Source organism: Chryseobacterium culicis (genome assembly GCF_002979755.1).
Taxonomy (GTDB): domain Bacteria; phylum Bacteroidota; class Bacteroidia; order Flavobacteriales; family Weeksellaceae; genus Chryseobacterium; species Chryseobacterium culicis_A.
This window is the reverse complement of sequence record NZ_PCPP01000001.1, coordinates 1,769,856-2,692,601: the sequence shown is the minus strand read 5'-3', so window position 1 is coordinate 2,692,601 and position 922,746 is coordinate 1,769,856. Positions and strand designations below refer to the sequence as shown.

Annotated in this window: 833 protein-coding genes, 14 tRNA genes, 2 other RNA genes, 4 pseudogenes and 3 riboswitches (2 of these 856 running past the window's edge); of the genes and pseudogenes, 456 read left to right on the top strand and 397 right to left on the bottom strand. The window is 35.9% G+C overall.

Translation table 11 applies throughout. The annotated features are described in order from the left end of the window. The 3 genes from CQ022_RS12250 to ruvB all read right to left on the bottom strand — a co-directional run. Nucleotides 1-351 carry the start of an MBL fold metallo-hydrolase gene (locus CQ022_RS12250; RefSeq protein WP_105681644.1) on the bottom strand. It extends 516 nt beyond the left edge of the window, so 351 of the gene's 867 nt are visible here — the first part of the coding sequence; its start codon is at nt 349-351; the stop codon falls past the left edge of the window. Nucleotides 352-364: 13 nt separating this feature from the next. Beyond that, on the bottom strand, nt 365-976 hold the full coding sequence (locus CQ022_RS12245) for an FMN-binding negative transcriptional regulator (protein WP_105681643.1): 612 nt from the start codon (nt 974-976) through the stop codon (nt 365-367). Between the two features lie 62 nt (nt 977-1,038). Beyond that, nucleotides 1,039-2,061, bottom strand: a complete 1,023-nt coding sequence (gene ruvB / locus CQ022_RS12240; RefSeq protein ID WP_105681642.1) for a Holliday junction branch migration DNA helicase RuvB — start codon at nt 2,059-2,061, stop codon at nt 1,039-1,041. 260 nt (nt 2,062-2,321) lie between these two features. Between ruvB and hutI the strand changes: the two genes are divergently transcribed. The 4 genes from hutI (at nt 2,322) to CQ022_RS12220 (ending at nt 6,313) form a co-directional block, all read left to right on the top strand. Further along, the gene (hutI, locus tag CQ022_RS12235; protein ID WP_105681641.1) at nt 2,322-3,545 is read left to right on the top strand and encodes an imidazolonepropionase; all 1,224 of its coding nucleotides are present in this window, start codon (nt 2,322-2,324) and stop codon (nt 3,543-3,545) included. 12 nt (nt 3,546-3,557) lie between these two features. Then, complete coding sequence (locus CQ022_RS12230) at nt 3,558-3,959, top strand: hypothetical protein (protein WP_105681640.1); 402 nt, start codon at nt 3,558-3,560, stop codon at nt 3,957-3,959. An 8-nt stretch (nt 3,960-3,967) separates the two neighbouring features. Continuing rightward, on the top strand, nt 3,968-4,882 hold the full coding sequence (gene hutG / locus CQ022_RS12225) for a formimidoylglutamase (RefSeq protein ID WP_105681639.1): 915 nt from the start codon (nt 3,968-3,970) through the stop codon (nt 4,880-4,882). Between the two features lie 138 nt (nt 4,883-5,020). Continuing rightward, entirely contained in the window at nt 5,021-6,313 is a 1,293-nt protein-coding gene (locus CQ022_RS12220) for an aldehyde dehydrogenase family protein (protein ID WP_105681638.1), read from the top strand. A 228-nt stretch (nt 6,314-6,541) separates the two neighbouring features. Here CQ022_RS12220 and pyk read toward each other — a convergent pair whose 3' ends face one another. From pyk to CQ022_RS12190, 6 genes are all read right to left on the bottom strand, one after another. Beyond that, entirely contained in the window at nt 6,542-7,987 is a 1,446-nt protein-coding gene (gene pyk / locus CQ022_RS12215) for a pyruvate kinase (RefSeq protein ID WP_105681637.1), read from the bottom strand. After that, nucleotides 7,980-8,453 carry an IPExxxVDY family protein gene (locus CQ022_RS12210; RefSeq protein WP_105681636.1) on the bottom strand — a complete coding sequence of 158 codons (474 nt, stop codon included), beginning with the start codon at nt 8,451-8,453 and terminating at the stop codon, nt 7,980-7,982. Before CQ022_RS12210 ends, pyk begins: the two co-directional genes overlap by 8 nt. Then, a complete protein-coding gene (gene rnc, locus CQ022_RS12205; protein ID WP_105681635.1) occupies nt 8,431-9,195 on the bottom strand; it encodes a ribonuclease III in 765 nt (254 codons plus the stop codon). Before rnc ends, CQ022_RS12210 begins: the two co-directional genes overlap by 23 nt. 9 nt (nt 9,196-9,204) lie before the next feature. Continuing rightward, nucleotides 9,205-10,449: a beta-ketoacyl-ACP synthase II gene (gene fabF, locus CQ022_RS12200; RefSeq protein ID WP_105681634.1), complete on the bottom strand. Its 1,245-nt coding sequence runs from the start codon at nt 10,447-10,449 to the stop codon at nt 9,205-9,207. A gap of 34 nt (nt 10,450-10,483) precedes the next feature. Beyond that, nucleotides 10,484-10,723, bottom strand: coding sequence for an acyl carrier protein (locus tag CQ022_RS12195; RefSeq protein WP_002976354.1), 240 nt, complete (start codon nt 10,721-10,723; stop codon nt 10,484-10,486). Between the two features lie 385 nt (nt 10,724-11,108). Beyond that, nucleotides 11,109-11,555, bottom strand: coding sequence for a hypothetical protein (locus CQ022_RS12190; protein ID WP_123864429.1), 447 nt, complete (start codon nt 11,553-11,555; stop codon nt 11,109-11,111). 810 nt (nt 11,556-12,365) lie between these two features. On the opposite strand from CQ022_RS12190, the gene CQ022_RS12185 reads away from it, so the two are divergent. The 9 genes from CQ022_RS12185 (at nt 12,366) to CQ022_RS12145 (ending at nt 21,439) form a co-directional block, all read left to right on the top strand. After that, nucleotides 12,366-12,599 carry a hypothetical protein gene (locus CQ022_RS12185; protein WP_105681632.1) on the top strand — a complete coding sequence of 78 codons (234 nt, stop codon included), beginning with the start codon at nt 12,366-12,368 and terminating at the stop codon, nt 12,597-12,599. Nucleotides 12,600-12,687: 88 nt separating this feature from the next. Then, entirely contained in the window at nt 12,688-13,674 is a 987-nt protein-coding gene (gene gwsG, locus CQ022_RS12180; protein WP_165791613.1) for a grasp-with-spasm system ATP-grasp peptide maturase, read from the top strand. A gap of 8 nt (nt 13,675-13,682) precedes the next feature. After that, nucleotides 13,683-13,877, top strand: coding sequence for a hypothetical protein (locus CQ022_RS12175; RefSeq protein ID WP_105681630.1), 195 nt, complete (start codon nt 13,683-13,685; stop codon nt 13,875-13,877). Then, the gene (gene gwsS / locus CQ022_RS12170) at nt 13,874-14,920 is read left to right on the top strand and encodes a grasp-with-spasm system SPASM domain peptide maturase (protein ID WP_105681629.1); all 1,047 of its coding nucleotides are present in this window, start codon (nt 13,874-13,876) and stop codon (nt 14,918-14,920) included. The genes CQ022_RS12175 and gwsS overlap by 4 nt, the downstream gene beginning before the upstream one ends. Next, nucleotides 14,920-16,104: a glycosyltransferase gene (locus CQ022_RS12165; protein ID WP_105681628.1), complete on the top strand. Its 1,185-nt coding sequence runs from the start codon at nt 14,920-14,922 to the stop codon at nt 16,102-16,104. Before gwsS ends, CQ022_RS12165 begins: the two co-directional genes overlap by 1 nt. Nucleotides 16,105-16,320: 216 nt before the next feature. Continuing rightward, nucleotides 16,321-17,154: a GLPGLI family protein gene (locus CQ022_RS12160; protein ID WP_105681627.1), complete on the top strand. Its 834-nt coding sequence runs from the start codon at nt 16,321-16,323 to the stop codon at nt 17,152-17,154. Nucleotides 17,155-17,439: 285 nt separating this feature from the next. Continuing rightward, the gene (locus tag CQ022_RS12155; RefSeq protein WP_123864428.1) at nt 17,440-18,669 is read left to right on the top strand and encodes a hypothetical protein; all 1,230 of its coding nucleotides are present in this window, start codon (nt 17,440-17,442) and stop codon (nt 18,667-18,669) included. A 9-nt stretch (nt 18,670-18,678) separates the two neighbouring features. Further along, on the top strand, nt 18,679-20,886 hold the full coding sequence (locus tag CQ022_RS12150; protein ID WP_105681625.1) for a peptidase domain-containing ABC transporter: 2,208 nt from the start codon (nt 18,679-18,681) through the stop codon (nt 20,884-20,886). Continuing rightward, complete coding sequence (locus CQ022_RS12145; protein WP_105681624.1) at nt 20,876-21,439, top strand: HlyD family efflux transporter periplasmic adaptor subunit; 564 nt, start codon at nt 20,876-20,878, stop codon at nt 21,437-21,439. The genes CQ022_RS12150 and CQ022_RS12145 overlap by 11 nt, the downstream gene beginning before the upstream one ends. A 161-nt stretch (nt 21,440-21,600) precedes the next feature. Here the strand turns inward: CQ022_RS12145 and ssrA are convergent. After that, nucleotides 21,601-22,002, bottom strand: a transfer-messenger RNA (tmRNA) gene (ssrA, locus tag CQ022_RS12140). A gap of 267 nt (nt 22,003-22,269) precedes the next feature. Between ssrA and rpsU the strand changes: the two genes are divergently transcribed. From rpsU to CQ022_RS12060, 16 genes are all read left to right on the top strand, one after another. Beyond that, nucleotides 22,270-22,467, top strand: a complete 198-nt coding sequence (gene rpsU / locus CQ022_RS12135; protein WP_045501128.1) for a 30S ribosomal protein S21 — start codon at nt 22,270-22,272, stop codon at nt 22,465-22,467. 78 nt (nt 22,468-22,545) lie between these two features. Next, nucleotides 22,546-23,433 (top strand): tyrosine-type recombinase/integrase, encoded by an 888-nt coding sequence (locus CQ022_RS12130; protein ID WP_105681623.1) that lies wholly within the window; start codon nt 22,546-22,548, stop codon nt 23,431-23,433. Further along, a complete protein-coding gene (locus tag CQ022_RS12125; RefSeq protein WP_034693158.1) occupies nt 23,430-23,720 on the top strand; it encodes an HPF/RaiA family ribosome-associated protein in 291 nt (96 codons plus the stop codon). Before CQ022_RS12130 ends, CQ022_RS12125 begins: the two co-directional genes overlap by 4 nt. 109 nt (nt 23,721-23,829) lie before the next feature. Further along, a tRNA-Thr gene (locus CQ022_RS12120) sits at nt 23,830-23,903 on the top strand. An 18-nt stretch (nt 23,904-23,921) separates the two neighbouring features. Next, nucleotides 23,922-24,002 (top strand) — tRNA-Tyr (locus tag CQ022_RS12115). Nucleotides 24,003-24,090: 88 nt separating this feature from the next. After that, a tRNA-Gly gene (locus tag CQ022_RS12110) sits at nt 24,091-24,166 on the top strand. Between the two features lie 86 nt (nt 24,167-24,252). Next, nucleotides 24,253-24,326 (top strand) — tRNA-Thr (locus CQ022_RS12105). A gap of 19 nt (nt 24,327-24,345) precedes the next feature. After that, nucleotides 24,346-24,426 (top strand) — tRNA-Tyr (locus CQ022_RS12100). An 87-nt stretch (nt 24,427-24,513) separates the two neighbouring features. Continuing rightward, a tRNA-Gly gene (locus CQ022_RS12095) sits at nt 24,514-24,586 on the top strand. A 42-nt stretch (nt 24,587-24,628) separates the two neighbouring features. After that, nucleotides 24,629-24,700, top strand: a tRNA-Thr gene (locus CQ022_RS12090). 514 nt (nt 24,701-25,214) lie between these two features. Continuing rightward, nucleotides 25,215-25,862, top strand: a complete 648-nt coding sequence (locus tag CQ022_RS22745; protein WP_123864427.1) for a hypothetical protein — start codon at nt 25,215-25,217, stop codon at nt 25,860-25,862. 128 nt (nt 25,863-25,990) lie between these two features. Next, nucleotides 25,991-26,671: a response regulator transcription factor gene (locus tag CQ022_RS12080; RefSeq protein WP_105681621.1), complete on the top strand. Its 681-nt coding sequence runs from the start codon at nt 25,991-25,993 to the stop codon at nt 26,669-26,671. After that, a complete protein-coding gene (locus tag CQ022_RS12075) occupies nt 26,672-28,036 on the top strand; it encodes an ATP-binding protein (protein ID WP_105681620.1) in 1,365 nt (454 codons plus the stop codon). Between the two features lie 218 nt (nt 28,037-28,254). Beyond that, a complete protein-coding gene (locus CQ022_RS12070; protein WP_105681619.1) occupies nt 28,255-29,496 on the top strand; it encodes a TolC family protein in 1,242 nt (413 codons plus the stop codon). Nucleotides 29,497-29,500: 4 nt separating this feature from the next. Further along, nucleotides 29,501-30,586 carry an efflux RND transporter periplasmic adaptor subunit gene (locus CQ022_RS12065; RefSeq protein ID WP_105681618.1) on the top strand — a complete coding sequence of 362 codons (1,086 nt, stop codon included), beginning with the start codon at nt 29,501-29,503 and terminating at the stop codon, nt 30,584-30,586. A 69-nt stretch (nt 30,587-30,655) separates the two neighbouring features. Continuing rightward, nucleotides 30,656-33,754, top strand: coding sequence for an efflux RND transporter permease subunit (locus CQ022_RS12060; RefSeq protein WP_105681617.1), 3,099 nt, complete (start codon nt 30,656-30,658; stop codon nt 33,752-33,754). Between the two features lie 83 nt (nt 33,755-33,837). Here the strand turns inward: CQ022_RS12060 and CQ022_RS12055 are convergent, their stop codons facing one another. Next, the gene (locus CQ022_RS12055) at nt 33,838-35,337 is read right to left on the bottom strand and encodes a DUF4394 domain-containing protein (protein WP_105681616.1); all 1,500 of its coding nucleotides are present in this window, start codon (nt 35,335-35,337) and stop codon (nt 33,838-33,840) included. Between the two features lie 325 nt (nt 35,338-35,662). Between CQ022_RS12055 and tuf the strand changes: the two genes are divergently transcribed. The 27 genes from tuf (at nt 35,663) to CQ022_RS11920 (ending at nt 66,242) form a co-directional block, all read left to right on the top strand. Further along, complete coding sequence (tuf, locus tag CQ022_RS12050) at nt 35,663-36,874, top strand: elongation factor Tu (RefSeq protein WP_105681615.1); 1,212 nt, start codon at nt 35,663-35,665, stop codon at nt 36,872-36,874. Between the two features lie 57 nt (nt 36,875-36,931). After that, nucleotides 36,932-37,002 (top strand) — tRNA-Trp (locus CQ022_RS12045). Between the two features lie 12 nt (nt 37,003-37,014). Beyond that, a complete protein-coding gene (gene secE / locus CQ022_RS12040) occupies nt 37,015-37,221 on the top strand; it encodes a preprotein translocase subunit SecE (protein WP_002976410.1) in 207 nt (68 codons plus the stop codon). Between the two features lie 19 nt (nt 37,222-37,240). Beyond that, complete coding sequence (gene nusG / locus CQ022_RS12035; RefSeq protein WP_105681614.1) at nt 37,241-37,783, top strand: transcription termination/antitermination protein NusG; 543 nt, start codon at nt 37,241-37,243, stop codon at nt 37,781-37,783. A 424-nt stretch (nt 37,784-38,207) separates the two neighbouring features. Beyond that, nucleotides 38,208-38,828: a hypothetical protein gene (locus CQ022_RS12030; RefSeq protein ID WP_105681613.1), complete on the top strand. Its 621-nt coding sequence runs from the start codon at nt 38,208-38,210 to the stop codon at nt 38,826-38,828. A gap of 12 nt (nt 38,829-38,840) precedes the next feature. Then, complete coding sequence (locus CQ022_RS12025; RefSeq protein WP_105681612.1) at nt 38,841-39,488, top strand: hypothetical protein; 648 nt, start codon at nt 38,841-38,843, stop codon at nt 39,486-39,488. A 7-nt stretch (nt 39,489-39,495) separates the two neighbouring features. Then, nucleotides 39,496-40,164 carry a hypothetical protein gene (locus CQ022_RS12020; protein ID WP_105681611.1) on the top strand — a complete coding sequence of 223 codons (669 nt, stop codon included), beginning with the start codon at nt 39,496-39,498 and terminating at the stop codon, nt 40,162-40,164. Nucleotides 40,165-40,334: 170 nt separating this feature from the next. Then, nucleotides 40,335-41,894 carry a tetratricopeptide repeat protein gene (locus CQ022_RS12015; protein WP_105681610.1) on the top strand — a complete coding sequence of 520 codons (1,560 nt, stop codon included), beginning with the start codon at nt 40,335-40,337 and terminating at the stop codon, nt 41,892-41,894. A gap of 143 nt (nt 41,895-42,037) precedes the next feature. After that, nucleotides 42,038-43,666, top strand: coding sequence for a T9SS type A sorting domain-containing protein (locus CQ022_RS12010; RefSeq protein ID WP_105681609.1), 1,629 nt, complete (start codon nt 42,038-42,040; stop codon nt 43,664-43,666). A gap of 341 nt (nt 43,667-44,007) precedes the next feature. Beyond that, entirely contained in the window at nt 44,008-44,451 is a 444-nt protein-coding gene (gene rplK / locus CQ022_RS12005) for a 50S ribosomal protein L11 (protein WP_047435399.1), read from the top strand. Between the two features lie 11 nt (nt 44,452-44,462). Next, nucleotides 44,463-45,155: a 50S ribosomal protein L1 gene (gene rplA, locus CQ022_RS12000; RefSeq protein WP_047099699.1), complete on the top strand. Its 693-nt coding sequence runs from the start codon at nt 44,463-44,465 to the stop codon at nt 45,153-45,155. Nucleotides 45,156-45,172: 17 nt separating this feature from the next. Next, nucleotides 45,173-45,769, top strand: a complete 597-nt coding sequence (gene rplJ, locus CQ022_RS11995; protein ID WP_105681608.1) for a 50S ribosomal protein L10 — start codon at nt 45,173-45,175, stop codon at nt 45,767-45,769. 46 nt (nt 45,770-45,815) lie between these two features. Further along, a complete protein-coding gene (gene rplL, locus CQ022_RS11990) occupies nt 45,816-46,184 on the top strand; it encodes a 50S ribosomal protein L7/L12 (RefSeq protein WP_076781873.1) in 369 nt (122 codons plus the stop codon). 371 nt (nt 46,185-46,555) lie between these two features. Then, on the top strand, nt 46,556-46,954 hold the full coding sequence (locus CQ022_RS11985) for a hypothetical protein (protein ID WP_123864426.1): 399 nt from the start codon (nt 46,556-46,558) through the stop codon (nt 46,952-46,954). Between the two features lie 132 nt (nt 46,955-47,086). Further along, the gene (locus CQ022_RS11980; protein WP_105681606.1) at nt 47,087-48,223 is read left to right on the top strand and encodes a hypothetical protein; all 1,137 of its coding nucleotides are present in this window, start codon (nt 47,087-47,089) and stop codon (nt 48,221-48,223) included. A gap of 30 nt (nt 48,224-48,253) precedes the next feature. Next, nucleotides 48,254-50,851, top strand: coding sequence for a T9SS type A sorting domain-containing protein (locus CQ022_RS11975; RefSeq protein WP_105681605.1), 2,598 nt, complete (start codon nt 48,254-48,256; stop codon nt 50,849-50,851). 440 nt (nt 50,852-51,291) lie between these two features. Beyond that, nucleotides 51,292-55,113 (top strand): DNA-directed RNA polymerase subunit beta, encoded by a 3,822-nt coding sequence (rpoB, locus tag CQ022_RS11970; protein WP_105681604.1) that lies wholly within the window; start codon nt 51,292-51,294, stop codon nt 55,111-55,113. Between the two features lie 84 nt (nt 55,114-55,197). After that, nucleotides 55,198-59,463 (top strand): DNA-directed RNA polymerase subunit beta', encoded by a 4,266-nt coding sequence (gene rpoC / locus CQ022_RS11965; protein ID WP_105681603.1) that lies wholly within the window; start codon nt 55,198-55,200, stop codon nt 59,461-59,463. A gap of 87 nt (nt 59,464-59,550) precedes the next feature. Beyond that, on the top strand, nt 59,551-59,856 hold the full coding sequence (locus CQ022_RS11960; protein WP_002976436.1) for a DUF3467 domain-containing protein: 306 nt from the start codon (nt 59,551-59,553) through the stop codon (nt 59,854-59,856). Between the two features lie 180 nt (nt 59,857-60,036). Further along, the gene (locus tag CQ022_RS11955) at nt 60,037-60,687 is read left to right on the top strand and encodes a Crp/Fnr family transcriptional regulator (protein ID WP_105681602.1); all 651 of its coding nucleotides are present in this window, start codon (nt 60,037-60,039) and stop codon (nt 60,685-60,687) included. Between the two features lie 125 nt (nt 60,688-60,812). Next, nucleotides 60,813-61,655 carry a DUF5777 family beta-barrel protein gene (locus CQ022_RS11950; RefSeq protein WP_105681601.1) on the top strand — a complete coding sequence of 281 codons (843 nt, stop codon included), beginning with the start codon at nt 60,813-60,815 and terminating at the stop codon, nt 61,653-61,655. A 1-nt stretch (nt 61,656) separates the two neighbouring features. Next, complete coding sequence (locus CQ022_RS11945; RefSeq protein WP_228421548.1) at nt 61,657-62,004, top strand: hypothetical protein; 348 nt, start codon at nt 61,657-61,659, stop codon at nt 62,002-62,004. 11 nt (nt 62,005-62,015) lie between these two features. After that, nucleotides 62,016-62,561, top strand: a complete 546-nt coding sequence (locus CQ022_RS11940; protein ID WP_105681599.1) for a YceI family protein — start codon at nt 62,016-62,018, stop codon at nt 62,559-62,561. Then, nucleotides 62,558-63,082 carry an ankyrin repeat domain-containing protein gene (locus CQ022_RS11935; protein ID WP_105681598.1) on the top strand — a complete coding sequence of 175 codons (525 nt, stop codon included), beginning with the start codon at nt 62,558-62,560 and terminating at the stop codon, nt 63,080-63,082. The genes CQ022_RS11940 and CQ022_RS11935 overlap by 4 nt, the downstream gene beginning before the upstream one ends. 1 nt (nt 63,083) lies before the next feature. After that, entirely contained in the window at nt 63,084-63,830 is a 747-nt protein-coding gene (locus CQ022_RS11930; protein ID WP_105681597.1) for a T9SS type A sorting domain-containing protein, read from the top strand. 172 nt (nt 63,831-64,002) lie between these two features. Further along, nucleotides 64,003-64,848 (top strand): GNAT family N-acetyltransferase, encoded by an 846-nt coding sequence (locus CQ022_RS11925; protein ID WP_105681596.1) that lies wholly within the window; start codon nt 64,003-64,005, stop codon nt 64,846-64,848. A 110-nt stretch (nt 64,849-64,958) separates the two neighbouring features. Continuing rightward, nucleotides 64,959-66,242 carry an ectonucleotide pyrophosphatase/phosphodiesterase gene (locus CQ022_RS11920; protein WP_105681595.1) on the top strand — a complete coding sequence of 428 codons (1,284 nt, stop codon included), beginning with the start codon at nt 64,959-64,961 and terminating at the stop codon, nt 66,240-66,242. A gap of 90 nt (nt 66,243-66,332) precedes the next feature. On the opposite strand, the gene CQ022_RS11915 is transcribed toward CQ022_RS11920, so the two are convergent. Next, nucleotides 66,333-67,211 carry an NAD(P)H-binding protein gene (locus CQ022_RS11915; protein ID WP_105681594.1) on the bottom strand — a complete coding sequence of 293 codons (879 nt, stop codon included), beginning with the start codon at nt 67,209-67,211 and terminating at the stop codon, nt 66,333-66,335. Nucleotides 67,212-67,293: 82 nt separating this feature from the next. On the opposite strand from CQ022_RS11915, the gene CQ022_RS11910 reads away from it, so the two are divergent. Next, nucleotides 67,294-67,722: a winged helix-turn-helix transcriptional regulator gene (locus CQ022_RS11910; RefSeq protein ID WP_105681593.1), complete on the top strand. Its 429-nt coding sequence runs from the start codon at nt 67,294-67,296 to the stop codon at nt 67,720-67,722. A gap of 53 nt (nt 67,723-67,775) precedes the next feature. Here the strand turns inward: CQ022_RS11910 and CQ022_RS11905 are convergent, their stop codons facing one another. Together CQ022_RS11905 and CQ022_RS11900 are read right to left on the bottom strand one after the other, a co-directional pair. Further along, the gene (locus CQ022_RS11905) at nt 67,776-68,828 is read right to left on the bottom strand and encodes an NAD(P)-dependent alcohol dehydrogenase (protein ID WP_105681592.1); all 1,053 of its coding nucleotides are present in this window, start codon (nt 68,826-68,828) and stop codon (nt 67,776-67,778) included. 22 nt (nt 68,829-68,850) lie between these two features. Beyond that, entirely contained in the window at nt 68,851-69,255 is a 405-nt protein-coding gene (locus CQ022_RS11900) for a cupin domain-containing protein (protein ID WP_105681591.1), read from the bottom strand. A gap of 131 nt (nt 69,256-69,386) precedes the next feature. Between CQ022_RS11900 and CQ022_RS11895 the strand changes: the two genes are divergently transcribed. The 3 genes from CQ022_RS11895 (at nt 69,387) to CQ022_RS22975 (ending at nt 72,295) form a co-directional block, all read left to right on the top strand. Next, the gene (locus CQ022_RS11895) at nt 69,387-70,289 is read left to right on the top strand and encodes a helix-turn-helix domain-containing protein (RefSeq protein WP_105681590.1); all 903 of its coding nucleotides are present in this window, start codon (nt 69,387-69,389) and stop codon (nt 70,287-70,289) included. A gap of 291 nt (nt 70,290-70,580) precedes the next feature. Then, entirely contained in the window at nt 70,581-71,933 is a 1,353-nt protein-coding gene (locus CQ022_RS11890) for a carboxylesterase family protein (protein ID WP_105681589.1), read from the top strand. 194 nt (nt 71,934-72,127) lie between these two features. Beyond that, complete coding sequence (locus tag CQ022_RS22975) at nt 72,128-72,295, top strand: hypothetical protein (protein WP_158521389.1); 168 nt, start codon at nt 72,128-72,130, stop codon at nt 72,293-72,295. Nucleotides 72,296-72,376: 81 nt separating this feature from the next. On the opposite strand, the gene CQ022_RS11885 is transcribed toward CQ022_RS22975, so the two are convergent. The 6 genes from CQ022_RS11885 to lpxK all read right to left on the bottom strand — a co-directional run bounded on the left by CQ022_RS11885 (nt 72,377) and on the right by lpxK (nt 78,260). Continuing rightward, entirely contained in the window at nt 72,377-73,849 is a 1,473-nt protein-coding gene (locus tag CQ022_RS11885) for an alpha-amylase (protein WP_105681588.1), read from the bottom strand. Nucleotides 73,850-73,893: 44 nt separating this feature from the next. Beyond that, complete coding sequence (dinB, locus tag CQ022_RS11880) at nt 73,894-74,991, bottom strand: DNA polymerase IV (RefSeq protein ID WP_105681587.1); 1,098 nt, start codon at nt 74,989-74,991, stop codon at nt 73,894-73,896. A gap of 191 nt (nt 74,992-75,182) precedes the next feature. After that, entirely contained in the window at nt 75,183-75,635 is a 453-nt protein-coding gene (locus CQ022_RS11875) for a GNAT family N-acetyltransferase (RefSeq protein ID WP_105681586.1), read from the bottom strand. 89 nt (nt 75,636-75,724) lie between these two features. Beyond that, the gene (locus tag CQ022_RS11870) at nt 75,725-76,240 is read right to left on the bottom strand and encodes a TlpA family protein disulfide reductase (protein WP_105681585.1); all 516 of its coding nucleotides are present in this window, start codon (nt 76,238-76,240) and stop codon (nt 75,725-75,727) included. Between the two features lie 195 nt (nt 76,241-76,435). Next, entirely contained in the window at nt 76,436-77,251 is an 816-nt protein-coding gene (locus CQ022_RS11865; protein WP_105681584.1) for a purine-nucleoside phosphorylase, read from the bottom strand. Next, nucleotides 77,235-78,260 (bottom strand): tetraacyldisaccharide 4'-kinase, encoded by a 1,026-nt coding sequence (lpxK, locus tag CQ022_RS11860; RefSeq protein WP_079243242.1) that lies wholly within the window; start codon nt 78,258-78,260, stop codon nt 77,235-77,237. Before lpxK ends, CQ022_RS11865 begins: the two co-directional genes overlap by 17 nt. A gap of 88 nt (nt 78,261-78,348) precedes the next feature. Here lpxK and truA point away from each other — a divergent pair, with 88 nt between their 5' ends. The 5 genes from truA to CQ022_RS11835 all read left to right on the top strand — a co-directional run bounded on the left by truA (nt 78,349) and on the right by CQ022_RS11835 (nt 82,869). After that, on the top strand, nt 78,349-79,104 hold the full coding sequence (gene truA / locus CQ022_RS11855) for a tRNA pseudouridine(38-40) synthase TruA (RefSeq protein WP_228421872.1): 756 nt from the start codon (nt 78,349-78,351) through the stop codon (nt 79,102-79,104). 23 nt (nt 79,105-79,127) lie between these two features. Then, a complete protein-coding gene (locus tag CQ022_RS11850; protein ID WP_105681582.1) occupies nt 79,128-79,469 on the top strand; it encodes a hypothetical protein in 342 nt (113 codons plus the stop codon). Nucleotides 79,470-79,536: 67 nt separating this feature from the next. Continuing rightward, nucleotides 79,537-80,124, top strand: a complete 588-nt coding sequence (locus tag CQ022_RS11845; protein WP_105681581.1) for a Crp/Fnr family transcriptional regulator — start codon at nt 79,537-79,539, stop codon at nt 80,122-80,124. 85 nt (nt 80,125-80,209) lie between these two features. Then, the gene (locus tag CQ022_RS11840; protein WP_105681580.1) at nt 80,210-80,980 is read left to right on the top strand and encodes an alpha/beta hydrolase; all 771 of its coding nucleotides are present in this window, start codon (nt 80,210-80,212) and stop codon (nt 80,978-80,980) included. 131 nt (nt 80,981-81,111) lie between these two features. Continuing rightward, nucleotides 81,112-82,869 carry an ABC transporter ATP-binding protein gene (locus CQ022_RS11835; protein WP_105681579.1) on the top strand — a complete coding sequence of 586 codons (1,758 nt, stop codon included), beginning with the start codon at nt 81,112-81,114 and terminating at the stop codon, nt 82,867-82,869. Between the two features lie 88 nt (nt 82,870-82,957). On the opposite strand, the gene CQ022_RS11830 is transcribed toward CQ022_RS11835, so the two are convergent. The 5 genes from CQ022_RS11830 to CQ022_RS11810 all read right to left on the bottom strand — a co-directional run bounded on the left by CQ022_RS11830 (nt 82,958) and on the right by CQ022_RS11810 (nt 86,295). Continuing rightward, nucleotides 82,958-83,572 carry a class I SAM-dependent methyltransferase gene (locus CQ022_RS11830; RefSeq protein ID WP_105681578.1) on the bottom strand — a complete coding sequence of 205 codons (615 nt, stop codon included), beginning with the start codon at nt 83,570-83,572 and terminating at the stop codon, nt 82,958-82,960. Then, nucleotides 83,569-84,162 carry a hypothetical protein gene (locus CQ022_RS11825; RefSeq protein ID WP_105681577.1) on the bottom strand — a complete coding sequence of 198 codons (594 nt, stop codon included), beginning with the start codon at nt 84,160-84,162 and terminating at the stop codon, nt 83,569-83,571. Before CQ022_RS11825 ends, CQ022_RS11830 begins: the two co-directional genes overlap by 4 nt. Then, nucleotides 84,152-84,622: an RNA polymerase sigma factor gene (locus tag CQ022_RS11820; RefSeq protein ID WP_105681576.1), complete on the bottom strand. Its 471-nt coding sequence runs from the start codon at nt 84,620-84,622 to the stop codon at nt 84,152-84,154. The genes CQ022_RS11825 and CQ022_RS11820 overlap by 11 nt, the downstream gene beginning before the upstream one ends. Beyond that, nucleotides 84,622-85,473, bottom strand: a complete 852-nt coding sequence (locus tag CQ022_RS11815; protein WP_105681575.1) for an alpha/beta fold hydrolase — start codon at nt 85,471-85,473, stop codon at nt 84,622-84,624. Before CQ022_RS11815 ends, CQ022_RS11820 begins: the two co-directional genes overlap by 1 nt. A 219-nt stretch (nt 85,474-85,692) precedes the next feature. Next, nucleotides 85,693-86,295 (bottom strand): DUF4919 domain-containing protein, encoded by a 603-nt coding sequence (locus CQ022_RS11810; protein WP_228421544.1) that lies wholly within the window; start codon nt 86,293-86,295, stop codon nt 85,693-85,695. Nucleotides 86,296-86,579: 284 nt separating this feature from the next. Between CQ022_RS11810 and CQ022_RS11805 the strand changes: the two genes are divergently transcribed. Further along, complete coding sequence (locus CQ022_RS11805; RefSeq protein ID WP_034696179.1) at nt 86,580-86,795, top strand: hypothetical protein; 216 nt, start codon at nt 86,580-86,582, stop codon at nt 86,793-86,795. A gap of 60 nt (nt 86,796-86,855) precedes the next feature. On the opposite strand, the gene CQ022_RS11800 is transcribed toward CQ022_RS11805, so the two are convergent. Both CQ022_RS11800 and CQ022_RS11795 read right to left on the bottom strand, forming a co-directional pair. Beyond that, the gene (locus CQ022_RS11800) at nt 86,856-88,151 is read right to left on the bottom strand and encodes an MFS transporter (protein ID WP_228421542.1); all 1,296 of its coding nucleotides are present in this window, start codon (nt 88,149-88,151) and stop codon (nt 86,856-86,858) included. A gap of 108 nt (nt 88,152-88,259) precedes the next feature. Further along, on the bottom strand, nt 88,260-89,012 hold the full coding sequence (locus CQ022_RS11795) for a DUF3575 domain-containing protein (protein WP_105681573.1): 753 nt from the start codon (nt 89,010-89,012) through the stop codon (nt 88,260-88,262). Between the two features lie 168 nt (nt 89,013-89,180). Between CQ022_RS11795 and CQ022_RS11790 the strand changes: the two genes are divergently transcribed. Beyond that, complete coding sequence (locus CQ022_RS11790) at nt 89,181-91,265, top strand: TonB-dependent receptor domain-containing protein (protein ID WP_105681572.1); 2,085 nt, start codon at nt 89,181-89,183, stop codon at nt 91,263-91,265. A gap of 63 nt (nt 91,266-91,328) precedes the next feature. Here CQ022_RS11790 and CQ022_RS11785 read toward each other — a convergent pair whose 3' ends face one another. From CQ022_RS11785 to CQ022_RS11625, 32 genes are all read right to left on the bottom strand, one after another. Then, nucleotides 91,329-92,327, bottom strand: a complete 999-nt coding sequence (locus CQ022_RS11785; protein ID WP_105681571.1) for a T9SS type A sorting domain-containing protein — start codon at nt 92,325-92,327, stop codon at nt 91,329-91,331. A 135-nt stretch (nt 92,328-92,462) separates the two neighbouring features. After that, nucleotides 92,463-93,110, bottom strand: coding sequence for a 3,4-dihydroxy-2-butanone-4-phosphate synthase (gene ribB / locus CQ022_RS11780; RefSeq protein WP_105681570.1), 648 nt, complete (start codon nt 93,108-93,110; stop codon nt 92,463-92,465). A 92-nt stretch (nt 93,111-93,202) separates the two neighbouring features. Further along, nucleotides 93,203-93,328: riboswitch (FMN riboswitch) on the bottom strand. 143 nt (nt 93,329-93,471) lie between these two features. Beyond that, nucleotides 93,472-93,825, bottom strand: a complete 354-nt coding sequence (locus CQ022_RS11775; RefSeq protein ID WP_105681569.1) for a DUF2200 domain-containing protein — start codon at nt 93,823-93,825, stop codon at nt 93,472-93,474. Nucleotides 93,826-93,834: 9 nt separating this feature from the next. Then, complete coding sequence (locus tag CQ022_RS11770; RefSeq protein ID WP_105681568.1) at nt 93,835-94,611, bottom strand: alpha/beta fold hydrolase; 777 nt, start codon at nt 94,609-94,611, stop codon at nt 93,835-93,837. Between the two features lie 406 nt (nt 94,612-95,017). Beyond that, nucleotides 95,018-95,518: a DinB family protein gene (locus CQ022_RS11765; protein WP_105681567.1), complete on the bottom strand. Its 501-nt coding sequence runs from the start codon at nt 95,516-95,518 to the stop codon at nt 95,018-95,020. Between the two features lie 33 nt (nt 95,519-95,551). Continuing rightward, entirely contained in the window at nt 95,552-95,935 is a 384-nt protein-coding gene (locus CQ022_RS11760; RefSeq protein ID WP_105681566.1) for a 5-carboxymethyl-2-hydroxymuconate Delta-isomerase, read from the bottom strand. A gap of 132 nt (nt 95,936-96,067) precedes the next feature. After that, complete coding sequence (locus CQ022_RS11755; protein WP_105681565.1) at nt 96,068-97,678, bottom strand: serine hydrolase; 1,611 nt, start codon at nt 97,676-97,678, stop codon at nt 96,068-96,070. A gap of 100 nt (nt 97,679-97,778) precedes the next feature. Further along, the gene (locus CQ022_RS11750; protein WP_105681564.1) at nt 97,779-98,558 is read right to left on the bottom strand and encodes a hypothetical protein; all 780 of its coding nucleotides are present in this window, start codon (nt 98,556-98,558) and stop codon (nt 97,779-97,781) included. A gap of 3 nt (nt 98,559-98,561) precedes the next feature. Further along, on the bottom strand, nt 98,562-99,065 hold the full coding sequence (locus CQ022_RS11745; RefSeq protein WP_105681563.1) for a hypothetical protein: 504 nt from the start codon (nt 99,063-99,065) through the stop codon (nt 98,562-98,564). A gap of 15 nt (nt 99,066-99,080) precedes the next feature. Then, nucleotides 99,081-99,599: a hypothetical protein gene (locus CQ022_RS11740; protein WP_105681562.1), complete on the bottom strand. Its 519-nt coding sequence runs from the start codon at nt 99,597-99,599 to the stop codon at nt 99,081-99,083. A gap of 1 nt (nt 99,600) precedes the next feature. Next, nucleotides 99,601-100,395: a hypothetical protein gene (locus tag CQ022_RS11735; RefSeq protein ID WP_105681561.1), complete on the bottom strand. Its 795-nt coding sequence runs from the start codon at nt 100,393-100,395 to the stop codon at nt 99,601-99,603. Between the two features lie 18 nt (nt 100,396-100,413). Beyond that, complete coding sequence (locus tag CQ022_RS11730; protein WP_105681560.1) at nt 100,414-100,788, bottom strand: VOC family protein; 375 nt, start codon at nt 100,786-100,788, stop codon at nt 100,414-100,416. Between the two features lie 6 nt (nt 100,789-100,794). Beyond that, nucleotides 100,795-101,346 (bottom strand): dihydrofolate reductase family protein, encoded by a 552-nt coding sequence (locus CQ022_RS11725; protein WP_105681559.1) that lies wholly within the window; start codon nt 101,344-101,346, stop codon nt 100,795-100,797. Nucleotides 101,347-101,457: 111 nt separating this feature from the next. After that, the gene (locus CQ022_RS11720; protein ID WP_165791612.1) at nt 101,458-101,922 is read right to left on the bottom strand and encodes a DUF2628 domain-containing protein; all 465 of its coding nucleotides are present in this window, start codon (nt 101,920-101,922) and stop codon (nt 101,458-101,460) included. A gap of 93 nt (nt 101,923-102,015) precedes the next feature. Then, nucleotides 102,016-102,672, bottom strand: a complete 657-nt coding sequence (locus tag CQ022_RS11715; RefSeq protein ID WP_105681557.1) for a hypothetical protein — start codon at nt 102,670-102,672, stop codon at nt 102,016-102,018. After that, entirely contained in the window at nt 102,669-103,061 is a 393-nt protein-coding gene (locus CQ022_RS22970; RefSeq protein WP_105681556.1) for a hypothetical protein, read from the bottom strand. The genes CQ022_RS11715 and CQ022_RS22970 overlap by 4 nt, the downstream gene beginning before the upstream one ends. Nucleotides 103,062-103,079: 18 nt before the next feature. Next, nucleotides 103,080-103,625: a hypothetical protein gene (locus CQ022_RS11705; protein ID WP_105681555.1), complete on the bottom strand. Its 546-nt coding sequence runs from the start codon at nt 103,623-103,625 to the stop codon at nt 103,080-103,082. A 60-nt stretch (nt 103,626-103,685) separates the two neighbouring features. Then, nucleotides 103,686-104,327, bottom strand: coding sequence for a hypothetical protein (locus CQ022_RS11700; RefSeq protein ID WP_105681554.1), 642 nt, complete (start codon nt 104,325-104,327; stop codon nt 103,686-103,688). Nucleotides 104,328-104,392: 65 nt separating this feature from the next. Then, nucleotides 104,393-105,361 carry a hypothetical protein gene (locus CQ022_RS11695; RefSeq protein WP_105681553.1) on the bottom strand — a complete coding sequence of 323 codons (969 nt, stop codon included), beginning with the start codon at nt 105,359-105,361 and terminating at the stop codon, nt 104,393-104,395. A 65-nt stretch (nt 105,362-105,426) separates the two neighbouring features. Further along, complete coding sequence (locus CQ022_RS11690) at nt 105,427-105,975, bottom strand: hypothetical protein (RefSeq protein WP_105681552.1); 549 nt, start codon at nt 105,973-105,975, stop codon at nt 105,427-105,429. A 32-nt stretch (nt 105,976-106,007) separates the two neighbouring features. After that, nucleotides 106,008-106,520 (bottom strand): hypothetical protein, encoded by a 513-nt coding sequence (locus CQ022_RS11685; protein ID WP_105681551.1) that lies wholly within the window; start codon nt 106,518-106,520, stop codon nt 106,008-106,010. A gap of 104 nt (nt 106,521-106,624) precedes the next feature. After that, nucleotides 106,625-107,284, bottom strand: a complete 660-nt coding sequence (locus tag CQ022_RS11680) for a DUF2461 domain-containing protein (RefSeq protein WP_105681818.1) — start codon at nt 107,282-107,284, stop codon at nt 106,625-106,627. A 17-nt stretch (nt 107,285-107,301) separates the two neighbouring features. Beyond that, a complete protein-coding gene (locus tag CQ022_RS11675; RefSeq protein ID WP_105681550.1) occupies nt 107,302-108,504 on the bottom strand; it encodes a hypothetical protein in 1,203 nt (400 codons plus the stop codon). A 78-nt stretch (nt 108,505-108,582) separates the two neighbouring features. Beyond that, a complete protein-coding gene (locus CQ022_RS11670; protein WP_105681549.1) occupies nt 108,583-109,185 on the bottom strand; it encodes an SMI1/KNR4 family protein in 603 nt (200 codons plus the stop codon). Between the two features lie 37 nt (nt 109,186-109,222). Beyond that, nucleotides 109,223-109,882 (bottom strand): hypothetical protein, encoded by a 660-nt coding sequence (locus CQ022_RS11665; RefSeq protein WP_105720525.1) that lies wholly within the window; start codon nt 109,880-109,882, stop codon nt 109,223-109,225. Between the two features lie 42 nt (nt 109,883-109,924). Next, nucleotides 109,925-110,590 (bottom strand): DUF4919 domain-containing protein, encoded by a 666-nt coding sequence (locus tag CQ022_RS11660; protein WP_165791610.1) that lies wholly within the window; start codon nt 110,588-110,590, stop codon nt 109,925-109,927. A 132-nt stretch (nt 110,591-110,722) separates the two neighbouring features. After that, a complete protein-coding gene (locus tag CQ022_RS11655) occupies nt 110,723-111,898 on the bottom strand; it encodes a kelch repeat-containing protein (RefSeq protein ID WP_123864424.1) in 1,176 nt (391 codons plus the stop codon). A 65-nt stretch (nt 111,899-111,963) separates the two neighbouring features. Beyond that, nucleotides 111,964-112,509: a hypothetical protein gene (locus tag CQ022_RS11650; RefSeq protein ID WP_105681545.1), complete on the bottom strand. Its 546-nt coding sequence runs from the start codon at nt 112,507-112,509 to the stop codon at nt 111,964-111,966. A gap of 796 nt (nt 112,510-113,305) precedes the next feature. After that, entirely contained in the window at nt 113,306-113,893 is a 588-nt protein-coding gene (locus tag CQ022_RS11640; protein ID WP_105681543.1) for a hypothetical protein, read from the bottom strand. A gap of 22 nt (nt 113,894-113,915) precedes the next feature. Further along, complete coding sequence (locus CQ022_RS11635; RefSeq protein WP_105681542.1) at nt 113,916-114,365, bottom strand: hypothetical protein; 450 nt, start codon at nt 114,363-114,365, stop codon at nt 113,916-113,918. A gap of 25 nt (nt 114,366-114,390) precedes the next feature. Further along, a complete protein-coding gene (locus CQ022_RS11630) occupies nt 114,391-114,933 on the bottom strand; it encodes a hypothetical protein (protein WP_105681541.1) in 543 nt (180 codons plus the stop codon). A 61-nt stretch (nt 114,934-114,994) separates the two neighbouring features. Next, complete coding sequence (locus CQ022_RS11625; protein ID WP_105681540.1) at nt 114,995-115,573, bottom strand: hypothetical protein; 579 nt, start codon at nt 115,571-115,573, stop codon at nt 114,995-114,997. Nucleotides 115,574-116,253: 680 nt separating this feature from the next. Between CQ022_RS11625 and CQ022_RS11620 the strand changes: the two genes are divergently transcribed. Continuing rightward, on the top strand, nt 116,254-116,541 hold the full coding sequence (locus tag CQ022_RS11620) for a helix-turn-helix domain-containing protein (protein WP_105681539.1): 288 nt from the start codon (nt 116,254-116,256) through the stop codon (nt 116,539-116,541). Between the two features lie 151 nt (nt 116,542-116,692). On the opposite strand, the gene CQ022_RS11615 is transcribed toward CQ022_RS11620, so the two are convergent. The 14 genes and pseudogenes from CQ022_RS11615 to CQ022_RS11550 form a co-directional block, all read right to left on the bottom strand. Then, nucleotides 116,693-117,307, bottom strand: a complete 615-nt coding sequence (locus tag CQ022_RS11615) for an HNH endonuclease (protein ID WP_105681538.1) — start codon at nt 117,305-117,307, stop codon at nt 116,693-116,695. Continuing rightward, nucleotides 117,300-118,709 (bottom strand): ATP-binding protein, encoded by a 1,410-nt coding sequence (locus tag CQ022_RS11610; protein ID WP_105681537.1) that lies wholly within the window; start codon nt 118,707-118,709, stop codon nt 117,300-117,302. The genes CQ022_RS11615 and CQ022_RS11610 overlap by 8 nt, the downstream gene beginning before the upstream one ends. A gap of 279 nt (nt 118,710-118,988) precedes the next feature. Beyond that, the gene (locus tag CQ022_RS11605; RefSeq protein ID WP_105681536.1) at nt 118,989-119,609 is read right to left on the bottom strand and encodes a hypothetical protein; all 621 of its coding nucleotides are present in this window, start codon (nt 119,607-119,609) and stop codon (nt 118,989-118,991) included. 238 nt (nt 119,610-119,847) lie between these two features. Beyond that, nucleotides 119,848-121,917, bottom strand: coding sequence for a YCF48-related protein (locus CQ022_RS11600; RefSeq protein ID WP_105681535.1), 2,070 nt, complete (start codon nt 121,915-121,917; stop codon nt 119,848-119,850). A 277-nt stretch (nt 121,918-122,194) separates the two neighbouring features. After that, nucleotides 122,195-122,383 (bottom strand): annotated as a pseudogene (gene groEL, locus CQ022_RS11595) (chaperonin GroEL); the annotation flags it as partial. A 116-nt stretch (nt 122,384-122,499) separates the two neighbouring features. After that, nucleotides 122,500-123,939: a DUF4365 domain-containing protein gene (locus CQ022_RS11590; RefSeq protein WP_165791609.1), complete on the bottom strand. Its 1,440-nt coding sequence runs from the start codon at nt 123,937-123,939 to the stop codon at nt 122,500-122,502. Nucleotides 123,940-124,054: 115 nt separating this feature from the next. Further along, nucleotides 124,055-124,237, bottom strand: a pseudogene (groEL, locus tag CQ022_RS11585) (chaperonin GroEL); the annotation flags it as partial. Between the two features lie 30 nt (nt 124,238-124,267). Continuing rightward, nucleotides 124,268-125,383 carry a DUF6794 domain-containing protein gene (locus tag CQ022_RS11580; protein WP_105681533.1) on the bottom strand — a complete coding sequence of 372 codons (1,116 nt, stop codon included), beginning with the start codon at nt 125,381-125,383 and terminating at the stop codon, nt 124,268-124,270. Nucleotides 125,384-125,525: 142 nt separating this feature from the next. Then, a complete protein-coding gene (gene groL, locus CQ022_RS11575) occupies nt 125,526-127,151 on the bottom strand; it encodes a chaperonin GroEL (RefSeq protein WP_105681532.1) in 1,626 nt (541 codons plus the stop codon). A 118-nt stretch (nt 127,152-127,269) separates the two neighbouring features. Continuing rightward, entirely contained in the window at nt 127,270-127,548 is a 279-nt protein-coding gene (gene groES, locus CQ022_RS11570; RefSeq protein ID WP_034696138.1) for a co-chaperone GroES, read from the bottom strand. A gap of 115 nt (nt 127,549-127,663) precedes the next feature. Next, nucleotides 127,664-128,455 (bottom strand): TerC family protein, encoded by a 792-nt coding sequence (locus CQ022_RS11565; RefSeq protein WP_105681531.1) that lies wholly within the window; start codon nt 128,453-128,455, stop codon nt 127,664-127,666. Then, on the bottom strand, nt 128,442-129,653 hold the full coding sequence (locus tag CQ022_RS11560; protein ID WP_105681530.1) for a cation:dicarboxylate symporter family transporter: 1,212 nt from the start codon (nt 129,651-129,653) through the stop codon (nt 128,442-128,444). The genes CQ022_RS11565 and CQ022_RS11560 overlap by 14 nt, the downstream gene beginning before the upstream one ends. Nucleotides 129,654-129,694: 41 nt before the next feature. Continuing rightward, entirely contained in the window at nt 129,695-130,981 is a 1,287-nt protein-coding gene (locus CQ022_RS11555; protein ID WP_105681529.1) for a CitMHS family transporter, read from the bottom strand. A gap of 23 nt (nt 130,982-131,004) precedes the next feature. Continuing rightward, on the bottom strand, nt 131,005-131,613 hold the full coding sequence (locus tag CQ022_RS11550) for a DUF2490 domain-containing protein (protein WP_228421540.1): 609 nt from the start codon (nt 131,611-131,613) through the stop codon (nt 131,005-131,007). A 382-nt stretch (nt 131,614-131,995) separates the two neighbouring features. On the opposite strand from CQ022_RS11550, the gene CQ022_RS11545 reads away from it, so the two are divergent. Next, on the top strand, nt 131,996-132,964 hold the full coding sequence (locus tag CQ022_RS11545) for a sensor histidine kinase (protein WP_228421538.1): 969 nt from the start codon (nt 131,996-131,998) through the stop codon (nt 132,962-132,964). Continuing rightward, entirely contained in the window at nt 132,957-133,655 is a 699-nt protein-coding gene (locus CQ022_RS11540) for a LytR/AlgR family response regulator transcription factor (protein ID WP_105681527.1), read from the top strand. Before CQ022_RS11545 ends, CQ022_RS11540 begins: the two co-directional genes overlap by 8 nt. Before the next feature lie 55 nt (nt 133,656-133,710). On the opposite strand, the gene CQ022_RS23255 is transcribed toward CQ022_RS11540, so the two are convergent. The 4 genes from CQ022_RS23255 to CQ022_RS11525 form a co-directional block, all read right to left on the bottom strand. Next, nucleotides 133,711-133,845 (bottom strand): hypothetical protein, encoded by a 135-nt coding sequence (locus CQ022_RS23255; RefSeq protein ID WP_262497574.1) that lies wholly within the window; start codon nt 133,843-133,845, stop codon nt 133,711-133,713. Between the two features lie 554 nt (nt 133,846-134,399). Further along, on the bottom strand, nt 134,400-135,122 hold the full coding sequence (locus CQ022_RS11535; RefSeq protein WP_105681526.1) for a hypothetical protein: 723 nt from the start codon (nt 135,120-135,122) through the stop codon (nt 134,400-134,402). 56 nt (nt 135,123-135,178) lie between these two features. Next, nucleotides 135,179-137,566 carry a M1 family metallopeptidase gene (locus tag CQ022_RS11530; RefSeq protein WP_105681525.1) on the bottom strand — a complete coding sequence of 796 codons (2,388 nt, stop codon included), beginning with the start codon at nt 137,564-137,566 and terminating at the stop codon, nt 135,179-135,181. A gap of 67 nt (nt 137,567-137,633) precedes the next feature. Then, nucleotides 137,634-138,212: a HupE/UreJ family protein gene (locus tag CQ022_RS11525; RefSeq protein WP_047435205.1), complete on the bottom strand. Its 579-nt coding sequence runs from the start codon at nt 138,210-138,212 to the stop codon at nt 137,634-137,636. Between the two features lie 150 nt (nt 138,213-138,362). On the opposite strand from CQ022_RS11525, the gene CQ022_RS11520 reads away from it, so the two are divergent. Continuing rightward, the gene (locus CQ022_RS11520) at nt 138,363-141,581 is read left to right on the top strand and encodes a S8/S53 family peptidase (protein ID WP_105681524.1); all 3,219 of its coding nucleotides are present in this window, start codon (nt 138,363-138,365) and stop codon (nt 141,579-141,581) included. Between the two features lie 80 nt (nt 141,582-141,661). Beyond that, complete coding sequence (locus CQ022_RS11515) at nt 141,662-142,177, top strand: DUF6702 family protein (protein WP_105681523.1); 516 nt, start codon at nt 141,662-141,664, stop codon at nt 142,175-142,177. A gap of 5 nt (nt 142,178-142,182) precedes the next feature. Here the strand turns inward: CQ022_RS11515 and CQ022_RS11510 are convergent, their stop codons facing one another. After that, complete coding sequence (locus CQ022_RS11510; protein ID WP_105681522.1) at nt 142,183-142,776, bottom strand: ACP phosphodiesterase; 594 nt, start codon at nt 142,774-142,776, stop codon at nt 142,183-142,185. A 439-nt stretch (nt 142,777-143,215) separates the two neighbouring features. Further along, entirely contained in the window at nt 143,216-144,565 is a 1,350-nt protein-coding gene (radA, locus tag CQ022_RS11500) for a DNA repair protein RadA (protein WP_105681520.1), read from the bottom strand. Nucleotides 144,566-144,702: 137 nt separating this feature from the next. Here radA and CQ022_RS11495 point away from each other — a divergent pair, with 137 nt between their 5' ends. After that, nucleotides 144,703-145,272: a YceI family protein gene (locus CQ022_RS11495; RefSeq protein ID WP_105681519.1), complete on the top strand. Its 570-nt coding sequence runs from the start codon at nt 144,703-144,705 to the stop codon at nt 145,270-145,272. Nucleotides 145,273-145,371: 99 nt separating this feature from the next. On the opposite strand, the gene CQ022_RS11490 is transcribed toward CQ022_RS11495, so the two are convergent. The 6 genes from CQ022_RS11490 to CQ022_RS11465 all read right to left on the bottom strand — a co-directional run bounded on the left by CQ022_RS11490 (nt 145,372) and on the right by CQ022_RS11465 (nt 151,936). Continuing rightward, a complete protein-coding gene (locus CQ022_RS11490) occupies nt 145,372-147,072 on the bottom strand; it encodes a bifunctional alpha/beta hydrolase/class I SAM-dependent methyltransferase (protein WP_105681518.1) in 1,701 nt (566 codons plus the stop codon). 3 nt (nt 147,073-147,075) lie between these two features. Continuing rightward, the gene (locus tag CQ022_RS11485; protein WP_123875856.1) at nt 147,076-148,446 is read right to left on the bottom strand and encodes a phosphatase PAP2 family protein; all 1,371 of its coding nucleotides are present in this window, start codon (nt 148,444-148,446) and stop codon (nt 147,076-147,078) included. Further along, nucleotides 148,359-149,114, bottom strand: coding sequence for an SDR family NAD(P)-dependent oxidoreductase (locus CQ022_RS11480; protein WP_105681516.1), 756 nt, complete (start codon nt 149,112-149,114; stop codon nt 148,359-148,361). Before CQ022_RS11480 ends, CQ022_RS11485 begins: the two co-directional genes overlap by 88 nt. Nucleotides 149,115-149,498: 384 nt before the next feature. Continuing rightward, nucleotides 149,499-150,536 carry a patatin-like phospholipase family protein gene (locus tag CQ022_RS11475; RefSeq protein ID WP_105681515.1) on the bottom strand — a complete coding sequence of 346 codons (1,038 nt, stop codon included), beginning with the start codon at nt 150,534-150,536 and terminating at the stop codon, nt 149,499-149,501. A 4-nt stretch (nt 150,537-150,540) separates the two neighbouring features. Next, nucleotides 150,541-151,344, bottom strand: coding sequence for a phosphatidate cytidylyltransferase (locus tag CQ022_RS11470; protein WP_105681514.1), 804 nt, complete (start codon nt 151,342-151,344; stop codon nt 150,541-150,543). Then, the gene (locus tag CQ022_RS11465; protein ID WP_105681513.1) at nt 151,334-151,936 is read right to left on the bottom strand and encodes a CDP-alcohol phosphatidyltransferase family protein; all 603 of its coding nucleotides are present in this window, start codon (nt 151,934-151,936) and stop codon (nt 151,334-151,336) included. The genes CQ022_RS11470 and CQ022_RS11465 overlap by 11 nt, the downstream gene beginning before the upstream one ends. Before the next feature lie 153 nt (nt 151,937-152,089). Here CQ022_RS11465 and CQ022_RS11460 point away from each other — a divergent pair, with 153 nt between their 5' ends. After that, a complete protein-coding gene (locus tag CQ022_RS11460) occupies nt 152,090-153,697 on the top strand; it encodes a CTP synthase (RefSeq protein ID WP_105681512.1) in 1,608 nt (535 codons plus the stop codon). 178 nt (nt 153,698-153,875) lie between these two features. Beyond that, nucleotides 153,876-155,675: a membrane protein insertase YidC gene (gene yidC / locus CQ022_RS11455; protein ID WP_105681511.1), complete on the top strand. Its 1,800-nt coding sequence runs from the start codon at nt 153,876-153,878 to the stop codon at nt 155,673-155,675. Nucleotides 155,676-155,807: 132 nt separating this feature from the next. Here yidC and CQ022_RS11450 read toward each other — a convergent pair whose 3' ends face one another. Continuing rightward, complete coding sequence (locus CQ022_RS11450) at nt 155,808-156,392, bottom strand: ribonuclease HII (RefSeq protein ID WP_105681510.1); 585 nt, start codon at nt 156,390-156,392, stop codon at nt 155,808-155,810. A 296-nt stretch (nt 156,393-156,688) separates the two neighbouring features. Between CQ022_RS11450 and CQ022_RS11445 the strand changes: the two genes are divergently transcribed. From CQ022_RS11445 to argS, 6 genes are all read left to right on the top strand, one after another. Further along, complete coding sequence (locus CQ022_RS11445) at nt 156,689-159,694, top strand: SusC/RagA family TonB-linked outer membrane protein (protein ID WP_105681509.1); 3,006 nt, start codon at nt 156,689-156,691, stop codon at nt 159,692-159,694. 24 nt (nt 159,695-159,718) lie between these two features. Then, nucleotides 159,719-161,332 (top strand): SusD/RagB family nutrient-binding outer membrane lipoprotein, encoded by a 1,614-nt coding sequence (locus CQ022_RS11440; RefSeq protein ID WP_105681508.1) that lies wholly within the window; start codon nt 159,719-159,721, stop codon nt 161,330-161,332. A 408-nt stretch (nt 161,333-161,740) separates the two neighbouring features. Further along, nucleotides 161,741-164,698: a SusC/RagA family TonB-linked outer membrane protein gene (locus tag CQ022_RS11435; protein WP_105681507.1), complete on the top strand. Its 2,958-nt coding sequence runs from the start codon at nt 161,741-161,743 to the stop codon at nt 164,696-164,698. Nucleotides 164,699-164,701: 3 nt separating this feature from the next. After that, nucleotides 164,702-166,162 carry a SusD/RagB family nutrient-binding outer membrane lipoprotein gene (locus tag CQ022_RS11430; RefSeq protein ID WP_105681506.1) on the top strand — a complete coding sequence of 487 codons (1,461 nt, stop codon included), beginning with the start codon at nt 164,702-164,704 and terminating at the stop codon, nt 166,160-166,162. A gap of 56 nt (nt 166,163-166,218) precedes the next feature. Beyond that, the gene (locus CQ022_RS11425) at nt 166,219-166,668 is read left to right on the top strand and encodes a lipocalin family protein (protein WP_105681505.1); all 450 of its coding nucleotides are present in this window, start codon (nt 166,219-166,221) and stop codon (nt 166,666-166,668) included. A 130-nt stretch (nt 166,669-166,798) separates the two neighbouring features. Beyond that, nucleotides 166,799-168,559: an arginine--tRNA ligase gene (argS, locus tag CQ022_RS11420; protein WP_105681504.1), complete on the top strand. Its 1,761-nt coding sequence runs from the start codon at nt 166,799-166,801 to the stop codon at nt 168,557-168,559. 55 nt (nt 168,560-168,614) lie between these two features. On the opposite strand, the gene CQ022_RS11415 is transcribed toward argS, so the two are convergent. From CQ022_RS11415 to ccoN, 5 genes are all read right to left on the bottom strand, one after another. After that, nucleotides 168,615-169,586 carry a YihY/virulence factor BrkB family protein gene (locus CQ022_RS11415; RefSeq protein ID WP_105681503.1) on the bottom strand — a complete coding sequence of 324 codons (972 nt, stop codon included), beginning with the start codon at nt 169,584-169,586 and terminating at the stop codon, nt 168,615-168,617. 1 nt (nt 169,587) lies between these two features. Then, nucleotides 169,588-171,915: a BamA/TamA family outer membrane protein gene (locus tag CQ022_RS11410; RefSeq protein WP_105681502.1), complete on the bottom strand. Its 2,328-nt coding sequence runs from the start codon at nt 171,913-171,915 to the stop codon at nt 169,588-169,590. Next, nucleotides 171,915-176,942: a translocation/assembly module TamB gene (locus CQ022_RS11405; protein WP_105681501.1), complete on the bottom strand. Its 5,028-nt coding sequence runs from the start codon at nt 176,940-176,942 to the stop codon at nt 171,915-171,917. The genes CQ022_RS11410 and CQ022_RS11405 overlap by 1 nt, the downstream gene beginning before the upstream one ends. A 291-nt stretch (nt 176,943-177,233) precedes the next feature. Beyond that, a complete protein-coding gene (locus CQ022_RS11400; protein WP_105681500.1) occupies nt 177,234-178,121 on the bottom strand; it encodes a cbb3-type cytochrome c oxidase N-terminal domain-containing protein in 888 nt (295 codons plus the stop codon). Between the two features lie 19 nt (nt 178,122-178,140). After that, nucleotides 178,141-180,420, bottom strand: a complete 2,280-nt coding sequence (gene ccoN, locus CQ022_RS11395; RefSeq protein ID WP_105681499.1) for a cytochrome-c oxidase, cbb3-type subunit I — start codon at nt 180,418-180,420, stop codon at nt 178,141-178,143. 183 nt (nt 180,421-180,603) lie between these two features. Here ccoN and CQ022_RS11390 point away from each other — a divergent pair, with 183 nt between their 5' ends. From CQ022_RS11390 to CQ022_RS11345, 10 genes are all read left to right on the top strand, one after another. Next, nucleotides 180,604-180,897, top strand: coding sequence for a helix-turn-helix domain-containing protein (locus CQ022_RS11390; protein WP_105681498.1), 294 nt, complete (start codon nt 180,604-180,606; stop codon nt 180,895-180,897). A 286-nt stretch (nt 180,898-181,183) separates the two neighbouring features. After that, complete coding sequence (locus CQ022_RS11385; protein ID WP_105681497.1) at nt 181,184-184,153, top strand: sensor histidine kinase; 2,970 nt, start codon at nt 181,184-181,186, stop codon at nt 184,151-184,153. Beyond that, the gene (locus tag CQ022_RS11380; protein ID WP_105681496.1) at nt 184,150-184,764 is read left to right on the top strand and encodes a response regulator transcription factor; all 615 of its coding nucleotides are present in this window, start codon (nt 184,150-184,152) and stop codon (nt 184,762-184,764) included. Before CQ022_RS11385 ends, CQ022_RS11380 begins: the two co-directional genes overlap by 4 nt. 260 nt (nt 184,765-185,024) lie before the next feature. Next, entirely contained in the window at nt 185,025-186,443 is a 1,419-nt protein-coding gene (locus CQ022_RS11375; RefSeq protein ID WP_105681495.1) for an amino acid permease, read from the top strand. A 344-nt stretch (nt 186,444-186,787) separates the two neighbouring features. After that, nucleotides 186,788-187,894 carry an agmatine/peptidylarginine deiminase gene (locus CQ022_RS11370; protein WP_105681494.1) on the top strand — a complete coding sequence of 369 codons (1,107 nt, stop codon included), beginning with the start codon at nt 186,788-186,790 and terminating at the stop codon, nt 187,892-187,894. Nucleotides 187,895-188,129: 235 nt separating this feature from the next. Continuing rightward, the gene (locus CQ022_RS11365) at nt 188,130-188,762 is read left to right on the top strand and encodes an HdeD family acid-resistance protein (protein WP_105681493.1); all 633 of its coding nucleotides are present in this window, start codon (nt 188,130-188,132) and stop codon (nt 188,760-188,762) included. Between the two features lie 492 nt (nt 188,763-189,254). Next, nucleotides 189,255-190,241: a hypothetical protein gene (locus tag CQ022_RS23100; protein WP_185126797.1), complete on the top strand. Its 987-nt coding sequence runs from the start codon at nt 189,255-189,257 to the stop codon at nt 190,239-190,241. A gap of 3 nt (nt 190,242-190,244) precedes the next feature. Continuing rightward, the gene (locus CQ022_RS11355) at nt 190,245-190,730 is read left to right on the top strand and encodes a hypothetical protein (RefSeq protein ID WP_105681492.1); all 486 of its coding nucleotides are present in this window, start codon (nt 190,245-190,247) and stop codon (nt 190,728-190,730) included. Between the two features lie 96 nt (nt 190,731-190,826). Beyond that, entirely contained in the window at nt 190,827-197,561 is a 6,735-nt protein-coding gene (locus CQ022_RS11350) for an RHS repeat-associated core domain-containing protein (protein ID WP_105681491.1), read from the top strand. A 3-nt stretch (nt 197,562-197,564) separates the two neighbouring features. Then, nucleotides 197,565-197,900, top strand: coding sequence for a hypothetical protein (locus CQ022_RS11345; protein ID WP_105681490.1), 336 nt, complete (start codon nt 197,565-197,567; stop codon nt 197,898-197,900). A 355-nt stretch (nt 197,901-198,255) separates the two neighbouring features. On the opposite strand, the gene CQ022_RS11340 is transcribed toward CQ022_RS11345, so the two are convergent. From CQ022_RS11340 to CQ022_RS11320, 5 genes are all read right to left on the bottom strand, one after another. Beyond that, nucleotides 198,256-198,326: transfer RNA gene (locus CQ022_RS11340), tRNA-Gln, on the bottom strand. 352 nt (nt 198,327-198,678) lie between these two features. After that, nucleotides 198,679-198,879, bottom strand: a complete 201-nt coding sequence (locus CQ022_RS11335) for a hypothetical protein (RefSeq protein WP_105681489.1) — start codon at nt 198,877-198,879, stop codon at nt 198,679-198,681. 9 nt (nt 198,880-198,888) lie between these two features. Next, a complete protein-coding gene (locus CQ022_RS11330; protein WP_105681488.1) occupies nt 198,889-203,706 on the bottom strand; it encodes a leucine-rich repeat protein in 4,818 nt (1,605 codons plus the stop codon). A gap of 1 nt (nt 203,707) precedes the next feature. Beyond that, entirely contained in the window at nt 203,708-204,448 is a 741-nt protein-coding gene (locus CQ022_RS11325; protein WP_105681487.1) for a hypothetical protein, read from the bottom strand. Nucleotides 204,449-205,222: 774 nt separating this feature from the next. After that, nucleotides 205,223-205,293 (bottom strand) — tRNA-Gln (locus CQ022_RS11320). Nucleotides 205,294-205,392: 99 nt separating this feature from the next. On the opposite strand from CQ022_RS11320, the gene CQ022_RS11315 reads away from it, so the two are divergent. The 5 genes from CQ022_RS11315 to CQ022_RS11295 all read left to right on the top strand — a co-directional run bounded on the left by CQ022_RS11315 (nt 205,393) and on the right by CQ022_RS11295 (nt 209,591). Beyond that, a complete protein-coding gene (locus CQ022_RS11315; RefSeq protein WP_105681486.1) occupies nt 205,393-206,421 on the top strand; it encodes an AMP-binding protein in 1,029 nt (342 codons plus the stop codon). A 10-nt stretch (nt 206,422-206,431) separates the two neighbouring features. Next, nucleotides 206,432-206,824, top strand: a complete 393-nt coding sequence (gene arfB / locus CQ022_RS11310; protein WP_105681485.1) for an alternative ribosome rescue aminoacyl-tRNA hydrolase ArfB — start codon at nt 206,432-206,434, stop codon at nt 206,822-206,824. Nucleotides 206,825-206,872: 48 nt separating this feature from the next. Beyond that, the gene (locus tag CQ022_RS11305) at nt 206,873-207,514 is read left to right on the top strand and encodes a hypothetical protein (protein WP_105681484.1); all 642 of its coding nucleotides are present in this window, start codon (nt 206,873-206,875) and stop codon (nt 207,512-207,514) included. Nucleotides 207,515-207,808: 294 nt separating this feature from the next. Then, nucleotides 207,809-208,189: a GreA/GreB family elongation factor gene (locus CQ022_RS11300; RefSeq protein ID WP_105681483.1), complete on the top strand. Its 381-nt coding sequence runs from the start codon at nt 207,809-207,811 to the stop codon at nt 208,187-208,189. A 427-nt stretch (nt 208,190-208,616) separates the two neighbouring features. Next, nucleotides 208,617-209,591, top strand: a complete 975-nt coding sequence (locus CQ022_RS11295) for a deoxyhypusine synthase family protein (RefSeq protein ID WP_105681482.1) — start codon at nt 208,617-208,619, stop codon at nt 209,589-209,591. Between the two features lie 336 nt (nt 209,592-209,927). Here the strand turns inward: CQ022_RS11295 and CQ022_RS22965 are convergent, their stop codons facing one another. Continuing rightward, on the bottom strand, nt 209,928-210,074 hold the full coding sequence (locus CQ022_RS22965; RefSeq protein ID WP_165791608.1) for a hypothetical protein: 147 nt from the start codon (nt 210,072-210,074) through the stop codon (nt 209,928-209,930). Nucleotides 210,075-210,147: 73 nt separating this feature from the next. On the opposite strand from CQ022_RS22965, the gene CQ022_RS11285 reads away from it, so the two are divergent. Further along, a complete protein-coding gene (locus CQ022_RS11285; protein WP_105681816.1) occupies nt 210,148-210,444 on the top strand; it encodes an MGMT family protein in 297 nt (98 codons plus the stop codon). Nucleotides 210,445-210,739: 295 nt separating this feature from the next. On the opposite strand, the gene CQ022_RS11280 is transcribed toward CQ022_RS11285, so the two are convergent. Next, nucleotides 210,740-211,132, bottom strand: coding sequence for a helix-turn-helix transcriptional regulator (locus CQ022_RS11280; RefSeq protein ID WP_105681480.1), 393 nt, complete (start codon nt 211,130-211,132; stop codon nt 210,740-210,742). Between the two features lie 476 nt (nt 211,133-211,608). Then, nucleotides 211,609-213,501, bottom strand: a complete 1,893-nt coding sequence (htpG, locus tag CQ022_RS11275; protein WP_105681479.1) for a molecular chaperone HtpG — start codon at nt 213,499-213,501, stop codon at nt 211,609-211,611. Between the two features lie 152 nt (nt 213,502-213,653). Here htpG and CQ022_RS11270 point away from each other — a divergent pair, with 152 nt between their 5' ends. After that, nucleotides 213,654-216,554, top strand: a complete 2,901-nt coding sequence (locus CQ022_RS11270; protein WP_105681478.1) for an alpha/beta hydrolase family protein — start codon at nt 213,654-213,656, stop codon at nt 216,552-216,554. Nucleotides 216,555-216,706: 152 nt separating this feature from the next. Next, complete coding sequence (locus tag CQ022_RS11265) at nt 216,707-218,140, top strand: hypothetical protein (RefSeq protein WP_105681477.1); 1,434 nt, start codon at nt 216,707-216,709, stop codon at nt 218,138-218,140. Between the two features lie 318 nt (nt 218,141-218,458). Here CQ022_RS11265 and recA read toward each other — a convergent pair whose 3' ends face one another. Beyond that, on the bottom strand, nt 218,459-219,460 hold the full coding sequence (gene recA / locus CQ022_RS11260; protein WP_105681476.1) for a recombinase RecA: 1,002 nt from the start codon (nt 219,458-219,460) through the stop codon (nt 218,459-218,461). A gap of 327 nt (nt 219,461-219,787) precedes the next feature. Further along, on the bottom strand, nt 219,788-220,972 hold the full coding sequence (locus CQ022_RS11255; protein WP_228421536.1) for an oxygenase MpaB family protein: 1,185 nt from the start codon (nt 220,970-220,972) through the stop codon (nt 219,788-219,790). A 246-nt stretch (nt 220,973-221,218) separates the two neighbouring features. On the opposite strand from CQ022_RS11255, the gene CQ022_RS11250 reads away from it, so the two are divergent. Continuing rightward, a complete protein-coding gene (locus tag CQ022_RS11250; RefSeq protein ID WP_105681474.1) occupies nt 221,219-222,043 on the top strand; it encodes a hypothetical protein in 825 nt (274 codons plus the stop codon). A gap of 55 nt (nt 222,044-222,098) precedes the next feature. Here the strand turns inward: CQ022_RS11250 and gap are convergent, their stop codons facing one another. The 4 genes from gap to CQ022_RS11230 form a co-directional block, all read right to left on the bottom strand. After that, complete coding sequence (gene gap, locus CQ022_RS11245) at nt 222,099-223,103, bottom strand: type I glyceraldehyde-3-phosphate dehydrogenase (protein ID WP_047386314.1); 1,005 nt, start codon at nt 223,101-223,103, stop codon at nt 222,099-222,101. Nucleotides 223,104-223,135: 32 nt separating this feature from the next. After that, a complete protein-coding gene (pfkA, locus tag CQ022_RS11240; RefSeq protein ID WP_105681473.1) occupies nt 223,136-224,122 on the bottom strand; it encodes a 6-phosphofructokinase in 987 nt (328 codons plus the stop codon). 83 nt (nt 224,123-224,205) lie between these two features. Then, nucleotides 224,206-225,084: a DUF4846 domain-containing protein gene (locus CQ022_RS11235; protein WP_105681472.1), complete on the bottom strand. Its 879-nt coding sequence runs from the start codon at nt 225,082-225,084 to the stop codon at nt 224,206-224,208. 80 nt (nt 225,085-225,164) lie between these two features. Next, complete coding sequence (locus CQ022_RS11230; protein WP_105681471.1) at nt 225,165-225,506, bottom strand: winged helix-turn-helix transcriptional regulator; 342 nt, start codon at nt 225,504-225,506, stop codon at nt 225,165-225,167. Nucleotides 225,507-225,600: 94 nt separating this feature from the next. Between CQ022_RS11230 and CQ022_RS11225 the strand changes: the two genes are divergently transcribed. Further along, complete coding sequence (locus CQ022_RS11225; protein WP_105681470.1) at nt 225,601-226,401, top strand: DNA alkylation repair protein; 801 nt, start codon at nt 225,601-225,603, stop codon at nt 226,399-226,401. 323 nt (nt 226,402-226,724) lie between these two features. Here the strand turns inward: CQ022_RS11225 and CQ022_RS11220 are convergent, their stop codons facing one another. Both CQ022_RS11220 and CQ022_RS11215 read right to left on the bottom strand, forming a co-directional pair. Further along, nucleotides 226,725-227,483 (bottom strand): TIGR03915 family putative DNA repair protein, encoded by a 759-nt coding sequence (locus CQ022_RS11220; protein WP_105681469.1) that lies wholly within the window; start codon nt 227,481-227,483, stop codon nt 226,725-226,727. Nucleotides 227,484-227,647: 164 nt separating this feature from the next. Further along, on the bottom strand, nt 227,648-228,907 hold the full coding sequence (locus CQ022_RS11215) for a putative DNA modification/repair radical SAM protein (RefSeq protein ID WP_105681815.1): 1,260 nt from the start codon (nt 228,905-228,907) through the stop codon (nt 227,648-227,650). Nucleotides 228,908-229,063: 156 nt separating this feature from the next. Between CQ022_RS11215 and CQ022_RS11210 the strand changes: the two genes are divergently transcribed. The 4 genes from CQ022_RS11210 (at nt 229,064) to CQ022_RS11195 (ending at nt 233,297) form a co-directional block, all read left to right on the top strand. After that, nucleotides 229,064-230,392 (top strand): hydroxymethylglutaryl-CoA reductase, degradative, encoded by a 1,329-nt coding sequence (locus CQ022_RS11210; RefSeq protein ID WP_105681468.1) that lies wholly within the window; start codon nt 229,064-229,066, stop codon nt 230,390-230,392. A gap of 166 nt (nt 230,393-230,558) precedes the next feature. Beyond that, nucleotides 230,559-231,629 (top strand): hypothetical protein, encoded by a 1,071-nt coding sequence (locus CQ022_RS11205; RefSeq protein ID WP_105681467.1) that lies wholly within the window; start codon nt 230,559-230,561, stop codon nt 231,627-231,629. Nucleotide 231,630: 1 nt separating this feature from the next. Further along, nucleotides 231,631-232,017, top strand: coding sequence for a DUF423 domain-containing protein (locus CQ022_RS11200; protein ID WP_047096689.1), 387 nt, complete (start codon nt 231,631-231,633; stop codon nt 232,015-232,017). A 2-nt stretch (nt 232,018-232,019) separates the two neighbouring features. Continuing rightward, nucleotides 232,020-233,297, top strand: coding sequence for a chloride channel protein (locus CQ022_RS11195; protein ID WP_105681466.1), 1,278 nt, complete (start codon nt 232,020-232,022; stop codon nt 233,295-233,297). An 83-nt stretch (nt 233,298-233,380) separates the two neighbouring features. Here the strand turns inward: CQ022_RS11195 and CQ022_RS11190 are convergent, their stop codons facing one another. From CQ022_RS11190 to CQ022_RS11180, 3 genes are read right to left on the bottom strand one after another with little or no spacing between them, the layout of a single operon-like run. After that, nucleotides 233,381-234,784, bottom strand: coding sequence for a TolC family protein (locus CQ022_RS11190; protein WP_165791607.1), 1,404 nt, complete (start codon nt 234,782-234,784; stop codon nt 233,381-233,383). Beyond that, the gene (locus tag CQ022_RS11185; RefSeq protein ID WP_105681464.1) at nt 234,768-236,078 is read right to left on the bottom strand and encodes an HlyD family secretion protein; all 1,311 of its coding nucleotides are present in this window, start codon (nt 236,076-236,078) and stop codon (nt 234,768-234,770) included. Before CQ022_RS11185 ends, CQ022_RS11190 begins: the two co-directional genes overlap by 17 nt. A 1-nt stretch (nt 236,079) precedes the next feature. Then, nucleotides 236,080-237,753, bottom strand: a complete 1,674-nt coding sequence (locus CQ022_RS11180; RefSeq protein WP_105681463.1) for a peptidase domain-containing ABC transporter — start codon at nt 237,751-237,753, stop codon at nt 236,080-236,082. A gap of 457 nt (nt 237,754-238,210) precedes the next feature. Between CQ022_RS11180 and sucC the strand changes: the two genes are divergently transcribed. Then, complete coding sequence (sucC, locus tag CQ022_RS11175) at nt 238,211-239,401, top strand: ADP-forming succinate--CoA ligase subunit beta (protein ID WP_047386334.1); 1,191 nt, start codon at nt 238,211-238,213, stop codon at nt 239,399-239,401. Nucleotides 239,402-239,491: 90 nt separating this feature from the next. On the opposite strand, the gene CQ022_RS11170 is transcribed toward sucC, so the two are convergent. Next, nucleotides 239,492-239,839: a hypothetical protein gene (locus tag CQ022_RS11170; protein WP_123864423.1), complete on the bottom strand. Its 348-nt coding sequence runs from the start codon at nt 239,837-239,839 to the stop codon at nt 239,492-239,494. A gap of 64 nt (nt 239,840-239,903) precedes the next feature. On the opposite strand from CQ022_RS11170, the gene CQ022_RS22740 reads away from it, so the two are divergent. Further along, the gene (locus CQ022_RS22740) at nt 239,904-240,092 is read left to right on the top strand and encodes a hypothetical protein (protein WP_123864422.1); all 189 of its coding nucleotides are present in this window, start codon (nt 239,904-239,906) and stop codon (nt 240,090-240,092) included. 105 nt (nt 240,093-240,197) lie between these two features. On the opposite strand, the gene CQ022_RS11165 is transcribed toward CQ022_RS22740, so the two are convergent. Then, nucleotides 240,198-241,082 carry a mechanosensitive ion channel family protein gene (locus tag CQ022_RS11165; RefSeq protein ID WP_105681461.1) on the bottom strand — a complete coding sequence of 295 codons (885 nt, stop codon included), beginning with the start codon at nt 241,080-241,082 and terminating at the stop codon, nt 240,198-240,200. 94 nt (nt 241,083-241,176) lie between these two features. Here CQ022_RS11165 and CQ022_RS11160 point away from each other — a divergent pair, with 94 nt between their 5' ends. Next, nucleotides 241,177-241,812 (top strand): peroxiredoxin, encoded by a 636-nt coding sequence (locus tag CQ022_RS11160; protein ID WP_105681460.1) that lies wholly within the window; start codon nt 241,177-241,179, stop codon nt 241,810-241,812. 104 nt (nt 241,813-241,916) lie between these two features. Here CQ022_RS11160 and CQ022_RS11155 read toward each other — a convergent pair whose 3' ends face one another. The 3 genes from CQ022_RS11155 to CQ022_RS11145 form a co-directional block, all read right to left on the bottom strand. Continuing rightward, nucleotides 241,917-242,510, bottom strand: coding sequence for a hypothetical protein (locus CQ022_RS11155; RefSeq protein ID WP_105681459.1), 594 nt, complete (start codon nt 242,508-242,510; stop codon nt 241,917-241,919). Nucleotides 242,511-242,778: 268 nt separating this feature from the next. Then, nucleotides 242,779-243,294 (bottom strand): hypothetical protein, encoded by a 516-nt coding sequence (locus CQ022_RS11150; protein ID WP_105681458.1) that lies wholly within the window; start codon nt 243,292-243,294, stop codon nt 242,779-242,781. A 96-nt stretch (nt 243,295-243,390) separates the two neighbouring features. Then, complete coding sequence (locus CQ022_RS11145; protein ID WP_105681457.1) at nt 243,391-245,676, bottom strand: TonB-dependent siderophore receptor; 2,286 nt, start codon at nt 245,674-245,676, stop codon at nt 243,391-243,393. A gap of 181 nt (nt 245,677-245,857) precedes the next feature. Between CQ022_RS11145 and CQ022_RS11140 the strand changes: the two genes are divergently transcribed. Further along, complete coding sequence (locus CQ022_RS11140; RefSeq protein WP_105681814.1) at nt 245,858-246,913, top strand: Gfo/Idh/MocA family oxidoreductase; 1,056 nt, start codon at nt 245,858-245,860, stop codon at nt 246,911-246,913. 150 nt (nt 246,914-247,063) lie between these two features. Here CQ022_RS11140 and CQ022_RS11135 read toward each other — a convergent pair whose 3' ends face one another. Further along, entirely contained in the window at nt 247,064-248,956 is a 1,893-nt protein-coding gene (locus CQ022_RS11135; RefSeq protein WP_105681456.1) for an ABC-F family ATP-binding cassette domain-containing protein, read from the bottom strand. A 211-nt stretch (nt 248,957-249,167) separates the two neighbouring features. Here CQ022_RS11135 and CQ022_RS11130 point away from each other — a divergent pair, with 211 nt between their 5' ends. After that, nucleotides 249,168-249,680 carry a 5' nucleotidase, NT5C type gene (locus tag CQ022_RS11130; RefSeq protein WP_105681455.1) on the top strand — a complete coding sequence of 171 codons (513 nt, stop codon included), beginning with the start codon at nt 249,168-249,170 and terminating at the stop codon, nt 249,678-249,680. Between the two features lie 99 nt (nt 249,681-249,779). Here the strand turns inward: CQ022_RS11130 and CQ022_RS11125 are convergent, their stop codons facing one another. Continuing rightward, the gene (locus CQ022_RS11125) at nt 249,780-250,643 is read right to left on the bottom strand and encodes a glycoside hydrolase family 25 protein (protein ID WP_105681454.1); all 864 of its coding nucleotides are present in this window, start codon (nt 250,641-250,643) and stop codon (nt 249,780-249,782) included. Between the two features lie 66 nt (nt 250,644-250,709). Between CQ022_RS11125 and CQ022_RS11120 the strand changes: the two genes are divergently transcribed. The 5 genes from CQ022_RS11120 to deoC all read left to right on the top strand — a co-directional run bounded on the left by CQ022_RS11120 (nt 250,710) and on the right by deoC (nt 255,202). Next, nucleotides 250,710-251,972: an NAD(P)/FAD-dependent oxidoreductase gene (locus CQ022_RS11120; RefSeq protein WP_105681453.1), complete on the top strand. Its 1,263-nt coding sequence runs from the start codon at nt 250,710-250,712 to the stop codon at nt 251,970-251,972. Beyond that, the gene (gene trmD, locus CQ022_RS11115; protein ID WP_105681452.1) at nt 251,969-252,640 is read left to right on the top strand and encodes a tRNA (guanosine(37)-N1)-methyltransferase TrmD; all 672 of its coding nucleotides are present in this window, start codon (nt 251,969-251,971) and stop codon (nt 252,638-252,640) included. The genes CQ022_RS11120 and trmD overlap by 4 nt, the downstream gene beginning before the upstream one ends. A gap of 380 nt (nt 252,641-253,020) precedes the next feature. After that, nucleotides 253,021-253,956: an endonuclease/exonuclease/phosphatase family protein gene (locus CQ022_RS11110; RefSeq protein WP_105681451.1), complete on the top strand. Its 936-nt coding sequence runs from the start codon at nt 253,021-253,023 to the stop codon at nt 253,954-253,956. Nucleotides 253,957-253,983: 27 nt separating this feature from the next. After that, nucleotides 253,984-254,454: an Lrp/AsnC ligand binding domain-containing protein gene (locus tag CQ022_RS11105; RefSeq protein ID WP_002976659.1), complete on the top strand. Its 471-nt coding sequence runs from the start codon at nt 253,984-253,986 to the stop codon at nt 254,452-254,454. 4 nt (nt 254,455-254,458) lie between these two features. Then, nucleotides 254,459-255,202: a deoxyribose-phosphate aldolase gene (deoC, locus tag CQ022_RS11100; RefSeq protein ID WP_105681450.1), complete on the top strand. Its 744-nt coding sequence runs from the start codon at nt 254,459-254,461 to the stop codon at nt 255,200-255,202. A 51-nt stretch (nt 255,203-255,253) separates the two neighbouring features. On the opposite strand, the gene dusB is transcribed toward deoC, so the two are convergent. Further along, nucleotides 255,254-256,249 (bottom strand): tRNA dihydrouridine synthase DusB, encoded by a 996-nt coding sequence (dusB, locus tag CQ022_RS11095; protein WP_105681449.1) that lies wholly within the window; start codon nt 256,247-256,249, stop codon nt 255,254-255,256. A 198-nt stretch (nt 256,250-256,447) separates the two neighbouring features. On the opposite strand from dusB, the gene CQ022_RS11090 reads away from it, so the two are divergent. Next, nucleotides 256,448-258,418 (top strand): T9SS type A sorting domain-containing protein, encoded by a 1,971-nt coding sequence (locus tag CQ022_RS11090; RefSeq protein WP_105681448.1) that lies wholly within the window; start codon nt 256,448-256,450, stop codon nt 258,416-258,418. 78 nt (nt 258,419-258,496) lie between these two features. Here CQ022_RS11090 and CQ022_RS11085 read toward each other — a convergent pair whose 3' ends face one another. Then, nucleotides 258,497-261,721, bottom strand: a complete 3,225-nt coding sequence (locus tag CQ022_RS11085) for a hypothetical protein (RefSeq protein ID WP_105681447.1) — start codon at nt 261,719-261,721, stop codon at nt 258,497-258,499. A gap of 151 nt (nt 261,722-261,872) precedes the next feature. Here CQ022_RS11085 and CQ022_RS11080 point away from each other — a divergent pair, with 151 nt between their 5' ends. Next, a complete protein-coding gene (locus tag CQ022_RS11080; protein WP_228421534.1) occupies nt 261,873-262,742 on the top strand; it encodes a T9SS type A sorting domain-containing protein in 870 nt (289 codons plus the stop codon). A 158-nt stretch (nt 262,743-262,900) separates the two neighbouring features. Then, the gene (locus tag CQ022_RS11075; RefSeq protein WP_105681446.1) at nt 262,901-263,710 is read left to right on the top strand and encodes a T9SS type A sorting domain-containing protein; all 810 of its coding nucleotides are present in this window, start codon (nt 262,901-262,903) and stop codon (nt 263,708-263,710) included. A 62-nt stretch (nt 263,711-263,772) separates the two neighbouring features. On the opposite strand, the gene CQ022_RS11070 is transcribed toward CQ022_RS11075, so the two are convergent. The 8 genes from CQ022_RS11070 to CQ022_RS11035 form a co-directional block, all read right to left on the bottom strand. Continuing rightward, a complete protein-coding gene (locus CQ022_RS11070) occupies nt 263,773-266,595 on the bottom strand; it encodes an aminopeptidase (protein WP_228421532.1) in 2,823 nt (940 codons plus the stop codon). A 53-nt stretch (nt 266,596-266,648) separates the two neighbouring features. Beyond that, complete coding sequence (pyrF, locus tag CQ022_RS11065) at nt 266,649-268,028, bottom strand: orotidine-5'-phosphate decarboxylase (RefSeq protein ID WP_105681444.1); 1,380 nt, start codon at nt 268,026-268,028, stop codon at nt 266,649-266,651. A 121-nt stretch (nt 268,029-268,149) separates the two neighbouring features. Next, on the bottom strand, nt 268,150-268,491 hold the full coding sequence (locus tag CQ022_RS11060; protein ID WP_105681443.1) for a YkvA family protein: 342 nt from the start codon (nt 268,489-268,491) through the stop codon (nt 268,150-268,152). A gap of 82 nt (nt 268,492-268,573) precedes the next feature. Continuing rightward, on the bottom strand, nt 268,574-269,113 hold the full coding sequence (locus CQ022_RS11055) for a TlpA family protein disulfide reductase (protein ID WP_105681442.1): 540 nt from the start codon (nt 269,111-269,113) through the stop codon (nt 268,574-268,576). Between the two features lie 9 nt (nt 269,114-269,122). Beyond that, entirely contained in the window at nt 269,123-269,686 is a 564-nt protein-coding gene (locus CQ022_RS11050; RefSeq protein WP_105681441.1) for a thioredoxin family protein, read from the bottom strand. Nucleotides 269,687-269,703: 17 nt separating this feature from the next. After that, nucleotides 269,704-270,774, bottom strand: coding sequence for a chorismate synthase (aroC, locus tag CQ022_RS11045; RefSeq protein ID WP_105681440.1), 1,071 nt, complete (start codon nt 270,772-270,774; stop codon nt 269,704-269,706). Nucleotides 270,775-270,824: 50 nt separating this feature from the next. Further along, on the bottom strand, nt 270,825-272,396 hold the full coding sequence (locus tag CQ022_RS11040) for an LIC_10190 family membrane protein (protein WP_228421530.1): 1,572 nt from the start codon (nt 272,394-272,396) through the stop codon (nt 270,825-270,827). A gap of 119 nt (nt 272,397-272,515) precedes the next feature. Next, entirely contained in the window at nt 272,516-273,070 is a 555-nt protein-coding gene (locus CQ022_RS11035) for a YMGG-like glycine zipper-containing protein (protein WP_105681439.1), read from the bottom strand. Nucleotides 273,071-273,314: 244 nt separating this feature from the next. On the opposite strand from CQ022_RS11035, the gene CQ022_RS11030 reads away from it, so the two are divergent. Next, complete coding sequence (locus CQ022_RS11030) at nt 273,315-273,755, top strand: hypothetical protein (protein WP_105681438.1); 441 nt, start codon at nt 273,315-273,317, stop codon at nt 273,753-273,755. Between the two features lie 474 nt (nt 273,756-274,229). Here the strand turns inward: CQ022_RS11030 and CQ022_RS11020 are convergent, their stop codons facing one another. From CQ022_RS11020 to thrA, 9 genes are all read right to left on the bottom strand, one after another. Continuing rightward, nucleotides 274,230-275,063, bottom strand: coding sequence for a glycosyltransferase family 2 protein (locus CQ022_RS11020; RefSeq protein WP_105681436.1), 834 nt, complete (start codon nt 275,061-275,063; stop codon nt 274,230-274,232). 1,054 nt (nt 275,064-276,117) lie between these two features. After that, nucleotides 276,118-276,561: a CPBP family intramembrane glutamic endopeptidase gene (locus CQ022_RS23340; RefSeq protein ID WP_105681434.1), complete on the bottom strand. Its 444-nt coding sequence runs from the start codon at nt 276,559-276,561 to the stop codon at nt 276,118-276,120. Between the two features lie 92 nt (nt 276,562-276,653). Then, a tRNA-Cys gene (locus tag CQ022_RS11005) sits at nt 276,654-276,724 on the bottom strand. A gap of 58 nt (nt 276,725-276,782) precedes the next feature. After that, nucleotides 276,783-277,280 carry an RDD family protein gene (locus tag CQ022_RS11000; protein ID WP_105681433.1) on the bottom strand — a complete coding sequence of 166 codons (498 nt, stop codon included), beginning with the start codon at nt 277,278-277,280 and terminating at the stop codon, nt 276,783-276,785. A 35-nt stretch (nt 277,281-277,315) separates the two neighbouring features. After that, complete coding sequence (locus CQ022_RS10995) at nt 277,316-278,680, bottom strand: DUF4403 family protein (protein WP_105681432.1); 1,365 nt, start codon at nt 278,678-278,680, stop codon at nt 277,316-277,318. Between the two features lie 35 nt (nt 278,681-278,715). Continuing rightward, a complete protein-coding gene (gene folB / locus CQ022_RS10990; protein ID WP_105681431.1) occupies nt 278,716-279,084 on the bottom strand; it encodes a dihydroneopterin aldolase in 369 nt (122 codons plus the stop codon). A gap of 4 nt (nt 279,085-279,088) precedes the next feature. Continuing rightward, on the bottom strand, nt 279,089-280,393 hold the full coding sequence (gene thrC, locus CQ022_RS10985) for a threonine synthase (protein ID WP_105681430.1): 1,305 nt from the start codon (nt 280,391-280,393) through the stop codon (nt 279,089-279,091). Nucleotides 280,394-280,408: 15 nt separating this feature from the next. Continuing rightward, the gene (locus tag CQ022_RS10980; protein WP_105681429.1) at nt 280,409-281,335 is read right to left on the bottom strand and encodes a homoserine kinase; all 927 of its coding nucleotides are present in this window, start codon (nt 281,333-281,335) and stop codon (nt 280,409-280,411) included. Between the two features lie 10 nt (nt 281,336-281,345). Beyond that, on the bottom strand, nt 281,346-283,793 hold the full coding sequence (gene thrA, locus CQ022_RS10975; RefSeq protein ID WP_105681428.1) for a bifunctional aspartate kinase/homoserine dehydrogenase I: 2,448 nt from the start codon (nt 283,791-283,793) through the stop codon (nt 281,346-281,348). Nucleotides 283,794-284,126: 333 nt separating this feature from the next. On the opposite strand from thrA, the gene CQ022_RS10970 reads away from it, so the two are divergent. The 3 genes from CQ022_RS10970 (at nt 284,127) to CQ022_RS10960 (ending at nt 284,825) form a co-directional block, all read left to right on the top strand. Next, entirely contained in the window at nt 284,127-284,324 is a 198-nt protein-coding gene (locus tag CQ022_RS10970; RefSeq protein ID WP_123864421.1) for a bacteriocin-like protein, read from the top strand. Between the two features lie 65 nt (nt 284,325-284,389). Beyond that, complete coding sequence (locus tag CQ022_RS10965) at nt 284,390-284,599, top strand: bacteriocin-like protein (protein WP_105681426.1); 210 nt, start codon at nt 284,390-284,392, stop codon at nt 284,597-284,599. A gap of 16 nt (nt 284,600-284,615) precedes the next feature. Continuing rightward, nucleotides 284,616-284,825 (top strand): hypothetical protein, encoded by a 210-nt coding sequence (locus CQ022_RS10960; RefSeq protein ID WP_105681425.1) that lies wholly within the window; start codon nt 284,616-284,618, stop codon nt 284,823-284,825. Nucleotides 284,826-284,862: 37 nt separating this feature from the next. Here CQ022_RS10960 and CQ022_RS23335 read toward each other — a convergent pair whose 3' ends face one another. The 4 genes from CQ022_RS23335 to CQ022_RS10945 form a co-directional block, all read right to left on the bottom strand. After that, the gene (locus tag CQ022_RS23335; RefSeq protein ID WP_410492622.1) at nt 284,863-285,024 is read right to left on the bottom strand and encodes a bacteriocin-like protein; all 162 of its coding nucleotides are present in this window, start codon (nt 285,022-285,024) and stop codon (nt 284,863-284,865) included. 52 nt (nt 285,025-285,076) lie between these two features. Beyond that, the gene (nadA, locus tag CQ022_RS10955) at nt 285,077-286,096 is read right to left on the bottom strand and encodes a quinolinate synthase NadA (protein WP_105681424.1); all 1,020 of its coding nucleotides are present in this window, start codon (nt 286,094-286,096) and stop codon (nt 285,077-285,079) included. Between the two features lie 109 nt (nt 286,097-286,205). Beyond that, the gene (gmk, locus tag CQ022_RS10950) at nt 286,206-286,772 is read right to left on the bottom strand and encodes a guanylate kinase (protein ID WP_105681423.1); all 567 of its coding nucleotides are present in this window, start codon (nt 286,770-286,772) and stop codon (nt 286,206-286,208) included. Between the two features lie 86 nt (nt 286,773-286,858). Then, nucleotides 286,859-287,716 carry a YicC family protein gene (locus CQ022_RS10945; RefSeq protein WP_105681422.1) on the bottom strand — a complete coding sequence of 286 codons (858 nt, stop codon included), beginning with the start codon at nt 287,714-287,716 and terminating at the stop codon, nt 286,859-286,861. Between the two features lie 296 nt (nt 287,717-288,012). Between CQ022_RS10945 and miaA the strand changes: the two genes are divergently transcribed. Next, on the top strand, nt 288,013-288,930 hold the full coding sequence (gene miaA / locus CQ022_RS10940) for a tRNA (adenosine(37)-N6)-dimethylallyltransferase MiaA (protein ID WP_105681421.1): 918 nt from the start codon (nt 288,013-288,015) through the stop codon (nt 288,928-288,930). Between the two features lie 231 nt (nt 288,931-289,161). On the opposite strand, the gene CQ022_RS10935 is transcribed toward miaA, so the two are convergent. The 4 genes from CQ022_RS10935 to CQ022_RS10920 all read right to left on the bottom strand — a co-directional run bounded on the left by CQ022_RS10935 (nt 289,162) and on the right by CQ022_RS10920 (nt 296,088). After that, nucleotides 289,162-290,574, bottom strand: a complete 1,413-nt coding sequence (locus CQ022_RS10935; protein WP_105681420.1) for an efflux transporter outer membrane subunit — start codon at nt 290,572-290,574, stop codon at nt 289,162-289,164. 169 nt (nt 290,575-290,743) lie between these two features. Continuing rightward, on the bottom strand, nt 290,744-293,926 hold the full coding sequence (locus CQ022_RS10930) for an efflux RND transporter permease subunit (protein ID WP_105681419.1): 3,183 nt from the start codon (nt 293,924-293,926) through the stop codon (nt 290,744-290,746). Between the two features lie 40 nt (nt 293,927-293,966). Beyond that, on the bottom strand, nt 293,967-295,127 hold the full coding sequence (locus CQ022_RS10925) for an efflux RND transporter periplasmic adaptor subunit (protein ID WP_105681418.1): 1,161 nt from the start codon (nt 295,125-295,127) through the stop codon (nt 293,967-293,969). 364 nt (nt 295,128-295,491) lie between these two features. After that, complete coding sequence (locus tag CQ022_RS10920; protein ID WP_105681417.1) at nt 295,492-296,088, bottom strand: TetR/AcrR family transcriptional regulator; 597 nt, start codon at nt 296,086-296,088, stop codon at nt 295,492-295,494. A 320-nt stretch (nt 296,089-296,408) separates the two neighbouring features. On the opposite strand from CQ022_RS10920, the gene CQ022_RS10915 reads away from it, so the two are divergent. Beyond that, nucleotides 296,409-296,963, top strand: a complete 555-nt coding sequence (locus CQ022_RS10915; RefSeq protein ID WP_105681416.1) for a thioredoxin family protein — start codon at nt 296,409-296,411, stop codon at nt 296,961-296,963. A 383-nt stretch (nt 296,964-297,346) separates the two neighbouring features. On the opposite strand, the gene CQ022_RS10910 is transcribed toward CQ022_RS10915, so the two are convergent. After that, the gene (locus CQ022_RS10910; RefSeq protein ID WP_105681415.1) at nt 297,347-298,252 is read right to left on the bottom strand and encodes an AraC family transcriptional regulator; all 906 of its coding nucleotides are present in this window, start codon (nt 298,250-298,252) and stop codon (nt 297,347-297,349) included. 123 nt (nt 298,253-298,375) lie between these two features. On the opposite strand from CQ022_RS10910, the gene CQ022_RS10905 reads away from it, so the two are divergent. From CQ022_RS10905 to CQ022_RS10895, 3 genes are read left to right on the top strand one after another with little or no spacing between them, the layout of a single operon-like run. Beyond that, the gene (locus CQ022_RS10905) at nt 298,376-299,605 is read left to right on the top strand and encodes an MFS transporter (protein ID WP_105681414.1); all 1,230 of its coding nucleotides are present in this window, start codon (nt 298,376-298,378) and stop codon (nt 299,603-299,605) included. 2 nt (nt 299,606-299,607) lie between these two features. Next, nucleotides 299,608-301,089 carry a trehalase family glycosidase gene (locus tag CQ022_RS10900; RefSeq protein ID WP_105681413.1) on the top strand — a complete coding sequence of 494 codons (1,482 nt, stop codon included), beginning with the start codon at nt 299,608-299,610 and terminating at the stop codon, nt 301,087-301,089. Between the two features lie 23 nt (nt 301,090-301,112). Beyond that, nucleotides 301,113-303,557 (top strand): TonB-dependent receptor, encoded by a 2,445-nt coding sequence (locus CQ022_RS10895; protein WP_105681811.1) that lies wholly within the window; start codon nt 301,113-301,115, stop codon nt 303,555-303,557. Nucleotides 303,558-303,674: 117 nt separating this feature from the next. On the opposite strand, the gene CQ022_RS10890 is transcribed toward CQ022_RS10895, so the two are convergent. After that, on the bottom strand, nt 303,675-304,313 hold the full coding sequence (locus CQ022_RS10890; protein WP_105681810.1) for an MBL fold metallo-hydrolase: 639 nt from the start codon (nt 304,311-304,313) through the stop codon (nt 303,675-303,677). Between the two features lie 70 nt (nt 304,314-304,383). On the opposite strand from CQ022_RS10890, the gene CQ022_RS10885 reads away from it, so the two are divergent. Continuing rightward, complete coding sequence (locus CQ022_RS10885; protein ID WP_105681412.1) at nt 304,384-305,604, top strand: DUF5103 domain-containing protein; 1,221 nt, start codon at nt 304,384-304,386, stop codon at nt 305,602-305,604. A gap of 370 nt (nt 305,605-305,974) precedes the next feature. Continuing rightward, on the top strand, nt 305,975-307,927 hold the full coding sequence (locus CQ022_RS10880; RefSeq protein ID WP_105681411.1) for a M4 family metallopeptidase: 1,953 nt from the start codon (nt 305,975-305,977) through the stop codon (nt 307,925-307,927). A 79-nt stretch (nt 307,928-308,006) separates the two neighbouring features. Here the strand turns inward: CQ022_RS10880 and hemH are convergent, their stop codons facing one another. Genes hemH through CQ022_RS10865 form a run of 3 tightly spaced genes read right to left on the bottom strand, consistent with a single transcriptional unit; the run spans nt 308,007 to nt 310,467 of the window. After that, nucleotides 308,007-309,035: a ferrochelatase gene (gene hemH, locus CQ022_RS10875; RefSeq protein WP_105681410.1), complete on the bottom strand. Its 1,029-nt coding sequence runs from the start codon at nt 309,033-309,035 to the stop codon at nt 308,007-308,009. Nucleotides 309,036-309,050: 15 nt separating this feature from the next. Then, complete coding sequence (locus CQ022_RS10870; RefSeq protein WP_105681809.1) at nt 309,051-309,578, bottom strand: NADPH-dependent FMN reductase; 528 nt, start codon at nt 309,576-309,578, stop codon at nt 309,051-309,053. A 10-nt stretch (nt 309,579-309,588) separates the two neighbouring features. Further along, nucleotides 309,589-310,467: a NifU family protein gene (locus CQ022_RS10865; protein ID WP_105681409.1), complete on the bottom strand. Its 879-nt coding sequence runs from the start codon at nt 310,465-310,467 to the stop codon at nt 309,589-309,591. 163 nt (nt 310,468-310,630) lie between these two features. Here CQ022_RS10865 and CQ022_RS10860 point away from each other — a divergent pair, with 163 nt between their 5' ends. Then, complete coding sequence (locus CQ022_RS10860; protein ID WP_105681408.1) at nt 310,631-311,167, top strand: gamma carbonic anhydrase family protein; 537 nt, start codon at nt 310,631-310,633, stop codon at nt 311,165-311,167. Nucleotides 311,168-311,748: 581 nt separating this feature from the next. Here CQ022_RS10860 and CQ022_RS10855 read toward each other — a convergent pair. Then, entirely contained in the window at nt 311,749-312,201 is a 453-nt protein-coding gene (locus CQ022_RS10855) for a hypothetical protein (RefSeq protein ID WP_105681407.1), read from the bottom strand. 82 nt (nt 312,202-312,283) lie between these two features. On the opposite strand from CQ022_RS10855, the gene CQ022_RS10850 reads away from it, so the two are divergent. Next, a complete protein-coding gene (locus CQ022_RS10850) occupies nt 312,284-314,410 on the top strand; it encodes a helix-turn-helix domain-containing protein (protein WP_105681406.1) in 2,127 nt (708 codons plus the stop codon). 40 nt (nt 314,411-314,450) lie between these two features. Here CQ022_RS10850 and CQ022_RS10845 read toward each other — a convergent pair whose 3' ends face one another. From CQ022_RS10845 to CQ022_RS23180, 4 genes are all read right to left on the bottom strand, one after another. Next, nucleotides 314,451-315,296: a M12 family metallopeptidase gene (locus CQ022_RS10845; RefSeq protein ID WP_105681405.1), complete on the bottom strand. Its 846-nt coding sequence runs from the start codon at nt 315,294-315,296 to the stop codon at nt 314,451-314,453. 158 nt (nt 315,297-315,454) lie between these two features. Further along, entirely contained in the window at nt 315,455-315,892 is a 438-nt protein-coding gene (locus CQ022_RS10840; RefSeq protein ID WP_105681404.1) for a hypothetical protein, read from the bottom strand. After that, nucleotides 315,893-316,207: a hypothetical protein gene (locus CQ022_RS23185; RefSeq protein ID WP_228421528.1), complete on the bottom strand. Its 315-nt coding sequence runs from the start codon at nt 316,205-316,207 to the stop codon at nt 315,893-315,895. Beyond that, on the bottom strand, nt 316,149-316,349 hold the full coding sequence (locus CQ022_RS23180; RefSeq protein ID WP_228421526.1) for a hypothetical protein: 201 nt from the start codon (nt 316,347-316,349) through the stop codon (nt 316,149-316,151). Before CQ022_RS23180 ends, CQ022_RS23185 begins: the two co-directional genes overlap by 59 nt. A gap of 237 nt (nt 316,350-316,586) precedes the next feature. On the opposite strand from CQ022_RS23180, the gene CQ022_RS10830 reads away from it, so the two are divergent. The 3 genes from CQ022_RS10830 to CQ022_RS10820 all read left to right on the top strand — a co-directional run bounded on the left by CQ022_RS10830 (nt 316,587) and on the right by CQ022_RS10820 (nt 319,462). Then, nucleotides 316,587-317,603, top strand: coding sequence for an LLM class flavin-dependent oxidoreductase (locus tag CQ022_RS10830; protein ID WP_105681403.1), 1,017 nt, complete (start codon nt 316,587-316,589; stop codon nt 317,601-317,603). 54 nt (nt 317,604-317,657) lie between these two features. Continuing rightward, the gene (ribB, locus tag CQ022_RS10825) at nt 317,658-318,779 is read left to right on the top strand and encodes a 3,4-dihydroxy-2-butanone-4-phosphate synthase (protein ID WP_105681402.1); all 1,122 of its coding nucleotides are present in this window, start codon (nt 317,658-317,660) and stop codon (nt 318,777-318,779) included. Nucleotides 318,780-318,880: 101 nt separating this feature from the next. After that, a complete protein-coding gene (locus CQ022_RS10820) occupies nt 318,881-319,462 on the top strand; it encodes a Crp/Fnr family transcriptional regulator (protein ID WP_105681401.1) in 582 nt (193 codons plus the stop codon). A 77-nt stretch (nt 319,463-319,539) separates the two neighbouring features. Here CQ022_RS10820 and fmt read toward each other — a convergent pair whose 3' ends face one another. The 6 genes from fmt to folK form a co-directional block, all read right to left on the bottom strand. Further along, nucleotides 319,540-320,487: a methionyl-tRNA formyltransferase gene (fmt, locus tag CQ022_RS10815; RefSeq protein WP_105681400.1), complete on the bottom strand. Its 948-nt coding sequence runs from the start codon at nt 320,485-320,487 to the stop codon at nt 319,540-319,542. A 164-nt stretch (nt 320,488-320,651) separates the two neighbouring features. Next, nucleotides 320,652-322,559: an ATP-dependent DNA helicase RecQ gene (locus CQ022_RS10810; RefSeq protein ID WP_105681399.1), complete on the bottom strand. Its 1,908-nt coding sequence runs from the start codon at nt 322,557-322,559 to the stop codon at nt 320,652-320,654. A gap of 77 nt (nt 322,560-322,636) precedes the next feature. Then, nucleotides 322,637-324,076, bottom strand: a complete 1,440-nt coding sequence (locus CQ022_RS10805; RefSeq protein WP_105681398.1) for an OmpA family protein — start codon at nt 324,074-324,076, stop codon at nt 322,637-322,639. A gap of 212 nt (nt 324,077-324,288) precedes the next feature. Continuing rightward, a complete protein-coding gene (locus CQ022_RS10800) occupies nt 324,289-325,815 on the bottom strand; it encodes an OmpA family protein (protein WP_105681397.1) in 1,527 nt (508 codons plus the stop codon). A gap of 53 nt (nt 325,816-325,868) precedes the next feature. After that, nucleotides 325,869-326,984 (bottom strand): flagellar motor protein MotB, encoded by a 1,116-nt coding sequence (locus tag CQ022_RS10795; protein WP_105681396.1) that lies wholly within the window; start codon nt 326,982-326,984, stop codon nt 325,869-325,871. A 17-nt stretch (nt 326,985-327,001) separates the two neighbouring features. Next, on the bottom strand, nt 327,002-327,418 hold the full coding sequence (gene folK, locus CQ022_RS10790; RefSeq protein WP_105681395.1) for a 2-amino-4-hydroxy-6-hydroxymethyldihydropteridine diphosphokinase: 417 nt from the start codon (nt 327,416-327,418) through the stop codon (nt 327,002-327,004). A gap of 20 nt (nt 327,419-327,438) precedes the next feature. On the opposite strand from folK, the gene sppA reads away from it, so the two are divergent. Beyond that, a complete protein-coding gene (gene sppA / locus CQ022_RS10785) occupies nt 327,439-329,196 on the top strand; it encodes a signal peptide peptidase SppA (RefSeq protein ID WP_105681394.1) in 1,758 nt (585 codons plus the stop codon). Nucleotides 329,197-329,274: 78 nt separating this feature from the next. Here sppA and CQ022_RS10780 read toward each other — a convergent pair whose 3' ends face one another. From CQ022_RS10780 to rpmB, 7 genes are all read right to left on the bottom strand, one after another. Then, nucleotides 329,275-329,535 (bottom strand): GlsB/YeaQ/YmgE family stress response membrane protein, encoded by a 261-nt coding sequence (locus tag CQ022_RS10780; RefSeq protein WP_050019846.1) that lies wholly within the window; start codon nt 329,533-329,535, stop codon nt 329,275-329,277. A gap of 72 nt (nt 329,536-329,607) precedes the next feature. Further along, nucleotides 329,608-330,561 carry a signal recognition particle-docking protein FtsY gene (gene ftsY / locus CQ022_RS10775; protein WP_047425904.1) on the bottom strand — a complete coding sequence of 318 codons (954 nt, stop codon included), beginning with the start codon at nt 330,559-330,561 and terminating at the stop codon, nt 329,608-329,610. A 15-nt stretch (nt 330,562-330,576) separates the two neighbouring features. Further along, nucleotides 330,577-331,044, bottom strand: coding sequence for a RidA family protein (locus CQ022_RS10770; protein WP_105681393.1), 468 nt, complete (start codon nt 331,042-331,044; stop codon nt 330,577-330,579). 142 nt (nt 331,045-331,186) lie between these two features. Beyond that, the gene (locus CQ022_RS10765) at nt 331,187-332,134 is read right to left on the bottom strand and encodes an MBL fold metallo-hydrolase (protein WP_105681392.1); all 948 of its coding nucleotides are present in this window, start codon (nt 332,132-332,134) and stop codon (nt 331,187-331,189) included. 83 nt (nt 332,135-332,217) lie between these two features. Beyond that, the gene (locus CQ022_RS10760) at nt 332,218-332,367 is read right to left on the bottom strand and encodes a DUF4295 family protein (RefSeq protein WP_065722020.1); all 150 of its coding nucleotides are present in this window, start codon (nt 332,365-332,367) and stop codon (nt 332,218-332,220) included. A 20-nt stretch (nt 332,368-332,387) separates the two neighbouring features. Continuing rightward, nucleotides 332,388-332,570, bottom strand: coding sequence for a 50S ribosomal protein L33 (gene rpmG / locus CQ022_RS10755; RefSeq protein WP_027373683.1), 183 nt, complete (start codon nt 332,568-332,570; stop codon nt 332,388-332,390). A gap of 6 nt (nt 332,571-332,576) precedes the next feature. Beyond that, nucleotides 332,577-332,819, bottom strand: a complete 243-nt coding sequence (rpmB, locus tag CQ022_RS10750) for a 50S ribosomal protein L28 (protein ID WP_002976757.1) — start codon at nt 332,817-332,819, stop codon at nt 332,577-332,579. Nucleotides 332,820-333,062: 243 nt separating this feature from the next. Here rpmB and CQ022_RS10745 point away from each other — a divergent pair, with 243 nt between their 5' ends. Beyond that, a complete protein-coding gene (locus CQ022_RS10745) occupies nt 333,063-334,772 on the top strand; it encodes a T9SS type A sorting domain-containing protein (protein ID WP_228421524.1) in 1,710 nt (569 codons plus the stop codon). A gap of 165 nt (nt 334,773-334,937) precedes the next feature. On the opposite strand, the gene lnt is transcribed toward CQ022_RS10745, so the two are convergent. Beyond that, nucleotides 334,938-336,572: an apolipoprotein N-acyltransferase gene (gene lnt / locus CQ022_RS10740; RefSeq protein ID WP_105681390.1), complete on the bottom strand. Its 1,635-nt coding sequence runs from the start codon at nt 336,570-336,572 to the stop codon at nt 334,938-334,940. Between the two features lie 56 nt (nt 336,573-336,628). Between lnt and CQ022_RS10735 the strand changes: the two genes are divergently transcribed. Then, on the top strand, nt 336,629-337,042 hold the full coding sequence (locus tag CQ022_RS10735; RefSeq protein WP_105681389.1) for a VanZ family protein: 414 nt from the start codon (nt 336,629-336,631) through the stop codon (nt 337,040-337,042). Here CQ022_RS10735 and proC read toward each other — a convergent pair. The 4 genes from proC to CQ022_RS10715 all read right to left on the bottom strand — a co-directional run bounded on the left by proC (nt 337,032) and on the right by CQ022_RS10715 (nt 341,123). Further along, nucleotides 337,032-337,835: a pyrroline-5-carboxylate reductase gene (proC, locus tag CQ022_RS10730; RefSeq protein WP_105681388.1), complete on the bottom strand. Its 804-nt coding sequence runs from the start codon at nt 337,833-337,835 to the stop codon at nt 337,032-337,034. The genes CQ022_RS10735 and proC overlap by 11 nt on opposite strands. A 569-nt stretch (nt 337,836-338,404) precedes the next feature. Beyond that, nucleotides 338,405-339,418 carry a UDP-N-acetylmuramate dehydrogenase gene (gene murB / locus CQ022_RS10725; protein ID WP_105681387.1) on the bottom strand — a complete coding sequence of 338 codons (1,014 nt, stop codon included), beginning with the start codon at nt 339,416-339,418 and terminating at the stop codon, nt 338,405-338,407. 3 nt (nt 339,419-339,421) lie between these two features. Further along, nucleotides 339,422-339,907, bottom strand: coding sequence for a hypothetical protein (locus CQ022_RS10720; RefSeq protein ID WP_105681386.1), 486 nt, complete (start codon nt 339,905-339,907; stop codon nt 339,422-339,424). Between the two features lie 10 nt (nt 339,908-339,917). After that, nucleotides 339,918-341,123, bottom strand: a complete 1,206-nt coding sequence (locus CQ022_RS10715) for a pyridoxal phosphate-dependent aminotransferase (protein ID WP_105681385.1) — start codon at nt 341,121-341,123, stop codon at nt 339,918-339,920. Between the two features lie 226 nt (nt 341,124-341,349). Here CQ022_RS10715 and CQ022_RS10710 point away from each other — a divergent pair, with 226 nt between their 5' ends. Both CQ022_RS10710 and CQ022_RS10705 read left to right on the top strand, forming a co-directional pair. Further along, the gene (locus tag CQ022_RS10710) at nt 341,350-343,842 is read left to right on the top strand and encodes a GEVED domain-containing protein (RefSeq protein WP_105681384.1); all 2,493 of its coding nucleotides are present in this window, start codon (nt 341,350-341,352) and stop codon (nt 343,840-343,842) included. 111 nt (nt 343,843-343,953) lie between these two features. Next, nucleotides 343,954-344,409, top strand: coding sequence for a DUF1801 domain-containing protein (locus CQ022_RS10705; RefSeq protein ID WP_105681383.1), 456 nt, complete (start codon nt 343,954-343,956; stop codon nt 344,407-344,409). 271 nt (nt 344,410-344,680) lie between these two features. Here the strand turns inward: CQ022_RS10705 and CQ022_RS10700 are convergent, their stop codons facing one another. From CQ022_RS10700 to CQ022_RS10685, 4 genes are read right to left on the bottom strand one after another with little or no spacing between them, the layout of a single operon-like run. Continuing rightward, complete coding sequence (locus CQ022_RS10700; protein WP_105681382.1) at nt 344,681-345,946, bottom strand: TolC family protein; 1,266 nt, start codon at nt 345,944-345,946, stop codon at nt 344,681-344,683. After that, a complete protein-coding gene (locus CQ022_RS10695) occupies nt 345,936-349,031 on the bottom strand; it encodes an efflux RND transporter permease subunit (protein WP_105681381.1) in 3,096 nt (1,031 codons plus the stop codon). The genes CQ022_RS10700 and CQ022_RS10695 overlap by 11 nt, the downstream gene beginning before the upstream one ends. 26 nt (nt 349,032-349,057) lie before the next feature. Next, entirely contained in the window at nt 349,058-350,158 is a 1,101-nt protein-coding gene (locus CQ022_RS10690) for an efflux RND transporter periplasmic adaptor subunit (RefSeq protein WP_105681380.1), read from the bottom strand. A 4-nt stretch (nt 350,159-350,162) separates the two neighbouring features. Next, nucleotides 350,163-350,645 (bottom strand): MgtC/SapB family protein, encoded by a 483-nt coding sequence (locus tag CQ022_RS10685; protein ID WP_105681379.1) that lies wholly within the window; start codon nt 350,643-350,645, stop codon nt 350,163-350,165. 393 nt (nt 350,646-351,038) lie between these two features. Between CQ022_RS10685 and CQ022_RS10680 the strand changes: the two genes are divergently transcribed. After that, a complete protein-coding gene (locus CQ022_RS10680; RefSeq protein ID WP_105681378.1) occupies nt 351,039-351,890 on the top strand; it encodes an EamA family transporter in 852 nt (283 codons plus the stop codon). A gap of 86 nt (nt 351,891-351,976) precedes the next feature. Here CQ022_RS10680 and CQ022_RS10675 read toward each other — a convergent pair whose 3' ends face one another. Together CQ022_RS10675 and CQ022_RS10670 are read right to left on the bottom strand one after the other, a co-directional pair. Next, the gene (locus CQ022_RS10675) at nt 351,977-353,338 is read right to left on the bottom strand and encodes an ATP-binding protein (protein WP_105681377.1); all 1,362 of its coding nucleotides are present in this window, start codon (nt 353,336-353,338) and stop codon (nt 351,977-351,979) included. Nucleotides 353,339-353,365: 27 nt separating this feature from the next. Continuing rightward, a complete protein-coding gene (locus tag CQ022_RS10670; RefSeq protein WP_105681376.1) occupies nt 353,366-354,070 on the bottom strand; it encodes a response regulator transcription factor in 705 nt (234 codons plus the stop codon). 96 nt (nt 354,071-354,166) lie between these two features. On the opposite strand from CQ022_RS10670, the gene CQ022_RS10665 reads away from it, so the two are divergent. Next, the gene (locus CQ022_RS10665; protein ID WP_105681375.1) at nt 354,167-354,841 is read left to right on the top strand and encodes a YiiX/YebB-like N1pC/P60 family cysteine hydrolase; all 675 of its coding nucleotides are present in this window, start codon (nt 354,167-354,169) and stop codon (nt 354,839-354,841) included. A 159-nt stretch (nt 354,842-355,000) separates the two neighbouring features. Next, nucleotides 355,001-355,312, top strand: coding sequence for an NIL domain-containing protein (locus tag CQ022_RS10660; RefSeq protein WP_105681374.1), 312 nt, complete (start codon nt 355,001-355,003; stop codon nt 355,310-355,312). Between the two features lie 295 nt (nt 355,313-355,607). Here CQ022_RS10660 and murA read toward each other — a convergent pair whose 3' ends face one another. Together murA and CQ022_RS10650 are read right to left on the bottom strand one after the other, a co-directional pair. Further along, nucleotides 355,608-356,915, bottom strand: coding sequence for a UDP-N-acetylglucosamine 1-carboxyvinyltransferase (gene murA, locus CQ022_RS10655; protein ID WP_105681373.1), 1,308 nt, complete (start codon nt 356,913-356,915; stop codon nt 355,608-355,610). Continuing rightward, nucleotides 356,915-357,583 (bottom strand): DUF4290 domain-containing protein, encoded by a 669-nt coding sequence (locus tag CQ022_RS10650; protein WP_105681372.1) that lies wholly within the window; start codon nt 357,581-357,583, stop codon nt 356,915-356,917. The genes murA and CQ022_RS10650 overlap by 1 nt, the downstream gene beginning before the upstream one ends. Nucleotides 357,584-357,770: 187 nt before the next feature. On the opposite strand from CQ022_RS10650, the gene CQ022_RS10645 reads away from it, so the two are divergent. Next, nucleotides 357,771-359,210 carry an alpha-amylase gene (locus CQ022_RS10645; protein WP_105681371.1) on the top strand — a complete coding sequence of 480 codons (1,440 nt, stop codon included), beginning with the start codon at nt 357,771-357,773 and terminating at the stop codon, nt 359,208-359,210. Between the two features lie 225 nt (nt 359,211-359,435). Here CQ022_RS10645 and CQ022_RS10640 read toward each other — a convergent pair whose 3' ends face one another. Beyond that, nucleotides 359,436-359,846: a thiol-disulfide oxidoreductase DCC family protein gene (locus CQ022_RS10640; protein ID WP_105681370.1), complete on the bottom strand. Its 411-nt coding sequence runs from the start codon at nt 359,844-359,846 to the stop codon at nt 359,436-359,438. A gap of 4 nt (nt 359,847-359,850) precedes the next feature. Then, entirely contained in the window at nt 359,851-360,318 is a 468-nt protein-coding gene (locus CQ022_RS10635; protein WP_105681369.1) for a heme-binding domain-containing protein, read from the bottom strand. Between the two features lie 410 nt (nt 360,319-360,728). On the opposite strand from CQ022_RS10635, the gene katG reads away from it, so the two are divergent. Then, nucleotides 360,729-363,008: a catalase/peroxidase HPI gene (gene katG / locus CQ022_RS10630; RefSeq protein ID WP_105681368.1), complete on the top strand. Its 2,280-nt coding sequence runs from the start codon at nt 360,729-360,731 to the stop codon at nt 363,006-363,008. A gap of 122 nt (nt 363,009-363,130) precedes the next feature. Here the strand turns inward: katG and CQ022_RS10625 are convergent. Beyond that, a tRNA-Gln gene (locus CQ022_RS10625) sits at nt 363,131-363,201 on the bottom strand. A 375-nt stretch (nt 363,202-363,576) separates the two neighbouring features. Here CQ022_RS10625 and der point away from each other — a divergent pair. Continuing rightward, complete coding sequence (der, locus tag CQ022_RS10620; RefSeq protein ID WP_105681367.1) at nt 363,577-364,887, top strand: ribosome biogenesis GTPase Der; 1,311 nt, start codon at nt 363,577-363,579, stop codon at nt 364,885-364,887. Between the two features lie 163 nt (nt 364,888-365,050). Beyond that, nucleotides 365,051-365,701, top strand: a complete 651-nt coding sequence (gene upp / locus CQ022_RS10615) for a uracil phosphoribosyltransferase (RefSeq protein WP_105681366.1) — start codon at nt 365,051-365,053, stop codon at nt 365,699-365,701. Between the two features lies 1 nt (nt 365,702). On the opposite strand, the gene CQ022_RS10610 is transcribed toward upp, so the two are convergent. The 3 genes from CQ022_RS10610 to CQ022_RS10600 all read right to left on the bottom strand — a co-directional run bounded on the left by CQ022_RS10610 (nt 365,703) and on the right by CQ022_RS10600 (nt 369,204). Next, nucleotides 365,703-366,389: an alpha/beta fold hydrolase gene (locus tag CQ022_RS10610; protein WP_105681365.1), complete on the bottom strand. Its 687-nt coding sequence runs from the start codon at nt 366,387-366,389 to the stop codon at nt 365,703-365,705. Between the two features lie 201 nt (nt 366,390-366,590). Next, a complete protein-coding gene (locus CQ022_RS10605) occupies nt 366,591-367,244 on the bottom strand; it encodes a ComF family protein (RefSeq protein ID WP_105681364.1) in 654 nt (217 codons plus the stop codon). Between the two features lie 481 nt (nt 367,245-367,725). Beyond that, the gene (locus tag CQ022_RS10600; RefSeq protein ID WP_105681363.1) at nt 367,726-369,204 is read right to left on the bottom strand and encodes a helix-turn-helix domain-containing protein; all 1,479 of its coding nucleotides are present in this window, start codon (nt 369,202-369,204) and stop codon (nt 367,726-367,728) included. 127 nt (nt 369,205-369,331) lie between these two features. Here CQ022_RS10600 and aceB point away from each other — a divergent pair, with 127 nt between their 5' ends. The 12 genes from aceB to CQ022_RS10540 all read left to right on the top strand — a co-directional run bounded on the left by aceB (nt 369,332) and on the right by CQ022_RS10540 (nt 380,501). Beyond that, complete coding sequence (gene aceB, locus CQ022_RS10595; RefSeq protein WP_105681362.1) at nt 369,332-370,906, top strand: malate synthase A; 1,575 nt, start codon at nt 369,332-369,334, stop codon at nt 370,904-370,906. Nucleotides 370,907-371,018: 112 nt separating this feature from the next. Continuing rightward, the gene (gene aceA / locus CQ022_RS10590; RefSeq protein ID WP_105681361.1) at nt 371,019-372,299 is read left to right on the top strand and encodes an isocitrate lyase; all 1,281 of its coding nucleotides are present in this window, start codon (nt 371,019-371,021) and stop codon (nt 372,297-372,299) included. Between the two features lie 179 nt (nt 372,300-372,478). Further along, on the top strand, nt 372,479-373,051 hold the full coding sequence (locus CQ022_RS10585) for an OmpH family outer membrane protein (protein ID WP_105681360.1): 573 nt from the start codon (nt 372,479-372,481) through the stop codon (nt 373,049-373,051). Between the two features lie 129 nt (nt 373,052-373,180). Further along, nucleotides 373,181-373,567, top strand: a complete 387-nt coding sequence (locus tag CQ022_RS10580; protein ID WP_105681359.1) for an acyl-CoA thioesterase — start codon at nt 373,181-373,183, stop codon at nt 373,565-373,567. 38 nt (nt 373,568-373,605) lie between these two features. Next, complete coding sequence (locus CQ022_RS10575; RefSeq protein ID WP_105720524.1) at nt 373,606-374,127, top strand: hypothetical protein; 522 nt, start codon at nt 373,606-373,608, stop codon at nt 374,125-374,127. Nucleotides 374,128-374,214: 87 nt separating this feature from the next. Continuing rightward, on the top strand, nt 374,215-375,381 hold the full coding sequence (locus tag CQ022_RS10570) for a hypothetical protein (RefSeq protein WP_105681357.1): 1,167 nt from the start codon (nt 374,215-374,217) through the stop codon (nt 375,379-375,381). A gap of 32 nt (nt 375,382-375,413) precedes the next feature. After that, entirely contained in the window at nt 375,414-375,827 is a 414-nt protein-coding gene (locus tag CQ022_RS10565; RefSeq protein WP_105681356.1) for a hypothetical protein, read from the top strand. Between the two features lie 48 nt (nt 375,828-375,875). Beyond that, the gene (locus CQ022_RS10560) at nt 375,876-377,318 is read left to right on the top strand and encodes a serine hydrolase (RefSeq protein ID WP_105681355.1); all 1,443 of its coding nucleotides are present in this window, start codon (nt 375,876-375,878) and stop codon (nt 377,316-377,318) included. Between the two features lie 72 nt (nt 377,319-377,390). Next, the gene (locus tag CQ022_RS10555) at nt 377,391-377,837 is read left to right on the top strand and encodes a 6-pyruvoyl trahydropterin synthase family protein (protein ID WP_047097353.1); all 447 of its coding nucleotides are present in this window, start codon (nt 377,391-377,393) and stop codon (nt 377,835-377,837) included. 23 nt (nt 377,838-377,860) lie between these two features. Beyond that, nucleotides 377,861-378,631, top strand: a complete 771-nt coding sequence (locus CQ022_RS10550; protein ID WP_105681354.1) for a UDP-2,3-diacylglucosamine diphosphatase — start codon at nt 377,861-377,863, stop codon at nt 378,629-378,631. A 196-nt stretch (nt 378,632-378,827) separates the two neighbouring features. Continuing rightward, on the top strand, nt 378,828-379,820 hold the full coding sequence (locus CQ022_RS10545) for an acyl transferase (protein WP_105681353.1): 993 nt from the start codon (nt 378,828-378,830) through the stop codon (nt 379,818-379,820). 135 nt (nt 379,821-379,955) lie between these two features. Beyond that, the gene (locus CQ022_RS10540; protein WP_105681352.1) at nt 379,956-380,501 is read left to right on the top strand and encodes a hypothetical protein; all 546 of its coding nucleotides are present in this window, start codon (nt 379,956-379,958) and stop codon (nt 380,499-380,501) included. A gap of 271 nt (nt 380,502-380,772) precedes the next feature. Here CQ022_RS10540 and aqpZ read toward each other — a convergent pair whose 3' ends face one another. After that, nucleotides 380,773-381,489, bottom strand: coding sequence for an aquaporin Z (aqpZ, locus tag CQ022_RS10530; RefSeq protein WP_105681808.1), 717 nt, complete (start codon nt 381,487-381,489; stop codon nt 380,773-380,775). Nucleotides 381,490-381,708: 219 nt separating this feature from the next. On the opposite strand from aqpZ, the gene CQ022_RS10525 reads away from it, so the two are divergent. The 14 genes from CQ022_RS10525 to CQ022_RS10455 all read left to right on the top strand — a co-directional run bounded on the left by CQ022_RS10525 (nt 381,709) and on the right by CQ022_RS10455 (nt 396,693). Then, nucleotides 381,709-382,329, top strand: coding sequence for a DUF5715 family protein (locus tag CQ022_RS10525; RefSeq protein ID WP_105681350.1), 621 nt, complete (start codon nt 381,709-381,711; stop codon nt 382,327-382,329). 62 nt (nt 382,330-382,391) lie between these two features. Continuing rightward, complete coding sequence (locus CQ022_RS10520; protein WP_228421522.1) at nt 382,392-383,171, top strand: hypothetical protein; 780 nt, start codon at nt 382,392-382,394, stop codon at nt 383,169-383,171. Between the two features lie 17 nt (nt 383,172-383,188). After that, complete coding sequence (locus CQ022_RS10515; RefSeq protein WP_105681348.1) at nt 383,189-383,812, top strand: hypothetical protein; 624 nt, start codon at nt 383,189-383,191, stop codon at nt 383,810-383,812. Between the two features lie 200 nt (nt 383,813-384,012). After that, nucleotides 384,013-384,594: a sensor histidine kinase gene (locus CQ022_RS10510; protein ID WP_228421520.1), complete on the top strand. Its 582-nt coding sequence runs from the start codon at nt 384,013-384,015 to the stop codon at nt 384,592-384,594. Continuing rightward, complete coding sequence (locus tag CQ022_RS10505; protein ID WP_105681346.1) at nt 384,563-385,240, top strand: response regulator; 678 nt, start codon at nt 384,563-384,565, stop codon at nt 385,238-385,240. The genes CQ022_RS10510 and CQ022_RS10505 overlap by 32 nt, the downstream gene beginning before the upstream one ends. A gap of 149 nt (nt 385,241-385,389) precedes the next feature. After that, nucleotides 385,390-386,742: a T6SS phospholipase effector Tle1-like catalytic domain-containing protein gene (locus CQ022_RS10500; RefSeq protein ID WP_105681345.1), complete on the top strand. Its 1,353-nt coding sequence runs from the start codon at nt 385,390-385,392 to the stop codon at nt 386,740-386,742. A 410-nt stretch (nt 386,743-387,152) separates the two neighbouring features. Next, nucleotides 387,153-387,452 carry a hypothetical protein gene (locus tag CQ022_RS10495; protein ID WP_105681344.1) on the top strand — a complete coding sequence of 100 codons (300 nt, stop codon included), beginning with the start codon at nt 387,153-387,155 and terminating at the stop codon, nt 387,450-387,452. Nucleotides 387,453-387,612: 160 nt separating this feature from the next. Beyond that, nucleotides 387,613-388,431, top strand: coding sequence for a GLPGLI family protein (locus CQ022_RS10490; protein WP_105681343.1), 819 nt, complete (start codon nt 387,613-387,615; stop codon nt 388,429-388,431). Between the two features lie 221 nt (nt 388,432-388,652). Beyond that, a complete protein-coding gene (locus tag CQ022_RS10480; protein ID WP_105681342.1) occupies nt 388,653-390,578 on the top strand; it encodes an ABC-F family ATP-binding cassette domain-containing protein in 1,926 nt (641 codons plus the stop codon). 147 nt (nt 390,579-390,725) lie between these two features. After that, entirely contained in the window at nt 390,726-391,082 is a 357-nt protein-coding gene (locus CQ022_RS10475) for a hypothetical protein (RefSeq protein ID WP_228421518.1), read from the top strand. Between the two features lie 257 nt (nt 391,083-391,339). Further along, nucleotides 391,340-393,733 carry a TonB-dependent receptor gene (locus CQ022_RS10470; RefSeq protein ID WP_105681806.1) on the top strand — a complete coding sequence of 798 codons (2,394 nt, stop codon included), beginning with the start codon at nt 391,340-391,342 and terminating at the stop codon, nt 393,731-393,733. A gap of 18 nt (nt 393,734-393,751) precedes the next feature. Beyond that, nucleotides 393,752-394,339 (top strand): hypothetical protein, encoded by a 588-nt coding sequence (locus CQ022_RS10465; RefSeq protein ID WP_105681341.1) that lies wholly within the window; start codon nt 393,752-393,754, stop codon nt 394,337-394,339. A gap of 139 nt (nt 394,340-394,478) precedes the next feature. Next, entirely contained in the window at nt 394,479-395,813 is a 1,335-nt protein-coding gene (locus CQ022_RS10460; RefSeq protein WP_105681340.1) for a trigger factor, read from the top strand. Between the two features lie 193 nt (nt 395,814-396,006). Further along, nucleotides 396,007-396,693 (top strand): hypothetical protein, encoded by a 687-nt coding sequence (locus tag CQ022_RS10455; RefSeq protein ID WP_105681339.1) that lies wholly within the window; start codon nt 396,007-396,009, stop codon nt 396,691-396,693. Between the two features lie 90 nt (nt 396,694-396,783). Here the strand turns inward: CQ022_RS10455 and CQ022_RS10450 are convergent, their stop codons facing one another. Further along, nucleotides 396,784-397,368 (bottom strand): DUF3109 family protein, encoded by a 585-nt coding sequence (locus CQ022_RS10450; protein ID WP_105681338.1) that lies wholly within the window; start codon nt 397,366-397,368, stop codon nt 396,784-396,786. A gap of 6 nt (nt 397,369-397,374) precedes the next feature. Next, nucleotides 397,375-398,280 (bottom strand): DUF6427 family protein, encoded by a 906-nt coding sequence (locus tag CQ022_RS10445; RefSeq protein WP_105681337.1) that lies wholly within the window; start codon nt 398,278-398,280, stop codon nt 397,375-397,377. 42 nt (nt 398,281-398,322) lie between these two features. On the opposite strand from CQ022_RS10445, the gene CQ022_RS10440 reads away from it, so the two are divergent. After that, the gene (locus CQ022_RS10440) at nt 398,323-398,556 is read left to right on the top strand and encodes a DUF6341 family protein (RefSeq protein ID WP_047386641.1); all 234 of its coding nucleotides are present in this window, start codon (nt 398,323-398,325) and stop codon (nt 398,554-398,556) included. Between the two features lie 83 nt (nt 398,557-398,639). Here the strand turns inward: CQ022_RS10440 and CQ022_RS10435 are convergent, their stop codons facing one another. Then, nucleotides 398,640-399,077, bottom strand: coding sequence for a universal stress protein (locus tag CQ022_RS10435; protein ID WP_034696860.1), 438 nt, complete (start codon nt 399,075-399,077; stop codon nt 398,640-398,642). Between the two features lie 376 nt (nt 399,078-399,453). Between CQ022_RS10435 and CQ022_RS10430 the strand changes: the two genes are divergently transcribed. Both CQ022_RS10430 and CQ022_RS10425 read left to right on the top strand, forming a co-directional pair. Then, complete coding sequence (locus tag CQ022_RS10430; RefSeq protein ID WP_105681336.1) at nt 399,454-400,359, top strand: DUF535 family protein; 906 nt, start codon at nt 399,454-399,456, stop codon at nt 400,357-400,359. A gap of 46 nt (nt 400,360-400,405) precedes the next feature. After that, nucleotides 400,406-401,581, top strand: a complete 1,176-nt coding sequence (locus tag CQ022_RS10425) for a glycosyltransferase family 87 protein (RefSeq protein WP_105681335.1) — start codon at nt 400,406-400,408, stop codon at nt 401,579-401,581. 107 nt (nt 401,582-401,688) lie between these two features. On the opposite strand, the gene CQ022_RS10420 is transcribed toward CQ022_RS10425, so the two are convergent. Genes CQ022_RS10420 through CQ022_RS10400 form a run of 5 tightly spaced genes read right to left on the bottom strand, consistent with a single transcriptional unit; the run spans nt 401,689 to nt 404,795 of the window. Continuing rightward, the gene (locus CQ022_RS10420) at nt 401,689-402,294 is read right to left on the bottom strand and encodes a fumarylacetoacetate hydrolase family protein (RefSeq protein ID WP_105681334.1); all 606 of its coding nucleotides are present in this window, start codon (nt 402,292-402,294) and stop codon (nt 401,689-401,691) included. Between the two features lie 11 nt (nt 402,295-402,305). Then, a complete protein-coding gene (locus CQ022_RS10415; RefSeq protein ID WP_105681333.1) occupies nt 402,306-402,866 on the bottom strand; it encodes a hypothetical protein in 561 nt (186 codons plus the stop codon). An 8-nt stretch (nt 402,867-402,874) separates the two neighbouring features. Continuing rightward, nucleotides 402,875-403,273 (bottom strand): DUF2007 domain-containing protein, encoded by a 399-nt coding sequence (locus CQ022_RS10410; protein WP_105681332.1) that lies wholly within the window; start codon nt 403,271-403,273, stop codon nt 402,875-402,877. Between the two features lie 2 nt (nt 403,274-403,275). Continuing rightward, entirely contained in the window at nt 403,276-404,040 is a 765-nt protein-coding gene (locus CQ022_RS10405) for a 3'-5' exonuclease (RefSeq protein ID WP_105681331.1), read from the bottom strand. Between the two features lie 41 nt (nt 404,041-404,081). Continuing rightward, nucleotides 404,082-404,795 carry a CDP-alcohol phosphatidyltransferase family protein gene (locus CQ022_RS10400; RefSeq protein WP_105681330.1) on the bottom strand — a complete coding sequence of 238 codons (714 nt, stop codon included), beginning with the start codon at nt 404,793-404,795 and terminating at the stop codon, nt 404,082-404,084. A gap of 89 nt (nt 404,796-404,884) precedes the next feature. On the opposite strand from CQ022_RS10400, the gene CQ022_RS10395 reads away from it, so the two are divergent. From CQ022_RS10395 to CQ022_RS10355, 9 genes are all read left to right on the top strand, one after another. Next, complete coding sequence (locus CQ022_RS10395; protein WP_105681329.1) at nt 404,885-406,813, top strand: LTA synthase family protein; 1,929 nt, start codon at nt 404,885-404,887, stop codon at nt 406,811-406,813. A 150-nt stretch (nt 406,814-406,963) separates the two neighbouring features. Next, a complete protein-coding gene (locus tag CQ022_RS10390) occupies nt 406,964-407,383 on the top strand; it encodes a DUF2147 domain-containing protein (RefSeq protein ID WP_105681328.1) in 420 nt (139 codons plus the stop codon). Between the two features lie 224 nt (nt 407,384-407,607). Further along, nucleotides 407,608-408,588 carry a pyruvate dehydrogenase complex E1 component subunit beta gene (locus CQ022_RS10385; RefSeq protein WP_105681327.1) on the top strand — a complete coding sequence of 327 codons (981 nt, stop codon included), beginning with the start codon at nt 407,608-407,610 and terminating at the stop codon, nt 408,586-408,588. Nucleotides 408,589-408,702: 114 nt separating this feature from the next. Continuing rightward, nucleotides 408,703-410,697 carry a KUP/HAK/KT family potassium transporter gene (locus CQ022_RS10380; RefSeq protein ID WP_105681326.1) on the top strand — a complete coding sequence of 665 codons (1,995 nt, stop codon included), beginning with the start codon at nt 408,703-408,705 and terminating at the stop codon, nt 410,695-410,697. Between the two features lie 66 nt (nt 410,698-410,763). Continuing rightward, a complete protein-coding gene (locus CQ022_RS10375) occupies nt 410,764-411,237 on the top strand; it encodes a Fur family transcriptional regulator (protein ID WP_002976876.1) in 474 nt (157 codons plus the stop codon). A 3-nt stretch (nt 411,238-411,240) separates the two neighbouring features. After that, complete coding sequence (locus tag CQ022_RS10370) at nt 411,241-412,980, top strand: OstA-like protein (RefSeq protein ID WP_105681325.1); 1,740 nt, start codon at nt 411,241-411,243, stop codon at nt 412,978-412,980. Nucleotides 412,981-413,076: 96 nt separating this feature from the next. Next, nucleotides 413,077-414,252 (top strand): aspartate aminotransferase family protein, encoded by a 1,176-nt coding sequence (locus CQ022_RS10365; RefSeq protein ID WP_105681805.1) that lies wholly within the window; start codon nt 413,077-413,079, stop codon nt 414,250-414,252. Nucleotides 414,253-414,440: 188 nt separating this feature from the next. Further along, a complete protein-coding gene (locus CQ022_RS10360) occupies nt 414,441-414,827 on the top strand; it encodes an START-like domain-containing protein (protein ID WP_034696870.1) in 387 nt (128 codons plus the stop codon). A gap of 78 nt (nt 414,828-414,905) precedes the next feature. Then, on the top strand, nt 414,906-415,721 hold the full coding sequence (locus CQ022_RS10355; RefSeq protein ID WP_105681324.1) for an aminotransferase class IV: 816 nt from the start codon (nt 414,906-414,908) through the stop codon (nt 415,719-415,721). Nucleotides 415,722-415,805: 84 nt separating this feature from the next. On the opposite strand, the gene CQ022_RS10350 is transcribed toward CQ022_RS10355, so the two are convergent. Next, entirely contained in the window at nt 415,806-416,387 is a 582-nt protein-coding gene (locus CQ022_RS10350) for an N-acetylmuramoyl-L-alanine amidase (RefSeq protein WP_105681323.1), read from the bottom strand. Between the two features lie 103 nt (nt 416,388-416,490). After that, nucleotides 416,491-417,039 carry a YqgE/AlgH family protein gene (locus CQ022_RS10345; RefSeq protein WP_105681322.1) on the bottom strand — a complete coding sequence of 183 codons (549 nt, stop codon included), beginning with the start codon at nt 417,037-417,039 and terminating at the stop codon, nt 416,491-416,493. A 24-nt stretch (nt 417,040-417,063) separates the two neighbouring features. On the opposite strand from CQ022_RS10345, the gene pdxH reads away from it, so the two are divergent. Next, nucleotides 417,064-417,705 carry a pyridoxamine 5'-phosphate oxidase gene (gene pdxH / locus CQ022_RS10340; protein WP_105681321.1) on the top strand — a complete coding sequence of 214 codons (642 nt, stop codon included), beginning with the start codon at nt 417,064-417,066 and terminating at the stop codon, nt 417,703-417,705. Between the two features lie 475 nt (nt 417,706-418,180). Here the strand turns inward: pdxH and CQ022_RS10335 are convergent, their stop codons facing one another. After that, complete coding sequence (locus tag CQ022_RS10335; protein ID WP_002976900.1) at nt 418,181-418,471, bottom strand: HU family DNA-binding protein; 291 nt, start codon at nt 418,469-418,471, stop codon at nt 418,181-418,183. Nucleotides 418,472-418,870: 399 nt separating this feature from the next. Between CQ022_RS10335 and panD the strand changes: the two genes are divergently transcribed. The 8 genes from panD (at nt 418,871) to CQ022_RS10295 (ending at nt 426,291) form a co-directional block, all read left to right on the top strand. Continuing rightward, a complete protein-coding gene (gene panD / locus CQ022_RS10330; RefSeq protein WP_002976902.1) occupies nt 418,871-419,221 on the top strand; it encodes an aspartate 1-decarboxylase in 351 nt (116 codons plus the stop codon). A 3-nt stretch (nt 419,222-419,224) separates the two neighbouring features. Continuing rightward, nucleotides 419,225-420,253 carry a lysylphosphatidylglycerol synthase transmembrane domain-containing protein gene (locus CQ022_RS10325; RefSeq protein ID WP_105681320.1) on the top strand — a complete coding sequence of 343 codons (1,029 nt, stop codon included), beginning with the start codon at nt 419,225-419,227 and terminating at the stop codon, nt 420,251-420,253. A 178-nt stretch (nt 420,254-420,431) separates the two neighbouring features. Continuing rightward, nucleotides 420,432-421,007, top strand: coding sequence for a TerD family protein (locus tag CQ022_RS10320; protein ID WP_103232447.1), 576 nt, complete (start codon nt 420,432-420,434; stop codon nt 421,005-421,007). A gap of 27 nt (nt 421,008-421,034) precedes the next feature. Beyond that, nucleotides 421,035-421,712, top strand: a complete 678-nt coding sequence (locus CQ022_RS10315; protein ID WP_105681319.1) for a TerD family protein — start codon at nt 421,035-421,037, stop codon at nt 421,710-421,712. An 86-nt stretch (nt 421,713-421,798) separates the two neighbouring features. Continuing rightward, the gene (locus CQ022_RS10310; protein ID WP_105681318.1) at nt 421,799-422,437 is read left to right on the top strand and encodes a vWA domain-containing protein; all 639 of its coding nucleotides are present in this window, start codon (nt 421,799-421,801) and stop codon (nt 422,435-422,437) included. Between the two features lie 17 nt (nt 422,438-422,454). Beyond that, on the top strand, nt 422,455-423,498 hold the full coding sequence (locus CQ022_RS10305) for a TerY-C metal binding domain-containing protein (protein WP_105681317.1): 1,044 nt from the start codon (nt 422,455-422,457) through the stop codon (nt 423,496-423,498). Between the two features lie 50 nt (nt 423,499-423,548). Next, complete coding sequence (locus tag CQ022_RS10300; protein ID WP_165792431.1) at nt 423,549-424,775, top strand: PP2C family serine/threonine-protein phosphatase; 1,227 nt, start codon at nt 423,549-423,551, stop codon at nt 424,773-424,775. A gap of 4 nt (nt 424,776-424,779) precedes the next feature. Continuing rightward, nucleotides 424,780-426,291, top strand: a complete 1,512-nt coding sequence (locus tag CQ022_RS10295; RefSeq protein ID WP_105681315.1) for a helix-hairpin-helix domain-containing protein — start codon at nt 424,780-424,782, stop codon at nt 426,289-426,291. Between the two features lie 178 nt (nt 426,292-426,469). Here the strand turns inward: CQ022_RS10295 and CQ022_RS10290 are convergent, their stop codons facing one another. From CQ022_RS10290 to CQ022_RS10260, 7 genes are all read right to left on the bottom strand, one after another. After that, nucleotides 426,470-426,910, bottom strand: a complete 441-nt coding sequence (locus tag CQ022_RS10290) for a GNAT family N-acetyltransferase (protein ID WP_105681314.1) — start codon at nt 426,908-426,910, stop codon at nt 426,470-426,472. A gap of 24 nt (nt 426,911-426,934) precedes the next feature. After that, nucleotides 426,935-427,456, bottom strand: a complete 522-nt coding sequence (locus CQ022_RS10285) for a 3'-5' exoribonuclease domain-containing protein (RefSeq protein WP_105681313.1) — start codon at nt 427,454-427,456, stop codon at nt 426,935-426,937. A 204-nt stretch (nt 427,457-427,660) separates the two neighbouring features. Next, complete coding sequence (tyrS, locus tag CQ022_RS10280; RefSeq protein WP_105681312.1) at nt 427,661-428,860, bottom strand: tyrosine--tRNA ligase; 1,200 nt, start codon at nt 428,858-428,860, stop codon at nt 427,661-427,663. A 480-nt stretch (nt 428,861-429,340) separates the two neighbouring features. Beyond that, the gene (locus CQ022_RS10275) at nt 429,341-429,931 is read right to left on the bottom strand and encodes an NAD(P)H-dependent oxidoreductase (protein WP_105681311.1); all 591 of its coding nucleotides are present in this window, start codon (nt 429,929-429,931) and stop codon (nt 429,341-429,343) included. 75 nt (nt 429,932-430,006) lie between these two features. Further along, entirely contained in the window at nt 430,007-430,825 is an 819-nt protein-coding gene (locus tag CQ022_RS10270; RefSeq protein WP_105681310.1) for a helix-turn-helix domain-containing protein, read from the bottom strand. Nucleotides 430,826-430,836: 11 nt separating this feature from the next. After that, a complete protein-coding gene (locus CQ022_RS10265; protein WP_105681309.1) occupies nt 430,837-431,334 on the bottom strand; it encodes a GNAT family N-acetyltransferase in 498 nt (165 codons plus the stop codon). After that, nucleotides 431,306-431,935 (bottom strand): TetR/AcrR family transcriptional regulator, encoded by a 630-nt coding sequence (locus CQ022_RS10260; RefSeq protein ID WP_105681308.1) that lies wholly within the window; start codon nt 431,933-431,935, stop codon nt 431,306-431,308. Before CQ022_RS10260 ends, CQ022_RS10265 begins: the two co-directional genes overlap by 29 nt. 230 nt (nt 431,936-432,165) lie before the next feature. Between CQ022_RS10260 and CQ022_RS10255 the strand changes: the two genes are divergently transcribed. The 3 genes from CQ022_RS10255 to CQ022_RS10245 all read left to right on the top strand — a co-directional run bounded on the left by CQ022_RS10255 (nt 432,166) and on the right by CQ022_RS10245 (nt 434,390). Continuing rightward, nucleotides 432,166-432,540, top strand: coding sequence for a hypothetical protein (locus tag CQ022_RS10255; protein ID WP_105681307.1), 375 nt, complete (start codon nt 432,166-432,168; stop codon nt 432,538-432,540). Between the two features lie 195 nt (nt 432,541-432,735). Continuing rightward, nucleotides 432,736-433,311, top strand: coding sequence for a Crp/Fnr family transcriptional regulator (locus tag CQ022_RS10250; protein WP_105681306.1), 576 nt, complete (start codon nt 432,736-432,738; stop codon nt 433,309-433,311). Between the two features lie 59 nt (nt 433,312-433,370). After that, nucleotides 433,371-434,390: an NAD-dependent epimerase/dehydratase family protein gene (locus CQ022_RS10245; RefSeq protein WP_105681305.1), complete on the top strand. Its 1,020-nt coding sequence runs from the start codon at nt 433,371-433,373 to the stop codon at nt 434,388-434,390. Between the two features lie 11 nt (nt 434,391-434,401). On the opposite strand, the gene CQ022_RS10240 is transcribed toward CQ022_RS10245, so the two are convergent. Further along, the gene (locus CQ022_RS10240) at nt 434,402-435,025 is read right to left on the bottom strand and encodes a hypothetical protein (protein ID WP_105681304.1); all 624 of its coding nucleotides are present in this window, start codon (nt 435,023-435,025) and stop codon (nt 434,402-434,404) included. 94 nt (nt 435,026-435,119) lie between these two features. Continuing rightward, entirely contained in the window at nt 435,120-435,584 is a 465-nt protein-coding gene (locus tag CQ022_RS10235) for a VOC family protein (RefSeq protein WP_228421871.1), read from the bottom strand. A gap of 116 nt (nt 435,585-435,700) precedes the next feature. Here CQ022_RS10235 and CQ022_RS10230 point away from each other — a divergent pair, with 116 nt between their 5' ends. Together CQ022_RS10230 and CQ022_RS10225 are read left to right on the top strand one after the other, a co-directional pair. Further along, nucleotides 435,701-436,264 (top strand): TetR/AcrR family transcriptional regulator, encoded by a 564-nt coding sequence (locus tag CQ022_RS10230; RefSeq protein WP_105681302.1) that lies wholly within the window; start codon nt 435,701-435,703, stop codon nt 436,262-436,264. A gap of 41 nt (nt 436,265-436,305) precedes the next feature. Further along, complete coding sequence (locus CQ022_RS10225) at nt 436,306-437,712, top strand: MFS transporter (protein ID WP_105681301.1); 1,407 nt, start codon at nt 436,306-436,308, stop codon at nt 437,710-437,712. A gap of 2 nt (nt 437,713-437,714) precedes the next feature. Here the strand turns inward: CQ022_RS10225 and CQ022_RS10220 are convergent, their stop codons facing one another. The 6 genes from CQ022_RS10220 to CQ022_RS10195 all read right to left on the bottom strand — a co-directional run bounded on the left by CQ022_RS10220 (nt 437,715) and on the right by CQ022_RS10195 (nt 443,575). Then, nucleotides 437,715-438,755, bottom strand: a complete 1,041-nt coding sequence (locus CQ022_RS10220) for a serine hydrolase domain-containing protein (protein ID WP_228421516.1) — start codon at nt 438,753-438,755, stop codon at nt 437,715-437,717. A 167-nt stretch (nt 438,756-438,922) separates the two neighbouring features. Next, nucleotides 438,923-440,203, bottom strand: a complete 1,281-nt coding sequence (locus CQ022_RS10215) for a serine hydrolase domain-containing protein (RefSeq protein WP_105681299.1) — start codon at nt 440,201-440,203, stop codon at nt 438,923-438,925. A gap of 109 nt (nt 440,204-440,312) precedes the next feature. Next, nucleotides 440,313-440,513 carry a YqaE/Pmp3 family membrane protein gene (locus CQ022_RS10210; protein ID WP_228421514.1) on the bottom strand — a complete coding sequence of 67 codons (201 nt, stop codon included), beginning with the start codon at nt 440,511-440,513 and terminating at the stop codon, nt 440,313-440,315. Nucleotides 440,514-440,540: 27 nt separating this feature from the next. Then, complete coding sequence (locus CQ022_RS10205; RefSeq protein ID WP_105681297.1) at nt 440,541-440,924, bottom strand: hypothetical protein; 384 nt, start codon at nt 440,922-440,924, stop codon at nt 440,541-440,543. Nucleotides 440,925-441,026: 102 nt separating this feature from the next. Continuing rightward, nucleotides 441,027-441,446 (bottom strand): DUF1801 domain-containing protein, encoded by a 420-nt coding sequence (locus tag CQ022_RS10200; protein WP_105681296.1) that lies wholly within the window; start codon nt 441,444-441,446, stop codon nt 441,027-441,029. 110 nt (nt 441,447-441,556) lie between these two features. After that, a complete protein-coding gene (locus CQ022_RS10195; protein ID WP_105681295.1) occupies nt 441,557-443,575 on the bottom strand; it encodes a M3 family metallopeptidase in 2,019 nt (672 codons plus the stop codon). Between the two features lie 213 nt (nt 443,576-443,788). Between CQ022_RS10195 and CQ022_RS10190 the strand changes: the two genes are divergently transcribed. The 5 genes from CQ022_RS10190 to rimM all read left to right on the top strand — a co-directional run bounded on the left by CQ022_RS10190 (nt 443,789) and on the right by rimM (nt 446,902). Beyond that, entirely contained in the window at nt 443,789-444,319 is a 531-nt protein-coding gene (locus CQ022_RS10190; RefSeq protein WP_105681294.1) for an SRPBCC family protein, read from the top strand. Nucleotides 444,320-444,476: 157 nt separating this feature from the next. Next, nucleotides 444,477-444,926 carry a GreA/GreB family elongation factor gene (locus tag CQ022_RS10185; RefSeq protein ID WP_105681293.1) on the top strand — a complete coding sequence of 150 codons (450 nt, stop codon included), beginning with the start codon at nt 444,477-444,479 and terminating at the stop codon, nt 444,924-444,926. 157 nt (nt 444,927-445,083) lie between these two features. Next, nucleotides 445,084-445,593 (top strand): nitroreductase, encoded by a 510-nt coding sequence (locus CQ022_RS10175; protein ID WP_105681291.1) that lies wholly within the window; start codon nt 445,084-445,086, stop codon nt 445,591-445,593. Between the two features lie 185 nt (nt 445,594-445,778). Beyond that, on the top strand, nt 445,779-446,345 hold the full coding sequence (locus CQ022_RS10170) for a 30S ribosomal protein S16 (RefSeq protein WP_105681290.1): 567 nt from the start codon (nt 445,779-445,781) through the stop codon (nt 446,343-446,345). Nucleotides 446,346-446,359: 14 nt separating this feature from the next. Continuing rightward, nucleotides 446,360-446,902, top strand: coding sequence for a ribosome maturation factor RimM (rimM, locus tag CQ022_RS10165; protein WP_105681289.1), 543 nt, complete (start codon nt 446,360-446,362; stop codon nt 446,900-446,902). Between the two features lie 66 nt (nt 446,903-446,968). On the opposite strand, the gene CQ022_RS10160 is transcribed toward rimM, so the two are convergent. The 5 genes from CQ022_RS10160 to CQ022_RS10140 all read right to left on the bottom strand — a co-directional run bounded on the left by CQ022_RS10160 (nt 446,969) and on the right by CQ022_RS10140 (nt 452,556). Beyond that, nucleotides 446,969-448,621 (bottom strand): serine hydrolase domain-containing protein, encoded by a 1,653-nt coding sequence (locus CQ022_RS10160; RefSeq protein WP_105681288.1) that lies wholly within the window; start codon nt 448,619-448,621, stop codon nt 446,969-446,971. Between the two features lie 89 nt (nt 448,622-448,710). After that, nucleotides 448,711-449,625: a helix-turn-helix domain-containing protein gene (locus CQ022_RS10155; protein ID WP_105681287.1), complete on the bottom strand. Its 915-nt coding sequence runs from the start codon at nt 449,623-449,625 to the stop codon at nt 448,711-448,713. Between the two features lie 171 nt (nt 449,626-449,796). After that, nucleotides 449,797-450,636 carry an SDR family oxidoreductase gene (locus tag CQ022_RS10150; RefSeq protein ID WP_105681286.1) on the bottom strand — a complete coding sequence of 280 codons (840 nt, stop codon included), beginning with the start codon at nt 450,634-450,636 and terminating at the stop codon, nt 449,797-449,799. A 187-nt stretch (nt 450,637-450,823) separates the two neighbouring features. Next, entirely contained in the window at nt 450,824-451,630 is an 807-nt protein-coding gene (locus CQ022_RS10145; protein WP_105681285.1) for a helix-turn-helix domain-containing protein, read from the bottom strand. Further along, nucleotides 451,627-452,556, bottom strand: coding sequence for a helix-turn-helix domain-containing protein (locus tag CQ022_RS10140; protein ID WP_105681284.1), 930 nt, complete (start codon nt 452,554-452,556; stop codon nt 451,627-451,629). The genes CQ022_RS10145 and CQ022_RS10140 overlap by 4 nt, the downstream gene beginning before the upstream one ends. Nucleotides 452,557-452,661: 105 nt before the next feature. Here CQ022_RS10140 and CQ022_RS10135 point away from each other — a divergent pair, with 105 nt between their 5' ends. From CQ022_RS10135 to CQ022_RS10100, 8 genes are all read left to right on the top strand, one after another. Beyond that, nucleotides 452,662-453,309 (top strand): LA_2272 family surface repeat-containing protein, encoded by a 648-nt coding sequence (locus CQ022_RS10135; RefSeq protein WP_105681283.1) that lies wholly within the window; start codon nt 452,662-452,664, stop codon nt 453,307-453,309. Further along, nucleotides 453,306-453,770: a hypothetical protein gene (locus tag CQ022_RS10130; RefSeq protein WP_105681282.1), complete on the top strand. Its 465-nt coding sequence runs from the start codon at nt 453,306-453,308 to the stop codon at nt 453,768-453,770. Before CQ022_RS10135 ends, CQ022_RS10130 begins: the two co-directional genes overlap by 4 nt. Nucleotides 453,771-453,788: 18 nt before the next feature. Further along, nucleotides 453,789-454,862 (top strand): fatty acid desaturase family protein, encoded by a 1,074-nt coding sequence (locus tag CQ022_RS10125; RefSeq protein ID WP_165791606.1) that lies wholly within the window; start codon nt 453,789-453,791, stop codon nt 454,860-454,862. A gap of 24 nt (nt 454,863-454,886) precedes the next feature. Then, nucleotides 454,887-455,528: a hypothetical protein gene (locus CQ022_RS10120; RefSeq protein ID WP_105681280.1), complete on the top strand. Its 642-nt coding sequence runs from the start codon at nt 454,887-454,889 to the stop codon at nt 455,526-455,528. 154 nt (nt 455,529-455,682) lie between these two features. Next, nucleotides 455,683-457,431, top strand: coding sequence for a helix-turn-helix domain-containing protein (locus CQ022_RS10115; RefSeq protein ID WP_105681279.1), 1,749 nt, complete (start codon nt 455,683-455,685; stop codon nt 457,429-457,431). 753 nt (nt 457,432-458,184) lie between these two features. After that, complete coding sequence (gene asnS, locus CQ022_RS10110) at nt 458,185-459,633, top strand: asparagine--tRNA ligase (RefSeq protein WP_105681278.1); 1,449 nt, start codon at nt 458,185-458,187, stop codon at nt 459,631-459,633. Between the two features lie 159 nt (nt 459,634-459,792). Next, nucleotides 459,793-461,256: an RNA polymerase factor sigma-54 gene (rpoN, locus tag CQ022_RS10105; RefSeq protein WP_105681277.1), complete on the top strand. Its 1,464-nt coding sequence runs from the start codon at nt 459,793-459,795 to the stop codon at nt 461,254-461,256. Between the two features lie 189 nt (nt 461,257-461,445). Continuing rightward, nucleotides 461,446-463,593, top strand: a complete 2,148-nt coding sequence (locus CQ022_RS10100) for a hypothetical protein (RefSeq protein WP_105681276.1) — start codon at nt 461,446-461,448, stop codon at nt 463,591-463,593. Between the two features lie 149 nt (nt 463,594-463,742). Here CQ022_RS10100 and CQ022_RS10095 read toward each other — a convergent pair whose 3' ends face one another. Genes CQ022_RS10095 through CQ022_RS10085 form a run of 3 tightly spaced genes read right to left on the bottom strand, consistent with a single transcriptional unit; the run spans nt 463,743 to nt 466,582 of the window. Beyond that, on the bottom strand, nt 463,743-465,365 hold the full coding sequence (locus tag CQ022_RS10095; RefSeq protein WP_105681275.1) for an AMP-binding protein: 1,623 nt from the start codon (nt 465,363-465,365) through the stop codon (nt 463,743-463,745). A gap of 58 nt (nt 465,366-465,423) precedes the next feature. Next, nucleotides 465,424-466,098, bottom strand: a complete 675-nt coding sequence (locus tag CQ022_RS10090; RefSeq protein ID WP_105681274.1) for a beta-carotene 15,15'-monooxygenase — start codon at nt 466,096-466,098, stop codon at nt 465,424-465,426. Continuing rightward, on the bottom strand, nt 466,091-466,582 hold the full coding sequence (locus tag CQ022_RS10085) for an RNA polymerase sigma factor (protein WP_062673949.1): 492 nt from the start codon (nt 466,580-466,582) through the stop codon (nt 466,091-466,093). Before CQ022_RS10085 ends, CQ022_RS10090 begins: the two co-directional genes overlap by 8 nt. Nucleotides 466,583-466,825: 243 nt before the next feature. Between CQ022_RS10085 and rnpB the strand changes: the two genes are divergently transcribed. After that, an RNA gene (gene rnpB / locus CQ022_RS10080) (RNase P RNA component class A) lies at nt 466,826-467,149 on the top strand. Nucleotides 467,150-467,231: 82 nt separating this feature from the next. Here rnpB and CQ022_RS10075 read toward each other — a convergent pair. Continuing rightward, complete coding sequence (locus CQ022_RS10075) at nt 467,232-468,101, bottom strand: polyphosphate kinase 2 family protein (protein ID WP_105681273.1); 870 nt, start codon at nt 468,099-468,101, stop codon at nt 467,232-467,234. 266 nt (nt 468,102-468,367) lie between these two features. After that, nucleotides 468,368-468,832 carry a DUF1573 domain-containing protein gene (locus CQ022_RS10070; RefSeq protein WP_105681272.1) on the bottom strand — a complete coding sequence of 155 codons (465 nt, stop codon included), beginning with the start codon at nt 468,830-468,832 and terminating at the stop codon, nt 468,368-468,370. 128 nt (nt 468,833-468,960) lie between these two features. Here CQ022_RS10070 and CQ022_RS10065 point away from each other — a divergent pair, with 128 nt between their 5' ends. The 6 genes from CQ022_RS10065 (at nt 468,961) to CQ022_RS10040 (ending at nt 475,542) form a co-directional block, all read left to right on the top strand. Continuing rightward, nucleotides 468,961-471,576 carry a valine--tRNA ligase gene (locus CQ022_RS10065; protein ID WP_105681271.1) on the top strand — a complete coding sequence of 872 codons (2,616 nt, stop codon included), beginning with the start codon at nt 468,961-468,963 and terminating at the stop codon, nt 471,574-471,576. A gap of 86 nt (nt 471,577-471,662) precedes the next feature. After that, nucleotides 471,663-472,298, top strand: coding sequence for a DUF4241 domain-containing protein (locus CQ022_RS10060; protein ID WP_105681270.1), 636 nt, complete (start codon nt 471,663-471,665; stop codon nt 472,296-472,298). A gap of 68 nt (nt 472,299-472,366) precedes the next feature. After that, nucleotides 472,367-473,257, top strand: a complete 891-nt coding sequence (locus tag CQ022_RS10055) for a ribokinase (RefSeq protein WP_105681269.1) — start codon at nt 472,367-472,369, stop codon at nt 473,255-473,257. A 90-nt stretch (nt 473,258-473,347) separates the two neighbouring features. Continuing rightward, nucleotides 473,348-474,193 (top strand): alpha/beta fold hydrolase, encoded by an 846-nt coding sequence (locus tag CQ022_RS10050; protein ID WP_105681268.1) that lies wholly within the window; start codon nt 473,348-473,350, stop codon nt 474,191-474,193. Further along, the gene (locus CQ022_RS10045; RefSeq protein ID WP_105681267.1) at nt 474,190-474,834 is read left to right on the top strand and encodes an HD domain-containing protein; all 645 of its coding nucleotides are present in this window, start codon (nt 474,190-474,192) and stop codon (nt 474,832-474,834) included. The genes CQ022_RS10050 and CQ022_RS10045 overlap by 4 nt, the downstream gene beginning before the upstream one ends. Before the next feature lie 189 nt (nt 474,835-475,023). Further along, nucleotides 475,024-475,542 (top strand): hypothetical protein, encoded by a 519-nt coding sequence (locus CQ022_RS10040; RefSeq protein ID WP_165791605.1) that lies wholly within the window; start codon nt 475,024-475,026, stop codon nt 475,540-475,542. A gap of 38 nt (nt 475,543-475,580) precedes the next feature. Here CQ022_RS10040 and CQ022_RS10035 read toward each other — a convergent pair whose 3' ends face one another. The 5 genes from CQ022_RS10035 to CQ022_RS10015 form a co-directional block, all read right to left on the bottom strand. After that, the gene (locus CQ022_RS10035; RefSeq protein ID WP_105681265.1) at nt 475,581-475,811 is read right to left on the bottom strand and encodes a hypothetical protein; all 231 of its coding nucleotides are present in this window, start codon (nt 475,809-475,811) and stop codon (nt 475,581-475,583) included. Nucleotides 475,812-475,923: 112 nt separating this feature from the next. Continuing rightward, nucleotides 475,924-476,814 carry a DUF72 domain-containing protein gene (locus CQ022_RS10030; RefSeq protein WP_105681264.1) on the bottom strand — a complete coding sequence of 297 codons (891 nt, stop codon included), beginning with the start codon at nt 476,812-476,814 and terminating at the stop codon, nt 475,924-475,926. A gap of 128 nt (nt 476,815-476,942) precedes the next feature. After that, nucleotides 476,943-478,601 (bottom strand): ribonucleoside-diphosphate reductase subunit alpha, encoded by a 1,659-nt coding sequence (locus CQ022_RS10025; RefSeq protein WP_068944408.1) that lies wholly within the window; start codon nt 478,599-478,601, stop codon nt 476,943-476,945. A gap of 56 nt (nt 478,602-478,657) precedes the next feature. Then, a complete protein-coding gene (locus CQ022_RS10020; protein WP_105681263.1) occupies nt 478,658-478,948 on the bottom strand; it encodes a hypothetical protein in 291 nt (96 codons plus the stop codon). 109 nt (nt 478,949-479,057) lie between these two features. Beyond that, nucleotides 479,058-480,032: a ribonucleotide-diphosphate reductase subunit beta gene (locus CQ022_RS10015; protein WP_041461620.1), complete on the bottom strand. Its 975-nt coding sequence runs from the start codon at nt 480,030-480,032 to the stop codon at nt 479,058-479,060. 424 nt (nt 480,033-480,456) lie between these two features. Here CQ022_RS10015 and CQ022_RS10010 point away from each other — a divergent pair, with 424 nt between their 5' ends. The 38 genes from CQ022_RS10010 (at nt 480,457) to CQ022_RS09820 (ending at nt 523,737) form a co-directional block, all read left to right on the top strand. Next, the gene (locus tag CQ022_RS10010) at nt 480,457-481,146 is read left to right on the top strand and encodes an ABC transporter ATP-binding protein (protein WP_034699055.1); all 690 of its coding nucleotides are present in this window, start codon (nt 480,457-480,459) and stop codon (nt 481,144-481,146) included. A 108-nt stretch (nt 481,147-481,254) separates the two neighbouring features. Beyond that, the gene (locus tag CQ022_RS10005; RefSeq protein ID WP_105681262.1) at nt 481,255-481,611 is read left to right on the top strand and encodes a four helix bundle protein; all 357 of its coding nucleotides are present in this window, start codon (nt 481,255-481,257) and stop codon (nt 481,609-481,611) included. Between the two features lie 130 nt (nt 481,612-481,741). Continuing rightward, nucleotides 481,742-482,971 (top strand): ABC transporter permease, encoded by a 1,230-nt coding sequence (locus CQ022_RS10000; protein ID WP_105681261.1) that lies wholly within the window; start codon nt 481,742-481,744, stop codon nt 482,969-482,971. A 68-nt stretch (nt 482,972-483,039) separates the two neighbouring features. After that, nucleotides 483,040-484,311, top strand: coding sequence for an ABC transporter permease (locus CQ022_RS09995; RefSeq protein ID WP_105681260.1), 1,272 nt, complete (start codon nt 483,040-483,042; stop codon nt 484,309-484,311). Nucleotides 484,312-484,425: 114 nt separating this feature from the next. Beyond that, entirely contained in the window at nt 484,426-485,637 is a 1,212-nt protein-coding gene (locus CQ022_RS09990; RefSeq protein ID WP_185126796.1) for an efflux RND transporter periplasmic adaptor subunit, read from the top strand. Between the two features lie 124 nt (nt 485,638-485,761). Then, a complete protein-coding gene (locus CQ022_RS09985; protein WP_105681258.1) occupies nt 485,762-486,328 on the top strand; it encodes a hypothetical protein in 567 nt (188 codons plus the stop codon). 56 nt (nt 486,329-486,384) lie between these two features. Next, nucleotides 486,385-487,911: a glycosyltransferase family 39 protein gene (locus CQ022_RS09980; RefSeq protein ID WP_105681257.1), complete on the top strand. Its 1,527-nt coding sequence runs from the start codon at nt 486,385-486,387 to the stop codon at nt 487,909-487,911. Between the two features lie 209 nt (nt 487,912-488,120). Beyond that, nucleotides 488,121-489,026 (top strand): NAD(P)/FAD-dependent oxidoreductase, encoded by a 906-nt coding sequence (locus tag CQ022_RS09970; RefSeq protein WP_105681255.1) that lies wholly within the window; start codon nt 488,121-488,123, stop codon nt 489,024-489,026. A gap of 361 nt (nt 489,027-489,387) precedes the next feature. Then, complete coding sequence (gene glyA / locus CQ022_RS09965; protein WP_105681254.1) at nt 489,388-490,653, top strand: serine hydroxymethyltransferase; 1,266 nt, start codon at nt 489,388-489,390, stop codon at nt 490,651-490,653. Between the two features lie 57 nt (nt 490,654-490,710). Then, the gene (locus tag CQ022_RS09960) at nt 490,711-491,169 is read left to right on the top strand and encodes a regulatory protein RecX (protein WP_105681253.1); all 459 of its coding nucleotides are present in this window, start codon (nt 490,711-490,713) and stop codon (nt 491,167-491,169) included. Between the two features lie 357 nt (nt 491,170-491,526). Continuing rightward, nucleotides 491,527-493,455, top strand: coding sequence for a polysaccharide biosynthesis protein (locus tag CQ022_RS09955; protein ID WP_105681252.1), 1,929 nt, complete (start codon nt 491,527-491,529; stop codon nt 493,453-493,455). Between the two features lie 39 nt (nt 493,456-493,494). Beyond that, on the top strand, nt 493,495-494,319 hold the full coding sequence (locus CQ022_RS09950; RefSeq protein WP_105681251.1) for a polysaccharide biosynthesis/export family protein: 825 nt from the start codon (nt 493,495-493,497) through the stop codon (nt 494,317-494,319). Between the two features lie 7 nt (nt 494,320-494,326). Continuing rightward, entirely contained in the window at nt 494,327-496,711 is a 2,385-nt protein-coding gene (locus tag CQ022_RS09945) for a GumC family protein (protein WP_105681250.1), read from the top strand. Continuing rightward, the gene (locus CQ022_RS09940) at nt 496,711-498,006 is read left to right on the top strand and encodes a nucleotide sugar dehydrogenase (RefSeq protein ID WP_105681249.1); all 1,296 of its coding nucleotides are present in this window, start codon (nt 496,711-496,713) and stop codon (nt 498,004-498,006) included. The genes CQ022_RS09945 and CQ022_RS09940 overlap by 1 nt, the downstream gene beginning before the upstream one ends. Before the next feature lie 6 nt (nt 498,007-498,012). Beyond that, nucleotides 498,013-499,203 (top strand): L-2-hydroxyglutarate oxidase, encoded by a 1,191-nt coding sequence (lhgO, locus tag CQ022_RS09935; protein WP_105681248.1) that lies wholly within the window; start codon nt 498,013-498,015, stop codon nt 499,201-499,203. A gap of 36 nt (nt 499,204-499,239) precedes the next feature. Continuing rightward, nucleotides 499,240-500,364, top strand: coding sequence for a DegT/DnrJ/EryC1/StrS family aminotransferase (locus CQ022_RS09930; protein WP_105681247.1), 1,125 nt, complete (start codon nt 499,240-499,242; stop codon nt 500,362-500,364). A 12-nt stretch (nt 500,365-500,376) separates the two neighbouring features. Continuing rightward, nucleotides 500,377-500,949 carry an acyltransferase gene (locus tag CQ022_RS09925; RefSeq protein ID WP_105681246.1) on the top strand — a complete coding sequence of 191 codons (573 nt, stop codon included), beginning with the start codon at nt 500,377-500,379 and terminating at the stop codon, nt 500,947-500,949. A 10-nt stretch (nt 500,950-500,959) separates the two neighbouring features. Continuing rightward, the gene (locus CQ022_RS09920; RefSeq protein WP_105681245.1) at nt 500,960-501,976 is read left to right on the top strand and encodes a Gfo/Idh/MocA family protein; all 1,017 of its coding nucleotides are present in this window, start codon (nt 500,960-500,962) and stop codon (nt 501,974-501,976) included. Continuing rightward, on the top strand, nt 501,973-503,256 hold the full coding sequence (locus CQ022_RS09915; protein ID WP_105681244.1) for a lipopolysaccharide biosynthesis protein: 1,284 nt from the start codon (nt 501,973-501,975) through the stop codon (nt 503,254-503,256). Before CQ022_RS09920 ends, CQ022_RS09915 begins: the two co-directional genes overlap by 4 nt. Nucleotides 503,257-503,258: 2 nt before the next feature. Then, nucleotides 503,259-503,723 (top strand): GNAT family N-acetyltransferase, encoded by a 465-nt coding sequence (locus CQ022_RS09910; RefSeq protein WP_105681243.1) that lies wholly within the window; start codon nt 503,259-503,261, stop codon nt 503,721-503,723. A gap of 10 nt (nt 503,724-503,733) precedes the next feature. Continuing rightward, complete coding sequence (locus CQ022_RS09905) at nt 503,734-504,699, top strand: methicillin resistance protein (RefSeq protein ID WP_105681242.1); 966 nt, start codon at nt 503,734-503,736, stop codon at nt 504,697-504,699. A gap of 28 nt (nt 504,700-504,727) precedes the next feature. Then, nucleotides 504,728-506,059: a polysaccharide deacetylase family protein gene (locus tag CQ022_RS09900; protein WP_105681241.1), complete on the top strand. Its 1,332-nt coding sequence runs from the start codon at nt 504,728-504,730 to the stop codon at nt 506,057-506,059. A 105-nt stretch (nt 506,060-506,164) separates the two neighbouring features. Then, nucleotides 506,165-507,340, top strand: a complete 1,176-nt coding sequence (locus CQ022_RS09895; protein WP_105681240.1) for an O-antigen ligase family protein — start codon at nt 506,165-506,167, stop codon at nt 507,338-507,340. Between the two features lie 121 nt (nt 507,341-507,461). Then, nucleotides 507,462-509,294, top strand: a complete 1,833-nt coding sequence (locus tag CQ022_RS09890) for a glucosamine 6-phosphate synthetase (RefSeq protein WP_105681239.1) — start codon at nt 507,462-507,464, stop codon at nt 509,292-509,294. A gap of 202 nt (nt 509,295-509,496) precedes the next feature. Then, entirely contained in the window at nt 509,497-510,582 is a 1,086-nt protein-coding gene (locus CQ022_RS09885; RefSeq protein ID WP_123864418.1) for a hypothetical protein, read from the top strand. A 42-nt stretch (nt 510,583-510,624) separates the two neighbouring features. Continuing rightward, entirely contained in the window at nt 510,625-511,752 is a 1,128-nt protein-coding gene (locus tag CQ022_RS09880; RefSeq protein WP_105681237.1) for a glycosyltransferase, read from the top strand. A gap of 1 nt (nt 511,753) precedes the next feature. Beyond that, nucleotides 511,754-513,604 (top strand): asparagine synthase (glutamine-hydrolyzing), encoded by a 1,851-nt coding sequence (asnB, locus tag CQ022_RS09875; RefSeq protein ID WP_105681236.1) that lies wholly within the window; start codon nt 511,754-511,756, stop codon nt 513,602-513,604. Between the two features lie 4 nt (nt 513,605-513,608). Continuing rightward, nucleotides 513,609-514,847, top strand: coding sequence for a glycosyltransferase family 4 protein (locus CQ022_RS09870; RefSeq protein ID WP_105681235.1), 1,239 nt, complete (start codon nt 513,609-513,611; stop codon nt 514,845-514,847). Nucleotides 514,848-514,883: 36 nt separating this feature from the next. Next, complete coding sequence (locus tag CQ022_RS09865; RefSeq protein ID WP_105681234.1) at nt 514,884-516,062, top strand: O-antigen ligase family protein; 1,179 nt, start codon at nt 514,884-514,886, stop codon at nt 516,060-516,062. 46 nt (nt 516,063-516,108) lie between these two features. Further along, nucleotides 516,109-516,711: a sugar transferase gene (locus CQ022_RS09860; protein ID WP_105681233.1), complete on the top strand. Its 603-nt coding sequence runs from the start codon at nt 516,109-516,111 to the stop codon at nt 516,709-516,711. 9 nt (nt 516,712-516,720) lie between these two features. After that, nucleotides 516,721-517,314 carry an acetyltransferase gene (locus CQ022_RS09855; protein WP_105681232.1) on the top strand — a complete coding sequence of 198 codons (594 nt, stop codon included), beginning with the start codon at nt 516,721-516,723 and terminating at the stop codon, nt 517,312-517,314. Between the two features lie 20 nt (nt 517,315-517,334). Next, nucleotides 517,335-518,471, top strand: a complete 1,137-nt coding sequence (locus CQ022_RS09850; RefSeq protein ID WP_105681231.1) for an aminotransferase class I/II-fold pyridoxal phosphate-dependent enzyme — start codon at nt 517,335-517,337, stop codon at nt 518,469-518,471. 14 nt (nt 518,472-518,485) lie between these two features. Then, nucleotides 518,486-519,055, top strand: a complete 570-nt coding sequence (locus tag CQ022_RS09845) for a sugar transferase (RefSeq protein WP_105681230.1) — start codon at nt 518,486-518,488, stop codon at nt 519,053-519,055. A gap of 14 nt (nt 519,056-519,069) precedes the next feature. Next, nucleotides 519,070-519,615 carry a dTDP-4-dehydrorhamnose 3,5-epimerase gene (rfbC, locus tag CQ022_RS09840; RefSeq protein WP_105681229.1) on the top strand — a complete coding sequence of 182 codons (546 nt, stop codon included), beginning with the start codon at nt 519,070-519,072 and terminating at the stop codon, nt 519,613-519,615. A gap of 96 nt (nt 519,616-519,711) precedes the next feature. Next, nucleotides 519,712-521,013, top strand: coding sequence for a 30S ribosomal protein S12 methylthiotransferase RimO (gene rimO, locus CQ022_RS09835; protein ID WP_105681228.1), 1,302 nt, complete (start codon nt 519,712-519,714; stop codon nt 521,011-521,013). Nucleotides 521,014-521,381: 368 nt separating this feature from the next. After that, entirely contained in the window at nt 521,382-522,053 is a 672-nt protein-coding gene (locus CQ022_RS09830) for a hypothetical protein (protein WP_105681227.1), read from the top strand. Between the two features lie 34 nt (nt 522,054-522,087). Beyond that, entirely contained in the window at nt 522,088-522,798 is a 711-nt protein-coding gene (locus CQ022_RS09825) for a hypothetical protein (RefSeq protein ID WP_105681226.1), read from the top strand. A 567-nt stretch (nt 522,799-523,365) separates the two neighbouring features. Beyond that, nucleotides 523,366-523,737, top strand: a complete 372-nt coding sequence (locus CQ022_RS09820) for a septal ring lytic transglycosylase RlpA family protein (RefSeq protein ID WP_105681225.1) — start codon at nt 523,366-523,368, stop codon at nt 523,735-523,737. Between the two features lie 70 nt (nt 523,738-523,807). On the opposite strand, the gene CQ022_RS09815 is transcribed toward CQ022_RS09820, so the two are convergent. From CQ022_RS09815 to CQ022_RS09800, 4 genes are all read right to left on the bottom strand, one after another. Beyond that, on the bottom strand, nt 523,808-524,572 hold the full coding sequence (locus CQ022_RS09815) for an exodeoxyribonuclease III (protein ID WP_105681224.1): 765 nt from the start codon (nt 524,570-524,572) through the stop codon (nt 523,808-523,810). Continuing rightward, nucleotides 524,572-524,862: a YciI family protein gene (locus CQ022_RS09810; protein ID WP_105681223.1), complete on the bottom strand. Its 291-nt coding sequence runs from the start codon at nt 524,860-524,862 to the stop codon at nt 524,572-524,574. Before CQ022_RS09810 ends, CQ022_RS09815 begins: the two co-directional genes overlap by 1 nt. Nucleotides 524,863-524,962: 100 nt before the next feature. Next, a complete protein-coding gene (locus CQ022_RS09805; protein WP_105681222.1) occupies nt 524,963-526,507 on the bottom strand; it encodes a bifunctional response regulator/alkaline phosphatase family protein in 1,545 nt (514 codons plus the stop codon). A 132-nt stretch (nt 526,508-526,639) separates the two neighbouring features. Beyond that, nucleotides 526,640-528,280 carry a S41 family peptidase gene (locus tag CQ022_RS09800; RefSeq protein WP_105681221.1) on the bottom strand — a complete coding sequence of 547 codons (1,641 nt, stop codon included), beginning with the start codon at nt 528,278-528,280 and terminating at the stop codon, nt 526,640-526,642. A 164-nt stretch (nt 528,281-528,444) separates the two neighbouring features. On the opposite strand from CQ022_RS09800, the gene CQ022_RS09795 reads away from it, so the two are divergent. From CQ022_RS09795 to CQ022_RS09750, 10 genes are all read left to right on the top strand, one after another. Then, entirely contained in the window at nt 528,445-529,671 is a 1,227-nt protein-coding gene (locus tag CQ022_RS09795) for an HD domain-containing protein (protein WP_105681220.1), read from the top strand. A 71-nt stretch (nt 529,672-529,742) separates the two neighbouring features. Beyond that, nucleotides 529,743-530,774, top strand: coding sequence for a UDP-3-O-(3-hydroxymyristoyl)glucosamine N-acyltransferase (lpxD, locus tag CQ022_RS09790; RefSeq protein WP_105681219.1), 1,032 nt, complete (start codon nt 529,743-529,745; stop codon nt 530,772-530,774). Then, nucleotides 530,767-532,164, top strand: a complete 1,398-nt coding sequence (locus tag CQ022_RS09785) for a bifunctional UDP-3-O-[3-hydroxymyristoyl] N-acetylglucosamine deacetylase/3-hydroxyacyl-ACP dehydratase (protein WP_105681218.1) — start codon at nt 530,767-530,769, stop codon at nt 532,162-532,164. Before lpxD ends, CQ022_RS09785 begins: the two co-directional genes overlap by 8 nt. Then, nucleotides 532,165-532,959: an acyl-ACP--UDP-N-acetylglucosamine O-acyltransferase gene (gene lpxA, locus CQ022_RS09780; RefSeq protein WP_105681217.1), complete on the top strand. Its 795-nt coding sequence runs from the start codon at nt 532,165-532,167 to the stop codon at nt 532,957-532,959. Further along, a complete protein-coding gene (locus CQ022_RS09775) occupies nt 532,959-533,630 on the top strand; it encodes a hypothetical protein (protein WP_105681216.1) in 672 nt (223 codons plus the stop codon). The genes lpxA and CQ022_RS09775 overlap by 1 nt, the downstream gene beginning before the upstream one ends. 17 nt (nt 533,631-533,647) lie before the next feature. Next, nucleotides 533,648-534,214 (top strand): elongation factor P, encoded by a 567-nt coding sequence (gene efp / locus CQ022_RS09770; RefSeq protein WP_105681215.1) that lies wholly within the window; start codon nt 533,648-533,650, stop codon nt 534,212-534,214. A 67-nt stretch (nt 534,215-534,281) separates the two neighbouring features. Continuing rightward, nucleotides 534,282-535,181 (top strand): LpxD N-terminal domain-containing protein, encoded by a 900-nt coding sequence (locus tag CQ022_RS09765; RefSeq protein ID WP_105681214.1) that lies wholly within the window; start codon nt 534,282-534,284, stop codon nt 535,179-535,181. Next, nucleotides 535,178-535,747, top strand: coding sequence for a hypothetical protein (locus CQ022_RS09760; RefSeq protein ID WP_105681213.1), 570 nt, complete (start codon nt 535,178-535,180; stop codon nt 535,745-535,747). The genes CQ022_RS09765 and CQ022_RS09760 overlap by 4 nt, the downstream gene beginning before the upstream one ends. Before the next feature lie 100 nt (nt 535,748-535,847). Continuing rightward, the gene (sucD, locus tag CQ022_RS09755; protein ID WP_047378735.1) at nt 535,848-536,720 is read left to right on the top strand and encodes a succinate--CoA ligase subunit alpha; all 873 of its coding nucleotides are present in this window, start codon (nt 535,848-535,850) and stop codon (nt 536,718-536,720) included. 16 nt (nt 536,721-536,736) lie between these two features. Continuing rightward, nucleotides 536,737-537,408 (top strand): porin family protein, encoded by a 672-nt coding sequence (locus CQ022_RS09750; protein WP_105681212.1) that lies wholly within the window; start codon nt 536,737-536,739, stop codon nt 537,406-537,408. A 108-nt stretch (nt 537,409-537,516) separates the two neighbouring features. On the opposite strand, the gene CQ022_RS09745 is transcribed toward CQ022_RS09750, so the two are convergent. From CQ022_RS09745 to CQ022_RS09735, 3 genes are all read right to left on the bottom strand, one after another. Beyond that, nucleotides 537,517-538,827: an ABC transporter permease gene (locus CQ022_RS09745; protein WP_105681211.1), complete on the bottom strand. Its 1,311-nt coding sequence runs from the start codon at nt 538,825-538,827 to the stop codon at nt 537,517-537,519. Nucleotides 538,828-538,830: 3 nt separating this feature from the next. Further along, entirely contained in the window at nt 538,831-539,742 is a 912-nt protein-coding gene (locus CQ022_RS09740) for an ABC transporter ATP-binding protein (protein WP_105681210.1), read from the bottom strand. A gap of 107 nt (nt 539,743-539,849) precedes the next feature. Beyond that, nucleotides 539,850-540,200: a T9SS type A sorting domain-containing protein gene (locus tag CQ022_RS09735; protein WP_103231678.1), complete on the bottom strand. Its 351-nt coding sequence runs from the start codon at nt 540,198-540,200 to the stop codon at nt 539,850-539,852. Between the two features lie 118 nt (nt 540,201-540,318). Here CQ022_RS09735 and hemB point away from each other — a divergent pair, with 118 nt between their 5' ends. Further along, nucleotides 540,319-541,308 (top strand): porphobilinogen synthase, encoded by a 990-nt coding sequence (hemB, locus tag CQ022_RS09730; RefSeq protein ID WP_079242899.1) that lies wholly within the window; start codon nt 540,319-540,321, stop codon nt 541,306-541,308. Between the two features lie 81 nt (nt 541,309-541,389). Here hemB and CQ022_RS09725 read toward each other — a convergent pair whose 3' ends face one another. Continuing rightward, a complete protein-coding gene (locus CQ022_RS09725) occupies nt 541,390-541,683 on the bottom strand; it encodes a TM2 domain-containing protein (RefSeq protein WP_105681209.1) in 294 nt (97 codons plus the stop codon). A 186-nt stretch (nt 541,684-541,869) separates the two neighbouring features. On the opposite strand from CQ022_RS09725, the pseudogene lptB reads away from it, so the two are divergent. Together lptB and CQ022_RS09715 are read left to right on the top strand one after the other, a co-directional pair. After that, nucleotides 541,870-542,595, top strand: a pseudogene (gene lptB / locus CQ022_RS09720) (LPS export ABC transporter ATP-binding protein); the annotation flags it as partial. Nucleotides 542,596-543,099: 504 nt separating this feature from the next. Next, nucleotides 543,100-544,827, top strand: coding sequence for an ABC transporter ATP-binding protein (locus tag CQ022_RS09715; protein ID WP_105681804.1), 1,728 nt, complete (start codon nt 543,100-543,102; stop codon nt 544,825-544,827). Nucleotides 544,828-544,876: 49 nt separating this feature from the next. On the opposite strand, the gene CQ022_RS09710 is transcribed toward CQ022_RS09715, so the two are convergent. Together CQ022_RS09710 and CQ022_RS09705 are read right to left on the bottom strand one after the other, a co-directional pair. Further along, complete coding sequence (locus CQ022_RS09710; RefSeq protein WP_105681207.1) at nt 544,877-545,341, bottom strand: carboxymuconolactone decarboxylase family protein; 465 nt, start codon at nt 545,339-545,341, stop codon at nt 544,877-544,879. Between the two features lie 224 nt (nt 545,342-545,565). After that, complete coding sequence (locus CQ022_RS09705; RefSeq protein ID WP_105681206.1) at nt 545,566-546,138, bottom strand: Crp/Fnr family transcriptional regulator; 573 nt, start codon at nt 546,136-546,138, stop codon at nt 545,566-545,568. A 95-nt stretch (nt 546,139-546,233) separates the two neighbouring features. Between CQ022_RS09705 and CQ022_RS09700 the strand changes: the two genes are divergently transcribed. Beyond that, the gene (locus tag CQ022_RS09700) at nt 546,234-547,187 is read left to right on the top strand and encodes a helix-turn-helix transcriptional regulator (protein WP_105681205.1); all 954 of its coding nucleotides are present in this window, start codon (nt 546,234-546,236) and stop codon (nt 547,185-547,187) included. 225 nt (nt 547,188-547,412) lie between these two features. Here the strand turns inward: CQ022_RS09700 and CQ022_RS09695 are convergent, their stop codons facing one another. Next, a complete protein-coding gene (locus tag CQ022_RS09695) occupies nt 547,413-547,904 on the bottom strand; it encodes a DinB family protein (protein ID WP_105681204.1) in 492 nt (163 codons plus the stop codon). Nucleotides 547,905-548,074: 170 nt separating this feature from the next. Here CQ022_RS09695 and CQ022_RS09690 point away from each other — a divergent pair, with 170 nt between their 5' ends. From CQ022_RS09690 to CQ022_RS09665, 6 genes are all read left to right on the top strand, one after another. Beyond that, the gene (locus CQ022_RS09690) at nt 548,075-548,659 is read left to right on the top strand and encodes a hypothetical protein (protein WP_105681203.1); all 585 of its coding nucleotides are present in this window, start codon (nt 548,075-548,077) and stop codon (nt 548,657-548,659) included. A 334-nt stretch (nt 548,660-548,993) separates the two neighbouring features. Next, nucleotides 548,994-551,414, top strand: a complete 2,421-nt coding sequence (locus tag CQ022_RS09685; RefSeq protein ID WP_105681202.1) for a TonB-dependent receptor plug domain-containing protein — start codon at nt 548,994-548,996, stop codon at nt 551,412-551,414. A gap of 195 nt (nt 551,415-551,609) precedes the next feature. Then, complete coding sequence (locus tag CQ022_RS09680; RefSeq protein WP_079242890.1) at nt 551,610-552,179, top strand: cob(I)yrinic acid a,c-diamide adenosyltransferase; 570 nt, start codon at nt 551,610-551,612, stop codon at nt 552,177-552,179. Then, nucleotides 552,142-552,816: a thiamine diphosphokinase gene (locus tag CQ022_RS09675; protein ID WP_228421512.1), complete on the top strand. Its 675-nt coding sequence runs from the start codon at nt 552,142-552,144 to the stop codon at nt 552,814-552,816. Before CQ022_RS09680 ends, CQ022_RS09675 begins: the two co-directional genes overlap by 38 nt. A gap of 179 nt (nt 552,817-552,995) precedes the next feature. Next, complete coding sequence (locus CQ022_RS09670; RefSeq protein ID WP_105681201.1) at nt 552,996-553,871, top strand: tyrosine-protein phosphatase; 876 nt, start codon at nt 552,996-552,998, stop codon at nt 553,869-553,871. Nucleotides 553,872-553,993: 122 nt separating this feature from the next. Further along, on the top strand, nt 553,994-555,388 hold the full coding sequence (locus tag CQ022_RS09665) for an arginine decarboxylase (RefSeq protein WP_105681200.1): 1,395 nt from the start codon (nt 553,994-553,996) through the stop codon (nt 555,386-555,388). Nucleotides 555,389-555,562: 174 nt separating this feature from the next. On the opposite strand, the gene CQ022_RS09660 is transcribed toward CQ022_RS09665, so the two are convergent. Beyond that, nucleotides 555,563-556,222: an HAD family hydrolase gene (locus CQ022_RS09660; protein ID WP_105681199.1), complete on the bottom strand. Its 660-nt coding sequence runs from the start codon at nt 556,220-556,222 to the stop codon at nt 555,563-555,565. A gap of 211 nt (nt 556,223-556,433) precedes the next feature. Between CQ022_RS09660 and speB the strand changes: the two genes are divergently transcribed. The 3 genes from speB to CQ022_RS09645 all read left to right on the top strand — a co-directional run bounded on the left by speB (nt 556,434) and on the right by CQ022_RS09645 (nt 559,020). Further along, nucleotides 556,434-557,291, top strand: a complete 858-nt coding sequence (gene speB / locus CQ022_RS09655; RefSeq protein ID WP_105681198.1) for an agmatinase — start codon at nt 556,434-556,436, stop codon at nt 557,289-557,291. A gap of 72 nt (nt 557,292-557,363) precedes the next feature. After that, complete coding sequence (locus tag CQ022_RS09650; RefSeq protein ID WP_105681197.1) at nt 557,364-558,206, top strand: bifunctional helix-turn-helix domain-containing protein/methylated-DNA--[protein]-cysteine S-methyltransferase; 843 nt, start codon at nt 557,364-557,366, stop codon at nt 558,204-558,206. A 205-nt stretch (nt 558,207-558,411) separates the two neighbouring features. Continuing rightward, nucleotides 558,412-559,020 (top strand): alpha-ketoglutarate-dependent dioxygenase AlkB family protein, encoded by a 609-nt coding sequence (locus tag CQ022_RS09645; RefSeq protein WP_105681802.1) that lies wholly within the window; start codon nt 558,412-558,414, stop codon nt 559,018-559,020. Between the two features lie 123 nt (nt 559,021-559,143). Here CQ022_RS09645 and CQ022_RS09640 read toward each other — a convergent pair whose 3' ends face one another. The 4 genes from CQ022_RS09640 to CQ022_RS09625 form a co-directional block, all read right to left on the bottom strand. Then, entirely contained in the window at nt 559,144-561,003 is a 1,860-nt protein-coding gene (locus CQ022_RS09640) for a CocE/NonD family hydrolase (RefSeq protein ID WP_105681196.1), read from the bottom strand. Between the two features lie 147 nt (nt 561,004-561,150). Next, nucleotides 561,151-563,904 carry a TonB-dependent receptor gene (locus CQ022_RS09635; protein ID WP_105681195.1) on the bottom strand — a complete coding sequence of 918 codons (2,754 nt, stop codon included), beginning with the start codon at nt 563,902-563,904 and terminating at the stop codon, nt 561,151-561,153. Nucleotides 563,905-563,998: 94 nt separating this feature from the next. After that, nucleotides 563,999-564,418, bottom strand: a complete 420-nt coding sequence (locus tag CQ022_RS09630; protein ID WP_105681194.1) for an SH3 domain-containing protein — start codon at nt 564,416-564,418, stop codon at nt 563,999-564,001. 6 nt (nt 564,419-564,424) lie between these two features. Beyond that, nucleotides 564,425-564,916, bottom strand: a complete 492-nt coding sequence (locus CQ022_RS09625; protein WP_105681193.1) for a BON domain-containing protein — start codon at nt 564,914-564,916, stop codon at nt 564,425-564,427. Between the two features lie 220 nt (nt 564,917-565,136). On the opposite strand from CQ022_RS09625, the gene CQ022_RS09620 reads away from it, so the two are divergent. Together CQ022_RS09620 and CQ022_RS09615 are read left to right on the top strand one after the other, a co-directional pair. Further along, nucleotides 565,137-566,387 carry a dicarboxylate/amino acid:cation symporter gene (locus tag CQ022_RS09620; RefSeq protein ID WP_105681192.1) on the top strand — a complete coding sequence of 417 codons (1,251 nt, stop codon included), beginning with the start codon at nt 565,137-565,139 and terminating at the stop codon, nt 566,385-566,387. Between the two features lie 6 nt (nt 566,388-566,393). Beyond that, the gene (locus CQ022_RS09615; protein WP_105681191.1) at nt 566,394-567,116 is read left to right on the top strand and encodes a phytanoyl-CoA dioxygenase family protein; all 723 of its coding nucleotides are present in this window, start codon (nt 566,394-566,396) and stop codon (nt 567,114-567,116) included. A gap of 198 nt (nt 567,117-567,314) precedes the next feature. On the opposite strand, the gene CQ022_RS09610 is transcribed toward CQ022_RS09615, so the two are convergent. Next, nucleotides 567,315-570,116, bottom strand: coding sequence for a GH92 family glycosyl hydrolase (locus CQ022_RS09610; RefSeq protein ID WP_105681190.1), 2,802 nt, complete (start codon nt 570,114-570,116; stop codon nt 567,315-567,317). A gap of 93 nt (nt 570,117-570,209) precedes the next feature. On the opposite strand from CQ022_RS09610, the gene CQ022_RS09605 reads away from it, so the two are divergent. Further along, nucleotides 570,210-572,552, top strand: coding sequence for a TonB dependent receptor (locus CQ022_RS09605; RefSeq protein ID WP_105681189.1), 2,343 nt, complete (start codon nt 570,210-570,212; stop codon nt 572,550-572,552). Nucleotides 572,553-572,691: 139 nt separating this feature from the next. On the opposite strand, the gene CQ022_RS09600 is transcribed toward CQ022_RS09605, so the two are convergent. Then, nucleotides 572,692-573,147: a hypothetical protein gene (locus tag CQ022_RS09600; RefSeq protein WP_105681188.1), complete on the bottom strand. Its 456-nt coding sequence runs from the start codon at nt 573,145-573,147 to the stop codon at nt 572,692-572,694. Nucleotides 573,148-573,298: 151 nt separating this feature from the next. Between CQ022_RS09600 and CQ022_RS09595 the strand changes: the two genes are divergently transcribed. Together CQ022_RS09595 and CQ022_RS09590 are read left to right on the top strand one after the other, a co-directional pair. Continuing rightward, nucleotides 573,299-574,405, top strand: a complete 1,107-nt coding sequence (locus tag CQ022_RS09595; RefSeq protein ID WP_105681187.1) for an Mrp/NBP35 family ATP-binding protein — start codon at nt 573,299-573,301, stop codon at nt 574,403-574,405. Between the two features lie 46 nt (nt 574,406-574,451). After that, a complete protein-coding gene (locus tag CQ022_RS09590; RefSeq protein ID WP_002977212.1) occupies nt 574,452-574,700 on the top strand; it encodes a NifU family protein in 249 nt (82 codons plus the stop codon). A 141-nt stretch (nt 574,701-574,841) separates the two neighbouring features. Here CQ022_RS09590 and CQ022_RS09585 read toward each other — a convergent pair whose 3' ends face one another. From CQ022_RS09585 to ppk1, 11 genes are all read right to left on the bottom strand, one after another. Next, a complete protein-coding gene (locus tag CQ022_RS09585; protein ID WP_105681186.1) occupies nt 574,842-575,273 on the bottom strand; it encodes a hypothetical protein in 432 nt (143 codons plus the stop codon). An 8-nt stretch (nt 575,274-575,281) separates the two neighbouring features. Beyond that, complete coding sequence (locus CQ022_RS09580) at nt 575,282-576,364, bottom strand: efflux RND transporter periplasmic adaptor subunit (protein WP_105681185.1); 1,083 nt, start codon at nt 576,362-576,364, stop codon at nt 575,282-575,284. 12 nt (nt 576,365-576,376) lie between these two features. Next, a complete protein-coding gene (locus CQ022_RS09575) occupies nt 576,377-579,529 on the bottom strand; it encodes an efflux RND transporter permease subunit (protein ID WP_105681184.1) in 3,153 nt (1,050 codons plus the stop codon). Nucleotides 579,530-579,531: 2 nt separating this feature from the next. After that, a complete protein-coding gene (locus CQ022_RS09570) occupies nt 579,532-580,929 on the bottom strand; it encodes a TolC family protein (RefSeq protein ID WP_105681183.1) in 1,398 nt (465 codons plus the stop codon). Between the two features lie 70 nt (nt 580,930-580,999). Next, the gene (locus CQ022_RS09565; RefSeq protein ID WP_105720521.1) at nt 581,000-581,407 is read right to left on the bottom strand and encodes an HYC_CC_PP family protein; all 408 of its coding nucleotides are present in this window, start codon (nt 581,405-581,407) and stop codon (nt 581,000-581,002) included. Between the two features lie 136 nt (nt 581,408-581,543). Next, complete coding sequence (locus CQ022_RS09560) at nt 581,544-581,936, bottom strand: DUF3060 domain-containing protein (RefSeq protein ID WP_105681181.1); 393 nt, start codon at nt 581,934-581,936, stop codon at nt 581,544-581,546. Between the two features lie 198 nt (nt 581,937-582,134). After that, entirely contained in the window at nt 582,135-585,170 is a 3,036-nt protein-coding gene (locus CQ022_RS09555; RefSeq protein ID WP_105681180.1) for a choice-of-anchor I family protein, read from the bottom strand. 137 nt (nt 585,171-585,307) lie between these two features. Continuing rightward, a complete protein-coding gene (locus CQ022_RS22960; protein WP_156106575.1) occupies nt 585,308-585,457 on the bottom strand; it encodes a hypothetical protein in 150 nt (49 codons plus the stop codon). Continuing rightward, nucleotides 585,454-586,107 (bottom strand): NAD-dependent epimerase/dehydratase family protein, encoded by a 654-nt coding sequence (locus CQ022_RS09550; RefSeq protein ID WP_105681179.1) that lies wholly within the window; start codon nt 586,105-586,107, stop codon nt 585,454-585,456. Before CQ022_RS09550 ends, CQ022_RS22960 begins: the two co-directional genes overlap by 4 nt. Before the next feature lie 290 nt (nt 586,108-586,397). Further along, the gene (locus CQ022_RS09545; protein ID WP_105681178.1) at nt 586,398-587,282 is read right to left on the bottom strand and encodes an exopolyphosphatase; all 885 of its coding nucleotides are present in this window, start codon (nt 587,280-587,282) and stop codon (nt 586,398-586,400) included. Beyond that, nucleotides 587,279-589,351, bottom strand: coding sequence for a polyphosphate kinase 1 (gene ppk1 / locus CQ022_RS09540; RefSeq protein WP_105681177.1), 2,073 nt, complete (start codon nt 589,349-589,351; stop codon nt 587,279-587,281). Before ppk1 ends, CQ022_RS09545 begins: the two co-directional genes overlap by 4 nt. A 390-nt stretch (nt 589,352-589,741) precedes the next feature. On the opposite strand from ppk1, the gene CQ022_RS09535 reads away from it, so the two are divergent. From CQ022_RS09535 to CQ022_RS09500, 8 genes are all read left to right on the top strand, one after another. Beyond that, a complete protein-coding gene (locus CQ022_RS09535; protein WP_105681176.1) occupies nt 589,742-590,980 on the top strand; it encodes a zinc-dependent metalloprotease in 1,239 nt (412 codons plus the stop codon). Nucleotides 590,981-591,131: 151 nt separating this feature from the next. Continuing rightward, a complete protein-coding gene (dnaK, locus tag CQ022_RS09530) occupies nt 591,132-593,030 on the top strand; it encodes a molecular chaperone DnaK (protein WP_105681175.1) in 1,899 nt (632 codons plus the stop codon). Between the two features lie 389 nt (nt 593,031-593,419). Further along, nucleotides 593,420-596,140, top strand: a complete 2,721-nt coding sequence (locus CQ022_RS09525) for a TonB-dependent receptor plug domain-containing protein (protein ID WP_228421510.1) — start codon at nt 593,420-593,422, stop codon at nt 596,138-596,140. 26 nt (nt 596,141-596,166) lie between these two features. Further along, nucleotides 596,167-597,513: a DUF4876 domain-containing protein gene (locus CQ022_RS09520; RefSeq protein ID WP_105681174.1), complete on the top strand. Its 1,347-nt coding sequence runs from the start codon at nt 596,167-596,169 to the stop codon at nt 597,511-597,513. Next, entirely contained in the window at nt 597,503-599,095 is a 1,593-nt protein-coding gene (locus CQ022_RS09515; protein WP_105681173.1) for a DUF6850 family outer membrane beta-barrel protein, read from the top strand. The genes CQ022_RS09520 and CQ022_RS09515 overlap by 11 nt, the downstream gene beginning before the upstream one ends. Nucleotides 599,096-599,101: 6 nt before the next feature. Beyond that, nucleotides 599,102-600,244, top strand: a complete 1,143-nt coding sequence (locus tag CQ022_RS09510) for a cytochrome-c peroxidase (protein ID WP_105681172.1) — start codon at nt 599,102-599,104, stop codon at nt 600,242-600,244. Between the two features lie 407 nt (nt 600,245-600,651). Further along, the gene (locus CQ022_RS09505; protein WP_123864417.1) at nt 600,652-601,593 is read left to right on the top strand and encodes a BPSS1187 family protein; all 942 of its coding nucleotides are present in this window, start codon (nt 600,652-600,654) and stop codon (nt 601,591-601,593) included. 374 nt (nt 601,594-601,967) lie between these two features. After that, complete coding sequence (locus CQ022_RS09500; protein WP_105681170.1) at nt 601,968-603,077, top strand: heparan-alpha-glucosaminide N-acetyltransferase domain-containing protein; 1,110 nt, start codon at nt 601,968-601,970, stop codon at nt 603,075-603,077. Nucleotides 603,078-603,159: 82 nt separating this feature from the next. On the opposite strand, the gene CQ022_RS09495 is transcribed toward CQ022_RS09500, so the two are convergent. The 4 genes from CQ022_RS09495 to CQ022_RS09480 all read right to left on the bottom strand — a co-directional run bounded on the left by CQ022_RS09495 (nt 603,160) and on the right by CQ022_RS09480 (nt 605,560). Further along, entirely contained in the window at nt 603,160-603,513 is a 354-nt protein-coding gene (locus CQ022_RS09495) for a cupin domain-containing protein (protein ID WP_105681169.1), read from the bottom strand. 12 nt (nt 603,514-603,525) lie between these two features. Then, nucleotides 603,526-603,945: a DoxX family protein gene (locus CQ022_RS09490; protein ID WP_105681168.1), complete on the bottom strand. Its 420-nt coding sequence runs from the start codon at nt 603,943-603,945 to the stop codon at nt 603,526-603,528. 173 nt (nt 603,946-604,118) lie between these two features. Next, on the bottom strand, nt 604,119-604,910 hold the full coding sequence (locus CQ022_RS09485; RefSeq protein WP_105681167.1) for a helix-turn-helix domain-containing protein: 792 nt from the start codon (nt 604,908-604,910) through the stop codon (nt 604,119-604,121). 77 nt (nt 604,911-604,987) lie between these two features. Continuing rightward, nucleotides 604,988-605,560, bottom strand: a complete 573-nt coding sequence (locus CQ022_RS09480; RefSeq protein WP_105681166.1) for a hypothetical protein — start codon at nt 605,558-605,560, stop codon at nt 604,988-604,990. An 83-nt stretch (nt 605,561-605,643) separates the two neighbouring features. Between CQ022_RS09480 and CQ022_RS09475 the strand changes: the two genes are divergently transcribed. Next, the gene (locus CQ022_RS09475) at nt 605,644-606,156 is read left to right on the top strand and encodes a thioredoxin family protein (RefSeq protein WP_105681165.1); all 513 of its coding nucleotides are present in this window, start codon (nt 605,644-605,646) and stop codon (nt 606,154-606,156) included. Between the two features lie 82 nt (nt 606,157-606,238). Here CQ022_RS09475 and CQ022_RS09470 read toward each other — a convergent pair whose 3' ends face one another. From CQ022_RS09470 to CQ022_RS09455, 5 genes are all read right to left on the bottom strand, one after another. Beyond that, nucleotides 606,239-606,838: a hypothetical protein gene (locus CQ022_RS09470; protein ID WP_105681164.1), complete on the bottom strand. Its 600-nt coding sequence runs from the start codon at nt 606,836-606,838 to the stop codon at nt 606,239-606,241. Between the two features lie 140 nt (nt 606,839-606,978). Then, a complete protein-coding gene (locus CQ022_RS09465) occupies nt 606,979-607,374 on the bottom strand; it encodes a hypothetical protein (RefSeq protein ID WP_105681163.1) in 396 nt (131 codons plus the stop codon). A 51-nt stretch (nt 607,375-607,425) separates the two neighbouring features. Further along, nucleotides 607,426-607,557, bottom strand: a complete 132-nt coding sequence (locus tag CQ022_RS23250) for a hypothetical protein (protein WP_262497573.1) — start codon at nt 607,555-607,557, stop codon at nt 607,426-607,428. 82 nt (nt 607,558-607,639) lie between these two features. Next, nucleotides 607,640-607,996, bottom strand: a complete 357-nt coding sequence (locus CQ022_RS09460) for a hypothetical protein (RefSeq protein WP_105681162.1) — start codon at nt 607,994-607,996, stop codon at nt 607,640-607,642. Nucleotides 607,997-608,007: 11 nt separating this feature from the next. Further along, nucleotides 608,008-608,172: a hypothetical protein gene (locus CQ022_RS09455; protein ID WP_228421508.1), complete on the bottom strand. Its 165-nt coding sequence runs from the start codon at nt 608,170-608,172 to the stop codon at nt 608,008-608,010. Between the two features lie 214 nt (nt 608,173-608,386). On the opposite strand from CQ022_RS09455, the gene CQ022_RS09450 reads away from it, so the two are divergent. The 3 genes from CQ022_RS09450 (at nt 608,387) to CQ022_RS09440 (ending at nt 611,256) form a co-directional block, all read left to right on the top strand. Next, nucleotides 608,387-609,400: a nucleoid-associated protein gene (locus CQ022_RS09450; RefSeq protein ID WP_105681800.1), complete on the top strand. Its 1,014-nt coding sequence runs from the start codon at nt 608,387-608,389 to the stop codon at nt 609,398-609,400. Between the two features lie 133 nt (nt 609,401-609,533). After that, nucleotides 609,534-610,424, top strand: a complete 891-nt coding sequence (locus CQ022_RS09445) for a hypothetical protein (RefSeq protein WP_123864416.1) — start codon at nt 609,534-609,536, stop codon at nt 610,422-610,424. Between the two features lie 58 nt (nt 610,425-610,482). After that, a complete protein-coding gene (locus tag CQ022_RS09440) occupies nt 610,483-611,256 on the top strand; it encodes a cyclase family protein (protein WP_105681160.1) in 774 nt (257 codons plus the stop codon). A 91-nt stretch (nt 611,257-611,347) separates the two neighbouring features. Here the strand turns inward: CQ022_RS09440 and CQ022_RS09435 are convergent, their stop codons facing one another. From CQ022_RS09435 to CQ022_RS09410, 6 genes are all read right to left on the bottom strand, one after another. After that, nucleotides 611,348-612,100 carry a succinate dehydrogenase/fumarate reductase iron-sulfur subunit gene (locus tag CQ022_RS09435; RefSeq protein WP_079242849.1) on the bottom strand — a complete coding sequence of 251 codons (753 nt, stop codon included), beginning with the start codon at nt 612,098-612,100 and terminating at the stop codon, nt 611,348-611,350. Nucleotides 612,101-612,113: 13 nt separating this feature from the next. Further along, nucleotides 612,114-614,030: a fumarate reductase/succinate dehydrogenase flavoprotein subunit gene (locus CQ022_RS09430; RefSeq protein WP_105681159.1), complete on the bottom strand. Its 1,917-nt coding sequence runs from the start codon at nt 614,028-614,030 to the stop codon at nt 612,114-612,116. 11 nt (nt 614,031-614,041) lie between these two features. After that, nucleotides 614,042-614,698 (bottom strand): succinate dehydrogenase cytochrome b subunit, encoded by a 657-nt coding sequence (locus CQ022_RS09425; protein ID WP_105681158.1) that lies wholly within the window; start codon nt 614,696-614,698, stop codon nt 614,042-614,044. Nucleotides 614,699-614,714: 16 nt separating this feature from the next. After that, nucleotides 614,715-616,145: an anion permease gene (locus CQ022_RS09420; RefSeq protein ID WP_079242846.1), complete on the bottom strand. Its 1,431-nt coding sequence runs from the start codon at nt 616,143-616,145 to the stop codon at nt 614,715-614,717. 19 nt (nt 616,146-616,164) lie between these two features. Next, a complete protein-coding gene (locus CQ022_RS09415; protein ID WP_105681157.1) occupies nt 616,165-617,331 on the bottom strand; it encodes a porin in 1,167 nt (388 codons plus the stop codon). A gap of 138 nt (nt 617,332-617,469) precedes the next feature. Further along, complete coding sequence (locus CQ022_RS09410; RefSeq protein WP_105681156.1) at nt 617,470-618,519, bottom strand: linear amide C-N hydrolase; 1,050 nt, start codon at nt 618,517-618,519, stop codon at nt 617,470-617,472. A 380-nt stretch (nt 618,520-618,899) separates the two neighbouring features. Between CQ022_RS09410 and CQ022_RS09405 the strand changes: the two genes are divergently transcribed. The 3 genes from CQ022_RS09405 to CQ022_RS09395 all read left to right on the top strand — a co-directional run bounded on the left by CQ022_RS09405 (nt 618,900) and on the right by CQ022_RS09395 (nt 622,716). After that, on the top strand, nt 618,900-621,098 hold the full coding sequence (locus CQ022_RS09405) for an ATP-binding protein (protein ID WP_105681155.1): 2,199 nt from the start codon (nt 618,900-618,902) through the stop codon (nt 621,096-621,098). Nucleotides 621,099-621,119: 21 nt separating this feature from the next. Continuing rightward, nucleotides 621,120-621,671 (top strand): biliverdin-producing heme oxygenase, encoded by a 552-nt coding sequence (locus CQ022_RS09400; RefSeq protein ID WP_105681154.1) that lies wholly within the window; start codon nt 621,120-621,122, stop codon nt 621,669-621,671. A 118-nt stretch (nt 621,672-621,789) separates the two neighbouring features. After that, a complete protein-coding gene (locus tag CQ022_RS09395) occupies nt 621,790-622,716 on the top strand; it encodes a malate dehydrogenase (protein WP_034699354.1) in 927 nt (308 codons plus the stop codon). 195 nt (nt 622,717-622,911) lie between these two features. Here CQ022_RS09395 and CQ022_RS09385 read toward each other — a convergent pair whose 3' ends face one another. The 10 genes from CQ022_RS09385 to CQ022_RS09340 form a co-directional block, all read right to left on the bottom strand. Further along, nucleotides 622,912-623,463, bottom strand: coding sequence for an REP-associated tyrosine transposase (locus CQ022_RS09385; RefSeq protein WP_105681153.1), 552 nt, complete (start codon nt 623,461-623,463; stop codon nt 622,912-622,914). A gap of 146 nt (nt 623,464-623,609) precedes the next feature. Then, on the bottom strand, nt 623,610-624,107 hold the full coding sequence (locus tag CQ022_RS09380; protein WP_105681152.1) for a hypothetical protein: 498 nt from the start codon (nt 624,105-624,107) through the stop codon (nt 623,610-623,612). A gap of 484 nt (nt 624,108-624,591) precedes the next feature. Beyond that, nucleotides 624,592-625,509: an alpha/beta fold hydrolase gene (locus CQ022_RS09375; protein ID WP_105681151.1), complete on the bottom strand. Its 918-nt coding sequence runs from the start codon at nt 625,507-625,509 to the stop codon at nt 624,592-624,594. Nucleotides 625,510-625,559: 50 nt separating this feature from the next. Then, the gene (locus CQ022_RS09370; protein ID WP_105681150.1) at nt 625,560-625,745 is read right to left on the bottom strand and encodes a hypothetical protein; all 186 of its coding nucleotides are present in this window, start codon (nt 625,743-625,745) and stop codon (nt 625,560-625,562) included. Nucleotides 625,746-625,849: 104 nt separating this feature from the next. Further along, entirely contained in the window at nt 625,850-626,401 is a 552-nt protein-coding gene (locus CQ022_RS09365; RefSeq protein WP_105681149.1) for a putative glycolipid-binding domain-containing protein, read from the bottom strand. 22 nt (nt 626,402-626,423) lie between these two features. Then, complete coding sequence (locus CQ022_RS09360) at nt 626,424-626,996, bottom strand: Crp/Fnr family transcriptional regulator (protein ID WP_105681148.1); 573 nt, start codon at nt 626,994-626,996, stop codon at nt 626,424-626,426. A 130-nt stretch (nt 626,997-627,126) separates the two neighbouring features. Then, nucleotides 627,127-627,360 carry a hypothetical protein gene (locus tag CQ022_RS09355; RefSeq protein ID WP_047379510.1) on the bottom strand — a complete coding sequence of 78 codons (234 nt, stop codon included), beginning with the start codon at nt 627,358-627,360 and terminating at the stop codon, nt 627,127-627,129. Between the two features lie 102 nt (nt 627,361-627,462). Beyond that, on the bottom strand, nt 627,463-627,999 hold the full coding sequence (locus CQ022_RS09350; RefSeq protein WP_105681147.1) for a GNAT family N-acetyltransferase: 537 nt from the start codon (nt 627,997-627,999) through the stop codon (nt 627,463-627,465). A gap of 17 nt (nt 628,000-628,016) precedes the next feature. Next, nucleotides 628,017-628,409, bottom strand: coding sequence for a VOC family protein (locus CQ022_RS09345; protein ID WP_105681146.1), 393 nt, complete (start codon nt 628,407-628,409; stop codon nt 628,017-628,019). Between the two features lie 20 nt (nt 628,410-628,429). Next, nucleotides 628,430-629,215, bottom strand: a complete 786-nt coding sequence (locus tag CQ022_RS09340; protein ID WP_123864415.1) for a hypothetical protein — start codon at nt 629,213-629,215, stop codon at nt 628,430-628,432. 102 nt (nt 629,216-629,317) lie between these two features. On the opposite strand from CQ022_RS09340, the gene pafA reads away from it, so the two are divergent. Next, on the top strand, nt 629,318-630,964 hold the full coding sequence (gene pafA / locus CQ022_RS09335) for an alkaline phosphatase PafA (RefSeq protein WP_105681144.1): 1,647 nt from the start codon (nt 629,318-629,320) through the stop codon (nt 630,962-630,964). Between the two features lie 236 nt (nt 630,965-631,200). Here the strand turns inward: pafA and CQ022_RS09330 are convergent, their stop codons facing one another. Both CQ022_RS09330 and CQ022_RS09325 read right to left on the bottom strand, forming a co-directional pair. Continuing rightward, nucleotides 631,201-632,334 (bottom strand): hypothetical protein, encoded by a 1,134-nt coding sequence (locus CQ022_RS09330; RefSeq protein ID WP_105681143.1) that lies wholly within the window; start codon nt 632,332-632,334, stop codon nt 631,201-631,203. Beyond that, complete coding sequence (locus tag CQ022_RS09325) at nt 632,331-633,959, bottom strand: helix-turn-helix domain-containing protein (RefSeq protein ID WP_105681142.1); 1,629 nt, start codon at nt 633,957-633,959, stop codon at nt 632,331-632,333. Before CQ022_RS09325 ends, CQ022_RS09330 begins: the two co-directional genes overlap by 4 nt. A 154-nt stretch (nt 633,960-634,113) precedes the next feature. Between CQ022_RS09325 and CQ022_RS09320 the strand changes: the two genes are divergently transcribed. The 3 genes from CQ022_RS09320 (at nt 634,114) to CQ022_RS09310 (ending at nt 638,675) form a co-directional block, all read left to right on the top strand. Continuing rightward, a complete protein-coding gene (locus tag CQ022_RS09320) occupies nt 634,114-635,427 on the top strand; it encodes a T9SS type A sorting domain-containing protein (RefSeq protein ID WP_105681141.1) in 1,314 nt (437 codons plus the stop codon). Between the two features lie 137 nt (nt 635,428-635,564). Beyond that, nucleotides 635,565-635,743, top strand: a riboswitch (cobalamin riboswitch). A 32-nt stretch (nt 635,744-635,775) separates the two neighbouring features. Next, the gene (locus CQ022_RS09315; protein ID WP_105681140.1) at nt 635,776-637,602 is read left to right on the top strand and encodes a TonB-dependent receptor plug domain-containing protein; all 1,827 of its coding nucleotides are present in this window, start codon (nt 635,776-635,778) and stop codon (nt 637,600-637,602) included. Between the two features lie 20 nt (nt 637,603-637,622). Continuing rightward, complete coding sequence (locus CQ022_RS09310; RefSeq protein WP_105681139.1) at nt 637,623-638,675, top strand: DUF5074 domain-containing protein; 1,053 nt, start codon at nt 637,623-637,625, stop codon at nt 638,673-638,675. A 164-nt stretch (nt 638,676-638,839) separates the two neighbouring features. Here CQ022_RS09310 and CQ022_RS09305 read toward each other — a convergent pair whose 3' ends face one another. The 9 genes from CQ022_RS09305 to CQ022_RS09265 form a co-directional block, all read right to left on the bottom strand. Next, nucleotides 638,840-640,258, bottom strand: coding sequence for a CCA tRNA nucleotidyltransferase (locus tag CQ022_RS09305; RefSeq protein ID WP_105681138.1), 1,419 nt, complete (start codon nt 640,256-640,258; stop codon nt 638,840-638,842). 37 nt (nt 640,259-640,295) lie between these two features. Next, complete coding sequence (locus tag CQ022_RS09300; protein WP_105681137.1) at nt 640,296-640,640, bottom strand: nuclear transport factor 2 family protein; 345 nt, start codon at nt 640,638-640,640, stop codon at nt 640,296-640,298. 109 nt (nt 640,641-640,749) lie between these two features. Beyond that, on the bottom strand, nt 640,750-641,298 hold the full coding sequence (locus CQ022_RS09295; RefSeq protein WP_047378653.1) for an L-threonylcarbamoyladenylate synthase: 549 nt from the start codon (nt 641,296-641,298) through the stop codon (nt 640,750-640,752). A gap of 285 nt (nt 641,299-641,583) precedes the next feature. Next, the gene (gene tnpA / locus CQ022_RS09290; protein ID WP_105681136.1) at nt 641,584-642,006 is read right to left on the bottom strand and encodes an IS200/IS605 family transposase; all 423 of its coding nucleotides are present in this window, start codon (nt 642,004-642,006) and stop codon (nt 641,584-641,586) included. Between the two features lie 275 nt (nt 642,007-642,281). Further along, nucleotides 642,282-642,794, bottom strand: a complete 513-nt coding sequence (locus CQ022_RS09285; RefSeq protein WP_105681135.1) for a DinB family protein — start codon at nt 642,792-642,794, stop codon at nt 642,282-642,284. A 142-nt stretch (nt 642,795-642,936) separates the two neighbouring features. Then, complete coding sequence (locus CQ022_RS09280; protein WP_105681134.1) at nt 642,937-643,383, bottom strand: GNAT family N-acetyltransferase; 447 nt, start codon at nt 643,381-643,383, stop codon at nt 642,937-642,939. A gap of 67 nt (nt 643,384-643,450) precedes the next feature. Next, on the bottom strand, nt 643,451-644,590 hold the full coding sequence (locus CQ022_RS09275; protein ID WP_105681133.1) for a cystathionine gamma-synthase: 1,140 nt from the start codon (nt 644,588-644,590) through the stop codon (nt 643,451-643,453). Nucleotides 644,591-644,717: 127 nt separating this feature from the next. Next, nucleotides 644,718-645,041, bottom strand: a complete 324-nt coding sequence (gene gldC, locus CQ022_RS09270) for a gliding motility protein GldC (RefSeq protein ID WP_034695059.1) — start codon at nt 645,039-645,041, stop codon at nt 644,718-644,720. A gap of 32 nt (nt 645,042-645,073) precedes the next feature. Continuing rightward, nucleotides 645,074-646,057, bottom strand: coding sequence for a gliding motility protein GldB (locus CQ022_RS09265; RefSeq protein ID WP_185126795.1), 984 nt, complete (start codon nt 646,055-646,057; stop codon nt 645,074-645,076). Nucleotides 646,058-646,109: 52 nt separating this feature from the next. Here CQ022_RS09265 and CQ022_RS09260 point away from each other — a divergent pair, with 52 nt between their 5' ends. From CQ022_RS09260 to CQ022_RS09230, 7 genes are all read left to right on the top strand, one after another. Beyond that, nucleotides 646,110-646,748 carry a leucine-rich repeat domain-containing protein gene (locus tag CQ022_RS09260; RefSeq protein ID WP_105681131.1) on the top strand — a complete coding sequence of 213 codons (639 nt, stop codon included), beginning with the start codon at nt 646,110-646,112 and terminating at the stop codon, nt 646,746-646,748. A 12-nt stretch (nt 646,749-646,760) separates the two neighbouring features. Continuing rightward, entirely contained in the window at nt 646,761-647,285 is a 525-nt protein-coding gene (locus CQ022_RS09255) for a GNAT family N-acetyltransferase (protein WP_105681130.1), read from the top strand. Between the two features lie 2 nt (nt 647,286-647,287). After that, complete coding sequence (locus tag CQ022_RS09250; RefSeq protein WP_105681799.1) at nt 647,288-647,821, top strand: GNAT family N-acetyltransferase; 534 nt, start codon at nt 647,288-647,290, stop codon at nt 647,819-647,821. A 13-nt stretch (nt 647,822-647,834) separates the two neighbouring features. Then, on the top strand, nt 647,835-648,626 hold the full coding sequence (nadE, locus tag CQ022_RS09245) for an NAD(+) synthase (RefSeq protein ID WP_105681129.1): 792 nt from the start codon (nt 647,835-647,837) through the stop codon (nt 648,624-648,626). A gap of 48 nt (nt 648,627-648,674) precedes the next feature. Continuing rightward, on the top strand, nt 648,675-649,193 hold the full coding sequence (locus tag CQ022_RS09240) for a ribonuclease domain-containing protein (protein WP_105681128.1): 519 nt from the start codon (nt 648,675-648,677) through the stop codon (nt 649,191-649,193). A gap of 120 nt (nt 649,194-649,313) precedes the next feature. Continuing rightward, nucleotides 649,314-649,550, top strand: a complete 237-nt coding sequence (locus CQ022_RS09235; protein WP_317046938.1) for a GIY-YIG nuclease family protein — start codon at nt 649,314-649,316, stop codon at nt 649,548-649,550. Between the two features lie 168 nt (nt 649,551-649,718). Further along, on the top strand, nt 649,719-650,030 hold the full coding sequence (locus CQ022_RS09230; protein ID WP_105681127.1) for a barstar family protein: 312 nt from the start codon (nt 649,719-649,721) through the stop codon (nt 650,028-650,030). 66 nt (nt 650,031-650,096) lie between these two features. Here CQ022_RS09230 and CQ022_RS09225 read toward each other — a convergent pair whose 3' ends face one another. Further along, on the bottom strand, nt 650,097-650,579 hold the full coding sequence (locus CQ022_RS09225; RefSeq protein ID WP_105681126.1) for a cytidine deaminase: 483 nt from the start codon (nt 650,577-650,579) through the stop codon (nt 650,097-650,099). Between the two features lie 100 nt (nt 650,580-650,679). Between CQ022_RS09225 and namA the strand changes: the two genes are divergently transcribed. From namA to CQ022_RS09150, 16 genes are all read left to right on the top strand, one after another. Beyond that, entirely contained in the window at nt 650,680-651,732 is a 1,053-nt protein-coding gene (gene namA / locus CQ022_RS09220; protein ID WP_105681125.1) for an NADPH dehydrogenase NamA, read from the top strand. Between the two features lie 29 nt (nt 651,733-651,761). Further along, complete coding sequence (locus CQ022_RS09215; protein WP_105681124.1) at nt 651,762-652,040, top strand: DUF2752 domain-containing protein; 279 nt, start codon at nt 651,762-651,764, stop codon at nt 652,038-652,040. A gap of 292 nt (nt 652,041-652,332) precedes the next feature. Further along, nucleotides 652,333-652,737 (top strand): type VI secretion system tube protein TssD, encoded by a 405-nt coding sequence (gene tssD, locus CQ022_RS09210; RefSeq protein ID WP_105681123.1) that lies wholly within the window; start codon nt 652,333-652,335, stop codon nt 652,735-652,737. Nucleotides 652,738-652,885: 148 nt separating this feature from the next. After that, a complete protein-coding gene (locus CQ022_RS09205) occupies nt 652,886-654,817 on the top strand; it encodes a type VI secretion system Vgr family protein (RefSeq protein ID WP_105681122.1) in 1,932 nt (643 codons plus the stop codon). Between the two features lies 1 nt (nt 654,818). Further along, nucleotides 654,819-654,989 carry a hypothetical protein gene (locus CQ022_RS22955; protein WP_153816338.1) on the top strand — a complete coding sequence of 57 codons (171 nt, stop codon included), beginning with the start codon at nt 654,819-654,821 and terminating at the stop codon, nt 654,987-654,989. Between the two features lie 61 nt (nt 654,990-655,050). Then, nucleotides 655,051-656,025 (top strand): DUF2931 family protein, encoded by a 975-nt coding sequence (locus CQ022_RS09200; RefSeq protein WP_262497571.1) that lies wholly within the window; start codon nt 655,051-655,053, stop codon nt 656,023-656,025. A 34-nt stretch (nt 656,026-656,059) separates the two neighbouring features. Then, complete coding sequence (locus tag CQ022_RS09195; protein ID WP_105681120.1) at nt 656,060-657,472, top strand: T6SS phospholipase effector Tle1-like catalytic domain-containing protein; 1,413 nt, start codon at nt 656,060-656,062, stop codon at nt 657,470-657,472. 51 nt (nt 657,473-657,523) lie between these two features. Then, nucleotides 657,524-658,567 (top strand): hypothetical protein, encoded by a 1,044-nt coding sequence (locus CQ022_RS09190; RefSeq protein ID WP_105681119.1) that lies wholly within the window; start codon nt 657,524-657,526, stop codon nt 658,565-658,567. Between the two features lie 29 nt (nt 658,568-658,596). Further along, nucleotides 658,597-659,085, top strand: a complete 489-nt coding sequence (locus CQ022_RS09185) for a DUF4280 domain-containing protein (RefSeq protein WP_105681118.1) — start codon at nt 658,597-658,599, stop codon at nt 659,083-659,085. 11 nt (nt 659,086-659,096) lie between these two features. Beyond that, entirely contained in the window at nt 659,097-661,928 is a 2,832-nt protein-coding gene (locus CQ022_RS09180) for an OmpA family protein (protein ID WP_105681117.1), read from the top strand. Nucleotides 661,929-661,933: 5 nt separating this feature from the next. Then, nucleotides 661,934-662,533, top strand: a complete 600-nt coding sequence (locus CQ022_RS09175; RefSeq protein WP_123864414.1) for a hypothetical protein — start codon at nt 661,934-661,936, stop codon at nt 662,531-662,533. A 13-nt stretch (nt 662,534-662,546) separates the two neighbouring features. After that, a complete protein-coding gene (locus CQ022_RS09170; protein ID WP_105681115.1) occupies nt 662,547-663,197 on the top strand; it encodes a hypothetical protein in 651 nt (216 codons plus the stop codon). Further along, a complete protein-coding gene (locus CQ022_RS09165; protein WP_105681114.1) occupies nt 663,197-663,757 on the top strand; it encodes a LemA family protein in 561 nt (186 codons plus the stop codon). The genes CQ022_RS09170 and CQ022_RS09165 overlap by 1 nt, the downstream gene beginning before the upstream one ends. Beyond that, the gene (locus tag CQ022_RS09160) at nt 663,738-664,106 is read left to right on the top strand and encodes a hypothetical protein (RefSeq protein ID WP_105681113.1); all 369 of its coding nucleotides are present in this window, start codon (nt 663,738-663,740) and stop codon (nt 664,104-664,106) included. Before CQ022_RS09165 ends, CQ022_RS09160 begins: the two co-directional genes overlap by 20 nt. Before the next feature lie 4 nt (nt 664,107-664,110). Next, nucleotides 664,111-664,884, top strand: a complete 774-nt coding sequence (locus tag CQ022_RS09155) for a hypothetical protein (protein ID WP_123864413.1) — start codon at nt 664,111-664,113, stop codon at nt 664,882-664,884. 123 nt (nt 664,885-665,007) lie between these two features. After that, entirely contained in the window at nt 665,008-665,727 is a 720-nt protein-coding gene (locus CQ022_RS09150; protein WP_105720518.1) for a hypothetical protein, read from the top strand. A 205-nt stretch (nt 665,728-665,932) separates the two neighbouring features. Here the strand turns inward: CQ022_RS09150 and CQ022_RS09145 are convergent, their stop codons facing one another. From CQ022_RS09145 to CQ022_RS09135, 3 genes are all read right to left on the bottom strand, one after another. Next, nucleotides 665,933-667,723 (bottom strand): endonuclease, encoded by a 1,791-nt coding sequence (locus tag CQ022_RS09145; protein ID WP_105681110.1) that lies wholly within the window; start codon nt 667,721-667,723, stop codon nt 665,933-665,935. Nucleotides 667,724-668,177: 454 nt separating this feature from the next. Then, nucleotides 668,178-668,705, bottom strand: a complete 528-nt coding sequence (locus CQ022_RS09140; RefSeq protein WP_105681109.1) for a DUF4136 domain-containing protein — start codon at nt 668,703-668,705, stop codon at nt 668,178-668,180. 1 nt (nt 668,706) lies between these two features. Next, entirely contained in the window at nt 668,707-668,889 is a 183-nt protein-coding gene (locus tag CQ022_RS09135; RefSeq protein WP_047434227.1) for a DUF5522 domain-containing protein, read from the bottom strand. 40 nt (nt 668,890-668,929) lie between these two features. Here CQ022_RS09135 and CQ022_RS09130 point away from each other — a divergent pair, with 40 nt between their 5' ends. The 7 genes from CQ022_RS09130 to CQ022_RS09100 all read left to right on the top strand — a co-directional run bounded on the left by CQ022_RS09130 (nt 668,930) and on the right by CQ022_RS09100 (nt 677,077). Further along, nucleotides 668,930-669,256: a hypothetical protein gene (locus CQ022_RS09130; protein ID WP_105681108.1), complete on the top strand. Its 327-nt coding sequence runs from the start codon at nt 668,930-668,932 to the stop codon at nt 669,254-669,256. Between the two features lie 291 nt (nt 669,257-669,547). Continuing rightward, nucleotides 669,548-670,456, top strand: coding sequence for a 1-aminocyclopropane-1-carboxylate deaminase/D-cysteine desulfhydrase (locus CQ022_RS09125; protein ID WP_105681107.1), 909 nt, complete (start codon nt 669,548-669,550; stop codon nt 670,454-670,456). A 15-nt stretch (nt 670,457-670,471) separates the two neighbouring features. Further along, nucleotides 670,472-671,530: a glucosaminidase domain-containing protein gene (locus CQ022_RS09120; RefSeq protein ID WP_105681106.1), complete on the top strand. Its 1,059-nt coding sequence runs from the start codon at nt 670,472-670,474 to the stop codon at nt 671,528-671,530. A 74-nt stretch (nt 671,531-671,604) separates the two neighbouring features. Further along, the gene (gene hemL, locus CQ022_RS09115; RefSeq protein ID WP_105681105.1) at nt 671,605-672,894 is read left to right on the top strand and encodes a glutamate-1-semialdehyde 2,1-aminomutase; all 1,290 of its coding nucleotides are present in this window, start codon (nt 671,605-671,607) and stop codon (nt 672,892-672,894) included. A 455-nt stretch (nt 672,895-673,349) separates the two neighbouring features. Then, nucleotides 673,350-674,684 (top strand): amidohydrolase, encoded by a 1,335-nt coding sequence (locus CQ022_RS09110; RefSeq protein ID WP_105681104.1) that lies wholly within the window; start codon nt 673,350-673,352, stop codon nt 674,682-674,684. A 229-nt stretch (nt 674,685-674,913) separates the two neighbouring features. Beyond that, nucleotides 674,914-675,759 carry an AraC family transcriptional regulator gene (locus CQ022_RS09105; protein WP_105681103.1) on the top strand — a complete coding sequence of 282 codons (846 nt, stop codon included), beginning with the start codon at nt 674,914-674,916 and terminating at the stop codon, nt 675,757-675,759. Between the two features lie 79 nt (nt 675,760-675,838). Further along, nucleotides 675,839-677,077: an amidohydrolase gene (locus tag CQ022_RS09100; RefSeq protein WP_105681102.1), complete on the top strand. Its 1,239-nt coding sequence runs from the start codon at nt 675,839-675,841 to the stop codon at nt 677,075-677,077. A gap of 435 nt (nt 677,078-677,512) precedes the next feature. Here the strand turns inward: CQ022_RS09100 and CQ022_RS09095 are convergent, their stop codons facing one another. Together CQ022_RS09095 and CQ022_RS09090 are read right to left on the bottom strand one after the other, a co-directional pair. Continuing rightward, on the bottom strand, nt 677,513-678,922 hold the full coding sequence (locus CQ022_RS09095) for a hypothetical protein (RefSeq protein WP_105681101.1): 1,410 nt from the start codon (nt 678,920-678,922) through the stop codon (nt 677,513-677,515). Nucleotides 678,923-678,966: 44 nt separating this feature from the next. Then, nucleotides 678,967-681,756 carry a TonB-dependent receptor domain-containing protein gene (locus tag CQ022_RS09090; RefSeq protein ID WP_105681100.1) on the bottom strand — a complete coding sequence of 930 codons (2,790 nt, stop codon included), beginning with the start codon at nt 681,754-681,756 and terminating at the stop codon, nt 678,967-678,969. A 324-nt stretch (nt 681,757-682,080) separates the two neighbouring features. Here CQ022_RS09090 and CQ022_RS09085 point away from each other — a divergent pair, with 324 nt between their 5' ends. The 13 genes from CQ022_RS09085 to CQ022_RS09025 all read left to right on the top strand — a co-directional run bounded on the left by CQ022_RS09085 (nt 682,081) and on the right by CQ022_RS09025 (nt 701,593). Beyond that, the gene (locus tag CQ022_RS09085) at nt 682,081-682,755 is read left to right on the top strand and encodes a response regulator (RefSeq protein ID WP_105681099.1); all 675 of its coding nucleotides are present in this window, start codon (nt 682,081-682,083) and stop codon (nt 682,753-682,755) included. Nucleotides 682,756-682,803: 48 nt separating this feature from the next. Continuing rightward, on the top strand, nt 682,804-683,835 hold the full coding sequence (locus tag CQ022_RS09080; protein ID WP_105681098.1) for a sensor histidine kinase: 1,032 nt from the start codon (nt 682,804-682,806) through the stop codon (nt 683,833-683,835). Nucleotides 683,836-683,969: 134 nt separating this feature from the next. Further along, nucleotides 683,970-684,569 carry an IS1096 element passenger TnpR family protein gene (locus CQ022_RS09075; protein WP_105681097.1) on the top strand — a complete coding sequence of 200 codons (600 nt, stop codon included), beginning with the start codon at nt 683,970-683,972 and terminating at the stop codon, nt 684,567-684,569. Between the two features lie 146 nt (nt 684,570-684,715). Then, a complete protein-coding gene (locus tag CQ022_RS09070) occupies nt 684,716-686,065 on the top strand; it encodes an alpha-amylase family glycosyl hydrolase (RefSeq protein WP_105681096.1) in 1,350 nt (449 codons plus the stop codon). Between the two features lie 121 nt (nt 686,066-686,186). Next, nucleotides 686,187-686,627: a hypothetical protein gene (locus CQ022_RS09065; protein WP_105681095.1), complete on the top strand. Its 441-nt coding sequence runs from the start codon at nt 686,187-686,189 to the stop codon at nt 686,625-686,627. 135 nt (nt 686,628-686,762) lie between these two features. Next, the gene (locus tag CQ022_RS09060; protein WP_105681094.1) at nt 686,763-687,557 is read left to right on the top strand and encodes a thymidylate synthase; all 795 of its coding nucleotides are present in this window, start codon (nt 686,763-686,765) and stop codon (nt 687,555-687,557) included. A gap of 229 nt (nt 687,558-687,786) precedes the next feature. After that, on the top strand, nt 687,787-688,005 hold the full coding sequence (locus CQ022_RS09055) for a hypothetical protein (RefSeq protein WP_105681093.1): 219 nt from the start codon (nt 687,787-687,789) through the stop codon (nt 688,003-688,005). Between the two features lie 22 nt (nt 688,006-688,027). Next, nucleotides 688,028-690,538, top strand: coding sequence for a M1 family metallopeptidase (locus CQ022_RS09050; protein ID WP_105681092.1), 2,511 nt, complete (start codon nt 688,028-688,030; stop codon nt 690,536-690,538). 169 nt (nt 690,539-690,707) lie between these two features. After that, nucleotides 690,708-692,036 carry a hydroxymethylglutaryl-CoA synthase family protein gene (locus CQ022_RS09045; protein ID WP_105681091.1) on the top strand — a complete coding sequence of 443 codons (1,329 nt, stop codon included), beginning with the start codon at nt 690,708-690,710 and terminating at the stop codon, nt 692,034-692,036. A 417-nt stretch (nt 692,037-692,453) separates the two neighbouring features. Then, complete coding sequence (locus tag CQ022_RS09040) at nt 692,454-695,318, top strand: SusC/RagA family TonB-linked outer membrane protein (RefSeq protein WP_105681090.1); 2,865 nt, start codon at nt 692,454-692,456, stop codon at nt 695,316-695,318. Between the two features lie 24 nt (nt 695,319-695,342). Continuing rightward, nucleotides 695,343-696,890, top strand: a complete 1,548-nt coding sequence (locus CQ022_RS09035; protein WP_123864412.1) for a RagB/SusD family nutrient uptake outer membrane protein — start codon at nt 695,343-695,345, stop codon at nt 696,888-696,890. 429 nt (nt 696,891-697,319) lie between these two features. Next, entirely contained in the window at nt 697,320-700,115 is a 2,796-nt protein-coding gene (locus CQ022_RS09030; RefSeq protein WP_105681088.1) for a SusC/RagA family TonB-linked outer membrane protein, read from the top strand. A 14-nt stretch (nt 700,116-700,129) separates the two neighbouring features. After that, a complete protein-coding gene (locus CQ022_RS09025) occupies nt 700,130-701,593 on the top strand; it encodes a RagB/SusD family nutrient uptake outer membrane protein (protein WP_105681087.1) in 1,464 nt (487 codons plus the stop codon). Between the two features lie 86 nt (nt 701,594-701,679). On the opposite strand, the gene CQ022_RS09020 is transcribed toward CQ022_RS09025, so the two are convergent. Beyond that, entirely contained in the window at nt 701,680-702,603 is a 924-nt protein-coding gene (locus CQ022_RS09020) for a helix-turn-helix domain-containing protein (RefSeq protein WP_105681086.1), read from the bottom strand. A gap of 182 nt (nt 702,604-702,785) precedes the next feature. Between CQ022_RS09020 and CQ022_RS09015 the strand changes: the two genes are divergently transcribed. From CQ022_RS09015 to CQ022_RS09005, 3 genes are all read left to right on the top strand, one after another. Then, a complete protein-coding gene (locus CQ022_RS09015; protein ID WP_105681085.1) occupies nt 702,786-704,315 on the top strand; it encodes an aldehyde dehydrogenase family protein in 1,530 nt (509 codons plus the stop codon). A 208-nt stretch (nt 704,316-704,523) separates the two neighbouring features. Then, nucleotides 704,524-705,558: an alcohol dehydrogenase AdhP gene (adhP, locus tag CQ022_RS09010; protein ID WP_105681084.1), complete on the top strand. Its 1,035-nt coding sequence runs from the start codon at nt 704,524-704,526 to the stop codon at nt 705,556-705,558. Between the two features lie 88 nt (nt 705,559-705,646). Further along, nucleotides 705,647-706,030, top strand: a complete 384-nt coding sequence (locus CQ022_RS09005; protein WP_105681083.1) for a DUF779 domain-containing protein — start codon at nt 705,647-705,649, stop codon at nt 706,028-706,030. Between the two features lie 9 nt (nt 706,031-706,039). Here the strand turns inward: CQ022_RS09005 and CQ022_RS09000 are convergent, their stop codons facing one another. Further along, on the bottom strand, nt 706,040-706,552 hold the full coding sequence (locus CQ022_RS09000) for a hypothetical protein (RefSeq protein ID WP_105681082.1): 513 nt from the start codon (nt 706,550-706,552) through the stop codon (nt 706,040-706,042). A gap of 28 nt (nt 706,553-706,580) precedes the next feature. Further along, nucleotides 706,581-707,780 carry a dicarboxylate/amino acid:cation symporter gene (locus CQ022_RS08995; RefSeq protein WP_105681081.1) on the bottom strand — a complete coding sequence of 400 codons (1,200 nt, stop codon included), beginning with the start codon at nt 707,778-707,780 and terminating at the stop codon, nt 706,581-706,583. A gap of 93 nt (nt 707,781-707,873) precedes the next feature. Between CQ022_RS08995 and CQ022_RS08990 the strand changes: the two genes are divergently transcribed. From CQ022_RS08990 to CQ022_RS08980, 3 genes are read left to right on the top strand one after another with little or no spacing between them, the layout of a single operon-like run. Further along, a complete protein-coding gene (locus CQ022_RS08990) occupies nt 707,874-708,788 on the top strand; it encodes a DnaJ C-terminal domain-containing protein (protein ID WP_105681080.1) in 915 nt (304 codons plus the stop codon). A 3-nt stretch (nt 708,789-708,791) separates the two neighbouring features. Then, a complete protein-coding gene (locus tag CQ022_RS08985; RefSeq protein WP_105681079.1) occupies nt 708,792-709,094 on the top strand; it encodes a chaperone modulator CbpM in 303 nt (100 codons plus the stop codon). Nucleotides 709,095-709,132: 38 nt separating this feature from the next. Next, a complete protein-coding gene (locus CQ022_RS08980; RefSeq protein ID WP_105681078.1) occupies nt 709,133-709,660 on the top strand; it encodes a hypothetical protein in 528 nt (175 codons plus the stop codon). A gap of 57 nt (nt 709,661-709,717) precedes the next feature. On the opposite strand, the gene CQ022_RS08975 is transcribed toward CQ022_RS08980, so the two are convergent. Both CQ022_RS08975 and CQ022_RS08970 read right to left on the bottom strand, forming a co-directional pair. Next, nucleotides 709,718-710,716, bottom strand: a complete 999-nt coding sequence (locus tag CQ022_RS08975) for a PLP-dependent cysteine synthase family protein (protein WP_105681077.1) — start codon at nt 710,714-710,716, stop codon at nt 709,718-709,720. Nucleotides 710,717-710,863: 147 nt separating this feature from the next. Next, nucleotides 710,864-712,093: an ABC transporter permease gene (locus CQ022_RS08970; RefSeq protein ID WP_105681076.1), complete on the bottom strand. Its 1,230-nt coding sequence runs from the start codon at nt 712,091-712,093 to the stop codon at nt 710,864-710,866. A 4-nt stretch (nt 712,094-712,097) separates the two neighbouring features. Here CQ022_RS08970 and CQ022_RS08965 point away from each other — a divergent pair, with 4 nt between their 5' ends. Further along, nucleotides 712,098-713,294, top strand: coding sequence for an exo-beta-N-acetylmuramidase NamZ domain-containing protein (locus CQ022_RS08965; protein ID WP_105681798.1), 1,197 nt, complete (start codon nt 712,098-712,100; stop codon nt 713,292-713,294). On the opposite strand, the gene CQ022_RS08960 is transcribed toward CQ022_RS08965, so the two are convergent. Genes CQ022_RS08960 through CQ022_RS08950 form a run of 3 tightly spaced genes read right to left on the bottom strand, consistent with a single transcriptional unit; the run spans nt 713,295 to nt 715,327 of the window. Beyond that, nucleotides 713,295-713,501, bottom strand: a complete 207-nt coding sequence (locus CQ022_RS08960; protein ID WP_105681075.1) for a hypothetical protein — start codon at nt 713,499-713,501, stop codon at nt 713,295-713,297. It lies immediately after the preceding gene. A 4-nt stretch (nt 713,502-713,505) separates the two neighbouring features. Beyond that, complete coding sequence (locus CQ022_RS08955; RefSeq protein ID WP_105681074.1) at nt 713,506-714,138, bottom strand: DUF3575 domain-containing protein; 633 nt, start codon at nt 714,136-714,138, stop codon at nt 713,506-713,508. 13 nt (nt 714,139-714,151) lie between these two features. Continuing rightward, nucleotides 714,152-715,327 (bottom strand): thioredoxin family protein, encoded by a 1,176-nt coding sequence (locus tag CQ022_RS08950; protein WP_105681073.1) that lies wholly within the window; start codon nt 715,325-715,327, stop codon nt 714,152-714,154. A 296-nt stretch (nt 715,328-715,623) separates the two neighbouring features. On the opposite strand from CQ022_RS08950, the gene CQ022_RS08945 reads away from it, so the two are divergent. The 5 genes from CQ022_RS08945 (at nt 715,624) to CQ022_RS08925 (ending at nt 725,422) form a co-directional block, all read left to right on the top strand. After that, nucleotides 715,624-717,207, top strand: a complete 1,584-nt coding sequence (locus CQ022_RS08945; RefSeq protein ID WP_105681072.1) for a histidine kinase — start codon at nt 715,624-715,626, stop codon at nt 717,205-717,207. Between the two features lie 130 nt (nt 717,208-717,337). Next, a complete protein-coding gene (locus CQ022_RS08940; protein WP_228421565.1) occupies nt 717,338-719,911 on the top strand; it encodes a zinc-dependent metalloprotease in 2,574 nt (857 codons plus the stop codon). Nucleotides 719,912-719,917: 6 nt separating this feature from the next. Further along, the gene (locus CQ022_RS08935) at nt 719,918-723,250 is read left to right on the top strand and encodes a SusC/RagA family TonB-linked outer membrane protein (protein WP_105681070.1); all 3,333 of its coding nucleotides are present in this window, start codon (nt 719,918-719,920) and stop codon (nt 723,248-723,250) included. An 11-nt stretch (nt 723,251-723,261) separates the two neighbouring features. After that, nucleotides 723,262-724,581, top strand: a complete 1,320-nt coding sequence (locus CQ022_RS08930) for a RagB/SusD family nutrient uptake outer membrane protein (RefSeq protein ID WP_105681069.1) — start codon at nt 723,262-723,264, stop codon at nt 724,579-724,581. 79 nt (nt 724,582-724,660) lie between these two features. Continuing rightward, nucleotides 724,661-725,422 (top strand): LytR/AlgR family response regulator transcription factor, encoded by a 762-nt coding sequence (locus CQ022_RS08925; protein ID WP_105681068.1) that lies wholly within the window; start codon nt 724,661-724,663, stop codon nt 725,420-725,422. 55 nt (nt 725,423-725,477) lie between these two features. On the opposite strand, the gene CQ022_RS08920 is transcribed toward CQ022_RS08925, so the two are convergent. Further along, entirely contained in the window at nt 725,478-727,094 is a 1,617-nt protein-coding gene (locus tag CQ022_RS08920; protein ID WP_165791602.1) for a helix-turn-helix domain-containing protein, read from the bottom strand. A gap of 336 nt (nt 727,095-727,430) precedes the next feature. Here CQ022_RS08920 and CQ022_RS08915 point away from each other — a divergent pair, with 336 nt between their 5' ends. The 7 genes from CQ022_RS08915 to CQ022_RS08890 all read left to right on the top strand — a co-directional run bounded on the left by CQ022_RS08915 (nt 727,431) and on the right by CQ022_RS08890 (nt 735,682). Next, nucleotides 727,431-727,661, top strand: a complete 231-nt coding sequence (locus CQ022_RS08915; RefSeq protein WP_105681066.1) for a hypothetical protein — start codon at nt 727,431-727,433, stop codon at nt 727,659-727,661. A 145-nt stretch (nt 727,662-727,806) separates the two neighbouring features. Next, the gene (locus CQ022_RS08910) at nt 727,807-730,152 is read left to right on the top strand and encodes a TonB-dependent receptor (RefSeq protein ID WP_228421505.1); all 2,346 of its coding nucleotides are present in this window, start codon (nt 727,807-727,809) and stop codon (nt 730,150-730,152) included. A gap of 144 nt (nt 730,153-730,296) precedes the next feature. Beyond that, nucleotides 730,297-730,461, top strand: coding sequence for a hypothetical protein (locus CQ022_RS22950; RefSeq protein ID WP_165791601.1), 165 nt, complete (start codon nt 730,297-730,299; stop codon nt 730,459-730,461). Between the two features lie 73 nt (nt 730,462-730,534). Beyond that, nucleotides 730,535-731,884 (top strand): radical SAM/SPASM domain-containing protein, encoded by a 1,350-nt coding sequence (locus CQ022_RS08905; protein WP_165791600.1) that lies wholly within the window; start codon nt 730,535-730,537, stop codon nt 731,882-731,884. Between the two features lie 22 nt (nt 731,885-731,906). Then, entirely contained in the window at nt 731,907-732,779 is an 873-nt protein-coding gene (locus CQ022_RS08900) for a hypothetical protein (protein WP_123864411.1), read from the top strand. Between the two features lie 32 nt (nt 732,780-732,811). Continuing rightward, entirely contained in the window at nt 732,812-733,468 is a 657-nt protein-coding gene (locus tag CQ022_RS08895) for a GIN domain-containing protein (protein ID WP_123864410.1), read from the top strand. A 12-nt stretch (nt 733,469-733,480) separates the two neighbouring features. Beyond that, nucleotides 733,481-735,682 carry a peptidase domain-containing ABC transporter gene (locus CQ022_RS08890; protein WP_105681062.1) on the top strand — a complete coding sequence of 734 codons (2,202 nt, stop codon included), beginning with the start codon at nt 733,481-733,483 and terminating at the stop codon, nt 735,680-735,682. 36 nt (nt 735,683-735,718) lie between these two features. Here CQ022_RS08890 and CQ022_RS08885 read toward each other — a convergent pair. Next, a tRNA-Phe gene (locus tag CQ022_RS08885) sits at nt 735,719-735,791 on the bottom strand. A gap of 506 nt (nt 735,792-736,297) precedes the next feature. On the opposite strand from CQ022_RS08885, the gene tssD (CQ022_RS08880) reads away from it, so the two are divergent. The 8 genes from tssD (CQ022_RS08880) (at nt 736,298) to CQ022_RS08845 (ending at nt 748,195) form a co-directional block, all read left to right on the top strand. Further along, on the top strand, nt 736,298-736,702 hold the full coding sequence (gene tssD, locus CQ022_RS08880) for a type VI secretion system tube protein TssD (RefSeq protein WP_105681061.1): 405 nt from the start codon (nt 736,298-736,300) through the stop codon (nt 736,700-736,702). Between the two features lie 128 nt (nt 736,703-736,830). Further along, nucleotides 736,831-738,711, top strand: coding sequence for a type VI secretion system Vgr family protein (locus tag CQ022_RS08875; RefSeq protein ID WP_105681060.1), 1,881 nt, complete (start codon nt 736,831-736,833; stop codon nt 738,709-738,711). Between the two features lies 1 nt (nt 738,712). Beyond that, entirely contained in the window at nt 738,713-740,071 is a 1,359-nt protein-coding gene (locus CQ022_RS08870) for a DUF3289 family protein (protein ID WP_105681059.1), read from the top strand. A 48-nt stretch (nt 740,072-740,119) separates the two neighbouring features. Continuing rightward, nucleotides 740,120-740,602: a hypothetical protein gene (locus CQ022_RS08865; protein WP_123864409.1), complete on the top strand. Its 483-nt coding sequence runs from the start codon at nt 740,120-740,122 to the stop codon at nt 740,600-740,602. 32 nt (nt 740,603-740,634) lie between these two features. Then, nucleotides 740,635-741,429, top strand: coding sequence for a hypothetical protein (locus CQ022_RS08860; protein WP_105681057.1), 795 nt, complete (start codon nt 740,635-740,637; stop codon nt 741,427-741,429). Nucleotides 741,430-741,447: 18 nt separating this feature from the next. Beyond that, on the top strand, nt 741,448-745,707 hold the full coding sequence (locus CQ022_RS08855; protein WP_105681056.1) for a peptidoglycan DD-metalloendopeptidase family protein: 4,260 nt from the start codon (nt 741,448-741,450) through the stop codon (nt 745,705-745,707). Nucleotides 745,708-745,715: 8 nt separating this feature from the next. After that, nucleotides 745,716-746,948, top strand: coding sequence for a hypothetical protein (locus CQ022_RS23175; RefSeq protein ID WP_228421504.1), 1,233 nt, complete (start codon nt 745,716-745,718; stop codon nt 746,946-746,948). 50 nt (nt 746,949-746,998) lie between these two features. After that, nucleotides 746,999-748,195 (top strand): hypothetical protein, encoded by a 1,197-nt coding sequence (locus CQ022_RS08845; protein ID WP_105681055.1) that lies wholly within the window; start codon nt 746,999-747,001, stop codon nt 748,193-748,195. A 98-nt stretch (nt 748,196-748,293) separates the two neighbouring features. Here the strand turns inward: CQ022_RS08845 and CQ022_RS08840 are convergent, their stop codons facing one another. The 4 genes from CQ022_RS08840 to CQ022_RS08825 all read right to left on the bottom strand — a co-directional run bounded on the left by CQ022_RS08840 (nt 748,294) and on the right by CQ022_RS08825 (nt 753,143). Next, nucleotides 748,294-749,643: a DUF3472 domain-containing protein gene (locus CQ022_RS08840; protein WP_105681054.1), complete on the bottom strand. Its 1,350-nt coding sequence runs from the start codon at nt 749,641-749,643 to the stop codon at nt 748,294-748,296. Between the two features lie 215 nt (nt 749,644-749,858). Then, a tRNA-Phe gene (locus CQ022_RS08835) sits at nt 749,859-749,931 on the bottom strand. 109 nt (nt 749,932-750,040) lie between these two features. Next, on the bottom strand, nt 750,041-751,882 hold the full coding sequence (locus CQ022_RS08830) for a lysophospholipid acyltransferase family protein (protein WP_105681053.1): 1,842 nt from the start codon (nt 751,880-751,882) through the stop codon (nt 750,041-750,043). 22 nt (nt 751,883-751,904) lie between these two features. After that, entirely contained in the window at nt 751,905-753,143 is a 1,239-nt protein-coding gene (locus CQ022_RS08825) for an aspartate kinase (protein WP_105681052.1), read from the bottom strand. Between the two features lie 324 nt (nt 753,144-753,467). Here CQ022_RS08825 and fbp point away from each other — a divergent pair, with 324 nt between their 5' ends. Both fbp and CQ022_RS08815 read left to right on the top strand, forming a co-directional pair. Continuing rightward, the gene (gene fbp, locus CQ022_RS08820) at nt 753,468-754,484 is read left to right on the top strand and encodes a class 1 fructose-bisphosphatase (protein WP_034695188.1); all 1,017 of its coding nucleotides are present in this window, start codon (nt 753,468-753,470) and stop codon (nt 754,482-754,484) included. After that, on the top strand, nt 754,485-755,489 hold the full coding sequence (locus CQ022_RS08815; RefSeq protein WP_105681051.1) for an o-succinylbenzoate synthase: 1,005 nt from the start codon (nt 754,485-754,487) through the stop codon (nt 755,487-755,489). A 14-nt stretch (nt 755,490-755,503) separates the two neighbouring features. Here the strand turns inward: CQ022_RS08815 and CQ022_RS22945 are convergent, their stop codons facing one another. After that, on the bottom strand, nt 755,504-755,671 hold the full coding sequence (locus CQ022_RS22945) for a bacteriocin-like protein (RefSeq protein WP_156121559.1): 168 nt from the start codon (nt 755,669-755,671) through the stop codon (nt 755,504-755,506). 450 nt (nt 755,672-756,121) lie between these two features. After that, on the bottom strand, nt 756,122-757,252 hold the full coding sequence (locus tag CQ022_RS08810) for an alpha/beta hydrolase (RefSeq protein WP_105681050.1): 1,131 nt from the start codon (nt 757,250-757,252) through the stop codon (nt 756,122-756,124). 154 nt (nt 757,253-757,406) lie between these two features. Here CQ022_RS08810 and CQ022_RS08805 point away from each other — a divergent pair, with 154 nt between their 5' ends. Next, the gene (locus CQ022_RS08805; protein WP_105681049.1) at nt 757,407-759,080 is read left to right on the top strand and encodes a glutamine--tRNA ligase/YqeY domain fusion protein; all 1,674 of its coding nucleotides are present in this window, start codon (nt 757,407-757,409) and stop codon (nt 759,078-759,080) included. Between the two features lie 355 nt (nt 759,081-759,435). Here CQ022_RS08805 and CQ022_RS08800 read toward each other — a convergent pair whose 3' ends face one another. From CQ022_RS08800 to CQ022_RS08790, 3 genes are all read right to left on the bottom strand, one after another. Beyond that, nucleotides 759,436-760,332: a 3-hydroxyacyl-CoA dehydrogenase gene (locus tag CQ022_RS08800; protein ID WP_105681048.1), complete on the bottom strand. Its 897-nt coding sequence runs from the start codon at nt 760,330-760,332 to the stop codon at nt 759,436-759,438. Nucleotides 760,333-760,494: 162 nt separating this feature from the next. Further along, nucleotides 760,495-762,423, bottom strand: coding sequence for an oleate hydratase (locus tag CQ022_RS08795; protein ID WP_105681047.1), 1,929 nt, complete (start codon nt 762,421-762,423; stop codon nt 760,495-760,497). 89 nt (nt 762,424-762,512) lie between these two features. Next, the gene (locus CQ022_RS08790; RefSeq protein ID WP_105681046.1) at nt 762,513-763,391 is read right to left on the bottom strand and encodes a helix-turn-helix domain-containing protein; all 879 of its coding nucleotides are present in this window, start codon (nt 763,389-763,391) and stop codon (nt 762,513-762,515) included. 305 nt (nt 763,392-763,696) lie between these two features. On the opposite strand from CQ022_RS08790, the gene CQ022_RS08785 reads away from it, so the two are divergent. Next, nucleotides 763,697-764,878: an MFS transporter gene (locus CQ022_RS08785; protein ID WP_105681045.1), complete on the top strand. Its 1,182-nt coding sequence runs from the start codon at nt 763,697-763,699 to the stop codon at nt 764,876-764,878. 95 nt (nt 764,879-764,973) lie between these two features. Here CQ022_RS08785 and CQ022_RS08780 read toward each other — a convergent pair whose 3' ends face one another. Further along, nucleotides 764,974-765,939: a YpdA family putative bacillithiol disulfide reductase gene (locus CQ022_RS08780; protein ID WP_105681044.1), complete on the bottom strand. Its 966-nt coding sequence runs from the start codon at nt 765,937-765,939 to the stop codon at nt 764,974-764,976. A gap of 121 nt (nt 765,940-766,060) precedes the next feature. Here CQ022_RS08780 and CQ022_RS08775 point away from each other — a divergent pair, with 121 nt between their 5' ends. After that, nucleotides 766,061-766,702, top strand: coding sequence for a hypothetical protein (locus CQ022_RS08775; RefSeq protein ID WP_105681043.1), 642 nt, complete (start codon nt 766,061-766,063; stop codon nt 766,700-766,702). Nucleotides 766,703-766,789: 87 nt separating this feature from the next. On the opposite strand, the gene CQ022_RS08770 is transcribed toward CQ022_RS08775, so the two are convergent. From CQ022_RS08770 to CQ022_RS08735, 8 genes are all read right to left on the bottom strand, one after another. Beyond that, nucleotides 766,790-768,079: a glycosyl transferase family 1 gene (locus CQ022_RS08770; RefSeq protein WP_105681042.1), complete on the bottom strand. Its 1,290-nt coding sequence runs from the start codon at nt 768,077-768,079 to the stop codon at nt 766,790-766,792. Nucleotides 768,080-768,168: 89 nt separating this feature from the next. Next, a complete protein-coding gene (locus CQ022_RS08765) occupies nt 768,169-770,709 on the bottom strand; it encodes a YfhO family protein (protein WP_105681041.1) in 2,541 nt (846 codons plus the stop codon). Nucleotides 770,710-770,740: 31 nt separating this feature from the next. Beyond that, nucleotides 770,741-770,971 (bottom strand): hypothetical protein, encoded by a 231-nt coding sequence (locus CQ022_RS08760; RefSeq protein WP_105681040.1) that lies wholly within the window; start codon nt 770,969-770,971, stop codon nt 770,741-770,743. A 62-nt stretch (nt 770,972-771,033) separates the two neighbouring features. Then, on the bottom strand, nt 771,034-772,083 hold the full coding sequence (locus CQ022_RS08755) for a DUF6263 family protein (protein ID WP_105681039.1): 1,050 nt from the start codon (nt 772,081-772,083) through the stop codon (nt 771,034-771,036). Between the two features lie 14 nt (nt 772,084-772,097). Continuing rightward, the gene (locus CQ022_RS08750) at nt 772,098-773,219 is read right to left on the bottom strand and encodes a serine hydrolase domain-containing protein (RefSeq protein ID WP_105681038.1); all 1,122 of its coding nucleotides are present in this window, start codon (nt 773,217-773,219) and stop codon (nt 772,098-772,100) included. A 3-nt stretch (nt 773,220-773,222) separates the two neighbouring features. Further along, nucleotides 773,223-773,972, bottom strand: coding sequence for a 23S rRNA (guanosine(2251)-2'-O)-methyltransferase RlmB (rlmB, locus tag CQ022_RS08745; protein ID WP_105681037.1), 750 nt, complete (start codon nt 773,970-773,972; stop codon nt 773,223-773,225). A 113-nt stretch (nt 773,973-774,085) separates the two neighbouring features. After that, nucleotides 774,086-774,559: a DinB family protein gene (locus CQ022_RS08740; protein ID WP_047434092.1), complete on the bottom strand. Its 474-nt coding sequence runs from the start codon at nt 774,557-774,559 to the stop codon at nt 774,086-774,088. Nucleotides 774,560-774,807: 248 nt separating this feature from the next. Beyond that, complete coding sequence (locus tag CQ022_RS08735) at nt 774,808-776,142, bottom strand: peptide-N-glycosidase F-related protein (RefSeq protein ID WP_105681036.1); 1,335 nt, start codon at nt 776,140-776,142, stop codon at nt 774,808-774,810. 237 nt (nt 776,143-776,379) lie between these two features. Between CQ022_RS08735 and CQ022_RS08730 the strand changes: the two genes are divergently transcribed. From CQ022_RS08730 to CQ022_RS08680, 11 genes are all read left to right on the top strand, one after another. Further along, on the top strand, nt 776,380-777,687 hold the full coding sequence (locus tag CQ022_RS08730) for a hypothetical protein (protein ID WP_105681035.1): 1,308 nt from the start codon (nt 776,380-776,382) through the stop codon (nt 777,685-777,687). 285 nt (nt 777,688-777,972) lie between these two features. Next, nucleotides 777,973-778,977: an AAA family ATPase gene (locus CQ022_RS08725; protein WP_105681795.1), complete on the top strand. Its 1,005-nt coding sequence runs from the start codon at nt 777,973-777,975 to the stop codon at nt 778,975-778,977. Further along, nucleotides 778,977-779,435: a GNAT family N-acetyltransferase gene (locus tag CQ022_RS08720; protein ID WP_105681034.1), complete on the top strand. Its 459-nt coding sequence runs from the start codon at nt 778,977-778,979 to the stop codon at nt 779,433-779,435. The genes CQ022_RS08725 and CQ022_RS08720 overlap by 1 nt, the downstream gene beginning before the upstream one ends. Before the next feature lie 60 nt (nt 779,436-779,495). Continuing rightward, on the top strand, nt 779,496-780,359 hold the full coding sequence (locus CQ022_RS08715) for a DUF58 domain-containing protein (protein WP_105681033.1): 864 nt from the start codon (nt 779,496-779,498) through the stop codon (nt 780,357-780,359). Nucleotides 780,360-780,416: 57 nt separating this feature from the next. Then, nucleotides 780,417-781,313 carry a BatD family protein gene (locus CQ022_RS08710; protein ID WP_105681794.1) on the top strand — a complete coding sequence of 299 codons (897 nt, stop codon included), beginning with the start codon at nt 780,417-780,419 and terminating at the stop codon, nt 781,311-781,313. After that, on the top strand, nt 781,306-782,298 hold the full coding sequence (locus CQ022_RS08705) for a VWA domain-containing protein (RefSeq protein WP_105681032.1): 993 nt from the start codon (nt 781,306-781,308) through the stop codon (nt 782,296-782,298). Before CQ022_RS08710 ends, CQ022_RS08705 begins: the two co-directional genes overlap by 8 nt. Continuing rightward, on the top strand, nt 782,298-783,305 hold the full coding sequence (locus tag CQ022_RS08700; RefSeq protein WP_105681031.1) for a vWA domain-containing protein: 1,008 nt from the start codon (nt 782,298-782,300) through the stop codon (nt 783,303-783,305). Before CQ022_RS08705 ends, CQ022_RS08700 begins: the two co-directional genes overlap by 1 nt. 99 nt (nt 783,306-783,404) lie before the next feature. Continuing rightward, nucleotides 783,405-784,148, top strand: a complete 744-nt coding sequence (locus CQ022_RS08695; RefSeq protein ID WP_105681030.1) for a tetratricopeptide repeat protein — start codon at nt 783,405-783,407, stop codon at nt 784,146-784,148. 23 nt (nt 784,149-784,171) lie between these two features. After that, on the top strand, nt 784,172-785,887 hold the full coding sequence (locus tag CQ022_RS08690) for a BatD family protein (protein WP_228421502.1): 1,716 nt from the start codon (nt 784,172-784,174) through the stop codon (nt 785,885-785,887). A gap of 44 nt (nt 785,888-785,931) precedes the next feature. Further along, the gene (locus CQ022_RS08685; RefSeq protein ID WP_062674416.1) at nt 785,932-786,534 is read left to right on the top strand and encodes a MarC family protein; all 603 of its coding nucleotides are present in this window, start codon (nt 785,932-785,934) and stop codon (nt 786,532-786,534) included. A gap of 5 nt (nt 786,535-786,539) precedes the next feature. Further along, nucleotides 786,540-786,740 (top strand): hypothetical protein, encoded by a 201-nt coding sequence (locus tag CQ022_RS08680; RefSeq protein WP_047434073.1) that lies wholly within the window; start codon nt 786,540-786,542, stop codon nt 786,738-786,740. A 597-nt stretch (nt 786,741-787,337) separates the two neighbouring features. Here the strand turns inward: CQ022_RS08680 and CQ022_RS08675 are convergent. From CQ022_RS08675 to CQ022_RS08655, 5 genes are all read right to left on the bottom strand, one after another. Continuing rightward, nucleotides 787,338-788,306 carry a chorismate-binding protein gene (locus CQ022_RS08675; protein WP_105681028.1) on the bottom strand — a complete coding sequence of 323 codons (969 nt, stop codon included), beginning with the start codon at nt 788,304-788,306 and terminating at the stop codon, nt 787,338-787,340. A gap of 158 nt (nt 788,307-788,464) precedes the next feature. Next, the gene (locus tag CQ022_RS08670) at nt 788,465-788,893 is read right to left on the bottom strand and encodes a PaaI family thioesterase (RefSeq protein ID WP_002977570.1); all 429 of its coding nucleotides are present in this window, start codon (nt 788,891-788,893) and stop codon (nt 788,465-788,467) included. Between the two features lie 42 nt (nt 788,894-788,935). After that, on the bottom strand, nt 788,936-789,523 hold the full coding sequence (locus CQ022_RS08665; protein ID WP_105681027.1) for a 1-acyl-sn-glycerol-3-phosphate acyltransferase: 588 nt from the start codon (nt 789,521-789,523) through the stop codon (nt 788,936-788,938). A 315-nt stretch (nt 789,524-789,838) separates the two neighbouring features. Next, the gene (locus tag CQ022_RS08660) at nt 789,839-791,560 is read right to left on the bottom strand and encodes a PspC domain-containing protein (RefSeq protein ID WP_105681026.1); all 1,722 of its coding nucleotides are present in this window, start codon (nt 791,558-791,560) and stop codon (nt 789,839-789,841) included. Between the two features lie 11 nt (nt 791,561-791,571). Further along, nucleotides 791,572-791,901: a PadR family transcriptional regulator gene (locus tag CQ022_RS08655; protein ID WP_103234940.1), complete on the bottom strand. Its 330-nt coding sequence runs from the start codon at nt 791,899-791,901 to the stop codon at nt 791,572-791,574. Between the two features lie 506 nt (nt 791,902-792,407). Here CQ022_RS08655 and CQ022_RS08650 point away from each other — a divergent pair. Both CQ022_RS08650 and CQ022_RS08645 read left to right on the top strand, forming a co-directional pair. Next, nucleotides 792,408-793,109 carry an XAC2610-related protein gene (locus CQ022_RS08650; RefSeq protein WP_105681025.1) on the top strand — a complete coding sequence of 234 codons (702 nt, stop codon included), beginning with the start codon at nt 792,408-792,410 and terminating at the stop codon, nt 793,107-793,109. 1 nt (nt 793,110) lies between these two features. Continuing rightward, the gene (locus CQ022_RS08645; RefSeq protein WP_105681024.1) at nt 793,111-793,701 is read left to right on the top strand and encodes an HD domain-containing protein; all 591 of its coding nucleotides are present in this window, start codon (nt 793,111-793,113) and stop codon (nt 793,699-793,701) included. A gap of 50 nt (nt 793,702-793,751) precedes the next feature. On the opposite strand, the gene CQ022_RS08640 is transcribed toward CQ022_RS08645, so the two are convergent. The 3 genes from CQ022_RS08640 to CQ022_RS08630 all read right to left on the bottom strand — a co-directional run bounded on the left by CQ022_RS08640 (nt 793,752) and on the right by CQ022_RS08630 (nt 795,958). Continuing rightward, nucleotides 793,752-794,135 (bottom strand): acyl-CoA thioesterase, encoded by a 384-nt coding sequence (locus tag CQ022_RS08640; protein ID WP_002977578.1) that lies wholly within the window; start codon nt 794,133-794,135, stop codon nt 793,752-793,754. 114 nt (nt 794,136-794,249) lie between these two features. Further along, a riboswitch (cobalamin riboswitch) is annotated at nt 794,250-794,430 on the bottom strand. 34 nt (nt 794,431-794,464) lie between these two features. Next, on the bottom strand, nt 794,465-795,265 hold the full coding sequence (locus CQ022_RS08635; RefSeq protein ID WP_105681793.1) for a hypothetical protein: 801 nt from the start codon (nt 795,263-795,265) through the stop codon (nt 794,465-794,467). Nucleotides 795,266-795,295: 30 nt separating this feature from the next. Next, entirely contained in the window at nt 795,296-795,958 is a 663-nt protein-coding gene (locus CQ022_RS08630; RefSeq protein WP_105681023.1) for an ATP-binding cassette domain-containing protein, read from the bottom strand. Nucleotides 795,959-796,382: 424 nt separating this feature from the next. On the opposite strand from CQ022_RS08630, the gene CQ022_RS08620 reads away from it, so the two are divergent. Beyond that, the gene (locus CQ022_RS08620) at nt 796,383-797,468 is read left to right on the top strand and encodes a GEVED domain-containing protein (RefSeq protein ID WP_105681021.1); all 1,086 of its coding nucleotides are present in this window, start codon (nt 796,383-796,385) and stop codon (nt 797,466-797,468) included. Nucleotides 797,469-797,536: 68 nt separating this feature from the next. Here CQ022_RS08620 and CQ022_RS08615 read toward each other — a convergent pair whose 3' ends face one another. Further along, nucleotides 797,537-799,684, bottom strand: a complete 2,148-nt coding sequence (locus CQ022_RS08615; RefSeq protein ID WP_105681020.1) for an endonuclease MutS2 — start codon at nt 799,682-799,684, stop codon at nt 797,537-797,539. Between the two features lie 152 nt (nt 799,685-799,836). Here CQ022_RS08615 and CQ022_RS08610 point away from each other — a divergent pair, with 152 nt between their 5' ends. The 3 genes from CQ022_RS08610 to CQ022_RS08600 are packed head-to-tail and all read left to right on the top strand — an operon-like array spanning nt 799,837 to nt 802,086. Then, nucleotides 799,837-800,364 carry a GNAT family N-acetyltransferase gene (locus CQ022_RS08610; RefSeq protein ID WP_105681019.1) on the top strand — a complete coding sequence of 176 codons (528 nt, stop codon included), beginning with the start codon at nt 799,837-799,839 and terminating at the stop codon, nt 800,362-800,364. Nucleotides 800,365-800,403: 39 nt separating this feature from the next. Then, nucleotides 800,404-801,408, top strand: a complete 1,005-nt coding sequence (locus tag CQ022_RS08605; RefSeq protein WP_105681018.1) for an acyltransferase family protein — start codon at nt 800,404-800,406, stop codon at nt 801,406-801,408. Nucleotides 801,409-801,444: 36 nt separating this feature from the next. Further along, a complete protein-coding gene (locus CQ022_RS08600) occupies nt 801,445-802,086 on the top strand; it encodes a uracil-DNA glycosylase (protein ID WP_105681017.1) in 642 nt (213 codons plus the stop codon). Here the strand turns inward: CQ022_RS08600 and CQ022_RS08595 are convergent. From CQ022_RS08595 to CQ022_RS08585, 3 genes are all read right to left on the bottom strand, one after another. Then, nucleotides 802,073-802,582, bottom strand: a complete 510-nt coding sequence (locus tag CQ022_RS08595; protein ID WP_105681016.1) for a hypothetical protein — start codon at nt 802,580-802,582, stop codon at nt 802,073-802,075. The genes CQ022_RS08600 and CQ022_RS08595 overlap by 14 nt on opposite strands. Nucleotides 802,583-802,598: 16 nt before the next feature. Then, a complete protein-coding gene (locus CQ022_RS08590) occupies nt 802,599-803,090 on the bottom strand; it encodes a DUF456 domain-containing protein (protein WP_105681015.1) in 492 nt (163 codons plus the stop codon). Between the two features lie 79 nt (nt 803,091-803,169). Continuing rightward, nucleotides 803,170-804,354 (bottom strand): carboxypeptidase-like regulatory domain-containing protein, encoded by a 1,185-nt coding sequence (locus CQ022_RS08585; RefSeq protein ID WP_228421500.1) that lies wholly within the window; start codon nt 804,352-804,354, stop codon nt 803,170-803,172. 257 nt (nt 804,355-804,611) lie between these two features. Between CQ022_RS08585 and CQ022_RS08580 the strand changes: the two genes are divergently transcribed. The 10 genes from CQ022_RS08580 (at nt 804,612) to CQ022_RS08535 (ending at nt 814,431) form a co-directional block, all read left to right on the top strand. Beyond that, on the top strand, nt 804,612-805,880 hold the full coding sequence (locus tag CQ022_RS08580; protein WP_105681014.1) for a mechanosensitive ion channel family protein: 1,269 nt from the start codon (nt 804,612-804,614) through the stop codon (nt 805,878-805,880). A gap of 172 nt (nt 805,881-806,052) precedes the next feature. Further along, nucleotides 806,053-806,772 carry a pyridoxine 5'-phosphate synthase gene (locus tag CQ022_RS08575; protein WP_105681013.1) on the top strand — a complete coding sequence of 240 codons (720 nt, stop codon included), beginning with the start codon at nt 806,053-806,055 and terminating at the stop codon, nt 806,770-806,772. A gap of 102 nt (nt 806,773-806,874) precedes the next feature. After that, entirely contained in the window at nt 806,875-807,654 is a 780-nt protein-coding gene (locus CQ022_RS08570; RefSeq protein WP_105681012.1) for an alpha/beta fold hydrolase, read from the top strand. A 114-nt stretch (nt 807,655-807,768) separates the two neighbouring features. Continuing rightward, entirely contained in the window at nt 807,769-808,008 is a 240-nt protein-coding gene (locus CQ022_RS08565; protein ID WP_105681011.1) for a microviridin/marinostatin family tricyclic proteinase inhibitor, read from the top strand. A gap of 51 nt (nt 808,009-808,059) precedes the next feature. After that, nucleotides 808,060-808,284, top strand: a complete 225-nt coding sequence (locus CQ022_RS08560) for a microviridin/marinostatin family tricyclic proteinase inhibitor (protein WP_105681010.1) — start codon at nt 808,060-808,062, stop codon at nt 808,282-808,284. A 74-nt stretch (nt 808,285-808,358) separates the two neighbouring features. Then, a complete protein-coding gene (locus CQ022_RS08555) occupies nt 808,359-809,315 on the top strand; it encodes an MvdC family ATP-grasp ribosomal peptide maturase (protein ID WP_105681009.1) in 957 nt (318 codons plus the stop codon). After that, nucleotides 809,308-810,312 carry an MvdD family ATP-grasp ribosomal peptide maturase gene (locus tag CQ022_RS08550; RefSeq protein WP_105681008.1) on the top strand — a complete coding sequence of 335 codons (1,005 nt, stop codon included), beginning with the start codon at nt 809,308-809,310 and terminating at the stop codon, nt 810,310-810,312. The genes CQ022_RS08555 and CQ022_RS08550 overlap by 8 nt, the downstream gene beginning before the upstream one ends. A 259-nt stretch (nt 810,313-810,571) precedes the next feature. After that, nucleotides 810,572-811,585, top strand: coding sequence for an NAD-dependent epimerase/dehydratase family protein (locus CQ022_RS08545; protein ID WP_105681007.1), 1,014 nt, complete (start codon nt 810,572-810,574; stop codon nt 811,583-811,585). Then, a complete protein-coding gene (locus tag CQ022_RS08540; protein WP_105681006.1) occupies nt 811,582-813,351 on the top strand; it encodes an AMP-dependent synthetase/ligase in 1,770 nt (589 codons plus the stop codon). The genes CQ022_RS08545 and CQ022_RS08540 overlap by 4 nt, the downstream gene beginning before the upstream one ends. A 21-nt stretch (nt 813,352-813,372) precedes the next feature. Continuing rightward, nucleotides 813,373-814,431 carry a diphosphomevalonate/mevalonate 3,5-bisphosphate decarboxylase family protein gene (locus CQ022_RS08535; RefSeq protein ID WP_105681005.1) on the top strand — a complete coding sequence of 353 codons (1,059 nt, stop codon included), beginning with the start codon at nt 813,373-813,375 and terminating at the stop codon, nt 814,429-814,431. Nucleotides 814,432-814,475: 44 nt separating this feature from the next. Here CQ022_RS08535 and CQ022_RS08530 read toward each other — a convergent pair whose 3' ends face one another. Next, entirely contained in the window at nt 814,476-815,516 is a 1,041-nt protein-coding gene (locus tag CQ022_RS08530) for an endonuclease/exonuclease/phosphatase family protein (RefSeq protein ID WP_228421498.1), read from the bottom strand. Nucleotides 815,517-815,668: 152 nt separating this feature from the next. Here CQ022_RS08530 and CQ022_RS08525 point away from each other — a divergent pair, with 152 nt between their 5' ends. Together CQ022_RS08525 and CQ022_RS08520 are read left to right on the top strand one after the other, a co-directional pair. Continuing rightward, on the top strand, nt 815,669-816,109 hold the full coding sequence (locus tag CQ022_RS08525) for a nuclear transport factor 2 family protein (RefSeq protein WP_105681003.1): 441 nt from the start codon (nt 815,669-815,671) through the stop codon (nt 816,107-816,109). Nucleotides 816,110-816,145: 36 nt separating this feature from the next. Then, entirely contained in the window at nt 816,146-816,523 is a 378-nt protein-coding gene (locus tag CQ022_RS08520; protein ID WP_105681002.1) for a VOC family protein, read from the top strand. 4 nt (nt 816,524-816,527) lie between these two features. Here CQ022_RS08520 and CQ022_RS08515 read toward each other — a convergent pair whose 3' ends face one another. Continuing rightward, entirely contained in the window at nt 816,528-816,911 is a 384-nt protein-coding gene (locus tag CQ022_RS08515) for a DUF1634 domain-containing protein (protein ID WP_105681001.1), read from the bottom strand. Beyond that, nucleotides 816,911-817,741: a sulfite exporter TauE/SafE family protein gene (locus CQ022_RS08510; RefSeq protein WP_105681000.1), complete on the bottom strand. Its 831-nt coding sequence runs from the start codon at nt 817,739-817,741 to the stop codon at nt 816,911-816,913. The genes CQ022_RS08515 and CQ022_RS08510 overlap by 1 nt, the downstream gene beginning before the upstream one ends. Before the next feature lie 97 nt (nt 817,742-817,838). On the opposite strand from CQ022_RS08510, the gene CQ022_RS08505 reads away from it, so the two are divergent. Together CQ022_RS08505 and CQ022_RS08500 are read left to right on the top strand one after the other, a co-directional pair. Next, nucleotides 817,839-818,390: a DUF1543 domain-containing protein gene (locus tag CQ022_RS08505; protein ID WP_105681791.1), complete on the top strand. Its 552-nt coding sequence runs from the start codon at nt 817,839-817,841 to the stop codon at nt 818,388-818,390. A 24-nt stretch (nt 818,391-818,414) separates the two neighbouring features. Further along, complete coding sequence (locus tag CQ022_RS08500; protein WP_105680999.1) at nt 818,415-819,527, top strand: 5-(carboxyamino)imidazole ribonucleotide synthase; 1,113 nt, start codon at nt 818,415-818,417, stop codon at nt 819,525-819,527. A 293-nt stretch (nt 819,528-819,820) separates the two neighbouring features. On the opposite strand, the gene CQ022_RS08495 is transcribed toward CQ022_RS08500, so the two are convergent. From CQ022_RS08495 to CQ022_RS08480, 4 genes are all read right to left on the bottom strand, one after another. Continuing rightward, complete coding sequence (locus CQ022_RS08495; RefSeq protein ID WP_105680998.1) at nt 819,821-821,944, bottom strand: cation:proton antiporter; 2,124 nt, start codon at nt 821,942-821,944, stop codon at nt 819,821-819,823. Nucleotides 821,945-821,950: 6 nt separating this feature from the next. Next, the gene (locus CQ022_RS08490) at nt 821,951-822,514 is read right to left on the bottom strand and encodes a hypothetical protein (protein WP_105680997.1); all 564 of its coding nucleotides are present in this window, start codon (nt 822,512-822,514) and stop codon (nt 821,951-821,953) included. Nucleotides 822,515-822,584: 70 nt separating this feature from the next. Further along, nucleotides 822,585-823,283, bottom strand: a complete 699-nt coding sequence (locus CQ022_RS08485; RefSeq protein ID WP_105680996.1) for a hypothetical protein — start codon at nt 823,281-823,283, stop codon at nt 822,585-822,587. A gap of 123 nt (nt 823,284-823,406) precedes the next feature. Continuing rightward, a complete protein-coding gene (locus CQ022_RS08480) occupies nt 823,407-824,312 on the bottom strand; it encodes a DMT family transporter (protein WP_105680995.1) in 906 nt (301 codons plus the stop codon). 204 nt (nt 824,313-824,516) lie between these two features. Between CQ022_RS08480 and purE the strand changes: the two genes are divergently transcribed. Beyond that, nucleotides 824,517-825,020, top strand: a complete 504-nt coding sequence (purE, locus tag CQ022_RS08475; RefSeq protein WP_034699885.1) for a 5-(carboxyamino)imidazole ribonucleotide mutase — start codon at nt 824,517-824,519, stop codon at nt 825,018-825,020. Nucleotides 825,021-825,075: 55 nt separating this feature from the next. Here the strand turns inward: purE and CQ022_RS08470 are convergent, their stop codons facing one another. The 7 genes from CQ022_RS08470 to ahcY all read right to left on the bottom strand — a co-directional run bounded on the left by CQ022_RS08470 (nt 825,076) and on the right by ahcY (nt 834,501). After that, on the bottom strand, nt 825,076-826,635 hold the full coding sequence (locus tag CQ022_RS08470) for a BspA family leucine-rich repeat surface protein (protein WP_105680994.1): 1,560 nt from the start codon (nt 826,633-826,635) through the stop codon (nt 825,076-825,078). A 17-nt stretch (nt 826,636-826,652) separates the two neighbouring features. Further along, on the bottom strand, nt 826,653-828,206 hold the full coding sequence (locus CQ022_RS08465) for a BspA family leucine-rich repeat surface protein (RefSeq protein WP_105680993.1): 1,554 nt from the start codon (nt 828,204-828,206) through the stop codon (nt 826,653-826,655). A gap of 25 nt (nt 828,207-828,231) precedes the next feature. Next, nucleotides 828,232-829,506, bottom strand: coding sequence for a BspA family leucine-rich repeat surface protein (locus CQ022_RS08460; RefSeq protein WP_165791599.1), 1,275 nt, complete (start codon nt 829,504-829,506; stop codon nt 828,232-828,234). Nucleotides 829,507-829,585: 79 nt separating this feature from the next. Next, on the bottom strand, nt 829,586-831,400 hold the full coding sequence (locus CQ022_RS08455) for a BspA family leucine-rich repeat surface protein (RefSeq protein WP_105680991.1): 1,815 nt from the start codon (nt 831,398-831,400) through the stop codon (nt 829,586-829,588). A 141-nt stretch (nt 831,401-831,541) separates the two neighbouring features. Next, nucleotides 831,542-831,934, bottom strand: a complete 393-nt coding sequence (gene yiaA, locus CQ022_RS08450) for an inner membrane protein YiaA (RefSeq protein ID WP_034699887.1) — start codon at nt 831,932-831,934, stop codon at nt 831,542-831,544. Nucleotides 831,935-832,281: 347 nt separating this feature from the next. After that, on the bottom strand, nt 832,282-833,085 hold the full coding sequence (locus CQ022_RS08445; RefSeq protein ID WP_105680990.1) for a hypothetical protein: 804 nt from the start codon (nt 833,083-833,085) through the stop codon (nt 832,282-832,284). Nucleotides 833,086-833,187: 102 nt separating this feature from the next. Beyond that, entirely contained in the window at nt 833,188-834,501 is a 1,314-nt protein-coding gene (gene ahcY, locus CQ022_RS08440) for an adenosylhomocysteinase (RefSeq protein WP_047421190.1), read from the bottom strand. 167 nt (nt 834,502-834,668) lie between these two features. Between ahcY and CQ022_RS08435 the strand changes: the two genes are divergently transcribed. Both CQ022_RS08435 and CQ022_RS08430 read left to right on the top strand, forming a co-directional pair. Continuing rightward, nucleotides 834,669-835,187, top strand: coding sequence for a pyridoxamine 5'-phosphate oxidase family protein (locus tag CQ022_RS08435; protein ID WP_105680989.1), 519 nt, complete (start codon nt 834,669-834,671; stop codon nt 835,185-835,187). Between the two features lie 284 nt (nt 835,188-835,471). After that, entirely contained in the window at nt 835,472-836,086 is a 615-nt protein-coding gene (locus CQ022_RS08430; protein ID WP_105680988.1) for a 4'-phosphopantetheinyl transferase family protein, read from the top strand. On the opposite strand, the gene CQ022_RS08425 is transcribed toward CQ022_RS08430, so the two are convergent. Beyond that, complete coding sequence (locus CQ022_RS08425) at nt 836,067-838,331, bottom strand: FUSC family protein (protein ID WP_105680987.1); 2,265 nt, start codon at nt 838,329-838,331, stop codon at nt 836,067-836,069. The genes CQ022_RS08430 and CQ022_RS08425 overlap by 20 nt on opposite strands. A gap of 227 nt (nt 838,332-838,558) precedes the next feature. Here CQ022_RS08425 and blaCHM point away from each other — a divergent pair, with 227 nt between their 5' ends. Beyond that, nucleotides 838,559-839,317, top strand: a complete 759-nt coding sequence (gene blaCHM, locus CQ022_RS08420; protein ID WP_105680986.1) for a CHM family subclass B1 metallo-beta-lactamase — start codon at nt 838,559-838,561, stop codon at nt 839,315-839,317. 949 nt (nt 839,318-840,266) lie between these two features. On the opposite strand, the gene porV is transcribed toward blaCHM, so the two are convergent. Next, nucleotides 840,267-841,430 (bottom strand): type IX secretion system outer membrane channel protein PorV, encoded by a 1,164-nt coding sequence (gene porV, locus CQ022_RS08415; protein WP_105680985.1) that lies wholly within the window; start codon nt 841,428-841,430, stop codon nt 840,267-840,269. Between the two features lie 59 nt (nt 841,431-841,489). Beyond that, entirely contained in the window at nt 841,490-845,392 is a 3,903-nt protein-coding gene (gene porU, locus CQ022_RS08410) for a type IX secretion system sortase PorU (protein WP_105680984.1), read from the bottom strand. 164 nt (nt 845,393-845,556) lie between these two features. On the opposite strand from porU, the gene gldJ reads away from it, so the two are divergent. Both gldJ and CQ022_RS08400 read left to right on the top strand, forming a co-directional pair. Continuing rightward, a complete protein-coding gene (gldJ, locus tag CQ022_RS08405) occupies nt 845,557-847,158 on the top strand; it encodes a gliding motility lipoprotein GldJ (RefSeq protein ID WP_105680983.1) in 1,602 nt (533 codons plus the stop codon). A gap of 153 nt (nt 847,159-847,311) precedes the next feature. Next, nucleotides 847,312-848,583 (top strand): UDP-N-acetylmuramoyl-tripeptide--D-alanyl-D-alanine ligase, encoded by a 1,272-nt coding sequence (locus tag CQ022_RS08400; protein ID WP_105680982.1) that lies wholly within the window; start codon nt 847,312-847,314, stop codon nt 848,581-848,583. Nucleotides 848,584-848,743: 160 nt separating this feature from the next. Here the strand turns inward: CQ022_RS08400 and CQ022_RS08395 are convergent, their stop codons facing one another. Next, nucleotides 848,744-849,355, bottom strand: a complete 612-nt coding sequence (locus tag CQ022_RS08395; protein ID WP_105680981.1) for an NUDIX hydrolase — start codon at nt 849,353-849,355, stop codon at nt 848,744-848,746. 36 nt (nt 849,356-849,391) lie between these two features. Here CQ022_RS08395 and CQ022_RS08390 point away from each other — a divergent pair, with 36 nt between their 5' ends. Then, nucleotides 849,392-849,781: a hypothetical protein gene (locus CQ022_RS08390; RefSeq protein WP_047387661.1), complete on the top strand. Its 390-nt coding sequence runs from the start codon at nt 849,392-849,394 to the stop codon at nt 849,779-849,781. A gap of 47 nt (nt 849,782-849,828) precedes the next feature. Here CQ022_RS08390 and CQ022_RS08385 read toward each other — a convergent pair whose 3' ends face one another. From CQ022_RS08385 to mdlD, 4 genes are all read right to left on the bottom strand, one after another. Next, complete coding sequence (locus CQ022_RS08385; RefSeq protein ID WP_105680980.1) at nt 849,829-850,872, bottom strand: anhydro-N-acetylmuramic acid kinase; 1,044 nt, start codon at nt 850,870-850,872, stop codon at nt 849,829-849,831. Between the two features lie 12 nt (nt 850,873-850,884). Further along, nucleotides 850,885-851,475 carry an LPS export ABC transporter periplasmic protein LptC gene (lptC, locus tag CQ022_RS08380; RefSeq protein WP_105680979.1) on the bottom strand — a complete coding sequence of 197 codons (591 nt, stop codon included), beginning with the start codon at nt 851,473-851,475 and terminating at the stop codon, nt 850,885-850,887. Between the two features lies 1 nt (nt 851,476). Next, nucleotides 851,477-852,793 carry a hypothetical protein gene (locus CQ022_RS08375; RefSeq protein WP_105680978.1) on the bottom strand — a complete coding sequence of 439 codons (1,317 nt, stop codon included), beginning with the start codon at nt 852,791-852,793 and terminating at the stop codon, nt 851,477-851,479. Nucleotides 852,794-852,991: 198 nt separating this feature from the next. Continuing rightward, a complete protein-coding gene (mdlD, locus tag CQ022_RS08370) occupies nt 852,992-854,311 on the bottom strand; it encodes an NAD(P)-dependent benzaldehyde dehydrogenase MdlD (RefSeq protein ID WP_105680977.1) in 1,320 nt (439 codons plus the stop codon). Between the two features lie 399 nt (nt 854,312-854,710). On the opposite strand from mdlD, the gene CQ022_RS08365 reads away from it, so the two are divergent. The 6 genes from CQ022_RS08365 (at nt 854,711) to CQ022_RS08340 (ending at nt 861,882) form a co-directional block, all read left to right on the top strand. Then, nucleotides 854,711-855,829, top strand: coding sequence for an ATP-binding protein (locus tag CQ022_RS08365; RefSeq protein WP_105680976.1), 1,119 nt, complete (start codon nt 854,711-854,713; stop codon nt 855,827-855,829). A gap of 298 nt (nt 855,830-856,127) precedes the next feature. Then, nucleotides 856,128-856,754: a TetR/AcrR family transcriptional regulator gene (locus CQ022_RS08360; RefSeq protein ID WP_228421496.1), complete on the top strand. Its 627-nt coding sequence runs from the start codon at nt 856,128-856,130 to the stop codon at nt 856,752-856,754. Then, a complete protein-coding gene (locus CQ022_RS08355; protein ID WP_105680974.1) occupies nt 856,738-858,054 on the top strand; it encodes a TolC family protein in 1,317 nt (438 codons plus the stop codon). Before CQ022_RS08360 ends, CQ022_RS08355 begins: the two co-directional genes overlap by 17 nt. Before the next feature lie 16 nt (nt 858,055-858,070). Then, entirely contained in the window at nt 858,071-859,174 is a 1,104-nt protein-coding gene (locus CQ022_RS08350; RefSeq protein ID WP_105680973.1) for an HlyD family secretion protein, read from the top strand. A 142-nt stretch (nt 859,175-859,316) separates the two neighbouring features. Then, entirely contained in the window at nt 859,317-860,894 is a 1,578-nt protein-coding gene (locus CQ022_RS08345; protein WP_105680972.1) for a DHA2 family efflux MFS transporter permease subunit, read from the top strand. A 391-nt stretch (nt 860,895-861,285) separates the two neighbouring features. Beyond that, nucleotides 861,286-861,882 carry a hypothetical protein gene (locus CQ022_RS08340; RefSeq protein ID WP_105680971.1) on the top strand — a complete coding sequence of 199 codons (597 nt, stop codon included), beginning with the start codon at nt 861,286-861,288 and terminating at the stop codon, nt 861,880-861,882. A gap of 122 nt (nt 861,883-862,004) precedes the next feature. On the opposite strand, the gene CQ022_RS08335 is transcribed toward CQ022_RS08340, so the two are convergent. From CQ022_RS08335 to CQ022_RS08325, 3 genes are read right to left on the bottom strand one after another with little or no spacing between them, the layout of a single operon-like run. Continuing rightward, nucleotides 862,005-863,018 (bottom strand): TQO small subunit DoxD, encoded by a 1,014-nt coding sequence (locus CQ022_RS08335; protein ID WP_105680970.1) that lies wholly within the window; start codon nt 863,016-863,018, stop codon nt 862,005-862,007. A 52-nt stretch (nt 863,019-863,070) separates the two neighbouring features. Continuing rightward, nucleotides 863,071-863,427 carry a hypothetical protein gene (locus CQ022_RS08330; protein ID WP_123864408.1) on the bottom strand — a complete coding sequence of 119 codons (357 nt, stop codon included), beginning with the start codon at nt 863,425-863,427 and terminating at the stop codon, nt 863,071-863,073. Nucleotides 863,428-863,465: 38 nt separating this feature from the next. Beyond that, nucleotides 863,466-864,380 carry an alpha/beta hydrolase gene (locus tag CQ022_RS08325; RefSeq protein WP_105680968.1) on the bottom strand — a complete coding sequence of 305 codons (915 nt, stop codon included), beginning with the start codon at nt 864,378-864,380 and terminating at the stop codon, nt 863,466-863,468. Between the two features lie 161 nt (nt 864,381-864,541). Between CQ022_RS08325 and CQ022_RS08320 the strand changes: the two genes are divergently transcribed. Continuing rightward, nucleotides 864,542-865,102 carry a DNA-3-methyladenine glycosylase I gene (locus CQ022_RS08320; protein ID WP_105680967.1) on the top strand — a complete coding sequence of 187 codons (561 nt, stop codon included), beginning with the start codon at nt 864,542-864,544 and terminating at the stop codon, nt 865,100-865,102. 265 nt (nt 865,103-865,367) lie between these two features. Here the strand turns inward: CQ022_RS08320 and CQ022_RS08315 are convergent, their stop codons facing one another. Both CQ022_RS08315 and CQ022_RS08310 read right to left on the bottom strand, forming a co-directional pair. After that, a complete protein-coding gene (locus CQ022_RS08315) occupies nt 865,368-865,877 on the bottom strand; it encodes a hypothetical protein (RefSeq protein ID WP_105680966.1) in 510 nt (169 codons plus the stop codon). A gap of 79 nt (nt 865,878-865,956) precedes the next feature. Beyond that, a complete protein-coding gene (locus CQ022_RS08310) occupies nt 865,957-866,322 on the bottom strand; it encodes a winged helix-turn-helix transcriptional regulator (protein ID WP_105680965.1) in 366 nt (121 codons plus the stop codon). Nucleotides 866,323-866,413: 91 nt separating this feature from the next. On the opposite strand from CQ022_RS08310, the gene CQ022_RS08305 reads away from it, so the two are divergent. Beyond that, a complete protein-coding gene (locus CQ022_RS08305) occupies nt 866,414-866,944 on the top strand; it encodes an NAD(P)H-dependent oxidoreductase (RefSeq protein ID WP_105680964.1) in 531 nt (176 codons plus the stop codon). 45 nt (nt 866,945-866,989) lie between these two features. Here CQ022_RS08305 and CQ022_RS08300 read toward each other — a convergent pair whose 3' ends face one another. The 6 genes from CQ022_RS08300 to CQ022_RS08275 all read right to left on the bottom strand — a co-directional run bounded on the left by CQ022_RS08300 (nt 866,990) and on the right by CQ022_RS08275 (nt 872,513). Next, nucleotides 866,990-867,442: a hypothetical protein gene (locus CQ022_RS08300; RefSeq protein ID WP_105680963.1), complete on the bottom strand. Its 453-nt coding sequence runs from the start codon at nt 867,440-867,442 to the stop codon at nt 866,990-866,992. After that, nucleotides 867,439-867,918, bottom strand: coding sequence for a hypothetical protein (locus CQ022_RS08295; RefSeq protein WP_105680962.1), 480 nt, complete (start codon nt 867,916-867,918; stop codon nt 867,439-867,441). The genes CQ022_RS08300 and CQ022_RS08295 overlap by 4 nt, the downstream gene beginning before the upstream one ends. Next, nucleotides 867,919-868,422 (bottom strand): DUF2199 domain-containing protein, encoded by a 504-nt coding sequence (locus tag CQ022_RS08290; protein ID WP_105680961.1) that lies wholly within the window; start codon nt 868,420-868,422, stop codon nt 867,919-867,921. A 3-nt stretch (nt 868,423-868,425) separates the two neighbouring features. Beyond that, nucleotides 868,426-869,895, bottom strand: a complete 1,470-nt coding sequence (locus CQ022_RS08285) for an FAD-binding oxidoreductase (protein WP_105680960.1) — start codon at nt 869,893-869,895, stop codon at nt 868,426-868,428. A gap of 33 nt (nt 869,896-869,928) precedes the next feature. Then, nucleotides 869,929-871,515: a patatin-like phospholipase family protein gene (locus CQ022_RS08280; RefSeq protein WP_105680959.1), complete on the bottom strand. Its 1,587-nt coding sequence runs from the start codon at nt 871,513-871,515 to the stop codon at nt 869,929-869,931. Between the two features lie 98 nt (nt 871,516-871,613). Next, nucleotides 871,614-872,513, bottom strand: coding sequence for a CorA family divalent cation transporter (locus CQ022_RS08275; protein ID WP_105680958.1), 900 nt, complete (start codon nt 872,511-872,513; stop codon nt 871,614-871,616). Nucleotides 872,514-872,586: 73 nt separating this feature from the next. On the opposite strand from CQ022_RS08275, the gene CQ022_RS08270 reads away from it, so the two are divergent. The 4 genes and pseudogenes from CQ022_RS08270 (at nt 872,587) to CQ022_RS08255 (ending at nt 876,058) form a co-directional block, all read left to right on the top strand. Further along, nucleotides 872,587-873,609: a 3-oxoacyl-ACP synthase III family protein gene (locus tag CQ022_RS08270; protein WP_105680957.1), complete on the top strand. Its 1,023-nt coding sequence runs from the start codon at nt 872,587-872,589 to the stop codon at nt 873,607-873,609. 258 nt (nt 873,610-873,867) lie between these two features. Next, complete coding sequence (locus tag CQ022_RS08265) at nt 873,868-874,641, top strand: hypothetical protein (RefSeq protein WP_123864407.1); 774 nt, start codon at nt 873,868-873,870, stop codon at nt 874,639-874,641. A gap of 344 nt (nt 874,642-874,985) precedes the next feature. Then, nucleotides 874,986-875,219, top strand: a pseudogene (locus CQ022_RS08260) (3-oxoacyl-[acyl-carrier-protein] synthase III C-terminal domain-containing protein); the annotation flags it as partial. 137 nt (nt 875,220-875,356) lie between these two features. Next, nucleotides 875,357-876,058 (top strand): hypothetical protein, encoded by a 702-nt coding sequence (locus CQ022_RS08255; RefSeq protein WP_105680955.1) that lies wholly within the window; start codon nt 875,357-875,359, stop codon nt 876,056-876,058. Nucleotides 876,059-876,123: 65 nt separating this feature from the next. On the opposite strand, the gene CQ022_RS08250 is transcribed toward CQ022_RS08255, so the two are convergent. Further along, nucleotides 876,124-877,284: a thioredoxin family protein gene (locus CQ022_RS08250; RefSeq protein ID WP_105680954.1), complete on the bottom strand. Its 1,161-nt coding sequence runs from the start codon at nt 877,282-877,284 to the stop codon at nt 876,124-876,126. Nucleotides 877,285-877,584: 300 nt separating this feature from the next. Between CQ022_RS08250 and CQ022_RS08245 the strand changes: the two genes are divergently transcribed. Continuing rightward, nucleotides 877,585-879,213, top strand: coding sequence for an AraC family transcriptional regulator (locus CQ022_RS08245; RefSeq protein WP_165791598.1), 1,629 nt, complete (start codon nt 877,585-877,587; stop codon nt 879,211-879,213). Between the two features lie 319 nt (nt 879,214-879,532). Here CQ022_RS08245 and CQ022_RS08240 read toward each other — a convergent pair whose 3' ends face one another. The 3 genes from CQ022_RS08240 to pruA all read right to left on the bottom strand — a co-directional run bounded on the left by CQ022_RS08240 (nt 879,533) and on the right by pruA (nt 882,309). Continuing rightward, nucleotides 879,533-879,742: a hypothetical protein gene (locus CQ022_RS08240; RefSeq protein WP_105680952.1), complete on the bottom strand. Its 210-nt coding sequence runs from the start codon at nt 879,740-879,742 to the stop codon at nt 879,533-879,535. Nucleotides 879,743-880,057: 315 nt separating this feature from the next. Next, nucleotides 880,058-880,279: a cytochrome C551 gene (locus tag CQ022_RS08235; protein WP_105680951.1), complete on the bottom strand. Its 222-nt coding sequence runs from the start codon at nt 880,277-880,279 to the stop codon at nt 880,058-880,060. Between the two features lie 404 nt (nt 880,280-880,683). Beyond that, nucleotides 880,684-882,309 carry an L-glutamate gamma-semialdehyde dehydrogenase gene (gene pruA / locus CQ022_RS08230; RefSeq protein ID WP_105680950.1) on the bottom strand — a complete coding sequence of 542 codons (1,626 nt, stop codon included), beginning with the start codon at nt 882,307-882,309 and terminating at the stop codon, nt 880,684-880,686. A 406-nt stretch (nt 882,310-882,715) separates the two neighbouring features. Here pruA and CQ022_RS08225 point away from each other — a divergent pair, with 406 nt between their 5' ends. From CQ022_RS08225 to CQ022_RS08165, 13 genes are all read left to right on the top strand, one after another. Next, nucleotides 882,716-883,081 (top strand): hypothetical protein, encoded by a 366-nt coding sequence (locus CQ022_RS08225; RefSeq protein ID WP_105680949.1) that lies wholly within the window; start codon nt 882,716-882,718, stop codon nt 883,079-883,081. A gap of 154 nt (nt 883,082-883,235) precedes the next feature. Beyond that, a complete protein-coding gene (gene ureA / locus CQ022_RS08220; RefSeq protein ID WP_105680948.1) occupies nt 883,236-883,538 on the top strand; it encodes an urease subunit gamma in 303 nt (100 codons plus the stop codon). Nucleotides 883,539-883,550: 12 nt separating this feature from the next. Beyond that, on the top strand, nt 883,551-883,919 hold the full coding sequence (ureB, locus tag CQ022_RS08215) for an urease subunit beta (RefSeq protein WP_105680947.1): 369 nt from the start codon (nt 883,551-883,553) through the stop codon (nt 883,917-883,919). 1 nt (nt 883,920) lies between these two features. After that, nucleotides 883,921-885,642, top strand: coding sequence for an urease subunit alpha (gene ureC, locus CQ022_RS08210; RefSeq protein WP_105680946.1), 1,722 nt, complete (start codon nt 883,921-883,923; stop codon nt 885,640-885,642). A 112-nt stretch (nt 885,643-885,754) separates the two neighbouring features. After that, nucleotides 885,755-886,402: a hypothetical protein gene (locus CQ022_RS08205; RefSeq protein ID WP_105680945.1), complete on the top strand. Its 648-nt coding sequence runs from the start codon at nt 885,755-885,757 to the stop codon at nt 886,400-886,402. After that, the gene (ureE, locus tag CQ022_RS08200; RefSeq protein WP_105680944.1) at nt 886,392-886,901 is read left to right on the top strand and encodes an urease accessory protein UreE; all 510 of its coding nucleotides are present in this window, start codon (nt 886,392-886,394) and stop codon (nt 886,899-886,901) included. The genes CQ022_RS08205 and ureE overlap by 11 nt, the downstream gene beginning before the upstream one ends. Then, on the top strand, nt 886,894-887,586 hold the full coding sequence (locus CQ022_RS08195; RefSeq protein WP_105680943.1) for an urease accessory protein UreF: 693 nt from the start codon (nt 886,894-886,896) through the stop codon (nt 887,584-887,586). Before ureE ends, CQ022_RS08195 begins: the two co-directional genes overlap by 8 nt. 125 nt (nt 887,587-887,711) lie before the next feature. Next, on the top strand, nt 887,712-888,350 hold the full coding sequence (gene ureG, locus CQ022_RS08190; RefSeq protein WP_105680942.1) for an urease accessory protein UreG: 639 nt from the start codon (nt 887,712-887,714) through the stop codon (nt 888,348-888,350). Further along, nucleotides 888,351-889,139: an urease accessory protein UreD gene (locus CQ022_RS08185; RefSeq protein WP_105680941.1), complete on the top strand. Its 789-nt coding sequence runs from the start codon at nt 888,351-888,353 to the stop codon at nt 889,137-889,139. Between the two features lie 144 nt (nt 889,140-889,283). Beyond that, nucleotides 889,284-889,985 (top strand): hypothetical protein, encoded by a 702-nt coding sequence (locus CQ022_RS08180; protein ID WP_105680940.1) that lies wholly within the window; start codon nt 889,284-889,286, stop codon nt 889,983-889,985. A 159-nt stretch (nt 889,986-890,144) separates the two neighbouring features. After that, entirely contained in the window at nt 890,145-891,032 is an 888-nt protein-coding gene (locus CQ022_RS08175; protein ID WP_105680939.1) for an urea transporter, read from the top strand. A 195-nt stretch (nt 891,033-891,227) separates the two neighbouring features. Beyond that, a complete protein-coding gene (locus CQ022_RS08170) occupies nt 891,228-893,474 on the top strand; it encodes a TonB-dependent receptor (protein WP_105680938.1) in 2,247 nt (748 codons plus the stop codon). Nucleotides 893,475-893,680: 206 nt separating this feature from the next. After that, nucleotides 893,681-894,571: a helix-turn-helix domain-containing protein gene (locus CQ022_RS08165; protein ID WP_105680937.1), complete on the top strand. Its 891-nt coding sequence runs from the start codon at nt 893,681-893,683 to the stop codon at nt 894,569-894,571. 131 nt (nt 894,572-894,702) lie between these two features. Here CQ022_RS08165 and CQ022_RS08160 read toward each other — a convergent pair whose 3' ends face one another. After that, nucleotides 894,703-895,809: a DNA topoisomerase IB gene (locus tag CQ022_RS08160; protein WP_105680936.1), complete on the bottom strand. Its 1,107-nt coding sequence runs from the start codon at nt 895,807-895,809 to the stop codon at nt 894,703-894,705. A gap of 199 nt (nt 895,810-896,008) precedes the next feature. Then, nucleotides 896,009-896,446: a DUF6526 family protein gene (locus CQ022_RS08150; protein ID WP_105680935.1), complete on the bottom strand. Its 438-nt coding sequence runs from the start codon at nt 896,444-896,446 to the stop codon at nt 896,009-896,011. Nucleotides 896,447-896,660: 214 nt separating this feature from the next. On the opposite strand from CQ022_RS08150, the gene CQ022_RS08145 reads away from it, so the two are divergent. From CQ022_RS08145 to CQ022_RS08130, 4 genes are all read left to right on the top strand, one after another. Further along, entirely contained in the window at nt 896,661-898,430 is a 1,770-nt protein-coding gene (locus tag CQ022_RS08145) for an aminopeptidase P family protein (protein ID WP_105680934.1), read from the top strand. A 472-nt stretch (nt 898,431-898,902) separates the two neighbouring features. Next, nucleotides 898,903-899,469 carry a Crp/Fnr family transcriptional regulator gene (locus CQ022_RS08140; protein ID WP_105680933.1) on the top strand — a complete coding sequence of 189 codons (567 nt, stop codon included), beginning with the start codon at nt 898,903-898,905 and terminating at the stop codon, nt 899,467-899,469. A gap of 53 nt (nt 899,470-899,522) precedes the next feature. After that, nucleotides 899,523-900,545, top strand: coding sequence for a saccharopine dehydrogenase (locus CQ022_RS08135; protein WP_105680932.1), 1,023 nt, complete (start codon nt 899,523-899,525; stop codon nt 900,543-900,545). Further along, complete coding sequence (locus CQ022_RS08130) at nt 900,542-901,120, top strand: NAD(P)H-dependent oxidoreductase (RefSeq protein ID WP_105680931.1); 579 nt, start codon at nt 900,542-900,544, stop codon at nt 901,118-901,120. Before CQ022_RS08135 ends, CQ022_RS08130 begins: the two co-directional genes overlap by 4 nt. Nucleotides 901,121-901,230: 110 nt before the next feature. Here CQ022_RS08130 and CQ022_RS08125 read toward each other — a convergent pair whose 3' ends face one another. The 3 genes from CQ022_RS08125 to CQ022_RS08115 form a co-directional block, all read right to left on the bottom strand. Further along, on the bottom strand, nt 901,231-901,953 hold the full coding sequence (locus CQ022_RS08125) for a siderophore-interacting protein (RefSeq protein ID WP_105680930.1): 723 nt from the start codon (nt 901,951-901,953) through the stop codon (nt 901,231-901,233). 87 nt (nt 901,954-902,040) lie between these two features. Beyond that, nucleotides 902,041-902,904, bottom strand: coding sequence for a helix-turn-helix domain-containing protein (locus tag CQ022_RS08120; RefSeq protein ID WP_105680929.1), 864 nt, complete (start codon nt 902,902-902,904; stop codon nt 902,041-902,043). Between the two features lie 175 nt (nt 902,905-903,079). Then, on the bottom strand, nt 903,080-903,715 hold the full coding sequence (locus CQ022_RS08115; RefSeq protein ID WP_105680928.1) for a LysE family translocator: 636 nt from the start codon (nt 903,713-903,715) through the stop codon (nt 903,080-903,082). A 207-nt stretch (nt 903,716-903,922) separates the two neighbouring features. On the opposite strand from CQ022_RS08115, the gene CQ022_RS08110 reads away from it, so the two are divergent. The 4 genes from CQ022_RS08110 to CQ022_RS08095 all read left to right on the top strand — a co-directional run bounded on the left by CQ022_RS08110 (nt 903,923) and on the right by CQ022_RS08095 (nt 906,677). Beyond that, nucleotides 903,923-904,636 carry a hypothetical protein gene (locus tag CQ022_RS08110; RefSeq protein WP_105680927.1) on the top strand — a complete coding sequence of 238 codons (714 nt, stop codon included), beginning with the start codon at nt 903,923-903,925 and terminating at the stop codon, nt 904,634-904,636. Nucleotides 904,637-904,730: 94 nt separating this feature from the next. Beyond that, on the top strand, nt 904,731-905,267 hold the full coding sequence (locus tag CQ022_RS08105) for a hypothetical protein (RefSeq protein WP_123864406.1): 537 nt from the start codon (nt 904,731-904,733) through the stop codon (nt 905,265-905,267). 113 nt (nt 905,268-905,380) lie between these two features. Continuing rightward, nucleotides 905,381-905,986 (top strand): sensor histidine kinase, encoded by a 606-nt coding sequence (locus tag CQ022_RS08100; protein WP_165791597.1) that lies wholly within the window; start codon nt 905,381-905,383, stop codon nt 905,984-905,986. Between the two features lie 10 nt (nt 905,987-905,996). Then, complete coding sequence (locus tag CQ022_RS08095) at nt 905,997-906,677, top strand: response regulator transcription factor (protein ID WP_105680924.1); 681 nt, start codon at nt 905,997-905,999, stop codon at nt 906,675-906,677. Between the two features lie 67 nt (nt 906,678-906,744). Here CQ022_RS08095 and CQ022_RS08090 read toward each other — a convergent pair whose 3' ends face one another. From CQ022_RS08090 to CQ022_RS08040, 11 genes are all read right to left on the bottom strand, one after another. Then, nucleotides 906,745-907,008, bottom strand: a complete 264-nt coding sequence (locus CQ022_RS08090) for a RebB family R body protein (protein WP_047378387.1) — start codon at nt 907,006-907,008, stop codon at nt 906,745-906,747. 82 nt (nt 907,009-907,090) lie between these two features. Next, nucleotides 907,091-907,348, bottom strand: a complete 258-nt coding sequence (locus CQ022_RS08085) for a RebB family R body protein (protein ID WP_047421299.1) — start codon at nt 907,346-907,348, stop codon at nt 907,091-907,093. Nucleotides 907,349-907,433: 85 nt separating this feature from the next. Beyond that, nucleotides 907,434-907,691, bottom strand: a complete 258-nt coding sequence (locus CQ022_RS08080; protein WP_047387826.1) for a RebB family R body protein — start codon at nt 907,689-907,691, stop codon at nt 907,434-907,436. Nucleotides 907,692-907,753: 62 nt separating this feature from the next. Continuing rightward, nucleotides 907,754-908,011 (bottom strand): RebB family R body protein, encoded by a 258-nt coding sequence (locus CQ022_RS08075; protein WP_228421494.1) that lies wholly within the window; start codon nt 908,009-908,011, stop codon nt 907,754-907,756. Nucleotides 908,012-908,089: 78 nt separating this feature from the next. Next, entirely contained in the window at nt 908,090-908,347 is a 258-nt protein-coding gene (locus CQ022_RS08070; protein ID WP_047378383.1) for a RebB family R body protein, read from the bottom strand. 464 nt (nt 908,348-908,811) lie between these two features. Continuing rightward, on the bottom strand, nt 908,812-909,039 hold the full coding sequence (locus CQ022_RS08065; RefSeq protein ID WP_105680921.1) for a RebB family R body protein: 228 nt from the start codon (nt 909,037-909,039) through the stop codon (nt 908,812-908,814). A gap of 23 nt (nt 909,040-909,062) precedes the next feature. After that, the gene (locus tag CQ022_RS08060) at nt 909,063-909,446 is read right to left on the bottom strand and encodes a hypothetical protein (protein ID WP_105680920.1); all 384 of its coding nucleotides are present in this window, start codon (nt 909,444-909,446) and stop codon (nt 909,063-909,065) included. Nucleotides 909,447-909,475: 29 nt separating this feature from the next. Next, nucleotides 909,476-910,303 (bottom strand): hypothetical protein, encoded by an 828-nt coding sequence (locus CQ022_RS08055; RefSeq protein WP_105680919.1) that lies wholly within the window; start codon nt 910,301-910,303, stop codon nt 909,476-909,478. Further along, nucleotides 910,300-910,488 (bottom strand): hypothetical protein, encoded by a 189-nt coding sequence (locus tag CQ022_RS08050; protein ID WP_105680918.1) that lies wholly within the window; start codon nt 910,486-910,488, stop codon nt 910,300-910,302. Before CQ022_RS08050 ends, CQ022_RS08055 begins: the two co-directional genes overlap by 4 nt. Before the next feature lie 38 nt (nt 910,489-910,526). Beyond that, complete coding sequence (locus CQ022_RS08045) at nt 910,527-911,042, bottom strand: hypothetical protein (RefSeq protein ID WP_105680917.1); 516 nt, start codon at nt 911,040-911,042, stop codon at nt 910,527-910,529. Nucleotides 911,043-911,059: 17 nt separating this feature from the next. Continuing rightward, nucleotides 911,060-911,275 (bottom strand): RebB family R body protein, encoded by a 216-nt coding sequence (locus CQ022_RS08040; protein ID WP_047433885.1) that lies wholly within the window; start codon nt 911,273-911,275, stop codon nt 911,060-911,062. Nucleotides 911,276-911,842: 567 nt separating this feature from the next. Here CQ022_RS08040 and CQ022_RS08035 point away from each other — a divergent pair. Further along, complete coding sequence (locus CQ022_RS08035; RefSeq protein WP_105680916.1) at nt 911,843-912,223, top strand: hypothetical protein; 381 nt, start codon at nt 911,843-911,845, stop codon at nt 912,221-912,223. Between the two features lie 27 nt (nt 912,224-912,250). Beyond that, on the top strand, nt 912,251-913,294 hold the full coding sequence (locus CQ022_RS08030) for a hypothetical protein (RefSeq protein WP_105680915.1): 1,044 nt from the start codon (nt 912,251-912,253) through the stop codon (nt 913,292-913,294). A 99-nt stretch (nt 913,295-913,393) separates the two neighbouring features. Here the strand turns inward: CQ022_RS08030 and CQ022_RS08025 are convergent, their stop codons facing one another. Beyond that, on the bottom strand, nt 913,394-914,749 hold the full coding sequence (locus tag CQ022_RS08025) for a C10 family peptidase (RefSeq protein ID WP_105680914.1): 1,356 nt from the start codon (nt 914,747-914,749) through the stop codon (nt 913,394-913,396). A 222-nt stretch (nt 914,750-914,971) separates the two neighbouring features. Here CQ022_RS08025 and CQ022_RS08020 point away from each other — a divergent pair, with 222 nt between their 5' ends. From CQ022_RS08020 to CQ022_RS08010, 3 genes are all read left to right on the top strand, one after another. Further along, a complete protein-coding gene (locus CQ022_RS08020; protein WP_105680913.1) occupies nt 914,972-915,544 on the top strand; it encodes a helix-turn-helix domain-containing protein in 573 nt (190 codons plus the stop codon). An 87-nt stretch (nt 915,545-915,631) separates the two neighbouring features. Beyond that, nucleotides 915,632-917,119, top strand: coding sequence for a serine hydrolase (locus CQ022_RS08015; RefSeq protein WP_105680912.1), 1,488 nt, complete (start codon nt 915,632-915,634; stop codon nt 917,117-917,119). Nucleotides 917,120-917,209: 90 nt separating this feature from the next. After that, a complete protein-coding gene (locus tag CQ022_RS08010; protein ID WP_105680911.1) occupies nt 917,210-917,638 on the top strand; it encodes a DUF3592 domain-containing protein in 429 nt (142 codons plus the stop codon). A gap of 18 nt (nt 917,639-917,656) precedes the next feature. Here CQ022_RS08010 and CQ022_RS08005 read toward each other — a convergent pair whose 3' ends face one another. Beyond that, a complete protein-coding gene (locus CQ022_RS08005; RefSeq protein WP_105680910.1) occupies nt 917,657-918,202 on the bottom strand; it encodes a hypothetical protein in 546 nt (181 codons plus the stop codon). Nucleotides 918,203-918,425: 223 nt separating this feature from the next. Between CQ022_RS08005 and CQ022_RS08000 the strand changes: the two genes are divergently transcribed. Next, nucleotides 918,426-919,475, top strand: a complete 1,050-nt coding sequence (locus CQ022_RS08000) for an alpha/beta fold hydrolase (RefSeq protein ID WP_105680909.1) — start codon at nt 918,426-918,428, stop codon at nt 919,473-919,475. Between the two features lie 128 nt (nt 919,476-919,603). Here CQ022_RS08000 and CQ022_RS07995 read toward each other — a convergent pair whose 3' ends face one another. The 3 genes from CQ022_RS07995 to CQ022_RS23170 all read right to left on the bottom strand — a co-directional run. Next, the gene (locus CQ022_RS07995) at nt 919,604-920,746 is read right to left on the bottom strand and encodes a 1-acyl-sn-glycerol-3-phosphate acyltransferase (RefSeq protein WP_105680908.1); all 1,143 of its coding nucleotides are present in this window, start codon (nt 920,744-920,746) and stop codon (nt 919,604-919,606) included. A 379-nt stretch (nt 920,747-921,125) separates the two neighbouring features. After that, the gene (locus tag CQ022_RS07990) at nt 921,126-922,592 is read right to left on the bottom strand and encodes a 5-methylcytosine restriction system specificity protein McrC (RefSeq protein ID WP_105680907.1); all 1,467 of its coding nucleotides are present in this window, start codon (nt 922,590-922,592) and stop codon (nt 921,126-921,128) included. Further along, a protein-coding gene (locus CQ022_RS23170; protein ID WP_228421492.1) for an AAA family ATPase crosses the window boundary here: on the bottom strand, nt 922,592-922,746 show its 3' portion. 2,578 nt of this gene lie beyond the right edge of the window; 155 of the gene's 2,733 nt are visible here — the last part of the coding sequence; the start codon falls outside the window, past its right edge; the stop codon is at nt 922,592-922,594. The genes CQ022_RS07990 and CQ022_RS23170 overlap by 1 nt, the downstream gene beginning before the upstream one ends.

Sequence of the window (922,746 nt, the reverse complement as noted above, 5' to 3'; positions counted from 1 at the left end):
GTCATCATTCCACTCAATAGCACCACCACAGTGGTCGAAGTGAAGATGGGTAAGGAATACATCCGTAATATCCTCCTTTACAAAGCCGTATTTTTTAAGATTTTTATCTAGAGTATCGTCTCCCCAAAGAGAGTAGTGTCCGAAAAATTTATCATCCTGTTTGTTACCAAGACCACAGTCTACCAGGATCAGTTTTTTCCCGTCTTCAATAAGCAGGGAGCGGGTTCCCAATTCGATCAGGTTTTTTTCGTCTGCTGGGTTAGTTTTTTCCCACAGACTCTTCGGGACGACTCCGAACATAGCACCGCCGTCCAGTTTAAATTTTCCACATTGTATTGGATATAACTTCATATGTATATTTTGATTATTTTTTTATTTGTTTCATTTTCTCCGCAATCTTTCTTGCGTTATCATCAGCTTGCTCAAGTTGGCTGACAATATTGTTGAAATCCGTCTCTTTTCTGTTCTGAGAAAGCTTTTGTTTGATAAATATTTCGGTTGGAATAACTTTAATCCCAAAAGCTCCTTTCATTTCCTTTTCGACAAAGGCATTTCCCATATCTTTCACCATCATTGGACATTGCTGGAAGCTTTCATATTTGGATGTCAATTTATCCAAATGGGCATACAGCTCATCATGATCCATTACTTCAACTTTTCCGCGAATCTGTACCGCCTCATAATTCCAGGTGGAAACATTAATATGATCATACCAGCTGCTGGATATGTACGTGTGGGCACCTAGAAAATCACAAAGAACTTCATCCCCGTTTTTTAAGGTTTTTGCCTGTGGGTTAGCTCTCGAAATATGAGTTTCAATATAAGCATTTTCCGGATCATCCTCATTAAGCATCATCATAGAATGAGTAGCTCTTATCTTATCAACAGAGGAGATCAGTAAAGCAAAAGAATTTTCTTTGATGATCTCTCTCATCAAATGGTAATCTTCGCTTTTATATAATTTGGGAATAAACATAAACTAAAAATTCTTGTTAACCTTACACTAAAATCCCTGAACTTTAAACTCAAAACTTTGAATTAGAATAGTTCACCCGGGTTTTTAGGTCTTGTAATATTCAAATGCTTGTAAGCCTTATCTGTAACTTCTCTTCCTCTCGGGGTTCTGATAATAAATCCTTCCTGAATCAAAAACGGCTCATACACTTCTTCCAGTGTTTCCGGATTTTCAGCAATGGATGTGGCAAGTGCAGAAATACCTACCGGTTTTCCCTTAAAGTTTTCAATCATGACACGCATGATCTTATTGTCCATTTCATCCAGACCAAATTCATCAACATTCAAAGAATCCAGTGCATATTTTGTGATCTTGATTTCAATTTCGCCATTTCCTTTGATCTCGGCAAAATCACGTACCCTTCTCAATAATGCATTGGCAATCCTTGGTGTTCCCCGGCTTCTTCTTGCAATTTCTATGGCAGCATCTTCATAAATGACAACTCCCAAAACCCTTGCACTTCTCTGAATAATCATCGATAAGAGCTCAACAGAGTAATACTCCAGCCTGCTTTGAATCCCGAATCGGGCAAGCATTGGTTTGGTAAGCATACCACTTCTTGTAGTGGCTCCCACCAGGGTAAACGGATTCAGTCCGATCTGTACACTTCTGGCGTTGGGACCTGTTTCCAGCATGATATCAATCTTGTAATCTTCCATTGCAGAATACAGATATTCCTCTACAACAGGAGAAAGACGGTGAATTTCATCAATGAAAAGAACATCATTTTCTTCCAGATTGGTCAATAAACCAGCCAAGCTACCAGGTTTGTCCAATACAGGACCTGAAGTAATCTTACAGTTTACTCCAAGCTCATTAGCGATAATATTGGCCAACGTAGTTTTACCAAGCCCTGGCGGACCGTGTAATAAAACATGATCGAGTGCTCCGCCACGTCTTTTCGCAGCGGTAACAAAAACTTCAAGGTTCTCCAGCGTTTTTCTCTGTCCCGCAAAATCTTTAAAGCTCTGGGGACGGATCTGTTCTTCCTGCATCAGCTCCTCTCGTGAGTAGTTTTCCTTATCTGGATGTAAAAAATCTGGCATTAATTCATTTCATTTACTTCAAAGATAGCAAATTTCGACTAAGGTTGAAGGGCAGATTGAGAAAACGTTAAGATTGATACAGAGGTTTTAGCCAGGGTTGAAAATGAGAACACCTAAGATTTAAATAATTGGGATATTTTAAGTATTTTTGAGAGGAGAAATTATTAATAAAAATTAATAAAATTTTGACTGTTTAGCAGACAAGTGCTGATTGAAGAACTAATCAGCCTGAATCTAAACATCGCATTAACTTTAGACTAATGAAATTAATAGGACCATTTAAGCAGGTGGTGACCCTTGCTAACTTACCCTTAAGAGGAAAACTTTCCGATGAGCAGCTGGAAATTATTGTAGACGGAGGAATTGTAGTAGATCAGAATACCATCCGGAAAGTTGGAAATTTCGAAACATTAAAAACAGAAAATCCTACCATAGAAATCGAAAACATCGAAGGAGAACAGATTGTTCTTCCTGCCTTTGTAGATTCACATACCCATATCTGTTTCGGAGGAAACCGTGCGAATGATTTTGCAATGCGTAATGCAGGGAAAACTTATCTGGAAATCGCCGAGAGTGGTGGTGGAATCTGGAGTTCTGTACAGCACACGAGAAATGCCTCAGAAGAAGAGTTACTGAAAACTTTAGTAGAAAGAATCAACTTTTTGGTTGAGCTGGGAATTACGACAATTGAAGTGAAAAGTGGTTACGGACTGGATGTGGAAAATGAGCTAAAAATGCTTAGAATTATTAAAAAAGCCCAGAAAGAAACTAAGGCAACCTTAGTTCCTACCTGTCTTTCAGCCCACTTAAAACCAAGAGATTTTGAAGGAAGCAACCCTGAATATCTGGAATATATCATCACCGAAATTTTACCAAAAGTAAAAGAAGAAGGATTGGCGAACAGAGTAGATATTTTTATTGAAAAGTCTGCTTTTCAGCCTGAGGAAAGTAAAGATTTCTTACTTAAAGCAAAAGCACTAGGTTTTGAAATTACCGTTCATGCCGATCAGTTTACCCCTGGAAGTTCAAGAATTGCAGTAGAAGTGGGAGCGAAGTCTGCTGACCATTTAGAAGCAACCATTGATGAAGATATTCAATTTCTGGCTGAATCTGATACCGTAGCCACAGCTCTTCCGGGAGCGAGCCTAGGTTTGGGGGAGAAATTTACTCCGGCAAGAAAATTACTGGATGCAGGGGCTATTGTAGCCATTGCAAGTGACTGGAATCCGGGATCAGCCCCTATGGGAAATTTAATTACCCAGGCATCTATTTTAGCCACTTTCCAGAAACTGACTACCGCTGAGGTGTTGGCAGGAATGACTTTCCGTGCTGCGTATGCCCTTAATCTTGAGGATAGAGGACAGCTACAGGAAGGAAAAAAGGCGGATTTTGTGACTTTCAAAACCAATAATTTCCAGAATGTACTGTATAATCAGGGAAGCTTAAAAGCAGAAAATGTGTACATTGATGGAAATAAAAAATAATTAAAACACACCATGAAAATTAAATTAGAAGAGGTTAAAGAAAAATATGTCTCTCTTGGGGTTCCTGAAAAAAATGTTGAATATGCATTAAATGCTGTAAAAACATGTACGAAGAAAGATTTTATTATGAAAAATTTGACTTCAGACATTAGAAAAGTGGATGCCACTACAGCGAATAGTATGCTGGATGAAATGTTTACAGCCAACGGAGGAGAGTTTAAGCATGAAAATAGAGGAGGATATCTTTATTCAACCTTTTACTTAATAGCTATTGTTGCTTTAGGTATTGTGACTTTTTATTTTAGTAAAGAAAATAGAAGCATGCAGTTTAAATTTGGTGGTGCTTTATTACTGTTTATAGTTTTATTTTTCAGAACATTTATACCTACTATCAGAGGTAGGTTTAGAGAATAATTTAGATTATGATTTGGCAAGGCAGATTGGACGGAGAAGAACTTCTCTATCACAGATTATTTCAAAGAGTAAAAGAAGAACATAATTACGACAACATCTCTACAGGTGACTTTGCGCTGCATGGCTTTGCTGTGGATGAAGGAGTAAGAAGAAATAAAGGCCGTCAGGGAGCGAAAGATGCTCCTGATGTGATCCGAAAAAATATGTCTAATTTTCCGGTGATCCTTCCTGACTTTTCAATGCTGGATTTTGGGAACGTTACCTGTGAAGACGGCAATCTGGAAAATACTCAGAATAATCTTGCCAAAAATGTTTCAAAAGTACTTTTAAAAGGAGGAAAATCCCTTGTGCTGGGTGGAGGTCATGAAGTGACATACGCCCATTATTTAGGGGTTAAAACAGCTTTTCCTGAACAAAAAATTGGTATTATTAATATTGATGCCCATTTTGATAACAGGCAGCCGGAAAAAGGAGTAGGACCGAGTTCTGGTACCGGATTCTGGCAGATTGCCCAGGAAGGCCCCATCAATTCTTTGCATATTGGAATTCAGAGAAACTCCAATACATTAAAGCTTTTTGATACAGCTCATCAGTATGGGATGAAATATATCCTTGCTGACGAATTATTTTTTGAAAATCTTACCTCCATCTATCAGCGTATCGATGAATTGCTGGACAGTGTAGATTATGCCTATCTTACCATTTGTATGGACGTCTTTAATGCATCTATTGCTCCCGGAGTATCGGCAGCAGCATATAATGGTATCTTTGCGGATACTGCTTTTATGCATTTTTACAGACATATCTTAAAAAATAAAAAATTGCTGGCACTGGATGTAGCAGAAGTGAATCCTTCTTTCGATATTCAGGACAGAACAGCAAGACTTGCAGCATGTCTTGTGAATGAATGGCTAATGATTTAAGATAAAGTTATATTCTTCCGATAGAGAAAATCATTATTTTATTGACCCTTAAGGAATGGAATTTGCTGATTTCACCGTGCTTTTAAAATAAAAGCGCTCATAAATTCATTAGCTGAATTTAAAACAGAAATTTATATTATGGAACAATTAATTGAAAGCAAGCTTATTAAAGCAGATAAAGCGTTTTCAGTGTGGAGAAAAGTGCCGTTTGAGGAAAGGCAGAAGTTAATTGCAAAAGCAGCGGAAATTTTAAAGAATAATTCGGAGAAATTTGGGAGAATAATTACAACAGAAATGAACAAACCTATTTCAGAATCTATTGCTGAAGTAGAAAAGTGTTCATTAATGATGAATTATTATGCAAACGCTGAGAATATTTTAAAACCTGAGAAAGTAGAATCAGAATTTGCTTATTCTGAAGTTCACTATGCTCCCAAAGGAGTAATTTTAGGCGTAATGCCCTGGAATTTTCCTTTTTGGCAGGTATTAAGATTTGCTACTCCTGCAATTTTGGCTGGAAATACAGTGGTTTTAAAGCATGCATCAATTTGTTTCGGAAGTGGAAATGCCATTGTTGATGTTCTTCTGGAAGCAGGTTTTCCTGAAGGTATTTTTCAAAACCTTGAAGTAGGACACAAAGCTGTAAAGGAAATTCTTGAACACGATGCTGTAAGAGGAGTGAGCTTAACAGGAAGTGGAAAAGCAGGTGGAGAAGTGGCTTCAATAGCCGGATTAAATATCAAAAAATCTTTGCTTGAACTGGGTGGCAGTGATTCTTTTATCATTTTTGATGATGCAGACCTGGAAGATGCAGCAAAAGCGGGAGTGAAATCAAGACTTCAAAACTGTGGACAAACCTGTACTGCAGCCAAAAGATTTATTATTGATGAAAAGATCGAGGATCAGTTTTTACCAATATTTATTGAAGAATATAAAAAATATGAAATTGGGGATCCTTTAAATAAAGAAACTAAATTAGCAGGAATGGCTAGACCTGACCTTGCTGATGAGTTGGAAGCGCAGTTCAACAGAGCGCTGGAAAATGGTGCCGAAATTATCATTCCTCTGGAAAGAGTTTCTGAAAATGAATTTAAACCTGGTTTAATCAGAGTTCAGGAAGGAAATCCAATTTTGAAAGAAGAGCTTTTCGGACCTCTTGGAATGATTATGACAGCAAAAAATCAGGAAGAAGCTTTGCAGATGGCGAATGATATTCCTTTCGGACTTTCTAATTCTGTTTGGACGAAAAATAAAGAACGTCAGTTATTCTTCATTGAAAACCTTGAGTCAGGAACTGTCAATATCAATCGTATGACGAGTTCTGATCCGCGTTTTCCATTTGGAGGAACAAAAGCTTCGGGATATGGAACAGAACTATCTTTATTGGCTTTAAAAGAATTTGTAACAGCTAAGACGATTGTAGGTAATTAAAGTTGAGTAAATGTCATTCCGGGGAACCGAGGAATCTCAGAGATTCTTCACTGCAGTCCGTTTTGTTCAGAATGACAAACTTCAATTTATAAGTTAACAGTATGCCTTACATTATAAACAAAAACTCCCGAAAATCAATTTTCGGGAGTTTTTTATGTTTTGACAAAAAGTAATTTTGCTTATTGCTTATTGCTTATTGCTTATTGCTTATTGCTTATTGCTTATTGCTTATACAGTAGTCAATCTCAATGTATTGGTTTTTCCACCTTCATAGGATGGAGTTGCATTGATATTGATTACGAAATCTCCTGTTTCGATATAGCCATAATTATGCGTTAACATATTTACCTGGATAATCGTTTCATCAGTAGACTTTTTCATATCATAATAATAAGCATGTACCCCCCAAAGAAGGTTCAGCATGGTAATAACCCTTTTGTTACCACTATATACAATGATGTGAGAGTTTGGTCTGTGGGCTGCAAGCTGGAAAGCAGTGTATCCGGAGTGAGTAAGCGTTACAATAGCAGAAACGTTTGTTGTTTTAGCAATTCTTACCGCTGCAAGACAAACCCTGTTGGTAATGAATCTCTCATCAATACAGTTATAATCTTTTTCGATAGGCTCATTTTTGTGTTGATAAAAATGAGTGGTTTCGATATTCTTTACAATTTTGGCCATGTTTTCCACAACCTGTACCGGATATCTACCTACAGAAGTTTCTCCCGAAAGCATTACGGCATCTGCACCATCCAATACAGAGTTGGCAACGTCATTTACTTCCGCTCTTGTTGGTGTTAAGCTGTTGATCATCGTTTCCATCATCTGGGTAGCGATAATCACCGGCTTAGAATAGAATCTTGCTTTTTCTACCAGGTTTTTCTGGATTGCAGGAACTTCTTCCATTGGAACTTCTACTCCAAGGTCTCCACGAGCTACCATTAACCCATCACATTCAAGAAGGATTTCTTCAATATTTTTAACCCCTTCAGGCTTTTCAATCTTTGCAATAATCGGAGTCTTGAATTTACCATTTGGATGCGCTTTGATAAGCTCCTTCAAGTCGATAATATCCTGGGCATGACGAACAAATGATAAGGCAATCCAATCAACTTCCATGTCAAGCATGAAATTAGCATCCTGAATATCCTTTTCTGTCAATGCAGGAAGAGAAACGTTTGTATTAGGTAAATTAACTCCTTTTTTAGAGCTTAACGGACCTCCTTGAATGGTTTTTGCTTTTACCGTATCTATTTCATTGGTTTCGGTAACCTCCAGCATCAGTTTCCCATCGTCAATAAGGATTCTTTCTCCTACTTTTACGTCTTGTGGAAACTGTTGGTATGTCATGTACACTTTCGTGGAATCTCCCTCCATCTTTTCATTGGTGAAAGTAAGAATATCACCTGGGTTCAGATAAGATCCTTCCTTTACAACTCCTACTCTCAGCTTAGGACCCTGAAGATCTCCCAAGATTCCCACTGAATAACCATACTCGCTGTTTAGCTCTCTAATTATTTCAATATTTTTTCGAACTAAGTCGTAATCTGCATGGGAAAAATTTATTCTGAAAATATCAACACCCGCTTTCATTAAATCTAACATTACCTCCTTCGACGATGAAGCAGGCCCTAGTGTTGCGATAATTTTTGTCTTCTTTAAATACTTATTCATAATACTGGATAATTTGATAAAGTTCTTCATCAGAACTCAGTGTATAATCTTGAATTGGAAACACAAGATTTTCAGGGAGCAAAATTACGGAAAAATCAGGAAACTGTTCCGAACTATGCAGAATATATTCCACATCTACCTGATTATTTAATAAAAATTTAATGTTTTCTTCTTCTGTAAAGAGTTCTGTCTGAATTTTTTTTTGCTTACTTTCAGAAGATTTATTTGAAATGAAGGTAAAACAGGTCTTTGAAAACTTGTGGTAGGCTTCAAATCTTGGAAAAAGATAATCATAATATCCCCCATGAAAGACAAGATCTTTCTTTCTTGAAAAATTGAGGTTGTTTGTTTGATTTATTTTATAGAAAAACTCGTGAGCAGGTATATCTTTGGCTAATCTTACCAATCCTATGGCAATATCTTCAAATTCTATATCATCAAGATCATAAAGTTTTTGAATTTCCAAGTATATTTTCTTTTTTATTTAAAATATAAAATGCCCTATGTGCTGCTTTTTCCTCTGCTTTCTTCTTAGAAGTTTCCGTTGCATTCGCAATCTTTTCATCTCCCAGCCACACATGACATCTGAATACGACAGATTTATTAGCCTGTATTTCCTCGCAGGTTTCGTACTTTATGTTAACCTTCTTCTTTTGGCTCCATTCAAGAAGTAGACCTTTGTAGCTTACAATTTTGTTTTCAAGCTTATTGATCTCAGAAGGGGTCAGCAATTTTTCCAAGATGATCCTTTTACAGGCATCATAATGGAAGTCTAAATAAACGGCACCGATTAAGGCCTCGAATAAATTTCCGGAGATATTTTCTCCCAAAGCGGAAGAACTGTTTTGCTTTTGCAAAAGGTTGGTAAGCTTGAGATCTTCTCCTAGTTTATTGAGATTTTTCCTATTAACAATCTTAGATTTCATTTGTGTCAGATATCCCTCATTAGCCTGAGGATACGTCTGGAACAAATGACAAGAAATAATTGTACCCAAAACAGAATCTCCCAAAAATTCAAGCCTTTCGTAATTGCTGTCTTGATTTTTAGAAGAATTTTTTAAAGAAAAAGCTTCGCGGTAAAGAGCTATATTTTGAACTTCAGTACCCAATACTTTACTAAGCTCGGTACTGAGAAAATATTCTCTCTCCGTTAATTGTCTTTTTCTTTTTTTGAGAAGGAATTTAGAAAAGTATTTCTGTAACTCCATTCATTGAATTTAGATTTTCTTAAATAGAACGCAAGCGTTATGCCCGCCAAATCCAAAAGTATTGCTCATGGCTACTTTTACATCTTTCTTCACAGCTGTATTAAACGTAAAGTTTAGTCTGCTGTCAATGTTTTCATCATCAGTAAAATGGTTGATGGTAGGAGGAACAGTACCATGAATAATAGTTCCCAATGCAGCGATAGCTTCAATAACCCCGGCAGCCCCTAAAAGGTGTCCGGTCATTGATTTTGTAGAATTAATCTGAATGTCATAAGCATGCTCGCCTAATAATCTTGAGATAGCATTGGATTCTGCGATGTCTCCTAATGGAGTAGAAGTACCATGCATATTGATATGATCTACTTCATCAGCAGTTAAACCTGCATCTTCCAGGCAGCTCTTCATTACCAGATAAGCACCAAGGCCTTCAGGATGCGGAGCGGTCATGTGATGTGCATCAGCACTTAAACCACCTCCTAATAATTCTGCATAAATTGTAGCACCACGTTTTACAGCGTGCTCATATTCTTCAAGAACGATACAACCGGCTCCTTCACCCAATACAAATCCATCTCTGTCTTTATCAAAAGGTCTTGAAGCAGTTTTAGGGTCATCATTTCTTGTAGAAAGTGCCATCATTGCGTTGAATCCACCGACACCACTTGCTGTAACGGCAGCTTCAGAGCCTCCGCACACAATAACGTCTGCTTTTCCTAACTGGATCAGCATTTTGGAATCAATTATAGCATTTGCTGAAGATGCACATGCAGATACAGTTGTGTAGTTAGGTCCGTGGAAACCGTATTCAATCGAGATATGTCCAGGAGTGATATCCGCAATCATTTTTGGGATAAAGAAAGGGTTAAATCTCGGAATTTCCGTATTGGCCCATCCTAACACTTCAGTTTCAAAAGTCTCTAATCCTCCGATTCCGGATCCCCAGATTACACCAACTCTGTTTTTATCTACATTGCCTTCAATAATTCCGGAATGCGCTACTGCTTCTCTTGCAGCAACAAGTCCCAATTGAGTATTTCGGTCCATTTTTTTAGCCTCTTTCTTATCGAAATGCTGTAACGGATCGAAATTTTTCACCTCGCAAGCGAACTTTGTTTTAAAGTTTGTGGCATCAAAAAGAGTAATCGGAGCGGCACCGCTCTCACCTTTCACAAGATTTTCCCAGTATTCTTTTGCATTATTTCCTATTGGCGTTATTGCTCCAAATCCGGTTACAACTACTCTTTTTAATTCCATAAACTTTGTTTAATTTCTTTTTTGTTGAAGAATATTATTTATTTACTACTTCTTCGATGTAAGCGATAGCGTGTCCTACAGTAGTAATTTTTTCAGCTTGGTCATCAGGGATCTGAATATTAAATTCTTTTTCAAATTCCATGATTAACTCAACTGTATCTAGTGAATCAGCTCCTAAATCGTTAGTGAAGCTAGCTTCAGGAGTTACTTCTGTTTCTTCAACGTCAAGCTTATCAGCGATGATAGCTTTTACTCTTGATGCAATGTCTGACATAGTAAATTATTTTTTTAATTGTTAGATGGTGCAAATATATAAAATTCTTTACGATAAAACATTTTTTTAGTCTTTTTTGTGGACCGGAAGCTTTTATTTTGGGTTGTTTCTATTTAGTCTTTTCGTTTTCAGATGGTTATGTTTTGTTGTCTGCTGACGGATCTAAAACCAATTAAATTAGTCAAAAGAAAATTAAAAGTAATACTCCCAAATTTATTATCGTTGGCTTTACTATTATGAATGAGGCCAAATTGATAATTGTAAAATTCTAAATTATTAATGAGTTCATTTTTTTGTTGTAAATAATAAAGAATAAGAAAAATCACCTATTTAAATTAGGTGATTTTCTATAAGAAATAAATATGAAATCAATGTTTTTAATTTACTAGTCTTTTTCTTTGACATAATAAATTAAATAAGCAAAATCTGGAGCTCTTAGCATTAGTGTATCATTAATTTTCTGAACTTTAAACTTATTGTCAGCATATGGACCACCTCCAACAGATCTGAAGGTCAACGTATAATTGTAGTGCGTATTTGATGCCGCTTCATCTTCTACTGCCCATATCAGATTTGTGGTTTTTGATTTGTTTATTTGATCATTGAGACTTGAATTGTCATTTAATGAAATAACGTCATCTTGAGTAAATTTTAAGCGGGTAGTAGGAGTTTCTGTTGTATGCCAAGTGCCTTGTATCCAGAGTGGCGGATGAAAATGTTTGGTTTGGACCGGGACTTCTGGTTCATTGTTAGGTACATCGTCGTCACTTCCAGAGCAATGTATTGTTAAAAATGACAATGCTAAAAGTGGTATTAATAAAATGTTTTTCATAGTTTTCATAAGATGGTAGTATTAGTTTTAAAACATGGGAGTTATTTTAAATAAGCTTTGTTTTCTTTATCAAAAAAGATTGATGTAAATATATGAATTTGTTGATAATGTATTCTGACTTAGATTTGAGGATAGATGATTTCTAATCAATAAATTTGAAATATTGAGATTGTTACTAAAAAGAATAATTTACTATAGAATTGATAATATTGAAAATTTTGTTTTGTAACACATTTGATAAGCGTTTTCCATCTTTCGCAGATAAACCTGTTTTCAAACCAAAATTGGTATTTATTATATATAGCTATTCTGACAGGGTTCGGATTTCAAAAGAATGAGTCCGTTTTTTTTTACCTAATTCTTTACTTTAATCTTGTGGGCTTCCGTTTTTAATGTTCATGTGCAATGTTCTGTAGTTGTCATTTTACTTATATTTTTACTCGTTTTTTACGCCTGATTTTATAAATTATTTCTATGAGCATTGATATAATTATTTTATGTTTCTGTAATTTTTTTTTATTAAAAATAATTTTCAGTTAGGCATACTATTCCGGATACCTTCATTGATCCATCATGGGATTAAATTTTAATTCACATAAACGAGAGTATGTTTATTATATATTTATATTATTGCGTTTTTTATTAAAAAAAAACTCACAAATCGTTGATAAGTTTGATTTTTTTTTAATACTTTTAAAAAAGTTTTGCTTTAGACAAATTTTTAACCATGATTGAGTGCACGCAGTTTAAATTAGAAATGGGAGTTAAAGGAAACAAAAAAAACATTACAAAATATTAATTTTTTACACTATGAAATTAGAAAGTTTAAAAAGCGAGAAATTTGGTAAATATTCAAAAAACACTTTGGAAATCACTGAATTAATTAAAGGAGGTCTAGCTGGTAATACAAGCACATCAAGTTCTGTGACAAACGAAAGTACTTTTGATACTGATAGTGCATGTCCAGATTGTGAAAAAGATCCAAATGGAGGAACAAGTGTTGGCTTAGAGCCAGGCTTTGGTCTTGGTAGATCAGCAAAATAATTTTTAAATTATCCAGCCTTAAATATTTAACTTATCTAATACAGTTAGTATTTAAGGCTTTTTATTTCTAATAGTAAAAAAATTCAAGTTGAAAAAAACTATTTTAATATTAAGTCAGAAATCTGATATCTCTACCAATAGAGTGATTGATTATCTGATCGCTTCCCAAAAAGACTTTTACAGGGTAAATGTAGATTCTGACAGGCTTGTTGATGTGCGCTTAGATTTTGAAGAAGGAGAGGTTACAAAATTCATACTTTATTTTGAAAACAAAGCACCTCTGGATTTAAATGATGTTTATTCATGCTGGTATAGGAGAGGAGGCATTCCCATGTTTCCTTTACCGGAAATGAAAGATATATACGAGCTATTTAAAAGTGAAAAGATATCGCTTAAATCAAGAGAACATCTGTACGCAGAGTCCCGTGAATTACATGAATATATCCATTGGTATCTGGAGACCCATATTGAGAAGACTATTGGAAGCCAGTCAAGCGCCCATATCAATAAACTGAAACAGCTTACCGTTGCGAATAGTTGCGGACTGCCAATACCTGAAACTAAGATTTTAACAAATTTTAAAAATACTTCCAAAGCCACACTTATCACAAAAAGTATCCAAGACATTCTTCATGCTCAGGATGACATAAACAGATATATGTATTTTACTGAAGATGTTCCTGCGGATGATATCAATGATTCTATCCAATTTTATCCTAGTTTATTCCAGCATAAGATTGAAAAAGAATATGAAATTAGAATTTTTTATCTCCACGGAACTTGTTATAGCATGGCTATTTTTAGTCAGGCAGATGCTAAGACTCAAACTGATTTCAGAAAATATAATTTTGATAAACCTAACCGGAATGTTCCCTACAAATTACCCGTTGATGTTGAAGAAAAAATAGTTTCATTCATGCATAAGATTAATTTGAATTGTGGTTCACTGGATTTAATATATACAAAGGGACAATATTATTTTTTAGAAGTAAATCCTGTGGGGCAGTTTGGGGCGGTTTCCCAAGCGTGTTCATACAATCTTGAATCAAAAATAGCAGAATATCTATCTAACTAATTTGAAAAATGACAAAACTACCATACATATATAAATATTTAACTAAAATAAAATTAAATATTGATAAGAAAAGACAGGAGGCATTTCCCGTGGATGCTTATGACAGCACATATTGTGTGCCTGAAGGAGGGGCAAACAAACCGATCAGTAAAATTATTGATTTAAAAAAATTAAATGAAGACATAAACCAGAAAACTAAATGATGGATTATACAATTTTAAAGGATAAATTTTTACAACTGTATTCAGTGTGCCTTATGACAAAAGGGGTAAAAAGATCCGTGATAGTAGACACTCAAAGAGAAGAATGGTATCATATCCCAAATTCTTTACATACAATTCTTCTCAATTATAATAATCAAAAATTAGAAAAGCTGTTCGGAGATTTCAAAGGGGAAGAAGAGATTTTAATGGAGTACTTGGATTTTTTATATGAAAATGATCTGATATTTTATGCTGAATCAGCTGACTGTTTTCCGCTGTTGGGTGATTATATTGAAAGTCCTTCAATCATTGAAAGTGCTATTATTGATTTTGATAGTACATCACAAAATTTACAGCATCTTGAGGAAATATTTTCTGATCTGGAATTGCTGGGATGTAAAAATTGTCAATTCAGATTTTTTCATTCTCCTTCAAAAGCGGAAATAATTAAAATTGTAACTCTCCTTGGCAACTCAAGGATTACTTCTTTAGATTTTATTATCAAGTATGATGAATCATATAATGTTGATTTTTTAATAGAATTAACCAAGCAAAATTTAAGAATTAAAAGTGTTTTTGTTCACTCCACACCCTTTAGCAGGATAGAAATTATTAACGCTGAATATTTTTCTTACATGGGGAATGTGGTTTTTATTATGCAGGAAATTAAGGATGAGACTCATTGTGGGCAAATCTCTCCGGAATATTTTACCACAAACTTTAGAATGTTTAATGAATCATTAAAATACAATTCGTGCCTGTATAAGAAAATTGGTGTTGATACGAATGGAAATATCAAAAACTGTCCAACATTAGCCTCTTCTTTTGGTAATATAAAACAAAACAGATTAACTGAAATTGTAATTAAAGAATCATTTACTGATATTTGGAATATTAATAAAAATCAACTGAGTGTTTGTAAAGATTGTGAATATAGAAACGTATGCAGCGATTGCAGAGGCTTTTTAGATGAAAGCCAGATTCATAATGCAAAGCCCGTTTTATGTGGTTATGATCCTTACAATAATGTCTGGCAGGAATAATGAAAAGAGTCGTACTTAATTTTATTTTTAAAGATGAAGAGCATGTTATCGAACGGATGTTGAACAGCAACTTACACTTAGCTGATTTGATAGTGTGTGTCGATACAGGATCCACAGATAATACCGTAGATGTCATTAAGCATTGGGCAGAAATCAATAAAAAACAATTATTTATATTTTATAGAACTTTTGATTATTTTGATAATAGCCGGAATTTTGCTTTAGATAAATTAAAAGAAGTTGTTCGTACACTGGGCTGGGATGAAAAAAGAACGTACGGATATTGGCTGGATTGTGATGAAGTTGTAACAGATAAAGGCTTTGATAAAAATAGGCTGACAGAAGATTCGTATCTGTGTAAAGTACATCTGAATGGGGACATATTTTCAAGATTAACCTTTTTCAGGTTAGATTTACCCTTCTTTTGGTATGGGCCTGTACACGAATATTTAAAGTGTGACTCGAAGTTTACGTGTGCCGTGATTGAAAACTTTGAAATCAACGTTTATAACGATGGTAACTCGTGGCAAAATAATTTAACAGAGAAATACTTAAATCACGCAAATATATTAGAAAAGCATCTGCAAAAAAATGATATAACTGATGCTGCGAGATGGCTTTTTTATCTGGCGCAAAGCTACTATTTTTCAGCTTTATTTACATTTAATAACGACGACCGTATCGGCAAATTAAACAAGGCGTTAAAAGTATATAGAGAAAGGGTTGCAATGACAGCCGATGGATACAGTGAAGAAATATTTTATTCTCAATATATCATAGGACGCATTTCATACTTATTAGAGAAGGATTGGGATGTTGTTCTAAACGAATATACAAAGGCCGATGATATTGATCCGGTAAGAGCTGAGACTACTTACAAAATCATTTGTCATTATTATGACGATGATAATTATACTTCAGCTTATGAATATTCGAAAAAGTCATTAAAGCTATATCATGGTAAAAATCCATTTCCTCAAAGGTTATTATTTGTTGAACTCGAATTATATAATTGGAAATTGTTGTACAAACATCTGAAAATTTGTGTAAAAATAAACCACATAGATGAAGCAAAGATTACTGTTGAAGAACTCAATAAGCTGGTAGATGAAAGTCCGGAATGGTTTAATTCAGAAGACCTTAACGATATCAGAGAAGTCAATCAATTTCTCATGTATTTTTAGTGCTGCCGATGTTACGTCAAAACCCATAAAAGAATGCTGGCATCTATTTTAAAAATCAATTTATTTCAGTTTGTATTATATTTAGATTATAAATGAAATTCCACAGATTTATTATACGGTAGTGAGATATAAGGTTTTGATTTGTATTATGATACATAAAATATTAAAACGATTTCTCCTACTTTAAAATTATTTCTTAAAAACCACCAAATCATTATGTTAAACCGAATATTTTTTCTTCTCTTGATGAGCTGTTTTTTTACTTCAGCACAAACTCATCGTTTTATTTATGAATTACAATTCAAAATAGACTCAACCTCTACTGATTATATTAAAACCAATATGGTATTGGATATTAATCCTAAGGACGTCAAATTCTATGAATATAAATTTCTTAGGATGGATTCCATCAACAAGGCTAATCAGAACTACCGCTTTCGAACCTGGGGTTTTCAAAATATTATTACGAGGGAACGAAATTCCTTCAAAAACAAAAATTTCGAAAATCTGGATGACTTGTTTGTGTACCAAACAGATGATTCAATGAAGTGGAATTTAAGCAATGAAACCAAAATGGCGGATAAATATCTTCTGCAAAAAGCCACGACATTTTTTGGAGGGAGACAGTGGACGGCATGGTTTTGTAAAGAGATTCCTTATAATGAAGGGCCTTATAAGTTTAGAGGGTTACCAGGATTAATATTTCAAATTTATGATTCAAAAAGTCAGTTCAAATATAACATGCTGCAGTCGAAGTCATTGGATATGACCTATGATACAACAGGTTTTATAGAAGGCTATGCCGGTACTAAACCTTTAGAAGTAAGTGAGGAAATGGTTCAGAAAAAAAAGTTAGAAAGATTTAATGAGCCTTTCAAGGATTTTATGTTACAATTTGATAAGCAGCCAGATGCACAGTATTTTTACAGAGGTACACAAATTACAAGTAAAGACCAGTTGAAAACATTTGAGAAACAAGCGCAAGAAACAATGATGAAAGAAAATAACCCTATTGAAGTTAATAAAGTCATTCATTACTCTAAAAAATAATTTAAGCATAAAGAATTTATGCCCCGTCTAAATGAAATTGCGTTACGGACTATTTACTTTATTTTAGTAAAACTCCAGACAATGCAATAAAGATTTATTGGGCAGTAAAGCCATTCTTCAATGTGAAATTGATTTTTCAAAATATAATAGACAAATTGGATCCAATAATTCATGCTGATCAAGCAATCCGCATTTCATTTTCATGATTTATTGTTAGCCAAATTATTAATTTGTAATAAATACTAAATGAAATTTTTTTTTAAATGCTTTTTAATTATTACGGCTATGATGTCTAATCTTTTGTCTTCGCAAAATGGATCTGTGTTAAGTGATACTTTAGTAAATACAAAAAATGCTAAAATAATTGTTGATCTACCTGTTCCTAAAAATTCTTCGGCAAAGAATAAAAAATATCCGGTGTTTTTCATTTTAGATTCTCAGGAAAAGAACATTGTTGATATAGTGAAATCAAATATATCTTATTTACAGAACTTTGGTAAAGAAATACCTGAAGTCATATTCGTAAGGGTGGAGATATATGATCGGTCTAAGTTGTATTTTGGTGAAGGGGTAAACGAGCTGGCAGGGATGCTTCAAAAAACGATTATTCATCTTAACAAATATAATGCATTGAATTATAATGTAATTCTAGGTCATTCTAATTCCGCATCATTTGTTTTAGACCTTGCAAACGATATAAATTTGAGCAAGTTGTTTCAGGTGTATATTGCGTATTCTCCATCTCAAACTGTTGATAAATTAAATATTCCATCACAAGATGTAAACCTATATTTATCACATGGTGGTATTGGACAATATGAAAATTCGTTTAAAGAGGAAACTGTTGCCTATAAAGGGAAGATTAATAGCATAAATAGCCCTAAGTTTAAGTTGAAATATGATTATTTTCCAACGGCAAATCATAATACAATAATTCCTATGTCTATTTATAATTCAATAAATTATGCTTTTGATCCGTGGATTATAAGCAGTTTAGAAACTGATTTTATTGTAAATAATAAGTACGATATTTTAAAAAATTTAAAAGCAAAGTATCATGTGTTAGAACATATCACAAATGTAAGCCACGAAATATCTCCCAATGAATATGTATATATAGCTAACCTGTATTATGGTATCGAAGATTTTAATAAAGCTATATCGGTGACTGATGAGGCTCTGGCTGGTACCTCGCCAAAAGATTCTGATTATTATAAGATTTATTTTAATAGAGCTTTATATTATTTTGAAATTGAAGATATCTCAAAAGCCAAAGAAAATATAATTCTGGCAAAAAAATATATAACTAAAGAAACTGATGAATATAACTATGCATATCCAATGATAGTATATTATGATAAATTTTTAGATATTTATATTACTACTGCAAACAATGCTGATAGAGAAAAAAAAATAATTAAACTTCTTGAGTTAATTAAGAATGAAAAGAAAATTAGTAATAACAATCTTCTGGTAAATTTTATTAAAAAACATTTGCTGGAAATGAAAAAGTAGATTAGAAAAATGTTTAAAACTACCTTTCCCTTCTACAGGCAGCCTGATGCAAAAGACTGTGGCCCGACTTGTTTGCGAATAATAGCCAAATACTTCGGCAAAACACTCTCCATAGAACAGATACGTCTTCTTTCAGAGACAACCCGGGAAGGAAGCAGCCTAAAGGGAATAAGTACAGCTGCAGAACAGATTGGTTTTAAAACTATGGCAGTTAAAATCAGCTGCGATATGCTGGTTGATGATCCTCCATTACCATGCATTCTCCATTGGGATAAAAATCATTTTGTTGTTTTATATAAAATAGAAGAGAAAAATAAAAAATATTATTTCCATATCTCGGACCCGGGGTTTGGCATTCTTAAATATGAACAAGCGGAATTTCTCAAGCGTTGGATTGATGAAGACGCCACTGAAAAAACCGAGGAAGGGGTTGCTTTATTTTTAGAAACCACGCCTGATTTTTTTAAAAAACATCTCGATAAACAAGAAAATAAAGCCAGTCTTAAGTTTCTGTCTCAATACCTGTTTGAATACAAACTGCTGGTAGGACAATTAGTTATAGGGCTTTTAGCAGGAAGTTTGCTCTCACTTATTTTTCCGTTTCTTACCCAAAGCATTGTAGATGTGGGGATACAAAACCGCGATTTAAACTTTATTTATATCGTTTTGCTTGCGCAGATTATGCTTTTTTTAGGGAAAACAGGGATAGAAATTACCCGCAGTTGGATTCTCCTCCATCTTTCTACACGAATCAATATTTCTATAATTTCCGAATTCTTCATTAAGCTGATGAAGCTGCCTATCAGTTTTTTTGATACAAGGATGACAGGAGATATTATGCAGAGGATTAATGATCACCACAGAATAGAACAGCTTCTCACAACTTCTTCATTAAATACATTGTTCTCATTAGTCAATCTGATAATTTTCAGTATCGTTTTACTGTATTATGATTACAGACTTTTTATCGTGTATCTGATAGGTGCCATCTTATATGTTACCTGGATCACTTTTTTCCTTAATAAAAGAGAAAAGCTAGACTATAAAAGATTTTCCCAGATTTCTCATGAACAAAGCAAAGTAATTGAACTCATCAATGGCATGCAGGAAATAAAAATGCACAATGCCGAAAAGAAAAAGCGTTGGGATTGGGAAGGTTTGCAGGCCAAATTATTCGATATAAGAATTGAGTCTCTTTCATTGGAACAATGGCAATCTGTGGGTGGGAATTTCATCAATCAAATGAAAGATATTTTAGTAAGTTTTTTATCAGCAAAATTAGTTTTGGATGGCAGTCTTACTTTGGGTATGATGCTGTCAGTGCAGTATATTGTAGGACAGTTAAATAGTCCGCTATTGCAGCTAATCGATTTTATTAAGCAAAGTCAGGATGCTAAAATTTCTTTAGAGAGATTAGGGGAAATACATGAAAAAGAAGATGAGGAAATTGCCGACGAGAAATATGTCACAGAAATTCCGAAAAAGGACATTGAAATTAAAGACATATCTTTTAGATATGTTGGTACGAAACAATATGTTTTCAAAAATTTAAATCTGGTTATCCCTTATCAAAAAACAACTGCAATCGTTGGGACTAGTGGGAGCGGGAAAACTACTCTTCTGAAACTGATTATGAAATTTTATGAACCTGAAACAGGAGAAATAAAAATTGATAATACCGATTTGAAAAACATTTCACCAAGATTTTGGCGGGGGCATTGTGGAGTTGTTATGCAAGATGGATATGTTTTTAACGATTCAATTGAAGAAAATATTGCTGTAGGAGAAGAAAATATAGATCAGAAAAAATTGTTGAAAGCAGTAGAGATTGCTAATATTAAAGACTTTATTGAGGAATTGCCTCTCGGCTATAATACTCGCATAGGCAATGAAGGAATAGGAATAAGCGGAGGGCAAAAGCAAAGACTTTTTATTGCAAGAGCTATTTATAAATCTCCTGAATATATTTTCTTTGATGAAGCTACTTCAGCACTGGATGCCAATAATGAAAGGATAATAATGAGAAATCTGGAACAGTTTTTCAAGGGTAGGACAGCCATAGTGATTGCACATCGGCTTTCTACGGTGAAAAATGCGGATAAAATTATTGTTTTGGATAAAGGATGTGTGGTAGAAGAAGGGAATCATGCTGAATTAGTTGCTAAGAGAGGCGAATATTATAGACTTGTAAAAAACCAATTAGAACTTGGAAGCTAAAAAAAATATATCAGACAAGCTAAAACTTCATTCAGAAAGTGTACAAAAGATACTTTCCACATCGCCTCATTGGATGATTCGATGGGGAAATACTATAGTTCTTATTGTTTTACTCCTGATTATATTGATGAGTTATTTTATCAAATATCCGGATTATATCCGGGCGCCTATTATTGTTACCTCGCAAAATCGTCCTGAAAAAATAATGGCAGGAGATACTGCAGTATCTATTTTACCAAAAGAAGAAGAGAGGTTTGTAGGGAAGATGGTTATCCCAATGGAAGATGCTCTTAAGGTTACACCAGGGCAGAAAGTTTTGATACAATTTGATAATTACCACAGTCAAGAGTATGGAGTCGTAGAGGGGAAGGCGCAAAAGATAACTGAGACTTCTGATAAAACTGGAAAGTATTACGTGAAAGTTATTTTACCTAAAGGCTTAAAAATATCTGATAACAAAAACTTTTACTTTGATCAGGAACTGAAGGGAGATGCTGAAATTATAACAAAAGATGTGAGATTAATTGACAGATTTTTTCATAAAATCAGATAGTAAGTCAGCACTTATCTTAATTATATTGTCAAAAGATCAATCTATTTCAGACTATTTTGACGAGTAGGGAAGTAGAAGATTAGTACTGTTAAAAACTTTTATACAGTAAGTGAAAACAAAAAACCTTAAATTATTTATTTTGAATAATTTAAGGTTTTGTTTTGTGGAGTTGGAGGGATTCGAACCCTCGTCCAAACAAGCAATACATAAGCTTTCTACATGCTTATTCTACCATTGGTTTTCGACTGAAAGCAGAGGATAGACACCCAACTTCCAACTTATCTTCTAAATTTTTCGAGCTTTAGCCAAAGCTTCTAAAGCCTTATTTCCGCATTCCTATATCCCAGAATCAAACGCCGCAGAACAGAGCATTTGTGGAATATCTTGCTTCCCTACTGAAATCTTCGGGAAAACGCTTGATCTACTATACTTCGATATTAAGCTGCAAGAGCGAACTCTTCGTTGCCAGTTAAAATTTTGTAGCAAGGGATTATAGAGATCGCGCTACGGTTCTCTGCATGCTTACTTACCCATTGGTCTTGCTGTCGAAACCAGTCAACCCCATGAATAAAGTGAATGCAAAGATAATGCTTTTTGTTTATATTTCATTAATATGAACGATTTTAATGAAAATTAGGGGTTATGATGAGCAATTTGAAGCCCTTAAGATTTAAATGTTGGATAGTTGTGGATAAAAAAAATATGTGTTAATGGCTTTTAATACTAGGTTTTTAAGATTACTTTAGATAATGGAATGATTGTTTATGGTAATATATTTTGTGTTGTAAGAAAAATTGCCTAGTTTTGCAATCCAAAATGAGATGTAAAATATGTTAATAATTCCAGTAAAAGATGGTGAATCCATCGACAGAGCTTTAAAAAAATACAAGAGAAAATTTGATAAAACAGGAACTGTTCGTCAATTAAGATCTAGACAAGCTTTTATCAAGCCTTCTGTAACTTTGAGACAATCTAAGTTAAAAGCTGCTTACAAACAAAGAGCGCTTAGCAAAGAAGAGCAGGCTTAAGATTTTTTCTTAACCATATATTAATTCACTTCTTAAATTCTTATATTTGAGGAGTGAATTTTTATTTTTATACCTATGATGCTGGAAAAGTTTTTAGAATACTTACAATTCGAAAAAAGATATTCTCCTCATACGATTACAAGCTACAAAAAAGACCTTGAAGACTTTTCCCATTTCTTTCTCCGAACAGAATCTTCCGACAATTTAGCCAAAGCAGACAAGAAAATTATCAGAAATTTCATTGTTGAACTGAGCGAAAATAATATTTCTAAAAGAAGTATCAATAGAAAACTATCTTCTCTCCGCAGTTTTTATCTTTTTCTTTTAAAAATAGGAGAAATTAAAGTTTCTCCAACAGAAGGAATCTCTTCTCTGAAGTTTTATGCTGAAAAACAGATTCCTATATCTAAAGAGGAAATGACAGATCTTAATGAAAGAATCTTCCAACAGGTGCATGATCTGCTTGAAGAATGCATTATGGAGGTTCTTTATCAGACGGGAATGCGTAAAGCCGAACTTTGTGGCCTGATATTTGAGAATGTTGACTTATATGAAAATGAATTAAAAGTAATAGGAAAGGGGAATAAAGAAAGAGTAATCCCTATTTCCAACGAATTGTCTGAACTCCTTAAAAGTTATCTGGAAATAAGAAATCCACAGACCGAATTTAAATCATATTTTTTCGTCAATAAGAAAGGGAAAAAACTCAACGAAAAATTTGTTTATGTGGTAGTTAATAAGTACCTTAGTCTTATAACAACGAAAGAAAAAAAAAGTCCTCATATCCTCCGGCATAGCTTTGCTACACACGTTTTGGATAATGGGGCGGAGATCTCCAAAGTGAAAAAAATATTAGGGCATTCCAGTCTTGCCAGTACTCAAGTCTATACGAATGCTAATATTGAACAATTGAAAAAAGTGTTTAATCAGGCTCACCCTCGAGCATCAAAAAAAGAAGAATTATGAAGATTTCAGTTCAATCAATTGGTTTAACACCACACGAACCACTAGAGTCACACATCGACAAAAAAGTAAGCAAATTGGATACCTTTTATGACAAAATTCAAGAGTGCAAGGTATTTTTAAAAGTAGAAAATAACGCTGATAAAGCGAATAAAACAGCTGAGATTATTTTGGCGGTTCCAGGAGATGATATCGTAGTAAAGAAGACATCTGCGAGTTTTGAAGAAAGTTTGGACCTTTGTGTTGATACAGCTAAAAAGCTATTAATCAAGAAAAAAGAAATGGCATAGAAAAAAAAGTTAAAAAAAGTTTATAAAATATTTGAGAATTCAAAAAATCCGTTCTATATTTGCACTCGCAAAAAAGGAACAGCGATCTTTTGAATTCTTTTTTATATTTGCCTCCATAGCTCAGTTGGCCAGAGCACGTGATTTGTAATCTCGGGGTCGTGGGTTCGAATCCCTCTGGAGGCTCATAAAATATAAACTTTTGGGGAGATTCCAGAGTGGCTAAATGGGACTGACTGTAACTCAGTTGCTTCGGCTTCGTAGGTTCGAATCCTGCTCTCCCCACTTTATATTTTTATAAAAAAAACTTGCAAGATTAAATAAGTTTTCTTAGTTTTGCACAGCGTTTACCAATAGTTTTGGAAACAAAATTGCGGAAGTAGCTCAGTTGGTAGAGCGTCAGCCTTCCAAGCTGAATGTCGCGGGTTCGACCCCCGTCTTCCGCTCCATAAAATCACACAATAAAAGTGATTTTTTTTAACACTGAAACGTGTAGAGTAGAGTTTCTCAATCACTTTCAGTCTTTTATTAAAATGCCTCCATAGCTCAGTTGGCCAGAGCACGTGATTTGTAATCTCGGGGTCGTGGGTTCGAATCCCTCTGGAGGCTCATTTTAATATAAAATATTGGGGAGATTCCAGAGTGGCTAAATGGGACTGACTGTAACTCAGTTGCTTCGGCTTCGTAGGTTCGAATCCTGCTCTCCCCACATTTTATATTAATAAAAATACTTGCAAGATTAAATAAATTTTCTTAGTTTTGCACAGCGTTTACCAATAGTTTTGGAAACAAAATTGCGGAAGTAGCTCAGTTGGTAGAGCGTCAGCCTTCCAAGCTGAATGTCGCGGGTTCGACCCCCGTCTTCCGCTCAACAAAAAATCACGCTACTCAGTGTGATTTTTTTAGTTGATGCCGACTTAGCTCAGCGGTAGAGTGCTTCCTTGGTAAGGAAGAGGTCACGGGTTCAAGTCCCGTAGTTGGCTCTAATTTATATTTAGAAATAAATAATATCAATGCATTATTTGAAAAAAAAACAATCGCTGTTGGGTTTATATTTTAAACTATAAAACAAGTATTGTTTTATTCTTTTTATTGCTTTCAAAGCATATAAGTAAAAATTTATATTTTTTCGATAAAAATGACAATGGATGGTGCTATGCAGACTGGCTCATTAATTATCAGGATGGAGGATTTAAGCGGAGAGGATTAGGAGGAACTTTGTTTATATATCTTCATGACATTACCCATATTCCTTTGTATAGGATTGTTTATTTTTTTCAGTTTTCTCTATATCTTATATTTTTCGTTTATTTTATATTGCTTCTTTATAAAAAGAAAATACCACCATTATATTTAACTTTAATTTTTACACCTATTACTTTTTTATTTTACTATTATGATATTAATATTATAGGTAGAAAAGAAATTATTTTTATTACGTTATATACCATTTTTATTTATCATATAACCCATAATATGTATCGGAAAAAAATAGAAATGTTAGTTGTTGGATCTATATTTTTGTTTTCTTTTTTTCATGAAATAATAATTTTTTATATACCTTATTTTATATTTTCCTTATATTATTTTGATGTTAAGAATAAATTGAAACGTAGTTTAATATATTTATCTGCATGTATTCTGCCTATGTTTTTTTTCTTTTTTATGGGGTCAAAAATAAATAATGGAAGATCTTTGCAGATATTGAAAGAAAGAGATGTTGTTTTATCAGGGGAAAATATCTTTACTTGGAATGAAAACCTTAATACGGGATCTCAAATTATGTCACAGATTTCTGATTATAGTTTGTACGGATTAAGCTTTGTTATTGTTTCTATTGTATTTGTCTATTACATTTGCACCCAAACAGAAGATAATAAAAAGATTTTAATAGGCTTTATATTATGTTGCATAATTACAATCCCATTATTCATTTGTGCTCTTGATTGGGGAAGATGGTTGCATATACACTTTACTATGCTGTTGCTATTTTTAACATCTATTTTGCCTACCCAAAAGTGGGAAAAGAGTGAAATAATCATAAACAAAGAGTTTTTCATTAGTCTTGGGATTATTTTTATTTTATCTATTTTTCATGTAAGACACTTGCAGTTTGGTTTTTTATTCAATTTATTTGTCGATTAAACTACTATGAATGGCATGTTCACTCAGTTACTGTACTTATGGGGTGATTTAGTTTTATTATTTGTTTTATGCTATTTGCTTTTAAACTCCTGAAAATTTTCGTTAAATTCGTGTAAAATAAATTTTTGATGAATATTCTTTTATTGGAAGATGATCTCATTCTGTCTGCAGAACTTTGCAGATTTTTAGAATCAAATAATTTTAACTGTGATAAGATCTATGACGGAGAGACTTTTCTCCGCCAGATAAAAAACAATACTTACGATTTGTATCTGCTGGATATTAATGTTCCTAAAATAAATGGACTTGATGTGTGCCAAACGATCCGTTCTTTTGATAAAAATACCCCAATCATTATCATTTCGGCCTACGGAGATATCTCTGATAAAAAAGATGCCTTCACCAGGCTGGCTGATGATTATCTTGTAAAGCCTTTCCAGTTTGAAGAACTTCTTTTAAGAATCAATTCACTGCTGAGACGAAAAGCCCCTTCTGATAATTCAGATCAGGATATTCTCAGAATTGATGATCTTATTATCAATAAAACAGAACAGAAAGTGTATCGTGGAGGAAATGAAATCACCCTTACCCTAAAAGAATTTCAGCTGCTGGTTTATCTTGCGGAAGCGCAGGGAAGAACCGTTTCCAAGCAGCAGATCACAGAACATGTATGGGAACATAATTTTAATACCAATACCAACACGGTAGAAGTTTATATCAATTTCCTGAGGAAAAAGATTGATAAAGATTTTAAAATAAAACTCATCCATACCCGTTCAGGTTTCGGATACTACCTAAGCCCATTATAAATGTCTTTAAAAAGAAAGATAGCTTTAACGATCAGTATCGCCTTTTCATTGCTTTTTGGAATGGTGATGGCGGTCATTTATTTATCTTTTAATGATTTCAGGAGGGATGAGTTTAAAGAAAGATTCAGGCAGAGGCTTGAGTTTACGTCTCATTTCATCTCAAAATCTAAAGACTTTGAAGAGGAAGCTCCCGTTTTTTTCAATGAAAACTCTGACAATATTCTTTTGAATGAAAAGATTTTAATTTTCAACGAAAAAAAAGAATTGATCTACAGTACAATCAAAGACCGGAATGTCATCTGGGACAGTGCAATGCTTAAAGAGCTGGATAAGAAAAAGATTATCTATACAGAAAAGACGGTTCCGGAGATCTATGCAGCGCTCAGAAACATTAATGGAGAAAACTATTATATTCTTACGAGTGCCTTTGATACCAACGGGAAATCTAAGTTGGGCTATCTTAAATATCTTTTGATCACGGCTTATGTGATGAGCACTATGCTTATTGGTTTTTTCAGTTATTATTTTGTAGAAAAGTTTCTACGTCCCCTGGAAGACCTGAATAAAGAAATTTCTGAAGTTACGGCTCACAAACTAACCACACAGATTCCTGTGGAACAATCCAATGATGAAGTAAGTGTTCTTGCAAAATCTTTTAATACGATGATCGGAAGGCTGGATGATGTATTTCAGTCGCAAAAGGATTTTACGGCAAGTGCTTCCCATGAGATCAGAACCCCTATAACAAGAATGGCGTTTCAGCTGGAGAACCTGATTAAATTTGAGGAACATTCCCCGGAAACGCTTTCTTCTCTAAAACAGATTCAGCGGGATGTATACCAGCTGTCGGATCTTACGAACTCACTTTTACTGCTTACGAAATTTGATAAAGAAAATATTCAGAGTATTTATGAGGAAGTAAGGATTGATGAAGTTATTTTCGAAGCTTTTGAAGCGGTAGAGAAAAGTTATCCACAACTTAAGCTGGACTTCCTGATTAATGAAGATAATTCTGAGAATGCTTTTCTGATGATCAAAGGAATTCAATCACTATTGGTGATTGTCTTTATTAATCTCTTTAAAAATGCTGCTGTATATTCGGACAATACTGAAGTAAACGTATTAATAACTGAAACGAATGACAATCTTTCTGTAGAAGTCATTTCCCATGGAAATACAATTCCCGAAGAAGAACAAGCTAAATTGTTTGAAGCTTTTACAAGAGGAAATAATGCTCAGAATATAGCAGGATCCGGACTAGGTCTTAGAATTGTCAAAAGAATCCTGGAATATCACGATGCAGATATTAAGTACTCTTCACCTGAGGATTACATGAATAAGTTTACATTATTTTTTAAAAAATAAAATTAGAGGCAACTGGTTACGAAAACAGTTGCTTTTTTGTTAAACTCTGGATTGAATTTTTTAATATAAAATTCAATGATTGGAGAAAAATATATTATTTTCATCTGCCGATTTTTACCATAAACGTCCTGTTTAAGCCCATTTTAATATTTTTTTAAGCGTCATTTAAGTTTCTTTTAATCGCATCAAAGCAATTTTGTATTTTAAAAAGAAAAATAATGAACAGAATTGCAGTGCTGTGCCTCGCCATTTCCTCATTCATGGCAGCACAACAGCAGATGTCTCTTTTGGAATGCGAAGAAGCCTTTCAGAAGAACAACCTCCAGCTGCTCGCCGAACAATATAACATCAATATGGCTGATGCGGATATTCTGCAGGCTAAAATCTGGGAATTACCTCAATTAAGCGGGCAGTTTAATGCTTACAACCCTCAGGATAAAAAGTTTTTTGATGTAGGACATTCCAAAGGAGCAGGCATTACTCAATTGATTTATATGGGAGGCAAAAAGAAAAACGAAATTGCTTTTGCCAAATCCAATAAAGAACTTGCCCAGCTTCAGTTTTCACAATTGCTGGTGGATTTAAGATCTCAGCTCCGTTCTGCCTATTTCAACCTTTACTATGAAAAACTGAAACTGGAGAATACCAACAGGCAGCTGGGGTATATGAATGATCTTTTAAATGCCTACCGTGCACAATCAGCAAAAGGAAATGTTTCCCTTAAAGATGCTGTAAGACTACAGAGTATTGTGATCCAGCTGAATCATGATAAACTGGAAATCAATAAAAATATCCTTGATTTTGAACAGAATCTAAAAGTTTTGACAGGAACTTCGGAAGAGATAGAGCCTGTGATGTCTGAAACTGAAGCTAAAGATGCTCTAGCAGCACAGCCTTTTGGTGATGAAGAAGAGCTGAAGAGTAAAGCACTGGAAAATAATGCAGATTACAGGTACAATTTGAAACTTATTGATAACAGTAAGCTGTATGCCCAGTGGCAGAAATCAATGAATGTACCGGATGTTACTGTAGGTGCTGCATGGGATCAGGCAGGGGGAACCTTTAATAATGAAGCGAATCTGACATTGGGAATTCCTTTGCCATTGTGGAAAGCAAATCAGGGTAATGTGGTAAAAGCAAACTATGCCATTCAGCAGAACCAGAAAAATGCAGATTTTCAGAAACTGACTCTTGAAACGAAAGTTCAGTCTGCTTATAAAACATGGAAAGCTCAGTATGATCAGCTTCTGGATGTGAAAACTACGGATCTTCAGAATATGGAACTTGTCTACAACGGAATGCTGAATAATTTCAGAAAAGGAAATGTCAACCTGATTGAATTCACGGACTTTATGGATAGTTACCGAGAAACAGCCCTTCAGATCTATGATATGAAAAATGAAATCATGCAGTCTGCGGAGCAGCTTAATCAACTCATACAAACGAAAATCTTCTATTAAAATCATGAAAACATATATTATCCCCGCATTGATGGTCGTTTCATTATTGGCCTGTTCAAAAAAAGAGGAAGAGAAAAATATTCACGCTAAAAAAGGATTTGAGCTTAGCAACACGATGTTGAGTTCTATTTCCCTGGCAAAAGTTGAAAGAAAGAATATAGAAGATGAATATAGCTTTTACGGAAAAATCTCTGCCGACAAAAACAGTTATATAGATGTTTACCCGCTGGTAGGAGGAAATGTGATGAGTGTAAACGTTGAATTGGGAGACTATGTAAAAAAAGGACAGGTGCTGGCAACGATCAGGAGTACTGAGCTTGCAGAAATTCAAAAGGATGTAAGCGATGCAAAAACAGATCTGGTCGTAGCAAAAAATAATCTTCGCGTTGCCAAAGAGTTGTACGAAGGAAAACTAAATACAGAAAGAGATGTTCTGGAAGCTAAAAGCCAACTTCAAAAAGCCGAAGACCAATTGCAGAGAGCTGCTGCGGTAAGTACGGTTTATAATGTGAAAACCGGAAATATATACAGTGTAGTAGCACCTATCAACGGTTATATTGTTCAGAAAAGTATCAATAAAGATATGCAGCTGAGAAGTGACAGGAGTGATAATATTTTTGATGTTGCCAATACCACCAATGTTTGGGCAATCATGAATGTGAACGAATCTGATATTGATAAGATCAGTCTTGGAATGAAGGCTCAGGTATCCACTCTTTCTTATCCGGATAAAGTTTTTGATGGGAAAATTGATAAAATATTCAAAATTATTGATCCGCAGACCAATGCTATGCAGGCAAGAGTTGTTCTGGATAATGCCAACGGATTGTTAATTCCCGACAGTAAAGCTACTATAAAAGTTTCCAGCCTTGAAAACAGTACCACCTTGGCGATCCCTTCCAAAGCTGTAATTTTTGATGATAATAAAAGCTTTGTCGTGATTTTTAAATCCAGAACAGATGTGAAAATCCGAGAGATAAAAGTATTAAAACAGGTAGGTGACGTTACCTATATTGCAGACGGTCTGAAAGATGGGGAAGAAGTGATAACCAACAACCAGCTGCTGATATACCGCTCGCTGAACAGCTAGTCTTATTAAACCATTAAGAATATCTATGTTTTTCTTTAACGGCTTTTTTAGGTCATCAATTTATCTATCATGAATAAATTCATTAAAAATATAATTGCTTTTTCATTAAAAAATAAAGCATTTACCTTTATCTGGATTGCGATTTTAGCCATCTCCGGTTTTATAAGTTTCAAAAATATGCCTATTGAAGCTTTCCCGGATGTAACCAATACCCAGATTGTCATCATTACCCAATGGAATGGGCGTAGTGCGGAAGAAGTAGAACGTTTTGTCACTACACCCATCGAATTGGCGATGAGCCCGGTTCAGAAGAAAACAAGTGTGAGAAGTACCACCATGTTTGGGCTTTCCATTGTTAAAATTCTGTTTGACGACGGGGTGGATGATACTTTTGCCAGAAATCAGGTTAATAACCAATTAAGAACCATTAGCCTTCCTGATGAGGTAGACCCTGAAGTACAGCCACCCTACGGGCCTACGGGAGAAATTTTCAGATATACGCTGGAAAGTAAAACAAAAGATTCCCGGGCATTGCTTACCCTGCAAAACTGGGTGATAGACCGTTCTTTAAGAGGAGTTCCCGGCGTTGCAGATATCAATGTTTTTGGAGGACAGGATAAAGTTTTTGAACTGAGTATCGATCCCAGAGCATTGGATAAATATAATCTTACTCCGCTTCAGGTATATGATGCGGTCACCAAAAGTAATCTGAATGTAGGAGGTGATGTCATTGAAAAGAATGGGCAGGCCTATGTAGTAAGAGGAATAGGATTAGTGAAATCAGTGGCCGATATCGGAAATGTTACCATTCAGAATGACAGTGGAAACCCTGTTTTGGTAAAAAATGTAGCAGAAGTTCATGAAAGCTCCATGCCAAGGGTAGGGCAGGCCGCTCTGAATCATCATGATGATACCGTGGAAGGAATCGTTGTCATGAGAAAAGGAGAGAATCCAAGAGAAGTTTTGGTGGGAGTAAAGGCAAAAATTAAAGAGCTTAACGAAAAAATACTTCCAAAAGATGTCAAAATGGTTACTTTTTACGACCGTGATAATCTGATGGACTTTACCACGCATACCGTAATGCACAACCTTATTGAAGGAATTGTATTGGTAACCGTAATTGTACTCATCTTTATGGCAGACTGGAGGACAACTTTGATTGTTTCCATCATCATTCCTCTATCTTTACTGTTTGCATTTTTATGTTTAAAACTGGCCGGAATGAGTGCCAACCTGCTTTCGCTGGGAGCAGTAGACTTTGGGATTATCATTGACGGAGCCGTCGTCATGGTAGAAGGCCTCTTCGTGATGCTGGATCATAAAGCGAAACGGTACGGAACGGAGAAGTTTAATAAATTGGCAAAAGGAGGCTGGATCAAACAAACCGGTACAGGATTAGGAAAAGCAATATTCTTTTCAAAATTAATTATCATTACTTCCCTGATTCCTATTTTCTCATTCCAGAAAGTGGAAGGGAAAATGTTCTCTCCTTTGGCTTTTACGTTGGGGTTTGCCCTAATAGGAGCCTTGATATTTACGCTGACACTGGTTCCTGTTCTTTCCCATATTCTCTTGAATAAAAATGTAAGAGAAAAAAATAACCCGTTTGTTAATTTCTGGGACAGAATTGTTTTGAAAGGCTTTAATCTAACATTTAAGCACAAAAAAACGAGTATGATTGTGGCGATTTCCTTTCTGGCTTTGACTTTATTCTCCGGTAAATTTTTAGGAACAGAATTCCTGCCACAGTTGAATGAAGGTTCATTATGGATCACCGCAGAAATGCCAATGAGTTCCTCGTTAAAAGAATCTTTGAAAACAGCAGATCTTTTAAAGAAAGACATTATGAGCTTTTCCGAAGTAACAGATGTTCTCGCACAAACAGGAAGAAGTAATGATGGAACAGATCCCAATGGATTTGGATTCGTACAGTTTGCAGTCAATCTTAAACCAAGAGAAGAATGGAAACGTAAGATCACTTATGACGAATTAATCAATGAAATAGATCAAAAGCTCAGAAGTTATCAGGGAATTACATTTAACTATTCCCAGCCGATTTCGGATAACGTAGCAGAAGCCGTAGCAGGTTTTAAAGCAGAAAATGGAATTAAAATTTATGGTGATAATCTGGAAACCCTGGACAAGTTAGCCAATGAGGTTTTATTGAAGATTAAAGATGTAAACGGAGTAAAAGATCCCGGAATTATTAAAAATATCGGGCAGCCGGAAGTAAGCGTAGTACTTGACAGAGATAAAATGGCCGCTTACGGAGTAATGCCGGCAGATGCACAGGCAGTACTGGAAATGGCTTTTGGTGGAAAAACGGCTTCAGAAATGTTTGATGGAGAAAGGAAGTTTCCGATCCGTCTTCGTTATTCTCAGGAATACAGAACCAATGAAAATGACATTGCAGCTTTGATGGTGCCTACACAGGATGGAGCAAAAATTCCTTTAAAAGAAATAAGTACCATTGTTAAAGATAACGGAGCCGCATTTATCTACAGAGATAATATCAAACGATATATTGGAGTTAAATTTTCAATTCGTGACAGAGATTTGGGAAGTACTATTGCGGATGCTCAGAAAAAGGTAGAAACGATTGAACTTCCGGATGGTTATTCTGTAGGATGGACAGGCCAGTTTGAAAATCAGCAGCGCGCCTCGCACCGATTAGCGCAGGTAGTGCCGGTGAGTATTCTGATGATTTTCTTCCTTTTGTTTATTCTGTTTGGAAATATGAAAGATTCTCTTCTGGTATTAGCGAATGTCCCTTTTGCTTTAATAGGAGGAATTATTGCATTGCATGTTACCGGAATCAACTTTGGAATCTCTGCCGGGGTAGGGATGATTGCCCTTCTGGGAATTTGTATCCAGAACGGGGTGATTCTTATTACAGAATTTCATCAGAATGTCAAAGATGGAATGGATATAGACACTGCCATATTAAATGGGGTCAAATCCAGAACCAGACCTGTTATTATGACAGCTCTGATGGCTTCCATCGGGCTTATGCCGGCAGCATTGTCTACCGGGATCGGATCAGAATCCCAGAAACCTCTGGCAATTGTCATTATCGGAGGACTGATTACTGCAACAGTGCTTACCCTGCTTATTTTCCCAATTATCTTCTGGATCTTCAACAGAGCAAAAAAGCTCAGCCCAATTTAATTAATCTTTCATTTATATTAGTCAGAAGCGCGGAAAACAAAGTTTTCCGCGCTTCTCCATTATTGAAATAAAATAGGATGAGTTTAAAATCCTAGCCCTACTGTAAAAGCTTTTACAGAATTAGGGTAATCAGAGACTGATGTAGCAGCTCCTGTTGTTGTATTAATGGTATAAATTTTTGTAGAGGAACCTACTGATGCCATTAAATATGCTTTTTGGCTCATACTTCCAATATCAAAACCATTAGTATTGGTAATATTAATCCCTAAAGAACCTGTTTCTACTAAAGTTCCATTATTAGGAGGGTTTTGCTGATATAATTTATCTGTATTATGATCAATAACAAAAAGAGTTGTAGCAGTGGCTCCCGCAAAATTATTAGTATATGCTGCTGCACTTATCATCGGAGTTCCAGGATTTAATGGGCTATCAACAGCTGCAATTGTCCCGTCGTTAGGATTAAGTCGAAGGTTCTGCCCGGTATTGCTTACTACTCTTATCCTATCTACAGTAGGGTTGAAATCAAAACCGAAATCAGTTCCGGAAAGTAAGGTTGAAAAAGGAGTAGTGCCCACTGCAGTAGCAGCACCTGTGCCCAAATTGATAGTGTAGATTCTGCTTGAACTTCCCAATGCATACAATTGTCCATTTACAGGACGGAAATCTATTCCTAAAATATTTTCACCGCTTTGTAACCCTGCTATTGTTTTGGAAACAGGCATCGGGCTGTTTGGATTGAAAATCTGAAGATTATTTGAATTGTCAATAGCATAGGCTACCGGTTCTGTAGGAATCGCCAGATCAATAATTGCCTGTTGAAGAGAACCTATTGAAGTTGCTTTTCCATTATTCAGATCCAGAATATGTAGTTTATCATTGAAAGCTAACAATGCAGTATTGTTATCAAATTTAATATCAAAAGCAGCTTGTCCGGTAAAAGTAGTTCCAAGACTTCCAACCTCTACTAAAGTTCCATTGTTGGGAGGATCCTGTTTGTATAATTTTCCCAGCATCGGATCAATATCATATAACACAGTAGTAGAAGCTCCTGCTTTGCCGTTGGTATAAGCTAATCCGGTTATGGAAGGGTTTCCTGTTCCGTTAATATTGATATCCGTAGCAGCAACAGCTCCCGTTTCCGGATGCAGACGTAGATTTTGACCAGTATTGCTTACCAGACGAATTCTATCAACGGTAGGATTGAAATCAATAGAAGCAATTGTTCCAGAAATCAAAGGAGCAAATGCTGTTGTGCTTACAACTCTTGCTGAAGCATTGGAGGTATTGATTATATATAATTTACTGGCATTTGATACTGCATACAATTCTCCTGTAGCAGGTCTGAAATCTATACTTAACAATTTTTCTCCTGAAGGAACACCTGTTACAGTTGTTTTTGAAGTGAAGGTTTTCGGATTGTTAGAATTAAAATAAACAAGTTCATTCATCGCTGTTATTCCATATACCATAAGATCCGGACCCTGAGACATGTTTTCTGACATAGGGTTTTCATCTGAATTGTCACATGAAAGTAGTGCTGCAATCGTAAACAAAGCCAAACACATGTGTAATAGTTTTCTCATAATATTAATTTTAGTTATTACTATATCTACGAGAAAAAAAGCAAGATGGATTTAAGAATATAATGATTGTCTGAATATTTTTTTATGGCTTATTATATTCATAATTAGCTAGATAGTTTATATTTTTTAATAAAACGTTTCTAATGATTTTTTTCAATCCGGAAAAATGTGTAAATTTGCAGTCTCAATACGTTGAAATATAAGGTTTGTCCTTCACTGGATGAGAATATTGAAAGTTTTTTTAATAAAAAGTTTTTGGTATTTAAAAATTCATTATATTTGCACACCGAAAATTTGAAAAACAATAAATAAATAATTTTAAATCATGGCAAAGGAAACGTTTAATCGTAACAAACCACACTTGAACATTGGTACTATTGGTCACGTTGACCATGGTAAAACTACTCTTACAGCTGCTATTTCTGCTGTATTAGCTAGCAAAGGTCTTGCTGAGAAAAAAGACTTCTCTGCAATTGACTCTGCTCCAGAAGAAAAAGAAAGAGGTATTACTATCAATACTGCTCACATCGAATACGAAACTGAAAAAAGACATTATGCTCACGTTGACTGTCCAGGTCACGCCGACTATGTTAAGAACATGGTAACTGGTGCTGCTCAGATGGATGGAGCTATCGTAGTATGTGCTGCAACTGATGGTCCTATGCCTCAGACTAGAGAACATATCCTACTTTGCCGTCAGGTAAACGTACCTAGAATCGTTGTTTTCATGAACAAAGTTGACATGGTAGACGATCCTGAGTTGTTAGAGCTTGTTGAAATGGAACTTAGAGACTTATTGTCTACTTACGAATTTGACGGAGATAACTCTCCAGTAATTCAAGGTTCTGCTCTAGGTGCTCTTACAGCTGCTACTGCATCTCCTGCTAACACAGAAGATAAGTGGTTCAAAAGCGTAGAAGAATTAATGGATGCTGTTGATACTTGGATCGAGCAACCACCAAGAGATACTGATAAGCCATTCTTGATGCCAATCGAAGACGTATTCTCTATTACAGGTAGAGGTACTGTAGCAACTGGTAGAATCGAGGCTGGTGTTATCAACACTGGTGATCCAGTTGATATCGTAGGTATGGGTGATGAGAAATTAACTTCTACTATTACAGGAGTTGAGATGTTCAGAAAGATCCTAGATAGAGGTGAAGCTGGAGATAACGTAGGTCTATTGTTGAGAGGTATTGAAAAAACTGACATCAAGAGAGGTATGGTTATCGCTAAGAAAGATTCAGTTAAGCCACACAAGAAATTCAAAGCTTCTGTTTATATCCTTTCTAAAGAAGAAGGTGGACGTCACACTCCATTCCACAACAAGTACCGTCCTCAGTTCTACGTAAGAACTACTGACGTTACAGGTGAGATCTTCTTACCAGAAGGTGTAGAAATGGTAATGCCTGGTGATAACTTAGAGATCACTGTAGAATTGTTACAACCAATCGCTCTTAACGTAGGTCTTAGATTTGCGATCAGAGAAGGAGGTAGAACAGTTGGTTCAGGTCAGGTTACTGAAATCATAGACTAATCATCTTAAAAATATAAAAAGCTTCCGTAAGGAATTTCTTTACGGAGCTTTTAATCTACGGGCATCGTCCAATGGTAGGATACCGGTCTCCAAAACCGTTGATCAGGGTTCGAATCCTTGTGCCCGTGCAAATATAAATTATGAGTTCATTTGTCGATTTTTTAAAAGGTTCTTATAACGAATTCAGACATAAAGTTGAATGGCCAAAATGGGCTGACCTACAGTCTTCTACAATTGTAGTGACTATTGCGACAGTTATTCTGGCTTTATTTACCTTTGGAGTTGATGAATTGTTTTCAAAAGCAATCAGCAACATAATAGGAATGCTAATCAACTTGTTCAATTAATAATTAAGTATTTTCCATAATGAGCGAATTGAAATGGTATGTGCTGAAAGCTATCAGCGGACAGGAAAATAAAGTGAAAAACTATATTGAGACAGAAATCAAACGTCTAGGGTTTGAGCAGTACGTTACTCAAGTGGTTATTCCTATGGAAAAGGTGATCCAAATTAGAAACGGTAAAAAAGTTCCTAAAGAGAGACCTTACTATCCTGGCTACTTGATGATTGAAGCTGACCTGATGGGAGAGATTCCTCACGCTATTAAAAATATCCCTGGAGTTATTTCTTTCTTAAGTTTGACAAAAGGCGGTGATCCTGTTCCAATGAGAAAATCAGAGGTTAACAGAATGCTTGGAAGAATGGATGAACTTTCAGAATTTGCAAGCGATGTTGAGATTCCTTATGTAGTAGGTGAAAACGTTAAAGTGATCGATGGTCCTTTCAACGGATTCAATGGTACAGTTGAGAAGATTCTTGAAGACAAAAAGAAAATTGAAGTTTCTGTATTGATCTTCGGTAGAAAAACTCCAATGGAATTAAGCTACATGCAAGTAGAAAAAGTATAATAATTACTTATAAAATATAAAAAAGACTGCTATTTAGCAGTCTTTTTGCTTTACCCCATTTCTGTAAATTTGAATGGTGTAAATTAACGATTATGAAGAAATATATTTTTGTATAATTTTTCATAATTATTTTTCTTCTATTCTTTAATTCTCAATTTCTGTTAGTTACTCCTGCAAAGAGCTTCCCTTTAATTTAATTATCACCCTAATGGGAATAGATTTGTTTTTGCAGATCGAAGTTCTTTCCTTATGCTTAATTCACTTTCGGATGGCATACTTCTTGCAACACCATGGTAACTAATCCAAAAATTTTATATTTTTTTATTTTATACACTGCTTGCAGTTGTATGAAGCATTTATGCTTTTATAAAAAAAGTAAAACCTGAATTAGTAAAACACAAGTCTTATATAAACACATAACCCAATGACAAAAATTATTTCGATGATCATTCTAGTGAGTGTATCAATGCTCACGAGTGCGCAGGTTGGTATCAATACTGCTACACCGGAAAAGGAGCTTACCGTAAACGGTACAATGAAGACATCAGGAATTGTTTTCAAGCAGCCCATGGAGAAACTGAAAGCGGACGAGAATTACACTTTCATTATTAAATCTCCGGCTCCGGAAAACAAAATTACAGCGTACAATGATTCTTTTGTACCTAATTCACCGGCTCCGATTAATCTTATTCAGTTTAAAATTACCTGCGACCCTTCAGACAAGGATTGGGTAAATCAGTTTGACACAAAGATCAATTCCAACAAGTTTTTGGTCGTGATCTCTTCTTTTGGATTTACACAACCTACAAGAACTTATACAGCAGACTGGGTGACACCAATGCCTCAGATCTTTGCGTATTCTTCAGGAGGAACATGGAAGCTTAAGGCAGATTACCAGGGATTTGCTCCTGATAACTCTTTTCCAACAGGAGTCTGGACACTGAACTTATTGGTATTTGACAGATCATATGCCAAAGATTTTAATACTACACAAAACCTTAATGCTTCAACTACGGGTGCTGCTGCAGCTCCTTTAATTCAATAAAACATAAACTATATGAAAAAAATTATTGCGATACTCTTTACGGGTTTTGCCGCTTTAAGCATGCATGCTCAAGTAGGAATCAATACTAAAACTCCTAAAGGTACTCTGGATGTTGAAGGCGAAACATTGGTAGAATCCTATTTAATAGATACTGAAAATACAAAGGCAAGCGGAAATTATCTTCTTCTTACCCGTTCAAAAGATACTTCACCGGTAGGTAAGGTGAAGCTGTTGGATATAACGCTCCGTAATGTAGCACCTGTAAATATGTATAATGTTGTATTGAAAAATGTAAGACAAGATGAAGTGGTAAACCTCAATACAGGATTAGATGCGAGTAAATATGTTGTGGCTATTACAGGTGCTGTTTTTACAGGAGCGGTTTCCGCAGCGAATACCACCACCAATCCCAAATCATATGGTTCTTATGCAACTGAAATTACCCAGGTAACCAGCGGTGGTATAAAATATCATGCTATTAATTTGGCTTTTAAAGGAGCAGGAACTGTTTCTTCCCAAAATGGTACCTGGACACTTACCTTAAATGTCTTTGAAAAATCATTGGTTAAAGACTGGGGAACTTTCAACGGTTCTGTTTCAGCATCTGCTTCACCTGCTTATTCAGGAGTTTCAAACAATACACCTCTAGGACTTCAATAAAAAAACTATGAAAAGAAAAATTTATATCACAATAATCATGTGTCTGGGGATATTTTTGAATGCCCAGAAAGGAAAAGTAGGAGTGAATACTGCAAACCCTACGGAAACACTTGATGTTAACGGAAAAACATATACGAATTCTCTATATCTAAGAAATCCGGGAGAACCTACCATGACGGGAGGTAGCTTTTTAGCAACTTCACAAAACGGTTTACAATTGTATGATCCTTCTTTGGAAAGCAGCGGACTTTTCAATTACCTTAAGCTTACTCTTACAGGAGTATCGGGAACAGGTATTGCGGATTATGATACCAAAATTGATGCAAACAATTTTTTGGTTATCCTTCACAACTACTCATTTAAACTGAATGATGGAACCACCAACGTAATGCTTGATTATGGAGACAATGGTGTGAATGATAACAAACAGGGATCACCAGATGTTGTTGCTTTCAAAAGTAACGGAACATGGCATGTAAGAGCAAGGTTTACAGACAGCAGAATTCTTGCAGTGAGTTCATCCACTCCATCAAGAACTTATAACAACTTTACGGTTGATCTTTATCTAATGGCATATAGAAGACTGATTGAAAAACAGAATATCAGCGATATCAATGCTGACCTTGGAGGAAATGATGGTTCTACCCAGACAATTAACAAACCTGCAGGCTTTTAATCAATCTTTCCTGTTGAAAATATATGAAACGGCTATTTACATTAAATAGCCGTTTTTATTTTATAATTTCTTATGGGATTTTAAATTACTTTGATAAATAACAGTAGTTATTGTTGGTTTGTATGTCATTTTCTCAAATGATTTTATAATTTTATGTGGAATTATATTTTATGGGAAAACGTTTTTCTTTTATAGTACTGTTGCTGTGTTCCGTACTGTTCTGTTTTGGTCAGAATAAAAAAGAATATGAACAATATATAAATACGGCTAATGAACTGAAGTTTAAAGATTGGCCAAAAGCAGAGCTTAATATTCAGAAAGCCAGAAAAAGCGTTCCGGAAAATAATTTGGGTGACTTTTATATAGAAGCCGCAAAAATCTACAGTGATGCCAATTATTTTGATATTGCACTGGATTATTCAGCAAGAGCATATCATATCTTTCTGGATAAAGACGAGGAGAAAACAGCGAAGATCGATGGTATTTTCGCTTATACCTATTCTCAGCTTAATGATACCCCAAGGGCAATTGCCTACTACAAGAAACTTCTAAACTTTTATCAGAAACAAAAAAAACAGACCGAAACCATCAAAGCATTAAACAATCTGGGAAATGCATACCTTGTGTTATCCAGAATGGATTCATCAAGATATTATTTTGAAAAAAGTCTGATGTCTTTTGAAAACTATGACAATCCGGTTCTGAAAGCTTTTGTATTTTCAAATTTTGGGAAATTTAATTTTCAGGAAGGAAATACTGCCAAGGCTGAAAGCTATCTATTGGAAGCCCGGGATATCTTGAAAAATAATGCTATTGACGATAAAAAATCAAATTATCAGGTCAATTATAATCTGGCTAATTTCTACACTGAAATCAAGAATCCGGAGAAAGCTTTACTGTATGCAAAAAATCTGGGAAACTATGTCATCCCGAATACGGTCAGTTTTGACAATACCAATTATTTAAAAACATTATATAAAGCCTATCAGCTGAATAAGAATTATCAGCGCTCCACTGAGACCTTTAAAAAATATGACTCTATACGGGATTTGCTCAATATAGAAGAAAAAGCAGTAAATGTTGAAAGACTAAAAGTAAAACACGACTATGAACTGCAGAAAAGACTTGATAAAATTGAACAGGACAGAAAAAACATGCTGTATGTGGTGATGGTCATTATTCTTCTCCTGGTTTCGGCCATTTGTATTTTACTGCTTTTCAATTTCCGAAACAAAGCGGAAAAACTCCGATTAGAGAAAAAGCTCATTGAAAACAGAGAAAAAGAACTGGAGATAGATAATCAGATGAAAGAAAAAATGCTGGTTTATAAATCTATGGAACAATCCAAAATAGAAGAAATATTCAAATCTCTTCTGGATCAGGTGAATGTTTTGAAATCCAAACTGAAAGATAGTGAGATAGACGAAGTGTCAAGAATTATCAATGAAATTAAACTGAATACCAAACAGGACTCGTGGGGAGATTTTGAATATCATTTTCTGAATATCCATGAATCATTTTATGAAAACCTGGATCGTAAACATCCGGGATTGACCAACTATGATAAAAGGCTTGCAGCTATGCTGAAACTTAAATTATCCACCAAAGAAATTTCCCATCTGTTGAATGTTACTCCAAAAACAATAGAGAATTCAAGAACAAGGCTGAGGAAAAAAATGAATTTAACGAACACCAAAGAAGATCTTGCTCAATATTTGAATGAATTGTAAGTTGTTGAATTGTATTGCTTTAAATGTTGGTGTGTGGAGATTGTGTGGTGTTTTTTTTCTATGATGTGGTAACTGTGTGGGAGATTTTAAATAGAGTTGGGAAGGATTATATTCCTTTGCTTCCTATTTAAAACAATACCACTATGAAAAAATTACTTACCCTTTTTGTAACCTTATCCCTAAGTTTTTTGGGAAAGGCTCAATGGAATCCTGCCTTGGATCAAAACCTTTTGGTATCAAAACCGGGTGGTTCCTCTTTTGCCGCAACAACCAGTGATGGAAAAACCTATATAGGATACTGGAAAACTGTGCCGGCTCCGGTGAATTTTGAGTTGAGATTACAAATTCTGGATCAGCAGGGAAATAAGCAGCTGGGAGCTGATGGTATTAAAATTACAGATCAGATTCCGATGAGTACTTATACTGTGGTGGAAAAAACGGCAGTAGATGCGTCCGATAATCTTTACATTGGTGTTACAGGAACAGGCGCTGGCACACCAGGGTATGTTTTTAAAATTACTCCTCAGGGAGTATCAGAATGGCCTAATGGGATTAGCCTGGGAGAAGCTTATTTGCCTACAATTCTTCCTTTAGCTAACGGAGATATTGTGGTGGGATATTTCCCTGCCAGTCAGAAATATACTAAAATACAGCGATATAATGCTGCAGGGCAATCCGTATGGGCAGGTCCTGTACAGATACTTTCCAATGATACCACGAAAAATACGATTCCGGCAGATCTTTTTGAACTTCCCAATAATGAATGCGAAATTATTTTTCACAAGCAATTGTCATTTGGAACGACAAGTAATTTGTTTGCCCAGAAAATTAATTTAAAAAATGGAGCTCTGGTTTGGGACGGGGCAAAGCAGATTACAACCAAATCTACCGCTTACAATACTAAATATTCCGGTGCGGTGGATGGAGATGTTGTATATTATGGATTTAGCAGTGGAGAAAATATGAGATTTGATGCCTATCTTCAGAGAGTCAATGCAGACAGCAGTCTTCCTTGGGGAAATATAGGAGTAGATTTTGATACCAACCAGACCTATTTTGAAAAAGATATGAAAATGGCTTTTGCACCAGGCTCTTCTTATATCTGGGCAATGGCAAATTACAGTTCTTCCTCACAAGGAGAAAATGGGGAATTTATCCAAAAATTTGATAAAAATACTGGGGCAAGACTTTTAACAGATCATGGAAAGCAGATTTTCCCTATTGATAATATTTCTATGTTTCATTATGGAGATTTACAATTGGTAAATAACAAACCGTTTTTTGTTGTTCAGAAAAAAGAAACGTCCACTTCCCTGAATGTTTCTTTAAACGCAGTACAGCTGGAAAGCAATGGTGATTTTTCCTGGCCGCAGCAATATCTTCCGGTTGCTACCTATTCTGCATCTAAAAGCTATCCCAGCATCTTGAGACCTGTAAACGGGCAAAGTGTGGTGGTATTCCAGGAAAAGAAAAATGCGGATAATACATCTGCTGTATATGCACAGAATTTAATGTTGCCTAACGGAACAATGGCGGTTCATGATGTTTCAACTAAAAATGTAAACATCAGAATTTATCCAAATCCGGCAACAGATATGATATATATAAGTGGAGTGAAAGATCAGAACTTCAGTATTTACAATGCAGCAGGGCAATTGGTAAAAAGCGGAATGATGGATCAAGGAAAAGTTGAAGTTCGAGATCTGGTAAAAGGAATCTATATGATAAAAATGAAAGAACAGGAAGAAAGTTTAAAGTTCATTAAAAAATAGGTATTTATCATCATAATAGTAAAGTAGAATGAAAAGGGGGAGAAGAGCAACTATTTGCTCTTCTTTTTTTGTTAAAAGAAATTCAGGTGATGATGATTTCAGCATTCAAAATAATCATGAAGGAAAGAGGAACAAAAAAGTTGATGGGAGAAAATAAAGTTTTTTTGACCATCAATATTTTTTTTAAAACTTTTTAAAAATCAGCAATTTCCGTTTGCTATTTCAAAAATATTTTATACTTTTGCAGTCCAAAAAGTAGGTTTATCATAAGTGAGTAGGATAACCTGCTGAATAATAAATGCTTCCAAACTCATTAATTATTCAAATTTAAAAAACAAACAATGGCTAAGAAAGTCTTTAAAATGGTAAAGCTTCAGGTGAAAGGTGGCGCAGCTAACCCTTCTCCACCAGTAGGTCCAGCATTGGGTTCTGCAGGTGTGAACATCATGGAGTTTTGTAAGCAATTTAACGGAAGAACCCAAGATAAGCCAGGGCAAGTTTTACCTGTAGTAATTACAGTATACGAAGACAAATCTTTTGAATTCGTTATTAAAACTCCACCTGCAGCAATCCAGTTAATGGATGCAGCTAAAATCAAGGGAGGTTCTGGTGAACCAAACAGAAACAAAGTAGGTTCTGTAACTTGGGAACAAGTAAAGAAAATCGCTGAAGATAAAATGGCGGATCTTAACTGTTTTACAATGGACTCTGCTCTTTCTATGGTTGCAGGTACTGCTAGATCTATGGGATTAAGAGTAACAGGAACTAAACCAACTAACGCTTAAAACCTAAAGAAATGGCAAAATTAACTAAAAAGCAAAAGGAAGCTTTAAGCAAAGTAGAAAAAGGAAGAATCTATAACCTTGAAGAAGGTTCAGCTCTTGTAAAAGAAGTGAACACTACAAAGTTTGATGCTTCAGTAGATATCGCTGTAAGATTAGGTGTAGACCCAAGAAAAGCAAACCAAATGGTAAGAGGTGTTGTATCTCTTCCTCACGGTACTGGTAAAGATGTTAAAGTATTAGCTCTTGTAACTCCAGATAAAGAAGCAGAAGCTAAAGCTGCTGGTGCTGACTATGTAGGTTTAGACGAATATTTACAAAAAATCAAAGAAGGTTGGACAGATGTTGACGTTATCGTTACTATGCCAGCTGTAATGGGTAAATTAGGTCCATTAGGTAGAGTATTAGGTCCAAGAGGTTTAATGCCAAACCCTAAATCAGGAACTGTAACAATGGAAATTGGTAAAGCAGTAACTGAAGTGAAAGCAGGTAAAATTGATTTCAAAGTAGACAAGTATGGTATCATCCACGCTGGTATTGGTAAAGTATCTTTCGATGCTGCTAAGATCAAAGAAAATGCGCAGGAATTGATCTCTACATTGATCAAAATGAAGCCAACTGCTGCTAAAGGAACTTATGTAAAAAGCATTTATTTGTCTTCTACAATGAGCCCAGGTATTGCAATTGATACAAAATCTGTTAACTAATATTTAATCCTAAGACAATGACAAAAGACCAAAAAGTTGTAGCAATACAAGAGATCAAAGACTTGCTTCAGGATGCAAAAGTAGTATACGTAGCAGATCTAAATGGTTTGAACGCTGCTAAATCTTCAGATTTCAGAAGACAGGCTTTCAAGCAAAATATCAAAGTGAAAGTGGTGAAAAATACACTTTTACAAAAAGCAATGGAGCAGATTGAAGGAGTAGATTACTCTGAAATGTTTGAAACTTTCAAAGGTAACTCTGCTTTAATGATTGCTGAGACAGCTAACGCTCCTGCAAAATTAATCAAAGATTTTAGAAAGAAAGACGAGAAGCCGGCTTTGAAGTCTGCTTTCGTACAAGAAACTTTCTATGTTGGTGACAACAACCTTGATACTCTAGTAAGCATCAAGTCTAGAGAAGAAATGATCGGTGAAATCATCGGATTACTTCAGTCTCCAATTCAAAGAGTTGTTTCTGCTCTTCAAAACAAATCTGAAACTGTAGAAGCTCAAGCTGAAGAAGCTGCTGCTCCTGTGGTAGAAGAAACTCCTGCTGCTGAAGCTCCAGAAGCTCCTGCTGCAGAAAGCACTGACGAAACGCCAGCTGCTGAATAATTACTCTCAAAAAATTAAATAAATAATCAACAAAAACATTACAACAATGTCAGATTTAAAAAATTTAGCTGAAACGCTAGTAAACCTAACTGTAAAAGACGTAAACGAATTAGCTGCTATCCTTAAGGATGAGTACGGAATTGAGCCAGCTGCTGCTGCTGTAGTAGTTGCTGCAGGTGGTGCAGGTGAAGCTGCTGAAGAAAAGACTGAATTCGACGTAATTCTTAAGTCTGCAGGTGCTTCTAAATTAGCTATCGTTAAATTAGTAAAAGATTTAACTGGTGCTGGTCTTAAAGAAGCTAAAGATATCGTAGATGGTGCTCCTGCTCCAATCAAGCAAGGTGTTTCTAAAGACGAAGCTGAAGCTCTTAAGAAGCAATTAGAAGAAGCTGGTGCTGAAGTAGAATTGAAATAATTTCAATTTTATTATAAATATAGAAGCCCGGGCATTTGCCCGGGCTTTTTTTGTATGTAAGTCTTTGTAAATCCATGTCTTATTTCATAATTGTATTTTAATATTGTTACCTCTTGTTTGTGTATATTTTATTATGATTGATTATTTTTTAAAAATTAACATAATATTTTACGTTAATTCAATACTTTGTTTATTTTATGTGAATTTTTATTAATAAAATATTGTTTTGATTGAAAAAATACTATATTTGTATCGAAAAAAACACAACATAATTGGATAGAAATTACTTTCTTTCCTACGGCCACAAGATTACTCTTTTGTTGCTTTTGGCGGCTGTAGGAAAAATAAACACTAAGTTTATATCTGTTAAGATGATAAAACCTGAGTTATCATACCGTACAGATATTAATAACTACCTGCAGCCCTACTTAGCTGATGTTTCAATTCATTTGTGTGCTGAAACAGAAAATCATTCGACAGCTATCAGTAAATTGGCTGTCTATCAAAAGGAAACTTATGTATTCTATGACAAAGATTCCCAATATAATCTTTGTTTCTTTAACAACACCCATCTTCATATATCTTTCCCCGCCAACATAAAACTTGTTGCCCTATCAAATACATGGAGTCATTCATACCGGAACTATAAAGAGAATATTTTTCTGGCATTTAAAGAAGTTAAAAAGTTCTACAGTAATTCCATTAAACTTGTAGACGGTTTTAAGTTTATCATAAAGATTCCTGATAAACCAATCCATTCCCTTATCTGATACTATTTCTTACAATTTTAAACGCTTTCTTACAGTACAATCTGTTATTTCATTTAGTATTTAAATGAGAACGCCCGAAAACTGCCCTTTCAAAAAAACACATACACATAAAAACAGCAAACATCATTACAAATGAAAAACAAATTATTAACCATCGCTCTTTTATCAATCGGTTTGTCCACATTCGCTCAGGTAGGGATTAATACCACTCAGGCTCAGGCAACCTTTGATATCGTAGGATCACCTTCCAATACTAGTAAGTTTGACGGGGTTATTGCTCCAAGGCTTACAGGGGTACAATTAAAAGCTAAAAATTATACGACAGCTCAAACAGGAGCCATAGTATATGTTTCATCAGCTGAAACTGCACCTACAGGACAAACTGTGGATGTCGTTTCTCCGGGTTACTATTATTTTGACGGTGTCAAATGGAATAGCTTAAGCGGAAGCTGGCGAACAGTAGGAAACACCGGAACAACAGCAACAACTGCTGCCTTAGGAACAGACATTGGGAGTGGAAATTACTTAGGAACAAATGACGCTCAGAACTTAGTCCTGGCTACCCAGAAAAATGTAAAAGGAATTCTGGATATAAACGGAACTCTACAGGGAGGTAATTCTAATTCTGCCACAGGTCCTTATGCTTCAGTTACTTGGGGTTCAAATAATACCCTTACAAACAGTACCTCTTCAAATGTGGCACTGGGAAAAGACAATATAGTCTCTGCGCAAGGGAATTTTCCGGCTGTAGCCATTGGATTAAGCAATACAGCGAATAATGGTGCTAAAGTAATAGGAAATAGTAACAGTGCAACAGGAGCCAATAATTTAGTCTTTGGAAACCTGAATACAGTAACAGGATTGACGGGGCTGACTGTTGGGAATAATCATACAAATAATGGCGGAATTGCCATTGGGAGTGGAAACACAACATCAACAAACAATGTAGCTGTCGGTTCTGCCAATACAGCAAGCGGTACAGAAGCTTTTGCGATAGGTTTTTCGGGACAGGCAGCTGCGGGACAAATGGTTTATGCCAACAAAGTACACGTTTTCTTCAATAAAGGAAATGGAACAGATACCATATTAGGAATCAATATGACTCCTACTGCAGCAACTTCTACAGGTGCTGCGATTCAGATGAAAGGAATTGCTTCCGGTGCTAATGCTACGTGTACTACGGCTGAGGAAGGTGCAATCCGCTATAATACAACGGCTAAAGTACATGAAGGCTGTAATGGTAGCAATTGGAAAGCCCTTTACAATTAATAAAAAACACAAACCTTAAAAAAATAAAAAATGACCAGAAAATTATTCGAAAAGCTAGCTGCAATGCTCATGACATTGATGATGTCTGCGGTACTATTTGCACAGCTGGGCTATGAACCAATCCGAGGAATGGGTGTGGAGGCAAAGCCTGTCAACAATTCAGGGATTTGTCTTGCGTGCTATAACGGAAGTATGAATCCTGTAGTAGATGCCAGTCTTGATAACAGTGTAAGTATGGGAAATTTCGCTTCCCTGTTAAGTGGAAACGGAATATCTGTAAAAAATAAAAATACAACATATCCTGCGGGATATATTACCGGATTCAATGTAGATCTGGGAACAAGTTTTATTACGGTGGATCTTTTGAGCTCTTTGAGGATCAGTACCTATAAAAATGGAGTTCTTCAGGAAACAACTACCAGCAGTACACTTTTGTCGGTACCTGCATTCGGGGGAAGCAAAAACAGAATATTCCTGCACTTCAAGACTTCAAAAGAATTTGATGAAGTGAGGTTATACCAGACCAATGTTCTTTCTGTATTCAGCGCTATGAATGTATATTATGCATTTGCATTTGATCCTACAGAAGTGCCAACGGATAATAATGGTATTTGTGATGACATTATTGCCGGAAGTGGTGTGGATGGAAATGTATCCGGAAGCAGCAGTTTCCTGGCTCCGCTTTCTTATGTTCAGAATAAAGAAAGAATTGGAGATGGAAATAAAAACTCTTATGGATCAATCGTATTGCCGATAGGGTTGCTAGGATCTTATTCAATAGGAGTTCTCGATAAAAATCAGGTATATCCTGCGGGGAACAGAACCGGTTTTGTAATAGAACCTGATGATCAGGGAAAACTTCTAAGTGCTGAGTTTTTAAAAAATATTACCATAGAAACGTATCTTTTCGGTCAGCTTCAGGATTCAAAACAACTGTCTGACGGAGGAGGTCTGATTAATATTAAAGTGTTGGGGTATGGTTCAGGAAAACAGAAAGTTACATTAACCAGTACTAAACCTTTCAATGAAGTAAGGTTGAAAATCACCCAAACACTAGGGTTTAATTTAGGAGCGATGAAAGTATATTATGCTTTTGAAGAACCTGTCTCTTGTGATTGTGATGATAAAATCCAGACAAGCGGTTCTGCTGTACCTGGGAATTTGGTTACAGGTGCTGCATGGACATCAGGTCCGGGTTTCCTTGGCCTTATTTTAGCTAAAATGATCAATCCGGAAGCGATTGTAGATAATAATCCATCCAATTATGCAACAGCTACGGTTCCGGCCGCGTCTATATTCAGTCTCTTCTCTGCCTTTGCAACAGTAAGTAGTAATTCAGTACTTCCTGTCAATACAATGGCTGGATTTACGGTAGAAAAAGCAGGAAATCTTCTTGGAGTAAGTGTTCTGGAAAATATCACCGTGACATTGTATAACGGAAATACTTTGACTGATACCTTTACAAGTTCGGGAAGCCTTATCAGTGGAAACTTCTTCACTACAAACTCAAATAAATTCTATGTTGGAGGAAAGGCTACAAAACCTTTCAACCGTATCAAGATTACGTTCAATAGCGGAACAGCGATTCGTATCCCTCAAAATTATTATATCTATAATGCTTTTGCGAGCAGAGATGATGATAATGATGGTGTTCCGAACTGTTTTGATCAGTGTCAGGGAGGAGATGACAGCATAGATCACAACGGAAATGGAATTCCTGATTGTGCTGAGGGCTGTACGGCGGTAAATGACAAATCTCCTGCACTGGATACAGATGGAGATGGTATTGTAGATGCCTGTGATTTGGATTCTGATAATGACGGGATTCCGGATGCGGTAGAGGATTTTGATAACAATGGAAAATTTCAGGATGATGATAATGAAGGAGATATTCTTTTGACACCAGTGTTAGGAGATTCTGTTCCTAATTATCTTGATTTGGATTCCGATAACGACGGTATCTTAGATTTATTTGAATCTGGAATTCCAACATCTGTAATCAATCAGATTGATGCAGATCGAAACGGCGTTATTGATGCGAATGTTCCGGTAGGTAAAAACGGAATTGCAGATATTCTGGAAACGTCACCTGACTCAGGTGTACTGAAATATCCAATCAAAAATACAGATGGTGATGATAAACCTGACTTCCTGGATATTACGTCCAATGGTTCAGATCCGGACCTTTATCAGATCGGAAAAGCAAACCTTGATACGTTAGGAGGAGGATTTATCTCTACGATAAACGATAAAGATAAAGACGGAATTCAGGCTGTGGTAGATACAGATCTTGTGAAAAGAGGATCTCCGGGTTCACCACTTTCACCTTATGCTTCGTTGTTGAAAAATGCATCCAACACCAGTGCTAAGATCACTACTGCTGAAATCACTGAAGCAGCCAATGATGTGAAAGTGTATCCAAACCCGGTAAAAGCAGGGGAAATCCTTAGCATTACATCAGCGGAAGAAGGAACGTATGCTTTATTCTCAGCACAGGGTCAGGTTGTTAAGACAGGTAAATTCAATGCCGGTACTGGTATCGATACCTCTTCACTTCCAACAGGGCTGTATATGATAAAAATAGAAACTAAATCGAAAATAAAATCTTATAAGGTTATTGTGAAATAATCATAAGATTAGCTTGTGTTGTGGAGGGACTGCTCATTTTGGGCAGTCTCTCTTATTTTAAAAGTCTCAAAATGAGAGGATTTATTTGTTATTGTGGATAACTTTTTGTATCTTTGCCCCTCTTTTGGCGCGAAAAATTGTTTGTAAATTTATAAAATACTGAAAATCAGCTCTTTCATTGTGTAAAACATGAAGGGGATTTCGTGTATATAGATATTGCGGTAATATAGCCTCAAAAGTAATAAAAATATTTTGCATTACGCTGTGAAAAGATATACCAGTGTTGCAGTTAGAAAGAGCCAAGTACAGCGTTAAAAGAGTTCTAAGGTCCTTCGTGAGCGCCAAAAACACTTTTACCTTTTGCTTTTACCTTGTTTCTTGTTCTTTTCTGATATTTTTTAATGAATCAAAATATTTTTTAACCCTTTCTTAAAAGTTTTATGAGTAAAACAAAATCAACAACTCAAGGAAATCCGAGAATTAATTTCTCATCAGCGAAAGGAAAAATTATCACTCCAGACTTTTTGGATATCCAAATCGAGTCTTTCAGAGAATTTTTCCAGCTTGATACACTTCCTGAAGCCAGAAAGACAGAAGCTCTTTACAAGACTTTCCAAGAGAATTTCCCAATTACGGATTCAAGAAACCAATTCGTATTAGAATTCTTAGACTATCTGGTAGATTCTCCACGTTATTCAATTGATGAGTGTGTGGAAAGAGGACTTACTTATTCAGTTCCTCTAAAAGCTAGACTTAAATTGTATTGTACTGACCCGGAACACGAAGATTTCCAAACTGTGGTTCAGGATGTATATTTAGGTCCGGTTCCTTATATGACGCCAAGTGGTTCTTTCATCATCAATGGTGCTGAAAGAGTTATCGTTACGCAGCTTCACCGTTCACCTGGTGTATTCTTCGGACAGACTTACCACGCGAACGGGACCAAACTTTACTATTCAAGAATTATCCCTTTCAAAGGATCTTGGATGGAATTTACAACAGATATCAACAGCGTAATGTACGCGTATATCGACCGTAAGAAAAAATTACCATTAACAACTTTATTAAGAGCTATCGGATACGAATCTGATAAAGATATCCTTCAAATCTTCGACCTTGCTGAAGAAGTGAAAGTTTCTAAAGCTGCCCTTAAAAAAGTGGAAGGGAGAACATTGGCTGCGAGAGTATTGAACACTTGGTTCGAAGATTTCGTAGACGAAGATACAGGTGAAGTAGTTTCTATCGAAAGAAACGAGATCATCTTGGATAGAGAAACAATCCTTGAAAAAGAACACTTAGATCTTATCCTGGATGCTGGAGTGAAATCTATCTTGATTCACAAAGAAAACAGCAACGAATTCTCAATCATTCAGAATACATTACAAAAAGACCCTACTAACTCTGAAAAAGAAGCGGTAGAGTATATTTATCGTCAGTTAAGAAACGCAGATCCACCAGATGAGGAAACGGCAAGAGGAATCATTGAAAAATTATTCTTCTCTGAGCAGAGATACTCTTTAGGTGAAGTAGGACGTTACAGACTAAACAAAAAGTTAAGCCTAAACATCCCAACTACAACTGAAGTTCTTACTAAGGAAGATATCATTGCAATCGTAAGACACTTAATTGAGTTAGTAAACTCAAAAACGGATGTGGATGATATTGACCACTTATCAAACAGAAGAATTAAAACTGTTGGTGAGCAATTAGCAGGACAGTTCGGTGTAGGTCTTTCAAGAATTGCAAGAACAATCAAGGAAAGAATGAACGTTAGAGATAACGAAATCTTTACTCCGCTTGATCTTGTAAATGCTAAGACATTAACATCTGTAATCAACTCATTCTTCGGTACCAACCAGCTATCTCAGTTCATGGACCAAACCAACCCTCTATCAGAGATCACTCACAAGAGAAGATTATCTGCACTAGGGCCTGGTGGTTTATCAAGAGAAAGAGCAGGTTTCGAGGTTCGTGACGTTCACCATACTCACTACGGAAGAATTTGTCCGATTGAAACTCCGGAAGGACCAAACATCGGTTTGATTTCATCTCTAGGGATCTATGCAAAAATCAACAACCTAGGTTTCATTGAAACTCCATATAGAAAAGTAGACGGTGGTAAGATTGATCTTAACGCTGATCCTATTTACTTAAATGCAGAAGACGAAGAAGACAAAGTAATTGCTCAGGCAAACGTTGAATTGAGCGATAACGGTGATTTCTTAACAGACAGAATTATTGCAAGATTAGATGGTGACTACCCGGTAGTTGAACCAGCTCAGGTGAACCTTATCGATGTGGCACCAAACCAGATTTCTGGTATTTCCGCTTCATTAATTCCATTCTTGGAACATGATGATGCGAACCGTGCATTGATGGGATCTAACATGATGCGTCAGGCCGTTCCTCTATTGAAGCCACAGGCTCCAATCGTGGGTACAGGGCTTGAGCAACAAGTTGCAAGAGATTCAAGAATCTTAATTAATGCTGAAGGTACAGGTACTGTAGAGTATGTAGATGCTGACAAGATTACCATCAAATATGAAAGAAGCGAAGACGAAGATTTAGTACAATTTGAGTCTGCTACTAAAACATACAAACTGACTAAGTTCAGAAAAACTAACCAGAGTACAACAATTACCCTAAGACCAAACGTAAGAGTAGGTGATGTAGTGGAGAAAGGACAGGTACTTTGCGACGGTTATGCTACTGAAAAAGGAGAATTAGCTCTTGGTAGAAACTTAGTGGTAGCGTTCATGCCTTGGAAAGGATACAACTTTGAGGATGCAATCGTAATCAACGAAAAAGTTGTACGTGAAGACTGGTTTACTTCAATCCACGTAGATGAGTACTCTCTTGAAGTTCGTGATACCAAACTAGGTATGGAAGAGCTTACAGCAGATATTCCAAACGTATCTGAAGAAGCTACTAAAGATCTTGACGAGAACGGTATGATCAGAATCGGTGCTGAAGTGAAGCCTGGAGATATCATGATTGGTAAAATTACTCCAAAAGGTGAATCTGATCCGACTCCTGAAGAAAAACTTCTTAGAGCAATCTTCGGTGATAAAGCTGGTGATGTGAAGGATGCTTCATTGAAAGCTGACTCTTCATTAAGAGGAGTTGTTATCAACAAGAAATTGTTCTCTAGAAACATTAAAGACAAAAAGAAAAGAACTGAAGAAAAACTTAGACTTGAAGAAATTGAAAACACTTACAAGGCTAAATTTGATGAGTTGAGAAATACTTTAATTGAAAAATTAAATACACTGGTAAGCGGTAAAACTTCTCAAGGGGTACAAAATGACCTTGACGAAGAAATCATCGGTAAAGGTGTGAAATTCACTCACAAGTTATTAACTTCAGTTGAAGATTATGTAAATGTTAGCGGTGCAGACTGGACAGTAGACGCTGATAAAAATGAATTGATCAAACAATTAATTCACAATTACAAAATCAAATATAACGACATCCAGGGAGTTAAAAACCGTGAGAAATTTGCAATTTCAATCGGAGATGAGCTTCCGGCAGGTATCATGAAGTTGGCTAAAGTTTACATCGCTAAGAAACGTAAACTGAATGTAGGAGATAAGATGGCAGGACGTCACGGTAACAAAGGTATCGTTTCAAGAATCGTTCGTGAAGAAGATATGCCATTCCTGGAAGATGGAACACCAGTAGATATCGTATTGAATCCACTAGGGGTACCTTCCCGTATGAACATCGGTCAGATCTACGAAACCGTTCTTGGATGGGCTGGTAGAAAATTAGGATTGAAGTTCGCTACACCAATCTTCGATGGAGCAAGTCTTGATCAGATTACTGAGTATACTGAGAAAGCAGGTCTTCCTAAATTCGGTCACACTCACCTTTATGATGGTGGTACCGGAGAAAGATTTACTCAGGCTGCAACAGTAGGTATCATTTATATGTTGAAACTAGGACACATGGTAGATGATAAGATGCACGCACGTTCTATTGGTCCTTACTCATTGATTACTCAGCAGCCGTTAGGAGGTAAAGCTCAGTTCGGAGGTCAGAGATTCGGAGAGATGGAGGTTTGGGCACTTGAAGCATTCGGTGCATCTAACATCCTGAGAGAGATCTTGACTGTGAAGTCGGATGACGTGATTGGTAGAGCAAAAACTTATGAAGCCATTGCGAAAGGTGAATCTATGCCTGAACCAGGTATTCCAGAATCATTCAACGTATTACTTCACGAGTTACAAGGTCTTGGATTAGACGTAAGACTAGAGGAATAATTTTAAATTTTAAATTATAAATGTTGAATGGCAGCATTCAAAAATTAATCTAAAATCTAAAATCTAAAATTTAAAATCTAACAAATGTCAAATAAAAATAAATCAAGTAGATTTAATAAAATAACCATCGGTTTAGCTTCACCGGAGTCTATTTTGCAAGACTCAAGAGGAGAGGTTCTAAAACCGGAAACTATTAACTACAGAACTCACAAGCCTGAAAGAGACGGGCTATTCTGTGAGAAAATCTTTGGTCCTGTAAAGGATTACGAATGTGCTTGTGGTAAATACAAGAGAATTCGTTACAAAGGGATTGTGTGTGACCGTTGTGGAGTAGAAGTTACTGAGAAAAAAGTAAGAAGAGAGAGAATCGGGCACATCAACCTTGTAGTTCCAATTGCACACATCTGGTATTTCCGTTCATTACCAAACAAAATCGGATACCTTTTAGGAATTCCTTCTAAGAAATTAGACATGATCATCTACTACGAAAGATATGTAGTGATTCAGCAGGGTATTGCTAAAAAATTAGACGGTTCTGATTTTGAAAATATGGAATTCCTTACAGAAGAAGAGTACCTTGATATCATGGAAACTCTTCCTGTAGAAAACCAGTATCTTGATGATTCTGATCCAAACAAATTCATCGCCAGAATGGGTGCTGAAGCTGTTGAAGATCTATTAAAAAGAATTGATCTTGATGCATTGTCTTTCGACTTGAGACACAAAGCTCACAACGAAGGTTCAAAACAAAGAAGAACTGAAGCGCTGAAAAGATTGAACGTTGTAGAAGCATTAAGAGGTGCTAATACAAGAATGATCAACAGACCAGAGTGGATGATCATGCGTGTACTTCCTGTTATCCCACCAGAATTAAGACCATTAGTTCCATTGGATGGAGGACGTTTCGCAACTTCTGACTTGAATGACCTTTATAGAAGAGTTATTATCAGAAATAACCGTTTGAAAAGATTATTGGAGATCAAAGCTCCTGAAGTAATCTTAAGAAACGAGAAGCGTATGCTTCAGGAATCAGTAGATTCATTATTCGATAACACAAGAAAATCTTCTGCAGTAAAATCTGAATCAAACAGACCATTGAAATCACTTTCTGATTCATTGAAGGGTAAACAAGGTCGTTTCCGTCAGAACCTACTAGGGAAAAGGGTTGACTACTCTGCGCGTTCGGTAATTGTTGTAGGTCCAAACTTACAGCTTCACGAATGTGGTATTCCTAAAGATATGGCAGCTGAACTTTACAAACCATTCATCATTAGAAAACTAATTGAAAGAGGTATTGTAAAAACAGTAAAATCTGCAAAGAGAATTATCGACAGAAAAGAACCAGTAGTTTATGATATCCTTGAAAACGTGATGAAAGGTCACCCTGTTCTATTGAACAGAGCACCTACTCTTCACAGATTGGGTATTCAGGCTTTCCAACCTAAGATGATCGAAGGTAAAGCAATCCAGCTACACCCGTTAGTAACTACGGCCTTCAATGCCGATTTCGATGGTGACCAGATGGCAGTACACTTGCCGTTAGGACCAGAAGCAATCCTTGAAGCTCAGTTATTGATGTTAGGTTCTCAAAACATCTTGAACCCTGCAAACGGTTCTCCAATTACAGTACCATCTCAGGACATGGTTCTTGGTCTTTATTTCATGACTAAAGAATTAAGCTCTACTGAGACGATGAAAGTAAAAGGAGAAGGTCTTGCATTCTATTCTCCTGAAGAAGCGGAAATCGCTTATGCTGAAGGTAGAGTATCTTTAAATGCTAAAGTAAGATGTAGACTGCCTATCAAAGAAGATGGTGAAATCGTTACAAGATTGATCGAAACTTCTGTAGGTAGAATCCTATTCAACCAGATTGTACCTAAGCAGGTAGGATATATCAATGAGCTTCTTACGAAGAAATCATTGAGAAACGTTATCGGTAAGATCCTTGCTGATACAGATTTCCCTACAACTGTGAAGTTCCTGGATGCCATGAAAGACTTAGGGTATTCAAACGCATTCAAAGGAGGTCTTTCTTTCTCACTAGGAGATATTGTAGTTCCTGTTGAGAAAAAACAGATGATTGCTACTTCTATTGAAACTGTAGACGAAATTAGAGCTAACTATAACATGGGTCTAATTACAGATACAGAACGTTATAACCAGGTAATTGACGTTTGGACAAATACCAACGCTGGATTAACTGAAATGATCATGAGCAGAATGAAAGTTGACCAAGGTGGATTTAACTCTGTATACATGATGCTTGACTCTGGAGCGAGGGGTTCTAAAGAACAGATCCGTCAGTTATCAGGGATGAGAGGTTTGATGGCAAAACCGCAAAAAGCCGGATCTACCGGAGCGGAGATCATCGAAAACCCGATCCTTGCAAACTTTAAGGAAGGTCTTTCGATTCTAGAGTACTTTATCTCTACCCACGGTGCTCGTAAGGGTCTTGCGGATACCGCTCTTAAGACAGCCGATGCTGGTTACTTAACGAGAAGATTGGTAGACGTTGCACAGGATGTTATCGTTACAGAAGACGACTGTGGAACACTGAGAGGTACAGAAGTTACTGCACTTAAGAAAAATGACGAGATCGTTGAAAGAATTTCTGAAAGAATCTTAGGTAGAGTATCCCTTCATAATATCTATGATCCGGAATCTGACGAGCTTATTGCGAGTGCAGATCAGGTAATCATCGAAGAATTAGCTAAGAGAATTGAAGAAGCAGGATTAGAAGCTGTTGAAGTTCGTTCACCATTAACTTGTGAAGCTAAGAAAGGTATCTGTGCAAAATGTTATGGTAGAAACCTGGCAACAGGTAAAGTAATTCACATGGGTGAAGCGGTAGGTGTAATTGCAGCACAGTCAATTGGGGAACCAGGTACTCAGCTTACGTTGAGAACTTTCCACCAAGGGGGTACTGCAGGAAACGTATCAGAAAACCCATCTATCGTTGCAAGAAGAGATGGTATCGTTGAAATGGACGAAGTAAGAACAATTACTTCTGAAGATGAAAACGGTAATACCGCTGAGGTTGTAGTTTCTCGTTCAACAGAATTCAGATTAGTTGCTGATAATGAGTCAAGAACTCCATTAATGGTAGCTAACGTACCTTACGGATCTATATTATCTGTGAAACCAGGTGATAAAGTGAAGAAAGGAGATACAATCTGTAGATGGGATCCATATAACGCGGTTATCATTGCTGAAACTTCAGGTAAGGTAGAATACGAGGATATTATCCAGGGTATTTCATTCCAGCTTGAAATTGACGAACAAACAGGATTTGAAGAGAAAGTAATCTCTGAATCTAGAAATAAGAAAGCCGTACCTACCTTGAAAGTGGTAGACTCTAAAGGTATTGAGCAAAAAGCTTACAACTTACCGGTAGGAGCCCACTTAATGGTTAACGATGGTGAAAAAATTAAGGCGGGTAAAGTCTTAATCAAGATCCCAAGAAAATCTGCAAAAGCAGGGGATATCACCGGAGGTCTTCCGAGAGTTACCGAATTATTCGAAGCAAGAAACCCTTCAAACCCAGCGGTTGTTACTGAAATCGACGGGGTAGTTTCTTACGGAAAAATCAAGAGAGGTAACCGTGAACTTATTGTTGAGGCTAAAACTGGAGAAAGAAAAATCTATTTGGTAAAACTTTCTAACCAGATTCTTGTTCAGGAGAATGACTTCGTAAGAGCTGGTTCTCCGCTTTCTGACGGTTCTATTACACCGGAAGATATCTTAAGAATTAAAGGTCCAACAGCTGTTCAGGAATACTTAGTAAACGAAATTCAGGAAGTTTACCGTCTACAGGGGGTAAAAATCGACGACAAGCACTTCGAAATTATCGTAAGACAGATGATGACGAAAGTATCTATCGTTGATGGAGGTGATACTCAGTTCCTGGAAGGAGCTCTTGAGCACAAGTATGATTTCTTGGAAGAAAACAACAGAGTATTCGGTCTTAAAGTAGTTGTAGATGCTGGTGATTCTAAAGAATTCAGCCCAGGTCAGATGATTAATGCAAGAGAATTAAGAGACGAAAACTCTAAATTAAGACGTGAAGATCAAAACTTGGTAGAAGTAAGAGAAGCTCTTCCTGCTACAGCAACACCTGTATTACAAGGTATTACCAGAGCAGCCCTTCAGACTAAGTCATTCATGTCTGCAGCATCGTTCCAGGAAACAACTAAGGTTCTTAACGAAGCAGCAGTTGCTGGTAAGGTTGATAATCTTGGAGGTCTTAAAGAAAATGTAATTGTAGGACACAGAATCCCTGCAGGTACAGGTCTTAAAGAGTACCAGAACGTTATTGTTGGTTCTAAGAAAGAATTCGAAGACCTTAACTAAAATTAATGATTTGAAATTTGGGATTTGAAATTATTTTTATATTTTCACAATCTCAAATTTCGAATTTTAAAAACATAATTTATAACAATGGACAACAATCAAAATCCACAAGACGGAAACATCAACATCGAATTAAACGAAATGGTAGCTGCTGGTATCTATGCTAACCTAGCTTTAGTAAACCACTCTCCATCTGAATTTGTAGTAGACTTTATTCAGTTGATGCCAGGTGTTCAGCAAGCGAAAGTAAGATCAAGAGTAATTCTTGCTCCACTTCACGCTAAAAGAGTATTAAACGCTCTTCAACAGAACATCGCTAACTACGAGCAGCAGTTCGGAGAAATCAAAGAAGTTGAGCCTTTCGTATTAGGAGGAAACAACGTTCAAGCGTAAGATTTCTTTTACAATAATATAAAGAATGCCCTGGAAAACCAGGGCATTTTTTTATTCTACACTCTAGTAAAGAAGATTAAAATCTGTTTAATTGTTAATTTTCTTTAATAAAGTAAAAATATATAGTAACGATATAGCAATTTTATATCTTTGTTTAAGAAAAATCAGAAAATATAAGATATGATTGATAACTCGTTCGCTGTAAGTAAATTTGGCTTTCTGGGCACTGATTTTTTATCCGAGCTCGAAAAGCATGCTGTTGCCATTGATATAAAAGCAAAAACTGAAATCATAAGAGAAGGGCAGAAGAATAAGTTTGTCCCTTTCTTAATAAAAGGATCTATCAAGGTTTTTACCCTTAATGATGGAAGAGAGCTCATCTACTATTATATTAAGCCTAAAGATAGTTGTCTTATGACCTTTTCTTCTATTTTGACGGATTATATCAGCAGAGTATATGCCGTAGCAGAAGAAGACTCAAAAGCTATTCTCGTCCCTGTTTCCATAATGCATGAATGGCTGATTAAATTTCCGGAAATCAATAAACTGTTTTATCATGAATATGACCGCAGATTTTCAGAAGTCATGAATATGGTAAATGATGCCGTTTTTCACAGGCTTGACAAGAGAGTGCTGAACTATATTAAACAGCAGATTTCCACCACAGGAAGCAACCCTATTAAGATCACCCATCGTGAAATTGCCAACAGTTTGGGAACTTCCAGAGAAGTGGTGAGCAGAGTTTTGAAAAAAATTGAAAGCGAAGGTGAAATCGTTCAGACCAAAGAAGGAATAAAAGTTCCTGTAAATGAAAATGTTAGGATGATCTAATTTTATTTGTTTGAATTGTTTATTTCTATCATTGATAAAAACAATTTGAGTGGTGACTTTTATCACCTATTTTTGAATTGAGAACTCGATAAGTTTGTCATATCATAATTTAATTCAAATTGTATATGACAAAAACTCTCTTATTTTTGTCAGTATTTTCTTCAGGTCTTGTCTTTGCACAGGAAGATCTGTTGAAAGATATTGACACGGTGAAAACCAACACAGAAACCTCACAACCCGCCTTCAAAGCTCTTCAGATTGTTACAGGACAATCTACAAAACTGGCTGCCAAAAAAGAATGGTACATTATCGTTGCCCACAGATTTGGAGATATAAGCGCAGGATTTAAAGACTTTTTTGGTCTGGATCATGCTTCTACCAAACTAGGTGTTATCTACGGTATCTCAGATGCAGTATCTGTAAGCCTTTCCAGAGAAACGAATATGAAAACGTTTGAAGGAGCAGTGAAATACCGACTGGTAAAACAAAGTGAAAACTTTCCGGTGGATATTGTGGGGTACAATGTAATGGGTGCCAATACTGAACTGGATAAAGATACGTATCCACACCTGAAATTCAGTGACAGGCTTTCTTATCTTACTCAGGCATTAATCTCAAGAAGGTTCAGTGATAAGCTTTCCGTACAGCTTACCCCTTCCTTCGTTCACAAAAATCTTTACGAACCTACTATTGAAAACAAAAACCAGTTTCTGGCAGGTTTGGGAGGACGCTACAAAATCTCAAAAAGAGTTTCTCTGAATGCAGAATATTTTGTGAATTTTGACGATCACAGTTTTTATAAAAATCCTTTATCATTAGGGGTGGATATAGAAACAGGAGGACACGTGTTCCAGCTTTTACTAACAAACTCCCAGATAAATTCAGATATCGGATATCTTACCAATGCCACAGGAGCATGGGGAAAGGGACATATTTTCTTTGGGTTTAATCTTTATAGAGTTTTTTAATATGAAAAAGCTAACATCCTTATTGATATCGTCATCAGCAATCATACTGATGGCTTGTGACAGCAGAACTTATGAAGAGATTTCTGACAACACACCAATCACTGCTCCGGTAAAATATACAGCAGATGTAAAACCGATTGTAGATAACAGCTGCATAGGCTGTCATTCTGCAGGAAGCTTTAAACCTTTAGTTACTTATGATCAGGTCAAAAATAATATAGACGGAATTCTGGACCGTATCCAAAGACCTAACGGTGATCCCGGAAAAATGCCACAGGGAGGATCTTTGTCTGCTACCCAGATTAATATTTTCATCAAGTGGAAAGCTGACGGATTAAATGAAAATTAAAAAAAATTGATATGAAAAAATTAGCATTATTAAGCGTATTACTCTTTTCTGCAGGGTACGCTTCAGCACAAAAATACAGTTCTAAAACAGGGAAAGTGACTTTTGAAGCTTCGGTTCCTTTGTTTGATGATATTTTTGCCCAGGATGATAACAATGTGGTGATTCTCAATGCAGACAATGGTGAGATGGCATCAGTTTCAACCGTTAAAAACTTTCATTTTAAAACAAAATTAATGGAAGAGCATTTCAATGAAAGCTATGCAGAATCTGCAAAATATCCGAAAACAACTTTCAAAGGGAAAATAGTCAACTTTGATAAAACAAAACTTACGGCAAGTCCTCAGAAATATACCGTTCAGGGAACGTTAAACTTTCACGGTGTAGACAAAGCTGTTGCTTCTGCAGCCACTCTATATGCAAAAGACGGAAAAATCTATATGCAGGGCGGATTTATGGCCAGACCTGCTGATTATAAAGTGACCATTCCTAAAATGGTGACTAAGAAAGTGGCTGAAAATGTTAACATCGAATACAACTACGTAATGGTAAAACAATGAGAAATGTAATCTTAATTTTAGGACTATTTCTGGGCTCATTGATATCTGCTCAGGAAAAAATAAAATCAATATTTGATATTGCCAGAAGCGGAACCGTAACTGAAGTTCAGGAGTTGATGAAACAAAATCCGGATATCATTAATCAAACGAATGAGAACGGATTTTCACCCCTTATTTTAGCATGTTACAGAGGAAATACAGGCGTTGCAGATTTTCTGATTGATAACGTAAAAGATGTAAACTACAAAAGCCGCGAAGGAACAGCACTTGCCGGTCTTGCTATTAAATACAACAAAGACCTGGTAGAACACTTGTTAAAGAAAAAAGCAGATCCCAATATTGCAGATGCTACGGGATACACTCCTTTATTCTGGGCGGTAAAATCAGGAAATAAAGAAATGATAGAGCAGCTGCTTAGATATAAAGCTGATAAAACAAAAAAAGATTCAATGGGAATGACTCCTTTTGAATATGCATTGCAAACCAACAACAAAGAAATTATTAACCTTTTTAAAAATTGATATGAAAAAAACTTTACTAGTACTTAGTTTAGCTCTTGCTAATTTTGCATGGGCACAGTTTTCGTCAGGCGTTGTAAATCTACCCAGTACAGCTATGACGGTGAAATTAGATACGACTCCAACCGGAGTAACGATTACGGTAACAGGGGACAGCAACTCTATGTTGGGAATAGGTTTTGGAACTGTAGGAATGGCTCCAGGATCAGATGGGTTTATTTATAATACATCGGCGAACAGAGATTATACATTTATTGGGATGACAACACCTAATGCAGATGCTTCTCAGGACTGGACGGAAACTTCCAATACCATTTCCGGAAGCACAAGAACTGTAGTGGCAACAAGATCCCTTTCAGGTGGGTCAGGAGATTTTGCGATTGCCAATGCTGCCGGAACAATCAATATCTTTTATTCCCGTAAAAGTACCGGAACTTCTTTAGGATATCATGATGCAGGAAGAGGATATGCTTCTTTAACCATGACAGCAGCAAGTTTATCTACTAACGAAATTGCTTCCAATAGCAAGAAGGTAAATCTTTACCCGAACCCGGCGAAATCAACGGTAAACTTCAAAAACTTTGATAAAATTAGAAGTGTTGATATCTATGAAGCAACCGGAAGAAAGATAAAATCCGTAAAACCGGAGGGTGAAAGTATCAATGTTGAAGATCTGAAATCAGGAAGCTATTATCTTGAAATTCAACTTAAAGATGGAACTACATCTTACGAAAAACTGATTAAAGAATAATTTTTAGAAAAAGCACACCTAAATATTTAGCAATGATGCCTCTGATTTTTCAGAGGTGTCATTTTTTATTAAAGTAACAATTCCAGACAGATTGGCCTAAAATTCATATATTTGTGTAGATCCCGATTTTTAATAAAAGGCCGTCTCTTGGCATTATAATTTTTTGCAACCCATGGAATTTAAAACGTTATCCCATATCACGATAGATGAACTTTTATCTGTGTTCAATCATTCATTTTCTGATTATGTTGTTCCTTTTCACCTGACAAAAGAAGTACTCATCTCAAAAATAGCAGCAGAGAAATTAGATATGAGTTTGTCCGCCGGAGCTTTTGAAGAAGGAAAATTGGTAGGTTTTATTCTTCAGTCTGAAAAAATAGAAAATGGGGAGAAGATTATTTACAATGGAGGAACAGGAGTCGTTCCGGAAAACAGAGGGAAAGGGCTGGTGAGAAAAATGTACGATTTTATTATTCCCATTTTAAAAGAAAGAAATGCCAATACATTACTGCTTGAAGTTATTGAAGGAAATCAGCCGGCCATCAGAGCCTATGAAAATTTAGGATTTTGCATTGTCAGAAGGCTGCTTTGCTTTAATGGAAACATTAAGCATGGAGAAGAAAATGCCGGAATATTGATAAAAGATCTGAAAGACTTTCAATGGAACATACTACGTTCTTTTTGGGATATTGAACCTTCCTGGCAGGGATCTGTATTCGTATTAGAGCCAATGCCGGAAAACTATATCACGTTAGGAGCTTATGATGGAGAGCAGCTGGCAGGATATATCGTTTATGGTTCTGCAGCAAAAAAAATATATCAGTTTGCTGTAGATAAAAATTATAGAAACCGTGGAATTGGGACAATGCTTTTTAATGCTATTAGAGAAAAAAATAACGGACAGACGATAGCCTTGAATAATGTAGATGACTCCTCAGAAAACACCAGTAAATTCCTTAGCGAAAAAATAGGACTGAACAATTGGTTGTCACAATTTGAAATGAAAAGATCTATTTAGCAGGGAGTAATTTTGATTCAGAAAAAATAAGAAGGTTTTAATATACTTTTAATCTCTTAAACTTTTCAGGGAGAAGTATAGGATGTAACTTTGCCGAAAATTTTTAAATAATGAAGCGAGGAATCCATTTTTTACTGCTGCTAATTTCCTTTACAGCTTTTGCACAACAGGTCAATATTGATACAGCCCAGGTTGTTATACCGGGAAGACAAAACAGTACGGAAGCTCAGGCAAAACCTTACGTAATTATGATCTCTACGGATGGTTTCCGGTATGACTATGCCCAAAAATACAATGCTGAAAATCTTTTGAAGCTGGCTAATGGAGGTGTAAAGGCTGAAGCAATGATTCCAAGCTATCCCAGTATTACTTTTCCCAACCACTGGAGTTTAATCACCGGACTTTATCCTTCTCATCATGGACTGATTGATAACTTTTTCTACGATTACAAGAGAAAGGAAGGGTATGCAATGAGCAACAAAAAAAATGCTGAGGACGGAAGCTGGTACGGAGGAACTCCGCTTTGGGGACTTGCTGAAAAACAGGGAATGATCTCAGCTTCTTTAATGTGGGTAGGATCTGCCAGCGATGCAGGAGGAATAAGACCTACTTATTATTATCCGTATCACGAGAAATTTACTCCTTCTGAAAAAGTAGGAAAAGTTGTAAACTGGCTGAAATTACCGGAAGATAAAAGACCTCACTTTATTTCATTATATTTTCCGGAAGTGGATGGAAGCGGGCATCATTATGGTCCGGATACCAAAGAAACAGAAAATGCTGTTCATCTGATAGATCAGGCAATTGGTGATCTTGTTCAGAAAGTAAATGATTTAGGATTAAAAAATGTCAACTTTATTTTTGTTTCAGACCACGGAATGATCAAAGTAGATGGAGGTACACCTTTGGAGATTCCTGCTGTTCTTTTTGATAAAAACAGATTTGATATTTACAATTCCCAGACTTTACTGAGAGTTTACGTTAAAAATCCAGAAGAGATAAAAGCGGTTTACAAAGAACTGAAAGCTAATAAAACAGATGATTACGAAGTATATCTGGATAAAAAACTGCCTAGATATCTGCACTTTGCCACAAGAGATGATCAGTACCACAGAATAGGTCAGATTCTTCTGATTCCAAAAGCTCCTAAAATCTTTCTGGAAAAAGGAAAGAAAACATCTGTTGGAAAGCACGGCTACAATCCTAAAGTAGTTCCGGAAATGAAAGCTACTTTCTTTGCATGGGGACCGGAATTTAAAAATAATCTGGTGATCAGCGAATTTGCCAATATCAATGTTTATCCCTTGGTTGCTGAGGTTTTAGGATTAAAAATAGATCAGCCCATTGACGGAAAACTGAAAGTTTTAAAAGAAACCCTGAAAGAAAAAAAATAATCTTAAATTTAAGATGTCATATTAAAAATAGAATCGGCGCACCTTTGGTGCGCCGATTCTATTTTATCAATCTTGAAAAGACAAAAGAAATTAGAATTTAGAAGAAAATTCCTTCGCAAAATCTTCTAGCTTGATGTTTCCTGTTACGGGAGAACCATGGTCAATAAAATCTTTTTGTACCACACCGGTTCTTATTCCTCGTCCCATTTCAACATACAGTTTGGCCATATCTTCCGGTAAACCTGCCTGAAGCATTCCGTTTAAAGAATCTTCATCAGAGAATTCTACCCATGGAAGTTCAGGTTTATTAACAGAAGTTCCCAGAACCTTTGCAAAATCAGAAGCTTTTCTTACATCACTCACAATATATCTGATCGTATTGGTATTTCCATCTTTTACCAGTTCTTCAGCGGCAGCTTTGGCAATATCATTGGGATGTACCACAGGCACTTCAATACCTGCAGGATAATTACCTCCAATAATTCCTGCATTTTGAATTAAAGGAATATCATTGAAAAAATTATTATAAAAATATCCGGCTCTTAAAAAAGTAAAAGAGGTATTTTCCACTTCATTATATAATTTTTCAATATTGTGAAGACCTGCAATAGGGCCATTTTCTACCGGAGATTCTGCTCCTACGCTGCTGAGCATTACTGCTTTTTTTACATTGGCATTTTTTAAAGCTTCAGCATAATTTTTTCCTGCATTGGTCGTATTTTCTACGATTTTATCCGGGCTGATAGCCGGAGGAGTCATGACAAAAACAGCATCGGCTCCATCAAATGTTTGCGTTAAAAAATTGATGTCTGTGATTGAACCTATGGCTGGCGTTGCTCCCAGAGATTCAATATCCTGTTTTCTGGCATCGCTGCTGCTTACCACTGTAATATTGTGTCCTTCGGCAATTAATTGTTGTGCTAATGGTTTAGCTACGTTTCCCAGTGATCCTGTGATTATAATTTTCATATGTAAATATTTTTTTATTTCGGAGAACAAAGTTATATTTGTACTTACTTTTATACAAGTACTTACCCTAAAGTATGTAGATATGACAGCGATCAAAGAAAGTTCAACCATTCAGGAGAATAAAAAAACAGTGCAGGATTGTCCTGTAATGTATGTTATGGAAAGAATTGGCGGGTTCTGGAAACCAATCATCCTGTTTAATCTTTCCACAGGAGAAAAAAGATACAGCGAATTGAAAAAAGCAATTCCTGCCGTAACGGAAAAAATGCTCATCCAGCATCTGAAACAGCTTGAAGCTGACGGGTTAATTATCAGGACAGCAAAACCTGTAGTACCGCCTCATGTGACTTATAAACTGAGTGAAGCGGGTAATGAACTGGCTCCCGTTATTGATGCCATGGCAGCATGGGCTTTTCAGGACATGGAAAGAAATGATAATAAATGTGCTGAAGGAAACAGATATATAACGAATCAGGATCAGAATGCTTTTAGCCAAAATCTGAAAAAATAAAAACAGGCTCTTCGATCCGAAGAGCCTGTTTCTGTTAATATTCTATAGAAGAATTATAAAGACTGCATATCAATGACGAAACGGTATCTTACATCACTTTTCAACATTCTTTCATATGCCTCGTTGATGTCCTGCATTTTGATCATTTCAATTTCTGAAACGATATTGTGCTCCCCACAGAAATCCAGTAATTCCTGCGTTTCAGCAATACCACCGATCACTGAACCTGCTACAGATTTTCTTCCCATAATCATAGGAACCGTATTAAGGATAGGTTCTAAACCTCCAAGATATCCCACAAGAACATGCGTTCCGTTGATATTTAAAGTGGCTACATACGGATTTACATCATGTACATAAGGAACCGTATCAATAATCACATCGAATTTCCCTTTTACAGAATCCATTTGTGCGTCATCAGTAGAAATAATAACATGATCAGCTCCCAGTTGTTTAGCATCATCCGTTTTTCCCGGAGTTCTGGAGAATAAAGTAACTTCAGCTCCCAGTCCTTTTGCTAATTTAATAGCCATATGACCCAGACCTCCCAAACCTACAACAGCTACTTTAGAACCAGGACCTACATTCCAGTGTTTTAAAGGTGACCATGTCGTAATACCTGCACAAAGTAGAGGCGCTACAGCAGCAAGGTCAAGATTTTCAGGTACTTTTAAAACGTGATGAGAATCTACAACTACTCTTTGAGAATATCCTCCAAAAGTATGGCCTCCCAAATGCTTGTCTTTTCCATTATATGTTCCTGTGAAACCATTTAGGCAATATTGTTCAAGATCATGCTGACAGCTATCACAATGACCGCAGGAATCTACAATACATCCTACTCCTGCAAGATCACCTACTTTAAATTTGGAAACGTCGCTTCCTACTTTTGTGATTCTTCCTACGATTTCATGTCCCGGAACTACAGGATACAAAGATCCGCCCCAGTCGTTTCTTGCTGTATGAAGATCAGAGTGGCATACCCCGCAGTATAGAATTTCAATCTCTACATCTTTTGAAGTTACTTCTCTTCTTTCAATATTCATTTCTTTCAGATCTGCTGTGGTAGACGCTGCACCATAAGCTTTTACTGTGATTGTACTCATTTTATATTCAGTTTATTTAGGTTTATAAATTATTATATTCTTCATCTGTTACAGGCTGCAGCCATTCTACGATTCCGTTTTGGGTATTAGGATTGATGGCAATATGGGTAAACGAACTGTCCGGAGCTGCTCCATGCCAATGGATAACATCTGGAAGGATATTAACAACATCTCCAGGGTTTAGAACCTGTGCTGGTTTTCCTTTTTCCTGATAAAATCCTGTTCCTGAAGTTACGATTAAAATCTGCCCACCTCCATGAGAATGCCAGTTATTTCTGCATCCTGCTTCGAAAATCACATTCCCGATCTTACAGTTCAAATTGTCTTCATTGGGTTTAAGGATATGAACCCATGCTGTTCCGCCGGAAAAATAATCTGGGGAAGCCTTTTCTCCTTTTGGAAAAATGTTGGTATTAAAAGTTTCCATAACGATACAAAAGTCGAAACTTTTCCGTAAACCAGACTTATACAGATTACCGAATTACTTACCAATTTTACAGACCTCATTTTAATTACAAATGAAAGTGGTAATTTTGAATAGTAATAAAAATATACTTCATGGAAAATCAGGAGGTTGAAATCTATAATACGGTCTCGGAATATAATAAAATGGCCAATCATGAAACGCTGCACCCTTTGGTGAGTGTGATTGATTTTTCTAAATCTGATCCTATTTGTCAGTATAAAAGAAAATTTGGGTTTTATACCGTTTTCCTGAAAGATGTTATGTGCGGAGACATGCAGTATGGCAAACACAGCTATGACTATCAGGAAGGGACATTGGTTTTTATTGCTCCGGGGCAGACCTATGGAATTTATAATAAAGACAGACATGTTCAGCCTGCAGGATTCGCATTAATTTTTCATCCGGATTTAATAAAAGGAACCAACTTAGGGAAGAATATGAAAGACTATTCATTTTTCTCTTATGATGTACATGAAGCGCTCCACCTCTCTGAAAAAGAAAGAGAAGTTGTCCTGGATTGTTTTAAAAATATAAAACTGGAACTGGAGCAGGCTATTGATAAACACAGCAAATCTTTAATTGTTAATAATATTGAACTGTTCCTGAATTACTGCATGCGTTTTTATGACCGCCAGTTTATTACAAGAGATCATATCAACCAGGGAGTTATTGGGAAATTTGAAAATCTTGTAGATGATTATTTGAAATCTGAAAATCCCAAAAATATTGGTTTCCCTATGGTTAATTACTTTGCAGAAAAACTGAATCTTTCTGCCAATTATTTCGGAGATCTTATCAAAAAAGAACTGGGAATTTCCGCTCAGGAATTTATTCACAACAAACTTATTGATATCGCCAAAGAACAGATTCTGGATCAGGCAAAAACAATCAGCGAAATTTCTTATGATTTAGGCTTTAAATATCCACAACATTTTACAAGACTTTTTAAAACCAAAGTGGGAATTTCTCCGAGTGAGTATAAAATCCTGAACTAATTTTTTTAACACGAATAACACAGTTTGTTTTAAAAAACATCATAATAATTTGTGGACATTAGTGCTTTCATTAGTGCAATTTGTGTTTAGACTATTTTTGGATTTTTAAACACGAATAACACTAATTATTTCACAAATAACACCATGATAATTCGTGAAAATCTGTGTTTTCATTTGTGCAATTTGTGTTTAAACTATTTTTAGATTCTTAACATGAATAACACCATAATAATTGTGCAATTTGTGTTTAAATAATTAAATTTAAAGAGAAAAGTTTTCACCATTCTAAAGATGACACCAAATCAGCAGAACACCACTATTTTCGAGACTCGTTTCGGGAGAATTATTGCATTAAAAGATGATGGAATAATCAGAATTAAAAGTATTCGCTATGCCTGTTCTGAGAGGTTTCAAAAACCTGTTCCTTTAGAGTATTCTTCATCATCACTTATTACTTCTCCTGAAAAAACTCCGGTCTGTCCACAGTCTTTAAGTCCGCTTGTGGAAAAAATGATAGGAGCAACTCCTGTTGAAAGTTTCGAGGCTGATGAAGCTACGCAATACCTTTCCATAACCCGTCCGGAAATCATATCTGAAAATGAAAAATTACCTGTTGTAGTCTGGATTCATGGAGGCTCTCATGAAATAGGCTGTGGTGATCTTGCTACTGCCGATCCTGCCGAATGGGTGAAAGAACAACATATCATCGTAGTTACGGTTTCCTATCGTTTGGGGCTTTTTGGATTCCTGGGAGGAGATGAAAAAAGACCTGCGAATCTTGGACTGCTGGATATGATTGAAGCATTGAGGTGGATTAAAAAATATATCGCAGAGGTAGGAGGTGATGAAAACAATATTACCCTTCTCGGCCAGTCTTCAGGAGGTGATGCCATTGCCCATCTTATGATCTCAGAAGGAATAGAAGATTTATTTCAGCGGGTGATTATTCAGAGTGCTCCGTTGGGGCTTCGTCATAAAAGACAGAAAATGTCTGCGGAATTTCTGAAAAAAACAGAAGTATTGAAAGATGAAACCGATGTTCTAAAAATGATGGATGAGTACGGTAGATTTTTACCATCTGTGATAAAGTATGGTTTGAAAGCGGCAATGCCCTTTGGTACCCAATATGGATTCTTCCCTTTGTGTAAAGAAGAAGAGTCGTTGGACATGTGGAAAAAGAATGCTCCAAAATATGATATACTGATAGGGTTTAATAATGACGAAACTGCATTTTACCTTAAAACTTCCGAGGCTTTAAACAAATATTTCGGAAAAGGATTGGGCTTAAAAATCATGGATAAAACGGTTGAGAAAACTACAGAATTGATTTACGGAACTCCGGCAAAACAGTTTGCTCAGAATATTTCTGATGCCGGAGGAAATGTTTACCTCTTCAGAATTCATTCAAAATTGAAAGACAACCCTATCGGAGCACCACATTGTATTGATCTTCCTTTGATTTTTGGAAATGAATCAGCCTGGAAATCATCTGAACTGCTGAAAGATATTCCATGGAGCCGTATTCATGAGCATGGTGAAAAATTAAGAGCTCTCTGGGCGGAATTTGCCCGTACCGGAAAAATAGCTGACACCTCCGAAAGACCAGAAATTCTGGAACTCAGAAAAGTTCAGCCGCATATCTAAGTGGAGGAAATCTCTAATGTTCTCAAATATTTCAGCTGAAGACATAATATTCCTCTTTCATATTTATTTATTTATTTATTTATTTATTTTTATATGGATTGTATATGTTGAATCGTGTTGTTGGTGTTTATTATTTATTCATAATTGTAAATTTTAATGTATATTTAATAACTAAACCATAAAAAATAATCATTATGAAAACGAAAAAAGAGTTCAAAGTAAGAAAACTTAACCGTGAAGAGTTGAAGACTTTAAAAGCCGGAGACTTAAACTGGGGCAAAGTATGCTGTACTTCCAACGAAGACGGACAATGTTGCGAGTGGGCCATAGATATCTGGAATTGCCGATATATCTATTGCTAAAATACAGCTTAATATATTGATAAATACAAGGCACATTGATTATCTGGTCAATGTGCCTTTTTATTTTATGAGAATGGATTCTTATTCAGGAATCCAGACGCTTACATTTCCTGCCGGAACAGGGAAATTTCCCCAGCCGTTTTCATCAATGATCACTTTATCTTTACATCTTTTCAAAAGGTCTTTAAATTTTTTTCCGGCATACAATGTTCCCATTTCCATAGGTTTATGGTAAGACTCTTTATTGCTTAGAACAACAGCACATCCGGTATGTTTATCATCTCCTGTACGTACCCAGCCAAGGCAGTTGGCATCCTCAAAATAATCATGTTGCTCACCATAAGCATGATCTTTTCGCGCTTTTAATAACGCTTCAATGCCATCTACTTTAGGCATGAAAATTTCCTGATCATTACCTTCTCTGTCTTTATCCACATAATGAGCTCCATAGAGATCGGGATAAAATACACATGGATAACCGTCTTTTCTCAACAAAATAAGAGCATAAGCAATAGGTTTAAACCATGGTTCTACAGGAGCTTCAAGATCCTGCAGAGGTTGTGTGTCATGATTTGCAACTAAACTTACAGCATGCATAGGATCTGCCTGAGTGAGGGTTTCATCAAAAATTCTTCGGAGATCATAAGAACCGCCTTCTTTTGAGGCATTGTGGAAATTATTCTGCAGGGAGCTGTCAAAAAGACTCATGCAGCCTTCCGTTACTTCAATATATTTTTGAAGCAGATGAAGATATCCCGGAGCCCAGTATTCTCCTACAGCGAAAATATTTTTTCCGGAATTGGAACGAAGCAGGGAAAGCCACTCTTTATAAAAATCAAAAGAAATATGTTTTAAAGCATCCAGTCTTACCCCATCGAAATCTGTCTGGTCAAAATACCATTTTGCCCAATTGTTGAGCTCTTCCCGTACAAAAGGATTCCGGTGTTCAATGTCATTATACATCAGATAGTCGTAATTTCCTTTCTCGTCATCAATCATTTCCTCCCAGTCATTTCCATATTCTGACTGTATTTTATAGATATGAGAATCCATGCCTTCAGCATAATCCACACCGCTGAAGCAGGTAAAGTTCCATTCAAAATCAGAATATTTTTTTCCTCTTCCGGGAAACGTAAATTGGGTATATGATTCTATTTCGATGATATCGGAAATTACTTTTTCCCTGTTTTCCTCATCTACTTTTACAACCTTGAATTTTTCCAGTTCATCACCTCCGGCTTTATGTCCCAGAACAATGTCTACAATAACCTGTATACTCTGTTTCTTTAAAGCTTTAATGGCTTTTGTATAATCGTTTTTAGTCCCGTATTTGGTAGGAATGGTTCCCTTTTGATCAAATTCTCCAAGATCATACAGGTCATAGGCATCATATCCGATGGAATAACCGCCATTTGTCCCTTTGTAGGCAGGAGGAAACCATACAGAAGTAATTCCAAGTTTTGCTAAATATTTGGCCTGTTTTTCGGCTTCTTTCCACAATTTTCCGTCACCTTCAGAATACCAGTGAAAAAATTGGATCATGGTTGGATTCATAAATTTGCTGATTTGATAAATACAAGTTAGCAAAAAAATATGATCTACTCATTTTCAAATTCCTCAAACGGGATTTTTAGTTGAACGGAAACCTGCTTTTTTTCTTCCGTATTCAGTTGGGAGAGAGACAATCCGAGCAGGCGTACAGCCTTATCGAAGGGACGAAGTTCCCAGAGCTTTTTTCCGGTATTGAAATACTGTTCCGGAGATGAAAAATAATCTTCTCTGGTTATACTTCTTGTGAAAAGAGAGAAATCTTTATATTTTATTTTTAAGGTTAAAGTTCTTCCGAGAATATTATTTTTCTGTAATCTTTGATGGATTTCCTCTGCAAGACTTTCCAGCTTTTCATTGATCTGCTGCTCATCTAAAAGATCTTCAAAAAATGTTCTTTCCACAGCCACACTTTTTTGGATCCGATGAGGTTTTACTTCAGAAGTATGAATCCCACGTACTACATTATAATAATGCTGACCAGATTTTCCAAAGAGCCTTACCAGATCTTCAAGTGATCTCTTCTTTAAATCTTTTCCTTTATAAATACCTAAACTAAACATTTTGTTAGCCGTAACTTTCCCGACACCATAAAATTTTTCCACCGACAGCTCTTCCAGAAAATGCTCCATTTTATCCGGATGAATGGTTTTCTGGCCATTCGGTTTATTAATATCAGAAGCTACTTTAGCTAAAAACTTATTGATTGAAATTCCTGCAGAAGCGGTAAGTCCCGTCTGTTCAAAAATTTTCTGACGAATTTCTTTGGCAATCAGATTGGCAGATTCCATTCCTTTTTTATTTTCAGTGACATCCAGATAGGCCTCGTCCAGAGATAAAGGTTCTACCAGATCTGTATATTCATAGAAAATTTCCCGGATTTTTTTGGAGATTTCTTTATATCGGGCAAATCGGGGAGGAACAAAAATAAGCTGAGGACATTTTTCTTTGGCTGTTTTACTGGGCATTGCGGAGCGAACACCATATTTTCTGGCTTCATAACTTGCTGCTGCAACGACTCCGCGATGCTGGCCTCCTACGGCTATAGGCTTGCCTTTCAACGTAGGATTATCATGCTGCTCCACAGAAGCATAGAATGCATCCATATCCACATGAATAATTTTACGAAGAGGCAAAGAAAAATCCATATACAAAGATATGGATTCCTTTATTTACGGTAAATTTTTTATATGATCGAAGTTTGAAGCTGGGAGAGGGAAGTTAATGAGGACAATATAAAAATTGAATGTCATTTATTGAAAATTAATTTAAAGAACAACTAATTATTAATTGCACTGAAATTACTTCCAGCTTCGATCTTCCTGCTTCCAGCCTTTTACTATTTCAGTCTCATGGTGAGAAGATGAGGTTCAAAACCTGCCTTTTCATAAGCTTTGATAGCAGATTCATTTTGAGCATATACATCAAGTCTTACCTCACTGATTCCCCTTGATTTTGACCAGGAAATGAGTTCATCGGTAATCACTTTATTGATTCCTTTTCCTCTATGCTCCGGCTTTACATACATAAAACCTAGATAAGAATACTTTTCAAATTGGTTGTAATATTTTTCTGACTTTTTAATCAGAGCATACCCAGATGCAATGACTTCATTATTCTCTTCAGCAACAATTACAGTTGCATCAGGAGATTGGATCAGAAATTTTAAATCATAATAATGGATCTCTCCTTCAATAAGTGTACTGTTGAAAGGTCTTTCAGCAGTAATCACTCCCTGTTCAAATTCTAAAAGAATTTCTAAATCCTTTTCTGTAGCTTCTCTTGTGATCATGGTGTTAAATAAATAAAATTTTAAAACTCATTGAAATCTGATGATTTTCAATGAGTTTTTATGTTTTTTCAGATTAAAATAAATGACAATTATTTTAAAAGTTTGTCAATGGTTTGCTGAAGTTCCGGATCTTCGGGGGAAATTGCATAATATTTTGCAATAGAAGATTTCTGATCAATAACCATATATCTGGGAATCCAGTTAAGATCCACATAATTGTTAAAATCATTTTTCCAGCCTGTAGAAAACCAATAATTTTCTTTGTTTTTCATATCAAATCTTTCAAGACTTTTTTCAAACCCTTCTTTTGAACGGTCTAATGATAGAAATACAAAATCAATATTCTTGTTATTTTCTTCTAATTCCTTAGCTTTTGGAAGGGCATTTAAACAATCTCTGCACCATCCTGCCCAAAAATCAATGACTAAAACTTTTCCTTTATGCTGATTTAGAATCTGCTGAATGGTAATGGCTTTTCCTTCTTCATCTTCCAGTTTTTGCTGTAAAGCTTCTTTTGAAAATCCTGTTTTAAGGACAGTGGGGACTTTTTGTGAATAGCTTATCCCAAAAATACCCATCATAAAAATTAATATCAACTTTTTCATCTTGAACAATTTCATTTGTACAAATCTAAACAATGAATGGCAATCTGAGATTGATTTCTTGGGAATTAGTAAAAATTTATAATATTGATGGCTTCTATAGGATAAACCACCCCGTCAAAAATTATTTAAATTTTTGCCACCTCTCCACAGGAGGGGAATATTACGTCTTCAGTTGTAATATTGAGGTATGCTATTTTACTGATAGTTTTTAATCAATCCTTTAACAACGGCAATTACATTTGGCATTGCTTTGTTTGCGGCATTCAAAACTTCTTCGTGAGAAACGGCAAACGCTACATCGGGACCGCCAAGATCTGTAATTACGGAAATACAGAAAACATCCATTTCCATATGTCTGGCAACGATGACTTCAGGAACTGTGCTCATTCCTACCATATCCCCACCAATAGCTTTAATCATTCCGTATTCAGCCGGAGTTTCAAAAGTGGGTCCCTGCAGGGCAATGTAAACTCCCTGATGAATTTTAATGTCATGTTCTGCTGCTGCCTGTTCAGCTACAGTAATCATTTTTTTGTTGTAAGGCTCACTCATGTCCACAAAACGTGGTCCAAGTTCATCTATATTTTTTCCGCGAAGAGGATGCTCAGGCATCATATTGATGTGATCTTTCAGAATAACAATATCTGCGACACTGTAAGCAGGATTTACTCCGCCACAGGCATTGGAAAGAATAAGATTTTGAATTCCCAGCAGATGAAAAACTCTTATCGGGAAAGTAACGGTTTCCATTGAATGTCCTTCATAATAATGGAAACGGCCGCTCATCATCAGTACTTTTTTCCCTTCCAATATTCCATAAATCAGTTTTCCGGTGTGTCCGGCCACTGTAGTTTGTGGAAAATGAGGAATATCTTTGTACTCTAAACTATGGATTGGTTCTACTTCATTTTGTAATTTTCCCAGTCCGGATCCTAAAACAACCGCAAAATCAGGAGTTTCCTGAATAATATTTTTAATAAAATCCGCGGTCTCTTTAATTTTTTCTAACATAATCCAAGATGATTTGATTGAATTCTTCTTTCTTATCAATAAGTACATTGATAGGCCAGTAGTAAACAATTTCTCTAAGATAGTCAAAAGTTTTCAGACGTACGTAATCTTTCTCTGTGGTTAATATCAGTTTATATTCTCCTAGTTTTTTGTATTCGGCAAGGATTTTTTTAATATCATCATCGGTGAAATTATGATGATCCCTGAATTTTAAATGCTTCACTCTTTTTGAGAATTTTGCCAGATGTTCCAGAAGTGGTTTTGGATTGGCAATTCCGGTAATCAGTAAAATATCATAATAATTCAGGTTGTTATCAGGAAGCATTTTATCTTTTCCGTATACATTTTCGTCGTAACCAATGGATGAAAAGAAGACTTTCTGCCCATAGGAAGGTCTTATTCTTGAAATATAATACCTTTTTGTTTCCTCTGTCAGTTCATCAGGACATTTACTGACCATGATGATATTGGCTCTTTTATATCCAGCTCTCGATTCTCTGAGATCTCCGGCAGGAAGCACATAATCTTTAAAAAAAGGATCGTTAAAATCAGTCATCAGAATATTGAATCCAGCCTTAATAGCTCTGTGCTGCATGGCATCATCCAATACAAGAACCTGAAGATCCATATCATCAATTACTTTTTTAGCTCCGGGAACACGTTCTTCCGAAACGGCAATAACAAAACGGTTTTTAAAACGCTCAAAAAGCTGCATAGCTTCATCACCTACCATTTTGTAGTTGCTTTCATAATTGGTTACTTCATAACCTTTGGTCAGCCTTCCATAGCCACGTGAAAGCACGCCGGTTCTGTAATGTTTGGATAGGAACTGAGCAAGATACATCACCATAGGTGACTTTCCGCTTCCGCCCACAGAAAGGTTTCCGACATTGATTATCGGTGTTTTGAATTTTGTCGACTTAAAAATTCCCAGATCATACATTGTGTTCCGGATACCCGTTACCAAATGATAACCAAGGGAAAAAGGATAAAGGTACCATCTTTTCATACGATTGCAAAAATAGGAATTTTCATAGGCATTTGGTGTAATATTCTCAAAGACTTTTCAACAAATATTTCGTTAAATTAAAGTATTTTTGTGGAGTTATTACAATACATTGAGATACTTTATTGAATTTTCTTACAACGGAAAGAATTATTTCGGCTATCAGATACAGCCGGATGCCATTTCTGTGCAGGAAGAACTGGAAAAAGCGCTGTCTACAATTTTGCGCGAAGAGATTAAAACAACAGGAGCGGGAAGAACCGATACCGGGGTTCATGCCAAAAAGATATTTGCCCATTTTGATACTGAAAAAGAACTGGACGACCAGCTTACACGCAGGCTGAACAGTTTTCTTCCGCCTGATATTTCCATTAAAAGAATTTTTCCGGTAAAAGATGATTTTCACGCCCGTTTTGATGCAACTTATAGGACCTACGAATATTATATCTCACTGGAAAAAAATCCGTTTACCCAGGAATCTGCATGGCAGCACTGGAAAAGATCTTTGGATATTGTTGCAATGAATGAAGCCTGTAAGATTCTTTTTGAATATGAAGATTTTACCAGTTTTGCAAAATTGAAAACCGACAACAAAACCAATATCTGCAAGATGTACAAAGCAGAATGGGAGCAAAACGGAACAGAACTGAAATTCACAGTTTCTGCCAACCGCTTTCTTAGAAATATGGTTCGTGCTATTGTCGGAACGATGGTGGAAATTGGTACAGGAAAGCTGAAACCGGAAGATCTCCGTAAAGTAATTGAAGATAAAAACCGCAACGCTGCAGGTACTTCAGCTCCAGGACACGGGCTGTATCTGGTGGATGTGGGATACGATTTTAAATAAAAACTAAAAACAAAATAATAATCATGTTATCAATTTTTATTCTTATCGGGGCTTACCGATATTATGCACAATTAGCCGAAAGATTTGGAAAAACAAAATGGCAATACGGTGTTTTGGCTATTGGAATTTATCTGGGAACCCAGATTGTGTTAGGGATGAGTTACGGTGTGTATTTGGGAATAACAGATCCTGAATCTGTAGATAATGTAAATTATACAGGATTTTCGGGAGTGAATATGGTAGGCTGGTTAATCTCTATTGTTGCTGTTTGGGGAGTTTATAAATTTCTTGAAAATAAGTTTATAAAAGAAAGACCGGCAAAAACCATCGAAATTGAAGAAATAGGGAAGACTATTGATCAGTAACATTTCTCTTTTTAGTATCAAAAATTAAGGGTATTTTTAAATGATGTAAGAGATACTAAAAATAATCATGACTGAAATTGAGAAACTTGCCTTTGCATTGCATCATTTTGCCGGACTTTCCGAAGATGATTTCAGATTGTCCGAAGAGTTCTGGCTGCCCAGAGAATATAAAAAAGGAGATTTTTATAATCTTCAGGGGAATGTCTGCTCTTATTTAGGGTTTATAGTGGATGGTGTTTTCCGTTCTTATGTCATTAATGGAGATACGGGGGAAGAAAAGAATGTATTTCTGTATTCGGCTAACGGTTTTGTGGTTCCTTTTAAAAGTTTTCTCAATCAGATTCCCTGTGATTATTTTACTCAGTCTCTTACGGATGCCTCTATTATTTATATCCGGCATACAGACTTGCTTTCGCTTTATAAACAATCTCATCAGTGGGAAAAGTTCGGACGTCTTCTTGCACAGGCAGCTTTTAATGTTACGATGACAAGAGTGGAAGGATTCTTATTAAAATCTCCTGAAGAACGATACCTGGATCTGATGAAAGAACATCCGGATATTTTCAGTAATGTTCCGCTTTATCATATTTCTTCTTATCTTGGCATTCAGGGACCTTCTCTGAGCAGGATAAGAAAAAGAATTTCAGGTAAATAGTGCGATTTTAACCTGAGTTAAAGTTTTCGTCATTTTATCTGCGGAAATTTGTTTCATCATTTTAACAATACAAAAAGTAAAAAATATGAAAACAAAAACGATCGTATTAATTCATGGATTATTTGTGAATAATACAAGCTGGAAAGAATGGAAAACGTATTTCGAAACTCAAGGGTATACCGTGCATACACCTTCAAATCCGGGACATGAAGGAGATCCCGTGAATTTAAAAAATAATATTCCCCAGGAATTGAGACATGTGGGCTTTGATGATACGGTGAATAATCTTGTAAAACTGATTGACAGCCTTCCTGAAAAACCTATTGTCATCGGACACTCATTTGGAGGACTTATGGTTCAGAAACTGATTGATATGGGAAAAGCAGCAGCAGGAGTGAGTATAGATGGTGCGCCTCCCAAAAATGTGATGGCTCCTTTTTCTACGGTAAAAATTGTTTGGCCTGTGGTTAACTTTTTCAAAGGAAACAGTCCGTTTTTAGGAACGAAAGATTGGTATCACAAAGCTTTTTTTAATAATTATTCTAAAGAAGAAAGTGATAAATTGTATGAAAAGGTAGCTGCTCCCGAAAGTCGAAAACTGGCAAGAGATCCTTTACTCAAAGCTTCTGCTAAATTAGATCTAAAGAAACCCCATCAGCCCGTATTGTTCATTGCAGGCTCTAATGATAAAATTTTTCCTGCTGAATTTTCAAAAAAAATTGCGGGAGCCTATAAAGATTCGAACAGTATTGTAGATTTTAAAGAATTTGCAGGCAGAAGCCACTTTATCTGTGGAGAAAAAAATTGGGAAGAAGTAGCAGAATATGTTCTGGACTGGATACAAAAGAACGCTTAATATATTCATATTGTAAATGGTAGGTATCTGAAATTTTCTATGACGATTTGCAAAAGTTGTAAAGGCAGTCCGGTTATAAAGTCTTATTTTTGCATAGAATTTTATTTTAATTCTTTCTTTCGATTCGTACAATGAAAAAACAAGATACCTGGGGAATTATAAAAAGGCTGTTCTTTATCGGAATGAAATTTCGTTCATGGTTCATCCTTACCCTTATAATTTCCATATTCCTTTCTATCGTTTCTACTTACAGGCCTTATCTTACAATGCAGGTGGTGGATAATGACATTACAAAGCTTCATGATAAGGCTTTGATGATGAAGCATATCTATATCCTTGTAGGATTGGTATTTGCAGAAACTATTTTAAACTTTTTCCTGGTTTATTTTTCAAATTTTATCTCGCAGAATGTGATCAGAGATATCAGAGAGCGCCTCTATGCTAAGCTGATCTATTTCAAGACTTCATTTTTTGATAAAACGCCTATCGGACAGCTGGTAACGCGTGCTGTAGGAGATGTGGAAACCATTGCAACTGTCTATACCGATGGTTTCCTGATGGTATTCGGGGATATTCTGAGAATTGTGTTTGTATTGGTCATGATGTTCAGTACCAATGTTCATCTGAGTTATATTACACTGGCTATTTTACCTTTGATGGTAATGATTACAAGATTCTTTCAGAAAAGACTTAAGAAAGCTTTTGGGGATGAAAGAAACTGGACTTCCAATCAGAACTCTTTTGTTCAGGAAAGGCTTGCCGGAATGCCAATTATTCAGGTATTCAACAGACAGGAATCTGAGTTTAAGAAATTTGATGATATCAATATTACACTGAAAGGAGCATTACTGAGAACCGTATTTATATTCTCATTGTTCTTTCCGGTAGTAGAACTTATTTCGTCATTGTTTATAGGATTTATCCTTTTTTATGGAGGTTATATTACCATCAGTGCCGGAGTAGTAATTGCATTTATCCAGTATATTTCAATGCTGATCCGTCCTTTGAGACAGATTGCAGACCGCTTTAATAATATCCAGCGAGGAATTGTAGGAGCAGAAAGAGTATTGGGATTGATGGATGAAGAAAACTCAATGTCAAATAACGGAACAGTGAAGAAAGACCACTTTGCCGGAAAAATTGAATTCCAGAAAGTACATTTTGCCTATGATGAAAAACAGGAAGTACTGAAAGGGATTGATTTTAAAGTAAATCCGGGAGAAACGGTAGCAATCGTTGGTGCAACGGGTGCCGGGAAATCTACCATCATCAGCTTAATCACAAGATTGTATGATATCAATTCCGGGAATATTCTGATTGATGATGTGGATTTAAAAGATTATGAGCTTTATAACCTGAGAAGCCATATCGGAGTGGTATTACAGGATGTTTTCCTTTTCCATGGAAGTATTTTTGAAAACCTTGCTTTTGGAGATGACAGTATCACGCTTGATAAAATAAAAGCCGGTGCCAGAGAGATTGAAGTGGATCAGTTTATTCAGCAGCTTCCTGGCGGATATGATTATGTAGTGAGTGAAAGAGGTTCATCCATTTCTTTAGGGCAGAGACAGCTGTTGTCTTTCCTGAGAGCTTATTTATCAGATCCGAAAATTTTAATTCTGGATGAAGCAACCTCTTCCATTGATCACGAAAGTGAAAAGCTGATTCAGAGAGCTACAGAAAAAATTACTAAAAACAGAACATCCATTATTATTGCCCATAGACTTTCCACCATTGAAAAAGCGGATAAGATCATTGTAATGGAACACGGTAAAATCGTAGAAGAAGGAAAGCACCTTGAGCTTCTGGATAGAAACGGATATTATGCCACTCTTTACAAAGCTCAGCTTCGTCATGAAGTGGAAGTGGAAGAAGAAAAAGAATCATAATAAAGAACTGTTTCAAAGTTTAGATAAACAAAAAAGAGAGTCATTACCGACTCTCTTTTTTATATTAAAAAAAAATACATACAATTCACTAATGCTTTTTAAAACTGCAGAACACAAAATTCTGAACGGTCTCAAAAGGGGTTGTGTGATCTTCGGTAATACATTGTAACTTTTTAAAACTTTTTTCAAATTTTTCTGTTAATGATTCTTCATCATACTGCTGAATATCCAATCCGCTGCATTTGGTGGGACCATTTTTAGAAAAAGTTCCAATGATCATAAAGTTATCCACATTTTTTTCTGCAATATCTATATATTTTGAAACCTGTTTCGGTGTTGTCAGGAAATGAAAAGCAGCTCTGTCGTGCCAGATATCATAAACTTCAGTAGGTTCAAAATCGGTAATGTCTGTAGCAATCCATTTTACTTTACCGGCAGCATTTCCCAGTCTTTCCTGTGCTTTTTCCAGAGCTTTGGCGGAAATATCCAGCACGGTAATATTTTCATAACCTTCCTCAAGAAGAAAATCAACGAGGTTGCTGTCTCCACCGCCGATATCAATGATGCTAGCATCTTTTCCCAATCCGGAAGATTTTATAAAATCAAGAGAGGTTTGAGGTTTTTTCTGAGTCCAGCTTACCTGATCAGGATTTTTGGTCTCATATACATTTTCCCAGTGGTTTTTGTTGTCAGAAGATATCATGATTCTTTTAATTGATTATTGATCTCTTCAAATTTATTAATTAATTCGTCAAGTTTTCCTTGTTGTTTCTTTATAGTTCTGGGTCTTAAATAAAACCAGTTAAATGCGACCCATAATGAGGTTACTGAATAAGTCAAAACAGCAGAACCAATGGTCATTTTTGAAGTATATTCATACATATAAAAGCATATTCCCAGAAACAGCATGATAAAATACAAGTTGAGTATGGTGGTCTGCATGAATTTTTGCTTACTTTTTACCAGATATAAACTTTGTAGATATTCATGGTTAGATTGAGTCTGATCAATTTTGTAAAATACCATAAACATTTTGTTATAGGCCAATAGAAAGATAGCCATCCCCAGAACTACAAGCACGATTCCGATTTTTGTTGTGATCATTTCCGGCTGATAACGGTACCAGATGAAAAGAATTACTAATGAAGTAGCGATTAATCCAATATTAGCAAAGATGAGCCTGCGCAGATTTTGGTTTCTGAATTTTTTTAGCTTTCCAAGAAGCTCCTCCAGATTGGGTTTGTTGGAAGTCTGCTGCTTCCATATATTTTTGAAATCAATATTAGTAGCCATTTTCTTTAAACTTTTGCGTTAATTTTTCTTTTATCCTGTGAATCTTTACCCTGATGTTGGATTCTGAAAGTCCTACAATATGAGCTATTTCAGCCTGTTTTATCTCTTCCAGTTCCAATGAAATAATAATTCTGTCTGTTTCAGGCAGCTCAGAAATAAACTGATACAGCATTTGTATCTGAGGTTCCATAGATTCCTGCTTTTTCTCTTCCAAATTAATGGGCAGATCAGTTTTAGTAAATTTCTTTTCCTTTTCAATCTGTCTGAGGCAGGTATTAGAGGCAATTCTGAAGATCCATGTTCCTATGCTGGATTCATTTCTGAATTTCGGGAGCTGCTGCCATACAATGATAAATGTTTCCTGGGCAAGATCCTGAGCAATGTCGGTGTCGTTCACATATCCCATGCATAAACGGAATATCCTTTGCCAATAGAGTTCGTATATCTCTTCAAAAACCATTATTTCGCAGATAAAAAGTGAGTAAGCTGATTAAAATACCAATCTTTATCATCATACATAATAAAATGCAATCCTTTTGAAGCGTACTGCATATTGGCATTTTTTAAATTTTTGTATTGTCCTTCAATAGTTGGCTTAAGATTGACAAAAAAAGACTCTAAAAGAATAAGAGAAGGACATTGTATATTTTTTATTTTCTCTCTGAGGTCGGTATTGGAAAAATCACAATACATTTTAGCAAAAGTTTTTCGGTCAGATTTCATGCTCCAGCTGATTACAGTTTCCTGCATAGAACTATCTGCCAGAAGATGTGGCATAGCCTGAGTCTGCATTTTACGGAACTGTTCATCATTCATAGCGGTTAACTGAGTAATGACAGGAGTACAGTCGTTGTTTTCTTTTGAGGTAAAATTAGGATCAGCCATTGCTGCCAGGCAGGGAAGGGTGTCTACGATTACAATTTTACCTACAAGCTCAGGATAATCAGCTGCAATAGCCAAAGCCAGGCCGCCTCCCATACTATGCCCAATAATGATGGGTTTGTCAATTTTATTATTCTTGATGTAAGCAGCAATTCCTTTTTCCCAATCTTTAAAGCTGGCGTCTGCCTGTGGTTGAGCTCCGGCAAATCCGGCCATTGTTAAAGTATAACAGGTGAAGTTTTTTTCAAATCTTGCAGTGGTTTCGTTCCATACATCTCCCGAAGAGGCAAATCCCGGAATGAAAATTAATGACTGATTCCCTTTTCCTGTTTTTTTAACTTCAAACGGATAGGTGGTTTCCTGACCGAATATATTGCATACCGCTAAAAAAAATAACATGATGATAAGAAGGAATGTAAATTTTTTCATGATTTCTAAAGTTTTAAAGTTTATTTGTCTTTTAGAGACGAACCTTCAAAAAATGTTACACAAAATTTATTTATTTTTTTGGAAAAATATTTCTCCTTCTCCGAAACCCTTATTATTAGGGCGAAATCATATGAAATTTATTTTAAAAAAAATTGATAGCTGCTATTTTTGAATCATAGAATGATGAAATAATGAATGAAATATAGGAATTAATTACTCCTATATTCTTCCATAGAATCGGCTGATGTCAAAATAAAATCCTGGAATTTTATATTTGTCTTTTTCAAACTCCTGATAGTCACATTTCCCTTTTATACTTTGTGATTTTGTTTCCATTTGAAATCTGTTTAAAAGAACATACTCATCTGTTACGGAAATGACATGAAAGCCTGTCTCACACTTCAGTCCGTCACCGGAAGTTAGAATGGCGTTTAATAGTCCGTGGAAATTTCCTGCAATTTTTTCAGCAGTGATATCATCTTTATTTAAATGATACAGATAAGCAAGATAATTCATCGCGCGCAGATCCAAAGGATTTTCATCCAAAGCATTCAGAAATAGCTGGATTCCTTTAGAAAGATCTTTTTGCGAAATACCTTCTCCACGATAATATTTGGCAACCTCTTCAGCCTTCTTGCCTGTTTTATAAGGTTCATACCCTTTTTGAAACGTATAACCGAAATAAAGATGACGATATTGATTGCTGGTAAGAAGGGTATCGTTCTGTTTTAATCTTTTTAAAAGCTTCGGATAATAGAACTCTGAATTTTTATCCTCAATATTTTTTTGAATGGCAGCATAATCCGGTGCTTTGAATTCCATTTTTTGACCCTGCAGAAAAGTAAGCAGTAGAAAGAAAAATAAAGAGAAAAATGCTTTAATATTCATAGTTTGTATAAGGTTGTTACATTTTTTTATGATCGTAAAAATACGGAATATGTATCAATCGGTTAATATCGACTGACTATTTGTAAAAAAAATAATAAAATATTATCAAAGTGTTACTTTGTGTTAATAAATTTACTAACTTTATTCGGAATTTGAGATGTTACCCCTAACATTTGAAGGGGTGAATGGAATTTTTAACTAAAAAACTAAAAATATTAATGAGCAGTAGTATCCAAGATGAATTTAAAGTCTTCAAAGACGAATTGAGAAAGTTGAATATCGAAGTACAGAAAGTTGTAAAAGTAGGAAACGGGAGTATGGATTTCCATGAGGTTTTCTACAAATCGCCGAGGTATGAAGAGGTAAAGAGCATTTACGTCCAGCGCCATAATCTGGACAGTATGATTGAAAAATTTAAACAGGCCTATCATTAAAAAATAGAATGTTCGCCGCAGAGAATCTGCGGCGAACGTTTTTTATAAATTACTGGAATATTAATCCTGATCAAGTGTAGAAGTCTTTTTAGTATCTTTCATTCCTATATAAACGACCAGAGAAAAAAGAATACACCCGGTAATATACCAGTAAAAGTATTCTTCTGAACCAATCTTTTTAAACCAAAGGGCAATATATTCTGCTGTTCCCCCAAATATAGCCACTGTAATAGCATAAGGAAGGCCCACACCTAGTGCCCTGATTTCGGAAGGAAAAAGTTCTGCTTTTACCACTGCATTGATGGAGGTGTATCCACTTACAATAATTAATGCTGCCATAATCAGAAAAAATGCACTCCATATTGAAGTGGTTGTACTCAATGCTGTAAGAAGAGGAACAGTACACAACGTTCCCAGAATACCAAATCCTAAAAGAAGCGGTCTTCTTCCAATCTTGTCAGATAGCCCTCCAAATACAGGCTGAAGGCATGCGAAAATAAATAGTGAAATAAAAGAAACCAGTGTAGACTCTTCCTTGGTAAGGTGTAATGTATTCACCAGGAATTTTTGCATATAGGTGGTGTAGGTATAAAATGCCAATGTTCCTCCTAAAGTGAGACCTACAACAGTAAGCAGGGCTCTGGGATGTTTCAGAAGCTCTTTTACAGTTCCCTTTTTCTTTTCGCTGATTTCTTTTTTATTTTCAAAAGCTTCCGTTTCATGAAGGTTGGCTCTGAGGTATAATGCAATGATAGAAAGCATAGCCCCAATTACAAAAGGAATTCTCCAGCCCCAATCTTCAAGCTGAGCTTCAGTCAGAAGCAATTTTTGTAAAATAAGCTGAATTCCCAGTGCTATAAGCTGTCCGCCAATTAGAGTGACATATTGAAAGCTTGAATAAAACCCTCTTCTGTCCTGTGTTGCCATTTCGCTGAGGTAGGTTGCAGAGACTCCGTATTCACCGCCCACACTCAACCCCTGAAGTAATCTTGCCAATAAAAGTAATAAAGGAGCCAGAATACCTATAGATTTATAAGTAGGTGTAAGAGCAATCAGTAAAGATCCAAAAGACATCAAAAGAACAGAAAGAGTCATTGCTTTTTTTCTTCCGATCTTATCCGCAATGCTACCGAATAGCCATCCACCGATAGGACGCATAAGAAAGCCTACAGCAAATATTCCTGCGGTATTCATCAGTTGGGCATTCAGGTCAGAATCCGGGAAAAATGAATGGGAAAAATAAATGGCAAAAGCTGCATACGCATACCAGTCATACCATTCCACAAGGTTTCCGATAGATCCGCCTATGATGGCTTTAATTCTTTGAGCGGTAGTAATAGTGGACGAATTCATCATGATATTTTCCAGAAAGTTTTGTTAATTATAGCGTCCAAGATACAAATTTCAGGAAAAAATAAACCGCTCTGGAAAAGAACGGTTGGTATAAATAAAGGATTGTATTTTTTAAAATCTATATCCAATGGAAAGTCCGCTTCGGAAACCCGCCCAAGGGCCGTCCACTTTTATTCTGGCACCATTGGCATTCGTTTCTACCGTATATTTTACAAACGGAATATCCAGATTTTCAATTTCTTTTTTTAGCTGAGCCTGCATATCAGGAGTCAGTACATAATCTGAAGTCATGGTAAAATCTCCCTTTCCGCTTCCATAATGAGCTCCTGCAATCCAAAAATCCAGTACAAGATTCTGGCTTCTGGTCAAAAAGAATTGTACGCCGACCATTAATCCGCCACTGTTCCCTTTTGTATCTCCCTGTCCTTTAAGTGGTACCTGATAAGTGACTCCATTCGGACCGTTATAATCATAATAAAAATCAAAAGCATTGGATGTTACACTTGAATAGCGGTAATAGGGAGCAAAATAAAATCCTTTTCCATAACCTTTCCCGATATAAAATCTCGGTTCAATAGTGAAATTGGTCGCTTTTACCCTAAGATTCTGGAATCTTTTCTCATCTTCATCTTTCAGAAAAGCATTGATAAAAGGGACTTTCCCTTCCGGCATAGTTCCGAAACCAATATTCACGGAAAACCATTGGTTGATCGCCCGTTCATAAGACAGATTGATATTTCGGAATGCATAAGCCGTGACATTGGTCTTGATGATATTCATCTTCTCTGCTGAACTGTTCTGAATTTCCTGAGCCCCCAGCACAGAAAACAGGAAGCACGGAATTAATATGAATACTTTTTTCATGACTCTATATTTTGTGATGTAAAAAATACCAGCAAAAAACGGGCTGGATTTAACATAATAACTGAAATTTTGAAGAAAACTTATTCATTGCTTTTTAATTGGTTTGCCATTATAAATGTAACAAACATGAGGGATTGATTGTTTTAATGGTATAATTCATCTTCATCCATGAAAAAAACTATATATACCATCTTCTTTCTTTGCAGCACTTTTATGTTTTCACAAGAGACTAAAAATGATACGGCTGATGCTGCGGCCACCAAAGAAATTCAGGAAGTTATTTTGAAATCACAGCATAAAAAGTTGTTTGCAGACAAAGCTGTTTATACTTTTGACAAAGAAGCTCTGGAAAAAGCCCGATACGCAAAAGATCTTCTTCGTACACTTCCGGAATTGCAGCTGGATCCGGTAGCAAATACGATTACCAGCACGAAAGGAGGAACTATACTGTTCCTTATCAACGGCATTGAAGTTACAGATATGCAGATCCGGAGTGTTGCACCCAGTGAGGTGGTAAAGGTAGAGTATTATGACATTCCGCCTGCAAGATGGGCAACGAGGGCAGATACGGTAGTTAATATTCTTACAAAATCTACAGAAACAGGATATGTTTTCGGAGCTGATATTTCTACTGCTTTAAATACCGGGTTTGTAAATAGCTCGGCCTATGCGAATTATACAAAAGGAAAAAATAATTTCGGACTGGAATATTCTTTGAATCTGAGAGATTATAATGACAGAAGGGTGAACAGTATCTATGACTATCAGCTCAATGGAAAACATTACCGTTCGGATGAAAACAGAACAGATCATTTCGGATATTCTTTCCAGAATATTGCTTTGCGGTATACAAGACTTGTTCCTGATGATTATGCTTTTCAGGCTAAACTGAATATGGATATTTTCAGCAGATTTTCAAAAGGAGTGGGGCAGAGTGTCTTTGCTGAAGATAACCTGAAGGAAGAGCACAGTATGTTTAAAAATAATGGGTCGGACTATGTAATTCCTAAACTGGACCTTTATTATTCAAAAAAAATTAGTGAAAAAGATGAGTTGAGTATTAATGTGGTGAGCTCTTATTATACTACAAATACTACAGAAACAGCAAAAGAATGGGTGGTAGGCTCGGGATTGTCTGTATATGATAATGATATGATGCTGAAAGCCAAACAGACGAGTATGGTGGGAGAGCTTTCTCATACACACGATTTCAAAGCAGGAAAACTTTCATCCGGATATCGTATTTCAAGGTCTTCTATTTCCAATGATCTGAATAACCTTGCCGGATATTCTCAATACAGTGTCACTTATCTGGAACAGTATTTTTATACCGAATTTGCAGGAAAGGTGAATCAATTCAGTTACCGCATCGGAGCTGGTCTTACGAATATTCATAACAAAAGTGCAGAGAATACTTTTGATGAATGGACTTTTACTCCGAAAGTGATTTTAGCCTATCAGATTAAAGGTAATCAGAATCTTCGTTTTACCGCAAGTTACAATCCAGTAAGTCCATGGAGTAATGCTTTGAGTAGTAATGTGGTGCAATTGGCTCCCAATATTGTTCAGAGAGGGAATCCTTTTTTAGAATCACAACAGGTCTTTTCTAATAACCTGACCTATTCTTTTAATAATAAATATTTTGATTTTAATGCAGGTTTGTTTTACAGGTATACTAACCGTGTGATTAATCAGTATTATGTTCAGGATGATATATTGGGAGGGTATGCACTGACTTATGAAAACGGGAAGAACGGACAGCGATACGGGGTACAGCTGACGGGATCTTATAAGCCCTTTGGGAACAGCTTACTTATTGTAAAAGCTGTAATCACACCGACTTCTGAAACCGTAAGGACAAGTACAGGGGCTTTAATCAAAAATGATTATTTAGGAAATTATTTTTCGCTTTCATCAGAATATAAATCTTTCTCAGTGCAGTATCAGTTCAATATTCCGGTATATAGCCTTAATGGAGCTTTCCTGAATACAAATGAAAACCAGAATAATATTTTTGTAAGCTATAAACATCAGAACTGGACGTTTTCCACAGGCATGTACTGGATAGGAATGCCTTCGGAATACAAAACGAAAAGTTTACCGGAAAGTTTGGTTGATTATAAAATTCATACACAGATTATGAACAATAAATCCATGTTTGTATTAGGATTAAGTTATGATTTCTCTAAAGGAAAAAAAACAGAGATTCAGCGAAAGCTTAATAATGAAACGGCTCCTGCAGCAACCTTTTAAATGCAAGTTTGAATGTTAATAAGAAATCCCCGCTCATTTGTAGGAGCGGGGATTTTGTTTTTATTATTTCTTGATGAATTTTGTATTCTTTGTTTCTGCAGCATTTTTTCCACTGACCTCAATGAAATAAGATGCTGGTGGAAGGTCTGAAATCTGTATGTTTCCAGATTTTACTTCTGAAGTTTTAACCAGTTTTCCATCCAGGCTGTAAATGTTGGCTTTAGAGTAATTATCTGTATTTCCCTTGAAACCGATAAAGTCTTGTGCCGGGTTTGGATAAACTACTAGGCTTTCTTTTTTCGCAGCATTGTTTACGGCCAGGAATGCTTCACTTAATGCAAATGAAGTGATTACATTCTGGTTGATACTCAACAACGGAATGCTGATATTTCCAATGGTAGAATTTAGCAATGCATATCTGTGAGAAGCATCGTAATAAGAATAAGCTGTATTGGTAATGGCACCAATAGGGTTAGAATAAGTAATATCAAAAGATGAATATAGGTTCAAGTTTTGTGTAAATTTTATCCTAAGGACATTACTGTATGTCTGATTACCGATAATTAATGTTCCGTATGCATCAGCAATGGAAGTCATTGTACCACTGAATAATCCGTTAGCAGAAGATGAAGAGAAAGTTCCTTTTGCTGTATCGGTTTGTGCCGGTCCGTAAGTTGTTGGATAATTAATGTGAGTACCGTTATCCACATTAAAGTTTAACGTTGCCTGTGAATTTACCATTCCAGTAATCTCCAGTTTAGCAGATGAAGCTTTGTAATAAACGGTGGTTGCACCGTCTATCATTTTAATTGTGGAACCTGGAAAAGTCGCTATTTCAGTAGAAGTAGGCGTTAAATAGGTTGTTTGTGATGCTGCTCCCATCGTAAGTCCTGAGTTTGAGAAGGTAGCGTTAGGTCCGGTTGCAGAGTTGTTTACTCCTCCGCTTGCAAGATTGTAATTAACAACGTTTCCAGAAATAGGGTCATTGGTCGCTTTTGTAAGCGTGATCTGCGCAGAAACCATGGCAGACGCTCCTAATAAAAGGAGTAAAGATTTTTTCATAGTCAGAATTTTTTGTTAAAAATAATTAAAAAATAGTATTCAAATATTAATTTTATTTGTTTTTTGTTAAATTTTTAATAAAAACGCCTGCTGGTCATATCAGCAGGCGGCTCTGTGCGTTAAAAATCTTTAAGTTTAGTTGCTCATTACCATTTTACGGTAAGCATAAATATCTTCGATGGTCACCACACTCATCCCTTTTTTGATGGCAAAGTCCACAATTTCAGGAAGTCTTGCCATAGAACCGTCTTCGTTAGTCAGTTCACAAAGTACGGCATCATCACCCAGATTGGCCATTTTTACAAGGTCTACACTGCCTTCAGTGTGCCCGCGTCTTTCAAATACACCACCTTCTCTGGCAATCAGGGGGAAAACATGACCGGGACTTGCAATATGCTCGGCCTCTGCATCTGATGCTACCGCTGTTCTGATTGTTGTTACACGGTCTCTTGCTGAAACACCTGATTCCACACCTTCTCTGGCTTCAATGGAAATTGTGAATGCAGTTTGATTTTTTGAATTGTTGTTTTCCACCATTGGACGAAGGTTGAGGTGGCGGCTTTTTTCCTCAGAAATACATAAGCAGACAATGCCGCTGCATTCGCGGATTAAAAGTGCCATATCCTGTTCTGTAATAGTGGAAGCGGGAAAGATGATATCGCCTTCGTTTTCGCGGTTTTCATCATCTACTAATAGAATACCTTTTCCCTTTTGTAATGTTTGAAGTGCTTTTTCTACACGTTCTCTGGAGGTAGCTCCGAATTGTTCTAATAATTTTTCCATGTTATTTTACTTTTAAAAGTTAAAATAGTCTTCGGTACATGGAAATGAAATACGACACAACAAGAGTCCATAAGGAATCTTATTGATCATCTCATTTTCTTCTCCCATCCAGACTTTAACTGTCGGTTCCGGAATTTCACCAGATCAGTCCCTTCAAAAGAAAGGAGTCGCGGACTGTAACCGCCGGTAGGGAATTTCACCCTGCCCCGAAGAAAACTTATACTAAGTTTTGCTGTATGTTGTAATTTAAATTTTTATTTCATTGAATAGTTTTTAACGCACAGACCGCTAATTTCGGGAAGTTTTTTGAATTGGAGAAGATATTTTTCAGATTTATAAGTTTGTAAAAGGATATTTATTTTTAAACTGCTCTTAATATTTTTTCCATCTTCTTTCCTTTCGCCAGTTCATCAATCAGTTTGTCCAGATACCGGATATTTCTCATCAGTTCATCTTCAATTTCTTCTACACGATATCCACAAATGACTCCTTTAATTAATGAAACATTGGGATTCATCTGTGGAGCCTGTTCAAAAAATGTTTTGAAGTCAGTTTTATGATCCAGTATTTCCTGCAGGTTTTTTTCGTCATATCCCGTCAGCCAGAATATGATTTCATGTACCTCTTCTTTGGTGCGTCCCTTTTTTTCGGCTTTTTGAATATAATGTGGGTAAACGCTGGAGAATGCTGTTGCGAAAATTCTGGTATTTTGCATGATTAAATATTAGATTAGTTTTTTGATAACATTATCAAGAATAGTATTGAATTCAGTTGGCTTTTCCAACATAGGATAATGTCCAACTCCTTCAATGGTCACATAGTCATAGTTTTTCAGATATTTTCGATTGGTTTCCGCATCGGTAGGAGAAGCATCCGAATTGATGGCGATCACTGGCACCTGAACTTGCTTTGCAATTGTATTGACATCAGCTTTGTATAGCGGTCTGAGGACATTGATTGCCAGTTCAGGGTCATTCTGAAGAAATTCGTGCTGGAGTCTTTCCTTTACGTCAGAAGGAGTTTGTTCGGCAAACAGATATTGCGGAAGGATGTTTTCCACAGTATATTTAAAATCGGTTCTGTATTGTGATAAAACTTCTTCAGTCTGTTCTTCCGTATAAGATTCATCTAAGTTTTTCAGGGTATCAATCAGAATTAATGCTTTCACCTGTGGGATTTTCAATGAAGCCTCGAGCACATAAGCCCCGGACATAGAATGTCCTACAAGTATAACTTTATTTGAATGAACAGCATCAGCAACTGCTTTAATGTCATCCGCATATCTTGTGATTGTCCATTCCTGTCTGGAAGAATCAGATTTTCCATGTCCTGCAAGATCCATTTGTACAATATGATATCGGCTGCTGAAATATTTTTGCTGGTCTTCCCACCATTCGGTATTGCCCAGCCATCCGTGTATGAAGATCAATGTTGTATTCCCTTTTCCGGATTCTTTATAATGAATTTTCTGACCGTCTGATGATATTGCAAATTTTTCCATATATAATTGTAAGTATTGGTGTATTATAAACCAAATTTACAAAATCACAGTGATTATATAAGAATAAGAATAGGGGATAAGTTGAGATTTCTGTTAAAAAATGTTGATAAGTTATCCACAGAACTTATCCACATGATTTTCTATTGTGGAAATTTCACGAAAATTTATATTTACTGTAAATTAAAGAAATACAGTTAATTACGGTGTGTTTTTTCAATGACGAGAAAAGTTATCCATAGTTTATCCACAGGAGTAAATAGATACATATAAAGTTATCCACAAATATTTTAAGATGTGGATAACTGAATATTTTTAATGTAAATTGCTTGAAATCAGTTATTTAATTATGTTTCTGTGATGATACTGATATTTTACTTCAGACTTATCCACAAAACCGTTGATTTTATTACTGATCTTTATAAATATTCCAAAAATTGAAATCGGTCATGGGAGCGTCTGTTATTCCGATATTTCTTCCCATCGTTACAATTTGCCCTCTATGGTATGTTCCGTGGAGAATAGCGTGCTGGATATATTCATATTTGGAAAAATCACACTGAAACCATTGGGATTCTATCTTTACATTTTTTGAAAGATCTTCTTCAGATAGATTTTCCACATAATCTACCAGCTTTTGTGAATTGTTTTTAATGGCATTGAAAACATCTTCTTTGCTGGTGGTTTCTGTTGTTTTTGTAAAATCAAAATCATTCTTTTCAGAAATGTGACTCCACCAGTATTCCTGTGTTTGCCAGATATGGTGTAGCGTTTTTAAAATAGTCGGGAAGCTTGAAATGGTTTCCTGGTTGAGTTGTTCATCAGACTTTGTGGATAACCAGTCGATGTATTTATTGACTACCCAATTGTTGTACTGTGCACTTTTGCTGACTAATGTTTTTAAGCTCATATTATTAATGTTTAGTTGGTGTAAAGGTGAATGTTATAAACCGAAATGCCTGTTTTTATCCATGTTTTCAGGATCAATTAGGGCTTTGTTGCTGTATGTTGCCGCTTCAAAGTCACTGATACTTACAGAAAGAAAAGAAATGTCAGGCAGTAATTCTGAAAGTCGGGTACAGATTTGTTTTGAGAGATCGGCTTTTTGTTCTGTACTGCGTCCCTGCATGATATATCCAAACACATGCAGAAAATTTTTCTTGCCATTGCCTAATCTGTAATACTGATAGGGTTGAATTCTGACTTTAATATCGTTGGGAGCAAAAAGGCCTGTTGCATGGGCCACTTCATAAATGGCATCCATTAACTCATCAGGTGTCCTCTGATGAATAATATCCTGTGAACAATCTATAATAAAATGAGGCATAGATTATTTTTTGTGGTTTGATTTTGTGTGAGATAAAAGTAATAAAAAATATCAACGGATATTCAAAATAAAAACCGTTCTGTTTTTAGAACGGTTTGAAAATGTGTATTTTTTACTTTGTAGATGCAGGTTTTATTGAACAGATTTTTTTATGCTGTATTGTGGTTGTACTGCGTTGGTCATGTCGAGAACAATATCATACATTCCTTCTTCTTTGATGGGAAAATCATAGGAATCAAAGGCAATACTTTTATCATCATTGTTTAGTCCCAAACTATATCCCCAGTCGTTATTAAATCTGAATTTAAGATTACCTTTATTCAGTTTATAATTTCTCAGAAAATGAATATTGGGGTTTTTAAGATCAGTCTGTAGCGGAATGTCTTTTCCGTCCCAGCCGTTAGGAGTCGCATTTCCTATAATTCCCCAGGTAAGATTATTGGTATTCCTTTTGGCTGTTTTTACTGTTCCATCCCAAAAATGAATAACAAGAGTCTCTATTTTCCCATTTTGATCAGGCTGGAATGTACAGGTGAATTTTTCATCAAGCTGAAATAATGTTTTACTTTTTGGTAACAGGGCATTTCTTGGGTAACTGCCTTCTTTGAAAACCAGTCGTCCATCGGAACTTTTTATGTAGAAGTTTGAGTTTTCTGTATAATAAACACCTTCCAGCTTTTTTAAATCCTCTGCACTCACTTTTGCAATGGCTGGAATGCGATAAGGTTTATTGTACAGTATTTTTTCTGCCAAAGGAAGAATAAAATCGGTGTGTGATAGTTCTGAATTTGAAATAACAATCACACAAATATCATCTTCAAGGACTCTATAGTATCTGCTTCTGTAGCCAGGTCCGCCGCCATCATGACCCACTCTTTTTTTGTCAAAAACAGTTGAAATCTGGAAACCCAGGCCATAATGATCCTTAAGATAGGGTGTGAAAGCTTTTTCTAAGGTTTCTTTTTTAAGGATGGTGTAGTTCTTGAGTGCTTCATTGAATCTGAACAAATCTTCTACGGTAGAATACATTGCTCCTGCGCCAAAAGGGTGATCTGTTTTAAAACGTAATGCTTCGTTTGACAGGTTATCAGATAAAAATTCATATCCGAATGCTTTATTTTCATCGGTAACGTTGTTGAAATGAAATCCGCTGTGATCCATTTTCAGAGGTTTCAGGATATTATTTTCTATGACTTGATCATAGTTCAGGCCTGTCACTTTTTTAATAATATAGCCAAGAATATAATATCCGGAATTGGAGTAATCCCAATCCTTACCAGGCGAGAAATTCAGAGGTTTTGCAGAAATATATTGTAAAAATGTTTCTTCATCTACAGTATATTCAGAGTTGGTATCATTGGGAATTCCTGAAGTATGAGATAACAGATTGGCAATGGTAATACTGTCGCCCTTAGGAAAGTCAGGGTAATATTTGGACAGCTTGTCATTCAGAGATAATTTTCCCTGTTCTTCCAGCTGAAAAATAACTATTGCAGTGAACATTTTTGTGGTGGAGAAAACCCTGTATAGGCTGTTATTGGTATTTTTCTCTTTTTTAGGAGCATTTCTGTAGCCGTAGCTTTTTTCAAAAATGATTTTTCCTTTTTCAGCAATCAGAACAGAACCATTGAACAATCCTGCCTTTTCATACGTTGAGAATAGTTCTTCCAGTTTTTTAGATTTCTGCGAAAAAAGGGGATGTACTGCAAGCAATAAAGCGATACAGGTTAAAATAGATCTCATGTAATTTTTTAAATAAGACACTTTTAAGTGTGATAATATTACATGGAATTTGAAAAAAATATTTAAGAATAGATGTTACGGTTTTTTCTCTAATCATTCTTTAATCTAAAGAATCAAAAGGAATTTTGTTTTCATTAACGAGTTTACTTTTTAATTTCTCAGCGTAAGTATGGGCAAATTTTTCTTTTTCGCTTTTTGGAATCCGGAAATATAAGGACATTCTTTCGTCATACGCATCATAATCAATATCTTCTTTATTTTCATTATATCCTGGTCTTTCAACAACTTCCAAATAATGAACATAATGTCCAAACTCATGTGGTAAAGTTCTATAAAGTTGAGTATTTCTAATATTTTGAGGTTGGAATTCTGCTATGAAATTTCTTTTTGTTTCCGTAAAAGTATGACCATCTGTTTTTAACCTTTCAAATTCCTGTTGATCCTCAATCGTTTGTTTTTTAGGCCAAAATAATTGTTTTTCCAAATCAATGGCATCTAAAATAATGGCAGGAAAATATTCATTTTCGAAATCATAGCTATAGATTAATCTTCCCCAAACCGGTGAAAGAATTTCCTCCTTTCGTTTGGGTTGCCTTAAAATGATATATTTTAATTCTCCATAATCTTCAATAGGTAAATTCTCTATAACTCTCTCTATGTCGTTGATAGAGCAAGAATGAATCGAGTTTTTGCGGAGCTTTTCAATTATAAATATAAATTCATGATTGTTGATAAGCCGTATTTCTTTTTGGTAATCAGTAAGTTTTTCATAAAACGACTTGAGATCGCCATAAGGAGAGGAAATTGTCAATTTATTATTTTGACCATACCCTTGTTTTTTTGTGCCAATATTTTTATTTCTACGGGTTGGATTATACATTTTTTAATACCACATTTTTTTTATTTCATCTGTTATTTCACAGGCTTTAGTTTCGGTGATCCAGTCCAGAATTCTTATTTCACGATCTTTTTGTATGAAAACAACAGAATACGTTGAGCCGCTTAGAGAAAAATTATAGCGGACTCCCAATTTAGACTTTTCTATTGTAAAATCCTTTGTCTGAACCTGATCAATTTCTTTTTTCAAATATACTTTTGGGGCGGTAAATAATTTGTTTTTATACCGGATTGTTATTTGTTCAGGCTCAATAGTGAGTACTGTTTTTCCAAAGGTGTTCCAAAGCCAGAAATAGAGAAGTAGTATAAAAAAACCAGCAAAGGGGATGACTGATAAAATATAATTGAAAATAATAAAAATGCCCTCCGTCTGCATACTCATAAGAGGAATGATGATCAGAATAATCAAAGAAATTATGAGTAAACCTAAACCCAATATAAAGGTTACCACCCAATTGGTTTTGTTTTTAATTTTAAAGATGACTGGCATAATCAAGAATGTTTATTATAGGGCTTTTCTTTCATACAATTTTGTCTTGTCAAGTCCGAAATTATTAATTCTTATTGTTGGCGAATCCTCTTCACAGTTTGGAAGATTATCATAAAGCTGATCAGTTAATTTTACTATTCCGGGTGTTACCGCATGATCAAATTCATAGTTTTTTTCATTAGTGGTAATTTCCAATCCGGACTGCCTATTACCAAATGGAGAGGGAATACTGAAGGTATGTATGGAAACAATTTCATCCCATTTTATATACTCTGTTATACTATTTTGTTTAAAATAGAATCCATCATTTGTATATTGAAATATTCCATCATCTTTATGCAGTCTGTCCATTTCTTTTTCAAATGAATCATAATCTTTTTCTTCGTCAGGGGAATAGAGTTTGGCTACTGAAAATATAAGAACAACAAAGCACAGAAAAATAATGCCGAATGAAATTTTTGTGTCGTCAAAAACGGGGTAGTAAAACAGAGTAAGAATGAGAATGAAACTGGTGGCAGCGATGATCTTTTTCATATTATAATTTTTCAAAGTACTTCCCTTTGAACTGATGATAGCGTATTTTTTTATCTGTAATTCTGGAATCATCCCGAATCAATGGAATACTGATGATTTTCTTTTTAGCATCATATTGAATATCCAGCGTATTGAAAAGCTCAATGCTGATAGGATTCTCTCTGTTTGAAGTTGCGGTAAAATCCAGCTCATAACCCAATTCATTTTTAATGCCGGAAGACGTTTTGATGAGCTTGGCATTGCTGTTGAGCTTCCCGTTTTCAATAGAAAATACTTTTATTGTATGATGAAAAAGAGCAGAGCTGTAAACAGCAGTACTTTGAGCAAGATAATATTTTTTATTCTGTGAAATGACATCATTAATCTGAGAATACATTGCTTCTGCATCATCTTCCATATTACTTTTTAAAACTTCACTCTGTACCTTTTTACCGGATTCATACTGGAAAACACTTCTGTAAAAGCGCATAGTACCTCCGGTTTCGGTGTTCCAGGAATAAATTCTGAACTTCCCATCTTCTGAAGAATTGATAGACAAACCGTTTTTCTTGAGTGATTTAAAGTCATGTCTCAGAGTTTGAGGGTTAGATGAAGTATAATATTGTAATAGCTTTTCAAATTTTCTGTTGGCAGCATACAGGGAATCATAGGTAAATGAATCCTTATTGCGTGCATCATACCAGTATTGAATTCTTTGAAAAGAACGGTCTAATTTTTTTTCAATGATGGAAATATTCTGCCCGGATAGTATACAGGAGGCTGCTAAGTAGAAAAGTATTCCTAATATTTTTTTCATGGCCGTAGGAGATTAGTTTTATTTTTTACTTTTTAACTGAAATACATTTCCTTCAGGATCTGTTCCGTCACAAAGCCGGAAAGGATAATTTTCAAAGGTTTTAATTTCTCTCATGCTGATGTTTTTTGAGACCAACTCATTTCTTGCAGATTCTATATCAACGTCAATTTCAAAAACAATTTTAGTATTGTTGTCAAACATATAGCCTTCATCTATTTGATCAAGATACTGATCTCCGATTTTGTGTAACCCGATATGAACACCACCCGCATCAAGCAAAACCCATATTGGATCTTCTTCTATCACTTTCAGATTAAAATTTTCTACATAAAAATGGGCGAGCAACGAAACATTTTTTACATACAGAATAATGGTACTAAAGCGAGCATTCATCTTGTATTAACTTTGAGTCTGTGGTTCGTAAATAAGCTGTACTACACCGGATCTGAATACATTGGTTTTAATTAATTTTAAATTTAACCTTCCCTTCAAATCTTCAAAAAGAGGTTTCCCTTTCCCGAGAGCAACCGGATGAACGGATATTCTATAGGTGTCGATAAGATTGTTCTGAATAAAAGTTTTAATAAGACTTGCTCCTCCATACAGCCAGATATCTTTTCCGCCCTGTTTTTTTATTTCTGAAACTTTTTCTACAATATCAGAACTGATAAAAACAGCATTTTCATCTTCTCTGTTTTGACTGGAAAAGACAAATTTATTTTTTGAATGAACTTCTTCCCAAACTTTTTGTTCTTCCGGATCTGTATTCTCTTCCGGCTGATAGTTTCCCCAGGCATCATAGCTTACCCTTCCGTAAAAAATAGTGTCTATTCCGGAAAGAAATCCATTAAAATCCATATCATCATCCATGATGCACCAATCGGTTTCTCCGTTTGGTCCTTCAATAAAACCGTCTAAAGTAGTGGCAAGATCTAATATTACTTTTTTCATTTTTTTAAATAGGTATGAGTTGGAAATAACGATAAAGATAGGAATGTTTTGCTTTTTTTACTAAAAATAAGGTTTGTATTATTCTTTGATTTTCAACACTTAAATAAATATTTAACTCAAAGCCATTGAGGCAATTATTATAATCAATAAAATACTTACGTACAGAAAGCTTGTTCCTCCTTTTTTGCTCAAATATTTTTTTTGCTGTTCATATTCCGGAAATTTTTCCTCTGCTTTTTCTATTGTTTTCTTTGCTTTGTTGAGGTAAAGAAGATTTCCCCAAAAACCTAAAATAATAAGCATGAAAATTGTAATAATATAGCCAACCAGTTTGGTTTGCTCCACTCCAATTATTGGGGCTAAGAAAAATTTTTCAAAGCAGCCTTCAACAAAGAAGAATGAGTAAATGAGTATGGCTTCCAGGTACATTCTTCTATAGAGAAACCAGAATACACCAAAGAAAAAAGCAGCATAGTTAAAGGTGAATTTTTTTCCTTTTTCAAAAAGATTTAATTTTTCAAGATAATATGGACTACTTTCCTGAAAGAAATTTTCATATTGTTGAATTTGGTTCATAGTTGAGTTCATAAATTTTTATGGTGGTTGAAATAATATAGGTAAATTGGTTTTCACATGATTTTCACAACAAACAATCTCCTGTCATTCATGTCAATATCGAGTTCTTCTGCGTAACAAAATCAGTGCTATCAGAAGCATAACAATAACAAAAGTGGAAATATAAATGATTGTCTTGTACCTGTTATTCTGCTGATTGAGCGTTAATATTTCTTTTTTTTGTTCTTTAATTTCTCTGTCGGATTGTTTGAAGTCGTCCACAATTAAATCTGTAAGTTCAGTATTATTGGATGTGTCGGAATTTTCAGATAATTTTTTATACTGAGAACTTAAAGATTCCAGTTCTTGTAATTCTGCAGAAGAAAGTTCGTCTAATCTTTTTTGTACAAAACAATGATCGGAGAGGAGAAATCCGGTATCTTTTTCCTCATAGGCGAAAATCAGATATTTTCCCTTTTGGGTAAAAAGAACATCACAGGAATGAAGTGGAGATCCGAAAAGGGTAGCAGTCTGCTGATAGAATTCTCCATAGTCATTTGATTTGTAGACTTTATTTATTTTGACTTTGCTTAGAATGTTTTGTACAGTTTTGAATCCTGAAGGTACTTCTGAGATATCATATACTTCCCCAATCAATACAAAGTCAGCATTTTTGAACGAAGATTTTAAAGAGGGTTCTCCATTACATTTGCAGGCTAAAACTTTTACAGAAAATAATAAAAGGGAGAGTAAAAAAACTTTGAATGTCATGGGGTTTGTTTTTTTCTTGATTGAAAAAATTTTATAGTTGCAAAAGTAAATCCCCATACTGTAAATCCAATGAGAATAATAAATAGATCAATATTCGTAAAAGAAAAACTTGCAATCGGCCATTCTAATCCAAAATAAGTAACAGTTATAAAGTAAATAATATGGTAGATCAGGAGGGATATTGTAAGACTGAGCTGCTTTTGAATACTAATGATTGAAATTAGAATTGTTGAGACAGCTAAGGAAATACCTGATATGGTCATAACTCCAATAGAAATCATTGCAACATCTCCACTGGGAAGCTTCAGTAGTTTTATATATTCACCGGAAATAACGGTGTTTAGAATTCCGATTACCAGGAAAATTCCAATTATTTGTAAAATTTTCAACTTGATATTTTTATTCTTCTATACATTAAATAGTTCGATGATTTTTTGATACATATTATTCATATATTCATCTTGAGGAGCACAGTTGCCATTGCTCATTTTTAATAAACTGTTTTTCTTCACTGCATAAATAACTATACCATCTCCATCTGTACACGTAGTAGGAACTTCATAATTATTGTTAAGCCAAAAATGATTTTCAGACAATAGCTTCATGAATTGTACATATTGTTTTTGGGTTAAATTTTTCTGTACAAGAATTTTAAATCTTGAATCTATTTTTTCACCTGTTTTCTGATCATATTCACTTGTATATATTTTCTTTTTGACAAGAATATATTTATGTCCTGTTTTTTCTATTCTGAGTAAATAATTTTCTCGAAATGCAGACCATTTGAAAAACTGATAGACTTCATTATTTTCTTTAATGGTCGACTTATCAATGCATTCTAAAGGTTTCTCTTTAAGTTCTTCAGATAAGTATTTACATATATTATCATTATTATCCTGAGCTGACAGAAAAATAAATGGAAATAATATGAGTAGAGTGAGTATTTTTTTCATTGGTTTTTATAATAATAAAATCGTTCTTACAACGGCTTTAAATATATTGTAAATGTAAACCTATCGGTAAGGCAGATTGATTTCTTCAATTTTTGCTCTCAAATCTCCAATGGTATACGCGTCCGGGTTACACGGGATTTGCGGAATATTATGGGCTGATAGAAAATCATTCAAATCATCACAATCTTGGAGAATATTAAATTCTTTATTGTCTAAATCTAAAACAATTCCTTTAGTTTTTCCATTGATAGAATAGGCAAGAGGACTTAATGCCCCTAAGAATGCTTTAGACCATAAACCTTTCATATTTTCTTCAAAATAAATGAATCTTCCATAATTCAGGACTTTACAAAATCTTGAATATTGGTCAGGATCATATCCTTTGTCGTCTCTGTTGGTATATTTTCTATAGGTCTGAAAATACATTTCTCCTTTATGCGAAACGGCTAGCGGAAATTTAACCCTTTTATTCTTTTGCTTAAAGTAAAACAGAGCCTTTTCCGGCAGAGCAAGAGAATCACATTTTTCACAGACTTTGAAGTATACTTCTTCGGTGGAAGAAGGTTTTTTATTTAAAACATCTTCCAGTGTCATATAAACGCCTTCCGGAAAATCTCCTTTTTTGATGGATGGATATTCTTTCTCTTGTCCGGTTACGATGCTGGAAATAAAAAGAAGAGAAAATAAAATATACAGTTTCATGGGTTTGTTTTTTCTAAGGGACTAAATTACAAATAAGTGAATAGGGAAATAGAATAAAAGATCGCTTATTCTGTATCATTATAAGAATTGACCTTATAAATCAGCTGAAATTTCACCGTATTTTTCTTGGAATTGGGATATTTTTCTTCATTGACCTGTTTTTCGAATTCTTTCATAATTTCCAGATCCAGATCATCTTTAACCGCATATTGGATGTCATTCTTCTTTTTTCCTAATTCGAATTGAACCATTATTTTTCCTTCTTTCTTAGAGTTTTTAAACAGGTTCTCAAAGATTCTGTTGGTCTTTTCTATAACAGCCTGAATATCCTCAACGGAAGAATTGGCCTGTATTTCAGGCTCACTGCTTAAGAATAGTACTTTTTCAAGTTTTGTTTCCTTGTTTCCCTTATCGGTCATGTAAACTTCATTACCATTTCTATACTTTTTGAAAGCTCCATCCGTTGTATAGGTTCCGTTATCAATGGGATTGTTGTAAGCATTTTTATTGGGAAACTCATCAAGCCAGAATAATTTCAGCTTTTCTTTCAGGAAATTTATGATGTAATCATGATTTTCGGTTTGCAGAATGAATAAAGGCTCCTGGATGTCAAACGAAATGGTGGACCAATAATATTTTAATTCATCTTCATTGGCTTTTCTGATCTGATAATTTCCGGAAACTTCTTTTTTAAATTCATTCCATATCTTTTTTGAGTCATCCAGTTTCTTTGCCATTTTCCCTTCGATTTCCATATCATCTATGTGGAAAATCAAACTGTCAGGTATCGTTTTTAAGCTTTCAATATTTTTAAATCTTTTCCAAAGAGTTGGCCCTATAATTAAATTTTTCCCCAATAGATCATTATTGGCTGTATTGGTAAGGCTCTCAGTAAGCATTTTTTTTGCTTTCTCATTTGTTTTATCATCAGCATAGTGATAAACCACACCGGAAGGAATGGTGATTTTCTCTGTGATTTGTGCCTTGACAACATTGACAATGAATAAAAGGAGTAGAAGGATTTTTATTTTCATGGGTTGTTTTTAATTGGGGTAAAATACAAAAAAAGAGACGCTTATTTTTTTCTGTACTTCAAATATTATTTTCTGAACTGTAATGTTTGAATTGCCTGTAAAAGTTCTATCTGAGTTTCTTTCTTCAGATTTGTACCATATAGATTGAATCTGATTTTTCCTATTGATTCAGTCTTGAGGCTGTCGATATAAATTCCTGTCATTCCTTTTCCCACTTGTTTGGGCTCTACTATTTTAGCCTTGTACCCATCAATTTTTTTATAGGTTATTTTACTTTTTACAAAATCTTCTCTCTTTGAATTTTTATCAATGATAATAAATTCTGTTGTATCAGCCTTTGGATTCACCGTTAGAAGTTCGTTGACATCTCTTCTGCTAATAATCGTGATATTTTCTTCTAATGAATAGGAATAAGGTCCGTAATCATAAAAAATCGAATCATTATTTTTTGTAATGATAATTCCAGCATTACTATCACAAGCTTCCGGTTTCAATTTTTTCCAGCTTCCTGGAGCCTTTAATCTAAAATCACCAAAATCTAGTGACCGTATTGAATTATCAGAACAACACAATAGTATAAAAGAAGCGAAAATAAATAAGGATGTTTTTTTCATGGCTTTATTGGAACATGTTTTATAAAGGGTTGTTATTCCTTTTTTAGCTGAATTTTATTTTTTGTAAATCCTATTAATACATTGTGTTCAATATTATATAGGGTAGAATCTGTTTTTAAAATTATTTTTCCGCTTTCATAAGTGCAAATTCCTTCCTGAAATATCCAGGAACTTCCCGGATTATCATATTCTGTGATTGTAAATGTATTATTGGGTTTGTGAATGTCAATATGATAATTTTTTGCATTGTGAGGAAAGCTATAGCTGATCCAAATTCGATTTTGGTGTCTTCTGATAGCATTTGACCAAAGAAAACTGGCGATCACAACGGCGACAACAGAATTGATGATAAACAACAATGATAAGTTTCTTTTCTTTGTTATCCACAAAATACCTCCTGCCAGCAGATTACTGAAAAATAACACGGGGTAAATTATTACAACTGCAATTGAAATGCTGGGATCTGGATCAATATTGTAGAACCAGGTCCAGATAACGAGAAAATCAATGATGGATAAAATTAAAATTTGCAGGATCCATTTCATTTTTTGAAGAAATAATATTATTTTTTATTCGATTGTTTAATCTTGAATATTTTACTTTCTGAACTCCTCTTTTCTCATATAGAGTACATAAAAAACTTCTTATTTTAAAACAAAGGTTCCCCGTTCAAATCCGTGGTCAGCACTTCACTCATATAATCAAAAAAAGGACGCATGGCAAGTAAGGTTTGCTGGGCTTCTTTTTGAAAATTGTCTGATAAAACTTCCTTATCGGTAAACTTCCGCATCACCAGAAACTGCTTTTTTCTGATCAAATCTATAGCCGGATGATTTTTATCAAAACCTCGTGGGGCTGTTTTTACAGCGTCACCTTTAAGTTCTCCAAAATATTGTATAAAAGTTTTGTCAGAGATAATTTTTTCAATTTCTGTACTGCTGATTTCAAATTCTTTACGGATACGAAGTAAATCTTTGGCTTCCGGACCCCAAAAACCACCTCCTACAAAACTGTTACCCGGTTCCAGCTGAATATAATATCCGCCTCTCAGCATAGGTTTTGAACGGGAATATCCCACTCCGAGATAGGATTTATACGGTGTCTTGTCTTTGGAAAAACGAACGTCATTATAAATCCTGAAAATATGGATTCCTTTAAGCTGATCATGCTCCTGAAGGGTATTATAAATCTGAGTAAAAAAAACTTTGTTTTCTTTTACAATGATGTCGTATTCGGATTTGTGTTGAGCAAACCATTCACGATTATTGTTTTCTTTTAAATGGGTAAGGAATTCAAATGCTTTTTTCATGTTGTTATTTAGAGAAGTTATGCTTGTTTCCATTGCAGTTCAATATATTTTGTACAGTCGTTTTTCATATCATCATATCCATCAAGTAAAATGGCTGAACCTCCTTTTTTTACTGCTTCCTTTACTATTTTATAAGTTTCTTTCGCTCCCTCAGGATCTAGACCTGCTAAATCAAAAACAATATTATTTGTCTTCGAAAGCGTTGCATATAAAGTTAATAATCGTCTTGGGTTACCTGTAATACTATTTACTTTTATTTTTTTGTTTATCCATTCCGTTTCATAAATTTTTGCTGCATAGGGACTGGCTGGGTTGGTGTTCTTTCTTAAATATTTTCCCACCGTCATAGGATAAAAAATGTCTCTAAAATTTGATTCTCTGAAATGTTCAGCAAAAGTCATCTTTTTGTGGATGATAAAACTTTCATGGTTTGTTTTACCACAAAATAGATCTTTAAGAAACATTTCCGTTTCATAAAAGTGTGGTCCGTGGAAAAGATTTATAATAATAATTTCCCCTTCATTGAGTGTAAATGGAGGAACGTAAAACAGGTCTGTTTGTATTCCTTTGTTTTCGATGAGTATTTGGGTTTTTTTTATCCAGCCAAGCTTGTCAAATAATAGTTCTTCATATTCTTTATTCCCCTTAATAGCTTTAATAAGATTTTCAGCATTGTCCGGTATTTTAGTGATATGATTGAGCTTGTTTCTATATTGTAACTTATAATGATAAAGCTCAATTAAATTGGAGGTGTTATTGGCTTTTTCTAAAATAGTATGATGCAATTGATCTGCTTCGCCATTTCCTTGTGGCTTTAGCCAGTATATCAAATTAGAAATCCCTATACGCTCGATGATGTCTCCTTTGCTGAATTGATCAGCAAGGTAATTGGCAACAGCTTTAGTTCCAAATGCATTCAGACAAGGTATCAGAAATATTCTGTTGAAACTAGGATCTTTATAATGTATTGCTGTTGTTAATAGAGACTCAAATAGATCTCTACTGAAGCTGTTGTATAAATAAAGTAAGTCAGCAACAAAATATTTGTCGGGCATTTCAGAATCACTTTGAAGAAGATCTAGTAATTCAGCTGTTTGTTGATCCGATAAATTTTGATTGTTTGCTTTGAATTCAGTCAAGGCTTCATTCTCCCGTTCATAATCAGGATCAAAGTATTTGCCAATGATTTTATATTTTTCGAGGGCAGCTTTAATTTCCATAGTTTGTTTCTGGCTAAAGAGCTTAATGTATTAGTTCGTGTGGGAAAATTTATTTAATATAGCTAAATTAAACTAAGCTTAATAGCGACCTATTTTTTTGTTCCAAAATGAGCTTGTATCAATTTTCTTTTTTTCAGCATGACGAATTGGAAAAATATCTTTTGCAATTCCTTTTGATAAATTACCGCCCCAGAATATAATATCATCGCCATACATTGAAAGTACATGTTCTTCATGATCCAGTATTAAAAACCGATGTCCTAAATAGGGAATAATTGGAGGAACATTTTGATTCTTCAAAATATCTTCTGTCACACGATTGGCTTCCATTATCCATTCAATTCTTGCTTTTATGAGGGGAATGTCCTCAGGATATGAATAAAAGGTAGGACCAAAATCAATTTCTCCTTCACCACCATTATTATCTATTCCCGGTTTATCAAGTCCATTCATCGTCCGGTAATAGTTCTTTAATGACTCCGGAAAAGTGATGTTCAGTTGTTTCTGAAAATCTTCCAATTCAGACTCTGACAATCCTTTTTTCCATTTGCTTCCTTCCTGAATCTGGAATCCCCAGCATTCCATCAGATCTACTTTCTGCCAATATTTTTCACTTTTCTTTTTTATCCATTGAAAACTTGAAATTGAATTGTCCAGTTTTTTAAATTGTCTTTTTTTCATAACATTTCTTCTAATATTGATACAAGATCCGGTGTATTCATTTGTTATTATCGATCAATCTTTGTTTCAAACCTTCTGATAACAAATTGTTTTCTAGTAAGTAGCGGGTCATTATTTTCAGGAAATACCGGCATTTTTTTAAATAATCTTTATCTGGTAACACATTATCGGTATCATTTAAATAAGTGTTGGCTCTGTTGATAAATACTCCGGCCCCTTCAAATTCTTTGCTGATGAAGAGTGTTCCAATCAGGGAGATGTAAGAAACAAATTTATATTCACTGTGGTTTCTACGTAAATATTGAGGAGGCATCTTTTTGTTCATCTCCTGAAAATAGGATATGATTCCGATATCTTTCAGGTATTTTTCCTTCTCAATGACAAACCAGTCGTCCACTATTTCGCCATCAAAATCCATTTCAAGATCATAATACCCGATGGATTCCAGGTTTTTAAGATAGATTTCGTTTTCCACACAAAGACTTATTCTTGCCCGGATAATAGGTTCCTGGTATCGCTGTTCAATCAGATATTGGTATCCCTCAAATACAAAAGTAATTTCATGCCGGGCAAAGCCTCCTATAAGCTCATCAGGATCCTCTGAGAGTATTTTGTGGATGGTGTGAAATGCTTCATTTTTGAGATGGAATTTTTCAGCTCTTTCGGTGAGTAATGTTTGAAGTTCCTGAGCGTTCATATCATGATTATTAGTTCCCAAATCTACGAATAACAAGAAAATCTATTCAAACATTTTTTTTGTTGCATGAGGTATGATGAAGTACATACTTGTTGTATTTCCATTGTCGAAATTAATATCAAGAATATCCAGAAAATAACCATTTTTATCCTTTCCAGACCCCATTTTTCCAATCTTCATATTAAACCCTTTTCTTAAATAATCCTGCCCATCACTAGGATTTAATGCAAATGTTGGTTCATCAGGACTAAATCCCTGCCCGCTGTAGGCCATCGCATGAAATATTATTCTTGTTTTCAATAGATATTGATCTGCTGTTTCTTTATGGTCAGTTTTAAAATAGGCATAGGATGTTTCGAAAAGTGTTTTCAGGTCGAAAGGGTGGGTTTTCAAAAATTCATCACCCAGCTGAATTACTTTCTCATATTCCTTTTCTGTATTCAATTGATATAATCTTTTTCCAAATTCAAGATCTTTATAGGGTTTATAAAATTTATTATCTGTAAAACCAATTAGTAAAGCCAGTACCTGCTTATCTGTGAGTGTTGTGTCTATTTTATTATATCTGTCTAATAAATTATCATAATAAAGCTCTGATTTTATATTTTTTGTTTCTTTAAGTATTTTCTCAAAATCTTTTTTATACTCAAATTTATCTTGAGCAAAGCTTAGAAATGGGAAAAAAAGAAATAGGAGGAGAATTCTCATGTTGATGTTTACTATTGAATTATATCTTTTGCAGAGTATATTCTGCATTCCTGACATGTATAATATTAATTCGTTTTCAGGATTATTTTTGAAGCGAATGATGGAATTGATAACAATTTTTTTCGCATATTATTATTTTACAATTCTAACCTGCTGCAAAACCCCTTTCTCATCTTTAAAACTAAAAATATAAGTTCCCTTTTGTACTCTGGATAAATCTATATTTCTGTTGTAATAGGCAAAACCTTTGTGTATTTCCTTTCCATCTGTGGAGTAAACGGTAAATTCAAACTGATTGCTGTTATTTTTATTACTGATGACAAAACCGTCTTTTTGTGCATTAGTATAGACTCTTGTTTTAGTTTCATAATTTTCATTGGCTGCGTTTGAAGAGAGTGCATTTTCACTAATATCAGCTGCTTGTATACTTTTAATCGCTGATTTGGTGATAGATGTCGTACTTCCGCCGATAATGTATAAAGTATTGTTATGTACCTCTGCTACAGCATGTCTTCTGGGAATCATGTTGGATGATAGCGGATGGAATTTATTGGTGGTTGTATCAAAATAGGCGAGAAAAGTTTGATTATTATACCCTCCTGCAATAAAAATCTTGTCTCCGGATACGGCTAATGAGTGTCCCGATATCCCGGCGGGCATCGTATATTGATCGGTCCAGAGATTCGTGTTGAGGTCGTAAACATTAATAAGTCGGGATGAGGTACCGTTAAAACCACCAATGACATAAAGCTTATCATTCACAATTTTGCCCTTTGTTTCTCTAGCTGTGGGCATATCGGGTAATGGATGCCATGTATCGGAAGCAATATCATAATACTGGAATCTGTTAGAAAATACAGTGGTTTTCGCTCCGTTGAGTCCGCTGCCCCCAAACACATATATTTTGCCGTTATGAATGGCAGAACCTGCATGTCCTGTATAGGAACGATTAACAGCGCCCTTCGTTATGGTATTGGTTGCAAGATCTACAATTTCAAGATGGCTGTTTCCCCAACCGTTAAAAATATAAATTTTATTATGGTACGTCTCCGAATTAGCAAATTTTTTAGAAAGCAGAGTAGTATTGAGAACACTCCATTTGTTATTCGTAATATTATATTTCTCAATATAATTGGCGTTACCTCCCTTGTCCTGATACCCGTTGCTCACATAGATATTATCATCCACAATTACGCTGGTTGCAGCACCTCTGCCTGTAGACATATCTTTAAGGTTCTTAAAATGGAGTGTTTGTGTATGGGCTAGTATTGATCCTAAAAATGAAAGGAATAATAATTTTGTTTTCAATGGTATAAAGTTTAGTGTTTTTGTTTTATAGTTGTAAAGTCAGAAGTTATAAGGTTGTGAATACATCAGGATTTTTCTTCATTAATGTATTCCAGATAATCCTGTTCTAAATTATTAATTTCTTCAATTAAAAAATCATAAATATTTCCTTCAAATACTTCATAATCTTCCTCGTCGTATTTATCATACTCAATTTTTATGATTCCGTTGTCGGTATATGCCCTGTAGAGATTTCCACTGCGCTTGAAAAACAGTTGTCCCAATGGCTTTTCTTTATACTCAAGGGCTTCCTGATGTTTTTCTTCAAATCCCATCCAGGAAGGCATTTCTTCATCCTGCGAAAGTCCGTACACAAAAAATCCATATCCGAATTTCCAGCTTGGCAGAACATCAAATTCCTGGGGACGTTTCCAGACCTCTTCTTTCACTTCAAGAAGTAAGGACCCGAATGAGGTCAGAAAATCCTTAACATCTTCACTGAAGGTAAATCCTGTGCTTTCTTCATATTTTCTGATTTGTTCTTCAGTTGCAGGATGGGCCACGGAGCCCATCACGAAAAAATCATCATTTAATTTCTTTTTCCTGTCCCAGAATTCTTCTTTTGTTGCCATATTTTGTTTTTGGTTACGTCGTCAGCATTGATCAGATCGTTGTTGAAACAAAGATAAGAGAAAGTTTGAGGATAAAAATTAGTGCGGTGGTGGATTTTATTTTATTTCTGCAAAGCCGGGAGACTTTGTGGAGCGAGGTTACTGCCTTCTACAATGATGCAAACTCATGTTAGCAACAGTTATTATTTTAATTGAATTTCAATCAAGCTTTTGTTCTTCAGAAAAGTTTAGAGGAATCACTTCATTTTTACATTTGTTGCAATTAATTTTCATTCTTAATTTGTTTTTTTTGTTACCAACATCCAAATTTAGCTATTAAATGAACATGTGAGAGTATCTATAGGTTCAAATGTAAATAGAGATAATAAGATACGCTGCATCAGGCATATAGGTTTATCATATTCCTTTCTGTTAGTTTGTTATAGATGCCGGCTTTATTCACACGCTGCCTATCATCATCCGGTACAGCTACCCCCTTACCTAAGGGGGTAAAGGGGGTTACATAAGGGGCTCTACCCATTTGTTCAACGGGGTACAGGCCGTTCCGAAGGGGGTACAGCTACTTACCCAAGGGGCTTTAGGGATTTATAGAAGGGGTTGGAGGCACTTTGTGAAGGCGCTAGAGGCCGTTCGGAAGTGGCTGGAGACCCTTGATAAAGGGTCTGGAGGAAGTTATGAAAGTGTCTGGAGGGGGTTCCGGAAGAGGTTGAGGGTGGTTTATTGTCCGAAATCTGTGACTTTGGTGATGTATTTTATTGGTGCAAAGTCGGGAGCATTGGAAGAATGGGGTTATCAATCAGTGATATCCTTTTATTTTCTGTAAAATAACAGCATCATTCTTATTCGTATTCTTTTCTATGAGGAGATTTAGAATCTCTCCATATAATGCCCTTTGCTTTTCATTGGGAGCGTTCATCGGGTTGATTTGAACTAATTTTCCATTGGAGTATACAATGATAATGTTTGTTGACATCCCATCCATTGCGGGTTTTAAATCTTTATCATTAAAATCTTCTGAAGTGAAGGAACCTGATATTCGTTGAATTCGGTCGATATCATTTTGAGAAAGTGTAATTTTAAAAGGTTGCAGTTCCGGCCTTTCATTGAGGTATTCCAGATGTTCTTTCTCTTCTTCGGCACTCCATTTTTCTCCATTTTCCTTTGATGGAGGCGGAGGTGGTGGAGGATTATAAGAAACGGGGCTGTAAAAAATCAAATATTTTTCGTTAAAATTTAAGATGGTTTCAGCAGGAAGATGAAACGTAGGGTAGTATCCTATTTTGATCAGAACAGGTTTAGGTTTTTCAATTTTGTGATCACCATTTTTCTTACCACAGGAATATAAAAGTGCAAAACAAAACAATAGCAGTATAAAGTTTTTCATGGAGGAAAATGTACAAAAGTTTTTATTGAGTATAATCCCCTGCAACAATAGATTTTTCCATTGCTCCTACAATCTCAGAAATGGGAATGGTGAATATTCCTGCATCTCCTTTGTCGAACTCTTTTTTCCAGTAAGAATAACCGCCCATTTCAAGAGAGTCTGGCTTTTTTCCGGTTTCGTTTTTCAGACTGGTGACACTTTTGTCTAATGCCTCTTCTGATATGGGAATATGGGTGAGGGTTTCTGCATAACCGGTGGGGCTGGCAGGGTTTTTCATCTTCAAACCGCTGATAGAAATATGAATCACTTTTCCGGTTTCAGGATATTCTTCAATCTTTAGAATGGTAAGGATTGAGCTTTTTTCCGTAGGACGGGTTTTGTAATTCCATTGCTGACCGACACGGTATGGGTCTTTTTTTGTACAGCTGAAGGATAGCAAGAAGAGTATTGCTATTAAAGTATAGAGTTTCATGAAGGGTTGGTTATTAGTGTTGTTTTTATTTCAAATAAGTCTGTTCAAGAAGTTTAACCGATTCCGTTTCAGTTAAGGGATTCTTCTTATCTGTATTATTGGTTAGATTGAATGAAATAAGATTGTTGTTTCTAACGGCATACAGTAAATAGGAAATAAGGTCCTTACTAACATCCTGAGATTTATCTTTTATGATAATTTTCCAGATAATATAATTTTTTTCTTCGTTTCGCTTTACTTCAGAAACTTCAGCTTTCACTCCATTGGAAGATGCCCAGTAATCATATTCCCATTGGTAAAATGCATTCAGCAATTCTTTTTCTGTTAGCCCCTCTTTATAAAACTCAAATTTCTCAGGTTTTCTTACTGAAATCAGCAAATTTATTTTTTCGTCTTTATTGCTTAAGTGAAATTGTCCGGATGATTTCAGTTGATTTTTATATTCCCATTTTCCAGGAATTTCAAATAACTCTCCATTGATTTGAAAAGGAGTCTTCTTTTGGGCAAAAGAAAAGGTGGAAACCAGAAGAAGAATAAAGATGGAGAAAAGTTTAATGTTTAATTTCATTTTGATAACAGTATGTTGAGTGTTTAATAAGGCCCAAATTTACATATTGTACCCATATAAATTATATACTATCATGATAATGTTGATTTGAGCCCGGAATTTCCATCTTTATTTCTTCTTTCTCCTTTCTCCTTTCAAGAAGAAGATACGCTGCATCTAGCATTTTGATCAGATGAATATATGGGTTTATCATATTCCTTTCCGGAAGATTTTGATATACTCCAAGTGAGAAGTAGGCCATCCCGGATATAAAATAATCAAACTCCTGTATGCTGTATTCTCTGAATGCTTTTTTGAAGACCAACAGAGGATTTTGGTATTCTTTCTCAGAAAGTAAGCCAAGAACTACTGGAGAGACTTCTTCCAACGGAGTATTTATGAACCCTTTCTTTTCCTTCATCGCTATGAAGGAACCTGCACGGATGAATGACCGCATCGCCTGGTAAAAATGAAGAATGACGGACGGATCTTCTTGTATCCGGCTATTTCGTTTGAGAGCATAATTCATAATGCTGTTTAGTTGTTCTTTGGATGCTGTAAGGTCATTGAACTGAAAATAGTTTTCCATCAGCTGTAAGCCGAAGTATTTTTTGTGGCTTTTTCCCAGCCGGGACTGAAAGTCTGTTCTGTTTTTTTTCATGAGTTTGTATTTTTTTAGTGATTTTTAAATGATTAATTGTTGTACAATTTTTTTGAACCATTAAGAGTTTTAAGGGATTAAGAATCATTAAGATCATAGCTGAAGCTATGTGTTCAGCGGGATGCTTCATCCATCTTTGATGGATCTTAACTTACCTTATTCTATTTATTTTTCTTAATGGTTATATTTTTTGGTTTTATTGTACGATTCTACTGGCCATAAAGGAGGAAGCCCTGAACTTTCTGCCCATACAAGCAAATGAATATGATAGAATTTGTGTTTTTCTAAAAGCCCGAAAGCAGCAATGGATTGTACATCCCATTGTACCGTATCATGATACTTTATGTGGTAAAAGCAGGCTTAGAAAAAGATGATTGTAGAAAGCAGAACAGCATGAAAATAAAAACGGCATGAGACTCTACAATATCCGAACAGAGGTACTGGTATACCATGCATACAGATAAGAGAGCCCACGCCTAGGTCGTGAGCTTCCTGCTTATCGTCTCGTATGCTAAAAATTACCAGTTTTCTGTTCGAGATTCTAAGCAATAGCTTCTATTATTCTTTGAAGTATCGCAAAATTACTCTAATGAGCAATCTTTTCCAAATATAATAATATTTTCAATATACAGGATTATAGTCCTTAGTTTTTTATTTTGTTTTTGGCTCACTTTGTCATTATGCATGATTCTTTAGACGAAATAGAACGATTTATAATTTCAAAAGTGAAAGAAATAAGAGAACAGAGAGGTATTAGCCAAACTTCACTTTCTTTAGCAATTGGTAAGAGTACAAGTTATATTTCAGATATTGAAGCACATTCCAAAACTGCAAAATATAATATTAAAAGCCTAAACTTAATATCGAAAGCTTTAGGGTGCTCTCCAAAAGACTTCTGGCCAGAACAGCCGATTTTGGAAGAAAAATACGAATTTGTAAAGGAAATAGAAATAAAAAGAAAATCCTAGCAAGAGCTAGGACTTAGTTTTATTAACTAACCTATCAGTTAACGTGGGGTAATCAGCACAGATGTTCAATTTTAGACAAAAGTTGAATCGAAGAACTACTGTTGAACTTTGCAGTTTCGCTACACTATTGCAAAACTCTTGTTAGGCGTGGTTATTTTAGGTCTCGTTGTAATAATTCATTAATTAATTTTACTTTCTCTTTTTTTGGTAATTTTAAAACATCTTTTAGTAATTTGTTATCACTTTTTTTAATTAAGCTTTCTTTTGCCTTCTGTTCAACAGTTATTAATCTATATAATTCGCATATTGTGATAGTTTCACTACCTTTTTTTGTTAAAGGTATAAATACGCAATCATTTTCAATTCTAATATGTTCAGAATAATTATCAAAATGCGAATGGATAATTTTTAAATGCTTAGAATCTCTTGGGTAGTTTATAACTGCTTTTTTAAGAACTTCTTTACTGCCTTTAATTGTGTTGCAAGCTGGACACGATAATGCTAAATTATATTTGTGAAATGTGAATTTACTATAAGTTGATTTTGGAATAATATGTTCAATATCAACATCCTTCAAGTCGAATTTTAATTCTTTTTTGCAATAGCAACATTTGTTCTTTTGTTCATTTCGTAAGAATATTTTGACTTTATCCTTTAAATCATCAAAACAAGCCTTATCCCAATCTAAGTAGGTATTAAAATTACTTTTAATAATTGAGTTATCTTTTTTGTCAAATATATAATGATTATTAATTTTATCACTCATGCTTATTGTCAATATTTATAATAGTGTGAATGACAAGTTTTAAAGGATCTTCTTCTTTAAACTGATTCTCTAATTTCACCAAAGTCCCAATAATTTCTTTAAATGTTTTTGTTTTTGTTTTATTAACAGAAATTAGTTTTAGTGCTTCAGCTACAATATTTGAAATGTAGTAGTTTCTTGTTGTTGGCATTTCAAACACGTTTAATAAAATATCTTCTGCAGACCATCCAAATGTATTAAACTCTAATACTGTAGAAGTAACTTTATTATTTACTTTTTTTAAACTTATTATTGTAGAACTTTCTAATGGTAAGTCTGAAATAATAAAATGAGAATGTGTTGCTATAATAATATGGCAACCTTTAAAATTTTCAAAGATTTGATTAAGTAAATCTATATATCTATATTGCCAACTTGGATGTAAACTTATCTCTGGTTCGTCTATCAATATGCAACAATTATCTTCAATTAATGGAATCAATCCAATTAAAGTAATCAAAATACTAGCTTCACCCGAACTTGCATCATTTATATTGAATGGTCTATTTGTATCTTTTTTAAATAAAAGAATGTCAAACGATCTAATTAAATTCAACTTTCTAAGTAAATTTAAAATTTCATAAGATTTTAAATCATTCTCGTATAATGAATTGTTTTTATCAATTTTTTGAATGTTTGAATTTGAAAAATTTATTTCAAGACTAAAGTCTTTCCTTTCATTTAAGTTATTAAGAAATTGACAAATTTCTTCTAATCTATTTTCATACTCTTCTAAAAATTTATTGTAAATAACATTATTTACACTTCCATAAGTGGTTTTATCTGTAATAAAGTCAATTAAATCTTTTTTTGTGATTGGCTTTTTTATTTTAAGACTGCTATTTATTGAACTTATATTGTACTCTAATTTAATTACAGGATGGAAATCTAAATAGTCAAATATATGTCTATAACATTTTGCCACAAATTTATTGGAATAGTTTTCTAATAAAATATCAATCGCCCTTCTTATTAAAACCCTATTTGTAGAACCTAATCTAGTTTTTGTGCCTAAATAAATGTAATCTTGATTTGAATATTCGATGCCATCTCTTCTAAAACCAGAATAAATATTATCTAAAGGAAACTTATCATTCAAGCTATTTGATACTGAAATAACTCTTGAGGTTTCACTCGACTTTTCAAATTTTGAAAAAAAATAATATTTAGAACTTCTAGAACGAAAGTCATTTTTTAATGCTTTTGCGATACTTCCAAGAAGTCGACTTTTTCCTGTACCGTTATTTCCAACTATTACTGTGAAATGGTTTGTCTTTAAATCATTTTTGAAATTAATTAAATCAATTTCTTCGGTTTCAAAATCAGAGTCTTCAATTTGAAATTTGTTTAGTCTAAAACTCATTTTGTAGGTTATATTGTTTTATAATTATAGCTAACATCCAAATTTTTGCATTACGGCAATATATAACTCTGCTAATGTTGTTTTGGTTTTAAGCTATCTATTTATTAATCATTAAATATAAAATATAAATATACTATTTCCTTACGGAAAACCATAAAACAAAAAACCGCCCTACAAAGTAGAACGGTTAGTATATTAATTTGCTGCGGTCGCTGACCATCATTTCATTTCTGATATTCCATTACCCATTACCTTAATACGCGTATTTTCTTTGTGTATTTAAATTATTGAGATTCCATTTTCTCCATGAAATAAATAATGTTTTTCATTAAATCTTTCCTTCCAAAAATAATTCTTTACAAGCTCATTATCATTTTTACAAAAAGTGAGTTCATGATAAATAGAATAAAAAATAAGATACTTCTGTAATTCTTTTACCCTTGGCATACCGGAAAAATTATTTGTAAAAGTCAAGTGATTATTTTTTGTACTTACTGTTAGAGTAAAAGGAGAACCATCAATCACTGAGCTTATTAAATCAGTAATACTTTTTTCTGATAAAGAATTTATACTATTAAAGTCTATAGTGATTTCTTTCTCTTTAAGTAATGTTAAAAATGCTGATTCTGAAATTTTATAAATTTTATTTCCCTGAAAATCAATTTTCTCATAAAGCTCTTTTATCATTTTTAAGTCATTATCACTAAAAGCAATTTTATAGGATTTAAGATGAATTAAACTGTCTATTTTCTGTGCTTGCTCTTTTGAAATTTTGGTTGATGTATTCTCATATCTTATAGTGGGTAAATAGGTTATTTTACAACTTACAGTATTTTTACTTTGACCGGAAACAAGAATATGGGAAACAGTTATAAAAATTATGGCTAATAAGGTTTTCATGTTTTTTTTACGAATATAAAAAAACCGCCCTACAAAAAGTAGAACGGTTAGTATATTAATTTACACATTCAGTAGTAAGAAACCTCCCAGATACAGAAGCTGCATTTTCAAGGGCAACTCTTGTTACTTTAGTTGGGTCAATGATTCCTGCTTCAAGTATATTGAACTATTCGTCGATTTTTGCGTTGTGTCCAAAATATATTGTTTTGCAAGGATTTGTGCCAACAGTAATTGTATTTTATTTTTTTACAATAACTTGCTTTGTGACGGATTTATTGTTTTTGAAAGTTAATTTTAGGTAATATGTTCCAAGAGAAAAATCAGTCATATCTAATTTAATGAAATCTTTTGTATTTGTAATGAATTTAGGAGTTAAAAACCTTCCATCAGCACTATATAATTCTACTTTTTCGGCTTTACCATTTAAACTTACATTGACATAATCGGAGGTAGGATTTGGATATACAACCAATTGTTTTTCAGTTTCTTTTTCTGATGTACCTAAAACTGTATACCCGGTAAAACTTCTGTATATTTTTCCATTTGTTCCTGCTGTGAAAATATAATTATTAACTAATTCAAGAGAGTTTAAGCGATACTGAGTTGTTACTGATGACCAATTTATTCCGCCATTTATGGTTTTGTATATTTCACCATTTTCATTTACAATATATCCTATATTAGGGGTGTAAAATTTTGTTAATGTATAATAGCCGTAAGGAACTGATATTTGTGTCCAACTTGCACCACCATTAGTTGTTTTGTAAAATAGAGAATTATCTCCCGCAAAGTAACCATTATTTTCATCAACAAAATGAAAAGAGTTGATTCCATCTCCTGCTACTTCAATGAGTTGATTCCATGTGTTACCTCCATCTATAGTTTTATACATCGCTCCATAATAATTCCCGATTCTATTAGCATAACCCACAAGCGAGTTTACAAACTGAATATTTCCAAAGGATTGATTTGATACCTGTGTCCAACTGCTTCCTCCGTTTGTTGTTTTCATGACTTTTCTTTGGTTAAAACCACCAGAAATAAAACCAATATTACCATCTAAAAAACAAATTGAACTTATCCCTTCGTCTATAATATCATTTCCATTATTTAATATAGACCATGTTGATCCTCCATCAGTTGTTTTATAAACATGTCCGCCATATGATCCTCCAGTAGTTGCATATCCTAAGTTTTCATTAATAAATGTGAAATCACTGCTATTAACAGAAATGCCAAGATTTAACATGCCAACCAATGTCCATGTGTCACCAAAATTATTGGTTTTGTAAAATTGATTATTAGTTAATGCAAAACCAACATTATTATTCACTATTTGTAGTTGCTTAAAATCATTGTAAGTGGGCGAATGTTGTGTCCATGTGTTTCCTCCATCTATGGTTTTAATTATTCGTCCTCTTGCCCCTGTAGCAAAGCCTTTGTTACTGTCCTGAAAGAAAATGCCATACATTGAAGTATTGTCAATGTACCCGTTTTGGAAAAAAATCTGACTCCAAGTAGTTCCACCATTAGTCGTTTTATAAGTTGCTCCATGATCTCCTGTAGCAAAACCATTATTTTCATCTAAAAAGTAAAAATCATACATTGCTTCAAATGATCCTGTAATTTCTGTCCAAGTTTCACCACCATCTGTGGTTTTAAATAAGTAATCGTGTTGTCTTGATGCAAAACCGATATTCTGGTTTATGAAATAAACCGTGAAAAAGTTAGATGGGGATGTATTAGTATTATAAGTATTGTACCAAGTGTTTCCACCATCTATAGTCTTTTGTATCTTGCCGTTATTACAAACAGCATGTCCAACCAGAGAACTTGTAAAGGCAGTTTTGACAACCGTTACGTTTGGAATAGCATAGCTTAACCATGTAATTCCACCGTCAAGTGTTTTAATAATACTATTTGAGCTTGATAGAATAATTGTGTTATTGTCTATAATATTTACTGTATTAAAAGAATCATTAAAACCAGTATATATTTGTTGCCAATTTACACCATTATCTATGGTCTTTAAAATATAACCGGAATTCCCTACAATATAGCCAATCCCATTCTTAAAACTAATATCATTACCACTTGTAATATTTTGTTTTTTTGTCCAAGTTGTACCAGAATCTATAGTTTCTAGGAGTTCATTTGATGTAATTATAAAACCGTTATTGCTAGAAACGAATTCAATATGCTTTCCAGTATTTGTTGTTGGTTTGGGGTTTAATAGCTCCCAAGTAGTCTGAGAAAATGTTTGATTAAAACTAATAGTAATTAAAAATAGTAAAAGTATTTTTTTCATTTATGATTTTCTTTTTATAACGTTTTTATTGTGATCAGGTATGATCATGGAAATATAATATTTATAAGCAAAAATAGTGTGAATGCAATTTTAGTTAATTGCTAAATTTTTTTAGAGCTTTGATTCAAGTTTAAAGTTTCTATAATTAAGAACTTTATGGTATGCTTTCATGGTTTTATTTAGAGGGCCAAATATAGTTAAAAAACTAATACAGATAAAAAACCGCTCTACAGAAGCAGAGCGGTCTATATATTAATCTGTCTCAACGACACGTTTGTTACATCATTCCTGGCATTCCACCACCCATTGGCATAGCTGGTTCAGCGCTGTTCACTTCAGTGATAACACATTCAGTAGTTAAAAGCATTCCAGATACAGAAGCTGCATTTTCAAGAGCAACTCTTGTTACTTTAGTTGGGTCAATGATTCTTGCTTTAAGCATTTGAACATACTCGTCAGTTTTAGCGTAGCAGGCAGATTTCAAATTACTTATTTTATTTGCTCAAAGTCATGTGAATTTGTACAGCAGGGAACGCTTTACACAGAAGAAAGCTCATTGATAAGATTTTATGTTTTTGTAATTTAAAATTCAGAAGGCTTAATATGAAAGATTGGGGATTCCCAATTGTCATCATCTAAGCAAATGCTCTCCCATTCACCGCTTGCATCCAATTCTAATTCACAATATTCAGTATAACATACCTCTGGATTAAATATTTTCATCATAGAAATTACAGCAATTGGATATAGAACCATGTCATCAAAATCATAAGCTAGCTCAATTATATTTCCTGTATCATTATATAAATCACAAAAAGTCTTAAACATTCTCCAAGATTGTTCCTTTGACTCATCTAAATGCTGAGTCCTACCAATTTCTTCTCTAATTCTTTTATATAATACTTGCCAATAACGTTCTAATTCATTCTGCATCACAGGAATAAATTTTGATTTTTCTATTCCTGCATCAAGGTAAATTTCACCCCATATATGTTCATTCGTTTCAGTGTAGATCTCAGAATAACTATAGTTTTCAATATAACTTTTCAGATGTTGTGTAAGACTTTCATAGCAACTAATTTCGTAGCAATTTTCTTTTGTTTTAAAGATTATTATCGAATCAAGTGATTGAGCTTCATATTGTTTTCTATTTAACTTACTGTATTCTTCAAATGCATTTATAAAATCTTTATATTTTGGAATTTGGTTATCTTTATTTTTAAAATTAAACAAAAACTCTTGTAAGTTTTCAATATTCCCATCAATGATCATATTTAGACTATTCATAAGTTTTATAAAAGAAATTTTATTCTTTTTTGTTTTTTCAAACTCTGATCTTATGTATCTTTCAAAGTTTAATAAGGTATAATAATATTGATTTTCCCAGATTAGAAATGATTTTTCCTTATCCCATTCCTGCTTTTTAGGTCTATAAAATAGATCTAATGTTGTAAAACTTCTTTTGTATAAAACATTTAGATATAGTCTATTATTAGTTTCGTTAATCGTAAAGTGTATAAATATATCCTCTTTTTTTAGTTTAACTGAAAGACTAGAAAGTGGGAGTATTAAATTGTTAGAATGTCTATGATTGTGAAGAATATTCAAAAATTTTTGTTTTGAATTTATATCAATAATATTGTGTTCTGGAATATCAATTTTCCAATTTTTAGGAGTTTTCGAAATGAAGGATTGATTATAATATTGCCAATAAATAGTTTCGGATTTTGGGTCTTGGAGAATAATGAATAAAGGATAGTTTTCACTTATTGCATTCCAGTAATGGAAATGCTTATCTGAAAAATAAAATGTTAAATAATTTTTCTTTTTTTGAAAATTACTTTCACCACCTTTAATTTGTAAAGCAAAAATATTAATTTTCCCATTTTCATCTATTGGAGTTTCTACTATTGCATCAACACCTATATCACAAATAGGTTGTTCACGAAAAAACCATCCACATTCGTTAAAGAATTTAGCTGTATCATAAATAGCTTTTCGTTCTGTTTTAAAATGATTCAATTTTAGTTTTTTATTTCGAAGAAGATTCAAATTTATAAATTAAGTAATACAAAATCAAAAAACCGCTCTACAAAGTAGAACGGTTAGTATATTAAATTGTCTCAACGACACGTTGTTACATCATTCCTGGCATTCCACCACCCATTGGCATAGCTGGTTCAGCGCTCTTCACTTCAGTGATAACACATTCAGTTGTTAAAAGCATTCCAGATACAGAAGCTGCGTTTTCAAGGGCTTTAGTGGAGTCAATGATTCCAGCTTTAAGCATGTGAACATACGAGTTAGTTTTAATATTATATAGAGGAAATTAAGGTGATTACTTTTTTGATTATTCAACGGGTTCCCAACTTTTATAATCAAACCATTGTTCTTTATTATGTTTTATTTTTTTTATGATTCTTTTTGGAGGTTTGCTTGATCTTCTAGTTTTCGGATCATATATTATATCATCACCATTGTCATAATAGACAATTCCTTTTTTGTCGCAAGTTTCAATAATTTTCACTTTAATAAGAAAGTCTTTTTCGTTACGTTCTGTAATTATTCCTTTTGCAGTACAAATGTCATTATCATATTTATCTTCTTGTTCTTTACTTACAAATCCTTTTGGGTAGCTAAATTTCAATGTATCTCCAATTTTATATTTTGAAAAGCTTTCTGTTTTTGCTTTTAGTTCATTTTTTTTAGAATTCTCCCAGTAATCCTGATAGTATTTGACCTGTTCTTCAAGTCTAACCTCTTTGTTGTTTAAATGTCTGTGATAGCTTACCAAGATGATCCCCGACATATCATCCGGATGATAAATATTTAAATTATTAAAGTATTTTGATAGTCTTGAGCCTCCCCAAAGTTGCCAGTTATTTCTCATCCACATTCCAAATCCTAAATGAACCTTTCCGGTAAATTCATTTTCTTCCAAAGTTTTGACTTTTGCTTTTATACTATCATTCCAGAATGTATTGATCTGAACAAAGCAATCCTCCAAGTTTTTGGGAATGTATATTTTATTAATGGTGTCTGTTATATATTTTATCTTATTTTTATCATCTAGTTGTTTTTGAAGTTTAATATAATTGTTAATAATATCTTTTTCTTTGATTTTACCATTCACAAGATATTGTTTAAAGCTATATAGCAAGACATTGGAATGATTATCAAAAACTCCTTTTTTATCTAAATATTTAGTGATTTTTGGATTGCCGTTTTCGCTTGTCCAGTTAAAAATTGTTTTGTAGTCTTTATATGGCTTTGTCTTTGCAAATGGATAAACAGTATAGATTAAACTATCTTGATGAGTATTTTTAATTTGTATTTTAATACTATCTGGACAGTCTTTATCTAAATACATTACAACTTGCTTTAAGTTTTTGGGTAATTTATTTTGTGCAAATACATTTAATTGTACTAGAAATAAGATAGTACTTATTAGGAATATTTTTTTCATGATGTTGTAGATGACCCAAATCTACGAATTACAGAAATATTATATGCATTTAATTATACTAATATTATTACTATAACCATACAAAAAAACCGCTCTACAAAGTAGAACGGTTAGTATATTAATTTGTCTTAGCGACTCGCTATTACATCATTCCTGGCATTCCACCACCCATTGGCATAGCTGGTTCAGCGCTCTTTACTTCAGTGATTACACATTCAGTTGTAAGAAGCATTCCAGATACAGAAGCTGCGTTTTCAAGGGCAACTCTTGTTACTTTAGTTGGGTCAATGATTCCTGCTTCAAGCATGTGAACATACTCGTCAGTTTTCGCGTTGTATCCGAAGTCTCCTGTTCCTTCTGCTACTTTAGCAACAATTACAGAACCTTCTCCACCTGCGTTAGCAACGATTTGTCTTAATGGCTCTTCAATTGCTCTTTTCACGATTTTGATCCCTGTAGTTTCGTCAGAATTGATTCCTGTAAGGTTATCCAACGCAGAGATTGCTCTTACTAAAGCAACACCACCACCTGCAACGATACCTTCTTCTACAGCAGCTCTTGTAGCGTGTAATGCATCATCTACTCTGTCTTTTTTCTCTTTCATTTCTACTTCAGAAGCAGCACCTACGTAAAGTACAGCAACACCACCAGCTAACTTAGCTAATCTTTCCTGAAGTTTCTCTCTGTCGTAGTCAGAAGTTGTAGTTTCCATCTGAGCTTTGATCTGAGCTACTCTTCCTTTGATTTTTGCTTCGTCACCACCACCGTTTACAACCGTAGTGTTGTCTTTGTCGATCGTTACTTTCTCAGCAGTTCCAAGCATATCTAAAGAGATGTTTTCCATAGTGAAACCTTGCTCTTCAGAGATTACCTGTCCACCTGTAAGGATAGCGATATCTTCTAACATTGCTTTTCTTCTGTCTCCGAATCCTGGAGCTTTTACAGCAGCAATTTTAAGAGAACCTCTTAGTTTGTTTACCACCAAAGTAGCTAAAGCTTCTCCTTCCACTTCTTCAGAGATGATCAATAGAGATTTACCACCTTGTGCAATTGGCTCAAGAACTGGTAACAATTCTTTCATTGAAGAGATTTTCTTCTCTACTAAAAGGATATATGGGTTTTCTAGTTCAGCTAACATTTTCTCAGGGTTAGTCACGAAGTATGGTGACTGGTATCCTCTGTCAAACTGCATACCTTCTACAACGTCAACTGTTGTATCGATACCTTTAGCCTCTTCTACAGTGATTACACCTTCTTTTCCGACTTTTCCAAAAGCTTCAGCGATCAGAGATCCGATCGTTTCGTCATTGTTAGCAGATACAGAAGCAACTTGTTTTACCATTTCTGTAGAATCTCCAACTGTTTTAGATTGAGATTGAAGGTTTTCCACAACTGCAGTTACTGCTTTGTCGATCCCTCTTTTCAAGTCCATTGGGTTAGCACCAGCAGCTACATTCTTAAGACCTTCTCTTACGATAGCCTGTGCCAATACAGTAGCGGTAGTAGTACCGTCTCCTGCGATATCATTAGTTTTGGAAGCTACTTCTTTTACCATTTGAGCTCCCATATTTTCTACTCTGTCTTCAAGTTCGATTTCTTTTGCAACAGAAACACCGTCCTTAGTTACGTGTGGAGCACCGAAAGATTTTTCGATCACTACGTTTCTACCTTTAGGACCTAAAGTTACCTTTACTGCATTAGCCAATGCATCTACCCCTCTCTTTAGAGCATCTCTTGATTCAATATCGAATTTTATTTCTTTTGCCATGTTTAGTTGTATTAAAGTACAATGTATAATGTACCATTGTACGAGATTTACTTTTTAATGTTTGATTTTTTATCAGTCATGAATACATTGTACATTTTACATTGTACAACGTACAGATTTACCCAATGATTCCTAATAAATCAGCTTCTCTTACGATTAAATAATCTTTACCTTCCAGCTTCAATTCAGCTCCTGAATATTTTCCATAAAGAACTTTGTCACCTACCTGAACTGTTGTAGGCTCATCTTTCTTACCAGGGCCTACTGCCACTACAGTACCTTCTTGCGGCTTTTCCTTTGCAGTGTCCGGGATGATAATACCTGAAGCTGTTTTAGTTTCTGCTGCGATTGGCTCTACCAGAACTCTGTCTGCCAATGGTTTAAAGTTTACTGACATAATATATTTATTTTTTAATTATTTCTGTGTTGTAATTCTCTAAATGTATGCCATGAGACCGTGGTGGCTGAAATGGCAGACTTTTGTTTCCGAATGTGAAAATTTGGCAGAAAAATTATTTTTTACGTGCGGGAAATCCAATAAGATAACTGGTCATTACAGGAACTACAAACAAAAGAACGGTAATGGCGGAAACTAAAATTTCCATGGTATGGCTGCCTAGAAATTGAGCGAATGCGGTGGCAGGGTAGAAGTGCTCATATAACGATAAACTTAGTTTAATTCCTAAAATAGCAATCACAATAAACGCGGCAGTTTCCAGGAAAGGAAATACCTGCATAAGGCGGACAAACCACTGCGCTATAAATCTCATCGCTAAAATCCCTATAAATACTCCGAGGGTAATGAGAAGTAAATTATCTGAGAAAGCAACTGCCGCAAAAACATTATCGATAGAAAAAGCAAGGTCCATTACTTCCACAATAGCAACGGTTGCCCAGAATTGTCCCAGCAGCCCGATGGAATTTTTATACAGCCAGCTGGATTCCTTGTCAGGACTTTCCTCTGCACTTTCTTCATCGTTTTTATTTTTCATCTTTTTGATCAACCAGTCCAAAGAAATATAGATCAGGTATAATCCTCCCAGTGGTTTCAGCCACCAAACGGAAATCAGAACAGAAGCAAAAATAAGAGCAAGTCCCCGAAATACATAAGCACCCAGGATTCCATATTTCAAAGCTCTTTTTCTTTGATGTTCGGGCAGATCCATTACGATGGTGGCCAATACTGCGGCGTTGTCCACGGAAAGGAGACTTTCAATCAGGATGAGATTGCCGATAATGGCTAAAGATTTTGCAGGGTTTTGTAAGATGTCATTGAAAAGGAGGGTAAAATCAGGAAATATCATTTTTTAGGGGAATAGAATGTTGATTAAGTTTTGAAATAATGGCAGCAGAAACTGAAATGCCTATGAAATTGGTAACTGATCTGGCTTCATTCATAAAGCGGTCTATGCTGTATAAAAGGGCAAGATCTGTGGTGGGGATTTTTCCAAAACGGCTTAAGGTAAACATCAGGGCAAGAAAACCGGATCCCGGTACCCCTGAAGCTGTTTTTGAAGCGATGGAAATGGTGATAAAAAGCCAGAAATAATCTTTTATGGTAAGAGGAATATTATAAAACTGGATCAGGAAAATACATGAAATCGAAAGGTAGATACAAGCTCCGGCCAGATTAAAATTGTACCCTAGAGGAATAATAAGGCGGAGAATTTTCCGGTCATAACCCTGTGATTCCATTTTATCAAAGATCATTGGGAAGGCGGTCTTTGATGAAGACGTTGCGATAACAAGAATGATTTCTTCTTTGATGCTGATTAAAAAATCCCAAAGGTTAATTTTAAAATAAGCTGTTACAACCCCTAATATTCCGAAGATGAAAAATACACAGGTAAGATATACTGTGGCAACAATCTTACTTAATGGGAGCAAAGTGTTAATTCCGTATACAGAAATTCCGTAAGCGATATTAGAGAAAATGACTATCGGGAGAAACAGGTACACATACTTGATGAGTTTGAAAAACAAGTTCCTTCCTACGTCTATAGCTTTAAGAATGTTATTTTTTTTCTTTGAAAGACCAATTACAACTCCCGCAGATATCGAGAGTAAAAGAAAAAGTACATAGTTACTGATGTGTAAAGGATTCGTAGTCTTGGTTAGAAACCTTTCAGGTAACGCTTTGTGTGAAGAAAGAATAATCCCCGTATTCGCTCCCGGTTTTAAAAGAAGACCGGATCCGATCCCCAATACAATACTGATGGAGGTGATGATTATAAAATACAGAACCATCTGACTTACAATTTTAAAAGCATTTTTGGTGCTGAAAATATAGCTTACTCCATACGTTACAGCAATAAAAATAACCGGAATAATCAAAACTTCAAGAAGCATGAAAAAGTAACTGCTTACCGTTTCCAGATGCTTACTGATTTCCGGAAAATAATAACCGGTTAATGCTCCACAGATGATCGCTGTGAATACATAAAGCGTAAGATTTCTTAAATAAGAGTCTGTAAATGTTTTTTGCTTGGCAGTTTTCATCATTCTCGTTTTAGGATAAGATTACAGAATTCAAAGATATAACCTTATATAATACCAAGAACCAATGCACCCAGTAACATGACGATTGATGATCCTATAGCCCACTTTAAGGTAAATTTCAAATGGTCAGAGAATTCAACACCTGCCAGTGAAACCAGCAGATAAGTGGAAGGAACCAGAGGACTTAATAAATGAGAAGCCTGTCCTACAAGACTGGCACGTCCCAAAATATCAGGCGGAATATTCAGCTGGCTGCCTGTCGCTGTAATGACTGGAAGAATTCCAAAATAATAAGCATCATTGGTAAGGAAAAAGGTAAGCGGTACACTGAATATGGCGGTGATAATGTTCAGATAGCCACCCCAGGTTTTTGGAACGATACTGATGATACTATTTCCCATAGAACTCATAATTCCGGTACCATTCAGAATACCTGTGAAAATTCCTGCTCCGAAGATCATTCCCGCCACAGATAAAGCATTTCCTGCATGTTTTGAAATAATCTTCTGCTGGTCTTTCAGTTTAGGATAATTAATCAGGGAAGCGATACAGAAGGCAATCATGAATGCAATTCCCAAAGGAATAATATCCAGAATCATCACACAAAGCAAAATAATGGTCAGGATTAAATTGACAATAATAAGTTTCGGACGTCTTAATGCGGGATCATTTTCGCCAGCAATATCCTGTCCGCTGTATTTGGTGTATTTACCATGTTTGCTGATTCTTTTTTTCTCTCTGACTCCTAAAATATAGGCAACAAAGAATACCCATACCAGCCCGATCAACATTACCGGAATCATAGGAACAAAAATTTCAGTATGTCCCAGTTTTAGAGAACTCATTACTCTGGCAGTTGGGCCTCCCCATGGTAAAATATTCATAATTCCGCCGGCTAGCATGATGATGCAGGTTAGAACTAAAGGGTTCATTCCCTGTTTTTTATAAAGCGGGAGTAATGCTGCTACCACAATAATGTAAGTGGAAGAGCCATCTCCGTCTAAAGAAACAAGTGTGGTGAGAAGGGCAGTCCCGATGGTTGTTTTTACCGGATTATCTCCTACAGCCTTTAGTATGGCATTCACAAGAGGTTCAAAAAGCCCGGTATCGATCATCAGACTGAAATACAGGATGGCAAAAATCAGCATAACCCCCGTAAGTGCTATTTCTTTTACTCCATCTTTCATCATTTTCCCCAGGTCAGGCCCGAATCCTGCCACCACGGCGATAAGTACAGGTACAAGGACTAAAGCCGTAAGCGGGGTCATCTTTTTGTTCATGATGAGGATCATGAAGATGAAAATCATTAAAAAACCAAGAAATGTAAGCATAATATAGTATAATGTTAGTGAGGTTATTGTTGTTTCTTTTTTCTCCAGTCAAAGCTGTTTCTGAAACCTATGAATCCGTAATTGCTTGTTTTTCCGGTTTCCAGCTGATTGATAAAGGCGAGTTCCAAAGCAGAGTTTTTCCCTATTTTTATTCCAAGGCCAGCCGTGATACGATTGCTGTCAAAAGGTTCTATTTTATCAACATTCATCCTTATTTCATTTTTAAGAATGCCGTAGAGCTTTTCTTTTTCGCCTTTTTTATTGAAAGGAATTCTGACAGAGATCAGATATCTGATTCTGACCATAAATTCATCAGGATTGCTGAGGAAACGTTCTTCCACTCTAAGTCGGTTAGAGATTGAAGTTCTGCCAATGTAATAATCAGCGGTTACCTGTTGAAAAGGTCTTTTTTCATACCTTATTTTTTTAGAATCATCAGCATTATAAGATTCAAGAACCAAAAACATAGCTCCTACAGCAGGTCTTATATTTTCTACCACTTCATAATCTACATAGGCATTCACAAGGAAAAGTCGTGTATCGTAAGCCAGATCAAAAGAACGGTATTGAGCAAGAGCAGTTAAAGTACTTTTGTCGGTAATCTTACCTGACATCAGGTACTGAAACCACATGTTATAGTTATCTTTGCTTTGACTATGTAAAAGACCATTTATCAAGCAAAATGATAAAATTAGCGTTAAACGTATATTAAGTTTCATGTAATATTTGATTAATATTGCGGTTTCTCAAATATATTTATTCGAAGGAGCGAGCCTGGATTTTTTCAATCAATGACAGTTTTTCTCAACGAACTGCATTTTGAGACAAAAAGATATTATATTTGATGCGTTTCAAAATAAGGTATGGACTATGTTTTTAATCATTAATTTTATTATTATATTATTGATTATCAGAATTTTATTTAGTGGTAAGATTCTGGAAAGCCTTATGAAGTACCGTTGGAAATTTTTGTTGAGGTTTCAGCATATTTTTTTCCTTTTTATCTTCATTTTGATGACTTATTTCACCGAAAACTACTTCCTGGATTCAACTCAGTTGGTGATAAGCATTATTTTGAATACCATTTTCAATGTGGGAATTTATTATCTGGTGTACTATTATCTGGTTCCCCGGTTTTATTTATCCAATAAGTATCCGGAGTTTATTCTCTATGCTTTAATCTGCTTTTTGGTTTCCAGCCTTTTCAGGATTTTGTGGGAGCCTGCTGTTTTTCAGATGGATTTCAGTGGAAAGGGCTATCACGTTGGGTTTCTGTACAATGTGTACATTTCACAGGGAATCATCATTCTGGTGGGATCTTTTTTGGGAATTACCAAAGACAAATTTTTAATAGAACAGGATGTGATCACTCTTGGAGAAGAGAAAGATCAGCTGTATCTTGATTTGCTGAAGTCTAAACTGAATCCTCATTTTTTGCTGAATACCCTTAATAATATTTATGCCAATAGTTTTACCCATTCGGAGAAGACCTCAGATTCTATTTTGCAGTTGAGCAAACTTCTGAAGTATATTATTTATGACAGCGGCAAAGAAAAAGTAACAGTTTCCCAGGAGTTTTCTTCATTGAAAGCTCTTGCAGCTTTATATCAGCTTAAATATAATAATCAGCTTAATATTGTCATGGATATTGAAGAGCAAGAAGAATTTGATGTTGCTGAAATCCCGTCTGCTATACTTCTTACTTTATTTGAAAATGCTTTAAAACACTCAGCAATAGGAGAGGATGCTCATGGTTTTATAAAATTATTCTGTAATATTGAGCGCTCTGAATTGTATTTTGAAATTATAAATTCTGTAGGGAAAGATAGAATTCATGGAGCTGAATCTAATTATCACGGATTGGGTAATGAGGCAATTATTCATATATTGGAAAAATTTTATCCTGATCAGTATGAATTTTATTCCGGACCGAAAGAAAATGATCAATATAAAATTGCTTTAACAATTACTATCAATGGCTAACCTGACTATCGTTAATGTAGATGATGAATATCCTGCATTGCAACTTGTAAAACAATATTGTGATCAGCTTGAAGATGTTGAATTGCTGGCTTCCTTTCAGAAACCGGAAGAAGCGCTGGCTTTCCTGAAAGCAAACAAAGTGGATCTGGTTGTTTTTGATATCAATATGCCTGGAATCAATGGGGTAGAGCTTTTACAGCAACTTCCCGATCCACCCTTGTGTATTTTTCTTACATTGGAAACAAAATATGCAGTGAAAGCCTTTGAACTGGATGTTGTACATTATCTTATCAAACCTGTGGATTTTGACACATTTAAAAAAGCGGTCAATAAAGCAAGAGATTTTGTTCAGTTTAAAAACTCAGCCAGCAGCCAGCAACAAGAAGACTTTATCATGTTCAAATCCAATTATGTGATGAATAAAGTTTTTCTTAAAGATATTCTTTGGATACAGGGATTCGGGGAATATATTGTGCTGATGACGCCGTTGAAAAAGTATATGATTCTGGAAAGAATGTCCAATTTTGAGGAAAAATTTCAGCATTTCGGTTTTATCAGAATTCACAAGTCTTATATTGTATTGTCAGAACATATTAATTCGTATAATTCCGGTCATGTTTTTCTGAAAAACGGAGATGAGCTTCCTTTGGGGAGAACTTATAAAAAGAATTTAAAAGAACATTTAAGTTAAAAAATAAAGCCGGAACATTTCCGGCCTTATCTTAAATTGTTATCTAAGGATTGAATTAAGGACAGTATTGTCCAGGTCCGATCCAAAGGATACACTGTCCTTTGTAATTGTACTCACAGCAAACGCGTCCTGCTGCTCCGCCGTTGATCGATTTCTGAGCGTCTCTGCTTAATAATTTAGCATTTTTCATAGTTATTAATATTTTGATTTGTACGTTCCTGAACATTTAAAGTCAATCAGGATTTTGACATTTGGTGTAAAATAAGAGAATCAAAGATAGTACTTTTCCTTATGATGTGATATATTTTATTAATATTTTTTTTAATAAAATTTTGATTATCAGTTATTAATGGTTTTCTTCAATGGTGATAGATGTACTTCAGATTGAGAATGTAAACAGAGAAAGCCGGAAATTTCCGGCTTTCTTCAAAATTGTTATGAGGAGATAGAACTAAGGACAGTTTTGTCCAGGCCCAATCCATAAAGTACATTTTCCATTATCATCGCGTTCGCAACATACTAATCTGGCAGCAATTCCGCCATGGATTGTTTTTTGAGCATCTCTGCTTAGTAATTTGGCATTTTTTATAAGTAATATTTTGATTTGTATGTTCCTGAGCATTTAAAGTCAATCAGGTTTTTGACATTTGGTGTTTATGGTGATTCAAATATAAAACTTTTTAAGCCAGATTGTTATATTTTTTATAGACGAAAAACAGGTGTTGGTGTTTGGTTTTCAATAATTTACTGAGTTATTTCCAAAGACATTTTTCTTCCTGCCATATCCATGTTCTGCTTTACAATTTTTCTTGTTGCAGGATCAATATAATAGGTTGTGGTAGCCGTTTTGTTGCTGATATCATCATTTGTTTTGACTACCCAAACTGGCTTTCCTTTATATTCTGCTTTTTGAGTATCCAGAATATAGGCTTTCATGATTCCTTTTTTCTCAGATTTTGGATTGTAATCGAAAATAGAAATCTCGGCAGTGTAATTTTCTTTCAAAGGAAGATAGCGTATCAGCATTGCATAGCTGCTGCTATCAAAATAATGTGCAGCAGGAATATCAATGATATCTTTTTTCTGAGATTTTTTATCCAGATAATATCCGGTGACTTTATCTTTCCCAGACTTGAGAACCGTATCTCTGTTTATATTGTATGAAGAATGATAAATGGGGGTGAAGTTCGATATTTTCACAAGGGTAGAATCTGTCCATTTTGCATCAGGAGCCTGTTTCATTTGTACAGTTGTTCTGATCAGAAGATCTGTTTTGTTCAGTTTTTTTGTCTCGGTGGTAATGCGTCCTATTTCTATTTTTGTTCCTGCATTTTCTGCAAGCCATAGAGCTTCGGAAGTTTCATCTTGTATTAATTTTTGATTGATTCCTGAATTTTCCGGCGTTAGCAGTTTTTGAGAAAAAAAATTAGCACTACTTAGTATTAAAAGGAAAAGAATGGTTCTCATGATCTTTTTAATAATAAGTAGTGCTGTATTTGTTAAAAGTTACAACCTTTTGATTTTTAACTTTTTCCGGCGGCCTGCATTGGATTAACTTTTCCGGTGGAGCCTCCTCTCACAGAACCTCCTTCCTGTTTTTGTTTAAAGAGTTGGAATTTTGAAGTTTCAGCACCGGATCCGGTACTTGTCCATAAGTTATTGGTTGTATCAATATCAGCAGTTTCTCTCATTGGATCAAGCTGAATAGATTTTAATTTTTTGTCAAAATAATACGTCTTGGAAACCTTTTGTTCGTTCAGTCTCCAGATCTGAGCCGCAGATTTATCATATAATTTTGATCCGTCTTCAAAAGTGAATTCAAGGATGATCGGCATTACCAGTCCGCCTTTATTCACAAAGTCTATCTGATAGCCTGTAATATTTTTGAATTTCTCTTTGTCCTTAGCATCTAAAGGAAGATTGGCTGCTGGTTTGACAGTGTATTCCTTATTATTATCTACCTTTTCCTGGCCTCTGTCGTATCTGTAATAGAAGTCCTGAAGATCTTTATCTCCGTCTACATAGAATTTGATATTCTTATCTTCTCTGTTTCTGATTTTTGAAAGGTCTTCGAAACTGTTCACCAAAGGTTTTTCAACCTGATATTTTACTTCTGCAGCTGCTTTTGGATCAGTCTCAAGATTAGGAACAGCTACCGTTACCTTATCAATAGCAATATCTACAGGATCTGTACCGTAGAACCAGCCTCTCCAGAACCAATCAAGGTCTTCACCGCTGGCATCTTCCATGGTGCGGAATAAATCTGCAGGTTCAGGATGTTTGAATGCCCATCTTTTAGCATACGTTTTAAATGCTTTGTCGAAAAGCTCTCTTCCCATGATTGTTTCACGAAGAATGTTCAATCCTGTTGCAGGTTTTGAATAGGCGTTCGGGCCGTACTGAACAATATTTTCTGAATTACTCATGATAGGCTCCAGCTGATCTTTCGGGAGTTTCATGTAGTCTACGATCGTCCATGCCGGTCCTCTTTTAGACGGGAATTTGTTATCCCATTTCTCTTCTGTAAGATATTCAGTAAATGTATTCAAACCTTCGTCCATCCATGCCCACTGTCTTTCATCAGAATTGATGATCATCGGGAAAAAGTTGTGACCAACCTCATGGATAATTACACCGATCATCCCATTTTTGGTTCCTTCAGAATAGGTGCCGTCTTTCTCTGTTCTTCCGAAATTAAAACAGATCATCGGATATTCCATTCCATTGGATGCCTCTACAGACTGTGCTACAGGATATGGATAAGGAATGGTAAATTCTGAATAGGTTTTAATGGTGTGCGCTACAGCTTTTGTGGAAAACTTTCTGTAAAGGCCATAAGATTCTTTTGGATAAAAACTCATTGCCATTACCTTGTTATTGTTTTCAGGGATTGTTACACGCATTCCGTCCCAGACAAATTTTCTGGAAGAAGTCCATGCAAAATCACGAATATCCTTTGCTTCAAAAACCCATGTTTTTCTTTGCTTTGAATGATTTTTCTCTGCTTTTTTAGCCTCATCCAATGTTACAATTTCGATGGGCTCAGCTGCATTTTCAGATTTTCTGTATCTTGATAACTGATCAGCTGTTAATACCTGATCGTAGTTTTTACATTCTCCGGTTCCTCCTACAATATGATCGGCAGGAACATTCATAGAAACTTTAAAATCTCCGAAAACCAAAGCAAATTCACCTCTTCCGGTAAACTGATGGTTCTGCCATCCCTGAAAGTCGCTATACACGCACATTCTTGGATACCATTGTGTTATTGTATACAGATCATTACCATCCTCGGGGAAGTTTTCGTAACCGCCTCGGCCTCCCATCTTTATTCTGTTAGAGATATTGTAATTCCAGTCTACTTTGAAAACGAATTTTTCTCCCTTTTTCAAAACTTTTGGGAGGTCAATACGCATCATGGTTTTGTTGACGGTATACTTCAAAGGATTCCCTGAAGCATCAGTCACTTTTTCAAGATTTACTCCATAGCCATTATCTTTCACAGGAAGCTCAGAAATTTTAAGCTGCTGGTCTGTAGTGGAAGGACGAAGAATAGATGAAGCGTCATATCCTGCATTTCTGATATTTGAGTGTTCGTTTTCATCAAGCTGCAACCAGATATAATCCAACTCATCCGGAGAATTGTTGTAGTAGGTAACTGTTTCCGAACCTTTCAGATTTCTTTTATCCTCATCCAGATAAGCGGAAATGTTATAGTCGGCTCTGTTTTGCCAGTATCCGTGTCCGGGAGCTCCTGAAGCTGTTCTGTAAATATTGGGTGTTGGTAGAATCGTTCCCAGCTGCTCAAACTTGTTGCCATGGTTGCTGCCTGGGTTATTCTGAATATTTTGTGCGGTGAAACCTGTATATGCAAATACAGAAAGTGAAAGTATAACAACTTTTAGTTTCATAACCGAAATGATTTATTAATGGTCAAAGATAGGAATTAGCTGCTGAAATAATAAAAATATTTAACTTTTAAAACGGAATTCTTTCCAGAGTCATTTTCAGGGATAAAGCAAATACCCCGGAAGAAACAAACAGAATCCAGTCTTTTTTATTCACTTTAAAAAGATTGAGCGAAATAAACAGGATGATTAAAATCGCAGCAACAATTACAATCTGGCCAAGCTCCAAACCAATATTAAACCCAAGGAGAGGTAAAGCAATACTTTGACTTTTTGCAATCATTACTCTTGCTGTGTTGGCGAATCCCATGCCGTGAACAAGTCCAAAGATTAATGCAAGGTAGTAATTGGCCCGCATCAAGGTTTGTTTCTGATTTTTCATGATAATATTATCCAAAGAAGTCAGAACAATGGTTAAAGGAATTAAAAATTCAACCCAGTCAGAAGGAACTCTGAAAACATCCAGAATACTCAAAGCTAATGTAATGGAATGTCCTATTGTAAATGCAGTCACCAGAATCAGGATTTTTTTCCAGTCACTGTAGGAATAAACAGCGATCAATGCCAGTACAAAAAGCTGATGATCCAGAGCATCCAGAGAAATAATATGTTCCCATCCAAGGTTTAAATAAAAAAGAAAATCCTGCATTTTGATTAAAATATTTTATATTTTGAATATATTGTTAAAGTGGGGTTTGTTTTGTTTTTGGTTTAATTTTTATACTTGATTTTTATTAATGCTTTATACTATTTATGTATTGAATAAAAATTGTATAATTGTATTGCATAAAAATGAAATATGGATATTAAAAAATTATTTTCTACAAATGTAAACATTTCACCTGGAGGAGCGAAGCTTCTTAGAAATGCTACAGCAGCCTTTTTGGGATTATATTCCTACGCTTTTTACGGTCAGGTCCAGAAGTTGGACTCCCGGTTTGATATTTTATTGAAAAATAAAGAAAATATTACCAATGGAAGAGCAGTAAAAGAATTGGAACGTCCTGATATGAAACTTGACCAGCATCTGGTAGTGACTTCAAAGGGAGCTCAGACTATGTATTCATGCGTTATTTATACGAAAGAGCCTGAAAAACTGAAGGCTGATGGTTTCCTGATCCAAAGTCAGCTGCCAACGTTTTCTACCGCCCTGGTCTCCATGGATGATCTTGAACGGCTTACGAAACTTCCTTATGTAACTTCAGTAATGGCTCCTGAGTTTGATGAACTTCATAATGATGTGAGCAGAGCTCAGTCCGGAGCAAGCCTTTTGCAGGATGGAGTTTTCAATAATACTGCATATAATGGAACAGGTGTTTTAGTCGGAATTTATGACAGTGGAATAGACTGGAAACATCCGGACTTCAGAAAAGCCAATGATCAGACCAAAAGCAGAATTGTTTCTATCTGGGATCAGACACTCACAGCACAAGCAGGAGAGACAACGCCTACAGGATTTTCAACAGGTGTAGAGTATACAAGAGCACAGATTGAAGATGAGTTAGATGGAACACCCACAGGATTTGTACGTGAAAATGATACAAACGGACACGGAACCCATGTTTCTGGGACGGCAGCTGGCAATGGCTCTGCATTTACGGATAAAAGACATAAAGGATTTTCATCTGATGCCGATATTGTATTTGTAAAAGGTGGTAACGGATCTTTTCCTACAACAAATACCATTAATGCTTTAACCTATTTTAAAAACGTAGCAACAGCGCTTAATAAACCTATTGTTGTCAATATGAGTATTGGCGGACAGGGAACTGCTCATGACGGAACTTCCAGCCATGAGGTAGCGGTGAACAATTTTACCACTTCAGGACCTGGTAGAGTAGTGGTTATTTCTGCAGGTAATGATTATGGAGCCAATCTTCATAGAAAATTTGATATTGCGGCTGGTGCGGCACAGACGTATGCCTTTACCGTTTCAAGCAATACTTCTGCAACTTCAGTATTTTCATTTATTATGTATGCCAATGATAATACTCCTGTTACAGCAAAACTAACTACTCCGGACGGACAACAGTATACACAGAATATAAGTACAACTACTGCTCACAGTATATTGGGAGGAGGGCTTACAGCAACAATGTATAACTACTGGGGGAATGATAATAACAAGCGGTATGTTCAGATGGTGGTAACCAGAACTTCCGGAACTACAAATGTTCAGGGAAATTATACCTTAGAAATTACCAATAACGGAACCCAGCAGATTACTACACATGGCTGGTTGTACAGCCAGGGAGTGAGTACAACTTTGCAAAATGGTGATAATGAATATATTGTAGGGTCTCCCGGGAATGCTTCTAATGCCATTACCGTGGCTTCATATTTAGGAAGAACAAGCTGGTACAGTGGAACAAGCGGTTATTATACCCTTACTCCACAGGAATCCATATCATCATTCAGTGCGCAAGGACCAAGAGTAGATGGGGTTCAAAAACCGGAAATTGCGGCTTCCGGTCAGAATGTGATTTCAACCAGATCATCTGATTCTTCTCCCGGAGCTACAGATATTATTGCAGGAACCAACTATTATGTGAAAAACCAGGGAACAAGTATGTCTTCACCAGGAGTAGCAGGAGCAGTAGGATTATTGCTTCAGGCCAATCCGGCATTAACGGCAGCGCAGGTGAAAGCTCGTCTTACAGCTAACGCAAGAATGGATGGGGCAACCGGTACTGTTCCGAATATGAGATGGGGATATGGTAAATTAGATATTTATAAAGCTGTTACTGATGAACTGGGATGTGTGAAATCTAATTTCGAAACAGTAGGGTATGATGAACCTTACATCATTGCCAATACAGAATCAAATTATTATTTTGATAATATAGCTCTTGCTGTCAGATATACCCCAACATTAACAGGAAAACTGGGAGGATTTTCGTTTTTAACAGGAACTTCACTTCCTTCTGATATTCCGGTGGATATTCAAATCAGAAAAGTGGATGCCAATGGAAATCCCGGGGATATTATAGCGACTAAAACAATCACTTCGTGGCTTAATAATACACAGAGATTTACCTGGAACTATGTGAGTCTTTCCGATCTGAATATACAGATGGTTACCGGAAAAGATTTTTATATTGTGGTCAATGGTTTGGGAGGAAGAATCGCTATGAAGGCTGAAAATGCAGTAGTTAATAACAGATCTAAAACATCTACAGATGGTACAGCATGGACTTCAAGAACATTTGATTTTAAAATGAGGGCTGTAGTGTATGAAAATGTAGCTGAAGTGAAAAATTTAGCAACTTCCAACCAAACGAAAGCCAGCACGGTAGCCAATGGATATAACTATTTTACCAATACCTGCCAGCTTATAGCAAGAGTAGAAAAAGAAGCAGCAAGTACTGTAACAGGAAATGTAACATCAAAAGTATGGGTGGATAATGCACAGCCCAACTATGTGGCAAGAAGATATGAAATCAATTCGGATGCAAACACTACGACTGCAACCGGAAAAGTAACTTTATACTTTAAGCAAAGTGATTTTGATGCTTATAATCTCACAAATGGAGTGAAATTACCTACTTCACCTACCGATGTTGCCAATAAAGCCAATCTTCTTATTGAAAAATACACAGGAACAAGTACTACAGGTACAGTAGCTTCTTTTGGAGGAACTGCAGCGATTATCACTCCTGATATTGCAGATATTATCTGGAATGATACCTACCAATACTGGGAAGTGAGCTTCCAGACGACAGGCTTTGGCGGATATTTTGTTAAAACAGGTACAACACTGGGAACAGCAGATGTTAAGATCAATGCAGAGGTGAATATCACCCCAAATCCTGCGAAAGATTTTGTGAATGTAGTGTTGGGCAGACATTCTAAAGGAGCGGTAACTATTTATGATGCTTCAGGAAAACTGGTTAAAACAGCAAATGTCAATACCAACGCAAGTAAAATTGATGTTTCAGCACTGGTAAGAGGAACTTATCTGTTCACCATTGTATTGGAGGATAATACAAAAATTACGAAAAAGGTGATTAAAGAATAAAAATTCAGTAATCAACTTCAATAAAAAAGCAGCAGTTTCTATAACTGCTGCTTTTTTTATATTTGCTTAAAATAAAATTCATGTCACGTAAGCTTTTTTTGGGATTTCTTGTATTGGTAACCATCGTCTTTCAGAGTTTTGTAAGCGATGAGGCTGTTCATCCCTACCATGTAGGCTCTGTGGAAATTAATTATAATTCAAAATCCAGAACATTTGAAGTGACAGGAAGGTTTTTCCTTGATGATATGGAAAATGGCTTGGGGAAAAAATATGGAGGCGCTTTTCATTTTAATGACGAACAATACAAAGCAAAATTGAATGATGCCCTGCAAAAATATTGCTCAGAATATTTCAAATTAAAAGTTGACAATAAATTTTTGAGGGTAAACTACATCGGATATGAAGAAGACCAGGAATCGGTAAATGTATTTCTGGAATCAGAATCTGTATCCACTCCCAAAAAAGTAGAAACTGCAGTAAGCTTTCTGTATAATCTTTTTGATGATCAGATCAATATTGTCCATATTATTGTGAATGGAGAAAGAAGAAGTGAAAAACTTACTTATCCTAACCGTTATCTCTATAAACAGTTTTAAGGATGTTAATTTTCCAGCTGAATCAACGTATTGATACCTTTTGCATGGGCGAGCAGATCAGGGAAAAAATCATCATAGCATTGCTGAAGACGCTCTTTATTCTTTAAAAAAGCTTCAAAAACAGGAATGTCCTTATCAAGATATTTTGCTTTATTAAGTACATTCTGAATACTGAATTTAATTCCCCAGTCTTCACGATAATTATAAAGCCAGTCATCATGCTCCATTTTGACAAGCATTTTTTTGAAGTTTTCGGGCAGCCATTGTTCATTGGCATTCAAAACACGGTACACTCGAAGGGAATGCGCTTTCCAGCCCTCAAGCGTATGTAAAGAAAAATCGTTGGCTACAAAATGATCCATAGAAACATCTACAAATGCCCCTGCGTACAATCTTACCAAAGGAGCAAATACTTTTTTGGCTTCATGAATGGCAGGATGGGAATCTGTAAAAGTATCAATGGCTCTGTGCAGGGTAATTCCGTCCTGAATATCTTTCGGGAAAGAAAAACGATCCCTGTTGCGGATAAAATCTTCAAGAAACTGCCCCACGATCTGTCCGTCGGTAAAAGAAAGAAAAGAATGCGCCAGATAATTCATAATTTAAAGGTATGAATTAAATGTGAATGTTGGGTATTATAATGAATGGTGAATAGTGAATAGTGAATAGTGAATCCGCTTCGCTTGTGAATTTTTATTAACATTCCAATTGACGATTGACTTGCAAAGCAAAATTGACCATTGACAGTTTCCCCTATAGTGAATCCGCTTCGCTTGTGAATTTTTATCAACATTCCAATTGACGATTGACTTGCAAAGCAAAATTGACCATTGACAGTTTCCCCTATAGTGAATCCGCTTCGCTTGTGAATTTTTATCAACATTCCAATTGACGATTGACTTGCAAAGCAAAATTGACCATTGACAGTTTCCCCTATAGTGAATCCGCTTCGCTTGTGAATTTTTTTATCCACATTCCAATTGACGATTGACTTGCGAAGCAAAATTGACCATTCACAATAATATTATTTCTCTATTTTTAAAAAAGTCTCTCGTGAAAATCCTCAATTTTACTCACTTCTTCAATCTTTATTCCAAATTTTCTCTTTGGAATTTTATTAAGATTAGAAACGAATATTTTTTCATACCCCAACTTTTCAGCTTCAGTAATTCTTTGTTCTACCTGGGCTATAGGACGTATTTCTCCACTCAGACCAATTTCTCCGGCAAAGCAGTAATGTTCCGAAATGGCAATGTCTTCATTGGAAGAAAGAACAGAAGCAATGACCGCTAGATCCAGTGCCGGATCATCTGTTTTTATCCCTCCGGTAATATTCAGGAAAACATCTTTTGCTCCCAATTGAAAACCTGCTCTTTTTTCCAGTACAGCCAAAAGCATATTGAGCCTTTTTGAATCAAAACCGGTGCAGCTTCTTTGAGGAGTACCATAAACAGCTGTGCTTACCAATGCCTGAATCTCAAGAAGCATAGGTCTGTTTCCCTCCAGCGTTACGGCAACGGAATTTCCGGACAGTTCTTCAAATTTCTTGGTGATCAGAATTTCAGAAGGGTTTTTAATCTCTTTCAATCCCTGGGAAACCATTTCATAAATACCAATTTCTGCGGTAGAACCAAAACGGTTTTTATTGGCTCTCAACAATCTGAAAAGGTGATTTCGGTCTCCATCGAAATTCAGAACCACGTCTACCATATGCTCTAGGACTTTTGGGCCGGCAATTTGGCCGTCTTTGGTGATGTGGCCTACAAGGAAAACAGGAGTATTATTTTCTTTGGCATATTTGATAATCTCATTGGAACATTCCCGGATTTGAGAGACAGTTCCGGGAGAACTTTCTATCAGTTGAGACTGCAGCGTCTGAATGGAATCAATGATCATGAAATCCGGTTCCAGTTTTTTTGCTTCATGAAGAATTTTCTCCAATGACGTTTCTGTAAAAAGGAAACAGTTCGGATTTTGAATATCCGTAAGCCTGTCTGCTCTCATTTTAATCTGAGATGCACTTTCTTCCCCGGAAACATAGAAGATTTTTTTCTTCATTTTCAATGCAAGCTGAAGCAGAAGGGTAGATTTCCCGATTCCCGGTTCGCCACCAATCAAAGTAACGGAGCCTAAAACAATTCCACCTCCTAAAACGCGGTTCAGTTCTTCGGAAGGTGTTTTTATTCTCGGTTCCTCGCTTGTTTCCACTTCAACAATATTGATGACGTGTTGTTTCGTTTTTGAAAAAGGCGGATTTTTGTGAGAAGGTTTTTCAACAACCTCTTCTACTAAGGTATTCCACTCCCCACAGTTTTTACATTGTCCCAGCCATTGAGGATACTGTGTTCCACAGTTTTGACAGAAATATGCTGTTTTCAGTTTTGCCATACTGCGAAGGTATAAAAAAGCATTTTTTTTTCAGAATCTAATTGAACTTAATATTAAAAACTAATCCATACGTAGTAGAAATATCTTTCATATATTAGCCTCATTCAATTAAAATATTAATGTAAAATATCATTACTATGAAAAAAGTATTTTTATCTTTCGTGTTTGTGTTTTTAAGTGTTGTTGCCTTTGCACAAGGTACGTGGGACGTAGACCATATGCATTCTTCCATCAATTTTAATATTAAACATATGGGAATTAGCTTTGTACAAGGAAGATTCGATAAGTTTGACGGAAGGATGGCCAGTAGTGGGGCAAATCTGGATAATGCTGATTTAAGCTTTTCTATAAGTGCTTCCACCATTAATACCGGAGTGGACATGAGAGACAGACATCTTATAAGTGAAGAGTTTTTCGATGTGGCCAAATATCCTGCTATTGAATTTAAGAGCTCTTCCGTTACAAAAGATAAAAACAACAACTATATTGTTAAAGGGAAACTGACGATCAAAGGAGTGGAGAAAGATATTACGGCTCCGGTTACCTTCGGTGGAATTACAAAAAATAAAGACGGAAAACAAATTATGGGAATTCAGACCAAGTTTACTGTAAACCGTCTGGATTATGGAATCAAATATGATCCTACAGGAGCAGGTATAGCAAAAGATGTTGAAGTAACCGCTTACTTTGAACTGGTGAAGCAATAATATTCAACCCATAAAATATAAAAAGGTTTTCTGTTCTAATGGAAAACCTTTTTTGTTTATAAAAACCGGTCAGAGAATCTGCGGGAATGGAAAATAGTATTAATCTGAAACGTTTACTTTTCCGGAAGAAACAGTGAAAATTCCAAAATCATCAATCAGCATATTTTCTTTCTGAATGGTATTAAAAGCCATTATTCTGTCCAGCTCCTTCTGTGAGCGTCTTCTCATAATCCAGTCTTTGTTCTGATGGTTATTCAGTACATAGGCAATCATTTTCAGCTGAGGATGCCATGGTTGTCCGGTGTAAATGATGAAGGCATTCTTTTCCGAAATAGAATTCACTCCCTGAATCGCTTTACTCGCCATTTCATTATCTCCGAAAAGTTCAAGAATCCCCGATACAACGGTGATATTAGGCTCGAAATTCAGTTTTTGATAGGTTTGCGGATCAAAACAGTCAAAATTGGTAAATCTGATATTCTGAAAATTCTTTTCTTTAATCACCTTTTCCCCGATTTCGATATTGGATTTTACAAATTCGTTGATAACGATTTCTGCGTCCGGATATTTTTCTTTGATATCGAACAAATAATTTCCTGTTCCGCCCGCAATATCCAGTATTTTCACAGGTCTTCCCTGTTGTTTTAGTGTTTTGATATTTTGTTCCAAAAGCTGCAGCAAATGTTGCTTTCTGATGCGGATTCCCTTCCAGCCGATCGCATTGAGGTAGTTTTTATCCATCATTTTTCCAAAACCGAATTTGCCTTTGGGCTGATTCTGATACACATAATCCAGCGAAGCTCCGGAATCGAAGCCGTATTTCAGACCAATGGCCATTCCATTGCTTAGTTTCCCGATTTTTCCTAAAGAAAATTTCTGCATTTTAAAATTCAGATTATTCCCGACATTATTTTGCAGATCATTATATTCTTTTACAGAAAAACGGTCGGGAGAAAGAGAGTTTTGCTTTGTTGCTCTGTTGAAGCATTTTTCAGCAAAATCCACAATTTTATCGTAGACTTTTTCCTTTCCGGTATCGAATAAAATTCCATGGAAGAAATCAGGCAGCACTTCATAATGTTTCAAATCTGTATCCAGTTTTTCATGGAATATTTTCTGATCTTTATTAAAAACTACATGATCTTTTTCTGCAGCCAGAATTAAAGTAGGGGTATCTATAGCTTCAGCATCTTCTACCAGACGTTTTCCTGCTTTTGCCAGATCAATAAGAAGTTCTGCGTCAATAGACCTTGAGATCAGGGGATCTGTATCATATGCTTTTTGCTGCTCAGGATCATGAGTCAGCATTTTGGATTTTACATAGCTTTTAATGATCAGCCCTTTCTTAAGCTTTGTTCCTAACGTAATCATTTCATTAGCAAAAGGAACAATGAGATTGATTTTAAAAGCTGGAGCCAAAAGAGCCATTCCTGCAATAGAAGGGGCAAAATCATGAGCCCATGCAGAAGCTACCACTCCGCCTATACTATTGGCTACAACGAAAATGTCTGTCGTTTTTATATCGTATTGGGAATTGATAAATTGAGAGAAAGCATCTAAATCTCTTACATAATCCATAAAAACAGATGAGGTTTGGGTTTTCGTATACCCATGCCCACGAAGATCAAATGCGAAGATAGTGTATTTTGAAAACTGGGGAGACTGTGCAATATCATTTAGTCTTTCAGAATGTTCATGTCCACGGTGGATCATGATGATACTCTTCTGCTGAGGTTGATAATTCCACTCACGATAAAAAATTTCACTGTTGTCAAAACTTGTAAAATGTCCGCTGTTCATAGATTAAAATTTTTTCAGAAAATCCTCCAGATAAGTAGGTATGACCGCATGCTTATTGTGGGTTTTCATCATGGTTATTGCTTCTGTAAGAGGTAAAGATAGAATATTTTTGATTACTAAAATTCCGATTAGCGAACTTCTTGTGAATCCCATTGTGCAATGGATCAGAATCTTGCCGTCCGGCGGAAGTTTCTGATAAGATTCTGTGATTTCCGTAACCAGCTTTTGGGTTTCAGAACTCTCAAATGTTCCAATGTCCAGAAAAGGAAAAGAATGATAAACTGCTGTATCTTTTATGATAGAGAGTTCTTCTATTTCACCTGACAGGTCATACACAAGGGTTGCCTTGTTAATTCCGAAATCTTGTATGCTTTCACGATCTGGTCTTGATGAAATATATAATCGGGGAATAATTTCCACAGGAGTCCTGTTTTTCCGGAAAAACCTCCAAAATATCCTGTAAATTAACAGATATGGGATATAGAAAATCTTTTTTATCCACGGAATATGTCCTGCTTTATTTTTTAAAAAGAAGATGTCATTTTTCTGATAATGATACCCGATCAGAATAATCATCAACCCTGGCCAAAGGAGTAACAACCCTGTTTCTCCGAAGAATTGATTAGTCAGAAATGCGATTAAAATAATACACCATCCTGATAAAAAATAGAGGTTGGCGATATGAAAATTTCTATACAGAAAATTATTTTTTTGATAAGGAAAGATGATAAAACTAAAATGGGCAAGAATACTTCCGGTTATGACATCAATGAAATGATGCTGATACGTTGTCAACGTAGAAATTCCCAGGATAATAAGCCAAAGCATAACGAATGATCTTCCTTTTTTTACATTCCTGAAAACAGACCAGAAAATAAAAGCATAGGCAATATGAAGGGACGGAGCCTGATTGAAAGAAGAATCAAATACTTTTAAAAACTGAAAAGAATATCCCAGAACCGAGTCGTTGATTTCAGGTTTGGACAAGGAAAATTTTAAGGGAAATAATAAGAAGCAAATTCCGGCAACAACCGTTACGAAGAGCATACGCTGTGTTAAAACTTTAAGCTGTTCTTTATTTTGACAGAAAAAAAATACCAGACAGAAAAAGATTCCGCTGGTCATATAAGGAATAATGCTCCACGGAATAAATGGAATGTAATTTTCAAAATTAAAAACGAAGGACGGAATATCAGTCAGTTTTGAAATATACCACGCTGCAAAATTGTAAACCATCATAAATACAATGGAACACAGAATCAAGGCGTACAGCTTTCTTTGTATTGTCAGTCGTTTTTCATCCATTGGGCTTTTCTGAACATGATGATATTTAATAAAGAAGAAGGAAGCAGGGATAAAGATTTCATCATCCACTTCATTTTTGTTGGAAAAATAATAAGCTTTTTCTGTTTTTCTATGGCTTCTGATATGATGGAAACTGCGGTTTCTACCTCCGTAAGAAATGGTTTTTTACTTAAGTTATTTTGGTTAAGCTGCCTTAATTTTTCGGTATCAATATATCCCGGAGCAATTGTAGTGACGGAAATTCCAAAAGGTTTCAGTGCGCGGTGATAGGCATCGGCAATCTGTATGACAGAACGTTTTGTCTTCGTATAAAGACTGGAATTTTCATATTCCAATATCCCTGAAACGGAAGCAATCACGGCAATCCTTCCTTTTTTCTGATTTTTCATTACTTTTCTTGCTGCCTCGAAAAAATTAACGGTTCCCAGAATATTGGTCTGAAGCATTTCTTCAGCCTCTTCGTACGAAATTCTTCCTGCTACATCTTCTGCATAGCTTCCTGCACAGTTAATGAAAATATCAAGTTCATTTTTATCCACAAGAAAAGACTGTAATGTGGATAACAGGGCATTAATATCACAAACATCTGTCTGAAAAGCCTTTATATCTTTAGAATCATTCTCCGGGATTTTGGTAAGATCTCTTCCACAGATTCCTACACCGTATCCTTTAGAAAGATAGTGTCTGGCCAGTGCATAGCCAATCCCTGAAGTTCCGCCTGCGATAAAAACGTTCATGAGTGTCTGATGGTTTTCAATTCTATGTAAAAATAGATTTTAAAAGTGAAAATAAGGTGAATGTTTTTAACGATTGAAACATTAAGATTTTTTTAAGATGTTTAGAATATGAAGATGAGCTTTGCTTTAAGCTTAAAAATCAGGATGATTCATCTTAACTCTACTTTATTTCTTAAACTTTCTTAATGGTTTTAGTATTATTTATAAAACTAAGATATTCAATAGGCACGGGCTTTAGCCCATGATCACAATAGGTTGCATTTCCATTGGCTTTAGCCGAAACTTAAAACTATGTGTTAAAAACCACCCCGTCAAAAATTCTTTGAATTTTCGCCACCCCTCCGGAGAAGGGGAATTTTCCCGTCTTCAGTTGAGGATTTGTCATCACTTTCTAATAGTTTTCATTGTTTGACTGAAAGCATACTGCCACTGTATTTCCATATCTTTCACAAATTGTGGGTAACTTTTAGGAAACGAAAAATTGATTTCAAATTTTCTCCAGTCAATTCCTTTTTTCAGATAATGTCCTTCCAGTTCCTGTTTTATGTTGAGGGTATCAATTTGGAAGCCGGATAAAAGTTTGTCTGTCTCTGCAAGCCTTTCATTTCCACTAAATCCAAGGACAGCACGTACAAGTGCTTCTTCTACAGGATTGTATGATTGTTTTTTTTCGGTAATAATTTCCTGTGCGAGATGCTGACTTAATTCTGCAGGTATAAGATCTATAGCTCCGCCAGCAAAATATTTTCCCTGAAGAAATGCAGGTTCTACATAAAACATATCGGAAATAGAAGCGCGGGTACTTTCAAGCATGGAAAGGTCAGTAACTATTTTGAACGTTTCTTCAACAGTACTGTTTTTTAAGCTTTCAGAATGACTGACAATTTGTTCAGGATAAATCTTCTTTGCTGTTTCCGGATCTGTGAAGATTGTTTTTTGATATAATTTTCTTTTATTTCTTTTTTGTCCACATTCTTTTGGGGTAAAAAGAATCTCCGAACCAATAATTAGGGTAGGTATTTCTTTTGAAAACTGAACATTTTTGATGGATGGAAAACATTTGGATAGATCTTGGGGCATTTCAACAAGATATCGGTTGAAAACATCTTCAATGAATGGGGCTTTTCTTTTATCCAGAAGTTTTTTTAAGGAGAAAAATCCGATTTGTGAAAGTTTTCTCTGCTTTGTTAATACAGTTCCTGAAACAAACTGAAAGTACTCTTCAGATGTTAGATATTCTTTCCGGGAAAGATCATCAGGAAAAGCATTGATGATTGTCGCTGCAAATGATCCACCACAGGAAGCAATCAGGAGATCCGGTTTGAGATCCAGTTCTTCCAGAGCAGCGAAGATTCCCAGATAAATCATCAGCCTTGTTCCGCCTCCTGAAAAAATAACAGCTCTTTTAAATTTTTCTTCCATGGCATTAATTTTTTATCAGAAGAGGAAATAACCAAAAGAATAAAGGTGCATTGAAAACCAGGCTGTCCATTCTGTCAAGAAGGCCACCGTGTCCGGGAAGCAGGCTGCCGGTATCTTTTACACCGGTTTTCCTTTTTAAATAAGACATGAAGATATCACCGAAAAATCCTGAAACTCCCAGAACAAGTCCTAAAATAGAATTGGTTACAATGTCTGTTGTAAGCAGAAAATACCCTAAGATGTTACTCAGGATAATCGTAATAAAAATACCACCAATAAGCCCTTCCAGTGTTTTGTTGGGACTGATTTGAGGCGTTATTTTATGTTTTCCGAAAAACTTACCCATCAGATACTGAAATACATCGTTCAGTTCAGTCACTACTACAATGAAGATAATGGCATTCAACCCATCAAAACGATTTCTTATCCATAACAAATTCGGAAAAGCGATAAGACATATTAATAAGGCAATGGAAATTCCATATATCTGTTTTACGGAGGAACCTTTCAGTACAGAACGGCATATAATGAGGATTGTTATAAGGAAACTGTACAAAAGGTAAACGTCAGTATTCAAAAAATAGAGCATGAAAAACTGTAAAACACTTATGAAAATTGAAGGAGCAAGTGGAGAATCATAAATTTTGAACATCCTTGAAAATTCAAAAAAACATTGAAAACTTATCCATGAAACCAAAATGGTCATAGCAAGAGGATGTGAAACTCCCAGCGCAAAAACAATAATGATGTAGATCCATGTTTTTACCCGTAAAGGAACATCTGCGAATTTATTTTCTTCAGGCTTCATTCAGAGATTTCTTAAGTCGTGTATAAGTACTGATCAGGAGTAAAACAATGATAATTCCAAAAATGTATGGGGAAACAACGGTAATGTTTACTCCGAAAAGGGTGAGCAAACCATACAATCCAAGGATAAGGGCACGGTCACTTTTTCCCATAGGTCCGTCATAACGCCTTTCCTTTCCTACGATTTTCCCCATTAATCCTGCAAATTCATTAATGATGCTAAGAACGATAAAGACAACGATAAGATATAAACTCTCAGGCTGAAACTTAAGAAGAGGGAAAAATATAATGACATCAGAGACAATATCACCTACTTCATTTAAAACCTCACCAAGAGTACTCGTCTGATTGAATTTCCTGGCCATCATTCCGTCCAAAGCATTTAGAGCCATTCTCATCAGCAATCCCACAGGAAGACTTAGCAAGAACCATTTCGAAATATCAGCATTCCAGAACAATATCCCAATGACCACGGATAAGAGAATAGAACTGATCGTAATCTGATTGGCTGTAATCTTATTTCTATGAAAAAATAATAAAACAGGAGTGAGGAGCTGCTGGAATTTTGGTTTTAGTTTATATACGGAAATCATGATGGTTATAGCTTTGTTTCATTTGCTTATACCAAATATAGATAAAAATTTTTATCAGGTTTTATGATTGTTTGAAGGATGTTTTACCATTTTCAAAATGTAAAAGATTGCTTTGTATTTCTTTTTCCCCTAACTTTGCACAAACCTAATCTAATGAGTAAAAAGAATACAAAGTACATCTTTGTGACAGGAGGTGTAACTTCATCTTTGGGAAAGGGAATCGTTTCTGCTTCTCTGGGACTTCTACTAAAATCACGTGGCTTTAATGTAACGATCCAAAAATTAGATCCTTATATCAATATCGACCCAGGAACTTTGAATCCTTATGAACACGGAGAGTGTTATGTAACTGAAGATGGTGCGGAGACGGATCTGGATTTAGGCCATTATGAGCGTTATCTTGATGCTCCTACATCCCAAAACAACAACGTTACTACAGGAAAAATTTACCAGACTGTAATTGAAAAAGAAAGAAAAGGAGATTTCCTTGGAAAAACAGTTCAGGTAATTCCTCATATTACTAACGAAATTAAACGTAGAATTAAAATCCTTTCAAAACAGAACTACGATATCATCATTACTGAAATCGGAGGAACGGTAGGGGATATTGAATCTTTACCATACATTGAAACTGTTCGTCAGCTGAAATGGGAATTGGGAGAGAGCAATTCTATGGTAATCCACCTGACTTTATTGCCTTACCTGGCTTCAAGTGGAGAATTAAAAACAAAACCATCCCAGCACTCTGTTCGTCAGTTGATGGAAAGTGGAATTATGGCTGATGTTTTAGTATGTAGAACAGAACACAAAATTCCTAAAGATCAGAGAGCAAAACTGGCACAGTTCTGCAACGTTCCTTTAGATAATGTTATCGAATGTAAAGATCTTGAAACGATCTATGAAGTTCCAATGTATCTTCAGAAGCAGAATTTCGATGATGTAGTATTGAAAGAACTTGATCTGAAGAGTGATAAAGATGCTGATCTAAAAGACTGGAAGAGTTTCCTTAAAAAATTCCAGAACCCTAAGAAAACTGTTGAGATTGCATTAGTTGGAAAATATATTTCCCTTCAGGATTCTTATATTTCTATTGCTGAAGCGTTCAAACATGCAGGAGCTGACCTTGAAACTGAAGTAAAAGTAAGATGGGTATACAGTGGAGATATTACGGAAGAAAACATCAAAGATACTCTGAAAGGAGTGAATGGTATTCTTGTAGCTCCAGGTTTCGGAGACAGAGGGATTGAAGGAAAAGTTCTTACGGCAAAATATGCAAGAGAAAATAAAATTCCGATGTTGGGAATCTGCTTAGGAATGCAGATCATGACGATTGAATTTGCAAGAAATGTTTTAGGACATACAAAAGCAAACTCCATGGAATTTGATACAGCAACTCCAGATCCTGTAATTTCCTTGATGGAAGAACAGAAAAATGTGGTAGATAAAGGTGGAACAATGCGTCTTGGAGCATGGAAGTGTACATTGAAAAACGGATCTAAATTAAACGATATCTACGGAACCAAAAATATTTCTGAAAGACACCGTCACCGTTATGAATTCAACAGTGATTATCTTCAGGAGTTTGAAAAGAACGGTTTCCTTGCTACAGGTACCAATCCTGAAACTGGTTTGGTAGAAGCACTTGAACTTCCTGATCATCCATTCTATGTGGGAGTTCAGTACCACCCGGAATATAAAAGTACGGTAGCGACACCGCATCCTTTATTCAGAGCTTTCATTAAGGCTTGCGAAAAGAAATAAGGTAAAATTTTATCATAAACGTCTACACATAAACTCAGGCTGATTATTCTCAGCTTGAGTTTATTATATAGTAACAACGTAAAGCATAGAGTTTTGATAAAAAAACAGTATTTTTGTCAGCTCAAATTACGTACACCAGTACGTATATTTTAAATTTAAAATTTTAATATAAAATAAAATGCAACAAAACAACGGAATCGATAAGAAGCAAATGATTAGTTTCGCGGTTTTATGCCTTGTTCTCTTCGGTTTTATGTTCTATTTCCAGAACAAACAAACGAAAGAAGCGGAGTTGAAAGCTCAGGAGCAGAAAACGGAACAGGCTAAAAATGCCGTAAAGCAAACTCAGGCAAACAATATCAATCCAAATGTAACTCCTAACGCAATCCAGACTGCAAGTCTTGGAAATAATGAACTGAAACTTGAATTTTCAAGCTTAGGAGGACAGGTTTCCAAAGTAGAGCTTTTAAAGTATAAAGCCTACAACCACAAAACAGACAATGCAGATCAGCCACTTTATCTGATCACTAAGAATAATTCAAACTACGGTTTTCAGTTTAAAGATAAAACAGGAAAGACTGTTAATACTAAAGATTTAGTTTTCTCACCTTCTGTTAACGGAAATGCTGTAACTTTAACTGCAGATTATAATGGTGCTGTAATTCAATTCATTTACACACTACTTCCAAAATATACCCTTGATTTTAAAGTAAGAACTCAGGGACTTTCCAAAATTACTTCTGATAACAAAGCAGATTTCATCTGGGATTATAATGTAAGAAACTTAGAGAAAGGTAGAGCTCAGGAGCAATCTCACTCAGAATTTTCTTATGCTTTCAATAATTATAAAGACTATGATTATGATGGAAGAACAACGATGGAAGAAGAAAAGGAAACTCTTAACTGGATTGGGGTAAAGCAGCAGTTCTTCACTTCAGTGATTGAAGCGAAAAACGGATTTACCCAAAGTAAAGGAAACCAGGAAAATGTTGAAGAAGGTGAATATTTGAAGAAACTCAACTATGAAGGCTTTGTTCAGATGACAGGAAGTGAGCTGAACCAGGACTTTACATGGTATTTCATGCCATTGGATTTACCATTGCTTAAATCCTATGATAAAAACTTTGATGAAATTCTTCCGTTAGGTTGGTCATTCATCGGAGCGATGAACCGTTATTTCTTCATGTGGTTATATGGTATTATTGCTGCTTGGGGATTATCAGCAGGTTGGGTAATTTTCGTAATGACAATCATTGTGAAACTAATCCTTTCACCAATTATGTATAAGCAGCATAAATTGAGTGCGATGATGAAGGTGATCCGTCCGGAAATTGATGAGGTAAATGCTAAGTTTAAGGATGCAGATCCGATGAAAAAACAGCAGGCTACAATGGAAGTTTACAGAAAAGCGGGAGTAAACCAGATGGCGGGATGTTTACCGGCATTAGTTCAGATTCCTATCTTCTATGCATTATTCCGTTTCTTCCCGAACTTTATTGATCTTAGAGGGCAAGGCTTCTGGTTTGCAAAGGATTTGACAGCTTATGATGATTTGATCAAGCTTCCGTTCAAAGTTCCTTTCCTTGGAGATCACTTAAGTATTTTTGCATTAGCTTGTACCGTTGTTATTTTAATCTATACTGTAATGACTTCAGGAAATATGCAGCAGCCTCAACAGGAAGGAATGCCAAATATGAAGGTATTAATGTACATCTTCCCGGTTACATTCTTATTCTTCCTTAACACTTCGGCTTCAGGACTTTCATGGTATTATTTTGTATCAAATGCGATTAACATCTTAATCATCCTTGTTATTAAATATGTGATTTTGGATGAAAAGAAAATCCATGCCCAGATTCAGTCTAACAAGGAAAAACCAAAAGCAGAAGGTAAATTCCAGAAGAGAATGAGAGAGATGATGGAGAAGGCTCAGGAGCAACAAAAGACTCAGGAACAACAAAGAAATAAAAAGAAATAATTTCCTTAATTATATCTTAAAAAAGAGAAGCAATACAGTATTGTTTCTCTTTTTTTATAGTAATTTTTATTTAGAAAGATTTTAAATTTCTAATTATGGTATGCGAATTTAACAATTGAGTATGAGGGGTTTTCAATCATATTTCAGTCTGAAAGATTGTCTGTGATGAACTGTTGGGCCGTATTTTATAAGGGCTTCCTGGTGTTTTTTTGTGGCGTAGCCAAAATTGGTGTCCCAGCCGTATTCCGGATGTTCTTCATGAAGCTGGATCATTAATTTGTCTCTATAATTCTTGGCAAGAATGGAAGCAGCAGCAATAGATAAAACTTTGGAATCTCCCTTAATAATACATTGGTGCGGAATATAATTATAGGGATGGAATTTATTCCCATCTACCAAAATAAGTTCCGGTGTAATACTCAGTTTGTCCAGTGCACGATGCATGGCATGAATGCTTGCATTGAGGATATTATGTTCATCAATAAAAGACGGGGGAAGTTCTGCAATAGCATAGCTTTTTACATTGTCTTTGATATAATGGTCAAGCTCCATCCGGGTTTTAAATGTTAATTTTTTTGAATCATTCACCAGATTTTGTTTGAAGTCATCATCTAAAATTACCGCTGCTGCTACAACCGGACCGCTTAAACATCCTCTTCCTACTTCATCACATCCGGCTTCAATGTAAAGGTTTGACCAGTTTTTTATTAGCTCCATGAATTGTTTCTATAAATGCAAAAATATAAAATTTTGCAGGAAGTGATTTTGTGTGTTTTTTACTGTTTTTATCGTTATAAAGAGTATAATTTATTGTTTTTAAATTTTTTTATTGGGGTTGCTAATTGTATGTGTTTTTCATATTGATGAAATAATGTATGTTTTTTTGACGAGTTGTTAGTTTTGGTATATGTTAAATGCTTTTGTTTTTGTTAATTATAAAATTTTAACATTTTTTTTGGTCATTTTGTGAAAGTTTCACATATTTGTAATCTGTAAAAATAATTGAATTTGATATGAAGAAATTAACTGCGAGTGTTTTCGCGGTGGTACTGTCGTCGTCATTTATGATGGTATCAGCCCAAAACACGAAAGATACTCTAAAAACCAAAAATATAGAGGAGATAGTTGTTACCGGAGCCTTAGGTATCAAAAGAAAGGCTGATGCGATAACAAATACACAGCAAGTTGTAACGACAAAAGAACTGAATCAGGCGTCAGCACCAACTGCTGTACAGGCATTGACGGGTAAGGTTTCAGGTTTACAAATCAATTTGACAAACAATGGTGTGGATCCTAGCTATCGAGTTGTCTTAAGAGGTGCTAAATCTATCACGGGTAATAACCAAGCGTTAATTGTAATTGATAACGTTATTTCATCTGCTGACATCTTACAGCAGATACCACCAGAAGCAATCGAAAACATCAACGTAATTAAAGGTTTACAAGGAGCGGCTCTTTATGGTCAGCAAGGGGTGAACGGGGTAATTATTGTGACGACAAAAAGAGGAACAAAATCTGAGAAACTTCAGATGACGTTCAATTCGTCTATTGATATCTCTAATGTTTTCATGCTTCCAAAAGTTCAGCAGAAGTACGGTAAGGGAGTTCAGGATGAAGGATGGAGTGATGTAGATTATGGAGGAACAAACTATGTGCCATGGGAAAACATGTCTTGGGGAGCTGCTTATGACAATCCGGCTATCGGAGGAACAATGATGCCTTCAGGTCTTCCACAGGCTGATGGTTCATTTATTTATGAAAAATATGCTCCAGTGAAGAATTTCATGAATAAATTCTTTTCAACAGGAGTATTAACCCAAAACGGAATTACAGCAACAGCAGGCGGATCTGATTCATATGTATCCTTCTCTGCTAACAGAACAGAAAATAATTTCGTAGTTGAGGGTGATAAATTAAGACAAAACAGTTTTATTTTTAAAGCTGGAAAGAAAATAGGAAAATTGAAAATTGATGGTAACATCAACTATATCAATAGAATAATATCCACTACAAACTCATCATTATATGATGATATTCTTCAAACTCCTACTAACAACAACATTAAACTGTATAGAAATAGTGGAATTGAAGGATATTACACAGGATACGCTGTAAACCCATACTGGACAATCGATCACGAAAGATATGACAGACGTAGTGATTACTTTAGTGCTATCCTTGGTTTAGATTATGAATTGAATAAGAACATCAACATTACGTATAACGGAAACGTTACGACTAGAGGTATGACTTATACAAGACATAATGATGGTGCTATTTTTACTAATACATATAACCTTCCTGGAGCATCCATTGATGGAATTACTTTTGGTGATCTAGGAAATGGTGATATCACTTCTTGGTTCTATGAAAGTACTTCTAAAGAAAGAAATTACTATGGTGACTTAATGATTAACTTTGATTATGAGCTAACTGATAAAATCGGCTTGAAGTTTAACATTGGTAATAACATTCAGGACAGGACTTACAATGTAACATCTGTAGGAGGTAATAATTTAGATATTCCAGGTTGGTATCACATTAAAAATGTACTTAATCCAGATCCTTTCTCTAGTGCTAATCTAGATAACTATCAGACAAACAGTAGAATTATTGCAGGATTTGCGAATTTAGATTTAAGCTATAATGATTATTTATTCTTAAACTCTACATTTAGAATTGAGCAGTCTTCAGTATTGTCAACAAGACCTTATAGCACAGGAAAAAGAACAAACCCAGTTTATCCTTATTATTCGGTAGGTTTGTCTTTTGTGCCAACTAAAGCATTTGCTAACTTAAAAGGAGATATTCTTAACTACGCAAAAATTACCGGATCATATACAAGAGTAGGTAACACAACTGCAGTAGATCCTTACAGAACGGATGAAATCGGAGTATTCCCGACAGGGTTCCCATTTAACGGATTAAGTTCATATATTAATAATCAAACGCCTACATCGGTAGATATTAAACCTGAATTTGTTAATACTTTAGATTTCGGAATGTCTCTAGGATTCCTGAAAGATAGAATCAGATTAGATGCGTCTGTTTACCAATCTACAACTGATGACTTAATTACAGCAAGAACTGCATCAAGTACATCTGGATTAACAAGTATTCTTGATAACGTGGGTAAGATGAGACTAAGAGGTCTTGAACTTGATTTAGGAATAACGCCAATTAAAACAAGCGATTTTACTTGGGATATGAAGGTGTCTTACTCTACATATAGATCTAAAGTATTGGAATTAGCTGATGGAGCTGATGAAGTTTCTTTATTAAGCAGTTCTTCAGCAGCAGTAGGTATCTTTGCTGTGAAAGGTTCTGATTTCCCGGTTATCAAAGGAAGTGCATTCCAGAGAGACGATCAGGGAAGAATTATTGTTGACTCTAAAGGAAATCCTTTGACAACAAGTAATCTTCAGGTTTTAGGAAGAGCAACTCCTGATTATATTCTTGGATTCTCTACAAACATTAAGTATAAAGGATTTACTTTATCTGCGATGGGAGATTTTAGAAAAGGTGGTAAATTTGTATCCTTTACGAAAAACTTACTTGCATTTACAGGAGGTTTAGAGGAATCAGCTGAGTTTGACAGAACTCAAGGATATGTTGTTCCTAATTCAGTACAGAATACAGGAACTGCTGCTAACCCAATCTACACTCCAAATAATACACCAGTAGGAGGTGCAGGAACGTATACTAACGTTACTAATTATTTCTCAAGTAGTGCTTATAGAGCTGTAGGTGAAAACCTGGTAGTTGATGCAACTGCATTGAAGATTAGAGAAATTGCGTTAAGTTATGATATACCAAAATCAGTATTAAGCTCAACTTTCTTGAACTCATTGACAATTGGTGTTTATTCAAGAAACCCATTCTTTAAGTACGCAGATAATAACAGAAACTATGCTGATCCGGAAACTGCAAGTACAACAGGGAATGCTGCAGGTTTTGCTTATACAACGCAGTATCCATCAACTAGAAGCTTTGGATTTAACCTTAAAGCATCTTTCTAAAATTTAATTAATTATTACTTGAAAATGAAAAAATTTAAATATACAATACTTGGTTTAATCGTTGCCTCGATGACGTTGACTTCATGTGATCATTATCTGGATATTAATGAAAATCCAAATAATATTCATGCGGAAGCTATTACACCAACTTTATTATTTCCTGGTGCTGTTGCTCAGACTTATAGAACACAAGCTACATGGATGAATAGATTTGGAGGGCTTATGATGAACTCTTATGCTGGTAACTCTTATTCTTTTGGAGCTCCATTTGGTAACGAATATACATTAAATGTAGATAGTTCTTTTTATCCACAGATCTGGGATGGATTATACAGAAACGTAGGTAACTTTGTTGCTATTGAGAAATATGATAATTCTACTCATAAATATGATAATTATGTAGCTGCTGCAAAAGTGATGAAAGCATTTTATATGCAGACTATTGTAGATTTGTATGGTGATGCTCCTTATAGCCAGGCATTTATGGGTCAGGCTAATGCAACTCCAAAATACGATAATGATGAGGAAATCTACAGATCATTAATTCTTGGTCTGAATGATGCTATCACTCTTATTGATAACGGAAATGCTGCTGCACTTGAACTTGGTGCTACTGATATTGTTTTCCAGGGAACAATGGATAACTGGAAGCGTCTTGCGAATACTGTGAAACTAAGAATGTTAGTTAGAATGTCTAAGGTAACAGGTTCTTTGGCTACTTTTAGAGATCAGCAACTTCAAACTTTAGCAGGAGCAAACTTTATAGATAGCGATGTTTTAGTAAATCCTGGGTACAGTGCTGCTAATGATGACCAGCAGAACCCGTTTTATGGATACTATGTGAGAAACAGTTCCAATTCTCAGTTGCAGAATAATACATTATTTACAGCATCTGAGCATATTGCAACTTGTCTTAATGGTAATCCTTATAATATGGCTGATAATGTTTATCAGAAATTTAATGGTATCATTGATGCAAGAAGAGGAAGAATGTTCTCATTAGTTGCTTATAATGGTCTTTCAGTTGTTAAAGGAGTTAGACAAGGTGCTACACCAGGACAGCCGGGAGCTCCGACTGATCTTACAACGGTTTCAAGATTTGGAAATGGTTGGATATTTGGTCAAGGTAGCCCTAGTACTACTGCTCAGTTAACATCGGTTGGATCTGCGAAATCTGGTGTGTTAATGACACGTTCAGAGAGTAACTTCCTTCAGGCTGAAGCTGCTGTTAGATATCCATCTATCTTCTCTAATGGTCAGACTAAGTTTGAAAATGGTATCAAAGCATCTTTTGATTATCTATATGCTACAGCGGGCACTTCTGCTACATACATTACTGCTATTCAGGCTAAAGTAGGTTTAGGTTGGAATGGTACTAACGATAATAAGATTGAAGCGATCATGACTCAAAAATGGTTAGCTACTGCAGGAATTAACCCTACGGAATCTTTCATTGATTATAACAGAACTGGTTTCCCGGTTACCCCTATGGCAACAACTTCAGCGAAGCCTAATAAACCATACAGATTAATGTATCCGTCATCTGAATATGTAGCTAACTCAGCGAACGTTCCTCAGATTTCAAATGCTCAGTGTTTTACTAAGAACCAAACGACTCCATTCTGGAATCAGAACTAATTTTTATAAAACAATTTTAATATATTTTACCGCCTTCGGGCGGTTTTTTTTGTTTTAAGGACTAAAGTTTTTTTGTTTATAAAAATATGCACAGCATAGCACGTGTGGAAATTATAGATGTTTTTTTTCTTTTTATTGTTTTCAAGTTATTGAGATTCAATTTGTTTAACTTGTTTAGGGTTGCAAACTAATATAGATATTATCAATTTAAATGATTGTTATTATTTCTTAAATGAAATTAACAATTAAGTAATTTGTTTTTGTTAAATCTTTACTTTTTAACTAATTTTAGTACTTATTTAATTGTTTTTGTTTTAAAATATTAAAATATATGTATTTTTTTTAAATTTTGCTTTGTGGTATTAAGAAAGTTTTACAAATTTGTACAGTCACAAAAATTAATTTGATATGAAGAAACTAACAGCAAGTCTTCTTGTTTTAGTAGTATCTTCTTCTATAGCTGTTGCCAATGCCCAGCAAAAGAATGATACTGTTAAAACAAAAGAAATTGAGGGTGTGGTTGTAACTGCACTCGGGATTAAAAGAGAGAAAAAATCTCTTGGTTATGCTTCTGAAGAAGTTAAAGCTGCAGAATTAACCGGTGGAACTACCAATACCGGTAACGTAGCATCTCTTCTTTCAGGTAAGGTAGCCGGACTACAGGTAAATACAAACAACAACTTTGGCGGATCTGCAAACCTTTTGATCAGAGGATATAAATCTTTGTCAGGAGGTTCTCCACTTATTGTAATTGATGGTTCTCCAGTTAATAATAATACTGTAACCGGATCTACATTCGATTATGGTAACTTTCTTTCAGACATCAACCAGGAGGATATAGAATCTGTAAACGTGTTGAAAGGTGCTGCTGCATCTGCTTTGTATGGTGAAAGAGGAAGTGATGGGGTAATCCTGATTGTAACTAAAAGCGGAAGAGGAAATAACGACGGAAGCTGGGGAGTTACTTTAAATTCAGGAATTACAGCGGGATTTATTGATAAATCTACATTCCCTACTTATCAGAAAAAATACGGAGCAGGATATGGTGGCCAGGCATGGAATGAAGCCGCAGGTCCTGGAGGCTATAATTATGCTAACTTTGTAGATGATGCATCTTACGGACCGGCATTTAATCCTAATCAATTGGTTTACCAATGGGATTCATTTGATCCTTCTTCTCCAAACTATGGAAAAGCCACACCTTGGGTTGCCGCGAAAAACGGACCTATTAAATTCTTTGAAACACCAGTCACATACATTAATACGATCACCATTGAAAAAGGAAATAAAACTTCAAACCTTTCCTTATCATATTCCAATATGCTTTCTAATGGTCTGATGCCTAATTCAGAGCTGAGAAAAAATACAATTTCAGCGAAATTTAATCACGATTTCACAGATAAGCTACATGCCTCTGTTTTCACAACTTTAACTTTACAGGACACAAAAGGTCGTAACGAAACAGGATATTCTGACAACGTTGTTACCGGTTTCAGACAGTGGTGGCAGACAAACGTAGATGTGCTAGCATTAAGAGATGCTTATGCTAATAATGGAAACAGTAATTTTTCCTGGAATAGATCTACAGCCGCAGATGGAACTCCTCAGTATTGGAATAACCCATATTTCCAGAGATATCAGAATTATCAGTCTGATGACAGAACCAGAATATTCAGCTATGCTCAGTTGAAATATGATGTTTCTAAGAATTTTGGAATTACAGGGAAATTATCTTACGATGATTTACAGATGGTTGTAGAAGAGAGATTAATGAATGGTTCTCTTCCTCAGGCATTCGGGGCTTCACAGCTTAATGTGAGCTCAGGATATGCAAGAACCAATGTGAAAAATACTGAGATCAACTTTGATTTATTTGCTAATTATAAGTTCGATATTACTTCAGACTTAAGTGTTAGCGGTATCGCAGGGGGGAACGTAAGAAGAAATCTTATTGACAATATTTATATGAGCACAGAAGGAGGTTTATCTAAGCCTGGGCTGTTTGCAATATCCAACTCAATAAGAACAATCCTTCCGCCTGATGAAAATTATTCAAAATGGGTTACTTCGAGTTTATATGCTACGGCATCTTTCGGATATAAAAACTTTTTATTTGTAGATGGTACTTATCGTGTAGACCAATCTTCCAACCTTCCGAAAGGAAATAACAGCTATGGATATCCTTCTGTAACCGGTGCTGTTATTCTATCAGAGTTTGTAAAACAACCTTGGCTAAGCTTCTGGAAATTGAGAGCAAACTATGCTGAAGTAGGTTCTTCTACGAATAATTACAGATTGGTTAATACTTTCAAAGCAAGAGGTGAAGGTCTATTTGATCAGCCTTACTTCCTTGCAAATCCAAACCTAAAACCTCAAAGATCTAAGGAAACTGAATTCGGTATGGAAGCACAGTTTTTCAAAAACAGGTTAGGTTTTGATATCGCAATCTATAAAACAAGAACATTTGACCAGATTATCAACTTGCCGGTTTCTTCTGCAACAGGATATAGAACGTTCCTTGTAAATGCAGGGCAGATTGACAATAAAGGGGTTGAAGTACAGTTAAACGGTACGCCATTTAAGACAGAAAATTTTACATGGGATGTTAACGTGAACTGGTCTAAAAATGAAAATAAAGTTATTGCATTAAATGGTGATTCTCAGAATTACTTGATGGCAAGTTACCAAGGAGGAGTTTCCCTTAATGCACGTGTTGGAGAATCTTTTGGTGCTTTAGTAGGATCAGATTATGTGTACAATGCTAATGGAGATAAAGTAATAGATCCTGCTACAGGTCGTTATTTAAGAAATAATAATCAGGTTATTGGAAATATCACCCCAGATTGGGTAGGTGGTATTAGAAACAGTTTCCGTTATAAAGATTTCACAGTAAGTTTCCTTATTGATGTGAAAAAAGGAGGAGATGTATTCTCTACTGATATGTATTACGGATTGGCAACTGGTCTTTATGCCGAAACTGCTGATTACAGAGAAGGTGGATTTGTACATCCTGGGGTTAATCCAAATGGGAATGTGAATACAACACCTACAATCAATCCTGGATCTTTTGGTAACGTTGACGGATATAGAAGAATGCCTAATAAAAGATTTGTTTATGATGCATCTTACGTAAAATTGAGAGAAGCAAGTATAGGATATAGCCTTCCTAAATCAATTCTTGCCAATACTTCTATTCGTGATGCAAAAATTTCAATTGTAGGAAGAAACCTTTGGATTATTCACAAAAACTTACCTTATGCAGATCCGGAAGCGGGTACGGGGAATGGTTTAGGGGCTAAAGGTAATTCTATTGGAGTGTTACCTACTACTCGTGATATTGGAATAGATTTAACTTTAAAATTCTAGAAAATGAAAAAATTATTTTTAATTATAGGTTTAGCTTCATTAACGTTAACATTTACATCGTGTGAAAGAGACATTACTTCACTGAATGAAGATCCTAAACATCCAACCGAAGTTCCTTCAGGAGTACTTTTTGCCAGTGCAGAACATGCACTTCTTGATCAGTTATTGTCTGCCAATGTAAACCGTAATATTACTAGGTTTTTTACGCAGCAGTGGTCAGAAACTACTTATACTGATGAAACCAATTATGATATGGTGACAAGACCAATTCCAAGGAATCATTATAATCGAATGATGGCATCAGCATCAGCAACAATTAACTCGCCGGGAGTATTATCCGCACTAAGAGATGCAAGAAGATTTCTTGATAGTGAAGGCGTAGATGCTATTACCAAAAACAATAGTATTGCTATGATTGAATTGGTAAATGTGTATGCATGGGCTAATTTAGTGGATACTTATGGGGATATTCCTTATTTTGGAGCATTAAAAGCTACAGCAGAGAATCCGGGAAGTGCGGAAATTCCTTATGATGATGCCAAAACAGTATATCTGGATCTTATTAAAAGAATTGATGCTGCAATCGCTATGATTAATACTTCTGGTAGTGGATATACTAATGATTTGATCTACAAAGGAGATATGAACAAGTGGAAGAAAATGGGGAATTCTTTGAAATTCAGAATGGCAGTAACTTTGGCAGATAGCGATCCGGCATTGGCTAAAACTTATGCAGAAGCTGCTTATACCGCAGGATTATTTACTGAAAAGGCAGATAATTTCGGACTGCAGACGTTCCCATCAGGATTATTGTCAAACCCTGTTTATCAGGATGTAATTCAGTCAGGTAGAAATGACTTTATTCCGTCTGATATTCTTGTTGATTTTATGAACACAACTTCAGATCCGAGAAGAGCAACATGGTTTACAAAGGTTGCGGGTGCTTATGTAGGTGGTGTGTATGGAGATCAGAATATTTTCAGTAGCTATTCTCACTTTACAAATGCTATTTCAGGTGAAAATGCACAAGGCTTTTTATTAGATTTTTCTGAAATCCAGTTTTTAAGAACTGAAGCTGCTGCAAGAGGCTTTAATGTTGGAGATACTGCTGCTAATTTATATACAGCTGCTATTACCGCATCAATGACTGAGTACGGTATCGATGCTCCTACTGCAAATGCATTTATTGCTGCCAACCCATATAATGCTGCCAATTGGAAAAAATCTGTTGGGGAGCAGGCATGGATAGCAATGTTCAATAAAGGATTCCAGGCATGGAACTTTGCCAGAAGATTAGATTTCCCTGTATTTCAAAATCCAGGAGGTTCTGTAGTAGAATCAGTGCCTGTAAGAATGCGTTATTCTGATCAGGAATATCTTCTTAACTCTAAAAATGTGAATGCTGCGGCTTCAAAAATTGGAGGTGATAAAGTATCAACTAAAATATTTTGGGATAAATTTTAATTTAAATAATATTTCTTCAAGCCTGTTTATGGCTTGAAGAATATAAAAACTTTTATATGAGATTTTTTATAGGAATTCTTCTTTTAATGAGTATTGCATCATGTTCAAATGATGATGATCGTGCAGTGGTAAATGAAGAGGTAAGTATTAATGGAAGCTGGAAACCATATAAGTATGAATTCAAAGGTAAAGATATTGTGCTGACTGATTGCGAAAAGAAAGGATTCATCTTTATAAATCAAGATTTCTCTGGATCTTATGAAAGATATGATGTATCATCTTCTTCCGGAAATTGTAATCTGTTTGATTCTTTTGGAGGAAAATGGACTTTTGATAAAATGTATCAGACATTAACTCTTACTTACACAGAAGCAGGAGTTTCCAAGACATTGAAAAAAGAAATAGATTCTTATTCCAGTACCGAACTAAGAATTAATGACAACAGTAAAAACCTGGATAATACGCCTGGGAATGACGAGGCTGTCCTTGTTTTCAGAAAAGAATAAATATTCTTGTTTACCTATAAAACCGCCTTCGGGCGGTTTTTTTATTTCCGTATATTTGTAACTTGGATTTTGAGCGGAAACACACGGTAAAATGTTTCGGCAATAAGCATTAAAAAGAGAATTTAGAAACATGAATATTAAATATATTATAGAAGAAAAACTTTCGGAGGTCATTTTAAACGTATATCAGTTAAAAGACATCAAGCTGGAAGTTCAGGAAAATAAAACGGAATTTGAGGGCGATTTTACCATTGTCACTTTTCCGTTGGTAAAACAATTGAAAAAAAATCCTGAAAGCATCGGGGTTGAATTAGGTGAAGCTTTGACAGAGCAGACGGAAATTTTTGAAAGCTTTAATGTGGTAAAAGGTTTCCTGAATGTTAAAGTTAAAAACCAATTGTTTGTAGACAACTTCAGATCAGTAACTAAGAACTTCTCTACAATAGAAAAGAAAAATGCTACAGTGATGGTAGAATATTCTTCACCGAATACTAATAAACCACTTCACTTGGGGCATATCAGAAATAATTTATTAGGATTTTCAGTAGCTCAGATTTTAAAAGAAGCCGGATATGATGTGATTAAAACTCAGATCATCAACGACAGAGGAATTCATATCTGTAAATCTATGTTGGCTTGGGAAAAATTCGGAAACGGAGCAACTCCTGAAACAACCAATACCAAAGGAGACAAATTTGTAGGAAACTACTATGTAGAATTTGATAAAAACTACAAAAAAGAAATTGCAGATCTTGTAAACCAAGGTGTAGGAGAGGAGCAGGCGAAAAAAGATGCTCCGGTGATGAAAGAAGCTCAGAAAATGCTTTTGGATTGGGAAAGTGGTGAAGAAACTGTAAGAGCACTTTGGGCGGAAATGAATTCATGGGTTTACAAAGGATTCAATGAAACCTATAAAAGATTAGGCGTTGATTTTGATCAGGTTCAATATGAAAGCAATACTTACATTTTAGGAAAAGATCTTATCCAGGCGGGATTAGATAAAGGAGTTTTGTATCAGAAAGAAGATGGTTCTGTTTGGTGTGACCTTACCGATGAGGGACTTGATCAAAAGCTATTGCTTCGTTCAGACGGTACATCAGTTTATATGACACAGGATCTTGGTACTGCAGTAGAGCGTTTCAAGCAAAATAATATCCAAAAGCTGATCTATACCGTAGGAAATGAACAGGATTATCACTTCCAGGTTTTATTTAAAATCCTGAAAAAATTAGGGTATGAATGGGCAGATCAGCTGTTCCACCTTTCTTATGGAATGGTAGAACTTCCTGAAGGTAAAATGAAATCCCGTGAAGGAACTGTAGTAGATGCAGATGATTTGATGCAGGAGATGTACGAAACGGCAAAATCTAAGGCCCAGGAGTTAGGAAAATTAGAAACTCTTTCAGAAGAAGATAAAGAAGCATCTTATGAAACAGTAGGATTGGGAGCATTGAAATATTTCATGCTTAAAGTAGATCCTAAGAAAAAAATGCTTTTCAATCCTGCAGAAAGTATTGATTTTAATGGAAATACAGGTCCGTTTATTCAATATACCTATGCACGTATTCAGTCGTTATTGTCTAAAGCAGGTGCTTTACAAACAGAGACTGCAGATATTGAATTGAATCAATCCGAAAAGGAATTGATTATGCAGTTGACCAACTTTAAAACTGTTGTCGCTAAATCAGCGGAAACATTAAGCCCGGCTTTGGTTGCCAACTACGTTTACGATCTTGTTAAGGCATATAATTCTTTCTATCAGAATAATCCAATTCTGAATCAGGAAGATGAAAACGTAAAACAATTCCGTTTAAATGTTTCAGATATCACAGCAAAGACGATCAAAAAATCGTTAGAGTTGCTGGGAATCGGAACGGTAAACAGAATGTAAAAATAGAAAGCCTCCTGAATTTCAGGAGGCTTTTTTATTATAGATCTATTTAATACTAAGATTGTTTTGATTCCGAAGTTTCTGGACTTTTGGTCTCTTCTTGATTATCCTTCATCTGTTTCAAACTATCAGCGTACAGTTTGGCTGGAGTCCACCGTGCATGTTTGGAAAGAATAACTTTATATCCTTTTTTGTAAGTGTAAACTTTGGTAAATTCTGCGCCAAAGAATATCAGCATACAGGAATAATTGATCCACATCATAATCAGAATAACAGTTCCGGCAGCACCAAAGGCTGAGGTAGGTTTTACCTGATTAAAATAAAGACTTAATAAAAATTTTCCCAGCGTAAATAAAACAGTAGTGAGAAAAGCTCCTTTCCAAACCGGTTTCCAGCTGACCAAAACATCCGGCAAAACTTTAAACATTAAAGCAAATAAGAGCATGACAAGTCCAAAGCCTACAGCGAAATTCACGGTTTCTACCAGCATATACGTTTCAAAACCAAAATATTGGGTGATAATCGTATTAAACAGACTGATCAGAGAAGATAAAATCATGGTGATCATCAGAAGAAATCCCAGAATAAGAATCATCCCTAAAGAATTCGCTCTGTCCAGTAAAAATTTAAGCAACGCTTTCTTTGGGGCAGCTTCTACTTCCCAAAGTGTATTTAAAGAATGCTGAAGCTGAAAGAAGAGGGTTGTAGAACCGAAAACCAATGATCCGACTCCTACCGCTTTCATAAAAATATTCTTTTTATCAATAAGGGCACCAGCCAGCATACCTTCGATACTTTTTGCCACATCCGGCCCCATGATACCGCTGATTTGTGTGCTGATCTGCCCGCGGATGGCTTCTTCACCAAAGAAATTTCCAAGTACCCAGATAATAATAATCAATAATCCCGGAATAGAAAAGATAGCATAATAGGCAAGACTTGCTGAATCTTTTGATGCAGTAGAATTGTTCCATTCAGTAAATGTATCTTTAAGAACTTCCCAGAAAAATTTAATAGTATTGATCATATTAAAAAGGATATCCGATGGCAATATTAAAAACAAGGTTATCTTTTCTCCAGCTTGGATCTCCGAAATTAATTTTATCGAAGGCCCATCTGTCCCCTTTCTGATAGTAAGGAACTCTCAGTGGCATGGCAAGATCCAGTCTTAAAATCAGGATAGAAAAATCCAGTCTCAGACCTACTCCGGCTCCCACCGCAATTTCATTTAAAAAATCTTTGGAAAACTTTGCTCCCGGTCTCTTATCATCATCATGAAGCAGCCAAATATTTCCGGCATCTACAAAAACGGCAGCATTTAAAAATTTATAAAGATTGGCTCTGTACTCAGCATTTAATTCCAGTTTGATATCTCCGGACTGGTCAAAATAAGTTCCCGGATCTATTGTTCTCGGGTCAAAACTTCCCGGCCCTAATGTTCTTGCACGGAATGCTCTGATACTGTTACTACCTCCTGAGAAAAACTGCTTGGAGAAAGGAACAAATTCTGAGTTTCCGTATGGATAGGCAATTCCTCCGATAAATCTCGTTGCCAGTGAAGATTTTTCAGTAAACTTATGATAGAATCTGAAATCATTTTCAATCTTTACATACTGGCTGAAAGGAATCCCAAATATTTTCTTTTCCTTATCTTTTTTTACATCAGCTCCGGTAGCCAGACCTGTGATATTTCCTGCAAGATCAAGCGTACCTTTATAATAAACGGTATTGGTCTTTGGAAGCATGGTATTGGTATAGGTATAAGAATAGGTCGGACCGAAAATAAGCTGTTTGGCTACAACTCTTGCCATCGCTGGATTTGCATCAGCTTTAATTTGGTATTCTTCCGTAACATTTGCCGGGGATACCAATGTAATATCAATCACTTTCAGATCATGTTCCTTTCTTGCATTTTCTTTCCAAACATATCCGAATGATCCGGTGAAATTATTAAGGGTGTAATATTGTGTTCTGTTTTGGAATTCATATCCCAATGTAATATTTGTTCTTGGAACAAATTCACTGGACGAGTGAAAACGGAATGGTGCTACAATTCTCGGAATAGAAAGTTGTACGTTTGTTCCGGCTCGGAAAATATTATTGGCGTTTTGGGCACCTCCCATCTGGAAATCAAATGCTCCGTAGATAGCGGCTTTGAATTGCTCTGCACCACGGAAAAAGTTTCTGTGTGTCCAGTTAAGGTTTAGTTCACTACCTGCATAATTGGCAGAGTTAGTTCTTCCCAATGCTTCCAGGCGCAGCGACTGAACTTGTCTTGGGGTCAATAGATAATACGCATCAAATTTATGGCTTAAAGAGTCAGATACAATGAACTCATTCTTTACAAATTTGAAGACACCCAGACTGATTAATCGGTTCAGGGTAAGATTATGATTAGAGCGGTTATAAAGATCTCCTTTTTTGAAATATAAAGCTCTGTCAAAAATTTTCGGTTTGAATTTATGCTGAGGATCAATAACGTAAATGTCGTCGAAACGATATTTGGAAAGAGAATCTTTGTCCATCGGTATACTGTATTTACCATCTTTTACGTCCTGAATGTTGTAATTGGGAAATACAATAACATTATCAATGCTAAACTGTTGCGTTGCTAAGTCAGGGGTATTGTCTTTTAGCTTTACATTAAGTTCCACCTTATGATTTTTGCTCACTGTACTGTCAGCCTGTACAATAATATTATCGGGATGGAAATAATAAAAACCTCTTTCTTTTAACCTATTGTCAATTCTGTCTCTTTCAGCTTTGATAACATCAAGATCAAATGGTCTTCCATTTTTAAGAAGCGTTTTATCCGTAAGGCTTTGAATTTCCTGATTAACCAGTGTAGAATCTTTCTGGAATTTTACGCCGTCAATCAGATATCTCGAACCTGGTCTTAAGGTGTAAATAACCTGAGCTTTTTTATTCTTTGAAACCGTATCATAAGAAGCTTTAGCATTGAAATATCCTTTGTTTTCAGAATAATTTTCAATGATATCTTTATTGAACTCACGGTCTACATCACCCAATAATACAGGCTTTTCACCCACTTTATATTTTAGCCAGTAATTAAAACCCTTATCCTTTTTAGGTTCCTTGGCTATATTATAGAAATAAAGCTTTGGGCGCAGTCCTAAAAACGTAGAATTGGGTTTTGGAGTAAGATTGGCTTCCAAAGCAGCCTGAAGATCTTTTTTTTCTTTTTTGGAAATTGTATCATTCTCAATCTTCACTTTGGCTCCTGTATACAGCATCTGGCCTTCTTTCAAAAACCTGGTATTGCTGCACGAAATTACCGTGGATGCCATTCCGGAAACCAACAGATACTTACAATATATATGGAACTTATTACTCATTATTTAAATTCTACCACTTGGTTATTTTGATTCTTTTTCGGCTTCTTCTCTTTAGATTTCTGGAAAATCTCGCGGAATTTGTCATAATCCAATGTAATAATGAATCCAACTCCGGTTTCTATGATCTGCCCCTGAAGAGCCACCTGATATTCATCTTTACGGTAAGCGCGCAACATATACCTTCCATCTTTAGAAAGGCTGTAATCTACAGAAACGTTACCTGCAATATTGGTCATATTTTCATTCTGACGGGCCTGACCTTCCAGTCCAAAATTACTTCCTACCGTTACTTTCAGTCGGTCATTCAATAATTTTTTACTGATATCTACATTCAGGTCAGTTCGCGTATTTTTTTCTCCGGTGGAATAATCTTCTGAAGAATCAAGACCAAAATTAAGATCTACTCCTTTAATTAGTCCTGCGGCAAGATTGTTCAGCTGCTGAGAAAGAATTTTACTCACACTCTGTCTTGCCATAGTCTCTGCAGACATTCCGGCTCCACTCTCAAATGGATTTTCTCCGATAAAACGGTTCAGAAGAAGTAAGGCAAACACCTGCTTATTCAGCTCAGATTCCTGAGTTCTGATCTGGGCGAGTTTTTGATCTACAACATCTTTCACATTCGTAGATACAGAATTATTTTTTTCATCTGTAGTGATATCAAAAGTAAGCTGAGGCTTCAATAATTCCCCTTTCATTTTTAATAAAGCATTGAAAGGAACTCTCTGCTTAAACTGATTCAATGTTGAAGCACTTTCTCCACTGATCTGCTGTTCTACAAGGTCAATAGGCGCAGCTTCTGTTTTATAAACGGCGGTAATATCCATTTGAGCCGTTGTAGGTTCACCGGTCCATGTAATAGTACTGCCTTTCTGGATGTCAAATTTACGTTTCAGGAAACTCACAGAAAGATCATAACTTCCTTTTTCCACTTCATATACTCCTACCAATGTGGTTTTTCCTGACGGATCTATTCCTCCGGTTAATTCTGCTTCACCCTGGAGCTGTACAAAATCACCATTGGCTTTATCAATGATCAGCGACAGTTTTGCTTCTTTGCTGACTTCAATATTAACACTCACATCCATCCCTTTGATACGGCTTTGTGCATTAAGAGAATCTGCTTTGATTGTTTTGTTTAAAACCACCTGATCCTGATCTACAAATTCTACAATACCATCTCTTTCCTGTAAAGTAGGGCTGGATTGAGGAAGAACAAAAGTGAAATCCGTATTGTCTGCCACGCTCAGTCTTCCGTCTACTTTTGGAAGATCAAGGTTTCCGCGGATATGAAGTCCGGCATCAATAGCAAGAACACCATACATCATTGCGTCATTGGATTTTTCTGAATTAACAACTTTGAAATCTTTAGCATTCACATTCAGATTAAAGGCGAAATCTCTGTAAGTCTGAGTCAGGACCTGTCCGTCTACAACAAGGGCATTTCCGTCTTTATCTTTTATTTTAAATTTATCAAACTCGATTCCCTGGCTGGTAAAATCTATTTCATCACTCAGGTGTCTGAAGTCACTTCCTGTTTTGGCAATTTCCAGTCCCGCATCATTGAATTTTACTTTTCCCAGAATATTGGGTTTGTCAGTAGTTCCGGTGATCTTTAAATTTCCGGAAAGATATCCTTCCGTATTGGTAATCGCATTCATGGAGAATCCCTGAATACTCTTCATCTGAAGCTGGTTGATTGCCATATTCAGATCAAAAGTGCTTGAAGAAGTATTATAATCTCCAAGGATTTTTACATCATTGTTATTTCCAGAAAGGGCAATATCTGCATTTAAAATCTTCGGTGAAGCATTGTTCACTTTTACCGCAAGATTTCCAACAGGGCTTCCGTAGACGATTAAATCAGAAATATTAAGATCCGAAGTGAAGGTCATATTTTTAGTCACATCACGAAGTTGTGCTGTTCCGTTGATGGTTCCTCTTGCCAGAACCGTATCTTTTTTAATGAGTTCCGTAATGGTTTCAATCTTGAAATCTTTCAACGAAATGTTCAAAGGACTGCTTGGGCTGCTGCTCTCGGACTGAACAGCGATTTCACTGTTTCCATTTGATAGAATAAAATTATCAGCCAGAATTCCTTTACTGCTGATCTGAATTTTGTTATTTTCTGCAACATTCCAATCCGTATAATTGAGTTTTAATCCGTTCGGGTTCAGAGAAATTTCTGTAATATCATTCAATGATTTTGCATTTCCTGCAATCAGGAATTGGGTAGCATCTTTCTCATCTTTTGTCGTAACATTGTATCGGATGGTATTGTCTGCAACATCTCCATCAATATTGATTTTGTTTAAAGAAAAACTTGAGCTTTTCAATGCTGCCACATTCAGACTGTACTGCAATGCCTGATTTTCATTAGTGACTTTCAAGGCTCCTTTTTCAATGGTATTTTCACCATACAGTAACCTTGGAATCTGCCCGTCAATCTCTATTTTTTGAGAATCTGCATCATAATTCCCGACAAGATTAATCGTTTCAAAATCTTTAAGATCCGGCACAAATTTTCTGATCAGGTCATCATTTTTTACTTTGGCGGTAAAGGTAAAATGCTGCCCCGGATCTATTTTCTGGGTTTTATCCGGTTTCTGGAATTGATAATATTGATTGATCGTTTGGGTTAAAGCACCAAAGATCTGGGTAAGTTTATATTTTCCTTTCAGTTCCACGTCTGCAATCTGAGAATTGAAAATAATCTGTGTAGAATCATGGGTAGATGAAGCTTTCAGATTGACTTCCTGTACCGGATACACTTCTTTCGTATCTGAGAATGCAAAATCTTTAAGGTTGAGATATCCATTCAGGTTATTGGGATCTAAGCTTGTGAAATCACCATCAATTTTTCCGGCAATGATCATTGGTTTTTCATAGAAACCAAGTTTATTGACATCCAGTTTGATGACTTCTCCATTGAGTTTTACAGTAGGATTTTTTTCATCATACATACCGGAAGCAGTCAGCTGTAGACTGGCATTCGGATCTTTGGAATCCAAAATAATATGATAAGCTCCTTTATTGATCTTTCCGGTAAGGTTCATGTTTTGGTAACGGTATCCTTTATAGACAGCGGAAGCAACATGTCCCTTTACATCTGCATTGGCATTTTTAAAATCAAAACTTTCTCCTTTTGCGGCAATTTGCGCGGTGATTGGACCAATATCTTTGTTCTGAATAATTTTTCCTACCTGTATTCCCTGAAGATTGGCTTTTACATTATACAGTTCGTGATTCTTTCTACGCATGTCTACCTGCGCGATGATGGCGGCATTTCCCAAAGTAGAGTAGAGGTTCAGATCAGTATTCACAACCTTAGTTGTTCCTTTTGCATTTCCTTTAATACTGAAATGGGAAGGAAGCGAAATATTGGAAGGAATCGTATTTTTAGGAACGAGATTGAATATCGTTTTAGCACTGGAAGAAAACTCTCCGATTCTCAGATCGTAATACAGCTGATCAGGATTCATCGCATTTTTGATTTTCCCGGATGCCATTACCCTCAGCTGATCAATCCCGGAAACTTTGAGATCCTGGATTAAAAGATCATTGACGCTTCCTTTTACATTCGCATTTACGTTAAGGATTGCGTTCGGATATTTGTTGAATGGGACTGTATTTTTTAAAGTGGGAACCAGGTTCAGAATATCAGAGAATCCTATTTTTGAATCTTTGATATTGGCTGAAATCTTTACAGCACCTAAGTTTGAGCTAAGCTGATCAATGGAGTTATAATTTAAAATAACCTCATCACGCAATACTGTTTTCGGGGTTTGAAGATAAAGGTCTTTGAGATAAGCTTCCTTTTCAGCATATACAAAATCCGTATTGAATTTTTGGATATCCAAGCCTCTGTTTTCTTTAATTTCTGCAGAATTTACTGTTCCTGCAAAAGTATTGTTCTCCATTTTGAAGCTTCTTACCTCAACATTCATTTTTGAAAAATTAAGGTGATTGAAGTCTATACCTTGTTTAGTTGGAGCAATAGCAGTATTGTTATAAGTTGCCTTTACATCATTCAAAACAAGTTTCCCTAAGAGAAGTTTCATGGCTTTATCCTGATCGGAAGCTTTGGAAACCTCAGGTTCCTGTGTTTTTTTCGGATTGGCATTCTGAGCGGGAAGATAGAGATTGGCATTGATGTCTGCTCCGGAAAGAAATACATTGGCTACATGATAGGCATTGTTCTCCAGATCAAGTTTATTAACCTTTGTGCTCAGTTCTTTAAATATAACTTTTGCGAATGTTTTGGTATTTTCATCACCGTAATCAATATCGAAATGAGTAAGTTTAATGCCTCTCAATCCAATATTCATCGGTTTCTTTTCATTGAGGGAATCTACTTTTTTCTCCACTTTTTGGGCAACTTCTTCTACGAGTCCCTGCTTTAACTTTAATTTTAATCCATCAAGATTGATGTCATTGACTGCATATTTGTTTTTGCTGAGATCAAAAGTTTTGACTCTGGTATCGAACGACTTAAAATAGAGTTTGATGTCATTCTTCGACTGTTGGTCGTTGAAGGTTACCCCGATATCTTTTAAATTGATTTTATCAAGAGAAATAATAAAGGGTTTGGAAGGGCTTTCTTCTTTATCACTGGACGCAAATGCATCAATAATATAATCAAAATTGAATTTGCCATCCGGTTTCCGCACCACATTAGCACGGGCACCTTCCATATTGACTGAAGTAATATCTGCTGTAGAATTAAGGAGTTTCAGCATGTGTAACCCTACATCCAGTTTCTTTACTGCCAGAAGGGTATCTACATCTTGCCCTTTGAGGTAGAGATTTTCCATGACAAGGCTGTTGGGAAATCCGATGTAAACTCTTTCGAGGCTTACCGGAGTTTTAATTTTTTTCTCCAGATAAACAATGAGCTTGTCTTTGATAAAGTTTTGGACGGCAGGAAGTCTTAAGCTTAGTATCAACAGGGTAAGAAGAACCAATATTGAAATAAAGGTTATTGCAATACGCCTTAAAAGTTTTGTAGTGTTGATTTTCAGTTTCAAATGCGAAGTGGTTTCTAACAAAGATAATAATACTATTTTATTTGGTCCTTGTTGTGGTACCCTTTTGCGAATGCAAAAATCCTGCCTTGGCTGTCTTTTTATGGAATTTCTAGTTTGTAGTTGTCAAGTGAATAGTTGAGTAAGACGGGTCAAGGCAGTGATTGTTATTTTAAAAAACGCCCCCTTTTTATCATTTTTTTAATGTTGAAAAGGTTAGTTAGCAAAAATGAAAATTCAAATGTTAGTAGTTGTGATGGGGGCGTGGCATGGTTTATATGATAGATAATAATTTTAATTGTTTCCGTTTTCCCATTTCACTTCTTCTCCCTGAGGAGTGGCACCACCTTGTGCGGTTGTGATGGGAGCGGTTTCCTGGTTGATATGATAAATATAAGCGGCAATTTTTTCAGCATCTCTTCCAGTAATAGTTCCCTCCTTGATGAAAGGTCTCATGGTAGGATTGTTAGGAGAGCCATTTTCAAGCATCCAGAAAACATTTTTAAATAAGCTTTTTTCTTTAATATTGATCCAATGGGTATCGGTAAGGTTAGGTCCTATGCCTCCTTTTCCTCCGTCTCCATGGCAGGTAACACAATTCGTTTTGAAAAGTTCCTGTCCGTCTGCGATATTATCAGCACTGTATTTTGCCGATTCCAGATTGATCTGAGGTGCGGTTTTTTCATACTCTTCAATGGAAGCTAGCATCGTTTTTGTTTCTTTGGTATATTCTGCATCCGGATGGGCATAATCTGTAAAAGAAAAGGCGAAAAGATACACAGCACAGAAGATACATCCAAACCAGAACAGACCGATCCACCATTTCGGAAGAGAATTGTCAAGTTCTGTAATTCCGTCAAAACCATGGTCGATAAGGATATCTTTTTCTTCCGTAGCGGTTTGTTTTTTGAAGGCAGAGTTCCATAATTTCTGGTAATACGGAACTTTTTTCTCTTCCAGGTAGTGTTTTTTCTCTTCTTCAGATAATCTGTTGAAATTTTCATTTTCCACCAGATCTCCAATAGAATTCATAATCAGCAGAAGGATAACGGCGATTAATATCAGCGCCCAGAAAAAAGGAGAAGAAAAATATCCTGAATCTCCGGCGAACATTTCAAAGGCCATGATCGTTAAACCTATCGTTGTGGCGATATATATTGAAATTGGGGTTCTCGTTTTCATTGCAATTCAATTTTAAAGGTTACTCTACGCTTGCGGTTTGTACCTGGGTTGTTTTAATGTCTGTACCTAATCTTTGCAGGTAAGCAATCATGGCTACAATTTCTCTTTGTTCAAGCGGTACATAGGCAGATCCTTTTGCTGTTTTTTCTTTTACCATCTGATCTTTTACATCTGTTGCTTCAGCGTAAATTCTCTGTACAATTGCTTTTGACTGGTTATCCGCCCATTGGTTGGCAGAATCAATCTGTGCTTTTGTATAAGGAACATCAAAGACATTTTTCATCAGCTTCATTTTGTCTACCATTTCTGTTTTGTCCAGTTTATTGGTGATTAACCATGGGAAACGTGGCATAATGGAACCGGCAGAAGTAATTCTTGGGTTATACATATGTTTGAAGTGCCATGAATCCGGGTTTCTTCCTCCTTCTCTGTGTAAATCCGGTCCTGTTCTTTTAGATCCCCATAAGAATGGTCTGTCATATACGAATTCTCCTGCTTTGGAATACTGTCCGTTTTTTCCTTCAAATCTTACTACTTCATCACGGAAAGGTCTTATCATCTGAGAGTGGCAAGCATTACAACCTTCGCGGATATACAGATCTCTACCTTCCAGTTCCAATGGAGTATAAGGTTTTACTGCTGTAATGTTGGGAACACTTTGTTTAAGAGATAAGGTCGGGACAATTTCCACCAATCCACCGATTGCTACAGTGATGAAAGCTAATACAGAAAGGAGAGTAGGAGTTCTTTCCAACCATAAGTGTACTCCCTCGCCTTCTTTTCTTGAACTTCCGATATTGGCTAATGCAGGAGCTTCCGCAGGAACTTCTTTCTGGAATGAACCAGCTTTAATTGTTTTGATAACATTGATCACCATTAAAATAGCTCCTGAAAGATAAAATACACCTCCTAAGAATCTCATTTTAAAGTAAGGAATGATTGCGGTAACAGTGTCCAGCCAGTTTTTCCATAACAAGGTTCCGTCCGGGTTGAACTGCTTCCACATCAATCCCTGTGTGAATCCCGCAATATACATCGGAACAGCATAGAAGATAATTCCTAATGTTCCCAGCCAGAAGTGCCAGTTGGCTAATTTTTTAGACCAAAGAGATGTTCTCCACATGATTGGAACCAGGTAATATACCACTCCGAATGCCATGAAACCATTCCATCCAAGAGCTCCTAAGTGTACGTGACCAATAACCCAGTCGGTATAGTGACCAATTTTATTTAATGATTTTGTTGCTAATAAAGGTCCTTCGAAAGTAGCCATACCATAGCAGGTAATCGCCACAACAAAGAATTTTAGAATAGGATTTTCTCTTACTTTATCCCAGGCTCCTCTCAGGGTAAGAAGACCGTTCAGCATTCCTCCCCATGATGGAGCAATAAGCATGATGGAGAATCCTGTTCCCACAGCCTGAGCCCATGCTGGTAAAGCTGTATATTGCAGGTGGTGAGGCCCGGCCCAAAGGTATACGAAGATCAGCGACCAGAAGTGAATGATGGATAATTTGTATGAGAATACCGGTCGTTGAGCTGCTTTTGGCATAAAGTAATACATCAGACCCAATACAGGGGTGGTTAATACGAATGCTACTGCATTGTGCCCATACCACCATTGTACTAATGCATCTTTTACACCTGCATATACAGAATAAGATTTCCAGCTTGTGAAAGATAACGGAACTTCCAGATTATTGAAGATGTGAAGCATTGCTACAGCGATCCAGGTTGCAAGATAGAACCATATAGCAACATATAAATGTCTCACTCTTCTTTTGGCAATAGTTCCGAACATATTGATTCCGAAAATGATCCAGGAGAAAGCAATTAAGATATCAATTGGCCATTCATGTTCGGCATATTCTTTAGAAGTATTGATTCCCATAAGGAATGTAATCACTACACTTACAATCATAAACTGCCAAGACCAGAAGTGAAGCCATGAAAGCGTGTCACTGTACATTCTGGTTTTAAGAAGCCTTTGCATGCTGTAATAAGCACCACAGAAAAAGGAGTTACATACGAAAGCAAAAATTACTGCACTGGTATGAAGCATTCTGATTCTTCCGAAGCCCATGGCTCCCTGAGTGTTGATCAGTCCTTGAATATTACCCGAAGCTAAGCTTTTAATCGTTGTATCATCCGTACCGAATAAAAATTCAGGTAATTCAGGATAAAAAAGCATCAGTGCAGCTGTAAGCCCCAGCAGAAATCCTACAAGTCCGAATGCGATAGTCGCATAGAGGAATGCTCTGACAATATTATTGTCATAATTAAATTTTTGCGTCTCCATAAATTCCAATAGTGTTTACCGAAGTGATATTTTCTCTGAAAAAACCTTATTTTTAGGCCTTTTCTATATTGAAAATAAATATCATGTAACGTGTGTAATGTTTTGCCAAAGGTATTTATTAACTTTGTTAGAGGCTAATAGCTAATCTTCTAAAATATACCGAAAACTACTAAAACAAAAACGATGAAAGTATGTGGACAAAATATCAGGAAAATACGTAGGAGCAAAGATCTTACGCAGGAATATATGGCTTTTGAAATGGGCATATCCCAAAAAGCGTATTCCGATATTGAGAATTCCAAAGTGAAGATCAACCTGGAGATACTGACTAAAATATCTGATATTTTAGACATCAAGCCATCGGATATCTGTAGTATTTCGCATAAGTGCGGAAATGATGCCTATGAAGATAAATATCAGAATCTTCTGGAGTACATGAAAAAGAATAATATTTCGATTCCGAAAGAATTGTTATAAGCTTTACCCTTTCCCTTTATATTACATTTTAACGCTCATAAAACAATGATCTCCCCGGACAGAAGGAGATCATATTTTTTTCGGACAAAAAAGACTGTGTTTCTAGCAACATGCCTGATGAGGCATTGACGGGGAACAAGTGTTTAGTATTTTCAAATTTATTATAATAGATATGTTATTCATAAATAATTATGTAGAAAAAAATTCACATAATTGTGGATAAATATTTACAATAGATTTGATTTTCTATAATATATTTGTCTTAAATATAACGCTGCCCTACTGAATGAAGCTTCTTTACTTTATTTCACTTTTGTTTTTTTTAAGTGTCAACGGGCAAAGCTATACTACCCAGTGGTACAACATGGACAATGGTTTGCCTCAAAACAGCATCAAGGACATTGTAAAAGATAAGTATGGTTTTATATGGCTGTCTATGGAAGGCAGAATTGTACGGTATGATGGAAGTAATTTCGTTGAGTACAAAAATTTTAAACTTAAAAATTTAAGTTTTGGTGATTTCTCCGGAAGCATCCAAAAAGACAGCATTGCCGTTTTTAATGCTTCTGAAAAAGATGTTCTGATGATTTCCCATAGAAGCCCCCATATTATATCTTCCAGACTGATATCGAGATCCGGAAACAGGACAGATAATAAAATATACAAACAGATTTTTAAAAATAATTTCACGGTACGGTATGTTTCGATTGTAAATTCGTTTTTCATCCATTTAAATACAGGTTCTTATTATTTTGAAAAGAATGGAATTATCTATATTGAAAAGAAGAATAAGAAGCGTACGGAAATTGATCTGACATTTTCACAAAGCAGATTGAACCGATTGTTTGTTCATGGGGATTACGTTTTTGTTGCTGATGCTGAGAATAAAAAAATTCTTCAGCTCTGTCAGGGAAAATATTCTTATATCAACGCCCCATCTGTTTATACGGATCCGGAAACTAAAATTTACTGGCAGCAGATTACCGGACAGGTGTTCATCATCAGTCATGGTAAAATATACAGAAGTGAATTTTCAGATGGGAAATTGAAGCTTACTTACTTGCTGGAATATAAGGATATTGATAAAGATATTTCCGGTGCTATGTTTTACGATGAAGCAGCCCGGAAGTTATACATCGGGAGTTCTATTCATGGGCTTAAAATCCTAAGCTTATCCGATTTTTCAGTTTCCAGAAAGAACTTACCTTATCAGGATGAGGTTTGCTATGCTGCATTACCCTATGGTGATAATTCTGTTCTGACATCAGAAGGTATCAGATACTATCAGAATACATCAGAAAGACTATATCCGGCTCCCCAATCTTATGATAAGCGGTATATTTTGGAAGATAATGCTGGAAATCTGGTTTACAGGGAAAATAATTCCATTTACATCAGATATAAGAACAGCGGATTTACAAAATATGATTCCATTTCTTTTAAAAATAAGGAACTTGATGGTCTGTATAAAAGTGGAGCGCTTTATATGGCATCTTTTGTCAGCGGAAAAGGGTCTTATCTCTATCTGTTTAAGAAAGATCATTTTAAAGAAATTGAAAGAATCATTCCCTGTAAAGATAATATAGATGCTGTTCTCCGATATGATAAAAATTTTCTCTATCTGGGAAGCAGCGGTGGAATATATGTGTATTCTCTTACCGCGAATAAAGTGGTGAAGCTTATCGGAAAAGGTCTTCCGATAAAACAAATGATAAGGACAAAAGAAGGAAGTATATGGTTTACCACATACAATAGAGGGCTTTACTTAATAAAAGATCAAAAGGTAATCAGGGTTCCGTCTGATAAAAATGATTTCCTGGCGAATGCCCATTATCTGTTGGAAGATAAGAATTCCAATCTGTGGATCTCGTCCAATAACGGATTGTTTAAAATCAATAAAAATATACTTTTACAATATATAAAAGATCCGAAAGGAGATCTCACTTATTACCGATACACCAAAAAACAAGGGCTGTTAAATAATGAATTCAACGGAAGTGCAAATCCCTGTGCCCACATTCTGAAAGATGGACAGTTTGTATTTCCTTCCATGGAGGGATTCGTATTTTTTAATCCTGAAAATGTAAAAACGTATTATCCCCGGCTTGAAGACATACATCTGGAAAGAGCAAAGATAAAAGGAAAGATGATTCAGGTGAAAGATAAACTCTTTCTGGAACGAGGGTATAAAAATGCAGAAATCTATATAGATGTTCCTTACTATTCCGATTTGGAAAATATTTATTTACAGGCTAAGCTTGACAATGAAGACAGCTCATGGATAAATATTAAAAGTGATAAAACATTCCGGTTGGCCAATATAGATCCTGGAACCTACAATCTTCTCGTTCGGTTTTTATCTTCTGAAACAGGGAAATTTATGTATAAAACCATTCCTGTAGAAGTAGAACCCTATTTTTATCAGACGCTTATCTTTAAAATACTGATCGCTGGGATAATTATTTTCATTGTTTTGGTAATTGTACAGATCAGGACTAATTTTTTAAGACTGAAAAATAAAGTTCTGAAAAATACCCTTGTCCATAAAGACAAAGAACTTCTTGAAACGAATAACAAACTTAAAAACGAGTCCGACTATCAAAAAAAACTGGTAGAAAGTATCAGTCATGATATTACCACACCTGTGAAATTTATTGCCCTCCTTTCTCAGGAACTCAACCAGTCTCAGGATTTGAAGACACAGAAAAAATATTTTGACAGTATTTACAAAACTTCCGAACAGCTGTATAAATTTACGTTAAGCCTTAAAGAATATACCGAACTGTATAAGCAGGAAAATACAGCCAATGAAGAATACTCTATTTACGATCTGATTGAAACCAAAAGATTGCTGTTTGAAGAAATTGCGGCGCAGAAAAATACATTTATCTACAACTTTTGTGATCACCAGTTGAGAACACAGCTCAATAAAAACATTCTTCTTGCAGTTTTTCACAATATCATTGATAATGCGGTTAAAAATACTTCAGACGGAGAAATTACCATTACATCGGCTTCCACAGCGTCCCATTTGGAAATCAATATTTCAGATACAGGGAACGGAATGTCTGATGAACAAAGAATTTACTATTCTGGGCTCTTTAAGAAAAAGGAAAATGATGAACATATGATTTTCAAAAACTATGGGTTAGGTCTTCATATGGTTGTTCAGCTGCTCATGAAAATTAATTCCGAAATGACTTTTCATAAAAATACTCCGAAAGGAACCACCATTAAAATCTTTATTAAAATATGACGAAAAAAATACTCATTGCAGATGACCATCATGTGGTAAGAATTGGAACCGCGATGATCCTGGAGAAAAATTTTAACCATTTTGAGGTCGATTTTGCAGAAACCTATGATGAGGTAAAACAGAAAATACAATCGGAAAAATATGATCTGGTTATTCTTGATATTGAACTTCCGGGAAGCATTTTCAAATCAATGGTGAAAGAGATAAAAGCAATTGCTGAAGAGACACTCATCTTAATATTTACATCCTATAAAGAAAATATTGCGTTGCAATACATTGAAGAAGGAGCAAACGGTTTTTTGAATAAGCAAAGTGATCCCGAAAATTTTGTCAAAGCTGTTGAGGCGCTCTTTAAAGATGGACAGTATTACACTCCAGAGATATTGAATGAATTGCTGAAAGGAAATAAAAAACGAAAAGCCATTGAGAATTTATCAGAGAGAGAACTGCAGGTTTTTAATCTGCTGGCAAAAGGAAATGGGAATCTTGAAATCGCCAATGCTCTTGATATTGAAGAATCTACCGTAGGAACTTATAAAAGAAGGGTTTATCAAAAATTAAAGATCACCAATCTTGTTGAATTGCTGGAAATCTACAGCGAAATTCATTAATACAACTTCTTTAATTTTGTTAAATAGATGAAACTGCTGAAAAGAATTTTTGCAAATTGTTGAACATTTCTACGAAAAAGAATTTTAAAACCAATTTCAATAAAAAAAGATCAACGATTTTATATTTATACTCAGAAAAGGCCTTAGCAAATTGTTAAGGTTTTTTCTTGTCTCGTGAATTACAAATTGTCAATTTGCCCCATGGAATGTGAATTTCTCTGAAAAGTTTTTATATATTTAGCGACCGAATAATTCATTCAATGAGCAACGAAAATAAAACAGGACAAAACGAGACTTTAGTTAGAGGATTAACAAACCGACACATACAATTAATTGCCCTTGGAGGTGCCATAGGAACAGGGTTATTTCTAGGAATCGGACCCGCTGCAGTACTGGCAGGACCATCCGTAATCTTAGGCTATGCCCTGGCTGGAATTATCGCCTTTTTTATTATGCGTCAGCTTGGTGAAATGGTAGTTCAGGAACCCGTATCGGGAAGTTTTAGCTACTTTGCCTACAAATATTGGGGAAATTTCCCGGGATTTGCTTCCGGATGGAACTACTGGATTCTCTATATTCTGGTAAGTATGGCGGAACTCACGGCAATCGGGCATTATATCCACTTTTGGTGGCCGGAAATACCACTTTGGGTTTCCAGTTTATTCTTTTTTATAGTCATCAATGCCCTTAATCTAGCTTCTGTAAAGGTTTATGGAGAAACAGAATTTTGGTTTTCCATCATCAAAGTAGTTGCTATTATTGCGATGATTATCTTTGGAGTATACCTTTTAATCAGTGGAACAGGAGGAGAAAAAGCCACGATCACCAATCTGTGGAATGATGGCGGATTTTTCCCGAAAGGATTATTTAATAAAACAGAAAACGGATATTCAGGATTATTTGCGGCAATGGCGATGATCATGTTCTCATTTGGGGGACTTGAGCTTATCGGGATTACAGCTGCAGAAGCAAAAAATCCGGAAAAAACAATTCCACAGGCTACCAATCAGGTGATCTATAGAATTCTTATTTTCTACGTAGGTGCTTTGGTGATCTTATTTTCATTAAGCCCCTGGAGAGATATTACAGAAGGATCCAGTCCGTTTGTAATGGTATTTCAAAATTTGAATGGCCTTGAATTCAGCCTTTTTGGAAAGGTTGTACAGTTCAATACCTTAATTGCGAATGTTCTTAACCTGATTGTTTTGACAGCTGCCTTGTCTGTGTACAACAGTAGTGTTTACAGTAACAGCAGAATGCTTTTCGGATTAGCTCAGCAGGGAAATGCTCCGAAATTTCTGAAAAAACTGAACAAAAATTCCGTTCCTACCAATGCAATCATTATTTCTTCGTGCTTTGCCGGGATCTGTATTATCATCAATAAATTAGTGCCGGAAAAGGCTTTTGAATATCTGATGGCTTTGGTTGTATCCACACTGATTATCAACTGGCTGATGATATGCTACACCCATTTAAAGTTTAAAAAATCTATAAATGCAGAAGGTGTTCAATCAAAATTCCCATCTATATTTTTCCCGATATCCAACTATATCTGTATTGCATTTTTGGTTCTGATTCTAGGGCTGATGAGTATCACAGGAATGGAAATTCAGGTGATCCTGATTCCGATATGGATTGGCTTTTTGTTCGTAATGTATAAATTGTACAAACCAAAATAAGAATATAACAACTCATTCAGATGGGTTTGGAAGAGGTGGGAATCATATGATTTTCACCTCTTTTGTTTTTATTTTCTGTAAATTAGATAGAAAATATGAGCTCCTGTCTTTTATTTTCACTGTATGAAAAGAATGTCAATTTAGGACAAGATTTGGTTTTTTGAGAGATGTAATTTTGCACCTGTAAATCATCACAATGATGAAGTTGCAGTGTAAAACTTAAAAAAACAAATAGAATGAAAAATATATTTCTCCTCATCCTCATGCTTCTTTTTCCTGGTCACGGATTTCTATACAGGCCATTACTAATTTGGAGATATTAATTGAAAAGAAATTTTAATGATATGAAAAAATTATTCACACTCACTTTTGTATTGAGTTTTATACTAAGTATGGCACAAACAGACTATCATTTTCCAGAGGAATCTTCGCGACATGAAGGAACATGGCTGCAGTGGCCGCATCACTATCAACATGGAATGACGTACCGTAAAAGGGTAGAGCAGACATGGGTAGATATGACAAAAGCCCTTCAGTCAGGCGAGAAAGTTCACATTATTGCCTATAATGATGAAGAAAAAAACAGAATTATCCGTCTTTTGGAGGAAAATAAAGTTCCGATGAAGAACGTTGATTTTAAGGTTTACCCTACCGATGATGTATGGATCAGAGATAACGGACCTATTTTCGTAAAAGATAACAAAGGAAATGTTCTTATTGAAGATTGGGGATTTAATGGATGGGGTGAGAAATTTGATTTTGAAAACTGTGATGAAATTCCACAAAAAATAGGTGCAGACCTTGGAGTAAAAGTAATCAACCTGAATGAAGAAATGGTTAACGAAGGAGGTTCTGTAGAAACTGATGGAAATGGTGTTTTAATGGCTTGCAAAAGCTCTGTAATCAGCCAGAAAAAAGGAGCTGTCAGAAACAAAGACATCACTCAGAAGGAGGCAGAAGAAATGTTTGAAACTTATTATGGAGTATCCAAAGTAATCTGGCTGGAAGGAGTGACAGGCCTGGATGTTACCGATATGCATATTGACGGATTTATGAAGTTTATTAACCATAATACGATGCTTACCATGAAAGATGATGATCTTCTTGAGCTGGGACTTTCTGAAAAAGATGTCAATACCCTTTATACTGCAACCAATGTCAACGGAAAAGAATATAAAAAAGTCTACGTACCCGCTACTAAAAATAAAGTGAAAACAGCGTACGGAAAGCAATTGGAAGAAAAAGGCTCCTATGTTAATTATTATGTCGCCAACACCGTTGTATTGGTTCCGAATTATGGAGATCCTAGTGATAAAATTGCCAATAAGATTATTCAGGATCAATATCCGGATCGAAAAGTAATAGGAATAGATGTAAGAAACCTATATGAAAACGGAGGAATGGTGCATTGTGTAACCCAGCAGCAGCCTGCCGGAAATCTGGCAAGATAAATTTAAAAAATATTGAAATTAATTTTTTGTAGATCAGATGAAGTCAATTGAATAAATGGCTTCATTTGATTTTTGTAAAAACAATTCACGGAATCTGAAAGGTTTCTCGGTTATTTTTTGTAAATTGGTAAGAGGTTATATTTCAAATTCAGGTGAAAATTATAATCTGTTTGAAATACCTGCGGATAAGCCGAAAACCGTTACAAAAAAGTAGGCAGGACCAAAAAAGACACCTATGGCCAATTTATTTCAAACCCTTACCAACACCGTAAAACATTGGTACATCCCATTAATCTTTGGAATTCTTTTCCTTATTTGTGGTTTTTATGTATTCAGTGTGCCCCTTGCAACGTATGTTACACTTTCTGTCTTTTTCAGTGTTTCATTTTTATTTTCAGGAATTACTGAAATATTTTTTTCCCTGCAAAACAGTAAATCCTTACAGGGATGGGGCTGGTTTCTTGTAAGTGGATTATTAACAACTGCAATAGGGGTTTATCTTATTGCAAACCCTCAGATTTCTATGACAGTACTTCCTTTTGTGATAGGATTTACTTTGCTGTTTCGCTCATTTCAATTATTAGGATTTGCCTTCGATCTGAAAAGCATGAGAATTATGAGTTGGGGAAATGTAGCGCTGGCCAGTGTAGGAGGAATCATTTTTTCTCTGTTGCTGATATTTAATCCGGTGTTTACAGGAATTTCGTTAGTGACCCTTACAGGCGTTTCCTTTATTTTTATGGGAATTGCTTCCATTATGCTCGCCCTGGATTTAAGGAAAGTCAAAAAGATTCCGGGAAAAATAAGCCAGGAATTAAGAGACAGAATCAAATCTATCCAGGAAGAAATTGATCAGCTTAAAAAATAAAGAATACTATTATTTCTCAATATAAAAGGCCTTGTAAAAGGTCTTTTTTTATGCTTTTTTTGTACCTCAATAGTATATACTTATATCAATTGGATTTTGTTGCGACAAGATCTGTCGTTTTGTACGAATATCTTTGCATTTATAAGTGATAAAACTCATATTAAATATGATTAATAGTGTTTTAATGCGTGTTAATAAGTGTTAAATTTGCAGCTGAAAAAACTCAAACTATGAATAGAAAATTGATTGCATCAATACCATATCAATATAAAAGCTAACATTTTCTTTTTCAAAGTAAAATCTTCAATAGCTGAAAACTGCAATAGGATATATCAAAGAAAACAATCTCATAAAATTTATCAATACTAAAAATAGGTCTGAAAATTTCAGATTATCTTATCGTACATATAAGGTGATGATTTTATCAGTGATGCAAAATAAATACTAGCAAATTAATTCAATAAAGAAATTTTAACTCTTAAAAAAAATATTATGAAAAAAAAATTATTGTCGTTAGCCTTATTGGCTTCATCATTTGTCTTTGCACAACAAGGTGCATTTTCTGAAGTAACTATCCAAAATCCTTCTCCTATTTTATATTTAAAAAGAAGTACCAATGATGGAGGATTTATCAGAGGTATTCAAACCCAATATTTTAATGGAACTAATGGATGGTTTTTTGGTGATTTGCATGGAAGCCAATGGATTGTTTCCAAAGGAGATTATACGAATCCAAAACTTGTTATTAATGATAGTAACGGATATGTTGGAATAGGTACTGTGACTCCTTTAAGTAAACTTCATGTTGCAGGCACTATTATGGCAGGAGCTGGTGATTCTGTGACAGGAATAAACGCTTTTTCAATACCTTATGCTAGTGGTTCAATGAATAACTGGGGGGCATTACGAAGCTCCGGTTCTTCTTATATGAGTTATGGAGTAAAAGCAAATGGAGCAAATGTAGGCTGGCTTTCAAGCAGTGGAGAAGGAAACTTTGTAAAAACAGCAATTATGCTGGATAATGAAGGTTTCAGATTATTGGCTTCAGCATCCCAGCAAGTGGCAATAGATTCACCTGTTTCCATGCCTGAAATCATGAAAATTTCTTCTACAGGAAACGCATTATTACAAGGGAAATTTGAGGCAAAAGAAATAAAAGTTACTTTAACTCCAACAGCTGATTTTGTTTTTGATGAAAATTATGATCTCCCAAAATTAGAAGATATTGAAAAGCATATCAAAGAGAAAAAACATCTTCCTGAAATTGCTTCTGCTAAAGTAATGGAAAAAGAAGGTGTAAATGTTGGTGAATTTCAAATAAAACTCTTACAGAAAATAGAAGAGCTTACCCTTTACTCAATCGAACAAAACAAAAAACTAAAAGTTCTTCAGCAAGAAAATAAAATTTTAAAATCTCAATCAGAAGAAATTCAAGAACTGAAAAAACAGTTTCAAATACTTTTAAACACAAAAAAGTAAAAAATGAAAAGAAAATTATTTTCGTTATTTTCTCTGCTAATAGGTTTTTTAGGCTTTTCACAAACTGAAGTTTACTTTAAATATGATGAGGCCGGAAACCAAAGATACAGAGGTACCAATGCAGAAGGAAAAAAGGTTGAAGAAACAACTTTGAAAGAAACTACATTGCAGGAACAAGCAAGAACAGCAGCCGTAGTTCAGCAAATAACTGCTATAGATGAAAAAACATTCTGGAAACAAATAAGACTCTACCCGGTTCCGGTAAATGATTATCTGACAGTTGACTGGACTGAAGAAGTAGATGGACTTATAGAATCTGTATCTCTCTACCAGCATAGTACTGTACATTGGAAATTTCAGCAACAGAATATTCCAGAGTTAAATCGTCAGGTTAAAATCAATATGACCGGATACGATTGGGGAGTTTATATTCTTCGTTTTACTTTAAAAGATGGAAGGGTCTTTGGTAGAAACGTTACCAAAAGATAGACTTACATAAAATTCTCAAAGATAAGGGTACAGGATTATTATTCTGTGCTCAGGATATTATATCTAATTTATTAAAACATTATTATAAACACTAAAATGAAATTTTTTTCATCATTGATACTGTCTTTGTGTTCAGTGTTGGTTTTTTCACAAACCATATTGTATCAGACAGAAACGGTATCCCGGACGGTTCAGGATCCACAAACGGTGGTAATGGCTCAGGGATTCCATGCTAAACCAGGAGGTTCAAATACCTTTATTGCAAAAATTGGCCCCGCTACAGAAAACCCTGGAGGAGGGCCCTTAGATTCCGGGGCAGGAGAAAATAACCCTTCTGGAACTACAGCTCCAGAAGGGAAAAAGTTTCAGGATACAAAGGGTATGGCTGATGTAAATGGAGCAGGACAGTTTCAGTTTACTGTGCCAATTGCCTTACCTCCCGGGATAAAAAGTGTAGAACCACAGGTGGCCCTTGTCTATAACAGCGGTTCACCTAATGGTATAGCCGGTTATGGCTGGAACATTTCTGGAATTACTTCTATTTCAAGAACGGGAAAAAATCTAGAAAAGGATGGGATAATGCAAGGTGCCCAATTAGATTATTCTGATTTTTATAGTTTTAACGGGCAAAGATTAGTTCTCAAGGCTGGCGAATATGGAAAAGATGGAGCTGAATATGTGACAGAAAAATTTTCCAACATAAAAATTAAATCCATCGGTGCTATTACCGGGCAAATATGGAAAGGACCTGAATATTGGGAAGTCACTTTTACTGACGGATCACAAGCTTGGTACGGTTCAACAAACTCAGGTAGCAGTACTGCAAGAACTCCTTTGGAATATAATATCGTCAAGTGGAAAGATGCAAAGGGAAATTATATCACATATACCTACACACAGGATACAGGAACAAATGTTGCGGTAATTTCTTCTATTAAATGGGGAGGAAATGAAAGTTTAGGAAAGACACATTTTAATGAAATTGTTTTCAATTATAATGTAAAAGCAACCCGAAATCTTATAGAACAATCTTATGTAAACGATATATCTTTTATTCAGGATAAATTGTTAGATAATATTGTTGTAAGCAATGCTACATCTCAATACAGAAAATATGATATTATCTACAAATCAGACGAGACAAAATATCAATTTGTAGATAAAATACAAGAATATAATTCGGAAAATGAGGCTGCAAATCCAATTGAATTTGTTAAGAATGAAAATTATCCGGATAGCTATCTTAATACTTCAGGTTGGACAAACTTCTATGATGTTATTATGAGTGGTGATTTTCGTGGAACCTATTCTTCTGATTTAATTTTATATAGAAATGATTCTGGTTTTGGCCCGGCAGGTTATTATTTGCATCAGCATGGAAATTATTCTCAAGAATATTATTTAGGGACAGAGAATGTTTATAAAAATGCAATTCCAATCAATATAAAAGATGAAAATAATTTTGCTGTTAGTAGACAAGGGATTGTTTCTTATTCGATAGACACTACAACAAGGGATATAACTCTAAGATATTATATTATTGATTTAAAAAAAACTATTGATGTTACAGCAAATTCCTATCCGAATGCATTACAATTAGTTGGGACAAAAATTATTCCGGGTGCTCTATGGGATGAGAATGAAAGTACTTTCCCTCCTGACCCTTATTTTGATAGTCAAAAAACAAGTGATATTGTAAAACTTATTGCATATGATATTGAAGGAGATGGTATCCCTGAAGTTTTACTAGAGAAAAAGATTTTTACTAGAAATAGAATATGCCCACATTTGCCAAATGATCTGCCTACAGAGGAAGATTGTGAAATAGTGACATATGAGGATCATAAATATATTGTAGTTAAGCAACAAGATAATACCTTTCCGTTTTTTGAGTTTGATTTTGTTAAAGGTGAAAATCTTCTTTTGGGAGATTTTAATGGTGACGGGGTTGATGATATTGGGAAAACTTACCTTACTTCGAGTAGTATAATAAGTGGAGAATCTGTGCCTGTAAATAACTTTCATGCATTTAATCTGAAAAAAAATAGTCAGGGAAATTATAGTTTATCCGAAGTATTTTCTGCAGAGTATTCTGGTCTTTCTTCGCAGGTACAGATAGCTGATTTCAATGGGGATGGAATATCTGATTTATTTGTTCGTACAAACGTTAATAATCACTATATTATCAATCTAAATACTGGAAAGAATTTCTTGAAAATCCCATATTTTAATGATTTTGCCTCAACTGAAAGTTATACTGCGGATAAAAATGGTAATTATTCTGTAGCCAAAGTTTTAGACATTAACGCAGATGGAAAGTCTGATATTATTAATTTTAGTACCAATTATAATATTGCCTCATCTACTTCTGCTAGTACTGTACTAACAATAAAAGTAAGTGAGAATCAAGGCTATCTGAATGGGAGAATCCAATTTGGTTCTAAGACAGTTACTAATAATTTTAATACGCCTGTTATTTTTAGAGATATAATAGGTTTAAGACAAAATGCATTATATGTTTATACGCCCACTTCAAATCAGAAATTGGGTAGAGTTACTGATTTTTCTCATTATTCAAACCTTCCAAGATCATCAATCAACAGAATTGAGCAGGGAGATGTAGCAACACTCATTAGCTATTATGGCGGAGGAAATTATAAGCCAGTAAAAAATGAAAAGTATCCATTAATGGAATTAGGTGAAGTAAATTCACCGATAGTAAGTTCAATTAGTAATCAAAATGGGGTTAAAATTTTCTATTATCGCGGGCTCATGATAAATCTGCACAACAAGAAGCCGATTGGTTTTCGACAAATGGCAAGTTCTTCATGGATTGCTTATGGTCTGGAGACCACGAAAATATGGTCAGGAACTGAGACGGATCCATTGAACGAAGGTGTTCCTATTAAAGAATGGTCCATTAGAACTAATGATTTATCCAAAATTTTTCCGACCGATATCTCTGAGAATAATACCGAGTTGCTAAGTTATAAGTCTATAAAATATCAGTCTGATAAACTTGTGAATGGACAGGTTACAACCACAATTTCTGATACCGATAAATCTAAAGTTGTAACTTCTATTGTTCCAAAAACAACAAGATCGAAAGACTTTTTAACAAATACAGTAACCACTGGAGATGTTGTATATGACAAGTATTATCTTCCCTTGCAAGGCATAACTAATACTAATAATGGCCTTGGCATTCAGACGATAACATATGGATATATTCATAATCCGGCAGGTACTGGAACAGATTATTTTATAGGGCGTGCTCAATCTAAAACAAGTATAGTACAAGCTTACAATGACATGAAATCTTCCAAAGACGAATATACCTATGAAAACAATCTGTTGAAAACCCTGAAAAGCTGGAATAGTGATAATACGGGGTATCTTCAGGAGACCTATAATTATGATATCTTCGGGAATATTAATCAAAAAGAAATTAGAAATAGTCTCGATGCCCAAGTTCAAACTACAAAAATGGAATATGATTCCAAAGGTTTATTCGTAGTAAAGAAAACAGATAATTTAGGGCTTGTTACAAAAATAGAATATAATGATTGGGGGCAGATTATCAAGCAGACAGATCCTTCGGGGAATACGACAAGCAATGTTTATGATAAGTGGGGCAAGTTGCTAACTTCAAAAAATAATTTAGCGGGTACTACAACGTATCAGTATAATAAAGATGCTGAATCCAATACTACATTAACTCAATATGACCCCAACGGTAATGTATCTAAGAAATTCATTAATAAATATGGCCAGGAATACAAGACTTCTACCAAAGCTTTCGAACAGGGCAAATTTGTGTTAAGAGCAATTGTATATGATCGTTTAGGTAGGAAAATAAGAGAATCTGAGCCTTATGAATCTGCATCTGCAGACTCTGAACCTCCATATGATTTGAGATGGAATTTTGTAGAGTATGATGATACTTTTTTTCCGGTTAAAACAACTACAACAACATTGGGAAAACTTAGCCTTCAGGAGAAAAAAGTGGAATCCTTTATAGGAAAACAAGTGATAACCACTGTTTCTGGTTTAACTACTACAAATAAGGAAGTTAACGGCTATGGAAGAACAACTTCTCAAACAGTTGATGCTTTGGGAAATATTATTTCTTCAACTGATGCAGGGGGAACTATACAGTTTTCTTATAATGCAGCCGGAAAACAAACTAAGGCACAATATGCTGAAAATATTGTTACCACAAAATATGATGCCTGGGGAAGAAAATCAGAATTCAATGATCCTTCCAACGGACTGTATAAATATGAATATGATGGTTTCGGACAGCCTATAAAGATTATCAGTCCAAAAGGAACTAAGGAATACCTCTATAACAATTTGGGTCAGCTTATTTCGCAAAAAGAAATTTCTACAGGTGATAATGGTGAGACAACCAATAAAAACATTGCTTTTTCGTATGATGATAAAGGTAGGCTTATTTCAAAATCCGGTACTTCAAAAGGTAAAGCATATAGCTCAAATATAGCATATGATCCGCAAGGGAGAGTTTTGTCGTCTTCTGAAAGTAGTAATGGTAAATATTTTATTCAGAAAGGAACCACTTATGATGATAAGGCGAGAGTGCTATCTTATGAAAAGCAACTATATTCTTCCGGTGTACTTACCAAGGTTCAGATAGAAAATGTGTATATTCCATGGAATGGAGAACTCTATCAAATAAAGGATAAAAATTCCGGGAAAATATTGTGGGAGCTTCAGGAAACTAACACAAAAGGACAGGTAACAAAAGCAAAACTTGGATCTTCAACTACAAATAATATGTATGATGAAAGTGGTTTTTTAACCAATATGAATCATTCATCTCAGGCAAAATCAGATATATTGCAGATTCATTATTCATTTGATGGAGTAAAAGGTGAGCTCAGAACTAGATCAACAGGAGGAGATTTTAGTATTAATGAGTCATTTAATTATGACAATAATAACAGATTGATAAGCTGGACCAATCCTAAAATGGGACAAAACTCACAAAATACCTATGATGTAAAAGGAAGAATCATGGTGAATGATCAGGTAGGAACTATGAAGTATGAAAACTCTTCTAAGATTTATCAGCCCACGGGAATGACTTTAAATGCAGCCGGAGTACAGAATTATAACAATGACTTAATACAAAGCATTGTATATAACGAAAATAATGACCCTGTTTTCATTGATGGAATGAAAGGAGATGTAGTATTCCAATATGGTATGGGAAGCATGAGGCAAAGAGTTACTTATGGGGGCAATTTCAACAGCGATGGAAATGGTAAATTTACAAAGTTTTATAATGAAGATGGAAGATTTGAAGTATTGGTAGACAATACCACAGGTAAGGAGAAACATATTATATATATTGGGGGAACTCCTTATGAGTCAAGTATTGTGTATATGAAGAATTTTGATGAAAGCAATGGTTCATATAAATTTTTACATAAAGATTACTTAGGAAGCGTTCTTGCTATAAGTGATGATGCTGGAAATAAACTTGAGCAAAGACATTTTGATGCCTGGGGGAATTTTACGCATCTTCAAATCGGAAATGGTGCCATTATTACGGATAAGAATATTATTGACCATTCACTATTGATTATTGATAGAGGATATACCAGCCATGAACATTTTGGAGAATTAGGAATTATTCATATGAACGGAAGATTGTATGATCCACTGCTCAGAAGATTCTTAAATGCAGATGAGAACATACAGGCTCCTACTAATACTCAAAACTACAACAAATACGGATACGTAATGAATAATCCTCTGATCTATAATGATCCAAATGGTGAATTTATTGCGTGGTTTATTGGAACACTTGTTGGAAGTTATTTAAGTGGAGTTCAGGCAAATCATGGAAACTGGAACCCTGTTAAATGGGACTGGAAAAGTACACAAACCTGGACTTCTGTAATTGGAGGTGGACTAGCTGGAGGTAGTTATGCTTCAGGGATGAAAAGTATCGGTTCAATTGCTGGAACCAAATTTATTGAAAACTCTGTAGTCGGGTTTATTGGAGGGGCATTGAATGGAATTGTAACTGGACAAAACGTTTTTAAAAGTGCAATAACAGGAGGACTTTTCAAAGGAGGATTTTCAGAAATAAATTATATTACAAGTAATTTTATAAATACATATTCTAATAAAAAAAATGTAGTGCCTAATACATATGGACAATATCTAAGCAGTATAGGAGAATCAACCTATGGTCCATTTGATATTGATGAAATTGTAGTAACTGGTATAAAAGGTAAAAAAGGAGGTTTTGGACAAGGATCCCACAACAGTTATATGATGGAACATGCTGTTGATAATTTAATAAAAGATTGGAACTTAGATCAATCAAGGTCAAAATTGTATGCTGCTGAAACTGAAATGTTTGGAAGGTATGCGATAGGATTTACGGTAGGTTATAGTTATGGTCTTGTAAGTGGAAGTTTAACTTTAGCATATAATATAGGAGATGGTAAAGTAGCCTTATTTGCTACCCGTGGTTTGAGAAGTATAGCACCAAGCTATGGAATAGGACTTCAGTTTAATCAGATGAATGCCTTTGGTGAAGATAGAAAAGGGCATAAATATACTGATGTTTTTGGAGGTATGGAAGGAGAAGGGCGATCGGTTTCAGTAGCTTACTATTTGGGTGGTGAATATAGTGAAAGTTCTAAAAATAGACGTACTGTAAACTATGGGACAGCAACTAGAAGTATAAATTTAATGATAGGTAATGATATAGGAGTTGCTACCACTGAGACAACAAGAATAAATGAAAGTTGGTTTAAAAAACATATTTACCTTAAACCTCAATTCGATTAAACTATGAAAATATTTGCCTTTTTTAGCTTTTTAATCTTGGTGTCTTCATGTGGAGAACCTAATTGCAATGATGTGAAAAAAGCGTTCTACCCTGATGAGTATAATTTGATTGTCGGAGAAGCAAGTATAGATAATTCCTGGATCAAAATTACAGGCTATCATCCCATAACCTATGAAAAATCAAATATTATGGTACATAATAATTGGATTGACGACTATAATGAGGTGGAAGCGGGAGATACAATAATTAAGAGAGCAGGAAATCTAGAACTTGTCATTCATAAAAAAGATACTATTATCAGACATGATTGGTATTGTAAAGGAAAGCCTTATAAGTAAGTTTAATATTTACTCTAATAATTATCATCAAATTAGATAAGAGTGGAAGAAATTCCACTCTTATTTTTTCGTAATCTCACTTTATTTTTTTTCATATCAAAGGATTCTTTTGCCTGAAAGTAAGCAATGAAAAATAGAATTTTCAACTTTTGTAATTTAAATTTGAAAGATTAATTATTAAAATAGAAAAATATTTTCCTGTACTATCTAGATTAGATGGTTGAAAGAAAGAGTGTTGACTAGTTGGTATTTTGGTTTAATCCCCAAAATTTTGCGTTTGATTTATAATAATTTAGTATTATAAAATTACTATGTAGAATAAAAACAAAAACCACCCTTAAAAAAGGATGGTTTGTAGACCCACAGGGATTCGAACCCCGACTGACGGTACCAAAAACCGGAGTGCTACCGTTACACTATAGGTCTGCTTTATTTTTGGTGATGCAAATTTATATATTTTTTTCTTATTTACAAATATCTTCTTTCAATTTTCTGCTGTTACCTTAAAAAAATAGATTTTTACTCCCATAACAATTGATGTATGGATAAAAACAAAAACCATCCTTAAATAAGGATGGTTTGTAGTCAAAAGCGAACAAATGTCGAACCAAATAGTTGAAGATCTTATAGTTCTATCAAAGCGAACATCATAAAAACATATTCGTAATTATAGTATTATTCTAACTGATTAGCCATTATATTCGGTCGTATTTTGAGCATATTGTCAGGACTAATTATAAATTTCCGTTCGGGAAATAAGTAATAAATTTATCATCTTTTAATTAATTTCTTCTGTTTTTACCTCAATATCAATTTCTTCAAAATCATCAGGAGTTTCCTGAATGGGTTCTTGAAGTCTTATTCCATCAAGATAATAAGTCGTTCCCAAATAGATTTCATCGCCAAAAACAACTCCATCTGTTTTTCTTTTAAAGCATTTCCCAGGATCCGCTTTAATTATATTGTCTGTCTGTGTCATATTTTATTATTATGTTATCGGATAAATTTTTGCGGCAAAATAGCTCCAGTTGGTTGCCGTTTTATAAGCAGAAACGCTTGCTGCAGGAACATGAATTTCTACTTTATCAATAATAATCCCATCAGAAACGAGATTTGTACCTACCAAAATAGGAGGTGTAGTTGCCAATACTTTTACTACTACTTTTTTAACACTGGTTTGACCACCAGCTGCAATCAGATGCATGCAGCCATTTGCCATATAATTAATAGAAGCGGGAAATATAATAGTTATTTCACTTTCACCCGTTCTTAATCTTAGTCTTAAACCAAATGAATCTATTCTTTCCAGACTTGTACATCCTGTAAGATCAATAAAATTAGTAACATAATCTTCAACATTTGTATTGTTTATATTCGTGGTAAGCATTTCCGGAAATATTCGCGTGATATAAGGGAGATTGTACTTACCAGCTTTGGGATACTTGTAGGTAAACGAATATGCATCGTAAATCTTAACATTTTTAAACAAATTAATGTCTAGGTATTTTCCCATAATTGGGGAAATACCCAATTCTTCAACGTTATCAAAGTTGCCATTTATAACACTTGTTTCGTATAATTGAAAGGCATTTCTCCCTATTTTCTTGATATTGGGTGGAAAAGTTATACTTAGCAATGAGTTGTTGTCAAATGCATGATCTCCAATAGTTTCTACATTTGTAAAAAATCTAAATTCATCAAAACTTCCACCTAAGAATCTTTCTGAATTAATAAAAGGATTAAAACTACTGGCAGGTATATCAGTAACAGATCTTGCCTCTGAAAAGCTTAATTCACCATCACCATTAGTATCATAGGCTTTTAATAATGCAGTTTTTCTTGTTATATCCGAAATCTGAATAAAATTGGTAATGTTTGTATAAGTAAAATGAAAGTCGGGCCAATTAGCTTCCATGAAATCTTTATCTTCTTGATAAATATTAGTAAAAGTCCATTTTCCTTCAACGATAGAATGTGGGGCTGTATTACCTAAATCATCAACTCCTTTAGCATTTATAAGTGGAAAGAAATTTTCGCTAGAAGTACTACTTCCATTTAGATTATTAATTCTCACTCTGCTCAAATTTTTAAGATTTGAAACAATATCATTAACATTAATTAAAGGACAATCCTTAATTACAAGAGTTTTTATAGAACTTGCCGTAAAAGTTAAATTAGAATTTTTAATAAATTTTTGATTATCTAATATTAAAGTATTTGCTGTATTTGGCAAAATTAAGGAAGCAAGCAAACCTCCTTTTGGCAATAATACCGACGATATTCCTGTTCCTGCAGCGTAAATATTTTTAATACTTGTACAAACAGTAAGATCTATTGACTGTTTTAGATTTGGACAATTCGTTACATCCAACTCTTCCAGAATTGTATTATTACCAATAAACAAGTTTCTCAAATTTTGATTTGAATAACCGGAAATTTGACTTCCAATCCGAAGCCTCGACAAATTCGTCGCTTTTGAAACATCTAAAGTACCCAGATACTTTCCTGACAAATCTCCAAGATCTTTAATTGCAGATGCACCATAAATAATGGTTTCTGTATCGTTAAAAGTAATAGCCGGAGCTTGAACTAAAGATGCAACATTTTTTCTAAGCCTCGCACGGTTGATATAGGAACCAAATTTAATTTTAGTGTATCCGTCTTTTTGAGCAGTTAGTAAAAAATTAGCATTGGGAGCAACTACAGGCGTGCCCGAAGGTGTATAAAGTCGCATCGTGATATAATCAGATGAGAAAGTAGACGTGTCATACTTTCCGTCCATATATCTGAATCTGTTTAATAACCAATAATTCCTGTGCGATTTTCTTGAGCCTTGTGCGGTGTATAAGTAACTTCCGTTTCCGGCTACCACCAAAGGATCTATATATTTATATTTCGCATCTTCATTAAAAATACTTTCCGCCCATTTGTCAGATTCTAATGTGTTAAAATAAATATTACACTTATCATAAGTCAGAATTCCTGAAGTTCTCATTTGCTGATACAAAGCCGTAATTTCAGTATCAAAAGCAACTTCAACCAGTTTCCAAAGCTCTGAAAGCGCGCCATTCCAGACAAAACCACTTCCTACTTCGTCGTGAGCTTCCACCCAATAATCATACACATTGTGACCCTCGTTATTAAGACCTAAAACCGTGTCATTATCATAAAATATAAGATACCAACGGTTGTTTCCTTGCGCATCCGGATACATCGCAAACATCTGATTTTTAGCGCGCTGATCAACCATTGCAAAAAACTCAGTGAATACATAATAAAACAGTAAAAATTGAATATTAAAATGATCTTGAGCCTCGGTTTTGAATTTTGCAGGATTATTTTTGCAACTCACAATCCATGTATGTAAGGCTTCAAGATTTGATGTATCTTCATTATCTTCCGGATATCTTCCCTCAAAATCATTCTTCCATACATGCTTACCATTTCCGTCTACACTTTGAAAATCTGTAGCAATAAATAATGTATTATCTGAGGTATTGTTTAAAAACTCCCAGCATTCCTGACCCCCTGTAAAACCCGTTGTTGCTTCATTAGACTTGTCATTATTAAAATTATATTTTCCTAAGAAAATACGCTCCGAATCTGGTGTCGCTCTGTGAAATATAAGCATTGGAAACCCGTCCATTGTAGTACGGATATTAGGATTAACTAATTGTGGTGGAACTAAATAACCCAATTGATTCAAAGAATCTTGTGCAAGCCTCGCCAAACCAATGTTGTGAGAACCAGAAGACTCCATAAAATCAGCTTTAAAAGTAAATGTCTTTTCCGCCAATGAATTATCACGAAGCTTGTATTTTGAAGAATTTATTTCACCATTTTTAAAACCTCCATTAAATTTGATTTTAAAGTTTTTTCGGGGATAATATTGTGATGATGTACCCTGAACATCAATACTCGCATTTACATAAGAAAACGATTTTGTAGGATCTTGAGCATTTTCATACTCTCCAACGATTGTTTTTTTATCGCCTTTATAAGTTGGCAGATCTCCAACAATGGTTAAGCATGGAATTGATTGTAAACATTTATCGTAGGACAAATTTCCGAAGGCATCGTACAATTTATTTCTCTCGTAAATGTTGACTTTTTCAACCAGGTTATCCATGTCAGCAATAAAATTCGACAACATCTGATCGGCGTTTAGATTATTATTATAAACCCTGATATTATATAAATTAATAGTACAATCACTGCTTCCAATGGTAATATTTTGAGGAGCTTGTTGTAAAAAGCTGTCTAATGAATTATACTGATATAATGAAGATATAATTCCATTGATATACACAAATACCAATCTTTGATCTGCAACCTTTGTAACGACTACACTTACACGGATCCTTTCCTCTTCTTTAAAAAATATGGAAGTACCGTCCTGCTCAGAACTGAACGAAAACGAATTTGAGGTAGCAACAAATCCAACATTTCCATTTTTACAAGAAAAAATAGTACTGTCACTGTTTTTTATATCTGAAGTTGAAAATTCAAATTCTAATGTTTTACCACCTGTTTTAAAATCATTTTCAAAAATCTTGAAAGGAATCTCAACCCTTGCATTTCCGCTCACTTTAAGTGCCACAGAACCCTTTGAATCTTGAACCCACCCATTGGTGCTGAAATCAAAATCAGTAAGAGTACATGACAGGTTTTTGTATTTCCACTCGTTTTTGTTAATCTCTGAATTGCTTCTGTTTCGACTGCTTAAAAATAATTCCAGGCCTAACGTTTCGGCTTCAACTTGAATATCAAATGCTGTTACAACTACTGAAGTATTTTTCGTGACAGTGCCACATTTAAAAGTTACAGTGTGCGCACCTGAGTCCATAAATGTATAGGTGAACTTCTGCAAACTTCTATTTACTACCAATTCTGAAACCTTCAATCCGTCGACCAAAATCTCAACATCGCTATAATTTGATGATGGTGAATACACCAGATATTCAATCGAAGCTGGAGCATATTGATTAGCGGCAACATTATTTGCTGAAGAAACCAGAGGTGTTAAATTACCCGCAACAACACTGATGATATCTGTAAATAAGTGATTGCTTTCAATGATCTCTCCTGACAAATCAGCGGTCATATACACCTCTAAAATATGAACTCCGTGAGACTGTGCAGGAATTTCATAAAGAAGCTCTTTGTTATTAATTGAAGTAACTACTGGTGGAAGATCTGATCCATTTAATTTGAAATGAATCGTCTTCTCTACATTCCCGGTTGGAATATATCGAAAAATGATTGGTCCCGAATTAATAGTGGTCTTGTCGTAGGTAGTACTTAAAGCAAGTGCTATTGTTTGAATATCGTATTTTAATTTCCTATTATTTCCATAACTATCGGTGATACTAAGCGTTATTGTATTATCTCCCGCCAAAATATATGACGTGATATCTATCTCATTGACTCCCTGCTTAATGTTTTTATTAAATAGAATCGTATTTCCTTTTAAAATACTCGCAGTTCCTCCGCCAGTCTCACTACCATCAACGCTGTCGATGGATGACCACGAAAAAACTATTTTAACTTCGCTTCCAAATGATTTTACGAATGATGCAGGTATTTCAGATTTTGCGCGGAAAACAATTCCATTGGCTCCTCCGTTTCCTCCACCAGTTCCATATTCACTTTCTGACTTTTCTCCTAAAGCTGAATATGCAATCTGTTTAATGATTTTTCCCTCTTCATTTTTAATGAAGAACATCACGGGATAAATGAAGTTATCTGCAACTTCTTTATCTGATCTTTCATAATTTGTAAAGTAAATTCTTCCTGTATATCTCATTTTAATCTTCTTGTGTTAAATCAATAAAACCATCTGTTCCACCTCCAGGCATATTAACCTCCAGAACAGACCAAACTAAACCGTCATAGGAAATTATTCCGAAATTTTCAATCTTAACTCCTGATGCATTTTCGTAAACTCCATTCCCTGCCCAAAACCATTTTGCTGATCCAGGCTTAACAAAAATATGATCAGTAGGCCTTAAAATCCCTCCAAAGGAAGAATTTGCTCCTGAACCTTTAAGCAATTCTATCTGCTCCCTGTTTTCTTTGATGTAGTCTACGATTTTCTGAAGCTTATCAAGATTATCATCATTCGAAGTTAGTATTTCGTTGATTTTTGTAGTCAGCTCAAGCATTTCATTATCTTTTGCCTGAAGTATATTTACAATTTCCTCGATTTGCTCCTTTGTATAGACATTTCCGGTCTCTTCACCATCGTCTATAGTGGCTGCTAGTTTGATCTTTAATTTTTCTTTCCATTCTTCTACATTTCTAGCAGTAAGATTGGATGCATTAAGTCTTGCGAGCACTAAATTGTGTGCGCTTTCATCTTGCAGATGATTGGTAAAAGTTGTGCTGGATACCGTTTTTTGAAAAGTTTCATTTAAACCCGTTACCTCATCCATCTTGATATTTTCATCTAAATGACGGAAGGAAGAAAAGGTCTGCTGAAACTGATTTTCTGTGGGTATATCCCCCTTTTCAAACCAGCTAAATATTGTTTTTAATGGTACTTTCATTATTATTGGAAATTAGTTTTTATAAAATTGATGATTTGAGGGAAAGGTTGTTCCTGATAGACTTATTGTAGTTAAATAGAATTCTATTTCTCTTGAGTAATTATTGATTTTCGCCCTCTTTTATCGTACTGTCAATTAGTGAATTATCAATATGGTTACAACTTAGAAAACATATATTTCGCAATGTTTTTTTGTAGTTTATTTTAAATCAACTACATTCTTTTACATTTTTTTCTATACTGTTTTCTTGGTATTTTTTTGATTCCAATGATCATTCACATTCTTTAGAGTGCAAATTTCATTGTTTTTTGGTCCTTATAAAAGTTTTTTGACCTCGCTATTCCGTAGTTGCAGTAACACGTATTTTTAACAGAGATAAGACGGTGTGAATTAATAATCAATTCACGATAAATAGACTCGTGGCTATTGTAATCGCAGCTATATATTTTTATTGGGGAGTGATTTGAAATAAGGAACCAGATTTGAATTTGATCATTTTTTTGATAAAGCCACCTATCTTTATCTGGCTCTAAGTTTTTATAATTTAATACTTAGTTGCCATATATGTAATTCAAATCTAAAAGGATCAAATCTATTTAACTTGGATGAACATTCGTCTTAATTCTAATCTGTAAAGAACAGAACATTTTTTCTATTCAGATGAACTCAGCTTTTTGCCGGGGCCACAACTTTTGTGACGGATTCAGTATTTCCCTTTTTTATTTTTCAAAAGAGAACAAAAAACAAAAACCACTCTTAAAAAAGAGTGGTTTGTAGACCCACAGGGATTCGAACCCCGAATGACGGTACCAAAAACCGGAGTGTTACCGTTACACTATAGGTCTGTTTTGTTTTGGTGGTGCAAATTTACAGCTTTTTTCTTTATATACAAGAACTTTTTGATTTTTTTTTTAAATTTACTGTAGAATTTATTTACAGAAAATATGCTGATAGACTTCAATAATCTCAATACTAATAAATTATCATTCGATACGGAATTTGAAAAGAAAGTGAAAATTTTTCTGGAAGAATGGTTTTCAGAAAAAACAAAAGTAAATGTTCAGACTTCAGGTTCTACCGGAGTTCCGAAAATTTTTAAAATTGAGAAAAAGAAAATGATCAATTCCGCAGTAATGACCTGTAATTTTCTGGGATTAAAGGAAGGAGATGCTGCATTACTCTGTCTGCCTGTAGAATACATCTCAGGAAAAATGATGATTGTCCGTTCCATAGAAAGAAAATTAAAATTAAAAATTGCTGAACCCTCTTTAAAACCTGTGGAAAATCTGGATGAAGAAATAGACTTTTGTGCCATGACACCTCTTCAGGTAGAAAACTCTCTGGAAAAGCTTCATCTGATTAAAAACCTGATCATTGGGGGTGCTGCCGTCTCAGAAAGCCTGAAAAGTAAAATCCTGCAAATGAATCTTAGTCCTTCAAATCGTATTTTTGAAACTTATGGAATGTCTGAAACCCTTTCCCATATTGGTTTAAAACAATTGATGCCGGATCAGGAAGACTATTTCACTGTTTTTGAAAATGTGTCTATTTCTTTAGACGACAGAGGTTGCCTGAAGATTTTTGCTCCCAATGTAAATGCTGATGAACTGCAAACTAATGATTTAGTTGATATTAGAAATGAAAAACAGTTTAAATTCCTTGGGAGAATTGACAATGTGATTAACTCAGGAGGAGCAAAAATTTTCCCAGAAACACTGGAGACATTGGTGAAAAAAGAACTTCCGAATGAAGCGGTGTTTATTGGTTTGCCTGATGAAAGTTTGGGTCAGAAACTGATATTGATTATAGAAGGAAATAAATCCGATGAGGTGATAAAAAAAGTGATGGAAATCCCTTTTGATAAAAATTTTCACAAACCAAAAGAAATTATTTTCATCAGTGAAATTCCGAGAACCGCTAACGGGAAAGTAAACAGAATGGAACTGTATAAAAGCATAAACATAAATCTCTAGTCACAAAAAGATGAAAGACTTTTCAAAAGAATTCAGTTTCAAAACTTCCCGCAGCAGTGGTGCAGGAGGACAGAATGTCAACAAAGTGGAAACTGCTGTTACCGTGCTTTGGAAAGTAGATGCATCAGAAGTTTTCAGTGAAGATGAAAAATTACTGATTCATAATATACTTAAAAACAGAATCAATATTGAAGGTTTTTTATTCCTGACGGTTTCCGAAAGCAGAACCCAGCTGATGAATAAAAATAAAGCCATTGAAAAAATAATTGAAATCGTAAACAAAGCACTCATCGTTCCCAAAAAAAGAACGGCAACAAAACCCTCAAAAGCGCAGAAACAAAAAAGGCTGGATGGCAAGAAAAAACTTTCAGATAAAAAAGAAAACAGACGCTTCAGGTTTTAACTTGTTTCTCTCACAGAAAGCCTTATTTTTGCGGAAACTTTTAAAACCATGATCAAAAAATTAATCTTAGTTGGAGTATTCTCAATCTCCATTATGTCTTTCGCTCAGAAATTTTCCATCAGACCTTCCGTTGGGTACGCATGGAGAACTGCAAAAACAATTTCCGGACTTAGTAAAGAAGAAAAAGAATATGTAAAAGATCTGAAAAATGGATTAAACTTTGATATTACAGCCCATTATGAAGTGAAAAATGGTCTTGCATTCGGATTAAAATATTCTAATTACAGTGCATCCAGTGACGGATTTCTGCTTGGTTATGTAAATGGGATGCCCGTGTCTGTTCCTGTAACGACAAAGGATAATATTACATTTTTCGGTTTCTCCGGGCTTATTTCAAATAATCATTTGGCTACAAGACATAAAATATTTGCAGATGTAGCGTTGGGAGTAATGTCTTATACCACAAAAACAGGAGGTGTAAAAGGTACAGGAACTACTTTCGGAGCAGAAGTGGATCTTGGGTATCAGTATCAGGTAAGCAAGAATTTTCTGATTGGCCCAAAGGTAGGTTTAAGTGGTGGAACCCTGAATAAAATGAAGTATAACGGAGTCACTTATAAATTTGATGGTGATCAAAAAGAAGGTTTGCACAGAGTTTCTTTAAGTGCAGCCGCCACATTCCGTTTTTAAGCAGTATCTTTGTTAGAGTTAATAATAATTGATAATGACAGCAACAATTTTTTTATCTGCAGAACGCCGCCGGTCAGGATTGCTGCTGTCTTTACTTTATCTTCACACAGATTCTTTTCTGAAAAGTTCTAAGGACTTCATCATATAAGCCCTGTCAGGATCCAAGACAGGGAATCAATTCGGATTTTATGTACTACTTTTTTGCAGTTTTCTATAGAAGAAGGCTGTTCTACACCTGGATTCTACATTGGATCATCAGGGAATAACTGCATTTAATTTTAAAAATTGAAGAAAATGTCCAATCATATTATTGTAACCACTGGAATTTATGATGCTATAAAAGATACACTCAGAAGGAAAAAAGTGAGCATCGAAGAAGAAAAGAGATTAACGGAAGAACTTAGAAAGGCAAAACAGGTTTTGAGAAGAGATCTTCCTGCTGATATTGTAACCGTTGACAGAAAAGTAACCTTAAAAGACCATACATTAGATTTTGAGCATGAATATATATTTGTGCCTTCTACCAAACAAAAGCTAAAAAAGAATAAACATTCTATACTTTCGGATATTGCCCTGGCAGTCGTTGGATATAAAGTAGGAGATGTGATAGACTGGCCTTTCAGAGACGGAGAAAGGAAAATCGAGATTCTGAAAGTGGAAACCTGGGAAGGATAACCCTTTGTTGAATATTATTAAGTTGATTGTTAATGAAAGCGTGGCTCATTTTGGGCTGCGCTTTTTTATAGTAATGTGTTGGAAAACGCAAGGCTGCAAATTTTTTAAATACAGAGTGTTTTAAGGCACAAGGATTTTATCGAAGATAAAATTTTATACTGTATAATTTATCTCATGTTGATTTTGCAGATCATATAAAAACCTGTGTGATCTGTGAGAAAATGATACTTTCCCTTGCTGAAAATCTTAGATTTTTCTGTACCTTAAATATTCATAAAGCTTTAAAATCCTTTGCGTCCTTGCGTTTTCCAACAACTTATACCTTCCTCATTTAACAAATGATAAAAAAATACTTCTCTATGATACTTTCTTCAAGTGCTTTGACTGCATTCCGTTTTTAAGTTTTATCTTTGCAAAAATTAAAAAAATGAGCAAACCAATTTCTGAATTTATAGAGAAATATTACCTGCACTTCAATGCAGCTGCATTGGTGGATGCATCTAAAGGGTATGTTGCCCATCTTAAAGATGGCGGGAAAATGATGATCACTTTAGCTGGAGCAATGTCTACTGCTGAATTGGGTAAAATTCTTGCAGAAATGATCCGTCAGGGGAAAGTAGATTTTATCTCTTGTACAGGGGCGAATCTTGAAGAAGATTTAATGAACCTTGTGGCACACTCTCACTATGAAAGAGTTCCTCATTACAGAGATTTAACGGCTCAGGATGAGTGGGATCTTTTAGAAAGAGGTTTAAATAGAGTTACTGATACATGTATTCCTGAAGAAGAAGCTTTCAGAAGATTACAAAAACATATCGTGGAGATTTGGAAAGATGCAGAAGCTAAAGGAGAAAGATATTTCCCGCACGAATTCATGTACAAAATGATCCTTTCAGGAGTATTGGAGCAGTACTATGAAATTCCTAGAGAAAATTCTTGGATGATTGCTGCTGCAGAAGCCAACTTACCAATCGTAGTTCCGGGATGGGAAGATTCTACAATGGGGAACATCTTCGCTTCTTACTGTATCAAAGGAGAGCTTACAGCAACTACAATGAAATCAGGAATTGAATATATGACTTATCTTGCGGACTGGTATACTAAAAACTCTGCAGGAAAAGGAGTTGGATTCTTCCAGATTGGTGGAGGTATTGCAGGAGATTTCCCAATTTGTGTAGTTCCAATGTTGTATCAGGATATGGAAATGCATGACATTCCTTTCTGGTCTTATTTCTGCCAGATTTCTGATTCTACAACATCTTACGGTTCCTATTCTGGGGCTGTTCCCAATGAGAAAATTACCTGGGGTAAGCTTGATATCACTACACCGAAGTTTATCGTTGAAAGTGATGCAACAATCTGTGCACCATTAATGTTCTCTTATATCTTAGAAAACGCTTAAGAATAAACATCTCATCAGAGATTACAATATCAGCGCTTCAATTTATTTGGAGCGCTTTTTTTATTACCATAAGTAAGTGTAATTTTGTTGGAAAACGCAAAGGCGCAAAGAGTTCCTAAGTATGTGGATATTTTTAAGGCGCAAGAAAATCAAAGATTTTCAGCAAGGATTCTGTATAGATTTAACAGTCCAAAATTTTATCGAAGATAAAATCCTTGCGCCTTAAAGCCCATAGTATATAAAAAATAGTGTCTTTGCGTTTCCCAAAATTCAAGACCAAAATCTGTGAAAATCTGTGTCATCTGCGGGAAAAACATTCACACAAATCCAGAAAAATCAATCCAAAGAATTCACCAGCACAAAATAACGATACGCCAGAATTCCCTTTTCAATCTTAGTCAGATGATTAGGATCTTTCTTACTCAGCTTCGGAAGAACTTTTTTATTAACGGCATTCAGCAGCCTGAAAAATGATTTTTTCATATCTTTATCTTTTAATGAAACATCATTGAACTTGGTAGAGTTCAAAAATGATGCAAAAAGAGAATATTCAGCTATGGAAGAAATTTTTAAACAACAGGTTTACGAAGTGGCAAGACTTATTCCAAAAGGAAGAGTGTCTACTTATGGAGCCATAGCAAAGGCTGTTGGCTATCCAAATCATTCCAGACATGTAGGAAAAGCAATGGGTGGATGCCCGAAAGATGTACCTGCTCATCGTGTGATTTCCAGCTCAGGAGTATTATCTGTCCCGGAATTTCAGCCTAAACTGGAAGCAGAAGGAATCATTATTGAAAATTTTAGAATAAAAAATTTTAAAAAACTATTCTGGGATCCATTGACTGAATTGTAAATTTCAAAGGATTTAAATCAAAGAATTTTTTAACGCAAAGCTTTTCATTTGTTTTCTTTACTATTTTAAGGGAGCAAAGGAATAATCAATAAAATTGATTTTCTAAGCGAACGCATTACCATACAACTTCATCAACGACAAAGTCGGAGCTCTTTGCCTCCTGAAATAAAACAGTTGAATCATTCATCCTTTGCGTCAGAGAAAAAATACTCCAATTATAATCTGTATCCAAAAAAAAATGTCACTCCATAACTTAATATGAGTGACATCTATATTTTTACAGTTTCAAACTGAATTATTTTTTACCGTTTGGAAGACCTTTCAGTTCATCTTTCAGCCTTTCATTTTCCTCTTTTAATAGAGCAATATAGTTCTGTAGATTTTCAATGATAGCTCCCGGAATATTATCATAATTATTCTGGTTAGTAATAACTCCTGCAGAAGATGATCTGTCATTAAATACGGGATGATCATTATTGATAACTATTGCAGGTTCATCCTCTTCATAAATGTCCTCAAACGGTACATCCAGAAAACGGGCAAGTTTGTCCCATTCATCTTTTACAATTCTTACATCACCGCTTTCTTTTCTGCTATAATTCGATACATCCGTTGCGATGAAGTCAGCTACCTGTTGTTGAGTGTAGCCTTTTTGCTTTCTGATGAGACGTAATTTTTCTTTTTGCATGACCGACATTTTATACAAAAATGGCAAAAAAGCAGAATCTATACAATAGAAAACAGAAAAAATGTAGAGCAAAGCAATGAAAGCGAATAGAAAAGGCAGAAAAGCTTTATAATATTAATCTTATTTGGATTAATCGTGTACGATTTTTAGATTGTTTGAAATCGTTGGGAAAACGCAAAGGCGCAAGGATTTCTATTTTTATACTGTTTGAAGACGCAAGAAAATCAAAGATTTTCCAGCAAGAATAATGGATCATGATTTAGCGGGATACAATTTTATCGGAGATAAAATCCTTGCGCCTTAAAACACAATCCATAAAAAAAAATAGCGTCTTTGCGTTTCCAAAAAAAACTCTCCACAAACATCTGTGGAAATTTAAGATTTTCAAAAACCTTAAATGCCCAGGATCTTTTGTGACTTTTATGGTTTAAAAAGATAAAAAAAGACTGCTTCAAAATGAAACAGTCTCTTGTGTATTATTTTTCAAGTTGCTTATAGCTTCTCTGTATAAAATCTGTCAGGTCTTTTCCTTTCAGTAAATTTTGTGAAAGTTTGGCAAGATCCAGCGCATATTTGATCAGACTTTCTTTCTCCTCAGCATTCTCCGTTTTTAAAATCTGATTAGAAAGTTCACTGTTGGAGTTCACCACAAGATTATACATCTCCGGGAAGCCTCCCATTCCGAACATTCCTCCTCCGCCTGTTGCCTGCATTTCTTTCATTCTTCTCATAAATTCTGGCTGGGTAATAGTGAACGGAGCATCATTACTGTCAAGATCTTCAAGCTGAACCGTAAATTTAGAATCCTGAATAGCCTCTTCTACATTCTTTTTCAAAGATTCTTTTTCAGTTTCGTTCAATTTTGAAATTACCGGCTCGTCTTTTTTGATCAAATTATTAACATGATCAGCATCTACTCTTGCAAATGAAATATTTTCTTTTGAAGTTTCCAGTTTTTGAATCACGTGTGAAATGATAGGAGAGTCCAATAACAGAACTTCATACCCTTTATCTCTCGCAGACTGAATATAGCTGTGCTGTTCATCAGCATTAGTTGCATACAGTACAACCAGTTTATTGTCTTTGTCTGTTTGTATAGGCTTTATTTTCTCTACCAATTCATCCCAAAGGAAGTATTTTCCATCTGTTGTAGGATATAATGTGAATTTGTCTGCTTTTTCAGCAAATTTCTCTTCCGTAACAATTCCGTACTCGATAACGACTTTAATATCATTCCATTTTTGCTCGTAGTCTTCACGGTTTTCGTTGATTAAAGAAGCCATTTTGTCGGCAACTTTTTTCGTGATATAAGATGAAATTTTCTTTACGGCACCATCTGCCTGTAGATAAGAACGCGATACATTCAATGGAATATCCGGAGAATCAATTACTCCTCTCAGAAGCATCAGGAAGTCCGGAACAATTCCTTTTACTTCGTCCGTTACGAATACCTGGTTTTGGTATAATTGAATTTTATCCTTGTCAATATTTAAATTATTGCTCAGTTTCGGGAAGAACAGAACTCCTGTAAGGTTGAAAGGATAATCAACATTCAGGTGGATGTTGAATAATGGCTCCTCAAACTGCATTGGATACAGCTCGTGGTAGAATTTCATATAATCCTCGTTGGTCAGTTCATTGGGAGCAATTGTCCATGCGGGTACCGGATTGTTGATGATATTGTCTACCTCTTCCGTTTCAGCTACAGCATCCTCCGGAGAACCTTCTGGTAAAGGAAGTGTATGTGTTTTTGTTCCGAATTTAATTGGAACAGGCATGAATTTATTATACTTTAATAACAGTTCACGGATCTTTCCTTCTTCTAAAAACTCTACAGAATCTTCAGCGATGTGAAGAATGATTTCTGTTCCTCTGTCAGTTTTATCAGTAGTTTCTTCAAGAGTGAATTCCGGGCTTCCATCGCAGATCCAACGTACTGCAGGTTCATCTTTATAAGATTTTGTAAGGATTTCCACCTTCTCAGCTACCATGAAAGCAGAGTAGAATCCAAGACCAAAATGTCCGATAATCCCTGAATCTTTTGCAGAATCTTTATATTTTTCCAAAAACTCTTCAGCTCCTGAAAACGCAACCTGATTGATGTATTTTTCAACTTCCTCATTGGTCATCCCAATACCTTGATCGATAATGCGTAATGTTTTCTGCTCTTTATCAATTTTAACTTCAAGTTTTGGATTTCCATATTCCACTTTTGCTTCCCCAATGCTTGTTAAATGTTTTAATTTTAAAGTAGCATCAGTCGCATTAGAGATTAATTCTCTCAAGAATATTTCGTGGTCACTGTAAAGAAACTTTTTAATAAGTGGGAAAATGTTTTCCACAGATACATTAATATTTCCTTTAGTCATCATATTTTATATTTTAATTATTCCACATACTTCTCAAAAAAAATACCACCATGAGGAATGTGACAGAATGACATTTTTTTAGCCTGAAATGGGTTCATCATGTGAATTTGTCGAAGAAATATCTTATTTTTAATTCTTAAAATATTTTAAATATGAAGTTGAAATGTACAGTTTTTATTCTGCTCATCATGACCTCCTGGATGTATGCGCAGAAAAAGCCTTTAGACCATTCTGTTTATGACAGCTGGCAAAATATTGGCTCGAGAAAAATCTCAAATGATGGAAAATGGGTTGCTTACTCTGTGGATGCTCAGGAAGGAAATTCTAACCTTTCTTTATATTCCGTTAAAAATAAAACCTCAAAGAAGTTTGCAAGAGCCACAAAAGTGGATTTTACAAATGATTCCAGGTTTGCTGTTTTTCAAATCCGTCCCCAGTATAAAGATATAAAAGCGGTAAAAGATAAAAAGCTTAAAAAAAATAAATTAACGAAAGACAGTCTTGCCATCGTTGATTTTTTTAATGATAAAACGGAGAAAATTCCTAATGTAAAATCTTTTAAAGTTCCTGAAAAAGCAGGTTCTTACGTTGCTTATCTTCTTGAAAATACAAAAGATAAATCTTCGGATGACGCTTCTGATAAAGAAGATGGAGACGAAAATAAGGATGAAGATAAGAATGTAAAGCCATTGCAGCTGGTTGTACGAAATCTTTTGGATGGAAAAAGTACAACCTACGATAATGTAGTACGCTACGAGTTCAGTGAAAATGGGAAGCAGCTTGCTTTTGTGACTAAAAAACCGGAAGAGAAACCTAAAAAAGATAAAAAAGAAGGTAAGGATTCGGAAGATGAAAAATCTGCAGATAAAAAGGACACTGACAAATCCAAACCAAAGAAATATGCACTTCAAACCGTACAGGTAGTGGATCTGCAGAAAGGAACAGTCCATACAATTTCTGAAATGGAAGGTGATTTTTCACAATTGGCTTTTGACGAAGAAGGAAATCAATTGGCTTATGTAGGAACTTCTTCAGCACAGAATGATTTGGTGAAATCATATCAGTTGTATTACTTTAATTTTAAAGGAAACAAAAAAGAAATTGTCACCAATGAAAATACAAACATGAAAAAAGGGTGGGTGATTTCTGAAAATCGTTCGCTTATTTTCAGTAAAAACGGAAAACAACTTTATTTTGGGGTGAGTCCAAAGCCTATCGCAAAAGATACGGCGATGATTGCAAACGACCACGCTGTAGTAGATATCTGGAATTATAGAGATGACTATCTGCAAACGGTACAGTTAAAAGAATTGAAAAATGATCTGAAGAAATCTTACGCTGCAGTAATGCAAACGGAAAAACCGGATTTCTTTAGAAATATTGATGGTGAAGACTTAGATACTTTAAGGTTGGTAAACGAAGGAAATGCTGAATTTGCGCTGGGTATCACCAGTATCAATAACCGTATTTCTTCACAATGGGAAGGATCAATCAAGAAAACCTATTTCCTGATCGATAACAAAACAGGGGAAAGAACAGAAGTCATTAAGAATCTGGATGGATCGGTTGCAGTATCTCCGCTTGGGAATTTTGTAGTGATTTTTGACAGAGAAAAAGGGAAGTGGCTGAGCTACAATGTGAAAACAAAACAAACACTTCCGTTGAATTCAGGATTACCTGTTTCTTTCGTTGATGAAGAATTTGATATGCCGGACTTTCCAAGTTCTTATGGTATTGCATCCTGGACAGATAAAGATGAATCTGTGATTATCAAAGACCGTTATGACCTTTGGGAGTTCTTTCTGAATGGTTCCAAAAAACCGAGAAATATGACCAATGGTTTTGGACGTAAACATAAAATAACATTTGAAACATACGTCTTAGATAAAGATATTAAAAGTTTGAACAGAAAATCGTCAATCTATTTATCTGCATTTGATAATACATCCAAGGCGAACGGAATTTTCAAAACTTCTATTCAGTCGAATTCTGATCCTGTAAAAATTCAGATGGAAAACGTATGGGGGTACAGAAGTCTTCAGAAAGCAAAAAATGCTGAAGAATATATTTTAGTAAAAGAATCTTATACGGATTCTCCAAACATTTTTGCGACATCAGATTTTTCAGAACAGCAAAAACTGAGCAATACAAATCCGCAGCAAAACCTGTATAACTGGGGAACAGATGAATTGGTAAACTGGACGACTCCAAAAGGAAATACTTCCACGGGAATTTTATACAAACCAGAAGATTTCAATCCGAATAAAAAGTATCCTATGATTGTTTATTTCTATGAGAAGCTTTCGGATAACTTAAACCGTTATGTGGCACCAGCTCCGACACCTTCAAGATTAAATATTTCTTATTTTGTGAGCAACGGTTATCTAGTTTTCACTCCTGATATTTCTTATACAGACGGATTTCCAGGAGAATCTGCAATGGAATATATTAATTCCGGAGTTGAAAAGTTGAAGCAAAATTCCTGGGTAGATGCTACTAAAATTGGAATTCAGGGACAAAGCTGGGGAGGTTATCAGGTAGCGTATCTTATTGCTCATACCAATATGTATGCAGCAGCATGGAGTGGTGCTCCTGTTGTTAATATGACTTCAGCATATGGAGGAATCCGATGGACTTCAGGGATGAACAGACAGTTTCAGTATGAGAAATCTCAAAGCAGATTAGGAAAGAATTTATGGGAAGCACCGGATCTTTACATTAAAAATTCACCACTTTTTACGATTGATAAAGTAAAAACTCCAGTGGTTATTATGAGTAATGATAAAGATGGAGCAGTACCTTGGTATCAGGGAATTGAAATGTTTACAGCATTACGCCGTCTCGGAAAACCAGTATGGCTTCTGAATTATAATGGTGATGATCATAACCTTATAAAACGTCAGAACAGAAAAGATATCCAAATTCGGGAACAGCAGTTTTTTGATTATTATCTTAAAGGAGCTAAAGCTCCGGTCTGGATGACGAAAGGTATTCCAGCCACCCAAAAAGGAAAAGATTGGGGATTTGAGCTTACAGATGATAAACCTAATTAATAAAAACCCCGGCGGAGCCTTTGGCTCCGCCGGGGTTTTTATTTCAAAATAAATTCCAGAAAGACAAAGAAGAAACTGACACAATGGCATTTTTTTTATGATGAGTCTGTTGATCGCTTTTATTATATTTACCGCCAATTATAAATAACAGTATGGGAATCTTTGATTTTTTTAAGAAAAAGAATAACAGTCAGGAAAATGTGAGTACTCCGGTTCAGGAAATGGAAATGCCAGAGGAAAAGATCGTAGAGGAAACAGTAGAAGAGGTGACGGAAACAATTCCGGAAATTACTTTGCAGCCAGTAACAGAACCGAAAGTAAATGAAGAGTATGAAAAAATCAGAGTTTATAATGATTATATCGTCTATTCTATTGCACTTCAGTTAAGAGGTGAGTATACTCCTCTTTCAGCTTTTGAAAAAGAAAATGGTGAGGTAGAAGGATTTGCTTATATGGTAACTGAAGATGCCTATGCCCTTTCTCCACAACAGGCGATCACACAGATGGAAGAAAAATTTGAAAGTGAGCTTCAGGAAGGAAAGATTAAATCTTATATGATCCTGTACCATTCTCAGTTTGATAATAATGGGAATCACACTCCGGCAATCCAGGAAGGAGAGTTCAAAGGAATCTCACTTGCTTATCATTTTGCAGGAGCGGATAAAGCGAAAACAGGACTTCCATATATTTTTGAAAACCAAAATGTCACTTATAAAGGTTTTGCAGAGTTTTCTCACGAGGAAAATAATGAGATCATGAATCATCAGTTGGTTGAAGGCAGAAATTATTTCCAGCATACAGAAGGTGTTGCAGCTCCTGAAACGACTAATGAAGCAGGAATTATCATCAGAAAATCAAATGTTCATAATCTTATGAATACATGGAGCGGAATTTTTGGTCATCAGAATTTTCAGACTAAAGATTACGGTCAGTATCTGAATGCCGTTCTAATGCAGTCTGAGTCTTCTAATCAGTCAGTTGATATTAAAAGCAAAACGGAATTTGAAGGGGTAAGATTTAAAACTATTTTAACGGAGGAGCTAAGTATTATCGTTCCGGAAGTGAAAACTGATTATACTTTAGATTTTGAAACGAGATCAATCAGAGAATGGGAAAATGCTTTGAATTTACAGGCGATTGTAGCAGGTCCTGCAAGAGATACTTTCGGAGTTTGGTTTTTTGCTACGGATTATGCTGAAAACAGAAACAGATACATGACACAGCCTCATCTGAAGGTAAATGTTAGTGGAATTGTTCTTATCCTTGATGTTCATACCAACACTGATTTACCAGATGGGACCAAAATGAGTGAAGATTTCACAACCTATGTACCAAGTCAGGATCTTCCTAACTATGCATGTTTTGACTTTATTGCTCAGCTGGTAGACTTTAAGGAAACAGCATTGCTTGATGATGGAAGTGTTAAAGGATATATTCTTAAACTGAAGCTGATCACGAATGAAGAAAATGAAGATTTCTTTACCATTGATGCTTTTGTGAATAAAGAAAACATGAGACTGGAAACACTTACAAAAGGAATGAAAGTGACTGGAGCACTTCAGTTGCAAGGTAAAATTGCTGAATAATTTTTTTAAACATAAAATTCAAGAGGTTGTTTCTACGGAATAACCTCTTTTTTATTATAAAAACTGAGAGATTATTTTAACGCAAAGGAATTATGAGATTCGAAAGTTTATTCCAGGGATGCAAAGAGTTGCGACTTTGTCTTTGATTAAGCTTTGTGATTATACATTCGCTTAGTAAGAATCAATGAAATTGATTCTGTCTTTGCTCTCTTAAAAATATTACAGTATACAAATGAAAGCTTTGCGTTAAAAAAACAGAATCATTTAAAAACAAAAAAGGCAATCCTAAGACTGCCTTTTCTATTATTTTCTGAAAAATTATTTATTTTTCATTTCTTCTTTAATCTTGTTTTCCAATTCCTCGGAAAGTTCAGGGTTGTCTTTTAAAACATCTTTTACAGCATCACGTCCTTGTCCTAATTTAGATTCCTCATAACTGAACCAAGAACCGCTTTTCTTTACAATTCCCATATCTACTGCAGTATCAAGAATTTCACCTACTTTAGAAACTCCTTCACCATACATGATATCAAATTCTGCCTGTTTGAAAGGAGGTGCTACTTTATTTTTCACAATCTTCACTTTCACACGGCTACCGATAGCTTCATCACCTTGTTTGATCGGTGCACTTGCTTTTCTGATATCAATTCTTACAGAAGCATAGAACTTAAGAGCATTACCTCCGGTAGTTGTTTCAGGATTTCCAAACATTACACCAATCTTTTCTCTCAACTGGTTGATGAAGATCACTGTACATTTAGTTCTTGAAATCGTAGCCGTAAGTTTTCTTAATGCCTGAGACATCAATCTTGCGTGAAGACCCATTTTAGAATCTCCCATTTCACCTTCGATTTCTGCTTTTGGGGTAAGAGCAGCTACAGAGTCAATTACAACGATATCAATAGCTCCTGAACGGATCAGGTTATCTGCAATCTCTAAAGCTTGTTCTCCATTGTCAGGCTGAGAAATGATCAGGTTTTCAAGATCAATTCCTAATTTCGCAGCATAAGTTCTGTCGAAAGCATGCTCTGCATCAATGAATGCAGCAATACCACCCGCTTTTTGAGCTTCAGCAATAGCATGAAGGGTTAATGTTGTTTTACCTGAAGATTCAGGACCATATATTTCAATGATTCTTCCTTTTGGATATCCGCCTATACCTAATGCAATATCTAATCCTAAAGAACCGGAAGGAATTACTTCTATTGTATTGTCGATAGATTCATCACCTAAAGTCATTACTGTTCCCTTTCCATATGTTTTATCTAGCTTGTCAAGCACTAAAGCGAGTGCTTTTTTCTTATCATCAATGTTACTCATCGCTATTAAAATAATTTCTCAAAAATACATAATTTAAATATCAAAAGCTAATATTATTTATCTCTGAAAGCTGTTTTTAGAGTTAAAAAATAATAAATTTTTACTACTGATCTTATTCATTACGAAGCAGATGGGTAAGGTGGTATTAATGTGGAAAAAAAATAAAAATCATCAATTCGGAAGGATGCTGGAAGCCGGAAGAAGAGATTTGTCGAAGGCGATAAAATGTATTAAACTTCGTTTTATTACTGTTTTTTACTTTTACTAAGAGAGATTGATCGTCGGATAGAAGTTTCCTGCTTCCATCTTCGAGCTTCCTACCTTGTCCTAATGGAAATTTGAATTTTTGGTGATATTCAGATAATCTTCCAATACTTTCATCTGATCTTTATTTCCTCTTTTGATTCTGGCATCACGACTTACTAAACTGTCATATATTTTATTGAAAAGTATTTTTGATTTTGGGAATAAGGTTTTGTAAGGAACATCCGGGATTTGTAATCTTTTACAAACTTCATCATCCAGCAGAAACCAGGTGCAGCAGATGTGCAAGTATCTCAAATTTTTTCTTTGGAATTCAAGTTTTAAAATAGGATTTTCCAGAGATTCATTCAACAGAGAATGAGCCAGCAGAACAGAATCTTTATCCGAGGGCGGCTGAACAGAGGTCCATAAATAAAAATATTCTGTAGCCTGTTTCTTGTCATCAGGAAGAAGCTGTTCAGGAATTCCCAAAAGATAGCCTACATATTTCCAAAGGTGGAAAATTCCCTGTTCCTCTTCAATAGAAAAACGATTTCCCAATTTTTTAAGACTATGAAGAAAGACCAGACTGAATCCGATATAGGTTGCCATCATATCCCACGAATTGATAGGTTCTCCCCAGTTTTCAGTATCCCAGTCTTTATAATGTTTTTTAACAGAAAGTCTGGCGTAGGAATGGATCAAACGGGTTTTTATGGCAAACTCATAGCCTTTTGCATGAATTTCCAGTGCATTGTAGCGGGTAGCATTCACCCAGAAATCCAACGTTTCGGAAAGACGCTTTACAGCACCTTTTTTCAATGCTTCTGTGACAATCAGTGGCTTGTTGAGGTAAGCATAATCATAACCGCCAATCAGACAATAATCCCTCAGGGAGATCAAAGAATCGAGGTTGCTTCTCATACACAGCTCAGCGCCACTTTTGAGTAAATTATAATCCAGCCATTCGGGAACTTTTTGAGTTTGGGTAAAAAGCTTTTTTACACTTTCAGGCACTGCATCTGTTTCCGAAACCCCATTTCTTATATATTGCTCAATTTCCCTGGAAGCCTCATGGAATTTTTTAGTGAAATAAACCTCTTTTACTACTTCATCACCGATCTCATCCACATGATGAAAATAGGGTGCAAATTTTTCAAACTTTTCAAAGTTCACCTCTGCTCCGGAAAATTCAATAAGGAGTTTTCCGTTCCCACTTTCCCAAAAGTTTCTGAAGTGAGGAGCATCTTTAAATCGAGGTTGTATCATGTTCATTCCTTTACCTATAAAAGTACAAGTTTTATGCTGAAGTTTTCCGGTGAGATTTATCAGGCTAAGACATCTAGTAATATTTTTATTGGCTTCGATTTTTACATTGAAAAAGTACCCTTTTGTGTTATTTCATATAATACTAAGCCATTGTAGCTTTATATAAAACTAATAACCATGGAGGCTCAATTTTTTTAAATGGCTTTCACAGTTTTAACTAAAGAATTAATCTAAAAAAAAATAATCATGAAAACAAAAAATTTATTATTGTCACTGCTTTGTTCAGGGTTGGCTTTTGGTCAAGTCACAATTAAAGAAAAAAAAATTATAATAAATACTGATTCTGATGCAATATCATTTGAAACAGTTATTGAGTACTTTAAGAAAGATTCAAGTAAAAATAATTATGATATTTTTGCAATAAATTCTAAAGGCTATAGTATTTCACTTAAGAAAGACGCTACTATGCAGCCGGTGTTACAAATTGATAAAGCTAAATCAGATAGTTTACAGAAGAGCAGTACAGAAGAGAAAATTGGAGAGATTACTTTTAAACGTAATACAGAATTGACAATTACAGTTAATACCACAGATAAGGATCCAAAAGAAAGAGTTTACAAGATAAAAACTCAGACTGATTGGAGGTGGACTACAACATTTGGTGCCAATGCTATTTTTTATACCAATCGTAATAAATTTATTTCACAGACTGATAGCGGATTACAAAAAGTAACTGAAGTCCAAAGTAATAAAACTATGGAACTTATGCCTACAGTTATGTTTAATTTTATGGATTATCAGGATACTATTTCTTACGGATTTACAGGAGGTTTGGGAATTAATTTTGAAGAAATTGCTGTTTTTGTAGGTCCTTCTATAGGAATAGGTCAGAATATTATTTTGACAGCAGGTGTTGGTGTTCATAAACAGACTATCCCTAATTCCAATTATTCTGTAGGGCAAACAATTGATAGCTCTGTAACCAATGATAATTTAAATGAATCACAATATCGTGTTAACCCGTTTATTGGGATTTCTTTTCGTTTAGATAAAAATCCATTTAAAAAATAAAACAAAAAAACCTTCCCATCGGGAAGGTTTTATATTACTCATTGCTTATTACTCATTATAAAGAAGCAGCGTGTACAAGCATATCTACTAACTTGTTAGAGTAACCCATTTCGTTGTCATACCAAGAAACAAGTTTCACGAAGTTTGGAGAAAGCATGATACCAGCATCTTTGTCGAAGATAGAAGTTCTCTTATCTCCTACGAAGTCCTGAGATACTACAGCATCTTCAGTATATCCTAGGATACCTTTCAATTCACCTTCAGAAGCAGCTTTGATTACTGAACAGATGTCTTCATAAGAAGCAGCTTTTTCAATTCTCACTGTTAAATCTACTACAGAAACGTCAACAGTTGGTACTCTGAAAGACATACCTGTTAATTTTCCGTTCAAAGAAGGGATTACTTTTCCTACCGCTTTAGCAGCACCTGTAGAAGAAGGGATGATGTTGTTTAGAGCAGCTCTACCACCTCTCCAGTCTTTTACTGAAGGACCATCAACAGTTTTCTGAGTAGCTGTTGTAGCGTGTACAGTTGTCATTAAACCTTCAACGATTCCGAAGTTATCGTGGATAACTTTAGCTAAAGGAGCTAAACAGTTTGTAGTACAAGAAGCGTTTGATAAGATTTTGATATCATCAGTAAGTTCCTTGTGGTTTACCCCCATTACGAACATTGGAGTATCATCTTTAGAAGGAGCAGAAAGGATTACTTTCTTTGCACCAGCGTTGATGTGAGCCTGAGCCGTATCTTTAGATAAGAAAAGACCTGTAGATTCTACGATATAGTCAGCACCAATTTCATTCCACTTTAGGTTGTTAGGATCTCTTTCAGCAGTTACTCTGATTCTTTTCCCGTTTACTACAAGATCATTTCCTTCTACAGAAACTTCACCTGGGAAAATACCGTGTACAGAGTCATATTTTAACATGTAAGCCATGTATTCTGCATTAATAAGGTCATTGATTCCTACAACTTCAATGTTGTCTCTTTCAGTCATTGCTCTGAAAACAAGACGTCCAATTCTACCAAAACCGTTGATACCTACTTTAATTGTTGACATAATAGTTTGTTTTTATTAGATTATAAAAATAATTAGATTGCTAAAATTTTTGAAATCAGTAAAAGATCTTCATTGATTTCGTTATGTTTTTTAATGGCTTCTTCAATAGGCGTATACGTCAGATCATTGGAACGCATTCCGGCCATTACATTCGTTTGTCCTTCCATTAATCCTGTTACAGCACCGTAGCCTAATCTGCTTGCCAAAACTCTGTCTGCACAGCTTGGAGAACCTCCTCTCTGCATATGTCCCAAAATCGCTACACGAATGTCATAATCAGGGAATGTAAGTTTTGTTTTTTCAGCAAGTTCATATACATTGGCTAGTTTTTCACCTTCCGCTACAACCACAATGCTTGATGCCTTTCCGGTTTTTTCTGCATCTCTGAATTTCGCGAAAAGCTCATCAATACTGTCTTTTTTCTCAGGAATTAAAATATCCAGAGCTCCGGTTGCCAATCCACTGTTTAAAGCAATAAAACCTGCATCACGACCCATCACTTCTACAAAGAAAACTCTGTTGTGAGACGTTGCGGTGTCACGGATTTTATCAATGGCATCCATTGCAGTATTCAAAGCAGTATCGTATCCGATGGTGTTATCTGTTCCGAAAATATCGTTGTCGATTGTTCCCGGGATACCGATTACTCTGATTCCGAATTCTTCATTAAAGATTTTTGCACCGGTGAAAGTTCCGTCTCCACCAATACAAACCAATCCGTCTATTCCAAGCTTTATACAATTGTCATAAGCTTTCTGACGGCCTTCTTTTGTTCTGAACTCAGCGGATCTGGCAGATTTTAGAATCGTTCCACCCTGGTTGATTATATTTTTTACGGAACGGGCTCCCATTTTCAGGAAATCATTGTTGATAAGGCCGTTGTAGCCTTCTCTCACTCCGTAGCATTCGATATTATAGTAATTGGCGGTTCTTACTACCGCTCTTAATGCCGCATTCATACCCGGAGAGTCACCCCCTGAAGTAAGAACTGCAATCTTTTTTACAGCACTCTCTTTCATCAAGTAAAAAATTTCGAACACAAATTTACAAAAACAAGTTCAGATTATCGTAGTAACTTTCCAATAGTTTTGAATATAAATTATTAAAAGCTTCTGAAGTTTGTAGGTTTAAAAAAATATCGTGCAGTTTTTGTTTCCACAGCATGGATGTCAAGATCGTACCAGGGCGTAAAATAGGGATTAAACGGATTAGAAAGCACATGAACCGACTGAGCCGGGGTAAATCCTTCACTTAATAAATACAATCTTTCCCCTTTTTGATTTTTGCAAACTCCGGTAATGAAAACAATATGTCCGGGACTGCCTGGAGTGATCAGAATATCTCCCGTTTTCAGATCAGAATTTCTTGTAACAGGCTTTGTTTCTTTGTTTAATGAAATTGTTCCTGCGTAATTGAAAATAAGATCCAGGTAATTCCTGAAACTCTCATAAGAATCATCAAAAGCTGCTGTTTTTCTAAAGCTGACTGAATTTCCGCTGACAAAAGCCCTTGTTCCGTTTTTATAATCGTTCCAGCTGAGAAGATCACCACTGGTAAAATGAAACTTGATTTCGTTAAATTTTTTTGCCTTATAAAGATACTCAGCTCTCATCCGGATTGCCACATCAGCACATTGCTGGAGATCTTTATTTCCGGTATCAATATCAAAAACGGCTTCATGAAGATGCTGGGTAGAAATAGGAGTACCATCATATTTCAGAATCTGACTGCCATAAGGTTTCAGTTTAAAATTTTCAATAAAATATCCGTAAGAATCTGATTTTTCGTCTATCCACTCATATCCTTCCGGTGGAGAAAATCTTTCCCGGATGGTATTTTTATCCTTATGAATCTTTAGAGAATTTTCAGCAATTAAATGTTCGTTATGATCCGGTTCAGCCAGTAAACGGTCTGATCGTTTTTCTTTTGTACAGCCTGTGAGAAAGAGAAATACTGTAATTCCAGTGATAATTTTTTTCATGCGTTTTTAGTTGATACAAAGATCTTTTTTTTAGATATCTGGCAATAAGGATTCTGAAAATATGAAGATTTAAAACCTGTTTACACCTTTCCTTTTTCCGGAATTAAAAGTTTTCCCCAATCATTCAGTTGCCAGAGGATTTTCACTAATTTTTCTCCCAGTTCCGTAAGAGTGTATTCAACTCTTGGAGGAAGTTCATTAAAAGATTGCTTTGTTAAAATACCATCTTCCACCATTTCAGTCAGCTGTTGATTAAGAACTCTTCGGTCCACTTTTGCAATACCACGCAAAAATTCACTGGGACGTTTTTTCCCTTCATTGATCTGCCACACAATAGGAATTTTCCATTTCCCGCTGATGGTATTGACAGCAACTTCCAACGGACAGATTTTATTTTCTTCAGCTCTTTCCTTTATTTCCATAAAATTGACTTTTTTATCCCCAGGGGAGAAAAATATGCGGTATTGTTTTTGTCTGCTTACTTTCAGACTTTTGTAAAGATAATCATTAAATAGTATGACGGAAAAACGAAAAGGAGCCCGCTCCATCAAAGATATTCCCTCTGATATCTTAGAACAGCTGAACAAAGGTGAAATTGAAACCGCAAATCTTACTGAATGGCTGGCAGTAGATCAAAGGCTGTTGTTGGAAAATCTTCTTCAGCAGAATCACCGTACAGAATATTTGAAACCCATTTTAGAAAATGTAGATCAGCTGAAAAAACAAACTGTTAATACCATTAATGAAACCATTGGAATTAGTTTGCTGCATTGGGCTGAAAATAATAAAGATGAAGAATTTCTGCTGAAGCTATCAACCCATCCGTCAGACCTGGTGCGATGCTGGGCTGCTTATACGATTGGAAGAAACAGTAATTTGACATTCAGAGAGAAATTAAACAAAATCCAGCCGTTTGCTTCTGATACCCATTTTGGAGTGAGGGAAATATGCTGGATGACCGTACGTCCGGATATTTCAAAAAATCTTGTCGAAAGCTTATCTGTTTTATCAGAATGGACCCAGCATGACAATGAAAATGTGAGACGTTTCGCCAGTGAATCTACCAGACCAAGAGGTGTTTGGTGTGAACATATTGATTCTTTAAAACAAAATCCGGGACTAGGACTGGAAATTTTAGAACCTTTACGATCCGATTCCTCCCGATATGTGCAGGATAGTGTTGGTAATTGGCTGAATGATGCAAGTAAATCACAACCCGAGTTCGTGGTGGAAATCTGTGACGAATGGCTTCGGGAAAGTCCCACAAAAGAAACGCAGTATATCGTCAAAAAAGCATTGCGAACGATTAAAAAGTAAAAGTTATCCACAAATTTGAAATGTTGATTTCAATTCTTATTATATAAATAACGGGTTTTCATTTATTTACATAAGGTTTTCGTATTCCTTATTCTTTTAGAAATGTCTTAATCGGCTTAGTTTTTAAGGAAAAAACTGTTTTGAAATATTTTCAATGTTAACGGTATGTTAACTGTAAAAAGTTATCCACAATATGAGTTTTCAAATAATGTGAATTATATCTTCCACAAAATTAATAGGTTAAATGATATGTTTCAAAAAAGAGTTTAAAATTATCTCTTTTTTCGCTGAAATAAAAAGTTATCCACAATATGGATTTCAGACTACCATTTTTCAGTCAGATACTTCCAATATCTTTTCGGAACATGCTGAATATGGAGCTTTATATTTTTTCGTTCCACAATATTTGTTTTGGTAAAATAGCGTTGCCAAAGTACCTGATAACTCTTTTCCTCATCATGAAATTTCTGCTGATACTGATTGAAATCCAGTTTCTCATCGGGGTAAAAGAAATCACAGTTCTCCAAATCATAAAGAATTCCGTAGTTTCTTCGAAGATCATAGATCATCCATTTCTGATCCTGATATCGGTCTTTAAAATGTTTTCTGATCAAAGGAAGAACATTGAAGTCGGGATCTATTTTGGAGAAGAAAACACCATCCTGCATTTTTTCAAAACGGACAAATGCAGTCATTCTATGTCTTTCCCTGTCTACTGATTTCCCGATTTTAGAGATTTTCAAAATATCAGAATCAGCAAAATTTTCAAGGATATTTTCTTCCGGATGCTTCATAGATTGTCTTACCGCAGACAAGATGAGGTTTTCAAAATGAGACTCTTCTGATAAAAAAACTTTTAAAAGTTTATAAACGCCCTGTTTTCCAATATTCTGTTCCAGTTTGTTCAGAACCCTTTCAGATTTTTCTGTCTGGGTAATAACTTCATGGATCTCAGCAAAAATATTTTCCTGATGAAATCTTTCTCTACTTGTGATCTCTACATCTTTATAACGGTATTCGAAAACTTCAAATATCGCAGTGAAAAGTCCGTCGAAACTGCCATCGTAGAGTAGGGTTGTCATGTATTTAATTTAAAATTTATTTGTGTTTGTCATTCTGAATGAAATAAAATGAAGAATCGGGTTAATTGAAGAGATTCTTCCTTCGTCAGAATGACAGGAGTGTTGTATTATAAATTTGTGATCATTCGTGAAAATATTCGTGTTATTTGTATTTAATATCAGGATCAAAATAAAGTCAGCTGTTGTGAAAACTGATGGTGAAACTTTGAGGAACTTCCGCCTATCAGCAGCTTTCTGAAGTTTTTATCCGCTAAATATCTTAGGTAAGCATTCCCTGCATTAAAATCAATGAAATATTTTGCCCGGTTTACAGCAGCACCCAACTTTTTCAAATGATCCATTGTTAAAATCTGAAAGCGTCTTGCACTGATAATTTTCTGCGCCGTTTTTACTCCAATCCCTGGAATTCTTAAAATCATCTGATATTCAGCGGTCTGAAGATTAATAGGAAACTGGTCGAGGTTTCTTAGAGCCCAGCTTAACTTTGGGTCTACTTCAAGATCAAGGAAGGGCATATTCGGATCCAAAATCTCTTCTGCTTTAAAACCATAAAACCGCATCAGCCAGTCAGACTGATACAATCGGTTTTCACGAAGCATGGGAACTTCTGTTGTTAAAGAAGGCAGTCTCTGATCTTCTAAAACAGGAACATATCCGGAATAATAAACCCTTTTCAGATTAAAATTTTTATAAAAATGATCGGCAACTTTGATGATCTGCAGGTCGTTTTCATTGGTTGCTCCCACGATCATCTGCGTAGATTGACCTGCCGGAGCAAATTTGGGAACTTTCTTCAATACCTTTTTTTCATCCTGATACTGAGTGATTCCTTTTTGAATATACCGCATCGGGCTGATCATGTCCTGTCTGTTTTTTTCAGGAGCCAGCAATTTTAATCCACTTTCGGTCGGGATTTCAATATTTACTGATAAACGGTCTGCATATAAAGCCGCTTCCTGCATCAAACCGTCACTTGCTCCCGGAATAGATTTAAGATGGATATATCCGTTAAAGTTCTCTTCCAGCCGAAGTTTTTTGGCAACTCTTACAAGTCGTTCCATCGTGGTATCCGCATTTTTGAAAATTCCTGAACTCAGAAATAAACCTTCAATATAGTTTCTGCGATAAAAATTGATGGTGAGATCTACCACTTCTTCCACTGTAAACGCAGCTCTTTTAATATCATTGGAGCTTCTGGAAACACAGTAAGCACAATCGTAAATACAATGATTGGTCAATAGAATTTTAAGCAAAGAAACACATCTGCCATCTTCTGTATAGGTATGACAAATCCCACTTGCGGAACTGTCTCCCAAAGCTCCCTTTTTATTCTTTCTCGTACCTCCGCTTGATGAACAGGAAACGTCATACTTCGCTGCATCAGCAAGGATTTCAAGCTTTTCTTTCACGCGGTCAAAATTCATATTTTTAAATAATTGATATTTTTTGTATCTAAATTGCATTTAAATTTTGTTCAAATTTAGTTCCAAAATTGATAAATGTCAATCTTTTTTCATAGAAGTTATCAACAAAAAAGAGTCTCAAAATCATTATATTTACGGCTCATTAAAGTTTATATCATGAATCATAAACCAATCGAAGGTTTTTCCAAGCTTCCAAAGCAGGGGAAAATCGAATGGCTCGTAAACGAATATCTTGAAGGAAACCAGGAATATCAAAATATATTAAAACAGTATTGGAACGATGATGCAGATCTTCAGAAACTTCATGAAGAGTTTTCTGAAAACACCATCTCTAATTTTTATATGCCGTACGGAATTGCTCCGAACTTTTTAATCGATGGAAAACTATTGGCTCTTCCAATGGCTGTTGAAGAAAGTTCTGTAGTAGCAGCAGCTTCCAAAGCCGCTAAATTCTGGATCGACAAAGGTGGTTTTAAGACCACCATTATCAATACAGAAAAGTTGGGACACACCCACTTTATTTTTAATGTAGAACCTCATAAATTATTACATTTCTTTAATTTCAGTTTAAAGAAAAAACTTCTCGAATCAACGGAAGATATTACGGCCAACATGAGAAAACGTGGCGGTGGTATTCTTAATATCAGCCTGGTTGATAAAACAGCAGAAATGCCCAATTATTACCAGTTGAAAGCAAGCTTTGATACGGTAGATTCAATGGGGGCAAACTTTATCAATTCTTGTCTTGAGCAGTTTGGAAAAACATTGAGACAAGAAGTAGTAACCAGTGAAGATTTTACTCAGGAAGAAAAAAATTCTTTACAGATTGTAATGAATATCCTTTCGAACTTTACGCCTGATTGTATCGTAAGAGCTGAGGTTTCATGTAAAATGGAAGATTTAAAAGACGATAGTGGGATTTCTCCTGAAGAATTTGCCGCTAAATTCAAACAGGCTGTTACCATTGCAGAAATTGAACCTTACCGTGCTACCACTCACAATAAAGGAGTAATGAACGGAGTAGATGCTGTTGTGATTGCTACCGGAAATGATTTCAGAGCTACTGAAGCCTGTGCACATGCGTATGCAGCGAGAGACGGACAGTACAGATCTTTAACCCACTGTACAACAGATAACGGAGTTTTCAGATTCTGGATTGATCTTCCTATTTCTGTTGGAGTTGTAGGAGGTCTTACGAACCTTCATCCTTTGGTGAAATTCTCTTTAGCACTTCTTGGAAAACCTTCCGCACAGGAATTGATGAGTATTCTTGCTGTTTCAGGTCTTGCACAAAACTTTGGAGCATTACGTTCTCTGGTTACTACAGGAATTCAGAAAGGACATATGAAAATGCACTTACTGAATATTCTGAACCAATTGGGAGCTACAGAAGAGGAAAAGCAGCATTTTGTGACTTATTTTAAAGATAAGACTGTCAGCCATCATGAGGTGATCAATGAATTTAACAGAATGAGAGAAAACTAATGTTACAGATCATTTTGCCTATTGTATTCCTTCTTTTTGGATTTTTTCTGAAGAAAACAAACCATGAAGGTTTCAGAAGCTCCAAGAGATTTGCCAATATGTTTATCATACTGGGAATTTCTACTTTGGTTGCCAAGTTCATTTTAATGTACTTAAAATCAAAATAGTGAAAAAGAGTATTGTATTTTTCTTATTGATTTCCGGTTTAGGTTTTTCGCAGCAGAAAGAGGTGAAAATAAATAACCTGCAACCTAAATCTGAAAACTTTGTGTTTCCTGTTGTTTCCTACGCAGGAAATCCGGCAATTGCCAATAAGATTAATACTTTTCTTCAGGTAAACGAATTGGAATATATTCCGAATTCTGGAGGAAACCCTTTTAAACTGGCTGCTACAGCAACCAATTCTTATTCCAATTATCTTTATTTTTATGATTGGGAGAAATTGGAAACACCTAAAAATATTTTAGCGATAGGCATACATGGTGAAGCTTCTGGTGCATATCCGGAAGAATTTGCAGACTGGAAAAATTTTGATCTGAGAACCGGAAACTATATCAACCCAGAAGATTTATTTCAAAAAAGTACGACCAAAACGGTTACAGGTTTGATTCAGAAAAAAATCAAAAAAAGAGTCAATGACTTTCTCGTAAAATTGAAATCTGAAAAGAATCCTTCAGAAGAAGTTCAGGAGCAGATTGGATTATATGAAGGATGCTTCATGGATTATACTTTGAACGGTATCAAATATTTTTTTGGAAAGGATAAACTGACTTTTGTTGCCGGAAGATGTTCCAACCATGCTATGCGGGCGCTGGATGATCTGGGAAGTCACGAGCTTGAATTTACTTATAAGGAGCTTGATAAATATTGGAGTTCTTATGCTAAAAACCTGATTTCCGGATCTGAAAAGACAGAGATAACCAGTCTTAATAATAAATTATATAAGGGAAAGATCGATGGGAAGTATTCTGTTACTGTTTTGATCAGTCAGGTATATGATGATGGTTCTTTCTCTGCAAAATACTGGTATGATAAAAATAAAAAGCTGATTGAGTGGAACGGAAAGATAAAAGGTAATCACATCTCTATTATAGAAAACGATTATTATAGCGAAGAAACCAACCAGTGGATTTTCAAAGCCTTGGTGGAAGCAGATCTGCAAGGCAGGAAAATTATCGGAACCTGGCAGGATGAGAAAACAAAAAAATATTTAACCCTAGAATTAGAAGAGTTATAAAATGAAAACAATTACTTTAGTTTTTGGAGCGGTTTACGGAATGGTGTCTGTAATCCTGGGCGCATTCGGAGCACACGCTTTAAAGAAAATATTAGCTGTGGAAAGACTGGAAAGTTTTGAAACAGGAGTAAGATACCAGATGTATGCAGCTTTTTTCCTGCTGATCATTGGTTACATCTTAAAATTTGAAACTTCTGCTGAAAAATGGACTTCCATTTTAATGATTGCAGGAACATTGTTGTTCTCAGTGAGTATCTATTTCCTGAGCATGCAGGATTATCTGGGAATGAATCTTAAATTCTTAGGTCCTATCACTCCACTTGGAGGTTTAATGATGATCTTAAGCTGGGGAATGCTGATTTTTTACTTTGCTAAAAATAGAATTTAAGAATGAAAATCAATAGAAGAAGACGGTTAATACGAACATTCAATCTCTTAGATCAACCTATCAGATTCAACCCGTTTGTGTTCAGCCGCACTTTTTTTATGTGGGCTGTTACAGGCCTTGTAGGCGGCATCATTGCCGGAGGATATTGGATCGTTCTGGAACATTTTACAGAATTTCTGGCTGAGTTTCAAGGTTGGCAGGTGATTCCAATCATGGCCATTTGTGGCTTGCTGGCCGGGCTGGTAATCCATTTTATAGGTGATCCGGGAGAAATTCATTTGATCGTTAACAACATCAGATTTAATAAAGGAAAACTGGAACCGAAGAATAATCCTTCGATGATCCTTTCTTCTCTTTTTTGTGTTGCATCAGGCGGAAGTCTGGGTCCTGAAGCGCCATTGGTACAGGTCACAGGATCTACGGGAACCTGGCTGGGGAAAATCTTCAGACTGAAGGGAGAAGAACTGCGTTCTTTGAGTATTGCCGGGATGGCTTCCGGTTTTACAGCATTATTCGGTGCTCCGCTTGGAGGAAGTCTTTTTTCTTTGGAAATTTTGCATCACAAACATGCTGTAGAATATTATAAAGCCATTATTCCTGCGTTGGTAGCAAGCTGTTTCAGCTATCTGATGTTTGCTTTGATTATCCATTTAGGAATCGGAGCAACCTGGGATCTTAAAGCATATCATTATACCGGAGTGTATGATTTTCTTTATGCTACATTGTTCGGAATTGTGGGAACTCTTTTCGGGTGGATCTTCATTTTTGTCGTTAAATTTTTCAAAAAGATTTTTGAATACAGAAAATTTCCGATTTACATTAAAACATTCGTAGGTGGAATAATTTTAGGAATCATTGCCTATAATTTTCCCATTACAAGGTACTTTGGGCACAACGAGATCAATCAGCTGATCGGAGGAAACTTCGGATTGAATTTTTTAATCCTGATTCTGGTCTTTAAAATACTGGCTATTGCCATTACGGTAACTTCCGGATGGAGAGGAGGATTTATCATTCCTTTATTTTTTGTAGGAACTACATTAGGATTAATTATTCATAATTTGTTTCCCAACGTAGATACTACATTAGCCATTGTAAGCTGTATGGCGGCTATCAATGCCTGCGTCACAAGAACACCGATGAGTACTACGATTATTCTGGGAACACTAACAGGATTTACTTATTTTGTGCCAATATTATTTGCCAGCCTTACCGGATATTTCCTGGCTCCGAAAATTCCGTTTATCGGATCTCAGTCTGAGAAATTGTCGGAAGAATAACAATAGATATCAATAAATTCCTAACGGGTTTTAAAGATTAATATACGTAAAAAGTTCAGGGATTTCCTGAACTTTTTTGATTTTTATAGCGTGAAATTTTCTTTCATCCATTTAAGTTTATTGTAGCTTTTTAGGAATTTTGTCCTTACAGAAATAAATTTTTCTTGAGCATCAATCATTTTATTTTCCCTCGAATTGATCAGGAAAAGTGAGCTTTCCCCATTGCTGTATTTTGTTTCTTCTGCGGTAAGAAGCTTTTGGTAGTTGACAAAATTATTTTGTGAAAGAGAGATTTGTATCTGATAATTGGTGAGTTCATTTTTATACGTTTCAATTTTGATATCAAGTTCTCTTTTTTTGAGTTGAGTATCAAAACTGTTCTGTTCTATTTTCATTTTTGCCATCTGATAATTGGCTTTGGCTTCTCTTTGAAATACTGGAATTTCAAGCTTTAATCCATATTGAAAATTATTGTCAAAAAGAGGCAGATAATCTGACGGGTAATTTTCTTTATTGAAGAAGTTATACATAAAATCAAGTTTAGGAAGAAAACTCTGCCATTTCAATCTGCGTTCACTTTCCAGAATATAATGTTTCTGGTTGTAATAGAGTATGGATAAATGGTTATTGACCTCTTTATTCCTAAATTCCCGAAGAAGAAATTCAAAGTCAGAATAAGCAGAGTGATCGGAAAGATTGTCTCCAGGATAGATTAGCTGTGTGATTTCGTAAATCTCCCGGTTATCTTTCCATAAAAAAAGTTGAAGCTGCTGAGTACTTTTTATAAAATTTAAATAAGCCTCCTTTTGCTTAAGCTCAAAACTTTGAAGTTGTGACTGGGCTTCAACAGTATCTATAGCTGCTCTTTCTCCATATTCAAAAGTTTTTTTGATGAGGTGTAAACGTTTTCGGTTAATTTCAACTGCTTTTGCCTGTAATTGGTAAATTTCAAAATTCTGAACCCATTCCCAATAAGTGTTTTCGGCCTCTAAAAGAAGTTCATTGGTTAAAACACTTTGTTCGGCCTCTGTCATTTTTAAAGCAAATTTTGCCTGATCCAGCATTGCTCTCCGTTTATCATACAAAAGATTTTTAGCCAATGGAACAGAGATTCCAAAACTGTATAATCCTCCTTTTGTATCACTGGAATTGAGTTTTTCACCTTCCAGATGATTGTATCCTGCGGTAATATCAATGCCATACCATGTAGGGATTCCAAGCTCCAAATTTTTCTGTCGGTAATATGGTGTTCCATCAATATTTTTTTCTCCAAGTTTTCCACTCAAAACAGGATCAAAACCACCTCTTGCCCTGGTGATTTCCGAATGGGCAATTTTATTCTGAAGTTGATATTTCATGGCCAATGGATGATAATTTTTGACAATTGAAATAAATTCCTGTGCGGAAAGAGTGAGAGAATCCTGGGCTGTACCATACTGAAAAAAGAAAAATATCAGTATAAAAAGAGCTTTATTTTGTTTTTTCATACCCTTTAGATTCATTTTTTACTTCATAATAATCAGGCGGAAAGCCATTGATATTTCTCCACAGTTCATACCAGATAGGAACATCATTAAGAATGGCAATTCCCTGTACACCTCCTCCCATTTTAATTTTTGGAGGCCATCTTTTTTCATTTTTATCCTCAATGACCAATGCTTTAAAAAGACCATTTGCATTGATATTGCTTTCCACGGCAACCACCTTGCCGGCGAATGTTCCGTAGCTGGAGTTAGGCCATCCCGAGAATACAATGGCAGGAAACCCGTCAAAGATGCACATCACACGCTGTCCTTCTTTCACAAGCGGAAGGTCTACAGGTTTTATAAAAATCTCAACTGCATAATCTACTGCTGTGGGAACAATCGTCCCAATATTTTCACCGTCTTTCAAAACTTCGCCAATTCCTGTTTTGTTAAGCTGTACAATCTGACCGTCCTGTGATGCAATAATAAAATATAATCCCTGTCTTGCTTTGTAATTGGCTACTTGATTTTCCAGCTTGGCAATTTCACCATCGCTGCCTTCAATCTGCCCCATGTTTTGAAAACGGTCTCCTTCTATTTTACTGAGTTTCTCTGTGTAATCCTGAATCACAGAATTTTGCTCAATACCTGTATTAATAATTTCCTGACGGGTTTGGGCTACTTTATTTTCTGATGATGTTTTCTTAGCAATAGCATTTTGGTAAGAAATATTTCTCTGCTGAAACTGGGTAAGAGAAACCAAACCTTCGTCATACATTTTTTTCTGTCGTGCAAACTGATCTTCAGAAAGCTTAAGTTCATTAGTGGCAGCAGTTAGTTCAGCTTCTTCACCGGTAAGTTTATTATTAAGCTGGCTTATTTTTATTTTGAGCTGATTCAGTTTTAAGTTTCTGGCTGAATGTAAGGCTTCAAGCTGGGTTTTCACTGTTCCTACTTTGGCTTCATAGAAATTTCTTACTCCTTTTTTAGCATTTACCTGTTCCTGCGTTCTCTGTACCAAAAGTGGATCTAAATAATCATCTTTGATTTCTGAAAGTTGCAGTAAAGTATCTCCTTTTTTTACATAATCTCCGTTCTTGACATACCATTTGATGATTTTTCCCGGTATAGGAGAATGAAGCTGCTGTGGGCGCTGTTCCTGATAAAGAGAAGTTACATTTCCTTTTACTTTTATATTCTGTGTCCAGGGAAGGAATAAGGTAATGATACCGCCTATGAATATAAACAGAAACCACCTTTTTACCCGTGACTTTTTATGAATATGATAGATATTGTCAAATGACTGTAATTTCATTTTACTGATTATTTTGATATATTTTTAATGTTCCTCCTTCCAGATGAAAATGCTGATCGGCATATTGTAGCAGTTCTGTATCCTGAGAAACAATAATAATAGTTGTGTTTTCTTTGATTTTCTGAAGATATTTTATCATTTTGTCCTGATATTCTTCACGGATTCCTGCAAAAGGATTTTCCAGAATGATAAGTTTTTTGTCACCGAGCAGAGCACGAAGCATCAGTATTTTTTTCTTTGAACTGAATGTGATTTCAGGGTCAGTTTCACTTACCTCTGTAAAGAAACCACTGCTGAACATACTTGAAATATTTTCTATACCAATATTTTCAGAAAGCTCAAGGATATCTTCTGTATGGCTCTGGCTGCTTCCCAATATGATATTTTCTTTAACTGTTCCCTGGATTATCTTCATATTTTCAAGGTAAAGCCCAACATTATTTCTCCAGTGTTTTTTCTCAATATTTTTTAATGGAATTTTGTCAATCAGAATGGTTCCCGAACTGGGCTCGAAGAATCCTGTGATCATATTGAGCAGAAGGGTTTTTCCCGCTCCCAGTTTTCCTGTTAGAATGTTCAGACTATTTTCTTTAATTTTGAAATTAAGGTCAGAAAGAATGGGAGCATTATCATTAAACGAAAAGCTTACATTTTTAAATTCAATTTCTGTCCCTTTTTCTTTCTGAGATAATGTGATTTCTCCGTTGGGCTCCTCTTTTAGTTCAGTGATTTTAGAAAGCTTGGCAAAAGATGCAATCAAATCATAATAACTTTCAAGGCTTACAATGAGTTTTTCTACTGCAGACATGATGCTTAGAACAACTATTTCTGTAGCGATGAAAGCTCCGATATTCAGTTTTTGATTAATCAGAAGATAGGTTCCAATGGCCAGCATTGCTAAAGTAATGATGACTTTAAAAGCAATAATTGTTTTATACTGAAAAACCAATACCTTAAAGTGAGATGTTCTGTGTTTAAGATATTCTATTACTCTTTCATCGGTTCCTTTTAAATGAGAATCATCTTCAGAATGCATTTTAAAAGTTTTTACAGAACCGGCAATATCTTCTATCCAGGCTGCTGTATCGTATTTTTTGTTGCTCTCTTCAATACTGGATTTGATTCCGCTTTCCATCGTGTATCTGAAAATGATTACGACGGAAAGAATCACCAGAGCTCCGAATGCTAAAAACCAAAGATGATAAAAAGAGAGCAAAAGAATTCCAAAAACAATCTGTATTAAGGCAGTGGGAATTTCCAGTAATATTTTTGAAATTCCTTTCTGAAGATTCTGAATATCAAAGAATCGGTTGACTAGTTCCGGAAGGTAGTATTTTCTCGTGTAGGAAAGATCTGCTTTGGGGATTTTGTCTGCTATGGCAATGGAAAATTCTACAAATATTTTCTGCTGTATCTTTTCAATTATCTGGATTACTTTTAATCTGAAATATCCGGCAAGCCAGGTTCCTACTACAACAAAAAAGATGAGAATGTAAATGGATGTTGTCATGGTAGCTCCCATCACAAAGCTTACGATAGACTGTATTCCTAAAGGTACACTCAGCAGTACTAAACCATTCAGAATGGCATAAAAATAAATATTGGTAACATCTTTTTTTTCTTTTGTAATGTAGCGGATGAGCCTTTTTCCTTGTTCATTAGCTGGTATTTCCATTTTTCTTCTTTAGTAAAAGGTTAACTGTTTTTTGAGTTGTGAATTTTCCTTTGAATATTACCTGTCGTCTCTGGAAATAGCCTTTGTTTTCCAGGAAATTAATAAGGATATGGTGATAAATTTTTTCTGAAATAAAAGCTTTTACCCGGATTGAATTTCATCTGAAAATTCATGTAATAGGTGCCCTTTATTTCCGGGCTTCAAAGATAATAGATGGAATTTGTTAATATTCTTATCTACATTAGAATGACATTAAAATGTCATTAGAATATGATCGTGAGATTTAGTTTTTTTATGATCATTATCATATTATTCATAGATTCACCGCCTTGAATCTGACAAGATCACTAATAAACTTATAGAATGAGTTAAAAGTTCTATAATTTTCTTTTTAACCTTATTCATTTTTAGTAAATTTGTCAACCTTTAAATATTAAAATAAAATAATAAAAATAATATGAATCTTCACGAGTATCAATCAAAAGAGATTTTATCAAAGTATGGAGTAGCTATCCAACGTGGTTTCGTTGCAAACAACGTAGAAGAAGCTGTAGCAGCTGCTGAAAAATTGACTGCTGAAACCGGAGCACAGGCTTGGGTTGTAAAAGCACAGATTCACGCAGGTGGTCGTGGTAAAGGTGGGGGTGTTAAGTTTTCTCCAAACATGGATAAACTTAAAGAAAACGCTCAGAATATCATCGGAATGCAGTTGGTAACTCCACAAACTTCTGCTGAAGGTAAAAAAGTACACTCTGTTTTGGTTGCAGAAGATGTTTATTATCCTGGAGAATCTGAAACTAAAGAATTTTATGTTTCTATTCTTTTAGATAGAGCTGAAGGAAAAAATACAATCGTATATTCTACTGAAGGTGGTATGGATATTGAGCACGTTGCAGAAGTAACTCCTCATTTGATCCACAACGAATTGATTGACCCAGCAATCGGTCTTCAAGGATTCCAGGCTAGAAAAATTGCTTTCAACCTAGGTCTTGAAGGTAATGCATTCAAAGAATTTGTGAAATTTATTTCATCTCTTTACAATGCATATACAGGAATTGATGCTTCTCTTTTCGAAATCAACCCGGTATTAAAAACTTCTGATAACAAGATTATCGCTGTAGATGCTAAAGTAACTTTAGATGACAACTCATTGTTCCGTCACAAAGATTTAGCTGAGCTTAGAGATACAAGAGAAGAAGATCCAATGGATGTAGAAGCTGGTGAAGCTGGTCTTAACTTCGTAAAGCTAGATGGTAACGTTGCTTGTATGGTAAACGGAGCTGGTCTTGCAATGGCAACTATGGATATCATCAAATTATCAGGTGGTAACCCGGCAAACTTCCTTGACGTAGGTGGTACTGCAGATGCTCAGAGAGTGCAGACTGCTTTCGGAATTATCTTAAGAGATCCAAACGTAAAAGCAATCTTGATCAACATCTTCGGAGGTATCGTAAGATGTGACAGAGTTGCTCAGGGTGTTGTAGATGCTTACAAAGCTATGGGTAGCCTTCCGGTTCCATTGATCGTAAGATTACAGGGAACTAACGCTGTAGAAGCTAAAAAATTAATTGACGAGTCTGGTCTTCCGGTACACTCTGCAATTACTTTAGAAGAAGCTGCAAACAAAGTAAAAGAAGTTTTAGCTTAATCTAAAATTTTCAAATAAATAAAAACCGTTCCTTTTTGGAGCGGTTTTTTTATTATTATTTTTGAGTGGTAATCGTTGAATTAACGGGATTTATTTCCTGAATTCTCCCAGCTGGTAAAGATCCAGAACATTGGGTGCAATTTTTAAATCCGGCCTGAAAATCAATATTCCTTTCACAAAATTTTTGAGTAACAAATTTCCATTGGTAATAACGGTGTCAATATTTAAATTGACAGTCTTCCGGGTAGCTTTTTTTAATTCAGGCTCAAAGAAATAGATACATAAACCAGGAGCAGATTCATCATACTCTGTTAATAATACATCATATTGATCAGTTTCCGGATTAGGATGAAGTTCAGCATAGGTTATGGAATGTACAATGTTTCGGTTGCAGTAATGGTGAATTCCTTTTTCATCAACAATAATATGAGTGGTCATATTTTTTTTGTTTTTTTGAAAGAGCATCCAGACACAAAAACATAGGATTGCTATAAAAAGGGCAATGAGAACAATTTTTATTTCTCCTGAGATTTCTTTTGCATTAAATACCAATATAGCCATTATGATAATGGATAAAGGAGTCATAATTAAAAACGCTATGCCAACCACTTTTATCAATAAAGTAAGCCTTTTTGAAGTTTTTGATTCAATAGGGTGGAATGAACGGGATTGTGATGGCATTGTTTTATAGATTAAGATCTTTACTAAAAATAAGAAATTATACGGTAATAAGCTGAATATAAAACGGTTATAATACGTAATCTAATTCGATCAGTAAGCCAGAATATAAAAGCATTTATTTATCATGATTTTCAGGAGGAAGGGATTCCCCATTGGTAATGCTGATACTGGTTGGTGTCACCAACTGAACTTTGTCCAAATCAAAACGTTCTTTAATTCCTAAATAGGCCTTACTTCTTATTTGAGCAAGGTTGGCTCCTACTTTTATCCAGAATTTTACCTGCAGGTTAAATGCCCCTTGTTTAAGATCGGTAAAGATCACCTCTATAGTATCTAACTTATCCACATTATCAAGGTTTTTAATCACATCGAGAATTCCTTTCTGTGCTTTGCTGATATCTTCATCAGCGGGAATTTCAAAATTTAAAATAATCCTGCGTTGTGGGGAAGCGGTAATATTATAAAACGGAGCATTGAAGACAACCTGATTGGGAATGTAGGCTTTCTTTCCATCATCAGTAAGCAGTTTTGTAGTTAAAAATCCAATTTCCTGTACCGTTCCGGAGTGTGCTCCAATCGTGATATAATCTCCTACTTTATAGGCCTTATCAATGCCAATCAGCATTCCGGAGAAAATACTTGACACAAGATCCTTCAGCGCTACCCCTGCAATAACCCCTGCAACTCCTAAACTTCCGATAAATTTCCAAAGAAAACCACTGAAACCCATTATTTCCAGAGCAATAAATGTTCCCATCAGCATAATCAGGAATCTGAATACACTGATTAAGGTGACTAATGAACTCTCTTTTTGGCTTTTCGGGAAGAATTGGTGGAATAATTTTACGGCTCCTTTGCTTAAATATTTACTGCTAATAAGAAAAAATGTAAATACTAAAATTCCGACAATCAGCTTTGGTGTAAGTTCCGCAAATGTTACATACCAACTTTCCAATACTTTATAAACAAGATCTACATACCTGAGCCCGGTTTTCTCCATGAATAAAATTTTAATTAAAGATATAAATTTTCAACAAAAAATTTGCCAGTTCCAAAAAGTCTACTAAATTTGTAGACTATAAAGAGGAAACATTATGTCAATCAAATTAGGAGATACAGCACCCAACTTTCAGGCAGAATCATCAGTAGGTGATATCAATTTTTATAATTATCTGGGAGATTCCTGGGGAATTCTGTTTTCACATCCTGCAGATTATACACCGGTATGCACTACAGAATTGGGGTATACAGCTAAGCTGCAGTCTGAATTTGATAAAAGAGGCACTAAAGTGATTGCTCTGAGTGTAGATGGAGTAGAGGATCATCAAAACTGGGTGAAAGATATTAATGAGACACAGAATACCCATGTTTTGTTTCCCATTATTGCCGATAAAGACAGAAAGGTTTCGGAGCTGTATGATTTTATTCATCCCAATGCTTCCGCTACGGCTACTGTACGTTCTCTTTTGATTATTGATCCTTCCAAAAAAGTAAGACTGATTATTACCTATCCGGCCTCTACAGGTAGAAATTTTGATGAGATCCTTAGAGTGCTGGATTCTTTACAGTTGGTAGATAATTATAGAGTGGCTACTCCTGTTAACTGGGAAAATGGAGAAGATGTTATTATACCTCCCACCATTTCTACGGAAGAAGCCAGAGAAATTTTTCCAAAAGGGGTAACGGAAATAAAACCGTATTTAAGATATACCCCACAACCGAATACATGATTTATTTGATTTTTTATAGTTTAGTTTTAATTTGTACGAAAATCGCCCCGAAATTTAATTTCGGGGCGATTTCATTTTATAATTATGTATTGTAAATCGATTGATTACTTTACATCATTGATAGCTTGTTTAGCCTTAGAGGTTGGTAAATAAATACTAAATCCTAGGTTAAAAGTAATGTTAGATGTTAAACCTTGATTTCCGAAACCAGTAACACCAGCATATTTTACTAAACCTTCCAGACCGATATTTGGTGTGATAAAGTAAGAGTAACCTGGTCCTGCACCAAAGTCAAGCCCTGTTGTAGAGTTACCTCCTTTGCTGATAGAATACCCACCAACACCTATGTTACCTTCGAAAAACCATCTTCCGTGGTGTAATAAGTTGTCAACACCTTTTTCTCCAGGAGAAAGATAATAACGTCCTAAAGCTCCTACACCATAATCAAATCTTGTACTGGAATCTTTGGAAGATTTGCCAATACCTAAATTTACATATCCCCCAACAGCTACGTTATCTTCGATGAAATAAGCTCCTTTTGGTTGTAGGTTAATTTGGTATCCACCTCCAGTATTTAATCCGAAATTACTTGTAGCTAAGCTACTTCCTACCATCCAATTACCTTTCTGAATCTGAGCGTTTGCAGTTGCTGTTAAGCCTGCTACGGCTAATATCCCTGTTAAAATAAGTTTTTTCATAATTTATTATTTTAATAATTAAATGTTTATTATTCACGAATTATAGAAAAAACAATAAATGTGCCAGACTCTTAATTTTACGTAATTTCTCTAAATAAACGTTAAGGTTTTCAGGAAGATATATTTTGGTTTTTTAACATATTTACTGAGGATTTCGTAATGATAAATAAAATAAAACAAGCGTTTTGAAATGAAAATGATAAAAATAGATATGAGGTCATTAATGCTCAAAACTGCTGTTTTTTCTTTTATCCAGCTTTGATATTATTTAAATAAATAAAAGAATTACAGAAATAATAAGTCCTGCAATGGTAAACTTAATTCCGCGTTTGAATGCTTTTGTCTTAGGATTAAACATCCAGAAACTGGAGATCACGAAAAAGAAAAGAGAAACCCCAAAAAATACGCTTAAAGGCGATATCGCATCTTTAGACTGTGATTTGTGAAGAGAAACCATTTTATCTAATACGAAAGGTAATTCCTTTTTTGAGTACTTGGCTTTTCCGGTAGCACTGTCATAAGTTCCCTGTTTGAAATAAAGAACACTTCCTTCCGTTTTTTCCACTTCAAGACCTTTCATCTTCAGTTCTTTTTTGAGTTCTTTTTCTGAAAGATGAGCTGCGATGTTTTTTTCATATTTCTTTTCGCTTTTCAGAAAATCAGTGTCTCTGTACACCAGAAGGATTCCACTTAATGAATATACAGCCATAATTCCGGCAAGGAAATATCCCAGATAGCGGTGGGTAATTCTCATGAAGCTTCTTGTGTCTTTAATCTTATCCATATCTTATTGTTTTGTTTTTGTTTTAAAATTTCAAAAGTGGAAACTGCAAAAATGCAACTTCCACTTTTAATGTAAGAATTATTATATAAAAGAATTCTAGAGTCTGTATGTTAATGTGAAATAGTAGTTTCTAGGGGTGATAGGATTCACTGAATAGTTCTCATGAACATTGTAGTTTACGACATCAAACAGGTTGCCCACTTTCCCTTGGATTGAGAATTTATTCCACTCGTAGCCTACAGATAAAGAAACTGTTGTATAATCTTTTAGATCAAACATTCTACTTACGTTGTTTCTGCTTGTATTTGTAGATTTTGAATCATTCCATCCAGCGATTCTATCTCCGATATAATAAATTCCGGCACCGATTTTTAACCCTTTTACATAGTTTGTAAATTTATAGAAAACCGAAGCATTCGCTGTTGTAGCCGGTGTTCTTACCAGTCTTTGGTTTTCAACATATCCTTTTTCAGGAGTGTCTGTGTAAACGGAATTGTTATAAGAAAAACCTGCGATTATCGATAAATTTTCTGTAGGATTTCCTGTAATGTCTAGTTCCACACCACGGCTTCTCATATTTCCTGCAAATTCTTTAAGATTGGTATCTGTTGAATTTACTGGTGCTCCGTTTGGAGCAGAAGCGAACCAGTAGGTTTGATAGTAATTGTTGTACATGATCTGGTAAGCCGTTAAGTTAACCGCTAAAGCATTGTTCCAGAAATTCTTTTTAACTCCAATCTCGTATTGGTCAACTGTTGAAGGTTTTATGCTTTGTCTTGATAAAGTAGTTAACTGATTTTGAACATCAGTAACAGGTTGGTTGGTATTTACGGTACCAAACTGATCTGAAGTATATCCTGCATTTGACGCAAATGAATTAGTATAAGTTGCAAACACCGAAAGGTTTTCATTTGGAGCATACACCAAACCTACTTTTGGAGAAAATGCATTGTCAGAGGTTGAAGAATTTGCTACTTCAATTTTATCATTTAATGTAAAACGAGTGGTCAGTGTAGGCATGTTTTCGATATAAGACCATCTTAAACCTGCAATCACTTTCAGTTGCTTTGTTAAGCTGATAAAATCTTGTGCATAGATCCCAATTCTTCTTGTATTGATTCTATTTCTTGTACTAAGAGTAGAATTTGGCATATCAATACTTCCCCATGTTGAAGGATCATCTAAATAGAGAAGGTTTTTAGGCGCTGTAATATTATAAGCATAAGCATCTGCCTGGCTATAATCAGCATCTGAACCAATTAAAACTTTATGGTTGATGCTTCCTGTATTGAATTCACCATTGATATTTACTTGTGCAGAAGTATAATTTTGTTCGTTGTAAGTTCTACCAAAAGGTCTTTTCCAGGATAATCTGTTAGGATCTACAGTTGCATCTTTAGTTTCATATATCCATTGTACTCTTTCAGAAGAAAAATAATCTTTAGTATAGTTTTGGTAAGAAGCAGTAGCGTTCAAAGACCATCTTTCGTTAAACTGATGATTAAAGGTTACATTCGTAGAAGCTTGCTGTACATTTTGATATTGCCAGTCGGTTCCGAAGAAAGTATTTCTGGAAACAGCATCATTCAATCTGTAGCTTTGGTCTTTCTCAGTAATAGATCCAATCCCGAAATCCGGAGTAAAATTATTTTTAAGATAATCTGCCTCAACAATTAATTGAGACTTATCACTTAAATTAAATAAAAATGAAGGGTTGAAGTAGTACTTCTCTGATTCTACAACATCTCTGAAGCTTTCGGCATGCTCATACGCTCCATTTATTCTGAATGCAACGTTTTTAGATAAAGGTCCATAGATATCAACAGTTGGTTTGTAAGAATTCCAGCTTCCTCCATTTAATCCGATGCTTCCACCAAAATTGAATTTAGGTTTTTTGGTAATCATATTGATAACACCACCTGCTGCTGTATTACCAAAAAGCATGGCATTGGCTCCCTTTAAAACTTCTACTCTTTCCAGACCACTTACTTCAGGGAAAACACCGCTATTTATTCTTGAACCATTTTTAAAAATGTTATCATTTCCTAAAATGAAACCACGTCCCCCGAAGCTGTCCTGAGAATTTCCTCTGGATGAAGTGATATACAGACCGTTTACATTCTGAAGAACATCACTTAGCTGTTTTGCCTGCTGCTGCTCAATAATTTCATGGGTAACAATAGCAATTGGCTGTGGATTTTCCATTACCGTCAGATTTGACTTTGTCGATAATGCTCTTGCCTGGTTAGGATTTCCTGTTTTGTGAAGATTAATATCCTCAATGGTCTGAGTTCTGATGGTGTCTGCTTCCGCATTTTTCATCTGTGAACTCGCTGAAACAGCGATGAATAGAAGACCTAAAGAAAGTAGTTGTCTTTTCATTTTATTTTTATGTAGAACAGTTTTAAATAAGGCGCAAATGTAAGTATTTGTTTAGAATAGATAAAAATAATTTTATGATTTAAATCATATGGTAAAAGGGGGGAAGATGGATTATTTCTATACCTCTTTTAAACTGGGAAAAAGCGTATTTTTTATGAATATATTTGTTAAAAATTTTAATATGCAATTGGTAAAAGCAGGGCTTTGTGCCTTTGGAATGAGCGGAAAAGTATTCCATGCTCCCTTTTTAAAGGAACATCCGGGATTTTTTATGTCTGCCGTGGTAGAAAGAAGTAAGGAAGAGTCAAAAGAAAAATATCCGGAAGCAACCATTTACCGTTCTGTGGAGGAAATGCTTCAGCAGGCAGATGTAGAGTTGGTGATTATCAATACTCCTGTTCAGACCCATTATGAATACGCGAAAAAAGCGTTGGAGGCCGGGAAAAGTATTATTGTGGAAAAACCTTTTACAGTAAATGTTTCTGAGGCTGAAGAACTGGTTCAATTGGCTGATGAAAAAGGATTGTTCCTAAGTGTATATCAAAACCGAAGATTCGACCGTGATTTTTTACAGGTTCAAAAGGTTCTAGCTGATGGAAAACTAGGAAATATAAAAGAAACAGAGATCCGTTTTGACAGATTTCGTACGACTCCAAGCGGAAAACAGCATAAAGAAAGTCCTGAACAGCTAGGCTCAGGATCACTTCACGATTTGGGAGCACATCTGGTAGATCAGGCTGTACTGTATTTTGGGTATCCTGAAAAGCTTTTTGCAGATGTATTTTCGATGAAAGGAAGCGAATTTGCGAATGACTATTTTGAAATTCTGTTATTCTACAAAAATGATCTGAGAGTGAGATTGAAAACATCGGTTTTCAGTAAAGAAGGTCATTATGCTTATACCATTCATGGGGATCGAGGAACTTTCCTGCAGGAAAGAACTGATAACCAGGAAAACGAATTGGTAGCAGGCGCTATTCCTGTATATGGAAAAGAATGGACGCAGCCTTTGAAAGAATCTGATGGAATATTGAATTTCCTGAATGAAAACTCCGAAACAGAAAGAATTCTAACTTCAACTGAAGCCGGAAACTACATGGATTATTATCAGCAGATCTATGAACATATTGTTTTTGGATACGCTTTACCATCTCCGGGAAGAGAAGTTATTCAGAATATGAAAATCATTGATGCTTCCCTGAAAAGCGCAAAAGAAGGGGGAATCATTCAATTATAAATGATGAGTTATGAATTATGAATGAGTCAGAGCGTTTTAGGGTTTAGTGTAAATGAGTTGGAAATCTCTAATCACGACTGCTATCAACCTTGAACTTTAAACTTTGAACCTTGAATTCATTCATAATTCATAATTTTTAATTCATCATTATTAAAGGAGTTCCTGAAGCTCCAGCCATCTCATTTCATGGTTCTCCAGTTTTTCTGAAACAGTTTCCAGTTCTGAAGAAAGTTTGGCTATCTTTTCATAATCAGCTTCATTGTTGAGATTGTCCAGAATTTTGGAGCGCTGTTCTTCCAGTGCAGGCATTTCTTTTTCAATCGTTTCCAGTTCTCTTTGTTCTTTAAAAGTTAGTTTTCTTTTAGAATGGGAAGGCTGAGTACTCTCTGCTGAAGAAACTGCTTCTTTTACAGGCTCAGGTTTTACAGCTGTATTTTTTTCTAATGCTTCCTCGCGGCTTCTTGCTTCTCTGTATTCTGAGAAGTTTCCAACAAAATCTCTGATTTTTCCTTCTCCCTCAAAAGCCAGAACGTGATCTACAATTCTGTCCATAAAATATCTGTCGTGGGAAACGATAATCAAAGATCCCTGGAATTGCTGAAGGAAATTTTCTAAAACCGTCAATGTAGGAAGATCCAGATCATTCGTAGGCTCATCAAAAATCAAAAAGTTAGGATTTTGATACAAAATATACATCAGGTGAAGTCTTCTTTTTTCTCCTCCCGAAAGTTTAGAAATGGGAGAATATTGAGTCTGATCATCAAATAAGAACAATCTTAAAAACTGTGAAGCAGATAAACTTTTTCCGTTAGCTAGCGGATAAAATTCTGCAATTTCCTTGATGAAATCAATGACACGCTCATCCTCTTTATAAGTAAGACCTTTTTGTGAGAAATAACCGAAAGAAATAGTTTCTCCTGTTTCAATTTCACCCTTATCAGCCTTTTCAAGACCCTGAATAATATTTAGCAGGGTAGATTTTCCCGCACCGTTCTTTCCAATGATTCCAACTTTTTCTCCACGCTGAAACTGGTAGCTGAAATCTTTTAACAGAACTTTAGGTCCAAAACTCTTATCAATATTTTTGAGTTCAAGAATTTTATTTCCCAGACGCTTCATTTCAAAATCCAGCTCAAGCCCGTCTTTTCTGGTGTCGGTTTTGGCTACTTTTTCAGTTTCGTAGAAAGCATCGATTCTGCTTTTTGACTTTGTAGTTCTGGCTTTTGGCTGTCTTCGCATCCATTCCAGTTCCTTTCTGTAAAGGTTGTTCGCCTTATCAATCGTAGCATTAAGATTTTCCTCACGAATCATCTTATTCTCAAGATAAGTAGCATACGAACCGTTGTGAAAATAAAGATTCTGATCTTCCATTTCCCAGATTATATCACAAACACTGTCAAGGAAATATCGGTCGTGAGTAACAAGCAATAACGTGATTTTTGCCTTATTCAGATAGTTTTCAAGCCATTCCACCATGTTTACATCCAGGTGGTTGGTAGGTTCATCCATGATAAGAAGAGTGTGTCTGTGCTCGGCTCTTGTCTCTGTTAAAAGTTTAGCCAGCGCTACACGTTTGATCTGTCCTCCGGAAAGAGTTCCCATTTTAGCATCCAGATCAGTAATTTTAAGCTGGGAAAGAATCTGTTTCATTTCATTTTCCAGATCCCATGCTTTATGAACTTCCATATCCGCTAATGCTTTCTCAATAAAATCATGATCTGTGGAATGAAGTGACTGATGATAGTTTTTAAGCGCAAGGATAGGTTCTGAATCAAGAGCCATCATAAATTCTTCAATGCTGAGCTTAGGATCAAAGTCGATTTCCTGGTCAAATAATACTACCTGGATATCTTTGTTGATAATCACAGTTCCGCTGTCTGCAATTTCCTTACCCATTAATATTTTCAGAAGGGTAGATTTTCCACTTCCGTTTTTGGCAACAATAGCTATTTTATCTCCTTCATTAATATGAAAAGAAATGTCTTTAAACAAAACTTTGATGCCGTAAGATTTGGTGAGATTTTCTGCAGAAACGTAATTCATTGGGAATTAATGGTTTGATTTTAATTTTGAATTGAACCGCAAAAATACGAAAATGTAATCTAAAATTTTCCGGAACCTCTTTTATAAGACTCAATATTTATGATTTTTTAATAGACTGTGCCCATTCTTTGAAAAAACTATTCAGTACATTTGATAAGACACAATCTGCAAATTTTTTAAATATTAATAATACAAAAACCTGATTGAATTAATGAAAAAAGTAATTGTCGACATGGACGGGGTAATGGCGGATGTATACCATCAGCTGGTACAATTTGAAAAAAGAGATACAGGAAAAGAAATTGAAATCAGTGATTTGACTGGTAAGCCTGAAATAGAGTCTTTTCCAAACGGGAAAAAACATGTAAATGAAGTAGGTTTTTTCAGAACCTTACCTGTGATGAAAGGAAGCCGTGAGGCAATGGAATATCTGAATAATAAATATGATCTGTATATTGTATCTGCAGGAATGGAATTTCCGAACAGCTTAAGAGAAAAATATGATTGGCTGGCAGAACATTTTCCGTTCATTACATGGGAGCAGATTGTTCTTTGCGGAAGTAAAAAAGTAGTTGCCGGAGATGTTATGATAGATGATTATCCAAAAAATCTGGATCATTTTTCAGGACAGAGATTGATATTTACCCAACCTCATAATGAACTGATAGAAAATGATACTTACGAAAGAGTTCATTCATGGGAAGAGGTTATGGAGATCCTTTAAAATTTAAAACTGGAAGAAGGAAGGTGGAGACTGAAAGTGATCAACATCATTTCATTAACTCCCATCTTCCTGCTTCTAGCTTCCTTTCTTATTTTATTTCTAATCCAGTGTCAGTCTTTTCAACGACCACGAATTACCATTATAAATATCAAGATCCACTTTCGCATTGATCCCATGAACAATTCCGTTTTCTGTAAACTGCCAGAAATCCCACTCATCATCGGGAGAAGGAGACGGAACATCATTGTAATTGGCAAGCCATAAAGGATAGCCTTCAAACTCACCTTTCAGAAAATCTTTATAATAATGATAATAGGTGTAGATGATAGGTTTTTCACCATAGGCTTCTTCTACAATTTTACACCATATTTTCAGATCTTCAATCAGTTTTTTATTGGTTTTACGCTTTGGAATTTTTTCAATATCAAGAATGGGAGGTAGATCTCCACTCTCCAGTTTTACATTTTTTAAAAAATTATTTGCCTGGATCACAGGATCTTCATCGGCTCTGTAAAAATGGTAGGCACCGCGGATGAGATTATGCTTTTTCGCACTTTCCCAGAATTCATCAAAATGCTTATCTGAACTTCGGTTTCCCATGGTGGCGCGCATGACAACATATTCTAACGGGATTGTTTTATTTCCAATACTGAGACTGTCCCATTTGATATCTTCCCGGTTCTGATAATGGGAAACATCAAAGCCATAGGTTTTATCAAGATTGCTGGCCAGGATTCTCTGAATTCTTGCCGCTTCCTTTTCACTGTTGTGAAGTTTTTTATGCTTAAATTTATTAAAGTACAACGCATAATAGTAGCTTACAGACTGTTTTAAATAAAATCCTGTTCCCACCAATGCTACGATTAATATGCCCAATATCACCCATCTTCGGAAAAAATACTTCTTCCGTCTGGATTTATGGACTTGTTTGGCAGTTTTTTTGGTGTACTTTTTTGGTGTCATAAAGTTTTGCAAAACTAACTTTTTTCACTGCTAAATGCTAAAATAAAATCAGTAAATTTGTGTATTATGGAAACACGCGAAAAAATCATCATTATTGGAGGAGGATTTGCGGGGCTGCAGCTTGCAAAAACATTGAATAACAAGAATAAAAAGGTCATTGTTCTCGATCGGATGAACCACCATATGTTTCAGCCGCTTTTTTATCAGGTAGCCTCAGGGAGGATAGAACCTTCCAACATTTCTTTTCCCTTCAGAAAGATTTTTCAGCAGTCCAGAAACACCCAGTTTCGTATGACAGAGGTGAAAGAAATAGATCCTGCCAATCATAAAGTGATTACCGATGAAGCAGAATTTACCTATGATAAACTCATCATTGCAACAGGGTGTAAAACTAATTTTTTCGGAAACAAAGATCTGGAAGGAAAAGCTTTCGGAATGAAAAATACCCAGGAAGCCATCAGCATCAGAAATCATGTTTTGATGACCTTTGAAAAACTGATTATTGAAAAAAGCCGAAGTGATGACGGTAACTGGAACATCGTTATCGTAGGAAGCGGACCAACAGGAGTAGAGTTGGCAGGAGCTTTTGCGGAAATGAAAAAAGACATCCTTCCAAGAGATTATCCTTATATGAACTTTGATCATCTGAAGATTATTCTCGTAAGTTCTACAGAAAAACCACTTGCTGTAATGAGCAGTGAAGCTCAGGAGAAATCCGAAAAATATCTTAAAGATCTTGGGGTCACTTTTATGAGCGGAGAAGTAGTGACAGATTATGACGGAGATAAAGTTCATTTGAAAAGTGGAAAAGAAATTCCTTCCAACAATGTCATCTGGGCAGCCGGAGTTACAGGAAATGTGGTAGGAGGTTTTCCGGAAGACAAATTAGTAAGAAACAGATATATTGTAGATCGATATAATAAAATACAGGGTTACGATAATATTTATGCTATCGGGGATATTGCCTATATGGAAACTCCTAAATATCCACAGGGACATCCTCAGGTAGCCAACGTAGCCATTAATCAGGCAAAAAATTTAGGTAAAAATCTTTTAAAGAAAAGTCGGGAAGAGTGGAAAGAATATGAGTATGATGACAAAGGCTCATTGGCAACGATTGGGAAGCACAGAGCTGTTGTGGATCTGCCATTTATAAAATTCCAGGGATTTCTGGCGTGGTATTTCTGGATGTTTCTCCATTTAATGCTAATTTTGAGCGTTCGAAATAAGCTGGCCATATTCTTCAACTGGATGTGGAGCTATATCAACAAAGATTCTTCTTTAAGATTAATTATTATACCTACTAAGAAAAACGGAACATTACAATGAGAATTGACATAATAAGCGTACTTCCGGAATTGATGGAAAGTCCGTTCAAAACTTCTATTTTGAAAAGAGCGATGGATAAAGGGCTGGTAGAAGTACATTTTCATCAATTGAGAGACTGGGCGATTAATAAGCACAGACAAATTGATGACGAGCCTTACGGAGGCGGAGCAGGAATGGTAATGATGGTGGAGCCACTGGATAAATGTATTTCAGAGCTTAAGTCTCAAAGAAATTATGATGAAGTAATCTACCTGACGCCGGATGGTGTTACTTTGAACCAAAAAATTGCCAATTCACTTTCCATCAAAGAGAATCTGATCTTTCTTTGTGGGCATTACAAAGGAATCGACCAGAGAGTAAGAGATCTTCATATTACCAAAGAAATTTCAATTGGAGATTACGTTCTTACAGGCGGAGAGCTTGCAGCCTGTGTTTTGGCAGATTCAATCATCAGATTGCTTCCTGGCGTTTTAAATGATGAGCAGAGTGCTTTAACAGACAGTTTTCAGGACGATCTTCTTTCACCGCCTATCTATACAAGACCCGAAAGTTATAAAGGTCTGGAGGTTCCCAGAATCCTGTTAAGTGGGAATTCCGGAAAAATTGAAGAATGGCGTCATGATGAAGCAGTAAGAATCACAAAGGAAAAACGCCCCGATTTACTGTAAACAAATTGTCAGAATTTATCTAATTCTGACCTGCGTATTTAATTCCATTTATAATAGGTAAATGGAATAATATTTGTTGTAAGTTTAATAGGTGTGAAAAATATTAATACTTCTGATTTTAAATTGAAAATTTATTTCTGTTATTCCCGATTTTGTATATTATCTCAATTTTGACTAATATACTAAAACTCTCTAATAATTGAAAAATTAATTTATTATCACTGATTTCATTGGTATTTTTTACTATATTTGAAATATTTTCTATGGGGAATTGATTTATTGTTTTAAGGATAAATCGAGGAAATTTGGAAAAAAAACAATAAATTTACATCTTAAAGTAAAAAGAACATAATAAATTAAAAGTATAGAAATTAGTGTAGATGGAGCTGTTCTCTTTTTATAATGTTGAAAATTTATTTTTACCCGATCCGAAACCTGTCCACAAATTAGATCCTACCCGGTCAGGATTAAGGAATTGGGATGAAAAGAGATATAGAAACAAGCTTTTCAAAATCTCTCACGTATTTCAGTTGATGAAGGAGGATAATGATGTATTACCATTTGTAATAGGATTATCTGAAGTTTCCGGAAGGAAAGTTTTGGAAGATCTTGTAGAAATGGAACCCTTTAATTCGGAATATGGAATTGTACATTATAATTCCATGGACGAAAGAAAAGTGGATGTAGCCATGTTATATGATAAAAATAAAGTAGAGGTAATAGATTCAGAAACCATTACTTTCTTTTTTGAAATAGTAAATAAAAACACAGAAAATTACGACACAACCAGAGACGTACTTTTTTCAAAAATTAAATATAAAGGGGAAATTATTAATGTCTTTATCGCCCATCTTCCCTCTAAACGCGAAAAAGATATCAATAAGCCTAAAAGAGCCTTTATATTGAATGAAGTCCGCGAACGGATTATGAAAATAGTGGACGCAGATAAAGAGCACGTTATATTGTGTGGTGATTTTAACGAAAACCCGGATGATGAAAATTTAGTACAGATTCTCTATGACAATGACCATGAGAAGGTTTTAGTGAACCCTTTTCAGCAATTGTTTTCTACAAGAAATTATTCTACTTTTCATTATAAATCTGGATTGTTGTATGATCAGATCATTATGTCAAGATCTTTGCTTGATAATAAGACGCTGGCTTTTCAGGATGCCCATATATTTAATTCTGAAAAAATCCGCAGCAGAACCAGAAATTTTGAAGGACGGCCTTTCCGAACATATGCTGGTACACGGTATTTAGGAGGATATAGCGATCACTTTCCGGTTTTTGTAAAATTTAAAAATTTACATTAAAAAACATAAATAATAAAAAAGTAGAAAATGAAAAATTCGAGCAACACAAGCTACCATTTAGATTCTATTGACAAAGAAATCATCTACATGTTGATGGACAATGCTAAAACATCTTTAGCCCACATTTCAAAAAATGTTGGAATTTCCACAACGGCGGTGCATCAAAGAATCAAAAAACTCGAACATGCAGGAGTTATTGAAAATTCAATATCATTTCTTAACCCTAAGAAAATTGGATATAAGGTGATTTCCTACATCGGGGTATTTCTGGATCAGCCAAGCCATTATCCGGAAGTGGTAAAATCTCTGCATGATATCAATGAAGTAGTGGAGGCCCACTATACTACAGGAAATTATACTATTTTCCTGAAAGTTCTTTGTAAAGACAACGATCATTTAATGCAGATTCTTAGCAAGCTTCAAAAGCTGAAAGGAGTAACAAGAACGGAAACTTTTATATCTTTGGAACAAGGTATTTACAGACAACTGAAAGTATAACGATATGAACATAGCCCAATATTTGGATTCAACTTACCTGAAAACACCAGAACAATCAGGTATTTCCCACGAAGAAACACTTCAAAAAGATAAAGAACTTGCTCAGGAAGCAATAGATAATGGTATTTTTGCCGTGATGATTCGACCGGATTACGTATCTGAGATCAAGAAATATATCCAGGAAAGAAATTCAAATGTTGTAGTAGGAACTGTAATAGGTTTCCACGAAGGAACGTATTCTATTGATGAGAAACTTGCAGAAGCTTCAAAAGCAATAGAAGACGGAGCAGATGAATTGGATTTTGTTATTAATTATACAGCTTATCTACAGGGAAATATAGAACTGGTAAGAGAAGAGTTTGTAAAATGTACAAGATTATCTCTTGAGCATCATAAAATTGCAAAATGGATTATTGAAATCGCGGCATTAACTGATGAACAAATTGCAGATCTTACTAAAAAGATTTCTACCTGGGCAGAAGAGAATTTCTCTGAAAATCAACTGTCGAAAATTTTTGTTAAGTCATCAACAGGATTTTACCAAACTGCCGAAGGAAAGCCTAATGGAGCAACCTTTGAAGGAATCACCATAATGCTCAACAATGCTGGGAAACTTCCTGTAAAAGCAGCTGGAGGAGTAAGAACTCCTGAAGATGCTGAAAAAATGATTACAATGGGAGTTAAAAGAATTGGAACCTCTTCAGCGCTGGGATTAATTAAAAACGAATCTTCATCAGAAGGATATTAATATAATTAGATTCTAAAAATAAAACCATCAGTAAAACTGATGGTTTTATTTTTATAGCTGAGCCTGGTATTCTTCGTAGAATTGTTGGGTCTCTTTGATCAGACTGTTCATTTCTTCCATAGTGAAAACTTCCAGGAATTTTTTTCTAAATTCCTTGAAATGAGGAATCCCTCTGAAATAATTGCTGTAATGCTGTCTCATTTCAACCAATCCCAATCTTTCTCCTTTCCATTCAGCACTCCATTCTGCATGTTGGCGAACAGCCAGTAATCGGTCTGAAATTGTAGGTTCAGGTAAATGTTCTCCTGTTGTAAAGAAATGTTTGATTTCGTTAAATATCCATGGATATCCAATAGCAGCACGCCCAATCATGATGCCGTCACATGCATACTTTTGTTTATATTCTAATGCTTTTTCAGCAGAATCTATATCACCATTTCCAAAAATTGGAATCTCAATATTAGGATTTTGTTTAATTCTTGAAATATGCTCCCAGTCTGCTTCACCCTTATACATCTGAGCACGGGTTCTTGCATGTATCGTAAGAGCTTTGATTCCGGTTTCCTGCAGACGTTCTGCCACTTCATCAATATTAATGCTGGTACTGTCCCATCCTAAACGGGTTTTTACCGTTACAGGCAGGTGAGTAGAGCTTACCACGGCTTTGGTAAGACGAACCATCAGATCAATATCTTTCAGTACACCAGCTCCTGCTCCTTTGCAGACAACTTTTTTTACCGGGCATCCAAAATTAATATCTACAAGATCCGGGTTTACCGTTTCAACAATTCTTGCGGACATAGCCATTGCTTCTTCATCTCCACCAAAAATCTGTATCCCCACTGGTCTTTCATAATCGAAAATATCCAGCTTTTTACGACTCTTGATAGCGTCACGAATTAACCCTTCGGAAGAAATAAATTCCGAATACATTAAATCTGCACCGTGCATTTTACACAAACGTCTGAACGGAGGATCACTTACGTCTTCCATTGGAGCCAGCAAAAGTGGAAATTCCGGCAGTTCTATGTTGCCTATTTTTATCATGGTGCAAATTTACGAAATTCTTAAAAAACAATATTTTTTAAATTAAAATGTGGTATTGTGTTTTGCTTGTGTTGTTTTGTTTAAGGGATTTTATGATATTTTGTTTAATTTTTATTTAATATATTTAACTGATTATCAATGTTTATTGAATTTTATTGATAATTATTTTTTATATTTAGTATAATAAAAATTAGTGTCATGAGAAAAATTCTATTTTGTTTGATGGCAATTTTGGTTTCATCAAATTTTTATTCGCAAGTAAATATTTCTGCTACGGCAGGAACAGCTACAGGAACCTATACTACGTTAAAAGGCGCATTTGATGCTATTAACGCAGGAACACATCAGGGGGCAATTACAATCAGTATCACAGCAAACACAACGGAAACGGCAACAGCCAGTCTGAATGCCAGTGGCGGAGCAACAAGTTATACTTCTGTTGCCATAAAGCCTGCCACAGGAGTTACGGCAACTATTTCCGGGGATATTGCCAGTGCGCCTTTAGTGAGAATACAGGGGAGTAATATTACCCTGGACGGAAGCAATGCAGCTTCAGGAACTACAAGAGATCTTACCCTTACCAACACTTCTACTACAGCACCGCAGGTCCTTACATTCATAGCGGCTTCTGCAGCTGCAGCCAATACTAATATTATGGTTAAAAACCTTAATATTATCAACGGAATGAATAATTCGTCAGCTTTGGTGATGTATGACGGAGCAGCAACACCTACGGGAGGCTTCTTTAACAATGTTACTATTCAGAATAATGCTGTGAAGAAAGCTTATATGGGAATTTATTTATTTGCTGCTACAGCTGCTGGTAATGGAGCTAATACATTGGTTACAGGTAATGATATAAGTGCTTCGGGAGCAGATGCCAACCGTCTTGGAGGAATTTATGTTCAGGGTGCCGATGGAGTAACAGTAAGTAATAATACATTAGGTAACTTTGAAACGACCAATGCTGAAATTAAAAGAGGGATCTGGTTTGCCACAGCAACAGTCAATTCTTCAATTATTTCAAATACCATTACCAATCTTGGGTATACCGGAACGGGTGCGGGAGGAGCTTCCGGCATAACGATCACCTCAGGGAGTACAGGAGCCTCTGCAGTAGCCAATATTATGGTAAGTGGAAATACGATTTCCAATTTTAATTCCAGTGGAACAGGAAGTTTGTTTACAGGTATTTATGCAGGAGGTACATTGACAACCGGAATGACCATTATTAATAATAAAATAAATGGAGTTAAAAACACTAATGTATCAGGGTACGGAGCTCAGGGAATTTATCTGTCCACAACAAGTCTTATCTCCAATACATTAGTGGCCAACAATATCGTCAGTGGTGTCGCCGGATATGGATATGCAACAACAGGAGGAGTAAATGACAATGGAAACGGGATTGTTGTCGCTGCAGGAGGCGGATATAAACTTTATTATAATACCGTTGTCATGAATGTCAGCCAGACTGTTGCAGGAAGACCCTCTGCTTTAAATATTACAAGTGGGGTGACTGGTGCAGGAGGTATTGATATCAGAAACAATCTTTTTGTCAATACCCAGACTCAGGCAGGCGACAGATACGCTATTTATGCGGGAGCTGCCAGTAGTGTTTTTTCTACTATTAATTATAATAATTTCTATTCTTCCGGTACCAATCTTGGGTATATTGGAGGATTGGCAAAAGCTACTCTTGCTGATATCCAGGCGGGATTCGGAGGAAATGTAAACTCATTGAATGTGCTGCCGGTATTCGTATCAGCAACTGATTTCCATTTGTCAGCCACAGGGAATGCAGCTCTTGATAATAAGGGAACTCCGGTAGTTGAAGTAACACTGGATGCAGATGGCAATATAAGAAATGCTTTAACACCAGACCTCGGAAGTTTTGAATTCACAGCAGCTGTATTGGCAGTAAATGAAGCTGCGAAAAAGAATACAGTGAATGTTTATCCGAACCCTGTTGTGGATTACCTATATATCAATAATGACAGTAGAATTAAAGATATTGAAGTGTATAATGTTTCAGGCCAGAGAATTCTCAGCGAAACCATTAACGCTGAAAAAGGCTCTGTAGATTTGAGACGTGCTGCTGCAGGAGTTTATATTTTAAAAGTGAATACAGAAAAAGGATCACAGTCTTTAAAAATTATTAAAAAATAATATATACCCTAATAATAAGAAAAATCCCCAATAGCAATAATATTGGGGATTTTTTATTGTATAAAGTAACCATCATAATTAGAAGCTTGCTTTTACCTGCATACTTCCGATATGAATGGTCCGGTCACCTGAGTTTCTTCCTTCGTAATTAAGATTCAGCTGGATAAAGGAGTTGATAGCCTGTTGGATGAATACACTCCATACCTGGTTTTTCCCAGGCTTAAGCCCATCCAGCATCTGGTTTCCTACAATACTGAAATTGTTTCCGGTAAAATTGTTGCTGATGAACGAGAAATTTCCACGGATAGACGTTTTTCTACGCTCCCATTGGATGGTTCCTGTAATATCAAAAGCTTTAAGAAGTTCTTCGCCATCCAATCTTTGTTTCTGGCGGAAAGCAGAAGATAATTCAGCCTGAATGGCATCTGTGAACTTATAAGTTGCTTTAGGCTTGGTTTCAAAATTATTGAGACGATAATCTCTTGTTTTAAATAATTGTGAAGAGTTTTGGATATCATGAACTGAGTTTTCCCAGTCTACTCTGAATTCTTTATTGAACCAGTATCCTACATTCAGGAAATGAGAAGTCTGCTCACGTTCTTCATTACTGAAATTGGCATTAATGAGATTGTCATTGGTGATGAATCTGTAATTTCCGTTCCAGCCTGACTTGTCGGTTGGGTTAAACTGTACAGAAGCAAGAATATTCTGATTTTTAAGGATCTGATCACTGTTTTTTTCAAAAGGATTCAGAACAAGCACTTTTTCCTTTTTATAGAAAGAGTTTTGAGAGTTTAATGAAATATTGAAATTCCATCGTTTTAAAAACCCGTTCTCAGAGTTGAAAACAATTGCCGGATTCACAAATAAAGCCAGCTGTAATTTATTTTTATTAGAAGGAATATATCTTACAGAATTGGTGTATACACGGATATATTGTGCAAGGTCAGAATACTCAGCGATTTCAAATTCGTCCAGCTGCTGAACTCCATCTCCGTTATAATCGGTCCATTTATAAACCCCTTGTCCATCTGTTACTTTAATATATTGAAATTCTCTCTGGGCTTCCTGTCCGTTCCCCAGTTCATAGAAAGCCTGAAGACGCATTCCATTTCTGAAAAGCTGTTGATTGTATAAGATGTTTCCAACAACAAAATCATTATTACGGGTTACTTCACCTTCTGCACCTGCATAGAAGAATTTTCGGTAATGGATTAAAGCATTTAGGGAGGTTCTTTCTGTTTTGATAATCTGACTTTCAGCCATAATTCCCAAAATATTGTTCATATTCTGAAGCCTGTTGTCACGTACCGAGTCATTATCTCTCATGTATACTTTTGCCAACAACTTAGTTCTTGTACTGTCACCGATTTTCTTTTGCAAAAAGATTTCCTTCCAGCTGAAACTCGTGACATCCATAAGTTGAGTGTCATTGTATTTCTTCTCGTTATGTTCCATGCTTCCACCAACTGCCCAGCTTCCTTTTTTGCCGGTAAACTCTGTTGAAACTCCACCACGGATGAACTTTGTGTCCTGAAGGGTGGCAGTTGTATTCAAATAAGATAAATTCCCCTTGGTAAAGAACTTTCCTGTGAGCCAGCCAAAGTCCAGGTCATTTTTGATCCCTTTATAAGAATTTTGTTCATTCAGATAATTGACACGGTAATTTAAGGTGGATTTATTATTCCATTTATTCAGGAAACTGAAGATAAACCTGTTTTGGGTCTTCTTATTAAATTCCTGGGTAAGGTTGAAGTCTCTGGAGAATTCCACATCATTGATACGGTCAAGGATATGAAACTGCCTGTCTATATATTGATATTCAAAACTAGGTGTTCCTTTCCAGGCATTTTTCGTGAAACTCTTATTTCCGAAAATACGCCATGCATATCCCATATTCTGATCAGAATCTTTTGAGGAAAATAAATTGACATCATAATTGCTCAGGGAAATGTCTGCTCCTATTTTTCCTTCATTCAGTAAATATTCAGAGTTCACAGAGTATACCTGTGACTTCTGAGGAGAAGGAAGTTTTCTTACCGCTCTGTAGTCTCCGGCATTCGGACCTACATATTCAAAAACACGTCCGTTATTGGTGGTTTGTGCTATTTTATAATCTCCCAGATTAGCCCCGAAATACGTAAAAGAAACCTGATAAAGCGTTAAACTTGAATCAGTAGAATATTCATAGAAAGTTCCGGCGGGATTTAATTTATATAAAATTTTATTGACATCATACTCCGTTACCACCCCTGAAGGAGCATACATCAAATCCGGATTGTTTCCTGCATCTGCAAGAATCTGTTCATCTTCTTTAGAAAGACTTAAAGACAGAGGAGCGTTCTTATTGTCATTTTCCATGAACCAGTTTAAGCCTACTTTGAATTTCTCTCTCTGATGTTCAAGCTTTCCTGTAAACAGATATCTTGAATAATTCCTGTTGGCATAGTTATAAGAAATCGTTATGAAATTCTGCTGGAAAATAGGACGGAAACTGGTAAAGGTAACTTCACCGGTATTGTAATTGATAATATAATCCTGGTTTTCACCACGCTTCATCAAAATACCATCAATGAAGACCTGTTCAGAACCGGAGATCAGTGTGATAAACTGTTCCCCATTCTTACCTGTCAGACGGTAAGGGCCCTGATTCCCTTCAACCCCCTGAAAACGGATTCTGTGAAATTCACTTCGCGCAACACCTGCAGAGATATCTACCAATGTTTTATTTTCCTTCCCAAATTCTGTCTGGAACTGAAGCCCCATGCTTCGTCTTTGGTATTTGGCAAAATAATTCTTAGATTCTACAAGGTCAAGATGCCCGGCTCTAAGGATGGATTTTTCCTTAATATTAAGCTGCATGTAGATTTTGTCAAACTCCTCAAGCGTTTGGGTATAACCATCAGCCTGAATAGGCAGGTTGTGATCCGAAATACTGGCTAAAATCGTAACATCTTTCGACAAACGTCCTGAAATCTGAAGATCCATAGAACTTTGTACAGACTGGCCCTGATTGTTACCAAAAGTAATCCCTCTGATGATAGAACCTTTTGAATTAAGTTCTCCTAAAAATCGCTTTTTATCATTCTTCGCCAGTACAGCCTCATCGATAACGATCTTGTTGTGCGTTCTTATGAAATCAAGAGTGTCCTTTGCAAAGATATCCTGCTCAAGCCTTGCTGCAAGAATACTGTCTCGTTTGATGCTGTCTTCAGGCACGTTGGGATTTTTCCATGAAAATACCTGAGCATTTCCTGAAAATATGCCTAAGAAGAATACAATTAGAAGGATATAATTCCGCAAGCCCTGAAAAATAATTGGTAAAAGTAACTAAAAAATGTTAATCGTAATAGCTTAACTATTATTAACAGAAACTTAACCTGTTTATTGTGTCAAAAAAAATAAAACGATGTACTTTTATCAAGGAAATTATTAATTATAAAAATATTAAATCATGAAAAAATTTTATTCTCTTTTTGCAACGGTGATGATGAGTGCAGTTGCTTTTGCACAAACAACATACCTTTGGGACGGTACTTCTGTAAATCCTGTTTCTGGTACAAATGCTAATATTTCAAATGTAGCATTTGCAGCTACCCAGGGAAATAATAACGGTACTACGAATTTAATTACCACTACATCTGTGTCTTCAGGTTATACCGGAGCAAGCGGATCCAGTAATTTTGGTGCTGCAGCTTTTAAAGAGGCTCTTTCTACTGCTACAAGTACTTATTTCAGTGTTACTGTTACTCCTGTTGCGGGTAATAAAGTAACGTTGAATTCTTTAAGTCTGGGATCCAGAGGTACCTCTACTGGCCCTGGAAAGATTACCGTATATTCCAGTATTGATAACTATGCAACGGCGATAGGTACTGTAAATGTTAACAACAACAGTACATGGACATTGAATAATATTACTTTTTCAGGGACTAATTTAGTAGGTGCGGAATCTGCTCCGGTTACTTTAAGAATCTATGGAAGTGATAGCCCTGGTACAGGAACGCCATCTTTGGGTACTGCCAACTGGAGAATAGATGATATTTCTTTAATGGTTACTTCATCTACTGCTTCTCTAGCTGTTATTGATGCTAAAAATATAAAGTCAGGAAACTTCGTAAAAAATTCTTTCGTAAAAAATAACGAGATTGTTTTCGGATCTGATGTAAAAGATGTGAAAGTTTTCAATATGTTCGGACAGCTTGTAAAAGAAGCTTCTGTAAAACAAAACGAAACGGTAAGCGTTGCTGAGCTGGCAAAAGGAAGCTATATCGTAACAGGTACAGTGAACAACCAACCGGTTTCTCAAAAAGTTCTTAAAGACTAATCTCCTTTAGATAAAAATACAGACAGCCACTTCATTGAAGTGGCTGTTTTTTATACAATTATTACTGGTTTTTAGATTTTTGTATCCTATATATTTCTTAATTTGGTGGTATTGTTTTTGATGTTTTATTATTGATCTACTTCTTTAAAATTATTACGATGAAAAAAATCTTTACTCTTGTTGGACTTATAGTATTAACTTCTTTTTCAAATGCCCAGATTGTGATTAATGAAATCTATGGTGGGAATGCCAATTCTGGTGCTGTATTGAAGAATAATTATATTGTCCTTAAAAATATTGGAACTACTTTGGTTTCCTTAACGGGAGCAAGCATTCAATATGCTCCGGCGATAGGTGCTTTTACCGAATATCATACACTGCCCGACTTTACTTTAGGCCCTGAAGAAACTTATTTGATTCAGGAGTCAGCGATTGAAGGAGGCGTTGAAAATTTACCAACACCGGATTTTATTGCCACTACAATCACTAATTTTGATGGAACTCCCAATAAATCTTCCGGGATGAGAATCTCCAGCGTATCAGGAAAAGTTGCTTTGGCCGGAAATATATTGCAGGTGACGGGACCTTCCGCATCCAATGTACTGGATTTTGTAGGGTACGGATCAAATGCAGATCAGTTTAAAGGAGATGGACCGGCTCCTTCTCCAACTACAACAACGGCTATTAAAAGAACGATGGTTGGAAGTAATGATAATATGGCAGACTTTTCCCTCGAAGGCAGTGTGAAATCAGGTTTTGTACAGAATCCTTTTATAAAAGACAGTAAAGTAGTGTTCGGAACCGAGGTGAAAGATGTAAAAGTTTACGATACATTCAGACAGGTTGTTAAAAAATCTCCTACAAAATTAGCTTCAACTCTTGACATTGCAGAACTTCCAAAAGGAACTTATATTGTCACAGGAACCATTAATAATATTCCGATCTCACAGAAAATTATAAAAGATTAATTTTTTAATAAAGAAGAACAGCTCATTAATGAACTGTTCTTTTATTTTTTATTACCAGAAGCTTAATACCAACCTCTTCTTGCGGCATTAATAATTGACCCAAGATTAAGAATCAATGTATATCTGATACGCTTTCCATAATCTTTGAAGGATGGCTCAAAACCTAAAGAAGATTGTATCGGGAAATAAACTTCCAGAAAATCAGGAATGATTCTTACTTTAACTCCGGTATCCCATATGAATTTGGCAGGAAGATCTTTGTTTTTATAAACACCGGCATCAGCATACACATGGAATATTTTCCAGACGCTTGAATCCACGTTGGCAGAAGTGATCCATTGGTTTACTGTTCCTGGAAGAAAAGATTTAAAACCACCATCAGCTAATATAAACTGTTGGGAAAGAAGTCCGCTGCTGGCACTTTCTCCTAAAAGCGTATAAGAGAATGAATAGTTGGAAACCCTGGAAATTCCATAATCGAAAAGGTTATTTCGGGTGTTGTTTCTTAAAAAATATCCGGCAAATAAGCGTAAGCTCAGTTTTTGTTTAGGAGCAAATTCCCATCTGTAGAAGCCTTCAGCCGTTATTTTATTAAAATCTTCCATTCCCTGCGTACTTAGACTAAAGCTTTTTTCATGAATCATCTGGTTGTCACTGTAGCCATAGCCGATACTCCAGAGATTATATTTGCTATAATCATTATTAGCAATCATTTTAGGGCTCAGATCCCTTTCAAAATAGTTATAGGAAATCCCTAGACCTCTGCTTACTGTACTTCTCGGGTTCTTCCTGAAGTTGATAGAAGAAGATATTGAGGTTTTTCTGTAAGCAAGATCATAATCATAATGAAAATAAGAACCCGAAAGTCCGAATGTTAAACTTCGGATAATGCTTTCTGCAGGTAGAATAGAATAGGAGACTGCTCCAGAACCCGTCAGTTTTCCTGTTCCGGTACTATAAGTCGGAGTAACCGAATACAAGAATTTCTGATCAAAGAAAGACTGATTTTTAAAGTTGGCTCCCAAAAGAAATTTATCATACGTATTGTTGAAACGCACTCTTGGGCTGATATAAATTTCATTGTATTCCGGGTTTGGAATATCTTTTATTAGTTTAAGCTTAATTTTTTTTGCGTTGGAAAACAGGCCTTTTGCATACAGAAAATTGTCTCTGTAATTGGATTCAGGGAAAATATATCCGCTGTTTAGAGTGACTTTATAAATATTTTCTGATGCGGGAAGAGAAAGGCTGGTGATACGTTCATTTTCTTCGGTGTCTATCCAATAGGCCTTCTTTTCTCCTTCTCGGGTTTCTGTTTCCAGCTTTACCGGAATGGAAATATCTGTATTCTTTACAATTTTTATTTGTAGAGAATCATTTTCTTTTCTAATATTTTTTAGTTTAAAATCAACACGGTTCTTTTGTTTGAAAAAGTTGGAGAGATAGGCTGTTGATTTATTATTTTCGGAAAGAGCGGTCAGGAATTCTTCAGTATTGATTTTTTTTCCGGAATTCTGAGAAATATAATTTTTTACAATCCCATTGAAGTTATCATATCCCATTTTGTCAGCCGAATAGTTGAAAAGACTTCCTGTTTCAAAGCTGCTGATGGCCATGTCATTGAAATTACTCAAAACAGGGAAGTGTTCATCAATCTTCTGATCAAGATTTTGCAGCATGATGTACTGATAGGAAAGCCCATAGCGATCCAGAAGTTTTACTTTGGATGCATGGAATAATTTTAAAGGTTTGAGCCCAAATATTCTGGTTTCGGGTAGTGTTCCTAAAAGTTTTGTGTCAGCATAGAATTTTTTGAGATACTGAATTTCCAGATAAGATTTTAACCCATTTTTAAACCAATGGTCTTTTTCCTTATCCGCAATAACGCTTTCATCAAGAATTTTCTTGGCAATGATCCCGAAATAATCCAGATCCGTTTTTTCGGTATCGGTAAATAACCGGAACCTGAATTTCCAGAAAGTAATATCATTATTTCCGAAAAAGTCTTCTTTAGCTCTGAATTTATCTGAAATAAAAATACTTTTCGGAAGAACCCCGATGCGTTCCTTAAGGAATTTTAAATGTAAGGGGAGATAAAATTCCAGATTTTGTTTTTCTTCCGGTTTCAGATTATATCCAAATTTGATTTCGATTTCCTGTCCGTCAACATTGGTTTTTATGGAAGGAAAACCGGTTGAAGAAATTAAAAATTCAGGATCGGAATCAAGGTATCCCTTAAATGAATTCATCTGTACCTGTGGAAGATTGCCTTCTACAAAATTATTAACAGGAATATCAAAGTTAATGGTCCAGAAAGTGTTGAAACTTACCTGTTCTTCAATATCGTGGTAGTTTCTTTTAGAAATATTGTCCGGATCAAAATGATCCGGAACAATAAAGAAATATTTTAATACAGTATTCTGAGCGGATGTTCCGTATCCCGTAAATGTTTTATCGGGAAGCTGCATCCTGTACTGCAACTGTAATGTGACGCTTTCGCCAGGTTTTAATACATTTTTCAGAGGAATGAAAATATTTTCATCTGAAAGTGTATTTACGGGAATTGATTCATTTTCAGAACTTTTAATGTTCAGTTCAAGAAGTTTTCCCAATTGATCACTCTTCGCAAAATGCAAATCATTATTTCGGTCTTCCAGTTTTCGGTAGACTAAAGAGGTTCCCCGTTTATTGTACGCGGAAACCCAATTTAGAAGTTTTACAGTTTGAAGGTCTTTCCCGGAATGATTGTAATAAACAATTTCCTGGCTGACATCAAGGTTCTTTTTGTCAGGAGACAGTTTCGTTTCAATGTATATACTGTCTGTCTGTGCAGAAACCTGTACAACTCCCCATAACAAAATAAGGCAAATGCTGATCTTTTTCAAATATTCGTGATAAAGCCCAAATATAACTTATTTTGTATATACTTTATAGGATTTTAACCCTGAATTGCTTTTTTTTCCAAAGAATTAATATAGGCATTCCATCCTTCTGTTTTATAAGTAATTGCAGACGCTTCAGGATCGTTGGATTTATAGATTCCTCTTCCTACGATAATAAAATCTGTATGCAGTGTCTTGAAAACATGTTCTGGTGTGTTGTACTGCTGTCCTTTACCATCTCCTGAATCTGCAAGGTTTACCCCTGGAGTGAATAATAAAAGTTCTTCCGGAATTTTATTCTGAGATACACCACCAATAACATTAGGATGTGATAATGCTACTTTTAAAGCTTCTTCGCGATAGCTTGCAGTTGTTAAGGTTCCTTTGGAAGACATTCCAACAATAGCTACTACCCCTACATTGCTGAAGCAGTCTAAGGATTCAAAACCTCCGATTACCTGAGATGTTACGAAATCGGCCCAATTTGTAATTTTGAAAACTCCACTGGTAAACTGAAGTTCCTGTGTATTTCCAATATCAGCAAATTTTCTGTCTTCCATCAATAAGAACTGGTGCTTTGCAGCAATAGCTTTTAGAGGAGTGATTGTTTTTTCATATTCGAAATCAGAAATAATATCGATATGCGTTTTTAAAGCAACAATATGCGGACCTACTTTTTCAGCCAGCTCCAATAACTCCTGAGTGGTAGTAACATCAGCAGAAGCAATAAGGTTTGATTTTTTTGCTAAAGCTGTTTCCAGTAATTTTTTTGAAACAGAATGTTGGGTAACCTGAAGTTTCTGCTCATAAGAAGATCTTGTTTCTTCTTCGAACTGAATGTGATTTCCCTGAAGGAAGTCCTGGATTCTTTTTACCTCTTCATCAGACAATTCACCCGTTTCCTGAAGAATACCGCATACTTCAGAAATATTGAAAAGAGTGTGTACTCTAAATCCTTTGCTTTCCAGTAATTGTTTTCCTCCCTGCTCTCTGTCCAGTACCACAACGATATCCGAAACTTTAAGATCCTCCTGTTCTATTTCAGGAATAGTTTCTAATAAAGACTTTCCTGAAGTGATCACATCTTCTACCAAAAGACAGTTTTGCCCTTTCTGGTAAATTCCTTCAATCAGTTTTTTTGTTCCGTAGCTTTTCGCTTCTTTTCTTTTAATAATTAATGGAATATAGCTTTCCAAAGACATTGCAGTAGCCATTGGAAGTGCAGCATAAGGAACTCCACAGATTAAATCAAAATTATCTAATGGAAGCATTTCCAATAAATAATTAGCCAGATTTTTTAAAATTTTAGGATCTGAAGCCAAAGGTCTCAAGTCTACATAAAAAGGACTTTCGATACCACTTTTCAGGGTAAACCTTCCGAATTTAATGATTCCTAGTTTGTAGCACTCTAAGAAGAATTCTTTTTTACTTTCCATTATTTTTTATTAGATATTGCAAATTTAAGGAATTGAAATAAGGCTTAAAAATTTATCGTTCATTTGTAAATAAAAAACCACCCCGGATTAACCAGGATGGTGTGAAAAATATAATAAACTATTATTTTACGATTTCAGCATCAATGACTTGGGCACCACTGTATTTTTGATGAGCTTCCCATAATAAAAACTTGTCAACCTCTTTGATGAGCTTAGGAATAGTCAGTGACAATACTGCCAGATCATCCATGACTCCAAGTACCGGTATCACAAATTCAGGAAGAAGGTCAATAGGAGAGAGTACATATAAAATTCCCAGTAAAGGAAGAATAATGTCTATGGATTTCATGGGATAAATTCCTTTTCTCCACATTCTGACCATTCTGAAAATATCAGGGATCTTTTTGATAAAGCCCTTATGATTGATGGCTTCTTTTGCAAGATTTAATTTTGAATATTTCATTTTGTGTTTGGATTAATAAATTTTTCAATGCTATAAAATTCGCAAATCCTGTACCAACAAATTATAAAATTTAGTTAAAATATTATTTGATAATATTGTCAATGAACTGATGCACAGTCTCTGTGTTCCAGTCTTTTGTAGCATCCTCTTTAATAAGGATTCTTCCGTGTTTATCCAGTAGGAAAGTGGTAGGAAATACCTTGGGAAGAATTTTCTCAGAAATAGGACTTTGAGCAATATAGACAGGAACGGTATAGTTATTTTCTTTCAAAAACTTTCTTACATCTTCCTCTTTATCATTCATGGCAATCAGTACAAAATCTACATGATCTTTTCTGGTGTCATACAATTTCTGAATGGAAGGCCATTCTTTTCTGCAAGGTGGGCACCATGTTCCCCAGAAGTTCAGGAAAACACCTTTGTCCTTAAAGTTTTTAAGATTGGTGCTGGGTGCATTGATTCCTTTAAGTTCTACATCATAATCCTCTTCACTGATATGGACAGCGTTTTCGATGGTGGCTACCGGAAAGAATGTATCCTTTAGGAAATTTCTAATTCCCGGAACAAAAGCAACGACACCGATGATAACGATGATTACAAGATAAATGACATTTTTTTTCATATCTCTTTTTTATAGAAGATCCAAAATTTCCTGAACAGCATCTTTCCCTCTGTTTTTAGCATAATAAATCTGCAGATCATTATAGAATGTATCTTTTGGGTATGCTTCAGGATCAGCTTTATACTTCATCAGCAGCTCATATCCATATTTGGGACGTGGGCCCCAAGAATTTTTCACCTTGAAATCTTTATCAAGGATAATGACTTTAGGAATAGATTCTGTACCATTGGTTAGAAACTGATTAATCAAACTTTTATCACTGTCTCTCAGGAAAACTCTTACCTCATTATGTCCTTCAAAAAATCTGAAAAGAGCAGGCACTGTTGCACTTGCATCTCCGCACCATGCTTCAGAAATGATTAAAATCTTTCCGTCAAAATTTTTGGCAGCAAGTTCTTGCAGCTGACCTTCGTCCGGAACGTATTTCTTCACCGTTCTGTCCATTCTCTGAAGACCCAGCTCATAATATTGTTTATAGTCAGCTTCCTGTTGGTTAGCAGGGTTCTCTAATCTTTCTTTTGCAATCTGAAGATACTCTTCAAAAGAAATTCCTTTATCCCAGTAATTTTTCATTACTAAAGCTATTTATGTTAAAAATTATTGATATTTCTTGTTTTGTTGACCAAAAATAGGTCTGCCAGCACAAATGCAGCAAGACTTTCCACTACAGGAACCGCTCTCGGAACTACACAAGGATCGTGACGTCCTTTTCCTTCTACGATTACTGGGTTTCCGTCTTTATCGATACTGTCCTGAGGTCTCAGAATAGTTGCTACAGGTTTGAATGCTACGCGGAAATAGATGTCCATTCCATTGGAAATTCCACCCTGGATACCTCCGGAAAGGTTAGATTTTGTAGTGAAATCTGTATTGAAAGCATCATTGTGCTCTTTTCCAGTCATTTTAGCTCCACAGAAACCGCTTCCGTATTCAAAACCTTTGCAGGCATTGATATTCAGCATTGCTTTTGCAAGCTCAGCCTGAAGTTTGGAAAATATAGGTTCACCAATTCCTACAGGAACATTTTTAATCACACAAGTGATCGTTCCTCCGATAGTGTTACCCTCTTTTTTGATTTCTTTGATTCTTGAAATCATCTTTTCAGCAGTTTCAGCATCAGGACAACGAACATCATTGCTTTCTGTTTGAGAAAAATCTAAAGCCTGATAAGGTTTTTCACAGAAAATATCACCTACGGAAGATACATAAGCATTGATCTCAATGTTGGGTAAAAGTTGCTTGGCAAGTGCGCCGGCTACTACCCAGTTCATTGTTTCTCTGGCAGAAGATTTTCCTCCTCCGCGATGATCTCTGAAACCAAATTTCTGGTCATAGGTGAAATCAGCATGACTTGGACGATATGCACCTGCAATATGGTCATAATCTTTTGATTTCTGATTTTCGTTTTCAATGATAAAACCAATTGGCGTACCTGTTGTTTTCCCATCAAAGATTCCCGAAAGAAACTTTACTGTGTCACTTTCTTTTCTTTGTGTAACGATTGCTGACTGGCCGGGTTTTCTTCGGTTCAATTCATATTGAACTTTATCGAGATCTACCGCTAAACCTGCCGGAAAATTATTGATGATACCGCCATAAGCCACTCCGTGACTTTCTCCAAATGTTGTAAGACTAAGAAGATTACCTAATGTGTTGAACATGATACAAAATTACCTTTTTTTCTTCAGATAATAAAGTTTCTGGATTTGTTCTATTTATCAGTGTTTTTGATATTATTGATAACCTTTTGGGCTTCCTTTTTTTCTTCTGACGTCATTTTTTTCCAGATAAATCCTTTTTTGATATCATTTTTGTCCAAAAGCTGTGGAAAAATATCTGCTTTCACGTCATCAACAATATAGAAAGGAGTCACAGCCGGAATTGGAGTCTCAAAACTATAAGGATAATTATGGGAAACATTAAATTGAAGATTTCCTACTTTAAATGTGTCAAACTGCTGATATTCATAGGTTGAAGGTTTGAGAATCTGCTCTTTTTTTAATCCGTTCATAAAACTCCCCACCCGAAAACTTGGAATATATTTTTGAATAACTCTCGGAAAAGACAATATTGAAATGAAAAATAGGCTGAGAGCAGAAAAAACAACAATGGATTTTTTTTTGTCAAAATATTCATGAAACATTACAAAGAATATCACGAAAAAAACATCGATAAAAAATCTGTATTGAGCTGAAAAAGCAAGAATTAATATGCTTTTTATTAATAATGAAATGCAGATCAGCGTGATGAGTTTTTTCTTTTTTATCCAGGCAAATACAGAAAAAATGATTAAGCTCAGCACAAACAGAATATTAATTTTGGATTTGATTCCTACAAGAGAAAACCAATTCCTAATATAATCAGCCGTTGAAAATTTTTGAATTTCCTCATAGGTGTACTGCATGTCATAGGTCTTCATGACTGCAAATTGTGAAGAAGTTTTTAAAACTTCCGGATTGGGTTTCCAGGATAGTCCCAGATCTCCTATTGCTATAGGAAAAACAGGATATCCGAATGTCCAGATATTTTTAACGAAAAATAAAAAGAGAATTGCCACTCCCAAAAGAAGTTGTTTAAAGTTACTTTTAAAAATAAAAAGAGAGACTAAGAAAACCAGGATAGGCAGCCATATCATGGTAGGTTTTATAGCAAAAACAAAAATTGAAAAGGCAAAAAGGATAATGGTATTCTTATTTCCGGCAATAAGTTCATTTAAAATAATCAATGAGAAAACTATAACCGGAAGGTCAGGGCTTGGAGATTGTGAAAACAGCAGTAATACCGGAAGGAAACAAAGATGTATCCAGTTTTTTCTTTCAATAATATAAAATGTATAGATAATCAGGAGAACCGTGTTGATCCTTAAAAACGGATCGGAAAAATTTGAAAATCCAGCCTGAAAAATATGCCAGAGAGACATTTGCCCTAAGGTGAGGTCTACATTGGAAATCCCCTTTATCAGCCCATATTCGGTAAGCCATTTCAATGTGGGAATATAATATCCGAAATGATCTAATATATAAGGGTAAAAGGAACCAGCAAAGATAATCGTCAGAGAAATGACACTTAATACTGTAAAATCTTTTTTTGAAAATTGATGAAATTCCTGGTAGAGTTTATTTTTAAAGAAAAAGAATAGTCCCAATAGGATGGAAGGTACTTCTACATTAATATTTAATGGTGTAAAAAAGGAAACAATTGTCCATATCAGACTTATTCCAAGGATCCCTGATAAGATTTTTCCTGTGATTCCCTGAAATAAAATTCCCCATATATTTTCCATGATTTTTCCCCAACCCATCAGGACGGGAATGATGAAAATAGAAGAAAACAGAATCAATACCATAAAAAAAGATTGCTTAAAAGTAAGCAATCTTTATATTCTATCATTAAAAATATTTATTAACGAGGTTGTACCCTTCCGTCTTTTCTATCCTGTGATCTACCAATGGTATATCCTGTAGCACCTCCTACAACACCACCAATTACCGCTCCCAGTCCTCTGTTTTTCTTAGCGATAAGGGCTCCGGCAGCAGCTCCACCTACAGTACCAATAACTGTTCCTTTCGCAGCTTTACTCCATCCTTTTTTCTGAGTAGTTCCCTGGGAAGTACCACTTCCATTGTTGGCATAACTTCCGTTGCTGCTTCCTCCAGAATTGGAATTGGAGCTTCTGTCTCTATATACTGTTCGTGTTTCTCTGATCACCTGTGGTTTTGAATTATTTTCAGCAGTAGCTTTTGCTTTTTTACTTTCTGATATACTATCTGCTTTTTTCTGAGCTTCATATACCAGCTTTTCTTTCTCAATAGCCAGTTTTTGCTTTTCTATTTCAAGTTGTCTGGCCTGAAATTCAAGTTTCTGTACTTCCAGTGATTTTTCAGCAACGCTGTCATCTTTCTTGCAGGCTGTCATTAAAAAAACAGACAAAAAACCTGCTAATACTATCTTTCTCATAATTCAAATTTTAATAAGATAAAGCCAAAACGACTTTAATTTTAGTTTTATTTTCAATTATGAAGCCAAATTTTAGTTAACGAGTGTTAAAATTGAGAATGAAAAAGGGAAATAATTTTGATTGATGATAGATTTTATATTATTAATGCGGGGTTTAAGGTGTATTTGTAAATTTTAATTCATTGATAGTTTTTATTAAATTCATATAAGTTGAGTATTTTTGAATACCAAATTACTTTTTAATATGAAAAAATCAATCTTTACAGTATCAGCATTTATTGGACTGCTGACTGTCACAACATCGTTTGCCTCTAAGGAAATAACAGAGACCCATAAAGGCTGTTCAGAAATAACTGATAAAACCCCAACAACTCAGACTTATAAGATTCGTTATGGTCTTCTTTCAAAAAATGGAACAAAAATTCTTTCGGGAAATTATGATGTAGGAAGTTTTCTTGCTGAAAATATGGCTACAGGAGAAGTGTATGATACTTATTATGGTGGTGGATTTCAGTCTGTTCCCCAGTATTATGAGGGACTTCCTGCAGGAACCTATACCTTTTCTGCAATGCAGGGCCAGGGAGGCTGGGTAGGATACGGAACGGTAGTTGCCACTGTTTCTGATGCACAGGTGGATTCTGAGGGGTATATTACAGTATATATTCCGATCATTTGGGAGGAATAAGCCTTGTGAGCAAACAAATATTTAGCTAAATTTACCCATTCCAGTGTTGAAGATTTTTAATAATTAAAATAATTATACATAGTTTTTTGTTTGGTTTAATTGATTTTACATTAAATGTGAATCGTCTAAACATTTTAATAATGTAAATTATATTTTGATTTATCTTCAGGGTGCAGTTTGATTCTTATAGAAAGTATTCATTCTTCTGTTCCGATATTGTATTATATTTTTCTGCTTAGAAAATGTAATGTAATGGTCATGCTGAATGATTCCACAATATTCTGTTTGGATTTTTCTAAATAGATTTTTTTCATCATTTGTGTTTTTTAGGCCTCCGCAAGGAGGCCGTTTCTTTTTTGATGGTTTTATGATTTTGCGCATAGAATACTTGTTCAAAAACCTATACTTTTATGAGAAACATTTTCATTCCATATTTTATTAAAAAAGCTACTCACTTTGAGTAGCTTTTTTTGTTTATATATTATCTAAAGTAACTTTTATTTTGCTGATCAGACGGTGCATTTTGTTGGTCTGGTAATTCAGAAGTTCAAAAATTTCATTTGAACTGGTGAAAATTTCGGGAACCACTTTATGATTAATTGTTTTGATTCCCCGTCTTTTCATGGTATCATGGATCACTCTTGCAAATGATTCTTTTGCACTTTGTTTTGCTTTATCTTGAGAAATTCCATTGGAGTGAAGCCTGTAGAGATACAAAGGTTCCTTGAGGTATTTTACTTCTCCCTGTTCCAGTATTTTCAGATAAAGATCCTGATCTACTGCATTCTTCAGGGTTGCATTAATTCCTGCAGTTCTTAAATAAACTTTTCTTTTAAAGATAAAAAGATGGGCAAACTGAATGGGACAGTTGAAAAAATATCGATTGTTATAAATCTGCTTCGTACCCGCATATACTTTTTCCGGAACTAGATTTTCATTACAGATCATCATTTGAGAATATACGGCGGCCAGATCATCTCTGTTCATAAATTCCAGCGCTACTTTTTCTAATGCTTCCGGATAAAGAGCATCATCCGGATCCAGATAAGCACATAAATCACCCTGAGCATATTTCATACATTTGGCCTTGGTAGATCCACAGCCTTCATTAACTGAATGATGATAAAGTTTAAAACGGGAATCATCTTTTATCAGAGACTGTATGATTTCAACCGAATTATCTGTAGAGGCATCATCAATAATAATCGCTTCCCAGTTTTCATAGGTTTGATTGATTAATGAATCATAGCACTCCTTGAAATAATTTCCATTATTATAGTTGGCTATAAGTATAGAGAAATTTATCACGTCACTTTGAATTAATGAGGCAAAATTATAAAATAATATATGTGAAAAACATAACCTCAATCATTATACATCTAGTTTTTTTTTCTTATATTCTGCCAATTGTAAGGGCAAAATATTTTTTAGATGCATTGGTCAAAATAGAAGCAATGCGTTATTTACCTGGAATTATGACAAAAATAAACGTAAAGGGTTTTTATTATTGTCTTTTTTTGAGAAATAAAGCTGACAGTCCGAAAATCCTGTATTTAAAAGAAATAATAATTTTATGATTATACTCATAAAATAAAAAAAAAGACTGGTATATCTTTGACTAAGAATTAAAAGATAAAATAATTTTTATCTCTGATATAAAATTTTTTTTCATCATTTGTGTTTTTTGAGGCCTCCATTTCTGGGGGCTTTTTATATATGAAAGAAATTGCTGTTATCATCCTGTAAATTCTAAATGATATTTTTCCTTTAGTGTCATGAAATTTTTTATTAAAAATTTTTTTGTGCCATAATGGTTTTAAATGTTAATAGATGGATGCAATTACAGAACAAAGTGTGTCAATTTGTTAGTGAATTTTCATTTTTGTGGCTGATCAGTATTTTAAAAAAAATTTATGTCCTGAATGTAAATTTTATTTTATTAAAATATAAATTATTTTTTTTTTAATACTTTTGCCGGAGCGTTAGATTTATCTGAACTTATTATAGATAATTATGAAGTGCTTTTTAAAGTATCATTAAAATCGATTTAAAATGCTGAATTGGTCAAAATGGTGTCATAGAAAGAAATTAACTTTTTTTCTTAAAATTGTTATTCTTGGCACGATTTTTCAATATAGAAATGTAACTCATGTTTAATTTGAGTTTTCATGGTTATTAGTTTTTATCCTCGGAATTTCCGGGGATTTTTTTATTCCCATATGACGCTGCTCATAAAAGTATGTTGGATTAATCCTCTATTTTTGAACGAGATAATTTTCTATCCATCATTACTTTTTTACATTATTTATCAAGCTCTTCTTTGAATGGGAAGGGCTTTTTTATATCATTAAAAATGGAACAATCACATTATGAATAAGAAACCATAAAGATTAAATAGCAAGTGGAAGAGTGCTGTTAGAAAAAAACTGTATTTATGGGTGTGCTGATGGTAATAAACATAAAGATTATTTAAAATAATACCTCCAAAAAATGTCATAACAATATATAACCCATTATAATAATGCATGGATGCGAAAATAATACTCATCATGATTATACAAATTGCTTTATTATTGATTTTTATCCATTTGCTTAAAATCAAATAGGGGAGATACTGAAATAAAAAAGTTTCCAGAAAAGGCGCGATGAATATGGCAATAAAGTTGAGTTCATCTTTCGAAATATTGATGGGGGTATTCTGATGTACGTCAAAATGAAAATAGACATCATTTATGTAATTTAAAAAATATCCATTCAACAATGCAAATACAAATGAAATGATGAAGAAGATTATGTTTTTTTTCATGAGTAATAGGATTGATAAAAAAGAGAATGGGATATAAAAAATAATGAGACAAAAAACAAAAAAACCTCTAAATAACTTAGAGGTTTTTTCTGAGGTACCTAGCGGATTCGAACCGCTGTAGATGGTGTTGCAGACCACTGCCTAGCCGCTCGGCCAAAGTACCATTTTTACCATTTTTGAGGTGTGCAAATATAGCGAAATTTCTTTATGAACAAAAGTTTTTAAGCAAATTCTTTCTTTCCAAGGTCTTCTATTTCGCTTTTTGCTTGAATTTCAGCGTAATAATTTTTAACATTAATTACTCTCGTATCACTCCAGCTGTCATGCCATCCGTTTACACCCAGAAATGAAAGCCCATCGAAAGGAACAATTCTGGAAAGACTTCTGTACATCATTTGCTGGGTAGTAGGTTTTGTGCCATCTGTACTGATTACTTTGGTTCCTGTAATATATTTTGCAACGGTTCTACCTCCTAAATAGTTTTCCATCAAAAAATAATAAAGGCAATAATTGAAATTTCCAATCAGGAGCTGCCATACTATATTTCCATTACTATATAAGTAGAAAAACTCAATTGAAGTGGCCTCATAAATAAGGTTAGAAACCGTAGAGAGGAAATAATTAATAACAGATAGCATTATAAAATCGAGAAAATAATTGGCAAGCCTAATCCCTGACGAGGCTTTATTGTATTCAACAATATTTAGAATTCTTTTCATGGTTCGGTTATTAGTTTTTTAGTTTTATTTAGGTTTTAGAATCCGTTTACCAATAATTTTAGTGAAGCATTGGTATCAATAACGGCTGTGATACCTGTATTGCTGAGTAGTATTTTACTGGGCTTCAGGTTGAATACTTTTCCGTTCATTTTTAACCCTTTATAGTATTCTTTATTGAAGGCCTCTTCGATACTTTTTCTTGAGGTTTCTTCCAGTTCCTGGGTGGGAATTCCATACTCCTCTTCAATCATTTTTACAATTTTTCCCTGGAATAGGAGTGAAGCCGTTTTTTGCAGGATATTGGTTGTTTTCAGTTTAAATTTCGTTTCTGATAAAACAATTTTTCTTTTTGTTTCATCGTATATCGGAATTCCTGAAATAATGGAAGTTCCTTTGATATAGCCATCGGTTTGAGCTTCAATGACCACTCTGTTATCAACCCCATAGACTCTGATATCCGTTATTTTTACTTTAGAATCACGTACATCAAATTCTTTATTCAGAAAGGTTTTTCTTGCCATATTACTTGCTTCTGTAAATGGAATATTGGCCGTAGTCTGCAAAATGAATTTGTCTGCAACAGTAGGAGTAGTGTTAAAATTGGCAACACTGGTCACTGGTGAAGAAGCTGTAGGTTTATTTCCTGTAAAAGTTTCAGAAAATATATCAACACCAAGGGTTGCATTGATCTGGTTTCCATAAAACTTTAAAGGGGTAATATTAACTCCTACAGGGCTTACTTTAAGCCAGGTATTATATTCTTCTGAAATATTAAAGGGCTGCAGAAAAGTATTCCATGCCATTAAAGCATATTGCTGGAAATTTAGTTGTGTTGCCATTTGCTGATCTATCGTTTTACAGAATTTTTCCTGTTGTTCCTTTAGACTTTTTTCAACAATAGAGGTAATAGGAATCTGGATTCTTCCATAATCCAGTACCGGCTTGGTTACCCATCTGAAACCATTAGGCTGGGTATTCGTAATAATGGTCCAGTTATTTTTAAAAGTAACGGTTGTATTGAAAGACATTACTGTTTCAAAAGTGGTATTCTGATACGTATATACTCCCAAAGTACCGATCCCTTTTTCTGCCCATATTTTTAAAGGAACTTCAATCAGAAGGTTCTGACTGGTTCCTCCTACAAGACGGATAGGTCTTGTTTTCCATACTTTCACTTTAAATTGGTCATTGTTATTATCAGTATAGGAATCATCCTGATAAACCAGATCTTTCACAGAAGCATTGATCATATTGCTCAGTTCCGAAAGAGGAATCGTCACAGGCATTGTAATACTGGACTTTATCTTTGGAAAAGTGTATGCTGCCAGCTGATTTTCAACACCCGTCTGACCGAAAGCACTGATCCCTGCAGCTAAAAATAATATTTTAACGAATTTCAATTTGTATGTTTTTTAATGAAACGAAAATAAGCAATTTAATTTTCCGGCTTAAAGCTCTTTTCAAGCTCTATGCTTGCACCTTTCATTTCTCCCTGCATTGGTGGAGCTGTTTTGGTGATTTTTAATTTAATATAATCAACCTGTGGAAAGCTGTCATGAATTTTTGTGATGATTCTTCCTGCTACATGTTCCAGTAATTTGGATTTTATTTTCATTTCCTGGTGGAGAATATCGTTGATATCTGCATAACTGATAGTGTCATGCAAATCATCAGATTCTGCTGCTTTCCACAGATCGGTATGAAGTTCTGCATTCAGAATATAGTAGGTCCCGATAATATTTTCTTCAGGAAGTACACCATGGTACGCATATATTCGTACATCTTCAAGATATATTTTGCTCATTGCTTCAGATTTTATGAAGCAAAAATCGTCTTAATTCTTCAAAATCTGAATTTATTTCTACAGTTTTTTTCTCCTTTTTCATCAGCTCATTTAAAGATTCCGGAATTTCAATCTGAGTATGAATTGCTTTTTCCACAGCATCAGGGAATTTTACAGGATGTGCGGTTCCCAGAATACATCCTTTTTGATCAGGATTTTCCTGCAGATACTGTTCCATTGCGGCAAAAGCAACAGCACTGTGAGGTTCCAGAATATATCCGTATTTCTCATAGACTTCTGTTATAGTGCTCATCGTTTTATCATCATCAATAGAATAAGCTGATATTTTATTTTTTAAAGTTTCAAACTGATGCCCGAAAAGTTCAATGATTCTTACAAAATTGCTTGGATTTCCAACATCCATAGCATTGGATAAGGTAGCAACTGCTTTTTGTGGCAGGTAATTCTGAGTGATAAAATAATCAGGAACTACGTGATTGGCATTACAGGCAGCAATAAAATGACTGGCAGGCAGCCCTCTTAAATGAGCAAGCAGTCCGGCGCAGATATTTCCAAAATTACCACTTGGAACACAGATGACCGGTTGTTCCTTATGATGCTGAATCCATTGTTTCAATGCTATTAAATAATAAATCTGTTGAGGAAGCCATCTTGCAACGTTGATAGAATTGGCAGAGGTCAGAAATAATTGACTGTTGATTTCTTCATCTGAAAAAGCTTGTTTTACAAGATTTTGACAGTCATCAAAGCTGCCATCTACTTCTAATGCTGAAATATTCTCTCCTAATGCAGTCAATTGCTTTTCCTGAACCGGACTTACCCTGTTTTTAGGATAGAGAATTACTACATTGATTTGTGGAATTTTATAAAATCCATGAGCAACAGCACCGCCGGTATCTCCTGAAGTAGCTACAAGAACGGTAACTTTTTTCTGCTGGTCTTTAAGAAAATAAGACAGACAACGGCTCATGAATCTTGCTCCCACATCTTTAAATGCAAGAGTAGGCCCATGAAACAATTCCAGTATAGATATCTGTTCATTGATTTTTACCAAAGGAATATCAAAACTGACGGTTTCTGCAACAATCTCCTTTAATACTTCTGAAGGAATTTCATCGCCCACAAAATCTCTCATGCATTGATAAGCAATTTCTTCATTGGAATACTGATGAAGGTTTTTAATAAATTCTTCAGTAAACTGAGGTATGGTTTCAGGGAAAAACAATCCTTTTTCTTTTCCCTGACCTTTTATTGTTGCTCCTCTGAAGTCAATGTTTTCCAGATGGTCTTTTAAATTATAATATTTCATTTCTGTTTTTTGTAATTAAACTTCTTCAACGATTTGTATGCCTGACGGATTTATTTTTGAAACGTATACAAAGCTTTCTATTTCAATTTCAGTATAGACTGATTTCATCATCTCGGCAATTTTTTCTGCAGTTTCTTTTTGTTCAGACAACATAAAAATGGATGGCCCTGAACCTGAAATTCCACCTCCCAATGCGCCTAATTGCAGACTTTTTGCTTTGATTTCGTCAAATTTCGGAATCAGAATACTGCGGATAGGTTCTATGATAACATCATTAAGACTCCGGCCAATCAAAGGGAAATCATTTTTCTGAATTCCTGCTACAAGCCCTGCAATATTTCCCCATTGTTCAACAGCACTTTTTAATGTGATATTTTTCTTTAAAATCTGTCTTGCATCTGAAGTTTTAACTTCCACTTGCGGATGTACAGCGGTTACAAATAAATCAGGGCTGTTCAGGGAAACAATATCTATAGGATGAGTTGATTTTACCAGCGTTATTCCACCATAGATGCATGGAGCGATATTATCCGCATGGCGTACTCCTGAAGCCAGCTCCTCTCCAAACATGGCAAAATAAATCATTTCCTCTTTTGAAAGTTTGTTTCCTAATAATACATTGGCTCCGAAGGCGGCTCCGGCGGCACTTGCCGCACTGGAGCCGAGCCCGCTTCCAGGCTTTATATGTTTACGGATAATGACTTCAAAACCGTTTTTCAGATTAAAATATTCCTGAATTTTTAACAGGACAATACCCGCGACATTTCCGGAAGGCTCTTCAGGAAGTCCGAAGGCATCAATATGTTTTATAATAATTTCAGGGGTTTCCAATAATCTGAATTCCATTTCATCATAAGGATCATGGACGGCCATTCCTAAAATATCAAATCCGCAAACCAGATTGGCAACAGTAGCGGGTACTTTTAATTTTATTTTTTTCATAAATATATTTTTAAATAGAGCGGATAATATCTGCAAAAACTCCACTTGCTGTCACATCAGCTCCGGCACCAGCTCCTTTTACCACTAAAGGTTGTTCGGAATATCTGAGGGTTTTAAAAATGACAATATTGTCTTTGCCATAAAGGTGAAACAGATCACTATCCGGAGCAATATGCTGTAACCCGACTTTTGCTTTTCCATCTTCAAATTTTGCAACGTATTTTAATATTTTGCCTTTGTCTTTTGCTTTGTTTAGCAAGTTTTTAAAATGTTCTTCATGCGCTGTAAGTTTTTCGTAAAAACTGTCAACGCTTCCCTGCATACATTCTTCAGGTAGAAAACCTGTGTTTTCAATGGCATCAAACTGAAGCGGATATCCTGCCTCTCTTGCCAGAATTAAAATTTTTCTTGCTACATCTGTTCCGGACAGGTCAAGCCTTGGATCCGGCTCTGTGTAGCCTTCTTTCTGAGCCTGTGCTACTACTTCAGAAAATGTTCTGCTGCCATCATATTCATTAAATACAAAATTCAATGTTCCACTCAATACAGCCTGAATAGATTGGATTTGGTCTCCACTTTTGATGAGGTCATTGATTGTTCCTATTACCGGAAGCCCTGCTCCTACATTGGTTTCAAAATAAAAATTACAGTTATGATTTCTTGCTGTATCTTTTAACGTTTTATATTTTTTATAATCTGAAGAGGCCGCAATTTTATTACAAGCCACAATATTTACACTTCTTTTTAATAAGCTTTCATACACTTCAGGAATGTCTGAACTTGCGGTAACATCAACGAAAACAGAATTTCTAAGGTTTCTGCGGATAATTTCATTAGCAAAATCCCTCGGAGAGGCTTTTTCACCTTGCTGGCTCCAGATAAGATAATTTTCCTTTGACATTCCCTGATCTGAAAATATCATATGACGACTGTTGGAAATTCCTGCAATTCTCAGATTAATTAAAAAATTTTCTTTTAAATAATCATTTTGGTCATAGATCTGTTGAATCAGCTTAGATCCTACATTCCCTGTACCACAGATATAAAGATGGATCTGTTTTATTTCAGACTCAAAAAATTCTTCATGAAGGACGTTCACTGCTTTTTTACTGTCTTTTTCTGAAATAACAATGCTGATATTTCTTTCTGAAGACCCCTGAGCAATAGCTCTTATATTGATTCCGTTATTTCCGAGGCATCCGAACATTTTTGCACTCACACCACTTCTGCTTTTCATACTTTCTCCTACCAGAGCGACAATGGAAAGCCCTGTTTCAATATTTACCGCATAGACTCTTTTCAGGTTGATATCATCGGCAAAAGAAGAATTGATTGCATGTTCGGCACGTAACGCTTCTTTTTCTTCAATAGCAATAGTGATAGAATGTTCTGAAGATCCTTGTGTAATAAGAATTACATTAATTTTTTCATGGCTTAAACATTGGAAAAGTTTTGAAGAAATACCAGGAATTCCTACCATACCGCTTCCTTCCAATGTAAGCAGGGCAATACTGTTCATATTGGAAATACCTACGGCAATCTGTTTTTCATCTTCTGAAGATTTCAGTTGATGAGAGATTAAAGTTCCCTGTGCATCCGGATCAAAAGTATTTTTGATCATCAGATTTATATTTTTTACCATCACAGGCTGAATGGAAGGTGGATAAAGCACTTTTGCCCCGAAATGAGACAGTTCCATTGCTTCATGGTAAGAGATTTCTGAAATAGGTTTAGCATTGGAAGCAAGACGAGGATCGGCAGTCATCATTCCACTTACATCTGTCCAGATCTGAAGTTCTTCTGCATCAATGGCAGCCGCAATTATAGAAGCGGTATAATCTGAACCTCCTCTTCCTAATGTTGTTGCATTATTTTTTTCGTCATGAGCTATAAAACCAGGACCTACAAGGATGTTATTCTGATTTTCATTCAGAAAATTGAGGATATTTTTTTCAGTACATTCGAAATCTACTTTTGCATGGGTGAAATTACTGTCTGTTTTGATCAGCTCTGCAGCATTCATCCACATGCAGTCTAACTTTTCTTGCTGAAGCCTGGCAGCAATGACTTTTGAGGACAAAAATTCTCCGTAAGAAGCAATTTTATCTTTTATTCTGTCGGTAAGCTCACCAAGTACAGCAATCCCGTTGCAGAGGTCTTCGATATCATTAAAATGTTTTTTTACAAAGCTTAACCATGAGCTTTGTTCTGCAATAGGAAAAAGTTCTTTAACCAGATTGATATGTTTTTCCTCAAGGTTCTTGACAATCTGAATATAATTTTCATCTTTTACGGAAGCATATTCTGCGGCTTTGATCAGTTGGTCTGTAACACCTTGAAGGGCTGATACAATAACAACAATTTTGCTTTTTAAAGACTCTCTTTTAATGATTTTTTCTACCAGTAAGATATTCAGAGAATGGGCGACTGATGTTCCGCCGAATTTTAAAACTTTCATCAATTATTTTTTTGAAGTTGGGTAAATACAAGTGATTACTCTTTAAAAAAAGAGTACGGGTACCGGAAATAATATGTGAAAATCTACCCCGTTATGGGGTAATTGTTGTAGTTGTGAATGTAGAAACAGAAGATATGCCTGAAATAGGTGATTTCAGGGCAGAAATATCAGATATGTTTCTTAATAAATTCATTGTAACAGGACAAATGTACAAATTATTTTGAAACAGCCAAGTTTTTAACATAATAAAATATATTTCCTTTTTATGAGATATATTTGGTGTAATTGATTAAAAATGTTACATTTAGAATGTTAAATAATAACGAAATAACCATGAAAAATTTAAAGAAATTAAATCGCCAACATCTGAAATCAATGAATGGAGGAGACGTGAATAACTGTTTTGAAAACTGCCCTGCCGGACCTTACGGACCTGGTCAACCAAGATCATGTGCTGATTACCATGCTTTACCGGAATGTTGTAAAGGAAGAGTTCTTGTGAGCTTTGAATGTTTTGATCCTCATTTATAAAAATAGGTTGAAATCAGATTCAGGAAAATAATCTACTTAAAAATCAAAATTTAATTAAAACTACTATGAAAAATTTAAAGAAATTAAACAGAAAAGAACTTGAAAAATTAAATGGAGCAGCAGGTCCGTCAAGATGTGCAGGATGCCCGCAACATGCTACTTTCGGAGATGGTCCTGAATATCAGTACCCATGTTCTGCTTATCAGGGACTTCCGGATTATTGCAAGATGTGTGTTCTGGTAAGTATGGAATGTGTGGACGGAGGAGTTTCTTAAAAGATAATTTGGCTTTATGAAAAATTTAAAGAAACTGAACAGAAGAGATTTGGAACAGATGAAGGGTGCTGGTGTATCAAGATGTGATGGCTGTCCTACTCATCTGGTTTTTGGACCAGGTTCATCCAGTGATCCTTCGTGTGAGGCATATTGGACATTATCTGAGAATTGCAGAATGTGCGTAGTTGTAAGTGCAGATTGTTTTGTTGCAATTACTGCAGACTAAAATATAAAAGCACTGTGAAAACAGTGCTTTATTTTTTTTAACAGTTATCTGGAATGTACATTCCTCTTGGTACGCAGATTAATTCTCCATTGCATCCTAAACCACAGGTTTCATGTATTTCGCAGTTTAAGCTACAAGTATAACTGCCTCCGTTTACATTTTTAAGACTTCTTCTGTCTAATTTTTTTAGATTTTTCATATTTATTATTAGTTTGAATGCTAAATATAATAAATATTGAATAACAAAAAAATTATTTTATGCTTTTCGAAAGATCGAGCATTGCTTCAATAGGTTTCAATGCCTTTAATCTTAATTCTTCGTCGATAAGAATCTCCGGAAGTTCATACTTCATACATAAATACAATTTTTCCATTGTATTGCGTTTCATGTAAAAACATTCTGAGCAGTTACAGCTTTCATCAAAAACCAATGCAGGAATCAGTTCCTTATGAGGAGCACGTTTTCTCATTTCGTGAAGAATCCCTTCTTCTGTAGCAATGATGAATTTCTGACAGTCATCTTGTTCTACATAGTTCAGCAGGGCAGAAGTGGAACCAATAAAGTGAGCCAGCTTCAAAACAGCTTCTTCACTTTCAGGATGTGCAATGAGTTTAGCATCCGGATTGTCTGCTAACTGTTGAGCAATTCTTTCCATTGAAAATGCTTCGTGTACTACACAGCTTCCGTCCCAAAGGATCATATCACGTCCCGTTTTCTTAGATAAATATCTTCCAAGGTTTTTATCCGGTGCAAAGATGATGGGTCTGTCTTTCGGAAGAGCTTCAATTACTGTTTCGGCATTTGAACTTGTTACAATGATGTCACTTTCAGCTTTAGTTTCTGCGTTACAATTGATGTAAGTGGCAATTAAAGCATTCGGGTGCTGTTCACGCATTTTTCTTAATCCTTCTCCGGAACAACCGTCTGCCAGAGAGCATCCGGCCATGGTATCAGGAAGAACTACTTTTTTAGTTGGGTTCAGGATTTTAGCGGCTTCTGCCATGAAATGTACTCCGCAGAATACAATCATATTAGCATTCGTATCTTTTGCCTGTCTTGCAAGCTGTAGAGAATCACCCAGGAAATCAGCAATATCCTGAATTTCTCCAGGCTGGTAATAATGGGCAAGAATAACAGCATTCTTTTCCTCTTTAAGTTTAAGAATGGCTTTTACCAGTTCTTCTCCCTGAGGAATAGCAATATCTTTTATATCCAGAAATCCTCTGACAGGAATTGCAGATTTAGCTTTTTCTAATGTTTCGGTACTCATATCAACCTCAATTTTTTCTTTATAGAAGTTAGAGATTAGATAGTAGAAGTTAGTGTAAAATGAGGATGATTTTCCTGAAATTAAAAAACTAACTTCTAATATCTAGCTTCTAGTTTCTTTCTATAAAACTTTTTATTAAACTTTCTATTTCTTTTTTAGCTGCATCAAGATCTTCATTGATCACGATCTTGTCAAACTCGCTGGCGTAGGTCATTTCTTCTTCGGCCTTGGCAACGCGGGTTTTGATGGTTTCTGCATCATCTGTATTTCTGGAGATCAATCTTCGTTCCAATTCTTCAATGGAAGGGGGTTCTATAAAAATAGACAGTGCTTTTTCACCAAAATATTTTTTTAGAGAGATGCCTCCTTTTACATCTACATCAAAAATAACAACTTTTCCCTGATTCCAGATTTTTTCTACTTCAGATTTTAAAGTACCGTAATATTTATCAGTGTATACTTCTTCATACTCTACAAAAGCTTCTTCAGAAATTTTCTGTCTGAATTCATCAGGTGTCAGAAAATGATAATCCACTGCATGAATTTCACTTCCTCTTGGCTGTCTTGTAGTACATGAGATTGAAAATGCCAATTCGGGAAATGTTTCCAGTGAATGCTTTACCAATGTAGTTTTTCCGCTCCCAGATGGTGCTGAAAATATAATTACTTTATCCATTTTTTACAATTTCGGGTTACGGGTTTCGAGTTGGGGAGTCCATTGTTAGGAATGACAATCACGCATCTCGTAACTCGCATCTATCATTACAATACGTTTAACGTTTGTTCTTTAATTTTTTCCAGGTCATCTTTCATCATTACTACCAGTTTCTGGATTTCTGCATGATTGGCTTTAGAACCTAATGTATTGATTTCTCTTCCGATTTCCTGAGAAATAAAGCCCAGTTTTTTTCCATTGAAAGACTCATTATCCATTACTTCTTTATAATATTTTAAGTGTTGGGTAAGTCTTACCTTTTCTTCAGAAATATCAAGTTTTTCAGTAAAATAAGCCATTTCCTGATAGAAACGTGTTTCATCAACATTTTCAAATTCTTTTAAAGATTTCTGATAACGCTCTTTTACGCTTACAATTCTTTCTTCTTCAAAAGGAATTACTTCTCCAAGATATTTGTCGATATTCTGGATATTCCTGTTCAATTCTTCATGTAAAATGCTGCCCTCAGTTTTTCTGAATTCTTCGAATTTGTTAATAGCATTATTAACAATCTTAGCCAAAGCTTCCCATTCACCATCGGTCAGTTCATCTGGTCTTGATGTAATGGCATCAGGAAGTCTCACTGCCATTTTAAGGTATTCGAAATCTGGACCGTCAGAAGCTATATTTTTAAGTTCTTTGATATAAGAGTCAATTAAGTTTTTATTAATTTTTACATCATTGGACTCTTCAAGATTCTCAATATTAACGTAGCAGTCTACTTTTCCACGGATAATTCTATCGTTAAGAATTTTTCTGATTTCAAATTCTTTTTCTTTATAACGTAAAGGAATTTTGATATTCAAATCAAAGCTCTTGCTGTTCAGAGATTTAATATCTATTGTAATTTTTTTTCCTTCAAAAACATCTTCGGCTCTACCGAATCCGGTCATTGATAAAATCATAGTTTTTTATTGTTCTACAAAGATAATCATTTAAGTCTATAATGTGATACAATGAAATTTCAACATAGACTATCTGATTATTCAATGTTGAATTTATTTTGAACCATGAAGATTTTAATGAAGACGTTAAGAATATTAAGATGAGCTTTGCTTTTAGCATAATACTTAAGAAAAATCTCTTGGATTTTTTTCTTAATTAAACTTAACAACTTAAATATTCTTAATGGTTCAAAATAACAGCAGCTTTCTTTTGCATAATAAAAATTCAAATGAATGCGTTTTCGTAAATTAGCGCCGTGAAAAAGAAAAATTTAATTTCTGTAGTAGGACCCACCGGAATTGGTAAAACGAGATTGGCAATTGATTTGGCTCAGCATTTCAATACGGAGATTATTTCATGTGATTCCCGCCAGTTTTTTAAAGAAATGAAAATAGGAACTGCGGCACCTTCTGAAGAAGAACTGGCGGGTGCACCTCATCATTTTATCGGAAATCTTTCGGTGGAAGAATATTATTCTATCGGGCAGTACGAAGAAGATGCGCTTCAAAAACTTAATGAACTTTTTACCACTCATGACACCGTTATTCTTGTCGGTGGAAGTATGATGTATGAAAAAGCAGTAATAGAAGGCTTACATGATCTTCCGGAAGCGAACGCTGAAAACCAGGAGAAACTTCAGGCTATTATGGAGCAGGAGGGGATAGAAAAGCTTCAGGATATTTTAAAAGAACTGGATCCAGAATATTTCAATGTGGTAGATATTCACAATCACCGCAGGCTGTTGAGAGCTATTGATATTATCTGGCAAACGGATAAAAAATATTCTGAACATATTTCGGTTTCCCAGAATGGCAGAGATTTCAATGTGATCCGTATCGGAATTGAGGCTCCAAGAGAAGAATTGTACGACAGAATCAATCGCAGAGTAGATTTGATGATGGAAAATGGCTTGCTGGATGAGGTAAAAGGTCTTGAAAAATTCAAAGAACTGACAGCTTTAAATACGGTAGGATATGCTGAACTTTTCAAATATTTTGATGGAGAGTGGGATCTTGATTTTGCGGTTTCAGAAATTAAAAAGAACAGCCGAAGATATGCGAAACGTCAGCTGACGTGGTACAGAAAGGCGGATGATATTCATTATTTACAATTGGGATATTCTGAAAAGGATTTTGGAGATTTGTTGAAATGGATTGGAGAGCAGTTTCAATGATAAATTTTACCTGAATCATTTTAAACCATGAAGAAGCTATTAAGGTGTTAAGAATATTAAGAAAGCTTCGCCTTATGAAGTATTTTTAAAAATCTATTTGATTTTTCTTAATTAAACTTAACAACTTAAATATTCTTAATGGTTTAATGATCATTTATTTCATCAATAAAATCGTAAAAAAAATGCGGCTCTGAAAAGAACCGCATCTTAAAACAAATATAATTTAATTTACTACTTCCAACCGCCACCTAGCGCTCTGTATAGATCTACAATGTTGCTTAATCTCTGTCTTTTAATGGAAGCCAGATTCAACTCTGCCTGTAGGGAATTTCCCTGTGCTGTAATCACTTCCAGGTAATTGGCTGAACCTCCTTTGTAAAGAAGTTGTGCACTTTTAATTCCGTCTTTCAGTGTAGTGGTCTGCTCAGCGGCTTTTTGTTCCTGAATTTTTAAGTTTTCATTGGAAACCAAAGCATCTGAAATTTCACCTACTGCATTCAGTACCGATTGGCGGAATGCCAGAACATTTCTTTCTCTTTGAATTTTTGCTACTTCCAGATCTGTTTTTAATTGTCTTTTCTGGAAAATAGGCTGGGTAATTCCTCCTAAAACTGATCCGAATAACGAAGCCGGAATCTGGAACCAGTTATCAAATTTGAATGAATTCACACCTCCGTTAGCGGTAATTTTCAATGCCGGATACATATTAGCCTGGGCAATACCTACCATTGCATTGGATTCTAATAGAACCAATTCCTGCTGACGTACATCCGGTCTGCGGCTTACCATAGCTGCCGGAAGTCCTGCTGTGATGTTTTGAGGTAAAGAAGTATCAGACATTTCAATGGTTCTGTTTACTTTATTGGGTAGTTCTCCTGTCAGAATACTTAATGCATTTTCCTGAATGGCAATATTCTGCTCCAGTTGGGCAATCAAAAGTTCTGTTGCCTGTTTCTGTGCGGCTGCCTGCTGAACTCCTAAAGAAGTGTTATCACCACTTTCCCACATTTTTTGTGTGATCAATAGGGTGTTGCTGCTCAGTTCCAGATTGGATTTTGCAATAGCCAATTGTCTGTCAAGCATTAACAAATTATAATATCCTTGTGCAATAGCTGCTACTACCTGAGTCTGAACTGCTTTTGAACCCTCATAAGTCTGAAGGTACTGCATTCTTGAAACTTCCTGCTGGTTTTTGATTTTTCCCCAGATGTCTGCTTCCCATGAAAGGTTGAAGGCTGCATTATAATCTTCAACATGGCTTGAACCTAAAAATAAATTTAAGCTTTGTCCGTTCATACTGTTTTTGGAAGGTCTTGAAATCTGTCCGCTTACTCCGAAACCTACATCCGGATATTGCATATATTTTGCCTGTTTCAGTTTTTCCTGTGAAGCAGCTACCTGCTTTAGGGCAATCTGAAGGTCATAATTATTTTTAATTCCTTTTTCAATCAATCCCTGCAAAATAGGATCACTGAAGAACTGTTTCCACTCCAGATTGGCTATACTGGCGGTGTCTGCAGTTGCGGTGTACTGGAACTTTTCCGGAAGAGGAAGCTCAGGCTCCGTGTATGCCAGTTTAGACACACACGAAACAGAGCCGATGGCCAGCACAAAAGTTAGAATAATATTTTTTACTCGTTTCATAGTTTTTAAACTTTTAATTGAATCCAAAACTTAGAGAGGTTTCTGTAGAGGCAAAAATTGTCTTTAGTAGGAGAAAATAATTAGCTTTTTTAACCATTAAGATCAGGCAGGTAAATAGGTAAACCTATGATCTTAAAATTTTCTCTAAGTTTTTGTAATTCATTTTTTATTAGTGTGTAGCAGCTAAAAGTTCTTCCTCCATTTGTTTTTTCAGAAGTCTTTTCTTTTTTCTGCTTGGCATTTTTTCATGCAGATACTGGAATATTACATACATCACCGGAATGATAAAAATCCCGAATATTACTCCTGTAAGCATTCCACCTACTGTACTATAACCGATAGAGTGGTTTCCTTTTGAAGATGCACCTTGCGTCCATACTAGTGGAAGCATTCCCACGATGAAGGCAAAAGAGGTCATTAAGATCGGTCTTAAACGTAATCTTGATGCCTGAAGGGCAGATTCAATTAATGTTTTCCCTGCTTTTCTTCTCTGTACAGCGAACTCTACAATCAGGATGGCATTTTTCGCCAATAGTCCTACGAGCATGATCAATCCTACCTGAACATAGATATTGTTATCAATTCCGGCTAATCCTGTGAAGGCAAATACTCCGAAAATCCCTGTAGGAATCGTAAGAATAATAGCAAACGGAAGAATATAACTTTCATATTGTGCTGCCAGTAAGAAGTAAACAAACAGAATACTTAAGAAGAAAATAAAGGCAGTCTGTCCGCTTGTTTTAATTTCCTCACGGGTAATCCCTGTCCATTCATATCCATATCCTCTTGGAAGTGATTGCTGAGCAACTTCTTCTACCGCTTTAATGGCATCTCCGGTACTGTAACCAGGTTTTGGAGTTCCGTTAATTGTTACTGCGTTGAAAAGGTTATTTCTTGTTACCGTTTCAGGACCGAAAGATCTTTTTAACGTAACTAGTGTTTTTGCTGGCACCATTTCTCCTGATTTATTTTTTACATAAATTCCTTCCAGTGAATTAACATCTGTACGGTAAGGAATATCTGCCTGCGCCATTACTCTGTAATATTTTCCGAATCTGTTGAAATCCGATACAAAGCTACTACCGAAATAAATCTGCATCGTTTGCATCAGTTCTGTTACAGAAACACCCAGCTGGTTGGCTTTATCAGTATCCACATCAATGGTATACTGAGGGTTTCCTGCGGCATAAGTGGTAAAAGCAAATGCAATTTCCGGTCTTTTCATCAGTTCCCCAATGAATTGTTGAGTGGTTGTACCCAATTGTTCAAAAGAACCGTTCGTTTTATCCTGAAGCATGAATTCAAATCCGGAAACGTTACCGAAACCTTGTACAGTAGGGAAGTTGAAGAAAAATGCGTTGGCATCTTTTACCTGACTCACCTTACCTGTCAATGTTGCTGCAATCTGATCTGGATCTTTCATCTCGCCACGCTTGTCATAATCTTTAAGCTTGATGAAACCTGCAGAATATGGAGAAGCGTTAGCATTACTGATGAAGTTCATCCCATCTGCTACCCAAAGGTGGTTGGTTGCTTTTTCCCCGTTGATAATTTTATCAATTTGTGCGGTCGCTCTGTGTGTTCTTTCCAGTGAACTTCCCGGAGGAGTATTCACTGCATACAATACGAATCCCTGGTCTTCAGTAGGAATAAATCCTGACGGTGCTTTTTTGATTAAAAATACACTTGCAGCTGTAATGACAACAAGGCCTCCTATCGCAACCCATTTATTTTTAATTAAAAATTTAAGGCTGTAGATGTATTTTCTCGTCATGCTGTTGAAGCTGGCATTAAAAGCATTGAAGAATCTTGCTCCAAAACCTTTTTTATGACCATGCTCACCGTGTTCTCCCTGAGGATCATTTAAGAACATCGCACATAATGCTGGACTCAATGTTAATGCATTCACTGCTGAAATTAAAATTGCAATCGCTAATGTGAAGGCAAACTGTCTGTAGAAAACTCCTGCAGGTCCCTGCATGAAACCAACCGGAATAAACACGGCACACATTACCAGTGTAATGGAAATAATGGCTCCTGAAATTTCACTCATTGAGTGCATCGTTGCATGTTCTACAGGCATTCCTGTCTGTTCCATTTTAGAATGGACGGCTTCTACCACCACAATGGCGTCATCCACTACAATACCAATGGCGAGTACCAATGCAAATAAGGTAAGCATGTTGATACTGAAACCAAATAACTGAAGGAAGAAGAATGTTCCGATAATCGCAACGGGTACGGCAATAGCTGGAATTAAAGTAGATCTGAAATCCTGAAGGAAGATAAATACTACAATAAATACCAAGACGAAAGCAATAACAAGCGTTTCTACAACCTGATGAATCGAAGCATCCAAAAAGTCTTTGGAATTATACATGATAATGGGTTTCACTCCTTTTGGAAGGGTAGTCTCCATTACTTTCACCTGCTGTTCAATTTCGGTCAGGATCTCATTGGCATTGGAACCTGCAGTTTGTAAGATGGCAAATCCGGCAACCGGTTTTCCGTCTACTCTGTTGGTCGCAGTATATGTATAAGATCCGAATTCTACTCGAGCAACATCTTTTAATCTTAAGAAAGAACCATCACTGTTCGCTTTGATCGCGATGTTTTCATAATCTTCATTCTTATTCAGTTTCCCTTTGTATTTAAGGATATATTCGTAAGTTTCCTTACTTCCCTGTCCAAGACGGCCAGGAGCCGCTTCAAGGTTATGATCTTTAATTGCTCCCAAAACTTCCTGCGGAGAAAGGTTATTAGATGCCAGACGATCCGGTTTCAGCCAGATTCTCATGGAATAATCCCTTGTACCGAATACCTGAGCCTGTGCAACTCCCGGGATACGCTGTATCTGTGGAATTACGTTGATCTTCAGGTAATTTTGAAGGAATAATTCATCATATTGCTTTTCATTTTCACTGGTCAATCCCATGAACATGATCATACTGTTCTGCACTTTCTGGGTTGAAATCCCGGCTTGTACTACTTCCTGAGGCAGCTGACTCATTGCTTTCGATACACGGTTCTGTACGTTTACCGCCGCATTATCCGCATCTGCACCCTGCTTGAAGTACACACTAAGTGTCATGGTACCGTCATTACTGGAGTTAGAAGTCATGTAGGTCATATTTTCCACACCGTTCACTGCTTCCTCAATAGGAGTAGCCACCGAACGTGCAACAACCTCAGCATTCGCTCCAGGATAGAATGCCGTTACCTGAACGCTTGGAGGAGCGATATCCGGAAAGAGGGCAATCGGTAAATTAAAGAGAGACAAAGCTCCCAATAATAAGAGTATTATGGAGATGACCGTTGAAAGGACCGGTCTTTCTATAAATTGTTTTAACATAAGAAGTTTATTTTTTTAAGTCTTCTGTATTCGGAAAGGACTATAATGGTTTTGCTTTTAACAAGCTGTCAGAAGAAATATTTTTCGGCTTAATGGAAGCACCATCTTTCAAGTTTCCAATTCCGGTGAATACGATTTTTTCTCCAGGAGAAAGTCCTTCTGAAATAAAGTAATAGCTCTCTGTTTTCCCCGCTATTTTAATAGGTCTTCCCATTACTTTTTTATCCTTATCCATAACATATACATAGGTTTTATCCTGAATTTCAAATGTGGATTCCTGAGGAATTACTACGGCATTTGAGATCAGCTGAGGCATACGCACTCTTCCTGTGTTTCCTGTTCTTAAAGTTCCGTTGGCATTAGGGAAAACGGCACGTACACTGATGGCTCCGGTAGTTTTATCAAACTGTCCGTCTACAATACTTAATCTTCCTTTTTCAGGGTAAGTACTGTTATCAGCAATGACAAGATCTACCATTGGCATGTTTTTAAGCTTTTCTTCTAAACTTGCTCCCGGATATTTATTCTGGAACGCAATGAAATCAAGTTCACTTAAAGAGAAGTAGGCATAGATCTCACTGATATCAGATAATAAGGTCAATGGATTGACATCTGTTCTGGAGATCAGACTTCCTTTTTTGTAAGGAATTCTTCCAATATAACCGCTTACAGGTGCTGTAATCGTTGTAAATCCTACATTGATTCTGGCGCTTCCTACAGAGGCTTTGGCTTGTGAAGCAGCGGCAACAGCGGCATCATAATTGGCTTTTGCTGTTTTAAGCTGTACATCAGAAACTACTTTTGCAGCAACCAGTGGCTGAAGTCTTTCTACTTCCACTCTTGCTTTTTGGATATTGGCATTCGCAGCCTGAAGATTAGCCTGAGCCATATTCATCTGTTCACCGTAGCTTCTTGAATCTATTTTAAATAATGGTTGTCCTGCTCTTACATAAGCGCCTTCTTCCACATAGATTCTATCCAGATATCCGTCTACCTGAGATCTGATTTCTACGTTGTTTTTCCCTTCCAAAGCAGTTGGGAATTCCTGATATGTAGTTGCGGGTGATGTAATAACGGTATAAACCGGAAGTTCTGGAGCTGGAGGTGCGGCATTGGTTCCTTCTGCGGCTTTTGTGCAGCTCTGTAAAAGAATTATACTTGCAATAAGTACAATAAACCTTGTTTTTCCAGGTATTTTCATTTTGGTTTAATTTTTTTTAATGAAGTGTTAGAGGTAAGTAAAGTGTTTTAATAAATGCTGTATTTTTTCCTAACAGTGTTAATAATTAGTTCAAAAAAAATTACAGAATTTTTAATGTCCGATAAAGTCGATTGTTTCCATAATTGAAAATTGTTTTTAATGTATTTAAGTATATAATGATGGTGTAAGGTGTGTTAATTTTACTAACAGCGTTAATTAATAAGCAAAAAATGACTACTTTTAACAACTGAATTCTATGAATGGTTTCATAAATGATTGAGTTTTTAATCAGGAATAACAGAATACTTTTAATTAATTCGGTGTTAAGTTTCCTAACGGTGTTAATTTTTAATTCAAAAAAAATTTACAAAGACTTAATGAAAGCCGAAACAGTTTCGTCCAATGTTGTCTTATTCATTGTTGAAGGGATATCAGCTGTGCGCATCATCATAATAGAGATCATTCCGTGTACGGCAGAAAAGAGAGCATGAGACATATGACAGGCATTGTCCGGATTGGATCCACTTTTCTTGATAATCTCATAGGTGCATTCATAAATCAGCTCCTGAAATGATGAGAATTCCTTTTTCATCTGACCTTTTCCGCAACACTGCATTCCAAGACCAAACATAAGCTGGTAATATTCCTTATTTTTAAAAGCAAAGTTCCAGTAGGCATCCACAATAGCAACAAGCTGCTCTTCCGGAGTATCGTGTTTCTGCTGAGCTTTTAATAATTCTATATGTAACTTGTGGAAGCCATCTAAAGAGATTTCAAATAAGATAGCTTCTTTATTTTCAAAATAATCATATACAACAGGCGCACTATACTCAATAGCATCAGCTATCTTACGCATAGAAAGCGAACCCCAGCCTTCAGTTTTAGCCAACGTAAAAGCAGCCTGCAAAATATTTGCACGGATGGATTCTTTTTCTCGTTGACGGCGTTCATGTAGACCCATGATATTTATTTACTAACAGCGTTAGCAAAACTACAAACTTTTTGATATAAGTTCCAAAGGATATTGTAAGTTTTATAGATGGGAGAACCATTTAAAGAAAAATAGTTCATAGGCTGGATGCAGGAAGAATGGGGGCTGGAAGTTGATTTTGGGTGTAAAAAACTATTAATAGAATTTGACTATAACTATTTTTGAACCCTTACTATCTTCCTTTCTCCAGCTTCCAGCTTCCTTCCTCTTCCAAAAATAAAATGCATGTTTCAGAAGTCGGCTCAATTAACAAAAGAAATAATTATCTTTGCCGATAAAGAAATAAGGATATGAATACTCCCTCAAATATGCTGGCATTAGGAACAAAGGCTCCGTTCTTTGAACTTCCTAACCCGTCAAAAACGAATGAACTTCAGTCTTTGGACGAACTGAAAGGAGAAAAAGGTACTTTGGTGATCTTTATGTGTAACCACTGCCCGTTTGTTCTTCATGTTATCGACAAGATCAATGAATTATACGAAGATTACAACGAGCGTGGAATTGAATTCATCGCCATCAATGCGAATGATATTGAAAAATATCCGGCAGATTCTCCGGAAAAAATGATTGAATTTCAAATTGAAAGAAGATTTGATTTCCCTTATTTATTTGATGAAAGCCAGGCTGTTGCAAGAGCTTATGATGCAGCATGCACACCTGATTTTTATTTCTTTGATGACAAGCTTGACCTTGTATACAGAGGGCAGATGGATGATTCGAGACCGGGAAATAATAAAGATGTAACCGGAGAAGATTTAATCATCGCTTTTGAAAATCTTTTAGCTGGTGAAGCTCAGGAAGAAATCCAGAGACCAAGCATGGGATGTAATGTCAAATGGAAATAATTCAGGTTACTAGTTATTTAGTTGCTTGTTCATTATAATACAGAGCTGCTCTTTTTTAGAGTGGCTTTTTTGTTGATTATACATACTGCTTGAAGCTTATCCACACAGTTTGTCACTCCGTAGGAGTCTCTGCACAGCTTATCCTATTTTTATTGTAAACCATTGTAAAATTTGAAGAGAGTCTGGATTCCTACGGAATGACAAATACAGCGTTTAGTATAGCCGCGCGAATTGTCACTCCGTAGGAGTCTCTGCACAGCTTATCCTATTTCATTGTAAAACCATTGTAAAATTTGAAGAGAGTCTGGATTCTTACGGAATGACAAATACGAGATATGGTCTATCCACACGGCTTGTCACTCCATAGGAGTCTCTTTACACTATCAAAAACTCACCTTACTTTTAACCTCTTTTTCAACCTTTAAATCTATATTGACTTTATTGTGAGAGTAGTTCTTGATAAACTCTGAAGGCGTTTTCCCTGTATATTTTTTGAACATCCTATTAAAATAAGTGACATTATTAAAGCCACATTGATAACTGCATTCTGAAATAGATCTGTCCTGGGCCATCAGCAGACATGCTTTATTAATTCTGTAGCGGTTTACAAACTCTGTAAACGTAATCTGGGTGGCTTTTTTAAAGAAATTACAGAAAGCAGGTAAAGTCAGATTAGCAAGTTTAGCCACCTGTTCAATATCAATTTCCTTATCGTAATGATGTTCTACATAAGTGAAGATATTTTCAAGACGGGTTTTATTTTTTGAAATAATGGTATAAGGCATAATTTCCTTATTTAAAAGTTCATAATCCTCACATTTCGAAAGTTCAAAAAGAATCTCAAGTAAAAGTAAATATCTTTTATAACCTTCAGATTCAAGCATCATTTTCAGCTTGGGAAGCATTATTTTTTTTACTTTATGATGAAAATGGATTCCATATTTTGAAAGCTCCAACAGGTTTTTGATGGATCGGGCTTCTACTTCCTGCTGGGGAAACTGAAGAATTTCTTCCTTAAACTGAAGTACAATTTCTTCATGCGGATCAATAGAATTCAGTCCAAATCCGGAGTGGGGAATATTGGATCCGATTAACACTAGATCTCCATTTGTATAATTACTTTTATGGTAACCCACATGGCGGGTTCCGTTCCCGGAAATGACACATACCAGCTCAATTTCGGGATGATAATGATACTCCCATTTAAATTCTGAAATAGGGGAATTATTATGAATGGTACGGAACGAGCTCTTTTCATTAGGGATCACCCTTTCAAAAGTAACTTTCATTTAATTAATCATATTTATTTGCTAAAAATAGTAATTATATTAATATAGTTCAAATATTGATTTACTGTGTTAAATTATCGTTAACAGAAATGCTTCTATCTTAGCCGACAAGAAATAACCTGAATGAAAAATATTAACATCAAGGCCGTTTTATTTTTAAACTATTTTGTCTTCGCAATTCTTCTGAATTCTGTAGGAACAGTTATTCTACAGGTACAGCAGAATTTTGGGATTTCAAAATCTTCGGCCAGCATTTTGGAAGGCTTCAAAGATCTTCCAATCGCCATATGTTCTTTCATTCTGGCTTCATTTCTTCCGAAGATAGGAATCAAAAAATCAATGCTGATTGCCTTACTCCTGGTAAGCTGTATGTGTTTTGTAATGCCGTTTACCAATGACTTCTGGGTATTTAAATTATTATTTGCCACAGTAGGAGTTTCCTTTGCACTGATCAAAATATCAGTTTTTACTTCTATTGGATTAGTAACGGAAACAGATAAAGAACATTCCAGTTTCATGGGATTTCTGGAAGGCTTTTTTATGATTGGCGTATTGGCAGGAAATGTCTTATTCAGTTTATATATTGATGATCACAATCCGAAATCTACTGAATGGCTGAATGTGTATTGGGTACTGGGAGGACTTTCAAGTGTATCTTTTTTATTCCTGTTCTTTTCAAAACTCAATGAGCGGGAAGCTAAAAGTGAGAAAACAGATCTTTTGGGAGATTTAAAAAACAGCGCAAGCCTGTTCAGTTATAAAAAAGTGTTGTGCTTCTTATTATGTGCTTTCCTTTTTGTATTGGTAGAGCAGAGTTTTCAGACATGGACTCCTACTTTTTATAAAGAGATTTTAAAAGTGCCTACCTCAATGAGTATTCAGGCAGGAGCGGTTTTAGCAGGAGCTTTTGCATTGGGAAGATTTTTATCGGGATTCTTCTCCAAAAAATTCAGTTGGATCTATGTTGTCTCTTTTTGTGTAGTAGGTTTTGCTATTAGTTTACTGCTGGTTTTACCTCTGACACATAATATTAATATTGATAAGAATACAAACTGGACGAATGCTCCTCTGGTTGTCTATTTATTTCCTTTAATGGGAGGTTTACTGGCACCCATCTATCCGAGCATTAATTCTGTAATTCTGGCATCTATTCCGAAATACCTACACAGCGCCATGTCAGGATTGATTGTTGTTTTCTCAGCAATCGGAGGAACTATAGGTTCTATCATTACCGGTTTTGTGTTTCAGGAGTTTAGTGGACAGCAGGCATTTTACCTTTCCTTGATTCCGCTTTCATTACTGATCACTTCAGCGGTTTTCATGAATAAATTAAAAATTAATCCTAAAAAATAACAATGAGTAATCAGCTTTACATAAACGAAATTCAAAGCCTGTTTGATGATGTACAGAGATCTGAAATTTTTGAAGATCAGAAAATGATGACGGATGCAGTTCCTCTGTTTCCCATTGCAAAGATTAATGAAGATTATGAACAAACAAAAAATACTGAAGGTTTTGACCTGAAAGATTTTGTGATGACTCATTTTGACTTTTTGGGAGCAAGAGTTTCCGTACACAGAGAAAAACAACTTCCTATTGGTGAACATATTGAGAAATTATGGGATGAATTGACCCGTACAGCGTATGAAGAAAAAGGAACACTTTTAAAATTACCAAAACCTTACATCGTTCCCGGAGGTCGTTTTAATGAGTTTTTCTATTGGGACAGCTATTTTATTATGCTTGGGCTAAAAGCTTCCGGCAGAGTAGAAATGATGAAGAACATTATTGAGAACTGTTCTTATCTGATTCAAAACGTAGGATTTGTTCCGAATGCCAGCAGAACTCATTTCCTGAGCAGATCACAGCCTCCCTATTTTTCATTAATGCTGGATCTTCTTTTTGAAACCACGAATGACGAAGGAATTTATACAGAATACCATGACACTTTGGAAAAAGAATATGCTTTCTGGATGAATGGTGAAGAATGGCTTGAAAACAATTCCAGTGTAAAAAGAGTAGTTAAAACAATAGACGGAGATATTCTGAACCGTTATTACGATGCAGAAAATGCACCTCGCCCTGAAAGTTACCTGATCGATATTGAAGATCATAAAAAAACTTCAGGAGATGAATTTTACAGAAATATAAGAAGTGCCTGTGAATCCGGCTGGGATTTTTCCAGCAGATGGTTTGCAGACGGAGAAAATATACAGACGATAGAAACGCTGAACCTTGCACAGGTTGATCTGAACTGTCTTTTATGGCATTTGGAAACTACTTTGGCGAAATCATCAGCGCTTCACAATCTGAGTGAAAAAGAAAATTATTTTTCAGAAAGAGCAGCAAGCCGAAGACAGATGATCAATAAATATTTCTGGGATGGAAATACTAACAATTATAAAGATTATCACACTAAAAAAAACACAAAAACACCGTCTGAACATATTGCTGCTCTTTACCCTTTATTCCTGGGAATTGCAGACCATACACAAGCTGAAGCGGTTGCCAAAGCAGTTGCTGAAAAATTTCTTTATAAAGGCGGGCTTGTCACCACAACCAAAAACTCAGGACAGCAATGGGATCTTCCCAATGCGTGGGCTCCTTATCAATGGCTGGGCTTTAAAGCAATGAAAAATTATGGCTTTAACGAGCTGGCAGAAAAAATTAAAGACAACTGGTGTTCAAACGTAGAAAGAGTCTACAAAAACACCGGAAAACTGATGGAAAAATACAATGCATTAGACACAGAAACAATAGCAGGCGGCGGGGAATACCCCAATCAGGATGGATTCGGTTGGACCAATGGAGTGTATTTACAATTACAACAAAACTGAAACTAACAATAAAAAATATGGCTATGAAAAAAAAATCGATCTTTTTAATTGCCGCTACAGCTACGTTATATTTTAATAATGCTTATGCTCAGGAAACTCCGCAGGATTCTGCAAAAGTTTCTTCTATAGATCAGATTGTCATTACCGGAAATTCAAACCCGAAGAAAAAAATAGAATCCAGTACTGCAATTTCTACATTCAGTTCCAAAGAAATCCAGAAGCAGAATCCAATCAGTGCTGCTGCTTTATTACAGAGAGTTCCAGGGTTTGCCGTGGAAACTTCAGGAGGTGAAGTAGGAAACAACCTTTTTGCAAGAGGGATTCCTTCTGCAGGAGCCTATGAATTTGTACAGGTACAGGAAGATGGTCTTCCGGTTTTTGAAGACGGAGCACTTCAGTTTGCCAATGCGGATAATTTTTTCCGCGTAGATAATTCAGTGAACCGTATGGAAGCTTTGAGAGGAGGTTCCGGATCTATTTACGCCACGAATTCTCCCGGTGGTCTGATCAACTTTATTACCAGAGAAGGAACCAATGATTTCAGAGGTACTGCGAAACTTGAGACAAGTACATATGGATTAATGCGTACCGATGTTAACGTAGGTGGAGCATTGGTTCAGGATAAATTGTTTTTCAATGTCGGAGGTTTTTACAGAACAGATGACGGAATCAGAAAAACAGGTTTCAAAGCCAATAATGGAGGACAGATCAGAATGAATCTTAAATATGTCTTTGATAAAGGCTATGTAAAAGTGTATTACAAAAAACTGGATGACAGAAATACATTCTTCCTTCCTATTCCATTGGTACAAAACGGAAATAAACTGAAAGGATTCCAAGGGTTTGATCCTAACTATGGAACGTATAGCTACAGAGCAATCAGCCAGCTGAATATTCCACAGGCCGGAGGCGGATTTTTCAACAGAAATCTTGAAGACGGAATCCATCCGAAAGTAGATGTACTAGGCGCTGAGTTTAAATATGATCTTGGAAATAATTTCAGTGTTTTAAACAAAACAAGATATACGAATATCAACATGAATTATACAGGGATTTTCCCTGCCGGATTGCCTGAAACTGGAGCTGACTTTGCAACTAAACCTGTTTCCAAAGGTGGAGATTATGGTATGACTAATTATCAATATTCTTTAGTAAGTAACGGAGCGATTGTAAATCCCGCATTTGTCCAAAAATTAGGTTTCTGGGCTATTGATAAGCAGATGAATAACTTTGTGAATGACTTACAATTCAATTATAAATTCGACAAAGGAAATGTTACCGCAGGTTTCTATAAATCTAACTGGAAGTCTCATCAATACTGGAACTGGAGCAACATTCTGGCTACTGCAACAGACAGACCGGAATTGCTGAACCTTGTGGATACTTCTCTTACTCCTTTGGATAATGGTTATTCAAAAACATATAACGGAGTGACGGGTATGACATTTTTACAGAGAGACACTCAGACTCAGGGAAGTTTGAATGATCTTTATGTAAACCTGGACTACAATATTACCGATGCTTTAAGTGTAAATGGAGGTCTTCGTTACAGCCACGATTATTATAAAGGAAATTTTGCCAATACAACAACTTCCAATTTAAATAACTCAGGGTTAACAACGGATGGAACTCATGGTTTCAACACCACAACTGCTGATGATAATATGAGTGTACTGGGAAATAAATTTACTTACTGGAATTTTAACGTAGATAAAGTTTCTTTCACATTAGCCGCGAATTATAAAATCAACAGGGAGAATGCTGTGTATGCGCGTTTTTCCAATGGTTTCAGATCTCCGAACGAGGAAGCGTACTACAACTATTTTTCCAATCCAAACCCTGATAAACCTTTAAAATCAGTAACGACCAATCAGTTGGAAGTAGGATATAAATACTACTCGCGTACCTTTGATATAGCCGTGATTCCGTTCTATTCTACCTTGAAGAACCTGTCGTTTACAGATATTTTCTCTGATGGAAAATCTGAAAACACCTTTGCCAATACAGAGAACTATGGAGTAGAGATAGAAGGGTATGCCCGCTTATTCAATAATATTTTAGAAGTTACCTTCAACGGAACCGTTCAGAGTCCAAAATATAAAAACCTTGAAGCCGGAAGTCTTCTGGAAGGAAATGTGGTGAGAAGAATGCCGAAGTTTTATTTTAATATTTCACCGGCTGTGAACATTACCAAGTCATGGAGAGCTTATGTAAGCATGAATTATTATGGAAAACGCTTCCAGGATGAGCTGAATGTACAGACCTTACCTTCTTTCTCAGAATTTGGAGCAGGAATGTCTTATCAGTTAGGAAAAATACGTTTTGCAGTGGATGGTACCAATATCTTTAATACAATTGGTATTACAGAAGGAGATCCAAGAGCCGGATCACCCAATGGAGATGGAATTATCATGGCAAGACCTATTATGGGAGCTGCTGCCAGAGCTTCCATCACTTTAGATTTCTAAACTCTATTTCTTTATAACAACAAAAACCGTCAGGCTTAGTCCTGACGGTTTTTATTTTTTATTCTTTCACAGATTTGGGGAATTGAGCCGATTTCACTCTCAAACCCTCAGATTCTCTTACTTCAAAAATGGATTATACTGCTTCTCAAATCCAATGGATGTAGGATTTCCATGTCCTGAGAAAACCTGTGTTTCATTATCCAGAATGAAAAGTTTTGATTTAATTCCCTCAATCAGCTGATCATAATTTCCTTTATACAAATCTGTTCTTCCGATACTGCCTTCAAAAAGAACATCTCCTGAAATCATGAATTTCTGATTTTCATTATGATAAACAACACTTCCCGGCGAATGTCCGGGCACGTGATAAATTTTAAATTTCTCGCCATCTAAATCCAGTTCATCTCCTTCCTTGATATATTCTACATCCACTTTTACCGGATCTATCTTCATGCCGAATCTTACACCGCTCGCCTGAAGCATATCCAATACTTCCTGATCTTCCTGATGCATATTCACGGGAATATTGAATTTGTCAAAAGCCCACTGTAGCCCGAATACATGATCAATATGAGCATGGGTCAAAAGGATTTTCTGAATCTTCAGCTCTTTCTCTGTAATAAAATGATCAATAGCTTGAGTTTCCTGAGCATTCATATTTCCCGGATCAATTAACCAGGCGTTTTTATTTTCGTTATAGATGATGTAAGTATTTTCACTCGCAAAGTTGAATACGAAACCTTGAATCTGAAGCATATCTGAATATTTTTTATTCAAAAATACGATATTATTAAGAAAATGGCTATTTTTCGCTATCTTCGTCATAATGAAAACTTTGCGAATACTCTTACTTTCTTTGGGCGGACTGGTTTTTGGACAAAATATCCAAAGTGTTCAGTTGTTCAATCCTCAGACCAATGATGAAACTCCGGTAATTAAGATAGGAGAACAGTTGGTTCTGGGCTTTGATGATCTTACAAATGGCAGCCAGATCTACCGGTATACATTTAAACACTATGACAGAAACTGGAATGAGGATAATCTGTTTTTTACAGAATTTGCGACCGGAAGTATGAATGCATTGCTGGATCAGTTTCAGTATTCTTTCAATACATTACAGGCTTATACTCATTATAAACTGGTTTTTCCGAATGATAAAATCCAGCTGAAGGTTTCGGGGAATTATGAGCTGATTGTTTATAAAGATTCTGCAGATCAGCCTCTTTTCAAAAAACGGTTTTATCTGGTTGAGGATGTAACCTCCGTAGCTTTAAATATTTCAAGATTTGCAGATGCAAAAAATCCCAATATTAATCAAAGGGTAGAAGTGAATGTTTCTCCGAAAGGAGGAGATATTTCTTCCAATGTCAATTCAATCACCATGAATGTGATGCAGAATAACAACCCGAATATGGTAATTTCTAATCTTAAGCCAAGCAGCGTTTTAGGAAATCAGGTACTTTTTCAGCAGACGAATCTTACGTTCCCGGGAGACAATGAGTTTTATTATTTCGATAATAAAAATATGAATATGGCTGCAGATATGGTGCGTGCCACTGAAATAAAAGATGATGTTAACCAGACTTATCTTCATCCGGTATGGGCATTTCCTTTGAATTACCAATACCAGCCGGATGTCAATGGAGCATGGTATTACAGGAGAAATGATCTAGGTCGGGAAAGAGATGCAGAAAGAGAAGCGGATTATTCATGGGTACATTTCTATCTGGATTCAGATCCTGTGGATAAAGAAATCTATGTGTTGGGAGGATTTAATAATTTTAAACCAGGCAAAGAAAATCAGATGCAATATGATCCTGCCACGAAACAATATGTAGCCAAAATATTCCTGAAGCAAGGTTTTTATAACTATGTTTTGGTAACAAAAGAAGGAAATGGCTCTCTGAATTTTGGGGAAGTAAATGGTAACTTCTGGCAAACAGAAAATCTGTATCAGGCATTCCTTTATTATGCGCCTTTCGGAAGAAATTATGATGGTCTTATGGGGTATGGAGAATTCAGAACTCCAATTGCCAATAAACGATAAGCAATGATTTGATATCATTTTTGTATAAAAAATATACATATAAAATAGGGCTGTCTCTTAAGATAGTCCTTATTTTTTTGCCCATATTGAAATAAAATACGCTCTAAAATCTCAGAATAGGGTTAATTTTTTTAATTATAATGCACTACATAGTGAAAAAAAATAATTCACAAAATTTTGATTTTAATTAAATATTTTAACGTAAAGTTTGTATTGCAGAAAAATTATCTTTAAATAATTTTCTTTGTTTTAAAATCATCATTGTGTTTTATTTATCGATTTATAATATCAATTGAATTTTATTCATCGTTTATATCATTTTATTGTGAAAAGTTTATAAATTCGTCACCACAACCAACCAAATATTATTATGAAAACGAAATTTATCTTAGTGGCAAGCGTTGCCGCCTGCTCATTTGTTTTTGGGCAAAACACACCATCAAAACTAATTCCGGGAAAAAGCGGATTACATGCCGAGTTTATGAGATTTGAAAAAAATGCTCCTGCTTATCAGGGAAGCCCAGTTTTATTTGACGAAGCGTCTCAGAGACTTTCTCCGGGACAAGCTCGTAAACTAGGCTTAGAAAAGGATGCATTAGGTTTTGAAACCCAAAGATTTCAACAGACTGTTAATGATATTCCTATAGAATACGGAATGATGGCAGTGCAGACAAAAAACGGTAAAATTGTAGGACAGTCAGGAAAATGGGTTCTTAAACTTCCGAAAGAACTTGATAAAAATGCCAGCCTTGCTGAAAATGTTGCATTACAAAGTGCTTTGTCATTTGTGGGAGCAGATTCCTATAAATGGAAAAATAAAGAGGAGGAAGATTTTCTAAAAAAAGAAACGGGTGATCCTAATGCAAGCTTTGCCCCTAAAGGAGAATTAGTGTACTATTCAGATCCTGATGATGATAAGCTGAATGATCTAAGGCTAGCTTATAAATTTGATATCTATGCTGAAAAACCATTAAGCAGACAATATGTTTTCGTAGATGCTAAAAATGGAAAAGTATTGGGTGTAGATGCCATTATTCATGAAGTGAACAGCCCGGGAACAGCTGTTACAGGATATAGCGGAACCCGTAGCATCACTACAGATTCTTATAACGGAAGCTACCGATTAAGAGAAACAGGAAGAAATGCAGGAACAGCTGTAGAAACCTATAACCTTAAAAAAGGAACCAGCTATGCTTCTGCTGTAGATTTTACAGATACGGACAATAACTGGAATAATGTTAATACCAATAAAGATCAATACGCTACCGATGCCCATTGGGGAGCCGAAATGACAGTAGATTATTTTTATACAAAATATGGACGTAAGAGTATCGATAATAATAATTTCGCTATTAAATCATATGTTCATTATTCCAGCAACTATTTTAATGCATTTTGGGATGGTTCCAGAATGACTTATGGGGATGGAAGCTCTACAACAAACGGTGGAAAACCTTTAACAGCAATAGATGTTTGCGGTCACGAAATTACACACGGACTCACCTCTAAAACGGCTAACCTCGTCTATCAGAGAGAACCCGGAGCGCTGAATGAAGGTTTCTCAGATATCTTCGGAAATACCATTGAACGTTGGGCAAGACCTACACAGGCAAGCTGGACATTGGGAGAAGATTTCAATTATGTGATCCGAAATATGGCTAATCCTAACGCATACAGCCAGCCTGATACTTATCTGGGAACGTATTGGAAAACAACAACAACTTCAGGTTGTGTAACTCCAAGCCAATCTAATGATTATTGTGGAGTTCATACAAACTCAGGAGTCCTTAACTTCTGGTATTATCTACTGGTTACAGGAGGTTCCGGTACTAATGACAAAGGCTTTGCTTATAATGTTTCAGCCATCGGACTGGATAAAGCAGGAGCTATTGCTTACAGAACATTAACGACTTATCTGACTTCTTCTTCTACTTATGCAAGTGCAAGAACCTATTCTATTCAGGCAGCTACCGATTTATACGGAGCAACCAGCAATGAAGTGACTCAGGTTAAAAATGCCTGGAATGCTGTAGGTGTAGGAGGTGGAACTTCTCCGGCAGGAAAAGTAGCCGCAGCAGAGGCAGCTCTGTATACTATAAGTCCAAATCCTGCAACTGATAGATTCACTATAAACTTTGAAGGGAAATCAGGAAAAGGAATTGTAGAATTGGTAAGTCTTACAGGGAAGAAAGAAATTTCTGAAAAAGTAGAAATTACTGATGGAGTAAACAGACTTAATATCCAGCTTCCTTCCAATATTCTTCCGGGAGTATATATTGTAATGGTAAACGGAGAGAAAGCAGGAAACCTTATTAAAAAATAGCACCAAACTTTTTAATATATTCAACGAAAAGGCCGCAAGTTAATTCTTGCGGCCTTTTGTATATGTTGAGTAAAGTAAACTATACCAGATAGAAATCATTCAGTTTTTCTTCACAAAGGATTTTTACGACTTCAATCCATCGGTCTTCATCATTCAGACATGGAATATAGTGGAAATTTTCACCACCACCATGCATGAATTGTTCCTTACCTTCTACAGAAATTTCTTCCAGGGTCTCAAGACAGTCCGAAACAAAAGCCGGGCAGACGATAGCCAGGTTTTTTATCCCTTTTTTGCCAATGGTCTCCAATGTTTCGTCGGTATATGGCTCAATCCACTTATCTTTTCCTAATCTTGACTGGAAAGAAACGATTGTTTTTTCTTTCGGTAAATCCAGTTTTTCTATAACACGCTGTGTCGTTTTATAACATTGATGACGGTAGCAGAACTGATGACTTGGATTATCATCTCTGGAACAACAGTCATTGAGGTTACAGGTTTTGGTAGGATCCGTTTTATAAATATGCCTTTCCGGAACCCCATGATACGAAAACTGCAGGGCGTCAAAATTTTCAGGAAGTTTTTCTTTAATACTTTCCGCCAGACAGTTGATGTAGATATCCCTGTTATAGAAAGGTTGAATATAATTGATCTTTACTTTTGGAAACTTCTTCTTTCTGACTTCTTCTGCTTTTTCAATCACCGTTTCCGTTGTGCTCATCGCATATTGAGGATATAGAGGAAAAAGAACGATTTCAGTGATTCCCTGATCTACCAGTTTCTGAATACCGGTTTCGATACTCGGTTCTGCATACCTCATTCCGATTTCCACCGGAACATCTACCACTTTCTGAAGTTTTTTCTGAATTTGTTCAGTAATAACAATCAGTGGAGAACCTTTATCCGTCCAGACTGTTTTATAAGCTTCAGCAGATTTTGCAGGTCTTGTTTTCAGAATAATTCCCTGTACAAGAAGGGCACGGAAGATCCAGCGATAATCAATCACTCTTTCGTCCATCAAAAATTCATCAAGATATTCCTTTACGTCGTTTACAGAAGTTGATCTCGGTGATCCGAGGTTGACCAGTAAAATTCCTTTCTTATTCAATATTCTAATTTTTAATTATGAAACAGAAGTTGTAAAATCTGTTACTAATTCCGATACTTTAGCAAAGGTATTACTTTCCAGTAAGCCATTGCTGTCAAATTTGCCTTTTATCCCTTTTATTAATGCCTGATGTTTATCATCTGTTACCGCTCCGAGAGTCTTTAAAATCAATAATAACTCTTCATGGCCTTTTTCTCCATTGGCAGAAGCAGTGATCACAGCAACAGGTTTTTCAGAAAATACTGTTGTGGAAACACACCATTCCAACAGATTTTTTAATCTTCCGGGAATACTGAAAATATATTCCGGTGTAGAAAATAGTACGCCTGCTGAATTTTTTATGTCCTCTCTGATTTTCAGAACTTCTTCCGGAGTGTGAGCATCGGTTAATGCGGTATCAAAATGCGGAAGAACAGAAAGATCATCATACATCTTGAAATCTGCATGATCCATTTTTTTCAGTACCTGTTCCATCAGTTTTTGATTGCTGGAATTTTCAGAAGCACTTCCTATAATGATGACAATTTTCTTTTCGGGAGGCATTTCCACTGTTTTATCCGTTTACAGCTTCCACTCTTTCTACTAAATCAGGAACGAATTGTTTTAAAATATTTTCAATTCCGTTTTTCAAAGTAGCTGTAGAGCTTGGACAGCCAGAGCATGCACCCTGCAGAAGCATTTTTGCCGTTTTATTTTCCTGATCATATTCCATCAAAGAAATCTTTCCTCCATCATTTTCTACGGCAGGAGCTACATATTCATTTAAAATGTCAGAAATCTTCTGCTCATCTTCAGTATAATCTCTGTTGATGATTTTTTCAACAGGGTTTTCATGTTTCTGAGGTTCTATTTTTGAAATTTCACCTCCATTTTGAAGATATTCAGCAATAAGCGCACGAACAGTCATCATTACCTGATGCCATTCTACAGAATTATTTCTGGTTACCGCTACAAAGTTGTCAGAAATGAAAACTTCCGTTGCAAAATCAAATTCTTTAAAAATAGCCAGCGCCAAAGGAACTTCTTCAGCAGCTTCTTTCGATTTTACTTCCACAAAACCATCCATCAGCAGCTTGCTTGACACAAACTTCATTACATTGGGATTCGGAGTCATTTCAGCATAAATCTGATACATTTCTTTTTTCTTCTGAAGATAAATTCTTGGGTTAGCCAATAATTCATCCTCAATCACATTTTTCAGACTTTCAGCTACATGTTCCCATTCTATGGTGTCCTGTTTTGCTACAGCTACAAAATTAGCCGTAATGAAAACTCTTTCCACAAAAGGATAATTGAAAAGTTCCTGTGCTAAAGGAATTTCTGAAATATCTGAATTTCTATCCAGTTCTAAAGACCCTGGGATGAGATTGTAATCTGCTACAAATTTCATCACTTTTGGGTTTTCAGTTGGTTCTATAAGTACGGTACGCATTTTTTCGTTAAATTTGAGATACAAAAATACGCATTAGAAGTTAGAAGCTGAAAATTGAGAGTTAGATTTTTGCTATCGCTGTAATTTAGAACTTAGATACAAGAAAAGATAGCACATTATACCTTCTCAAATTGGCTCATTTTCAAATTTTCAAATTAATATTATGGCACTTATAAAAGAACTTTTAGGAAAAGCACCACAGATTGGAGAGAATACTTTTTTAGCAGAAACAGCTACCATTATTGGCGATGTTGAGATGGGAAGAGATTGCAGTGTTTGGTATAATGCAGTAATCAGAGGAGATGTTAACTATATCAAAATGGGAGATAAGGTGAATGTTCAGGATAATGCAATGCTACACTGTACCTATCAGAAATTTCCTTTGAATATCGGGAACAATGTTTCTATCGGGCATAACGCGATTGTTCATGGATGTACCATTAAAGATAATGTACTGATCGGAATGGGAGCGATTGTGATGGATGATTGTCTTGTAGAAGAGAATTCCATTGTAGGAGCGGGTTCTGTAGTAACTCAGGGAACTCACATAAAATCCGGAGAAGTTTGGGGAGGAGTTCCTGCAAGAAAAATCAAAGATATTAATGCTCAGTTACTGGAAGGAGAAGTGAACAGAATTGCAGATAACTATGTGAAATACTCATCGTGGTATAAGGAAAATGTGAAAGACCATCAATTTTAGGATGTCAAGTTGATTAGTGAATAGTGAATTCGCTGCGCTTGTCAATTTTTTTGGTGTTAAAAATTCACTATTCACTTGCGAAGCAAAATTCACTTATTGATTATGAAATAGTGAAAGGTCAACCGTCAATCCGCTGCGCTTGTCAATTTTTTTTGATGTCAAAAATTCACCATTCACTTGCGAAGCAAAATTCACCATTGACTATGAAATTGTGAAAGGTCAACCGTCACTCCGCTGCGCTTGTCAATTTTTTTGGTGTCAAAAATTCACCGTTCACTTGCGAAGCAAAATTCACCATTGACTATGAAATTGTGAAAGGTCAGCCGTCAATTTGCTGCGCTTGTCAATTTTTTTTTGATGTCAAAAATTCACCATTCACTTGCGAAGCAAAATTCACCATTGACTATGAAATTGTAAAAGGTCAACCGTCACTCCGCTGCGCTTGTCAATTTTTTTTTGATGTCAAAAATTCACCATTCACTTGCGAAGCAAAATTCACCATTGATCTATTTAAAATAAATATAAAAGCTCTGTTTTTGGACAGAGCTTTTTCGATTTGATATAGAACCTTTGCTTTATTGTTAGTTATTGTCCGGTGTGATCATTCTTACCTTGCCATTGATACATTTGAGAGAGGTAGGAGGCGTGATCATCATACAGTCAGACATAATATTATACTTTTCATTAAAAGCTTTCACTTTATCCGTATACTCATTCACTCTTGGTAAGAAAGTCTCTTCTATTTTCTTAGGATAGGCAATGTATTGCTGAGGGCCACCACAGGATTTCGATCCCATGGGAGCAAATGTCCATTCATTGGCATCCGTACATTTTTCTCCTGATACTTCAGATTCGATAGAGGCTTTTAATCGGTCGAGCTGTGCCTGTTCATATTTCTGACTTTCTTCGTCAGCAGGTCTGTCTGCGATATCAATAGGAAGATTGGTATTGGCATTTTTTGATGTATTACATGAAACCAGAGTTAGTGTAGTACATAATACTATTGCCGGGATATGAAAGAATAATTTTTTCACAATAAACTTTTTTCTTTTTATAAATTTTCAAAACTTATGCCAAGGTAAGAAATTCAAATTCATTTCCGTATTTTTGACAACGATGAACAATCATTTTTTTGACTTAATAGAATATACCAACAGAAGCGTTTTTTTAACCGGGAAAGCCGGAACAGGAAAAACGACATTTCTTAATGATTTTGTAAGGCGTACAAAGAAAAAACATATTGTAGTAGCTCCTACGGGAATTGCTGCAATCAATGCGGGTGGTGTAACCATCCATTCTATGTTTGGACTGCCACTAAGAACCTTTCTTCCCACCACAGAAAGGATAGATACCAGTTTGGCCAATAATATTGCTGACCTGATGCCCCATTTCAAATATCGTAAAGATAAACTGAAGCTTCTGAGAGAAGTCGAAATCATTATTATTGATGAGGTTTCGATGCTTAGAGCGGATGTTTTGGATATGATGGATTTTTCTTTACGATTTATCAGAAGGAATAATCAAAGATTTGGAGGGGTACAGATGCTGTTCATCGGGGATCTGTTCCAGCTTCCTCCAGTAGTGAGGGATGAGCATATTCTGAAAATGTATTACAATTCACCTTTCTTTTTTGACAGCCATGCCATTAAAGAAATTCCCATTGTTACCATTGAGCTGACAAAAGTATACAGACAATCTGACGAAGAGTTTCTGGAAATTCTGAATGCGATCCGTGATGGAGATGTAGATAATATAGACTTTAATCATCTCAATGAAAGGTATGATCCTGATTTTGATATGGGGAAAGAGTCTTATGTTTATTTGTGTTCTCACAACAAAATGGCAGATGAGATCAATCAGGAAAAACTAACGGAGATAAAGGTTGATCCTCAGGTGTATGAAGCTAAACTGGTAGGTGATTTTAAAGAAAACCAGTTTCCGAACGAACAGTTTTTAGAACTGAAAATCGGAGCCCAGATCATGTTTATCCGAAATGACATTTCAGGAGAAAAGAAATATTTTAACGGAAAACTGGGCGAGGTCATCGGATTGGATGAAAATGAAGTCCGTGTTGTACTGGACGAAAGCGAAAACGAAATTGTTGTAAAAAGAGAAACCTGGGAACAGAAAAAATATTTCCTTGATACAGATAAAAATATCCAGGAAGAAGTTTTAGGAAGTTTCGAGCAGTTTCCTATCAAATTAGCATGGGCGGTAACCATCCATAAAAGTCAGGGATTAACGTTTGATAAAGTCATTATTGATGCCGGAAAAAGTTTTACAGCCGGTCAGGTGTATGTAGCTTTATCCCGTTGCAGAACATTGGAAGGAATTGTGTTAAAATCAAAAATTACACCTGAAGTTATTTTCAAGGATAACCGAATCTTACATTTCCATACAGATACTATTGCCAACGACCATGTTGAAGCCATCCTGAACCAGGAAAAATATGATTACAGCATCAGAAAAGTACTTCGTACATTAGATTGTACATGGTTTTTAAAAGAGGTAGAAGAATGGAACAACCTTTCGATTGTGACCAAAAATATCGATCATGTAAAGACCAAGCAGCTTTATCTGCAATTGAAACATGAAGCGGTAAATCTTGGGAAAATATTTGAAAAATTGGAACGTATCATTTTTCAGAAGGTTAATAATTTTATTGAACAAAAAGAAGATTGGTCCGAAATTGAAAGCAAGTCAAAAGGAGCGGTTAATTTCTTTTTTACAGAAACCAGGAATAAGATTTTCGATCCTTTGAAAGAATTCTATGCTGAAATAAAAGGAGCGAAAGGTTTAAAACAATATAACGAAGAATTTAAAAGCTGGCTGGAGGATATTGAAGAATACCTGAACAGTTTAAGAGATATTTACCTTCTTGAAACGAAACTTTTAGATGAAAAAAATGATAAGGAAATCAATCTGAAAATAGCCAAAGTTCCGTCTCAGGTTTTAACTTTTCAGTTGTTTGAACAGGGAAAAACCATTGGAGAAATTGCCCTTGAAAGAGGTTTGGTAAAAGAAACGGTCATTGGCCATCTTGCCAAATTTGCAGAACAGGGATTGCTGGATATTGCAAGAGTGATCACCTCAGATAAAATCAAAGCGTTTGAAGAGGAGTTCTACAAAAACCCACACGAAACATTGACTGAGTGGAAGAATGCATTGCCCAACCATTTTGAATTCAATGAAATCAGGATTTTGATTAATCATTATAATTATAAGAAAGGGAAGAATTCATAAGAATTCTTCCCTTTTTGATGGTCACAAAAGTTCTTTGAAATTAAGGATACATCGCATTGATGGTATTGATATCCCCGGTTGTAAAACCTGTTCTGTTATAAGTGAAATTTGAATTGTCTGCTCTTGTAATCGTAGGAAGTCCGTTTTTAGAATAGGAGGTGGGCCAATACATCATCACTGAATTAATATTGAAAGGCCCTATGTCTGTCCCGGAATTGTAGATATTAAAATTATAAGCCTGCCCATTTTGAATATTGTTCCAAAGGATTTTTACATATTGATCTCTGTCTTTGCGGGTATGTTCGTGATAAAGACCTACCGTGTGGCCCATTTCATGAATTACGGATCCTACAGAAATATACTGATCCAAAGAAACCGTTTGTTTTCCGCCCTGATATCCGATATGAGCCCAGCCATCTGATCCGGATGAACTCCCAAAAATAAATTCAACATAGTTAGACTGATTGCTTCGGTAGATCCATTGAGTATTGGTTTTATTATTATACTCACTGATTGCGGAATTGATTTTATTGACGTTGATTGACCCCATATTGCTGGCAATGGTATAGTAAATTTTACCATTGGGCCATCTGGAATAACTGGCACCGCCTTTATTGAGTTCGCTGCCTTCTAACAATTGTTTGTCGGTAAGAACAATATCTCCCTGGAAAAAATTCATTCCGTTTTTTCTTTCATAGGTAATGTCCTGACCTCCAAATTTTCCTTTTTTTACATTGTCTGTGCTCAAGGCATTCGTTTGGGCTTCGGTGGTAATTTCCTCATTGTTTTTACTGCAAGAGGAAAATGTAGCTGCAATAAGAAAACTCATAAACACAGCTTTTCCTGTCAGAATCTGCCGATACAGACTGTTTGGATTTTTGTTCATATTAATTTTTTTAAGATTGGGTATACGAATATAATAAATTATATCTCATTATATTGAATTATTAATGTTAAAAAAAACTTTTATATGATCATTGTTGAAAACAAGAATTCTTGCTTGTAAAATAAAAGGGTTCTGAAAATATTCAAAACCCTTTTATTTTATTCGTTTAATAAATCCCGATTAACTTTGTAGCCTACTATTTTTATATCTCCTTCTTTATTTTTTTCTAAAGTAAAAGATTCTTCTGTTTTCTTAGTCCCTCTTTTTACATTATACATGAAGAAGTATTGACTTCGTGCGTTGTTTCCCTTCACAACCATTGTTTCCCATTTGGCAAGATTATATTCTTCAACAGGACCAATCTCATTGACCGTCTTCATAAGTTTTACAAGCTTTTCTTTATCGGTCACTTCAAAAAACTTCTCACCAAATAACTTATAAATATCATCCGGATTTTTTCCATAACGAAGTTCCCAATAAAATTTTATGGGAATTTTTTCACCATCTGTTTTGTCTGATTCTCTGTCTTTATAAAATTGATTGAAAGAGCAGCTTATTAAAAAGAATGATAAAAGCAGTAAATAAATATTTTTCATTTAAATTTTAGTGTCTAAGATTAATTTTCTTCGGTTGTTATCGTAAAAAGTAGCATAATAACTGTTATCTCTGAATTCAGTTTCTGTATTTTCTATTTCATTAAATCTGCTTTTATCTGTTTTGGAGAATTCAACGATCTCAAAGTGATTTTTGTCTATGATATTGAAATCTACCAGTTTCAGATATTCATCCATAGAGTTTTTATCAAGCATAATTTTTCCGCCTCCACACCAATGTCTGTCCTGTCCGTTTTTCTTAATACCGGATACCCAGTATTCTTCTCCGGTTTCTATTATCAAAATAATTGGCAACATATTCCGGTCTTTTCAGTTTTTTGAAAGCCTTCCCATTGCAGTAAATAGTTTGTCCGGATTTTGAAAATTCCACAAAACCAATCCATGCCGGCCCGCTATGTCCGAAGGATTTGTTTTCGATATACATTATTTTTGTCTTCATGTTATTAGTTATTAAATGATGTTGCAAGTTACCCAAAACCTTATAAGTAAAATCAAATAAACAAAAATTTTATTCCAATAGTTTTTCCCTGAACTGAGCCATTGTTTTTATTAATTACAAAAAGTAACTAATGCAGTTTTTATGTTTTAAATTTGTTTGGTTTTTAAAAACCACTTTAGAATTATGAAATTGACAAAGGAGATTCAGGATCAACTTTGAAAAAATTAACATCTCAATATGAAAAATTTTGAAATTTCTGTTTTAGATCTTGCCCCTGTAAAGCAAGGTAAAAGCATTTACGATACCTTTCAGGACAGCTTATCATTAGCCAATCACGCTGAAAATTTAGATTATAAAAGATTCTGGCTGGCAGAACATCACAATATGGAAAGTATTGCCAGCTCTGCCACTTCTGTTTTGATTGGTTTTATCGCCAATGGAACGAAAAAAATCAGAGTAGGTTCGGGAGGAATTATGCTTCCCAACCATAGTTCCTTGATCATTGCAGAACAGTTCGGAACCCTTGAATCTCTTTTCCCGGGAAGAATTGATCTGGGAGTAGGAAGAGCTCCGGGAACCGATGGATTAACAGCTCAGGCTTTAGGAAGAAATCCGGCTCTCATCAATGAACAATTTCCAAGACAAATCCTCGAACTGCAACGATATTTTTCAAAAGAAAATTCAGAGGCCATGGTGCGGGCTATTCCCGGAGAAGGACTTGATATTCCGATTTATATTCTTGGATCAAGTACAGATAGTGCATGGCTGGCCGCAGAACTTGGGCTACCTTATGCATTTGCAGGACATTTTGCTCCGGAGCAGATGGAAATGGCTTTTAAAATATACAGAGAGCATTTTGAACCGTCAAAATATTTGGACAAGCCTTATATCATTGCCTGTGTAAACGGGGTGGCAGCAGAAACATCGGAAGAAGCCCATAAAATATCTACTACTTTATTCCAGGCATTCATCAATATTGTAAGAAATGATAGAAAGCCTTTTGCTCCGCCAGTGGATGATATGGATGAGATCTGGTCTTCAATGGAAAAATCTATGGTTTTACAAAAGCTGAGATATACGTTTATTGGGGATCAGGCGGAAGTTCAGGAAAAGCTTACAAATTTCCAGGAAAGATTTCAGGTGGATGAAATGATGATCAACTCACATATCTATGACCATCAGAAAAGATTGAGATCTTATGAGATTTTCAGAGAGGCAACGAACTCTATCCAAAGCGTAATAAACCATTCATAATTAGTTGGGAGATGCTTATTTTTATGAGTATCTTTGCACAAATAAAAAGTAAAAATGTCCGATATTAAATTAAATACTATTCCAGAGGCTATTGAAGACCTTAAAAATGGTAAAATAATCATAGTAGTAGATGATGAAGACAGAGAAAATGAAGGTGATTTTCTTTGTGCGGCAGAGCTGACAACGCCGGAAATTATCAATTTTATGGCGCTTCACGGAAGAGGGCTGATCTGTATGCCACTTCCCGAAAAAAGATGTGATGAGCTTGGACTTGAAGTGATGGTAAGCAGAAGCAGCGATCCTAAAGAAACTGCTTTTACCGTATCGGTTGACCTTCTGGGTAACGGAACATCTACCGGAATTTCTGCAGGAGACAGAGCAAAGACTATTTTAGCGCTGATGGATGAAAAATCCAAACCTACAGACTTTATGAGACCTGGTCACATTTTCCCGCTTCGTGCAAGAAAAGGAGGGGTATTGAAAAGAGCCGGACATACTGAAGCAGCGATTGATCTTACGCATTTATCAGGTTTAAAAGAAGGAGGAGTGATCTGTGAGATCATGAACGAAGATGGTACGATGTCTCGTTTGCCTGAACTTCATGCTTTTGCTCAAAAACACGATATGAAGATCGTTTCTATTGAAGATTTGATCCATTATCAGCTTAAAAAAGGAAATCTTGTAGAAAGACTTGAAGAGAAAAAAGTGAAAACGCATTACGGTGAGTTTGATTTTTATGCCTTCAGAGAAACTTCTAATGATCAGATCCACTTTGCACTGACAAAAGGAGCTTGGACTGTAGATGAGCCTGTGTTGGTAAGAGTACAGTCTTCAGATTCTTATTTTGATGTATTAACAAGATTAAATAACGGTGAAAAACCATTGTTGGAAAAAGTAACCAATATGGTAAATGAAGCTGGAAAAGGAGCAATTATTTTCATCAATAACGTTTCTAATTCTGAAAATACATTGAGAAAACTTCAGCAATTCTTAAACTATCAGGATGGTCAGGAGCAGCATCCTACATTAGCGTACAATTACAGAGATTATGGAATTGGAACGCAGATTTTGAAGAATTTAGGAATCAATAAGTTTAAAGTAATCACTCAAAACCCTAATATCAAACCTCAGGTTGGAGGATATGATGTAGAGGTTACTGAGATGGTACAACTCTAATAAATGAATAGTCAATGGTGATTTTTTTCACAATACATGACTGTTTACAATACAACATACAAGGTTTAGGATTTTTCTAAACCTTTTTTTATTTTTAAACGATGACTGAGCCATTAAAAAAACACATCCGGGAATATATTAATATCTCAGACGAAAATCTGGAGAAATACTGCAGTGCTTTTAACCTTCGGAAAATAAAGAAGAAAGAATTCCTTTTAAAAGAAGGGGATATCTGCGAATTTGAAGGATTTATACTGAGTGGATGCTTTAAAGTTTTTCATACCCATCATAATGCTGCCGAACAGATATTATATTTTGGAATTGAAAACTGGTGGGTTTCTGATATTGACAGTTTTATCAACCGCATTCCCTCAAAACTTAATATTCAGGCACTCGAGGATAGCGAGATTCTTCTTATTCCGAAAAAAGATAAAGAAAAACTGTATGCTGAAATGCCGGAAATTGAAAGATTGATGAGGCTTAAATTTCAGCAGTCAATTATAGCATTGCAACGAAGAATTATCGATAATCTAAGCAAACCTTCAGAGGAAAGGTATGTAGAATTTTTAAGGGATTACCCGAAAACAGCGCATCGTCTTACCAATATTCAGATTGCAGCTTATCTGGGAGTAACCCCTGAGTTTATAAGCAGAATACGGAAGAAAATTGTCAGTAAAGGCTGATGGTTAAAAATCGAAAAAGTCCCAAAAGTATCTACAGACAAACTTTTGGGACTTTATATTTAATAAGATATAAATCTTTAGATTAATGTGATTCCATCAAAATTTCGGAAACCGTTCAGGAAATCTTTAACCATCATTCTTTTTTTACCTTCCAACTGAAGTTCCAGAGGATAGTAGATTCCGTCCTGGGTATAGATTTTAAATTCATTTTTTGAAATATCAAGAGTTCCTGCTGGCTTTCCGTGATCAGAAAGTTCAAACTTTCCTCCGAATATTTTTAATCCTTTTTCTTCGTTTTCAATCTTCAACGTGGTGAAAGCCGCAGGATAAGGTGACATTCCCAGAATAAACTGATGAACAGTTTTTGAAGGCTGTACCCAATTGATTCGGGTATCTTCCTTGAAAATTTTATAAGCATTTTTAGGATGTTCCACCTGAGGCTGAGGTTTTTCTTCAATCGTATTTTCAGCAAGGGCATCCAACGTTTTTACGACAAGTCCTGAGCCCATCTCCATTAGTCTGTCGTGAAGGCTTCCCGCATTTTCATCAGGCAAAATTTCCATTTCCTGCTGAAGCAGAATATTACCTTCGTCAATTTTTTCATTGATAAAGAAAGTCGTAGCTCCGGATTTTTCTTCTCCGTTAATAACGGCATAATTGATAGGAGCAGCACCTCTGTAATCAGGAAGTAGTGAAGCATGAAGATTGAATGTTCCCATTTTAGGCATTTCAAAAAGTACTTTAGGCATCATTCTGAAAGCAACGACTACAAAAACATCGGCATCCAGTTTTCTAAGTTCTTCTAAAAATTCCGGATTTCTTAACTTTTCCGGCTGGAAAACAGGAATATTATTTTCTTCTGCATAGATTTTTACCGGTGATTGGTGAATTTTTTGTCCACGTCCACTTGCTTTATCAGCTACAGTGACTACACCTACCACCTGATGGTGAGATTGATGGATGGCCTCCAAAGAAGTTTTTGCAAACTCAGGAGTCCCTAAAAAAACGACTTTCAATGATTTCATAGTGCAAAGATAAGTTTTTGATCTGAGAGTCGGAAAGTGTTTAAGTTTGAGGGCAGGAGAGTTTCAGAGATAGAATGAGTTCATCATGATTTTACCACAATAAATTTACTATTCATTGCCCATTACCCATTACTCATTATTCATTACTCATTACTCATTGCTCATTACTCATGATTAAGCGCATACGTTCTGAAGTTCAGCATTCTTACTTTTCCGGAATCTAAAAGAAAAATCAGATTTTCTAATATATTTTCTTTAGAGTGATAGCTCAGTTGTATAGAAAGTTCTTCAATGGTTGCCGATTTTTTAGCTAATACATTGATAATCTGCTGAGAAATATTTTTCCCAAAGATGGATTGTTTGTTCTTTTCACAGACAGAGCACTGGCCGCAGTTTTTTGAGTTCTTTTCACCAAAATAGGCTAAAATTAGTTTCATTTTACAGTAGTCGTTGTTTTCTACGTAAAATTTCATCTCTTCCCATTTCTGGATTTTGTTTCTCTGAATATGTTCAAATAATTTCCAGTAAGCACTGTTTACCGCTCTTTCATCGCGAGGTTTCAGGAATTTGATACTGGATAGCGCTCCATCAATATATTCAAGATAATTCTTTTGCTGCATTTCCTTCAGCCGTTCTTTGATCAAAGGAAGACTGACATTAATTTTATTGCTTACCTGTTGTTCACTGAACATTACTTTATGGGTCGTAATTCCGGATATGGTGCGGAAAAGAAGCTCTATAAAATGAGCATCTTTTTGTGGTAACTGATCTATTTCGTCTGCTTTGATAAAAAGCTCAAGCGAAGACAGACTTTTGTTATCGTTGTAGTAAACAATTTCCTGATTGTGCAAAAAGTTGAGTACATTATTGATTTTCGCTTTCGACAGCTTGGTGAAATTCTGTATACTAAGGCTATTCAGTTGAAAAGTTTTTTCGGGAAGTTCAAACTCTGCTACCTGAAAAATAGAGTAGAGGTAACTAACAATCTTTAAAAACTCCGCTTTGTTTGGGGTCTGATTTTTTAAAACCTGATCAAAATTCAAGAGCTCCTGTTTGTTCCAGAGCATGAAGGCAAAACTGTCTTTTCCGTCTCTTCCGGCCCTTCCGATTTCCTGATAATAATTTTCAATGGAGGCAGCAGGAGAGTAGTGAATGACAAATCGTACATTATCCTTGTCAATACCCATTCCAAAGGCATTGGTAGAAATAAGGACATGGTTGTCGCTGGTGTTCCAGAGATTTTGCCTTGCATTTTTTTCTTTGGTGGTTAAACCAGCATGGAAATAATCCACATTTTTCAGCTGATTTTTCTTCAGAAATTCTGCCAGTAATTCAGCTTCTTTTCTGGTTCTTACATAGACAATTCCGGAGTCGTTGCTGTATTTTAAAATATCAAAAACACGCTGAAATTTATCAGACACTTCATCAGTAAAGATTTTGATATTCTCTCTTTTGAAACTTTTTTGAAAAACAAAAGGCTTTTTAAGTTCCAGCTTATTTTTAATTTCTTCCAGTACTTTGGGCGTAGCTGTTGCAGTCAGAGCAAGACAGGGAATCTCAGGGTTATTACTTCTGAATCCTTTTATATTCTGATAGCTGGGTCTGAAATCCTGCCCCCATTCTGAAATACAGTGCGCTTCATCAACGGCAATAAAGGATAACTGAATTTCCCCCATGTTTTGAATAAACTGAGTGTTGGTAAGTCTTTCAGGAGAAACATAGAGAAGTTTTGTAAGACCTTCTTTGCAGCGGTCATAAATCGTTTCAGCATCATATTCATCCAGTTCAGATGAAAGGTATTCTGCTTCTATACCACGGGATTTGAGCTGATTGACCTGATCTTTCATCAATGCCAGCAAAGGAGAAATTACAAGGCATGTTCCTTCTTTTAATAGGGCAGGCAATTGATAGCATAAAGATTTCCCTGCTCCTGTAGGCAACAGAACCAGCGTGTCCTTTTCGTTGATGACAGCATTGATAATTTCTTCCTGAGAATCTCTGAAGTCTGTATAGCCCCAGAAATACTTAAGAGTATCATATTTTAGCTTTTGAAAATCCTGCGGAGAAATCATGGTGTAAAAATAAGGAAAGAATTAGACAAAAAAAGTCACGCAGGGCGTGACTTTCATATGATATATCAATATGTTTATTATTTAGCTTCGAAGTATACTCTTCTATTGGCTCTGTTTTTCCATTCAGGGCACTTCGTTGCTGGTTCACACTCAGGGTATTTAAGGTCTTTTTCACCTTTTCCTACTGCCTGTAGTTTACCATTTTGAACACCGTTTTTGATCAGATAGTTCTTAACGTTGTTTGCTCTTCTTTCAGATAATTTTTGGTTGTAAGCGTCAGTACCTCTTGTATCCGTAGCTCCGATTACATTGTAAGAACCAGTTGAAGAATTAATATAGTTTACTGCATTATTTAAAATTGGAGTATTTGATGGTAAAATTCTGTCAGAATTTAAGTCAAATTCAATTCCTTCCAATTTAGTTTCTGTTTCTACTACAGGTCCTGTTGTTGCTACCGGACATCCGTTGTTTTCAACAGGTCCAGGAACAGTTACACACTTATCGTAAAGGTCAATAACTCCGTCTAGGTCAGTATCAAGCGCAACTCCGGCACCATCCACTCTTGCCCCTGCAGGCGTATCAAGCTGTCTGTCCCAATCGTCACATACCCCATCGTTATCAGCATCTCCTTTTTTACAAACTTCGATATCCTGGTTTTTATTAGCCAGTACATCAAGTTTATAATAGATTTCCTGAAGTGGGTCATGCCACATTAAGTGAGATTCGTGTTTTCCAAGTTTTACAGAAAGACCTAAAGTAGCATTGAAGAAGTTGTCAGAAACCTGTTCAGAACGCTTGTTGATAGCGCTGTACGCATCACCACCACCATCAAATTCATCATCACCGGTTACCACATACATTAATCTCCCTTCAATATCAATTCTTCTGTTCACTTTGAACTTCAGACCTGTACCAGCCTGCATGAATAAAGATCCTAATTGGAAAGGCTTAATTTCAGTCATCAATCTCTGTTTGTTACTCCCGTCTTTCTGGTATGCTCTGTAGGCAATAGTACCAATACCTGCATATCCATGAAGTGCCCATCTGTAAGGAGAGTGGTTATCAACTCTTCTTAATAGGTTAGAAAAATTAATGTCTCCTAAAATAGAGATTGCATCATACTGAGTTCTTGCTCCTACTGCTGATGCATCTGGTGCTGCATTTTTAGTATTGAACCATCCTTGTCTGGTTTCACCTTTGTCATATTGTAAATTGATCCCAAAAGCATGGGTAATCGCTTTATCAATACTTACATAAGCTGAATATCCAAAAAGGTTTTTACCATTACCATTTTTGATAGAGGTCAAATCCGCTGACTGAAGAAGTGGAACACCTACCCCGGCAGAAATAGACCAATCGTTAAATCTTTTAGATTGATTGGTGAATGGGGAAACATTAGCAGATCCCGAAGAAAATGTATTAGGATACTCTCCTTTTGAAACTGCCGTTGAGTCTTGTGCATATGTGGCAGAAGGAATTGCCAAAGCTAATGCAACAATTGCTAAACTTAATTTCATAGTGTTATTTTTTTAAGTTAAGTTATTTTAAATGATTTTTTACGCTAAAAAGTGATATTGCGTTAATTTTTTTCAGGAGAAACTCGTTGATTTCTAATGTGTTTCATACAGTTGTCCTGAAAATAATGTTAAAGGTATGTAAAAAAATTCGTAGTAGAAAAAAAATAAACCGAAAAGAGTAATTCTTTTCGGTTTGTAAAGTATTTGAAAATTTATTTCTTCTTTTTCTTAGCAGGAACTTTTTTTACTGCTTTTTTTACAGGAGCATCTTCATAGTCTTTCTTTTTAATAGAATCCCATTCTGAACTTTCTATAAATCTTACAGTAACTTTTCTGTCTGCCATTCTTTCAGCATCTGAAGCTGATGCAGGAATTGTTGCTTCAGCAGAGCCTACTCCTCTTGATTTCAAGACATTTTCATTGATGCCTCTGTTTTCCAGAGCTCCTACTACAGCAGCTGCTCTTTCTTTAGAGAGTCTTAGATTGTACGCTGCATTTCCTTTGATATCCGTATGTCCTGTTAACAGATAGTTACCTCCGTTTTCTTTAATAATTGAAGCAGCCAGATCCAATTTCTCGTTAGATTCAGGTCTGATCGTTGCTTTATTAAAGTTGAAATAAATATCCTTAAGAGTTTTCTCTACTTCTACAGCAGTTTGTTTATTGTCTTTAACGATAGGACATCCGTTGTTTTCAACAGGTCCAGGAACAGTTACACACTTATCGTAAAGGTCAATAACTCCGTCTAAGTCAGTATCAAGCGCAACTCCGGCACCATCTACTCTTGCTCCTGCAGGAGTATCAAGCTGTCTGTCCCAATCGTCACATACCCCATCGTTATCAGCATCTCCTTTTTTACAAACTTCGATATCCTGGTTTTTATTAGCCAGTACATCAAGTTTATAATAGATTTCCTGAAGTGGGTCATGCCACATTACATGAGATTCATGCTTACCTAATTTGAAGGAAAGCCCTAAAGTAGCATTGAAGAAATTGTCAGAAACCTGCTCAGAACGCTTGTTGATAGCGCTGTACGCATCACCACCACCATCAAATTCATCATCACCGGTTACAACATACATTAATCTCCCTTCGATATCAATTCTTCTGTTCACTTTGAACTTCAGACCTGTACCAGCCTGGAAGAACAGAGAACCTAATTGAAAAGGCTTAATTTCAGTCATTAATGTCTGTTTGTTATTCCCGTCTTTCTGGTATGCTCTGTAGGCAATAGTACCAATACCTGCATATCCATGAAGTGCCCATCTGTAAGGAGAGTGGTTATCAACTCTTCTTAGTAGGTTAGAAAAATTAATGTCTCCTAAAATAGAGATTGCGTCATACTGAGTTCTTGCTCCTACTGCTGATGCATCTGGTGCTGCATTTTTAGTATTGAACCATCCTTGTCTGGTTTCACCTTTGTCATATTGTAAATTGATCCCAAAAGCATGGGTAATCGCTTTATCAATACTTACATAAGCTGAATATCCAAAAAGGTTTTTACCATTACCATTTTTGATAGAGGTCAAATCTGCTGACTGAAGAAGCGGGACACCTGCTCCTACTGAGATAGACCAATCATTAAATCTCTTGGATTGGCTGGTAAATGGAGTAACATTGGCAGATCCTGAAGAAAATGTATTTGGATATTTTCCACTAGTATCTGCAGTTGAGTCTTGTGCATATGTGGCAGAAGGAATTGCCAAAGCTAATGCTACAATTGCTAAACTTAATTTCATCGTGTATTATTATTTGATTTCTTTTTAGAAAAAGAAGTTTAAGTTTTTTTAAATTATTTAATTGGGCATCCGTTATTTTCAACAGGTCCTGGTACAGTTACGCACTTATCATAAAGGTCAATAACTCCATCCAGATCCATATCTAAAGCAACTCCGGCACCATCTACTCTTGCTCCTGCAGGAGTATCAAGTTGTCTGTCCCAATCATCGCATACTCCATCATTGTCTGCATCTCCTTTTTCGCAAACAACAAGGTCGGTACTTGCATTTTCAAGAACGCTGGTTCTGTAATAAGCTTCCTGAAGCGGATCATGCCATGCCAGGTGAGATTCTTGCTTTCCTAATTTGAAAGATAATCCTAAACTTACCGTCCAGGCATTATCAGATCTTCTGGAATTTAGCATATTATATTTTGAACCCGGAGTGGAAGGGTCATAATCATTAGGATCAGCCCATCCGCCACCATCGAATTCATCATCACCACTGATAATGTACATGGTTCTTGCTTCAACATCAATAAGTTTTGAAACATTGTATTTTATTCCCAGACCTCCCTGATAGAAGATAGAGTTGATATCAATGTCTTGCTTAATGAATAAAGGGGTTCTTCTTGGAGTAGTACTCCATCTGAATTCGTCATTGTCATGTAATGATGTTCTGAATCCCTGAACTCCAATCCCCATATATCCGTGGAAAGCCCATCTGTATGGAGAATGATTGTCTACTCTTCTGAATAAATTTGAGAAGTTGATATCTCCTAATAAAGAGATGTTGTCAAATTGTGTTGTTGCAGTAGCTACTCCTGATTTTACACCTGCAGCACCGGGAAGTTGGGCTGTCTGTTTCGTTTCTCCTCTCATATACATAACGCTTAATGCGAATGCATGTGTGATTTGTTTGTCCACGCTTACATAAGCATTATAACCCCAATTGGTCTTATCCTTGCGGATAGATTTTAAATCAGAGTGTACCATAAATGCAGGACCTCCTCCGACAGAAATAGACCAGTCTCTGAAACGTCTGGCTTTATTGTCAAAGGGTTGTACATTAGCGGAACCTGAGGAGAATGTATTAGGATACTCTGTGGAAGAGTTTACTGTAGTGCCGCTGTTCTGTGCGAAAGCTGCAATTGGCAATGATGTAGCCAATAATAATAAACCTAATTTCATACAATATGTTTTATGTTTTAAATAAAATCTTTCAATAATATTCTGGAAAAATCCCGTTCAAAAAGATGTTTTTTATGAGGGATTTCTAACCTTTCTGATTTAAAATTTAACTCATTATACTTAATGATATCAATGTCTATTATCCTGTCAGTATACCCTCCGGATACTTTTGAATCATTAATTCTTCCCATCTCAACTTCTATATTCTTAATACAATCAAGCAGTTGGATTGGTGAAAGATGTGTGAATATTATTGCTGCAATATTACAAAAAATATTGGAACTGGCAAACTCTACGGGGTCAGACATTAAATATTCGCTGATTTGTGAAATGTTATTTCCGGCATCATTTATCTTCTTTAATGCAAGCTCTACATTTTTTTTTTGCTCTCCTAAGTTACTTCCTAGTAACAAAACGACCTTATGCTGCGACATATTGTAAAATTGATTGATTTATGAGAAGTTTCTTCAAAAATGTTTTGGCAAATATAGTAGCAATTATCATACTTTGCTCTCTATTTTTCATCTTTTTCATTATGATGATTGTGTTCAGTTCGATGGGAAATGATAAGTCGGTGGCGGTGAAAAAGAACTCGGTTCTTACGATTAATTTAAAAACAAATATAATCGATAGTCCCACTGAAGAAGAGATGGGGTTGTTCGGATTAGGTGCCCAAAATAAAAGTATCCTTATATATGATGCATTGGAGGCTATTAATAAAGCAAAAACTGATGATAATATTAAAGGAATCAGTATAGAAACTGATTATTTATCTGCGGGTCTTACTCAAATTGATGATCTGAGAAATGCTATTGAAGATTTCAAGAAAAGCGGAAAGTTTGTATATGCTTATGGAAACGGAGTATCACAGTCGGCCTATTATTTAGGATCTGTTGCTGATAAATATTATCTTCACCCGGCAGGAATGATCGAATTAAAAGGTCTTTCTACGGAGGTTACTTTCTTTAAAGATTTTGCTGATAAATATGGAATAGGAATTGAAGTGATCCGTCACGGTAAATTTAAGTCTGCAGTAGAACCTTTTTTAAGAAATGATATTTCTCCTGAAAATAAAGAACAGCTAAGCACTCTTTTGAATGATCTTTGGAAAAACACTTCCAATAAAATGGCTGCTTCAAGAAAGATTGACACTGCTCAGTTCAGAACGATTACAGATAGTTTATACGGAATGATTCCTGAACAAGGCGTAAAATATAAACTTGCGGATAAACTTATCCAGAAATCAGAATATGAAGATCTTCTTAAAACGAAGTTAAATGTAAAAGATAAAGAAAAGCTTAATAAAGTTTCTTTGGCAAGCTATATCAATTCTTATGCAGAGGATGATCAATCTGGTGAAAAAATAGCTGTGCTTTATGCCTCCGGATCTATCAATAATGGTGATGAATACAATGATATTCATTCTGAAAAATATGTAAAGTATATCAAAAAACTTCAGGAAGATGATAAAGTGAAAGCGGTTGTTTTCAGAATCAACTCTCCGGGAGGAAGTGCAAATGCTTCAGACGAAATCTTATTTGAATTGCAGCAGCTGAAAAAGAAAAAGCCACTGATCGTTTCTTTTGGTGACTATGCAGCATCAGGAGGATATTATGTAGCCATGGCAGCGGATAAAATTTATTCAGAGCCTAATACACTTACCGGTTCTATCGGAGTGTTCGGGGTGATGCCTTATTATAAAGATATTGCGGCTAAAAACGGAATCCGTGCAGATATTGTTTCTACCAATGCCAACTCTATGTATTATTCCGGATTAAACGGAGTAACCCCTTACGGAGTAAATATGATGACAAGAAGTGTAGAAGGTACCTATAAGAGATTTGTACATTTTGTGACTCAGAACAGAAAGAAAACTTTTGAACAGATTGACAATGTAGGTGGCGGTAGAGTATGGAGTGGTGTTCGTGCTAAAGAAATAGGATTAGTAGACGAATTGGGTACTTTGACAGATGCAGTGAAGTTTGCCGCGCAGAAAGCAGGATTAAAATCTTACCATGTAGAGGCTTTTCCTAAGAGAATGTCTCCATTTGAGCAAATCTTCAAAGATCTGAACGAGGAAGATGTTTCTGCAAGAATCATTAAAAATAAAATAGGGAAGTCCAACTATGAAATATTGCAGCAGATTACAGATAAAAAACTACAGTCTGAGGTAAAAATGGAAATGCCTTATCAGATTAGAATCAACAACTAAACTAAATTTTATATTGTATACAAAAATCCCGGACCTGAAATTTCAGATCCGGGATTTTATTTTTTATCAGCGTTAATATCAGCTTTTCTTTGTTGCCATTCCGTAAATCCAGAGGATAATTAAAGCGCCTCCAATTGAGAGAATCCAGCTTCTAGGATTCCAGAATGAAGTGACATCTCCCCAGTGTAGAATGTAAACTCCTATAGCTCCTCCTATAAACGCTCCCAGAATTCCCAGGATAATAGTGATAAGCCATCCTCCTCCCTGAGTTCCCGGCATGATCATTTTAGCGATAGCACCTGCAATAAGACCAAATAAGATCCATGTTAATATTCCCATAGTTGCAAATTTTTTTATTGTTAATATTTAAAAATGATTTGTTTACTAATATAAGGGAAAACATGATATAAATCATCTTTTCTTGAAGAATGAGTCTACAAATTCCGTACCATTAAAAAGCTGTAAATCCTGCATTTTTTCGCCTACACCAATATATTTAACCGGAATTTGGAATTGATCGGAGATACCAATTACAACACCTCCTTTTGCTGTTCCGTCCAGTTTGGTTACTGCTAATGCATTTACTTCTGTAGCAGCGGTAAACTGTTTTGCCTGTTCGAAAGCATTCTGTCCTGTAGAGCCGTCAAGTACCAGTAGGATCTCATGGGGTGCATCAGGAATTACTTTCTGCATTACCCTTTTGATCTTGGAAAGTTCGTTCATCAGGTTGATTTTATTGTGAAGTCTTCCTGCCGTATCGATGATTACTACATCCGCGTTTTGTGCAACCGCACTTTGTACAGTGTCAAATGCTACGGAAGCAGGATCAGAGCCCATTTCCTGTTTTACAATAGGAACGCCCACTCTTTCGCTCCAGATGACAAGCTGGTCTACTGCAGCCGCTCTGAAGGTATCAGCCGCACCAAGAACCACCTTTTTACCTTCTGATTTGAACTGATGAGCCAGTTTCCCTATAGTCGTTGTTTTGCCCACTCCATTCACTCCTACAACCATGATGACATAAGGCTTTTTGGAAGTGTCAATATTTCCTGTACCGGCATGAGGATTTTCAAGCAATAATCCTGAAATCTCATCACGAAGAATTTTGTCAAGCTCGTTAACGCTTACATATTTGTCTCTGGCAACACGTTCTTCAATTCTTCCTATGATTTTGATAGTAGTAGAAGCGCCTACATCTGAAGCAATCAGTACTTCTTCAAGATCATCAAGTACCTCATCATCTACTTTACTTTTGCCGACTACGGCTTTCGTCATTTTTTCAAAGAATCCCTGGCTGGATTTTTCCAATCCTTTGTCTAAAGTTTCTTTTTCTTCTTTTTTGAAAATATTTTTAAACCAACTCATAGTTTTAGTTTATTCTTATTTATTTTTAATCACTGCTGTGGCTTCTACTTCTATAAGCACATCATCTCTGAAAAGCCTGCTCACTTCTACAAGGCTGCTTACAGGAGGATTTTGAAGATTGACATACAAATCCCTAACTTTTCTGAAATCAGCTGTTTTTTTGATATCTGTGGTGTAGATTACCAGTTTGATAATATCTTTTCCTGTGCCTTCATATTCTTTCAGGATGTTTTCAATATTTTTGAAAATCTGCTGTGCCTGATCTTCAATAGTATTCCCCACAACGTTACCCTCCAGATCCAGAGGCACCTGTCCGGATAATAAAACCATTTTAGAACTGCCACAGTCAATACTGACTGACTGAGATAATCCTTTTATGTTGAAAACTTTCGGCGAACTTTTATATTCTACAGGGTTCATTGTTTTCTGACTGAATGAAAATAGAAAAGTTGCTGTACATAACAGAACAAGAATCTTTTTCATATTTTGCTGATTAATAATCTGGTGAGCAAAGATAGCAAAAAAACTACCCAAAAAATGAGTGTTTTTTTTACATTATCTATAAAATATAGACTATCTCACCACGTTAAGCCCGTTGTATTGTGTATCTTTTTCTTATTTAAAATTATAGTTCTACCGTATCTCCAAGCATTGCAATATTAAATCCATTGGCCAGAACCGTTTTACTCTGCTGGCTATCCGGAATTAAAAGTTTGTTGGTGTGATTGAAGTGAATAAAGTAGATTTTCTTTTTTTCCTGAACCGGCAGGTTTTTAAAAAGCTCCATGCTTTCCGTTACAAATGGATGGGGAATTTCTGAGATATCTCTGAAACCTACTTCTTCAGCGTCATAAAACGTGGCATCTAAAAATGCATAATCAACCTTTTTGATGAAATCTGTAATGCTGTGCTTCCATGTATTCCATTTATCAATATCGGGTATAAATAAAGCCTTCTTATGGGGTCCCTGAATTAAGTATCCTACTGTTTCGGAGTATTCATCCCGATGGGGCACTAAAATAGGAGTGACCTGAAGATGAGGATTTATTTGTAGTGGCACTTCATTCTTCATTTCCCGGACTTCAATGTTTTTTAAATGAACCAATTGTGACCAGGGTCCGTTATTCTCAAAATACTTCTTAAGTATCGGCATAGCATACACCGGAACATTTTTAGAATTCATACCTTCTCTTCCCAAAAACATCAAACCTGTATAATGGCCAATGTGGGCATGCGTGATAAAAATTCCATCCGGAGCTGTTTTTTCCAATGTGCCGGATTTTTCCTGTAACCATTGAAGTTGTGAAGTAAAATCAGGACTGCTGTCGAAAATATAATTTTTTTGCAGATCGTAATCAATGACTCCCATTGATATAATTTTCCGATCTTGTCTGGGATGTTTCCAAAGATCAGCACAACAGCTTTTCTTACAGCCTGCCTGTGGTGAACCTGCATCCTGTACATTTCCAAGGACCGTTAAAACGACTCCTTTATTTGTATTTGTTTTAATACTTTGAGCCGAAATGGGACAGAAAATAATGGTGCCCAAAAGCAGCGTAAACAACGATTTCATTTGTATGTTTTTTAAGCATAAAAATAACAAAAAAACTACTCACAAAATATGAGTAGTTTTTTATATTGTAAACAAAGTACAGATTATTTCTTTAAATAACCATCTACTTCGTCAGCATTCATTACTTTTTCTTCGAAAACGTAAGCTCCTGATTTAGAAGACTTAACCATTTTCACCACTTTAGTCATTTTTTTAGACCCAGTTTGTAGGGTTGCTACTACTTTCTTTGCCATGGTAAGTTATTATTTATAAATTACTTAATTTCTTTGTGAAGGGTAGATCTCTTAAGAACAGGATTGTATTTTTTCAATTCCAATCTCTCTGTAGTGTTCTTTTTATTTTTTGTAGAAATGTATCTAGACATTCCTGGCATACCACTTTCTTTGTGCTCTGTACATTCAAGGATTACTTGAACTCTATTTCCTTTTTTTGCCATGATTTATTAATTCTTTTTAATCAATCCGTTTCTAGTAGCTCTTTCAATAGCTTCCTCGATTCCAATCTTGTTAATCACTCTCAATCCATGAGCTGATACTTTCAGTGTAACGTGCTTATCTTGCTCTGGAAGGTAAAACTTCTTCTCTAATAAGTTAATTTCAAAACGACGCTTCGTTTTGTTATTAGCGTGAGAAACGTTGTTACCAACCATTGCACGCTTTCCTGTTATTTGGCAAATTCTTGACATATCTCGATGTTCTTATTTGTATAATATTTGAGAGTGCAAAATAACGAAGAATTTTTTAGATAGACAAATCTTTTAGAAAATATTTGCAAATAAGTGGCTGATTAATAATCATGAATTTTTAAAATAGTAGAATCCTTGGGATACAGCAGTTAATCAGTGCTGATATATTTCATACAGGCTTTTTTTTAAGCAAAGAATTTAATATTCTATCTTTGTTTTTAATTAATCTAAATAAAAACAACTATGAGGAGGATTTATATTTTATGGTCTATGTTGCCTGTCAGTCTGATGGCTCAGAACTTTACTGAGGTGCAGACCAGCATGAATAATTTTTATTATTCAGCAGCTGATATTGCGGATATAGACAACAATGGTACGCTGGATATTGTACTCAATGGTGCAATAGATTCTGACGGTGATGGAAATGTAGACAGTACCTACAATGAAGTATATCAGAATAACGGGACGACTTTATTACCGTTTGCAGGATTAGGAGCAGATGTGACGCATCTGGGAGATATTAAGTTCATTGACTATAATAATGACGGGCTGATGGATATTGTTTCTACAGGACTCAGCTATTGGGATGTTGTTAATTATAAACAATACCGATTCAAAAATACCGGGACAGGATTTGTAAAAGAAGCAGAGTTACCCGGTAAAATATATGGTTCTCTGGAAGTTTTTGATTTTAATCATGACGGAAAACCTGATTATGCCATTAATGGTACTCAATATGCTCATGGAGGAGGTTTCGGAAATAGCCTGGATTATTATAAAAATACAGGGACTGATTTTGTTCTGACGGAAAACTGGGTGGATGGAACTCAGAGCGGAAGTTTTAAAGTGGTAGACCTTAATAACGATCATCTTCTGGATCTTGTGATTATCGGATCGGATATCAACGGGGATCCTGTATCCAAAGTATATATGAATCAGGCAGGGGTTCTGACTCATACTCAGGATCTTGCTCCCGTAGCAGTAGGGAAAATAGATTTTGCAGACTTTAATGCAGACGGTTTTCAGGATATCGTGGTGATTGGAAGGGATGCCAATGATGATGGGTATTTTGCCGTTTTAATGAATGATGGTACCGGTACACTGAATGCTCAGACCATTGCGGTAGGGGATATTTCAGATGCGGCATTAAGTGTTGGTGATCTTAATAATGATGGGTATTACGACTTTATCATTTCCGGGAATGAAAACTATAATGCCGTTGTGAAAACGTATATCTATAATGCATCCAATAATACATTTAATGAAGGAATCATAACGGGTATCCATGAACTGGGAGGTCCGGGGATGGTTCAGCTTTTTGATTTTAATAACGATCATCATCTGGATATCTTACTGGGTGGATTCGACTGGGCTGCTTCTGATTTGCCTTCACTAACGAAAGTATTTAAAAATAATGCTACAGCGGCCAATGCAAAACCTGCGGCACCTACTCAGCTGAATATGACGAAAAACGGAAACAGGTTCAATTTTACCTGGAGCGGAGCATCGGATGATAAAACTCCGGTGAATGCCTTACGTTATGAAATTACCGTAGGATCTACACAGGGAGCTCATGATATTGCTAAGTATGTAGTAACCACACCATCATGGTTTCTGGATCTTGATCCGTCCATTCAGAATGTATACTGGAGTGTAAAATCTATTGATGCTTCAAAAGTGTATTCTGATGCTTCTACTCAAAGTGTGCTGGGAACAGCGGACATCAAATCTGAAAAGCAACTTGTTATCTATCCTAATCCGGTATCAGATAAAGTGTATATCAAAGGCGAAAAAGTTTCAGAAGCCGAAATGTATTCGATGGATGGAAGAAAACTGAATATTAAGGTAAACGGAGATCAGTCTATTGATGTTTCTCATTTACCTAAAGGAGTATATTTATTAAAACTGAAGATAAAAAACGAAATAACCACCAGAAAACTTACGATTAAGTAATTGAATCAATTCTATCTTCTATCAATGAGAAAAGCCAGACGTCCAGCTGGCTTTTCTCTTTTTTTATGTAAAAAATCTGTAGAATTTGCGAGTATTCTATTTTCCCGCTGATCGTGTAGATCTTGTGTTATTTGTGGAAATATTTGCGCAATTCGTGTTTAAAAACTACGCTTTCTTCGTTTTCTTTTTAAACCATTCAATCAGGTAATAGAACAATAAAAATCCTAAGGCAAATAGGGAAAATCTTGAAAGAATATCTCCGGCTCTGGTATAGAATGTCATGGTATCATAAAGATTTACCTTTGCGAATAAGGCTGTTTGGTCACCATAGAAAGTATCAGCGGTGATCTCTCCTTTAGCATTGATATGCGCTGAAATCCCACTGTTGGCCGCACGGGCAATTTCTCTTCTGGTTTCAATAGCTCTTAATTTCGCGTAAGATAGAAGTTGTTTGTGTCCTTCTGTAACGCCCCACCAGGAATCGTTGGTCATAATGCCTAAGAAATTAGCTCCTTTTTTTACATAGTCTGTTACAAACTCCCCGTAAATACTTTCATAGCAGATAATCGGTGCCAGCTTCCCTTTATTGTAAGGGTTTGAAAAGGCAACTCTTTCTTTATCTGTCCCCAAAGAGGCTACGGTACCGCCAAGGTTCAGCATGGCATCTCCCAACAATGGTTTTAAAACATTCATATAAGGGAATATTTCTACACCCGGCACCAGTTTTCCCTTGTGATAAGCCTGAACTTTTTGGTTAGGAACCAGTTGAATCGCTGTATTATAGCTGCTCACCCAAACACCGCTATTGATTTGGTAGGCTTCTTTAGGTAAATCAGCCGGATTATAAAAAAAACGGTGGGAAGAAATTCCTGTAGCAAAAACAGATCCCGGATGATTGGATAAAAATCCTTTGATATTATTTAAAAGTAAACTCTTTTCAAAAGCTGTTTCAGAAATAGATCCTTTTCCCGGAAGCGCCGTTTCAGGAGCAATATAGTAATCAATCTTACCTGTTGAGTTTTTTTCAGCAAGAGCCAATAAATCCTGTTCTATGGTCAGACTGTCTTTTGAATATTTTTCAGCATAAGGATCAAGATCCGGCTGGAGCATCAGAACGCTTACCTGTCCGATAGGCTTTTCATCAAAACTATTGTATTTGATCACTGAAATAATCATTGGTAAGATAATTAAAGCCCCTACGATCGCAGAGTTTTTAATCAGATCTTTTCTTTTTCTTCCGGCTTCCCAGGTTCTTACCGTATAGAATATTAAAACATTAACCAAAAGAATCCAGAAGCTTCCCCCTGTGGCACCTAACGTGTCATACCATTGGATCAGCTTTGGGTAGTCTGAAAATACATTCCCCAGGTTCAGCCATGGCCATGTCAGTTCCCATCCCAAATGAAACTTCTCAAAGCTCATCCAGATGGCAATTAAAAATCCTAATCCCCAATAGGTTCCCTGAGCATTTTTGTACCAGTGATAACATTGGAATACCAAAGAATATAAAAGGGAATTTACCAGTACCGGGAATAATACAGCCATCATAGAGTGGCTTCCGTCAGGGTTTTTTGAGCCATACAGCCAGCCTGTAGTGACTACATTCCAGATCACAAAACATAAGTAAGATAATCCGAAGACGACCCAGCTTTTCCTTTTATAATCTGAGAATTTTGAAATTCCATGTTCCATCATCAGAAGAGGAACAAGGGCGAAAAATATAAAAAACGGAACTCCATAAGTTGGCCATGAAACCGACAGCAGCATTGCTGAAATAAGTGTAAGTAGAACGTATTTCATTAAATTATTTTAATACACAAATTTAATGTTTTTGAAATGAATATATTAGCAGTTCAATGTTAAAGAAAATATATAAAATCATTATTGTTCCCTATAGTCTGCTTTTGCTCTATCTGATGTTTTTAGGAATGGGCAGATTTCAGTACGAGGAAAATCTTATCACGATAGAACCTGTTTTTTCTACGATAAAATTTATTCAGGGTCCGAATAAGACGATCGATATTGTGACGATTGTTTTGGGCAATATTATTATGTTTATTCCTTTTGGATTTCTGGGCTGGATGATTCCCGAACTGAAAAAATTAAAGCCACTGATGTTTGGTTTTATCTCATGCATCTTAATTGTAGAAGCTCTTCAGTACTTTACAAGAATGGGAATATTTGAAGTAGATGATATCATCCTGAATACTTTTGGAGTTTATCTGGGATGGATATTGTGCAGCGCTATTGATAAAAGATTTAATTATTAAGTTCCTTCGCGCGCTTTTCGGCATTCAGAATTCCCTGTTTCAGAATTTCTTTGAAACTGTTTTCTTCAAACGTTTTTAAAGCAGCTTCAGTAGTTCCGCCTTTAGAAGCAACGTCTTTAATCAGTTCTTCAAGATTTTTGTCAGAATTATTAATCAGGTGATACGCTCCTAGCATGGTTTGTTTTACAAAAAGTTTGGAAAGGTTTTCTTCAATTCCCATTTCGACCCCTGCTTTAATCATGGCATCGATGATATAATAAAAATAAGCAGGACCACTTCCTGAAAGAGCTGTAACACCATCCAGAAGTTCTTCATCCTCAAGATAAACCGATCTTCCGGTACTGTTCAATAATCTTTCTATACTGATTAATTGACTGAAAGAGATTCCGTTAGCTGCGGTATATCCTGTAATTCCCATTCCCAAAAGGGTAGGAGAGTTCGGCATTGCTCTTACCACTAATGGATGATTCAGCGATTTCTGAATTTTTTCAATATTAATCCCTGCCATGATGGAGAGAACCATCTGGTTTTCTTTGAAGGTAAATTGAATATTTTGAGCAACGGTATGAAAATCCTGAGGCTTTACGGCAATAATGATTAAATCAGCATCGAGTTCCTGAATTTCTTCAAACGTAGAAATTTTAGAATGGGGAAATTCTTCAGCTATTTTGGAGATTTTTTCCTGATTTCTGATAATAAGATGAAGGTGTTCAGGTTTGATCAGTTCGTATTTCAAAAATGATTTTGAAAAAGAAAGTCCCATATTTCCGGCTCCAAGAATAGCTATTTTCATCACGAATTGTAATTTTTAAGCTAAAATAATGATTTTCCGGAGACTGGATATGAATTGATTCTGAATTAATTTTTATTGGAAAAAGCAAAGGTGCAAAGATTTTGAATAATAGATCGCTTTTAAGGGCAAGAATATTTCGACTTCAATCAACATGAGATTTTAAGCAATAGTGAAATAAAAAACAATGTCTAAAGGTCTGTGTCATCTGCGAAATCCGCGCGAGATTATATTACCTAAAATAGGTAGAGTTCAATTTTACCATAGATAAAATAAAAACTATATTATTGTTGGAAAATGCAAAGGCGTAAAGGTTTTGAATAATATGCCGTTTTAAGGCGCGAGAAAATCGGAGGTTTTCAGCAAGAGTGAGAATAAAATAAGATAAGGTTAATCCTTTTGTAGCACAAAGATCGAACAGTATTAAATTTTATCGAAGATAAAATCCTTGCGACTTTAAATAATAACGAAGAAAATAAAAGATCCTTGCGACTTTGCGTTTATCCAATACGTACAGATAATAAGAAAAAAAAGGCTGCATTCCAATAGAATCAGCCTTTGTATTTTTTAGATTAAATAATATTCACTTCCCGTTCAAGCTCTATTCCGAACTTTTCTTTCACAGAATTGATGATTTCTGTAGAAAAATCAAAAATTTCCTTTCCGGTAGCCTTTCCTGTAGCATTGATGATCACCAATGATTGAAGTTGGTGGGAAGCTGCATTTCCGATCTGCTTTCCTTTCCATCCACATTGCTCAATTAACCATCCTGCGGGTACTTTTACCATGTTTCCATTGGGATAACCCTGAATATTTTCAAATTGCTGTTTTAATGCTTCAAACTGGGCAAGAGGAATTGTCGGGTTCTTGAAAAAACTTCCGGCATTTCCAATTTTCTTAGGATCCGGCAGTTTGCTTTGTCTGATATGGATCACCGCTTTGGAAACATCCTGAATCGTAGGATTTTTAATGCCAAGATTTTCCAGTTCGGATTGGATAGCTCCATATTCGGTTTTGATACGATGTTCTTTTTGGGTAAGCTTAAAAGTGACTCCAAGAATAACATATCTGCCTTTTCCTTCCTGCTTGAAAATAGAATCTCTGTATCCGAATCTACATTGTTCAAGACTGAAGGTCCTCAGTTCAAGATTTTCCAGATCCAATGCCTCACAGCTTACAAAAACGTCTTTGATCTCTGTTCCGTAAGCCCCGATATTCTGCATAGGAGAAGTTCCCACATTTCCCGGAATTAAGGACAGGTTTTCAAGTCCTCCATAATTTTTTTGCAGGCAGTACATCACAAATTCATGCCAGTTTTCACCTGCTTTTGCGGTTACTAATACTTCATTTTCACTGATGTGTTCTTCGGAAATTCCTTTTAAATTCAGTTGAATAGCAAGACCGTCAAAATCTTTGGTAAGAAGAATGTTACTCCCGCCTCCCAAAAACAGAAGCTGAAGGGAATTCGTCTTCGAGAAAATGAGCGCCTCTTTTAATTCATCAATAGTACTGACTTCAGTAAAATAATGGGCTTTGGCTTCAACACCGAATGTGTTATAAGGTTTTAATGAAAAATTTTCCTGCATGTTTTATTTGTATTCTTTGGGAAGAATCTTGTCTAGTTGTTCTTTAAGTTGCTGTAGCTGTTTGTAATGTAAAGTGTCTGCATAAGCATTTACATAAATATGGGATTTTTTCGGAGTCCGGATCTGGAATGTTTCATCTATTCCGTCTACAGACTGTTGGCTGGGAGAACTTTTTATATGATCAAGATCTACAATATGGACTGATGATACAAGTTTTTTCCAGACTTCGGGATTGATGGCAGATGCCCATGCTTTATGGCTTTGTTGGGCTGTTATCCCTTTTTCTGCAAAAACAGAATCTTTTGTGGCTTTGATAATTCTGTAATTTCCAAGGCTTCCCCCAATATCAGATACACTGATGAATGTAATTTCGTGTGGATTTCTAGGGGGTGCCGACTGTTCTGTCTTTTTGGAATCACATGAAAAAAATGCCGACAGCAAAAGAATCGAAAACAGAATTTTCAGATGGAGTTTTTTTGTTGTCGGCATAGGATATATTTTACAGACTGAATTCTTCTCTGTACTTCTTTAAAGCTTCTTTCAGAATTTCAGCACTTCTTTTTAAATCTTCTTCTTTCAGAACATAGGCAATTCTCACCTGTTTCTTACCTAATTCAGGGTCGCTGTAGAACCCTCCTGCAGGGGCAACCATGATGGTTTCGTTATTAAGAGCGTATTTTTCAAGCAGCCACTGAGCAAATTTTTCAGTATCATCTACCGGAAGCTCTGCAACACAGTAGAAAGCACCTCTTGGTTTAGGGCAGATAACTCCAGGAATAGCATTTAAAAGATCTACCAATACATTTCTTCTGTGGGTATATTCTTCTCTTACTGCTCTGATATAAGGACCATCGTTCTGGTGTGCTGCTGTTGCTGCAATTTGTCCCAAAAGAACCGGGCTTAATCTTGCCTGTGCAAAAAGCATAGCTGCATTACGGATCTTGTTGGAACGGGTCACCATACATCCGATTCTTACTCCACACATAGAGTAACGCTTGGATTCTGAATCAATGATGATACAGTTTTCCGCTAATTCAGGGAAATCAAGCATGGAGATCTGCTGCTTTCCGTCATATACATATTCTCTGTATACTTCATCAGAGATGATTACAATATCGTATTTCAAAGCAATTTCTGCAAGTTTCTGAAGCTCCTCACGCGTATAAAGATATCCGGTAGGGTTTCCAGGGTTACAGATAATGATTGCTCTTGTTTTTTCTGTAATTTTTTTCTCGAATTCTTCAACAGGTGGCAAAGCAAAACCTGTGTCAATTGTAGAAGGTACTGCTACTACATTCACATCAAATGTGCTGGTGAAACCGTTGTAGTTGGCATAGTAAGGCTCAGGAATAATCACTTCATCCCCTTCATCACATAAAGTAGAGATGGCAAAGTTCAGGGCTTCAGAACCTCCATTGGTAACAATAAAGTTATCAGGGGTAAGATCTGAGAAACCTAATGAATGGTAGTATTCTGTAAGGGCTTTTCTGTATTCAATATTTCCTTCAGAAAGCGCATATTCCAATACTTTTAAATCGATGTTTTTTAAAGCATTTAACGCTGTTTCCGGAGTTTCAATATCAGGCTGCCCGATATTAAGGTGATATACTTTTATTCCTTTCTGTTTTGCTTGTAACGCAAAGGGAACCAGTTTTCTTACCGGCGATGGCGGCATATGCAGTGCTCTGTTTGAAATATTCGGCATTGTTCAAAAAATTTGTATGACAAAAATAGGATTTAATTTCTCAATAATAAAATTAAGAGTCAATTAAGAAATAGGAGAATGTTCTTTAATTTTTTTTTACTTCTGATAATTTTTGTGTATGTGAAATATTGATATTTGACCTTTTTTGAAATTATTTTATTTTTTGTTTAAAAAAAACTTTTTTGTATTGTTATTTTTACTAAATTTCGCCACAAATGTGATTAAAATGGCAATAAATTTATTTTCTAGAGTGGTACCTGCTATCGCTCTGTTTTCAGCCAGTGTACTCATGGCTCAAAATTATCAAACCATGCCGATTGCTTCAGGCTTAACCGCTGATGTAATTGCAAACGGTATCGGTTCTTCAACAATTTCTACAAATAATGACGTAGATGGAGTTTCATACGCTTTTGTAGCGAAAGATTTTCAGCTGACCTCTACAAGTGCAGCAATTACGTATGGTATTCCTGTAGATGGGCTCATTAATTCTGTAGTGGGAACAACTCCCGGATTAAGTTTCCAGCTGGCAAGTTTAAATGCAAATAATTCTTTAAGATTGGCTGCAACCAGTGATAACGGAACTTTGGCATTTACAACACCAAAGGCCGCAATCAAACTCTATATGCTTGCTGTAAGTGGAAGTGGTACTTCTACGGTAAGTGTAGTGGTTAATTTTACCGACGGCAGTTCACAGACATTTTCAAGTATAAGTCTTTCAGACTGGTATAATGGATCTAATTTTGCGATACAGGGAATAGGAAGAATTAAAAAGCCGGGGGCTACTCCAGCCAGTGGTGATGATGTGCCTTCTCCTGAAGGTGGAACCAATCCAAGATTATATCAAGCTGAATTGGCAATAGATGCAGCAAATCAGGCAAAACTAGTACAAAGTGTAACAGTAACTAAAGTTAGTGGTTCAGGGATACCGAATATTTTTGCTTTTTCAGCAGATGCCTATTCTGATTGTGCACCTCCTGTATTGCAGGCCGTTTCCGGAATCACAGCCAACTCAGCTTTAGTTTCATGGACAGGTAGTGCTGCCAGTTATGATGTATACCACAGTACTTCAAACACAATACCATCGGGTTCAGTAACGCCTACTTATCCGGGGATAACAGGTACAAGTACAACTATTGGAAGTCTTAATTCAAATACCACCTATTATTATTGGGTGAGATCCAATTGTAATACTGCTACCAGCCAAAGTGTATGGTCTTTTGCAGGAACATTTAAAACGGCTTGTTCTACTTTCACGGTTCCTTATACAGAAAACTTTGATACAACAAGTACAGGTTCCACTTCAAATACGAATGCTCCAAGCTGTTGGGCATATCTGGAAAGTACCTCATTTGCAGGGTATGGATATGTAGCGGCATCCAATAGCTATTCAGCACCTAATTCTTATTATATGAATAATTCAAGTGGGACTACAGGCAGCCAAATGTTAGTGGCTCCTCCTACTATAAACCTTTCAGATGGTACGAAGCGTGTAAGATTTTATGCAAAAGCGGGGGGAAGTAATTATACATTATTAGTGGGAACACTTTCGAATCCTGCAGATCCGGCTTCTTTTACACAGATTGGAGCTCCTATTACCTTAACTACTACTCATACCCAATATACCGTTAATATTCCTGTAGGTTCTGATTTGCAATTGGCATTTAAACATGGATTGGGAGGTTCTTCACGTTCTATTTATATTGATAATATTACGGTTCAGAATATTCCTTCTTGTCTTGAGCCAACTGCTGTTACATCATCAAACGTGACAATGAATACAGCAACGATCGGTTGGACGGCACCAGCTTCTGCTCCTGCCAACGGATATGAAGTATATTACAGTACAACAAATACTGCACCTGATGCATCTACTGTTTTGAACGCTTCCAACTCTGCAACTTCTGCTACGACTTCAGCACCGCTGAGCTCTCTATCTACAGATACGAATTACTATGCATGGGTAAGATCTGCATGTAGTGCTAGTGACAAAAGTATCTGGAGTGATGTTACAGCATTCAGAACAGGCTACTGTCTGCCTTCATCTACTTCACAGAACTCATGGCTGTCTGACTTCAGTTCTACCGGAGGATTGGTAAATATGACGTATTCATCCGGTTCAAGTATTGCAGGTGGATATCAAAATTTAATAGCAAGCAATAACAAGATCATCAATGCTCCGGGATCTGACACTTCAGTGTCTTTCACTGCAGGAGGCCCTACATGTGGAATTGCAGTTTGGGTAGACTGGAATAATAATCTGACTTTTGAAGCTTCAGAAAGAATGTTTGTTACCAACACTTATATAACAAATGCTTCCGGAACGATTACTGTACCTGCAGGAACACCTCTTGGAAGTTATAGAATGAGAGTAGTAACTGATTATAACAGTACAGCACCATCAAACCCTTGTTCAGCTATCTCAAGAGGAGAATTCATTGATTTTACCTTTGAAGTAGCTACTTCATTATCAACTTCAGAAACCCATCTGAAGAAAAAAGAAGTGAATGTATATCCTAATCCTTTCAGAGATGTTCTTCATATTGCAGATATCAAAGATGTTAAATCTGTAACTGTTACAGATGTAGCGGGAAGAGTAGTGAAAACTATTGATAACCCAACTACAGAACTTCAGTTAGCTGAATTGAACGCTGGTTTATATTTAGTGACGATGAACTTTAAAGATGGCTCAAAATCAACAGTGAAAGCCATTAAGAAATAAAATTTTTTGAGTTAATAATTTCTGTAGGCAGTTGCATTCGTGTGGCTGCCTTTTTTTATGATTTGTTTGAATAATAATCTAAAATAATCGTATTTTAGAAAAAATTACCATATGCAGATTCAGTCAGTTTCCATAGAGGATTATATCTCAAAAATTCCTGAAGAAAGACAGGAAGCCTTCAAAAAGCTTTATGATACGGTGAATGACAACCTTCCTAAAGGTTTCGAAGAAGCCACAAATTATGGTATGGTAGGTTGGGTTGTTCCTTTGAAAACATATCCTGCAGGTTATCACTGTACACCGGGAACTCCACTGCCATTTTTAAGCGTAGCTTCTCAGAAGAATTTTATAGCATTGTATCATATGGGACTGTATTCCACACCGGAACTTCTCGACTGGTTTGTGGCAGAATATCCTAAACACTCCAAAAAAAAGCTGGATATGGGTAAATCCTGCGTACGTTTTAAAAAAGTAGAAGATATTCCATTTGAGCTGATTGCTGAACTCAGTAAAAAAATGACTGCTGATGATTGGATCAAAATTTATGAATCTCAGTATAAGAAATAAAAAAAGCTCTGAAATCTATTTGATTTCAGAGCTTTTTTTATGCTGGAAGCTGGAAGTTTGAAGCTGGAGGTAGTATTTGTATTTTTAGAATCACTGATTATCGTTTAATTGTTGGAAGCTGGAAGTCTGAAGCTGGAGGTAGTATTTGTATTTTAGAATCTCCAATTGTCATTTCATGATGAGCTTGATAAATATTTAAAAGTTAATTAAATGGTGTGTATTTATCCATCGACTTGCAGAAACTTCCATCCTCCAGCTTCCCTCTTCCTTTCTAAAAATGAATATCCCAGATTCCTGCTTTCCGTTCAAGCTCAATCAAAGCAGCGGCATTATCTGCAAGAGCCTGATAATAATCTTTTCGGACATTATTGTAAGTTCTTTGGGCATTCAGTACTTCCAGAATAGAGCTTTCTCCTCTTTTGTAGCTGTAGGTAATTCCTTCCAAGATGCTTTGTGCTTCTGAAAGCATCCCGTTTTGGAACTGTCTGAGCTGTTTCTGAGTTGCTGTATATTGCTGATAGGCCTGCATCACTTCAGCTTTTATACTTTGTTCAATTTGTTTGTATTCAACTTCTGCCTGAGAATGTGCCATTTCTGCAATCTTCAATCCTGCATTTCTTCTGTTGGAAAATTTCAAAGGAATACTGATACCCATTTTTACAGCATTTACGGTAGGGGAAGGTGCAATTTCGTTGGTCGCTTCTGTATGACGTTCCGCTCCCGCGCTGATGCCTAAGTCGATAATACGGTTGGCTTTTTCAAGATTGATCTGGCTTTTAGCTACTTCTGTATTTTGTCTTGCTGCCAATAAATCGGCTCTTTCATTCAAAGCTTGTAAGGTTAGATCGTCAATACTGAAATCCCTGTTGAAGGTATTAAAATCTCCGGCCACATCTCTGTTTGTTATCTTGCTGTCGCCAAGAAAGACTGATAAACTGGTGAGAGCCTGTTGTTCCGCACTCTCAGCCTGATATACTTCATTGAGTAAAGAAGCCGCTTCCAATTTACTCTGTTTGGACGTGACTAACGATATGGTTCCCAAACGGTAACGGATACTGTCGGACTTTGCCAGTTGCTGCATGTTTTTATAAGAATCCTGCTGTACTTCAAGCAAAGCTTTTGATTTTAAAGCATCAATATATCCTAAACTGGCATCTGCACGAAGATTCCTGAAGAAATCCTGCAGTTGTATTTTGCTCAGTTCAGATTGGTTTCTGGCCAGATTTACCCGTGCTTTTCTTTTACCACCCAATTCAAGCGTCCATCCCATTGATGCCCCATATACATATCCCATATTTTGATTCACTCCATTATTGGTGGTTTCCATTTCCAATTGGGGATCAGGAAACATATTAGCGGTCTGAATGGCAGCCTCAGCCATACTTACATTGTATTTTTGAGAAGCATATCCAAGATTTTTATTTCCCACAAGACTCAGGTATTCTTCAAATTGCAAAAGCTCTTTTTCCTGTGCCTTTATCTCTGTAATACTAAACCATACTATAGATAATATGATAATATGAACTTTAATTTTCATCTGATTTCAAATTTTGTTTTTCGTGGCGGCGTTCAGCCATAAAATAAATAGCCGGCAGCACGAAAAGTGTTAAAATAGTAGAGAACATTAACCCGTAGACAATTACCGTTGCCAGTGGACGCTGTACATCCGAACCGATGCCTGTAGCCAGTGAAGCTGGGAATAATCCAATTACAGCCACCGTTGCGGTCATCAATACAGGTCTGAAACGGTCTTTTGCTCCTTTGATGGCAGCCTGTTTCAGATCATATCCTTTCTTGCGCAGATCGTTGATATGAGAAATCATAATAACTCCATTCTGAATGGCAACTCCGAACAATGCGATAAATCCTACTGCCGAAGATACATTCAAGGACATTCCCCGTATGTTGAGTGCCAGCATTCCGCCAAATAATGCCAGTGGAACAATAGACATCAGTACCAAAGCCTGTCTGAAGTCTCCAAATGCACCATACAATAACAAGAACATAATTGCCAATGCCAGCGGAACAATAAATGCCAATCTGGAATAAGCCCTGTTTTGATTTTCAAACTGTCCACCCCATTTGATCTGGTATTTCTCATGGTCATATTGGATGTCTTTTTCAATTTTGTCCTGTGCTTTTTTCAAAAATGAAGAAAGATCCGTTCCTCTTAAGTTCAGCTTAACGGTAAGGTGTCGTTTGTTCATTTCTCTAGTAATGGTACTTTCACCAGTACTCAATTTCACTTCTGCTACCTGAGATAAAGGAATTTTAGCTCCGGAAGCTGAGGTAAGCATCAGATTTCCGATTTTATCCGGAGTATCACGGCTGTCTTCAGTATAACGACATGAAATATCATAGACTTTATTGCCAATGAAAATCTGAGAAATGGCTTTTCCTCCCAATGCCACTTCAATAAGGTCGGCAACATCAGCTACATTCAAGCCATACTGAGCAATTTTGTCTCTGTTAGCAATAATCTGTAATTGAGGCAATGGCGGTTCCTGATCTATGGCAAGGTCTGCCGAACCCGGAATTTGGTTTAAAGTAGACAATACATTTTCGGCAATACGTCTGGTTTCTTTAAAATCTTCTCCATACACCTTTACTACTAATTCGCTGTGAGCTCCTGAGATTTTATCCATTACTCCGTCAATCATAGGCTGGGAAAATCCTACGGTGAATCCCGGCATATCTTTATAATCTGCTGCAAGTTCTTTGATGAGGTCTGCTTTTGTTTTTCCTGCAGGCCATTCGCTGTAGGGTTTTATACCGATAGACACTTCAAAGTGGGAAGCAGTCCATGGGTCGGTACCGTCATCATTTCGACCAGCCTGAACCATCATATAAGTAATTTCAGGATGTTTTAAAGTGCGGGCACGTAAGGTGTCACTCATTTCTTTTGATTTAGCTAAAGAAATTCCGGGTGGCAGCTGTACCTGAAGCCAGATAGAACCTTCATCCAGCTCCGGAAGGAAGTCTTTTCCGACATTGTAGGAAAGAATTCCGGCAGATACCAAGACGATTGTAATAGGAATCATAACTCTTTTGGGAGCCTGCATTATTTTTTCAATGCTCTTTCCATAGGCGGTACTTACTTTCTCCAGCCATTTATTGTGATAGATCTTCTGGGGTTTGCGATAGATTACGTACGCTAATCCCGGAATCAGAAGCAATGCTACGGCGAGTGCTCCCAACAGGGCATATCCTATAGTAAAGGCCATGGGGGTAAATAATTTTTTTTCTACTCTTTCAAAAGCGAATAATGGAAGGTATGCTGTAATGATAATAATGGTTGAAAAGAAAATAGGTTTTGCCACTTCAATCACTCTTTGGGTTATCGTTTTTTCTTCCAGTGTTTCTTCAGGATTTTCTTCCCTTTTCTTCAGGATGGTTTCCAGCATGACAATCGCTCCGTCTACAATGATTCCAAAATCAATAGCTCCCAGTGAAAGCAGGTTGGCCGGAATATTGGTGAAATGCATTAATATAAAAGCAAATAATAAAGAAAGCGGAATGGTAATAGCTACCAGTAATGCTCCACGCCAGCTTCCAAGAAATACAATCAGTACAATAATAACCAATACAATTCCTTCAGTAAGAGTATGGGAAACTGTCGTAAGGGTAGTTTTTACAAGGTCTGTTCTGTCCAGGAAAGGATGGATCTTTACACCAAGAGGCAGTGTTTCGTTATTTAGTTCTTCAATCGCTTCATGTACTCCTTCCAGTACTTGTGAAGGGTTTTGACCTCTCAGTAAAAGAACAATTCCTTCCACGCTTTCAGAATAATTACGTTTTCGGTCTGTGTAGCCAAGAATTCCTTTTCTTTCCAGGTTTCCGTATTTCAGAGTTCCTACATCATTCAAAAAAACAGGAACCCCGTTTTGTGTTTTTACCACAATTTTTCCAAGATCATTTAAATCTTTTACCAATCCTATTCCGCGGATGACATAGGCAAGATTTCCGCGGGGAAGCATACTTCCTCCGGCACTTACATTGTTTTTGGAAATCGTTTCTGTTACTTCTGAGAGGGAAAGACTATACTGTTCAAGTTTATGTGGATCCAGTTCGATCTGAAACTGGGTGGTAATTCCCCCGAAATTCGTTACATCAGCAATTCCTGAAACCTGTTTGATCCTAGGAATGATGACAAATTTTTGCAAATCCGTCAATTCCCGAAGGCTGTGGTTGTTACTTTCGATAATATAACGATATACTTCGCCGATAGGAGAGGTGAGGGGATCTAATCCGGGCTGTGCACCATAAGGAAGATCCACATCTGTCAGTCTTTCCTGAATACGCTGGCGTGCCCAGTAATCATCTATGCCATCATCAAAAACCATAGTGATAATGGATAGCCCGAAGGTACTTTTGCTGCGCATGACATGCATTCCCGGAAGGCCGTTCAGTGATCTTTCTAAGGGAATGGTGATTTGCTGCTCTACTTCTTCAGCGGCCAGTCCCGGAACCTGTGTTACCACCTGGGAAGTTACGTCGGCAATATCAGGATAGGCTTCTATGGATAATCTGGTCCAGGAATAATATCCAAAGAACCCCAGTAAAAGGAAGAGAGCAAGCATGAGCCATCTCTTCTGTATAGAGATTGTAAGTAATTTTTTCATAGTTTCTGATTTCGCATCATTTTACATTATTTCGCATCCAGCATATAAATTCCTCCTTCCGTCATAATGGTTTCTCCGGATTTTAAACCTGAAATGATTCTTACTGTTTTCTGGTCGGTTTCCCCTGTTGTTACTGAGCGTTTTGCATATTGATGCTTTCCTGTTTTTACCCATACATATTGGGAATTGTCCTGTTGCATTAAAGCGGTCACGGGAATCATCACAGCTTTTTCAGGCGTTGTGGAAAAATTAACGGTAGCGTACATTCCCGGTTTTAGTTTTCTGTCGGGATTATCACATTCAATAAGGACTTTTATGCTTCGGGTATCTTCATCTACAATTTCATTGACGTGATATACTTTTCCTGTAATATTTCTGTCGGGATAGGCACTTACTTTTACTGAAACCTGATCTCCGGTATTCACAAAGCGGATGTCTTTTTCCTTGACATCACCGGAAATCCAGACTTTTGATAATTCTGCGATAATCATTACAGGATCTGCATCTCCTTTCAGATATTGACCGTTTACAATTTTATTGGAAATGATTTCTCCTTTTATGGGCGCTCTTACAATAAGAGGGCTTCCTATTCCTCCGCCTTTGCTGTTATAGACCTTCAAAGCAGAAGAGGCATTGGAAAGAGATGTTTTTTTATTTTTAAAATCCGTGTCTGCTTCATCCAGTTCTTTCTGAATACCTACACCGTTTTTGACAAGATCCTGCTGGCGTCTGTAATTTTTTTCTGCAAGCTGTACATCATTCAATGCATCTGTATAATCCTTTTGAACCGAAAAATAGTCGGAAGAAAGAATTTCAAAGAGCGGGCTTCCGGCAGAAACATTTTGTCCCAGCTGAATAAACGCTTGGGTTATTCTTCCTGAAAACGGACTTGCAATCTCTGCATAATGATTAGGGATCGCCTGGATTGTTCCGGCCGAGACTACACCATCGCTGTGTTCCTGTTCGGTAACAATCTGTGTTTTAATTTTTTTGAAAACAGGATTGTTTTCCGGGATGATAACCTGCTCGCCACGGGTTATTATTTCAGATTCTTTGTTTTGTTGAGATGTATTGTCTTTACAGGAGACTGCAAAAAGACTGATAAGAAATAAGATTACTTTTTTCATGACCTTAATAAAATTGAGTGCTATTGCTGATTGTTGCTTTTGTTTCGTTCTTTTTCTTGGTACTCACCAGTTTTTTGGTCCGGGCTTCCTTTTGTGAGGATAATGAGGGTCTCAGAAATATATTTGTGGAGACAATGAAGATTACAGTAATGAGTGCTTCTATAGGGTATCCGAGAGCACACAATGCGCCTATGGCTGCAGAACACCATAAAGTGGCCGCCGTATTTAATCCTCTCACGGTAAGGCCGTCTTTCATAATCACTCCACCGCCAAGGAAGCCAATTCCGCTAACGATATAAGAGGTGATTCTTCCGGCTGCATCCCCGCCAATTCTGATGGCAATCAATACGAATGCTGCTGATCCAATGCAAACCAAAGTGTTGGTTCGGAGACCTGCATTCTTTTTGCGCCACTGTCTTTCGAAGCCTATTCCTGCTCCCAGGCTGAATGCGGTTAGTAAACGAAGGGTAAATTCAAATGTATTCATAACTTTTCCTGTTTTTACAAAGCTTTTCAGCTGTATAGAAAAGTGAATACAACTAAAGCTTTTAAGATTGATAATTACGGTAAGGATCTGGGTCCATATGCTTTATTTTTTACTGTGCAAAAGTAGAAATGATTGCTTTTTTTTACCGTTAGAAAAGCTTTAGAATGTTATTAGAAAATCATTAGAGAAAATTACTTTGTATTTTTTTGATGATTCTACAAGGAATAATTATTTATTATATCCTATTAATATGTGTAAACTGTACCCATGGTAAGAGATAAAATTTCAATACATTTGAAGGCTGGTTTTTGTATGGTGAATTTCACAATTGCTCATACAAAATAAGAGCTTGTTTAATCCCTGAGATTTCCCTCCAAAACCTTTGAATTAGAAATGAAAAAATCAAACATAGCAATACCTGCTACATTGTTAGCCATTATATGTGTACAGGGCGGAGCTTCCATCGCGAAACAGCTTTTTCCTGCTATCGGAGCTATTGGTACGGTTACTTTAAGAATTGTACTTTCTGCCATATTGCTTACTTTGATTAATCGTCCGAAATTTTTACAGTTTGACAGACAGAAATGGAAATACTGTGCGATATACGGAATAGGTTTGGCAGCAATGAATCTTATTTTTTATATGGCCATTCAAAGAATTCCATTAGGACTAGCCGTCACGGTGGAATTTGCTGGTCCGTTATTTCTTGCGCTGGCTTTATCCCGTAAACTGCTGGATGTTGTGTGGGCGTTGCTGGCATGTGTCGGGATTTTACTGATTGTTCCATGGCAGAATGATCATGTAGATTTAATAGGACTTGGGCTTGCTTTCCTTGCGGGAATGTTCTGGGCAGTCTATATTATAATGGGCGGGAAGGTTTCCAAAATAATGGATGGAAAAGATGCGGTTACGACAGGAATGATATTCGCCAGCCTCGTGATTATTCCATTTACAATATGGGATGGTGCCGTTTTCAATCTTACTCCGAATATTTTTGTAAAAGGGCTGGGGGTGGCTATTCTTTCGAGTGCCTTACCTTTTTCACTGGAGATGATGGCATTGAAAAGGCTTCCTGCAAAAACTTTTAGTATTCTGATGAGCCTGGAACCTGCATTTGCTGCACTTTCCGGATTGGTTTTCCTGGCTGAAGAATTATCTTTTTTACAATGGATTTCTATTGCATGTGTCATTGCGGCTAGTATAGGAACAACCGTTTTCAATAAGAAATCCCTTTCTCACGAGTAGAGGTATGAAGTTTTTAAACCATTAAGCTAATTAAGGTTGTAAGAAAAGTTAAGATTCAAATAAATTTGAATGAAGATTTTGATCTATTAACTGATCACAAACTCCACGGTAAAAATAGTTTCATGATGATCTGATATCACCGTAATTTTTGCATGATGGAGCAAAATAATTTTCTCAGTGAGGAAAAGTCCTATTCCGTGGCCTTTTTCCTGTCTTGAAGTCTCACTTCTGTAAAAAGGTTTAAAAATATGGGATAAATTATCCTGAGGAATACTATTTCCCATATTGGTAAAGCGGATTTTAAGAACTTCTGAATGGGTTCTGACATCTATTGAACATGTATGTTCCGGTGAATATTTGCAGGCATTGTCAATGAGATTGTTGAAAGCAACCTGCAGAAGATATTCATTTCCCTGAATGATAAGCTGATGTTCTTCTAATGAATCTTCGATGTTTAATGAAACTTTATACCCGGGATTTTCTTTTATTATTTTGGTGTAAGATTCCAGAAGAATTTCATCAAGGCGGATTTCTGAAAAACTGATCTCGTTGGGATCATAGCTGGCTTTTGCAAGATCCATTAAGCTATTGGAAAGTTTTACCATATTGCGGGCATCTTCCAGTGCATATTGAATGGTTTCCTGATATTCTTCTTTGGATTTATCTTTTTCGGAGGCCAGTTCCAGTTCAGTAATAATAGCTGATAGAGGTGTTCTCAATTCGTGTGAGATATTGGAGACAAAATGTTTTTGGGAATCAAAAGAATTTTCAAGCCTTTCCAGCATTCCATTGAAATTTTGGGCAAGCTCATTGAGTTCGTCTTTTTCTTTTGTTGTTTTCAGGCGCAACTCTAGCTTTCCGGCAGTAATTTTTTTAATCTGAATGACCATTTCACTGAGTGGGCTCAATGCTTTTTTGGAAAGAAATATTCCTGCGAGATAAATAAGAATTAAAATACTGAAGAATGAAATAATACTGATGGTAAGAAGATGAGTCAAATATTCATATCCGTATTGATCATAAGCAGCCGCAGTGACAGCATACGATTTTCCTTCATAATGATACACCATCCCGATTACCTGCAAATTGTTTAAAAAGAAAGTGATTCTTTTTTTCTGGAATATCTGGGAAAGCATCTGCGGCGTTTCTTTTACATAATCTACTTTGGCATCATCATGATAGATCAGTTGTTTATTGATATCATAAATGGCTACCTGAACCTCATTAAGGGTTCTGGTATTGTTCTTATAAAGCTTATGCATTTCCTGTTCAGGAAGTGAACTTCTGAAAAATAAATCAGCCTTGGCAATGGCTTCATTCTGAAGTTCGCTGTAAAAAGATTTCTCCCTGGCTTCTTTGGATGAATAATAAATCGAAAAGCTGTATATCCCTAAAAGCATTGCCGTAATTAAGGTGAAAAGCAGCGTAAGTCTGGTTCTTATTTTCATCCGGATATTTTTAGTTTATCTTAATGATTATTGTACAATGCCTGACTCGTAGTCTTTTTTCAGAATAAATCCCATACCAGCTTTGGTGTGGATAAGTTTGGCCTCAAAATCTTTATCTATTTTCTTTCGGAGATAATTAATATATACATCAATAAAATTGGTTCCCGTATCAAAATGGGTTTCCCATACTTTCTCTGCAATTTCACTTCGGGAAAGAACTCTTTCTGAATTTTCCAGCATGAACTTTAAGAGGTTAAATTCTTTTGGGGTCAATTTTATCGGTGTATGATCACGGCTCACTGTTTTCTGCTCCAGATTCATTTCAATACCTTCATATTTAAGAACAAAAACTTTTTGCTGAAGCTGTTGCGAAAAACGTTTCAGGAGAACTTTAATTCTTGCTACCAGTTCTCTCATTTCAAAAGGTTTAGTCAGATAATCATCTGCTCCGGCATCAAATCCTTCCAGCTTGTCATCAGTGGTTCCCAATGCAGTTAGCATAATAACAGGAAGATGAGGTTTTAATGTTTTGATTTCATGGCAAAATTCAAGACCATCTTTTTTGGGTAATACAATATCTGTAACTACCAGATCAAAATGGGTCTGCATTGCCAATTTCAGACCTGTAATTCCGTCGTAAGCCACTGTTACCTCAAATTCAGATTCCTGAAATCCTTTTGCAATCAATTTTGAAAGCCTGTCATCGTCTTCAACTAATAAAATATGTGGCATAAGATTTTTGGAAATGTTTGGTGTGAAGAATAGATCAATATTCCCACAAATGTAATGAATTCTATTTTGTAATTTTGGCAACGAAAGTATAATAACATGTCTGAATTTAGAAAATCTTTTAGCTCAAAAATTAAAGAACTTATGGTTGCAGGACTTTTGTGCTGCTTAATGATCCTGTTGGTTCAGTGTAAAAATGCTCATTCTGGCAATGTACAGCTTAGAAATGGAGATCTTCTTTTTGTCATAGCAAAAGAATCCGGACTTTCCGGGGCGATTAATAATGTGACTCAAAAACAAAAAACAGCTTCATTTGATCATATAGGAATTCTTGAAAAAGAAGGGAACAGAATGTTTGTTCTGCATGCTGCGCCTAAAGGTGGTTCTCAGAAACAGGATTTCAATGATTTTATAAAAGATCAGAAAGAAGAAGGGCAGGAGGTGATTGTCTATCGTTTAAAGCCCGAATATCAGAAAGCAATTCCTGAAGCTATTAAAAAGGCACATTCCATGCTTGGAAAACCTTACAATTTCAATTATATTCTGGATGAAAATTCATATTACTGTTCAGATTTTGTGGAAAGAGCTTTTCGGGAAGAACATATTTTTAAATTGGAACCCATGACATTTATTGATCCTAAGACAGGAAAAACAAATGCATTCTGGGAAGAATTTTACACCAAAAAAAATCTGAAAGTCCCTGAAGGAGAGGCTGGTTGTAATCCTAATGGCCTTGCGGGTTCGGAGAAATTAGAAAGGATAAATACACTGTAAAATAGAGAGAGAAGCTTATAAGGCTTCTTTTTTTATGTTAAATTTTTAAAAATATTAGTCTACTAATTTGGTGGACTAATATTTTTTTATATTTTTGTCACAGATTTAAATGCAGAGCGCGATATGATCTAAGAGTGTTTAACCAAAAAATGTTTAGCGATGATTACACCTAATCCAGGCCTGCAGGTTTTACAAAATAAAATAAACCTGCCTAAAAAAGAATTATTATTGGAAATAGAGTTGAATGGGAAAATGAAATTTGAACATTTAATGAATACCATCTATAATCAATTAGGCATTTGCCATAGAGTGTTGTCAGCTAATGTAGAATACGTGAACGGATATAGTTTTGGTTCCGTACAGTTATATATTAATGTCAATTCAGAAGATTTTCAGCAGCTTGAATTCTATCTGAATAAAAATAAACTTATCAATACTACGGTAGAATATACCTGCAGAACCTATTTTTAAGTGAGATTCATATAGTTTTAATTACTCAAAGTGTCTGGTTTTTTACCGGGCACTTTTTTGTTTTATGCTAAAAGCAGATTAAGAAAACTAATCATTAATCGGTACAGAATTGAGGTTGGCTCAAGAGTGTTATTCTAAGCACAGGCCGAAAGTCTGTGAAGGTAGTTCATAAATGTAGTGAAGAATCTCATATATTGGATGACAATAAGATTCTTCCTTCGTCAGAATGACAAAGGTTAAACAAAAAAGCGCCCAGAATACCCTGAACGCTTTCGTATTATCAAATAAAATAATTTTAAATTCTTTCGATGTCAGCACCAATGGCTCTTAGTCTTCCATCAATATTTTCATATCCTCTGTCGATTTGTTCGATGTTGTGGATAATAGATTTTCCTTCTGCTGAAAGGGCTGCAATAAGAAGTGCATTTCCAGCTCTGATATCCGGGGAAACCATGGTTGTTCCTCTTAACGGAGCCTCCTGATTCAATCCGATTACGGTAGCTCTGTGCGGATCACATAAAATGATCTGAGCACCCATGTCAATTAACTTATCCACAAAGAATAATCTGGATTCAAACATTTTCTGATGAACCAGGATACTTCCTTTTGCCTGTGTTGCTACCACTAAAATAATAGATAATAAATCCGGCGTAAATCCAGGCCATGGCGCATCCGAAATCGTAAGGATAGATCCGTCAATAAATTTCTGAATTTTATAATGTTCCTGAGCTGGAATATAGATATCATCACCACTTTGCTCAAGTTCGATTCCTAATTTTCTGAATGTATTCGGGATAACACCAAGCTGGTTCCAGTTTACATTTTTAATGGTAATTTCAGATTTTGTCATGGCTGCAAGACCAATCCAGGAACCAATTTCTACCATATCCGGAAGCATGGTGTGCTCAGTTCCTCTAAGGTATTCAACCCCTTCAATGGTCAAAAGGTTTGATCCGATTCCTGAGATATTAGCACCCATTCTGTTCAGCATTTTGCATAATTGCTGAAGGTAAGGTTCACACGCAGCGTTATAGATTCTTGTTTTTCCTTTTGCCAGAGCCGCTGCCATTACGATATTAGCGGTTCCGGTTACAGAAGCTTCTTCCAATAAAATGAATTTTCCTTTCAGTTCTTTAGCTTTTAAAGAATAGAAATATTCCTCTTCATCATAATTGAATTCAGCACCTAATTCTACAAGTCCTTGAAAGTGAGTATCTAATCTTCTTCTTCCGATTTTGTCTCCTCCCGGAGTCGGCATATAAGCCTCTCCATAACGGGCAAGCATTGGACCCATCAACATAATAGAACCCCGTAATTTTGCTCCGTCTTTTTTGAACTCGTTAGATTTAATATAATCAAAATTAACCTGATCAGCTTTGAAAGTATAATCTCCCTGTCCGTTTTTAGTAATTTTTACCCCAAAATCTCCAAGAATTTCAATCAGTCTGTTAACATCATGGATATCAGGAATATTTTTGATTCTTACTTCTTCGTCCGTTAGGAGAACCGCACATAAAATTTGTAAAGCCTCATTTTTGGCTCCTTGTGGAGTTATTTCACCCTGCAGTCTTTTTCCTCCTCTTATCTGAAATGTTCCACTCATTATTTTCTGTTTTTATGATTGTTATTATGCCTTCTCTTGTTAGGCTGGTTATTATTTTTATTATTGCTGTTATTCCTGTTGTTATTGTTGTTATTTCGGTTGTTGTTATTATTATTGGTATAATAAATCTTACTTTTCTCAAGAGAATCTATTCCGGTAAGATCCAACCTGTTTTCAGACAGCTCTTTCAGGTGGCGGAAAATAACATCATCCGTCACATGTTCTTTATTATAGACATTATAAGACTTCTTCATATTGTTGGCAATCACTTCGATAAGGGCTTCTTTTTCATCACCCGTTTCCAGTTCGATTGCTTTTTCTATCAATTGAAGAATACTTTTTCCGTAGAACTTAAAGTCACCTTGAAGTTTTGGATATTCCATTCTTTTAGGTTTTTCTGCTAACTGTTCCATCGTTGGGAACGGATAAGGAGAATCTACATCCAGATCATGATTAGCAAGAATATAAAGATGGTCCCAAAGTTTATGTTTATAATTTTCCTCGTCGCGAAGTTGTGGGTTTCTCTGACCCATAAAATCGATGATTGCCATAGCCATTTCGTTCCTTTCCTCTTTGGTAGGAAGTTCTTTGCAGCGCTCAACCAACTGTTGTATAATTCTGCCATATTCTGGCATATGAAGCTGAGTTTTTTGGGTATTGTATTCCATAGTATGCAAATATATGGATTAAAAGAAAAATTGTTTCCAGAATCTTAAAAATTTATGATTTTTTAATGAAAAATTGAATAGCCTTTCTTCTTGATTTATTATGGAAAATGAAAATATTTCCCATTCATTTGAATTTGTTTTCAATAAAATTGTATCTTGTTTAATAGATTGATAATTAATTATTACGATGAAAAAAACAAACTTTTTCCTTTCTCTGCTGGCTTTGGCGCTATTGAGCTCTTGCCAGAACAGAGATGAAATGATTACGGAACCTGCCAGGCAGCAAGAGGTTCATGACAAAACAGTACATGTAACGAATCATGACGGTCGGCCTTTCAGTACTGGAAATGAGTCCGGATCTATGCAGGGTAAATTTGTAGCAGGTCCTGGCGGTGGAGTTCTGATGCAGGGCTTCTACTGGGATGTTCCGGAAGGAGGCAATTGGTGGAATACTGTTAAAGATAAATTAACAGCATGGTCCAATGCCGGAATTGGTGCTGTATGGCTACCTCCTGCATCAAAAGCACAGAACGGAGCTTATTCTATGGGATATGATCCTACAGATTATTATGATTTCGGAAATTTTAATCAGAATGGGAGCACAGAAACCCGCTTCGGATCAAGAACCGAACTGGAAGCATTGATTACCAAAGCACATACTGAAAATATGCAGGTGTATGCAGATATCGTGATCAATCATAACAGTGGAGGACAATCTGAAGCCAACCCTTTTACAGGGACTAACACCTGGACCAATTTTTCAGGAGTTGCATCAGGGAAATTTCAGAGAAATTATAATGATTTTTATAAAAATGCCTATGGAAATAATGATGAAGGAGCTTTCGGAGGTTTTCCGGATTTATGTCACGCCAATCCCCATGTACAGGACTGGCTTTGGGGAAGAGATGATTCTGTAGGTAAATATTATAAAAATGTGATGAAATTCGATGGCTGGAGGTTTGATTACGTTAAAGGATTCGGCCCTTGGGTAGTGAATACCTGGAATTCCAATGTAGGAGGATTTTCTGTCGGAGAATTATGGGATTCCAATGTAAATACACTGGAATGGTGGGCCAATAATGCCAACAGCTCTGTGTTTGATTTTGCTGCGTATTATAAAATGGATGAAGCTTTTGATAACGGAAATTTAAACGTTCTGAATGATGATATGATGTGGAAAAGAAATCCCTACAAAGCAGTTACTTTTGTAGCCAATCATGATACAGATATCATTTACAATAAAATGCCGGCATATGCCTATATCTTAACCCATGAAGGGTATCCCACTATTTTTTACAGAGACTATGAAGAATGGCTAAATAAAGAAAGATTGAATAACCTGATCTGGATCCATAACAATAAAGCTACCGGAACTACTTCTATCCTGTATACCGATAATGATGAATATATTGCTAGACGTAACGGTTATAATGGAAATCCAGGACTAGTTGTGTATATCAACACATCCTCAAATTGGCAGGAAAGATGGGTGGAAACCAATTGGAGCAGCCAGCAGATCAAAGACTTCACCGGAAGTTCAAGCTGGTATCCGACAACACAAGGAGATAAGTGGGTGAAAATTCAGTGCCCGCCAAATTCTTATTCTGTTTGGTCGCTTAATTTATGAGTAATGAATGATAATTGATAATTGATAATTGATTAAGCTGGTAAAAGACTGTTCTTCAGTTTAATTTCCATTAAACATTAAACATTAAACAAAAGCAATTATACGTTTTATTTGTCATTCCGTAGGAATCTCTACATGTATTATTTTTAATATTAATTTGTTGGAGACTCTTACGGAATGATATTTTAGAATAAGTTGAAAGAAATTTTTGTCAGACAAAGAAAATTATACCTGAATAAATTTTTTCTTCTGATGCTGATCCGGCAGATAACATTTCTGATTAGCCAGTTTCATCCTGTTTCGGGAAATAATATCATATACTTTATCACTTAAAGATGAAGGAAGAATTTTCCCGACAAAGGAAAGTTTATAAACTCCTCCCAACAAATTAGCGATTTCCAGTACAGCTCTTGATTTGATCTGATAATACCTTCCAGGTTTCCACAGATACATGGTATTGAATATACGGGTTTCCAAACCTCTTTCAGACAAAAACTGCTGTCCGAAATCAGACTGAAGAGAAGCAAACATGAATTGGTCTCTCTTGTCGCGCTCCAAAATCCATTGCACCCAGAAATTACATACTCCGCAATCTCCGTCAAAAAAAACAATATGTTTATTTTCCCAATTTTCCATGACTTTATTTATTAAACATGATTCCTCTCTCAGTGTCTTCTTTTACTTTTTTGAAATATTGAATAAGGTCTGTACGTTGCTCATCCGAAAGTTTAGCGCTTTGATGTCCCAAATAATAGGATTCAAGCGGCATTTCCTTTTTCTCAACCATTTCTATACATTCTTCCAGTTTATGAAGTTGTCTTTTAGGTTCATATACTGCAAAGGTAGAAAAATTAAGATGTTTTCTGCCTTCATTGATGTGATTTTTTACCCACCACGAAACAGGAGATATATTGCTGTACCAAGGGTACTTTGTTTCATTGGAATGACAATCATAACAAGAGGTTCTGAGAGTACGCGCAATTTTCTCCGGAGTATTTTTAATCTTCAAAAAATCCATCCCTGGTGTAGGTGGAGGATTTGTTCTATCAATGGGAAAAAACTGAATAATAATAAATGCAACAAGAATGACAACAATTACTTTTTTCATAGCAGATGTTCATGTTTGGTAACATAAAGATAAATAATTTATTTTTAGTGAGATAAAGCTGGAAGTACTTTTAGAAATTGTTGAAATAGCGTGTTTTTTTCATGAAGTTATTAAACTTCCTTCCTCCAGCCTCTAGCTTCTTTTTCCCCTTTAATTCCTTACGTTGAGTAATTCTAAATTGGCTTGTATTCCGCTGTTTTTATTTAAGTTAATATGAAAAATGACTAACTTAATACCACAATTATGTCTCAGCACAAAAGCGGTCGAAAATACTTGTTTATAGTTTTTAACTATCGTTGAAATAAAAATTAATAGATTGTGTATATCAATCAAACGTTGTAGGTTTGTCATGCTCTTATAACAGAGAATTTAAACTGTATTAATCAATATAAAAAATAAAATAAACGACAATGGAAAAAGATTTGAATGACATCAGTAAATGCCCGTTTCATAACGGAACAATGAAGAAGAGTGTAGCAGGGGGTGGAACCCAAAATGCTGATTGGTGGCCTGATCAGCTTAGAGTAGATCTTCTGCGCCAGCATTCTTCCCTTTCAGATCCTATGGATAAGGATTTCGATTATGCTAAAGCATTTGAAAACCTTGATCTGGAGGCTGTAAAAAAAGACCTTCATGCATTAATGACTGATTCCCAGGATTGGTGGCCGGCAGACTTTGGTCATTATGGTCCTCTGTTTATCCGTATGGCATGGCACAGTGCAGGAACATATCGTGTAGGTGACGGAAGAGGTGGAGCAGGAGCAGGGCAGCAACGTTTTGCCCCATTAAACAGCTGGCCGGATAACGTAAGTCTTGATAAAGCAAGAAGATTACTATGGCCAATTAAGCAGAAATACGGCAGAAATATATCATGGGCAGACCTTTTAATCCTTACAGGAAATATCGCTCTTGAATCCATGGGCTTTAAAACATTCGGATTTGCCGGAGGGCGTGCAGATGTCTGGGAACCAGATTCCGATGTGTATTGGGGATCAGAAAAAACATGGCTGGGAGGTGACTTACGTTATGCCCACGGTTCAGAGGGAGTAGCAGAGGGACATTCTGCAGTTCTTCCAACGGATGAAAAGGCAGATGGTGATATTCATTCAAGAAATCTGGAAAATCCATTGGCTGCTGTACAAATGGGACTTATCTATGTGAATCCTGAAGGTCCGGACGGAAATCCTGACCCGATTGCTGCTGCTAAAGATATTCGTGATACTTTCGGACGTATGGCGATGAATGATGAAGAAACGGTTGCCTTGATTGCCGGAGGACATACTTTCGGTAAAACCCATGGAGCCGGACCTGCAGATCATGTAGGTAAAGAACCTGAAGGAGCAGGAATTGAACAACAAGGACTAGGATGGTCTAGTAGTTATAAATCAGGAAGTGGAAGAGATGCTATTTCCAGTGGTCTGGAAGTAACATGGACTGAAACTCCAACTGAATGGAGTAATTATTTCTTTAAAAATCTTTTTGAAAATGAATGGGAACTGACAAAAAGCCCTGCCGGAGCTCATCAATGGGTTGCTAAGGATGGAGCGGATATTATTCCTGATGCATTTGATGCTGACAAAAAGCATAAACCAACAATGCTTACTACAGACCTTTCGTTGAGACTGGATCCTGTTTACGAAAAAATTTCAAGACATTTTTATGAAAATCCTGATGCGTTTGCCGATGCATTTGCAAGAGCATGGTTTAAACTTACGCACAGAGATATGGGACCGCGTGCCCGTTATCTGGGAACAGATGTACCACAGGAAGAACTGATCTGGCAGGATCCTATTCCTGAAGTAAACCACGAATTGGTGGACGGAAATGATGTGGAAGCATTAAAATCAAAAGTTTTAAATTCAGGATTGAGCAACGCTGAACTAATATCTACAGCATGGGCATCTGCTTCTACTTTCAGAGGAAGTGATAAGCGTGGTGGTGCCAATGGATCAAGAATCAGGCTGGAGCCACAAAGAAACTGGGAAGTGAATAATCCTTCACAATTAAATAAAGTACTAGGAGTACTGGAAGGAATTCAAAAAGAATTCAACGATTCTCAAAACGGAGGCAAAAAAATATCATTGGCCGATTTAATTGTACTGGCTGGTAATGCCGCAGTAGAAGTGGCTGCAAGAAATGCTGGTCAGGACGTAAAAGTTCCTTTTGCTCCGGGAAGAATGGATGCTTCTCAGGAACAGACGGATGTAGAATCTATGGGATATCTTGAACCTATTGCTGACGGATTCCGTAACTATCTGAAAAGAAGATTTACAGTGTCTACAGAGTCTTTATTGATTGACAAAGCCCAGTTATTAACACTTACTGCCCCTGAACTGACGGTACTGATAGGAGGAATGCGTGCTTTGGATACCAACTTTGACGGTTCAAAACATGGAGTATTTACCAGCCGTCCGGGAGCTCTTACCAACGATTTCTTTGTGAATCTTCTGGATATGGGAACGCAGTGGAAAGCAATGTCGGATGACAGAGAATTATATATGGGAACAGACCGTTCAACAGGACAGCCAAAATGGACAGCAACCCGTGCTGATCTTGTTTTCGGTTCCAATTCTGAATTGAGAGCAATCGCAGAAGTATACGGAAGTGCCGATGCAAAAGGAAAGTTTGTAAATGACTTTGTTGCAGCATGGACAAAGGTGATGAATCTGGATAGGTTTGATCTGGTTTAATAAATAAAAATGAAAATAAAAAAAGACAGCAGAAATGCTGTCTTTTTTGTTTTATTACAATTTTGAATGATTATTTTTTTAGATATAAAAAAAGAAAACCACCCTTAAAAAAGGATGGTTTGTAGACCCACAGGGATTCGAACCCCGACTGACGGTACCAAAAACCGGAGTGCTACCGTTACACTATAGGTCTGTTTCTATGCTGCGAAATTATAGAATTTATTTGAAATATGAAAATCTAAATTAAAGATTAGTTAACATAATGAGAGGGCAAATCCCTTTACTTATTGATATACAAATAATTATTTTTTAATAAAAATTTAAAAATAATCTGCTTTTATTAGGGAGAATAGCCGCTTCCAGATATTTTCTGGTCAGTTTTAAAGTGAATGACTCTTATGAATTCTCCGATGAATAGAGTCTCTCAGCCTCCTTCTTCCGGCTTCCATCCTTAAAATGCCGTTAAATAATAAAACCTTATCTTTGCAAAAAAATTGGGCTCCAAAAGTTGGAGTAACCCATTAATAACATATCCTGAGCAAAGCAAAAGGATTATTAAACATTTTTTATGTCAAATATTGTCGCAATCGTTGGGCGTCCCAACGTAGGAAAATCCACGCTTTTTAATCGTTTATTAGAAAGAAGAGAAGCTATTGTAGATTCTACAGCTGGTGTTACCAGAGACCGTCATTACGGAAAATCCGACTGGAATGGAGTAGACTTTACGGTAATTGATACCGGAGGTTATGATGTAGGTACAGATGATATCTTTGAAGAGGAAATCCGTAAGCAGGTACAATTGGCAGTGGATGAAGCAACTTCTATCATCTTCATGATGAATGTGGAAGAAGGACTTACTGATACAGACTACGAAATCTACAGACTTCTTAGAAGATCCAACAAGCCGATTTATATCGTTATCAACAAGGTAGATTCTGCAAAAGAAGAGCTTCCTGCAACTGAATTCTATCAGTTAGGAATTGAAAAATATTACACACTTTCTTCAGCTACAGGTTCCGGAACAGGAGATTTGTTAGATGATATCATTAAAGATTTTCCAACTACAGAATATAAAGATCCTTTTGAAGGGCTTCCAAAAATCACGATTGCAGGTCGTCCAAACGTAGGGAAATCTACGATGACCAATGCTTTATTGGATGTTGAAAGAAATATCGTTACTGATATTGCAGGAACTACCAGAGACAGTATCCAGACTTTATATAATAAATTCGGACATGAGTTTGTATTGGTAGATACTGCGGGGATGAGAAGAAAGTCTAAGGTAAACGAAGACCTTGAGTTCTATTCTGTAATGAGATCTATCCGTTCTATTGAATATTCTGACGTAGTAATCATTATGGTGGATGCTACACAGGGATGGGAATCTCAGGATATGAATATCTTCGGTTTGGCTCAGAAAAACAGAAAAGGAATTGTAATCCTTGTGAATAAATGGGATTTGATCGAAGACAAGCAGACCAATACGATGCGTGATTTCGAAAAATCAATCAAAGATAAAATTGGTCAGTTTCAGGATATTCCAATCTTATTCGTTTCAGCGTTAACGAAGCAGAGAATCTTAAAAGCGGTAGAATTGGCTATGGAGGTTTACGAAGACCGTAAGAAGAAAATTAAAACTTCAAAACTAAATGAAGTAATGCTTCCAATCTTCGAAAATACACCGCCACCGGCATTGAAAGGAAAATACATTAAAATTAAATATTGTGTACAACTTCCTACGCCGTCACCACAGTTTGTATTCTTCTGTAACCTTCCACAATATGTGAAAGAACCATATAAGAGATTTACTGAAAACCAGTTGAGAAAACAATTCGGGTTTACCGGAGTTCCTATTGAAGTGTATTTCAGACAAAAATAATGAGAACAAGTGTTCATCAGAAACTCCGGCAAGCTTTGCTTGCCGGAGTTTTTTATTAAATAAGAGCAGATTTTCTCCTCAAACCCAAACTTTCAATTCGTTTTTTAGTTGTAATTTTGCAGCAATTAATATCAATTAACTGAAATTAAAAAAATAAATTTTCATGCTTACTATTTTATCGCAACACTTTTCTCTTGTCAATGAATGGATCAACGAACTTAGAAACGTTGACATTCAACATGACCGAATGAGATTCAGAAGAAATATGGAAAGAATCGGGGAGATTGCCGCTTTTGAAATCAGTAAAGGACTGGAGTACAGAGAAGTTGAAATTCAAACTCCTTTAGATACAATAAAAAGCAGAGAAATTGCTGTGCAACCCGTTATTACAACTATCTTGAGAGCCGGAGTTCCATTATTCGAAGGAATCCTGAACTATCTTGACAGAGCAGACTGTGGTTTTGTAGCAGCCTACAGAAAACACGATGCCAACGATTATTTCTCTATCAAACAGGATTATCTGACTTGTCCGAGCATCGAGGGAAGACCTCTGATTGTGGCGGATCCGATGTTGGCAACTGGAGCTTCTTTAATTGAAGCGATCAAAGACTTATTAACCAACGGAAATCCAACCCAGCTTCATATTGTTGCAGCAATTGCATCAAAACAAGGGGTAGAGACCATTCAGAATGCTTATCCTGAAGCGCACATCTGGGTAGGAGCCATTGATGAACATTTGACTTCAAAAGGGTATATCACTCCAGGATTAGGAGATGCCGGAGACTTGAGCTACGGAGAAAAACTTCAGAGATAACTTAAGAAAGATTCCAGAAATCTTTAATTAAATTCAATAATAAATTGGGTCGTACTTTATCCATAGGATGCTTTGTGTCCGGAAGTACGGCCAATTTTCCGTTTGGAAGACTTCTGTAAACTCTCATACTCTCTTCAATAGTGACCATGTTATCTTTATCTCCTACCATAATTTGAGTTGGAGTAGTAATCGTAGCAAGATTATTTTCCAGAGGAGGATTTTTACCTAAATCAATCATTAAATCAGCAATAGCAGGAAGAAGCTGTTTCCATTTTGCTCCGTGCTGGGATTCTAAAAGTTGCGCATACTGCGGAATTTTTTCAAGAATAACATCCGGATTAAGCATTTTACTTTCTTTCAAAGACTGTTCCTCAGTCCAGTCGAATTTTGTTCCCAGTGTTATAATAGAATTTACATTTTCAGGATTTTCCATTGCGTAGCAAAGGGCAACATAACCTCCCATACTATGTCCGAAGATTGATACATCTGTTAAGGTATTCACTCTACAGTATTCGGAGAGTTCTTGGGTGTATTTTCCAATGTTAATGCCATCTGCAGGAAGTTCCTGATCTCCATGCCCTGAAAACAAAGGAGTGTGTACCGTAAAATATTGGGATAAAGTATTCAAATAAGGTTTGAAAATGTCGCTGTGACCTAAGGCTCCGTGCAGTAAAAGCAGATTTGGCATAGTGGTTTAGTTTCCGGAAAATTAGGAAAAAGAATTGAATGATGAAAATCGATTAATCAAGAAATGTTGGGTGTTTAAGAGTATTTTGAATGTAGTCTCAAAACAAGAACCGTGAATCCCGCACCTCGTACTCTGAATTTTTCACCCTATATCTTTCCTTCTCGAAACTCGAACCTCGAACCTCGTAACTCGCATCCCGCATCAAATATCCACAGCCATTACCAAAACACTCACTTTATTGTTTCCTGCATTTAAAATCTCCCATGCTACAGACGAAACGGTATTTCCTGTAGTGAAAACATCGTCAATCAAAAGAATATGCTTTCCGGTAATAGGTTGAGTGATGGAGAATGTATTGACAGATTCCAGTCTGTGTTGCTTATCCTTTAAAGCCTGTGCTTTTGAATAATGATTTCTTTTAATGAGTTGATGATTAAAAGGAATGTTGTAAAATGAAGATAAAGTTTCTGTGAATAAATGAAGTTGATTGTATCCGCGTTCCTTGAGTTTCTTGGGGTGAAGGGGTACGCTCATCAATAAATCAGGTTTTTCATCCTTGAATTCCAGGCGTTCGATGGTCCAGTCTGCAAGAATTTTTCCTGCCTTTTCCCTGCTTTTGTACTTTAGCTCATGAACAATCTGCCGACTTAAGCCTTCCTCTTCAAACTGTATTAAAGCATATGCGTTTTCAACCGGAAAAAATAAACTGCATTTTTCTTTGATCGGATTGCTTTCGAAATAATTATAATGGGTAAAATGAATCTGGGTAAGGCAAAGATCACATATCAAAAGTTCAGGATCAATGATTCTGTTGCAATGGATGCAATGGTTCGGAAACAATAAGTCTAATATCATAAATGTGTTTTGTACTAAGATAGAAAATAAAAGTCAATTAAGTCAATGGTCAATTTTACTTCGTAAGTGAATTGAAGGCGAAAAATTTCATAAACGAATACTTCATAACAGTATTAAAAATTCACAAGCGAAGCGAATTGACGATTCACCATTCATCATTTAGTTTTGTACTGGCACTAATCAACTTTTGCTCCCCGAAGGTAATAGTGAATAATTGTTAACGCTAATGTTCGCAATGTTTATTAATCTACACCATTTATTTTTTCGCAAAGGCATTTCATTAAGCAGATGGGGCAGACTTTTCTTTGCTGAGTGAAACGCCATAGCGCACGAAAAACTATAAAATATTAGAAAAATTTGCGAACTCTGCGTTTAAGATTAACGTATTATTCTTGGATTTAAAACACGTATCACGTATCTCAAAACCTATTAAAAATTCACAAGCGAAGCAAATTGACGATTCACCATTCACCTTCACCCTTTAATTCTCAAACCTCTTCCTTATCTTTTCCACAGAGCTTTTCATGCTCAGATTAAAATGTTCCTTTTCCAGCCTTACCGGAGGAGCTTGCCTTACTTCACAATCGGCAATACTGCATGATTCACAAGTAACACCTACATTGATCGTTTTTAAAGAAGGAGACTTGATGAAGCCTATTTTTTTGATCGTTTGAGTATTCAATAAAATCCCCAGACAATAACTTCTGTTGCTTCCATCCGAAAAAGGATTTCTCTGTGAGGTGGAAATAACCAGATAACTTATTCCCTGATCTTTGTAATGTGAGATCTGAGCATCTGTCAGAGTTTCATTTTCTTTTAAATCATCAAGATTTTTCACGGCAATCCATCTTCTGCAATAATGTTCGTTCATTGCATTGGCATGAGGAGCTTGCTGATGGTTCAGGTGGAGCTCTTTTAAAATCTGAATTTTATCTGAATTTTTCTTTTTTACCAGGCATAAATAAAACAGATCTTTGATTCCCATTTCAGCCGAAAGAATATTGGTAAGTCGGTAATAAAAAGTTTCAGGGGAGAGGGTAAAGCTGTTGATAAGATTCTCGAAATGGTTAGGTTCCCAAGTATTTTGCTGAAAGAACTCAGAAGTTTTTTCAATAACAGGTTGTTTTGAAATTAGCAGAGCTCCTGCGAAATAAGAAGCGTAAAAGTTATTCAGAATTTCTTCAAAACTACCAAAATCAAGCCAGGAATAAGTGTTCGGGCGGATTTTTAATTCCAGAACATTGAATCCAATTTCTTTTGCAAGGATAAAAGTTTTCTGATCCTTCTCAAGTTTTTGGTTCAATAGCAATAGTTTTTTCTCCGGAATAAAAAGCGACCGGAGATTATCCAGCGTTCCGTATTTTTCAAAATCTTCAGATTGAATGGTATAACTGAACTTTTCTATAAGAATTTTTTCCAGCACTTCAGATTTTAAATTTTTTCCGATTTGTAACTGGTTTTCCAGGATAAATACCCTTACTTTTTCCTCAATTTCCGGGAAATAATTATCGTACAACTCCTGGAATGATCTTAATACCGCAAAATAAAATCTTTCCTTTCCCAAATTATAATTCTGGGAAATTTCAATCAATGCATTGATGAAAGCAGTTACTTTTTTAGGGGCATCACTGATAATGCTGATCAGGTTATTTTTATTGATCCCAAACAGTTCCAGCGGAACTTCTTTAAAGAAATCAGACTGCAGGATTTCATTGAAAGGAGCAAGACTTTTATCAAGCTTGGTGGAAACCAGATCATCAAAAGTGCAATTCAAAGCATCAGAAAGCTGAATGATTTTATCATGCTTGGGATATTTTTTTCCGTTTTCAATCTCGTTGAGGTAAGACTTTGATAATCCTGTCTTTACAGCAAGATCCTGCAAAGACCAGTTTTTCTTTTGTCTCTGCTGTTTCAGTTTTAGCCCAAAAACTGTTTTGATAAAGTCGCTTTCTGAATTCATTACTCAAATATAAATAAATAGATGCGATTATTCGCATAATAAAATTTTAAATAAATTTAGCGAACGTTCGCTGTTTGTGAAAATTTTTATTTATGTTTGTAACATCAAATCACAAAATCAATAAGTTATGGAAACTAAGACTCAATTAGAAATTAAGGCACAGAAGCAGTTTGAGGAAATATTTACTCCTGATTTGGTAGATTTTCTGATTGCACTTCATCAGAATTTCAATCATAAAAGGCTTGAACTTTTAGAAGAAAGAAAAAACATACAGGAACATCTTGATGAAGGAAAACTTCCGGAATTCTTAAAAGAAACAGCAGAAATCCGAAACGGAAATTGGGTATGTGCTCCGCTTCCTGACGATATGCTGGACAGGAGAGTAGAAATTACCGGACCTGTGGACCGTAAGATGATTATCAATGCCCTGAATTCCGGAGCATCTACATTTATGGCTGATTTTGAAGATAGCACTTCGCCGGTATGGGAAAACTGTATTCAGGGGCAGATTAATCTTTCTGATGCGATTAACCGTACTATTGATTTTGTCAACGAAAAAGGAAAAGCATATACTCTTCATGAAAAAACTGCGGTTTTACAGGTTCGTCCACGCGGTCTTCATCTTCCGGAGAAGCATATTGAAATCAATGGAGAGAAAACTTCCGGTTCACTGATTGATTTTGGAATGTATTTTTTCAGAAATGCAACACCGCTTTTGGAAAAAGGAAGTGCCCCTTATTTTTATCTTCCAAAATTGGAACATTATAAAGAAGCACGCTGGTGGAATGAGGTTTTTGTTTTTGCTCAAAATTATCTGGGAATTCCGGAAGGAACGATTAAAGCCACTGTTTTAATCGAAACCATTACTGCCTCATTTCAGATTGATGAAATTTTATTTGAATTAAAAGAACACAGTGCAGGGCTGAATTGTGGCAGATGGGATTATATTTTCTCTTACATTAAAAAGTTCAGAAATCTTCCTGAATTTATTGTTCCGGACAGAGATCAGGTGACCATGAGTTCTCCTTTTATGAGTGCTTATTCAAAAAGAGTGATAGAAATATGTCATAAAAGAAATGTACATGCTATCGGTGGAATGGCCGCGCAGATTCCTGTAAAAGATAATGATGAAGCTAATAATGCTGCTTTTGAGAAAGTAAGAAATGATAAAGAACGGGAAGTGAAAAATGGTCATGACGGAACCTGGGTGGCACATCCGGCCTTAGTGACTGTCGCTAAAGAAATTTTTGATCAATATATGCCTTCCAAAAATCAGATCGATAAAAAATTTGAATACCATATAACGGAAAGCGACCTGTTGGAAATTCCCAAAGGAGAGATCACAGAGAAAGGGGTCCGAAAAAATATCAATGTAGGAATTCTTTACCTTGAAAGCTGGCTGATGGGAACGGGTGCTGCCGCCATTTATAATCTGATGGAAGATGCTGCCACTGCAGAGATTTCAAGAACCCAGATTTGGCAATGGCTAAAAAATGAAGCGGTACTGAGTGATGACAGAACATTAACCCGAAGTATGATTTTGCAGTGGGAAAAAGAAGAAATGGACAATATTGAAAAGTATGTGGGGGAATTTCGTTTCCAAAACGGGAAATTTAATCTTGCCAAAGAACTTTTCAATGAATTGATTTTCTCTGAAAAATTTGAAGAATTTCTGACCCTTAAAGCATATCCTTTTATTTAGGAAAAATGTTGGCTGCTGGTTTTATAGTTGCTGGTTGAAAACCAATTAACCATGGAATCAGAAACTAGCAATAAAATTAATCTCAAATCTAATCAAACAAAATCCAAATATTATGAAAACAAGACAAGAACAAATCCAGGCTATGGAGCAAGATTGGCTGACAAATCCACGCTGGAATGGGGTAAAAAGACCTTATACGGCAGAAGAAGTTTTAAAACTTCGCGGATCTTATACCATAGATTATACAATTGCTACAGAAATGTCCAAAAAATTCTGGGATAAATTAAATACCCAGGATTATGTGGCAGGACTTGGCGCATTGACAGGCAATCAGGCAGTACAGGAGGTAGATGCGGGACTGGAAGCTATTTATCTTTCAGGCTGGCAGGTAGCTGCAGATGCTAACTTATCAGGAGAAATGTATCCCGATCAGTCCTTGTATCCTGCCAATTCAGTGCCTTCTGTTGTAAAGAAAATAAATAATGCTTTATTGAGAGCAGATCAGGTACAATCTGTGAGCGGAACAGGAAATAAAGAATATCTGGTACCCATTATTGCAGACGCAGAAGCGGGCTTTGGTGGAAATCTGAATGCTTTTGAACTAATGAAACAGATGATTGAAGCTGGTGCAGCTGCCGTTCATTTTGAAGATCAGCTTTCTTCCGCAAAAAAATGTGGACATCTTGGAGGAAAAGTATTAGTACCCACTCAGGAAGCTATAAATAAACTGATTGCTGCTCGTCTGGCTGCCGATGTACTGGGAGTTCCGAGCCTTATTATTGCAAGAACAGACGCGGATGCTGCAGATTTACTGACTTCTGATATTGATGACAGAGATAAGAAATTTGTAACGGGAGAAAGAACTTCCGAAGGATTTTATGTAGTGAAAAACGGAGTAGAACAGGGGATCGACAGAGGTTTATCCTATGCTCCGTATGCAGACCTGATCTGGATGGAAACCTCAAATCCTGATCTGGAGCAGGCAAGAAGATTTGCAGAAGGAATTCATGCAAAATTCCCAGGAAAAATGCTGGCTTACAACTGTTCTCCTTCATTTAACTGGGCTGCAAGGCTGAGCGTAGAAGAAATGTCTACTTTCCGTGAGGAACTGGCTAAAATGGGATATAAATTTCAGTTTATTACGCTGGCAGGATTCCATGCGCTGAATACAGCTATGTTTGAACTGGCATTAGCATATAAAGAAAGAGGAATGGCGGGATATTCAGAACTTCAGGAGCGTGAGTTTGCATTACAGCAGAAAGGATTCAGAGCAGTGAAGCATCAGTCTTTTGTAGGAACAGGGTATTTTGATGAAATACAGAATATTGTTACCAATGGCTCTTCAGCCACTGTAGCAATGAAAGATTCTACAGAAACCGCACAATTCCATTAGTCATTTTTTCCATATTTTTTTGATGTTAAACCTTCTCTGTTGTGGGGAGGTTTTTCTGTATTGATGGTGATTAAGTTCGGTTTTAAGTCTCATTCGGGTAATGAAATGATAAATGAAAAATCCCCATGATAAATAATGAAAATTTGAATTATATTTGAGGACGAAAAAAAATATTAAAAATGAATTTAATCAAAGTACTTTTTATTACATTAGGATTAACACTTACTGCAAATGCTGCGAAAGCCCAACAGAAGATTGGAAGCGTGAATACTGATGAAATTTTTGCAAGTTTACCCGAAGCAAAAACTATAGGTACCACTATTGATAATCTAACTAAAACCAAGCAGACGGAAATTGAAAAACTGATTACTGAATATCAGAACAAACTGAAAGCGGCAAAAGATAAAGAGAAAACTCTGAGTGAAGCTAATAAAGAAGCGGTGACTAAAGAACTTATCGCTGCACAAACAGAACTGCAAGGTATTGGTAAGAAGATAGAAGAGGCTAGAGCACAGGCAGGTAAAGATATTGCTGCTAAACAAAGTGAATTGCTAACTCCTCTACAGCAAAAAGTAAGATCTGCTATTTCCTCTGCTGCCAAAGAAAGAGGTCTGAATTATATATTTGATGTGGCATCACAGGAATCTAATAATCTTGTTTACAACGATGGAAGTGAGGATATCACTGCTCTTGTGAAAAGTAAATTAGGAGCTACAGCAGCGCCTGCAAAACCTGCGGGAAAATCTAAATAAGAATTTCATTATACTGAATATTGTAACGGAATCATAACGTATGATTCCGTTTTTTTATGCAGAAAAGTGTAGGAAAGGATGAAGACAGTTCTGTTTTAAAATGATAAATTTGAGTAAACTTTCAGGAGAATGAACTTAATGTACGAAAAACAGATACGAGTAACAGAAGAACATATTGATCAGAATAACCATGTGAATAATGTACAGTATGTGCACTGGGTGGAAGAAGTAGCTGCTGAGCACTGGGATCTTTTAAAACATAAAACCGAATATATCAACGATGCCTGGATGCTTCTGGATCATCATATTCAATATAAAAAGCAGGTTTATCTGAATGATATCATCACCGTAAGAACTTATCCCATGACTCCTGAGGGAGCCAAGCAGCCAAGGAAAGTTGAATTTTATTGCAATGATGAACTTGTGGTAGCCTCCAGTACACTCTGGATTTTGTTTGATCCTGAAACCAAGAAAATCAAACGACTGGATCATGACTGGCTGGAGAAGTTTTTTTAATAACGAAAGAAAAGTAATAGACTGATTAAAATATTATCATGGAGTTTGAATACAAGAAGAATAAAATTTTAAGCAATTTGATATTTGGGTATTTTTATCTGTGTTTTACCATTTTTATTTCTGGTGCCATTTTACGTAAAATGATTCTGGAGTGGAATGACGTTTCGTTATCAAATATATTTTCCTTTACTATTCCTATTTTTCTGTTTTCTTTTCTTACTTATCTCTTTTTGGGAACTGCATTAATCAGAAGAAAATATTACCTAAAGAACTTACGGGAAGAAGTTAGAATTGATCCTTTAGAAAAACAAATTATAGTCTTGGATAAACGGAGTAGAAAAGAGAGAAAAATAGATTTTGAAAAGATTAAAGCAGTTGAGTTGTATTATTCTTGGAATTCAAATGCATTTTCATCCGATCTGGGATATTCTAAAATTGTGATTGAGAATAATGCTGAACCTATTTTGATTACTCAGAATAATATTAATCAATACCACATTTATAAAGCTTTTAAAAATAAGGTAACTATAAACAAGTCAAGATTTGTGAATAACTTATAAAGAAATGAATAGAGTCCAACCTCTTATGTTATTGGCTCTAAATTTGTTGCTTACAGATAGTAATTATCAATCAAAAACTAAATACACATGAAATTCTTTTCTTCACTGGCTTTGCTATTGCTGAGCATAGCAGGTTATAGTCAGGAAAATCCCTACTGGTTTACCGATGATATTAAAAAAAAGGTGGCAGACTCCACTCAAAGTCAGTCATGGAGAAGCCAGATGGCAGCAACGTATTATTCAATAAGCGGACAATATAAACCTGCACTGGAAAGTTGGGATATAACTTTTGGAAGGGTTAAAAAACTAAGTGCGACCGATAGCTTGAAGTTTACAAAATTAAATCCTGTTAAGGCAAAAGATTATATTTTGGAAAAAGCAGTGAATGAACAGATTGTTATCATTAATGAAGCTCATCACAATGCAAGCCACAGAAACTTTGCCTCTTCTTTACTTCAGGGTTTATATGACAAAGGATATCGGTATTTAGGAATTGAAACATTAGCGAATGATTCTTTAAACAGCAAAAAGTTTGCAACCCTCAGCAGTGGATATTATTCCAAAGAACCTGAATTCGGGAATTTTATTTATAATGCTCTGAAAATTGGGTTTACCCTTTTTCCATACGAGGCTGAAGGAAATAATAAAGAAAGGGAAATTGGAGAAGCACAGAATATCTTCAATTTTATGAAGAAAAACAAAGACGGGAAATATCTGATCTATTGCGGATATCAACATGCTTATGAAGGAATTCATAAATCATGGGAGAAAACAATGGCAGGAAGGCTTTCGGATTTAACAGGGATTAATCCGTTTACCATTGATCAGACTCAGTTTTCAGAAAAAAGCAATCTGAAGTATAATGAACCGCTATTAAGATTGGTACGTAATACTGTTCCTGTTGTTTTAAAAGATGAAAACCAGGAAATATATAATGGTGAAGACAAAGATTTGTATACCGATATTAAAATCATTCATCCCGTTACACAATATAGTAAAGGCAGACCAGATTGGATGCTGAATAAAAACAGAAAATTTTATAAGATTCCGGTTTCTAAAGTTTCCAGCTATCCGGTTTTGGTGTTAGCATACAGAAAGGGAGAGTTTGAACAAAAAGGAATTCCTGCTGATATCATTGAGCTCAACACTTCCAAAGACAATCGTTTTTTAATTCTGGATAAAGGAATTTATGATATTATGATTAAAGACAAAGAGTACAAAGTCATTAACATATTTGAAAAAATGATAAAATAATGTTTGAAATAGCTTGGTAGAAAAACGAGGTAATGAAAAGTAAGTTAAGAAAAATAACCATCAATGTTGTAGAATACTTGTATTCAGTTTCCGATCAATATCATTCCGAAACTAAAACTAATACTTTGACGGTAAAAGTTTTTTTTAAGGGACAAAAACAAACTCCTTTAATCATTAAATGTATGACTGTGGATGATTGTATTATGGGACAGCCTTTAAAGTCAGGGGTGAAGCTGATGAATAAAATCACGTGTTCAGAAGATGAGGTAAATCTCAATAAGCCACAATACATCAAACAGTTTATTTTGTTAGGATTAAAAAATGGATGGTCGGGCTTCAATTCAATGGAAATACAAAACGGATTTGATTATTTGAATGAATTAGGTTTTGAAACAGACAAGTTAAAACCAAGAACTACAGATAATCTTTTTCCTAATGTAATATAATAAGAAACATAGTTGTTTTTAATAAGGAAACATCAAACAAACATCTCCATGAAATCATCTGTTTTAACTCTATTATTTTCAAGTTTTTTCTTTACGGGTTACAGCCAGACGGCAGAACAGTCAAAAGCTATTGATAACTATATAAAAAAGGTTATTCAAATCAATGAAATACCGGGAATAGCGGTAGGAATCGTAACCCATAATAAAGTAACTTTTCAGAAATATTATGGAACAGAAACGCTGGAAAGTGATAAAAAAGTAGATTCCAATTCCATGTTCAGGGTATATTCTACTACAAAACTGATGTCAAATATTGGCCTTTTTAAGCTTGTTGAACAAGGGAAAGTATCCCTGGAAGATAAAATTTCAAAATATATTGACAATGTACCAACAGACTGGCAAAATGTTCAGGTAAAAAATCTTGTTTCTCATTCTTCAGGGCTGCCGGATTGGATTCGTTTCAGTGATATTTCCATAGATGCTCCCAATGCTGAAGTTATTGAGCGGTTGTCAAAAGAAAAAATGGAATTTGAAACAGGAAGTGATTATAGATACAATCAGACAAATTACATGCTGATCACCATGATCATTGAAAAAATAACGGGTGAGAAATTTGAAGACTATATCACAGAAAATCAGTTCTCAGACTCCCAAAATCAAGTGGTATTCTCCTCTGATTCTATGGAGAAAATTCCGAACAGAATTGTAAAGTATATCTACAACAATGATACCCATCACTATGATAAATCTACCTTTGTGGAAGGAAGAAGAGCTCACTCTGCCAATGGATTGGCTATTACGCTGCCTGCTTTTTTAGAATGGAGTATCCATCTTAGTAAGAATGATTTCCTGAAACCTTCCACACAAGACCTGATGTGGAAACCTTTTGAATATAAAAATAAAGATATCAAATTTACCCACGGCTGGGATATGTCAACTTTTAATAACATAAAATCATATCACTTTTCAGGTGGAAATGTTAGTGCATACAGAATTTATCCGGACCAGAATATGTCTATCGTGTTGATGTCCAGTGGATATAAAACCTTTCCTGTTTTTTATACCATGGTCAACCAGATTGCAGGCATCATGGATAAACAGTTGCTGAACCCATATACGCTGGCAGAGGAATATACAAGAACCGAATCTTTTGTTTATCCCGGACGTAAAAAAGAAATTTACGGCTACCGAAAAGAAAAAGACATTGTTATTTTTTCCTATCAGTTTCCTGAAAAACAAAGCACAGAGCTGATCAAGAATATTTCAGTGGCAGGCTCTTTTAATGACTGGAATCCTGATGATAAAGTATTTCAGATGAGTCTGAAAAAGAATAATACTTTTGAACTGTCAATCCCAACATCTAAGTTCGAAAAAGGAAAGACTTACCAGTTTAAATTTATAATGAATAAAAACGGTTGGCTTTCTGTACCTTCCAATGCAATCAATGTAGATGGATCTCAGGATAATAATTTAACGTTAAAAATTGATTAAAAAGAATAGGTAAAATCGTTGTAATAGAAACAGTCTCTTCTGTATTAAGCTGTTTTATCATATCTTTGTACTATGATACGTATTACAAAAATTTTTACATTCGAAACGGCTCACGTACTTTACAACTACGATGGGAAGTGTAAAAATATGCATGGACATTCTTATAAGCTGTTTGTAACAGTGAAAGGAAAACCGATCAATGATATTGAAAATCCTAAAAATGGAATGGTGGTAGATTTCGGAGATATTAAAAGTATCGTAAAGTCTGAAATCGTAGATGTATGGGACCATGCGGTTCTTGTCAATGCCCTGTCTCCTCACAAAGAATTAGGAGATGATCTTGAGCAGAAGGGACATAAAGTAATCTATTGCAGCTTCCAGCCAACCTGTGAAAACATGTTATATGCCATTGCTGCTAAAATCAAATCAAGACTTCCTGAAGGAATTTCTTTAGCTTATCTTAAGCTTCATGAGACAGAAAACTCTTATGGAGAATGGTTTGCAGAAGATAATCAATAATTTTATCCCACAAAACTCAGAAAGTGCTAAAAACAACAATTAATTTAGAGCCTGGAAAAAAAGTATACTTTGCTTCGGATCAGCATTTTGGAGCTCCTACACCCAAGGAAAGTAAGGTGCGTGAGGAGAAGTTTATACGCTGGATGGACGAGATCAAAGAAGATGCTCAGGTTTTATTTTTAATGGGTGATCTTTTTGATTTCTGGCACGAATGGAAGCATGTTATTCCTAAAGGGTACGTGCGCGTGCTTGGAAAAATTGCAGAATTGAAAGACCGGGGAATTCACATTTATTTCTTTGTCGGAAACCATGATCTCTGGATGAAAGATTATCTGGAAGAAGAGATTGGGTGCACGGTATTCTACCAGAAACAATATTTTGAAATGGGAGGGAAGCAGTTTCTGCTGGCTCATGGAGATGGATTAGGACCCGGAGACAAAGGATATAAAAGAATGAAAAAACTATTCACAAACCCTGTGGCACAATGGTTCTTCAAATGGCTTCATCCGGATATTGCAATGAAAATTGCTTTGTATATGTCCCAAAAAAATAAAATGATCTCCGGAGAAGAAGACAAAGCATTCCTTGGAGAAGATAAAGAATTTCTGATTATTTATTCCAAAGAAAAGCTGAAAACGCAGAAGATTGATTACTTTATCTACGGACACAGGCATTTGCCAATGGTGCTGGATCTGGAACAGAATGCAAAATATATCAATCTTGGAGACTGGATTTCCTATTTCACTTATGGGGTTTTTGAAAAGGATTTTGAACTCAGGACTTTTGAAAAATAAAGCAAAAAAAATTACCCCTAAAAGAGGTAACTTTCGAACGGGTGGAAAACCCATTCTTGTTTTTAATCCATATTCCGTTTAGATAATTGCAATAAGTCTACCAAAATAGGTTTCATACATTAAAAAATTATTAAATATCAATATATTGCTTATGTAACTACTTTGTAATGAGGTAGTTGTAAGGTTGGAAAAAGTTATGGAATTAAATAATATATTCAACATACAAACTGAACAGGATTTCCTGAATGCATCATTGAAAACATTTCGTTATCAATATGAAAATGTTGAAATATACAGGAAATTTGTTGATTTTCTGAAGGTTAACCCCGATGAGGTGGACAGTCTGGTAAAGATTCCTTTCCTGCCTATTGAAATGTTTAAAAACCATCAGATTCTGGATAAAAATGCTGCTGCAGATCTTTTCTTTCAGAGTTCAGGAACCACCCAGATGAATCTTTCCAAACATTTCATAGCAGATCCGGATCTTTATGAAGAAAGCATTTATAAAAGTTTTGAACAGTTTATCGGAAAACCGGAAGACTTTATTTTTCTGGGTTTACTCCCAAGTTATCTTGAGAAACAAAATTCATCACTGATCTATATGGTAGATTATCTGATGAAGAAATCTGCCAAACCGGAAAACGGATATTTCCTTTATAATCATTCCGAACTCTTTGAGCTTTTGAATACACTGCAGGGTAAAAAAGTTATTCTTTTCGGAGTTTCTTTTGCCTTATTAGACTTTCTGGATTACTGTCATTCTGAGCAAAGCGAAGAATCTCTAAATTTTCCTGAAAATTTAGTGGTGATAGAAACCGGTGGTATGAAAGGACGAAAGGAAGAAATGACAAAGGATGAATTGTTGAAAATCTTGCAGGAAGGACTTAAAACAGACAAAATCTATTCGGAATACTCTATGACAGAGTTGCTTTCACAGGCTTATTCCCTTGGAAATAACGAATATGAATGTCCAAACTGGATGAGAATTATGGTTCGAAATGCAGAAGATCCTTTAGCTTACGAAAAAGAAGGACGTACAGGAGCTATTAACATCATTGATCTTGCCAACACCCATTCCTGTTCATTTATTGCCACACAGGATTTAGGAAAAATAGTCGGAGATAAATTTCAGGTACTGGGAAGAATAGACCATTCTGATATCAGAGGATGCAGTCTGCTGGTGAGTTGATGATTTTGGACATAAGAGGACAATTGTGAATGGTCAATTCGCTTCGCTTGTCAATTTTAACGATGACTTAAAGTTTGCTTTTAAATCTGACATTATCATTAATACTTTTTACATTGTACATTTTACCATCTACCCATGATCAAAATAGAAGAACTTATACATGCCTATATTCATTCACACTGCGATTTTGAAAAAGAAATTGTACTGACGAATTATTTTCAGGCAGATTGGGAAGCGGATATTCTGATCATAGATTCAGATGGGGGAAGCCATGAAATAGAGATCAAACTTTCAAAAAGTGATTTTAAAAATGATTTCAAAAAATCATACCTGAATAAAGATACCGGAGAAAAATTTCTGAAACATGATAAAATTTCCTGTGGAGATTATATGTGCAATGCTTTCAGTTTCTTGCTCCCGATGGGAATGGTAGATGCAGTCCTTATCCCTGAACACTGCGGAATCATTGAATTCTATCATAACGTTGATACCTGGGAAACTGAATTTTATCTGATCCGCAACCCTAAACCGCTTCATGAAGATTCTTACTGGAAGTTAAATGATAAAGATCTTTTTATCAGAAAAATGGCTTTGAATCTTCTCCAGCGTAAAATGGAAATCAAAGGAAAACACGAAGAACTGATCTTCAAAAATCCTTTTGAAATCAAGAAACTGAAATAAGATCAAAAATTTTTTTTAACGCAAAGTTTAATTTCTTATTGATATGTCTTAAGGATGCAAAGAAGGAATCAATTTCATTGATTCTTACTAAGCAAACATTACAATTAGCTTCATCAGCGATGTAGTCGTAACCACTTTGCTCCCTTGAATAAAAGCTCTCCTTCATAAAATCTTTGCGTTTACAAAGAATTTCAAAGCAATTTATTCAAAATCAGAAAATAAAAAAATCCTGCCGCCTGACAGGATTTTATAATGGGATATTATTTTAAAACTAATCTGCAATTTCAGCAGTATCTCTCTGAAGTAAGAACTTGTAGATCAATCCGCCTACAACTCCTCCCAAAATTGGGGCTACCCAGAACAGCCAAAGCTGTGACATCGCAATTCCTCCCATAAAGACTGCCTGAGAAAGTGATCTTGCAGGGTTTACAGAAGTATTCGTAATCGGGATAGAAATCAGGTGAATCAAAGTAAGAGCAAGACCAATGGCAAGACCGGCAAATTTACCGTTAGCCCATTTGTCTGTAGCTCCCATGATTACAATTAGGAAAAAAGCAGTGAGTAAGAATTCAGCAAGAAATGCAGCTCCCATACTGAAAGCTTTTCCATTGTAAACGGCCTCTCCGTAAAAGTTTGTGGCGAAATCTCCGGGTTTTGAGAATTCCACCGCTCCGGCACCGTTAAGGATCGTATATAGGCATCCTGCTGCTACAATTGCTCCCAGACACTGGGCTACAATGTAAGGAACAAGGTCTTTTGCAGGAAATCTTCCTCCCGCTAAAAGTCCGAAAGAAACAGCCGGATTAAAATGCCCTCCTGAGATATGACCCACAGCGTAAGCCATCGTAAGAACAGTAAGACCGAAGGCCAAGGCAACTCCTAAAAGTCCGATGCCAATGTCTGGAACACCAGCTGCGAAAACAGCGCTTCCACACCCTCCGAAAACAAGCCAAAATGTGCCGAAAAATTCAGCGAAAAGTTTTTTTATCATGTTGTTTATTGTTTAAAGTATCTCAAATGTAAAATTTAAATCTTAAAGTAAAAAGCAAAAACTGAAAAAATATTTCAAAAAAGTGGGAACAAAAATTGCAAAATCTGTAATTTGGTGTAAAGTTTGTTTGGGATTTATTTAGAGAGTATTATCGTAGGTTTTGAAAGATATAACATAAATGTTTTATCTTTCATTTGTAATTTTAAAGGATGGTGAATGAGAAAGTTTCTTTGTGTGGTCTTTGTACCTTTTATTTATAGTTTACATTATTCGCAGACAGCTAAAAAAGCTTTTCCCTGCTATGATCTTGCCACTGTATTGAAGGTTGAGCCTACGCCACTTTATAAACCTCATCTTGATGCCTCAAAGAGTTTTGGGGTACAATTGCTGAAAGATTCCAAAACCATACAGAAATATATCAACAAAGGGAAATTCCACAAAATAAAAAAATCCGGTAAAGGATATCAGGTTCAGAGACTTGATTATAGTAGGGCTTATATGGTATCCAAAGCAAAAACTACCTTGGAAAAAATAGGTTCCAAGTTCAGCAAGGACACAAAAGGCGGTACATTTACTGTTTCCTCCATTACCAGAACTCTTGAAGACCAGTGCAGGCTGAGAAGAGTGAATTCTAATGCCTCATTAGGAATTAGTTCTCATAATTATGGGAACTCTTTTGACATTTCTTATATTAGGTTCAACAATGTTTTAAAATACAATCCGAAAATGGAAGCTGCTCTGGAGAAAGTTTTAAAGTATTATGAGAAGGCTGGTAGAATATATTATATCAAAGAGAAGCAACAGAGCTGTTATCATATTACTGTGAAAAATTATTAATTAAAATCCTCTTGCATAGCATGTTTAGTTTGTATATTTTTATACGACTAAAAACTATGCTTATGTCAACATTAAACATTGTAGACTATATGCTGCCTGTAGAAGAATGTAGAGCAGCGTCAAACCAGTGGAAAGCATCTCTTGCTGACTTTTCCAAAATTCAAAAACTTATCCCTACCAACTATGTTTTTAATATTTCCAGAGAGCACCTTGAATGGATGAAGGGGTTTAAGGATTATAAAGACTTCTGTGCGGCAGTAGGAATTTACAGAGACCGATTGATTCTTATCTTTTATCCTATGAATAACGATGGGGTAAAAATAGATGTAAAAGAATATCCATACAGCTTCCTTACCGAGCTGGAAAAAGATCTGAGACTCCAGGAAATCCAAGAATATACGCTTATTAGAAATGCGGTTCTGTCTAAAGATCTTGAGAGCATGGAAAAAAATGCCAATATGGGACTTCCGGTTTCCAATACCCCAATTCTTGAGCAGGATAAAGCCGTAGATGCTATTGAACGCTGGAGAAATCAAGGGATGGATTGGTTTTATAAAGAGACCAGAGAAAATCAAGGAAGTGGAATTTTCAGAAAATTCTATGTTCCTACAGCAGACCTTTGCCTTTCAGATGATGGTTTAGCAGGTATTACCTGTTCTTTTGGAATCAGATACAATGACATTTACGGGAAAATGTTGGTAACGCTTATTTTTATCTCTTTCCGTGAAAATCTTAGGAGTGCAGAACTTGGAGCCGAATCAATTTCCAATACTTACGACTGGGCAAAACCATGTCCGCCGATCTGCCGTATACCGGATGTAGAAGTTGGAGGCGAATTTTAAAAATGATAAACTAAGGAATGGCTGGACTTTATAAGGCAATTTTATTCCTGAATTATGCACTGCTCCTATCTGTTATACTGCTGGGAGCAGCAAAATACCGCATATTAAATCATAAAGAAAAGCAGTATTTTCATTGTATTGCTTTTCTTTTTTTTATTGAGCTGCTGAATCTTGCTCTGCCTTATATCTTCAGATTGAATGATACTTCATTTCTTTATCCTTTGTACATTGCAGGAGAGTTTTTTCTACTGACTGGTTTATTTATCAGAAAACTGGACTTACCAAAATCTGTTCTTGGAGGTACCGCACTGATCGCGGCAGGTTTTATGATCTCGAAATATGGATTTGACTATCCTGGAAATGCCGATATCGCGAAAGTGGTTTCCAATATTATCATTATCTGTCTTTCCGGATTTACCCTGATCCGTGAGATTAAGAATACATCTTTGCAGAACCGTTTTCTTCTTGTAGATGCCAGTATTTTCTTCTATTACTCAGTCTCTGTATTTATCTTTATCATCCAGCACCAGATAGCGAATCTGTCAGAAAACGATTATTATATTATTCTCAGTGCCAATAATATTCTTTCGAGTATTTTGTACTGTTCATTTTTATACACTTTTTTCAAATTAAAGAAGTAACTTTAAATATCAATCTGCTGATCCTTATAATTGTTACCATAACAGTTATAGTATCCTTTATTCTGTTAGCTTACAGAGCTTTTATAACCAGAATAATTAAAGAGAAAAATGTACAGCATGAGGCGGAAGTTCTTCATCAGAAAAAATTAGTACTGGAAAACATCAAAGCCCAGGAAGAAGAAAGAAAAAGAATTGCAGTCATGATTCATGATGATATCGGAAACCGACTCAATATTCTTTCCTTATGGCTCAATAACCTTGATACCCAGGGTGATGAGCTGATCAAGAAAAATATCTATGGTCAGATGTCTTCCCTGATTGATGCTGCCAGAAGTATTTCCCATTCATTATACCCCGTAAACCTGGAATCAGTGGGACTGGTTTTATACGCTGAAGAATTAATAGCCAACCTTTCCCATAAAATTAATATTTCCCTGCAGGTAATGCCGGGATATGAAAAGAAAGATCTTTTTGTGGAAGTACAGCTGTACAGGATTATTCAGGAGTTTACTACGAATGTGATCAAACACTCGGATGCCACTGATCTTTGGATTTACATTAAGGATTATCCTGAAAATATGGCAGTGGTGATTTCCGACAACGGACAGGGTTTTGAATACGAAGAAGTAAAAAAAGGAATGGGAATTAAAAATATTGAATCCCGCATCAAATCAATGAATGCCACACACAAATGGAAAAAAACATTTTCAAACAAAGGAAGTCGTTTAATCATAAAAATTCCAAAATATCATGAGTTCCCAAATCAAACTAGCACTGATTGATGATGAACAGCTGATCCTCGAAGGGGTAAAAATGTTGCTGTCCAATGAAAAAAATATATCGGTGAACCTTACCGCAGATAATGGCCCCGATTTTATAGAAGACCTCGGAAAACTTTCAAAAGATGAATTTCCTGATATTGCTCTCGTAGATGTTCAGATGAAACCTATGAACGGTTTTGAACTGGTAGAAATCCTGAAGGAAAAATATCCTGATCTTAAAATTATTATCCTGTCATCCCATTATAAAACCTCTATTCTTGGATATATGGTCAAGCTGGGTGTATCTGCATTTCTTCCGAAAAATTCGAATAAGAAAACCTTCATTGATGCCATTACAATGGTGGATAAAAATGGGGTCTTTTTCACGGCTGAAGACCATCAGATGCTGTTTACATACATGAATAGCTCTGCCAAGAAAAATTCTCTTTTTGAAACAGAAGATGAATTATCCGAAAGAGAAAAAGATGTGGTTAAACTCATCTGTCAGGAATTTACCAACAACGAAATAGGAGAAAAGCTTTTTATCAGCCCAAGAACTGTAGAGAGTCATAGGCAGCGTATCCTGGAAAAGATCGGAGCTAAAAATACGGTGGGAATAGTGATCTATGCCATTGTTAATAATATTTACTCTCTTGAAAAAATATAATTTGATTCCGTAGAAATACGGATTTTTTTATTTGGTACTTTTCACTCTAGCTCGCTTTGTTTTTCTTCTGTTATTTTGAAATGTCTCTTTTGGGGATGTTAATTGAAAAAACACAAACAAGATCTGTAATAAAAAATTAAAGTAAAAACATGAATGGCAGCAGAGTGATTTCCGTCGGGATTTTCTTTGACGGAACAGGAAATAATGGGGTAAATATTCTTTCACCGGATAAACCACTGAATAATAATGAAAGCTATTATGGTACATTTACCAACATCTATAAATTATACAGTTTATTTGCGGGAGATGAAAAAATATATATTGAAGGAATCGGTACTGTAACGGGCAATGAAGATAGTAACTTTGCTATGGCAACCTGTGCAAATCCACCCTATGGAAGAGGATATTCTTCCGATGATAAACTTCAGAAAGCTGGAGATTTTGTGCAGCAGATTGCTGATGATAAGACAAAAGAATATCATTTTTATATATACGGATTCGGAAGAGGAGGTATGCTGGCAAGAACTTTCTGTAACCAGCTTTTAACGTATTATGCGGTGGGAAATTGCAGGATAAAATTTTTGGGTGTCTTTGATACCGTAGAGTCCAAACCTTTTAATACCTATAATATGAAAATGCCTGTACAGGTAGAGAATGCTTTGCATATCTGTGCAGTCAATGAAAGCAGGTTTTTCTTTCCGCTTACCGGGTTTTTTGAAAACTCGGTAATCATGCAGGATCAGAAATCAGAAAATCAGTCATCTGTCTGGAAAGAAATTTTTGTGCCCGGAGATCATGCTGATATAGGTGGTGGATATCTGGAAGGACCGCAATCTGTTTATATTTCTACAGATTTCATGAATATCGAAGATTTGCATCACTACATCTCAGATATCAGAAATGAAAAAACCAATGTTGATGGAAATAAAATCTGGGAGGCATTACTCTCGGAATATAAAATAGAAACGGTTAATGGGCTTTCACAGGCTTATGTGTGCCGTGATAAAGTATACAATGACCTGTCAAAAGTATATGGAAAACTGATGATGGATGAAACCAATGCAAAATCCTTGATCTTTAGTACAGAGAATGAAGCATATTTTGGAACAGATTATAATAAACATTCCTTTCTTAGTCGTTTTTATACCAAAATGAAAGAATATTTAAAAGACCTTTCCATCAACAAAAAACCAATATATGACTTCGGAAGATTTGCAGATTATACCCATATCTCATCAAACTTTGGACTGTACAGTGATAGTTTCCAGTACAGAACTCAGCGGGAAATTAATATTGAGTTGATCAACAACGGACTCAATGTCTCAAGCAGCACCTCTGTAGATGAAGCAAGCCAGACAAGACTTTCTGTAGAGCTTCACTTGCCGGAAGACAGTTTTGTTGCTGATTTCCTTTATGGGACAAGCGTTCCCAATAATGATATCTGGGTTCGTACCATTTTAAAAACGCCGGCAACTATTATATTAAATGAAATGAAGAATTAGTGCCCAAGCTTCTCAGTTTTAAATTTAGGTTAGGAGACATCTGCTTGGTGTCTCCTTTTTTATGTTTTATGTATTACATATAGGGAAAAAAGGCAACAAGTGCAAAAATTGGGGCTAAGCAAAAAGTTTGGCTAATCTGAATAGAAATGGTTCTTCACATTCGGATAAAACTAAAATTCTCATAATGTACTACTGTAAACCAACAACTGTAAAAATATTTTATTCTATAAATAATTCAATATTATTTTAAATATTTCATTATATAATGAAATATAACTTATTAAATTATATATTTATGTTTTAAGTGTTTAATTTGCATTAAATGAGTAGATTAACATAATTAAATTTTTCTCTTTTGATTGATTTATGTTCTTATATTAGTTACTCAATTTTATAAATTTATTACAATCATGAAAAAATTATTATTTATTGCTATGGCTGGTATAGCAGGTTTTGCAAGTGCAAAAGGAAACTTGGAGAAAGTAAATTCTAAAGCAAAAGAAGTTACAGCGGTTACTAAAAAAACCGTCTTGTCAAAGAAAAATACTAAAACTAAAGCAAAAGCAGCATTCTTTGCTGAATGTAGAACAGTAGTAGTATCTTGCACATCAGCATATACTTGCCAAGATTGGTCTGAGGGTCAATGGAATACTTGGGGATCCAATATTCAAAGTAATTACTGTATGTATGACAGTCCATATACTCCTTAACTAACTGAATATAAAGAATAAAATTAATTAATTAGATTAATCTAAAAAGAAAACGTTCAAAAAATAGTTTGTGTTTACCTTTGAAAAGTTACTTGTTTAATTACAATTAAAAAAGAGTGTATACAAAGTTTTTTTGAGCGTTTCTTGTAAATGATACATTATGAATTTTATAAAAAAACACACTTTAATAATTATATTTTTATTTATTTTCTCTATTTCATTTTCTCAGACAGCTATGAGTGATTCGTTAAGGGGTGAGTTTACCTACTTACTTCAGTACAAGCCTAATAATCTAAATCGAGACTACATTATAAAAGAATTATATTCATTACAAATAACTGATAAACGTTCTTTTTTCAGTAGTGAAAATAAACTGAAATTTGATTCTGCTTTTTCAGCAGCATATAATAAAAAAAGTAATATTATTGATTTAAGTGGCATTCCTGCCTCAAGATCTAACTTTTTAATTATCCAAACAAATGAAAATTCAGAATTTTACGAATCAGTCGGGATGACTCTGCTATCATATAATAGTCCGGTAATTCGTAATTGGAAGCTAGTTAATGAGACAAAAGTAATTAACTCTATTAACTGTAAAAAAGCAGAAGTAAATTATAAAGGTAGAGATTGGGTAGCTTGGTATTCAACCGAAATTCCTTTTCCCTATGGTCCATACAAATTCAGTGGTCTCCCTGGATTAATTGTAAAAATAGCTGATAAAACGGGAGATTATGATTATGAATTAGTTAAAGCAGTATCTAGCTCCAAATTAAAAGGTAAAACCATTACAATAAAAAAAATACGATACGAAGGGGCTAAATTAGTCACGCAAAAAGAATTATCAGATGCAAGAGCAAATTTTAGAGCAAATGCAAAACGTGAGTTAGAAAGTATGGGTACTGTATTTTCAGAAGGGCAAAACAAACCAAAAATAAGTGAAGCAGAGAAAAAAGGGCATAACCCTATTGAGCTAGAGTAATGAAACTCGGATCATTATTCCTTTGTGATTCCTCTAATGTATATAATAAAAATTTGCTCTCAAAATGGAGGAAATTTCTGTTTACTAAGATCTCTATCTGTTTTTGATTTAGAAAGAAAACAATTCAAAACTGGGCAGTTTTTTTATTTCTGGGCTATTCATTTCTTTTTCCGTATTTTTGCACCCGAAAATTCATTATTCATTACTAATTATTAATTAAGATGCTTTCGGTTCAAAGTTTAGGATTACATCATTCAGGAAATTATTTATTTCAAAATGTCAATTTCACCATTAAAAAGGATGATAAAGTAGGTCTGGTAGGTAAAAATGGAGCGGGTAAATCCACTTTATTAAAAATGCTGTCCGGAGAAATTAATTTCTATGAAGGAGAAGTGGTGACGGAAGGAAGTGTTACCATTGGTTTCCTGAAGCAGGATCTTGATTTTGTAAAAGGAAGAACGGTATGGGCGGAAACCATGCAGGCTTTTGAACAGATTAATGCCTGGAAAGATGAGCTTGAAGAGGTGAATCATCAAATGACTGTCAGAACAGATTATGAAAGCGATTCTTACACGGATCTGATTAATAAAATGACCGAACTGAACGACCTTTTGATGAACCATGATGCCTATAATCTTGAAGGTGACATGGAAAAAGTGTTATTTGGTTTAGGATTTAAAGCAGACGATTTCCAAAAAATCACTGATGAATTTTCCGGAGGATGGAGAATGAGAATCGAATTGGCAAAATTACTTCTTCAGAAGAATGATATTATGCTTCTCGATGAGCCTACCAACCACCTGGATATGGAATCCATCATCTGGTTGGAGAACTTCCTGAAAGACTATCCCGGAGCTATTGTTCTGGTAAGTCACGATAAACAGTTTATGACAGCGGTTTGTAACCGTACTTTTGATATCAACAATAAAAAAGTTGACGATTATAAAGCCAACTATTCCAAATATCTTGTCATGAGAGAAGATCGCCGTGAAAAACTGATTCAGGCTAAAAAGAATCAGGATGCGGAGATCAAGCAGATGGAAGACAATATTAATAAGTTCCGTGCCAGTGCTACCAAAGCCTCTTTTGCACAGTCGCTTATTAAGAAATTAGATAAAATTGAACGTATCGAAGTGGATAACGAGGACGTTTCAAAATTCAATATCCGTTTCGTACAGTCTATGGTTCCGGGGAAAGTAATCTTCGAAGCTGCAAATCTTGGAAAAGCATATGGGCAGAAACAGATTTTTGACAATGTAGATTTTATCGTTCAGAGAGGAGACAGAATTGCTCTTTTAGGACAGAACGGACAGGGAAAAACAACGTTAGCTAAAATTTTAGCAGGAGATATCAAAGACTACTCAGGAGCTTGGAATCTTGGTCATAATGTAAACATCGGTTACTTTGCACAGAATCAGGAAGAGGTGTTGACCCCCAATAAAACGGTTCTGGAAGAAGCAGAAGATGCGGCAACAGAAGAAACAAGACCTAGAGTAAGAGACTTATTAGGATCTTTCCTTTTCCAGGGTGATGCCGTTACTAAGAAAACAAAAGTACTTTCCGGAGGTGAGAGAAACCGTCTGGCGCTTTGTAAACTATTGCTTCGTCCTTTCAACACATTGATCATGGATGAACCTACCAATCACCTGGACATCCAGTCTAAAGAAATCATCAAGCTGGCGCTGCAGAATTTTGAAGGAACCCTAATTGTAATCTCGCACGACAGAGAATTCCTTCAGGGACTTTGTGATAAGATCTATGAATTCCGTGATGGGAAAATGAAAGAATTCCTTGGGGATATCAATGAATATCTTGAATACAGACAAAAGGAAACCATCAGAGAGATTTCTGCAGAAAAGGCGAAACTTCATAGCGAAGTAAAGGTAGAGCCTAAGAAAGTGGAAGAAAAACCTGTTGTAAGCAGCCAGTCTTCAAATATTGTCAGTAAAGAACAAAAAAATATTCAGAATAAAATCAAGAAAGTAGAAGAGAAAATTTCTGAGCTTGAAACAAAAGTAGAAGAAATGGAAGCTTCTTTTGCCAAAGAAAACCCTTCAGATGAAACCTTAGAACAATATAATAAAGCTAAGGAAGAGCTGGATACCGCTTTGCAGGAATGGGAATATCTTGGAACCCAACTGGATTAAACGAAATATAAATGCTTCATTAACTAAAAATTATGAAGCATTTTTTTTGTAACAAAATCTTACTCATTTCTACATATTATCAATAGTCATTAAGTAATTTAATAAAACTTTAAGGAAACAATTAAATTATTTTCATAATTTTGAACCATGATTTTTAAAGAAAGCAGAAACCTAAAGAGTTTTATCTCCAAGCTATTGTTTGGAGTATATTTCCTTGCGCTGCTTTCTCAAAGCTTTCACCACCACGATTCAGTAGATTATTTTAAGGCATTTCATCTTAAAAAAGTCGAGAATACGATGACGAAAGCCGTTACTAAAGAGAAAGCTGGCGACTGTCTGGCCTGCCACTTTTTGGTTACCGGACATACATTAGCTCCTGAAGAATTCAATTTTACTTTTGAGCATTACAGCCATGAAGTAAAACAGATCATCGCCATCCAGGAGAAAATCTGGTCACAGACCAAATTCACTTTTCAGCTTCGGGGACCGCCCGCACTTTCATAATTCATAGATTCTATAGGGTTTAAAGTTTGATACTTTAAGTTCAATGTTTAATACTTAAAATTTTAAGTTTAAGGTTCAACGTTGTTGGGAAACAACGGATAGCTTGTAATTGATATTTAATTACCGCTTCTAACTTCTCATTAGACATTATACTTTTTACATTGTACAACATACATTTTACAATTAAACTAACCCTTCCACAAATTTTAACGAAAATGTACCTTATTGAAAAAGGGTACGCAATCAATCTATTTACAATGAAATTGATATATTGCCTGCTGCTGATCTTTTGCGGATCAGTATTTACAAGTGCACAAAAAACTTATACTGTAGAGGGAACCGTTCATGATTTCCATGATAAAACATTGCTGGACAATGCGGTGATTAAAATCGGGAACTTTACAGCTAAAACAAACAAGAAAGGTCAATTTTCTTTTGACAAAATTCCTGCAGGGAAGTATACACTCATTGCACAACATCCTGATTGCAATGATTATACTGAAAATATAGGAGTTGATCAGGATGTTCATCTGGTGATTACGCTGGAACATCACGTCAAAGACATCGAAACAGTGACGGTTCACGGAAGTCACAAGAACAACGGAAGCATGGTGGTGAAAACCCTTGATAAATCAATGATTTCAAGAAATGTTACCGAAAACTTAGGAAATTTACTAACCAATATTTCCGGTGTTAACGTTCTTAAAACAGGAAATAATATTGCAAAACCTATTATCCATGGACTTTATGGAAGCCGGGTTTCTATTATGAATGATGGGGTAAAGCTTGCTGAACAGGAATGGGGCGTAGAACATGCACCTAACGTAGATGTCAATAATTTTGAACATATTGACGTGATTAAAGGAGCATCGGCTTTGAAGTATGGAGCCGGAGCGGTAGGAGGAGTCGTTGTTTTACAGCCTCAGGTTTTACCTAAAAAAGATACAATCATGGGAAATGTTTCTCTTTCCGGAATTTCTAACGGAAGAGGAGCTGATCTTAATGTAAAACTGGCAAAAACCTGGGAAAACGGCTGGGCCATAAAAACCAATGGAAGCTATAAAAAACTGGGTGATCTTGAAGCTCCGGATTATGGCTTGATGAATACAGGGCTTGAAAGCTCCGGATTTAATTTTGGTGTTCAGAAGATGACCTTTGAAAAAGGTTTTTCATTTGATTATTATCTGACGAAAAGCACAGTCGGGATTCTTAGAAGTTCTCACGTAGGGAATTCTGAAGATCTGCGTAATGCTCTTACTTCACCAGAACCAATCTACCAAAGGGATTTTAGTTATGATATCGATAATCCTAAACAGGAAATTGAGCATCATATTGCTAAAGTTTCTGCTTATAAAAGGTTTGAAAATTTTGGAAAAATCACGGCTACGTATAGCTTCCAGTACAATCATAGAAAGGAATATGATATAAGACGTACAGAACAACTTAGCAAAAAACCTGCACTGGATCTTGAGCTGATCACCAATGATCTGAATGTGAACCACCTGATCGAAAGAGGAAAATGGAATCTTGAAACAGGGATTAATGCAGGATATCAGAATAACTATTCCAATACTCAGACCGAGGCAAGGCGTCTTGTCCCGAATTATGACAGATATTATGCAGGAATCTATTCCGTATTAAAATATAAAATTGCACCTGAGCTGGATCTTGAACTGGGAGGCCGATACGATTATGATCATTATGATGTAACAAAATGGTATGATCTGAGCGACTGGAATAAGCAATATGCCGCAGATTATTCAGACTTTGTAGTGAGAATCAACCAAAACAGAATTCTTACCAACCCATCTTTAAGTTATAATAATATTTCAGTAAACGGAGGAATTGTTTATCATCCATCTGAATATTTTGACCTGAAATTTAACTACGCAAGAGTTTCAAGATCTCCGAATATTGCCGAACTCTTTGCAGACGGGCTTCACCATTCCGCAGCCATTATTGAAAGAGGAGATATGAGAATGAAAAGCGAGACAGGAAATCAGTTTAATTTGGTGGCAGACGTTAAAGCACATGTCTTAAAAGGATTAAGTATTTCGGTAAACCCGTATTTCTTTTATACTCAGAATTTCATCAACCAGATTCCTACAGGATATCAGAATACGCAATGGGGTGGGGCTTTTGTAGTTTACAACTATCAGCAGATCAATGCAAAAATGTATGGAATTGATATTGATGCTCAGCTGAAAATTACAGATAATCTGACCTATAAGGGAAGCGGTTCCTATGTGTATGGACAGGATACAACCCATAATGTACCCCTTATCCTCATGATGCCTCCGAATTTTAACAATTCATTGGAATTCAATAAAAAAGAATGGAAAAACTTCTATGTTTCAGTAAGTAACAATACCTATCTGAAACAGACAAGATTTCCGGTTTATAATGTTCCAATCAGACTATTCGATTCAGATGGAAATGCTTACAATGAAGAAGTAGATATCTCTACACCTCCAAACGGATATTCGCTTTGGAACCTTCAGACAGGGGTGAATCTGTCTAAAAATTTCGGAATTGATTTTTCAGTCCGAAATGTATTCAATACGTCTTACAGAGATTATCTGAACAGACTTCGTTTCTTTTCCAACGAAATGGGAAGAAACTTTATTTTAACTCTTAAATATCAATTTTAATTATTTAAAATCAAAAACATGAAAAATATTTTTAAAAATACGACTCTTATCTTAGGACTTTTATTCTTCGCAGTTTCATTAAGCTTAACCTCGTGTAACAGAAGCGATGACGAAGCAGATGACCTTCCTCAGGAAGAACTTTCAGATGTTCTCTTAAGAGTTACCGATGTAGCTACAGGAACGCCGGTGGTGTATGATTATCAGGTGAACAGTACCACCAATCCAAATGTTAAATTGATTAACGGGCATACCTATAATGTGGAAGTAATTTTCAAGAATGGTGATGAAGATGCGACTCAGGAAATTAAAGAGGCTAAAAATGAACATTTCTTAGTCTATAACTTTCCCAACTCTGATATTACTTTAACGCGTACCGATGATGAATCTTCCAAAAGAGATGATGGAAATCGCGTAGGGTTGAAAACAAAATGGGTCGTAAATACGGCTGTAAAAAATGCTTCTGCACCTAGTCAATTGGTTCTTACTCTGTTCCATGAACCGGTAACGGTTTCTGAAACTTCTGCAGTGAGCGGAAATGGAGTGGTTTACGGAACTCATACAGGAGGTGAAACAGATGCACAGGCTAACTATAATATTACGAATTAATATATCCTTTAATCTTGTTTGGGCCACCGGAATGTTCCGGTGGCTTTTTATTTAACAATATTTGGCTTTATAAGTTGATTTTAAATGGGTTTTTTTCATAAAAAATTCATATTTTTGCAACCTAAAATTTTAATCAATAATGAAGGTTACCGCACAAAACCATGATGACGTAAGTGCATTGCTTACAGTAACATTGGAAAAATCTGACTACAAAGAAAAAGTAGAGAAGCAGTTGATTAATTATGCTAAAAATGCGCAAGTTCCTGGATTCAGAAAAGGGAAAGTGCCTTTGAGTATGGTTAAAAAACAATATGAAGCAGGTATTGCATTTGAAGAAATCAACAGACAGGTTTCTGATGCATTGAACAACTATGTTAATGAAAACAAATTAAGATTAGTTGGTCAGCCTATTCCTCAGCCAGTAAACGAACTAGATTACAACGCTGATCAATTAGAAGTTGCTTTCGAAGTAGGATTTGAGCCTGAATTCACTATAGATTTAGCTAAATATGAAGCTCCTCACTACAAAGTAGAAGCTTCTGATAAAGAAATCGGTAAGAGCATTGAAAACATGCAGAAGCGTTTCGCTGAGCAGGTTCCTCAAGATAAAATCACTAAAGATTCTTACATTGCTTTAGAAGTTTCTCAGGTTGTGGAAGAAGATGCTGAAGGAGAGCACCACCACCACCCAAAAAACCTTACCATTACTGCTGAAAACAAAGAAGCTTTCAAATTGGTAAAAGGGTTGAAAATGGACGGATCTGTAAAAGTTACGAAAGAAACTCTTGCAGGTGATGAAGAATTAGCTAAAGAATTAGGATTCGGCAAAGAAGAAGTTGAGCACCTACACCACAATGAACTAGAAGTAAAAGTAAAAGATTTCTATTCATTAGATTTAGCTGAGCTTAACCAGGATCTATTCGACAAAGTATACGGAGAAGGAAACATCAAGTCTGAAGATGAGCTTAAAGATAAAGTGAAAACTGAATTAGACGAGTACTTCCAACAGAATGCTGATGTTCACTTCGTGAATAAAGTATTGGAACAAGTAACTGAGAAAGAAGAAGTAAAACTTCCTGAATCTTTCCTAGTGAAGTGGTTGTTATTCTCTAACCAGAACATCCAGTCTGAAGATCAGGCTAAAGAAATTCTTGAAGCTGAGAAAAACCAATTGAGATACCAGATCATCGAAGGTAAATTGATGACTGAGAACGAAATCAACCTTGACTATGCTGATGTATTAGGCCAGGCTGAGCAGTTGGTGAAAAACCAATTAGCAATCTACGGAATCCACCACTTAGGGGATGAAGAAATTCAAAAATATGCTGTTGAAATGTTGAAAGACCAAGAGCAGGTAAGACAAATTTCTTCTGAAGTTGCTATGGCTAAACTGAAAGATGTAATTCTTGAAAAAGCAAGCAAAAAAGAAACTAAAATTTCTCACGACGAATTTTTAGAAGAACTTAAGAAATAATTATACTCAGATATAAATATTTGAAAACCGTCAATTTTTTGGCGGTTTTTTTATTATCCATCCACACCTAAAAATTCATTATTTATCACTCATCATCACTCAATTATCATTCATTACTAATTGCTCATTACTCATTATTTATTTGTATGTCCGCCAATATTCCTATATTTACCCTTTAAACTTTATTATAAATATGAAAAAGATCATCATTCCGTTTTTCTGCGCTGTACTTTTCTCAGTGCCTGCAGCAGCTCAGAAAAAAGGGGCTGCATCTGCCAAAACAGAAGCTGTAAAATCAAAACAGACACCTAAAGAAATTGTTGATAATTATTTCAAAGCACTAGGTGGAAAAGATAAATTAGACGCTGTGAAATCTACTATTACAGATAACACGGTTGCGGTACAGGGAATGGAAATTCAAATGACGACTAAGAAATTAGGAAATAAATTCAAGTCTGTACAATCTTTCATGGGAAAAGAAATGGTTCAGTTGTTTGACGGTGAGAAAGGATACTTTGATCAGATGGGAACTAAATCAGATATTCCTGCTGATAAAATTGCCGAGTTGAAGAAAGGAAAACCTATTGATGCCCTGGCTTTTGATGCTTCTAATTTCCAGACAGTAAGTACAGAGAAATTAGACGGAAAAGACTATAATGTTTTGTCTTCAGACAAAGGAAAGTTTTATTTCGATGCAGCAACCGGACTTTTGTACAAAACGGATGCTGGAGAAGGTAAAGCAACCATTAAAAGCTATATGGCGGTAGATGGAATACAGTTCCCGGCTGAAGTAGATGCTGAAGGCGGAGGTCAGAAAATGACAATTAAAACGACCAAAGTGGTAATCAACTCAGGAGTTACAGATGCTGATTTTAAATAAACAACTATTTTTTTAATCAGCTTTTTATCCAATATACAAAAACCGCAGATCTCTCTGCGGTTTTTATTTTTGTATTCAAATACATATCGGTTAAGAACCGTATTCTTTTTTCCATTCGCCAGCAGCTTCGCTCAGAACCGTGTAGAATTCTTCGCCATATTTTCTGATCAATGGAGTTTTTAAAAACTTATAAACAGGAACCTGAAGTTCTTTTCCGAGTGTACATGCATCGCTGCATACATTCCATTCGTGATAATTCAATGCGGTAAACGCTGAATATTCTGTAACACGGATTGGGTAAAGGTGGCAGGAGATAGGTTTTTGCCAGTCCACGGCACCATCTTCGTACGCTTTTTCAATACCACATTTGGTAATCCCTTTTTCATCGAAAGTTACATAGGCACATTCGCGGTTCTCCACCATTGGAGTAACATACATTCCGTCGTGTGGATCAGTAGTCCATGTTCCCTGCTCTTCAAGGGCTTTAATTCCCTCTTGGGTAAGGTAAGGTTTTATTTGATCAAAAATACGGTCCAATATCTCAAGCTCGTTTTTATCTAACGGAGCTCCCACATCTCCTTCCACACAACATGCACCTTTACATTTCGTAAGGTTGCAAACAAATTCTTCGGAAAAAATTTCCTCTGAAATCAATTTATCGTCTATCTGAATCATAATTTTCTAAAATAAATCAAAAACTGTACCTGCTTTAAAGGTCAGTAAGCTAATAATAATAAGCCATACACTGGCTTCCCGCATCCAGTATTTGGGTAAAAATCTCATCATTCTGCTCAGAATAATACTTGAAGGAAATGCCAGAAGCAGCAGATATTCATAGCTTTTATTCATATATAAAATGATGGAAACAAGCTGCGCTACAGAAAAGACCAGCAGGAAAGTATATTTATATCTGCTTATCGGACTTTTCTTGTTATAGTTTTTAAAGTGGTCATATACCGCATAGATAAGCATCAGAACCACAGGAATCAATGGTAAAAGCTCTGTGTAATCTGTTACCGGCTTCATTTTTCCAAATGGGAAATAATCGATATTCCATGAGGTGAACTGAACGAAATACATGACAGAAAAATAACTGAACGTAATCAGAACAATTCCTAAAAGAAATCTGAAAAGATTCAACCCGATTTTGGCGGAGGTTGCAATGACGTGGATAATCACAAAAACAGCCATCGGCCATGTCGTAGGAAGAAAAATAAAATTCAGTGCTACAATAGCCCCTACCAATACGTAGGATTTCTTCCTGATATCTTCATCTGCGCTGGTCAGAAGCAGGATAAGAAACGAGTTCGTAAGCAGCGAGACAGCGATTCCTATATCCAGATTTCCGGGGTACAACCCAAAAATGAAAAATGTATACAGAAATAAAGGCAGATGGGTCTGATAATTAAGGGCAATACTGTGAAAACAAAAATATCCCAAAGCAATTCCCAGAAAAGTTATTCCGGCAATTATAGCTTCGTAAGTGTTGAAATTCAGTATGTTAAATATTATGACTACTAAAAGAAGAAAACCAATATAAACAGGAATTGAAAAAATATTGCTTTCTTTTGAAAGTAATTTAAACATTTTTTATAAATTTGTACAAAGTTAATTTAAAAAAGGAAAATAATGACGTCTTTCTTTCTATTCTTAAGTAAAGTTTTCAAATGGACTTTCGGTTTCTTTGATACTTTCGGTAATGTTTTAAACTGGATTTTATTTGCAGTTTGCTGTGTATTATTTACTTATTGGTGCTATGTACTTGTAGTAACATTAGGTGGAGACAAAGATAAAGACTATTATTCTCCAACGGAAGGTAAGAATCCTTACTACGATCCGAATATCTACAAAAAAGAAGGTTAATTAATTGGTTATATAGTAAAAAACCGATCAAACAATATGCTTTGATCGGTTTTTTTATTACTAACGATTAAAATTTCTTTTTCTTAGTCGTGAATTGGAAGTACCAGCACAGGAATACTTGAACTTTTCGTAATTCCTTTTGTTAAGCTTCCCACGAATACATCATAAATTCCGCTTCTGCCATGTGATCCCATCACAATATAATCTGCATTTTTTGCCTTTGCATGTTCCAGAATAATATCTTTGGCAAGTCCCTGTTTTAACAGGTGCTCACAGTCGATATCATGGCCGATGATTCTTTGCTCAATTTTATTAAGCTGCACCAGCTCTTCTCTGATTTCGTTGGCTTCCACTTCAGGGAAATATTGAAATCCCATATCACCAATGGCAAAGCCGATATCTGATGGTGCTACGTGGATCAGGTAAATTCTGCCGTTAAGCTGTTTTGCAAATTTTATGGCACCGTCTACCAATTGGTCTGTCTTGTCCCCAAAATCTACGGGTAATACAATGTTTATCATAACCTCTAATTTTGTTACCTAAAGATAGGAAAAATTTGCCAGAACAGGTGTTAAAATATAATAATATTATAAGAAGAAAAGCAGTTTTTTTAGTTTCAAAATTTTCCTTAAAAAAATAAAAAATTTAAATTATTTGATATAAATAATCTGTGTTTTGTTTCTGTAAAGATTGGGAATAATGTTTTGTTTTCATTTTTATATCATAAAAGCAGAATTTTATGTTTTTATTTATATTTTAAAAAATAGTTAATTTTACTAAATTAATTAATGTGATTTACAATTATCATTGATTAAATATTAAATTAATTAACTTTATTTTTAACACAAATGAATTTATTTTTTCTAAATTGTTTCACTGTCGAAATTTTTACGGCAGATGTTTGATATTGGTGTAAAAGCGTGGAATTACGCAAAAATAGCTTTCAGTACAGAAAAGCCCCAATATTTACGTAAACAGCAATACAAAAGTTTTATTTTATCCCTATGGGAATATGGAGATTCGGGGTATTGGTTCACTATTTTAGAAAGTGACCGATACAGGGAAATTCTTTCCTACAGACCGCGGCTTTTCCTGAAACCTTTTAAGGCTTACCTTTCCACCCGGTATGATATCAGAAGGAAAATCAAAATTATCTGTGATACTTATGATTTTATTTATGATCATAATCTTAAAAAGATTATCCATAAGGACGATTGGGTGATCTGTGAATTTCCTTTAAAAAATAATTTACCGGGAAGGCTGGAAATTGGATATAACGACCGCTACAGAAAAGAAGGTGAATTGGTTTTTTCTTTAGTTATTGATCATCTCCATGGTAAAATAGCTTCGGTTTCCTTTTCATTGGAAAGAAATAAAAAGGATGAGTGGGTGTGCAAAATCGGCTGCCTGCAGGGCCGGCCTGCAATTGATGGGACGTATGTTACAAAAGAAGCTCAAAAACTCATGTACGGAATAAGGCCTAAGTCTTTTTTGATAGAGATCCTGCAGGAGTTTTGTAAAGAATTTGATGTGAAATTAATTATGGGAATTGGTGGAAAGTATCAGGTACAGAACAAGAAACATTTTATCCATCTTCCGTTTATCCACACCATCTGTTTTTCGTATGATAATTTTTGGAAAGAAATTGGGGGACGGAATACTGGAATAGGTTGGTATATATTGCCATTGGAAACCTCCAGAAAAAATATGGATGATATCAAATCAGAGAAAAGAGCATCCTACAAAAAAAGATATGCCCTGATGGACTTTGTAAAAGAAAGCTTATGTATTTATTTGAGATAATAAATTGATTATTAATCAGATGTGGATTTTATTTTAAATTTTGTTTATGAAAAAGTGCATAGCTTATACTCTCAGGCTGACAGGTGATTACAAAATTATTTTTACCCTATATATTGTTGTGGCTGCGGTGACGGCATTAGTCAATTATTTGAGTGGTCCTCAATCTTACAACAATTATTTGCTGTATAAATATGTTTTTGTGAATACACAGGAGCAGAAAAATCTTTTTTTGCAATATCCCAGTCTTTTTTTTGACAGTAATCATTACGGAGTCTTTCTCAGTGCGGTTATTGCTCCTTTTGCCATACTGCAGGATGGAGTGGGAATGATAGCCTGGAATATAGGGAATGCTGTTGTATTTCTCTTTGCATTGTATAAGCTGCCTTTTTCCGATAAGGAAAAATCTTATTTTGCATGGCTGTGTTTACAGGAGTTTATAACTGCTTCCTTGTACTATCAATTCAATGTGGCGTTAACAGGACTTTTGATACTTTCTGCAATTTATATTTATGAAAGAAAAGAAGTTAAATCCGTTAGTGCTATTGTGATCCTGTTTTTTGTTAAGATTTATGGGATCGTAGGCCTTACTCAGTTTCCGTTTGTTAAAAATAAATTTAGGTTTATTATTTCAGGGCTTATAGTTGGAGGAATATGCTTTGTGATTCCTATGATCTATTCAAGCCCTGAATTTGTTATTCAGAGTTATTATGACTGGTTTCATTCTCTAGTTGACAAAAACACGGAAAACCAAATACTGGGAAATAAACAGGATATCTCATTAATGGGTGTTTTCAGGAGAATTTCAGGGGATTCTTCTATTTCAAATCTTGTGTTCTTAGCTTTTGGAATACCTCTATTTGCGGTACCGTATATCAGGATCAGACAATATCAATATTATACTTTCCGTCTGATGATTCTCAGTTCAGCTTTATTATTTTTGGTATTGTTTAGCTCAGGTTCTGAATCTCCTACTTATATTATTACTGTAGCAGGGGTGATGATCTGGTTTTTTCTTCAAAAAGAAAAGACTCCTTTTCTGATTGGATTATTGGTTTTGGTTATCATTTTTACCTGCTTTTCAACATCGGATTTGTTTCCGGCATCCATTAAAAAGAATTATATCATCAAATATTCTTTAAAAGCTGTACCCTGTATTATAATATGGTTTAGGGTAGTCTACGAGTTGCTGACTAAAGATTTTGAAAATGATTACAGTTTTTAAAGGATCGGAACGGATAGAACAGAACTGTTGAAATTTCAGATATGCAATAAAAAAGCAATAGTTCTCAAACTATTGCTTTTGTTTATTATGGATGGAATATTGTTGTTTTACATTATTCTGATGTCCAGTATTTTTTCCTCTTCAAGATAAGCTTCCAGGATGTCATTTTCCTCTACCTTTCCAACTCCTTTTGGCGTTCCTGTGAAAATAAGGTCACCCACTCTTAACGTAAAATACTGAGAAGCGAAAGCAATAATATCATCAAAGTTGAACAGCATATCTTTCGTATTGCCATCCTGAACCTTGTCTTTATTTTTTAATAATGAAAACTGAAGGTTCTCAAGACTGAAGTTTTCTTTTTTGAAGAAACTGCTTACCACAGCAGAACCGTCAAAACCTTTGGCAAGTTCCCAGGGAAGTCCTTTTGATTTCAGCTCACTCTGAAGATCTCTCGCTGTAAAATCGATTCCAAGACCTATTTCTTCATAATGTTTATTAGCGGATTCTTTCTGGATATATTTTCCTCCCTTTGAAATTTTTACTACCACTTCAAGCTCGTAGTGAATATCATTCGAAAATTCAGGAATGTAAAAATCATTTCCTTTTAAAACGGCTGTATCCGGCTTCATAAAGATAACAGGATTCTCAGGAATTTCATTTCCTAATTCTTTCGCATGCTCGCTGTAGTTTCTTCCTATGCAGATGATTTTCATAACTTTATTGATTAATTTACTATACCTTTAAAATATCCTTTTCCTTCTACTATATATTTTTCCGGACCATATCTTCTTTGAACTTTAAGTTCGGTATATCCGAAGATGCTGTCTCCTTTTTGATAAGATTCCTTATTCAGAATAAGTTTACTATCCAAAACCTTATAATATTCTTCCGTATTCAGAAAATCAAAAGGCTTGATATTGTCTGTATATGAATACGGTGAAACTTTATATCGGTTCTGTATAATATCGATTTGATACCCACCGCCACTAAAACCGTCTCCAACAGAAAATATAATGTTCAGTGTTGGATTTCTGTTAATATAACAACTGTAATACTCAAAGCTTGTGCTGTCTGATGTTATTTTGAAATCATTGGTTTTATTATCTTCACCCTTCTGACTCCAAAGAGTGGCCTGTTTCTGTTGATTAAATGCTTTAAAAAGAGGTTTTTGACTCAAACTGTGATCAATTTCAACACTTTTCCATACCAATAAAAACTTTCCCGTTATGAAAACAAGAAAACCAAGAATGATGATGAGTGAAATCTTTCCAATCCTTTTGATCATATCAAGCTTTAATGAGTGAATTCATTCCCGCAATAATAACATTTGAATTTATGACTGGTCAGAAAAGAAATCCCAAAGAAACTGGTCGCACTGTCATCCCTGTAAATATGATTGGAACCACATTTCGGGCAGACAAAATCAAACTCAGGATCTTCAATGGTGTGTTCCACTTCCAATGAATATTGCTCATTCTCTTTATAATCCTGCAGGATTTGCTGAGCTTTTTCCTGGTCATCCTCAAATACCTGAAGCTGTATGCCTCCTACTGCCTGCGACAAAAGCCAATCCGACTGGATCAGTTGCTCATTTGCAATGAAACTGTTGATGCCATTTTCGGCCAGTATCTGCTTGTCCCTGTTGGCTTCCAGGGCAGTTTCATAAAATTTAAAACGAACCAGTTCAGACATAGTTAAAATCTGCTTGAAAGTTGAATCTTAGTGAAAACCTTCTTGGTATACAACGGAAAGTCAGCATTCTGAAGCCATCCGAAATACCCTAAATCTTTTTGGAACACGGCTTTCACTCCTTGTCCTTTGTATTTCCCAAAGTTGAAAACTTCTTCCATTTTTTCATTATATCCGATGAATCCGGCAAGATCCGCATTCTTGTTATGGAATGTGAATTCACTTAGCGGTGCTATTTCATTCGGAATATCATCGTATTTTCCCACCTGAGCATCCAGAACTTCAAATGTTGCCATAACATCAGCTTCTGCAGAATGGGCATTTTCCAATGTTTTTCCACAGTAAAACTGATAAGCAGCTCCTAAGTTTCTAGGTTCTTTCTTGTGAAAAATAGTCTGTGCATCTACCAATCTGAACTTACTCAGATCAAAATCCATTCCTACTCTTAAAAGTTCTTCTGCCAAAAGAGGAACATCAAATCTGTTGGAATTAAATCCTCCCAAATCAGTTCCGGTAATCATTTCCATAATTTTAGAAGCAATATCTCTGAAGGTAGGAGCATCTTTTACATCTTCATCATAAATTCCGTGGATTTCACTGCTTTCTTTTGGAATAGACATTTCCGGATTTACACGCCATGTTTTGCTTTCTCTGGAGGCATCCGGATTTACTTTTAAAATACAGATTTCAACGATTCTGTCTTTTCCGATGTTTGTTCCTGTGGTTTCCAGGTCAAAAATACAAAGTGGTTTATGGAGTTTTAAATTCATGTTGATAATTAATAATTTGAAATGTGTTTTATTTAAATAAATTATTTTAACTGTCCCTGAAAAATAAGAGACACCAATATATAATAAATAACAAGCATAGGAATTCCTACTACCTGAAATATAGCGAGAATAGCAATTCCTCCTACCAGTAATACTACTTTAGGATAGTTGTCTTTTAATTGTTTGGATTTGAACTTCATGGCCATCATCTTGATCGGGCTGATCAGCAGCCATGAGGTAATAAGAGTGAGCAGAATCAACAGCAATTCATTATCAAACAAAAAGCTGAAAGCCCCGGTTTCTTTAAAGGCATAATAAAGACCGAACAATAAAACGGTGTTTGTAGGGGTATTCAATCCTTTGAAATAATAACGCTGCTCTTCATCAAGATTGAAGATCGCAAGTCTCAGGCAGGAAAATACGGTAACGATTAATCCCAGATACTTGATTTCAAACGGAAAGTGAATTCCCAGCAGCTCTGCCCCAAAAGGTTCAAGTGCTTTATACATCGTAAGCCCAGGAATTACCCCAAAGCTCACCATATCTGCAAGAGAATCCAGTTGAAGCCCCAAATTGGAGTTTGATTTTACAGCTCTGGCTACAAAGCCGTCAAAGAAATCAAAAATTGAAGAGAGAACAAGGCAGATTGCCGTAGTCTGATAATCTCCTAAAATTAAATGTATTGCCCCTACACAACCTGCAAATAAGTTAGCCAGGGTTAAGGCATTGGCCAGATTATTCTTTATAAAATCCATAAGCACAAAATTACAGTTTTTAAAAATTCTAACTCAAAATAATCTGAACTAAAAAATGCATTAAAGTGATTTTGATGTAAATTTGCTCCATGAAATTTTTAAAAGGATTTAGAAAACAGGAAGTTCTGGCATTAGTTTACAGGATTTTTTTAGCCTATGTTTTTTATCAGATTGCCAGACTCTTATTCTGGTATTTTAATAAAGATCTGATTAAAGTTGATTCTGTTTCGGAATATATAAAGCTGGCTTTCCATGGTACTGCTTTTGATACCACCGCTATTCTGTATGTCAACGCACTATTTATACTCCTTAGTTTATTACCCTTAGTAATCAATACGAAGAAAGTTTTTCAGAAAATTCTTTTCTGGCTGTATTTCATTACCAACGGTATTGCTTACGCTATGAATTTCGGGGATTTTATTTACTATAAATTTTCTCAGGCAAGGCTTACTTCGGCAGTATTTCAAGTGGCCGAACATGAATCCAATGTATCTAAAACACTGATGATCTCTGTTGGAGAGCATCCTTTTGTGCTGATCTGGTTTGTTGTTTTGATGATCTTATGGGTTTTCCTTTACAAAAGAGTGAAAATAGAAGAGGTGAAACCTTTGAAATTGCTTCCTTACTTTATTACTTCCATTCTTACTTTGTGTATTACAGCTGTATTAGTGGTGGGAGGAATAAGAGGAGATTTTAAACACAGTACAAGACCTATTAATATGGTGGATGCTACCCGTTTTGTAACCAATCCTCTGCAGGGAAATATGGTTCTTAACAGTACATTTTCTTTTTTCAGGACCTTAAATACCAATAACTTTAAGGAAGTTCATTTCGTAGATGAAAAATATATTGAAGAAAATGTGCAGCCTTATAAAGTGTATGACAGAAAAGTAGAGAACCGTCCCAATATCGTTATTTTCATTGTAGAATCTTTCGGAAGAGAATATTCAGGAACTTTTAATAAAGATAAAAATATTAAAGATTACGTTTCTTACACTCCGTTCATGGATAGTTTAGCGACTCAGAGTCTTATTTTTCCCAATACTTTTGCGAACGGAAGACAGTCTATTCATGGAATGAGCAGTGTGTTGGCCGGAATTCCGAGCCTTACCGATGCATTTACGGGATCTCCGTATTCCAATCAGAAAATTCAGTCTATCGTTTCGGTGTGTAATGATCTTGGGTATGATACTTCTTTTTATCATGGAGCACCTAATGGATCTATGGGATTCCTTGGATTTGGAAATATTTTAGGATTTAAACATTATTTCGGAAAAACAGAATACAACCACGATGAAGATTTTGACGGAATGTGGGCGATATGGGATGAGCCATTCCTTCAGTATTTTGCTAAAAATGTAGGAAAAAAACAGCCTTTTATGACTACTGTATTTACGGCTTCATCACATCACCCTTTTAAGATCCCTGAAAAATATAACGGGAAATTTAAAAAAGGGAAAATTGAAATTCATGAGCCGATGCAGTATACAGACTATGCGATCAAAAAATATTTTGAAACGGCTAAAAAACAGCCTTGGTACAATAATACCATCTTTGTTTTCACAGGAGATCATACTAATCAGGTGTATTATCCGGAATATGAAAGAGCAATGAACCGCTATGCCGTTCCGCTGGTTTTTTATTCTCCGAATCCTGAATATCAGTTAAAAGGAGTGAGCCAGGATATAGCACAACAGGCAGATATCTATCCTACATTAGCAGATCTTATTGGATACAACAAACCCATCAGAAGCTGGGGCAGAAGTTTGGTAAGTGATAAAAAATATCCTTTCATTGTAGTGAATTCAGATGGAAGTACAGACCAGTTCATGATTGGAAACTATATTTACCGTTTTGATGGAAAAGAAATCATCGGAGTGTATAATCAATCTGATTTAAGCCTTGAAAAGAATCTGATTAATGAGGTTAAAAACCCTGAAGTGGAAGCTGGAAAGAAAACTGCGAAAGCCTGGTATCAGGATTATATGGATAGGGTGATTAACAGGAAGCTGTATTAAGAGAGAAAAGATAAGTTGTAAATAAACTGGTTTGCTTTTTTTACCTCTTTATGCTTTGTATAATAAAAGTTTTTGTTCGTTGAAAATTAATTTATATTTTTATCAATACGTAGATAAGAATATTGTATAAAAATTAAAACTATAAGAAATATGAAAAAAATATTGTTAACGTTCGCCCTTTCTTTTTGTGGTGTGCTTACTTTTGCCCAGATTGAAGGTAAGTGGAAAACAATAGATGATGAAACAAAACAGGCAAAATCTATTGTTGAAGTGTACAAAAAATCAGACGGAAAATATTATGGGAAAGTTTCCCAGTTGTTGATAAAGCCAGCTGATCCAAACTGTACAGCTTGTAAGGATGACAGAAAAGGAAAACCAATTTTAGGATTGGAAATCATCAGAGGCCTGAAAAAAGATGGTGATGAGTTTACCGGAGGAACAATTACGGATCCTAAAACCGGAAAAACTTATAAATGTACCATTACAAGAAGCGGGGATAAGCTGAATGTAAGAGGTTACTTAGGATTATCTTTATTAGGAAGAACCCAGGTTTGGGATAAAGCTAATTAATTTAAGTTTAAATAGAATTTAAAATGGCATTTCAGAAATGAGATGCCATTTTTTATGGATGAAAATTCTTAGGAACTTGGAAACGCCACAATAACGAAGCATAAAGGAGGAAAATTAATTTTAAATACAGTTAATATTATGACTTCTCATGGAAATGAAGAGCGTTTTTATTATGTGTATAATAAAAAAACACTATTTTTGTAGTCTAAATTTTTCGAATAAATATGGCAGAATATACTTTTCGTGAGGTAATTGCACAGGCAATGAGCGAGGAAATGCGTAAAGACGAATCCATCTTTTTAATGGGGGAGGAAGTTGCAGAATACAATGGTGCTTATAAGGCTTCAAAAGGAATGCTGGATGAGTTTGGCCCTAAAAGAGTAATCGATACCCCAATTGCAGAACTTGGTTTTACAGGAATTGCTGTGGGTGCTGCGATGAATGGTAACAGACCAATTGTAGAGTATATGACATTCAATTTCTCATTGGTAGGAATTGATCAGATTATCAATAATGCGGCTAAAATCCGTCAGATGAGTGGTGGACAATGGAATTGCCCAATTGTTTTCCGTGGTCCTACAGCTTCTGCAGGTCAATTAGGAGCTACCCATTCTCAGGCTTTTGAAAACTGGTTTGCAAACATTCCCGGCCTTAAAGTAGTAGTTCCTTCAAATCCTTACGATGCGAAAGGGTTGTTGAAAACTGCAATTCAGGATAATGATCCGGTTATTTTCATGGAATCTGAGCAGATGTATGGAGATAAAATGGAAATTCCTGAAGAAGAATATTATTTACCAATAGGAAAAGCAGATATCAAGAGAGAAGGTACAGATGTTACTTTGGTTTCTTTTGGTAAGATCATGAAGCTGGCTTTACAGGCTGCTGAAGATATGGCTAAAGAAGGAATCTCTGTAGAAGTTATCGACCTTAGAACGGTTCGTCCTCTTGATTTTGATACTGTTTTAGCCTCTGTGAAGAAAACAAACAGATTGGTTATTTTAGAAGAAGCTTGGCCATTTGCTTCTATATCTTCTGAAATTACTTATATGGTACAGCAAAAAGCATTTGATTATTTAGATGCTCCTATCAAGAGAATTACTACTCCTGATGCACCTGCACCTTACTCTGCTGCATTATTTGCAGAATGGTTCCCTAAACTTGAAAAAGTAAAAGAGGAAATCAAAAAAGCGATGTACGTAAAATAGTTATAGAAAAAAACTTCCGAAAGGAAGTTTTTTCATTTATTATATTCATGAAGAAAAATTCTTGACGTCATAAAATTAGTATAAATTTGCGCCTTTAAAATAAATTAAGCTGATATGGCAGAAGTTACAGAAGATGGTTACCACTTCGACATAAAGAAACTTTCCTTTATTGGAGTTTTAGTGTCTCTAGGAATAGTTTTTGGAGATATTGGTACCTCTCCGCTTTACGTAATGAAAGCAATTGTGAATGCAAGATCCCAAGGGAGCAATATGCCTTTCAATGAATACATAGAGGGAGCACTCTCGTGTATTATTTGGACGCTTACCCTTCAGACTACAATCAAATATGTGATCATTGCTTTGAGAGCAGATAATAAAGGCGAAGGAGGAATTCTGGCCTTGTTTTCATTGGTAAGAAACCTTAAGAAAGGATGGTTGTACCTCATTGCAATTGTTGGTGCTGCTGCCCTTATTGCGGACGGAGTAATTACCCCATCACTGACGGTAATGTCAGCTATTGAAGGTCTTGAAATTTATAATCCTCACACTCCCATTGTGCCTATTACAATCGGAATACTGATCGCCATTTTTGTGGTACAGCAATTCGGAACCAGCTTTATAGGAAAGTTTTTTGGTCCTGTGATGGTTGTTTGGTTCCTTGTATTAGGAGGATTGGGAGTAATGCATTTGAGTGAGAATTTTGAGATTTTAAGATCATTCAATCCATATTACGCCTATAAACTTATTGTCAACTCACCGAGTGCCATTGTTATTTTAGGAGCTGTTTTTCTTTGTACAACCGGAGCAGAAGCCCTTTATTCTGACTTAGGACACTGTGGGGCTAAAAATATCAGAGTAAGCTGGGCATTCGTTAAGATTATGCTTATTCTTAATTACCTTGGACAGGGTGCATGGCTTTTGACTAATTATAACAAACCAGGATTCTCTGTAGTAAACCCATTCTTTGGAATCATGGAAGAATGGATGATCATTCCGGGAGTAATTCTTGCAACAGCTGCCGCAATTATTGCCAGCCAGGCATTAATTACAGGTTCTTTCACCATATTCTCAGAAGCAATGTCTCTAAACCTTTGGCCAAATCAGAAAATTGATTATCCTTCAGGGGTGAAAGGACAAATGTATATCCCAAGAATCAACTGGGGACTTCTTATCCTTTGTATTATTGTTGTGCTGCATTTCAGGGAATCTGGAAAAATGGAAGCCGCTTATGGACTTTCCATTACAGTGACAATGTTGATGACTACCGTCCTGTTAGTCTTCTGGCTGTTGAAACAAAGAGTAAGCAAAATATTAATTTTATTTTTTGCCTTTGTTTATATGGCTATTGAATTAGGTTTCTTCAGTGCTAATATTATCAAGTTCATGGAAGGTGGATGGATTACTGTTGTATTGGCAGGTTCTATCGGAGTTTCTATGTATGCCTGGTATAACGGAAGACTGATCAAAACAAGATTTATCCAGTTTGTGAAAATAGAAAAGTATGTGTCTATCCTTAAAGACATGAAGCTGGATGAAACCATTCCGAAATACGCTACTAATCTTGCTTACCTGAGCAGAGCAAAAAGAAATGATGAAGTAGAATCAAAAATTATCTATTCCATCATCAAAAAGCAGCCAAAAAGAGCAGATCATTACTTTATCCTGAGCATCGTAAACCAGGAAGATCCATATACCTTCAGATATACCGTAGATGAAATTCTTCCGGGTACGGTGTATAAGATTAATTTCCTTTTAGGATTCAAAGTAGACCGTAGAATCAATGATTATTTCAACATGGTACTTAAAGATTTAATGGCAGACGGAACCATTCCTTCAAGAAGCAGCCATCCTTCTTTAAGAGCGCACGATATACCGCCGGATCTTAAATATGTGATCATAGATAACACCTATATCAACGATATTCTTTTAACTGTTAAACAGAAGATTACTCTTAATATTTACAACTTTGTGAAGTATATCGGAAGTGATGACTTTAAGGCGTGGGGAGTATCTTCCCATAACGTTGAAGTGGAATCTGCACCGATCACAGAACTTACGGTGTATGACAATAAGATTGAGCAATCCGGGTATTTCCGTCACAATTCTTAATCCTCTAGTATTTAACCATAATATCTATTTAAATAAAATTCAATAAATTTGTAGATAATTTTTTTAATGGATACAATACAAAAAGAAAAAAATATAGCTTTGATCAAGGATGTTTTGAGAAACTACTTATTAGAAAAAGGGTTCAGAAACACACCTGAAAGATATACGATATTGGAAGAGATTTATAATATGGATCATCACTTTAATGTTGATGATCTGTATCTTCTGATGATGCAGAAAAAATATCATGTTTCCAAAGCAACAATTTATAACACTATTGAAATTTTCCTTGATGCAGGTTTGATCCGTAAGCATCAGTTCGGAGAAAAAACATTGACCTCTTCATCATATGAAAAGTCTTATTTTGACAAACAGCATGACCACCTGGTGATCTACAAAAAAGACTCTGATAAAGAGATTGAAGAAATTATTGAATTCTGCGACCCAAGAATCCAAGGAATCAAAGAAGCCATTGAAGAAGCATTTGGCGTAAAAATTGATTCTCATTCGCTATATTTCTATGGCACTAAGAATGACTAATTAATGAGAATAGCCCTTTTTCTGTTAATCTTTATTTCTACGCTAAGTTTTGCGCAGGATAAAACTCCTGTGAAGAGAGATCCTTATTTGCAGGCTCCTTCACCGACTCAGCCTAAACAGGTAAGACCTGAAGATAAAGTAAAGATCATCCACGCGGACGAAATTAAGAAAGATCCTGAAAAATACGACGGGAATCAATATTTTACCGGTCATGTTCAGATCGAACACCAAGGCTCTATTCTTACAGCAGATGAAGTCATTCTGTATAATGAGGAAAACTTTGTAAAAGCAATAGGCAATACAAGACTTCAAAACACTGACGGCTCTGTAATCACAGCAGGAGAAATGGAATATGATGCCAATACCCAAAAAGGTGTTGCCAGAAAAAATGTGGTCTTAACCGATCCTAAGCAAACCATAAAAACAGATATCCTCTATTATGACAGGCTGGCTAATCAGGCTTATTTTAATACAGGAGGAACAATCTCTGACGGGCAGAATGTAACCTATGCCAAAGTAGGAACTTACTTTCTGAATACGCGGGTGGTGGATCTTACCGGAAATGTGAAAATTGAAACTCCTCAATATACCATAGAAGGTCCCAACATCAAGCAAAATCAAAATACAAAAATTGCTGATTTTTTAGGCCCTACAACCATTACCAGCAAAACCAATCCGAGAAACAGAATCTATACCGAAAAAGGAACTTATAAAATGGATTCCAAGGAGGCTTTTCTAACCAAAAACTCCAGGATTTATTATAATGAGAAAATTCTTACCGGTGATGATATGTATTACAATCAGATTTCCGGATTCGGTAAAGCAACAGGAAATGTAACCCTGGATGATCCTAAAGAAAAAAGATATATAAAAGGAGGTTACGGAGAGATTTTTGAGAAAAAAGACTCCGCAATGATGACGAAAAATCCTTACGCAGTAAAAGTAATGGAAAAAGACTCCATTTATTTTGCAGCAGAAAAAATAATCTCTTATCAGAGACCGGACTCATTGGATATCAAAGTTAAGAAAAGTTACCTGAGAGCCTTCAAAAAAGCCCGTATTTATAAATCCAATGCACAGGGAAGAGCAGACTCTATTGCCTTCAATGAAACAGACGGAATTATGCATATGTATACCAATCCGATTCTTTGGAGTGGCGAAAAACAGGTTACCGGAGATAAAGTAGAAGCTTACTTCAATACCCAGACAGAGGATATTGATTCATTAAAAGTCATCGGAAATGCTTTTGCCATCAGTAAAGTAGACTCATTAACGCTGAAAGATGAGTTCAACCAGGTGAAAGGAAAATTCATGACGGTTTACTATGAGAAAAATGCAATTAAAGAGGCAAGAGTAGTGGGGAATGCCCAGGCTATTGTATATGTTGATGATACCGATCAGGAAACAAAAAAACAGGAAAGAATAGGAATAACCCTTTCAACATGTGGAATTATCGGAGCATTGTTTGAAGAAAGAGCTTTACAAATTATTTCGTGTAGTATTGGAGCTGTATCAGATACTTATCCTATGAGTATGATAGAACCTTCGAAAAGAAAGTTCCCGGATTTTAACTGGAATACCAAAGACCGGATCCGAAAATGGCAGGATATCCTTGTAGACACTCCGAATAACGAAGAAATACAATATACGGCTGATAGTGAGCTATTCGATAAAGCTCAGAAAGCTATAGATGACGAAAAAGCGAAAGAAGAAGCTAAAAAGCCTAAACGAACCAGAAAATAATAGAAAAGACCAGTAAGCCCTGGTCTTTTTTGTATATTAATTTTAGCATGTAATGAATCTTTTATAGCTTTGCTGAAATTTTTGGAGACAATGGAAATGCATAAAGATTTTTTTCTATATCAGGCACAAACCACAAAGTTTGCAGCGGGTTTTGAAGTTGAAAAAGCTGAAGGAAGCTATATTTATGGAACAGACGGAAAGAAATATCTTGACTTTGTAGCAGGAGTTTCTGCCAATACTTTGGGACATTCGCATCCTAAAATTGTGAATGCTATCAAAGAGCAGGCTGATAAATACCTTCACGTAATGGTGTACGGTGAATATGCCCAGGAAAAACCTACAGCATTATGCAGATTGCTGGCAGAAGCTACTCCGGATCCATTGGAAGTTACTTATCTTGTCAATAGTGGTGCTGAAGCCATTGATGGAAGTTTGAAGCTGGCAAAACGATATACAGGGAGAGAAGAAATTGTTTCCTTTAAAGACTCTTATCACGGAAATACCCATGGAGCGTTGAGCGTTTCCGGAAATGAAACCCACAAAAGAGAATTCCGTCCTTTACTGCCAATGGTTTCTTTCATTGAATTTAATAATGAAAATGACTTCGATAAAATCACAGAGAAAACAGCATGTGTTATCCTTGAAACCATTCAGGGAGCAGCAGGCTTTCTGGTGCCTAATAACGACTATCTGATCAAACTGAAGAGAAAATGTGAAGAAGTAGGAGCACTTTTGATTTTAGATGAAATACAGCCAGGATTTGGAAGAACAGGGAAACTATTCTCTTTCGAACACTTTGGAATCGTTCCGGACATTCTGGTAATGGGGAAAGGAATGGGAGGAGGAGTTCCTGTAGGAGCTTTTATGAGTTCCAGAGAAATTATGGAAACCCTTTCACATTCACCAAAGCTAGGTCATATTACTACTTTTGGAGGAAACCCATTGATTGCAGCAGCGAGTTATGCTACTTTAAAAGAAGTGCTGGAAAGCGGTTTAATGAATGAAGTAGAGGAAAAAGAGAAGTTGTTCAGAGAACTTTTAGTTCATCCTAAAATTAAAAATATCAACGGTAAAGGTCTAATGCTTGCTGTGAACTTAGGAACTCCCGAATATACCCTGGAAGTGGCAAAAAAATGTATGGAAAAAGGGCTTATTGTTTTCTGGCAGCTGTACAGAAATGAATATCTGAGAATCTCTCCACCTCTTACATTATCTCTGGACGAAATCAGAGAAGGATGTCAGATTATTCTAGATATACTGAATGAAAATTAAAGATAAAGTCTCTCTGGAAAGGAGAGATTTTTTTATGTTTTGCATGGCAGTTTTAAGCCCTAATATTTAACATAATAAGGATTTGAATCCCGTGATAAATATCATACTGATTCTATAAAAAAGTAATTGTTTTTTTGCGTAATAAAAAAATTAATTTATATATTGCGGGACGATAAAACAAAGATTATATGGCGAAACATAAAGTCCATTACGAATTTCCAATGCACTGTTTATCAGAGATTTTATATGAATATCTGGCGACTGCAGAAGGATTGTCTGAATGGTTTGCGGATGAGGTAACAGAGAAAGGCGATGATTTCTTTTTTAGCTGGGGCGGAGGACCTGCTGAGAAGGCCACTTTGATCAGATATAAGCCTGAAGGTTTCGTGCGTTTCAGATGGGAAGAAGATGAAGGAACAAAAAATTTCTTTGAAATGACTATCACAATTGATGATATTACAGAAGATCTTGCTTTAAATATTACAGACTTCTGTGAAGAAGGTGATGAAGAGGAAAATGCAATGTATTGGGAAAATCTTATTGAGAACCTAAGAATAAAACTAGGTGCGGCATAATACCGGGCAATATTAAATGATAAAACTGATGAACGATTTATCGTTCATTATTTTTTTGTAAATAAATCACATCAAAAATTGGAAAATCAATATTTTACATCAGACGAGTTAAATGTAAAGAACAGAGCTTTTCTTTGGGGCGACTCAGTGAAGGTTTCTTTTTTTGTAAGAAATGGTGAATTGATCATGGACGAAGAATGTTATTTCTTCCTGATGGCTTCCATGAGAAAGATGAGAATGAATATTCCTTTGACTTATACGCTGGAGTTTTTCCAGACCCTTTTTCAAAAAGAAATTATAGAAGGGAAAGAAGTTAAGAACGGAATTATCAATTTCCAGGTGTTCAGAAATAATGATGGCGTGACATTGGCAAAATCTTCTGTTTCTTATTTTTACGAAGTAACAGAAATGGCTGATGTGCTTGCAGTTCATCAAAGACCTTTAGAATTGGATTTGACTAAAGAAATTAACGTTAATAACAATCTTCTGAGCAATATCAGGGTTCACTGTCCGGAAAATATCTACGGAGCGATCTATGCGCAGGAAAATGACCTTGATGACGTTATTCTTCTGAATCCAAACAAAAGAATTGCACGTACTACTGCGGGAAATCTTCTTTTTTTAGAAGGGGATGTTATCAAAGTACCCAAGCAGACTGAAGGAGCATACATTTCTCCTTTGATGGAAAATTTTGTTACTTTTTTACATAAGAATAATCTTGCGGATATCCAGGAACACGAAATTATCGCATTCGAATCTCAGAAAGCTGAAGAAATTTTAATGATTTCTGATGAGAAAGGTATATTTTCTGTAGGTAAGATAAGAAATAAGACTTTTGAAACGACCCGCTTCTCTGAATTGGTAGAAAGCTGGAAACAAAGTTTTAATCAATAGAAATTGACAAACCCGGTAAACAACAAAGTTCCAGAAGTCCTTTACCGGGTTTTATTCTGAGTAAATCAGAAATTGTTATTTTATTTAATATTCGTTGATGATCTCAACAAATTTCTGTGCAATTTCTTTCTGCCCCTTTTCACTGGTAATATAATTCCTGTTATCAGAATTATTGATAAACCCAAGTTCTACCAATACAGCAGCTGCTTTGGTTTCTCTTAGCATGTGAAGGTTACGTTCCTCAATTTTACGGGTATTGAATTTCTTGTAGATTTTTCCGGCCAATTCCTTTGAAACATCAGAATTCTGAACATACACTTCAAATCCGTTGTCAGATCTTTCTGTTTGAGGAGAACTGTTAACGTGAAGAGAAATGACCATTTCGGGGTTCAGCTTATTGATCATATCTGTTCTCTCGGCAAGAGTAGGAGCGCTATCTGAATCCCTGGTTAAAATAACTTCATATTTATCCTGGCTTTCATTGACCTTCTGTATTTCCTTAGCAACACTTAATGAAATATTTTTTTCCAGAATTTCACCATGAATAGCCCCAAAATCATTTCCGCCATGGCCGGCATCTATGACAATATACTTTTTGTTGATAGGAGTAAATGATAAAAACGCTGTAGAAAATATTGATAAAGCAAGTAATGTAATACCTTTCATATCAGTGATTTTAGTTTTCCAAAGAACGGAAAAACTTTCTTTAAAATTGGTTAAAGGAATCTTAAAGTTTGTTAATTATCAGAGTGATACGAAAAATATACTTTTAGTTCAATGAGATGTCTTCAGGTGAATTGGCCCAGAGAAGAAATTCTCCTCCAAGATTCTGCATGATAGACTTCCAAAGCGTCTGATCATTGGGTAACGTGTAATCAAGATTGTAAACATCCACTACCGTCCACATTTTCCTTTGAACCTCCATATCCAGCTGGTTCGAAGACCATCCGGAATACCCTGAAAATATTTTGATATGATTAATATCCAGTTCACTGCTTAAAACAGCGTTAATGATCCGTTCAATATCTTCTGTAAGGTAGTATTCATCAGTGATGTCTGTATAGATCTCTGTGACTCTTTTCCCTTTTACGATGAAAAATACCTTGTCGTTTTCTACAGGACCTCCATCATAGACCTCAATTTTAAAGTCAAAAAAATCTTTGAACTTGCTACTCATCTGGCTGTTCTTTTTATTCAATATCAAACCAAATGCACCACTTTCATTATGTTCAATAACCAATACCACCGATCTTGAAAAAATATCGCCGGAAATGTCAGGTGTCGAGATTAATATTTTACCTTTGTATGAGTGATTCATACTCAAATTTAATAAAAAATATTTATGGAAAACCTGCACGACAAAAGAAAAGTGTACGATAAATCCCAACTTATTGAAAGTGAGATAAAACAAAATCCAATTGAACAGTTTAGAGACTGGTTTTTGGAGGCAAGTGAGAGCCCGATGATCTCAGAAGCTAATGCTATGGCGGTTTCTACAGTAGAGGAAGATGGATGTCCGAGAACGAGAATGGTACTTCTTAAAGCATATACCCATGAAGGGTTTATTTTTTATACCAACTACAACAGCAGAAAGGGAAAAGCAATAGAAAATAATCATAAAGCATGTCTGCATTTTTTCTGGCCTAATCTTGAAAGGCAGATTATTATCAAAGCGGATCTTGAAAAGGTAGCAGAAAATCTGAGTGACGGTTATTTTCATTCAAGACCAAAAGGAAGCCAGCTGGGAGCTGTTGTTTCTCCACAAAGCCAGGTAATTCCAAACAAGGAGTTTTTAGAGGAAAAATTGAAAGAATTAGAAAAGGAATATGAAAATACTGAGGTGCCAAGGCCTGCCAATTGGGGCGGATATCTTGCCAGACCTTATGAAATAGAGTTCTGGCAGGGAAGACCCAACCGTCTTCATGACAGGATTATTTATCAGCTTGAAGATCTCGACTGGAAAATTTCAAGACTGGCACCCTAATGGGGAAATGAGAGGTTAGAAGTGGTGGTTTTTAATATGAGACAAACCACTTGAAAATATAAACTCTGTAATTCAATAGGAGCGGGCTTTAGCCCGCTTATTTTTATTATGCATAATGATAGGGGCTTCAGCCAAAACTTATTTAGTTTGAACAGAACAATGACAAGATATGCTGTACTATATTAACATTTAAGTTTTGGCTAAAGCCGTGGGAATTGATATTTATTTTTAAACGGGCTAAAGCCCGTTCCTATTGAATGACTATTTTTTTTAATACATCATAGGTTTCCACTATCAATAGAGGCGGGCTTTAGCCCGCTTATTTTTATTATGCATAATGATAGGGGCTTTAGCCAAAACTTAATAATTCTTACTCCTTAAAACTTCTTAATGGTTTAATTCTCTATCATCTTTTTTAAAATAAAAAAAAGGCTGTTTCTTAGAAACAGCCCTTGAATTTTCGTAATCTGAATGATTATTTTTTCTTAGCACCTGAAACTGCATTTGATAAATCAGCTCCAGCTTTGAATTTAGCAACTTTTTTAGCAGCGATCTTGATCGGTTTTTTAGTTGCAGGGTTAATACCTTGTCTAGCTGCTCTCTCAGCTACTGAGAAAGTACCAAAACCTACTAAAGAAACTTTTCCGTCTTTTTTCTTTAAAGTAGTTGTAACGTTACCGATGAAAGATTCTAAAGCAGCTTTTGCTGCAACTTTAGTGATACCTGCATCTTTTGCGATTGCGTCGATTAATTCAGACTTGTTCATAATTTTTAATATTAAAGTTAGTTCGTAATTATAGCAAATATAGTACTATTTTCTAATTGTGCAATTTTTTTATTAAAACTTGTAAAATTTTTTTGCTTTTCACTCAAATCAGTTAAAATATGATAATTCCACGTTTCACAGAAAATCTACGTTACAGGCTACTAAAATCATGCCAAATGCTTATGTTTATTGACTTTAGCAAAAAGTTAATATTATTTTTTGTATTTATTAAATCCTAAATTCTATATAAACAATTAATATTTTTGACCATATGATTATTAAATTTATAAGTAATTTTTATATTTCTTGTATTTTGTGAAATTAAACCCCTGTGTTTGTGGGAGTTTTTAAATGATAGTAAAGACCTGTTTTATTAATTTTTATTAATAAATTTGCAACATGCTAATAGAAGTTTTCAAGTCTAAGATTCATAGGGTGAGAGTAACAGCCTCTGACCTTAATTATATAGGGAGTATAACGATTGATGAAGATCTTATAGAAGCTGCCGGTCTGGTAGTGGGAGAAAGGGTCTATATCGTGAATGTAAATAACGGAGAACGTTTTGATACCTACGTGATCAAAGGGAAAAGAAAATCAGGAGAAGTTTGTCTGAACGGACCTGCAGCAAGAAAAGTACAGAAAGATGATATCATCATCATTATTGCTTATGCTCAGATGACTCCGGAGGAGGCAAAAGACTTCCAGCCGAAGATCGTTTTCCCGGATGAAAAAACAAACCTTCTTACGTAGGACATGGAGAAAACATCAAAAAGTCCGGTAAAATCAATACTTACAATAGTGATATCGCTTGCTTTTGCAGGCTTTTTTTTATGGCTTGCCCTAAGGGGACTGGATTTTAAAGTCATTCAAAAGTCACTGGCTAAAGCCAATTATATTTGGGTATTGTTTGCCTCCGTATTTGGTCTTCTTGCTTACTGGTTCAGAGCCATCCGCTGGAATCTGATGCTGGAACCCATGGGACACAGAATTTCAAACTCCAATGCTCTTTGGTCTATATCATTTGGATACCTGATGAACCTTACCATTCCGAGAAGTGGTGAAGTAGCGAGAGCTACAGCTTTATATGGAGTGGAAAAAGTACCTGTAGACAAATCTTTTGGAACAATCATTTTGGAAAGAGTGGTGGATTTGGTTTGTATGATGGGATTTTTAGGATTGACCTTATTGTTTAAATATGATGCGATTCTGTCATTTTATAAAAACTCTGGAGTGAATATTAATCCTAATAAGATATTATTGATCCTTTCCATTCTGATAGGAGGGACAGTTTTGTTTTTTGTGTTTAAAAAGAAACTTTCAGGTATTCCGTTTTTAGGAAAGGTCGTTAATTTTATTGATGGGATTTTTCAAGGATTAACTTCTATTTTTAAATTAAAAGAAAAGGGAAAATTCATCCTTTATACATTAGGAATCTGGATTTGCTATTATCTGGCAGCCTATCTTGTCTGCTTTGCTCTGCCTGAAACTTCAGGATTTACCTTTGCAGACGGCTTTTTCATTATTGTAGTGGGAACATTGGGAATGATTATCCCTGCCAGTGGAGGAATCGGAGCCTATAATCTTGCGATGAAGTACGGTTTTATGGCCCTCTTTATTTCAGTAGGAAAAAGCGCAGATTTCGGAGGGGAAATGGGACTTACCTATTCCTTTATTTCTTTACCGCTGCAGATTGTGATTATGCTGGTAATGGGGTTGATCTCTATTCCTATGCTGGCAAAAGCAAGAAATGCTGCTGTTTCGGATCAAGAATTTGAAAATTAATTCAAAATACATTTATACAATACAAGGTTCAATTTTTTAATTGAACCTTTTTTTATGGTCATTTTGTGATGTAAATCGTTTTAATGAAGCTGTATACATCATTTTTTTATCAATAAATTTGGTCAATTCGTAAATCACTTCTATCTTAATGCAAAAAATAATCATAATATAAAACACTATGGCAATTAATCTACAGAAAGGGCAAAAGATCGAGATAGGATTAACTAAAATGACGATTGGATTAGGCTGGGATCCGAATGAAGGAACCGGCTACGATTTTGACCTGGATGCTTCTGCAATCATGATTGATTCTGACAGAAAATTAGTAAGTGAAGAATACTTTGTTTTTTACAATAACCTGAATTCTCCGGACGGAGCGCTTACCCATACAGGAGATGATCCTAGTGGTAAAAACAGTGATGGTGACGATGATGAAGCGATCGTTATAGATCTTGATAAAGTAGATTCAAGAGTGGAAGAGATTCTTTTTGTGGTTACTATTGAAGATTTTGAAAGAAGAAGACAAAATTTCGGACAGGTTAGAAACTCCTATATCAGAGTAGTAGATAATCATTCAAACCAGGAAATTGCAAAATATGAACTGGATGAAGATTTCTCCATTGAAACAGGAGTAGAGTTCGGAAGGCTGTACAAAAGAAACGGAAGCTGGAAATTTGAAGCTTCAGGAATAGGATACAGAGCAGATCTGGGCTTCTTCCTTGAGAAATACTACAAAGGACAAATCATCAAATAAATCATCAAATACACAAAAACTATAACTATGGCAATTAATTTACAGAAAGGACAAACGATAGATTTAAGAAAGAATGACCGCGGAGAAAGCGTTTATGATCTTTCAAAAGTAACCATCGGTTTAGGATGGGATGTCAGAAAACAAGGCAGTGGATTCTTTGGGAAACTGTTCAGTAAAGAAGCTGAATATGACCTTGATGCAGTAGCTTTTCTTTTAGATGGCAACGGAAAAGTAGCTAATCTTGGAAGAACCGTTCAGACTAATGACGGAAGACAGATGGGACTTTATCAGGGAGATGTGGTTTTCTTCAATTCTATGCAGCACCCAAGCGGGAATGTTTGGCTTACAGGAGATAACAGAACCGGAGCCGGAGATGGAGATGATGAGCAGATTATTGTAAGGCTGGATCAGCTGGATCAAAGCTATCAGAAAATTGTATTCATTGTCACTATTTATCAGGGAAGAACCAATAACCAGCATTTCGGAATGATTGAAAATGCATTTATCCGTGCGGTGGATGCTTCAGGAAAAGAAATTACAAAATACAGCCTTTCCGGCGATTCAAGTATGAACGGAAAATGCGCCATGGTTTTTGCAGAGGCATACCGCCATAATGGTGACTGGAAATTCCGTGCTGTAGGTGAGCCGCATAATACTGATAACTTTATCGATATTCTGAGACAGCAGTACGCTTATTCCAACTAGATTTTCACTTTTTTTCAACTCAAATAAAAGCCGGCTTGGAAGTCTCCGACTCCCTCCGCCGGCTTCAGAATTAATATTTGTCTATAATGAGCAGGAGATTATTAGCTTATTTTTTATTGGATACTTCAGGTTCTATGAACGGAGAACCTATTCAGGCATTGAATAACGGTTTCAACGGCCTTATCAGTATGTTGCGTGCAGACCCGCAGGCGATGGACAGTTTACATGTAAGTGTTATTACTTTCGATAGAGAGGTTAAGAATATCATACCCTTAACAGATCTGGCGAGTTTTTATCCTATGGAAATTACCTGTCCGGATAGTGGGCCAACTCATACCGGAGCTGCATTGGAAATGGTTTCTGAACTGGTTCAGAAAGAACTCGTAAAAGAATCGGCGGATGCAAAAGGAGACTGGCAGCCGTTACTTTTTATATTTACGGACGGGAAACCTTCGGATATCCAGAAATACAGACAAATGATGCCTGTGATCAGAGGTTTGGAATTTGGAGCCATCGTAGGGTGTGCAGCTGGTCCGAAAGCAGATGAACAGTTTCTGAAAGAACTGACGGATCATGTGGTAAAACTAGATACTACAGATGCCATTACGCTTTCTTCCTTTTTCAAATGGGTGAGTTCTTCCATTACACAGGGAGGACATTCTCAGAATACGGGAGAAAATATCACCTTACCTCCGCCACCATCGGAACTTAATATTATTATTTAAAAAATTGTCTTTACACCATGAGAAGACTGCCTATTTATTTTTTAGTAGATATCTCCGAATCTATGGTAGGAGAACCTATTGAGCAGGTACAGGAAGGTATCGCCAATATCATCAGGGATTTGAAAAAAGATCCCTATTCACTCGAAACGGTTTACATTTCTGTTATTGGTTTTGCAGGGGAAGCTGAAGTCATTACTCCAATGCAGGATATTATCAGCTTTTATCCCCCTAAGATTCCAATTGGAAGCGGAACGTCACTTTCACAGGGCTTAATCAAAGTAATGGATTGTATCGACAGAGATATTGTGAAAACCACCTATGAGAGAAAAGGCGACTGGAAACCTATTGTTTTCCTCTTTACGGACGGAGTGCCTACCGATGATGCTACCAAAGCCATTGAACGATGGAATACCAAATACAATGGAAAATCCAATACGATTGCCGTATCTATAGGAGAAAATACCAATTATAAACTTCTTGGTTCTCTGGCAGATCATGTTTTGCTGTTCAATAATTCAGATGAAAATTCCTATAAAGAGTTTTTCAAGTGGGTAACGGACTCTATTAAAACTACCAGCCAGAGTGTTACAGAAGCAAAAAAAGAAGGCATTAATTTATCTAAAATTGATTCCCTTATTCTGGAAAAAGTAGATCCTGAAATGGAACAGAAATTTCCGGACAATAATTTTGTAGTACTGAACGGAAAATGTCAGGAAACTGAAAAGCTTTATCTGATGAAGTTTAAAAAAGCATTTGCGGAATCCAGCATACCGGGAATGGCTACACGGTATTACAGATTGGATGGTGCCTATAAAATTGATGAAAAAGCGTACTACAGACTTTCTTCAAATCAGAAAACCCACCTTAAAATCAATATAGAAGAACTGGATGGAGGAACTTCATGTCCTCACTGTGCCAATCCCATTGCACTGGCTACCTGCTCATGCGGAGGAATTCATTGTCTGAGAGGAGAAGGATACAGTAAATGTCCATGGTGCGGAACGTCGGATTATTACGGTTTTTCCGGAGGTGGATTTGATATTAACAGAACTTTGGGCTAATGATGGGTAAATTTTTCCGGAAATCAGCCGGTGAATCTAAACCGAAGACTGTGGAACAAGCTGTAATTTATAAAGAAAAAGAAGAATTCAAAGATGTTCATTGGGCATTGAAGAATGCCAGTGCTAAACAGTTTTATGAATTTCCTCTTGACATGGACGATTTTCCGAACATAAAAATTCAGAATATCGGGAATCTCGAAGAAGCAGGACTTACTTTTGAAAACAATACCATTTCAGGAACTCCGGTAACCAACAATATGTACCATCTGGATGTTCAGTTTTATCACATTCATGATCAAAGTCAGATTGAAACAAAAAAGATCCAGCTGTTTGTCAACGCAGATCCGAAAGATTTGTGGAAAAATATTCCCAGTGATAAAAATGCCATTTTTTATAAATCTGAAGAAGACTCATTCAAAGGTTTATTTTCAGATAAAAAAATTGTTGTGGCTTCCAAAAGAGGGCGCTTCCATGCTCATGAAGGAAAATTCCGGGAAGATGATTTTGCAGTAAATACTTTTCCTGCAGGCTGGAATATTGTTTCTGTTTCAGATGGAGCAGGTTCGGCAACAGCAGCAAGAGAAGGTTCAAAACTGGCTACAACAACAATCAATCAGTTTTTCAGTTCAGAAGAAATTTTAAATCAGATTGAAAATAATATCAATCGTCTTTATGCTGCCCAATCCTCTAATGAAGAACAATCGGAAGCCAAACAAAATGTTATACATATTTTATCGGAAGGTGTTTTATCTGTTTATCAGGCTTTGGAAAAATCCGCAGCAGAAAACTCTCTTTCTGTGAATGACCTGCATGCAACACTTATTTTTGCTTTGCTTAAAAAGTTCAGTTTCGGATATGTTATTCTAAGTTTTGGAGTAGGAGACTGCCCGATTAACCTCATCAATACCGACTTTTCTGAAGTTAAACTTTTAAATAAAATGGATGTGGGAGAATTTGGTGGAGGTACCCGCTTTATCACGATGAAAGAAATTTTCAACGATACAATGGCTTCCCGCTTCAGGATTACCTGTGTTAAGGATTTTTCATACCTCGTGCTGATGACCGATGGTATTTATGACCCTAAATTTATCACAGAAAACAAACTGGAAGACACTGAAAGCTGGAAATCACTTTTTGAAGACCTTGCCGGAAATAATGATGACCGGACGAAAGCTGATTTTATGAATGATGATAAAATTAACGAAGAACTTTTGATCTGGAGTGATTTCTGGAGCAGAGGAAATCACGATGACCGTACATTGGCAATAATCTATTGATATCATGAAAAAGACCATTAAAGTTGTTTCTGTTCTGGACACAGCCAAATCCTATGAATATGTAGATGAAAACCCTATCAGGGGCGGAGTGAAAGATGTGTATTTTTCTCCCGATAAAGAATATGTGGTGGCTTTCTACCGAAGTCCTTTGGATGAAGGACAAAAAGAGAGGATCAAGAGAATTGTTTCTATTTATCTGCAGAGTATACAGAATGGAAATGCCTCAGAGTACTTTTTGAACGAAATATTCGGATGGCCTTACGATATTGTGGAAAGAGATAAGCTCACAGGAATTGTGGTTCCTGTTTACCATCATAAATTTTATTTTGCCAAAGGATATATCGGTTCAGATAATATCCAGGGACAGGATAAAGTGGGAAAATGGTTTACAGCTCCGATGTTCAGAAATCAACAATATCCTTTAAGACTGGATCAGTCAGAACTTGGAGATTGGCTGAGTTATTTTCAGATTGCGGTGAACATCAGCCGGGGAGTGAAAAAACTGCATCAGATGGGGCTGGCACATTCCGATTTATCTTACAATAATATTCTGGTGGATCCCGTTACAAAATCTGCCTGTATTATTGATATTGACGGGCTTGTTGTTCCAAAGCTGTTTCCGCCGGAAGTGATAGGAACAGCAGATTTTATTGCCCCTGAAGTGTTGAAAACAAAACATTTGAGTCTTCAGGATCCACACAGACATCTGCCTAACCAAAAAACAGACCTGCATGCCCTTGCTGTACTGATTTATATGTATCTGCTAAGAAGACATCCGCTCCGTGGAGGAAAAATCTGGGATCTGGATTCCGAAAATGACGAAATATTATCCATGGGTGAAAAAGCAATGTTTGTAGAACACCCGGAAAATTCTTCCAATCAGGTAAAACCCGATCATCTTAGAAAATGGGATGCATTCTGGGGAGATCCTCAGCAGATTCCTTATACCGTTACGGGTCCTTATATCTCAGAATTGTTCCGTAAAACATTTATAGACGGATTACATGATCCAATCAGGAGGCCTACTGCCAACGAATGGGAAACCGCTTTATTGAAAACCGTAGATCTGATACAGCCTTGCCATAATTCCGGCTGTAATGAAAAATGGTATGTTTTTGATAATACCAGCAATCCGAAATGTCCGTTCTGTGGAACTCCGCATCAGGGTACTTTACCCATACTAGACTTATATTTCAAATTTGATGATGAGGTATGGAAGCCGGAAAATCACAGGCTGATGGTCTATCATAATCAGTATTTATTCAAATGGCATGTTTCCAGAAAAGTGATAAGAAATGAAAACCTGACAATGCCGGATAAAATGCCTGTGGGATATTTTACATTCCATCAGGGAAAATGGGTACTTGTCAACCAAAGCTTATCAGGAATGAAAGATGTCACAGAACAGAAAGAAATTCCACCCGGTTCTATGGTTGAACTGACAGATGGAAAAAAAATACTGCTGTCTGCAGAAGAAGGGGGAAGGCTGATCTATGTAACGATGGCGAATCAGTAAAAATTAAACTATAATTAAGGCCTGCTTCAGGGAGTATCATTCTGAATGGAATGAAATGGAGTGAAGAATCTCATATGCTATTTATGTATGAGATTCTTCCTTCGTCAGAATGACAAAACCATATTATTTCATCAAAGGAAACATTCAACGGCTTTAGCCAAAACTTTTAAAAAATTATTTACTGCCTTTCCGTTTCCATAAAATAAGAATACTCATCTTCCCCTGTAATCTTAAACCCAAGACTGGTGTAAAGATGTTGTGCTTTATTGGTTTTTAAGACACTTAATGATACTATTTTTCCGGCTAAGGAAGCTTCTTCCAGAATATCTGACAAAATCTTTTTCCCAAGACCTTTACCTTGTTGGCTGGGATCAATCTGAAGTTGCAGAACCTCAATGTTGGTAAATGTTCGGTCTACTTTTAACAGTCCGACGGGCTGATTGTCTAAAAGAATAATATCAGCTTTTTCAAACTGGTACAGAACTCTTTGCAGGGTGGTTTCTCTGTCGGTAGAAAGTCCTGAAGTCTCATAATGAGGATTCATGGTTTTCATTCTCAGATCAAGAAGAAAATCAATATCGGTATCATCAGCTTTTTTGTATTGAAGGTCAAAATTCATATTCAAAAATAAAAATTAGAGTACTTACTTTAATGCAATTTTTAGTCCCATTTCTTCTTTCATGTGTAATAAAACTTCTGCATTTCCTCTGGCATCATCTACCGGATTATGGGTATGTTCGGTTTTACGCAGATGTTTCCATTGGGCAAAAGTATCTTTTTCCAGTCCGCAAAAAAGATCAGAAAGTCTTCTCGAAGAAAAGCCAAAAGGATTCCGTCCGATAAAATGATGGAAATACCAGCAGATAAACATCCAGTCGAAACCATTATTATCACTGATGAATATTGGTCTGCCTTTAGAATGTATTTTAATCCAGTCTTCAAAGGCAAGCATTACCTTTTCCGGATCATCAAAATTCATTGTTTCTTCTCTGCTGAAACCGGAAACCGCTAAAGCATCAGGGTTAAATTTTTCAGAAATAGGCTTCAGTTTTCCATAAAAGGTGGTGTCCAGTTCCTCATTCACAAGTACTGCTCCGAAGCAGACCATGGAAAAATCTCCTGGAATAGGGCCATCTGACTCTATGTCGACCATGATGTAGCTCATTGGAAAATAGTTTTTAGAAAACGAAGATATTGAAATTAGTTGAAGGAAGGAAGATGGGAGAGGGAAGCTGGAAGTTATTTTTGTATTGTAGAGAACTTCTGTGTTTTTTAATTTTAACTTCTGTTTTAAAAATATTCTATCAAAAAACTTTATAAGTTCATCGTCTATCAAAAACTTCCCTCCTCCAGCTCCCTTCTTCCCGCTTTATATCAGCTCAAAAAAGCCCCTTTTCCCGATCTTTATTTTGGTTTGAGGGATCAGTTCCATTTCTTCATTGGAGTCCGTTATTTTACTGTTATTGATTTGAACTCCTCCATTCTCAATCAGTCTCCGGATTGCCGATTTGCTGAGGTCACTTTTAAGATGATGACAAAGTTCCACAAGAGATATCCTGTTTCTAATATTTCCCAAAGAACTTATAGAAACAGGCTCATACTTTTTCTCTTCAAAATTTTTATTCTGAAACTGATTGATAAAAAACTGTTCTGCATTTTCTGCTGAAGCAGCATCGTGGTATTGGGTAATGATGTTTTTAGCGATCTGTTTTTTAATATCCATGGGATTTTCCCCTTTTGCTATTCCGGAAAAAAGTGCTGTTTTTTCTTCCATGGAAAAATCCGTAGCCAGGTTGATGAATTCTTCAATCAATGCATCCGGAATAGACATGGTTTTTCCAAACATCTCGTTAGGTTCATCCGTAAGTCCGATAATATTGTTCAGAGATTTGCTCATCTTTTCCTTTCCGTCAAGACCTCTCAGCAATGGCATACACATCACAATCTGAGCAGGCATCTGGTGTACTTCCTGAAGCTGTCTTCCCATGGTACAGTTAAAAAGCTGATCTGTGCCGCCCATTTCAATGTCACATTCAATTTTTACAGAATCAAAACCCTGAAGAATTGGGTATACCAGTTCATGCATGGCGATAGGTGTATTTTCTGTAAACCTTTTATTAAAATCATTGCGGTGCATCAACTGGGCAACGGTAACTTTTGAAAGTAACTGGATTACCTCAGAAAAGTCCAGCGTGTCCAGCCAGTCAGAATTGAACACAATCTTTGTCTTCTGAACATCAATGACCTTGGAAAGTTGATTGATATACGTCTGGGCATTGTGTTGTACATCTTCAGCACTTAAGGGTTGTCGTGCTTTGTTTTTTCCGGTAGGATCACCAATTCTGGCAGTAAAACTTCCTACCACAATGATAATCTGATGTCCCAGATCCTGAAACTGCTTCAGTTTTTTTAATACCACGGCATGTCCCAGATGAAGATCCGGAGCCGTAGGATCAAATCCTAACTTGATGGAAAGTTTTCTATTTTCCTTTTTGGCTTGGGCTAATTTTTCTTCCAGCCCATTTTCAGGCAGGATGATGGCCACATTTTCTTGTAATGAATGAATCATGTTGAATAGTTTTAAAATGAAAAAACCCGGACAGGGACTGTCCGGGTTCTATATATACGTTAGATTATTTTATTGGATTACAGATATAGAAAGTCTTCCCGAACGATAGCCCGGAGTGTAATATTCACTGAAGAATGGAAGACGTAATATACTGTTTAGATGTTTCATTGTTGGGTAAATATACAGGAATTTCCTGAGGATCCAATATTTAAACCATTAAGACGCATTGCAGGGTTATAACAAGATTTGTTTTTAAATAAAAACTTAACCATCCATCAATCTTAATGGCTTAAAATAATGGTTCAAAACAATTTTACTTGCGGTTTTTGAAGCTAATTTCATGCCATAAATCCTTTAAAAGCAAAATAGAGGATAAAGAGATAAAAACTGTATTTTATTATTTTTTTTGCCAGTTTATAAGAACCCAATAGAACAGGGTTGATATCTTGTTTTTCTACAGATGTTTTCATAAAGTAAAAATTAATAGTTAAATACAGGTTCGGAAAATAAATTTTCAACCTGACTTTTCCAGATTTCCAGATCTTCGGAAGAAGCTTTATCTGCTTTATCAAAAAATAAATGTCTTATGATTTCCAGTCCGGAGTACATGAAAATACCATGATCAGAAGTTAAAGTCAGGGCTTTATCCATTCCTGTTTTTTCATATTCTTCATGAGATTTCCCATGAGTATTGAGAATAACGGTCTTTTTGCCTTTCAAAAGCCCTTTTTGGATGCCCTGATCATAGCGGTAAGCAAAACCATAACTGAAAACGCGGTCTATATAGCCCTTCATGATTGCAGGAAGACCTGTCCACCAGATAGGATAGATAAATGTAATCTGCTCTGCCCATGAAATGTGCTCCTGCTCAATTTTTATATCCTTTGATACTTTTCCCAAACGTTGTTCCTGCATATCAGCCAAGGAAAGAACCGGATCAAAACCGATGGTATACAGATCTCTCACGATAACTTCCTGATTACGGGATTGGAGTGTTTCCACAACAGTATTTAAAAGATGATGATTTAAACTGTTATCATTAGGGTGCGCGTAAATGATTAAATGTCTCATTACTTTGATTGTTTAGATTAATGAGACAAAAGTAGTCTGGTGTACGTTTCGAAAATTGTAAGAAAACGAAATGACCTATTTCGTTTTTGGGTTGCAGATCTCCTGCTGGAATTTTAAATACTGAGCAGGAGAAATGTTGATAAAATGCTTGAAATCATGAATAAGCTGGCTTTGATCATAATAACCACACTCATCAATAATGACAAACCATTTGACCTGATTTTGTTTTTCGGTTTCCTCTTCAATAATTTTGATGGCTTTTAAAAAACGGTTGTAACGGTTAAGTTCTTTTAAAGAATACCCAAACTGCTCTTTCTGTTTTCGCTGGATGTTTCTTTCTGTTTGATGAGTCTGTTCAGCAATGACTTTAACAGGGTTTAGAAGATCATTCTCAAAACTGCTCAGAAGCTGGCTGGTAATATCCCGATCTTGCAGATAAGGTCTGCAGAATTCTAAGATATGATTCACCTGTTCTGTAGTAGCATGTAATGCTGTCAGCTGATGCCACAGATCTGTAAAACAGTTTTCTTTCAACAGTTCATCCGGATGTTTTACCGATTGCATAATGGATATTTTCCCAAAAAATCTAAAGAATGCATCATCTTTAAAATTGGCGACAAGAATAGAACATCCTGCCGGAAGCGTATAGTCAAAAGATTGTCTCACCGGACCGAATACCATACATTTATCAACACTTATGATGGTCTTTTCCCGTGTAGACATCGTGGCACTTTCTCCGAAACAAAATAACAGGATCGTCTGATAAGTGGGTAAAAGTGTTTTGGTTACTGATATCTCAGAAGTATTTTCAGCAAAATAAAAATGAGTAAATACATTTTCAAATTCCTGAGGAACTGAAATTCTATACTCATTATATTCCGGTTGTAATTCCATCAATCTTAAAATTAAAAGATAAGTGTTTTTGCCATTTTATAATTCATCATAGCAATTCCTTTTACATACACTGTTTGCTCCATAACAACCTGAAAACCGTTTTTTTCAAAAAAGGGTCTGGCTGTTTTGCTCACATTAGCTGTAAGTTCTCTCTCATGATGTTGCAGGGCTTCTTTTTCAACCCAATTGTAAAGCATTGAGGCAATTCCTTTATGCTGATAATCTTTGTGTACAAAAAGCAGGTCAATGTAATTTCCCTGATCAAGAGTACAGAATCCCACCATTTTATTTTCGGTGAGAGCAATCAAAACATGCTGATCTCTCATCATTTTCATCCACCTTTCCTTGTTCTCTGCACCGGATTTCCATGCTTCAAGCTGTTGAAGATCATAGTCTTTTTTACATATCTCGTCTATAGTTGCTGTGAAAAGCTGCAGCATCTCCGGGAGATCATCGTTAATCCCTTTTCTGATGGTCATGTTATGACTGTTGAATATATTGTTCTTCATACAGTTTTTGCTGTTCTTTATTGAGAATCGGATAAAAAAGATTCATCTGCAGAAGCGTATAGTGGTGTATTGCCTCTTTCTGACCGAGTTTTAATATAAGCCTGTTGTGGGTAAGCCAGTTGTCTGCAATGATGAAAATCTGTTCAACAAGTCCATCTATAATAAAATGAGGAACATCTTTCTGAAATATATTGCTCTTCTGAAGATCTGAAAAGATCTGCTGAAATTCTTCTTTCCTGCTGAAATTAATCCCTTCATAGCTGGCTTTGATATCAGGATTTTGATTCAGAATATCTATAAAATTGATGAAGATGAAACGATAAGAATAAAAAATTCTGCAGATAGAATACGTGAACTGATAAAGATCATCCAGTGTTTTATCCTCTGTTTTTTTCATTTGTTTCAGCAGCTCATCCATTTTCAGAGTAAGCTCAGAGAAAAGGATTTTAATGAGGTCTTCTGAATGTCTGAAATGATAATGCAGATTTCCCGCACTGATATTGAGTTCAGCCGCAATATGCCTGGTGGTAATATTGTTGTACCCCTTGTCATTAAATAATTCCAGTGCTTTAGACAGAATTTTATCCTTGGTCTTCATCATCCAAAGATAAGAATATAAGAACGGATATAAATCATATTTTTAAAATTAGAACAATTGTTCTAATTTGATATATTTGCAGGATTAAATCTTATAAAAATGGAAGGGAAGCAAAAGTTCAATTATGAATCAGCGGATCAAACTGAAAAAGAAAATACAACAGATCCCCAGGAAGTTATATCAAAAATACTGCAGGTAATTCTTGGGATCATAATGGCAGTACTGCATATGTGATGAACAAAAGAATTTCATTTTGGTTCCTGATAGGATTGGCGGTTTGGGGACTCATTATTCTGCTGAGACGAAACGGAATTTTTATTCCCGTTATCAATGATCATTTTACAGATTGTATTACAGTTCCTATGTATTGTTATCTGATAGAATATATCATGAATTCTGTGCTGGGCTATTACTGGAAACCTGATCTGAAATTTGTATTGACTTCAGTGCTTTATCTGTCTTTTTTGTTTGAAGTGCTTTGCCCGAAACTATCCCCTCATTTTACAGGAGATTTTTGGGATGGGATGGCTTATTTCGCAGGTGGAATGGTATATTACTTTTTTATTCTCCGGCGAGGCAATAAAAGAGCCAACAGTTCCACATCGTAAAAGTAGACTGCTGGCTGTGTTATAGTTTTTATCCTGGTTCAATAATTATTCATACTGAATGTTGAGATTCAGTGATGTATAGAAGACAATTATTGAGTGCAGGATGTTACATAGGCAGGTAAATATTTTTTAAGTTCATCAATATTGAAGTTTTCTTTTGGTATTTTTGTGTTAGATTAAAACATACTCAGTTCAATGCATGACAAGCTTTTACAACATATTTATTCCGGCCATGATTTGAGTCAGGAAGAAACAGAAGCAGTCAAAAAATATTTTGAGCCTGTATCATTTTCAAAAAATATCATTATAGAAGAGGCGGGAAAAATACCTCAATATCTTTATTATATTGTTTCAGGCTACCTCAGACTTTTTTATACCGATGAAAATGGCCATGAAGTAACCACTCATATCAACTGTCCGCCTGGATTTTTTACCTCTTATTCAGATTATATCAACAGTACAGTTTCTGAAAATAATTTAGAAGCGATCACCGATGCTCAACTTTTGAGCATCTCCCAAGAAAACCTGAATCATTTGATCGGCCAAAGCCAGGCGATGAAGGATTTTAGTATTTCAATTTTTCAACAATCGATTACCTATAACGAAAAACGTTCCAGAGAGTTATCTGTTTTAAATGCTGAACAGCGATACCTGAAACTCATGAATGATTATCCTGGCATCATTCAAAATGTTCCTATCCAATACATCGCATCATTTTTAGGAATGAAGCCAGAAAGCCTGAGCAGAATCCGGAGGAAAATAATTAACTAACAAAAGTCAAGTGGTTCTGGAATGGGGAAGATGAACTTTGCAGCATTAAAATTAATGTAATGACAAAGAATAATATAAGTCTTGTTTCAGGAGCAAATGGACATCTGGGAAATAATTTAGTCAGATTTTTACTGGAAAAAGGGATTCCGGTAAGAGCTGCTGTAAGAAATACAAAAAACAAAAAACCTTTTGACGGATTGGATTGTGAGCTGGTACAAGCGGATATTACCGACAAAGCTTCTTTTGTAAAAGCATTGCAGGGAGTGGAAACATTCTATGCTGTAGGCGCTTCTTTCAAATTATGGGCTAAAAATCCTAAAAAGGAAATCTATGAAGTAAACATCAATGGTACGCGGAATACTATTGAAGCTGCCGCAGAAGCAGGCGTAAAAAAAATAGTATATGTAAGTTCTATTGCTGCTCTCAATTATACAAACTTACCTACCAGAGAAAGCAATGGTTATAATCCGGATCGAAGAGATATGTATTATAATTCTAAGAATGACGGGGAGAAACTGGCATTTGATCTGGCTTTAAAACTAGGGATAGAATTAGTTTCGGTGATGCCTTCTGCCATGATTGGAAGTAAAGCATTTTTACCACTCAATGTTTCTTATGGTATACTGAAGCTTATTCTCAACAAAAAAATTCCTGTAGATACAAAAATTACCCTGAACTGGATAGATGTGAAGGATGTTGCAGAAGGATGTTTTTTAGCCGCTGAAAAAGGACGTTCGGGTGAACGTTATATTTTGGCCAATGAAAAATGCATGACGATCACAGATACAACTATTCTGGCCAATACCCTTTATCCAGAGCTGAAGCTGAATATTCCCCGTTCCGTTCCCAAAGGAATTCTGGTTACCATTGCTGCTCTCATGGAACTTACCGCAAAATTGAGTGGAAAACCACCCGTACTTACCCGAAAAGATATTGCCATGTTTTCCGGATTACAACAGGATTTTGATATTTCTAAAGCCAGAAATGAATTAGGATTCAATCCTAAAAGTCCTGAACACGCTGTGACAGAAGCGTTAGAGTATCTCATGAAAAATCCTGAAATGCTGCGAGAGGTTTAAGAAGCTTCTGTTTATTGATTCTCAAGTTTGATGATAGAACCTTTGTAAAACTTGGTCAGATCATACAGATCGGTAAAATAATGCTGAAGATTCGGGATGATGGCAGGATCAAAATCTTTCAAACTGCACTGGTCTTCAGCCAGAAGATATAAAGACTGGTTATCCGGTTTCAGATATTCACAAAGGATATTATCCGGATGCTGTTCTCTGTTGATAATCTCTGTCAGAAAAATCCCGTAGATCAGGAATTGATTGAAATTTTTGGAGTCTACAATATAATTCATATCCTGCTTCAGAAGTTTTTCATAATCTGAAAGAATCTGAAGGAAATTTTCGGCATGAATGTTAGTCGGAATTTCATAAAAAAGATCAATACCATTAATGAAAAGCTGTGTTTTGGTTTCCTCATGATCTGAAGAATATACCTTATGAAACCATTGAAAAATAAGCAGAAGTTCTTCCTGGCTAAGTTCTTCAACAGAATCTTTTACTTTTTCTTTAATTGTTTCAAGGGTATTTTTCGCTTCAGGCGCAAGGAATTTCAGAATATTTTCTTCTTCACGGCTGAGCTTATTGTACAAATTTATTTTGGCAATAATGGGATTGGTTTTGATGAAATACAGTTCTTCCGCCATAGGTATTTACCAAATTAGATTTCAAATGGTTATTTAAATATACAAAATATGCTTTAACCACATGAAAAAAAATAATATGCAATGAATGGTATGGCTACTTTACCGTTTCATGCAGCGCTATTCTGTTGCCTTCCGAATCTTCAAATTCTGCTACCGCAAAACCATATTTTTCATCTATCCTTTTAGGGTAAAGAACAGAACCTCCCTGTTGTAGAACTTTTTCCAATGTTTGGTCAATATTTTCTGCTTTAAAATAAATAATGACACCATTTTTGGAAGGTTTGTAGACATCTCCTTTAGCTAATGCTCCTGTTATACCACTGTTTTTTTCTTCAAATGGAAACAATGCCATCTCATAGCGGTCTATGATTTCTTTCTCAAAACTAAAGTTGAAAACAGCAGAATAGAACTTTTCAGCACGCGCCAGATCATGCACGGGAATTTCAAAGTAGACAACAGGATTGGAAGATTTCATATTTTTTAAAGGATTAGGTTTCTGTGATTGACTGCAAGATACGGTTAGCAATATAAATATCAAAAAGAGTGACAGTGATTTCATGATTGGAAGTTTAAATGGCAAATAGGATTTCCTGAATCTAAAATAAAGTTTTTATCTCAATTTCAAAAATAGATAGACTTATCTATTTTTTATCTACATTTGTAAAAATTTTCACGATGAAAAAAGAAAAAGTACGCGAGAGGATTATCAGGGTTGCTTCAGAATTGTTTTATAAACAAGGGTATAATTCTACGGGGATCAATCAGATTATTGCAGAAGCGAATATTGCCATTGGGTCTTTGTACAATCATTTTTCATCCAAAAATGATCTTCTTCAGGCCTATCTTATCAAAGAGGAGCTTGGCTGGTTTGAAGGATATGAAAACAGTATATCCACGATTTCAGACCCGAAAGAAAAACTTCTTGCCCTCATTGACTACAGAAAAAAACTGCAGCAGGCCTCAAAATTTGCAGGCTGTCATTTCATTAAAATTGTCTCCGAAATAGGAGAGGGAAATCCTTCTGTTTCCGCTTTTGCTACGCAGCATAAAGAAAAACAAAAGGATCTGATTAGAACACTTGCCCATGAATATGGAACAGAGGCGAAGCTGACTGACACAGATTCAATAGCAGATCATATTTTTCTGCTCATCGAAGGAGCTGTTGTTACCTCTACAATCAACAAACAAACTGATTCTTTTGACCAGATAAAAAAAATTGTTCAGGGTTTATTGCCCTAATTTTTTTTTAATTATTAAAAAATAGATATATCTATATAAAAATGAAACATAAGTATTTGAATTTGTTAGTGATATTATTGGGTCAGTTGTTGGTAATAATGGATATTTTTATCATCAATGTGTCTATACCTTCCATACAGCGTGACCTTCATGCTTCTCATGGAGAAATGCAGTTCATGATTGCCGCTTATCTTATAGGATTTGCTTCTTTACTGATTACAGGAGGCAGATTGGGAGATCTGTACGGAAGAAAAAGGATTTATATTTTCGGATTGATTGCCTTTATGATAAGTTCTATTGTTTGTGGAGTTTCTGTAGGAGCTGGTCAGCTGGTAATTTCAAGATTTGTACAAGGAATCAGTGCTGCCATGATGGCTCCTCAGGTACTTTCCATGATACAGATTTTATTTCCCGTTCATCAGGAACGCACCAAAGCGATGGGATGGTATGGAACTACTATCGGGATTGGAACCGTTTTGGGACAGTTTCTCGGAGGATACTTTTCATCTTTGACTGTTATGGAAGAGCCATGGAGACTTATTTTTCTGATGAATATTCCCATCTGCATACCCGCTATTTTTCTTAGCCTGAAATTATTGAACGAATCTAAAATACCTGTAAAACAATCTTTCAATGCTGGTGGAGTTCTCATTCTTTCTGCAGGATTGTTCTGTGCAACGTATGCTTTGACAATGTCTGAACATGAAGGTCTTCATCTTAAAAATGTTTCATTAATGATTATTTCCGGTGGAATTTTATTCAGTTTTATAAAAAACCAGAAGAAGAGAATCCAAAATGAACGTTCCTATCTGATTGATTTTGAATTATTCCGTTATCAAAATTTCAATTTGGGAATTGTGGCGGTTTCTTTCTTTTTTATTATGCTGGATTCCTATTTTTATATTCTGTCTCTGTTTTTTCAGGATGGACTAAAGATGAGCCCGTTAGAGGCTGGAGAGATCATTGTTTTTCAGGGATTGGGTTTTATTTTAGCTTCAGTCATTTCTGTAAAGCTCATTTTGAAATATGGGAAAAAAGCCCTGATAGCAGGGCTTGGCTTTATAATCTTGATTCTTATGCTTCAGTTATTTTTATTCAGGATGCAGACTGGTTTTCCCGTTTTCTGTCTGCTTTTATTTTTGTATGGGCTGGGAATAGGATCTATTATTCCTTCACTGGCGAATATTGCCTTATCAGGAATGTCTGAAAAATTGATTGGAAATGCTTCCGGGGTTTATAATACTTTTCAACAGATTGCTGCTATAGTCGGGATTGTTGCTGTAGGAAGTATTTTCTATTATTTTCTGGGAACAAAACCTTCCGTACAGCAGTATCACAATGCCTTTTCCGTTACTTTACTGATTAATATTCTATGTTTGATTTTTGTAATGGCCTGTATTTTTAAGGTTCCGGATTATGTTCTTCCTGAAATGAAAAACAGAAAATAAAACTAAGGTTTCTTTGCTGAGGTTTTGATTGCTTGTAAAGCAGCCTTAGCAATATTTTGGGTAATTTCTGTAGGAGAGTGGCAGTCACAATTGCTGAGTCCTATCACATAGAGATCTTCACCTGGAATGTAAATTCCCATGCTTTTAAATCCGAAGACACTTCCTCCATGCTCACGGTCAGGAATTCCATTGATGTCTTTCAAGTGCCATCCGTATCCATAGGTAAACTCTTCACCATTGTTCAGCTTATACTTTTGAAAAGCTTTTTGGGTTTCATTTAAATCCAATAATAAATTTTGGTTTAAGGCCTGCTGCCATTTCAACATATCGTCTGTTGTGGACATCAATGAACCGGAAGAAAACGGAACACTGAAACTGATTACGGTTTTATTCACAAATCCATGTTCTTTTTTGTGATAGCCGTACGCTCTCTGAGGAATTACTTTTCTGTCGGAAGCATAATAAGAATGGGTCATTCCTGCTTTATCAAAGATGTTTTTCTTGATAAAATCCTCATAAGAAGTTCCGGAAACCAGCTCAATGATGTATCCCAACACGACATACCCGGAGTTATTGTAATCAAACTTCTCACCTGGTGCAAAATCGACAGGTTCGTTTTTGAAAAAATTGACCATTTCTTCAGGCTTCATTTCTTTTTGAGCAATAGAAGGCAATGATTTTATTTTCGTAAAATCTTTAATTCCTGAAGTATGGGTCAGAAGGTGGTGAATGGTAATCTTATCTCCGTTAGGATAATCTTTGATGTATTTCGAAATGGGATCATTAACATTAAGTTTTCCCTGCTGTTCAAGCATGAGAATCGCCACAGCAGTAAACTGTTTGGTCATTGATCCGATCTGGAAAACATGATCCGGCGTCATATTGACATTGAGTTCAAGATTGGCTTTTCCAAATGCCTTACGATAGAGACTTTTTCCGTTTTGTGAAATTAAAAAAACACCTCCCGGTTCCTCTTTATTTCCAAATTCAGTCTGGATAATACTGTCAATTTTCTTTTCATATCCTTTTGTTTGTGCCTCCATTGTTTGAATTAAAAACGGTAGTAAAACAAAAGCGGTTATCAATTTTTTAATAATCATAAGTATGTAATTTGTTATACAAAGATATAATTTATTTTTATTACTATGTTATACAATATAGCTGTTGATATAAATTTTAATTCCTGCATAATTCAGAATCCTTATAATGATTATTGTACCCGTTTGGTTTTTAATCGAACTCCTGTAGAAATGATAATTAAATGATATTGATGGTTATTGTCACTTAAAAACTGATACCCGTCCTCAGATTCGGGATTGTCAAAAAAAGAATGTTGTGACTCAGGATAAATCTTGGTTTTTTCACCGTCTTTATCAAGGATATAGAGAAAATGATCTTCTAAGATAACAGTGAAAACCTGTGACTGATCTGCTTCAAGAGCAAACTTTCCGGTGTATTGTTTTAGAATCTCATCAGGAACTTCAATGGCTTTTTTGTTAATCTTCTGAGGAATTTGATAAGGTTGGCCGTTTAAAAGATTAATAATATCTTCTGTCACCTTCTGAAATGGAATATCTGTGAAATTTGAGGTGAAAATAAAAGTAATACCCGATTTTAAATCCTGATAATAATAGGCTCTGTAGCCGGGCCGGCCTCCTGCCTGTATCAATTGGCTGTTGTTTCCGAACATTGTAAGGATAAGATCTTTTCTGAGATGCTTCCCCGAAATAAGTTGTTTGCTGAAATTATACAGATCATCCGTAGTTGAAAAATAGTTTCCGGTCTCAAATCTGTTGATATTGTTCTGAGGAACCGGGGTAATTTTGCCATTTTCACCTGAAAATCCATAAGCAAAATCTGATAATGACTGGGCAGAGTTGAACTCACCCGTATTCTTTAGCTGATACTTTTTGATGATTTCTGTCTGAATGAAATCCCAATACCCTTTATCCGATACTTTACCAATAATGTAGTGAAGAATGAAATATCCTACATTTGAATATAAAGTTTGCGTTCCAGGCTCGAATTGCAGTGCTTCCTGTCTGGCCAGTTCTATTATTTTGTCAAGACTCAGATGGTCATATTTTTCATAGTCTTTGATTTCTCTTGGCAATCCGGATTGATGAAATAAAAGATTCTCAATAGAAATTTTTTCACCATTGGGAAAATCTCTGATGTATAGATTAAGAGGATCTGAAAGCTTGATTTTTCCCTGCTCAGCAAGTTTTAAGATTCCATATTTTACAAAGATCTTGGAAACTGAAGCAATGATGAATTTACTGTTTCTGTTCACCTTTAATGCTTTGTCTTCATGGGGAATGTTATATGTTTTATCAAGAAGAATTGTATTGTTTTTGGCAATTTTTACATTCCCATTAAAATTTTTCAGATTGGTCAGCGCTGTAAAATAGCGATCCAGCTCTTTCCCATATTGCTGAGCAGAAAACTTGAGGGAAAAAATAAATAGGAAGAAAAGTGTCAAGAGCTTCATAATCTGTAGTTTGAGGTCAAACAAATATACATTTTAATCAGTTATGAATACTTTTTCACAGAGTTGCCTATAATTTCCTGATGAGAATGGGATAAGATTTTTATCTGATTTACTTTTTATTCTCACGCATTGCTTTAATCAGCTTATCATTACGTTGATCTGCTCTTGCATTATTTAAAGAAAGTACCGCCCAGATTGCAGCAGGAAGCCATCCGATCAGTGTGATCTGTAAAATCAGACAAATAATTCCGGTGAGAATTTTTCCACGGACCATGAAAGATAAGAAAGGAAGTAATATGGCTAGTAACATGATTTTAAGTTTTTAATTGAACTGATTTTAACGGGACTGAGGATCAAAATACGCTTTAAAAGTAAGAGGATCTTCAATGGCATCCTCAGCTTCTTCAAGATATTCCAAATACTCTTCCTGATGTTTTTCCATATAAATAAGCACAATGGCCAGGTTTACAAAAAGATTTTTGTCTTTAGAACCCAAATCTAATGCCATTTTTAAGTAGGCCAGCGCCTTTTCATTTTCACCCATATCAGAATAAACAGCACCAATACTAATTAAAGCTGCCGTATTTTTAGGCTCAATAAGCAAAATTTCATCTAATTCTTTGACTAATAGATCGTTTAAAGTGTCCCAATGGTCTTCATTTTCCCATCTTTTAGCCTGAAGTTTTTTTACGTTTTCTAATCTTAGTGTTATACTGCTCATTATTTAAAATTACAGAATGGATGTTTATTTATAAAGTACAAATTTAGCTTTCTTAGAATAGATATGCTGTTTTTTTAAGAGTAAAAAGAATTTCAGTATTTTTTATTCTTTCAGTCCATCCAGTATCGCTGCTTTCAGTATTTCAATGTTGATATCTTTCAGAGCTTTGAATTTAATACAATATCCTGTTACGCTGGCTTTACCTATTTTTTCTCCATACGTTTCGGATAAATATTTTTTATCACTGATGTTCATAACATAGATTGAGATACCGGTTGTATTGGCGCTCATTCCAATTTGGTAAAAGTCTCGGGTTTTTCCACCTGCATATTGCAAGGTATACAATCCATATCCGATATTAGGATTAGAAACAGTTTTATTTTCACTGTCTTTACCATCAAGAAACCATAGCTGGCATTCCGGCATGAGCTCAAGAATGATTTGATGAAGTTCCTGCATATCATTACGTTTTGGTTCTGGCTGGCTGTGGATATAATTTTGGATTTGTTCTTGAATATTCATGTGAAAGAAGGAAATGTTTGAGTTTATTGAGCGACTAATTTAAAACAAAAAGAACAGCAATCGCTGTCCTTTTTACATTTATTTTTTCTGTCACAATCTGAATATATATCCTATCCAAATGCTCTTTTTAATAAGCTCTCTACTTTCGGCTCACTGCCTCTGAAACTTTTATAAAGCTCCATTGGATCTTTTGTTCCCCCTGAAGACAGCAATACTTTATACTTGGCAGCAATTTCAGGATTGAAAATTCCGTTTTCCTTGAAATACTGGAAAGCATCAGCATCCAGAACTTCTGCCCATTTGTAAGAATAATATCCTGCAGAATATCCTCCCTGGAAAATATGAGAGAAACTAGGACTCATTGCCGTTTCTGAATTTGAAGGATAAAGAGTGGTTGCTTGGGTATACTTATCTTCAAACTCTTTTACACTTTCTTTCTCTAATTCTTCAACTTTCGTATGATAGTTCATATCCAGAAGTCCGAAACCTAATTGTCTTAAAGTCTGATAGCCTTCCATAAAGTTTTTAGACTGCTCAATCTTTTCAATTTTTTCGTCAGGAAGTACTTCTCCTGTTTTGTAATGCTTTGCAAACGTTTTTAAGAACTCAGGTTCATAACAGAAGTTTTCCAGAAACTGTGATGGAAGTTCCACAAAATCCCATTTTACAGATGTTCCGGAAAGGGTAGGATATTGGGTATCCGCCATCATTCCGTGAAGAGCATGCCCGAATTCATGGAATAAAGTAGTCACTTCCTGGAATGTCAGTAAGCTAGGAGTATCTTTTGTCGGTTTGCTGAAGTTGCAGACAATGGAAATATGCGGACGGGAATTTTCACCGTTTTGTTTATACTGATTTTTGTAGCTGGTCATCCATGCGCCGGCTCTTTTCCCTTTTCTTGGAAAATAATCAACGTATAAAAGAGATTTGTAAGTCTCGTTCTCTTTTACTTCATATACTTTTACATCCTCGTGGTATTTCGGAATATCATTTCTTTCCTCAAAAGTTAATCCAAAAAGTTGTTCCGCCAACCCGAATACGGCTTCCTGTACCTGATCTAACGGAAAATAAGGTTTCAGTTCCTCATCATTCAGATCATATTTCTCTTTACGAAGTTTTTCAGCATAAAATGCGTGATCGTAGCCCTGCATTTCTTCAATTCCGTCAGCTTTTGCTAAAGCTTTTAATTCTTCAATTTCTTTATCAGCATAAGGTTTTGCTTTGGTTAGAAGTTCATTCAAAAAGTCAATAACTTTTACCGGAGACTTAGCCATTCTCTCTTCAAGAACAAAATCTGCATAGTTTTTATATCCGATAAGCTCAGCTTTCTGTTGTTTAAGAGTAAGCAATTCTTTGATCAGATTCTGGTTGTCATATTCTCCGCCGTCAAAAGATTTTTTACCATTGGCTAAGGCGAGTTCCTTTCTCAGTTCACGGTTTTCAGCATAGGTCATAAACGGAATATAGCTTGGATACTGTAACGTCACTACCCAACCTTCAAGATTTCTTTCTTTTGCTTCCTCCGCATATTGATCGATGATTGCTTCAGGAATTCCTGCAAGATCTTCTTTATTGGTAATGTGTTTAAAATAAGCATTGGTAGATGCCAGTACATTTTGTCCGAACTGTAAAGACTTTAAAGAAAGATCCATACTGATTTTCTTTAATTTTTCCTTGTCTTCCTCATTCAATAAAGCTCCGCTTCTTACAAAACCTTTGTAGGTTTCATTCAAAAGCATTTTCTGCTCTTCGTTGAGATTATAATTTTCCTTTTCATCATATACTTTTTTGATTTTGTTGAAAAGGGCTTCGTTTTGAGAGATTTTTGAAGAATATTCTGTTAAGATCGGGGAAACTTCCTGAGCGATTTGCTGAATTTCGTCGCTGGTTTCTGCAGAATTTAAATTGAAAAAAATATTGGATACCACATCCAGCTGCTCTCCTGAATAGGCCAGTGCTTCAATTACATTTTCAAAAGTAGGCGCTTCAGGATTGTTGACAATAGCCTCAATTTCTTCTTCAGATTTTTGAATCAATTCCTGAAATGCCGGAAGATAATCTTCATTTTTGATGGCATTGAATGGTGCCGAATGGTATGGAGTGTTAAATTTTTCTGTTAAAATATTCATTTTTTGATCTTTTTATATAAAGTAAATTTAATGATTCATTGGGAATCAAAGCTGAAACGCGCAAAAATAATGCCTCACTGGCGAGTTATGACAAAAATACCTTATCTTTATTTAATCTTGTCATATGGAAAGAGGGAGTGATGTAGGAATATTTAATTTTGAGAACAGATTTAAAAGTCATCATTAAAATAAATAACCTTAAATATATAGACTATGAAAACACTCTTAAAAATTATTGGTACCATCATTGTACTGATTATTATCTATGCTGTCATTGCCATGCTCGCTTTCAGTAAAGATTACCACTATGAAAAATCTATTGTTATCAATGCACCACAGGAAAAAGTATGGAGCTATGCAGGGAATTTAAAAGGATATAACCAATGGGATCCTTTTTCTAAAGCTGATAAAAACATTGTCATTACGTATTCAGGAAACGGAGATAAAGTAGGAGATTCCTATCACTGGAAAGGAGATAAAAATGTAGGTGAAGGAGAGCAATCCATTACTGAGCTGATACCCAACCAGAAAATGAGTACAAAACTTCACTTTATAAAACCTTTTGAAGGAGATATGAAAGCCAATTTCATGTTGGTTCCTGAAGGAAGTGGTACCAAAGTAACCTGGATGATAGATAATGAACTGACTCCCATGATGAAGATTATGAAACCTTTGATGAATGGCAATATGGACAAAATGTTCAGCCAGGGGCTGGGCGATCTGAAAAAACTTGCTGAAAAATAAAATGAAAGCCTTGTAAACTTTACAAGGCTTTTTTATTACAGTCCATTATTGGAACTGAATCCCATTTTCTTTCTCCTTTATTTTTGTAAACGTTATTTTTTATAAAGCCCAAGAATATTATTCTAAAAATATTATCTTTATATAAAGAATAGATTGTATGGAGAAGATTGTATTTGAAAAAAGTGATATCAGAGACTTTGTAAAGACTACCATCGCAGAGAAAATTGAAAAATTGAAAAACTTTATCGCATTTACCCTGGAAGCCAGCCGCGACATCAAAAAAACTCCGAAATATGACAGCATGAGAGAAGAAATGCAGGAGGAGATCTATCAGATGCAGCGACAATTGGGAGCTTTGAATGATCTTAAAAGAAATATGGCAAAAGTTCTCAATACGGCCACTGAAAGAGTGCAGCTCGGTTCATTGGTGATTACCAATAAAGCCAGATTCTATATTTCTGTGTCACTGGGAGAATTCTTTTTTGAAGGAGACAGGTTCTACGCCATATCTCCGGAAAGTCCTATGGCTAAAGAGATGATGGGCAGAAAGGGCGGTGATGAATTTACTTTAAACAAAATCCATCAGAAGATTGTTGAAGTATTGTAGAATATCAATCTTTATATACAGACTTTGAATAGGAAACCGCATGAAAAATGGTTTTCTATACTCTTTTTTATCCTGAAAAAGGTTAGTCATAATCAGGACGTAAATACTTAACATTTTAAATGGAAGAGATTGAATTCCATGTTGTAAATTTGCAGGTATGAATAATGCATCCATTTTAAAAGAAATCATAGAGCAAAGAAGAAGTATTTTTCCAAAAGATTATACTGATACAGAGATATCTCAGGAAGTATTGGAGGGAATTTTAAATGCGGCCACATTTGCTCCTAACCACAAACGTACCAAACCTTGGCGTTTCAAAATATTCAAAGGAGAAGAAAAAGCACAGCTTGCATCAGAAATGCAGGCTATCTATAAGACAGTTACACCGGAACAGCTTTTCTTAGAGAAAAAATACAACGATATTGGTTTTAAAATCAATAAAGCTGATGCTGTAGTTTCCATTGTGGTCAATTTCAGCGGAATGGTTCCTGAATGGGAAGAAATAGCGGCTACCTCAATGGCGGTTCAGAACATGTATCTTACCTGTACCGCAAATAATATCGGATGCTACTGGAGTTCGCCTAAAATTGTAGAGGAGTTGAAAAACTCTTTAACCATTGAAGAAAACCAGAAATGTCTGGGACTTTTCTATATGGGAACAATATAATATGGTTTTAATATAACAATCTGAAAATTTACCAATGTAACAATCAGTTTAAAAAAGGACCAAAATATTGTTTCCCTATTAGATTGATAAATTGTTATATTTATTAATTGTTAAATTAGAATTTTTGTTTATCTTTGCACTCTTAAATATTTAACTGGGACGAGTTCCCGTAAAATTCAAACATTATGTCAGTAAAAATCAGATTACAAAGACACGGTAAAAAAGGAAAACCTTTTTTCCACATCGTGGTTGCAGATTCTAGAGCTAGAAGAGATGGTAGATTCATCGAAAAACTAGGAACTTACAACCCAATTACTAATCCAGCAACTATCGAATTGAACGTTGATTCTGCTGTACAGTGGTTAAACAACGGTGCTCAGCCTACTGATACTGCTAGAGCTATTCTATCTTACAAAGGTGCTCTTTACAAAAAACACTTACAAGGTGGTGTAGCTAAAGGTGCTTTTGACGAAGCTGAAGCTGAAAAAAGATTCAATGCTTGGGTAGAAGCTAAAGATTCTAAAGTACAAGGTAAAGTAGAAGGTTTAGCAACTGCTAAAGCTGACGCTAAGAAAGCTGCTTTAGAAGCTGAAGTAAAAGTAAACGAAGCTAGAATTGCTGCTGCTGCACAAGCTGAAGCTGATGCTAAAGCTGCTGAAGAAGCTGCAAACGCACCTGCTGAAGAAGTTGTTGCTGAAGCTACAGAAGGAGAAGCTCCTGCTGCTGAAACTGAAGAAAACACTGAAGCTTAAGAACAAACCCTGTTATGCGTAAAGAAGATTGCTATTTTTTAGGTAAAATCACACGCAGACATGGACTTGCGGGTAACGTAATCCTTAAATTGGATACCGATCAACCCGAGCTTTACAATAAATTGGAATCAATATTCGTTGAAATCAACGGATTATTGGTTCCATTTTTTATTGAAAAATCATCATGGAGCAAACTGGATGCTCTGAATCTTGCATTCAAAAACTCTTCTGAGTCTATGGTGGATCAGGTGTTAGGTAAAAGTGTTTACCTTCCGCTTACTTCACTGCCTAAACTTTCAGGAAAACAATTCTATTACCACGAGATCATCGGATTTGAAATTTTTGATCAAAATGATAGCAACTGTGGGGTGATCAGATCCGTAAACGATCAGACAGCACAGGTATATTTCATTACCAATCTGGATGGAAAAGAAGTGGTCATTCCTATGATCAAAGACTGGATTCTTGAAGTTGACAGAGAAGAAAGAACCATCAAAATGGAACTTCCTGAAGGTCTTATTGATGTTTTTCTTATTCCTTCAAAGAAAGACGAATAATTTGCAATAAGCAATAAGCTATTCTTTCACTATTTTCACATTACTATTTTCATTACTGATTATTCATTACTCATTACTCATTTTTAATGCGGGTAAAAGATAATCCTGTACTATTTTTTCAGATTGCTGGTGGGCATAGGGTTTATTATAGGCTTGTGCAGTAATCACTATGACAACTGGTATTTGGGTGAAAATAATGATTTTGTTTCCTCCATTTCCACTAGACTGGAAAGCTTCATAACTATTGTTTCCTACTGTATAAACTTTTCTCCAGAATAAATATCCATATCCTTCAAAATCAGGGTTATCTGTGAAGTAATTGGTGAAAGATTTCTTAATCCAGTCTTGGGTCAAAATCGTTTTCCCATTCCAGATTCCGTTATTTTTATACAGCTGCCCGAATTTTGCAAAATCAAGAGCTTTCATGCGTAATCCTCCGGCCAGAGAAGGTTTTTGCTGTGGGGTAAACTGCCATTTGTAATTCGTAATTCCAAGAGGATGAAATAGTTTTTTATCTGCATAGTTTTTCAGACCTTGTGGAACTGTTTTATCTAAAATATCTCCGGTTAACACAACCCCGGCTGTGAAATAACTCCAGTTTTTTCCTATTGAATTCTCAGTCATCGGCAGATCCAGAGTAAACTTTACCCAGTTCTCAGTCGGATACATATTTTCTTCATTTCCTGGAGATTCATAATTTTCATCATTTCCATCAAATCCGGAACTCATGGTCAATAAACTTTTTAGGGTAACATTTTCTTTTTGAGAAGAATCGTTTTTAAACTGATTCAGGTTATAAAATTCCTTCAGATTTTGATCTTCACTTTTTAAATATCCTTCTTTGATCGCAATTCCTGTCAATGCCGAAGAAAATGATTTTCCTACTGAGCGGGTGTCCTGCAGAGAATCTCTTCCGGAACCGTTGAAATATTCTTCAAGAAGTAATTTTCCGTCTTTTATAATGACAATTCCGGTTATATTTTTAAACCTGTTTTCTGCAATTTTCCTGTTCAGAGATTTGATGATCTCTGTATTCATTTTCTCATGAGAAATCTTCCATCCGCTATGGGGTGGTATAGGCTGAATGACAATCTGCTGCTCCGTAATATTTTGAGAAGGAACAGTAAGGTTGATGTGCCCTTCTGCAATAACAGGCCCTGTTTTGATTGTGGAAACATGGAGATAAGGACGTATTTCGATTTTTAAGAGGTGATTTCCTGATGCCAAAGCATCAATTCCATTATGTGCCATATAAAAACGCATCCATAAATACCTTCCCCATGAATCTTCATTTTTACTGCTGATAAGAGGAATTCGCAATGTCGTTTTGACTTTTTTATTTTCTGCTGTACCTGCTCCTGTATTGAGATTTTCTGTATAAATCAGCTTTCCGTCCACATAAAATGAGAACTGATAATTTCCTTTTTTGAGAAGTTCTTCCGCTGTCCAGTTGGGTTCAAGCTGATGCAGATAGTTGACAAGAGAGTTATCAAAGAAAGCATGAATGGCAAGATCTCCGTTTTCATGAAATACTGTAGAATTAAGAATATCCGAATCTTTCAGATTTTCCAGGGCAATATTTTGAGTAAGAAAAATAATTTTTCCGGTATATTTTTTTTGAATGGGATTCTCAGTTTTCTCTGGATTGACTATGTTTTTATTTTGTCCGTGATAAAGATAAAATGTAAAAATAAGGATCAATAATAGAACAGGTTTCATTGCTAGAAGTATTTAAACAAAAGTAACAAACTTCTTCGTGGTAAAATAGAATGAAATTAACATTACTGTTTTATGATTTGCGATCTATTCTAATTGAACAGTTTTCTAAATTCTCCCGGAGACTGATTCGTCTTTTGTTTAAAGAGTTTACTGAAAGATTGAGGATGTTCAAATCCCAGTTCATAGGCAATTTCACTTACCGATAAATTTGTGGTACTCAAACGCTCTTTGGCGGAATCAATTAATCTATTCTGAATATGCTGCTGGGTATTTTGCTGCGTATGCAAACGGAGCAGTGTTCCCAGATAATTGGGAGAAATATTCATTTGTTCGGCAATGGTTTTTACCGATGGAATACCATTTTCAAGGAGGTTTCCGTTTTCAAAATATTGAGAAAGGAGGTCTTCGAATTTATACAACAATTCATGACTTGATTTTTTTCTGGTGAAAAATTGACGTTCATAAAAACGGTCAGAGTAAACCAGCAATAATTCAATCTGGGCGATAATCAATTCCTGGGTAAATTTATCCGTATTGGACTGATATTCCCGTTCAATATTTTTAAAAATCTCTACAAGGATTTTCTCTTCCTTATCAGAAAGGAAAAGTGCCTCTTTTACCTGATAACTGAAGAAGTCATATGATTTTATTTTTCTGGTTAACGAAGTATTCCACAGAAAATCAGGATGAATCAGCAATAAAAATCCGGTGGGTTCTACTTCAATATCTGGATTGATTTCAAGACTTAAATATTGCTGTGGCGAAACAAAACACAACACTCCTGAATCAAAATCATATTGCTGTTGCCCATAATTGAATTTTGGAGTGACATTCTTTTTCAAACCAATTGAATAAAAACACTGAATCCACTTCAGTTCTTCATTTTCAACGATATAACGAACCTTGCTGTAATCTATCACACTGATCAACGGATGCTCAGGATTAGGAAGCCCACAGAAAGCATGAAAATCTGATATAGAATTAAAACGAACGGGTTGTTTCATAAGAGCTAAGTTAGTTGTTTTTGTAAAAAGTGTATTGCATGATCTTAAAAAGTCTTCGGCTCCGCTCTGACTGACTTTTGTAACACTTTATATTGAATTCATCTGTAAACATTGAAACATCAAGTATCAGGAATGTCATCCTGAACGTAGCCGAAGGATATTATTATCAGATTAAATGGCAGTAGAAACAGTTAAACTTTCCCATTTCTCAGCATCTTTCTTTAAAATATCAATTTTATTATGGAGAAACTCCACCGTTCCTACCCCCAATAATAAATGTACAGGAGGATTTTTCTCTTTACTGATCTGGATGAGAACATCAGCTGCTTTTTCAGGATCATTGGGTTGGTTTCCGTTGATTTCATTGAGATGTGCCTGTTCAGAATTTCTTGCCGCTTCGTAAGCCTGAATAGGATTTGAAGGCGTTTTTACAGAATCTTTAGTTAAAAAATCGGTACGGAAATATCCGGGATAAACCACAGTAGCATGAACTCCGAAGTCTTTTACTTCTTCGGCCAGTGCTTCCGTAAATCCGGCCACTGCAAATTTTGTAGAACAGTAAATTCCCCAGCCCGGAAAATTAGCAGAATATCCGCCAACAGAAGAAATATTGAAGATGTTCCCTGATCTTTGTTCACGAAGGTAAGGCATAGCATTTCTGATCACATTCAATGTTCCGAAAACATTCACAGCATAATTTTCTCTTGCTTCTTCATCGGTAAGTTCTTCCAGCGTTCCGATTTGTCCATATCCCGCATTGTTGACAACCACATCAATTCGTCCGAAGTGTTCAACCGTTTTTTCAATGGCAGATTTTATATCATTATTGTCTGTAATGTTGACGCTAAGTGGAAGGAAGTTTACTGATGTTTCTCCGATAGTGGAGATCAGGGATTCAACGGTACGGCTTGTGGCAGCAACCTGAAATCCCTCGGATAGTAATTTTTTTACCAACTCGAATCCTAAGCCTTTTGAAGCTCCTGTCACGAACCATACTTTTTTTGTTTCCATTTGTAAATATTTTTTTGTTTAAATGATGGTACAAAGATGGAAACTTACCATAGGGTAAATGTAGCCGAATCGGGGAATGATGTATCCAAATCGTGAATGATGATCTCTCAAAATGTGATTCTGATGCAGGAAGAATATCTTTAGTGTGCAATTGTTTGAAACATCCCCTTTACTTTCAAATAGAGGTTCAATGATTTTTCAAAAGATTCCTGTATTTCAAAGGGGTAATTCCAATATTTTCCTTAAAACACCGGATAAAATGACTCTGGTCTGAAAAACCGCATTCCAGAGCAACATCTGTTAAAGTATGAGGTAGCGCAAGAAGTTCCAGAGATTTATTAAGTTTTAATTTTCTTAGGTATTCGCCAAGATTACAATGGAAATATTTGTGGAAATCCCTGCTGATATGAATAGGGTGAATGTCCAGTATATTGGAAAGTTCAGTGAGACTGAGGTTTTCTGTAAAGCTTTCATGTAAAATTTCATTAATCCGACTTACCCACACGGGTTTTCTTTCCGAGCTTTCCTTCTGATGGGTTAACTGGCTGAAAAGGTTTACTAACAGCTGATTAACAGCCAGTTCAAAAGAAATATCGTAAGTTTTGGTTTCTTTGAACATCTGATACACCAATAGTTTTAAGGCCGGATTTTTTATATTAATGCTGCCTTCCACTTTATTTTTCTGAATATCAAAACGGTCAAACCAGCTTTGGGAGAGCTCGATATGAAAACCTCTTGTAAAAACATCAGGTTTACTATTGTAATGCGGATCTTCCCAATGATGGTACAATAATGTTCCGGCAGAACAGCTGTAAGTTTCTTTTTTATTTCCTTCCGTCATATTGCCCTGAAGCAGGAAGGTAAAGTAAGCATTCTCATGATAATGCCAGTCTACGTAAGGATGTGTATATTCCGTATCAGTGATGGTTAATCCTTCTAAATTAACCCGTTGATTGGTTTCCCCAAAATATTCGCCGTTACGAAGCGTATTCATGATAAATTTTGTTTTAATCGGTCAATCTGTTCATACATTTTATTAAAAAAAATTTTCCTCTCTCTGTTCCCGGATTCATTCAGTGATCTTGAGTTTTTGATCTGATGTTCAAAATAGCTCAGAGAATCTTCACAGGTGATTTTATCATTGGTCATCATATATCCGAACATGCTGAAAGGAACAAAAAAAGAACATTGCTCTTCATTTTTGAATAAAATACTGTTGTTTAAAATTACTAAATCATTCACATATATTTGGAAATTAGTTTTTTCCAGTGTTTTGATTTCAAGTCCTTCCAGCAATTTTCTCAGATCCTCCAGAATAAGATCCACATCATTCTTTTTTAACAATCCCATTTCATAATAAAATGAGATTTGTCTCAATGCACTCATAATGGTGGTGTCATTCCATATTTCCGTTACATTTTGTTTATCATAAAGGTCTTTCAGCATTTCATTTTTTACAGAATGGTACTCCATATTAAATTCGTGAAAAGGACTTAAGAATTTATCCTGGTTCAGGAGATTCATCCAGACATAAAATTTGAAACGGGACAGCACTGAATCTGAAATCGTATAAAAAAACGGGATGTCTTTTGCTGAATAAAATACTTTAGAATTGGTAATATTCTGAAAAACATTCAAAATCTTTAAAGAGTTCTCGAAGTAGTTGAGAAGATCTTCGGTAGTTTTTACAGGCTGTGTTCTTTTGACTACCAACTGGTTTTCCGTTCCCAGAAACTGATCCAGTGAGATCTGATAGTATTTGGCTAGTTCCAGTGCTTCCTCAAAACTAAACTTCGCTTTCAAAGAAGTTCTTCTGTGAGCTGCATCGTAGCTGATATTAAGGATGTTGGCAATTTCATCATTTAAAGATTTTTCACCGATTTTTCTTCGGATTTCCTTGAGGAGAGCTTCCTGGTGCATAGTTTTGTGATTTTCACAAATGTAGTATTTTTTTTAATTTTTTTTCACATTCGGAACTGAGCCTTTCGCTGATAATTTTGAACTGTAATTTTAAAATAACGAGTTATGAAAACACGAATTTTATTAGCAGCAGTTCTTTTATTCAGTAGCCTGATATATGCATCAGACAGTTTAAAAGCAGATTCTTTGAAACCGAGATTAATTGCAGCTTCACCTTCAAAGAATGTCAAGAACGTCAACGGAATTCTATTTAAATATTATGATGAAGAAGATCATTTTAAACCTAAAAAAGTAAATGGATTAGGGATGGGATTCAACGTTATGGGTATTTTCCTTCCTCCATTAATGCTTTTTACTTTACAGCCGGATCATTGGAATCTTAATAATGATTATGTAATTCTTCCCCGCGAAAAGATGAATACCATTAACGGACTTCAGCTTTCACTGATCAATATGGAACCCACGGTCACCAATGGTCTAGAGATCAATATATCGAGTAATGTGAATACCTATGCGGTAACCCACGGGATGTCTGTTTCTCCATTTTTTAATCTGCATCATGAGATGAAAGGGGTTTCTGTAGCACCATTAGCCAATATCGGGCAGAAATGCAGGGGAATACAGATCGGTCTGTATAATAAATGCAAGGATTTCAGAGGAATACAGATTGGTGGATGGAATGAAAACGGAAGGAGAAAACTCCCTCTCATCAACTGGAATTTCAAGAAACAAAAAACAAATCAGGCGTTATGAAAAAGTTCGTTGTCATCACCGCAATATTTCTATGTGGCTTTCTGAAAGCCCAATTTGAAGAAGTCAAAGAGAAAAAATGGCTGGTCATTCTTCTCAGCACCAGAATTGAAGGGACTTCACTGGATAACAAGGCATTCCTGTCAATAGGAACGAAACTTACTGATGGTGATAAAAATTACTACAGCTTAAGAGGCCACTTTAACTGGTGGGATGAAAGAAGATTACTGGTGATTCCGGAGTTTGATTATTTCAGAAAAGTTGTTTCCTTTCAGGATGGCGCAGAGGTATCCTCTTTATATGCAGGCGCGGGAGTTTCACCTTATGCAGTTTCGCCCAAGGCAGGAATCAACTTCTACCACTTCTTGTGTGCAGAATTCGGGTACAATTTCGAATATAATACCTATAAACCTTTTCCTATCAAAGGATTCCGTTACGGTGTAGGAATTAATCTCGTCTTTTAAATAATTAATACAATGATTATGAAACCAAAAATCAGATTTAAAAAGGCAACCTCTCCTTTCTATTCAGAATTGCGCGAAGAGGTGAAAGTATTACTGACAGATGAAGTGACAAAAAAGGCAGGCAGATTAATGATTGTGAAATTTCTGTTTTATTCTTTGAGCTTCCTGCTGCTATATGCTAATCTTTTTAATCCTTATATGGAAGATAAGAATTGGGCAGTAGCTTTGAATTATATTGTCCTGGGGCTTACGGGAATACTATTGGCTTTTAATTGTGCTCATGATTGTGTACACAATACATTTTCCAGGTATAAAAAGGTGAATCAGATTATTTATTATATCACATTTAATCTGCAGGGAGTGAATGCAAGACTGTGGAGAACAAGACATATTGCATCCCATCATGTATTTCCCAATGTGGATGGCTGTGATGCGGATATTGATGATAATATTTTTTTACGGCTGTCTGCACATCATCCCAAAAGAAGAATCCATGCTTATCAGCATTTATATGCTACCGTACTGTATTGTTTTTACACCTTGCATTGGATTGTCATTAAAGATTTTATATATGTCAGAAAAAAAGAATTGGCCAATCTCAGAAATCAGAGACATTCCATAATGTCTGTGGCTGAAGTTATCCTGTTAAAATTAGCTTACTTCAGCTATATGTTGATTTTGCCTGTGCTTTTTACTGATATTCCGATGTTGACGGTTATTGTTTCTTTTATTATCATGCATGTGACAATTTCGTTGTTTTTTGTGCTGACCCTGATCATTTCTCACCTGAGCCTTGAAACCGATTTTCCCAAAGCGGATGATAAAGGATATCTGCCCTATGATTATTATGAACATCAGTTAGCCGTTTCATTGGATTATCACCCAACCAGCAGATTGGCCAACTGGATTTTCGGAGGATTCAATTCCCACGCAGCACATCATCTTTTTCCCGGTTTACCACACACCGTTTATACGATTATTACTCCGGCGATCCGAAAAGCAGCAGCCAGAAGTAATTTTCCATACCATGAGAAAAGTATTGTGAAAGCTGTTGTTTCTCACTATCGATATCTCAAAAAATTAAGTAAATGATTTTAAACCATAAAATACTTCACTATGAAAAATGATAAACTGATCTTATTTTTATTGATGTTGCCGGCACTTATTTTTTCACAAAATACTGCAACAGATACATTGAAGACCAATATTGAAGAGTCTTTTGATTATAAAAAATATTATGACTGTGATTTTGGAGAGGGGAATGTTTTGATTGTGATTAAAAAAGGAAAAGAATTTACAGACCTTACAGATTTAAGAAAATCAGGGAAAGGATTTGCGATTAAAATGGAAGCTATATACAGTATGGAGTTTAATGACGGGAAAAGATATGAATCAAGTGTGGTAAAAAAAATTACACAGGATAGTATTTCAATCACAAACTTTTTTAATGAGAATGCGGCGAAACTGGCGGGACAACCTTTTACGTTGATTACTTACCCGCTTTCCTCTTTGAAATATGTCCGTTTTATTGATGACAGAATGTTATCTCTCTACGGTAAAAAAAATATCCAGAAAAATTTTGATCTGATTGTGAAAAAAATGGACCGTGCGAAAATGTGTCCTGCTATTATTCAATTTAAAGACAGAAACGGCGAGATGAAAGTCTGTCATTTCTACCTGACATCTCAGGGATACGATCTATTGTATGAAAATAATGGTAAAGTGTATTATCTGGAAGGTAAAGTAGAATGGAAATGATATTTGAAAAGGATATAATATTAGTTTGTATTCACTTTTTGTTGAATTATTGTTCTAGATTTTAATGAAAATATGGATGAATACATGGAAAAAAGCAAAAGGAGTGGTGTATCTACTGAAGAAAAATAATATTTTTGTAATATAGCTAGGATGAATGATGAAAATAAAATCTTTACTACTGTTTTTTATTATAGGGGTTGTGTTTTATCATGCACAAACCCTTAATATTAGAAAAAATTCTCTGGAAGAAAGTACTTATGAAGAATTGGAAAAAGAATTCTATAACAGTGCTGTGGGAGAAGAAAACAGTAAAAGTATTGCCGATTATTATCTTAAAAAGGCAAAATCTGAAAAAAATACCACTCAGATTGCTGAAGGATATGTTATGCTTCATTTTACTGAAGATTTACCCAACGCATTAAAATATTTAGACAGCTTACAGTACATCACAAAAAAATCCAAAGAAAACACCTATCCGGCTAGAATTTATCTGCTAAGAGGAAATTTATACTCTAAGAATGACAATCTTCAATCTGCATTCAATAATTATATCCTGGGACTGAAATATGCAAAAGAAAAAGGAAATAAGAGGCAGATTGCTATGGCACATATCAGTATTGCTTATCTGAACAATTATATAGGAAAACATGCAGAGACAGCAAAAGTACTGAGACACTATGCTTATGATACAGATTATATGAACGAAGATGAGATAAATTCTCTCAAACTGAATCTGGCAGATGCTTATATAGAGATCAATAAAATGGATTCTGCTTATGTATTGATAAAGGATGGGTTGCTGGATTCTAAAAAAAATAAAGATGTTTACCGATATCATCAGAATCTTGGGCTGCTTGGATATTATAATCTGCATTCCAGAAATTATCAGAAAGCCATCGATGGCTTATTGGAATGCGAAAAATATTTCTTTACAAAAAGTAATGGCAGTAAAAGAAACCAGAATTATACCCTTTTGTATTTAGGGAAATCCTATGCCGGGCTGAAAGAAAAAGAGAAAACAGTAGGCTTTTTCCAGAAGATAGATTCTTTGGTTCTTAAAACAAATTATATCTACCCCGAGCTGAGAGATGTATATACCTACCTGATTGATTATTATAAAGAAAACGGTGATAAAGAAAAGCAGCTGTATTATGTGGATCGCTTTTTAAAGGTGGATCAGGTGCTGGATATGCAGTTCAGGTATATTTCCAGGGAGCTTCCGAGAAGATATGATACTCCGGAACTACAGCAGGAGAAAGAAAGTATTACCAATGAGCTTACGAAAAGGAAAAGTCTTTTCTATATTGTTTTAAGTCTTTTGTTGATTTCACATTTATTATTTATCAACGTTTATTTTAAATATAAAAAATCTGAAAAGAACTATAAGAAGATTGCTCAGGATCTTATTCAGTCCGTTAATGAAAATAGGGTAGGGAAAAATACAGATCCGGAAACCCCAATCGAAATTCATTCTGAGATTCTTCCGGTAGAAAATACAGAAAATTCTGAGGACAAAACATCCAGAACCATTTCTGAAGATATTGCCCAGACTATTTTAAAAGAACTTGAGATATTTGAAAACAAAGATCAGTTTTTGAATAAAGGAATTACATTGGGAAGTCTTGCCAAAAAAATAAAAACAAACTCGAAATATTTGTCGGAAATTATCAATACTTACAAAGGAAAAAACTTTGCTACTTATCTCAACGATCTCCGTATTGATTATGCCATCAGTAGATTGGCCAATGACAGAAAATTCAGGTCTTATAAAATTCCTTTTATTGCTGAAGAATTGGGATATAATAATGAACAGGCCTTCACTTTAGCCTTCAAAAAACGCACCGGAACACCACTTTCTATCTATCTGAAAGAAATCGAAAATATGTCTTCGAATCAAGGTTAATCGATTGATTTTTAATATTTTATTATTTATAAATTCATGATTTTAGGTATATAAATTTATGAATCTATAAAGCATTCACTTGTATCGTTATTCTACTTCCTGCATCTTTGCTTCAGGTAAAAACACAACCTTTTATTTTGTATGTAAACAGTACAAGATATTATTCCAAACTAACGGTTAATTAAAAGATCAGGGTTAGGAACTGGATAACAAAATTATTAACGAAGCTGGTAGCAATGAGAAATGATAACCAGTAAAAAACAAAATGTAAAGCATGAAATATTTGTTCAGAATTTAGAGATGTAAAAGTGTAGTGATCATTTGAAAAATCATAAACAGTTAAAATTAAAATCCGTTGAATCCAAAACAATGTTTAAAAGTATAGTATAGTCTAAAAATGGATGTATGACCTGGTAATTTACCACGAACTTAGCACTTAAAAACTAATAACCATTTCAATAAAACTAATTCCATGAAAGCTCAGAGTAAATCAAATTTATTCTTTCTAAAGGTGATAATGTAAGTGTGTTCATTCCGGGTCAATACGGATTTTATTGAAGTTCAGGACAATATTGAGTGGAAATGTAACCTGAAAATGAAGAAGGGTTGGCAGATGAAAAAAGGTGAATTTCCTGAACTGAAAGTCTAAATACCTGTTAAATGATTTTTAAAGACAGCGCAATCATTAAGTTGCGCTGTTTTTTTGTAACTTTGCAGACATTAATTTTTATATAAAAAATTTATCATCAACAAATGAAAAAGCAAACGATCAAAGAAGTCCTAAAGGATTACAAGAAAGTATTACATCATGACATTACCGTTTACGGATGGGTAAGATCCTTCCGTGCAAATCGCTTTATTGCGCTTAATGATGGTTCTACGATTAATAATTTGCAGATAGTTGTTGATTTCGAAAATTTTGATGAAGCAATCATCAAGAATATCAGTACTGCTTCTTCTCTGAAAGTAGTAGGTGAAGTGGTAGAAAGCCAGGGAGCAGGACAGTCTGTGGAAATTATCGCTAAAAAGATTATTGTTTTAGGAGATAACTTTACAGAAGAACTTCAGAGTACCATTCTTCAGCCTAAGAAACACAGCCTTGAAAAGCTTCGTGAGCAGGCACACTTAAGATTCAGAACGAACCTTTTCGGAGCTGTGTTCAGAGTGCGTCACGCTGTAAGTTTTGCAGTTCACTCATTCTTCAACCAAAACCAGTTCTTCTATATCAACACTCCGGTTATTACAGGAGCAGATGCAGAAGGAGCAGGTGAAATGTTTGGAGTAACAAACTTTGACCTGAACAACATGCCTAAAACTGAAGAAGGAGAAATTGATTTTGCACAGGATTTCTTCGGTAAAAAAACAAACCTTACCGTTTCAGGACAGCTTGAAGGAGAAACTGCAGCAATGGGATTAGGAAGAATCTATACTTTCGGACCTACTTTCCGTGCTGAAAATTCCAACACAACAAGACACCTTGCAGAATTCTGGATGATTGAGCCGGAAGTGGCATTCAACAACCTTGAAGACAATATCGACCTTGCGGAAGATTTCTTAAAATATGTGATCCAGTATGTATTGGATAACTGTAAAGATGATCTTGAATTCTTAGACAACCGTTTTGCAGAAGAGCAAAAAACAAAACCTGAGAAAGAAAGAGCAAAAGAAGGACTTATCGAAAAACTTCAGAATGTAGTGGCTAAGCGTTTCAAACGTGTAAGCTATACGGAAGCTATCGAAATCTTATTGAATTCTAAAGAAAACAAAAAAGGAAAATTCGCTTACCCGGTTGAAAGTTGGGGAACTGACCTTCAGTCTGAGCATGAAAGATACCTTGTTGAGAAACATTTTGAAAGCCCGGTAGTCTTATTTGATTATCCGAAAGAAATCAAAGCTTTCTACATGAAACTGAATGATGATAACAAAACCGTTGCCGCTATGGATGTTCTTTTCCCTGGTATCGGTGAGATCATCGGTGGATCAGAAAGAGAAGCAAGACTAGATGTTTTAAAACAGAAAATGGCAGATATGCACGTAGATGAGCATGAACTTTGGTGGTATCTTGATACCAGAAAATTCGGTTCTGTGCCACATGCAGGCTTTGGTTTAGGACTGGAAAGATTAGTTCTTTTCGTAACAGGAATGACGAATATCAGAGATGTAATTCCTTTCCCAAGAACGCCGAAAAGCGCTGAATTCTAACACAATAAAAAAAGCCTTAATCACAAGTTAAGGCTTTTTTTATTATTTAATAGTTTATTATATTAGGGTAAGTAATGCAAAAATCATGCTAAATGTGTTTTTTATCAAATAAATTTATTAAATTCGTAGAATATGTTATGTTAAAACGCAAATAAGAATATGCTTAAACAACACTTACAACTCAAATTAGGACAGAAGCTGGCCCCTCAGCAGATCCAGTTGATGAAGCTTATTCAGCTTCATACTCTTGAATTTGAAGAGGAGTTGGAGAGAGAGTTAGAAGAAAACCCAGCTTTGGAAATTGCAAAAGAAGATTCTAAGGAAGATGAATATTCTTCTCTTGAAGACGCTTATCAGGATGAGGGTACAGAAAGCATTGAAACAGATTTCGACGTCAATGAATATATCTATGACGATGAACCAAGCTATAAAACCGCATCCAGCAACTATTCTCCGGATGATGAAGAATTTGATAACGAGAGTCTTTTAACGGAAGGACAGTCTTTATATGATTATCTTACAGAACAGATTCATTTGGTGAATATCAGTGCTGAAGATCTGAAGATTGCAGAATACCTTATCGGGAATTTAGATACAGACGGATATCTGAGAAGAGAAATCAAGTCTATTGTTGACGATTTAGCTTTCTCGCAGGGAATTTATACCACAAAAGAAAGAGTGGAAGATATCCTTGAGAATTATGTTCAGAAACTGGATCCACCCGGAGTGGGAGCAAGAGGTCTGCAGGAATGTCTGTTATTACAGATTGAAAAGAAAGTAAGCTCAGATAAAGCGGTTTCTTTGGCTGCCAATATCTTAAGACATCAGTTTGAAGCTTTAACCAACAAGCATTATAACAAAATCATTCAGAAATATGATATTGAAGAAGATGATCTGAAAGATGCTCTGGATGAAATCTCAAAACTATCTCCTAAAGTGGGAGGAAATTTTGATACACAGACGATTACAATCAATCAGGAAATTATCCCGGATTTTGTTATTCAGGTGAAAGACGGCCAGGTAATTCCTATGCTGAACAGTAAAAATGCACCTACTTTAAGAGTTTCTGAAGAATATAAAGATATTCTGACTACGTATTCCCATGATAAAAACTCATCGGAACACAAGCAGGCTGCTTTATTTATTAAACAAAAACTGGATGCTGCAAAATGGTATATCGATGCGATTAATCAGCGTCAGAATACCTTATTACAGACCATTACAGCGATTGTAAAGTTCCAGAAGGATTACTTTATCACAGGAGACGAAAAGTCACTGAAGCCAATGATCCTGAAAGATGTTGCAGATATTACAGGATTTGATATTTCTACCATTTCAAGAGTCGTAAAAAGTAAATATGCAGATACTCCTAATGGTATTGTATACCTTAAAGATCTGTTCTCAGACAGTTTAACGAATGACGATGGAGAAGAAGTTTCTACCAAAGAGATCAAAACCCATCTTCAGGAAGTTATCAATAAAGAAAATAAAAGAAAACCGCTTACAGATGATGCATTAGTAGTCATTCTGAAAGAACAGGGTTACAATATTGCCAGAAGAACGATTGCTAAATATCGTGAACAGCTCAATATTCCTGTAGCAAGGTTAAGAAAAGAACTTTAACAATATAAAAAAGCATTTCAATCTGAAATGCTTTTTTTGTTACGGAGTGTATTTAAGTTTTCATTACTTCTTTTAATATAAAAAGTTTCTCGAACGTATTTCAGTACCGTATTTCTACTGAGTAAAATCCAATCGTTTCTCCCGACATTTGATTAATTAATTTATAACTGAACCATTAATCATCTGCTTATGTCCACAAGAACCGTTCAATTTAGTGTTGAAGTGAAAAATATAACCATCACTTCAGGAAGTTTCCAAGTTTTTGGAATTGTTGAAAATTTCATTGGCGCTGTTAATGAAAAAACGCCATTTGAAAACAATACTTTCAGTGTTGAAGTTAAGAATGCAGAATCTGAATATTACGCTGTAACTGTTTGGGTGCATGAATATATAATTGAAAATACTCTATACAAAATTGAAGGTGAACCTTTAAGTTTATTAGCGACATTTTATCTTCCTGATACCCTTGATCCAGTCATTGTGAATCCTGAATCCTCTATCGCTTCAATCTATACATTTGCACGTATGACAAAAGTAGATGACAATGGAACAGTGCGCATTTCAGGAACCGAAAGAAATATGAAAATCGCTTATGGAATGAAGAAGAATCTATATAAAACAGAAGGAGCCATCGGAGATATGATCAGTACTTCACCAAATGGTTTTGAAACGAACAGTTATCCCATGTTCAACTCTTTATGTAATTTATACTATTATTCTTTAACAAACCCAATCATCAGTAAAGGAAAACCTTTTTACAGACAATTTTTGGATTATGCCTGGCACGAACCTTCGGAATCAAACAAAAACTTTCTTCAGGCTATGCGAAATCTAATATATGATCCTTGCCATAATGCAGACCATATTTATCAGATGCTTTTTGGATTGGAAGAAATGTACTCCAATTCATTAGTATCCATGAAAAATATGACTGAGGATCAAAAGATTCCCAATAACTGGACACTTACATTAAAAAGTAATTCTTCAGGAGCAAAGAATTTTCTTCCGAGTGGTGCCGCATTTGTTGTTTTTGATGCAGATGATAATGCGTGGATTGCCAATAATTTCCGGGCCGGTTCTCCGGATTCCGGAACACACTGTCCTGTTTACAAATATGATGCTACTCCTGCCGATTTTTCTCCTGTTCAGGGTGGCGGATTACTTGGAGTCGCTTTTGGAGCTGCAGTGAGCCCGGATAAAAAATATATTTCCTTCGGTAATTTCGGCTGGGGCTCAGAATATAATAATCCACAAGAGGGAAGTATTTCTCGTTTTTATTATAAAGACGGAAAGCCCGTAAGTCCTTCCAATGGCTTTACATTAGGGCTTTCCCGTGTCCAGGGAATGGAATATGATAATCAGGGAAATCTTTGGATGGCTTCAGTGGGCTGTCAGGAACCTTTTGCACCTGCCAATCCGGGAGTTTATCCTTTTGAAAGCGAACCGAGCGCAGTGGTTGTTTATCTAAAACCTGAAGATGGTGACTTCGGGAAGGGGCCCACAGAGGGATCAACTCTTATTTGTAATGAATTTCCCGTAAAAAGATCACCTGATTTGCCTCCGTTACCAATCCAAACTCCTTACTTGAAAATATTTGATGTAATTCCTGATCATAAAGGAAGTGCTTATGTTTCCTGTATTGGAAATTATGATAAAGATGTTCCTGAAAACTGTGCTTTTTCAGCAGTTTATAAAGTTGCAATTGAAGGAAATCAATTGGTGGTTACAAATAGCTGGTTTAGTAATTACTCTGAAAGTGCCAATAAGCAGGAAGGTTACGAATCACTTCGTCAGATTGCAATAAATGGTAATGGTGATGTTGTTGTGGTAGGAGTAAGCAGTAGCCGTGCCACGGTTCTTAGCAAAGACCTTTCAACCGTTTTGGGGTATTACGATGTCAATACTTATGCTCCCTGGGGAGTTAAAATAGATAAAAATGAGACTGTTTTTCTAGCCAATTTTGGTCATGAAACAGATTTTAAGAATAATCCTACGCTGGATATGCAGGGGCCTTTTGGAGTAACAATGCTTCGTGATATTTCAAAACCCGAAACAGCAATGTTACTTACTCTTCCTACAGGAGGTTCAGAGGTTACTTTAGCGAACGGATATCCCTTATACGGTACTCAGCATAAACCCAAATTACCAGGATCAAAATATGAAGAGTTACGGATGCAATGTTATCAGCCCATTATGAGGCTTACTTCAACAAATATTGACGGCGCAGGAAATCTTTGGTGTATGAATAACTGGAAACCTTCAGCCCTCGTAGATGTTTTTGATAACCCTGGTGGCGACGGAGTGGTAATTTTCCTGGGAATTGCGGAACCTGAATAAAAATATCTTAGTTATTTGAACTATTAAATGTTCATGATTTTTTAATACTGTAAGATAAGTCAGATATAAATTCATAAAAAACCTGTTTAAGCTTAAACAGGTTTTTTGATAATGGATGTTAATCTATTTATAGCTTTACTCGTGTTGAATTAATCTTTAAAACTGCCTAATTCAAGCTCTTTCATAGAAATTTCCCGCATTTCTACCTTTCTTATCTTTCCAGAAATAGTCATTGGGAATTCATCTACAAATTTCCAGTATTTCGGAACTTTATAATGGGCAATTCTTCCTTTGCAGTATTCCTGCAGTTCTTCTGCAGTGAGGGTAAATCCTTTTCTCACTTTTACCCACGCCATCACTTCTTCCCCAAACTTTTCACTCGGAACCCCTATGATCTGAACATCCAGAATATGGGTATAGGTATATAAAAAGTCCTCAATTTCCTTAGGCGAAATATTTTCTCCGCCACGAATGATGAGGTCTTTTATCCTTCCGGAAATGGTAATATAGCCGTCTTTATCCATTACTGCCATGTCTCCGGTATGCATCCAGCGGGCTTCATCCAGTACTTTCTTAGTATTTTCAGGATCATTCCAGTATTTCAGCATTACGGAATAGCCTCTTGTGCAGAGCTCACCATGTTCTCCACGTTTTAAAGTTCTGCCATTTTCATCAATGATTTTTATCTCAAGGTGATCCTGAACAGTTCCTACGGTACCAACCTGTTTCTCCAACGGTGTTCCAATTAAAGTCTGAGTAGATACAGGTGAAGTTTCCGTCATTCCGTAGCAGATGCTCATCTCTTTAATATTCATGAGATTTTCCACTTTCTTCATAATTTCCGGAGGGCACACGGAACCAGCCATAACACCGGTTCTTAGGCTTGAAAAATCATAGGTGTCAAAATCTTTTACTGCCAGTTCAGCAATAAACATTGTGGGTACTCCATACAAAGAAGTACATTTTTCGTCCGAAACAGCTTTTAAAGTAATCTCCGGATCAAAACTGTCATTGGGAATCACCATACAGGCTCCGTGTGCCGTACAGCACATATTTCCGATCACCATTCCGAAGCAATGGTAAAAAGGGACGGGAATACAGACACGGTCTTGCTGAGTATATTTTAACCTGATACCAATGAAATAACCATTGTTGAGAATATTATGATGGGAAAGGGTAACGCCTTTCGGGAAACCGGTAGTTCCTGAAGTGTATTGAATGTTAACAGGATCATCAAACTGTACATGTTCTTCAAAACTGTGAAGCATTTCATCTGATATTTCCTGGCCGTTATTAACAAATTCTTCCCAGTTTTCATCAAAGAATATTTCGTGCTCAAGGGTTGGACACACTTCTTTTGCATATTCAACCATTTCTTTATAATTGCTGGATTTAAAGCTTAAAGAAGAAAAAATAAAACGAACTTCAGACTGATTGAGAACATAGGTCAGTTCATGAGTTCTGTAGGCTGGATTGATATTCACTAAAATAGTTCCTATTCTTGCAGTGGCATACTGCAAAAGTACCCATTCATAACGGTTGGAAGACCAGATTCCGATTCTGTCACCCGCTTTTGCTCCTAAAAACAATAAAGCTTTTGCAACAGCTGTTGTCTGATTGTAAAATTCCTGGTAAGTAGCTCTGTAATTCTGATGAACGCAGACTAATGCTTCCTGATGGGGATATTTTTCGACAGTACTTTTAAGATTCGCTCCGATAGTCTGTCCTAATAATGAAACCTCAGAAGTTCCATACACATAAGATAAGGGCATAGTTTAAGATTTGGTGGAATAAAATTAGCAATTATATCCCGAACTATGCCTATGTATATTAATTTTCCTGAGAATCTATTTCTTTAAGCTGCTTTAGGTTTTTGTCAAGCTTTTTAATAATTGTCCCGTATACCAGTCTGTAATAAAACCAGATCATAGAGACTGCAAGCAACGAGCTTACGGCAATGCCAACAATAACAATCGCAAGGTTGGAGCCACTAGGCTGTATATTCTGAGAATCTAATATATAAAAGATGAAAGCGATCAGTACAAAAGTGAATATTAACAATAAAACAATACTGATGAGAATAAAAGCATTGACGGTTGTTTTGAATTTAATGATTCGGGTAATAAGCCCTTTCAGATTTTCCTCAATCTTTATTTTTCGGTAATTCTGATAGAATTTCAATACAAAATAAGCTGTAATTAATAAACTTAAGACTTTTATAGCCAGATAAGCATGACCGAAATTGTTTTCAGCTTCTGGAGATTCCTGAGCTCCTAATCGCTCCAACATTTTACGGAAGCTGTCTGATTCCTCTTCCGGGAAAAAGTAAAACAGTCCCAACACAGAAAAGAACAGGAATTCTATAACACTGATCCAGAAAATATATTTCACATAGTTACGTGATTTTCTATTCAACATCTGAAGAATCTCAGTGTTGTCATATTTATCTTGTACAGGTTGTTCCTGCCATGTTTTCTTAAAGCTATCTAAATCAAATTCAGGCATATTTTTCCATCTGTTCTTTAAGGGTTTTCTTTAATCTGTTCATTTTCACGCGTGCATTGACTTCAGTGATTCCGAGGTTTTCTGCAATGTCCTTGTAAGGCAGATCGTCAAGATACATCATGACAATGGCTCTTTCTACATTCGGAAGAGTCTTGATTACAGTATACAAAAGCGATACCTGCTGCTGTTTTTCATCGTCATCTTCCACAAAATCTTTATGGTTGATGTCCAGCTCATTCGTAGGAAGGCTTTTGCTTTTTTTTCTAAAGAGGGTAATGGCTGTATTGAGCGCTACACGGTACATCCATGTGGAAATTTTAGAATTTCCTTTAAAGGAATCATAGCTTCTCCAGAGTTGTAACACAATTTCCTGGAAAAGATCCTCTTCATCTTCCAGAGAATTTGTGTACAGACGCGATACTTTAATAATCAGTCCCTGATTATCCTTGATAAGCTGCGCAAATTCTTTTTCTCTGGAATCCATAGATATATAATGGCACGAAGATAATAATAAAGTGGTAATTGGTGAAAATTATAACAAAAAATCGTAAAAGCTAGACTACAGAATCGTGAACATGCTTTAAATATTGTAGCATGTAATTCATATTCTCATCAAAAAACAAAAGAAAAATATTTATATATCTACTCATTTACATAGGGCTTAAAACCATTGAGCCTTTCTGAACTTTTACCTTTTTACCGCAAAATTTGTGTACCTTTGCCTCCGCGAGAAAATCGGCTTGTTGATTCTTGTTTCGACAAGGGTAGGAAAGTCCGGACACCATAGAGCAGCAAAGCGGATAACATCCGTCACCCGTGAGGGTAGGACAAGTGCAACAGAAAGCAGGTACAGTTCGGCTGTAGTGAAACCAGGTAAACTCTTTGCGGTGCAATGGTAAGTATATCGGTTCTTTTCAGCAATGGAAATAGGGGCGGCTCGTCCTGAAAACCGAGGGGTAATCAGCTCAAGTGTTGCAGCAATGTACCACGTAGATAAATAACAGGCGCTTCTTCGGAAGTACAGAATCCGGCTTATAGATTTTCTCGTGATTTTTTTTAAAAATTGGAAGTCAGAGGATGTAAGAGTGAAGTTTTTAAACCTCCATCTTCATGCTTCCATCTTCCAACCTCATTTATTCGCTTTCCAATTGTTTTTTAGATTCCTGAAGTTCTTGTCTGTCTTTATCAGAAAGTGTAGGATATTTAAGATTCATTTTTTCAAGTGTATCAATAATGATCTGGATAGCAGCTACTCTTGCAAACCATTTGCTGTCAGCGGGAAGCACATACCAGGGAGCATGGTCTTTTGATGTTTCGTTGATCGCGTTTTCGTAAGCCTCCATATATTGATCGAATAATGCTCTTTCCGGAAGATCTCCCGCAGAGAATTTCCAGTTTTTTTCCTGTTCGTCAATTCTGTCCAGAAGTCTTTTTTTCTGTTCATCCTTGGAAACATGCAAAAAGATCTTAACAACTGTAGTTCCGTTTTGTGAAAGGTGTTTTTCAAAATTCCGGATGCTTTCATATCTGTTTTCCCAGAATTTGCTGTCAAAGTCTTTTACGGAAGACCATGTTTTTTCACTTAAATTATATTCAGGGTGCACCTTACAAACCAGAACACTTTCATAATGAGAACGGTTGAAAATTCCAATCATTCCTTTCTGTGGCAATGCAAGATAATGTCTCCATAAAAAATCATGGGAATATTCTTTGGAACTTGGGGTTTTAAAACTGGTCACATTACATCCCTGAGGATTCACTCCTCCGAAAACATGCTCTATCATACTGTCTTTTCCAGCAGCATCCATAGCCTGTAATACAACAAGCAAAGACTGGCTTCCGTCAGCATATAATTTTTCCTGCAGTTCACGAAGTTTTTCTTTCTCCTGAATCAGCATTTGCTCTCCTTCTTCTTTAGTAAGCTTTCCTTTATAAGAAGTTGACGTTTTTTTTATCGAAAATTTTCCATTTACCTTAAAGTCATCTGAGAAATCGGTGTCCATATATTTTTAAGATTAAAAGATTAAAAGATTAAAAGATTAAAAGATTAAAAGATCTTGTTCTTTAAATTCAATAGGGGTGGGCTTTAGCCCAGCCATTATAAAGAAAAATAAAACCGAAGGCTTCAGCTAAAACCTAGATAATATATTTGATCAACATCAATACATTTACTGCCACCTATTACCTATCATCTGCCTCCTAATCAAACATAAATGTAATAAAAAAACCGCCTCAATAGAGACGGTTCTTTTATTTTTTTGAGTAGAGCTTACTTTGCAGCAGCTTTTTTAGCAAGTTTTGCAGCTTTTTTCTCAGCCTTAGCAGCTTCTTTCTGCTCAGCAGCAGTCAATACTTTTGGCTCAGGAGCGTTAGCATCTACGTTACCTTTGATGTAGATTACACTTCTGTTGTTGGCAGGATCATTAGAAAAAACCTCAATCATTTTGTTGAAAGGGCCAGGAATAGCAGTGTTGTATCCAACCTTGATCTTAGCTGATTTCCCAGGCATAATAGGATCTTGGCTGAATTCAGGAGTTGTACATCCACAAGAAGGTTTTACATTTGAAAGGATCAAAGGCTTATCACCTGAGTTCGTTACAGTAAAGAATCTTGTACCATCAGCATTAGGCTTAATAGTACCGTAATCGAAAGTTGTTTTATCAAATGTAATTGTTTGTGCAGATGCCAGAGCAAATGTCCCGAATAGTGCAATTCCTGCAATTAATTTTTTCATATTCTTGAATGTTAATACGTTTGTTAGATAAATTTTGTGAAACAAAGTTAAAAATTATTTTAATTCATGCTTAAAAATTTTTTTCTTTAGACTATTTTTGCAAATTGCAAGCCAAAGAAATAGAATTTATGCAGATTTCAGAAAAGTACAATCCACAGGAAACAGAACAAAAATGGTACAATTACTGGTTGGAAAACAAATTTTTCCATTCAGAGCCTAATGACAAACCACCGTATACCGTGGTCATTCCTCCGCCAAACGTGACGGGGATATTACACATGGGGCATATGTTGAATAATACCCTTCAAGATGTTCTGGTCCGTCGTGCAAGAATGCGCGGATTTAATGCTTGTTGGATTCCGGGAACAGATCACGCTTCAATTGCTACTGAAGCTAAAGTTGTTGCTAAACTGAAGTCTGAAGGAGTCAATAAGTCAGATATTACCCGTGAAGAATTTTTAACGCATGCCTGGGACTGGACCAATAAATATGGAGGGACCATCCTTGAGCAGTTGAAAAAATTAGGATGTTCGTGTGATTGGGACAGAACCCGATTCACTTTGGAAGACAAACTTTCGCAGCAGGTTATCAAAAGCTTTGTAGACCTTTATAACAAAGGATTGATCTACAGAGGGTACAGAATGGTAAACTGGGATCCGGAAGCGAAAACCAATATTTCCGACGAAGAAGTAATATTTAAAGAACAGAACGGGAAATTGTATTTCCTTAAATATAAAATTGAAGGTTCAGAAGAATTCCTTTCAGTAGCAACTACGCGTCCTGAAACTATTTTCGGGGATACCGCCGTATGTATCAATCCTAATGATGAAAGATATGCTCACCTGAAAGGTAAAAATGTAATTGTACCGATCGTTAACCGAGTAATCCCAATTATTGAGGATGAATATGTTGATATAGAATTCGGAACAGGAGCTTTGAAAATTACACCTGCCCATGATATCAATGATTACGAAATCGGACAGAAACATCAGCTGAAAATGATTGATGCACTGGATGATGATGGAAATCTTAACGAACATGGTTTACATTATGCCGGAAAGAACAGATTTGATGTAAGAAAGCAGATCGCTAAAGAACTTGAAGAGAAAGATCTTTTGTTGAAGGCAGAAGATTATGTAAACAAAGTAGGAACTTCTGAGAGAACAGGCGCTGTTATTGAACCTAAAGTTTCAGTACAATGGTTCCTTAAAATGTCTGAAATTGCTAAACCAGCTTTGGATGTAGTAATGGATGACGAAGTGAAGTTCTATCCGGAGAAGTTTAAAAATACCTACAAGCACTGGATGGAAAACATCCGTGACTGGAATATTTCCCGTCAGCTTTGGTGGGGACAGCAGATTCCTGCTTACTATTATGGAGAAGGGGATGAAGATTTTGTAGTTGCAGAAACTAAAGAAGCTGCTTTAGAACTGGCAAAACAAAAAACAGGAAATTCAACTCTGACGATAGAAAACCTTAGACAGGATGATGATGCATTGGATACATGGTTCTCATCTTGGTTATGGCCAATGTCTGTATTTGATGGATTGCTTGATCCTGAAAATAAAGATATCAACTATTATTACCCAACATCTGATCTGGTTACAGGTCCGGATATTATTTTCTTCTGGGTAGCCAGAATGATTATGGCCGGATTGGAATATAGAAAAGAAGTTCCATTTAAGAATGTGTATTTTACAGGAATTGTAAGAGATAAGCAGAGAAGAAAGATGTCAAAATCTCTTGGAAACTCTCCGGATCCTCTTGAATTAATGGATAAATATGGAGCAGATGGAGTACGTGTAGGAATTCTATTGAGCTCTGCAGCAGGAAATGACCTTCTTTTTGATGAAGATTTAATGCTTCAGGGAAGAAACTTCATGACGAAGATCTGGAATGCATTCCGTCTGATCAACATGTGGAATCATGAAGATAAGCCCGCTATTGCTACAGACACACAGGCTATTGAATGGTTTGAAAATAAGCTGAATAAAACAATTGCCGAAATTAATGATCAGTTCGAGAAATTCAGAATTTCTGATGCCCTGCATTTGATCTATAAATTAATTTGGGATGATTTTTGTGGGTGGTACCTTGAAGCGATCAAGCCAAATTATGGAGAAGGAATTTCTAAGGATGTTTATAACAAAACAATATATTTCTTTGAAGAGCTGATGAAGTTACTTCACCCGTTCATGCCTTTCCTTACAGAGGAATTATGGCAGACTATTTCGGAAAGAAGTATTGATGAAGCTTTAGTTATTGCTCAACAGAAAGAAGCTGGTAAGTTTGATGAGACCATTATTAAGAATTTTGAAACGGCAGCAGAATTGATTTCCGGAGTTAGAAATTACCGTCAGACAAAAGGAATTTCACCAAGAGAAGCTGCTGAGGTATATACCAATGCTACTGAATTTGCCAATGAAGATGTAGTAAGAAAATTAGCAAATATTTCTGAAATTCACTTCGGGCAGAAAACAGATAAGCCAAGCTTTACATTCCTGGTAGGAGCTACTGAAGTTTCTATTCCTTTAAGTGAAAACTTAGATTTAGGTGAGGAAAAAGCTAAAACTGAAGAAGAAGTAAAATATTTAAAAGGGTTCTTAATTTCAGTAGAAAAGAAGCTTTCCAATGAAAAATTTGTTGCGAATGCTAAGCCTGAAGTGGTAGAAGGAGAACGTAAGAAGCAAAAAGATGCTCAGGATAAGATTGCGATCCTTGAAGAGAAACTGAAAAGTTTATAAAGTATAGACAATAAATTTTGTCAAAATCTCAGGCTGGATACACATGAAGAATTGTATCCAGCCTGATGGTTTAAAGAATAAATAAAATGACACACATAGAAAACATACAAAAACTATTCTCGAAAGACTTTGTAGAAAGTCCGTTGCTGGAAAGTTTTGAAGTAGGGAAGATCTACCTTTCAAGTGGAAAGATTGTTACCTGTGATCCTTTGATCACTAATGATATGCTTCCTTTTACCACAGAATTTCCCAAAGGAGATTTTTCTGTAATGATCCATAAAGAAAGAGAGAGCAACTGTGTAGCCTATGCCGAAATTATATTCAGTAATTCTGAAATTAAAGAATGGAAAATGGCCACTACAGCAGGACAGAATATAAAAGATCTTGCGAAAGAAGAAGTATTCGGATATCCTGTAGAAAGCGGGATGGGATGTTTCATGGATGTGGATACCCAAAACAGTCTGAACGAACTTGAACAGCGATTGTATCAAAATAAAGGAGGTGATTTTATGGGAATCTACGAAGAATTTTTCCATGACTACTTCTTTGATGAAAATGGCGCAATAGATCAGTATGCCTTTCTTAAACCTGCAAAGGAACATCCCGGAACTATATTTGCTTTTGAAACCGGATATGGAGAAGGATTTTATGCCAGCTATATAGCATATAACAAAGATCAACAGCCAGTGAAAATAATTACTGAATTTATAGAAATAAGTTAATTTTAAATTAGCTATTTTTGAGACACAATTTTTGTCAGTTATAAATTTTAAAGCTAATACAAAACACAATGAATTTCTCATCAGAACAACCCCGTATTATTGTTGTGGGCAGCTCATCGATAGATTTGGTTCTTGAAACCGAAAAACTCCCTTTGCCTAATGAAACGGTTTTAGCCGTTAAGTCAGATAGTTATTTTGGGGGTAAGGGTGCTAATCAATCAGTAGGTACAGCCAGGCTGGGAGCGAGTGTATACTTTATCGGATGTGTAGGAATGGATCCTCTTGGGCAGCAGATTATGAGAAATCTGGTAAGTGAAAATGTGAATGTAGGATTTGTTCATGAAACAGATAAAGAAGCTACGGGAACAGCCTATGTAACCACTTCCCACGGAAATGCAGCTATTGTTGTAGTACCGGCAGCCAATAAATACCTTAGCAAATCACATATAGACGAGGCAGATAAGTATTTTCATACCACAGATCTTGTGCTGATACAGCTTGAAGTTTCTATGGATGTTGTAGAGCATACCGTTAGAAAAGCTAAGAAATACGGAAAAAAAGTAGGATTATACGCTTCACCTGCCATGAGAGTCAGTGAAGAAATTTTGGAAATGGTTGATTTTATTGTTGCTAAAAGCAATGAATTGTACGTTATTTTCGGGGAAGAAAAAAGAGAAGAGGTTCTTAAAAAATATTTCAATAAAGTTTTTGTAAGAGATGATACCAATTCCACCATTTATTTTGATGGTACAGAAATGAAATATTACAGAAACGATAAGGATGAAAAAGTATATAAAATGGGGATGGGTGATGCATTTACGTCAGGATTTGCCATTGCGATGTGCCATGGGAATTCTATCGAAGAATGTGTAAAATTCGGAAATGAAGTCTCATCAAGAGTTTCCGGAGGTAAAGGCTCTCAGACAGGACTTCCGAGAATCTCAGATTTCTTTTCCTAAAGCTATTTACGACATATCAAAAGTCTGAAACTTAACATAAAAATATAAGTAAAATGTCCACTTTTATAGTGGATTTTTTCTTTTTATACTATGGAAAAACTAATACTAACCACAGAAGATCATGTCACGCTGACCGCCCATTTGTTTAAACCGGAAAAAGATAATGGGAAATTATTACTGATCAACTCAGCAACTGGGGTAAAACAGCAGGTTTATTTTTCTTTTGCCAGCTATTTTTCTGAACAGGGATTTACCGTAATTACTTATGATTACCGGGGAATTGGACTTTCCAAACCGAAAGATATGAGAGGATTTCATGGTTCTATGAGACTATGGGGTTCCAAAGATTATAAATCGGTAACTCAATATATCAAATCAGCTTTTAAAGAACACCAAAAATACTGTTTAGGCCATTCTGTAGGCGCATTGATTCTGGGAATGAATGAAGATTCCAAAATCTTCGAAGAATTTGTTTTTGTGGGAACCCAAAATGCTTTTGTTGGAAACCTTAAAGGGATGACAAAAGTTGAAGCGTATTTAGGCTTTGGAATTGCTCAGCCGTTAACGACTTCATTGTTAGGATATTTTCCCGCTCATTGGTTCGGACTGGGAGAAAGTCTTCCAAAAAATTGCGCATATGACTGGAGAACCTTAATTTTAAACAAGAAATCAACCAACAGATTGTTGGAGAAAATTGATAACTTTTCTGAAAATTTGACACAGAAAGTATTTGTAATTCGGGCGGAAGATGATGTATGGCTGACAGAGAAAGGTGTGTTGAGTTTATTAAATGACACCTATCCTAATCTTAAACCCACTTACAGGTTAGTAAATGTTTCAGAATCTGATAAAAAAGAAATCGGACATGTCAATTTTTTTAGAAGTTACAACAACAAGCTTTGGGATATTATTTTAAATGAACTGATAGATAAATGAAAAGTACGATTAACAACACAGTAGCATTTGTAAAAGAAAAATTAGAAGGAGCTGAAGCAGGACACGACTGGTTTCATATTGAAAGAGTCTGGAAACTGGCCGCTAAAATAGCAGAAACAGAAGATTGTAACAAAGAAGTAGTAGAATTGTCTGCTCTTCTTCATGATATTGCCGATCCTAAATTTCATAACGGTGATGAAACCATTGCTCCCCAAATATCCAGAGCATTTCTTGAAGAACAGGGCGTTTCTGAAGAAATCATCCGTAAGGTGTTATTTGTGATTGAAAATATTTCATTTAAAAACAGAGATCAGGCACCGGAGAATCCTCCTATTGAGCTTCAGATTGTACAGGATGCCGACCGTATTGATGCGATAGGAGCTATCGGAATTGCCAGAACATTCAACTTTGGAGGTTTTAAAAATAATCTGATGTACCACCCGGATATGAAACCAAAATTGGGAATGTCCAAAGAAGAATATAAAAAATCTAACGGGACAACCATTAATCATTTCTATGAAAAATTATTGCTTCTGAAAGATATGATGAATACTAAAAAAGGAAAAGAAATGGCAGAAGAAAGACATCAGTATATGATGAATTTCCTTGATCAGTTTTATAAAGAATGGAATGTAGACTAGAAAATATAACCTGAACAAAGAGAAAGAGAGAAAGTCCTTTTTCATGATCGGGTAAAATTAAAAAAATGACCTCAGATATAGATAAAATAAAGAGAAGAAGTATCTTTGTAGAATATGACACTCATTATTTTTATAATATTTCTGGCTTGTGTTCTTTCCTTGATCCTGTTTAAGGTTAAATCAGGAAGTATGGCCAAGTGGGCGAAGCTGTTTCGTATCGTAACAGTAGTTTTTTCAATTTCTGTTTTTACGTATTGGTTTATCAAGAAAAGTGCTGTGGCATTTGTGGATAATTCTGTGGGGCTGCAGGTGGTTAATAAACTTCCGCAGGCATTGGATTTTTACCTAATCAAAGTAAACAAAACAGAGCAAAATACAAACCTTGAGCCTAAGCATATAGGGAAAATACGTCCGGAATATTACAGGATAGAATACCTGAAAATGGATAAGTCTGATGAATACTGGATTGTAGGCTATCTTGGAAAGAAAAACCTGGTGTACTTTTCTCAGCATTCTGTACCCAATAAGAATATCGATCAGATTGTAGAAGTACAGAATTATATTAATCAAAGTATGAAACTTTCTGAAGCTGCCAAAAAGCAGGTAGATGCCTATAATTATGAGAATACAAAATTAGGAATCTGGATTACACTGGACTTTCTGCTTCTATTTCTCAATCTGGTATTGCTCCTTAGAAAAAATAAATAAAAAAGGTAATGAGTTTCAAATACTCATTACCTTTTTTGTTAAGGATAATCCAGAATCTGCATAATCCGTTCTTTAAATTCTTCAGGACAGGCTTTGATCAGCTTATCCTTATTCTGTTTACTGATTTCTTTGGGTTCGAGCCATTTGCTCTTATTGGAATTCAAACTGTGATTATCATACACTCTTTTTATGGTATGATTTTCATAAAAGATATATTCATCACCAAGCCAGTTATTGGTAATACTGATTGTACAAATTTCCTTTTCCATGATTTATGTTTTTTAAAGTATAATGATTGTTGGAAAACATTATACTCTAAGATACGAATTTTTTCATGATGAAAAGGAAGTTTTACCTATACCGAATTTATTCTATTTAAATTTAAAAAAGCGTTCCTGTACTCTCTGTCGCCATTTGTGGAATATGAATATCAGTTTTCCATTCTTCATTCACTTTTTTGATGAAATAAGCAGATAATAATGGAGAGGCTTTTTCAATATTCTGATGTACGAAAAAGTAAAGATTCTGAAGTCCTTCTTTCTTCCATTTGGTGAGATGTTTCAACCAGTCATCCAGTCTTTCGTAGTCGCTTTCTGCATTGGCTCCTACATAGCGGATAAATGCGTTGGGGGTTGTAAGACGCATATGAAGCATATCTCTTCTTCCGGCAGTATCTACAATGATATTGGTGATGTTATGGGCTTCAAAGAGCTCACAGGTTGTATTCAGGATTTCCTCATCAGTAAACCATTCCGTATTTCGGAGTTCGATTGCTAAAGGAACTTCTTTAGGCCATTCCTTTACAAATTTTTCCAGTCTGTCATAATCCTTAGGTTTAAAATTATCATGAAGCTGCAGGAAAGCCATTCCCAGTTTTTCATCAAAATTAATAACCGAAGATGCGAATTGTGTCACCGGATCTGTTACATCAATCAGTCTTCTGAAATGGGAAACCGTATTGGTGATCTTTGGGAAAAATTTAAAGTCTGGCGGAGTTTTTTCTTTCCATGTTGTTACCTGGTCAGGGGTTGGCATTCCGTAGAACGTAGCATTCAGTTCGATAGAATTAAACTGAGTGGCATAATAGGTCAGTTCGTCTTTAGTTCCTTTAGGATAAAACCCTTTAAGGTCTGTTTTGTTCCATTTTGCACATCCGATAGAAATGTTTTCCAGACTTTTTTTATTGAGTGCCAGTATTTCTTTAGTTCTGGGATGGTCTTTAGGTAATGTGAAATCTATTTTTGAAGGGTCTTCTACTTGTCCGAATTTCATATCTGTAGTTTTGGTATTAAACAATAAACACAAATATAAACCAAAAATTTCAGAGCATTTCTTTGAAAAACGACAAAAGCACACCTCTCGGTATGCTTTTGTAAATATAGCGTGTTTATTACTTGGTCCTATGCCTCACAGCTTGAACATGAAACGAAGTTAACCATCATTTCTTTTGAAACGGATGAACTTCTTTGGTAGTAAAGCGTTTTTACTCCTTTTTTCCAAGCTTCAATATAAAGATAGTTTACATCTTTTACAGGCATTGTAGAAGGAATCTGAAGATTCAGTGATTGTGCCTGGTCAATGTATTGCTGTCTCTGTGCTGCCTGAGAAATAATCTCCATCGGAGAAATTTCTTTGAATGTTTTGAATACTGCTTTTTCTTCAGGAGTAAGCTCATTCAGGTGTTGTACCGATCCGTGGTTCAACATGATGGTTCTCCACGTTTCTTCATTATCCAGTCCTTTTTCTTTCAAAAGTTTTGCCAGGTATTTGTTCTTACGCATAAAGTTTCCTTTAGCAAGACCTGCTTTATAATAGTTTGAAGAGAAAGGCTCAATTCCAGGGGAAGTTTGTCCCAGGATTGCAGAACTTGAAGTGGTAGGAGCGATAGCCATTGTGGTGGTATTTCTTAATCCATATCCTTTCAATACGTCCGGTTCTCCATAGATGTTGGCAAGTTCTCTTGAAGCTTGCTCAGCCTGTTCTTTAATATGTCTGAATGCTCTTGCATTGAACTGAGTTGCTTCGAAGCTTTCAAACGGAATCATATTTTTCTGTAAATAAGAATGGTATCCTAAAACTCCTAATCCAAGAGCTCTGTGACGCATGGCGAAGTTTCTTGCTCCCTGCAGATAATAATTACCTTCAGTTTTGTCAATAAACTCAGATAATACAGCATCCAGGAAGTATACTGCTAATTTTACAGCATCTGTATCTTTCCACTCATCGTACAATTCAAGGTTCATGGAAGATAGACAGCAGATGAAAGATTCTTCCATTGTGGATGGAAGCATGATCTCAGAACAAAGGTTACTTGCGTTCACCGTCATTCCCAAATCTTTATACACCTGAGGTTTATTTCTGTTTACGTTGTCTGTGAAGAAAATATAAGGAAGACCTTTTTGCTGACGGCTTTCCAATACTCTTGCCCAAACTTTACGTTTCTCCATATCACCGTCAATCATATCCTGCATCCAGTAATCGGGTACACATACTCCGGTAAACAGGTTCTGAATCGGGCTACCGATATCTTTAATGGATAAAAATTCTTCAATATCTCCGTGGTCAATATCTAAGTAAGCAGCAAAAGCACCTCTTCTTACGCCTCCTTGAGAAACAACATCCATTGCCGTATCGAAAAGCTTCATGAATGAAACTGCTCCTGAAGATTTTCCGTTATCCGTTACAGCGGTTCCTCTGTTTCTCAATTCTCCGAAATACCCTGAAGTACCTCCTCCGATTTTAGTCTGCATGATTACTTCACCCATTTTGTGAGTAATACCTTCAATGCTGTCCGGAATGTGAGCGTTGAAACATGAGATAGGAAGACCTCTTTCTGTTCCCATATTCGCCCATACAGGAGAAGAGAAACTGATCCATCCTTTTGTGATCATTTCTTTGAATGCAGGTTGAAGTTCAGGTTTGTATAACCTTTTTGCAGCGGCAGTGGTAATTCTGTCGATAGCTCCGTCTACCGTTTCACCTTTCAACAGATATCCTCTGTTCAGCATCTGCTCAGACTCTTCATTGAGCCACCATATATTTGAATTTTGCTCTTCCATAGATGTTATATTTTCGAATTCCGGAATGAGAGAATCACTCCGGAATTTTGTTTTTTTTATATTATTGATTGTAAAAGTTCTACTTTGTGGGAACCGTTCAGTCCGCTTTCATCTCTTAATCTCTGAAATTCTTTAAAAGACGGAACATTCAAAACTTCATGCTGAACTTCTTCATTGATGTAGTTTGAATAATGTACAAAAGTAACACCATCTTCCTTTACATAAACTTTATATTCAAAGGTGGAAGGATTTAAATTTTTGAAATCTTCCAGAAACTTTTGGATATTGGTTTTATTGTTTGGAACAAATTCGGGGTTTACCGTATAGGTTACAATTACATTGATCATTTCTTTTGTATTTGTGCTTTATTCATGAACAGCAATTCCACTATATTGTCAGAAAAGGGTAATCCTAATACTGACTGCTTTGACGCTCGCTTCGCTCGCGCCCTCCGTATTAAAACAAATCGTTTGCAGTAATACTCTTATCGTGCTTCGTATAGTCTACAGGTCTTTTTGCAAAGAAATCATCTAATGAATTGGCAAAAACTTCTTCCTCGAACCATACCATTGGTCTGTATTGTTCAGGGGTGATGTTGTATCTTGTTTTCATATTGATTTTCTTCAAGCTGTCATCTACACGGTATTTCATGAAGTTAAGAAGATCTTCTTTAGAAACGTTGTCGATTTCTCCCAATTCAAAGATCCAGCTAAGGATATCCCCTTCTCTTGCGATAGACTCGTCTACTAAGGTGTAGATATCTTCAATATCGCTGTCTGTTAATAAGTCAGGTTGTTCCTCACGGATTTTGTTGATCAGGTAGATTCCTGCATTCGCGTGAATTTGCTCATCTACTGAAGTCCATGCGATGATATTGGAAACATTTTTCATGAATCCTTTGAATCTTGTGAAAGAAAGGATAATCGCAAACTGCGAGAAAAGAGACACATTTTCCACTAAAATACTGAATAACAATAAAGCAGAAACATACTCTTTCGGAGTCGCAGAATTAGCATGCTTTAACGCATTTCCTAAGAACTCGATTCTTCCTTTTACAGCAGGAATTTCGATTACGTTAAGAAACTCGTCGTTATATCCTAGTACCTCTAATAAACGGGAATATGCTTCAGAATGGCGAAACTCGCACTCTGCAAAAGTAGATCCTAATCCATTGAATTCCGGCTTTGGTAGGTGGTTGTATAAATTCCCCCAGAATGTCTTTACAGACACCTCGATCTGTGCAATGGCTAACAGCGCATTTTTCACAGCATGCTTTTCATGTGGTTCCAACTGCGAATGAAAATCCTGAACATCTGCAGTAAAGTCCACTTCCGAATGCACCCAGAACGATTTGTTGATGGCTTCTACAAACTGAAGAACCTCCGGGTATTCAAATGGCTTATAGCTTACTCTTTTATCAAAAATTCCCATATTAAATATCTTTATAATTAAATAATTTAGATCCTTGTGGATAACGTTCCGGAAATACTTAACTTTTTGTTTATCTGTAAGTTGTGAATTAAAGTTATTCACTTCTCCAAATTCATATTTCTTGTAAAGAACTAATAGCAAAGTTCGAAAAAAAGAACTGATTTTGAAAGAGCTAAATACTAATAGGCTGACTTTTAGCCTGAAAAGTTTTCCACATTTACATGAAAGGGGCTCGAATAATAGGCTGGACAGCAATCCTGGGGATAAATAGATGGAAATACTAAGTTACGGTTAAACAAAATATCGTAAAGTGTTATTAATAAAGGGCTGTGGTGTTAAACAAAAAAATATTTGAATAAATTTTTATTCTTGTAACAATTTGAAAATATCATCTACTTATTGGGTATAAAACATACATCACTTAATGTTAGTAATTCAGGATTTAAATAAGTCATACGATACAGGGAAAAGCAAACTTCATGTCCTTAAAGGAATTAATCTGAATATTTCTGAAGGAGAGTTTGTTTCTATTATGGGGAGTTCCGGTTCCGGAAAATCTACACTTCTTAATATTATTGGTATTCTGGATGAAAAAGATTCAGGAACCTATGAATTGGATGGAGTTCCTATCGAACATTTATCTGAAGTAAAAGCTGCGGAATACAGAAGTAGGTTTTTAGGATTTATTTTTCAGTCTTTTAACCTTATCAATTATAAAACGGCTTTGGAAAATGTAGCCCTTCCTCTGTACTATCAGAATGTACCGAGAAAAGAGCGAAACCAGAAAGCGATGGAATACCTGGAGAAAGTAGGATTGGCACAATGGGCCAATCACCTTCCAAGTGAACTTTCCGGAGGACAGAAACAGAGGGTAGCTATTGCAAGAGCTTTAATTACCGATCCAAAAGTGGTGCTGGCAGATGAACCGACGGGAGCACTGGACTCCAAAACCACTCATGATATTATGAAGCTTCTTCAGGATATCAATAATGAAGGAAAAACTATTATCGTGGTAACCCACGAACCGGATGTTGCTGCACAAACCAAAAGAAATGTAGTACTGAAAGACGGGATTATTGAAAGTGATGAGTTTATTAAGCAGATTGTATTATAAGTGAATGGTCAATGGTCAATGGTCAATTTTGCTTCGCAAATGAATTTTACAATGAGGAGGACAAATAATTTATAACACACACACAAATGAATATGAAAAAAAATAAAAATGTTTTTAAATCTAAACCATTATAAGCTTGATGTTTATCAGTCAGCCAGAGAATTAAGAATAGAATGTTATAAAATTTTATCAAAAATTCCGGATAATGAAAAGTTTAATATAATCGACCAGATAAGGAGAGCTTCTACTTCTGTAGTATTAAATATTACTGAAGGATGTTCAAGAAAATCTGAACTGGAAAGGAAAAGGTATTTTGAAATTGCCAGAGGATCGGTTATTGAGTTGGATTCTTGTTTTGATATTGTTATAGATTGTAATTATATTGAAAGACAAGGATTGACAAAAATTGAAAATTTAATAAAAACAACATTTATTTTATTGAGTAAAATGTTGAAAAGAGATTAGAAATGTGAAAAGTAATTAGGTCGTAATTAAAGTCTGCTGAAGAATAAAATTGACAACAACGTTAATTGACTTCGAAGAAAATTGAGAGCGGAGCTAATTGACTTTTTTACAAAGTAAAAAAATAAAAACTATGTTTGACCTAGATCGTTGGCAGGAAATATTCAGTTCTATCCGGAGTAATGTACTTAGGACGGTGCTTTCAGGCTTTACTGTAGCTTTGGGACTGTTTATTTTCATTGTACTTTTTGGAATTGGAAAAGGACTTCAGAATGCATTTTCTGAAGGGTTTGCAGGAGATGCTAAAAATCTTATTATTTTTTCTACAGGAAAAACCTCTTTAGCATATAAAGGTCTTCAGTCTGATCGAAGTATAACAATGAATAACTCAGACTATGACTTTTTAATTAATGCAGATAAGGAAAAAGCCGGACCTTCCAGCCCGAGATATACTGCCAGTTTAATGGTGAAATATGGAAAGGAAAGTGGTCTTTATCAGATTAATGGGGCTGAACCAGGAGAGCAAGTCATTGAAAACAGAAAAATGATTGATGGCAGGTATCTGACGGCTATGGATTTGGAAAGGAAATTAAATGTTGCGGTTATTGGAAGAATGGTTCAGAGGGATTTGATCAAAAATGGAAGTCCGATAGGAAAAGAACTCGATATTAATGGAACGATGTATAAGGTTATTGGAGTTTTTTCAGATGATGGAGGAGATCGGGATGAAAGACATATTACTGTCCCCATTACGACTTTACAGCAGATGAAGAAAGGCTCTGATACAGTAAATATAGCCTATATTACCTACAATGATAAACTGACTCCGGAACAGGCCATTAAATATGGTGATGAACTTAAAGATAAACTAAAAGCGAGAAAAAGTGTTTCTCCTGATGATGAAAAAGGGATACGGGTATGGAATAATGCCCAAAACATGAATGATACATTTATGTTTATGGCGGTTCTTACAGCAATTGTTGGATTCATTGGTCTAGGGACGCTGCTTGCCGGAATTATTGGGATCAGTAACATTATGGTGTATATCGTAAAAGAAAGAACCAAGGAGATCGGAGTACGAAAGGCTATTGGGGCAAAACCAAGCGGCATTGTAGGTCTGATTGTTCAGGAAAGTGTTGTAATCACAGTGGTATCCGGACTTATTGGAGTAGGAGTTGGAGTTTTAACATTGAGCCTTATCGGCGATAGTCTTGAAGAATTCTTCATCAAAAGTCCAAGCGTAGGCTGGGGAGCCATTATTATGGCATTCATTGCCCTGATTTTCTCAGGATTAATTGCAGGATTTGTTCCGGCATACAGAGCTTCAAGAATCAAACCGATCGAAGCATTGAGAACAGAGTAATTTACAAAAAAAGATAAACGGATTAATGAAATTCATAACTCATAATTTATAACTTATAATTCAAAAAGGTGAATATCATATTTAAAAAAGATACTTGGCAGGAGATCTATTATTCATTGAGGAATAATAAACTCCGAACATTTCTTACCATGATCGGCGTAGGATGGGGAATGTTTTTGTATGTAAGCCTTCTTGGAGCAGCAAAAGGAATGGAGAATGGTTTTGATAAATTATTTTCCGGTTTTGCCACCAACTCAATATTTCTTTGGGCACAGAAAACCTCTATTCCTTATGAAGGATTTCCTAAAGGACGGGAAGTTCACCTGAACTTGAACGACATGGAAATGCTGAAAAGAAAAGTGACAGCAATAGACTATATATCACCACAAAATGCAAGAGGAAGCTTTACGGGAACACCGGGAGAATCTATGTCCAGAAACGGAAAGAACGGAACCTATTCGCTTACCGGAGACTACTCTGTAGGAAATAAAATTTCAGAAAAGAAGCTGATCTTCGGACGCTATATCAATGATGCCGATGTTTCAGGAAATAAAAATGTAGTAGTGATCGGAGAAGAAATTTATAAAAACTTCTTTGATGCCAAGAAAAAAGAAAATCCCATTGGGAAATCAATCAATATTAAAGGGTTATTCTTTAATGTAATTGGAGTTTTCAGAGTGAAAAAAGGAGGAGGATTTGAAAATGACCAAACGGCTTTCATTCCACTTTCTACCTATACAAAAATGTATAATGCAGGAGATCAGATTGACTTGTTTGCTATTGTCAGTAAGCCCAATGCCAATGTGAACTCTGTAGAAGAAGATGTAAAGCAGGTTTTAAAAACAAAAAATAAAGTTTCACCTGAAGATACCAATGCTTTCGGAAGTTTCAACCTTGGAAAAGAGTTTAAAAAACTGACAGGTTTTCTTACGGGAATGCAGTTGTTAACAATTATCGTGGGGACACTTACCATTTTGGCGGGAGTAATTGCCATTTCGAATATCCTGTTGATTACCGTAAAAGAAAGAACCAAAGAAATCGGGATCAGAAGAGCATTAGGAGCGAAACCGGCAGAAGTAAGAAATCAGATTTTGCTGGAAAGTGTGGTCATCACACTCTCCTCGGGATTATTAGGTTTTATGTTTGGGATTTTTGTGCTGATGATTCTTAATGCAGTTACCCAGGGACAGGATTCATTTCCTTTCTATAATCCGACAGTCAACTATGGGAATGTATTTGCTGCGATGGCTGTAATGGTGATTCTGGGACTGATAATCGGGATGATTCCTGCACAGAGAGCTGTAAAAATCAGACCTATTGAAGCATTAAGAACAGAGTAATTAATTTGACGATAAAACAATTTGAAAATAAAGATAAATGATTAATAAATGTACAGAATCAATCTTTTAATCTTTAAATTTTTCAATCTATTTAATAAAAAATAAACTATACATATGAAAAAGAAATTCACCTGGAAAAAAGCCATTTATATTGTGTTGGGGCTTTTATTTGCAGTGGCATTGTTCTCGGGGCTTGGCTATCTTATAAAATCAAACTCTAAAGAAGGTGAGGAGTTCCTTACCCGTAAACCTACTGTCCAGAATATGGATGATAAGGTAATGGCGACAGGAAAAATTGTTCCCAAAGAAGAAATTGAAATTAAACCCAATATTGCAGGGATTATAGATAAAATCTTAGTAAAAGAAGGAGATAAAGTAGAAGTAGGACAGTTGATTGCTACCGTTAAAATCGTTCCAAGCATCTCTGAAGTAAACGCATCTCAGCAGGAAGTTCAGAATGCGCAGATTCAGATCAGCAATGCTCAGATGAATGTAGGAAATATGCAGAAGCAGTTTGAAATGCAGGAAAGACTATACAAGCAGGGAGTAGCCTCTAAACAGGAGTATCTGAACGCTCAGCAGCAGTTGTTTTCTCAACAACAAACTTTGAAAAATGCTCAACAGCAATTGAATACTGCTCAAAAAAGATTACAGATCGCTAAGACAGGAGCAACTCCTGAACTTAAAGGGCAGGGATTAGCAACTACTGAGATCCGTTCCAAAGCTTCAGGTACTGTACTTGAAGTTCCGGTAAAAGCAGGAAGCCAGGTAATTGAAGCCAATAACTTTAACGCTGGTACTACAATCTGTTCCGTAGCAGATCTGAATGTTCTGATCTTTAAAGGTGAAATTGATGAAGCACAAGCTGGAAAACTGAGTGAGGGAATGGATATGAACATCGTAATCGGTGCTCTGCAAAACAAAACTTTCCCTGGAAAACTGACCATGATTGCTCCTAAAGGAAAAGATAATGCAGGAACAATCAAATTTCCGGTAGAAGGGAACGTAACTAATCCTAATAATGAGTATATTAGAGCAGGTTTTTCTGCAAACGGTGAAATTGTTTTAAGTTCTCAGAAAAATGCTTTATTATTGGATGAGTCTTTAGTTCAGTATGAAAAGAAACAAGGAAAAGATGTAGCTTTCGTAGAAGTAAAACAAAAAGATGGGAAATTCAAGAAAGTATATTTGAAATTGGGAGCAAGTGACGGTATCAACGTTCAGATTCTTCCAGGATCAAATATCACAAAAGAAACTGAAATAAAAGTTTGGAATCCGTCTGATAAAGACAAAGAAGAACTAAAAGAAAAAGCGAATAAAAAATAATAAACTACACTATACACTTTTAAACTGTGAATCCTGGAGAATTTTGTTCTCCGGGATTCTTTTTTTATGTCAAAACCGTTTACAGGAGTAAATTCCTATATTTGAATCAGATAAACCCATAAAAATGTGCAGATACGCTGCGAAAACTTATAAATCACACTATGTATGTTTTAAATGCCGAAAATCATTTAAACAACCTGATAGTGCGGATATCTTACGTCGGATTGAAAAAGAGAAAATATATCATGAACCCGATGGGAAATCAATTCGTAAGATAGGATACGTTTTTACAAAAGCAGAAACAAAAGAGTTACAGAAAATTGTTTCAGAGATTGAAAACAGAACGATAAAATGTCCTGAGTGCGCAAGTGTCATGGCTGATCTTGGAAAAGATTTCAAGGCCCCTAAAAAAACAGCAGTCAAAGAATGGAAAATCATAGAAAGTCTTTTTAAAACTGGAAAATGCTTTCATAGCTGTGGCTGCGATGGAATAGGCTATATTCCTAAAAATCCTAAAGACTACGAAACATACCTGAATGATATTTTAAAAACGTATCAGGAATATTTAGCGGCCTGTCAGAAGACTCCTATGGAAGAATGTCCTAAAAAGATGGAAGAAATTAAGTATTGGTCTGGCAATATTCAGAAGATTAAAACTGAAATTATTAATAATAGCTTTGAAATAATGTAAGTGTAACAAAAAAGAGATTTAGACTGTCTTACTTTTAAACTCCAAACGATACCTCTATGAAAAAAGACTACTGGATTCTGATTCTTTTTATCATTGCCAAGTTTGCACTCCAATACTCACTGATAAGTCCTGAGTATGAGCTGCACAGAGATGAATACCTGCATCTTGATCAGGCAAACCATCTTGCATGGGGATATCTCTCAGTTCCTCCGGTTAATTCCTGGCTGGCCTGGATGATTAAAATGCTGGGGAATTCTATATTTTGGGTTAAATTTTTTCCAGCTTTATTCGGAGCTTTAACCATTGTGCTGACATGGAAGATCGTTGAAGAACTTAATGGAAGACTGTTTGCTAAAATACTTGCCGCTTCAGGAATTCTGTTCTCAGTACTTCTCAGGGTAAATATGTTGTTTCAGCCAACGTCTTTAGAAATTTTTCTGTGGCTGTTTCTTTATTATAGTTTGATTAAATATTTTGATTCCCAAAAAGTAAAATGGATTTATATAGGAGCCGTTATTTTCGGAATTGGAATATTAAACAAATACAATATTGCTTTTTCACTATTGGGGCTTGTTCCTGCATTATTATTAACAGAGCAGAGAAAGATTTTTATGCAGCCCCATGTGTATTGGGCATCGCTTTTAGCTTTAATTATCATTTTTCCTAACCTTCTCTGGCAGTATCAGAATCAGTTTCCGGTTATTCATCATATGAAAGAGCTTTCAGAAAAACAGCTTGTCCATGTAAATAGGATGGATTTTATGAAATCTCAGGTATTATTCTTCATTGGAGCTGCCTTTGTAATAATTGCTGGATGGGGAGCACTGTTGTTGTATAAACCTTTTGAGAAATTCAGATTTTTCTTCTGGAGTTATATCATTACGATCACCCTGTTTTTGTTTTTTAAAGCAAAAGATTATTATGCAATAGGACTTTATCCCGTATATATTGCTTTTGGAGCTGTTTTTCTTGGAAATGTATTTGAAAATGGCTGGAAGAGATTCTTGAAACCTGTCAGTATTCTCATTCCTGTACTATTATTTCTCCCTTTATATCATGTCGCCTTTCCAAATAAAAGCCCCGAATATATTGAATCCCATCAGGAACAGTACAGGAAATTCGGACTACTTCGCTGGGAAGATGGAAAAGACCATCCTTTGCCACAGGATTTTGCCGATATGCAGGGCTGGAAAGAGTTGGCTCAAAAAGTTGATAAAGAATATTCTGAACTGTCAAAGTCCGGAAATACCATGGTATTATGTGATAATTACGGACAGGCAGGAGCCATTAATTATTATTCAAAAATTGGTGTAAAAGCAATGTCATTTCATGCAGACTATATCAATTGGATAGATTTGAGTAAAAAATATAAAAATGTTATAAGGGTAAAAGATGCTCCCGAAGCAGGAAAAGAACTGAATGAATCCGGTTCTTTCTTTGAAGTTGCCCGATTAAAAGATTCCATTGCCAATCCATATGCAAGAGAAAGGGGTACCGCAATTTTCAGTTTGCAGGGAGCTAAAATAGATGTCAATAAAAGAATTCAGGACGAAATTGATGAGATTAAAGATGAATGGAAATGATAGCAAAGAAATACTAATTGGTTTAAATGATCAAAGAAATAGATAAAAAACATTATTGCAACTTTATTGCATTAGTAAATTTTATGCTAACTTTGCACTATCAACTATCAACTATCAACTATCAACTATCAACTATCAACTATCAACTATCAACTATCAACTATCAACTATCAACTATCAACTATCAACTATCAACTATCAACTGAACTATGGAAAACAAAAACTTTGATGTCATTATAATAGGAGGGAGCTATTCAGGATTATCAGCAGGAATGTCATTAGGAAGATCTTTAAGAAATATTCTCATTATTGATAACGGAAAACCTTGTAACAGGCAGACTCCTCATTCTCATAATTTTGTGACCCACGATGGCAAAACACCCGCAGAAATTGCAAAGCTGGCAAAAGAAGATGTAGAAAAATACAGTACGGTCAGGTTTTACAATGGAACAGTGGTGAAAACAGAAAAAACAACTGAAGGTTTTGAAATTGAAACTTCATCCGGTGAAAAATTTCAGGCTAAAAAACTGATCCTGGCATCAGGAGTAAAAGATCTTATGCCGGATATTCCCGGATTTGCAGAATGCTGGGGAATCTCTGTTATACATTGCCCGTACTGCCATGGCTATGAAGTGAAAAATGAAGTAACCGGGATTCTTTCCAATGGAGACATGGCCTACGAATTTTCTAAACTGATTTTTAATCTGACCAAAAGCCTCACCTTATTCACCAATGGAAAAGCTGTTCTTACTGATGAACAGATTGAAAAACTGAAGCAGAATAAAATCATTCTGAACGAGGAGGAAATTGGAGAAATAAAACATGAAAACGGATCCATTCAGAAAATTATTTTCAAAAACGGAAAAGAAGTTCCCTTACAGGCGTTATATGCCAAAATTCCTTTTGAACAAAATATCAATGTATCCGATGATCTGGGATGTGAACTGACAGAACAGGGGTTTATTAAAGTAGATATGATGCAGAAAACAAATGTTCCCGGGCTCTTTGCCTGTGGAGATAATGTGACCATGATGCGTTCTGTAGCCAATGCAGTTGCACAGGGAAGTTTTGCTGGTGCTGTCGTAAATAAAGAGCTTTCTGATGAAGAATTTTAATAGCTTTCTTATTTAAACTTTAAAAAACCGCAAAAGTCACAAAAGTTTTCATTTTAAAACAATTTAGTTCATTTAAGTAAGTTTAAAATGAGTCCGCAGAAAAGTTTCACATAAGATGAAAATCAAAGATTTTTATGAAACTAAGGTGTACTTTATGCATAAATTTGGGGCCTATAAAATTTAAGTATTTAAACTTTTGGGTCTTTTATGGTTAAAATAACCAATGTAAAAGTTGATACGGTTTTAATATAAAAGGAGGTGTTTTTTTATTTTTTAGTGTTTAAAAATCATTTTTTCCATAGAGAAATCTCAACGAAAATTCCGTACATTTGGGGTGAAAATTTCAAAAACTAAAAGTAAAATGGATATTATTTTCGACCTGATTGAAAAGGAAAGACAAAGACAAACTCATGGATTAGAGCTTATCGCATCAGAAAACTTTGTTTCTGAAAACGTGATGAAAGCAATGGGAAGTGTACTGACAAATAAATATGCTGAAGGATATCCCGGAAAAAGATATTACGGAGGATGTGAAGTAGTAGATGAGGTTGAAACTTTAGCAATTAACAGAGCTAAAGAGCTTTTCGGAGTAGACTATGTGAATGTTCAGCCACATTCCGGTTCTCAGGCGAATGCTGCCATTTATCTTGCCGTTTTGAAGCCAGGTGATAAAATCATGGGGATGGACCTTTCAATGGGAGGACACCTTACTCACGGTTCTGCAGTGAATTTTTCTGGTATTCAGTATAACGTAGTTTCTTACGGAGTTCAGCAGGAAACAGGTCTTATTGATTATGACCAAATGAGAGAAGTTGCACTAAGAGAAAAACCAAAAATGCTTATCGCAGGTTTCTCAGCATATTCAAGAGATTTGGATTATGCTAAATTCAGAGAGGTAGCAGATGAAGTTGGAGCAACTCTTTGGGCAGATATCGCTCACCCGGCTGGATTAGTAGCAAAAGGATTATTAAACTCACCATTCGAACACTGTCATGTAGTAACTACCACTACTCACAAAACCCTTAGAGGGCCACGAGGAGGGATGATCATGATGGGTAAAGATTTTGAAAATACATACGGCCACAAAACTCCAAAAGGAGAAATCAAAATGATGAGCCAAGTATTGGATGGTGCTGTATTCCCAGGTATTCAGGGAGGGCCGCTTGAGCATGTGATTGCTGGTAAAGCGGTAGCTTTCGGTGAAGCCTTAGATGTACAGTTCGAAACATATGCAAAACAGGTTAAATCTAACGCTCAGGCATTATCAAAAGCGATGATCGACAGAGGGTTTGATATCGTAAGTGGAGGTACAGACAATCACTTGATGCTGGTAGACCTTAGAAATAAAGGAGTAAACGGTAAGGAAACCGAAAAAGCATTAGTACTTGCTGATATTACTTGTAACAAAAACATGGTTCCTTTTGATGATAAATCTCCATTTACAACATCTGGGATCAGATTGGGAACTGCAGCCATTACAACAAGAGGATTGAAAGAAAATGATATGGATACTATTGCCGGATTGATTTCTGATGTAGTAGACAATATCAAAAATGAAGAGGTTCTTGGATCTGTAAGAAAAAAGGTAAACGAATTAATGGAAGGTAAAGCTCTGTTTAATTACTAACAGGCATTCCAATATCATATAAAGAATGAGCAGTCTGCTCATTCTTTTTTTATTCAAATGGAAAAGAAATCTTATACTTTTGACGAAATTAAACAGAAACTGGTGAATTACTGTGTTTATCAGGATCGTTGTCATGCAGAAGTGGAGCTGAAGATGAGAGAGTTTCTCCTTATTGAGGAAGCAAAAGAAGATATTATTTTATTTCTCCTGAAAGAAAATTATCTGAACGAAGAAAGATTTACCCGAAGCTATATCAGAGGTAAGTTTTACATCAAGCACTGGGGAAAGACCAAAATTAAAATGAATCTGAAGCAGAAACAGATTTCTGAAAGGTTAATCAGCTCATGTTTTGATGAGATTGATGATTCAGACTATGAGAAGACGATCAGAAAGATTTTTGAAGATTACTATTCCAGACAAACTGGCTTGAAAGAATATCAAAAAAAAACCAAAACAATAAAACATTTAATGAGTAAAGGTTTTGAATATGAAAAAATAATTGATATTTTTGACTGAATATTAACGAATTTAAAAAAAAACTTGACTTATGACTTTTCGTAAAAAAACAATCAGTTCATTGAAAAAGATTGATACATAAAGATTTAATAAATAATTTTTTTAAAAACAGCTAAAATAAAGAATATTCACAAATAAATGTCATTTTTATAAGTATTCTTATGGTATGATTTTTGTCGGTGGCTTTAGCTGTATCGCAATGAAATTGTTAGATTTTATAAATATAACATCAAATTTATTTTTGATTTCAGCATATTGAAATAAATTTATTTTACTTTTGTATGATTGTATCGGAATTATCTTTGATTGGATAGTTAGATATTATACCTTAATTAAATATGAACACCAATATAGACAATGTACAATTCTCTTAGAAAAACAATATTTGGAGGGGATAATGTTGTCAATCTCTCAGACGTAAGATATCTTCCAAGATGGATAATTCTTGTAATAGACATTATTATCCTAGTCATATCTTTATTTCTTTCTACTTACATTATCGCAAGAATTACCAAGCAGGAATTTATCTACCATGATGATAAAAGTTTAATTTTCGCTTTTATTATTCTCGTAAATGCTGCTTTTATGTATGTCTTCAAGACCTATGCCGGTATTATTCGTCATTCAACATTTATAGACTTATTTAAGCTTCTGATATCCTGTTTTTGCACAATGCTGACTATCGGAACAGTAAATATTTGCTATTTCTGGACCACAGGAAGTAAGTTCATCCTTACTCCTTATCTGATGCTTTATTTTGTAATTTCATTTATGGGATTATTCCTTTTCAGATTATATGTGAAAGAGTTTTTCCATATTGTAAGGGAGTACAGAAGAAGTGCACTGAAAAAAAGAATCCTGGTATTGGGAATTGATGAACAATCTATTGCCATTGCACGCGCTATTCTTGATAATCCGAGCCTGCCTTATCAGGTAGTGGGCTTTTTGACACAAAGAACAGATTCTAAAAGGGCGTCTCTGCTAGGAAAGCCTATTTATGAAAAACAAAAAATAGAAGAAAACTCCAAAGAAGATCTTATTATTGATGGTGTCCTCATTGTTAAAGAGATGATGGCCAGAGATGAGATGAATTCATGGGTGAATTTATTCTTAGAGAAGGATCTTAACGTCTTTAAAGCACCGTCTGTACAAAAATTGAGAGACAGTGATTTGGGTGGATCGATTAGAAATCTTCAAATTGAGGATTTATTAAATAGAAAACCTATCAAAATTCAGAACGAAAAGGTTAAAAGCAGACATTCTGATAAAACAGTACTTGTAACCGGTGGGGCAGGATCCATAGGAAGTGAAATTGTAAGACAGGTTGCTCTTTTCAACCCTTCTTTGATTGTTATTCTGGATCAGGCAGAAACACCGCTTTATGAAATTGAACTTGAAATGAGAGAGAAATTTCCTCATATTCCTTTCAAATTTGTTTTAGGAGATGTTTCCAATCATCACAGAATGGAATCCCTGTTCCAGACCTATAACTTCTCAATGGTATACCATGCAGCAGCTTATAAACATGTTCCTCTGGTAGAAGAAAATCCTCATGAAGCCATTTTTGTTAATATATTAGGCTCAAAGATTGTTGCAAAGCTATCTAGCAAATATAAAGTGAACAGGTTCGTAATGGTATCTACAGATAAAGCTGTAAATCCAACTAACGTAATGGGAGCTTCAAAACGAGCTGCAGAACTTTTTGTTCAGTCCCTTCAAAATGTAGAAGGTAACGTGACCAAGTTTATTACCACAAGATTTGGAAATGTATTAGGATCCAACGGTTCTGTGATTCCCCATTTTAAAAAGCAAATTGAAGCTGGAGGTCCTGTAACCATTACGCATCCGGAAATTGTAAGATATTTCATGACTATTCCTGAGGCCTGTGAACTTGTACTTCAGGCCGGAACAATGGGAGAAGGAGGGGAAATTTTTGTCTTTGATATGGGTGAACCCGTTAAAATTATTGATCTTGCAAAAAGAATGATAAAGCTATCAGGATTCGAACCTAATATTGATATTAAGATCATTTATACAGGATTGAGACCTGGGGAAAAGCTGTATGAAGAACTCTTGAGTGATGATGCAAAAACACTTCCCACTCATAATGACAAAATCATGATCTCCAAAGATCCTTCTATGGGATTCACAGAAATAGATACGCTTACTAAAGAAATTACTAAAGCATCTCTTAGAAGAGATAAAGTAGAAGTAGTAAGGATTCTTAAAACAATAGTTCCAGAATTCCGAAGCAATAATTCAATTTATGAGGCTCTAGATAAATAGAAAAAATATAAATGTATATTTGCACAATTTAACAATATAATGAAAGGAAAAATATTAGCAGTAGTTTTGGCATCCTCATTAGTGATTTCCTGTAAAGTGAATCCCAATGCTAAGAATGATTTAAATTATATGCAGAATATAGAACAGGTTGCAATCAGTGCCTCTGCTAAAAATTCAGCAAATACAATCCAGGTAGGAGATCAGCTTATTATTCTGATCACTGCAAAAGATATGGATGTTGTAAAGCCTTTTAATCAGAATTATTCTTCATCAGAACTTATCCAGACCAATGCAATAGCAGGAGGAAATACTCCTAATCAGGGCTCTACAATTATGTCGGGACCAACATATATTGTAGATGCAAATGGAAATATTGACTTTCCAATATTGGGGAAACTGAGTACATCAGATAAAAGTTTGACAGCCTTCAAAGATGAACTAAGGGAAAAAATGACGAAATACGTTATTAATCCAACAGTTAATATAAAACTTGCTAACTTTAAAGTTACCATATTAGGGGAAGTAAACAGACAAGGAGACTATGTAGTAGCAAATGGACAGGCAACGATCTTAAATGCATTAGGGATGGCCGGCGATTTGACTCAATATGGAAAAAGAGAAGATATATTGGTTGTCAGAACTGAAAATGGGGTTGTTTCTCACGGCCGTATTAACCTTCAGGATGCTAATTTGATAAATTCTCCATATTACAATCTGAAGCAAGGCGATGCTATTATTGTTTCTTCAAACAATACAAAAGATGTTATAGCAAAACAGAATCCCAACACAGGACTTTATCTGACCGCCATTTCTATTGCGGTTACAGCAGTTGCCGTAGTAGTAAGTTTATTTAATAAGAAATAAAAAATTGATGGATAACCAATCTTCACAATTTTCTGAAGTAGAAAACAACTCAAATAAAATTAATTTTAGCGAAATAGTCAAACCATACTTAAGGAGATGGCCATGGTTTATTTTTTGTGCTATGATAGCTTTAACTATAGGCTATTTTGCAATAAAATTTATGACACCAGTCTATTATGTTGAAACAACCTTACTTATAAAAGATTCCAAAAATTCATCTTCAAATAATGATTTAGGAGTTCTTTCTGATTTATCAGGATTGGGAGGAATGAAAACTAATAGTATTTCCAATGAGATTGAAGTCTTGAAATCAAAAAAACTGATGAGGGATGTGGTTATCAATAAAAACCTTCAGACCAATGTCATTGTTAAAGGAAAAGTAAGCCGAGTTGAGCTTTATAAAGAATCTTCTCCTATTGAAGTAAAAGTTGTAAATGAGAAAACATCCAAAAGTGCAAATAACCTTATTAATGTAGAATTAAAAGGAGAGGAAATCTCGATACATTATGAAGGACAAAAAAAGGATATTGTTTCTGGTTATGGAAGAATGATAAGTCTTCCCTTTGCTAATATTATCATCACTAAAAATGCAGGATATAACCCTAAAGCATCCCCTAATGTTGATAAAAAGAATTTAGAATTAATCGTATCATCGGTTGAAGCGAAGGTTAATTCTTTAACAGGGGCTCTTAGCGTTGATTTAGCGAATAAAGAAGCCACTGTACTTAGGCTTTCAATGAATTACCCGGTAGTTTCAAAGGCACAAGATATTCTTAATTCATTAGTTATTGCTTATAATAATGATGCTATTTTGGATAAAAACCAAGAGTCTAAAAAGACATTGGATTTTATTGAAGACAGAGTAAGAAAACTTTCAGTAGAACTTGGCCAGGTTGAAAATGAAAAAGAAAGTTTTAAATCAAAAAATAATCTTACTGATCTTGAAACCGAAGCTAAAATAGATCTTGAAAGTTCTGCAGCAGCTCGTGGAAAGCAACTGGATCTTGATGCACAAATAGAATTGACAAATTCTTTGATTGCTTTCATGTCGAAACAAGGACAATATCAGGTTTTACCAGTAAATATTGGACTAAATAATCCTGAAGCTGCTTCAGGGATTACTTCCTATAACCAATTAATATTGCAAAGAGCAAGGTTGCTGGAATCTGCAACTACAGAAAACCCTTTAGTTATTGAGGCTAGTAAACAAATAAATGCAATGCGTACCTCTGTGGTTCAAACCCTTCAAAAAAATAAGGACGGATTAGAACTTGCCAAAAATGAATATGTAGGAGAACAAAACAAAGTAACAGGAAAAATAGCCAGAATTCCTTCTATAGAGAAAATATTTAGAGGAATAGAAAGACAACAAAAAATTAAAGAAAACCTTTATTTATTACTATTACAGAAAAGGGAAGAAACAGCTATCGCACAATCCATTACAGCACCAAAAGCAAGAGTAATCGATACGGCTTATGCTTTTGCAAATCCTGTAGCACCGAAGACCCAAGCGATCTTATTTGCTTCATTATTTCTTGGATTACTTGTTCCTTTTATTATTATTTACATGTTGCAATTATTTAATAATAAAGTGGTTACGAAACATGATCTTGAAAAGCTGGTGCATGCACCTATTATTGCTGAATTACCAAGTCTTGAAAAAGGAGATTCTGAAATAGTAAAAATGAATGATATTACTCCTATGGCGGAAGCATTCAGAATTCTTATTACCAATATGAATTTCATGCTTTCAAAGGAGAAAAAAGGAAAAGTTGTATTTGTTACTTCAACAGTAAAGGGAGAAGGAAAAACATTTACTTCGGTGAATTTAGCTTTAACACTGGCAAACCCTAAGAAAAAAGCAATTATCATCGGATCCGATATCAGGAATCCTCAGCTTCAAAGATATAATCCTGCAAGAAAAGGACTTGCCGGACTTACAGAATATCTTTATAATGATGAGACTAAACTTCAAGACATCATTCATGTATCATCTTTTAACCCTTATCTGGATGTAATTTATTCAGGAATGATTCCTCCTAACCCAACAGAATTGTTATCCAACGGACGTTATGAGAGCCTTCTAAGCGAATTGAAAGATAAATATGAATATATTATTCTTGATACCGCACCATTGCTTCTTGTAACAGATACTTTCCTTATTGCCGAACTTTCTGACATCACCATTTATGTCTCCAGATCTAAATACACAGAAAAGGCATTATTAGATTTTGCCAATAGCAATATCGATCAGAAAAAAATCAAAAATGTAGGATTTGTGCTTAATGATGTAAGCAGGGAGAATTTAGGATATAGCAACAAATATGGTTATGGTTATAACCAGCATACAGAACAATCTTGGTTTCAAAAAATAAAAAATAAACTTAGTTAATGATAACACCATATAAAATAGCGGTTATAGGCCAGGGTTATGTAGGTCTTCCTTTATCTCTTGAATTTGCAGATCACTATCCTGTTTTTGGTTTTGATATTAATGCACAGCGTGTTGACCAGCTTAATAACGGGAAAGATATAACGCTAGAAGCCGATGTTGATAAACTAAATAACGGACTGAAAAAATATACGGAATCCAATGGTTCTTTAGGCTATAAAGCAACAAGCCTGCTGTCAGATATTTCTGAAGCTAATGTATTCATTGTAACAGTTCCTACCCCTATTGATAAATATAATGCTCCGGATCTGAATCCATTGATTTCTGCCTCAAAAATGTTAGGAGAAATTATCAAAAAAGGGGATATTATTATTTATGAATCTACAGTTTTTCCTGGATGTACAGAAGAAGAATGTGTACCGGTTCTTGAAAAATATTCAGCACTTAAGTTTAATGAAGACTTTTTTGTAGGATATTCTCCGGAAAGAATTAATCCGGGAGATAAAGTAAATACCCTTACAAGTGTTAAAAAAGTAACATCAGGTTCTACGGAAAAAATTGCTGAAGAAGTAGATCAACTCTATAAGAAAATTATTACTGCAGGAACCCATAAAGCACCTAGCATTAAAGTTGCCGAAGCCTCAAAAGCTATTGAAAATGCACAGAGAGACGTTAATATTTCTTTTGTTAACGAACTCGCTTTAATTTTTGATAGAGTAGGTATCGATACCAATGATGTATTGGAAGCGGCAGGAACAAAATATAACTTCCTTAAATATAAACCGGGATTAGTAGGCGGACACTGTATTTCCGTAGATCCTTATTATCTTGCCCATAAAGCAGAGCAGTTAGGGTACCACCCGGATGTTATCTTATCAGGTAGACGTGTAAACGACTCTATTGCAAAATTTGTTGCAGCTAAAGTAGTGAAGCTTCTTATTGCAAAAGGAGGGGTGATCAAAAACTCTAATGCCTTGATTTTAGGAGTTACCTTCAAAGAAAACTGTCCGGATGTCAGAAATACTAAAGTTGTAGATATTTATAGAGAACTTGCTGACTACGGAGTAAATGTTGATATTTATGATCCATGGGCTAGTAAAGAGGAAGTAAAACATGAATATGGAATTGATATTCTGGATGCTCTTGAAGAAGGAAAAAAGTATGATTCTTTAGTAATTGCAGTATCTCATAACGAGTTTCTGGAAATGGATCTGGATCAGCTTAAAAAAGAAAATGCCGTGGTTTTTGATACCAAAGCATGTTTAGACAGAAATCTGGTAGATGCAAGATTATAACAGATAATGAACTATGATATTATAATCATTGGTGCAGGTTTAGTAGGATTGGCTACAGCCTATCAGACTCAACTGAAAAATCCTGATTCTAAGATTTTAATTTTGGAAAAAGAAAACGATGTTGCATTGCACCAATCGGGACACAACAGCGGAGTAATCCATAGTGGAATCTATTATAAACCAGGCAGTCTCAAAGCAAAAAATTGTATTGAAGGGTATAACTCGGTCATTAATTTTGCTGAAAAATACGGAATACGATATGACCTTTGTGGGAAGATAATTGTAGCGACTTCACAGGAAGAATTACCCCTTTTAGATAATATTTATAAAAGAGGAGTTGAAAACGGTCTACAGGACTTAAAATACCTTTCAAGAGAAGAGTTCCGTGAAATTGAACCCCACTGTGAAGGAGTAAAAGCAATCAAAGTTCCACAAACCGGAATTATTGACTATCCGGGAATAGCCAAAAAAATAAAAGAGCTTTTTGAAGAATTAGGAGGAGAAGTAAGATTTAATAATGAAGTAAAAAATATCATTGATAAAGGATCTGAAATTATTGTAAACACCAATATTTCCGAATTTAAAACCAAAAAGCTGATTTCTTGTGCAGGATTGTATTCCGACAAGATAACTAAAATGACCAACGAAAAAAACGATGTGGTCATTATTCCTTTCAGAGGAGAATATTATAAAATTAAGGACGAAAAAAAATATCTGGTAAAACATCTTATTTATCCAGTACCTGATCCTAGTTTTCCATTTCTTGGAGTCCACTTTACCAGAATGATTGATGGTAATATTGAAGCTGGACCCAATGCTGTTCTGGCATTCAAAAAAGAAGGATACCATTTTTTTGATTTCAATTTCAACGAGACCATGCAGACTATGCTATGGCCAGGATTTAGAAAAATTGTAGCAAAATATGGAAAAACGGGAATGGGAGAAATGCACCGTTCACTTTCCAAATCTGCATTTACAAAAGCACTTCAGAAACTTTTACCGGAAATACAGGAAAGTGACCTTGTAGTAGGAGGCTCAGGAGTAAGAGCTCAGGCTTGTGATAGAAATGGAGGACTGATTGATGATTTTGATATCGTGAAAAATGGAAATATTATTCACGTTAGAAATGCTCCTTCTCCAGCAGCTACTTCCTGCCTTTCTATAGGAAATAAAATAAGTGAGCTTATCATGAATTAAAAAATGCACCTCTACGTGCACTCAAAAAACTAAAATATGAAAATTCAAATGGTTGACCTTAAAGGTCAATACCTGAAAATAAAAGAAGACGTAGACATCAGTATCCAGGAATGTATTGATAATACAGCATTTATTAACGGTCCTGCTGTAAAAGAATTTCAACAGGATTTTGAAAAATATCTGGGAGTAAAACATGTTATTCCATGTGCTAACGGAACAGATGCTCTTCAAATTGCCATGATGGCTCTTAATCTGCAGCCTGGTGACGAAATAATTTGCCCTGCCTTCACCTATGTAGCAACAGCAGAAGTTATGGGTCTCTTAGGATTAAAACCGGTAATGGTAGATGTAAATGAAGATACGTTTGATATACAACTGGAAGGTCTTGAAAAATACCTGACCCCAAAAACCAAAGCAATTGTTCCTGTTCATTTATACGGCCAAAGTGCTGATATGGAAAAAATTATCGAATTTGCAGAAAAACATAACCTTTTTGTTATAGAAGATAATGCGCAGGCAATAGGTTCTGATTATACTTTCTCTAATGGAACGGTCAAAAAAACAGGAACTATCGGACATATCGGATGTACTTCTTTTTTTCCGTCAAAAAATCTTGGATGCTATGGTGATGGAGGTGCATTGATGACAAATGATGATGATTTAGCTCTTAAAATAAGAATGATTGCCAACCATGGTCAGGAAAAGAAATACTATCATAAAGTTTTAGGCTGTAACTCAAGATTGGATACCATTCAGGCAGCGGTACTAAAAGTTAAGCTTAAACATTTGGATGAGTATTCAGCAGCCAGAAACAGAATGGCAGATTATTATGATGAAAACCTTGCAGATATTGCGGGAATTCAGATTCCTAAAAGAGCTGGAAATTCTACCCATGTATTTCATCAGTATACCCTTAGAGTGGAAAATGGGAAAAGAGATGAGCTGCAGAAATATTTGGCAGAAAAAAATATTCCAAGTATGGTATATTATCCTTTACCCCTTTACAAACAGGAAGCTTTTCTTCAATATGTAGAAGAAGGTTTGAGTCTTCCGGTTACAGAGCAGCTTTGCACGGAAGTTATTTCTCTTCCTGTACATACCGAGTTTGATCAGGAAGTACTGGATGTGATTATTACAGAGATTAAGAACTATTTTAATTAATATAAAGCAGATATGTCGGATTTTTTTGCACACGAAACAGCCGTTATTGACGAAGGATGTCAAATAGGAAACGGAACCAAAATTTGGCACTTTTCACACCTGATGACAGGTTGCATTTTGGGCGAAAAATGTAATATTGGTCAGAATGTTGTCATCTCTCCTAAAGTCGTTTTAGGACAGAATGTGAAAGTTCAGAATAATGTTTCAATCTATGAAGGAGTAACATGTGATGATGATGTTTTTTTAGGCCCTTCAATGGTTTTTACCAATGTAATAAATCCAAGAAGTGCAGTCAACAGAAAGAATGAATACCTGAAAACCCATGTTGGAAAAGGGGCATCTATAGGAGCTAATGCAACCATTGTTTGTGGACATAATATTGGTCAGTATGCTTTTATTGGGGCAGGAGCTGTAGTTACAAAAGAAGTGCCGGATTATGCATTGGTAGTAGGAAACCCTGCCAGACAAATGGGATGGATGAGTGAATTTGGGCAAAGACTTCAATTTGATGCAGAAAATATTGCCGTTTGTGAAGAAAGTGGAGAAAAATACAAATTAGAAAATAACAAAGTTTCAAAAATTTAAAAACATACAAATGAGTGAAAAAATAAAATTTGCAGTTGTGGGCTGCGGGCATATCGGAAAAAGACACGCCGAAATGATCTCAAGAAATGATGAATGTGAGTTGGTAGGACTGATTGATGTTAAAGATAAATCTGCATTGGGAATTGAAAATTATGACGTTCCCTTTTTTGCATCACTAGATGAATTTTTAGCTTCCGGAATTGAAGTGGATGTAGTTAATATCGCTTCTCCAAACGGATTTCATTTTGAGCAATCTTATAAAGTGATAGATGCAGGAAAGCACGTTGTGGTAGAAAAGCCAATGGCTCTGAAAAAACAGCATGCTGAAAAACTTATTTTTCAGGCTTTGCACAAGCATAAACAAGTTTTTGCCGTGATGCAAAACAGATATTCACCTCCTTCCGCATGGGTGAAAGAAATGGTTGAGAGCGGAAAACTTGGGAATATATATATGGTTCAGCTTAATTGCTACTGGAACCGTGATAACCGATATTATAAGCCGGAATCATGGCATGGAAAGAAAGATCTGGATGGAGGAACTTTGTTTACCCAGTTTTCTCACTTTATCGATATCATGTACTGGCTGTTTGGTGATATTACTAATATTCAGGCAAAATTTGCAGATTTTAATCATGAAACGCTTACTGATTTTGAAGACTCAGGTTTCGTTAGCTTTGATTTTGTAGATGGAGGAATGGGATCATTAAATTATTCTACTTCTGTTTGGAATCAGAACCTTGAAAGTTCTATGACGATCATTGCAGAGAATGGATCTGTGAAAATTGGAGGACAATATATGGACAAAGTAGAAGTTTGTAATATAAAAGACTATGTAATGCCAGAATTAGCTCCAACAAACCCTGGAAATGATTATGGTGCTTATAAAGGATCTGCAGCAAACCATCATTATATTATTGAAAATGTTGTAGATGTATTAAAAGGCAGAAATACCATCACTACTAATGCTTTAGAAGGACTGAAAGTGGTGGATATTATCGAAAGGATTTATAGCTTGAAATCAACATGATCAAAAGATTTATAAATAGTTTAATCGACAAAACAATAGCGTCTAAATCTGAGTATTTTAAGAATATTCTGACATTATTGTCGGGAACAGCTTTTGCTCAATTAATCCTATTGCTTATAACACCAATACTTTCAAGAGTTTATGACCCCGAAAGTTTTGGTGATTATACTATACTTTTAAGTATTGTTAATGTACTTACAGTATTTGCAACAGGTAGATATGAACTTGCTATTCTATTGCCGAAAAATTCTATTTGGGCTAAACAAATTTTATATTTGGTTGCTATAATCTCTGCTGTATTCTGTATTTTTTTATTGCCGGTAATTGTTATTTTTAATTCTTTTTTTCAAAAAACATTTAATCTTTCGCATGCTTCTTCTGTCTTATTCCTTGTACCTTTATTGGTATTTATTAATGCAAATTTAAGCTCACTTCTTTACTGGTTTAATAGAAAAAGACAGTATAAGAAGATATCATTTAATAAAATCTCTGAAAGTATTATAACATCTGGTATTAGTATTTTGCTTGGGATTTTTAAATGGCCTCAAGGACTTATATTAGGAAGGATTTCAGGACAATTGACTGCATTGTTTTTATATGGAAAGAGTGCGAATTGGAAGGATATATCTACATTCAGGATTTCAAAAAAAAGACTTTCATATGTTGCAAAAAGATATATTAATTTTCCGAAATTTTTAGTAGCAGCTCATTTCTTTAACACTTCAGCTTATGAAGCTCCTGGTTTGATAATTAATTATTACTTTGGAAATTCTATACTTGGATTTTATGGATTTGCTAATAGAATTGCTACAGCGCCACTCAGTCTAATGGCAGGATCAATCGGAAATGTTTTCAGAGAAGAAGCGGCCAGGCATTATATCAGTACTGGGAATTGCCACACAATATATACTACAACACTTAAAACACTTTTAAAACTGAGTATCGTTCCTTTTATTTTGTTTTTTATTTTTGCTCCGGATATTTTTAGAATTATTTTCGGCGAAAAATGGATTACTGCAGGATACTATGCCAGATATATGACTCCAATGTATTTTTTTCAGTTTTTATCTAATCCTCTTTCTGTTGTCTTTTTGATTACAGAAAAACAAAGAGTAGATTTTTTATGGCAGATTTTTTTATTTGCTTTAAATATAACGATTGTTGTTTTAGGTTCATTATTTTTTGATATAAAAACAACTTTAATTATCTTTTCACTGGGATATTCCATCATGTATTTAATTAATATCTTATTGTCGTATCATTTTTCTAAAGGTAAATAAATATGCAAAAATTATTAAGTGTATTAGCCGTTATCAGGTCTTTTAGAATTGTTAGGAATCTGGTCTATAAAAAAAATGATAAAAAGGATATTGTAAATATTATTAATTTGCATAACAGAAAATTTGGACAAATTGATAATCTTACTAAATTATACTTATATACACACAAAAACAGGTCCTTATATACCATAATAAAAGATGATGTATGTATTGCATATGCTCTTTATATAGCAAGAGATAACAATGAAATTCATTTAAAAGGCATTGCTGTAGAAGATAATTATTTGGGAAAAGGATTTGCAAAAAAAATCCTATCAGACAGTATTTCTGAGCTTGGAAATTTTTTTAAAATTATAAGTTTAAACGTAGTTTCTGATAATACGGGAGCAATTTCGCTATATAAATCATTTGGCTTTGTCATAGAATCTGAGAATGAAGATGAAATATCCATGATTTTTAAAAAATAAATTATTAGTGATGTTAGGAGAAAATAAAAGAAAATATATTGAATTATGTGATAATGAAGAGTCAATTCCTTTATTTTCAAAATATTGGTGGCTGGATGCTGTATGCGGAGAAAATAATTGGGATGTGATATTATCTGAAAAAGGAGATACTATTATCGGATCATTACCTTACTACAAAAAGAAAGTTAAAAAGAAATTTAATATTCTTACTCTCCCGCACCAAACTCAGACTTTAGGACCATGGATAAGAACTAACAAAGATACATCAAAGAAAAGTAGTAAAATAAGTAACGAGATAAAGGTAATGGAAGACTTAATTCAAAAATTGCCACAGTTTGATTATTTTATCCAGCATTTTCATTATTCTATTACCAATTGGTTGCCCTTTTATTGGGCTGGCTTTCAGTGTACAACTAAATATACTTATGTAATACCGGATATATCTGATCCTGATAAAGTATTGGCATCTTTCTCATATGATAAAAGAAAAAGCATTAAAGATGCAAAAGGAAAAATATCAGTAAAGCTGGATGAAGATTATAAAGAATTTTATCAATTCCATAAAAAATGCTTGAAAGAGGTTGGGCAGGAAATATCATATAGCGAAGAATTATTTTACTCAATATATAAAGCCAGTAAGGAAAGAAATATGGGGTGTATTATGAGTGCTTATGATGAGGAAGGTAATAAACATACTTCACTTTTCTTAATATGGGATAGTAATTCAGCCTATCATTTAATTTCAGCAATTAATCCAAAATTCCGACAGTCAAATTCATTTTCATGCTTGATTTTTGAATCCATCAAATTTTTGGGTGATAAAACCCAATCTTATGATTTTGAAGGAAGTATGATAAAAAATGTAGAAAGCGCATTTAGATTGTATGGAACAGAACAAAAAGCCTATTTTGAAGTGTCTAAAACAAATTCTTCATTATTAAAATTGTTTTTGTTTCTTTCGGGGCGTAATGTATAAATTAACCAGCCTATTATAATTTACAATAATGTTAAAAAGTTTGCGAACAGAAAATGCAGTATTATATACAATTAAATTTTTATTGAAAATTGCATTTGGCTATACCGTTTCTCCAACGTTAGAGTCTTTATCTGAAGATAATGTAATTATCCAGGTTGAAGGAATAAAAATTAAATTTAAGCTATGTTCACAGGATAAATTGGTTAATTTAATAGACGGTAAAGCTCATATGAAATATATACCTTCATATGATGACGATTATACTATTCCGGTTATTGATGAAAATATAAATGACCTGTATGAATATAGCAATGGATATATTCAAATCAATTATGACATCATTACTTTATCTTTCGTATTATTATCCTGTTATGATGAATGGACATCTGAAATACGAGATGAATTTGACAGATTTAGATACACAGATAGCTTAGTCTATAAATATAATCTGATTAATATACCTGTAGTTGATGAATATGCATTTCTGATCAGGAAAATTCTTAAAAATGAAGTACAAAGTTTTACCCCTTCAGTAAGGTCAACAATACTTGTTCCTACTCATGATATAGATGATCTTTATAGATTTGATGGCTTTTTTACATCAATTAAAACTTTAGTTGGAGAAGCTATTAGAGAAAAAAGACCTTTACAACTATGCAGTTCAATACTGAATATGTTAAAAACTATTTTTTCTAAAAAAGAAGATCAGTACCTTAAAGGAATAGAGCAATTGTATAAAGATTCAAAAAAATATGACTTAAAATCAGTTTTTTTCTTTATGACAGCAAAGCCATCTCAATTTGATAAAGGACAGGATATAGATAATAATGTTTTAGCGTTGATGTCTAAAATTACAGATGCAGATATGCTCTTTGGCATTCATCCCGGCTTTAATACGTTCAGAGATGTTACGATTATGAACGATGAAATAGAGAGGCTTAGAAATACATCGGGAAGAGATATTGTATTTGCAAGGCAGCATTATCTTAGATTTGACCGAAGAGTAACTTTTGAAAATCTTGAAAAATGTGGTGTAAAAGTCGATTATACTATGGGGTTTGCAGAACATGAAGGATTTAAATGTGGTACAGCACACGAATTTTACCCGTACAATTTTAAAAAAGATCAACCTTATAATATTCTAGAGAAGCCTCTGATCGTTATGGATGCTACATTGAGGCATTATCAGAAATATTCTATGAATAAAGCTTTTGAGGTATTGGAAAATCTTTTTAAAATAACAAAAAGAGTAGAAGGTGATTTCGTTATACTTTGGCATAATGACAGAATTTTCAGAGACCCAAAATGGTATCAGGAAGTATATATAAGATTTATTTCACAATATAATACGAAACAATAGGAACTTACAATGACAATAAAACAAAGATTTTATATCATATCATGATTGATTATAATAAATGGAAAATTGCCTAATTTTGTTAAAAACCAATTCTAATTGAGAAATATGTCTTTATTTACCGACAAATTTGTATTTTTTAAAGTATTTATTTATTTTATTTTTGTTTTCTCAGGATCTCTGAAGTGGTTACCTATTCCAATAGACTTGACATTATTATCTCTTTTGGTTTGTACGGCATTAATACTTATTGAAATACGTGAAATTGTTCCGCTCAAAAAACATGACCGCCCAATTGTCATTTTAATTACTGTATTCAGCCTGATCTTTATTGTTTCCAATCTGTATTCAATATCTACTGAGTACGCTAAATCCAAAACCCTCGCTATTATTTTAAATATGTTTACAGTCGTTTATCCGATTATTGTATTTAAAAAATCTATTTTTTCTGAATTGAAATTATTGATGTATATTATTGGAGGATTAATGATTATAGCATTGTTTTATCTGTATCTGAATAATATGTTTATTATATTTCATGATTCAGAATTGTTGGTAGATAAAGTTCCTACCTATTTAGTTATTGGAATTATGCTTTGTGCATGTTTTATTTTTTCTCTGGCAAGCAAGTTAACATGGTATGTTGCAGTGTACAGATTATCAATATTATTTCTATTATTTCAACTTGGAGGAAGAGGGCCTATCATTAATTTGGTACTATCCTTAATCGTTTTCTTTACTTTGAATCTTAAAAATTATAAAATAAATTATAAAACAGGGTTTGCAATAGGAACATTATTTTTTACCATACTTATTTTTGGAGAGAATATTTATACTTTTGCATTTCAAAATGTAGATTTTGAACGCTTTAATATATTTAAAGCTGGTAATGATGATGCGAGCTTATCAGTGAGAGGAAACTTTCTTGAAATAGGATTGGAATCAGTATTAAATCATCCTTTTTTTGGATTAGGAATTGGAAGCTCAGGATTTATACTTGATGGTGCTGATGTGAGCAATTATCCACATAATTTGTTTGTTGAATCAATGATGGAATTGGGAATACTAGCAGGGTTATTATATCTATCGGTATATATATTATTCTTTCTTAGAAATTATTCTATTTCCAAAAGGAATAAGGATATGCTGATTTTATTTATTATTGTTTTATTATTTTATTTAGAAGACAATAAGAGTAATTCTTTTGATTCCTGGAGATGCAGTATTATATGGATTATGTTTTTTATATCTGAGAAGAGATACAAAGTAGGAATAGCTAATTAAAAATATACTTGAAATACCTTAGAAAATGTATAATATTAATTTTATAAAACCAGATTATACGTATATAAGTTTCCATAAATATTATTTATAAAGGTTTAATTTAAAAAAAGAAAAAAAACAAATGTGTGGAATTTTTGGTGTCGTATCGAACACCAGTATTAATAAACAGAAGTTTCAAACTCTGGTAAAACACTCCGAACAAAGAGGAGTAGACTCTAGTGGTTTGATTTATTATCAAAATAACCAATATAAGGTAAACAGAGCTGATTACAGCATTGAAAAATTACTGAATAAGGTAAAACCCTATAATAACAATATTGTTTTAGGACATAGCAGATTAATTACCAACGGACTGGGAGATAATCAACCCGTGATTAGAGGTAATATATGTGCGATACATAATGGTATTATAGTTAACGAAGACGAAGTCTGGAGTAAGTTATCAGTAAGCAGACAATTAAAAATTGATTCTGAAGCCATTGTAGCTATTGCAGAAGAATTTCTTACTAATAGTGAGAACAAAATAGAAGACCTTCCTAAAGAAGTACTTTCTTTATGCCAGGGAGTTATTGCCTGCGCTCTTGCTCTGCCTGAAAAAGGAAAACTCCTTTTATTCTCTAATAATGGCAGCTTATACGTAGGATACAATGAGGATAAAACTTATTTTGCATCAGAAAGCTATGGCCTTAAAATTATAGGATGCGAAAACATTACCCAGATAAAAGAAGAATCCTTGATTCTGGATATTCCTGTCTCAAAAGAAAACCTTACGGTTATAGATGAAAAAAGCAGAGTAGAAGACTTAATCCCTGAGTTTAAATTCAATACTATTGAAGAAAACCTGCTTGAATATAAAAAACTTGATATCAAGAGATGCACCAAATGTATTCTTCCTGAGACCATGCCTTTTATAAAATTCGATGAAGCTGGGGTCTGTAATTATTGTAAAAGCTACAAACCGAGAAATAATCCTAAACCGAAAGAAGAATTATTTAAGCTGGTTGAGCCCTACAGAAGAAAAGGAAAAGAACTGGATTGTATTGTTCCCTTTTCAGGAGGTAGAGACAGCTGCTATGGACTGCACCTTATTGTAAAAGAACTGGAAATGAAACCTGTTACCTATACCTATGATTGGGGAATGGTAACGGATCTTGGCCGAAGAAATATCAGCCGTATGTGTGCAGATCTTGGTGTAGAAAATATTATTGTTGCTGCAGACATCTCACTCAAAAGAAAGAATATCAGAATGAATCTGGAAGCATGGCTTAAATCACCTCATTTAGGAATGATGGCAATGCTAACCGCTGGAGATAAACACTTCTTCAGACATGTAGAAGATATTAAAAAGCAAACGGGAATCAATCTTAATCTGTGGGGAGTAAATCCATTAGAAGTAACTCACTTTAAAACAGGATTTTTAGATATTGAACCTGATTTTGAAGAAAAAAGAGTATACAGCCATGGTGCGATGAAGCAGCTGAGATACCATTCTAAAAGGTTCAGAGCCATGATGGAGAGCCCGGGATATTTTAATAGTTCACTTTGGGACACTCTATCTGGAGAATACTATCGTAGTTTTACAGAAAAACAGGATTACTACCACATTTTTGATTATTGGAGATGGGATGAAGAGCAGGTGGATAATACCCTTTTAAACGATTATAATTGGGAAAAGGCAATAGATACTACTACTACCTGGAGAATTGGTGATGGTACAGCAGCTTTTTATAATTATGTATATTATACTGTAGCTGGCTTTACAGAGCATGACACGTTCAGAAGTAATCAGATTAGAGAAGGGCAAATAACAAGAGAAAGAGCCTTAGAACTTGTGGGAATAGAAAATACTCCCCGTTATCAGAATATCAGATGGTACCTGGATACTTTAGGACTCGATTTTGAAAGAGTAATTAAAATCGTGAATAAAATTCCGAAATTGTATACTGAAAAATAATTTAAATTTTTGTTCGTAAATGAAAAGCTCTACCTTTATTTTTAAGATTACTTTATTATTTACTTATTGGATGTATAGTAGTTCTTTCTGTTTGGCTATGCCTATTTTTAAACCAGCACCAGCAATACAGAATAAATTAATATTTACATCGGATAATCCCACATTTACGAACAAAAACTTAAGCGTTAAGGAGATTTCCAAAATGTTGGATTTTTATACTGATGTATTTAGCTCTGAGACTCAACTGTCCAAGTGGTACAGCTCTGTTTATGATAGTTCAGCTCTTTTGTATGTTCCTATGCAATATGCTTATGATACTCAAAATAATGAGTTAATAAATAAATTTCAGAAGCTGTTTACTTATAATACATTACTTATTGTAAAAAAGAATTCGCAGGCTGATGATTTGGCTAAAAGAACCTTTTATTTTACTGTTTCAGAATATTTAAGAAGAAGTGGTATAAAAGGTAATGCCGAAAATACCAAGATGTATGATTTCATAAAAAGTGAAGTATTATATTATTGGAATAAAAATCCTGCAAACATTTGGGATGCGGAATCAAAGAAATTTTATGGAGTCAAACAAAGGATAGATTATATCTTAAGTGGGAACTTTAATGGTAATTTAAGCTATTACAGAGCAATTACTGATTTTGAGCTCTACGTTATGGGAACAGGCGTAAGTCTTTTACTGATTGAAAAAGAGGCAAAGCAAACCATAACTCCTGATTTAGTCTCTATTAAAGATAGATTCTACCAGGTATTGAAGAAAGAAGTAAGCATTAAAGATAATAAAGCATGGTACTTGCAGCCCAATATTTGGCGTGATCATCCGGATTTTCAGGATGTAGCTCTGGAGAAAAGCCAAAGTGTCAACTGGGATGCTTCTCATTTTTCAAGAATGTCTGCTTATTTACATCTGTTGAAACTTAATTTTCAAGATGATAAAATAAAATATAGCTATTTGGGAAAATTAACCACTTTACTTTCAAACCAGTTGATAACTAATATTGCAGTTTATGATTCCAGAAGTAGTATTTATACTTTCAATAATTATATAGACGGCAATAACAGTAGTTTTCGAAGTGATATTAAAGATGGGAAAAAAGGTATTCAGCCTTCTCAAAACTTTGAACATATTTTTATAGGATGGTGGAAAATGTTGAATACAAAGGAAGTCGATACTATGTATGAAAGAATAGAAAACAAATTTCCTTATTATGCTGAACAGAGTGCCTATATCACTCATGATAAAGGCTTTTTTCAGGAGATTGTAAATCTGAAATAATCTGGTGTTGTAGTGTTGAATTTCAAGTCCAAAAAACAATTAATGAATAAAAAATATAGATTTCACATATGCCATCTCACGAGTGTCCATCCAAGAAATGATTCCAGGATATTTCATAAGATGTGTAAAAGTCTGGCATCCAAAGATGTTAAGGTAACCTTAGTTGTTGCTGACGGTAAAGGTAATGAGGTGATAGACAATGTGGAAATTATAGATATAGGTGCCCCATCAGGTAGAATAAAAAGAATTACACAGACTACAGCTAAAATTTTTAATAAAGCTAAGGAACTCAATGCAGATGTATTTCATCTGCATGATCCCGAATTGCTTTTAATAGCGAAGAAACTAAAAAAGCTAAATAAAAAAGTAATCTTTGATTCTCACGAAGATACGGTAAATACTATTTTGGTTTCACCCTATTTAAAATCTCCTGTTTCAAATATCATCTCCCTGTTCTATGAGAATTTCGAGCGTTATGCCTGTAAAAAAATAGATGGGGTGATTGGGGCTACTCCTCATATTGAAAATTATTTTAAAAAGTTTGCCAAACAAACAGAAAATATCAATAACTATCCCATCTTATCCGATAAGAAACAAGAACATATTTCCTGGGATCAAAAAAAGAATGAAGTATGTTATGTGGGATCTATTGATGATACAAGAGGAATTAAAGAACTTATGGATTCATTGGAGATTACAAAATCAGAGGCCAGACTGAATCTTGCGGGAATGTATTCTTCTCCTACGCTGGAAAAAGAAGTAAAAGAACATAAGAATTATCATCTTGTTAATGATTTTGGATACATAAACTCTGAAGACGTAGAAAATATCTATAACCGTTCTATGGTAGGAGTGGTTACTTTACATCCGATCCCAACATTTTTGGTGAGTCTTCCAATAAAAATGTTCGAATACATGGTGGCAGGAATTCCTTTTATTGCCTCAGATTTTCCCTATTGGAGAAGTTTATTGAAAGGAAGTGACTGTTGTATTTTTGTAGACCCTCAAAAACCTAAGGAAATAGCAGATGCTATTGATTATTTCATGCTTAATAAAGAAACAGCGAAACAAATGGGTGAAGTGGGACAAAAGTTAGTCTATGAAAATTTTTCATGGGAAAGCCAGTCTGACAAATTATTAACGTTTTATCAAAAAGTTTTATCAAACTAATATGTGCGGAATAACAGGAGCAATAGAATTTAAAAGATCACAAAACCTCGATTTTAATGAAGGAAGTGATTTACATAATTATATACGAAGAAGAGGGCCGGATTACTATGCAGTTGAAAAAACAGAATATGCAGATTGGTCAGTAACGTTAGCGCACTCAAGGCTGGCGATTATAGATCTTTCAGGAGCATCTAATCAGCCTATGATTTCTGAGGATGAAAGATATACTATCACTTTTAACGGTGAAATATATAACTATCAGGAAATTAGAGAAGAATTAATTGCCAATGGGTTTGCTTTCAGAACAAAAGGAGATACAGAAGTTCTTCTAAGAGCTTGGGAATGCTGGGGAGAAGAGTGCCTGAATAAACTGAACGGAATGTTTGTTTTCGGGATGTTTGATAAGATTAAAGGAGAATTTTATCTTGTAAGAGACCGATTTGGAGTGAAGCCGTTAATCTATACTTTTTTTGATGGCCAGCTGTTATTTTCCTCTTCCATTGCCTCTGTAGCGAAGCAAATAAATCAGGATATAGATTTGGAATATTGTTCCAGCGGAATAAGATTTGGTTTTTTTGAAGGATATGAAGACAGAACCCCTTTCAAGAATGTAAAATATCTTTTGCCGGGATCATTAATGAAATGCAAGCTGGAGGGAGAACTGAAAATAGAGACAAAGACATGGTATTCTCTGGAAGAGCAGGTGGCAAAAAAAAGAAAAGAACTGGAGTCATTAAGCTCAGATGAACTCATTTCCCAAGGGAAAGCCCTGTTGGAAAATTCAACAAAAATACGTCTGAGAAGTGATGTTCCTCTGGCAATTTCTTTAAGTGGAGGAGTGGACTCTTCCTCTATAGCAGCCATTACAGCGAAAGAAGTGGATCATCTAATGGCATTCAGCTATGGCGCTCCGGATCACCCGAAATCAGAAGGACCTGTTATCAACAAATTTGCAAAAGATAAAAATATTAATGTTGAGTATATTCACCACTCTTACACCGCGCAGGAGATGGGCAATATTTATGATCAGACAATGGAGGCACAAGAATCTCCATTTCTGGGATTAAGCATTATAGCACAGCATGAAGTATACAAGCAGGTAAAAGAAAGGAACATTAAAGTTTTATTAGGAGGCCAGGGAGGTGATGAAATTTTTGCCGGATACAGAAAGTTTTTCGTAGTGGCACTGAAAAAAGCGATCGAAAAAAAGGAAATCCTACCCGGCTTACAATACTTTCACTCACTGGCACTTATGCTGCTATTCGAAACCAAACAAATAAAGACCTATTGGAATGAGAAAAACAGATATCTGAAAACAACAGGAAAAGATACTGCATTCCTTGATTGCTTACCTGACATTTCTTTAAATCTGTTTGAAAATACATCTTTATCAGACAGACAGATCTCAGATATTCAAAAATATAGTATTCCTTCACTTTTAAGATATGAAGATAGAAACTCAATGTATTTTTCTATTGAAAGCAGACTGCCATTTATGGATTACAGACTGGTGGAGTTTGCTTTAGCATTGCCGGATTTGCTTAAAATTAAACATGGATATGGAAAATGGATACTACGGGAGATGATGAAGAAAGATGTACCGGGATATATCCTCAAAAACCGTTTAAAAAGAGGCTTTGATGTTACCCAGAATTGGGTGAATGATGGGGTGGGAGAAAGAATAAAATCAAATATTCTGGAGCGAAAAGATAAAGTAAAAGATTTTGTATCAGACTTTAATCAGCTTGAAAACAGCCTGAGCATTAAAAATCTTAATAACAGCAATATTTTGAATGAAGCAATTATGCTTGATTTCCTAATTGATCCAATTAAAAAACCAACCTTGCAGTAATAAAATGGAAAAAAATATCTGGCTAATTTCCAAATATGCCTCACCACCGCAATATGCAAAAGTACCTTCACGTTTATTTTATCTGGCAAGAGAATTTAAAAGACAGGGAAATAATACCCTCATGATCACTTCAGATTCAAATCATTTTACCAATTGTCCTGAAACTGACAAGATTTATAATGATGAAGAGCAGGATGGGGTAGCTATAAGATGGATTAAAACAAAAAAATATACCAAAACCGCATCGATAGACAGAATTTTGTCCTGGTTTGATTTTGAAAGAAAGCTTTTCTCAATGAAGCTTTCTAATATGGGAAAACCTGATGCTGTCATTATTTCTTCACTTTCAATTTTTTCTATTATTTATGGATATTATCTGAAAAAGAAGTTTGGCAGTTTTTTAGTTTTTGAAATCCGTGATATCTGGCCGTTAACGATGACGGAGGAAGCTGGCTTTTCCAAATCGCACCCTCTTGTTTTATTGATAGGATTTATCGAAAAGTTTGGATATAAAAAAGCAGATCTGGTAGCTGGAACAATGCCAAGATTGGATTTGCATGTGGAAGAATTACTGGGATACAAAAAGCCATTTCATTGCTCACCATTAGGATTTGATCCTGAAAATTATTCCGAAGAATTCCTGAAAGAAAAAAATCCTTTTTCAGAAGTTGTGCCACCCGGCAAAGTAATTATTGGCTATGCAGGCAGTATGGGAGTTACCAATGCTTTGGAACCTTTTATTGAAACAATACAAATGATGAAGGAGAACAGTAATATCCATTTTGTACTTGTTGGAAGTGGTGATCTCAGAGCATCTTATGAAGAACAGCTCAAAGATTGTTCGAACGTAACATTTTTACAAAGAATCCAGCAAAATGAAGTTAAATATTTTCTTCAGGTTTGTGATATTCTGTACTTGTCTACTAAAGATTCAAAAGTTTGGGACTACGGACAATCTATGAACAAAGTAGTGGAATATATGCTGGCTGCAAAACCTATTATTGCCTCTTATACCGGATATCCTTCTATGATTAATGAAGCGGATTGCGGTAAATTTATCAACAGTACATCTGCAGAGGATATTAAAAATGCAATCCTGTATTATGCCAATATGAGCGCAGAAGAAAGAATGGAGATAGGTGACAGAGGCAGAAAGTGGATTTTTGAAAACAGAACGTATCCGGTGCTGGGAAAAAAATATATGGATGCCATTTTATTTCATTCTGTAAAGCAAAAGAAGTAGTTTTGCATAGATTGAAATATAAATAGAGGCTTTATTTTGAAAATTACGGTTAATAATAATTTCATTGATAAACTATTCCTGTTATCTGTTATAGTAGGAAATACTATTGCCATTTCTTTTGCCAAGCCTTTGGAAATGAATCCCAGGAACTTTTCTATTCCCTATCGAATCTTTATTATTGCCTTTTCTGTATTCATCATCTATAGAGAAAGGAGAAATATTAGTTGTAAAAATATTTCAATGATAAGCCTTGCCGGGTTTTGGGTTTTTTACATCATCAAGCTTATCTATTCGTTTAAAAACTATCCGTTTAATCAGGATGTAATAGCATCGCAGAATGAAGATCTTTTCAGAATCCTCTTTATGATCCTGTTACCAAGTACTGCTTTATTATGTATTGACTACCGTAAAGTAGATTTCAAAAGCATCACAAAGTATTGTATCAGTATTTTATGTGGTCTTCTCGTGGTAAACTATATATATGGTTATATCAAATTAGATCATATTTTTAGTACCTACTACATTATGTATGGGCATATAGGAGCCTCATTATTTATTATATCCCTATTTTTGCTTTTGTTTTGTAAAAAAGATTACAAATCCTATTTTTTATTCTTCTGCCTTTTTTTAGGGCTTTTTAATGTGATTCAATCGATGGCGAGAAGTCCGTTAATAGCTATTTTTGTATGTTCTTTTTACATGGTTCTTTTAAAAGGAAATAAAAAATATTTGCTATATGCTGTTACATCAATCTTGTTATTTATAGGGTTGATTATTCTGCATGAACAATATGGAGACGGACAAATAACAAGCTTCAACAGAATGTATAAATGGATTGCCCATGGAGATACATCCAGCAGAGGACCATTATATACCAAGGCTATTGAAATCTTTAATTCAAACCCTTTTCTGGGAGGAAGGATATTGTTTGAGGACGGAGTGCATCCCCATAATATTTTTTTAGAGCTTTTAATGGCCACCGGAATTTTAGGGTTAATTATTTATTTTCTAAAGTTTTTGCCTGTATTACAAAATGCTTCTCTATTTTGGAACATAAAAAAAAGTAATATATACTATAAATTGATTTTTGCTTTATTCCTACAATATTTTACACTTGTACAAACATCCTGTAACCTTTTTAATATACCGGAATTTTTGTACTTTAGTTCAATGATTATTGGAATTAGTTATACAGCAAAAACAGAAGAAGCCTGAGTCGTTACTCACCATGTATTATGACCAATATATCTAACTTTTAAGAATGTATAAAAATTATTTAAAGAGGATTTTAGACTTTGTATTTTCTCTGATGGGAATTACCTTATTACTTCCAATTTTTCTTATTGTGATGGTAGGATTATTCCTGGCCAATGATGGAAAACCCTTTTTCTTTCAGTCAAGACCTGGGAAAAAAGGAAAGGTATTTAAGATTATAAAGTTTAAAACAATGAATGATAAAAAGGACTCCCACGGAAACCTTTTATCAGATGCAGAAAGATTAACAGCAATAGGTTCGTTCGTCCGTAAAACATCTTTGGATGAAATTCCACAGCTGATCAATGTCTTAAAGGGAGATATGTCACTTATCGGTCCCAGACCTCTTCTCGTACAATATCTGCCACTTTATAATGAACATCAGGCACGAAGACATGAAGTAAGACCCGGAATCACAGGATGGGCACAGGTAAACGGGAGAAATGCAATATCATGGAATCAAAAATTTGACTATGATGTGTGGTATGTGGAAAACATATCATTGATGCTAGATTGCAAAATCTTTTTTCTTACCGCCAAGAAAGTATTTATAAGAGAAGGAGTGTCCGCTGAAGGGCATGTAACCATAGAACCATTTCAAGGAAATTAATTGATAGCTATGTATTTATTTGGAGCAAGTGGACATGGAAAGGTAATTGCAGATATTGCTGCTGCTAATGACATAAAAATTAAGGCATTCATAGATCAGGATGCCACTAAAAAGGAATGCTATGGATTTCCTGTATTGAATCATGTACCGGATGATAAGGAAAAGCTTATTATTTCAATTGGAAATAACCTTACCCGCAAGAAAATCGCAGAACAAATTAAGAATAAAATTGATGTCTTAGTACACCCAAAATCAATTATTTCAGGCTCTGTGAAAATAGAAGAGGGAACTGTAATCATGGGAGGCGTTGTCATCAATGCAGATACTACCATTGGAAAACACTGTATCATCAATACCAATGCATCTGTAGATCATGATTGTGTGATTGAAGACTTTGTCCATATTTCACCCAACTCTGCACTTGCCGGAGGAGTGAAAGTAGAAGAAGGCTCTCAGATTGGAATAGGGGCTTTGGTCATTCAGGGAATCAAAATAGGAAAATGGTGTGTAATAGGTGCCGGAGCAGTTATTATTAATGATATTCCTGATTATTCAGTTGTAGTGGGAAATCCGGGGAGAATTATCAAGAAAAATATTATATAAACAAGTTACTAATCAAAAATATGAATACTAAAATCTGGTTATCCTCACCACATATGGGAGGGAATGAACAAAAATATATCAACGAAGCATTTGAGGAAAACTGGGTAGCCCCACTGGGACCTAATGTTAACGGATTTGAAACTGATCTGGAGGAGTTTTTAGGTGAAAATGCAAAAGTGGCAGCACTTTCTGCAGGTACTGCAGCATTACATCTTGCTCTTGTTGAATGTGGAATTGTACATGGTGATGAGGTGATCTGCCAGTCAATGACTTTCTCTGCGTCCGCCAATCCTATTGCATATTGCGGAGCAATACCTGTTTTTGTTGACAGTGAGCCGGATACATGGAATATGTGCCCGAAAGCATTAAGAGAAGCAATTGAAGACAGAATCCAGAAAGGGACAAAGCCTAAAGCAATCATTATAGTTCATCTATATGGTATGCCTGCAAAAATGGACGAAATTACAGCGATTGCTCAGGAATTTCAGATTCCTGTGATAGAAGATGCTGCTGAAGCTCTTGGTTCTACCTATAAAGGACAGGCATGCGGAACATTCGGACGTTTCGGAGTCTTAAGTTTTAATGGGAATAAAATTATTACCACTTCAGGAGGTGGAGCTTTGGTTTGTCACACTCAGGAAGATAAAGATAAAACCGTTTTCCTTTCTACACAGGCAAGAGACAATGCACCTCACTATCAGCATTCGCAGATTGGGTTCAATTATAGAATGAGCAATATTGTTGCAGGAATAGGAAGAGGACAGATGGAAGTGCTTAAGGACAGAGTGGAGGCCCGCAGAGCAATGCACAATTTCTATGTTGACCTTTTCAAGAATATTGAGGGCGTAACAGTATTTTCAGAGCCGGGAGATGATTTTTATTCAAACCATTGGTTATCTGCAATCATTGTTGATCCTGAAACTACAGGGAAAAACAGAGAAGGTTTAAGATTTGCCTTTTTAGAAGATAATATTGAATCAAGACCACTGTGGAAACCAATGCATTTACAGCCGATTTTTGAAACCTCACCTTATTATGGAGGGAATATTTCTGAAAAGCTTTTTGATAACGGATTATGTCTTCCTTCAGGCTCTAATCTGTCAGATGATGACAGAGAAAGAATCACAAAAGTAGTGCATACTTACTTTGGAATTTAATATCATCGAATTTAATGAATCAGTATACATATTGGAAAGCGGTTTTTGATTTTACCCTAGCGGCAATATTGATCTTCTTTCTTATGCCGGTACTGATCATTTTATTTGTGATTGCAAGTTGGGACACCTCTTCCAATGGAATTTTTTTTCAGACCCGAATAGGGCAGTATGGAAAACCTTTTACCATTTTTAAATTTAAAACAATTCATGAAGAGACGAGAACATGCTCAAAAGTAGGGCAGACACTCAGAAAATTCAAGCTGGATGAATTTCCGCAATTGTTTAATATTTTAAAAGGCGAAATGAGTTTTGTCGGTCCCAGACCGGATATCGAAGGGTATTATGACAAACTCGCCGGAGCAGATAGAAAAGTCTTGGAACTCAAACCCGGGCTTACCTGTGAAGCGAGCATCAAATACAGAGATGAAGAAAATCTTCTGAAAAACCAGAAAGATCCTTTAACATATAATGATGAAGTATTATTTCCGAACAAAGTAAAAATGAATCTGGACTATTTTGAAAATATGTCTTTTAAAAACGATACAAAAATTTTGTTTAAAACATTAATAACCACATTGAAATAGAGTTTTTAACTATTATGAAAATTAAAGAAACCCCGCTTAAAGACTGCTACATCATAGAGCCTACCATATTTGAGGATGAAAGAGGATACTTCTTTGAAAAGTTCAACGAAAAAAAATTCGAGGAACTTACCGGAATGAACGGGCACTTTGTACAGGATAATATTTCCAAATCTTCCTATGGAGTATTAAGAGGATTACATCTTCAGAAAGGAGAACATGCTCAGGCAAAATTAGTTTCTTGTCTTGAAGGAAGCGTCTGGGACGTGGCTGTAGACCTTAGAGAGGATTCTCCTACATTTGGAAAATGGTTCGGAATAGAACTTACTGCTGAAAATAAATTACAGCTTTATGTACCGCGAGGTTTTGGGCACGGGTTTTCTGTGCTGAGTACCCACGCTGTATTTTCTTATAAATGTGACAATTTTTACAACAAAGAATCAGAAGGCAGTGTAAAATTCAATGATCCCGATCTTGATATCGACTGGAAGGTAGACGAAAAAGATGCCATCCTTTCTGAAAAAGACGAGAACGCTCCTGGATTTAAAGAAAAAAACTTTTAAAGCATATCCCTGAAAACCACTTTTATAAAGTGGTTTTTACTTTTTTAATCTTAACTCTCCAATATTTTGTATCTTTGCAGACTCAAAATCAAAACGATGCGTACAAAATCTGTAGGGAAGAAGAAAATCAATGTAGTCACTCTTGGATGTTCCAAGAATGTATATGATTCTGAAGTATTAATGAGCCAGCTGAAGGCCAATGGCAAAGAAGTGGTTCACGAAGACCGTGGGGACATTGTTGTCATCAATACCTGCGGATTTATTGATAATGCTAAAGAAGAGTCTATCAATACTATCCTTGATTATGTGGACGCTAAAAACAGAGGCGAGGTTGAAAAAGTATTCGTTACAGGATGTTTATCCGAAAGATATAAACCGGATTTGATCAAAGAAATCCCGGATGTAGATCAATATTTCGGAACCAGAGACCTTCCGGTACTTTTAAAGCACCTTGGAGCAGATTATAAACATGAGCTGGTAGGAGAAAGATTAACAACAACTCCTAAACATTACGCATACCTTAAAATTTCTGAAGGCTGCGACAGACCATGCTCTTTCTGTGCAATCCCATTGATGAGAGGAGGACATATTTCAACACCTATCGAAAAGTTGGTTTCAGAAGCTCAGAAACTGGCAAAAAAAGGAACAAAAGAATTAATTCTTATCGCTCAGGATCTTACTTATTATGGGTTGGATCTTTATAAAAAAAGAGCGTTGGGTGATCTTTTAAAAGAATTGGTAAAAGTAGAAGGTGTGGAATGGATTCGTCTTCACTATGCCTTCCCAAGCGGCTTCCCGGAAGATGTTCTTGATATTATCCGTGAAGAACCTAAAGTATGTAACTATATAGATATTCCTCTTCAACATATCAATTCAGATTTACTGAAATCTATGAAGAGAGGAACTACCCATGAAAAAACGGATGCCCTTTTAGGAAAATTCAGAGAGAAAGTTCCTGATATGGCAATCAGAACAACGCTTATCGTTGGATATCCGGGTGAAACAGAAGAAAGATTTCAGGAGCTTAAAGATTGGGTAAGAGAGCAAAAGTTTGACAGATTAGGTTGCTTTACTTATTCTCACGAAGAGAATACCACTGCTCATGTTTTGGAAGATGATATTCCACAGGAAGTAAAAGAGGCAAGAGTAGAAGAAATTATGGAACTTCAGTCTCAGATTTCGTGGGAGAAAAACCAGGAAAAAATCGGTAAAGTATTCAGATGTATTTTTGACCGTAAAGAAGGGAATTATTTTATCGGAAGAACAGAGTATGACTCACCAGATGTGGACAATACAGTTTTGGTTTCTGCCGAAGATACTTATATTTCAATAGGTGAATTTGCAGACGTGAAAATTACCTCTGCTGAAGAATTTGACTTATACGGAGAATTAGTCTAGCTAAAGGCTTATTAATCAGTTAAAAATAGCGTTTTTGAAATTAAATTATTAACGAAAATTAACATAGAAGTTTCTCGTTAGGTTATTTTTATTTTATTGATAATCAAATTGTTAATATTTTATAGAATTAAGATTTTTTAATTTTCTTTTATAATGTATTTAAAATCGAAAATTATGTCTTAAATTTGCGCAAGAAGCAATATTTTTAAATCATATACTTTCAGTAAGTTAATCATTAAAATAAGACTAAAAATCAATTAAATTTATTATTTGATTTTTTAGTTTCGATATAATGTTCACAAGTTGAGATGTATCTTCCTTTTGGAAATATTGATGAAAAAAATGTAATTAAAAATCTTTAAAAACTTATGAAAAAATTTTTATTAACAGCAATTATGCTTGTTGGCCTTTCGGCCCTTTCTAAGGCTCAACAGGGGCGAGTGGGGATTAACACAACCACACCAGCCGCAACTTTAGACGTAGTAGCCAATACTACTGACAATGCAAGACCTGATGCCTTATTAGTCCCTCGTATGACAAGAGCACAATTATTAGCTAAAGATGCTGCTTATATCGCTGATCAAAACGGAGCACTTGCTTTCGTTACAACGATTGACGGTACAGCAACTCCTAAAACTACAAATGTTACAGCTGTAGGCTTTTATTATTATGATGCTCCAAATTCAGTTTGGAAAGCTGTAGGTGGAAATTCTACTCCTAACTTCCAAATTCAAAAGGGAAGACTTCACTCAGCTAATGCTCCTATTGTGTGGGCTGCTGATGATTATTCGGTTGTTACAACTGGAATGGGAGGAACTAGTCAGCTACTTCTGCCTAATGCTACCACTCTTCCTTTAAACTCAGTAAGATGCGTTTCTTCTAACGGACCTGGAAATGTTGGATGGGATTCATCAGCGGTACCTGGCCCTACAAGGCCTATTAACAATTTACCAAGTACAATTACTTCGGGAGGATCTTTCTGCTTTATCGTAGTTGATCAGGCTGGTACAAATGTTTGGGCTATGCTTTCTGGTAGATAATAGAATTTAGTTGTAATATTTAATTTAAAACAAAATGAAAAAAATAATATTTGCGCTTTTTGTAGTCTCTGGTACATTAGCAAGTGCTCAGGTTTTATCTAATGGTGCTATTGCGAATCAGTTCCCAAATGAGAATGTATTTCTAGATGCTTCTACAAATAATAATGCTACAGTTAATGATGGCAAAGGTTTACTTTTCCCTTCAACTGATTTGACCCAATTTACTTTTAAAACAGGTAGTCTAGATGGGATAAATTTTCCATCTGCTTATGATGGTATGGTAGTATATAATACAACTACTGGTAATACAGTTACTGGAAATGGAGTAGTAACTGCTGTAGTTCCGGGATTTTATTACTTCTCAAACCCTGGTCAGTCTACAAGTGTAGCTACAGGTAGATGGGTATCAATTGGAGGTTCTCCAAAAGTAACCGTTGGAACAGCAGAAACCACTACAAATACTATTATTAATGTAAGTCCAGGTGTTGATAAGCAGTTGTTTGCAATCAAAGGAACTTTCACTGCAAGTGGTACTTCTACTGCAGTTAATATTCCGGCTCCTACAGGAATGACAACGATGTACGGAATTACGATCTATAAAGCAGGTACAAATACTGTTTATGATAGAAGCTTATATTCTTATAATCCAGTTGCTACTCCAGGAAATGCTATTACAGGATCTCCTAGTATGTCTGTAGTGTATCCTTCAGGAACATACGATTACGTATTAGAATATTTAAAATAAAGAAATTTATTTAATTACATAATAAAAACCAATGAGAATATCATTGGTTTTTTACTTTTAAGAGGCATAGCGTTCATTTATTTTTTGACAGTAAGTAATCATATTGATGTAATTTTTTAGTGTATATCAGGAAATTATTGAAATAAAGAATCAATCCGGAAATTTTAACAAAATATAATGCTGTTAAAATCTGATTCAGAAACCTGATTTTATACAGCCAGATATCTTCTATCAGGAGTTTTCTCCAGAATCAGATTTTATGATTTTTAATTTTAATAATAAATATTTTGATTCAATTCTTTAACGTTGTTAATTTTGTAACTAATTGATTTTCAATTTGTTTTTATTTTTACTTTTTCAAATTCCATGCGAATTAGTTAATTATATTAACTTTTTGGGTCTTTTTTTAACATTTTTTAACAGTGTGGTCTAAAAGCCCTGTTAATAGGGTGTTGCAGGGTTTGTTAACATTTGTTTAATGTTTTATTAACTCTTTTTAACATATTGGGTAGGGTTTTATAAAGATTCCTGATACTTTTGTCCCGTCAAAACCAATAAAAGTTCAAAATGATGAAAAGATTCATTCTCGTAATCATAATGATGATTTCAACCTTAGGTGTTTATTCTTTTACGAGTAATGCCTTAGATGCGAAAAAAACAAGTTATGCATCGTACTACCACGATAAATTTAACGGTAGAAAAACTGCTAGCGGAGAAATCTTTGATAACTCAAAGTTTACTGCAGCAAACAGAACGCTTCCATTTGGAACAAACGTTAAGGTAACAAACCTTAAGAATGGTAAAGAGGTAATAGTAAGAATTAATGACAGAGGGCCTTTCCATTCATCAAGATCTTTAGATATGTCTAAAGCTGCGTTCGATGAGATCGGAGATATCAGTCATGGTACAATTCCGGTCGAATATGAAATTGTCGATTAATTTTATGATTTAAATTAAAAAAAAGCCAGCTGATTCAGCTGGCTTTTTGTATGGTTAAACAGGACATTGATTATAGATCCAATTCCAATAAAGCAGGACAATGGTCAGAATGTATTGCTTCCTTTAAAATAACGGCCCTGCTGAGCTTATCTTTTAAACCATAAGAGGTGAAGTTATAATCCAGCCTCCAGCCTTTATTTCTTTCCCTTGAATTTTGCCTGTAGCTCCACCATGTATAATGATCAGGTTCATTATTGAAAAACCTGAAACTGTCAATCAATTCACATTCATTGATGAAATTGGTCATCCATTCCCTTTCCATAGGAAGAAATCCTGAAACATTCTTTAGACCCACAGGATTGTGAATGTCGATAGCCTCGTGGCAGATATTAAAGTCACCGGATATAATCAGGTTAGGAATTTCTTTCTTTAAATTTTTGATATACTCCAGGAAGTCATGGCAAAACTGCATTTTAAAATCCAGTCTCTCAATATTAGAAGCAGAAGGCACATAGACGGAGATGGCCGAAAATCCATCGAAATCTGCACGGATGATTCTTCCTTCATTATCATAGCTTTCGATGCCACAACCGTACTCTACATGATTGGGCTTTATTTTTGAGGCAATTCCGACCCCGCTGTAGCCTTTTTTTACCGCTGAGTGCCAATAACTGTGATATCCTAATTTTTCAAGACTTTCGATATCTATCTGGTCGTTTCCTGCCTTGCTCTCCTGAATACAGATGATATCCGGATCGGCAGTCTTCAGCCAGCCTAGAAAATCCTTCGTGAAAGCTGCTCTGATTCCATTAACATTGTAGGTGATTAATCTCATTATTCTTCTATAAATATTTTAAAATTGTCATTGTATTTGGAGGGGATGAATTCGGTGATGGTATAATCTGCTATTTCATGAATATAAAAAGGATCTTCAGTAATAATCTGCTCAATATCTTTTTTAGATTCTGTTTTGGCAATAATAATTCCTCCTGTTCTGGGTTCTTTTCTTCCTGATGCGATAAACACTCCGGATTCATAATGTTTTTCGAGGAAAATATTATGTTGGGGAATATGTCTTTCTACCTCTTCAAGAGAACTCTTATAAGTGAGCGAAATAATAAACATTATTTATTTTTTACGAAGATATGAACTATAAAAAAGAGGCGGAAAAAATCGAATGATTTTTTCCGCCTTAAACCCAAAATTAAATAAACTATGAAAAAAACTACTTGGGTTCTAGAACGCTGATGGGAATGATACACTCTTCCAGTGAAATCCCCCCATGCTGGTAAGTTTCTTTATAGTAATTTACAAAATGATTGTAATTTTTAGGATAAGCCAGGAATATATTGTTTTTAGCAAAAATATATTTCGAACTTAAATTTCCTTTTGGAAGGAAAAGCTTTTCAGGATTGGTAATTGCCCATACATCACTGTCATCATACGTTAAACTTTTACCTGTTTTGTATCTGATATTCGTAGACGTTTCTCTGTCTCCTACAACTTTACTTGGCTTTTTCACGTATACCGTTCCGTGGTCTGTAGTGATAACCAGTTTATATCCATTTTCTGCAGCGGTTTTAATGATCTTCAGTAAAGAAGAGTTTTCAAACCAGTTGAAGGTAAGAGAACGGAACGTTTTATCATCACGGATCAGCTGATCTACAATATGGTTATCTGTTTTTGCGTGGGAAAGAATATCAATGAAATTGTATACAATGACCAATAGATCATTATTTTTATGCTGATTGAAATCATCATAGATCTTTCTTTCAAAATCAGCGTTCAGTACTTTAAGATACTTCATAGACTTTGATCCGAGACCAATTCTCTTCATTTGATCTTCAAGGAAATCACGCTCAAATTCATTTTTGTTTCCTTCCTCATTATCATTAAACCATTTGTCCGGGAAACGTTTCTCAATCTCGGATGGCATCAATCCTGCAAAGAAAGAGTTTCTCGCATATTGTGTTGCGGTAGGAAGAATACTGTAGTAGTAATCTTCTGAGATTTTATTGTAATATTTTGTAAATAAAGGCTCAATCACTTTCCATTGGTCATAACGAAGATTATCAACCATCAGTAAAAGAACTTTTTCTTTTTCCACTTCAGGCTTTACCTTTTCCTTGAAGAGGGTATGGCTCATCAGAGGCTTGTCGGAATCAATAAGCCAATCTGCATAGTTTTTCTCAATAAACTTAGCAAACTGAATATTTGCTTCTTCTTTCTGAGACTGCAGAAGGTCGGCAAATTCATTGTCTGCTACTTTATCAAACTTGATTTCCCAGCTGAGGATCTTTTTATAATATTCAGCCCATTCCTGATACGTTCTCAGATAAGAAAGTTCCATAGAAAGATTCCTGAACTCCTGCTGATACTGCAAAATAGTTTTTTGTTCAACAAGATTATCCTCCTGAAGATTTTTCTTTAGGGAAAGCAATATCTGGTTAGGATTTACAGGCTTTAATATATAATCGGCAATCTGGGAACCAATAGCCTCTTCCATAATGTGTTCCTCTTCACTTTTGGTCACCATGACGATTTTTAAGGCATTATCTTTTTCCTTAATCATAGGAATGGCTTCCAATCCGGAAATGCCGGGCATATTTTCATCAATTAGCGTTAAAGCAAATTTCTCTGAATCCATAAGTTCCAAAGCCTCATTCACATTATTAACAGGAGTTACCTGGTAACCCTTCTTTTCTAAAAATACGATATGAGGTTTAAGTAAATCTATTTCATCATCGATCCATAATATCTTTTCTGACATAATTTATTTTTTACATGGTTATTGTATCAAAATTTTGACCAAATCCTTTTAAAATCTCACAAAATCGAAAGATTAAAAGTTAAATATTAGTTAAATGGAAATACCGTGAAATATTTCACATTTTTGTTCCATTTAAGGAATGGTTTCTATATATTCCAAAGCCTTTTCCAGGACTTCATCTTTACCGTTTTTAATTCCTTCTACACTGGGTTTTACAAGAATGTCCGGGATTATTCCTATCCTTTGAGTTTCCCTGCCGTCAGGATAATAAGCCCCAAGGCCAGTGAACCGTGTGTCCAGGTCAGCAATTTTAAACATAATAACATCTCCGTTAGCTCCGGAAGTATTGCTGCCGATAATTTTAGCTTTCGGATGCTGTTTGAACATCATTGTTGTGGTCTCTGCCTGGCTCTGTGTATTCTCATCTACTAAAACGATTACATTTCCTTTATAGTATTCAGGATTCTTTCTGCCGGTCACATTTTTTCTGCTGTAGAACTTTCCGGGATAGCTGGTATCAGGAAAAGTAAACTGATAATACACGGATGGCTCTGGAAGCAGAAGATAGCTTAAAGGAATAATGGTTTGTTTAGGGTAATTCCTTATATCAAAGATAATGGATTTTGTAGATTTCAACTCTCTGTACATTTCATCCAGATCTTCTTTTTCTATCATTCCCATATTAACATACCCGGTTTTCTTTTCATCATCAATGAATTTCCACTTTTTGGGAGCCACCGTTTTTTCATGAAAGATATCTTTGACAAGATAGGTTTTGGTTTTTATTTCCAGATTTTGCCCCTCTCTTTCAATCTTTACAGAAATAGAATCATTGTTGCTGAAGAGAAGTTTGTCCTTTATTTTGCTGACCTTGCCCCATGAGTTGGAAGCAGGAACATATTTTCCCAGGCTATTGATCATTTGAGGAATTGTTTTACCCTCAATATCATAAATAATATCACCGGTATGCAAAGGACTGCTGTTTCTGGATCGTGTGTTGTTGATTTTTGTAACAACCAGTTTTCCTTCAGCATAAGAATATTCTACAGGAACTTTTCTTTTACCATACTGATTAAGCTGAATCTCTTTTGAAGAAATAAAGGCATGTGAGTCATCCGTTTTAGTGACGAGTTCTGCTAATGTCAGGTGAAAATTTTCGTCATTATCAATCATGAGAAATTTTGGGATCATTTCGGAAAGAACATCATTCCAGTTTTGATCGGTTTCATATTTATAAGGAAAAAAATATTCTACATAATTCCAGTACCTGAATAATTCCAGTAGACTAATTGTTTGGGAAGTAAATTCAGAGCCATATGATTTTTCATTTCTGAAGTATATTTTTCTTCCGCCTTTTCCAACATAGTGATTGTCTCCAAGATTCCTGTTATTTTCAATATATCTGAGTTTTTGAGATACATCATCAGAGAAAATTTGCGAATTATCAATCCAGCGCAGATCAAAATTTTTAAGGAAATAAACTTTCTGATCCTTTACTGAACATTCTTTGCACAAAGGAACTTCTCCAAGGTTGGTGATCCAATCAGAATAAAGGGTATTAAGAGACTGCTTGTCATGAATATGTTCCAGTTCATTAATCTTCTGAAAAAGTTGTTTGTCCCAGTTTATATTTCCTTTGGCAACATGAGGATGATAATATTTTAAAAATCCCCAAATTCTGCAGAGAGACTCCAGTTTTTGGGTCTCAGTGATAACTTGTGCGGAAAAATGTAAGCTTAAAAATAATAAAAGGAAAAGAGAGTATTTTCTCATTAAAAGTTATCGTGTTTTCTCAATCAAAGATAGGCTTAAAATACAACAATGACAAACGTTTTTAAGGAATTAATCCTGAAGGGAAACAGATTTTCTTTTAACATGAAATTAATCATAACTCAAATTTAAAATGCCTAACTTTGTTTACTAATATTGACGTTTCAATGCAGAATAAGCTAAAAATCATCAACGATCCTGTTCACGGATTTATCAAAATTCCACACGAAATTTTATTTGATATCATTGAGCATCCTTACTTTCAGAGATTAAGAAGAATCGGGCAGACCGGACTTTTGAACCTTATATTTCCCGGTGCTACCCATACAAGATTTCACCATGCGCTGGGAGCAATGCATCTGATGTTTACGGCTTTGGAAACATTGAAACAGAAAGGAGTGAAAATTTCTGAGGAAGAAGAAAAAGGAGCAATGCTGGCTATTCTGATGCATGATATTGGTCATGGTCCGTTTTCTCATGCCCTTGAAAGTATGCTGATGGATGACTGGCATCATGAAAATCTTTCCTTACTGTTGATGAACAAGCTGAACGAAGAATTCAAAGGGGAACTTTCAATGGCGATTGAAATGTTTCAGGGGAAATATCATAGAAAATTTTTTAACCAGCTGATCTCTTCCCAACTGGATGTTGATCGTCTGGATTACCTGAAAAGAGACAGCTTTTTTACCGGAGTATCAGAAGGTAATATTAATACCCAAAGAATTATTTCCATGATGAATGTATGTGAAGAAGGGGAGCTGGTGATTGATGCAAAAGGCATTTATTCCATTGAAAATTTCCTGACCGCCAGAATGTTTATGTACTGGCAGGTGTACTATCATAAAACTTCAGCTTTAGCAGAGTTTCTTTTGGTTAAAATTCTTGAAAGAGCAAAATATCTGATTTCTCAGGGTACAGAGCTTCCTGCAACGGATAATCTGAAATATTTTTTATACCGTGAAAAGAGTGCCGCAACGGACGAAGATGTAGAACGATTTACGAAACTTGATGATAATGACGTAATTCAGGCGATGAAAGAATGGCAGAATTCGGATGATTTTGTCTTGTCATACTGGTGTAAATGTGTAATTCAGAGAAATTTACCTAAAACAATCATTTCATCTCATCCATTTGACGAGAAAATAATTGATGAAAAAATAAAAAAGAGTAATGAATTTTTTGGAATTGATAATGGTAATGAATTGGTTCATGAAATTAAAAGAAAATTATTGCCCTATCATGCAGAGAAACAGCCGATTTATTTACTGCATAAAAATGGCAGGAGAACGAGGCTGCACGAGTCGGAAGATCAGCTTTTATCAGGGTTGATCGTGAATAAAACCACTCGTTATATCCTTATGTTTCCAAGAGATATCTCCAAATTGGACTCTTAAAGAATATTAAAATTTACGATCTGAAACTAAAACATGTTTGCAAATTATAGAATTTCTTATCTTTGCAGAATATGGAATTTACAGCTTCGCAAATTGCAAGTTTTATTGACGGAAAAATAATAGGTGACGAGAATGCACTTATTACGGGAGTTTCACCAATTGAGAATGGGGAATCAGGACATCTTTCTTTTATAGCACAAGATAGATTTTCTCATTTTTTGGATAGCTCAAAATGCTCTGTTATTATCGTTTCAGAACAACTTCTGGAGAAAAATCATTATAACCCTACCTTAATTGTTGTAAAGGATGCCTATCTTTCTTTTCAGATTCTGATGAATTTATATCAGGAAATGCAGGGGAGAAAAGAAGGTATTGAGAATGGATCTTCCATTCATGATACTGCTGTTATAGGAGATAAAGCCTATATTGGGGCATTTACTTATGTTTCTGAGAAAGCTAAAATCGGGGAAGGTTCACAGATCTATCCACATGTATATATAGGAAAAGGAGTGAAAATTGGTAAAAACTGTAAAATAGACAGTGGAGCCAGAATTTACGACTACTGTATTATTGGGGATAACTGTGTCATTCATTCCAATACGGTAATTGGAGGTGATGGTTTTGGTTTCCAGCCAACCGCTGAAGGCTTCAAAAAAATACCACAGCTTGGAAATGTAATTATTGAAGACGATGTTGAAATCGGTTCAAACTGTAGTATTGACAGAGCTACAATAGGCTCTACTATTATTGGTAAAGGAACTAAAATTGATAATCTGATTCAGATTGCTCATAACGTGAAAATTGGTCAGAATAATGTGATTGCTGCACAAGCGGGAATTGCCGGTTCTACTACAATTGGTGACTGGAATCAGATTGGTGGTCAGGTAGGTATTGTAGGACATATCAAAATAGGAAATCAGGTGAAAATCCAGGCTCAAAGTGGCGTGAATTCCAGCGTTAATGACAGAGAAACATTGTACGGCTCACCGGCTATCAGTTACAATGACTATTTGAGGAGCTATGTTCATTTCAGGAACTTACCTGGAATAGTAAATAGAATAAATAATCTTGAGAATAACTCAAAAGATAATACTAATGAGTGATATGCAAAAAACACTTCAGCAAGAGGTAACTCTTTCTGGAATTGGCCTTCATACGGGTAAAGAAGTAAAACTTACCATTAAACCTGCAAAAGAAAATACAGGTTTTGTATTTGTAAGAACAGACTTGGAGGGACATCCTCAGGTAGAAGCAGATGTAAATTATGTTGTAGCAACAGAAAGAGGAACTACATTAGAAAAATTAGGGGTAAAAATTACCACATGCGAACACCTTTTAGCAGCCCTGGTTGGTTGTGATATTGACAACGCAGTTTTAGAAATGGATGCCTCTGAACCTCCAATTTTGGACGGATCTTCAAAATACTTTGTGGAAGCAATCGAAAGTGTTGGAGTAGCAGAACAAACGGTAGCAAGAGAATATCTTGTGGTAAAAGAAGTTCTTACGTACAGTGATCCGGCTACAGGTTCGGAAATCACAATTATTCCTTCAGATACTTACGAAGTAACTACCATGGTAGATTTTGGGACTAAAGTATTAGGTACTCAGAATGCTACTCTTAAAAATATTTCAGAATTTAAAGACGAAATCTCATCAGCAAGAACATTTAGCTTCCTGCATGAGTTGGAAATGCTTTTAGATCATGGTTTGATCAAAGGTGGAGATATTTCTAACGCTATTGTATATGTAGATAAAGATCTTACGCCTGAAACTACAGAAAAATTAAAGAAAGCCTTTGGAAAAGACAATGTATCGATCAGACCCAATGGTATTCTGGACAATCTTAATTTAAATTATCCTAACGAAGCTGCAAGACACAAATTACTGGATGTAATTGGTGACCTTGCTTTGGCAGGAGTGAAAATAAAAGGTAAGGTAATTGCCAACAAACCTGGACACTTTGTAAACACTCAGTTTGCAAAAAAACTGAACCGTCAGTGGAAACTGCAGAAAAAGAAAAATGTTCCGGATTTTGACCTGACAAAAGAACCCGTATTCGATATCAACGGAATTATGAAGCTTATGCCTCACAGACCTCCATTTTTATTGATTGATAAGGTTCTTGAACTTTCAGATTCTCACGTGGTAGGTCTGAAAAATGTTACGATGAATGAGCCATTCTTCGTTGGACACTTCCCTAAAGAACCTGTAATGCCTGGAGTACTTCAGGTAGAAGCATTGGCACAGACAGGAGGAATTCTTGTACTGGCTAGCGTTCCGGATCCTGAAAACTACTCTACTTATTTCATCAAAATTGATAAGGTGAAATTCAAGAGAAAAGTAATTCCGGGAGATACGCTTATATTCAAAATTGAATTGATAGAGCCTATCAGAAGAGGAATTGTTCATATGCAGGGATATGGATATGTAGGAGATACTGTAGCAGTAGAAGCAGAGCTTATGGCTCAAGTTGCAAAAAATAAAGTTGATTAAATGATTCATCAATTAGCAGCCGTAGATAAACGTGCGAAAATCAGCAAAAATGTAATCGTAGAACCTTTCACTACCATTGCAGGGGACGTAGAAATTGGAGAAGGAACATGGATTGGTCCTAATGTAACCATTATGGATGGTGCAAGAATAGGAAAAAACTGTAGGATTTTCCCTGGAACGGTAATCTCTGCAATTCCCCAGGATCTGAAATTTGATGGTGAAGATACCCAGGTGATTATCGGTGACGAAACGACAATCAGAGAATGTGTTACCGTAAACAGAGGGACAAAAGCCTTAGGGTTTACCAAAATTGGAGCCCACTGTCTTATTATGGCAACTTCGCATATTGCCCATGACTGCGTTATCGGAGATCACGTTATCATTGTCAACGGTTGTGGTATTGCAGGGCACGTGGAGATTGGAGATTATACGGTAATGGGAGGTTTATCAGCAGTTCACCAATTTGGTAAAATCGGAAAACATGTCATGATTTCCGGAGGAACTCTGGTAAGAAAAGATATTCCACCTTATGTAAAAGTAGCAAGAGAGCCTATGTCTTATGCTGGGATCAATTCTGTTGGTTTAAGAAGAAGAGGTTTTACTAACGAAAAGATCTTTGAAATCCAGAAAATCTACAGAGCGATCTTTCAGATGAAGATGAACGTTTCTCAGGCTATTTCCCATATTGAAAAAGAAATGCTTCCAACGGCTGAAAGAGATGAAATCTTACAGTTTATTCAAAATTCACCAAGAGGTATCGTAAAAGGTTACGGAACAGGTAAAGATAGTAATTAATGAAAAAATTATCTTTTCTTTTTGCATTGGCAATTTCCCATTTTTGCCTTTCCCAGAACCAAAGGATAACAGGGATGGAGTTCTATTACGGCTTCTCAGACTATAAAAAAGACAGCCTGGCTAAACCCAATGTTTATGCAGAAGTAAAAAGTCAGAATGAAGATTACATCAAAATGTCGGCATTCAGATTTGCAGATACGGATAAAAAGGCAAAGAAGGAGAATAGAGCATGGCTGATGAAGTATCAGGATAACCTGTATTTTAGCATGACCTATGCAGCGTATATCTATTCTTTTGATACATTTGCAAGAGTCAATGTAATCGGGAAGAAATATTTTTTGATCTATCTGGATGAAGTAAAAGATAAAAAAGCAATTTCATACAATAATCCTTACGGAGGAGGCTTGTTAGGAGGTGCTTTGAATGCAGGTTTAACACCTAAGTTTGCGTGGAAGGATAAAAAAGGAAATTCTTACAAGGTTCTTTTGGTTGATATTGAAAAATCAAATAATACCTCTGATAAAAGAGATGTCAGCTTTGGATTGGTAGTGGATACAAAACTTATTGTTAAACTTACAGATAATGATCCGGAGGTGATTTCAAAACTAAAAGCCAATCAGTATTACCTAGAGGATATAGTTGATTTGGTAAATAAAGAGAATAATAAATAAAAGAATATAATATATTAATGGCAACAAGTAACGATATCAAAAAAGGGCTATGTATCGAGTATAGCAATGATATTTATAAAGTAATTGAGTTTCTTCACGTAAAACCAGGAAAAGGACCTGCTTTCGTAAGAACAAAACTAAAGTCAGTAACCAACGGTAAAGTAATTGATAACACTTTCTCTGCTGGACACAAAATTGATGAAGTAAAAGTAATCACCAGAAAGTTCCAGTATTTGTATGATGATGAGAACGGATTCCACTTCATGAACAATGATGACTTCTCTCAGTTATACATCAATAAAGAAATGATTGAAAACTCTCAGTTTATGAAAGCTGGTGAAGAAGTAACAATCATTTTGAAAGAAGCTGATGAAACACCACTTTCTGCTGAACTTCCACAGTCGGTATATCTTGATGTTATCGAAGCTGATCCAGGGGTAAAAGGAAACACTGCAACCAATGCTCTTAAAAACGCAATCGTTGAAACAGGAGCAAGAGTAATGGTTCCTTTGTTCATTGAACCGGGAGACAGAATTAAAGTAAGCACTGAAGACGGTAGCTACTTAGAAAGAGTAAAAGAATAAATAAAAATTACATAAATTCGGTTTGCATCAGCAGTCCGAATTTTGTTTTATAAGAAAATCTATTGTTATGAGATTCCATTCTCCGCAAAAGCTTAAAACGATTGCAGATTTAATAGGCTCAGCATTTGTAGGGCCGGAAGATTTTGAAGTATTGGGAACCAATGAAATTCATATGGTAAAACCTGGTGATATTGTCTTTGTAAACCATCCTAAATATTATGACAAAGCATTAAACTCTGCAGCCACTATTATTTTAATTGATAAAGAAGTAGAATGCCCTGAAGGCAAAGCACTTTTGGTTTCTGATGATCCTTTCAGAGACTTTAATAAAATCAATACTCATTTTACCCGAATATATAATTTCACAGAAGAGCTTCATGATGTTGAAATAGGAGAGGGCACAAAAGTTCACCATTCTGCAGTGATCGGAAACAATGTGAAAATTGGAAAAAATACCCTTATCTTTCCAAATGTTGTGATTGGAGACCGTACCGAAATCGGGGATAATGTTGTTATTCAGTCTAACACCGTTTTAGGAGGTGACGCATTTTATTACAGAAAACTGAATGGAAACTTTGACCGTCTGATTTCTGTAGGAAATGTTATCATTGAAAACAACGTAGAGATTGGTAATGGCTGTACCATTGACAGAGGAGTTACAGACTCTACCATCATTGGTGAAGGTTCTGTTTTGGATAACCAGATTCAAATCGGGCACGATACTGTTATCGGAAAAAAATGTCTGATTGCTTCTCAGGTAGGAATAGCAGGATGTTGTGTCATTGGAGATGAGGTGACGCTTTGGGGGCAGGTGGGAATTGCTTCCGGAAATAAAATTGAGGCAGGATCTGTACTTTTAGGAAAAACCGGAGTGAACAGAGATCTGGAAAAAGGAACCTATATCGGGATGTTTGCAGAAGATTTCAAAACCTATCTGAAAAAAGAAGTAAAACTGAGAAAACTATGATGAAGAATTTATTAGCTCTATTTCTTTTTATATATTCAATAAGTTTCGCTCAGAAATCACAGATCGAATCAAAGGTTACATTTAGTGATAACAGAACTGTAGATGCTAAAATACCTTTTATAACTAATCTTTTTGATAGTAATCAGATTGATGAAATAACTATTTCGGACAGGAAGGTCAAAATTCTGGAAAATGGACAAGCTATTAAATATCAACCATCTGAAATTCAAAAAATTGAGTTCGTAGATCTTAAAGGAAAGCCAAGAGTTTTTATTTATTTTCCTTTAGAATCAACCAAAACTTTGGTAGAACTGGTATATGATGGTAGAAAAATAAAATGGCTGAAAGCATACAGACGTCATGGTTATGACGGATCCACTCTTACATCAGATGTTTTATACAAAGGAGATATAAGACAACCGTTAAGTCTTTTTGTCAATAACAGGAAGAAATTGAAGGAATTAACGGCTGATAAACCCGAGCTGGAACCACTGATTGAAAATATTAATTACAACAGACTTAAGGAAGAAGATTTAATCGATCTGTTGAAAAGATATGATGAATAAAATCAGATTTAAAAATTTTTTTAACGACAAATAATCATTATTTTTGTCTGAACGTATAAGACGTATAAACTGAAAATAAATAAATTAAAACAACAATAAAATGTCAATTTTAGTAAACAAAGATTCTAAAGTAATTGTACAAGGATTTACAGGAAATGAAGGAACTTTCCACGCTGGTCAGATGATTGAATACGGAACAAACGTAGTAGGTGGTGTTACTCCAGGAAAAGGAGGTAGCGAGCACTTAGGAAAACCGGTATTTAATACAGTAGCTGACGCTGTTGAAAAAGCAGGAGCAAACGTAAGTATCATTTTCGTACCACCGGCATTCGCAGCAGACGCTATCATGGAAGCTGCTGAAGCAGGAATTAAAGTGATTGTATGTATTACTGAAGGAATTCCTGTAGCTGATATGGTAAAAGTAAAATCTTACATCGCTGACAGAGACTGCAGATTAATCGGACCAAACTGCCCTGGAATCATTACTTCTGAAGAAGCTAAAATTGGTATTATGCCAGGTTTCGTTTTCAAAAAAGGAAAAGTAGGGATCGTTTCAAAATCAGGAACCCTTACTTACGAAGCTGCTGACCAGGTAGTAAGAGCTGGTTACGGTATTTCTACAGCAATTGGTATCGGTGGTGACCCAATCATCGGAACAACAACAAGAGAAGCATTAGAGCTATTCATTAATGACCCTGAAACTGAAGCAGTTGTAATGATTGGTGAAATCGGTGGAGGTCTTGAAGCTGAAGCTGCAAGATGGTACAAAGCAAGCGGATCTAACAAGCCGGTTGTAGGTTTCATCGCTGGACAGACAGCTCCAAAAGGAAGAACAATGGGACACGCAGGTGCTATCGTTGGTGGTGCTGAAGATACAGCTCAGGCAAAAATGGAAATCATGAGAGAAAACGGTATCAACGTTGTAGATTCTCCAGCTGATATCGGTGCTACTGTAGCAAAAATTCTTGGATAATATAAAACCACACCATATGAAAAAACTTTTATTAGCCTCAGCTTTAACTCTTTCTGCCTTATCTTTTGCACAGGTGCAATGGAAAAGTACAAGATTTGGAGTTACAGGAGGTTTAAACTACTCCAGAGTATCTAACGCCCACAATCCTTCAGGCCCAAGATACACTTTCCAAGCTGGAGCATTGGCATTGATTCCCGTAGGAAAGGCAAACCAATTCTTTATTCAGCCTGAAGTTCTGTACTATGGTGCAGGAGAAACAGGTAAAGATAAAGATGCTAAAGGGGTAAGCGGTTATGATGCAGTATATGCTAATAACTACCTGAGTGTTCCTCTTTATTTCAAAGGATATTTCTCTGAAGCTGAATCAGAATTCTTTGGATTAATAGGACCTAGATTTAACTTCTTACTGAGCCAGAACGTAAAAGACGTTCCTGTAAGCAGACCTTATTATGACCCGGATGTTACTGATCCTAACCAGCCGTCAGGCGTAAATGGAAAGGCAAAGAGCTTTAACTGGGGACTTGGACTGGGAGTAGGATATAGCTACAAAAGACAACTTGAAGTAGCTTTAAAATATGACCTAGGTCTAGGAGATACTTATCCTGGTCTCGCTAAAGAAACCAAGGGTACTGATAAGAAAAAATCAGAACAGGTAATTGCACTTACTTTAAGCTACATATTCAAATAGAATATTTCAAAATAAAAAAATCCCGGAAACTCAGTTTCCGGGATTTTTTTATTGATCTATCTTTTGGAAAATCAAAAGATAAAATTAGCGTTTTGCTATTTCGATTAATTAGCCCTTAATCCACTTCCAAAGCTCTTTTAAAGTAGCTTTATTTCCGTACATCAAAATACCTACACGATAGATTTTTCCGGCAAGGAAGATCATGAAAATAGTCGTTACCAGCAGTAATGTTATAGACAGTGCAATCTGCCATGCAGGAACTCCAAATGGAATTCTGGCAATCATAGCAACTGGCGAAGTAAACGGAATGATAGACAGCCAGAAGCCTAAAGGTCCTTCCGGATTATTCATCAGTGTGAAGCTTCCATACATGCCTAATGTTAAGGGTAAAATTGCAAATAAAGTAAATTGTTGCGTTTCTGTTTCATTATCTACAGCAGAACCAATGGCTGCATAAATAGAGCTATAGAAGACATAGCCTAAAAGGAAGAAAACGATGAATACAAAAATGATTAACGGGAAGTTCAGTTCCAGCAAGCTGTGAGAAATCTGGGTAGCAAGCTGTCCAATGTCTAGTTTACTTGCAATCTCTTCATTGGCCCCCGGAATATTTTTCTGAAGCGGAGAAAAACCTGTATTTAATACCAATGCTCCGATGACAGACATGGTAATCCAGATCAAAAACTGGGTCAGAGCAACCATTGTTACTCCCAGAATCTTACCCATCATCAGTTCAAACGGTTTTACAGAAGAAATAATAATCTCCACAACACGGTTATTTTTCTCTTCAAGAACACTTCTCATTACCCTTACCCCATAAATAATGATGAACATAAAGGTAACATACATCAGAACCATGCTCAATCCGGATTTAACGCCAAAAGCAAGATCAGAATCCTCTTTATTATTATCCGTAACATTAATGGTTTTTAAAGTAAAGTTTTTGTCAAGATCATTTAATTGAGTTTCCTGAATACCCAATTGCTTGATTTTTTCTTTTCTGACCACATTGCTGATGTCAGATACAATTTGCTGCTTGGTGTCAAATCCTATTTTGCTGTTGATAACCAGTCTTGCTTCTTTTTCAAGCGCATCGAAATTCTGATTTTTCAACTCAGGAAGGATCAGAATGCCGTCCAGAGATTCATTTCCTTTTAAATTGTTAATCTTAGACTTTTCATCAGCTGCGGAAACAAAAACGTAGTTTAATTTATCATTAGATTTAAGATGGTTGGTAAACAGACCGCTTTTATCCACCACCTCAATAATGCTATGTGACTCATTTGCTTTAAACATTAAACCCACCACTGCTCCAAAAGCAATAATCATAACAGGAGCAAGCAGAGTCAATATAATGAAAGATTTTTTCTTAACCTGTGTAAGAAATTCTCTCTTGGTAATTAAAAAAATATTATTCATAAATTAAGAATGGTTACTGACAGCGTTAATAAACACTTCATTCATACTAGGAATTCTTTCGTCGAAAGATCTTACTTTACCTACCTGTACCAGATCAAGAAGCACATTATTTTGGCTCTCCTCATTTTTCAGATCAAAAGAAACAAGATTGTTTTCATTAGATAAATTGAAGATCTCATATTTATTTTTGAAATTTTCAAAATGATCACTGCTTACTTCAGAAAGCGTAATCCCAAAAATATTTTTCTTGAATTTTTCTCTTACGTCAAAAACCCTTCCGTCAATAATTTTCTTGGAATTATTAATCAGAGCAACATAATCACACATTTCCTCTACACTTTCCATTCTGTGAGTAGAAAGAATAATGGTTGTTCCGTTATTTTTAAGATCTATGATCTGATCTTTGATTAAGTTGGCATTCACAGGATCAAAACCCGAAAAAGGTTCATCAAGAATCAAAAGATGAGGTCTGTGAAGAACGGTAACTACAAACTGAATTTTTTGTGCCATCCCTTTAGAAAGTTCAGAAAGCTTTTTCTTCCACCATTGATCAATGTTCAGTTTTTCAAACCATTTTTTGGCTTCATTCAAAGCATCACTTTTGGTCATTCCTTTCAGTTCCCCGAAATATAGGATTTGATCACCAACAGTCATGTTTTTGTAAAGCCCTCTTTCTTCTGGCATATAGCCAATGTCTTTGATATGGCTTGGGTTCAGTTTTTGTCCATTAATAAAGATTTCTCCAGAGTCTGCCTGTGTAATTTGGTTAATGATACGGATAAAAGAAGTTTTTCCGGCTCCGTTGGGGCCTAAAAGGCCATAAATACTGCCTTTTGGAACATGGATGCTAAAATCATCCAGGGCGACCTTTTTTCCGGCATTATAGGTCTTTTTAATATGTTCAGCTTTTAGCATTAAATTGTTCTTTTTACTATTAGTATGAAAAAGTCCCGAAAGTTACGGAAATATTAAAACAGAATTAATGTAAAAGAAAAAATCCTGATGATTATCAGGATTTTAATTTATTGTTTCACGATTTGAGTAACTTTCTGCGTGTTGTCACTTAAAATATATCGGATCATATATTTTCCGGGTTTTAATTTTTCAATATTAATCTCTCCGGAATTCATATTTACCGTATAATTAGCAACCTGCATACCCAAAATTGAATAAAAAGTCACGCTTTTGATTCTTAAAGAAGAATCTTTTGCCTTAATAATAAGGAAATCCTTTGCAGGATTTGGATAGGCAAGCAATACACCATCATCCGCCTTTTGAGTGATGGAACCCGGCTCTCTAAGCTGAGCTTTTAAATTGTTGGAAAATCCAACAAAAGTGCCTACAAATAGAAATAAAAGTAAAAGTTTTTTCATCAAATTTATAATTTCTCGAATATATATAACAAATGTAATAAATTCTACAATTTCGTACAATAGTTTTTTGCAGAACTTATATTAAATTTGTAGAAACTTATTCAAAAAGTATTCCAAAATGATACATTCAAGAAATAGAAGACTTAGAGTTAATGAATCTATCAGAAGTTTGGTAAGAGAAAATGTGCTTACAACTGATGATTTTGTAATGCCGATCTTCGTAATGGAGGGCGAAAACAAGCAGGAGGCAATCCCGTCTATGCCGGGAATTTTTAGGCGGAGTATAGATTTAACAGTGAAGGAATGTAAGGAATTATTTTCTTTGGGAGTAAAAGCTGTCAATTTGTACATGAAAGTGTCAGAACACCTGAAAGATAATACAGGAAAAGAAGCCTGGAACAAAGACGGATTGATGCAGAACACCATCAAAGCCATTAAAGACGCTGTTCCGGGAATGGTTGTGATGCCTGATGTAGCCCTAGATCCTTATTCAATCTATGGACACGACGGAATCATTGAAAACGGAAAAGTTTTAAATGATGCTACCAATGATGCACTGGCAAGAATGTCAGTTTCTCATGCAGAAGCAGGAGCCGATCTTGTGGCACCAAGTGATATGATGGACGGAAGAGTACAGATCATTCGTGAAGCATTGGAAGAAAGCGGATTTACAGATGTAGGAATTGTAAGTTATGCAGCCAAATATGCAAGCTCTTTCTATGGACCTTTCAGAAGTGCCTTAGACAGTGCACCGAAAGATGATATGGAAATTCCGAAAGATAAAAAAACCTATCAGATGGATTTTCATAATACCCGTGAAGCCTTGAACGAGGTATTTAAAGATATCCACGAAGGAGCAGATGTGATCATGATTAAACCGGGACTTCCTTATCTGGATATCGTTTCCAAAGTACGTGAAGCGATTGACCTTCCGATTGCAGTATACAATGTAAGCGGAGAATATGCCATGGTAAAAGCTGCTGCTCAAAACGGCTGGCTGGATAATGACAAAACAATTATTGAAAGTTTGACGTGTTTCAAAAGAGCAGGAGCAGATATGATCTTTACCTACTTTGCAAAAGAGGCGGCTATCTTATTAAACAAATAATAATTAAATTCATCCAAATAAAAAAAGAGATTACCCAAATAGGCAGTCTCTTTTTTATTTATAATGGGTTGATAATAATTCTTATAACCACCCTTTTTTTCCATAAACATAAGTGTCATCAAACTGTTTGTCACTCATAAAGAGATATAAAATACCTTCAATAAAAGGAATAATTGAAGCTGCACCAAAAGTAACGACATTCAGAACCAACTGAATGATTCCCTCTTTGGTATAACCCAGATAAAACTTATTTAAAGCCAGCCATCCCACAAGAATTCCCAATATAGCAGCAGGGATTTTCTTTTCCGAGCGGTAAGGGACATTGCTTTGCTGGTTTTGTACATTCTCTGTTTTTGTATAACCGTAATTTTCCATTTCTTACTATTTGTAATTGATTGATATATTTTATGATAAGTAGCTTTAAGGAATAAAAAGTTACAAGGAGCAAGAGGATAAAAAGATAAAATAACAAATTTGTGGATGAAGATTTTACAGCTTTACCTTTTTGCATTTTTACGGTTTCGCCTATCTGCGAGTTTATATTTTTGATATATTTGCCCTATGATTTTACGAGGAGAAAACTTAATCAAGGAATACGGTCCTAAAAAAGTTGTAAAAGGCGTTTCTGTACAGGTTCAACAGGGAGAAATTGTGGGTTTGCTAGGTCCGAATGGAGCAGGAAAAACCACATCGTTTTATATGATCGTAGGGTTGGTTAAGCCCACTTCAGGAAAAATTTTCCTGGATAAACAGGAGATTACTACCGATGCCATGTACCGAAGAGCTCAAAAAGGAATCGGGTATCTGGCACAGGAAGCTTCGGTTTTCAGAAAACTTTCCGTAGAGGAAAACATTATGGGAGTTTTGCAGCTGACTAAGCTTTCAAAGCGTGAGCAGCAGATCAAATGTGATGAACTGATTGAAGAATTTTCTTTACAGCATGTTCGTAAAAACAGAGGAGACCTTCTTTCCGGAGGAGAAAGACGTAGAACCGAAATTGCACGCTGTCTTGCTACAAGCCCGAACTTTATCCTTCTGGATGAACCTTTCGCAGGAGTAGACCCAATTGCCGTAGAAGATATCCAGAAAATTGTAAGAAGCCTGGTTGATAAAAACATCGGAATTTTAATTACCGATCACAACGTACAGCAGACTTTAGCAATTACCAACAAAACCTATATCATGTTTGAAGGAAAGATCCTGAAAGAAGGACTTCCGGAAGACCTGGCAAATGATCCGCAGGTAAGAGAAGCGTATCTGGGTGAAAACTTTGTTTATCAGAGTATTTTGGATAAGCCTAAAAAGAAAAAATATGTTTACAATATCTGGGCAGGTAATTTTGATTCAAAAACACAGTTACAAGGATTTGTAGACGAAAACTTCAGACAGTTTGATGATCTGAGACTGATGTATGGTTTTGAAGATATCAGTTTTGCTTCATTAGCGAATTCTGAAATTGAACATATTTTTAATGATATTGTGGATAAGAATGCCAACAACTCATTTGTTTTCCAGAAAAAGGAAATTAATTCTCAATATTCTCTGGAACAGGCGGAATCAGAGTCTAAAGAAGCAAGTAGAAAAGAACTGCACTATCTTACGACTTATATGTATGAGGGATAAAATATAAAGCATTTATTTGCTGAACATGATAATAAAACGTACCTTTTTCTTTTGAAAGCGGTACGTTTTTCATTTAAAATGATTTCTATGGCTAAACCTTTTAACAGAACCGTTACTTTATTCGGAATTTATAAACAGCTTGTCCCATTTATCAGACCTTACCGATTAATGATTTACGGAACCCTGTTTCTTACTTTTCTCGGAGCTTTGGCTGCGCAGGTTAACCCAATTGTTTTGAAATATACAGTAGATGAGGTTACAAAGCTTACTCACCTTCCGCATCCGATGTCAGAGGGAATCCATATTCTTATCATCATTTCCATTATTTTACTGGGAAAGGAATTGCTGAATATCTTTATCAATTTCGGACAGAAATTTTATGGGGAGAAGATTAGAATCAACGTAAGCTCAGTATTGGCACAATCAGCGATTGATAAGATTTTAACCTACAGGGTTGCTTATTTTAATGATGAAAACCATGAGTCCGGAAAACTCCAGATCAGAATAGACCGTGGAATAGAAAGTCTGACAAGGCTGGTTCAGAACTTTTTCATTGATATCCTTCCTCTTTTTTCCAATGCGATTATTGCACTGATCATTATGTACATGCAGAATGTGTATGTGGGACTTGTTTCAACGATTATTGTTCCGATTTATTTTTACATAAGTTCTCTGCAGGCCAAAAAATTGGGAGGAGTCCGCCGCCAGCTCAGAAATCAAAGGGAAAGAAAGACATCCGGACTTTTAAATCTGATCAATTCTATTATGGTCATTAAAAGTTTTGTCCGTGAAAAATTTGAAGGAAAAAAACAATATGATCTTCAGATGGAGTTGATGGAAAGCCAGATGATCACGAGAAGAACCAATTTTATTTATGATGGATTAAAAACTTTTATAGAACAGTTCGGAGTGGTTCTGATTATTCTTTTAACCGTTTATCTGGTTCTCGATCAGCAAATGACAATTGGTGCCATCATGCTTCATATCATGCTTTTTAACAATGTTTCAGCACCCATTCGTCAGCTTCACAGAATTTATGATGATATGAACGATGCCATGATCTATGCCGAAGGTTATTTCGATATTCTGAATGCAGATAACGAGACGGAATCGAACGGAGACTTTGTAGAAAAACAAATCAAAGGAACTTTTGAACTGAAAAATGTAGATTTTACGTATCCGAACGGAACTAAAGCTTTACATGGTGTTTCTATGAAAATTGAAAATGGAAAAACTACGGCTTTGGTAGGATTAAGTGGTGCAGGAAAGTCCACGGTTATAAATCTTTTATGCAAATTTTATCTTCCGGATTCCGGAGAAATTCTTTTGGATGGAGTTAACCTTAATGAATACGACAATACCTTTCTAAGAAGCGACCTTGGGCTGGTACTTCAGAAAAATCATATCTTTCAGGGAAGCATAGAAGATAATATCCGCTACGGAGATATGAATGCAAGTTTTGAAGAAATTCAGGAAGCAGCAAAAAAAGCTTATCTGCACGAGCAGATTATGGATCTTCCCGACAAATACCTGCATGATGCCACTCAGCTTTCCGGAGGACAGCAGCAGAGAATTGCCATTGCAAGATTATTTCTTAAAAATCCTCCGATTATCTTTTTGGATGAACCCACAGCCAGCCTTGATGCTATAGCTACTGAACAGATCAAAAATTCCCTGGATGCTATAAAAGAAGGAAGAACAGTGATTATCATTTCTCATTCCCTGTCACAGATTCTGGATTCAGATACCATTTATGTGATGAAGAAAGGACAAGTGGTAGAGAATGGAACTCATGATGAATTGTACAATAAAGAAGGAACTTATCGTGAGATTTTTGACGCATCTGCAAGGAGCCTGAACCTTGATAAACTGGTGAATACTTTTAAAGAAAATTAAACAAAAAACTCAGCGGTCAGGCTGAGTTTTTATATTTCTATAGTATTGCTTAAAGCGCTTTTTCAGGAACCTGATAAGTACCTACATCAGCTCCGAAAGCAATATTAATTCTGTTATAACTGTTGATGGCAATAACAGCCATGGTTAAATCTACCATTTCAGTTTCAGAGAAATAATGACTTACTTTTGAATAAATCTTATCATCCACTTCATTACCTTTCAATGCCGTTAAAGTTTCTGCCCATAACAGCCCGGCTTTTTCTTTATCGGTGTAAAATGAACATTCTCTCCAGGCGCTTACCAGAAATATTCTCTGCTCAGATTCCCCTTTCGCTCTTAATTCTTTGGAATGCATATCCAGACAAAATGCACAGCCATTCATTTGTGAAACTCTGAAATACATCAGTTCCAGAAATGAATTGTCCAGTGAAGAATGCTGTACCTGAAATCCCATGTTGTGAAGTGCATTTACAGCCTTATTTCCGATGGCAAATGCGTTGATTCTTTGTGACATAATATTTGTTTTTGTGATTAATTATGTGACAAATGTAGACTGGAATTTCCCTGAATTTTTTTACAAATGATAAATTTTAAAAGGAAAGATTTTAGAAGCTGGATGCTGGAAGCTAGAAACTGGATGCTAGATGCTGGATGCTGGATGCTGGAAGTTACTATTAGGTAGATGATATATACTCAGTCTACAATAACTTCCCTCTTCCAGCTTCCATCACCCCTTCTTCATAATTTCTGTGCTCTGATTCTGCTCAGAGAAACCTGAGTGATGCCAATATAATCAGCAAGATCCCCAAGACTGATGCGTTGAATAAGATCAGGTCTTTGTTTCAGGAAATTATGATACCGCTTTTTTCCATCATCTTCCAGCATTTCACTGATTCTTCCCATCATATTCACCGGAGCTTTTGAGTACAGCTTACTGAAAAGTGTTTCTGCCGTGTGATATTTTTTGCATAATCCTTCAACAACATCTCTGTGTACCCGAAAAACTTCTGTAGGTTCCAAAGCAACTATCATATATTTTGATGGATTTCCGGTAAGAAAACCACTCAATTCTGCAAAAAAAGCATTCTCAGCAAAAAATGTCATGATAAAATCTTTATCTCCATTGTCAAAAAACAGTTTTACAAGCCCTTTTTCAATGAAATAAAAATACCTGCAGGTTTCATCAGCTTTTAACAGAAAATCTCCTTTTCTGTAAGTTTTGGATTCCAGATTGGAAACAAGTCCATCTATCACTGCCTGTTCCGGTTTTAAGATTTTTTCAATAGACTGAACGAAATGAGTGTGAAGCATAAATAGGAAACTGTTTTGTGAAAATAAAATTAATAAAAAAAGCCGTCCTATTTATAAGCCATACTTCGAAAAAGAATTTTTAGCTTTGTTATATAATGAACGACCACTATCTTAAAAAACTCGATCGGGTAACGGCCATCCTTACCCAGCTACAGTCTAAACCTATTGTGAGGGCTCAGGATCTGGCTGAAAAATTCGATGTCAGTATCAGAACCATTTATCGTGATGTGAAAACGCTGGAAAATGCTGGGATTCCTATTGTGGGAGAAGCGGGTAACGGATATTCTTTAATGGACGGTTATAAACTTCCTCCGATCATGTTTACCAAAGAAGAGGTGTTAAGTTTCATTACCGCAGAAAAACTGATGCAGAAATTTTCCCATCAAAGCTTAGGGAATCATTATCAGGCTGCCATGGAAAAAGTGCGTTCGGTGCTGAAATATTCGGATAAAAATCTAATTAAAAATATTGAAAAACAGATTGATGTTTTCAGCTTTCATACAGATTCCGGGGACTCCTTGAAAAATGTGATTCCTATTATTCTCGAAAGTATTGCAGAGAAAAGCCAGTTGAATATAAAATATCAGACGGTAGACGGGAGAGTGAATAACAGAACGATTGAAACAGTGGGAATGTTTTTTGAGTTTAATTTTTGGTACATCATGGCATTCTGTATGTTGAGAAAAGATTTCAGACAGTTTCGTATTGACAGGATTCTGGAAATTTCAAAAACACCGAATCCTTTTGTGCAGGAATACGGTCAGGTGAATGATTATCGCAAAAAATCAAACGGAAATAAGGTTAAAGCCAAACTTCTGGTTGATAAAAAGATCATGAATCACCTGGTAAATTCTAAGAAATACTATGGATTGATAGAAGAAGTAGAAACAGAAAATGGAGTAGAACTGACTTTTGAAACAGAATGGATCAATGACGGTTTCCCCCGCTGGCTCATCACTTTTGCAGACTATGCCACCGTTCTTGAACCCGAAAGCCTTCGCACACGATTGAAAGAACTGCTTCTGAAAATGACAGAAAGACATCAATAAACCCCCAACAGAATATCTGTTGAGGTTTAAAGACTTAATTGAGGCAAATAAATGAAATGGTTAATAAGTGAAGAGCAAAATCACAAAAAAGCAGTGGTGTTGAGTCGCAAAAAAATGATATAAGTTGTAGGTGAATTGAAGAAAAATCACTGTTGAAAAATGACATTGCAGAGGTGATTTTTTTCAGAATTTCCGCCTTTTTGCAATTTTACCCTTCCGTTTTTATTAGAATCTTTCCCAGAAGAAAGGAGGTTCAATTCCTAAAGCTCTCAGATACACATATCCTTGTCCACGATGGTGAACCTCATTATCTACAAAATAAAGAATGTTTTGATATACCGGAAACTCATACTCTCCGAATAAATTGAAAGTTTCCTGGAAACGATCCTCAGAAATCAGACTGAAATAATGATTGATCACATGGGTTTCTTCATCCCACTTCTTTAAGATTTCTTCTTTTGTTTTCGGATTGAAAGCTTCCTCGTTGTAAGCTTCTGTAGTCCCTTCAACAATTCCTTTTAAAGCAGGTCCGGCAATTCCGATCAGTTCTACTGCAAGCTTTGCAAATGGTCTCATTCCGCCTACTGAAAATTCAAATAGTTCTTTCTCAGGAAAAGATTCAATAACTCTTCTCGTCAGATTTCTGTGTCCCTGCCAATCGTTTAATAATTGTTCAGAAGTCATAAATTGTTTTGTGGCTGTGGCTGTAGTTGTCATAATGTATTTGTTTTGTTTGTTGTTGATACAAAGGTAAGAGAGGGTTATGACAACAGTTTGTCAGTAGGATTTTGGATATGGAAAAAATATTTTTTTAATCTTCAAATATTGGCTCTACTTTTGCGTTAGAAGAGTAGTGTATTACTAAAAAAATCGCAATTAATAGAATTATGAAGAAGTATATTTTGCCTGTTGTCACTGCTTTTTTAGTAGTATCATGCAATAAGATAGAGGAAAAAATTGACCAGACTGTTCAAAAAACGACCGAAACTGTGCAGCAAAAAACACAGGAGGTGGTGGAAGAGACGGTAAAGAAAACAGTCAATGAATCTATAAACTCTTTAACCAATTCCGAAGATGTTAAGTTTAATACCGTTTTTCCTGGTACAGGAGCTTCAATAGTTTCTGAAGAAAAAGGTAAGAAAATTAAAATTCCGGGAAGATCTGAAGGGTATATTTTCAAATACAAAGCAGATATTGCAGTACTGCTTCCGTTTCTGGAAGGACAGCCTACTTCTGACGAAAGCAAATCTGATAAAACGGCCCGTAAGATTGATGGGCAAAATATCATAGATAAAATAAGTTTTATATCGAAATTCCTTCCTGACAATACATTTGATGCAAGTATTCTTGAAGATATTAAATCCGATAAAAACATTCAGTATTATAAACTGAAAAGGTTTCCCAACAGTAGTACAATCATCTACAACCCAAAAAATCAGACCATCATACAATACGTAGAGGTAAATAAATAATTTGGATATGGCCGGTTTCTCCCGGCCATTTTTATTCCCATTCATTGCGAGCCACAGGCGAAGCAATCTCAACCCGTTGAAAACTACTTATCAGAACGAATGAAATCATGTTTATTTCTGATGTTGGCTAATTGATTTTTTTATACAAATATGGTGTTATTGATTTATTTTTTTTCATGTTATTGATAAATCAATTTATGTTTTGTGAACTAATTGTGATTTTTGTGAAATGGTATAATTTTCGTTAATATGTAATTGGATTATCATTGTATGTTTTGTTTTTGTATTTAATATTAATTTTTTTATTAGATTTATTGAATAATTAACAATTTACATGGAAAAGAATTTATTTAATAGAAAAATCTATGCATTAGTATTAAGCGGAGCTGGTGCTATGGGATATGCTCAGGACAGTATAAAACAAAATAAAATAGATGAAGTGGTGGTTACCACCGGTAGAACCAAGCCCAGAACTATCATTACCTCTGCAATTCCTATTGACAATATTTCGGCAGTACAGCTAAAATCCACAGGACAGGTTACTTTTGATAAAGCTTTGACGTATGCTGTACCCTCTTTTAATTCATCACAGCAAACTGTTTCTGATGCAACGGCTCACTTTGATCCTGCAGATTTAAGAGGATTAGGGCCTTCCAGAACATTGGTTTTGGTGAATGGTAAAAGAAAAAATCAAAGTGCTTTAATTTATGTAAATGATACACCGGGAAAAGGTGAGGTAGGTACAGATCTGAAAAGTATTCCTTCAGCAGCCTTACAGAATGTAGAAGTATTGAGAGATGGAGCATCTGCGCAATACGGCTCTGATGCTATTGCAGGAGTAATTAATATCATTCTTAAAAACAGTGTGGGAAAAAGCACAGTCAATCTTTTTTCAGGTATTACTTCAAAAGGAGACGGTTTTAATATCGGAGCAGATTTTAATACGGGAATCAGAGTAGCAAAAACGGGAAGCCTGAATCTTACATTCGGATTTTCCTCTCAAAATAAAACGAACCGCGCAGGTGCTGTTACAAAAGATGACCTTTTTGGTGTCGATAATGCCTGGACGCAAGCTAATCCCGGTTTAGGAATGATTATAGGGCAGCCGGAGACAAAAGTGGGCAATATGTTTGTCAATTTTGAGTTGCCAACAGGTGAAACGGGCAAATTTTATGCTTTTGGGGGTACCACTTACAGAAGTGGGACCAGTTTTGCTTTGTACAGAACTCCTTATTGGGTAACTTCAGATTTTGGTTTATTAACTCCACAAGGACAACCTTACAATGGATTTCAACCGCAATTTAAAACAGATGTTTACGATTATAATTTAACCTCCGGGTGGAAAGGAATGTTTGGAAAATGGAGTTTTGATGGGAGTGCAACCTTTGGCTCTAATGCCGTAGATTATGCTGTAGGAAATACCATTAATACATCTTTGGGTGCAAATTCACCCACCTATTTTAAAGCAGGTGGCCACCAGTTCAGTAATATTATTGGAAACATAGATTTCAGCCGGGATTTTGGTACCCTTGTTTTAGGAGCGGGAGCTGAAGTGCGCAATGAAAATTATCAGGCAAGGGCAGGAGAGGAAGCATCTTATAAAGGAAGTGGAGCAGAATCATTTCCGGGACTGCAGCCTCAAAATGAAGTTAACAAAAATCGTCAGAATATCGGAGCTTACATGAATGCTGAATGGGATGTTACGAAAAACCTGTTAATTGGAGGAACGGTGAGGTATGAAAATTTCAGTGATTTCGGAAATAATGTTTCATGGAAAGGAAACGCAAGATATAAATTACTGGATGATAAATTGGTTTTCCGAGGGTCGGTTTCTACGGGATTCCGTGCTCCTTCGTTACACCAGATTTATTACTCTAATGTTCAAACCAAAATTACAGGGAATACGGTAGCTAATCAGGGTACTTTTAATAATGACTCTCAAATTATAAGATCCGATCTTGGGGTGCCCAAATTAAATGCTGAAAAAGCTTTTAATATTACGGGAGGATTTGCCGTAAAGCCTTTTAAAAACCTGACTATTACCGCAGATTATTACAGAATAAAAATTAAAGACCGGGTTCTTTTCTCAGGAGATATTGGGTACAAAACCGGTGCTCCAGGGAGTCCGGATCTAACAAACCCTGTGGAAGTCATATTAAATAATAACAAAATAACCTCTCTGAAGTTTTTTACCAATGCGGTAAATACAGTGACTGAAGGGGTTGATTTTGTAGCTAATTATTATACTTCTGCTATTGGCAAAGGAAAATTGGGAATTATTGCTGCTTTCAATTATAACGAAACTAAAATAGTAGATAATATTGCTGTTCCGCCTATTTTGGCTGAAAACGGCTATTCAGAAAACTTTTTTGATAGAAAAGAACAATCCAGAATTATCTCTGCAAGACCAAAAACAAAAACTATTCTTAGTCTTTCGTATGATATTTCAAAGTTTAATTTTAACCTTAATAATACGTATTTTGGTTCGGTTACATGGCAGCACGCTACTGATCCTGCCAAAGATCAGACATTTTCTGGTAAGGTAATTACAGACATCGTTTTAACCTATAAAATCACGAATGATCTTAAAGTTTCCGGAGTTGTCAATAACTTATTTAATATTTATCCGGATATAATAGACAGCAAAGGAGATGTAGTCACAGATCTTGGAGGAAGGTTCAAATACCCTTGGGAGGTGAATCAGTTTGGATTTAACGGAACTATTTTTCAGCTCAATGTCAATTATACTTTTTAATCTATACATAAAAGGAATTGGATTGACGTTGTTGTGCTTAACAAATACGAAGCAATCTTAAAAGATATAAAAACTTATAAGTGTAAATATAAACTGACATTAAATTCCTAATGTCAGTTTTATTTTTCAGATAGAATACGAAGCTATTCCTACATTTTACTTTTTACATTGTACAAAAAAAAGTATTTTAGTACTATGAAAATTTATACAAAGACAGGAGATAAAGGCCAGACTGCATTGTATGGCGGAACAAGGGTTTCCAAAGCCAGCGCAAGAGTAGACAGCTATGGAAATATAGACGAATTGAATTCATTCATTGGAATTTCAAAAAGTCATATTGAAGATGAAGAAGTGTTGAGACAGCTGAAGAAAATACAGTTTGATTTGTTTACGGTAGGTTCAGAAGCTGCGACACCAGTGGATAAGCTGATGCTTGCCAACGGAAAATCACGCCTTCCGATTATTATTTCAGAAACTGAAATTGAAGAGCTGGAACAATGGATGGATGCCTTCGATGAAAAGCTGGAACCTCTTCAGTACTTTATCCTGCCAGGTGGTGGAAAATCTGCAACTTTTTTACACGCAGCAAGAACAATCTGCAGAAGAGCAGAGCGCTCATTGGTATTTCTGAATGAATCAGAAGAAGTACGCCCTGAATTGATTAAATATTTAAACAGACTTTCAGATTATCTTTTTGTGTTGGCAAGATACATTTCAAAACTGAACAATGAACCGGAAGAATATTGGAATCCGAATGAAAGATAAAGCATTACTTTTCATCAACGGAGATGCTCCAAAATCATTACCCAATCCTGCTAATTATGGTTTAGTTGCATGCACAGACGGCGCTTTTCATTATTTAAAAAGAATGGGATTTCCTCTGGATAAACTGGATTTTATATCCGGTGACTTTGATTCACACTCCGGATCAGATGAAGATATGTATGAAGGAAAATTTATCCTTACCTTAGATCAGGAAAAAACAGATTTTCATAAAGCACTGGAAATTATTCAGGAAAAAGGGTTTTCAGAAACTGATGTTTTTGGAGGAAGTGGAGGTGAGCAGGATCATTTTCTGGGAAATCTTACTGTTGCTTATGCATTCAAAGAACAGATAAAAATAAAATTTTATGATGAGTTTTCAGAATACTATTTTATTCCGAATCATTTTAAGCTGAAAGGATTGAAAAATAGAATGATTTCTCTTTATCCATTTCCATCAGTGAATAATATAACGACTCAAGGACTCAACTGGCCTTTGACTCAAGAAAGTCTAAGCATTACTTCAAGAATAGGAACCCGGAATTTCGCTGCTGAAGATGAGATTTCCATAGAATATGAATCAGGAGATGTTTTATTATTTGTAGGAATCAATGAAATAGAATACCCGGCAATTTATTAGAGTGATTATTATCAATAGAAACAGGTTTTACTCATTTAAAAAAAGACTGTCATTAAACACAAATTACACCAATGTTTTTCACAAATGGCACAAATTTTTACATCAATAGAAACGGGCTTCAGCCCGTTTAATAAAAATAAATACATCGATTGGCTTTAGCCAAAACTTATTAAAAACCATTGAATAAACTAATCAAAATATCAGTGTTCACCATTTCATTATGCTGCATAGTCTCATGTAAGACCCAGCATTTTGAAACACCCGAATATGGAAAAAATGAAACTGAAAAAGTGATTCATCTTAAAAAAGTTACCAATTTTCGGACGGTAGGAAATATCAAAAATACGGAAGGAAGAACATTAAAAGAAGGAAAACTATACCGAAGTGCCCATCTTTATAAGCTTAAAAAGAAATCTTTTGATGATGTGGAAAAATTGGGGATCAAAGAAATTATTGACCTTAGAAATTCAAAAGAAATTGCTCAAAAGCCGGATCAGCTGCCGGCAGAAACTGTATACAAAAAATACTCAGCGTTTGAAGATGAAGGAGATCAGTTGGCTCAGGCCAAAAAACTGGTTCTTAAAGGTAAAGTGAATGCTTCCGATGCCGATAAAAGAATGATTGATTTTTACCGTGAGTATGTGACGGAAAACCCAGAAACTATAAAAAGAATTATTACAGAAATTCTGGAATCTAAAGATCCGATTCTTTATCACTGCACAGCGGGAAAAGACAGAACGGGAATTATCACGGCATTACTTCTTACGATTCTGAAATTTGATAAAGAGACTATTTACAACGAATATCTTCTCTCTAATAATTATAGAAAAGATCTTGTTCAGAAGAGGCTTCGTCTTGCCAATACTTTACATTTTCTCTATCCGAAAATGGATTTACAGGTACTGGGAAAACTGAGCTGGGTTGAAAAAAGATATCTTGACGCTGCTTTTGGGGAGATCAATAAAAAGTATGGTTCTCCGGATGCCTATATTCAGCAGGCATTAGGGATTTCAGATGCTAAAAGGAGGGAATATATTCAAAAGTTTACGTATTGATTATCAGAGATAAATTTCTATAAGATTTAATATTGGGTGTTTATTTAAAATTATAATAATTTTAACACCTAAAAATGAAACTTTTTTAGCAATTTTGCATTTCTTAATTCACTTGTTTAGAAATGAAAATAAAGTACTCGGAACTTATTGATCAGACATTGTATTTCCCTACAGAGGAATTTAATGTATCTGAGAACAATTTGTTGTTTCACGACGTTCCATTGATGGATGTAGTTGAACAATTTGGCACTCCGCTAAAGATTAGCTATCTGCCGAGAATTTCTCAAAATATTCAGAAGGCCAAAAGCTGGTTTAAAGAAGCTTTTGAAAAAACCGGATATAAAAAGAATTATACCTACTGCTATTGCACAAAATCCAGTCATTTCAATTTCGTATTGGAGGAAGCTTTGAAGAATGATATTTCCATAGAAACATCTTCTGCTTATGACATGGATATTGTGAAATCTCTTTACGAAAAGGGAAAGGTAGATAAAAACATTGAAGTCATCTGTAATGGTTTTAAAACTGATGATTATCTGACAAATATTTCAGATATGATCAACAGCGGTTTTGAAAATATTACCCCGATTCTTGATAATTACAGAGAATTGGATAAACTTACAGAAAGCATCGATTCTACCTTTAATATCGGAATCAGAATCGCATCAGAGGAAGAACCGAAGTTCGAATTCTATACCTCAAGATTAGGAATCGGATATAAAGATATTATTCCTTATTACAGCCAGAAGATCGCAGAACACCCGAATGCAAGATTGAAAATGCTTCACTTCTTCATCAATACCGGGATTAAAGATACTTCTTACTACTGGAACGAATTGTACAAATGTCTTCGTGTATATGCCCGTTTGAAGAAAATTGCTCCTGAAGTAGATTCACTGAACATCGGAGGTGGTTTCCCAATCAAAACGTCTTTGAACTTTGATTATGACTACCAGTATATGGTAGAAGAGATTGTTTCTCAGATCAAAAAATTCTGTGAAGAAGAAGGAGTGGAAGAACCTAATATCTACACTGAATTCGGAAGCTTTACCGTAGGGGAAAGTGGAGCGAACCTTTACAAAATCATCTCTCAGAAACGTCAGAATGACAGAGAAAAATGGAATATGATTGATTCTTCTTTCATGACCACTCTTCCTGATACATGGGCCATTTCAAGACACTTTATCATGCTTCCGCTTAACCGTTGGGAAGATACTTATGAAAGAGTATTCCTGGGAGGGCTGACTTGTGATTCGGATGATTATTATAACTCTGAACAGCATACCAACGCGATTTATTTACCTGTTTTCAGTGATACAAAACCTTTGTATATCGGATTCTTCCACACGGGAGCTTATCAGGAAACAATTGGTGGATACGGTGGAGTACACCACTGCCTGATGCCTCAGCCGAGACATGTCCTGATCCAAAAAGATGAAAACGGTGAATTGCAATATGAAATTTTCCGTGAGAAACAGGAACCGGAAGATATATTGAAGATTCTTGGTTATAAATAAGACTTTAATCTGTCATTGCGAGGAACGAAAGTGACGAAGCAGTCTCATCTTAATGTTTTTAAATTTAACCATTAAGGTTTTTATTAAGAATTAAGGAAAGTTAAGGATCTTCACTTCGTTCAGATGACAAAGTACATATAAAACAAAAGCTCTCAGATTCTGAGAGCTTTTTATTTAAAAATATTTTGAAATTTTATCAAGTTCGAGATCTTCATAATCCGAGACTACAGTATCTGCTAAGGTGTAATCCTGATTTTTCGAATGTGGACTTCTGTATGCGGCACAGAAAATTTGTGCTCTGTGAGCTGCTAGAATTCCGTTGGTAGAATCCTCAATCACCATACAGTTTTCAACAGATTCTCCTGCCATTTCTGCTGCCAGTAAGAAAACTTCAGGATGAGGTTTTGATTCTTTTAAATCAGCACCGCTGATCTTTCCGCTAAAATATTGTTCCAACCCGAATTTTTCAAAAACCATATTGATGGTTACCATGGTAGCAGAAGAAGCCAGAATAAGTTTGAGTCCGTTTTCATGATAATGTTCAATCAGTTTTCTTACTCCAGGAATCAAATCAAATTCATCATCATTATAAAAATAATCTTTGAAATGAGATCTTTTAATCCCCGCGATGGCTTCGTAAGTCTGATTCAAATTAAATTTCTTAATCAATGTTTCAGAAACCCTTTTGGTGGAAGCTCCGGTAAAAGAGGTGTATAAATCTTCGGAAACCGCAATTTCCAGTTCATCAAACGTTTTGAAATAAGCTTTTCTATGCAATGGCTCTGTATCTACAATCACACCATCCATATCGAAAAGAACAGCTTTTAAAGGCATATTATGAGTTTTGTACAAAAATAACCATTTGAGTTGAGAGTAGAAAGGGAAGAGGTGGTAGATAATAGGTTGCAGGTAGCAGATAATAAGCAGTAAGGGGTGAATTGGTAACTCATAAACTCTCTAACACTCTTACGCTCCAACTCGTAAACTCTTCGTATCTTTGTAGCCAATATTTCAATTTTAAAACATTAAAATTTTTAAATAAAGCATGAGAACATACGCAGGAATTCCCGAAGAAAACGCAACGTTAGAGAATTCGAAAGTAATGTTGGTAACTGTTCCTTATGATGGAACTTCAACATGGGGTAAAGGAGCTGATAAAGGTCCGGAATTATTCTTAAACGCTTCTGAAAACATGGAGCTTTATGATATTGAAACTCAAACAGAACCTTACCTACAGGGAGTTTATTTGGCAGGAGAAGTTTCTGAGAAATCCAGCCCGGAAGCAATGACAGAAGCGGTTTATCAGAAAACAAAAGAACTTTTGAACAATGAGGGTAAATTATTCACTCTTTTTGGGGGAGAACACTCTGTTTCTATTGGTTCTATCCGTGCAGTAGGAGAGAAGTTTGAAAACCTTACCGTTCTTCAGTTTGATGCTCACACAGATTTACGTCCTGATTTCCATGGTTCTACATCAAACCACGCTTGTGCTGTTTTTGAAGCGAATCAGAAACATAACTTAGTACAGGTGGGAATCCGTTCTATGGATGTTGAAGAAGTTGAATATTTACCGGAAGGAAGAGTATTCTTTGCTCACGAAATTGCGAACAATGAAAACTGGATCAACGATGTATTGGAAAAAGTATCAGGAAATGTTTATATCACAATTGATTTAGATGCTTTCGATCCTTCTATTGCTCCTTCTACAGGAACTCCGGAGCCAGGTGGGTTACAATGGTATCCAACATTGGAATTATTGAGAAAAGTATTTGAAAAATGTAATGTAGTAGCATTTGATATTGTAGAATTAATGGATTCTCCAATGGCTAAGCCAACGGCTTTCTTATCTGCGAAGTTATATTACAAAATGCTTGCTTACTACGATATTTATAACAACAACTAATATTCCGCAAGAATCGGATTTTTTCTGCCGTATATTCTTTGGAAATTTGTGAGGTAAAATAATAATAATACAATGTCCACACAAAGTCAGATAGATTATAACAGAATTGCCAAGGCGATAGAATATATCCAGAGCAATTTCAGGCTTCAGCCAAGTTTGGAGGAAGTGGCAGAGAATATTCATTTGAGTCCGGCTCATTTTCAGAAGATATTTACTGATTGGGCAGGAACAAGTCCGAAAAAGTTTTTACAGTTCATCAGTCTTGAACATGCTAAAAACTTATTGAAGGAAGAAAAAGCAAGTTTATTTGATACAGCTTACGAGACAGGATTCTCCAGTACCAGCAGGCTTCATGACCTGTTTGTGAAAATAGAAGGAATGTCTCCGGCAGAATATAAAAACGGCGGAAAAAGCCTCAGTATTCATTACAGTTTTTCTGAAAGTCCTTTCGGAAATATACTGGTAGCTTCTACAGAAAAAGGAATCTGCTACATGGCTTTTGAAAACGATAAAGAAACAGCATTAGGGGAGCTGAAACAGAAGTTCCCCAATGCTTCTTTTATTGAAAAACAGGATGCTTTTCAAATGAATGCGCTGTCCATATTCGATAAAGACTGGACAAAACTCAATACGATAAAATTACACTTAAAAGGAACCGATTTTCAGCTTAAAGTATGGGAAAGTCTATTGACAATTCCAATGGGAAAACTGTCTACTTATGGCAGTCTGGCTGAAAAAATTGGAAACCCTAAAGCTTCCAGAGCGGTGGGAACAGCTATTGGAAGTAATCCTGTTGCGTTTCTTATTCCATGTCACCGTGTTATTCAGTCTACCGGACATCTTGGTGGTTACCGCTGGGGAAGTGAAAGGAAACAGCTGATTGTAGGATGGGAAGGTTCACATATGTATTCCTGAAATCAATGATGTAGATAAGTTTTGGCTAAAGCCAGTGGTTTGTTGAAACATTTTTTTTTTAAACGGACTAAAGTCCGTTCCTATTGATATAAAATTCGTGTCATTTGTGAAAAACATTGGTGCTATTTGTGTTTAAATACAAAAGACATCAATACATTGTACATTGTACTTTTTACAGCATAAAGCATTTAATTCTAAAACTATGATGAGTCTCTTCGAAGAAATATCAGATTATCCACTCAATGTACTTCCACATGATGGTACTGTTCATTATTATGGAAAAGTTTTTTCAACAGAACAATCTGCTTTTTATTATGATTATCTGCTCAATCAGATTCCATGGGAAAACGATGAGGCATTAATCTTTGGAAAATTGATTTTAACCAAAAGAAAAGTAGCCTGGTTTGGAGAAAAAGCTTTTGAATATACCTATTCGAAAAGAACAAAATATGCTAAATTCTGGACTCCGGAATTATTAGAATTAAAAAAGAAGTGTGAAGAAGTTTCAGGGGAAACCTACAATTCATGTCTGCTCAATTTATACCATGACGGAAGTGAAGGAATGGCTTATCACAGCGATGGCGAAACGGACCTGAAAAAACATGGAGCAATTGCCTCTCTGACCTTTGGAGCGGAAAGAAAATTTTTATTCAAGCATAAAACAACCAAAGAAAAGGCAGAAATATTCCTGGAAAACGGAAGTTTATTAATTATGAAAGGAACTACTCAGGACAACTGGCTGCACAGGCTTCCTCCAACCACAAAAGTGAAAACACCAAGAGTAAATCTGACTTTCAGAACGATTGAGGATTAAACTTATCATTTATCCATCAATAGGAGTGGGATTTAGCCCACTTGAACAAAAAAATAAATTCATCCGGCTTTAGTCAAAACCTTAAAAAAATAAAAAGCTGTTCGTCTGAACAGCTTTTTCAATTTATTTTAAAACTTCAGCTTCAATGGAGCTGTCGTCATATACTTTAATAAATGCTTTTGTATAATCTTCTTTGTTGGCAAAATTTGGATTATCCATAAATTTCTGCGGATTGATAGCGAAAAGCGGGAACCATGTACTGCTGATCTGAATCTGGATTTTATGTCCTTTTTTGAAAGTATGAACCACATCCTGAAGCCTGAAATTAACAGCTGTTTTCTGATTAGGAACCAAAGCTTCTCCTTTTTCTTTTGTATTTCTGAATCTTGCAGGCATAATCTCACTTCTTACCATCTGGTGATAGTTCCCATAGATAACACCTTCTTTCTTCTCTGCAGGTTTGAAATCTTCAGGATAAACGTCAATCAGTTTCACTGCAAAATCTGCATCTGTGGACGTAGAAGCAATATTCAGTTTAGCCATGATCTCTCCGGCAAATGTAATGTCGTCAGTAAGAACATCTGTTGTGAATGTTAATACATCAGGTCTTCCTACTGCAAATCTCTGATCTTCCGACATATAATTTTTAGGAGTGAAGCCGTTGAAATCTTTTAAATGATCTGAGCTTAAAACAGGATTGTTTGGATCACTGTAATATTCAGAATATCCTTGCCCTGAAGTTTTTTTCAAGGTTTTATCTGCCAGATAGAAATTTACTTTCTGTGCATTTTTAGGGGGATAAGAAGCAAATTCTTTCCATTCTTTAGCACCGGTGTCATACATGAGTGCTTCAGGAAGTCCCGCATCTTCTTTGGTGTTGCCCTTCAGATAGTGGTTGAAGAATTTTGTTTCAATATTTTTCTGGTAATAAGTAGCAATGCTGTCACCAAAATACGTTTCACTGTGGAAATGTTTTCCCTGTTCCTGAGACCATCCGCCATGTGAGAAAGGTCCCATTACAATTGTATTTTTGGCTTTAGGACTTGTTTTTTCAATCGTCTTATAAATATTCAGAGGGCCGGAAAGATCTTCTGCATCAAACCATCCGCCAACGGTCATTACAGCATGGTTGATATTCTTCAGGTGAGGAAGGAGACCTCTTTTCTGCCAGAATTCATCGTAGTTGGGATGGTTCATAATTTCTGTCATGAAGAAATTATTCTTGTAGTATTTTTCATAAGCATCTTTCAGCGTGCCCATATCTCTGTAGAATTTCAAACCATCTTCAGAAGTCTGCTTGATGAAAGAATCCATATACCATGCCTGTTTTTCCGGCTGTGTTTTCTGAACACCAAAAACTGGGAATGTTCTGAAATACCCCAGCATAAATCTTCCGTTGTGAAGAAAATCATCATTCCAGAAATCTGAAATAGGTGCCTGTGGTGAAGAAGCTACCAAAGCAGGGTGTTGTGATAAGGTTCCTACAGCAGTATAGAATCCAGGATATGATGTTCCAAACTGGCCTACTTTACCATTGTTATCTTTAACATTTTTCAAAAGCCATTCGATGGTATCATACGTATCTGTACTTTCGTCAACATCTTTTTTGGTTTTACGCTCTACCTGTGGAGTCATATTGGTAAAAGTACCTTCACTCATATATCTTCCGCGTACATCCTGATACACGAAAATATATTTGTCTTTCATAAGGTAAGTGTTGGGACCCACCTTTGTTTTATATTCACTCTCTCCGTATGGGGCGATGCTGTAGCAGGTTCTCTGCATCAGAAACGGATATTTATTTTTGTTTGTTATATCTTTCGGGATATACACTGCTGTAAAAAGTTTCACACCGTCACGCATTGGAATATAAAATTCTTTCTTGGTGAAATTGTCTTTAACGAAAGTATCTTTCTGTTCCGCTTTCTGAGCTTTTCCAAGAATGAAAAAAAGAATACATAATACTGAAATATGGATTTTCATAAAAAAAATTTGCTGCTAATTTAAAAATAAAAACACGGTTATGGTATTTTCTCTAGCGAATCTTCTTTTAAAATGTAGGACAATCCATAAAAATAGCCGGAGAGATCCGGCCATTATCGAAAATATATATAAAAGTATGGTGTTGCTTTATTGCATTTTCTTACCTGCAAACTTATTCAGTTTCATGCTGATGGAAAACATGATGTATCTTTTCAGAATGAGGTCTTCACGGTCTTCAAAGTAAGAGTCTGTGATTGTTCTTCTCACACTTTGATTCTGATTTAAAACATCATAGATCTTCACTTTCGCTGTAAACTGCTTCTTATAGAATGAATATCCAAGGCTGGTATTCCAGAAATAGAAATCTTTTTTAAAGCCCGGAGCAATATTGGAATTGGTATTGTATTCAAAATCATTTCCAAATACAAATCTGCCCTTAAGCATATAATTGGTCAGTTCCAGTTTTAATGACTGATTGGCTGTATTTACTGTATTAATATCATAATTGGTATAATTTGAGAAGCTGTATCCAAGTCGGTAAGAAGGTTTGATAGTCATTTTATCTTTGATTTCATAGGTAAGATTAAGACCTGGGTTTAGATTATAAGAATTGCTGGTGAAAGATTGTCCATCAATAAAACCGTTATTGTACGCATAATTCATGGTAAATCTTGGATTGATAATAAGTTTATTATTCTTCCATTTCAATACTTTACTGAAACCTCCGCCGGCATTGATGCTTTTATTTCCGCTTACGTTGTCATAAGTGACCACCTGTTTTCCTGCATTATCATACGTGGAAAAATTGATGATATCATTATTTCTGTACGTAAAACCAATATTGAAATAGTAGCTGAACTCTTTCACTTTATTATAATTATTGAAATACAAATAAAGATTGTTGGTCCAGGTATTTTTTAAGTTAGGGTTTCCCTGGTAAGTAATCAAGGGGTTTGATTCATCTTTATACGGAGTCAGTTGTTCTGCGGTGGGGATGGTGAAGTTGGAATAGTTGTAAATGTTCAAGGTTTTCCCTTCACTCAACTGATAGTAAAGATTGACATTATATCCAGGTAAAACAAAATTTTTCTGCAGATCATATTGTTGCCCATTATAGATGGAGTTTACTTTCATGTCCGAAATGTCAAGGTTCATGGAAGCCCAGAAATTCAGTTTCTTTTTACTCAGCTGGTAAGTGAATTCAGGAGAGATCTGATTGATTCTCTGTTTCATATTGTTGGATAAAAGCTGATTGAATTTAGTATAATCTCCTGTAGTATTATCAAAATCGTTTACATTTCTCAAATCTCTGACAGATCTGTTTTCATATTTTACTTCAAAACTTACCCTTGCTGAATCAGAAATGGGTTCTGTATATCCGGCGGTGAAATTAAAACTGCTGTTCTGATTTTTGTTGTTAGCCAACTGATCCCTGTTGTCTACTGTTGTTCCATTGGGTTGGTAGAAGGTATTCTGAGACTGGTTCAGGTTATCTCTTTTAGATTCGGAGATGGAACTGTTTATATTGGCAGAAATCACACGTCCTTTTTTCTTGAACTTTCTGGAAAAATAAAGGTAAGGGTTAAATGAATTGTTTTCTGAATTATTGTTTGAATAAGCATTACTTTCATTCAGAAGGCTGCCGTTATTTAAAGTAGATGACCGTGAGTTATTAAAACTAAAGCTGCTGTTCTTGGAAAATCTCGGAGAAAGATAGATACTTGTCAGAGAATCCAGTGTAATTTTGGCTGAGGTATCAAAATTATATTGTTTGGATTCATTTTCTCCATTACTTTCAGAATTGGTCTGAAGAGTATAAGTGGGCAGAAGAGTAGATCTTGAAACTTTGGATTTTGTTTCCGTATTGGAATCGGTGTGCATCAGACTGAAAGAATCCAGATCAGCATCTTTTCCCAGCTTATCACTGTAATTTAAACCTATGGTGGTAGACCTTTGAATTCCTTTTGCACCGCCTCCCTGATTATTTCCTGATGAAGAAACAGATCCTCCTCCCGTCCAGGAATTCCGCCCGTCACCCATACTGTCAAAGACATCATCTTTGGAAAATCCCTGTGAATTGATATTATTAGAAGAGCCAAGAATACTCACTTTCATATCTCCTTTAAAATAACTGGCCAGTCCACTTGCTTCATACCGCTTGTCTGATCCATACCCAACGGTAAGTCTTGTCAGTAACCCTTTATTTTTCTTTTCGTCAATATTAAAGTTAATTGTGGTATTCTGTGATTTGGCTGTTTTTCCGCTAAGTTCTTCCTCTTTTGTTTTGGTGGTGGTAAACTGAATATTCTTAATGATATCTGCAGGTAAGTTCTGGAGGGCAATTTTACCATCTTTATCAAAGAAAGGTTTTCCATTAATCATGATCTGATCCACCTCTTTTCCATTGACTGTAATTTTTCCCTCATTGCTGACCTCCACACCGGGAATCTGTTTCAGAAGTTCTTCAATTTTACTGTCAGGGCGAACTTTAATCGCTGCTGCATTGAATTCAATGGTGTCTTTCTTAATTTTTACAGGAGATACTGTAATTTTCACCTCATCAATGGTAGTAATGATGTCCTGTTTTTCAAGCTGAATTTCTCTCAGAGATAATGACCGATCTATTTTTTCAAATTTTTTGGAGTAAGAAGATAATTTGTCGGCATCAATTTTAAGAATGGAAGGTTCTTTCATTTCATCAATTTTCAGAGAAAATTTCCCTTCTTTATTGGTTGCCGTATAATTGATGATAGATGAATCTTTTTCTTTCAAAAGATAAACGGTAGAGTTTTCTATCGGCTTCTTTTCAGAATCGAATATTTTTCCGTCAATGTGTAGTTTTTGACCGTGCAGAATAATGACTGTGAACATCAAAGTCAATAGCAACAGAGTTTTCTTCATTAGTTCTTTTCAGAGCCGTAAAAATATAAAAACATCCCAAAGTTGGGATGTCTCTATGCTTTTTTTATAAAAATTTATTACTTTTTAATAAAAATTATGCTCTTAAATATCTTGAATAAGCATATCCTTCCTGACCGTCAGCAGTTTTCACTTTCCACCAGTCATCAGAAGTCTGCTCAATAAGAGTTACAGAAGAACCTTTTGCAGCTTTACCTACTACGGCAGCTTCAGTAGAAGGCTCCTGTCTGATGTTAAGATTAGATTCTTCCGTTGCTACCGTTAAAGAAGCTCCTGAAGAAAGACCTGCAACCTGTACATCAATATTGATATCTGAAGCAGAATAAGTAGAATCAATAGCTCCCAGAGCATTCCATACAGCATCTTTAGCCGCAGTATTGGAAGCATTTCCGGAAACATAAAGAATTCCGTCCTGCTCCTGAACCTGAAGATTTGAGATCCCTGCAGACTGTGCCGCTGAAACTACGCTTGAATATTTATCTTGTAATTCGCTCATCTTAAATTATTTTACGATTAGGTTGTTGTTATACTTTCCGATTTTCAAAGCATCTACAGATTCTTTGATTTTTCTAGCCTGTAAGCCGGAAACATTTCCTGTAAGAGTAAGCTGTCCGTTTACAACTTCTACTTTTACAGAAGGGAAATCCTTCACCGCATCCTGAACTTTTTTCTGAACAGCAGGATCTACAGCAGATGCTGTTTCCACAGGTACTGCAGGGGTAGGAGCTGCTGCTATAGTAGACATATCCATTACATCTTTAACTCCGCCGATAGCTTTTAATTTTGCAATCATTGCGTCTTTAGACTGTTGATCTGCGAAAGTACCGCTTAAGTGAGCTACACCTTCTTTTACTTCAACAGAAGCATTGGGATTAGAAGTTACTATAGTTGTAGCCTGAGTCTGAAGGTCGGCATCAGAAACTTTCTTTTTACAAGAAATAGCACCGAAAGATACAGCTACAGCTAATGCAGCCATTGCAATAGTTTTTTTCATATTGTATATTTATTAATGTTGTTATACACTCAAATGTAATAATAAAATTTGTACCAAAAGAATAAAAATTCAATAAATGTTTCTTAATTTTTTTACAATATTTTCTAAATCAGGGATTTAATTTTCAGGGATTAAAAACTTAATCTAAAATTCATCCTGATAGAAGAAAATCTACTGTCAATTGAAAAACCATTATATTTGCGCAAATTGAACTATATATATGAAAGGACAGAATAAACTTTTTATAGCAATTATCATTGCACTTCTTCTGGGAGTAGGAATTGGAGGTATTGTACACGTAAGCTATCCGGATAGTGCAGAACCTTTTTCCAAGAATATAAAACTGTTGGGAACGGTTTTTATCAGATTGGTACAGATGATTATTGCTCCATTGGTTTTTACGACATTAGTAGTGGGAATTGCCAAAATGAGTGATATCAAAATGATTGGAAGAGTAGGAACAAAAGCAATGCTTTGGTTTATTTCCGCTTCTCTGATTTCCCTTTTCATTGGGTTGATCCTTGTTAACTGGCTTGAACCTGGGCATGTTACAAAATTGCCAATTCAGGATGTTGCTTCTGCTGATGAACTTCTTAAAAGCAGCAAAAGTTTTTCTATGGAAGACTTTGTAAAGCATATGATTCCTAAAAGTTTATTTGAAGCCTTTGCTACCAATGAAGTACTGCAGATCGTTGTATTTGCTGTGATGTTTGGCGTTGCCCTTGCTAATTTAGGAGAAGAATATGCTAAACCTGTAGTAAAGCTTTTTGATATCATTGCTCATGCTATTCTTAAAATGGTGGGATACATCATGTGGTTTGCTCCGCTTGGAGTACTGGGAGCTATTGCTGCGGTAGTGGCAACCAATGGTTTTGAAATCTTTAAAGTATATGCTATTTATTTAAGAGATTTCTTCTTTGCCATAGCCGTTCTTTGGCTGGTACTTTTGTTAGTGGGATATTTCATCTTAGGAAACCGTCTTTTTGATCTTTTAAGAAGAATTAAGGAGCCATTGCTGATTGCTTTCTCTACTACAAGTTCAGAAGCTGTATTCCCGAAATTGGTTGAAGAACTTGAAAAATTCGGGTGTAACAGCAGAGTAGTGTCTTTTATTTTACCATTAGGATATTCATTCAACCTGGATGGAAGTATGATGTATATGACATTTGCTTCAATCTTTATTGCACAGATCTACGGAATCGAAATGACTCTTGGACAGCAGATCACGATGCTTTTGGTATTAATGCTTACCTCAAAAGGAATCGCTGGGGTTCCGAGGGCATCTCTGGTAATTATTGTGGCAACATGTTCAATGTTCGGTATCCCGCCGGAAGGAATTGCTTTAATTCTACCAATTGACCATTTCTGTGATATGGGTAGAAGTATGACAAACGTATTAGGAAATACACTGGCAACTACAGCAGTTTCTAAATGGGAAGGGCAATTGACTGAGCCGTTAGACAAAATTTAAATATCAATGAGTTTAAATAACTTAGAAAATCATAAAAGCCATATTGAAGAATATGGCTTTGCTGTTATCAATAACGTGTTTTCACAGAAAGAGTTAGAGGATATCAATCTTGTTCTGAGAAATATAGACACTTCCAAAGAAAATTTCAGAAAGTCTGAAGACCTCTTTGCCATAAGACAGTTTTTAAAAGAAGTTCCGAAAATCAAAGACCTTGTTTTGAATGACAATATTCAGAAAGTGGTGAGGAAGATCTTCGGAGAAAAATATTTTGTGGTAAAAAGTATTTATTTTGATAAACCTGAAACCTCCAACTGGTATGTAGCCTATCATCAGGATCTGACTATTTCTGTAGATAAAAAACTAGAGCTAGCTAACTTCGGTCCATGGACAACCAAACAAAATCAGTTTGCGGTACAGCCTCCACTGGCTGTCTTGGAAAATATTTATACCATCAGAATCCATCTGGATGATACCGATGAAAATAACGGAGCGCTGAAAGTAGTTCCAAAATCTCATGCAAAAGGTATTTACAGACCGGAAACCATCGACTGGACCATTGAAACAGAAGAAATCTGTAACGTTGAAAAAGGAGGAATTATGATCATGAAACCTTTAACGCTTCATGGTTCCAACCGAACAACCAACGGAAAGAAAAGGAGAGTGATTCACATTGAATTTTCTGATATGGAACTTCCGGAAGTCCTGCAATGGTCGGAAAGAATGAATTGATAAAAACTGCCCTTCGAATATTTTCGAAGGGCGGTTTTTATTGCTGGAAGCTGGATGTTGGAAGAAGGAAGTTTCTGAAAGTCTAGATATTAACACGCGTCTATTTTATTAAATTTTTGAGAATTAAATTCTCTAAAAAATAGAGTGCAAGAAGTAATTCGTCAAATAGAAACTTCCATCTTCACTCTTCCATCTTCCTTACTTTATACCAATCTCATCAATGAAAATATAAGCATCACCTCCAGCGCCCTGATGCCATTCCGGAAGTTTTCCGAAATAGTAAGCTTTTACTTTGAGGTATCGGGCTTCAGTAGGAAGAATGCTGACAGAAAAGTCTTTGACCTGTACCTTTTCATCTTTAGGATCAATATCATTTTCTACGGTTTGAAGAAGGATAAAATCTTTTCCGTTCATAGAGGCGTAGTATTCCACTTTTTTAGGCATCAGAATCCAGGCTCTGCTGTCCTGAAGGTAGGTGGAAGATAATGATTTAATGTGCTGAGGGGATTTGAAATCAATAACTGCTTCAAAATTCTGCCCCTGATATCCATGCCATTCTCCTTTTCTCCAGTTGACATCCCCTCTGATTCCATCAATAAGAGCCAGGTTTCCGGTGGCGCTATATTGCGGAGTAACTTTTGAAAGAATATTAATATCCCAATAATTAGGTCTTCTGTTGAAGCTGGCTGTAGTAACAGAACTTTTTTCACCGTTTCTTTCAGCATAAGCCATTACCTGAGTGGTTTTGGTGATGGAGAATGGACCTTTGTAAGTACTGAAAGTCTTTCTTTTATTGCTGTCACTTTCATCCATCGTCATATAATATACCTTGTCACTCGGGTTCAGTGGAGTGATTTCCACCTTGGTAGAGAAATCAAAGATTCTGTCGGCAGCAATTACCGGAGAGGCTGTTTGTTCAGTATATTTAAAATCTTTAGTCGGTTTTACATTTTCAAACCCTAATTTTTTAAGTTCAGCTCTGCCTGTATTTTTAGTAGTGGTTCTTGTGGTTCCGTCTTCAAGATGAATTTTAATTTCATCAAAATAAGGAGTGGTAGTTTCCCATTCCGGTAATCCTGGAGTTACAGAATAAATTCCCATAGAACTTAAAATATACCAGGCACTCATCTGGCCGCAGTCTTCATTTCCAATCAATCCGTCAGGTGTATTTTTATAAAAATGATCAAGGATATATTTTATTTTAGCATCTGTTTTTTCAGGTTTGTCTACGAAATTATACAGGTAAGCAATATGATGGCTCGGTTCATTTCCCTGAGCATACTGTCCCATTAATCCTGTAATGTCTACCTGTTCTCTACCTGTTGTTTTATCAGGAGCGGTAAAGATGGCATCAATGAACTGTTCGAATTTTTCTTTTCCGCCATGCGCGGCAATCAGTCCCGGAATATCCTGCTGTACGGAATAAGAATAATGCCACGAATTTCCTTCCGTATAATTATTGTTGACTTCTCTTGGATCAAAAGGCTCATACCAGTTTCCATTCTTTCTTGGCTGCATGAAACCTGTTTGAGGATTGTAAAGATTTTTCCAGTTTTGAGAACGTTTCATGAACTTCTGATACTCTTCTTTTTTGCCTAAAATCTTTGCCATTTGAGCAATACACCAGTCGTCATAGGCATATTCTACGGTTTTGGAAACACTTTCATGCTCATCGTCTATACTGATATAATTATTCTGCTTGTAAGCATTCAACCCGAAAATATCCTGCATGGCTGAACCTTTGGCAGCCCGAAAAGCTTTTTCATAATCAAAGCCCTGAATACCTTTAGCCATAGCATCTGCAATGACAGAAACAGAGTGATAGCCAATCATACATTCTGTTTCATTGGAAGCCAGTTCCCATACCGGAAGTTTTCCTCCCTGTTCGTATTGTTTGATGAAGGTATTGATAAAATCTGCAGTTCTTTTTCTGTCAATTAAAGTCATTAACGGATGAGCTCCTCTGAAGGTATCCCAAAGGGAGAATACGGTATAATAATCAAAACCACTGGTGTTATAAAGCTTATTGTCTCTGCCCCGGTATTTTCCGTCAACATCCATATTGATGTTGGGTTGTGTGAAAACATGATACAAAGCGGTATAAAAAACGGCTAATTTGTCTTTATCATCAGACTTTACTTCAATTTTTGAAAGTTCTTTGTTCCAATCGGTTTCTGCCTGTTTTTTTACGAGTTCAAAATCCTTCGGTTGTCCTTCTGCCAACATGTTTTTTCCTGCACCTTCATAGCCTGTGGGAGAAAGGGACACTTTTACATTAATCTTTTCTCCTTTTTTAACACTGATTGAAAATGCCAGCGCAAGTTTTGTTCCGGTAAAAAGATTGTTTTCCTGTTTTCCGTTGGCCTCTTTTTTTGAAATTTTCATGGGTTTTGAAAACTCAATTCTGGCGTAGATGTATTGGTTGATTGCCCATGCTTCACTTCTTCTGAATACTTCAATGGTTTTGTCATCAATGATTTTTACTTCGCCTTCCAGAAGTTTGTCTCTATGGTTGAGGTCTAAAATAATATTCGCATTCCCTGCATTGTTGAAAGTATATTCATGGTAGCCCACTCTTTTGGTAGTGGTAAGACGAACATCAATATTGTTTTTGTCTAATTTGACAGCATAGAATCCTGCTGTTGCCTTTTCATTTTTATGAGAAAATTTTGAAGAATAATCTTTACTGTTCAGACTTGGATTTCCCATGGTGGGCATGAGCATAATATCTCCATAATCCGAAACTCCGGTGCCGTTCAGGTGGGTATGAGAAAAACCATAGATCACGGAATCCGAATAATGATATCCGCTGCATCCGTCCCAGCTTCCGTCAATTCTTGTATCCGGAGAAAGCTGTACCATCCCAAAAGGAACAATGGCCCCCGGAAAAGTGTGGCCATGGCCTCCGGTTCCTATAAATGGATTGACATATTGTGAATAATTCTGTGCCGAAATGACCTGAGTAATACATATGGAAAATGCAATAAGCCCTTTTTTCATGTTCTGATTTTATGAAGCGAAGATATTGAAAAACAGTAAAAGTGATGTAATAAAAGACAATTACGGTTTGTCTTATTAAAAACGATATAATTCATGAAGAAGACATTATTTGCTGTGATCATGCTGTCGCCCGTAGCTGTATTCGCCCAAAGTATAGCAGGGAAGATTACCCAAACCGGAAATGGTGTTCCTTACGTAGAAGTTATTGCAATAAGGGATCAGAAGAAGCAGACTGCTATTTCAGACGAAAAAGGAAATTACTCACTGAAGCTTTCAGAAAACGGGAACTATAATATTAAACTTATCCAGGATGGTATAGAAATATCCAATAAAGATATTGTTATAAACGGAGCTGTGAAACAGGATTTTTTTGTTGAAATAAGAAAAGAAAAACAAATAGAAGACGTTACGCTTACTGCCAGAAAAAAACTGATTGAGAGAAAAGCAGACAGACTTGTTTTTAATGTTTCCAATTCTGTTGCTTCACAAGGAATGGACGGAGCTGATGCTCTGGCGACAACTCCTCTGGTAAAAGTAGATGATAACTCAGGAGTTTCCATTGTTGGGAAGAGTAAAGTAGCAGTAATGATTAACGACAGAATTCTGAATTTGTCAGATGCTGAACTGGTTGTTTATCTGAAAAGTCTCAGATCTGAAAATATTGAAAAAATTGAAGTCATTACAGCTCCTCCAGCCAAATATGAGGCACAGGGAAACAGTGGGTTAATCAATATTGTTTTAAAGAAAAACCAGAATCTCGGGTGGAGTGGAAGTTTAACTTCCAGCCTTCAGCAACAGACCTATACCGGAAATTCAAACAGCATAACGGTAAATTATCAGAATGAAAAACTACGTACTTCAATAAAACTAAGACAAAATAAAAATGAAAAACATTCCTATGAAAATTATTGGATAGAAGGAGCAGACGGTCTTAAAAGCAATGACAACAGAAGAGATTTCGGAGATGGGCTTGGTGCAAACGTAAGTCTTGATTATCAGTTGGGAGGAAAATCGAATGTCGGATTTATTTATGATTTCGGATTCGGGCATTCCAATATGGATATCAGGAATACTTCAAACTATTTCCAGAATGGTAATTATACAAATACACTCCTTACCGATGCAGAGCACAGAGCCACAGGAAGACAACATACCGCCAGCGCTTATTATGACCTGAAATTCGGGAAGCAGGATCATAAATTGAGTATCACAGGAAATTATTTTTCCAATACGCCGGAAACAACTATTGATTTTACCACTACAGAGAGTTCGGGTGATGAATTTGTGGTAAAATCACCTTCTATGGTGGATTATAAAATTTATTCCGGACAGGCGGATCTTATATTACCTTATCAGTTTGCAAAGACAGAAGCTGGGGTGAAATTCACCAATTTTGATAATAATTCCAGTATATTTTATCAGAACTTGACGAATGGGCAATATATCACAGATCCATTGAAAAGCAATGATTTTGAGTATAATGAGAAAAATTATGCCGCTTATATCAGTTTTGAAAAAGCATTCAATGAAAAATGGTCTGCAAAAGCAGGTTTACGTTACGAATATTCTGTGGTCAACGGAAACTCTTTAACTTCCGGACAGCAGACTGAGAATTCTTACGGAAAATTTTTTCCAACGGCTTATATCAGTTATAAAAGCAATGAAAATCATACCTTCAACCTGAGTTATTCCAAAAGAATCGAAAGACCCGGATTCCGTGCGATCAATCCATACCGATGGTATATCAACATCAACTCTTATTTTACCGGAAATCCTTTTCTGAAGCCTTCTTTCAACCATAATTTTGAATTCTCTTATGTGTATAAAGGAAAATTATCTGCTTCAACGTACTTTCAGAGAACATTAGACGGTTTTGGACAGATTGTGAATCTTGATGGAGAAAACAGGATCAGTACTTTTGCCAATTTTTATACTCAAAATAGTATAGGAGTTACCCTGAACTATTCTGACACATTTTTCAAGAAATGGGAAGCCAATTATTCTGCAGATCTTTCTTATATGAAGACACAGGTTTTTGCTACAGATGCTGCTTCCAGAAAGGGTCTGGGCTATGATTTCAATCTTCAGAACAATCTGTCACTCAATAAAAATAAAACCATTCAGTTTATTCTTAATTACTGGTTTCGTCTCCCTTCCAATTTTGGAATGGTACATTGGGAGTATCTGGGGAACTTGACTGCCGGAATGAAGATGAATTTCATGGAGAAAAATTTACAGATTAATGTGTTGGTTTCTGATATTTTTAAAGAGTCAAAAAGCTTAGGACAGATTTATTATACTACAGGAACTCATTCTTTCAATAATTATTACGATGCCCGAAGACTTACTGTATCTGCAACTTATACTTTTGGAAATAAAAAAGTAAAAGGAACTGACCGTAATGTGAAATTTGATGAAAAAAACAGAGCTAACTAATACTCTGGATTTAAATTATTTTTTGATACATGTCATTCTGAATGAAACGAAGTGGAATGAAGAATCTCTTCTTTTTCTGAGATTTTTCATTCGTCAGAAATCGAAAATTCGACATAGTCAATGACAAGACAGAAAATTTCTACACTTCTCCTTCAAAGAAGTCATTCAGATATTCTTCTGTGTTTATTTCTTCCCTTTCCGAACCCAGATATTTTTTCCAGGACTGAGATTCATGATAGACAATGCCCATTTCCCAAACACAATAAGTAGGGAGGTGGGTTTTGTTCCTGTCCCATATTTCAAATTTTCCGGAACCGTCATAGTATACACTTTCCCATAATTCATTTTCACTTCGCCACGTACACACTAACAGAAGATATTGATTTCCGCAGCGGTGCATGATAACGAATCCCAGATCATGAATATTTTTAAAGTTTTCTTCAGCATTTTCAATACACTTCCGGGCATGCTCAATGTCCTGTGAAGAAACTTCTGTGGGATCATTTGCCAGATTATACCATTTGAATTTTGTTTTTCCGACAGTGAAAATTCCTTTTGGCTGTGCATATTTAGAAGGATAAGAAGTTGTTTTCATATCAATTGTTTTCTGGGCTTCGGTGTATTGTCAGGATAAAAAAACAGAAATAAGAAATTTTTAACGATCTGATTTATCACCTGATATTATAGATTTTATTGATTCTAAATTACCGAAAAAATCCGTAAATTTGTAAACAATTTATATTTATATGTTGACGAAAGAAAAGGTTCAGGATTTCCTTAAAGAAATAGAAGTAGACGATTTGGTGAATAATCTTCAGATTATGGGTAACGATGTTTATATTGACATGACCGCTCATTCGCCTGCAATGCACGAAAAGAAAAAACTGGAGGCAGCAATGAAACAGGCTTTTGCCAGTGAGTTTGGAGAAGAGGTTCATTTAAAACTTAAAATCGTTTCTCCGGAGCCTAGTGAAATTCAGCAAAGTCAGATCAAAGGAAAACAAATTCCTGGAATTCAAAATATTATCGCTATTGCTTCCGGTAAAGGAGGGGTAGGGAAATCTACAGTTTCTGCAAATATGGCAGTAACCCTAGCTAAAATGGGCTTTAAAGTAGGATTATTAGATGCTGATATCTATGGTCCTTCAGTTCCTACCATGTTTGATACAGAAGGTGAAAAACCTATTTCTGTAGAAGTAAATGGAAAGAGTATGATGAAACCTGTTGAGAATTATGGCGTGAAAATGCTTTCAATAGGATATTTCTCAGGAGCGAATCAGGCTGTAGTATGGAGAGGTCCTATGGCTTCAAAAGCTTTGAACCAGATGATCAGAGATGCGGCATGGGGAGAATTGGATTTCTTATTAATCGATCTTCCTCCGGGAACAGGTGATATTCACTTGTCAATTATTCAGGAAGTACCGGTAACTGGTGCGGTGATTGTAAGTACACCTCAGCATGTTGCATTGGCAGACGTAAGAAAAGGAATTGCTATGTTCCAGATGGAAAGCATCAATATTCCGGTTCTGGGATTGATCGAAAATATGGCATATTTTACACCGGAAGAACTTCCTGACAATAAATATTATATCTTTGGGAACCAGGGAGCACAATATTTAGCTGAAGATCTTGGAATTCCTGTATTGGGAGAGATTCCTTTGATCCAAAGCATCAGAGAAGCAGGAGATGTAGGGAGACCGGCAGCGCTTCAGGATGGATCTAAAATTGCAGATATCTATACAGAAACTGCCAGAAAAATGGTAGAAAGCTTGGTGGAAAGGAATAAAAATCTTCCTCCTACCGAAGCCGTGAAGATTTCAACAATGGCCGGATGTTCGCCAAAAGCAAAATAATAATAGCTTTCAATATACTTGAAAGAACCAAATTGAACTGAAAAATATGGAAACAAACATAACGCACGAAGATACCGTAACAAGAGTAATGGAAGCTCTGGAAAGCATCAGACCGTTTTTGAATAAAGACGGTGGTGATATTGAGCTTATTGATGTGAAAGATAATCAGGTGTTTGTGAAACTTTTAGGTAACTGTTCCGGGTGCTCATTGAATTTTTCAACCTTAAAGCTAGGTGTTGAAAATACAATTAAGCAACATGCTCCGGAAATCGAAAAGGTAATCAACGTAGAGTAAAATTATATCTGAGATATTTTTAAAAGACAGGTTTTTTAAAGCCTGTCTTTTTTTGTTGAAAGAAATGATAATAACAAACCCCCGCAGATTGTAAGCCTGCGAGGGTTCTGATTATTAAAAACAATAATCAGGAAAATATAACTATGAATGCTGTGCTAAAAATCTCTTATAGTTCTCTTCATTTTCAAAATAAGCTACTTCACCTTCGTCACTGATCATAACAATATAAGCACCTGCTTTGTCTATTGTTTTTCCACTGAATGGATCTATGGCTTCTCTGGCTGTTTTATCCTTGGGAATCCTTCCTACACACATTTCGCAGCAGCCGTAATACATTTTGCCGGCATGAGGAACCTCTATTTGTTTTTTACCCATGTAGGCATTATTAACCATGCATACCGTTTCATTGGGAACTCTGTCCCCTTTTGCAAACTTTCCGGAAGTTTCCGGCTTCATTTGTTGAGCCATTGTTGGCTGCTCCACATTAACTTTCTTAGATTTTTCCTGAGTGCATGCAGACAGCGCAACGGCACTGAAAATAATAATGAATACGTTTCTGATTACTATTGTCATTGTTGATATTATTTAATTAAACTTCCTTCTAAAATCTCTTCATTTCCCTTTTTAATAATAGCGTCACCTTCTGACAGCTCGCCGAAGACTTCAATAGTGTCATTCAGTATTCTTCCTTTTTTTACAGGGACAAATCTGGCTTTTCCATTTTCTTTTTTAATGATATAAATTCCCATATTGCTTTCCACTAAGGCAGATCGGGGAATAAAAAATGTAGCCTCATTATTCTGTAAAGGAATAGTGGATTCAGCAATCATGAAAGGTTTCAATTCTTTGGAATGATTGATAAAATCGGCTTCTATTTTTTCCGAACGCAGTTTTAAGTCTAAAGAACCTGATTTTCTGGATATCCTTGCTTTAAAACTCTTTTCAGGAAGAGCATTGACCCTGAATGAAACCGTATCTCCTACACTGAGGTAAGGAACATTGGCTTCAGGAACGGATAAACTGAGCCGAAGCTTTGAAGTATTCTGAACTACCAAAAGCGGAGCTCCACCCATAGGTCCTACATAAGCACCTAAATCTACATTTCTTTCCGTAATGACCCCGCTGAAAGGAGCACGGATAACCAGATAGCGGTTGATATCCTGCAATTCGTGGTAGGCCGACTTTGCAGCGTTGAGCTGTGCCTGATCAGACAGTTTTCTTGCGGTAATCTGATCAAGTGCGTCTTTTGCAATAGCTCCTCTCGTTTCGTTGGCTCTGTACATTCTTTCATAGCTAGATTTTGTTGAAGTGTATATGGCTTCCTGTGCCTGCCATTTTGCTTTTGCACTGGCAGCCTGCGATTGTATTTCCGGAGCTTCAAGAATCATCAAAACCTGTCCGGCACTTACGTAAGAACCAATATCAACATTGATTTTCTTAACATAGCTCTGCACCTTGGCAAATAATGCCGTCTCCTGATCCGGAACGAGTTCACCAGGAAGTTTCAGGTCAACTTTAGGGTTGCTTTTCTTAACAATTACAGTTTCCATACTGTTCATCATCATAGGTTTAGTTTCCGGTTTGGGAGTCTCTTTTTCCTGATTACAGGAAACCGGGATAACGAGAAAACTTAAGATTGCGGCTGTATATAAAATATTTTTCATTGAATGTAAAAATTATGAGTGGGTATTAGAATAGTGAATGCTTTCTTCATCTTCAGGATCTAATGAAGGAGAAATAATGCTTGCGTTGTTTTGAATCCATCCAAAAACGAGCGGAAGGATAACCAGAACAGAAAATGTAGAGAAAATAAGTCCTCCGATAACTGCCCGGCCGAGTGGAGATACCTGATCTCCGCCTTCGCCAAAACCGATAGCCATAGGAAGCATTCCGGCAGCCATGGCCAGCGTGGTCATAATAATAGGACGAATACGCAGTCTGGCAGCTTCAATACCTGCTTCGGAAGCATTACCCGTCGATTTTCTGATCATCTCTGCATTACTGATCAATAAAACAGCATTGGCAATAGACACTCCGACAGACATAATAAGTCCCATATACGATTGCAGGTTTAAGGTGGAGCCCGTAATTTTTAATAAAGCTAAAGATCCTACAATCACGAACGGAACGGTAGTAAGAATAACCAGAGACACTCTGAAAGACTGAAAAGTTGCAGCAAGCATCAGGAAAATAACTGCTGCAGCAATAAGCAATCCTGAAGAAAGACTGTTCATCGTTTCGTCCAATACCGGTGACATTCCTGAAAGTTCAATATTAACTCCTTTGGGAAGTTCTCCTAGTGATTCAATTGCTTTTTTCACATCTTTAGAAGCTTGCTCCAGATCAGTTTTGTGAATATTAGCAGTAATGGTAGTGTACCCCATCGTTCCCAGGTTATAGCTTTCGCCCAATTCTTTTGAAGGAGTAATTGTAGCTACATCTCCTAGAACAGGTCTGTCCGAATTTTTAGATAATGGAAGACTGGCAAGTTCCTCTTTGCTGTTCAGAATATTTTGAGGAGTCTGAACCTGTACATCATAGGCAATTCCCATCATTCCTCCTACCCAGAAATTTTTATTGGTATATCGGGTAGAAGCGGTGGCTGTTACCAATGATTTTGCAATATCCTGAGCATCCAGTCCCAGTTGGGCAGCCCGTGTTCTGTCTATATTGATCTGAAGGGCAGGATAGCTCATAGACTGAGGAATCTGCTGGTCACGCATATATTCAATTTCTTTCAGCTTGGTTAAAAGCTTTTCTGCATACATACGGTTCATTTTTTTCATCATACCCGAAACCCTAATTTCTATTGGGGTATTGGTGCCCTGACTCAAAATTTTCTCTGTCAGTTCAATAGGCTCAAAAGAGATCTGGAGATCCGGCATTTTCTCTTTATAATATTTGCGGAGCTCATCTTTAAGTTCATCAGAATTACCATCGAATTTTTTTAATGCAACCTGTATCAAAGCCTCATGTGGCCCTGCATTGTACAGATAGATAGGGCTCACAGCAAAGGTGGAAGGATGTTGTCCGATAAAGACTGAAGAAATAGCAATATTGTCTTTTCCTACCTTTCCTTTCAGGTGTTCCAGAAACTTTTTGACCTTTATTTCTGTAACTTCAATACGGGTTCCTTCCGCAGCTTTTATACGAACCTGAAACTGTCGTGAATTAACAGCAGGCAGTACATCTTTTCCTGTGATCTGATACAACCCTGTACCAAGACATAACACAGATGCCAGACTTAGGCTTACCATCATCTTCTTACGTTTCATCAGTGAAGATAAAAATACAGTGAAGCGGTCACGGAATTTGGTAAACCAGTTGGGTCTATGATTTTCACAGGTTTTAGGATCATGTTTCATCATCCAGTTGGCCATTACCGGAACAAAAGTCTGTGACAGCACAAAAGAAACAATCATAGAAAAACCGATTGCCATAGCCAGAGGCATAAACAATGATCCCGGAATCCCACTCATCATAAAGGCTGGCGCGAATACCGCCAGAATACAAAGCATAATTAATAATTTAGGAAAGGCAATCTCCTGGCAGGCATCCCATATGGCTTGTGCACGCGTTTTACCCATGGCAAAATGCTGATGGATATTTTCAATAGTCACCGTACTTTCATCTACCAGAATTCCAATTGCCAGTGCGAGTCCTGATAAAGACATGATATTAATGGATTGTCCGAATAATTTCAAGAATAATACCCCAGAAATAATAGAAATAGGAATGGTCATGATAACAATAAGAGCAGCTCTGCGGTCATTGAGGAACAACATCACCATAAGACCAGTAAGTAAAGCTCCAAGAACTCCTTCAACAGCCAGACTTTTTAAAGCATTTGAAATATAAACAGACTGGTCAAATTCATAGGAAATCTGGACATCATCCGGCATATTTCTTTGAATTTTAGGTAAGGATTTTTTTAGTTTATTGACTACTTCCAGGGTAGACGCGTTGCTGGCTTTAGCAATATTGATATAAACCGAACGCTTGCCGTCTATTAATGCATATCCGGTGGCAATATCTGCTCCGTCTTTTACCGTTGCTACATCCCGGATATATACATTGTCTGCCGTTCCTTTGAAAAGCGGAATATCTCCAAGCTCCTCCACCTTTTTTACCGTATTATTGGTAGGTGTGAGATAATTGGTTTCACCGATATACACATTTCCGGATGGAGAAGTAATATTATTACGGCTTATGGCTTCCACCACCTGTTCCGGAGACATATGATGAGCCCGGAGTTTTACAGGATCTACATTTATTTCTATGGTACGTGGGCTTCCTCCAAATGGTGGAGCAGTCGTCAAACCCGGAATAGCGATCAGAAAAGGACGTGCATTGAAATTAGCAATATCCTGAAGCTCATTATTGGTTTTTGTATTGCTCCGGAAAACCAATTGTCCTACAGGCTGTGAAGAAGAATCAAACCGGATAATAAACGGTGGCGGTGCTCCGGGAGGTAAAAATACCTGTGACCGGGTAGAAAGAGCATTAATCTGTGCAATAGCTTCCCCCATGTTGGTTCCTTCGTAGAAATTCACTTTCATCAGGGTAAGTCCCTGAGTGTTTTTAGATTCGATACTTTTGATTCCGTTGGTAAACAAAAGCATATTCACATACATTTTAGTAAAATATCCTTCCATCTGCTGTGGTGTATACCCATTGAAAGAATGGGCAACATAGACTACAGGAAGATTCATATCCGGAAGAATATCTACTTTAACATCTTTTGCTGCTTTGATTCCAAAAAACAGCAGACCCAATACCAATACCATTACAGATATCGGTCTGCGTAATGCAAACTTTATAAGATTCATGTTTAAATTTTTGGTGAGTGGGTAATTGCTTTTGTAATCAGCGAAATATCTCCATGGGAAGCAGCAATGAGTACAACGGCCTGCCAGGAATTATTTTGGGCAATCTCATAATTGATTTCAGCCCGATTCAGAAGATATAGAGCCTGCGTGAAGTCTACAATGGTTGTCAACCCATTTTCATACAATGCTTTCTGCTGATAAAAGGCTTCCGTTGCCGCTTCCATCTGAATTTTGGATTCTGCTACTTTTACCAACGCATTTTTATACTGCAGTTCAGAAAGACTTTGTTGATTATTAAGTTCCTGTTGCAGCTGCTGATAGTCAAAATCCAATGCTTTTGTCATCAGTTTCTGCTCATTCACTCGGGATTGGTTTCTGTAAAAATCCGTAAGATTCCAGCTGAGGTTAAAACCCACCACATAGTTCATTCTGTCTACTCCGATTCCTTTTAAATAAGATTGTGAAAAAGCAGAATTATCCTGAACATAATTCCATCCGAAACCGGAACCACGTCCCTGAAATACCCCAAAAAGAGAAAGAGAAGGAAGTCTGGTTGTCGTTAAATAAGCCTCCTGTTTTTTACTTTTATTAAGATGTCCGTTAATAAAAAGGATACTGGGATGAGTTTCAAGAGATGAGTTTTCCTGAACAAAGGAAGGAATACTTTTGCTGAAATAATGATCCAGTTGATATTCTGTAAAGTTCTCTACCAAGAGATCTGAGAGCTTTTTATTGTATTCCAGTACATGATCGTTGGCATTGATGATTGCAGTCTGTGCACTGGACATTTCTGCTTTTGCCAGGGAAGCATCTACTTCAGGAATGAGACCGCTTTCTGCTCTTGCTTTGGCAATGGTATAGATAACTTCGGAACGTTTGTGATTTTCATGCTGTACATTTTCAAGGCGCTGGCTTACCAAAAGATTGAAATAAACGGCAGCTGTTTTGATCTGATGCTGAAAAATCTCTTGATTCAGATCTGCTTTCTGAAGTTCTATGTCAGCTGTTTCTACATTTTCTTTGGATTTAAGTTTTCCGAAAGTATAGACATTCCAGTTGATGTTGGCCAGATATAAACTTCCGAATGCTGCATTCCAGTTTTGTTCTGCCAATGGCATAGAGGTAGAGGCTGCTCCAAGGCCACCCTGACTGTACATCGGACCATTTTGGGCGTTGATGGTTCCAAAGTTTTGCTGAGCCATAACCGTAACTTCCGGAAGATAATAGGTCTTTTGAAGTTTAAGCCTTTCCTGTGATGCCTGTATATTGATTTCCTTTTTTTTGATAGACTGGTAATTTTTTTCGGCCCTTAGTAATACTTCCTCTAAACCCGTAATTTGGGCAAAGGATAGGGCAGGGCAGCCCAGCCATAAGATGAGTGCTCTGAATGATAAATTCATAGGATATATTTAGAATTAAAAATTGAAAAATAATCGTCCCGATCGGGATCATCGTATGATTCAATCTATTCTAAATTCTATAAACGCAATGAAGGATGAAAAGGGAAGGATAATTGAGATGGTATTTTGAAGGATCAAAATAGAAGGTATGGTTTTCAGGATCAAGAGCTGATGCCTGCTCAAATACAGTTCCTAAGGTATAATACGGAATGGAAGCTGATAAAAACTTAACCGGAGAATTTTTGTAAGAATGCGGAAGATTGTCTTCCTTACAGATCTTTTTCACTTCCAGTTTACAGCATCCGCTATGATTTTTCTGTTTATTGGCCTTACATTTTGGACAATCCAGATCAGAAAGTTTTTTCAGTCCTACATGGATCTCACTAGAATTTCCCTTACATACATGCCTGCTGGTTGTAAACCCTGAGGAAACCACGATGTAGAGGAGGAGAAACAGTATGTGAAAGACTTTTTTCATTTCGCGGGATAAAATTAAAGTGAATATCAGCCGCAGTGTTATAGAATTATGGAGGAAGTTTATATTTTAAAGGAAAAGCGCTGTTGGAGCTTAATAAAAATGACCTAGATGCAATCTAAGTCATTTTTTTAATGTTTTATTGTTTTACCACTTTATTTCCCACTCCCGTAATGGAAACATCAGGTTTTCCGGATTTTGTTCCTGAAGTTCGGTAGTATACTGTGTTATCACCTCCTTCTATGGAAACTTTATCCACTTTATCAATATATACTTTGTTACCCGTTCCTGAAACTGCAATCTTTTTTGCACTTCCTTTGATCGTTACCATATTGTCACCACCTTCTACTTCAGCAACTCCTCCGTTGAGAGAATAATTGAGTTGGTGGCCTACACCTTCTACATGTACAATCTTATTATTGTCCGTTTTTTCTACACCTTTTGCAGATTCTGTTTTCCTGGATTGTGAAAAAGCTGTTCCTGTCCCGAGTAAAAGGATAGCCAGAATTCCTGCTCTTTTAATATTTTTCATTGTGATTGGGTTTTGATTGGAGTAAATATAGAAATAAAATGATTTTTTCAGCTATTTTAAAAGTTAAATCATCTTAAATATAAACCTTTTAAGACACTGTTTTTTCAATGATTTAAGAAATAGGGTTGATATCATTTTACCAACAACAAAAAAGCTCCGGAAAATCCGAAGCCTTTTCAATCAACTAAATATTATATTTTACTTTATAATAATTCTTTTTATCTGTCCTTCTGAGGTTTTTACAAGGTAAACTCCTGTAGAAAGATTGGACGTGCTTATTGTTAAAGCGTTTTTCTCTTTTCCGATTAATTTCCCGGACATATCATACAATTCGTAATCCTGCTTTCTGTTGAAATAAAGAGTATTTCCTTTATTTACTGGATTAGGAAATATGTTGAATGTTGCCTGTTCAGTTTTAATTTCACCAGTTCCAAGTGTTGCCGGTGTAGCGACTTCAAAAATGGAGAGCGTTCCGCTGATTTCATTGGCAACGATCACATAACCATTGGCTGCTGTATTTTGGGGAGCAATGTAGATGATTCCTTCAGGACCATTGTCACCTCCATATGCAGAAGTTGATCGCGAATGTTTATAATCTGTGAAGGTAGGATTATTAGGATCTGTAATATTGTAAACCATAACACCACCTGTTCTTTCTAATGTAATGAAAGCATAAGTCTGGCCGTTGATATTTCCTAATGCCACTCCTTCTGGTTCAGGACCCTTAGCACGGCTTCTGTTTTTAACAGCATTTGATTCATTATCCGCATTGAAAATCAATGGATGCTTCACGGAAATATATCTTTCAAACTGGTCACCGCTATCATAAACGATCTGCTTGGTATCTGCATTGAAAATGGAGAATGAACGAGCCCCTAAAGCTGCGATTTCTTCAAATTCTGTATCTCCGTCTGTATTTCCTGTAGCAGATGAAACCCTGAATCTTCCAAGATTATAAGAAGCCTTTAAAATATTTGAATGGGGAAAAAGTACAGGATCTAAAGTATAAGTATTAGCTCCCACAGTTGTTCTCTCACTATATCCGGAAAGGTCTTTTTCATCACCTTCATTGGCGGTTACAATATAATTCGTGCTACCTACCTTATAATTCTGTACTGCATCCGGAGTATAATAGGCTTTCACCGGCCAGTTGGCAATTAAAACCTCTCCATTATTGTCCGAAGCATCAAATCCGTTCCCCGGAATACTCATGTCTTTTTTGCCTAATCCCCAAATTCCTGTGATGGTTTTGGTTGCCAGGTTAATCTCTGCGATGGCATTATTTTCCTGAAGAGTTACCCATGCTTTCTGGCTGTCTGAACTGATAGTTACGTATTCTGGCTCAAGATCCTGAGAAAGCGTATTATTCGTTCTTACTTTTCTTAATCCGGTAGCCATTAAAGCTGCTGCCTGAGAATCAAAATTATTGAAATTGAGTGTTGTCACATTACTTTGGGTAAGATTTCCAATCCCTCCGGAAATATCAATGATGCTGATAGTTCCTTCAGGATCTACCGTATAAGCATCATTAGGTTCTCCTTCGTTGGCGGTTACTACTTTTGTTCCGTCAGGGGAGAAGGTGATCATATCCGGTAAAGCTCCTACAGTTACCTGTTTCAGGAAGTTTCCATTAATATCAAAGAATACTACAGAACCGTTTTGCTGAGGATCGGTATTCGGAGATGCGGCTGCGATGATTCCGTTTTTCACGGCGATACTTGTAATTCCACCGTAAGGAGCCATGTTGACTGTTTTTACGACTGATGGAGTTGCAGGAGTACTGAAATCAATAATATCAAAAACATCTGTAATCGAACTGATTGTGAACAAACGTTGTGTGGATGCATCATGAACTACAATTTCTGTAGAACTGCTATTATTTCCTGAAGGATCAAAACTTCCGAGATAATTCAATTGAATCTGATGAGAAGGAACCGGTGTCGGCTTATCATTATCTACAATATAAACAGTTGCCGAATTGTCTCCTGATATTGTTGCTCCCACAGGATTTTCAAGACTTACTACAAAATATTCAGCCTGCTGTTCTGCCACTGTGTCATCGATAATCGGAATATTCACGGTGTAGCTTGTTGTAGAAGGAGTAATAGAAATAGTCTGGTTGACTAGAGTAAAATCATTAGCATCAGCTGTACTGAATGGTGCAGGCTTAACAACAAGATTTACGGTAGAGGTTGAAGGATTCGTGATATTAATTTTTAACGCCAGATTTCCTGCATTTTCATTGACTTTAATGAAATTCTTTTCTAAGGAAATAATAGTTCCGGCAGTCGTAAAAGTACTGGATGTAACGGCAGTAACCCCATTATCACTGAAATCCTCTACCGTATTGGGCTTAAGGGCTACATAATACGTTTGTCCCGGAACTAAGCCGGAAGCCGGAATTACGGTGATGGTATTGTTACTGAAAGTGGTAGTAAAGGGAACTTGTGTACCTGAAGCATTTCCAAGACGGAAATCTATAAGGTTTTGTGCATTAGAATCGTTGATTGCTGAATTGTCTGTTAATCTTACATTCTCATTAAAAGAAAGAGTAGGATGTACGGTAATTGAAGCGTTATTGGTTGTATTAGCAGGAAGATAAGTGACCACTGGTGGAGTTGTGTCTGCACTTCCAACAGAGGTTGCATCTACTGTAAAATTATCAAAACGGTTGTTTCCTCCTGTTCCGCCTCCTGTTGCAGAGAATTCAACTTTTAATTTAAAATTAGGATTATTATTAGCTCCCTGAATAGTAGAAAAATCCAGTGTAGTCAATTGTGGATCTGCATCCTGAGGATTCACAGTCTGAAGCTGTACAAAGGCAGTTCCATCTGTGGAATAAGACCATGTCTGCGTTCCGGCTCCCTGTCCGGATCTTCTGGTCGTGAACTTAACAATGACATTCTTGTATCCTGTTGTAGGAAGATTAAATTGTAAAGCTCCTCCAATCGGATTATTGAATCTTAAATGAGTTCCGGATGCATCACCATTTCTGGCATTTAAATTTTGTAAATCAAAATTCTGTCCTGTACCACCGGCAAAATCAATTACACTTGTTCCTCCTGCTATCGCCGCAAGAGAGCCATTCACCATGGTTGACGATGGTGTAGTGACTGCAGCAGCAGAAGTGTTATTGTTGAAATTCCAGTAATGAATCAGTGTCTGTCCGAAAAGACCGCTCTGAAAAAAGAAGGCAGCTATCACAGACCCTTTTAATAGGTAGTTGTTGATCATTTTTACTTCAATTAGATATGCAAAAATGAACTTTCTGTTTCGCAACTATTTTAATGGAATCTTAAGAAATGTTTAAAAAATAGGTTTGTTTCTGATAAAAGATAAAATTTTGTTCGAATAAGAGAGTTTAGATGAAATTATTTTCCTGATTTTCCGGAAAAATTTAAAATCGTTCCTGATTTATTTCCTTCCAGCGGATGTTTCTGCATATAAAAATATCCTGAAACAGCAGTCACAAGCAACAGTACAAAAATAACCAGAACAATTCTTTTTAACATGTCTCTCATATCGCTAAATTTTTAATATCTCTAATTTCTAAAGTAGATGTTGGGTATCCATTTTGTGTCACTTTGATCATTGCTCTACCCACTTCGTGTAAAGTTAATGATTTTGATTGGAAAAAAACAGGAAAAATCCAAATAAAAGGTTTAAAAAACCATTTTACATTCAATTGACCATCAACGGGTTTCATAAATCCGGGACGGAAATTATAAGCTCCTTTGAAATTCATTCTTTTCAGATCATTCTCTGTTTTCCCTTTTACGCGTGCCCACATCAGTTTTCCACTCTCTGTACTGTCTGTGCTTGCTCCGGAGACATAGCTGAAAACCATGTCCGGGTTTTGGTTTAAAACAGCTTTTGCAAAATGGAGGGTTGTATCGTAAGTGATTTTGGTGTAGTCTTCTTCATTCATCCCCACACTGCTTATTCCTGCGCAGAAAAAGCAGGCATCGTAGCCTTTCAGGTTTTCATCATTAAGGTCTATGGATAAAAAGTCAGGGATAAGATATTCTTTCAGTTTGGGATGCGTTTTTCCGGAAGGTTTTCGGCTTATGCTCAGGATTTCTGAAACATTAGGATTTTCAAGACATTCCATTAAGACACCTTCGCCTACCATTCCTGTAGCTCCTGTAAGAATTATTTTGATTGGGTTCATTGCTTTGCTATTGATACTGGTATGACGGATGAAGATGAGGTTTTACTTTAAAATTCTGAAAAATTTTTATTAAAAAGTAAAAAGTAACTTTTATTAAAATTCAATAGGGGTGGGTTTTAACCCACCTGAAAATAAATTATCCATCTTATTGGCTTTAGCCAAAACTTAATAGTATGAGATAACATAGAGATTGGTTCGTCGCGTTGCTCCTCGCAATGACAAGCCTGGAAATTGCTCCCAAAAATAAAGCCAGCACAAAAATGGCTGGCTTTCAATATTGTTGTATGCTGTTATTTTTTATGTTGCAGCTGACTGTAAATATTATGGATCAATCCGTCTGCTACTGAGATTTTAGGGACAAAAATCCTGTTGATGTCAGACCAGGACATTACGTTGTTGAAAATTCCCAGAGCATGTACCAATACGTCTGCACGGTCTTCTCTCAGGTTGTAATTGCTCATTCTCTCTTCTACGGACAATTCATTGAACTCTCTATAAACCTTTTTCAGATGAGACAAGGACATTGGTTTCCCGTCTTTGGTTTTGCTCATGGAGAATACTTTGTTGATGTTTCCTCCTGACCCGATGGCTACAATTGGTTTTTTGCTGACGATATTTTTCTTGATTTCATCTTTCATTTCCTTCCAGTTGTCCATCGTTACAAGATTGTTGAGAAGACGGATCGTTCCGATATTGAAGGATTTTTCGTAGACCATTTTACCGTTTTCGTAAAAGGTAAGTTCTGTAGAACCTCCACCGACATCAATATATAGATAGGCAAATTCTTTGTCAAGACCTTCTGCTACGTGATTTTCATAGATGAGCGTTGCTTCTTCATCACCGGAAATGATCTCAATATTAATACCTGACGTTTCTTTTACCAGGTTGATGATTTCATTACCATTGGCAGCATCACGCATTGCACTGGTAGCACAGGCTCTGTAATGATCTACTTTGTATATTTTCATCAGGTCACTGAAGATCTTCATAGAGTCAATGACCATTTTTTCTCTTTCCGGGCCTATCTTTCCGATGGTGAAAACATCCATTCCCAGTCTCAGAGGAATTCTGAGAAGGTTAAGTTTGATGAATTCAGGTTTTCTGTTATTAATCTTTACTTCATTGATAAGAAGGCGGGCTGCATTACTCCCTATGTCTATCGCTGCTATCTTCATTTTTTGCTTGTTTTAGCTTTTAAATATTTATAGGTTTCTATTTGTGATCGGCATTCTTGTTTTTCATTTCTTACATATTCATTGCTCAGTCTCTTATCCAGAATTCTGGCTTTTACATTATCCCTAAGCTGAATGTCAAGAATGTCTTTTAATTCTTTCTTCAGGTTCTTGTCCGTAATTTTAGCGGCTGCTTCAATCCTGTAATCCAGGTTTCTGGTCATCCAATCGGCAGAAGAAATATACATGTCTTCAGTTCCTTTATTGTAGAAATACATTACTCTGGCATGTTCCAGATATTCATCTACAATACTTATAGCTTTTATTTTTTCTTTAAAATCCTTTTGGTTGACGGCACAATAGATTCCTCTTACAATCAGTCTGGTTACTACGCCAGCTTTTGCGGCATCATATAATTTTTCTATCAACAGCCTGTCGCTCAGAGAATTTACTTTTATGATGATCTCTGCTCTCCGTCCTGCTTTAGCTTCTTCAATTTCTTTATCGATATGGTGAACAATCTTTTCACGCATAAACTGAGGGCAAACTAATAAATTTTTACAAGTTTTCAAAATGGAAATAAAATCATCTTTCGGTTTTTTCAATACATTGAAGACTTTATTGATATCTGCCATGATGCCACGGTCAGCAGTTAACAACAGGTGGTCTCCATATATTCTTGCCGTTTTTTCATTGAAGTTTCCCGTACTTACAAATCCATATTGAATCGTTTTGTTGTGGGCTCTCTTTTTGATAACACAAAGCTTGGCATGTACTTTTTTATTGGGGATACCAACAAGAACGGTAATTCCTTCCGGTTCCAGCATGTCTTTCCATTCCAGATTGGATTCTTCATCAAATCTTGCCTGAAGTTCCAGCATCACCGTCACTTCCTTACCATTTCGTGCCGCATAGATTAGTGCATTGATGATTTTTGAGCTGCTGGCCAGACGATAAGCCGTGATCTGTATGGATTTTACATCCGGATCCATGGCAGCTTCGCGAAGAAGGTCAATCACCGGATTATACTTGTGGTAAGGAAAAGTAAGGAGAACGTCTTCTTTTAAAATAACATCCGTTACCCTTTCCCCGTGTTCAAATGCCTGATGGGTAAAAGAGGTTCTTTCCACCGGTCTTTCATACGTTTCAAAAACATCAGGAAAGTCCATGAAATGCTTGAAATTATGAATTTTTCCTCCGGGAATGATGCTGTCTTTCTTGGTCAGATTCAGCTTTCTGATAAGAAGTTCCAGGAGAGCTTTATCCATATCTTTATCAAAAACAAAACGGGTAGGTTTTCCTTTTCTTCTGTTTTTGAGGCCTTTTTCTATCTTTTCTGCGAAGTTGGTTCTGATATCATTATCCAGATCCAGTTCCGCATCTTTTGTTACTTTAAAGGCATTGGCTGCAAACTCATCATATCCGAAATAAGAAAATATGTGAGGAAGGTTAAAGGTAATCACATCTTCCAGTAACATGACATTTTTTTCTTCCGGATCTTCCGTTGGCAGTAATACGAATCGTCCCACAAAACGGGAAGGAATTTCAATAATTGCATAATTACTGGAATACTGCCAGTCTTTTTTTCTCATGGCTACGCCCAGGTAAAGACTTTTGTCTCTCAGGTAGGGCATAGGTGTATTTTCATGAAGAAGAATCGGGATCACATTGGATTCTACCACTTCGTCAAAATATTGTCGGACAAACTCTTTCTGTTTTGCTGTCAGGTTTTTGGCGTTTTTAATAAAAACTTTATGATCAGCCATTTCAGTCTGGATTTTTTTCCAGGTTTTATCGAAATTCAGCTGCTGTCTCATAACGACCTCATTGATTCTCTGAAGAATTTTGGTAGGAGGCTGATAGAAAGATTCAGCAATCACTTTTTCCTTAAAATCCATGGCACGCTTTAATCCGGCAACACGTACTCTGAAAAATTCATCTAAATTGTTGGAGAAAATTCCCAGGAAACGTATTCTTAAATGTAAGGGTACTTTTTCATCCATAGCCTCCTGCAAAACTCTTTCGTTAAAGGCAAGCCATGTAATATCTCTTGGATTAAAGTGTATTGACATTCTAAATGTGTATATTTTATCAAAAATAATAATTCACAAAGACTATCACCTTATTTCTTAGGTTAAACTTTGATTAATTTTTAAAGATGGGTGAATTAATTGGTTTTGTTGGTTGTAATTGGTTTGATAATCAGTCTTTTTAAATGAATTAAGAATCATGAAATATTCTCTTTATGCAGAGAATATAGTCCAATACATTATTGATAGGGGAAGTTTTTTAAAATCATATAATATCTGGACAAAAATTAAACCCTTATATTATTATACTTCCGTTTATCAATTCTTTGATATTTGATTTTGATCCGATGACAGAGATGATGGAAAAGCTTTGTTCTGGCCATAAAATTTATATAAGAATGGTTATATTTGCTGCCTATTTATAATATTTCCATGAAAAAAATTTTACTATTGACAGCCGGCTTTCTGATGGCTAATATGTATGGTCAGAGAGAATGTGCCACTGATTTGAAGATGAAGGAGTTTTATGCGAGAAATCCGCAGGCTCTGGCAAAAAAAGAAGATTTAAGAAATTACCTAACCAGTAAGAGCGCAGCTGCTAATACAGTAGCTAAAAACGGTCAGACTGTTGTTACCATTCCGGTTGTAGTCCATGTTCTTTATGGAAGTGCTGCTCAGAATATTTCGGATGCTCAGATTGCATCGCAGATTGCTATTCTGAATAATGATTTTAGAAAATTGAATTCGAATTTCGCTTCTGTAGTTCCTGATGCATTCAAACCTTATGCGGCGGATATGGAACTGACATTTTGTATGGCAACAAAAACGCCTACAGGAGCTTCTACTACTGGGATTGAAAGAAAATCTGTTTCTTCAGGTTTCGATTTTGCGAATGAATATTATCAGGCTTCAGGGCTTACGGCCTGGGATCCTACTAAATATTTGAACATCTGGGTAGGAAATATGCCTAACCCTTATCTTGGCTGGGCTTATCTGCCGGATGCTGCCGGATACCCTGAAGACGGACTTGCTATCGGGTATAAATATTTCGGAACTACAGGAGCTGCGGTTGCACCTTATAATGGTGGACGAACTGCAACCCATGAAATAGGACATTATTTCGGATTACTTCACCCTTGGGGAGAAGATGGTAGCGCATGCGGAACAGCGGATAATGATGATGGCTGTGCAGATACTCCTGCTATTAATGATGCTCATTACGGGGGTAATGTTTTTCCGGATAATGGATTCATGTGTACGCCTACTGCCAATGGTGCAATGTTCATGAATTTTATGGATTATGTGACAGATACTGAGATGGCATTCTTTACCAATGATCAGAAAACAATCAAGACCAATACAATGGCTGGCCCGAGAGCAAGCCTTCTGAATTCTAATGCATGTGCATTTCTATCAGTAAATGATGTGGAAAAGGTAAATTCTATCAATCTTTTCCCTAACCCTACTACACAATATATTTCCATTGCTTCTCCTTTAGCACCTATAAACGAGGTAGAAATTTTCAACGCTGAAGGTAGGCTTGTGAAAAAAGCGTTTATTAAAAATGAAACAGATAAAATTGATGTGAAAGATTTTGTCAGTGGTACTTACTATGTGAGAACTTACAATGGCAAAGACTTCGTGAAATCAATGAAGTTTATCAAAAAATAATGAAAATATTTCCATATTGAATCTTACAAAACCTCGATTTATCGGGGTTTTTATTTTTATTGTGTCATTTTGTCATAATTCTTCGAATGGTACAGATATTGAGAAATTGAGAGTGTAAATTAAATTAAAAATAGAAAAAATATAAAATATTATGAGTAAAATAATTGGAATTGACTTAGGAACAACCAACTCTTGTGTTGCTGTAATGGAGGGTAAAGACCCTGTTGTTATTCCTAACGCAGAAGGTAAGAGAACTACTCCTTCTATCGTAGCTTTTACGGAAGATGGAGAAAGAAAAGTAGGTGATCCTGCAAAAAGACAGGCTGTAACGAATCCAACAAAGACTGTTTACTCTATTAAAAGATTTATCGGAACTCACTTTAAAGATGATGCTTCTGAAATCACAAGAGTACCTTATAAAGTAGTTGCCGGACCAAACGATACAGTAAAAGTAAAAATCGACGATAGAGAATATACTCCACAGGAAATTTCTGCAATGACTCTTCAGAAAATGAAGAAAACTGCTGAAGATTATCTTGGACAGGAAGTAACAAGAGCGGTAATTACTGTTCCTGCATACTTCAACGATGCACAGAGACAAGCTACTAAAGAAGCTGGTGAAATTGCTGGTCTTAAAGTAGAAAGAATTATCAATGAGCCTACAGCTGCAGCATTAGCTTACGGTCTTGATAAAAACCATAAAGATCAGAAAATCGCAGTATATGACCTTGGAGGTGGTACTTTCGATATCTCAATCCTTGATTTAGGAGACGGTGTATTCGAAGTATTGTCTACAAACGGTGATACACACTTAGGAGGTGATGACTTTGATGATGTGATCATCAACTGGATGGCTGACGAGTTCAAAGCTGAAGAAGGTGTAGATTTAAAATCTGATGCCATTGCTCTTCAAAGATTGAAAGAAGCTGCAGAAAAAGCTAAAATTGAATTATCTTCTTCTCCTCAGACTGAAATCAACTTACCTTATATCACAGCTACTGCTACTGGCCCTAAACACTTAGTGAAGTCTTTAACAAAAGCTAAATTCGAGCAATTATCTGCTGATCTTGTAAGAAGATCTATGGAGCCTGTTGCTAAAGCGTTAAAAGATGCTGGTTTATCAACTTCTGATATTGACGAAGTAATCTTGGTAGGTGGTTCTACAAGAATCCCAATCATCCAGGAAGAAGTAGAAAAATTCTTCGGTAAAAAACCATCTAAAGGAGTTAACCCGGATGAGGTTGTAGCAATTGGTGCAGCGATCCAGGGAGGTGTATTGACAGGTGATGTAAAAGACGTATTACTACTTGACGTTACTCCACTTTCTTTAGGAATCGAAACAATGGGTTCTGTATTCACTAAATTAATTGAAGCGAATACTACCATCCCAACTAAGAAATCTGAAGTATTCTCTACTGCATCTGACAACCAGCCAGCAGTAAGCATCAGAGTAGGTCAAGGTGAAAGATCAATGTTCAACGATAACAAGGAAATCGGTAGATTCGATCTTCAGGATATTCCACCAGCACCAAGAGGAGTTCCTCAAATTGAAGTAACTTTCGATATTGATGCTAACGGTATCCTAAGCGTATCAGCTAAAGATAAAGGAACTGGTAAAGAACAGTCTATCAAAATTCAGGCTTCTTCAGGTCTTTCCGACGAAGAAATCGAAAGAATGAAGAAAGAAGCTCAGGAAAACTCTGCAGCAGATGCTAAGAGAAAAGAAGAAGTTGAAATCTTCAACAAAGCTGACGGATTGATCTTCCAGACTGAAAAGCAATTAAAAGAATTCGGTGAGAAACTTTCTGCTGACAAAAAAGCAGCAATCGAAGCAGCTCATGGAGAATTAAAGACAGCTTTCGAAGCTAAAAATGCTGATGATGTTAAAGCTAAAACTGAAGCATTAGATGCAGCATGGATGGCCGCTTCTGAAGAGTTATATGCAGCGGGTCAACAGCCAGGTGCTGATGCAGGTGCTGGAGCTCAGAATGCTGGTGGAAACGCTGGAGCTGAGGATGTACAGGATGCAGACTTCGAGGAAGTAAAATAATAGATGTAAACACTAACATTTAATTATAAATCAACCCCGCGGTAAACAAAGTTTACCGCGGGGTTTTTCGTATATAATAATCATAAAGCGTAACGGATGAGTATTTCCTTGAAGAGTAATTGCTGAAAAATAAGATGATCCAAGGTTTACTATGGATATTTTTTATTTCTTTTTCTTAATGCATTTGTAGATTAATATCATAAACATATCTGTACTGATATATCCTCTAAGCTTTTATCTTTCATTGTTTTTATTGTTGTTTTATTCTTTATATAGGGATTTATATGTGAATATTATTTTATTTTACGTTAAAATAACTTTAATAATTTCAATAACTTACTTTTTATTTAGAATAATTATAATTAATTTGCAGCCTAAATATTTTAAGGGTGAAAGTATCGTTATTAGCAGGTGCTGTTTTTTTAACAGCAGGAGGTTTCTTGTCTGCACAGAATGTAGAGTTCTATCATGATGGACAACTTAAAAAGGGAGAACTTCTGACCAGAGAAATAGAAAAATGTAAAGGCTTGGTCTACAAAGATCAGACTCTGACTTTTAAAGGAAGTTGCCAGATAACCCTCCTGAATGCCGACAATAAAAAAGAAAAAATCACTCTAAAAGAAGGAGAAGAGCTTACCGCAAAATTCATTCAATTCAAAGAAAATTTTTTAGATAAACCAGCGATTAGAATTGAAGGAGTACAACTTACCGCCAGAAAAAAACAGTTTTCTGAAATTGCTATCCAGCAGGAAGCCCTTCAAAATTTACAATCATTTTCTATCGGAGATGTTTTACAGCAATTACCAGGTCAATATGTACAACAGTTTGACAATACCCAGTTTAAAAATATCGTTTTCAGAACTGCAAGCGGATCATCTGTAACAGGATCCGGGAATATTCCCGGTGGAGATGATTTTGGAAACAGAGCATTTGGTGTACAGTTGATGGTCAACGATATTGCCTTATCCAATAATGAAAATATGCAGAGCTATGATTCTGCGAACAGCGGTCCCTTCGGGATAAGTTTTAGTACTTCCACCAATGGAGGAAATTTAACACCAAGCCAACCGAATTACGGGGTCGATTTAAGAGAAATTTCGACTGAAAATATTGAAAGTATTGAAGTCATACAAGGGGTTCCGGATGCTAAATATGGAGATTTAACTTCAGGACTTATCAAGGTTACAACCATTGCCAAAGCATCACCACTCCGCTTGGATGCATCGCTCAGAGATGGAACTTATCAGGTAGGGGTTACAAAAGGATTTAAGCTTAAAAACAACAATGCCCTGAATGTATCTGTGGGCTATATGAATTCACTTTCTGATCCAAGAACCAGTCTGGTAGGATATGACAGAACAAATGTCAACTTCCTTTGGTCATCAAAAAATAAAAACGGTTTCAGTAATAAATTCTCAGCTTCGTTTTCTACCAATACCAGCAAAGGGAAAAGAGATCCCGATGATCTGGACGGAATGATTATCAATGTAGATAACAAGAGTTTTTCATTAGGAAATAATATAACTTATAACTTTAATCGAAACGGAAGCAAACCATTTTTCAGAACGATCAATGCAGATGTAGGGATCAGCTATTCAACGCAGCTTACAGAGAGAAGATTCTGGCTTAACCAGGGAGCCCGTCCCTATGGAAATTCAACCACTGATGGCGTTTATTATGCTCCTTATACACCCCCAAGTTATGAAAATCAGGCCTTCTCAGACGGTAAACCTCTTAATGTTTTCACTGATTTAAGTGTGAACGGCAGTAAAATGACAGCCTCCAAATGGGTTCATATGTACAGCATCGGAGCAAACTTCAGATATGGAAATAACTTCGGAAAAGGCCGTTACGGAACTGCAGGACAGTTTACAACATTTAATGCGGCAGGTCAGGGATCAAACGGAATGAGAGACTTTAATTATCGTGATCATGTTTTTGCATCCAAACAATATGCATTCTATATTCAGGATAATATTACGAAAGCTTTTGCGAATAAACATATCTTAAGAACCAATCTGGGACTTCGTTATGATCTGCAGAATTCATATTCTACCTATTCCCCAAGGGTAAACACTTCGTATCAAATGGGTAAATTTTCTGTAAGAGGAGGTTTTGGGCTCACTTCCAAAGCTCCTTCTTTGAATCAGATTTACACGGCACCAAGATATTTTGACTTCCTTCTTGGTGATTATCGTCTGCCGGGATATTATTCAGCTGCGATCATGCAAACTGTTGTTACGCCGGGAGATAATGCCAATCTGAAACCGTCACGAAGCTGGAAAACTGAAGTAGGGATGGATTACAGATTTCCTTTTGCAACAGTGAACCTTACAGCTTATTACAACCGATTATTTGATGGGTTTACCACAGCAAGTGTTCATAAAATTATGGATAAGGCGAAAGTAAATGTCAATGTCTCAGGAACAGAAGTACCTACTTTTGAAGTGATAGGAACAGAAAAATTTAATTATCTCCAAAACAGAATCGTTAACGGATATCAGTCCGTAGATAAAGGACTGGAGCTGATGGCAAGCTTCAAAAAGATCGAGGCTTTAAATCTTGTTATAGGTTTCAATGCCAGTTATGTAGAAACTTCCGGCCATAAAGATGAAGGTCTTTACAAGATCGCTGCTCCTAAGATTGCAGATAAAGACTATGAATATGGAATTTATAACGATTCCCGAAACAAAAGTTCTATGGCCAGAGCAAGTTTCAGTTTTGACTATCACCTGGCCTCATCAGGATTGATTATCGGTTTGAGAACAGATCATTTCCTTTCAGACAGAACCCTCAATGGGGTCAATGATATTTATCCGATAGGGTATATCAAACATGATGGAGAGACACAGATGATTCCGGAAAATGACCGTACTAATCCAAAATATCAGGGACTTTTCCTGAAACCTTCCGATGAAAAACTTTCAGGTTTATATAACAAAACCCTGCATAATATTCATTTAAGAGTTACCAAGGATTTCCTGAGCGGCTTCAGACTTTCAATCTATGTGAGTAATGTTTTCAATTTAAAAGCATACGACGAAAGAGGAGCTGTATACGGCAACTTTACATCTACCTCGTTTGGAGGAAATATTTCATACCGATTTTAATACTACTAAAAATAAACTTGAACATAATGAAACAATTCATACTATTACTCCTATTTCCTGTCCTTGTTCTGACAGGATGCAACAGAGATGATGACTTTGGTAATAATGAGATTAAACCTGTTCCGTTTACCGTAAATATCAAATATGATGCTTCAAAATATCCTTCCGTTTCCGATAAAGGAGTTGCCAATGTAACCGTGATTCTGAAAAACTCTGCAACAGAAGATCAGATTATAGGAAAGACAAATGCAGATGGTGAACTGATTTTGGATGCTGTTCTACCGGGAACTTATAGTATTCAGGCTGAACTGCAACTGAAGCAGAATGAATATGAGCAACAGATTGGAGAAGAAACAAGCTATGAAATTGTACACTTCGGAGGGTTTGATGAAAAAGTAACCATTAATGCCAATACCTCTTCAAAATTGGTCAGAATCACCAGTGGAAACTTGGGAGATCTTGTAATCAAACAGTACTATTATGCAGGTTCGGATACGAAATTAGGAGCCAATTTCAGAGATCAGTTTATTGAAATTCACAACAATTCTGATCAGACTATTTATGCTGACGGTTTATATCTGGTATTTCTGGAGGGGAATACGAATAATAATCCAACTACTTATACTTTATCTAATGGTCAGTACGACTGGAGCAAAACTGCCGGTGGTGGATCTGAGGCAAACACAGAGTATGTATATTCCAATATATTCATTAAAATACCAGGAAACGGAAATCAGTATCCTATTTTGCCTGGGAAAAGTATTGTTATTGCTCAAACCGCTATCAACCATAAAATGCCTTTTGATGATATCAACGGAACTGGTGTGGCGATACAGGAACCTGACAGAACAATAGACCTGAGCCATGCAGATTTTGAAACCTATATGGGTGATTATAACACAAGTATTGGTAAGAAACCTTTTGCATGGGATATTCAGAATATTTTGGTGCCGGATATGCTGGTGTCATACTGGAGCATTGCATCCAATGATTTAATCCTTAATGTAACTTCAATGCTGGGGCTGGGAATTCTGAGAGCAACAGATGCAGAAGTAGCAAGCTGGAAAAAAGTGGCGTCACCTAAAGCTCCAACCGGAACTTTATTTCTGCAAATTCCTAAGAATTATATCATAGACGGAATTGATATTACAGACAAAGAACAAAAAGCGCCTAAAGACTTTCCGGCAGATATAGATGCCTCAAGAACATTTATTGTTAATGCAGCGGGACAGGCTGAAGCTACTTTTACCGGATTTTCTGTAATCCGTAAAACAAAGGAAATTACCAATGGACGTGTAGTATTGCAGGATACGAATAATTCTGCCAATGATTTTGTAACGATTAAAGCAAACCCTCGAGGATATGCACAATAATAAAAATAAGACAATTAGAGTTTTTCAATACAGTATATTGGGATTGGCTATAGCAGGCACTCAGTTCTTTTATGCTCAGGCCACTCAGTTAGACAGTATTAATATAAGTGCTGTAGAAAAGAATATCAGGATCAATGATCCCTATATTTCATTTTTTCAGCCCTTGGATTTTTCCAGGACAACTTTTCAATATTCTTCAACAAAGCAAAATTTTAAAAGAGTTCAGACTCCTGAAGAGACCGGAAGTTTTACTTTTCTGTCTGAAGGAGTATATAAGCTTAATCATAAGATCGCTTTATCAGGAAGACTTAAAGCAGACAAAACAACCGAAGATAATGTTCCTTATATTCTCAGTGACGAAAGAACGAACAATTCTTCCTTTATTTACAATCCCTCTTATTATTGGGTTTCCCGTTCGGCAAAATGGCAGAAACAGAGTTATCTTATCAACGGACAGTTTGCCTATAATCCCGTAAAACCAGTGATTCTTCAGTTGGGAGGAGAAGGAATGTATGCTAAATCTTATCGTCAGAATGCAGATCCGAGACCCAAAGTAGATGATTATAAATACAAAGCTTTTGCAAAATTAGGGTTGAACTGGAAGCAGCACGCTCTATTTGGAAAACTGAGCTATGTGCATCATTACAAAGGAAATGATATCATGTTTGTGAATATGAAAGGAAATGTACCTGCGAATGACAGTATTTATATCCGTTATAATGAAGGCTACGGTAATCAGTATATCGGAAATACCCAATATAAAACTTCTGAATATAAAATGGGAGGCTATATCTGGGGCGGAGAATATGCCTTTAATAGTAATGATACTCATTTTTCTGCCGGATATGATTATAAAAACCTTATTGAACGCTTCTACAGAGTTTTTGAATATCAGGATGCAAACTATAACTGGCAGAAAGATTATACAAAATATTCCGGGCTGAAAACAAAATTGCATAGCTTCTACCTTAATTTTTTAGGAAATTATAATGGAAAAAAATGGGCTTCTATGATGACGTATCAGGATCAGCTGGATACCAATTACAATTATCCTTTGGATTACACATCATACCGTCTGGAGCAGAAGAATCTTTCCTGGCAGAATAGCCTGGTCTGGTTTAATCATAAAAATGAGGCATTCAAGGTTCTTTTCGATGCAGCGTATGGGGAAAATCGTGTAAAAGATTTGTCTGTAGTAATGGGTCGAAAACTGTCATTTTTCAATTACCGACTCGGAGCTGAAAAGGAATTTGCTTTAAAATCTTCTCATAAACTGGCTATTGGTCTTTCTCAAAATCTTTATGTTCCTTTGGAAAAAGAATTCAATTACCAGCCTTATCAAAGCACAAAAGAGAATATCTTTGCAACTAAAATAGCACAGCCGGACTTTGCGTATGATGCAACACCTAAAATTGGTCTTAATTTTAATGCAAGCTATATTTTTGATCAGAACAAAATAAGGTATGAATTGTTTGCAAGTTTTTCCCAGATCTGGCTGATGAACAGTACTTATAAAAATCAAGTTGACTACAATGGCAGAGCTAATCATGTTGCCCTGGTAGGATTGAATGTTTATTATTAAAAAATAATGAAAGACAGATATATTGCTTTTCTGGCAATTGCCGGGATAATATGTTTATTAAGTTATACTTCTAATGACCCTACGGGATATACCGTGGAAGAACTTCGTACGTTATACAGCAGTGGAGACCAGAGCAAATGGCCGGCTGCTCACTTATTTGATGAAGCTAAAGAGGGTTTTCAGGATATTGGGCCTTTGTCTAAAATGAATTTCCCTGAAGATAATCCCTATTCCGAAGATAAAATGGAACTGGGGAAAATGTTGTTCTTTGATCCGAGACTTTCTAAAAGCGGACAGATTTCCTGTGCCAACTGCCATAATCCCGAAATAGGCTGGTCAGACGGAAGCAGAGTTTCTTTTGGTCATGACAGGCAGACTGGAACCAGAAATGCACCTACTCTGGTGAATATAGGATATGCCAAAACATTCTTCTGGGACGGTCGTTCATCGACTTTGGAAGAGCAAGTAAAAGCTCCCATTGAAAATCCTGTAGAAATGAATCTTCATATGTCCATGGCAACAAAAAATATCAGAAAAATTAAAGATTATAAACCTTTCTTTGTCAAAGCTTTTGGAAATGGAGAAGTGACTGAAGAGAAAATTGCAAAAGCCGTTGCTACTTTTGAACGTTCGCTGATCAGTCCGCCATCAAAGTTTGATAAATTCGTTTCCGGAAAAAAAGATGCTTTAACGGATTCTGAAATCAACGGGCTTCATTTATTCCGAACTAAAGCAAACTGTATCAACTGTCATAACACCCCTTATTTTTCTGACCAGAAGTTCCATAATCTTGGACTCACCTACTACGGAAGGAAATACGAAGATCTGGGAAGATATATCGTTACTAAAAAAAATGAAGACGTAGGAAAATTCAAAACCCCTACACTGAGAGAGGTTTCTGAAAATAAACCTTATATGCATAACGGACTTTTCCCTGAACTGGCCAACATCGTCATGATGTACAACGCCGGAATGGGCAGAGAAATACCCAAAGCAGATCAGCTCAATGATCCGAAATTTCCTCACAAATCAGGAATGGTAGAAAAACTGAATCTGACAGATGACGAAGTTTTTGATATCGTAGCATTTTTGAAAACACTGAACAGTTACAAATACAAAATGCGTCCACCAGAATTGCCTAAATCATAACCGTAATAAAAAAACTCTTCCAAGCGGAAGAGTTTTTATTTTAAAATATATTGATCATTTTAAACAATATAATTACAGGATTTATGTGGTGTGTGTTGGTAATTATTTATCAATGCATTATTGGTTTTTTGTTCTTTCAAATGGTTTTTACGGGATTAATGCAAAATGATGTATATGTGTTGTATAGTGTTATTGTGTATATTCCTTTTTTTTTCTCAATCTTGTTGAAAATGTACTTCTCTATAAAATTTCACATCACAGAAAAAGTAATAAAATAACTAAAAGAAGAATTTCGGATAAAAATTAAAGATTTCAATGAGAAGCATTATTTCTAAAACATTATTTAATATAATATTACTTATAGTGTTTTATACAGTTTTAATTGTTCAATTTAATTTTAAATGCTAATGAAAAAAAAGACCTTATTATCCACCATGATGACATTTATTTTGTTGTGTATGGTAAGTTTGTCCATAAATTTGTCCGCACAAAAGATAAGCCTTGCTATTGATTTTTCCGGATATAAAAAACTCAAAGTGAAACCCAGTGAAGCTGATCCTTCAGTAAAGAATTGGGACAGTGCCCATATTGTATTGTATGACAAGACCATTAAAAATAATAAGGTGTTGTTGTGGCTTACAGGAACTGGCGGGTCAACTGATCATTTTCCACAAAGTTTTTTTAAAACAGCATTGGATCAGGGATATCGGATTATAGCACTCTCTTTTATAAGTTCACCTGGAGTTTCGAAGGTTTGTAAAGGAGATTTTTTGAGTAAAGATGTTGACTGTGCCGCTGAATTTCGCAGAAAAAGGATCTATGGTGATAATGTTTTCCCGATTATTCCGGATCAGTATCAGGATGCAATTATACCTCGTCTGATAAAACTTTTACAGTATTTGTCGAAAAATGATAAAGAAGGGGGATGGTCTCAATATCTGAATCAGAACACAGGTAAGCCTGTTTGGAGTAAAATAGCCATAGTAGGACAATCCCAGGGTGGAGGAATGGCAGAATTTATTGCTCAGCATGAGGCTGTGGCAAGAATTATCAGCTTTTCAGGAGGATGGGATTACAGTGATTCAAAAACGAAAAAAATCGCTGGCTGGTATGCTCAAAAATTGGTGACACCGCCTCAAAATGTTTTTGCAACCTATCATGTGAAGGAAGTAGCAGCAACAAATCTGGCGGAAATTTGTAAAGCATTACATATCCCTGCAGAGAATGTTTTTGCGTTAGACCAACCTATTGATCAAGCTAGGAATAAGCCTAACCCCTATCATGTGGAAGGAGTTAAAAATCCGGTGTATAAACCTATCTGGATAAAAATGCTTGGTTCGGGACTGTAATTTTTTTTGTTAAAATCATTTCCAGCTACCAATATAAAAAACGTCCACCAGGATTCCCCAAATCATAATCGTTATAAAAAAACTCTTCCAACCGGAAGAGTTTTTTTATTTAAAGTGCTTTAATCATTTCATTATTGTACAGATTCAAGGGATAACTATGCGATTAATTATGGGTAAATATTGTATTATAATTGCTCTTTATAACTGGATTAAATGGTTAATTATTAATAATTTATGAAAATTGATAAATGAATTATAAGAAGTGGTTTTAATTTGTATATTTGATTTTTATTTAGAATAAATAAAAATATTGTTTAAAGAAATAATAATGACTACAATTTTATCCATCTAATCCACAATTTCCACTAAAAACTATGGAACAACAAAACAAAAGAATCCTGACTCTGGATTTAATAAAAGGTATAAGTGTTCTCGGAATGATCATTATACATACCTTATTGGTGTATGCCAATGTCAAATCACAATATGAAACAGCCATTGGCAGTTTTATTGTTTTTCTCGGAAGAGGAACTTCCATCTTCCTGATCTGTATGGGAATCACCTTTATGACTTCCAGCCATCAAAGCCTTAAGAGTGCATTAAAAAGAGGTGTTTTATTGGTGTTTGCAGGCCTATTTATGAATTTTATGAAGTTTATGGTCCCTGTTATTTTTAATTTTGCTCCCGATAATTTTATTCAAAAATACGGATGGAATGCTCCTATAGAACAACAGTATGTATATCTGGTACAGCTGGGTGATATTTTACAGCTTGCAGGGATGTCTTTATTATTCGTTGGGTTTATCAGAGAATATGTGAAAAATAAATATATTATGCTGGCTATAGGCTTATTCGTTGCCCTGATATCCAGAGAAGTCAGCGGAATCAATCTGGACTATCCCGTGATCAATTATGTTCTGGATCTTCTTTTCAATACAGATTATCCAGCATATGTCTATTTTCCTGTTTTCCCATGGATGGCTTTTATTATCATCGGAATGTTTTTCGGTAAATGGTTCCAGGAATTGAACTACAATATCCAACAGATATTTAGAAATATGCTGTATGTGGGGCTGTTGTTCATTGCCATAGGAGCACCGCTGGTTTTTCTGTATGGTGATTATAATTACAACGGTTTTTATCATATGGGACCTGGAGGAGTTATTTATTTTGCAGGCTGGACGTTACTGTTTTTATGGCTGATCAATACAATAACGACAAATAGTAAAGAAAATGGCTTCATGCGTGTTCTAAAATACTGCAGCAAAAATTTAACCTCAATGTATATGATTCAATGGATACTGATCTCTTGGGGAAAAGGAATTTTTGGGTATAGACAGCATGAAATTGGTTATGTTTCGGTGCTCATTGTACTGTATATTATTCTCACCTTTTCAGTGCAGACTTTGTTGGATATCATAAGAAAGAAAAAAACTTTATTTGATTTCAGACCCCTATCATCAAACAAAACAGTGTTGAAATAAATATTTCGGCTTAAGACTAAAAATATTTTATAATAAAAACCACCGTAAAAAGATTTATGGTGGTTTTGTTTTTAATAACGGGTTAAAGAATTTCTACTTCTTCAGGGATCACAAAAAGAATGATGCATCCATGTTCCGACTTCACGGAATGTTTGAAGCTAGGCGGAGTGTATAAATAATCTCCTTTTTCAAGTCTGGCTCCTGCAATAGTGGCATCGCCTTCCATGATAAACAGTTCCTCACCTGCAGGATGGTTGTGATAAGGATAGCTGGCTCCCGGTTCAAATTTTAAAAGAATACTGGTTGAGCGGTTGTTTTCAGGATCAAATTTTAAAGATTTTACAAAAATACCTTCATAATGAATCCCTTTTTCAATTAAAGGCTGCCATTCTTTCTGTTCTGTTTTTACGATGTAATCGTGGATGTTGGTGTTCATACTATGTAAATTTTAATTGTTATAAAAATGGTCTAAACTCCAGGCGTAACGGGAAAAAGTACTCAGGAGAAATGCTCCGGCACTGAAAGCAAAGACAGAATAATCCAAAGGCTCTTTAATACCCGAAGAAATGCTCATCGCAACTGCAAAAAATAAAGTGAGAATAGAGGCGGACCATGCTGTTTTTTTTATTTGAAATCCCAAAAGAAGCAGCACTCCAATTGACAATTCAGCGATGGTAGATAATACGGCAATACCAGCTGCCCACGACTGTGGTAAAAATGAATTTATTTCGGCAGTATATGTAACAAAATTGTTCCAGCCGGATGACTGATTTCCCCAAAGATTCAGCCTGCTTGCCCCAGCAGATAAAAATCCGAAAGCCAAGGTAATTCTTAATAAAAAAATAGCGGCATCCTGTTGAGTTTTCATACGTATAATTTTTAGGTCTTAATTACAGTACAAAGTTCAGTGAAAGCCGTTGTCTAAAGAATAGACAATTCTGGAAAAAGAATGTAATATTTAGGAGGGAAGAAGGAAACAGGAAGCGGGATGTGAATATGAGATCTCTGATTTTCTTTAAACTAAAACTTTTCAGGGTACTTTTAAACTTCCTTCACGGTCTTCTGATACTCTTTGGGGGAATGTGAAGTATGTTTTTTAAAGAAGTTTGAAAAATAGAATGGATCGTTGAAGCCCAGCTGATAAGCAATTTCCTTTACTGTGAGCTTTTCATAGTGTAAAAGTCTTTTAGCTTCAGAAATTGTGAGGCTGTAGATCACATTCTGAGCGGTTTTGTTGGTGTGAAGTTTTGAAACCTCATTCAGTTTGGCTTCAGTGGTTCCAAGAAGATCTGCAAAATGAAAGACCTGATAATTGTTTTTAAAATTATCCCTTACACTTTCCAGGAACTTTAAAAACAAAGCATCCGGTTTCCAGATTTCATCGCCATTGGCAATTTTACTGCGGTTGATTTCTACCAATAGCAGTTCCACCAGAGAATGGGTCGAGATCAGATACTGATAAGGCTGCTCCTGAATTTCTTTTTCAATAGTATTCAGCGTTTCAGAGAAAAATGCAGGATGTTGTATGGTAATTATTTCATTCATCCCGAAATGACAAAAAAGCCCGTTATGAAAAATAAGTTCAATATCACTGTCGCTTTTACAGAAAAAGTCCAGGGTAAATTCCAATGCAGTAAGTTCTCCGTCAACAGATTTTAACTGATGAAACTGTCCCGAAGTAATGGTTACAGTCTGACCCGTTTTCAGGGTGAAGATATTTTCATCAATCAAAATTTCAGCGGTTCCGTGATGGCACCAGAACAAAGTATATTTAATGACCCGTCTAGGCTCAGCGTGTCCTGCCTGATTAGAATATTTTTTTATTTCGATCATGTTGTAAACTTGTAAAAGTTAATATATTGAACTGAATTGGATGAGATTTTAGGCGTATTGTGCTATATTCAGAAAGCTTAGTTTTGCTTTTGATCAATTTTCTCCAAATCTTTCTTTACTAACCTAACATCTTCTTCCGTAAGTTTATCATAGCCTCGTTCTTTTATTTGTGATAATTGTATTTTTACTATTTCATCTTGCTTGCCTTTCTTTTTTAATAATTGATCCCGCAACGAAATATATTGTGGAGCTGTATATACTTCATCTTTCAAAAACTCAGCAATATTTTTACGATCTATGGTACAGCCTAAAACATGCTCCATTTTCAAAGGATTTTTGGAGTAAAACGCATAAACATCAAAAAACCTTTTATCTTTTCTTTTAAACAATTCTTTTCCCGAATACAACTTTAGTGCATTACTTCCGTTCATCGCAAAATAATAGAGTTCATCATTACTTGCTACTTTGGCAACTTTTTTAAATTGATTATAAATTTTACTTTCTTCTCCTCCGTATCCAATATGAGATGATTCAGCATAAGAAATAGTATCTAAAGGCTGTGCCAGTTTTTTTACCGCATCGGAAACCTGAGCATTATATCCTGCAAAGCTTAAAGCTAGAAGAAAACCGTAAAAATATTTATATCTCATTCTTTATAATAATATTTAAAGTTAAATAAATAATTGAACGATTAAATACCTAAATTCGTGTTGATTTAAAATAAAAATTCAGAATGAAATACCCTAAAATTATTATTGTGGTCAGCCTTTTACTGTTTCAGTTGGGAGCAGCACAGGAAAAAGCAGATGTTGTATTAAATAAGGCTTTCACGGAAGCTAAAGTAGGAAAGAAGAATGTTTTATTGGTGTTCCATGCTTCGTGGTGCAAATGGTGTAAAATGATGGAAAAAAATATGGATCTTCCTGAAACCAAACCTATTTTTGAGAAAAGATTTGTCACTGCTTATGTGGATGTTCAGGAAAGGGGAGATAAGAAGAGCCTTGAAAATCCAGGCGGACAGGAACTTATGAATAAATATAAAGGCGAAAATGCAGGACTTCCTTTCTGGCTGGTTCTCAATCCAAAAGGAGAAGTACTGGCAGATTCTTTTGATGATAAAGGAGAAAATCTGGGATCGCCGGCAACCCCTGAAGAAGTAAAGTCTTTCATTGCCAAGTTGGGGAAAACCTCAAAACTTACCAATGAAGAGTCACAGACCATAGAAAAAGTATTTGTGAAGAAATAAAAACTTTTCATTTATTCAAAAAACAAATCCCCGGAACTTAATATTTCCGGGGATTTGTTTTTTGAATAATCATACATGATAATCATTCTTTATAAGAATATTCAATATTAGTCCACAAAACCTGATCTCCTGCTTTTATCATTTCAGAGGGAGTCGTAAATATATTTCCAAAAATATTTTCGAATTGGGTGGTCCCAAAATGGGCACTTTTAGTAATTAATAGTGCGTCCTGATCGTTTCGGGGTACTTTTTTAACGTATCTGTACGTTCTTTTTAACGTAAATGAAGAGGTGTTTTTATTGAAATCACCAATGTAACTTGGCTTATTATTGTTATTCTCTTTGATCAGTACAGAGTCATTGACGATCGTAAAACTATAAGTGAAATCCGTAGATGAGGTTTCGGAAAATAATTTAATGGTTTTGTTTTTATGATCAAGGCTTATTTTTTTCCATGCAGGTTCCTGATATAAGCTCCAATAATTGTTGAGGTAAGATTCATCCGGTGTAGATTTTTCTCCGTTTGATCCTTTGTACAAAACTGTATTTTTTACAGCATAGCTTTTAAATTGAAACAGGTAAAGACTTTTATCAACAGGTCTTGGATCATCAATCGTATTATCATTATTTTCACAAGAGATTAATGAGAGTGCCATCATCAGGGCATAAAAAGAGTATTTCATGGGTATATTGTTACAAAAAAAATAGAGGTTTCACACGTAACAGTGAAACAAAATAAAATGGAAATTATATTTAATAGTGGAAAAAAATAAAAAGGTGAAAAGGTAAATATTCGATTTACCCTTTCGCCTTTTGCTTTAATTTATTTCCCAAAATATATCTGATCCTGCTTCTGCTGATCATTATAAATGATCTGGAAGCTTACAGGCATATATTGATAAAGGAGTTTCCAATGTTGAATCTTTGCGTGTTTTTTGAAACTTTCAAAAGATCTTACAAACAGATTTTCAATCATGGTTCTTACATAAGAATCACCGTTTTTATAGATTGAGTCCATCAGTTTAAGGTGATGGGCAATAATGCTGATTTTAGATTCCTGTAAAAGATTCTTCAGATAATTCACGGTAGCCTGCATGATCCCAGCGAAATTGTCCTGAACAGACAACTGTGTGATTTCATTGCGAAGTGGCGGATAGAAAAATTTTAAGTATTCAACAGCTATTTTTTTATTAATAGTTTGCATTTTTACTTTCATCATAATTAAGAATTTTTCAAACACTTTTTAATGCAGCGAAATGTATACCAAAATCTAAAGACAGGCTGCAAAAATAAAAACTCCTAGGATCACTGCAATGTGAGTGAGCAATATCTCTGTATTGTGTCTGTTTGACGTAGTTTTCCAGGTTTTCCAGTCTGAAATTCTTCTTATTTTATTTTTCATAATCTATTGATTGTGAGTTATTTTTAATTTTGTTTAATTTAAACACTTTGTAATGAAACGGATGAAAAATGTAATAAAACCGTTATATGCCATGACTGTAAATTTGTCTTGAATACACCTTCTGAAGGTTGGCAGAAATGTGACTAAAAATCACTTTTCTGTATTCCTCACTGCAGAAAGCTGTACAATTGTCCAGAGAATAGATAAAAGTAGTTTCAATAGCATTCTTTAATACCGTATCTCCGTCAGTGTATATTTTGTCCATTTTCTGTAAACTTCTGAACAGCAGATTTCTGTCATTCTGGCGGATCATATTTTTAATACGTTCCGTAAAAGTTCTGATGATGCTGTATGAATTTTGAATTTTAATTTCTTTTACTTCTTTTTCAAAGTCGGGAACCACGTCTGTGATTTCCTTTACGGCTTGCAGATAATTCATAATATTATATTTTAATTTGGATTGTGTTCTAATAGTTTAATGATCGCACCAAAGATGAAAATGGTTAAAAAAGCAAAAAAGAGCATATGATAAGGTTTCAGCCATTTCGGAGTTTCAGGTCCTTTGCTTTTTAATCTTCTCAGCTTGTCGAGTCTGTTTAAGGTCTTTAAGTCCATTTTTCTATGTTTTCAAATGATGATGCCAATGATATTCCGTTAGAAAAGAAATTGAATTAAGATGTTGGTATTTAATCGATTGTATTTTTATGATTGAGTTTTTTTAATAAAAAAGCCTTTCAAAATGATAAGGAATTTCTCAAAATGGAAATTGAATTTTCAGTTTCATGTGAAGGATAGAATGAATATCTTTGCAGTCCAAATATTCAGAAAAATGTTTTCAAAAATAATAGTACACAGAGTAGGAAATAAGATCAATGGGGATTCCCTGACGATTTCCCAGGAGGAATTGAAACTGGAAGAAGGAATGGCAGAAATGCTTGAAGATTACTTTTTAGGTTCTTTTAAATCGGAAGAAACCTTCCATTTTTACAGTGATACTTACCTGGTCAATAATCCGGTTTACAGTGCTGTATCTGAAATTTTTGATGACAAATCCAAGTTCATCTGGGAATCTGAGAATATTGCAAAGCATCTTTTTGAAGCGGCAGAAAACCCAAGAGTTCAGAGTGGAGAGCTTTTTATCGTTCTTTTTGAAGATGAAAGTGACCGTCCGGACAAGGTAGATAAAATCGGGATCTTTAAAACAGAGAAGAGAGAATCTTTCCTGAAAATAAATCCTGCAGAAGAAACATTTGACATTGAAAAAGATCAGGGAATTGGTTTATCTAAAATTGATAAGGCGGCTTTGATTTATAACAATAATAAAGAAACCGGATACATACTTTCTGTGGTTGACAACAACAAAAACGGAGATATGTACTACTGGTTCGAAGATTTCCTGAAAGTAAAACAGCGTGATGACGAATATTTCCACACGCAGGAAGCGTTGATGGTCTATAAAGATTATATCACAAAACAGCTTCCTCAGGAATTTGAAGTTTCCAAAGCGGATCAGGCAGATTTCCTTAATAAATCTATCAATTTCTTCAAAGAAAAAGAAGAGTTTAAACTGGATGAATTTGCCAGTGAAGTATTGGGTGACGAACATGTAATTGAAAGTTTTGTGAACTTTAAAACAGATTACGAACAGGATATGCAGGTGAATATCGCTGAAGAATTCCCGATCAGTGAAGCAGCGGTAAAAAAGACACAGAGACACTTTAAGAGTATCATTAAATTAGATAAGAACTTCCACATCTACATCCACGGAGACAGACAGAAAATTGAAATGGGTGAAGATGATAAAGGAAAATACTACAGACTTTATTTCGAAAAAGAGGTGTAAAAAGAAGTCGGCCATTCCATAATAATATCATAACTTTATCAGACCACACAAAATAACAGTTATGAAATTCATGATCATTTTCTGGGCCGTCTACATCCTTTTTTTCTGCATACCTTTTCCGATATTTATTTATATGATGACTTCGGAAGGAACAGGGGAACCGAGAAATTCATTAGCCGTGAGCTATGGATATCTCGGTTTTTCTTTGATCATATGGGGATATATTCTTGTGTACTTTACCAATATTCTTTTTATAAAAACCTTTAAGGAGAAGAATACCATTCAGTCTATTCTGCGAAACGGAACTCCCAGAGAGGCCAAAATTATGAATTATAAACTCCTGAAATATATCCCTGAGTCCAACATCAATGTCATTCAGATTATTCTTTCGTTTGCTAATCTGAGGAATGTTCAGATAGAACAGGAAATGATGTTTCATGATATAAAACCACAGGAAAAAAGATTTGATGAAGGAAATACGGTTAAGGTGTTACTGAATCCCAATACTTCAGAAAGTCCTTATTTTATTTTAGCCGGACAGCAGACTCAATTTAATTCTTCAGGAATGGTTCTCAGATTGATATTTTTAGTATTGATGATTGCTTATGTGGCGGGATTGTACTATTATTTCTACACCACAGAATCTTACGATTTTGGATGGCGTTTCCTCACCTTTATGCACCCGATTATTTTCAGTGGAGTGATGATCCTTATTTTCGTATTGATTTTCCAGTTTATTTTAGGGAAATTTTTTAAGAATAAAAAAGATGAGCAACTTCTTTTTACGGGAAGAAACGCTGAAGCCCATATCATCAGTGTAACCCAGACCGGACTTACCGTGAACGATCAGCCTCAAATCATGTTTCAGGTAAGCTTCAAAGATTTCAGAGGTACTGAACATATTGCGGTCTACAAGAAAATTGTCAGTCTTTTGAAGCTTTCTTCCATTCCAATACACGGCACGATTGAGATAATGTATGACGAAAACCAACCTGCGAAAATCATGATTCCTAAAGGGATTTAAAGATATTAATTCACTTTTTAGGTTCATTTTATTATCTTTGTCTCCTTATCCAAATCATATGAAAACAACACTTGTCGATTTAACAAAGCCTATTCAGTATAATGCAGGCGACCCATGGTTCATGCGGGTGAAAATTAAACATAAAGCACACAGAAAATCACATTGGCTGATTCGTCTGGCACTGAGACTTCCTTCAAGACTTTTTCCTAAAAACTGGACGGGTTGGGCAGATGATACTATCAAAAATATGGGACTTCATGCTACGACCCATATTGATGCTCCATGGCATTACGGCCCTGTAGTAGAAGGGAAACCTGCTAAAACAATAGACCAGATTCCATTGGAGTGGTGCTATGGAGAAGGGATTGTGATCGACTGTACTCATAAAGAAGATTTTGTAGCCATCACTGTAGATGATCTTAAAAATGATCTGAATAAAAACGGGATCACCATCCAGGAAGGAAATATTGTACTGATCAGAACGGATCGTGATAAGCTGATGGGAACTCCGGAGTTTGTAGAAAAAGGAACAGGAATGAGTAAAGAAGCTACAGAATGGCTGATTGATCAGGGCGTAAAAGTAATGGGAATTGATCAGTGGGGCTGGGATCTTCCTCTAAAATATATGGCTCAAAAAGCCAAAGAACTGAATGATCCCGAATTCTTCTGGGAAGGCCACCGCGTAGGAATTGAGAAAGAATATTTACACATCGAGCAGCTTACCAATCTTGGAGCATTGCCTCCATCAGGATTTAAAATCTGTGTATTTCCTCTTAAAATTGTCGGAGGATCTGCAGCTCCGGCGAGAGTAGTAGCAATGATAGATGCATAGGAATGTAAATTTTAAAGAAAAACAAAAAGGACGAATTTGTCAGTAAGCAAATTCGTCCTTTTAAGTAGTATCATTTCGACTTTCGTCTCATTTAATTTTTCTTTCTGAAAAACAAAGCTCTGTTATACTCAAAATTCATTCTGGCGATATTGAGTACGGAAATTCCCTGAGGACATTCCACTTCACAGGCTTCCGTATTGGAGCAGTGCCCGAATAATTCCGTATCCATTTGTGCAATCATATCCAATACTCTTTTACTTCGTTCTTCTTTCCCCTGAGGAAGAAGTGCCATGTGGGTAATCTTTGCAGAGGTAAATAAGGCGGCACTTCCATTTTTACAGGTAGCCACACAAGCTCCACATCCGATACATGCGGCAGAATCAAAAGCTTCTTCAGCCGTTTGGTGAGTCACTGGAATAGCCGTTGCATCAGGAGCCTGCCCCGTATTTACAGATACAAAACCTCCTGAAGATATAATTCTGTCAAAAGCAGAACGATCTACTTTTAAATCTTTCTTTACAGGAAAAGCTTCAGCCCGGAATGGTTCTATCAGAATCGTTTCCCCATCTTTAAAAGACCTTAAATGAAGCTGGCAGGTCGTTGTATTTTTCAGAGGACCATGGGCAATACCGTTAATCATCATCCCACATTGTCCACAGATTCCTTCACGGCAGTCGTGATCAAATTCTACAGGTTCATCTCCCTCAGTGATCAGTTTTTCATTCAGGGTATCCAGCATTTCTAAGAAAGACATATGGGAATTCAATCCTTTCAGGTCATAACCGACGAGTTTTCCTTCACTTTTTCTGTCTTTCTGTCTCCATATCTTAAGATGTAAATCCATAATTTTCTGTTTTTTATTTGTAACTTCTTACTGTTGGCTGAATCTCTTCAAAGATTAAAGGCTCTTTAATCAATGCTGGTTCGCCATTTTCACCCGTCCATGCCCAGGCAGAGATAAACTGATATTCGGTATCATTTCTCATCGCTTCTCCATCCGGTGTCTGGAACTCTTCCCGGAAATGAGCTCCGCAGGATTCGTTACGGGTTAATGCATCATAGCACATCAGTTCCCCGATTTCGAAATAATCAGCAACACGACCTGCTTTTTCCAGTTCGGTATTCATTTTATCTCCCTGTCCGGAAACTCTTACATCTTTGTAGAATTCCTGTTTCAGTTTTCTGATCTCCTGAATGGCATATTTCAATCCTTCTTCGTTTCTGGCCAGACCACAATAATCGTACAGGAGTTTTCCTAATGTTTTGTGGAAATAATCAACGGTTTTGGTTCCTTTGATGTTCATAAAGTCCTGAATCTGTTCTTTCACTGCTTGTTCAGCATGTTCAAATTCCGGAGTATCCGGTGAAATTTTTCCGGTATGAATTTCATCGGCCAGATAATTGGCAATTGTATAAGGAGCAATGAAATATCCGTCTACTGAAGCCTGTAAAAGAGAGTTTGCGCCTAATCTGTTGGCACCATGATCTGCAAAATTAGCTTCACCTAAAGCAAAAAGTCCCGGAACAGTGGTCATCAGTTCATAATCTACCCAAAGCCCACCCATGGAGAAGTGTGCAGAAGGAGAGATCATCATAGGTTCCTTATAGGCATCATATCCTGTTATTTTAAGATACATATCAAATAAGTTTCCATATTTTTCCCTGATCTTATCTTTTCCCTGTTCTTGTATTGCTTTTGAAAAATCAAGATATACTGCATTTTTCAAAGGCCCGATTCCGAAACCGGCATCAATTCTTTCCTTTGCCGCACGGGAAGAAATATCCCTTGGAGCAAGATTTCCGAAAGCCGGATATCGTCTTTCAAGATAATAATCCCTTTCATTTTCCGGAATATCATTGGGTGGTCTGTTTTCACCTTCTTTCAACGGAACCCAGATTCGTCCGTCATTACGCAATGATTCAGACATTAAGGTCAGTTTAGACTGATAATCTCCGGATTGTGGAAGAGAAGTAGGGTGTACCTGAATCCAGCTTGGAGAAGCCATTAAAGCTCCTTTTTTATGGGCTCTCCATATGGCAGAGCCATTACATCCCATGGCAAGGGTAGACAGATAGTAGATTTTTCCGTAGCCACCTGTTGCCAGTATTACAGCATGTGCTGCATGTCTTTCAATTTCTCCTGTGTCTAAATTCCTAACGATAATTCCTCTGGCTTTCCCGTCAACGGTAACCAGATCAAGCATTTCATGTCTTGAAAATAATTGTACAGAGCCTTTTCCCACCTGTCGCATTAAAGCCTGATAAGCCCCCAGAAGTAACTGTTGTCCGGTTTGCCCTCTGGCATAAAAAGTACGGCTTACCTGAACTCCACCGAAAGAACGGTTATTCAGATATCCTCCGTATTCACGTCCAAAAGGTACGCCTTGTGCTACAGCTTGGTCAATAAGGTTCAGAGAACATTCTGCCATACGGTATACATTGGCTTCACGGGCTCTGAAATCTCCGCCTTTTAGCGTGTCTACAAACATTCTGTATACACTGTCACCATCGTTTTTATAGTTTTTTGCTGCATTTACACCTCCCTGTGCTGCCACAGAGTGTGCTCTTCTCGGGCTGTCCTGAAAACAGAATGATTTGACATTATAGCCCATCTCTCCCAAGGAAGCTGCAATAGAACTTCCCGCCAGTCCGGTTCCTACAACAATTACATCCAGTTTTTTTCGGTTGGCAGGATTCACGAGTCTTGCTTTCTTTTTATAATTTTCCCATTTATGTTCCAATGGGCCTTGTGGTATTTTTGAATCTAAAATCATGACCGTTCTGTTTAATGATAAGTAAAGAATACATACACCGGCATCAATGCAAAACCTATACAGATAATGATTGAATAGGCAATTCCGATAGTTTTGAACCATTGTACAAACTTAGGATGATACAGTCCCAGCGTTCTTACCGCACTGTGTATCCCATGAATCAGGTGATAGCATAAAGCAATCATTGATAAAACATAAATGATAACGTACCACCATTCTTTAAAGACATTCACTACCAGAATGTAGAGATCTTTGTTTCCGTTTTCATCCAAAGGCGGATTTCCGAATTTATAGATATACCAGAAGTTCTGGAAATGGATCACCAGGAAAATCAGAATTAATGTTCCGAGGATTCCCATATTTCTGGAGGCCCATTTGCTGGCTCTTCCGCGTCCGTCTCTCTGATAGCCGCCGCCTGATTTTTTATTCTTTAAAGTGATCATAAGCCCGTCTACAGCATGCAGAATGATACTGGCATATAAGACGTAAGACACTATTTTAATAATGATGTTTCCTGATAAAAAATGCGAATAGGCATTAAATTGCAGGTGTGCCTGTTCTTGTGGAAGAAAAAGCTGAAGATTTCCAAGGAAATGAATCAACAGGAAGAATCCCAAAAAGAGTCCTGTAAGGCACATCAGCATTTTTCTTGACAGTGTTGATAACATATTTTTGATTTAATAATTAATAATATCCTAAGACTTTCATCCACAATCCTCCTACAACCATATAAATGATCAATAGTACGATTCCTATTTCAAGACCTCTTACCCACCAGGCTTTGAGATCTACATATCCACTTCCGAAGAATACCGGAGCCGGACCGTGGCCATAATGGGTAAGCACTCCATAAATAGAACCCATGAAACCAAGCATCATTGCCAGTAACATTGGAGGGATTCCCAAAGAAACCCCAACACCTAGTAATGCTGCATACATAGCCGCTACGTGAGCGGTAGCACTGGCAAAAATATAGTGACTGAAGAAATAGACTATAATAATAACCGGGAAGGCTACCTGCCAGCTCAAACCTCCAATTTGTACTTTGATAAGGTTACTGAACCATCCAATGAAACCTAATTCATTTAAAGAGCTTGCCATCATCACCAGTACAGCGAACCAAACGATAGTATCCCATGCTCCTTTTTCTCCTTTTACATCTTCCCAGGTTAATACTGAAGTTAACAGCAATAGTGTTAATCCGATGAATGCTGTAGTGGTAGCATCAATAGAAAGTGCTCCTCCAAATATCCAAAGGGCCAGCAGAATAAAAAATGCTAGCAGCATCAGCCATTCGTTTCTGGAAATAGGTCCCATTTCTTTTAATTTCTGAGCGGCCATTTTTGGAGCATCACCTGTTTTTTTCAGTTCAGGCGGATATAATTTGTACAATACCAAAGGAACAACAAAGAACGCTACCGCACCGGGAATGAAACCTGCTGCAGCCCATGACATCCAGGTAATATCAATCCCAAGATTGGCGGCAAATTTCTGACACATCGGGTTACTGGCTGTCCCGGTAAGGAACATGGAAGAAGCGATGAGGTTCATATAATAGCTGTTCAAAGTCAGGAATGATCCTAGTTTTCTATGGGTTTCCGGTTTTTCAGGAACGGAATCGAAGCTTATTGCCATAGATTTCATAATAGGGTAGATAATCCCACCACCTCTTGCTGTATTACTCGGAATAGCAGGAGCCAGACAAACATCAGCAAGTCCTAATCCGTAAGCAAGTCCCAGTGAACTTTTACCAAAGACTCTGATGAATAAAAAGGCGATACGGTTTCCCAATCCTGTTTTGATAAATCCTCTGGCAATAAAGAATGAAATTCCGATCAGCCAGATTACTTTGTCTCCAAAACCGGAAAGAGCTTTGGTAATGGATTTTCCGGCATCTCCCGGAGCAACTACCTGTGTAAGGGCTGTAAAACCAATGGCCATCATACACATCGTACCCATTGGAGCCGCTTTAAGAATGATCCCTAAAATAGTTGCCGCAAAGATGGCAAAAAGATGCCAGGCATTTTCTGCAACACCCTCCGGAGCAGGGATGAACCATATAATTAACGCAACAACAAATGTGATCGCTACGTTTTTGATATTAATTTCTTTCATGATACTAACTATTTAATCGTTAAAATCTACTCTGAACTTGCACTATAAATAGATTGTTGTTGTATTGTGAGGTGTTTTCCACCTGATATTTGTAGCGGTCAAATTGTACTCCCAGCTGAATTCTTGCCCCGTAATTTTTCAGGAATTCCAATCCGAACATTGGGGTAATGGTCTGTCTTGGGTTAGAAGCCATTCTGAAATTGGTGTCAAGATATTCGTAGCGGCAGGATAATTCGAAAGCACTGAGATTTTTGTGGTTGATCTCGTATCTCAGATTCGGCAGGAAGTAGGCTCCTCGTATCAAATACTGATCGGGATTTTCAGGACGTAATTCCGGGGCAATGGAGTTGTACAGAACATGGTTGGTAGCCTGTTTAGCTTCCAGCTGCATATCAAGGCTCCATTTTGGATCAAACTGGATCAGTGAGCTTAGATCTATACCTAAGGCATACACCTTTTTGCTGAAGACTTCTCCGGTACCTCCATTCAGCCCTACATTGAAATGGTATTTTTTAGATAATCCGAAAACAAGACGGGTAGAATACTGCTTTCCGTTGTCATTATCATTGATCTGATTCTTTCCATTTCCATTCACTACTGAAACAGCATATTGGAAAGGGATTTCCCCGAGTTGAAGTTGTCCTGTGGCAGACATTCCGATCTGGAAACTTGTCCAGCCCAGTTTTCCAAATTCCGTATATTGATTGGACCAGTCTAGAGATTTGATAATATCAATAGGATAAGTCTCTTCAATACCGAACCAAGGTCTGAACTGTCCTACAGTAATGGCTAATTTAGGATTGAAGGTATACTTCAGATAAGCGTTTTCAAGAACTCTGCTTTTGGGGTCATTTTTAAAATCGGCAAGGTTAGCCAAAACAACAACTTCCGTTCGTTTACTGATCTGTGCGCGAACCTGAACCCTCATGTATTTGAGCATGAAATTATTATCAGTTCCGGAGCCATCGGTATGATGAAGCCCGTTTACATCAACATCTTTAGACATTCCTACCAGATAACGTGCCTGAAAAAGGCCTTTGATCTGCAGCTGTGGATATTTTACATTGTCTTCTTCCTGTGGAGGAGGTGTGGTCTTCAGAGAATCCTGATTTTGTGCATGGACTGATAAGGCACAGGCCAGCATGCACAGGATCAGGCTTTTCTTTTTAATCGAAAAAAAGGCCATATCTATTTTTGTTTTTTTATTGTGAAATCTATTTTACCACAACTGCTTATCCAACCCGTTTTAGTATCTCGTCAAATCATAATGGGGCATACTTAGGGCATTGTTTACTAAGCGCAAGCATTTTTTGTGGCGAAATATCTATTTTAATCCTAAGAATGTGAAGGGTGCAGATTCTTTAAACTCTGCATTGGATTTTCCATTATAAGTGCGGTTATCACTAAGATCCAGTTTCATCACTTTTCCTTTAGAACTTAAATCAAAATCTTTAAGATCTACCCAGAACGTGTTGGGAGTGAAAACGGTTTCAAAATAATATACCAGGTTTTTCTGATCCGAAACAGAACGCCATCTTGTGGATGAAATATTGGGTTCGGTAGCGGAAGAGATTCCATAAGGTACAGAACAGTTTCTGATGACACTGAAAACACTGGCTACTGCTGTGCGGGTATCGGCAGTCTGCGGAATTGCATTGATGTAGTATGAAGCTCTCACAAAGCGGTCTGCAGCGCGGTTAGTCCCAGGAAGCATAACTGTTCCGGGAATCCCTTTCCAGTAATTGTTAAGAGCGAGCTGTTCCTCAAAAATAGGAGAGTTGGTCATAACGGTGTAAGAAGGATCATGGTGGATCACCAGTTTTCCGTTAATATATTCGAATACGGCACTGTCTCCTGAAGCATCGGAAATGGAAAGGTGAACGGTAGTAAATCTCTCTGTTCCTGGAATATAATCGCTTACAATCACGAACGGTTCTTTTTGTGAATGCTCTACAGCTTCTTTTACGGTGGCGAAATTATCAAGATAATATTGTGCCCATAATGAGATGGCAATTCCCTTTTTACTTCCTTTTCCATCGAATTTTGGATATTGAGATTCTCCCAGCCAAAGCAGATTAGCAACCAATCCTTTTTCGTTCATTCCGTCTGATGATGCAATATCCCATGACGTACTGACGAGGCTTCCGTATTTGGCAGTCCATTTTACTGATTTAGAACCTACCTGCCCGTTACGGTCTATACCTTTTGGCAAAACCCATAAATTGGCAGGGATTTCATCACGCCAGTCCATAGAACGGGCTGTAATAACGGTGTTCTGTGGTCCTTTGTAAACTACCCTTGTACATGCTTCTGATGGATTCCATAATCCTACAGAGAGGATCAGAGAAAATAAAATTAATGGGAACTTTTTCATAATAGTATTATTTGAATTTAAATTTTATATTGAATTTATTGTGAATAATTCAATTAATTTTGATCATATTCATTATTTGGTGATATAAATTTAGCGAAAATTGTTTAAATAAAACAATTATTAGAGTTAATAATCTGTAATCCATGTTATGAATCATGATTAAAGAGTGCATAACCTGATTATTGGATTTTTTTTCGTATATTTTAGAAACATGGCATAAAAAAGGGGTAAAAATGAAGAATATTTAAATGCGTTTTTTATACATTTTTTATCCGTTATCTCCCATGAATGCGTCGTAGAGTGAGCTTTGAAATTAGATACCACAAAAGTGAACACTGTTCAAAAAAACGCTATATTTGATTAATAGACTGAAGAGATATATGAATTTTGTAGAATGTCATGAAGAACCTATCCATATTCCGGGTTCTATACAAAGTTTTGGCTATTTGATAGGCATTGATGCGGAATCCCATACCATCACTTTTTTTAGCAGGAATATCTCGGATATATTTACCATCGAAAGCCCGGAAAAGCTTTTCGAAAAGAAGATTACAGACTTTCCGGAAAGTTTTCAGAGTATTATCAATTCAGAAATATATACTTCTCTGGAAAGGTTTACCAGACGTAAAAACGAAACCTATTTCGACAAAATTTTTATCAACGAAAAAGAGTATCACTTTTCTGTTTTCAGGAGTGAATCTTCCATTTTTCTTGAATTCGAAGAAGTCCTGATCAATCCTGACAAGAGGATTTCCAATAAGTATGATAATTTTTACATCATTGATAACGAAAAAGAACTCTGGAATCATCTTCTGGAAACGCTGTCAAAGGTGGTAAACTATGACCGGATGATGGTCTATAAATTCATGATGGACGGTTCCGGAAAGGTAATTGCCGAAAGAAAAAATGAAAATATGGAAAGTTTTCTGGGGCTTCATTATCCGGAGTCTGATATTCCGAAACAGGCACGGGATCTTTATCTGAAAAAAAGAAAAAGAATTTTCAGTAATGTATATGCTGATACTGTTCCTATTTTAAGCAAAAGTACGGAAAGTATTGATCTTACTTTTTCAGCTTCCAGAGGGATGTCGCCTGTTCATGGGCAGTATCTTAAAAATTCGGGTGCGGCTTCAAGCTTCAGTGTTTCTATTATTATTGATGATCATCTTTGGGGCTTGGTTACCTGCCAGAATGTAGAACCCAAGCATATTGACCTTGAGGATAGAGTACAAGCCGGAATTTTTACCACACTGGCTGCGAATGCCTATTCATCTTTTAAATCTAAAAGTGAGCTGAACTACCGTTTGGAACTGAATGAGAAAATGTCTCAGATGAAAACGGAATTTCTAAAGCATCATAACCTGTTTGATTCTCTTATCGAATGTAAAAAAGAGATCCGAAACTTACCTGAGGCAGACGGACTTGCCATTGTTTCGGATGAGAATATTGTGACAGACGGAAATACTCCTGGGTTGGAAAGTATTAATACCATTGCACAATGGGCACTTGAAAATACCAGTGATCTGATCTATGTGAGCCGAAACTTCCTTAAAGATCATGGCAAAGAGCTGGATCTGTCTGAAAATGCAGCAGGAATTGTTATTTACTTTATTGAAAGAGATAAAAATGAAATGCTGATCTGGTTTCGGAAAGAGTTTGATGAACATATCAACTGGGCTGGAAATCCAGAGAAAAGAATAAGTGTGTTTTCTCAGAATGGCGAAGAAAGACAGATGATATCACCCAGAACTTCCTTCCGTATTTTTACTGAAAATATCAAAGGGTATTCTAAAAGATGGAATTCCAGAAATGTGAGTGCTGTACAGGCTGTAAGGGACCTCATTTTAGAAACTTCTCATAAAAATTATAATGCGATCAAAAGGCTTAATGATGAGCTTAAAAAAGTAAATGAAGAGCTTGACAGTTTTTCTTATACCATATCCCATGATCTGGGAACTCCTTTGACTGTAATGAAGCTGAATGCTCAAATGCTTTTGGGAAATCTTAGAGATGATTCTGAAAAAAGCAAGACCAAGATTAATTCGATTATCGAGGAAATCGACAATATGGCGGAAATGATGCATGACGTACTGCAGCTCAGCCGTGCCAAGCATAGCGAAATACAGCTTGAAAGTCTTGAAACGGCTCATACAATTGAGAAAATTTCTGCAAACGCCAAGATGACCTACGGCAGTCCGAACAGTGAAATTATCATTAAGGAATGCCCGGATGTCATGGCTGATAAAACCCTGCTTCATCAGGTATTTTTGAATATCATCAATAATGCAGTGAAGTATTCGTCCCACAAAGATCTTCCGCAAGTAGAAATTGAAGGAACTGAAGACGTTCAGACTATTATTTACAGGATTTCTGATAATGGTATTGGTATTCCTGAAGAGGAGAAACATAAGATGTTTAAAATCTTCAACAGAATGGATAATGCCAAGAAGTTTAAAGGAAACGGAGTAGGGCTGTCTATTGTACACCGCATTATGAAAAGATTGGGAGGAAATGTGGATTTTGAAAGCAACAGTGAGGGAACTTCTTTTATTTTAACGTTCAAAAAGCCTTATATTTGAGAAACTTTTAAAACGTTATGTATGGTATCAGAATATCTTAAACAGAATACAGCAGATTATCACGATGCAGCAGAAAAACTTTTTAATTCTGAAAAGATTTTTAACAAAACTTTCACTTTAGAGGATTATAAAAAGATTATCCACACCAATTACCTGATGCTTCTTCACAGTGAAGATAAAATATTCAACAGCCTTTCCGGTAAGTATGCAGAGAAACTTCAGCTGGATGCTAGAAAAAAACTCTCCCTTATTGAAAAAGACCTGAAAAGCCTTTCTCTGGAAAATCAGGAAGTATCTCATCCTCTGGATTTCAATAACGAGCATGAAGCACTTGGAGCCATGTATGTGATTGAAGGTTCTACCCTGGGTGGAAATGTAATTGCAAAACAGCTTTCTAAAACGGAAGGATTTGATGAGGTTACCTTCAATTTTTTCGGATGTTATCAGGAAAATACAGGGCCTATGTGGAAGAATTTTAAAGAAGTTCTGGATACAGAGGTAACTGAAGAAAACTACAATGAAGTGCTTTCCGGTGCGAAAAAATTATATACGTTTTTACTGAACGTCAACTAATTTATTTTAATTCTAATTAAATTCCTGAAAAATTGCTCAATTTTTCAGGAATTGTTAAATTTGGGGAGTTTCAAATTTAAACTTAACTAACAAAAAATAATTTTTAAAAAGTAACAATATGAAAGTAACTGTAGTAGGTGCAGGCGCTGTAGGAGCAAGCTGTGCAGAATACATCGCAATGAAGAACTTCTGTTCAGAAGTAGTTTTGGTAGACATTAAAGAAGGGTTTGCTGAAGGAAAAGCAATGGACTTGATGCAGACAGCATCTCTTAACGGATTTGATACAAAAATTACGGGTACAACAGGAGATTACAGCAAAACTGCAGGTTCTCATGTAGCAGTAATCACTTCAGGGATTCCAAGAAAACCTGGAATGACAAGAGAAGAATTAATCGGTATCAACGCTGGTATCGTGAAAGAAGTTACTGAAAACTTAGTAAAACATTCTCCGGAAGTAATCATCATCGTGGTTTCTAACCCAATGGATACTATGGCTTACCTTGTTCACAAAACTTCAGGTCTTCCTAAGCACAAAATCATCGGAATGGGTGGTGCATTAGACTCTGCAAGATTCAAATACAGATTAGCTGAAGCATTGGAAGCTCCAATTTCTGATGTTGACGGTATGGTAATCGCTGCTCACAGTGATACAGGTATGCTTCCATTATTGAGCAAAGCGACAAGAAATGGGGTTCCTGTAACTGAATTCTTGAGTGATGAGCAACAAAAATATGTAATCGAAGAAACTAAAGTAGGAGGAGCTACTCTTACTAAATTATTAGGAACTTCAGCTTGGTATGCTCCAGGTGCAGCTGTTTCTGTAATGGTTCAGGCTATTGCATGTGACCAGAAGAAAATGATACCTTGTTCTTTAATGCTTGAAGGAGAATACGGACAAAATGATATCTGCCTTGGTGTTCCAGCAATTATCGGAGCAAACGGAGTAGAATCAATTGTAAACGTAACCTTGACTGCTGAAGAGCAATTGAAATTCGCTGAAGCTGCTAATGCAGTTAGAGAAGTGAATGGAGATCTTAAATTTTAATAATAGCCTGCTTTAAGCAGGAATTAAAATAGATAAACCCCGGCTGTTTCATTTGAAACGGCCGGGGTTGTTTTTAAATTCTTGAATATTGAGAAAAGTTTTTGGCGCGGCCGGAGGCCGCGCCAAAAACTTAATATTTGTAAAATTGTTAATACAATATCATTTGCTGGCGCGAGCGTCCCGCTCGTGTCCACATTATAAATTAACATCTATTTCAAGAATCCTCTCATAATCGTCACAATAATTTCTGGCACTGCTGTATTTCCATTCCCAAGGTTCCATAACGAATCCAGATTCTACAGGATTCTGATGAACATAATTTAGTTTTTGTTCAAATACTTTTAATGACCATATCTCTAGGGGCATATTATTTTGTTGCCAAAACTGATACTTTTTTATATTAGAATTTTGGCTTCCTGCTTTTTTAAACATCCACAATAACCACTCTTTTCTGCTTTCCTGAGTATTGTCTTCAATAGCTTGTAGTAGTTTTTTAGCTGTAAAACCTTTAAAATCTCTTATTAATTCTGAAGGTTGGCATTTCTCTGACCGGAATAACAGATGTACATGACTAGGCATGATACAATATCCGAAAATAATCATTCCTTTGTTTTTTCTACAATATCTTAATGCTTCAATAAGAATATCAAAATATTCCATTCGTATAAAAATATCTATCCAGAATACTGTGGCAAAGCTTATAAAATAAGCTCCTTCTTTTTCATGAAATTTGTGTTTTCTGCTCATATTATAAAAATACTAAAAACTCATTGTCATTATTGTGTTATATATTTTTTAGAGATCTAATGGGCTCACGAGGGAGGATGTTAAGTGAATTTTGAATTAAATTATTGTGAGGGACACGAGCGAGGACGCTCGCGCCAGCGGAGATATTAATTGATCTCAACTGTTTGGGCTATACTCTCCCAGTTATTTTTTTCATAGTAATCTAACTTGCTATATCCGTTTATATTGTTGATAGTATAAATAGCTTTTATATTTTTCAAATCTTTTTCTTCCATGTAAAGCCCAGTTAGAGGGTTGTTTGGGAACGTTATACTGTTAGGCTTTTTAAAAAATACTAAAATTTGGAAATATCCGTCTGTATAATTAGATTTAACATTTGAGCAGTAAGCTTTTAACTGTTCAACACTAATATTACTATTCACTACAAAAAGAGTCATTTGATTAAAATTACCATCATTTCTTAATTCTTTTTTACTATCAATTTTTTTTATTTCACTACTATCATATTTTAACTTTTCTGTAGTTGTAATATTATTACTTTCTTTTTCAGAGTTCAATATTGTGTCAGAATCTTTTTTATTATTGGTACAATTAATAAAGATTAAAGTTATCGCAATCAGAAGTATATTGAAGCATGTTTTCATAATTATAGTTTTAATATTTCAAAATTAAAGATTCTTTGACCTGAACCATTACAGAAAACCATAATCAAGTCTAATCATTGAAAATGGTATCTACAGCGACTTTCAGAACTTCCTATACCCCCTTCTATAAGTCCCTCTACCCCCTTACCCAAGGGGGTAGACCTGGTTGTTTATGGGGATAGAGAGTGTTCTGTAAGGGGGTAGAACCCCTGGATAAGTGCCTCTAGGGGGTTGATGAAGGGGATACAGACTGTTACATAAGTGGGTAGAGACCGTTGATGAAGGGGCTGGAGGCCGTTCTTAACTGGTTATAGCCAGTTCATGAAGTGTCTAAAGAGACTTATACAACTGGCTAAAGGGAGTTCGGAAGTGGGTAGAGGCAGTTGATGAAGAGTTTACGGGAACTTTTATAATGTAGGAATGGTTTCAGCGCGGCCGGAGGCCGCGCTGAAACCCCTATTATTATAGACTTATCAATAGAATATCACTTTGTTGTATACACAAACTGACTGACAGCGTTCACAAACTCTTTATTTTTTTCGTAGTACAAAAGGTGGCCACCATCAATGGAAACTACTTTCTGATTGGGAAAACGGAAGGTTTTATAATGCTGAGTACCGACAGCTTTATCCTTTTTTCCGGTGATGATCAATACTGGAACAGGGATATCTTTTGTAATAGGAGCGTAATCGGCATAATATTCCGGGAAGTCTTTAGGTTTTGAGATAACGGCCATTCCGAAGTCGATGATTCGGGGATGGAGAGAATCAATCTTATCGGATTCTTTTATGGTTTCAATATCTTCAGTCAGAAATTTATATCCGATTCTTTTTTTCCTTAATACACTGCTTATTTTTGAAAGTTCTGAGGTAAGACTGTCTTTAGGAACAGCTTTGTTTTTTGCCTGTAAAAGACTGTTTCCGTATTCAATCTGTTCCTTCACTGACTCATCATTCAGGAAGTGGAGCGTGACATTGGCAAGGATAAGCCCTTTCGTATGCCGGGGATATTTTTTTGCATAACTGACCGCAATAATTCCCCCAAAGGAATGAGCGAGGAGAAAGATTTTTTTCAATTGGAGATGCTGTCTCAGTTCCTCTATATCCTGAATCATTTTATCAAGATGATAGTTTTCCGAAGTACCGGATGCCCCGGAACCCCGCTGATCCATATAAATCATCTGCATGTTTTTTTCCAGATGGTTTCCACCCATCAGTTCAAACGATGGATAGCCCTGTCCGGGACCGCCGGGAATATAAATGCAGGCTTCTCCTTTTCCGGAGACCTTGTACTTGATCTTTACATGATCTGAAGTTTCATAAAAACCTTCGGAGTGATGATTCTGAGCTGAAATGACAGTCAGGGAAACGAAAAAAAAGAGTAGGAGAGCAATTGTTTTCATATCCTTATAACAATTATAAAGGAATGTTTATTACGCTGAGTATTATTTAATTACTGAAATACTAATACCCCTGTAATTATAATGAATACTATAGCCACAGAACCTACCGTAATATCTTTTTTTTCTTCTTTTTCAAAATCTTTTTCAGATGCTTCCTGTTGTTGTTTATAGTTGAGTTTGAAAATAAAAATTAGCCTTATTACATTACCAATTAATCCTAAAAAATTGACATCCATATTTATTTTTATGCTTTGTTATATTGGGTGGAAGGGGATCAGATTTTTGCTGTGAAAACAAGGACCGCAGCTTTATCTCATCATTTGTGATATTGTTTTATGTCTCAATGTTCTGCAATCTTTTCAAACAGTCCTGGATAATTTGTAACGAATCCCTTTTCATCCACTGAAATTTCTGCTTTAAAATCGTTTTCAATGTTTTCATACAGGTATTTATTAACCGCTGTTCGGGTGTATTGTTGCTGAACAGGTCTGATATGATGGTTTAAAACATCAATATAAATAACATCAATCTTCTTAGAGCTGTTTTCTGAAAGCTTTAAGTTGTTGATCGGTAAAGTATTGGTGAATGGCGTAAGTGAGATATCTATGAATATGAAATTATTGAATTCAGGATGTACAGCATTATTGATTTCCCATTGATCCTGGATTCTTTTTCCTGTAAGTGTTCTTTTCCTGTTATTGATTTCAGATTCGATTAAAAAACTCTGAATAATCCAGTTTTTATCAATGAGAATGCTATAGTTTACAGCGTAGATTTTGTCTTCATAAGATCCGATGATTTTTGATGTTACAGTATAACTCCTATCATCAGATTGCAAATTAAAATATTCAAGAGACTTGAAAAGGATTCCTTGCCAGATCAGTGTTTTCATATATTATTTTGGATGTAATTCGTTAACGGGTAATTCTTCGTTTTCGGATTCTGCTTAATGTTTCTCTTGCTACTCCAAGAAATGAAGCCAGCTGAGTGAGTGAGACACGTTGCAGCATTTCGGGATGTCGGGTTTCGAGATATTCCAGTCTTTGTTTTGCCGTATAAAGTTTGAACAGATTTGAAAATTCTTCTTGTCTGGAAGCAAATTCCCGGATACAATGGCGGCCTAGTGTTTCAATTTCAGGTGCATTTTTGGCTGCTTCAAATAATTTTGTTTTATCAAAAATAATAGCATGCAGATCTTCACAAGCGATGATATTAAATTCAGACTTTTGACCACTTCCAAAACTGCTGATATTGGTGGCCACTTCGTTTTCAAAGAAAAATCCGGTGTTTTTTATGGTTCCTTCTATTTCATAATAGCTCTTACAAAATCCTTTATCAATGTAAAATAAAGCGTTGCAGATTTCACCTTCCTGTAACATCAGTTCATTTTTCCTGTAATTCCTTTCTGAAAGAGCAGGCTGAAGTGTTTTCCAGCTTTCGTCAGAAAATGGGGTGAGAGATCTGATATATTTCAGAAGATTTTCCATGATATTGGAGTTTCTGTTTTTGCGAAATTAATGAAATTGCGGAGAATGTAAGCATGTTTTGCCTTTGAAAAGGTCATAAAAAAGAGCGGTAAAGACCGCCCTCAACAAAATTTTATCTAACAAAAATATTTTACATATAAACGCATCCGCATCCTGTTTCCCATTCCTGGCAAAGGCGCATTGGTTCGTTACATCCGGGATTGCCACCGCCACCACCGGAAACTCTGTAACAGGTACCGTCACTACAATAGTAAGAGCCTATAGTAGGCGGACAATTTCCATCCATATCACATAATGCATAGGGAGTGTCACCTCCACTGATCAGTACAAGCTGATTCCTTTTAAGTTTTTTAAGGTTTTTCATAGTAATAAGATTTTAATTTGTTGATTACTAATGTATAAAATTTTTAACACACTAACAAGTGTTTTAACGTATTAGAATTAAAAGATGGTAAGATTTTGAGATTTATTCTACATCTAAAGTCATGAAAAGAGCGATTTCCTCTGCATTTTCATAGAGTCTTGTATTCAGTCCGGTAATATTGAATCCCATTCTTCTGTAAAACTGTATCGCAGGATAGTTGGTATTTTGTGTTTCAAGTTCAATAACTCTGCAGTTTAATCTTCTGGCTTCTTTGATCGCACTTTTAATAAGGCTGATTCCGATTCCTTGTCGTCTATGCTTTTCATCGATCAGAATATTTTCGATATAAAAGCTGTTGTTCCATGTCCTGTGTTCACAAATAATCCAGCCTGCAAGTTTTTCATCAACAAAAGCACCGAAAGAATTTTCCTTTTCAATAATTGTATTGAGCTCTTCCAGTTCTTCAGAAGTTGTTTCCCAGGTTTTGGTATAAGGCAAAGACTTTTCTTTCAAAATAAACTCAAAAGAACCTCCAGATTCTATAGATGAAACGATGTATCTTATTTCTGTTGTATAGCCGTTATGTCCCCATTTTAAACTTGGATTAGAGGATAATTTCTGTAATTTTTTTATTTCCACATCAAATATTTTTAGACTTATTGAATTTCAGTACAGATTTCTACCAGATAATGATCAGGATCTTGGATATAAGCTGTTTTTTGTCCCCATGGTTTTACTGTGATATATTCATAAAGAACAGCTCCGTTTTTTATAGCCTTTTCTACCAGGGCTTCTACATGGTCTGTGGTAAATCCCAGTTCTATTCCGAAAGGCTTATCCTGAGTTTTTGAGCTTAAAAATCCTTTTCTAATATTGGAATTCGCAAGACTGAGAGAAGCAAATGACAGTGTGGTTTCTCCTGTCAATAGCTCACCATAATCTTTTTCAGGAGTGATGAACTTTATTTCAGAACCAAAGGTGTTTTTATAAAAATTCATAGACTGCTCTACATCTTCCACATAGAGAATGACATATTTGAATTTGATCATATGATTGAATTAAAATGGTTTTATTTTTTGTTGATGATATATTCTTCGTCTATCATCAGTTCTATATGAGGCCCCTGTAATGGATACTCTTTGAAGCTTCCGAAATGACCGAAATGAAGAGGATATTTCCAGGTAATTTGACGAACTTTACTTCCAAAAGAATTCATATCAACCTTTTGGATATTCTCTTTTTTCTGCCTGCCATTGCTGAAAAATAGCATAAGATTGCAATGATCATTAAAATCAGAATCATGATAATAGAATACATGGAGATTTTCCTCCCGGCAAATATGTACTAAATCATTAATAAGACTTTGTTTATGCTCTAAAGGTAGATTACAGTCAATTCTGGCCGTATAATTTTCAGCATTACTTTTTTTTAAATCTGAACCCACCATCTGAATGAACCGATGTTCTATACTTTTGAATTCTTCTTTTTCAGGAGGATAGCTTTTACTGGATTGTAGGGTAAAAGGAAGGCTTGAATCTAATAGTATTGCATTTTCACAGATCAGTAACTTTTCAATTTCTATGGCAAACTGAAAGTGAAAATCAAAAAGCATATGATCTCCGATATTGAGGATCAACTGATTCCCATCGGTATTGACATGTAAATAGGTTTTGTTAAAGTCTGATTTCAGTTCTCCCAGTTTCATCATAAAATCATCTATATTTTTAACCTGAACTCTTGCTGCCAGCTCAGCCGGATTATCGGCATGGCCGCCATATCCCGGATAGAATTTGAAAAACGTAAAGTCATATAAATGATCCGGAAATTTGAAATACCAGTATATGCCTAAAATCATAGAAGATTGATTGATAATTGTACAATAATCAAATTTAAATAAAATTTCATACTCCAAAACTTTCAAAACCCTTAAATTTGTCATCAATAAAAATTTACTTGGATGCTTAGGAACATTTCAATTGCGGCAGCTACTTTATTGTCCGTAGTTACAATCAATGCACAGAAGAACAAAAATACTCAACTGGAAAGACCCAAATTAGTTGTAGGTCTGGTAGTAGACCAGATGCGTTGGGACTATTTATACCGTTTTTATGGTAAATATGGTAATGACGGTTTCAAAAGACTTTTGAATACAGGATACTCTTTGAATAATGTACATATTCCTTATGTTCCTACCATTACGGCTTTGGGACATACATGTATCTATACAGGATCTGTACCGGCTATCCACGGAATTGCAGGAAACGACTGGACAGATAAGGAAACAGGAAAAGGCGTGTACTGTACTGCGGATGAAAGCGTTCAGCCTGTGGGAACCACCAATGTAAAAATAGGAAGCCATTCTCCCAAAAACCTTTGGTCTACTACGGTGACTGACGAATTGAGGCTGGCTACCAACTTCCAGGGAAAAGTAGTAGGAGTTTCTTTAAAAGACCGTGCTTCTATTCTTCCTGCAGGACACACGCCAAACGGAGCTTTCTGGTTTGATGACAGTACAGGAAACTTTATTACCAGTACCTGGTATATGAATGACCTTCCTCAATGGGTGAAGTCATTCAACTCTCAGAATCTTCCTGAAAAATTAGTAGCCAACGGTTGGAATACTTTACTTCCAATCAATGAATATACGGAAAGTGCACCGGACAATTCGCCTTGGGAAGGCCTGTTGGGAAGTGCAAAAACACCTACTTTCCCTTACAGTAATTTAGCAAAAGACTACCAAACTAAAAAAGATAATATCCGCTATACACCTTTCGGAAATACGTTGACGTTAAAGTTAGCCGAAGCTTCTGTTGAAGGTGAAAAACTAGGTGGAGATGCTGTTACAGACTTTTTAGCGATCAACCTTGCCTCTACAGATTATGCAGGACATAAATTCGGACCTAATTCTATTGAGGTAGAAGATGTTTATATCAGATTAGATCAGGATTTAGCAGAATTCTTCAAATACTTGGATTCAAAAGTAGGAAAAGGAGAATATACAGTTTTCCTATCTGCTGACCACGGTGGAGCACATTCTGTAGGATTTCTTAAAGAACATAAAATCACGACAGGTTTCTTCGGGGAAGATGCTGAAAAGAATCTGAACCAAAAACTTAAAGATAAATTCGGAGCAGATAAATTGATTAATGCCATTGATAACTATCAGATTTATTTTGACAGAAAGGTATTGGCAGATAGCAAGCTTGAACTGGATGATGTAAGAAATTTCACAGTAAAAGAAATTGAAAAAGATCCCACTGTTTTATATGCTGTTTCTGTAGATAAAGTTCAGGAAGCGAGTATTCCGGAACCAATCAAACAGAGAATTATCAATGGGATCAACAGACAGAGAAGTGGAGATATCCAGTTAATTTCTCACGATTCTATGCTTCCTCCATATTCTAAAACAGGAACTACACACAGTGTATGGAATTCTTACGACTCACATATTCCATTAATCTTTATGGGATGGGGAGTGAAACAGGGAGAAAGCAATAAAGAATATCACATGACAGATATTGCTCCTACTGTATCTTCTCTATTGAAAATTCAGTTCCCAAGTGGAAATGTAGGAAACCCGATCACTGAGGTTATTGGTAGATAAATTAATTATAAAGCAAATCTGTTTAAACGTTTATTTTTTGAAACATTAAGATGGTATTAAGATGTTGAGAGTATTAAGATGAGCTTCGCTTTAAGCCTAAAAAATCAGAATGATTTATCTTAACTATACTTTATTCCTTAAATGATCCTTAATGGTTCATCGAATTTTTTTGATAAGTTTAAACAGTTACAATATAAAAAACATCCTAATTTGGGATGTTTTTTTATTTTCATGGTTTATGATGTTCTTATCATCTGCTGTATCTCTTTCTGAAACTTTTTATTCTGTTTTCTGATTTTTATAATAAAGTATAAAAGGATAACGATAAAAATACATCCCAGCAGAACAGATCCAATTTTAATATAGCGATAATAAGATTTCAGATTTTTACTTTTCAAAGCGGTTTCCTTATTGTGATTGTTAATCACCTGATTAATGGACTTCAGTTCATTCTGCTTTCTTTTAAAACGCATTTCCAGGTATTTTTTATTATACTGCTGATAGAGGTTTTGCTGTCCCATAGCAAGATAATTATCAGCCAATTCTTTGTAAAGTCCTTCATTCAGAATAATATCTCCGGTATTTTTACAAAGGTTTTCAGCTTTTAGTAAAAGGCTTATGGCAGATTGATTTTCATGTTTTTGTTTATGGATTTCAGCAATTCCTTTCAGGGCAAAGGCTTCCAGACTTTTAGCATAATTCTTTCGGGCGAAGGCGATAGATTGTAAAAAAGCTTCCTGTGCTTTGTCAATTTGATTGAGATTAAGATAGCAATACCCAATATTGTAATACACCACACTCATATTGGAATAAGTTGTTTTCTTCAAGGGAACCTTTTCATAATTTTGTATAGAAATCAGAAATTTTTCCAATGCAATTTCTGAATTGGACTGGCTTTTATAAATCATTCCTCTAATGGCGTAGCTTGCAGCCGTCTCGATATATCTTTCAGGATTTTTGGCTGGGATTTTTGAAATATACTGATCGGCTTCATTCAATGTTTCAAGACTTTTACTGAAAAGCTCCATTTGCTGATACTGTATAGCCACTGAGATCAGTACTCCTGACTGGCTTTTGGGATCATTGGTTTTCTGGGAAAGTTCCTTTGCTTTTAAAATATATTTTAATGATTCTTCAAAGTTCCTTTTAGCAATATTGGCTGTGGAAAGAAGCATATAAAGATTAATGGAGGCCTTTACATCATGAGATTTCTTTAATAATTGTTCTCCAATTTTAATGGTGTTATCAGGGTTGTCATAAATTTCAAGTTTAGCCTTTTTTATTAAGACGCTGTCTGGTGTCTTTTGTGCTTTTGTAAAAGTATAAAAAGCGATCAGCAGCAGGGATAGTATTTTTAAAAATAGTTTCATACGGCTTTAGTTTTACTGATTTCCTGAATATAGGCATTGGGAGACATTCCGGTGACGGATTTGAAAACGGTTGTGAAGGCACTGTGGGATGAAAACCCTGAATACTCTGCAAGGTAACTCACTTTATAATTAAGAAAAGCAGTATCACTTCTTAATAACTGTACAATGTGATTGATCCTTAGTTTGTTAATATATCCGTTGAAGTTTTTTTCTTTATTATTGATGACTTCGGATAAGTACTTTGTATTGATTTCCATTTGTGAAGAAAGCATAGACAGTGACATATTTTTATTCAGATAGCGGTCAGATTTTTCAAATTCTTCAAGCTTTTGGAGGATTTCATCTTCTTTTTCCCTGGAGATTTTGGTAGATCCGGAATCTTTTGCTGCTGCAGGAGCTTTGCTTAATAAAGTAGGTTGAGGTTTCTGGCTGATCTGTTTTTCAAAGAAATCAAATTGCTTTTTTAAATCTTTATTTTTGCTTGTAATGAGTAAAAAATAGGTAAGCAGGGCTATAACAATTAAAGATAAAACAATAATCAAAAACAGGGAAGATCTGAGTGATATCTGTTTTTGAAATTCAATGTTTTTATTCTGGTTGGTCTCAACGAGTTTCACAAGATACCGTATTCCTTCTTTCGAACTTACATCTGTTTTTGTTTTTAAGTCAGTATAAAGTTTATTGTATTGATGGTATTTTGCATCATTATGAATGGCGTAGTAATTACGGGACAGTGATTCGTAAATTTTAATTTTTAAATTGTTGAAAGGAAGGTTTTCAATCAATGCAAGCCCGGTTTCCAGCTTTTCAATAGCTGTTGTATAATCCTGTTTCAGGAAATAATACTGGGATAGGTTCTCATAAGCCAGCCCTAGCAGAAAAGGTTTGTTTTTCTGATGTTCAAGATCTGAAATGATACTTTCTATAAGGGGTTTATATTCAGAGAGTTTATTTTGCTTCAGTAGATATGAAGACCGGAAAATCCTGTTTTCGATTTTTAAAATTCTCTTCTCTTCATTATGACCACTGAGATATTGATTGCTTTTATCAAGGTTTTTCAATGCTGTTGGATAATCCCTGTTGATTCCAGAGTTCAAAGCCTGAAGCTGATACAGTTTTGCGGTAGTGATTTTTAAAGTCGGATCATTACTTTTAAGGAGCTTCTGATCAGATAAAAGATGAGAAATAATTCTTTTCGACTGGTTGTACAACCCCAGATTCTGATATTGATCCGCAAGATTATAATCACTGAAGATCTGCATATTATAAGAAAGATCATTTGCCTGATTATTATCCTCTTTTTGAGCAAAAATATTCACAGACTGTACATAATCGCCCTTCATAGCAAAAGCTTGTGAAATAATATTTTGCAGCACAATTTTGTGTTCCGTATTCTGATCACTGACCGGAATTCCCTGGGTATAACTGATGCATTCGTCAGAATTCTGATAGAGCTTGAGAAATGCCTTATCGGCTAAAATAGTAAAGTCCGGTCCGGACTGTCCATTGATACAATAAGAGCTGTAAATAAAAATAAACAGGAATATTTTTCTGCTGTTTTGAAATAATTTTTGTTCTGATAATTTGTTTTTTGTGTTTTTTTGAATAATTCTGGTAAAATCCATATTCAAAATGTTGTTTTGTATCTGTTTGTTTATGAGTGTTTTAAAAATTAAATTCTTTTGAAATTCACGAATTATGAAAGCCTATTTCTTGGGATAGGCTAAATATTATATTAATATTGTTTCCACCAATTCGAAACGCTAAATATAATAAAATATGAAAAATTTTTACAGAATGTCAATGAAAATATTGACGGCTTGTCTTTTCCTGAAATTTGGTTTTGCAGAGGCGCAGCTTACTGTAATAGGTTTAGGAAATTATAATGTAGGTGCAGTTTCTGATAATGGAATGGTAAGTATGCATACCAGCGCAGGAGGAATTTATAAATGGAATGCAGCAGGAGGACTTGTACAGATAGGTTCTATTTCAAACGGATATCCGGCTGCAGGAAGAACTATTGTTTCGAATGACGGAACTAAAATATCATCTTCCATTACCAATACCGCAACAGGATTTAATGAAATATCAACGTATGATGTTGCTGCCGCCACATGGGTAAACCGGGGCGGACTTGTTCCTACCGGATGGGACGGAAGTGTAAGCTCTACCTGGGGAATGACTACCAACGGAAATACAATCGTAGGGCTGGGGTTTCTTACTGCCGCGAATGCCCACGCTGTGAAATGGGATGAAGTGAACGGAATGGTAGATCTGGGAAGTATTGTTTCCGGACGCAGTTCAAGAGCAAATGCAGTTAATGCAGCAGGAACAGTAATTGTAGGATGGCAGGACGAATCAAACGGTACGAGAAGCGGTGCAAAATGGCAGGATGGAGTAGAAAGTTTTATTACTGATAATAACGGGAATAATGTAGGGGAAGCAGGAGGGATTTCTGCAGACGGAAATACCATCATAGGATCGGCAAATCCTAATCCCTATGTCTGGAATGTTGTAAGCGGATTAACGTATATTACCCATCCTAATGCTTCTTTCAGTTTCAAAGGAGGTGCAACAGGAATTTCTGCTGATGGGAAGAAAGTTATCGGATATTACAGAGCATTTGGTGCCCCTCCAATGTCGGGAGAAGGCTTTATCTGGACCTCTGCTACCGGAAGGATTAATCTGAATGATTATGCAGCATCCTTAGGAATTGCAACGAATGGAGTAACAATGGGACTTCCTCTGGCTATTTCACAGGATGGAAAGAAAATTGCAGGTTCAGGAACGAACGCTTCAGGTCAGATGATCGCTTTTTATCTGGATACTTCTGAATTTTTATCCGTCAATGATGCTGTAAAAGAAAAAAACAGTATAGGTATTTATCCTAATCCTGTTGCTGATATTCTATATTTTAAAGGAACAGGAAAAATAGAGAACGCAGAAATTTATAATATGGTTGGACAAAGGGTGAAATCATTCAATGCTGTAGAAGGACAGATTGATGTTTCATCCTTGTCAAAAGGAGATTATATTTTACAATACTCTGTGAAAGGCGGTAAAAAAGAGACTTATAAACTGATTAAAAAATAACATATATAAATAGTAAAGTAGTGGGATGAATGGCTGTTTTCAATATTGAAAGCAGCTGTTCTTTTTTTGTTTCAGCTCATAGGAAGACAGGCTTTTTAAGCATACGTATGGTTTTAGGCGAATACATATAAAAAAACTATCTTTGCAAAAATTTTGGTTTCCAGTATTTTGGAATGAAAAGGGAATCGGGTGTAACTCCCGGACTGTCCCCGCAACTGTAAATCGCAACACAAGTTTCTGCAAAAAACCACTGTATAAAAACGGGAAGGAGCAGAATGCGAAAGTCAGGAGACCTGCCGGAATTATAATTAAAAAAACATATTGCTTTCGGAGGAAAAGTAAAAAAGTATGGATATAAAAAGATCTTTAGTACTGCTTTTTTCATCGTATGGTTGTTTTCTTTTTGGACAAGAGAAAACCATCGATACTATTTATGTTTTCGACAACCAGATGAACAGGGTTAAACTTTTTCATCCTGTAAAAATAATTTCGGAGGAAGATGCCGAGAAAAATTCGAGTAATCTTTCGGAGCTTCTGAGATTTCAGTCACAGGTTTTTATTAAAGAAAATGGTCGTGGTGCTGTTTCTTCGCCTTCATTCAGAGGAACTACCGCTCAGCAGACAGCGTTTGTCTGGAATGGGATTAATATCAACTCCAGTTTTCTGGGACAGGGAGATATCAATAATATTGCTTTGTTCGGCTATGATCAGATCGGTATAAAAGCAGGTGGTGGAAGTGTGGTGTATGGAAGTGGTGCTATCGGAGGAAGTATTCACCTGAATAATACCCTTGATTTTAATAAAGGTTTCCATGGTTCTTTATTTTCAGAAGTTGCTTCTTTTAATACCTATAACAATTTTGTAAAAGGTTCTTACAGTAATGATAGGTTCAGTTTTAAAGCTTCCGGAAATTATTCTGTAAGTGAAAATGATTATAAGGTAAACGATCTGAACTATATTAACCGAAACGGAAATTATTACAATACTACGTTCAATGCAGGTGCTTCCTACAAGATAACGAACGATCATAAAATTTCATGGCAGAGCCAGTTTTTTGATTCTTCACAGCATTATCCTGTGTATGAAGAAACAGGAACAAAGACAAAATATAAGACTCAAAGTGTAAGAAGTCTTCTTTCGTGGGACTGGAACAAAACAAAGTTCAGCAACTCCTTTAAAGCGGCCTATACGGAAGAAAACTTTCAGTATTTCGGTTCGCTAAATCAGCCTAAATCCAGTGGTGGAACCGGGAAAAACTATATCTTCAAAAATGATTTCAATTATTTCCTGAATTCAAAATGGAATTTTAATCTTATCGGAGAATTTCAGATCAATAAAGGAGAAGGGTACGCGAGTGGAATATCTGATGTAAGCAGAAATATCGGATCAATTTCAGGATTGTTGAGGTATTTTGCCACGAAAGACCTGCGTTTTGAAGGTGGATTTAAGAAAGATTTTGTGGAAGATGTGAAGTCTCCATTTATGTATTCATTCTCCGGAAAATGGAGTGCCTTACAATGGTATGATGTGAGTCTTAACGTATCAAAGAATTTCAGATATCCGTCATTTAATGATATTTATTATGAACCGGGAGGAAATAAAGATTTGAGACCCGAAACTTCTACTCAGTTTGATATGACAAATGAGTTCAAAATGGGAGATTTCAAACTTACTTTGTCTCCTTATTATATGAATGTGACGGATCTTATTGTATGGCTTCCGACTGCTCTGGGCTACTGGCAGGCATCCAATATCAATAAATTTGAATCTTATGGACTGGAATCCCAGTTGTCTTTCAGTAAACAGTTTGGGAATCATAAATTCAGAGCGAATGCAGGATATTATTATGCAAAATCTATTGATAAAGAAACGAAGATGCAGAGACCTTATGTTCCCATGCACAGAGGGACAGCGAATATAGATTATGAATATGGTTTCTTTAAATTTTTCGCACAGGGACTGCTGAATGGTATTACCTACACGACAAGTGATGAAAAAAGATCAGATGCCATAGATCCTTATTTTCTTTTAAATATGGGTGTTTCTGCAACCTTAGCCAAAAAATATACTTTAGGGTTTAAAGTGAATAATCTAACCAATACATATTATAAAACAGTTGCTTTCTATCCTTTACCGAAAAGAAACTATAGTGTGTATGCAGCAATAAATTTTTAACAAATAAAATTGAATAAATTATGAAAATAACTAAACTTTTAACTGTACTCTTTGCAGTGGTATTATTGTTTAATATCTCTTCATGTACAAATAGTTCTGACGAAATTGAAATCTCTCCGATCACTTACCAGAACGGATATTTTATCTCTAATGAAGGGAACTTTAACAGCCAGGGAGCTAAAGTAACATTCCTAACAAGAGATTTAAGCCTGAAGCAGGATGATGTGTACGGTTATAACAATAAAGAAATCCTTGGTGATGTTCTTCAGACGATTGGTCTTAGCGGAAACAAGGCTTATCTTGTGATCAATAACTCAAACAAAATTGTTGTTGTAGACCGTTATACGTTCAAGAAGTTAGCAGTAATTACTGATCAGCTTGATAATCCAAGAGGAATTACTTTTGCGAATGACTTTATCTACGTTTCCAATACCAATTTCACAGCCAATACGAAAAGTGTAACGAAATATAAAGCTTCTGATTATTCATTTGTAAGTAAAATCAGTATGACTGAAGTTTCTGATAAAACAGTAGAAGCGGGAGGAAATGTTTTTGTACAAAATGCTTCATCAGGATTTGGAAATAAGATTACTTATATCAATACTTCCAATGACAATAAAACTGAAATTACTGTTCCGAATGGTCAGATTGGAAATACGGTGTCTTACAAATCTAATGTTTACACAATTTCTTCAACAGCTACAGATTCTTACATCTATAAGATTTCAAGTACAGGAACTCTTACACCGGTAATTACACTGACAGGAATTCCTAGTGCAACCAACCTTCAGATTGATAATGATAAATTATACTTCAGCTCTTCGAATAAAGTGTATACAACAAGTTTAGCGACTCCTGTAATTCCTACAACTCCATTGTTAACAGCTGCAGATGGAGGTCCTTATTTTACGCTTTATGGATTTAATGTAATTGATGGAAGAATTTTTGCATCAGATGTTAAACAGTTTACTCAGGACAGTGAAATGGTAGTGTATTCAGCAACTACGGGTAGCAAACTGGGATCTCTTAAAACAGGAGGTCTGGGTGCTAATGGAACTTACCTGAATCCATAATACCTTACAGTATATAAAAATATAATTTTTTATTTTTTCATCATTTGTGTTTTTTTCCGGCCGGTTTCGAAGAAACCGGCCGGCTTTGTTTTCGTCAGTGCGCATAAAAAATCCGGCGGAATGTTCCATTCCGCCGGATTTTTTATGCTTTTTATAAATTTACTTTATAATGTTAATCCCAGTTTCTCAGCCTCAGCAATAACAAACTTTGTGGCTTCTTCTTTTTCATTAGGAATTTCACCCTCCAGGATGGCTTCTTTGACTTTCTCTTTTAAGATACCAATTTCACGGCCTGGGTTAAGGTTAAACATTTCCATAATCTCTTCACCAGTAATAGGTGGCTGGAAATTTCTTACCTGATCCTTTTCTTCCACTTCTTTGATTTTTACCGCTACATATTCAAAGTTTCTTTTGAATTTTTCCTGTTTTTTGGAATTTTTCGTGGTAATATCTGCTTTGCAAAGGGTAAAAAGATCTTCAAGATTTTCACCTGCATCAAATAAAAGTCTTCTCAATGCAGAATCTGAAGCATCATCAGTAATCAGTGCGATAGGTCTTGATGAAAGTTTCACCATTTTCTGAACATATTTCATATCGCTTCCCAATGGTAATTTCAATCTCTGGAAAAGTGTTTTTGCCATTTTTGAGCCCAAAAATTCATGTCCGTGAAAGGTCCATCCAGTTCCTTCTACAAACTTTTTTGTTGGAGCTTTTCCAATATCATGGAGCAGAGCAGACCAACGAAGCCACAGATTGTCCGTATTTACAGAAATATTATCCACCACTTCCAGCGTGTGATAAAAGTTATCCTTGTGAGTTTGTCCTTCCACTTCTTCCACACCTTTTAGTTCAATCAGTTCAGGAATAATCAGTTTCATAAGACCTGTTTGTTCCATCAGTCTCAGTCCGATAGACGGTTTTTCAGAAAGCATGATTTTGTTGAACTCTACCATGATCCTTTCCATAGAAACAATCTTGATTCTTTCCGCTTCCTGTTGGATTGCTTTCAGAGAGTTCTCTTCGATTTTAAAATTTAAAGTTGAAGCAAAACGTACTGCTCTCATCATTCTCAATGGATCATCAGAATAAGTTTGAGCAGGCTCTAAAGGAGTTCTTAAAATTTCTTTTTCAAGATCTTCCACCCCGTTAAACGGATCGATCAGTTCTCCAAAGTTCTCTTTATTTAAAGAAATAGCCATCGCATTGATGGTAAAATCTCTTCTTTTCTGGTCATCTTCCAGACTTCCACCTTCCACCTCAGGTTTACGGCTGTTTTCTGTATAGCTTTCTTTTCTGGCTCCTACGAATTCAAGCTCAAGTTCTTTATACTTGATCATCGCTGTTCCATATGTTTTGAATACGGAAACTTTTAATTTAGGATCTATATCCTGAGCTACATTTTGGGCAAGCTCAATACCACTTTGTTCTGTTACAAAGTCGATATCTGTAGAAGCTTTTCTATTCATCAGAAGGTCACGCACATAACCGCCAACAATGTATACGGACTGGTTATTCCTTTCTGCTGCTTCAGAAATGATTTTAAATAGTTTTAAATTCTTATTTTGATTAAGATTAATTTTCATCGTTAATAATAGTGACAATTTCTACGTATGTTACCCATTAATCATAATGAGCATACATTTTACTAATTTTTCCGTCTTTATTAAAAAACATGACTTCAACAGCATGTTTATCCATAATCGACTTATAAAATAATGCTACTGAATCTACTCCCGCACTGGAATGTATCAGATCAAAACGGAGATCAGGAAATTTTTCCAATGCCTTTTTCCAGTATTCACGGACGGCTTCTTTTCCTTTTAAAGAACTTTCCTTACCGTCGGTAGCCATTGCAATCATGGGAGTTGTAATCTCAATATTATCCGAATAATGGGAGAGAATATCCTCTAAATCATGAGAGTTCCAAGTATTAACCCACATTTGGGCAAATTCCTGATGATTCATAGCAAATAATTTATGAGTTGAGTTTGCAAAGATAGAATTAAAAAAAAGAAATCCTGCCGATATGAACTGACAAGACTCTAAAAAAATTAAATATAAAGGTTCAGGATTTTTATTCCCGAAGAACTTTTATCCTGTTGTCATTCCATATTTTGATAACGGAAGAACCTGAGTATTTTGAAACTTTTTCTCTGTCTTCTTCCACCGCATAATCCACAAGGCTGATCATCTCTTCAGAAATATCAGAGAATTTCAACGGACTTTTCTCACCACTGAAGTTGGCGGAAGTAGATACCAAAGGTCTGTTCAGTTTTGTGATCAGTTTTTTGCAGAAATCATTTTTTACCAATCTGATTCCAATGCTTCCATCCTCTGCAAGAAGTTCTTTCGGAAGACCTCTTGGATTTTCATAAACAATAGTTACCGGTTTTTCACTAAGATCAATAATTTCCCAGGCCATTTCAGGAACATCCACCAGATCCTGAAGTCTTTTCTCAGACTCAACAAGGATGATCATGGATTTGTTTTTTTCACGCTTTTTAATGTCAAAAATCTTATTGACAGCTTCTATATTGGTAGCGTCACAACCAATTCCCCAAATCGTATCTGTAGGATAAAGGATTGTTCCGCCGGATTTTAATATTTCGATAATATGTTCCATAATAGTATATGAGTTCAAAGAAAGGATAAAGGTAGAGAATCTGTGGATTTTAGGCAAAAAAATGGAATGTAAATGTGGGAATGTTTATAGGTTTTGGCTAAAGCCAATGGAATGGTATATAATATTAAAACGGGCTAAAGCCCGTTCCTATTGATGTTTTTATAATGTAGTTAGAATAGTGCAATAAATTATTAGAGATTCACTATCCTATTCAATAGAAATGGGCTTTAGCCTATTTAAATAAAAGAAACAAATCCTTCGGCTTTAGCCAAAACCTAATCACATTTAAAAATTATATTTTTCAATAAATTCCCTGTACTCATCAATGAAACTCTTTTTCTGATGATGCTTTTCCTGATTTTTAATATAATTTCTTACGCTATCTATCATAGACTCAGAAACTGATACCGCAAAATATTCATCCTGCCATGAGAACTTTCCTACAGTAAGATTATTTTTATTGATCCAATGAGAAGATTCACCTTTTAAAAGCTGGACAATTTTTTCTATATTCTGATCAGATCCCAGAGAAATAAGGCAATGACAATGATCCGAATGTCCATTGATTATATCTAAAAATATACCTTTTTCTGTAGCATATTCTTTAATATGTTTCCAGACTTTGAGACGTATGTCGAATGTATTGAGAAAGGGATCTCTGTTTTTTGTAGAGAAGACAAGATGAATGTAGATTTTGATAAAAGCCATTTGTGTTGTTTTATCAAAAGTAATATTTTTTTAAGTTTCGGCTAAAGCCAAAGGAATATTATATAATATGAAAACGGGCTAAAGCCCGTTCCTATTGATGTTTTAATGATAAATACATTATATTTTATGTATGATGTCATTAAGATATGATTTCATGAATTATTAGAGATGGTATTCTATTCAATAGAAATGGGCTTTAGCCCATTTAAATAAAAAGAAATAAATCCTTTGGCTTTAGCTAAAACCTATAATAATTCAAACTTATTTTTGAATTATTACATCCATCCCAACTTCGATAAATACCTTTCCTCGATAATATTCAGGTGGTGGTAATTATGTCCCACGATCAGTTTTCCGATGGTTTCTACAGAAATTTCATGACCATTGGCTGTACCTGTATTTTGTAAAGCGGAAGGATGAAGGGTTTCTAATAGAATCTGAGAAGATTTTCTTACCAGCTTATATTCTTCCAGAAGGGATTCGATGGTTCTTTCACTTGCAAAAGATCGGTTCGCATATTCATCTTCGTCGAAGCCTGGAAGATTGTTTTTATCTCCTCTGGCAAAAGCTAATATTCTGTATTGGAACACTCTTTCCGTATCTGATAGATGGAGTAGAAGCTCCTTTAAAGTCCATTTCCCTTCTGCATAAGCGAAATTAAATTGATCTTCAGTAAGATTTGAATAAATTCCTATTGTTTTATCTGCGGATATCTGCAGCTCATTCAACCAGTCTCCTGCTGGAATCTGATCTAAATATCTTTGAATGTATTTTTGAAAATCGGTCATATTGTTTTTGTTTTTATCAATTGATTTTGAGGTTCGGGGTACGAGTTCCGAGATTGGTGATTCGAGTTATTGAAATAAAGGACAGAGGTATTTTTGAATGATATACATTAAAAAAAATTACTCATTACCTATTGCTCATTACTCATGAATTGCTCCATTCGTAGAAATTCACGGAGTCATACAGCTCGAAGCCGCAGGATGGATAAAGCTGATTCCCTATATCATTACTTTTTCCAGTTTCTAAAAGAATACCGCATGCTTTAGATGAACGGCAGAGTTCTTTTGATGTTTCAATCAGTTCTTTGGAATATCCTTTTCCTCTATGGTTTTCATTTACGTAGAGGTCGTTCAGCAGCCAGTAGCGCTGCATTCTTGTGGATGAAAATAGGGGATATAACTGTACGAAACCTGTCAGGTTACCGTTTTCTTCTGCTACAAAAATTTCGGAATCTTTATTTTCAAGTCTATCCTTTAGAAAATTTGCTGCTGCAGGAATATCTGATGCTTTATGATAAAATATTCTGTACTGATCAAATAATTCCGAAAGTTGGGGTAAGTCGGAAATAACAGCTTTTCTTGTACTTTTCATAGTTATTTGGTGGGTGATATGAAATGAGAAGGATTTGATAACCCTTCTCATTTTAGTTTATAGTATGTTAAGAAAAAGCTTTCTCAAGATCTGCAATAAGATCTTCAGCATCTTCAATCCCTACGCTTAAACGAACCAGGTCATCAGTGATTCCTAATTCAGCACGTTTTTCTGCCGGAATTGAAGCATGGGTCATCAGAGCAGGGTGGTTAGCCAGAGATTCTACTCCTCCTAAAGATTCTGCAAGGGTGAATACTCTTACTTTCTCTAAGAATTTGATTGCATCTTCTTTTTTTCCGGATTTGAAAGTGAATGAAACCATTCCTCCGGATTCCTTCATCTGAGATTTTGCCAATTCATACTGTGGGTGAGATTCCAATCCAGGATAAATTACTTTATCTACAGCAGGATGGGTCTCAAGATATTGGGCTACAGCAAGTCCATTATCAGAATGTCTCTGCATTCTTAACGCCAGTGTTTTGATTCCTCTCAATACAAGATAAGAATCGTGAGGTCCTAAAATACCACCACTTGCAAACTGGATAAAGTGAAGCTTGTCTCCCAGTTCAGCATCTTTAGCGATAAGAGCTCCCGCAATCACATCAGAGTGTCCTCCTAAATATTTGGTGGCAGAGTGCATTACAATGTCTGCTCCCAGATCAATAGGTCTCTGGATATAAGGGGTTGCAAAAGTATTGTCTACAGCCACTAAAATATCTTTTCCCTTTGCAATTTCTACGACTGCTTTGATATCCACTAATTTCATCAATGGATTAGTAGGGGTTTCTACCCAGATCAGTTTTGTTTTATCCGTGATAACATCAGCAATTTTAGAAACATCATCAAAATTCACGAACGTAAATTTCAGCTGATATTTTTCGAAAAGTCTTGTGAACATTCTGTAAGTCCCACCATAAAGATCATCTACGGCAATTACTTCATCACCAGGATTTAATAATTTCAAAACACAGTCGATGGCTGCAAGACCGGAACCGAAAGCTAAACCTCTCGCTCCGTTTTCAATACTTGCCAAAGAATCTTCCAATGCCTGTCTTGTAGGGTTGGCAGCTCTTGAATATTCATATCCGGAATGTACTCCCGGGCTTTTCTGTGCAAATGTAGAGGTTAAAAATACAGGTACATTTACAGAACCTGTTGCAGACTCGTGGTGCTGCCCTCCGTGAATTACTTTTGTATTAAAATTCATAATTTTTTGCTTTAGGCTTGAACATTAAGCATATGACTTTAATGTTCATTGTTTTTATTAAAAGTTGCTCTAGCTGAGTACAAAAAGCTTACCGCTTACTGCCTCCAGCTTGTTGCAATTGTATTTTTTACTTAATAGCAGATTTCACTGCAAATTCTTCTGCAATTTCCTCCATCCACTGCGCTACATCCTCTTCACCTGTCGCTCTCTGATACGTACTTCCTAAAGATATTAAAATCTGGTGGATAAACATCTTCATCTGATCTACAGGCATTTCTTTTGTCCAAAGATCAATTCTTAAGGCTTCTCTTGTTTTATCATCCCATACAGAAATCATGGTTGCTTTGGTATCTTGTTTATCAATACCACCATCCTGAGCGTTCCATGTAATGTTTTCCGGTACGTGATTTTCATCAAGCTCTACATCTATCGTAATCTGAGTCTTTCTCATTTTTCTATTTTTTCTAAATTCTAAATTTTCTATTATTTAAGTTTCGGTTTATAACCGGATTGATTAAAAATTGTGGTAGCATCCATTTTCAGGAACTGGGTCAACTTTGTTTCAGGTTTTTCTTTAAGATATGCCTTGCAGATCTGCCATCCCGTAAAAATTCCGATTTGCGGTGAAGATTCATTGTCAATCTCTGTGTAAAATTTCGAGAATGGACCAGGAGAAATAAAACGTTCTCCCAATCTTGGATCATCTCCGAAAATCAGATTGCTTTCTACAAAATAATTCCAGATGTTGGCTTCATTGCTTGTTGCCCATTCATACTGCTTCTGGGTATAATTCATTTTCAGATAATCAGGAACATCAGGGAGAAAAGCATCCTGTAGAATCATTACTTTTCCGTTCAGAATAATCTGATCAATAAATTTCTGATGATCAGGAGATTCCGTAACAATGTTTTCAGCAAAAAGCTGCGACACTTTTGGAACAATATTTTGTGGGTTCATCGATTTTTGGAAATACAGTTCCAAACCTTTATAATTAGGATTTCCATCTCCCATAAAACCGGTGACATCTATAAATAACAGATTGCCTTTCTGGTCATAAAATATCGGATCCTGAACCATCTGTAAAGCTGATGAAAACAGATATACTTTTGGATTTTTAAACTGTGGAAAGTAATATTTGATATGTGAAAATAAACTCTGAAGTTCCTTTTGAAGCTTTGCCTGATCTATTTTCCCAATCGCTTCCTTATAGATTTTTATTTCTTCAGCATCTGCTCTTCTTTTTCCAAAATCGGCATCAGAAACACTGCCCTGAAACCAGGGGAATTGAGCTTTAAACTGATCCAGCGGAAGAGCCGGATTGTAAAACTCTTTGGAAATATCCGTGATGTCAACTTTTTCGGCAGTTTGTTTCACTTCTACCTTCCATTGATTTTCAGGTTCTTTTTTGCAGGAAATAAGTCCGGCAGCTAAAAGAGAAGAAAGTGCAATATATCTAAAAATCTTCATTATTTTTACATGGAATTTAAGTTTACAAAAATAAGGATTAAATACACAATTCATGATGAAAATTAAAATATTTACTGCCATTTACCTTATTTATGGACTTTCTTTTTTCTATGGGCAAAAGCTTGAATTTAAAGATGAAAACTTTGAAAAAGCAGTACTTGAAAATTTTGATCTGAATAAAAATGGAATGCTGGAATCTCCGGAAGCAGATAGGGTTACCAATCTGTTCCTTGTTCATAAAGGAATTACCTCTACGGATGATCTGCACTTTTTTAAAAATGTAAAAATGATTGTCCTGGATGATAATGTAATTCCTGATATGGTAATAAGCAACCTCAATCAGCTTGAATTGTTTTCATGTACAGGATGTAAAATTTCTTCATTCAAAACAGAAAATCTGAAAAACTTAAGTTCTTTGTATTTGGATCATAATAGATTGGAAAGTATTTCGTTGACAGGAATTCCCAAAATTGATCAATTAACATTATCTTTAAATCAATTAAAAACAATTGACCTGGCTCAGTGTAAAGGATTAAGAAAACTGAATGTGGAACATAATAAACTTCAAAAAATTGATATTTCCGGGAATCCGGCTTTACAAACCCTGAATATAATCGGGAATAAGATAAAAGAAACAGATATTAAGAAAGGAACAAAAACAGAGGTTACCATTTTTGGTGCAGAAGAATAAAAACTAATCATTATGAAAATAGAAACAAAACGACTGATTTTAAGAAAACTCGAAGAGGCAGATTTTGAACGCATTTTTCTTTTGGATTCCAATCCTGAGGTGATGAAATATATTGGTGTACCCGTTTTGACTGAAATTAATGAGTCAAAAAATGTCATCAATATGATTCAGAAGCAGTATGAGGAAAATGGAGTGGGAAGGCTGGGAGTAGTGGAAAAAGAAAGCGGACTTCTGATAGGATGGAGTGGATTAAAATTACTGACTCATGAAACGAATGGCTATAAAAATGTGTTGGAACTGGGATATCGTTTTCTTCCTGAATCATGGGGGAAAGGATATGCTGTGGAAGCAGGAATAGCTTCTCTGGATTATGGCTTTAACGGTCTGAATGCAGAGGTTATTTATGCTTATGCCCATTCCGAACATGAGGTTTCCAATCATATTTTAAGAAAATTAGGATTTGAAAAAACAGGAGAGTTTGAGGAACCGGACGGAACATGTTTCTGGTACGAACTGAAAAAAGAGAAATATATTTAAAAATGATAACAATACGAAAGGAAGAAGAAAAAGACCATCAAAAAGTCTTTCAACTTACAGAAGAGGCTTTTAGAGAAATAGAATACAGTGATCATCAGGAACAGTTTCTGGTAGAAAAATTAAGAAAATCTGAAGCCTTTGTTCCGGAATTATCATTGGTTGCAGAAGATGAAACCGGAGAAATTGCCGGACATATTCTGTTTACAAAAATTACCATTGAAGGTGATGGACAATCTTTTCCATCGCTTGCATTAGCGCCTGTTTCCGTAAAGCCTGAATTTCAGAATCAGGGAATAGGAGCGAAACTTATTCTTGAAGGCCATCGTATAGCAAAAGAACTGGGATATGAATCTGTGATTCTTCTCGGACACGAAAGTTATTATCCGCGCTTTGGTTACAAAAAAACAAGTAATTTTGGGGTTTCTTTTCCATTCGATATTCCGGAAGAAAACGGAATGGCTGTAGAATTGGTAAAAAATGGATTAAAAAATAAAAAAGGAGTGGTGAAATACCCTCAGGAATTTGGAATAGACTAAAAAAATATAAACGATGCAGACACAAAAAGTGATAGATCATATTGTAAATTGGTTAAAAGATTATGCGGAAAAAGCAAGAGTAAACGGATATGTAATCGGAGTTTCAGGAGGTGTGGATTCAGGAGTAGTTTCTACGCTGGCAGCAATGACCGGACTGAAAACATTGCTGATTGAAATGCCAATCCGTCAGAAAGCAGATCAGGTAGACCGCGCAAAGGATCATATGGATGACCTTAAATCCAGATTTCCGAATGTAGAAACAATGTCTGTAGATCTGACCCCTGCTTTTGAGGAGCTTTACAAAACTTTTGATGTAAAAGATGATCTGTATCCTAACGAAAAACTGGCTTTTGCCAACACAAGAGCCCGTCTGAGAATGCTTACTTTATATTATTACGGACAGCTGAACGGACTTTTAGTTTGCGGAACAGGTAATAAAGTGGAAGATTTCGGGATCGGATTTTATACAAAATATGGAGATGGTGGAGTAGACGTTTCTCCCATTGCGGATCTTTATAAAACGGAGGTGTATGAATTGGCGAAAGGGCTTAATTTAATTAAAAGCATTCAGGAAGCGATTCCTACTGACGGACTTTGGGATGTAGACAGAACGGATGAACAGCAAATTGGCGCTTCTTATCCGGAACTGGAAAAAATCCAGAAAGAATACGGATCTAAAACTGCTGATGATTATGAAGGAAGAGATAAGGAAGTATTTTTAATTTTTGACAGAATGCATAAAGCCGCCAAGCATAAAATGGATCCTATTCCGGTTTGTGATATTCCCGAAGAGTGGAGAGCATAATAAACTGTACCAATACTGGTAAATTGTCACATTAATACAACGATTGTTATGAACGGTAAAATAAGATCCGTGTTTTTTATATGTCTGGGACTCCTTTTCGGAATGTCTGTAATGTATATCTATAAAAATTTTATTGAAGATAAAAAAGATCAGTCAGATTCAGTAAAAAAGGAAACGGTGAGCTATGGCAGTACCTCTTCAGAAGGAGCTTCCAGTAACGGAAATTCATCTGCTCAGGTTTCCATTGATCAGCTTACAGAAGAAAAAACGGTTATCAGCTACGTAAAACAAAATCATAAACTTCCGGATTATTATATCACTAAAAACGAAGCCAGAAAACAGGGATGGAATCCTTCCCAGGGAAATCTTTGTGATGTGCTTCCGGGAAAAGCTATTGGTGGAGATAAATTCGGAAACAGGGAGAGACGTTTGCCGGACGGAGAGAAATATTTTGAAGCAGATGTAAACTATCATTGCGGAGGAAGAAATGCTGACCGTATCATTTATACTCAAAATGGAGACGTATATCTTACCAAAAACCATTATAAGAGCTTTGAAAAACAGTAACGTCATTGCGAAGAACAACGTGACGAAGCAATCTCAAAAATAATAATAAGTGAAAGCAGGTTTTGTCTACATTATGACGAATAAAAATCATACAACTCTTACACAGGAGTTACTTCAAATCTGCCAAAACGTGTTCAACAACATAAAGAAGCATACTACTCACAAAGCTTTACCTCAAGATATAATTTGTATATTTTGGTGTATTGGGAAGCTTTTCAGGAAATAGGTGATGCTATATTTAGAGAAAAACAAATAAAGGCTGGTTCAAGACAAAAGAAATTGGATTTAATTGATAGTATAAACCCAGATTGGAAAGATCTTACGGATGATATCCAGCATATTTTAGATGTTTTTTGAGATTGCTTCGTCGCAAAGCTCCTCGCAATGACTCTATGAAATTTGTATTTAAACAGACATAAGTAGTATTTTTGAAAAATAAAAGTATTATATGGGCAGCTCTGAAACGGATTTCTGCCAAAAATTCAAAACTTTTTTAATTAATAAAAATTGGAAATTTAGTTCAATATGAAGACAGTATATATAGATTTTACAGACATAGGTGATTATGAAGACTTTTATGCTCAGCTGAAGGAGAAAATTCAGCTTCCTGAGCATTTTGGTGATAATCTTGATGCGCTTTCTGATACCATTACCGGAAATCTGGAAATGCCGCTCCACCTGGAATTCGTCAATATGACTGTAGATCAGCTTGAGATTTTTGAAGACCTGCTGACTACTCTTGAAGATGCCGAAGAGGAAGTGGAAGACTTCAGCTTTAGCTACTATCTGGAGCAATATGAAGATGAAGATGATGAGGTAGAATCTGAAGAAGAATAATAAAAAAAGCTGTTTCAACATATGAAACAGCTTTTTTATTACCCTTGACAAGGATAAAGTCTTTCCTTATAAAAACGTCGAATCAAAATAAAAAGGAAGCAGATCTTTTACTGCACTTACTTTTACAACCTCTTCATTCATACTGGAGAAATAAAGGTCAATATTTTCGTTCTGCTTGGTTTCGTATTCAATCAAACTTTGGCGGCATGCTCCACAAGGAGGAATCGGAGGATTCTTTTCATGAAATTCTTTAGGACCTCCTACAACGAAGATCTTTTTTATTTTCACATCCGGAAAATTGGCGGCTACCCAAAAAAGAGTAGTTCTTTCTGCACAGAGTCCGGAAGGGTAGGCAGCATTCTCCTGATTGTTTCCGGAATAAATTTCTCCGTTTTCCAATAATACGGAACATCCTACCAAAAATTGAGAATAAGGCGCATAAGCATTCTCACGAGCCTCTTTGGCTCTTTCAAATAATTGTTTTTCTATATCGCTCAGTTCACTGCTATTTTTAAAATATTCGTAACTGATCTGTATGTCTTTTTTCATATATTGTCAACTAAAAAAGGGGGGTAAAATTAGTTCTTTTTAATGAAGTGGACAATATTTTATTCTTCCGGTGAAAAGTTCAATTTTTTTAAAGAGTAAAATGCTATACACACCAATAAAATTCAGAAATGTAGAGTTAAAAAACAGATGGGTAATGTCTCCCATGTGTATGTATTCATGTGAAAACGGAGAGGCTAACGACTTCCATTTTGTACACTACGGAAGCAGATCTCAGGGCGGGACAGGTCTTTTGATGGTAGAAGCTACAGGAGTAGAACCTAAAGGAAGAATTACCAATCACTGTATGGGAATCTGGAATGATGAACAGGCAGGGAAACTGCAAAGAATTGTAGAATTTGTTCATAAAAATTCAGAAAGCAAAATAGGAATTCAGCTGGCTCATGCCGGAAGAAAAGGTTCAACATGGAATAACCTGCAGATTCCTCTGGAAGAAGGCTGGGAAACTGTTGCTCCAAGTCCTGTTCCTTATCACCCCACAGAAAGAATTCCACATACACTCACTACAGATGAGGTAAAGGAGCAGGTTCAGAATTTTAAAAAAGCTGCGAGAAGAGCTGTGGAAGCTGGTTTTGACGTTATTGAAATTCATGGGGCGCACGGATATCTGATCCATCAGTTTCTGTCACCACTTTCCAATATCAGAACAGATGAATATGGAGGCAGTTTTGAAAACAGAGTCCGATTTCTGATCGAAATTGTAGATGCTGTTAATGAAGAACTGGATGAAAATACCGCTCTTTTTGTTAGAATTTCAGGAACGGAATATGCAGATAATGGCTGGGATATCCAAAGCAGTGTTGAGCTGGCCAAAATTTTAAAAGAACATGCTGTAGATCTTGTTGATGTATCCAGTGGCGGAAATATTCATGGTGCCAAAATTTCGGTTTTCGATGGCTATCAGGTTCCTTTTTCATCACAGATAAGAAATGAAGCAGTTGTAAAGACAGGAGCAGTAGGGTTGATTACTAAAGTGGAGCAGGCTGAAGAAATTCTTCAGAAAGGCGATGCCGATTTAATTTTCGTAGCAAGAGAGATTCTTAGAAACCCCTATATTGCTGTTCAGGGATCTTTTGAAATGAAAGAAAACTGCTTTTTCCCGCATCAGTATACCAGAGCCAAAATTTCTTCTTAATTAACAGGTCTCTTATAAAACCAATACAGATGAATATTGATGATTTCATGCTTACCTGCCCCAGTAAAAAATTCCTGGGAGTAGAATGCCTGGGCTGTGGTGCACAGAGAGCTGTTGTATTGGTGTTTGAAGGAAAGTTTGCAGAAGCTTTTCAAATGTATCCTGCGGTGTATACCCTATTGATATTTTTTATAATTCTTGGTCTGAGTTTTATCGATAAAAAAAGAAAATACAGTAATATTTTACTGATTATGATCATTATCAACCTGATTATTATGGTAATCGGGTATATTTATAAACATTACTAATTATAGAGGAAAGACAAACTAAATAGATGATACTGAAGGAAATGCTTGTTGAAGTGTTTTCTTCAGTGTCCTTATTTTCGCGGGGTTTTGTAGAATATTTTCAATGAAAAACAAAATAAATTAGTTTAAAATTCTAAATTTATTTTTTAATCCGGAATTCTAAAAATGTCGTAGAACTACTACAATTTCTAAAACAGTGCCTTAAAAACTTTTTAAATTAGAACCTGAAGTCTATCTTTGTTATATAAATCCTATATCAGGGAACAGTCGTTAATGATTAAAATGTAAGAATATGGCAGGAAATTCGAGAGGAATCTTAAAATTCAATGGAGGTGAAGGTCAGAAGTTATTAAAGCTTAACTATAGCGTATCAAGATCTACAGATGTTTCAGGACGTGTAGCATCTGATCCGTCAAACGCATTGATTAAAGTAACCATTGAAGCAACAGAAAAATCTGATGTTTTAGAAAGCTTATTAAACAGCAAATATAAACCTACAAACGGAGAAATTCAATTTAATAAATCTCACGAAGAAGGAACACTCATCTCTTTGAAATGGGAAAACGGATATGTCATCCAACATGAAGTAGATTTTGATGCAATAGATAGCAACAACATGCTGATCAGCTTCGTCATAAGTGCTGAAAGCATTACCTATGGAAATTCATTCTATGACGGACTTTGGCCAATGAGCTAAGTCTTTCATGAACTAAAAATAAAAGACTGTCCTTCATAAGACGGTCTTTTTTTACCTAAGACTATATTCTGCAGGAGCTTTTGTTTTTATTTTTAAACTCCCTTTCTGTTGAATAATCGTTTAGAAAACTAATCAAATCACTAAAAATATGTCAAATACACCTGGAAAATCACAAGCGACGTCTTTTCGTCCGACGCAGAATGCGGATGGTATTTCTGAAAACCATCATACAGGCATCAACCGTCTGGTAAAACTTTCTCTTGTCATAGAAGGGAAAATTATCAAGTACTATAAACATTTCAAGCTTAAACAAAGTACCAGAAGACATCACGAATTTACATTGACACTGGCACACGATACGCTGGGGGACAGACAGACCCATTCATTGGAAGAGGCCAATAAATTCCTTGGAAAAAGACTAACAGCTATTATTTCCTATAAAGATATAGACAACAGCCCGGAAAGAACTTTTGTAGGAGTCATTACCGGAGTAGGATTCAGCCAGGAACATATGAGTTTAGGAAATATTGTGCTTACAGGTTTCAGCCCTACCATTCTTCTTGACGGAGCACCACATATCCAAAGCTTTGGAGGGAATCAGTCTGTGAATGTAGGAATCATTGCTGAAGAAGTGATTAAACAGGGAATTGATAAAAGCCGATTTGATGTCAGGGTAGATGCCAATAATTTTTCTCAGATTATTTATAGCAGTCAGTATGATGAAACGCATTATAACTATCTGGCAAGAATGGCTGAAGCCTATGGTGAACAGTTCTATTATGATGGTGAAGTTTTACATTTCGGAAAACTTCCGGCTCAGAATAAACCCATTACCCTTACCTACGGAAGCAGTGCCAATGATATAAAAGTAGAATTGAAAGCTATACATACCAAGCCTCAGTTCTACGGTTATAACAGTAATAAAAATGAAAGACTGACTTCGGGTTCAACACCTATTAAACATGTAAGTGATCTGGCGAAAACAGCCTACAGCCATAACGAATCTATTTATAAAACGCCGGCTTTGCAGATGGCTCCCATTAAAGCGACTACCCATCTTGATGTGGAATACTCTCAGAAAAGTGCATCCGGAAGTGAAGCGGTCAATGTTTTTTCTATTTCAGGAAATACAACAGTTCCTTTCCTGCATCCGGGTTGTGTAGCAGATGTTCAGATGCGAAAACAGGATTCTAATGAAACCTCTTATTTCACCAGAATCATGATTACAGAAGCGGAACATGAAATTGACACCATAGGTCATTACAAAGGAAGCTTCATAGGAATAGCAGCTGATACAGGATTTCTTCCAAAACCGGAATATACCATTCCGAAGGCAGAGCCACAGACTGCCACTGTAATTTCCAATACAGATCCCGAAGGACAGGGAAGAATACAGGTGAGATTTGACTGGCAGACCAATGATACTACTCATTTTATCCGTATGATGAGCCCTGATGCAGGAGGAACGGATCAGATTACCCAAAACCGTGGTTATGTAGCCATTCCGGAAGTTGGGGATCAGGTGATGGTTAATTTTGTACACAGCCATCCAGACAGACCTTTTGTAATGGGAGGAATGTTTCATGGAGGAATTGCTTTGGGAGGAGGTATTAACAACCACCTTAAATCAATCCAAACCAGAAGCGGAATCAGAATTTTAATGAATGATGAAGAAGGCAGTGTAACGATCCTGGATCCAAGCGGAAATACCTATTTCATGGATGGACAGGGAAATATCAGCATGAAAGCGCCTAAAAACTTTACTTTAAATGCAGGTGACAATATCAATATTACCGCAGGAAAAGAAATCTCGATAGGAGCAGGCGCAAGTATTACCAGTACAGCGAACGATAATATTGTTTCCATCGCAGGAAAAGATATGAAACTTACCGCTTCAGGAGACATCACGGAAGCTTCCGATACCCGAACGGAAATGATTGAAAAAGAATTCAAGAGACAATCTGAAACTTCCAATGAAATAGCCGGTGAAATTTCTATGTTCAGCGAACTGGAAAATATGACGATGCAAAGTGGAAAAATTGTAGAATTCAACAGTGCTGAAAAATCAAAACTTTTCTGATATGGCGATCATTAAAACAGCAACCAATCTGCGCATAACAGTCAAAGATTCCTACCATTTAAGCGTAGGAAAAAAGGTTGAAAAAATAGCAAAGAAAATCAATGTGGAAGCCCATAAAGAAAATCTGGTTTTAGCAAGTAACAAGAAGATTATGTCCCATGGTCATAAGTAAATATAACCTGCTGATTCTTTTTATATGGTGTTTTTCATTAACGAATTGTCAGAATAAAAAAATGGAAGAAAAATACAGTTGGCTCGGAACCGTTTCTGCCCCGCAGGAATATCCGATGGAAGTTTATGAAGGAGCAATTGTCGCTGATGATTTTACATACGGCTTTGATGCAATCTGGGGAACACAGAATACAGGATGGGGCAAAGAAGGAGGCACCATGAACGTCAATACCGAAAGAATGGATGCTCCTCATGAACTGGAATTCACATGGTATTCTTTGGTAGAAAAAAAATTCTACACCGGAAAATGGAATCTGGATAAAGAAAAGATAAAAACCCTTTTTGATGAAGGATTTGTAGATCAGGATACGAAAAAGAAATCTACCTATAGCTCTTTTGTTGTCGGACTGGCTCCACAGGGAAGAGTGGTGTTATGGATGAAAGGTCCCGGAAACCAGAAAGAAATAGGTGCTTTCCAGGCTCATGATACCGTAATTACCAAAGAAAAAGCCTATGATAATGCTCAGTATATGCTGAAAGAAGGTTTTGCCGACAGAATGCTTAAAGATCCGTCTTACAAGACATTCAAGCCGGAAGTACGTGAGAAAATTGAAAAAGAAGGGTATCCGGCTGCAGATATTTACAACGTCTACAGAGAAAAATACAACTGGAAACCTGCTGTGATTCTTCCTGAAGGAGCAACATGGATTGATTTCGGTTTTACCAACTATAACGGAGAGCAGGAAAATCTTTTTGACCAGAGCTTAAAAGATAATACTTACAAAAGCAGAGCTGTTCCAAGATTCTGTGGTTTTTACTGGAAAGATAAAAACAACAACAGATATGCAGTTTGGATAGACGCTTTTGATGATAAAGAAATATTTGACTTGTTTCAGAAATCAGGAAAAGACAAAAACATTGATCTGACCATTAAAGTCAATGAAGACAATACCAGAGTTTTAGTGTCCTTAGAATCTGAAAAAGAAAAGCTGCCTGTTACCAAAGCAAAAATCAGGGTATCCCGAAAGATAGAATGATAATATTCACTCAGTCAATTTAAAAACAAGAACTATGCACAACAATCAATTTGGAAGTTATACACCATCTGTATCCAAAGAGGAAGTACTGGATATTACCATTGGGATTTTTTTTGACGGAACCCTGAATAATAAAACCAATACAAACGAAAGAATAAAAGAGACAGATGCCCATAAAAAACACGGCGGAAAAGCGACAGACAATACCAGCTACAACAATGACTGGAGCAATGTAGCCCGCATGTGGGACAACTATGATAAAAACTTCGGCATTTATATAGAAGGTATCGGTACACAGGATAAGGAAGGCGATGCTACGTTGGGATATGCTTTCGGAACAGGAGAAACCGGAATCAGATCGAAAGTGAGAAAAGGCTGTGAAGAAATCGTAAAAAAGGTGAAAACCATTAAAGCAGAAAAGAAAGCCGATAAAATTGCTGTGCTTACTTTTGATGTATTCGGATTTAGCCGTGGAGCTGCTGCTGCCCGTAATTTTGTATACGAAATCGGAAAAGCAAAATATAGAGCCACTTCCCGAACCGTTGCCAATGAAGCAGTTTCGGTGACAACGTATTCCGATGATGATGGAAAGGGTGTTGCCTCAGAAGAACTTCCAAAATGGGGTCATCTTGGCCTTAAACTCGAAGAAGCAGGATTAAAAGTAGATGTTTTAAAAGTAAGATTCCTCGGAATTTACGATACCGTTTCTTCCTATTCAAAATATTTGTCACCAATGCCCAATTTCAGCAATGACGTAGAAGAATTAAGCTTGAATGAAATTGGAAAAGCCCAGACCGTAGTTCACTTTATCGCAGCCGATGAACACAGAGAAAACTTTGACCTTACAAGAGTACACATAGGAACTGAAAAAACATTTCCAGGTGTACACTGTGATGTAGGAGGAGCTTATGAAAACGGAAGGGAAACATGGGAAGAAGTGGAAACGTCATGGACTACCAGCAGCAAATTAGAAGCATTAAAAATAGAGCTTGAAAATGAAGGATGGTACGATAAAGGTGAGCTTACCATTACTCCCGGATTTTACCTGTCACTAAGGGGATCACGTGATCTTTTAAAGACTTTCAGTTATATTCCTTTACATTTTATGGCGGAATATGGCATTGATAAAAATCTTCCTATCACCTTAAAAAAAATGACGGATGACAAATATTCCATCTTGGATGATCAGTTTTTGATAGGAATAAAAGACCGTCTCAGAACGTATGTAATGGGAGATGGCAAGCCATATTCTTTCAGACATTATAAAGAACTGAGAGATGCCTACGGAGGAAACGAAGTTCCGGAAGACCGTCAGGCAGCTTATCAGAAAGAAGTAAAGGAACAGGCTGATTTAAGAAAACTTCGCCATAAATACCTTCACTGGTCAGCAAGAAGAGAAAAAATCGGGATGGATCCAAGACCGAACAGAACAAGGGTTATCCATTAAACTTTTAATAAGATTTTATACCAAGAAAGAAATTGAAGCAGGAATATTTTTATGCAGAAATATAATATACATACCGTTCAGAAAGATGAAACTTTAAAAAGTATAGCCTCGCTGTACGGGTTGGATAAAGATGCATTAAAACTCTTTCATAACAATCATTGCACGGTTAAGGATATGATCCTGATCAACCTGAACGGGCAGAAAGAACTTTTTGTTCCGAGAACTGCGGTTGCAGATAAAAATATTTTGGTAAAATTCGGGAAAGGAAACAGCCTTACCCTTCAGCCGGAAAATTCAGTGCGAAGATACAGTGTTGTCATTACCATTGAAAAAGGAGAAACCAAAAACGAACTAAAATATGAAACATCTGTTCGCTGGTTAAAAACAGATAAAGGAATTCATTTTTTTGAAATTGACAGAACATCCAATCTTTATCTTAATGAAGAAGAAGTGAATGAAATTGCAGACCTGCTGGCTTACAGAACCTCTAAGGTTTTATATCCTTTACAGATCAGTACAGATGAACACGGGAAATTTGAAGTCATAGAAAATGCTGATGTATTTCTTAAAAGATGGACGGCTGTAAAAGAAGAATTATACAAAGAATTTGAAGGCGAAACCGTAGACGAATACTGCAGAAAGATTGAAAAAATAATCAGTCAGCATGAAGCCATCAATCTTTACCTTAAAAATGATTACTTCATCCGCACTTTATTCTTTGGAATATACCAGAGTTTTGGAAAGGAATACAGAACTGAGATGACAACAACTTTTCCTGTAGTGGACAATGCGATTGAACCCAGATATAAATTGACACTGGAAACAGACCCGCTGAAAGAAGAAACAGGCCTGATTACCATAGAAGGAACAGGAAAGTTATATGAAGAAAGAGATATTGATGATTTTATAAGAAGATCACCTTTTTCATTGATTATAGAAGATGAACCTGTGATGAATGAAGAAGGAACTTTCAGACTCATAAGCTATCTGAAAGGAGAAACTTCACTTCCGGAATCTCTTTACCTGGAATGCAGTATCATGCTGCAGGAAGAAAAAAAGATTTCAGTATCAGTTTCAGGAATTGATGAAAAATAAAATACCATTTCACTAAAGATAAAATTAATATGGCAGAAAAACATATTGTAGTACAGGGCGCCCTATGCAAATGCCAGTTCGGACAGGTTCCGGACAAGCTGAAAGTACTTACACACCAAAAAGAATATGCCAATGATAAAAGCGCTTCCAAAAAACTGATCGTTACCACGAAAGAAATTGGAGCCGCCACATTTGAAAAAAATACATTCGGAAACTGTACCAAAATGGGTGGCCCTCCTCCTCCCTGCAAAATTATGGTTACAGAATGGCAGAAGTTTTATGATAAAGTACAGCTCAGCAATGGCGGATATATCATCGTAGAAGACAGCAAAGCAGTATGTGCTATTGCCGGAACTCCATGTATTGAGATTATAGACCATGGGCAGAGAGCAGAAGCCAGCCAGCAGAATTTTAAAAATGCTGACAAAGATGTCCAGCAGCAGATCAATCCGTTGGTAGATTCCGAAGAAATGTATAACGAACAGCCTTCTGGAGGAGGGCAGGATGGTGCAATCTAAATGATAATACAATGGCAAAAGGCGTAAAAAAAATAAAAGTTGTAAGCGGATTGTATTATCCCAAAATGTCTGTATTAGGGCAGAGGGTTACTATAAAGCCGGATCAGTGGGTACAGTTTGGCGTGGGCGAATGGCTGCCGGGCACCACAGATGCAGACAAAAAGAAACCGCTGACCTGGATGAGGCAGAACAGCAGTAAAAAAATTATCATCAATCAGATAACTTCTGCTACTGGATATAAATTCTTAATAGGCAAGCAATACTGTGGAAGCTATCAGTTTTACATTGAAGCCAGCCTGTCAGGAGTAAGAGACCCCAAAAATGATACAGGAATCTATGTAAAAGGCTGGTGTGATCCCAAAATTGTCAGCAGTAAATGGTCTACCCAGAAAAACAGCAAAAGCATAAAAAACAATAAAAAGAACGAATATATTTCCTACGGTCACATTGTACACCTTAATCTGATGACGGAAGGACTGAATGGAAATACAGTCAGTATCGAACTCTGGAATCAGCAGACAGCAAAAGCAGATAAACAGGTCCATACCTACAACAATGTACAGGTCATAGATGGCGAAGTAAATCTGAAAATAGAGAATACCTTTGCCTGGATGGCCTATGTAGACAATATCCAGAATGTAGAGGAATTCTATGTTAAAGTAAAAGATGTTGCTTCCAAAAAGTATATCAAAGACAAATTAGGTGATGATCTTCATGCCATCTATCTGAATGTAAAAAATAAAGTTGTTACCACCAATACCAACGGAGCCCAGAACCAGACCCCAACTAAAGTTTATAAGCCGGATGTAAATTCTGTCAGACTGGAACCTTGTAAGTTTGAAGTCATTAAGATTACAGAAAGTGAAATAAAAGATGGTAAGGCTAATAATACAACCGTTAAAGTTTTTGATAATGGTAACGGTGTAAAACAAATACAATCGCCTGCACTACAGGAACATATTCAGAGAACAATCTTTTATAAATTTGATTCTACCGTCATAGATAAAGACGGGGTTGCCATTCTGAATAATGTTCTCAAATTCCTCTTAGAACATAAAGATGCCACCATGAACCTGAGTGGTTACGCCTGTGTTATTGGAAAACAGAATTATAATAAAGGACTTTCCCAAAGAAGAGCAGACGTTGTCAAAAAATTCTTTGCAGACGGTGGATTAGATCCCAGAAGAATAATCTCTGTGGGAAAAGGAGAAGTAGATCCTACAGATGATAAAAAGGGAAGAGATAATATCAAATATAAAAATGAAAAAGACTACGAAAACAACCGTAGAGTAGACATCTCATTCGTGTTCAATGCCCATGATGCCCAGACTGTTAACTATGAAGTAACAGCGCCTAGTGTATCTATGAAGAAAGACTTAACGATTGATGTTACAGGTTTTCAAACCAATGAATGTTTCAGAGACAGCAAGGGAAAACATAAGAAACAGGTCCTGATCGTAGATGTAGGTCAGGCCATCGATAAAGGAGACACCGTAAAGACCTTTACTACGCCTTCATTTAATTATGGAGTGTATTCAGATTTATCCAAATTTGATACGATGCCTATACAGTACATCTGGCCTATGTGGGCCAATCCAAACCAGTTCCATCTGCATGCCCATACCTGCAGGTATTTCAGTAATGAAAAAAGAACCACTGTATTAATCAAGGCTTATCCGGATATTAAATGGACGCTCACTTTCTTCGTTAATCTTACCAACGAGCTTAGCGTAAAATGGCAAAACCAGCCTGCTGCAAAACATAAAGACCTACAGGCAAAAGCCGGTAAAATAGGCGCTGAAAGAAGATGGAAACAAAAAGATGCTTCATTCGGATTCAGCCTGAAAAGTGAATGGGAAAAGAACAGAAGCGGAAATTTTCAGAAAAGTAAAGAGCTTAAAGGAGAATACGAAACAAAATTTAAAAAGCTCTATGATCTTTTTGGCTCACTCGGAGCAATGTCTGATGGTATTACCAACAAAACCAAAGGACAAGTTAGAAATATTGGATTTAAAGGTCTTCCGGTAACTTTTGCCATCAAACCACCCAATATTAATCTGAAGGGAGAATGGTGCCTGGAAAGAGCCAAACAGAAAAATACAGAAATAGAAAGATTAGGAACAAAGGTTGATATATCTTTTAATGCAGAACCCCTGATAGGATTAGAGGTTACTGTTGACCTTCTCTGTACTGCTGTTGGACTTGTTGCCGGAGCGGTAAGTGGAGGAACTGCTGCGCCGGGAGCGGTGAGATTATACGGAGTGATTAAAGACCAGATGAACACAGGGGTGGAATTTGGGAATGATGATTTCGGAGCTAAACTAAGCTCAGATGTTTATATTGATCTCGTTATTTCAAGTGAAATCAAAACTTCAATTGGTTTTTCATTCAACACCGTAAGTGAAAAAGGGGACAAGCAAGGAAAGATAGAAGCAAAAAATACCCTTAAAATTGAATTAAAAGCAGGAGTTTGGGCAAAAGCAGAAGCCAATCTTGTTATTGTTAAAGTAGAAGGATATTTTGAGATGAGTGGTAAGGGATCAGCTTCCATTACATTCGGACATGGTGTGAAATTTGATGATAAAGGATTAAATTACCGTCCGGAATTAGGATTCGATGGACTTAATGCTGAATATGTGATCAAAGGAAAAGTAGGAATGTCTGCCAAAAAGAAAATACCTAGAGGAGGTAATAAAAAACCGGCAGAACTTAAAGGAAGTTCGGAAGACGAAGGTATTATCGCAGAAGGTAAATTTAACGAAATTGTACCTAAATTTGATGTCATCAAAAGTCTCGAAGAACTTTTCGGATTCAGTGCCGATATTCCGTTAATAAGAAATTAGATAATATGAAAAAGATCGTTTTAATAATTTTGTGTTTTATCATGTTTGTATCATGCCAGTCACAACAGAAGACAGACCTGGAGAAAGTAGATTTTTCCAAAGGGTATAAAGAAGTTTTAAAAGATACCAAGTATCAGACAGAGGCAAGAGAAATTGTAACCACACTCCCTATTGCGTATACCAAAGATGTAGCCGGATACAAATTCGGGAATATCTCCTTTCCGGAACATAAAGAAAATAACGTAAAAAGCTCTACAGTAGGATTATTAATAAACAATCCTGCAGAAAAACTTACAAAAGGAATAAAAATAGAATGGGAAGATACCGCTGCAGGAAATGATCTTTTGGCTTATCTGAAATCACAATACAAAAATCCTAAAGTTCTTGCCGGAGTTCCTGCAAAGAACAATGAAGGTAAAATATTGGGAAATGCAGCCTATTTATGGGATCTGAAAGATAAAACCATGGTACTGGTACAATATTATGAATACACCAATAATAAACCCAATACTTCCTCTGTTCTCTATATTGTAGACAATCAGGTGAAGACCGCAGACGGACAGGAAACTGCTGCTGCACATCTTGTAAAAACTTATACTCCATAGCACACTCTTATTGATGGATAATTATGATTATTATGCAGAAAAAGTAATTACGTATTTACCGTTAGTTATACTTTCTATTATTGCAGTTGTTTTACTGCTTCCTAATTCTAGAAAAAGATTTTTAAGAATTCAGGCATCATTACCTACATCCAAAATAAAATCAGTGGCCATGGGACTGGTAGAAATTCAGGGGAAACTGATTATGAAAGAACCTTTGATTTCACCTGTTGCAAGAGAAGAATGCATAGGATATTATTATACGATTGAAGATGTTACAAGAGATAAGGAAGGAAAAAATTCTTATACAACCATTCATAAAGAAACCCAGTGTAATCTCTTTCAAATGCAGGATGATACAGGAACCATTGAAGTACATCCGGAAGGGATAGAATTGATATTCATCGAAGAAACAAATGTAAGTTATAACGGACAGAAAAGATATAAGGAAACACTGCTTAAATCTGGTCAGGAAATGCTGTTGGTAGGTGCCGCTGATTCCAGAAACGGTGAAGCCTTTATCAAAAAAGATACAGGTCATAAGCTTTTAGGAATTACCACTGCAGCAGGAATTTCAGTCTGGAATAAATACCAGCCTCTGTTGAGATCATTTCTGGTAACCTGTATCGTTATACTTATAGTAATGATTTTAATCTTATCACAATAATGGATCAAATTGTAGCCATCGTTATCGCCGTATTTCTTACCATAGCCATTCTGGCTTTTTTCATCAGTTTGTACAATAAACTTGTCATGCTGAAATTCAATGTGGAAAAAGCATATGGGAATATAGATGTTATTTTAAAACAAAGAGCCGATGAAATTCCTAACCTTGTAAACGTTGCCAAACAGTTTATGAATCATGAAAAAGATCTGCTTACCAAACTGACTGAGCTTAGAACTTTCTATAACACCACGAATGATTCTGACAGAAAAACGGAACTTGCAAACGAGACCTCAAAAGCACTCTCATCTTTTTTTGCCGTTTCAGAAAACTATCCGGGCCTTCTTTCTAATAATAACTTTTTGGAACTGCAGAAAAGAGTTTCCGGAATGGAAGATAAAATTGCAGACAGAAGAGAATTTTTCAATGACAGCGTAAGCCTTTATAATATAGGAATTCATGAATTTCCCAATGTTATTCTGGCAAAAATGCTAGGCTATAAAGACAAAACCTTATTAGAAGTTTCAAATCAGGAAAAACAATATGAAGGAGTTCAGTTTTAATACATTTTTCGGGTATGAAAGTATACTGATGGAAAAACCCGAAATTGTTCTTTTCGGGGCATTACTGCTTCCTATAGGCCTGATTATGGCGGTCAGTATCATAGGCTGGGTTTTCAGAAAACTGAAATTCAATATGTATATTATTCAGGCCATACTATACACTCTGCTTTTCACATTCTTTTTTGGAACAGTCACTATGCTGATTCTTTTCTTTATAACAGACAAAAACGGAGTTAAACTTGCGTGGTGCTGGAGCTCTATTCTCCTGGGAATGCTTTGCTTTAGCATCATCAATACCAATACCATCAGTAAAATGTTTACCGATTGGTCTAAAATCATTAAAAACTAAAATTATGATAAAACAACCCTATTATATGATCGATTTCAGTGCATCAGCCTGTTTGTTCGAGATAAGGATTAATGATTATCCTGTGATTCATATGAATGTTGAAGGGCAGGTAGCTACTAACATTCCGATTAATTTTGCCATACTGAAAAGTGGTGTTCAGTCTGTATCAGCAACCATTTTACCCAATATCGGCGATTTGCAGCTGCACCCTAAATCAGAATTGAAATTTAATATTAAACTTTTTGATGTGGCTCATGATTTTGTCTTTGACCAACAGTTTGGAGACTATCGGTCTGAAGCCATAGAAGATAAAAAGAAACAGGTTATTAAACATGTGGGTTCCTTTAAAGCAGAAGTTCCCTATCAGCTGTCTGCGTGGCAGAACGGAAGAAATCTGCAGGATATTAAAGACAACAGAAAAAAACTGGAACAGGCTTATGATCATATATCAAGATTAATAAGAGAAAATAAATTTGAGGATTATAAAAAATCAATTTCCAAAAGAGAGGAAAATATGGCTGCTTCAATGTATCTTTCGAAAGCAGAATCAGAAGAACGTTTTACTGATCTTGTAAAAGATTTCAAATCCGGATTTAAAATACAGCCAGTTTCTAAAGATGCCGTTATGTTTGTATGTGCAGAAAATAAAGTCGCTTTTTTAAAAAAGGCAAACGGAGAATCTGCTTTATATCTGGAAAACCCGGAAACAGAAGAAGAACTGATGCTTGATATTTCATTTTATATTCCGGAAGGAAAGGAAGAATTTGAAATAATATAAGCGTTTTATATTCGTGCAAAGAAATAGAAATTTGAAGTTAAAATAAATAAAAAAGCATCTCCGGATACTTGAATCATTTTTTTTCTGTTCTATTATTGATAACCGCATACTAACACTAACATTATGAAAAGATTGAAATATATAATACTGCCAATGATCTGTTTGGCCATTGCTTCATGCGGCCATCAGAAAAATAAAGATACTGAGTCTTTGGTTGAAACACAAGGGAGTACTCAGACAGAACCTTTCAATCTTGCTAAAGTTGCTGTGGGACAAAATATCAATGAAATTTTAAAATCTGCCGGAGCAACAGAGAAAGAAGCTGTTCGTACCAATGAAGTGACCCTGATTGGAAATGAAAAACTGGCCTTTTCATCAAAAGAATTATTACACTTCAATGGAATAGATCTTGAAGGAAAGAATCATAAAAATACCAATAAAGTAATTTTACACTTTGGAAAAGTAGATCAGGAAATTGGCCCTCTCGCCAATGAAAAAGAAGACGAATTAGGGATGTATCAGCTTGATATCTATACAGAGGAAGAAAAGACGGCACTTCTGGATAATTTAAACAAAACACTTCAGAAACCCAGATTTGATACCATTCGTGAAGGTTTTGAATCAGAAGTTAAAGACAATGAAATCATCCAGACTCATAATAAAATGAGACAGGAAGTGGCTATATGGAGAAACAAAGATATGCTCTATTACTATTGTGAAACCAAAATAGATAACAGGCCTGATGAATACCGCTGCAATCTTTTCGTGTTCAAAAATAAAGAATGGAAAGATCTTCTCAAAGGATCAGGATATCCCGATCTGGATAAAATTTCCTTGAACTAATTAATTAAGATAAAAGAAACAAAGAAATTAGAACATTCGCTTAATCAAATCAGCTTGCTGATCACTCTTTGCTCTCTAAAATAAAAATAGTAAAAATAAATCTCTGCGTTAAAAAGGTCTGATCAATCAGCAAAATCAGCGGGAGTTTAAAAAATAAATGCCGGTCTAAAGAAGACCGGCATTTTATATAAAGTTGATATCTGAATTATTTTACAAGGAACTGCATCGTCACCTGATCCAGTTTCAAAATATAAACTCCCTGACCAAGATTTCTTGTTTTAATAGAGTTTCCATTTCTGAAAGGCTGATCAATCGTCTGAAGAGTTTTCCCCTGAAGGTTATAAATCTCCGCTCTTTTTACCTTCTGAAGATCTCCTTTCACAAAAATTTCCTGATTGGTGATTGGGTTCGGAGAGATTTTGAAACTATTGGAAGTGGTTTCTGCAGCTGTATTTTGAGCCATTCTTGCACTTGATCCTGAATAGCACGTCCATGAAAGATCATCAATAGCCACTCTGTTACTTGCAGAACTATTAACCAGACTTACCACTACATTTCCTGAAACGTTGATATTGTTAATGGTCGTCGTTGTAACTGAAGTACTGTAAGGAATAGTTCCTACGGTAGTTCCGTTTACTTTTACATCAAAAGTACCATTAGTTCCGGAAAACTTAAGCTGTGTAGTGACTGTTAAAGATCCAATACCGTTTGCAGAGCTGCCTGATGTTAAAGAACCGCTTCTTACCGTAATCGCTTTGTTATTAAGAGTCTGATCAGTTCTGGCATCGGTGGCGGTCCATGAAATACCTCCGTTGCTCCATGTTTTGGTTGAATAAGTAGAGCTGGCTGCAGGAATGGTTTCAAAATTCTCATTGGCACAGTTGGTACCTGGAGTAGTGCCTCCAGAATTGGTAGTACCGGAAACCGTAGAACTGTTCGATGAAGAATTTCCTGCTGCATCCTTCGCTACAACATAAAAGCTGTAAGTGGTAGAAGGAGTAAGCCCTGAAATTGTTGTTGAAGTTGAACTCGTTGTAGTTTGCAGGCTTCCGTTCATGTAAACATTATAAGCTGTTACTCCTACATTATCGGTAGAAGCATTCCATGCCAGAGAAATGCTGCTGGAAGTTTTTCCTGAAACATTCAGACCTGTTGCCGTAGTAGGTGCCTGAGTGTCACCTGAAGGCTGTTGAGAACCCCAGATAAGGTTTACATAATTTGGATTGTCTATGAAAGGGTTTCTGTTCCCCTGAAAAGTATATGAAGCATTATTTCTTTTGATCTCAGCCTGAGAAATCGGATCCTGATTATGCCATGCCAGAAGAACATTCAGTTCCCAAGTCTGTAATCCCGGAAAAGTAGAACTTCCTAACATGTTTCCTGATGAAAACGTAGAAAGTTTGCTCTGGTAACGGGTTACAAAATAGAAAATCATACGTGCCACATCTCCTTTGAACTCATCAATCGGCTCAAATACCGTTCCTGAATATCCTGAAGAAGCAGAAGTTCCAAGCTTTGAACCGTTCTGGGACGTAAAAGAAGTACTTCCTACCTTTCCGAAAGGATAATTACTTCTCATTCCGTTTACTTTCCCGTCTGTAGCTCTGATAAAGTGAATATCTGCAACCATTGGAGAAGCTTGATTGAAAAGACTTTGAGGTACAATATGCTCTCTGTTGTAGCAATTTCCTTCAGTAGAATAGGTACCGCACTGATCACTTCCCGGAGTATAATTATAAGGGTCAACGCCGGCAGGTTTTTCTGAATAAATATCAAGGATAGTCCCGTCATTTTCGTAGTCCTTATCAATATCAGTGGTTTTATATGCTGTCCAAAGCCCGCTATAACCTCTATCCATATGTCCGTTAGAGATAATGCTGCTTAATTCAGTTTTCAGTGCTGCGCCACTCAGTCCGTTGGCAGAGTTATAGTACCCTGCAGGAGCCTGAGCGTGGGCAAGTCCTGCAAATACAGAAAATAAAATGATTTTTTTCATAATTAATATTTAGTATAAAGTTTCAGCAAGAATACCACAATTTTTGTGAATAAAAAATTACAAAATTGTTAATTTTAAATGCACTGTATGCGATACATAATGAGTGATGAATGATAAATGATGAATTATGATTTTACAAGGATTTATCCTCAATATTTGATATTCAATAGGGCCGGGCTTTAGCCCGGTTTAGAATAACACTTTTTTCATTGGGCTTTAGCCAAAACTTAAATAATAGAAGTGGTTGTCTCAAAAGTCAAGTAATCTGACTTTGTCATTCTGACGTAGGAAGAATCTTATGGATAATCAAATAAAGGAGATTTTTCATTTCATTCAGAATGGCTCTTTTGAGTCAGCCTCATCTGTGCAAATTTGTGTTATCTGCGTGAAAAAACACAAAGCATAAAAAAGCCGATACAAAACGTACCGGCTTATATAATGGATGACTTAAATCTTATTTTCTTTGTGGCGGATAATTTTTCATAATCTCAGCCAAAATCTCTGGAATCTGTCTCTGTTTTGCTTTTGGAGAGTCTACAGAAATTCCGCTTCCGATACCCTGCCAAACCAATTTGTTGCTTTTTGCATCAATAAGGTCAACAATCAGTGCGCCTTCATTGTAATTCGTTGTCCAGGTTCTGTTCATGCCGACACCCCATCCGAAAGGTCCACCCCATCCCCACATTCCGTAAGGAGAAGAGGAATTGATGTCAGTAATCTTTTTATGATTTGCTTTTACGTTGATAATCAGATCAGGATTTTCTCCGGACTGAAGTCCTTTGCTCTGAAGCTGTCTCGACAGTTCGTTCAGTACCCTGTCTTTATCAATATCATTCAATTTTAGATCATCAATTCTTATTTTGTAAGTTTTATAAGAATTGAAATTGGCGGTTTCAGCATAATCTGAACGTACCTGAAAAGGGCTACAAGAAGTTAAGCCTAAAGTAGCAGATGCCAACAAAATAAAAATATATTTTTTCATTTTATTTATTTTTTTTATCACTTTTAATGAATGTATCAGTCTTTTTATCGTACCCGTAAGGACAGTGTCTGCAGCCGCTTTTACAGCAATATCCTCTTTTCAGATGAAATTTTTCTGTAAAAACCTTGTACCCCTGTTCATTATAGTAGAAGTCTTCACCTTCTTTGATGTCATAATGGGCCATAAGTTAAATGCTAGTCAAAAAACTTTTTATATTTGTTACTATGATAATTGTATGCCAAAAGCCTTTAAAAAAATTAAAAATTAATGGCATTGCTCTATTTCCCTTTATCTTCATTAGGAAACCCGAAGATAAGGAAAATAATGTATTGATTAATCATGAAAAAATCCATTTGCGGCAACAGATGGAAATGCTCATCATTTTCTTCTATATTTTTTATGTTATTGAATATTATTACTGGTTTTTCAAACTTAAAGACGGGTATCTTGCTTACAGAAGAATTTCCTTTGAAAGAGAAGCTTATGCCCATGAAAACAACCTGAATTATCTCAAAAAAAGAAAATTCTGGAACTTCAGGAAATTTCTGTAGAATTATGAATTATGAATTATGAATTATGAATTATGAATTATGAATTATTTTGAGATTAAGTATTCACATTTCTACTTATTCAATAGGAACGGGCTTTAGCCCGTTTATCAAATAAATAAACAATTCATCCGGCTTTAGCCAAAACTTACAATTAAACAATTCATATAGAATAAAAAAAACAAAAAAAATCTGTGTAAATCTGCGTTATCTGTGGGAAAAAAGAAAACTCACACAACACTAAATCTTTTCCTACTTTTGTAAAGAATAAACCTTGAGTCGCTAAAAACTGAAATGCTATTACAACTTCCCACAGAACCTATTCCCATTCAGGAAATTCCAATTCATAAAAACATACAACTGTTTATTAAAAGGGAAGACCAGATTCATTCGCTAATTTCAGGGAATAAATACTGGAAACTATTCCATAATGTCAATCATTATCTGGCAAAAAATCCTGATAATCCCTATATTATTACTTTTGGAGGTGCTTTTTCCAATCATATAGCCGCAGTTTCCGCAGTAGGAAGTCTGGCAGGTATTCCAACACTGGGAATCATCAGAGGAGAAGAACTTCAGCATAAGTGGCGGGATAACCCCACATTACTTTTTGCCAAAAGAAATGGGATGAACCTGAAATTTGTTACCCGTGAAGAATACCGCCACAAAGAAAAACTCACGGAATTCCTTCAGCAGGAGTTCCCGGAGGCATTGATTGTTCCTGAAGGAGGAACCAATGAAGATGCAGTGGAAGGGGTGAAAATGATGCTCAACGAACAAACAAAAGATTTTGACTATCTTTGCACCGCAGTTGGAACCGGAGGAACCATTGCAGGGATTTCAAAATTTTGTGAAGAAAATCAGAAAGTTATAGGATTTAAAGCGGTTGATGATACTTCACTTGAAAATAAAATTTTTGAATTAACTTTGAGACAAAATTTTAATCTAATAGATTCATGTTTTGGAGGTTATGGTAAAATAAATGATGGAAACGTCCGTTTTATCAATGATTTCAAAGAGAGATACGGTATTCCTTTGGAACCGATTTATACAGGAAAAATGATGGAGAAGGTTTTTGAACTGATTGAAGAAGATTATTTTCCTGAGAACAGCAGGATTTTGTGCTTTCATACCGGAGGATTACAGGGAATTGAAGGAGCAAATCTGCTTTTAGAAAAACAGAACAGAAATTTAATTATATAAGTAAAATTGAAAAACATGAAAAGACTTTTCCTATCCATAAGCCTTTTAGTTTTATCAAAATTTTCAGCCCAAAATTGGGCAACCGAAGATCAGTATATTCAGAAGTTTGCTAAATATGCCGTAGAAGAAATGGAAAAATATAAAATTCCGGCTTCTATTACCCTTGCCCAGGGATTATTGGAAACCGGGGGCGGGCAAAGCAGATTGGCACAGGAAGGTAAAAACCACTTCGGTATAAAATGTAAAGAAGACTGGACCGGTAGAACGATGAAACATACCGATGATGCACCTAATGAATGCTTCCGTGTGTATGACGATCCAAGACAGTCTTATGAAGATCATTCTATATTTTTATCAACAAGAAAATATTACGCAAATCTTTTCAAACTGGATATGAGAGATTACAGAGCGTGGGCAACCGGTTTGAAAAAAGCAGGATATGCCACCAATCCGCGCTATGCTTCAATTCTTATTACCAAAATTGAAAAATACAGACTATACGAATACGACAATACCAATTCCAATGAAGTATTGTATGCCGTTCTTAAAATGTATCCGGATCTGAAAGATGACAGAACTTTCATGGCTCAACTGGAGCCTTCAAAAGCATTGAAAAAAGCTAAAGATCCGGTGACTGTAGAAGTTCCTTACAAACAGACTTCTTACGCACAACAACAAAAAAGAGTGGAAAGAATCAAAACGAAAGCTGAAATTCTTAATTCCATTCTTATCAAAAGCCATCCGAATGACGGTCTGAAATATATTGTAATTCCTGAAGATACTGATGTGAAATTCATTGCCAATAAATTCAAAGTCAGCGAAAGCAGACTGATAAAGTGGAATGAACTGGAAGGTGAAACCTTAAAGAAAAACGATATCGTCTTCCTTGAATCCAAAAATTCTACAGGAAACACCGCTACTTATAAAGCAGAATCCGGAGAAGATATGCATGATATTGCCCAGAAATTCGGAATCAAATTAAATAAATTATATGCCAAAAACAGAATGGATGAAGGACAGCAGCCATCTGCAGGACAGCTGATTTATTTAATAGACAAAAAACCACGAAACTAATTTAATTTTTTGTTGAGAGTTTACCGTTGACAGTTACATGCCAACCAGCAACTGTCGACAGCAACTAAGTATATATGAAGTATCAAAGAAGTTCGGCTTTGTTTGATGAAGCCTACAAATACATTCCGGGAGGAGTAAACTCTCCGGTAAGAGCATTCAAATCCGTAGGAGGAGTGCCTGTTTTCATGAAATCGGCAAAGGGCGCTTACCTTACCGATGCAGATGATAATACTTATATCGATTATATCAATTCATGGGGCCCGGCCATCTTAGGACACACCCATCCTGAAGTACTGGAAGAACTGAAGATACAGGCAGAGAAGGGATTCTCTTTCGGAGCACCTACAGAACTGGAAACAGAAATTGCAAAATTTATCATTGAAAATGTCCCGAATATTGACCAGATCAGAATGGTTTCTTCCGGAACAGAAGCATGTATGAGTGCAATCAGGCTGGCAAGAGGATACACAGGAAGAGATAAGATTGTAAAATTTGAAGGCTGCTATCATGGACACTCAGATTCATTCCTGATTAAAGCCGGAAGTGGTGCTGCTACATTCGGAAATCCAAATTCTCCGGGAGTAACTGCTGGCACTGCAAAAGATACTTTACTAGCCCGTTATAATGATTTTGAACAGGTTGAGGATTTATTCCGTCACAACCAGGCAGAGATTGCAGCCGTAATTATAGAACCGGTTGCAGGAAATATGGGATGTGTATTGCCGGAAAACAATTTCCTACAAAACCTGAGAAAGATCTGTGACGAAAACGGTGCTTTATTAATCTTTGATGAGGTGATGACCGGTTTCCGACTGGCTTTCGGAGGAGCTCAGGAGCTTTTTAATGTAAAAGCAGACTTAGTAACTTACGGAAAAGTAATCGGAGGAGGTCTTCCGGTAGGAGCTTTCGCAGGGAAAAATGAAATTATGGACCATCTGGCTCCAAAAGGAGGTGTATATCAGGCAGGAACATTGAGTGGAAATCCTTTGGCTATGAGAGCAGGATTAAAAACCCTTCAGCTTATTAAAAATGATCCTGAATTTTTCAACAGATTACATAAGACTACGGAAACTTTAGATTTCGAAATCGGAAAAATTTTAAATGAAAAAGGGATTGCTCATAAAATTAACAGAAAAGGTTCTATGATGTCTGTATTTTTCCATATCAACAGAGTTTCCAACTTTGATGAGGCGCAGGAAGCTAATCATTCATTGTTCAATAACTTCTTCCACCAAATGTTGCAGAATGGGGTATACCTTCCGCCAAGTGGGTACGAAACTTACTTCATCAGTGATGCAATTAAGGATAAAGAAATTGATATGACGTTGGAAGCTGTAAGAAAATTTGAATATTCAAATAAATAAATAATAATGAAACCGGATTTTAGATCCGGTTTTTTTATGCAAAAAATAAGGCGCTTGCAGGTTAAAAAATGTTTCACATAAACAGAGTTCTGCGTAATCTTTGTCACTCCGTAGGAGTCTCGACAGTGTAGAAGCGGTATAATCTGGATTCCTACGGAATGACAAGCATTATGGATAATTTTATAGTAGTTGTTAATTATTAACTATAGTTGAAACAGAAAGTTTTGCCAGTCTCTTTGTCACTCCGTAGGAGTCTCAACAGAGTAAACAGCATAATTTTGGATTCCTACAGAATGACAATTGTGATGGATGTCTTCCTTATTGTAGTAAAGGAAAGATAAACTTGGTATTTTAGTAAGTAATCAAAACAATGCATAAATCATACAGATTTTGTAATAATTCATACACTTTGTTCAGGGACACTTCTTTTTAATTTTGTATTAAATAGATTGGACATGAAGACCTCAGACAATAATATCTCCCGCAAGGATTTTATCCGGAATTCAGCATTGGCTGTAGCAGGATTAACTTTAATACCCAATATCATGACGGCATCACCTTTATCTGATGAAAATACTCTTTCTGCAAAAGGAAAAATGAGCCTTAAAAATGTTCGTCTGGAAACAGGTTTTGAATACCAGGATGGGGAAGTCGCTTCTACCCAAACAGATCTGTTCTATGTAGAGGTTGAAAACGGAAAAATTACAAAAATTGCTCCTAACCAACCTAACGCTAAAGCGGTTGATGCTAAAGGATTATTGATGCTTCCTGCATTTAAAGATATGCATATTCATCTTGATAAAACCTTTTATGGTGATCAATGGCAGGCTGTGAGAAAAAGAACCGGAGGAATCAAAGGAATGATAGAGCTGGAGCAGAAAATGCTTCCGGAAATGCTGAAAAATTCAACCTTCAAGGCTGAAAAACTGATTGAATTATTACAGTCAAAAGGAACTTCCTATGCCAGAAGTCATGTGAATATTGAACCCACTTCCAAACTTCAGTCGTTAAAGAATTTACAGAAGGCTTTAGAAAATAAAAAGAAAAGCTTTGGTGCTGAGCTGGTAGCCTTTCCACAACATGGAGTGTTTTATACGGATTCTGTGCCTTACCTGAAAGAAGCTGCGAAAATGGATATTGATTTTATTGGAGGAGTAGACCCATTCAACATTGATGGAGACATTGAAAAAGTAGTAGACTTCACGGTTCAGCTTGCTCTGGATAATAAAAAAGGAATAGATATCCATCTGCATGAAACCGGAGATTCAGGATTAAAAACTGTAGAATACTTGATTAAAAAAGTAAATGAAAATCCTGCGCTTAAAGGAAAAACTTACCTAAGCCACTGTTTTGTCCTTGGAAAACTGGAATCGGCAAAACAGGAAGAAATCGCTGAAAAATTGGGCGAAGCACAGATCGGAATTGTTTCCACAATCCCTTTTGGCAGGCTGATTATGCCCATACCAACGCTTTACAAACATAAGGTAACGGTTCTGACAGGAAATGACAGTATTATAGATCACTGGAATACTTTCGGAACAGGCAGTGTACTTCAGAAAGCCAACTTAATGGCGCAATTGTATGGATACTCCACAGAATTTTTATTGTCAAGAAGTTTAAAGCTTGCAACGGGAAATATCCTTCCATTGGATGATAAAGGAATACAGCAATGGCCAAAATCCGGAGATAAAGCAGATTTTGTTCTTATCAATGCAAGTTGTTCTGCAGAAGCTGTTTCGAGAATTTCGGACGTGAAGTCCTTAGTACATGGTGGAAACATCGTTTTTTAATTCAATATAAAAAGGAATTTAATATATTTTTAGTTGTGTTTTTTTGACCACAAAGGGTATAAAAGTTTTACGAGGGAAAGCCTGTAAATTCATTAAGATTTCAGAGACCGTCACAGAAGGAAGGTGGAAATTGAAGATAGCGTGATGGAGATAAAACTTTTGTTCCTTTTGTGGTTGTTTTAGTTTTTCTCTCATAAATTTTAGTAATTTTAGGAGAAAATCAGGCAGAGTGGCTTACCATACGGATCATTTTCCCATTTTAGGAATTCAGGAATTTAGTGAAAATCAGTTGAAAGGCTGTAATCTGCTGTTCAATGAACTTTCGGGAGCACGTTCCATTGATGATCCTCACAAACATGACTTTTTTATCATCAATCTTTTTGAGCACGGAGTTGGTTCGCATACCATAGATTTTACAGAATATGAGGTGAAGGACTACCAGATTCATCTTGTTTTTCCGGATCAGGTACATCAGTGGGTCATTGAAAAAGAAACCATTGGGTATCAGCTGATGATCAGCAGAGACTGGTTTGAAAGTTTTCTGCCGTCGTTAAGATTTTCTGCATCCTATTACCAGAATCATCCGGTAATTAATCTTTCCAAAGATGTTTTTGAAAATTTTCTGTATGAATTTCAGGCCATCCAGAAAGAACTGAGCACAGAAAAAATATTCTGGGAACTGATTCAGAAAAGAAGTGAATTGATTGGCCTGCTGGTGAGTAAATCTGTGGAAGGAGCTTTCAAAGATTTTGAAGTCTATAACTCAAACCCCATTATTTCAAAATTTTTGCATCTTATTGATGAACATTTCAAAACAGAAAGATCCGTTTCTTTTTATGCTGATAAACTGAATATCTCTGCCAATTATCTGAATATTGTCTGCAAGAAGAATCTTAATGCTTCGGCATCATCTCTTATTCAGGATCGTATTTTACTGGAAGCAAAAAGACTTTTAAAAGTTTCCGAAATGTCTGTGAAAGATATTGTGTATGATCTCGGTTTCTATGATCATGCCAGCTTTTCCAAATTCTTTAAAGCACAGACAGGAATGACTCCTTCCCAATTCAAAGAATAATCTGTACAAAACAAGACATAATTGATACACCGGTTTTACCCTCAGGGCTGGTTAATTTTGTATTGTTAAATTTAAAATCATGCAATTTCCCTATCAATTAACTGCAAAAGGAAACTATACCCTTAAAAATGTCCGTCTGGAAACAGGTTTTGAATACGAAAATGAAGAGGTTGTCGGAACAAAAACTGATCTTTTCAGTATCGAAATTGAAGACGGAAAAATAAAAGCAGTAAAAGCCAATGATCCTTCTTTGGAAGCAATCGATGCAAAAGGATATCTGATGCTTCCCGCTTTCAGAGATATGCACATCCACCTGGATAAAACATTATATGGTCTGCCATGGCAGGCACTTTCTCCGAAAAGAAGAACGGTGAAAGATATGATTGCCTATGAGCAGGAAATCATCCCCGAACTGTTGAAAACTTCTGTAAGCAGAGCAGAACAGCTGATCAGTCTGCAGCAGCATTACGGAACTCATTTTGCGAGAACCCATTTTAATATTGATCCTACATCGGGATTAAAGTCTCTGGAACATCTTGAACAAGCTCTTGAAAATAAAAAAGACTCTTTCAAAGCTGAATTGGTTGCCTTCCCGCAGCATGGCGTTTATTATACAGAATCTGCTCCTTTGATGAAAGCGGCAGCTCAGCTGAAAAGCGTGGCATTCATTGGGGGATTGGATCCGTTGAGCATTGACGGAAGTATTGAAAAGGTAATGGATTTTACCGTTCAGCTGGCACTGGATAACCATAAAGGTATTGATATTCACCTGCATGAAGCAGGAGAGTCCGGAATGAAAACCATCAATTATCTGATTGATAAAGCAATTGAAAATCCGGAGCTTCAGGGAAAAACGTTTGTAAGCCATGCATTTGCTTTAGCTCATCTTTCCCCTAAAGAAACTGAGCAGATTGCAGAAAGACTGGCTGCCGGAAAAGTAGGAATTGCATCTTCTGTACCTTTTAAAGGAACGGTAATGCCAATACCAACCCTGAAAAAGTATGGGGTCAATGTATTGATCGGAAATGATAACGTACAGGACTACTGGAGTACATTCGGATCCGGAAGTATGCTGCAGAAAGCCAATCTTATTGCAGAGCTGTACGGTTATGCCACAGAATTTGCCCTGTCAAGAGCTTTACAGTTTGCTACTCAAAGTATTCTTCCTCTGGATGAAAAAGGACAACAGCAGTGGCCTAAAGCCGGTGATGAAGCGGCAATTGTTCTGACAGAGGCTTCATGTTCTGCAGAAGCCGTTTCCAGAATGTCTGAAATAAAAGCCCTGATGAATGATGGGAATTTGTTTTGGAGAAATTAATCTGAAGTATATATATTTTTATACACTTGTTTTTTGTGAATGCCATTGGGAATTTCCTGATGGCTTTTTTTGAATTATAAATTATAAATTATAAATTATGAGTTATGAGTTATGAGTTATGAGTTATGAGTTATGAGTTATGAGTTATGAGTTATGAGTTTCGGGTCTCTTCTTTATCAATAGAGACGGGCTTTAGCCCGTTATTAAATATGAATAAATTCATCGGCTTTAGCCAAAACTTATCAAGGAAAGCCATGGTCAATTTAAAAAATTACTGTTCATATTCCCTTTTTCTGTTTTTACAATATGAACACCCCTTAATATTGATTTGGGCAGATAATCATAATGTCTGATATTAACAATAAAAAAAGCCCTCAGAAAATACTTCTGAAGGCCTTCTATTTGAAATTAAATCTAGGTACTTATATGATAATGTTATAAGTTAAAGTTTGTCCATCCTGCATACCATGTATCTGTAGCATCTTTTACAGCACCTCTGTATGTTACTTGTGTAAACCAAGTAGCTAATTTAGGGTTTGTAAATGCTCCACCTGTTAATAATGGAGAACCTGCAGTAGGAGTAAAGTTTGGTGTAGTTCCTGCAGGAGCCCATGCGCCGGCAAGTTTTACATCAGCTGTAGAAGCAAGGATTGTATTTCCTTTAGCATTAAACCAAGTCGTAAGATCGTTTAATGTATATGTTGTCGGAGTTGATGTAGATGGTCCGAATTTTAAAGGAGTAGTATTTCCTGCTAAAATGTTGTTTTCAAAGAATAATTTATTTCCTACAATATTGTTATCCGTTGGAGCACCTTTCGTAGCATCAATGAATAAACCTACCGGGAATCCTGTGAATACAGAGTTGAATACAGAGATTGAAGAATTTCTTCTGATCTGTAATGCATTCTGGAATAAAGCGTTGATAGATCCAGGAGCCGCAGAGTTGATTGGTCCGATAATCGTCATGTTAGAGAATGTGGCTGATGTCTGAGGCGTTAACGTAGAACCGTTAGCATCATTATCAGATTCAAATGCATTAGAACCTGAAACGTCTGCTACCTGAGAATCTCTTACTGCGATACCAAACTGTACATTTCCTGAGAAACCGTTATCTGTATCGAAATCATCATCAAGACCTTTGTAAGAAATAAGGTGAGAACAGTTTACTGTTCCTCCGAACCACTCGAAACTGTCATCATTAGCATAAGCAACTTCTACATAGTCTACTGTAGTTCCGTTACCTACACCTCCGAAAGTAAGTCCGTTAACCTCTTTGTCCGGTAAGAATGCATATCCTGCATATTCAATTCTTACATATTTTAATATACCACTGTTGTCAGCAGCATTTGTTCCACCGTAAAGTCCAAGACCGTCAGAGTTGTTGATACCTCCTTCAATTTCTCCAACTCCGTTTGCTCCTCCGAAAGATGCATTAGTAGGAGCGTTTCCTAAAATTACTACACCTGCCCAGTCTCCTCTTTTAGGACTTGGTTTTTCTGAAGTGAAGATAATAGGGTTGGCAGCAGTTCCTTCTGCCATGATTTTACTTCCTCTTGTAATGATCAAAGCTCCGTTTTTATCAGCTTCACCTACGATCTTTGTACCTGGTTCGATAGTTAAAGTAGCTCCGTTAGTTACATATACTAGTCCTCTTAGCTTATAGATTTTATTTGCTTTAAGCGTAATGCTGGAAGTGATTTTTCCTGAAAGAATAAGGTTTTCAGTATTTCCGTTTCCGTTACCTCCATCTTGAATAATGGTAGGTCCATCTTCTTCTATATTTCTACATGCGGTAGTTGATACTAGAGCGCCAAGCATTAAAGAATATAAAACGAACTTTTTCATGTTATAAAGAATTAAATTATTTATTAGATTATTTGTTGAGTGAATTAAAAATTGTATCCCAGTGTTAAACTGATATTGGTTCCTGAAAGTCTTTCAATAGCAAGAGCATCTTTGCTGTCATACTTACCGTTGTCATTCAGGTCATGGTAGAATTTAGCACGACGGTTCAGAATATCTGAAACATTCAGCTTGATTTCTCCTTTGTTATTCCATAATTTTTTAGCAAGCTGGAAGTCTAAAAGAGGTCTAGGTGCTTCCCAGATTGGTGGAACCTGATCGTTTCCTACATAAAGGATTCTTCTTCCGATCATGTTAAATAGTACCGTAGAAGACCATCCTGATTTTTCAGTATCATACTGAAGGCTTACGTTGACAGTATAAGGAGACTGTCCCTGCATTGGTCTGTCAATCTTAGTCGCTTCGTCTGTTACTTTGTTTTTAATTAAAGCTACGTTTCCACCCAGCGTAAAGTTTCTAAGAGCGCTTACAAAATCCAGTTTTTTTCTGGCCTCCACTTCTATACCATAAGCATCAGCTTTATCTACGTTAAGGTAGTTGAAGGTGTTACTGGTTCCTACCCCTGATTGGTTGAAGTATAATTCGATCGGCTTTTTGAAGTTTTTATAGAAAGCGGCCACGGAGATAATCTCCCCGTTTCTTGGGTAATATTCCCAACGAACATCGGCGCTTGTAATTTTAGTTCTTTCAATTGATTTGTTACCAATTACAGTCGCTCCAAGATCAAAATCATAATATGCCAGCGGAGAAACCTCTCTAAACTCCGGTCTTACAACAGTTTGTGAACCTGCAAGACGGATATTCATTTTAGGATTTACCTTGAATGTCAAGTTAACAGCTGGTAAAAAGTCTGTAACACGTGTGTTGACAAAACGGTCATCACTTTTTTTCGTGCTTCCTACCAATTGATCAAAGTTCTCAACTCTTAATCCCCAAACGGCTCTTAACCACGGTGTGAAGTTGTTGTCAAACTGTAAATATCCTGCGTTAAGGATGGTATTGGCAATATATCTGTACTGATTTCCTGCAATTTCATCAAATGTAAATCCTCCGTTAGTTCCAAAATTACCAGGATTGAAAATAGTTTCAAAAGGTTGAGAAAGTAATCCCTGGTTGAAGTTTTCAAGTCTTACAGAGAATGGCCTTGAATTGTATATTCTGTCTTTTACCTGGAACAAATAACCTCCTTTGATAGTTTGTTTTTGGCCAAACATTGTAAATGTCTTGGAAATATCACCTCCCGCGTTATATAAATAATCGTTTAGCGTAGAGTAGAATACACTACCTGATTTTTGAGAAAGACCGTTAGAAATTAATGCTAAATAAGGGCTTCCCGGCATGTTAGTATATTGGTTATACTGTAAACGCTGTAACAAAGGGATGTATTGATCAAGGATTCCGAAGCTTCCGTACCAGTTTACGGTAAGCCCGCCAAGAGCATCTATTTTATGAGTACCGGTAAGGGTAGAATTATAAAAAGTAGTTTCTTTAAAACCTATTTCCCTTGCCATGATGTTTGTCCCGTTGATAGGATCAAATTCAAAATCCTTTCCTGTTCTGAAGGACATATGGTTCACCGTATTATTGGTGATGATATTCTTTAAGGAGATTTTATTGTTGCTGTTGAGCTTTAAAGAAAGGTTCAACATTCCTCCTAAGATAATATCATTGCTGTATTTTTCTGTAAAATAATCGAAGTTGGTATCAGCAAGTTGGTCGTTGATGGTAAAGAAACGGTTGGTAGATTCAGTTCTTCTTTTGTTGTTGCTATAGTTTAAAACAGCAATTACCCCTAAATCTTTTCCGAATAATTTGGTATTGAAACCTCCGTCAAGCTGTAAACTTAAGTTTTCAGGATAACCAATACTGTTGTATCCTAAATTCTTTGTAAACCCTTTACCGATATCGGTTTTCTGACCCTCACTTAAAATGCTGAACGCATTTTTTGCAGGCATATTGGTGGGCAGCTTTCTGTAACCGTCATCAATTCCTAAGAAATCCCATTTTCCACCTTTCTGCATATGGAATTCCTGTCCCATAGTAGCCGTATTTCCTCCTACACCTACCTGTACGTTGAAGAAATTTTTATTAGGAATATCCTTTGTATTTACCTGAATCAAAGCTCCTCCCCATTCTCCGGTATATTCAGGAATGAAAGTTTTATTGATGACAAGTGTTTCGATAACGTTAGCAGGGAAAAGGTCGAAAGAGAAAGTCTTTCTGTCCGGTTCTGTACTGGATAGCTGAATACCGTTCAGCATCGCCTGATTGTAACGGTCTGATAAACCTCTTACTACAATATATTTTCCTTCAGATAAACTCACTCCGGAAACTCTCTTCAGAACTTCACCCGTGTTTCTGTCCGGACTTCTTTTAATAGCTTCAACCCCAATAACCTGAGAAACTACACCCGCGTTCTTCTGTAAACCGATGGTAGAGGCTATGGTTTCTTTTCTTGCATTTGATTTTATGACAACTCCCTCAATTTCTTTTTCCTTGATAGAGGGCTTATCCAGAACGATATCAAGATGAGTATTACCTTCATTTTTGATAATAACTTCACTGATCTCTTTTCTATTATATCCATTGGAGCTTACCGTTACAATGTAATTGGTACCAGGGGAAAGGTTGATAGAGTAGTATCCGGAAATGTCAGTCATTACTTCCTGACCATTTACCTTTACTTTTACCCCTTCTATAGGAGTATTATCTTTCTCGTCCAATACCCTACCTTCCAAAATCTGACTTTGTGCAAAAGCATAGCCAGCAGAAAACAAGGCAAGTAGCATTATGCTCTTGTGGAGTTGTTTTTTCATTTTACTTCTTTTACTTCTTTTTCAAGGGCAAAATAAAGGCTAAGTTTTTAAGAAAACTTTAGGAGAATCTTAATTAATTATGAAATTTGTATTAACGAATGAATGAGATTTATAGTTATCGATGTTTAATTTATATAATTATAATTTTTGTTTTAATTGTAGATATTATTCCTTATATTTGATTTGTGTATATTTATTTATTGATTTTTTTATTGATTTTATAATTTACTTGCTAAATGTTATTTTTTAATAATTAGTTAACATTTGACAGATAGATGAAATCAATTGAAATAATTAATTTTGTGGGAATTCTTAAACTAGAAGATGAGCAAAAAAATTCTTTTAATAGACGATGAACTGGACATTTTAGAGATTCTGTCTTACAATTTGGAAAAGGAAGGGTATGATATCTATACAGCTACTAATGGTAACGAAGGTATAGAAAAAGCAAAGGAAATTGTTCCGGATCTTATCTTATTAGATGTGATGATGCCTGAAAAAGATGGTATAGAAACCTGTCAGGAACTTCGTAAAGTGAAAGAACTTCAAAAAACACTTATTGTGTTCCTTTCCGCAAGAAGCGAAGAATTTTCTCAGTTAGCAGGTTTTCAGGCAGGTGCCAATGATTACATCGTAAAACTGATCAAACCGAAAATCCTTATCTCTAAAGTAAACGCATTATTACAGTTAACCTCGCAGGTTTCTGAGAATGCTAAACTTATCGAAATCGGAGACCTTGTTATCGACAAAGATAATTTCAGAGTATCCAAAAGCGGACAGCAATTTCTTCTTCCTAAAAAAGAGTTTGATTTGCTTTACCTTTTGGCTTCCAATACTGAAAAGGTTTTCAAAAGAGAAGAGATTCTTGAAAAAGTTTGGGGTAATGATGTGATTGTAGGAGAGAGAACGATTGATGTTCATATCAGAAGGCTAAGAGAAAAACTCGGAATCAATACGATTCAGACATTAAAAGGGATTGGGTATAAACTAATCGTTTAATTATTTAAAAATCTTAACTTTACGTTCAATCATTAAAACGTTGTAAAATTGAAATTTTACAGACTTACCCTCGTTGCCTCTTGTCTGCTGACACTGGTAATGCTCCTTTTAGTCGTTGTATTCGACTCGCTGAAAGATATCTATTATGAGACCCCTTTGTTCAAAACGGGTCTTTTCATCTGTATTGTCCTGATCTTTATGATAAACTGTGTAGTATTGGAACTTCTTTTCAATTACTATAGCAGAAAGCAGGTAAAGGGCCTTTCCGGGTTTCTTCCGCAGGAAATAGTGCAGAATCATGACGAAAATATTACCATCAAAGAATTAGGTGAAAGATTTTCAGACCTCAATCAACAGCAGGTATCAGAAATTGATATGATGAAAGAGATGGAAAGCTACCGTAAAGAATACATCGGAAATGTTTCCCATGAACTGAAAACTCCTTTATTTTCTATCCAGGGATATGTAGAAACCTTAAGAGATGGCGGGGTGGATAACCTTACCATTCGGGACAAATATCTGGAAAGAATTGATAAATCGGTAGAAAGACTTATTGCTATTGTAACAGATCTTGACATGATCAATAGACTGGAGGCCGGCGAAATCAATCTTACTGTTTCAAAATTTGATGTCAATCTTTTAATCAAAGAAATTTTCGACCTTCTTGATCTTGAAGCTGAAAAACGAAATACCACCCTACAGATTCAGACTCTTCATCCACAGATTTTTGTAGAGGCTGATAAACAGAAAATTTCCCAGGTTTTCATCAATCTGATTTCCAATGCTATTCATTATGCCAATAGACAGGAAGCAAAAGTGATTGTAAAAACCAGTATTCTGAAAAATAAGGTACTGATAGAGGTCATAGACAACGGAATGGGAATCAAATCTGAAATTCTTCCAAGAATTTTTGAAAGATTCTATCGTGTGGAAACCAGCAGAAGCAGGAGAGAAGGCGGTTCCGGACTTGGTTTGGCCATTGTAAAACACATCCTTGAAGCACATAACGAAAATATTACCGTAGAAAGCGTTTACCTTGAAGGGACGAAGTTCAGTTTTATGCTCGAAAAAAGTAAATAATTCCGGCAAAATGTAAGAAAAAAAAATATTTTAAAAAATCCTGAAATATTTTTTTGTCACATGTCATTTATTATATATTTGCAACAGAGATTTATCATAATTATAAAGGCAAAAAAGTAATTTAAGAAACTGATATGGTTTACAAAATCCGCGTAATATTAGATGCGAAAGAGGATATTTTCCGTGATATTGAAGTTAAGGGAAAACAAACGTTATGGAACTTACATTTAGGAATTAAAAGTGCATTCAGTCTGCAGGGAGATGAGCTTTCTACTTTTAATCTGTTAGAAGATGACGGAACAATCGTAAAAAGTGTCCCATTGGAAGATATGAGTGATGATGGTGATGGTGAAATTATGTCAGACGTTTACATTGATGAGGCTTTTGAAAATGTAGGCGACAAAGCACAGTTCCAGTATGGGCTCCTTGATCTTTGGGAATTCTTCTGTGAGCTTGTAGAAGTAATTGAAGAAACAAAAGGGGTGAACTATCCAATCACTGTATACCGATTTGGAAACGTTCCATTGAAGGCACCTAGCAAAAACGGAAGTGCAGGAGGAAGCAAAAAGAAATCAGCAATGCCTTTGGCAGATGACGAGTTTGGTTTTGATGACGATTTTGGAGCTGGAGGGAATTTTTCAGATGAAGATGATGACAGCTTTGATGATGAGGAAGAAGAAGACTACAATGACGATGTCTTTGATGAGGAAGATGACAATGATGACGAAAGATAGTCAATACAATATACTGGCCCCGGATTTTGATCCGGGGCTTTTTTATGACAAAATAGTAAGAAAATAAAGAAAGTAAATTTTTCCTTTTTGCCTTTTTTCTCCTTTTCAGCCCAAAAACAATCCTTACTTTTGTTAAAAATAGTTTAATGAAAAAATTAATTTTGTTAGCTGTAATTGGTCTGGGAATTGTTTCCTGTACCACTCAAAAAAAAATCCGGAAGATGACAGAACTGCCAAAAGATTGGAAACATAACACAAATATCTACGAAGTAAACATAAGACAATATACTCAGGAAGGAACTTTCAAAGCATTTGCAAAAGAAATGCCCCGCCTGAAATCGATGGGAATAAAAACACTTTGGTTTATGCCTATTACTCCCATTGCCCAGCAGAATAAAAAAGGAAGTATGGGCAGCCCTTATGCCGCTGCAGATTATACCTCTGTCAATCCTGAATTCGGAACATTACAGGATTTTAAAGATATGGTGAATGAAGCACACAGATTAGGATTCAAAGTAATCATCGACTGGGTGGCGAATCATACAGGCTGGGATCATGTCTGGACAAAAACACATCCGGAATTTTATCTGAAAGATCCCGACGGAAAATTTCATATCGCCTCCGGAATGGATGATATTATTGAACTTGATTATAAGAACCAGGAAATGCGTCAGGCTATGATCAATGCCATGAAATTCTGGGTACAGGAAACCGATATCGATGGTTTTCGATGTGATCTTGCTTCATGGGTAGAAGTAGATTTCTGGGAACAGGCACGCCCCGAAGTGGAAAAAGTAAAACCTCTTTTCTGGCTGGGAGAATTTGATGAGCTGGAAAGCCCGGAATACGGAAAAGTTTTTGATGCCAGCTATTCCTGGAAATGGATGCACAAGTCTGCCGACTATTACAAAAAAGATGAACCTCTTCAGGAATTAAAAGATCTGCTGAGACAATATTCCAATATTGGGGATACCTCAATGAGAGCATGGTTTACCACCAATCACGATGAAAACTCATGGAACGGAACCGAATATGAAAAATATGGAGTGATCACAAAACCTATGGCGGTATTCTCCGCAACATGGAATGGGGTTCCATTATTATACTCAGGTCAGGAACTTCCCAATATGAAAAGACTTGAGTTTTTCGAAAAAGATGTCATCAAATGGACTCATACCTACCAGGTTGCCGATTTCTATAAAACATTATTGGATATAAAAGCTTCCAATCCTGCCTTAAGAGGAGGAGATTCTCATGTTACTACTTATCTTCTTAATACGACAGCCAATGATAAAATTCTGGCCTACGTAAGAAAAAATGGAAAAGATGAAATATTGGTAGTCCTGAATATGTCAAAAGAACCTGTTAACTTTTCTATTGAAGACGAACACCTATCAGGAACATTCAGAAATATTTTTGATAAAACGAAAAGAGATTTCAGCAATGGAAAAGACTTTAGTTTCAAAGTTTCTGATTATGCCGTATTTGAAAAGTAAATAGTAGTACATCTTAACGACTGGTTTTTAAAGGTTCTCAATTCCCCTCCGGTGGAGGGGTGTCAAAATCTATGATTTTGACGGGGTGGTTTATCTGCCTGCAATAAAAAATAATCATCAAATGAACAAACAGGAAATAATCAATATCATTAAAGCAAAAGTTGCCGACAAAATCCAGTATTTTGAAAACCTTATTGCAGAAACACGGGCTTCCAACAATGATACAAAAAGCTCAATGGGGGACAAATATGAAACGGGAAGAGAAATGCTTCAGCAGGAAATCAATAATCTTCAGAGACAGCTTAACGAAGTATTGAACCAGCAGAATATTTTACAGAAAATAACATCCGATCCTTCGGAAAAAGTTCAGAACGGAGCATTGGTAAAAACCAATAAAGGATTGTTTTACGTTGCTGCTTCAATGGGAGAAATTGTTTTTGAGAAGCACAAGATTATGACCGTTTCCGCAGAATCTCCTTTGGTAAAAGTGATGTATGGCAAAAAAACCGGAGAATCATTCACTGTCAATACCATTCATCAGACCATTGAAAATATATGGTAAAATTAATATCTGTTAGATTGCAGATATACAGTTGTTTAATAGAAAATAAACATCATCCCTATAAAAAGCATTCATAAAAGTGAGTGCTTTTTTTAATGGTTTTCACTAAATTTGAAACTTAAAATCTCATTCAAAATGCAAAACTACCTGGATCTTTTACAACATATTTTAGACAACGGAACTGATAAAACCGACAGAACAGGCACTGGAACAAGAAGTGTTTTCGGATATCAGCTGAGATATGATCTGTCTAAAGGATTTCCTTTGGTAACCACAAAAAAAGTGCATTTGAAATCCATTATCTATGAATTGCTTTGGTTTCTGAAAGGAGATACCAATATCAAATACCTTAAAGATAACGGAGTAAGCATCTGGGATGAATGGGCCAATGAAAATGGAGATCTTGGACCTGTTTACGGGGCACAATGGAGAAGCTGGAGGGGTGCAGACGGAAAAGTGGTAGATCAGATTACAGAAGTCATTGACCAGATCAAAAAGAACCCGGATTCAAGAAGATTAATTGTATCAGCATGGAATGTTGCTGAAATTCCCAATATGGCTTTGGCTCCTTGTCACGCCTTATTCCAGTTTTACGTAGCTGATGGCAAATTATCCTTACAGCTGTATCAGAGAAGTGCTGATGTTTTCCTTGGAGTGCCGTTCAATATTGCAAGTTATGCATTGCTTTTGATGATGGTAGCACAGGTTTGTGAGCTGGAAGTAGGAGATTATGTTCATAGTTTTGGAGATGTTCATATCTACAATAATCACTTTGAACAGGTAAACAGACAGCTTGCCAGAGAACCGAAATCTCTTCCCACGATGAAACTGAATCCTAACGTGAAAAATATCTTTGATTTCGATTTCGAAGATTTTACCCTGGAAAACTATGATCCGCATCCTGGGATCAAAGCTCCTGTAGCGATTTAATATTCTTTTATCACTTTAATTCTTTATTCACTTCTATTATTTTAATACTAATAGATGTTTTTATCTGTGCCTATAAGTTATGTAATCAGAATATAAATACTTCAGTACGCTTTCTTTTGACAATTGTTTCTTACATTTGAAAGAACAACTCAGGCTCATTGAATTCTTTTGAAAAAGAGATCAATGGGCGGGTAACGGATCACACATTTCAAATGCTTAAAAATACATCATGAAGTATTTAAAAATTAATATAGAAGAAAATGCAGACATTGAAGCCCTGAAAAATGCTGTACTTCAGTTGAAAGGAGTAGCATCAGCTGAAATAGTTGATGACGAAAATCCGGAAAGCGAACTCAAAAAAGCCTTTGCAAAAACGAAGGAACAGCTTAAAAAAGGCGACTATGAAACCTTAGTCAATGATATTTTCGATATAATCATTAAAAAATAATTCTAAAAAATAAAGTAGACCGATGAGAAAGGCCATTTTATCAATTGCTATACTTGGAATTTTATTTTCCGCAAATGTATCAGCACAAACCGAAACTTCAGGCAGAGAAAAAGTATACAGAGCTACCCATACCAAAGTAACGGAACTTAAACACACGAAGCTGAAAGTAAATTTTGACTATCAGAAAGAACAGATGAATGGGGAAGAATGGCTTACTGCTTCACCTTACTTCTATGCTGCAAACGAGCTTACTCTTGATGCAAAAGGAATGCTGATTCATGAAGTAGCTCTTGATAATAACGGCAAAAAGTCTCCTTTAAAATATGAATATAAAGATGATGTTCTAAAAATTACTCTGGATAAGACCTATCAGAGAAATCAGGATTATACGGTATATATCAAATATACCTCCCGCCCGAATGAAGTGAAACAGGAGGGAAGTATGGCAATCAATGATGCAAAAGGGCTATACTTCATCAACGCTCAGGGAACAGAACCGGATATGCCTACACAGATCTGGACACAGGGAGAAACAGAATCCTCTTCCGCATGGTTTCCAACGATTGATAAACCCAATCAAAAGACAACACAGGAAATCTATATGACGGTTCCTGATAAATATGTTACCCTTTCCAATGGTCTGATGAAAGATTCTAAAAAAGAATCCAACGGACTTAGAACAGATCATTGGGTGATGGATAAGAGACATTCTACTTACCTTTTCTTTATGGGAGTAGGTGAATATGCAGTAGTAAAAGACAAATGGAAAAATATTCCGGTTGATTATTATATTGAAAAAGAATATGAGCCTTATGCCAAGCAGATCTACGGAAATACTCCGGAAATGATTGACTTTTTCTCCAAAAAGCTGAACTATGATTATCCATGGGCAAAATATGCTCAGATTTCAGGACGAAATTATGTAAGTGGCGCAATGGAAAATACTACGGCCACCCTTCATGGAAGTGATATCTTACAGAAACCGGGACAGCTTATCGATGAAAATACGTGGGAAGATACCATTGCTCACGAATTGTTCCACCATTGGTTTGGAGATTTGGTGACCGCAGAAAGCTGGAGCAATCTTACCGTCAATGAATCTTTTGCCAACTATTCCGAATACCTTTGGAATGAATATAAATATGGAAAAGATCAGGCAGATTACCACCTGATGACAGATGTGAATCAGTATATTCACAACCCAACAGATTTTAACAAAAACCTGGTAAGGTTCAATTATGAATCCAGGGAAGATGTTTTTGATCTGGTAACGTATCAGAAGGGTGGCGGAATTTTAAATATGCTGAGAAACTATCTTGGTGATGATGCCTTCTTCGCAGGAATGAATGATTATCTGAAAACCAACGAATATCAGAATGCAGAAGCCCATCAGCTGCGCCTGTCTTTTGAAAAAGTGTCCGGTAAAGACTTGAACTGGTTCTTCAATCAATGGTATTTTGGAAACGGAAATCCGAAGATCAATTATTCTTCTACATTTGAGCCTGTAAAAAAACAGGTTGCCGTAACGATTAATCAAACTCAGGAAAAACCATTTGAATTTCCTCTGGCTATAGATGTATATGACAACGGAAAGCCTAAAAGATATAATGTCTGGGTAAATGCAGAAGCTAAAAATACTTTCAGCTTTGATGTTTCTAAAACTCCTGATCTTGTAAATATCAATGCAGACGGAGTTCTACTGGCAGAGATTACAGATACCAAAACTCCGGAACAGAATCTGATGCAGTTTATAAATTCTAAAGAGTTCAAAAGCAGATATCTGGCTTTAACCGGAATTAAAGAGCAGGTGGAAAAAAATCCTGCTGCTGTAAAATTGTTGGCTGCCGCATTGAAAGATCCTTTCTTCAGAGTAAGAATAAAAGCTTTGAATTTAATAGACCTTACGAATCCTGAACAAATGAAAGCGCTGGGTGCTGAAGTTGAAAAACTGGCTTCCAATGATCCGAAGACATTAACTCAGGCTGCAGCTATTGCGGCTTTAGGAAAAACAAAAGACAAGAAATACCTTCCGTTATTTGAAAAAGGAGTAAACGCTGTTTCCAATGCTGTGAAAGGAAGTTCAATGAGTGCGGTTCTTTCCATTGATCCTTCAAGAGCAAATGCTCTGGCTGACAAAATTGATATGAAAGGAGCTTCAGATACCCTACAGGCTCAGTTACTTCCGATTATTGTGAAGAACAAAATTACCTCTCAGATTGAAAACATTGCCCCTCTTGCCACTTTTTATCCATTCATTAAATTCCAGAATCCGGAATTAGGAAAAGCGGCAGAAGATGGTTTCAACTGGATTATGACTTCCGATAATCTGAAGGCAACGGAAAGCATTACCAAAATAGCAGGATATGCCAAAAACCAGATGGCAGATAATCCACAGGCTAAAATGATGATGGTTCAGATGCTGAAAGATGGGCTGAGCAAAAAAATGGAATTGCTGAAACAGAATCCACAAAATGCAACAAGTATTAATAAACAGATTGATGTGATCAATAAAGCAATTGAAAACTATAAATAAATAGAGGAAGCCGGCAGATGTGTCGGCTTTCTTTTTGTCTTTAAGTGAAATTAAATGCTCAGATTATATGGTAAAACCCATTGGTTTTTAATGATATTACAAAAATCAGCATTTTTAACCACTGTTTTTTGCATTATCTTTCATAAATTCGTTTAAAATTTAGACAATTATGAGTTTTGGAATTGAAGCAGCGGGCTATTATGTGCCTGGTTTATATTTGGAGATTAAGGATTTAGCAGAAAAAAGAGGAATAGAACCGGCGAAACTGGAAAAAGGCTTAGGTCTTCATAAAATGGGACTTTCTGATGTTCACGAAGACGCCGCTACTTTTGCAGCAGAAGCACTACTGAAGCTTATAAAAGATTATCAAATCAATCCTGAAGAAATAGCAAGAGTATATTTGGGAACAGAAAGTGCGGTGGATGCAGCAAAACCTACAGCTTCTTATGCTGTGCAAATGGTAGAAAAAGTATTGGAAGAAGAATTTGGAACAAGATGTTTCAGAAACTGTGATGTACTGGATATGACTTTTGCCTGTGTAGGAGGAGTGGATGCACTCCATAATGCTCTGGATTTTGTAAGAGTAAATCCTGATAAAAAAGCAGTCGTGATTGCCAGTGATTATGCAAAATATGAATTGGCTTCTTCAGGAGAATATACCCAAGGAGGTGGAGCTGTCGCTCTTTTGGTTTCATCAAAACCGGATCTTCTTGAAATTGAAAATAATTGGGGCGTTGCTTCAGAAAGTGTCTTTGATTTTTTCAAGCCGAGAAGATTATATAAGAAAGAAGATTTGAATGGAGCTCCGGAAACATATCCTGACAAGGTTGAAGTTTTTACAGATGAGCCTGTTTTTGACGGACAATATTCTAATCAATGCTATCAGGATAGAATAAAAGAAGCTTATTATCATTATAAAGAGATCACAGGGCAGAATAAACCTTATGAAAACTGGGAACATATTATTTTCCATCTTCCCTATGCTTTCCATGGGAAAAGGGTTTTTACTGAAATATATAGCCTTGAAAATGACCTTTCCTATGAAACTGCGGAAGAACAGAAGGCGGTTGCCAAATCGGAAAACTATCTGAAATTAATTAATGATAAGATAGAAAAGAGCCAGAGAGCCTCTTCAGAAATAGGAAATATGTATACGGCATCTATATTTATGGCGTTTCTTTCTGCACTACAAACATCTTTTAATGAAAATGAAGAACTTTCAGGAAAAGAAATTGGTTTTGTAGGCTATGGAAGCGGTTCGAAATCAAAAGTGTTTGCCGGTAAGGTTTCTGAGAACTGGAGAAAAGTAGTTGGAAAATGGCATTTATTCGAAAACTTAAATCAGAGATCAGCTGTTGATTTTGAAACCTATGAAAAACTTCATAGAAAACAATTGAGAGAATCTGTAAACAAAAATTATAAAGGTTTCGGGCTTGTTTCGATTGAAGTGGAAAATCCTGTTTTAATTGGCGCCAGATATTATCATTATCAACCATAAGTTTTTAGAAAATTAACACATAAAGCATCTCATATTTTGGGATGCTTTATTTTTTTACTGTTTTTTGTGAAGTATTATCATTCATTGTGGGTCATTTTGATACTTTTTATGGGGATATTAACTATTTTGTTTTGGATATTATTAATTGGAAATTTTTGTTTTGTTGATTTTTTTTATCGCTTTTTTCAATAAAGTGAAACCTTATAATTTTTTTTCAATTTGTTGAAATTCTGTCAAATTTCTATTATTGTTTATTTTATAAATCAATAGAAATGATTTCTCTGCTGGAGGTGGTGTTTTTTAGTATTCACAATGAATTAAATACGTTTTAATATGTTGTATTACAGTTATTTGTGATTTGATGTTGTTAAGGATTGTTAACATATTTGTTGCTTAGATATATTAAAATATGTTAATATGAATGTGAAATTATACGTATTGAGTGCAGGAGCTATGTTCTTTCTTGGGCAGACTGCTTTTGCACAGAAAGTAAAAAAGGATACAGCTAGGTCAAAGGAGATTGATGAAGTTGTGGTAGTAGGTTATCGAAATACTACGAAAAAGACAGCCGTTACTTCAGTTGCTACGGTAGACAGCAAGACAATTGAAAACAGACCTAATTCCAATGTTTTAAATATTGTTCAAGGGCAACTTGCCGGAGTAAATATTACGGCAAGTACTGGTCAGCCAGGAGCAAAACCGACGGTCGTTATCAGAGGAGTAGGAACATTTAATGGTAATACTGACCCGCTATACGTTATCGATGGTTTTCCGTCAAACAGTGATAATTTTAGATCAATCAACCCCAATGATATAGAAACATTTTCTGTATTAAAAGATGCTTCAGCAATTGCTCAGTATGGTTCCAGAGGATCTAATGGTGTCATTATGATCACCACAAAGAAAGGAGGCTATAATGAAAATATGCGCATTAGATATAGTACGCAGTTTGGAGTTTCTATGTTGCAGGATCCTAAATATAATTATGCCAGTTCCAAAGAATTGTTGACCATGCAGAAGGGTTTTGGAGTAGGTCTAGGTGCTGAAATGACTGATGAACAAATTGCCAATTATAATATAGATACCAATTGGAGGAAAGTTTTTTTTAGACCAGCGGTTACCCAAAGTCATGATTTGTCAATAGAATCAGGAGGGAAAAATATAAGTTCATATACTTCTGTAGGGTATTTGAATCAAGATGGTATTCTGAAAACTACAGGATTGAAGAGGTTTACAGTAAGAAATAATATTAATGGAAAAAGTTCCGATGACCGTTTCAGATACTCTCTGGTAACAGGATTGGGATTTTCCAAGAATAATGAGGCCATTTTAGATGGTGGGGCTATTAATAGAAATTATGTCTTAGGGGCTTATCAATCTGCACCATATGTATCACCAAGCCTATATCAAAGTGGAAAACAGCTATATGACTTATACAAAAGTGATGGCACTTTGCTATATACACCATTAATGTTGATGGATAAACTGGTAAATTATGATAATCTGACAGAAGAAATAAGGTTGGATATGGCTTCTAATTTATCATATAAAATAACAAATGATCTGACAGCAAAAATGAGAACCTCAGGCCAATTTCTGAATACCAGATTTACTCAGTCAGAATATCCGCTTTCTTTTAATGCATTTTTATTTAAAGGTGCTCAGGAGTTTTCAGGATTTGAAGATGTTAATCAAAGAAGAGAATTTTTATTCAATAATTTATGGCAATTAGACTATTCTAAAACCATAGGGAAACATAGTTTTTCTTTAAGTGGATATGCAGAATATAATTATTCACAATGGGATGCTACTAATTTTAGACAGAGAGGTTTAGATCCAAAAACATTTGTTCCCGGTACAGGATCCGGATATATTACTGATACTCCTAATAATGATTTTTATGTCCCTCAGACGGCCGTATTTAAATTGAAATTAAATATGATCTCGTACTTTGGGTCATTTACTTATGATTTCAATAAAAAATATGGAGTAGAAGGTTTTGTGAGAAGGGACGGGACAAGCAGATTCGCCAGTGACAGACAATGGGGAACTTTTTGGTCAGTTGGAGGTCGATGGAATATAGATCAGGAAGCTTTTATGCAGAATGTAAAGTTTGTAGATGTTTTCAAATTAAGAGCATCTTATGGTACTCAGGGAAATCAAAGGATTGTTGATACAGATGTAAATACAAATATTCCAAGTGTGTATGCCGGATTAAATCCGCCACGATTTACCAATATTTATTCTGTGACCAATAATACTTATAATGGAAGCCAAGGATATGCAATTACTTTTGGTGATGGTAACCTCAGATGGGAAACAACTAAACAATATAATGCAGGAGTGGATTTTGAACTTTTCAAAAGAAGATTGAGAGGTTCTTTTGATTACTATAATAAAAAGACTACCGAATTGTATATGCCTGATCCTGCGGCTCCTGTATTGGGAACTTTAAGTGTGGTAAGAAATACAGATGCTTCAATAGTTAATAAAGGTATTGAAGTGAGCTTGGCTTATGATATAGTAAAGAATAAAGAAAAAGATCTTTCATTAACTTTTAGAATTAACGGATCAATAAATACACAAAAAATAGATGGTATTAAAAGTGGTGGAGGTAGAATTTCTGAAGGAACAGAACCTCAGTACATCACCGCAAATGGAGGGCTACTAAGAGAACCTTTTGTTTATAAATATTTAGGGGTAAATCCAGCTAACGGGAATTTATTGTTTGAAGATATTAATGGTAATCCTACTGAAAATCCTACTGCAGCAGACAGAAGATTGTATGGAAAAAATAATTTACCAAAATATCAGGGAGGTTTTGGAGTAGATTTTAATTATAGAAACTTCTTTGCTTCAACTACATTCACTTTTGTTGCTGAAGTTGTTCGTTATGATTATGACCTGGAAAGCTTATATAGTTCTGATAACTTAGCTAGTTTTACAGTAGACAAAGATCTTCAGAATGCATGGACGATATCTAATGTCAATACAGATGTACCTTCTTTAAAAGCTGCAAACTTAGGACTTCAGGGACACTCTGATCGGTTTTTGAAAGATGCCTCCTATCTTAGAATGAGAAATGTTCAGATTGGATATAGGCTGCCTCAAAGATTTTTAAAAGACATCTTTATCAATAGTCTGTCTGTTACTTTGCAGGCGGAAAACTTATTTACCATTTCAAAGTGGAAAGGTTTTGATCCGGAAAGTCCTAGAACTTATGATCAGCAAAAATATCCAACACCTAGAATTGTGACTTTAGGTTTTGATATTAAATTCTAATTGGTAAATATTAAATTAATTACAATGAAAAAAATATTTATATATATAACATTTGTGTCTGGATTGTTGCTAACTTCTTGTGATAGTGATCTGTTGACACCTTTTACCCCAGGTTCTTTAACTGAAGAAACTGCAATTACTCAATCTTCTGATTTGCAGAAATTAATGAATTCTACCTATAATATTCTTTCGGATAGATCTGAAGTTGTATTTTCATCCGTGTTTACCGACGAAGTGGGAATAGGATATGCTAATGGTGGACAAGGGCTTACTTCAGAATATATTTTCTTATTGATTCCTTCTTCAAAAACTCCTGCTAATATTTGGGTAAATACTTATTCAGCTTTAGCAAGAGCAAATAGAGTTATTCAATATGCAGATCAAATAATACCAGCAAATACAACTGATGCAGCGCTTATTTCCAAATTAAAAGCTGAGGCTTTGACAATAAGAGCGTATGGGCATTTGAAAATATTATCTTATTATTCACCTAATCCAAAAGATGATAATGCGTTGGCCGGAATACTGGCCAATAAAGTATTTACTTTCGATGAAAAAGAAAATCCAAGAGTAACAAACGGAGTGTTTTATGCACAGATTCATAAGGATTTAGATGATGCTCTTTTAATCTATAATGGAATTAGCAATTATACTGCTGATAATAAGATGGCTAATAAAAATTTTGCAAAAGGATTGAAAGCAAGAGCTTATGCTTATAAAGGAGATTATATAAATGCTGAGAAATGGGCAGATGAGGTAATAAATACTTCGCAAATTACATTGGCTAATCCTGTAGATTACCGCAAAATATTTTTTACCGATAATGAACCTGCCAATAAAGAAGTTATTTTTAGATTAAAAAGAACGCCTCAGCAAAACACTCAGTTAACAAATTTACACAATGGTTGGTGTTCTATTGCTCCTAATATAGATGGCTCTCCTTTCTATGAAGTAAGCAGGTCTTTATTTAATCTATTGGATCAAAGACCAACCGATGTGAGACGAAATGTAATTGTAGCACCATCTTCAATTATTGATCCTAATTATGCCACTTCTGCAGATTACAGAAATTCTGATAAATTGATTATCCAGAAACATGGAGGAACTGAATCGGGTAGCGTCACTGCGGCAACAACTTCAACCAACGGGTTTAATAATGATTTTAAAATCATGCGAATTTCTGAAATGTATTTGATTAAGGCTGAGGCAAGAGCCAATGCAGGGGACTTAGCTGGTGTAGGATTAGCATTAAAGCCTATTCTGGATGCAAGATTTGGTGTTGTACAAATTACACCTTTATATTCGAATATAACAGCTGCATGGGCAGATATTTTGAAAGAAAGAAGGTTAGAGCTGGCTTATGAAGGACATCGCTTTATAGATATAAAAAGATTGGCAACAAAGGCAAATGTTACCATTGATAGAAATCCGGCAGATTATTCTTCCAGTTCTTCCGATTACCCTGCGGCAAACCCCGTTAATTTGCCTAACAATAGTTATAAGTTTGCTTTACCAATTCCCCAGGATGAACTAAATGCAAATCCTGGTATAATCCAAAATCCTGGATATTAGCAATTAACAATTTTTTCTCTTTACCCCTCAAAAGGCTGTCTCTAAGACAGTCTTTTGAGGGGTAAACTCGTCGTTTGTTATGTAAATTTTAAGAAATTGAATATATTTTTTTACATTTTCTCTTAAAATCAGGCAGGGTTCTATTTTATATTTTTCGTAAGTTTTGTTTATTGAAGTTTATTTTTTTAACCTATTGTTTAAAATTGATTTAAATTGATTTTAATTTTGAAATTTATTAAAATTCCGTTAATGTTTAAAATGACTTATTTTTTGTTAATTTTTTAAATACAATTAAAATGATTCCCCATCATTTTTCAAGTATGAATGTGAATCTCTCCGTTCTGGAAGCCTGTTTTCAGCATTTAATGAATTGATGTTACAGATATTTATTAACATATTTGTCCCTTGAATATATTAAAATCTGTTAATATGAATGTGAAGTTACATGTATTAAGTGCAGGAGCTTTGTTTTTTTTAGGACAAGCTGCTTTTGCGCAAAAATCTAAGAATGATTCTGTTCTGAAGGAGAATAAGATCGATGAGGTAATCGTTACTGGATACCAGAAGAAAAAAGCAGATGAAATTACCCAGGCTCAGGCTGTTGTGGGTGGAGACGAAATCAGAAGAAACTCTCCTACAACATCTATCGGTAACTCTTTACAGGGTAGAGCTTCAGGGGTATTTGTACAAAGTACTACTGGGCAGCCAGGTGCTGCTGCTACCATCCAGGTGAGAGGGATTGCCGGTGTTGGAGGTTCTTCAGAGCCTACTTATGTAGTAAACGGGATGTACATGACTGCAAGACAGTTCAGTGCAATCAACCCTGCAGATGTAGAGTCTATTTCAATTCTTAAAGATGCTGCTGCTACAGCACAGTATGGTGCGAGAGGAGCAAATGGAGTAGTGGTAGTAACTACTAAAGCCGGAAAAGCCGGGAAAACTCATTACTCATTTGAAACTAAATTTGGTTTCAGTGAGAGATTGAAGGACAATAATTACACCATGATGAATTCTAGGGAATTGATGGATTTCCAGAATCAATTGGGATACCTTGGATTTAAGCCGAGATCTCAGCAGGAAATGGACAGACTTGCAGCTTTTGATCACAACTGGCAAAAAGATCTGTTGAAACCTTCAAGCATCCAGTCTTACTTATTCAGTGCTCAGGGTGGATCCAGAGAAAGTACTTTCTATTACTCTTTAGGGTATGATTCTGACAACGGGATCATCAGAGACATTGACGGTCTTAAGAGATACACAGGTAACTTCGGATTTACGAATAAGCTAAGTGAAAAACTGAACGTAGGAATCAACCTTGGTGTTCAGTATCAGGAAACACAGAATTTCAGAGACAGAAACAATACACAGAACCCATTTGGGGCAATGTATAAATATGCTCCTTACGAGCCTGTTTACAATCCGGACGGAAGCTATAATCAGACAATGAGAGCGGGTTCTAACGTTGTTGAGCAGATCCGTAATTACAGATTAGATGATCAGAGACTGAGAATTCCGGTAACTTTATTCGCTGAATATAAAATTATCGATGGTCTGAAGTTTAAAACAAACTTTAACGGACTTTTCGATTGGTACATGGGAACTCAGTGGTTGAAGAAAGGTTCAAACCTGGATATCACAGTAAACAAAGTTCCTACAGGTTCATTGAACAAAAATTCATTCTATACATTTAACTATACTTGGAATAACTCCATTAACTATAAAAAATCATACGGAAGCCACAACTTCGATTTCTTAGGATTTATCGAATATAACGATAACTACAACGAAACAATGAACGGTGGGGCTTACGGATTGAAGTCTCCGGCATTAAATGTTCCATCTATTACGACTCCTTCTGACAGAAATACATTTACCGGAGTTAAGGTAAGAAATACCCTGTTCAGTTTAGCAGGTATGTTAAACTATGACTATGAAGGTAGATATTTGGTAACAGGATCATTGAGAAGAGATGCTTCATCAAGGTTTGGTGCCAATAACCAAAGTGGTATTTTCTGGTCTGCAAGTGCTGCCTGGAATATCGCGAAGGAAGAATTCATGAAAGGTGGTTTTATCAATGACTTAAAGCTTAGAGGATCTTACGGTACTACAGGTAACGATGGTACTTTACCAGACTATTATAATGTTAATAATATCAGTTACGGTTTATATGGTGCTAATGGTACTTCATATCCGGGAACAGCGTCACAAGGAAGCTATATTATCGGTAACAGTAATCTTAAATGGGAATCTAACGCGATTACCAACTTAGGAGTAGATTTCACAATGTGGAACAGAAGAGTTCGTGGATCCGTAGAGGTATATAAGAATAAGAGAAAAGACTTTGTACAGCTTGTACCTTTGGACAAACTGGAAGGAGGATACTACCAGTATATCAATGCAGGAGATATGTCTCAGAAAGGTCTTGAAGTTGAGCTTAGCGTAGATGTGATCAAGCAGAAAGATTTCCAATGGAATCTACATGCTAATATCTCTTTCCAGAAATCAATTCTTGACAAGTTAGCAGACGGACAGACTGAAAGAAACTTAGGAGATACTTATCTGAAAGTAGGTGAGAGTCCATATGTATTCTATAATGTAAGATTTGCCGGAGTAGATCCAAGCAATGGAAATGCATTATATTATGATAAAGCAGGAAACATTACTAATGTTTACAGTGCATCGAATGCAGTTCCTCTTACTGATAAATCTCCATTCCCAAAAAGTTTTGGTGGATTCGGAACTACAGTTCAATACAAAGGGCTTGATTTCAGTGCAGACTTTGCATTCAAGTTAGGTGGATATACGTATAACAACATGTATGCTGCTGCTGTTGACCCAACATTGGCTGTTGCAGGTAGAAACATGGCGCAGGCTGCTGCTCAGGTTTGGCAAAATCCAGGAGACACAGGAGTATTCCAAAAAGTTGACTCAAACGGTATGCGTGATTCTGATCAGTGGATTGAAAAATCAGATTATTTAAGATTAAGATCACTTACATTAGGGTATACATTTGATAAAGCGTTCCTTGGAGAAGGATCTCCTATCAATAAGCTTAGAGCATATGTACAAGGACAAAACTTATTTACAGTAACCAATTTCCACGGAGAACCTGAGGTTTCAGTTGGATCTGGTGAATCTACAGCATTGTTCGTTCCTGGAGCATATAACCTTTATACTTACCCAGCTGTAAAAACAATCTTGGTAGGATTGCAATTAGAATTTTAATATCGAATAGCTTTATGAAAAAGAATATAATAAAAATAAGTTTAGCTGCGTTAACCATTTTTGTTTCGTTGACGTCTTGCGACAGAAATTTAGATCAAATCTCATCAATCAATGAAGATCAGGAGCAGGCAATGACAAGACCTGAGACCTTCAGACAGGCTATGGATGGTGCTTATAGTGCCCTTAAAGGAGGTGGGTATTATACGAGTGATACAGGAAACCAATTGATCATGGGTGATCTTACTACTGATAACCTGGTTCGTACAACAACAGGTAGAAATACCAATTTTGCTGCATCAAACTTCGAATTTTCATCAGATAATTCACAAACAACAGGTTTGTTCAGTGCTGCTTATCTTGTAATCAGCAGAGCTAACTTTGTTTTGAAATACATCAATAACGGTGTATTATCTGGAGCACAGAAAACCAATTTAGAAGCTGAGGCAAGAGCATTAAGAGCAATCGCTCATTTTGATATTGTAAGAGCATATTCTCAAATCCCAACTCAAGCTGCAGGAGCTAAAAACTCAATCGGAATTTATTATTCAGAAACATATGCTCCTTTAAATAATACATCATCCCGAAATCTGACAGTTGATCAGGTTTATGATAAAATTATTGCAGATTTATTATTTGCTGCTGATAATATTACTCAGAATGATGCTGATAAAGGAAGATTAAGCAAAGCTGCGGTATACGGATTATTGTCAAGAATAAATCTTTATAAAGGAGACTATGCCAATACCATCAAATATGGTGAATTGGCACTAGGACTTTCTCCAAGTATTACAACATTGGATAACTTTACAAGAATCTGGAAAGAAAACGAAGGTTTATCCAGAATCACAGACGGAGTATTATTCCAGGTATCAAATGCTCCAGCTGAGCAAAATACAGTAGGAGTTGCTTACAATCAGTCAGTTCCGGCCTTAAGATCAGAATTTGTTGTAGATTACGATTTATATACAGCTTATACATCAAACGATGTGAGAAAAGGAGCTTACTTCACTGAGGGTACATATAGTGGACAAAAATATAACCACGTTACAAAATATGCTGGTAATGGTGGTCCTGCTAATATTGTACCGGTTAAATATCTTAGATCTGCTGAAGTATTATTGAATGTAGCTGAAGCATATTCAAGATCAGGTAATGGAGCACAGGCTTTAGTTCTGTTAAATAAATTGAGAACAGAAAGATATTCTTCATTTACTCCTGGTACAGAAACAGGACAGACTCTTCTGGATGCTATCCTAAAAGAGAGAAGACTGGAGCTTGCATTTGAAAATGACAGATGGTACACATTGAAGAGATTAAACCTTCCTGTTCAGAGATCAGGTAAAGGAGATCTTTTTGACGGTACAGGAACACCTGCTGTTGCGCAGACTCTTGCAGCTGGAAGCTTCAAGTGGCAATGGCCAATTCCTATCACTGCTATTCAGGCAAACCCGAACATTAAGCAGAACGATCAGTATTAATAATTAAATATTTAATTTTTATAATACATGAAGAGCCCTATTCAATAGGGCTCTTTTTTTATATCATTACTTCAGAAAATAGAGAATTATCTCATAATCATTCTATCCTGATAACTTTTCGGAGTTACTCCTTCCAGTTGCTTAAAGACTCTGGTGAAGTAATTGGTATCTGAAAATCCCGTCTGAAAAGCAGTTTCTTTGATACTGGTCTGACTGGCTAGCAACTCTTTTGCCCTGTTAATTCTCTCCTGCAGAATAAAATCATTAGGGGAAGTTCCCAACTCATCTTTGAACATTTTAAAGAAATTAGATTTGCTTACATAAGCCAGTTTGGCGATACTGTCAATGGATAATTTCTGGTGCAGATTTCGTTTAATATAATCCACCACAAAACCTATTCTTGACTTATTCTTTACAATATTCTTCTCTACCATACTCCTTGCCTGGGTCTGCATCAGTCTGATCAGGAGTTCTTTCAGAGCAAAATCAGCCATAATATCCTTTTGAGAATTATCATCCATGGCAATTCTCATAATATTGTTGGTAGCTGAAGCAAGGGCCTTATTATTAAACAGAAAATACTCATCCAGCTGAATATTCCATTGTGAGGTTTCATCTACCTTGGGAAGGTGGTAATTGAGATAATTAAGAGAATCCTCAATAAAATCCGGATTAAGACTTAATGAAATACATTGCGTAGGAGTCTCATCCGCTTCAGGAAAATCAATCACCATCGTTTCACCCGGTGCTACCAGAATACTTTCACCGGGGTAATAATCAAAATAACTGGTTTTATTATCCAGTTTCATATGCTTTTTACCTCTCAGCATTGCTGTAAAAGCAATGTTTTCAAAATGAAGTTTTACATCAAAAGCAGCCTTATGAGTTTCATAAATACTGAACTCACAATTGTTTAAATTAAATTTCGTCTGGTTTTCAACAAGACTCAATAGCTGGTTCTCCTTACGTAATTCAGGAGTATTTAATAAAATCTTAGTATTGTTATTCATTTCTAAAATTTTTTGAAGCGGAGGTAACTCAAATATAGAAAATTTGACCGTACGTTGCTGTTAATAAAATACTAAAATTGAAGCCCTTGCACTATTTTACACTTTTTTTATACGATTGTGCTATACTCTTTTTGGCTTCTCAGTGTAATTTGGTAGTATCGAAAAAATAAAAACAAACTAATATGAGTACTATTACAGAACCAAGATCAACGACCCTTTTACAGCGTCCGGAGTTCAAAAACAGATATGATAACTATATTGATGGTAAGTTCACACCGCCTGTTAAAGGACAGTATTTTGACGTAGTTTCTCCGGTAGACGGGAAAAAATTTACCCAGGTAGCCCATTCCTCTAAAGAAGATTTGGAATTGGCTGTAGATGCTGCGGATAAAGCTTTCCGTACCTGGAAAAACACTTCCTCTACAGAAAGAAGCATTATTCTGAATAAGATTGCCGACAGGATAGAACAGAATTTAGAATATCTTGCTACAGTAGAAACAATAGACAACGGGAAGGCTGTAAGAGAAACACTGGCCGCAGATTTACCTTTAGCCATTGACCATTTCAGATATTTCGCGTCTGTAATTCGTGCAGATGAAGGATCTCATAATGAACTGGATAAAGACACTGTATCTCTGATTGTTCACGAACCTCTTGGAGTCATCGCACAGATCATCCCATGGAATTTCCCGATACTTATGGCTGTCTGGAAACTGGCTCCGGCATTGGCAGCTGGAAACTGTGTGGTTTTGAAACCCGCAGAAAGTACCCCCGTTTCAATCATGGTTTTAATGGAATTGATCGGAGACCTTTTACCAGCTGGTGTGATCAATATTGTTAACGGATTTGGAGCGGAACTTGGAAGAGCTTTAGTGACCAATCCGAAAGTTGCCAAAGCAGCATTTACCGGATCTACTGCTACAGGACGTATGGTAATGCAGTATGCCACAGAAAATATCATTCCTGTAACCCTGGAATTAGGAGGGAAATCACCCAATGTATTCTTCAATTCAGTAATGGATGCCGACGATGAATTTTTAGATAAAGCGATAGAAGGAGCCGTACTTTTTGCTCTTAATCAGGGTGAGATCTGTACATGTCCTTCAAGACTGCTGGTTCAGGAAGGTATTGCAGATGCCTTTATTGAAAGAGTGATTGAAAGAGTAAAAGCCATCAAAGTGGGAAATCCTTTGGATAAAACCGTGATGATGGGAGCACAGGCTTCACAGATTCAGAAAGATAAAATCCTTTCTTACATTCAGCTTGGAAAAGAAGAAGGAGCAGAAGTTCTGGTAGGAGGAGATGTCAATAACCTTGGAGAAGATTTGGAAGACGGATACTACATTCAGCCTACAATTTTCAAAGGAAATAACAGAATGAGAATCTTCCAGGAAGAGATTTTCGGTCCGGTGCTGGCGTTTACCACTTTCAAAGACGAAGAAGAAGCAATAAAAATTGCCAATGATACCATCTACGGACTTGGAGCAGGAGTTTGGACCAGAGATGCCCATCAGCTGTACAATATTCCGCGTCAGATTGAAGCAGGAAGAGTTTGGGTAAACCAATATCATTCATATCCTGCCGGAGCGCCTTTCGGAGGTTACAAACAATCTGGAATCGGAAGAGAAAACCATAAAATGATGCTCGACCATTACCGTCAAACCAAAAACATGCTGATTTCTTACAACAAGAATAAGCTAGGTTTCTTTTAATATTATTTAGGACGTGCCCGATTGCCTTGGCTTTTTCCAGGGCAAAACGGTCGGGCTATCCAGGGCTGCACTTCGTTTCGGTACTTCATTGCATTTCGCACCGGCTCGTTCCTCGCCGCCCTTACTATCCCTCACGCAACGAACTTATCTGCTCAAAAGTGGATATAAAAACAAATAACCCCAAATAACTCAATCCAAAAAATAAGATATGATTCCAAAAACAATGAAAGCAGCAGTAGTTCAAGGCTACGGCCAGCCACTGAAAATAGAAGAAGTACCTGTAAGAGAACCCGGAAGATATGAAGTCCTTATCAAAGTAATCGCCTGTGGTGTTTGCCATACCGACTTACATGCTGTGGATGGCGATTGGCCTGCAAAACCCAAAATGCCTCTTATTCCAGGACATGAAGGAGTAGGTATTGTGGTGGCCTGTGGACCGGAAGCTTTTGTAAAAGAAGGAGATGCGGTAGGAGTTCCATGGCTGTACAGTGCATGCGGATGCTGTGATTACTGTATCACGGGATGGGAAACCCTTTGTGAAGCACAGAAAAACGGAGGGTATAGTGTAGATGGCGGATTTGCAGAATATGTCATTGCGGATTCAAGATATGTAGGACATTTGAAATCAGATGTCAACTTTCTGGAGATTGCTCCTATTTTATGTGCGGGAGTAACGGTTTATAAAGGATTGAAAGAAACAGAAACAAAACCTGGAGAATGGGTGGCTATCTCAGGAATCGGAGGTCTGGGACACGTAGCTGTTCAGTATGCAAAAGCAATGGGAATGCATGTTGCAGCCATTGATGTTGCAGATGATAAACTTGAACTGGCGAAAAAATTAGGTGCAGACCTTGTCGTCAATGCAAAAAATACAGATCCCGGAGAATATTTACATAAAGAAGTTGGCGGAATGCACGGTGCATTGATTACAGCGGTTTCACCGATTGCTTTCAAACAGGGAATAGACGTGTTGAGAAGAAAGGGAACTATTGCTCTGAACGGCCTTCCTCCCGGCTCTTTTGAACTTCCTATTTTTGAAACCGTTTTAAAAAGAATCACAGTACGGGGTTCTATCGTAGGAACAAGAAAAGATATGCAGGAAGCACTGGATTTTGCCAATGAAGGATTGGTAAAAGCTACAGTCACTGCCGCAAAACTGGAAGATATTAATGATGTTTTTGATAAAATGAAAAAAGGTCAGATTGACGGCAGAATCGTTTTGGATATTGCCGGCTCAAATTAATTGATGATGTGTTGTGAATCCCGGTTAGAATATATTTTACCGGGATTTTCTATTACTATACATTTTGTTTTAAACTAAAATAAAAACAATGGAAACAAAAATATCAAGACTTTCTGCAACGGAGCAGGCTCTTGAAGTCATCCATAAGCTGGAAGACCAATATGGTCCCCTGATGTTTTATCAGGCAGGAGGTTGCTGTGAAGGTACACAGCCGCAATGTTTCGAGAAAGGAGGTTTTTTTCCCAGAATGAATGATGCCATGATTGGTACCATTAGTGGATATGAGTTCTGGATAGACCGTGATCTTTTTGAATACTGGCAATATTCCCACTTTACACTCGATGTTACAGATGGTTTCGGGCCAGGTGGCTTTTCACTGGAAACTCCTTTAGGAAAAACTTTTAAAGTTCATTACAGACTTTTCACTCCCGATGAATATCAAAATCTGGAACCGGTAAAACGGAGTGAATAAAGTAAAGGATTAAGGTTTTTGAGCAATATAGATAAGCTCTCTTTCAAATTCATACTTCCCTTTTGAAATTCCTCTTTTCAGAATGAAATATTGAGTGACAGCAATTACTAAAGCGATTCCTGCAAACACAAAGTTTTTTTGACCGCCCAGTATATTGACAAAAATTGCCACAAAGCAAAAACACAGAATCATCATCCAGTTAAATATCTGAAACCCCGAAGGAAAAAATTCGACAAAGACAGAAGATTGACCGTTTTTATCAGAAATAGTCCCCTGAAATAAAGGATTACTCCGATTCATATCAAATAACCTGGCTCTTCTTTTTATGGTAAAGCTGTTTGCATCAATTATTCCCCGATATTCAAACCGCGTGGGAATTGAAGAATCTTTTTCCAGAGATATGAAGGTAGTATTGGTTTTATAGGTTACTTTCCATAATCTCTGTATGAGTTCTGCACTATTGATATTGAGATCAAGATTCAGGCTGTTGTATAGGCCAATGCTTTTGAAAAATGAGTTCATCTGTTAAAAGAAAATAGTTCAACAACAATCAGACTTTTACAAACCGGTTGACAAACATGGCGGCGACGATATCTCCTACAGCATTCAGAACAGTAGCCAAAGGATCTACCAAAGTCCCGATAATCATCACCGCAGGAATGGCTTCCTGAGGTAATTTATAAACAGAAATCATCAGCATTTCCCCGATATATCCACCATTGGGAATTCCTCCGGCTACAATACTTACGAAGACTGTAATTCCTAACGCTAAAAGTAGGTTGGCAGGATCAAAAAAGTCTTTTCCAATGATTAAGAATGCTACATAAATCTTAATAATAGAAGACATGGAAGATCCGTTTTTATGCAATGTAGTCCCAATAGGAATCACCAGATTGGCAATAGAATTCGGAATTCCGATTTTTGAGGCTGCCTGCAAATTAGCTGGCATCGTTGCAAAACTGCTGCAGGTACTTATTGCCGTTAAGGTAGGGTAGATGGCATTCGTCCAGAAACTTTTGACTCCTTTCTGCCCATTCGCCATAAAAGCATAAATAGAAAAGAACACCAGAAAATAAATAATTCCTGCAATATAATAAAGCCCCAACGGCTTTGCATAAAATCCAAAAAGCTGTGGTCCTAAAGTAGCTACCTGATACGCAAAATATGCACCCAAACCAATAGGAGCAAGCTTCATAACCAATAACAGCAATTCTTTCATCACTTCATATCCGGAAGCAATAAAAACCCTGAAAGGCTGTCCTTTTTCTCCTGTTTTCCTGGCTGCAAATCCTGTCAGAAATGCAAATACCAAAAGAGCCAGCATATTCCTTCTTGAGAAAAGTTCAGTGAATTCTCCTACAGTAAAGAAACTTACGATTCTGTTGCCCCATGAATCTTCATTTGCTGCTTCAGTAATGATCTCAGAACTTCCGGATACCCCAGAAACAGGGAAGAGATATACGGCACAGATTGTGAAAACAGCTGCCGTAAGAATAAAGAATAAAAAAGTAAGTGCCATCACAAGAATGATCCTTCCAAATTTAGACTGCTGCTCCAGAGAAGCAATAGAATTGGATACCGCAAAAAATACCAGAGGAACTACACTCACAAAAAGAAGATTAAGGAATATATCTCCCAAAGGTTTAATATATTCCACAAAACCAGGAGCAACAATTCCAATGATGCTTCCAATGGTGATTCCTAAAAGTAAAAATATGATTCCGGAGTAGTTTTTCAGTACCTCTTTCATGTAGCGCTTTTTATCAAAGATAAGTTTATTTTTAACATTCCGTTATACAATTTTCAGACCTAAAATTCATAAATTTGGGTAAACCTCATTTCTATGGCTTATATAGATTACTATAAAATTCTAGGCGTAGATAAAAGCGCAACACAGGATGATATTAAAAAGGCCTACCGTAAACAGGCAAGAAAACATCATCCAGACCTTAATCCTGGAGATAAAGAAGCAGAGAAGAAATTCAAAGAGCTGAATGAAGCCAATGAAGTGCTCAGCAATCCTGAAAACAGATCAAAATATGATAAGTACGGAGAAAACTGGAAGCATGGCGAAGAATACGAAAAAGCCCAACAGCAACAGCAAAGACAATATCAGCAGCAAAGTTATAACGGAGGATATTCCGGAGCTGACTTTGGTGAAGGAGAAGATTTCTCAGATTTCTTCCAGAATATGTTCGGTGGATCTGGTGGCGGATTCGGTAAAAGTTCAAGAGGAAGAGCCTCCGGTAAATTCAAAGGTCAGGATGTAAAAGCTGAACTGAGTCTGAACTTAAGAGATGCTGCAAAAACCCATCCGCAAACCTTTGAAATTAATGGGAAAAAAGTCAGAATCACTATTCCTGCAGGAGTATATGACGGGCAGCAGATCAAGCTGAAAGGGCACGGAAACCCAGGAGTAAACGGAGGTCCAAACGGAGATTTATATATTACCTTCAATATTCCGGTTGATCCGGATTTTGAAAGAATCGGTGATGATCTGAAAACCAAAGTAGCGATTGATCTGTATACAGCTGTTTTAGGAGGGGAAGTGAAAGTAAATACCCTGGAAGGCAGTGTAAACCTTAAAGTAAAGCCTGAAACCCAAACCGGAATGACGGTAAGACTAAAAGGAAAGGGCTTTCCTGTCTATAAGAAAGAAGGAGAATATGGAGATCTTTTTGTAACCTATGAAGTGAAACTGCCCACCAACCTTACCGAAAAGCAGAAAGAACTTTTTGAACAACTAAAAAATTCCTAAGCCATGAGTGAAAGAATATCGCGGGAAGAACTCGTAAAAATCTATAATATAGAAATTACTTTTTTTGATGAGCTTGTAGATTATGGGCTGCTGAATATTCATATTGAAAATAATATTCATTATCTGATGTATGAAGACCTGCCTGATCTGGAGAAATTTGCCAACTGGCATTATGATCTTGAAATTAATCTGCCAGGCCTTGAAGTAATTCATAATATGCTGAAAAAACTGGATGCTCTGAACCGCAGAAACAGAGAACTGATGAGTAAACTTTCTGCAATAAGTGATCAATATGAAGATATTTAGTTTAGTTTTGTAGCTTTTTAAAGCAAACTCTATAATTTATGAATGAAGAAAAGGTGATTATCCTAAAAACAGATAGAAAGATTTTTGAAGATATTTATTTTAGCGGTAATCAGGGAAGTCTGCTTTTTTCTCCCACAACGAAAAGTAAAACCATTGCTACCATTGGAGCGGCAGTGATTGTTTTCATTGTTTTTCTTTTGAAAGATCTTCTGAGTAAAGAAAGTGTGGGGATTTTATACTTTTTGAGTTTTATATTTTTGCTGTGTGCCATTTTTTTGTCTGTCAGCGTTAATAAAGTTTCAAGATGGAAAAAACAGGTGAATCACTACTTAAATGTACTGGAAAAGTGCAACGTGTATGAAATCAGGTTTGATCAGAATTTTTTCACGGTGAATATTGATGGTGAAAAAGAAACCAGTGAATGGAAAGATTTTGAATACTTTGACAGCAATAATGAATTTATTTCCCTTGAAGGAAAATACAGCTATATGTTTCCCAGGAAAGCAATGAGTGAGAAAGAATACAGTTTTCTTAAAACCAGATTAAAAGAAAATATCAAGCAATAAAAATAAAAACGAAGCAAAATTTTGCTCCGTTTTTTTTATTTGTAAAAAAGAGGTTTATTAACCTTCCTTATTTTCTTCCAGCCAACCCATTTCTTTCATCCACTCGTCATTGTAGATTTTTCCTACATATCTTGAACCATGGTCATGAAGTAAAACTACAATGACATCATCTTTAGTAAACTGATCTTTCATCTGAATCAAAGAAGCAATGGCGCTACCCGCAGAATATCCACAGAAAATACCTTCTTCTTTCGCCAGTTTTCTGGCATAGATGGCTCCGTCTTTATCCGTTACCTTTTCGAAGTGATCAATCACAGACATATCATAGTTTTCAGGAATGATATCTTCTCCGATACCTTCTGTAATATAAGTATAAGCATGATCGTAATGCAGTTCTCCTGTTTCATGGAATTCTTTCAAAATAGAACCGTAAGTATCCACTCCGATTACTTTAATGTTCTCATTTTTTTCTTTGAAGAAAGTTCCGCATCCCGTGATCGTCCCTCCTGTTCCTGCTCCTACCACAAAGTGAGTCAGCTTTCCTTCCGTCTGTTCCCAGATCTCAGGAGCTGTAGATTCATAATGAGCCGCTCTGTTGGATAAGTTATCATATTGGTTTACGTACCATCCGTTTTCGGTCTCTTTTGCCAGTCTTTTAGATACTGAATAATAAGAACGCGGATCAGTAGGTTTTACGTCTGTAGGGCAAACGATTACTTCAGCACCCACAGCACGAAGGATATCACATTTTTCTTTAGACTGCTTAGAATTCGTTACAAAAATACATTTGTAACCTTTGATGATGGCAGCTAATGCCAGTCCCATTCCTGTATTTCCGGAAGTACCTTCGATAATAGTTCCTCCAGGTTTTAATCTGCCGTCTTTTTCGGCATCTTCTATCATTTTAAGAGCCATTCTGTCCTTTACGGAGTTTCCGGGATTGAAGGTCTCTACTTTTGCTAATACTAATGCCGGAAAATCTTCACCTAATACTTTGTTAAGCTTTACCAGCGGTGTGTTACCTATCGTTTCAAGGATATTTTTTGCGTATTTCATAAATGTTTTATAAGCAGCGCAAAGATAAGGCTTTTAAAATTATCTGCGCTGTGGATAACGTGTGGATAAGTTGTGGATAACGCTGAAATCAACTGATAAACAACGAATATCTTTCAAACGAATATCTTTCAATTATCAATTATCCTGTTAGTTGTACTTAATCGCCTTCACCGGAGAAATCTTACTGATCAGGTAGCTTGGAATAATCAAAGCCAATCCGGAGATGAAAAGAATTCCCACTGAGATGGATATAATTGCAATTGGATTAAGATCTACCGGAACGGTACTTACATAATAGTTTTCAGGATTAAGTTTAATGATCCCAAAGAATTTCTGTATTAAAATCAGTCCCAATCCGATGGCATTACCATATAAAAGCCCAGGAATCATAATAATCAGGGTATAATTAATGAAAGTTGCTCTTATCTGAGAATTGCTTGCTCCTAATGTTTTCAAAAGACCAATAGAATTTGTTCTTTCAATAATAAGGATCAGAAGAACCATAATAATATTGATCACGACTACAATCAGCATAATAATGATAATTAATGCAATGTTGGTGTCAAAAATACTGATCCAGTCTGTAATCTGAGGAAATTTCTCAGTAGCTTTTTCAGCATAATTTTTATAACCGATCAGTTTTTCAATTTCAGGGAAATCTTTGTCGATATCATTCACATTCTTCAGGAAAATATCTATTCCGCCAATTTCATCAGGTTTCATATCCTGAATTTTTCTTGCATGGTTAATTCCTCCAATAACAAACTGCTCATCAATCAGTTTGATATCCGTTCTGTAAATTCCGATAACTCTGAATTTACGGTAAAGCGGTTTTTGATCTGCTTTTAAAAATACGGTAACAATACTGTCATTTAATTTAAGATGAAGGTCATTGGCTACTTTTTGCGAAATAGCAACATCATTGTTGAAGCCCTTTTCCGTTACTTTTGGAGTTGTTCCGGCAATAAGGAATTTTTTAAATCTTAAACTGTCAAAATCCTTTCCTATTCCCTTGAATATAATTCCGGCAAAATTGTGCTCATTACGCATAATTCCAGTAACTGTCACATATTTTTGAGTGCTTTCCACATCGGGAAGTTCCTTTATTTTTGGAATATTTAAGCCCTGGTTATCGAGAACAGAAGTATTGTATGAAGAATTCGAACGTGTGGATCTTACCGTGATATGTCCGCTGAAATCTGCCAGCCTCTCTTTGATAGCTTTTTTGGAACCAAAACCAGTGGCCACGGTAATTAAGGAAACAATAATCCCCAATGCTACGGAAAGCCTGCCAATGAAGATGATAACCCTTGAAAGGTTATTTTTGTTATCTTTGGAAAATGCTATTTTTCTAGAGAAATATAAAGGAAACTTCAAGCTTATGAATTTAGATTTCAAAATTAAAAATTTACTTCTGATTTGCCTAATTTTTTTAGGAGTATTCAACCAATATTATTCTCAGACTCAAGTTCAACCGGATTTTAAAACCGGAGCAGACCAGCCTGAAATGTATTTACCCCTGTTAAAAGATAAAACGATAGGGATCGTTACCAATCAGACGGGCTTGATGAATGACAGAACTCATTTGGTAGATTTTCTGGTAAAAAACGGGATTAAAATAAAATCTATTTTTGCTCCTGAACATGGCTTCAGAGGGGATGCCGATGCCGGGGCAAAAGTGAAAAACGGAGTAGATGTGAAAACTGGAATTCCTATTGTTTCTCTGTATGGCAATAATAAAAAACCAAAGCCGGAACAGCTTGCCGGAATTGATATTGTCATTTTTGATATCCAGGATGTTGGAGTAAGATTCTATACTTATATTTCCACGTTGTCTTATCTGATGGAAGCAGGAGCGGAAAATAATGTGGAGATCATGGTACTGGACCGTCCCAATCCACATGATGGATATACCGATGGCCCTGTATTGAGGAAAAAATGGACAAGTTTTGTAGGGCTGCACGAAGTTCCTGTTGTTTACGGACTTACCATAGGAGAGTATGGAAAGATGGTAAGCGGAGAAAAATGGTTGAAAAATGGGGTTCAAGCTAAATACACGCTTATTCCAATGAAGAACTATCATAAAAAGCAGCGTTATCCAATGCTTGATAAGCCTTCTCCTAATTTACCCAATGATAAAGCAATCAATTTATACCCGAGTTTGTGCTTTTTTGAAGGAACTCAGGTTTCTGTAGGAAGAGGAACAGATCTTCCTTTTCAGATTTATGGTTCTCCATGGACGGAAAGTCTGCCGTATCAGTTTACGCCAAAACCAAGCTATGGTGCTAAAGATCCCTTCCTGAATGGGAAGTTATGTTATGGTGAAAATCTCTCCGGTTATCCTAATGATTTAAGAGAATTAAATCTTGAATGGGTTATCAAAGCTTATCAGAATTATAAAAATCCTCAGCAGGATTTCTTCCTGAAAAACCTGTGGTTCGATACCTTATCAGGAACTGATGAATTAAGAAAACAGATCATCGCCGGAAAATCAATTTCAGCAATTAAAGATTCATGGAAAAAGGATCTTGAAAGTTTCGAAAAGATCAGAACCCGATATGTGGTGTACGAAGATTAATTAATCAAAATTCTGGGGCGGATTTTTATCATTTCTGCCCTTATTTAATATAAATAATCCGATTGTCAGTCCGACAACCCCTGCAAAAGCAGTCATTAATGCCCTTTCTAATTTATCAGGCAGATCATTTCCGATATAATTCATTAAAAAAAGGATCACAAAAGTGATCACTAAAATAATGATATGATTTCTTCCGAATAGCTTCATGGTATTATTTTAATTTGTAAGAAATCATTACACCTCCTCTGTATGGGATGATTTCACCGCTTTTATTGAAATTCTCAGCAGAGTCATAACGTTTTCCTGTGGATTTGTCATATCCTTTATAAAACCCTTGTGATGTTCCAACCGTTCCGTAAATGTCAAGATTCCAACGCTCAGATAATTGAAATTGGTATCCTGCAGTAATCCCAAGCATTACAGAGAATCCTTTTTGGTAGAGATTGGAATTAGTAAGGATTTCTCCATTCCAGTTTTCAAAGGTGCTGTCATTCCAATAACTCCATTTTGTGGCATTGTAAGCCGCTACAGATACGTTAGCACCTACATACCAATGTTTGAAAGCCTCCGTAAAGTAGTACCTGCCTTCTGCAGAAACAGAATAAAATTGTAATTTATGTCCACCGAAAGATTTCCATGGTGAAATGAAAACGTCTCCCTGAAGGGTATATTTTGGACTTATCTGTTTTTCTATTCCAAGGTTTAAAATACCTAGTGGAGCAAATAAAGCATTTCCTTTTATGTATAAACTTTTATCCTGTCCTCCTTGTTCCTGTTCCTGAGCACTCAATGTACTTGTGGACAGGAAAGCTAAAATGCCTGCTGCTAATAATTTATATTTCATCCGGTAGTAATGTTTATTTTATTTGCTTTAATAGTTCATCTGCCAATTGAGAATCCTTATTGCCCTGAACTGCCATATTTTTAGACATTTCAGCGTAGTTTTTTGCCATCTCTTTATTTCCTGTAAGATTGTAGAGTTTGGCAAGAATATAAGTGTTTTCTGACGTTTCGCTTCTCATGACAGATTTTTCTGCCCATTCAGTAGCTTTCTTTAATGAAGAGAGTGTTTTCACATGATCTGCAAATATCCATGCTGCTCTTAGAAGCTCATTAGGATCAAAGGTGTCAGAATTTTTATAATAATCTAAAGCCGCTTTTTCGTACTCAGGAAAATTGGTATTTTGTTCATAATAGCTAAGCTTAGTCTGATTCAGTTTTTTTACAGCAGCTTCTTTTCCTACCAATGGTTCGGCAGCTTTCATGAAATAGTCATCGTTGATTTTTTTATTTTTATCATCAATAGACTGTTCTACTATTTTTCCCAATTTGAGCTGAGCATCAAATTCGGTGTATGTTTCTTCAGGAAGGAACTTAACAATCTCCGCCTTTCTGGAGGCAAAAACACTGTAATTGGTATCTTCCGATGATTTTACGAAATAGAGAAGAAAACCAATTTCATCTTTTGTCAATTCTTCAGTCTTCTTTTTATTCTGGAAATATCTTTCTGACGCTTTTTTTGCAAATTCATAATCTGTATTAGCGTTCAGCTTCATGATATTAATAAGAAATTCCGGGTCTTTTTCACCACTGGCAAAACGGTCTTTAAGAGATCCCTTTTTATTTCCGGGTGAATTGATATCCTGAGCCATTGCCACAAACATGCTTTCTTCCATATATCCTGTGTTTCTGGAAACAAGCTCTCCTTCACCATTCAGGAAAAGATAAGTAGGATAGGAACGTACCCCGAATTGAGAAGCAATATCTCTGCCTTCTCCTTTTTCCATGTCAAATCTTGCATTAATGAAGTTGGTATTGTAATAATCGCTGACCGCTTTTTGAGTGAAAACATTTTTTTCCATCATTTTGCATGGTCCACACCAGGAAGCATATGCATCAATAAAAACCAATTTCTTTTCTTTTTTGGCTTTTGCAATAATATCTTTGAATGGCAGCTCCTGAAACTTGATGGATTCCTGAGCAGAGATAGCGATGGCACAAAAAATAGATATCCCGGAGATGATCTTCTTCATTTTCAAATAAGATTTGTAGGCGAAGATAATTAATTTTCAAAATATAGCGTGTTGAATCGGTAGTCTGAATGACGATATTAACTAACTTTAAGACTTAAGCTTATATAGTTTTTTGTTTTTTCAACTTAAAACATGAAAGATTCAATACGCTTTTATCAAAGGTTTTATTTTCAATATGCTGTATTCGGTTTTAAAAAATTATAATCTAAATTTAATTCACTTTTCAGTCCTGAAATCTTTGTTATATCTTTGCAAACGAATAATTTATATGTTGAGGAACCTACAATTTAGAGAATTTGATTATTAATTTTAAGCACGCTTTATCCAAAAAGTCCATTTATATTACCGCTTTGTCTGCCTGCCTGATTGCTGTGGCAGCATTTGCTATTCTTAGTCTTTTGATCACAGAAGACAGCCGGAAAAATACCGATGATTTTGCCAAGAAAACATTCTTCAGGAAATATGAATCTATAGAACATGAATTCAGAAATATTGAAGATTATCAGTATCTGCTTCGGGCACTGATCCAGAAAGATGGTCTGAAAAACTATAAGGATTATTCTTTGGTTTTGAATGATTTAAATAAAAAAAGAAACCTGTTGCCTTACAGCTGGTATTATTATGAAAACAGGTATTCAGGAAAGTCTGAGAGTAACAATCCCTTATCTGATATTTTCAAGAATACAGACCACACCGCAAAGCCCATTGTGATAAGAAATAATGGTCCGGGACATTTCAAAGACCTTTTGATTACCAAAAAAGACAGTATGTACTGGGTGAGCTATGATTCTTTGGTTCTGCCTGATAAAAACAAGTTGTATTATGGTTCTACGGTTAGTCTGGATGATCTCCATCAATATTTTATCAATGTAGACAAGAGTTCCAATACCTACGCTTATGTCTTTACCAAAGAAGGAATTTGTATTACCCATCCTGAGAAGAAATACATTGGCAAGAATATTTTTGACTTTACAGATATTAAGCCTAATGATACTTTGGCCAGCAAAACTGATGTGGGATATACCAAAGGAACAGCCGTTTCAGAATATCTGGGAGTTGAAGTAACACGTTTCATAAAACCTTTAAAGACTGATAATTTTGAAGGATATACTGTAGTGAATCATGTTAATTTTATTATTGATGAAAATATCAGTAAGATAAAAACGTATACTGTTTATATTTTTCTGGCAGCCCTGTTTCTTATTGTAACAGTCTTTATATTGTTTCAGAGGGTAACCAGTCTGGCTTACCAGGAAAAAGAGAAAATACAGTCTGAGAAGAATTTATTGCTGATAGAAAACGAAAAGATGCACAAAGCAGAAGTGATCAATCAGCTTCAGCAGCTTAAAAATAATATTAATCCTCATTTTCTGTTCAATTCATTGAACTCCCTTTATATGCTGATTGGGATTAATAAAGAAAATGCACAGAAATTTACCATGAACCTATCGAAGATTTACCGGTATCTTATAGTGCCTCCGAAAGAAAATATTGTTCCGGTTTCACAGGAAATAAAATTTATACAGCAGTATATGGAACTTCTGAAAAGCAGATTTGATGAAGAGATGAGGTTTGAACTGATTATTAATGCTCCTGAAAGCCTGGAAAAAAGAATTCCGTATTTATCCCTTCAGATTGTCACGGAAAATGCTACCAAACACAATATTGCAACGATAGACCAGCCTCTGGAAATTATCATTATTGTAGATAAAGACGGAATCACGGTAAAGAATACCTGGCAGCCTAAAACCGAACCGGTGCAAGGAGAGAAATTCGGAATTGATTATTTGAATCAGGTTTATGGGTATTTTAAGAATAATCTTCTTCATATTTCTGTAGATGGTGAATATTTCATATTTTTTTTGCCTTTAATGGAGTAAAAATAAAAATCCATTCACTCCCAAATTATCACCATTCACTCCCTAATATTATATATATGATTCACGTTACCTATAGCTTTGCGAGCTGAAACTAAGATATTTACTATTTGGAATGAATCGGACTATTTTAATGAAGAATTACAGACTCGCACTGTATCTTGGCCTTGCTATGGCTTCACCAATGGCAATAGCACAGAAAAAAGATAAAGATACGGTAAAGGTCAACAAAGAAAAAACGGATAAGACAGAGACATCCTCATCAAAGAAAACAAAAAAAATTGAAGACCTGATTAAAAAGGGAACCTATAAAAAGGGACTCTTTAATACCATTCAGGTAAAAACGGATATTTATTTTGAGATCCCGGACAGTTTGATGGGACGTCAGTTTTTGGTGGTTAACAAACTTTCGCAGGTACCCATGCAGGTAAACGAAGCAGGTTTGAACAAAGGAATGAATTATGAAAATAAGGTCATCTCCTTTCACCGTGATCCTGTAGCTAAAAAAGTATGGGTGAAAACTGTGGTTCCTAAAGTGTCATCCCCAAAAAATGATGCCATTACAAAATCTGTGAAAGACAATTTTTCAGAATCTGTAATTGAGGTCTTTGATATTGAGGCACAAAACAGTGACTCTACAGCTGTGGCAATTAAAGTCAACAAAGTTTTTGATGGAAATCAAAAGAGCTTTAATGATGTTCTTGCCAATGTAGGATTGGGAGGATCTGTGAAATCAAGTCTTTCTTATATAGAAGGAGTGAAGACATTTCCTAAAAACCTTGTGGTGAAGTCTCAATTGTCTACTTCTGTAAATGAAGGTGGAGTAGATCTGCCGGTAACATTGGGGGTTACTACCAATCTTGTTCTGCTTTCTAAAATACCGATGAGACCAAGAGTAGCTAATTCAAGAGTAGGATTTTTCTCCGAAAAACACTGGTCGTTTAATGACAATCAGCAGAAAATGGATGAAAAGTTTTTCATTACCAAATGGAATCTTGAACCCAAAGATGAAGATAAAGAAAAATATTTAAGAGGAGAGCTGGTAGAGCCTAAGAAGCCTATTGTTTATTATATAGACCCGGCAACTCCAAAACAATGGCGTGAAAAAATCATTGCCGGAGTACATGACTGGCAGGCGGCGTTTGAGCAGGCAGGATTCAAAAATGCAGTGATTGCGAAAATGCCGGATGAGAAAGATGAAGATTTTGATATTGATGATGTAAGATATTCTGTGATTACTTATGCCGCTTCGCCAAAGTCAAATGCAATGGGTCCATCAGTGGTAGATCCGAGAAGTGGGGAAATTATCGAAGCAGATATCATCTGGTGGCATAATGTAATGACTTCTCTTCATGACTGGATGAGAATTCAGACAGGACCTATCGATCCGAAAGCAAGAGGTAATAAATTCAGTGATGAACATATGGGTGAAGCTATCCGTTTTGTTTCATCTCATGAAGTAGGACATACTTTTGGACTGAAGCACAACATGGGAGCATCCTTTGCATTCCCGGTAGAGTCGCTTCGTTCAAAAGAATTTACAGACAAAATGGGTGGTACGGCACCTTCCATTATGGATTATGCACGTTACAATTACGTAGCTCAGCCGGAGGATGGTGTTACCGCTATCACTCCGAAAATTGGTCTTTACGATAAATATGCCATAGACTGGGGTTACCGTTGGTATCCGGATGAATTTGTTGAGAAAAAAGCGCTGAAAAACTTAATTGAAAAGCACGAAGATGACCCGATGTATTTCTATGGTGAGCAGCAGAGTTACCTGGAGACCATCGATCCGCGTTCGCAGTCTGAAGATTTAGGGGATGATGCGATGAAAGCCAGTGAGTACGGAATGAAAAATCTGAAAGTGGTTATTAATAATCTCTTGAAATGGACCTATGAAGATGGTAAAGAATATACAGATGCCGGCAAACTGTATCTGGGAGTTATCGGTCAATGGGATCTGTATACAGGTCATGTGATGGCGAATGTAGGAGGAATTTACCTGAATCATACTGTTTTTGGCAACAAGAAAAAGGCGTATGAAGCAGTTCCTGCAGACATTCAGAGAAGAGCTGTTGATTACCTTGTTAACAATGCGATCAACCTTCCGGAATGGTTATTCTTTAATCCGATTACTGAAAAAACATATCCGGTTAAAGACTCACCTATGGGACCATTCGAACAGACTCCATATACCACAGCAAGAGGAATGCAGTATGCAAATATCTACTCTTTGTTTATGGATGATAGGCTGCTGAGGTTGCTTGAAAATGAGTTAAAACATCAGATGTCCGGTTCGAAAGAAGAAATCTACACGGTAGAGAATTTATTTGATCAGGTAAGAACAGCTATTTTCAGTAAAAAAGGAAGCCTGACGATGCTTGAAAAGATGACTCAGAAAAATTATGTGGATGCCCTGATCGTTTCTGTGAACAAATTATTTGAAAAAACAGCAGTGAAAGGATTGAAAACAGATAATACCCTGAATATCCCGACCATCTGTAATTTCCATGAAGATGATCATGGTCTTAGGAATATCAATTATTCATCTATGAAAAGAGTATCTGAAGTCACTACCTATAAGAGGGCGGAACTTCAGAAGGTTCTGGACTTACTGAACAGAACAAGATACAGAGGTGATGATGCTTCCAGAGCGCATTACACAGATTTAATCATTCGTATTCAAGAGGCTTTAAACAAATAAACGGAAATGAAAAAAACTCTAATACTTTTACCTCTTTTGGCTGCTAATATAGCAATGGCCCAGCAAAAGAAAACCATCACCGGGAAAATAGAAGATTCCAATACTTCACATATTATTACCGGTGCATCTATAAAAATTGAGACACAGTCCGTCTCTACAAAAACAGAATTAGCAGGAATTATCGAAAGTGTATCAGTAGGTACAGTAACAGATAAGGACGGAAAATTCATTCTGGAAATTCCTGAAGATACAAAAACAGTCTTGGTAAGTTATCCAGGTTACGAATCCAGAGTAATTCAGCTTAATGAAGGACAAACCAACTATACCATCAGACTGACTTCTGAGATTTCAGATAAAAATAAAATCCAGGAAGTTATCATTACCGGATATCAGAAAATTGAAAAACGTAAGCAGACCTCAGCGGTTTCTACCGTGAAAATGGATAACATCAGTCAGGCTGGTGTTGCCAGTGTAGACCAGATGCTGGCAGGGCAGATTGCCGGTGTGGCTGTAACTCCTGAAACGGGAGCGCCCGGAAGTCCTGCAAAGATCAGAATCAGAGGTACAGCTTCTCTTTCCGGTCCTCAGGATCCACTATGGGTAATCGATGGTCTTCCATTGGAAGGAAATGATGTTCCGAACTTTACGGATAAAGATAATATTGACCAGCTTCAGAACTTCTCTATTGCAGGATTGAACCCTAATGATATTGAAGATATTACGATTCTTAAAGATGCGGCTGCAACTGCAATTTACGGAGCAAGAGCAGCAAACGGAGTTATTTCCATTACAACCAAAAAAGGAAAAAAAGGAAGTCTGAAACTGAACTTTTCAGCAGATACTTTTGTGACATCACGTCCTGATTTTGATAAACTGAACCTTCTGAATGCTTCTGAAAAAGTAGATCTGGAACTGATGCTTGCCAAGCGTGCCGATCTTACCTACCGTGCCGATAAAGGAGAAGTAATGAGAATTCTGACTCAGAATAGTCAGCTTGAGGCTTTCAGAAACGGAGGTTTTGATGCACTGAATTCCTTCACACGACAGCAAATTAACGGTCTGAGAAATAACAATACAGACTGGGGTAAACTGTTATACAGGAATGCCATCAACAAACAATATGGATTAAGTGTTTCCGGAGGAAGTGACAGAGCAGATTACTATTTCTCCCTGGGATACTATGATGAAGAAGGAACAACTATCGGTACAGGGTTTAAACGTTATAACCTGACTTTAAAAAACAATTATAAATTAAGCGATAAGTTAAATGCAGGAATCTCTATTTTCGGAACGCAGAGTGAACGTACATCTTTTGTAACGGATGCTGATGCTTCAATCAACCCGGTTAATTATTCAAGAAATGCCAATCCTTATCTGAAACCTTTCAATGCAGACGGAAGCTACAATTATGATAAAGATATGGATGGTTTTGAAGACCGCTATATTCCTTTCAATTTCCTTGAAGAAAGAGAGAATACAAACTATTCACTGAAGAATAACTCTTTGAAAGCGATTTTAGATTTAGAATATAAAGCTTCCAAAAGTTTAAGATTTACCTCTCAGTTAGGTCTTCAGTATGATGCTAATAAAACAGAAAAGTTTGCAGCAGAGAATACCTACTTCACCAGAAAAATGAAAGAAAATACCCGTTATTACAAAGACGGTAAATACAATTACTTTCTGCCAGCGGGTGCTGTAAAACAAAATTGGGATAATGATTTCTTCCAGTACAACTGGAAATTGCAGGCTGCGTACAGTACAAAGATCAATTCAAAACATGAAATTGATTTGATGGCTGGTACAGAAATCCGTAAAACGGAGGATAATACAACGATCACGAGAGCTTTCGGATATGATCCCAAAACCAGAAGAGCTACGGCAATTGTTTTCCCGAATTCAGGTTTTGCAGCAGATAAAAGATATGAAACGTACCGTGAAGCCGCTCCTATAGAGAATGCTTATGCTTCTATGTTTGCCACAGCATCTTATACATACGATCAGAAATATACATTCTTCGGAAGTGTAAGATATGACGGGACCAACCTGTTCGGGGTGAATAAAAAATATAAATACCTTCCAATATGGGCACTTTCAGGATCATGGCTGGTGACGAAGGAAGATTTTATGAAAAATATTTCTGCAGTATCTAACCTTAGACTGAGAGCTTCTTACGGTCTTCAGGGGAATATCGACAGAAATACATCGCCTTTCTTTATTGGAGAATACAATGATGCAACAATTCTTCCGGGAATAAAAGAAGGAGTCATCAATGTTATCAGCCCTCCGAATGATAAATTGAGATGGGAAAAAACTACCAATACTAACGTTGGTCTTGATTTAGGATTGTTCAATAACCGTGTAAGCCTTACCGCTGATGTTTACAGCAGAAAAGGTACGGATATGATCAGTATGAAAGAAACTCCTCTTGAAACAGGGTTTGAATACACGATGATGAACTGGGGAAGCCTGACCAACAAAGGTTTTGAATTGGCAATATCTACCAGAAATATCAATCATGATAATTTCAAATGGACGACTACGATCAACTTTGCACACAACAAGAGTAGAGTATTGAGCGAGCAACCCCGTGATAATGCTTTCCTTCCTTCAAGAGAAGGCCTGCCTGTAAATGCTGTTTTTGCTTTGAAAACCGCAGGAATGGATGAACATGGAAACCCATTGTTCTGGAAAGGGGATCAAAAGATTTCTGCAGCAGAATTCTTTAAATTATATGATGTATATGCAGATTTCCTTCCGGGACAGCTTGTGGATACAAAACTTTCAAACGCTGAGCTGAGAAGCCTGTTTACGTACGTTGGAGACAGAGATCCGAAGTTTACCGGAGGTATTATCAACACTTTTAAGGTAAGTAATTTTGATCTTACCATCTCTGCAACATTCAATCTGAAGCAGACGGTAATGAGAACGCCTTCTTACCGAGGTATGGAGCTGGACAGAGGAAGAAACTATACAAGAGATATCTATGAAGCAGGAGGTTCGCTTCCTGGAATTACAAGTCCTGATATGGATGCTAACCCGGACGGATGGATGGCCAATAAATGGTTTGCAAGCAACCGTTCCAGTGCATACAATCTGCTTGATGTATGGGCAAAAGAGATAAGCTATATAAGAATCAGCAGCATCCGTTTAGGCTATACACTTCCGAAAGAATTTACCAATCCTATGGGAATCAGTAGTTTGAGACTGAGTGTAGAAGGGCGTAATCTGTTTGTATTCAGTAACGGATATAAAGGATATTTCGATCCGGAAACATATGGTAATATTTATGCACAGCCTATCACCAAGTCGGTAACAGTAGGATTTAATGTTTCTTTTTAAAACTTGAAAAAATGAGAAAAATTACAACAATCATAGCGCTTACAGCAATCAGCCTTATCAATATCGGTTGCGACAGGTTTTTAGATATTCAGCCTGAAGGTAAAATCATTCCTGTTACCGCTGAAGACTACCGAAAAGTACTTACATCAGCCTATTCAAAATACCCTGTTCACAAATCGTTGGTAGCCCTTCGTACTGATGAGACAAGTATTGATGACAATGCAGTAGATTTTATTTCTTATCGTGAAATTGCGATGTGGAAAGATTCGAACTATGACTCTACTTCTGCGGAACTTCCTTGGTTAAGTTTTTATAACGTGAACTTTTATCTGAATCAGATCATCAATGAAGGAAGCAAAACCATGCAGGATTCTCCTGAGAAAAATCAGATTTTAGCAGAAGCTTATGCGCTTCGTGCTTACCTGTATTTTGATATGGTGAATCTATATGGAAAACCATACAACAGTGCTACAGCTTCTACAGACAGAGGAGTTCCTATTAACCTTGAAATTGATCTTGAGCAGGTTCTGAAGCCATCTTCAGTACAGGAAGTATACAATCAGGTTCATTCTGATCTTAAAAAGGCAGAAGGTTTGATGGTAGAGCTGAAGCAGGCATTGGGAGCAAATTACAGATTCTCAAAAACAGCATTATTGGCTTTTGAAGCAAGAACAGCTCTATACGAAGGAGACTGGAACAAAGCCTTAAACTATGCAGATCAGGTACTGGCGGTAAAAGGAGATTTGAGTAATTTAAATACAGTAAATACACCTCCCAACCATTATGCTTCCCCGGAATCTATTATGGCTCTGGATAATACATGGGATAACTCTATAAAAAACCTGTCTTTTGCCTCTCCGGAACTTATTTCTTCCTATAATATGATTGCAGATAAAAGGTTTGGCATGTATTTTGAGAAAAATGGTAATAAGTATAAAGTCACCAAAGGAGGAAGTTTAGAATTCAAGGTATCTTTCAGAACAGCAGAGCAATACTTTATAAAATCTGAAGCATTATTAAAGCTGAATAAACTGACTGAGGCTAAAGAAGCCCTTCTTAAAGTAATGAAGAACAGATATACTCCGGAAGGATATACTTCAGTACAAAATGCCGTGTCTTCAATGGATTCTACAGCATTTATGAACTTTATCCTGGATGAAAGATTTAGAGAATTTGCTTTGGAAGGCCAGAGATGGTTTGATTTAAGAAGAGCAAATCAGAAAAAAATAAGCCACACTATTAGTGGTAAAGAATATATTCTTCAGCAGAATGACCCGCGATATACCATTGAATATCCAATGAGTGCGAAGAAGAATAACCCTAATCTATAAAACTTCATATCAAATTCAATACAGATGAAACCGCTTGAGCTTAATTGTTCTAGCGGTTTTTTTGTACTTTTGCACCGTTATGAAAATTGCCATTATAGAAGATGAGCTGTTGGCTGTGAATTATCTGAAAAATCTTTTAGATACACAGAGCATAGTCCCTGTTACAGAGACTGTTATTCTTCGTTCCAAAAAACAGGCAATTGATTTCTTTGAAAAAGATTCGGCGGATCTCATCTTTATGGATATTCATCTTGGGGACGGGATGAGCCTGGAAATTTTCGAACAGGTAGAACTTTTTACCCCAATTATTTTCATTACCGCATTTGATGAATATGCCATGAGAGTCTTCAGGCATTTTACTATTGATTATCTTCTGAAGCCTTTTGAAGAAGAAGATTTGCATAAAGCTTTACAGAAATTTATCTCCATAAGAAACAATTTTGATCCTGAGCCGGTATTGAAATCAATTTCTTCATTAAGACAGGCTGATGATGAGGTGATGAAACGTTTTATGGTAAGAGAAGGAAATAAACTGAAATCAATAGACGAGCATAACACTGCCTATTTTTTTGCTTCGGGGAAATACCTTTTCCTTACAACAAAAGACCATCAAACCTATATTTTTGATGATACTATCAAGGATATTATTCAGAAATTGAATCCTGAGATCTTCTTTAAAATAAACCGTAAATTTATCATTAACAAAGAAGCGGTTTCCGAAATTATCAAGCATTCCAGCCAAAAAGTAGAACTTAGACTTTCTCCTGAACCGGAAGTGAATAGCGAAGTTTTCATCAGCAAAATGCAAATTGCCGAATGCCTGAACTGGCTGAACACGTAATGCTAAATTCCCTTGTAAATAACTTCCTTACAGATTACAGAAGCCGTACTGTTTTCTAATTTTCCTTATTGAGACGACTGAGGAAATAGGTAGGTGGAATCTGATATTTTTCCTGAAAATTTTTGGTGAACGTTTGTGTTGTATTATAGCCTGCGTTTTCAGCGGTTTCCTGAATGCTGATATACCTTGTTTTGGGTTTGTTTTTCCATTCAGAAACAATATAATCCAATCGTAATTCATTCAGATACTCATTAAAGCTTTTTTTCTTATAAAAATTGATAATCCTCGATAGATAAACCGTATTGGTACCACACAATTTAGACATGCTGGCAAGTGAGATATTCTTTTTAAGAAATTGCTTGTCACTTTCAAAGTCTGATAATACCTTCAGAACATTTTCAACCTTTAAAGGGTTTATTCCCAGTTGATCATCAAGAATATTTTCTTTACTCTCAGCCATCAGAACTTCTTCATGAACCGGAATTTCTTCATCCTTATTTTCCATAAATTTTTCATAAAGGATCTTGAAATGTCTTTTCTTTTGATAGTATTTAATCAGCAATACTGTTAAAAGTACAATAAGTATAAGTCCAACGCTGATGAGGATAATATAAATAAGTCTTTCCCATTTCATTTTATTCTCCAGCATTTCTTTCTCATCAAACAGCTTTTTTGTGTCGTATTCTTTGTTTAGAGTGGAGTTGAGGTATTTATAATCTTTCTCATACGCACGATCCAGAAGAATCAATTTGTTAATGTACTCCAGCTGTTTCCTGCTGTCATTATTTTCTGAATAATAATTGATAAGCATTTCAAAAGCAGGTCTGAATCTTGGATCTAATTTTTTAGTTTCATTATACTCTAGGTCCAGCAATAAAAAATAAGGTAAAGCTTCTTCTTTTTTATTCATTTTCCAGAAAGACATTCCCAGATAATATTTATCAGTAAGGTGTTTCCATGAGTCATTGTAGGACTCTATTGCTTCCTGAAGTTTTACAGCGGCCTGATCATATTTTCCCTGGTAATAAAAATCGGTTCCCTGTGATGACGTAAAATAGGCGTTGTATTCCTGAAAGCCCGGATGGGTTTCTATAAAATCTTTTCCTTCCCGGATCAGGGATTGATTGATTTCAAAATTAGATAAATACGTATTGGTTTCTATAAGAGCAATTAAAGAATAGAGATAGTAATACTTATAATTTGTATCCCCGATTTTCTCATTATTATTTCTGAAGAATGCCACACAATTCATTAGCAGCTTATTAGCATCCTGATAGAGTCCCAGATAAGATTTGGTTTGCGCAATCTGATATTCAGTATTATGAATCAGATAAGGGTCTTTATTCTTTTTGATGTAATCATACCCTTTAAGAAATGCATCGAGTGCTTTCGGATAGTTCTCATTGCTGATGTAAGACATTCCCAGGGATAAATAACTGTCTCCAATAATGTCAATGTTATTTATCTTTTTTGCGATCATTAATATGCTGTCTCCATATTTAATCTGCTCTTGCCCTCTTTTATTAAAAGTAGCCAAAACATAGCCCCTTCTTATCTTCTCCAGGTTATTTTCTTTCCGTGCTTTTTGAATAAATCGGGTAATATATTTCCATTGTTCCTCTGGATTATTTTCTATTTTTTTGATGGCCAATTCCAGCTCAGGGTAATTCATATTACCAAATTCTTTTTGATTGTGTTGAGCGGGGAGGAAAAAAAACATTCCAAAAAGAAAAAAAATGAAAAAAATATACCTTAAATGATTCATTTGTATTTATAAAACAAGATAAAAATAAGTAATTTTTTATTAAATCAGGTATTAAATTACAATTGATTGAAAATCAATTTTTTGTATTTGTAGTTTTTATGAATATATAAATTTTTTTTATGATTTTATTGTCTTTTTTTAAGTATAAACGCTCTTTTTTTACGCTATTAATGCTTTAGATAATTTTAAATTTTGCAAATTCTATTTTACCTCTATATATTTCCACCACAAAAACTGATTATTATGGAAAAGATGAATTACTATTTAGCTCTGATCTTACTTTTATTTTTATTAAGCTCATGTAGGGATGAAAATGAATTAGATACTATGGAGCCCGCAAAGATTAATTCTAAAGAAATACTAAAAGGAAGTAAAAACTCACCTGAATTATATAAGATCATTAAGAGTGATACAATATCCGTTCCTAACAACATAGACGAAGAAGACCCTAAAAATACACCTCCGAAAAAATAGAATTTACTCTTCTGCCTTTAACAATACTTGGTGTTGTAAAAGGATGGAAGACTGAATATCCCTACACGAGAGTATTGCAATTATTTTACTGAATAATAATATGTTAAAAGTCCATTCTTCATTTTATTTCTTTCCCTTTTTTTTCATGTCGGCTTTCTCATATGCACAAAGTATATCCGGGAAACTATTGGATAAGGATCAAAAAGCCATTCCATATGCTGAAATTACAGCAGGAAAGGACGGGATAAAACGAATGGCGATGAGTGATGAAAATGGAGAATTTATGGTAAGCCTTCCTGAAAATGGTAAATATTTACTGGAAGTTCTTCAAAATGAAGCAGTGGTTTACAGTAAAATAAGCATGGTCAATGGAAACATACATTCAGATTTGATTGTACAGGCCGCAAAAGAAACAGATATCAAGGAGGTAAAACTAACCGCGAAAAAAAGATTAGTAGAAAGAAAAATTGACCGCCTGGTTTTTAATGTGGAAAATTCTGTTTCAGCACAGGGAGGAGATGCAATGGATGCTTTGAAACTTACTCCCGGAGTCAGGATTCAGGGTGACGAAATAAAACTGTCAGGAAAAAGTTCCGTCAAAGTAATGGTTAATGACAGAATTATACAATTATCCGGTGATGATCTTTATAATTATTTGAAATCAATTCCTGTGGCAAACATCCGGAAAATTGAAGTCATTACAAATCCACCGGCACAATATGATGCGGAAGGAAATAGCGGACTTATCAATATTCAATTGAAAGAAGTGACGCAGGATAACTGGAAGGTAACCCTACGATCAGTGTATCAGCAGGCAACTTATGCTACTTTTTTACATGCAGTAGGATTAACCTATAAAAAAGATAAATTTTCCGCTTTAGTTGATCTCAACTACCAGTATGGGAAAAATATTTATACCAACGATATTAATTATTATTACCCTAATGAACATTGGAATAATAATATTTATAACCGGAATCATCAGAAAAATTTGGGAATAGTAATGAACTTAAAGTACAACCTTACCAAAAGAAGTAGCATTGGAACACAGCTTATCAGCTCGTTCTCCAATAATACGTCTGATGAGTTCAATAATAATTTCAGCAGAAATTATACAGATGGTGCGGTGATTAAAAACTATAAGACAGAAGGAATGTCATCCGGAAAGCCCAAAAACGTTTCTTTGAATGTCAATTATACATTGGATCTTGATGATAAAGGGAAAAAGTTTTCAGTAGATGCCGATTATTTTAATGGAGTATCCCCGAAAGATAATAATTTCAGCTCCCTTTTACAGGATTTTGAGGGAAATTCCAGTGAAAATCAGTTTGCTATTAATAATTCTCATCAGGATATTAAAAATTATTCTTTGAAAGCAGATGTTGAGCTTCCGGGCAGCTGGGCCGATTTTGCCTTCGGAGTAAAAGCAACTTCTACTACGACAGATAATAAGGTAGACTCCAAATTTTATAACAAGATTGATGAGAGCTTGCTTTCATCACAGGCAGATCATTTCCTGTACAAGGAAAATTTGCAGATGATTTATATAAGTGTATTAAAGCATTTTGGTGAAAAATGGGATGTAAAAGCAGGACTTCGCGGTGAGAATACACAAACCAATGCCAATTCTTTTTCTGTAAATCAGGAAATAAAGAGAAATTATTTTAAGATTTTTCCTACAGCTTATGTTTCTTTTAAACCCAATGAAGATCATGTGCTGTCATTGAATTTCGGAAGAAGAATTCAGAGACCGGGATTTTGGGAAATGAATCCGGCAAGATGGTATATGAGTCCCAAGTCATATACAGAAGGAAATCCCTTTCTGCAGCCGGCATATAGCTATAATATAGAATTTAATTATTCCTATAAGAGCTTACTGAATTTAAGTCTGTTTAATAGTAATAAACGCGATGGGTATGGGCAGGTAACGGTACATGATATCATGAATGATTCCCAGGCTTTTAAAAGATTGAATTATTTTGATTCGAGCTCTTTAGGAGGATCTTTGTCATTCAATTATGATCTTTTCAGCTGGTGGAATACCGCAACGGAAGTATCTGCCTATTATAATGAGCTGAATCCGAAGATAGATTTATTTTCAAACTTTTATTCAGGCTGGGGAGGATATACAACATCTACCAATACCTTTTCTCTGAATAAGAAAAAAACATTTTTAGCAACCCTTTATTATGAATATAATTATCCGGCGGTACAAGGGATTATAAACAGTTCTTCCTCGTCAACCTTAAATATCGGGTTTAGGTCTTTGCTCTTTAATAAGAAATTAACGGTAGGGTTGAATTTTGATGATATTTTCAGAAAAAATCTCACTCTGTATAACAACAGATCTCAGGACATAAATCAAACCTTTTTACAATATTATGATACCAGACAATTTAGAGTTTCACTGACCTATAAATTTGGAAGTACTAAATTATCTATGGAAGAAAGAGAAACGGGTAATCAGGATGAGAAAAACAGATCAAATTAAGATTTTATCAGATGAAGTAGTTTGTAGAGTACTATGCAAATGAAACATTTATAAATACCCCTTGCAAGGAAAGTGTGAAAAAGTCCAAAGAATTATACACTTCAAAAACTATGATTCTACATCTAATTCTTAAAATTAATTAAAATGAAAAATTCAAAATTACAAAACCTGTTGACTAAAATTTCAGCAGATGTGACTACACTAAAAGAAGGAGAATTATCTTCAATCAAAGGAGGAAACGCGGCAGCAAATAATACAGGCTGTGGTAATACTGGTTGTACAGTAAAGCCAAACGTAAAGACTCTATAATTCCAAAATGACCGAAGGTGTTTAATGTCAGAAAACTATGAACACTTTTTCTTTTAATTCTAAAAGTGAACTAATGAACTATAAATTATCTCATTATACAGTCTCTACACAAGTTTCGGAAGATAAATACACCATCTTTTCAACGAGAAGCTGTAAAGTACTTCTTCTACAGAAAGAGAATTTCGATTTTCTGATAGAGGGAGATTTTGATAAAATTGATGCAGATATAAAAAACCAACTTATTACTGCTCTTATTTTAGTGCCTTCTTTCGAAGATGAATTAATGGAAATTGTTGAAGAAAATAAAATGATGATTTCAAGCAACGATGTGTTGTATCAGGTTATTCAGCCTTCTTCAAACTGTCAGCTAGGTTGTGATTACTGCGGACAGCAGCACACCAAAAACGATCTGCAGGCTAAAGATTATGAAAAACTCATTGAACGATTAAAACATAAGCTTTCTTTAAAAGATTACAAGGCACTGTTCATCGGCTGGTTCGGAGGTGAGCCTCTGATGAGTTTACATACGCTGAGAAAAGTGTCAGAAAAATTAAAAGAAATAACTTCTGATTTAGGAATCGATTATGGTGCTAAAATGACAACTAATGGGCTTGCGCTTAAAAAGAATATATTTTTGGAATTGGTTAATCAACATCATGTCGGGGCAATAGAAATAACATTGGATGGTACCGCTGAATTTCATGATAAAAGACGTTTTGTGAAGTCAGGAGAAAACTCATTCGATCTTATTTTTAAAAACCTGGTTGATATTTTCAGTATTGAAAATTATAAAGAACTTGGGGTTAAAATTTCCATAAGATGTAATGTTGATAAAAGCAATTATCAGTCTGTAGTTCCCTTATTACAATTGATGAGTGAACATGGTTTTCAGGATAAGATTTCCCATTTTTATGTGGCTCCCATCCATTCCTGGGGAAATGAAGCACATCTTGTATCCCTGGAAAAAGAAGTGTTTTCTGAAAAAGAAGTAGAATGGATTATAGAACAATATAGATACGGTTTTTCACCTTCCATTCTGCCCCAAAGAAACCATGAAGTATGCATGATTACCAATCCTGATGCAGAATTAATAGATGCGTATGGAAATATTTACAACTGTACGGAGGTTTCCTATGTTCCTTCCTATGAAGAGACAGCTCATAAACTTGGAAATATAAAAGATATTGAAGTGAACCAGAAGTTCAGTACACTTCATTTACAGGACTGGAATGATATCGTTCTTACCAATCAGGAAGGATATCCTTGTTATACCTGTAAGATGTTTCCGGTTTGTGGAGGCGGATGTCCAAAATCTTGGGAAGAAGGAATAGTAGCCTGTCCTGCCAATAAATTCAATATTCAGGATAAACTTGCCATTAATTATATTATTCAGGAAAAAGGCACAGAATATTTAATCAGTTGACACTATGGAAAATAATATATACATGATAGAACTTTTACAGCAGCATAAAGACCTCATATCTACCAATTTAAAGCATTATAAGGATGATTTCATTTTTGAAAGTGAAATGGAAAAACTTATCAATATCGTATGTGAGGATAAGGAAGCTTTCAATTTTTACAGCCTCAATTATCATGAAGCTTTAAAAGAAGGAAGAGCCGGAAATATACAAAAAGCAGAAATGTTGATTGTACGTGCTAAAAAATATATTGATTTTGACTCATTGCAATCAAAAGAAAAAGATTTGTATGGCTTAATCAGCTTACCTATTCATGCTTTCTTAAGTTATAAAAGATCCAATTATACATTGGCTAAACAGCAGACTCATGAAACCATGTTGTTTGATGAGAAGCTTGAACAGTACAATCCTTCAATGTTTTATCATAAAATTCAGCAATTGCATAATGTTTCAAGAGTTGAAATGAAGGAGAATAATAATGAAAATGCAGTCGGGATTTTTAATTTATTATACAGAAGTTTATTGCTTTCTGAAGAAGTACATTATCTTGACATTAAATTTTCCTATCAGGACAGTTCCGAATCTCTGAAAAAATTAAGAAAACTGATGCTGGCTCAGGTTACCAATGAATATATTCCTTTTCTGGATCGTCTTGATAACAGAGCTGAAATCTTATATCAAACTTTTAGTGAGGTACTCAATAATCAAACCGCTGTAGATGATGAATTGATGAGCTTTGTATATTGGGTGAAACTCAAGTGGAATAGTATTAATCAGGAAGAATGGAATAAAGATCTTATCAAAAATTTTATAAGAAGTTCTACAGATTTTACTTCTTCAATACCCATAGATTCATTGCTTGAAGATGCAGGAAAAGAGAAGCCACAGCTGATGTAAATATGATATATTAACACTTTAATTCTATTTTTATGACAAGTTTAATGACAACCCAGGCTACAAAAGAAGAAAGATTGAAAGATATTCCTGTAAAAGAAATAAAAACTGAGAGAATTGCCAATCTGTACCTGTCGCAGGGAGAAAGTTTCTCTTTGGTCATAGAAGCTGATAAAGAACAGCAGCAAAATATTAAAATTTACAGGGATGGTGATCATATATTGATTTATACCCATGAACAGGCTGAAGAAATGAAAACCTGTAACGTGTATATAACGATTCCATATACTACAGAAGAAATTGTTGTAAATGCCTTTCAAACCGGAACTGTTTCTACCGAAGCAGACCTTATCATAAATTCTTTACAGCTCAATTTTAATGTGGTGGGAACTACTAACCTGGGGATCATTTCTGATAAATTAGTTTATACCGGGAATTCTGTGTCAAATAGTACAATAAAAGGAAAAGCTGAAAAATTGAATCTGTCATTGAAATCGGCAACTGATTTTAATGCAGAAAAACTATCAGTTCAGTATTTAAATTTGAAAACAGACTCTTTGGTTAATGCTGATTTTAATGTAGAAAATACCTTGAGTATGAGAAGTAATAATTCATTTAATGTCAATATTACAGGGAATCCTGTAAAAATAAAAAAACAACTGGATGCTCTTTCAACAGTAACTTTTAAATAATTCTATTTATTTATGAATTTTGTTCCTCAACATGACCAAATGGATTGTGGCCCTGCATGTCTAGCTATGATAGCTTCTCATTATGGGGTGGATTTTACATTACAGTATCTGAGGGACAAAAGTTTTATTACCCGCGAAGGCGTTTCCTTATTAGGGATCAGTGAAGCTGCAGAGAAAATAGGATTCAAAACGGTGGCTGCAAAATCGCAGATCAAAAATTTGAACAATTCTCTTTTGCCTTGTATCCTTCATTGGAACCAAAACCATTTTGTTATTTTATATAAAATTTCAAAAAATGTACTGACTGGAAAACCTGTTTTTAAAATTGCAGATCCGGGACACGGTTATATTACCTTATCAGAAGAAAAGTTTGAAAAAAACTGGATTTTTGATGAGGATAAAGGAGTCGTTCTTTTCCTGGAACCCACAGAAGATTTATATCAGCAGAATCCGCCAAAAGAAAAAAAATTATCAATAAAATTTCTGTTAAACCATCTGAAGCCTTATAAAAAACAAATGCTTCAGATGTTACTGCTTTTGCTCTTCGGCACCATTACGACTCTGGTATTTCCTATCCTTACTCAGAAATTAATGGATGAAGGGGTGAGTAAAAAAGACCTTTCTGTTATCTCCTATATATTGATTGCCCAATTAGCCTTTTTCTTTGGAAATATCATTTTTAATATATTCCGGAACTGGATCATGCTGATTGTAGGAACCAATATTAATATCCGTATTATTTCTGATTTTCTGAAAAAATTGCTGAAGCTGCCCATAAAGTTTTTTGATACTAAACTCATGGGAGATTTTAATCAGAGAATACAGGATCATGAACGGATAGAAACTTTCCTGACTTCCCAAAGTCTGATTACCTTGTTTTCTGCCATTACCTTTTCAGTTTTTTTTGCGGTGCTCTGGTATTATGATGTTACCATTTTGGTGGTATACATCATCTTAACACTGGTATCAGTGATCTGGTCTTTATTCTGGATGAAAAAAAGAAAAATTCTGGATTATTTCCGCTTTCAGCAAAGAAGTGAAAATCAGGAATCCATCTATGAAATTATCAATGGAGTATCTGAAATGAAGCTGAATCAGTTTGAAAACTATAAGCGTGAAAAATGGGAAGAAATACAGCAGAAACTGTTTAAAACAAATATAAGAATACTAAAGCTGGATCAGGTACAGCTTTCAGGGTTTGAATTTATCAATCAGTTAAAAAATATTATTGTCACTTTTCTCGCAGCCTCTTTTGTGGTCAAAGGTAGCATGACTTTAGGAGAGTTATTAAGTGTTTCTTACATTATAGGGCAGATGAATTCTCCGGTAAATGAGCTGATTCAGTTCTTTCGTTCTTTACAGGATGCTAAATTAAGTTTATCCCGTTTAAATGAGGTTCAGGATCACCCTGAAGAAGAAAAAGAAAATCAGGTTCCTTTGCTCAGTAAAAAATATACCGAGCAGAATGGAATACAGAGGGGAGTTTATTTCAAAAATGTTTCTTTCCAGTATGAAGGGCCCAGATCTCCTTATGTTTTAAAAGATATTGATCTCTTTATTCCTGAAGGTAAAGTAACTGCAATTGTTGGAGCGAGTGGAAGCGGGAAGAGTACTTTAATGAAAATGTTTTTAAAATTTTATGAACCTGTAAATGGCGAAATTTATTTCAATCATTTAAATAGTAAAGACATTTCTCCGAAAGATTTGCGGAAAAACTGCGGAACCGTTATGCAGGATGGCTTTATATTTTCGGATACGATAGAACGAAATATTGCTGCAGGGGATGAAAATATCGATTATGATAAACTTGAAAAAGCCTTAACAACAGCTAATATAAAATCTTTTGTTGAAGAACTTCCGTTAGGGCTTAAGACCAAAATCGGTGCTTCCGGAAATGGGATTTCTGGGGGACAAAAACAAAGAATACTTATAGCAAGAGCAGTATATAAAGATCCAAAATTTATTTTCTTTGATGAAGCAACTTCTGCTCTTGATGCCGATAACGAAAAAGTGATACATGATAATCTTCAATCTTTTTTTCATGGCAAAACAGCTGTTATTGTAGCACACAGACTTTCCACAGTAAGAAATGCGGATCAGATTATTGTATTAAAACAGGGGAAAATTGTTGAACAGGGAAGTCATAAAGAACTCGTTTCTAAAAAATCCGATTATTATCATCTCGTAAAGAACCAGTTGGAACTTGGAGATTAACAAAAAAACCTCTAAAATAAATTAGAGGTTTTAAAGTGGTTTCTCCAGGAATCGAACCAGGGACACATGGATTTTCAATCCATTGCTCTACCAACTGAGCTAAGAAACCATTTATGTTTTCGTTTATTACTTCGTTGTTTTAAAGTGATGCAAAAGTATAACATTTTATAATACCGCGCAAGTATTTTGTTTTATTTTTTTGAATAAATATTCCGGTATCACCCGTTATTCTATTCAATGTGCTGTTCATCAGTATTTTGATGGGTCTTATTTTTTTCTGTTTTTTTATTGTTTTAAAAAGTATCCTAATAAATAGGCGCATGATTCCGAAAATTTGTGGTCTGCTTGAAACTTTTTTTTCTATCAGGGAGTAATCAGAAGATTGTTTTTATTTGAACAATATTAAACAGTCAATAAAATAATCCAGTTTTCAGGTGGAAAAATGGCAAACACTTGATTTATAGTGATTAATTAGCCTAACAGTTGTTAGTCGTACTATTACGACACTTTTTAAAATTTAATCATAAATTCTATTTGCTTTTTGTAAATACATCTATATTTGGTGATATAGAAAGTAAACAATCACAACATATTAACCATTAAAATTTACAAATCATGGCAGAAAGAAATTCAAGAGGAATTTTAAAATTCAACAACGGTGAAGGACAAAAGTTATTAAAGCTTAACTACAGCGTATCAAGATCTACAGACGTATCAGGACGTGTAGCATCAGACCCTTCCAACGCTCTTATCAAAATCACGGTGGAAGCTACTGAAAAATCAGACATTCTGGAAAGTTTACTGAACGGAAAATATAAGCCTACCGTAGGTGAGATCACTTTCAATAAATCTCACGAAGAAGGAACATTAACAACCCTGAAGTGGAACAACGGCTATGTTATTCAGCATGAAGTAGATTTCGATGCTGTAGATGACAACAGTATGTATATCAGTTTTGTGATAAGTGCAGAACAGATAGATCTGGGGAATTCTTCTTACTTCGGAGCATGGCCTTCTTAAGCTTATTCAGAATTTAAATATCAGGCAGGATAGTACACCCGGTTTATGGGATGCTGTTCTGCCTTTTTTAACCTTATAGAACTCCTGTTTATTTAAAATGAAGTTCTGAAAAAAAACACCTAATCACTATGAATAAAAATGCCTCGAATTCCGATAAGATTTCAGAGAATCATATTCCCGGAATCAACCGTGTGGTGAAACTGGATATTGTGATTGAAGGCAAGATTATCAAACACTTCAAGCATTTTCGCCTACAGCAAAGTGCAAGACGCCATCACAATTTTGAACTTATTCTCGCCCATGATTCTCTTGGAGAAGCTCAAAACCACACCCTGGAACAAGCCCGCCAGTTTTTGGGAAAAAGGATTACCATTGTTTTCAAATATAAAGATTATGAAAGCGAAAGCCCGGAAAGAACTTTTGTAGGGGTAATCACCAAAGCTGCATTCAGCCAGGAAAAAATGAGCCTGGGGAATATAGTACTGAGAGGTCAAAGTCCTACTATTCTCATGGATGCCGCTCCCCATACTCAAAGTTTTGGAGGAGATCAGTCTGTCAATACAGGAATTATCGCCAATAAAATACTTAAAGAAGCACTAGGATCAGAGAAATTTGATTTCAGAGTAGATACGCAGAACAAAAGCTATATCAATTATAGTTCACAATATAACGAAACCCACTATAACTATCTTGCACGAACTGCAGAAGCATACGGAGAACAGTTCTACTACGATGGAGAAGTTCTTCATTTTGGGAAGCTTCCGCCTTCTGAAAAACCGATCCGACTTGTCTATGGAAGCAATGCAACAGATGTTCAGGTAGAACTGAATGCTGTACACACCAATCCTGAGTTTTTTGGATATAACAGCAGCAGCCATACAAAAATGGAAGGTTCTGAAAATAATATCAGACATTTGGGAGAAATTCCTTCCAAAGCTTATGAACTTAACAACAATATCTTTAAAACCCGTTCACTTTCTCCGGCTCCTATCAATGCCAATATGTTTGTGGATGTAAGTGACTCTCAGAAAAGCGCCGCGGGAAGTGCTGCTGTAGAAGTATTTACTGTTTCGGGAAATACTACGGTTCCCTTTCTGTATCCGGGCTGCCTTGCCGATATTGAAATGCGGAAGCCGGATACCAGCCAGACGTCTTACTTTACAAAAATTACGGTTACTGAAGTGAACCATGAAGTCAATGCCAGAGGATATTATAATGGCAGTTTTGAAGCCATTGCTGAAGGAACAGGCTTTATGCCAAAACCTGAATTCATACAGCCTAAAGCCGAGCCGCAGGTGGCCACTGTTGTTTCCAATACCGATCCTCTCAATCAGGGAAGAATACAGGTGAGATTCGATTGGCAGAAAAATCCTGACACTACCCATTTTATCAGAATGATGAGCCCTGATGCAGGAGGAACAGACATGATTACTCAAAACAGAGGTTTTGTTGCGGTACCTGAAGTAGGAGATCAGGTTATGGTCGGTTTTGAATATCATCATCCGGATTTTCCGTTTGCTATGGGAGGAATGTTCCATGGACAGGTGGCATTGGGAGGAAGTATCAATAATCACCTTAAGTCTATTCAAACGAGAAGTGGTAATAAAGTCATTTTTAACGATCAGGAAGGAAGTATTTTCATTGAAGATCCTAGCGGAAATACCTATCTCATGGATGGAAAAGGGAATATCATTGTGAATGCTCCCAAAAATATAACCTTCACAGCCGGAGAAAATGTGCAGATTAATGCCGGAAAAAATATCATTGCCTCTGCCCAGAGAAATGTAAATATTATGGCAGGAGAAGATATCACGGAAACCGCTAATGATGATTACAATCTGACAGCAAGCAATATTATTGAAACCGCAGAGGCTGGTAGAAAGTCTACTGCTAAAAATATTACAGAAAATATGGAGGCTGGCTCTTACATTAGTACAAAAGATGCTATTAATGTGGAAAGTGCCAAGGAAGTACTTATCAATAGTGGTAAACAGGTAAAAATGCAGTAATATGGCAGGTGAAGGCGGAAATATTGTACGGAATGTCTTTGGGAGATCTTACAAGGAAGCAGAACATATTATGAAAGATGCTTCCAAGGGGACTTTGGATTTTAAATCTCCTCAGGAAAACACCTTTTACGGGAAAAAAGGAGGCAAGAAATTCGATGAGTATCAGGCGAAAAAAGACAATACATTATTAGTAACAAAGGTAGAAGGCCCTTTAGATGATAATGGAGGGAAAATAGCAAAACCCAAGGAAGGTGAAAAATACTGGTTCAAAGCGACTTTTAACAGATCTGCAACGAAGAGCGAGTATAAAAAACTTCAATGGCAGGAAAAAATAAATGGAATTTCTATACCCTTTTTTTTCGATTACTCTTCAATCACCGGAAATACGGAGACCATTCAGGTGAAACTTCCCTGTTATGATATGCGTGTATATGCCTATTTTAAAACTCCGATAGACAAGGTCAGCGTTGAAGTCAAAATAGCCAATCCATTACCTCTTTATATTGACCGATTTAAAATAAAAGGAAAAGATAGGAAGGGGGTTAACATGGCGGATGATCTGTGCTATGGTCTGGGAGTTTCCAATCAGTATCCTTCACGGTACACCTTGCAGGATGTGGAAAGCAAAGGAATTTGGATCAAATCAGAGATCAGAGATAAAACAGACGAAGAATTATGGGCAGGTTTCAAGCGTATGGTGGGAACACTTTTTTCAGTCGGAGAACTGGAAACGGTTGCCTTTGATATGATTGAAAAATTTAAACGGAGTGAAGGAGGTGAATATACCAATTCTATCCTCACAAAACATGTGCTGAACCATCCTTCAAATCAACGATTCTGCCTAAGTATGGAAGATGAAATTGCCGACAGAATTAAGAAAAACTATGGAAGCATTGCATCCATTGAAGATGATGAAATACACTTTACAGATGATGAGGTAGGAAAGTTCGGAAGAAGAGGATGGGGACATCCCCAGTTTTCAACGATGAAAGATACTTTTATGGGAGGGCTTACCATTTGTATGAATGATACCTGGGCATATGAAGTGAAGCTGACAAAATTCAATAAATCAGCTAACGGTACTTATGATGCAACTTATAAAGTAGTTTTATATGATCATTTTGGATTGGATATGCCGGATATTGAAAAGAAATACTACTATCTGCTTGGTTTCAGATATTGGTTTATTTTGCAGCATATCAGAGGGTATAAACCTTTTATCACTAAAGTTGAGTTTGAAAAAACATTTAAAGAAAGTATCACCATCGGCAAAGCAGAACGCCAAAGTAAAAGAAGAGCAGAAAAAGAAAGACAGGATCATCTTCGAAATATGGGAAGAAGAAGACCGGGAGAATATTAACAAAGAATAGCCATTACATTTTAATGAGCCTTATTATAATTATAAAAAATGAAGTATTTACCATCTATAAAAATTATCACTATTGTATGTTTTCTTTTAATAGCGATGAGCTGTGATAAGAAAAAGAATGACTTTATTCCACTTGATCATATGACTTTCACCAATGCTTATGATAAGAACGCAGTGAAAATTTCATACTATATTCTTATAGATCATCCTGAACCTACTGAAAATATTTTGAAAAAAGAAATTACAAAATATGTAGAAAACAAATTGAAAAACAATAGGTTACTTGCGAAACCTGAAACGGCCTCACTGAACTTTGTTTTTTATAGAAAAACGGACAATACTTCATATTTTATTACGAATAAAGAAAGTGCCGGCGAGCTGTTAGGTGAAGAAATATCACACTATCAGCAGGATTATATAGCCAATTATCTGGTAAGTAAATGTGAAAAAGGGACCGTAGAAAAAATTTATCTCTACAACCTGCCGGAAGAGACTGTAGCAAACAAAAACTGTGGTAAATAATACCGTCTTGTTTTTATAAATAATCACAGCGTATGGTAGAAACAAGAGTAAAACCATTTCAGAAATATACATCGGGAATCCATGATTATCAGGTGGAAAATGCTCTTGAAATACAGTTCGGGGAAGAAAAAGGATTTTATTCATCCTTTAAAATTACTGTTCAGGAAAGGATAAATGAAGATCATACCAAAAACTGGTTGATTGAAAAAGTAGAAGATTCCTCTTTTCCCTCCGAAAATAAATTTATGGAAATCCTGCATATCCTGGAACAGAGTTCTTATCCGCTGGAAATAAAAGTGGATGAAAAAGGAAGCTTTCTGGGAGCTGTAGATCATCAGAAAAATATAGAAAACTGGAAACTCAAAACAGCGGGGCTTCAGGAAAAGTATCAGAATGTAGATGTTTTCAGAAACCAATATTTGTCAGCTCTTGAAGATGAAGCGGGCTTTTATAAAAATAAACTGAAAGAACCCTTCTGGAATCTTCTTTTGTTTGCTCCTTATTATGTAGATAACGGAGGAAAAAGTGACGAATCTGTTGTATGGAATATCAAAGGAATCGGAGATATAGAATGTCACGGAATGATCAGTGCCCAACAGAGAGAGTACGGATTTGAATCTTTTTTTATTTCCGAAATTAAAGTTCCTGCTATCATAAAAGAAGAATTGGAAAAAAAATACCTGTATCAGCCGGGACAGTACCAGGTAAAATTAAATATAGAAATGGAATACAACTCCCGTAAAAAACAGTATTCCAAAAAGAAAGCTGACTTTATATTGTCAGACGGACAAAAAACAGTATACCGGGAAACGATCACAATGACTTAAACTTTATGAACAAATGACATGGCGGATAAAGGATACATCATTATAGAAGGAGCTACTGCGTACTGCAGCAGTTCTGTAACCAACAACTCCAATGGAACCGCCGTTCCGATGGAAGTGAAAAGCCAGAAAAAAAAGCTGGGCAAAAACAAATATTTTGCACAGAACAAGCCTGTTGCCACCTATCTTGATGACAAAGCCGACAGCTTCGGAGGAGGCAACGGGTTTGGAAACTGTAAAGGCTCAGACGGGAAAACCTATCCATGTAAAGGTAAATGCAACATAAAATATAAAGGCTATTATGAAAACGTAGAATTCAACAAGAGTATGAAAATACTGTTGTTGAATTCTACAGGAAATTGTCCGGGATATGGCGTTCCGGGAACTGTTGCTTTCGCTACTACAGGACAGGCTAATAATGTTTCCCAAATAGATGTAAAGGAAGCTGATGAATTTTCTGTAGCCAATACTTCCCCACAATGGCCTTCATCGTCCACTTCTGAAGCAAGTATAGCAGTGACATCAATTTCGATGATAAGACCTGTGCCAGCGGATAAGCCTACCGGAAATTATTACTATATCAAAGGAATGAATGGTCCTTTGTTTCCTATCACAAACCCTTTCGGTGGTGATAATCTGGATTTAAAAGCTCAGTTTAAAGGAGATGAGAAAAAGATTATCTGGGCTCTTTTCAAAGGAGAAGGAACCAAAGATAAAGTAAAAACATTTATCGGATTAGGAAGCAATTTCAGCCAATCCATGAGAAAAATATTTGATGGACTTGCAGAAGGAAAATACAGACTGGAAGCCTATGGTAAAAAAGCAGGTGATGCCAAATGCTCTATCAATGTAGAAGTAATACAGGATTTTGTTAAGAAAATTGTCAATCCCGGATCTTCAACGCTGATTAATATTCCTTTACCCTTATCTATTGAACGTAAACTTAACAGTACCACCGATCAGGCGAAAATACTTAATAAGGGATTCTTTATGCCTGTAAATACGGTTCAATGGACTGTGAAACAGGGAACAGCAGTGCTGTATAACAGTTCATCCGGAGCTTCCTCTTCACACCTTGTTTCCGTTACAGGAGTTGGTGATCGTGTTATTCTTACCTTTAAAAATGCAGGTAAATATACCATAGAGGCATTTACAGATCCTACAGATCCAAAACCTCAGTCTATAGAAGTGAAAATCGAGAATAGCCTGGGTGTAATGGGAGTCAAAGGAGAACCTGGTTTGGTGAGGTTTAGTGATACGATTAAAGTACAGGCTTCCAGGTTCAATGTTAATTATATGCCTTCCGGGACATCTGTATATTGGTATCTTAAAAAAGAAGGAGTGGGAAGAGTTGCCTTATTTGAAAGTTCGCCTTCCTTCAGAACAGGTACAATCAATAAAAAGGTAGCTGAACTTCTGTACAATGATGCAAAATTGGCCAGTAATCAGTATTTCGGAAAATATGTGCTTGAGGCTTATGCTAATCCGATAGGAGCCGGAAAGCAACCCGGATTCTCAGGTTCAGACTGTTTTAATTTTGAGGTGATTCAAAATGTAATAGATAAATTCACTTTTCCGGCAGCCAATATTCCAAAAGGAACAAAAATAAAATATACAGCAACAGCAAGAATTACTACGTTGTCCGGAAACGAAGCCATAAAAATAGACGTACCGGATAAAGTGACCAATAACGGAGACGGAACCATTACATTCAATGATCTTGGAGAATATACGATTTCCGCTTATTTAACAGGTGATTATACCGATGGAAAGAAAATAGAAGCGAAAGTAAAAGTTTCAGAACCTACGGTAAAAAGAGCACTTTGGGCATACGGAACAGGAGTGAAGCGCACTGAAACAGGATTTGGAGAAGAAACCTATGGATTTCTTGAACTGGATGGGCTTCAGAATCAGGCCTTAAAAGTAAAAGTCTGGGTAAAAGGAGAAGGCGATGATTTCTATAAAGAGAAAGATAAATATATGCTGGAGGAAAAAACGGTTACCCTTAATAATGAAGGCAAAGCGTCTTTCCTTATCACAACGAATGATGATTACAAGAAAAAATTGCTGGCAGCCATCCCCAAAACAACAGAAAATCCCAATCCTTCTTACCGTTTGGTATTTACGGTAGAGCTTCAGGCGAGTTCATCTGCTGATATTGTGCTTCCGGGTAATATTACCATTCTGGGAACACGTCCTGTAGTGGTAGATGCTACAGCAACTTATCTGGAGGTTCTGGATTCAAATGAAGAACTTGTCATTACTTCTGAACAGAAAATTGTTTCCATCATGTTCTCTACTGAAGATGGTAAAGATATTCAGCGGATGCAGACTTTCTATGGTAAAACCCACAAGATTTGGGTACACACTGTCAATATGACTGAAGAAACTCTGAAGATTGACGTTTTGAAGGAAATCCCTAAAGAAGGTTTAAACGAAACAGACCATATCACTTATACCCACGAAAGCAAACAAAGCTACAACGAAGAAAAAACAGGAAAAGACGGCTTGCTGGAAGTTTCCTTCACAGCAAAAGAAGAATGGAAAAATCCACCGAAAAATTTTGATTACTATATAGCACAGGTTTCCCGTCAGGTGCAGGATCCCGCTGATCCCAAAAAGAAAGTCTGGAAAATAGAAAAAAGCCAGTTTACCATCAACAATACACTTCCTGCTGATCTGGTTCGAACAGAGGATATGGAAAAGCTGGGAATCAAAGCCTACAAAAAAGACGGAACTCCCTTTACGAAAGAAGAAATGCTGGAACTTAGGAAACAGTTTATTTTTTATGAAAGTGGCTGCCTTAAAGTGTCTCAGAAAGAAACTCCTGAAGCTATTGAGAATGATGTGATGCCGGTAGTGGTGGAAATGGCGGAGGTGAAAAAACAGAAAGCATGTTATTGTAATCGTGATTTTACTGAAGAAGAGGTTAGAAGTATAATTAAAACTATAAAAGGTTCAGAAACAATATTTAATCATAAAGATTGCACGATACAAGATAAAAGTATTAAAAAATTTACTATTGCTTTAAATAGTGCATTTCGACAACATAGTATCAATAAATGTATTCAAAAAATTACCTTTTTAGCACAGGCATTTCATGAGTCTGATGAATTTAATACGGCTGAAGAATATCCAAGTGAGCATGCGTCAAGTAAAAGTATTTATAAGGGTAGAGGGTTGATACAAATGACAGGGACAAAAAAGAAGGAAGAAAAACTTTACAATACTCCCGGCCCGTATAAAGAATACGGAAAATATTCAGGGGATGAAGAAAAATTTGTCAAAAATCCAGAATTAATTGCATCTGATTTATTTTATGCAGTTGACTCTGCAGGTTGGTTATGGTCAGTGAATAAAAAAAGTGTAAAATATTCAACAAGTTCAGATGTAGAGGCAATTAGGTGGAAAGCTGAATATTTTAAAGATGCATTGGGTATGACCCTTAATGAAATAGCAATTGTTATGGAAAATGTTGATGAAAGCAAATATTTTTATTTTCAATCAAAAGTTCTTAATGGTTATTCTCCCAAACATAAACTAGAAAAAGACCCTAACGGCTGGACGGAAAGGAAAAAATATTTAGGTCTATTAAAAACATGGTTTAAATATGATAAAAACATTTGTAAAGGAGGAGATGTAATAGATTTAACTGAGGGATGGCATGAACCAGTGGATAATCCTCAGATAACAATGTACATGCAAAGTGGAGGTTATTGGCCAAAGTATGCATCATTTGGACTTACTCGTACGCAGACAAGAGCTTCTGGTGTTCATCAAGGATTAGATTTGTTTGCCGTTGATGATGGTACAACAAAAGCATATGCTTGTTTATCAGGAAAAGTGGTTTTTGCCGGAACTGCTGGAGCATATGGGAAAATGGTGATTTTAGAAATTAGTAAGCCTGATCAACTGCAGATTTTCAAAAAAAGAAAAAGAAACTACAGTCTTAAATATTCAGGAGAAGGAGAAAAGAGTCAAGGGGAAGGTTTTGTTGATACAGGTAATATTTATATTAAATATGCACATTTAAGTGAAATTAAAGTAGAGATTGAAAAAGATGTTGATGCAGGAGTAGTTGTTGGTATTGCTGGAACAACAGGAGTTCCTGGTGGTACTTGTGGCCCTCATATACATTTTGAAATTGCGTCATCAAAATCAAGTTCAAGTCTTGAGAATAGAATTAATCCAGGATATTATGTATATTACAAAAATGAAGACGAATTAACAACGGAAGAAAAAAAAGTACAAGAAGACAGAAAGAAAGAAGGAAAAAAATAAAATTATTTATGAGAAATTACATATTGTTTATACTTGTTACTGGGGTGATAAATCTGCATAGCTGCCAGAAAAATTCAACGAGTAATAATTTGGAAAATATTAGTAAAAAAGATACTATAAAGAATAAAACAATGATTATAGATGAATATGCAATTAAAGAATATTACAAAAAGCATTTAGTTTCTAATTCTTCTGAAAATAGTGAATTTGAAGAGGAAGAAGATTATACTATAAACGAAAAAGATGTTGATCTGATGATTCCTGTTTTAGCACAAGGATTAAAAGATAATGGTTTCAAACCACTAAATAATGAGGAATATAAATTGAAATTAAATGAAATATTTAATCTCAACGATAATAATGACTGTGCTGTATTATTTCGGCATCCACATTTTTCAACGTATGTAATACAAGATTGTAAAAATATGAGTTCTGCAGATTGTGATAGTAATGCAAAGCTCATGGAATTTATGTATGATGATAATGTTTTTTTTATAAATGAAATAAAGGCGATTACATCACTTCCAAAGGTTGAACAATTTACTGAACTTAAAAATGATAAAGTAATTATAGATATACCAGAAACGGTTGTTTATAGAAATTTGTTTCTTTTCAACAATGATAATAGTAAGTTTCTATGGCTGCTTAAAAACGATACAAAGTTTATGGAGAACCTTGTAAAAGTATTTGGGTACACAAAAAATGAATCTCTCTTAAAATGGGTTATTGAAAGAACAAAGTTTGATGAAAAGGATCCTCGGGATTTTGGTAAGCTTTTTTGGGTTAAAGTGTGTAATGGAAAATTCAAACTGCATGCAGATACCTTCAAGCTTTTACAAAAAATTCATATACCTAATGACCCATCTGAAAATAGATTTATTATTGATAATATCAAAAGCTATTTAGAATTTTTGGGACGTGATAAATCCACTGATCTTACAAAAAATGAAAAATTAAAACTAATGGCTAACTTGGCATATTTTGCTGAACAGTATAATTATGATAAAAAATTTAATGATGATAATAAGATGATGGCTAGACTTCGTTATTTTTTGAATGATGCTGATTTCAAGGTTATAAAAGAAAATAATTTTTTCAGTCTTCCAAAATTTAAAGAGTGGTGGGATAATGCAGATTATGATGCTTATTATGTAGGCGAGTGCGAATATGAAGGAAGCTGCGGTTCAGGATACCAACCTATGGACTATACAGAATGGAGAAAACAGCATCCTAAAAAATAATATATAAAGCACAGTTAAATTTAACTGTGCTTTTATTTTAAAACACAACAATGATAAAGAAGGTTATAATTTCTCTGGCTATCTTAATATCGAGTGAATTTTATTCACAAAATACATTATTGGGTATAAAAAACACTTTTCTATCTGTTCTTAAATCACAGCTGTCAGCCGGAGTAAGTGGAGAGAAAAGTGAAACAGATTATCCAACCTATCAATTTACATTAAAAGATTTAGAAGCTACAGAATCTATCATATCAAAAGAATTAGAAGATAATGGATACAAAAAGCCAGGTAAAGAAGACTTTGCTAATACGGTCAATAAAGTATTCAATAGAATAATTGATCCGAGATCGGAATCAAAGTATTTGCATATTAATTTTGAAGACAAATGTTCAAAAGACTTTAAGCTTTTTAAAAATTCAAATAGTATTGATGTTAACCCATACAGTACGTATGTTTTTAAAAATGGACTTTTCATTTCAGATTTATACAGCATCCCAGAAATACTGGATTATACTAAAGATCATGAATTATTGCAATATGAAAAAGATGCTGAGAATAATAACCATATAACAGATGTCAAGATATATTATTGGAAAGATATAGCTGATTTAAAAAATATAAGGAAGCAAAATATTAAAACAATTGTTGCTAGAAATATGTATTTATTCAATAATAATAAATCATACACGACATGGCTGGTACAGAATGATCAAGTTTTCGTTAAAAATCTTATCAAGTTTTTTGGATACGATAAAGAATCAAAATTTAATGAAATACTTATTAATGAATATATTCAATCTAAAGATCAGCATAAAATAGGTGAACTTATATTCTCCAAAAATTGTAATAAAGAATTAGAAATACGAGATGGGATATTGCAGAGCTTGACTGATACTTATCAAAAGAGCTCAAATCCTAAAGATTTATTTGGATTAATGGAGTTTAGTTCAAAATTATTAGAAACAAATGGATACAGTAATTATTCTGAAAGTGAAAAAATTAAAATGCTAGCTTATCTGGCAAACACTTATGATTTCCTGTTCAAAAAAAATCATAGGAATCAGGATGGCTGGGATCCTAGATGGAATATTTTAGGAGCATATTTTGAAGATGATTCAAGAAGTAAGATTAAATGGTCTAAGTTAAAAGAAGAAATGCAAAGAAATAATTACTATGGTTTACCTAATTTAAAAGAAGTTATAAACTATGCTGAAGGATTTGATAGTGTTGGTGCACCGGATTAATTTATGAAAATTCTAATAGATCTTTAAAAAGGAAAGGATAAAAAAGCCAGCTCTTATTTAAAGTAGCTGGCTGATTATTTTTAGTTTAGGATAAAATTTTAAGGAAGGGTTGAAAAATTGATATTAGGAGCTTGTGTAGGTGCTGTAACAGAAAACTGTGAGCCAGGTGCAACAGTTGTGTTAAAGAATCCTCCATTTTGTAAAAAGAAAGCATTACTGCTAGTTCCTCCCATTGCATCTATTCTTTGTTGTGCATTGTAGGTATTATCCACACTGAACTTTGCTCCTGAAATGGCAACCCAGTTACCAGTGGAAGTTCTTACCCACTGATTTTTAAATTCTGCTTTTCTGCCCTGATATCCATTTTCGGGATTGAAATTTTCAACAAAACTATAGAAGCTTTTCAGATAAGTGCTGGTTTGAGGTCTCTTCCAGCTGGCGATCAGCTTCCATGTGGTGGCATCCGGAGATAAAAACCAAGCGGTGAAGTCTGTTTTTCCGCTGCCATCCGGTTCCCCTTTTAATAAGAATTTATAGGTTTGCCCGGCACTCCAGTTGTATTTATAATAGCTTTGTCCGCCCGAACCTTCATTGCCAAATTCTCCGATGGTTACTCCGGTACCTGCTCTGTTGAGAATAATTTTGTGATCAGTAGGAATATTATTGGGATCGTCAGTATCAAATGGGCTCCATACAGAGAATAAAATCCTTCTTTCTGTGGCAGAGTTCACCTGCATCCCAAAATAGCCTGCACTGAAGCCATTAGCCATAAAATAAGACCCGATTTTGTCTTCTCCCGCAGGAACTGTTACTTCGTTGTAATAATAGCTAACATTATCGGTTGTTGGAACAGCATAGTTCAGATGACACGAAGGTCCTCTGCGCGCCCAATAATAGTAGGACGGATCATTGCTGTAAATATTGGTTCCTGTAGAAGCTGCTCCACTGAAAGTAATATCTGTAACATCTGCAAAATATCCTCCGGTTTTTGAAACTCCCTGAAGGTCAACTTTCACATAACCTGGAGTAGAAACGGTAAAATCTCCAACAGTATACTCTTTATTCGAAGATCCTGTTAGAGTCACATTTTTGGATATATTTCCTACTGTTATTTTTACAACACTTGTTCCTGATGGGACAGAAGCTTTTAATCCAAGGTTTAATGTTCCTGTATTACTCACTCTGAAATAAGTACTGATGACAGTATTAGAGTTGGTCCAGTTCCCTAAGTTAGTAGAGGTGATCACTTCGCTGGCTCCCGAAGGTTTTACTGTTAAAAAAGAATTTCCTGCAACCGGAACGTTGGAGGATGACGTGTTTTTTAAAACTGAGGTATTTTTTTGTGCTGCAACGGTGTCCTCTGTTGCCATAGGGGTTTCTGCACATGATTGAAAAATAAGCAGAGTGGCAATACCCAGAAAAGTATTGGCTAATAATTTTACTCTCATAATTGTATTTGTAATTAGGTTTCTCCTACTAAATTAAGCTTTACTCATTAAATAGGGAAGAAATAATTCCCATAATTTTGATTAATTTTTTTATTTTTTTGGACAAATAGGTAAGGAAGCTTATATTTTACTAGAGCAGTAAAGGGGGTAGGCGTAAGAAAATAGGAATAGATAAAAAACAAAAAAACCTCTAAAATGAATTAGAGGTTTTAAAGTGGTTTCTCCAGGAATCGAACCAGGGACACATGGATTTTCAATCCATTGCTCTACCAACTGAGCTAAGAAACCATTATATTTTTGTTTGACTTACTTCGTTGTTTTAAAGTGATGCAAAAGTAGTAAGTTTTAGTATACAAAGCAAGTATTCATCGTACTTTTTTTGAATAAAGTTAAAAACTTACTGATTATCAGTCGGATTATTTTCCTGCTCTTTTCTGATCTGTTCACTCATCTCTTCCAATACCGGTTTGATCGTGTTTTCCGGAAGATCACTGATTCTGATATACATCAATCCGTCAATCGCATCATTAAAGTTGGGATCAACATTGAAAGCAATTACTTTAGCATTTTGTTTGATGTATTTTTTGATCAGAACAGGAAGTCTCAATTCAGGCTCAAGGTCATCAATAATCTTGTCCAGCTTGTTAAGGTCAGATTCCATCTCCTCAAAGAAAATGTTTTTATCCCTGTCACGAAGCTTTACTTTGTATTCATTCCTTGGAGTGATATACTGAGCCACTGCAGAATCAAAATAATTTGAACGCATAAATTCGATCATCAGTGATTTTGAAAATTCTGAGAATTTGTTGGAAATACTCACACCACCCATAAGGAATTTATGATCAGGATTTCTCAGGCATACATGTACAATTCCTCTCCATAAAAGGAAGAGTGGAAGTGGTTTCTGCTGATATTCCTGGCAGATATAGGCACGTCCCATTTCAATCACCTTTTTAAAGAAAGGATGAATGTCCTGCTCAAACTCAAATAGAGAGCTTGTATAAAAGCCTTTGATACCGTATTTCTTCATTACCTCTCTACCCAGTGCCATTCTGTAAGCTCCAGCCAGTTTTTTCTCCCCATTATCCCAAAGGAAAAGATGGTGGTAATGTTTATCATATTCATCCAGGTCAAACGGAAGATTACTTCCTTCACCTACCGCACGGAAAGTAAGCTCTCTCTGACGTCCGATTTCCCTCATAATAGAAGGAATTTCCTCATAAGTCGTAAAGTAGATCTCATAATTTCCGTTACTGAACAGCATTTTATCCGTTCCTCTCAATTTATCAACATCTTTAATAATGTCTTCAAGAGGAGTTTCATCTATGATATTCTGAACAATGTTTTCTTCCTTCAATAAAGGAAATTTAACAGATAAATTCTGGAGATTGATACTTTGAGCAAGAGATTTTCTCTTTTCATAGTAAGATTTCATCATATAAACCTTACGTTTCAAAAACTCTCCCAACTCCTCAATCGTTTCCATTTCGTCCATTGCCTTTACAGTAATAGGACGCCCGATTCTGATTCTGATAGGTTTTTCCCTGTCATTCATCATTTCTGCTGGAAGCATAAGAGTCTGCAAATTCGGGTGAAGTTTAGCCACCTGATAAAAAAGTCGGCTGTTCTTAGCGTGGAAATACATAGGAACTACCGGCACTTTAGCCATTCTGATAAGCTTAAGTGCCGTTTTTTCCCATTCCTTATCTAAAATTTCTCCATAAGGATTGTTCTTGTTGGAAACTTCTCCTGCCGGAAAAATACCTACGCAGCCTCCGTTTTGTAAATGCTTGAGGGTTTCACGCATTCCTGAAGAACTGCTGTAAGCTTCTTTTCTGTTTTCAAAAGGATTTACAGCGATTACATACGGCTCCATAGGTTTGATCTTTTCCAAAAGGAAATTTCCCATTACCTTAAAATCCGGACGAACCTCTGATAAGACCTTGCACATTAAAATCCCGTCAATAGCACCCAGCGGGTGATTGGAAACCAGAATAAACGGTCCCGTTTTCGGAATCTTTGCCAGATCCTCTTCAAAAGCTACGTAGCTTAGGTTTCTTTCTCTCACAAATGAGTCGAAAAAGTCTTTGCCTTCCTTGTCTTTTAATTTATCGTATAATTTATTTACTTCGTTTATTTTAGCAATGCTCATCACAGCAGATGCTATCGGGTTCTTGAGAAACCCAATTTTATTTAAGCCGGAAGCTTGGATCAGATCGTTTTTCGAAATTAAACTCATGTGTGTTTAGTCGCAATTAATATTATTGTGTTACCATTTGAAGAGTGTTCTTGGAAATCTGTTCCAATAATACATTTTTTTCATGGTAAAATTTATCAATGTGATCTTTCTTCGCATTTCTTACTGTGAATAAAGATACATTTTTAATTGCTTCGGTTTTAAAAATTTTTTGAAGCTCTTCGTTGAGCTCATCAAGATGGTTAAATTTATCCTCAAGGCACAATGCCAGAGAGATCGCAGAATTCTGCATTAGGGAAACTTTGATCTTATATTTAGATAAAAATCCGAAAATCAGGCTCATATGATCTTCTGCAATGAAAGAGAAGTCTCTTGTAGAGATTTTCAAAAGATCCTGGTTTTCTTTTAGAATATAAGATTCTTCTTGTTGGTTTTTTTCGGAAGCACCTACTTTTGTTCCTTCTTTGGTAGGATCTACGAAAGATTTTACATAAAAAGGAATGTTTTTTTGCTGGAGTGGCTGTAATGTTTTAGGGTGAATAACACTTGCACCATAATAAGCCATCTCAATAGCTTCCTCATAAGAAATGTTGGAAAGAAGATTTACATCACTGAACTTTCTCGGATCTCCGGTCATTACTCCCGGTACATCTTTCCAGATCGTCATTGCTTCAGCATTTAAGCAGTAAGCAAAAATAGCAGCAGAGTAGTCAGAACCTTCTCTTCCTAACGTCACCGTAAAATTATTGTCGTCAGAACCGATAAATCCCTGAGTTACATAGCAAATTTCAGGATTAAGATGGGAAATAAATTCTTCCGTTCTTGTCCAGTCTACCGTACCCTCTCTGTATGAATTATCCGTTTTTACATAATCTCTGGCATCCAGCCATTGATTCGTAAATTGAATTTCATTTAGATATTCACTCACGATTTTAGTAGAAATCATTTCTCCGCAGCTTACCACCTGATCATATACAAAGTTGTAATTAGGAGATTTATTTCTTCGTAAAAAAGAATCAATATCATCAAAAAAGAGATTGATTTCAGCAAAAACCGCATGATTTTCAGGAAATAGTCCTTCCGCAATCTCCATGTGTTTTCGTTTTATCTTTTCAATCTCAGTTTGATAGTTATCTTTTTTGAAATAAAGTTCTACAACTTTTTCCAACTCATTTGTCGTCTTGCCCATTGCTGAAATTACCAGCAAACATTTGGCAAATCCTTGGCTTTTTAGAACCATGGACACGTTTTTTACACTGTCAGCATCTTTTACCGATGCTCCACCAAACTTGAAAATTTTCATTAAATTGTTAAAAATAAAATTGTTAGATAAAAAATTACATGAGTTTTTTACGGACGTCAAAATTATAAATTTACAACGAGATATGAAATAGTCTGACGCGGAGATGGAATTAAGATTTCCTTAAAATCAACAAATAATGAAATAATTTTAATTTTTCAGGAGTCTGATGTAACAAATTTGGAGACCTAATTTTCAATAAAGATCTTGTATTATGTTATATTGTACTTGTATTCATCTGAAATACAGTGAGTAATCTCTTTTTTAATTAAATTTTCTTAATGCGATAAATTTTCCGAAATTTGGGCAAAACGTAAAAAGAAAAATATGTCAAATCAACCATTACAGACTTTAGGAGAATTTCTTATAGATAAACAGGACGATTTTCAGTATTCTACAGGTGAATTTTCTCGTCTTCTAAGTGCAATAAGATTGGCTTCGAAAGTGGTAAACAGAGAAGTAAATAAAGCCGGAATTGTAGATATTACAGGAGCTGCGGGAAACCAAAACGTTCAGGGAGAAGAGCAGCAAAAACTGGATGTAATCGCTAACGAAATTTTTATTACGGCTTTGTCTCAAAGAGAGGTTGTTTGTGGTATTGCTTCTGAGGAAAATGATGATTTTATTGATATCAAATGCGGTGAAAATGGTCATTTAAGTAAATATGTGGTACTGATCGATCCTTTAGACGGATCTTCCAATATTGATGTCAATGTTTCCGTAGGAACTATTTTCTCTATCTACAGAAGAGTTACCGAACCCGGAACACCAGTGCAGCTGGAAGACTTTTTACAAAAAGGAATCAATCAGATTGCAGCAGGATATGTTATTTACGGTTCATCTACAATGATTGTTTATACAACAGGAAATGGGGTAAACGGATTTACACTAGATCCATCTTTAGGTACCTATTATCTTTCTCATCCCAATATGACTTTCCCAAAAACGGGTAAAATTTATTCCATCAACGAAGGAAACTATATTAAATTCCCTCAGGGAGTAAAAAATTATCTTAAGTACTGCCAGATGGAAGAAGGTGACCGTCCTTATACCTCAAGATATATCGGTTCATTAGTTGCAGATTTCCATAGAAATATGCTGAAAGGAGGAATTTATATTTATCCTTCTTATTCGCAGGCTCCAAATGGTAAACTAAGATTATTATACGAATGTAATCCAATGGCTTTCCTTGCTGAACAAGCCGGAGCAAAAGCAACAGACGGATTCAGAAGAATTCTGGAAATAGAACCTACAGAACTTCACCAGAGAATTCCTTTCTTCTGCGGAAGTATTGAAATGGTGGAGAAAGCAGAAGAATTTATGCGTATCGACAGCGTAAAATAAATGGAAGCAACGTACTTACAATATTTATTACAATTTAAACGCCCGAGTGGAACATCTCGCGGCGTTTTGCTTGATAAAGAAACCTATATTCTTACAATTTCGGAAAACGAAAAAAAAGGAGTAGGGGAATGTGCTATTTTCAGAGGACTGAGTTTTGATGACAGACCTGATTATGAGGAAAAACTGAAATGGCTTTGTGAAAATATCAATCAGGATAGGGCTTTTTTAAAAGAAGAACTGAAAGAGTTTCCTTCCATTTGGTTTGGGTATGAACAGGCAGTTCAGAATTTGAAATATGGTGACAGTCTTTATTTTCCAAGTGAGTTTACGGATGGAAAATCTGCTATTACCATCAACGGCCTGATATGGATGGGAGATGCAGGTTATATGGAAGAACAGATTCAGGAGAAACTGGAAAAAGGATTTCATTGCATTAAATTAAAAATTGGTGTTGACTGGAAATCTGAACATATTATTCTACAGAAATTAAGAGAAAAGTTTTCCAAAGACCAGTTGGAACTTCGTGTAGATGCTAATGGAGGATTTAGTAAAGAAGAAGCGATTATTGTGTTGCAGCAGCTTGCCGATCTTCATATTCACTCTATTGAGCAGCCTATAAAAGCAGGAAACTGGGATGATATGGCAGAATTATGCGCCAAAACACCTACGCCGATTGCATTGGATGAAGAGCTTATCGGAATTATTGATCCCGAAGAAAAGAAAAAACTGTTAGAAAAAATACAACCGCAGTATATTATTCTAAAGCCTGCTTTGGTAGGAGGTTTCTCCGGTTCAGATGAATGGATTTCCCTTGCTGAAAAACAGAATATCAGTTGGTGGATTACTTCAGCGTTGGAGAGTAATATTGGCTTGAATGCTATTGCCCAGTATACATTTACCAAAAAAAATCCAATGCCTCAAGGTTTAGGCACTGGAGCTTTATTTATTAATAATTTTGAATCCGATCTTGAACTCAGAAATGAGTTGCTGTGGTTCAAAACATAACTGTTAAAAGTTAATTAGCACAATGGTGGAGGTGAATCCGGACATGTAGTTTGCCCACAATAGTCAGGAGCCCATGATCTGCAGCACATAGCCACCGGATTCCAGCTGTTACATCCAAGAGGTGGTCTTCCTCCTTTGATTGTTTTTAATTCTCCTCTTTTGATTTTTTTTAGATTTTTCATGTTATTGATTTTATTTGATTGGTAAGTAAATGTCGATAACTTTTTTGAATTATACAACATGTGGGGAATTATTTAATAATATTTAACAATTCCTCTGCAATATTTAAATTGTATCGAATATGAGTTGGGTTGGTCTCAGTTTTTTTACCTGACAATCCCTTCCTGTTCAGAACGTTTGAATGTTTTTATTCCGGTCTGTAGGAAAGACCTGGCAGTTTTTGGATCGGATATTTTGTGAATTTAGAGGTTGTTACACAATTAAATCACATCTTTTACGAAAATAGCTTTCTTTATATAATCTAATATATCAGAAAACCTTTTTTTAATCTGTCCCATAATTAAAAATTGTAATTCCCTAATCTTTGAATTAGCAATCATTGTGCCATACTGATGGTTTTTAGCTAATTTTTAACGTATAATTCATTTTTCAGGGATTATTTTAATTATTTGTTAAGAAATAATTGTGAAAACGTTTTCACTATCTTTAGATCTGCTGGTGATAAGATTTCTGTCAATTCCATATAAATTTTGAAAGATATCTTTCTGTACCTGTGAGCTTGAAAGGTATCCCCAATGATTTCCCACTTCATATTTAAAGCTGTCAAGCAAATCATCTTTTACGAAAGTACAGTCGATGACAGATACAATATCTTTATAATGAGCAATATCACTTGGTCCGTTTTTACCCAGCCTTGGAGTCAGGATATTTTTCGTAAACTGAGAAGCTCCCAGAATAATATCCTGTCGGTTCAAGTAAATGGAAATTCTGTTGGCCAATAATGGCAGCTTATTAAATGAATCTTCTGAATCTTCGAATACTTTATAGCTTACATCAGCATTCAACAGGAGAACCTGGTCAATAACACGCAGTATATTTTCTCTTTTAAGGCTGTATAACATGCTTTGAAGCACTCTGTTTCCAAGAGAGTGAGCCATAAGATGGATTCTTTGATTGCAGGGAGCAAGATCCCGGTTGGAAAATATATCTTTTAAAAATTGAGTGTAGAAATAAAACAATCTCACCAGAGATGTTCCGGAATTGATGCTGGAAGCCTTATCATCAAAATAACTCAATGGGATTATACTGCCGGAAGCGGGCCAGCTCACAAATAAAATATGTTCTACAGGTGATGCCGGATTATCAATGAATACTTTCTTAAGATCAAGTATAGCCTTTAACTCATCATCAAAATCATACAAATAGCCATGGATGAATATCAGTACATCACTCCTGTCTTTTGTGGAAGACATATTTTTGTACAGTTCGTAAAACATTCTTTGGGTTCCGCCGAGATTATTGGCTGTAAGAGGGGAGCTTTTAATTCCTTTTTCACTCAATAAAACATCTAAAACTTCTTCATATCCCTGTTTTTCGGGTTCGGAAAGAAGTTTGTAATGTAAGATATTTCTATTGGTGTAATCTTTTTTCTTTTTCGCCTGAGCAGTGGGTTCCTTATAATTCTCAAAATCGCATTTAGCGATCCTGAAATTAGGAATTGAGTATTCTTCATTGGAAAAAGAGTCTACTCTTTCGCCTTTGTGCCGGATGATTTTCCGGTTGCTTAAGATATAAACGGCCATGATGGTTAACGGGTTAAAATGGTATTAGCTTCATCTAATTTAGTGAAAAATATTGAATAACAATAGATAAGGCTTTTAAATTATCACTTTTACCAAAGCTTATTTTTCCGTAACTTTGTGAAACTTTTTTTGCTAAAAAATAAAAGCTACTTTAATGGAAGAAGAAAAAAAATCACTCAATTTTATTGAGCAAATTATAGAAGATGATCTGGCAAACGGTTTGAAAAGAGATCAGATCCGTTTCCGTTTTCCGCCTGAACCCAATGGTTATCTGCATGTAGGGCATACAAAAGCCATCTGCATCAACTTTGGACTGGGCGAAAAATACAATGCTCCCGTAAACCTTCGTTTTGACGATACGAATCCTGAAAAAGAAGAACAGGAATTCGTAGATTCTATCATGAAAGACGTTGAATGGCTAGGTTTCAAATGGGATAAAGTTTTGTACGCATCCGATTACTTCCAGCAGCTTTACGATTGGGCAGTACAATTAATCAAGGAAGGAAAAGCTTATGTAGATGAGCAGCCTTCTGAAGTGATTACTGAGCAAAGAAAAAATCCTGCAGAACCGGGAATTGAATCTCCATACAGAAACCGTCCTGTTGAAGAATCTTTAGATTTATTCGAAAGAATGAAAAACGGAGAATTTGAGAGTGGTGCAATGTCTCTTCGTGCAAAAATTGATATGGTTTCGCCTAACATGAATATGCGTGACCCTGTTATGTACAGAATTTTGAATAAACCTCACCACAGAACAGGTACAGCGTGGAAAATTTATCCAATGTACGACTGGGCTCATGGTGAATCTGATTATATCGAACAAATTTCGCATTCGCTTTGTTCTTTGGAGTTTGAAAATCACAGACCTTTGTACAACTGGTATTTGGATCAGGTTTACGAAGAAGGAAGGGTTAAAAACAAGCAGAGAGAATTTGCAAGGATGAATGTTTCCTATATGATTACTTCTAAAAGAAAGCTTCAAAGATTAGTGGCTGAAGGAGTAGTAACCGGATGGGACGATCCTAGAATGCCTACCATTTCAGGGATGAGAAGAAAAGGATATACTCCAACTTCTATCAGAAACTTTATTGAGAAAGTAGGAGTAGCGAAAAGAGAAAATCTTATCGAAATCCAGTTGCTTGATTTCTGTGTACGTGAAGACCTGAACAAGGTAGCTAAGCGTGTAATGGCAGTGGTAGATCCTGTGAAATTAGTGATCGAAAACTATCCTGAAGATAAGGAAGAATGGTTAGAGACTGAGAACAATCCTGAACAGGAAAATGCAGGAACAAGAGAGGTTCCGTTCTCAAGAGAATTGTATATTGAACGTGAAGACTTCAAAGAAGAAGCTAACAATAAATTCTTCAGACTTAAATTAGGGGGCGAAGTTCGTTTGAAATCTGCTTACATCATTAAAGCTGAAAGAGTAGAGAAGGATGAAAATGGTGAGATTACTACCATCTACGCTACGTATGATGAGAAGAGTAGATCAGGAAGCGGAACTGAGGAAAGTTTAAGAAAAGTAAAAGGAACTTTACACTGGGTATCTGCAAAACATGCTCTTCCTGTGGAAGTGAGAACATATAATCATTTGTTTACTGTGGAGCAGCCTGACGCTGAAAAAGATGTAGACTTCTTAAACTTCATCAATCCTGAATCTGTAGCAACGGTAAAAGGGTTTGCTGAGCCAAGCCTGAAAGATGTTGCTGTTGGAGAGCCATTACAGTTCCAAAGAATCGGGTATTTTACAAAAGATCAGGATTCTACAGACGATGTATTGGTATTTAACCGTACAGTAACGTTAAAAGATTCTTTTAAACCGGAATAATTTTCGGAAATATATAATACCTAAAGCAGGACTTCATTGAAGTTCTGCTTTTTTTGTTGGAAAACGCAAAGGCGCTAAGAATTTTATACATGGGTGAATACTTAAGGAGCAAAGAAATCGAAGATTTCCAGCAGGTGTAATACAATCTAATCAATCAATATTTTTAACTTTAGAAATCAACAGTGTTCAATTTTATCGGAGATAAAATCCTTGCGCCTTAAAACGTTTCGGAAAAATTATTTTGCGCCTTCGCGTTTTCCAACAGATATTTTAGAAGAGAATCAATCTTAAACAAAAAGCAGAACCTATAATAAGGCCTGCTTTCTTAATAGTTTAAAATCTGAAGTATAAGATTCTATTTCAGAAAATCTTTGTCGCGATATGAAGGATTGGGATATTTATAAAATCCTTCCCCGGTCAGTACTCCCAGTTTTCCTTTGTCAATATAATCTTCTTTTAATTTTTCTACAGCTTTGATCTTTAACGGGTCCTGAGTTTCTTCAGCTTCCATTTTATTGATATTATAAGCCGTTGTAATTCCCACAACATCCAGAATACCGAATGGTCCTACAGGAGCTCCGGTGGCTACCATCCATGTTTTGTCGATTGTTTCAATATCTGATACTTCATCAATCCAGAGATTAACAGCGGCTCCAAGCAGCGGAACCAATAATGAGTTGACAATATATCCAGGTTGCTCCTTCTGAATAGGTAAGGCGACCATTCCAATATCTTTTGCAAATTTGATAACCGAATCAAATACCTCCTGAGAAGTACCCGGATGGCGCATAACCTCTCCGGTATTGTGTTTCCAGATTTCATTGGCAAAATGGAGCGCTACAAATTTCTCTGGTCTTCCTGTATCTTCAGCAAACTGGCTTGGAAGTAGAGTGGAAGAATTCGTTGCAAATACTGTTTTTTCAGGAGCTACCTGAGCGAGTTTGTGGTAAAATTCTATTTTAATAGCGGGATCTTCAGGAACTGCTTCTATCAGCAAATCGGCATCTTTTACTGCTTCAGCAAGATCAGATGAGTAGCTGATATTTTTAAAGGTAGCATCCAGTTGTTTCTGCGTTGCTCCCAGATCTTGTTGGTAAGCTTCACTTAAAGCGGTGAATTTACCCTTGGCTTTTTCCAATACTTCATCATTGATATCATATACGGTAACCTTGAAACCATGATAGGCAGTCTGGAAGGCGATCTGATATCCTAATACACCACTTCCTGCTATCGTTATATTTTTAAAATCCATGAGATTTATTTTTAATTAAAGATGTTTTTAAAGTAGATAATCTCCGTTTGAAAATAATATTCAGTCTGTGCTCTCTTAAAATAAGGATATGTTTTTATAAGCCTCTACGTTAAAATGAAAGGCTATACTACTTTAAAACTACTGTTTTGTAAACTGATATTTTTAGTCTTTTACTCCTTTTACCCAATCCTGGAATCTGGTCAAGAAAGATTCATGCTCTTCTTTTTCTTCAGGACGGTTGACCAAAATATGTTCAAAATAAGTTCCTTTTAATATTTTTCTTAAAATTCCTTCTCCTAAGAAAGGTTTGTAATCATTAAGAGCCTGGGTAGCTTTTAATAAATGTCGGATATCATACTGTAGCGGATTGATGTCCGGAACCTGTTTGTTGAGGTTAAGAAGATTGTAAACGGCAATTCTTGCTGTTCTCACAGAACTTTCCATGGTGAATACCACATCATTATTGGTTTCTACGAATTGTCCTACAAGACCTAAATTGGTACATCCTTCAGGAACAACTCTCGGACGATCTCCCTGTGCTCTCGGCATAAACATAGAGGTGATGTATGGCATAAATGAAGTACGAACAATTGTGTTTTCTATAACATTATCCAGTTGATCTGTCATTCCAAGGTGATAGCATAATTCGGCAAGAATCTCATTTCCGGTACATTGAGGCATTGTTTTTTTAATATAATTACCTTCTTTGTCCATCAGTAAAGCATATACCCAAACAACAAGGATATCATCCGGCTGGGTAGGGAAGTGCGGCTGTCTGTTGCAGGTAAAACTCATCACCCAGTTAGAGTCTGTAATGGTAATAATACCTCCGGTAGCTGTTCTTCCTGAATAAGGATCATTCACACACAATTCTTTTAATTTTTCTGTGAATGCAGAAGGTCGGCATGTTAAAGTTGCAGATTCCCAAGAAGATTTTTCAATATGGCTACAGAATTTTTCAGGTTTCCCGAATACTTCAGATTTTGCAGCCAGGTTTTTCCATAACTTCCATCCTGCACTTTGTCCGGCATTGCTGTTATCTATTGTTACTTCAGGAACGGTATTATTGTCTCCGTAGAAAGTACTTTCAGTCATAGATCCGGTGGTTACAATCACGTAATCTTCTTTACCGACTGGAATTCTTACTTCCTCTCCGTTTTGTTCGGTAATAATACCTTCTACAGTTTTTCCTTCTGTATTAATATGAATGTCAAGATCTTTTACCAAAGTATTAAACTGGATCTGTACCCCTTTTTCTACCAGGAAGTTTTTGAGTGGTGTTACATAGGTATCATATTGGTTGTATTTTGGGAAAACCAGACATGAAAAGTCTTTCATTCCGTCAATAGCATGAAGGAATCTGTGCATATATAATTTCAGTTCCAGTAAGCTGTGCCAGTTTTCGAAGGCAAACATAGAACGCCAGAAGAACCAGAAATTACTGTTAAGGAATGATTCAGAAAAATAATCTTCAATGGTAAGATCGTCCAGCTCTTCTTTTTTCTTTAACAGCAATTTTACAATTGCTAGCTGATCTTTTTTCTCCAAACCGAATTTGCTGAAATCTTTGATTTGTCCCTGATTGTGGATCAGCCTTGCTTTAGAATAATTCGGGTCGTTGTCATTGATAAGACGGTATTCATCCAACACGCTGTAGGGTGCTGGTAATTCCAAAGCAGGAATATCCTGAAACATATCCCATAAGTTTTCATAGGTCATATCCATTTCTCGTCCTCCACGAATGATATAGCCGTCTTTTGCGTTACCTGCTCCATCCAGAGATCCGCCTTCAATATTCAGCTGGTCGAGGAAAATAATGTTTTTGCCAGGAACACGGCCGTCACGAATGAAATAATAAGCGGCAGACATCCCTGCAATTCCGCTTCCTACAATATAGATTTTACTGTTTTCGTAAGACTGTAAAGGAATTCCTTTATTACGCTGATAGTTTCCGATCTGGTCGGAGAAAGGCATCGTTTTTTCAGGAGTGTTAATCTGAACTTCTTTACTTGAATCCGGTTCGTGGTTCACTTTTCCAAACTGCTCAGAGGCATTTAAAACTTTGTCGAATTTTGAATTGATCGTACTCATTTTGTATTGTTTTTAATTAACAGTATAAAGGTACTTTTATTCATAAAGCGACATATATCCCCAAGTTCAGAATTATTATCCCGAAATTCTCATGACTGAATATTTTCTTTCATTCTGTATTCTGAAGGGGAAAGAGCCGTATGTTTTTTGAAAAAACGACCGAATGCCGAAGCGGAATTGAACTGCAGTTCAAATGCAACTTCCGAAATCGTTATATCAGGATTTCCGAGCATGACAAAGGCTTCTTTCAATAAAGCTTCATCAATCACTTCATGAGGTGTTTTTCCGCTCGCCTTTTTAATAATCTCTATGAGATATTTATTGGAAACGTGCAGTTGGTCAGCATAAAACTGAACTGTTCGTTCCCTGTTAATATTTTCTCTAATGAGTTTGCTGAATTTCAGATAAAGGTCTTTTTTTCCTTCTTCTTTTGCCGGATTTGCTGTATTTTGATGTTCCATAATCTCAGCCGTTTCAAGCAGCAGATGGAAAATAATGGTACGGATAATTTCCTCAGTAAACTTTCCTTCCTTTTTGGATTTTTTTTCAAGATCATCCAGAAGATTCTGCAGTAATGAAGAATTTTTCACTGTGGTTTTTACAATGCTGTAAGAACCTTTAGAGAAAAGATTCATCTTCTCAATGATAAAAGGATTGGAAATATTTTTAATTAAAAAATTCTTGTCAAAGAACAACAGTTTCATCGTAAAATCATCGCTGGTTTTTCCAAACTTTACAATGGTGGAAGGAGCTGCCATCAAAAAACTGTGTACATCCACTTTATATTTCTGACGGTCTATCTCAATATTGATTTCTCCTGCGGTACAAATACAGAGTGCATAATAATCCATTCTGAAAGGCGCTTTGGGAAATTCAAAAATGGGTTTTCCGGAAGAAATATAATAGGATTGGCGGCAGTCAATACTGTAAAAAGATAGGGTATCATGTAAATTTTCGTAGGTTATCATTCTTACGTATTGGTTAAGTTTTTATTATGTTTTAGAGTCTTTTTTAGCTCAAAACACCTGTTGTTACTGCAATTTACGATTTTTATAAAGGTCTTAGAGTTTTATATAGTAAAAAAAATGTTTTTTTAAGGATACAGATGATGGTCTGTTTTTATAGACTTTATTTATAAAAACAGGGTTTAAACAAGGGTTTTTGGGTTATTTTTATCTAATTTTGCACTTTCGAATTTCCCCTCCAAAATATTATTGTGAAACTAATTAACGTATATACGAGTTCTTTTAAAGGACTCTCGCAAGAGAGTTGGATGCTGGCGTTGGTAATGCTCATCAACAGAGCCGGTTCTATGGTGCTTCCGTTTTTGGGAGTTTATATGACCAATCATTTACATTTCAGTATTGAAAATTCAGGAATTGTACTGAGCTTTTTCGGGATAGGTTCCGTTATCGGATCTTGGCTGGGAGGAATGATTACGGATAAAATAGGGGAATATAGGGTACAGAGTCTGAGTTTATTGCTCAGTGTTCCTTTATTTTGTTTAATTCCGCTTTTTACAACGGAAGCTGGTCTGGCAGGAATTATTTTAGCCCAAAGTATTGTAAGTGAAACTTTCCGTCCGGCAAACTCCGTGGCAATTACCAAATATGCAAAACCTGAAAATATTACCCGTGCATTCTCACTAAACCGAATGGCTGTAAATCTTGGGTTTTCTATCGGCCCGGCGTTGGGTGGTATTTTGTCGGCTATTTCCTATGAATTTCTGTTTTTTAGTAATGCACTAGCTGCTTTGCTGGCTGGATTGATGTATATATGGTTCTTTAAAGATCGCACGAGATTAGCGAAACAGAAAGCGAAAAAGGTAAAGGAAGCCATTGTTATTAAAAAAGAAAGTTCTCCGTACCGCGATCGTAAATTTTTGATTTATTGTGCATTCTGTATGCTGTTTTCGATATGTTTCTTCCAGCTTTTCAGTACGCTGACGATATTTTATAAGGACACCGCACATCTGAGCCAGCAAAATATTGGATATATTCTTGGTTACAGTGGTTTTCTGATTGTTTTGTTAGAAATGGGACTGGTACAGGTAGCAGAGAAGTATTTCAATTTAGCCTTTACCATGTTGATCGGAACTTTCCTATGTGGAGTTTCCTATGCCATGCTGGCATTTGATTACAGTATGATTACCCTTGTTCTGTCTATGACACTCCTTTGCGTGGGAGAAATATGGACACTTCCTTTTATGTCAACCATTACCGCATTACGCTCAGGAGAGAATAATAAAGGAGCTTATATGGGATTGAATGGGATATCATTTTCCATTGCATTCATCATTACACCCTATATAGGAACACTGATTGCAGAAAAATTAGGGTTTAATATTCTATGGATTGGAACAGGAGTACTGGCTGTGGCTATTGCTGTTGGTTTTTACTTTATTGTTCCCTGGATGCTTAAGGATAAAAACAAAGTTAAAGAAGATTTGATGTAAGATGATATAATGTTTCTGCTTCATGGATTCAAAAATACAAGTTCGGGCAATTTCGTAGAAATTGCCCGAACTTGTATTTTATTAATTGTTTACGATTAAGATCTGGAAAGAATCGTCTTGATGATCATGTTCGCATGAACCCTTGAGTTTTCAATGAACCAAAGATGGGTATCTTTTCCACCACATACCACTCCTGCAAGATAAAGATTGGAAACGTTGGTTTCCATGGTTTCAAGATTATAAAACGGATTCAGACAGTCTCCATTAAGTTCAATACCTGAATTTCTCAGGAAATCAAAATCAGGAAGATAACCCGTCATAGCCAGTACAAAATCATTATCAATTTCATGAATTGCTCCTTTCTCATCTTTAAAAACAACAGTATTACTTTTAATTTCTACCATTTCTGCATTAAAATGAGCTTTTATGTTTCCTTCTGCAATTCTGTTTTCAATATCCGGTTTCACCCAATATTTTACACTTTTGGAAATCTCAGAATGGCGGACAATCATAGTGACTTCAGCTCCTTTTCTATAAGTTTCAAGCGCTGCATCTACAGCAGAGTTGCTTGATCCTACCACCACTATTTTCTGTTTTGCATAAGGATAAGGCTCAGTGTAATAATGTTTAACCTTTGGAAGATTTTCGCCGGGAATATTCATAAGATTGGGGATATCATAGAATCCGGTGGCAATCACTACATTTTTAGCATGATAGGTTGCTTTTGTAGTTTCGATCTCAAATATTTCATTATTTTTTGAGACATTCAGAACTTTTTCATACAGATTAATGTTCAGCTTTTTCTGCCTTGCAATTCCCTGATAATATTCCAGAGCTTCCTGTCTTCCCGGTTTTGGAGCCGTAGAAATAAAAGGAACTTCATCGATTTCCAGTTTTTCTGCAGTAGAGAAAAAACGCATATATAAAGGATAATTGTACAGTGAGTTGACAATGGTTCCTTTTTCTATGATAACATGACTAAGGTTATTTTTTTGAGCTTCAAGAGCACAGTTTAAACCAATTGGTCCGGCCCCGATAATGAGAATATCCAACATTTCCATCTAACAAAGGTACGACTGAAATTATAAATTATCAATGATGAATGACGAATTCATGATTCTTTGCCTCATCTGCTGCTTGGCATCAGTTTTGGTGTTTTTTAGCAATTTCAAAATGTAAAATATGAAAAAATTATTAATCGCGGTATTCGCTCTGAGTATTATCGTAGCCTGTAAGAAAGAAGTTGGGAAACCTGTTCCCAATGAGATAGATTCCATAGCACAAACCAAAACAGATAGTGCAGACATCATTAAGAATAATGCTAATAAAGAGGTGGTTTTAAAGCAGACCAATGATGAGGTTTTGAAAGCACTGAAAGCTAAAGATTATGCCACTTTTGCATCCTTGATTCACCCCGAAAAAGGAATTCGTTTTTCAATGTATGCTTTTGTTGATATGAAAGGAGATAAACATTTTTCTAAAGCAGATTTTGAAAAATATCAACCTACCAAAACTCTGTTTACGTGGGGAGCACATGATGGTTCAGGGGATCCTTATAAAGCAACGATCAATGATTATCTTGGTAAATGGGTATTTTCCAAAGATTTTACGGCATCACAATATTCATTAAATAAATTTATCGGAGGAGGAAATTCCCTGAATAACTTACAAGAGATTTATCCTAAAGATGATTTCACGGAAAATTATATCAAAGGAACTGAGAAATATGGTGAGATGGATTGGAAAACAGTTCGTTTTGTATTTGAAGAATTTCAGGGTAAATACTATCTGATTGCTGTTGTAAATGATCAGTGGACGATTTAGAAGTTAGAAGTTAGAAGTTAGAAGCCACAAATGGAATTTGTAAAGTAACTAAACCTCCAGCTTCCAGCTTCTAACTTCCTTTCTTCATTATAAGATTTCAGTCAGCTGACGGGTTAGATTTTTTCTTGAAAACTGTTCAATATGCTGAGTGTTTTCATGAAGACTTCCTTCTTTCCAAAGGTTGAATTTTTCAAGGATAAACTGCTTCACTGTTTCTGTATCCTGATAGTTGAAATGCTTTCCTGACTGTGTTTCGTTCAGAATTTTTGCCACATCTGCCTGATCGGGTCCAAATGATAGGATCTGTTTTCCTGAAGCCAGATATTCAAATATTTTTCCGGGGATGATTCCCTTTGAGGCTTCATTCGGGAAATTGGTAATAAGAAGTAGACTTGAATTCTGCATTTCCTCTACCGCTTTACCATGAGAAAGATATCCAAGATTCAGAATATGATTTTTCAGACTTGAATTTTCAATAGCGTATAGGATTTTATCATCGATTCTTCCTGCAAATTTTAATTTAAAATCAGCTGCAAAATCAGTGTTTTCCTTGATCAGTTCATCTAGTGCCTTCCATAGGTTTTCAGGATTTCTAAGCTGCTCCAAAACCCCGATATAGCTTAAAGTGAATTGATCCTGATGATTCTGTCCTTTTATTTTTCCTTCTGAATCACTTTCATCAAATCCATTTGTAATACAGACAGCATTTGCTCCCGCTTTTCTGAAGTTTTCTGCATCGGTATAGCTTGTTGCCAGTGTAATGTCTGCATTTTTAAATACAGAACTTTCCAGCTGACGGTGTTTTTTATCCGAACTTTTGGTTAATTTCAAATGTTTGTAATAAGAAATTTCTGTCCATGGATCACGGAAATCGGCAATCCATTTCAGATCCGGCATTTTATCTTTAAGTCCTAAACCAATCAGGTGGAGAGAGTGGGGCGGACCGGAAGTTACAATCGTATCTATTTGATGTTCTCTCAGGTATTTCTCCAAAAATGTAATAGAAGGTTTCACCCAAAAAACTCTGGCATCCGGGATGAAAAAATTTCCTCTCACCCAAATGGAAAGTTTGGATTTCCAGCTTTGGTTTTTACCTACATCAAATTGTCCTGCCTTAAATTTTTTATTGCTTTTATTCAGCTTTTCTGCCAGTTGATAAGGTTCCCAGATTTTGGTTCTTACCATCTCAATATTTTCAGGAACATCTTTGATCAGGGTTTCATCCAATAAAGGATAACTCGGATTTTCCGGAGTATAGATGACAGGTTTCCATCCGAAATCCGGCAGATATTTTGCAAACTTCAGCCATCTTTGAACACCAGGACCTCCCGCAGGAGGCCAGTAATAGGTGATAATCAATATTTTCTTCTGTTCCATTTTTAATTGATTCCTATGTCATTCTGAACGAAGCATGGCGTAATGAAGAATGACATTCGTAATATTATTTAAAAACCTTATTATACTATTTAAGCTTTTTGTTCAGCTAGAATTTCTTTTTTCTTGTTTTTATTCATCCAGAAAATTCCAAATGCAGACAAAAGAATAAATAAACCGAATGACAGTAGAGAAAGCCATTTTCCTTTTTCAATCACTTCAGGTTCAAATACCATTCTGATATGGTGGTTTCCTGCCGGAACATGTACTGCACGAAGCAAGTAATCTGCTTTGATATAAGGAACTTCTTTTTCGTCTACAAACATTTTCCATCCGTGAGGATAATAAACTTCAGAGAATACTGCCAATTGAGGAGTTTTCGACTGAGATTTAAATTCAAGTTCATTAGGCTGGTATTTTGTAAGATTGATAAATGCTGCAGAATCCGCCTGAACGGGTTTGTTGTCAAAATAGGCTTTATCAGATGAGGCAATAACGGCTGTTTTCTTATTGTCAATCGTTCCGATAGATTTAATTTCCTGGTTAGGAGTCTCTACAAATTTTAGATCGCTTACAAACCATGCATTTCCGTTGGCTTTTGGATTAGGGACAACCTGTGGCTGATCCGGGCCACCGAAAACCATATATTTCGTATTCAGTAAATTTAATACGTTAGGTGTTTTTACACTGTCAATACTATTGATATATTCATTCAGTACATCATCATATCTTCTTAATTTTACAGCGTGATAACCTCCAATGGAAGCCTTGAAATAAGACGTATTGGTTTCACTGGTTACTCCCAGTGTCTGGTTGTAAATTCTGTAGTGCGTTTTGTCCTTTTCAGCAATTGTTTCCAATGTTTTGTTGATGTTGACATTGGATAAAATAGATTCCAGATTCGGATTTCCCTGAACTTTTTCAGCCAACAGGTCTGAGCTTTCTGTCTGGAAAGGGTTTTCAGCAAATATTTTATCTACGTAGTTTTCATCATTTAAATAACGTTTGTTTACGGTCCAAAGATCAAATAAACTTACAAGTCCAATGACTACCAAAGCAATATTCTGGTTAAGCTTTTTCTTTAAAGTTAAGAATAGCGCAGCTGCAGTAATGGCTACATAAATGAATGCTTTTATGGCATCTATTCTGAATAATTTGTATCTCTCATCTACCAGATAGTCGAGTAGGAAAGGAGGGAAATATGTTTTTTCATTTTCCGTAGCAAATCCTAGTAATGATTTTCCAAAGATTAAAAGAATCAATAAGAATCCCAGAGTTCCACCTCCTACATAAAGAAGGATTTTTTGTTTGTACTCTTCAGTCAGTTTTTCATCTGTGAAGAACCTGTATAATCCCAGGATGGCAATTAATGGGAATAATAATTCCACAACAACTAAAATGGATGAAGGTGCTCTGAATTTATTATAGAAAGGTACATAATCGATAAAGAAATCAGATAACGGCATAAAGTTACTTCCCCACGCTAGTAAGATCGTCAGGATGGAAGCTCCCAGAATCCAGTAACGGTATTTCTTCGAGGCAAAGAAGAAGCCTAACAATGCAAGGAAACATACAATGGCTCCCTGGTAAGCAGGTCCGGAGGTTCCCGGCTGATCACCCCAATAAGTTACTCCACTGAATCCTTTGGAAATTCTATCCATTTCGGATTGTGAGCCTACATTTTCCTGAACCAGTTCCTGAACCCTGTTCATGATTTCTTTTCCTTCAGGTTCCTGGCTTCCACCACCCATTAATCTTGGGATGAAAAGGTTTAAAGTTTCCAGTTGCCCGTAGCTCCACATCAGCATGCTCTCTTTATCCATTCCGGATTTTCCTGAGGTATGGCTGTCGTTTGTTAAAATCTGTTTTCCACGAACTGTTTCTTTTACATATTCTGAATTAGCCATGATTCTTTGTGAATTCATTCCAACCCCGATCATGCATGATGCAGCAATAATTCCTGATGAAATAAGGAAATGTTTCATCGGTGTTTTTTTCTGGATCGCTCTGATCAGCTCAGAAAGGAATAAAAATCCTAAAGCAATGAACAGATAATAGGTCATCTGTGGGTGGTTTGCCGCAATTTGAAGCCCCATAAAAAGGGTTGTGACAATGAATCCCCAGATGTATTGTTTTCTGATATAAACCAGTAAAATTCCGGCTAACAGCGGGGCAAAGTATTCAATGGTATTTACTTTACCATTATGTCCGGCTGCAATAATAATATAAAAATAGGTTGAAAGCCCGAAGAAAGTGGCTCCCAGGAGAGCGTACTTCCAGTTTCTGACCACTACCATTCCCAAAAGGAAAAAACCTGCAAATAGCAGGAAGAGATAATTGACCGGCCTTGGCAGGAAATTCAGATTGCTGTCGATCTTCTTGATGATATCACCCTTAAACTGGCTTCCCATCTGATAAGTCGGCATTCCCCCAAACATGGAGTCACTCCAATAGGTTTCATTTCCGGTATTGGCTCTATAGTCAAGCAGTTCTTTTGCTCCTCCTCTGTATTGCACGATATCATGCTGGAAAAGCTGTTTTCCTGAAAATACAGGGGTAGAATATAAAAATGCTAAAACTATAAATACTACTACTGAAATTGCAATATAAATTAAGTTTTTATTTTTTGCCATGCTGGTTATTATCTTTTATTTCTTGGAATGTTTACCTTTTGTCATTACTCTCTTTCACCTCTTCATAGTCTACAGTTTCTGCATCCCAGTTAAGGTTCTGTTTGTTATTCTTATTCGAGTCGTGTATGTCCTGCTGTTTGTTATTCTGATTGTTATTGTTGAAACGATAGCTGTAAAAGGTCTTAAAGAAAATTCTTTTCAGAATGTTCCAGACAAAGAAAATAATAATAGCAGTGAGTACTAACTCAAGAATGTACTTCATAATTTTTTGTTTAAAGTTCGGGGCTTAAAGAGTACTCTTTAAACCCTGAATGTTTATTCAAGTTATTTAGCAGATGGGTTTACCATTACTGAAGAGTTGGAAACACTCTTCATAGACTGAGATTGTTTTCCATCGGAAATGGTTTCTATCTGAGTGGTCTTTACGTTGATATTCTGGTTGGTAATCCATCCTGTGTTTTCGTCAAACTTAATGGTTCCGCTCTGAACCAGTTCACTACTCAGGCTATGGGTAATAGGTCCCTGAGCTTTCTTCTCCGTTTTCTTAGGGATACCTCCTGTTACTGCAATTTCAGCAGCTCCGTTTCCTAAGCTTTTTACTACATAATTTGAGGTTACTTTTACGCTTCCGCTTGGGTCGGCATTTTCAGAAGTTGACCACTTTTCTCCAATTTTCACTCCTTTTTTAGGAATAATCATCAGGTTTTTATGGAACTGATCTTTCAAAACTTTTTCATTGAATGATTGTTTAAGGCTTGCTACTACGCTAGCTTTTTCATTAGCATCTTTGATCAGTGTACCTACTGCATTTCCTACTTTCGTGTAAACAGCATCAAATCCTGTAATAGAAATTACATTCCCTTTTGTATCCATTTTCATCTGAAGCTTGTTTCCGGTAAGTGCTTTGTTGACATTCCAGATCATTTTAAGATCGTCTTCTTTAGGAAGAGGAAGTTTGGTATCTACCACCACCGTTTTTCCCTGGGCAGACTGAGAACTTCTCTTAGCTACAAGATTAAGGGTCATTTCGTATACATTTCCTTTAATATCATCTACTACAAAATTCATTTCGTCTGTAGATTCACTGGTTGCAGTGATTGATTTTCCCTGAGGATCTGTCATTGTTTTTACATCTCTCTGATACGTGGTAAGAGGATATGTTTTCCCTTTTTCAAGCTTGAAAGTCTGTGTGATAACTCCGGCAGAATCTTTGATTGCCGGGTTTTCTGCAACTTTTGCCACTGAATCGGCAGGAACTTCTACAGTTACTGTTTTTCCGGTTTTAGGGTCTACTTTCGTTATTTTTGCTGTTTCTTTTTTACAAGATACAAGAGCTATTGATGATATAAGCGCAAGCGCTGCAATGTTCTTCATTTGATTTTTTAACTTTATTTTTTACTACTATTTCTTAATAAATGATCTGCAATGTCATGCAGCTTCCCCTGAGATTCCGCATCCGATTCATTGGACAATATTACTATACCCATATTTTTTGACGGATAAATCTGAAGTACGCTTGAAAAACCAAATGTACCTCCGGTATGATACACCGCTTGGGTACCGTCTTCATAGGTGTGCAATCTCCAGTATAGTCCAATAGCATCTCCTTCACTTTTCACAAGAGGAGTATGAGATATTTTCACATACTTATTGTTTTCATCCAGATGATAACGCATATATTTCACCAGATCCTCTGTAGTGGATATAATTCCGCCTGCAGGAGCAAAGATGGTACTGAAATTTCTGGGCATTACTTTTCCTTTTTCGCTGTAACAAGTCAATAGCTGTGCAGAATTCGTACCAATAATGGTCTGATTCATTTTCAGAGGTGTTGTAATATACTCTGCAAGCAGGTCTCCATAGCTTTTCTGATAGATTTTTTCAAGGATATCTCCTGAAATCTGTGTTCCTACATTGGAATACTTATAGTCTGTTCCCGGTACAAAATCCACTTTAGCCTGATGAAGATCCTCATAAAACTTCTTCTTTGAATAGTTTTTATAAAAATCCGACAGAGCCATAGCTACAGAATCCATCGGTTTCTTAAAGGTCTGAGACTGATCCGGCAGAAACTGTGGCAATCCTGATGAATGATTGGTAAGATTCCCAATAGTTATCGGATGTCCTTTAAATTCAAGATTGGCATAATTCCCGTCTAAATATTTCCGGATATCATCATTCATTTTGATTTTACCATCTGCTAAAGCATGAGCCAGAAGCGTTCCGGTAAAAGTCTTGGTAATGGAAGCAATCTCGTATAAACTTTTAGAGGTTGGAAGTTCTGCTTTTCCTATTTCTGTAGTTCCATAATTATAAAAATAACTTTTACCATCTTTAAAAACACCTATTGAAAGTCCTACACGTGCAGGATCCTGCATATAAGCGAGCGCTTCTTTCTGAACCATCTTATCAAGCTCAGTGGTAAGGTGATTGTCTGTTGCTATTTTTTTTGCCTGCGCATTAAAAATAAATGGGACAAAAAATAAAGGTAAAAGCGATTGTATTCTCATGGTTTATGGGTTGGGTATCACAGTCATTTTCTGTCTTACCGCCTCATACAAAATCGCTCCACATGCTACAGAAACATTCAGAGATTGAGTTTTTCCTTCAATAGGAAGTTTTATTTTTTCATCAGCATGATGCAATACTTCTTTAGAAATTCCCGTTTCTTCATTTCCCATCACAATAGCACATGGCTCTGTCATATTAACATCATAGATCAATTTCTGAGCTTTTTCACTGGCAGCATATACAGAAATACCGCTTTGCTGAAGGAAATCCACAGCATGAGCAAGATTGTTTTCTTTACATATTTTAATATTGTAAATAGCACCTGCAGAGGTTTTTATAGCGTCAGAATTAATAGGAGCGGCACCCTTTTCCGGAATAATTATAGCATCAACACCTACGCATTCTGCAGTTCTGCAGATTGCTCCAAAGTTTCTTACATCGGTAAGTCTGTCCAGAATCAAAAGAAAAGGAGTTTTTCCCTGTTCAAATAATTGTGGAACAATATCCTCCACTTTATGAAACGGTACATCCGAAATAAAGGCAACCACACCCTGGTGGTTTTTTCTTGTAAAACGGTTCAGTTTTTCAACCGGTACATAATTGGGACGGATTTTATTTTTCGCTAAAATGGCTTTTAATTCAGCATAAATAGGACCCTGAAGTGCATTCTGCACAAAGACCTTGTCAATCGTTTTTCCCGCTTCAATTGCTTCAATCACGGGACGCAGCCCGAAAATAAAATCGTCTTTCATTGAAAATTTATTATATAGTTATAGAGTGAATTGTCAATCGTGAATTTTACTTTGTAAGTCAATTTAGTGGATGTACATTCACATTTGACCATTGACTTGCACAGCAAGATTCACTATCTTCCTTTCTCTCCTAAAATTGCTCTTTTCTGGGCCATCACATATCCATAGTGAAGGCTTTCATGCATATTGTTGAAGATGATGGCATCCTGGATACTTTTCAGATCCATCCCGAAACTTGTCGTGTAGGGCGTATAATCTGAGAAGAAATCACTGTCATAATCCTTCATTAAAATCTTTGAAGTTTCTGTAAGTAAAAACTCTAAATCTTCTACTTCTGATTTCTGAACATTTAAGTTGGGTAAAGTTCCTTTTTTATAGGTTTCGATCCAATATTTGTCAATACGGAACGGATTTCCGCTCAGGTAATAGTGCAGCAGCTGCTGTGTGGCAACGGTATGTGCAATATTCCAGTAAATATTGTTGTTGAAACCATCCGGAATCAGAATTAAATCTTCATGAGATGTATTCTGAAGGATATCTAAAAGGTTCTTTCTTACCTGTCTGTGTGCTTGAAAATGATAATTCATTTTGCAAAATTTTTAATCACCAAAAATAGTTTAATAAACTGGAAATGACAATTTTTTTGGGTAGAGGATTAAAGTTAAAGTTTTTTAACTATTGGGAAAACGGATAGATTAAGATTATTTTTTTAACTATTTTTATTGATATAAGGATGTTTTTACGCTTATATTGAAAAGGTAACCCATATAAAAACCCTCCCCAAAAAAGATTTGGAGAGGGTTTTATTATTTTAATTAAAAAGATCTATAGTTTATTATTTTTTGATGATTTTGTGTTTAAAGGTAGTTCCGTCTTTTAAAACAATACTTAAAAAATAAATTCCTGTGCTGTATGAGGAAAGATCTATCCTGTTCTCTTTGTATGTTTCTGCAAGTTTTCTTCCTTCAGCGTTAAAAATACTGATAGAATTAACTTCTACTTTTGATTTTATATTCACAAAATCAGAAGTAGGGTTGGGGTAAATATTCACATCAACCGTTCTGATATCTTTTACATTCAACGTTATATTGCTTTTCCCCTGCATATAAACTGATAACATGACATCTCCCTGCTGTTGATTGAAAACGGCCGCTGGAACCGTGTGTTTCAACGTATGATTGCCTGCAGCTAAGTTGGGTAATGTAAACTCTCTGATGGGAACAGCATTTCCGGGACACCAGTTATTCCATGAAGTCCAGTCTGCAAAAGATTTGGGAGAAGCTCCATAGATTCCGTTTCCTTGTGTATTGTATACCCGGTAGGGTTCACATGAAATACCTCCGGGAGTATAAGTGAGTACCTGCACATCATCTATATAGGTATAGTTTTGTCTTCTGATATATTCTTCACCACCACTGTTGGCACCGTGAGGAGTGGATATTACGAAGAAACGCGCATTGGTAACAGGATTAGGCAGATTAAAAGTAACAATTCTAACAGTTTCTCCGGTAACATCCGTACTGTTATAATTATTGAGTTTGTTATAGCTTAATATAGGTACGAGGCTGTTGCTGTCTGTAGGAGTTGCTCCGGTATCCGTTGAGAAAAAGGTAAGAGTTCCCGAAAAAACATCAATTCTGCCTGAGCATCCTGAAACCTGGGTTTGAGCTGCATAGGGAACTCCAAAAACATCAAGTTCCATATACAGATCATAAGCATTTCGTAATGCCGTATCATGAAATATACTGTATAAATTGCTGACATCATAAGTGTAAGGAACTTCTGAAGGAGTTCTGTTTTTATTCATGAAAGGAGTAATATATCTGCCCACTTCAATTCTTTTGACATTAGGGTCATTGATGGTGTAGGTAGATTGGTTTTTAGGAACCATTGCTAAAAAGACTTCCCCAAGACGGTCATAATTATCACACAATGCTGCGATGGTTACCCGCATAGCAATCTTAGCTTTGAAAGCGTCTAACTCTGCATCCGTAAGTTTTCTCGTGTATCTGGCATTATTCAGTCTGGTTAAACCTGCAGGTACAGGGTTGGATACCGTGGCAGCATAGCCATCATAGTATACTGCATCTGAAATTATATTGGTCATTGTCGTTTGGGCGAAAACGAGATGGGTAGTGAAAAAACTGAAAAAGAGTAGCTTTTTATACATGTTATTGATGTTTAGTGTAAATATATGAAATGTGTATCAAAATTACCTTTAATTTCTTTTATTTTTATGTTTTTGTATTGTTTTATTGTTGAATGTTTATTGGTTTTGATTTTAATGCGTTTTTTTATTCAAATTATTTCTTTGTATTAAATTATGTAATGAAATGTTTTTTTTATTGCTGTAATCAAAGTATTTATTATTAAATTAGCATGATATTCCAGATTAATGTTATTAATAATGAAAAGAATTTTACTTTTAGCTTTGTTTTTTGTAGTGATAACGGTGAGCGCCCAGATCAATATCAATATTGGAAGTTCAAATGTAGGTGTCGCTCCTATAAGCAGTTTTTTTTCCTATTCCTATGTACAGCAAATCTATCCTAAACAGGAAGTAAATGCCAATGCAGCAGGAAATATCACAGGGCTCACATTTTATGTGGATTCTTCATCCACGATTACTGAATCTTCTAACTGGACAGTGTATCTCGGTCATACCTCAAAAACTGCTTTTTCTTCCGGTACAGACTGGATTCCTGCCGCACAACTCACGCAGGTATTCGCAGGAACTGTCACCAAAAACAATAATAAGGTTGAAATTGTTTTTACTACGCCATTTGCTTATAATAATGTAGATAACCTGGTTATTGCCGCAAAAGAGAATTCTCCGAATATGGATATCAATACTTTTGATGAAGCTTTTCATGTCTATCCTCATATTCCCTATTCAACCCTGTATTATAAAGGTGACCGCGGAGCTGTAGATATTGCATCTCCTCCCGGAGGAATCAGAGCAGATTATAAATCGGCAGTTACAATTTCGGGTCTTACCCCTAGTACAAGTCCTGCCTGTCCTTTTGTTACTTATCCTGTAAATAATACTCAGAATGTTTCTTTGTCTCCTAATTTCAGCTGGCTTCCGGTTTCCGGGGCAGTGTCTTATAAGGTTTCATTGGGAACAAGTTCCGGAAGTTCTGATATTGTAAATCAGCAAAGTGTATCCGGGAATAGCTTTTCACCATCTACAGCTCTTGCAGCCGGAACCACTTATTATTTAAAAGTGACATCCGTTTCAGGAAGTACTGAATCTTCCGGGTGTTCAGAAATTGTTTTTAAAACCGTTCCCCCAATACCTGCAAATGATGCATGTACTGGAGCATTGCAAGCATCAGCATTTCCCTACACCTATACTCAGAATGATGCTGTGTCTACAACGAATAATGCAGGAAATATAAGTGTATGTACAAGTAATGGAGATACAGGAATGAATGATGGTACCTGGTTTAAGTTTACAGGGGATGGCAGTCAGTTTACCATTAAAGTAACTATGCCTTCTGGCAGTAGTTTTGATCCGCAGATTGGCGTGCATAGTGGCAGCTGTAGTAATCTGTCATGTACAGGAACTGTAGATAACGGTGGAGGAGGTGCCGCAGAAACTCTGACAATTACCACGGTATCGGGTACAGAATATTTTATAAATGTTGGAGCGTACGATGATGCTACAGATGCCCCTGAAAATATATTTACTCTTACCATAACGAAGCTTTAAAATAGGAGTAATCAGTTTCTGATTAAATAGTAAGAAGATAAATTAAAAATGTTGCAATGTAATTTTGCAACATTTTTTTATGAATATTATGTAAAAACAGAAGCATGATTAATGAATGATATTTTGAATTTTTGGATTTATTTATAGGCAAGAATTTCAGCATTATAGCGTTAAATATCTCGTCAAAGTTAGAATTTTTAACAAACTTTAACTCAAAAATGGCATTTATTGTGTTGATTAATGCAAGTATTTATCAGAAATTTACCACTTATTTTAAATGAAGCTATGTCAGAGATATATCAAGCTGAAGATATCCGCCAATTGACGGAAAAAGTAAAGGAAAAAAACTACTTATTTTCTCTTCTGAGACAGGAAATCAACAAGGTTATTATTGGGCAGGAATACATGATAGACCGTCTTTTGATAGGACTTTTGGGAAATGGTCACGTTCTTCTTGAAGGGGTGCCCGGACTGGCTAAAACCTTAGCGATAAAAACACTTGCAGATGCTGTGCATGGAGAGTTTTCAAGGATTCAGTTTACACCGGATTTACTTCCTGCAGATGTAGTGGGAACTATGATCTATAATATCAAAGACAATGACTTTTCTATAAAAAAAGGACCTGTATTTGCCAATTTTGTATTGGCGGATGAGATCAACCGTGCGCCGGCAAAAGTGCAGTCAGCTCTTCTGGAAGTAATGCAGGAAAAACAGGTGACGATTGGTGATGAAACCATGAAGCTTCCAAAACCATTCCTGGTATTGGCAACACAAAACCCGATTGATCAGGAAGGAACTTATCTGTTGCCTGAAGCACAGAGCGATCGTTTTATGCTGAAGTGTACCATAGATTATCCTTCTTTTGAAGACGAAAGACAGGTGATGAGAATGGTTTCAACGTCACATCAGCCCACAGTGAATCCAGTGATTTCCCTTCAGGACATTGTAGAGGCTAAAGAATTGATCAACCAGATTTATCTGGATGAAAAAATTGAAAAATATATCCTGGATATGGTGTTTGCAACCCGTTATCCGGAAAACTATGGTCTCTCTGAGCTTAAAAATTATATCAGTTTCGGAGCTTCTCCAAGAGCATCCATTAACCTTGCTATTGCTTCAAGAGCATATGCGTTCTTAAAAGGAAGAGCCTTTGTAATTCCGGAAGATGTAAAAGCACTGGCAAAAGATGTATTAAGACACAGAATGGGCTTAACATTTGAAGCAGAAGCAGAAGAGATTTCAACAGAAGAAATTATCAATAGAATTTTAGCAAAAATACAGGCGCCATAATGAGTGATGTGATCATAAGAAAAGCAGTTGTGGAAGACTGTCCTTCCATGCTGAACCTAATCAAAGAACTGGCAGAATATGAAAAGGCGCTGCATGAAGTAACAGTGACGCTGGACGAATTTATTCAGGATGGTTTTGGTACTTCTCCCGTTTGGGGTGCTTTTGTTGCTGAATATAATGCTGAGATTGTTGGAATATCATTGTATTACGACAGATATTCAACATGGAAAGGAAGAAGGCTATATCTTGAAGATCTTGTAGTAACGGAAAAGTTGAGAGGAAAGCAGATCGGAAAGAAATTATTTGACGCCACATTGGAGCATGGAAAATCAAATAACTATAGTGGAATGGTATTTCAGGTATTGAACTGGAATGAGCCAGCCATCAATTTTTATAAAAAATACAACACAAAGTTTGATAATGAATGGTCGAACGTTTCTATTGAGTTAAAAGATTAACCCAAAAACCGTATTTCACATTCAACATTAAACTTTGAATTTTAAACCTTGAACTCGTCTATGCAGATAAAAGATATTGTAAAAAAAGTAAAGCAGATTGAAATCCGTACCAGAAAAAAGACGGAAGCTGCTTTAATGGGGCAATATCACAGTGCCTTCAAAGGGCAGGGAATGACTTTTTCGGAAGTACGCCCCTATCAGTTTGGAGATGAGATCAGAAGAATAGACTGGAATAAAACCGCACGTTTCCGTGAGCCGTTTGTAAAAGTAATGGAAGAAGAAAGGGAACTGACGATGATGATTCTCGTTGATATTTCCGCTTCTATGGATTATGGTACGAAGGTCCAGTTGAAAAGAGAATATGTAGCCGAAATTGCAGCAAGCTTGGGATTTTCGGCAGCCGGAAATAATGATAAGGTAGGATTAATCCTGTTTGCAGATAAAGTATACAAGGTAATCCCTCCTCAAAAAGGAAGAAAACACATTCTATCCATTATTAGTAATATTCTGACTGCAGATTATGTTCCTGCAGAGTCTAAAATAGATAAGGCTATGGAATATATGATGGGTATTTTTAAAAGAAAATCGTTGGTTTTTCTGTTCTCAGATTTTGAAGATGAATATGATTCTAAAATGTTGAGAGTAGCTTCAAAGAAACATCAATTGCTGGGAATGAGGATTTATGATGAAAAGGATAATGAAATTCCTGACGTAGGATATGCCCGTCTGCTTGATGTGGAAACCGGAAAAGAAATATGGGCCAATACTTCCAGCGCAAGGTGGCGGTATACCTTTGCTGAAGCGCAAAAACAAAAGTTGAGAACTCTGGAAGAAGACTTTGCCAACAGCTCTGCCAGTTTTATGAACATCAATACCGGCTCAGATTATTCAAAATTATTGTATAATTACTTTCAGAAAAAATAACACGGGGCTTTGCTCGTACTAAAAAACATGAGGCGTTTTGCCTTTATTATTTTAACATTGAGAAAAATACTTTTAATATTATCTTTTCTGATCTGTGCAAATGCTTTTTCACAGATATTATCCTCTAACGTAGAAAAGAAAACCCTTGCTCTGGGAGAAACCAATCATATTACCATAAAGATTGATAATCTTAATGAACAGCAGGTAACTTCGGCGCCCAAGAATGAGCTTCTTCCGTTTCATTTTGAAGAAACTAAAGACAGTATAGGGCAGAATGCCAATACCTATGAGAGAAAGATAGAATTTGCAGTTTTTGAGGAAGGAAAATTTACCATTCCGGAACTGGAATTCAAAGTAGGAGATAAAATCCTTAAAACAATTCCTTACGAAATAGATGTCATTAATACAGCTCAAAAAGCAGATCAGATTAATGATATCATGAATAATAAGCAGGTGAAACTTGAAGCGAAAGATTATTGGGAGCTTTATAAGTTTTATATCCTTGCAGCATTGGCTGGTATTGCACTGGTTATTGCCATTATTATGTTCGTAAAATGGGGTAGAAAATCAAAGAATTCTCCAGTAGTAGCGACCAATCAGACGTTGAAAGAACTGGACTCTCTTAAAAAGAAAAAATATATTGAAGGAGGAAATTTCCGCTCGTTTTATGTGGAGTTGATCGATATTTCCAGAACCTTCATTACGAAACAATACCACCTTCCGGCAGATGTACTTCTTACTGATGACCTTATTGATGTTATGAAAAAAAATAATACCATCTCGCAGGATAACGAAAAAATAGTAGAAGATGTATTCCTGAGAGGTGACTTGGTAAAATTTGCCAAAACATTCCCTGATCAGGAAACAATGGAAAGAGATTTTGCCAATATCAGGGATTTTGTGAAAAGATCATCCAAAGATTTAGAATTCGAAAATTTAAGAAAGGATGTTTAATTTTGAGTTTTACAGTCCGTGGTTCTTGTTGCTTTTTCTATTGTTTATCCCACTTTTCATTAAAGATGCAGGGAGACGCAAAAGAAAAGGTATAAAAGTTCCTACCATAAAAAATATGGATCACAGCGGAGGGATTCAGGGGGTACTTTTTTTACTGAAAATTTCAAAGTATATCATTCTTTCAGCTTTGATCATTGCCATGGCCAGACCGAGAACATTTACGGTTTCACAGGACAGAGATGATACAAAGGGAGTGGATATAATGTTATCTATTGATGTTTCTTTAAGTATGCTCGCGAAGGATCTTAGTCCGGACAGAATTACAGCGTTGAAAGATATTGCGGTAAAATTTGTCCAGAAACGTCCTAATGACAGGATAGGTGTAGTGGCATATGCTGCAGAAGCCTTTACTAAAGTTCCGGTTACTTCAGACCATCAGGTGGTTATAGATGAAATTAAAAACCTTAATTCTGCAGGTCTTGAACCAGGAACAGCGATTGGGGAAGGACTTTCCGTTGCAGTGAATCATTTGATTAAAAGTAAAGCCAAAAGTAAAGTGGTGATCCTGATGACGGATGGAGTGAGCAATATTCAGAATGCGATTCCTCCACAGTTAGCCGCAGAATTGGCAAAAAATAATAATATAAAGGTATATTCAATCGGAATAGGAACCAATGGTTATGCTCTGATGCCAACATCACAGGACATCTTTGGAGATCTTATCTTTACTGAAACAGAGGTTGCCATCGATGAAAATACCTTAAGAGAAATTGCACAGACTACTGGAGGAAAGTATTTCAGAGCTACCTCAAACAGCAGTCTTGAAGAAGTATATGATGAGATTAATCAACTGGAAAAGTCTGATGTGAAAGTTTCCAAGTTGTACAATTATGAAGAATATTTTAAGATATTCCTGTGGATTGCTTTAGGAATGTTGCTATTGGACGCATTGTTGAGATGGGTGTTTTATAAAATTTTAAGCTGATGAGTTGGTCTTTAGGAAATTATTGGTATTTATTTTTACTGTTGCTTCTGCCGCTGTTAGCTACTTTTTTGATCCGTTTTCTAAAATGGAGAACCCAGAAAAGAGAAATTTTTGCTGCCAGCCAGTTTCACGAAAACTTATTTGAAAAAAGATCAGGATTTACAAAGTTTTTCCCTGCCCTATATTTATTGGGAACCTTATTTCTAATATTCTCTATCATCGACCTCCTGAACGGTTCAGAAGAGGTGAAGAGCACCCAGAAACTGAATAATGTGATCTTTATGCTGGATGTATCCAATTCTATGAATGCCGAAGATATAGATCCAAGCCGTCTTACAGAAGCGAAGAATCTGATGCTGGCCACCATGAAGAAAATGAATAATGACAAGATTGGGATTGTCATTTTTGCCGGAAATGCAATGTCTATCATGCCGCTGACAACGGATTATAATTCTGCAGAAACCTATATCAGCGGTATTGAAACAAGCTCTATGCAGATTCAGGGAACAGATTTTCTGAAAGCAATGCAGGTTGCTGCGGAAAAATTTAAAAATGTAAGCAAAGGATCCAGAAAAGTGATCCTGCTGAGTGACGGGGAAGACAATGAAGGAAATGATAATGCTGCTATCAGACTGGCTAATAAAGAAGGAATAAGCATTACTTCTGTAGGAGTGGGTACGGATGAAGGCGCTCCGGTTCCGGAGTATGTTTTTGGACAGCTGATGGGCTACAAGACTGATGTAAACGGAGGAACAGTGATCTCAAAGAGACAGACGGAAGCTTTAAAGAAAATGGCCGGATCTACGGACGGTACTTATATCGATGGTAATAATATCAATGAAGCTCCGGACAGAATTGTAGATGCGGTCAATAAAAAGTCTGCAGGGGCTGAAACCTTGGTGAAATCACAGAATGCCAATCATTATTATCAATATTTCCTTGCGGTATCTATTCTGTTTTTCTTTTTAATTTATATTTTTAATCCTAAAAAAGATTTTAATGTGTAGATTTCCCTTATTTATAGAAGAAATTCTACAAGTACTTTAACCGAATTTTAACAAATAAAACTCTGTTTCTTAACATATAAAGGAATAATTTTGCAAGTGATGAATACTAAAATCATATTTTTATCGTTTATTGTTGCCATCTCGTTCTCAGGCTTCCTGTTTGGGCAGGAAAGCTATAGGAATTTAGTGTATGAAGGCAATCAGAAATTTGACGGTAAAGATTATGACGGAGCCTCCTCAAAATACATGGAAGCGATGAAATCCAATGATAAAGATTTTACCGCTCACTATAATATGGGGAATGCATTGTATAAAAGTAAAAAATACGAAGATGCAAAGGCCGAGTTTGAAAAAGCGGAAAAACTTTCACAAACACTTCCTGATAAGGCTGCAGCCCTTCATAATTTAGGGAATGCTTATATGCAGATGAACCAGCCGGAAAAAGCTGCTGATTATTATAAAAAAGCCCTGAAACAGGATCCTTACAGTGAGGTAACCAGAAAAAACTATGAGATTGCCAAACTGAAAGAGAAAGAAAAACAACAGCAAAAGAAAGAACAAAATAATTCAGGAAAAGGCGGCGGCGGAGATGATCAGAACAAAGGTGATGATCAGAAAGGCGACAAAGACAAAAAACAGGATCAGGGTAACGGCCCACAAAACGAAGGTAAAAGTGACCAGGGTGACAATCCTAAGCAGAATCAAAATAATGAAGGCAGAATGCCAAAGAATCTTGAAAATGCGATCTTAGATAAAATCAACGAAAAAGAAAAAGAAACCGCCAGAAGAATTTTAAACAAAAATTCTTATTCGATGCCTGAAAGCAACGAGAAAGATTGGTGATGCAGCACAAATTGATTTACATATTGCTTACTCTAGCATCCGTAATTACTTACGGACAGGTAAATCTTTCTATGGATGCAGATAAATCTGAATATGCAGGTAAGGATATTATCAATCTGACCATTGTTCTTGAACTTAACGGAAGTGATCTCGTACAGCAGACAGGTTTTCAGCTTCCGGATCTCTCAAAATTTAATATCATAGGAAGCGGATCAGTTACCAATACTGTTATTGATCCGACTACCAATACTTTAATTACACAAAAAGTTTCCAGAATTGCCCTTGAACCTAAGAAAAAAGGGAAAATAAAAATCGGATCTGTTCTTGTTACTGTAAACAACAGAATCTACAAAACAGAACCTTTTGATGTGAGCATCCGCGATATTGTTGACAAAAGATCACTGGCTGCCAATACCTCCAATGATGTTTTTCTGAACATGGAGATTGAGGACAGGGATGTGTATCAGGATCAGCCTACAGTAGCTGTTTTGAGAGTGTATTCGAGAAATATGGATAACCTGAGAAAGGTTAAAAATATCCATCTTCCACAGCAGGATAATATCAACGTACATCCTATCAATTTTGATAAATCTGAGATTGATCCGACCGGATATGGAAACATGCCTTCACAGGTATTGGCCATGTTTATGGTATTTCCGAATGAAGCAGGCTATGTGGAAGTTCCCGGAGTATCGGCTTCTGTAAGTACTTATTCCAATAAAACTAAAATTGTTTCCAATAAAGTAAAAATTAACGTAAGAAAGCTTCCTGAGGGAGCTCCTGAATGCTTTAAAAACGCTGTTGGAAACTTTAATGTAAATGTATATAACGCTTCCAAAGAAAAACCGGAAGCTAAAAAGCCTCTGAATGTGGTAGTGAAAGTTTCAGGAGAAGGTAACTTGTCGGATATGGAACTTCCTAAAATTGCCGCTTCTCCGGATTATGAAATTTTTGCCCCGAAAATTACCTCTAACGTAGCTCCTGGAACTGCTGGGATGAAAGGGGAGATTCTGGCTAATTATGTTATTATCCCTAAAAAATCAGGAGCAATTTCTATTAAAACAGAACAATTTGCTTTCTTTAATCCTGAAAATAAAGAATATGTAGATCTTGGACAGAAGACCCTGGATCTGAACGCTTTTTCTCACGATCAGATTATGGAGGCCCGTTCTACTGTAGAAAAGGTAAATGAATACACCAATAACCTTCTGGAGACCGTAAATACTCCGGTGTTAAAAACAACTTCATTTAAAGTAAAAGAAAAAAGTAAATTCCACTGGAATATTCTTCTCATCAATATTGCTATTCTGATAAGCTTATTTGTGGCGTATATGCTATTTAAAAATTGGCAAAAAAAACGTACATTAGTTAGGGAAACTGTACCGTCAAAACCTTTAGGTTCAGTGGCTGAAACAGAAAAAGAGATCAGAGAATTGATGAAAACGGATGTGAATGATTATTTCGGATATCTGGAAAACCTTAAAGATAACGGTGAGTATGAAAAGTTCTTTGTAACCTTGGAAGAATTGGATGAAGAAGTAAGAAGTCAGTATTTCCAAGGCTCTGCTTCCGAGTTTAAGACTTTTCTTGAAAAGCACAAAGGCTCTTCAGTTGCAGAAGAATACAACAAACTGCAGCAGAAAGTTCAGATCGAAAAATACCACCCTGTGAAATCTGCCGAAGCTCTTGAAGAACTTTTGAAAACAATTGTTAATTTATATTCACAAATTAGCAAATAATCAGTTTATTTTCATATTTTTGCGAAATTATTAATTACAAAGAGATGGAAATTTTTGATGGTTTCTCTTTTAAAGAGATCGTTACCAGCTTTATGGTTCTTTTTGCCGTTATCGATATCATCGGCTCAGTTCCTATTATAGTAAGCCTTCAGCAGAAGTTTGGACAGATTGAAGCCGGAAAAGCCGCAATTACTGCGGGAGCTATTATGATTGTTTTCCTGTTCGTAGGAAATAAGATTCTTAAACTTATTGGAGTTGATGTAAATTCCTTCGCCATTGCCGGAGCTTTTGTGATTTTTGTCATAGCCCTGGAAATGATTTTAGGAATTGAAATTAATAAAACCACCGAAGCAAAGGCTGCATCTATTGTACCCATCGCATTTCCGCTGGTTGCCGGAGCCGGAACCTTAACAACTGCACTGTCTCTTAGAGCTGAATTTCATGATATTAATATTATTTGCGGAATTATTCTTAATACAATTTTCGTATATTTGGTGCTGAAATCAGCGAAATGGCTGGAGAAGAAAATTGGGGATGCTACTTTGATGATCCTTCAGAAAGTTTTCGGAATTATCCTTTTGGCAATTTCAATTAAATTATTCACCGCAAATTTTGCTCAACTGGTGCAGAATTATATTAATTTTTAAGAGTCATGAAGAAGTTTTATAAAGTATTTTTAGTACTGTTTATTGTATTCATCACCATCAATCTTTATGCTATCAACTGGCAAGCAACTGATATCCTAGGAGATGAAGATAACATTAGATTTGCATTCTCAGCCGGAGCTGCCGCAATAGGCCTTATCCTGCTTTTTGTTATGGATACCTGGAGCAGAATCGGTGTAAAGAAATAAATTGAATATATTTCAATATAGATATAGACCTCTTTCTTTTTTGAAGGAGGTTTTTTTATTTGGTAAGGTTGCAGGTTTTAGATAAAAGGTAGCAGGGAATAGGAATTAGGAATTAGGGGTTAGGGAATAGATTTGCTATCAATATCCATATTTGTTTTTCTTATTCAATAGGAGCGGGCTTTAGCCCGTTCAAAAAAAAGTTAATAGATCAAAGGGCTTTAGCCAAAACTTATGAATACAACGCAAAGCTCACAAAGTTTTATTCATAGCTTTAAAATCGTTCGCAAAGGCGTTGCACTTAGCAAAGAAAATATATACAACTATCTGTGCAAATCTAACAGTATCAATCCATATATTACATAAATAATTGATCTGATTAATTCAGTAGGAACGGGCTTTAGCCCGTTTAAATAGAGTATAAAATTCAATAGGCTTTAGCCAAAACCTACATTATTGTGCAAAGCTTGCAGAAAGGTGATAAATGGCTTTAAAACCGGTTCGCAAAGGTGTTGCCATTGAGCAAAGAAAAATGAGCGTAAACACTTCTGAAAATCTGTGAAATGTGTTGGGAAATTCTCACATGTAAAAGAATATCTTCTAAGAAATAGCCAGGTTTTTCAATATGGCTTCAGACTTCAGTTCTGTTTCTCTCCATTCCTTTTCCGGATCACTTTGAGCTGTTATTCCTCCTCCTACAAAAACATGTACAGCATCTTTATAAAGTCTGGCACAACGCAGATTGACAAAGTATAAAATACTATCTTCTGTTTCAACTTTTATATAACCGGCATAGAATTCACGGGGAAATTTTTCGTATTTACGGATATTCTCGTTACAAAAATCTTTTGGAATACCACAGACAGCGGGAGTAGGGTGTAAATCCTGAATAATACTGTCCAGATCTTCAGGTTTTATACTGGTTTTAAAATCGGTTCGTAAATGTTTGATATTACCGGAAATATGGTCATAAGTTTCCGATTGTTGTACCGTGTCGGAATAGTTTTTAAGGATATCCTGAATGTAAGTAGTAACCGGCTTCTGTTCTTCAATTTCTTTTTCAGACCATTCCTCAGATACAGGAAGAGTTCCGGCAAGAGCCATGGTTTCAAACTGGTGAGTCCTTTTATTAAACTTTCCTAATACTTCAGAGAAAGCTCCCATCCAGGCATTTTGTCCGTCATTAAACAAGTATCTGAAAGCATTGGGATAAGATTCACATAGATTTTTAAAGCTCTCTTTATAATTGATGAGTGTGAAGTCTGTAAAGATCTTTCTTCTGGAGTAAACAAGCTTTGGCAGACTATGATCTTTAATCACCTCAATCACTTCCTGTAGTGTTTTGCAGTATTCTTCTTTAGTTTCGGCAGGAGAATTTGTAAAATCATTGGTTAGGTCTTCGTTTGTAATAGAAGTATGGGCAAATTCTACAGAATTAATTTCAAAAATGTCTCCGCTGAAGCTAATTTGATCTAAGCCATTATAGGAAAAAAAGCTGACTGCATTTTTTGAGCTTTTTTCATCAGCAGACAGAAGTCTTTCATCGAAAGGAAGTTTGAAATAAATCATGAGTTATAAAGGATTTTGAAAATCATCAGGGGGAAATAATACAGGAAATTCCCAGGTTGATTTTCCTTTCTACAAAGGTATTATTAGTCTCAAAGATGTCAAAATAAAAAGAGCTTAAATTTATTTTAAGCTCTTTATTTTTTATAGGTTGTTACACCTTATCTGTGAATAATATTATTTGTCATTGTTGTATGGTTGATCAAAACACCCTTTTCATCACGGATTTCAATTTCAGAAACGTGCATCGTTTTGCCTTTTCTGATAAAACGTGCTGTAGCCGTTACAATACCATCTTTTTTGCTTCTTAAATGGTTAGAATTGATATTAGTTCCCACTCCGTAATATTTTTCGCCATCGATAAAAATATTAGACAGGCTTGAACCTAAAGTCTCAGCTAAAACACAGCTCGCTCCTCCATGCATGATTCCAAACGGCTGGTGAGTTCTTGGAAGAACAGGCATTGTTGCGGTAAGGGTTTCATTTTCGAGATCAATATCGATGAATTTTATTTCAAGTGTCTTGGCAAGAGTTACGTCTCCCCAGTTATTGATGAATGCTAATATTTCTTCTTTTGTCTGACCTTTCATTTTTATAATTGATTGATTTTGCTTCTTGCTTCTAATTCTGGTTTATTCAACTCCGGTTCCCATAATATTGGGATTCCAGTTTTCCGGAACTTTAGGAACAATATCGTTTTTCACATAATAGTCCTGAATTTCCTGCATAATTTCTGAAAAAGGTACTGATGCTATCCTTTCGTAAGGAATGGTGTAACCCAGGTAAACAATGTTTCTTTTAAAATCACCTGCTGCCAGTACAATAGGAACTTTTGCCGCCAAAGCCATGTGATAGAATCCTTTTCTCCATTTCGGAACCCAGCTTCTGGTTCCTTCCGGAGTAATAACAAGGCTGAAATCTTCTTTGGAAAACTGGTTGGCTACGAAATTCACAAGATCGTTTTTCTGGCTTCTGTCTATACCAATACCTCCAAGTCCTTTTACGATACTTCCATACCAGGCCTTGGTGTGTGCATCTTTAATGATAATTTTCAGAGGTTTTTCCAAAGACCAATAGGCGAAATTTCCTAGAATATATTCCATATTATGAGTATGCGGTGCTACCACAAGGATACACCTGTTGAGATTGTTAACATCGCCCTGTAGAACGACTTTCCAACCTAATACTTTTAACATTGCTTTGCCTAACAGCTTTTTCATAGATTTCTTGAATTAAAAACAAAAAAGTACAACCAAACTTTGGTTATACTTTACAAATATATTGAAATATTATTGCTCTTAAAACAAACCGCTAATTAAATCTACGATTTTCATTACGAATTCCATTGCAAATTGTATCATGATGAAGCTGTGTTTTTGGTTGATTGGTTATTAAATTTTAGCTTTACGAAATTAAAACTTTTTTTTCACATAAGAAACTAAATAGAGCTTTATTTTCACTTTTCTGAGAGAAGAAGGGTGTGAATTTCAAACGGTTGCCATCCACCCACACCTTCTACCACTCTCTGAAGTTAATTATTTAGTTTGTATGGAAATTTCGTTTTTTCCGTCTTTGATTTTGATGTCCATATCTTTATTTGATTTTTTGATATTGGACACTGCAGAATCAATAACTTTCTTTGCCTGGTTGTTCGGAACCTTTTTTCCATTTACGATGATACTGTCTTTATCATCAGAGTTGTACTCAATACTGGAACCGTTTACCGTGATTTTATTTTTTTCAATTCTTACATTGTTGTTGTCTTCATCTTGGTCCTGATCTTCATCATTGATACCGTCTCCGTCTAAATCTCCGTCCATATGGATACGGTCTTTGTTCATAGAGATAACCACTGCTTTTTGCGGAACTACAAGTTCATAATCCAGTCTGTAATCTCTGAATCTGTGCTCATAAGGATATTTTATATAGTTTGGAAGAAGAACTTTATTGTTTACCACTTCTACAGGAACAGTCAGCTGGATTGGGAAATTATATCCTTTTCCTTCTTTTTTGATGATCAGATAAGGTGTTTTGATATCTGGTTTTCTGGTTACATCTACAGAAATATAATCTTCTTCATAAACTGTTCTTTTATCAGAATAAATATCATTGTTGTAACCTTTGAAATTCTGAGGAATGTTGATTTGTTTTATATCCACATATACTGTATCTGAAGTAGTGTTGATGGCTACGTTTTCTACATCTTCCTTGCTTCCTCTGTAAATCATGTCTTTTTTAGCCATGCTGATTCCGAAGTAAGTTCCAAGTCCGATCAAAAGAAGGAATAAACCACCTACAACCCATCCGATATTTCTCAGTTTTGTTTTCGGAGAGAAGATCTTGATGCTTAATAAGCTGAAAAGGATTGCCGGAATTAAGCTTCCGATCACCATCATCGCAGCCAGTACTTTATCAAGTCCCTGATCGTCCATGTAGAATCTGATTTCATTAGCTCCAGGGAAATCTGTATCCATTCCGAAAAGACCGAATAATACAAATACTCCAATAATGCTTCCTACAGCCATTAATACAAAGAATCCTCCTACGATATACTTGAATACATTCCAGATTCCGCTGCTTGCATTGTTGATATAAGGTTTGTTTTCTGTATAGATTTCTCCGACCCTCTGAGTAGATTCATTGGCAAATTGTACCAATTTATTAGACTCATTCTTAAGATTGTCGAAGTTCATAGGCTTTCCCTGCATTTTCAGGAAATCTGCTGCGGTTTCAGCTTTTGGAAGTACGATCCAAAGGATTACATATAAAAGACCTATTAATGAAGAGGAAATTGCTGCGGTGAAAATTCCTAATACGAAGATTCCCAGCCAGATGGCTCTCATGGTAGTAATATCCATTCCTACATATTGAGCTAAACCTGCACAAACCCCTGCTACTTTTTGTTTTTCCGGATCACGGAACAGTTGTTTTTTATCGGTATAACCGGTTCCTGAATTATTTTTTCTGGTAGATGTTTTTTCAGAAAAATAAGCCTCTTCCTGTTCTTCGATTTTTTCAGGGCTTCCGATCTGTGCGATTACCTTTTCTACATCGGTATCGTTGATCACTTCACGTTTTCCTAAAGAATCTTTGAAGATCTCCACCATTCTTATTTCTATGTCATGCATTACCTCATCTGCTTCTGAAGCTTCAAGTGAGCTTCTCAGTGCATTCAGGTAATCGCTGAGCTTTATATATGCGTGTTCTTCTATGGTAAAAGAAAAACCTGCGAGTCCTATTGAGAGTGTCTTGTTCATAGCTTTGTTTTTTAATTTTGTTGGGTGATTTGGTTTACTGAGGCTGTCAGCTCATTCCATGTATTTTGAAGTTCATCCAGGAAAAGTTTTCCTTTTTCTGTGATCTGATAATATTTTCTGGGTGGTCCTCCTGTAGATTCTTCCCATCTGTAAGAGAGAAACTCTCCGTTTTTAAGTCTTGTAAGAAGAGGGTAGAGGGTTCCTTCTACTACATCCAGTTTTCCTTTTTTCAGTTCGTCAATAAGATCGGAAACATACATTTCGCGGTTATTGATGAGACTTAGAATACAGAATTCCAGAATTCCTTTTCGCATTTGCGCTTTGGTATTTTCGGTATTCATCTTTGATAAGTTTTGTTAATTAGTTATATAATTTTCGAAGTTCGGAACCTAGCTAGTTGTACCTATTTCGATTTTACATTACAAAGATATGTAAATAAAATGGTATTATGCAATACAAAGTAGTGAAATTTTTAAAATAAATTATTTAAAATACTGTAAATCAATATAATAATTTTCATTGTCAATTTTTAGTAAAACGGATTTTAGAAGAAAATGTCTGAAAATTTTTAAATTTTTAAATAGAATTTTGAAAATTGGAGAGAAAAAATGATCTTTTATCGCTTATTACTTATCACCCATGCTCTAGCCCCGATAGTAGCGGTTACCCCGCAGCAGCAAGGGCATCGTAGAGAAGCGAGGAGTATGAGTGGATAGCGGGAAACAGCTTCTTATGAATAAATACTCTTTGAGTAGAGAAACAGATAAAGAGAATGAGATTTTGAGATGGGTATTAGGATTCGTATTTTTGTTAGCAATAAAAAACACCTAAATCATTTCTTATTACCATGAATATTTTGAATAAGTATAAGGATTTCTCTGTATTTCTTTTATTAGGACCTTTATGTTTCGGGCAATATCGGTTTGAAGTTAAAAATGTATCGAAGAGTTATGATGCCGTCATCCAAATAGAAAATTGCTATGATGACAGATGCGGAGGAAAGGGAACGGTAGAGTTATTTGATCATAAAAACAGCAAAGTACAGACTTTTGTTTCTGATGATCTGGTTTTATATGCAGGGCAAGGCCAAAAACTGCTTCAGGGAAAATTGATTCCGCTTTCTGGTGATCAACGTGCTGTGATTATCGATGACTTTAATTTTGACGGAACGGAAGATATAGCGATAAGGAATGGAAATATGGGAAATTATAGTGGAGCATCATATGACGTGTATGTATTCAACAAAACAAGAATGGGGTTTGTAAAAAGTGAGGAGCTTACGGAATTGGGCTCGAACGGCCTTGATATTTTTGATGTTGATGCCAAACGTAAACGTCTGATCTCCTATGGAAAGTCTGGCTGCTGCGATATTTTTACGATAGAATATGCTGTTATTCCGAATAAGGGACTGGAGAAAGTCTTTGAAAAGGAAGAGGATATGACCAATGAAGATCAGGTGAAAGTAATAACCAAAGAAAAGATCAATAATAAATGGATTACCAAAACAAAAGTATATCCGGCAGATCAATATAACAGAAATAAAAAGTAAGATGAAAATTCAGAAAGAGATAGATTTTATCCTGGCTGTAGATGCACTTAAAAATGTACAGCGAAGAAATTATAATGCTGATGATTCCCGAAGAGAGAATACCGCAGAACATTCCTGGCAGATTATTATTCTGGCTCAGATCCTTTATCCGTATGCTAAAAACCGTACAGATATTGATTTATTGAGAGTGATAAGGATGCTTTCTATTCATGATCTTGTGGAGATTGAAGCTGGAGATACTTTTATTTTTGATGAAAAAGCAATGGTTGGGAAATTTGAAAGAGAGAAAGCTTCTGCTCAGAAAATCTTTGGAATTCTGGATGAACCTCTGCGTTCAGAATTCTTTAACCTATGGCTGGAATTTGAAGATGAGAAAACACCGGATGCTATTTTTGCCTGTGGAATCGACAGAATCATGCCGTTTATTTTAAATTCCCATACCACAGGAAAAAGCTGGACGGAAGCCGGAGTTACCGAAAAACAAATCCGAAATATGCTTGAAAATGCCATCAGCAGAGCATCGGATGAAATGGGAGAGGCTTTTGAACTTTTACTGAACAGAAGTCTGGAAACAGAAAAAGTGCTGAAATAACTTTAATGAAAATAAAAATTCGGGCGGCCAGAGGCCGCCCGATTTTTTATTTATAGTATCTGGATTGGTTTCTTGAATTCGTCAATCGCTACAAAAGTAAAATCACCTACGATGGCTTTCTCTCTTTCATACGAATACATCTGCTCTGTGTAAATTTCAACGTTCACTTTCATACTGGTTTTTCCCACGTATGAAACTTTTCCGATCAGTTCAACAATAGTTCCGGCAGGAATAGGTTTTTTGAAATCTATTTTGTCGCTGCTTACCGTTACCACTCTTTTTCTGGCAAAACGGGTAGCGGTAATAAAAGCTACTTCGTCCATCAGCTGCATAGCCGTACCACCAAAAAGGGTATCATAATGATTGGTTGTGTTTGGGAAAACCGCTTTAAAGATTCTGGTTTCGGAGGCTTCAATTCTTTCTTCTGTAGTCATATTTCATTATTAATTAAAGCGAAATGAAATAATATCAAACAACAGAATAATAACAGGAAATTCGGAAATTCCTGAAACAATTCATCAGATCAATACAACTTCAAATCGCGAAAGTTACTTGTTTAAGAAAAAGGCAGGTCTCCTGACTTGTAACATCTTTTATCTCCTTCCCATGCCTCGCACAGTGGATCTTTGATAAAGATTTCAGTTACTTACAGTTGCGCGACAGTCCGTGATTTTCACACGGTTCCCTTTTAATCTGCAGTGATGCAGAACCAATTTCTATGATGAATAAGCGTAAAACTTTTTCGGGTGCAAAAATAATGAATTTATTCCGGATTATGATAAATAATCTGGCTGATTACTCTTCCCTTTTTGATTGTCCAAAGAGTTGTGTATCTGTTTTCTCCTGAACCATTGATCATATAAAGGAAAATATTATCGTTGTCAAGGGAAGTTACTCCAATATTCTCAAAATCCATGGTAGGCTGGAACATATTTTTGATGGCTTCTCTTACAAAAACAGAACCTCTTCCGGGCTGTTGTACTCTGATGGATTTGATTTCAGTCATTCCTTCAGGAAGATCATTTCCTATTCCCCATGGTTTTACTTTATCAATGGTAAGAATTTTTCCTTCAGCATCTTTTTCCTTTTTACGGTATCCTGCATTGGAAGGATAGACATCAATCACTACTTTGCTTCTTTGGGCGGTAGGGATTTTAGGATCGGAATTGTCTGTGAAAATAATTGATCTTCCGTTTTTAGATTTAGAAGGAGTATAAGCGGGAAGCTGATCTACATAGGCAATACGCCCTTTATTCACCATTCCTTCTTTATCAAGAGTTTCATAACGTACAAAAGGCTTGTCATCATCCTGTTTCTCCGGATATTTGATCCAGATCCACTCTGTTTCTCCCGGAGCCGGTTTTACATAAACAAAAACATCTCCTTTACGCATACGGATCTTGTCTACAATTTTTCGGTAGTCGTCTTTATGTACACGTACGTTGGCATATCCTTCTTCAGCTTTTACAACTCCAAAAGGAACTTTTGTCTGCCCTTTTACAAAAGCTATAGATAAAATACTGAATGCGGATAAATAGAATGCTTTATTTATAAAAGTCATCATGAAATTTTTTTTGATCCCCAAATATATAAATTAAATACTTTTCGGGAGATAATTATACCGCTGCAGTTCTTTAAAATCTTGTATTTGTTTCAGATGGCCGTCAGAAAGCAGATATAGGTAGTCTGAAATATCCAGAATATCCTGGTAATTGTGATCAGAAATAATAAAACCTTTGTACTGTGACTGCTGACGAATAATTTTCTTTAATTCTTCACAAACTTTTGGAGAAAGGTTATGGAATGGTTCGTCCAGTAAAACAAAATCTGTTTCAGAGTAAGTGATCATCAGGGTTTCAATAATTCTCTGTTCGCCTTTAGAAAGATTTTTAATTTTTTCATGAAGAAAGGGCTGTATGAATTCCAGGGCAGACAGCAAATTGGTGTTTTCTTTATTACAAAAGAAAGGAATCAGGTTTTTTACGGTTTCATATTTAGGTAAGAAAAGGTCTTGGGGTAAATATGAGATTCTGTTTTTTCTGTCTGAAATACTTTTCAAAACCTTGTTGCCACATTTTATAAACTGGGTATCACCGCCGATAATCCCGAAAATAATTTTTAATAAAGTTGATTTTCCACTTCCATTTCTGCCCAGCAGCCCTGTAATCTGTCCGGTTTCGCATTCTATATAAACATCCTGCAAAATTTTCCTTTCATTAAAAGATTTTGTTACACTATCAACATGCAGCTTGCTCATAAAAACAATGTTATAATTTTTACAATAATCCCTGATAATATCGTTCCTGCCCAAAGAAAAATCCTTGAAAACCCTACATTGGCATAAAAGTAATATTCGTTTTTAAACCTTAATTCATAAATGAAATAGTGAAGAACGGGAAGGATTAAAAGGAAATTCAGTCCAAAATTTTTAATACTGAATGATGATAAAAAAGAAATCAATAAAGAAAATCCCAAAGTTGGAAACATTATTTTTTTATAAAAAATCCAGAGAATAGAAAAACTTTTGATCATGGTAAAAATAAAAATGGAATATCTATGAAAGTGTATTTTTTACAAGATTAATTTCAAAAGTATTAAAAAAAGCACAATAATATAGGGTTGGTGTGAGAGATATTCCAAAAAATCTCTTATTTTTCAAGAGAATTTTAAAACTAATAAACATGACAAAAAAACTACTGTATGTATTCTCTTTTATTTTGGGAGTTTCCAGTTTTCAGGCAAACAACAAAGTGGAAGAAGAATCCCAACCTTTATTTTACTGTGATACCAATGCTCCCACTGGCGTGCAGGTGTCTACAACTCTTACCTCAGGAACGGTTACCTGGACTGCTGATCCCAATACTCCGAATAATTTTATCAGATATAGAATACCTGGATCCACTATCTGGATGGTGGCTACTCCTGTAGCTGGGCAAAATTCTTATACTATTACTAATCTGCAGCCTTGTACAACTTATGAAGTGCAGGTGGTAAAATTGTGTACTGTACAGGGAACATGGTCTAATCCTGTATTTTTTACAACAACACTTAATTATTGTGCAAGTGTATCTACAGATACCAGCCTGATGCATATTTCCAATGTGACCGTAAATTCTGCGGGAATTACCTCTCCAATGGTCAGCAATTCCGGGCCTTCCAATTATACAGATTACAGAAGTGATGTAAGCCGAAAGGTCAAGTTTTTTATAGGAAGTACAGGAAATACACTTTCAGTGACCAATACGTGGACGGGAACTCCGGGTACAACCACTGTAACGGCATGGATTGATCTTAATGCCAACGGAATTTTTGAATCCACCGAAAGAGTTATGGTGGCGAATAATATCACTCAGGCTGCTCCGGCAGTATCTGTTTTTACAATTCCAAGTTTGGCAGCAGTGACACTGTGTGGCGTAACCATGAGGATTGTTTCCAGCCAAACAATGCCTGCAGATGGCTGTAGTACGTTTACCTATGGAGAAGTTGAAGATTATGGAGTAGATTTACTCAATCTCACCCTTGGAGTTGAAGAATCAGGGAAGTCTGCAAAACCTGAAATTTATCCTAACCCAGCATCCGATGTTTTAAACATCTCAGGAATTTCAGACGTAACGGATTATGAAATTTATAATGCTGTGGGACAGAAAACAGGAGAAGGAAAAGTTTCTGACCATAAAGTAAACCTTAGTAATTTGTCCAAAGGAATGTATTTTATCCAGCTGAAAGATAAAGACAATACAATCCGATTAAAATTTATTAAGAAATAAAGATCAAAAAGAGAGAGCACCTTCTGGTGCTCTCTTTTACTATTTGCATTACATTAATTTCAGATGAATTAAATTCTCTCAAGTTCATCCGCATTAATGGTTGTTTTGAAAGTTCCGTAATTGACAATCACTTTATTACGTGAAATTTTTTCAATGGTTCCTACACTGGTGCTTCCCGTAATACGAACACGCTGCCCGATTTTCATCCATACTGCACGGTCGGTTTTACGCTGTTCCTCCAGCCTTTCATTGGTTTCTGCAATTTTTTCAATAACGTCTTCTTTTTTCAGCTGTTGGGTAATTTTTCTCTTAACCACCTGCAGACGTTTTGATTCATCTTTGTCATTCCCCAGTTTTCTGAATTTCTCCTGTTCAAGAAGCTTCACAAAATCTTTTACAACATCTTTTCTGGATTTTCCCTTGGTATAGCTGTCAATAAATGTTTCAATCTTATTCCCGAACTGAAGTTTACGGTGTTCTTCTTCATACAGCTTCTGGAAATTGAAAAGCTTTTGCTGAAGCTGATCATTCAGTTTCTGAAGGTTGTCACGTTTATCTTCTACAGATTCTTTTCTTTCTGCAAGATCAGATTTCAGTTTTTCAACCTCAAACTTTTCCTGCTGTAGTTTTACAATCGTTTTATCAAGATTGACAATATCATGCTCTACCTTTTTCTTGGCAGAATGGATAATGAATCTTGGAATCTTATTCTTTTCTGCCACTTCAAACGTAAATGAACTTCCTGCCTGTCCTACTTCCAGTTTATACATCGGTTCTAATGTTTCTTCATTGAAGAGCATGGCTGCATTCTGGGCATTGGGAAGCTGTTCTATTACCAGTTTAATATTGGTATAGTGAGTAGTAATGATGGCAAAACTCTTTTTGTCATAGAAAAACTCCATGAAACTTTCTGCCAGCGCACCTCCAAGCTCAGGATCAGAACCCGTACCGAATTCATCAATCAATAAAAGAGTATTGGCATCAGCCTCTCGGATGATGCCGGACATTTTCTTCAATCTTGATGAGTAGGTTGATAAATGGTTTTCAATGGATTGGTTGTCTCCAATATCCGTCATGATTTTCTCAAAGAAAAACATTTCAGACTTAGGATGAACAGGAACCAGAATACCACTCTGAATCATCAGCTGTAATAGTCCTACCGTTTTCAGAGTAATTGATTTTCCTCCGGCATTCGGACCGGAAATACAGATAATCCTGTTATGGTCTGTTAAGGTAAGGCTCTGGGGATGAATTATTTTGTTCTCTACTTTATTTCTCAGCCATAACAGAGGATGATAAGCCTCTCTTAATCTCAGCGTTTTATGATGGTTGATTTTTGGAAGAACTCCGTTGATCAATTCACCAAATTTGGCTTTGGCTCTTATAAGGTCAAGGTCAAAAATATAAATCTGATATCTCCACAGCTGAGGCTGAAATTCTGCCAGTTCTGCAGTCAGTTTACGGAGAACTTTGTCAATTTCTTTTTTCTCTTCCTCTTCATTTTCACGGAGTTTGAAATAATGCTTCACAACACTATCCGGCTGAATGTAAGTAATGGAACCTGTCTTGGAAATTCCTAACGTTCTTCCGGCAACCCTTTTTTTGAATCCTGATTTTACAGCCAGAACCCTTTGGTCATCAATAATTGTTTCCCGAATATCATCTAAAAAGTCACTCTGTCCATACGTGGTAAGGGCACGGTTGAAATTTTCCTGAATCGCTTTTTTAGCAAGCTGAATTTCAGTTCTTATGCCTTTCAAAGCTGGAGAGGCTTCATTTTTTACCTCACCAAAACGGTTAAAAACCTTATCTACCTTCTCAATGATCTCTTTTCTGAATTCCAATACAGAAACCTCTTCTAATAAAGTAGGGAAGGTTTCCGGCATGGTAGGGAAAAATTTCTGCAATTTTCCGATCTGTTCCGTGATGGTTTTTATTTTGATGAAAGCAGCATTTTCAAGACGGTAATTCTCAATCAGCATCAATTTCAGCTCACTTTCAATATCTTCATATTCATCAAACGGAATCGCATTTGAACTTTCAAAACTCGAAAGATATTCCGAAGTTTTTTTTAATGAAAGTTCTGCCTCGTCTATTTCCATCGGACGAAGTTGAAGAATTTTTTCTCTTGTTTTCGGAGAATACGCAAATGGGGAGATTTCCGCGAGCAATTGCGGAAACTCTAATTCGTCTAAATCTTCTTTATCTATATACACAATGCAAATTTAGTGAGAATTTTGATTATTCCGTATATCTGAGAGATTTACAGAATAAATTACCTTTGAATTTGAACTTTATGGTGTTACTTTTTTCTGAAAAAGATGGTAATATTAAAAATAAGATGATATTCTTTTATTACATTTGAAATGTGAAACTGGAAACCCAAAGATTATTACTGAGAGATATCAACGAAAGCTACGTTGAGGATATTTTACGGATTCGAAGCAATGAAGTGATCAATCAGTTCGTCCTAAGAAACTCACCCAAAAATAATTATGATGCCCTTCAGTTTATTTTAACCATTAAAGAAAGAACTCGTAACAACCAAACTGTCTATTTGGGAATTTCTTTAAAAGATCAGCCGAATCTTATCGGAACGATCTGCCTTTGGAATTTTTCTGAAGACCGGAAAACAGCAGAAGTTGGTTATGAACTGTTACCCGAATATCACAGGCAGGGCATTATGTCTGAAGCTTTGAAAGCTGTTTTAGATTTTGGATTTAATGAATTGAAGGTAGAGGAAATTCTGGCAATTACCAATAAGTTCAATGAAAACTCGAAAGGGCTTCTTTTAAAACATCATTTTATTTTGGAAGAAGGGAAGCAGGATGAAGGTTTCCCGGATAATATTATTTTTCGCCTAGAAAGAGTCTCTGGCGGTTCCTATGAAATCTAATAGGTTTTTCTCTATCTTTATCGCCGATTGAAATTACATATGAAAAATGAAATAAAATCTTTAACGGGACTTAGAGGGATTGTTGCATTATGGGTAGCGTTTTTTCATTTTAGTTTTTTCAGGAATGAATTCATTCAGGATGTCGTAGGAAAGGGGTATGTAGCGGTGGATATTTTTTTTGTGTTAAGTGCTTTTTTGCTTACGGTTTCTTATTCCGGGAAGCTTAAAAATCTGAATTATAAAACAATAGAGGTTTTTTATAAAAAAAGAATCAATAGAATTTATCCTGTATACATTGTATCGGTTATTGTTATTGCATTGTTTTTGGTGAAGACTTCTATAGCAGGATTTCTGATTAATGCTGCATTATTACAATGTTTTTTTGATCCTGATTATCTGCTGAATGTAGTCTATTGGTCACTCAGTACGGAATGGGTTTGTTACTTACTATTCCCTTTTATATTATGGTTTGTTCTGCATTATAAAGTGCGCAGTGAAATTTTAATTATTGCCGGTTTGGCGTTGAGGTTTGTACTTCCTTATCTTCCCGGCCATTTGTATATTGGTTCTGAAATCCCGCTGGAGATAGGAGAATCACCAAGATATCTTGATCTTCCTTATGGACTGGTTTCTCTTCTGAGAACAATTTCTTCTTATTTTCTTGGGATCGGAGTTGCCCTTTTACCAGCATTTAAAATGAAGAAAGAAAACCTGATTATTTATCTCATTCTCATATTGTTCATATCCATGTTGTTTGTGGAAAAAGGACTGTTATTTATTCCTTTATTATCAGCATTTATGATCAAATATCTGTATGAAGGGAAGCCCAATTACCTGAAGACTTTTTTAGAAACCAAAGTTGTCTATTTTTTAGGAAATATCTCTTATTCACTATATATTATCCATTATATGGTAAAGAAACAGGATTTCGTTATTGTACATTCTTATCATCTTAATAACCTGTTATTAATATCCCTTTCATTATTGCTGTCCTATTTTTCATATATGCTGATAGAAAGAAAAGTTAAGATATTTAAGGTATAACTGAGGCTCTTATTTTAATATTATTATTTTTGCACTATGACCTGGACAGAAATTTTAGCCCCGATAAAAAGTACAGAATACTTTACCACCCTTTGGGAGAAAGTGAAGAATGAATATGCAACAACCAAAGTTTTTCCACCAAAAAATCAGATTTTCAGAGCATTGGAGCTTACGGCTTTTGATGATGTGGAAGTTGTGATTATTGGTCAGGATCCTTACCATAATGATTATCAGGCGAACGGATTATGTTTTTCTGTTTCTGAGCAGGTGGCAGCACCGCCGTCACTTAAGAATATTTTTATTGAGTTAAAAGATGATCTGGGAGTGGTAAGAGCCTCTAAAGAGCTTGATGACTGGGGAAAGCAGGGCGTTTTATTGTTAAATGCTACTTTAACGGTTCGTGCCCATACACCTAATTCTCATAAAGATCTTGGTTGGGAAAAATTCACCAACTTCATTATTAAGGAAATTTCAGAGAAAAAAGAAAATGTGGTATTTGTTTTATGGGGCGCTTTTGCACAAAAAAAAGCCGAACTCATAGATCCGGCTAAACATTTTATTATTAAATCGGCACACCCTTCACCTTTTTCTGTGTACAGAGGTTTTTTTGGAAGTAAGCCTTTCTCAAAAATTAATGAGTATCTTGTTTCCAAAGGAAAGAAGCCTATTTCCTGGTAGAATCAGCAGATGGGTCTGTTTTTTTTATCGTAATTCCGATTTTATATTTTCCGGCTAATGCTTTTGTACCATCCTGTGATTTTGGGGATGGAGCAACATCTTGTAATGTAATGGTATATCCGTTGAATTCTGTTGATTGGTAATAATTTCTTCCCGGATAATCTGCACTGGCAAGGTTCAGAATCATTGGTCGGGTAGAAGTTCCCATTACTTCTACCTGAGCAAGAGCAACTCCAGCCCAGATACAATTAACTCCTTCAGGGCAACGGCTGTCCTCAGAAACCCCTTTGAATGTAACATTCATCTGGTATTCTCTTAAAAACTTATTTTCTCCTTCACTCAGATATATAACACCATCTTTCTGATTGTTAGTGGTTGTTGTTTTTGTACCTGCAGGCATTTCAGTAGCTTTTGGGTTAATCTTGGCTTTTTTTTGGGCATCGCATCCTGTTAATGCAAATATACCCAGGCTGAGTATGACAATTTTATGGAACATAGTTTCTTATATTTAATTAAATGACGTTGAACATATTAAGTAATACTACCAAAAACATTGCCACTCCTACCACAAAACTGAATCCGGTTCCATAAATGAATCCAATCAGTGCTCCTTTGGTTGACTGTAAAGCTTTATTCATATCCTTGCTGTCATGAAGTAATTCACCAATAAATACCCCTGCAAACATTCCTATCAGAAAACCTAAAGGAATCGGAAGAAATATCCCAACAATGGTTCCTATTACAGAACCGATACTTCCCCAACGTGTACCTCCATATTTTCTATTGGTTTTTGCCGGAATCACATAGCTTAATACTACTGAAGCTGCGGTGAGAATTCCGAATGCCCAGATATAGATCATCGGAAGGTCTGCATCTGTCCCGAATTTATAGATCAGAAGCCCGCAGATACTCAGCAAAAGCCCTGGCAATACCGGAAGAAATGTTCCCAGTATCCCGATAAACAACAGAATAAGGCAGAAGATATTAATAATCGTTGTATCCATTCTTTTAAAAAATATACATGCAATATAAAAAAAGTGGCCTTATAAAAGACCACTTTGAGAACTGAGTTATAAAATTTTATTACAAATTTAAGATTACGTATTCCAGAATCGGTCCTGATTTACCGATATTTCCACTGGCGTGGTTATGGAATGTGGTATAGTAGATATTTCCGCTGCTGGTAGTTGCTGAACATGATCCTACATAATCACCATGAGCCTGGTGAGCGTTCCATGCATTCTGATTAATGGTAATGGTAATATTGTTGCCATTTGCCGTTTGATGGCAGATGGTCATCTGGTTATTGTTTAGCGATGTCCCCACAGGTGTTTTAGGAGCTGTTGTATTGACGTACTTATTGGTTCTTATCATCAATGGTTCATTATCTTTCTGTACCAATACTTCCCAGAATGAAGGATCATAATGCTGGATTTTTTGCCACAAAGGCTGATCATACTGAATATCTAATGTGCTAAATCCTATTGCTGAAGCCATAGCAGCATTGGAAACGCTGCAGTTGTTATACATTGCACTATTCCCATTGGTATTAAAGCAAATCTTTGTAAGATCCAGAAAACCTCCGTAAACACCACAGTACGGAGCATTTTTATCTCCTCCTACCAGATAGGCAGCAGCCCAGTCTGAAGTATAAATGCTTCCGCCATTCGTGATAAAAGTAGAGAGATTACTGAAAATAGAAAGGTCGTTACTCGGTGTGTTGGTTCCTGAGTAAGTGAAGTTACGGGAACCGCAGTTCAGAAAAATAATATCGTACTGAGAAATAGTGTTGAAATTTTTTAAATCCTGATAGCTAATTTCGGTTGCTGTATAACCAAGACTTGTAATTATACTTTCTATCTCGTCATAACTGCCTTCTACATAAGCTATTTTTGCAATCTGATTCAGTTTTGAATCTTTGTCGGCCACACTGGTTGTTTCATTTTTTTTAACGGTAACAGGAACTTCTGTTCTGAAGTTTAAACCATTCCCTGTCTGAATGTGAAGGGTAGAGTTTCCTTCAGGTGCCGTTAGGTTGAATGTTCCATCAGCATTGGAATAGGTATGGTAAACCTGATTTTTACTGTCAATAGTGAATACAATGGCCCCGCCAATAGGTTTTGTTCCGTTTTTAGCAAATACTTTACCTTCTATTGTTCCGGTAGGTATTGTTTTGGAATCTTCGGGATTGATTGGGTCATCACCGCCTTTACAGTTTACCAACAACACAAGGCTGCATAGCATGATGAACAAGTAATTTTGTTTCATATTTAATTGATTTTGATGGGTTTAGTTTTAACCAAATGTAATAATTTTTTAATATTAAAACATTAAAATTGTAATTTATTTTAATATTTTTTACTTAAATTGATTATTTGTAGTTAATTTTTTATTTATAATTAAGGGTTGTAGAAGATTTGATATTTTGAAAATTGATTCACAATATTTTTCGTTTACTACTTTTTGGGATGAAAATTGATTATGAATAGTAAAATGATGATTCTTAATTTCATAAATTTGCTGTAATGAATGACCAGTTACAAGAAACTAAAAACTTTATACAGGAGCTGAGCGAACAGCTTTACATTTATATTACCCAGATATCACCTTCCGGGCTGGACTGGGTTTTTCATATTATTGTAAAATTGAGTTTACTTCTTGTCTTGTTTTTTATTACTGATTTTATTTTTAAATTCATCATTAATTCTGTCTTCAGGTTATTTCATAATGAACAGAAGTTTCCCATTTTAAAATCTATTTATCAGGCCAAAATCACCAACTCCGTAGCACATTTTGCAGCTTTGATTGCTGTTGCCGGCATACAGGGGTCCATATTTCCGGAAAATGCACTGCCAAAAACAACCATTTTTATTATAAGATGTATCAATCTGGGATTGGTACTCATGTTAGCAGGAATGCTGTACAGATCATTGACTGCATTCAGAAATTATTTCAGCATCAAACAGGATTTTTACAAGATTATGGCGCTTAATGCTATTTCTGAAACCGTAAAAATTTTAGGACTTTTCATCTTTACAGTAGTCGGGCTTTGTGTGATTTTTGGCATCAAAGGAACCACTATTGTAGGAAGTCTTGGGGCCATTACAGCGGTGCTGGTATTGGTTTTCAGAGATACAATCTTAGGATTTGTAACAGGACTTCACGTAGCGACTTCTAAAAACCTGAAAGTAGGAGACTGGGTAAGTATTCCCAAATACAGCATTGAAGGAAATATTACGGAAATCAATCTTTTGACGACCAAAATCACCAATTTTGATAAAACGGTTTCAACCATTCCTACTTATGATCTGATGACCACGGAGATTAAGAATATGCAGGTGATGTCTGAATCCAATACCCGAAGAATAAAAAAATCAATCTACTTTAACATCAATTCTTTTAAATTTCTGACGGATGAAGATGTGGAGCGTTTAAAGGAGATTAATTTAATTTCAGATTACCTTGAAGAAAGAGCTTCAGAGATCAAAAAAGAAAAAGAAAGTCTTGAACATAAAGATAAAATCGTGAATGGAAGGCAGCTTACCAATATCGGTGTTTTCAGATATTACGCCCAGAAATATATTGAAAATGATCCGGATATTGATAAAAACGGAACCCAAATGGTTCGTCAGCTGGAGATTACTCCACAAGGGTTGCCTCTTGAGGTTTACTGCTTTGCCAATGATTCCAAATGGGAACGTTTTGAGGAAATACAGGCCGATATTTTTGACCACTTATTAGTCGCTTCAAAAGAATTTGAACTTCAGGTGATGCAGGTAAGCGTGAAAGTATAAAGCTGGAAGACCGAAGAAGGAAGCTGGAAGACCCAGTCCGTTTAAATAAATTTATAATAAACTTTTAAATGATAACGAATTAGAAGACCCAAAGAAGTGTAAAGTCTGGATTTTACTTCCAGCCCCAAGCTTCTGACTTCTAACATCTCATATCTAACATCTAAAATAAAAAATGACAAAACTAAGCGTAAACATTAATAAAATTGCGACGTTAAGAAATGCAAGAGGAGGTGAAACCCCAAGTGTTACAGAAGCTGCTGTAAAAATTCAGGAATTCGGAGGACAGGGGATTACCATTCATCCAAGACCTGATGAAAGGCACATCACAAGAAAAGATGTCTATGATCTGAAGCCATTGGTTACGACTGAGTTTAATATTGAAGGAAACCCTCATCAGGATTTTATTGACATGGTATTGGAAGTGAAGCCTGAACAGGTGACTCTGGTACCGGATGCTGATGATGCTATTACATCCAATGCAGGTTGGGATACCAAAAAACATCTTGATTACCTTACAGAGATCATTGCTGAATTTAAAAAAGCAGGAATCCGTACTTCTGTTTTCCTTGACCCTTTACCGGAACTGGTAGAATATGCAGCTAAAACAGGAGCAGACAGAATTGAACTGTATACCGAAGCTTACGCAAAAAATTATCTTATCAATAAAGAACAGGCCATAAAACCTTATTACGATACCGCTGTTGAAGCCAGCAAATTAGGATTGGGAATCAATGCCGGACATGATCTGAGTTTAGAAAATCTGAAGTACTTTTCAGATACCATTCCAAACCTGTTGGAAGTATCTATCGGACATGCTTTGGTTTCTGAAGCACTTTATATGGGATTGGAAAATACAGTACAGGCTTATTTGAAGAGACTGGCAAAATGGTAATAAATAAGAAATTAGAAGCTAGATACTAGAAGTTAGTACAACTTTGTTTCTGATCTCTTATATTATCTAACTTCTAATTTCTCACCTCTAACTTCTAAAAATATGGAAATTTTAAACTCAAAAATATTCGGCGAAAATGTAACCAATACGCCGCTTCTCGTATTTCACGGATTATTCGGAATGCTAGACAACTGGGGAAGTTTCGGAAAGGATCTGGGAGAATATCTTCCTGTGCATCTGATTGATCTTAGAAACCATGGACGAAGCTTTCATTCAGAAAGTATGTCTCATGATGATCTGGCAGACGATATTGCACGCTATATGGATCATTACGGAATTCAGAAAGCTCATGTTCTGGGACATTCATTAGGGGGAAAGGCAGTAATGCAGTTTGCCATAAAATATCCTGAACGTGTTGAAAAGCTTATCGTTGTCGATATTTCACCTAAAGCATATCCGCCACATCATCAGGGAATTATCAAAGCACTGGAAACCGTTGACTTTGATACCGTATCCTCAAGAAATGAAGTGGAAGCCGTTCTGAACCAGTATATTCCGGAAAGATCTACCGTGCAGTTTTTAACGAAAAACTTGTATTGGGATGACAATAAAAAACTGGGCTGGAGATTTAATCTGAAAACATTATCTGAAAAATATACTGAATTTGTATCCAACGCCATTAAATTCGGTGTTTTTGAAGGAGATACATTGTTTATTGCAGGAGCAAAGTCTAATTATATCCTGCCACAGGACGAATTTGGTATCAAGCAGCAATTTCCTAAAGCTAAAATAGTAACCGTACAAAATGCAGGACATTGGGTGCAGGCCGAAAATCCCGTTGATTTTGCAAATGTTGTTAAGGAATTTCTTGGTTTGAATTAATTTTATACTTTAATTTTTGATATTATGTTAAAATTTTATTAAAACGCAATATTATTTCTCCATGATTTGAATTTTTTGTACTTTGGATTTCCAAAACAATAAAAATATTAACTTATGGAAAACAAAAATTCAAAAAAGAAGCCATTTTTTGCGTCATTCTTAGAAAAACAGGTTAAAGATCCTGAAACAGTAAAAGGAGGAGGTATTACTTCCGTACTTGTAGACCAAATTACTACATCCCTTCAGGATCAGATCACGACTCCTCTTAAGGATAATGTTACAACACCAGATAATGACAATGTAACGATGAAATATCCATCTGACGGAGATGATGATGTTTTAGAAGTAGAATAAATATACCTACAGCTCAAGCTAAATTATATATCAAACCAAAACTAAAACATTATGAAAAACCAAAACTCAAAGAAGAAGCCATTTTTCGCATCATTCTTAGAAAAGCAGGTGAAAGATCCTGAAACGGTAAAAGGAGGAACTGACGTAACCCTTGCTGAAAGGGATTTGATCACAAAACCTGCCATAGATACGGTGACTTCTCCAAAAGATGATATGATGCACACGCTGAAATATCCATCAGACGGTGATGATGATACCATCTTTATTCCACTGTAAGATCAGACAGAACATTAAATAAAATAGTAGGGGAAACTTAAATAGTAAGTTTCCCTTTTTAATAAAACCGGCAAATGATTCTCTGCATCACCCATTCACAGGATTTTTATAATATCGATATTTTTTTTGAATACCTGACGTCTCAAAATATTCCCTATTTCAGACTCAATTCTGACCGTCTGAACCATCTTCAGAAAATCAGCATCCATGAAAACTCATTTGAGCTCACGGATGAGTCAGGGGAAACGATCCATTCCGATACCATAAAAGGAGTATGGCACAGGAAAGCCTGGAGGATCAGTGCTCCTGAAGAACTGGATGAGGACTATGAAAGAATTTTTCTCAACGAATATGGAAGTCTGAGATATAATCTGATGACAGCTTTAGAACATATTCCCTGGATTAACCCTTATGAAAATGAAAAAAAAGTAGATGGAAATAAGATATTTCAGCTGAAAGTAGCCCAAAGAAATAACTTAACCATTCCCAAAACCATTTTTTCCAATGATGAAGAAAAAATAACAACATTTTTCTATCAATACTGTCAGGGAAAAGCTATTGCTAAACTTCATGGGGTAACAGCGAAAACAATGTCAGGAGAAAACATGATTTCCACTACAGTTATTGAGGAGGAATCTTTGGAACACCTTTCAGATATCGCTTACTGTCCGATGATTTTTCAACCTTATATTGACAAAGAATACGAATTGAGAATCGTGTATGTAGATGGAGATTTCTTTACAGGAAAAATCAATAACAGTGAAAATGCAGACTGGAGAGTAGCCCGTGAAGGGTATTTCTGGGAAGCTTATGAATTACCTGATGCTGTGAAAGCAAATCTCACTTCTATGATGCACGAAATGGGACTTTATATAGGCGCGATCGATATGATCAAAGGAAAAGACGGAGCCTATTATTTCCTTGAAGTCAATCCGCAGGGAGAATGGGGAATGCTGCAGAAAGAACTGGGGTTTCCCATTGCAGAAAGAATTGCCGATAATCTTATCAAAAGAATCAATTTCCATGAATAAAATTTTAATTATAACCCATACCGCAGATAATTTTTCTATTGAAAAAGTAACAGAATACATTGAAAAAAACAATTGTGAAGTCATTCGCTTTGATGTAGACGTATATCCTTTACAAAACAAGCTGTCCACTATTTTCCAGGACGGAGAATGGATAAGCATTCTTGAAACTCCTGAAGCAAAACACAGACTGGATGATATTTCTGCAATCTGGTACAGAAGAGCCTACAACATAGGAAAAGGTCTGCGAGAAGAAATGGATACCAAATTTTACGGTGCTGCGATGGGAGAAATCCGTAATACCCTTTTTGGTTTCTTCGAATCGGTAGATGCCTATTCTTTAGGAAAACCAAGTGTGTACAGAAGACTCGATAGTAAAGAAGAACAATTGAAAATTGCAGATAAATTAGGCCTTACCATTCCGGCAACCTGTCTTACCAACAATCCTGATGAAGCTAGAAAGTTTATTCTGAAACACCAAAATGTGGTGGCTAAAATGCAGACCGGTTTTGCCATTTATGAAAATGGTGTTGAAAATGTAGTGTTTACGAACGTTGTCAGCGAAGATAAACTGGAAGAACTGGATTCATTGTTGTACTGCCCAATGCAGTTTCAGCAGATGATTCAAAAGAAAAAAGAACTTCGTATTACCATTGTGGGAAGAGAAGTCTATGCATTCGAAATAGATTCTCAGCAGTCTGAAGATGCTAAAGTAGACTGGAGAAAAGATGGGGTGAATCTTATTGATAAATGGAACAGAACAGAACTTCCGGCAGATGTGGAAGCAAAACTCCTAGAAATGCTTGATATTTATAATGTTGATTACGGAGCAATAGATATGATTGTTTCTCCTGAAGATGAATATTACTTCATAGAGATCAATGCTGCAGGAGAATTCTTCTGGCTGGATAATCTTACAGAAGGAAACCTTATTTCCAAAAGTATTGCAGATGTTCTTTGTGACAAAGCACCGAGACGAAATAATGAGGTAATGGCTTAAAAATAAAGTGTTTTTTAATCCTAAAAGTCCTGAAAGTTATCAATTCTTTCAGGACTTTTAAATTTCATACCCTGATGTTGTTAAAATTTTTCCGGTTTGTTGTTCTGTGAATGATAATATTGGTTAAATTAACTTGAATTATGCTTTAAAAATCGCAAATTTGCAAAAGCAGTTTTTCGGGGTAATTTTTACAGAAACCTGAAGAATTGCCGGATAGAAAATATTGTTATATTTTAGTCAGCAATCAAGAAAATAATTAATGATTTTTGTAACAGGTGCTACCGGAATTCTGGGAAGAATAATTGTACTGGAACTTCTTAAAAGAGGGGAAAAGGTACGTGCTTCCAAACGACCGGGCAGCAATTTAAACGAAGTAAAGCATTCATATAGCTTTTATACGGAGAATCCTGACGATTTTTTCAACAAAATTGAATGGGTAAACGTAGATTTTGACGATCTCGATTCCTTGAAAACGGCTCTGGAAGGCGTAGATGAGGTGTATCACTGTGCTGCAAAAGTAAGTTTTCATCCGAAAGATGAAAAAGAAATGTACCACACCAATATCAAGGGTACTGAGAATCTTTTGTTTGCCTGTGAAGGATCGGAAGTTAAAAAATTTCTCCATGTAAGTTCTGTTGCTGTTCTCGATAATTTTAATGAAAAAGGAGAACTGGACGAAGATTCTGACTTTAATCCGAAACTGGAACATTCTGCCTATGCAATTTCAAAACACCTATCCGAAATGGAGGTGTGGAGAGCTTCAGCGGAAGGCCTCAATGTGATCATCATCAATCCGGGAATGATTGTAGGAAGCGGAAACTGGAATCAAAGCAGCGGTGAACTTTTCTCTACTTTTGAAGACAACGGTTTTACCTTTTCAGGAGGTTCTGCTTACGTAGATGTAAGAGATGTTGCCAATACGGCGATAGGATTAATGGAAAATAACCTTTTCGGAGAACGTTTTATTATTGTTGCTGAAAATAACAGATATGCCGACCTTGCAAAACAGGTCAGAACCCGCCTGGGACTTAAAGATGCCAGAATTCTTTCACAATCTGTATTAAATATCGGAAGAATTGCCAATACCCTTTTCGGATGGCTGATCCCGAAACTGAAAATGGTCACCAAATCGAATATTGAGGCCATTTCTTCATTCAACACCATTTCCAATCACAAAGTCAAAGAAAAGCTGAACTATCAGTTTATTCCTGTAAAAGAAAGCATAGACTTTCACCTGAATAATTATATTAACGACAAAAAGCTGAAGAAATGAATCTTGCAGAGGCAATTATCCTTAAAAATGTAGAAAAACATCCTATAAAAGCGGCCATCGGATTTAAAAAGAAAGATGCAGCCTGGAAAGAGCTGAGCTGGAAAAAATTCAGTGAGATTATTTTTAAAACAGCCAATGCCTTACAAGAATCTGGAGTTCGGGAGAATGACAGAGTGGCTATTTATTCAGATAACTCGTCAGAATGGATGATCTTTGATCTGGCTTCAATGGCTATTGGTGCTGTTACTGTACCGATTTATTCAACCAATAATGCTGAACAGGCAGAACATATCATTAATGATTCAGGAGCTAAAGCAGTTTTAGTAGGAAATCAGATGCAGTATGATGCCTGCCTGGAATTTTTACATAAAGAAGAAAACAATCTGGAAACGATTATTGTTTCCAAAAAAGCAGTGTGGATCAAAAAGGAATTCAACAGTTTTTATCTTGAAGATTTTATTGCAAAAGCTTCAACAGAGCTGGAAATCTGTAAGAAAGAACATGATGATACTGCTACACTGATTTATACCTCCGGAACTACCGGAACTCCGAAAGGAGTGATGCTTACCCATGGAAATTTCATCAAAGCATTTGATTCCCATTTTGAATTTTTTAAGTTTAAAAACTTTGAAGAAGAGCTCTCACTGGCATTCTTACCGTTAAGCCATGTTTTTGAAAGAAGCTGGAGTTTATTATGCTTATATGGCGGAGCCCGCGTGTATTTCCTGGAAGACCCGAAAAATGTAGCCAAAGCACTGGAAGAAGTAAAACCTACCATGATGTGTGCGGTACCAAGATTTTTCCAGAAAGTATATGCAGGAGTTCTGGAAAAAGCAGAAGAAGGTTCATCATTGAAGAAGAAAATCTTCGACTGGGCGCTTAAAACCGGATGGGAAACTGCTGAATTGAGAAGAAATGAAAGACCAGTTCCTTTTGGATTAAAATTCAAAGAAGCTGTTGCCGATAGATTGGTTTTCAGTAAAATTAAAGAAAAAATGGGTGGCAGACTTTGGTTCTTACCTTGTGGAGGAGCTTCATTATCACCGGAAGTTACCCGTTTCTTTGAATCCGTAGGAATTCATGTGACGGTTGGGTACGGATTAACGGAAACTACAGCAACCCTGACACTTTTCCCTTTAACTCATTTTGAACATGGTACAAGCGGAAAACCACTTCCGGGAGTAGAAATGCGTATTGGAGAAAGCGATGAGATTCAGGCGAGAGGGAACGGAATCATGAAAGGATATTATAACAAACCTGAAGAAACCCAGAAAGTATTCACGGAAGACGGATGGTTCAAAACCGGTGATGCAGGAAAGTTTGATGATAAAGGAAACCTGATCATTACGGATAGAATCAAGGATCTCATGAAAACTTCTAATGGAAAATATATTGCTCCGCAGCAGATAGAAAATCTTCTGACCAATAATAATTTCATCCAGCAGATTATGTTGATTGCAGAGGGTAGACAGTTTGTTTCAGCATTGATTGTTCCTAACTTTGAATTTTTACAGGATTATATCAAAAAGAATAATATTTCTTTTACCAATTGGGAAGATGCTGTAAAAAATGAAAAGATCATCCATCTTTATAAAGAAAAAGTTAAAGAATTACAGAGCCACCTGGCAGACTATGAGAAAGTGAAGAAATTTACTTTAATGCCTGCAGAATTTGATATCAATACAGGAGAAATTACTCCTACGCTAAAGGTCAAAAGAAATGTGGTGATCAAAAAATATGCGGATATTATAGAGAAAATGTACTAAACAGTACACTTAAATGAAACTATGACGACACAAGAATTTATAGGAAAAGAAAATTTCAACATTCATACACAAACGGTTTCAGAAAGCTGTCCGTCTAATATCGCCCTGATTAAATATTGGGGGAAATATGACAATCAGATTCCTGCCAATCCAAGTATCAGTTATACACTAAACCATTGTAAAACCAATACTTCAATGGAGTTTACAGCAGATGAAGTTTTTTCAGTACAGACTTTTCTGGCTGGAAATGAAGAAGTGAAGTTTGCGGAGAAAATTGAGAAATATTTCAGAAATATAGAGCAATACCTTCCATGGATTTTAAAAGGAAAATATATTATCAGAACTGAAAATACATTTCCTCACAGTTCAGGAATTGCGAGTTCAGCTTCAGGATTTGGAGCCATTGCAAAATGTCTGATGGCATTGGATGCATCATTTACAGGGAAAAATTCCGAAGAAGAATCTTTGAGAAAGGCTTCATTTCTGGCAAGGCTAGGAAGTGGAAGTGCATGCCGAAGTTTGTATAATGGACTTGTAGTGTGGGGGAAAACAGATGAGGTAGAAGGCAGTTCAGATTTATTCGGAGTACAATATCCGGATGCTGAAATTCATGACGTATTCAAAAATTTTAATGATTGGGTTCTTTTGATTCATGAAGGACAGAAAAGTGTTTCCTCAACAGTAGGACACGGGTTGATGAATACCAATCCTTACGCGGAGAGAAGATTTCAGGAAGCAAGGGAAAATTTTGTTCCGATGAAAGAAATCCTGAAAAACGGAGATATGGAACGTTTCATCAAGCTGGTAGAACATGAAGCACTTACGTTACATGCAATGATGATGATGAGTGATCCTGCTTTTATCCTGATGAAAACAGGTACGCTGGAAGTCATCAATAAGATCTGGGATTTCAGAAGAGAAACAGGGCTTCCTTTATTCTTTACCCTTGATGCTGGAGCTAATGTTCATCTTTTGTTTCCAAATAATGGTTCCGAAGAGCAGATTAAAGCCTTCATTGAAGCTGAGTTATTGCAGCACACTCAGAAAAATGGAGTAGTGAAGGATGTAATGAATTTCTAAAATTAAAAATATTCAATAGAAGTGGGCGTTAGTCCACTTTTTTATTAATCCTCAGTAACAACAGTTTCACGTTCGCCATCTTCTTTCTTTCCTTCCTCTATCATGATTTCTGCTTCTGCTTTCTCTTCGGAAGTTGCTGTTTCAATCAATTCTTCCTGTTCATCATTGTGATGATCTATAAAAAACTCGCAGTATACCGGAAGATGGTCTGAACCAAAATTTTCCAATGTTTTCAGCTGTTTAATAAAAATGTCTTCGCTGTGAAACATCAGATCAATAGGAAACCTTAGGAGACGGTATTTCGCATGGAAGGTAGAAACAAAAGAATGCCCGATTCTCGGATCTATCAGATGGCTTGTTTTTCTGAACAGAACAGATGATCTTGACCATGCAACATTATTAAAGTCTCCTACAACAATAACAGGTTTTTTGATGTCTTTTACACATTTGGCTGTGCTTAGAAGATCACCATCCCTTTCCTTTGAAGTTTCTTCTTCCGTAGGACTTGGCGGCGGCGGGTGAACCCCGAAGAAAACAAAAGAAAAGCCATCCGCTGTTTTCATATGGATCTCAATACTCGGAATATCATCAGCCACAAAATAATGAGTTTTTGCTTCTTTGATTTCAATCCTGGAATAGAAATGCATACCATAAGTATTTTCAAGAGTCACTTTATGTTGGAAGCCGTATTCTTTTTCTAAAGGTCTCATTGCCTTTTCCCAATCGCCATTGCTTTCCATAGTCATGAAAAAATCAGGATTATACTTTTTAACAAGCCCGATGAATTTCTCATACTCTTTATTGAACTGATAAACATTGGCAGAAATAAAATGCAACTTATCAGAAGACTTGTGACGTTGTCTGTGTTTTTTTACAGGATAAAAGCGGGTGTATTTGATAAGGATATGGCTGTGATGAACAAATAAAACCAGAAGAAGTCCCTGATAATACCATAAATATTCTTTAGGATCAGTAAAAAGGCCTAATAAAAAAGTGAAAAAGATAAGATAAGTGACCTGTATTTTAGCAAATTCCGGAACCCTGAATATCCAGTGAGAATGCTGAATTTTTGGTAATATTGTCATGACCAGAAGAAGTACGGCTAAAGTCAGATAAATAATCCACATATAAAAAGCTCTGAAATAATTTTGGGCACAATTTAAGGAAAATGAATTTTAAAATTTGTTAATCAATTTAAATTTTATTTTATCTATTTTTAATTATCTAAATCTATACTATGAATAAATTAATTATATTTCTTGTTCTGAGCAGTATTTCGGGTTTCGGGCAGCAGAATAAAGAGATTGAAAAACCTATCCGTAACTTATTCCTTGGTATGAAAAATGCCGATGCAGAGTTGGTAAAATCAGCTTTTGCGGAGAATGCAGTTCTTCAAACTATCACTAAAGATGGTAATGTAAAAAGTGACAGCATACAGGATTTTGTTGCCTCTGTTTCAAAATTTACAAAAGGAGATCTGGATGAAAGAATTATCATAGAAGCCATTCATACGGATGGAAATCTGGCAAGTGTATTTACACCTTATTCTTTTTATGTAAAGGAAAAATTATCACATTGTGGAGCTAACAGTTTTCAATTGGTAAAGCAGAATAATGAGTGGAAAATCCAATATATTATTGATACGAGAAGAAAAGATAACTGTAAAGAGATAAAATAACAACGTTGAATTAAGAAGTAGTTTAAAATTTAAAGAATGAAAATCCATCATATCGCCATTATCTGTTCAGATTATGCTGTTTCCAAAAAGTTTTATACAGAAATTTTAAACCTGAATATCATCCGGGAAGTATACCGCGAGGAAAGACAATCTTATAAACTTGATCTGGCTATCGGAGATCATTATGTGATAGAATTATTTTCCTTTCCCGATCCTCCACAACGTCCGTCCCGCCCGGAAGCATGTGGGTTAAGGCATCTTGCTTTCTCAGTAGAAAATGTTACAGAAAAACGGAATGAGTTGATAGGAAAGGGACTTAACTGTGAAGAAATCCGCATAGATGAATTCACCGGAAAAGAGTTTTTCTTTACCCAGGATCCGGACCAGCTGCCGTTAGAGTTTTATGAAATGTAAAAAATTAGTGAGCGTACCCGGCAAAGAAACTGACAGCCATAATTGCTAAAACAATAGAAGAAATGACTACATAAACGTAGTCTTTTTCTTTTAAATAGCCTATTAAAGCGAAAACAATTCTCATCAGAGGGGTGAAGATCAACAAAAGAATACCCAGCTGGATTATTGCTACACCTTCTCCCTTGCAAAGAGAGGTCCAGAAATGGCCCCATACTTTTTCAGAAGAAGTACCTACGACAAGGCTGGAATATTTTTCAGGCATTTTAAAACCTTCAATAAATAACTTGATAAAACCGATAAGCGATGTTGCCACAGACAGAATAACACCCAGTCTCAGAAGATTTCCTACGGAACGGTTCAGATCTACATCTGTAAAATTCTTTTTCATTATCTGAAGCTTTTATTGATACCGTTATACATCATATAAACTGAAAGAATAGTAATAACAATGGCAAAAAATACTTTTAATTTTTTGGTTTTTGATACCATCAGTGTTTTTGAACCAATAAAACTTCCAATAACAACTCCTATCAATACGGGAGCTACAATTACCGGAATAATTTCTCCTCTCTGGAAATAGATCAGTGCACTGGCTACTGCCGTTACTCCAATCATAAAATTACTGGTTGTTGTAGATACTTTGAAAGGCAGTTTCATCATATTGTCCATGGCCAATACTTTTAATGCACCCGAACCTATTCCTAAAAGTCCGGACATTGCACCGGCAAACATCATCATCAAAAATCCGGGAACGGTATTTCTTGCAGAATAACTTTTTAAAATCCCTTTATCCGGGAATGTTCCGTATAATTTTAGCTTCTCTTCCAGACTTCCTTTGATCAGAGGTTCCTGATGATCAGGCTTCCCTTTAAGATTTAAAATAACTGTAAGAAGAAGGATACTTGCGAAAATAATTCCGATTGTATTGGGGTTAAGCATTCCTGAAACCAACGCACCAATAATAGCTCCTGCTGTAGTTGCTATTTCGAGAAACATCCCGATTCTCATATTGGTAAAGCCTTCTTTTACGAAAGCTACAGCCGCACCGGAAGAGGTGCCAATCACAGAGATAAGTGAAGCACCGATAGCATAATGCATTGGAACGCCGAATCCCAGCGTTAATAAAGGAATGATAATAACTCCTCCTCCTAAACCCGTAAGTGAACCTAAAAGACCAGCGGAAATTGCGCCAAGGAAGAGTATGATGATTTCTGACATACTACAAATAATACTACAAATATAAAATTATTGTCGTAGTCTGCCAAACATTTGAAAAAGATAAATTTAACGTATTTTTGCATGCATGAAAAACGAAATGAAATTATTTTATGTCATTCTTGGGGCAACACCCAAAGGAAGAAATATTGAGCAACACGATGTTTTTTTCGGAATAGCAGAGAATCTTAAAGATTTGATTCCGGATATGAAAGACTTTTGGAAGGAAGCAGAAGGGAAAATTCACCTGGACTGTTATCAGGAAGTAAAATTCGCTGATGGGTACAAAGTGGAGATTGTAGAAAAGGGAGAAAAATCTTCAGAAGATCAATTGTTTTTCCTCAATTTAGGAGGGTATAAGCCTGGTTTCTTTGAAGAATTCCATGAGCAACACCTCATGGTTGGGCAGTCTATGGGTGAAATTGTAAAAAGAGCAAAGGCTACTGAATTTTACCAGACTATGGGATTTGAAGGCGCTGTAAGCCATATTGATGATAAGCACGGAGTGGATATTGATGATATTTTCAATGTAAGTGATATTCTTCCGGCCTATATGAAAGAAAAATATGCTATCGTTCTTAAAAAGTCTGATGAAGAAAATCAGGTAAACCCAATGGGACTGGGCTATTTAAAAATTGATAAAATTCAATAAGAATAAATCTAATAAAAATAAAAAATGAAAATAGGAATTCTGGGAGGCGGACAGCTGGGAAGAATGCTGATACAAAGTGCACTGAAGTATGATGATGAGTTTTATACGCTGGATCCTGCTTCTGATGCTCCGTGTCATAATATCTCGTATTTTACACAGGGAAATTTCAATGACTACGAAACGGTTTTGAACTTCGGAAAAGATAAAGATGTTGTCACCATTGAAATAGAACATGTAAATGCTGATGCACTGGCAGAACTTGAAAAGCAGGGAATAAAAGTGGTTCCCAATGCCAATATCATCAAAACAATCCAGCAAAAGATCCTTCAGAAAGAATTTTATAAAACGCACGATATCCCAAGTCCGGAATTTCAGGTGGTATGGAACAGTGATGAAAAGATCATTATGCCATTACCATTCGTTCAGAAAATGAATACCGGAGGATATGATGGAAAAGGAGTACAGGTCATCAAAACAGAAGAAGACTATCAGCATCTATGGACAGAAGCATCTGTTATTGAAAGTCTGGTTGATATTGAAAAAGAACTTTCTGTCATTGTAGCAAGAAACGAAAAAGGAGAAACCAATATTTTCCCTGTAACGGAAATGGTTGCTGATCCTAAGCTGAACCTTTTAGACTTCAATGTATGTCCGGTTCTTCTGACAGAAGATGTTCAGAACCAGATTGACTCCATTACTGAGAAATTCTTAGCGGCAGTAAACTCACCGGGATTATTTGCCATCGAACTATTCCTTGACAAAGAAGGAAAAATATGGGTGAATGAAACAGCTCCAAGACTGCACAATTCCGGACACCAGAGTCAGGAAGGAAATACAAATTCTCAATTTGAGCAGATGTACCGTGTGGTTAAAAACTTACCTTTGGCAGATACCGATGCTATCACCTACAGCGGAATGCTGAATCTGGTAGGAGCAGAAGGATTTTCCGGAAAAGTAATCTATGAAGGAATGGAAGACGTTCTTCAGTTACCTGAAACCTACATCCACCTATATGGAAAAACAGAAACCAAACCAGGAAGAAAAATGGGACATATTAACGTTCTTGCAGATTCCAGAGAAGAGCTTATGGAAAAGCTTGTCATGGTGAAGGGGATGGTAAGAGTAATTGCTGAGTAAAATCAGTTTAAAATAAATAAAGGGAGCCGTTTCAATTTAAAAACGGCTCCCTTTACTTTGTTATACAATCAATTCAATAGGAACGGGCTTTAGCCCGTTTATCAATAATTATCCTTTCAAATGGCTTTAGCCAAAACTTAATTTTAGGTTTCGGCTAAAGCCAATTTTATTTCGATTGTTCACATCGGGCTAAAGCCCGATGCTATTGATGATTGAATGGTTTGATGGTTTAATAAAAAGTGATTATTTGTGCATAGATAACTTCCATCATCCCTCTTCCTTCTTCCAGCTTTTTATTTAAAAATTTTCTGAATTACATTTCCAATCTCCACAAAATCTCCATGATTTCCTACAGAACGTATTTCCGGACTGTTTTTATCATATTCTGAGAACGGGAAAATCAGAAGGTAATTATTGTCTTTCAGGTTCCTGTTCAGAAGTTCCGGAATCAGCCTCATTCTTGGAATATAAGACTTCATGCCGCGTTTTGCCATCAGGATAATCAGGGCTTCATCATCTTTCAATTGGGCAGCCGTTCTTTCCCCGTCCTGCCAGGTATTCATAATGATAAACTCTGCTTCTATATTGGCTTTTTTAATAATTTTCTGCAGAATATCAAGGATATTTTCAGGAGCATAGAAAACAACTGTTGCTCCGGAATTTCTGGCAATATTCCAGACTCTCAGCAATGCATGGAAGAATCCTGCTTCCTGATGGGCATTTTCAGGAATCATCACGGCATATTTTTTAATGGTGGAAAGTGGTTGTGCCGCATGATATACCAGCACATTCACATCATCATTCTGCAGATAACCATTGTAAAGATTATAGACAAACGAAGGGGAGAACCCTTTTTCATCCTCCAGTCCTATAATAAGGTCTGTAATTTTCTGTTCTTTAATCACATTATTTACCCCGTTGATGACATCGTTGTCATACCTTTTTAAAGCCTGTAATTTAACATCTGCAGCTGCGGCTGCATCTGCTGCCTGGTGAAGAAGTTTTTCCGCATTCTTTACTGAAGATTCGTTTTTGTCTTCATTAATGACATTCAGGGCGAAAAGATCTTCCGTATTGGAATGTGCTTTGATCAGGATTCCCAGATTTACCATTCTCTCAACAGTTGCTTCATGATTGATCGCTAAGAGAATATTTTCTTCCTCATGGGTATTTCCTGAAACCGTATCTTCATTGTCACTTTCCGCAATTTTCTGAGCACTGGCCATAGAAATGAAAGAGGAGATGGTACAGGAAATCAAAATCAATAAAATACTTCCGTTCAGCACGTGTTCATTCAGTAATCTTACGGGCTCTCCGGTCTCGGTTTCAGAAAGAATAATATTATATCCTACCATTACTGAAGCCAGTGTTGCAGCAGCAGAAGCGGAACTCAATCCAAAGATGAGTTTACCTTCTTCTTTGGTCAGTCTGAATGTTTTTTGAGTGGCTACGGCAGAAAGATATTTTCCTCCGATTGAGGCTACCAGCATAATTCCTGCTACTTCCAATGTTTCCCAGCTTTTAAAGAACACTTTAAAATCAATCAGCATTCCTACACTGATCAGGAAAAACGGGATAAATATAGCATTTCCCACAAATTCAACTCTGTTCATCAAAGAAGACGTGTGAGGAATAAGTCTGTTTAAAGCCAATCCTGCAAAGAATGCCCCGATGATCGCTTCTACACCAGCCAGCTCAGCCAGCATAGCAGCAAGATAAATCATAACCAGTACAAAAATATACTGTGAGATTTTATCGTCCACTCTTTTGAAAAACCAACGTCCTATAATAGGAAATACAATCAGTACAATCAATGCAAAAACAATGAAAGAAACGGATAATTTAACCCAAAATTCTGTTCCTACATCTCCCTGGGACATTCCTACAATTATGGCAAGTACCAATAAAGCCAGGATATCCGTAATCATTGTACCTCCAACCGTGATATTAACAGCCTTGTTTTTCGCAATTCCCAACTTGCTCACTAACGGATACGCAATAAGGGTATGCGATGAAAAAAGACTGGCGAATAGTATAGAGGTCAGCATGGAGAAATGAAGAAGGTAATATCCTCCCAGATATCCCAGTACAAAGGGAACTGTGAAGGTATAGATACCAAAGGTGAGACTTTTCCATTTGTTCTTTTTAAAATCTCCCATGTCAATTTCAAGGCCAGCCAGAAACATGATGTAGAGAAGCCCGGTAGTTCCCGTTACCACAATACTGCTGTCTCTGGATAATACATTGAATCCATTCGGACCAATGATGGCTCCGGCGATAATAAGACCCAACAGGTGTGGAACTTTAATTTTATTAAGCAGCAGGGGCGCTGCCAGGATAATGACCAGTACCAAAAGGAACTTCAGTACCGGATCTTCTATGGGAAGACTCAGGTTGTGTATACTCAGTAAAATCATATGTGTTTATTTTGTGGAACGTACTAATTCAACAGAGAACTTGGCGGTACAGCCATCAGAAGTGATGGTTCTTGTTCCTTTGATCTTGTTGTCTGAAATATCATTAAGAAGAACGCTCATTTCTACATTCTTTTTGGCCGTAGAATCTGTTTTAAAAGACAGTTTGATCTCATTATTTTCAAACTTGCCTGTATACAGCCTTACCAGGTTATTATTATTGATAATTTTGGTAATAGGCTGGGTGGAATCATTATCGAATTCCCAGATGTCCGTACGCTGGTCTCCTACAGCATATTCACTACAGTTAGACTCTGTACAGATGACTTTGCCATTCCATGGGCCGGAAATTTCAGTGGGCCATGTTGCAATGACTACAGAATCTTTTTTAGCAAAAATACTGTCTCTCATTTTCAGAAGAGACTGATATTCTGACTCTTTTTTAGCGAATATTTTTTCTTTTTCTAATAATTGTTTCTCCCGGTCTGTCAGGGTCTTTTCTTTCTCTTTGTAATCACAGCTTACCAAAAGGAAAGAGGCGGTCAGAAATAAAAATAATGTGTTTTTCAGCATATTGTATAGGTTGGAGTATACAATATAAGAAAAATGAAGGGAATATGAAAATACTTCCTGACAATACTCCTTAGTATTCTAAAGGAATAAAGACAATTCCCGACATGTCAAACCCTTGTATATTGGTCTTCCAGACAGGAGATGTTTTTACAATATCGGTGAGTTGTTTTTTGATGGTATCAGAAATATTCAAATTTTTTATTTCTACAAAAGTTGGAACTCCATTTGGGTCTATATCTAAAATAAGAACAGAATTCCCTTTCTCTTTTTTCTTATATTTCTTTTCCAGAACCGGATAGATGTTTTTTTCAATCCATTGATACAATGCTGCTTCACCACCTGCAAATTCGGGATGCGGAGGTTTGTTGTCTTTGAATTTTGGAGGAAGATCCTTTGGATAAGAGGCCAGATTTGAATTTTCTTTGACTAAGGTAAGTGCTCCCTTTTTATTAGGGCTATAGATTTTATGGTTGATTTTTTCTGTGGTAAGGTCAATATCTACAAAATGAATTTCTGTGTTGTTCATTCTGTACATACCTCTGTGAGTTTCTTCCCCTGATATTTTTTTTACAAGAGCATTTTCTCTGATAGTATCCCCTTTATTAGGAATCAGATATAATTCCTGATCGGTTTCTTTGTCTTTTTTGTTTTGAATATAGATTTTGTAATCAAAGCTTTTCAGTTTGATATCTTCCCTGAGCTCTGCTTTTTGAGAAAAATAAAATGCAGGAAGAAGTAAAACAGTAATGATGGATATTTTTTGCTTCATGGTTATACTCGTTGTGTTTGGGCAAATGTAAAGAAATTCTGATACTTACCTGTAAATTTTAACCGAATTTAATGGTTAGAAATACAACAGAGCAAATAAAAAATTGAGGAAAAATTTTACATATTATGATGCTTTCTGCCTCCTGAACATTTCCGGTTTGTAGTTAATAATAAAAACACCACAAATGATCATGATAGCTGCAAGAATAAATTTGAAAGTCACTTTTTCATCCATAATCAGCCAGCCTAAAAATATGGCAATAATGGTATTGATATAAGCAAGGATGGAAACCTGAACCGGTGAAATTTTGGTCAGGGCATAATGAAAGGCAAAAAAAGCAGCTACAGAACCAAAAACAGAAAGGTATAGCATGGCTGAAATACTTTTAATAGTCCAGTTTTCGAAGTTGTAATTTTCAGAAAACAGAAGTGCCAGAATAATCTGAACAATTCCTGCAAACAGAAACTGATAGAAAAGATTTAACGTTATATTTCCGCTCTGAATATTTAATTTCTTTGTAAAAATAGTTCCGGAAGCCCAGCCTGCAATGGCACAGAACAGGAAGATCATACCCATTCTGTAATCGGGGTTAGCAAGATCTTTAAGTCCATCCCAGAAAATAAAAAGAATTCCGCTGAAACACAGCAATACACCACTAAGGGCCCGCAAACTAAACTTTTGTAATCCTACAGCCACACTTCCCAGAAATACCAGAATAGGTGAGCAGGCACTGATCAGTGAAGCAAGGCTGCTTGATACCGTTTCTTCAGCTACCGTAGTCATACCATTGGCAACCACCAGCATCAGGGAAGCGAAAATGATCTGATATCCTAAACTCTTCCATCCAATCCATTTGAATTCCTTTCTTGAAAGAAGAACGATAAGCATGATTACAGAAGCCAGAAACTGTCGGATTCCGGCAACAAACCATGCGGGGATCGTTTCCACAGCAACACGGATGGCCAAAAAAGTCGTTCCCCAGACAATAGCAACAGTGAGAACAGCAAAAATAAGTTTATAATCTTTCAACGTGAATAAGTGTAATAAACAAATGTAGAGGTTTTACCGGAAAAAGAATGGGTACAGTTCTTTCAATTTTCAATGATACAGATAAGAAAGGAAATAGTTGTAGGTTTTTGTTTAAATGTTTGATTGTGATTAAAAGAACTTCCTGCTTCCTTCTTCCAACTTCCAGCTTTATTCTTTATCTTTGAACATCTAATAAAATTGAAGATGGTAGGAATTATTATGGGCAGTCAGAGTGATCTGCCGATCATGGAACAGGCTGCAAATTTTCTTAAAAGCCTTGATATCCCTTATGAATTAACTGTAGTTTCAGCACACAGAACACCGGAAAGAATGTTTGATTATGCTAAGACTGCGCAGGAAAGAGGGTTGAAAGTAATCGTGGCAGGAGCTGGCGGGGCAGCACATCTTCCAGGAATGGTAGCAAGCTGTACTACACTTCCGGTAATTGGAGTTCCGATTTTGTCCAGTAATTCAATAGATGGATGGGATTCCGTTTTGTCTATTCTTCAGATGCCTGGTGGAATTCCGGTAGCGACTGTAGCATTGAACGGTGCTTTGAATGCAGGGATTTTAGCAGCAAAAATTCTAGGAAGCGGTAATGAAGAAGTAGCGGCTAAGCTTCAGAAATATCAGGATTCCTTGAAAGATAAAGTGCTAGGAACAGTAGATGATATTAAAGCGCAGCATCCTAATCATTTTGACAAATAGTTGATCTTTACATTCAAAATAAAAAGCCTCACTTTCCAGCGAGGCTTCTTTGTTTTTATTTCTTAATGAATTTTGAAGAAAGGGTAGTATCTTTCAGAACGAGCTGTAAAATGTAATTTCCTTTTGGTAAAGATCCTACATTAATCATATCCTTATTGGGGTTTCCTTCCAGTACAAGTCTTCCGGCTGCATCAAAAATTCTATACTTTTTAATGTCACTTAATCCTTCAATGTGAATATCATCTACCGCAGGATTAGGATAAAGTAAGGTTTTTTTTCTTATTCTTATATCTGATGAAGCCAGTAAACAGTTTCCTACTGTATCACCGGACATTGTCCATCCTTTACTGATGAGAATATTCCTTTTATCTCCTGCATTAGAAGCATAGGTCAAAGGAGCAACACTACTCAAATCAATGTTATTGGCAGTATTAGGATTATCTGCCCATCCAGCCAGTGTTTTACTGAAATTTTCACAATCCATTCCTGCCTCCGCTAAAGCAAGGGAGCCATTATTAAGGTTGGCAAGATTCCAGCTTGCAAGCGATTGATTAAAGTTCGGAGTCTCCTTAAGGATCTGATCTATTCTGGTAACCTTGGTCATATCCCAATTTTCTAAAGGATGATTAAAGGCTGTACAGCCATGAATAACATGAGCCATATTCGTAACTTTAGAAGTATTCCAATGATTTAAAGACTGATTAAAAGCAGGATCGAAATGAAACATAAAACGAATATCTTCAAGGCTTGAAGTATCCCAGTTATCCATAGGTTGATTGTAGCTTGGGCAAAGTGCAAACATCCATTTCATATCCTTTACATTGGAAACATTCCAGTTGTTTACTGTTTGATTAAAGATTCCTCGTCCTGCAAACATAAAGCTGAGATCAGTTGCTGATGACATATCCCAGTTATTAAGATAAGGAGAGTTGAACTGATCAGGAAGCGTAGTATTGATACTGTCAAAAATAAGAGCAAACATAAATCTGAAATTCTTAATATTTGAAGTATCCCAATTTTGCATAGAACTGTTCCCCGTAAAGCTTTTTGCAGCATAAAACATATACGAAGCATCTTTAACATTATTAAGATTGGGAGTATCAGTGGCCGTAATCTGAATAAGCTTACATTGGCTGAAAGCACTGTTCATAGAGTTCCATGCAATGTTTCCCCATTGTTCTATTTCCAATACTTTATCAGCACTTCCGTTGATCTGCCAGACCGGGAAAATCTGATCCGGAAGCTGAACTTCCTGTACGTCTCCAAATTTTATTTGCTGAAAAACACCATTTCCATTGCTTACTTTTACTCTGTACTTTGCATCATTCTTTTCTGCGATTGATGTACCAAAATCAATAAAAACCTGTTTTGTAGATGTTACATTGGTAAGGGAACCATTATGTTGGGGGAAACCTACTTCCTCCCAATAGATGTCATAGTTTTCACCAATTCCGGGAAACCATATTTGTTGAGTATTTGCCTGATAGGGAGCACTTACAGTGATTGGCTGTATTACTGTAGAAGCAGGCTTCCAGATGGTGATAAATTCATTCTGGGCTTTCACCATACATAGCAGCAAGATAAAAAATCCTGTCGAAAATTTTTTTAATACCATTTCGAGAGTTTTTATGGTTATTTCTTAATGAACTTTGAAGAGATTGTTTTTTCTTTCAGAGTGAGCTGTAAAATGTAATTTCCTTTTGATAAAGAACCTACATTAATCATATCATTATTAGGATTACCTTCCTGTACAAGTCTTCCGGCTGCATCAAAAATTTTATAATTTTTAATATCACTTAATCCTTCAATATGAATATCATCTACCGCAGGATTAGGATAAAGCGAAAGTTTTTTATTCAGTTTTACATCAGATGCAGACAATAAGCAATTTCCTACAGTATCTCCATTGATGAACCAGCCTTTATTAATAAGAGCATCTCTTTTGTCTGACACATTGGAAGCATATTTTAATCCTGTTAAAGAACCTAACGAAATATTGTTTGCTGTATTGGGGTTATCTGCCCATCCCTGAAGTGTTTTGCTGTAATTTTCACAATTAAGACCTGATAAAGTTATAGCGCCATTACCATCAATAACAGAAGCTAGGTTCCAATTTCCCAAGGATTGATTATAACTTGAAGCACTATTAAGGATTTGATCTATTTTCTTTGCTTTAGTCATATCCCAGTTTAAAGGTTGGTTAAAGGCAACACAGCCATGAAAAATATGAGCCATATTTGTAACCTTAGATGTATTCCAATTGAGTTGCTGATTGAACACAGGAATCATATGAAACATAAAGTGCATGTCTTCAAGATTCGAAGTATCCCAGTTGTCCAGACGCTGATTGAAGCTTGCACACTGGCCAAACATCCAGCTCATATCTGTTACCTTTGAAACATCCCAGCTATTAAGCGTTTGGTTAAATGCAATTCTGTTTCCAAACATATAGCTGAGGTTTGTAGCTGATGACATATTCCAGGTATCAAAATAGGGCGGATTAAACTGATCCGTCAGTGTGGCTGGTGCAACATCAAATAAAAGCGAAAACATAAAACTGAAATTCTGGATTTTCGAAGTATCCCAGTTTTGCATGGAGCTGGCACCTTTAAAGCTGGTAGTACCAAAAAACATAAAAGAAGCATCATCCACATTATTAAGATTCGGGCTGTCTGTAGCTGTAAGAAGCATGAGTTTACACAGGCTAAATGCACTGTTCATTGTTGTCCATGAAATATTTCCCCATTGTTCAATTTCTAGTATTTTATCTGCACTTCCATTGAGCTGCCAGATAGGGAAGAGCTGCTCAGGAAGAGTAAGGATCTGTGGTGTTGCAAATTTTATCTGTTTGAAAACGCCATTTCCATTACTTACTTTTACCCTGTATTTAGCATCATTTTTTTCTGCGATTGACGTTCCGAAGTCAATAAGAACCTGTTTTGTGGAAGTTACATCGAGAAGGGAACCATTGTGCTGCGGATAGCCTACTTCCTCCCAGTAAATATCATAATTATCACCAATTCCGGGAAACCAGATCTGCTGAGTCGTGGCTTGGTAGGGAGCATCTACATTTAATGTGGGTATTGCAGTAGAAGCAGGTTTCCAGATCGTAATAAATTCGTCCTGGGCCTTTACAATGAAAGCCAGCAAAAGAAAAATGAGTGTTGGTATTTTTTTTAAAGTCATGATGAATGTTTATCGTTTTCTTGGGTTATTTTTTGATGAATGGGAAAGAATGCACTGTATTCTTCGTGAAAATCTGCAGGATATAATTTCCAGGAGACAAAATTCTGACAGATATTTCGTTATGCTCCAGTTTGTCTTTAGCAACTGTTCTTCCGCTCATATCGGTTATTGTATACCTTATCGCATTCTGAATATTTTTCAGATAAATATGATCTTTTACCGGATTGGGATAGATGGAGGTTTGGTTTTTAATTTCCGTTTCAGAAGTTGAAAGTGTCTGGTTGCATAATCCATTGTAAGTATCACCGGAAATAGTCCATCCTTTATTATTGATTAAATAATTTCTTGCAGCTACAGCATCGGCATGAGAATAAACCAATGGTGCTGCACTGGATAGATTAATATTATTCGGGGTTGATGGGCTATGGCTCCATCCGTAAAGGGTTTTATCATAATTCAGGCAGCTCATCGCAGAATTGAGAAACATACCGGTTGCTGTGGTTAATGAGCTTAAATCCCATCTTCCAATATTTTGATTAAAAGCAGTGTCATGGAACATTTCGTTCATATTAGTTACGTTTCCCGTGTTCCAATTTTGTAGATCCTGATTGAAATTTTCTGAATCATGAAACATATGCTCCATGGTGGTCACTTTAGCTGTGTTCCATTTATTTAAAGGTTGGTTAAATCCGGTGTAATCAAACATATAAGACATATCTGTAACGTTCGAAGTATCCCAGTTTCCCAAGGGTTGGTTGAATAGATTATCATCACCAAACATATAATGCATATCTGTAATGGTGGAGGTATTCCATGTATTGAAAGAGGAATTACCAATAAGTGAAATGCATAAATAAAACATCTGACGCATACTGGTAACCATACTGAGGTCTGGAGCATCTGTGGCTGTCACATCCATATTCTCGCAGTATACAAAAGCATTGTCAAAACTCTTCCATTTTATATTTCCCCACTGAACAATTTGAGTGAGTTTTGAACGGTCTGAAGCATTGTAAACCGGGATTGATGAACCATTATAAAATCTTACCTGATCAAAGCTTCCGTTTCCATTGCTGATTTTGATTCTGTAACTGGCCTGGGCAGGAGATGGGTTTAATGGTGTTCCTAAGTTGATGATGAATTCAGTGGTTGAAGTTACACTGCTCATTGTTCCGTTGTGCTGAGGATATCCTACTTCTTCCCAGTAGACATGAAAGTTGGTTCCTCTTCCTGGAAATTTAATGAGTTGTGCATTTTGAGTTTTCCAGATGGTGATGAACTCATTTTGGGCCTTTGCCATGAATATCATCAAAAGAAAAATGAGTATTGGAATTTTTTTTAAGATCATGTTTATTGTTTATGGAATTAGTTTTCTTGGGTTATTTTTTGATGAATGAGAATGAATGTACTGTATTCTTCGTGAAAATCTGCAGAACATAATTTCCCGGAGACAAAAGACGAACAGATATTTCGTTATGTCCCAGCTTGTCTTTAGCAACCGTTCTTCCGCTCATATCGGTTATTGTATACCTTATCACATTCTGAATATTTTTCAGATAAATCATATCCGATACAGGATTGGGATACATTTGAGGGGTATTATTAAGGCTGTTATCTGAAGTCCCCAGTTGATGCTCACAGGTGCCTAAATTATCTCCCAGAAAGCTCCATCCTTTTACATTGAGAAGATGATTTCTTGAAGGAGTTGCAGTATCGGAATAGGTTAAGTCTGAAACGATACCAAGATGAATACCATTGGGAGTATTACCGTTATTAGACCATCCAATAAGGGTGTTACTGTAATTTCTGCAGTCTAATCCTGAAGAAGTAAGCATTGAGGCGGCAGTTATTAAGGAGTTCAGATTCCATTTTTCTAAAGTATGGTTGTATGAAGTGGTCTCCATTAGCATTAAATCCATATTGGTAACGGTACTGACATTCCAGTTTTCCAGTGAATGGGTGAATTCATAGCAGCCGTGAAGCATGTGTCCCATGTTGACCACTTTTGCTGTATTCCAATTGCTTATATTCTGATTGAAATACGGATTGAAATGAAACATAAAAGACATATCCGTCACACTTCCCGTGTCCCAGGAAGTCATAGGCTCGTTGTAACTTACAGCTTGTGCAAACATGAGTGACATATTCCCTACTTTGGAGGTATCCCAGCTGTTAATATTTTGATTAAAACTTAAAGCTCCGTTAAATGTTCTGGACATATCGGTTACTTTTGAGGTATTCCAGTGATTGAGTGGCTGGTTGAATTGCGGGGCTAATGAAAAGATACCACTAAGGCTTGTTACATTTGAAATATTCCAGGTATTGATTGGTTGATTAAATTCCCTTGCTCCATTGAATATATCAATGATGTTCGTAAGAGACTCTGTATTCCAGTCCTGTAAAGGCTGGTTAAACTTTTCTGCACTCATAAACATAGACTGCATATTGGTAACTTTAGAGACATCCCAGGTTTTTAAAGTTTGATTGAAAAGTTTTGAAAAATAAAACATACGGGACATATTGGTAACATTTGATGTATTCCAGTTATCAATCGGAGAATTGAATGTTGTTTGTGAAAATAGCTCAGACATATCTTGTACAGATGAAGTATCCCAGCTGTTTATTGAATTATTGGAAGTAAAATTCTTTGCAGATTTGAACATTCCGGACAGATCTGTAACTTGGGACAGATCGGGTGCATCCGAAGCCGTGAGTTTTATATTAGGACAGTTTGCAAAAGCATTGTTCATTGTACTCCATTGGATATTCCCCCATTGGGAAATCTCAAGCAATTTATCAATGCTTCCATTATATGTAACTCCTGTAGAAAGTGAATATTCAGTAGAAAGTATTCTGAAAGTCCCATTTCCACCGCTTACTTTCACCTGATAACTGGCTTGCATTGAATTCGGATGTAATGATGTTCCGAAGTCTATAAGCACCTGCTTTGTGGAAGTAACATTATTCATTGTTCCCTGGTGTGACGGATAACCTACTTCTTCCCAGCTTATGGTAAAATTATTGCCAATAGCAGGAAACCAGATTTGATTGTTCCCTGCGGGATAGGGAGCCGTAACGTATATGGGAATGGTACTTATAAAGCCGGGCTGCCAAATAGTAATAAACTCATGCTGAGCTTTTGAAAGCTGAAATAATAGAATAAATAGAAGAGAAAAGAGTAGTTTTTTGTACATGTCATTAGTTTGTGAAATAAGCACAGCTAAAATAACAAAAAACTTAATATATTTTTAATGTAAATGTCAAATTTGTAGTATTTTATAAATTTTAATGAATTTATTTAAATAAAGTAAACTCTCCATTTTGGAGAGTTTACTTTATTCCTGAAGCATATTGTCACGTGTATTTTTCTGGACTGCGATGGCTCCGAAGAGCGCAAGCAAAAAGGCAAAGGCATAAAAACCTTTTTCGCTGGGAAGAATGGTGGCGTTCCAAAGTCCGATAGCCAATAATACAATAGATGATAATGTGGCAAACCAGCAGATCCCATAATAAATATCTGTCACCTGAATGTTTTCTAACCTGTCACGTACTGCTTTCTGTAACGAAACAACGGCAAACAAACCATAAAGAAGTATGGTGAAATAATATCCTTTTTCATTCAGCAGCATTTCCGCTCTTGCAAGACCAACAATAAAGCCAATCATTCCTGCGCCTAATGCTACCCATGATGCCGCAACGAACGCATTCGATACTCTTTGTTTTTTCATAGTTTAATGTTTTGTTTAAAGGGGCTAAGATATTCATTTTTTATAAATAGAGCCTAAACACATGGGAAATATGGGTAAAATACTGATGATGGTTAATATATTTTAAGTTTTAACTAAAGCCAGTGAATTTTATTTAACAGCAAACAGAATAAAGTCCGTACCGATTGACTATATCAAGAGGATCCCAAATTCATAACTCATCATTCATCATTTATAATTACTTCCCTAGCCCCGATAGCAGCGGTTACCCCGCAACAAGCGTTGAGGCTCTTCGGCTGGCGTGAGGAGTATGAGCGGATAGCGGGATTAGCTTATAAAAAAACTCCCCAAAATTGGAGAGTCTGTTATTATTGAGTGATATATTCGTAATTGTACTGAGCGGAAAGGTTTCCGTTGGCTTCTTTTGAGACCACCTGAGTAGGTAAACCAGCGCTGTTGTATTGTATCGTAGAAGTTCTGGTTTGGTTTTGTAGCCAGGTCCCGTTACTTTTGTAGCTTATCTTTTCTATGAGATAATTATTGGGGCTCATTACAATAGCTCTGCCCATCATAATTCTAATATACTTGTTGATATTGGTATATGGGTTCAGTTTATCATCGTAGGAATACACAACTTTAGTGTTGTAACTGGATCCTCCACCCTCTGAAATCTCTGATGAAATATTGTTTCCATTATAAGCATACGTATCAACGATGGGATTGGAACAGTCTGGCGACTGGCAAAGAGATGTAGAGATCACCTGTCCGTTGGGATTATAATTATAGGTAATCGTTCGGTTGTAATCCGGATGAGTGTCGTAGATTGCTTTAACGCTTGCCAGCTGATCTCCGTTATAATTAAAAGCAGAATAGTATTCCAGTGTCTGGTTGGTATTATAATGATTTATCTTTACAGGTTTTCCGTTATTGTATTCAAATGTGGAAGTTCCATAGGCGGAAGAAGTTTTTATAAGCTGTCCCTGACTATTGTATTCAAGGGTTTCTACGCTGGTTTGAGGCTGCGATGGATTATCATAGTAAACTGTAGTGATTTTACTTAATAATACTTTTGGTTCGGAAGGATTATTGGTTCCCTCATTATCATCATTGCTGCTGCAGCTGTTAAAGAATACCACAGCGCTCATCATTCCCAGAAATAAGTAGTTTTTCATGTTATTTTTTTAGTTGACAAAAATAAGGAATTGCTATACGGCACTCCATAAAAAATCCCACTATCTTAGAAATAGTGGGATAATATCATATTGTATTGAATCTTAGTATCTGTAGTATTCAGGCTTGAATGGCCCTTTTACGTCTACTCCGATATACTCAGCCTGCTCAGGAGAAAGAGTTTCCAGCTCTACGCTTAATTTCTTAAGGTGTAAAGCAGCTACTTTCTCATCTAAGTGCTTAGGAAGCATGTATACTTCGTTTTTGTAAGCAGCAGAATTGTTCCATAATTCGATCTGAGCCAAAGTCTGGTTAGAGAAAGAGTTAGACATTACAAAACTTGGGTGACCTGTAGCACATCCTAAGTTTACCAATCTACCTTCTGCAAGGATGATTACTTCTTTTCCTTCAATCGTATAGATGTCTACCTGAGGTTTTACTTCAGATTTAGTCTGACCATAGTTTTTATTTAACCAAGCCATATCGATTTCGTTGTCGAAGTGACCAATGTTACAAACGATAGCTTTATCTTTCATTTTAAGGAAGTGTTCTCCTCTAACGATATTGAAGTTACCTGTTGTAGTGATGATGATATCAGCATTATCTACCACAGTGTCTAATCTTTTTACTTCATATCCGTCCATTGCAGCCTGAAGTGCACAGATTGGATCAATTTCAGTAACCGTAACGATAGAACCTGCTCCTCTGAATGAAGCCGCAGTACCTTTACCTACGTCTCCGTATCCGCAAACTACCACTCTTTTTCCGGCTAACATTACGTCTGTAGCTCTTCTTACTGCGTCTACAGCAGATTCTTTACATCCGTATTTGTTGTCGAATTTAGACTTAGTTACTGAATCGTTTACGTTGATCGCCGGCATTACCAGAGTTCCGTTTTTCATTCTTTCGTAAAGTCTGTGTACTCCTGTAGTTGTTTCTTCAGAAAGACCTTTGATATCTTTTGTAAATTCAGGGTATTTATCAAAAACCATGTTTGTTAAATCTCCACCATCATCCAAAATCATGTTTAATGGTTTTCTGTCTTCACCAAAGAATAAAGTCTGCTCAATACACCAGTCAAATTCTTCCTCATTTAACCCTTTCCAAGCATATACCGGAATTCCCGCAGCAGCAATAGCAGCAGCAGCGTGGTCTTGTGTAGAGAAAATATTACAAGATGACCAGGTAACTTCAGCTCCTAAAGCTACCAAAGTCTCGATAAGCACAGCCGTTTGGATCGTCATGTGAAGACATCCTGCGATTCTTGCTCCTTTCAGTGGCTGAGATGGTCCGTACTCTTCACGGATAGACATCAAACCTGGCATTTCTGCCTCTGCAAGAGTAATTTCTTTTCTACCCCATTCTGCAAGGGAGATATCCTTAACTTTATAAGGAACGTATTGTGTTGTAGTACTCATATGTAATGAATAGTTTTTAAATTCAATTGATAACGAAAGGCAAAATTACGATTAATAATTAAGATATAAAAACGGCAGATCAAGTTCAGTTTTATGAGATTAAACATGAATTAATATTATTTAGTCTTAATATAAATAATTAATTTTAGCTGATAAAAAAATATATTATGAACCATACCCATACAGAAAAGAAAATCAAACCCGTTGCTCCAAAAGTACAGGAACTGATCAACGCTTCAAAAAGTATCATCCTTGCTACTGTAGATGCTGAAGGAAATCCCAATTCAAGCTATGCTCCTTTCGTACAAGTAGATCAAACTTTTTATATTCTGGTCTCTTTCATGGCAAAACATACTAAAAATCTTGCTGATGGAAGAAAAACATCCATTATGTTTATTGAAGATGAATCGGCTACCAAGCAAATCTATGCCCGTGAGCGCCTTACCATTGAAGCAGCAACTTTTCAGATTGAAAGAGGTTCTGAAGTATGGAACACTGTAGTGGCGAAACTTAAAGAAAATCATGGTAAAGTTGTAGATGTAATTTCTGAAATGGGAGATTTTATTTTAATTGCTCTTCAACCTGTGAAAGGATCTTATGTGAACGGATTCGGAAGTGCCTATTTCGTGGATGCCAATCTTGAAATTGTTGAGCACAGAAATGATGTGAATCATCAGTCTAAATAAGTAAGCTGGGAGCTGGAAGAAGGATGCTGGAAGTTTATAAAGAGTAAGAAAACAAAGAAGTAGTTTTTTCATTTAATCTTTAATTTATTCTTATAACGGATAATAACTTCCATCTCCCGTCTCCCAGCTTCCTTTCCTTATTCCTTTTTTCATCAAACGATTTTTTCTGACTTTATTTATCTCTTGTTTTTATAACGGATAGTAACTTCCATCTTCCAGCTCCCATCTTCCATTCCTTTCAACTTCCGCATCTTTTCACTATTTTTGTCTCATATAAAAAAAGAATGCCCCTTTACAGAGATTTTTCAGATGATAATGCCACCATCCTTGTTTGGAAATATGATGAAAGTGAAGAACTTGATATCAACCAGCTTCTGGAACCTGAAAATGCTGAAAAAGTAAAAGATTATCACCCTAAAAAACTACTGGAAGTCCTGATGGTACGTAAGCTCCTGAAAGGATTAAAACCTCATTCTAAAATTTTATATAAAGAAAGGGAACCATTTCTTTCTCCGTATGATGCGGAAATTTCCATCACACATTCTTTTCCCTTTGCTGCTATTGCCATTTCTAAAAATAAAATAGGAATTGATGTAGAAAAATTCAATCCTAAGATTTTAAGGGTGATTGATAAATTCACCTATGAAAATGAGCGTGGATTTATTCCTGAGGATAAGGCGGATACTTTTTATACCATTATATGGAGTGTAAAAGAAAGTATGTATAAAATTCATCACTCAAAATACTGGTCTTTAAAAAAGAATTATGAAGTAAAACCTTTCGAGCTGAAGCATCTTCATAAAATAAGCTGTAGAGTATATGACGATCAGTTTTCAGATGAATTCAAAGCCAGAGTAGAGTTTTTCGACGATTATTGTTTTACGATTGTGGAGGAGTAGGATCTGTCTCATTTTTGTATTTTTCGATCACTTTTCTCTGTTCTTTTGCTACATCATAGATCAGCTCCAGAATATCGTGGATGTTTTTAAGCTCTGTTAAATGGGATACTTTATCAGGATCTCTTCTGTCAACGATATCATTTTCCTCAATCTCAGTTTTTCTTTTCAGAAGCATATCTTCAATAGAAGAATCTTCCGGCTCAAGGCGGCTTTCCATTTTCAACGTTTCATTGATGTCATTTCCGTTGAGAAGGGTAGAGGTTTGCTGCATTTCGGCTTCAATCTTTCTGCTCCAGCTTTCAGCATCTATTTCAGGGTATTGCTCATTGCTTTTGGAATATTGAGACAGGGAAGCGGTATATGCTGTAATCAGATGTGATGTAGCCACAAACTGGTGCACAACTTCCAGTTTTTTCTGCTGATTTTTAGGATCGGAAATCATTCTCTGGAAATTATCGGAAAGGTTGGCCAGAGAAATGATAGCATTTTTTCGTTTTACCTTATAATCTTCAAGGTCAAAATTTCCCTGTAAGAATTTAGAAATCACACTTTGGAAATAGATAAGATTGTCTGCTGCCGATTTTTTCATCAGATCCAGGTTTTGGGTATGTTCCCAGACCGGAAGCACGATATAAGACACCGCAAAAGCAATTATTCCGGCAATAGCAGTATCGAATATTCTGTCTTTAAAAATAATATTGACTTTCCCGGGATTTAAAAAATTAAAACTCAGGAAAACATAGATAGTCATGAATAATACCGCCCAGAAATACCGTCCTTTCAGAAAACTGAAACACATGATCATGCTGATCAGCAGAATGGCAAATAAAACCCCATTAATATGTATGAAATGCAGAATGGCATAAGCAATACTTGCCCCTGCAATTGTTCCATAGAGACGAAGAAGGTTTCTCTGTTTGGTGATGGAATAGGCCGGTTTTAAAATGGCCGTAATGGTAATTAATATCCAATACGTGTGTCCCAATCCCAGAAAATCGAACATGGAAAAGACATATCCCAGCAGCAAAGCTGTGGTAATTCTTATGGCATGGCGGAAATGAGAAGATGATAACGAAATATTATTTCTTAAAACCTTGGCATTAAGTTTAGGCTCGTTAGGCATGAATTTTTTCAAGTCTAATCCCGTAGATAAACTCTTCGCCAGTTTGATATCCTGTGAAAATACTTTATAGATTTCGTTAATTTCTTTCGTAATTTCATAGATACGCATCAGGATCTGGCGCAGAATCATGAAATTTTCCAGATTGTCAGGAGAAAGCTGTTTATTTCTGAGTTCGAAATAATTGTAGTTTAAGTTCTTTAATTCCAGTTCCAGATTGGACATAGGTTTTGCTCTGGTACCGCTTTGCAAAGCGATTCCGATATTGGTGATCTCTTCCGCCAAAAGATTTAGATAATCATGGATATTCACCAGGATCATGCTGTCTTCAAAGCTCTGCTGTAGCTTTTGATAGTCACTTTCAGAGGTCATCAGTTTTTCATGAAGGTCCATGGAATTCAGAAACATCAGCATTAATAAACGGCTGGTGGTTGTAGATTCATTGACGATCGTTCTTGTTTTGAAAACTGTTTCCCTGGTATCTTCCTGCAGGTTTTTTATTTCAATCTGCTTCGCAATAACCTGAGTGGTCAATTTATTAAAATCCGGATTCTTCTGATAATAATTGGCTTTAATCTTTAAAAACTCAGCCAGCTGAAGATAATTTTCTCCAATCATCTGGCTTGCCAGTTTATATGGACGAATAGTTGTTACAATAAGAAATATGAGTAGAAACCATATACAGCCGCATGCAAAAATCAGCAGACTTTTAAAGATATTACTTCCTGTAAGGTGGCCATCAATAAAGATCGCGAGGACTACAAGTGATAGTGAACCTACAGCGGCCAATCTCTGTCCATAAACACCAATGAGGGAGAAAAACATCCCGAAAACAATGACCTCCAGCAATACCAGTACTTTGATATTCATCACAAGGCTTGCAATGAGCGCTACAAATACAAAACAACAGATGGCAAAAGTAAGAGCATTTCTTCTTCGGATAAAAGGTCCGGGCTGGTCCGTAAGGGCTACAAAGCTGGTTCCTAGCGGAAAAAGGAAATATTCTTTCAAAATCCCAAAGTGGGCGAGGACTAAACAAGGCAGAACAGTAGCTAATGTAATTCTGATGGCAGAATATACATACTGACTGGTTACAAATTTTTTTAGTTCCGCCGAATAGTTCATACTACAAAAATAGCTATTGAATTTAAGAAAATCGCCATAAAAAAGAGACTTTTCTCAACTTAAATGTTATATTTTTTTAATGAGATGTTATTGTATTTAAAATAAACTGACATACGAAGCAGATTGATGATTCATAATTCACTCATATCAATTTTAACACAACAGCTAACAAATCTTGTTCCATGAATTCTTACTTTAGCTTATCTCAACTTTTAAGTAACGGTTTCATGAAAAATACTATTAAAAATCTCTTCTTCGTATTCTTCTCTTTTTTCATTCTGAGTTGTGGCTCACAGAATAAGGAAAGTTTTAAAGCAAAGAAAATGTATGAGTCCAGCAATCTGATCATCACCCAGATTTCAGAAAATTCTTTTATCCATACTTCCTTTAAGCAAACGAATGACTTTGGGAATGTACCTTGTAATGGACTGATTGTGACAGATCATCAAGAAGCTATTGTTTTTGATACTCCTACTGATGATAAAAGTTCAGAAGAATTGATACAATGGATTAAAGGGAAGTTGCATGCAAAAATCAAAGCTGTCATTCCCACTCATTTTCATGATGACAGCTTAGGAGGATTGATGGCGTTTCACAAAAATGGCATTCCCTCTTATTCCTATGTGAAAACAATTGAATTAGCGAGAGAGAATAATTTTGTTATTCCTGAAAATGGTTTCAATGATTCTGTTGTTTTGAAAGTAGGGGACAAGGAGGTTATGGCAAAATTTTTTGGAGAAGGGCATACAAAAGATAATGTTGTTGGATATTTCCCAAGCGAAAATATTCTTTTTGGCGGATGTTTGTTGAAAGAACTAGAGGCAGGCAAAGGATATCTGGGGGATGCAAATGTTTCTGCATGGTCTGATACTGTTGAAAAAGTTAAGAAAGAATATTCCCATGTGAAAATTGTTGTTCCGGGACATGGAGAGTATGGAGATGGAAAGCTCCTTGATTATACCATTACACTGTTTAAAGGTCAATAGTGAATTTTTGCTTCGCAAAGTGAATGGTGAATGGTTGTAGTATGTGAAATTGACAAGCGAAGCGGATTGACGATTGACAGTTGCTCTTTCCTATTTTCAATAGTGAATTTTTGCTTCGCAAAGTGAATGGTGAATGGTTGCAGTATGTGAATTGACAAGCGAAGCGAATTGACGATTGACAGTTGCTCTTTCCTATTTTCAATAGTGAATTTTTGCTTCGCAAAGTGAATGGTTGTAGTATGTGAAATTGACAAGCGGAGCGGATTGACGATTGACAGTTGTTCTTTCCTATTTTCAATAGTGAATTTTTGCTTCGCAAAGTGAATGGTGAATGGTTGCAGTATGTGAAATTGACAAGCGAAGCGGATTGACGATTGACAGTTGTTCTTTCATATTTTCAATGGTGAATTTTTGCTTCGCAAAGTGAATGGTTGTAGTATGTGAAATTGACAAGCGGAGCGGATTGACGATTGACAGTTGTTCTTTCCTATTTTCAATAGTGAATTTTTGCTTCGCAAAGTGAATGGTGAATGGTTGCAGTATGTGAAATTGACAAGCGAAGCGAATTGACGATTGACAGTTGTTCTTTCCTATTTTCAATAGTGAATTTTTGCTTCGCAAAGTGAATGGTGAATGGTTGTAGTATATTAAATTGACAAGCGAAGCGAATTGACGATTGACAGTTGCTCTTTCATATTTTCAATGGTGAATTTTTGCTACGCAAAGTGAATGGTGAATGGTTGTAGTATGTGAAATTGACAAGCGAAGCGGATTGACGATTGACAGTTCTTTCATATTTTAAATAGTGAATTTTTGCTTCGCAAAGTGAATGGTGAATGGTTGTAGTATGTGAAATTGACAAGCGAAGCGGATTGACCATTCACAATTGCCCATAAAAAAAGCCTCATTACAATGTATGAGGCTTTTTTTATATAGCTGTTGCTCTTTTTTAACGATCGTTGTTGGATGTTTCTTCTCCAATGTTCCAGGTAAGACCGAAACGAAGAGTGTTATCCAATGCACTGTTGATTTTAGACATATTGATCAAATAAGAAAGATCCAGTCCGAAAGAACGGTATCTTAAGCCGACACCTGCTGTTGCAAACTGTCTTGCTCCCTGCTCTTCACTTTCGTGGAAATAACCTCCTCTTACAGAAAAAGCATTGTCATAAGAATATTCTAAAGCACCACTGTACATGATACTGTTTTTATTTTTGAAAGATTTTCCGATACCAGCCATTGGTCCTACATTCGGGATTTGATAAATAGGCTGTCTTGTATTCGGATCTATTCCTGCATACTCAGATCCTGGAACCAAAAGTTTTGAACCTTCTACAGAAATTCCAACTCTGTTCATATCATCCAGGTACATATCGTATCCAACCCCTAATCTTGCCATTGTAGGAAGATAAGATCTTGATTCTTCATTTCCTGTATAATCCAGTTTCGGACCTAAGTTCTGAATAGCGATACCGGCATTCACTTTACCATCATATCCACCGATACTTGAGAATCGTGGAGAGGTATAGTATCCTGAAACGTCTACCGCAAAAGAGTTTGCTGCTTTAAGCGTAGTATCAGTGTTGAATCCTCCGGCTAAGTCTGAACGGATGAATCTACCGGTAACGGCACCGGAGAATGAATCAGAAAGTTTCAAAGCATAGGCAACGTCAATAGAGAATTCGTTTGGTTTTGATGTACCCATTGAAGCAATTTCTGTACCTACCAGCTGAGTCAGGTCTACCTGTCCCATATTGAAATAATAGATACTTGCAGAGATGGTAGATCTTTCTTCCTGCCCCAAAAACTTATGAAACGAAGCATATAATAAGAATACATCATTGGTAAGTTTTCCCATGTAAGGCGTATAGTTAAGACCTACGGAAGAACTTGTCCTGCTGAAGGGATATTTAGCCGCATTCCAGAATTGTGAAAAGGCATCCGGAGAGGTTACCACACCTTGATCTCCCATACCTCCCGATCTTGCATCAGGTGCAATTCTTAGGAAAGGAGCTCCGGTAAGAACTGGGTTTACTTTACCTAAATCTTGCGAATAGCCTAAAAAACCAGCACTCAAACCAAATCCTAAAAGCAGTTTAGTAGTTAAATTCATATGTTGTCTTTTATATATTATCAGTTTTTTATTAATATTATTGTCTATGTTCTATTTTATTATTTCAAAAGTACCATTTTTTCTACAGCTGTAGCACTTCCTTTGCATTTTTCTTGATTTTGACTTTTTGCAAATATCTTAAAAATATACGTACCTTTTGCTACCGTAGACCCAAAATCATCTCTTCCGTCCCATTCTATTGCCTGACGAGGGGTTCTAAAGCCCTGTAGGAACGGTTCTGCGACTACTGGTTGTGATAAAGTTCTTACGAGTCTTCCGGTTATAGTATAAATTTGTACGTTCACATCCAGAATGTCATCACAATTGTGTTCAAACTGAATATATGTTTTATTGGTAAATGGATTTGGCCAGTTCAGCGGACGGTTGATGGTCAGGTGTTGGTCAGATTCATCTTTAACTTCAAAATTTAACGTAGCAGTTGTAGAATTATTGTTTATATCCCAAACTTTAAATGTTAATTGATGTTGCCCTATGGCCAGATTTCTGAAAGGATAGGTTACATTCCCTTTTTGATACTCTGCAAGACTAGGATTTAAACATCCGTTTCCTTCTCCTGCTGCATAAAAATCATTCAAAACAACAGTATTGATAATCTGCCCGTCAAGATATACTGTAATATCGTGGCCTACTCCTGATCCTGTTGAGTTGATTCCAGTATCATCCGTAAGGCAGGCAAGAAGCATAGGGTTCTGGTTGGTAATACCACCATCTGCAAAGTTGGTGTTATTCATATACAGCTTTACTTTTGGAGGTTGATTATCATTAATTCCGTTAGGATTAATATCACCCACCTGTACAGCCTGGTTATTGAAAACATCTGTTGATTTGTTGTCTGCATAGGCTAGTATTCTTCCCTGGCCTACAGCATAGTTAATATCTTTAGGAACATAAAATTCAGCAGTGAATACTCCATTTACAGCAGTTCCGGCAGATTTTACGATGGCACTTCCTTCTTCAGTATAATCTAAAACCGGAGTTAACACGCCACTGTTATTTAATGTTTTCTTGTTTAATCTCTTATCAAAAATATTGATGCTGACTTTTCCGTTGAAGGTATTATTCAATGTTCCGTTTGGATTATTGATGTGTCCTTTTATCTTTACAAAATCCAACCCTCTTATCAGTCCTGGAACCGGAGTTTCAATATTATCAATGATTAAAAGTCTTTGTGGTCTGCTTAATTTCATAGCAGGATCACCCAATAAGTTTACTTTTAAGTGATTGCTGTTTGGCCCTTTTTGTTTTTTAGCAATTAAGTGAGCATTTCCTAACGAATTAAAATCATCGTTGGTTAATTTAAAAATATTCTGAGTAAATGTATTGGTAAAATCACGTCCATAATCTACCCCAATAGCACGGCTGGAAGTAATCATTGTGGAAACACCTCCCTGCTTCATCTTAATAAACTGTTCTCCTACAGAGTTGGTGGATGGTTCATCCCATAATGTAAATTCACAAGTGATGGTAGAAACGAATGGAAATCTGCTGTATACATTAGAGAAATTGTTGGCATTCTGAACCTCACTACTCGTCAGAACTCTTTCCTGTGCCCAGCCATTGATTCCTCCATGTCCGAAATAGAACAGATACAGACTGTTTCCGATAGCATTGGAAATCGCCTGATTTACCTGTGGATATCTTCGCCCTCCAGAGGTGCTCTGAGCGGTAAAAGCATCCATATATAATTTTTTGACATTATATTCTTTAAGATCCGTCTGACCTGGCTGCTCAAATATACTCACCAGGGAATTGTTCATTACATTATGAAACGGACCTCCACCTTCATCATTATCATCTACAACAAAGTCAAGTCTCATGCGCCAGTCTCCGAAAGGGCTTGACTGTCCTTGAAGAGAATTGTAATAAGCCAGTGTTTTATTGATCATATCTCCGGCTTCACTTGCATTGGCTGCAGGAATTCTACCCACGGGTAGGTCCGGTAAGTTATTTTCAATTAATAGTGTGGTCTGCGGTTTAGTCATGACGATATAATCATCCGTCACGAATGATGAAACGTAGTCTGAAGACTGCTCACTCTGATAGCTGGCAACAACGTTTGAATTATTCGGAACTCTGTTTTTATAATCGTATGAGGCATCCCCCAGAATAAATACATACTGAAGTCTGCCCAGCGGAGTATTCAGTTTGCTGACAAAGTCTCTTATTGCAGTAAGATCTTTACTTCCGCTGCCATATTCCTCATAGATTTTGTTAATGTCAACAATTTCTACCTTATAGTTATGGTGAGTCTGATGATAGTTGGCAAGTCGCTGTGCCTGTCCCATCATTTCAGGGACGGTAAGGATGAGATAATCTACATTTTGTATGGCAGAAAGATTCTGGTTGGAAATTCTTCCTACAAATTGAGGACTGAAAGCTGCATCAGCACGGAAAGCTACAAACTCATTGTTGAAATTCTGATCAGCAGCGGTATAGGCAAAGTTGAAAGAACCAGCTCCTGCTTTATTCACTCTTCGGTTTGCATTGGTAATATCCGTAACATCCCATACCTGTTCAATATTAGCTGCATTACTGATACTGAAACCATAGGCTGTATTACTTCCACTTACAATCGAATAATCCCTGAAATTCATCTGTGAACCATTGAACGCAAGATTTTCTTTATACTGAACCTCTACATAATCAAAATAGAACGTTCCATTGGGATTTTTGGAAATATCAGGGTTATAAACCAGTGTAAACTGATTTCCGGTAAGATTGGTGAGTGTTCCGGAATACGTTACAGGATAAAAAGTATACTGATAACTGGATGTATCCGTAGGGATAACCTGTAACGGATGCGGATTTAAATTGTTGATCTTAAAATCAACAGTATTCTGTTGTGAATTATATGCTACAACCTGAGTTCTGTATCGTATTACATCATTAGCCTGTATAGGCGAATTGGTAGTAAGCGTTACTGTTTTTTCATTAGTGAAAGGCGTATCTTCTACCCATGTTCTCCCGACCTTTAACAGGTTTTTCTGATCTTTATTGATCACCTGGTAATTGTCATACCTTGTAATCATCTGGGCAGGAAGGTTTCCGTCAACAGTTGGAACTCTTTTTCCCGCACCTTTGTCAAAGTTGATATAATAATAAGAGAAATCCTCATAGATGTTTTTAACATTATTGCTTCTCTCACTGAATCGGGTATCGTGTCTTTTAAAGCCATTTCCATTGGAAGTGTCATAAAGGTTATATCCATCAGAACCCTGTGCATAGAAAAGAGCATAATCATTGTCATTCCATACCCCATCGTCTTCACCTACTACCTGAATGGCATTTTCCTGTAAAGCACCATATCTTGGATCCTGATTGTATTCAGGAAGCATTACCCCTCCGTTTCCATAAATTCTGAAGTTTTTAGGATTTACAGAACTCGGATTGATTCCATTATCTCTTAAAAACTGTGAAGTGATTTTGAATACCCCGGACTTGTCTACCTTTATTTTGTAGAAGTTTCCACTGGATAAAGGATTGGCAGTAGTTCCTATTTTATTAACCGTTCCTGTAGTATTGATAAAAGAAGAAGCTTCTGAAACATTAAATGAAGATAATCTCTGAACACGCCCCTTTATATTTTTAAATAAAGCAATACTAATGCTGGCATAGCTTTCACCATTTAAAGTATAATAGGAAACATCGGCTACATCATAATCAGGAAGTCTGCCTTTATCCAGCTCAAACAAATCCTGATTGGAAACACCTTCCCAAACAAGGTCTGAAATTTTCAGTTGCTTTTCTCCAATTTTTTGTTGGGTTACTATAAAAACATTATTTTGGCTGAAAGAAAAACCTTCATTTTTAAAATTGGGAAGATTTAATTTTGTGTCACCAAAATCCTGGATTTTAGAACCATTCCATTCTATGGTGTTTCTCTGGGCGTAAAGTGTTGATGCAAAAGCGATTAAAGATAAAAGAGTGATTTTTCGTCTCATGTTTACTATTGAAATTGCTAAATTACAAAATAAATCAAAATTTTAGAATTAAATTGCGATACAATAAAATTAATTTGTTAACGTTTTTCAAAAAAATCAAATGTTTACTTGATTTATTGAATAATTTATTTTTTCTTTGTACTTTGAAAATATTTATATCGACTATGAAAAAACTAAAGTTGTTTTCATTAATAGCATTAAGTTCTACACTTGCATTAACCAGCTGTGGCGGATCAGGAACCAGCAAAGGTGGCGGTACCAAAAAATTTGTCAGTAAAACAGGTTGGAAACCAAACGAAAAACAAGGTTGGTTTTTTGCAGGAAAGCAACAAAAGCAGAAGGGGTGGCCTGGAATGGTATATGTAGAAGGTGGAACTTTTACAATGGGATTAGTGAAAGATGATGTTATGCACGATTGGAATAACACGCCTCGCAGAATGCAGGTAAGTTCATTCTTTATCGGTGAAACTGAAATTACTAACTACGAATACCGCGAATACCTTACATGGTTGAAGTATGTATTCCCACCAAGTGACCCGAGTTTTAAGGAGATCTATAACGGTGCTTTGCCGGATACCTTATTATGGGACAACAAATTAGCAAGAAACGATTATAATGAAACTTATCTGCGTTCTCCGGAGTTTGATTACTATCCGGTAGTAGGAGTTTCCTGGACTCAGGCAAACAGATACTGTGAATGGCTGTCAGACAGAGCGAACGAAAAAGCTTTGATGCAGGCTGGTATTATTGCTAAAGATTTGTATATCAACGAATCTAACAACCAGGGAGGTACTGCTTTCAACATGGATAAATTCAAATCGAATGATCCTGAAATGCAAGGGTATATCAACGAGAAAAGAATGCAGCAAAAAACAGGTATGAAAACTACCAACCAGAGATTGCTTGCTGCTAACAGAGCTCCTAATTCTGCAATGGTACAGAAGTTCAGACTTCCTACCGAAGTAGAGTGGGAATATGCAGCTCTTGGTATGGCTAAAACCAGAGAATATAACCAATATCTAGGTAAAAAACCTGAAATCGAAAGATTAAGAGGTACTAAAGGAAGAGACAGAGGAATGTTCCTTGAAAACTTCAAAATGGGTAAAGGTGACTACTCAGGTATCGCTGGATGGAAGAATGACGGTTCTGCTCAAACTTCTGACGTAAGACAATACCCTTCTAATGATTTAGGTGTGTATGGTATGTACGGAAACGTTGCTGAATGGACGGCTGATGTTTACAGACCAATCATTGATGAAGATTACAACGATTTCAACTATTATAGAGGTAACATGCCTCAGGCAATTGTAAGAAACGGAGACGGTACTTATAAAATGATCGACGAAGGTACTATCAAATATGATACTTTGGCTGACGGAAGATTAGTTTACAAAGGACTTCCTGGACAATTTGAAAGACAGACTATCGCTGACTACAGAAATTACAGAGATGGTGACAGACAATCTTCTTTAGAATATTACAGAGCTTCTGATTCTGCTGCCGGATTCGATATGTACAACGCTCCTAAGAAAAGCTTTGTTGTAGATGGAACTGGTAGAGTGAAATTACAGAAAGATACCAAAGAGAGAACTTCAGGAATTTCTAACGAAGTTAGAGTGGTGAAAGGAGGTTCTTGGCAGGATACAGCGTATTGGCTGGATCCGGGACAAAGAAGATATAAAAATCAAAACAGAGCTTATGGTTGGGTAGGATTCCGTGTTGCACAGGATGCTAGAACTAACGATAAGAGTAGAACTAGAAGATAATATTTATCAAAAAATACTTATAAAAAACCTTCCGAACTTTCGGAAGGTTTTTTTATTTTTGAACCATGAAATCGCTTCGGTTAAAAAGTCTAAAATACTCATGTAGATTTGGCGATTGCATGTGACCACTTTTAAAAAAATATATATTTCCAAATGAATATAGAACAGTTTTATCCTTTATTTCTGCAGGCCGCAAAAGTGACCATTGACAGCAGAAAAATAGCACAGAATGATATTTTCTTTGCTTTTTCCGGTGAAAATTTCAATGCAGCTACCTTAGCGGAAAAAGCCATTGATGATGGAGCTTTGGCCGTGATTGTTGAACTTCCTGAATTTGAAAACAACGATAAAAACATTTTCTATGTTCCGTCTACCCTTGAGTTTTTGCAACAGCTGGCTATTTATCACAGAAGCAGACTTAGCATTCCTTTTATAGGACTTACGGGAAGTAATGGTAAGACTACCACAAAAGAACTTATTCATGCCGTTCTTTCTGAAAAATTTAATGTTCAGTATACATTTGGAAACCTGAACAATCACATCGGAGTTCCGTTAACAATTCTTTCCATTAAACCGGAACATGAAATGGCTGTGATTGAAATGGGAGCCAACCATCAGAAAGAAATAGAATTTCTGTGTACCCTTGCTCAACCTGATTTTGGCTATATTACCAATTTTGGAAAAGCCCATTTAGAAGGATTCGGAGGTTTTGAGGGCGTGATTAAAGGAAAGTCTGAACTGTATGATTATCTTAACAACAATAACAGAACTATTGTTGTTAACGAAAATGATCCTATCCAGGTAGAAAAAACTGAAAACTATTCACCTAAAATTACTTTTGGAAAAGATACATCCGATTATAATTTTGAATCTTTTTCAGAAGAACATTTTGTAGGGTTGACTTATCAGGGAATAAAAGCCGTTTCAAAGCTGACCGGAGAGTATAATTTTACCAACCTTTGTGCAGCTGCAAGCCTGGGTCTTCATTTCGGAATTGGTTTTGACAAAATACAACACGCACTGGAATGGTATACCCCTACCAATATGAGATCTCAGGTGGTGAAAAAAGAAGGACGGACTTTGGTTCTGGATACGTATAATGCGAACCCAAGCTCTATGACTGCTTCATTGAATAACTTTATCAGTTTTGAAGGTACTACAACCATTATCATTGGAGATATGCTGGAATTGGGTGATGAAAGCGAGAAAGAGCATCAGAACATCTTAAAACTGGCTCAGGATCTTCATTTCAACGAGATTATTACTGTGGGAAAACATTTTAAAGCAGTTAATCCTTCAGATCTTGCTTTTGAAAATACAGCAGAGCTGATAGAATATTTGAAACAAAATAGGATTCAGTCCGAAAACATCTTGTTGAAAGGGTCTAGAGGAATTGCGCTGGAGAAGCTGATTGATTTTATTTAATACAGTAAGAAAGCTGGAGGCTGGGAGAGGGAAGTTCATGAACGCAATTGAAGAGCTTCCTCTTTTATTCAACTTTATAAAATTTCATTGGTCAATAAACACTTTAAGAAGTAATTGGCCGGATAGTAACTTCCGGCTTCATTCTTCCAGCTTCCGGCTTTTAAGATTTCTTCAAATCCCAGAATTCTTTTACAATCAGTTTAATATTTTTAAACGTACTTGGGAAAACTTCATCCTCAATTTCTGACGTTGTTTTCCAGGCAACTTCAGTAATACCTTCTTCTATTTGTGGCGTGGAAGTATCTTCTCCATCAAAGTTCATTTCAAACCAATGGGTACATTTTAAAATTTTCTCCCCATTTCTTTCTACATAGATGTGGTAAGTGGTATTGATGAATTTTACAAGCTCTACATCACTAAGGCCGGTTTCTTCCTCTATTTCCCGTACTGCAGACTCTTCTCTGGATTCTCCTTTTTCCATCTTACCTTTAGGAAGATCCCATTTGCCCAGTCTTTTAATGAAAAGAATCTTACCTTCAGGATTATTCACGAGACCTCCTGCAGCTTCTATAATTCTGAAAAGCTTTTGGAACTCCTGCCAGATTTCATCCAAATTCTCTCCATATACATTAAGTTCCTGTAGAGAAGTGTTCTCTAAAAGATCCAAAGCAATCTCTAAAGTTGTGTAATTTTCATACGCAAGCTTTTTTTCAAGTTCTTCAGGATGCTTAGATATCAATAATTTTTTTTCGTTGACAAAAACTTTATACATTTGTAATAGTTAAGAATTTAAATACAAAAATAAAAAATGAATTTAGAAGGACGAAAGATTATTGTCAATAAATCATCTAAAGAACTTACCGAGTTGCTGAAATCACCTGAAAATTACAAAGATTTTATGCCGGATGGTCTTCAGAAATTTGAAACGAGAGATAACGGATTTAAATTTGGATTACAGGGAATGCCGGAAATTGCGTTAAAAATAGACGAAGTAGATGATCAGAAAGCTGTTTTAAAATCTGCAAGTTCAAGCTTGGATTTTACATTAACAGCAACTTTAAACCCGATCAGTGATAATCAAACTGAAGTTCAGATGTTATTCGAAGGGAAATTCAATCCATTCATTAAAATGATGGTAGAAAAACCATTACAGAACTTTATCAATACGCTTACTGATAAAATCGAAGCTTATAAATAATAAAAACCTTCAAAATGAAGGTTTTTTTATTTTTATATGAGAGATTCTTATACGGTAACTCCTGAGGAGTGGTCATGAGAACTTCCTGTGGCAGAAGACAACACATTGATCTCATTATTCATTTTTAGAACGCCCATAAAGGCAAAAATCAAAGCTTCCTTATAATTGATGATCTCTTTTTCAGGGATGATCACTTCGGCTTTTGTTTTTGCTCTTATTTTTTCAATTAAAAACGTGTTGTAGGCACCTCCGCCTGTAACCAGAATATCTTTTATATTATTTTTATTGATAACAAGGGAAATCTGCTGGGCGGCATGCTCTGTAAAAGTTGCCAGCGCATCCAGGGTTTCTATATTTTCAAGAGCTGGAAATATATGCTGGTTACACCATTCAATTCCCAAAGATTTTGGAGGTGAAAGATGGTAAAAATCCAATGCGTTAAGCTGATTCAGTAAGGTCTCATTGATTTTTCCTTTTTCAGCCAATTCTCCGTTTTCATCAAAGTTTTTATGAAGCTTTTGAGCCAAATAATTTAAAACAATATTAACCGGGGCAATATCAAAAGCGATTCTTTTTTCGCCTGATTGTAATGAAATATTGGAAAAACCACCAAGGTTTAAACAAGCGCTGTACTCCGAAAAAAGCAATGCATCCCCTATGGGTACCAGAGGTGCCCCATTTCCATTCATTAGAACATCCTGACTTCTGAAATCATAAATGACGGGTAATCCGGTTTCCAGTTTGATCGCTCTGCCGTCCCCAATCTGAAGGGTGAATTTTCTCTTTGGCTGATGAAAAACGGTATGTCCATGAGAAGCAATCAGGTCGATATTTTCAAGCTGATGCTTATGAATAAATTCTTTAACCCGCTGTCCCAGATAAAAACCATACTCTGAATGCAGTTCCAGTAAATCTTCAGCAGAAAGGTGAACCGAGTTTCTAAGTTGAGATTCCCAATCCTCAGAATAGGAGAGTGTCTCGGCCTTCAGGATTTGAAAGGTCCATATGTCCTGTTTTTCAAATTTGGCAAGGCAGATATCCAAACCGTCCAGACTTGTCCCGGACATCAGTCCAATAGCCAGAGCTTTCATAGTTTTTTGGAATTATTTTTTATTCTCAGAAATTCTTTTTGAACTGAAATCTCCTGAGTTGTTATAGAATGTATATTCGGAAAAATCATCTTTGGCAGTCATTCCATTGGCACCTACCAGCGTAGAGCCGTCTTCCATGGTAACGTATACCGTATCTTTGGTATAGATTCTGTTTTTTCGCTGATCCCAATAAATACTCTGCATGGCAAATCTCTGTCCTTCATTGGTTTTTATTCTTACATCACCTTTGGCTTCGTAGAACTTTTTGTATTCAAAAATACGGGCGTATTTAGCCGTAATTCTTCCTGGAACCTTAGGTTTCTTTTTATCAAAAAACTCAATGTCGATTCCTTTTCTGGCTATTACATACGGGCTGTCGATCAACTCATATTTTTCAATGATCGGTGCTTTGGCCTTTAAAGTAACAAAACCGGAATCACGCTGTATAATATTGGCGTTGTTGATGATTTGTGAAGGGAAATTTTTGCTTTGGCTGCCATTTCTTTTGGTAAGATCCTCTTCACAGGATGTCAATATAAAAAATATAGCACAACTAAAAAGGCATGCTATATTTTTATATGATATTTTTTTTGAAAAGTTCATTTTAGTTATAAAGAGTCTTTCTGAACCATTTGTCAGCAAAATTAAAGCCGATTCTCAGGTTAACGAAATTCTGGTTGATCAGATTGTTTTGAAGAGTACCTCTTTTACCTACTTCTAACCCTATTTCAAGACCACTCATTCTTGTGATACTACTGTTTTTGAATGGAAGCATAACCCCTGCAGAAATACCGAACTTGTTTATACTGTTTCCTTCCAGATTAAGGTTTCCTCTCTCGTAGAAAGCACCATATCTATAGATTACTCTTGAGAAGTAGTTTCTAAAGTTATTGTAGTTCGGAAGATACCATCCTCCTGCAGAAATTCTGTAAGTATCCTGGAAATTAAAATCTTTACCAAAATAAGAGATATCTTCTCCTTTTTTATAATCTACCTGTCCTGATACAAACCAGTGGTTCTCACTTCCATATCCAACCCCTAAGGAAGCCTGAAGTGGAAGAAGGTTTTTGGATTTTGTTTCTTTTTGCTCTATGATTGTTTCTGATCCGGTAACTTTAGTAGTCTCCTGAGCATCAGAATATCTGTATGTACTGTTGGTGTACTGAGTAGTCATATTACTTGTATTACCAAAAGTAGCAGTAGCTCCTACGGTAAACTTCTTATCAGTACGCGTATTTAAAGTCTGGTAGCTTGTACCTAATGTGAAATTAAAGTTTCTGATTCTGTTTTTAGTCTCATAACCATTAACATATTCACCTACATAGGTACCAAGATTACTGTTGTAAGCACGGAACTCATTAAGGTCATTAAGATCTCCAAAGTAAAGGTTAGCTTTTGCCCCTACAGACAATTCCTGACTGATCTTATAAGAAAGAGCAATCTGAGCAGTGTTCAAAGTTCCGCTTCCCTTAAAGTTATTTCTGTAAAGGGGAGTTGTGTTATCACTGGCAAGCTGTTCCGTTACGATATCGTAGCTTTTAGAACTGTATGGCTGATAAGAGATTCCCATTTTTACTTTAGAAGATAATGGAAATGCAAGCGAAATATTGGAAAGATACGTAGAATGCTTTGTAGATTTCATATCGTTGTAGTTCGATTTGAAATAATTGTTTTCGTTGGTAGCTTCCAGTCTGATACTCGTAAGTTCAAAATTGGCGTTGTTTGCCGGGTTGGCAAAATTGAAACTACTGGTAAAATCACTTATAAAAGCAGTAGATATACCTCCCATAGAAGTAGTTTCGATCGTATTATCATATTTCACATCTCCAATTCCATACGTTGCATAAGGAGAGTTGCTTAGACTCTGTGCATTAAGAAAATATCCAACTGATATGAATGATACTACAAAGATTTTTTTCATTCTTTATTTTTAAAACAATGCGCAAATATCTTAAATATTAATGAATTGTAAAAATTATATGTGGTTAAAGTTTGTTAAGGGCTTTTCTTTAAAAGAAAAATGCAAATTTTCAGCCTTAAAAATAGCAATTCTGTAGTACATAAAAAAGACTGTTCCTGAGCAGACAGTCTTTATTTATATTCGTTATTACCTGATTATTTATTTTACCTGAAGGACAGAACGGCTGTGGCTGAAGCATTCAAAACTGAACTTCCCATGATATTTTCCCATTCCTGAAGTTCCTACTCCTCCAAAAGGTAAATAGTGAGAACCCACGTGGATAATGGCACTGTTGATTTCAGCATCTCCGCTTGTGGTATGATGTAAAACATAATCAGCCAGTTCCTGATTTTCTGTGAAAATATACAATGCTAAAGGTTTAGGACGGTTATTGATTTCTTCCAGTGCCTCTTCAATATCGCTGTACGTCAAAATAGGAAGAATAGGCCCGAAGATCTCCTGCTGCATCACCTGATCATCCCAGGTAATATTATCCATTACAGTAGCCCCAAAATGACGGGTTTCAAGGTCATATTTTCCACCGTAAATCACTTTTTCCGGAGCTGCGTCCAGATAACCTGCCAGGTGTTTAATCTGGTTCTGACTGACAATTTTTCCTATTTTCCCAAGTGATTCTCCTTCATAAGTGGTATCCAGATTAGCTTTGAATTTTTCAATGAAGGCATCTTTTACAGACTCATGGATATAGATATAGTCCGGAGCAACGCAAGTTTGTCCGCAATTAATCCATTTTCCATAAGATATTCTTGCCACAGCTTTATCCAGATCTGCATCTTTATGAACAATCGTTGGAGATTTTCCGCCCAGTTCAAGGGTCACCGGAATTAACTGTTCTGCAGCTGCTTTCATAACAATCTTCCCGACATTCGGGCTTCCTGTAAAGAAAATATAATCAAAAGGTAAACTTAATAACAATGTATTTTCTTCAATAGCACCCTGAATAACTGCTACATAAGATTCATCAAATGATTTTCTGATAATATCTTCAAGAACCTGAGCTACATGAGGCGTATTTTCAGAAGGTTTTATAATGGCCGTATTTCCTGCAATCAAAGCCCCAATCAACGGACTGAATGTTAATTGAACAGGATAGTTGAAAGGTCCGATAATATACGTAACTCCATAAGGCTGATAGGTTACTTTACTTACAATTTCAGCACCTGAAGGATGTGGTTTTGAAGGTACAGGAGTTGGCTTTGCCCATTCATCAACATTTTCCAGCAAATAATCAAGTTCACTGATAACAATTTGAATCTCCACGTACTCTGCTTCTTTTCTGCTTTTTCCCAAATCTGTATCCAAAGCCTCACAAAGTGCATCAGTATGCTGTAAAAAAACTTCACGAAATTTTCTTAATTGTGCTTTTCTGAATTCAATATCTTTAGTCTGATTGGTTTTGTAAAAGACTTTCTGCTGTTGAAATATCCCTTTAATTTTTTGTTCCAGGTTTGTATCCATTGGTTTAATATTTTTAATATTGGAAATAGGTGTGAAATGGTAATGAATGTACGAATAATTTCACGTTGCAAATATATTGTATAAAATTACATTGTGTAAAATTTAATTTCATGTTTTATTCTAATCCTATTATTGATATTACCTATAATATGAGGCATTTCTTTTGAGCCATTAAGATTGTATGAAGGTGCTAAGAGTAGTAAGATAAGCTTCGCTTTAAGCTTAAAATCAGAATGATTCATCTTAACTATACTTTATTTCTTCAACCCTTCTTAATGGTTTTATTATATCCTGTACTTTTATAGATTTAAAGAAACTCAAAATGTATGATCTATATTTTTATGCATTTTAAGCAGACTTAATTTTATGAAATGAGAGAAGATTTTTTATCTTTGAAACATGAATTGGGAGAACATCGCCGGACAGACAAATCTGAAAAAACTTCTTAGAGAAAGCATTGCTGAAAACAGGGTGAGCCATGCCCAACTTTTTGTAGGAAAGGAGGGATACGGAGCACTGCCTATGGTATTGGCCTATGCACGGGAAATTTTCATGCGGGAAAATGAACATGCTGCGATGAAGGTAGAGCACCTTAATCACCTGGATCTGCATTTCAGTTTTCCGGTTTTTACCGATAATAAAAATTCATTAAGTAAAAATAAATTTGATGAGTTCAGAGAAATGATCCTGGCTTCTCCTTATGCAAGTTATGATGACTGGACTGCTTTTTTAGAATCGGAGAATAAACAGTTATTTATTTCTGCTGATGAGATTGATGACCAGAACCAGAAGTTCTCTTTAAAAAGTTATGAAGGGGGAACCAAAATTCTTATCGTCTGGAGAGCTGATAAAATGAATATAGCGGCTTCCAATAAGTTTTTGAAATTTTTGGAGGAGCCACCAGCAAAGACTGTTATTCTTCTTACAGCGGAAAGTACCAACGATATTCTTCCAACCATCCTTTCCAGAGCACAGATTGTAGAGATTCCCAGAATTAATGATGAAGATATTGAAAATCATCTCAAAAAGAATTTTTCTGTTTCTGAAGAAAAAGTGAGAGAGATTGTTCATGAAGCACAGGGAGATCTCAATGATGCCATAAAACTATTGAATTCTGGAGATAAAAGCAATGAATTCGAAAAGCTTTTTGTACAGTGGGTGAGAGATGCATTTATGGTTAAAAAGAAACCTGAATATTTAAAAAGCATTATTTTCTGGGCAAGGGAAATTGCAGGATGGAACAGAGAAAAACAGAAAAACTTCCTCAACTATTGTTCTGAAATTTTCAGGCTGGCATTACTTCAAAACTATCAGTCCGAAAATCTGGTGTATAAAAAGATTAATGCGAACGGTTTCAATTGGGCAGGGTTTTCAAAATTTATCAGTGGCGCTAATATTGAAAGTATTCTGGAGGAAATCAATACTGCGGATCTGCACCTAACCCGAAACGGAAATCCTAAAATTGTCTGGACCGATCTCGGCATAAAATTATCAAGATATATTCACAAAAGCACATAAATAAAACTCCGGCTCTCACCGGAGTTTTTATTTGTATTTTCCCTTTTTTCAAGAGGTATTTTCCAGTAAAATTGTGTTAAAGATTGATATTTTGTAGAGAATTTTTTTCAAATTTCCCAATATCATTAAACTTTATCCAGCTGTTTTTCATCCAAAACAGGCTTTACAGAAGTTCCAGCACTCATTATAGAAACCGTCTTTCTGTTACAATAAATTAAATCTATATTAAAAAATCAATCAATCGTTTGATTTGTGTTAAAACTTGTGTACATTTGCGCCCTGAAAAATGAACACTAACATGATTTCAAAAGAAGAAAATATATTATTTGCAGCCGAGAAGCTTTTTGCAGAAAAGGGATTCGAAGGGACTTCCACCCGCGAAATTGCAAAGGATGCTAATGTAAACATCTCTATGATCTCGTATTATTTTGGCTCTAAGGAAAAACTTTATGAGAAATTAGTGGAATACAGAATGAATGAAGGTCAGTTTTTTTCAAAAGATCTTTTGGGAAGAACAGATATCAACGAGTGGCAGAAAATTGAAAAAGTCATTGATCAGTTTTCTCACAAGATCAGAACTCAAAAATGCTTCTACAGAATTATGCAGAGAGAGCAGCTGCATACAAAGAATCCTCAGATTGTAGAATTTTTGAAACAAACCAAAATGGGATTCCTTTCTATGTATTCCCAAATATTGGAAAGTGGTCTTAAAAATGGAATTTTCACCAAAAACCCACCTATTTATCTGCTTCATTCCACGGTAAGCGGAACCTTATTTTATGCATTCAATGCTAAAGAAATGTATAAAGAGTTCCTGAATGAAACAGAAGATGAAGAAGCTTTTGATGAAAAATACTACACAGAACTTAATAAACATATAAAATATATACTAAAAGACCTTTTAGGTTATGAAGAGAATAAATAACTCAGTGATTGCATTATCACTATTCGTAGGAATAGCAAATGTAAATGCTCAGGAGAAAAAAACACTTTCTCTTGACGAAGCCGTGCAGCTGGGAATCCAGAACAGCAAGAATCTCAAGATCGATGCAGCCAAGATCGAAGAGGCTACAGCTGATCTTTTGGAGGCTAAAAACAGACAGTTACCGGAATTGAAAGTGTCAGGTAGCTATATGTACCTTCCGATAAAACCGAATGTTGATATTAAACTTCCGGGAGTTTCCGGTGGAGCAGGTGGCCCAGAAGTACATCAGGTGCTTTACGGTTCCGCTAACCTTAGCGTTCCGATCTACAGCGGGGGAAGAATCAAATACGGTATTCAGTCAGCTAAATATTTGGTAGAAGCTTCTAAACTAAGCACTGAGAATGATAAAATTGCCATTGCTTATAATGTTGCCCAGGCTTATAACAACCTGTTTAAAGCCAACCAGTCCATCAAGGTCTTTGAAGAAAATCTTGCCGCTTCTCAAAAAAGAGATGAAACTTTCCTTAAAATGGAAAACAATGGTTTGATTGCAAGAAATGACAGATTAAAGGCAAATCTTCAGACTTCAAATATTGAACTTCAGTTACTGGAAGCTAAGAATAACTATAATATTGCCAACATCAATATGGATCTTTTATTAGGACTGGCAGAAACTACAGAACTGGCAGTAGATGAAAATTATATTGAGGAAGGATCAGACGTAAAACCTGTTGATTTTTATGTTACCGAAGCCAGAGAAAACCGTAAAGACTTACAGGCTTTGGCTCAACAGAGAAAAGCGGCAGAATTGGGATCAAAAGCAGCAAAAGCAGAAAATCTTCCTTCTATTGCCTTTACAGGAGGTTATGTAGCGGCTGATATTCCTAAGTTTCTTACTGTTTACAATGCGATCAACGTAGGGATTGGAGTTTCATATAACTTATCCAACCTGTGGAAAGAAAACTCTTCATTGAGACAATCGCAGGCAAGAGAAAAACAGCTTGCTGCTACCGATGAGTTATTGAATGATAACATTAAGCTTGATGTAAACAGAGAGTACCAGAACACAGATTATTCAAAGAAGAGAATTACTGTTTTTGAAAAATCTGCTGAGCAGGCTAATGAAAACTACAGAATTACTAAAAATAAATACGATAACGGTCTTGCAACCATGACAGAATTATTGGATGCAGATGCGGCGCAGATTGCTGCCAACGTTGGCGTAATCAATGCTAAGGCAGATGCTGCACTGGCATACAGAAAACTATTACAGACAACAGGAACTTTAACAATTAAATAATCAGATCGAAACCAAAATGGAAAATAATAATACACAGGCAGTTGAACCTAAAAAGAAAAAAAGTTTAGTTTTTCCTATCATTTTAGCTGCAGTAGTAATCGGAGGAGGAATCTACGGTTACAGAGCTTTTACTTACGGACAGTACCATGAAGAGACTGACGATGCTCAAATCGCTTCCAATATGTCACCGGTAATTTCTAAAATCTCAGGATATGTAGCTCAGGTAAAAGTAAAAGACAACCAGTTTGTAAAGAAGGGAGATACGTTGGTGATTTTGGATAACAGAGATCAGAAAATGGCTCTTGAACAGGCTCAGGCAGCATTATCTACGGCGAGAAGTAATATCTCCAATGCAGAAGCTACTACAACGGCTACTTCAAAAAATATCGGTTCTTCAGAAGCAGCAGTAGTCACTGCCAATGCTCAGATAGAAGCCGCAAAAGTAAATGTTTGGAAAACTTCTCAGGATTTGAAGAGATATGCTAATCTTGTAAAAGACCATTCTATTACAGAACAGCAATATGAGCAGGCTTTAGCAGCAAAGCAATCTGCAGACAGACAGTTACAGGTTTTAGTTGATCAGAGAAATCAAATTGCTCAGCAAACCCATATTGCTTCTTCTCAAACGGCTGCAAGTTCACAACAAATCAGTGTTGCCGGATCTGTTGCTAAACAAAGAGAAGTAGATGTGGAAAATGCAAAATTAAACTTATCATATACCGTAATTCTTGCACCTGAAGACGGCCATGTAGGAAAAGTATCTACACAGGCAGGTCAGTATCTGCAGGCAGGATCACAGTTGTTTGCTTTGGTTAAAAACGATCAGAAATGGGTTGTGGCCAACTTTAAGGAAACACAGGTAGATAAAATGGTAGAGGGACAGAAGGTGAAAATCGAGATTGATGCTTTCCCTGATCAGGAGTTTGAAGGAGTAGTAAGTTCATTCTCTCCGGCTACAGGAGCTACTTTCTCTATTCTTCCTCCGGATAATGCGAGTGGTAACTTCGTAAAAGTAGTTCAGAGACTTCCTATAAAAATCGATTTTGTAAATCTTGATAAGAACATTGCAAAAAGATTAAGAACAGGAATGAACGTGAAGGCAGAAGTTGCTTTGAAATAACCTTTAAAACTGTTAAAAGTCAATGAATTTCGTTGTCAATAGGGAATCAGCTTTGCTGTCAATTTAAAATAAACTGTTTTAAAATTCACTATTCACTTGCGAAGCAAAATTTACCATTGACTTTTTACATCGTAAAAAACTTATGCAAGATTCATTAGTAGAATATGGAGCGCGTAGAGTAATCATTACGATTACGGCTATCCTTTGTGCCCTTCTTGAAATTGTAGACTCCACGATTGTCAATGTTGCCTTGAATGAAATGAAGGGGAATCTTGGATCTACACTTTCTGAAGTGGGATGGGTAATTACGGCTTATGCCATTGGTAACGTAATTATAGTACCAATGACGAGCTGGCTTTCCCAGCAGTTTGGGCGTAGAAATTACTTTGCGGCATCCATCATTATATTTACCATATTTTCATTTTTATGTGGAAATGCGACCAATATCTGGGAACTTGTGTTTTTCAGATTGATGCAGGGAATCGGTGGGGGAGCCTTATTGGTAACTTCACAGACGATTATTACGGAATCTTATCCGATTGAAAAAAGAAGTATGGCTCAGGCTATTTATGGTCTGGGAGTAATTATCGGTCCTACCTTAGGTCCGCCTCTTGGAGGATATATCGTTGATAACTTCAGCTGGCCATATATTTTCTATATTAATATTCCGATTGGAATTGCAGCAACCTTGATGACGCTGCAGTTTGTAAGAAGTCCGAAATATGCAGAAAAACGTAAAGTCTCGGATGTTGACTGGATTGGGATTGGATTGCTGGCAGTAACAGTAGGTTCATTACAGTTCATTCTGGAAAGAGGACATGAAGAAGACTGGTTTGAAAGCGGAATGATTGTAGCCTTCACAGTAGCCGCAATTTTAGGATTTATATTATTCCTTTGGAGAGAACTTACCTTTAAATATCCAATCGTTGAGCTCAGGGTACTTAAAAACAGCAATTTAAGAATCGGAACCATGATGTCATTCGTGCTTGGATTCGGGCTGTATGGTTCTACATTCATCGTTCCACTGTATACCCAGAGTATTTTAGGGTGGACGGCACTTCAGTCAGGTGCACTGATGATTCCGGCAGCTTTAACGACGGCCTTTATGATGCCTATCATTGGTAGATTACTGGCAAAAGGAGCAAAACAGCAGATTCTGGTTTCTTTAGGATTATTCATCTTCTTTGTCTATAGCTTCTGGGGATACAAAATTCTGACACCGGATACCAGTAAAGATGCCTTCTTCTGGATGCTGATCGTGAGAGGAGCAGGTTTAGGATTATTGTTTATTCCGATTACCTCTTTGTCATTAAGTACACTGAAAGGGCAGGAAATTGGTCAGGGAGCCGCTTTTACAGGGATGATGAGACAGCTGGGAGGATCTTTCGGGATTGCAGCAATCACAACTTTTATTGCCAATGCTGGTCAGAAATACAGGAATAACCTGATTTCCCACCTTGACGAAAACAGCTTTGATGTTCAGCAAAGACTTGCCGCCCTTAAAGCAAATTTTATAGCGAAAGGAATGACTCCTGATGCAGCAATGAATGCCGCGTATAAAATGCTCGACTTATCCGTAACGAAACAAGCAACGGTATTATCCTATATGGATGTATTTCTTTACCTCGGAATCGTATTCCTGATATGTATTCCGTTTATCTTACTTGTAAAAGAAAGAAAGAGCAAAGAAAAAATAGATTTGAGTGAAGCCATGCACTAAATTATAATAATAAAAACCTTCGAAAATTTCGAAGGTTTTTTTATGTTGTTTCTGATGTAAAATAGTATCATTCAATACCTTTAGATTGTGATTTTGTTCAATGAAAAATAATATCACATATTGGAGAATTTATTTATTTTTTCTAGCTTTACCGTACCAAATGAAAAAAGTATGAATACATTCCCTCTCCATTCAACAATCCAATCAAAAAGGATTTACCCCAATACAGTATCGGATTTTATCTGAACTTCATGTATTAAACACAGTTGACACAGCTACTTTTTATATTCCATAAAAACAACTTCCCCATTTCAGAAGCTGTATGAGGTGGTGTGTTTCGGTGTATCACCTAATTAAACCATGATTTCAAAACACTAATAACGTATTAAATATGAATCAAATTCAATTGCCGGAAACTTATGCCGCATTATCCTACTTCAGAGAAAATGATGTTTATCTTCCTGAAATGAATCAAGCCCAGATTATTTCAGATTTCTTTCCCAAAACCTTTACTGAACTTACGCAGCGCTTGTCTGATATTACAGGAGCTTTTTATGGAGGGATGCTCAAACAAATCGGAAAACTTTATGGGGCAGAGGCTATAGAACAGCTTTCCAGTACTTTTATGTATGATCTCGGATCAAGAATGGCGCTGAGAAATCTTGAAACAAAACCTAACCTGCAGCCTGGTATTCCCGCTGTAGCAAAAATACTGATAGGAGCAATTTTTACATCCAGTCCCGAATATAACTTTGAATTTAAAGAATTAAATGACTACAAATGTGAATTACTGATTAAAGGAGTAGACCGCTATCATAAAATCACTCAGAGCCTGCAGATTGCGGGTTTACTGAAATGGCCGGTCATAAAACCTTTCATACAGGGAGTTTGCGATACAATGGGGCTGGATGTTTTACTTGAAATAAAAGTCCTCAAACTAGATCCGGACAGCTCATGCAGTTACCATGTAGTTATCGCAGAAAAATAGAGCAGAATATTGAAATAATAATTTCAAATATCAATAGGAGCGGACTTTAGTCCGCTTTCTCTATTATAAGCAAGGATCGGCTTCAGCCAAAACATAAAACCGACGCCCCGCACCGCGAATCCCTAATCAATCCTCTCTATCCACTCAATCCCGCTGACATCAATCAGTTTTAGAGTCTGAATTTCACTTTTATGAAGAATGTCATCAATATTCAAAATTACATCAGCCTTTGCTCCCAATGGAACTACCAGACTGTGCTTTCCCGGTTTCACTTTGGCAACGTAATGGTTTTTTATATTTTCTTTGGACAATCCGGCAAGTTCTTTATGATCCATCGCTTTTAAAATATTGCCATTTTTGTCCAGAATATGAATGCCTATCAGGAAAGAGCCATACACATCGGCTCCTTCCGTTCTGTACACTTCAAATTTTAAATCCGACTTAGTATGAGAAATATTTGAAATTTCCAGCTTCGGTTTTACTGATTTATTATGCAGGGTTCCCCATACACCTCCATGGAAATACTGATTGGTAAAAAGAGTTAAACCGAATATGATAAACGAACCTGCCAGTACAAGAACTTTGGGTTGTTGGACAGGAAAATTTCCTGAGCCAAGCCACTGAAACCATCTTTTTTGAGTGAAATTTTTGTTATTCTTCATGAAATAATAATCCAGTGAATAAGGACCGCTTCCGGTAAGAAACAGAACAAATCCGCCAGCAACTCCTAAAACTCCGATTTGCCATTCATCAAGACAGGTTGTTCCCAGCCAGCCGGAACCTAATAATATCCCGAGGGCAAGACTGAAAATTCCGATACTCATTAACCGTGTAAATAATCCGAGAATAATGAATAATCCTACAACGGCTTCAATAATGGTAAAGATGATCATGGAGCGCTCTAAGGCATCCGGATGGGTAACAAGATATTCAATAATAGGTTTTATGCCTAGGGCATTAGGTAAAAAATGATTGAATTTTTCTCCTATGTATCCTTTTTCGTCAGGAATAAGTTTGTTTTCAAGGATAAGTCGGCGCCAGAACGCTGAAAAGTAAGTCCACCCGATCACCATTCGGAGGGATAAAGTATATAATCCGGCCAGGTCCGAAGACGGGCTGTTTATGGTATGTTTCATTGAAATTAATATTGTATTGTAAAAAACTGATTGTCATTAGATTTAAAAATTTTTAAATCAGATTAAGCTTCAGTCTTTTAAATAGAATATATTTTGGAGGGCCGTTTCCTGTAGAATGCCCGGAATAGTTATTGAGGGAAATCTTTTTCCCAACGAAGTTACCTGTAGCTTGATTAACACCCAATAAGAATTTACAGTATCGGCTTTGAACTTTAGTTTTTGAAACTGAAATTCCTGAAGAAGCAGAAGCGAGATCACAGCTAAAGGAAAGAGATGAAGTTGTTTTTACTTTATTCAGCCCGCTGATGTATTGAATATCAAAAATATCAAGAACATTTCTTTTCACTGAACATGGTGATAATGAAAATACCAATATAAGCATCGTAACGATGGCTTTATAGGTTTTCATATGGATTCCTGAATGGGGCATGGTTACAAAACTACACTTTATTTTAATGTAAGCTTTATAAATTCCAGGAAATCGTTCTGCTGATCCACAAATAAGTAGTGGGAGCAGTTATCAATAAGCCTGAAATGGCTCTTCCCGACAATGTTTTTAAGATCATTCAGCTGTTTTTCTGAAAATATTCCGTCATTCTTGCCATACACTGAAAAAATGGGAATTCCCTTTTTGCTGATACTTTTTAAAACGGAAGTATTATCAAGATTATTCTGAGATTCATTTTGATAGAATTTAAGAGGAGAATCAGGATTTCTTATATTGTTTTTGTTGAATTCACCTGCTTTGTATTCCGTTCTCAGCATTTCACTTTCGGGAGTAGGATGGGGCATATCAAAGAATCCAAGTTTCCCAGCCATATCATAACATCTTTTTCTGTAAACAGCAGAATTTTTGTCCAGACTTTCTATTTCTGAAATCTCTTTAAGCCGGGCAGGATCATTTTTAAAATGTTCTTTAGCCTGTTTTACAATATGGTTGTAGGTTTCCTGTTGGGTAAATAAAGCTCCGGCAAGCGTAAGGGATTTTACTTTTTCTGGAAATTGTTCTGTAAATAAAGTCCCGATAATTCCCCCAAAACTGTGGGCAAGAATATTGGCTTTTTTGATATGGTAAGTGGAATAAATACTTTTTAAATCCTCAAAGCTTTCTTTGAATGTCATAGTTGCCTTTTCATCCTTTGAGCGCCCTTCACCACGTCTGTCATAGACAATGACATAAAATCCTTTATCGGCAAGGTTATGGGCTGTAGTTCCTTCAAATAAGGTTGCATTTCCGCTGGGGCCGCCATGAATAAAAATGACAGGAGTATTTTTCGGATTTCCATAGGCCTTTGAGTATAAATTCTGTGCTTGAAAAGATATTGAACAAATAATAAAAAGAATGGAAAACAGGGATTTCATGTGGATCGTTTTTTGAGTCTTCTAAACTACTAAATATTCTCTGAGCTGAAAGACCTAAAGCACATGGAATTATTATTAATATTAAAATACTACTGACGTACAGTTGTCACAAAGCTGTCTTATCTTTACCACATTATTTAGAATTTAAATAGAATATTTCAATGAGTTATTGTTTAGCCATAGAAGGAATGCAGCCCGAAAACCGAAAAGAACTGCATAAAAATTACCATGATAACTATTATGGATTTCCTATTCATGATGATAATGAGTTGTTTGGAAGACTGATTCTTGAAATCAATCAGGCGGGATTAAGCTGGGAAACCGTGCTGAAAAAAGAAGACAGCTTCAGAAAAGCGTATGACAATTTTAATATTCAGCAAATAGCGGCTTATACAGAGGAAGACCGTGAAAGACTGTTAAGCGATCCGGGGATTATCAGGAATAAACTGAAAGTGAATGCTGCCATTGAAAATGCAAAAACGATCATAGAATTGCAGAAGGAATTTGGTTCGTTCGAGAAATGGCTGGAACATCATCATCCAATGACATTGCAGGAATGGATGAAATTATTCAAGAAAACCTTCAAATTTACTGGGGGTGAAATTGTAAACGAATTTCTCATGAGTACAGGATATCTCAAGGGTGCCCACCATGAAAGCTGTCCGATACACTCAAAAGTATTAGAACAGAAACCTTTGTGGAAGGGAAAAACGGTTAAATAATAAGCCTGGATTCCTACGGAGTGACAGAGTGTGTATTAATGTCAAACATCTCTACTTGTCATTCCGTAGGAATCTAGCTTGTAAAAATTCAGAATAAGAAAAGACAGCTCAATCCGGTTTACTAAGGTTTTAAGTTTAGGCTAAAGCCTATTTGATTTTTATACTTTATCTGAACGGGCTAAAGCCCGTTCCTATTGATGTGATCAAATCACTTTATATCCCTGGCTTAGCTGAGTATTGTCTTTGCGAATATTGCGTTGTAATTTTACTTCATACTTCTCACAGAAACATCCGGTTTTTCACCTTGAGGAACAATAAAAATAGCATTATCACTGATGGTATCTCCAGGATCGAAATAATAACTTCCCGTTACAGGAATTGTACTGCTTACAAATTTTCCGGATTTGTCATAGGCGGAATAGGTAACATTAATCATCTGAGCTTTCATTTTTAACTCTATTTTTTTAGAAGTCAGTCTTGCTCCGGTTGCATTAATACAGTCTAATTCTACAAGACCAATATTGCTTACAATTTGAGGAAAAGCAGATAATCTGATATTGTAAGCCTTATCTGAAGTATTTTTTATGGATGCAGAAACTTTATAGCGGTCATAGGATTTTCCACCAGATTCTACACTTTCTTTATTGAGGATATTAAAGGTAACAGCCATTCCATTGATATCAATGGTTTGCCCATCAGAAATTTTCTGTGCATTCAGAAAGTTTCCTAAAAAAGTGAATGCCGAAAGAGTTAGAAAAAAAGTAAGGTTTTTCATAGAAGTTATTTTGAAATTTAATGTGAATTAAATTTACGTAAAAAATAATACTATAAAATTTTTTTAACCCAAACCCTTTTTATTCCTTATCCATAATCTGTTTATGCTCATTGCCCCATTTTTCAAACTCCAGGATAATGGGCTTCAGTTTGTAGCCTATTTCTGTAAGTTCATATTCTACCCGTGGCGGAACTTCAGCAAATACTGTTCTGGTGATGATTTTATCTTCTTCCAGCCTTCGGAGCTGAAGGGTAAGCATACGTTCTGTAATGTTCTGAAGCTTTTTTCTCAATTCTCCAAAACGCATTTTTCCATTAATCAGATAACAGCAGATCGCCAATGCCCATTGTCCCCCGATAATATTGGAAGCATAGATCTCCGGACATTCATCGGCAAGCGCTTTTTTATTGGCAAAATTGGTTGAATTTTCCTTTATTTTAGTCATTACTTACATTTTTTATAGTACCATACAATGGGTGGCTAATGTACGAAATGTAAGTTACGTGTCGTAATTTTGTCATAGAAATTTAAACATAATGAAGACCTTAGTAATTGTTACCCATCCTGATATTGAAAAATCTGTTATCAATAAAAAATGGATTGACGAATTAAAAAAATACCCTGAAAAATATACGGTTCATCAATTATACGAAGCTTATCCTGACGGAAAAATCAATGTAGCTCAGGAGCAAAAGCTGATGGAATCTTATGATAAAATTGTATTTCAGTTTCCTTTCTACTGGTTCAGCAGTCCGCCACTTTTAAAGCAATGGCTGGATGAGGTGGTTTTATATGGCTGGGCGTACGGAAGTACCAGCGGATTTAAGCTGGCCGGAAAGAAAATGTCACTGGCGGTTACAGCAGGAATAGATGAAGAAGGGTACAGTACATCCGGAGAATATAAATATACCATGAAGGAACTTTTCCGACCTTATGAACTGACTTTTGATTATATAAAGGCAGATTATAAAGAACCTTTTGTCTATTATGGAATTGAAAGAGATTCTTCCGATGAATGGATCAACAGAAGTGTTCCGATGTATCTGGAATTCCTGGATAATTTATAACAATATAAAAATGAAGTTGGACTCTTGAATTAAAGGAGTTCAACTTTATTGCTGAATATATTCAAAAGGTTCTACATTCCAGTCTTGTAAATATTTTTTTATGGTATTACTATCAATATTAAAAGGCACATCCTGATATTTCCAGCCTTTTGAAGGAACTTTTAAATCTATAAGATAGTTCTCAATAGAATAAATGCCAAGAACTTTTGCATTTTTAGGTTTTATAGAATCGAAAATGATGAGGAATTTATCTCCTTTTTTGTAAGAATAATTTGTTGTTTTAAAATATATCTTGTTGCTAACCTGATATTTGTAATCTGTTCCTACGCCATTGTTGTTCTTTGGATGCCAATCCGTAACAGCTTCTCCAATTGTATATTTAGGGGATTTGAGCATTTTCTTTACCCATAAATTCTCGTCTACCATGCAGAATATGATTAATCCTAAAGTGAGTACCAAAAGAATAATATTGAATTTTTCTAGGATAAATTTTTTCATTTTCGATTAATATATTTCTCATTGAACTTTTGCAGATCTATTGCTTGTTCATGAAAATACTCTTTAAACTTATCTGAAAGATGTTTATCTTTAAATTTAACAATAGTATACCCACTATCAAAGGCAATAATTTCTATAATACTTTCTTGTATTAAAAAATGATCAGGTTCCCAAACGATAGAATCTTCAGCAGATAATTTGGAGATTAATGAAGCATCTGGTTCAATATTATAGGGTATAGCTGATATTATTCCCCAAATTATTTGAGTATTGCTGTGATAGAGTTTTTCAAATCCCGGACTATCTAAAACAAAAAAATCTTCATCAAAATTAATGGGAAGAAGTTGATCAGATATAAAATCAAGATCAGTCAAAATCCAGCGATAAACAGCAAGATTATCCCATATTGACTTTAAAACTTCCTGAAGATTCGTATGGAATTTTACTTTTTTTGTACTTCTGATAATCCAGTTCATCTATTCTTTATTTAATACCCTATTGATTCTTTTCTCTGCTTCGTCTTTGGTAATTCCATTATAAAAATCATCAACAAACGGATGATCATAGCTTTGATGAGGATAGACAAAAGGGCGGCCGATAGCATTATTTACCACAACCGTTGTAGGAATGCTTTCCTGAAAATCATAATCCGGAAGATACGTAGAAAGCCATCCGAAATACTCAGCTTCAAATTCTTTATTGTCATAATTCTCCACATATTCATCAAAGTTATTTTCACTCAGGGATACCCAGATTCCATAATCCAGATCTCTGCAATCATCTGTGACTTCCTGTACAAGAACAGTACGGATAAATCTATGGGTATTTTCTTCCTCTTTTACAACGCAAAGGTCTGAACTGAGTTCAGCATTCTTTAATTCTTCTTCAGATAAGCAGGAGTAAAAATAAGGATATGAATAGGCTATTGCAGGCCAGTCTTCTTTCTCTTCTCCACAGCATTGGCAGATGTATTTAGTCATATTTTATTTATAGTGTTGGTAAAACTTATTATCAAAAATCTCAGAAGGATCATACTTTCTTTTCAGTTCGAAAAAAGATTCTGCCTGCGGATATACCTTTCTCATTTTCTCTTTGCCGATATGAAGGCGGTAAGGAAGGTAGAAGGTACCTTCATTTTTTAATGTAATATCAACGAGTTTATTGGTTAATATTTTCATGGCCTCTTCCTGCTTGTCTGTCTTTTTTTGATTGAATAAAAATACAAATCCAAAAACATCTTCCCTGGCATAATTCATATAGCTGTCTTCATCTTTATTCACTGCGCGGATGGTGATATTAAGTAAATCTAAACCGGAGTTTTTCAAAACAGGTTTTATATCCTTAATAAACTGACTGAAGTTTCTTTCCGGAATAAAATACTCCTGCAGAAGGTCTGTAGAATTAGGATCTTTATTTTCAATTAGGGAAACATGATCATTCAGAAGTTCATTTCTGGAATAGACGGCATTTTTGGTCATTTTATTCATTCCGGTTTCCAGATCCCAGCGAAGCCTTTTCCCATATTCACTGTTGACGGTGCTTCGAAATACAAGACGTTTTGTTTCTTCATTTTTAGCATTTTGAAGTGGAAGCGGTAAAGGTTTTTCATTGGCTTTCTCAAAATAATTGATGGTTGCTTCTTCAAGGAAATGCTTATCAGAAATTCTCAACCTTCCAAAAACCAGGTTGACATCAGGGTTTCCTGAGATGAATTTTTTATAATAGCTGGGATATTTATCAGTACTTAAACGGATATATTTATACTGAAGTGCTACATTATCAACTACTTTTAATTTAATATCAAGAATAATCCCGAAAAGACCATATCCACCGATCACGAGTTTAAAAAGCTCAGGGTTTTCCTCTCTGCTGCAATTGAGAATTTTCCCACTCTGATCCATCAGGGAAAATGAAACTACACTGGAAGAAATTGGGGGAAGATTTTTCTGCCATCCGTGACCGTTGACACTCATTGATCCTCCTACAGAGAAAGAACTGAAGGCCTGCATCACAGCTATAGATTTTCCATGTTTGTCCAGATATTTGATTGCATCTTCCCATAAAGCTCCGGATCCAACGGTCAGGATGTTATTCTTTTCATCCAGTTCCATATGTTTATAAGGAAGCATATTCAGCAGGATACCGTTAGGGTAGATGGTATGTCCGCCCATACTGTGCTGTGCACCGGCAATAGAGATTTTTAAATTCTTTTCTTTTGCATATTGTATGATCTGACGAAGCTGATTTTCAATTTCAGATTGGGAAGCCGGAACTTTAATCAGGGTATCAATCTTTGTTAAATTCAGCTGGCTTGCATCATTGGTATACCCCTCAGGAATTTCGTTTTTAATATCAGACTCGTTCCATTTTGTTTTAAGAACATGAATAACAGGAATAGAAATAAAAATAAGGATCATGACCATCCCAAGGATAAAAATAGGTCTCTTTTTCATGGATATTTAAAAAGCTAAAATACTTAAAAATCCTTACCCCACTGTAGGTGTATCTTCTTCTTTCAGTATTTTTTTCTCCTTCATGGTAAGCATCATTCTTTCATATTTGTACTTTTCCCAATCAAATGTGTTAAGAAAATCAAGGGCAGCCTGAAAACCTCTGTTGAAAAGTTCCTCCTTTTCTTCTTTTTTCATGAAAAAGTTCAGCCAGCTGCTGGTTCCGCAGTTGACGCTTTGTATGCTGTATAAACGATAAAAAGTATGTTTGGTAAGGAATGTTTTGTCGTTAAATCCTTTTAGAGTACTGATGATATTTCCGGCATAACTGAAGGGCGTTTTGAGGATTTCCTCACTGGTTTTACCTCTTTCAGAAAGAATAGCAGAATCGCTCGTCAGTTGTACTCCGAAAAGAGGCATTCTCGGATAAAAAACTTCATCAGCATGAAACAGGTCAATAGGAAAGTTGGAAATACTGCCGCCATCAATGAAAACTCCGGCGGGATTAATATCTTCCGGTTTGGTATTCATCCAGTATCTCCAGGCATATTTTACAGAATCGTTGTCCTTATTGATTTGTTTCTGAAAAGGTTCAAAGAAAAGGGGAACCGCCATAGAGGCTCTTACGAATTCAGCCGGACTGATGTGTTTCAGTTCCTCTTCAGACCAGTAGAGATTGGCCATCGTAGGAAGCTCTACCTTAATTTTAGCATTGATATCGGTGGTAATGATTACATATTCAGACTTCAGCAGATAAAACGGGTTGTTTTTATAATAATCATTGTTGACAGCACTTTCATAGAAAATTCTGTATCGGGTCTGATCAATATGTTCCTGGTTTTTAACTTTAATCTTTTCAATGCTTTGAAGGGCCATCAGATAATATTCCTGTCCGTTTCCGTAACGGTAATTGAGGTTGAGATCCTGTTCTTTCTGAATGAATTTTTCATTGAGATGGGCAACCGTTTTTATTCCAAATTGCTCCAGTGCATTTTGCATGGTATTCTGAAAAACATTTCCCGGATTCAGCCCGCTGTTTTCTTTCCTGAAATTATTGTACAGCTTTTGAATACAGAAAAAGAGAATGACAGCCGGAATCAGAGGAATCAGAAACATCAGTTTGGCATTCAGAATTGTTGTTGAAGGAGCTAAAAAAGGAATACTGATCAGAATAATAAAAAGGATAGCGGCAATAACAGCATTGATCTTAAAGAAATCTTTGTTGTTCAGCATCGCATGTAGCGTTGTTTTTACATAGGTTTTCCCATCCATGAAATCTGAAAAATCCCAACTGAAAAGAATATCTTTGATCAGTGCGCTTTTAGATTCTTCTTTGGTTTTACAGGCTGCAATGAGCATGGTGTTTATTGCTCCGGCACTCGTTCCTGCTACTTTCAGAAAACGGATGCCGAATATTTCCAGTCCGTAAAGATAGCCTACCAATGCGCTTCCCCAGACACCGCCACCTTCCTGAACAAATTCTACATACTGATTACCATTCTGATCCAGAAGATCAGAGAATTCTTTGGCAGATATATTCTCGTGTAAGGCAAGCAGTTTATCTTTAGATGCCTGTGAAAGAGAAGGATCTCCCAGAATTTTGTTGAGGTTTTCAGTGGTCATGGTATTTTGTTTTGATGGTGTGTGGGTTAAAGGCAAAAAAGCAATCAACCGATGTATATTTTACCGAAGATAAAATCTTTGCGTTGATATAAAATTAATCACCACTGTCTTCGTCTCACATAAATAAATGTACTGATCACAACCGTTGCCATGGCTCCCAACGTTATAAAATATCCATATTTATGGTGAAGCTCAGGCATATTATCGAAGTTCATTCCATAAACTCCGGCAATAAAAGTAATCGGCAAGAAGTAAACTGAATAAATAGCCAGAACTTTCATGACCTGGTTCGCCTTTTGATCCGAAAGTGCCAGGAACATGGAAATAAGGTTGGTGATCTGAATATTCAAGTGGTCAAAATCTGCCACTACATCCTTATGTTTATCCTTTAAATCGACAATTTCAGAGTCCTGTAAATTCAGTAATTTAAATTTATCAATAGCATCCGTGGAAATCACCAGTACCCTGGAATTTAATCCTGATTTTCGTTTCAGCTTGTAAAGACGGCGGATCTGGCTGGTATGATTGGTATTTTTAAGGAAAATCTCATTCTCTATATTGTCCATCGTTTCGAACAGACTTAAAGATTCATCATCAAAACTTTTCATGATCAATATAGCAATCATCAGTGTGATCTGCTGAGGATTAAGGTCTTCCTGAATTAACGAAACTTTCTTCTTGACTTCGGTGATGCTTCTGGTTTTCATCCTGTGGATGGTGATAATGGTATTTTCAACCAAAAAAATTCCAATCTTGGTGCTGATATCGCTGATGGTATTCAAATTCTTTCTTTCCAGTTCTGTACTTTCACGGAGTAGGAAGAATTTTACATTCCCGTCTTCTTCATATTTCGGAAGGTGATTAGGATCCATGGTATCTTCCAGGAGAAGATTGTTGATTTCATATCTTTCATGAAGAAATTTCAGGTCTTCTACAGTAGGAGCCTCTACATCTACCCATTCGCATTGGGAGGTTCTGTATATCGTATCAATTGGCATAAAGTAAAAATACTAATATTTTGAAAAACTATGTGTTAAATAAGCTTTATCTTTGCCAAAATTAAAAAACTATATGATTAAAAGTACAATAAAAGGTGTTGGATTTTATGTTCCAGATAACGTTGTTACCAATGATGATTTGGCAAAACTCATGACTACCAATGATGAGTGGATTACGGAAAGGACAGGTATTAAAGAAAGAAGACATCGTAAAAATAGAAATGATTCTCAGGAAACAGCCGCTTATTTAGGGTTTAAAGCTTCTGAAAAAGCCCTTGAAAAAGCAGGTCTGACTGCTAAGGATATTGATTATATTGTTTTTGCAACACTTTCTCCGGATTATTATTTTCCTGGATGTGGAGTATTGCTTCAGGATATGTTGGGATGTGATACCATTGGAGCATTGGATGTAAGAAATCAGTGTTCAGGATTTGTCTATTCTATGAGTGTTGCGAATGCCTTTATTAAATCGGGAACTTATAAAAATATTCTTGTTGTAGGAGCAGAAGTTCATTCTTTCGGATTGGATTTTTCTGACGAAGGAAGAGGGGTTTCTGTAATCTTTGGAGATGGAGCAGGAGCTGTTGTTCTTTCTGCATCAGAAGATGAAAATGCAGGAGATATCTTAGCGATGAATATGCATTCTGAAGGGAAATATGCCGATGAATTATGTACACAGTTTCCGGGATCTAAATTCGGATGGAGTGACAGAATGAGAAAAGAACCGGAGAATGTTACCAATAAAGAAGTTTATCCTATTATGAACGGAAACTTTGTATTCAAACATGCCGTAACAAGATTTCCGGAAACCATGATGGAAGCACTGAACAAAGCAGGAAAAACCATTGAAGATCTTGATATGTTCATTCCACATCAGGCAAATCTTAGAATTGCTCAGTTTGTTCAGCAAAAATTTGGACTGCCAGATGATAAGATTTTTAATAATATTCAGAAATACGGAAATACAACAGCGGCTTCTATTCCTATTGCTTTAAGTGAAGCGATTGAGCAAGGAAAAATCAAGAGAGGAGATTTGGTTCTTCTTTCAGCTTTCGGAAGCGGATTTACGTGGGGAAGTGTTCTATTTGAATATTAATTCTTAATTTTTTTAATCATTTAATAAATTAAATAGTTTTTTTTAAATGGATGTCGTGTAATCAATTGATATTCAATAAAATGCTTGGAATGGTGTATTTTATTGAATATCTTTGTATCGTTGATTTTACATTTGCTTAAAATTTACATCAACATAATAGGCTTTGGGTATTTATTACAATGAAGTCAATATAAAAAGCACAATTCTTAAAGAACAAAGTTTAATTTATAAAAAATGATGAAAAAAATTATTTTGTCAATGGTAGTATTATCATTGTCAGTTCATGCTTTTGCTCAAACGGGAAGTATAGGCGTTAATACTCCAAATCCGAATCCCAATGCAGCCTTGGATATTGTTTCCCCAAACAAAGGGCTTTTACCTCCACGTGTTGCCCTGACAAGTACGAACTCTCCTGCACCACTTGGCGAACATGTACAAGGGATGTTAGTTTATAATACATCAACAGCGGGCACTTCTCCTAACAATGTAATCCCTGGCCTGTATTATAATGATGGCAGCGAATGGAACATTATTGTGAATGTTTCTACTCTGAATACTTTGGGTATCCCAAGACCGGCAGTTTTTCAATTAAATTCTCATATGAATAATTTTTTGAGTGTACAAACTGCTGGGGAAAAGCAGATTCTTGCTCCTGTATTAGAAATAGGCAACAGCCCAGGAAGCGGGATTACTTATTTGGGAGCATCTCAGATTACATTTACTCCAGGCCTGTACGCGATTACTTTTACGTATGAAGCAACCCATAACAATGGATCCTGCAATCTTTCTTCTTATTTTGCGGATTTTCCAGTTGGGAGTTCCCCTAATGCTCAAAGGATACATAGTGCTGTATCTCATTTAAGCGGTGCCTTATCAAACCATGGAGGAAGCATTACATTTACTACAAGAATCACTTCCAATTATGTATGGAATATTGAGTTGGGGAGAGGGCAATCAGGAAATTGTACGGGAACGGGAATGACTCTTCTCCAAAAATCTACGCAGCTTTCCATATTACGAATAGCTGATTAATATTATTGTAGTATATCACGAATAAGTTAAAAACCATAAACTACAGTTTATGCTTTTTGTTGTATAAAGGTTTTTATATCTTATCATTTTTGATCATAATATTGATATTGTTTATTGATTATTAGTTTTTTTGCGTGTGTATTTTGTTGGTTTTGTAATTGGTGTTAAAAAGTATAGAGTTTGTAAATTAATTTATCAATTTTGATTGATAATATTCATTAAGAAGTCGTCTCGTATAGTAATTTTAGTAAATAAATATAGAATAAAATGTGAAAGGCTATTTATTATCTTGGCCTTTTTTAGAGTAATACTTCAAGTTTCTTAAAAACTTTGCATATTAATAGTTCATTCCACACCAGGCGAATCTTAGAATTGCTCAGTTTGTTCAGGAGAAATTCGGATTACCAAACAAAAAAATCTTTAACAATATTCAGAAATACGGAAATACAACGGCTGCTTCTATTCCCATTGCTTTAAGTGAAGCGATTGAGCAAGGAAAAATCAAGAGAGGAGATTTGGTTCTTCTTTCAGCTTTCGGAAGCGGATTTACGTGGGGAAGTGTTTTGTTTGAATATTAATTTTTTAAAGCATTTAATAGATAGAATGGGTTAATCTTATAGATTTTTTTCGATAAAGCGTTGTGTTTTTATTAATTATTACTGATTTTGTATTTTTTTATATACTTTTGTCTTGGTAATCTATAAAAACACAACGAATGAAAAAACACTTATTTTTGGTAGCTTTTCTATTTTCTTTATCCTTGATTGCTCAAGTAAGTATAGGAATTAAAACAGAAACTCCTCAAAAAACCTTACACGTTAATGGTTCATTGCAGGTAGTAAATGAAATAAACGTAGGTGGTAATGCCACTACGGCAGGTTCTTCAGGTACAACAGGGCAAATTTTGACTTCCAACGGGCCTGCGACAGCTCCTTCATGGCAGACGCTGAATACAATAAGCGGAACTATTAATAGCGCTTATTATGTGCAGGGAACTACTGCTGCTACAGCTGCTCAGGGAACCACAATTGATGTACCTGGGGCTACGATTACTTTAACGGTGCCTGCTGGAAGAACTCAGACTTTTTTATTTACTATTTTAGGATACGCAACCTTAACGGACGGTAATTCAAGTCAGGGCGTTTTTACTCTTTTGCAAAATGGGGTCAAAATTTCTTCAGCATTTGCTTCTAAGGCAGGAAATTTTCCTGGCGGAGCAACGTTGGCAAGTATGCCGGTTCCGGTAACATTTTTGAAGTCAGTGAATCTCACAGCAGGAACTTATACTTTTAAAGTTCAATATGCTGCCTGGTCTGGAAGCGCTACTGTTAATTTTGTTCCTTCTGGTTATTTAGGTTATAATGGTGATACAGAAGCCATGCTTACTAAGATGCAGGTTCTGGTATATAATAATTAAGTATTAAATAAAACAAAACCGCAGAACTCTCGTTCTGCGGTTTCTTATTGATATAATATACCCTATTAAAGGCTTTTTAATAACTTTTCTGTGTCAGAAGAATCCTGTCCGGTAGTTTTTGCCAGTTCAATAGATTTTTCAGCCCACATTTTTGCATTTTTCTTATCTCCTACTTTATTGTAAAGATTGGCTAGCGTATCTGTATTGGCAAAGTTCTGGTTTTTCTTTACAGATTCTTGTGCCCATGTAATTGCTTTTTCCAGGGAGGTCTTATTGCTTACATTTTCAAAGAAGTTCCATGCAAGAGAATTCAGTTCTTCAGAACCTGCTGCAGAATAATCTTTGTAAAGGTCAAGGATTAATTTTTCATACTCAGGAATATCTTTGTTCTTTAAAGCTCTGTTGGCTTTCATTCTTTTTAAAATCTTGTCAGCCTCTTCTTTGCTCAGGAATTTCTGGGTTTCAGCCATGAAATAGTTGTCATCCCATTTTTTTGTATCCGGGTTATAAGCTTTTTTAGAAACGGTGTTCAGCTTGATGTTTTTATCAAACTTTTCGTATTTATCTTCAGGGAAGAATTTAATGATCTCTGCTTTTTTATCCTGGAAAATCTTGTACAAAGGACTATCTGTTGTCTGAACTCCTGAAAGAAGCATCTGGATATCTTCCTGATCTAAATTGGGTTTCTGTTGGAAGTAACGGTTAATTACTTTTCCGGCAAACTCAGCATCGTTATATAAGGTAAGTCCGGCAAGATTCTTTAAAAACTCAGGGTTTTTCTCTCCTTTTTCAAATTGCTGCTTCAGAGAAGTAAGTCTTTTATTCGGATCTTCAGCATCTTTGGCAAACTGGATAAAGTCTTTTTCTTCTACATATCCTAACGTTCTGTGTACTGCTTCACCGTTTCCGTCAATAAACAGATAGGTAGGGAATGCTTTTACGTTATATTTTTTGGCAAGCTCAATTCCTTCTCCTTTTTCCATGTCAATTTTAGCATTGATAAAGTGAGAATTGTAATAATCACCTACAGACTGAAGCGGGAAAATATTTTTCACCATCAGCTTACAAGGTCCACACCATGAGGCATATGCATCAATAAAGACCAGTTTTTTTTCTTTTTTTGCTTTGGCAAGGATAGAAGCAAAATTGCTGTCTTCAAATTTAATTCCCTGCGCCCATGCAAGGGCTCCTATAAAGATTGAGGAAAGTATGGCTATTTTTTTCATAAAAACTTTTATTCCCTGCAAATGTAATAAATATGATGACATATGAGTCGTTCATATTGAAAATAATTATTAAGGAACTTTAGTTTTAAAACAGCTATCAAGGCGTATGAAAGATAATCATCTATTGTTTTAGTCTTATTATTAAAATTAACGCAAATGGCTGTTTTAAGGTAAATGATTAAATTTCAATATAATGTTTTAATAAAAAATAAAATATCACTAGTTTTGTAAAAAACAAAAAGACACTCCGTGAAAATAATGATGAATTATTATAGAATAAAAATAATAATTTGTTTTTTTATGCCTAAAAGTCTTCTGAAATTTTTGTTTTTGCTGGCAACAGCAGTCCCCATATTCGCTCAGAAAAAAAATAACTTTGACCTTATCTGTGAGAAGACTTCTTCTGTTACAGCCTATAAGGATTTACCCAAAGCCATCAAAACCGCAGATTCTCTCTATATGAGGGCACAAACATCTTCAGAGAAGATCAAATGTCTTGTTCTTTCTTCTGAGCTATATCATCATGCAGGAGAACTTAAAAAAGCAATCTGTTTCAGTGAAAATGCCCATTCGGTAATCAATCAGATGAATGATCCGGAATGGATGGCCGTGGTGACCAGATTACTTGCGAGGCAATATAGACAGGTAGGGTTATACGAAAGATCCAAAAAATATATTATAAAAGGGCTGGAGGCTTCCGGACGGATTACCGATTTTCAAAAAAGTAATGAAGCCGCAGGGCTCCTGAATCAGGAAATGGCTTTCTACGAGATGGAACTGGGGAATTATCCCAATGCGATACGGCATATTGAATCCTCTCTGAAATATTTTGAAAAAATAAACAGCTATAACGAAAGCAGAACGGCAGCAGCTTCATATCAGCTGTTGGGAGAGGTCTATTTCAAACTTAATGATTATTCTGTTTCCGAAGATTACTATCGAAAAGCGGAAGGACTCCTTAAAAATGGCAGCTGTACAATGGGGCTGGTTTATAACGGGCTCGGAGGTATCCGCCTGAAGCAGAAAAACTGGAAGGATGCTGAGCTGTATCTTAAAAAAGCAGAAAAAATTGCAGACACATCCCGAAGTCTTAAACTTAAAAAAGCCGTTTATTCCAATATTAATGATTACTATGAAGGAATTGGAGACAATTTTAAAGCTTCATTATATGCTGTGAAATATATACGTGCTTATGACAGCATTGCAGCCCGTAATCAAAGTTTTGCTGCAAAAGGGGGAGAGATGCTGAAAGGAAAAAACAGTAAAAAAGGAGGGCAGATGAATCTGGTAAAAAATGCGGCCATTATCATTCTGTTTACTTCGCTTGTTGTTTTACTTGTTGTATTCAGGGCAAAGCAGAAAAAACAGCGTTCAAAGTTCAGAAATATTATAAGAGCTCAGTTAAATATGATCAGTAACAGAACTCAGTATTCTTTACAACAATCCGATGGTGCTGAGTTTTCCAATATATCTGTGGAAGAAATTGATGAAAAAGACTCTGAAGCAGACCGCAGACGGAATGATTCCCTGATGACTTCCGAAACTGAATCAAAGTTGCTTGAACTTCTTGAAGATTTTGAAAAAGGTGATCTTTATAACAACAAAGGAATGTCCCTTTCTTTTCTTGCCGGTGAATTGAATACCAATACAAAATATCTGTCTTATGTTATCAATCAGCATAAAAGTGCGGACTTTAAAACGTATGTCAATCGTCTAAGAATCAATTATATTGTAGACAAATTAATCAATGATGAAAAGTACCGTCAATATAAAATAAGTATTCTTGCCGATGAGTGCGGATTCTCTTCACACAGTAAATTTGCTGCTGTCTTTAAAGCGGTTACAGACTATTCTCCATCAGCCTATATCAAATATCTGGATACTGAAAATCAATCAGACAAAAATGTCCATTTTCCCGAAAATGATTAAAAACAGCTTGTTTTTTTAATTCTACCTTACCATTTTCACGAAAATGAACAACCTATTATTTTAAAGAAAAGCTTTGCTGGTATATCTTTGCGTCAGTTTCACGGGACATGATGTAATTCTGCTGCAGCTTATCATTTTTATTTTCTTCTTTCAAGATAAGAGTAAGCCCAAACTGCAATTCCCTTTTTTTAGCTTTTAAGGAAAATATTCTTCTGATCAGGAATATGAACCATATATTATAATCGGGGTTGATTGCCCGGTTTTTTTTCAGTCAAGTTTTTTTAAGTGCAAATCCACAGATTTCTGTGGATTTGTGATTTTATTTAACTTTTGTACTGTCGGTTTTTACTTTTGAAGTATCAGAGGTTGTGGGTGAAGGGATGGAGTTGGCCACAGCAGAATCTCCCATTTTATTTCTTAAAGAATCTTTATTGTGGGCTTCTTTATATTCCTCTCTTTTTTCTTTGTTTTGAGCACAACTTCCAAGGAAAAGAAGTCCAAGAACAGCTCCTATCCATAATTTTTTCATAATAGTTAATTTTGATTGTTGATGGTAATCAAATATAAGGATTTAATTAAAAGATAAAAGATAAAAGATAAAAGATAAAAGATAAAAGATAAAAGATAAAAGATAAAAGATGTTGTTATTAAAATTCAATAGGGGTGGGTTTTAACCCACCTTTAAAAATAATATATCATCATCGGCTTTAGCCCAAACCTAAATAATAGTCCTTCAAAGCTAAAACTTGATGATAACTTCAACATTTCTGGTTATTCAATAAAAAAAATCTGCAGAGCTTTCATCTGCAGATTTTCCATTTTTAGATCGAATGTTATATAAATACTATTTGACAGGAGACGTTGCCATAGAATCCTTTTTTATCTTGATACTGTCAGGATTCGTCATTTTTGTAGTCATGGTATCAGTCGTTGTAGGAGGTATACTTTTCTGCGTATTACCTACTGTTGCTGAATCCCGGCTACTGGTTGACATTGTCGATTCTTTGGTTCCACAGCTCACTGCAAATATTCCTATTCCAACGGCTGTTAACAATAACTTTTTCATATTCTTCTATTTTGGGGTGTAGTAACAAAAAAATCAATAATTATTCCTAACAGTACCTGGGAAATCGTAAAATATCGGTAAAGTTTGTTAAAAGATGTTAGGTAGTAGGTAGCAGGTAGCAGGGAATAGGGAATAGGGAATAGGGAATAGGGAATAGGGAATAGGGAATAGGAGTTAGGAGTTAGGAGCTAGGGATGGGAGTGTGTTATGGAAATGAAAGTACTTTGTTAACTGCCAGTAACCTTAAACTCTAAACTCTAAACTTTAAACCTTGAACCTTGAACCCGAATCCTCGTACCCCGAAACACGCACCTCCATAAAAAAAGCCCCGAAACCGAAATTCCGAGGCTGTATATAAAGAACAGGCAATCATTGCTCATTACCTATTACTTATTACTTATGAACTACCCTAAATATGGATATTTGTAGTTTTTTGGAGAAACAAACGTTTCTTTTACGCTTCTTACAGAGGTCCATCTTAGAAGATTCATTTTAGAACCTGCTTTATCATTAGTTCCTGAAGCTCTACCACCACCGAAAGGCTGTTGTCCTACTACGGCACCAGTTGGTTTATCGTTGATGTAGAAGTTACCGGATGCATTTTCTAAAGCTTTAAAAGCTTCATTAATTGCGTAACGGTCTTGTGAGAATACAGAACCAGTCAATGAATAAGGAGAAGTAGAATCTACAAGTTTTAGTGTTTCTTTCCAGTCCTGATCTTCATATACGTAGATCGATAAGATTGGGCCAAAGATCTCTTCTACCATACTTTCGTAGTGAGGATTTGTAGTTTCGATTACTGTTGGGTGTACAAACCATCCTTTAGAATCGTCAACTTTTCCACCGATTGCTACAGCAGCTTCACCGGAAGCATTTGCTCTGTCGATGTATCCTTTACATTTTTCGAAAGAATTTTTATCAATTACAGCGTTTACGAAGTTTGAAGTATCTTCTGGAGAACCTACTTTAATAGAGTTCATCTGAGTTTCCATTACTTTTTTCACATCAGCCCAAAGAGACTTAGGTACATACGCTCTTGAAGCAGCAGAACATTTTTGTCCCTGATATTCGAAAGCACCTCTTACCAATGCAGTTGCTACAGCTTCTACGTTAGCAGACGGGTGAGCGATTACAAAATCTTTACCACCAGTTTCTCCAACGATTCTTGGATATGTTCTGTAGTTGTGGATATTGTCTCCGATCATTTTCCACATTCCCTGGAATACTTTTGTAGAACCTGTGAAGTGAAGACCTGCAAAATCACGGTGAGCCAATACTTTCTCAGCAGTTTCTTTTCCATCCGTAAAGATCATGTTGATAACCCCGGCAGGAAGACCCGCTTCTGTTAATACATCCATGATTACTTTTGCAGAATATACCTGCTTGTCAGAAGGTTTCCAAACCACTACATTTCCTAACATTGCCATACAAGTCGGAAGGTTTCCGGAAATTGCTGTAAAGTTGAACGGAGTTACGGCAAAACAGAATCCTTCTAATGGTCTGTATTCAACGCGGTTCCAGATTCCATTGTCAGAAACCGGCTGCTCAGAATACATTTCTGTCATGAACTCAACGTTGAATCTTAAGAAGTCGATGAACTCACAAGCTGCATCAATTTCAGCCTGGTGTACGTTTTTAGACTGTCCGATCATTGTTGCAGCGTTGATCACATCTCTGTAAGGACCAGCCAAAAGATCAGCTGCCTTTAAGAAAATTGCTGCACGCTGTTCCCAGCCTAGTTCATTCCATTCTTTTTTAGCTGCCAATGCCGCGTTGATAGCGTCATCCACATGCTGCATACCACCCTGATAGTAGAATCCAAAATCATGAGCATGATCCTGTGGAGACTGAAGCTGTACTTTTGTATCCGTTTTTACTTCTTTTCCGTTGATGATCATTGGGATTTCTACCTTTTCAGCCCACATTTTTTTATAAGTGTCGATAAGGCTTTTAACTTCCGGAGATCCCGGTTCATAAGAATTTACCGGCTCGTTTACCGCTAATGGTACTTGCGAAATTGCTTTTGACATATTACGTTTTATTATTTTATTAAATTAAATAAGATGTGTATACAAATTTACGATAATTATAAGGAAAGAAAAAAATACCGCCTGCTTTTATGGAATAAACTTGATTATTGAATAATCATTAATGGATAATGGTTTTTTAACATATGAAATTGAGAATACAAGATGTATTTATTCGATTTCTTAAATAGAAGGAAAAGATAAGATGAACAATCAGAATTATGGGAATGAGGACAATTAAATATTTGTCATAGTTTGTAAATAGTGCTTACGTGTTGTAAATAAGGGATTTGTAATGGAATGTTAAAAATATATAAAATTGCATTTGTTGCGATTTTGAACATTTTAAATAATTTTTTTGATAGCCTGGGTTTTAAGATTGTTCTAATTTTACACCATTATTAACAGTATGAAAAAAAGAGTCTTATTTTTCTCTTTTGTGATATTTTTCTCAGCATTGTGTGCAGGTCTTTTTGCACATACAGGGAAAACTCAACCATACTCTGATATTCTTTCAAAAATTCATCTCCTCCAGCAGAAATCTGATCAGCAGACCCAGCCTGAAATGTATAGCTTTTCAGATGCACAGGATGTACAGGATTCCAACGACTGGGAGAAAGTGAAATTTGACTATTCGATACTTGCACAGCAGTGGTTACACTATTTCTTTGCAGATTATACTTACAATACACGTGTTGCGGCCGTTCAAACCCGTATTTATATTACCGAACCAAGATACATTCTGTATCATTCCCTGCAGATAGCACGCTGCTAATTCCTTTTTAAAATTTTAATGATCCGTTATGATTTGTATTCATGTCAATACAAGTCCATAAAAATCATTCCCATTTTACATTTTTGAACATTTCTATTTGCCTTTGCAGAAAGGTGAACGGGATTCTGTTTGTCCAATTTTAAATAAAAATATTATGCACTTAACACCGAGAGAAACGGAGAAGCTTATGCTATTTCTGGCAGGCGAGCTCGCTCTAAAAAGAAAGGCAAGAGGCCTTAAATTAAACTATCCGGAATCCATAGCACTCATCAGCCATTTTTTGCTTGAAGGAGCAAGAGATGGAAAAAAAGTAGCCGAATTGATGCAGGAAGGCGCTCATCTTCTTACTAAAGAGGATGTAATGCCTGGCGTGGCAGAAATGATCCACGATGTTCAGATTGAAGCCACTTTCCCGGATGGGACTAAACTTGTAACCGTACACAATCCAATCCGTTAATACCTACCGATTATGATACCAGGAGAAATTTTTGTAAAAGAAGGTACAATTATCTGTAATGAAGGCAGAGAAACTGTAAAAATAAAAGTAACAAATACAGGAGACCGCCCTATTCAGGTAGGTTCACACTTCCATTTTTTCGAAGTTAATAAAGCCATGAGTTTTGACCGTGAAAAAGCTTTCGGAAAGAGACTGAATATTGTAGCAAGCACTGCCGTTCGATTTGAGCCGGGAGAAGAAAAAGAGGTGGAATTGGTCGAAATAGGAGGAATTAAAAAAGCAATGGGTTTCAACAATCTTGTCGATGGACAGGTGGATTCTGAAGAACAGAAAAAAGCAAGCCTTGCAAAAGTTGAAGAGTTAAACTTTAAAAATCACTAAGATGAGCTTACAGGTAGACAGAAAACAATACGCCAATATATTAGGTCCTACAGCCGGAGACAAAATTAGACTGGGAGATACTGAAATTATTATTGAAATTGAAAAAGATTTCACGCACTACGGAGACGAAGCCGTTTTCGGAGGAGGAAAAACAGTCCGCGACGGAATGGGACAGAATGTTACTGCTAAAAGAGATGAAGGTGTTTTGGATCTTTGTATCACAGGAGCCGTAATTATTGACCACTGGGGAATTGTAAAAGGAGATATCGGAATCAAAGACGGAAAAATTGTAGGAATCGGAAAAGCAGGTAACCCCGATACAATGGACGGAGTGACTCCCAATATGATTATTGGAGCTTCCACGGAAGTTCATGGTGGAAAAGGGTATATCGTAACAGCAGGAGGAATTGACACCCACATTCACTACATCTGCCCTCAGCAGATTGAAACTTCTTTATATAGTGGAATCACAACAATGATTGGCGGAGGTACAGGTCCAAATGATGGAACGAATGCTACAACCGTTACTCCGGGAAGATTCAATATGCAGAAAATGCTTGAAGCCGCTGAAGAATATCCTATGAACCTTGGATTTTTCGGGAAAGGGAACTGTTCGGCAGAGGAACCTATTGAAGAGCAGGTAGAAGCAGGTGCTTTAGGAGTAAAAATCCACGAAGACTGGGGAGCAACTCCTGCAACCATTGATGCAGCATTGAAAGTAGCGGATAAATATGACGTTCAGGTGGCCATCCACACCGATACTCTGAATGAAGGAGGATTTCTTGAAGATACCATGAGAGCAATCAACGGAAGGGTAATTCACACTTTCCACACTGAAGGAGCAGGTGGAGGTCACGCTCCGGATATTATTAAAGCTGCCATGTATCCAAACGTATTGCCGGCTTCTACAAACCCTACACGTCCTTACACAGTTAATACCATTGATGAGCATTTGGATATGCTGATGGTATGCCACCATTTGAGTAAAAATATTCCTGAAGATGTGGCGTTTGCAGACTCTCGTATCCGTCCTGAAACCATTGCCGCAGAAGATATTCTTCATGATATGGGTGTTTTCAGCATCATGAGTTCGGATTCCCAGGCGATGGGAAGACCCGGAGAAGTGATTACAAGAACCTGGCAGACGGCAAGTAAAATGAAGGAGCAGAGAGGTGCTCTGGAAGAAGACCAAAATACAGAGAATGACAATTACCGTGCTAAAAGATATGTAGCTAAATATACCATCAACCCAGCTATTGCACACGGTATTTCAGAATATGTAGGATCAATTGAAGAAGGGAAATTGGCAGATTTGGTCATCTGGAAACCTGCATTATTTGGAGCAAAGCCGGAAATGATTGTAAAAGGCGGATTTGTAATTGCTGCTAAAATGGGAGATCCGAATGCATCCATTCCTACGCCTCAGCCTATTATTTACAGAAATATGTTTGGAGCTCATGGAAAAGCTAAGTTTGGGACTTGTGCCAATTTTGTTTCTCAGATCTCTATCGACAACGGAACTATTGCTTCTTACAAATTGGAGAAAATGATTCTTCCGGTGAAAAACTGTAGAAATATTTCCAAAAAAGACCTTATCCATAACGATAAGACTCCTCTGATTGAAGTGAATCCTGAAAACTACAAAGTGACGGTAGATGGTGAATACATCACTTGTGAACCGGCAGAAACACTTCCTTTAACACAGCTGTATTTCTTGTTCTAAGATAAATTTTATGAATAAAACCTAACAGGTTTCAAAAACCTGTTAGGTTTATTTAACAACAAAAAAAAATTATCAGATCATATTGTAAAACAATTATAGAACTAAGTGTAGAATGAAATATTTAAATAAAACAGTTTTTTCTCTTGCTGTAGCCGGAATGTCTGTGCTTTCAGGAAATCTGAACGCTCAGTTTCTTGGCGGGCACAGGCTTAAAAGTGATGAAGATGGACCCAAAGGGCAGTTTATGGTGTACGGTTCATTAGATTATTCTAAAATTACAACACCATCAAGCAGCAGCAGTACAGTTTCAAGCGCACCGCTTGGAGTAGGATACTTCATCAATAATAATGATCTTATTGGAGTCAACTATGCCTACTCACAGAATACGGTAGACCATAACGTTGTTTATAAGCAAAATGAGGCCGGCCTCTGGTACAGTCCGTCAGTAATGCTTGGGAAATACTTTGTATTAATTGGGCAGGTGGATGCTCATTATGTCTGGGGACAGCAACTTTCAACGGCTGCTGATGCCATGCAGAACTTTAATGGATTCCGTCTTCGTGCCTATCCTTTGATCGGGATTTTGCTGGGTGGAGGCTGGGCATTGAAATTCAAATTTGCTGAGCTTTCAATGCTGCAAACCAAAACGAAAGAAGAAGGCTGGACAAAAAGCTATGTAGCAGGAATCAGCGGTTCAACATTCGGGGTAGGCATTTCCAAAAACTTAGACTTCAGAAAAAAATCTAAAAATGATAATTAATCAAATCATAGGCAATCTCTCTGAAAATTCTTCAGATAAAACCATAGACTATCTCGATTTGGAATGGTTTGAAACCACCAAAAGAATTCAGCGTAAAAAAACCAGAAAAGGAACTGACATTGCGATCAAGTTTCTAAGAGAGGGACAGCGTTTGCGTGAAGGAGATATTCTTTTTGAGGATGCAGAAAAAATAATAGCAATCAATGTTCTGGAAACAGAAGCGATTGTGATGTCACCCGCTTCACTGTTGGAAATGGGTACTGTGTGCTATGAGATCGGAAACAAACATATTCCGCTTTTCATTCAGAATGATAAAGTATTGCTCCCTTTTGAAATGCCCATGTTCAGATGGTTGGAAGCAAGTGGTTTCAGACCGGAAAAGCAATCTGCGAAACTGTTGAATCTTCTTAAATCGAACGTAGAACCTCATGGACACGGAAGTCTGGGTTCAACAATCTTCACAAAAATCCTAAAAATGGCCGCCCCAAAAGATGAATAACATAAACTTCCTGTCGGGACTGCTTCATCTTGCAGATCCTACACTTCCCATCGGAGGATATACCCATTCCAACGGACTTGAAACGTATGTTCAGGAAAGAATTGTACATAATGCAGATACGGCAAAAGAGTTTGTGCAGAATATGCTTCAGTACAATCTTAAATTCAATGACGGAGCTTTTGTAAAACTGGCCTATAAAGCTGCAGAAAAAGGAGATTTAGAAACATTGATACTTCTCGATAATGAATGCAATGCCATAAAATGCCCGAAAGAAATTCGCCAGGCCAGTCAGAAATTAGGGCTCAGACTGATCAAGATTTTCAAAAGACGGGAAAGTTTCCCTTTTATGGAGGCTTTTGAAAAAGCAGTTCAGAATAAAGAAGCCAATTCTCATTACTGTATTGTATTTGGAGTGTATGCTTATTTAATGAAGATTCCTTTGTATGAAGCTCTTTTGGGATTCTATTACACCTCTGTTGCAGGAATGATCACCAATGCGGTAAAGCTTGTTCCTCTCGGACAGCTGGATGGACAAGATATTTTATTCTCACTATATCCCGTAATGGAAAAAACAGTATGGGAAACAATGGAGCTGGACAGGGATATGGTGGGACTTTGCAACACCGCCTTTGATATCAGGTGTATGCAGCATGAAAGACTGTATTCAAGACTTTATATGTCCTAAAAGATAAAAGATAAAAGAGCAAATTGATGAATCGCCCTCTGCTGAGTGAATCGCCTTTGCGATCGTAAAATATTCTCAATCAAAAAAAACTTTGCGCTCTTAGCGTTAAAAAAAATAAAAAAAAAATGGAAAATAGAAAATACATAAAAGTAGGAGTTGCAGGACCTGTAGGTTCAGGAAAAACTGCACTATTAGAACGTTTAAGCAGAAAATTATTTGGTAAGTATGACCTTGGAGTAATTACCAATGATATTTATACCAAAGAAGACGCTGAATTTATGGCGAAAAACAGTCTTCTTCCCCACGACAGAATTATTGGAGTAGAAACAGGAGGCTGCCCCCACACTGCTATCCGTGAAGATGCAAGTATGAACCTTGAAGCAGTAGATGAACTGGCAGCACGTTTCCCGGAAATTGAACTCGTTTTAATTGAAAGCGGAGGTGACAATCTTTCAGCGACATTCAGCCCGGACCTTGCTGACGTTACCATCTTTATTATCGATGTAGCGGAAGGAGAGAAAATTCCTAGAAAAGGAGGACCTGGTATCACAAGATCAGACCTTTTGATTATCAATAAAATAGACCTTGCGCCTTACGTAGGAGCCAGCCTTGAAGTGATGGAAAATGATGCCAGAAGAATGCGAAAAGGAAATCCTTTTGTATTCACCAATCTTAAAACAGATGAAGGATTGGATAAAGTAATCGGTTGGATCAAAAAATATGCTCTTTTAGAAGAAGTTGAAGAACCGAACTTAGTAAGATAAATGGATAGTCGTTTAAAAATTATTGCAGGATTCAAGGGAGGAGAATCCTATGTGAAAGACCTTTATGTCTCACTTCCTTTCAGAGTAGTTTCTGTAGGACAGCGAAAAAGTGACAAAAAGCTCTATCAGATGGTGATGAGCTCCTCTCCGGGAATTCTGGATGGAGATCATTACCATTTAGACGTTGCCATTGAAAAAGGAGCTGCCCTTCAGTTACAGTCACAATCCTATCAAAGGCTTTTCAATATGAAGGATGAAGCGCGTCAGGAACTGAATGTTTCAATGGAAGATGAAACTTCTTTTGCTTATGTTCCGCATCCTATCGTTCCGCATGAGGATTCCAACTTTAAAAGTAAAGCGAATATTCATATGGGGAAAAACAGTCAGATCATCATCAGTGAGATCATTACCTGTGGAAGGAAACATTATGGAGAAGTTTTTAAACTGAAGCGTTTTCAGAATGTGATGGAAATCTACCACAACAATAAACTGGTAGTGAAAGATAATGTCCTGATCCAGCCTGATATGATCCCCATCAACAGCATCGGAAATCTGGAACAATATACCCACCAAGGAACCCTTATTTTTTACAGTACGAAAGAAAATGTAGATAAAACCGGATTGATTGAGGAGATTGTTGAAGCCGCAACACAACATCATGAAGAAATGGAAGTGGGTGTTTCCGCTATGGAAGATAATGGTTTTGTAGTAAGAGCTTTGGGACATGGCGGAGAACTGATGTACAACTTTTTCCTTCATATTCAGGAAATCCTTTGGTCGTTGGAGTAAAAGAATCTTCATACTGATTCATTTACAAAATTTGCGAGAAGCATATTCAATAGAAGTGGGCTTTAGCCCACTTAATAAAAAGAAATCTTCCATTGGCTTTAGCCAAAACTTAATAAAAAATCTGAAATAACAGAATTAATAAAAATGGATAGTACAGTTTGGGCACTTCTTTTAAGTGCTGTTTCAATAAGCTTTATACATACAGCTTCAGGGCCTGATCATTATTTGCCATTCATCGTGATCTCAAAATCCAAAAAATGGAGCGGAATGAAAACCGCAATATTAACGGTTGTCTGTGGATTTGGACATGTGCTGAGCTCTCTGATCTTGGGTTTTATCGGAGTTTTTCTCGGATGGCAGCTGAATAAAATCTCATGGTTTCAGGATATCAGAGGGAACTTTTCAGGATGGGCATTGCTGATCTTTGGAGGAGTTTATCTGGTATATGGTCTCATTCAGGCCATCAGAAACAAACCTCACAAACATTTTGATGTGATGGGAGATGACGTTTATGTATACGAACATAATCATAGCGAAGTGGTAATGCCTCAAAAAAGAATAAAAGTAACTCCGCTTGTGCTTTTTATGATTTTCGTGATGGGACCCAGTGAGCCTCTTATTCCTTTATTATTTTATTCAGGAGTAAAACATTCCATGTCTGAAATTGCTGTTCTGGTTATTTCGTTTACGGCAACTACAGTCCTGACAATGCTTGGAATGGTTCTTTTGGGACGCTATGGCTACTCAACATTATTCAACACTGAAAAACTGGAAAGGTATATGGGAGTGGTAAGCGGAGCAGTAGTAACCGTTTGCGGTGTCGGAATGGTCTTTCTTGGATGGTAAACGAGTTTCGGGATTCGAATGAAAGGGTTTGAGGGTAAGAGTGAGTGAGAGCTTTAGGGTAAAGTCCTACTTTCAGCTCCCAGCTTCCAACCTCCAGCTATTAACTTCAAATCATCAATACATTTTACATTGTACAAAATACATTATACAAAAAAAACTATGGACGAATTTTTCAAAAAACTACCCTTTATCGATAATGTTTTAAAAGGAATCGGGCAGATTATGCTCCAGGAAAACCGATGGACAGGCCTTTTGTTTCTTATAGGAATTTTTATGGGAAGCTGGCAGTGTGGAGTTGCAGTACTACTTTCCACAGCGGCCGGAACTTTTACGGCGATGAAACTTAGCTATGCCAAATCTGAAATCAATGCAGGGCTTTACGGCTTCAGTGCAGCCCTTGTGGGAGTAGCATTGTCCTTTTTGTTTCAGACAACATTCTTAATCTGGATTCTTATCGTATTGGGAGGTGCATTGGCGGCTGTTATTCAGCATTTCTTTATCCAAAAGAAAATTCCGGTATTTACTTTTCCATTTATCATTATCACATGGGTATTGGTATTCACGCTGCATCATTTTACTCATATTCCGCCTTCTGCGATGTTAAGCAGTGAAGTTATTCCTACAGAATATGATGATTTTCTTGCTTGTACCAATGGTTTTGGAGAAGTAATATTTCAGGGAGGAATACTTTCAGGAATGATTTTCTTCCTGGCTGTTTTCATAAGTTCTCCGATAGCGGCTTTATATGGATTGGCAGCTTCTATACTGGGAGCAGGATTATCTCAGTTGAATGGAGAACCTATCAAAGAAATTCACATGGGATTATTTGGATTTAATGCCGTGCTTTCCGCAATTGTTTTCTCCGGAGTAAAGAAAACAGATGGTCTGTGGGTACTGATTGCCGTTCTTTTAACCATTGCTATTGATGATCTTTTAATTGATAATCACTGTCTGGATAGAGTGGGTGGTGTATTTACATTCCCATTTGTAGCCGGAACCTGGATTACGCTTTTAATTCAGAAAGTATTTATTAAAGCAAAAAAATAAAGAGTGAGAGAGTCTTAGAGTTGGAGGGTTTGAGAGTGAGACAGTTCAATGTTCAAAGTTTAAAGTTTAAGGTTTGAGGTTTAAAGTTTTTTTCACGATGATTGACCATTCACTTGCGAAGCAAAATTCACTATTGATATTCCTCTAACCTCTGGTTTCTAACTTCTAAAATTTAAATATAATTAAACTAAAAAAATGAAAATAACGAAAATAGCCGCAGTATTTCTGGTCATGGCATTCAGTGGAAAAATAATGGCGCAGGAAGCAGAAAAACAGTTGCTAATAAAAGATGCAGATGACAAATTTCCTATTGCAGATGCTTTGGTAAAATATGACCACGGAAACAGCCATACTCACACAGGAACAGACGGAACATTTGCTATTCCTGTAAAATCCCTTCCTGATACCCTTGTGATCAGCCGTCAGGGATACGATGAGGTAAAATGGGTGGTGGCCAACAATGATGATAAAAATAAAGTTATTTTTTTACAACATAAACCTTTTCAGATTTCTGAAGTAGCCATTAATCACAGTTCGTTTTTATCTGCTATTACAAAGGTTGATCTGAACAAATTTCCGGTAAATTCAGCGCAGGATTTGTTGAGAAAAGTTCCGGGATTGTTTATTGCGCAGCATGCCGGAGGTGGAAAGGCTGAACAGCTTTTTCTAAGAGGATTTGATGCCGATCACGGTACCGATGTAAGCGTAAATGTAGACGGAATGCCTGTGAATATCGTCTCTCATGCCCATGGTCAGGGATATTCAGACTTACATTTTGTGATTCCTGAAACCGTTAATAATATTGATTTCGGAAAAGGAGCCTATTACATGGATCGTGGAGACTTTAATACAGCTGGATACGTAGATTTTCAGACGTACAATGGTTTGAAAAACAGTATGATTAAACTGGAAGGAGGTTCATTCAATTCAAAAAGAGTATTGGGAATGTTCAATATTCTGCATGATGATCTGGGGAGAAAAAATGCCTATATCGCAGCAGAGTACAATTATACAGACGGTCCTTTTGATGTAAAACAGAATTTTAACAGAGTCAATATCTTCGGAAAATACAACCAGTGGCTTACGGATAAAGACTATTTCAATATCCAGTTCTCAACATTTAATTCCTCCTGGAATGCTTCCGGACAAATTCCCGAACGTGCTGTAGATGAAGGAATCATCGGACGATGGGGAAGTATTGATCCTACAGAAGGCGGAAAAACTTCCAGAACAAACCTTCAGATGAATTTTAAACATATTATTTCTCCTTCCGAACAGATTGATGCCATGGCTTTCTATTCAAAATATAATTTCAATCTGTATTCTGATTTTACCTTTAATTTAAAAGATAAAGAGCATGGAGACGAGATTCAGCAGACGGACGGAAGAAATATTTACGGAGCTGAAGTAAAATACATCAAGACTTTTTCATTCGCCAACAGTTCTTTAAACTGGACTTCAGGAATTGGATTAAGAAATGATGATATTAATACCCTGCAGCTTAACCATGTGTATCACAGAGATCTTCTGTTAGACCGATTGTCGGATGTAACAGGAACAGAAACCAATCTTCATGCTTATTCCGGATTGGTTTGGAAAACAGGGAAATGGACAATTAATCCGGCTTTGAGAGTAGATCATTTTATTTTTAATATGCATAACCTGCTGGATGCGGAACAATTGCCTTCCGGACAGTCAAAAGAAGCGACAAGACTGAGCCCTAAACTTAATTTCTCCTATGCCCAGAATGATAACGTAATGTGGTTCCTGAAAACAGGAATGGGCTTTCACTCCAATGACCTGAGAGTGGTAGTTCCCAATAAAAATGAAAATACACTTCCGTACTCTATTGGCGCAGACTTCGGAGTAAGATTACATCCATTCAAATCACTGATTATTACTCCGGCATTGTGGTATATGGATCTTCAGCAGGAATTTGTGTATGTAGGAGATGATGCCGTAGTAGAGCCTTCCGGAAAATCAAGACGTTTCGGGGCCGATCTTGGAGTTCGTTTTCAGCCATTGGAAAACTTCTATCTGAATGCGGACATCAACTATTCCCATGCAAGATTTACTGAAGAAGAAAAAGGACAGGATTATGTGCCGCTGGCTCCCGTAGTAACCAGTACAGGATCTGTAAACTGGGATTTCCTGCATGGATTTTCTTTAGGGCTGCAGTACCGATATTTGGGAGCAAGACCTGCTGTGGAAGATAACAGCATCAGAACCAAAGCTTATTTTGTGAATGACCTGATGCTTTCTTATAACCGTCAGACATGGGGCGCTAATGTGCAGCTGAACAATCTTTTCAATGTAAAATGGAACGAAGCTCAGTTTGCCACAGAAACCCAGTTGAAAGGGGAAGCAGAACCTATTACAGACCTTACGTATACTCCGGGAAGTCCTTTTGGAGTGAGAGTAGGAGTGTACTATAAATTCTGATGTATAATGTATAATGTATAATGTATAATGTATAATGTATAATGTGGCGCTGGCAATTGTTTGTTGAATATTTTAAAATAAAAAAAAGCGATTGTTCAAATAATGTTACTCTTATACATTATACATTTTACACCCGACATTGTACAAATTACAAAAACATCCAAATATTCAATTTTCAGTATTAAATTTGTAATAATCAATTCACTATGGAAGTTTTATCCAATTTTCAATATAAAAAGCTTTTTCTCCCGAATATTACGGATAAGATATTAGCCAATAATGCTGATATACAGCTGTATCGGATAGAAAATTATCTTAAAGGTATTCTCATGCCGGTCATTCCGTACCGTACAACGTTCAATTTTATTATTTTCGTGACCAATGGACATATCAGACAGTATCTTGAAAATAAAGAATACCACGCTGAAAAAGGAGGTGTAATCTTTATTAAACAGGGAACCATCACGGCTACGGTTGAATTATCAGACGATATTGAAGGTTTCTTCCTTGCCTATGAAAATAATATTCTGTCTGAACAGGAACTGCCTAAGCATAAGAGCAGTATTTTTTTCATGACTCCTTTTTTGAATCTTGACAGCCTGACCTATGGAACGATTACCCAGCTTCTCCCGATCATGGAGCAGGAACTATGGCTGAATAACCTCAATGTCAATGACGTTGTAGTTACCATGCTTCATCTTATTTTAATCAAAATGCTGAGTACAGATTCTGATACCCATCATAAATCTGCCACACGGCCAATGGAGCTGTCCCTTCAGTTCCGGGATCTTCTGTTCAAATATCATGTAGGAGAAAAGAGAGTGGCTTTTTATGCTGATAAACTGTCGGTAACGGAAAGTTATCTGAATAAATGTGTGAAAGGAGTTACTCAGAAATCCCCAAAACAGTGGATCAACGAGATTGATATCAATTACAGTAAAGCATTACTGCACTCCAGTAAAGACATTGCGGAGATAGCTTACGAATTGAATTTTCATACCGCCTCCCATTTTACACAGCTTTTCAAAAAAATTGCAGGCATTACGCCAAAGGAATACAGAGTTCAGTTTTTGAACAACAACAGGATTTCGGTTTGATATAAAGAATATAATTGAATGTCAATGGTCAATTTTTGCTGCGCAAGTGAATAGTCAATGGGTTGATGAAGTACAGAATAAAAAATTCACTGCGAAGCAAATTCGCCATTCACTATTGACTGGAAAACTTCCTACATTCTCTCGTTTTCAAGAATTTTCAGCACCAGCTTTTCCTCTTTTGTCAGATCGGCTTTTCCGTCATTTTCTTCAATAACTTCCAGCTCATCAAGATATTTTTTGATGGTATTGTTCTCGTAAAGATTGATGACTAATGGATGAACATAATATTTTCTACAGACAGCAGATGTATTTCCCAGATTTTCTGCAACGATATCCAGGGCTTCTTTTACTTTCTTTTTATACTGAGAATCATTTTCTGCATACCCGATTTCTTTAAAAGCAATCAGAGCACTTACCGTTCCGGACCATGTTCTGAAATCTTTTGCCGTAAAATCCTCACCGCTTATTTCTTTAATATAATCGTTTACCATTCCGGAATCTATGGAATGCCGATTTCCCTCATCATCAAAATACTGGAAAAGCTCTTTTCCGGGAATATCCTTGCATTTCTGAACCAGCCTCGCCAGCCTTTTACTTTTGAGATCAATATGATGCATAATACCTTTCTTTCCTTTAAAAGAAAAAATGATTTTCTGCCCGTTTACCTTTACATGTTTATCCTTTAAAGTGGTCAGGCCAAAAGAACCATATAATTTTTCATATACATTATTACCAATACGGATATTGGTTCTTTGCATAAGGCTTACAATTAAAGCCAGAATCTTTCGTTTTTCAAAATTTCTCAGCACCAGATCCTGTTCTATTTGCAGCCGGATGTCCGGTAGCGCATACCCGAACTGAAGCATTCTGTAAAATTTAGTGTGATTTCTTAAAGCGCTCCAAAGAGGATGGTAGCGGTATTGTTTTCTTTTTTTGACATCAAAGCCTGTTGCCTGAAGGTGGCCGTTATCAAGAGCACAGATCCATACATTTTCCCAGGCAGGCGGAATAACCAGACTGTTGATTCTGGTAATTTCTTCCTTGTTCTTTATCTTTTTGCCGTCTTTATAATAGGAATATGTGTTTCCGGTTTTCTTACGGGTAATTCCGTCGGTTTCTGCATCGGTGGTATATACGAGATGTACCGCCTTTGCAGAAGCTTCCGGATCCTTCATTATTTTAACAATTTTTGAAGGCTTAAGGTGAGAAATGATCTCCAAATCTGTATTCTTCTCCATAAAACATGGTTAAGAGTTTTTACCCTTCGAAAAAATCAGTAAAAGAATCCCTACTATTACACAGACTAAGATTATTCCCCACCACATTCCTGCCTTAAAAATCGTTTCTACGGCTTCACAACTTGTAAGTGTCAACAACATTAATATTGTAATACTGTAAAAGCTCCATTTTTTCATAGGTATATATTTTGTGGGTGTGCTAGATTCTGAGTCGGTCAGCTCTCCATTTTTTGATAGACCTTTTAATTTCGTCTCCTGAGATGTTTTCATGAAGCGCTCTGTATAAAAGCTCTTTGAATTCATCATCATAGGTAAATCTCAAGGCAGCAATCTGGTCAAATCTCAGTTTTTCAGCAGTTTCATCAGATCTTTTATTGAAAATCTCGAAATAACGCTGCTTAAACTCCAGAATTACCATCCGGTTTTGAAGTCCCAGTGCATAATGCTGCCGTGTCATAAATGCCAGATAAAAAAGCAAAAAAATCACAACAGAAAATAGTATCCAGACCAGCTGATTTCCAGGATCATCCCAGATTTTGTAAATTCCTAAAATCTCCAATATAATAAGCAATGGAAGATAAATAAAATGATGTGGCGGATAAAATTTCCTGTGGTTATTGTAGTTTTGCTGTTCCATGAAGTAGAATGAAGCAATAATCCTTCCAAAAATTTATTATTTTGATAATGTGGTAGTTTTTTTTACTTGAAAATGATTTTTTTTATTGAATATGTTTAAGGGTTTGATTTTTTTAAGCCCATTAAAAATAACAGATTATTAAGCAAAATAGGCAGTAGATTTGCCCTTCAGACATCAAATTTTTTGTAACTTTCGGTGGTTAAAAATAAAAATAATGACTTCAAAGGAAAAAGTTGCTGCACTTCGTGAAGAAATGCAGAAAAATAATGTTGATGCATTTATAGTATATTCTGCAGACCCGCATATGAGTGAATACCTTCCTGAAGAATGGCAGGAGAGAGCTTGGCTGTCAGGTTTCCTAGGTTCTGCTGGTTTTGTGGTGGTTACCAATGACAAAGCAGGGCTTTGGACAGACGGAAGATACTTTACTCAAGCTGCTATTGAGCTGGATGGTTCAGGAATCGACCTTTTCAAAGATGGTATGGAAGGAACTCCCAATTATATCGACTGGATTATTTCAGTGATTCCTTCCGGCGGTAAAGTGGCGGTAAATGCTGTGGCAGCTTCCAATGCAAACTGGGAATTGCTTTCTCAAAAATTGAATTCAAAAAATATTACGCTGGTAGATTTTCCACTTTTAAAAGAAGTTTGGAAAGAAAGAGGAACTCCATCTGCCAACCCAATTTTTGTACATCCGGTAGAAAGAGCAGGGAAATCGGTATCCGATAAAATTTCTGCAATCCGTCAGAAAATGGAAGAACAGGAAGCTACCGTACATATTATCTCAAGTCTGGATGATGTAGCCTGGACACTGAACCTGAGAGGAAGTGATGTAGACAGCAATCCTGTATTTTTAGGATATATCGTGATTACTAAAAATGATGCGGTATTGTTCACAGGATTGGAAAAAATGGAAGTGGCAGCAAGAAAACAAATGGATGATGCCTTTGTGAAAATGATGCCGTACGAAGAATTCTACAATTACCTGAAGACCTTCAAAAATGAAAAAGTATTGGTTTCTCCAAACAGCAACCAGCAGATTTTCGAAACATTAAAAACAGACAATCAGTTTATCAAAGCTCCGGTTCCCGGAAATCTGATGAAAGCTCAGAAAAATGAAGCTGAGCTGGAAGGTTTCAGAACAGTAATGGTAAGAGATGGAGTAGCGATGGTGAAATTCCTTTACTGGTTAACTCACAACGCTGGAAAAGAAGCAATGAATGAATATTCTATCGGTGAAAAACTGAGAGGTTTCCGTGCTGAAGGAGAAAATTTTGTCGGAGAAAGCTTTGGATCTATCGTAGGATATAAAGATAATGGTGCAATCATGCATTATTCTGCCAAAAAAGAAGGAAGCAAAGACGTTACCAACGAGGAAACAATCCTGGTAGACTCAGGAGGTCAGTACCTTGAAGGAACTACAGATATTACAAGAACTTTTGCTTTAGGAACACCTTCAGAAGAGTTTAAAAGAAATTCAACATTGGTATTACAGGGATTGATCCGTTTATCCATGGTGAAATTCCCGAAAGGAACAAAAGGGGTACACCTTGATGCTATTGCAAGGCTTCCGTTATGGATGGAAGGTAAAGACTTCAACCACGGAACAGGACATGGGGTAGGAAGCTTCATGAATGTACACGAAGGACCACAAAACATCAGAAAAGACCTGAACCCTCAGGAACTTCTTCCGGGAATGGTTTGTTCAAACGAACCTGGATACTATCTTGAAGGTCATTATGGAATTCGCCATGAAAACCTGATCGCAGTAAAAGAAGCAGAAAAAACAATTCACGGAACATTCTATGAGTTTGAAACATTGACATTCTGCCCATTCTTTAAAGAAACTGTAGTGAAGGAAATTCTTTCAGAAAATGAAATTGCATGGCTGAATGGTTACCATAAAACCTGTGAAGAAAAGCTGGCTCCTCATTTAGATGGAGAAGTTAAAGAATGGTTCCTGCAATTGGTAAGCCCTCTTTAATCAAGATAAGTTCAGGATGGAAAGTAGATGATAATCATTACTTTAAATTTTGAATTCTAAACAATAAACAGAAGAATTGTTAGATAAACCAAAGTCCTGTAAGGTATTTCCTGCAGGGCTTTTCTTTTTATACAACCGTATTTTTACGGATATAATTCTAGGGATTCCACTGATGGATAAAAACCGGGACTGACTTATCTTTGTTACAACAAAACATCATTCATATCTTCATAAATAACTCAAGTAAATTCAAAACGGTTGATCATCTCGTCCTGAGATGATTTTTTTTTGCTATTAATTGAAACTTGTATGGCAATACATTCGCTTAAAAAGGATCAATGAAAATGATCTCATCTTTGCTCACTTAAAATAAAATCTTAGAAAAAATGAAAACTTCGCGTTTATAAAGCATGTTGCATTCATCTTTTATCTATTTTCGTGTTTCATTAGAATGCACTTAATTTGAAGAATAATGATACATGATTACTTTAGAAGCTTTAATCTGTTTTCAGAAGATGAAATTGAAGAATTCCTGAAATTTTCCGAGTTAAGACTCGTTAATAAAAATGATTATTTCATACAGGAAGGAGAACTTTGCAAAGAAGTAGGATTGGTGAAATCCGGTATTTTCCGTTCTTTTTATACTTCAGATGAAGGAAAAGACATGACCTATTGCTTCAGATTTCCCAATCATATGATTGCTGCCTATTCATCATTTGTTTCAGGTTGTCCCAGTAAAGAAAGTATGCAGGCTATTACCAATGCAGAACTGATTATTCTTAAAAAAGAAGCAGTAGATGAGTTGGTAAAGAACAGCACCAGCTGGACGAAATTTTTGAAGATCATTGCAGAGCAGGAATATCTTGAACTTGAAACACGTTTTTTTCAGCTTCAGAGAGACAGTGCAGCGCAACGATATGAAACATTATTAAAGAATCATCCTGACTATATTCAGAATATTCCACTGCAGTATTTATCTTCTTATCTGGGAATTACCCAACGCCATTTAAGCCGTATCAGAAAGGAAATTTCTTTTTAGACATTTGTCCTGCTCATTGAAATAGGAGCGCTTTACTTTTGTCAAAAAAAGTTATGGAGCAGAATATTTTAATTATCGGAGGAAATGGATTGGTAGGAAAAACTATTTCCCGCATTCTCAAATCAAGAAATCCTCATATCAATGTTTTTATTGGTGGAAGAAAAGGAGGAAAAACAGATAAGGACCTAAGGATTGATGTTACAGATCCTTCCTCATTTAAGGTTATTGTAGAAAAAAAAATAAACCTCATCATTCTTTCTGTGAATGATAAAGAAGATCATATACTTCGTTTCGCGATTACTCATCGAATAGATTATCTGGATATCACAAAACCTACTCCGGCTTTGGTAAAAGCTTATGCTATTGCCGGAAAAACAGACGTGAACAGCAGAATTGTATTCAGTTCAGGATGGATGGGCGGGATTGTCCCAGGATTGGTGAATGCCCTTTCAGATTCAGGGGATATCAATGAAGTAAAGCTCTTTGTATACTATTCTGTGAAAGATCTGGCAGGAGAGAGTTCAGCTCACTTTATGGCAGAAAATGTAGCGGTTCCTTTTGTGTATTATCAAAACGACAGGCCAGTTTCTATCAGACATTTTTTAGATACGGAAGCTTTTAATTTTTCCTTTGGAATTGGTAAGAGAAATGCTTATAATTTTGATGTGCCTGATCTGTATATTCTTAATAAGGTGGAAAGAATTTCCGATGTGAGTGTGAAAATGACTTATAATTCAAAATTCATTACCTGGTTGCTGGGCGCATTTCAATCCCTGAGGATCTACAATATTTTATCTTTAAAAGAGAGAAAAATGATTTTCGGTTCCAGTGGGAACGGGGATCAGTCTGTTTTTGAAATTGTTGTGGAAGATCCATCCGGACAAAAGAAACTGAGCCTTCAGAGTTTAAAAGGACAGGCAGAGCTGACTGCTTTATCGGCTGTTTTGCACACGGAAGAGCTGTTGAGGAATCCCCATGAAAACAAGGTCTACTTCAGCCATCAGCTGCACGACCCTTTATCTTTAATGGCACAGCTTCATGCTTATGATTCAATTAATATCAATGTCACACAATGAAAAGAATAGCAATCATCAACGGACATCCCCATAAAGATTCCTTCAATTTTGGTCTTGCGGAAGCGTATCGGTTGGGAGCAGTAGAAACGGGAGCAGAAGTAAAAGAAATCGTCATAAGAGATTTAAATTTCAATCCCAATCTGCAGTTTGGATACCAGAAAAGAATGGAACTGGAGCCGGATTTGATGAAAGCCTGGAAAATTATTCAATGGGCAGATCATTTGGTTTGGGTGCATCCCGTTTGGTGGGGCGGATTTCCTGCCTTGATGAAAGGATTCATAGATCGTCTTTTCTTACCGGGAATGGCTTATAAATATCGGGAAAATTCTGTCTGGTGGGATAAACTTTTAAAAGGTAAAACAGCACATATCATTACAACATTAGATCAACCGGGTTGGTATTATCGGTTGTTTTTTGGCCGACCCAGTGTGAATCAGCTTAAAAAATCTATACTGGAATACTGTGGCGTAAAACCTGTTACACTCACTTATATAGGCATAATCCGGAATTCTAAGGATGAACAGCGGGCTCAATGGCTGAAGAAGGTGAATAAATTAGGAAGGAAACAGCAATAACCTGCACGAGATTTAGGATACAGAAAATGATCACTTTATCCGATAATAATCGGTTTTTATTACCGGATAAAGTTTCATTGTTAAAGTGAAAATATTGTTGTTGCTCCTTTTTACAGACCCTTTTTCCCTTCAATCCAATACGCCTGGGATTTTATACATTTGGGAGAAACACCTCTGGCTTTAAGGAATTTCCTGATTAAAGACATTCTTCCTCCGTTTCCGGTAAGGTAGAACACAGCATCATCATTGTAAATGGCTTCTTTTTCTTCTCTCAGAAAGTCATTCAAAGCTTCAATCATTCTCATGGTATTATTTTTAGGACTGTGATAACCATATAAATTGAGTTTCTCAAGAGCGGAACATTCTTCCAGTTCATGAAGACAAATGAATGAAGATCCACATTCCTCCACAGCTTCTTTGAGGGAAAGAGAACTTCCCAAAGAGGTTTCATCTCCCACAGAAAAATGAATTTTTGCATCAGGAGCAAAGAACTGTTTTCCTCTGGGCATTAGAAGTTTTACAGAATCTCCTTGAGTCAATTGGGTTACAAAATGACTTCCGGCGGCAGAAATGTCATGAAGATGAAATAAAATATCAAAAGTTCCTGCTTCCCTGTTGAAATTATAAGGAGAATAATTCCGGAAATCCCGGTCGTTAATCCTTATTCCTATGGCGTAGGCAGGTTCATAGGGAACTTCCTGTAAATCTGTTTCAAAACGTATACGGCAAAGGTCTTCCGTAATTTTTTCTATATGAGTAACAGTACATTCTTTAAATTTTGAGGACCAAACATTTTCTACTGTGTCATTGATCCATTTTGGTAGGCTTGGCATAAATCATTTTTATTGCAAAGGACGTTGCAAAATAAGAAAATACCGATAGCTGTTTCGGGGAATTAATTGGACTATTCGTGGTTTGTGTTATTGGTGTTGATTTCTGAACTCCGACGGAGACTGGTCTTCCAGTTTGGAGAATAAACGGCTGAAGTAGGTGTGATCACTGTAGCCCAGTTCATAGGCTACTTCTTTTACGCTCAGATGAGTAAAGACCAGTAATCTTTTAGCTTCAATTAAAATTTCCTGATGAATCCAGTGTTGTGCGGGTTTTCCTGTTACTTCACGAACCGCTTCGGTTAAATATCCTCTTGTAATATTTAAAATCTCTGCATATTCTGATGGACTTTTCAGGGTTTTAAAATCTCTTCGAACTAAACCTCTGAAGGCTCTTGAGAGTTGCACAGATCGGCTTTCACTGGAAGCCTGGGACCTGTTTTTCTGGGAATACAGCAAAGCAAACATCCCAAGAAATGCATTCAGTAATGACTGAACCACCAGAAATCCCTCTTTAGATGAAAGCATTTCGTTGGTATAGGAAGTATGAAGGATATTGGCTGTGGTATTGAGTTTTTTAACCAAGTTTTTATCCAGAGCCAGCGGTTGTATTTCCCCCAGAGATTCATCAAAAAAAGTACGTACTGCCTCAGGAACAAGCTCTGCTTTTACCGCGACAAACCACCCACAGACGTCTTTCATTAAAAGTCCCTGATGTACCTGTCCCGGTAATACACAGAAAAGAGTGGAATCTTTGGCTTCAATCGTTTTAAAATCCACCATCATTCTTACATGTCCGCTTTCCATACAGGTAAAAATATAGTGACTGTCCCGGTGTATTCCTTTGTCCAAAAGAATATCCTCAGCTTCCTGAGTACTTTTATCCATTCTTTTGACATGGAACTGATGATGGGAAATACCGTTTAAATCATAAGTGGGAATGGTCTGTTTCATCTTTAAACCTGTTGTGATGAGGATAATACGCAATGGTAAAATTACGTATTTTCACGGTTTTACACTCCGAATATTAATCTCAAATTCGCGGTGCATAACCATGATGCTTTCTCCAAGTCAGATTTTATATGAATATACAACAGAATTCGGAACAGAAAGAAACCTGTTCCGGATTTTATTTTGCTTTAGAAAATGCCATTTTTATCGCCAGATAAGTCAGTACGCTGGCCATAAACCATTTCTGGACTTTTATCCAGACCGGATTATTGGAAAAGAATAAGGAAACTCTTGCAGCAGCTAATACAATGATAAAATTAATGCTGAAGCTGATCAGAACCTGAATAACACCAAGCTCCAGGCTTTGTATGAATACGGAACCATACTCAGGTTTGATGAACTGAGGGAAGAAAGAGAGATAAAAGACTGCCACTTTTGGATTCAGGACATTCGTTAAAAAACCAATGGTAAAAAGCTTTTTGGGACTGTCATGAGAACTGCTTTTATCAACATCAAAAATATTTCTGCCATTGGGTTTGATCGCCTGATAGGCAAGATATAAAAGATACAGCGTTCCCACTGCTTTAAGAACGGTATAAGCGAATGGTACAGCCAGTAAAACAGCGGTCAGACCAAAAGAAACCATGATGATATGAAATAAAAACCCGCATACTACTCCGGTTAATGAGATAAAACCTGACTTTTTCCCCTGTGTTATAGACTTTGAAATGAGGTAAATCATATTGGGTCCGGGGCTGATCACTAAGATGAGTGCAGCCAGAATGAAAAATATAAGCTCGTGAAATGGAATCATACGCTGGTTTTTATTTAAATGAGGAGGTTTCTGATGCAAAGATAGGAGGTGTTTCTCATTTAATTTTATGAAAAAAAGAAGAAATAGTCATTTTAACTTCATTATATTTTATTTTCCACTTGAATGTGATTTAAAAATAAATAGCAGTCTGTTTTTTTTGTAAATTTCAACACATAAAATAATTATCATTCACAAATAAATATTATCATGACTACTGAAAACATCTTTAAAGCCATCAGAAAATGGAAAAATCTTGTTGATTCTTATAAAAACGGAATTGATACAAATGGTAAAGAAATTTTGAATTATTTGAATCAGGGAACTCACTTCAGTGTTTCAGGGGAAGAGATTGAACAATGGAAGAGAAACCTTGGAACTGCAGAGCTCCCAATGATTCATGCTTATGTAGGGATTCATGAAGATCAGCTGAAATTTTTCCTGATTGATTCTAAAAGCGATAAAGATGCCAATTTCAGTACCATCATTACTAAAGATTTTTTACTTGAGTTCAATGAATCAAAAATAGAAAGCAGTAACGATATTGCAGTAAATGTTCCTCCAATCACATCAGAAGCTGCTATTAACCGTAGTTTCAGATGGAATATGTTTAGTACTTCATGGCTGAAGGCTCAGAAAAAAGAAGATATCTTTCAGCTTATTTCCATTCCGTTTTCAGATTATGAAAAAATGGGAATTGCAGGCGGACAGACGTGTGCCAGTTTCTTTGGACTTACTGATGATTTAGAAAAAAAGGATGCAGATTTTCCTTATCATATCGAAATTATTACCATGAAAAGTCTGGCGATTGATCATATGAGTGAAACCGCAGAAAATTATTCTACTCCAAGACCTCCTTTTACCATTATTGATACTCTTAATGATTATCAACTTTTGAAGGTAAGCACCAGTGTTTTCGTATAACAGTTTATCCCTGTACTTACAGATCATTATTAACCTGGTCTTATGTACAGGGCTGATTCTATTGATAAAAGAAAGGGGAAAAACGAAACTTCCTGTGATCATACTTCTTTCAGGAGAATTTATGCTGGAGCTGACAGACTTAGCCGGAAGGCTGATGAAGTTAAATACTTTCAATACCTACAATTATACATTAAGCCAGTTTTTTGGTTTGATGATTCTTACGGTGATCTATAGCAATTATTATATCCAGCTTTCCCGTGAGCTGAGATGGATGATCTATTGTTATGCAATATTGGTGTTACTTACGAATGTGTTGTATGTACAAGGAGATACACAGATTACTTTTTATTCCAATATTATCACCAGTATTATTATTTGTAGCTATGCCTCCTCTTATTTTATGAAGATCATAAGGGAAGGTAGGACAGATAGGGATATGTTTATCGTAAATATCATTGTTTTCTTGTTTTTTTCTATCGAATGTCTCATATCCACTACCTATAATTTTTTAATCAGCAACCATCTGAACTGGGTAGCTCCTATCTGGCTTTTCAGAGGTTTCCTGCTATTGTTTTTTTATATTGCTTTTATTAATCTGGGATGTGGCGTTGGGAAAATCAGGATCAGATAGTTGTATGGATATGGATCGGAATTGGACTGTTTTTTTTAACAACATTATTCATTACATTATTGGTTATTAGTTATTTAAATAGTATTAAAAAAAATAAACAGAAGGTTTCCCGAATGGTTCGGAATACAAAAAATGAATATTGGGAGAATATGCTGCTTTTACAGGAACAGGACAGGGAACGTCTGGCAGAAGAACTTCATGATAATATTATTTCACAGTTGAATCTTATCCGCTTGAACCTTAATGATAAAAAACCGGAAGAGCTTAATCGTGATTTAAAAAAATCTATGCAGCTGATACGCGAATTATCCCATAATCTTACCCCACCTGATCTTGATGAGATTGAGCTGGAGGATTTAATTGCCGATTATCTTGATCAGGTCAATAAAAGCATAGAAGTCATTTTTCGCCATATTACGATAAGAACACCCATCAGTAATCCTGTAAAACTGAATCTTTTCAGAATCCTGCAGGAATTGATGACCAATATTTTAAAACATGCTGAAGCTACCAGAGTTGAGGTGTCCTTAAGAATCTCTCAGAATTATCTGATATTAACCATAGAAGATAACGGGCGTGGATTTATCGTAGAAACCCATTCCGGAGGTATTGGTCTGAGGAATATTCAGTCAAGAGCACAAAAAATTAAAGCAATCTATAAACTTAAAACAGAACCCGAAAAAGGAACAAAATTCATAGCCTGTATGGCCATACAATAAAAAAATAAACATGGAACACTCGAAAATTAAAATCGGAATTGTAGATGACGACCTGCTGTTTGTACAGCTTTTAAAAAATTATATTGAAAATAATGGTGACTATCAGGTTGTAATGACATCAACAGGTGGACATCAGTTTCTCACACAACAAAATTCCGTAACCATAGATATTCTGATTCTGGATCTGAGAATGACAAATGGTGACGGTCTGGAAGTAATGGCTGAACTCACCAAAAGAGAATTGGAAACAAAAATTATTGTTCTTTCCAGCTTCTACCGCCGTTCATTCATGGGACAAATGTTGAAAATGGGAGCCCATGCTTTTTTGCCTAAAGAAATTGAATTAGAAGAATTATTGGCTGTCATCAAAACCGTTCACCACACAGGACATTATTTCTCCAATGACCAGATTGATGTCATGAGAACTCAGCTTTCGAATAAACTCCCGGAATTTCATGCGTTTTCCAGGAATGAACTCACCGAAAGAGAAATAGATGTTTTACGATTGGTTTGCCAGCAGCTCAGCACCAAGGAAATTGCTGATTCTCTTTTTATTTCTCCGAAAACCGTAGAAACACATAAAACCAACCTGATGATTAAAACAGGCGTGAAAAATATGGCAGGACTGGTTATTTATGCCGTACAAAATAAGGTGATAGATCCTGATGAAATTGTATTATTCGACAAATAGTCTGCATCCAAAAAAGAGTCAGGGAGTACATGATGTACTCCCTGACCACAAGAAATCTAAAAACACACTATAATTTAGGATTCAATACTTTAGCAATAGAAACTGCATCTGCTACAGTGTCCAGGCTATAGATCTGCAAAATACCCTGAGTAGTGGCTGCCTGACCTAAAATGTTTTGCTGGTTTTGTGCATTCACTGCATTTTCAAACATAATTCCTGTAGAATGTGCAGCGGATTGATATACGTTACTTAAAGCCATTGCAGGAGATTCTGCTACTACTTTTACGTTCGATTGCGTTACTGCGTCTGTGATTTGTTCGTTTACTGGCATAATGATTATTGTTTATTGGGGTTAAAAGTACCGGATTTTCCGGCTGTTTGGATAATAGTTTTAAAAGAGGTCCGCAAATGGATTATGGATTAAGGATTTTAGCCATAGAAACCGCATCAGCTATGGTATCCAGACTGTAGATCTGTGCAATACCTTGTGTAGTAGCTGCCTGGGTAACAATGTTCTGCTGGTTTTGTGCACTCACAGCGTTTTCAAACATAATTCCTGTAGAATGTGCTGCCGTCTGATATACGTTGCTTAAAGCTACTGCAGGAGATTCTGCAACTACTTTTACGTTCGACTGTGTTACTGCGTCTGTGATTTGTTCGTTTACTGGCATAATGATTATTGTTTAGTTGAGGTTAAAAACAACCGGATTTTCCGGTTGTTCGGATCATGAAATGTAAGCTGTTCGCAAAAATGGATTACGGATTAAGGATTTTAGCCATTGAAACCGCATCTGCTATCGTATCCAGGCTGTAGATCTGAGTGATTCCCTGCGTAGTAGCTGCCTGGGTAACAATATTTTGTTGGTTTTGGGTATTTACTGCATTTTCAAACATGATTCCTGTAGAATGTGCAGCAGATTGATATACGTTGGCCAAAGCCATTGCTGGAGATTCTGCTACTACTTTTACGTTTGATTGTGTTACTGCGTCTGTGATTTTTTCGTTTACTGGCATAATGATTATTGTTTATTGGGGTTAAAATAACCGGCTGTTCCGGCTTTATAGAATTGTTTTAATTAAGGTTTAAGAATTTTAGCAATAGAAATGGCATCAGCTATCGTATCCTTGGTATAGATCTGAGAGATCCCCTGCGTAGTAGCTGCCTGCGTTACGATGTTATGCTGGTTTTGAGCGGTCATCGCATTTTCAAACATGATTCCTGTAGAGTGCGCAGCAGATTGGTATACGTTGGCTAAAGCCATTGCAGGAGATTCTGCTACTACCTTTACGTTCGACTGCGTTACTGCATCTGTGATTTGTTCATTAACTGGCATAATGATTATAGTTTATTAGGTTAAAAAACGACCGGATTTTCCGGCTGGGATAATAACTTTTTTCGAAAAAGTTAAAAACTACGGCTTAAGAATCTTTGCAATAGAAACTGCATCTGCTACCGTGTCCAGGCTATAGATCTGCAGAATACCCTGAGTAGTAGCTGCCTGACCTAAAATATTCTGTTGGTTTTGTGCGTTTACTGCATTTTCAAACATAATTCCTGTAGAATGTGCAGCAGATTGGTACACGTTGGCTAAAGCCATTGCAGGAGATTCTCCTACTACTTTCACGTTAGATTGCGTTACTGCGTCTGTGATTTGTTCATTAACTGGCATAATTGTAATTGTTTTTGTTGAGATCTGATCTCGGTTAATAATTATTTGAGGTAAACTAGTTTACTATTTGAGTTTTTAAACTCACCACAGATCTTCAGATGAATACATTTCAAAGACATTGATATAGACAGGTGATAGTTATGAATATTTAAATCTGAAGGGTGGCTCTGAATACAATGATTGAAACCCTCTCTGTAAAATCTGCGCGAGTTTAAAGCCTATTTTTTCTGATAAAAGGATGCGGTCTTTATTTTTAATATCTGTCTTAAAAATAAATTTCTACTGCGGGTATGCTGACAATGCTGGATTCCTTTGGGCTAAAGATGGATTCTGAATGATTGTTTTGTACATGGGCAGCATCTGAAAGGCGGTGCAGGATAAATGTTGACCTGATTGTATATATTGAGGGCACCAGCTTTCATCTTTGCAGGAAACAGACCGCATCTGTAGTAATAAAACTGAAATTAGAAACGTTCTTTTCTAATGGTCTCCAGTTCCTTTATTTTCATATTCTTTGGACTCATTTTTTTTAAGCCCATGACATAATTGCTCATGGCAGTCATATTATTTCGCTGCTGGTTCAAGGCAGAATTGATCTGCATTGCTCCCGTAGAATGTGCACTTACCTGCGTGGTGATCGCCTGAGGTACAGCGGTAGACATTCCTGTAATCATTGCATCGATTTCGTTCATAATAATAGTGGATTTTGGTGGTTCTATGGTCGGATGTTTCCAAATCTGGCATTCAGTTTATTCATCCGGTCCATTATTTTGAGTTCTTTTTCTTTTACCTTTGCTGTAGAGGCTTCCTGAAGCTTTTTTAGCTGTTCTTCATAATTCATCACAGGAGTATCCGGTGGCTCTGGTATGACAGCCTGAACCTGGGCAGATTCCTGTTGTTTAACGGCTTCTTCCAGCTTTTCCAGCAGAGGTGCAAGTGACTTCATCGTCTCTTTGATGGCTTTATCCTTGATATAATTGATGATTTCTTCTTCATGTCTTAAAACAAAAGGCATGATTTCTTTTTCCACAACTTCAGGTTCTGATACAGGGATCGGAGGTTTATAAGCGGGAGCTTTCTTTCTGGTTCTTCTGCGCATACATATTGCTTTAAATGTTGTAAAAATTATTACAGCAGATAATTAATAAATGCAGACGCAGCCTTCCAGTCACGGTTGATTTCTTTGATCACATTATATCCTGTAATTTCCAAGGCTACACATGCTGAAATAGCACTGGCAGACAACATTTCTTTCAACTGGTGGGGAGGAAGTGTAAGGATATAATCATCCGGAATGATAAGAGATTTAGCAGGTGGAGGCGTTTCGTTCACAACAATACTCAGGATTTCCTGGAAATAATGAGCAATCAGCTTGGAGGCCTGAAATTCCAGTTCCCTTTTTAAGTCTATTATTTCCTCCTGAGTAGCCAGGTCAGAAATAGCAGCCACATCTACATCATGTACTGAATATTGTGCTTCACCTGTATCGGATGGAGTGATTGTAATATCTGCTTTAAGGATGCATTTTGATTTTTCAAGATTAACCGTTAGAAGTTTTGAATCATAATCAGGAACAGCAATGTCACTTAAGGTAGTAAGAGGCATAATTCTGACATTACAATAAAACACCTTTGGATCATCTAGTTTGACCATGATCACGGCAATTCCCGTTGATTTATCTATAGGTTCCACCACAAAACACTGAAACTGATTGTATCTTTTACTATTTCTGTTGAGGCAGTTGACCAGTCTTACAGAGGGTTGTATATTAATATTGGATGTTTGAAGATTAAATACAAAACGCTCTGCATTGTTTTCTGTCCTTTTGGCATCGGCACTTTTGGTGTCAAAATAATCATTATCATGGTCTTTGACCAGGTAAAGTCGTTCATTTAAATCGTTTAAACTTTCTAGATTTAAAATTTTTGCGGGTTTAGTTACTGAGGAATAATTCATCTCTTATTTATTTTAATTTTTTCAATGATTTGGTTGATGATTGTTTTTTTCTTTGACTTATCTTCAGGCTCTACTGAAGGAATTACTGCTTCTTTAATCTCTGGTTTTACAAGTGGCTGCGTCAGTTTTACTGACTTTAATACTAATTTTCCCCCATGATCAGCCGTGATAAAGCTTTTTCTCATACCTTCCTTTTCTGATGAGACTTCTTCCGAAACCGGATCTACTCGTTTTTTTTTTCAGAATCTTCAATCTCAGGGGAAACTTCCGTATAAGATGGGGGAGAAGGAAGTGCTTCTGAGACTGGAAGAGTATTCACATTATAAATAGTATTGGAAATTTTAGCCTTTACTTCAGCATACTCACTTACCATTTTGAATAAGTCCTTCATCATTTCATTGCCTTTTCCTGCATCCTGGCCCTGAAGATTCTCGGCCATCTGAACAGAGGTTTCTTTACTTCCGGGAGCAGGCCCGAAAGTGGTTCCATACGTCAGTAAATTATTAGCTAGCCTGCTTAATGCAATCAAACCTACCTGTTCGAATCCTTTTAAAAAAGACTGTAAATCCTGAACCATCATTCCTGTAGACTGTTCAATCATTACTTTCGTTACTCCGGTCATTGGAGAAGCCTTAGGGGGAGCCAATACCTCACTGTTCACAAATACTACAGCTTTCTCCGCCGGAGTGGTAGCATTTGCTGCCTGGGATTGTTGGGTTTCACTGTTGTGTTCACTCATGATTGTAAGGTTTTAGATTATCCTTTTAAAATTTTAATGGCATCTGCAACAATCGCTGGGTTGAGCTGGTTCAAGTTCTGCTGATTCGTTACAGAATTCTGAATGGAAATTCCACTGGCATGGGTGGCCATCTGGTAAAGCATACTCATAGCCTGTGCGGGAGACTCACCAAGTACCGTAACATTCGTCTGTGTTACTGCATCTGTAGTCTGGGTGTTTACTGTATCTGCCATATTCTGGGTTTATTGGGTTACTATTGTTTTTATGTTCAAGTATCTTTTTTCAAAGACTTTTCTTTCAACTCAACCTTTTTTATTTTCCGGTTAAGTATTCACTATGAGATTGTTGATCTCTTTTGTCTGATACAAATTTCATCAAACTGAATAAATCTTCATTAAGGGAAAAAACGGAATTTTAAAAAATAGGGGAATTCTCCTATGAGTGAAATTTTTTTAAAATGGATTGTATTTAAGGAATAGTAAAAACAGAAATAATCTATCTTAAAAGCCAGAAGCTGGAAGTTACTATCCGGTCAATTACTTCTTTAAGTGTTTATTGATCAATGAAATTTTATAAAGTTGAATAAAAAAGAGGACACTCTTCAATTGCGTTCATGAACTTCCCTCTCCCAGCTTCCAACTTCCTATCTGCTTCATAAAATACATATGAATACATAAATACATCACCTGTGAATACGGGTAAACCCTTAGTTTTTGAAAATGGGTAGATCCCCTCTATAACGACGGCAGGTTTACTTTGAAATTTGTCTGATAACCTATTCTAACATTTAAAATCATAATATGAATAATCAGAACAACGAAGAACCGGAAGTGAGACCTCCCTTTATAATAGTACAGCCGGGATATGCCACCGGAGATATGTTTGCCATTGCTGCAACATTGATTAATGATGAAAGATACCACGTATTGCTATCTACAACAATGGATGAATTTGAGAATGTAAATGATCCGTATGATAACAGTAAATCGATCAGAGAATTCTACAGGAATTCCGGAATAAGTGAAGACAGGATACATACTCATAGAGTTCCGGAAGTGAGAAGTCCCGGGTTGGCAAGTGAGCTGAAAAAAGAAGTAATAAACCTTTTAATACATTATCCTAATATTTCAAAAGGAGAAATAATCAGAAACTACTATAAACCTGTAGGGGAAGGAACCTAGTATATTGCGCAAAACTTTTCTGATGAGATGAGAAATAATCTGAGAAATGTTTGGGACATCAACGCAAGCCAGGATAATGCGATAGAAATATGGCTGAAAACACAGGGGATCCCCACAAGTGGGAAAAATTTACTGATTTTATGGTCCCGTTTCAGCGGAAAAGGAGGCGATATTCACATAGAACATGATACCAGCTATTGGGGAATCAAGCAGATTGTGCATAGAGTGGCAGATATGTATGATGCCATCATTATTACCGGAGATAAGGGATACATAAAAGAAAGAGCAAAGAAATACGATGAAACAGCAGAGGAGATTAATAGATATTATGGCCCCCAAAAAGTATTCAATATTACAGAATTTTGGAAAGGAAACTCTTCTGAACTGAAAGCATGGGGAGGAAACACCCGTTTAGGCCAGTTTAAGTTGTATGATTATTTTCAGAGACATTTTCAAAATGTAAAACATCTGGGATTCAGAAGCGGTAACCTGGAAATGATGGCGATGTTAGGATACACGGTTCGGTATATGGAAGAAAAAGGAAGTGAAAGCGGGGGCAGAATGACCATTTGGTTTAATAGAGGAGACGGTGAAACAGAAAAAGGAGGTAAAGCCACCGGATATGAAAGACTTTTATTGGGTGAGCCTCCTACAAGATCAGGTAAATTTATTCAATATCAAATCCAGGAAATAAACAGAGAAATGCGGGAAAGAAAAGAACCCTTTCAACAAAAAATTAACGAACTCGAAAATGCTCATGAAAAGGCAGATAGTCCAGCCATGAAAAATCTGAATAAAGAAATGAAAAAAATAGATGATGAAGGCGATGCCAGAAAGAAAAAGTATGCCGGATCCGACTTATCTCCCTATCGTAAAGATCAACAGCCTCCCAGACCTATTCTGAAAGAAGAAAAAAGCAACTACTCAGAAGGCTTTAATACTGATGATATGGATATTATTCTGAGATATCTGCAGCCCTTAGACTGGGTAGAAAGAGAAACATCATATGAACAGTATATCCCACAACGGACAAAAATCTACGATAGATTGCTGAATATGGAAACATTGTAATAAAATAATACATAGAAAACAGCATTATGTTCTAGGACATAATGCTGCTTTTTTATTATTGAAATCCGGTCTTATATTACATTTGTAGAATAGATATCATTAGTTTGGAGTAATATTATAGATCATATGCTGATTATAAATATAATCAACAACAGGAAAATTCTGCCCTGTATTGGCATCGTCCCAGCTCTGATAGTCATACCATCCATTGTAGCTTCCTCCCCAGCCCCAATTCATATGGATATGTTCTGCAATAACAGCAGAATTGCTATAGCCATTGGAATAAACAGTTGTTCTTTTGATCGATTCGAAACCATCAGCTACCCATGCATGCCCGTTACTGTAAGAATAAGTAGTATGCCCGATGGTCCAGCCAAATATTCCAACCTTTTTAGGTTTTGTTTTAATTTCTCTGGTGCGGTATCCATCCAGATATACGGGTTTTGCTATTTTTAAATTATTCATCAATGGGTTAAAATTAAGCGCAGCCAAAGGAGTAGTATAATATTGATACTGGCTTACAAAAGCATTTCTTGCATTATCAGAGTGTGCCCCTGACCCTGAGCAGCTGTAGGTCATGGCTACTTTACTTCCAATATTCTGCATCAGATATGATATATTTACGGCGTCTGCTGAAGTATAATTACCCGAATTAATAGAAGCAGGCATATTGGCAATATTGTAAATATTCGGCCATTTGTGATATCTCATGATCTGTCCCATAGCCGTGGCTACACATCCGGAAGGAGCAATTCCTGATGTACAATTATTAAAACGGACAAAATTATTATAACCTATTAGTGACGATCCTGGGGTGGCAGTCAGTCTTTGAGTCCATTTTGTAGTAAGATAAGGACCCCAGCTTTTCGTTTCATCCCATTGATCCGTTATGGAAGGTGGTGTCCATGGGATAGGATTTCCGTTATGATCTACAAAACCCAGATCGATGGACGGGTTCACTGCTGCCCATTGCTGAGTTATTTGTTCATTGGGAGCTTCACCTTTTTCAATAAGTGCATTGATGGTAAGGTATCGTGTAACAGCCCAGTCTGCCACTCCTCCAAATTCTTCAATATTCTCAAAATCAAAATGACCTTCATTATTGTAAGCAAGGATAGGGCGTTCTACCCGCGAAGCTGACATAATCACAAATCCTTGATTCTCTTTAAGGTTGATCGCATACATGATAGGGATTTCGTTGTCATTTTCAATGGTCTGTACGTTGTCAATATTACTTTCAGTGAACATTGGAAGGCCTTTTGAAGAAGAATCGCTGGTTTTCTGATTTAAAAAGTTGATGGCAGCTTTTTTTGCATCATCTACACTTATTTTCATACTGGCTGTACGGTTGGGTTTATCCTCGTGGGGATCATCCAGGTTATTCTGGCATGAAGATAAAAATAAGAAGAACATCAGGAGACAGATATGCCTCCAGGTAAAAATAAATTTTCTCATGGTAATAATGATTATTGGTTTAATTTGTAATTTACTTATTTTTAATTATATGTAGGTATTTTATTCAGTTTAATTATATTTTTGATGAATTTTTTTAATTATTTAAGGGTGGCTTGAAATTAGATGAATACTGTTCCGATGATTGAATGCCGTTCTTTATCATGTTGAAAAAGATGTCTACATTTGCCATCAGAAATACTTCGAAAAATATTTACCGGCACTATGTCAAAACTGAAAACTCTACGTGAACAAAAAAACCTGACTCAGGAGGAGCTGTCAGAAAGATCAAAGATTTCTGTAAGAACCATTCAAAGGATAGAATCCGGAACAGAACCTAAAGGACATACGCTGAGAGCCCTGGCTCAGACTTTGGAAATAGACGAATCTTTATTATTAAAGGAAGAAGTTATTATTTTCCCGGAAAATAATGAGGTAACAACAGAAGTTGCAGAAGAACCTGAAACAATCAATTATTCTTTGGTTAAAATGATCAATCTCTCCTCCTTATTATTTGTAATTGTACCTCCATTAAATATTCTGGCTCCCTTTCTGCTGATGTTTTTCATGAAGCAGAGAAACACTCTTACTAAACAGATTGTTTCATTGCAGATGTTTTGGACTGCTATGGCGCCCATTGTATTTATGCTCGGTATCTTTTTAAAGCTCGGAAAAGAGTTTACCCTTATTCTGATGATCCTTATTGTATTATCCAATGTATTGATGATCCTCCGGAATGCTGCTGAGATTGATCGTAAAAAGAAATTATATTTCAAGCTGAAATTCAGTATGTTATAATTTGTGTCGTGGCTTTGTCGGGTTTTTGTCGGGTTCATTTTTATTTAAAAAACGAAATGAAATTGAATCTTTGTCAAAAAAATAACAATGACAAAGCTTACTCAGTTTTTCCTTTCTTTTTGCACACTATTCTTTAGCATACACCAGGCGCAACTTAAAAATACAGATTCCCTTTATAAAACCATTATGTCGAAAGACAGCCTGTTTTTTTCAGCAGGCTACAATACCTGCAACATAAAAAAAATGGAAAATCTGTTAAGCGATACGTTTGAATTTTATCACGATAAAGGCGGTTTTGAAGACCGGAAAAAATTCATCATTGATTTTAAAAACGGATTATGCAAATCTCCCGAAACGTATCAGTTAAAAAGAGTTCTGGTGGAGAAAAGTACTGAAATTTATCCCATGTATAAAGATGGGAAAATATATGCTGCTATTCAGAATGGAGATCATCTGTTCTACGAAAACACCGGAAATCACGTTGAAAAATTAGTTGGAGAAGCAAAGTTTACCCACCTCTGGATGCTGGAAAATAATGAATGGAAACTTAAAAATTCATTGAGTTTTAACCATCACCCGAAGCAGACTACGGATAGTGAAACCCTATTTGATAACGATCGTTTCATGGAAAGCTGGCTGAAAGAAAATAATGTTCCTGCGCTGGGGTTAGGAATTATTGAAGGAGGAAAGCTTCAGCAGGTAAAAGTTTTTGGAGATTATAAAAAAGGAATGCCAGCTCCCCGTAATGCCTATTTTAATGTAGCATCTCTCACCAAACCTGTCACAGCAATGGTCACTTTACGTCTGATAAGTTTAGGACAATGGAAACTGGACGAACCCTTAGATACTTATTGGACAGATCCTGATATTGCCAACGATCCGAGGCATAAAAAACTCACCACCAGAATGATCCTGACCCATCAGACCGGGTTTCCCAACTGGAGATGGATGAATACAGACAAAAAACTGAATTTTCAATTTGATCCCGGCACAAAATACCAATACTCAGGAGAAGGTTTTGAATACCTTCGGAAAGCATTAGAAAAGAAGTTTGGGAAATCGCTGGAACAGCTTGCCGGAGAATTGATTTTTAAACCCCTCAAAATGAGTGATACAAGTTACATCTGGGATCAAAGCACGGATGAATCAAGATTTGTAACAGGATACAATGAAAAAGGAGAAGCTTACCCCATAGAAAAAACTAAAACGCCTAATGCTGCCGATGATCTCCATACTACGGTAGAAGATTACGGGAATTTTATGGTCAGTGTCATGAAAAAGAAAAATCTGAAGCCAGAGGTTTTTCAGGAAATGATTAAAAAGCAGGTAAAAACTAAAGAGAACAAATATTTCGGATTAGGTTTTGAAATATATGATCTTGGAAATGGGGAGTATGCATTGGCTCACGGCGGGTCGGATCATGGCACCCATTGTATTGCTATTGTACTGCCCAATTCAGGTAAAGGAATTGTAATATTTACCAATGTTGATGACGGTTACAAAGTATATGAAAAACTGGTTGTCCACTATCTGGGAGAACAGGGAAAGAAGATTGTGGACATAGAAACCAGATAACAGCTTCTACAATGAAAATCTTTGTATATTTAGAATATCAATCTGAAAATAAATACAATAGATAAATATTTGTTTCCGGAATGCAATAATATGAACAGAAATAAAACGAAAGCTATGTGGCAATATTATTTTATCCTTGGTGCAGGAGTGATTCTGTTTGTTGCAGCATTACTGAGCCTCAAAAGCACACTCTTATTTTTAAAGAAAGCCGAAAAGGCAACGGCAACCGTTACCTCACTTCGGGAATTTGAATCGGATGGAATCGTATTCAGCCCTCTCTTTACCTTCCGTACCCAAAATAATATTGAATATACCTATGAACTGCCTGAAGGAACCAATCCTTCAGCGTGGTCGGTAGGGGAAACGGAGACGGTTATCTATGATCCGGATGACCCTTCTTCAGTAGAATTATATACGTATTTCAGAATTTTTGCCTGGCCATTAATCCTGATCTCGATAGCACTGCCATTATTGGTGGTAGGAGGAGGCTATTTTATTGCCGCTCAGTTTTTAAAATAACCTGCTTTCTTTATATTGTTATTTTACTTTTTCCAGAAGATATAATTTAGCTCCGGAAAATGCTAATTTAGGCATCAGATTGCCTTCCAGAACCATCGTTTTACTGTTCACATCAATAACGGAAATGTAGTTGTTGGAATTGTATTCTATATAATTCTCCTTCTCTTTGGTGGATGGATTTTTTCCAAATTCCATAGAATATTTCACCCAATCCTCATCCTGCGTACTGCAATGTACCGGTTTGAATTTAGATTTTTTAGCCTTGAAAACAATCTGGTCAAAACCTTCCGTACATTCTGAGGTAAATGAGCCGTCAGGATTCTGATCTTTCGAAAAATCTTCAAAAGAACCACGGTATACACCTACTACTTTCCAGGTGCCATCCAGGCGGTCTTCGTCTATTTTTCCTTTCGCTTTGCTTACCGCCCAGCTGATCCCATTTACGGTTCCTTTTACGGCTTTATAACTTAAGCTTACCGCTCCGGAAACTACTTTTGTAGCTGTTCTTACCACACACGAATTGAGAATAAATACAGCAGAAGCCAGCAATAATATTTTCTTCATTTTGTCAAATTTTTTCAGATACGAAGATAATGTTTTTAGAAAAACTGATTCATGATGAATAATTTTTCGTGCATTTTGATCATCATTTAAAACATTTTTATTTTCCTGTCTGGTTTACCGTCCGAAAATCAGTTTTCGCCGTTCAATATGACCTGTTCAACATATTTACCCTTATTTTGAGCACTGCTTTACCCTAATTTTACCCTCATAAAACATCACTATTATGAATACTACATTGAACTTCAGTAAAAAAGTACAGGCCATTTTATCCTTGGTCATTTTTATAGGAATGGGATTATTATCTCTTAAAGCACAGACTTACACGAATGGCAACAAAGATCTGGAAAACGCTGCTGTAAGAGCTGCTTTCCAGAATACAAAGAAAATCAGAGCCGGGCTGCTGGATGTAGGCTATGCAGAAGTAGGGCCTGAAAATGGAAAACCTGTGATCCTTCTTCACGGATGGCCTTATGATATCCATAGTTTTGAACAGTCTTCTGTTATTCTTGCTGAAAAAGGGTACCGTGTTTTAGTGCCTTACTTAAGAGGCTACGGAACCACTACCTTTGTGTCTCCGGATATCAAACGCAACGGTCAGCAGAGCGCTGTTGCACTGGATATCATTGCTTTTATGGATGCCCTGAAAATTGATAAAGCGATCATTGGCGGTTTCGACTGGGGAGCCAGAACTGCTGATATCATGGCAGCTCTGTGGCCTGAACGCTGTTCCGGACTGGTAGCTGTAAGCGGATATTTGATAGGAAGCCCAAAAGCAAATGAAAAGCCTTTACCTCCAAATGCTGAACTTTTATGGTGGTATCAGTATTATTTCTCCACTGAAAGAGGGTATAAAGGATATAAAGCCAACACTACGGCATTTAATAAACTGATATGGAAAACAGCTTCACCAAAATGGACTTTTGATGATACTACTTATGAACGTTCTGCCCAGGCATTCAATAACCCTGATCATGTTGATATTGTGATTCACAATTACCGCTGGCGTCTGGGATTGGCGAAAGGGGAAAAACAATATGATGCGCTTGAAGCCAGACTGGCAAAATCTCCTTCTATCACGGTTCCAACCGTTACCCTGGAAGGTGATGCCAACGGAGCTGCATTTCCTGCACCGGAAAGTTATGCCTCCAGATTTACAGGCAAATATGCACACCATACCCTAACAGGCGGAATTGGTCACAATCTACCACAGGAAGCTCCGAAAGCATTTGCAGAGGCTATCATAGAAGTAGATTCCATGTCATCATCCCAATAAAAAATTACAGAATTTCAAGAATAGCAACCCTTTTCTTGGTCAGCTGATCTGAATTTTCGTTCGTATTCTCAATAAAAACAAAACCACTACTCAATAGCAGTGGTTTTTTAATTTTATCTGATTGTTAATTATCCTTCAGGGTTTTCCTGGATCTTCAGCTTATTCACCAGAGGGTTTGCATACATCGCCAGGAAATACTCCTTAGAAACAGGATCTGACGGATCAATACGCATTTCAAGTCTGCGGGCAAATAACTGTTTTTCCTGTTCCGTATATTCGGAAGCATAGGTATGAGTGTTGTGAAGCAGGTCGTAAGCGATATACTTGGTAGGCCAAAGCTTATAATTGCTGATGATAGAACGGTCAATTACCTGTGCAATAGCCTGCAGCTGTTTATTTTTATTGTCAATGGTAGCTGCAATTTCATTCAGCTCTCTATCTAATACCTCACCTGCGTGAATATGGATGCGTTTCTTTTGCCCCAGAATTCCGCTGATGATATTGGTGAAATCTTCATTTTTCCCTTTAATGTATTCCTCATCTCTGTGCTGTGCCAGCAGTTGAGGCATCTTTAACGAATCTGTGGGATCATATTCATAGGAAATGGAAACCGGAACGATCTTTAATGTTTTAAAATAATCTGTCAGAGACTGGTCTCCGGAAGCCATGGCAAGCATTTTCAAAACTCCCTGCTGGGTGGAATCGTTACCGTTTTTGGTACGGCCTTCACGTTGTGCAATCCATACAGAACGGTTTTCCTGAGACAGCTGTTCTTTAATATACTCAGACATGGTTTGTGAACTTGTTAGCTGTTCACGAAGTGGCAGACCTCTTTGTACCAGAAAATTTCGGTTCAGCTTAGCCAGTACATTTAAGAACTTCTTGCGAACAAGATTATCACCGATTGCTGAAGCTGTCATCACATAACCGCCTTCCAGCAATACCAGATTAAGCAATGAAGTATCCAGAACGATATCTCTGTGGTTCGAGATGAAAAGGTAAGGGGTATTCTTATCCAGCTTATCAAAGCCTGAAGTCGTTAAGCCGTCAGAACTTTTTGCAAGGATCTGGCGAACGGCATAGGCTACAAACTGATGCTGAAAATCACTGATAGAATGAATATTCTTAAACTGTTCCAGCCAAACCTGCTCATCCGTATCAGGAAAAGTAAAATTCATGAAGGCTTTCATCATCGGATCACGGGCTATACTCTGTAATCTCTCATTTACTTCCTGATCATTGAAATACCGGATTTCATCAAACTTAGACATGCGGTTAGGTAAAAATTAAAACTTTTTGCAAAAGAACGAAAATTTATTGGGGCATAGGGTATAATGGGTGTTAAAGTATTATGAAGGGCGTAGGAGTTCAGAGAAATTATCTATGGAAGTTGATCAAGTTTTATCATTTGCCATTATAAATAGGTGCATAACCTTGTCATTCTGTAGGAATCTAGACCGCCACTTTGATCTGCAGTAGGAATTGGAGAGGAATAAGCTTGGTTTGTTGTAATGATAAAACATTCATTTGGTTTTAGTGCAAAGTTCAATAGATTGTTGAAATTCCTAAGGAATGGCAAAATGTGTAGAGACTAAATAAAGGGTTCAGTTTGTTAAGTAGAACCCTTTTATATTGTTATGAATTTCTAAATTAAAGTACAGGTAAGTTAATTCCTAATTTAAAAACCTTATGATAGGCAGTGATTTGATTATCTGTGTTTTCAAACTGTTTTTTAATATTTTCAATCGAAAATTCTTCTAATAATGAGGATGGTGTAGTAGCATTATCTTTGGTAGGTTGATGCAGATGTGGATAGACAATTAGACAATCCAATAGGGTATCTTCTTTCCATTCGCTATTCTTACTTTTCATTTCGTTGATCACCTTTTTTAGACGTGAATATCCAGAAACCTGTCGAATATCCTGATGAATATGACTTTTAATGTACTTGAGTTTGTATTTCGTATCAATTACCATTTCATATCCTGGCTTACTTATTAAGATATCCAGTGAGTTCCCATAAGTACTGAATTGATAATGAATATGATGGGTGTCTTCTGGATTGGCCTTGATTAATTGATAATAAAAATAAAGCTCGAACAATCTTGGCATATCAATCCAGAAAGGGGGAGTTTCTATTTTTTTCTGGGTCGTTTTTGTGATGGTATAAGAAAAGCGTTTCAGAATAAATTGTCCTATTCTCACAGCCTCTCCATATTCATTGAAGAAAGGATTTTTTTTACTCTGTTTTAGTTGATGAACATCAACTTGGGTACTAATATGTTCAAAAGCGGGTCTGCAATAATTTAAAATATGTTTAATAGATTCTATATTGGAAGAAAATAATAATGGATTGTTTTCAATATAGCTGGTCGCGAATTCCAATACTTTTTTTAGGAATCTATTTTCAAAATGATCTTCACCAAACACCTGAAATTCACAAAAAGTAGAGGTGAGTCTATTTTTAAACACATTTTTCTTTATATGTTGGCCTATTAATACTTTACCCTTAATTTTACTATTAAGATTCTCTTGAGTTTTGTAATATGCTTTCTTCAGACCCTTTCTTACAATAGTTTTTAAATGTTGTAAAAACTGTATGATAAGAAAAGGAGTTAGACGATCATCTTTTTGATCTATTTCAATATACTTTGCATTCCAATCTATTTGAATAACATCTTTTGAATAACTAGCAGTTTGTGGGAGTGCCATAACTTTCAAAAGGATGCTCAGATAGTTTACTTCATGAGCTTTTATCGTTTCTTGACTCTCAAATTGTTCAGGAATTTCAGTGGAATTCTCTTCGCCATTTAAACAAGTATTGAAATATTCAGATAAACCTGCATTCAATTTAGGCTCTATGTAAATTGTTCTTCCTGTGGTTCCCAACCAGTCGACTCCTACATAATAATCAGCCTTAATTTCACATTGATTTTTCTCTTTAATCACTGAAAAAGAAAAAGATTGATGATTAAACTTTTTACTTTGTAGCGTTGTAAAAAGCTGAAAAGAATCATCGTGGAGATGTAGAAGCTGACCTTTTATATCGGTAAAAGGTTCTCCAGCATTTATTCTTTTAATTAGAAAACTTTTATGTTCTGAAATCAATATTCCCATTAATTCTTCAATTTCAGGGTGTTGATATAATCTTTAATGTTTTGATTTTCATGAGTCCCCACAAGAATTCCATCTTTTACATATTCTAATAAGATAGGCACTACTTCGTAGTTCATTTTCATCTGAAAGATTTCATCTCTTTTTTGCTCGTCTT

Bases quoted from the DNA above. Each gene is read 5' to 3' on its own strand.
- CQ022_RS11220 (WP_105681469.1), bottom strand. From the start codon at position 227,483: ATGACAACCCTACTCTACGATGGCAGTTTCGACGGACTTTTCACTGCG.
- CQ022_RS08180 (WP_105680940.1), top strand. From the start codon at position 889,284: ATGGATAGTACAGTTTGGGCACTTCTTTTAAGTGCTGTTTCAATAAGC.
- CQ022_RS10635 (WP_105681369.1), bottom strand. From the start codon at position 360,318: ATGAAAAAAGTAATTGTTGTCATTCTTGTTGCATTTATTATTATTCAG.
- CQ022_RS09300 (WP_105681137.1), bottom strand. From the start codon at position 640,640: ATGAATCATCAGGAATTTGCCCAAATGTGGGTTAATACTTGGAACTCT.
- CQ022_RS08960 (WP_105681075.1), bottom strand. From the start codon at position 713,501: ATGAAGCTATTCGGAAGAAATCATATCATTATTTTAGTGATCACTTTT.
- CQ022_RS08985 (WP_105681079.1), top strand. From the start codon at position 708,792: ATGAGTGAAAGAATATCGCGGGAAGAACTCGTAAAAATCTATAATATA.
- CQ022_RS09125 (WP_105681107.1), top strand. From the start codon at position 669,548: ATGCTATTACAACTTCCCACAGAACCTATTCCCATTCAGGAAATTCCA.
- CQ022_RS10465 (WP_105681341.1), top strand. From the start codon at position 393,752: ATGAAAAATATTTTTAAAAATACGACTCTTATCTTAGGACTTTTATTC.
- CQ022_RS12195 (WP_002976354.1), bottom strand. From the start codon at position 10,723: ATGTCAGACATTGCATCAAGAGTAAAAGCTATCATCGCTGATAAGCTT.
- CQ022_RS08965 (WP_105681798.1), top strand. From the start codon at position 712,098: ATGAATTTAGATTTCAAAATTAAAAATTTACTTCTGATTTGCCTAATT.
- CQ022_RS10275 (WP_105681311.1), bottom strand. From the start codon at position 429,931: ATGAGACATTTAATCATTTACGCGCACCCTAATGATAACAGTTTAAAT.
- CQ022_RS11685 (WP_105681551.1), bottom strand. From the start codon at position 106,520: ATGAAATGGATCCTGCAAATTTTAATTTTATCCATCATTGATTTTCTC.
- CQ022_RS09850 (WP_105681231.1), top strand. From the start codon at position 517,335: ATGAATACTAAAATCTGGTTATCCTCACCACATATGGGAGGGAATGAA.
- CQ022_RS11560 (WP_105681530.1), bottom strand. From the start codon at position 129,653: ATGATGAAAACTGCCAAGCAAAAAACATTTACAGACTCTTATTTAAGA.
- CQ022_RS12175 (WP_105681630.1), top strand. From the start codon at position 13,683: ATGACAAAACTACCATACATATATAAATATTTAACTAAAATAAAATTA.
- CQ022_RS09000 (WP_105681082.1), bottom strand. From the start codon at position 706,552: ATGAACTCATTTTTCAAAAGCATTGGCCTATACAACAGCCTGAATCTT.
- CQ022_RS11830 (WP_105681578.1), bottom strand. From the start codon at position 83,572: ATGATATCTTCTGACAACAAAAACCACTGGGAAAATGTATATGAGACC.
- CQ022_RS10665 (WP_105681375.1), top strand. From the start codon at position 354,167: ATGTCTGAATTTAGAAAATCTTTTAGCTCAAAAATTAAAGAACTTATG.
- CQ022_RS11765 (WP_105681567.1), bottom strand. From the start codon at position 95,518: ATGAGCTTAAAAACATTAGTCAGCAAAAGTGCACAGTACAACAATTGG.
- CQ022_RS08685 (WP_062674416.1), top strand. From the start codon at position 785,932: ATGGAAATTTTTGATGGTTTCTCTTTTAAAGAGATCGTTACCAGCTTT.
- lpxA (WP_105681217.1), top strand. From the start codon at position 532,165: ATGATTCATCAATTAGCAGCCGTAGATAAACGTGCGAAAATCAGCAAA.
- CQ022_RS11380 (WP_105681496.1), top strand. From the start codon at position 184,150: ATGACGAAAAAAATACTCATTGCAGATGACCATCATGTGGTAAGAATT.
- CQ022_RS10260 (WP_105681308.1), bottom strand. From the start codon at position 431,935: ATGATGAAGACCAAGGATAAAATTCTGTCTAAAGCACTGGAATTATTT.
- CQ022_RS10090 (WP_105681274.1), bottom strand. From the start codon at position 466,098: ATGCCTGAATTTGATTTAGATAGCTTTAAGAAAACATGGCAGGAACAA.
- CQ022_RS08555 (WP_105681009.1), top strand. From the start codon at position 808,359: ATGATTCTCTGCATCACCCATTCACAGGATTTTTATAATATCGATATT.
- CQ022_RS10800 (WP_105681397.1), bottom strand. From the start codon at position 325,815: ATGAAATTAAGTTTAGCAATTGTAGCATTAGCTTTGGCAATTCCTTCT.
- CQ022_RS10735 (WP_105681389.1), top strand. From the start codon at position 336,629: ATGTTAAAGAAAATATATAAAATCATTATTGTTCCCTATAGTCTGCTT.
- CQ022_RS12190 (WP_123864429.1), bottom strand. From the start codon at position 11,555: ATGAAAAACATTTTATTAATACCACTTTTAGCATTGTCATTTTTAACA.
- CQ022_RS08390 (WP_047387661.1), top strand. From the start codon at position 849,392: ATGAATTTAGAAGGACGAAAGATTATTGTCAATAAATCATCTAAAGAA.
- CQ022_RS09295 (WP_047378653.1), bottom strand. From the start codon at position 641,298: ATGGAACATATTATCGAAATATTAAAATCCGGCGGAACAATCCTTTAT.
- CQ022_RS08245 (WP_165791598.1), top strand. From the start codon at position 877,585: ATGCCTAAAAGTCTTCTGAAATTTTTGTTTTTGCTGGCAACAGCAGTC.
- CQ022_RS09800 (WP_105681221.1), bottom strand. From the start codon at position 528,280: ATGAGAAAATACTCTCTTTTCCTTTTATTATTTTTAAGCTTACATTTT.
- CQ022_RS12010 (WP_105681609.1), top strand. From the start codon at position 42,038: ATGAAAAAATTACTTACCCTTTTTGTAACCTTATCCCTAAGTTTTTTG.
- CQ022_RS08780 (WP_105681044.1), bottom strand. From the start codon at position 765,939: ATGGAAATGTTGGATATTCTCATTATCGGGGCCGGACCAATTGGTTTA.
- CQ022_RS08240 (WP_105680952.1), bottom strand. From the start codon at position 879,742: ATGAAAAAATTATGGATAGGAGCTGTTCTTGGACTTCTTTTCCTTGGA.
- CQ022_RS08495 (WP_105680998.1), bottom strand. From the start codon at position 821,944: ATGATTTTACTGAGTATACACAACCTGAGTCTTCCCATAGAAGATCCG.
- CQ022_RS08330 (WP_123864408.1), bottom strand. From the start codon at position 863,427: ATGAAAACCTATAAAGCCATCGTTACGATGCTTATATTGGTATTTTCA.
- CQ022_RS08940 (WP_228421565.1), top strand. From the start codon at position 717,338: ATGAAGAATTACAGACTCGCACTGTATCTTGGCCTTGCTATGGCTTCA.
- CQ022_RS11950 (WP_105681601.1), top strand. From the start codon at position 60,813: ATGACAAAAACTCTCTTATTTTTGTCAGTATTTTCTTCAGGTCTTGTC.
- CQ022_RS09625 (WP_105681193.1), bottom strand. From the start codon at position 564,916: ATGAAAAAAACTATTGCAATGGCTGCATTAGCTGTAGCTGTATCTTTC.
- CQ022_RS08145 (WP_105680934.1), top strand. From the start codon at position 896,661: ATGACTTCAAAGGAAAAAGTTGCTGCACTTCGTGAAGAAATGCAGAAA.
- CQ022_RS11540 (WP_105681527.1), top strand. From the start codon at position 132,957: ATGGCTAACCTGACTATCGTTAATGTAGATGATGAATATCCTGCATTG.
- CQ022_RS11280 (WP_105681480.1), bottom strand. From the start codon at position 211,132: ATGCAAAAAGAAAAATTACGTCTCATCAGAAAGCAAAAAGGCTACACT.
- CQ022_RS11650 (WP_105681545.1), bottom strand. From the start codon at position 112,509: ATGGCAACAAAAGAAGAATTCTGGGACAGGAAAAAGAAATTAAATGAT.
- CQ022_RS11330 (WP_105681488.1), bottom strand. From the start codon at position 203,706: ATGAGATATACAGGAAGAATTTACTTTACAAATTATGAAAGATCAGAT.
- CQ022_RS10065 (WP_105681271.1), top strand. From the start codon at position 468,961: ATGCAGATTTCAGAAAAGTACAATCCACAGGAAACAGAACAAAAATGG.
- CQ022_RS10085 (WP_062673949.1), bottom strand. From the start codon at position 466,582: ATGGATTCCAGAGAAAAAGAATTTGCGCAGCTTATCAAGGATAATCAG.
- CQ022_RS08640 (WP_002977578.1), bottom strand. From the start codon at position 794,135: ATGACTACAGAAGAAAGAATTGAAGCCTCCGAAACCAGAATCTTTAAA.
- CQ022_RS09445 (WP_123864416.1), top strand. From the start codon at position 609,534: ATGATGACTTCGGAAGGAACAGGGGAACCGAGAAATTCATTAGCCGTG.
- CQ022_RS11520 (WP_105681524.1), top strand. From the start codon at position 138,363: ATGGATATTAAAAAATTATTTTCTACAAATGTAAACATTTCACCTGGA.
- CQ022_RS08375 (WP_105680978.1), bottom strand. From the start codon at position 852,793: ATGAAAAAAATCTTTGTAGTATCATTCATATCAGTTGGATATTTTCTT.
- CQ022_RS08040 (WP_047433885.1), bottom strand. From the start codon at position 911,275: ATGGCAGATACAGTAAACACCCAGACTACAGATGCAGTAACACAGACG.
- CQ022_RS11845 (WP_105681581.1), top strand. From the start codon at position 79,537: ATGACTGAAATTGAGAAACTTGCCTTTGCATTGCATCATTTTGCCGGA.
- CQ022_RS10005 (WP_105681262.1), top strand. From the start codon at position 481,255: ATGTTTTTAAATCTAAACCATTATAAGCTTGATGTTTATCAGTCAGCC.
- CQ022_RS22965 (WP_165791608.1), bottom strand. From the start codon at position 210,074: ATGAAAAAATCATTTTTCAGGCTGCTGAATGCCGTTAATAAAAAAGTT.
- CQ022_RS08680 (WP_047434073.1), top strand. From the start codon at position 786,540: ATGAAGAAGTTTTATAAAGTATTTTTAGTACTGTTTATTGTATTCATC.
- CQ022_RS08055 (WP_105680919.1), bottom strand. From the start codon at position 910,303: ATGAATTATTCCTCAGTAACTAAACCCGCAAAAATTTTAAATCTAGAA.
- CQ022_RS08760 (WP_105681040.1), bottom strand. From the start codon at position 770,971: ATGAAGTACATTCTTGAGTTAGTACTCACTGCTATTATTATTTTCTTT.
- CQ022_RS10025 (WP_068944408.1), bottom strand. From the start codon at position 478,601: ATGGAAGAGCAAAATTCAAATATATGGTGGCTCAATGAAGAGTCTGAG.
- CQ022_RS10295 (WP_105681315.1), top strand. From the start codon at position 424,780: ATGAAAAAGACCATTAAAGTTGTTTCTGTTCTGGACACAGCCAAATCC.
- CQ022_RS09925 (WP_105681246.1), top strand. From the start codon at position 500,377: ATGTCGGATTTTTTTGCACACGAAACAGCCGTTATTGACGAAGGATGT.
- CQ022_RS09760 (WP_105681213.1), top strand. From the start codon at position 535,178: ATGATGAAGAATTTATTAGCTCTATTTCTTTTTATATATTCAATAAGT.
- CQ022_RS09345 (WP_105681146.1), bottom strand. From the start codon at position 628,409: ATGATCAAATTCAAATATGTCATTCTCTATGTGGAAGATGTAGAGCAG.
- CQ022_RS08890 (WP_105681062.1), top strand. From the start codon at position 733,481: ATGAATTTTGTTCCTCAACATGACCAAATGGATTGTGGCCCTGCATGT.
- CQ022_RS09580 (WP_105681185.1), bottom strand. From the start codon at position 576,364: ATGAAAAATATTTTATATACAGCCGCAATCTTAAGTTTTCTCGTTATC.
- CQ022_RS11580 (WP_105681533.1), bottom strand. From the start codon at position 125,383: ATGAAAAAAATATTCCTAATAAGTACTATCTTATTTCTAGTACAATTA.
- CQ022_RS08060 (WP_105680920.1), bottom strand. From the start codon at position 909,446: ATGCGCAGAAGAACCAGAAAGAAAGCTCCCGCTTATAAACCTCCGATC.
- CQ022_RS11835 (WP_105681579.1), top strand. From the start codon at position 81,112: ATGAAAAAACAAGATACCTGGGGAATTATAAAAAGGCTGTTCTTTATC.
- CQ022_RS10155 (WP_105681287.1), bottom strand. From the start codon at position 449,625: ATGAAACAACCCGTTCGTTTTAATTCTATATCAGATTTTCATGCTTTC.
- CQ022_RS08015 (WP_105680912.1), top strand. From the start codon at position 915,632: ATGACAAAGCTTACTCAGTTTTTCCTTTCTTTTTGCACACTATTCTTT.
- CQ022_RS09705 (WP_105681206.1), bottom strand. From the start codon at position 546,138: ATGCTTCACACTCATTTCGTTCAGTCTATTGAAAAAATCTTAAAACCG.
- CQ022_RS10265 (WP_105681309.1), bottom strand. From the start codon at position 431,334: ATGAAGAACAATATATTCAACAGTCATAACATGACCATCAGAAAAGGG.
- CQ022_RS10220 (WP_228421516.1), bottom strand. From the start codon at position 438,755: ATGGAGGCACAAACAAAAGGATATGAAAAGAAAATTGACAGTATTATC.
- CQ022_RS11300 (WP_105681483.1), top strand. From the start codon at position 207,809: ATGTCCAATCATATTATTGTAACCACTGGAATTTATGATGCTATAAAA.
- adhP (WP_105681084.1), top strand. From the start codon at position 704,524: ATGATTCCAAAAACAATGAAAGCAGCAGTAGTTCAAGGCTACGGCCAG.
- CQ022_RS10270 (WP_105681310.1), bottom strand. From the start codon at position 430,825: ATGGAATTACAACCGGAATATAATGAGTATAGAATTTCAGTTCCTCAG.
- CQ022_RS11215 (WP_105681815.1), bottom strand. From the start codon at position 228,907: ATGAATTTTGACCGCGTGAAAGAAAAGCTTGAAATCCTTGCTGATGCA.
- CQ022_RS11755 (WP_105681565.1), bottom strand. From the start codon at position 97,678: ATGAGATCTATTTTAACCTGTATCGCTTTATTGCTTGCAGTACATCCC.
- CQ022_RS10400 (WP_105681330.1), bottom strand. From the start codon at position 404,795: ATGGATTTTATAAAGAATAATCTGGCCAATGCCTTAACCCTGGCTAAC.
- CQ022_RS08470 (WP_105680994.1), bottom strand. From the start codon at position 826,635: ATGGTATTAAAAAAATTTTCGACAGGATTTTTTATCTTGCTGCTATGT.
- CQ022_RS09040 (WP_105681090.1), top strand. From the start codon at position 692,454: ATGAATGTGAAATTATACGTATTGAGTGCAGGAGCTATGTTCTTTCTT.
- CQ022_RS11910 (WP_105681593.1), top strand. From the start codon at position 67,294: ATGACAGCGATCAAAGAAAGTTCAACCATTCAGGAGAATAAAAAAACA.
- CQ022_RS08585 (WP_228421500.1), bottom strand. From the start codon at position 804,354: ATGAAACAAAATTACTTGTTCATCATGCTATGCAGCCTTGTGTTGTTG.
- CQ022_RS09020 (WP_105681086.1), bottom strand. From the start codon at position 702,603: ATGAATAACAATACTAAGATTTTATTAAATACTCCTGAATTACGTAAG.
- CQ022_RS09485 (WP_105681167.1), bottom strand. From the start codon at position 604,910: ATGATCGAAATAAAAAAATATTCTAATCAGGCAGGACACGCTGAGCCT.
- CQ022_RS10580 (WP_105681359.1), top strand. From the start codon at position 373,181: ATGAACTTAATGTACGAAAAACAGATACGAGTAACAGAAGAACATATT.
- CQ022_RS09045 (WP_105681091.1), top strand. From the start codon at position 690,708: ATGAGTTTTGGAATTGAAGCAGCGGGCTATTATGTGCCTGGTTTATAT.
- CQ022_RS09645 (WP_105681802.1), top strand. From the start codon at position 558,412: ATGAGTCTCTTCGAAGAAATATCAGATTATCCACTCAATGTACTTCCA.
- tuf (WP_105681615.1), top strand. From the start codon at position 35,663: ATGGCAAAGGAAACGTTTAATCGTAACAAACCACACTTGAACATTGGT.
- aceA (WP_105681361.1), top strand. From the start codon at position 371,019: ATGAAAACAAGACAAGAACAAATCCAGGCTATGGAGCAAGATTGGCTG.
- CQ022_RS11955 (WP_105681602.1), top strand. From the start codon at position 60,037: ATGATTGATAACTCGTTCGCTGTAAGTAAATTTGGCTTTCTGGGCACT.
- CQ022_RS22945 (WP_156121559.1), bottom strand. From the start codon at position 755,671: ATGAAAAATCTAAAAAAAATCAAAAGAGGAGAATTAAAAACAATCAAA.
- CQ022_RS08660 (WP_105681026.1), bottom strand. From the start codon at position 791,560: ATGAACAAGACACTCTCAATAGGACTCGCAGGTTTTTCTTTTACCATA.
- CQ022_RS08875 (WP_105681060.1), top strand. From the start codon at position 736,831: ATGAATAAAAATGCCTCGAATTCCGATAAGATTTCAGAGAATCATATT.
- CQ022_RS10440 (WP_047386641.1), top strand. From the start codon at position 398,323: ATGACGTCTTTCTTTCTATTCTTAAGTAAAGTTTTCAAATGGACTTTC.
- htpG (WP_105681479.1), bottom strand. From the start codon at position 213,501: ATGACTAAAGGAAATATTAATGTATCTGTGGAAAACATTTTCCCACTT.
- CQ022_RS08705 (WP_105681032.1), top strand. From the start codon at position 781,306: ATGTTTAATTTTGAGTTTTACAGTCCGTGGTTCTTGTTGCTTTTTCTA.
- CQ022_RS08185 (WP_105680941.1), top strand. From the start codon at position 888,351: ATGGATAGTCGTTTAAAAATTATTGCAGGATTCAAGGGAGGAGAATCC.
- CQ022_RS09140 (WP_105681109.1), bottom strand. From the start codon at position 668,705: ATGAAAAAATATATTTTTATTTTGTTGGCATCTGCTACTTTAGGCTTA.
- CQ022_RS12130 (WP_105681623.1), top strand. From the start codon at position 22,546: ATGCTGGAAAAGTTTTTAGAATACTTACAATTCGAAAAAAGATATTCT.
- CQ022_RS08400 (WP_105680982.1), top strand. From the start codon at position 847,312: ATGAATATAGAACAGTTTTATCCTTTATTTCTGCAGGCCGCAAAAGTG.
- CQ022_RS10840 (WP_105681404.1), bottom strand. From the start codon at position 315,892: ATGAAAAATATTTATTTACTGCTTTTATCATTCTTTTTAATAAGCTGC.
- CQ022_RS10860 (WP_105681408.1), top strand. From the start codon at position 310,631: ATGGCACTTATAAAAGAACTTTTAGGAAAAGCACCACAGATTGGAGAG.
- CQ022_RS08125 (WP_105680930.1), bottom strand. From the start codon at position 901,953: ATGCCAAGCCTACCAAAATGGATCAATGACACAGTAGAAAATGTTTGG.
- CQ022_RS10010 (WP_034699055.1), top strand. From the start codon at position 480,457: ATGTTAGTAATTCAGGATTTAAATAAGTCATACGATACAGGGAAAAGC.
- ureE (WP_105680944.1), top strand. From the start codon at position 886,392: ATGATAATTAATCAAATCATAGGCAATCTCTCTGAAAATTCTTCAGAT.
- CQ022_RS09545 (WP_105681178.1), bottom strand. From the start codon at position 587,282: ATGAAGATAGCAGCGATAGACATAGGGAGTAATGCAGCCCGCCTTCTT.
- CQ022_RS08505 (WP_105681791.1), top strand. From the start codon at position 817,839: ATGAAATTATTTTATGTCATTCTTGGGGCAACACCCAAAGGAAGAAAT.
- CQ022_RS08635 (WP_105681793.1), bottom strand. From the start codon at position 795,265: ATGATGACTTTTATAAATAAAGCATTCTATTTATCCGCATTCAGTATT.
- CQ022_RS08235 (WP_105680951.1), bottom strand. From the start codon at position 880,279: ATGAAAAAGTTATTGTTAACAGCCGTTGGAATAGGAATATTTGCAGTG.
- CQ022_RS10960 (WP_105681425.1), top strand. From the start codon at position 284,616: ATGAAAAATTTAAAGAAACTGAACAGAAGAGATTTGGAACAGATGAAG.
- CQ022_RS09475 (WP_105681165.1), top strand. From the start codon at position 605,644: ATGAAATACCCTAAAATTATTATTGTGGTCAGCCTTTTACTGTTTCAG.
- CQ022_RS11050 (WP_105681441.1), bottom strand. From the start codon at position 269,686: ATGAAAAATTACTGGGATAAAGGAATTTCTTTTGAAGAGTATCTTCAG.
- CQ022_RS11170 (WP_123864423.1), bottom strand. From the start codon at position 239,839: ATGACCACTCATATTATTGTTGATGAAAAAGGAATTCACCATTACTGC.
- CQ022_RS09700 (WP_105681205.1), top strand. From the start codon at position 546,234: ATGAACGACCACTATCTTAAAAAACTCGATCGGGTAACGGCCATCCTT.
- CQ022_RS08565 (WP_105681011.1), top strand. From the start codon at position 807,769: ATGGAAAACAAAAATTCAAAAAAGAAGCCATTTTTTGCGTCATTCTTA.
- CQ022_RS11120 (WP_105681453.1), top strand. From the start codon at position 250,710: ATGGAAACACGCGAAAAAATCATCATTATTGGAGGAGGATTTGCGGGG.
- CQ022_RS09355 (WP_047379510.1), bottom strand. From the start codon at position 627,360: ATGAAAAACCTTAAAAAACTTAAAAGGAATCAGCTTGTACTGATCAGT.
- CQ022_RS09400 (WP_105681154.1), top strand. From the start codon at position 621,120: ATGGTATCAGAATATCTTAAACAGAATACAGCAGATTATCACGATGCA.
- CQ022_RS09785 (WP_105681218.1), top strand. From the start codon at position 530,767: ATGAGTGATATGCAAAAAACACTTCAGCAAGAGGTAACTCTTTCTGGA.
- recA (WP_105681476.1), bottom strand. From the start codon at position 219,460: ATGAGTAACATTGATGATAAGAAAAAAGCACTCGCTTTAGTGCTTGAC.
- CQ022_RS11785 (WP_105681571.1), bottom strand. From the start codon at position 92,327: ATGAAAAAATCTTTACTCCTTTTATTAGGAGCGTCTGCCATGGTTTCT.
- CQ022_RS08825 (WP_105681052.1), bottom strand. From the start codon at position 753,143: ATGAAAATTTTCAAGTTTGGTGGAGCATCGGTAAAAGATGCTGACAGT.
- CQ022_RS11435 (WP_105681507.1), top strand. From the start codon at position 161,741: ATGAAGAAACTAACAGCAAGTCTTCTTGTTTTAGTAGTATCTTCTTCT.
- CQ022_RS10245 (WP_105681305.1), top strand. From the start codon at position 433,371: ATGACAAAGAATAATATAAGTCTTGTTTCAGGAGCAAATGGACATCTG.
- CQ022_RS08830 (WP_105681053.1), bottom strand. From the start codon at position 751,882: ATGAGTTTAATTTCGAAAAACGATCTGATCCAAGCTTCCGGCTTAAAT.
- rpmB (WP_002976757.1), bottom strand. From the start codon at position 332,819: ATGTCAAGAATTTGCCAAATAACAGGAAAGCGTGCAATGGTTGGTAAC.
- CQ022_RS12055 (WP_105681616.1), bottom strand. From the start codon at position 35,337: ATGAGAAAACTATTACACATGTGTTTGGCTTTGTTTACGATTGCAGCA.
- CQ022_RS09560 (WP_105681181.1), bottom strand. From the start codon at position 581,936: ATGAAAAATATTAAAAGAGCAGGAATTCTGGCTATCCTTTTACTCGGG.
- CQ022_RS08010 (WP_105680911.1), top strand. From the start codon at position 917,210: ATGAACAGAAATAAAACGAAAGCTATGTGGCAATATTATTTTATCCTT.
- CQ022_RS12065 (WP_105681618.1), top strand. From the start codon at position 29,501: ATGAAAACATATATTATCCCCGCATTGATGGTCGTTTCATTATTGGCC.
- CQ022_RS08100 (WP_165791597.1), top strand. From the start codon at position 905,381: ATGGTTCGGAATACAAAAAATGAATATTGGGAGAATATGCTGCTTTTA.
- CQ022_RS10255 (WP_105681307.1), top strand. From the start codon at position 432,166: ATGAACAAAAGAATTTCATTTTGGTTCCTGATAGGATTGGCGGTTTGG.
- CQ022_RS12245 (WP_105681643.1), bottom strand. From the start codon at position 976: ATGTTTATTCCCAAATTATATAAAAGCGAAGATTACCATTTGATGAGA.
- CQ022_RS11255 (WP_228421536.1), bottom strand. From the start codon at position 220,972: ATGATACAACCTCGATTTAAAGATGCTCCTCACTTCAGAAACTTTTGG.
- rpoB (WP_105681604.1), top strand. From the start codon at position 51,292: ATGAGTAAAACAAAATCAACAACTCAAGGAAATCCGAGAATTAATTTC.
- fmt (WP_105681400.1), bottom strand. From the start codon at position 320,487: ATGAAATCATTGAAAGTCGTTTTTTTAGGGACTCCTGAGTTTGCAAAA.
- CQ022_RS09200 (WP_262497571.1), top strand. From the start codon at position 655,051: ATGGAAGAAAAATACAGTTGGCTCGGAACCGTTTCTGCCCCGCAGGAA.
- CQ022_RS11525 (WP_047435205.1), bottom strand. From the start codon at position 138,212: ATGCAGGATTTTCTTTTTTATTTAAACCTTGGATGGGAACATATTATT.
- CQ022_RS08905 (WP_165791600.1), top strand. From the start codon at position 730,535: ATGAACTATAAATTATCTCATTATACAGTCTCTACACAAGTTTCGGAA.
- CQ022_RS08250 (WP_105680954.1), bottom strand. From the start codon at position 877,284: ATGAAAAAAATAGCCATACTTTCCTCAATCTTTATAGGAGCCCTTGCA.
- dnaK (WP_105681175.1), top strand. From the start codon at position 591,132: ATGAGTAAAATAATTGGAATTGACTTAGGAACAACCAACTCTTGTGTT.
- CQ022_RS09130 (WP_105681108.1), top strand. From the start codon at position 668,930: ATGATAATTGTATGCCAAAAGCCTTTAAAAAAATTAAAAATTAATGGC.
- CQ022_RS08980 (WP_105681078.1), top strand. From the start codon at position 709,133: ATGAATGAAGAAAAGGTGATTATCCTAAAAACAGATAGAAAGATTTTT.
- CQ022_RS10050 (WP_105681268.1), top strand. From the start codon at position 473,348: ATGGAAAAACTAATACTAACCACAGAAGATCATGTCACGCTGACCGCC.
- CQ022_RS08005 (WP_105680910.1), bottom strand. From the start codon at position 918,202: ATGAAGAAAATATTATTGCTGGCTTCTGCTGTATTTATTCTCAATTCG.
- CQ022_RS12160 (WP_105681627.1), top strand. From the start codon at position 16,321: ATGTTAAACCGAATATTTTTTCTTCTCTTGATGAGCTGTTTTTTTACT.
- CQ022_RS08350 (WP_105680973.1), top strand. From the start codon at position 858,071: ATGGAAAATAATAATACACAGGCAGTTGAACCTAAAAAGAAAAAAAGT.
- CQ022_RS09960 (WP_105681253.1), top strand. From the start codon at position 490,711: ATGGAAAAGAAATCTTATACTTTTGACGAAATTAAACAGAAACTGGTG.
- CQ022_RS11200 (WP_047096689.1), top strand. From the start codon at position 231,631: ATGAAAACAATTACTTTAGTTTTTGGAGCGGTTTACGGAATGGTGTCT.
- CQ022_RS10360 (WP_034696870.1), top strand. From the start codon at position 414,441: ATGGCGAAACATAAAGTCCATTACGAATTTCCAATGCACTGTTTATCA.
- CQ022_RS09585 (WP_105681186.1), bottom strand. From the start codon at position 575,273: ATGACAATAGTAATCAGAAACGTATTCATTATTATTTTCAGTGCCGTT.
- CQ022_RS08740 (WP_047434092.1), bottom strand. From the start codon at position 774,559: ATGAATTATCATTTTCAAGCACACAGACAGGTAAGAAAGAACCTTTTA.
- CQ022_RS09030 (WP_105681088.1), top strand. From the start codon at position 697,320: ATGAATGTGAAGTTACATGTATTAAGTGCAGGAGCTTTGTTTTTTTTA.
- CQ022_RS11920 (WP_105681595.1), top strand. From the start codon at position 64,959: ATGAAGCGAGGAATCCATTTTTTACTGCTGCTAATTTCCTTTACAGCT.
- CQ022_RS09690 (WP_105681203.1), top strand. From the start codon at position 548,075: ATGAAGAAGTATATTTTGCCTGTTGTCACTGCTTTTTTAGTAGTATCA.
- CQ022_RS08895 (WP_123864410.1), top strand. From the start codon at position 732,812: ATGACAAGTTTAATGACAACCCAGGCTACAAAAGAAGAAAGATTGAAA.
- CQ022_RS11225 (WP_105681470.1), top strand. From the start codon at position 225,601: ATGACGGAAAAACGAAAAGGAGCCCGCTCCATCAAAGATATTCCCTCT.
- CQ022_RS10765 (WP_105681392.1), bottom strand. From the start codon at position 332,134: ATGAAATCGTTGTTTACGCTGCTTTTGGGCACCATTATTTTCTGTCCC.
- CQ022_RS10675 (WP_105681377.1), bottom strand. From the start codon at position 353,338: ATGAAAATAAGAACCAGACTTACGCTGCTTTTCACCTTAATTACGGCA.
- CQ022_RS08575 (WP_105681013.1), top strand. From the start codon at position 806,053: ATGACAAAACTAAGCGTAAACATTAATAAAATTGCGACGTTAAGAAAT.
- CQ022_RS08775 (WP_105681043.1), top strand. From the start codon at position 766,061: ATGAAAAAATTATTAATCGCGGTATTCGCTCTGAGTATTATCGTAGCC.
- CQ022_RS09855 (WP_105681232.1), top strand. From the start codon at position 516,721: ATGTATTTATTTGGAGCAAGTGGACATGGAAAGGTAATTGCAGATATT.
- CQ022_RS10350 (WP_105681323.1), bottom strand. From the start codon at position 416,387: ATGAAAGGTATTACATTACTTGCTTTATCAATATTTTCTACAGCGTTT.
- rfbC (WP_105681229.1), top strand. From the start codon at position 519,070: ATGAAAATTAAAGAAACCCCGCTTAAAGACTGCTACATCATAGAGCCT.
- CQ022_RS11295 (WP_105681482.1), top strand. From the start codon at position 208,617: ATGAGCAAACCAATTTCTGAATTTATAGAGAAATATTACCTGCACTTC.
- CQ022_RS08310 (WP_105680965.1), bottom strand. From the start codon at position 866,322: ATGACTAAAATAAAGGAAAATTCAACCAATTTTGCCAATAAAAAAGCG.
- CQ022_RS09665 (WP_105681200.1), top strand. From the start codon at position 553,994: ATGAAAATAAAGTACTCGGAACTTATTGATCAGACATTGTATTTCCCT.
- CQ022_RS11490 (WP_105681518.1), bottom strand. From the start codon at position 147,072: ATGAACAGCGGACATTTTACAAGTTTTGACAACAGTGAAATTTTTTAT.
- CQ022_RS08765 (WP_105681041.1), bottom strand. From the start codon at position 770,709: ATGGCAAAAAATAAAAACTTAATTTATATTGCAATTTCAGTAGTAGTA.
- CQ022_RS11480 (WP_105681516.1), bottom strand. From the start codon at position 149,114: ATGAACGTTTTTATCGCAGGCGGAACTTCAGGGATTGGCTATGCACTG.
- CQ022_RS10525 (WP_105681350.1), top strand. From the start codon at position 381,709: ATGAGAAAGTTTCTTTGTGTGGTCTTTGTACCTTTTATTTATAGTTTA.
- rplK (WP_047435399.1), top strand. From the start codon at position 44,008: ATGGCTAAGAAAGTCTTTAAAATGGTAAAGCTTCAGGTGAAAGGTGGC.
- CQ022_RS10250 (WP_105681306.1), top strand. From the start codon at position 432,736: ATGCATGACAAGCTTTTACAACATATTTATTCCGGCCATGATTTGAGT.
- CQ022_RS09565 (WP_105720521.1), bottom strand. From the start codon at position 581,407: ATGAAAAAAGTCTTTCACATACTGTTTCTCCTCCTCTACATCGTGGTT.
- CQ022_RS08320 (WP_105680967.1), top strand. From the start codon at position 864,542: ATGAGTTATTGTTTAGCCATAGAAGGAATGCAGCCCGAAAACCGAAAA.
- aroC (WP_105681440.1), bottom strand. From the start codon at position 270,774: ATGTTCAACACATTAGGTAATCTTCTTAGTCTTACAACATTTGGAGAA.
- rplJ (WP_105681608.1), top strand. From the start codon at position 45,173: ATGACAAAAGACCAAAAAGTTGTAGCAATACAAGAGATCAAAGACTTG.
- CQ022_RS08560 (WP_105681010.1), top strand. From the start codon at position 808,060: ATGAAAAACCAAAACTCAAAGAAGAAGCCATTTTTCGCATCATTCTTA.
- CQ022_RS08335 (WP_105680970.1), bottom strand. From the start codon at position 863,018: ATGAAACATACCATAAACAGCCCGTCTTCGGACCTGGCCGGATTATAT.
- CQ022_RS12150 (WP_105681625.1), top strand. From the start codon at position 18,679: ATGTTTAAAACTACCTTTCCCTTCTACAGGCAGCCTGATGCAAAAGAC.
- CQ022_RS08720 (WP_105681034.1), top strand. From the start codon at position 778,977: ATGAGTGATGTGATCATAAGAAAAGCAGTTGTGGAAGACTGTCCTTCC.
- CQ022_RS10565 (WP_105681356.1), top strand. From the start codon at position 375,414: ATGAAAAGTAAGTTAAGAAAAATAACCATCAATGTTGTAGAATACTTG.
- CQ022_RS10070 (WP_105681272.1), bottom strand. From the start codon at position 468,832: ATGAAAAAATTAATTGCAGGAATTGCACTATTCGGGACATTTGCTCTG.
- pyrF (WP_105681444.1), bottom strand. From the start codon at position 268,028: ATGGAAAGTAAAAAAGAATTCTTCTTAGAGTGCTACAAACTAGGAATC.
- CQ022_RS08530 (WP_228421498.1), bottom strand. From the start codon at position 815,516: ATGACAATATTACCAAAAATTCAGCATTCTCACTGGATATTCAGGGTT.
- CQ022_RS09820 (WP_105681225.1), top strand. From the start codon at position 523,366: ATGATGAAAAGATTCATTCTCGTAATCATAATGATGATTTCAACCTTA.
- CQ022_RS10585 (WP_105681360.1), top strand. From the start codon at position 372,479: ATGAATTTAATCAAAGTACTTTTTATTACATTAGGATTAACACTTACT.
- CQ022_RS11165 (WP_105681461.1), bottom strand. From the start codon at position 241,082: ATGGAGAAAACCGGGCTCAGGTATGTAGATCTTGTTTATAAAGTATTG.
- CQ022_RS08325 (WP_105680968.1), bottom strand. From the start codon at position 864,380: ATGAAATCCCTGTTTTCCATTCTTTTTATTATTTGTTCAATATCTTTT.
- CQ022_RS08645 (WP_105681024.1), top strand. From the start codon at position 793,111: ATGAAAATTCAGAAAGAGATAGATTTTATCCTGGCTGTAGATGCACTT.
- CQ022_RS09595 (WP_105681187.1), top strand. From the start codon at position 573,299: ATGTTGACGAAAGAAAAGGTTCAGGATTTCCTTAAAGAAATAGAAGTA.
- dusB (WP_105681449.1), bottom strand. From the start codon at position 256,249: ATGATAAAAATAGGCAACATAGAACTGCCGGAATTTCCACTTTTGCTG.
- CQ022_RS11660 (WP_165791610.1), bottom strand. From the start codon at position 110,590: ATGAGAATTCTCCTCCTATTTCTTTTTTTCCCATTTCTAAGCTTTGCT.
- CQ022_RS08600 (WP_105681017.1), top strand. From the start codon at position 801,445: ATGACCTGGACAGAAATTTTAGCCCCGATAAAAAGTACAGAATACTTT.
- CQ022_RS11625 (WP_105681540.1), bottom strand. From the start codon at position 115,573: ATGAAAAAAAACAGAACAGACTTTCAGTCCCGGCTGGGAAAAAGCCAC.
- CQ022_RS10135 (WP_105681283.1), top strand. From the start codon at position 452,662: ATGAAAACACGAATTTTATTAGCAGCAGTTCTTTTATTCAGTAGCCTG.
- ruvB (WP_105681642.1), bottom strand. From the start codon at position 2,061: ATGCCAGATTTTTTACATCCAGATAAGGAAAACTACTCACGAGAGGAG.
- rpmG (WP_027373683.1), bottom strand. From the start codon at position 332,570: ATGGCAAAAAAAGGAAATAGAGTTCAAGTAATCCTTGAATGTACAGAG.
- CQ022_RS11980 (WP_105681606.1), top strand. From the start codon at position 47,087: ATGAAAAACAAATTATTAACCATCGCTCTTTTATCAATCGGTTTGTCC.
- CQ022_RS09480 (WP_105681166.1), bottom strand. From the start codon at position 605,560: ATGAGATATAAATATTTTTACGGTTTTCTTCTAGCTTTAAGCTTTGCA.
- CQ022_RS08810 (WP_105681050.1), bottom strand. From the start codon at position 757,252: ATGGCCGTTTATATCTTAAGCAACCGGAAAATCATCCGGCACAAAGGC.
- CQ022_RS10345 (WP_105681322.1), bottom strand. From the start codon at position 417,039: ATGAATCACTCATACAAAGGTAAAATATTAATCTCGACACCTGACATT.
- CQ022_RS10925 (WP_105681418.1), bottom strand. From the start codon at position 295,127: ATGAAAATACCTGGAAAAACAAGGTTTATTGTACTTATTGCAAGTATA.
- CQ022_RS09570 (WP_105681183.1), bottom strand. From the start codon at position 580,929: ATGAATTTATCATTCAGAGCACTCATCTTATGGCTGGGCTGCCCTGCC.
- CQ022_RS09255 (WP_105681130.1), top strand. From the start codon at position 646,761: ATGAAAATAGAAACAAAACGACTGATTTTAAGAAAACTCGAAGAGGCA.
- CQ022_RS10310 (WP_105681318.1), top strand. From the start codon at position 421,799: ATGAGCAGGAGATTATTAGCTTATTTTTTATTGGATACTTCAGGTTCT.
- radA (WP_105681520.1), bottom strand. From the start codon at position 144,565: ATGGCAAAACTGAAAACAGCATATTTCTGTCAAAACTGTGGAACACAG.
- CQ022_RS11600 (WP_105681535.1), bottom strand. From the start codon at position 121,917: ATGAAAAAAATACTTTTACTATTTTTAATTACTATTAGTTTTAATCAA.
- CQ022_RS08790 (WP_105681046.1), bottom strand. From the start codon at position 763,391: ATGATAACCTACGAAAATTTACATGATACCCTATCTTTTTACAGTATT.
- lptC (WP_105680979.1), bottom strand. From the start codon at position 851,475: ATGAACTTTTCAAAAAAAATATCATATAAAAATATAGCATGCCTTTTT.
- CQ022_RS08045 (WP_105680917.1), bottom strand. From the start codon at position 911,042: ATGAGTGAACACAACAGTGAAACCCAACAATCCCAGGCAGCAAATGCT.
- CQ022_RS11450 (WP_105681510.1), bottom strand. From the start codon at position 156,392: ATGGAGCTAATAAAAAACTGGTCAAACCTTTACATTGAAGCCGGATGT.
- CQ022_RS09425 (WP_105681158.1), bottom strand. From the start codon at position 614,698: ATGTTATCAACACTGTCAAGAAAAATGCTGATGTGCCTTACAGGACTC.
- CQ022_RS09085 (WP_105681099.1), top strand. From the start codon at position 682,081: ATGAGCAAAAAAATTCTTTTAATAGACGATGAACTGGACATTTTAGAG.
- argS (WP_105681504.1), top strand. From the start codon at position 166,799: ATGAATATTAAATATATTATAGAAGAAAAACTTTCGGAGGTCATTTTA.
- CQ022_RS08080 (WP_047387826.1), bottom strand. From the start codon at position 907,691: ATGCCAGTAAACGAAAAAATCACAGACGCAGTAACACAATCAAACGTA.
- CQ022_RS10545 (WP_105681353.1), top strand. From the start codon at position 378,828: ATGGAATTAAATAATATATTCAACATACAAACTGAACAGGATTTCCTG.
- CQ022_RS10640 (WP_105681370.1), bottom strand. From the start codon at position 359,846: ATGGAAAATTGGGAAAATAAACATATTGTTTTTTTTGACGGAGATTGC.
- CQ022_RS08345 (WP_105680972.1), top strand. From the start codon at position 859,317: ATGCAAGATTCATTAGTAGAATATGGAGCGCGTAGAGTAATCATTACG.
- CQ022_RS08795 (WP_105681047.1), bottom strand. From the start codon at position 762,423: ATGAGTACGATCAATTCAAAATTCGACAAAGTTTTAAATGCCTCTGAG.
- CQ022_RS10150 (WP_105681286.1), bottom strand. From the start codon at position 450,636: ATGGAAACAAAAAAAGTATGGTTCGTGACAGGAGCTTCAAAAGGCTTA.
- CQ022_RS11795 (WP_105681573.1), bottom strand. From the start codon at position 89,012: ATGAAAAAAGTATTCATATTAATTCCGTGCTTCCTGTTTTCTGTGCTG.
- CQ022_RS09175 (WP_123864414.1), top strand. From the start codon at position 661,934: ATGAAAAAGATCGTTTTAATAATTTTGTGTTTTATCATGTTTGTATCA.
- CQ022_RS10175 (WP_105681291.1), top strand. From the start codon at position 445,084: ATGAATAATGCATCCATTTTAAAAGAAATCATAGAGCAAAGAAGAAGT.
- mdlD (WP_105680977.1), bottom strand. From the start codon at position 854,311: ATGGATACAAACCTGGAACAAAAAATTAAAGGGATATTTCAACAGCAG.
- lpxK (WP_079243242.1), bottom strand. From the start codon at position 78,260: ATGAAAAGATGGTACCTTTATCCTTTTTCCCTTGGTTATCATTTGGTA.
- CQ022_RS09265 (WP_185126795.1), bottom strand. From the start codon at position 646,057: ATGAAGATTTTTAGATATATTGCACTTTCTTCTCTTTTAGCTGCCGGA.
- murB (WP_105681387.1), bottom strand. From the start codon at position 339,418: ATGCAGGAAAATTTTTCATTAAAACCTTATAACACATTCGGTGTTGAA.
- CQ022_RS08845 (WP_105681055.1), top strand. From the start codon at position 746,999: ATGATAAAGAAGGTTATAATTTCTCTGGCTATCTTAATATCGAGTGAA.
- CQ022_RS09180 (WP_105681117.1), top strand. From the start codon at position 659,097: ATGGCAAAAGGCGTAAAAAAAATAAAAGTTGTAAGCGGATTGTATTAT.
- CQ022_RS11700 (WP_105681554.1), bottom strand. From the start codon at position 104,327: ATGAAACTGTATATTTTATTTTCTCTTCTTTTTATTTCCAGCATCGTA.
- CQ022_RS08305 (WP_105680964.1), top strand. From the start codon at position 866,414: ATGAAGACCTTAGTAATTGTTACCCATCCTGATATTGAAAAATCTGTT.
- CQ022_RS10040 (WP_165791605.1), top strand. From the start codon at position 475,024: ATGGCCAAGTGGGCGAAGCTGTTTCGTATCGTAACAGTAGTTTTTTCA.
- CQ022_RS11935 (WP_105681598.1), top strand. From the start codon at position 62,558: ATGAGAAATGTAATCTTAATTTTAGGACTATTTCTGGGCTCATTGATA.
- CQ022_RS09395 (WP_034699354.1), top strand. From the start codon at position 621,790: ATGAAAGTAACTGTAGTAGGTGCAGGCGCTGTAGGAGCAAGCTGTGCA.
- CQ022_RS11775 (WP_105681569.1), bottom strand. From the start codon at position 93,825: ATGCAAAATACCAGAATTTTCGCAACAGCATTCTCCAGCGTTTACCCA.
- CQ022_RS08170 (WP_105680938.1), top strand. From the start codon at position 891,228: ATGAAAATAACGAAAATAGCCGCAGTATTTCTGGTCATGGCATTCAGT.
- CQ022_RS10130 (WP_105681282.1), top strand. From the start codon at position 453,306: ATGAAAAAGTTCGTTGTCATCACCGCAATATTTCTATGTGGCTTTCTG.
- CQ022_RS22740 (WP_123864422.1), top strand. From the start codon at position 239,904: ATGAGAACAATTTTTATTTCTCCTGAGATTTCTTTTGCATTAAATACC.
- CQ022_RS09465 (WP_105681163.1), bottom strand. From the start codon at position 607,374: ATGATGAAAGTAAAAATGCAAACTATTAATAAAAAAATAGCTGTTGAA.
- ribB (WP_105681402.1), top strand. From the start codon at position 317,658: ATGTCCGATATTAAATTAAATACTATTCCAGAGGCTATTGAAGACCTT.
- CQ022_RS10380 (WP_105681326.1), top strand. From the start codon at position 408,703: ATGGCAGAAGTTACAGAAGATGGTTACCACTTCGACATAAAGAAACTT.
- CQ022_RS11035 (WP_105681439.1), bottom strand. From the start codon at position 273,070: ATGAGAAAGATAGTATTAGCAGGTTTTTTGTCTGTTTTTTTAATGACA.
- aceB (WP_105681362.1), top strand. From the start codon at position 369,332: ATGGAAACTAAGACTCAATTAGAAATTAAGGCACAGAAGCAGTTTGAG.
- CQ022_RS10745 (WP_228421524.1), top strand. From the start codon at position 333,063: ATGAGGAGGATTTATATTTTATGGTCTATGTTGCCTGTCAGTCTGATG.
- CQ022_RS08580 (WP_105681014.1), top strand. From the start codon at position 804,612: ATGAATGACCAGTTACAAGAAACTAAAAACTTTATACAGGAGCTGAGC.
- CQ022_RS09640 (WP_105681196.1), bottom strand. From the start codon at position 561,003: ATGAAAATCCATATTTCAGTATTATGTATTCTTTTTTTCATTCTTGGA.
- CQ022_RS09845 (WP_105681230.1), top strand. From the start codon at position 518,486: ATGAATCAGTATACATATTGGAAAGCGGTTTTTGATTTTACCCTAGCG.
- ureA (WP_105680948.1), top strand. From the start codon at position 883,236: ATGCACTTAACACCGAGAGAAACGGAGAAGCTTATGCTATTTCTGGCA.
- CQ022_RS08935 (WP_105681070.1), top strand. From the start codon at position 719,918: ATGAAAAAAACTCTAATACTTTTACCTCTTTTGGCTGCTAATATAGCA.
- CQ022_RS09980 (WP_105681257.1), top strand. From the start codon at position 486,385: ATGAAAAAAGACTACTGGATTCTGATTCTTTTTATCATTGCCAAGTTT.
- CQ022_RS11680 (WP_105681818.1), bottom strand. From the start codon at position 107,284: ATGAAAAAAGCATTTGAATTCCTTACCCATTTAAAAGAAAACAATAAT.
- CQ022_RS08130 (WP_105680931.1), top strand. From the start codon at position 900,542: ATGAAAAGAATAGCAATCATCAACGGACATCCCCATAAAGATTCCTTC.
- CQ022_RS08870 (WP_105681059.1), top strand. From the start codon at position 738,713: ATGGCAGGTGAAGGCGGAAATATTGTACGGAATGTCTTTGGGAGATCT.
- CQ022_RS09630 (WP_105681194.1), bottom strand. From the start codon at position 564,418: ATGAGCGAATTACAAGATAAATATTCAAGCGTAGTTTCAGCGGCACAG.
- CQ022_RS23340 (WP_105681434.1), bottom strand. From the start codon at position 276,561: ATGAAAAAAAACATAATCTTCTTCATCATTTCATTTGTATTTGCATTG.
- CQ022_RS10600 (WP_105681363.1), bottom strand. From the start codon at position 369,204: ATGAATTCAGAAAGCGACTTTATCAAAACAGTTTTTGGGCTAAAACTG.
- rpsU (WP_045501128.1), top strand. From the start codon at position 22,270: ATGTTAATAATTCCAGTAAAAGATGGTGAATCCATCGACAGAGCTTTA.
- CQ022_RS11415 (WP_105681503.1), bottom strand. From the start codon at position 169,586: ATGATCAATACTATTAAATTTTTCTGGGAAGTTCTTAAAGATACATTT.
- CQ022_RS10500 (WP_105681345.1), top strand. From the start codon at position 385,390: ATGAATGGCAGCAGAGTGATTTCCGTCGGGATTTTCTTTGACGGAACA.
- CQ022_RS10075 (WP_105681273.1), bottom strand. From the start codon at position 468,101: ATGGACACCGATTTCTCAGATGACTTTAAGGTAAATGGAAAATTTTCG.
- CQ022_RS09745 (WP_105681211.1), bottom strand. From the start codon at position 538,827: ATGAATAATATTTTTTTAATTACCAAGAGAGAATTTCTTACACAGGTT.
- CQ022_RS10015 (WP_041461620.1), bottom strand. From the start codon at position 480,032: ATGGGAATTTTTGATAAAAGAGTAAGCTATAAGCCATTTGAATACCCG.
- CQ022_RS08735 (WP_105681036.1), bottom strand. From the start codon at position 776,142: ATGTATAAAAAGCTACTCTTTTTCAGTTTTTTCACTACCCATCTCGTT.
- CQ022_RS09795 (WP_105681220.1), top strand. From the start codon at position 528,445: ATGCAGAATAAGCTAAAAATCATCAACGATCCTGTTCACGGATTTATC.
- gmk (WP_105681423.1), bottom strand. From the start codon at position 286,772: ATGGATAAAGTAATTATATTTTCAGCACCATCTGGGAGCGGAAAAACT.
- CQ022_RS08865 (WP_123864409.1), top strand. From the start codon at position 740,120: ATGAAGTATTTACCATCTATAAAAATTATCACTATTGTATGTTTTCTT.
- CQ022_RS11140 (WP_105681814.1), top strand. From the start codon at position 245,858: ATGCAATTGGTAAAAGCAGGGCTTTGTGCCTTTGGAATGAGCGGAAAA.
- CQ022_RS11250 (WP_105681474.1), top strand. From the start codon at position 221,219: ATGAAAACAAAAAATTTATTATTGTCACTGCTTTGTTCAGGGTTGGCT.
- CQ022_RS11270 (WP_105681478.1), top strand. From the start codon at position 213,654: ATGAAGTTGAAATGTACAGTTTTTATTCTGCTCATCATGACCTCCTGG.
- CQ022_RS09915 (WP_105681244.1), top strand. From the start codon at position 501,973: ATGATCAAAAGATTTATAAATAGTTTAATCGACAAAACAATAGCGTCT.
- CQ022_RS08365 (WP_105680976.1), top strand. From the start codon at position 854,711: ATGAATTGGGAGAACATCGCCGGACAGACAAATCTGAAAAAACTTCTT.
- CQ022_RS09215 (WP_105681124.1), top strand. From the start codon at position 651,762: ATGAATATTGATGATTTCATGCTTACCTGCCCCAGTAAAAAATTCCTG.
- CQ022_RS11375 (WP_105681495.1), top strand. From the start codon at position 185,025: ATGAGCAACGAAAATAAAACAGGACAAAACGAGACTTTAGTTAGAGGA.
- CQ022_RS11285 (WP_105681816.1), top strand. From the start codon at position 210,148: ATGGAAGAAATTTTTAAACAACAGGTTTACGAAGTGGCAAGACTTATT.
- CQ022_RS10490 (WP_105681343.1), top strand. From the start codon at position 387,613: ATGAATTTTATAAAAAAACACACTTTAATAATTATATTTTTATTTATT.
- CQ022_RS11770 (WP_105681568.1), bottom strand. From the start codon at position 94,611: ATGGAAAAATTTGCAATATCATCAGACGGTCAGAAAATTCATTATAAA.
- murA (WP_105681373.1), bottom strand. From the start codon at position 356,915: ATGAGTGGAACATTTCAGATAAGAGGAGGAAAAAGACTGCAGGGTGAA.
- CQ022_RS08900 (WP_123864411.1), top strand. From the start codon at position 731,907: ATGATAGAACTTTTACAGCAGCATAAAGACCTCATATCTACCAATTTA.
- CQ022_RS10060 (WP_105681270.1), top strand. From the start codon at position 471,663: ATGACACACATAGAAAACATACAAAAACTATTCTCGAAAGACTTTGTA.
- CQ022_RS09515 (WP_105681173.1), top strand. From the start codon at position 597,503: ATGCACAATAATAAAAATAAGACAATTAGAGTTTTTCAATACAGTATA.
- CQ022_RS10645 (WP_105681371.1), top strand. From the start codon at position 357,771: ATGAAAAAAACAAACTTTTTCCTTTCTCTGCTGGCTTTGGCGCTATTG.
- CQ022_RS08665 (WP_105681027.1), bottom strand. From the start codon at position 789,523: ATGAAAAAGCTGTTAGGCAAAGCAATGTTAAAAGTATTAGGTTGGAAA.
- lnt (WP_105681390.1), bottom strand. From the start codon at position 336,572: ATGAAATACGTTCTACTTACACTTATTTCAGCAATGCTGCTGTCGGTT.
- CQ022_RS09285 (WP_105681135.1), bottom strand. From the start codon at position 642,794: ATGACCGATTTTCAAAAATACATTCAAAGATATTTAGATCAGATTCCA.
- CQ022_RS09195 (WP_105681120.1), top strand. From the start codon at position 656,060: ATGCACAACAATCAATTTGGAAGTTATACACCATCTGTATCCAAAGAG.
- CQ022_RS10320 (WP_103232447.1), top strand. From the start codon at position 420,432: ATGGCAATTAATCTACAGAAAGGGCAAAAGATCGAGATAGGATTAACT.
- CQ022_RS11390 (WP_105681498.1), top strand. From the start codon at position 180,604: ATGAAAGTATGTGGACAAAATATCAGGAAAATACGTAGGAGCAAAGAT.
- CQ022_RS08115 (WP_105680928.1), bottom strand. From the start codon at position 903,715: ATGATTCCATTTCACGAGCTTATATTTTTCATTCTGGCTGCACTCATC.
- CQ022_RS10910 (WP_105681415.1), bottom strand. From the start codon at position 298,252: ATGAAAGTTACTTTTGAAAGGGTGATCCCTAATGAAAAGAGCTCGTTC.
- CQ022_RS11975 (WP_105681605.1), top strand. From the start codon at position 48,254: ATGACCAGAAAATTATTCGAAAAGCTAGCTGCAATGCTCATGACATTG.
- CQ022_RS23100 (WP_185126797.1), top strand. From the start codon at position 189,255: ATGAAAAAAAAATTATTGTCGTTAGCCTTATTGGCTTCATCATTTGTC.
- thrA (WP_105681428.1), bottom strand. From the start codon at position 283,793: ATGAAAGTTTTAAAATTCGGCGGAACATCAGTCGCCCATTCTCTGAAT.
- CQ022_RS23175 (WP_228421504.1), top strand. From the start codon at position 745,716: ATGAGAAATTACATATTGTTTATACTTGTTACTGGGGTGATAAATCTG.
- CQ022_RS11030 (WP_105681438.1), top strand. From the start codon at position 273,315: ATGAAAAAATCAATCTTTACAGTATCAGCATTTATTGGACTGCTGACT.
- CQ022_RS22950 (WP_165791601.1), top strand. From the start codon at position 730,297: ATGAAAAATTCAAAATTACAAAACCTGTTGACTAAAATTTCAGCAGAT.
- CQ022_RS09095 (WP_105681101.1), bottom strand. From the start codon at position 678,922: ATGAAAAAGTTCGTTTTATATTCTTTAATGCTTGGCGCTCTAGTATCA.
- CQ022_RS08840 (WP_105681054.1), bottom strand. From the start codon at position 749,643: ATGAGAGTAAAATTATTAGCCAATACTTTTCTGGGTATTGCCACTCTG.
- CQ022_RS08355 (WP_105680974.1), top strand. From the start codon at position 856,738: ATGAAGAGAATAAATAACTCAGTGATTGCATTATCACTATTCGTAGGA.
- CQ022_RS09305 (WP_105681138.1), bottom strand. From the start codon at position 640,258: ATGAAAATTAATCTTAATCAAAATAAGAATTTAAAACTATTTAAAATC.
- CQ022_RS09675 (WP_228421512.1), top strand. From the start codon at position 552,142: ATGAACCGGAAGAATATTGGAATCCGAATGAAAGATAAAGCATTACTT.
- CQ022_RS08805 (WP_105681049.1), top strand. From the start codon at position 757,407: ATGGAAGAAGAAAAAAAATCACTCAATTTTATTGAGCAAATTATAGAA.
- CQ022_RS11315 (WP_105681486.1), top strand. From the start codon at position 205,393: ATGCTGATAGACTTCAATAATCTCAATACTAATAAATTATCATTCGAT.
- CQ022_RS08465 (WP_105680993.1), bottom strand. From the start codon at position 828,206: ATGACTTTAAAAAAAATACCAACACTCATTTTTCTTTTGCTGGCTTTC.
- CQ022_RS10505 (WP_105681346.1), top strand. From the start codon at position 384,563: ATGAGTTCCCAAATCAAACTAGCACTGATTGATGATGAACAGCTGATC.
- CQ022_RS08490 (WP_105680997.1), bottom strand. From the start codon at position 822,514: ATGCTGAAAAACACATTATTTTTATTTCTGACCGCCTCTTTCCTTTTG.
- ureC (WP_105680946.1), top strand. From the start codon at position 883,921: ATGAGCTTACAGGTAGACAGAAAACAATACGCCAATATATTAGGTCCT.
- CQ022_RS22975 (WP_158521389.1), top strand. From the start codon at position 72,128: ATGAAAACGAAAAAAGAGTTCAAAGTAAGAAAACTTAACCGTGAAGAG.
- CQ022_RS11725 (WP_105681559.1), bottom strand. From the start codon at position 101,346: ATGAAAAAAGTAATATTAGATCTTGCCACTACTTTAGACGGTTTTATT.
- CQ022_RS09405 (WP_105681155.1), top strand. From the start codon at position 618,900: ATGAATTTTGTAGAATGTCATGAAGAACCTATCCATATTCCGGGTTCT.
- CQ022_RS08195 (WP_105680943.1), top strand. From the start codon at position 886,894: ATGAATAACATAAACTTCCTGTCGGGACTGCTTCATCTTGCAGATCCT.
- CQ022_RS08955 (WP_105681074.1), bottom strand. From the start codon at position 714,138: ATGAAATATAAATTATTAGCAGCAGGCATTTTAGCTTTCCTGTCCACA.
- CQ022_RS10475 (WP_228421518.1), top strand. From the start codon at position 390,726: ATGATTTTTAAAGAAAGCAGAAACCTAAAGAGTTTTATCTCCAAGCTA.
- lhgO (WP_105681248.1), top strand. From the start codon at position 498,013: ATGAACTATGATATTATAATCATTGGTGCAGGTTTAGTAGGATTGGCT.
- CQ022_RS09880 (WP_105681237.1), top strand. From the start codon at position 510,625: ATGAATAAAAAATATAGATTTCACATATGCCATCTCACGAGTGTCCAT.
- CQ022_RS10445 (WP_105681337.1), bottom strand. From the start codon at position 398,280: ATGTTTAAATTACTTTCAAAAGAAAGCAATATTTTTTCAATTCCTGTT.
- CQ022_RS10705 (WP_105681383.1), top strand. From the start codon at position 343,954: ATGCAGATTCAGTCAGTTTCCATAGAGGATTATATCTCAAAAATTCCT.
- CQ022_RS10795 (WP_105681396.1), bottom strand. From the start codon at position 326,984: ATGAAATTAGGTTTATTATTATTGGCTACATCATTGCCAATTGCAGCT.
- trmD (WP_105681452.1), top strand. From the start codon at position 251,969: ATGAGAATTGACATAATAAGCGTACTTCCGGAATTGATGGAAAGTCCG.
- CQ022_RS10035 (WP_105681265.1), bottom strand. From the start codon at position 475,811: ATGGAAAAGGAAATTTGTACAATCAGTATTACCAATAACTGGCTTGGT.
- CQ022_RS11350 (WP_105681491.1), top strand. From the start codon at position 190,827: ATGAAATTTTTTTCATCATTGATACTGTCTTTGTGTTCAGTGTTGGTT.
- CQ022_RS08150 (WP_105680935.1), bottom strand. From the start codon at position 896,446: ATGGAACAGCAAAACTACAATAACCACAGGAAATTTTATCCGCCACAT.
- CQ022_RS10555 (WP_047097353.1), top strand. From the start codon at position 377,391: ATGATACGTATTACAAAAATTTTTACATTCGAAACGGCTCACGTACTT.
- CQ022_RS10970 (WP_123864421.1), top strand. From the start codon at position 284,127: ATGAAAAATTTAAAGAAATTAAATCGCCAACATCTGAAATCAATGAAT.
- CQ022_RS10905 (WP_105681414.1), top strand. From the start codon at position 298,376: ATGAAAAATATTAACATCAAGGCCGTTTTATTTTTAAACTATTTTGTC.
- CQ022_RS08025 (WP_105680914.1), bottom strand. From the start codon at position 914,749: ATGAGAAAATTTATTTTTACCTGGAGGCATATCTGTCTCCTGATGTTC.
- CQ022_RS08545 (WP_105681007.1), top strand. From the start codon at position 810,572: ATGATTTTTGTAACAGGTGCTACCGGAATTCTGGGAAGAATAATTGTA.
- nusG (WP_105681614.1), top strand. From the start codon at position 37,241: ATGAGCGAATTGAAATGGTATGTGCTGAAAGCTATCAGCGGACAGGAA.
- CQ022_RS10240 (WP_105681304.1), bottom strand. From the start codon at position 435,025: ATGGCGGAAGAACTGTATTTCATCAAAACCAATCCCATTATTGCCAAA.
- CQ022_RS08160 (WP_105680936.1), bottom strand. From the start codon at position 895,809: ATGGAGAAGAATACAGATTTGGAGATCATTTCTCACCTTAAGCCTTCA.
- CQ022_RS09930 (WP_105681247.1), top strand. From the start codon at position 499,240: ATGAAAATTCAAATGGTTGACCTTAAAGGTCAATACCTGAAAATAAAA.
- CQ022_RS23250 (WP_262497573.1), bottom strand. From the start codon at position 607,557: ATGAAAAATAAAATAAGAAGAATTTCAGACTGGAAAACCTGGAAAACT.
- CQ022_RS08855 (WP_105681056.1), top strand. From the start codon at position 741,448: ATGGCGGATAAAGGATACATCATTATAGAAGGAGCTACTGCGTACTGC.
- CQ022_RS08750 (WP_105681038.1), bottom strand. From the start codon at position 773,219: ATGAGAATACAATCGCTTTTACCTTTATTTTTTGTCCCATTTATTTTT.
- CQ022_RS11150 (WP_105681458.1), bottom strand. From the start codon at position 243,294: ATGGATAAGATTAAAGACACAAGAAGCTTCATGAGAATTACCCACCGC.
- CQ022_RS09170 (WP_105681115.1), top strand. From the start codon at position 662,547: ATGGATAATTATGATTATTATGCAGAAAAAGTAATTACGTATTTACCG.
- CQ022_RS11060 (WP_105681443.1), bottom strand. From the start codon at position 268,491: ATGAAATATTCAAAATTAAATCTTGCAAAAGAAGCCATCAATCATAAG.
- pfkA (WP_105681473.1), bottom strand. From the start codon at position 224,122: ATGAAAGAGAGTGCTGTAAAAAAGATTGCAGTTCTTACTTCAGGGGGT.
- CQ022_RS11495 (WP_105681519.1), top strand. From the start codon at position 144,703: ATGAAAAAAGTATTTTTATCTTTCGTGTTTGTGTTTTTAAGTGTTGTT.
- CQ022_RS09940 (WP_105681249.1), top strand. From the start codon at position 496,711: ATGATAACACCATATAAAATAGCGGTTATAGGCCAGGGTTATGTAGGT.
- CQ022_RS10395 (WP_105681329.1), top strand. From the start codon at position 404,885: ATGAAATTTTTAAAAGGATTTAGAAAACAGGAAGTTCTGGCATTAGTT.
- CQ022_RS08500 (WP_105680999.1), top strand. From the start codon at position 818,415: ATGAAAATAGGAATTCTGGGAGGCGGACAGCTGGGAAGAATGCTGATA.
- yidC (WP_105681511.1), top strand. From the start codon at position 153,876: ATGCAACAAAACAACGGAATCGATAAGAAGCAAATGATTAGTTTCGCG.
- CQ022_RS09495 (WP_105681169.1), bottom strand. From the start codon at position 603,513: ATGAACACCAACATCCACGATTACATCGTAAAAACAGAACAGAAAGAA.
- groL (WP_105681532.1), bottom strand. From the start codon at position 127,151: ATGGCAAAAGAAATAAAATTCGATATTGAATCAAGAGATGCTCTAAAG.
- CQ022_RS11135 (WP_105681456.1), bottom strand. From the start codon at position 248,956: ATGAATTACGTTTCTGCAGAAAATCTCACCAAATCTTACGGCATCAAA.
- pyk (WP_105681637.1), bottom strand. From the start codon at position 7,987: ATGAATAAGTATTTAAAGAAGACAAAAATTATCGCAACACTAGGGCCT.
- CQ022_RS10140 (WP_105681284.1), bottom strand. From the start codon at position 452,556: ATGCACCAGGAAGCTCTCCTCAAGGAAATCCGAAGAAAAATCGGTGAA.
- CQ022_RS11185 (WP_105681464.1), bottom strand. From the start codon at position 236,078: ATGAAATTACAGTCATTTGACAATATCTATCATATTCATAAAAAGTCA.
- CQ022_RS09110 (WP_105681104.1), top strand. From the start codon at position 673,350: ATGAAGACCTCAGACAATAATATCTCCCGCAAGGATTTTATCCGGAAT.
- CQ022_RS10520 (WP_228421522.1), top strand. From the start codon at position 382,392: ATGTCAACATTAAACATTGTAGACTATATGCTGCCTGTAGAAGAATGT.
- CQ022_RS11545 (WP_228421538.1), top strand. From the start codon at position 131,996: ATGACTTATTTCACCGAAAACTACTTCCTGGATTCAACTCAGTTGGTG.
- CQ022_RS12155 (WP_123864428.1), top strand. From the start codon at position 17,440: ATGATGTCTAATCTTTTGTCTTCGCAAAATGGATCTGTGTTAAGTGAT.
- CQ022_RS09610 (WP_105681190.1), bottom strand. From the start codon at position 570,116: ATGAAAAAAGGGCTTATTGCATTTTCCATATGTATTACTCAGGTCATT.
- rplL (WP_076781873.1), top strand. From the start codon at position 45,816: ATGTCAGATTTAAAAAATTTAGCTGAAACGCTAGTAAACCTAACTGTA.
- CQ022_RS09860 (WP_105681233.1), top strand. From the start codon at position 516,109: ATGTATAAAAATTATTTAAAGAGGATTTTAGACTTTGTATTTTCTCTG.
- CQ022_RS10120 (WP_105681280.1), top strand. From the start codon at position 454,887: ATGAAAAATGATAAACTGATCTTATTTTTATTGATGTTGCCGGCACTT.
- CQ022_RS11740 (WP_105681562.1), bottom strand. From the start codon at position 99,599: ATGAAAAAGATCATCGCTGCCACCAGTTTCATTCTCATTCTTACTCTG.
- pdxH (WP_105681321.1), top strand. From the start codon at position 417,064: ATGGAAAACCTGCACGACAAAAGAAAAGTGTACGATAAATCCCAACTT.
- hemL (WP_105681105.1), top strand. From the start codon at position 671,605: ATGAAGTATCAAAGAAGTTCGGCTTTGTTTGATGAAGCCTACAAATAC.
- CQ022_RS10715 (WP_105681385.1), bottom strand. From the start codon at position 341,123: ATGCCGAATATTTCAAACAGAGCACTGCATATGCCGCCATCGCCGGTA.
- ureG (WP_105680942.1), top strand. From the start codon at position 887,712: ATGGAAAATAGAAAATACATAAAAGTAGGAGTTGCAGGACCTGTAGGT.
- rimM (WP_105681289.1), top strand. From the start codon at position 446,360: ATGCGTAAAGAAGATTGCTATTTTTTAGGTAAAATCACACGCAGACAT.
- CQ022_RS09050 (WP_105681092.1), top strand. From the start codon at position 688,028: ATGAGAAAGGCCATTTTATCAATTGCTATACTTGGAATTTTATTTTCC.
- CQ022_RS09360 (WP_105681148.1), bottom strand. From the start codon at position 626,996: ATGGAAAATCTTCTGAAATATATCAGATCTCTCACCCCATTTTCTGAC.
- CQ022_RS09500 (WP_105681170.1), top strand. From the start codon at position 601,968: ATGGAACAACAAAACAAAAGAATCCTGACTCTGGATTTAATAAAAGGT.
- CQ022_RS07995 (WP_105680908.1), bottom strand. From the start codon at position 920,746: ATGTCTAAGTTTGATGAAATCCGGTATTTCAATGATCAGGAAGTAAAT.
- CQ022_RS11465 (WP_105681513.1), bottom strand. From the start codon at position 151,936: ATGATTTCCGTATATAAACTAAAACCAAAATTCCAGCAGCTCCTCACT.
- CQ022_RS09510 (WP_105681172.1), top strand. From the start codon at position 599,102: ATGAAAGACAGATATATTGCTTTTCTGGCAATTGCCGGGATAATATGT.
- CQ022_RS10895 (WP_105681811.1), top strand. From the start codon at position 301,113: ATGAAAAAAAAATCGATCTTTTTAATTGCCGCTACAGCTACGTTATAT.
- CQ022_RS11180 (WP_105681463.1), bottom strand. From the start codon at position 237,753: ATGGAAATACCAGCTAATGAACAAGGAAAAAGGCTCATCCGCTACATT.
- CQ022_RS08000 (WP_105680909.1), top strand. From the start codon at position 918,426: ATGAATACTACATTGAACTTCAGTAAAAAAGTACAGGCCATTTTATCC.
- dinB (WP_105681587.1), bottom strand. From the start codon at position 74,991: ATGGATTTTTCTTTGCCTCTTCGTAAAATTATTCATGTGGATATGGAT.
- CQ022_RS10030 (WP_105681264.1), bottom strand. From the start codon at position 476,814: ATGAAATTCGGACAAGTAGAAGACCCTTCAAAAATAGATTTCACATTA.
- CQ022_RS10480 (WP_105681342.1), top strand. From the start codon at position 388,653: ATGCTTTCGGTTCAAAGTTTAGGATTACATCATTCAGGAAATTATTTA.
- ahcY (WP_047421190.1), bottom strand. From the start codon at position 834,501: ATGAGTACTACAACACAATACGTTCCTTATAAAGTTAAGGATATCTCC.
- CQ022_RS12025 (WP_105681612.1), top strand. From the start codon at position 38,841: ATGAAAAAAATTATTGCGATACTCTTTACGGGTTTTGCCGCTTTAAGC.
- CQ022_RS09090 (WP_105681100.1), bottom strand. From the start codon at position 681,756: ATGAAAAAACAACTCCACAAGAGCATAATGCTACTTGCCTTGTTTTCT.
- CQ022_RS10210 (WP_228421514.1), bottom strand. From the start codon at position 440,513: ATGTTACTAGCCATATTACTTCCTTTCTTATCTTTCATGGTCCGTGGA.
- CQ022_RS08525 (WP_105681003.1), top strand. From the start codon at position 815,669: ATGAATAAATTAATTATATTTCTTGTTCTGAGCAGTATTTCGGGTTTC.
- CQ022_RS10830 (WP_105681403.1), top strand. From the start codon at position 316,587: ATGAAAAATTTTGAAATTTCTGTTTTAGATCTTGCCCCTGTAAAGCAA.
- gap (WP_047386314.1), bottom strand. From the start codon at position 223,103: ATGTCAACAATTAAAGTAGGTATCAACGGTTTTGGTAGAATTGGACGT.
- CQ022_RS09380 (WP_105681152.1), bottom strand. From the start codon at position 624,107: ATGAAAACATGCTTCAATATACTTCTGATTGCGATAACTTTAATCTTT.
- CQ022_RS09885 (WP_123864418.1), top strand. From the start codon at position 509,497: ATGTTGGATTTTTATACTGATGTATTTAGCTCTGAGACTCAACTGTCC.
- CQ022_RS08435 (WP_105680989.1), top strand. From the start codon at position 834,669: ATGAACCATACCCATACAGAAAAGAAAATCAAACCCGTTGCTCCAAAA.
- CQ022_RS08295 (WP_105680962.1), bottom strand. From the start codon at position 867,918: ATGAACTGGATTATCAGAAGTACAAAAAAAGTAAAATTCCATACGAAT.
- CQ022_RS08095 (WP_105680924.1), top strand. From the start codon at position 905,997: ATGGAACACTCGAAAATTAAAATCGGAATTGTAGATGACGACCTGCTG.
- CQ022_RS10850 (WP_105681406.1), top strand. From the start codon at position 312,284: ATGAACAATCATTTTTTTGACTTAATAGAATATACCAACAGAAGCGTT.
- CQ022_RS09420 (WP_079242846.1), bottom strand. From the start codon at position 616,145: ATGAAAGAAATTAATATCAAAAACGTAGCGATCACATTTGTTGTTGCG.
- CQ022_RS11475 (WP_105681515.1), bottom strand. From the start codon at position 150,536: ATGGAAGAAAAATTTAAAAGAGCTGTTATTTTTTCAGGAGGCGGAACA.
- CQ022_RS08725 (WP_105681795.1), top strand. From the start codon at position 777,973: ATGTCAGAGATATATCAAGCTGAAGATATCCGCCAATTGACGGAAAAA.
- CQ022_RS08075 (WP_228421494.1), bottom strand. From the start codon at position 908,011: ATGCCAGTTAATGAACAAATCACAGATGCAGTAACGCAGTCGAACGTA.
- CQ022_RS10410 (WP_105681332.1), bottom strand. From the start codon at position 403,273: ATGTCTGAACTGGTTCGTTTTAAATTTTATGAAACTGCCCTGGAAGCC.
- sucD (WP_047378735.1), top strand. From the start codon at position 535,848: ATGTCAATTTTAGTAAACAAAGATTCTAAAGTAATTGTACAAGGATTT.
- CQ022_RS09830 (WP_105681227.1), top strand. From the start codon at position 521,382: ATGAAAAAATTTTTATTAACAGCAATTATGCTTGTTGGCCTTTCGGCC.
- CQ022_RS09225 (WP_105681126.1), bottom strand. From the start codon at position 650,579: ATGAAAAAAGACATACAGATCAGTTACGAATATTTTAAAAATAGCAGT.
- CQ022_RS08275 (WP_105680958.1), bottom strand. From the start codon at position 872,513: ATGCCAATTGATACGATATACAGAACCTCCCAATGCGAATGGGTAGAT.
- CQ022_RS11365 (WP_105681493.1), top strand. From the start codon at position 188,130: ATGGCCAATTTATTTCAAACCCTTACCAACACCGTAAAACATTGGTAC.
- CQ022_RS08430 (WP_105680988.1), top strand. From the start codon at position 835,472: ATGCCCCTTTACAGAGATTTTTCAGATGATAATGCCACCATCCTTGTT.
- CQ022_RS10185 (WP_105681293.1), top strand. From the start codon at position 444,477: ATGGAGAAGATTGTATTTGAAAAAAGTGATATCAGAGACTTTGTAAAG.
- CQ022_RS12015 (WP_105681610.1), top strand. From the start codon at position 40,335: ATGGGAAAACGTTTTTCTTTTATAGTACTGTTGCTGTGTTCCGTACTG.
- thrC (WP_105681430.1), bottom strand. From the start codon at position 280,393: ATGAAATATTATAATTTAAAAGACCATCTGGAAAACATTGACTTCAGA.
- ppk1 (WP_105681177.1), bottom strand. From the start codon at position 589,351: ATGTCAATACACTTTAATCCAAGAGATATTACATGGCTTGCCTTTAAC.
- CQ022_RS08255 (WP_105680955.1), top strand. From the start codon at position 875,357: ATGAAAAAACACTTATTTTTGGTAGCTTTTCTATTTTCTTTATCCTTG.
- CQ022_RS11670 (WP_105681549.1), bottom strand. From the start codon at position 109,185: ATGAAAAAAAGACAATTTAAAAAACTGGACAATTCAATTTCAAGTTTT.
- CQ022_RS10215 (WP_105681299.1), bottom strand. From the start codon at position 440,203: ATGAAGCTCTTGACACTTTTCTTCCTATTTATTTTTTCCCTCAAGTTT.
- CQ022_RS10230 (WP_105681302.1), top strand. From the start codon at position 435,701: ATGAAAAAAGAAAAAGTACGCGAGAGGATTATCAGGGTTGCTTCAGAA.
- CQ022_RS10045 (WP_105681267.1), top strand. From the start codon at position 474,190: ATGAAAAGTACGATTAACAACACAGTAGCATTTGTAAAAGAAAAATTA.
- hutI (WP_105681641.1), top strand. From the start codon at position 2,322: ATGAAATTAATAGGACCATTTAAGCAGGTGGTGACCCTTGCTAACTTA.
- CQ022_RS11230 (WP_105681471.1), bottom strand. From the start codon at position 225,506: ATGGAAATAAAGGAAAGAGCTGAAGAAAATAAAATCTGTCCGTTGGAA.
- CQ022_RS09810 (WP_105681223.1), bottom strand. From the start codon at position 524,862: ATGTTTATTATTTCGCTCACTTATAAGAGTTCTCTTGAAGAGGTAGAA.
- ftsY (WP_047425904.1), bottom strand. From the start codon at position 330,561: ATGAGTTGGTTTAAAAATATTTTCAAAAAAGAAGAAAAAGAAACTTTA.
- CQ022_RS08300 (WP_105680963.1), bottom strand. From the start codon at position 867,442: ATGAAAAAATTTATCCTAGAAAAATTCAATATTATTCTTTTGGTACTC.
- CQ022_RS11160 (WP_105681460.1), top strand. From the start codon at position 241,177: ATGTCAATCAAATTAGGAGATACAGCACCCAACTTTCAGGCAGAATCA.
- sppA (WP_105681394.1), top strand. From the start codon at position 327,439: ATGAGAAGTTTCTTCAAAAATGTTTTGGCAAATATAGTAGCAATTATC.
- CQ022_RS10095 (WP_105681275.1), bottom strand. From the start codon at position 465,365: ATGCCCTTATCTTATGTGTATGGAACTTCTGAGGTTTCATTATTAGGA.
- CQ022_RS11620 (WP_105681539.1), top strand. From the start codon at position 116,254: ATGCATGATTCTTTAGACGAAATAGAACGATTTATAATTTCAAAAGTG.
- CQ022_RS11805 (WP_034696179.1), top strand. From the start codon at position 86,580: ATGAGCAGTAGTATCCAAGATGAATTTAAAGTCTTCAAAGACGAATTG.
- CQ022_RS10145 (WP_105681285.1), bottom strand. From the start codon at position 451,630: ATGAATACGCTTCGTAACGGCGAATATTTTGGGGAAACCAATCAACGG.
- CQ022_RS10560 (WP_105681355.1), top strand. From the start codon at position 375,876: ATGAAATCATCTGTTTTAACTCTATTATTTTCAAGTTTTTTCTTTACG.
- porU (WP_105680984.1), bottom strand. From the start codon at position 845,392: ATGAGACGAAAAATCACTCTTTTATCTTTAATCGCTTTTGCATCAACA.
- CQ022_RS11105 (WP_002976659.1), top strand. From the start codon at position 253,984: ATGAAAAATTCGAGCAACACAAGCTACCATTTAGATTCTATTGACAAA.
- CQ022_RS10195 (WP_105681295.1), bottom strand. From the start codon at position 443,575: ATGAATATTTTAACAGAAAAATTTAACACTCCATACCATTCGGCACCA.
- CQ022_RS08785 (WP_105681045.1), top strand. From the start codon at position 763,697: ATGCTGGCGTTGGTAATGCTCATCAACAGAGCCGGTTCTATGGTGCTT.
- CQ022_RS08755 (WP_105681039.1), bottom strand. From the start codon at position 772,083: ATGAAGAACATTGCAGCGCTTGCGCTTATATCATCAATAGCTCTTGTA.
- rimO (WP_105681228.1), top strand. From the start codon at position 519,712: ATGCGTACAAAATCTGTAGGGAAGAAGAAAATCAATGTAGTCACTCTT.
- CQ022_RS12060 (WP_105681617.1), top strand. From the start codon at position 30,656: ATGAATAAATTCATTAAAAATATAATTGCTTTTTCATTAAAAAATAAA.
- CQ022_RS23185 (WP_228421528.1), bottom strand. From the start codon at position 316,207: ATGTTGCCAATTATTTTGATAATAGAAACCGGAGAAGAATACTGGGTA.
- CQ022_RS11890 (WP_105681589.1), top strand. From the start codon at position 70,581: ATGACACCAAATCAGCAGAACACCACTATTTTCGAGACTCGTTTCGGG.
- CQ022_RS12230 (WP_105681640.1), top strand. From the start codon at position 3,558: ATGAAAATTAAATTAGAAGAGGTTAAAGAAAAATATGTCTCTCTTGGG.
- CQ022_RS09015 (WP_105681085.1), top strand. From the start codon at position 702,786: ATGAGTACTATTACAGAACCAAGATCAACGACCCTTTTACAGCGTCCG.
- pafA (WP_105681144.1), top strand. From the start codon at position 629,318: ATGCTTAGGAACATTTCAATTGCGGCAGCTACTTTATTGTCCGTAGTT.
- CQ022_RS09065 (WP_105681095.1), top strand. From the start codon at position 686,187: ATGAACAAACAGGAAATAATCAATATCATTAAAGCAAAAGTTGCCGAC.
- rnc (WP_105681635.1), bottom strand. From the start codon at position 9,195: ATGGAGTTACAGAAATACTTTTCTAAATTCCTTCTCAAAAAAAGAAAA.
- CQ022_RS11370 (WP_105681494.1), top strand. From the start codon at position 186,788: ATGAAAAAATTATTCACACTCACTTTTGTATTGAGTTTTATACTAAGT.
- CQ022_RS09985 (WP_105681258.1), top strand. From the start codon at position 485,762: ATGTGCAGATACGCTGCGAAAACTTATAAATCACACTATGTATGTTTT.
- CQ022_RS08700 (WP_105681031.1), top strand. From the start codon at position 782,298: ATGAGTTGGTCTTTAGGAAATTATTGGTATTTATTTTTACTGTTGCTT.
- CQ022_RS22960 (WP_156106575.1), bottom strand. From the start codon at position 585,457: ATGAGAGACATGTTAAAAAGAATTGTTCTGGTTATTTTTGTACTGTTG.
- purE (WP_034699885.1), top strand. From the start codon at position 824,517: ATGGTAGGAATTATTATGGGCAGTCAGAGTGATCTGCCGATCATGGAA.
- CQ022_RS10125 (WP_165791606.1), top strand. From the start codon at position 453,789: ATGAAACCAAAAATCAGATTTAAAAAGGCAACCTCTCCTTTCTATTCA.
- CQ022_RS09920 (WP_105681245.1), top strand. From the start codon at position 500,960: ATGAGTGAAAAAATAAAATTTGCAGTTGTGGGCTGCGGGCATATCGGA.
- CQ022_RS09275 (WP_105681133.1), bottom strand. From the start codon at position 644,590: ATGAATTTTAATACAAAAGTAATTCACGGAGGGCAGCACCACGAGTCT.
- yiaA (WP_034699887.1), bottom strand. From the start codon at position 831,934: ATGAAAAAACAAAGAGTATCGAATGCGTTCGTTGCGGCATCATGGGTA.
- asnB (WP_105681236.1), top strand. From the start codon at position 511,754: ATGTGCGGAATAACAGGAGCAATAGAATTTAAAAGATCACAAAACCTC.
- CQ022_RS11130 (WP_105681455.1), top strand. From the start codon at position 249,168: ATGAAAAAAGTAATTGTCGACATGGACGGGGTAATGGCGGATGTATAC.
- CQ022_RS11810 (WP_228421544.1), bottom strand. From the start codon at position 86,295: ATGGAATTCAAAGCACCGGATTATGCTGCCATTCAAAAAAATATTGAG.
- CQ022_RS09005 (WP_105681083.1), top strand. From the start codon at position 705,647: ATGGAAACAAAAATATCAAGACTTTCTGCAACGGAGCAGGCTCTTGAA.
- CQ022_RS08540 (WP_105681006.1), top strand. From the start codon at position 811,582: ATGAATCTTGCAGAGGCAATTATCCTTAAAAATGTAGAAAAACATCCT.
- CQ022_RS12030 (WP_105681613.1), top strand. From the start codon at position 38,208: ATGACAAAAATTATTTCGATGATCATTCTAGTGAGTGTATCAATGCTC.
- CQ022_RS11470 (WP_105681514.1), bottom strand. From the start codon at position 151,344: ATGAAGCCTGAAGAAAATAAATTCGCAGATGTTCCTTTACGGGTAAAA.
- CQ022_RS10365 (WP_105681805.1), top strand. From the start codon at position 413,077: ATGCATAAAGATTTTTTTCTATATCAGGCACAAACCACAAAGTTTGCA.
- CQ022_RS09605 (WP_105681189.1), top strand. From the start codon at position 570,210: ATGAAGAAGACATTATTTGCTGTGATCATGCTGTCGCCCGTAGCTGTA.
- CQ022_RS10710 (WP_105681384.1), top strand. From the start codon at position 341,350: ATGGCAATAAATTTATTTTCTAGAGTGGTACCTGCTATCGCTCTGTTT.
- CQ022_RS08395 (WP_105680981.1), bottom strand. From the start codon at position 849,355: ATGTATAAAGTTTTTGTCAACGAAAAAAAATTATTGATATCTAAGCAT.
- folB (WP_105681431.1), bottom strand. From the start codon at position 279,084: ATGAGCAAAATATATCTTGAAGATGTACGAATATATGCGTACCATGGT.
- CQ022_RS10885 (WP_105681412.1), top strand. From the start codon at position 304,384: ATGAAAACTTTGCGAATACTCTTACTTTCTTTGGGCGGACTGGTTTTT.
- CQ022_RS09410 (WP_105681156.1), bottom strand. From the start codon at position 618,519: ATGAAAAAGTTCCCATTAATTTTATTTTCTCTGATCCTCTCTGTAGGA.
- CQ022_RS11730 (WP_105681560.1), bottom strand. From the start codon at position 100,788: ATGAATGCTCGCTTTAGTACCATTATTCTGTATGTAAAAAATGTTTCG.
- tnpA (WP_105681136.1), bottom strand. From the start codon at position 642,006: ATGGCTTTTATCAAAATCTACATTCATCTTGTCTTCTCTACAAAAAAC.
- katG (WP_105681368.1), top strand. From the start codon at position 360,729: ATGGAAAAAGATTTGAATGACATCAGTAAATGCCCGTTTCATAACGGA.
- CQ022_RS09185 (WP_105681118.1), top strand. From the start codon at position 658,597: ATGGCAGAAAAACATATTGTAGTACAGGGCGCCCTATGCAAATGCCAG.
- arfB (WP_105681485.1), top strand. From the start codon at position 206,432: ATGAAAGACTTTTCAAAAGAATTCAGTTTCAAAACTTCCCGCAGCAGT.
- CQ022_RS10225 (WP_105681301.1), top strand. From the start codon at position 436,306: ATGAAACATAAGTATTTGAATTTGTTAGTGATATTATTGGGTCAGTTG.
- CQ022_RS08085 (WP_047421299.1), bottom strand. From the start codon at position 907,348: ATGCCAGTAAACGAACAAATCACAGACGCAGTAACACAGTCGAACGTA.
- CQ022_RS09725 (WP_105681209.1), bottom strand. From the start codon at position 541,683: ATGGAAAATTACGGTTATACAAAAACAGAGAATGTACAAAACCAGCAA.
- CQ022_RS10900 (WP_105681413.1), top strand. From the start codon at position 299,608: ATGAGTAATCAGCTTTACATAAACGAAATTCAAAGCCTGTTTGATGAT.
- CQ022_RS11385 (WP_105681497.1), top strand. From the start codon at position 181,184: ATGAAGCTTCTTTACTTTATTTCACTTTTGTTTTTTTTAAGTGTCAAC.
- CQ022_RS09615 (WP_105681191.1), top strand. From the start codon at position 566,394: ATGAGTTTAAATAACTTAGAAAATCATAAAAGCCATATTGAAGAATAT.
- CQ022_RS10190 (WP_105681294.1), top strand. From the start codon at position 443,789: ATGAAAACACTCTTAAAAATTATTGGTACCATCATTGTACTGATTATT.
- CQ022_RS10935 (WP_105681420.1), bottom strand. From the start codon at position 290,574: ATGAAACGAGTAAAAAATATTATTCTAACTTTTGTGCTGGCCATCGGC.
- CQ022_RS09550 (WP_105681179.1), bottom strand. From the start codon at position 586,107: ATGAACCCAATCAAAATAATTCTTACAGGAGCTACAGGAATGGTAGGC.
- CQ022_RS11460 (WP_105681512.1), top strand. From the start codon at position 152,090: ATGAGTAAAAAGAATACAAAGTACATCTTTGTGACAGGAGGTGTAACT.
- CQ022_RS10100 (WP_105681276.1), top strand. From the start codon at position 461,446: ATGTCCACAAGAACCGTTCAATTTAGTGTTGAAGTGAAAAATATAACC.
- CQ022_RS09535 (WP_105681176.1), top strand. From the start codon at position 589,742: ATGAAAAAAATTTTACTATTGACAGCCGGCTTTCTGATGGCTAATATG.
- porV (WP_105680985.1), bottom strand. From the start codon at position 841,430: ATGAATTTAACTACTAAACTGCTTTTAGGATTTGGTTTGAGTGCTGGT.
- CQ022_RS10760 (WP_065722020.1), bottom strand. From the start codon at position 332,367: ATGGCAAAGAAAGTAGTAGCAACCCTACAAACTGGGTCTAAAAAAATG.
- CQ022_RS09685 (WP_105681202.1), top strand. From the start codon at position 548,994: ATGGAAAAGAATTTATTTAATAGAAAAATCTATGCATTAGTATTAAGC.
- CQ022_RS11690 (WP_105681552.1), bottom strand. From the start codon at position 105,975: ATGAAAAAAACATCCTTATTTATTTTCGCTTCTTTTATACTATTGTGT.
- sucC (WP_047386334.1), top strand. From the start codon at position 238,211: ATGAATCTTCACGAGTATCAATCAAAAGAGATTTTATCAAAGTATGGA.
- rpoC (WP_105681603.1), top strand. From the start codon at position 55,198: ATGTCAAATAAAAATAAATCAAGTAGATTTAATAAAATAACCATCGGT.
- CQ022_RS11960 (WP_002976436.1), top strand. From the start codon at position 59,551: ATGGACAACAATCAAAATCCACAAGACGGAAACATCAACATCGAATTA.
- CQ022_RS08605 (WP_105681018.1), top strand. From the start codon at position 800,404: ATGAAAAATGAAATAAAATCTTTAACGGGACTTAGAGGGATTGTTGCA.
- CQ022_RS11635 (WP_105681542.1), bottom strand. From the start codon at position 114,365: ATGAAACTCTATACTTTAATAGCAATACTCTTCTTGCTATCCTTCAGC.
- fbp (WP_034695188.1), top strand. From the start codon at position 753,468: ATGTCAAATCAACCATTACAGACTTTAGGAGAATTTCTTATAGATAAA.
- CQ022_RS09315 (WP_105681140.1), top strand. From the start codon at position 635,776: ATGGATATAAAAAGATCTTTAGTACTGCTTTTTTCATCGTATGGTTGT.
- CQ022_RS08455 (WP_105680991.1), bottom strand. From the start codon at position 831,400: ATGTACAAAAAACTACTCTTTTCTCTTCTATTTATTCTATTATTTCAG.
- CQ022_RS08280 (WP_105680959.1), bottom strand. From the start codon at position 871,515: ATGACCACTGAAAACCTCAACAAAATTCTGGGAGATCCTTCTCTTTCA.
- gldC (WP_034695059.1), bottom strand. From the start codon at position 645,041: ATGAGAAAGACTCAGATTACGATAGATGTAGAGCTTGATGAAAATCAC.
- CQ022_RS10945 (WP_105681422.1), bottom strand. From the start codon at position 287,716: ATGATTTTATCAATGACCGGATTCGGTAGAGCCGAAGATGTTTTTGAA.
- CQ022_RS11410 (WP_105681502.1), bottom strand. From the start codon at position 171,915: ATGAGTAATAAGTTCCATATATATTGTAAGTATCTGTTGGTTTCCGGA.
- CQ022_RS08715 (WP_105681033.1), top strand. From the start codon at position 779,496: ATGCAGATAAAAGATATTGTAAAAAAAGTAAAGCAGATTGAAATCCGT.
- CQ022_RS09740 (WP_105681210.1), bottom strand. From the start codon at position 539,742: ATGCTAAAAGCTGAACATATTAAAAAGACCTATAATGCCGGAAAAAAG.
- CQ022_RS11565 (WP_105681531.1), bottom strand. From the start codon at position 128,455: ATGATATTTCCTGATTTTACCCTCCTTTTCAATGACATCTTACAAAAC.
- CQ022_RS09415 (WP_105681157.1), bottom strand. From the start codon at position 617,331: ATGGCCTTTTTTTCGATTAAAAAGAAAAGCCTGATCCTGTGCATGCTG.
- CQ022_RS10420 (WP_105681334.1), bottom strand. From the start codon at position 402,294: ATGAAAATCATCTGCATAGGAAGAAACTACAGCGAGCATGCGAAAGAA.
- CQ022_RS10235 (WP_228421871.1), bottom strand. From the start codon at position 435,584: ATGAAATCACTGTCACTCTTTTTGATATTTATATTGCTAACCGTATCT.
- namA (WP_105681125.1), top strand. From the start codon at position 650,680: ATGCTATACACACCAATAAAATTCAGAAATGTAGAGTTAAAAAACAGA.
- CQ022_RS08385 (WP_105680980.1), bottom strand. From the start codon at position 850,872: ATGAAAGCTCTGGCTATTGGACTGATGTCCGGGACAAGTCTGGACGGT.
- CQ022_RS11000 (WP_105681433.1), bottom strand. From the start codon at position 277,280: ATGAAAAGAATTCTAAATATTGTTGAATACAATAAAGCCTCGTCAGGG.
- CQ022_RS11720 (WP_165791612.1), bottom strand. From the start codon at position 101,922: ATGAACCAAATTCAACAATATGAAAATTTCTTTCAGGAAAGTAGTCCA.
- CQ022_RS08730 (WP_105681035.1), top strand. From the start codon at position 776,380: ATGAAAAGAATTTTACTTTTAGCTTTGTTTTTTGTAGTGATAACGGTG.
- CQ022_RS11445 (WP_105681509.1), top strand. From the start codon at position 156,689: ATGAAGAAATTAACTGCGAGTGTTTTCGCGGTGGTACTGTCGTCGTCA.
- CQ022_RS08120 (WP_105680929.1), bottom strand. From the start codon at position 902,904: ATGAAACAGACCATTCCCACTTATGATTTAAACGGTATTTCCCATCAT.
- CQ022_RS08070 (WP_047378383.1), bottom strand. From the start codon at position 908,347: ATGCCAGTTAATGAACAAATCACAGACGCAGTAACGCAATCTAACGTG.
- gldJ (WP_105680983.1), top strand. From the start codon at position 845,557: ATGAAAAAACTAAAGTTGTTTTCATTAATAGCATTAAGTTCTACACTT.
- CQ022_RS10285 (WP_105681313.1), bottom strand. From the start codon at position 427,456: ATGAGCTACATCATGGTCGACATAGAGTCAGATGGCCCTATTCCAGGA.
- CQ022_RS11325 (WP_105681487.1), bottom strand. From the start codon at position 204,448: ATGAAAGTACCATTAAAAACAATATTTAGCTGGTTTGAAAAGGGGGAT.
- CQ022_RS08140 (WP_105680933.1), top strand. From the start codon at position 898,903: ATGATACATGATTACTTTAGAAGCTTTAATCTGTTTTCAGAAGATGAA.
- CQ022_RS09815 (WP_105681224.1), bottom strand. From the start codon at position 524,572: ATGAGATTAATCACCTACAATGTTAATGGAATCAGAGCAGCTTTCACG.
- CQ022_RS09775 (WP_105681216.1), top strand. From the start codon at position 532,959: ATGAAAAAATTATCTTTTCTTTTTGCATTGGCAATTTCCCATTTTTGC.
- ribB (WP_105681570.1), bottom strand. From the start codon at position 93,110: ATGGAAAAATTATTAGAACAATTCGGAGCTACCTCCAGAGAACGTGTA.
- CQ022_RS08225 (WP_105680949.1), top strand. From the start codon at position 882,716: ATGAAAAAAAGAGTCTTATTTTTCTCTTTTGTGATATTTTTCTCAGCA.
- speB (WP_105681198.1), top strand. From the start codon at position 556,434: ATGAGAACATACGCAGGAATTCCCGAAGAAAACGCAACGTTAGAGAAT.
- CQ022_RS11750 (WP_105681564.1), bottom strand. From the start codon at position 98,558: ATGTATAATCCAACCCGTAGAAATAAAAATATTGGCACAAAAAAACAA.
- CQ022_RS11630 (WP_105681541.1), bottom strand. From the start codon at position 114,933: ATGAAATTAAACATTAAACTTTTCTCCATCTTTATTCTTCTTCTGGTT.
- der (WP_105681367.1), top strand. From the start codon at position 363,577: ATGTCAAATATTGTCGCAATCGTTGGGCGTCCCAACGTAGGAAAATCC.
- CQ022_RS11090 (WP_105681448.1), top strand. From the start codon at position 256,448: ATGAGAAAAATTCTATTTTGTTTGATGGCAATTTTGGTTTCATCAAAT.
- CQ022_RS08695 (WP_105681030.1), top strand. From the start codon at position 783,405: ATGAATACTAAAATCATATTTTTATCGTTTATTGTTGCCATCTCGTTC.
- CQ022_RS12075 (WP_105681620.1), top strand. From the start codon at position 26,672: ATGTCTTTAAAAAGAAAGATAGCTTTAACGATCAGTATCGCCTTTTCA.
- CQ022_RS10200 (WP_105681296.1), bottom strand. From the start codon at position 441,446: ATGAATATTCAAGAACAAATCCAAAATTATATCCACAGCCAGCCAGAA.
- CQ022_RS10685 (WP_105681379.1), bottom strand. From the start codon at position 350,645: ATGAATACATTTGAATTTACCCTTCGTTTACTAACCGCATTCAGCCTG.
- CQ022_RS10335 (WP_002976900.1), bottom strand. From the start codon at position 418,471: ATGAACAAGTCTGAATTAATCGACGCAATCGCAAAAGATGCAGGTATC.
- tssD (WP_105681123.1), top strand. From the start codon at position 652,333: ATGGCAGGAAATTCGAGAGGAATCTTAAAATTCAATGGAGGTGAAGGT.
- CQ022_RS11865 (WP_105681584.1), bottom strand. From the start codon at position 77,251: ATGTTAGAAAAAATTAAAGAGACCGCGGATTTTATTAAAAATATTATT.
- CQ022_RS10820 (WP_105681401.1), top strand. From the start codon at position 318,881: ATGACTGAGCCATTAAAAAAACACATCCGGGAATATATTAATATCTCA.
- CQ022_RS11550 (WP_228421540.1), bottom strand. From the start codon at position 131,613: ATGTGGTTTCAGTACCTGATGTCAGGTAAGATTACCGACAAAAGTACT.
- CQ022_RS09260 (WP_105681131.1), top strand. From the start codon at position 646,110: ATGATGAAAATTAAAATATTTACTGCCATTTACCTTATTTATGGACTT.
- CQ022_RS11915 (WP_105681594.1), bottom strand. From the start codon at position 67,211: ATGAAAATTATAATCACAGGATCACTGGGAAACGTAGCTAAACCATTA.
- CQ022_RS09710 (WP_105681207.1), bottom strand. From the start codon at position 545,341: ATGTCACAAAGAATCAACGCATTTGCCATCGGAAATAAGGCTGTAAAT.
- efp (WP_105681215.1), top strand. From the start codon at position 533,648: ATGGCAACAAGTAACGATATCAAAAAAGGGCTATGTATCGAGTATAGC.
- CQ022_RS09520 (WP_105681174.1), top strand. From the start codon at position 596,167: ATGAAACAATTCATACTATTACTCCTATTTCCTGTCCTTGTTCTGACA.
- CQ022_RS08135 (WP_105680932.1), top strand. From the start codon at position 899,523: ATGGAGCAGAATATTTTAATTATCGGAGGAAATGGATTGGTAGGAAAA.
- CQ022_RS10325 (WP_105681320.1), top strand. From the start codon at position 419,225: ATGGAGAAAACATCAAAAAGTCCGGTAAAATCAATACTTACAATAGTG.
- CQ022_RS08630 (WP_105681023.1), bottom strand. From the start codon at position 795,958: ATGAGCAAGCTGCATGTTGATAGTGTAACAAAATCTTTTAATGAAAGG.
- CQ022_RS11125 (WP_105681454.1), bottom strand. From the start codon at position 250,643: ATGACACCAAAAAAGTACACCAAAAAAACTGCCAAACAAGTCCATAAA.
- CQ022_RS11875 (WP_105681586.1), bottom strand. From the start codon at position 75,635: ATGATCACAAGAGAAGCTACAGAAAAGGATTTAGAAATTCTTTTAGAA.
- CQ022_RS08205 (WP_105680945.1), top strand. From the start codon at position 885,755: ATGAAATATTTAAATAAAACAGTTTTTTCTCTTGCTGTAGCCGGAATG.
- CQ022_RS10405 (WP_105681331.1), bottom strand. From the start codon at position 404,040: ATGAATTTAAAACTCCATAAACCACTTTGTATTTTTGACCTGGAAACC.
- CQ022_RS09055 (WP_105681093.1), top strand. From the start codon at position 687,787: ATGAAGTATTTAAAAATTAATATAGAAGAAAATGCAGACATTGAAGCC.
- CQ022_RS09750 (WP_105681212.1), top strand. From the start codon at position 536,737: ATGAAAAAACTTTTATTAGCCTCAGCTTTAACTCTTTCTGCCTTATCT.
- CQ022_RS10650 (WP_105681372.1), bottom strand. From the start codon at position 357,583: ATGGAATACAATACCCAAAAAACTCAGCTTCATATGCCAGAATATGGC.
- CQ022_RS11430 (WP_105681506.1), top strand. From the start codon at position 164,702: ATGAAAAAATTATTTTTAATTATAGGTTTAGCTTCATTAACGTTAACA.
- groES (WP_034696138.1), bottom strand. From the start codon at position 127,548: ATGTCAGTAAACTTTAAACCATTGGCAGACAGAGTTCTGGTAGAGCCA.
- CQ022_RS11605 (WP_105681536.1), bottom strand. From the start codon at position 119,609: ATGAAAACCTTATTAGCCATAATTTTTATAACTGTTTCCCATATTCTT.
- CQ022_RS08650 (WP_105681025.1), top strand. From the start codon at position 792,408: ATGAATATTTTGAATAAGTATAAGGATTTCTCTGTATTTCTTTTATTA.
- CQ022_RS11945 (WP_228421548.1), top strand. From the start codon at position 61,657: ATGAAAAAGCTAACATCCTTATTGATATCGTCATCAGCAATCATACTG.
- rlmB (WP_105681037.1), bottom strand. From the start codon at position 773,972: ATGAAAGACGATTTTATTTTCGGGCTGCGTCCCGTGATTGAAGCAATT.
- CQ022_RS09075 (WP_105681097.1), top strand. From the start codon at position 683,970: ATGGTTTACAAAATCCGCGTAATATTAGATGCGAAAGAGGATATTTTC.
- CQ022_RS09735 (WP_103231678.1), bottom strand. From the start codon at position 540,200: ATGAAAAAACTTTTACTTTTATTTCTATTTGTAGGCACTTTTGTTGGA.
- CQ022_RS08950 (WP_105681073.1), bottom strand. From the start codon at position 715,327: ATGAAGAAGATCATCTCCGGGATATCTATTTTTTGTGCCATCGCTATC.
- CQ022_RS08770 (WP_105681042.1), bottom strand. From the start codon at position 768,079: ATGGAACAGAAGAAAATATTGATTATCACCTATTACTGGCCTCCTGCG.
- tyrS (WP_105681312.1), bottom strand. From the start codon at position 428,860: ATGATTCATTCATTACAAGAAAATGTGGCCATCATCCTGCCTGAAAAT.
- CQ022_RS11840 (WP_105681580.1), top strand. From the start codon at position 80,210: ATGAAAACAAAAACGATCGTATTAATTCATGGATTATTTGTGAATAAT.
- CQ022_RS09805 (WP_105681222.1), bottom strand. From the start codon at position 526,507: ATGTCAGAAAAGATATTATGGATCGATGATGAAATAGATTTACTTAAA.
- CQ022_RS09490 (WP_105681168.1), bottom strand. From the start codon at position 603,945: ATGAAAACTCAACAGGATGCCGCTATTTTTTTATTAAGAATTACCTTG.
- CQ022_RS08270 (WP_105680957.1), top strand. From the start codon at position 872,587: ATGATTAAAAGTACAATAAAAGGTGTTGGATTTTATGTTCCAGATAAC.
- CQ022_RS10540 (WP_105681352.1), top strand. From the start codon at position 379,956: ATGATCAAAATAGAAGAACTTATACATGCCTATATTCATTCACACTGC.
- CQ022_RS10980 (WP_105681429.1), bottom strand. From the start codon at position 281,335: ATGAAAAAAATAAAATTAAAAGTACCCGCTACTGTTGCCAATCTGGTT.
- CQ022_RS09025 (WP_105681087.1), top strand. From the start codon at position 700,130: ATGAAAAAGAATATAATAAAAATAAGTTTAGCTGCGTTAACCATTTTT.
- CQ022_RS08485 (WP_105680996.1), bottom strand. From the start codon at position 823,283: ATGAAGCAAAAAATATCCATCATTACTGTTTTACTTCTTCCTGCATTT.
- CQ022_RS09900 (WP_105681241.1), top strand. From the start codon at position 504,728: ATGTTAAAAAGTTTGCGAACAGAAAATGCAGTATTATATACAATTAAA.
- CQ022_RS11800 (WP_228421542.1), bottom strand. From the start codon at position 88,151: ATGATGAATTCGTCCACTATTACTACCGCTCAAAGAATTAAAGCCATC.
- CQ022_RS09950 (WP_105681251.1), top strand. From the start codon at position 493,495: ATGAAAGGAAAAATATTAGCAGTAGTTTTGGCATCCTCATTAGTGATT.
- CQ022_RS09650 (WP_105681197.1), top strand. From the start codon at position 557,364: ATGTCCACACAAAGTCAGATAGATTATAACAGAATTGCCAAGGCGATA.
- CQ022_RS08030 (WP_105680915.1), top strand. From the start codon at position 912,251: ATGAGAAATAATCTGAGAAATGTTTGGGACATCAACGCAAGCCAGGAT.
- ureB (WP_105680947.1), top strand. From the start codon at position 883,551: ATGATACCAGGAGAAATTTTTGTAAAAGAAGGTACAATTATCTGTAAT.
- CQ022_RS22745 (WP_123864427.1), top strand. From the start codon at position 25,215: ATGTTAGTTGTTGGATCTATATTTTTGTTTTCTTTTTTTCATGAAATA.
- CQ022_RS11110 (WP_105681451.1), top strand. From the start codon at position 253,021: ATGGAGCTGTTCTCTTTTTATAATGTTGAAAATTTATTTTTACCCGAT.
- rpoN (WP_105681277.1), top strand. From the start codon at position 459,793: ATGCTTAAACAACACTTACAACTCAAATTAGGACAGAAGCTGGCCCCT.
- CQ022_RS11555 (WP_105681529.1), bottom strand. From the start codon at position 130,981: ATGCTTACATTTCTTGGTTTTTTAATGATTTTCATCTTCATGATCCTC.
- CQ022_RS09660 (WP_105681199.1), bottom strand. From the start codon at position 556,222: ATGCCTTTAAAAGCTGTTCTTTTCGATATGGATGGTGTGATTGTAGAT.
- CQ022_RS11305 (WP_105681484.1), top strand. From the start codon at position 206,873: ATGATCAAAAAATTAATCTTAGTTGGAGTATTCTCAATCTCCATTATG.
- CQ022_RS11895 (WP_105681590.1), top strand. From the start codon at position 69,387: ATGGAAAATCAGGAGGTTGAAATCTATAATACGGTCTCGGAATATAAT.
- CQ022_RS12185 (WP_105681632.1), top strand. From the start codon at position 12,366: ATGAAATTAGAAAGTTTAAAAAGCGAGAAATTTGGTAAATATTCAAAA.
- CQ022_RS11820 (WP_105681576.1), bottom strand. From the start codon at position 84,622: ATGGTTTTTGAAGAGATATACGAACTCTATTGGCAAAGGATATTCCGT.
- CQ022_RS08425 (WP_105680987.1), bottom strand. From the start codon at position 838,331: ATGAACTATTCGGCGGAACTAAAAAAATTTGTAACCAGTCAGTATGTA.
- CQ022_RS23180 (WP_228421526.1), bottom strand. From the start codon at position 316,349: ATGAAGACAAAAATAATGTATATCGAAAACAAATCCTTCGGACATAGC.
- CQ022_RS08460 (WP_165791599.1), bottom strand. From the start codon at position 829,506: ATGGCAAAGGCCCAAAATGAGTTCATCACCATCTGGAAAACTCAAAAT.
- CQ022_RS09555 (WP_105681180.1), bottom strand. From the start codon at position 585,170: ATGATCAACAACTACCTATTAAAAGGGTCTGTGATAGCTGCCTTCTTT.
- CQ022_RS10965 (WP_105681426.1), top strand. From the start codon at position 284,390: ATGAAAAATTTAAAGAAATTAAACAGAAAAGAACTTGAAAAATTAAAT.
- CQ022_RS11530 (WP_105681525.1), bottom strand. From the start codon at position 137,566: ATGAAACTAAAAGTTGTTATACTTTCACTTTCTGTATTTGCATATACA.
- CQ022_RS11905 (WP_105681592.1), bottom strand. From the start codon at position 68,828: ATGAGTACAATCACAGTAAAAGCTTATGGTGCAGCGTCTACCACAGCA.
- CQ022_RS11145 (WP_105681457.1), bottom strand. From the start codon at position 245,676: ATGAAAAGACAACTACTTTCTTTAGGTCTTCTATTCATCGCTGTTTCA.
- CQ022_RS10115 (WP_105681279.1), top strand. From the start codon at position 455,683: ATGATGAAAATAAAATCTTTACTACTGTTTTTTATTATAGGGGTTGTG.
- nadE (WP_105681129.1), top strand. From the start codon at position 647,835: ATGCAGACACAAAAAGTGATAGATCATATTGTAAATTGGTTAAAAGAT.
- CQ022_RS10290 (WP_105681314.1), bottom strand. From the start codon at position 426,910: ATGAATTTTGACCTTCAATACAAAAAAGCTGATGATACCGATATTGAT.
- CQ022_RS11705 (WP_105681555.1), bottom strand. From the start codon at position 103,625: ATGAAAAAAATACTCACTCTACTCATATTATTTCCATTTATTTTTCTG.
- CQ022_RS10680 (WP_105681378.1), top strand. From the start codon at position 351,039: ATGAAAAAATCAAACATAGCAATACCTGCTACATTGTTAGCCATTATA.
- CQ022_RS08915 (WP_105681066.1), top strand. From the start codon at position 727,431: ATGGAAAAGATGAATTACTATTTAGCTCTGATCTTACTTTTATTTTTA.
- CQ022_RS11715 (WP_105681557.1), bottom strand. From the start codon at position 102,672: ATGACATTCAAAGTTTTTTTACTCTCCCTTTTATTATTTTCTGTAAAA.
- CQ022_RS09910 (WP_105681243.1), top strand. From the start codon at position 503,259: ATGCAAAAATTATTAAGTGTATTAGCCGTTATCAGGTCTTTTAGAATT.
- CQ022_RS09455 (WP_228421508.1), bottom strand. From the start codon at position 608,172: ATGGACTTAAAGACCTTAAACAGACTCGACAAGCTGAGAAGATTAAAA.
- CQ022_RS08535 (WP_105681005.1), top strand. From the start codon at position 813,373: ATGACGACACAAGAATTTATAGGAAAAGAAAATTTCAACATTCATACA.
- CQ022_RS10770 (WP_105681393.1), bottom strand. From the start codon at position 331,044: ATGAAAAAGATTCTTGTTCTGTTATGTACAGCAACTTTTCTATTTTCA.
- secE (WP_002976410.1), top strand. From the start codon at position 37,015: ATGAGTTCATTTGTCGATTTTTTAAAAGGTTCTTATAACGAATTCAGA.
- CQ022_RS08290 (WP_105680961.1), bottom strand. From the start codon at position 868,422: ATGACTAAATACATCTGCCAATGCTGTGGAGAAGAGAAAGAAGACTGG.
- CQ022_RS09330 (WP_105681143.1), bottom strand. From the start codon at position 632,334: ATGAAACTATTTTTAAAAATACTATCCCTGCTGCTGATCGCTTTTTAT.
- CQ022_RS11745 (WP_105681563.1), bottom strand. From the start codon at position 99,065: ATGCCAGTCATCTTTAAAATTAAAAACAAAACCAATTGGGTGGTAACC.
- CQ022_RS10510 (WP_228421520.1), top strand. From the start codon at position 384,013: ATGATTCATGATGATATCGGAAACCGACTCAATATTCTTTCCTTATGG.
- CQ022_RS10575 (WP_105720524.1), top strand. From the start codon at position 373,606: ATGGAGTTTGAATACAAGAAGAATAAAATTTTAAGCAATTTGATATTT.
- CQ022_RS10880 (WP_105681411.1), top strand. From the start codon at position 305,975: ATGAAAACGAAATTTATCTTAGTGGCAAGCGTTGCCGCCTGCTCATTT.
- fabF (WP_105681634.1), bottom strand. From the start codon at position 10,449: ATGGAATTAAAAAGAGTAGTTGTAACCGGATTTGGAGCAATAACGCCA.
- CQ022_RS08065 (WP_105680921.1), bottom strand. From the start codon at position 909,039: ATGAACGAAATCGATGCAATGATTACAGGAATGTCTACCGCTGTACCT.
- CQ022_RS08670 (WP_002977570.1), bottom strand. From the start codon at position 788,893: ATGAAAGGTCAGACAAAAGAAGAAATATTAGCATTCATCAATAACTGG.
- CQ022_RS10020 (WP_105681263.1), bottom strand. From the start codon at position 478,948: ATGATCAATGTAATTGTAACCTATACGGTAAACCCCGAATTTGTTCCA.
- CQ022_RS10000 (WP_105681261.1), top strand. From the start codon at position 481,742: ATGTTTGACCTAGATCGTTGGCAGGAAATATTCAGTTCTATCCGGAGT.
- CQ022_RS08920 (WP_165791602.1), bottom strand. From the start codon at position 727,094: ATGAATTACCCTGAGCTGGAATTGGCCATCAAAAAAATAGAAAATAAT.
- CQ022_RS11985 (WP_123864426.1), top strand. From the start codon at position 46,556: ATGATAAAACCTGAGTTATCATACCGTACAGATATTAATAACTACCTG.
- CQ022_RS09435 (WP_079242849.1), bottom strand. From the start codon at position 612,100: ATGGATTTACATCTTAAGATATGGAGACAGAAAGACAGAAAAAGTGAA.
- blaCHM (WP_105680986.1), top strand. From the start codon at position 838,559: ATGAAAAATACTATTAAAAATCTCTTCTTCGTATTCTTCTCTTTTTTC.
- CQ022_RS10660 (WP_105681374.1), top strand. From the start codon at position 355,001: ATGATTACACCTAATCCAGGCCTGCAGGTTTTACAAAATAAAATAAAC.
- CQ022_RS11760 (WP_105681566.1), bottom strand. From the start codon at position 95,935: ATGCCTCATTTTATTATAGATTGTTCACAGGATATTATTCATCAGAGG.
- CQ022_RS09695 (WP_105681204.1), bottom strand. From the start codon at position 547,904: ATGACAACTACAGCCACAGCCACAAAACAATTTATGACTTCTGAACAA.
- CQ022_RS08990 (WP_105681080.1), top strand. From the start codon at position 707,874: ATGGCTTATATAGATTACTATAAAATTCTAGGCGTAGATAAAAGCGCA.
- CQ022_RS10425 (WP_105681335.1), top strand. From the start codon at position 400,406: ATGAAAAAGTGCATAGCTTATACTCTCAGGCTGACAGGTGATTACAAA.
- CQ022_RS09715 (WP_105681804.1), top strand. From the start codon at position 543,100: ATGATTTACGGAACCCTGTTTCTTACTTTTCTCGGAGCTTTGGCTGCG.
- CQ022_RS11940 (WP_105681599.1), top strand. From the start codon at position 62,016: ATGAAAAAATTAGCATTATTAAGCGTATTACTCTTTTCTGCAGGGTAC.
- CQ022_RS09250 (WP_105681799.1), top strand. From the start codon at position 647,288: ATGATAACAATACGAAAGGAAGAAGAAAAAGACCATCAAAAAGTCTTT.
- CQ022_RS11345 (WP_105681490.1), top strand. From the start codon at position 197,565: ATGAAAATATTTGCCTTTTTTAGCTTTTTAATCTTGGTGTCTTCATGT.
- CQ022_RS10315 (WP_105681319.1), top strand. From the start codon at position 421,035: ATGGCAATTAATTTACAGAAAGGACAAACGATAGATTTAAGAAAGAAT.
- CQ022_RS10610 (WP_105681365.1), bottom strand. From the start codon at position 366,389: ATGCCAAATCTGCTTTTACTGCACGGAGCCTTAGGTCACAGCGACATT.
- CQ022_RS09340 (WP_123864415.1), bottom strand. From the start codon at position 629,215: ATGATTTTAGGCATATACTGGTATTTCAAATTTCCGGATCATTTATAT.
- rplA (WP_047099699.1), top strand. From the start codon at position 44,463: ATGGCAAAATTAACTAAAAAGCAAAAGGAAGCTTTAAGCAAAGTAGAA.
- CQ022_RS09060 (WP_105681094.1), top strand. From the start codon at position 686,763: ATGCAAAACTACCTGGATCTTTTACAACATATTTTAGACAACGGAACT.
- CQ022_RS11735 (WP_105681561.1), bottom strand. From the start codon at position 100,395: ATGAAAAAAATATTAGGAATACTTTTCTACTTAGCAGCCTCCTGTATA.
- CQ022_RS11515 (WP_105681523.1), top strand. From the start codon at position 141,662: ATGTCACGTAAGCTTTTTTTGGGATTTCTTGTATTGGTAACCATCGTC.
- CQ022_RS11925 (WP_105681596.1), top strand. From the start codon at position 64,003: ATGGAATTTAAAACGTTATCCCATATCACGATAGATGAACTTTTATCT.
- CQ022_RS08035 (WP_105680916.1), top strand. From the start codon at position 911,843: ATGAATAATCAGAACAACGAAGAACCGGAAGTGAGACCTCCCTTTATA.
- CQ022_RS11235 (WP_105681472.1), bottom strand. From the start codon at position 225,084: ATGAAAAAAATTATCACTGGAATTACAGTATTTCTCTTTCTCACAGGC.
- CQ022_RS10780 (WP_050019846.1), bottom strand. From the start codon at position 329,535: ATGGGAATATTAACATGGATCTTATTTGGTCTTATTGCAGGTGCTATC.
- CQ022_RS10930 (WP_105681419.1), bottom strand. From the start codon at position 293,926: ATGTTAAAACAATTTATAGAAAGACCGGTCCTTTCAACGGTCATCTCC.
- CQ022_RS08285 (WP_105680960.1), bottom strand. From the start codon at position 869,895: ATGAAAAAGAGACCTATTTTTATCCTTGGGATGGTCATGATCCTTATT.
- CQ022_RS11535 (WP_105681526.1), bottom strand. From the start codon at position 135,122: ATGAGAACCATTCTTTTCCTTTTAATACTAAGTAGTGCTAATTTTTTT.
- CQ022_RS10920 (WP_105681417.1), bottom strand. From the start codon at position 296,088: ATGGGTCTACATGAACGCCGTCAACGAGAAAAAGAATCCATCCGTGCA.
- CQ022_RS10810 (WP_105681399.1), bottom strand. From the start codon at position 322,559: ATGATTTCTCCGCAGGATTTTCAAAAGCTAAAATATGATACTCTTAAG.
- CQ022_RS09320 (WP_105681141.1), top strand. From the start codon at position 634,114: ATGAAAAATTTTTACAGAATGTCAATGAAAATATTGACGGCTTGTCTT.
- upp (WP_105681366.1), top strand. From the start codon at position 365,051: ATGCTTACTATTTTATCGCAACACTTTTCTCTTGTCAATGAATGGATC.
- CQ022_RS08520 (WP_105681002.1), top strand. From the start codon at position 816,146: ATGAAAATCCATCATATCGCCATTATCTGTTCAGATTATGCTGTTTCC.
- CQ022_RS09365 (WP_105681149.1), bottom strand. From the start codon at position 626,401: ATGAAAACACTGATCTGGCAAGGAATCCTTTTCAAGTCTCTTGAATAT.
- CQ022_RS09165 (WP_105681114.1), top strand. From the start codon at position 663,197: ATGGATCAAATTGTAGCCATCGTTATCGCCGTATTTCTTACCATAGCC.
- CQ022_RS11825 (WP_105681577.1), bottom strand. From the start codon at position 84,162: ATGGCTACTAATATTGATTTCAAAAATATATGGAAGCAGCAGACTTCC.
- pruA (WP_105680950.1), bottom strand. From the start codon at position 882,309: ATGTCAAAAGCAATTTCGCAAGTACCATTAGCGGTAAACGAGCCGGTA.
- CQ022_RS10385 (WP_105681327.1), top strand. From the start codon at position 407,608: ATGGCAGAATATACTTTTCGTGAGGTAATTGCACAGGCAATGAGCGAG.
- CQ022_RS11080 (WP_228421534.1), top strand. From the start codon at position 261,873: ATGAAAAAATTTTATTCTCTTTTTGCAACGGTGATGATGAGTGCAGTT.
- CQ022_RS10055 (WP_105681269.1), top strand. From the start codon at position 472,367: ATGAATTTCTCATCAGAACAACCCCGTATTATTGTTGTGGGCAGCTCA.
- CQ022_RS11790 (WP_105681572.1), top strand. From the start codon at position 89,181: ATGAAAAAAACTATATATACCATCTTCTTTCTTTGCAGCACTTTTATG.
- CQ022_RS07990 (WP_105680907.1), bottom strand. From the start codon at position 922,592: ATGGGAATATTGATTTCAGAACATAAAAGTTTTCTAATTAAAAGAATA.
- CQ022_RS09240 (WP_105681128.1), top strand. From the start codon at position 648,675: ATGAACGGTAAAATAAGATCCGTGTTTTTTATATGTCTGGGACTCCTT.
- CQ022_RS23335 (WP_410492622.1), bottom strand. From the start codon at position 285,024: ATGAAAAATCTAAAAAAATTAGACAGAAGAAGTCTTAAAAATGTAAAC.
- CQ022_RS11355 (WP_105681492.1), top strand. From the start codon at position 190,245: ATGAAAAGAAAATTATTTTCGTTATTTTCTCTGCTAATAGGTTTTTTA.
- CQ022_RS10205 (WP_105681297.1), bottom strand. From the start codon at position 440,924: ATGAGCAGTATAACACTAAGATTAGAAAACGTAAAAAAACTTCAGGCT.
- CQ022_RS09150 (WP_105720518.1), top strand. From the start codon at position 665,008: ATGAAAAGATTGAAATATATAATACTGCCAATGATCTGTTTGGCCATT.
- CQ022_RS08975 (WP_105681077.1), bottom strand. From the start codon at position 710,716: ATGAAATACGCAAAAAATATCCTTGAAACGATAGGTAACACACCGCTG.
- CQ022_RS10605 (WP_105681364.1), bottom strand. From the start codon at position 367,244: ATGATATTAGACTTATTGTTTCCGAACCATTGCATCCATTGCAACAGA.
- CQ022_RS11055 (WP_105681442.1), bottom strand. From the start codon at position 269,113: ATGAAAAAAAATGTCATTTATCTTGTAATCATCGTTATCATCGGTGTC.
- CQ022_RS09635 (WP_105681195.1), bottom strand. From the start codon at position 563,904: ATGAAGAAAACTCTGTTGCTATTGACTTTGATGTTCACAGTCATTATT.
- CQ022_RS09945 (WP_105681250.1), top strand. From the start codon at position 494,327: ATGGATAACCAATCTTCACAATTTTCTGAAGTAGAAAACAACTCAAAT.
- CQ022_RS09230 (WP_105681127.1), top strand. From the start codon at position 649,719: ATGAAGACAGTATATATAGATTTTACAGACATAGGTGATTATGAAGAC.
- deoC (WP_105681450.1), top strand. From the start codon at position 254,459: ATGAACATAGCCCAATATTTGGATTCAACTTACCTGAAAACACCAGAA.
- CQ022_RS08360 (WP_228421496.1), top strand. From the start codon at position 856,128: ATGATTTCAAAAGAAGAAAATATATTATTTGCAGCCGAGAAGCTTTTT.
- CQ022_RS08590 (WP_105681015.1), bottom strand. From the start codon at position 803,090: ATGGATACAACGATTATTAATATCTTCTGCCTTATTCTGTTGTTTATC.
- CQ022_RS10870 (WP_105681809.1), bottom strand. From the start codon at position 309,578: ATGCCTCCCGAAAAGAAAATTGTCATCATTATAGGAAGTGCTTCTGAA.
- CQ022_RS10390 (WP_105681328.1), top strand. From the start codon at position 406,964: ATGAAAAAAATATTGTTAACGTTCGCCCTTTCTTTTTGTGGTGTGCTT.
- CQ022_RS12125 (WP_034693158.1), top strand. From the start codon at position 23,430: ATGAAGATTTCAGTTCAATCAATTGGTTTAACACCACACGAACCACTA.
- CQ022_RS10570 (WP_105681357.1), top strand. From the start codon at position 374,215: ATGAAATTCTTTTCTTCACTGGCTTTGCTATTGCTGAGCATAGCAGGT.
- CQ022_RS08090 (WP_047378387.1), bottom strand. From the start codon at position 907,008: ATGCCAGTAAACGAACAAATCACAGACGCAGTAACGCAATCGAACGTA.
- CQ022_RS08110 (WP_105680927.1), top strand. From the start codon at position 903,923: ATGACTACTGAAAACATCTTTAAAGCCATCAGAAAATGGAAAAATCTT.
- CQ022_RS11440 (WP_105681508.1), top strand. From the start codon at position 159,719: ATGAAAAAATTTAAATATACAATACTTGGTTTAATCGTTGCCTCGATG.
- CQ022_RS11265 (WP_105681477.1), top strand. From the start codon at position 216,707: ATGGGAATCTTTGATTTTTTTAAGAAAAAGAATAACAGTCAGGAAAAT.
- CQ022_RS09905 (WP_105681242.1), top strand. From the start codon at position 503,734: ATGTTAGGAGAAAATAAAAGAAAATATATTGAATTATGTGATAATGAA.
- CQ022_RS10370 (WP_105681325.1), top strand. From the start codon at position 411,241: ATGAGAATAGCCCTTTTTCTGTTAATCTTTATTTCTACGCTAAGTTTT.
- CQ022_RS10435 (WP_034696860.1), bottom strand. From the start codon at position 399,077: ATGATAAACATTGTATTACCCGTAGATTTTGGGGACAAGACAGACCAA.
- CQ022_RS08925 (WP_105681068.1), top strand. From the start codon at position 724,661: ATGAAAATTGCCATTATAGAAGATGAGCTGTTGGCTGTGAATTATCTG.
- CQ022_RS08620 (WP_105681021.1), top strand. From the start codon at position 796,383: ATGACAAAAAAACTACTGTATGTATTCTCTTTTATTTTGGGAGTTTCC.
- CQ022_RS09620 (WP_105681192.1), top strand. From the start codon at position 565,137: ATGAAAGGACAGAATAAACTTTTTATAGCAATTATCATTGCACTTCTT.
- CQ022_RS10455 (WP_105681339.1), top strand. From the start codon at position 396,007: ATGAAAAAGATCATCATTCCGTTTTTCTGCGCTGTACTTTTCTCAGTG.
- CQ022_RS08340 (WP_105680971.1), top strand. From the start codon at position 861,286: ATGAATCAAATTCAATTGCCGGAAACTTATGCCGCATTATCCTACTTC.
- CQ022_RS12080 (WP_105681621.1), top strand. From the start codon at position 25,991: ATGAATATTCTTTTATTGGAAGATGATCTCATTCTGTCTGCAGAACTT.
- CQ022_RS11665 (WP_105720525.1), bottom strand. From the start codon at position 109,882: ATGAACGCTCAGGAACTTCAAACATTACTCACCGAAAGAGCTGAAAAA.
- CQ022_RS09135 (WP_047434227.1), bottom strand. From the start codon at position 668,889: ATGGCCCATTATGACATCAAAGAAGGTGAAGACTTCTACTATAATGAA.
- CQ022_RS08550 (WP_105681008.1), top strand. From the start codon at position 809,308: ATGAATAAAATTTTAATTATAACCCATACCGCAGATAATTTTTCTATT.
- CQ022_RS11930 (WP_105681597.1), top strand. From the start codon at position 63,084: ATGAAAAAAACTTTACTAGTACTTAGTTTAGCTCTTGCTAATTTTGCA.
- CQ022_RS10470 (WP_105681806.1), top strand. From the start codon at position 391,340: ATGAAATTGATATATTGCCTGCTGCTGATCTTTTGCGGATCAGTATTT.
- CQ022_RS08515 (WP_105681001.1), bottom strand. From the start codon at position 816,911: ATGAAAAAGAATTTTACAGATGTAGATCTGAACCGTTCCGTAGGAAAT.
- nadA (WP_105681424.1), bottom strand. From the start codon at position 286,096: ATGAGTACCGAAACATTAGAAAAAGCTAAATCTGCAATTCCTGTCAGA.
- CQ022_RS08510 (WP_105681000.1), bottom strand. From the start codon at position 817,741: ATGTCAGAAATCATCATACTCTTCCTTGGCGCAATTTCCGCTGGTCTT.
- CQ022_RS10305 (WP_105681317.1), top strand. From the start codon at position 422,455: ATGAGAAGACTGCCTATTTATTTTTTAGTAGATATCTCCGAATCTATG.
- CQ022_RS11675 (WP_105681550.1), bottom strand. From the start codon at position 108,504: ATGGAAATTAAAGCTGCCCTCGAAAAATATAAAATCATTGGCAAATAC.
- CQ022_RS09970 (WP_105681255.1), top strand. From the start codon at position 488,121: ATGGAAAACAAAAACTTTGATGTCATTATAATAGGAGGGAGCTATTCA.
- CQ022_RS08570 (WP_105681012.1), top strand. From the start codon at position 806,875: ATGGAAATTTTAAACTCAAAAATATTCGGCGAAAATGTAACCAATACG.
- folK (WP_105681395.1), bottom strand. From the start codon at position 327,418: ATGTCGCAGCATAAGGTCGTTTTGTTACTAGGAAGTAACTTAGGAGAG.
- CQ022_RS09070 (WP_105681096.1), top strand. From the start codon at position 684,716: ATGAAAAAATTAATTTTGTTAGCTGTAATTGGTCTGGGAATTGTTTCC.
- CQ022_RS08165 (WP_105680937.1), top strand. From the start codon at position 893,681: ATGGAAGTTTTATCCAATTTTCAATATAAAAAGCTTTTTCTCCCGAAT.
- CQ022_RS11850 (WP_105681582.1), top strand. From the start codon at position 79,128: ATGTTATCAATTTTTATTCTTATCGGGGCTTACCGATATTATGCACAA.
- CQ022_RS09430 (WP_105681159.1), bottom strand. From the start codon at position 614,030: ATGATTTTAGATTCAAAAATACCACAAGGCCCATTGGAACATAAATGG.
- CQ022_RS09460 (WP_105681162.1), bottom strand. From the start codon at position 607,996: ATGAATTATCTGCAAGCCGTAAAGGAAATCACAGACGTGGTTCCCGAC.
- CQ022_RS09385 (WP_105681153.1), bottom strand. From the start codon at position 623,463: ATGAGCAGAAAACACAAATTTCATGAAAAAGAAGGAGCTTATTTTATA.
- CQ022_RS11695 (WP_105681553.1), bottom strand. From the start codon at position 105,361: ATGAAAATAAAAATCCTTCTACTCCTTTTATTCATTGTCAATGTTGTC.
- lpxD (WP_105681219.1), top strand. From the start codon at position 529,743: ATGGAATTTACAGCTTCGCAAATTGCAAGTTTTATTGACGGAAAAATA.
- CQ022_RS08800 (WP_105681048.1), bottom strand. From the start codon at position 760,332: ATGGATTTTAAAAATATAACGATAGCAGGAAGTGGTGTATTAGGATAT.
- CQ022_RS11815 (WP_105681575.1), bottom strand. From the start codon at position 85,473: ATGAAAAAATTTACATTCCTTCTTATCATCATGTTATTTTTTTTAGCG.
- CQ022_RS12070 (WP_105681619.1), top strand. From the start codon at position 28,255: ATGAACAGAATTGCAGTGCTGTGCCTCGCCATTTCCTCATTCATGGCA.
- CQ022_RS11075 (WP_105681446.1), top strand. From the start codon at position 262,901: ATGAAAAAAATCTTTACTCTTGTTGGACTTATAGTATTAACTTCTTTT.
- CQ022_RS08655 (WP_103234940.1), bottom strand. From the start codon at position 791,901: ATGAATACCGAAAATACCAAAGCGCAAATGCGAAAAGGAATTCTGGAA.
- CQ022_RS09280 (WP_105681134.1), bottom strand. From the start codon at position 643,383: ATGAAAAGTACAAGAAAAGCTGTTATTTCCGACTTACCCCAACTTTCG.
- CQ022_RS08930 (WP_105681069.1), top strand. From the start codon at position 723,262: ATGAGAAAAATTACAACAATCATAGCGCTTACAGCAATCAGCCTTATC.
- CQ022_RS09870 (WP_105681235.1), top strand. From the start codon at position 513,609: ATGGAAAAAAATATCTGGCTAATTTCCAAATATGCCTCACCACCGCAA.
- CQ022_RS09190 (WP_105681119.1), top strand. From the start codon at position 657,524: ATGCAGAAATATAATATACATACCGTTCAGAAAGATGAAACTTTAAAA.
- CQ022_RS10170 (WP_105681290.1), top strand. From the start codon at position 445,779: ATGTCAGTAAAAATCAGATTACAAAGACACGGTAAAAAAGGAAAACCT.
- CQ022_RS09310 (WP_105681139.1), top strand. From the start codon at position 637,623: ATGAAAATAACTAAACTTTTAACTGTACTCTTTGCAGTGGTATTATTG.
- CQ022_RS09325 (WP_105681142.1), bottom strand. From the start codon at position 633,959: ATGGATTTTACCAGAATTATTCAAAAAAACACAAAAAACAAATTATCA.
- CQ022_RS10805 (WP_105681398.1), bottom strand. From the start codon at position 324,076: ATGAAATTAAGTTTAGCAATTGTTGCATTAGCTTTGGCAATTCCTTCT.
- CQ022_RS10430 (WP_105681336.1), top strand. From the start codon at position 399,454: ATGTTTGATATTGGTGTAAAAGCGTGGAATTACGCAAAAATAGCTTTC.
- CQ022_RS08595 (WP_105681016.1), bottom strand. From the start codon at position 802,582: ATGTTCCATAAAATTGTCATACTCAGCCTGGGTATATTTGCATTAACA.
- CQ022_RS11400 (WP_105681500.1), bottom strand. From the start codon at position 178,121: ATGAAAACGAGAACCCCAATTTCAATATATATCGCCACAACGATAGGT.
- CQ022_RS09370 (WP_105681150.1), bottom strand. From the start codon at position 625,745: ATGGATGTCAATTTTTTAGGATTAATTGGTAATGTAATAAGGCTAATT.
- CQ022_RS11615 (WP_105681538.1), bottom strand. From the start codon at position 117,307: ATGAGTGATAAAATTAATAATCATTATATATTTGACAAAAAAGATAAC.
- CQ022_RS09590 (WP_002977212.1), top strand. From the start codon at position 574,452: ATGGAAACAAACATAACGCACGAAGATACCGTAACAAGAGTAATGGAA.
- CQ022_RS11885 (WP_105681588.1), bottom strand. From the start codon at position 73,849: ATGAATCCAACCATGATCCAATTTTTTCACTGGTATTCTGAAGGTGAC.
- CQ022_RS09505 (WP_123864417.1), top strand. From the start codon at position 600,652: ATGAAAAAAAAGACCTTATTATCCACCATGATGACATTTATTTTGTTG.
- CQ022_RS08815 (WP_105681051.1), top strand. From the start codon at position 754,485: ATGGAAGCAACGTACTTACAATATTTATTACAATTTAAACGCCCGAGT.
- CQ022_RS08675 (WP_105681028.1), bottom strand. From the start codon at position 788,306: ATGATTTATTTCAAACTTCCTTTCGATGAAAGACTTCTGTCTGCTGAT.
- CQ022_RS09825 (WP_105681226.1), top strand. From the start codon at position 522,088: ATGAAAAAAATAATATTTGCGCTTTTTGTAGTCTCTGGTACATTAGCA.
- CQ022_RS09895 (WP_105681240.1), top strand. From the start codon at position 506,165: ATGTCTTTATTTACCGACAAATTTGTATTTTTTAAAGTATTTATTTAT.
- CQ022_RS10495 (WP_105681344.1), top strand. From the start codon at position 387,153: ATGAAAAAATTATTATTTATTGCTATGGCTGGTATAGCAGGTTTTGCA.
- CQ022_RS09160 (WP_105681113.1), top strand. From the start codon at position 663,738: ATGAAGGAGTTCAGTTTTAATACATTTTTCGGGTATGAAAGTATACTG.
- CQ022_RS09440 (WP_105681160.1), top strand. From the start codon at position 610,483: ATGAAAACAACACTTGTCGATTTAACAAAGCCTATTCAGTATAATGCA.
- CQ022_RS23255 (WP_262497574.1), bottom strand. From the start codon at position 133,845: ATGAAAAATGCTAAATTATTAAGCAGAGACGCTCAGAAATCGATCAAC.
- CQ022_RS11900 (WP_105681591.1), bottom strand. From the start codon at position 69,255: ATGGAAACTTTTAATACCAACATTTTTCCAAAAGGAGAAAAGGCTTCC.
- CQ022_RS09145 (WP_105681110.1), bottom strand. From the start codon at position 667,723: ATGAAAAAAATCATTTTATTTTCTGTATTTGCAGGACTTGCCCACGCT.
- CQ022_RS10415 (WP_105681333.1), bottom strand. From the start codon at position 402,866: ATGATCAAAAGGATTGGAAAGATTTCACTCATCATCATTCTTGGTTTT.
- CQ022_RS09990 (WP_185126796.1), top strand. From the start codon at position 484,426: ATGAAAAAGAAATTCACCTGGAAAAAAGCCATTTATATTGTGTTGGGG.
- CQ022_RS11040 (WP_228421530.1), bottom strand. From the start codon at position 272,396: ATGGAAAATATATGGGGAATTTTATTTCAGGGAATCACAGGAAAAATC.
- CQ022_RS08265 (WP_123864407.1), top strand. From the start codon at position 873,868: ATGGTAGTATTATCATTGTCAGTTCATGCTTTTGCTCAAACGGGAAGT.
- CQ022_RS08860 (WP_105681057.1), top strand. From the start codon at position 740,635: ATGGTAGAAACAAGAGTAAAACCATTTCAGAAATATACATCGGGAATC.
- CQ022_RS09450 (WP_105681800.1), top strand. From the start codon at position 608,387: ATGTTTTCAAAAATAATAGTACACAGAGTAGGAAATAAGATCAATGGG.
- CQ022_RS10865 (WP_105681409.1), bottom strand. From the start codon at position 310,467: ATGCGTACCGTACTTATAGAACCAACTGAAAACCCAAAAGTGATGAAA.
- CQ022_RS10450 (WP_105681338.1), bottom strand. From the start codon at position 397,368: ATGATTCAGATAGACGATAAATTGATTTCAGAGGAAATTTTTTCCGAA.
- CQ022_RS08175 (WP_105680939.1), top strand. From the start codon at position 890,145: ATGGACGAATTTTTCAAAAAACTACCCTTTATCGATAATGTTTTAAAA.
- panD (WP_002976902.1), top strand. From the start codon at position 418,871: ATGCTAATAGAAGTTTTCAAGTCTAAGATTCATAGGGTGAGAGTAACA.
- CQ022_RS12020 (WP_105681611.1), top strand. From the start codon at position 39,496: ATGAAAAGAAAAATTTATATCACAATAATCATGTGTCTGGGGATATTT.
- CQ022_RS08050 (WP_105680918.1), bottom strand. From the start codon at position 910,488: ATGAGAAAAAGCTTTATCACGGCTGATCATGGGGGAAAATTAGTATTA.
- CQ022_RS11335 (WP_105681489.1), bottom strand. From the start codon at position 198,879: ATGACACAGACAGACAATATAATTAAAGCGGATCCTGGGAAATGCTTT.
- CQ022_RS09890 (WP_105681239.1), top strand. From the start codon at position 507,462: ATGTGTGGAATTTTTGGTGTCGTATCGAACACCAGTATTAATAAACAG.
- CQ022_RS09155 (WP_123864413.1), top strand. From the start codon at position 664,111: ATGATAAAACAACCCTATTATATGATCGATTTCAGTGCATCAGCCTGT.
- CQ022_RS09600 (WP_105681188.1), bottom strand. From the start codon at position 573,147: ATGAAAACAACTTCTTATCCTTCTAAATATGCACAGCCAAAAGGAATT.
- hutG (WP_105681639.1), top strand. From the start codon at position 3,968: ATGATTTGGCAAGGCAGATTGGACGGAGAAGAACTTCTCTATCACAGA.
- CQ022_RS09100 (WP_105681102.1), top strand. From the start codon at position 675,839: ATGCAATTTCCCTATCAATTAACTGCAAAAGGAAACTATACCCTTAAA.
- CQ022_RS12220 (WP_105681638.1), top strand. From the start codon at position 5,021: ATGGAACAATTAATTGAAAGCAAGCTTATTAAAGCAGATAAAGCGTTT.
- ccoN (WP_105681499.1), bottom strand. From the start codon at position 180,420: ATGGAGACGCAAAAATTTAATTATGACAATAATATTGTCAGAGCATTC.
- CQ022_RS08315 (WP_105680966.1), bottom strand. From the start codon at position 865,877: ATGAAAAACCTTACTTTTTTTCTAACTCTTTCGGCATTCACTTTTTTA.
- asnS (WP_105681278.1), top strand. From the start codon at position 458,185: ATGAAAAAGCAAACGATCAAAGAAGTCCTAAAGGATTACAAGAAAGTA.
- CQ022_RS09765 (WP_105681214.1), top strand. From the start codon at position 534,282: ATGAGATTCCATTCTCCGCAAAAGCTTAAAACGATTGCAGATTTAATA.
- CQ022_RS11425 (WP_105681505.1), top strand. From the start codon at position 166,219: ATGAGATTTTTTATAGGAATTCTTCTTTTAATGAGTATTGCATCATGT.
- CQ022_RS10160 (WP_105681288.1), bottom strand. From the start codon at position 448,621: ATGAAACCTGTTCTATTATTGATCCTTATTTTTACATTTTATCTTTAT.
- CQ022_RS10890 (WP_105681810.1), bottom strand. From the start codon at position 304,313: ATGCTTCAGATTCAAGGTTTCGTATTCAACTTTGCGAGTGAAAATACT.
- CQ022_RS09955 (WP_105681252.1), top strand. From the start codon at position 491,527: ATGTACAATTCTCTTAGAAAAACAATATTTGGAGGGGATAATGTTGTC.
- gwsS (WP_105681629.1), top strand. From the start codon at position 13,874: ATGATGGATTATACAATTTTAAAGGATAAATTTTTACAACTGTATTCA.
- CQ022_RS11610 (WP_105681537.1), bottom strand. From the start codon at position 118,709: ATGAGTTTTAGACTAAACAAATTTCAAATTGAAGACTCTGATTTTGAA.
- tssD (WP_105681061.1), top strand. From the start codon at position 736,298: ATGGCAGAAAGAAATTCAAGAGGAATTTTAAAATTCAACAACGGTGAA.
- CQ022_RS10700 (WP_105681382.1), bottom strand. From the start codon at position 345,946: ATGAAAATTAAAGTTCATATTATCATATTATCTATAGTATGGTTTAGT.
- CQ022_RS08910 (WP_228421505.1), top strand. From the start codon at position 727,807: ATGTCGGCTTTCTCATATGCACAAAGTATATCCGGGAAACTATTGGAT.
- glyA (WP_105681254.1), top strand. From the start codon at position 489,388: ATGGATATTATTTTCGACCTGATTGAAAAGGAAAGACAAAGACAAACT.
- CQ022_RS11870 (WP_105681585.1), bottom strand. From the start codon at position 76,240: ATGAAAAAGTTGATATTAATTTTTATGATGGGTATTTTTGGGATAAGC.
- CQ022_RS12165 (WP_105681628.1), top strand. From the start codon at position 14,920: ATGAAAAGAGTCGTACTTAATTTTATTTTTAAAGATGAAGAGCATGTT.
- CQ022_RS09375 (WP_105681151.1), bottom strand. From the start codon at position 625,509: ATGAAAACAATTGCTCTCCTACTCTTTTTTTTCGTTTCCCTGACTGTC.
- CQ022_RS09575 (WP_105681184.1), bottom strand. From the start codon at position 579,529: ATGAATCTTATAAAGTTTGCATTACGCAGACCGATATCTGTAATGGTA.
- CQ022_RS11155 (WP_105681459.1), bottom strand. From the start codon at position 242,510: ATGAAAAAACTTATTTTAACAGGGATATTAGCCGTAGCAGGCTTAACA.
- CQ022_RS10690 (WP_105681380.1), bottom strand. From the start codon at position 350,158: ATGAAAAAAGTAATCTTATTTCTTATCAGTCTTTTTGCAGTCTCCTGT.
- CQ022_RS09205 (WP_105681122.1), top strand. From the start codon at position 652,886: ATGTCAAATACACCTGGAAAATCACAAGCGACGTCTTTTCGTCCGACG.
- CQ022_RS10670 (WP_105681376.1), bottom strand. From the start codon at position 354,070: ATGCCACATATTTTATTAGTTGAAGACGATGACAGGCTTTCAAAATTG.
- CQ022_RS10695 (WP_105681381.1), bottom strand. From the start codon at position 349,031: ATGAAAAAATTACTTACAATCTCTATACAGAAGAGATGGCTCATGCTT.
- CQ022_RS08020 (WP_105680913.1), top strand. From the start codon at position 914,972: ATGTCAAAACTGAAAACTCTACGTGAACAAAAAAACCTGACTCAGGAG.
- CQ022_RS11640 (WP_105681543.1), bottom strand. From the start codon at position 113,893: ATGAAAAACTTTATACTGCTATTGTTTTGTTTTGCACTTTTATATTCC.
- CQ022_RS10845 (WP_105681405.1), bottom strand. From the start codon at position 315,296: ATGAACAAAAATCCAAACAGTCTGTATCGGCAGATTCTGACAGGAAAA.
- CQ022_RS08445 (WP_105680990.1), bottom strand. From the start codon at position 833,085: ATGAAAAACTACTTATTTCTGGGAATGATGAGCGCTGTGGTATTCTTT.
- CQ022_RS10375 (WP_002976876.1), top strand. From the start codon at position 410,764: ATGGATACAATACAAAAAGAAAAAAATATAGCTTTGATCAAGGATGTT.
- CQ022_RS08995 (WP_105681081.1), bottom strand. From the start codon at position 707,780: ATGAAAGAGGTACTGAAAAACTACTCCGGAATCATATTTTTACTTTTA.
- CQ022_RS11210 (WP_105681468.1), top strand. From the start codon at position 229,064: ATGAATCATAAACCAATCGAAGGTTTTTCCAAGCTTCCAAAGCAGGGG.
- hemB (WP_079242899.1), top strand. From the start codon at position 540,319: ATGATACATTCAAGAAATAGAAGACTTAGAGTTAATGAATCTATCAGA.
- CQ022_RS10460 (WP_105681340.1), top strand. From the start codon at position 394,479: ATGAAGGTTACCGCACAAAACCATGATGACGTAAGTGCATTGCTTACA.
- CQ022_RS11510 (WP_105681522.1), bottom strand. From the start codon at position 142,776: ATGAATTATCTGGCGCATTCTTTTCTTTCTTTTACCGACGGACAGATC.
- CQ022_RS22955 (WP_153816338.1), top strand. From the start codon at position 654,819: ATGGCGATCATTAAAACAGCAACCAATCTGCGCATAACAGTCAAAGAT.
- CQ022_RS11195 (WP_105681466.1), top strand. From the start codon at position 232,020: ATGAAAATCAATAGAAGAAGACGGTTAATACGAACATTCAATCTCTTA.
- CQ022_RS11190 (WP_165791607.1), bottom strand. From the start codon at position 234,784: ATGAAAAAACAAAATAAAGCTCTTTTTATACTGATATTTTTCTTTTTT.
- CQ022_RS10515 (WP_105681348.1), top strand. From the start codon at position 383,189: ATGGCTGGACTTTATAAGGCAATTTTATTCCTGAATTATGCACTGCTC.
- CQ022_RS09120 (WP_105681106.1), top strand. From the start codon at position 670,472: ATGAAAAGACTTTTCCTATCCATAAGCCTTTTAGTTTTATCAAAATTT.
- CQ022_RS10915 (WP_105681416.1), top strand. From the start codon at position 296,409: ATGAATACTCCCTCAAATATGCTGGCATTAGGAACAAAGGCTCCGTTC.
- CQ022_RS09680 (WP_079242890.1), top strand. From the start codon at position 551,610: ATGAAAATTTATACAAAGACAGGAGATAAAGGCCAGACTGCATTGTAT.
- CQ022_RS09470 (WP_105681164.1), bottom strand. From the start codon at position 606,838: ATGAAATACTCTTTTTATGCCCTGATGATGGCACTCTCATTAATCTCT.
- proC (WP_105681388.1), bottom strand. From the start codon at position 337,835: ATGAAAATAGCTATTCTTGGAGCCGGAAATATGGGACTTTCTTTTTCA.
- CQ022_RS10720 (WP_105681386.1), bottom strand. From the start codon at position 339,907: ATGCCGACAACAAAAAAACTCCATCTGAAAATTCTGTTTTCGATTCTT.
- CQ022_RS09035 (WP_123864412.1), top strand. From the start codon at position 695,343: ATGAAAAAAATATTTATATATATAACATTTGTGTCTGGATTGTTGCTA.